This is a genomic window from Bacillus sp. NTK034, from assembly GCF_017303275.1.
Taxonomy (GTDB): Bacteria; Bacillota; Bacilli; order Bacillales; family Cytobacillaceae; genus Cytobacillus.
Map to the genome: position 1 here is coordinate 115,343 of NZ_JAFKOJ010000002.1, position 776,987 is coordinate 892,329.

The window sequence follows — 776,987 nt, forward strand, 5'->3', positions numbered from 1 at the left end:
ACGGTCCCGCTGAGCTTTGCCGATACAAGCACAGCGATAATACAGTCATAGTCCTTCTGCAGATTTTCGTATAAATCCCGGAAAGCGCCGATGGATGGCTGTGAAGTTTTTGGAGGGGTATCCAGGGTTTTTAAACTCGCATAAAGTTCTTCCGGTGTTAAATCAACCCCATCAGTAAATTCTTTGTCATCCATAATGATGGTCATTGGAATCTGGTACAAGTGAGGATGGTTTCTTAACTCGTTATTTAAATAAGCCGTGCTGTCTGTTACCCATGCAATTTTAGCCACTAAAGCCGCCCCCTTTTAAGATATTTATACGTGTATGTATGTAAATAAGACTATTTGAAAGACTGGAAGTGAAAGATTTCTCTTCCAGCCTCAGTTTCTATGGCAGAAAAGGCTTGATTTTAGGAAAAACCTTTATTGCGGTTTTGTAAAATACATCTTCATGATGCTCTTCAGGTATGAGTTCTTTAATAAATTCAATATATGGGCCCACTGGCGCAAGCGGCCAATCTGTTCCAAACAGCAATTTATCGTAAGAATCTGCAAACACTAAAGCATGCCTCAGATGATCCAAAAATATTCCTTCTCTGCGCTTCTTCAATTCTTTTTCTGTTCCGACAATAAGGCCTGAAAGATCGGCATAGACATTAGGATTCTTGTATATGATTTCAGCTCCCGTCAGCGTCCATGGATCTCCGAAATGAGCCATCATGAAATTGACATTCCGGTGTTTAACAGCAACCTCGTCAATAGCCAGGGGGTGAGAATACTTAAGCAATCCTCTCTCTGAATAAGTATCCCCTGTATGAAATACAACAGGAACTCCATATTTGGCAGCGAGTGCATACACGGGTTCATACACCTCATCATAAGCGTAGAAAGGATAATACCCCAGGTAAATCTTAATCCCTGCCACGTTAGGCTTTTTCAGGTCATCCTCCAGCCTTTGAAGAGCCCCTTCAGTGAGATCATATGGATTGATGCCAGCGCAGTAAACGACATTAGCCGGGATCTTATCATCCAGGTCAAGCCCCATAGGTGTTCTTGCTTCATAATCCGGAAAGCCCATATTTTCTGTTTCAGTAAGTCCCATTGCAATGCTCAAAACTACATTTGCTTTTTGAAACTCCTGCTGGTGCCCATAATAAGAATAATCTACAAATGAGAGTTCATTGGCAGTATGATGAAATGATTTAATATCAGAAAAATGAATATGTGCATCTATGACTTTCATAATTTCTCCTTTAGCGGAATTCCAGGTTGTGGAGTCTATTAAGCACCCTGCCCTCGAGGCTTCTTTCATCAAATGCAATAAAGCCAGGTTTTGTCAATGGGCATGCTTTTCTTTCAGAAATAACTTCGAATACTTCTTTATTCATATATGCTCCAAGGAATTCATTATCTTTACTTCTCGTTACATACATTTTTTCAGGGGATCGGCAGCTGGAAATACGGGATCCATCTAAGAGAACAAATGACTGCTCCTCAACTCCGGCCTGATATGCTGATTCTGCTCCTTTGTCACTAAATGTAAGAGTAAGATCCTTTAATGAGCCTCCGGTTATAAATAAATCTGTGATCCATTTTTCATTTACCAGATACTTCCCGCCTGCATTCTCCACTTTTACCCAATGGGCAAGGAGCGGCACTCCCGGCAATAACGCGAAATATTGTGTATATTCAAGTCCTCTCCATACGGTGTGATGGACAATTTTCGTATGGATGGCCAATGCAGACCATTCGTTTCCATACGAATCTTTAACATTGGTAAATTCAGCAGAAGATGTCTCCATCAACAGCGAGAACACACTCATTTGTGAAGGCACAGTTTTCATGCCGCCAGCCCATGGATTCCACCATCCTTTGGCAACCGGTTCGGGAAAGGAAGAATCAAGCCACTCCCTCTTTTTATAGGTCAATGAGAATAAACCAGGATAAAAATCAGGTGAACCTTTTAAGCTAATGATGCCATTATCAATTTTATAAACAGCCTTGCCGCCATGCTCTTCCGTAAACATACGGACCTTACCCCGAGGCACAAGCAAAAGATCTCTTACATGCTTCTTTTCACTGTCAAGGGTCATTTCAGCATTTATAATAGATAAAGGTTCCATATCCTTAATAGGAAAATTCGATTTAAATACCCTCAGTTCCTGTTCTTGACTGAAATTTGAGGTTTGTTTTTTATTCGTATTTAAATATAAATCAATAGTGCCATTAAGATAACTGGAACGATATGTTTTAAGAGTGAACTCTGCTGAATCCTGTTCTTTTGCAACTGGATTTCCTCTATTGATCATCAGCGCTTTCTCATTGTGAACGTTTTTTCCACAATCTGACTCCACCCCTGCAAAATGCTGCATTTCTTCCCATGTCCGTAAGGCTCCTATGGATAAATAGCCAGGTGCCAATACTATCTGATCTCCCGATTCAAAACAGCCTGTTTCCTGCTGATAGTAAAATTGCCACCCATCCGGATTGGATTTTGCATTTTTGGGCCAGCAGAATCCAATCGGCTCGCCGTTATGATTGGCGAAAAGCCAATTTCCTGTTATACCTGCCAACTCCATGAACCCTAATTCTTTTATATCAGAAAACTCGATTACATCATTATCCAGCGGAAAATATGGCTGCTGCATTTCATAATATAAAGGCTGGCTGAAATACAGGTTCTCATATTTTTCATCCCCTTCATTTGTCAATTCCGCCCATATTTTAACAAGACCTTCACCATACAGGGAGGTATACAATGATACCAGAATTCCTGTAAAAGCTTTAGACTTGAATACCAATTTGAAGGTGATGGAAGTATCATCTGTAAACCACTCTGCTGCCAGCGGTTTTTCCTTTGAAAATTCAGTTGAAAAGGGTTTCCCGAGTTTAGGAGCAAAAAAAGCGAAGGGCTGGTTAACACTTTCGTTCCTGCCAGCCGTTATTTTATAATCCAATTTTCTGATATTCACCTGGCAGATTCCATTGCAAATATGCCAATAATCCTTTGACTCTCCTCCGAACTTTTGACCAAAGCTTTTAATGGGAATGCCTATGGAGCTGCATGTAAAAGCGAGTTCGTCTCCACTCTCCTTTGTTGCCAATATCTTCATTTCCGGCTGAAAGAAGCCATAGTTTTTCACAATAAAAGGCACCTTCAACAGCTTACGTCCTTTTTTGTGAAGACTTATTCGAAACTCCCGCTTTTCTAATTCGACAAGGTCACTTAGCGGAAAAGAAAGGTGAAATATGGCGTCTTCTTCCAGGTTGTTCTCTACCTCAATTTCCAGTTCAGCTTCCTGATTTATAAATCTGAGATTCCCTTTTGAACCGCCTGTAATTTTGGCTGGCTGCTTAGGCAGCAGACCAAGGCGCAATTCACACTCCTCACCATTTACCCACACCTTAACATCTAATGAAGGATGCGTTTTCCAGACACTGGGCTCTTCCCCTTCATGCACTATGAATTGTCCGGTAATTACCGCGTCACTCTGGGCTATCAGTTCATGCCCGAAGACAGCTTCGACTCTACCCTGGTTATTTCCTTCAGCCTTAAAAGAAACAGGACTTCCCGTCTTATTTATGAGTTTGATCTGGAAATTTTGGATTTCATTTTCGATTACTTCATGATGATCCATGAATAGTTCCAAAAAGTAATCATTCGTTTCTATTAAACTGATTCCTCTGCCCGTTCTTTCAAATCTGACTCTTACAGACACTTCCCCGCTTTCCCATTTATACTCGTAAAATGTAAAGCCGCTTTCTTTGATTCCATCTGGCTTCACGTCAATTTCTCTCATGCTGCTGCTATACCAATCAAGATTTTCGAAGGCAGGTTTCAAAAGCTGGGTCTTGTGAACAGCCGGAATAAAATTCATTAAGTGTGTTGTATCATCTCTGTCTTCCCAGAAGAAACCGCATTTTTTGTAAAGCGGGACAGCTTTCACATTTCCTGGCCATGTATACAAGTCAAGACGAGGCCAGCCCAATTCAATGGTTTTTTTCAGCGCTTTCAGCACAAGCATCTTTCCTATTTTCCTTCCATGGTAATCCGGCCTTACATTTAAAAGAGGGATATATAGGGAACCCGTATCTTCTTTATATTCCGATAACCCGCAGTAGCCTACGACCTCTTCACCATCCAGGGCTAAGTATAGAGTTATATTGCCATTATTCGCTTCCTTCGTTTTTACTTGTTCCTCAGTCATTACACTCGTATCTCCGCCCCAGCTGTCTCTGCTCAAGTTCCACATTTTTGCGATTTCTGCCGCAAAGCCCTCATGATACTCTGCAATGACTATTTTGTCTGTACTTTGAATCATACCTTTGTCCTCCTGACTAGGTTACGTCTTGTCTACCCTTCTCAATTCCTTTTCCTTCAATAATCATAACCATTTGCCTCTCCTCCTTTTGGTTTTATTCGGAATGTTTTTCCATTCCTTCTTAATCGTATTATCAGAGTAAGTAATTGTAAATATAATTTTGAATTTTCCGTATAACTCTATACAAAAAAGCGCCTTGCTGTTTTCGGCAAGACGCATTCATATTAAAAATGAATTTTTCTTAAAGCTTTCATCGAAGCGGTCATATAAGAGATCATTTCATTCAGATCATCAATCTGTTCTTCATGAATAAGCCGGTTAAAAGAAATGACGGTTTCTGTTTCAGCCAGGGCCTTCATATTTTCAGGGTGGTATTTCACAGTCTGTTCGACCTTCCGTCCGCTGCCCCAAATATGACGCAGAACTTCACGGATTTGCAGAGATGCCTGGGAATCTATTTGATGCTTAATTATAAATTTCACATAAATACGGCAGCCTGCCAGCTTCCCAGATTTCCCTTGCGGCAATAGCTCAGCTGCGAGATTATCCAGTCCCGCTTCCATTGTAAAGGTACAGAAAATCTCAGGACCTTCTGCATTGTCTTTGAAAGTAATGTCATACCTTCTGCTCATTTTAGCTGAGTTTAAAATATCATTTCGATCAACAATTCTTATTTCACCGTCCAGATCCCGGTCATAAAATCCGCCTTCCATTACAACCTTCATATTTTCAAAGGCCGTTGGGTCAAACATGGGCTAATCCCCCTTAAAATAGGCCGACTGCATTTCCATCCTCATCTACATCCATGTTCATGGCGGCAGGAGCTTTAGGTAATCCAGGCATAGTCATTACATCACCGGTTAGTGCGACAATAAACCCTGCACCAATAGATGGCTTCAGCTCACGGATTGTAATGGTAAAATCTGATGGCCTTCCAAGCTTTGAAGGATCATCAGATAATGAATATTGTGTTTTAGCCATACAAACCGGCAGGACGCCCCACCCAAAGCTTTCAAAGTCACTTATCTGCTTTTTGGCTTTGGTTGAGTATTCCACTTTACTTGCGCCATAAACCGTCTGGGCTACAGTTTGAATTTTCTCCTCAAGAGGCAAAGATAAATCATATAGGTGGCTGAACTTCGCTGCTTTTTCATCCATAATTCCCAGCAGCTTCTCAGCCAGCTCAATTCCTCCCTGCCCGCCTTTTTCCCAAACCTCAGTCAGTGCCACTGGCATGCCGGCCTCACTGCAAAGTTCTGTAAGAGTCGAAATCTCATTCTCACTATCGGAAATAAACCGGTTAATGGCCACTACATATGGAAGCCCAAAGCTTTCAATTGTTTCAATATGCTTTTTTAAATTAGCGAAGCCTCTAGTGAGTGCTTCAGTATCTTCCTTGCCCAATTCAGCTTTTGACAAGCCGCCATGCATTTTTAAAGCACGAATTGTAGCTACAATCACCACTGCTTCAGGGTCAATGCCTTCAGTTCTCGCTTTAATATTTAGAAACTTCTCAGCCCCAAGATCCGCTCCAAAACCGGCTTCTGTCACTACATAGTCAGCCAGCTTGGAGGCAGCGGCTGTTGCAATCACACTGTTGCAGCCATGAGCAATATTGGCAAACGGGCCGCCATGAACCAATGCCGGTGTATGTTCAATCGTCTGCACCAGATTCGGTTTGACTGCTTCTTTAAGAAGCAAGGTAAGAGCGCCTTCCACTCCAAGATCGGCCACTGTTACCGGCTGTTTATCATAATTATAGGCTATAACCATTTTTCCCAGCCTTTCCTTCAGGTTTTGAAGGTCAGATGCAAGGCATAAAACGGCCATAATCTCTGAAGCCACAGTGATATCAAATCCATCTTCCCGCGGAACACCTTGTACAGGCCCTCCAAGGCCAATGATGATTTTTCTTAATGCGCGGTCGTTCAAATCCAGAGCACGCTTCCAAACAATCCTTCTCTGGTCAATATTTAACAGGTTCCCCTGCTGGAGATGATTATCAATTAAGGCAGCTAATGCATTATTGGCTGTGGTGATTGCGTGAAGATCACCTGTAAAATGCAGATTGATGTCTTCCATCGGGAGGACCTGAGAATAACCTCCGCCGGTTGCCCCGCCCTTAATTCCCATTGTTGGACCCAAAGAAGGTTCCCTCATTGCGACCATAGCCTTTTTCCCAAGTCTGTTAAAAGCATCGGCAAGACCGACTGTTACTGTGGATTTCCCTTCTCCTGCAGGTGTCGGATTAATGGAAGTGACAAGAATTATTTTACCGCTGTCTTTCGTACTTAATTTCTTTAAGGTTTCTGAAGATAATTTTGCTTTATATTTGCCGAAAAGCTCGAGATCATCCTCTAAGAGTCCGATTTTTTCAGCTATTTCCGCAATGGGCTTCATTGCAGATGCCTGGGCAATTTCAATGTCTGATTTCACAATCGGTTTCACATTCATTTATATCCCCCTAAAATCCAATATGTATAGGTTCCTTACAGCTATATTGTACCATCCCTGAATCAAAATATTGTCATTTACTTTTGATATTTTCGCATTTCACACAGTAAAGCATTGATACAATTTTGAATCGTCTTTATAATAAGTTTAATTGAATTTTTGCACAGGGAGATGATCACTTGCCAATAAAAATTCCTAAGCTGCTTCCTGCAAGGGAGATCTTAGAGGAAGAAAATATATTTATCATGGATGAGGACAGGGCCAAACAGCAGGATATTCGCCCATTAAATATCCTCATCCTGAATTTGATGCCCGAAAAAGAAAAAACTGAAGCACACCTTTTAAGACTTCTTGGTAATACCCCTTTACAGGTGAACATTTCTTTTTTAAAAACCGCCACACATCAATCAAAAAATACCAGTCCTATGCATCTCGAACAATTCTATACTACGTTTGAGCAAGTCCGAAACCGCAAATTTGACGGAATGATCATAACTGGAGCACCTGTAGAGCTTCTCGACTTTAAAGAAGTGGACTATTGGGAGGAACTAACCGTTATCATGGATTGGACAAAAACGAATGTTACTTCCACCCTTCATATATGCTGGGGGGCACAGGCAGCATTATTTTATCACTTTGGAATTGGAAAATATGAGCTGCCCGAAAAATGCTCCGGTGTTTTTCTTCATGAAGTCCATGACAGAAGTGAAAAATTATTGAGAGGATTCGACGATATCTACTTTGCTCCTCATTCGCGCCATACAGATGTTTATACAGAACAATTGCTTAATCACCCGGAAGTCAAGCTTCTGTCATCTTCTGAAGAGGCGGGACCTTTCATTATGAGCGCGAACAGCGGGAGACAAATTATGGTAACTGGCCACTTGGAATATGAAGCAGCCACACTTGCAGAAGAATTCACAAGAGACAGAACCAGAGGCCTGCAGGTTCCCGTGCCAAAACACTATTTCCCGAATAATGATCCTGGCAGAAGACCCCATAATAAATGGCGGTCACATGCCCATTTAATGTTTTCCAACTGGCTGAACTACTATGTTTACCAGGAAACTCCTTACGAGTGGGATTAATAGTGCAGTGGACGGATAACTTAATATACAGCAGAAAGTATGAAAAATAGCCGGTTTTTGAGAGAATTAACCCTCTCAAAAACCGGCTTTTCCTTATGATTGCTGAGCATAATACACTTCTTCAAATGGCTGAACTACTACAAAACCGCTACCTGAAAACTTCATTTGGATCGACTCTCCGCTTCCTCTTCCAAGGAACGTTTTAAAAGAGACATCTGTTACAAATTCGGGCTGCAGTGTACCTGACCATGCAACTGTCGCATTCGGATCTGTATATACCGGATTATCAGGAGTAACCAAAAGTGTCAGCGGCTCATAGTGAGAAGTGATAGCCACCATTCCTGTTCCTTCTAAACGGACATTGAACAAACCTCCTGCAAGCATGCCTGCCATCCTCTTCATTAACTTAATGTCCCAGCTGATGGAAGGCTCGAATGCAAGCAGATCATTCCCATTTACAAAGATGGCATCTCCATTGAGATTCAGGATTGAAATCTTCTTTCCCTGGTCTGCAAGGTACAGTTTCCCATTGCCTGTAGCTTTCATTAATGCTGTGCCTTCACCAGTGAGTGCCTTTTTGAACATTTTGCCTAAGCCATGCTCGAGAATCCCTTCGCGCTCAAACTTAATTTGGCCGCGGTAGGAGACCATCCCCCCTGCTTTAGCCCAAACCTGGCTGGTTAAATTAATTTCGAGCATCCTTGGTGTTTCAAGTTCAAATAATCCTTCTCCTTTATCCTGCTGTTTCGTCTGGCTTACAAACTCTTCAATTGAATATCTGCTCATTCTTTTCCCATCCCTTTATTTTTATTGTTTTCAAGTATAAAGATCCACATAAAAGATAATGATTGCTTTAGCTCATCAGTCAGCGAGCCTTTTGAAAGCTGGTCTGATGCTTTTTTATAAACAGCCATTTCATCAATTTTTGACCATCCATTTTCATTTGCAAGCTGTTCAAATTCCCACGGCATCATGGTGTTGCAGATAACTTTTTCCTTATATAGCCTGCGGTAGCTGTTAGCCCGGGGTGCAGCTGTTGGACCAAGAATGCCTATACAAGCCCTTCCGCATGGCTTAACAGTTCGCTGAATTTCTTTTAATACATCCAGCGGGCTCTCTGTCCATTCCAGTGAATTGATGGCAAGGACCGCATCAAGTGCATTCTCTTCAAGCGAAAGATCGGAAATGTCTTCTTTCTTAAATACCGCACCAGTTTTTTCGTTCAGTTTTTCCGCTTTATGTATCATCTCTTCAGAGACATCAATCCCGATAACCTTATAGCCAGCCAAAGCAAGTTTGTACGATCCATACCCATCTCCACATCCAAGGTCACATACGGCAGACCCCTTTTTGACATGCCTTTCGAAGAAGGAGATAATATCCTTTCGGCTCCCTTCCTCCCACATTGACGCGCTCTTTGCATTCCATGATTCCGAATTTTTATCCCAAAGCTTCTCTGCTTCTGCAGACCAGTTAAAAGTGCTCATCATATCCCCCCGTGTATGCATACGATTGTCCATTAAAAAAGTTCCCAATATTATAAATTCGCTAAGATTATCAGAAATACCTCTGATTATAAAATGTTAAAAACGTCAACAATATTGATAGAAAATGAATAAGGAGAGTTTTGTATGAACGGCGAACAGCTGACAGCAGTCTACAGAAACAACAATGATGAGATTATTTCATTCCAGACATCCGGAGGACGGATCATTTCTTATCGTAAAGCACTATTGGAGGCTGAAGAAGGCTTGATTGAGGGTATTCAAATTTACGAACACGAAGATGGTTCTATGTATCTAAATCCTTCCTATGCGTCATCTTTTGATGATTTCCCCAGCTTCTATTAAAACAGTAACAGTACATGAAAAAACCTGACGCAAAGCAGTCAGGTTTTTACTGTTCTTCTTCATTTTTACGCTGGATTTCCCTCAGCACTCCAATGCGGCTTTCATCTTCTTCAAAAAACTGAACCAGGTCGCCAACCCTGTCGATGGCATCCCAGCTCAGGTGATGTTCAATGCCTTCCACATCTTCATAAATATTTTCTTCTTTGACTCCAATAATACGCAGGAGCTGTTCTAAAAGTTCATGCCGATATACAAGCCTCTTGCCGATTTTTTTCCCTTTTGGCGTTAAAATAAGCCCTCGGTATTTTTCATAAACAAGATACTCATCTTTATCAAGCTTCTGAACCATTTTTGTCACAGAAGAGGGATGTACAGCGAGAGCCTCGGCAATATCAGAAACTCTGGCATATCCTTTGTCTTCGATTAACATATATATTTGTTCAATGTAATCTTCCATACTTGGTGTTGGCATTACACAACCTCCTGCCAATTAGAAAAGCGCAAGCGCCTTGCCCACAAAGGAACGCAGACTAAGAACGCCACGTCCTGTGGCAACGTCTGCATGACCCGCATCCTGCGGGCCTCAAGCACAAGACGAGCCTCTCAGAAAGGCGTTTTTTGCCTTTTTGGGAGGATTGCCCGAAATGTGGAGGCTTATGACCCCGAGTCCCTAGGAGCCGAAACAAGACAAGCTTGTGACCTCGAGGGGGTAGGCGCTGGAGCTAGACAATTCTCAAAATTCAAAGAAATAAATTCAAATATTAGAAAAGCGCAGAGCGCATGTTCACTTTATATCTTTCATAAATAAATATAGGACTTTAACGATTTTACTACAGTTGGAAAATAGAGACAAGGAAAGATGCTGCAGCAGGCAAAATCAGGTCTTTTGCGGGAAGAGAAATTTGACTCTGTTCTCCTGTCGGTCCCAGGTTAATTTAGCTGAAAATGTTTTATCCTTTCCTTTGCTTGTAAAACCTTCAACTAATTCTGTTTCCCCATCCTTCAATAGCTGTTTGATCAGTTTCTGAGTCATCGTCTTGCCCATAATGCTTTTGGAAATAGTGAAAGTGCATTTTGTTTTATTATAATTGGAGCAGCCATAAAAGCTCCCCTTATCAACAACTTTACCATCACACAGCATGCATTTGCCCAGATTGGCTGCTCTTTTTTGCTTGAATTTCCCAGGCGTGAACCCCTCTTTATCTTCCTCAGAGAATGTCCACTTTCCCGCATGTTCAATGGAGGCGGAAATCAAATGGCCTACCATTTTATTGGTTTGCTCCATGAATTGTTTGGGGGATGCCTGACCATCCGAAATATCCTTCAGCCGCTGTTCCCATTTGGCTGTCATTTCTGGAGAAGCCAGTATTTCTGTGCCTATTGCTTCTATCAGGATTTTTGCTTTGGAGTTTGCATATACAAGATTCTTCTTAATATCAATGTATTTGCGCTCCTTCAGCATTGTGATGATTCCCGCCCTTGTAGCTTCCGTTCCGAGGCCTTCCGTCTTCATAAGGACCTTCTCAAGTTCCTTATCTTCGATTTGCTTCCCGGCCGTTTTCATCAGTGTTATCAGTTGCCCTTCAGTATACCTTTTTGGCGGCTGGGTTTTGCTTTCTTTTACATCCGCCTTTAAAACTGTACCTTGATCACCAGCCTGCAATAACGGCAGAATCGGTTCCTTCTCCTTCTCCTGCTGCGGAATCACTTTTCTCCAGCCTTCTTCAAGCTGTACTTTTCCCTTGGATAAAAACAAAGCTCTTCCATCTGCAAGGGTCTTAATAGTTGTATATTCTGTTACAGCTTTTCCATAATGTGCAGCTATTAAGCTCCTTACGATCAGGTCATAGAGAATTTTTTCATCCGAAGATAATTTTACAAGGTCGGGCACCTGCTCGGTCGGAATAATGGCATAGTGATCAGTTACCTTTTTATCATTCACATACCGTTTATTCTGCAAAATCGAGCTTGAAGGCAAAGGGAAAAATTCCTTATACTCATCTTTTGTTTCCATTTTTCTGAGGATCTCCGGAAACATTTCGGCTTCTCCTTCTGTTACATGCCTGGAATCAGAACGAGGATATGAAACGATTCCTTTTTGATAAAGCTTCTGCAATACATCAAGTGTTTTTTTTGGCGGAAATTTGAATCTGCGGTTGGCTTCTGCCTGCAATGCAGAAAGGTTATAAAGCATCGGCGGCAGGAATTCTTTTTTTTCGGCCTGCACATCTTCTACCTGTGCATCTTTGTCCCTGCAGAATGCCGCAATCTTTTCGGCAAGCTCCTTCGTCTTAATTCTTGATTCCCCATCTTTTTCCCACTTGCCGGTATATTTTTTCCCGTTTACTTTAAACTGTGCATCTACTTCCCAGAAAGGTTCGGAAACAAAATTCTGGATTTCCATTTCTCTTTTTACGATTAAAGCTAAAGTGGGAGTCTGAACCCTTCCTGCTGAAAAAACATCCGAGAAGCCTTTCTGCTGCAGAAGAAGACTGTATAATCGTGAAGCATTCATGCCAACAATCCAGTCGGCACATGCTCTCGTATAGGCTTCATAATATAAGTTCCTTGTGTCACTTTCATCCAGCAGGGCAAGAAATCCTTCCCTTATGGATTTAGGTGTCAAGGAAGAGATCCAGAGTCTTTTCATGGGCACTCTGGTACCGGTAAGCCTTAGAATATTCCGGATGATAAGCTCGCCTTCCCTCCCTGCATCACCAGCATGGATAATTTCTGTTAAATTAGGATTAGAAGCAAGCTGTTTGATTATATTAAATTGTTTTGCTTTATCCTTTGTTACTTCATATTGAAATTGCTCCGGAATTATGGGCAATGTATCCAATGACCATTTTTTCCAATCCTTCTTGTATTTCTCAGGGGCAGACAGCTGGCATAGGTGGCCTATAGCCCAAGTAACATGAGCCCCTTGGGGAAATATATCGTTCGGAAGGATCTCAATATATCCCTGGTGTTTCTTCATTTTAAAAATAGAAGCCAGCGTCATACCCTGATCGGGTTTTTCCGCGATTATCAGTTTCATACTTTAGCTCCCTTTGCATTGTAGAACAAATTGTAGACATCTATTTTAATATTAACCTAAAAATTTAGCAAAGGGAGTTAAAATACCTATATAGTTATGAAATTTTTTAAAACAATCGTGTTCTGCTAAGCAAAACAAAAGAAGAACCCCCTGACAGGATTCTCCTCCGTTACTTATCTTTTTAGAATAAAGCTTGTTTGTGAAGGCACTTCAATTGTTTTTGACTGATATATCTTTAGGGTTCTTATCCCTGCCTGTTTTCCGTCTGCAAGCAAATGCCAAGGGCCCTTGCCTGGAAGTGTTATTTTGGCTGGTTCTGTATTTGCATTATGGATTACAACAATCTCTTTCGCTCTATCTTTTAGGCCTTTTGCATCCAGTCTATAAGCCACCGTATTATCCGGGGCATCAATAAATTCAAGCTTTGATTGAATATCCTCAGCTGTTGTCATTCTAAACGATTTATAATGCTTTCTGAGTTTAATCAGACCTTTAAAATAGTCAACTTCCCCGCTGAAATCAGTTCGGCGGTCCCAGTCTAACTGATTTACACTGTCAGGGGATTTATAGCTGTTGTGATCCCCGTATTTTGTCCGCATGAATTCCTGGCCTGCATGAATAAAGCTGACTCCTTGGGATGTCAGTATAATGGAAGATGCTAGTTTATGCATTTTCTTTCTTGATTCCTCCGCTGCATCTGGATTGGTCAGTTCAAGCTTATCCCAAAGAGTGTGATTATCATGTGCCTCAGCATATGTAACCGCCTGCTCAGGATCTTTGTATGTGGCCATTGTACCCGGATAATCCAAGCCTGCTGCAATTCCTTGCTGAACAAAGGTTTCCATGCCTTGCTTGCCATTTACAAAACCTTTATCCAGTTCATCAAACACACTGCCTTTTAAACCATCCCGGATGCCATCGTTGAAATGGCCAATACCAGGCATATCTTCGGCATTTTTCTGATTTGCCTTCCTTTCAGCTGCCAGTGGTGTGTTTAAATCCCATCCCTCCCCAATGATAATGATAGTAGGGTCAATTTTATCCAATGCCTTTCTTACTTTATTCATTGTTTCAGTGTCATGAATGCCCATCAGATCAAAGCGGAATCCATCAAGATTGTATTCTTCAGCCCAATAGGCAACAGAGTCGACAATAAATTTCTGCATCATTTTTCTTTCCGAAGCTGTATCATTGCCGACTCCTGTGCCATTGGCAAGTGTTCCATCTTCGTTATAGCGGAAATAGTAGCCTGGAACAAGCTTATGGAAACTAGATTCATTCACTGCAAACACATGATTATAAACAACATCCATTACAACCCGCAGCTGCTCGTTATGGTATTCCTGAATCATTGTCTTCAATTCCGTAATTCTTGCAGCTGGATCATAAGGATCAGTAGAATACGAGCCTTCCGGCACATTATAGTTTTTAGGATCATAGCCCCAGTTATATTGTGGTTCGTCCAGTTTGGTTTCATCAACTGTCCGGTAGTCATAAATCGGAAGGAACTGAACATGTGTGACTCCAAGATCTTTTATATGATTTAAACCTGTTTTTGCTCCTTTTGAATTTAAAGTGCTTTTCTCAGCAGCCCCAAGGAACTTCCCCTTATGCTTAATACCGCTGTTCTCATGAATCGAAAGGTCCCGTATATGAACTTCATAAATGATGGAGTCCTCTGGATTTTTTAACTTCGGCTTCTGTTTATTCCACTTTTTAGGGTCGGTTGAATCCAGATCCATTACAACGCCCTTGTCGCCATTCACTGTTACAGCCCGGACATAGGGATCAGTCGCTTCTGTCCATTCCCCTCCGATTTTAACTCTATAATTGTAAATCAGTCCATTTTGATTACCTTTTAGAACAGTTGTCCACGTTCCTTTTTCACCTCTTTTAAGAGGAAGTTCTTCAGCGGTCTGATCATCCCAGCTGTCATAAAGCACTATCGATGCTTCACTTGCTGTAGGGGCCCAAAGCCTGAAGGAGGTTTGATTTTTCGTATACTGATTTCCCAGCTTCCCATTATAATAGAAAGCATCATCAAATTCCTTTGATCTGATAATATCCCCAATCTTCACCTCTGCCTCTCCGAATGAAACTGCAGAGATTTTATATGATTGCCTGAAATCTAGTTTTTCTTCTGTTATCACTCTTACTTTATTTGTAAAATCCTTTTCCTCGTCCCCGTCATAAGGGACAACTTCTTTAATATCGGCATTGTCAATTTCAATTATGGATTCCCAATCCTTCCACCGGAAAGGAAAATTGGTTTCAAGCGTAATCTGATTAAAAGTATCCATAGAAGCATTCACTATTTTTGGATCTTTTTCAATAAACGCTGGATTGTAATAAATTCTTTCTGTTCCCTGAACAATCCATACTTCTGCATTCCCATTTTCATCGAACTTTGTAATAAAGCGATCACCAAATTCCTTGCCTGCCCAGTCATTTCCTTCCATGCTCTTCCTGACTATAAATCCGGCCTTTTTCATACCTTCCGGATTTTCAAGCTCAAATTCAGCAACTTTCCCAAAATCATCTACTGATGTAAAATCAACTCTTTTGCCATCCTTGCCTTCTGGCCAAGTCCATAAATTCCAGCCTTCATAATTACCGTCATATCGAAAGTAGTGGAGTTTTACCTTCACCCTTTCAAATGCTGGAAAGTCCCTGTACTCACCATCAGGCGGTGATGTATATGTATGTTCATCGCCTGCTTTCACCCATACTTCATCAATGCCGCTCTGTACATTGATGAATCGGTCTCCCCCATCCTTCTCCCAGCTGTCAGTGCGGACAATAAATCCAACTTCATCATGGATTCCCGGGAGTACAATCTCTGCAGTAAGTCCAAATTCATCTTCACCAGTAAATTCAAAAACCTGACCTTCGCCATCTTTAGGCCATACCCATAAATTCCAATCCTTTGTGCTGCCTTCTGCAGGCTGATAATGGATAGTGACTGCTGTAGTCTGACCGAGCCCTTGTTGTGTTGTTTTTTCGGCCGATGCAATCGTTTGCATAAATGGGGATAAAAAATTGGATGCCGCCATTATTATAGCTGCGGCCAGAAAAATAAACTGTTTATACCCTTTCAATCTAAGTCCTCCTTTATAAATTATTTAAAGATTCCTGCAATTATATATTAATCCAAAAAGGAAAGCGTTTGCATAAGGCGGAAGACTCTGTGATTTTTTACCTATTAAACCTATTCACAATAAGAATAGCGCAAGCGCCTTCCCCACCCCCGGCAAGCACAAGACGAGCCTCACGGAAAGGCGTTCTTTGCCTTTTTGGGAGGGTTGTCCGTAATGTGGAGGCGACTGCCTAGGGACGACAAGCACAAGACGAGCCCTGCAAGAAGGTGTTCTTTCCTTCTGGAAGGGATTGACAAGTCTTTCGTCCCTAGGAGCCGCAACTAGACAGACTTGTGACCTCGAGGGGGTAGGCTGCTTGCGCTAGACAGTTATCGAGGTACAAAATTTTATACTTTTTTATCTCTCAAAAAAAAATCGGCTTTTGCCGATCATTCTTTTCGATAGCGCTTTAATGTCAGATTTTTTTGGATGTACCATTTATTTTCTGTGACAATGTTGGAAACCGTCAAAATCATGGATGGTATTTTTTCAACATTAAATACTATGATGCCTAATTGGTCATTCATAATAATAAAAGACTCTCCATGCGAGTATAGAGGGAGGTCCTTGCCAAGCTGCAGGATTGAGCTGATGATGGCCTGCTTTTCTTCCGCTTCCATTTGGATGTTGGGTGAAAACCTCAAGATCCAATCTTGATTCTCAATGGAAAACCGATACATTTTCCTCACCCTTTGGCAACAAGATAATTATTAATTAATATGAGAAAATCTATAATTTATGATATCAAAACACTGAGTAACCATTGCATTACACTCTCAAATTAACAAAAGTTAAAATATTTAAAATATTTTAATGTTTTTTGTAAAAAAGCGTTTCAATTCCTTGACGGAAAGTGCCCATTCGTGTATATTATAATCATCATTTAACAGAATATATTTCCGTTATTAGATAAAATATCTGCTCTATGTTTTGTTAGGTGGTAATATTCATCTAAGGCACAAGATGTGTCTTGACAGGCTTAGGAGGAAAAGTAAACATGCAAAACGGTAAAGTAAAATGGTTCAACAATGAAAAAGGTTTCGGTTTCATCGAAGTAGAAGGCGGAGACGATGTATTCGTACACTTCACTGCTATCCAAGGTGATGGTTTCAAATCTTTAGAAGAAGGCCAGGAAGTTTCTTTTGAAATCGTTGAAGGAAACCGCGGACCTCAAGCTGCAAACGTTGTAAAATTATAATTCAAATATAACGATTATAAGGCTGGCATCTGCCAGCCTTTTATTTTCGTCCATTATTTATGAAAGTTTGCTGCCAATTGATTTAATTTTCTCACCTACTGTACACTCTTTAATGCAAAATCGATGGGCATATCTGCGCCCTCTTTCCTCTTTATGGTGTTTATGAAGGAAGCAGTCTTTGCAGTAACTGATCATCAGCTCCTCCACTTCATTAATAATTTCCTTCCTGCTCAAACGATTCACGCCTTCCTTTTACCCAATTATATGATTTGCATTTTGCTGTTAATAAACTTCCTCTGCAGTGCCTGACCGGCCAATTTATCTGCTTCTTTGTTTTCATTGCGCGGAATGGGTCTATACCTTGGCAGGATACCAAGCTTTTTTATTTTTTCTTCAATACGGTCAAGCCAGCGGTTTAAATTTTCTTCATAACATGGCCATTCACCTTCAAGCTGTTTCAATACTACCTGGGAATCCCCTTTGAATTCACAAGTCATATGATGAACGCCCATTTCTTCGAGCAGGCTGAGAGCGTAATAAATGGCCGCATATTCTGCCTCATTATTATTATCCATCTCATCAAAGAGCTCATTTGCCCGCACACGGTACTTTTTTTTGCCCTGTTTAAAATATATTACTGCACCGAGACCAGCCTGACTGGTTTCATTATTAAATCCGCCATCAAAAAATACGGTAATATCATGAGGATCCTCTTCCACTTCCATTAGAAGCTTTCTCATTTCTTTTGTGCTCCATGAAGTGCCGGCTTCATCATAATAAATTACTTCTTTGCCCTTCCCTGATTTTTCAATATCTTCTCCAATCTGTAATGCTGATTCACCGTCAATCCAATCTGAAGTAAATAATATATCCTCATTTCCTTTAAGTTTATATTTCCATTCCAATTTATATTTCATAAAGGTCAGCCTTTCTGTACTTTATTAGCTGGTCATCATTATTAGAACTGTTTGCAATAGTTGAACTTATTATACTTTACTCAGTTTATTACTAAATGAGTATATTTCAAGGTATAATGGTCAATGACAATTTTATATCTCCTGCGGTTCGCAAACTCCCGCATTAACAAAACTAGGAGGAATATGATGTTTAATGAATGGTTTGGTTTGCTCTTTGCAATTATTAATTTCACATTAGTATTGGCTATGTACCGCCTCTTCGGAAAGACTGGTTTATTCGTATGGATTGGCTTCTCAACTGTTATGGCCAATCTTCAAGTTGTAAAAACCATAGAAATGTTCGGCCTGACGGCTACTTTAGGTAACGCTATGTACGGTACCGCTTTTCTCGTTACGGATATCCTAAATGAAAAGTACGGAAAAGAAGAAGCAAAAAAAGCTGTATGGCTTGGTTTCTTTACTCTTCTGTCCATGACTCTCATCATGCAGATGGTATTATTATTTAAACCGCATGAAACAGATTTTGCACAGGAACCCCTCAGCACTCTTTTTTCGATTCTGCCGCGGATTGCTGCCGGAAGTCTCGCTGCCTATTTAGTCAGCCAATTTACGGATGTTTATATCTTTACCTATTTAAAAAAGAAATTTCCAAAGGATGGCCAATTTTGGATCAGAAATAATGGCAGCACCATGATCAGCCAGCTTTTGGATACCCTTGTTTTTACTAGCATTGCTTTTCTCGGTGTATTTCCCATGGAGGAATGGATTCAAATTTTCATCACAACTTATTTGCTGAAATTTATAGTAGCTATACTTGATACCCCGTTTGGCTATATAGCTAAACGTTTTCCAGTAAAAGATTAGGATGCCGTTTTGGTATCCTTTTCTTTATCGCAGTCTAACGTGCATTAAGCCCCCCCAATTCAAGACTCAGAGGTATCAATGGAGGATAAGTGGGGGATAAAGCCCCCCACTGATTGAAGTTTCACTTTATCGATTATTTTTATGATAAACTACATTTAGTTTACCCCATAATGCTGTTAAAATCAGGAGGCTGTTTAATTGATTGAAGTATATATCGATGGAGCAAGTGCCGGAAACCCAGGTCCAAGCGGCGCAGGCATATTCATTAAAAATAATGGCCAAGTTGAACGCTATTCCATTCCGTTAGGAAATATAGAAAATCACGAAGCCGAATACCGCGCATTTATTCATGCTCTGGAAATATGCATAGAAAAGGGATACAAATCAGTTTCCTTTCGAACGGATTCACAGCTCGTTAACCGAGCCGTTGAAAAGGAATTCGTTAAAAATAAAAAGTTTGTTCCCTTGCTTGAAAATGCTTTGGAGCTTACAAGACAATTTGATTTGTTTTTTATGAAGTGGGTGCCAAGCTCCGAAAACAAAGGAGCAGATGAATTGGCCAGAGCTGCCATCCGCAAAAATAGAACGAAAGGTCAAAAAGGATATGAATAGACCGGTTATATTTGCAGATGTAAGCCTCTTGCTGGTTGCCTTTGTGTGGGGAACCACCTTTGTGCTTGTACAAAACGCCATTGCTTTTCTTGAGCCATTTTCTTTTAATGGCGTGCGCTTTTTCATTGCCGCTTTCCTGCTGGGAGGCTGGCTTGTTATTTTTGAAAAAGAACAGTTAAGGAAAATAAACAAAAAGCTTTTGATTTCTGGAGTTATTATGGGCTTGTTTTTATTTATAGGCTATGCTTTCCAGACAATCGGACTTCTTTATACAACATCTTCAAAAGCTGGCTTTATTACGGGGTTAAGTGTAGTAATGGTCCCTGTCTTTTCTTTTATGCTTTTAAAAATTAAGCCAGGGTTCAATGCCATTATAGGCGTATCAATTGCAACAGCGGGATTGTATTTGCTTACAATGACTGATAAAGTCTCGCTAAATATAGGTGATGCCTATGTATTAATCTGTGCAGTCGGTTTTGCCCTTCATATTATATTCACTGGGAAATACAGCAGCAAATATCCAGCCCTGCTATTAACAGTTATACAAGTAGGGACCGTGGCAATACTATCAGGGATTTTTGCGTTTTTCACAGAAAATTGGCAGCAGGCATTTGAAACCGGAGTCTTACTTAAGACTAATGTGGTGACTGCTCTGATTGTAACTTCACTATTTGCTACCGCGATCGCATTTTTTGCACAGACGGCATTTCAAAAATACACAACACCTACTAGAGTAGCCCTGATCTTTGCCATGGAACCTGTGTTTGCAGCCGCTGCGGGATTTATGTGGGCGAATGAGAGACTTTCCTTTAGTGCCCTGACTGGCTGTCTGCTTATTTTCGCAGGAATGGTTTTTGCAGAAATTCCTGCAAAGAAAACCTTATCGATCTTTAGGAAAAAAGCAGCTTAATAAATTGAAAAGGCGTGTTCTTATTAAAGTCACGCCTTTTAAATGATTGCTTTTTCTTTTACAAATTTTATTGCTTCCCGCCTGCTGGTAATATTCTTTGAAACCAATGTTTCAAGCAAAGATACGTAAAAACTGCCGTCAAATGATTTCTGCGCCTTTAATGTAAGTTCTATTGCTGCATTGGCAAGCTCGTCTGAAGCATTGGTATAATTTTTGCCAAAGTAAATGAAGCCAACCGCGTCTTCCCGAAATTGAAAACCTTTACTTTGCAAAAAGTGCAAATACTCTTCAACTGTCTTCATTTTACTTACCCTCTTCCCCTGCTCCCTTTGCGTTCTCCTAAATCTTACTTGATTTTTCGACAATTATCTACCTTTTTTCTGCATGAAGCAGGGGTGTTGCAAGCTCATTTATTTCTTCTTAGTTAGAAGGTAGCCAAGTGTTCCGGTTAATACACCGAGAAGAGCTCCGCCCAATACTTCTGCTGGCTGGTGGCCGAGCATTTCCTTCAGTTTCTTTGGACCTTCCTCCTCAAACTTTACTGTTTCATCTTTGTGAATTTTATCAACCAGCTCACCAAGGCTGTTTACCTTTAAGGTTAGCTCACCGGTCTGGCGCCTGATTCCCTGGGCATCATACATAACGATCAGGCCATAAACCAGCGATAAAGCAAAGTCGACCGTCGGCACACCACGCTTTAAAGCAATAAAAGTAGTTAAAGAAGAAACACCTGCCGAATGAGAACTTGGCATGCCCCCTGTCTGGAAAAATAAATCCGGGCGAAGTTCCCCCTTTTTCACATAATGGATGGGGATTTTCAGGCCCTGTGCCAGCCCTATACTTAAAAGAGCGATATAAACTCCCTTATTCATAACAACTCACCTCTTCTTTATTGTGAAGTATGCAGACTTTTATTATTCCTCCTTCAAATGTTAAATAGGCTTGTATTCATGGAGTAATTAAACCCCAAGACAGAAGAAAAATTCACCGCATCAGTTGCTAAATTGTACCCTCGATAGACATGATTAAAACCCGAAGACTTTAACAATAATAAGGTTATCAATGGAGAAATTGCTGACTGGGGAGGTGAATAAGATGAGCAAAAACGGACATACAAACAGAGGAAAAAAAGCACCTGCCGTAAACCCTCAAGGATACGGGCAGGATGCTGAATTTTCAGAAGAGCCTAAAAGCAAGCTGGAGGATGCAGCGAAGAAGAAGAATACTAAATAATGCTTGGATGGCCGCCTTTGGCGGCTTTTATTATTTATGGGGAATATTGGGTCTAAGAGGACAGCCATAAAAAAAACCCCAGGCAGCAGCCTGGAGTCACTATTATGCATATTCCTTTTTTATATCAAGAAATTTGTGAAGTCCGCGGAATTCGATTTCAGTGAATTTCTCCATGACCTTTTCCCGGTTCATTGTGAATTGTGCCAGGTCGAGAGGGCATTCAACTGGTACATCGCATTTTATTTCGGCGAGCTGTCTGCTCAAGTGCAGCATTTCAAGATCCTGTTCGATCTTGGCACGCTGTCCTTTTGTAAGCTGTTCCAGGTTTTCCAGTACCCCTTCAATATGCTCAAATTGCTGCAGCAGCTTCAGCGCTGTTTTTTCGCCAATCCCTTTTACTCCGGGATAATTATCACTGGTATCTCCCATGAAGGCTTTCAAATCGATCATTTGCTTTGGTGTTATTCCCTTTTCTTCATAAAAAGTTTCCGTCGTATGCACAAGATAATTGCCGTAGCCTTTTTGCAGCAAAATAACAGAGATATTGTCATCCAGAAGCTGCAGTATATCCTGATCGCCAGTAAGAATCAGAACTTCCGCTTCCTGGCTTGCTTTTCTTGCAATGGTGCCAATGCAGTCATCGGCTTCGTATCCTTCAAGGCCAATATTAGGCACATCAAAAGCTTCAACAACTTCTTTTACCAGATCGAATTGAGGCACAAGTTCAATCGGAGCTTGAGGACGGTTTGCTTTATAGGCATCAAACATTTCCGTACGGAAGGTTTTGCTTCCCATATCCCAGCATACAGCCACATGAGTCGGGTTAAAGGAAGAAACAGCGGTTAAAAAGTGTTTAACAAACCCGTGAACTCCATTTGTAGGTATTCCTTTTGAATTTATCATAAATTGACCGGACATGGCTGTTGCAAAATATGCCCTGAACAGCAGAGCCATGCCATCAACCAGCAGCAGTGAAGATTTGTTCTCGTTCATTTTTCCGCCTCCCGATTATAATCATAACAACTATTATAACATGGGAAACTCTCGGTTTCTCTTGAAAAGTTTGACAGCCTTATTCTGTTTCCCTTATTAACTCAACTCCATGTTCTTCCAGTTCATAGTAAGTAGCGATTCGCGCCTTACGGATATTATTATTTATAGGATACGCATATGTAGTTCCATCTTTAAAGGTAAAGATTAATTCATCATCAGACATAACACCCATTTTGTTTATGACTGTTTGCCTGGCTTGTTTGATTTCCTGCCAATTATAATGCTTCTCCTTCAAACCGAATAATGTATTAAAATGGACACCATTCTTATCAATATAGTGGTAATAATCAAAACTGAGAATCACAGTAGCCATTGAAAATAAAAAACATGCTCCTGTTATACATTTCGCAATCCTGCCGAATTTTTCAGCACTGTGCATCCAAACCCCCGCTAAGATAAAAACCCCCATCGATGCCAAAGCTATGCTAAATGTAACATAAGCGTCTTTAGGCGCTTCGAAAACCCAGGTCCCTTCAGGCCTGTAAAATTGCGCCTGGAATGGTGAAAGCAGGAATATAGGAATAAAAATTGCTGACAATATTAGGATGATTGCAGTTGTTACCAATATTTGTTTTGTATCAGTCCTTTGTTTTTTTGTGATCGTGTAGCCCGAAGTATTCATTTAACCCCTCCATTTTCAAAAACTATTAAACTTTTTAAATTATATAATAATTTCAACAGTAAAAAAATCCCTTTTTTAAAAAGGGACTTTTCTATTTTTCGACAGTTTCTATTTTATTCCTTTCATAAGATATCCAATCACTGAAGCTTCCAGCATATAATTTAACATTAGGAAAACCAGCTTCCTTTAATGCCAGGAAATTAGGTGCTGCTGTTACCCCTGATCCGCAATAAACAATTACTGGTTTATTCTTATCAATGTCCGCAAACCGTTTTTCCTGTTCCTCTGCTTCTTTAAACCTGCCATTTTTATACGCTTCAAACCAAACTCTATTGATTGCTCCCGGGATATGGCCGGCTTTTTTATCAATGGGCTCTTCCAGTCCCAGGTATCTCTTTTCCTCTCTGGAATCAACTATGACAGCAGTATCCTGATTATCGGTAAATTCTTTAACTTCTTCGTATGAAGCAAATATGTCAGGCTGCAGTTCGATTTTGAAGTCAGCCTGCCCAAAGCGTGGGACCTTATTATTCAAAGGATAGGCGCTTTCAGCCCATTCTTTATATCCACCGTTCAATACATAAACTTTATCATGTCCCAAATACCTTAGAAGCCACCAGAACCTTGCAGCAAAAGCCCCTTCTCCTCCATCATAGGCAATTACTGTAGTATCTCTGCTGATTCCTGCTTTCTCAAGTACTTCTCTAAATTGAGAGGGATCTGGAAGCGGGTGCCGGCCCCCATGCTCTTTCACAGGGCCTGACAGATCCTTCTCTAAATCAAAATGCACGGCATTGGGAATATGGCTGAGATTATATAAGCTGCGCCCTTCTTCAGGTGACCCAAGTTTAAAGCGGCAGTCGGCAATTCGGATATTGGGATCATCCAGTTTGGTTAATACCCATTCCTTTTCTACATGATACTTCATTTAAGGTTCTCCCCTTTCCTCTTTTTCATCAGGCGTTTTATATGTTCCTTTGGAGTCCAGCAGTTAAATTGATAGTCAGGTTTCGTTTCATAGCCCAGTCTGCTGCAAAAATAAACCATTCCTTCTTTACGCTTTTCAGGCTGGAAGTTTACGCAGGTTGCACATGCATGAAAAGAATTTTTCTCCATAGCTCTCCCTTTTCTTCTCAGAATGATTTTAAACTTTCAACAGTTCCCAAAGCCATTCATTCAGTCCGGATACTTTGCCTTTTCCTTTAGGCATTAATTCACCGGCTGTATAGAGTACTTCCCTTTCTGACTCAAGTGTCTCAGCTATTTGATTTGCTAAATGCTCCTGAATAAGAACCCCACTTTGTTTTGCATTTGCCAGGGTCTGATAAAAGCGTGTAATGTCATCCTCTTCCTTTATGCAAAAGAGACCTGTATACAAAAAGTCTCCGTTTATATTGCTTTGCTGAATCAGCTGCCTTGAAATTAGGCAGGCTCTTACCGCCTGGATTAGCAGTTTCTGTTTCTTAATTGTAAATCCCTCTTTTTTTGCCGCTTCCCCAAGATTACGTGAAAATAGCAGGGTGTAATGCTGGAATAACTTATATCGTGAGAACTCTTTTTCCGCGATACTCCTTAGCCTATTGGAGAAGTCATCCTTATCCTTGTAGATGATGGGAGAGTATGCCCATTCAAATATACTTGGATTGGATTTTTGCATAAGGTCAAATGCTTTAAAAATATCCCAGCCGTGCGCATCATAAGGGGTATCTGCATCAATAACCTCGTTTGCACGTTCAAGGGAAAGATATGCTTTCAGATCCTTATGTTTAAAGATGAAGCGGATATCATAATCTGATTCCGCATCATCTGTCCCCCAGGCCCTGCTTCCTGCTTCACATGCAAAAAGGATGTCAATATTGTATTTTTCTTCAGCAGCGGAAAGCCATTTTTCCATACGAAAAGCAGCAACCTTTCAATACCTATTATTCGTAATGTGCAATGTTCCTCTCAATTTCTTTCAGCTCTTCAATTGGGAAATCATCTTTTAATGCAGCCGTAATTCCTTCATAATATTCGCTGCTCTGTTCAATCAGCGAATTGAGCAGCCGCTCAAATTCAGCCGTCAGCAGGCTGCTGTAATGGAATTTCAGTCTGGTGCTTTCAGCTTGCAGATAACGGTCTGCAGGTTCCTGCAGATTCTTCTCCAGTTCATCCGCTAGCTGCTTGCGTTCATTCTTTTCAAAAAATGCTTTCGGATTTTTAAAGTAGGATAGAGCTTTTTTAAATTGATTCGGGTCTTCGTTGGAAAATGCTGAATCAAATTCAATACTTTCCATTTTTAATGGCTCATATGAGCTAAAAGACAAATCACTGTTCACATTGGCGGCTTTTTTAGAAATAGTCTCCTGCTGCTGGCCGATCAGCTTGGAAATATAGGCTTCAAGCCTCAATGTTGTTGCGCGAAGCTCCTGGGCAAAGTCAAACCCGAAGCTTGCAAGGAATTCTTCAAGAGCGATTTTAAGCATTTTCTTTAAGTTCCGTCCATCATCCTTCAGGACTGAAGGGTTGAAAGCCTCCTTAACAAAGTCGAAGAAACGCAGAAATACTCTTTGCTTAATGTAAAAAACAAGCTCATCCGTTTCCTGTTCAAGCCTTTGGGACAGCAGTTCGGATTTTTGTCCACGGATAATCTCTGTAACCGTTTGATGCTCTTCCTCAAGCAGTTTCAGCTTTTCAAACCTGACTTCTTTATTTTCCTGTGAGGAAGAAATGTAGGTCCTCAGCTGGGCTAAAAGGCGCCTCCACTCTGTTTCTGCTGATGAAATGGAAATATTCAGCAGGTCTTGATTTATAAAGGAGTAAAAGCTTTTTTCAAATGAGCTGATATTGGAAACTTCCTCTTTGCTGCTATCCAGCTTCTCTGCCAGAGCTTGGAGGCTTGAAATGCCAGACAGATGCGGCCGGCGGATTCCGTATTGCACCAGCTGCTCTTCAACGTATTCCAGTACTGAATCCTTTTCTTCTTCATTATTGGCAAGGTCAATGGCATTGACGATAAAGAACATTTTATCAAGGGAGAAGGTGTCCTTAACCCTTCCCAGCTGAATAAGAAACTCTCTATCGGCTTTTGAAAAGGCATGATTATAATAAGTTACAAAAAGGATTGCATCCGAGTTTTTTATATATTCAAATGCTACCCCGGTATGCCTCGCATTAATCGAATCTGCCCCAGGTGTGTCAACCAGGGTAATTCCCTGCCTTGTCAGTTCACAATCAAAGTAAACCTCTATAGTCTCAACGAAGCATGATTTTTCCTCATTGGCTACATAATCCCCAAACTCCTCCAAATCAGCTTTTATGACTTTCCCAAGCTGATCCGTAAAGAAATCAAAACCTCTCAAAAATGCATTAAGGAATGCAAAGTGTGTCTTTTCATTAGCATCGAAATCCTGGTTTTCCCCAGTGATCTTCTTAATCGCTGCAGCAGCATCGCCGAAGTTTCCTGCAGAATAATCAAAGAACTTCAATGAATGATTGATATCATTTAAGAGAGTCTGTGAATCCTTTACTTTTACAAGAACGGTTCCATGCGCATTTTCAGCCGTAACAGGCTTAATTTTGTTAATTGCAGCTGTTGTCGGATTTGGTGAAACCGGAAGCAATTTATTCCCGATTAAAGCGTTGGCAAAGGAGGACTTCCCTGCACTAAATGCACCAAAAAGGGCAACTGTGAATTCTTTGCTCTCAAGCCTTGATGCTTTGTCTGCCAAATCAGCTGCAAGCTTTCTGAAACCTGGGATATCTTTTACTGCATTAGCGGTGAATTGAAGCTTTTCTATAACAGGCTGAACGGAAACCGCAGGAACAGTTTCCCCTGTCTGCTCTTCCTCGTCAGATTTTTCAGGTTTCTTGAGGATCTCTTCCTTCTCAATTTGATCTTCATGCTGAAAAACAACTTCAGCTTCATCGACATCTTCTGCTGCAAGCATTTTGGCTTGCTCTTGAAACTCATCATGAGCAAAGTCACCTGCCAGATAGACTTTCATCTCGGCAGATGCCTTAATTACTTTTTCATTGAGAGCTTTAATTGCGCTAAGGGCTTCAGCATAGGCAGTAAGCTTGCGAATTTCATTTACCAGTACCGTCTGATCCTGGATGTTATTATCTTCAAGCGCTTTCAGAAGTGCATTTTTCAAGAAAGCTGCGTTCTTTTTGGCAATTCTCTTTACAGCCTCTGCGGTGTCGTTCGTATACTGAAGTACATAATCTCCTGAAACCATAGCGCCGGATTTTACTGTTTCAGCTAACACGGCTGGTTCAAAGGAAATCTTGAAGCTCTGAACTTGTGCAAGAATTTCTGAGTCATGGATATTATGCTGCTTGAACTGCTGTAAAAACAGCTCTTTTATATGCCACTCCAGCTGAGACTTAACCTTTTCGGAAAAATCCTGATAGAAGCGGTCAAGACGCACTGACCTTTCCTGCTCCGTTTTCTGTTTGCTGAAAAATAGGCCAATTTTAAACGAAGGCTGGCACGACTCAAGATAAGATTCAGCGAGTTCCCTCGTCTGGAAAGGCATTAAATAAGCGTTTTTTAGAATCTCATCTATCTTTCCGGTTAACTCAATATCAGCTTCATGTAAGGAAGACTTTAGCTTATTCAACTGATTCTCTAACTCTTGCAGCCTGTTTCCGAGCTGATCCCGTTCATCCTGATCTAATTCAGACAGTTTTTCTTCCCATTTATCTTTTTCAGCTGCATGAGCGTCTCCTAAAAATGCCAGATGATCCTCTGTTAATTTCTTTAAAGAATTAAAAACGGACTGGGGCAAAAGCTCTTCACGGTTATCAATGCTGCTGTTAATAAAATTCTGAAGTGCCTTAAAATCATTTGCCTGGTGATTTTCGTCTTTTAATGTGGTGTAAAAAATCTGCGCAGGCTTTACTCCCCAGGATGCAAATGATTCCTTTACGCTTTCTTTAAATTGTTCAAAGCTGAGTTCTTCATCCCGATGTTTATCAATTTGATTGATAACAAGATAAACTTCTTTTCCTGCAGCCGTCAGTTCTTTTGTAAAAAGAAAATTTAATTCCGACTGGACATGGTTATAATCCATAACATAAAAAATGAGGTCAGCCAAATGAAGAGCAGATTCAGTAGCAATTCTATGCGCATCATCTGTAGAATCGATTCCAGGTGTATCCATAATTACTGCCTTCTTGGGCAAACTGGTGGCAGAATGGCTTATTTCAATGGAATGAATGGAATCTCCGTCCTTGCAATAGGATTTTACCTGTCCATAATCATACGGAGCAGGATAAAGCCTCGGCTTTCCTTCCTTAAAAATAACTTTTGCATAATCTTCCTCACCAGATTTGACTTTTACCAGATTGGCACTGGTTGGAATCGGCGAGGAAGGTAGAAGGTCCTCTCCTGCAAGCTTGTTAATCATGCTCGATTTCCCGGCGGAAAAATGTCCGCAAAAAGCGATGGCAAATTCCTGGTCTCTTAGCTTAATTAAGAGATCTTTAGCTCTTTTAGCTGTCTGGCTATCCCCATTTCTCTGGGCGAAAGTATATATAGCAGTTATTCTGTTCATTAATTCAGTTTGCTGCAATCCTGGTTGCAAAATCGTATCAGCCATTTCCATTAATCCCCTTGTAACTTTAATTTACTTCCTATTTTAAATGATTTTCGTTTATTTTCCTATATAGGACAGTTTATTCTTTGATTTTTCTAATATTTATCAGCAGCATGCTTTTATTCTATGTTCATTTGCTTATATCTTCGCATGCGTTAAAAAAAACAAAAACCAGGCCTCTGCCTGGTTTCAAAAAATACTATTATCTTGTATGTGGTTTAGCTACGTTATTTAAAACATGTTTCATAACTAGTGAGTAGGCAGCAATTGTGCCTGCAACAAATAGAATTGTCATATGTAGCAACACCTTCCTGTTGGAATGATATTGAGAATAATTTTCAAATTCAATTAGAAGTTTATCACGAACGATAATCATTTTCAATAGGGATTTTAAAATTGTCAAACTTTTTTAATATCTCTATTCATGCCAGGTCTTAATCGTAAAAACGCTTCTTCGTATTCAGTCAATTCTTTCAGTGCTTTTTCTTCGGCTGGTATCCTGACCGAAAGTACCATTATGTTTAGCAGGGTAAATACAGCTGCTGTTAAATAAGCCTGAAACATGAAAGGTATCACGAGAAATTCAGCAGCTACAATTACATAATTGGGATGCTTTATAAAGCGGTATGGCCCCCTTCTGACAACTTTGGCACCCGGCATGACAATGATTTTGGTATTCCAGTATTTCCCTAAGGAAAACAGTGCCCATACTCTTCCTGTCTGGGTAAGAAAGAAAAGAATCAGAATAATGGGCCAAAAAGGGGACAGGTCTTTTTCAAAGATGGTTACTTCAAGCAGATAGCAAATAAAAAAGGAAGCATGAACCGCTACGATCCAGGGATAGTGCCGCTGGCCAAATTCCAGTGCGCCCCTTCCTTTCATCCACTTTTCATTATTTCGGGCAATAGCAAGCTCCGCTGCCCTCTGCAAAATGATGACGGCAATAAATAGTTTGAACAGCATGAATTCACTCCCATTCCAGCAGCAATAATTCCGAGCTAAATCCCGGGCCGAGTGCAGCTGCAAGTCCGGTATCTCCCTGTCGGCCTATCTGCATAAACCTTTTCAATACGTAAAGAATGGTTGCAGATGACATATTTCCGAACTCCTTTAATACATCAAGCGAAATTCTGGTCATACCAGGATCGAATTGCAGTGCTTTTTGATAAGCATCAATGACTTTTTTTCCGCCAGGGTGGGCAACAAAATGGTTTATTTTCCCCATTTCTATGCCTTTTCCCCTTAGAAATTCCGTTACATTTGGCTTAAGCCAGCCCTCTATTATTGATGGTATATCCTTTGAGAAAACCACATATAAACCTTCATTCTTTACTTCCCAGCCCATTACATCCAAAGAATTGCGCATCGTTGTTGATTGGGACCCCACAATTCTCGGAATGGCTGATACCTTTTGAAAATCCCTTTGAACGTCATCACCCGTTATCAGCGCACATGCTGCACCGTCAGCAAAAAGAGAGGTCCCGATTAGATTGCTCTTTGACCGGTCATTGCGCTGAAAGGTCAAACTGCATAATTCTATGGTTAAAACCAGTACTTTTGCTTCAGGGAAAGCCAGGCAATATTCATACGCTCTTGAAAGGCCTGAAGCACCGCCCGCACAACCCAGTCCCCATATCGGTATTCGCTTCGTATGTTCAGAAAATGGAAGCTTATTCATGATTCTTGCTTCAATGCTCGGTGTGGCAATTCCTGAACTAGAAATAGTAAAAATGGCATCGATTTCTTCGCAATGGAGATTCCTGCTCAAGAAAATGTCATTTTCCAGACAGCACATTATAGCCTTTGTACCCAGTTCAATAGCCTGTTCAATGTAAGCATTGTTTCGATCTTCAAATGATTTATCTGTTTTAAACCATTCAAGTCCCTTAGCAAAGTGGCGTTTTTCAATTTGGCCGTTTTGGAAAGCTTTCAATAAACGTTCAATATCCTTAAAGGAATCTGAAAATAAATCTCTGGCAAAATCCATTACCTGATCCTGGGTCAGAATATGTTCAGGTATTGCTTCTGCAACTGATACAATTGCTGGCATACATGATTCTCCTCCGCTTGCTTTCTTTTATTTTTTCCAAATAAAAGCAATTTATGTTCAAAATTGTCTAATCAAGCAAAAAAAAGCTTCCCCCATTAGGAGGAAGCAATGTGTTTTGAAGGAGTTGTTGTGCATCTTTATTATAATGGAATAACTAAATGAATAGCATTACTAAATCTTTTCCAATTCAATAGGTATGGCTGGCCAATGACAAAGTTATTCGGATGCATCCAATCCATTATTCTTTTTATGGTGCTTTTGTACTTCTATATATATTTTTTTCGTAACCAGGATACCGCAAGCAGCACAAACCTCTTCTTCATTATATAAAAGCCGGCAGTTATCACAATAATATTTCTCCATCACATTACACTCTCTTTCTTGCGAGAAACAATCGCTTAGGAAATGTAAAATACCGATAGAATATTATATTGATTGCCAGAATTATTGTGATTGCCGCAAGAAGAATTATGAAGCCTTCTGCTCCGCAAAAGATGCAGGCTGAACTGCTTTTTTACCTTTAGCAACATTGAATACGATGTTTAAAAGAATTGCCGTCACACTGCCCGCCACTATTCCATTATCAGTCAGGATGCGCACACTGGAAGGCATTTGCGCGAATAATTCAGGTACGGCTGTTACTCCCAATCCCATCCCGACAGAGCAGGCAATGATTAATAAATTTTCCTGAGAGGAGAATTCAACTTTGCTGAGCATTTTTATTCCATAAGCGACTACCATACCGAACATGGCTACCATTGCGCCCCCTAATACGGGAGTTGGAATAATTGTTGTCAATGCGCCGATTTTCGGAACTAGCCCAAGCAGTACAAGAAAAGCCCCAGCTGTATATATAACATTTTTCGTTTTTACGCCTGACATCTGAAGAAGTCCGACGTTTTGGGAATATGTTGTATAAGGAAAAGCATTAAAGACAGCACCCAGGATGATTGCAAGCCCTTCTGCACGATAACCATTTGACAGATCCTTTTCTTCCAATTTTTCTTCACAGATATCACCCAGAGCAAAATAAACGCCCGTAGATTCAACTAAACTGACCATTGCTACGAGAATCATAGTAAGGATCGCAGTCACCTCAAATGTCGGCATGCCAAAATAGAATGGTGATGGCATATGAAACCAGGAAGCTTCTCCAACTGCAGAGAAATCTACCATGCCCATGAAAAACGCTGTAATGGTGCCAGCAGCCAGCCCAAGCAAAATGGCAATCGCACGAATAAAGCCTTTAAAGAAGCGGAAGAGAATAATGATGAACAGCAAAGTTCCAAAAGCCAATGCAATGTTTGTCATGGAACCAAAGTCAGGGCTTCCCTGTCCTCCAGCCATGTTGTTCATAGCAACAGGAATTAACGTAATTCCGATAATTGTAACTACCGACCCTGTTACAACAGGCGGAAAAAATTTCACCAGTTTTCCAAAATACTTTGAAACAGCTACAACAAACAAGCCTGAAATAAGGATCGAACCATAGATTGCTGGTATTCCATATTGCCCGCCAATCGCAATCATAGGCCCAACGGCAGTAAATGTGCAGCCAAGAACAACCGGAAGGCCAATCCCAAAAAATCTGCTGCGCAATACTTGAAGAAGTGTTGCAATACCGCACATAAAAATATCAATTGAAACTAGATAGGTAAGCTGTTCCCCTGTTAATCCCAATGCTCCTCCTACAATCAATGGTACAATTACTGCGCCTGCATACATGGCAAGGACATGCTGAATTCCAAGGGAAGCAATTCTAACCGGATTCTGATTCATCGCATCAATTCCTCCATTTTCTTTGCTGTTTTATCAAAGCTGATTATGCCGCTTTCAAGCGAGTCAATAATTGCTAAGGATTCAACCCGAAATCCCTTTTCCCTCAGCAGCTGTCCGCCATTTTGAAAGCCTTTTTCAATAACGATTCCAATCCCTGCTATAGCTGATCCCGCTTTATTCGCTATATCCGCAAGACCTAATGCTGCCTGTCCATTCGCTAGAAAATCATCGATAATAAGAACATTGTCTTTTTCTGAAAGATATTTCTTTGAAACAGAGATTTCACTTGTTTCTTCCTTAGTAAAAGAATAGACAGAGGCTGTAATCAGGTCATTTACCAGAGTAAGAGATTTTCTTTTTCTCGCAAATACAACTGAAACATTCAACTGGAGCCCCGCCATTACAGCTGGCGCAATCCCCGAAGATTCGATAGTCAATATTTTTGTAATCCCGCTGCTGGAGAATCTATCTGCAAATTCTTTGCCGACTTCATGCATTAGCTGAGGATCTATTTGGTGGTTCAGAAAAGAATCCACCTTTAAAACTGACGGCGATAAAACAATCCCTTCGCTCTTTATTTTTTCAATAAGCATATCCATTTTGCATCCTCCTCTATGATAGAAAGCCTTCAATTACTCATTCCAGCCAAATAAAAAGCCTGAAACCCATCGCATTCACAACATAAAAATGAGTGAAGCAATGGCCTTCAGGCTAATGATCTAAGCTGCAGGCAAACAAGGATGACTAAAGCGTCCTGTACATTGCTCACTCATAGTCGGATCATTTACGGTAACCCGGTAGAAACTTGCGAGCCATATCCTCGCGATTATATGAGTGAATGTTATTAATTTATTAACATTATAACATCATTTACTAATACTTCAATCAAAACTTTAACTAAATACGAACTAAACAATAAATTACCAGAAAATTGTTCGCTAATCAGATAATTCACCCTCTTCAGTATGTTTATTTTAAATAATTTGCCTACTTTCTGAAGCTCAATTAAACCTTCACAGTTTTTTCACAATTTAAAGGAGTTTTTTGTGACATAAATCACTTAAATATCAATTTTTCACTATTATCATAGTGTTTAAGTTACGAATGAACAATTTGTGAACTCACTGAAAGCATCTAGAATCTTCCTAAATGTTTTGTATTATGAAAGTGTAATCATTTACTTTTTCCAAATATTCGAAAGGAGTGAAGGGCAATGGCGAAAACGGAACTCAGCCGAAAAACAAAAACTGAAATAGAGGATAGCTCTTCCTTAAAGGGAACGCTAGCTTCCGTTTTCTTATTAGGATTCTTCCTGATCATTACATGGGTGGGTGTTTATTCACTATTTATCAGCCGCTTTTAGAATTAGAAAGGGGAAAAAGCCATGCATATGCATAAATTTGAAAAGGCCTGGCTCACTTTTGGAATCGGATCGCTGCTTGTTTTTTTAACAGTCCTGGGAGTCAGCGCATTTTACCTGGGCAATCAGCCCCCAAGCTGTTTGGCAACAATCGACCCTGAAAAGGTCGATACTACCGCTCCATTTAATGAGCCAGGGCTGAAAAAGGTAGAAGGGAAAGATTGGGATTACGAATTGGTATACGTAGCATCTGCGTTTTCCTATAGCCCAGCTGAAGTAGAGGTTCCATATGGTGCCAAAGTGAAAATTATCGCAACAACCAAAGATGTCGTCCACGGTTTTGAAGTTGCGGGATCAAATATCAACATGATGCTTGAACCCGGCTATATCAGTGAACATGTTACAACATTTGATAAAACTGGCGAATACTTAATTGTATGTAATGAATATTGCGGTGTTGGTCACCACATGATGTCGTCTAAAATTAAGGTGGTGGAATAATGTTAAATCCTTCAGCAAAATTAAAAGTTGACCGCCGTGACGGAAAATTGGCAATGGCTCACTTTTTCGTTGCATTTACAGCTTTAGCAGTAGGCGGCCTTGCTGGTTTATTGCAGACTTTGGTCCGCTCCGGTAAATTCGAGCTTCCTGCAGGCATCGGGTATTACCAAATTCTCACGGTTCACGGTGTTGTACTCGGACTTGTACTTACCACCTTTTTTATAATGGGTTTCCAGATAGCAGCGACAAGCAAAACATCAGGAACCCTTACAAATAAACAGCGGATTGCCGGCTGGATCGGTTTTTGGCTGATGACTGCAGGAACTGTTCTTGCAGCTGTTATGATCCTGCTGAATGAAGCTACTGTTCTTTATACTTTCTATGCTCCTCTTCAGGCACATGCATTGTATTATATCGGTTTAACACTTGTTATAGTGGGAAGCTGGATTGACGGGGCAGCCATCATTATGAAGTATGCAGAATGGCGAAGAAGAAATCCCGGACAGCCGAGGCCGTTATTAACCTTTATGTCATTGGTCAACACGATGATGTGGATTGTGGCAACAATCGGTGTAGCTTCTACCGTTCTTTTCCAGCTTCTTCCTTGGTCATTGGGGTTTGCAGAAACAGTAAATATCGGAGTCAGCCGTACTTTATTCTGGTATTTCGGACATCCGCTTGTTTATTTCTGGCTATTGCCTGCATACATGGCCTGGTATGTTGTTATTCCCAAGGTCATCGGCGGAAAAATATTCTCAGATTCATTGGCACGTTTGTCATTCATTTTATTCCTGCTTTTCTCAATCCCTGTCGGATTTCACCATCAATTAATGGAGCCGGGAATTGATCCAGCATGGAAATTCTTTCAGGTTATCCTGACATTCCTGGTTGTCATTCCATCTCTGATGACTGCATTTTCTCTATTTGCCACTTTTGAAAGCTTTGGCCGTTCCAAAGGGGCCAAAGGATTATTCGGCTGGGTAAAAAAACTGCCTTGGGGAGATGCGCGATTTACTGTTCCTTTCATCGGGATGGTTGCCTTTATTCCAGCGGGTGCAGGCGGTATCGTTAATGCGTCCCACCAGATGAACCAGGTTGTCCATAACACGATATGGGTAACCGGCCACTTTCACTTAACAGTGGCAACATCTGTAGTACTTACATTCTTTGGGGTTTCTTACTGGCTGATTCCTCATCTGACAGGAAGAACATTAACAAAAGCGATGAATAAATTAGGAATCATCCAGGCAGTTATCTGGGCAATCGGAATGACATTCATGTCTGGTGCCATGCATGCTGCCGGTCTTCTGGGAGCACCGCGCCGTTCATCATACTCTGAATATGGCGGAGCAGCACAGGCAGCAGAATGGATTCCATACCAGGTTGCACAGGCAATCGGCGGTTCTATCCTATTTATAGGCATCATCTTAATGCTTTATATCTTCATCAACCTTGCCTTTTTCGCACCAAAGGGAGAGCAGGAATTCCCTATAGGAGAAGCTGCCGATGAAGCCGACAAAGCTCCAATGGTATTTGAAAATTGGAAGCTTTGGCTTGGAATTACGGTTGTTCTTATTCTATTTGCCTACACCATCCCATTTATAGATTTAATTCAAAATGCACCTCCCGGGGCTAAAGGATATAAGCTTTGGTAGAAAAAACACTCCGTTCCACTATGGACGGAGTGTTTTAGTGTTCAAGCTTGCTTGATTCAGCCACGATTCCTGCATTTTTCCTTTTTGCGGGCAAATTCACAATAATTACGGAACTGAGTATCAGCAATGCGCCTGCAATCTGGACTACACCGAGACTTTCCCCGTAAAGTGTGACTCCTAGAAGCATGGCCACGACTGGTTCAACTGTAGCGATGACAGCTGCCCTGCTTCCATCCGTTTTTTCCAGACCCCATGTATATACAAAATAGGCAAGAACCGTAGGAACAAATCCCAAACCAATACTAAGAAACAAAACTTCAGTGTTCAAAAAAACTGAAGCTTTTGTCCATAGCTTTGTTACCGGGATAAGAAATACCGAAGCTATTAGGAATGTATAAAGCGTAACTGTAAAGGGATGATACTTTCTTAAGGCAAATTTCCCGAAGATTGTATAAAGTGCATAGCCAAACCCGGCACCTAATCCCGTCAAAATTCCAAGAAGAGTAATATCACTGCTGCCAGCTGATAATCCGGCAACTAGAATGCAGCCCACAATGGTGCCTGCCACAGCTGCAACCTTTCTTAGGTTTATCCCTTCCTTTAAAAACAGGTAAGATAATATAGTCACAAAAGCCGGAGCGGTATAAAGCAGAACGACTGCCAATGAAATGCTGATCTGGTTCATTGCTGTGAAATAACAATAATTAAAAAAGACGATGCTAAGAATTCCGGTTCCAACAAAAAACCGGATGTCAGAGGCAGATTCCAGTTTAAAGCGATTCCGGAAACGCATAATTCCGAATAGAACGAGAAATATGGCCGCAAAAAAAACTCTCACAGCCACAATTTCCATAGCTGAGAATCCAAATTCCCCGAGCCCTTTTACAAATACAGCAATAATCCCCCATAGACTTGCTCCTAACGCAATCATTAAGAATGGAAGTATTTTCTTCATTATTTCTCTCCATGAAGTAAGAGGATGGCTGAGGCCACCCTCTTACTCAAATTATTAATAGAAACCTATTTCAACTGATACACCTTACCATACTTATCATATAGATAGTTAATTAAATGCTGGGCATTCAGGCCTTCACCCGTTACGTCATTTAAAATTTCAAGCGGTTTTTTCATTTTACCGAACTGGTGCACATTTTGGGTAAACCACTCTTTGATTGGCAATAGATTGCCCTCTTCAAGTAATTCATCATAGTTTGGCAAATCCTTTAACATGCTGTTTTTAAGCTGTGCTGCATACATATAGCCTAAAGCATAGGAAGGGAAATAGCCGAAGCTTCCTCCTGCCCAGTGGACATCCTGCAGAATGCCTTCGCCGTCATTTTCAGGCTTTACTCCCAGATATTGTTCATATTTTGCATTCCAGATTGCAGGAAGGTCTTTAACTTCGATTTCATCATTGAACAAGCCCTTTTCAATTTCATAACGGATGATGATATGAAGCGGATATGTTAATTCGTCTGCTTCAATACGGATTAAAGACGGCTTTGATTCATTAATGGCACGATAAAATGCATCTATCGGCACGTCATCAAATTGACCGCTGGCATATTCTTTAAGAAGGTCATAATTCCTTTTCCAGAATGAAAAATGTCTTCCAACAAAGTTTTCATAAAATAATGACTGTGATTCATGAATTCCCATTGATGTTCCAGAGCATAGCGGAGTTCCCACCAGGTCAGAAGAAATATTCTGTTCATAAAGAGCATGCCCGCCTTCATGAATCGTGCCAAATACAGCTGTCCGGAAATCAGTTTCATCATATTTGGTAGTCACTCGGACATCACCGGGATTTAAACCTGTTGCAAAAGGATGAACAGTCTCATCAAGGCGTCCTGCCTTAAAGTTATAGCCCATTTGATCAAGAACTTTAAGGCTGAAATCCCGCTGTTTGTCCTTGGCAAAGTGTTCAAATAAAAAGCTGGTGTCCGGTTTATTCTGTGATTCGGAAATTTGCTGAACCAGAGGGACGATTTTTTCCCTCAGCTGTCCAAACACCTGATCAAGTGTTTCAACGGTAACACCAGGTTCATACATATCCAGCAGAGTATTATATTTGTTGCCTTCATATCCCCAATAAGAAATGAATCGTTTATTCATTTCAACAAGCTTTTCCAAATATGGCTGAAACATCTTAAAATCAGAGCCCGCCTTTGCATCTTCCCAAATGTTCTCAGCTTTGGATTGCAGGATGACATACTCCGTATATTCCTCTGCAGGAATTTTTTTATTCCGATCATAATCCCTTTTGCATTCTTCAAGAGTTTTCAATGTCACTTCAGTAAGATTTTCCCGGCCGGAAAGTTTCGCTATGTATGCAGCCATTTCCTCAGATGTTGACATTTTGAATACTTCTGAAGAGAGCATTCCAATCACTTCGGAACGCTGTTCCAGCCCCTGCTTGGGTGCCCCTGTCCGCATATCCCAATACATCAGCCCGATGGCTTCATTATAGGCCGTCATTTTTTTGACATAATCAAGGAATTGCTGTTCTGTCTGTTTTAATGATTCTGCCACAATTTTACCCCCTATATATCTAATATATTAACATTTTATCATACTTTTCTGAAAAGGAAGTCATCATAATCTTTTCCCTTTGCTGTTTTTCTTTTTAACCTGCCGGCCAAAGAGTTATAATGGTGTAAAGTGAACTAACCTAAAGTGAAACTTCAATTAGCGGGGGCGCTTTTCCCCGCTGATTATTAGTTGAATTTATCGGGCCCTTACGGGCAGTTTGGCCCCCCACTTATTCTCTTTTGATTCCTCTGAGTCCTAAAGTGAAGGTCTTACTGCCCGTTGGACGCGAGAAAGTGAGATAGCATGAAATATTTGATTTACTTTATCGTTATTGCAGCATTTATAGATACCTTTTCCCAGCTCCCCATTATGAGCCCTTTTGCCAAATCCTTTGACTCTTCACCAGCCTTTGTGGGATTAATTGTTGGGATGTATTCCTTCTCGAATATGATAGGCAATATTTTGGCAGGCTATTGGATAGATAAAAGCGGAGCAAAGAAAGTTTTGGTCTCTGGCCTTTCCTTAACTGGCATTATTGTAGTACTGTATACATTTGCTGAGACACCTTTGCATTTAATTACAGTAAGATTTTTTCATGGGTTATTTGGCGGCTTTCTGGTACCTGCAGCTTTTACAGTCATTGCAGACCGCGGAAAATCAGACAAACAGGGTAAAAAAATGGCTGTATCGGGTGCAGCTGTTGGCTTTTCTGCCATAGTCGGGCCTGCTTTTGGCGCTGTGATTGCTTCCAATTACAGCATAAACTGGGTCTTTTTAATTATAGCGGCAACGATGATCAGCAGTGCAGTCCTGGCCTTTGTGTTTTTGCCGTCAGGGTATCAGAAAAAAGTAAAAGAAGAAAGCTCTCATTCTGAAAAAATGCTTCCATTATTAAAGAATCCTATGCTGGCAGCAAGTTATTTAGGAGCTTTTTCACTCATGTTTGCTCAAGGGACACTTGCCTACCTTCTTCCTCTTCAGGTAGAAGCTTTGCAATTTGATTCGATATACAGCGGGATTTTATTAAGCACTTTCGGAATCACCGCCATCCTTATTTTTCTGCTGCCTATTAATAATATTTTTGATGCCTATAAACACCACAATAGCATGCTTGCAGGAATGCTGATTATTGGGATGGCCCTCGTTCTGCTAAGTTCAGCTTCTTCCCTTGTATTCATGTTTTTATGCATGGTTCTTTACGGCACCGGGTTTGCACTTTTATTCCCTTCCATTAATGCCCTTATAGCCAGCCATACAACAGAAAAAACAAGAGGAAAGGCGTTTGGCCTCTTTTATGCCTTTTTTTCTTTGGGCGTTGTAGCCGGCTCCACCCTATTAGGTTTATTGGGAGTAACTTTCAATATAGGTTTTTTGATCGCCGCAGCACTTTTACTGTTAACGGTATGCGGCATGTTCATATACTTTAAAAAGCGGAGTTCCCAATTATTAAAGAGCCGGGAGTGACCGAAAATGAAAGAATTAGTTAGCAGCTGCTCTGTTTGCGGCAAAGATCTATACTGTCTTGATGGATTCTTCAACGGAGTCCATAATGAAAAAAATGAAACAATCTGTTTTGAATGTATTGAAGAACAGGCAGAATCCGCAGAGTAAGCATCTGCGGATTTTTTTTGTCCTAATGATTTTTTTTCATAGATTAGTAATGCCTTTTGTAATATGTTCTTCGAAATATGATATATGTCACTTAGTTGAAGAGCTGCCGATGTTAAACTTAAAGCAATTAATAACAATTCTCACTGGCAATTGATTTCTGTTATTAGAACTAAATTAAACCATCTGCCAATTAAAGGAGAGATCAGAATGGAAAACAAAGTTATTGAACTTGATGTAAGAGAGGATATAAAAAATAAATTGGAGCCGTTCCAAAAAATCATGTCGGCGATAGCTGAACTTGATATCGATGATGTTTTTATACTTCATGCCCCGTTTAAGCCCATCCCTCTTTTTGGAGTATTAAAGGCTAAAGACTTCGAATATAAAGCTGAAGAAATTGAAAAGAAGCATTGGAAAGTGACCTTTACTAAGAGAGGTGCTTCAAAATGAAACTGGATAACCGGGGGCTGGAGCCGCCGCAGCCGATGATGAGAACACTCGCGGCTCTTGAAGATTTGACAGAGGGAGAAACCTTATCAATTATAAATGACAGGCGGCCCATGTTTCTTTATGAACAACTGGACGAAATGGGCTGCAAATATGTAACTTCCGAACAGGAAGACGGAAGCTTTTTAATTGAAATCAAAAAATAAGCAGGTGATCTCGTTGCTGGCCAATACAAAAAATGAGACCAATATCAAACTTCCTTTTTCATTTATTCTTTTCAGCCTGCTCTGTTTAATAGGATCTATGGCGCTCATTCTTTTTCAAGGGGAATCCATAATTAACAGTCATTTTCGTATACCCGCCATTTGGTCAGCGGCTCATTTGTTTATATTGGGCTGGGGGCTGATGACTGCAATGGGAGCCATGTATCAGCTCGTACCGGTGGCCTTTCTTACACCTATATGGAATGAAAAGTTTGGCTTTTTCCAATTTACGGTTACTGCATTTGGAATCTTATATTTTGCCCATAGTTTATTTCATACTCCAGAGAGCGCGATGCTGCCTGGGCTGATTACTTTAAGTGGCATCTTAATGTTTTTACTGCAAATGTTCATGACTATAAGGCAGCAGGCGAAGCCTAATGTATTGACTCTTTTCGTGGGAACTGCACTGATTAGTCTGTTAACTGTTATTCTAATGGGAATCATCCTGGTCTACAGCATGAAAACAGGATTTATTTCTGATTATTATCAAGCAGTCTTTAAAAGCCATATACTGCTTGGAACAGCGGGCTGGTTTACACTCCTGATTTTTGGATTTTCCTATAAAATGGTTCCCATGTTTTCCTTGTCTCATGGCTATAGCATGAAGCCGACCAAATATGTCTTTACGGTTTATGCAGCAGGTCTGGCTGCCGCAGTTATCTCTTTTTTCACAGAGAAAAGTTCACTTCTTACCATTGCATTAATGATCCTTGCAGGCGGATTTGCATTCTTCACCTGGCACATGCTGCAAATCCTGCAGAAAAGAGTAAAGAAAAAGCTTGATTATTCATTTCGATTTGCTCTTCTCGCTATACTTGCAGGACTGGCCATCCACCTGGGGGCTTTCATATGCTCGTTAACCGGCAGACTTGAAAGTACCGTCGGGTATCTGGCATTTGCATATCTCATGCTTTGGGTAGCATTGAGCATTTGGGGTTATCTATTTAAAATTGTGCCATTCCTATGGTGGACTTGGAAATACAGCAAAGAAATCGGCAAAAAGAGTGTACCTTCGCTAAAGGATATGATAAATGACAAGGCAGCCATTCCGGTTCTTTCCGCTTTCATTCTCGGTATACTCAGTGTGACAGTCTCCATAGCATATAAACACCTTGTCCTGTTCCTATCCGGTCAGGTTTTAACGGCTGGCGCCAGCATTGTTTTCTGTTATTTGATTATTACTGTTTTAAAAAAATAGGAGGATATGAACTTGAATCCAAAAGAATTAGTTCTCAGCAATCTAAAAAGAGTAATGGATCCTGAGTTAAATATAAACGTGGTTGATTTGGGACTTATTTATGATATTGATTTTCCCGATGATGGCAAGACAGTAATTACCATGACCCTTACAACACCCGGATGCCCGCTCCATGACAGTATTGTCAGCGGAGTAAAGTATTGCATCGAAGATCTGAAGCAATTTTCTGCTGTCGAGGTTAATCTTGTCTGGGAGCCTGCCTGGACCCCTGCCCTTATGACACCTGAAGCTAATCAGCTTTTGAGAGGTTAACAATAAGGCAGCGCCCGCTTGGGGCACTGCCTTTGTTCAGCTTTTTATGGATGGCTCTGAAGGCAGAACCCTTATTATCGTTTCACGCACTTCCTGGTTTTCATTTTTATTCATCAGAATATGAACGGTGCCCTTGTCTTCATGTGTTCTAATTAATCGCCCAATTCCCTGTCTTAACCGCAGAATCATATATGGCAGATCAACCTCTCTGAAAGGATCAGATGAACCTTCCCTTTTGGCTGTAAAGACCGGATCATGAGGAGGAAATGGCAAGCCAAAAATAAGCACATTTTCCAGGGATCTTCCCGGTATATCTAGACCTTCCCACAAATGGACAGAGCAGAGGACTGAATGCTCATCATTTTGGAAATTTGACACGAGGGTACTTATTTCTGCATCCCCTTCAAAAAAGATCGGCATACTCAATTTTCCCGATGCAAAGGCTTTGAATTCTGCCAATTCAGAAGGGCTGTTAAATAATACTAAAGCCCTGCCTTCTGTCAGCTTAATTTGTTCCAGAATATATTCCATCTTCGCTAAACATGATTCCTCTGCAAATTCCGGCATGCGAATGACCATATTTTCTTCATAGTCGAACGGGGAATCTACAGTAAAAGATAAATAATCATCTACTCCAAGGCTCTTTGCCATATAATCAAAGGATTTATTTTCTGACAATGTTGCTGAAGAGAATACAAACGGCTTCTTTTGGGAAAATACTTCTTCCCGCATAATATCTTCCACCATTCTTGGCATGATGACCAGGGTTCTTTCACCATTATTTTCTTCAAACCAGGTAATTCCTTTTAAATCCTTTAGGAATAGTGAAAGTGAGTATGCGATTTGCTCAAGATATTCTTCGACAATTTTTAAGTCATATTCATTAATAACGTACATTTCGCTTTCAAACACCAGTTCTTCCTCAAGTGTATTGATTAAGCTCTGCAGTTTACTGCCTTCTCTCATTACATCGGCAGTTTTTTCAATCGTTTTCTTGTCAGAGCCTGCGTCACCTGAAGCGGACATGGAAAGTGTTATAAAGAAATGCTCATTCTGGTAAATAGCATCCTCAATTATATTTAACGTTTTTTCACGTACATCATTAGCCATGAGCCTTGTCAAAATGGATTCCAGTATCTGCTCAGTAAAACGATAAGTCAGGGCCTTTTGGGAGGCATATTCCAACAAATGGCCTTCATCAAAAACCACACAGGAGCTCTCTGGAAGCAAGGGCAGCTGCCCTTCACGTTTTCTTGATTCCTTGGTCCAGATATGTTCCATATAAAAATCATGCGAACAAATAATCAAGTCTTTTGCGCTCCGGTAATATTCCCGATGGAGAGTTTGACCGCAGCGGTGGCGCTTCTCACAAGTAAAACAATCCTGGATTGAATCCCACGCAACTTTCGTCCAATGCTCATCCGGCAAATCAGGATAATCTTTCCGGTCACCATATCTCTCAAACTTTTGCATGGAAGAGCCTGTTTGAACAAAATCAGGAAGATCATCAAAAATACGGTTATAATGATCATGAACATCATTCGCTACGAGCTTGTCCAGCTTATTTAAACATAGGTACTGATCACGTGATTTTGCCAGCCTGACATCAATATTCAACCCCAGTGCTTTTTCCAGCTTGGCAATATCTCCTTCCTTTTTCACCAGCTGCTCGATTAAAGTCTCATCCGCACAGGCGATAATAGCAGGTTTGTTTATGTACCTTGCATAACTGATTGCATATAAAAGATAAACAATCGTTTTCCCGGTCCCAACACCGGCCTCAGCAAATATAACACTCTTGTCTTTAAATGCCTTCTCCAGCTGAAAGGCCATAAATATTTGCTCATCCCGAATTTCAAATCCTGCTTCAGGCAATATATCGTAAAAAACATCTCCGATCCACTCACTAAGCTTTTCGTAAAAAGATTCGCTCTTGGATACGGCAAAAGGCATTCGGTTAGACATGCTACCCCTCCGTAATTAAAAAGTTAAAGCGCCTTTTTATCCAGACGCTTTGATTTCAGTTCTATCATTATTTCATATTTAGATTGTTAATAATCAAATGAACATCATATAATTTTATCTCAAATACTGCAAGTGTCAAGATTTATAAAAAATCGTATATTGATCTTTCACATAAAAAAACAGGGGTGCTATTTAAGGCAGCCCTGCTCAATATTGACGATCAGTTGACACGTGACATAGAAAATGACAATGCCTGCTGCAGTTCGTCCTGTGCATTTCTTAGACTCTCCAGTGCTTCTGCTGATGGATCACCATCTCCCTGTATTGCTTCAAGTGTTCCATTCAGCGCCTGGGAAATTTTATAAAAATCGATGCTGGAATGCTTCATTGCCACCCCTCCTTAGAAAAGCGCAAGCGCCTTGCCCGCCCCCGACAATCCCTCGAGGGGTAGGCGCTGGAGCTAGACAGCTCTCGAAATAGAATATAGATTCTTATGGTATGAAAAAAAGAATCAGATAGAGATATTCTATACAGTTTCAGAAGGAATTATGCTTTTGTTTTTTAATACTATTTATTTCTTGGCGGTCTTTTTCCCCAGTACTGGTAATAGTCAGTGCGAATAAAACCATTGAAGAGCTTGCGTTTCTTAGTTGCCTTTTTTCCAAAGTGAGTTTCAAATTCTTCGTCTGAGGTCAGGATATAAATGGACCATGTGTCAAGAGAAGCAAATGCACTCCCCATTTCAGCATACATTCGCTGTACCGCAGACTTCTCACCAAGTCTTTCCCCATATGGAGGATTTCCGACAATGACACCATATTCCTTAGCAGTCGTAAAATCGCGCACTTGCATTTGTTTGAAGTTTATTAAATCTCCCAATCCAGCTTCAAATGCATTTTCTTCAGCTATTTTCACCATCCTGTGATCAATGTCAGCACCTGCAATATCGAGAGGCTGATCATAATTCGCCAGGTCTTCAGCTTCATTCCTTGCATCTTCCCAGACTTTTTCAGGTATCCATGACCATCCTTCCGATATGAATTCACGATTAAAACCTGGTGCAATATTCTGGCCGATTAACGCTGCTTCTATCGGGATAGTGCCAGATCCGCAGAAAGGATCTGCAAATGGCTTATCCGGGTTCCAATTAGTCAGCATAACCAATGCAGCAGCAAGTGTTTCCTTCAGTGGCGCTTCCCCCTGCCCTGCACGATATCCCCGTTTATGCAGGCCGCTTCCGCTGGCATCGATGGTCAAAAGCGCTACATCTTTATGAAGAGCAACTTCTATTTTAAATAACGGCCCATTTTCTTCGAGCCAGCCTGACTTGTGATACTTCGTTCTCATTCGTTCCACTATTGCTTTCTTGACTATAGCCTGACAGTCAGAAACGGAAAAAAGCTTGGACTTCACAGATTTTCCTGATACAGGAAATTCGGCATTTTCAGGCATATACTTTTCCCAGGGCAGCGATTTTGTTTTCTCAAAAAGCTCATCAAAACTTGTTGCTTTAAATTCTCCAACTTTTATGCGAATCCTGTCTGCTGTTCTCAGCCATAAATTCGACCGTACAATTGCAGCTTCATCGCCTTTAAATGTTATTCTGCCATTTTCAACTTCACATTCATATCCGAGATCGCGCACCTCTTTGGCAGCGAGTGCCTCAAGCCCCATAGCCGTTGTGGCGATTAAATCATATTTAGACATATTTTCACCTTACCTAAATTCTTATTTCTATATATGTATACCCAAACTGAACTTGGTTATTAATACATAAAGTATATCTGTTTACATACATAGCCGCAACGTATGCCTGTTTGGCCCCATTATTTTAGCCAGCATGGCAGAAAAGTAAAAAGCTCTCCCAAAAAGGAGAGCTTGAATTTATAACACTCATACTGTCTCACTAATAACGTTCTGTAAGCCATGTTTTGTACCGTAGTACTGCAAGCGACATATGTCTCGTACTCAGGTGGCAATCATCTATCTACAGGCATCTGCCTGTCCTTCCCGTTGTTCATTTCCTCAGGGAAAGTGCCCCTACCATCATTTGGGTTTCTCGCTCGCGGGGTTTACCTCGTTCCACCCCTTTCATTTCTGAAAAGGCTACGTCACTGTGGCACTTTCAAGGTATTCATGCCATATCCCGAAGGACTTAGGCATTTTCCCTGCCGTCAGCCAGAGCTAGCTCCGACTGCCCTAGCTTATGAATTCGCTAGGCACGAACACTACAGGCATCTCAGCCTGTGCGAGCATGGACTTTCCTCTACAATATAAAGTATATTGCAGCGATTACCCGAACGCTATTAATGATCACAATGAATATTATATGTAATCTGTGATGGAATAGCAATGGTTTTAAACAGGAAAAACTGACAATTCCTGTCAATCGTACAATTTACTGCCAAAAACGTGTTTTTCCAGATTTGATAATCTTTTTAGAATATCAAAATTGGTTGTACCTGCAGTTTGTGCTGCCGGTCTGCGTGAAGCTTCATCAACCTGTTTTTTCAATCTCATATTTTCCTGCTGAAGATCTTCAATTTCCTGATGGAATGCTTCATAATCTTTAATGACCAAATCTAAGAACTTATCAACATCTTCAGGCTTATAGCCTCTCATGGCTGTCTTAAACTCTTTTTCCAAAATATCTTTTGCAGTTAATTTAATTTTATCGGATAGCATGACACTCACCTCAGTATATCGCCAATCATAATTAATACTATTTTTCCAGAGATATGTACATTTGTCAATTTATCTGAGCATTATTCAAATATGTCTCTCTGAGAGAATTGTTCTTCTTCTACAATCAATTGTAAATCATAAAAGGTGATTAGTCTAATGTCATATTCATTTTCTTCCTGATATTTTTTTGCGGTTTCATACAAATATTTAGGGCTGCCCTCTTTTTCCAAATCATAAAATAGAAGCAGCACATCACTTTTGCTGACAAAAAAGTGATTTTTTAATCTGAATTGCTGAGGGTTTTCATAAGGTTTTTTTGTTACTGAATCAATAAAATCAGCCTGAAGCAGTATAGATTCATACCATTCTTTGTTCGCATCCTTCCAGGACGCTTCCTGCTCCAAGAAAGGAGTAATGACTGCAAGCTTCAGGTCTTCGTAACCTTCCAGCTTAAGATCAGATACAACTTCAGCTGCCCAAAGCTCGGCACCCAGCTGCCCGCTGATGATAACCCACTCGAGCCCATCATCCATCAGCGAAAGCAGGCTTTTTCTTATGGCGCTTTTTATATAGCCGACTGCCGGGTCATCATTTTTAAATATCCCTACTTCAAAAGGCTTGTACCCCGAAATAACTGCTACTTTTGCCAATTGCAAAAACTCCTTAAAGAAATCTGCCTGGGACTTATTTTAGTACCATTGATATTTATATAAATAAAACAAGGGCATAAAGCCCTTGTTTATTATCTGCCGGAAAAACTCGGCCCTTGTTTTGGACCCATACCGGTTGATGCTCCTGCTACGCCAGTACCTGGTCCGCCATACCCAGGACCCATTCCCATGCCTGGGCCCATTCCCATACCTGGACCCATTCCTGGGCTATATGCACCTGCCACGCCTGGTCTTGGTCCCATATTAACATTCGATTGTGTCACCTGGTTCACGTTAGACTGCGATTGCGGGAAAGAATGCTGATTCTCATAGTTAATGTGGTTTACATGAGTATGATGTGTAGGATGTATGTGTGGAACCACAATGTTCTGGAACGAATGAGTTACACAGCATTTTGTCGGATGAACAACAGCAGGCATCACCTGCGAAGGTCTTGGTCTGCAATACATATAAAGATCCCCTTTCGAAATTGTTTTTACATTAACAACCTATGTGAGAAAGAGTAATCTTGTACTAATGAAAATACCTATTTTTTAGGTACTAGCCCTAGAGCATACTGTAGAAACTGTCTTTTAAATTGGAGAAAACGATTGCTGTAGTGAAAATTACAAGGAAGAATAAAAATAAGATTGCTTTATACATTTTACCAGCCCCACTATATAAAATTCCTAAAAAAGTACCACACAAGTTATAATTTTACCTGTTAGGAGAAGTACATACAACTAGGAAATAGTGGATTTTTTTGTCTGGTATATTAAAATTATGTTACAGGGAAATTTAAGTTCGATTAAACTTTCGTTCAAGCCGTACAATCCGCCGATGTAATTCTTCCTGTTTAATTTTTAGCTTTTCTGTTTCGCCACCTGAGATTTCTTTCATCATGTTAAAAGCTTTTTTTGCGTACATAATAGCCTGGTCTATATCCTTTAAGCGATGCTCATAGATCTTGGCCAGTTCAATGCATGATATTACCTTCATATTCATCAAGCCTTTTTCAGCAATATCCTTCCATAATTTTGCCGCCTCATCCCAGTTTTTATGTTTCTTATGCTCAAAAGCCAGTGCAAACCTGGCATTCAAAGCTTCAGAAGACTCTCCTCCGGATATTTTATTAAAGGCTGTCTTCGCCTGTGAAGATTCACCCAGTGTTGAAAGCCATCTTCCTACTTCATAGACCTCACGAGGAGTCTGTTTTTCATCCAGCTGCATTATTTGGAAAGAAAGATGTGTATACAGACTGATCAAGGATAAAATATCTATTTCATTATGTTTTATGATTCCCAGCATTCCTTCAGGATTTTTTCTTTCCACAAAATCAAAATAGATCATCGGTGCCAGAAAACCCGGAATATCATCCTTTCTTTCAATCCCCAAAACATCCTTTTCTACTGCACCAAGTTTTATCCTCTCGAGTTTGTGCTTCCACATTCTTCTTGCTGCATGATACAAATCAAAATGGCCAAATGGAGGAAGTTTTGGTACATGCTCCCTAAGAAGGGTATGCCTTGTTTTTACCTGCGGCCAGTCGAAAGCCTTCCCGTTGTATGTCACCATTGTTGAATAATCAATGCTTTCAAGAAAGCTCTTATACAATGGAATCTCGGCTCCAGGTTGAGGAAGGATATGCTGCTTCAGCTTTATTTTACTCCCGTGCAGACTGGCTTGGCCAAGCAGGAATATAGTATTGCCAGTACCTCCGCCCAGACCTGTTGTCTCTGTATCAAAAAAGAAAAGATTCTCCGGCCCATGACCGGCAGCAGACAGGGGATGCCTGATGTCTGAAGAATTCCAGGCCTCCACCGCCGCTGTAAACTGTCCAAAAGAATAGATTCCATGCATTTGATCAAGGCTATACTCCTTTTCCCTTACTAGGCAATAGGAGTCCTCAAAATAATATGGATAGACATTTTCGGATTCCCATACTTCTTTGAATGGCACATCGATATTATTCTTTGACAACTTTATGGGAGATGACTGTTTATCCTCTGTGCCGAGATGGCCTTTTAACCTGTTCAGTTTGTTTTTAATGGACAATGCTATCACCCGCATCATTAACACCATTTTTAAAAGAGCTAAGTATCTTCAGTACGTCTTTTTTTGCCGTTTCTAATGAAGTATCTGTTCCGGTGCAGGAAGGACAGCCCTGGTCACATGAACATCTGCTTACCATTTCCATCGTTTCGTGCATGATATGTTCTATTCCCCCAAAAATTTTCTCGCTTAACCCTACACCGCCGGGGTACCTGTCATAGAAAAAGATTGTCGGCTTTTCATTATGGGATGCTTTTACCTGGGGGACAACATGAACATCCTGAGGATCACACATAACAAATAGCGGCACTATATGCTTCAGGGCATGCGCTGTTCCGATGAGTCCCTGCTCAAGCCGATCTTCCTTATAATTTAAGGATTCCTTGTTAAACGAAAGCCAGGTTGAGCTTGTATGAAGTTCTTCTTCCGGAAGTGTTATTGGACCAGATCCGATATTTTCATGTGTTTCAAACTTAATTTTCTTAAAGATCGTAGCCATTGCCACTACACTTACATCCCCAAACCCTACTTCTCCAATGGTGGATGTTCTGAGTTTATCCTGTTCCAGCACCTTTAGCTCAACTGCCAGGTTAGCATCTGTAAAATAGTCTACATCCACTTCGCGGACAAAGGCTTTTTTCTCTTCCCAATCAAGCATTTCCACCTGAAACTGGGTCCCCTGGTGGAGATAAATTGCTTCTTCATGCAGAAGAGTCATAGCGGAAAAGCGGTCCATTTCCCCAATAACTTTCACATTCGCGATATCTGATTGATCGATTATAACGACATTTTCCTGTGATGCTGAACGGAGGCTGATGTTATGGGCAGGAAATGAGTCTTTCATCCAATAGAATTTATCTCCGTTTTGATGCAGTATCCTTTCTTCTGCCAGGTATTCCAATACCTCTTCAGTTTCAAAGGTGCCAAAACGTTCCCCGGCATTAAAAGGAAGCTCATAGGCTGCACACTTGATATGATCCACCAGAATAATAAGGTTATCTGGATTAATTCTGGCTGTTTCAGGACTTTTATTAAAAAAGTATTCAGGGTTTTGAATAACATATTGGTCGAGTGGACTGGAACTTGCCACCATGATGACAAGTGATTCACCATGCCTTCTGCCTGCACGTCCAGCCTGCTGCCATGAGCTGGCAATTGTACCGGGGTATCCAGTCATGATACAAACCTGCAGCTGTCCGATGTCCACTCCGAGCTCAAGGGCATTTGTGCTGACAACTCCATAAATCTCCCCTGAACGAAGTCCTTTTTCTATTTCCCGCCTCTGGGTTGGCAGATACCCCCCTCGATAACCCCGAATAGCTTTAGATCCCAATTTATGCTTTACAAGCTCCTGGAGGTAGGTCAGAAGAATCTCGACTCTGACTCTGCTTCTTGCAAACACAATGGTCTGGATTTTGTTTTTCAGAAGTTCACCTGCTAGCTTTCTCGCTTCCAGAGTAGCGCTTCTTCTAATATTAAGCGGTTTATTGACAATAGGAGGATTGTAAAATACAAAATGCTTTTTCCCGCTCGGGGCTCCATTATTATCTACGAGTTTCATCGGCTTTTCTGTAAGCTTTTCTGCGAGTTCCAATGGATTTGCAATTGTTGCAGAAGTACAGATAAAAATGGGGTCACTCCCGTAAAAGCGGCAAATACGTCTAAGGCGGCGTATGACATTGGCTACATGGCTTCCAAATACTCCTCTGTAAATATGAAGTTCATCTATGACCACATACTTCAAATTTTCAAACAAAGACACCCATTTTGTATGATGGGGCAATATCGCAGAATGAAGCATATCCGGGTTTGTTATAACCACATGCCCAGCCCTGCGTACCTTTTGCCGAATGTTTGCTGGTGTATCCCCGTCGTATGTATAGGAATTGATATCCAATCCAGACTCCTGGATGATTTCATTGATTTCGCTTTTTTGGTCCTGTGCCAGGGCTTTTGTCGGAAACATATAAAGCGCCCTAGCATCTGGATCATTGACAATCGTCTGCAGGACTGGAAGGTTGTAGCAAAGCGTTTTTCCTGAGGCTGTTGGAGTAACTGCTACAAAACTGTCCCCATTAATGGCTGTACGATAAGATGTTTTTTGATGTGTATAGAGCCTTGTAATGCCCCTTTTTTGCAATGCCTCTATTAATGAGGGATGAATATCTTCCGGAAGGCAGGCAGTCTTAGCCTCTTTTTCTTCTATTGTATGCCAATGGACAATATTATCTTTATATTGCTGTTCAGATATAAGTTCTTTCATGATTTCAGGCAGATTTTTACGTACTTTCATCTATTTCACCTCATACCACTATTCTAGCGAATAAACGTTCGTTCTAACAGAGCAAACTCTTAAATTCCATTAACTTTTTATGGAAATATTCTATTAAACTTTAAAATCTTCGTCCGCAATTCCTCTTAATCAGATTTCATGGAAAAAATTGACTGAAAGTTCCAAATATAGGACAATATTATGTATATTTTTCATTTATTTAAAAGAGGTGAAGCCATGCTGCACAGCATTTTAAAATCAGCAGCGGTGTTTTTGTTAATACTGATTGGATTTATCCTGATTCTTCTTCTTCCCCGGGAACAAGAGGTAACTGTTTTTTCGGCGTTTCATGTTGAAGCGGATTATCCCTTTAGCTTGGAAATATATAAAAAGAGAATACAAGATTTTACTGATTATATAGTAACTGAAAAAGGTTTGGGTGATGCAAGGAGCGGACGGCCAGTCAGTGAGGAATCAGCGATATTTGTTATGCGCAGCATTAAGATTATATTGCCGGCTTTTATGGCCAGCATGCTCATTGGCACACTGATGGGTGCACTCCAATTTTACAGGAGAAAAAAATTCACCGGGAAGCTGCAGAACTTTCTTTCATGGCTGTTTTCTTCCGTACCCGATTTTTTTCTTTTTATTGCCATTCAATATCTTTTGATTCTGATGATGCAGCATGGGCTGCCCCACTTTAAGCTTTACGGGCATGAAAATTGGTATAGCTTTTTACTGCCTCTCATTTCTTTATCCGTGTTTCCATTTCTTCATATGTCCCGTTTCACGTCGGCTGCACTTGAAAATGAAATGGGGGAAGAATATGTGCGCACAACCTATGCGAAAGGTCTGGGCGACTTTAAAGCACTCCTGCATATGCTCTGGAATTGCTGGTCCCCCATTTTGAACCAGGCGCAGCTGGTGATGCTCTATATCCTATCCAGCCTGCCAATCATTGAAAAGCTGGCTGGCTATAATGGGGCAGGCAAGGAGCTGCTATTCAGCATATCTTCTAATGATGAAATAAAGGCACTGTCCCTAATGCTCCCTTTCCTCTTTATCATGTTTATAACTATTGTCCTTTCACAGATAGTAAAATTCTGGCTCGTGCCAAAAGGAAGGTTGTGATGGAGTATGCGCTTTTCAATATGGTTTAAGAAACATGCCTTATTTTGTATAGGAACTGTTTTGCTGCTGATATTATTGGCAATCACGTTTGCCGGACCATATCTTCCTTTTGTAGACCGCGAGTTAACAAAGATTACATACATCCTTAATGAGGATAAAAAGCCAGTTATACCCCCATATCCGCCATCTGAGGATTACCTCTTCGGCACTGACAAAAGCGGAAGAGATTTGCTCAGCCTGGTCATATTGGGAGCAAAAGAAACAATTTTGCTGGTTGCCTGTATAACTGTCCTGCGATATGCACTGGCCATTCCGCTCTCCTTTCTTGCTCACAAAAAGTGGATGGGTACACACCTCCTCCTTAAATGGCTTAATGGACTGCTGTCATATATTCCAACAATCATCATTGTCATGCTTCTTGCCATGCTTCCGCCATTTTTGTTAACTGAACACCGGCCTCTATTCCTGCTTCTAATTATAGGTATGGCAGAAATGCCCCGTGCTGCAGAAATGATAAAGCTGGAATTTGATCAGATATCTTCCAAGGAATATATATATGGAGGAATTGCTGCTGGGGCTTCACCTTACAGGCTTTTCAGAACATACTATCTGCCTTTTCTTTTTAGTAAGCTTCTTGTATATATGGTTACAGACCTTGGAAAAGTCATGTTTTTGCTTGGTCAATTAGGGTTTGTCGGCATTTTTATTTCCCAGGATTTAGTCCAATCTATGGGAGGAGATTGGCAATTGATCAATAATTCGATTTCTTGGCCTATGATGCTGATGAAGGCCTTTGAGGATATAAGAGGCCCGATTTGGATTCCTTTCTTCCCAGCTTTTGCAATGACCTGCGCCATCTTAACTTTTAATATATTCGCTCAGGGATTAAAATCATTTTTCACCAATAAAGTCCGATATATTTAGGTGTTCCAGCCGGCCTATCCATTTAAGGGCCTGATTTTATATAATAAGCTTTTCTTAATATAAAGTTTATGAATGTTTTTTGTTACAATAAGCTTAATAGGACAGACGCAAGAGGTGGATTATGAGAGCAGAAGAAATTAAGGGAGTTCTTTCCCAGTTCTCTCTTTTTAAAGAACTGAACAATGAAGAGCTGGATAAAGTGGTAGAGATATCAATTTCTCGGGAATGGAAAAAAGGAAGTCACGTTTTTCTTCAGGATGACCCGCTTGACAATGTTTATTTTATTAACTGCGGCAGAGTTAAGATTTATAGAAGTGACATTAATGGAAAAGAGCAGATTGTTGCCATCTTAACAAAAGGCGAGATGTTCCCTCATGTAGGATTTTTCAGAAAAGGCGGGTATCCGGCTTTTTCGGAGGTGCTGGAAAATGCTCAGCTCGTCGTTGTGCCAATTTCGCAATTCGAAAAGGTACTAATTGAGAACCCTGAGCTGTGCATAAAGGTGTTTAAAGTTCTGGGCGAGAAGATTGTCGATCTGCAGGAGAGGCTGGAAGCGCAAATTTTAAACAATACTTATGAACAAATCATCAAATTGCTTGTCCGTCTTGCCAAAATGCATGGGCAAAAGCGTGAAGACGGCAGCTTTATTTTAAAAGGAGACTTCACCAATAAAGACCTTGCCAATATGATTGGCACTACAAGGGAAACGGTCAGCAGGACTTTAACAAAAATGAAAAAAGAAATGTTAATTGAAACAGATCAGGATGGACATTTAATCATAGATCCTGATCAGCTCTTAGAGACAATCTTTTAAAAACCGCACTATGCGGTTTTTTTCTTTTACCTTAATGCCGGCAGGAACATCCACCCAATGGGCAGCATAGGATATGTTGAAAAATCCTGTTTGAGAGGGGATGGATGTATATATGGAGGATCCAAAGAAAAAAGACCGAAATGAGCCATTTGGTGACTTAATGAAATCGATGAATCAGCTTTTTCATGAAAAACCCGTTAGAGGATTTCTGCAGACTATGGATGATTTCTTTAAGAATCCCTTCCCAACTTCTTCTTCCTTCCATGTCGATGTTGCGGAAACCGAAAAAGAACATATCATTAGTGCAGAACTTCCAGGAATAAATAAAGAGCAAATACAAATTGACATCCTGGACAATTATATAACCATTTCTGTCAAGTCCACTGAGATGATAACAGAAGAGGATGAGAAAAATAAAGTTTTCCGAAGACAGCAAAGCATGCAGCGTTCCAGCCGGACCGTTCCCCTTCCCCAGCCAGTTAATGAAAAGAAAGTAAAGGCAGTTTACCAAAATGGCCTTCTGCAAATCACAGTGCCAAAGCAGCAGGGAAAAAGAATCGTGATCGATGAAAGCTGATCCTGCCTGCAAGCCATGTAAAATTGATTCACTAATAAGGTCGGGTTAAACAAAAACAAGCAGAATCAATGCCTGCTTGTTTTTGTTTGAATGAACTGAATCAAAGGTGCTAATTAGCTGTTTAGTTTAGATGTATCAATCCAATTATTGAAATACCCGGTCGGAACACTGAAGTAATCTTTTGTGAAGGATATAAACTCCTTCGTATCGACCTCTTTATAACGGAAATTTTGATAATAATCGGACAAGAACTGCATCCCCACTGCTTTAGGGGATTCCCCTTTTAAGGGATACTTTTCCTGAATCATTTGTAAAATCTCCAGAGCAGGCTGCCCGTAGATATAGCCTGTATGCTTTACCTCATTAACCGGCACATTTGAATATTGCCTGCCAAAGCCAGCTTCTTCAATGGCCTCCATTCGATAATGGGAAATGCCAAATGCCTGTCGTTCAGCCTGATTTTGACCTGCATAGAAGTACATAGAGGTGGCAAATTCAGTAATTCCTTCATCAATCCATGCATTATTGTATGGGTCATTGGCCACTACGCCATAAAAATACTGATGAGCAATCTCATGGACAATAGAAATATCATAAAACCTCTTATCATCAATATATGGGTTAATAGTTACAATACCGGGATATTCCATAAATTGTCCATCATCCAATACGATGTCAAGCTGTTTATGCGGGTAGTCTCCTATATTATCCTGATAGAATGTTAATGCATTTTTTGCCAGAGTCAATGAAGCTTCATGATCTTTATCATGATTGCTTCTTGAAAATAATCTGACCTTCACACCGTCTTTCGCTTCCGTTTCATAAACTTCCATATCCTTCATGACAGCAATGAAGAAGTCTCTGACATTTTTGGCTTTAATATTCCCTTCATTTTTCCCTTCTGCCGGATCTTTGTCTGCTGTAGAAGCCAGAGAATACCCTTTTGGAAGTTTATAGGAAACGTTGAAATCAGAGAAGCCTGTATGAAATGTTTCCAGCCCTTCCATATAAGGCTCTTTATTCCATTTGCCTTTTTGATATACTGCAGCCATAGGGTACCATTGAGCAAGATAATAGTTTGTGTCTACTTTTGAAAAGCGGCTGCCTTTGTCAGGGACTGTAAATGCATATTCAATCTTTACATTATGTCTGCTTTTATCTTTCATTTCAGGTTTTAACTTTATGGTTAACGTATCACCCTTTAACTTAAAAGACGCTTTTTGCCCATTCACTGTCACCTTCCTGATATCTGCCTCAGACGTTCCTTCAACAGAATCAAATGTATGACCCTCTGTAAAAACATTTGGAATAAAATAAAATACAAGCTCTTTCCATTCTTTATTTGATTGGTTTTTCATTTGGATAGTAGCATCGGCAGTGAAATAGCCTTCGCCATTCATTTTCAGATCAATGTTGTAATCCGCGTGGCTTCCGCTTCTAACGCCAATATTGGCGTCTTTTGCTGCAGTTACATAGATTCCAGCACCAGCAAAAGCAATGACTAATGCAGAAAAGGCTGCTTTAGGGGCAGAAAAAGACCAAAATTTCTTTTTTCGGCCATATTGTTTTCTGGAAGGCTGAATTAACGGTTCATGCCCTGTCCTAATCCATGGTGTACGCTGGTAATTTGACTGAAATCGATTCTTCAATCCATTTGCCAGGAGACTGAAGGATACTGTTGTATATAAAAGGACCGCAAGCGGCGCAACTAATATATGAGTGTTTCCATAGATGTTCAATCTTGCCTGCCCAACAAGCCCTGACAGCTCTTTTGTAGCTGATAGGTATATGATGGGGTCAAATCTCATAATGGTTCCGCCGACAAAAATATTCAAAAGCGCCAGCTGTCCCATAAGAGCAATCACATACACAATTTCAAGTATAAACATAACAAGGAACGTTTCCTTTAACTGAGGGAATATATGCTTCCAAATCAAACGGTGTTTTCCAGCTCCCAGTGCTTTGGCCGCTTCAATATAAACGGATTTAGATAATTCAGCGGTTTTAAGCCTTACAGATGACACTATGCTGGGAATGCTTATGATTGACGCAATAACTATAAAGTAGACTATTAATACATTTTGCTTAAGGCTGCTGTTGAAGCTTATTGGCGCCAGGAAAAAATACAGGATCAGAAACAGCGGAACATAGCTCCATGCATTTTCAAAAGCAATCAGCCAGCCTGGTGTCCTTTTCAAGCTGCCAGCATACAAACCGATGATGGTTCCGAAAGCCATTTTAATGATCGTAACAGCAGCTGCAATAAAGACAGTGTATCTTAATCCATATAAAATCATGGACAAAAGATCGTAGCCCCATTTGTCAGTCCCCAGAGGATAGGAGGATGATTCAAAGGGCTCCAATGGCGGAGCCAAAACCTTCCCGTCTGTATATTGTGTTTCCAATGCCGAAGTCAATGAATGCGGTGCAAGAATAGGCCCAAATATGCTGAAAAATAACAGGACTGCAACCATAAGAATTCCGATAATCAAGGAGTAATTTATTTTTAGCATCTTATTCATAGATAAAACCCCGTTTAAACAGATAGAATATGAGTCTGTTAGAAATATAGACAATTAGAGAAATTAAAAGCATGGCAAACAAGCCAATTGCGATCGGCTGGACCTCATTGCTCTGAAAAATAAATTTCGTTATGCCGGAGACATTCATAATATGTTCAATAATGAAGAGATTGCCAATGGCCAGGGAAATCACCTTGATTAGCTCAGATTTAATAAATGGCTCCAAATTTTTAAATACATGCTGAAAATTTATGTAATTCAAGCTCATTCCTTTAGCAACTGCAGTCTTAATATAGTCCTCCCCGCTTGTTTGATAATATTTTACCGAAACAAGCTTAAATAGATATAGAGTTGGAGCTAAGCTTGCGAGCACTGTTGGAAACCAGATGTTAAGGGCTCCTCCATCCGGCCTGAGTGAAATCACTCTGATCCCCGTCATTTTATAAATTTTAACGGCAAGAATCATAGACATTACAATGATTATAAAGTCGGGTATGGACGCAAGGATATTCAAGAAAGCCCCAAAAAGCTTAGTAAGCCTGAAACGGCTGATAAAAACTCCGAAAATAAGACTTATAACTAAGGAAGCATTCACAGCTATCAATACAATTAACAGACTTGTAGTAAAGTTATCAGCAATATCCCCGGCTATAGGACGAGTTTGCCGGCCGAGCTGATAGGTACCCAGGCTGCCCCCGCTTACTTCTTTAATAAAATCACCATAAATCTGAGGTAAACTTTCAAAGCTCCAATCAAGACTCCCGCTTAATGGATCAACAGAAATAATTTTTGGCATTGCCGCAAGAAGCAAAATCAATATAAATATGATAAATATTTGCTGAAGCGCACGAACCATACAAATCCCCCTTTAATGACCATGAGCCATTTTTCTATTTTTCACTTTTATCTAAATTTTGTCAATCATACAATTACATTTTCCTGGTTAATAATTCCTGTTTTTTGGGAGTTGCAAATAATAGACCAGCTATTTTATTTTCAAATATATTTAATTTTTTTTCAAGTCTGATTTTTATATATAATTCCATGCCACTATAATAATAGACAAAAAAAAAGGCCATTTCGGCCATGATCAGTTAAGCTTTAAATATTCCGCCAATTCCTTTTACCATTGATGACACTTGCGTTACAGCTGACATCATCTGACCTGCGGTGTCCACCATTTTATTGAGATCAAGCGAACCATCCTGGGCTTTAAAGGAATTCATAATGCTTTGCACTCCGGATGGCTGTTTAGGAATGAATGATTGTTTAGGATACGGATTCATATACGGCATCTGCTGCGCAGCGGACTTGCTTGCCTGAGTTCCGTAATAATCTTCAGATTCTAATGGGTTTTGAAAAACACCAGCATTTTTCGAACCGGTCTTTGCGTAGTATCCTTGGTCATAGTTATGCTGCGGATAGGGATTTGGTGAATAATTTTGCTGCTGCAATCCTGCCATCTGAGGCGGCTGATGATACTCCATATTATAAGGCAAATAATAAGGGCTATACTGTCCAGCAGAATTATAATAATTCTGCATTGGCTGCTGCCTCATATAAAATTGGCCATTCGCCCCCATATAAAATGGATCCATGTATATACTTTGATTTAAATGGCCGTATGGCTGAAGATGGCTCGCTCTATTCATTACTCGGCCAAACATGGGCAAACATCCTCCCCATTCAAAAAATATAAGTATATTAGCAATAATTCCAGGCAAAAGCCTTCTAATTATCACCAATATAATATATGAAAGATTTGCCCAGAATGTGAAAGGATCATTAAGATTAATAATGGAAGCGGTTTCCGTTTTTGTCTAACTATGAAGAATGGTGTCGGAAGTTTGATTTTTTTAAAAACGATGAAAAATAAATTTTCATGATAGGATATAAAAAACAAAACAGTTTCTTGTCCCCTTTTTCATTTACCGGGCTGCGGGGAAGGAATTTCTCCGCGAATCAATATTCAGAGGAGGCAATATCATGAATGTTCACGAACTAAAAATGAAGTTTCATCAGCTGCGGGAGTATACTCCTGAAAATGTTAATGAATTATTGGATTTTGCTAAAAAGGCCTATATCCATAATGAAATTTCCAGTACAGATTATCGAAATCTCGTTCGTGAGCTTGAAGCTCAAGGAGCGGCCGTTCCGGAAAGCTACAAAGATAACACCCTCCAGGATTCAGTAAATGCATAAGAAATTAAAAAAAAGGGATCCTATTTCAGGTTCCCTTTTTTTCTTCACCTGCTAATTTTATCAATTGCTTTAGGACATACACGGCGGAATTAACATAATTAATGAACCTGGTTTTGCTTGTTTCAGGGAAAAATGCCTGAATGGAAACCATTTCAATATGTTCAGCAGCAGATTCAATCTGCTGAGGATAAAGATTTCGGGGGTTATGAATGCCAATCCACTTCAGGGCTTCATCTTTCCATCTATCATTTATGGATTTAACATCATCAGCAAAAGGTTTGACTTCATTATAAAAATCACCCTTTTCACCTGATTCCTTAACTTTTTTAAACCTGCTGTCTGAGATTTCCACATATTCAAGCAGCTGTTCTGTCATTTGCAGCAGTACTTTTTCACGATTCATTCAGCTTCATCTCCAAAAATAAAAGTAGCTAGTCAACATTAGCTACTGAAGGATACTGCTATTCTATGCCAATTAGAAGCCAAGTTCAAGCTTCATTCCTGCTGACCTTTTTGCGTCTTCTATATTGTCTGCCTCAGACTTGATTACTGTCATATCCACTTCAATCGCTTCCAGCCTGCTTTCGCAAACCTCCAGTTTTTCTGTCTGTTCATAATACCAATCCTGACGAAGTCCCGACAAATTAGACTCCAGTACATTTTCAAGCTCTTCCAGCTGATCATATATTTCTGTAAGCATGGCCAGCAATTCATCTTTTTCTACCATTTTTCCCTGCATACAAAAAACCTCCCGATTTCTATTTCTCCTTGCTTCCTGCAATAAAATACGACGAAGGATACAGTGAAAATTTTGCTGTGTGCCTACATAATTCTATTTCGCTCGTAGGTTTCCTCCATGCATGACAAAACTAGAAGTGATTCGTCAAAGAAAGTACTAATTTGCAATTCAGCAACATGGTTTCGACAGCCCCCGGAAGAATGAAAATAGCGTCATTGAACAAACTAATTAACGGAGGTGTAATGTAATGGAAAAAAAAGAAAAACAAAATAAAGCACAGCCAAAAAAGCTGGAAGAAACAAAAACAGGCTATGGCAATAAGAAGCTTGAAGGCCCTGACCGCCCTTCAACTTAAAAGAACAAAGGCGGAAGCGCCTTGATCAGCCCCCGACAGGCATAAGACGAATTACGCAGGAAATCCTGATTTCTGGAGTGATTTGGCTTATGACCCGAGGGGCTAGGCGCTGGAGCTGGATGCAGATATTTTTTCATCAAAGTTATTACATTGTTATACTTTATAAATTCATATAAAAGCAAGGGCTTCCTTGCTTTTTTTCACTGTTCCGCTAACAAAGCAAGCGAATTAATTTTCCCAGCTTCGCAGCAGTATGAAGCTGTTTCTGCTTATGCAAATACCATTTTGTAATATGGACAGGGTGTTTTAGGACAACTGATTCTGATGACCATTTACTCTTAATGCGATTTTTTACAGACCAATCATTAAATTGATGAATGTGATGTGTGATTATTGGGTATGTACAGCGTAAGAAAGGGGTGGTTCTCCGTTGTCTTCCCTTAAAGTATTTCTCATAATCATGCCTTGAACCAGTATGAATTGTGCCTGAAGCAAATTCATACACGTCCCCATAATAGCTGGTGTCAAATAAGATTTCAGCCAGCCGTTTTCCAAGATCAATTCTTTTGGACACCGATCGGAAACCATTTACACTTGCCCCGTATAATTCCCCTTTACACGTAGGGAAGATTACAGAACTAAAATGAAGATAGTCCTGAAAGGAAAAAAGCAATGTATGAAAAACTTTATTCTTATAAATTTCATGTTCCATTACTGGTTCTTGGATAACATTTTGTTCATTGATAATCAGTGAGATCATTAACCTCTTTTTATTTCTATTTTTCCAGAAAGAAAGCCACTCCTGTTCCATAAATGCCGATACATGAAAAATTTTTAATAAATGAAACATTGGTCTATTTATTTTCGTCGAATAATGATAGAGGAGCAATTGTGGAAATGCATCCTGAAAAATCAGCCAATTGGCCCTTTCATATGTAATATAAAGCATATCCCTCAATTTCTTTCCTATCAATTTAGGAAAACAGCTTCCTTCAAGATCACACATATTCCAGCCGGCATTTCGAGACACCATGGAAGCAAGAAACGCCCAGCGAATCTCAGGATGCTTTTTATAAAACCGGAAATAGGCTTCCGTTCTTGAAATATTGTCCAGGTTATATTTTGCTGTCATCTTCATAATATGATCCATAATTGCCTGTTCCTTTTTCTCATGGCTGTCCAAGAATTTCCCAGGAAGGAACATCTCATTTCACCTCAGAAACTGATTGGTCTATCTTTAGCCAGCAGGCAGACATGCCAAATGACTCTGTAACACGATTAAAACCGGAAATAATGCTCAAATGGAGTTTCCTATATACTTTGTTATTTAGAACTTTTTATTCAGCCAAATCAAGCTTACTTTTGTTATTATAGGGAGGAGTTTAAAACGAGGTGAATGCATGAATTTCCATTATCCTAATGGCAGAAGATATACCCCACCTGCTAATAGCGCCAAAAAATTAACACCAGAGAAGAAATGGACCTACAGCAATCGTGGAATGACATTGGAGGAAGATATAAATGAAACCAATGAATTCTATTTGGAACAGGGAATAGCCACTATTCATAAAAAGCCTACTCCTGTTCAAATCGTCCAGGTCGATTATCCAAAGAGAAGTGCGGCCGTTATTAAAGAAGCATATTTCAAACAAGCTTCAACAACCGATTATAATGGTGTGTATAAAGGGAGATATATTGATTTTGAAGCAAAAGAAACTCAGAACACGACCTCCTTCCCTTTAAAGAATTTTCATGAACACCAGGTGAAGCACATGGAGAAGGTACTAGCCCAGCAAGGGATTTGTTTTGTTCTTCTCCGCTTCTCTGCTACCGAAGAAGTTTTCCTTTTAGAAGCACATCATTTGCTCTCATACTGGGAGAGAATGAAGGATGGGGGAAGAAAATCAATTACCAAGGGTGAAATCGAAATGCATGGCCATCACATTCCGCTTGGATTTCAGCCCAGAATTGACTATATTAAGATAATAGATTATCTTTATACCCTTAAATAAGTTTTTTTACAGTTCCATTGTTAAGAAAGGATGAACATAGATATGACTGAAAAATATCAATCAAGAGAGGAGCGCCGCAAACAGCAATCCAAGCCTAAAAAGAAGGGCGGGAAAAAAGGCACAGGCACTTTTAAACGTATTTTTCTTATTTTAATTGCCCTCGGAATTGCTGGAATGCTTTTAGGAGCAGGCGCTTTTGCTTTTATGGTGAAAGACGCACCAAAACTTGATGAAAAATTGCTGAAGGATCCAATTTCTTCACAGATTTACGATATGGATGGCGAATTCATTACAGATGTAGGATCCGAAAACCGTGATTATGTCGCTTATGAAGATATACCCAAACTAGTGGAAGACGCCTTTTTGGCAACTGAGGATGTCCGCTTTTACAAACATAATGGGATGGATTTAATACGATTAGGCGGTGCAGTAATTGCCAACGTAACTCGCGGATTTGGTTCGGAAGGGGCGAGTACGATTACCCAGCAGGTGGTAAAGAACTCCTTCTTAAATAATGAAAAAACGCTAAGCAGGAAAGCTCAGGAAGCCTGGCTCGCCTTCCAGCTTGAGCGCAAGTATACAAAACAGGAAATCTTTGAAATGTATGTAAACAAGATTTATATGTCTGAAGGGCATGGAGTTTTAACGGCATCGAAAATCTTTTTCGGTAAAGAACTTGCTGAGCTGGAGCTGCATGAAGCAGCCCTTTTAGCCGGCATGCCGCAAAGCCCGAACAATTATAATCCTTTTGATCATCCTGACAAGGCAGAGAAAAGAAGAAATATTGTCCTTTCTTTAATGAATCAGCATGGTTTCATTACAAAAGAAGAAATGGAAGCAGCCCAAAAAGTTCCTGTGGAATCTACACTTGTGGCTGAAGAAAAAAGAGAAACAAATGAATCAAAATATGATTCCTTTATCGACGTTGTCTTGGATGAAGTGGAAGATAAATACCCGGATCTAAACCCTTATTCTGATGGACTAAAAATTTATACGACCTTGGATCCTGATGCACAGAAGCACGTAGAAAACATCTTAAACACTGATGCAGCGGTAGCGTATCCAGATGACGAGTTCCAGGCGGGAATCACCCTGCTTGATACAAAAACCGGTGAAATCAGAGCAATTGGCGGAGGACGCAATCAGGAAGTAAAACGCGGATTTAACTTTGCCGTAGATCAAAAAAGACATGCTGGTTCAACTTTTAAACCGATTGTCGATTATGGACCTGCAATCGAATATTTAAAATGGGGAACCTATCATACTATAGTTGATGAACCCCACACATACTCCGGAGGAACAAAGATCAATAACTGGGATGGAAAGCATATGGGCCCTATGTCTATGCGTGAAGCCCTTGCCCGTTCCCGTAATATCCCTGCCCTGAAAACACTTCAGGAAGTAGGGACTGATAAAGCATTGGAATTTACTAATAAATTAGGCATTCCAATGGAAGAGATGTATGAGTCCTATTCTATCGGCGCTTATGAGGTTTCCTCTCTGCAGGTAGCCGGCGCATACAGTGCATTTGGAAACAATGGGTTTTACACTGAGCCTCATGCCATCAAGCAAATTGAAATGCGTGACGGCACAAAGCTTGATTTGAAACCTGAATCTGAAGTAGTAATGAAAGATTATACAGCATTTATGATCAGTGATATGCTGAAAAGCGTAGTTAAGTCTTCTTATGGAACCGGCCGTCTGGCAGATGTTCCAGGATTGCCTGTAGCAGGAAAAACGGGGACTACAAACTACACCGATGAACAGGAACAGGAGTTTGGAATTCCTGGAGGTGCTGTGCCTGATGCCTGGTTTGCAGGATATACAACTAACTATACAGCGGCTGTCTGGACCGGCTACCAGGATAGAAAAAATTATATCCCGGCAGGCGATGAGCAAAAAATTGCTCAAAAACTGTTCAGCAGCTTAATGGCACATGTATCAGAAGGAAAAGAAACAGAAGACTTCAAGGTCCCAAATTCAGTTGAGAAAGTAGCGATTGAAAAAGGCAGCAACCCTGCCAAACTTGCAAGCCAATTCACGCCTAAGGACCAAATCATTTATGAGTATGCTGTAAAAGGCAATGCTCCGACACAAGTGTCTGAGAAGTTTGATAAACTGGACTCCCCTTCTGGCCTTTCAGCGAACTTTGACCAGGAGATAAATGAAATTACATTATCATGGGAATATCCAGAAGATGCAGAAGGCACTCAATTTGAAGTGACGGTATCCGTAAATGAAGGCGGAGATCAGCAGCTTAGCGTTACTTCAGAAAAAGGCTTAAAAATTGCCAATCCCCAGCCAGGAGCTGTATATACCTTTAAAGTAACAGCATTTAACGGTGATCAGCAAAGTGACCCAGCTACTGTAAAAGTAGAAATCCCTGATCCAAGCGTCATCGAAGAAGATGAAACTGAAGGTGAAGGACAGGATGGAACTGGCGAAGAAGAACAGGATGGTCAAGAAGGTCAAAATGGTGAAGACGGCCAGGGCGGAAACCAAAATGGAGACGGCTCTGGAAATGGTAATGGTGATGGTTCCGGAGATGGTTCCGGAGATGGATCCGGAGATGGTGAAGGAGCCGGAAACGGTGATGGTGATGGTTCCGGAGAAGGTGATACCGGTACCGGAGAAGAGAACGGAACGGGTACTGGAGGAGATACTGGCAGCGGCGGAAACGGCACTGGCAGCGGAACCTCAGGCTCGAGCGGTTCTGGAAATGGATCTGGCACATAACTAAATAGAAGTAAAGAGCTGACTCAGTGATGAGTCAGCTCTTTTTTGTCTATGTACTGCTGAGTTTTTTTGGAAATGAGCTGTACTGGTACACTTTTACGCGGGTTATGGGGGTTTGTGGCACACTACCTCCTTTTATACGCGAAACTCTGGGGTTCGCGCGGACCTCGACCTTTTGTGCGCGCATTTCACCAGTTTGCGCGCGCTTTCCTTCCTTTTGAGCGCGGCTTTTTTTAGTTACGCGCGAAACTCTGGGTCTTGCGCGGATCTCAATCTTTTGTGCGTGCATTTCTACAGTTTGTGCGCGCTTTCGTTCCTTTTGCGCGCGGCTTAATGGAATTTATGCACAGCACGTGCAGTTCGTGCGGCCTATTAAAACTGATGACCTTTTTCTCTAGCCATAGAAAAAAGCGCCTATCATTTACAGGCGCTTTCTCTTTATTTTTTCCAATGCAAGCATCTTCATATATTGCTTTTCCATTTCAGCCATTAGTTCAGACAGCTGTATATAAGAATGATAAAAAGCCGGTCGTGCAAAAATGAAATTAAGCCGTTCTTTAAGGTTCATTGGCTTTATTGGCAATTCTCCAGGATCTGACTGAAGGTTTACCGGCTTGCTGTTTGCCCAATACAATAGCTGTAAAAATACTCCCAAAGATACTTTCATCGGACCTAAGGCTGCCTTCTGGTCCCGGTTTGAGAAGTGCATTTTCAAAACTTGTCTCTGCCCTGCCCACTCATTCATTAAGACCGGAATATATTTATCGCTGGTTTCCCAAGGCCTTACAGCAGGTATGCCCGCATAAAAAGCCGCATCATATAAAAATGGCAGGAGAGGCTGATAAGCTGAAAGGGATCCTTCTTTTACAGCCAATGAATCATTCTTTTTGTAAAACAAGGGATGGCATAATTGTTCTGTAACAGGAATGGCTATCTCCCCGGTCATTTTGCTTGCTTTACCTTCATTCGTTTTTTGCCTTCCCGGCACAAATCCAGCAGAGGGCAAATCTCACATTGAGGATTCTGTGCCTTACAGTGGTATCTTCCAAAAAAGATCATACGATGATGAGTTATTGACCATTCATCCATCGGCACTTTCTTCATTAATGTCTTTTCAACTTCAAGTACAGAGTCCTTCCAGCGGCAGAAGCCAAGCCTTTTGCTTACTCGTTCAACATGAGTATCCACTGCAATGGCAGGCACTCCATAAGCCACTGAGACAACGACATTAGCAGTTTTGCGGCCTACTCCAGGAAGTTTTGTAAGCTCATCCCTGTCGCGCGGCACTACACCCTCATATTCATCCAGAAGCAATCTGCATAGCTTTTGGATATTCTTAGCTTTGTTGCGATAAAGACCAATAGAGCGGATATCCTCCTGCAGTTCCTCAAGGGTAACATTAAGGTAATCCTGGGGTGTTTTATACTTTTGAAACAGGTTTTTTGTCACTTTGTTTACCAAAGCATCAGTACATTGTGCCGATAGTGCTACAGCTATGACCAGTTCAAATGGATTGGAATGATTTAATTCACAGTGTGCTTCCGGGAACATTTCCCCCATTGCATCAAGGCAGTATCTAATTTGTGTTTTATTTAACAAAGAAATCACCAACTTACTATCTTCAAAATTTTGGATGCTGCTTAAGCCTGCTTACTGTTCAAGCCAATTATAAAAGGGAACGGATTTCGTTGTCTGTGATGAAGTGTCTTCCCTCTTCGTCCTTTGCTGTGCCTGGTTCTGCCTGAATTTTTTGCCATAGCTTTTTGCCTGTTCAATCGTTTTTATGCCGTTCTTTTTCCATTCAAAAAGAATCCGGTCTATATATCTGAAATTCAGTTTGCCGGATAGGACAGATTCTCTTAGTGCTGCTTTTATTATATGAGGATCATGGTGATCATCATCCATCCAAAGCGCAAGTGTTTCACATTCAAAAGGTGAAAGCGGCCTGCCGAATTCCCTTTCAAAGCAAGTATAAAGATCTGTTTCCTCTTGCTGACTCTTAACTGCTTCCTCTTTTTTGCCGGTGAGCAGAAACTGGTCAATAAGTTTCTCCCAAAGCGGATCAAGATGGTATCTTTCATATCTGATGCCATCAGCAGAGTAGCTATCTTTAATGTCAATAAAGCCTTTTTGGATTAGTTTTCTTAGCAGATCCGTACATTCAGCCACAGAAATGGTCATGCGGGAAGATAATTCTACAGGGGTGGGAAATTCATTCCCGTGTTCAATATAGGAAATTACATGAAGAATTAAGACGAGTTCATGCTCATTCAAATTCATTTCTTTATATTGTGACAGCAGGACTCCAGGTATTGAAATATTTCCTTCCTGAAGCCATTTTAATAAACTACTTTTAGACATTCGGGACACCTCCTTATCAGTATATCATGAACATAGCGGCCAAAGTGAGATGAAAAACCGGTAACTTTTCCATGAAGATTCAGCTTGACTGTTTCTTCTAAAAGATCTAGCGGGAATCGGAAGAAGCAAAAAATCCGCGGAAGGCGGATTTTTGCTTTATCTCAATTAATTTTTAATTATGGATATAGACGGTTTAATAAACGAGGAAACGGAATTGTTTCACGTACATGCTCAACGCCGCTGATCCAGGCAACTGTTCTTTCAAGACCAAGACCAAATCCGGAATGCGGCACTGAACCATATTGGCGAAGCTCCAAGTACCATTTGTAAGCATCCATATCTAATTTATGTTCATCAAGGCGCTGCTTGAGAAGGTCGTAGTCGTGAATACGCTCAGAGCCGCCGATGATTTCTCCATAACCTTCAGGTGCAATCAAGTCGGCACATAATACAACATCTTCTCTTGATGGATCAGGCTGCATATAGAACGGTTTCAGTGAAGTTGGATAGTGTGTGATAAAGACTGGCTTATCATAGCTTTCTGCAATTGCTGTCTCATGCGGTGCACCAAAGTCGTCTCCCCACTGGATATCATCAAAGCCTTTTTCCTGAAGAAACTTAATTGCTTCATCATATGTGATGCGCGGGAATGGTGCCGTAATTTTTTCAAGCTTCTCCGTATCACGGCCTAATGTTTTCAGCTCAATAGAACAGTTCTTTAGAACAGATTGTACAATATGAGCTACATATTCTTCCTGTACTTTTAAGTTATCATCAAACTCACAGAAAGCCATTTCAGGTTCAATCATCCAAAATTCAATTAAATGACGGCGAGTTTTGGATTTTTCAGCTCGGAAGGTCGGTCCAAATGAAAATACCTTTCCGAGAGCCATAGCAGCTGCTTCCATATAAAGCTGGCCGCTTTGTGATAAATAAGCATCTTCATCAAAATACTTTGTGGCAAAAAGTTCTGAAGTGCCTTCTGGGGCGCTTCCCGTCAGAATTGGCGGGTCAACCTTGGAAAAACCTTGCTCATTGAAAAACTCATATGTTGCCCGGATAATTTCATTTCTGATTTTCATGACTGCATGCTGCCGGCGGGAGCGCAGCCATAGGTGACGATTGTCCATCAGGAATTCAGTTCCATGTTCTTTAGGGGTAATCGGATAATCTACCGCCTGATGAATAACTTCCAGGCCTGTAACCAGCATTTCAAATCCGAAAGGTGAACGCTCATCCTTTTGAATCTTGCCAGTAACATAAACGGAAGATTCCTGAGTAACTGATTTTGCACCCTGAAAAATCTCTTCCGGCACTTCCGCTTTTACTACAACACCTTGTATAAAACCAGTCCCATCACGCAGCTGCAAAAATGCAATCTTTCCGCTTGAGCGTTTATTGGCAATCCAGGCTCCAATCGTAACTTCCTGATCAACATATTTATGAACTTGAGAAATTGTTGTTTTTATCAATTTATGTTCCCTCCAAAAAAATCTAAACAATCACTTCTTATGTATCGCTATATATTATACCTTCAAGCACATTGACAAGCAATAACAGTAAATTTTTATACGCTCTAAATAGATAGAAAACACAGAAGGAGGCCGGATATGATCCGGCCGCTCCTGTTTCACATTACTTCATGTTCTTTTCAACAAATCCGTGCATCCGTTCCACTGCTTTCTCTAATAATTGAAGAGAAGTTGCATATGATAAACGGATATTATCCGGAGAGCCAAAACCAGAGCCTGGAATCACTGCAACCATCGCTTCCTCGAGAAGCGCCTTCACAAATTCATCGACACTTGCAAATCCCGTCAATACTGCTGCCTTTTTCACATTGGGAAACAGGTAAAATGCTCCTTGCGGTTTTACACATGTAAAGCCTGGAATGTTGATTAATTTATCATAGATAACATTTAATCGATGTTCGAATGCTTCTCTCATTTCTTCCAGTGTATCCTGTGGTCCGGCATATGCAGCGATTGAACCATATTGTGCTGTTGTTGTCGGGTTGGATGTGCTGTGGCTGGCAAGGTTGGTCATAGCCTTGATAATATTCCTATTACCTGCGGCATACCCAATTCTCCAGCCTGTCATGGAATGAGACTTGGATACCCCATTAATGATAATGGTTTGTTCTTTAAGCTCAGGTGAAAGTTCGGCAATCGATGTATGCTGATGGCCGCCATATACCAGTTTTTCATATATCTCATCAGAAATGATAAGGATATTATGCTTTAAACAAACCTCACCAAGCTCCTTCAATTCTTCAGCCGAATAAAGCATGCCCGTCGGGTTGCTTGGTGAGTTAATGATAACTGCCTTAGTTTTACCAGTTATACTTTTAGCCAGCTGTTCCGGGGTGATCTTAAAATCATTTTCCTCTCTTCCCTCTGCATAAACAGGAATTCCCCCAGCTAGTTTAACCTGTTCAGGATAGCTGACCCAATATGGCGTCGGGATAATGACTTCTTCCCCTTCATTCAGCAAAACTTGGAACAATGTATATAAGCCATGCTTTGCACCATTGGTAACGATGATTTCTGAAGCGTCATAATCAAGTCCCTGGTCTTTTTTGAACTTGTTTGCGATTTCTTTCTTTAATGCTGGAAGACCTGCTGAGGGCGTATATTTTGTATGTCCCTCATTCATGGATTTCACGGCAGCATCGATAATATGCTGTGGCGTATTAAAATCCGGCTCGCCTGCTCCCAATCCAATAACATCATGTCCCTGTGCTTTAAGCTCTTTTGCTTTAGCTGTGATTGCCAGAGTTGTTGATGGTGTCAATGCTTTTACTCTTTGTGCCAGTTGAATCTCCATTGCTTGCTTCCTCCCGATTTTCTCCTGCACTAAGGCGGTGTATTGCCTCAGGCTATAGATTTTCAATTTTTTTTAACCATTCTCCTGTTTTAAAATCTATATAATAATAATTTATTAAATCACTGCCGGAACGGTAATGAATTTCCCATAATGGAATATTTTTCTCCATTCCCAGCCGCACAGACATGATTTCAGCAGCTTTTTTCTCCTGCTTAAGTCTGTTAATGGCTTCATTTCTGGAAATTCCATCAGATTGCTTTAGCGTAACGATTTTCCCCTTTTTTTCTGGAACCCACACATATATGCTCGTCCCATCATGATCTTTGCCCTCGATGACATAGTAAGTCTCAGTACCATGATATAAATTGAAATCTTCAGTTTCAGCAAGATCTGTTTCTTTTTCCGCAAGCTCTACAGCCTTTGATTCTGCCGCTCTAACCGGATTCATGCTGTTGAAATAAATTAAAGAGCCTGCTCCAATGAATATGACAAGCAGAATAATGATACCCCATATTGCTTTTTTCATGTCTCAATCACTCTTTTATGTACGATAAATCGTAAAGATCGCTTTATTTTGGTCTTCCTGATCAAGCGCTAAACCGAACATCAAGTCTTTTTCTTTTAAAGTTCTGTTCAATGCATCAACAATTTTATACAGATCCGGGCTTTGCTGGATCTTCACGGTAGATAAAACCTCTATTTTGCTTTCCATTATGGAATTCCTCCTCAGCCTCTACAATATTTGTAACTTATATACTCAACCGTTAAGGGTAAACTAATTTTACAAAGAAATAAATCTAAGTAACAGTATAACAGCAGATTTGATTAACTGGTATTAAAACAACTACAAATTTTCTTCTGGTCCACCACGTCATGCTGCGCTAAAAGCGCAGCTTTTTCGTTTACCCTTTTCAGGAAGATGATGATTCTGCCGATAATAATTATTAAAAAATTTAATTACCTCCACAAAATATCTTCCGGAAGGAATTTTCGTGAAGGTTTAATTTTATTTAGTTGAATTCCTCGCCCTGGAAAATCGTGAATAATTCATAGTTAATGTCTGTAAATTTGATGGTGACGGTTCCGTGCTTTCTTGTATAATATACATCAACCCAGGCATCATTTAACAGTCCGAACAGATTCGAATCATGTTTTATGGATGGTCTATAAAAAAGAATGGCGATTTGAGGATCCAAATGTTTGATCATCTCTTCTGAAATGGAATCATTCCTTCCAAATGCAGGAAGCTTTACAATATTAACATTGGATAGCTCTTTTTCCATGAGAAAATCTTTAGATTTTGGACTTGTCGAGTTCATAAATAATACCCGATGCCTTGCAAATGTGAAGGAAATATCCATTCCTTCCCCTGTTTCTTTACCTGCATACAGGACTTCTGCAAGCAATCCCGGAAAAAGCTGCTGCTTAAAATTCTGATTCCAGGCATGCAGTTTAAGATCACTGCTTCCGATCTCACCCTTCAATTCCGAAACTGCAGAATCATTCGCTATAATTTCTTTAACCCCGAAATCTTCTATCAGCCATTTAAGGCTGACTATGTTATATAATTCCTCATCTGTCAGGATGATTGCTGAGATCCGATTAACGCCATATAATTCAAGAAGCTTTTTTAATTCTTCCCCTGTTCCTTGTCCGCCGGTGTTAATAAGGACTTTTTCGTCATTTCCATGATGAATCAAGGAAGCCTCGCCATCAGATAAAGAAAAAAACGTAAAAGCCAGCTCATCACTTTTTAATTTTAGGTCAATGCTTTCTACTTTAACAGGAACTGCTGGTGAGTCCTTAGGTATGTAATACCAATTCGTGAACAGTAGCATAAAGGCGAACAGCACGTTCATCTTTCCATTCCTCCTACATATGAACAAAAGCAGACTGAGGATTAATAATAAAAAACCCAACAAATTTATAATGCGTTAATCATCTAAATTTATCCTGATAAAAACATATGCCGTGTTCATCGAAGAAGGATTCAAGGGAAAATCCCCTGAACTTTTTACAGCCAAGTATAAATTAATTCGACAATTTCATCAATATTACTTTTCTGGACAGGAATAGGCGGAATGGAATCCAGAAATGCCTTTCCATATCTTGCGGTGATAATTCTCCGGTCAAATATCACGATGACTCCTCTATCCGAACTTGTTCTAATTAATCTCCCGACACCTTGCTTAAAGCGGATAACTGCTTCGGGCAATGAGTATTCGGAAAATGGGTTTTTTCCTTCGATTGCAATTTGTTCATTTTTCGCCTGTGCCATTGGTTCATCTGGCGGTGAAAAAGGCAGTCTGACAATAACAAGGCAGGAAAGATCCTCACCCGGGATATCTACACCTTCCCAAAAGCTGCTTGTCCCTAAAAGAATAGCTTTATCAAATCGCTGAAAATTCCTCGTAAGCCTTGATCGGCTTCCGCTTGTAACACCCTGGGCAATGAGAGCAAAGTCCTCCAGGAAACCTGATTCCTTAATAAGCTCATAGGTTCTCCTTAACATTTCATGTGAAGTGAAAAGAATCAGCATTCTTCCTTTCGCTGCTTCCGCAATTGAAATGATATGCTCCGTAATAGATGCCACATACTCTTCGAGCGGTACTGCATTAACCTCAGGCAAATCATCAGAAACCACGAGCTTAACCTGACTCTGATAATCAAAAGGAGATTGAATTTGCTTTAGCGTGCATTGCTGTTTCTCAAGCCCCAGTTCCTTGAGAATAAAACTGAAAGAATTTTTCACAGATAAAGTGGCAGATGTAATGACCGCACTTTCCTTTTGGCTGAAGAATTGTTCATGAAGAAGTTCAGAAACTGATACAGGCTGTGCGTAAACAGTTGTGGCATTTTGTGCAGAGCGGGTATCCATTTCAATCCAAACAACAAATTCCGGGGACGGCAAGTGAAAGATATGGTTTAAGTCCTCATACATTCCCCTCAAATCATCCAGAATGGAAGCCACTTCCTCCATTAATGCTTTCTCTTCAAGAGATAGAGCTGATTTAATATTTGAAACTGCGCCTACACGGTTGTCTATGCCCTGGATTAATTCCTTAAGCATAAATCCAAAACGTTCGGAACTCGCCAATACAGCATTCGTTTCCTTGTTGGCAGCAATTTTATTAAATCGGACTGTAATTCGATTAACGCTTTTTTTTGCTTTTGTATATTTTTTCGCATAAATCGCTATAACTCTAAACAACTCATCCATTTCATGTATAATGTCACCAATTATTTGGTTGACTTCAAAAGAATGCATGAATCCCTCAGGTGTCTCTGCTTTTTCTTCCACCAGCTTTTCAAGCTTATAATATAACTGTTTCTGTTCAAATAATCCAATTTGTCCAAGCATCAGCCGAACTGATAGATAATCAAGCTTGCTGCCAAAATGTTTCCCTGATGCCTTAACAAAATGATGCCCCTCATCGATAACCACATGGCTGAATTCAGGCAAAATAATATTCTCTGCTGTTAGATCCGTTAAAAGCAGTGAGTGATTCGTAATAATGATATCTGCCTTTTGAGCATCCTTTCTTGCCCTAAGATAAAAATCTCTGGAAATCCACGACTTATCCTGCAAAAAAGCTGTTTCATCATTCTTTATCCTGCTCCAGTAAATCATCCCGCCGCTTGACAGGTTCAATTCATCAATATCTCCTGTGTCAGTCTCCAGAAGCCAGACAAGTATCTGCATTTTGCTGAGGGTTGTATCATAATTATCTTCATCATCTCTTAAAGTTTGAACAAACTTCGCAAGGCTGATATAGTGGCCTCTGCCCTTTAGCAATACAGCTTTAAGCGGGAACGACAGCATCTTTTGCAGCAGAGGAACATCCTTCGTCAGCAGCTGCTCCTGCAGCTGTGTCGTATAGGTACTGATAAGAACAGTTCTTCCGCTTTCCTTTGCATAAACTGCTGATGGAACAAGATATGCTAAAGATTTCCCAACACCAGTGCCTGCCTCTATTAATGCATGCTGTTTATGTTTGAACGCTTCATAAACCGAATCCATCATGATAAACTGGCCCTGCCTTTTTTCATAAGCAGGGAATGCTTTAATGAACATTTCCTGTTTTTCCTCATCACTGAGTGGAAAGCCCTGAAATTTAGAGCCTGGAGATTTCTGTGCCTTCATCTCTTTTTTCAAAGCAATCCCTCTGTGAACTTCCATTTCATCACCTAAATACCCAATCTTACTTTCATTAACAGCAATAAGCTCGTCCAATAATATATCAAGATCACTCTTTAAACCTCCAGACAGCTTATGCAGCTGTTCTATGGTGTTTTGGGGAAGGTTTTTTAACTTGTTTAATAATATTAACAGGAGCTCAGCGGTCACCATCGCATCACTGTCTGCCTGATGGGGACGTTCATGATTAAGGCCTTCCCGGAGTGCAAGATCAGATAATTTGAAGCTATCTGCAGTCGGAAAAAGAATACGGGCCATCTCAACAGTATCAAGAACAGGACCGTAAAACCCGTTATATCCCGCCTCAATCAATTCTTCCTGTAAAAAAGATAAATCAAATAAAACATTATGAGCCACAAAATAGGCACCCTCAAGCAAAGTCAAGACTTTAGGGGCAATTTCCGAAAAGAGCGGGGCATTCTCGACCATTTCATCTGACAATCCTGTCAGCTCTTCTATGAAAGGGGGGATAGATTGCTCCGGGTTTACAAGGGAGGAGTATTCCTCTGTGATTTTTCCGTTCTCAATCACCACAGCAGCGAATTGTATCATTTTATCGCCTTTTTTCGGGGCGTTCCCGGTTGTTTCCAAATCCACTACAACATATTTATTACCCATGGCTAACACCTCTATATTCAGTCATTCAAACGGTATCATAAAAACGGAAAAAGAAAAAGGCAAATAGCTTTTCCCCTTATTATTTTTCTTCCACCTGAACTGGGCCGTTATTCACTGCTTATTATAAAAAAGAGCTGAATCTCCATATGAGTTCAGCACTTTATAAAACTCTATTTATAATACTGTACTTTCCGGCTCTGCATGAATCATGTCAGCGATCCGATTGCTGCTGTCCATTATCGCTACCTTTGGTTCATGATAAGGTACCTTTTCCTCAGGAATGAGAGCATATGAAATGATAATGACAATATCCCCTTCCTGAACAAGGCGTGCAGCTGCACCATTCACGCAAATTACACCGCTCCCTCTTTCACCGGGTATTATATAGGTTTCAAATCTTGACCCATTATTATTATTAACAATTTGAACCTTCTCATTGGGAGCCATTCCTACTGCTTCAATAATGTCCGTATCGATAGTGATGCTGCCAACATAATTAAGATTGGCTTCTGTTACTGTTGCACGATGGATCTTGCCATTCATCATGGTGCGAAACATGCTGCCTTCCTCCCTTAGCTTTCTTATTTTACTGATATTATAGCGTTATCTATTAAACGGGCCTTTGAGAATTTAACGGCCATTGCAATGATGATTTTACCTTCCAGGCGGGAAAGCTGTCTAAGATCCGGGTAGGATAGAATTTCAATATAATCCAATTCCCCGCTTGTATTTTTTTCAATGAATTCCCTCATGCTGGCGAGTATCCTTCGAGGATCAAGTTCCCCTTCCGCTATAGCGGATTCAGCCATCTTAAGACTTTGATGGAGAGCTGATGCCTGATCGCGTTCTGCAGGAAGTAGATATACGTTCCTTGAGCTCTTAGCCAGGCCATCTTCTTCCCTGACCGTCTGAACAGGGACAATTTCCACCGGAATATTGAGATCTCTTACAAGTCCATCAACAACGGCTACCTGCTGAGCATCCTTCATTCCAAAATATACTTTATCAGGCTGTACAATGTTAAAGAGCTTTATAAGGACCGTTGCAACACCGTCGAAATGTCCCGGCCTGGATTTTCCGCATAAGACATCCGTCCGGTCCTGCACCTTGGCCATTACAGACGGAATCACAGGATACATTTCCTCTGATGAAGGAAAGAAGATGTAGTCATTCCCCTCGTTCTCTGCAAGGCTGCTGTCCCGTTCGAAATCCCTGGGATATGCCGCTAAATCTTCTTTAGGTCCAAATTGCAGCGGATTGACAAAGATGCTTACAATTGTCACATCATTTTCTTTTCTGGCGTTACTTAATAAAGAAAGATGGCCTTCATGCAAATAACCCATAGTCGGGACGAAGCCGATTGTCTTTCCTTCCCTCTTAAGCTGTAATGCAATACTTTGCATTTCTCTTATGTCAGTAATCGTTCTCATGCTTTTCCACCATATAAGCTCATCAGCTCTTCCTCTTTCATATTGAAGGAATGGGAATCATCAGGAAATGATCCGTTTTTCACTTCTGCAGAAAAAGCCGCGAGGCTATCGCAGATTATCGGGTTCAGATTTTCATACTGTTTCACAAACTTCGGAACGCGCTCCACACCGTATCCTAATACATCATGGTAAACAAGGACCTGTCCATCTGTATCCTTGCCGGCCCCGATCCCTATGACAGGAATCGTCAATTCTTCAGTAATCTGCTTTGCCAGCTGTTTTGGAACACACTCAAGGACAAGAGCGAAAGCTCCAGCCCTCTCACATTCTCTGGCATCATCAATCAGCTTTCTTGCTGCTTCAGCGTTTTTTCCCTGGACTTTATATCCCCCCAAAACCCCCACGGATTGCGGTGTCAGGCCCAGATGGGCAACAACAGGAATGCCTGCTTTGGTTAACGCTCCGATTTGATCTGCGACTTCATCACCGCCTTCTAGCTTAACAGCATGCGCCCCTGTTTCCTGAATGAGCCTTGCTCCATTTATAAGTGTATCTCTTGCGGACAAATGATAGCTCATAAATGGCATATCAATCACAATGAATGTATTTTTTGCTCCTCGTTTGACAGCTTTTCCATGATGAATCATGTCTTCCATCGTAACAGGAACCGTTGAATCATATCCCAGCACTACCATCCCAAGCGAGTCCCCCACAAGAATCATGTCTATATTGGCCATTTGAGCCTGTTTAGCAGCTGGGAAATCATAAGCTGTCAGCATGACAATTTTCTCATCATTTTCCTTCATTTTTAGAAAATCAGTTGTTTGCTTCATCATTCGTCCTCCTTATACAGGAAGAGGCAATAAAACTTCCAAATGAGTAAAAAAACAGAACATTAAAAAAACCCTTCTGAAGGCAGAAGGATTTTGCAATAGCTCATATATCAGTTCATCCCTCTGTCCCGGTCCATTTTTTTGGATCTAGGCAGATATCTATTTATTTTATGGTCTTGCAAAAAGGTGCAGTTCTTTTAGGATACTGCCCATAAAAAGTATATCAAAAAGGCGAAAGAATTGGCTATAAAAAATTTTGGGTTTACAAATTAGACTTCCAGCTCTATATCCGCAGAATAGACGTGATGGACCTTTCCGCTGCTGTCTTCGATCATCAGGACTCCATCTTCTGTAATTCCAAGAGCCTTGCCATATATGCTGCCGGTAATAGTTCTTGCAGTAAGGTTCTTGCCAATGCTGACAGCATAACTCTCCCATAAAAGCTTAATCGGATAGAATCCTTTATCTAAATACAGTTTATAAAGGTTTTCCAGTTTGCCCAGCAATACTCTAATCAGCTCCGCTCTTGAAAGCTTTTCGCCTTTTTCAATCGAAATAGAAGTGGCAATGTCTTTAAGTTCATCTGGATAATCATGAAGCTCCTGGTTTACATTGATTCCGATGCCGATGATTATTGAAATAATGCGGTCTGCATCCGCCTGCAGTTCAGTCAGGATTCCCGTAACTTTTTTCCCGTTCATTAAAATATCATTTGGCCATTTAATTTGCGGTGTTAGATCTGTCAGCTCTTCAATCGCCTGTACAACAGCCACTGCTGTAATTAGCGTAAGCTGCGGTGCTTTGGGAGGTGGAATGTTCGGCCTCAGGATAACACTCATCCAGACGCCTGTTGATTTGGGGGAATGCCATCTCCTGTCCATTCTTCCCCTGCCTGACAGCTGTTCTTCCGCAATGACGACTGTACCTTCCTGTGCACCTTCGAAAGCAAGACGATGGGCAATCTTCTGAGTTGAATCAACACTTTCTTCATGATGAATTTGACGGCCTAGTGCTTCAGTCTGCAAACCCAGCCTGATTTCATCTGGAGAAACCTTTTCAGGTGTTTTCGTAATCCGATATCCTTTTCTTCTGACCGCTTCCAGTTCAAAACCTTCTTTCCTCAGCTCTTCAATATGCTTCCATACAGCCGTTCTTGAACAGCCAATCAGGTCGGCTAAATACTGGCCTGAAAGATATTCCTCCTTGCTTTTTGTAAAAGCATCAATCAATTTTTTCCTAATTTCTGATTGCAATTTATGAGCCACTCCCTTATGGATTCATTGCTGTTAATCAATTCGCCGTGCAAGACAGCTTTCTCCGTTTTTTCAAGCTCTGCTTTGATCCAGGGACCAGGAGGTTTGCCAAACCAATCCATCAGGTTATCTCCAGTAAGCTGAAGATCGCTTCTCACTTTAATCGGCAGAGCATTATATTGACTCACCAGGGTATTGGCTCCCCTGCTTGAGTCCTCGTGTAAGATTACGTTGCGGACCCGCTCGGCGTTTAGTGCAATGCATCCTGCCTGGTAAAGGGAATAGGCATCCCACTTATTATTGGCTCTATACCGAATCCATTTAATAATTGCCAATATCTTTTTTAATTTCTTTACAGGCAGTTTCCAGCTTTTTAAAAAATCTTCAGCCTGCGGCTCACCTAAATCAAAGATGCATGCTAGAAAGGCCCACATTTCTTCCACTGTCAGTTCAGCTGCATTATAATCTTCTGCCTGCATTAATTCCTTTTGGAAGCCAGACATATTTGGCAGATACTTAGACAATCCTGTTTCCCCAATGACCATAAGAGCTTTCATCCGGCTGGTTCCTGCTAATAGTTTTTCGAATTCTGCCAGCTTTCTTTCGACTGCAATGTTTTCAAGTAAATGAGCCAAAGATGCCAAAGCATCATAAGTTTTTTTTTCAATTTCGAATGCAAGCTGACTAAAAAAGCGGACTGCTCTCATCATTCGAAGTGCATCTTCAGTAAATCTCTCAGCAGGCTGTCCAACGGTGCAAATTCTCTTCTCTTCTATTGCTCCCCTGCCGTTAAATGGATCAATGAGATGCCCTTCCTTATCCATGGCAATGGCGTTCATTGTAAAATCTCTTCTTTTCAAATCCTCTTCCAGAGATCTGATAAATTGAACTTTTGAAGGCCGCCTAAAATCCAGATATTCAGCCTCTGACCTGAAAGTTGTAATTTCATAGGGTATGCCATTATGCAGAACAACCACAGTGCCATGCTCAATGCCCACATCAAGTGTTCTTGGGAATAAGGTTTTGACTTCCTCAGGGGCAGCGGAAGTGGCAATATCGACGTCAGCAATTTCCTTGCCAAGAATATAATCCCTGACAGATCCTCCTACAAAATAGGCCTCATAACCTGCCTCTTCTATATTCTCGAGGACAGGAACTGCCTTTAAAAAAGCTTCATTCATGGAAGGTCACCTTTTTCCAAAAGTTCATAATAAAAATCTTCATATTGAATGACAATCTGACTGGCACTGAACCTTCTTTTAGCGAGTGAAATGGATTGGGAAGCAAACCTTTCAAGCAGGGTCTCATCATTAAGCAGTTTAATTGCTTTTTTTGAGATATCAGTTATATCTCCAAGAGTACAAATATAACCTGTCTCACCGTCGCTGATTACTTCTGGAATTCCCCCAGTATTAGTGCCGATGCAGGGCACTCCGCATGCCATTGCCTCGAGAGCAACAAGTCCAAAGCTTTCCTTTTCGGATAATAAGAGCATTAAATCACTGATGCTGTATAGCTCCTCCAGATTATCCTGTTTTCCCAGAAACAGGACCTTATCTTTAAGGTCCAGATCATTCACCAGCCTGCAAATAACGGTCATTTCCGGTCCGTCTCCTACTAAAAGCAGCTTGGAAGGAACTTCTTCCGTAATTTTTGCAAAAGCCTTAACAACATCAGGCACCCGCTTTACACCGCGGAAATTGGAAACATGGATGATAACCTTCTCATCCGGTTTTATGCCATATTCTTCTTTAAGATAAGAAGAGTCGGTTTTCTTGTAAATTCTTTCATCTATAAAGTTATAAACTGCTCGTATTGATTTATCAGGCTTTATCAGGTCATAGGTTTGCGAAATGAGCGCATTGGATACCGCTGTAACGCCATCAGACTTTTCGATTCCGAAACGGATCGCATCTGTCAGGGATGGATCATACCCGAGAACTGTAATATCTGTTCCATGAAGGGTGGTGACAATTTTAATATCCGTGCCGCTCATCTGCTTAGCCAGAATCGCACAAACTGCATGCGGGATTGCATAATGCACATGAAGAAGGTCAAGTCCTTCGCGTTTGATTACTTCTGCCATTTTACTTGCTAGCGCGATATCGTATGGAGCATATTGGAACACGGAGTACTGATTTACATCCACCTGGTGATAAAAAATATTTGGGTACATCCTTTTCAGTCTAAAAGGGAGGCTTGATGAAATAAAATGTATTTCATGGCCCTTTTCGGCCAGCATTTTACCCAGTTCTGTTGCAACAACACCTGATCCTCCCACCGTGGGATAGCAGGTGATACCTATTTTTAATTTTTTTCTCATAATTCTCCACCGAATATATCCAAATTTACCATTAAGGGTTTATTGACTTTAAAACCCTCCGCATATTCCACTCCGGCCTGTTTTCCAAATAGGCCTTCCCTTGCTGCAACAGTCTCAATATAACCGTTGACAAGTGGTGTATCAAATGAATTTGGGCTTTTTGCAAACTGACTTTGATAAGACTCCAGTCCTGCAGTTTTTTTATCCATAAAAGCTGAGATATCGATTAGGAAGTCAGGCTTATGGAAACCATTTATCATGTAAAAGTGCAGGCTTTTCACCTTATGAGGAGCAAAATTGCCGCCTGTTTCATACTTCTTGATTCCGGCCGAAAAGACCGCTTCTTCTACAAGCCGGGCACAATGTCCATGGTCAGGATGCCTGTCCTCCATATAAGGCGCAAACACAAGAGCAGGCTTGTATTTACGGATTATTTCCGCAATCTTTTTTATGTACTCCTGGTTAAAATATAAACCCCTGTCAGGCAAGTTAAGAGTCTCCCGAACGCTGACCCCCAGAATTTCAGCTGCTTGCAGTGATTCCTCTTTACGGATTTCAACCGTCCCATTAGAGGAAAGCTCGGCCCGGGTCAAGTCGCATATTCCAATCTTTTTTCCGATAGAGGCAAATTTGGCAATTGTTCCGCCCATGCCGATTTCAACATCATCAGCATGCGCACCAAATGCCAGAATATCAAGATTATCCAGGTTCATTCATGTCACCTTTTTCACTTACAATATTCCTCCATGATAAATCATTGCGTTCCAGGCCTTTAATAATTATTTCAGCAGTACCCATATTAGTCGCCAGCGGGACGGCATATACATCACATAGCCGCACCAAAGCTGAAACATCCGGCTCATGAGGCTGAACAGTCAGAGGATCTCTGAAGAAAAATACAACATCCATTTTATTGTTGGCAATTAAAGCACCAATTTCCTGGTCCCCGCCAAGTGGTCCAGACTGAAAACGATGAATGGAAAGGCCAGGTTCATTCATGATACGTGAACCAGTTGTTCCAGTAGCGTAAAGGGTATGTTCAGCAAGAATTGATTTATAGGCGATCGCAAATCTTACAATATCATCCTTTTTCTTATCATGGGCAATTAAGGCAATATTCATGTTGGCACTCCTTTCTAATCAATAATATTTTCGAGGCCATAGACGAGAGTATCAATTTTTAAAACTGTATCAACAGCAAGCTTTACTCCAGACATAAAGGAAGCCCTGTTATAGGAGTCATGACGGATGGTCAATGTTTGTCCCTCCGACCCGAACATAACCTGCTGGTGAGCAATCAGGCCAGGAAGACGTACAGAGTGTATATGCATGCCATCAAAATTTGCGCCTCTTGCACCAGGAATCGTTTCCTTCTCCTGTGAGTGGCCCTGCTCTTTTTTCGCTCTTACATCAGCAATCATTTCTGCTGTTTTCACTGCAGTTCCAGATGGAGCATCCAATTTCTGATCATGGTGCAGCTCTATAATTTCCACATCGTTAAAATATCTTCCTGCTAATTGTGAGAATTTCATCATTAATACAGCACCAAGTGCAAAGTTTGGGGCAATAATGCAGCCGATTCCTTTTTCCTGGCAAAGTTCTTCAAGTTCTTTCAAATTTTCCTTCGAAAAGCCCGTTGTTCCAACAACAGGCCTTACACCATACTCCAGGGCTGTTTTTGTGTGGAACATTCCTACTTCAGGAGTGGTCAAATCGATAAGCACATCCGGTTTTAGGTCCTGAAAGCATAGAGCAAGATCTGTGTAAACCGGAACTTGGCCAAACTGTGAGAATCCTTCAAAATCGCCAAGAAAGCCTCCGCCATTTTTATGATCGATCACAGCAGCTATTTCATAGTTTTCTATTCGATTAACAAGGTGGACGGCTTCACTTCCCATTCGTCCCCGCGGTCCCGCTATAACAATTTTAACTTTATCCATTGTCTTCTCTCCTCTATTCTTCAATTCTTGTCCATCTGTCTTTATCCCGTGTGCTGAATTTTTTCATGACACGATCGTGCGCTTCTTCCAAGTCAATATTTAAGGAATTTGCAAAGCATATTAGAACAAAAAGCATATCTCCAAGCTCTTCTTCGATCGCCTTTTCTTCTTCAGTGGATTTTTTGGGTTTTTCACCATAGTAATGGTTCACTTCCCTGGATAGTTCCCCAAGTTCTTCAGTCATTCTTGCAAGCATGGCCAATGGACTGAAATAGCCTTCTTTAAATTGGCTTATGTATGAGTCTACTTCTGTTTGCATATCCTTCATTGATTTTGCTGTTTGCATTTATTTCACCTCTGCTTTTAATAGGTGTTTCTATATACGGAGATTACCACTTTTCATGTTAAGCTAAAGATCGGCTATTTTACAAATATTTTTTATCATCGAGCTTAATTGATTCCCGTGGGCCTTCATGTCCCTGAAAGGTCATTGCTCTTATATTCTGTATCTTATATAATTAGATACGCTTTGGTATTGTGATATTCAGGCAGTGGAGGGATAATATGCATTTTGGATTAAAGTTTAAGAATTTTTTTTTCATTTTGCTTGGAGCGGCCATTTTTTCGTGGGGCCTTGTTCATTTTAATATGCAGAATAATTTGGCTGAAGGCGGATTCACCGGGATAACGCTGCTCTTATATTTCCTGTTCAAGTGGGATCCTTCTTATACAAACTTGCTGCTGAATATACCCCTTTTCTTTATAGGGTGGAAACTTCTTGGCAGGAATGTTTTTGTTTATACGATCATAGGAACGGTCGGTGTGTCCATTTTCTTATGGATTTTTCAGCGGTACCAGATCGAAATGCCTCTAAAAGAGGATTTAACTCTTGCTTCTCTATTCGCCGGAGTCTTCATCGGGATTGGTCTTGGGACCATTTTCAGGTATGGGGGCACAACAGGCGGAGTGGATATAATCGCGAGGCTTACCCATAAGTACGCAGGGGTCAGCATGGGAAAAACGATGTTCATTTTTGATTTTTTTGTAATAGCACTTTCATTAATTACATATTTGGATTACAGGGAAGCAATGTATACTCTTGTGGCTGTTTTTATCGGTGCCAAAGTAATTGATTTTATGCAAGAAGGGGCCTATGCAGCAAGGGGAGCGATGATTATTTCAGAACAAAATGATGCCATTGCCGATAAAATCATGAAAGAAATGGACCGGGGTGTCACTGTGTTAAAAGGCCATGGCTCCTTCACCAAGATAGAGCGTGAAGTGCTCTATTGTGTAGTTGGCCGTAATGAAATTGTTCGTTTGAAAAATGTCATCACAGCTGTTGATCCGCATGCTTTTGTATCGGTTACAGCTGTCCATGATGTACTGGGGGAAGGCTTTACTTTGGATGAAAATAAAAAGCCGGTTGAACGCTAAAGAGTAGTTCCAGGAGATGTCATGATGGACATCTCTTTTTTCAGCAAAAAGCCGGCTACCCAGCTTTTACACAGACTAGCTCCGGGCGCCAGCGGCTTTTCTTACTCCGACCTTGTCATACCTGTGTAAATAAGGATTAAACGCAGCAATTCCAGCACAGCAACAGCAGCTGCCGCCACATATGTCAATGCAGCTGCATTCAAAACTTTTTTAGTTTCTCTCTCTTCATCGTTTCTTATTATTCCGAGTGACACTACCTGATCCATCGCACGATTAGATGCATTGAACTCCACTGGAAGAGTGATGAGCTGGAAAACCACTGCAGCTGCCATAAAGATAATTCCCAGCAGCACCATTCCGCTCAACCCTGCAAAAAAACCGATCATGATCAGAATCCAGGAGAAGTTTGAACCAAGATTCGCAACAGGCACCAGCGCATGGCGAAAACGCAGAAAAGCGTAATCCTGATTATCCTGAATTGCATGGCCAACCTCATGGGCCGCAATAGCAGCTGCTGCTACTGAATGGCCGTGATAATTTGTTGCTGATAGCCTGACATTCTTAGAACGCGGATCATAATGATCTGTTAAATGCCCCCTGGTTTCCTCCACGCCAACGTTATATAAGCCATTTTCATCCAGAATTCTTCTGGCTACTTCAGCACCTCTCATTTGCGTGGATGAAGGAACTTTTGAATATTTGCTGTAAGCTCCCTTTACTTTCATTTGCGCCCAGAGCGGAACAAGAATAATTATTGCAAAATAAATGAGATATCCTCCCATTTTAGTACCTCCCATCAAGCTGATCTTGTTGAATTTTAACCGCTGACCTGAAGATATCCAGCATACAAATCGCTCTGCCTATCTTTTCCCTTTTCTCTTGATTACAAAACGGGAAAAGACTCTCATTTTTTGTAAGGCTCTTTTCGTATATATTGTTGTTTATCGCCAATAATATTGTCCGTTGATTTCCGTTCCAGGTTGCTCGCTTTCCGCGGGGCGGGCGGTGAGCCTCCTCGACGCTGCGCGCCTGCGGGGTCTCACCTGTCCCGCTACTCCCGCAGAAGTCTCGCACCTTCCGCTACAACTCAGCAAATCATATACAAAAAGCAACAAACCTTACGAAAACAGCCTTTTGTATTTAAGATCGATTTTTTTGTCTTGCCCTGTCTCCCTTATATTTTCTCCAGCCTACGTAAGATAATGTAATAATGATTATGCTCCCTGTTGAAATGATCACCCACCAAAGGGATGGATCTGTTTCATCTTCTGTCATTTCATCAAAGATTGTCTGCAGATCATTTTCCAATGCAGCAAGTTCCTGCTGGCTTGCCTGCTGAGAAAGCACCTGCGGCCGGTAATGATCGATAAAATTAATGCGTGCGTTCAGTTTTTGTACCTTTTCTGCATCAACATCAATTTTTAAACTTGGATAAATAACCTCATATAAAGACAAAAAGGAATTCAAATGTGAATGAAAGTTTTCGTTATTTCCACTGTATGCGGCTTCCTTAACTTCAACAAATACCGTCATAATCGGCTTCTCCATTTCGGTCCATAAAGGCTGATATTTTGAGGAGATTGCATCCATTACAAGGCGGAATTTTGTTGCATGATTCAGCCTTTCTTCATGGCTCATTGATGTATTGACAGCAGCTTGTACAGCATCATCATGGGAGACGGTAATAATCCGCAGTTCGTCCATTGTAAATGGCCTTTCCTTGCCATTCACAGCAACAAATTGCTCGGAAAAATACTCCAAAAGCTTCTTGGCATCCTCATACCTATGGAGCTTAACCATCTGTAAGGCTTCATTAGATAATTGGTCTAATTTATCTATTTGTGTTGTCTTATCTGCTGACACCATTCCAGGCAATAACATAAGAATGAATAAGAATGCGATTACTTTTCGCCTCATTAAACTTGTCCCCCCTCAAATTACTATTAGATAAATATGAAAAGAGGGACAAGGTTAGACCAGAAATTATTTACCTTAGCAAGGTTATTTCTTTCAGATACGAGGACCAAAACGCTCAATGTTTTGGCGGAGCATTACTTTACTATATCCAGACTGAACCGCTTCTTTCTTAAGGCGAAGTAATAAGCGGTTCCTAATGAAAAAATACTTAGCCAAAATGTAAAATAGCCGATTTGCGGTGTGTACAGATCTAAAATAGGATAGCGCGGCAGCATGAAAAAGACGTAATCAATTACATCATTATGAAAAGTCCAGATTCCCGTTAAAACAAGATGCCATACTTTAAAACGGTAGAAAGGTGCATATAGAACCCCCTGGACTGCCATTGCACCATGCGAGAAGATCAGCATGAGGGCAACTGGATCCAATTCACCTGTCACCTGAAAAACCAGCAAATTCATTACTACAGCCCATATTCCGTATTTAATAAGGGTCACAATAGCTAATGCTTCAAACATTGGCCAATTTTTGCCCAATAGAAAGGCGATTAGCACAAACATAAAAAACAGGCTCGCTGTAGGACTGTCCGGTACAAAGGGCAGGAAAATTGGCGGTGTCTCGACAAGCTGCCACTTATACCAGATATACCCATAAATTGTGCCTGCCGTGTTAATGATCAGAAGCAGTATCAGCATAGCTCTGCTGCCTAATAAAGGATAGATCCATTTCATAGTTTGTTCTCCTTCTCTATGTACACGATTATTTCATTATTTTACCACACCAAGTGCATGTAAAAAAACGAACCATTTATGTGCATAAAAAAAGAAGCTGGCAATGCCAGCTTCTTTACCAATTATTTGCTTTCAAGGCCAGAAATAAACTCAGCAAGCTTTTGAAGTTCTTCATCAGTTCCTTTGAACATTCCTGGAGGCATGGCGCCTTTACCGTTTTTAGCAATGTCAGCAACTTCTTCAGGTGTTAACCCAGTGTCAACAAGTGCAGGTGAACCTGCTCCACCCTGAAGATCTCCTCCGTGGCAGGAAATACAGCCGTTCGCTTCAAAAATCTTGTAGCCTTCGTCCTCTTTATCAAACTCTACTTCAGCCACAATCTTACCTTGCTGTGCTGCAGCTTCCCAGTCATGATGTGCAACAGACTCCCAAGTCAGGAAAGTGATGCCGGCAAGAGCCAATAGCATGAAACCAGTTGCTAGAGGACGCTTGGACGGACGGCGTTCAGGTCCGCGGTCTATGAATGGTGCAAGCAGCAAAGCTCCGAATGCAAGACCCGGAATAATGAAAGCACCGATTGCATTATATGGTCCAGAAGCATAGCTGTATTTCAGAAGCTGGTACAAGAACAGGAAGTACCAGTCTGGCAGCGGGATATAAGCTGTATCACTAGGATCAGCAATTTTTTCTAATGGCGGCTCATGCGCAATTGTCAAGCATAGGAAACCGATAAGGAATACAGCCCCTACCATCCATTCCTTTAATAGGAAGTTTGGCCAGAATGCTTCTGTTTTTCCTGGATATTCCGAATAGTCTTTCGGGATATTCGGTTTGCGTTCTGCAGGAACACGAGAGTCACCTACGAATTTCATACCTTTACCACGATGCATTGGGCGATTTCCCCTCCTTTTGCAATGATCAAAAAATTATTTCTTACAACGGTCCTGAAATACCCTGTTTACGGATCATAATAAAGTGGGCAGCCATTAACCCGAATAGTGCAGCCGGTAAGAAGAATACATGGATGGCAAAGAATCGGGTGATAGTCTGAGCGCCGACAATATCAGAATGTCCGGCAATAAGTATTTTCAGATATTCTCCAATCAGCGGAGTTGATTCTACAATCTGGATTGTTACTTTTGTAGCGAAAAGGGCTTTCATATCCCAAGGCAATAAGTAACCTGTAAGTCCAAGTGCAAGCATAATGAAGAAAATAAGCACTCCGACAACCCAGTTTAATTCACGGGGCTTCTTATAAGCTCCCTGGAAGAAAACACGTAACGTATGTAGGAACATCATTACGATTACCAAACTTGCTCCCCAGTGGTGCATACCGCGGACAATTTGTCCAAATGCAACATGGTTCTGTAGATAATACACGGATTCCCATGCATTTTTAATATCCGGAACATAATACATTGTCAGGAACATACCGGATAAAATTTGAATTACAGTTACAAAGAACGTCAGACCGCCAAAACAGTAAACGAATGCAGAGAAGTGATGTGCAGGGTTTACATGTTCAGGAACTTCGTGGTCGGCAATATCCCGCCAAATCGGCGTAATATCTAAACGTTCATCTACCCAATCATAAATTTTGTTTAACAATTATTACGCCTCCTTTCGCGGTTCAGCCTTGCCTAAATACAAAAAGCCATCTTTTTCTGTGTAAGGAAATACATCTAGCGCTGCAACCGGCGGTGTACCTGGAACGTTTGTCCCATCCTTTGTATAAAGGCCGCCATGGCAAGGGCAGTAGAAATGATCAGGGTTTGATTTGTCAGTATTCCAGTCAACTACGCACCCTAAATGCTTACATACTGGAGACAATGCTACAATTTCACCTTTTTCATCCTTATAAACCCAAGCAGTGCCGGTAACTTCGGATGTGTACCAAGCATCCTGCTGTTCAAATGTGTAATCAACCCTTGTTGGCGTTTCAGTAATTTCAGCCACTTTTTGCTTTGTTGGGATAAAATCACTCTCACCAGCTGCCTGCAATACAGGATCGACCGCAAAACGGACCATCGGCATCAGCATGCCAGCTGCCATGAAACCGCCTACACCAGTAAGTGTATAGTTTAGGAATTGACGTCTAGAAACTCGATTTTTGCTCATACTTTTCCCCCCTCTATTATGAAGTTAAGTCCAACGGACAAAATTCAACACAATATAAAACTAGGACATAACAATGATATATCAATCTTTATGTAAGGTCAATATAATCCTTTGGCGAAACATGTAAATAGAGCGACTTAACATTCACACTATTCACCATTTTGCCACTTTTGGACGAATAAATTCAACAGCTGCTTTACCTGGTCATCCAGAATGGAATTTCGATAGTTTTCATTCATATGCTCAAGAGGCAGGGATGGCAGCCAAATCAAACCTCCTTCCAAGCGGTCTTCAAGTGATTTCCACATGCTGTCAGAAGTTAGAAGGAATATGTGCTTAAATCCCTGTGCCTTCAATTCTGCTTCCCATTTGCCCAAGCCGCTGAGCAGGCTGTCTTCCCCTGCTGATTTCAGATAGGCATAGCCAGGAAGCATGATCAGCCGCCCTCTGAATTGCCGTTCAAGCTGCACACTTAGAAGCGATATAAATTCTGTCATGGCTACTGACTGTTTGATATCATCGCCAAATGATACCGGAAGGAGCGGCAGAACTGCAGTGTCTACATATTGCTTTTCTTTAAGGAACATTTCGATATCCTGGGATACCCATTTCATATCATTCACTCCATTACATATATTTGCCTCCCTTAATATATCATTAATGATTAGAGTGCTTCAAATCAGATTACGCTATAAGGTCGCTGACAAAATAAGAGCCCTGCTTTTATAAAAGCAAGGCTTAGGTTATTTCTATTTTATTCAGCTGCTGAGTCAAAATGTTAAAGGCTTTTTTATCCTGCTTATCCAGTGCTTCATCAATCAGCTCAAGGAGTTTTTCTCTTCTGAATTTCTCCAGGCTTTCTGTCAGGAACCTTTCAGCGATCAGCCGGTCCTTTTCATTAATCTGCAGTGTTTTTGGCATAAAGGGGTTTTCCTCCATGACAGCTGCATACTGATGGGCTTTGTTGGAAGCATGGAAATTAAGCTGAATGTAAATCTCTTCATCCCTGTTTAAGCGGATATCATGGAAGGACTTCTCCGCATCTGTGGTCATTACATTCTCTTTATAAAAACGGAAAGGTACTTCATCCACACAATGGGTGGACATGATGAGGCCTCTTGGACAATACTGTGCCTGCTCCACAAAATGCACTTTCTCCATAAGCTGGTCATGGCTCATCAAATAATTGAGAATCCATACGCATTCTCTTCTTTTGAGCTGATAATGGTTTAAAAACCAGCGGATAAAATCTTTTTTCTCGTTGACAGATACAGGGGTCGCCATTTTTGATTCCCTCCTCTGCTTACAGACAAATTTGGCCTAACTGAAATTACAATAAGGTCACCCTTCGCTTAAAAAAGCAGTTTCCTCATTTAAGCAAGAAAATCATCAGTGAGTCTTTCCAGAACATCGAGATACTCTTCATTGCCTGGCTCCAATTTAATTAGTGTATTAAAAATTTCGGCAGCCTCTTCCCTTTTTCCTTCCTCTGCTAAAAAATATCCGTAATCTGAAAGAAAATCAGGCTGCTGTTTAAAGAAAGTATATGCAAGCTGATATTTGTTTAATGCCTCTGAATATTCTTCAGTATGCTGAAAGGCAACAGCTGAATCCCAAATAAGCTGCGGCTCTTCAAGCTCATTCAAAATATCAGTGATCTCGATTACATCTTCATATTTTTCCTGCTGGAGAAGCAGTCTATTTAAATAAATGGCTGCCTGGACATATTCGGGATCCAGCGCAAGAGCCTGCCTGAACATATCTTCAGCTTCTTTTTCATTGCCATTTTTCAGGGCGAGCTTACCGCCATAGAAGAATAGTTCTTTATTAAATTCATCCTGTTTTATGCCTTCCTTCACCGCTTCAAGGCCTTTTCCAGCCTCTTCCTCCCGCTCGTATGCCTGAGCAAGGTATAAATACAGTGAATGATACTCGGGGTCAAGTTCCTTCAGTTCTGTCAATTTTTCAATTGCTGTACGGTTAAAGCCTGCTTGCAGCGCTGTAAAAGCATAGCTGAAAAGGGTATTAATCTCCAGTTTATCATCAAGCGCTTTTTCGTAATAAGGAAGGGCTTCCTCAAATGCCCCTCCTGCGCTGAGAATATCCGCCATTCTCTGATTTACATTTATGCCTGCAATGACTTCCTCTTTCCCGAGAACATTTTCGTAAATCCGTTTTGCTTCCAGGAATCTTCCCTGCTCTGCATAGAGTTCACCCAGAGCAAAATCTACTATTACTTCATCAGGCAATATTTCTTTTGCTTTCAGCAGCTTTTGTTCGCTGACCTCGAATAGACCATCCATTTGATAAAGGTCTGCTAATAGGAGAAGCGACTGCGGAAAGCTTGGGTCATGCTCATTTATTCTTTCGAGAACGAGGATGGCTTCCTCTTCATGTCCAAGATCAATATGTGTTTCAGCTAACAGAACCAGCAGTTCCCCTTCTTCCGGATATGCTTCCAGAAGACGTTCATATAATGCTTTTGATTCCTCAAGGAATCCATACTGGAACAGTTCTTCTGCCAGCAGGAACCTTTCTTCATGTGAACCATCCAGCAGTATTTGCTGATAGCTCTCCAATGCTTCTTCGTGATGACCGTTTTCTAATAGAGTAATGATTTTATTTACTTTATCCATACTAAGTTCCTTTCGAATGCTAATCGGCTATTTTAAAGTAAGCTGGTGTACTGATTTTAACATGCTCGCCGTACCCTGAACGAAAAATCACTTCCTGTCCGGCTCGTATTACTTTTCCCTTCAGAACAGAGACAGCAAGTTTATCTCTATGATAATGAAACAGCTGTGATTCTTCAACGGTAAGACCTTCACCAGGTTTTTCGTATAAATTATAGCTGACTTCACTACCCTGATGGATATTTCCTTTTAACGGGTAAATTCCTGCCTTGGATAGGACTGACCGGGATAGCGGTTCGTGTTCGTTCAGCTCATTTGGCATAGAAGGGATTTTCTGCTCCTGCATCAGTTTTTTCCATAATGTATTAATTCTGCTTTTCTCCTTTTCGTTCCTGCATGCAAAGATAGGGGCAAGCGGGCAATTGTAAGGAAACATAGCTTCACGCAGCCAACCCCATGGAACAGCTTCAAGCTCCTTTGCATCCTGTATTTCAACAAAGACAACAGGAATCCTTTCCCTCTTGCATCTTCTCATAAAAGAAGGTGTGAGGAGACGTACAGGAATCTTAACACCAATAATATAATCGATTGGGCTGCTTAACAAACTTGCCTTAAAGCATTTAAGATCACTCTTCATGGAATATTCATGTTTTACAGGTGCGGCTGTCAGGAAAGCAGTACAGCCTTTTAATAGGAACTCCCTTATATAATACTCTTTGAGTTCTGAAAAAGACATTTCCAGCGGTATAGATGTATCCAGAACCACAAATCCTGCAGCCATAATAAATGCTTCGGCATCCATTCTGGCAAACTGAAACCTTTTCATTTCTGCCTGCATCAGTGAAATCTCATTATTCTTGATCAGCAGTGATGTTTTTATCAGCTTGTCTTCCTTTAAAATATTTGCATTCTCAATAATATAAGTCATAAAACCACCCTCTAAAACGGTCTTATGACAAGCTATGAATTTTTTACATAAATATGACTAATTGAATAGAAAAAGAGCTGCAGGAAAACAGCTCTTTTTTACGATTATGAAATAAGGCTTTCAAAATGTTCGAAAAACGACGGATAGGATACAGAAATAGCTTCTTTCAGATGAAGCTGAACTTCCCCCTTTGAAATGGCAGCGGCAACCGCAAGCATCATTCCGATTCGATGGTCCCCATGGCTTGAAACAGTTCCTCCTGAAAGGGATGATCTCCCTCTGATCACCATTCCATCTTCCGTTGCAGTAATATCAGCTCCAAGCTTTGACAGTTCATTGACAACCGTATCAATGCGATTCGTTTCCTTGACTTTAAGTTCTTCTGCATCCTTGATTACTGTTTCTCCCTCTGCCTGAGTTGCAAGCAGGGCAATAATAGGAATTTCATCGATAAGCCGGGGAATGAGCGCCCCTTCGATAACGGTTCCTTTAAGGTCAGATGTTCTAATGGTAATATCTCCTGCAGGCTCGGCTGATCCATTTTCATATGGCACAATGCTAATATTTGCACCCATCTGCTGCAACACATCAATGATGCCGGTCCTTGTAGGATTCAGCCCGACGTTTTTCAATTTAATCTCACTATTAGGCACAATGGCTCCTGCAGCCAGAAAGAAGGCAGCAGAAGATATGTCGCCAGGAACATGAATTTCCGCCCCTGTTAGTGTTTGTCCGCCTTTAATCCGAATAGTATGCCCATCTGCATCAGCTTCCCCGCCAAATTGCTTAATCATTCTTTCGGTATGATCACGCGTCTTCATAGGTTCAATAATGACTGTTTCCCCGCTGGCCTGCAGACCGGCAAAGAGCAGCGATGATTTTACCTGTGCACTCGCAACAGGAAGCTCATAGGTTACCCCTGCCAGCGGTCCTCCAATTACTGATAAAGGAGTAAATTCTCCATTCTTCCTGCCATAAATCTTCGCTCCAAATAAACTTAGAGGCGCAGTAACTCTTGTCATTGGCCTTTTTGCTATTGATTCATCCCCGACAAGGACTGTATGGAATGGACGGCCAGCAAGGATTCCCATCATAAGGCGAATGGTCGTACCGGAATTGCCAACATCCAAAAATTCTTCGGGTTCCTGTAATCCATCCATCCCCTGCCCCATAATGGTGACTTTATTGCCTTCCTGTTCAATAGATACTCCGAGCTTGCGAAAGCATGCTATTGTGCTTAAGCAGTCCTCACCAAGCAGAAAATTGGTTACAACAGTCTTTCCCTTTGCAATTGATCCAAACATCACAGATCGATGAGATATGGATTTATCACCTGGTACCGCAATTTCTCCGCTTAATCCTTTAAGATTTGACCTCAAATTTGCCGGAGTCATATTATAATCACCCTTTGCTGGTTTAATAAAGGTCTTACCGCTTGCCTATAGACCAATGGTTGTTTCATAGCTTGTATATTGTTCTAAGCAATTAATTGCCCTTTCCCGGTCCTCTTCAGTCTGAAAGCTGATAACCAGGACTCCATAAATTTCTTCTCTTGTTTCCAGTATTCTGATATTGGTGATGCTGATCTCTTCCTTGGCTAAATATCCAGTGATTTCTGAAATGACACCAGGGTAGTCAGGAACATCAACGAATAGATCATAAAATGCCGGAATTGCCCCTTTTTCTTTTTGCGGCAGCTCATCCCTGAACCGTTTTGCATGGGAAAAATACTCAAATATGCCTTCACTGTTTTCTTCCTTGAGGATTGTTTTAACATTCTCCATTTCCTCCTGCCAATCCTCCATTAACTTAAGCAGCACTTCTTTATTCTGAAGCAGGATATCTCTCCACATTGCAGGGCTGCTGGAGGCAATCCTGGTAATATCCCTGAATCCGCCAGCAGCCAGTCTTGGAATCAGCTTTTGCGAACGGCTTGTTTTTTCTGCCTGATGGACAAGAGAGGCAGCCACCATGTGCGGGAAATGGCTCACGATACCAGTTATATTATCATGTTCTTCAGGCGATATGGTCAGAAATTTTGCTTTCGTCCCTGAGAGCCATTCTTTTAACCTTTCAATCTCTGCGGGGGAAATATGGTCTTCAGGAGTGAGAAGATAAAAGGCATTTTCAAAAAGCAATGCTTTTGCTGCAGTAACACCGCTCTTATGGGAGCCAGCCATAGGGTGGCCTCCGATAAAAGTAATTCCTTTTTCCTTCAGTACCTTAGCACAGCTGACAATTTCCTTTTTAGTGCTGCCTGCATCCGAAATGATGACCGTGCTTTTCAATTCACACTCTTCTAATATATGTATTATTTTTTGTGTTTCCTGAACAGGTGCAGCTATTAAAATTAAATCGGCGTCTTTTGCACCTTCTTCAATAGTTACAGAAATTTCATCTGCGACCCCAAGCATTTCAGCAAGGCGTCCCTGCTCTTTATTTACATCAAAGCCGATGATCATGCTCTCACTATGGCTCCTTTTTATTGATAATGCCAAAGAACCGCCGATCAAACCAAGGCCGATAATAAAGATTTTTCCTCTCATTCTCTCACCGCCTTTATTAAAAATAATTCAGAGGCATCTCTGTGCCTCTGAATGGTTTTCAAAAAAGTATTATTACTAAGACCTCATATATTGCCTACAATGCCGCAGCCTGCTTTGCAAGGTATTGTTTCATTGCGGATATCACTCCATCATTCTGTTCCTTAGATCCTACTGTGACACGGACAAATCCCTGGAAACCAAGTGCTTTGCCGGAACGGACGATATACCCTTTTTCAAGCAAAAATTGAAACACTTCATTAGAATCGGCATTAAAGTTGATTAAAATGAAATTTCCCTGTGAAGGGTAGTATTCCAGCTCATGTGCTTCACAGAAAGTATAGAATTGTTCCAGACCTTCCCGATTTTTCAGTCTGCATTCTTCGATAAAATTCTGATCTCCAATGGCTGCAGCAGCTGCTGCCTGAGCAAACTTGTTCACATTGAACGGCTCCCTAACCGGCTCCAGAGCTTTGATCGTTTGAGGATCTGCAATTCCATAGCCTACCCGAAGGCTTGCTAAGCCATAAATTTTCGAAAATGTACGCAGTACAATCAAATTTTCGAATTTCCGGATCAAATCCAATGCATTGTAGTAATCTTCAGCTATTACGTATTCATAATAAGCTTCATCAAGGACAACCAATACATCCCGAGGCACCTTTTGCAGGAAGGAAAGCAATGAAGATTCATTAACATAGTTCCCTGTCGGATTGTTTGGACTGCAAACCCATACTACAGCTGTGTTTTCATCGATTGCAGCCAGCATTCCATCAAGATCATGTCCCCCATCAATTAATGGAATTTCCCTTATCTCCGCACCTTCTACTACAGCATTATGCCTATATTGAGGGAATGTTGGCGCAGCCATAACAGTATTTGTTTCCGGACTTAATAAAGCTCTGGAAATCATTTGAATAATCTCATCCGAGCCGTTGCCAAAGATCAGCTGATCTTCCTGTATGCTTAGGTGTCCAGCCAGAGCCGACCGCAGTTCAGAAGCATAACCATCGGGATACAGAGCAAAAAAAGATGGTGACTGATTCATAGTAAAAAGAACTTTTTCAGAGCATCCAAACGGATTTTCATTTGAAGCAAGCTTAACTATTTTATCCAGACTGTATTCCTTTTTTACTTGATCAATTGATTTTCCCGGCTGGTAAGGAGTTAAATTCAACAGCTGTTCCTTCCATTTCATTCAAATCCACCTCTTTTTCATCACTTTTACTTATTATCGTATTAAAGTATTATTTGATCTGCTCCAATATTATCACAAAACTCTCCATTAAGGAGAGTCTGTGGCCTTTAGATCCGGGCGAAGCTGGATGGCTTCACGCAAATATATATGGCAGATATTCTGCTGAGGGGCACCTGTATTCACATGCATCATAACCCTAATACAATTCCGAAGTGATCCTTCAACAGGTATTTCTCTCATGCACATGACAGGAACATAAGTCCAGCCCTCTATTGAACGCATTGCCTTTGCAGGAAAGGCTGCTGTCAATTCTTCCGTAACGGATATAAATACAGAAGCAACATCCTCAGATTTAATCTTATTCTCCCGAATCATTTGTCTGATCAGCAGCTCAGTTGCTTCTAATACCTCAGACTCACTATTCTTATCTACGGTGACGGCTCCCCTCACCCCTCGAATCACTTGCAGCACCTCCCAAAGCTGATACACCAGCCTTTTTATCTCTTAATAATAAAGACTTCCTTGTTTATTTTAAAAATGTTGCAAGCTCCTGCAGAATAACATCATCAGAAACTTGGTGTATAACGGGCTTACCCACTTCTTTTAAAAGAACAAAGCGGACATTCTGGCCTTCTGATTTTTTATCCTGCTTCATCCTTTCCAGCAGTTTTGAATGTGATAAATCTTCCGGGAGGCCGGTTTTGTAGCCAAGCTGATCAAGCCATCGCCGGAATTCGTTAACATCAAAACGCAGGTCAAGCATTTTTTTACTTAATTGGAGTGCGAATAGCATTCCTACTGCGACAGATTCTCCATGTGTCCATTCTCCATAGCCTTTTTCTGCTTCGATTGCATGGCCCAGGGTATGGCCGAAATTCAGGAATGCACGAACACCCGCTTCCTTTTCATCCTCAGCAACGATCCTGCCTTTGATTTCTATCCCCTTTGTAAGCATCCCGCTTATTTCATCAAAAGGAATGCCATCAAGCGAGCGGATGTTGTTTTTAAGACTCAAATAAAAGTTCATATCATGTATCAAGCTATGCTTTATAACTTCTGCAAACCCTGAGCGCCTCTCTTTTTGAGGAAGGGAAACAAGAAAATCCAAGTCATAAAATACGGCTTGAGGCTGATAAAAAGACCCTACCATATTTTTTCCTAAAGGATGGTTGATGGCCACTTTCCCACCAACGGCGCTGTCATGCGCCAATATGGTTGTAGGAAGCTGAATGAAAGGTATCCCTCTCATAAATGTGGCTGCAACGAAACCTCCCAAATCTCCGACAGCTCCCCCGCCAAAAGCCAGAATAAGAGATTTTCGGTCAAGCTTATGTTCCAAAGCAAATGACAAGCATTGATAGTAAACTTCAAAAGTCTTGGCTTTCTCCCCGCTTGGCACTGTGCAGACTTTTGCCTCTATATCCTTAAGTGCTGTTTCCAGAGCAGGAAGATGTATGGTCCGGACCGTTTCATCTGTGATTATCATTAAATTGGTCATAGCCGGAAAAGTATCTTTAATATATGATTCCAATCCTTCAATTGCCCCTGACCCTATATAAACTGGATAGGTCCTTCCGGGGGTTTTAATTGAAATACTATTCATTAAAACTCCCTCGCAAATTTTCTTTGCTGTTCAACCGAAGCTTTTAAAGCTTCGAACCGGTCAGAATAAAATTGATCGACAATAGCTGAAGCCAGTTCCCAGGCAATTACATTTTCTGCAACGACTGCTGCTGCAGGCACTGCACAGCTGTCAGAACGCTCTATGCTTGCTGAGAAGGGTTCCTTTGTTTCAATATCGACACTTTGAAGGGGCTTATAGAGGGTAGGAATTGGTTTCATCACTCCTCTGACGACAATAGGCATCCCCGTTGTCATGCCCCCTTCTAAGCCGCCAAGCCTGTTTGTTTTCCGATAATAGCCTTTTTCAGGATCCCATGCGATTTCATCATGAACTTCACTTCCGGGCTTCCTTGCAGCCTCAAAGCCAATGCCAAACTCAACACCTTTAAATGCATTAATGCTTACCATTGCCCCTGCTAGCTTTGAATCGAGCTTGCGGTCATAGTGTACATAACTTCCGACTCCCGGAGGCATGCCTTCAACAATAACCTCAACTACTCCGCCAATGGAATCGCCATTTTCTTTAGCGGAATCAATGGCATCCATCATTTTTTGGCCGGCATCCTGATCTAAACAGCGGACAGGTGAGTCTTCTGTGATTTCCTTTAACTCTTTTAGTGAAGAATAATCTCTTTTGCCTGAAACAACCCCGCCAATTTCAATAACATGGGCTGCAATTTCAATCCCCAATTCAGAGAGCAGTTTTTTGGCAGCTGCACCGGCTGCCACCCTCACTGTGGTTTCCCTGGCTGAAGATCGCTCCAGCACGTTCCTCATATCCCTGTGCCCATATTTAAGGGCTCCATTTAAGTCAGCATGGCCTGGACGGGGACGGGATATTTTTCTCTTTACTTCACCCTCATCCTCAGAATTAAGCGGGTCCTGGCCCATAATTTTTGTCCAATGCTTCCAATCATTATTCTCAACAACGAGTGCCACCGGCGATCCTAATGTATATCCATGCCTGATACCCGCTGTTATTTGAACAGTATCCTTTTCAATTTGCATCCTTCTGCCTCTGCCGTATCCTTTCTGGCGTTTGGCAAGTTCTTCATTAATATCTGAATCAATCAGCGGCATTCCTGCAGGCAGGCCTTCTATTATAGTGGTCAGCTGCGGTCCGTGAGATTCACCAGATGTAAGATATCTCAAAACTCTTTCCCCCTTCAACTCATTAAAGGATTATGTATCAATATAACATAATGATAAATATAAGAATAGATAAAATTGAAAATTCCTATAATATTTTATTTCTTATTATGAATGGAGCCATTTTAACACGAATAGTTATTTACTACAAAACGGGAAAAACAAAGAAAAGAGGATGTCTGAAAATAATCCCCTATGCTGTTGCTATTTTTATTCTTTTCTATAAAAAAAGGTTTCAGCAGATTCCAAGTGATAACGGCCAGCGTTAAAAATCTGTTCAGTGCTCCCAACAAAGAATATGCCATCTTTTCTTAATGCGCTGCTGAATTTATGATAAAGCTGATCCTTTGCTTCTTCTGTAAAATAAATAAGAACGTTCCTGCATACAATTAAATCAAAAGGCCCGCCGAAATCGTCTGCAAGGAGGTTTTGCTTTTTAAAAATTACCGTCTTTTTTATATCCTCTGATACTTTATAATAACTTCCTTCACGCCAAAAGAACTTCTGTCTAATCGTTTCAGGAACTTCATTAAGCGAACGTTCAGGGTATACACCAATCCGGGCCCTCGCCAGGGCATTTTCATCAATATCTGTTGCAGTAATCTTTATTTGGGATATTGGCAGCAATTTTGATAAAATCATGGCAATTGTATAAGGCTCTTCACCAGTGGAGCATGCTGCGCTCCAGATTTTCAGATTCCTATTCTGCTCTAATAGCCCCGGCAGGATTTTTTTTTCAAGCACCTCCCACCTCTGCGCATTTCGGTAAAATTCGGAAACATTTATCGTCATCCTGTCCAAAAAATCATTCAGGAGTTCCCTATCCTTGACTATGCCATTAAAAAAATCTCCAAATGAATTAAAGCCTTTTTTCTCATACAATGATATCAGCCTTCTCTTCATTTGTGCTTCTTTGTACAGAGAAAGATCGATCCCTGTATTTCTTTTTATATTTAGAATAAAATCCTGATAATCGTTAGCCATTCCTTTTCCCCTCTTATAATAATTGGTGAGCATGTGTCTCCTTTTATCCATGCCCGCTATCTGTAAAAATGAATTCGGTTACAAAAAAAGCACTTGTCAGGGACAAGTACTTTTTTGAATATTAGTTAATCCATTCATTCATTAGCTTTTTGTATTCCACTTTTTCTTCCTCTTTGAAGAAAAGGCCGATTTCACGTTCAGCACTTGCCGGTGAATCTGATCCATGGATTACATTTTTTCCAACTGTGATGCCGAATTCTCCGCGGATTGTTCCAGGAGCAGCATCTTTAGGATTTGTTGAACCCATCATCTGACGAGCTGTAGCGATAACATTTTCACCTTCCCAAACCATTGCGAAAACTGGTCCGGACGTAATAAAGTCAACAAGTTCTCCGAAGAATGGACGCTCTTTATGCTCTCCATAATGCTCTTCCGCAAGTTCCTGGCTGATGCTCATTAGCTTGCCGCCTACAAGCTGAAAGCCTTTCTTTTCGAAACGGGAAACGATTTCCCCGATTAGATTGCGCTGCACTCCGTCTGGTTTAACCATTAAAAATGTTCTTTCCATTGAATTCCACTCCTAAAACTTATGTATAGTGATTTATGTTAATCCACGAAAATATTAACATTGTTTTGAAAATTTAGCAACAGAAATCTGAAAGCGCTTTTACTTAATAATTCCCGGAAAAACAAAATTGCCGGCACCCTGTAAAAGTGCTGGCAATTAATTGGCGGATTAAAATTTTCTTTTGCCTATAAATTTAGCAATATCCCGCAAAGCTTTCTTTGACCTGGAAGGAGGCAGCTCTTCGAGAACCCCCAAGGCTTTCTGCAGATATTTATCACTAATTTGCAGGGATTTTTCAATTGCACCGGAGTCTTTGACCAAGGCAATTATTTTCTCTATATCTCTTCGTTCAGTTCCTTCGTGGACTCTGCTGATTTGATCACAGATGGTCCTGTCCTCCATCGCAAATAAAGCAGGGAGTGTAATGTTACCCTGATGGAGATCTCCTCCTGCCGGCTTGCCAAGCTCTTTATCAGTACCGACAAAATCCAGGACATCGTCAATAATTTGATACGACATTCCCACAAAATAGCCGAATTTAAAGAGCTTTTTATGTATACCTTCCTCTACATTAGCCGCAATGCCGCCAAGCTGGCAGCTCACCGCAATAAGCATGGCTGTTTTTCTTTTAATTCTCCGGAAATATGTCCTTATATTCTGATCATAGTTATACTTATCTTTAATTTGCTCAATTTCACCTATGCACAGTTCCACAAGGGTATGAGAGAGAATTTTGTGAGCATGCGGATTTTCCACATTGGTTATTAATTCCAAAGCGCGCGCGAAAATATAATCACCGGTATACATGGCAATCTTATTATCCCACTTTGCTTTAATGGTAGGCTGCCCCCGGCGGAGTTCTGCATCATCAATAACATCATCATGGACTAGCGACGCCATATGGATAAGCTCCAGTGATACCGCTACGTTTTTAATTTTATCAATATCATATTCTCCGAATTTTGCAGCAAGCAAAACAAAAACTGGGCGGATTCTTTTCCCCCCGGCCTGCAGCAGATGCAGGGATGCCTGATGCAATAGAGGAGACTCTGCCTTAATGGTCTCCTCAAGCTCGTTCTCTATAACAGTTAAATCTGAATTTAAAAATGAATACATCATTTTCAATTTCATTTGCTTACTCACCCAGCTTATCGATCCCGTCTGATCTATTCTCTATCGTTCGATGAGAAACATACAGAACAAGTTATTATTTTTATTTCGTTCCAATGTGTACAGCAGCCACACCACCGCTATAAGGCTTAAATGTGACATTTTTAAAGCCTGCTTCCTCAAACATTCCTGCAAGTTCTTTCATCCCTGGAAAGTCTCTGGCTGATTCCTGCAGCCAGGAATATTCATTAAAGCTTTTGGCAAAAAGTTTGCCAAACATAGGCATGATAAAACGGAAGTAGAAATAATAAGCCTGCTTGTATCCGAACAGGGTAGGCTGAGAAGTCTCCAGACACACTGCTATACCGCCAGGCTTTGCAACACGGTGCATTTCTTTTAATACCTGCAGATAATCCGGAACATTGCGCAGTCCAAAACCGATTGTAACATAATCGAAGGAATTGTCCGCAAAAGGGAGCTCCATTGCATTTCCATGTACAAGCTCCACTTGCTTCAGTTTCCGATCCTTAATTTTTTCCTCGCCGATTTTTAGCATATTTTTACTAAAATCCAAACCTACTACTTTACCGCTTTCTCCTACGGCTTCAGCAAGCGCTATGGACCAATCGGCTGTACCGCAGCATACATCAAGAGCTTTTGAACCCTTTTGAACATTCATCTTTTTCATTGTATCTTTGCGCCATCTTAAGTGCTGCTGAAAGCTGATGACTGAATTCATTTTATCGTAGTTGCCATAAATCTTTTCAAATACGCTATGAACACGTTCTTCTTTTGATTGCTGCATATTTTATCCTTCTTCCACAAAAGTTTTAGCCACAGACTGACTATTATTGAAAATGCAGTGAATACGCTGCTCTAATAATTCATTTGCAAGAGGAAATTTCCTTAGGGATTGATCAACCAAATTCCTTGAAAAATCAATATATCTGTCACAAATGAGAATCAGATATCTCCGCTGCTCCGCAGACATGTCTTTCACTTTTGGGAAAGTCAGTTTTTTAAGGGCTTCAAAAACAACTGAGGTGCCTTCCTTCATGAACTGCTGCTTTTCTGCAATCAGGCGCTTAATGAATAAAAGATTCGATATTACCTCTTTCCAAGCTGCCTTGCTGAATGCATCAGCCAGTTTTTCAAAAAGTGACGCCTCAACTTTTTTGACTGAATTCATCAGGCTGTCAACTGCATCAGGAGACTTCTGATATAGCGAAATTTTATGCTCATTTACATCTTTTATCCCATCTGCGAAGGCCCTGATCATTCGGATATCATCAAAAGCTGCGAGAATCTTGTAATATAAACCGCTGTAATAAACACCTGCAAGGACAGTAAGCTGTCTGTGTTTAAGACCATTGTCTTCAGATTCATCGTTCTTAACAAGTTCATGGGTATCAAGGGCGATTTGGATAAGCATTGCAGTTACTGCATATTTTTCTGCTTTTGAGTCAGGTATTTCCACATCATCCAGGAAAGAGATTAGAAGCAGAAGCTTGTCTTCATCAATAACAGGAGAATCAATATATCTGAGCAGATAAGGGTGGTTAACTTTTTTCTCAATCTGTTCTTTAACATCTGCTAATTTAATCTTCACATCATGCATGCCATCACCCTTGTTTCCCCTTAGTTTTCTTTTTTCCATAGCCGCGATTTCTCAATGTGAATACTGCGACAAAGAGAACGGGCACATATTGTCTTATTCATCTTATCTATTTTTAGCCAAATCATTGATTACTATTAAATGTAAAACGGGCAAAAAAAAACCTTTTACCCGGTATCTTGTATTCAAGAGAAATAATCAAGCAGAGACAATTATATCATAAATTACAGGAACATGTCAGGACAATCTCCTGTGAAAATATCCTATCCTTCTAATCAAAGGGAAAGCTATTTCTTTCCTTCACTTTCTATTTCCCCGCAGCTTGTCATTATTCTTGCATTCCCCCGGATTTTAATCGCAGACGTATGCTCGGTAAACTGAGCAATCATTACTTCACCCTGGTCAAGTTTTTCTGAATGGTGGAATCTTGTATCAGAGCCTCTTGTTAACCCTATGACGTTAACACCGTCTTCTTTGGCTTTTATCACAATATAATCATGTCCTGATGGACTTTTCTTTTCCATCCATACCATCCTTTGCTAAATAATGTTCATTCATAATTACTTACAAAAAAAGGCTAAAAGTTTTATCTTTCAGCCTTTGACCTATTTATAGCCTGAACTCACCATTAACAGAGCTCTAATTTTTATTGTTTAATCAGCGAAAGGACTTCAGCCCGTGCTCTTGCATCCTCTGCAAAAACGCCTCTTACTGCTGATGTCACCGTTTTTGAACCAGGTTTTTTAACACCTCGCATTGTCATACACATATGTTCCGCTTCTACAATGACCATTACACCATGGGGCTCAAGCTTTTCCAGGATGGAATTTGCTACAGTAGATGTGATGCGTTCCTGAAGCTGAGGACGCTTTGCAACTGCCTCCACAGCTCTGGCAAGTTTGCTTAAACCTGTTACTCTGCCGCCCCTCGGGATGTAAGCTACATGAGCAACACCAAAGAAAGGCACAAGGTGATGTTCACACATAGAGTAAAATGGAATATCTTTAACTAAAACAAGTTCTTCATGATCTTCGCCAAATACTGTTTCAAAGTATTCTTTAGGATCCTGGTTAAGCCCCATAAAAACTTCTTCATACATTTTTGCGACTCGCTTTGGCGTATCAAGAAGTCCCTCGCGATTCGGGTCTTCACCGATTGCCTCTAATATTAAACGCACCGCATCTTCTATCTGGGCACGATTTACTTCTGCCATAATTATGCCTCCTATGTATTAACACTGTGGTAATAATATGTTCATATTAGCATAACCCTTTCATTCAGGCAAAACGAAACTTCCGTGTCTTTCACTAATATTAATAAACCGCCGTTTCCCCTGTGGTCAGCGCGATTTCAGATCGGATAAAAAAGAAAAAACCGCGAATATTCGCGGTTTTTAGCTCAAGCATAAGCTTTAAGCACTTGTATGTAGATTATTTAACTGCATCTTTAAGCGCTTTACCTGGTTTGAAAGCAGGAACTTTGCTTGCAGCGATTTCGATTTCTTCGCCAGTTTGCGGGTTGCGTCCTTTACGGGCAGCACGCTCGCGAACTTCAAAGTTTCCGAAACCGATTAGTTGTACCTTATCACCATTTTTCAAAGCATCAAGGATTGTATCGAAAACAGCATCAACTGCTTTAGTCGCGTCTTTTTTAGAAAGTTCGCCAGCTTCAGCAACTGCGTTAATTAGTTCTGTTTTGTTCATGCCTTTCACCTCCTCCCAAATATGGATAAAACCCAGTAAAATAAGATTCCTTACATACATTTGTAAACAAAATTACTGAATTCTATACGTTATGGCGTTTTTTTGTTTAACAAGCCCTATAATAAATGATAAATTGAAATTTTTCAATCCAAAAATCATTATAAACCCTTTAAATATAAGGGTTTCGGCCGCCATAACAGTAATTCTGTTAAAAGATTATCACAATCAAATGCTGTTATCAAGAATATTTCATGATTTAATGGGAATCTTTTCTTCTTTGCAACATATTTGTAATAAGCTGACCTGTTTTTATTACCCTTACGGCGCTTTTTAAAACACTATTTTAAAAAGTCAATTGCAAATTAAGCAGTGAATTTTTCAAACGTTTCCTTTAAATTAGGATAAACGTAAAAAAAGACTCCAAAAGGAGCCTTCATTAAAGGATTATCGCAATTAATCCGCCAGAGCCTTCGTTGATGATTCTTTCTAATGTTTCTTTCAGTTTGTATCTTGCATTTTCAGGCATTAGGGAGAGTTTGGCCTGAATTCCTTCTCTTACGATGGAGCTTAGGCTGCGTCCAAAGATGTCGGAGTTCCAGATTGAAAGCGGATCGTCTTCAAAGTCCTGCATTAGATAGCGGACAAGTTCTTCACTTTGCTTTTCTGTTCCAATAATAGGTGAGAATTCAGATTCCACATCTACTTTAATCATATGAATAGATGGAGCAACTGCTTTTAGTCTTACACCAAAGCGGGATCCATGGCGTGTAATCTCCGGTTCATCCAGGCTCATATCAGCAAGCGAAGGAGCAGCAATACCGTAGCCGGTTTGCTTCACCATTCTCAGTGCATCGGAAATTTGGTCATACTCTGCTTTAGCATGGGCAAATTCCTGCATCAGCTCGAGCAAGTGGTCTTTTCCGCGGATTTCAACACCGACTATCTCTTTAAGGACCTCATCGTAAAGATCGTCTGGCGCATATAAGTCAATTTCGGCTACTCCCTGCCCCATTTCAATTCCTGCAAGGCCTGCCCGGTCAATGAATTCAAAGTCGCTGAATTGATGGACCACACGGTCAACATCTCTTAGCCTCTTAATATCCTTAACCGTTTCTTTAACAGCTTCCTGATAGCTTTCACGAAGCCAGTGATCTTCATGCAGCACCATTACCCAGCTCGGAAGGTTTACATTGACTTCCAGTACCGGGAACTCATAAAGAGCTTCACGCATAACATTTAATACATCTGATTCCCTCATGCCTTCAACACTCATGGCCAGGACAGGGATATCGTATTTTTCAGCAAGATCATTTCTCAGTGCATCCGTATTTGGATGGTGTGGCTGGACACTGTTAATGATCATGATAAACGGCTTGCCAACTTCCTTTAACTCTTCAATAACCCGTTCTTCGGCTTCCAGATAATTCGCCCTAGGGATTTCTCCAATTGTTCCGTCAGTTGTAATCACCACTCCGATAGTCGAATGCTCCTGAATCACCTTTCTTGTTCCTATTTCAGCAGCTTCATGAAAAGGAATCGGCTCTTCATACCAAGGTGTATTGATCATTCTCGGGCCGTTTTCATCCTCATAGCCCTTCGCCCCAGGTACTGTATATCCCACACAGTCCACGAGCCTGATATTTACATCCAGCCCTTCTGCAACATGTACTGTAGCAGCCTGGTTAGGGACAAATTTCGGTTCTGTTGTCATAATTGTTTTGCCGGCAGCACTTTGAGGAAGCTCATCCTGTGTGCGGGCACGTTCAGCTTCATTCTCCATATTTGGCAGTACAACCAGTTCCATAAACTTTTTTATAAATGTAGATTTGCCTGTGCGAACTGCGCCAACTACTCCAAAATATATATCGCCGCCAGTTCTTTCGGCAATATCTTTAAAAATATCAACCTTTTCCAAGTGATCCCCTCCTGAAATCTTGAGTTAATGGGATAATATTATCCTATCTATTATGTTTGGACATTATATGTGTATGATGTTGTCCTACATTGTTATGACAGTTTTTTTAAATTTTTACCCCCCTATCAGGAATGTGCACTGCACCTGCCAGCCCGGCTGGAAATCGGCAATCCTATGACAGTCTGAAATGGACAGCTGGCCACTCCAGATTTCCTTTTTTATTTACTAACTCCCCTTACTTCTTTATTTCTTTGCCTTTATGCTTATAGTCAATAGTTGAAGAGTGGTTATAAAAGTATATAAAAAAATAACCCTTCTCCTACAATATATTTTGCAGGAGAAGGGTTATGACTATTTCACCAAAAAGATTGGATCATTCGTGCCGGGATCAATTGTATATGGCAGAGAATAGGCGGGAACAAAATCAGAATCCTCCACAAGAAGATCTCTAATATCTTCTCCAGATTCAGGCTTGTTTTCCTTATTTTCCAATGCCTGATATAAATCAGCCCGATAATCCACATATACCTCTGCATTGCCGGTAACGACATACGGGAGGCTCTGGCCGCTGTATGGACTGAGGGCTTTAGGTTCTTCCTTAAATCCTAATTTTTTGAAATCCATTGTAAAGACATTTTCAGCAATCTGCTCTTTATAAGGCGGGAACCCATGTGCTTTAACCCTAAGGTTAATATCCCTGATGGTTTCAGCAATTCTTAAATCAAAAATCTTCACTTTCGGATCTGATTCTGCATCAACGATCACATATTGAAAAACTCCGCCTGATTCAAAGGCATTCCCAGGCGGCTCTGCCATATATTCCGGGGCAATTTTCTTAAAGTCAATTGGATACTTTTGATAGATAGGGGTTGTCTGATCCTTGGTTTTAATCGGCAGAAGGCCATTATTTGCTTCCCGATATTGGTCCACTGCCGACTGGACAGACTGGAGCTGATCCTTGTAGGCTATCTGATTTTGCGATAATTTCTCTTCAGGATACATACACCCCGTCAGAATTAAAGCTCCACTCAACAAAAGCAAAAACATGTTAAAAGCTTTTTTCATTTAATCAACCCTTTATGTAAAAGTACTAGCTGCTTGTCGGACCGCTGAACACGACAATCACTATAATAATCCCGCTTATTATCATTAAAAAGTAGGCAACAATGGCTGTTATAACCTTAAAAACTCCAGCTTTCAGCTTGTAGCGGCTAAGATATATTAATATTATTGATAAAAACATAAATCCCATTGATGCTAGGGATATCCACATTTTCATTAAAGCCGGCGACATACAAATCAACTCCCTTTTCCGAGATGTATTATAACATATTAAATGAATAAATCTAAAAGCTTTTCATTGCGAAAAAAATTAAGCACAAAAAAACTGAGGCAAAGAAGGGGCAATTCTTTACCTCAGCCATTTGACTAAATAACCCAGCACCCTGTTCATTACACTAGTTTGCTTCGTTGCATTGTATGCAGGAACCTGCTGTCTCGCATCATCTAATGCCTATATTTTTCAATTAATAAACATTTCAGTTCTTTTTATTCCCGCTTTGATCTTCCAAAACGTTCGCAAGATCTTCCATCTCATGTGTTTTTCCCCTTGCCATCAGAAGATCAACAGCATCCTTCGCATTGACATTATTAAACAGAACATCATACAGAACAGTGGTAATTGGCATTTTTACGTTATATTTTTGAGCCAGCTGATGTGCCGCCTTTGTTGTCCTGACTCCTTCTACGACCATGCCCATATTGTCAAGGACCTCCTGGAGATTATGTCCCTTTCCAAGAAGGTTGCCTGCCCTCCAATTGCGTGAATGGACAGACGTGCATGTAACGATCAAATCACCGATTCCCGCTAATCCGGAGAAAGTAAGCGGGCTTGCTCCCATCTTCATTCCGAGTCGGGCAATTTCAGCAAGACCTCTGGTTATCAGGGCTGCCTTGGCATTGTCTCCATAACCTAAGCCATCTGTAATTCCAGCTGCAAGGGCAATGATATTTTTTAAAGCCCCTCCAATCTCCACTCCAATGATATCCGGGTTTGTATATACTCTGAAATTGTTATTGATAAACAAATCCTGAATTTTTTCGGCGGAGTCCATATTTTTTGATGATACCGTAACAGTAGTTGGATGCCGCAGACTAACTTCTTCTGCATGGCTTGGACCAGAGAGTACCACTACACTATCCAGAAGATTTCCGGGCATTTCTTCTTCAATCATTTCAGAGATCCGGAGAAGTGAGTCTGGTTCAATGCCTTTACTTACATGCACTATGGTAAGAGGCTCTTTTCTAATTCCCTTGATCTTCCCTATTACTTCACGAATGGCCTTTGTCGGGACCGCCAAAATCAAAGTGTCTGTTCCGGTTAAAGCCTCTTCAAGCGACGTGTATCCTCTTATTCCTTCAGGCAGATGTATCCCTGATAAATATTTTTGATTCATATGCTGCTTATTGATTTCCTCTATTTGATCAGGATTATGGCCCCACAGTCTGACATCATGCCCATTATCCGCAAGCACCATCGCCAGGGCAGTACCCCAGCTGCCGGCACCTGCTACAGCTACACTTTCTTTTTTCCGCTCCATTTGATCACTGCCTTTTAACGTATTTGGATGCATCAAAAATTCATACGATTCTGCCTGCCAGACAACAATAAAGATTTCTGGCTGGCGTCATCATAATTATTTTCTTTCCCTAGCAAATATCTTAATAGGTGTGCCTTCAAAGCCAAAAGCGTCTCTAATTCTGTTTTCCAGGAAACGTTCATATGAAAAATGAAGAAGTTCAGGATCATTAACAAACACAACAAATGTCGGCGGCTTCACAGCAACCTGTGTTGTATAATAAATTCTTAGGCGTCTTCCTTTATCTGTAGGTGTAGGATTCATCGCGACAGCATCCATGACGACATCATTGAGGACGCTAGTTTCAACACGCAGAGCATGATTTTCACTTGCTGTGTTAATCATTGGGATGAGAGTATGAATACGTTTTTTCGTTTTAGCAGAAAGGAAAACAACTGGTGCATAATCAAGGAATTGAAAATGCTCACGAATATTTTGTTCAAAAGCCTTCATTGTTCTCTCATCTTTTTCAACAGCATCCCACTTATTGACAACAATAACAACGGCTCTGCCTGCTTCATGAGCATAACCGGCAATACGCTTGTCCTGCTCAATGATTCCTTCTTCCCCATCGATGACCACTAAGACAACATCGGAACGTTCGATTGCCCGCAAAGCTCTCAGTACACTGTATTTTTCTGTTGTTTCATAGACTTTCCCTTTTTTTCGCATTCCTGCAGTATCGATGATGACATATTCCTGACCGTCAACCTTCACCTTCGAGTCGATAGCATCTCTCGTGGTGCCTGCTATATTGCTGACAATGACCCGTTCTTCGCCAAGCATTGCATTTACAAGAGAGGATTTCCCGACATTCGGGCGCCCAATTAATGAAAACTTGATGACGTCTTCTCCATATTCAGTTTGGCCATGTTTCGGGAAATGCTTGGCTGCTTCATCAAGCAAGTCTCCAAGACCAAGCCCATGAGAACCTGAAATAGGAAATGGTTCACCAAAACCAAGTGCATAAAAATCATAAATTAGATCCCGCATCTCAGGGTTATCGATTTTATTTACACCAAGAACTACAGGTTTTTTGGCTTTATATAAAATTTTGGCAACTTCCTCGTCTGCAGAGGTAACACCCTCTCGCCCGTTTACAAGAAAAATGATGACATCTGCTTCATCTATCGCAATTTCTGCCTGAAGGCGAATTTGCTCTAAAAATGGCTCGTCCCCAATATCAATTCCGCCTGTGTCAATAATATTGAAATCATGAGTCAGCCATTCTGCCGAACTATAAATCCTGTCCCTTGTCACTCCCGGAATATCTTCGACAATGGATATCCGTTCTCCTACAATTCTGTTAAATATCGTTGATTTTCCAACGTTAGGACGCCCGACAATAGCCACCACTGGTTTTGACATGAACATCACCCTTTCAATTCTTTATTCTAAAATGTTTCAACATCCCATTTATGTTCCAGAAATGCCTTTACCTTGGTAAGCATACAGATGGCTGTCCACAATAACACTACATTGATGTTAAAACCATCCAAACAGCTGTACATTTATAAAATAAACCCTTCTCAAAGATAGAAGGGCCTAACTTAGATATTTTAACAAAGAGAAACCTTCCTAGCAATAGGAAAAGCGGAAGGCGCCCGCTTAATGAAGGCACGCAGACTAAAAACGCCACGTCCTGTGGCAACGTCTGCATGACCCACATCCTGTGGGCCTCAAGCATAAGACGAGCCGGCTGAAAGGTTGTTCTTTAACCTTTTGGACGGATTGGAAGAAATGTTGAGGCGACTGCCCAGGGACGACAAGCATAAGACGGTCCCTGTAAGAAGGTGGTTTTTCCTTCTGGAAGGGAACGGCTTATGACCTCGAGTCCCTAGGAGCCGAAACTAGACAAGCTTATGACCTCGAGCCGATGGCGCCTGGAGCTAGACAGGTATCGAAGTTCAAAAATATAATTTCTGTTTTATTAAAACTTGGAAGCTACATTAATGCTTAACAATTACATATAGTTCTTCTGTTAATGCATGGGCAATACCATCAAGAATTGCTTCAAGATTGGCTGCGATGATTTCCATTTCTTTTTTATCTTCACAATGAAACACGGCGGTACCTGATGGTATCTTGGATGGATTTGTTGTAATTGCAGCCAGTATGAATTTTTCAAGCACCATACGCTAACTTCCTTTCCCATTCGTTTGCCGTTCAGTAGGCATCCTAATCGCATTTTCGAGTGTCGGAACCGCTTCGATGACTTTTATCGCTTTATTAATATTCTTTTCCTGCGGCAATACGAAAACTCCTACACGCCCATCATCCAGGTCCCTTTTCGCAAGCGGAACAAGCGCAGGAGTCCCAGAATCCCGGTAAACACCCAAAGCAGTAGAAACATCATGCAAAATAGCCTGCCTCTGCCCAAGATTGGCTATGGTGGAGCGGGCATTGAAATTTTTAGGTTTTAAAATAAATCCCATCCCATATCGCAGCACTTCCTCTTGTCTTTCGGGCAAACCTATATTCATGATATAAATATTATCCACATACAAGCCCGCTCCATCAAAACGCGGTTCCACAAACTCAACTTCAACAATTTCCTTCAGCCTTCCCCCTGACATTAATTTTTTGGAAATAAGTACGGCCAGAAGGGCTGCCGCAAGCCCTCCCCATATATTAAATACCAGATAGCCAAGCGTGCTTAATAAAGATGTGAAAATCACAAGATAATTTCTGCTCTCGAAGGCGATCGCTACACCTTCTATATACGTTTTGCCTCTCGGAACCATTTCGTAGCTGTCCAGTTCAGTAAGCGTGTTTCTTTCCATGTTTCTGACTTCCCTAAACTGGGATGCAGCAAGGGTCAGAAACGTAATAGCTGTGAATTCTTCCTCCATTATTGAAGGAATGGCCACCGTTCCCAGGCCGGCAGCAATGAATCCCAATGCAACGTGTATAATCTTTCCATGTAAGTATGTAGGATATTGCCGGTAGTCGGTCCGAAGCATATAAATACGGGTCAAAGTTCCAGCTGCCAGACCAAAAAGTATCGGGTACGTATATTCGCTCATGATAATTTTTGTTTCTCCCTTTCGAAATGTTTAAAGTTGGTTTCAATAAATTTAACCGCCCATTGCACTGTAATCCATACGGCCGATATGGAAACAGAGATTGCCATGATATCCAGAAAGGCCAATGATCCAATAGTGTAAGGAAAGGAAAATTGTTTAAGAATGAGCGCATATAGAACTTCACCCTGGATGCCACCCAGCAATATTAGCGGCAGTCTGAGCATTCTGTTTTTTTGCAGGAGAACAGCCATATAAACGAGAAGGATTGACAGCATCCAATTCCGGGAGAACATTACCCAAACCGGATCAAACAGTTCAAACAGATGAAATATGACATAGGCCATCATCAGGATGAAAGTGCAAAAAAAGAAATAAAGTTTACTCAGTTTTTTTAATCTCCCGGCAAAAATATATAAAGATACAATCAGAAAAAGGCCACCAATACCAGTTTCAACATTGAAGATTTTAAATGTCCAGGGTGACAGCATAATGAAGATTAAAATCCAGGCAGACAATAGAAACCTGTATTTATTATTTCGATCCAGAAAAAAAGTTGCCATAATCCAAACCATCCAGGAAATCCAATAGAAAATTAATCCTTCCATCCTCTACCTCCTATCATTTCCATTATGGCTTTTTCGTATTAAAAATAACCCTGCAAGTTCAAAAGGATTATTCCTTTTGAATCACAGCTATCTTTTTGCATAATTCCTTTACACTCACTTCATCTTAATAACATGGAGGTGTTTATTATGGGTAAAGACAGACAGGAAAAAAAGCTGAAGAACAGCGGAAAAGTGGAATCCGATCGCGACCAGGCACTTCATTATCCTGGAGCTGCCAAGATGCAGAGCCCCGAAGAAGCCAGATCTTTGAATGATTCAAAATACAGTTAAAGGTTAATATCCAAAAATAAAGCTCCCGTCAATTGACGGGAGCTTTATTTTTGGATTATTCGCTGAGAATAGGCTTTTGTATCAATGCCACGTTCATTCAGCCAATGATGGGTTTTTTCGGTTATTATAATTGGAGCCTGCTGAAGCTGGGTGATGTTTGCTGCACCAAGGGCAGTCATGATCACTTTTAATTCAGTATGCATATTGTTAATCTCTTCAATGAGTGCTTCAAGTCCTTCTTTCATCAGAACCTTTAAAAAGTATCCCGCCATCCCTGCAGCTCCTGCCCCAAGAGCAATTGCCTTAGCTATTTCATGACTTGTTCGGATGCCCCCGGAAGCTATGACTTCAATATTATTTTCCAAAGATGCAGCTTCTGCAATGGAGACAGCTGTCGGGATTCCCCACTCATTAAAAAACGACAACAGTCTCTCTCTTCTGGCATTTTCTATGCGGGAGAAATTCGTTCCGCCAAATCCGCCAATATCAATTGCTGTAACACCGGTTGATGCAAGCATTGAAACTGTTTCTTTATTTATGCCAAATCCCACTTCTTTTACAACTACTGGAACTTCAGAATGAGAAACGATATTTTCAATTCTTTTTAAGGCACCCCGAAAATCACGGTCACCTTCAGGCATGGTCAATTCCTGGACTACATTTAAATGAATTTGCAATGCATCTGCTTCAATCATATCAACCGCTGCTTTTGCCTGATCGATTGTAGCTTCGCTGCCTAAATTGCCGAAGATAATTCCACTGAGGTTTTCTCTCCTGACAACCCTGTAGGATTCTGCTTCACTTGGATCCTTCAGGGCAGACATTTGAGATCCAACTGCCATAGCAAGACCTGTTGATCTGGCAGCCAGGGCGAGATCCCGGTTAATTTGAACCGTTCTTTCTCCTCCGCCCCCTGTCATGGCATTTATAAAAATTGGCGAACTTAATGTAAGTCCGCCAATTGAAGTGCCTAAATCAGCCTGATCAAGAAACGCATCAGGAAGACTTTGATGAATAAATGCAATATCCTCTAATCCGGTATTGCTGTTTTGGCCCGTTGCCAAAGCATGCTGGATATGATCCCATTTACGTTTTGATCTAGACAAAATTTATCACCATTACTTTTTTAAATTCTTTAGCTGGTCGCCAATCATATCACCAAGTGAGAAGCCTTTATTTTCTTCAGGAAGTTCATAGTCAGTCACTTCTTCCTGTTCCTTTTCAAGAAGATCTTTGATGCTCAATGACAGGCGCTGGTCCTGTTCGTTCACATCAAGAACCTTTACTTTTACTTCCTGTCCTTCGCTCAATACTTCATGAGGAGTCCCAATATGCTTATGCGCAATTTGAGAAATATGGACAAGTCCTTCTACACCTGGGAAAACTTCCACAAATGCTCCATAAGAAACAAGTCTTTTTACTGTTCCATTGAGAGTGCTTCCTTTAGGAGCCTTTTCACTGATATTATCCCAAGGCCCTGGCAATGTCTCCTTAATGGAAAGTGAGATGCGTTCATTGTCCCGGTCTACACTTAATACTTTCACTTTCACTTTTTGGCCTTCTTCCACAACATCTGAAGGCTTCTCTACATGCTCATAAGAAAGCTGGGAAATATGGACAAGACCATCAATCCCGCCGATATCAACAAATGCTCCAAAGTCAGTAATTCTTTGAACTGTTCCATCCAAAACCTGACCTGCCTGAAGGGATTCAAGCACCTGGTGTTTTTGTTTTCCTTTTTCTTCCTCTATTACAGCACGGTGAGAAAGAATGAGGCGATTTTTATCTTTATCAAGCTCTACAATTTTAAATGTCATCGTTTTGCCTTTATAATCAGTAAAGTCCTCAACAAAGTGAGCTTCAACCAGGGAAGCAGGAACAAATCCGCGCACACCCAAGTCTACTACTAAGCCGCCTTTTACAACATCTTTTATTTCTGCTTCAAAAACTTCACCCTCATTAAATTTCTTTTCGAGAGTTTCCCATGATTTACCGGCATCAACTTTTCTTTTAGAAAGAATAAGGGCATCTTCCTCCACTTTTAAAACTTCAAGCTCTAGCTCATCTCCTTCTGAAACCGCATCGCCTGCTTTTTCAATATGAAGGCTTGAAAGTTCGCTGATTGGGATAATCCCATCCAATTTACTGTCAGCAAGGTCAACAATGACTTGCTTTTCTTCCACTTTGGTAACTTGGCCTTTTACCTTGTCACCCACCTCAAAATTTTTAACTTCTACTTGATTCATTTCCTCTGACATATGTATTCCTCCTTAATCCAATGGCTGCTTTCAAATTTTTAATCTGTATTCAACTGCCTGCCATCCAGGCAAGAACCCTGTGTCAGCAGCAGAAATACTCGAATGGCTATTTATTTTGCAGGCTATTTTTCAACTGCTGTTGAATGTCTCTTTCTGCCCTCATAAGAAAAGCGCAAGCGCCTTGCCCACCCCCGACAAGCACAAGACGGGCCTCACAGAAAGGCGTCCTTTGCCTTTTTGGGCGGATTGACCGAAATGTGGAGGCGACTGCCCAGGGACGACAGGCATAAGACGGTTCCTGTAAGAAGGCGTTTTTCCTTCTGAAAGGAAACGGCTTATGACCCCGAGTCCCTAGGTGCCGAAACAAGACAAGCTTGTGACCTCGAGGGGGTAGGCGATGAGATAGACATTCCTAGAAGTTCAAAGTAAAGGACAGCCTAATTTTTCGAATATTTTCGCCTTTTTAAAAAATGCCTTTTTACTAACTTCTTACAAAAGAAGATTTTTGTCAAGCAAGAAGGTTTATGAATAATCTTCAATTAATTTACCTATTTCTGACATAATCAATTCGGTGGTTTCCTCCGCCGAAGCCTTTCTTTCCCTTAGCTCTTTCATATCAATTGGTTTACCGTAAACAACTTTTAATTTTGAAAAAGCCTTATAGGGTCCAATAATGGCGCAGGGAACGACATGCGCTTCTGACCTGAGAGCAAAAAAACCTGCACCTGCCAGTCCTTTCCCCAGCTGCCCCGTTTTACTTCTAGTACCCTCTGGAAACAGCCCTAAAACATTTCCTTCTTTTAAGATTCCAAGCCCTTTTCTTAATGCCTCCCTGTCACTCATTCCTCTCTTGACAGGAAATGCGTTTAGATCGGGAAGAATTTTCCCCAGAACCGGGACATTAAATAGCTCTTCTTTAGCCATAAAATAAACTGGCCTTGGGGCATTAATGCCGACCACCGGAGGATCAAGATTATCTATATGATTGGAGCATAAAAGGACGCCCCCTTCAGCAGGAAAGTTCTCCTTACCAATTACTTCAAATCTGTATATGGGTTTTAGAACTCCATAGACTGCTGCTTTGGCAAAAGAATAGAGATTCACTTTGTACCAATCCTTTCAATAGCCAGATCCATTATCTTATTGACTACCTGTCCAATTGACAAAGAAGTTGTATCAATCTCTTTTGCATCCTCTGCTTTCTTTAAGGGAGCTACTTCACGCTCAGAGTCCAGTTTGTCCCTTAAGGAAATTTCTTCCTTAAGCTTTTCAAGATCAGATGGATATCCCTTCTGGATATTTTCATTATGTCGCCTTACAGCTCTTTCATCGACAGAGGCTAAAAGGAAAATCTTTACTTCTGCATGGGGCAGGACATGGGTTCCGATATCCCGGCCATCCATTACCACTCCTCCATTTAAGGCAAAGCTTTGCTGGCGCAGTACCATTTCTTCTCTAACCAGCTTATGCATGGAAACTATAGAAACAGAATTTGTCACTTCAGAAGTCCTGATTTCATTTGTCACATCCTGGCCGTCCAGATAAATTAATTGCCCTTTTTCGCCAGGCTGCAGTTCAATACCTGTATTGTTTAGAATCTCCATAAGAGAAGCTTCATCTTCAAGACTTGCATTCTTCTGAATCGCTTTATAAGTCAAGGCACGATACATGGCACCAGTATCAATATATATGTAAGATAATTTTTCTGCCACAATCTTTGCTACTGTACTTTTCCCTGCAGCAGCTGGGCCGTCAATTGCAATTGATATACGTTTGCTCATAGTTCCTCCTGTACCCCTGGCCGCTTCTTCCCCAGGTTCATTCAGCTTTATTTTAACATAATAAGTCTGCATCAGTGCATAATTAAGCTGTTTTTTAAGTCTTGCAATTTTTTAAAAAAAGCCCCTAAAAGACTTATAATTTATCGTTTTCACACGACCGCCAGCACAAAAATAAGCAGGCGCCCGCCTGCTAATAATTTTCCCTGAACGTTTCAAGCAGCTCAGTGAAATTCTGATCTGTTACACCCTCATACTGTGTCAGCTGCTTTAATTCCGGTAAAGCATCCATATGATGAAAGAAAAATTGAGTGAACAGCAAGAAAACAAATTGCACAATAATTAACTTTAGAATAATCCTCTCTACCGTTTTCATCATTGCCATCTCTCCAACTGTAAATATAAGAATAAGCCAATAGACTTCACCATCTATTATGAGAGATGAATATAAAAAATATTCCTTTATTTATATTTCCAGGCCTTTTTTCTTCATAGCCAATTGCCTATCGAAACAAAATCGCAAAAGCAATTGCCTATCCTGGGGGCTTACGTCCATAAACTGAACAGAAATAAGCGATTTTCCATTTTTAGGTTCAGAAACTCTGATAACTTTACTTTTAAGCCGCAAATAATAATTGTCGCCGTTTTGCATTGCTAATACGAAATAAGTATGTATTTGCATATTCGCTTTTAAAGAACTTCTGCTTTGTGCGATGATTGCAGCCCCGCCCGCACTAATATCATCCGTAACGGATACAAAAGGAATAAACTCATTACTTTCCGGGTGGATAGCAACATCAACAGGTGTTTCAACCCGGACAAACTGGCGCCGCTGAATTTTTACCAAATGTTCGTCCCCTGGATATGATAAAACCATCATCGGAATCTTCAGCTTAACTCTTCCCATAACCTCGCTTTCGAAAAGATATACAGTCCCATCTTCAGCTAAAAAAGTTGCCTTCAGCTGAGTCCCATCGAGCAGGAAAGCAGCTTTATTCGTTTCTTGATTTATCGGATAATCAATATATAGATTATTTCCTTCTCTTTCAGCAAGCTTGCATTTATATTTCTCGGATTTTTCCGAGTAGGTTAATTCCAGCAGCAATGTTTCTCCAATATTTATCACACTGACACACTTCCCCTTAGCAAAAGGATAATCTTGTCATTTAATTATGACCGGTATAAAAGAATCCTGCAATAGAATCTTTGAAAAAATTAGGCAAAAAGACCCATATGCTATTTAAAACAAAAAAAGAAAGCCTATCTGGCTTTCTCTACAATACATCTTCAAATACTGGTTCAGCATTTTTAAGCTTTTCTACTTTTTCTTCCTGTCCTGTTTCTGCGTTTATATAGATTCTGTAGGTATCTTCACCCAAAGTGCCAAGAAATTCATAACAGGAAACTTCCTGATTCAAATCATTAATGATTATTGCCCGTCTGTCTTCCATGACTTTCAGCTGTGGATTTACCTTGGCTCTCGCCTCTTCTGCAGTGATTGCAGGCTCAGGAATTTCTCTCTGGTGATGAGCCTTTAAATAATCCTCAGCAGAAAAGGCTGCCATTTTGCCATTGTCAAGCGCAACTTTCACACGAATGGAGTCCGGATAAATTCTTACACCATCCTGATTGGATACAAAGGTAAATACCCCTAAATTGTCATACTGAGCACTCTCGAATAAATCAAGGTCCTTAAAACCATTGTCTTTCAGAAATTTAACCGCATTATTGCTTGCTTCATTAAGGCTTACTTTTTGTTTCGCCACTTCCCTATCCAGTATAAACCAGATTGGATAACCGCCTTTTTTAGTGATATCCATGTTTGCTTCTTCTTTTGTTTTCTTATTTTGAATACTTACACTAAAGAACCCGTAATCAGATCCTTTACCGTTTTCCGTCACTCTGATATTAATATTATTTCCCAGGTTTGCATATTGCCGGCCTATTCGTGCAGCTTCTTCTTCTGTTATTTCTTTACCCTTAAGATATTTGTAATTTTCATCTTTCCTCTGCATATTTACAAACGCAGGTCCAAAGTCTGTCTCTCCATAGCCTTCAACCGTTTTTTCCACTGTCTTAAATCCATCTATGATTGTATTATCTGCAGCTTCCTCATTTGAAGCAAGCGCCATTTCTACATCCATCCACCGTAAGTTCTTCTCAAGCACCATATGTTGAACTTTGCGCAAATCCTGCTGAACATCAGCCGACTGTTTATAAAGCTGCTTTAGCGCTTGATATTCTTTATCAGATAAAGGCTCCTTCTCCAAGTCCCTTACTGCTGTCCGATAACTGAAATCTCCAATATTGGATAGAAACTCTTCTGTTTTATTGAAAGGAAGAAGCGAGAGAGGCAGCTGGCCAACATCTGAGTGGGCTTCTGAAGTCAATCTCCATACTTCTGCCAATTCAGGTGATAGTGAAGCTCTAGAATTCATTGCTAAGGTTGTTCCAATTTTGTCATGCAATAAGTCAATTTGGTAAGTTAAATCATGAAATGCCCTTTGATAATTATTTTCGGCATTAATTAGGATTGCATTTTTCTCCCGGTGCTCCTGATAACCCCAGAACGCTGTACCGGCAACACCCAGTGCAAGTACGCCTATTAGAATTCCTCTAAGCATGATCATTCACCCCTCTATTTACAGAATATATGTTTTCCAATTTGCTTGATTTGCGGCCGTGTCCAAATCCATCCGCTTGTAGCTGTATCCGGATTAAAGTAATACAGTGCCTCGCCTGTTGGATCCCATCCATTGATGGCATCAAGGACAGCTTTTTTTGCTGTTTCATTCGGCGTTAGCCATATCTGTCCATCGGCAACGGCAGTAAAAGCACGAGGCTCAAATATAACACCAGAAACAGTGTTTGGAAATGAAGCACTTTCTACACGGTTTAAAATTACTGCGGCAACTGCCACCTGGCCTGTATATGGCTCCCCTCTAGATTCTCCATAAACCGCATTGGCCATCAGCTGGATATCATTTTCTGAGAATCCGTTAGGCACATTTGCAGCGGTCGGCTGTTTAGGAGCTTCCTGCTGCTGTGCCGTTCCCCCGGAAGATCCCCCTTGCTGAGGCTGAGTCTGCTTCTCAGTGTCCACCCCGCCGTAGTGGGTAAATTTATTGCCCTTATTAATTTGTTCTTTCACATACTGTTCATTATACTTGGATGCCTTTACGAGCTTGTTTTTTGTTTCCTGACCAGCAAGCCCGTCTATCGGAAGGCCGAATTCATATTGAAAATTCCTAAGTGCCCAATAAGTTCCCCACCCAAAAACTCCATCGATTTTCCCATTGTAGAATCCTAAATACTGCAGGCGGGACTGAAGCTCGATTACATCATCTCCAACAGCTCCGTGCTGGATAACCTGGTTCGAAAAGGCATTAGCTTTGTCCATATTCCCGCTCAATGGAATTCCCAGAACACAAAGGGAGATTATGAGTAGAACCTTTCCTGCCAAAAAATTCTTTTTCATGGATTTTAACCTCCAAAAGTCAATCTTTTTTCATTGACCCTATTTTTTGTAGTCCTTGGCTTTTTATTCAATAACTTGAGTCTTTTTACTTTAGGTTGGTTTTCGGCAAAATAAAAAACCCTCCATCAGGAATGGAGAGTTTTCTGTAAATCAAATTGATTATTCATGTGGTTTACGCTATGTGCCCTTGCTTTTTTCACTTTTCTTAAGCCCAGCCACCAAAGGAAAATCATAAATGGAAACATGATAAAAATCCAATGTTTTAAGGAAATCAGGATGTAGTCGTAAATACCGTGAAGGAGAAAAGGTATAAAGAGCGAGAAGGCTATCCATTTTTTTGTCGAGGTTGCCGAGAATTTTCCTTTTCCTATATAATAGCCCATGATAACACCAAAGAGAGCATGACTGGAAACCGGAAGCAAGGCCCTTCCAAGAGCGTGTTCCACACCGAGCGCGACGAGATAGAAGATATTTTCTGCAGTGGCAAAGCCAAGTGATACAGAAGCACCATACACAATTCCATCATATGGTTCATCAAATGTGATATGCTGATAAATAGTATAAAATAATATAAACCATTTAAAGAATTCTTCCAGCAGGCTTGATGAAAGAAATGCGTCCATCAGACTAGACTGCAGGACCCCTTCAGTCTCTAAAACATACTGGATGAACATGATGGGGAACACGAGCAAAGCACCAAACAAAAAAGTTTTAAAAACCATTGATATGGGTTCAGACTCATATTGATCTTTTAAATAGAAATAGCTTAATAATGCCAACCCCGGCGCGATGCCAGCGGATAATATTCCCAGCATGAGCTGCCCTCTTTTCAATCTGTTTTCTTAATCGTATCATGATATAGAAAGAATTAAAATGATTATTCAAATATTGGAAAACAAATATTTCGCATCATAATTTGTTTCAAAGCTAGAATTGGGGGATAAACATGGAGAAAAAAAAGATACTGGTTATACACACCGGAGGCACCATTTCAATGAGTGAGGATGCAGCAACTGGTGCTGTTAAGCCGACAGGTAATAATCCATTGACTGAAAAAACAAAGGAACTGCTTTCCCTTGCAGAATTACTGGTTGAAGAGCCTTTTCATCTACCTTCACCGCATATAACACCTAAAGAAATGCTAAAATTGAAGGAAATTATTGCAAAATACCTGGCGAAGGAAGAAATTAGCGGCGTAGTCATTACCCATGGGACAGATACATTAGAAGAGACAGCCTATTTCTTGGATCTGACTGTTAAAACATCCCTTCCCATCGTTGTTACTGGTGCTATGAGATCAAGTAATGAAATCGGCTCTGATGGACTTTACAACCTAATTTCCTCCATTCGCGTAGCTTCATGCGAAGAAGCAAAAGACAAAGGGGTTCTGGTTGTTCTAAATGATGAAATTCATACTGCGGAAAATGTGACAAAGACACACACAAGCAATGTATCTACTTTCCAAAGCCCGCAGTATGGACCAATCGGAATAGTCACAAAGAGAGGTGTATTATTTCATAACACGCCCACAAATAGAGAATATTATCCTTTAGATGCTGCTGTAAAAAAAGTCACACTTATTAAAGCATTTGCCGGAATGGATTCTTCTCTGCTTTATGCTATAGGTGATTTAGATTTTGACGGAGTTGTGATTGAAGCACTTGGACAAGGTAATTTGCCTCCAGCCACAATCGAAGGCATTAAAGCTCTTACAGAGAAGAATATTCCGATTGTATTAGTTTCCCGATGTTTCAATGGAATTGCTCAAGATGTATATGGCTATGACGGAGGCGGAAAACACCTAAAGGACATGGGTGTTATTTTCTCGAATGGACTAAACGGGCAAAAAGCAAGAATTAAACTGCTAATCGGACTGCAAACCCAGCAAAATATCGAAGAGATTTTTCAAATATAAATAACTAATAACAAAGGCTGATCCCATATGATCAGCCTTTGTTATTGCCACTCTCTTTTTCAATTATAGCTTTGGCTATTTGTCCGCCATGGAATCTGCCATTTTCAATAAAAATTTCGTTGGCATTATTTCCGGCAGCAATAACACCTGCAATAAATATTCCAGGAACATTCGTTTCCATCGTTTCAGGATTATAATGAGGGCGGCCTGTTTCTTCACTTATTTGAATCCCCATATTCCTTAAAAATCCGTGGTCAGGATGGTAGCCAGTCATGGCAAATACAAAATCGTTCTTAATGTTGAATTGCTGGCCATCCACCATGTAGGTCAGCTTATTTTCACTGATTTCTTTCACATGTGCATTAAATTCCATTTTAATGACGCCATTTCTAACTAAGGACTCAAATTCAGGGAGTATCCATGGCTTTATGCTTGGTGAATATTCTGTTCCGCGGTAGATCACCGTAACTCGGGCTCCAGCTTTAACCAGTTCAATCGCAGCATCGACACTTGAGTTTTTCCCGCCAATTACCGTTACGTCTTTATCAAAATAAGGGTGGGCTTCCTTGAAATAGTGAAAAACCTTTGGCAGGTCCTCTCCTGGTACTTCCATGTAATTTGGATGGTCGTAATACCCTGTAGCAATTATTACGTTATTGGCGGTATAATCCCCCTTATCTGTGTGTACTTCAAATACCTCAGATTGATTTTTAACTACTTTGAGAACTTTTTCAAAGGCGTTAATCTTAATGCTCTTTCTTTTCACAACTTCCCGGTAATATGTCAGCGCCTGGTTTCTCTTAGGCTTGTAATTTTCCGTTATGAAGGGGACCCCGCCGATTTCGAGCTTTTCGCTTGTGCTGAAGAAGGTTTGGTGTGTGGGGTAGTGGTAAATTGCGTTTACAATATTGCCTTTTTCAATAACAAGCGGGTTTCTCCCGGCTTCCTGAAGAGCAATGGCAGCTGCCAATCCGCATGGTCCTCCGCCAACAATAATAACGTCTATATTCAAAATTCTCACTCCTTAATCAATACCAATGAAAAAAATTTCATGTTGCTGTTTTTTCTACAGATATTGTTTTAGCCTATAATAATGCCCGTTGATTTCAGCACGGGGCACTTGCTTTCCGCGGGGAGAGAAGAGAGCCCTCACCTCCCGCAGGACACTGAATTAGCTTCCTGGAATTAACTCCGCACGATGGAAATGCGGATGCATTTTCGAGGATCAAGTACCGACAGCGAAGGTCAACTCAACAGGTTAAACTTAGTTTGAAGTTAAAAAGCAACAAACTTTACTGAAAACAACATAAAAAACTCCCATCAGTTTATGATAGGAGATTTTTTATGATTATTCAAATGTCTTACATTCATCAATGGAGAATTTACAGTTAGATCCATCCGCGGAATCTTGAAGCTTCCGCCATTTTTCTTACACCTACCATATAGGCAGCCAGACGCATGTCTACACGGCGGGTTTGAGAGGTCTGATAAATATTATCGAATGATTTGACCATGACTTTTTCAAGCTTTTCTTCTACTTCTTCTTCAGTCCAGTAATATCCCTGGTTATTTTGTACCCATTCGAAATATGAAACTGTTACACCGCCGGCAGAAGCCAGTACATCAGGGACAAGCAGTATCCCTCGCTCGGAAAGGATTCGTGTAGCTTCCAAAGTAGTCGGGCCGTTAGCAGCCTCCACTACAATACCCGCTCTTATATTATGTGCATTTTCTTCTGTTATCTGATTTTCGATGGCCGCAGGAACCAGAATATCGCAATCGAGTTCAAGCAGCTCTTTATTTGTAATTGTATCATTAAACAATTTTGTCACAGTGCCAAAGCTATCACGGCGATCCAAGAGGTAATCAATATCAAGGCCTTCCGGATCATATAAACCGCCATATGCATCTGAAATGCCAACAACCTTTGCTCCGGCATCATGCATAAACTTTGAGAGGAAACTTCCAGCGTTCCCGAATCCCTGAACAACAACTCTTGCACCTTCGAGATTAATGCCTTTTTTCTTGGCAGCTTCCCGAATGCAAATTGTAACTCCTTTAGCTGTTGCTGATTCCCGTCCATGTGAACCGCCAAGTACAAGTGGTTTACCTGTAATGAAGCCTGGAGAGTTAAATTCATCAATCCGGCTGTATTCATCCATCATCCATGCCATGATCTGCGAATTGGTAAATACATCAGGTGCAGGAATATCCTTAGTCGGCCCCACAATTTGACTGATGGCCCGTACATACCCGCGGCTTAGCCGCTCTAACTCACCGAAGGACATATCGCGAGGGTCACAAACGATTCCGCCTTTGCCTCCGCCATATGGAAGATCCACAATTCCGCATTTTAAGCTCATCCAAATTGACAGTGCCTTGACTTCCTTTTCAGTTACATTCGGGTGAAAACGAATACCGCCTTTAGTAGGACCCACTGCATCATTATGCTGGGCCCGGTAGCCAGTAAAGACTTTTACTGTTCCGTCATCCATCCGTACAGGAATTTTTACTGTCATCATGCGAATTGGCTCTTTTAGAAGCTCATATACCTCATCAGAATATCCCAGCTTCCCTAAAGCCTTATGTATGACAGTTTGAGTCGACTTTAAGACGTCCAATTTTTCTGCTTTATTTGAATCAGTACCTTTCTCGGCTACCATTTGTAAACCTCCTAGAAAAATCACTTTCATTAGTTGTCCGCTTCCATGGATTAGTATACACCTTTGCCTAATTTATGCAAGAAGAATCATGTACTTTTCCGCATTTTTTAATATTTTTATGAAACCGCTCTCAGCCTTGATATTAAAGGGAATTTTCTGTTTACTCCTAGTACCCGTTTTCCCGTTTAGGCCCAAAAGAAACATCCCATTTCCTTCTTTACTGTATATTTAAAAACTTTTCCATTTTTATACTATTTTTGCAGCTGATTAACTATACTTGTTTTACCCAATTTTTATATAGTTCATGACCATTTAATCCAAATTCACTGCATTTATCTGTTATCATCCTGCCAGCTATTCTCTTTGGCAACCTGCAAAACAAGAGACTTCCTTTGTTCAAAAAAAAAAAGAGGATGTCCCCCTCTTCCGACTTATAAAAAGTATTCCACCAGCTTTTTTACTGCATTGGACTCGATAAGTACTTTCCCATATTCCTGAATTACATGTATGCTGGTAAAGGCTGAATCACCGTACTCAGCTAATATGGCAATAACTCTATGAATGTCATCTCCCGCTAAATCTGTAACATGATAATAATACATTTCTTTATAACAATATAGGCTTCCTTCCTGAATCTGCACACGGTTCAGCTCTTTAGCCATTTGAATTACGTCTTCAAAATCCTGGAACTCGAATAATATATCTTCACTGCCCTCAACAGTTACTTGCATTTCAATAAAACCATCCTCAAGGAGCTCTTCATCCATCTGATCCTCCATTGTAACGATCATAACCATTCCCTGAGCCTGCATGGAGAATATCTCCACAGCAACTGTGCCTTGAATATCTACACCAAATTCTTCACTTGCCTCTTCCAGCATCTCATGAAATAGCTGATGCCATTTTAGAGAATCCTTCCAGACATCTTCCTTAGTCAGTCCCCTATCATTCAAGTCATCTAAGGTTAGAAAGATTTTGATTTTATTATAATTCAAACGTTCTAAGCGCATGATAAGCCCCCTGCCCTGAACCAACTCTTTGGTTTAGTGTATGAAACATTGCTCAGTTTGTGAGTCGTCTTATTTTGTATGACTAAAAAAAAGAAAAGACCCGGCAACTTAACCGCCAGGTCTTATGTTATAGGAGCCGTTCTCTAATCCATTCTTCCCACTCATGAGCGGAACCGCCGGGAATAAACTGTTCATACTTCATTTTTTCTTCATTACTAAGGGTATCAATGCCGAATCCCCCAATGCCTACATGCATCTTCCCATTAGTCTCTGCAAGTCTCTCAGAAAGTTTGAGGGTTTCAGGTACGTTGGACTTCATCGTACAGGATAAGAATACAAATTTTGGTTTAACAATATCAATCACAGTATCAATATCTTCTTCAGCGATGCTTGTCCCAAGGTAAACGACCTCGAATCCCCTTCTGCGCAAAAATAAAGTAAAAATTAAAAGCCCTAATTCATGTGCTTCTCCAGGTCCGCAGACTGCTATCACCTTTGGCAGGACTCCATTATGCGGAAAAGAATGCAGAATCATCCCAATTCTGGATCTTAATATGGATGAGGCAAAATGCTCATGTGCACTAGTTATTTTCCCCTCTTCCCACTGATGACCGATTTTTACAAGAAGAGAGCCTAATATATCAATTAGGACTTTATCTATTGTATAAAAACTGAAAGCCTGATTAATTAAATCATGTGCTTTTGATTCATTAAACTGAAGAAGAGCTTCAAGCAGCTCATTGGCGAGGGCACCAGACCGATCACCTTCCTTATCCATCTGAAGCGGCTCGGCATTTAATTCCTTATTTTCGAGAAGGGAAACAGCCTGGCTTATGGAAAAACCCTGATCCACTTTCCTGATCAGCCATTTTAATACTTTGATATGTTCTTCTGTATATAGCCTGTGACCTGATTCATTTCTCTTAGGAGCAACGATTTGATACCGTCTTTCCCATGCTCTTAACGTTCCTGGCTGAATGCCGAGCATCTTAGATACAGCCTTGATATTATACTTTCCTTCTTCTGTTGCCATGCCCAGCCCTCCATTCATTACTAATTATAAAAAACCGTCGCTAGAACTGTAAAATCTGGATGTGTTATATTTTCAGCCTTTATTAAGAGTAATGAAATGAGTTTCCGGCTTTGCCCCCAGCCGCAAGGGCACACCGGTCGTACCGTAGCCGTTGCTGATCAGAATTGTTGTTTGCGGCAGTACTTTTATCCGCCCCTTCTCATATGGGCTAAGCCCGAAAATATGAATTTGCCCGCCATGCGTATGTCCGCTTAAAACCAGGTGAATATTTTGTTCTTTTTTTATACTGTTAATGATTCTTGGATCATGGCTGACCAGCACCCGAAATCCTCCTGAACCCGCATCTTCAAGTGCGAGGTCGAGCCGATCCCTATCCTTGCTGAGGTCATCTGTTCCCATCAAAATAAAACGTTCTCCTTCATCTGATTCAAAGGAAAGGGCAGTATTATCGAGAATTTTTACTCCGCATTCGAGGAGAAGAGCATCAAGCTGGTGATAATCCACTTCATAGTCATTATTCCCCCAAACGAAATAGACTGGCCCGCATTCCTTTAACCCCATTAGATTTTTCTTTACTCTTTCAAAAGGGACTCCTTTTTCCAAGAGATCGCCGCCGATGATGACCAGGTCAGGCTTCTTCTCTCTAATCTCCCCGATTATCTTTTCTGACACCGTCCTCTTATGAATATCCGAAATAAAAAAAAGCTTTACTTCACCGAAGCTTTCCGGAAATTCAGGAAAAGAAAGCTCTTTATATATAATTCTATCTGCAAATGCCTCCCTAAGCATAAACATTAGTAAACACACACCGCCAATTAAGGCCAAAGCTATTAAGTATTCCATAAATCCTCCTGCCATCAATCGCCTTCAATCAGTCTCCGGCAAGATTGATTTTCTTGAAATCTAAAGAAATAATACCATAAATTACTGAAAAACAGAAAAGGGCCAATGCTTCCCATGGCGAAAGGACTGACAAAACAAAAAAGCCTCCAATAAGCAATAAACTCAGCACAGGCCCAAATAAAGCATCCATATGTTTTGATGACCTCATATTTTTTAAAAGCCTGGCAGTCCACTCGATTATACTTCTAATGATCTCTGCGTTGGCTATAAATGCGATAAGGAAAAAAGTCATTCCCAGGACAAAGCCCGCCGGTTCCAGTACAAAAATGACAATCATATCCGATATGCCCATTGGAATTGACACCGGAAAAAATTTAATAAATAAAATGCCGCTCATAAAACCTGTCATTAGCTTCAGCAAAATTAAAAACACTAAAAATCCCTCCCATACAAAGTGTATGAAAAGGATTTATTTTGTTGACTATATATACATTAATCCTCTGTTATATCAAGAACACGGAAACCGGATTTTTCGAGCCGGCTGATGAACTTATCCATATTATTATTTTTTTCCACCTTCATCACGATGCGGCGGACCAGTTTGTCTGTTTCATCAAAGGTTACAAGGGAAATGATGTGCTCATGGAAATAATGGGCGATTTCGGCTAAACGCGCTATTCGCCCTTCCGCTTCTACCGAAGTAAACGCAATCCTGACACCGGACTTATTGGTGCCGAAGGCGGATTGGAATTGAGCGAGGACATCAAAGCGAGTAACAATGCCCAGAAATTTACGATTATCACCCAAAACAGCAAGTAAAGGGAAATCCTTTAAATCCAGAAGCGTTTTTTCAAAGATCTCATTTCCTTTTAAATATTGCTCCTGATGTGTGGCAATATCCTTTACCAATGTCCCTTCAAGAAAATCATCCTTTGATTTCCCTGACAAAAAGAATTTCTCATATATTCCATATCTCGTAATTATGCCGGCATACTGGTCGCCATCCAATACAGGAAGCCCGTCGATCTGGTGGTCCTCCAGCAAAGCCAGAGCGTCTTTCAATGCTGCATCCTGTCCGATTGTATAACAGGTATGTTTGGGGATCATGATACTTTTCACAAACATTGCCATCACCTCAGAGTAATATTAATTAGACCTGATATTTAACTTCGCCATCACCTCAACTTTCCCCTCTTTTTATTAAAGTAAACAATCATAAAAACACTGCAGTTTTCATAAGTTTCAATGACGCATAAAAAGGAGGGATTATGAATGAATACACTCCGTAAAACCTGGCACCCATATGTAAGCCCCTTTGACCCCTGCACCCCGATAAAGGTCAAAACCTATTCCACTCCTCCAAATCTATATATGGGATTTCAGCCGCCAGGACTTGAACAATTTACACCAATGGAGGCTTTAAGAGCAGGAACGCTTTGGAAGGCTTTCTATGATCCGTGGTACAGTCCCTATGAAAAAGCCAGGGAGGGACAATAGCCATGAAACAATTGCCGGCAGATTACTATCAGCTTCTTGAACAGCTTCAGGCTGTGGATTTTGTCCTTGTTGATCTGACTCTATACCTTGACACCCATAACAATGATACTGAAGCCATTAAGCAATTCAATCACTATGCAAAAGAACGAAAAAAACTGAGAAATGCCATTGAGAGCAAGTATGGTCCATTAATGCAATTTGGACACAGCTATTCCGGTCAGCCATGGAATTGGGATGATGCCCCGTGGCCTTGGCAAGTATAAATTTGGTTCACAGGCGCCTTCTTGCATGAAGGCGCTCAATAGATTAGCGGACTTCCGAAGGGGGCTGAGAAAAAATGTGGGTTTATGAAAAGAAGCTGCAGTATCCGGTGAGGGTAAGCACATGCAATCCCAAACTGGCAAAGTATCTAATTGAACAATATGGGGGAGCGGACGGTGAACTTGCTGCTGCCCTAAGATATTTGAATCAGCGCTATACTATTCCGGATAAGGTCATCGGACTTCTAACAGATATTGGAACTGAGGAGTTTGCCCATCTGGAAATGATTGCAACAATGGTTTACAAGTTAACAAAGGATGCTACGCCTGATCAAATGAAAGCTGCCGGTCTCGATGCCCATTATGTCAACCATGATAACGCTCTTTTTTACCATAATGCTGCAGGTGTGCCTTGGACAGCTTCTTATATTCAGGCAAAGGGGGACCCTATAGCAGACTTATACGAAGACATCGCTGCAGAAGAGAAAGCCAGGGCAACCTATCAGTGGATTATTAATATGAGTGATGACCCGGATTTAAATGACGGACTCCGTTTTTTAAGAGAAAGAGAGATTATTCATTCCCAGCGATTCAGAGAAGCCGTAGAGATTCTTAAGGAAGAACGGGATAAGAAGAAATTCTTTTAAGTATACTTAACAAAAAAGAAGCAGGCGGGCTGCTTCTTTTTCCATTTTCTATGGTGTCATTTATTCTCATGATAAAGATTTATATCATAATTTTTTTTCATCATTTCGAAAACGGTATGTCGATTTTTCCATTCATCTTCTTTTTTCCAAAGATCTTTGCTCTTATCTATAATCTCACACCTAAGGGCATGATATTCTTTTTCTGCTTTCTCCCTTTTTTCCCTCAGAAGATTCATAAGTCCATAAAGGCCAACCGTAAAAACAAGCAAATAGAAATTCGCTGACTGATTGACAAAAGCCGAAAACATGGATGCAAACGAGTAAGAGTATGGCAGCATGACACTCTTATAAATATAAAAAAAGAATAAAAATGAAATAAATACAGTCGCCCACATGGCAATTAAATGCCAGGACTTGAATCGATCAAATTTTTGCTTTCTCTCTACTACTTTCTCAAGCATTTTTCTTGTAGCCTGGTCTGTACGTTCATCAAGCATTCTAATCGGCGATTCCAAAACTCTCCCTCCCTTTCTCAATAATGTATGAGCTTGTACATTATTATATGACTAAGAAGGAGAGGCTGCTGCCGCACCTGTTTTCGATCCTTTTATTGCTCAAGCGGAATCTTTAATACCTGGCCCGTTTGTATCTCATTCGAGGGCAAATTGTTGGCTTGCTTTATTTTTTCAATTCCCGACTGGGATTTATAATAGGTCATGGCAATTCTAAAAATTGTTTCCTTCGGTTTAACCGTATGGTAAATAACTTTACCTTCCTTTTTTAATGCTTCCTTTGTCCCGGCTGTTTTGGAAGAGTCTGTAGTTTCAGATCCTGTTTCCTGAACTTCCTTATTAGGTTCAGATCCTTTATCTTCTATATCAGTCTTTTGAGGGGCCTTTTTTTCCTGCTGGACTTTGGCATCTTCTTTTTCTTGAGCACCCTCAGCTTTTTCAGTTATCTCAGGTTCCTGGGATACCGGTTCTTCTCTGACTTCTATAGTTGTCCCTTTATCTTCATCATTTGTGGCAAAAACCACTGTTTCAGAACCTGTTTCCTCATTTTCTGTATTTAACCCGGCATTGATGCTTTTATCACTGCTTACATATTGATAAATACTGAAAATGGTGATGGGCAGTAGGATAAAAAATAAAGCAAGCAGGCGAATAACAGGGTATTTAATCTTCCATTTACTCTTTTTTCTTTTTTCCTGATGAACACGGCTCCGTGGCGGCAACGCTGATTTTTGCCCGCTATTTTCCGTTTCCAGTTTTCGGTCAATCTTCTTACGGAGTCTTTCAGCCTGATCTCTATAAGGGTCTTCTTTATTCATGTTTCATCCCTTCCTGTAATAAAAAATCATAAGAAGTTTATTTTGATGCTGCTGTTAATGATCGTTAATTACGTTCTCCTCTTCCGCTATCCTTTCAGATTTTTTCAGGAAACGTTTTCGAATAAGAATACCAAGAAGAAAGTCAATCAGAAAATGCATAACAATCGTAACAAGCAAATTATTGGTTATATGATAAATATAACCTATTAAAAAGCTTAATGTAATAATATTTACAAACAAAAACCAATTAAAAAGATATCGATAATGAACAAACGCAAAAATAAGACTTGAGATAGCAAGGCCGAAATGAGTCTGAATGACTCCCCTGAATAGAAGTTCTTCACTAAAAGCCACCACTGCAGCAATAAAAGCAATATGGAGAAAACTGCGATTTTGAAAGATTTTCTCATTTAATCCTCCATCATCATACAATTTTTCCGGAAGAACCTTCATCAAGCCGATATCTATCAGGACAACTGCCGCTCCTGCCGCCGCTCCAATTACAAGAATATTTATATCATAGAATACAAAGAGAACTTGGAATTCCTCAATATTATTAAATAATATTATACTTAGAATTAAAGAAATGGATAAAATAAGCAACTGAGTAAGATAAAGATGAAATAATAGTTCCTTGTCTGTCAATTCCTTAATGATGTCCGCGTATCTTTTTCCCATTTTAATTCACTCACTTGGAATCAGGAGGTATTCTAAATGATTTTTCCAATCATAAAGCGGGTTTTCCTGATTATCTGAATTTGTATTTCTTGTGAATTTTTCAAATCGCAAACCACATATATCACAGCAGAATGGGACTGAGGAATTTTTTTCCTCATCAAAATAGGAAAGTATATTCTCTCTCCGGCATGTCTTCTTGTGTATCCACTTATATACTTCCTCAATGCTATCCCTTTTCAATTTGATCCTGCCTTCATAATAACCCTTCATCTCCTGCAGAATCCTTCTGTAATCGAGTCCAGTTTTGCTTTTCCGCTCAAAAAAGTCATTAAATATTCTCCACTGAACATCGGTTAAACCTGAACGCTGCTTAATTGTCTCTTCAAATGCACCGATATTCAGGATCGCATTTGGGTTTTCTTCTAGCCATTCCCTAATCCAATCAATTTGAGCTTTGTCAGGTAATTCACTTTCTGCAAGCTGTATAGGAAGCTGCTCGTCACCCGGTGCATAGAGCATGATGGCAATACTTTGATTTCCATCCCTCCCAGCCCGCCCAATTTCCTGCAGGTAGGATTCCATCTGAAGAGGCATATGAAAGTGTATTACATACCTGATATTATCTTTGTTAATCCCCATGCCAAAGGCGCTTGTAGCACAAATAAGATCGAGCTGTCCATGAATAAATTGCTGCTGCACAAGGATACGGCTTTCCTGGTCCATTCCCCCATGGTAAGCCATCACTCTTCTGAGTCCCTTGTCCCTAAGCAGATCAGCTGTCTGTTCCGCCATTTTTTTGCTGGAGAAATAAATAATTCCAGGGCCCTCAAGGATTTCAGCAAGCTCCTCAAGTCTCTCTGTTTTTGCACGGAAATTCTCTAACTTTTCTACAGATAGTGCAATATTAGGACGGTCAACGGAGTAAATAAACTCGCTGCATTCCAGTATGCCAAGTGACTTTTTTATATCTGCTTTTACTTCAGGGGTAGCTGTAGCAGTTAAAGCCAGTGTAACCGGGTTCCCTATAATTTTTCTGACTTCGCCAAGCTTTAAATAATCTGGCCTGAAATCATATCCCCATTGGGAGATACAATGAGCTTCATCCACAACAAATAAAGCAATCCGCAATTTCTTCAGCTGAGAAAGTACTGACTCATAATAAAGCATTTCGGGTGAAATAAAGATAAACTTATATTGATTCAAATGAATCAATGCCTGTTTTTTTTCTGAGCGGGATAAAAAAGAATTGAATGCAATTACCTGTTTTTCCCCATTTATCATAAGCTGTTCAGCCTGATCCTGCATAAGAGACAGCAAGGGAGATATAATAATCACCTGGCCTTCAACCATATATCCCGGCAGCTGATAACAGAGGGATTTCCCTGTACCTGTTGGCAGCATGGCAACAGTATTTCTCCCTGAAAGTACTGATTCAATGATCTCCTTTTGTCCAAGTCTGAAGGAAGGATAGCCAAATTTGCTCTGCAATAACGCTTCTAATTTCATTGTCCCTCTCCAAGCTTTGCCATGACTAATCTGATTTCAAAATAATCGGATTCCGGCACCATTTGACGTATTTGCTTTAGTTGTAATGAGGCAGCACTGTTTGCTGCTTGAAGAATCAATTTCTGTTTCCTCTCCGATACATACCGTGTGATATTAAAGCCGCTGTCATTCAGAGCTACCTCCACCACATGATCCTCAATTGTACTTTTTTTCAATTTTCTCGTTTTCGCTATAACATCCAAATCCAGTCCCTGTTTTAGCAATGTGTATGTTTTTTGGGCCGACAACGTTAGCTGAACTTCATTTCCTGCCCCGCACACTAATTTATCGATAAGCGGATATCCGGCAGCATTTTCTCTTACGCTAGCAAGAATATGATGAATGGCTCCGAGGAACTGATGGTGGTAATAATCCTGACTGATTCCCAGGTGTTCTGAAGCCTGAACAGCAGTGAGGCCAATACGGTTATAGCCTGACAGCCTCAAAGTCAGCACAGCAGGATTAATATCCCTTAGCCTTTCGAGGCATTGGCAGAGTTCCCTGTTCAGCACACTTCCTATTTCATTGCGGGCGAATCCAGATGTTCTCAAAAAATATTTCAGCCATTCATGAACATCTCTTTTTCTTTGAATTGGAAGGTATTTTACATTGTCATTATTTAAATGTGATATAACCTGAATTAAAAGAGTAATCCTCTCCCAAAACAGGTCAGCTGCACTATGATACAGCCATCCGTTTAATGAAGACGGTATTGGACATTCTAAAAGAGACCTTTCCAGCTCTTCCTTGCCCTCTGCAGTCAAAATGTAATGCTTTTCATCAGCTGCAGTCATCCAGCTTCTGCTTTCAATCTCTTGTGAAAGATGATCCAGAGCATCCCGGCTTAAACTTCCAAATGTTCGAAAAAGCTGGGTCAGCTGAAATAAATGAGCATCTTGAATGGTTTGGGAAGTTTTTTTTCCATTGAGCAAATGTAAAATAGAGTATATAGTCCTTTGTCCCTGTAATTCTTTAACACAGTACATGATTACAGTTTTCAAATAAGTTCTATCCATTTTTTTCACCTTACGGCCAAAGATTTTAATCTTGTTTTCATAAGCTTGTTCTCCTTCTTCCATTTTATCATGAAAGAAATCGGCAGGCCGTTTTAATTATTTTTTCATAGGGTAAATTATGCCTAAACCCTTGTGTGATAAGCATTCTCAATACATTTTCTATTGAAAAGTTGAACATTCAGTTTTACAATAGATGTGAGGAATGTGTTACCATCATTTTGATGGACGATTAATTGTTTAAATCTTGGGAGGTTTTTTCATGGCAAAGTATACAATTGTTGACAAAGAAACATGCATTGCATGTGGAGCTTGCGGCGCAGCTGCACCGGACATTTATGATTATGATGATGAAGGCATCGCTTTCGTTACCCTTGATGATAACCAGGGTATCGTTGAAATTCCTGATGTATTAGTTGATGATATGATGGATGCATTCGAAGGCTGCCCGACCGATTCAATCAAAGTAGCTGATGATGCTTTTGATGGCGACCCGCTTAAATACGAATAATCCTCAACCATACTCTAACCTTTGTTAAGCTGCTGCTCCCTTTCATCATGAAAGGGAGTTTTTTTGTTAACATTGCATGCATGAACAGAAAAGCAGCGGCACATTTGCCGCTGCTATAAACTTATATAGTATTAAGCTGCGCTTTTAATAACAGCCTGCTTTTCCACCCAAGTTCTCATGCGTGTAAAAATAAGCATGAAAACAAATGAAATGATCAAACCTTTTAAAATGTTGAATGGCAAAATCCCTGTCACAATCATTGTTCTCATTTCAGGCGCTGACATTGCAGGGAAGTTAAGGAAGAATGTATATGCCGGCAGAATTACAAGGTAATTCAGCACACTCATAATGACAGCCATAACCATTGTGCCGATTACAAGCCCAAACGTCATGCCCTTTTTTGTTTTCAGCTTGCTGTACACATAATAGGTCGGCAGGACGAACAAAATGCCTGCGGCAAAGTTTGCAATATGCCCAACAGGAACACCTGTTGCACTCCCTGTCATGAAGTAATCAAGAATATTCTTAATAAGTTCCACTAAGATCCCTGCTGCTGGACCAAAGATTAACGCTGCGATTAATGCAGGAATATCGCTGAAGTCAATCATCAGAAATTGCGGAAACGGCGGGATTGGGAAATTGAGCAGCATTAATACGTAAGAGATGCTGCTTAGCATTCCAATAGCAACCATAGATTTGATATTAAGTTTTTTCAAGTTCCTCTCTCCTTTTTAGGACTATCTCTCCTAAAGAAGAAAGGTTCAGCTAAGCAATAGTCTTCGCAATAAATAACCCTCAAGCTAATATAACTTGAGGGATAGTTGCAAAGGCACGCTTAATAACGTTCAAAACCTGCATTTTTTGAACGTCTGCAGAACCTCCATCTTCTCCCATCCAGACTGTACTGTCGGCTTTGGAATTGCACCAAATCCTGCCCAAATAAACTCCAGAGCTTTTTATTCAAAAACTCTGCTCTAAGGCTCGCGGGCTTAGAGTCAATATTGACCCATCACCGCCGGTCGGGAATTTCACCCTGCCCCGAAGATAGACCGTATTATTTATACAGATTCATTATACTGAAAAAAAGTTATTCTGTGAAGGGATATGTTCACCTGTCAGGTTTAGATCCATGCCAAAACCCTTTCAGTTTTTTTAGATATAACAAAAAAAGACGGCAATAAGCCATCCTTTATATATTATCCAAGCGGATATTCCTTTCTTTCTCCTTTTGAGAAGGTCATGATGGACTGATACCCCACTTCTTTTGCAAGGTCAATTGCCTTTTCAAAATCTGCACCTACATGTTCAGGAAAGTGCGCATCAGACGATAAAACAATCGGGATATTTTTTTCATGGCATTTCTGAAGAAGACGTTTGTCCGGGTATAGTTCCCCCACTGGTTTTCTCAGACCAGCCGTGCTAATTTCAACACATGTCTTGGATTCTGCCAGCGCATTGGCTGCACGATCATATTGCTCCAGCAAAAATTCTTCGTCCTGTGGAACATATTTAAAAATTTTCACGAGGTCTAAATGGCCAACAATATCGAATAAATTTGACTGAGCCAGAGTAACCACCTGATCAAAATATTTTCGATATACTTCATATAGATCCCGTTTATCCCATTCTTTTCTAAATTCAGCCAGGTCTATACCGAAATCTCCAACCCAATGAATGGATCCGATTACATAGTCAAACGAATAACTATTGATAAACTTCTCCATTTCACCATGTTTGCCTGGTGTGTAGTCCATTTCGATCGACATCTTCACATCTATGTCATTGCTCCAAGCTTCATGAAAAACATTCACATAGTCTTTCATATCATAAAAACGCCTCTCGTTTACCCATGGATTCTGCAGGATGTCTGCTGTCTGGTAGAAATGATATGCATGCTCTGAAATTCCAAAAGATTCAATCCCTTTCTGAACTGCAGCATCTGTGAATTTTTTTAAGTAATCCAGGCTCAACGTGCCATTTTCGAGATGATTATGATAGTCTGTAAGCATTTTTCAAACTCCCCCAGTTTTTTACCCATTATACTTTAAGGGAGTAAAGCGGTGCAATCATTTCTATTCTATTTTTTGCGAATGATTAGAATTTGTCCAATTTTTATTACATCTGAATCAGCATTATTTAAGTCTTTGATTGCTTCTGCAGTTGTATCATGAAATTTCGCAATAGAAGATAGAGTATCTCCTTGTTTAACAGTGTATTCTGTATATTTCTCGGGTTTTATCAATAGCTTTTGACCTAAAAAAATGTGATCAGGATTAATATTATTTAAAACCGCAATATCCCCAGCATTTAGATTATAGTGTGCAGCAATAGACCACAATGTTTCCCCTGTTTTAACTATATGGTAAGTTTCCACGGAATCATTTTTTATTTTCCCTGATTCAACATTAGACGGCCGTGCTGAAACTTCACGCGCATTTTCCTCTTTAATCACAGCATTTACAGCTTGTCCAACTACTCCCATTCCAAATGCAACAGAGGGATCAACTGCATTTATTTTATCAGCTGTCCATGCATGCGTATGTATTTCAAAATGGAGATGCACACCTGACGAGTCACCCGTGCTTCCCATCAGTCCGATTTTCTGTCCCTGCTCAACATTTTCTCCTTCGGCAGAAAAACGTTTTTCCAGATGGGCGTACACTGTTTCAGTTTGGTTGTTATGTTTAATGAATATCACATTTCCGTATGTTTGGGAATAATAAGACCTGGACACAATTCCTGTGTCAACAGCATAAACTGGATTCCCGGAATCCCCAGCTATATCGATGCCTTTATGATGCCCTTTCCTTGTCCCAAACGTGTCTGTAATTACACCATCTGCAGGCCATACCCAATGCTTTGTCATTTCCGGAATTTTTGGCTCCGCAGCTTTAGAATGCTTCCCTCCCAAAAATAACAGACTCACACAAAGAGCCATTATTCCTGCGATAAAGAAACGCCTTATGTAATCCTTCATCCTTTTCCTCCTATGTTGTCAGCTGAAATATCCGTACGAGTGCCTGCCACTGTCCACACTCTCTTTCACCCTATGACAGCTTGTACTCTTTTAGAACAATTAACATAAAGCTCTTAAAAGCACAGTTATTAGTATACTTCCAGCAGCATGGTTTTTATGCAGTCCTGAGGGATTTTTATTCAAAAAAAGAAAGGCAGCCACATGGGCCGCCCTCTCTAATTTGGCAAATCTCGTTTATTAGCTGCTACTGGTACCTTTAATTCTTCAGTAAGGTCAAACTTGCCGATTTTATCAACATCTGCATTTTCCAATTTAACTGTATCAAAATTAAAATCTTTTGCCGTAAGAAGTATTGCTTCAATCGCATGAAGTGTTGATTCATCATCAATTATTTCTGATTCATTATGAAAACGGATTAAGAGTTTGCCATCCTGTATTTCTTCTGTTTCAAAATCAATGTCTTTTGGTATGGATGCCTGCAAATTATTTTCAGTCCGGTCTTCCTTCATGGCTGTTAGAGCATCTTTTATAGAGTTGAGCTGTTGTCTAAGCGGGACCAGGAATGGTGTTGATTCTGCGCCATTTGGATATAAGAAATAATAAATTAAGTTACCATTGCTATTTTCCGGGATAAATTCCTCTCTATTTCCATAATGGCTAAATTCAACGCCGATTTCCCCTTCAGTCATGAGGTTAATCTTTTCTATATCAAGATTATTCATTATATTGGACAAGACCTTCTCTAAAAGTAATTCTGTCGCGGAAGACATACTATATGGATGATCCGCTGGCACATCAACAGTTAACATTTTATTTTCCTGATCATAGGTGAAATTTGCTTTCAGAGGATAGTAATCATCTAAACCCCATTCATCTTCGGTAAGCCTGCTCATCGTGTCTTCAAATTGTTCAAATTTCGTCCTGGCAGGGTCTTCATCAATTAAAACACTGACGGGTACAATATTTTGCGCATCCTTATCCGGAATCGCATAAGTCAGTACCTCTTTCCCTGCCAAATCTTCTTCATAAACGGCAGTAGGGCTTGATTCTGATGCAACTGTCTTCTTGTTTATCTCATCATTTAATTTCGCTTCCGCTTCCGGCTCATTTGACAGCTCTGCCTGGTCCAGTTCTTCTGAGCCTTTCTCTTGGGCAATTAATTCAGAGTCTTCCTCTTTCGCTTCCAGAATAGTGTTATTTTCATTGGTTATTTGTTCAGATGAGGTTGATCGGTCCGCTTTCAATTCGACCTGCTTATCTGCAGACTCCTGCCAGCTCATAAGGTTTGGGACGAGAATAAAAAGCAGGAGCAAGGCAGCAGCCGCTGCGATAGATGGCAGGATCCATGTTCTGCTTTTTTGCTTTCCCATCTTCATTTCGATGGCTTGATAAATGTCTCTCGGATCACGATCATCTTTAATTTTAGGCATCTGGCTCAGCAATTCCTTAAGCTGCTCATCGCTCCACTTTGATTCCTTCATTATCCATTCCCTCCTTCACCTTAAAATCTTCCATATGCTTTTTAAGCACCTTTAAAGCACGATGCTGGGTTGTTTTAACCTTGCTTTCGGTCCAGCCTAGTGAATCAGCTGTTTCAGTAATGCTGAGTTCATGTATATATCTCATAATTATGACAAGCCTCTGGTCAATAGTGCATAAATCCAGACAGCGATAGATCAGCTGAATTTCTTCTCTTTGCAAGGCAATTTCTTCAGGCAGGGGGAGCTCATCCTTTACCTGCTGAGTTGACCAGTCAAATTTCTCCATAATCCTTTGCTTCCAGCCCTTTTGTTTGCGAAAGGAATCTATGGCAACATTCCGCGCAATTGAAAAGAGCCATGTTTTTTCGCTGCTTTTTCCTTCAAACCTTTCATATGATTTTAATACTCTTATATAGACTTCCTGGACTAAATCCTCAGCCAGTTCCTTGTTTTTGACCATATAAAAAAGAAATTGAAAAACGTCATGATGGTATTTTTTATAAAGTTCATCAAAAACGGAGTCCATGGATTCCCCTCCCCGTTCAATAAAATAGTCGTTCTCTCTCTAAAAAAAGTTACAGTTTAACTATATTATTATTTCGCAGAAAAGCGCAAGAGCCTGTTTAAGTGCAGGATTACTCCCTTTCCTGCAGAAACCCCGGCCTAATGCATAGAAATACCTTTCAAAAAAAAGGGGAAGGAAATTTCATGCATCTCCTTCCCTAAGCTTATTATTAATTGTTTCCCGTGTATCAAGAACAATCGTCACATTTCTCGCCTTTATCCTTCATTTCGAGGAATAAAAATTGAAAATGTCGTACCATGTCCGGTCTTGCTTTGAACGGTAATATGACCTTTATGAGCTTCAATTATATTTTTTGCAATTGCAAGGCCTAGACCTGTTCCAGATCGGCCCCTCGTTCTTGCTTTGTCCGCTTTGTAAAAGCGTTCAAATACAAACGGCAGGTCTTCTTCGGGAATCCCCGAGCCAGAATCCTTCACTTCAATAAACAGTCCCCGTTCATCACTTCTTTCGATCACTTTTACCTCTCCATTCTGAGGGGTATGCCGGATGGCATTATCAATCAGATTGGTCATGACCTGTTCAATTCTGTCCGGATCAAATTGAATAGGGACACCCTTGCTTTGCAGATCATTTTCCAGACTAATTTCCTTCTCTTTTGCCAGCCCCTGAAACTTCCTTATAATTCTTTGCAGATAGGAATTCACTTCAGTTTCTTCCATTGTCAGCTGAATATGTCCAGCTTCCATTCTGGCAAGATCCAGCAATTCATTCACAAGCCGGCCCATTCTCAGGGATTCATCATAAATGACACTTGCCATTTCTTTTTTCTCTTCGTCCGTTCCGGCAATATCATCGACGATCGCTTCACTATACCCCTGCATCATAGAAATGGGCGTCCTTAATTCATGAGAAACATTCGCTATAAAATCGTTGCGGAGCTTATCAAGCTTACGCTCCTCCGTCATATCCCGGATAACCGCAACCGCTCCTCTTATATATTTATTGTTATAAAGAGGGCTGACGATGATCACCCAGGAACGTCCCTGTATAGAGATTTCACCAATTTGCTCCTTTTCGGTATTTACAGCAAGCTGGAAAAGCTCCATTACTTTGGATGGCACTTCCTCTGTATTATTCTCTATGTCATCCAGTTCATAAAACCAGCTTTGCAAAAACCGCTCCGCAGGAGGATTTGTGATCAGGATCGTGCCATCCCGGTTAAAGGTAATTACCCCATCAGCCATTCCGCTTAGAATGCTTGCCAGCTGTTCTTTTTCCTGGCTTAGAGCATTCATATTGAATTTCAGCTGTCTGCCCATTTGATTAAAAGCCATGGCTAATTCACCAACCTCATCATTAGTCAGAATCGGAACCTTTGTATCAAATTTGCCTCTTGCTACCTCAAAGGCAGCTTCTTTCATTTTTCTGAGCGGAGCATTAATTCTTGTCGATAAGAAAAATGCAAAGATGGTTGTTAAAATGATGGCGACTCCTGCTGCCAGCAAAATGAACTTGGTCGTTGAACGCAGTGTTTCATGCATGACTTCAATGGATTGATAAATAAAGACGGCCCCTTTGCTGCTGTCACCTTCAAGAGGCACCCCAATTATAAGAATCTTGCTGTCATCATCTGCATCTTCTTCTGAATACTCAGGATTAACAGATGTTACTTTTTTTACAGTTTTATCTTCCGTGAGAACTTCTTTTAAATCATCCTCCTCGGTGAGGTAGGAGATGGGGAGTTTTAATGAACCTGTATGGTTTGGGGAATAGTAGTACTCATTCGGCGAGTTAATAATGACTACTTTGGTAACATCATCGACAAGCTCCCAGGAAATCTCCAAACCGACTTCACGATTATGCTCTTTTAAAATTCTGGTTATTTTATGGGCTGTATTCGATAATCCTTTTTCTGTTTCATTTATATGGTAATTCTCAAAAAACTCAAGCAGCATGACTGTTAAAATCAGCAGTACAAAGGAAACTAATAAAAGAATAGTGCCCCATAGCTTACCTGCAACACTCCTAAAGAGCATCATTCATTGATAACCTCGAACTTGTAGCCCACTCCCCAAACAGTGACAATCATTCTGGCAGCCTGCTCAGAAACTTTATTTAATTTTTCTCGCAAGCGCTTTACATGAGTATCGACTGTTCTTAAATCTCCGAAAAATTCATAGTGCCATACTTCCTTTAGCAGCTGTTCCCTGTCAAAAACCTTATCTGGCGCCTTTGCCAGGAAATAAAGAAGTTCATATTCCTTAGGCGTTAAACTGACTTCTTTCCCATCAGCCAGCACTTTGTGAGCATCATTATCAATCGTTAGATGAGGAAAAACGATTACATCTTTCGCTGTTGTTTCTGTTTGAAGGTAGGTAGTTTTAGAAGACCTGCGCAATAATGCCTTCACGCGAAGCACAACTTCTCTTGGGCTGAAAGGTTTTACAATGTAATCATCAGTGCCCACTTCAAAACCCTGTACGCGGTTAACTTCTTCCCCTTTTGCTGTCAGCATGATTACGGGGGTAGCTTTTTTCTCTCTCAGCTCTCTGCAGACTTCAATGCCGTCTTTGCCAGGCATCATTAAATCCAAAAGAATGACATCGTAATCATTTGCCAAAGCTTTTGACAAAGCCTGGTTTCCATTTTCCGCTTCATCAATCGAATAATTTTCACGCTCAAGGTACATCTTTAATAAACGGCGGATTCTCTCTTCATCATCCACTAGTAAGATTTTTACTTGGTTTTCCATTTTTCAATCCCCCTAACGTTCAATTAAATAAATAAAGCTTTAATTAAAGCCCTCACTATTGTGAAGTGAAGGCTTGTATGTTTAATATCAGAATTATTATCTTTGAATTTTGAGAACTGTCTAGCTCCAGCGCCTATCCCCTCGAGGTCACAAGCTTGTCTTGTTTCGGCTCCTAGGGACTCGGGGTCATAAGCCGTTTCCTTTCAGAAGGAAAAACGCCTTCTTACAGGAGCCGTCTTATGCCTGTCGTCCCTGGGCAGTCGCCTCCACATTTCGGTCAATCCGCCCAAAAAGGCAAAGAACGCCTTTCCGGAGGCTCGTCTTGTGCTTGAGGCCCGCAGGATGCGGGTCATGCAGACGTTGCCACAGGACGTGGTGTTCTTAGTCTGCGTTCCTTCGTGAGCAAGGCGCTTCCGCTTTTCTTGTTATGATCCGGCGTAGGAGTGCAATCCTGCAATGACCAGGTTTACCGCAACCAGGTTAAACATGATAATGATAAATCCGATTACTGCGAGCCACGCAGACTTTTCACCGTGCCAGCCCTTTGAAAGGCGAAGGTGAAGATAGGCAGCATAAAATAAAAAGGTAATAAGCGCCCATACTTCCTTTGGATCCCATCCCCAGAAACGGGTCCAGGCGATTTGTGCCCATATCATGGCAAAAATCAACGCTCCGAGCGTAAATACCGGAAATCCGATTAATACTGAACGGTAGCCGATCTCATCAACCAAATCCAGATTAATATTTTTTGCAAGCGGCTGAAGCGCAGCTCCAACCCTTTTTCGGAGAATCAATCTTAAAGCAAGATATAGAATGATACCTGAAGCCAATGACCATATAACTGTATTTAGTTTTTTGGCATTAATAATTGCAGGCATTTCCGCCAGTGGTTCAAATTTTCCTTCCGTAATCAGCTTTCCCTCGTTTGGACCGGTTAAAGCAGGCATATGATATTCAAGCACAGCTTCCTGTCCGTTCTTATCGACCCAGTTAAATTCGGCCTTGTAGCCGGAAGCTGAAAAGCTTGAGCTTATAATAATAAAGCCAAGTGTACAAACCAAGCCAAACATAACGGCTTCCAGCCAGAATCTCTGTTTGCTTTGCTTAGATTGATCGACTGATTTTACTAAATAGATAATACCTGCAGCAAAGCTTACAGCTAATATAGCCTGTCCAACTGCTGCTGTTGTAACGTGGATATGAAGCCAATCACTCTGCAGAGCCGGAATCAGGGGTGAAACTTCCCGCGGAAACATGCTTGCATAAGCGATCATAAGCACAGCAACAGGTAGTGTAAAGACTCCTAAAATAGGTGTTTTATAAATCAAGTAAATCACTATAAAAGCACCTACAAGCGACATTCCAAAGAATGTTGTAAATTCAAATAAGTTGCTGACAGGCGCATGTCCGGCTGCAATCCATCTCGTAATAAAGTAGCCGAGCTGTGCAGCAAACCCGATAATGGTAATCCATAGTCCAATTGCTGCCCATTTGTTTGGCCCTTTGTTTATATTTTTCTTATCCTTTATGGAGCCAGCAAAAAAGACAGTAGCAATTAAATAGAGGATAAAAGCTGTGTATAGTAAATTGCTGCTTATTGTAACCAATCAGATTCCTCCTTAGCCTTTCTTTTCACTTTGATTTTGAAGCTGGTCTTCCGGCACCTTAATTCCGGTTCCGTCCAATGCTCCCTCTATTTCCCTTTTAAGTCCATGCCAGTTTTTATTAGTGTGTCCGGCTACCCACACTTCTCCATTGACACGGCGCAGCCAGATTCTACGATGGTTCCAATAAGACCCTTGCGCAACACCTATCATGAAAATAACACCGCCCAATGCGATAATCCATAGAGTCAAATCTTTTCGGACAGTCAGAGCCGATACATTTTTAGTATCTATGCCTTTAAATGCCATCTTATATTCATTGTCGCCAAAAGGTTCAATTGTCTGCCGGATTGCAACAAAGCTAATTTCTCCATCTGGCTTTTCCGGAGTAAACATTTTAAAAACAAAGGCAGGATTATTAGGAACTCTGGACTTTGTAATCGGTTCCCCATTTTCATCAAATTCAAAATCGGGAAAATAACTGACAACCTCCGCTTTATAGCCATTTCCAAGATCATAAACATCCTGAGGATCGTTCAGGTCGACTGTTAAATCACCATATTCTTCACCCGTTTTTTTATTTGTCAGGGCAAAGGACATTTTGTTAAGCTCATTAAGTTTATAATCTACTTGGTATAATGCAAATTTTTCAAACTTCAGAGGTTTATTTACCTTAATTTCAAAGTCCTTAACTTTCTCGAGATCAGCCTCTTCCCCTGCAACTGTATCTCCCTTTTTTTTATATAGAGTCACATTGGACTGATAATTTTTTGCTACCATCCCTGCCTTATCAATCGCTTCTTCAAACACTTCTTTATCTTTCTCTTTATCGTACATTTCAAGGATGAAGCCATCATTTTTAAGGTAGTATTCTCCATTGGTTTCAGGAATGACCTTTGTCTCGCCTTCCCGGATCCAAAGTATTTTGTCAACGTACATGCCCGGTACAAAACGCAGCATACCTCCGATTAAAAATATGATAAGCCCTACATGGTTAACGTATGGGCCCCATCTTGAAAAACGTCCCTTTTCGGCAAGGATGTTTCCATTCTCTTCTCTGATGCTGTATTTCTTGGATTTTAATTTTTCTTTTGCCATTGTAAATGCCCGGTCATTGTCTTCTGCCTGAGACACCCCAAAAATCCGCTGGCGCAGCAGATAGCTTTCATGACGGCTTACCCTCTGTTTTTTTAGAGCCCTGTACAAAGGGATTACCCTATCCAGGCTGCATATCACAAGCGAAATGCCAATTGAGGCAATCAAAATCAAATACCACCATGAGCTATAAAGGTTATGAAATCCTAAATCATAGTATAATTTGCCTATCCAGCCATATTGATCTTCGTAATATTCTTCAGCAGGCATGATCGGCGGAATATACATTTCCTGAGGCAGAATTGTCCCGAGAGCTGAAGCAATCAGCGTAATGACAATCAGCCAGACTCCAACCTTAACAGATGAGAAGAAATTCCATATCTTATCAATTATCGTTTTGTTATAGGTTTGCGAACGGCGTGCACTTCCCTCATACCGCATATCCAGAAGTTTCTTATCCTTTTCCTTTTCTTCCAATACCTTGCCGCATGACTCACATAGTATTGTACCTATGGGGTTTACATGGCCGCAGTCGCACTTTACTTCTTTCATATATAAAACTCCCCGTAACCTATGGTTTAATCTGTTCCATATAGTTCTTGATCGTATCTTCAGTCATCTCTCCTGTAATATACTTGACAACCTTACCATCTTTATCGATAAGGAAAGTGGCAGGAAGAGGATTAATCCCGTAAGCTGATTGGACCTGGGTATTCTTATCAATGACAATAGGGAAAGATAAATCGTAACGCTCAGAAAATTTATTAACTGCCAAATCTGTTTCTCCTACATTGACAGCCAAAACCTGAACACCCTCATCTTTAAATTGCTTATATTGGTTGTTCATATATGGCATCTCTTTCTCACAGGGCTTGCACCATGTTCCCCAAAAGTTCAGGAAAACACCCTGGCCTTCATAATCTGATAATCGGTGTTTATTTCCATCCATATCTGTCAGAACAAAATCTGGTGCCTTTTCCCCCACGGCAACCTTTTGAATCTTGTCTTTTGTAAAATTAGCGTATAGCGTATATGCCACGGCAGCACCAAGGACAAGCAATATGACAGTTCTCATTACCAGACGCTGCTTTTTCATAAAAAACTTCCCTCCTAAGGCATCCTTTCAGATCAAAAATCGTACATTTAACAAGTTATATGTAACATATGGAAAAAGAATTTAGCCTCATAGCTGTTTACTATTATAGCATTTTTCATCATACCTATATTGTTAACAAATTATCGTAACTGTGACACTTCTATGAATTTTTCAGGGCTAACTATTTCTTCGTCATAGCAAGTGCCCGCAGCTGCTTAACTTCATGGGCCGTAAGTTCTCTCGCATCTCCCGCTGATAAACCCTGCAAATTGAGATAGCCATATCTCTCCCTCTTCAGTTTCAGAACGGGGTGGCCAATGGCTTCAAACATCCTCCTAACCTGGCGGTTACGTCCTTCATGAATGCTGATTTCCACAATTGCTGTCTGTTTTTTCTTATCCATTGATAAAAGTTTGGTTTTAGCAGGTGCTGTTTTTCCATCTTCGAGTACCACACCTCTTTGAAGGCTTCTCATGCTTTCTTTTGAAGGGATGCCTTTTACCTTGGCAACGTAGACTTTTTCAATCTCATTGCTTGGGTGCATTAAAAGATTTGCAAACTCCCCATCATTGGTAAGAATGAGAATTCCGGATGTATCGTAATCCAGTCTGCCAACTGGGTAAATTCTTTGTTTGATGCCTTCAAAAAAATCCGTGACGACTTTTCTGCCTTTATCATCGGAAACGGCAGAAATTACGCCTCTTGGCTTATAGAGAAGGAAATAAACGGGCTCCTCTCTCTCAACTGGAATCCCATCCACTTCAATCCGATCTGAAGGAGATACTTTAACACCCAGTTCCTTCACAGTTTTTCCATTAACTTTTACACGGCCTTCAGCCATTAGCTCTTCCGCTTTTCTTCGCGAAGCAAACCCGGCATGGGCAATAACCTTCTGCAATCTTTCCATATATGTCACCTCAAAGTTTTATTTACAGTATTTCATACTTTTTCACTCCTACTGAATTATGACATAATTCGTCAAGTTTTCAAAGCAAACCATAGTCAAAACAGCTTACATTAAAAAGAGTCTATATTTACTGAAAGTTGGAATTTGGAAGTAAAATAAAAAAGATACCCCAATTCAGGTATCTTTTGTGCAGGAAAATGTATTTTAATGTTACATACTGCCAAAAACAAGTGTTACGATCACAATGGATGCAATGATGCCTGCCAAATCGGCTAAGAGTCCGACTTTGAGGGCATCTCCCATTTTTTTGATTCCTACCGCTCCAAAGTAGACCGTCAATACATAAAAAGTTGTATCTGTACTGCCCTGAAGCACGGAGGCAAGTCTGCCTATGAACGAGTCGGGACCATGGACAGCGATTAGGTCACTGGTCATTCCCAGAGCTGCAGTCCCAGAGATCGGACGGATGATAGCAAGGGGTACGATATCAGGAGGTACTCCAATTGCATCAAGTCCGGGCCTGATCAGATCCATAAAATACTCCAGAGCGCCGGAAGCCCTGAAGACCGAGATGGCTACAAGCATGCCGACAAGAAACGGAATGATGGATACAGCAATTTTTATGCCTTCTTTTCCGCCTTCAGTAAAGCTTTCATAAGTAGGAACTTTCTTAAATGTTCCATATATTAATATAAAGCCTATTAAAATAGGAATTAACCAAAGGGAAACAGCTGACACAATCTCCATCCTAACCTCATCCTTTACGCGTTCTTCGGTAATAGAAATAACGATCTATCATTATTGCGGCCAATGTTGAGCAGAATGTAGCCACTAAAGTGGGACCTACAATATCGGTTGGCGAGGCGGAATTATAATTCATCCGTATTGCAATCACGGTTGTAGGAATTAAAGTAAGACTTGAAGTGTTGATGGCCAAAAAGGTAATCATAGAGCGGCTCGCTTCATTTTTGCCTCCATTCAATTGTTTCAGCTCTTCCATAGCTTTTATGCCGAGCGGGGTAGCTGCGTTTCCAAGACCGAACATATTGGCCATCATATTTGAAAGCATATATCCCATCGCAGGGTGATCTCCGGGCACCTCTGGAAATAGCTTTTTCACAATTGGCCGGAATAACGAAGCAAGCTTTTTCAGCAATCCAGCGTCCTCTGCTATTCTCATCATTCCCAGCCAAAAAACAAGAATGCTAATTAGGCCGATGCATAACGTGACCGCTTCTTTTGCACCATTGAAAATGGCTTCGTTCACTTCATTCATGGTGCCATTTATCATAGCGAAAACTATGCCTATAGCGGTAAGCATCACCCAAATGATATTAACCATTTGTTTTCACTCCCGCAATGGAGGTAAAAAGCCCCTTAAAGTAATCTAATAGCGATTTATCTTCTTTTGCTGGATCATGCTTATAATATAAAGAGAGCTTTTTAACAGGCTGATCTTCAAAATACACTGTTGCATGACCGATGACTTCAGGCATAGTCCGGCTGTCTTCCCACTCTGATTCAGGTTTCTGCAGCTTTATATCAATTTTAAACTTGCCTTTTTCCTCCTTTGAAACAGGGTAGTTGTAGGAATGCTTTAAATAAACTTTGCCTTTATAATAATCTTCATCAATATCCTCTATAACTCCCTTCGGCAAGACTTCCACCATGTCATAGGTTTTAAAAGCTGTCTCATACATATTAATATGATCATTCCAGTCATCGGGTCCGTTTAATGTTACTGCTATCAGATTTAAACTTCCTTTGGATGCTGTTGTTACTAAAGTTCTCTTCGCCCTCTTTGTATAGCCTGTTTTTCCTCCGGTGCAATACTCATATAATTCAGTCAGAAGCCTATTTTTATTTTTCCAAACCCTGTCCCAGCTTTCATTTGGATTTGGCGCTCTATGCACCTTTGTTCCAGCAATTTTTTGGTAGATCTCATTATTCATTGCATACCTGGTTAGCAATGCCATATCATACGCTGTCGAATAATGGTCTTCATGATCATCCAGACCATGGGGGTTTGCGAAATGTGTGTTTTTCATGCCAATCTCTTCAGCTTTCTTATTCATTAAAAAGCCAAATCCTTCAAGGCTTCCGCCAACATGCTCTGCGATTGCAACAGCAGAGTCATTGCCTGAACGAAGCATGAGTCCATAGACCAGATCTTCAAGCTTTATTTTTTCGCCTGCCTTTAGATAAATCGAGGAGCCTTCCGCTCTGACAGCACGGTCACTAACTTTAACCAAGTCATCCATTTTCCCGGACTCTATAGCCAGAATTGCTGTCATGATTTTTGTAATGCTTGCTATTCTCCTCACTTCATTTGCATCTTTCTGGTAAAGGATACGGCCAGAATCCTGCTCCATTAATATTGCGCTCCGGGCACTTACTGAAACAGAAGCTTCTGTCTCCTGAGGAATATACATCATCATCAACGCGGTGACCAAAACCATGGCCAGCAGCCTGCTAAACCTTTTCATTGCACAAAACCCCGTCTCCTTTATGGATGTCAAATTGAGCGAAATACATGATCTCCCCGCCAGGGAGGAGTTCCATGTTTTTCATTTATTTGTACAAGTTTATGCAGGACAAGTAGTGATATGACTATTAAGTTTGTCTTGTCTGGAAGCTTTGGAGGTGGCCTGTCCATCAAAAATAAGGGGAATACTCTTGGTACTCCCCCTCTTACTTATTTCTGCTCCTATTTAGTACGGCTTCCATTTTAACTCAGATGCTTTTAAATACCTGTCCTCCACATCCTTCCAGTTGACAACATTCCACCAATTTTTCACATAATCTCCGCGATTATTTTTATATTGCAGATAATAAGCATGTTCCCATACATCTAAAACCAGCAATGGGATCGTATCCCACTGGGTTAAAAGCATATGTCTTTCCGACTGAAGTATTTCAAGTCTGCGCGCTCTTGGCGACCAGACCAGGATTGCCCAGCCTACGCCTTCTACCTGTTTGGCTGCTTCAGAGAAATGGCTTTTGAACCTTTCAAAGCTCCCAAAGTATTTGTTGATTTCTTTCAGGAGTGCCCCAGAAGGTTTTCCTCCGCCCTCAGGGCTCATATTATTCCAGAATATCGTATGCAAATAATGGCCAGATCCATGAAAGGCAAGTTCACGGGACCAGTGTTTTACCAGACTGTAATCATTATTGTCCCTGGCATTTTGAAGCATCACCTCTGCTTTGTTCAATCCATCCACATATGATTGATGATGCTTATCATGATGCAGCCTCATAATTTCGCCTGAAATATGCGGCTCAAGCGCATTGTAATCATAAGGGAGCGGAGGCAAAATATGCTTACCCGCAGAAATGTACGGTTCATTAATATAGATATTTCCAAGCTGCTGTCTATTAGAAAAGTAATTCTCCATATCGGAATGTAGAGCATCCACTTGTTCCTGCAGCTTTTCCAGGGCTTCTATATCGAGGGGGCCGCTTATTCCATCCATAATTCCGGTAAAATGATCCAGCCTTTGCCACAGTTCACTGTTTTGTTCAACATCCTCCGAGTCTAAAAACTCTCTTAGCTCTTTGTTCCATTTTGTAACTTCCCTGATGTAATCTTCCATTTTACTCATACAATCCCTCACTCACTTCTTTTTATAGCTCACTTTCTATTTGTATGAGTGGAAGTTTGTACGTTTTCCAAAGAACCAGGAATTCTTCACACAAAAAAAAGAACAGCTTCCAGCTGTTCTTCAACATTCCTATTTTGATTGAATCATTTTTGTCCGGTAATCAGTTTCGTAATATTCAAGTTCCTCCCGAATCCTTTGGAATTCTCCTTCCAGCTGCCTGAACATTGTTTTTAAGCTGTCGGGAACTTCCTCATGGAATTGGATTGAGTTTTTTCCAGTATATGCTGAACGGCTATTCTCAAACCAGGCATCATTTTTCGGAGAGAAAAACTCTTCAATGCATTGATGGTAAATCCTATATAATGTCTTTTCGGCAGCCCCCTTTTGGAAGGGTTCGCTTTTTAAAATGATCTTGCAGGTATCAAGCCCTTCTTCACAATAAACCAGCAGTTTTCTGACATGTGAAAGAATGCTTTTATAATAATTCACATTTCCCTGTTTTTCTGTTTCAAGATCTTTAATCGTTGTATTATTTAAGAAATCTTCAAAAGCGGCAACGCTATTACCGAGGAAATTTTTCACATCTTCCATTTGTGATTTAACGATTGAATTCCCCATCCATTACACCCCCGTATTTATACACTGGCTATTACTGCGGTTGAACAATAAAATCTAAAGGTGATCGCAGGTCAAAGGATTTTTTATTCTCCAGCGCTTCAAAAATGGAGGGAAGCCTGGAAAAGTCCAGATCCTGAAAATAGGATGCAAAATCAGCCTTTGAGTTTAGATAAATTCGTTTGCGATGCCTAAAACCCGGGTTCTTTAATAAACATGAAAGAGCAACAAGATCCTTGAACTGCACCTCTCTCGTACCAGCAATGAAGACTGGATTCTGTTCATAGGGTGTGAACTCATTCATGGATTCATCAAAGAAACGGACATATAAAACATGAAAAGTTTTCTCCTGCCCATCTTCTTCGAACACAATCTCGCTTCTGTTAAAAAAGTCCTCCGAAGTGTTCGGCTTTTCTTTTTCAAGCTCGTATCCCCTGCAATGTTTAATCAGCAAGCAAAACCCTCCTATTTCCCCCGATGGTTTTAAGTTAATATGTATAGGAAAAATATAAATCTATTTTACCACACATCCTTTGTAATGTGTCAGAAAACTCAAGAATCTAGCTCCTGGAATTTCTCAAAGAATAAATCTGCTTCTTCCTGGAATGAATCCTCTTCTTCACTAATCTTATCCGGCAGCGGCGGAAGCTCTTCTATGCTTTTAAGGCCAAAATAATCAAGAAACTCTTTAGTCGTTCCATACAGGTAGGCTCTCCCTGTTCCTTCTGCCCGTCCAACTTCTTTAATCAGTGCTTTTGCGGATAATGTCTGAAGAGGCCTCTCTGTCTTGACTCCTCTTATCTCTTCAACCTCTGTCCTTGTAATAGGCTGTCTGTATGCGATGATTGCAAGTGTCTCGAGTGCCGCCTGAGATAAGGAGGCGGAAGATGGAGATTCTACCAGCTTTTTTAAATATGGAGAAAACTCTTTTTTCGTAACAAGCTGAATAGTCCCCGCCAGTTCAACCGCCATAATTCCGCGGCTGCTATTGCTATAGTCTTCAATAAGGCTGTCCATGATTTCACGGGCCTGAAGTTCTTCCACCTCCAGAACATGGGCAATTTGCTTTAGGGATAATCCTTCATCACCAGCAGCAAACAGAAGGCTTTCAGCAATTCCCTTCCAATTAATAAACTCCATCTTATTTTTCTCCTTCCATGGAAGCTACAAAGATATCCGAGAAGTTTTTGTCCTGCTCGACCAGTATTTCTTTACGCTTGATTAACTCAAGTACCGCCAAGAAAGTTACCACTATATGTTCTCTGTCTGATATTGGAAAAAGGTCGGTAAATTTTTTCCTGCCCTTAAAATTCCTTAACTGGTCCACAATTTCAGACATCCGCTTCTCTATGGGAATCTCCTGGCGGGCAACCTTCGCAGAAAGCGGCCTTTGCAGTTTCTTCCTTCTTAATAACTTTTGCAGAGCGCCAAGCATATCATAAAGACTTACATTCAAATCAGCTTTTTCCTGCTGTGAATCATTTACATATTCCGAAAGGTCTGCAGGCGGCTTTGTGTACATTAAACTTCTATCCTGTTCCCGCTCCTTAAGCTCTTCTGCAGCTTCCTTATATTTACGGTATTCAATCAGCCGCTCTACAAGTTCATCCCTTGGATCTTCTTCCATTTCCATTCCAAATTCATCTTCCAGCTCTTCCTCATCATGCTTGGGCAGCAGCATTTTGCTTTTAATTGCCAGCAATGTAGCTGCCATTACAAGATATTCGCTTGCTACGTCAAGCTGAAGCTCCTTCATTGTATGTATATAAATGAGGTATTGCTCGGTGATTTCTGATACAGGAATGTCATAGATATCGATTTCAAGCCGATTGATAAGATGTAGAAGAAGATCCAGCGGCCCTTCGAACGCATCTATTTTTACATTATAATGATCATATTGCATAAATACCCACCAAATTTTCCTAATATAAATTTCCCTTAAACGCCAAAATACTATATCTAGTATAGATTATTCATTAGTGTTATCCAATAGAAAAATAACCCTGATGCCCGTTATGCCCGCAAATTCAATTTCGAACTTTTTGATGCGCCCAATCATTCAGGCAATTGACTACATACGATGTATAGAAATAAAGACACAGGAGGTATTTTATATGTCTAATGCTGGATTTGGAGATTGCGGAAAAGGGTTTGCTTTAATTGTTGTGCTGTTCATCCTATTAATTATTGTAGGAGCTTCCTGTTGCTTCTAAATTGTTGCGTTTAATACAGCAAATAAGGCTCTTTGCTTGCTGGTCCTGAAAAAAGATGGCATCTCAGAGACCAGCCAGCAGCGCCCAAATATAAGTGTTCAAATGCATCCCCTGTAAAAGCCCGGTCTTATCGCCGGGTTTTTATTTTTCTGATAACCGTTTCCCTATGTTAAAATAAAGAAAGAATTGTCAAGGAGTGAAAGTATGTATCCTGATGAATATATCGAATTCATGGTCCATTTTCATGGTGACCGTGATTATTTTGAATGTCACGAAATACTGGAGGAATACTGGAAGAATACGGATCGAAACAATAAGAGTTCTACATGGGTCGGATTAATTCTCATGGCAGTTTCTTTTTATCATCATCGCAGAGAAAATTTTAATGGTGCCGAACGCACTCTCCGCAAAGGAATCGGCATATTGGAGTGCAGCCCTGCAGATTTGACGGCACTGGGACTTAATGCAGATCATTTGATGAAAGACCTTAAGGAAAGGCTCGACCTGATACAAAAAGGCGGGAAGTACACGAGCGTTAATTTGCCAATTACAGACAACTTGCTTAAGGAAAAATGCATGAATATTTGCTCCTCCAAGGGAATTGCCTGGTGCTCTGACAGCATTCTGCTGGATAAAGAAATTGTTCACCGTCATAAAAGAAGAGATAGAACCATGGTCATTAAAGAGAGACTTGATGCCCTGAATCAGAAAAAAAGGCAGGAATAATGATTATTCGCTGCCTTTTTCAATGTATGATATTGTATTATTTTGAACCTCAATAAGTGACCAGCTCCGTCTCCTGACCTCTCGAGATCAAAAGATTGTCGGGGGTGGCAAGGCGCTTCCTCTTTTCTTAATTAACATCACATTTGTTCAGAAAAGATTCCGTTTCATCAGTTGCAGTTAACGTTTTGCCAGGATAAAGTTCATCCAATGCTTTTATCATTGTTTTTCCTATCCCTTGATGCCGGTGTGACGGGTTAACAGAGATATGCTGAATCTCCATGGTCTGATCACTTGATGTAACACCGACCAGCCCAATGATGTCTTCGCCTTCCTTCCACAAAAACAGCTGCCAATTTTCTTCTGATTCATATTGCTTCATCGTCTGCTGCAGCCTTTTCAAGTCTTTTTCATTAGGCATGAAAGATAAAAGACCCATTGCAATTTTTTCAAATGATTTTTTATATCGAATTAGCATATTAATCCCTCATTATTTGAATAAAAACATCATAAACCATTTTTCCCATTTTTTAATATTTGTAAACTTACCATAACAGTATATGTATTCAAGCTGAATGTTGCTATTTTCGAATAAAAACCGGCTTATTCATTGCCTTAACGCATTTTCTGATATAAGTGGGCTCTAAACTATAAAAAACCAGTAAACCAGTCCCCATCCGATGCTTAACACAAGCAATAAAATAAAAAGAAGCCAATTGCTTTTTTTCATGATTCCTTACTGCCCCCATTTATATATAAATCCTGAGACTTACAAACTATCATTCATTTTACACTATTCTTTCTGATAATTCCATTCTGCTTGCTGAAATAGGCATTTTGAGCTAATGTTTCATTTATAGAAGAATTGAAACTTTTTCGCATAAGAATCGTCTATTTACAGGAAGCCGGTATGAATAAGGCAGACTTATCCTACAAGGCTTACCTAATTTTACACCGGGAGGAAACCGCATGAAATGGAATAAAATACTTGCGCTGTTCATGATTTCACTATTATTTATTATGCCGATACAGGCATTTGCCGATATGGCAGAAGGTGATGTAATTGTCACTCTAGGAGAGAATCTTTCAGAAGAACAAAAAAATATGCTTCTTGCTGAAATGAAAGCTCCGAAAGATGCGACAATCATTACTGTTTCAAATGAAGAAGAACATAAATATCTTGGCAATTATATCTCTAAAGCTTTAATAGGCACCAGAGCGATATCTTCTTCAGCCGTCACAATAGCAAAACAAGGCTCCGGACTTGAAGTTGAAACAAAGAATATCAACTGGGTTACTGATGAAATGTATATTAATGCTTTGATTACTGCAGGTGTAAAAGATGCGAAAATCTATATAACAGCTCCTGCGAATGTTTCCGGAACAGCTGCCTTAACAGGCATCATCAAGGCATATGAAATCTCAGCCGAAAAAACAATTCCTGAAGATGTCAAACAGGCAGCCAATGAAGAAATGGTTGAAACAGCAAAGCTTGGCGATTCGGTCGGAAACGAGAATGCTGCTGCTTTGATTGCCAAAATTAAAGAGGAAATTGCCAAAAACTCACCTGAAACCGATGCAGAACTAAGAACCATTATTGAAAATGCCGCAAAAGAACTTGGCATCACTCTGACTGAACAGGAGACTTTAAGCTTAATAGATTTATTCAATAAGCTGAAAGAGCTTGATATAGACTGGAATCAGGTCGGCGAGCAGCTTAACCAGGCTAAAGACAAAATTTCCAAATATCTTGAAAGTGAGGAAGGCCAAGGGTTTTTAGAAAGTTTAAAGCGTTTTTTTGTGAGTGTAATAGACGCTGTTAAAGCCATCTTTTCTTAAAAAATTAAGCTGCCTTGGCGGGCAGCTTAATTTTTTATTTTTTCATTTATCGGCAGATCTAATCTTAAAATGTCCTCGTATGTTTCTCTTTTAACAACCAGCTTAGCCTCTCCATTTTCAATAAAAACTACAGGCGGCCTTGGGATTCGGTTATAGTTGTTTGCCATGGAATAACCATATGCGCCGGTACAGAAAACGGCCAGGAGGTCTTGATCCCCTGCTTTTGGAAGCGGCAAATCCCAAATAAGCATATCGCCTGATTCACAGCATTTACCTGCAATTGATACCGTCTCTTCCGGTTTATCCAATACCCGGTTTGCCAATACTGCTTCATACTTAGCCTGATAAAGAGCCGGCCTGATATTGTCACTCATGCCGCCGTCCACAGCCAGATAATTTCTTACATTTGGAACCTCTTTTCGTGATCCCGTTTGGTATAAAGTTGTCCCTGCATCTCCCACAAGTGACCGGCCCGGCTCAATCCAAATTTCCGGCATCTTCATTGAATAGTGTTCAGCCTGTTTCTTAACTTCCCCAATGATTTCTTCAACATATTGAGATGCGTGAATCGGATCATCATCTTCTGTATAGCGGATTCCAAAACCTCCGCCTAAGTTAAGCACTTTAGGTTCATAAGCATGCTTTTCTTTCCATTCTGCCATCTTTTCAAAAATTTTCTTGGCAGCCAAAATGAACCCTGTTGTATCGAAAATCTGAGAACCAATATGGCAATGAAGTCCAAGCGTTTCGATCCAGCTTGAATTAAGCGCTTTAAGTAAAGCCGTTTCCGCCTGTCCATTCTGAAGGTCAAACCCAAATTTTGAATCTTCCTGGCCAGTCAAGATATAATCGTGGGTATGTGCTTCAATTCCAGGTGTAACCCTCAGTAAAATTTTTGTCCTGGCTGCAAGTGATTCACAAAGCTCTTCTAATAATTCCAGCTCATGAAAATTATCGACAACAATACAGCCGACATGATTTTTAAGAGCCATTTCCAATTCTTCTCTGCTTTTATTGTTCCCGTGAAAATGAATTCTTTCAGATGGAAAATCTGCTGCAAGAGCTGTGTATAACTCACCCCCTGAAACTACATCCAAAGAAAGACCTTCTTGATCAACAAGCTGAACCATCGCCACGGTAGAAAAAGCTTTGCTAGCATATGCCACTTGTGCTTTTATTCCAAGCTTATCAAAAGTCTGCTTAAATCCCCTTGCCCTTTCTCTTATTAATGCCACATCATATACATATAAAGGTGTTCCAAATTGACCGGCAAGATCGACTGTGTCCATACCGCCAATTTCAAGATGCCCTTTTTCATTTACCTTCATTGTGCCGTGAAAAAACATGGTTCCCCCTCTTCCTTTTTCCGCAGGAGCCAGGCCAGGTGCCCCTGCCCCCGAGATTAATCAGTATGAAAGAAATAGACAGCTGCGTAAGAGACTGTCTATTCTGTTTCCTTTAATCCTTTATTTAATTAAAAAAACTTTACCATATTTCGTGTATTTCCGCAATCGGCTTTACGCGTATTTCTTATTTAACAGGCTGTTTATAACGATTTTTAGTCTGGACGATGCTCGGCCTGATCTTTGAACCGGGCATGGACCGGCGAATCAGGATTTGGGTTAAAGCCACCGGACTGAATGGAATAAAAGGCCAAAGATATGGTGTGTTTAATGATTTGATGCTTGCAAGAAGAAGAATGGTCAGTGTAAGCCCTACCACCAAGCCTGGTGTATGGAAAATCGCAACAGCAATAAGCAGGCCAAGTCTTACAATTTTATTGGCAATACTCAATTCATAGCTTGGTGTTGCAAATGTTCCAATAGCTGCGAGCGCTACATACAAGATGACCTCTGGCACAAACAAACCGACATCAATAGCAATTTGACCAATAAGTACTGCTGCTATTAATCCCATCGCGGTTGAAAGCGGAGTTGGTGTATGAATGGCGGCAATCCTTAGAAATTCAATCCCGACATCGGCAAGAAACAGCTGGACAATGACAGGAACATTCGTTTCTTCATTTGGACCGACAAACGCAATTCTTTCAGGCAGGAGTGAAGGCTCCAAAACGAACAAAAACCAAAGCGGCAGCAGCACAATCGATGCCAATAAGCCTAAGAAACGAATCCAGCGGACAAATGTACCGACAGCTGGCGATTGTCTGTATTCTTCCGCATGCTGTAAATGATGAAAATAAGTAGTAGGCGTTATAATGACACTTGGTGAAGTATCAACGAATACGATAACATGCCCCTCTAGCAAATGGGCTGCTGCCACATCCGCCCTTTCCGTATACCGGACCAGCGGGAAAGGATTGTACCCCTGTTTCAATATAAATTCTTCAACTGTTTTATCAGCCATGGTAATTCCATCTATTTCAATTGCCTTTATTTCTTTTCTAATTAAATCAACTAAATCTTGATTTGCAACATCTTTAATGAAGCCGATGGCAACATCTGTTTTAGACCTTTCGCCTACACGCATGATCTCAAACCGAAGTCTTTCATCCCTAATTCTTCTGCGGGTTAAGGCAGTGTTTACTATAATATTTTCTACATAGCCATCCCTTGATCCACGGACAACTTTTTCAGTATCCGGCTCCTGAGGGGTTCTGCCGGGATAGCTTCTGACATCGATGACAAGCCCTTCTCCCTCTCCCTCGCCGACAACCACAATTAGGCCTGAGAGCACTTGATCGACCAGCTCATCCATTGTTTTAATGTGCTCAATTGATTGATGCCTCAGCCTGTTTTCAATGATTTTAAATAGGTTAGAGGAAAGTTTTTCACTATCATTGACCCCAACCAGTCCCTCAATGATGGCTATAATGAAACTTGTATCCGTTAACCCATTAATATAATAGAAATGTACATCTTTCCTTAATATCGTTAGCTTTCTGACACCCAGATCGAAGCTTTCTCCCAGGCCGACTCTTTTTTTCATATATTTTTCAATTTCATGTACAGATTCAAAAATGGGTGTCTTATCTTCCTTCGTCTTGCTTTGTGCCATAATAGCCGCTCCTTTCCAATACAAGTTCTACTGCCTTTTTAGTAATTGGTGATCCTGCATCATAATGATCTTTTTTGGACATCTTCCCGATATCGCCAATTCCCACGATTATCGGGACATCCAGCTGATCAAGACAATAAACGGTATCACCATTGATTCTGCCTGTTTCCATCTCGGGAACTCCAAATTTATCAACTCCGTAGGGGGTTAATTCGCCATTATTATCAATACATACATCTACCTTTGTCCATTCGGCCTGTCTTGTTTTTGAGGCAACAGCTATGATTCCCAGAACATCGATATCCTTATGGCACGCAACATATTTCAGCGCATTCTCCCCAGCTCCCTCCCCGATAAACCCGCTGTCATCAAACATGACCAGCACAGGATCATGGGAGACTTTTTTTATCAGCTTGACGATTTGCTGACCGGTTAAGATTGAAGGATTTCCATGCGACAAGGATAAACATCTTCCCCCAATTTCCTTAGCAACAAGCTCAACTGTCTTCCTTGCAAAATCGTCTCCATCTGTTATAAGAATGACGTGCCTCCGTTCATCCATAGCGGTTTTTCCTTTCCGAATCCTCATTTTTCTTTAAATATGCCCAGCCGATTGCTTATTTATTTACAAAATAAATCCATTGAAACAGTGATCCGAACACCTTTCCAAATACAAATGCCATTAATAAAATCGCAATTTTCCCATCCACTCCGATTCTTTTCGCAAGAATTGGAAATACATTCAAAACTTCAGTTAAAGCTGCTGCCAGCATTCCAATAAATATTCCCGAAGCCAGCCCAAGAGGTATCAAAAGCAAGGGTGTAAACTGCATCACCGGATTCCATAAAGTTGCCAGTGCACCTGCCAAAGCACCCATAACAACTGCAGCTTCATAATGATGGATCATCTTCATCGTTTTGGTCAGCTGTGTCAGCCTGGGGATGATGCCCAAAACAGCCAAAAAGGCAACAAAACCTGAACCAACAGCGAGCCCCCCGGCAAATCCAATGATCATTACCAGGACAACATTAATGGTCATCAAGATGCTTCATACTCTCCTTGTTTTCTTTCAATGCAACATAATTATCAAGATCCAGCTGATAATTGAACATTTCTACTTCCAATGGGCTAGGCTCTTCATTAAGCCGCTTCTTAAAAACATGATTAAAGAATATGATCATGCCAAGCCCCAGGCCTATTGAATAGGGAATTTGAAAAATGAGGGGCTTGCTGTCCACTTCCCCAGTTATGAGAGTGTAAATTCTAAGCTGTACAGCCTGCATACTCACGTCTTCATGAAAATTCATAATAGCCAGGGCAGCACCAATAAACAGAAGCAGCCAAACCAGCAGGAAAAGAGGGAATGATACTTTTTGCTTTTTTGTAACCACCTCAACTATCGCTTGAGCCGGCCCGATCGACTGGACTTCCAGGTTCGAAAATAATTGGGTAATGGCGCGAATTACTTTCATAACGTCAATTATCACAATATTCCGGTCATGCTCGCTTACTTTATAAAGCGGAAGTGCACAAAGCTTTTCATAAATGTCCTCATCGGCAATGACCTGTGCGATATCTTTTAGCAGTATTCTCTGATTGGGCCGTATTTGCAGACGGTGCCGCAAGCGAATATAAACTGTTTTTTCCAAAGCGCTCACTTCCTACAAAGTGATTTCCTTTACATCAACTTGTTACGCCTATTTAGAGCGATTCCGCTTTTGTGTCTATATTTAGTATGAGTTACATATATTAGCTTCATGAACTCCAATAATTGGCTGTTTAGAAAAACAATAGATATGGGGATCTAGACAGTTATCTATGTGTTTATACTTTATGCAATTTATTTTGAAAATAAAAAAAGAAAGACCGGATGGATTTAAATATCCATTCGGTCTTTCATTTGCTGGAGTATCTTTTTTTCAAGACGCGATACCTGGACCTGGGAAATACCAAGCCTTGCTGCCACTTCGGATTGGGTCTGATCTTTATAGTAGCGCAAATAGACTATCAGTCTTTCCCGCTCATCCAATTCGCGGATCGCTTCTTTTAGAGCTATCTTATCAAACCATTTTCCTTCATTCCCATCATCTATCTGATCGAGCAGCGTTATGGGATCCCCGTCATTTTCATACACTGTTTCATGTATTGATGAAGGAATCCGGCTTGCTTCCTGGGCGAGGATAATATCTTCCGGAGAAATTTCCAGAAACTCGGAAAGCTCTGTAACTGTTGGGATGCGGCCAAGCGTTTTTGATAGCTCATCTTTGGCCTTCCTGATTTTATTGCCCATTTCCTTCAATGAACGGCTTACCTTAACCGTTCCATCATCGCGTATGAATCTTTGGATCTCTCCAATAATCATTGGAACCGCATAGGTTGAAAACTTTACATCATAACTGAGATCAAATTTATCAACAGATTTCAACAAGCCGATACAGCCAATTTGGAAGAGGTCATCCGGTTCATATCCTCTATTCAAGAATCTTTGGACGACAGACCAGACAAGACGCATATTTTTTTGAACAATTTTGTCTCTTGCACCCTGATCCCCGCTTTGGCTTTGCTTTATAAGCTCCTTGACTTCATTGTCCTTTAAATAGGTTTGGCCCTTCTCTGCTTTAACCTCCACATCCATAGCAAGACTCCCTTAATTGCATAGCATTTTACTATTTGATAAATGCTTCCTTAATCGGATCTCTGTGCCTATTCCCGGCTGCGATTTGATTTCGATTTCATCCATGAAATTTTCCATGATGGTAAAGCCCATCCCTGATCTTTCCAGTTCAGGTTTTGTTGTAAATAACGGCTGTCTGGCCTCCTCCACATCCATAATTCCATGGCCTTTATCCTTAACGGTCAAATCAATAAATCCATCTTCAATCAGGACAGAAATATAGACAATCCCATTAGGATCATTTTCATAGCCGTGAATAATGGAGTTGGTTACAGCTTCGGAAACGACAGTTTTAATTTCTGTCAGTTCATCCATCGTTGGATCAAGCTGGGCAATAAAGGCAGCAACAGTAACACGAGCGAATGATTCATTTTGGCTAAGTGCGCTAAATTCGAGGTTCATCACATTTTTCATAATTCTAGGCAACCCCCAATCTTTGCAGTGCGTTTTCTTCTGTCGTTTCTAAACGGATAATCTTAAATAAACCCGACATATCAAATAGTCTCTGCACTGCTGGAGAAATCGCACAAACAACCATTTCACCATGCTTTTGTTTGATTTGTTTGTACCTGCCCAAAATAACTCCCAACCCTGAACTATCCATAAACGAAAGCTGCTCAAGGTTCAAAATAATATGATTGATACCATGATCTTCAATCGCCCTTGCTGCCTGTTCACGCAGCTCATCTGCAGAATGATGGTCGAGCTCCCCGCTTAAACGAATACATAAGACATCATTCTTCACTTCCAAATTAATGTTAAGACTCACTACCTTAGCCTCCTTATCTGGTATCCGGAACTGAAAAAGCCGCTAATGCTTCATGCTTTTCCTGCGGATAGGATAAGCCGGAACCTCAAAAAATTCCGGTATCCGCCCTTATAGTGAGTCAATTTCGATGCCCGATGTTTCATTTCCTTCCTGGAGACAAAACTAGTGCATTTTCGCTAAAAATAATTAACATTAATATTCTTTTCGACAAAAATGGAATGGTATTTATTCTGCTTTTGAAAATAATCCCATTGATCTCTTAAACAAGGTCCACCATGATGCTTCCTTACTATCTTCTTTAGCAACCAGAGGGCTTTCAACTAAAACTTTTCCATCCTTTTTCAAGGTTAATGTTCCGATTTGATCGCCCTTTTGGACAGGTGCCTGAATATTATTATTTAAAGTGACTTTTTGTTCAATTTCCTCAATGCTTTCACCTTTTTTAGTTAATAGGGAAATCGGTTCGCTTGTCAGGGCTTCAACCATTTTCTTCTCCCCTTTACTTACTGCAATTTTGCCAAGTACGTGATTTCTTTCATACATTGGGTGTGTCTTATATTGGCTGAATGCATAGTCGAGCATTTTAGTCACCTGGGCATTGCGTTCTTTCGAAGTCGGTGCGCCAAATACAACTGCTATCACCCGCATGCCATCTTTCTCCGCTGTTGCTGTCAGACAGTATTTTGCTTCAGAAGTAAAACCTGTTTTAAGTCCATCAACTCCTGGATAAAAACGCACAAGGCGGTTTGTATTGACAAGCCAGAATTTTTTATCTGTGTCCTCACGAAGATAAGCTTCATATGTGCCTGTAAACGCAGTTATTTTTTCATATTTAAGAAGCTCTTTCGCCATAATTGCCATATCATGTGCAGTACTGTAATGTTCCTTAGCTGAAAGGCCTGTGGGGTTTTGGAAATTAGTATTCTTAAGACCTAATTCCTTTGCCTTTTTATTCATCATTTCAACAAAAGCTTCTTCTGAACCGGCAATTCTCTCAGCCATTGCAACGGACGCATCGTTTCCGGAACCAATTGCGATTCCCTGCAGCATTTGCTTTGTGGTCATTTCTTCACCTGGCTCGAGGAAGATTTGCGAACCGCCCATGGATGCTGCATACTCACTTGTCCGGATTTTCTCATCCCATGACAGCTTTCCTTCATCTATAGCTTCCATGATTAAAAGCATTGTCATTACTTTAGTCATACTCGCAGGCGGAAGCTGTTCACTGCTATTTTTTTCATACAATATCGAACCGGTATCACGTTCGATAAGAATTGCGGATTTCACATTATCCGCTAAATCTGCACTGCTTTCTCTTGCAAATCCTGAAGGAACAAAGATTGTTGCCATTAATAATGTTATTAACATTAATGAGACGAGTCGTTTCATCACACAATACCTCCATTCTTTATAGCCTCCATTTTTTCCATTCAAAGAAAATTTATACAGTTAAGGCAGATTAAAAATAATAAGAGAAGACAGCACCACAGCAAAAAGCCGCCAGACATAAAGTCCTGGCGGCTTTTTGCTGCTATATTATTCAGTTATTTCCTCATGAATCAATATTGGAGCCGGTACTTTTTCAGTCGACATAGTAATGTTTTCATAAAGCATATTTCTTACTTCTTCTACATTTTCAAAGTTGCTGTAGATGGTTACAAGAGATTCACCCTTTTGTACCTGGTCCCCGATTTTCTTTCTTAACATAAGGCCGACAGCAAGATCGATTTCGGATTCCTTGGTTGCTCTTCCTGCTCCCAAAAGCATGGCTGCTGTTCCAATTTCATCTGCTATAATCTCAGATACATAGCCATCCTGCTTAGCTTCTAATTCAAATGTATATTTTGCCTGAGGCAATTTTTGCGGATCATCAACAACTGAAGCATCTCCGCCCTGAGAGCTTAAGAATACTTTGAATGTTTCTAAAGCGGAACCATCTTTAATAACATTCTCAAGCTTTTCACGCGCTTCCTTCAATGAATCCGCTTTTTTCGCCAAGAAAACCATATGGCTGCCCAAGGTCAGGCAAAGTTCTGTCAGATCTTCAGGACCTTCGCCTTTTAATGTATCGATCGCTTCTTTTACTTCAAGGGCATTTCCAATTGCATAACCCAGCGGCTGGCTCATATCCGATATAACTGCCATTGTGTTTCTGCCAACATTATTTCCGATTCGAACCATCGCTTTCGCTAATTCACGGGAATCGTCAAGCGTCTTCATGAATGCGCCAGCGCCTGTTTTAACATCAAGGACAATGGCGTCAGCACCTGCAGCGATTTTTTTGCTCATTATCGAACTTGCAATTAGAGGAATGCTGTCAACTGTAGCTGTAACATCGCGAAGTGCATACAACTTTTTATCAGCTGGTGTTAAGTTGCCGCTCTGTCCAATTACTGCAATCTTATTTTGATTAACAAGCTTAATGAATTCATCATTTTCAATTTCTACATGGAAACCTTCTACCGACTCAAGTTTGTCGATGGTTCCGCCTGTATGTCCGAGTCCCCTCCCTGACATCTTCGCAACCGGAACACCCACTGCCGCTACAAGCGGTCCCAGGACCAGTGTTGTTGTATCGCCAACACCGCCAGTTGAATGTTTATCTACTTTAATGCCTTCTATTTTTGATAAGTCGATTTGATCACCGGATTCTACCATCGCCATAGTCAAGTCGGCTCTTTCGTTCTCTGTCATTCCCTGGAAAAAGATAGCCATTGTTAAAGCACTTACCTGATAATCCGGGATTGAACCGTCTGTATATCCTTTAATGACAAACTGAATTTCTTCAGTTGTTAACTCAAGTCCATCCCTTTTCTTTTCAATAAGATCCACCATTCTCATAATCAAACACCACTGCTTTCATTTATTCTTTTCTTATGGCTCTAATCTAATCGATTGTTGTTTTTGATCAATAAGTCAGCCCGTTGATTTCCGCTACGGACACTTGCTTTCCGCGGGGAGGAACGAGAGCCTCCACCCGCAGGAGTCAAGTGCCCTCCGCTCCAATCAACTCAGTAATTAAACTAAGTTAGCCGCATAGCCTCCAGAATCAACATGCCTTAAGAAATCTTATACACCAAGTTCCTTAACGATTGCTTTCACATAACGAAGGAAATCGGCTTTGACTTTCTCAGTTGTTTCGATTACTTCTTCGTGGTTTAGCGGCTGATCCAGGATACCTGCAGCCATATTTGAAATACAGGAGATTCCAAGCACATTCATTCCTGAATGCTGTGCCACAATGACTTCTGGAACAGTTGACATGCCGACTGCATCTCCGCCAATTGTTCTCAGCATGTGAATTTCTGCAGGAGTTTCATAAGTCGGCCCCGTATTGCCGACATAAACTCCTTCCTGAATCTTCAGGTTTAGCTTATCGGCAATTCCTTTTGCAAGTTTTCTTAATTCTTTGGAATATGCTTCTGACATATCCGGAAAACGCGGACCCATGCGGGAATCATTAGGACCAATAAGCGGATTGCTGCCCATATTGTTGATATGGTCTGAAATAAGCATGAGATCTCCAGGTGAATAGGTTTCATTCACTCCGCCTGCTGCATTTGTAACAATCAGCTTCTCAACACCCATTTCATTCATAACTCTTACAGGAAAGGTTACCTTATCAAATGAGTATCCTTCGTAATAATGAAAACGGCCTTGCATAGCAACCACTTCAATGCCGTTCAAACGTCCGAAAACCAGCTGTCCAGCATGGCCCTCTACCGTTGATACAGGAAAATCAGGGATTTCGTTATATGGGATTTTAACCGGTTCTTCAATTTCGTCTGCCAGTACTCCGAGTCCTGACCCTAATATCAGCCCAATCTTTGGCTGCCCAGTATATTTATTTTTAAGAAACTCAGCCGCATTTTGAATTTTGCTATAATTCATCGTCATTCTCCTCATCTGTTTTTATATTGCGTTATTTCAATTGATTTAAAAAGCTTTTGCCAAAAGCCGGCATCTTTACATTAAAGTTATCAGCGATCGTTGCTCCAATATCTGCAAAAGTTTCGCTAATTGGAAGCTCTTGCCCTTCCTTCATGTCTTTTGAGTAAACAAGAAGAGGAACATATTCACGTGTATGATCTGTACCATGATGTACAGGGTCATTCCCATGGTCGGCAGTAATCATTAATAGGTCGCCGTTCTGCATTTTTTCAAATACTTCAGGCAGGCGCTCATCAAATTCTTCAAGTGCTTTTCCATAGCCTTCTGGATCGCGTCTATGCCCAAACAATGCATCAAAGTCAACAAGATTCAAAAAGCTCAGGCCCGTAAACTCTTTTTCAAATGTTTCAATCAGCTTATCCATTCCATCCATATTTGAAGTTGTGCGAATGGCTTCAGTCACCCCTTCACCATCAAAAATGTCGGAGATTTTGCCGATTGCCAATACATCGAGGCCGCTGTCAGCCATTTCGTTCATTACTGTACGGTCAAATGGCTTTAACGCATAATCATGTCTATTGGATGTTCTTTGGAAATTTCCCGGCTCTCCAAGGAATGGTCTGGCAATCACTCTGCCGACCATATATTTTTCATCCAGCGTCAGCTCGCGTGCAATCTTACAGATTTTATACTGTTCTTCGATTGGTATTATATCTTCATGCGCCGCGATTTGCAGTACGGAATCTGCTGATGTATAAACAATCAAAGCGCCGGTTTTCATATGCTCTTCCCCGAGTTCAACTAGAATTTCCGTTCCGCTCGCCGGTTTATTACCGATTATTTTTCTCCCCGTACGGGCTTCAAGTTCAGAAATCAATTCCGGCGGGAACCCGTCTGAAAATACCCGAAAGGGAGTCTGGATATTCAAGCCCATGATCTCCCAATGTCCAGTCATTGTGTCTTTTCCGTTAGAAGCTTCCTGCATTTTTGTGTAAAATGCCATTGGCTTCTCTGCTTTTTCGATTCCTTTGATTTCACTGATATTACTAAGCCCAAGTTTGCCCATATTCGGCATCTTCAGGCCATTCATTTTTTCTGCGATATGGCCGAGCGTATCAGCACCTTTATCACCGAACTTATCGGCATCTGGCGCTTCTCCAATTCCCACTGAGTCCATGACGATTAAAAAAACACGCTTATATGTATATGCAGACATATGATAACCTCCTAATTATTTGAATACGGTTACAAAAATCATATTCGTATAGTACCCTTTTTAGGTTTATTTAACACTGATTCTCTTGCTGAAAGAAAAGCGGAACGACTTGCCCAGCCCATGCACCTCAAGGAGGCAGGCGAAGGAGCTGAACAGTAAAAAAGAGAAATTCTTTCATTTAAATAAATATATAGATAGCCTTTTCATTCGTCAGAAGTCTGACATCTATATTTTACATAATAAACAGGTAAAAAGACAAGAAAAAGCTGCCTATTTTTCATGGCAGCTTTATGACATTTATATTTACTTATACAATTAATGCTTTAAGCACGCGGATGATATTGGCTGTACACATCTTTAAGACGAGTTTTGGTTACATGCGTATAAATTTGCGTGGTTGAAATATCGGCATGTCCAAGCATTTCCTGGACTGCTCGTAAATCAGCACCATTTTCAAGGAGATGAGTAGCAAATGAATGTCTCAGCGTATGTGGAGTAAGTTCCTTCTCGATCCCTGCCTCCTGAGCCAGCCGCTTCAATATTTTCCAAAATCCCTGTCTTGAAAGACGTTTGCCGTGATGATTTAAAAATAACGCTTCATCTTTATGCTTTTTTGAAGCAAACTTTCCTCTTCCTTCATTTAAATACATTTCAAGCGCTTCGGAGGCTGTTTTGCCGATAGGCACAATCCGTTCCTTGTTTCCTTTGCCTAAACATCTTACAAAGCCCATCGTTAAATGCACATCACCTATGTTCAGACCTATCAGCTCACTCACGCGAATACCTGTAGCATATAAAAGTTCAAGCATGGCTTTATCGCGCAAACCAAAGTGATCCTTTATCTCTGGTAAATCCAATAAAGTTTCCACTTCCTGCATGTTTAATACTTTTGGAAGCGAACGTTCCATTTGCGGTGTTTCTATATGAACAGAAGGGTCATGGCCAACTGCTTTTTCGCGGAGCAGAAATTGGTGAAAGGCCCTTAAAGAGGCTATATGCCGGGCCAAAGTTTTTGAGGATTTGCCCTGTTTTTTTAAAAAACCGAGAAATTGGACAATCTGCATACGCTGCACACTCTCAAGGCTTGAAATCTTCTCTTCAGACTTGAGATATTTCAGATAACTTTTCAAATCTCTTTCATAAGATACAATTGTATTTTTGGCGAGGCCTTTTTCTACAAGTAAATAATGAATAAAGTCTCTTAATTGATCATCCATATGATTGCATTACTCCCCATTTAAGTAGAAAAGAATTAACCGGTCCAGCCAGCTCGCATCTTCATCCGTTCCGCTCGCCGACACCTTAACAGCCGCTCCCTGTGGTTCGTCATAGCGGTGATAATCCTGGTATTCTTCGTTTAACCACATAATACCATAATAAAAAAGGATTGTGCATCCAGTAAAAATGACAAATACTTTAATGGTCTGAAAAGCCATACTCAGCCAGGATTTCATTGTTTGGTCCTCCATAACTTTTAATAAAAAGAAAGATTTAGAAGCTTACTATTATTAAAAGGTATGCCATTTTGGACAAGAATTATACCTGAATCTGCATAATAGGCGTTTCTTCAGGGCACATTCCTTTATAGCCAGGCTATTCTAGATTATTGTTTTTCCGCTGAAAAAAGCAAACTATATAAAATTAAATCAAAATAAAAAGCCCATTCTAATGTTAGAATAAGCTTTGTCAATAAGTATTAGTTTCCTTCTGCTTCGTTGTCTGTCTGTTTATCCTGGCAGCGGTAGCAGATGCCATGAAACGTAAGGCGGTGATCCTTTATTTTAAAGTTCCAGCGGCGTTCAACCACTTCCTCTACGTCTTCAAGCAAATCTTCCTGAATTTCATCAACAGCTCCGCACTCAATACAGACTAAATGGTGGTGGAAATGGGCTGCCCCTTCCTGACGCAGGTCATAACGGGAAACTCCATCACCAAAGTTAATTTTATCGACAATTTTTAGTTCAGTCAGCAATTCAAGTGTTCTATATACAGTTGCCAAGCCTATCTCAGGCGATTTCTCTTTTACTAGGAGGTAGACATCTTCCGCACTTAAATGATCCTCTTCGTGTTCTAACAGGACGCGAACTGTTGCCTCTCGCTGTGGTGTTAGTTTGTAGCTGGATGAATGCAACTGTTTTTTTATTCTTTCAATTCTGCTTTCCATACCGAAAGTCCCTCCCTCGCCACTAACATTCTCATTATAACAGAAATAAGATCACATTCAAAATAAAATAATTATAAATAACAGATAAAAATTAATTTTATATAATAATTATTATAATATACTTCAAAAGATTCTTATACCTCTTTATATGTACCCTATCTTTTTGTTTCTACCCCTTTTCCTGTACAAACAAAAGGCAGAGCCGCCCGCTCTGCCTTTCGCAATGATTCATATATTTAGGATTGGATTGAGTTGACAACAGACTTCATTAAGACAGGCGAGATAAACGCCTCCACTCCTGCTGCAGCAATTAAAAACAGAATGGCTACAGCAAAAGCAATCATATATCTTCCAAAAAGAGGCATCATGGGCTGACCTGCTTTTTTCATAAATTGTCTTCTTATCATTTTTAAAGAGAAAGAAACAGCCAGAGTTGCAGCGAGAATAAATATAGGTATGATGATCAGATTCTGGGGAAGGACAGATACGAAGGAAAGCAAAAATCCTTCCAACCCCATTTGGTTAACGAGAAAACCAACAGTAAAGCCAACCACCATCCCTTTCATAAATAGAAGTATTAGAATAACAGGCAGTCCAATTATGGAGATTCCCAAAATCCACATCAGTCCTATAAATTTTGTATTATGAAAAAAGCTCTGTTTGAATAATTCATCTGCTGCTGCAACATGTCCATCTGATACTTGGCCAAAAAACTGCGACAGATAATAAAATAAATCTTCTTTTTGTGTAAAGCTTAAGCTATTTACAACGATAGCCCCAAAAATGACACCCATCAGGAATAGCACAATAATAAATAAATAGATTGAGGAATGTTCGCGAAAGTGGGCTGCTGCAGCGTTCTGGTACATTTTTTTCTTCATTGCTCTTCCTCCTAAAACAAACAGATTGGATATTAAATTGTATGCCTGTCCCAGATTTGTATGACAATGAATTGGATAATTCCCCAATGAAAAAAAGTCTTGAATATTCCAGTTATTTCCGCTATAATTTTCAAAATTATTTAAATTGTCACAGGAGGGAATAAGAAAATGGATCCGATTTTAAATGAGTTTCCAGAGAGAATTGAAACCGAAAGACTTTATTTGAGACCTGCCTTGCCCGGAGATGGAAAAACAGTGCATGAGGCCGTATCAGCTTCAGCTGATGAACTTAAAAAATGGCTTCCTTTTGCACAGAATGAACAATCAGTGGATGAAACTGAAGCTGGCATCCGCAAATCTTATGCCAAGTTTATACTTAGGGAAGATTTCCGTATCCATATATATAGGAAAGAAGACGATGCGTTTATTGGCTCTACTGGCCTGCATCGTATAGATTGGGATGTCCGTAAATTCGAAATTGGCTATTGGGGAGATTCGAGGTTTCAGAAAAAAGGATATATTACTGAAGCTGCTGAAGGTTTGACGAAATTTGCCTTTGAGCATTTCCAAGCGAATAGAGTGGAAATTAGATGTGATCCGAGAAACATAAATAGCAGAAGGATTCCCGAAAGGCTGGGGTTCACACTTGAAGGAATACTTATTAATGACAGTCTAAGCGCAGATGGAACAGAGCTTAGGGATACATGCATTTATGCTAAAGCACCTAAAAAACATAGAGCCTGATGAGCTCTATGTTTTTTAGGAATCCATAATTTTGCCGTACTTTCCCCCGCCCCCTGCCTTTAAGTTTAATGTTCCTTCACGCGCCTTCCCAATAAGCCTGGCTGTTTTCTCAGGTATTACTTTGCTTATTTCTGATAAAGGAACATCATGAAGAATGGCCATTTCAGTGCCGAAATGATTCAACATCTTCTCCAGCATTTTCGGGCCTAACCCTGGAATGAATTCAAGCGGTACCTGATGAATATAAGGAGGCCGTTCAACAAGCAATTCTCCAGATGATTTTAGTTCAGAGATCCTGTCAGCCACGCCTTTGATAAATTTGTGGTGACCGCAATTTCTGCATTTACCATTTGCTTCATCGAAGTGGCCAAAACATTCAGTGCAAACAGTCTGATGGTATTTTCCAAGCATCGGATCAAGCCCGAAATTGGTTTTCACTTTGCCTTTTTCTTTTCCAGTCAAAGCCTTTTTCAGGTCAGCAAATGCTGGTGACTCCATTTCAAGGATTTGATATTCTCTCGCGATCTTTTTTAGTGAATGGGCATCTGAGTTTGTTAAAAAGGTATATCTGTGAAGTTCAGCTATTTGGTCAGCCATCCCAGTATCTGCACTGAGCCCCAGCTCTATTGCATCAATTAAGCCAGGATCAAACACCTCTGACAGCGACCGCTCTACCCCTTTCCCGAATAAACTTTTAAATGGGGTAAAAACATGGGCAGGAATAAAAAGCCCATCCAGTTCCTTCACTTTTTCCTGAAGCATTCTGCCTGAGGCATAAATTCTCTGTGAGCTTAACGTTATGTTCTTTAAATGTCCCGATAGCCAGGCTGAGAAAACCTTCATGGCTGAAAGTGTCGGAAAGAAGCAAAGAACATGAATTGGGCCTTTACAGGATTCATCATATATTTCAAGTTCTGACCCGGGTATAATCGTTAAATCTCCATATTGAAGTCCCCCGTACCTATGCTCAGTTATAAGGCCTTTTTGGGACAAATCCTCGATTTCAAGTATGACTTCAGGAGAATGACAATCAATAATTCCGATGATATCAAGCCCTTTTTCATTTCGGGCATGCCTGATGATATTTGTGAAGGTTAGGGATTTAGCGCCTGTTATTTTAACAGGCTTTCCCGTAAACGTACGTCCAATATGGATATGGAGATCAGCAAAAAAGCGCTTCATGCTATTTTTTCAGCGCCTCTTGCAGCTGCAGATATTGGATAGCATAAGCTGTTTTCGCATCATAAATTCTTTGCTGCTTCAGCAGGGATATTGCTTCATCAAGCGTTACTTCCATAAGATTCACAAATTCATCTTCATCAGGCGAAGCGGCATTTTCTATTTTCATAAGTCCCTTTGCTATATATAAATGTACCAGCTCATCGGCAAATCCAGGAGAAGTGTAGAATGAGATCAGCCATTCCATTTCCGTGCAGCCGTACCCCGTTTCTTCTTCCAGTTCCCTTTCTGCACAAACTCTGGGTTCTTCTCCTGTTTCAAGCTTTCCGGCAGGGATTTCAGCAATAATCTTATCCAGCGCTTTCCTATATTGTTCGACCATCACTATTTTATTATCTTCTGTTACTGCCAATACAGCTACTGCCCCGGGATGTTTGATAATTTCCCGCTTCGATGTTTTGCCATTCGGCAGCTCAACATCTTCCACTTGCAGACTAATGACTTTACCAGTGAAGATTTTTTCCGTATTAATCGTTTTTTCTTCTAGGCGGCTCATTGTTTTCAGTCACTCCTGTTCTATTCCGATAATGATTGCTCATACATTTTATCATACTTGATGAGGGGGAGTATGGCATGAAGGTGTATGTCCACAATAGGGGAATTATTCTGACCGGCAAAGCCTGGGAAGTCCGGGAGAAACTAAAACAATACAGCAGGCAGTATGTTCTTGTAAAAGACTGGGTTGAATCTCAGAACAATATAAAATGATAAGCCTCTAAATTTGAGTATGCCTCATTTATTTATGTACAATTATATAAAACACTCAAATGAGGTGGGTACTTGAAAAAGAGAAGACTTGGAAACTCAGACTTGTACGTAAGCGAGCTCGGGCTGGGCTGCATGTCAATTGGCACCAACCCTTCCCAGGCTCAGGAGATTATTGAAGCTGCCCTTGAAGAAGGAATCAATTATTTTGACACAGCTGATTTATATGACTTTGGCGAAAATGAAAAGCTTGTCGGACAATCCTTAAAGAGTGTCCGCGAACAGGTGATCATTGCTACCAAAGCCGGCAACCGCTGGAATAAAAATAAAGATGGCTGGAGCTGGGATCCCTCAAAAAGCCACATCAAAGAAGCTGTAAAGGACAGTTTGAAAAGGCTGGACACAGACTATATTGATTTATATCAGCTTCATGGCGGCACGATGGAAGATTCTATTGATGAAACCATTGAAGCATTTGAGGAACTGAAGGAAGAAGGATACATCCTGCAGTATGGCATATCCTCCATCCGTCCCAATGTGATCCGTGAATATGTTTCAAGATCCTCCATCGTTTCTGTCATGATGCAATACAGCATTTTAGATCGGCGTCCTGAAGAAGAAGCTTTGCCGCTTCTAAATCAAAAAGGCATCAGCGCGGTTACACGAGGTCCGCTCGCTAAAGGATTGCTCAGCGACAAAATGCTGGATAAGGCTACGGAGTCAGTTAAAGAGAAAGGCTATTTGGATTACAGCTATGCTGAATTGGCAGAAGCTCTTACCAGCATTAGGAAAAAAAATTCGGATGAGCGCTCCATGACTGAGATAGCATTTCAGTATAATCTTGCGGATCCCGCTGTCGCTTCCGTGATGGCAGGTGCCAGCACGTCAGAGCAAGTTAGGGCAAATGCAAGAGCAGCAAGAGCTAATCCCCTGAATAAGGATGAATTGGCTATTATTCAATCCATTGCCAAGCTAAACAAATATGAGCAGCATCGATAATTTAACCGATGAGGGCTGATGAAAGTTCAGCCCTTAAATCATTATTAAGATTATCGTATACCCTGCCACTCCGCCAATAAAAGCAGCAAAGTTACTTTCTCTATTCTCCGGCAGTTCCTCCTTAAGCACATTTAATATCACGCCTCCTGCTAGAGTCGCAAATAAAAAAGCAATCACCATCTCACTTACTTCAGTAATGACTCCAACTGCCCATCCTATTAATATGGAAAATGTCAGTACCCAGTGTCCATATTTATCGTATATTCTTTTATGTGATTGTCTCAAGCCATGATCATTAGAAATGAAATGGACTGATAGAGCAAAAAAGTATATTAGCCATTCTTTTAAACTGTCAAACTCTCCATGTACAAGCAAATAGCCAATCAGCATATTGTAAATAAAGAAGCTGGACATATGAAGCCAAAAAAGTTTTGCTGTGTTCCGCTTTTCTTTACTTTTTTGAGAATATTTCACTGCTTTCTCAATCCCGTAAAAAGCGCAAAGACCCAACATTGCAAATATGTATACATGGCTATCCAGGTATTTGAAAAGCTCTGAACTTTCCATACCTTCTATACTTTCTTGATGCTCTTTAAGCTCAGGCAGGACATGGACAAATATATAAGCCACTGAAATTCCGCTGGCTGCTGATAAAAGCCTGCTTCTTGGGATATAGGTTAAGAATTTCATGTACCTTGATAAGAAGTGCACAAATGAAAAACCGAGGGCAAAAATAAAATTTAATAAAGAAAACATGGAACGACTCCCATCATTTTTTATTAATCATTGCCCTCGGTTATTTTAAATGAAACTTGTTTATTTTTTATTTGAACTCTTTCCAGTTAAGATCGCTTTCTCCTAGCAGTTCTTCAAAACTTTTATTTTTTTCGCGCAGTCTTCTTTCTTCTCTTTTTCTGCGCTCATCTTCTTCCTTCTGTTTATCTTCAGCAGCTTTTAATTCCTGCTTTTTCCCTTTTAATTGCTCCATTAAGTCCTGATTTAGCATGTCGCCGAGTGTGACTGGCTTATCGTCTTTTTTAGGCTGGGAATGGTGTTTCTTCTTTTTCATATAAACCCCTCATCAACTAAGTTTGCCATTTATTATAACATATTTTATTATTCTTGAAGGAATAGGCTGAATCGCTATTATGGCAAAAACTCCAGAAACTCAATTCTATTTCCGAATGGATCATCAACAAAAAATCGGTTTCTTCCTTCTATAGGCGGTTCTTCCTTTATAGCTATTTTCTGCTTTTGAAGACTGCTTCTCAAGTCTTCGAGGTTTTCCACAATAAATCCAGGGTGGGCTTTTTTTGCCGGAAAGAAGCTTTCCTGCACCCCAATATGGATTTCCTGATCTCCGCATATAAACCAGCAGCCGCCGCGCTTTTGAAGATTTTCAGGCTTGGGAATTTCCTTCAGTCCAAGCTGTTCACCGTAAAATCTCCTGGCTTCATCCTCGCAGCCTTGTGGAGCAGCAAGCTGGATATGGTCGATTCCTTTAAATGAAAAACTCATTTCTTCCCCTCATTTCCTTTGGCTGAAAATAATGAAAAGCACAGCAGGCAGCTGTACTTTTCAAAAGATATTAATAAGCTTCTGTTATAACGTTTTCATCAACTTGCAATTCAGGTTCTGTTGAATTGATTATGTCCTCGACTGTGAAGCCTTTAGCGACTTCAACAAGCTTCAAACCAGAAGCAGTGACATCGATGACTGCCCGCTCAGTGATAATGCGGTCAACGACGTTTTTTCCTGTTAAAGGAAGGCTGCATTCTTTAAGGATTTTCGAATCACCATTTTTATTGGTGTGGTCCATGATCACGATGATTTTATTGGCGCCATGAACCAGATCCATTGCACCGCCCATTCCCTTGATCATTTTCCCGGGAATCATCCAGTTGGCCAGATCTCCTTTTTCAGAAACCTCCATACCGCCGAGAATTGCAATATTCACATGGCCTCCCCTGATCATCGCAAAAGATTCAGCACTATCAAAATAGGAGGACCCCGAAATTGCGGTAACTGTTTCTTTTCCTGCATTAATTAAATCCGGATCCACTTCGCTTTCCGCAGGATATGGTCCAATTCCCAGCAATCCATTTTCAGATTGAAGGACTACTTCTTTATTATCAGAAATATAGTTTGCAACCAATGTCGGCATGCCGATTCCCAAATTCACGTAATAGCCATTTTCAATTTCTTTCTCAGCACGTCTGGCAATTTTCTCACGGACTGCTGCTTTATCGTTACTCATGAGTCCCACTCCTTCCGTCAGTATCTATTTCTTTACAGTCAGTCTTTCAATGCGCTTTTCCTGTTTTCCCTCAACCAGCGACTGAACATAGATGCTCGGCGTATGAATATAGTTCGGATCCAATTCACCAATTTCATAAAGTGTCTCCACTTCTGCAATTGTCACTTTGCCTGCTGCTGCAATCATTGGATTGAAGTTCCGGGCAGTTTTGTGATATACAAGATTGCCCATTTTATCGCCCTTCCATGCTCTTACAAGGCTGAAGTCTGCTTTCAGTGCCTCTTCGAGGAGATATTCCTTGCCGTCAAAAACCTTGGTTTCTTTCCCCTCTGCAATCGGTGTACCTACTCCTGCCGGCGTATAAAAAGCAGGAATGCCGGCACCGCCTGCACGGATTTTTTCCGCGAGTGTTCCTTGAGGAAGCAGCTCTACTTCAATTTCCCCTGAGAGAACCTGTCTTTCAAACTCTTTGTTTTCGCCGACATAAGATCCGACCATTTTCTTAATCTGTTTATTTTTTAAAAGCAGTCCCAGTCCCCAATCGTCAACACCGCAATTGTTCGAAATGACTGTAAGGTCCTTGACCCCTTTATCAACTAAAGCCAAAATAAGGTTTTCCGGAATTCCGCAAAGGCCGAAACCGCCAACCATTAGGACAGCACCATCGTGAATTTCCTGAACCGCTCCACTGAAGGAAGTACAAATTTTCTTCACTTCAATCGCTCCTTTCATTAAAATACTTATTTTTGCTAAACTTTTTTGAAGTTTTCTATGCAAGCTCCACCACTGTGGCTACCCCTTGGCCTCCTCCAATGCAAAGAGTCGCAAGGCCTTTCTTTGCCTGTCTTTTTTGCATCTCATGAATAAGAGTTACCAGGATCCTTGCTCCGCTTGCGCCGATTGGATGTCCCAGTGCAATTGCTCCGCCATTTACATTCAGAATCTCCTTGTTAAAACGAAGCTCCCTGTCAACTGCGAGCGACTGGGCTGCAAATGCTTCGTTTGCTTCAATAAGCTCCAATTCATCCATGGGAACAGATGCCTTTTCAAGCGCTTTTTTTACGGCTGCAACAGGGCCAATGCCCATGATGCTTGGATCCACACCTGCACTTGCATTTCCTTTAATCGTCACTAAGGCCTTAAGCCCCAGTTCATCTGCTTTCTTTCTGCTCATAACCAGCAATACAGCAGCCCCGTCATTAATCCCGGAAGCATTTCCGGCTGTTACGCTGCCGTCCTTCTTAAACGCCGGGCGCAAGCCTCCGAGCTTTTCAGCAGTCGTCCCTTTTTTCGGATACTCGTCTGTATCAAAAACAATCGGATTCCCTTTTCGCTGAGGAATTTCAACAGGAACGATTTCATCTTTGAATTTTCCTTCTTCAATTGCCTTTGCCGCCTTTTCCTGGCTGGCTGCGGCGAATTCGTCCTGTTCTTCCCGGCTCAGCTCGTATTTCGAGCAGAGATTCTCAGCAGTAACTCCCATATGGTAATCATTAAATGCACACCAGAGCCCGTCTGATATCATCGAATCTATAAGCTTTTGATCTCCCATTTTAAAGCCATTTCTTGCATTTTTCATTATGTAAGGAGCCTGACTCATATTCTCCATGCCGCCAGCAATCACCGCTTCAGCATCACCTGCTAAAATGGCCTGTGCAGCTAAATGAACTGCCTTCAGCCCGGAACCGCAGACCTTATTAATCGTCATTGCGGAAACGCTTTCAGGAAGACCCGCTTTAAGAGCTGCCTGCCTTGCCGGATTCTGGCCCAGACCTGCCTGCAGGACATTTCCCAGGATTACTTCATCTATCTGATCCGGTGTTACACCTGCTTTTTCAAGAGCGCCTTTTATCGCAATCGCCCCAAGTTCTGGTGCTGATACACCTTTAAGGCTTCCATTAAAACTGCCGATTGCTGTCCGGACAGCGCTGACTATTACGACCTCTGTTTGTGTCATCTCTCTCATCCTTTCAAAACATCTCTCTGCTTATATTCGTGCCAAGATCCCAAAATTCCTTTTATTTTGTCAAAATTTTTATTATTCTTGCAATCAAAAATACTTTCCTACTACAATAAATTTAAGGCATATAGCAATTTTTAAGAAAGCGCTTACCATACACGATTTAAAATATGAAACGGGAGCTGAAAACATGACGCTGGCATTTCCAAATAAAGTAACAATTATTGAAGTGGGCCCGCGGGATGGACTGCAAAATGAAAAGTCCTTTGTACCCACGGAAGTCAAGAAAGACTTTATTAAAAGTTTAAAAAATGCAGGATTAACAGAGTTGGAGCTTACTTCATTTGTGTCTCCGAAGTGGGTCCCGCAGATGGGGGATGCAGCTGAAATTACGGCAGATTGCCTTGATGCAAATACAAGGGATATCGTGCTGGCCCCAAACCGCAAAGGCATTGACAGGGTATATATGACTGAATGCCGGGCCGTTGCCGTTTTCGTCGGTGTAAGCAATACATTTAATAACAAGAATATCAATAAACCCACTCAGGAAAGCATGGATGAACTAAAGCCGATTATCGGAGAACTGAAGGAGAAAGGTTACTTTGTCCGCGCCTGCATCTCTACGGCATTTCATTGCCCCTATGAAGGAGCAATCAACCCTGAAGATACAGTTGGGCTATGCCGTCAATTTGTTGACGCAGGGGCTGATGAATTAAGCGTAGCAGATACTATCGGGATGGCTGCTCCCCATGAATCGTATGGACTTTTTTCCCGTTTAAAAGAAGAGTTTCCAAATACCCTGCTGACTGCTCATTTCCATGACACAAGAAAAATGGCCCTTACCAATATCTTTGCAGCCTTACAGGCAGGTGTCGACCGATTTGATACTTCCGCCGGAGGACTTGGCGGATGCCCATTTGCCCCTGGCGCTGCAGGCAATGCGGCAACTGAAGATGTTGTTTATATGCTTGAGCGTATGGGAATTGAAACCAATGTTAACCTTGATCAATTAATGGAAGCGGTAAAAATTGTTCAGCCTCATCTTTCCAGGCCGATTGAAAGCACCTATTTCAGGCTGAACGCTCAAACAGTTCAATAGCTGCTTCTTAGGATGAATAATACGCCCTTTCTTATAGCATCTTATTAGATGAAGCAACTGCTAAAGCAGCTGACGAATTCAATTCAGCTGCAGCCTATTAGAAGGGGGATAATCCGATGAGCCAAAAACGCGATAAAGGATATAGCCAGAAGGGGAAGCCGAATTCCGATACAGTAAACCAGACGATTGCTGCCGAGGAATTGGAAAAAGCAATACATCCAACTAAAAGACAAAACGCAAAGCAATGAGCCGCTGCATAGCGGCTTTTTTTTATGCGTAGAGCCCCTCATGAAATTTCAGCATGTCCCGGCTCACATCTCTGTTTTAATTTTATCCAGAATGGTAAAATAAAGAAAAAAAGATGGAGGGATGGGTTTGAGAAGGTTTTTACGTTATTTATTTTCCATCGTTCTCTTTCTTTCATCACTCGGCGTCTATTTTACAAATAGGCTTATGTTTATGAAAAAGAAGGAAGATGGCTATATTTTAGAAAGGGAGAAGGAGTCCGGCAGACTTGATCTTATCAAGTATGAAAGCCTGCCAAAGAGAGACGTGCTTATTCCCTCCCCATTTGGCTATAACTTAAAAGCCGTGGCTGTCGAACCACATAAAAATAGTCGCTATATTGTTATTTCCCACGGGGTTACGGAAAATAAAATGAACTCGATTAAATATATGAACCTCTTTTTGGACCGGGGATTTAATGCGGTTATCTATGACCATCGCCGCCACGGAGAATCTGGAGGAAGAACGACAAGTTACGGGCATTATGAAAAGTTTGATTTAAAAGCAATTGTTGATTGGCTTAAAGCCGAAAAAGGGCCAAATATTCAGATTGGCATTCATGGCGAAAGCATGGGAGCTGCTACAATGATCCTCTATGCGGGAATGCTCGAAGACGGTGCAGACTTTTACATCGCCGATTGCCCTTTTTCAGACTTTAAAGAGCAGCTGGCTTACCGTTTAAAAGCAGAGATGAAGCTGTCGCCAAAGCTCTTTTTGCCTGTCGCTGATCTATTTCTGCGGATGCGTGAGAAATACTCCATTGCAGATGTATCGCCTATTTCTGTTATTGAAAATATAAAGAAACCTATCCTGTTCATTCACAGTGAAAAAGACGATTTTATTTTGCCGACCATGTCCGAGGCTTTGTACGAGAAGAAAAAAGGTCCTAAACAATTTTACCTTGCTGTCAATGGGATCCATGCTCAATCCTTCAATGAAAACAGAGAAGACTATGAAAAAGTCATCGACGAGTTTTTGGATCAGTATGTCAACAGCAAAGATGCTTTATCACAATAGAAACAGCTGGCTTCAATGTAAGCCAGCTGTTTCATATAAGATCCTCTAATTTTTCTTTTTCTTTATGATTTCCTTGCCGTCTTCAGACAGTCCTCTTGCAGTATGAAAATCTCCCATTTTAAAATAATAGCGTTTGTTTTCTTTTTTAATAATTGCCGCTTCTTCAAATTTCTCTTCCTTGCCGGCTGTTTCTACTTTTTTAATATCCCCGCTTTGAATCTCACCAAAAATTACCGGCAATCTGTTTTCTAAATTACCTTCTTTATCATAATCATAAAAAGTATCTGTATAAACGGTCATATGTTCATTCTCATAATGTTCCCAATGGTTATGGCCTTCATTTTTCCAGCCTTTTTTGTCACTGCCTTTCAAATAGGCGGCTGCCATGGCCTCGACCTCATTGTGTCCATCATTCTGCTGCGTTAAATACAGGAGAATAACTCCATCTTTTACTTTTTCTTTATGTAAGATTTCTTTTACATTGAATGGAATTCCATCATCAATCGCCTGGCCCATTGTTGCTGTACTGCACCCTGACAACATCAGGAAAGCTGCCAGCAGCAAAAATAACAGATAGTTCTGCTTCATTCAAATCTCCCCCAATCAGCACTCTCTTCACCCATAATGACAAACATCTTCGTTATTCTATTTAGCCTGTAACCTTTTACTAATATATTAAAACCTTATTTTCCAGAATTTTGGAAGGGTATTTTTACCTATGTACTAATTAAAAAAGACCGCCATCCCATAGCGGCCGCCTGCTACATCATTTATTTTGTTTTATCAATAAAGCTCATTCTCGGGTTTAAATACTGATTCGGACTTTTTAACTGAAAGCAGTTTGCCTTCTCTGAAAAGTCTATTATCAAATCGTCATCTAAAAATACTTCCTTTGATTTTTCCACATATATGCTGCCAGTGTTCGTTTTGATTTCCCTGTCATCATCATCAAGCTCGTCAACAAGCCAGAGTGCCGTCACTCCGCTTACAACACAGCCGCAGCCATCTATATCATACTTAAGCCTTATAAATCCATCTTTGCCGGCAATGCGTCCCGATAATTTTTCTGCCGCCAGTTCAGTTAATGCAATTTCCATGTTTTAAAACTACCTCCCCTTTGCATATGCTGTATTTTAACACAGATAGGAATAACATGCTTCTGAAAGAGACAGTTGCTTATTCAGCCACCAAAATTGTGAAAGGATGATTGGATATGTCAAAGGCGCAGATTAAAGTAATGGATAATGGATCGTTTCGTGTAACAGGTGATGTAGAATTAATCGATATGGATGGCAATAAATTTGAAACAAAACAAACCTTCTCCCTTTGCCGCTGCGGAAGATCCTCGAAAATCCCATTTTGTGATGGCACTCATAAAGGAACTTTTCAATCCTGTGTCCGTGCGGAGAAAGCTCTCGATGACAAGCAATAAGGGTGGAAAACGGGGACTTATCCCCGTTTTTTTTCATTTTTTATTCCTGCGGGTGTTGCTCTTTCATCCTGTACAATCCCTTGAAGCAGTTCCCGGTCCCTGTCCGTACTGTCTTCTCCGGCCCCTGGTGCGATATTAGCCATCGGCAGCTGTTCCAGTTCTTTTCCTCTAGGCATATTTCATACACCTCCCTGCTGTTAAGATGCTTCCCGCGTCCAAAAACTACCCGTTTTAAATTCATCCAGTTCAGACATCTCTATTCATCAAGTGAACCGCGCATCCGCTATAGCGTTAATGGAAATATGATGAATTTCCCCAAATCGATCAACAATATGAAGCTTTTGGCCAAGTTCATCCCAATAATGGATGCTCCCGATGACGAGTTCATAATTCCTGCCCCTGTAATGAGTAAGTGTAACGCTTTTTTGAAATTCCATTGCCTCTGAAAGAATTTCATTCATATATTCAAATTTCTGCTCATCCAATTCCCGCTCTTGCTCGTACGTATCTTCCTCTGCCCAGTCTCTTAAGAGCTTTACATGTTCCGGCAGCATCATAGAAGTCCATTTTATTCTGCCCCGATCGCGAATCATAAGCTGACCCCCTTTTACATTTTATGGCCGCCAACCAATGTCGCACGGTGCTTGGCGGTTCCTGCGCTTGTATAAGAGACGGCTCTCAGCAGAGCTCCCCCTCCAAACTTGGAGCGGATCCGGTCCACTGTGTAGCCGAGCTCCCTTTTTTTCCAGCCATCCAAATCGAACAGATTCAGCTGCATTTCGCAGTCATCCGTAATATTGCCGAGGGAAATGGAAATCTGACGCACTGTTTTGCCCTCATAATTCTCGTCAAAAAGCTCGAGGCAGACGCGGTAAAGATCCATCGTAATATTGGTTGGCTGGTCAACTGTCCTTGAGCGGTAGAAGCCTCCTCCGAATTCATCCTGGCTGTAGCCAAGGCCAAAGCTGATGGTCCTGCCGGCTTTACGGTGGCTGCGGGCCCTTCTTGCCACTTCCTCACACATCTCAAGGACCACATGCTTAATTTCCTTTTCCTCTTTGTAATCCCTCAGTAAAATCTGGCTTTTCCCGAAGCTGATCTGCCCTTCCATGATCGGTGCCCCTATTTCCGACAGATCAATACCCCATGCATGGTGATAGAGCTGATTGCCCATAATCCCAAACTTTTTTTCAAGCTTAGCCAAATCATAGCGGGCTAGCTGTCCTACTGTAAAAATCCCCATTCCATTCAATGTCTTTTCAACACGGCGGCCGATGCCCCACATTTCCCTTAAAGGGGATACATTCCACAGCTTTGTTTTCACATCTTCATACGTCCATTCAGCAACTCCCCTTTTTTTCGCTTCAAGATCCAGGCAGAGCTTTGACATAAGCAAATTAGGCCCTATTCCTATGGCACAGGGGAGCTGAAATTCCCGTTCAATATCATCTTTTATTTTCCAGGCAATTGTCCGGGCATCACCCCAGAGATGCACTGCGCCGTCTACTTTTATAAAACTTTCATCGACACTGTACGTATGGATGGCTTCCTTGGGGACATAACGGTTAAACACCCTGGTGATTTCAGTGGAGATTCTTAAATAAGTCGCCATTTTCGGCTCCTCAATTCTAATGCGCGGGTCATTAGGAACCTCAAAAAGGCGGGCCCCTGTCTTTATCCCAAACTCTTTTTTCATTCGCGGAGAGGCAGCCAGAACAACGCTGCCCTTCCGTTCCACATTCCCCGCAATCACAAGATAGCAGTCAAGGGGATCCAGACCAAGCATGACAGCAGAACAGCTTGCATAAAAGCTCTTCATATCAACACACAAAATTTGATTATTCGGCATTGTGCTGTAATCAACCATGACTTCGACATCCTCCTTCAGAAAAGCGCAAGGCGCCGCACCGGCTTATGCAGGTCGGCAGCACCCGAATCCAAATAAAAATAACCAAGAACATTTGTTCTATATATGTATACCCAATATATTAAGCGAATATGCGTTCGGTTTCAATGGAAATTTTACGCGGTTTTTCTTAAAACAGGTTCTTTTGCCAGGTGCCGATATGACCAGAAACCAGTATAATCAGCTTGAGGTGCAAAAATAATGAACAAAAAACTGATATATAAAATGGTTCAAAACTGTTTAAAGCAATATAACGAGGACAGCCATTCCATTACGTTTGAAAGCAGGGAATTTGCAGAGATATTCAATAAAGTCATAAAGGAGAAAAATAAAGAAGCAGCTGCAGGGATTTGGCTACAGCTGCTTTCTTATAAGATAAGACAGTATAAATTTTTGAACGTCAATAACTGTCTAGCTCCAGCGCCTACCCCCTCGAGGTCACAAGCCAATCCTCCCAAAAAGGCAAAGAACGCCTTTCCGGGAGGCTCGTCTTGTGCTTGTCGGGGGTGGGCAAGGCGCTTCCGCTTTTCTTATTTCTGATTGAATGCACGTTTTCCAATTTTTTCGAACAGTCCTGGAAAAAGTGTATAGACAATACTTCCCGCATTCATCCACCGCGGGAGATTAATTTCCCTGACTGGCATCAGCATGGCATTGACTACTTTAAGCGCCACATACTCGGGCTTAAGCATATACTTGCTGACATTTTTCACATATGTGCCTTTTTCATCGGCAATATTGAAGAAGTTTGTCTCAATCGGTCCGGGATTAACAGCAGTCACAAAGACATTGCTGTCAGCCAGCTCCATGCGAAGGCTGTTCGTATAGCCAAGAACAGCATGCTTGGTTGCAGAATAGATACTGGATTTCGGTGTGGCAATTTTGCCCGCCTGTGAGGCGATGTTGATAATATGGCCGCTTCTCTGTTTCCTCATCACCGGCAGCACCATGCTGGTGCAAGCCATTAAACCAACTACATTTACATCAAACATTTCCTTTATTTCTTCAACTTTTGCTTCATGCGCCTCACGGAAAACTCCGAACCCGGCATTATTAACAAGAACATCTATGCGATCAAACCGCGCAAGTACTTCGGAAAAAACAGCCGAGACTTCGTCAGTGTCCGAAACATCGAGTTTACGTATGTAAACATCCACTGAAAAACGCCTCTGCAAATCTGCCTGCAGTTCCTGCAATTTGTCAAGGCTGCGGGCAAGAAGGACAAGGTTTGCTCCCCTCTCAGCACAAAGAACAGCCATTTGGGCTCCAATCCCTCCAGATGCACCTGTGATAATCACATTTTTATTTTTCAAACTGTCTGACAAATCAAACCACCTCTTTTGATGCGGAATACAAGAATGCTTCCTCCTCTTTATTTATATAAATCTCTCCTATTGAATGCAAATAGTCAAGCTGCGCGACCGTTTCGGAAATCGTCAGGGAAAGCTCCTTCTCATAAACTTTCGGAAAAAGGCGGCGGCACACTTCAAAAACAGTGAGTGACTCAGACTCAAGCCATGCCTTTACTTTCATTGCCCGCTCATGCTGGCGGCCAAGCCTTTCGTTTATTAACTCATTCACATTTGTAATATCCTCTCCATGTCCAGAGTAAAAAAGGGATATTGGCAGCTGCCGCAGCTTTTTCAGCGACTCGTTATACTGAAGCTGCGGCTTCGGCCGTTCCGAATTGCCGGGAAGCGGCGGCTCCAGGATGGGATTGGGAGAAATGTGTGCAAGCAAATGGTCTCCTCCAAGGAATACACCATCTTTCTCCCTGAACAAACCTATATGGCTCTGTGCATGCCCAGGCGTCTCCACTACCGTCCAATCGTCCATCCCTTCAGGCTGGCTGCCTTCCTTCAGTTCGCCCGTCAGGGTACGATTGCAGGAATAGCGCAGAGTCTTTTTCATCTTGTTTATAAAAGAAAAATAGCTTTCAGGAATCCCAAATTCGTTAAACAGTTTTATGTAAAATTCATCATGAAATTTTAGAAACTGGTCCGTCCGGGACAGCCACCTTTGATTAACCGGGTGCCCGAACACATCGAGACTGTCTGGAAAAAAGTCAAGCAGCCCGGCATGATCGGGATGATGATGTGTAAGGACAACCTGTTCAAAATCACCGGGAGTTAAATTCAGCTCTTTAAGCTGGGATTTTAGAGCTTCCCACGCTTCATCCGTTTTAGGGCCGGCGTCCACAAGAGTCAGCTTTTCCCCTTTTACTGCATATACATTAACGTCACCGACAGGAAAAGGTGTCGGGATAACAAGTTTTGCAATTCCATCCTTCCAATCTGCCATTTTAACAATCCCCCTAAAATCACTATATTTAAATAAAATAAAGCTGTTTTTTTTATATACTTCCGCTGGCCATCCAAGTCATACAGTCCATATGCCCTTAAGATAACCACCCTGTTTCACCCTTAAAATATAAGTATTTGCCATGCGTACAAATTACTGAAATTCCATAACAAAATTTAGAAATCTTCATATATAAAAATAAGTGTACCGTTCTTTTTGCTAATTGTCATTATTTTCACATAATTTTTGCGCATTATTAATATTTTTTTGGGAAATACCGCTTGACAAATAAGCGTGTCTTCTTGCATAATCACAATTAAAATTTGATTTCCACAGACCAAAGCTGGAATATGGACAGCAGAAAAATAGCGATGAATAAGATTAGTAAATGGAAAACGGCGAAAGAGAGTGAAGCTCAGCGGCTGAAAGGCTTCACAGTCCACTTGACCATTGAACCTGCCTTATGAGCTGTTAGGAAAACCTAAACGCACCCCCGGCGTTATCGGGATCGAGATGCCTTTTCAAAGACAGCGGATGCAGCAGGCATGCTGCACCAAGAAGGAAAAGGCAATGAAGGTGGTACCGCGGAAGCATAGTCTTTTCGTCCTTTACTGGATGGAAAGGCTTTTTTATTTTAGTCAGCCGGCATTATGAACAATAAAGGAGGAATAACAGCAAATGAAAAAGTTAGCTATTATTGGAGCAGGATCAATGGCAGAAGCGTTAATATCAGGAATGATTGAAAGCCGGCTCATTACCGGCAGCAATATTTGGGTCACAAACAAATGCAGCAGGGAAAAGCTGCAATCCATGCAAAAAGCCTATGGCGTTCAGACTACTTATAATCTCAGCGACCTGTTCAGTGGTGCTGAAACTGTTATTTTAGCGATGAAGCCAAAAGATGCAGCGGATGCCATCACTCTCATAAAACCTTATTTACAGGAAGATATGCTGATCATTTCCGTTCTGGCTGGGGTTTCAATCGAAAGCATTGAACGTTTGGCGGAAAAAAAGCTGCCAGTCGTGAGAGCCATGCCGAATACATCGGCAGCCGTCGGAAAGTCCGCCAGTGCGTTATCGGCTAATGAAAGAGTGACCAAAGAACAGATGGAAGCAGTAAGAAGCATTTTTGATACAGTGGGAAAGTCAGCGTTTGTAGAGGAAAGTCAGCTGGATGCCGTAACAGGCCTGTCAGGCAGCGGACCGGCGTATATTTACTATCTTGCGGAAGCCATGGAAAAAAGCGCGGAAGAAATCGGGCTCGAAAAGGAGATGGCGAAGGAATTCATCATCCAGACCCTCATAGGGGCAGCCGAAATGCTGGCCAGGTCAGCCAAGGATCCTCAGCAGCTTAGGAAGGAAGTAACAAGTCCCGGCGGCACTACCGAAGCAGGTGTAAAAGTTCTTGAAGCGAACGGTGTGCAGAAAGCCTTTATTGAATGCATTAAAGAAGCGACAGCCCAATCCAGGCGGCTTGGCCAAAGCTTCAGCAGCACAGTGAAAATTTAGCGGGGTCATCTCCCCTGTAAATACGCCTTCTTAATGCAAACTATGAAAAAAGGATGAGAACCTGCAAATGCTCATTATTCTATTAAGCGCAAGTCTCCTTGTATGGATTGCAGTACTAATTGATGCCGCTCTGGGACTAAAAAGCCTGGACCGCCTTGAAGATAGCGATACGATGACTGAAGGCCCTCTTCTTTCTGTCATAACAGCGGCAAGGAATGAAGAAGCCAGGCTTGAGGAGAGCTTAAAAACCCAGCTGCAGCAAAGCTACAAACGCATTGAATGGATATTGGTCAATGATCGTTCAACAGACAGCACGGGGAGGATCATGGACCGCCTCCAGGAGCGTGATTCAAGGGTTAAGTGTCTCAATATCAAGACGCTCCCCAGTGGGTGGCTTGGAAAAAATCATGCCCTTTACAAGGGATATTTAGAGTCATCAGGGGAATTAATCTTGTTCACAGATGCCGATGTGTTATTTAAAAAGGATGCCCTCAGCAAGGCGGTTCATTATTTTAATAAGAATGACCTTGACCATTTAACGGCGGCACCGAGCTTGGCAGGAAGGAGTTTCTGGCTCAATACATTCATTGCTTTTTTTCTTTTCGGCTTTTCCTATTATAAACGCCCCTGGCTGGCGAACAATCAGCGTTCCAAAACCGGCATTGGCATTGGGGCATTTAACATGGTATCCAGGCAATCCTATGAAGCAATCGGAACACATAAAGCAATAAAAATGAGGCCAGATGATGATTTAATGCTGGGAATGAGAATAAAACAAAATGGTCTCAAACAGAAATTTGCAACGGCGATGGACCTGATTGAAGTTGAATGGTATGAAAGCTTAAAAGAAGCCTTCAAAGGATTGGAGAAAAATACATTTGCTGGCCTTCATTACCGGGTTAGCATGGTTCTGTTTGCCATTGCCGGCACATTCATTTCTCAGGTGCTTCCCTTTATCACCATTTTTTCAGCCGAAAAAGTTATTTTCAGTTTAAGCCTTGCAAACATCACTTTTTTAGCAGTTGTTTATACAATCATTACAAAAAGAATGTCCAAATTTTCTCCGCTTCTGTTTGTTGTATTTCCAATTACAGCTCTCCTGTTTATTTATTCCATACTCCGTGCCAGCATTCTAACCTTTGTAAGGGGCGGTATAGTCTGGAGAGGTACATTATATAAATTAAGCGATCTGAGGAATAAGCGCTAAAGTGAACAAACACCTTCCTAAGTGCATGTTCTTTTTCATTTGCTGAATCGCCTGATATACTTAATATTTAGGATAGCGAAATAAGGAGGCATTGATTATGGAAACAAAGCTTTTTTCCCCTTTAACGATTAAAGGAATCACCTTTAAAAACAGAATTGTTATGGCACCGATGTGCATGTACTCAAGCCATAATGAAAACGGCATGGTTGAAAACTGGCACCGGACACATTATACGAGCCGGGCTGTTGGCCAGGTGGGGTTAATCATCCTGGAGGCAACTGCTGTAACTCCGCAGGGACGTATTTCTCCGCAGGATCTGGGAATATGGAGCGATGACCATATCGCAGGCCTGAGAGAATTAACCGGGCTAATGAAAGAACACGGGGCATCAGCCGGAATACAGCTTGCACATGCCGGCAGAAAAGCGACTGTCGAAGGAGAAATTCTCGCCCCATCGGCTATTGCTTTTAATGAAAAAATGAAAACGCCTAAAGAAATGACAAAAGAAGAGGTGTCCGAAACTGTAGAGTCATTCAAAAGAGGTGCTGAAAGAGCGAAAAAAGCCGGCTTTGAAGTAATTGAAATCCATGCGGCACACGGCTACCTGATTAATGAGTTTCTTTCACCGCTAAGCAATAAGCGAAGTGATGAGTATGGGGGATCAGCCGAAAACCGATACCGTTTCCTCCGTGAAGTCATTGAAGCAGTTAAAACGGTTTGGGATGGGCCTTTATTTGTTAGAGTATCAGCACATGATTATCATGATGAAGGGTTAACTGCAGAGGATTATGCAGAAATGGGCAAATGGATGAAGGGGCAGGGAGTGGATCTTATTGACGTAAGTTCCGGAGCAGTAGTGCCGGCTAGAATAAATAGCTACCCGGGCTACCAGGTCAAATTCTCTGAAACCATTAAGGAAGGTGCCAATATTCAGACTGGTGCGGTCGGGCTGATTACATCCGGCCTGCAGGCCGAAGAAATCCTGCAAAACGGACGGGCAGATTTAATATTCATTGCGAGGGAATTGCTGAGAGATCCTTACTGGCCTCGTACGGCAGCAAAGGAACTTGGGGCAGCAATTGAACCGCCTAAGCAATATGAGCGCGGATGGATTTAAGTTAAAATATAAAGAGAAAAGGGATGGTGAACCACCATCCCTTTTCTCTTATATAATCTGCAGTGAATCAAGGAATACAATGATGATGACCAAAGGAACCACATAACGCAGAAGGAAATACCACACGGAAAAGATCCCATTCAGCGATTTTAAACCTTGAATTAATTCATTTCTCAGCAGGTCCACCTTCATTTTGTATGAAACAAAAATAGAAATGAACAGCGCCCCTACCGGCATTAATACATTGCTGACAAGAAAATCAGCACTGTCAAAAATCGTTTTGCCGAAAATTGAAATATCTGATAGGCTGCTGAAGGAAAGTGCCGATGGGACTCCCACGATAAAGATTGCCAATCCTGTCAGCCATGCTGCACGGTTTCTTCCACTGCCCTTCTTATTCGTCAGAGCAGCCACCACAATCTCGAGCATTGAAAAAGCGGAAGTTAAGGTTGCAAATAAAAACAGTGCAAGGAATAGAAGCAAGAAAACTCGTCCAAACAGAATCTGATCAAAAACAGATGGCAGGACAATGAACAATAAACCAGGACCTGCAGCAGGCTCAAATCCCAGTGAGAAAACTGCAGGAAAAATAGCCAATCCGGCTAGAATTGAAATAAATAAATTCATTCCGACAACGGAAAAGGCCGGCTGCATCAGATTTTCATTTTTAGATAGATAAGAGCTGTACGTTACCATTACCGATACCCCGACACTTAGAGAGAAAAATGATTGACCCATCGCATAAAGGATAGTTTCAGATGTTAAATTTGAAAAATCAGGCTTTAAAAAGAATGAGACGCCTTCCATGGCATTATCCAATGTTAGAGATCGTGCAATCAAGATAATAAATAAAACGAACAAAGCCGGCATCATAATTTTGCTGACCTGCTCGATACCCTTCTGGATGCCCTTAGCCACCACTAAAACAGTTATGAATAGGAAGATCCCTTGTGCCGCTACAACAGACACAGAGTCTGACACCGATGCGCCAAATAGCTCTTCGTAATTGCCGGCTCCATTCATAGAACCGGTAACCCCGTAAACAATGTACTTCAGAATCCACCCGCCTATCACACTATAAAACGATAAAAGCAGAAAACAGGTAAATACGCCAAGGTAGCCAATCCAGTGCCACTTAGTTCCCGGAGCAATATCCTTATATGCCGAGATTGCCTCTTTCCCCGTGCTGCGGCCGATCACAAACTCAGCCAGCAAAAGCGGAAAACCAATTAAAAGGGAAAATAGCAGAAATAATAATATAAATGCTCCGCCGCCGCTTGTTCCCGTCACATACGGAAGCTTCCAGATAGCTCCAAGTCCGATTGCCGAACCGGCCGAGGCTAAAATAAATCCAATCTTCGATGACCATTGCTCATTTTGCTGCATGCCTGTACCTCCATAATTTAAAAATAAGAAAGTTTAAAGTTCCGAAATTCAATAACTGTCTAGCTCAAGACTCCAATAAACGGTGCCTGCAGCTGTTCTTAATAGAAACCGGCCGGATTTCCATTTTAAGATATTCTTCCAAAAAAACAAAAAAGCCACCTACTTCAAAAGGGACGCGAATCAGATTCACGCGGTACCACCCTTTTTGAAAGCATGTGACTTTCCACTCGAAATATAACGGATTAACCGTCTTTTCTGCTATATTGCAGAAAAGAAAAGCTCCAAGATGAAATTCATCTTATCTTTGTGCCAGTTTCCACCATCCACTGGCTCTCTATAAACAGGGAGATAAGACTTAATAGAGTCTCTTCATAGCTTTTTAATATAATGTTTTAAAGTATAAGTGTGATTATATTATGCCTGCAGGAAACCGTCAATGCCAAATTTGAAAAATTCAATTTTTCAAGTCATTACTTTTCGTTCCAAATCCGCCTCCAAACCGCACCCTCACTATCTGCCTTAATTTCGAAAACATCCGGGTTGCTCATCTTCATAAGATGCTCGAAGCCTGCATTTTCATCGAAATAGCGCAGCAGCAAAGTGGATAAATTGCCATGGCTGACCAGAACGAAATGATTTTCTTTAGAAGCAATTAATTCACCCAGCAGGGAAGCAGCTCGTTCCATACCTGACGAATGGGATTCTCCACCTTCGAAAACCAGATCAAAATCGGAAAAGCTCAGCTTAAGCTTCTCCTGCCAATCATCAAAAAGAATGGAGCTAAGCACCCTTTCCCCCAAACGGCTTTCCTCAACAATCTCAAGCTTTCTCGACTGTGCGAGCGGCCGGATAGTTTCAATCGCCCGCACAAAAGGGCTTGAGTATATGCGATGAATTTCCTTGCCTTTAAAGAAATCAACTAGTTTTAACGCCTGTTCCCTTCCGCTTTCTGTCAATTTAGCGGAAAAAGGCTGGCCCTCAGCCTTTGCATGGCGCACGATATAGAAAGTTTTCAATTAATTCTCCTCTCCTTTATCAAGCGGTATATGAATTTCTTTAAAGTCCTCAGCCATTACCGTATTGGGGAAAATTGTCTGCGATTCCTTCACAAGCTGTTCCCAATCCTGGCGTTCATATCGTGAACTGATATGATTCAGGCAAAGTTTCCTTGCGTTCGCCTTGCGAGCGACTTTGGCAGCCTGCAGGGTTGTCGAATGAAAATAATCGTATGCAAGCTTTTCTTCCCCTTGCGAGAAGGTTGCCTCATGAATTAATAGATCAGCATGAGCAGCTAATTCAATTGCCGCATCACAGATTCTGGTATCTCCCAGAACCGTGATAATTCTTCCCTTTTGAGCAGGGCCCAGAAAGTTCTTTGCTTCCAGAATACGCCCATCCTCAAGCTCTATGTTTTCGCCATTTTTTATTTTCTTATATATTGGACCCGGTTTGATTCCCGCTTCGGCAAGCTTATCCGCGAGCAATGTTCCCGGACGGTCCTTTTCAGTGACCCGGTAGCCATATGAAGGAATCCCGTGCTCGAGCAAGCGCGCTTCCACCTTAAAGTCTTTTTCATCCAATATAGTGCCATCACTGATTTCAGCAACTTTCAAAGGGTATTTCAGGTATGTGCCGCTGACAGAGAGCGAGACTTCAATATATTCTTTCAGCCCTTTTGGTCCATAGAGAGTCACCTCAGTATCACCGCCCTGAAAAGAGCGGCTGGACAGCAATCCGGGCAAGCCATAAATATGATCTCCATGAAGATGGGTAATAAAGATTTTTTCAATTCTCCTCGGTTTAATGCTTGTATGTAATATTTGGTGCTGAGTAGCTTCCCCACAGTCAAAAAGCCAAATGCACCCTCTTTCATCCAGGAGCTTTAAAGCCATCGAAGATACATTCCTCAGTTTTGCTGGAATTCCCGCACCCGTACCCAAGAAAAAAACATCCATTGAAAAAAACAGCCTCCTTTCCGGCAGTTCGGATTAAAAACCTGTCAGGCCTTACCAGTTCGAATATAAACAATATACCATAGCATCCTCGGAATTCATTCTAAAACAATTGGTTTTTGTTTTATTTGACAGGATAGTTCCTGGCCTTTAGAAAGAAACTATGTTAAAAAGGACAAACTTAATATTTGCGAAAATAGCTTTAAACAGATACAATTTTATACTTGTACAGACGTTTTTTTTCGAATGCAATATAACAGCTTTTTCTAAAGCTGCTGGCGGACAAATGTCAGTCCAGCCTTACATACAGAAATTTGTCGAAAAGAGGTTCTAGAATCGTGAAATCAAACGAAAAACCGACCGCATTAATAATGATATTTGGGGCAACGGGGGATTTGGCAAAAAGAAAATTGTTTCCCTCACTTTACCGCTTGTACAAAAAAGGCAGGCTGTCTGAACGTTTCGCGGTAGTCGGGATTGCCAGAAGGCCGCTCTCGAATGATGAATTTCAGGCAAGTGTCAAAACCTCTGTTGAGTCAGCTATTAAAGATAATGGAGAACTTGATGATTTTATTTCTCATTTTTACTACCATTCGCATGATGTGACGAATTCAAGCTCCTATTTGGCATTAAAGAGTATGGCCGAAAAATTGGATACTCATTATTCCCTTGAAGGCAACCGCATTTTCTACCTCGCCATGGCTCCTGAATTTTTTGGAACCATCGCAGAGCATTTAAAAGCCGATGGCCTGACGGATGTGGACGGCTTTAAGCGTCTTGTCATTGAAAAGCCTTTTGGTCATGATTTGGAATCAGCGAAACAGCTTAATAAGCAAATTCGAAAAGCTTTTTCAGAAAATGAAATATACCGGATTGACCACTACTTAGGAAAAGATATGGTGCAAAATATTGAAGTTATCCGTTTTGCCAATGCCATTTTCGAACCTTTATGGAACAATCGCTACATCTCAAATATCCAGGTTACATCAAGCGAAGTATTGGGTGTAGAAGAACGCGGCCGTTACTATGAAAAAAGCGGTGCTCTTCGTGACATGGTTCAAAACCATATGATGCAAATGGTTGCCCTCCTGGCAATGGAACCTCCAATCCGGCTGACAACGGATGAGATCAGATCTGAAAAAGTGAAGGTATTAAGAGCCATGCGTCCGCTTGAAGGGGATCAGGTGAAAGAATACTTTGTCCGCGGCCAATATGGAAAAGGCCAAATAAACGGACAGGAAGTCCCCGCTTACAATGAAGAACCGATGGTGGATGAACAATCAAACACCGAAACTTATGTTGCTGGCAAGCTGATGATTGACAATTTCCGCTGGGCAGGTGTGCCAATCTACATTCGCACTGGAAAAAGAATGGCTGCAAAATCAACGAAAATTGTTATCCAGTTCAAGGATATTCCGATGAACTTATATTATCAGACTGAGCAAACGTTAAATCCGAACCTTCTGGTCATCCATATTCAGCCTGAAGAAGGAATTACCCTTTATTTGAATGCACAAAAATCAGGTCAAAACATGGAAGCCACACCAGTAAAATTAAACTTTGCCAACAAAGGCATCGATGATATGAATACGCCTGAGGCCTATGAAAGGCTATTATATGATTGCATGCGAGGAGACGCAACCAACTTTACCCACTGGGATGAAGTGGCCCTTTCCTGGAGTTTTGTCGACAAAATTTCCGACGTATGGGAAAACACTAAAGAAGGTGGCTTCCCTAACTACGAATCCGGTTCAATGGGTCCAAACGAAGCAGACCAGCTGCTTGAAAAAGACGGTTTCTTCTGGTGGCCAGTAACAGACCTTGATGTTGAACAATGCTAAATAATTTTCGACCCCCCTGCCGCGGCAGGGGGGTCGTTTAGTGAATGCCATAATTCAGCTTCCTGCAATACAAAAAAACAGCGCCTTTTGGACGCTGTTTTTATATTACTCCATCCAATTGGTATGGAAGATGCCTTCTTTGTCTGTACGCTGATAAGTGTGTGCGCCAAAGTAGTCACGCTGTGCCTGAAGAAGGTTAGCAGGCAAAGTTTCTGTGCGGTAGCTGTCATAATAGGACAGCGCAGCAGAGAAGCATGGTACAGGGATGCCGTTTTTCACAGCCGTACTGATAATTTCACGGGTAGCATCCTGGTAGCTTTCCACGATTTCCTTGAAATACGGATCAAGAAGCAGGTTCTTTAAACCAGGCTCACGGTCATATGCTTCCTTAATTTTTTGAAGGAATTGGGCACGGATAATGCATCCGCCGCGGAAAATCATAGCAATATCGCCGTATTTAAGATCCCATCCATATTCTTCGGATGCTGCTCTCATTTGAGCAAAGCCTTGTGCGTATGAGCAGATTTTGCTCATGTAAAGGGCTTTGCGGACACTTTCGATAAAGGCTTTTTTATCGCCGGCGAATTCCGATGCGGCTGGCCCGCGCAGAACTTTGCTTGCGTTGACACGCTCTTCTTTCATAGCAGAAATGAATCGGGCAAATACGGATTCAGTAATGATTGGAAGCGGTACACCGAGGTCAAGCGCACTTTGGCTTGTCCATTTGCCGGTTCCCTTTTGGCCAGCTGTGTCAAGAATGACATCTACCAGCGGCTTGCCGGTTTCATCATCTTTTTTCGTGAAGATATCAGCCGTGATTTCAATTAGATAGCTGTCAAGCTCACCTTTATTCCAATCGGCAAATACTTCATGAAGCTCCTCAGCAGTCAAGCCAAGCACATTTTTCAAAAGAAAATAAGATTCGGAAATCAGCTGCATATCACCGTATTCAATGCCGTTGTGGACCATTTTTACATAATGGCCTGCCCCATCCGGACCGATGTATGTTGTGCATGCTTCACCACTAACCTTTGCCGCGATATCTTGAAAAATCGGGGCAACCAGCTCGTAGGCTTCTTTTTGGCCGCCAGGCATAATCGAAGGCCCTTTTAATGCGCCTTCTTCACCGCCGGATACTCCTGTACCGATGAAGTGGATGCCCAGCTCGCTTAATTCCTTATTGCGGCGCTGTGTGTCCACAAAGAAGGTATTTCCGCCATCAATCAGAATATCCCCATTATCCAATAAAGGCTTTAACTGCTCAATTGTCGCATCTGTCGGACCGCCTGCTTTAACCATAAGCATGATTTTACGCGGTTTTTCCAGGGAATCCACAAACTCTTCAAGTGTATATGTACCTTTAAAATTTCTTCCTTCCACTTCTCTAAGCATCTCATCCGTTTTTTCACGTGAGCGGTTAAAAACGGATACAGAGTAACCTCTGCTTTCAATATTCATGGCAAGATTTTTGCCCATTACGGCTAAGCCGATAACACCAAACTGTGATTTCGTCATCTTTTTATTACTTCCCTTCTAGCCTTTATGCGTGTAATTGCTTGTTCAAAAAAAGCTTTCTTAAGAGTTTTTATGAACATTTAATCCAATAAAAGAATCCACTTTACTTTAGCAAGATTCCTATTCTTATTCAACTTTCCTGTCTTAGTTTAGCTTATAGCCGCCTGAAAAACTCATGAAATATCATCTTTTTCTTTTTTATTGCCCCTTTCAGGCATACTATGCAAAAAGTCTTTATTAAAGCTGGTATCAGTGCCGATTTTGGGGCGGGTCAATTTCATTTCCGAAAGTGCACCTGCATTGTCGATTATTTTAGTTCCGTATTTCTTGCGCAAAAGTTCCATTGTCTGAAATAACGGCTCCTTTCTGGCATCCTTTTCAAAACTGAATAGATCCAGCTGTTTAACCGCCTGTTCGGGATAAACAAGGTCTGTTCCTGTAATGCCCAGCAATCGTACTGCATTTCCATTCCAATGTTTTATAAAAAGCTCTTTTGCCATTTGATAAATATCTTTATCCTGCTGAATCGGATTCTTCAGTTTGCGGCTTCTGGTAATGGTTTTCCGGTCCTTATACCGAATGGTAATCCCCAGAGATACCGCCATTACTTTTTTCCTTTTCAGTCTGGAAGAAACCTGTGCAGCCAATTTTTCAAGCACCTGAAGCAGCTCTCTTTGATTTGAAACGTCCCTTGGCAGTGTAGTCGAATTCCCCACACTTTTAAATTCAGAAGCCGATTCCGGATCGACTTTTCTAAGATCTTGGCCATTAGCTTTTTGTTTCAGTCTCGGGCCATTGATGCCCAGGGCTGCTTTTAAAATAATTTCATCCGCTTTTGCCAATTCGCCGATAGTGGTGATGTTGAGATTTCTCAGCTTTTCCCCGGTTTTCTTGCCGACTCCGTGCATTTCTTCCACTTGCATTGGCCATAGAATATGCGGTACATCTCTTTTTCTGAGAACAGTAATCCCCATTGGCTTTTTCATGTCAGAAGCCATCTTGGCTAAAAATTTGTTGGGAGCAACACCGATGCTGCAGGGCAAATCGAGCTGCTGAAAGATCTGCTTCTGTATCGTATCGGCAATCTCTATTGGGCTCCCAAACTCATAGCTGTCTGTTATGTCCACATATCCTTCATCAATGGATACAGGTTCAACAAGGGAGGAATATTCGTGCAATATATCAAACATTCCCATAGAAGCTGCACGATATCTCTCAAAATTTGGCTTCATTATAATCAGCTGGGGACAGAGCTTTTTAGCCTCCCATAGAGGCATGGTGGTTTTTACGCCGAAGCTCCTTGCCTCATAGCTGCAAGTCACAATTATTCCGCGCCTCTCCTCCGGATTGCCTGCGATCGCTAAAGGCTTGCCCTTTAATGTGGGATCATAAGCCATTTCAACCGAAGCATAAAAACTATTCATATCAACATGGAGGATAACTCTCCCGTTTTTTGGATACATTTGTTTCATGCCGGCACTTCCCTGTAAAAATAATTCAATTCTATTTTAGCAGAAATTTTTCTTTTCTTTTATTAGAAGGATTTTATAAAAGCAAAAACAGAGAATCTTGATCCCCTGTTTTTATATTCGATCACTATGCTGTTGTGTGCTGCGTTTTCATATACTCCTTTATTTCCCTTATTCCTTCCAGAGATTCCACCAGCTTTGCAGGGTCGATTATGGTAATCAGCCTGCTTTCGATATTGGCTACACCTGTAAAATAATTGGTCTTTTGATAGGCAATCAAACCTGGCTGTTTCAGGCAGTCTGCTGGAATATCGAGAATTTCCTTGGCTTCATTCACTAGCACTCCGAATGATAGCTCGTCTGTCTGCAGCACGATCATTCTTGCTGAGTCGCTATCGGGCAGTGTCCGGCTGTAAAGAATTTCTTCAAAATCAACAACGGGAATTAGCTCTCCCCGGACTTTAACAATTCCTCTTACATGACTAGGCAAATGAGGAATCGGTGTAATGCCCTCCATTTTTTCAATTGATATAACAAAAGGAATGGGCGTGGCATACTCCTCATTTCCTGCACAGAAAACGACAGCTTTATTATTTTCAGTCATTCCATTTCCTCCTCGGAAACTCTTATGTATAGAACTAATATACCATAGCCATTATTTTCTAACTAGTGAGGAAACTAATTGAATTCAGTAATATAAAAAAGAGAACCGCATCGGGTTCCCTTTCTTTAAGCTTACGCTTAGACTTCTTCTATAATGGCAATAACCATTTCAGCCAATTTATTTAATTCTTCAATTGGCATGCGCTCATTGGTTGTATGAATTTCTTCATAGCCAACAGCAAGATTGACTGTAGGAATTCCTAAACCGGCAATAACGTTCGCATCGCTTCCGCCGCCGCTGTGAAGAAGCTCGGAGCTCCTGCCAATCTTGGCAGCGGCTCTGCGGGCTACCTCAACGACATGGTCGCCTTCGCCAAATTTAAAGCCAGGGTACATAACCTGAACATCCACTTCAGCTTTGCCGCCCATTTCTTCGGCAGCACTTTCAAAAGCTTCTTTCATTTTAGCTACCTGCTGTTCCATTTTTTCAGGAATTAATGAACGTGCTTCTGCTAAAATATCAACATGATCACACACGATATTCGTCTGCTGGCCGCCTTCAAAACGCCCAATGTTAGCCGTTGTTTCTTCATCAATGCGGCCAAGCGGCATTCTTGAAATCGCTTTCGCTGCCATAGTGATAGCAGAAATGCCTTTCTCAGGGGCTACACCGGCATGTGCTGTTTTCCCTAGAATAGCAGCTTTTACTTTTGCTTGTGTCGGAGCGGCAACGATAATATTTCCCACTTTTCCGTCACTGTCCAGTGCATAGCCGAACTTCGCTTTAACAAGTGAAGGATCGAGTACCTTCGCTCCGACCAGTCCGGATTCTTCACCAACTGTGATTATAAACTGGATAGTTCCATGAGCAATATTCTGCTCTTTCAGGACTTTAACAACTTCCAGCATAACAGCAAGTCCTGCCTTGTCGTCGGCACCCAGGATCGTTGTTCCATCTGTTACAACATAGCCGTCCTTAATGCAAGGTTTAATTCCTTTTCCAGGAACAACCGTATCCATATGGGAAGTAAAATAAATTGTGTCTGTTCCTTCTTTAGTTCCCTGCAGAGTGCAGATGAGGTTGCCTGCACCGTGTCCGGTCTGTGCAGTTGTATCGTCTTCGTACACCTCAACCCCAAGATCCCTGAATTTTTTCTTCAGGACTTTTGCAATTTGAGCTTCATACTTTGTTTCAGAATCAATTTGCACCAGTTCCAGAAATTCGTTTAATAAGCGTTCCTCATTAATCATTTATGTACAAACCTCCAAATTTAAGCTTACTAAGCAAGTATAACTCCAAAATTTTGGCACAGCAAATAAGGAATCATTTATAGCGGAATATTTCCATGCTTTTTATGCGGCCTGCTTTCTTTTTTATTTCGCAGCATTTCAAGCGCCTGAATGATCTTGATTCTCGTTTCTCGCGGATCGATGACATCATCCACCATGCCCCTGCTTGCCGCCACATATGGATTAGCGAACTTTTCTCTGTACTCCTCGATTTTTTGTGCTCTGGTGGCCTCGGGATCTTCACTATTCTGGATTTCCCTTGCAAAAATAATGTTGGCTGCACCTTGAGGACCCATTACGGCTACTTCCGCATTCGGCCATGCAAATACAAGATCTGCGCCGATAGATTTACTGTTCAGGGCAACGTAGGCTCCGCCGAAAGCTTTTCTTAAAATAACAGTAAGCTTTGGCACTGTTGCTTCTGAGTAAGCATAGAGAATCTTTGCACCATGCCGTATGATCCCGCCATGCTCCTGTTTAACACCTGGGAAAAAGCCTGTAACGTCCTCAAATGTAATAAGAGGAATATTAAAGGAATCACAGAACCGGATAAACCTTGCAGCCTTATCGGAAGAATCAATATCAAGTCCTCCTGCCATTACCTTCGGCTGATTGCAGACAAGTCCCACCGTTTCACCCTTGATTCGGGCAAGCCCGACTACAATATTCTTAGCAAAGTCACGCTGTACCTCCATAAAAGTATCTTTATCCACTACCTGTTCAATGACTTTTCGGACGTCATATGGACGAAGGGCATCAAAAGGAATGGCGTCTGTCAGATCCGGACGGTAATCATCGTCCTCATCCCGTTCTGACAATGGCGGTTTTTCCTCATTATTCTGTGGAAGGTAGCTTAAAAGACTTCGCACCTGCTCAATAACTTCCTCTTCGGACTCGCCTCTAAAGTGTGCGTTTCCGCTGATTGTGTTATGCACACGGGCACCGCCCAGATCCTCCGGTGAAATTTTTTCCCCAGTTACCGTTTCGATTACTTTTGGGCCAGTTATGAACATCTGGCTCGTTTTTTCCACCATGAAGACAAAATCCGTGATCGCTGGAGAATAAACCGCTCCGCCTGCACAAGGCCCCATAATGACGGAGATCTGAGGAATCACTCCTGAATAAATGGAATTCCGGTAGAAAATATGGCCGTACCCATCAAGGGAAACAACACCTTCCTGAATTCTGGCACCTCCGGAATCATTCAAGCCTACAAATGGAGCCCCATTTTCTGCCGCCAAATCCATTACATTGGCAATTTTTTTTGCATGCATTTCCCCAAGGGCACCGCCAAAAACAGTAAAGTCCTGGGAAAATAAGAAGATAGGCCGTCCGTTGACTTTACCATAGCCCGTTACAACACCATCGCCGGGGCCTTTTTGGTTTTCCAATCCAAAATCTGTGCTGCGGTGCTCAATAAATGGATTCAGCTCAACGAATGTGCCCGGGTCAACTAATAAATCGATTCGTTCACGGGCAGTCAGTTTCCCTTTTTCATGCTGTTTTTGTATACGCTCATCCCCTCCGCCCAGTTCGACTTCCCTGCGGCGGTCGTATAACTCATTTATTTTCTCATAGATGTCTGCCATGCTTTATTTCAATCCTTTCTTTTCACAAAATTCGTATAATATGCCGCCTGTTGATTTCGGGTGCATAAAGGCTACCTGGGCACCGCCAGCACCAATCTTCGGTTCATCCTGCAGCATCCTGATGCCCTGTTCCTTCATTTGATTAATGCGTTCCTGTATGCTGTCAACACCTAATGCTACATGATGAAGACCTTCGCCTCGCTTCTCTATAAACTTGGCAATTGGACTTTCTTCACTTGTCGGTTCCAGCAGCTCAAGTTTCGTTTCCCCTGCTTTAATAAAAGCAACCTTTACCCCTTGACTTTCCACTTCCTCAATTCCGAGAAATTCTAGCTGCAGCGTTTCAGTATAAAATGGAAGCGCTTCATCAAGAGACCTGACTGCAATCCCTATATGGTCCACCTTCTGGATCATCTGGTTTCCTCCTCATGGATGTCGGATATTATCAATTTCCCGCAGAATGCGGGCATATTTTAAGACTATTATTTAAATATTCGTTAAAAATGTCGAAAATCCTTTTAAAAATTGAGCGGTTGTTCAATTTGAAGATTCTTAGTAAAATAATAGTAAGAATTGGGACGAGGAGGAATAGAATGTCAAATAAGAAAATGACAAAGGTGATTGTTTATTTAATGATATTTGCAATGCTCGCATCTACACTCATTATGGGAATGTCGATGTTTTTATAACAGAAACTATGTAGATTTTTTCAGCTGCTGCCGATGGCCATTCCGGGCAGCTTTTTTTGTTTTATCCAACATATTTTTAACAGGTTATCTAATTTATCTAACATATTTTAGAATTTATTTTACATCTATAACACTTTCCAGTCATACAAGGCATTAAAAAACTGCATCCATTCAGATGCAGCTGTACATTCTTTTAATTATCTTTTTTTATTGCGCCGTATTCTCTTCCTAGTTCGTCAAAGTTTTTGGTCGAGGTGACTACTAAGATCTTTGTTCCAATCGGCACGGATTCATATAACGACTCGACAGCTTCATTCTGCAGTCTAATACATCCATTGGAGACATATCTGCCGATGGACGATGGATCGTTGGTTCCGTGAATGCCATAGATTCTGCCATCTGTTTCCTCTGCGTCAAACCCAATCCATCTTGACCCTAGCGGATTACGGGGGTCACCGCCTTTAATTTCCTTTTTCCTATAGTAAGGATCCGCTGCCTTTACAGTAACAGTAAACAGGCCTTCAGGTGTAAGATCATCCGTTTTCCCGGTTGCAGCTGAGATGACATTCTGGACATTATTATCCTGAATATACGCAACTTCATTAGTCCGTTTATTGACAATTAAAAATGGATCTCCTGGCAGCGGGTTGGGTCCCAAAGGCCAGATTGGGGAAAATGAAAAAAACATGATGGCCGCTGCAGCAAACTTCAGCATGATCATTCACGCTCCAATTCCTTTTCCTTAGTTTGCTTCTGCTGTCCTGTCTTGATTCATTTCCCTATCCTTTAATCCTATAAAAGAGCTTTTTATAATTAAATACTGTTCCATTTCTTTTACAAAGTGAAGCAGCGCAGCCCGTGCCTCAAATTCCTCTCTTGTCTTGGGGAGCTCCATATTTTCAAATGAAACTCTCATTCGGTATAATTTCTCCAGAAATTGAATGGCCGTATTCCCTGGATGAATGTGGTCCGATAACTCCTCAATAAAGTCAGCAATCATCTCCCCCTGTTCAACAGGCAATGCAATGGACGTAACACTTGGAAGAACACGCTCAATAATCTCAAATTGTTTTTCCCTCATTTTAAAATAGTGATAATATAAATTATCATTCCTTCGGAAATGGTTTTCGACATCTCTGAAAGCCAATGTTTTTGCCTTATCGATCAATTCCATCGTTTCAGTGATTTCTCTGCCATCCCAGCTGCTTTCATGCGTGCGCAAATACTTCACGATTTCATCAAAGATTATCTTAAAGTTATCCTCTATCTCGAGTCTATACTCCTTAAGCTTCGATTCCAGACTGGGCATATAGAGGTTTGCGATGAGCGCCACACCAATACCGACAGTAATAATGCCCAGTTCATTCAGCAGGAGTTCCTTTGAAACTTTCCCTGCAGAATAAATATGCAGAATAATAACGGAGCTTGTCACTATCCCATCACTGGCCTTTACCATGACAGCTGCGGGGATAAAAAACAAAAGCAGCAGTCCAATTACAAGCGGATGGTAGGCAATCCCCTCAAAAAACAAGGAAGAAAACACCATTGCCATTAAGCAGGCAAAAAAACGGTCCCATGAAGCGCGCAGAGACTTTTTCTTCGTTACTTTTATGCATAAAATAGTTAAGATTCCTGCAGAGACAAAATTATCAAGCTGCAGCATTTGTGCAATCATAATGCTAATGGAAGTTCCCACGGCAGTCTTGATTGTCCGGTAGCCAATTCTGTACTTCATTTAGTCAAACTCCTATATTCATTTGCCCGCATCAAATTATAAGAAGGCTGTTAGTTTTGAGAAAAGCGAAAGAGAAGATGATCCTTTTGATCATCTTCTCCCATAGCATATATCGATTATAGCATTTTTTGCAAGAAATCCCTTGCACGTTCACTCTTAGGATTAGAAAAAAATTCTTTAGGTGAAGAATCCTCTACAAGCACGCCGCCATCCAGGAAAAGCACCCTGTCTGCCACTTCACGGGCAAATCCCATTTCATGGGTTACAATTGCCATTGTCATGCCTGTATGGGCTAAATTTTTCATAACGTCCAGCACTTCTTTCACCATTTCCGGGTCAAGAGCGGATGTCGGTTCATCAAACAGCATGACATCAGGCTTCATAGCAAGAGCTCTGGCAATCGCGACCCTTTGCTTCTGTCCCCCGGATAACCGATTTGGATATTCGTATGCTTTGGCTGATAATCCGACCTTCTCCAAAAGCTCGAGCCCTGCTTTCTCAGCGTCCGATTTCGAAACTCCCTTAACCTTCATTGGTGCATAGGTCAGGTTTTGCAGAACCGTTTTGTGTGGAAATAAATGAAAATGCTGAAAAACCATTCCCACATTTTGGCGCACTTTCATAATGTTCGTGCTCTTATCCGTAATGTTCTGCCCGTTAATCATGATCCGGCCGTCTGTAGGCATTTCCAGGAGATTGATGCAGCGCAGCAATGTTGACTTGCCGGAACCGGATGGACCAATAATTGCTACTACTTCGCCATCTTGAATACTGGTAGAAATACCTTTAAGAACTTCAAGTTTACCGAAATGTTTATGCAAATTTTCCACTTTAATCACTGCGTCTCATTCTCCTTTCGATCCCTTTTCCAAGCACAGTCAGGATCATAACCATAATGTAATAGATAAGCCCGGCAATCAGTATTGGTTCGAAGTATGAAAACTTTTCACCTCCCACGATGTAAGCCCGGCGCATCACGTCTGTAACACCAATAACCGTTACGATTGCAGACTCTTTTGTCAGGGTAATAAACTCGTTCATCAAAGCAGGCAAAATGTTTTTCATCGCCTGCGGGAGAATGATATCCATCATGGCCGGCCTATATGGTACACCTAAAGCCATGGCCGCTTCACTTTGGCCCTTATCTACGGCCAGGATGCCGGCCCGGATAATCTCCGAAATATAGGCTGCTGAGTTTAGTCCAAAAGACAAGACGGCAGCTGTGGAAGGATCAATTTTATACCCGATCAGCTGTGGTGATCCATAATAAATGAGCATTAGCTGAAGAACAAGAGGTGTTCCTCTAAAGACGGATGTATAGGCATCTGCAATCCACCCAAGAGGTTTAAATCTGCTGATTTTAAAGAATGATAGAATAATGCCTAAGACAAAACCCAGTATCCCTGCCATAGAAACTATTTGAAGCGTGACGCCAATGCCTTTCAGTATATATGGAAGGGAGGGGATGAACTGCTGAAAATCCAGATTCACTATCTTTCCATCCTCTCTATAAGTAGTTTATTAGTTTTCGAGAAGAATAAAGCGTCCAAAGGAAAATATGCCTTGGACGCCAATTCCCAGCGGAATTAATTGTTATCAAACCATTTTACGATTAGTTCTTCCAATTCACCGTTTTCTTTCATCTTCAAAAGCTCTGCATTAAATTTTTCAGTTAAATCGCTTCCTTTAGGAAAAGCAATGGCCGAACCTGCCTCCGCTTCAGCTTCTTCGATAGTAAAACCGGCTAAATCTTCATTTTTTTCAAAGTATCCTTTAGCAACAGTGTCTTCAATCATGGCAGCATCAAAACGGCCTGCCATAATTTCCTGAATCAATTCAGGGATGCGATTGCGGTTTTCCACAGTCATATCAACTGTCTCACCAATTTCTTCTGCTTTATCTGCCTGGATGGAGGCAAGCTGAACTCCTAAAGTTTTTCCGTTCAAATCTTCCAATGACTCAATTCCGCTTCCTTTTTTTGAGACGATCATGTGGCTCGCTGTATAATATACATCACTGAAATCAACGTTTTGTTTGCGCTCTTCAGTAGGTGTCATACCGGCCAGAACAAAATCAACCTGGCTTGTTTCCAATGCAGGAATCAATCCGTTAAAGTCCATATCCTTTACTTGTATCTCATAACCCAGTTTTTCAGCGATCGCTTTGGCCAAATCCACATCAAAGCCGATAATTTCTTCCCCTTTTGCGGAATCTACATATTCAAATGGCGGATAATCCGCTGACGTGCCCATTGTTAATACTTTTTTATCTGAGTTTTCCCCTGATCCGCTTCCCGTGCTGGCTTCTTCACTTGTGCCGCATGCAGCTAATACACTGACTAAAAGTATACTTAAAGCAAACATGATGACTTTTTTCATTTTAGTTTCCCCCTATAAAATATGAATAATTTCTGCATAACTATTAATAAATATTCACTAAAATGAATTTTAACAGATTTTTATATTTATGCAATAACATTTTTAAATATTTATACAAAGTTTAATTATTCAGACAAGTATACACACAAAAAAAAGTCCCGAAATTCGGGACCTTCCGCTATTTAAAGCTCTTCGCAATATTTCTCAAAGGTATCCTGCAGTTTTTGAACAACAGCCATTGGCTCATGTCCTTCAATTTCATGGCGCTCGATCATCGTGCATAATTCTCCGTCTTTAAGAAGAGCAAAAGATGGTGATGATGGCGGATAACCGGTAAAATAAGATCTTGCTTTTTCTGTTGCTTCTTTGTCCTGGCCGGCAAATACAGTAACCAAATGGTCAGGGCGCTTATCATAATGCAGGGAATGCATGGCCGCCGGGCGGGCAATTCCGCCTGCACACCCGCAGACTGAGTTCACCATTACAAGTGTTGTGCCTTTTTTATTAAGGGCTTCATCCACTTCTTCCGGTGTCGTTAATTCTGTATAGCCAGCATGCACAATTTCCTGCCGCGCCTGCCTTACAACATCATTCATAAATAAATTGAAATCCATATTCATAATCATCGCTCCTCTGCCAAATTTCTTTTTCACTATATACATAATACCAAGACAAGAACAAATTTTACAATCAAGTCAATTTTTCGAATAAAAAAGTTTAGCTTTTGGGTAATGGGGGAAAGATAAAACTACAGCTAGATCCATACCCCTAAACTCCCTAGATTCGCCAGTGCCCGCAAGGCACTGGCCATTTTTTTGTATGAAAAGCTGCCCCGGCGCGGGCAGCTTTATCTTTTCGAATAGATATTAAACAATTCTTCCACTGCAGATGTAACCGTCCTGTTTCCTGCGATGACCTCGTTTTCGATTTTTGGAAGGAGCGGCTTTACCGCAGGATGATAAAAAAAGCTGAATTGAAGCTGATCGAGGATCATGGAATGGATCCATTGTTTTGTCTGGAGTCTTCTTCTTTCCTCAAACACGCCTGAGGCTTTTGAGGTATCTTCAAATGTTTTGATTACTTTCCATATCTCAGGGATGCCCTGATTAAAAACAGAAGAGCAGGTATAGGCTCTGGTTTGCCATCCCTTTGTAGCAGGCTGGAGAAAATGAAGAATACGGTTATATTCTGCTTTTGTTTTCTCGGCCAATTTTTTATTGCTTCCATCGGCTTTGTTGACAATTACCGCATCCGCCAGTTCCATAATGCCTTTTTTCATTCCCTGCAATTCATCGCCTGCCCCTGTCAGCGTTAATAGCATAAAAAAGTCAACCATGTCCCTGACAATGACCTCACTTTGTCCCACACCGACTGTTTCGACCAGAATTACATCAAAGCCTGCCGCTTCACACAGAAGCATGGTTTCTCTTGTTTTCCGGTGGACTCCTCCTAATTTCCCTGCTGAAGGGGAAGGCCTTATGAATGCATTTGGGTTTCTGGACAGCTGCTCCATTCTCGTTTTATCGCCAAGGATGCTGCCGCCGCTCAAGCTGGAGCTCGGATCGACGGCAAGCACCGCTACTTTTAATCCTGTATCACATAGGTATGTCCCAAATGATTCAATGAATGTGCTCTTACCTGCTCCCGGCACCCCTGTTATCCCAATCCTGAGCGATTGTCCTGAATGGGGCAAAAGTTTGAGCAGGATTTCCTGTGCATGACGAAAATGATGTTCTGCATTACTTTCAATCAGAGTGATCGCTCTGGCAAGCACACCTCTGCTGCCATTCAAAATGCCTTCTTCCAGAACGTTAAGATCAGGGAGGGCAGCAGATTTTTTTTGAAACCTGCCTTTTTTCTCAAATTTCAGCTCCGGCTCACCTGTATCCACACCACCGCGGACAATGCTTGAAAAATTATCTGCTTTTTCTTCATCAAACCATTCCGGTTTCTTATCCTCAGTCATTTACTGGGTCACTTCCTCATACCCGAGACGGCTGTATATCTCCCTGATGACTTTTTGGGCTGCCACTGGAATGACGGTGCCCGGGCCAAAAATGGCAGAAGCACCATGCTCATATAAATACTGATAATCCTGTGCCGGAATAACCCCGCCAATGACGACAATAATATCTTCCCTGTCCAGTTTTTTCAGTTCAGCGGCAAGCTGCGGAAGAAGGGTTTTATGTCCGGCAGCAAGTGAACTGATGCCAATGACATGTACATCATTTTCTACAGCCTGCATGGCTGTTTCTTCCGGTGTCTGGAAAAGAGGGCCTATATCCACATCAAAGCCGAGATCGGCAAAGGCAGTGGAAATGACTTTTGCTCCTCTGTCATGTCCATCCTGCCCCATCTTGGCAATCAGAATCCGCGGCCTCCTTCCCTCATTTTCAAGAAATTCATCTGTCATCTGCTTCACTTCTGCAATTTCATCTTCGTTGGAAAAAGCAGAACTGTACACGCCGCTGATAGAACGGATAATTGCTTTATGGCGATTGGCCACTTTTTCAATCGCTTCAGAAATTTCCCCAAGAGTGGCTCGAACCCTGGCTGCATTTACTGCTAGCTCAAGAAGATTTCCTTCCCCTGTATCTGCAGCTCTAGTAATAGCTTCCAAGGCTTCAGCAACTTTCTCATTATCGCGTGAAGCCTTCAGCTGCTCCAGCTTCTTGATTTGCTTTAATCGGACAGCTGTGTTATCAATGTCAAGAATATCAATCGGCTCTTCTTTTTCCAGCCGGTATTTATTCACACCTATTATGGTTTCTTTTCCGGAATCAATTTGTGCCTGCCTTCTGGCAGCCGCTTCTTCGATCTTCATTTTTGGCAATCCTGTTTCGATCGCCTTGGCCATTCCGCCAAGATTTTCGATTTCTTCAATATGCTCCCAGGCGCGCTTAATTAACTGATCTGTTAAAGCTTCAACATAATAAGAGCCGCCCCAAGGATCAATTACATTCGTGATCCCTGTCTCTTCCTGAAGGTACAGCTGCGTATTTCTAGCTATACGGGCAGAAAAGTCTGTCGGCAATGCAATGGCTTCATCCAGTGCATTCGTATGAAGGGATTGTGTATGGCCCATTGAAGCGGCATGCGCCTCAATGAGAGTCCTTGTTACATTATTAAACGGATCCTGCTCTGTTAAGCTCCAGCCAGAGGTTTGAGAATGCGTTCTAAGTGCCATTGATTTTGGATTATCCGGCTCGAAGGTCTTCATCATTTTTGCCCATATGAAGCGGGCTGCCCGCATTTTTGCCACTTCCATAAAGTAATTCATGCCGATTGCCCAGAAAAACGAGAGCCTTGGTGCAAAGGAGTCGATATCGATTCCAGCTTTAAGGCCGGTTCTTACATATTCGAGACCATCTGCCAGCGTATAGGCAAGTTCAATATCAGCAGGAGCCCCCGCTTCCTGCATATGATAGCCAGAAATACTGATGCTATTGAACTTAGGCATGTATTTTGAAGTATATTCAAAAATATCGGCAATGATCTTCATGGACATTTCCGGAGGATATATATATGTGTTGCGCACCATATATTCTTTTAAGATATCATTCTGGATCGTTCCAGAAAGTTTCTCCTGGCTTACTCCCTGCTCTTCCGCTGTAACAATATAAAAAGCCATGACAGGCAATACCGCTCCATTCATCGTCATGGATACAGACATTTGATCTAAAGGTATCCCATTAAACAAAGTCTTCATATCCAGGATGGAATCAATGGCCACGCCAGCTTTCCCGACATCTCCCTCGACTCTTGGATGATCTGAATCATAGCCTCTATGAGTAGCCAGATCGAAAGCGACTGATAAGCCTTTTTGACCCATTGCAAGGTTGCGCCTGTAAAAGGCATTACTTTCCTCTGCAGTAGAGAAACCGGCATACTGCCGGACAGTCCATGGCCTGTTCACATACATGGTTGAATATGGCCCTCTTGTATAAGGGGGCAGTCCAGGCTTATCGTTTATGTGCTCCATGTCTTTAAGATCTTCATTTGTGTACAGAGGCTTTACATTTATTTGCTCATTTGTTTCAAAGAGAAGATGATCAATGGATGAATCGATTTCTTCCTCAGCTTTTCTTTTCCAGTCATCTTTGGCTGATTGTTTTGCTTTAAGAATATCCAGGCTTTTAAAATCAGGTTTATTGGCCATTGCTTGCCGCCTCCATCTCGTTCAGCATATTTAAGAGAGTTTCATAGCAATCGCTCTTTACATGAATGTATCCGCCGATGCCAGCGTTCTCATATTCATCCTTTTTCCTCTCTTCGGGAAGGCCGGCTAAATAGATTTCAGCTGACGGGAAAGCTTCTTTCAATTGTTTAATTAAAGGTACAGCCATGCTATCGTATAGTTCATTTGATCCGCAAATAAAATAATGCCTGCAATTTGTTTTTTGAATAAATGCTTCAGCATCTTCAGGGTTATATACCGAACCGCTTTTAACTGCATCAACTCCTCCGGGAGCCAGGAAGCCGGAAATAAAATCAGCACGCGCCTTATGGTCTTTCAATGCTCCCAGACAGATAAGACCTGCTTCAGGACGAATGCCCTTTCCTTTTAATCTTTCAGATAAATTCCGCAAACCCTCGAAAGACTCAGAAAGACGAACCTGTGTGATAGTCTTGAGATCACTCCTGCTGTTACGGACGGTTTCCATTTCTATCTGAAGCGGCTTTTCATCAAGATTTGCATATATATTCGTTCCGATGATACTTTGTTTTCTTGTATGAACATCTTTCTTCTTCTTTTCAAGTACTTGAATAATCTGATCCTGAACCCATCCTGATTGGAGGGCATCCGCCATTCCTCCCTGCTCTTCTATCTCAAGGAAAAGTTCCCAGGATTTAGAAATCAATTCATTTGTCAGATGCTCAATATACCAGGAGCCGCCTGCTGGATCAGACACCTTCAGTAAATGCGCCTCTTCCCTTAAAATCAACTGAGTATTGCGGGCAATCCGTTCTGAAAAAGGAGTTTGAGATCCTTCCGGGTCATTAAATGGGCTGACATGAAGGTATTGGACTCCTCCCAAAATTGCTGCAAACGCTTCATTTCCTGCTCTCAGCATATTCACATAGGAATCATAGGCTGACTTTGTAAAAAAGGATGTCTCTGCTGAAATGACCATTTTTTTACCGTCACCATCAGCTCCGTATGCTTCCGCCACTTTTCCCCATAAAACCCTTGCGGCACGCAGCTTGGCGATTTCCATAAAAAAGTTTGAGCCAACAGCAAACTTAAAAACCATTTTGGATAACATCTCTTCGGTACTTTTGCCTTTTTCAAGAAAATATTGCAGGTGATTTACACCTGCTGCAAGTGAAAATGCAAGTTCCTGGACAGCATTTGCGCCGCCATTATGATAGATCGCAGAATTTACCATGATTGTTTTCAGGCTGGGCAGATTTACAGCTGCCACACTCACCGTTTCATTCAAATTTTCATATAGCTCATCGATTGAGCGGCCGTTCAGTGAATCGGCAGCAGCAATAGCTAGCGGGTCGGCGGCAATGTATCCAGAGACTTTTTCTTGTCCTTTTACTGCACTAAGACCTGCTATTAATAAGTGCTGATTTGGGCCTGCATCCACACTGAAAGGATATTTGTCATAGAGTTCGCCAACAGCCGCGCTTATCTTCTCTGGATTTTTTAACAGTTCAGGCTCGAAAGCCAGCGCTGTCTGCCCTTTATTTATGGCGGCATGGAGTTTATCTGACAGCTCTTCGGAAGAGGAAGCACTAATTTTCTGTGCAACCTTCCATTTTTCTGACAGGTATCCGGTTGCATAGGAACCTCTTCTAAAGTCTTCTAAGCCCGGATACTGAGTTAATGCACCAGTTCCCATGTCTTCTCTGGAATAAAGCGGTTTCAATTTTATGTTTTCATATGTATTTCGTGATAATGTTTCTAAGGATTTCCCTTTAAGAGCTTTTTCCGCATTTTGTTCCCAGTCTTGATTTGTCTGCTGCGGGAATTTTTCTTTAATCATTTTCTTTAATGACATAATTTGCTGTCCTTATAGCTGACAGCGTTCCCTCCCCTCATGCGGCAGCGGACCCGTTTCTTGTAAGAAACAATGCCGCAAGAAAATTATAATAAAATTCTAAATTCTCCATATACCTATTTTAGTATACAAAAGAGAAACAAGCAATGAACAATAAGAAACCGCTGCCCCTAAGCAGGGCAGCGGCAATTTTCTTTTTAATAAATAGTTGTATTTTCTTTAGATGTGTTCTCAAGAATTTCTTTCACGCGCTGCAGGAATCGTCCGCATACCAGGCCGTCAAGCACACGGTGATCCAGGGACATACAAAGGTTCACCATGTCACGGACAGCAATCATGCCATTGTTCATGACAACAGGACGCTTCACAATGGATTCAACCTGAAGAATTGCAGCCTGAGGATAATTGATAATGCCCATTGACTGGACAGAACCGAATGAACCGGTATTATTTACAGTGAAAGTTCCACCCTGCATTTCAGCGGAAGTCAATTTGCCTGTACGTACTTTTAATGCAAGGTCATTGATTTCACGGGCTATACCCTTAATCGTTTTTTCATCAGCTGCTTTGATGACCGGAACGAATAACGCGTCATCTGTTGCAACCGCAATGGAGATGTTGATATCCTTCTTCTGGATAATCTTATCTCCTGCCCACATGGAATTAATCTGCGGGAATTCCTTAAGGGCCTGCGCAACAGCTTTTACGAAGAAAGCAAAGAATGTAAGGTTGAAGCCCTCTTTTTGCTTAAACTCACCTTTGATGCTGTTACGGTATTCGACAAGATTTGTAACATCTACTTCCATCATTGTCCAGGCATGTGGTGCTTCATGTTTGCTGCGAAGCATGTTTGCTGCAATCGCTTTACGCACTCCAGTAACAGGGATTTCAACATCACCCGGCATTACTGGAACATTAGGTGCTGGCGCTGCCTGTTTTGGTGATGCTGGCTGGGAAGGTGCCGAAGACGGTGCCGGCGCTTCTGTCTTTTTCGGTGCTGGTGCTGATGCAGCCGCAGCAGCTGCCGCTGTAGGAATATCTCCGGACTCAATGATTTTCATAAGGTCTTTACGGGTAATTCGTCCGCCGCCGCCTGAACCTGTAACTTGATTTAAGTCAATGCCGTGTTCCTGTGAAAGCTTTAGGACTGCAGGTGAATAGCGGACTCCATTAGGAGCTTCTGATTTTGCAGGTGCCGCTTGTGCAGAAGGTGCTGACGCAGAAGGTGCATCAACTTCTTGCTTAGGCTCAGATGGAGCTGGTGCCGCCGCTGCTTCACCGCCGCCTTCAGTTTCGATTGTCAGAATAACCTGGCCAACTTCATAAGTTTCGCCTTCTTCTGCAACCAATTCTTTGATTACACCTGAGAAAGAAGATGGGACCTCCGCATTTACTTTGTCAGTCATTACTTCAGCAAGCGGATCATATTTATTTACTTTATCTCCTACGGAAACCAGCCATTTGCTGATTGTCCCTTCAGTAACACTTTCCCCAAGCTGGGGCATTTTAATTTGCTCAATAGCCATTGGGTAACCTCCTTCTAGCTGCCCGCATTTTGCGGGTCATGCAGCTGGTGCAGCTGATCCGGAATGAATTCCAGCCGGAGAGCCGCATCATCTGCGCTTTCCATTTTTATTAGCTAAGATGCCAGTTATTAAAATTCAGCCAATTCACGCATTGCTTTTTCTACTTTATCAGGGTTAACCATAAAATATTTTTCCATAGTTGGAGCGTAAGGCATTGCTGGCACATCAGGACCGGCAAGCCGTTTGATTGGTGCATCCAGTTCAAACAGGCAGTTCTCTGCAATAATGGCAGAAACTTCACTCATGATGCTGCCTTCTTTATTATCTTCAGTAAGAAGAAGCACTTTACCTGTTTTTGACGCAGCTTCGATAATTGCTTCTTTATCAAGCGGATAAACCGTTCTTAAATCAAGGATGTGCGCTGAGATGCCATCTTTGGCAAGTCTTTCAGCAGCCTGAAGAGCGAAATGAACGCATAGGCCATAAGTGATCACTGTGATATCTTCACCCTCGCGTTTGACATCCGCTTTTCCGATTGGCAGAACATAATCATCATCAGGAACCTCGCCCTTAATCAGGCGATATGCACGCTTATGTTCAAAGAATAGTACAGGATCCTCGTCACGGATCGCCGCTTTCAATAACCCCTTTACATCATAAGGGGTAGAAGGCATAACAATCTTAAGTCCCGGCTGATTCGCAAATACTGCTTCGACAGATTGGGAATGATATAGCGCTCCATGAACACCGCCGCCATATGGTGCACGAACAACAATCGGACAGCTCCAGTCATTGTTGGAACGGTAGCGGACGCGTGCCGCTTCTGAAATAATCTGGTTAACCGCCGGCATTATAAAGTCGGCAAATTGCATTTCAGCAATCGGGCGCATTCCATACATCGCTGCACCGATTCCAACCCCTGCAATCGCTGATTCAGCAAGCGGAGTATCAATTACGCGGTCTTCGCCAAATTTATCATATAGTCCTTGTGTCGCTTTAAATACGCCACCTTTTTTACCTACGTCTTCACCTAAAACAAATACCTTTGGATCTCTTTCCATTTCCTCGCGGATTGCCATTGTTACCGCATCGATATAAGAAATTACAGCCATATTCTCTCCCCCTTACTGTTCAGCATAGACATGCTTTAAAGCAGATTCCGCTTCTGCATATGGAGCGTTTTCAGCATAATCAGTTGCTTCGTTTACCAATTTCATAACCCGGTCATTAATTTCCTTTTCGATCGCATCATCCATAACGCCATTTTCTTTCAGGTATGCGCCAAAAGTAATTATCGGATCTTTTGTTTTCGCTTCAGCCACTTCATCAGGAGCACGGTAGCTTCGGTCATCATCATCAGATGAGTGAGGAGTTAAACGGTATGAAATGGTTTCGACCAATGTTGGCCCTTCTCCGCGGCGGCCTCTGTCTGCCGCTTCTTTCACAGCTTTATATACTTCAAGCGGATCGTTTCCGTCAACTGTTATACCCGGCATGCCGTATCCAATAGCTCTGTCAGATACGTTTTCGCAAGCAAGCTGCTTTTCAATCGGTACCGAAATTGCATATTTATTATTCTCACACATAAAGATAACAGGCAGCTTATGAACACCTGCAAAGTTCGCACCTTCATGGAAGTCCCCCTGGTTTGAAGAACCTTCACCAAACGTTACAAAGGTTACCAGATCTTTTCCTTCCAGCTTTCCGCCAAGAGCAACGCCAACAGCATGAGGCACCTGTGTAGTTACAGGTGAAGAGCCTGTTACGATACGGTTTTTCTTTTGACCAAAATGTCCAGGCATTTGGCGGCCGCCTGAGTTTGGATCTTCTGCTTTGGCAAACCCTGAAAGCATTAATTCCTTTGCAGTCATGCCGAACGTAAGGACTACTCCCATGTCGCGATAGTATGGAAGAACATAATCCTTCTCGCGATCAAGTGCAAATGCAGCACCTACCTGAGCAGCTTCCTGTCCCTGACATGAAATAACGAAAGGGATTTTTCCGGCACGGTTCAAAAGCCACATACGCTCATCAATACGGCGAGCTAATAGCATGGTCTCATACATTTCAAGAACTTTCTCATCACTTAAACCTAAATCTTTATGACGGTTTTCAGCCATTTATACAACCTCCTAAGCTAATATGTATCCCGGGCTCCAAAAGTGAGCCTGGACTATTTCATTTTATTAAATTAAAACTTTATCCGTGGATAGCTTTTCCATCAACTGCAAGGGCAGCTTCACCGATTGCTTCAGATAACGTCGGATGAGGGTGGATGGTATGCGCTACTTCCCATGGAGTTGCATCAAGAACACGCGCCAGGCCTGCTTCTGAAATCATGTCTGTTACGTGCGGGCCTATCATATGGACACCCAGGATATCATCAGTATCCTTATCTGCCACAATTTTGACAAAACCGTCGGATTCACCAAATACGAGTGCCTTTCCGATAGCCCGGAATGAGAACTTGCCAGTTTTGACATTATGGCCTTTTTCTTTAGCTTCATCCTCTGTTAATCCAACGCTTGCCGCTTCAGGTGAACTGTAAATGCATTTAGAAACCAGGCTGTAGTCAATTGGAGAAGGATTCTTGCCGGCAATGTGCTCCACGGCTGCAATGCCTTCATGAGAAGCAACATGTGCAAGCTGAAGGCCGCCAATAACGTCACCAATTGCATAGATATGGGATTCCTTTGTCTGGAAGTATTCGTTTGCTAAAACAAATCCCTTTTCAATCTGAATATCAGTATTCTCAATGCCAATGCCCTCTGTATTTGCCTGACGCCCCACAGAAACAAGCAATTTCTCTGCTGAGAATTCCGCTTGAGATCCTTTCACTTCAGCTGAAATCGTAACTCCTTCGCCTTTCTGAAGGGTTTCAGGAAGCACTTTTGCTCCTGTTACAATTTTGACTCCCTTTTTCTTCATAAGGCGCTGCATTTCTTTTGAAATTTCTTTATCTTCCGTAGGAATAATGCGGTCAGCATATTCGATAACTGTTACCTCAGCACCAAAGTCTGATAACATTGATGCCCATTCGATGCCGATGACTCCGCCGCCAACAATTATAATGGAGCTTGGCACTTCTTCCAAAGCTAAAGCCTCATCCGAAGTCATTACAAGCTGTCCATCAATGTCCAATCCTGGCAGGGTACGAGGACGTGATCCAGTTGCTACAATAACATTTTTAGGGATCAGCATTTCATTTTCGTCCCCATTGTTCATTTCAACAGAAATTGTCCCTGGCATCGGAGAGAAAATAGAAGGTCCAAGTATACGGCCTGTCCCTTCGAAAACATCAATCTTGCCTTGCTTCATCAAGTGCTGAACACCTTTATGAAGCTGATCAACGATTTTGTTTTTTCGTTCCTGCACCTTACTGAAATTGATTGATACATCACTTGTCATTACACCAAAATCTTCACTGTGTTTAGCGGTAGCAAACACTTCAGCACTTCTTAATAAAGCCTTGCTTGGTATGCAGCCTTTGTGAAGGCAAGTCCCTCCAAGTTTTCCTTTTTCAACGATTGCCGTTTTTAAACCAAGCTGTGAAGCACGGATGGCAGCTACATAACCGCCTGTGCCTCCGCCTAAAATCACCAAATCATATTCCTGTGCCAAGTTGCTTCCCCCTTCTATTTCAACGCTGCTTTGCCAGCTTTTTTCCCAGGATATTCTTTTTCAGTCTCTTCACCGCGGAGGACACGAAGAGCGCCTTCTGCGAGTGCCTGCAGTTCATTTTCACCAGGCTGCACAATAACATCTGCAATCCAGTTAATCCGCTCACTGATTTCGTTTACAAAGTCCTTGCCGTAGGCAAGACCGCCTGTAAGGATGATGGCATCAACCTTTCCGCCAAGTACTGCACTGGCAGATCCGATTTCCTTAGCCACCTGATAAGCCATTGCGGAGTAGACAAGCTTTGCTTTCTCATCTCCGCTTTCAATCATCTTTTCAACTTTTACTGCATCATTTGTTCCCAGGTAACCTACAAGACCGCCTTGTCCAACAAGCTTCTTCATCACTTCTTCACGATAAAAGCTGCCGGAGTAGCAAAGTCCCACCAAATCACCAGCAGGTACTGTACCTGCCCGTTCCGGACTGAATGGCCCGTCTCCATGAAGTCCGTTATTAACATCCACTACTCTGCCTTTTTTATGAGCGCCTACAGTTATACCTCCGCCCATATGCGTAACGATCAGGTTTAGCTCCGCGTACTTTTTGCCAAGTTCTTTGGCTACTCTCCGGGCAACAGCTTTCTGATTCAAGGCATGGAAAATACTTTTTCTTTCTATCATTGAAAAGCCTGAAATACGGGCAATTGGATCCAATTCATCAACCACAACCGGATCGACAATGAACGAAGGAATATTTAAACCCGAAGCAATCTCATATGCCAGGATTCCGCCAAGGTTAGAAGCATGCTGACCAGCAAAACCGGCACGAAGATCCTCAAGCATTGCATCATTAACTGAATATGTGCCTCCTTCAATCGGTCGCAGCAAACCGCCGCGTCCGCACACTGCACTTAATTTGGAGATATTGATTCCTTCATGATCAAGTGTTTCCAGAATGGTCTGCTTGCGGAATTCATATTGATCGATAATACTTTCATAAGAGTTAATGACATCTGCATCATGGCGCAATGTCTTCTCCAGGACAGAGATCTCATTATCGAAGACTCCAATCTTAGTTGAAGTGGATCCCGGATTGATGACGAGAATTCGATGTTCTTGTTCTAGCACGTTTAAACCTCCATAAAGAGCGGAAATTTCCCTTGTAAAAGCATACTCTTACTCAGGTACTATAACTGCCGCTGCATTTTTTCTACTCTGTTTTTAAAGGCAAAGACGCTGAATATTCCATTCAGCGCTTTGCATTTCAGGAAAGATAGTCCTCCCTGAAACTTATCTGCGGCTTAGAATATGATGGCCGTTTTGGAGGAATTGTCCGCGTGAATTACGCATTCTTTCAATTCTTTCCTCAACCATGCGGTCAGCCGCTTTATATGTCGGAATTCCATCCCTTTTAGCAATCTCAATAACTTTTTCAATATTATTGTATACAGTTTCAACTTTTTTCATTGCACGTTCGCGGTTATATCCGTACAGCTCATCTGCAACATTAATAACTCCGCCTGCATTAATTACATAGTCTGGAGCGTAAACGATGCCCATCTCATGGATTAAATCACCATGGCGTGTTTCTTTAAGCTGATTGTTGGCGGCTCCAGCGATTACTTTGGCTTTCAGCTGTGGAATTGTATCATCATTAACTGTCGCACCTAGAGCACAAGGAGCATAAATATCGCATTCAACTCCATAAATTTCATTTGGTTCAACTGCTTTAGCACCGAACTCTTCAACGGCACGCTGTACAGCTTCTTTATTAATATCCGTAACAATCAGCTGTGCACCTTCTTCATGCAGATGGCGGCAAAGATTGAACGCTACGTTTCCAACACCCTGAACAGCAATTGTTTTGCCTTCAAGAGAGTCAGTTCCGAATGCCGCCTTTGCTGCTGCCTTCATTCCTCTGTATACCCCATAAGCTGTAACTGGTGAAGGGTTGCCGGAAGATCCGAAAGCAGGTGAAATTCCTGTTACATAATCTGTTTCCTCATGGATCAGGTCCATATCAGCTACAGTAGTACCCACGTCCTCAGCAGTAATATAGCGTCCATTTAAGCCTTGGATATAGCGTCCGAATGCACGGAACATTTCTTCGTTTTTATCTTTGCGCGGATCGCCGATAATAACTGTTTTACCGCCTCCAAGATTTAAACCAGCTGCTGCATTCTTATAAGTCATGCCTCGTGCAAGGCGCAATGCATCCTCAATAGCTGCTTCTTCAGATTCATAAGTCCACATGCGTGTACCGCCAAGTGCTGGGCCTAAAGTGGTATCATGAATAGCAATAATAGCTTTTAAACCTGATTGTTTGTCCTGGCAAAACACCACTTGTTCATAATCGTAAGTTTCTAGGTATTTGAAGATTTCCATGTTATAATTCCTCCCCGGATTTAATAAAAGTAGTATGTTCGTTTGGATAATAAATTTTTAATTGCGATTTATAAAATGCTGAATGAATAATGTCTATCAGATCCATTACTTTGCTGAACATATCGCTAAAGCCAGTGAATAAACCTTGCTTTCAGCCGAATCTGCTCTTGAAGTAAGAACAATCGGAGCTTTGGCACCTGCGATAACGGCTCCTACTTTTGCTTTAGCAAAATAGACAAGTGATTTATATAAAGTATTCCCAACTTCGATAGTCGGCACTAATAAAATATCTGCCTGTCCGGCAACTTCGCTTTTGATCCCCTTATGTTCAGCCGCTTCAAAAGAAATTGCATTATCCAAAGCAAGAGGACCGTCGACAAGACAATCTGTTATTTGGCCCCTTTGGTTCATAAGAGTTAATGCTGAGGCATCCAGAGTTGCCTGCATAGCAGGGTTAACAACCTCTACTGCAGCAATCGGAGCTGCAAGAGGCTTTTCTATTCCTATGCTCCTTGCAATTTCAACTGCATTTTTCAGAATTTGTGCCTTTTGGTTAAGGTCCGGTGCAATATTCATCGCTGCATCAGTGACAATTGTAAATCGTTCAAAACCTGGAACCTCAAATACGGCCACATGTGATAAAACATTTCCTGTTCTTAAGCCGAATTCTTTATTTAAGACAGCTTTTAAAATACCTGCCGTCGGGATATTTCCCTTCATCAGCACATTGGCTTTCTGCTCTTTTACAGCCCTTACTGCCAATTCTGCAGCATATGCAGACGATTCTGCATGAATGATTTCAAGCTTAGGGCTATCAGCTGCTGCGCTATGATTCTGATTTAAGATTTCGCGGATTTTTACCTGATCCCCGAATAATAAAAAGCTTGCTAAGTTCAGCTTAATTGCTTCTGCAACGGCTTCGAGAACTTCTTCGTCTTCCGCTGCGGCTACGGCTACAGTTTTCTCACCATATTGGGTTGCTTTCGTTAGAAGCGAATCCAATTTCATCTGTTCAACCCCCTTACTAGAAAAGCGCGTGCCTCACCCTCCCCGACACCTCGCGGGGGCAGGCTGCTTGTGCTAGACAATTATCGACGCCTTTCTCTTGATGTCCATCCGTTTTTTATACTTGCAAGAAGTGTGCCAACTTTAAAACGCTGTGAAAACGCTTTATTCACCGAACTAAAGTACGCAAATAATTGCACACTATGAAATTTATTGCATGCCATCTTTTGCAATATTGTATTTCTCCAGTTTATAGTAAAGATTCCTGACTGAGAGTCCAAGTAATTTAGCTGTCTTGGTTTTATTCCCATCCAGCTTGTAAAGTGTTTGTCTGATCATTTTCGCCTCATACAGCTCTATCAGCTGAGCTAAGGTTTTAGTTTGTACTTCTTCACTTGTTTCAACGATTGGCGAAGGATTATTGGCACCTATTAAATCCGGAATATGCCGTTCCTCTATTTCCGTTTCATTGTAATTCATAAAAATAATGGCTCTGCCGAGAATATTATCAAGTTCTCTGACATTTCCCGGCCAATCATAGGCCATCAGTTTATTAACAGCTTGTTCTGTTACACCTTCTACATTCCGTCCATATTCCTGGTTGATCTTTTGAATAAGCCTGCTGCATAGAAGAGGAATATCCTCCTTCCTGCGTCTTAATGAAGGAATATGTATGGGCATTCTATTCAGCCTGTAGTATAAGTCTTCCCTGAAGGTGCCGTCTGCAATTCCTTTTTCTAAATTCACATTAGTCGCAGCAATAACACGAACATCTATTGAGATAGGCTTAGTCCCTCCCACTCTTGTAATTTCATGTTCTTGAAGCACTCTGAGGAGTTTCGCCTGAGTGTTAGCTGTCAGCTCTCCAATTTCATCCAGAAATATACTGCCTTTATCAGCTTCCTCAAACAAACCACGTTTGCCGCCTCTTTTCGCTCCCGAAAATGCCCCTTCTTCATAGCCGAATAATTCGCTTTCCAAAAGAGACTCTGATAATGCGGCGCAATTAACCCTGATAAATTTGTTATATTTTCTGTCGCTTGCATTATGTATAGCGTGGGCGAACAATTCTTTTCCTGTCCCTGATTCTCCTCTAAGCAAAACGGTAGCTGGAGTTTTAGCTCCGAGTCTTGCCTGTTCAATTGCAAGCGTCATCTCTTCAGATGTTCCAATAATATCCTCGAATGAATATTTCGCTTCCAATGTACGAATAATCTGTCTTGCCCGGCTTAATTCACGGTTCAGATTCTGAATTTCCGATACGTCGTGAATAACACCCACACTTCCTTTTAACTTTCCGTCAACAATAACAGGCGCAACATTTACAATAACATCTTTTCTTTTCGGTCCGACCCTCATGGCCACACCTCTCATAGCCCTTCTCGTTTGAAGAACCTTCATATGAACACTTTCACCTTCGGAAATATCAGCTGTGGCAGGCTTCCCGATCACTTTTTCTTCTTCCAGGCCGGTAAGCCTGGAATATGCCGGATTAATTAAAATCCCTTCCCCATTTTCATCAACCACAGAAATAGCTTCCTCACTTGATTGAATAATCGCCTGAAGCATCGTCTGTATCTCTTTCAAATTCGTAATTTCTTCCGCAAGCGAGACTACTTCTGTTATGTCCTTAAAAACAGCAAATGCACCCATTAATTCGTTATTTTCTCCAAGCATCGGTATTCTTGTCGTAATAATTTTCAGGCCATTTGCCAAAGTCATTTCCTGATTCGCTTCAATTCTCCTTGTTGCCATAACTCTGGGAAGCATACTGTCTGTGATGACTTCATTAATTTTTCTTCCTAAAGCGTCTTTCCTCTTAATACCTGTCATTCTCTCCGCACTTCGATTAAAGACTGTAATCTCACTAAGGTTATTGATTACAATCATTCCGTCATCAGTTGAATTAAAAATCAAATCATGCTTATACGTTTCATTTCTGAATTTTGAAATCAGCTCTTCCTTTTCTTCAAGTAATTTCGCGATTAAAAAAGCTACACTTCCAGGTATTAGGACCGTATTTTTGCTTCTGGCTTCCCTGATGTCGATAAACACTTGTTCATTTCCGGTGACTTCAATAATGATATCAAGATCTTGATCCATAAAATGACGCCAATCAGTGCCAATCGGGATGCCGCTTTCATTGGCAATCTGAAGCCCCTCAGCATCCGGATCAATATCCACCATTGCTTTTACATCCAGAACAGCCGTTTCTTTTATTATTTTTAGGATAGCCGTACCGCCTTTTCCTGCACCGACAATCATTACTGTTTGCATCGTTTTACCTCTTTCATTGAAAATTCTTGCACACTTGACAATATTCCGTGCAACATTCTTCATGAATTTATTTTAGCATAGCAGCGGCACTTGACAAATTTATTTAATGATTTATGATTTCGGTAGGTAATTCGATTTGAAGGGGAATTTTTTATGATTAGACTAATTGCTTTATTGATTTTACTCCTGCCGGGCATATTGGCTGTCTATGGAATAAAATTAATGAGAGATATGGTCTTTGGCATACTGCAAAGCCCATTTCCATATTTATGGCTTCAATTTGTTTCAGGTTTCCTTTTCTTAATCATAGGCCTTGGCTTTATCGCAGGATTTATTCTTTATCGCGATCGAAAGAGAAACAAAGTACAGGAACGCTTTAAAACCAAATAAGTTAGTGGGGGATAAAAGTGAAGCCGCTGCAGATATCACCGGAAACAGCATTAAAGCTTGCTGAAAAACTAAATCTTCCTCTTGAGCAAATCATGCATATGCCTCAGCACATTCTGATTCAAAAGATGATGGAGCTTGAGAAAGAAGAAAAGAAATAAATTAAAAAGGTTCAGTTTGGGAAATTTCAAACTGAACCTTTTTGTTTCCGGAGTTTAAAGGATAATAAAAACGCCCCATAAGGAGCGCAGCAAAATTAATAAATGATTTTTTATAAGTCCTTACCCTTTCAAGAAGCTTTATGCTCCAGACGCAGCTTATCTGCAACCATTGCAATAAATTCTGAGTTGGTCGGCTTTGCTTTTGTCATGCTGACTGTATATCCGAAAAGAGAGGAAATGGAATCAATATTACCGCGGCTCCACGCAACTTCAATCGCATGGCGGATTGCACGCTCCACACGGCTTGCCGTAGTATTAAACTTCTTAGCAATATCAGGGTACAGTACTTTTGTAATGGAACCGAGAAGTTCTATATCATTGTACACCATTGAAATTGCTTCACGGAGATATAGGTATCCTTTAATATGGGCAGGAACGCCAATTTCATGGATGATACTGGTGATGCTGGCATCCAGGTTCTTAGGCTTTGCTTCTGCCTGAGGACGGTAAGATGGAGCGGGTTTGCGGAGAAATGAATTTGATTTTCCGCTGACCTGACGTATATGGCTTGCCAGATTGTCCATGTCAAATGGTTTAAGGATAAAATATGAAGCTCCCAAATCCACCGCCTTCTTGGTAACGTCTTCCTGGCCGAATGCAGTAAGCATGATGACATTAGGGAGTTTATTCAAATTTAAGTTTCTCATTTTTTCGAGTACAGCAAGTCCATCCAAGTGAGGCATGATGATATCCAATACAAGAACATCGGGCTGTGTCTGCTCTAATATTTCGAGGCAATCCTGTCCATTATGTGCAACTCCGGCAACTTCCATGTCTTCCTGGGAAGATATATATTCCTCTAAAAGCCCGACCAGTTCCCTATTATCATCCACAACACAAACTTTTATTTTCTTCACTTACTTTCCTCCTCGGTCCAATTATGGTCTCTTTAATGAATGTTCATTTTCGAACACGCTCTTTTTGATATCTATTTTCTATTCTAAATGAGAAATTCGACAATGCAACAAAAATTCCTCTACTTTTTTGAAATTTTCTTAAAAAACCAACTAAACCTCATTTATTCTTTTGTTTTCTTCTGTTTTCGACCGATTTCGTCATACTCTTTGCAATTCGTGTATTTTTGTCGAAAAATCTTTATTTTCATTTTAACATAACCAATGTCTGTTTTCCTCATAGTTTTTGTTTAGCCTGTTATGCGCCTGTTTTATTTCACTGTACAAGAATAGAAAAAAGACGGGTTTTACCCGCCTTTTAAAAGATCCATTCATTATTTAGGATGCTTTTTCTTCAGTTTTTTCATATATATCGATGCCTGCTTCATTTAGCATCCATTCAATATGGACACCATATCCTGAAGTAGGATCATTTACAAATACATGTGTCACTGCTCCAATAATTTTGCCATCCTGGATAATCGGGCTTCCGCTCATCCCCTGAACTATGCCGCCTGTTTTTTCAAGCAGCTTCTGATCCGTCACTTTTATGACCATTCCTTTTGTTGCCGGAAACTTCTGCGGAATCGTACTGACAATTTCAATATCAAACAATTGTACTTCATCATTGTCGACCACAGTTAAAATTTGAGCAGCTCCCTCTTTTACCTGATGGGATAAAGCTATTGGCATCGGTTTGTCAAAAATTCCGTTCTTCATATCCCGGTTCAATTCCCCAAATATTCCGAAAGGACTGTTTCTGACTATATTTCCTATTATTTCTTTATCTGAGGAAAATCGTGCAAGTTTTTCACCGGGATTGCCATTGCTGCCTTTTTCGATTGAAGTAACAGTCGATCTGACAATTTGTCCGTCTTCAACCACAATTGGCTTCTTTGTGTCCATATCGGAAATAACATGGCCGAGTGCTCCATATTTTTTTGATTCAGGGTGATAGAAAGTCATCGTCCCAATGCCTGCCGCAGAGTCACGTATATATAATCCAAGCTTATAGGTTTCTTCCCCGTTTTCTTTTAAGGGAGTCAGCTCAGTTTTAACCTTCCCGCTTTCCCGGCTTACAATAATTTGGAGCGGATTGCCGCTTTTGCCTGCATCTTGAACAAAGGGAGCAACATCTGACATCTTTTCTATTTTCTTTCCATTGATTTCTGTAATGATATCTCCAATCTTTATGCCGGCTGTTTCGCCTGGGGAAGCTTTTCCTTCAGCCGTATTAACCTGATGGTGTCCAACTACTAACACGCCTACTGTATTCAGTTTAACCCCAATCGATTGGCCACCTGGAATTACTTTAAAATCTTTTAAGACGTTAACATCAACTTTCTTTATCGGAAACCCTGCCAGCTCGAGAAGCATTTCATTTTTTCCATTTTCATTTGCATGAAGCGATATCGAATGGGTATCTTCCTTAAGTGAAACACTTGTATTATCTATGGACAGTCCAGCCGACACTGCTTCTGCCTTTACAATGTCCAGCTGCTGCCCTTCAAAAAGAGTAATATTTGCAGGTATTTGCAAATATTCTTGAACAGGCTTGGAAAAACCTAAAGCAATTAATGAAACAAGGAGAATTCCACCAATTATTTTGCGTAAAACATCATATGTCAAATTTTTCACTCTCCTCGCTTCTAGTCCATCCACGTCAAATGGCTACATCTTTAATTTTGCCTGCATCGAAGGCATTTATAACAGCCATTCACATAAAAAAAGCTATCCTGCTTTGGATAGCTTTTCAAGGTATTAGATCTGATAGCGCCGCCGATGGGAACAGACCTTATAATTGATCAAAATTACTTTAGCTGATTAGCCAGATGCAGCAGCTCTTTCGCATGCTCTTTTGTCAAATCAGTAATTTCCACTCCAGAAATCATACGGCCGATTTCTTTGATTTTTTCATCCTCAGTCAGCGGTTTTACTGTTGTTTTTGTCCGCCCATCCTTTGTGTTTTTAGCAATAAATAAATGAGTATCTGCCATGGCCGCAACCTGCGGAAGATGAGAGATGCACAGCACCTGTGAATCCACGGAAACGTGATGAATCTTTTCCGCGATGGCTTGTGCAACCCTGCCGCTCACGCCTGTGTCTACTTCATCGAAAATAATACTTGTGATACCCTGATGTTTTGAAAATATGCTCTTTAAAGCAAGCATGATCCGGGATAATTCACCGCCTGATGCAATTTTAGACAGCGGCTTTAGCGGTTCCCCCGGATTGGTGGATATGTAGAACTCCGCCCTGTCAACTCCGTTCTTCAGAAAGACTTCGGGATCAGAAAAGAATCTGACCTCAAAAATTGTCTTTTCCATATATAATTCCTTAAGCTCTTTATGAATTAACTTCGTTAGCTTAAGAGCAGATTTTCTGCGCAGCTTGCTCAATTCTTCCCCTTCAACCAGTAAATCTTTTTTCAAAGCAGCAACTTCCTTTTGCAGCTTATCAATATGGGTTTCTTTATTTTGCAGAGTTTCAATTTCTTCTTCTATCTTTGCAGCGTATTCCAGAACTTCGTCAACCGTTTTTCCATATTTTCTTTTTAGCCCATTAATTTCATTCAATCTGCTTTCTATTTCATTAAGCCTTTGTGGATCATATTCCATAAAGTCCATTTCATTTCGGAGTGATCTGGCTGCATCTTCAAGCAAATAAAAACTGTTTGCCACATTTTCCGCTATTTCTTTATAAGCGTGGTCCAGTTCCGCAGCATCATTCATATAGCCCATAACCATTCCGATCCAATCAAGCCCTTTTTGTTCTCCTTGAAGGGCATTATAGCCTGACTGAAGAGAATCAAAAATACGTTCATAATTGGAAAGCTTGCTCTTTTCTTCAATCAAATCTTCATCTTCGTTCAACTTCAGCTGAGCCGATTGAATTTCATCCAGCTGAAATTGAATTAAATCAAGCCGATGCGCCATTTGCTGTTCATTTTCACTTAAATTCTTAAGCTTTTTCAGAGTACCTTCATATAACCTGTAGATAGCCTGGTATTCAGTTAAGGCGGCGGATATCTTGGATCCTCCAAACTGATCAAGGAGAGGAAGATGAAAGGTTTCATCCATTAATTCCTGATGTTCGTGCTGACCATGTATATCAATAAGTGAACTTCCGATTTCTCTCAATACAGAAATAGTAACAAGTTTTCCGTTCACTCTGCAGACGCTTTTTCCTGTCTTTGATATATCCCTGCGGAGAACAATCATTCCATCTTCAATCTCTATCCCAAATTCAGCAGATCTTCTATAGCAAGGGTGTTTAGGATCATCCAGGATAAAAAGCCCCTCAATTTCAGCCTTATCTTCACCATGGCGGACAAATTCTGCAGATCCCCTTCCTCCAGCCAGCAAGTGAATGGCATCGATAATGATGGACTTTCCTGCCCCTGTTTCACCAGTTAAAACAGTTAAGCCCTTTTCAAATGAGACAGAAAGGGCTTCGATTATGGCAAAGTTTCGTATGGATATCTCGTTTAACAATCATATCACCTCATAAGAAAAGCGCAAGCGCCTTGCCCACCCCCCGACACCTCAAGAGAGCAGGCGCTGGAGCTAGACAGTTATCTAACTTCAGAATTTGTACATTCTCATCTTTTAAGAAAAGCAAAGAACGCCCGCCTGCCAGATTAAGACCTCGAAGCGTTGGCCTCTCAGCCAGAAAAATGATCTACAGCATTTCAAGAAACCTGTTTGAAATTGCTTCTGTATCTTCTGGGGTTTTACATATGATCAGGCATGTGTCATCCCCGCAGATTGTTCCCAGAATCTCTTCCCAGTCAAGGTTATCAATAAGTGCGCCAATAGCCATGGCATTGCCGGGAAGAGTCTTCATTACAAGAAGATGTCCTGCCGTATCCACTCTGACAAAGGCATCCATTAAATTTCTTTTAAGCTTTTGCAGCGGATTGAAACGCTGATCCGCCGGAAGACTGTATTTGTACCTGCCGTCCATTAATGGAACTTTCACCAGGTGAAGCTCTTTAATATCTCTTGAGACAGTCGCCTGAGTTACATTAAACCCGGCATTTTTCAATTCATCCACCAGGTCATCCTGTGTTTCAATATCGTTATTTGTAATAATCTCGCGGATTTTAATATGTCTTTGCCCTTTATTCATTTTTTCACCTCTATAATCAGCCGCTTGACAGCAGGCAGAAAAAAATTAATTTAAAGTGTTTTGCACTCTAATGTTAGCTGATTTTCTCAATAAAGTACAATTTTTCCCGTATATTATTTTATATAATTCGTTGAAAGTCGACAAATTCCTTTTATAAAAAAGGAACAGGCAGTAAGCCTATTCCTCTTCTTTACCCTGCTTCGTTTTCAGCTCGGCATGGGCTTCTTTTACAACCTCATCTGTCTGGGCTTTAAGAAGGATCTCTCCTTCTTCTTCGCTGCCTGACCAATACAGATGGAGGAGAAATTCTATGTTGCCGTCTCCGCCTGTAATGGGTGAATAGGAAACGTCCTTGACGTCATAGCCTAGGCCCAGTGCAAATTCGATAATTTTATCAAGCACGGCTTCATGTATTTTAGGATCTCTGACAATCCCCTTTTTCCCAACCTGTTCCCGTCCAGCTTCAAACTGCGGTTTCACTAGGGCAACTGTGTCACTGCCAGGAACCAGCAGTGTTTTTAATACAGGCAATATAAGCTTTAGAGAGATGAACGAAACATCAATTGACGCAAAATCAGGCATACCGGCTGAAAGGTCGGCTGGGGTTACATACCTGAAATTGGTCCTTTCCATTACAACTACCCGTTCATCCTGCCTTAATTTCCAGGCAAGCTGATTATATCCGACATCTAAAGCATAAGACATTTTGGCACCATTCTGCAGGGCACAATCTGTGAAGCCCCCCGTTGAGGATCCAATGTCAAGGAGTATCTTGCCTTCGATTTCTAAATCAAAAACCTTTAGCGCTTTCTCAAGCTTTAAGCCTCCTCGGCTGACATATGGCATGACCTTCCCCTTTAAAGTGAGAGGAATATCTGCATTAACCTTCTCGCCGGGCTTATCCATCCTGCTTTCATTGCTGAACACCAGGCCGGCCATTACGGCTCTTTTCGCTTTTTCTCTTGTCTCCGCAAGACCTCTTTCAACTAATAAAACGTCTAATCGTTCTTTCTTTGTTTTCATTCTTTAAGCCCTTTTTTGTTTTTTTCTTGCCAGTTTTCCCATTCTCTCAACAGCATCTTCTGCAGTCATTCCGATTTCTTCTAATAGTTGATTTACATTGCCATGTTCAATAAATTTATCAGGTATCCCCATACGGTCGATTTCGGCATGATGGAAGCCATGCTCGTGTGCATATTCAAGAATTGCACTTCCAAATCCACCCTGCAGCACAGCTTCTTCTATAGTAAGAATAGGCATATTGACTGTGAACAATTCATGCAGCATCTTTTCATCAAGCGGCTTAATAAACCTCGCATTGATGACTTTAATGGAGTGTCCCTGCTTCTCCAGGAGCTGAGCTGCCTTCAAAGCCATTGGAATGGTTGTCCCAAAGGTTAAAATCGCTCCGTCATTGCCATCGCGCAGAACTTCCCATGTTCCGATTGGAATAGTCTTAAGTTCTGTGTCCATAGGCACTCCGATGCCATTTCCGCGCGGGAAGCGCATAGCGATAGGGCCATCATTATATTCTATAGCTGTTTTTACCATATGCTGGCCTTCATTTTCATCTTTTGGCATCATCAATACCATATTCGGCAAATGCCTTAAAAACGCAATATCGAATACTCCCTGATGAGTTTCCCCATCTGCACCTACAAGTCCTGCCCGGTCTATACCGATAAATACATTCAAGTTCTGGCGCGCAATATCGTGAACGACCTGATCATAAGCACGCTGCAGGAAAGTAGAATAAATCGCAAGGAACGGCTTCATATTTTGAGTTGCCAGCCCGGCAGCTACCGTTGCTGCGTGCTGTTCAGCAATACCAACATCGTACATTCGATCCGGAAATTCACTTGCAAATCCTTCAAGCTTCGAGCCGACAGGCATTGCAGGAGTGATTGCAACGATTCTTTCATCTTCTCTTGCAAGCTTCCTGACGGTTTCTGAGACAAGCTTGCTCCATGCAGGCGGCGTACTTGCAGGTTTCACAAAGTCGCCTGTCTCCATTTTATATGGGCCTGTACCATGCCATGTGCCAATCCGGTCGCTTTCGGCAGGGTGATAGCCTTTTCCTTTTTTCGTTATAACATGGAGAAGCACTGGGCCTTCAGTTTTCTTTGCATAAGCAAGGTTCTCGAATAAGGCTTCATAGTTATGCCCATCAACAGGGCCCAAATAGGTAAAACCTAATTCTTCGAAGAACATGCCTGACACAAACAGATACTTTAGGCTATCTTTCAGCCTTTCAGCAGTTGAGGCCAATTTCCCCCCGACTGCCGGAACCTTTTTTAATAAATATTCAAGTTCATCTTTTACCCAATTATATTTGCCTGCAGTCCTTAACCTTCCAAGGACATTGTGAAGAGCACCAACATTAGGGGCAATTGACATTTCATTGTCATTTAATATGACAATCATATCTTTTTTTTCATGACCGATATGGTTTAAGGCTTCTAAGGCCATCCCGCCTGTTAAGGCACCATCCCCAATTACCGGAATGACATAATTATTCTCTTTTTTCAAGTCCCTGGCAATAGCCATTCCCATCGCAGCAGATAAAGAAGTGGAACTGTGCCCCGTTTCCCACACGTCATGCTCGCTTTCAATCATTTTTGGGAAACCGCAAAGACCTTTATATTGTCTTAAAGTATCGAATTGGCACGCACGGCCCGTAAGAATTTTATGGACATATGACTGATGCCCGACATCCCAGATGATTTTATCCTTCGGACTGTCAAAACATTTATGCAATGCAACAGTCAGCTCAACAACTCCAAGATTAGGGCCAATATGCCCGCCTGTGCCTGAAAGCTTTTCTATTAGGAAAGTGCGGATATCCTGACTCAAACTTTCCAATTCTTTATTCGAGAGCCCTTTTAAAAAGGAAGGGTCTTTAATTGATAACAGATCCATACTGCGGACCACTCACTTTCGTATCTTATTCGTCCGTTTTTTTTCGTAATGTTAGGCATTGCTGGCATTAGCCTCAACAAACCATAGCCTAATTATTTCAGAGTCTAGCCTGTCTAAAAGATAATATCTTAAGATTACCTTATTACAGGAGATTTTCCAAATGCTTTTCAGATTAAACAGCTTTCAAAATATGCTTTCTTGATGGGTCACTGCCGCTGTCCCAATGCATGCACAGGAAAAAAATGCGCAAACTCCTCCGGCAGCAATTCCTATGATACCAAAATATACACATTGAAGACCATCATTTTATTAAACAGCAAATGCCGCTGATACAAAAGTACAGCGGCAAGACCATCGTTTTTCTAATTCATTTTCGGCACCCTGACTTCCGATTTAGTGATCCCTGTTTGCAATTATATCTGTTATTTCTTCGAGCAGCTCTGTTTGAAGGCCTGTTTCCCTCAGCTTTTCTTTTGCAGATCTGATATGTTCTTCAAGCGCCTCTTTCGCCCCGCTCATTGAAAGAAGTGATGGATATGTACTTTTATCTTTTGATTCATCACTGCCTACAGGCTTCCCGATTATCTCCTCTGTCCCTTCAAGGTCGAGGATATCATCCCTGATCTGAAAAGCCAGTCCCAGGTGATAGGCAAATTTAGATAGAGCCTGAATCGTTTCCTGACTGGCATTTGCCAAAATTGCTCCTGATACAACACTGCATTCCAGCAGTTTGCCCGTTTTGTGCATGTGGATGTACTCAAGATCCTCTAAGCCCAGCTGCTTGCCTTCCCCTTTAATGTCTGCTGCCTGGCCGCCTACCATCCCCTCAGCACCGGAAGCTTTCGACAGTTCCTTGATTAAAGAAAGCTTTGTCTCAGCAGAAGCAAATTCTTCTGGCGTTTCCGCAATTGTTTGGAAGCTGTAAGTAAGCAAGGCATCGCCTGCCAGGATGGCAAATGCTTCTCCAAATACTTTATGGTTAGTCGGTTTGCCTCTTCTTAAGTCATCATTATCCATGCTTGGCAAGTCATCGTGAATGAGCGAATAAGTATGGACCATTTCAATTGCCGCCGCAGTCCATAGCCCTTTCGACGTATCCTCGCCAAAAGCAGCCAATGAAGCAAATAACAGCATTGGCCTTATCCGCTTTCCTCCTGCTTCAAGTGAATAGAGCATCGATTCCTTGATTTCAGAAGGAGCGTTTAATTTATGTACGTAATCCTTTAAATGAATTTCCAGTTTCTGTTTATGCAGTTCAGAGAAAGAACTTAAGGATTGCTGCAAGATTATTCCTCCTCCGGAATGGCGAAGTTCGATTTACGGCCATCCTCCGTCAGTATTTCCGTAAGCTGTGATTCCACGTTTTTAAGCTTATCATGACATAATTTTGAGAGCTCCATGCCTTTTTTATAAATATTTATAGCCTCTTCAAGGGGAACATCTCCCTCTTCAAGCTTTTCTACAATAACTTCAAGTTCTTCCATTGCTTGTTCAAATGTAAGTTGTTTTTCATCCGCCATGCCATTCACTCCTCAATATCCGTTACCTTGCATTCAATGGTTCCATCAGACACCTTCAATTTTATCATATCATCCGCTTTAACTTGGGACACGGTCTTTATTAGGGTTTCCTTTTCTGTATAAGCAAGGCTATAACCCCTATCCATAATTTTGAGCGGACTGAGCGCCTCGAGGGTTGAAATAACTCTCGCAAAGTCTTTTTCTTTTGCAGCCAGGATGTTTGCCATTGTTCTGTTTAACAGTTTATGAAGCCTATCATTGTTTTCTTTCGCCTGATCCTTCAGCTGCCCTGGATGACTCCGAACCAGCCTTTTTTGCAGGGTTTCTGCCTGCTCAAGTTTTAAATCGTGCAGCCTTCTTGAGCCTCTCATTAACTGTTCGGTCACTTTATCCAGCTGTTCCATTTTTTGCTCATATAATTTTTGCGGGTACCTGAAAGCGTATGATTTCTTCACCCTTAGAAGCCTTTCATTTTGCAGTGCAACTTGTTCTTTCATCGCTCTTATCAGCCGTGATTGCCTGTTGAAAAGCCTTTCCATCAAGTCATCGATATGCGGAACAGCCAATTCTGCAGCTCCCGTTGGGGTTGGGGCTCTTAAATCTGCAACAAAATCTGCTATTGTAAAATCCGTTTCATGGCCGACTGCTGAAATTATAGGGATTTCAGACTTGAATATTGCCCTGGCTACGGCTTCTTCATTAAAGGCCCAAAGCTCTTCAATGGAGCCTCCGCCCCGGCCGATGATTAAGACATCTGCATCCCTGGAAACATTAGCTTCCGTTATCGCCTTCACAATCGAGGGAGCTGCCTGGTTCCCCTGAACAAGCGCAGGGTATATAAGTATGTTTGCAATTGGATAGCGCCTTTTGAGCGTTGTCAAAATATCTCTGATTGCAGCTCCAGTAGGGGATGTGATAACCGCAACTGTTTTTGGATAACGCGGAATATCTTTTTTATGCGCAGGTGAAAAGAATCCTTCTTTCTCAAGTTTTTCTTTAAGCTGTTCATAAGCCAGATACATTTCACCAATCCCGTCCGGCTGCATTTCCTGTACGTATATTTGATATTGCCCGCTGGATTCATAAACGGATATGGCTCCGCGAACTAAGATTTTCATGCCATTTTCCGGCCTAAATTTCATTGTCCTCGCATTTCCTGCAAACATTACGGCTAAAATTCGGGCTTTCTCATCCTTTAAAGTGAAGTACATATGGCCGCTGGAATGCTGTTTAAAGTTTGAGATTTCTCCCTTAACCAAAATATTTTGCAGATGAGGGTCGGCATCAAATTTTCTTTTTATGTATTTGGTCAGTGCGTTTACTGTCAGATACTGCTGTTCCTTCATAACAATCTCCTTTATGCTGAAGCTGCATTGCATCTGTTGCAGAGCAATAACTCAAGAAAAGCGCAAACGCCTTGCACACCACCGACACCTTGAGGGGGGAGGCGCTCCTCCTAAAAGCTTGAGCTTTTAGTCGTGCGATGACATAGCTGTCGAAGCTTTCCTTGTGGAGCTAGACAATTATCAAAGTTCAAGATTATTCTTTCTTACCTATTAAAAAAACTGTCCTTCCACTCACCCGCATGCTTATACCTGCATGACAGGTTTTCCTAATTACAGGATAATGGAAATGGACAGATTTTGCATCTATGGCGGCCATTACTTTTAAATTTTGCTTTTGGAAAGCTTTGCTGCCTTTAGCGTATTATGCATTAACATGGCAATTGTCATCGGTCCCACTCCGCCTGGAACAGGAGTTATAAATCCTGCTTTTTGCCTAACTGCATCGAAATCAACATCGCCGCAAAGCTTTCCTTCCCCATCTCGATTCATGCCGACATCTATTACGATTGCGCCATTTTTAACATGGTCTTCAGTGATTAAATTCGCTTTCCCTGCTGCCGCCACCAGTATATCCGCCCTCTTTGTATATTCCTTCAGATCAGCCGTTTTCGAATGGCAGTATGTAACAGTAGCGTCTTCATTAAGGAACAGCTGCCCCGCGGGCTTTCCTACAATGTTGCTTCTCCCAATAACCACTACATGCTTTCCGGAAATGTCTGCACCAATGCTATCCAGCATTTCAATGATCCCTGCGGGAGTACAGGGTATATAAGCATCCTGAGCTGTCATCATCCTGCCAATGTTTATGGGATGAAACCCATCAACATCTTTTTCAGGAGATATGGCCTCGATGATGGCTTTTTCATTAATATGGCTTGGGAGCGGGAGCTGGACAAGGATTCCATGGATATCTTCATTTTCGTTTAACTCAGTGATTCTTATGATAAGCTCTTGCTCGCTGACGTTTTCGGAAAGTTCAATAAGCATAGAATTCATTCCCAGCTTATCGCAGGTTTTCTGCTTGTTTTTTACATATGTTCTGGATGCCTGATTATTTCCCGCTAAAATAACGGCCAGGCCTGGCGTGATCCCTTCCTCCTTCAGCTTCTGCACTTCTGAACCGATATGATCCTGTTTCTTTCTTGCAATTTCTTTTCCATCTATTAATTCTGCAGCCATTTCTATCCCCCTATCAGGAACTCGGAAGCGCCTATGATAAGGACTGCCGGCCCGCTTCCATCCAGAAAGTGTCAGCACATCCAGTGTGAGTCAGAGTTCTAATGTTTTTAAAGCTTTTCTTTTACCTTTGATAAAACACCATTAATAAACTTGCTTGATTGATCATCACCGTAAAGCTTGGCGATTTCAATTGCTTCATCGAGCACCACATTGGCTGGCACTTCCTCCGCTAAATACAGCAGCTCAAAAACAGATAAGCGCAGAAGATTGCGGTCTACAGTAGCAAGCCTCTCCAGTGTCCATTTTTCAAGAAATCCTTTGATTTCGCCATCAATTATTTCTTTATGCTGCAGGACACCTGATACTAGTTTGTTCAGGTACGCATCGCTTTTTTCACCCTCTAAAACATGTTCGATGGCGGTCTCGGGCTCTGTCTGGCTTACATCAATTTGAAATAATGCCTGCAATGCTTTTTCTCTGGCTGTTCTTCTCTTCATCTTTATAAAACCCCTTTATGGCTAACATAGTAATTTTCATTTTTGAGCATTTGCACGTCCAAAAATTGCATAAGAAGATAATAGCATAAGTAAGGAATCTTCGCACTACAACAAGAGCATTATGTTTGGACAGTAACATGAATTTAGGCTGGAAACTTATAAATTTAATTTTCCCTTTAAAAACTCCTTTATAACGTCTTGAGGAGTGAATGATGATGAGAATGAACCATGAGAAAAGCCAAAGACGAGTTTTATGTCTTTGGCTTGATGGTGAGTTACATTTCCTGTTCGTATTCAACCTCGTGCTTTTGGTTTTCAAACATGATTCCTACTACGTGAATGTTGACTTCCTGGGCGTCAAGGGCTGTCATATTCAGGAGGGCCTGACGGATGTTATCCTGAATTTTTTGGGCAACGCTTGGAATGGAGACGCCGAATTTCATCAGACAATATACATCAACTTTGATGCCTTCTTCTGTTAATTCGACTTTTACGCCTTTGCCATGGTTCTTCTTACCGAGCCTTTCAACCACTCCTGTAGCAAAGTTTCCGCGCATTTGCGCTACGCCTTCTACTTCTGAAGCAGCAATGCCGGCAATAACCTCAATAACTTCCGGTGCAATTTCCACCTTGCCAAGGCCAGAATTTTCAGGGCTCATTTCGAGAATATTATTTTCGCTCATTTTAGCACCTCCACAAGTCTTTAAGAATTCATTACATCATGCAATTCAAGAAATTTCGTATTAAACTGCCCTTCCACAAAGTTTTCGTGGCTTAGGAGCTTGAGGTGGAATGGGATTGTTGTATGTACCCCTTCCACTACAAATTCACTTAATGCCCGTTTCATTCGGGAAATGGCTTCTTCTCTAGTATTGCCGTAAGTGATCACTTTTGCAATCATTGAATCGTAGTATGGAGGAATCATATAGCCAGGGTAGGCAGCAGAGTCCACTCTGACACCCAGCCCGCCAGGAGGCAGATACATATTGATCTTTCCTGCTGATGGCATAAAGTTCTTCTCAGGGTTTTCCGCATTAATTCTGCATTCGATCGACCAGCCGCTAAAAGTAACATCACCCTGTGTGAAATTAAGCTTTTCACCTGAAGCAACCTTAATTTGCTCCTTGATTAAATCGACCCCTGTAACCATTTCTGTAACTGGATGCTCCACTTGAATACGCGTGTTCATTTCCATGAAATAGAATTTGCGATTTTGATAATCGTATATAAATTCTATCGTGCCAGCGCCTGTATAATCAACCGCTTTTGCTGCTTTAACAGCTGCATTTCCCATTTCTTCGCGTGTTTCCCCGTCAAGAGCAGGTGAAGGCGTTTCCTCCAGCAGCTTTTGCAGACGCCTTTGAATGGAGCAATCCCTTTCTCCCAGATGAACGGTGTTCCCGTAATTATCTGCAAGAACCTGGATCTCCACATGGCGGAAGTCCTCAATATATTTTTCAATATAAACGCCAGGATTTCCGAAAGCCGTTAGTGCTTCCTGCTGAGTGATCGTAATTCCTTTAATAAGCTCTTGTTCAGTGCGGGCTACACGGATTCCTTTCCCGCCTCCGCCGGCAGTCGCTTTAATAATTACCGGATATTCAATCTTTTCAGCAAGCTGAATAGCATCTTCTGTATCCTTTATGATTCCGTTGGAGCCAGGAACAATCGGTACTCCTGCTTCCTTCATGGTTTCCCTTGCAATATCCTTTGTGCCCATTTTGCTGATGGCTTCTGGAGTCGGGCCGACAAAGATAATATTGCATTCTCTGCACAGTTCAGCAAAGTCCGCATTTTCAGCAAGGAATCCATAACCTGGATGGATCGCGTCACAGCCTGTAAGCTTAGCGACACTAATTATATTGGTGAAATTCAAATAGCTGTCCTTTGACGCTGTTGGGCCAATGCAGTAAGCCTCATCGGCCAGCTGAACATGGAGTGCTTCCCTGTCAGCTTCTGAAAATACAGCTACAGATTCTATCCCCATCTCGCGGGCTGCCCTAATGATGCGCACCGCTATTTCTCCTCTGTTGGCAATCAAGAGTTTTTTGATCATCTGTAACCGCTCCTTATTCAGGCTTTACTAAAAATAGTGGCTGGCCATATTCTACTAACTGGCCATCCTTTACAAGCACTTCTACAATTTCGCCATTAACTTCTGCTTCAATTTCATTAAATAACTTCATTGCTTCTACAATGCAGACAATGGAATCTTTTGTAACCTTGGAGCCGGCTTTTACATAAGCATCGGCATCAGGTGAAGATGATTGATAAAAGGTTCCTACCATCGGTGAGACAATCTTATGTAGATCTTCCGCGGCATCGGCCTGTGGTGCCGGCGCATGTGCTGGCGCTTCAGCTTTTGGCTCTTCCACCTTTACAGCAGCTGGCTGGACTGGCTGCTGAGCAGGAGCTAATGCTTGAACAGCTGCCGGCTGAACTTGCTGAACAACTGCTGCTTCATTGCCCTTTTTCTTCATCTTAATTTTTGAACCTTCATGCTCATATACAAATTCATCAATATTTGACTGATCAACCAATTTAATCAGTTCACGGATTTCTTGTACTTTTAACATTTTGGCACCCCTTGTTTTCTCACTGCATGACAATCCAATTAATCCGTATCCATCCCTTTGATGCAAAGAATTAGAACATACGGCAGGAATGTAATGCATGATTTAATTATGACTAGATACTAATATCATACGATAAGACCTTATAAAACTTCAACATCCTATTATGTACTGGATAATAATTTCTCTATCCATCCTCTGTTCCATTTTAATATTTTTCTAATTTTTTGTGAAATGTTAAGGATTTTACGTGAAATTCAGCCAGATTTCTATAGTAAACAGGACTTTTATATTATGCACTTATATGAAAAAGTTACCAAACATATAATAAAATTATAAAAGGGAGCCCGCAGGAATTATGCTGGCTCCCCCTATATTATCTACTTTTCAACCTGGAACTCAACGGCTACAGCCTCAAGCTGTCCAATTTCGTTCCTTACTTCCTGAATAATATTGTTTGCAGCAGAAGCTGAATGATCTTTTGCCTTAACCGTAATTTGAACCTTCTTTCCATCAGCACGGACAAGTACATCTTCATAATCCATCGCCCTTATTAATGTTTCAAGCATCGCTTCTTTTTGAGCGATTTCATTTAATTCATCAATTTGATCTTTTGCCTTCATTCTTTCTTCAGCCGGAAGATCAGTTTGACCGAGGACCTCTGTAAGATCCTCCTTCATGCGGCTGCGCTCATCGTCAAGCTGAAGGCGCAAAGTCTCAAACATTTCATCACTGGCAGTGTTTGTAATGATTGCCTTGCCATCTTCACTTTCAACTGATTCCATTTCTCCCTCTGCCTTTTCTTCCATTGCAGCAAGGTCACTGCCTTTTTGCTCCGGAGATGTTACATAATATACAGATAAGACAACCACCAAACTCAGCATTGTTAATAGCCAGACCGTTTGTTTCTTTAAAAGCATCTATTATTCCCCCTTAGTTTTTTTTGGCATTACAGATACTCTATGACTTGGAACATCAAGCGCTCTTGTTACTGCCTCTATAATCCACTTTTTCACTTGTATATTTTCAGCCCCTTTTGCCACAACCAGCACTCCCCTTATTTCAGGTTTCTTGGTTTCTATGACAATGGGAACCTCTTTTTCTCCATTTCGGACAATCACAAGCTGTTCCTCCTGTGACTGATCCTCAACCTTCCTTTTGCCGCCTTCCCGATCTGTTTCATCGGTTTTCTGTGTTTGGGTCGTTTTGTTTTTTTCAAGGACTTTCTTCTCTGTGGCATCCACATTAACCACAACAGTGGCATCTTCTACGCCGACGATTGCGTCAAGTGCCTCTTTTATTTGAGCTTCGTATGCCTTTTCATAATTGGCGATTGTGTCATTTCCTCCAGATTTCTGCTGGCCGAATACCGGCACCTCTTCTTCCTGCTTCACTTCTTCCCCATTCTTAAAAACGGATAAATCCTCGGTGGAGCCGTCATCTTGAAACAGCGTATTGCTGATCAGCATGATCGCTGCTCCAAAAAGTAGTACAAGCAGCAAATAATGGAATTTACCGGGTTTCTTATCAGACTGACCATCTTTGGAAATCAGCTTCTTTATCCATGTGAAAGGACCTTTTTCATTATCCATCCTTATCCATATTCCCCCCTTCTACCAGAACTTCGATTGAGTTTGCGTCTACATTCCATTTTTGTGCGAGAAGAGAAGCAATTCCTACTGCATCTTCATGTTCGGGCCCGCTGGATGGAAGAGGTTTCCCGGCATTGATTTCCACTGTTTTAACCACTTCTACAGCTTCAGCTTCTGCATCTTCTGCTTTGAGTTGGATCATGACCTTTTGCAGGTTATCCGGGAAGGCTTGATCACTGCTTTCATCTACTAAAATATCAATGTTAGCAATTTCCAGACCGTACTGTTCCATCAACTCCTCTTCTGCGTCCTGTTTCATGTGGACAGCCATTTGTTCTAAAATATATGCATCACTTGAGGCTTGTATTTCTTTTTTCTTCATTTCTATTAAATTTTCCATATTTTTTTCTCCGGATGCCTCAAAAACCGGCACTGAAACAAGTGCCTCTTCAAAATCACTTGATATAATTCTTAAAATTGGTGTAAGTATAATCGCAATCAGCAGCAGCCCTGTCACCATTTTTGTGTATTTCTGAAGCTTGGAACTGGGGAGGAGCATATCTATGACAGTGGCAAGCAGAACAAATAATATGATGTTCGTTACCCATTCTTTTATGAAATCCACTTCATTCCCTCCCTACCTGACCATCATGGTCAAATTACCGGCTGCTATAATAACCGTAATACTAAGGAAAAACATCAGGGAGACGATGGCCAGAGCGGCAAAAACATAGATGATGCTTTTGCTGATTATATCCAGGCAGGATATGATCGGCCCTCCCCCCAGCGGCTGCAAAATGGCTGCCGCGAATTTATATATAAACGCAATCATCAAAATTTTGATTGCAGGAAAAGCTGCGATAATAAGGAGAATGGCGACTCCTGCTATCCCAACAGTATTTTTCAATAGCACCGAAGCGCTAATTACTGTATCGGTCGCATCTGTAAACATCCTTCCAATGACCGGAATGAAATTTCCAGTAATAAATTTTGCTGTACGAATGGTAATTCCATCTGTAACCGCAGCTGAGGCTCCCTGAACTGATATAACTCCCAAAAAGACTGTCAGAAACATCCCAAGAAGCCCTATGCTCCAATTCCGGAGCAGATTCGCAAGCTGAGTTACCTTATAGTGTTCTGACAATGTGCTGACAATGCTTAACAGGGCTGATAAAAATAAAAGCGGAAGGATGACATACTGGATAAATAATCCGCTGACATTCATCAAAAATAAAATCACCGGGTGGAAAAAAGCAGCGGATACCACACCTCCCGAAGAAGCAATCAGTGCAAGCAGCAGCGGTATTAGAGCCATTATGAATGACACCATGGTTGAAATGGTTTCCTGTGTGTAAGTGATCGCAACATGAAAGCTGTTCAGTGCAATAATTATTAAAACCATGAACACGATTGAGTATGCCGCTTTACTGACAGTGCTTTTTTCAAATGAATTCTGCAGAGACTGGAGGAACATGCTGAATACCGTCAGCAATATCAGGGTTCCCAGCAGCTTTCCATTTACAATGAACTCATGGAACACAAACTTCGTTGCACCGGCAGCCCACTCTTTCAGTGAGAATTCCTTTTCTCCCTTTATAAATTCATATAGACTCCCCTTTTGGCTTTCAGGCAAAAAGCCTCCATACTCAGTTGTGATTTCTTCCCAAAATCCTTTTAATTCATTAAGATCTAACTTCTCCACCTGAGATTCTACTAAATCCTCGGGAGATATCGTTTCCTCTGCTTCGCCGGTCTTAGGTGAGGCTTGTACAATTGGTGCCAGGAAAAAGAATAGAATTAAGCTAAACCATAAAATTTTCTGCATCCTTTGCTTCATTTTTTCACCTCTTTTAAAAGACCCTATCTAATACAGCAATATGTGCTTGTCCACTCCGGCGGCCTTCATATTCAGAAGACCTGAGCAAGCTAGCTCGGAATCATGCGAATGATGGTTTCGATTAATACAGTAAGGATCGGGATTGCCATGGCTAGGATAAGTATCTTCCCGCCCATCTCAATTTTTGCTGCAATGGCCCCCTGTCCTGCATCTTTCGTGATCTGGGCTGCAAATTCAGCAATATAGGCTATTCCGATTATTTTTAAAATGGTTTCAACATATACGATATTCACCTTTGCATTGACGGCAATCTTTTCAATCATATGGATAATGGCATAAATTTGGTCGACGAGAAAAAGAAAGATGGCACAGCCGACAAAAACAATCAGCAAAAAAGCAAAATTGGGTTTTTGCTCCTTTACAATCAGCGCCAGGAAAGTGGCTACAAGCGAAAATCCGACTATCTGCAGAATTTCAATGGCTGAGCCCCCCCTTTTAACCCTGAAACAAAAAAACAGATTTTATTTTTTGGAACAGGTTATCTACAATGGAAGCAACCATGAACAAGATATATATAAATCCGAACAGCGTCACCCATTGTGCGTATTCCTTTTTGCCCACCTGATCAAGAATAGTATGCAAAAAGGCTACAACGATTCCGACACCTGCAATCTTAAATATGATATCTACCTCTAGGCCCATCTTTTCTCCCCCTAAGCTCTGATCAGCGTCCGGCAATTCAAGCTGCCGGCGTGTCCTACATTAGTAAAATAATTAAGAGCAATCCGGATAAAAACCCCAGACTTTTGACCATTCTCTCGTATTTCACTTGTCTGTCATGTGCATCTGCTTCTTCACGTTCCAGGTGGGAAAGGGTCAGCATGATCTGCTTTTGCTGGGATAGACGGTCATGTCTTCCAAGTGTTTCGCCAAATTGCTTCATAATCTCAAATTCCCCCTGTTTAAAAGCTGTCATTTTCCAAGTTTCCTTCAAACTTTCTTCCCAGGCGTCCTTAACGGTCGTCTCGGAATCAGTCAATTTCTTTGCAAAGGATTCAAAGAACCAGGATAGCGGCTTGGAAAGCTGGGCAGAAAGTCTTCTGGCTGCTTCATGAAGAGGCGTATGGCCATACATAATCTCAGCCTCCAGCGACTGCAGGGCCGATTTAAGCTGGCGAAGCTGGCGCGGCCTTTCGGTCAGATGCCTCGAAGCTTCAAACCCTGCCCACGTTGTAGCAATGATGATCAAAACAGCTCCAATAACCTTCATCATTTACATCACGCCCGCTTTATATGGGTATCCTGCAACGTCTGAGTTTCTAATGCACAAAATGCTGCCTGGCCCTTCTTTCCTGCCCAGTTCAATAAAACGCTGAAAAATGCCCATTTCCAGTATGGCTTGTAAAGTGGGGCGCTTCTTAATTTCTTCCAGCGAATTTCCATGTGTGGTCATAATCAGCTTTATTCCGGCATTTACAGCCTCCATTATGGCCTCTGCATCTTCATGCCTGCCAATTTCATCAACAACCAGAACCTCGGGGCTCATGGAACGAATCATCATCATCATGCCTTCAGCTTTTGGACAGGCATCAAGGACATCAATTCTATTCCCAAATGTCATTTGCGGGATCCCGTTCACACATCCTGCTATTTCGGAGCGTTCATCCACAATCCCAACCTTGCTGGCAGGAAAGTCATCATTGGGATCACCAGATGAAATGATTCTTGCAATGTCGCGCAGTAAGGTGGTTTTACCAGTCTGCGGCGGACCAATAATCATGGTATGCAGCCACCCATCATTGTAAATTCGGGGAATCAGATTCTTGGCAATGCCAATTTTCTCCCTGGCAATTCTAATGTTAAAAGAGGAAATATCTCTGATTGCCTTAACCTTTCCTTGTTCAAGAATGACCTTTCCGGCAAGCCCTACCCTATGGCCGCCTTCAATCGTGATATAACCTCTCTTCAGTTCTTCCTCCAGTGTATAAATGGAAAAATGGCTTATTTTATTCAGCAAATGCACGGCATCCTCTGACTCAACTATATAAGGGAGATAATGCGGCACCCCCCTTGCTGTCAGCTCAATGGGTCTGGAAATGCGGACCCTGATTTCCTCCAGATCGTCTAAGATTTGCGGAGGGATTCTCAGTATTTGTTCGGCAATTTTTTTCGGCAAAAAGGCTATAATCGTTTCCATGTCTGCTCCTCCATTCATCATCTGATTTCGGACTAGCTTCTCATTATTTAAAATGTATGCCTGAGGCAAAACAATATGACTTAGATTTGCAAGCTTCTCATTTATTTAGGGACAAGCTTTTCGCCGAGTAAAAAAAATCTTTTCTCCAAAAAATAACCCTAAGAAAGTTGGTAAAGGCGGGTGTCATTATATGAAAGCTAAATGTGTTTACATTATGGTTATTTTTCATCTTTTAGTCCTTGGCTTCTTCCCTGCAGAAGGAATGGCTCATCAGAAAATTGCAAAAGGACCGCAAAATGTCATTCTGATGATTGGAGACGGAATGGGAATTGGCCAGATTGAGATTGCAAGAAAACTGGAATATGGAAAGGATGGTCGGTTGTTTCTGGAATCTCTCCCTCACACGGCATTGGTGCATACCGAATCTGCCAATAATTTTGTTACAGACTCAGCTGCCGGCGGCACTGCACTTGCAATTGGAAAAAAAACAAATAATGAGATGATCGGAGTCACTCCTGATGGTAAGGAGTCAGACAGCATTCTGGATTTATTCAAGAAAAGCGGAAAAAAGGCGGGGATTATCTCTACCAATACAGTTACAGACGCAACACCTGCCGCCTTTACAGCAAGTGTTACAAACAGATGGTCTGGACAGGAGGAAATTGCACGCCAGCAGCTGAATAATGAGGTGGATGTGTTAATGGGAGGCGGGAGAGCCTATTTCAGTCAGGAAAAGCAAGGCGGGAAGGATTTAATTAAGGAGGCCAGGATGAAAGGCTATGAATATGTTAGCAATCGGGAGGAAATGCAGAAAGCAAAAGGGGGAAAACTTCTTGGATTGTTCAATAATGGATATATGAACTTTAAACTGGACCGTCCTTTAAAAAACAGCAAGGAACCAAGCTTAAAAGAAATGACTGAAAAAGCGATCAGTGTTCTCTCAAAAGGTAATCATGGATTTTTCCTTATGGCTGAAGGCGCAAGGATTGACCACGCTTCACACGCAGGCGATATTACAAGCATCTGGAAAGAAACCATTGAATTTGATGAAGCTGTCAAGTATGCGGTTGAATGGGCAAAAAAGGACAAAGAGACACTGGTGTTGGTTGCCGCTGATCACGAAACCATGGGTATATCAGCATCAGAGCCGCTGGATATACAGCAGTTAAAAGAAATCAAGGCGACCCCGCAGTATATGGTCAGCCAATTTGCCAGAGATGAAAATAGGGGCACTTACCGGTCAGAAAGCGTTAAGAATGTCTTAAAAAAGTATGCAAATATTGATTTAACCGAGCAGGAAATTGAAACATTTAATGGCAAGCTGATGAAAACAGACAGCCAGGTTTATCCTCAATATTTAGCTGCATGGGAAATAGGCAGCCTGATTGCAGAAAAATATCATGGGGGAATTTTAACGAATAAAGTAAGATCTCTCAGCTCAACCGGCGGACATACAGGCAATATGATCCCTTTATTTGCTTATGGCATTGGGAGCGAAACTTTTACAGGAGTGATGGAGAATACGGATATCCCTAAGAGAATTGCGCGGCTGTTGAATTACAGCTGGGATTAATAATGTACGCATTTTCTTTCTTTCTCCCGCGTAATTCTAGAAAGATACCTCAATGAAAGCGGGGAATGAAATCCATGTATTATTATCAGCCCTTTGTCCGCAATTCTGTGCAAACAGGAAGCCATTCCAGATCAAAGCCAAATATTTTAAGGGTTTCAGGTGAGGGGAAGCTAGCTGTACAGCCTGACCAGGCTAACATAAAGCTGGGGGTTTTAACAGAAGACCAGGAGCTTCAGAAAGCACAGGAACAGAATGCAGGTGCCATTTCAAGTATCAAAAAGGCTCTTAATGATATTGGAATAACAGAAAAGCAGATTCAAACGTCCGATTTCACCATTTTTCCGCAGTACGATTTTGTGGATGGCAAGCAAATTTTCCGCGGGTACAGGGTTGAGCATATACTAGGCATTACTGTCGATGAGATAGAAAATACGGGACTTGTAGTGGATACAGCAGTGGATAACGGCGCAAACATTGTCAGAGGAATTCATTTTGAAGCTGAAAACCAGTCAGAATTGTACCAGCAGGCATTAATTCTGGCTGTTATGGATGCCTGCAAAAAGGCAGAAACAATCGCCTCTGCACTTAGAGTACATTTGATCAGCACCCCTGTATCCGTTGCGGAAAGAACTTTAGGCATAGAACAGCCTGTATCGTATCAATCCTCCACTTTTGTTAAAAGTGCCGTCAGCACGCCTATCCAGCCTGGTACCATAGACATAGAAAGCCAAATCACAGCAGAGTTCACCTATTATAGCTAAGAAATTTTCGTCTTATAATCATGAGGAAAAAGCTAATACTAATTATGTGTCACATAGTAACTTCCCGGAGAAATGAGGTTTGAGGATGAATGAGAACTTAGGAGAATTTTTAAAAAACCAGAAAAAAGGCGACAGGGCTTATCTCGGCGGAACACGCGATAATAGAAATGCCCCTGCATCTGACCCTGATTATAATAATCGCAATGATACTGACATATCCCCCGGTGCTGAAGGCAGGAAATATAAAGGATAAAAAAAATCCCGAGAAATCGGGATTTTTTTAAAATTATGCACGTGACACGTATGAACCATCAGTTGTATTGATAATCAGCTTATCTCCTTCATTAACAAAGAAAGGAACTTGTACAGTCAGTCCTGTTTCAAGTGTAGCAGGCTTCGTTCCGCCGGAAGCAGTATCCCCTTTAATACCTGGTTCTGTTTCAGTCACTGTAAGCTCAACAGAGTTAGGAAGCTCAATTCCGAGAGACTCTCCCTGGTAAAGCATAATAGCAACTTCCATGTTCTCTTTTAAAAACTTTAATTCATACTCAATTGCTGATGCAGGCAGCTCGATTTGCTCATAAGACTCATTGTCCATGAAAACATGCTGATCTCCATTAGCATAAAGGTATTGCATTTTACGGTTATCGATTTGTGCTTTCCCTACTTTTTCACCTGCGCGAAAGGTTTTTTCCTGAATAGCACCTGTGCGAAGGTTGCGCAATTTGGACCGTACAAATGCCGCTCCTTTTCCCGGTTTAACGTGCTGGAAATCCATTACACGCCAAATGCCGTTATCAACTTCAATCGTCAATCCCGTACGAAAATCGTTTACAGAAATCATGAGTTTGTCCTCCTAATGTGTACAATTAAAGAATAATCAATTCTTTAGTAGAGTGAGTAAGCGTTTCATTGTGATCCTTTGTAATGACTGTATCATCCTCAATGCGGACACCGCCGAGGCCCGGTATGTAAATGCCCGGCTCCACCGTTACAACCATTCCAGGTTCAAGTATAACATCAGACTTAAATGACAATGCAGGCCCTTCATGCACTTCAAGCCCGATGCCATGTCCGGTAGAATGACCAAAATATTCGCCATAGCCTTTACCAGAAATATAATCACGAGTTAAGGCATCTGCTTCTTTGCCGCTCATTCCCGGTTTGATGCCTTCCATCCCCCGCTCCTGAGCTTCCTGCACAATTGTATAGATTTCTTTCAGCTTATCTTCAGGTTCTCCAACAGCAACCGTACGAGTAATATCTGAAACATAGCCCTTATAATAAGCGCCGAAGTCCAGTGTGACAAAATCGCCTTTTTCAATAACTTTATCACTGGCGACTCCATGCGGAAGAGCAGAACGGTATCCGGATGCTACGATAATATCAAACGATGATGAAACTGCACCCGCTTTTCTCATAAAGAATTCTAATTCATTGGAAACTTCCAATTCAGTAATTCCTGGCCGAATGACATCAAGAATATGTTTAAAAGCAGCATCTGCAATGTCAGCTGCCACCTTTATTATCTTAATCTCTGAATCGGTCTTTATCAAGCGTAACTTTTCAATTGTGTCAGAAACTGGGACAAGCTCAGAGTTAACAGCTTTTTCATAGGCTTTATAGGATGAGAAAGCCAAATGATTCTCTTCAAAGCCAAGCTTTTTGATCCCAAGCTGTTCAGCCTGTTTGGCAACTTCTTCTGTAATTGCACCAGTATGCTTCACAATTTCATACCCTTCACACTGTTTAGCTGCCTGTTCTGTGTAGCGGAAATCGGTTATGAAGAGTGCTTTATCCGCACTGATTAATACCACGCCGGCTGAACCGGTAAAACCAGTCATATAACGGCGGTTGAAACTGCTGGTAATCAGCATTCCATCTATCCCAGACTCAGTAAAGCGTGTGCGTAATTTTTGTATTTTTTCCATATTATCCTCTCCCCTTTTGAAAATCCATTAATGCATGGAAAGCCAGTTCATACCCTTTAAAGCCCAGACCGACTATTTGGCCCATTGCAGCGGGTGCAATGACAGAAGTATGCCTGAATTCTTCCCTGGCATGAACATTTGAAATATGTACTTCGATCAAAGGAACCTGGATTCCTGCAACAGCATCCCTGATCGCGTAACTATAATGGGTAAATGCGCCAGGATTGAAAATAATACCCTGTGTGCCATCTTCATTGGCGAGGTGAAGCTTGTCAATGAGTTCCCCTTCATGATTTGACTGAAAACAGGTCACTTCTGTCTCATGTGAAGCACCCAATGCTTTCATATTCTGCTCCAGCTGATCAAGCGTTTCTTTTCCATAAACACCTGGTTCCCTTTTGCCGAGCAGGTTTAAATTTGGCCCATTTAACAGGAGTATTTTCCCCATGTTCAACCCCCTCTTACATAGTTGCTGACAGGCCTCTCTTTCTATTCTTGTCTACTCTCTGACAGCATCGAAAAAGAATGCCCATTAAGAACATTCTATCATAAAGCAAAATTTCATACAGTTCTGATGTATAGCGCTTTTCGCAAAATTCATCATTACTGCATAAAGATTTAACATTCGCCATTATGCTTTATCCATCAAGTTAAATCCGGATCTGTCCGGGCCTTTTTTTCATCTTCATTCTTGCCTCGGATTTCATGAGCTTCATATGATATGGAATACCCTACGAATACGCCAAATAATATATAAAAACAGATCGATGTGATAATTGTATTCCGCCCTAGATCCCAAAACGGGCTGATTCCAGGGAATATTGGGTTGAGTATAAAAAATACCAGTAAAAAAAGGGCAACTCCATAGCCAGCTCCCACGAAAATACTTTGAAATTTCCGCAGCGCTGCATAATAAATTAAGGCCGCCACAATTGAAATTGCGCCAATAAGGAAAATTGAGATCAGAGTTCCCAGCCAGCCCTCTTTCCAGGCCCCAATCGTCCAGGGTTCGAGAATGACATTAGGGCGAATTTCGGTAAAATTAAACACGTAAGCCAGATAGGCCAGGCCGCTCCAAAGAATGCCTCCAACCAGTCCGGTAATGACCACCATTGCCATAAAAGACATCGGCCTCTCCCTTTGATCCTGTTCCAAGCGCTCCTTTTCTTCTGCCACTTTGCGCCACCTCCTTTTCCTATTATGTCCACTCACATTTATTCCATTGCATCAGATTTAAAATAAATGCAGATTCGAATAACCCTCCGGCAAAGATCATTCATATTTTTTATATAATTTCCTGTTGTAGAGAGGTTTTATGAGATTTTAGGTCGAATAAAATAATTAATGATACAGTCCTTTGATTTTTGCTTATTTGAGGCAATGTGTGTTCCGGGACTGGTGTTCATAGCATAAATTTAAGTATAGGCAGCATGCGGGATACTCTTTGGTAAGTACGCAGCTATTCCTGATACTTTTTAAAAGTTAATATTCTGCTGTTTAAATTGTAAAGAAATAGGAAAAGAAAAATATGAAGACAACTTTCATTAATTATTTCGATAAACTTTAGCTTATATAGTTTAAAAGCTTATAAAATTGCTCATCATGCTTTTAGGGAGGTGGCTTTCTTGAAAAAACCATTTACATTTTATATTGTCTCCGGGCTCATTATGCTAGCTGTCATCGGAGTTGCCGTCAGCCTGATCTCTAATCCTGCCGGTTTTTTGCAGAGAATAGCTGTCATTGTCATCATTGGTGCTGTAGTATACTTTCTTTTTCAGCGCTTTAACAGATCTAATCCCTCAAAGCGGGAGCAGCGAGCTTTTATAAAGGCAGCCAAAAAATCCAAAAGGCGCTTTAACAATAATAAAGAAATGGGCTCAGCCAATGGAAGGAAGGCTTCTGTAGGTTCCCTTACTTCGATTAAAAAGTCTAAGAAAAAATCTTCTCCACACTTGACAGTCATAGAAGGCAAAAAAGGCAAAAAGAAAAATCGAGCCTCCCTTTAATTCGGGCTCGATTTTTTATTTTTGTAAGCTAAGTTCTGAATTCTGGGGGAGACTTCCGGATCAAGCTCCTTGTTTTTCCGCTTAATAGCTCCATGATGAAAAAAAGTCCTCCGCGCATTGCCTGCCGTGCTCCAGAAGGTCTCTTTTCTTCTGCTCGGTTATATTAAATTCCGCAGTCAGTACGCCATCCGTTGGAATGAAAATAATATTTTGTGCATGTTTTCTCGAAATGTACCTTGCATCATGCGCGTCCTTCATCGTTTCAAAAAGCGCCGCATACATTTGTATGGCGTTGTCGATTTTATTCGGCGGCCGTTCGCTCAGATTATGGCTTAACTTTATCCCGAGCACTGGCCTTGTCTTTTTCACATTTTCCTTATCAAATAGCCACATGGGAAAATTGCTTAGTACCCCTCCATCAACGATAACATTTGTGCTGCTGTAGCCATTCAGCTTGACCGGCTCAAAAAAATACGGGAGGCTGCAGCTCATCCTGATAGCTTTTGCTACAGGAAATGAAGCTGGATCAATGCCATAATGCACAAGATCATCAGGCAGTACAACCAGCCTTCCGTTTGTAAGGTCTGACGCTATGACCCTCAGCGATTGCGGCGGCAAATCTGAAAATGTTCTAATCCCCCTGTCAGCCAGCTTCTGAGCCATCCAGCTTTCCAGCTCCGACCCTTTATATAATCCCAGACGCCAATACAGATTAAGCCATTTTCCGACTGCAAAGGGTATGAATGTTTTTCTTTCATCAAGAAGCTTTTTGACTTCAAATTCATCGACGAGCTGATATATTTCCTCACTTGTATAATTGGCGGCAATTAAAGCAGCCACAATGGATCCTGCACTTGTTCCAGCAACCCGTTTGAATCGAAATCCCCTTTTATGGACTGCTTCATATGCGCCGATTAAGGCAAATCCTTTGATGCCTCCTCCAGAAAAAACACCATCTATATACATGAAAGCCACTCCTGTCGATGTACTTGCTCATAGAGGAACACTTACTTATACATCTTTAATCAGGAGTTTTTTAAAATAGTACGGCTGACAAGCAGAATTTCATAATTAGGTAAAATATTGCACTTCTGCTTCTGGAAAATAAGAGTGAATATAATCCCTAATTGTATTTTCCAGATCATTTGCTTCATCAGTCGGATACACATATTTACCTATTCCATATCTTCCCCACTTATATTTGCGTTTTTCTTCATCCATTTCCAGCTTTGTTTTCGGGTAGCGTTTTTCAATTACCTTTTTGGCCGGCTTTGTAAATCTGTGCTGGATTAACTCGAAAGTTAATCCTTCCAGATTAATGCCTTCGAGTGATTTGCTTAACCTTTGAAAAAGTTCATGGTACCCTTCGCGCCAATCATCATGCATGTAAATAGGCGCCACGATAAAGCCAAGCGGGTAGCCGGCATTGGCTACTTTACGGGCAGCTTCAAGCCGATCGTCGAATGAGGAGGTGCCAGGCTCAAAGTTTTTTATTACAAACCGCGAATTAACACTAAAACGAAATCGGGTTTTCCCATTATGTTTAGCATCAAGCAAATGATCGACATGATGATACTTGGTGACAAACCGGAGCTGGCCATACTCCGTCTGGCCAATAAATTCAATTGTTTTTTTCAGGGAATGGGTCAAATGATCAATCCCTACGATATCGGAAGTACATGCAGCTTCAAATCGCGTAAGCTCCGGCTTTCTCTCTTCCATATATTTAGAGGCCTGCTCAAAGATTTCTTCAAGGTTTACATAAGTGCGAATATATGGCTTGCTTCCAAGTGTAGTTTGCAGATAGCAATAATGACAGTGGCCCATGCAGCCTGTAGCAAGGGGAATGGCGTATTCTGCCGAAGGTTTGGATGTATCAAATTTCAGAGTCCGTCTGATGCCTACCACCAAAGTGGATTTCGCATTGCGGTATTTCTGCAATTCGTTATCACCCGGAATATTTCTCACCTGGTTGTGTGATGTTGTTTCCCTAATTTCCAAATTCATTTTTTCAAATTTTTCCTTCAGCTCTCTTCCCAGGGGATATTCAAGAGCTTGAGGTTCTATATAAACCAGCTGAGGGATAAATGGCTTCATTAGGCATACCTCACTTTATCAATTTGTCCAGCCAGCAAAAAAATCACCGCTGAACCCTATGAGTGTAGTATGATCCAAATGATCCAACAGCAAAAAAAGAAGATGGAAAAATTATTTCCATCTTCTTTGGTCTTTTAAATTATTTTTATAAACCGCATTTCAGCTGTGCATTACAGTTAGTGCAAGTATTGCAGCCGCCGATTTCTTTGACTTTTCCTTTACGGCATACAGGGCATGTATTGCCGACCTCCGAACCGATTGTTACGTCGGTTGAACGCAGGTCGCTGATTGTATCAACCAGCACTACATGCTGCTTTGATTTTTCTTTTTTGACTGTATCTGTACCGTCAAAGCTGTTCTCTTCAGCCTTCAGCGTCAATACTTGAGAATCGCGTGATCCGTCTACATAGACTGTGCCGCCCTTTGCGCCGCCGCGGTATAAGCGCTCATACACCTTCTCAACCTGTTCAACACTATAGCCCTTCGGTGCGTTTACTGTTTTACTGATCGAGCTGTCGATCCAGCGCTGAATCACACATTGAACATCTGCGTGTGCTTCCGGAGCAAGATCCATCGCCGCCACAAACCATTCAGGCAGATTATTAGGATCTGCATCCGGATTGCGGTCCAAATATTCCTGAACAATATCTGCCTTCACTTCAATGAACTTGCCTAAGCGTCCGCTTCTAAAGTAGGAGAAGGAAAAATACGGTTCAAGACCTGTAGATACTCCAACCATGGTACCTGTGGATCCGGTAGGAGCAACAGTCAGCAGATGTGAATTACGGATTCCGCTTTCTAAGATGGATCCACGGATATCCTCTGGCATTTTCTGCATAAAGCCTGTTTCTGTAAAAGCTTTGCGAAGACGATTCGTTTCCTCAGGATTGTCACCTGTTAAAAATGGGAAGCTTCCTTTTTCCTTCGCAAGCTCAACAGACGCTTTGTAAGCTGTTGCTGCGATGGTTTCGAAAACTTTATCAATCAGCACATTGCCTTCTTCAGAACCATATTCTGTTTCGCAATAGATCAGCAAATCATGAAGCCCCATAACGCCAAGACCAACACGCCGCTCGCCTAATGCCTGCTTTTTATTTTCTTCAAGGAAGTATGGTGTAGCATCTATTACGTTGTCCTGCATACGTACTCCTACTTCAACAGTACGCTTCAGCTTTTCAAAGTTAACGGTCTTATTTTCCTTATCTGCCATTTCTGCAAGGTTCACTGCTGCAAGGTTGCAGACAGAATATGGCGCGAGAGGCTGTTCGCCGCATGGGTTTGTTGCTACAACCCTTTGTCCGTAAGCCTGTGCATTGGTCATGTCGTTGGCATTATCAATAAAGAAAATACCTGGCTCTGCTGAGTATGTTGCACAGATATTAATCAGATTCCAAAGTTCTTTAGCTTTGATTTTGCGGTGAACACGGACTTTATAGCCAAGGTTTCCCCATTCTCTGACGTCACCGACTTTATGCCATTCTTCGTTGTAGGTTTTCATGGTGTCAGCATCATATGATTCAACATCTGGGAAGCGAAGCTCATATTCCGCATCATTTTCAACTGCATCCATAAATTCTTTTGTCAGGCAGACTGAAATATTTGCCCCAGTAAGGAATTCAGAATTATGAACACTGTAAGTACCGCCAGTTTCCAGTTTTTCTTCAGCATCCTTTATGATTTTATCACTGAATCCGCCGTAGCCGGGAATGCTCTTGTAATTAATAATACCCTGGTACATGGCCATTTCCTGTTCGGTAAATGGAGTGAATTTTAATTTTTCTTTAGCATATTTTTTTATTGTTTCATCATTAGTAGTTTCAAGAAGGAATCGTAAAATTCTTGGGTTCTGCATTTTCGAAATGATGAATTCGATAATGTCCGGATGCCAGTCCGCCAGCATAATCATCTGAGCGCCCCTGCGGGAACCTCCCTGCTCCACAAGGTGTGTAAGCTTCGCAATATCATCAAGCCAGGATACGGAACCAGATGACTTGCCGTTTACTCCTTTAGCCAAAGTGTTGCGCGGTCTTAGAGTTGAGCCATTTGTCCCAACTCCTCCTCCTCGGCTCATGATTTCCATTACCTGCTTGCGGTGTTCGGAAATTCCTTCACGGGAGTCCTGTACGAATGGCATTACGTAGCAGTTGAAATACGTAACATCTGTGTCGGCACCCGCTCCATACAATACGCGGCCAGCCGGAATGAAATTCAAGTTTTTCAATTCCTGATAGAATTTTTCAAACCATTCTTTTTTCTTTTCTTCGGTTTTCTCAACAGATGCCAGACCTGTTGCGTTACGCTTGGCGATTTGCTCATAGAAGATTTCAAGGGGCTTCTCGATTACATCAAGAGGCTTTGTAATAATGCCTGTTCTAGATTCTTCCGGATCATCCAGCACTCCTCTGTAATCTTCCTCTACTAAAACTTTGGCTGTCTTGTTTTCCCAATCGATATCCTGGATAAAGCCCAGGCCCCGTGCAGGAAATTTAGGATCCTCTTTGATGGTGAGAACAACGAAGTCACCATTTGTGAGTGTTACTTTTTCGGTGTCTTTGAAAGTGTAGCGGTCAAGCATAACTAAGCGGGAAACACCTTTGTGGGTCATTTTCATATCTGGGGTTACAGGATGAACCTGAGGAAAAAGACGGATGTCCTTGTTTAAACGATCAATGTTCAATTTCATTTTTTGTCCTAGAGCAACAGACATTGTTACAACTCCTTCTAAATTCAATTATCAATTAATGTGTAAACCATATGGGCAGATAGAGTATATCTATCTGTTTTAAAAGAGTACCCTAAAGTTACCATACCTCAAACCTCAAAATCAATATATAGTGTCCTAAATATTTTCGACACCACTACATATTGTGTCAGGTTCAGCTAAATGTGATTTTGTCAAACTTAAAATATACTAAAATTTAAAGAAAAACAGAGTTAATAGCCGATTTCCGACAATTAACGATAAATTTTAACATATTTTGAAGCTTGCACTTTTACAGGGCAGCAATTGGAAAATTATTCATTAAAAAAAGAGAAAAAGCGACTTTGCCGCTTTTATCTCTTATAGTTCCAGTCATCACTTTCATATCGCTCTTTTGCGATTTTTTGTACATATGCCATTTCTTCATCTGTAAGCTTATAAGGTTCAAGTTCAATATTCAAGCCTTCTTCAAATCCCTTTTTGAAAGCTGTTTTTGCTTGATCCAGGGTGATTTTTTCAGTTGTCAGCTCATTAATGGCAACAGCTTTATTTTTAAAAGCTCTTTGCATTCTTTCTTTGACTCTGTCATTCGGATACTTGAACAGGCTGAACAGCTTGTCTTCATCCAAATCAAGTAGGATGGAACCATGCTGAAGGATTACCCCTTTTTGCCTTGTTTGTGCACTTCCCGCCACTTTACGGCCTTCTACTACAAGTTCATACCAGCTGGGGGCATCAAAACAAACAGCAGATCTTGGATTTTTCAGAGAGTCCCTTTCTTCAGCTGTCTTTGGGACTGCGAAATAAGCTTCCATCCCAAGTCCGTGAAAACCTTTTAAGATCCCTTCAGAAATGACTCTGTACGCTTCTGTAACTGTATTCGGCATTTCGGGGTGGGCTTCAGGAACGATCACACTGTAAGTGAGTTCATGTTCATGAAGCACACCTCTTCCACCTGTAGGCCTGCGGACAAATCCCAATCCATGCTGCTTAACAGCTTCCATATCTATTTCTTTTTCAACCTTTTGGAAATAACCGATTGAAAGAGTGGCCGGATTCCATCCGTAAAAACGGATTACTGGTGGCATTTTGCCCTCACTGTTCCAGTCAAGCAATGCCTCATCCAAAGCCATATTAAAAGAAGGTGACCCCTCTCCTGAATCGATAAATCGCCAAACTTCTTTAGTCATATGTAGCCCTCATTTTCAGATTCTTTAACTAGTCACATGCGGTTAATAGTCTACCAAAGTTCCAGAGAAATTTAAAGCAAGTTGAATTTCCATAACAAATTTAACAGATTTCCTTTACTCCTATTAGGAAAGGCTTATATAATATTAGTTGGCTTACCTATGTGTGAAAGGAGAAAGACATATTGGAAACACTTTATTTCATTCTTATCATTTTGGGTGCAATCATTACCTATTCCGTGATAACCTGGTTTTATCAGCGCCGAATTGTTAAAACGCTTACGGAAGACCAGTTCAGAGAAGGCTACAGAAAAGCCCAATTAATCGATGTACGTGAACCAAATGAATTTGAAAACGGCCATATTTTAGGTGCCCGCAATATACCGCTTTCACAAATGAAAATGCGCATGAAAGAATTGCGTCCGGACAAGCCAGTCTACTTATATTGCCAAAGCGGCATGAGAAGTGCGAGAGCTGCCCAGTTTTTGCATCGTAAAGGCTACAAAGACCTTTCACACCTGCAGGGCGGATTTAAAAAATGGACAGGAAAAGTGAAAGCGAAAAAATAATAGCAATATTTGAAAAGACCCCGTTATCTTAACGGGGTCTCTTGATTGGGGACCCCTCAGCTAAGTTCAATCATAATCCACTCCTCACCACCGCTGTTGTTTTTTCTTTTAGCCCGATACTCTTTCCCTTGTTTTCGGATCTTTTCCCCGGAATCGGTGCATTATTCCCGAATTCCCCTATTCCTTCCCAGAGTTCACAATTAGTCTACAAGCCAAAAAAAAAAGAGTGCCCTCTAAAGGACACCCTTTTCCGTTTATTGCTTTTGATAGCGAAGAACCGGCTTTCTTGCAGCCATTGTTTCATCCAGACGGCCAATTACAGTTGTGTGAGGGGCTTCCTGAACAATCTCAGGGTTTTCCTCAGCTTCTTTAGCTATTTGAATCATGGCGTCGACAAAAGCGTCGAGCGTTTCTTTTGATTCTGTTTCTGTCGGCTCAATCATAATGCACTCTTCCACGTTAAGCGGGAAGTAGATGGTTGGCGGATGGTAGCCAAAGTCAAGAAGTCGCTTGGCAATATCCAAAGTACGTACGCCAAGCTTCTTCTGGCGCTTTCCGCTTAAAACAAATTCATGCTTGCAATGTCTGTCAAATGGCAGGTCAAAGAATGGCTCAAGCCTTCTCATCATATAGTTTGCATTTAGCACCGCATTTTCCGTAACAGCCTTCAGTCCATCCGGCCCCATTGTACGGATATAAGTATAAGCCCGGACATTGATTCCGAAGTTTCCGTAATATGGCTTTACACGTCCGATTGATTGCGGGCGGTCATAATCAAATTCATATTGGTCACCATTCTTAACCAATACAGGCTTCGGAAGGAAAGGAATCAGATCCGCTTTTACGCCGACTGGGCCTGATCCCGGTCCTCCGCCGCCATGCGGTCCTGTAAAGGTTTTATGAAGATTAAGGTGAACAACGTCAAATCCCATATCTCCAGGGCGTGCTTTTGAAAGTACTGCATTCAGGTTAGCTCCATCATAGTATAGCTTCCCGCCGGCGCCGTGAACAATCTCAGCCATTTCAAGAATGTTTTCTTCAAACAAGCCTAAAGTATTCGGGTTAGTCAGCATAAGGGCAGCAGTATCCTCGCCAACCACTCTTCTTAAGTCCTCTAAATCCACTAATCCATTTTCATCCGATTTAACAGTTACTGTTTCAAAGCCTGCGACTGTCGCGGATGCAGGATTTGTTCCGTGTGCAGAGTCAGGAACCACTACTTTAGTACGCTTTGTATCGCCATTCGCTTCATGATAAGCACGGATCATCATTAATCCAGTCCATTCTCCATGTGCTCCTGCAGCTGGCTGAAGCGTCACTTCATCCATTCCCGTAATTTCAATCAGATGCTCCTGCAGATCATACATCAGTTCCAGGGCACCTTGAACAGAGCTTTCATCCTGCAGCGGGTGCAAGTGGGCAAAACCATTAAAACGCGCTACATTCTCATTGATTTTAGGGTTGTATTTCATTGTGCAGGACCCCAGTGGATAAAACCCTGAATCAACGCCATGATTGCGTTTAGAAAGTGCAGTATAATGACGCATGATATCAAGTTCGGACACTTCCGGCAGCTCTGGCTCTTCCTCTCGCAGGTAGCCTTCAGGAAGAAGCTCGACCAGGTCAATTTCCGGAATATCCATTTCAGGCAAGCTGTAGCCGATACGGCCTTCTGTGCTTAATTCAAAGATGAGTGGCTGATCTTCCTTATGCATGGTAATCCCCCATTTCTTTAACGAATGCATCGATTTCTTCCTTCGTTCTCAATTCCGTTACAGCAACAAGCATATGATTTTTAAGGCCAGCATAATCTCTGCCCAAATCGTAGCCTCCAATAATATCCTTTTCAAGAAGCTTTTGATTTACTTCTTTAACAGGCTTATTCAGCTTGATGACAAATTCATTAAATGAAGGGCCTTCAAATGGAACTTCAAAGCCTGCAGCCTTGAATTGCTGTTTTGCATAATGGGCTTTTTGCATGTTGGCAGCGGCCATATCCCTTACGCCCTTCTTGCCAAGAGCAGTCATCGCTACAGATGCCGCTAGTGCGTTTAGAGCCTGATTGGAACAAATATTGGAAGTTGCCTTATCGCGGCGGATATGCTGTTCACGTGCCTGAAGAGTAAGCACGAAGCCTCGGCGTCCCTGATCGTCTACCGTTTGTCCGACAAGACGTCCCGGCACTTTTCTCATTAGCTTGGATGTTACGGCAAAATATCCGCAATGCGGGCCTCCGAAAGCTGTAGGAATTCCGAAAACCTGGGCATCTCCTGCTACAATGTCTGCCCCGAATTTACCCGGAGGTGTCAGTGTGCCAAGAGCAAGCGGGTTGCTTGAAACAACAAACATGGATTTATGGGCATGAATAATTTCCTCAAGCTCTTTTAAAGGCTCGACTCTGCCAAAAAAGTTAGGATATTGTACAATGACAGCTGCTATGTCATCGCCAATCATTCCATTTAAAGCTTCCAGATCTGTGATCCCGTCTTTATGAGGGATTTCAATCACTTCAATATACTGGCCCTTTGCGTATGTCTTAACTACTTCTTTAGATTCAGGATGAACTGCGCTTGAGATAAGTATCTTTTTGCGGCGTGTGCTGCCTGCGCTTAGCATGGCTGCTTCGGCAAGCGCTGTTCCGCCATCATACATGGATGAGTTGGCAACATCCATTCCTGTTAACTCACAGATCATTGTCTGGAATTCAAAGATTGCCTGGAGCTCACCCTGGGAAATCTCTGGCTGATAAGGAGTATAGGCAGTATAAAACTCTGAACGGGATAAAACATGATCAACAATGATTGGCATGTAATGATCATAAACACCCGCACCAAGGAAAGATGTATTTGTGCGAAGATCAGCATTTTTCTGAGCCATTTTAGTAAGCTCTTTCAGTAAGGCTGTCTCTGATTTAGCCGGCTTGATTTTATATTCGCCCTTAAATCTTACACTTTCGGGAATATCACTGAATAGTTCTTCCACAGAACTGACGCCGATTTTTTCAAGCATTGCTTTCTGGTCAGACTCTGTCATCGGTAAATAGCGATGTTTCATCATTTTCTCCCCCCGGTTAGTTCTTTTCTCTTTTATAAAAAGGTGTTGCTGCAATCTTAGCCTTCAGTCGTTTGCCGCGAATTTCCACTTCTAATTCAGTTTCCGGCTCCGCATGCTCTTTCTTGATAAGAACAAGGCCAATGTTCTTTTTTAATGTCGGAGATTGGGTGCCTGTTGTCACTTCCCCGATCAGTTCTTCCCCTTTATATACTGGATAGCCATGGCGCGGAATGCCGCGGTCAATCATTTCAATTCCAGCCAGCTTGCGCGGAACCCCATTTTCTTTTTGATTCTTAAGCACTTCTTTGCCGATAAATTCAGCTTCTTTATTGACTTTTACAGCAAAGCCGATTCCTGCCTCAAGCGGTGTGATATCAGGTGAGAGTTCCTGGCCATAGAGTGCCAGATTAGCTTCAAAGCGAAGGGTATCCCTTGCACCAAGGCCGCATGGGAGCACGCCTTCTTCTTTGCCTGCTTCAAGGATTTCATTCCATAATGCGGCTGCATCTTTGGCATCACAGTAAACTTCAAATCCGTCTTCTCCTGTATATCCTGTTCTGGAGACCAGCGCTTTCTTGCCATTCAGATCGACATCCTGCTGGAATTTGAAAAATCCGATATCTGCCAGGTTCGTGCCAGCAAGCTTTTGGAGCACTTTTTCTGCAAGCGGCCCCTGAATCGCCAGCTGTGCCATATCTTCAGAAAGGTTTTTCAATTCCACATTCCCTTCAGCATGGTCCTGAAGCCAGTTGAAGTCCTTTTCAATATTGGAGGCATTTACAACCAGCAAATAGTGGTCATCCTCTATTTTATAGACAAGTAAATCATCAACAGTTCCGCCATTCTCATAACACATGGCTGTATATTGAGCACCTGAGTTCTTTAATTTGGAAATATCGTTCGTCATCATTTTTTGAAGGTATTTAAGGCTGTCCGTCCCCTTCACTTCGATTTCACCCATATGGGATACATCAAAAAGGCCGGCTTTTGTACGGACTGCTTCATGTTCTTCTTTAATGCTTGAAAATTGAACAGGAAGGTCCCAGCCTCCGAAGTCGATGGTTTTTGCTCCGTAATCTTTGTACACCTCGAATAAAGGCGTGCGTTTTAACTGTGACATTTACTCGTCCCCCTTATATCTTTTGAAGTTAGTTGTAGGAACATAAAAAAGGACAGAGTATCCCCTCAATTATGAGAAGATCTCTGTCCTTGCACCTGAAAGTTTACCGAAACCGGCTTTCCCCTTGGGTGGCTTATTAAAAAGCACTCTCCAGAGCTGCGTCAAACAAGAGTTCTTTTGCCTGAGAGATTCACAGATTATGCTTGCTCCTTCGGCGCTACAAATGTAGTCTCTCCCCTTGTTGTCATTCGCATTTATAAAATTTTCCAAGTTGGTCATACTTATACCAAACAGAAAAAATAAAGAATCCATTATTTCGGTTAACTAAATGTAATGTGTTAACTTTCTAAACTTTCAAAGCTATTAACATCGTACCACCTTAACAAGGTTTGGGCAATATCTTTATATAGATAAAAGGAGCTGTTTTTATGACAGTGCAAATTGGCTTTGATTCTGCCTGGCAGGATGAATTCTTAAAAAGAATTGATGACGACGGCCCATGGGGAAACTGGGAGCTATATAAACTGGCTGTAGAGGTTGAAAACCACACGACTATTCCTGATTTTGAAGGCCTTCAGGCTCCAAAGCATCTGCCGAACCTTACTCCACTCCCCCATCAGCTGGAGGTAGCCAAGCAGGTTGTAGAAAGCATGAACGGCAAAGCGATCCTTGCTGATGAGGTCGGTCTCGGCAAAACGATTGAAGCTGGTCTGATATTAAAGGAATATATGATCAGGGGACTCGTAAAAAAAGTCCTTATACTCGTTCCTGCTTCCCTCGTTTCACAGTGGGCCATGGAGCTCAACAGCAAATTTTTCATTCCGGCTGTGGCACAGCGAAAAAGCTATGTATGGGAACAATGCGATGTAGTGGTATCATCCATTGATACAGCCAAACGCAATCCCCATCGGGACATCATTTACAGCCTGGATTATGATCTGATCATTATAGACGAAGCTCACAAGCTTAAAAATAATAAAACCAAAAACTATGAGTTTGTACAAAACCTTAAAAAGAAGTTTTGCCTTCTTTTAACTGCTACACCCATTCAGAATCGCATCAGTGAGATATTTAACCTTGTGTCTTTGCTCAAACCTGGCCATCTGGGCAATGAATCAGCCTTTTATGAGAATTACAAAAAAGACTCGCGTTCTTTAAATGATGATGCACATCTAAAAGAACTCGTAAACAAAGTCATGATCCGCAACCGCAGGGCAGATACAGGAATTGAATGGACCAAAAGACATGTGGAAACAATACCGATTGAATTTTCAGAGGCTGAGCGCGAGCTTTATAGCGCTGTAACAGAGATGCGGGGGGAAGGTGACTGGATCAGTTCGAGCCAATTTTCAGTGATGACCCTGCAAAGAGAGGCGTGCAGCAGCAGGGAAGCTGTCTATTTTACTCTTCAGAATATGCTAAAAAGACAGGATCAGCCCTCAATAGCTTTTCAGGAACAAATACAGTACCTTGTTAAAAAAGTTGAAGCTGTCCAGCAAAATTCCAAAGCTCAAAAAGCGCTGGAATTAATACAGACTATAAATGACAAGGTCATAATCTTTACTGAATACAGAGCAACACAAATGTATCTTCAGTGGTTTTTAAAACAATATGGTATTACATCTGTGCCCTTCAGGGGTGGATTTAAAAGGGGCAAAAAGGACTGGATGAGGGAGCTTTTCCAAAAGAATGCTCAAGTCCTGATTGCAACAGAAGCAGGAGGAGAAGGGATAAACCTGCAGTTCTGCAATCATATCATTAATTTCGATCTACCATGGAATCCAATGCGTCTTGAACAAAGGATAGGACGTATCCATCGTCTTGGCCAGGAAAAGGATGTCATGATTTATAATTTTGCCACGAAAGATACAGTCGAAGAACATGTAATGAAGCTTTTATACGAGAAAATACATCTTTTTGAAAAAGTCATAGGTGATCTGGATGATATTTTAACAAAACTAGAATTTGGAAGTATTGACGATCACCTTGTTGATATTTTCGGAAGATCAGCTTCAGAAGGTGAAATGCGAATCAAAATGGAGAATCTGACGAGCATGATTCAATTTGCTGAGGATATGAAAGAAGGTGGACTGAATGCAGCAACAGGAAATTCATAAATTCCTTGAAAGGTATTTTCACGCAAATGGATGCGAAATAATTGCTAAAGGTCCGGGGTATATAACCGTACAACTGACGATTGATTTGGATAAGGAATTAATGAATCGCCCCTTTTATTGGCATTATCTCGAAAAAACAGGCGGAGTTCCTAACCCCATGCAGCTTACACTTATTACCAACCAGCAGCTCGCCCCTGCGCATATTAAAGGGGAAGTCGTTCATTTTGGCTCTCCCAGACTTCACCAGATCTTTGATTCAGCCCGTAACCTGGCAGGCTATATACGATTATATGAAAACCACCGGCAGGCACCAGGAATGCAGGTTCCATTAAGGCCATGGCTGGGAATGAACGTCCGCGTATCTTATCAATGCGACCGAAAAAGAGATGTCTTTAAATCCATCGGCCTCCAATTAATAAATGGGCAAATGGTCGAAAGCTTTCATGACAGGTTGCTTGGCATGAGCCTTACACCAAAGATTCCCGACTACTCTTTCACTCTGTCTCCGCTCATTATGCCGGGGAGCGGTGTATTCAGGGTAGCTAATTTCATAAAGTCCGAAATTGAGCAAGAAGAACATGTATGGGCTGATGAAGCCCGTAAGCGCTGGCAAAAAGATCTCAACCTTCTTGAACATTTTTATGAAGATGCAGAAGAAAAGGGAGAAAGCTATGAAAACGAGAAAGCAGCCCTTCAAGAGCAATATGAGCCAAAGATTAATATCTCTATAATAAATGGAGGCCTCTTTTATCTGACAGACAGCGCAGTATGATATCACACAAAAAACCGGCAGACATTGCCGGTTTTTTGCATGAAGTCTATTTATGCTTTTTTCTTCTCATGCCCAAATAGAAAAGATATGATAACATGCCAAACCACCTGAATAAAAACGGCTCCTTCATGTCCTTTTTCTGTGTTCTATGCCGTTTTCTTTCATCTTTGGGCTGATCTATATATTTTACTACTGTCTGTGTTAGATACTTTACATAATCGTTGGATTTCATTTATCATACCTGCCTTTTTCTTCACATTGCAATTACAGCTTGCTATTTATCATTTACAAGTATGTCCAACGATTTTTCAACCTAAACCATCTATTATTTCTTGAATTATTTCTGCTTTATCTTTATTAGTGGTATCAATGACCACATGGGCGGTTTCTTTATAAAGCGGCATCCTTTTTTCATAAAGTTCCTGTATCAGCTTTTTTTTATCGCCTTTCAGCAGCGGTCTGGAATGATCATTTTCAATCCGTTTAAATATTTCATCCGGCGATGCATAAAGGAAGAAAACGATTCCTTTTTCATTCAGCATTTTTCTGTTTTCAGGCTTCACCACAATTCCCCCGCCAGTAGTAACAATTCCCGCTCTATTATCAAATTCATTTAATATAAGCGTTTCAAGATTTCTGAAGTATCCTTCTCCATGCTCTTCAAAAATATCATTAATATTTTTCTTCTCCCGCTTAACTATTTCTTCATCTGTATCGATTACTTCCTGATTTAAGCAGGATGCAAGCTCTTTTCCAATTGTTGTTTTGCCGGCACCCATGAATCCGATTAAGTAAATTGGCTTCATCTTTATCCCCACTCAGTTTTTTTCAATCCATTTTATCATTTTTTGCAGATCTTTGTCATAATAAGCATATCCGGAAATTTCCTTATCAGAGCCAATTTTGGTTTTGAGGGTAATTTGAATTATGCTTGTTGCCACTGGTGAGATTTCATATGAAACAGATCCATTTCTAAACGAAAAAATTCCTGACTTATCCTGGTCTATATTTTCGCTAAGCATTTTTTCAGTTTTTTTTAAGGAACACAATAAGTAATACTCCTGCATCATGACGGTTTCAGCCTTATTCACTATCCTTTTCTCAGAAATAAACTGATCTAATTGAATCGTAAGTAGAAAGAGTGCAGCCAGAATGATTGTTAAAGTAAGAGGGTAAGAAAATCCCTCCTGATTATGGTACATCAATATCCTCCATATTCCTCAGGTAATAAAGACAGGCCGAATGCTCCTGATCAAAACTATCCGATACATTTATTACAATTCCGCCATTAATGGAACTGAATGTTATTCTATCAAGTTTCTGCAGGACAATTTCATGGCCTTTCATATCCACTCGTCTCCTCAAATTGGAACCATATTTTTCATAAATCACGCTTTTCCCGTCTATCGTTAATACAATGGAAACAGGTGAAATATCTGCAGAATCAGCAAGTCTGATCTCTTTTTTGAGCTGATTGATAAATACATGCCATTCAAGTCTTTGTGTCCTTGCTTCCATTTTCCAGTCCTGAAAGAGGAAATTAAAGCTGACCGGCAAAAAGGTAACGATCATTAAGAATATTGAAAATGCAAACAGCATTTCAAGCATGGTAAATCCATTATTATTGAAGTACTTCACACTTTTCTTTCGGTCTATCACGTATATTTTCATATTTTATACAAACCTCCCTCAATCCTGGGTTTTCTTTAGGGAATATTTCATAGACGGTTTGATTTTTTTTTATAATCTTCCCCTCAGGAAAACTCCCTTCCCAGGCTGCCTGCTGAAGACTCTCATAAAGCAGCTGTGTGCTGTCGTAATCCTGTTTTACCTCTTCAGAATGTTCAATAGCTTTAATGACAAGAGGAAACATTATGCCCGCTGCAAGCAGCATTCCTGATAAAGACAGCAAGAGCTCTGCCAAAAAGAAGCCTTCATTCCTTCTCCACATAAAATCTCCCTCTTCCGATTAAAAAGGTAATTTTGTATTGTTCATTGTCTGCTTTGACATAGAAGGTACCGAATTTATTTGTAATACCGCCTGGTCCATATAGAAAAAACAATGGCATGGTACCCTCCTTAATCTCAATGATTCCCGGATATTCTCTGCTGATGATAGGATCAGCAACAAGCTTTACCTGAGCAAAATACCGGTTCTCCTCGGGAACAATTTGAATAGCTACATCTGTCTGATGTGTTATGGCATAGTTTTGGGCATAAAGCAGGTCAGACTTAAATTGGGAAAAGAACAACATCTTTTCAAGATAGAGGAATTGCGGTTTTAGAAGGACAGCTGTAATCGTGGCAATAATAAGGAAAATACTGAAAATGAATAGAGTCTCTATAAATGTAAAGCCTTCTTTGTTTTTTATCATGATCCTGCAGATTCAACCTTCCCCTCTGCAGAAATCTTAATGGCATCTCCATTTGGACAAGAAGTGGTTTCAGCATTGAGGTATTCAGCATCCACTAAATCCTGTATATCCGAAGGAAGCTCTTTATGGTCAATTTCATATGCCTGAACCTGGGCCTGCACCATTTTAACAAACGCATCGCATCCCTTGCTGTTTATTTTAGAATTGTGTTTCGTTACATTCGGAATGGTGATGATCAAAAGCACCGAAATCACCAATAAAACAATCATCATTTCAATGAGCGTGAACCCTTTGTCATTGTTCTTTACTATGCGCCATTTCATTAAAATCCCTCCAATAGATGAAACATAGGCAGCAGAACCGCCAAATACATTGAGACAATTAAAAACCCAATAAATATATATAAAATAGGCTGAATCATTTTTAGGAGTTTTTCTGTCTTTTCCTCCAATTTTTTTAGGCAGTGACTGCTGAAAAAAGATAATTCCTGGTCCAGCCTGCCATTTTTTTGACCATGTATTATAATATTGGCCAATTCCCTTTCAAAAAAAGGATATCTCATTAGTATATCCTCAAGCCTATTCCCCTCACGGAGTTTGATTTTCACGGCTTCACCGAGGGCACTGTAAAAAGGCTGCTTATCATTTTTCTCAAAAAGACTAAACGCCTCATGTATGGATAGGCCGCCATTTAAAAGGTGACTGAGCTGTACAGCAAAGAAATGAGTGTAGTAAAGGCGAAGAAAATGGCCTCCTGCAGGAATTTTTACCATGACTTTCTTTTGCTGGATAGGGGAAAGTTTTCTGAATCTAAAAAAATAGTATATAAGCAAAGTGACTAAAACGACGAGTACAATCAGAATGAACAATGGGAGAAGGTCCCCAATCAAATATACGGCTTTTGTGAAGAAATTTGGCTGAAGGTGCATGGAAACGAATAAGGAAGAGAAACGGGGCAGCAGGACTTTATCAACGAAAACAAATAGGAATGCGGTAATGAACATCAGGAAAATAGGATAGGCCATCAGTTTTTGCAATTTTTCAATGTCCTTTCCTTTTCTCAGCACCATTTCGCTTCCTTCAAGAAATGCGGAAGCAAGGCCGCCATGCTGTTCAGCAAAATAAACATAGCCAATCAGATTTTTATTAAAGTTCATGTCTGCAAGGATTTGATAAAAAGGAAAGCCTTCTTTCAACTGAGAGAGGCACTGGCTGATTTCATGTTTTCTTTTTGGCGGCAGCTGATGCATCAGTGATTCCAGTGCCTCAGATAAAGGGTACCCTCTGGACAGCAGTTCACCTGTATTTTTCAGAAACAAACCCTGTTCTTGAATGGTCCATTTATGTTTCTGCATTGTCGTGCACCCACCTGCTGTACTCAGTTTCCTTTATGTATCCAAGAACAATCCCTTTAGTTATTACCTCTTTAAGAGTGCGATACTTAACAAGGCTGATTTCTCCTCTTGCCTTCTTTATGGAGGCATTAAGCGCTTTTCCTGCAAGAAGTTCAAAAACACTTGCCCTTTTCCATCTGCCGTATCCATAGCAGAATGGAGAACATTCCCCTTCACAATATGGGCAATTCAATTCGACAAGACGCTGAGCCGTGACAGCCACTAGGGTCTGCTCAATTTCCATCATATTCACCCCAAACTCAGCTAAACGATATACAGCCCCCTGAGCATCCCGAGTATGCATCGTGCTTAACACAAGGTGTCTTGTATAGTTAATAGGCACATTACTTTATTTCATTAAAGGTTTTCACCTCGTGTCTAATACTTCTGCCTTTCAGCCATTCCTCGAATTTTCTTTTCCTGTGATCTGTTGTAGTGAAGAAATAAAGTATGGGTGTCTGCTGGTGTTCCTTCCTCACCATCGGCAGTATATCAGCATAGGAATTAATTTTCTTTCTGTTTTCTGCCATATCCCTTGCATTGTCTACTTCAATCAAATGAACATACCCATTGCGAGTAAACATAGCATCCGCTCTTACTTTCGCTGTATTGCTGAACTTCATATTGCTGTTAATGATTGCATCTAAACCGGAGTAAGGTTTCAGCTGCGCTTCTAGGGTGTACTCGTTCTGCCAGTCTGCAGGACAATTAAAGTGAAGATACACTTCATTCCGAAGTAGAGTGTGAGCAATCAAAGTGGGTTTCTGTGAATCCTTATCAGATCCAATGAAGCTGCGCCCGTCTTTATTAAGGTAGATCACCTTTTCCCGCTCGAAAAACGTTTCGTTGATATAAGGTTTTAAATGCCTGTTTATTGTTTGGGCCATGTTCCGATACTTCAAGTCATGGATTCTTTGTAGGTGTTTGATTTTCACCATTCCCAGCCGGTCTATCGTTGTGAGTAGACTTTCCACCCTCTGCTGTGTTGAGGATAACATCACTTCTTCCCTCCATCATCTTAAACATCATTTTATCGTCAATATAAGGCACCTGTACGGTTCTTTTCTTCTCGATAAGGTAAATAGCCCTGCCAGGAATAGAAGGTAAATCTTCGGCTCCTGTTTCGTCTAAGAGCACCCTGCTTGCAACTTGTGAAGCACATATAAAAGATAAACGGGCCACAATGTTCATCTTTACTTGCATAGGTACAGCTTCTTTTGTCGGGTATTGGGTAGCATAAATTAATCTATATCCAAGTCCTCCCCCTATCCTGGCAATTTCACTTAATGCCCCCTGACAAAATTCTGCGTACTTCCTTGCTTCTTTCGTTTTGACAATAGAAGGCGATAACTCCGCTCCTTCATCGACAATAATGAATGTGCGCTTTTTGATGGGCGTGTCAATAATATTCGAATAACCTTTATCACGAAACATCAGCTCCCTTTGTTTTAATTCTTCGGTGATCTTGAATAATACCTCTGCCGATTCTCTAACATCACAAGCAACCTCTTTCACCTGTGGCAAAACTTTGTATTTGTAAAATTCTAACCCTGCTTTAAGGTCCAGGATATAAAACTCAACATGTTCCGGATTGTTTAGAATAAGCGTGTTCATGACTTCTTTCATAAAAACGGTTTTCCCGAATCGTGTTACTCCCCCATTTAACAGATGACAGTACTTTTCGAAATCATGATAGAGGATTCCTTGATGATTCTGTCCTATAGGTACTTCCCATGTGCCAGGGCGTAACAAATCAGATGTGTAATTCCATTTTTCGGGTAGTTTATGATGATATACGTGAATCTTTAACAGACCATCAAACTCATAATCAACTTCTTTATTTAATCCATCTTTTAAAGCTGGCAAAAGACTCTCAAATGCTTCTGATGGTACACCTAAAGGGAGATTGTATAGATAGGTGGTATAAGTATTATTGTCGTGTTTTCGCTTTAATTTGGGGTATTGTAGGCTGTCTTCTTTCTTTACTCCAACTTTACGGTTAATGAATATCTGCTGTATTTTCCTTTCATCTTTCATGGGTCGTTTTGGAATCATGGCAGCACCGGCAACAGCTAAAGGAAGGGCAAGCCATTCAATCATTTGATTCGCCCATCATAGTTGAACAGTAATCACAGTAATCTGATTGACTAGTGAAATAATTATCCTCAAATTCTTTTCCGCAATTATCGCAGGTCTTCACATAATCCCCTCCAATATTTTCTGATGGATACAGAAGAAAATAGATATGTGATAACTTATCAGGCGCAACTAAAACGAACAAAAATAACCAAGACAGACAATAAATAAAAACTCACTTTGAACTGTACAAAGAAAAGTTACAGTTCCAGACTGTTCATCATTCTGTTCTTAGAAAAACGTCTTGCTCAATACTTTCAACAGCCAGAGGATAGCCCCGTACTTGCTTACCTCCATGAATAAACGGATCATTTCCCCATTAATAGGGAACCCTGACACCTCCAAAGCGTGCAGCAGGACAAGAATAGCTCCAGATGCTCCAACAAATGCTATACCAAACGTAAAGGGGTCCACGATGTTCACTCCTTTCTTCGTTGTGTAGTTCATTGTATGTTGATAGCCCAAATAATTGCCTGTACCTGTCACAAAATTTTGGTAAAGGATAAATTAATTATTTGACGAAACACTAATAGAGGTGTTTATAATGCTAAAAAGCCGAATAGGAGAGCTTTTGAGGGTTTCTAAATACAGGAGAGAGTTTATAATAAAAGAACTGGATATAAGCAAAAACACCCTATCTAATTGGGTGTCAGGCAAGACTTATCCGACTATAGATAAAGCGTTTTTGCTGGCTGAACTGTTAGAAGTAAAGGTTGAGGAGTTATATGAAAGAAAGTAAAAAAATGTGCCTATACTGCGCCAAGTGGCATCCTGAAAAAGAATTGTGGGTGCTATTAGGGGAGCATTACTGCAGCAAGTGTTATCCGGAAGTGTATGACAATGTGAAGAATCTGCCATGGAATAGGGGAAAGCCCTGTGCAGAATGGATATAGCACAGGGCTTCTTTTTATTTTTTTTCTAATTTTTCAATTTTACGGGCCAACGGAATCAAAGCACTCCATACATACATCTGATTAACTTCTCGGAAAGGATTTTTTCCGTCAGTAATGCCTAATCTCATGGCTTCTGCCTGGATTTCTTTTTCCTTATCGTTTAACGCTCGTTCTGACACACCTTTCACTCTCCCTTGTTCCAATTTTCCTCTTTCCGCAATACAACGATTTAAAAACTCCTGCATACGGCCTTTTAAAAGGTTTGTCGGGCAGTTTTTACCGCTCCAATGCTTATGAGGAACTACTTTATGAGGTGGAATGTTAAACTGCAACATTATTTGACCAATCACAGCAGCTGCGTTTTCTAGTGCCTTCTCGAAATTACCGTCAGAGTTTACGCAAATTTCCACCCCGATTGATTTACGGTTCCCATCCCCGTAAGTACCATCGCCCGCATGAATCCCGCACTCGTCAAAAGGAAGAGATTGAATAGCCTGTACATCATCAACTTGGATGTGCCAGGAAGCTTGCCGACTATTACCATTCGATTGAAGGTTAGCGTGCGCTTGCGCATTAGCCCCTTCACCGGTGTTTGCAGTCTCGTGAATGGTGATGTATTCAGGAGACATTTTAAAGGTTGTAAGCTTTCCTTTAACGTTGTATTTAGGCCGCTTATCAAGTGGAATGATTTGCTGTTTAATTATCACTTTTTATCCCCCTCATGCTTATCTTTCAATTGAGAGAAAGCCTGTGACAAGAATTTAGGTACCGTTACATCTAGTCTGCCTAGATTTTCAATTAAGCTAATGCCTTCTGTAGCAATTAAAAACATGATCATGGCATTTCTCATGAAATGATTATCACTGCCTGTTACCTGGTCCACAACATTTGCCGCAATAATCATGACAAACATTCCGCCTTTTTTAGCTAATCCTTTATAGGCGTTCTTAGATGATACTCGCTTATCATAAAAGGCTGCTAGAACTCCTGTAATAAAGTCACAGGCCATTAAAATAACAAAAGCAAGTAGAAGCTTATCTAATCCCCCAAATAAATAAGCGACACTTGAAATAGTGCCGCCTGTGATTACTGTATATAAAGTGTCAGTGTTATGTCTCATTTTTATCTCCCCCAAAATAAAAAGAGAGCTTTATCAGCCCTCTTGATTCTTCTTAGCGTATTTATCCTCTTTATGAGGTAACAGAACACCCATAATTAACCCAATGAAAATTAAAAGAGCAATTAAGCCCCACATCCAAAATGGTTTATCAGGGATAATTGTAAAGATTACACCGCCTATGATGATTAAATACACGGCTATCCAGTGATACCATGCCAATTTTATCACTCCACATTCTTTAGTTGTTGCATAGCTTGGCGAGCAATGTCATTTCTCAACTTGTTCAGTTGATCTACCGCACGTTTCTTTTCGTCACCTGTTAATTCTTTTGTGTTTTCAACCGTACGGATTTCTTTGTTAATGTCACTTACTTGCTTAGTTACATCATTAACATAGTCATAAACAGGTTCTTTTTTGTACTCGCTGCCGTTTGTTTTAGCAGATCCACGCTCTTTAGACAATTTGTCTTTCATCTTATACAATTGGTCAATGGATTTACCGGTAGATGACTGATTAACTAAGAACGCTTTTGTTAAAGGTGCTTGGTCAATGCTCTTAGTAGGCTTTTCTGGCTTATCATTGTCATCGGCAAACCAATCAATTACACTATCAAGTCCACTTGTAGCATAGGTTCCCAACCCACCTGTAAAGCCTTGAATCGAATTGTCAATTACCCGTGGTGATCCAAAATTTCTGAAAGCCCCTTGTCCGCCTGTTACCTTATCCACTTGTTTCCCTACAATCTTAGCTGTTTCAGACGTATTAATGTCGTACTGGTCAGGAAATTCCATGTTTTGCTCTCGTTGAGGAATAATCGGGCCTTGTCGGAAGAATGAATAGTTTGCCATACCCTCAACGATTGGTGCAATACCCGTTAGCATTGTTGGGATTGCAGCTTGTGAAAAACCATCTTTCAGCCAACCTTTAAAGGCTTCTGGGTCGTTTTTCTGTGCAAAGTCCATGGCTCTTTCAACTGTGTTAGAGAAGGCAAATGCTAAATCAAACGGTTTCGGAATTCGGGCAATCTGATCTGTACCAGGTATAGGAACAAGCCAAAATGTGTCCTTTAACCATTGTGGCGCATCATCAATAATTTCCCTTTGCTTATCGTTAGAGTATGTTTCCTGGGCTAATCTTGCGCCTATGGTTGGGATAGTAACTGCCGCCATAGCTTTTCCAGAAACTTTAACCGGATTCTCTTTAAATGCCCGCCAAAGTTTACTCTTACCTTGGATATTGGCATTAAGGAAAGCGACTACTTTGTTTGCTTCTCTAACACTAATACCCGCTCGCCCAAAGTCCATAATATCTCTAGCTCGATATGCAGCTTCTTCTGGTGAAGCTCCTGACCGTTTAGCTGCTCTGAATTCGCCTACTTTCGTAGCCGATTCACTCACATCAGCAATAGTCCTTAACATATTAATAGGGGTATTAGGTCTAAGGTTCTTTATTAAAGAAGTATACGTTTTAGGGTTTAATACATCAATATAGTTTGTGTTGACTTCTTTAATTGCCTTTTTCAGCGTATCACGGTGTAATTCTCTATCCATTGAGATAATGTTACCGTAACCGCCATTCTCTTTTACCCACTCTTTATAAAGGTCTCCTGATGTTTTAAACTCCTTATTCCCTATTTTTATGGTTCTACCTTTCCAAATAGACTGCCATAAACCTACAGGAAAATCGACAATTGGATTGAATCCAGAATTAGAAACAACAAATGCCTGTGGTACGTCACGCAAAGGGTTACGCAAGCTGAACTCTGGTGTTAAGGTTGCACCGGCACGAAGCAAGGAAGCTGGCTTTTGAAGTATCTTAATAAGTGTATTCGTACTCTCTTTGTCTAAATTCATTAAAGTTTTATACACTTCCGGAGGAACTTCATACTTTTCTTTCTTGCCATTATTAAGCACAGATATAACATTCAACCGGCTTGTGTCCTCGTTATCTGCTATCTTCCGAATAAAATTGCCCTCTACATCTTTTTCAGCTAATTTTGCAACTTGTGAAGATACTTTGTTCTTATCAATGGCATTAACTGCTTTAAAGATGTTTTTAACCATGCTTTCAATCGGATCAATAACATCACGGCTGGAACCCTCTAATTTCTTAATAGGGTTTGCTGCGTTTGCCATCGCCTTATTCATGCCGCTTGAAAACTCAATTTTGTCATCATCAAATGAACGGAATAGAGACATGTAATTAGGCCATTTCTGCTTCATGGTCGCTACTTGTTCTTGGCTTAGAATCGGTTTTTCACCAGAAGAAATCATATCCAGGACATTGTTATTTACTCCTAGTAATTTCTTTCTCATAGCTTCCATTGATTCTGAACCTAATTTACTAATCACATCTTCAATTTCCGCATTCGTGAATCCGGAATTAATCCCTTTCGAGTTTACATCACGGGCATGAACCGCTAAAGCATAGTCACGAAGGTCATTAAGTTTAATTTTATTCGTCTGCAGGTCCTTTAGAATTGGCTGAATCTGTTCTTGAACAATCATATGTGCCTTTTCTGGGCTTCCTCTAAATAGCCGGGCTTGCTTGTATAAACTATTCTCTGCGCTTCCTACTTTTCCTGCTATTTGCTTTTCAAGAGTTTCCAGAGGTGCCATATCATCCACAAATTGAGTGCGCAGGCCTTTAAGTATGCTGTCTTTCTTCTGTGGAGTATCATTGATTCTTGCACGGAATGTGTTGGCATTGCCCTGTGATTGCCGCTGTGTATCTAATAATTCATCACTTACACGGGCTAATTCTGGTTCTCTAACGCTTGCACGAGTTTCAATCGGTTCAAAGTCTCTGCCTGAACGTAAAGAAGGAGGTTCAACTGTACGAGTTGCCGCCACTTCATTAAATCTCGGAGTGATGCTTTCAGTTTGTCGTGAGGTTTGGCGAGTATTAGAGATTAAATCATCAAATAACTGATCGGACTGTCCTCTCGTGCTAGGTGTAGTAGATGGATTAAATCTATCCATAACACCTTCACTAGGTCTACCGCTGTAAGTAGGCACATCACCTTTAGCAAACCTTGATAGGGCGTTCCCCGCTGCTTTACCCGCTCCATAAAGGGCAGGATCCGCAACTGCACCTAAACCGATACCCAACCCAATATGTTTAAGGTTATCTTTAAAGTTAGTATCCTGTGGATTTAAGCCTTCTCTTACATAAACTTCTCCAGCACCTAACATACCGCCTGTAATGGCCCCTTCTCTTGCTAACTGACCGACTTTCCTTGCACCTGTTGAACCGGCTTTAACGCCTAATCCCGCACCTCTGACAGCCTTATATGCACCGGCACCAGGGATTAAGTAACCTAAAGCATCATAACCGAAGTCAGCAACCTTCCCGCCTGTGCTTCTGCCTTCATTCGTAAACTGTGAAGCCTGATTGCCATGGGTCTTTTTGTAAGCCTGATCTAGGATTCCTAATGTTCCGGTATTAGCAACACGGGTTAATCCTCGTGTGGTTTCCTTAGTTACAGCAGAACGCTCTGTTTTAAGAGCATCATTCACGTTTCCTTTAATGGCTTCCTTGATACTTACATCATCAAAAGGGTTAATTGCCTGACCAAACCGCTTTAAAGGGGTTAAAAAGTCATTCAAAAGGGAGGGAGAATTTTTTTTTTGCTCTTTCGCCTTCACTTTCGGAGGTTCAACAGTTTTCGGATCCTGATATTTTTTTAGATGGTCTTCGATTGTAGGCTTGCGATTAGCTTCTTTTTGCTGTGAACTTGAAAACTGTTTAAACTCTCGCTCTGAACGAAATTGTCCATTAGAAACAGCTGCATACATAGCATCTATATAATCATTCAAGTTATATCCCTGTTCTTTAACTGCTGCTTTCAATCGTGGATCGTTTCGGATGTTTTCAGCATTCCTACTTGCCCCATCTCTCCGAAGCACAGAGTTGTTTTCCGGTTGCATCCAATAATCTAGTGCATCCTCATATGTTCTCTTTTGAGCCGCTTTTTCAGCCTCTTTACGTGCTTTCTCCGCTTCTTTAACACGTGCGTTATACTCTTGTTTAGCGAAGTCTGCTTGTACCTTCTTACGCCCAATTTCATAGGCAGAAGAAAGGCTCGCATTATACGAGCCTTTTCCATGTCTATTTTCGAAATAAGGTTTATATTTATCAGGGTTAAAACTTGATGGCATGTCTCCACCGCCTTATTTTTATACATCAATAATAATTTTTCTTATCCCAGTGCAATAAAGCTTTCTCAGGCGTACCATATCTATCTTTAATATACTGGGCAGTCATAATAATTTGATTTACAGGGTCATCATAGCTCATGCCCATTTTCTTTTCGTAATCAGACCTAGTTTTCTTTAAGAACTGACCATATCCCCAAGCAGTGCTTTTTCCGTTCTTCACACCAGGATTCCATGTGGACTCCCTGCCGATTAGTTCAGTTAAAGCTACTACCCAATTAGAAGGTATTTTACCTGTCTGTAGGGCTTGCGCTAGGTGCTTCTTATACGACTGATAACCAGGTGCCTTTAGTGCTTCATTCTTCGTTTTCCATGTGTTCTTATAGGAACTGCCGCCTTCTTTTGGTGCAGATGCTTTACTGGCTGACATTCCTTTGATCACTTTAATCGGATCCACATAATTCCCTTTCTTATCAACAATCTTCAAGTCAAGGTGTGGTCCGTCTGATTGACCGCTGCTGCCGATTAATCCAAGAGATTGACCGACACCAACCTTATCCCCTACTTTTAATTTCGGTGCGTTTTTCATGTGGATATATCTATATTGATTGCCGTCTGCGCCACGAATAACTACACCATGACCGGCAGTTTTATTGTTTACAAAGACTTGCTCAACGGTACCCGCTGATAACGAAGGGATATTCTTTCCATCGGCTTCACCAGGTTTCAAGCCAGCGAAGTCTACCCCTCTATGAGTTTCGTTTCCTCGATTTTCACCGAAAGGACTAGACACTCTAAAGTTATTTAAATAGTAGTCCGCCACCCCCTTTCCGCCTACGGAAGAAAATCCATTGCACTGTAGTAATCTAGTTCAGCTTCATATTGGCCTTTTTGGAGATTGCCGTTGTACTCCATTTCATGTAATCTCCAACCCATTTCCTCACCTAATTCAGCAATTCTCTGCTGTAATTGAGCCTTCTCAGAAGCCGACATGTTATTGAATTGATACTCTCTCCATGCTCTGTCTGCTTTTTGTGATGATTCCCACTCAGCATCACCACGAGCATCACGGCCCTTCTGATATTCGAATTGGTCTTTGTTCCACTGACGGTTATACTTCTGTTCAGATTCCCATTCAGCATCACGACGGGCATCACGCTGTTTCTGGTAACCGAATTCATCGTTATAACGGTTATCTAAGACAGAATCACGGTAACGACCGTAACCCACATCTTCTGCACGGTTATAGGCATCGTACATAGCTCTAGCTCGTTCTGCTTCAATAGCATTAAGCATTGCCTGTTCTTCTGCAGGATTGTTAAGGTCTGCAATTCTCCGGTCAAGATCATCGATTGTCTGCTGTTCCTGTAGGTTCAGCTGATTCAGAGAGCTGACACGCTGATTGTTCATTGCAGCATTAGCAGATACGTTTTCACCTGTTGCTGTAAGACCCGCATTAGCCATGACTTCACGTAATCTCTGTACATTCTGCTGATTGACAGCATCAGTCTGATTCCTCATTTGCTGATACTGTGGAGCCACTTGTGCTTTCTGCTGATTTATTTGACCAACCGCTTTATCCCGCTGCGCTTGCAACTGTTGCATTTGGGATTCCTTCTGCTTATTGAACATGTCATTCAAATACTGCTGTTGCTTATTGAACATGTCTGTAACTTGCTGATTCATATCCGGTGTAGGATTCGTGTTAATGTTCCACTTTGCTACACGGGAGTTGTAATCATCCATCTGCGCTTTAGAAACGCCTGTGTTGTTTTTTAGGGCGCTCCCTATGTTGTTGATGTACTTCATGTCTATTTGCTTTGTATAGTCCGAATTTGGGTTGGTGTGACGATAAAAACGTTCTTCTTCTTTACTTGTAAACTGTGGCACTGCCGCCATATTTTCACCCCTTTAAAAGAGATTTATATAAATTTCACACTTTTGGTTATTACATCTACGTAAAAACCTTTACAGTTCGCAAATTCCAGGGCGAAAGCACCGAATTGAAATGATATTACATCAAATGAACCCCGGTTTCTTTCCCCTAACACTTGGTAGGTTTCAATATCCTGTTCTACAGACGTTTCGATTACAGAGCCTTTTCGTTCGCCTGTATCCAAAATGACATGACCGGTTTCTTTATCAAAATACAATTTTCTGCCGATGCGATTCACCCTAGCCACCTCTATTCATAGGCGATCCAATTGGCTACATAATTAGTTAAAGGTAAATTCGAAATCTGTATATTAAAACCATCACTGGTTGTAGTAAACACACCGTTATAAAAAGTCGTTGGGTCCACTTTAAAAACTGATTCAGAGGTTATACTGTTTTTTGGACCCATTGCGATAAATTCACCACCGGAATAAACAAGGACATAGGAAGGTTTAAACGACAATCCATTAACAGTAAATTTGTCATTGTTATTGACCGTTACACTACCGCTTGCAAATCTTTTCCCGGTGTTGACGTTGGCTACTTTCCCAACTAAAGAGGTTAATGATTCGGTGCCGCTAGAGACTTGGCCTTTATTAGTCAGATTAGTCGCAAGAGTGTTTTTGCTGTTTTGGATATGCGTTTTTAACTGTGCGAAAGTTTCCCCGCTTGTAGCCGGTGAGCCAATAACGCCCGCAATATCCGTTTTACCGTTATTGGCATATTGAAAAAGGTTCGTAAGAATCTGTTGGACATTATCACCTGTTAATCCAGAAACACTCGCGCTGATGTTAGTAGCATTCTTTGCATCAGTCGATAGTTTCAATGGTGTAATGGATCCATCCGGGACTTGACCCAACATTGTGAAATCAATTTGTTCTTTAAGCCACTCTAGGGTGCCTTGCAAGTCTGCAGGGTTAGAGGAAAATTGCGACACTCCAATTTCCTGTGATGCAGTGGATGCCTTCAATTCATCTATCAATTTATTTAGATAGACCCTTACTTCCTCTGGTGACGAATCGAAATACGCCTTTAGTTCGCCAGCTGTTAGCTGCTGATTTGGTTTATCGGCTAAATCTGATACTTTCTTTGAAAAAGCTGTCAATTTTTCAAAACCCATATTCTCACCTCTATTTCACGTAAGATTGATATTTATATTTAACCCCGCATGACAGAATTCCCAGAGCTTCATCAGGCTTTTCATTCTTTAATATCAATTGGAAGTGAGTAACCTTCTTAGCCTTGATTTTCACTGCAGATTCTTGCGGGAATATGCTTGTTAAGAAAGAGAAATTATTGAAATCTAAGTCTCTGAAATCCATTAGATCCATACGGTTAGATTTAACAAGGCCGCTTTCTTTTTTATTTGTTACATAATAAAGATCTGTCGAAGTTCTTGTTGCAGGCTTCAAAGCATAGTACACTTTTTCAACTAACTTCCTTTGTTCGTCTGCCCCGAATGTGAAGTGCTTTGATTTCCAATAGGCGCTGATTGGTTTTCCGTCATCGTGATAAGCATTTATTTCCGTGTCTTGATAGAAGCGCTGTATCAATCCATCTTTAGTGCCGAAATACAAATAGCCATCCATTTCAAAGAAACAGGTGGCGGGGATATTGTTATATAGGAACCATTCTCCTATGGCATAATCGAATAGATAAACATTTTCATTGACCGCAAGCCAATATTTTTTGTCGTATTCGAAAGAAATAGCCTTATCTAAGTTCGGTTCTTTTAGTAATTTAGCTTCTACCGCTTCTGATAATCGGGAAACATTCCTTTCATCCCTCACATTAGATGCAGTCAGCATATATACACCGTTTTTAGAGAGCGATACAGGGTTATTCTCGATGATCTGAATAGAATTAGGGGCAATGGTCCCCACTTGGTCATTAATTGGCTTAGAAGGGAAGCTGGCTTCTCCATTGTTAAGTTCGAAAGATACCTGGTGCTTCCCGTTAGCCCTTTCGATAACCAAATAATCATATTGTTTTGAGAATCCCATCACTTTATCAGGGAACTTATAAAACCTGTTTTCAGGGAAGTACGCAGGATTATATAGATCACTCGCCCACACGTATTCAGGCATATCCGGATTACCACTCACAAACACCCTTGTATCATTAGAACCGCCATAGATAACATGAAAACGGCATTTTTTAATCCGTTCAGCAAATCCTGCGAATGTCTTATAGGCTGTTATGATAACATTATTTGTTCCTTTTTCTGGCGCTGCATTAAATGTAACTTTGCCGTTTACTCTGTCTACTGTGAATCCGTTGCCTTCATTCATCGGTGTACCGTTGACTCCCGCTGTTAAGGGTGTATCATCTAACTCTTTAAGCGTGAGAACAAATTCAGTTGCCACACCATCTGCAGAAAAGGAGTCTTGGAACCCTTTGCCTAAAAGGTTGAAATCCTCATAAGCTACGCCGCCGCCGGCAGGATCTTTTGAGATAGAAATCTTAGGCACATAAGGTGTAACTTCTGAGAAGGTTTCACCATCATAGGTTAAATAATGTTCTCCATCCATCAGATACGCTTTGTCATTCATCATAAAAAAAGAAACCTGGCTATTTGCCACGTTCCCATAAATTTCGACCGGTCTCACCAGATCCGTATTTAATTCATTTTCCCATGTAAGCATGTGTCACCATCCTTTCAAACATGAGATTACTTATTGCGCATTATCTTCCGATTATGCAATTTTTGTTTTTGTTTCATCATCTTGAAGTGCGTTTCTTTTTTCTTGTACATAAACACTTAAAAACTGAAGTGTTAGGCCTATTAATACCCACAATATAACTGACGATCTATTCAAGGTTAAAACCGGTGCCCCGAGCCCTCCAACAATTGTCAATAAAACTAAGCAGAAGAAAAACTTAAATTCGGGACGTTTATAGGCGTAGAAATAAAATTGATACACACTCCACAAAAGTGCGCATAAGAGCAAAACATACAATCCAAGCGCTAATATTCCACCGCTGCTAAACATATGGAAGAAAGCACTATCGTATATTTCTTGTGACCCTAAACCTTCCCCCATCAAAGGGGATTCCCTCATTATTCGCTCGAAATATTGATTTTGTTGTGAATCTCCGCTCCCGTATCTCCCTGCCGTTAATAAGGTTAAGATTCCCTGTTGCTGATAATTCGAACTGTCAAAAAGCCTGAATAAGTAGTTGATTCCATCCCAGGTCTTGGTCAGATATAAATAAATTGGTGTAAAGATACCAGCAAACAGAATGGCTAACTTGAATAATTGACCTCTTATTGCCTTAACTGAAAAAGCATATAAGATAAAGAGCGCCAATCCGAAAATGACAAATACCTTTGAAACCGACAAGGAGCCGCCAATTATTAATAGAATCAAAGTAAATATGTTTCTTATCTTTAGTTTCTTTTTTGAGACATCCATTAAATATGTCCAGACGAATAAACCCAAGGAATAAGCTACCCCAGATTCTATTGGCTGATTGAAAACTCCGCTGTATCTTCCCATCTGTGCAGCTCTGTGGGCGACAGAGTCAGCCCCCCTCCAGAAATACTGATTAATCACTGTTAAATCAATAAAGAAACTGAGGAAAATCCATAAGGTATTTAAGGATAATAGTATCAAAAGCCATCTACCAGCTTTGCTTAACAGTTGTTCCGTTTGCAAAGCATCTTGTTTGCGCAATACTAAAGCAAAAAATGCTATTAAAAATACAGGCTGTAAGAAGTTTTTAATCTCGGCAACGAATGAGCTTGTACTCATTGAACCTCCATATATCAAGGTTCTAAAAAATAGGTAAGCAAACAAACCCACCCAAATAACAAAAAGGTTCATCAAGTTTTTATGCGCGACGATCTCCTTCCTACTAAACAGCAAAAGAATATATAAAAAACCACCCAAGAAAATAACAACACTATCCACTTTTAAACCTAGCGAAATAGAAATATAGGGACCAAAGGATGATATAAGTAGTAAAAAAATCAATTTATCGGTGAATGTTTTCATAATTCTCTCCATTCCATCAAAATACAATTACTACTATATCATTATAAAATTGGAAATTAAACCTTATTTAAAGCAAACAGTAAAGATGTTTTGGTGTATTAGTTACCAGTCAACGCTCGACATTCTAACCAATCAGTATTCAACACATTCCCGCTACCTGTTGTTAATCTTTTCCACCCTAAAACAATATATTTACTTCCGGCTGTACCTAATTCAGAAGGATTAGTATTGATACCGTAATCCCCTTTTCTCCAATTTCCTGTTGTCGGCATAGCATTTGTATTAAAAGTTCGGGCGAGGTAAATATCAAAAGACTGGTTTTCCTTACCTGTTACTGAAGAGAATCTAAAGCGAAAAGGTTCGATAATATTTGTTTTACACCCTACAAAAGATATATCGTTAAATGTACCGTTGTCTTTGTAGTTTGCTGCGTTATTAATACCATGAACACAGTTTTTTATTTGTATATTGTTAAATGAAAACTTAGATAGGTTTAGTCCTGTCGGGAAATCAACCCCATAATCAAAACCATCAATTTCTATATTGTTTAACTCAACCGTACCATTTTGGTCATTACGACTTATATACAATGCTTTGTGCAAATCGGTTGAAAGTATTCCTGATGTTTGGGAAATTCCTCGATAAGGGCCAAATATTCGCACGTTTTCCATTTTATTGACTTTAGCGAAAGCAAACCAAAGTTTGTAACCAGAGATAACCGATCCATCAGGAATATATATCGTTGAGTCTTTCATGGAGAAGAAATCTAACACATTATAATTACTCACATATCCTTTTAAGGCTGAACCGTGTCCATTTACAGATATAGCATTATCGAAGTTTGCTTGTTTTTCTGAAACAGTATTGGATACGACTTTAATGAACTTATCTCGAATTGCCAAACTCCTTAAACCAACATCATGCCATGCTTCAAATCCTCCTGAAAAATAGCAACCCTCAATTAAATCATAACGCCCACGAAATTTATTTGCCGTTTCATCTCCATAAGAATGACAATTGTAATGGTAAGCATCAAAAGTAGTTTGGTGGCTATCATACCCTGCGTAGCATTCATACGCTTTTCCATCTCTAACAGTTATGCCTTGTGCTCCCCCTGTAGGCGCTGCTGCATGCCTACATCTTACTGCTATAGGGTTTAACAACGTTACTCCTACTGCTCCAGCAGTTGGCATAACTCCATATGAAAGGTACTCAAATTTAGGATTTTTAAACACTGTATCAACCGCGTACTGAACGCGGAATCCGTGCATTGTGCCACCGGTTTGATTAGGGTCAAACCCTCCCGTTGAAGTTTCACCCTGGTATTTTCTATTTCGGTTCACTATTTTTACATTTTCAACCTCAAAACCACTACTGTACATAACGTCACCGAAAAACCCATCGAACTCACCGGACACGGTTAAGTTTGAGATTTTAACCTTACCAACTTTGTATCCTTTGATCGTTACATCAGTAGATGTAAAGTTTAGAGGTACAGGTCTGTCAAATGTCACCTCATTACCTGCGATTCCTGTAATAATCGCTGAGTGGTTTCTCTTGATGGCGTATGCAGTCTCTTCCATGTTGTCTACATTACTAGTGAAAGTGATTAACTGCCCTATCTGAACTCCTGCCGCACTTGCTAATGACACTCTCCTACTTCCTTCAGGAATTGAAGCTGTAGGTACTGTTGTGAATAAAGCAGTATTTGAACAAGTAAAAAACTTTCCTGTACAGTGTATTTCAGTTACATCAATACCCATCCCGATAATGTTTACATTTTTGTTTGCTGGGATTGAGAGAGAAGACGTTTTATACTTACCTTTAGGGAGATAAATATATATTTCATTACCATTATTGAAAGAATTAGTGAACGCTGTGGAATTATCTGTACCCACTGTTCCATCCCAATCAGCTTTTCCCCCGTACTCTTCAATTGACCCGATATTCTTCGATGTTTCCGCCAACTGCGCATCAATTGTGTCCATATTCTTAGACATTTCCGTGATGGTATCTTGCTTTTTATCTTCTTTATTCCATTTATATAAATTAAGATTCTGTGTGAAATCCATTTAATCACCCCAATTCTGGCTTAAATCATCATCAGACCAAACAGAAGGCTGTGTACCCGCATCAGGCAATGCGTTAGTTTTATATAACTTGGTGCCGTGTGCAAATAAGAACTCTCTGGATCCATCCTGTTTAGGAAACACGAACATACCGTTTACGCTACCTTCTCCGATACTTTGAGGAATCACCCTTCTATAGCCTGTTCTCTTTATTAAAGCCCCTCGCTCGTCCGTGTGCATGTTCAGCATATCCGGGCTTTGTGAGTTATCTATTTGAGTAGGTGTAACCGATAGGTTAATCCCTTTAAAAGGCTCAATACGCATTAATGGAGGACTAGGAACCTGCCTGGTTTGCATTTGTGCCATTACTGCATACCTCCCAACACATCTAATACATCAGTGATTGGCTCAATAGCAGTAAGAGTTTTCCTCTTTAGCTCGTCATATCGGGCATTGAAATATGAAGCTGTATTTATATCCTCTGTCAATAGAAGATGTGCAGCTAACCCATACGGCAAAACAGTGATTGCAATACGGTCCGCCACCTTTAATGATTGAGTTAAATCGGTGATAACTTCCGGTTCCTGTGATGCTGGCAACAATTCGGTTTGGAGTTGTGTAAGGATGGTCTTTGCCCTTGATTCGTAATATTTTGGTGTATCTGGAACGATTTCTCCCGCTTCGGTTACTTCATCAATCAGGACCAATGCCATGTCATACACTTGCTTTGCTGTTACCACACAATCACCCCCTAATTACAAATAAAAAAGGGGCAGACGATTGCCTACCCCCTCATGATTACTTCTTCTTCGTGTCTTTGACTTCTTTTAAGCCGGCATTGCGAAATGCAGCTTCCTGAATTTCATCACGAGCAATAACTGTTTGCCCATTTTCCGCTTGGAATACTTTACTCATTTAAATCACTCCTTAGATTGTTGCGTTTTTGTGAGCGAAGATAGCATTCTTTTTATTTTCAAGAACAAACGCATCATAACGCTTGCGGCCTTCTACTAACCATCCGTTGATACCAGGAGGGTTGTCGTGAGTTTTGTAATCTTCTAGCTTTTGAGCTGCAACTGTAGCAACTGGATGAACCATGATAAATTCATGGTTAGCTGGAAGGTACACAGAAGGAACTTTAACAATTTTCACTCCGTCTACTTCCCCAACTTGACCATTGATCAGCATTTTCTGACCAAGTTCAGAAGCTTTGATGAATGAGTTATCCAACTTTAAGAAGTTGTAGAAAGATGGTCTTACAAAGGCAATACGACCTGTAGCCGGTACTTTGTCCTCATCCAACGCTTCACCCGCTTCCAATAGGGAAGAATAAGCATTCGTTGCTGTAATATCTACTGATGCAGTATGTCCGTTTGCGATAGCTGCAGCAGACATAGCAGCAAGACGGTAAACGTCAATTTCAGGTACGATAACTTCATCAATCTGACGGGCAAGAGCCTTACCAGCCTGCATAACCATTTGTGTATCCTGGTGGTTTGCACGGTCAATTGTGAACGTAAATGAACGGTCACGAGTAAGAGTCATTGTCTGTACTGTGTTATCCAGTTCAGCAGCCGTACCATAACGGGAAAGACCTGTTTTAGTGTAGTTGTTCATCGCTACAGTTGGGATAGAGTAAACGTTAATGCTATTTACGCCATTCCAATCATACTCACGGTTTACCGCTGATTCTGTTAGGGATTTAAGTTTGAAACGCTCGTCTACTTTTTGGCTATATTTAGATGCTAAGTTTACTGCCATTGATTAAACACTCCTTTAAATTGAATTGAAGCCACGCATAAAGTCATCCTCTGATGCTGTTTCCGTGCTGCCATGAGCCGTAACACCCTGCACAGGCGCTTTCTTTGCGTTTTCTTCATTCTGTTTTATTGTTTTTATTTGAGATTGCAACTGATTGCTGTGATGCTCCATGAAGGCATACTTTAACGGAACGCCTTTTTCATTCATTTCCCATACTTCCTTCGGGATCTGGTCACTGTTCGGATCAAAGTCTTTGCCGTTAGCCTGACGGTAGTAGTCGAAAAACTCTTTGTATTCAGCACTTTTCTTTTCTTCCTCTACCTTGGCTTGCTCTTTAGATTTGATTTCCTCCCGCATTTTGCGCGTTTCCAGGATTTCCTTGGCTAATTCTTCTGGGATATTCTGCTGAATCAGCTCGTTAAGCTTCTCCTGCTCCTTATACTCCTGTACAGCTTGTAGATACTGCTCTGTGGTCATTCCCTGCTCTTTGGCTAATTCCTCGACAAAGGATAAACGTGGATCACTTTCAAGCGCTTGTAAACGTTCCTGCACCTTGTCATAGTTCAAACCTTTTTGAGCAAGTTCCCTGGCTGTATCTTCGTCAAGATCCATTTCCTCTTTGTTATATTTAACTTTGAGGAAGGCTTGACGCTGTTCCTCTTGTTGCTGTTCGGTTAATTCTTCTGTCTGTTCGGTTTCTTCGACTGAATCAAGAGATTCCTCAAAAGATTCCTCACTAACAGTTTCCTGTGCTTCTTCTGCCTCTGGTGGGGCTGCTTCGAAATCATCAGGTAAAATTACATCATCATTTTCAAACATTTCATTTCCTCCTTGCCTATGGTTGGGCAATTTTGAACAGTTTAACGTCATATTCAGGACAAAATAAAAACACCTACTGTTGAGGTGCTTGCTGTGGTTGCTGCATTTGACTTATAATCTTCTGCTGTACTTCTGGTGGTGCGTTAAAGAACGCTTGTTGTTCCTCTGGTGACAGCTGCATCACCAATTCTTCCGGGTCCATCATGCCTTCTTGCATTACTTGCTGCTGTTCAGCCATTTGCATTTTCTCTTTAATATCCGCTATCAATTCCTCTTTCTGCGGGATATATTCAGTCGGCACACGTTCTAAATAGTTGATAATGTCAATGTGCTGATTGTTAAGAAGGGCATCAAGTGTCTGAACACTCGCAATCTCTGACCAGTAAGAAGATTCACCAACATCAGCCCGGACATCTAGGAAAGCATCTTTAAACTGGCCGAAATCAAAGTTGATGACTTGTTTCTCACCATCTACATCCATTGTTAAAGGGCGTTCACCGTAATAAGTACCCATCATGTCAAAGAGAATCTTGCCTATATCCTCTATCCATTCATATAGATTAGATTTAGGATTCTCTAACGGAATAGCCGTGGACTTTTGCACCGCTATAATGGCTGATGTATTCTTAGGGTCAATCTGTCCTAATGCAGCATCACTGACTCCTAGCATTTCTTTTGTATATTGCATGGCTAATTCAAGCGTTTGGATAATCTGCCCGCTCATGTTACCTGGTTCAAGGTAACCGGCTAGGTTTTTAATGTTCTGTTCAGGACCCATTCCGCGAATGCCAATAGCTGTACCAATTTGATTATCCCAACCACTTAGCATATCAGCGTTATATACCGCCTTAGGGAAGGCTGTCATCATTAAGTGATACATAACCATAGCAAACATACGGTTAATAAATATCTGATTCGGAAGAATCCCTGTGCACAGCGCTCTGCCGTGGTATTGATTCTTCTGTTTCTCCCAATTCATCCAGGCTAACGGGTAATGAGTAAGCTCTGTATCAATATCTTTGTAGATATAAGCGTTTTGAACACTTTTAGATACCGTTACCGATATAACTTCTTCTGTAACAGGCTTGCCTTCATCATCTAAGACAGGATTCCCTTGTTCATCCTTTACTTGTCGCTTAACCTTTTTCTTACGGTAAACGATAATATACAAGGCCTTTCCGTAATCATCAGCTTCTACTTCAATTTCACCACTGTCGCCAGCTTGGTATTGGTATTCAGCATCAGAATTGATCTGGTCAACCTCTTGCTCACTCTGTTTATAGCGTTTAGCTTCATCCTTTAGATTCTGCACCATATCTCGACCTGAAATAATGATATAAGGCTGTGCTTCGACATTAGAGTTATTTGCATTACCAAAGAACACGTTCACTCCATCGACTATTTCTAAGCAAATCTCGCCCTTTGTAGCGTTCTTAGAGCCAAACGGCTGTTTTGTCATATCGAAAATAAAATGTGCTGCTGCATCTCCAGTAATTGCCGCATCAAACAGCGCTTGTTTGATTTTGAAGTCAAACTTGAATTTCTCCAACAAGTTTTGCACCTGTGCATTAGCTATTTCTGCAAGGCTTGGAGTGTTTACATCAGGATTCCTTGGTACATTTAGCAAATCTTCAAAGTGTATCTTCGTTTTAGATGAGGTAAGAGAAGCCACCTGGAATGTGATAACCCGCTTAATAATATTGAATACAGGCTTCGGCATGTTATCCGCTTTAAGGTTACGCCATTGATCACCTTCGAAGAAGGCTAAGTTGGCATCCACTGTATCGTAATAACTAGGTGTTAATCGGTCATTGTACGTCTTACCGGCTAAATACAACGCCCAATCCTTCGTTATATTAGAATCGCTCATTCATCTGTCACCTTCTTCCGCTGTAGGGCTATGTCAGTGTCATAACTCATAATGTCTTTGAAATACTTATCAAAGTCTTTTATCTTCTGCTGCTCTGTTGCATCCACTTCAACCGATTGAACAGGAGGTTTCTTCTGACCCATCCGGTAGCCGGTGTATAGCACAGCTCCTAACACAGCAAAAAAGACCACTCCGGAGAGCAGCCCTAAAATGTATTCCATATCATTCACCGTCCTCTTGGCTAATCGTTATCTCTCCCATATATTCAACATTCTCGTTGTAGGATGAACTTTCACAATTAGGGCAGGAACCGCTATAAGGGTAGTGAGGAAGGCTTTCAACTAAATATAATAAATCGCATCTTCCACATTTATATTTACGAACTTTAATTCTGAATTTCTCCTTCATTTTCTCACCTACCAATCTGTAAATGCTCCTATTTGCGGTTGCCCGCCTGTCATATGCTTAACCGCTTGTGTGTGTCGTTGTGTTGGTGTCAGGTTATCTGGATCATACTTCTCTTTCTTATGATCCTTAAACTTCATAGCTTCATCATTTAACGCATATCGCACCATGTCTATAGCGTGGTTATTTGAATCGGGGAACTTCGCTTTAAAGTTACCATTGGCATCCTTATCCAATTCATAAGTTAAGAACTCCCGGGCTGTATTCGGACACCGCATATCATCTATAAGGATTTCCTCCAGGGATTGAAGGAACTTAACGCCGTATTCAATGGAGTCAGGGCCTTTCTTAGCTCCCTTAACCTTTAACCCATACTGCCTTAACTCATGTATACTCTTTGGTTCAGCAGAATCAGCTATGATAAAGTCATTGTTTTTATTTTCTTCTTTGATATGATCATACGCAGCACGATTAGATAGCCCAACCTGATATAACTCATGAAAGATGTATAACCGCTTCTTCTTACGGTCATAGTGCATCACACCATAAGCTAACGGGTCAATCGCATAACCAAAGTCTATCCCTCGTTTAATGTTCTCGAAGTTAGCTATTTCATCATCGGTTATTGGCCTTATCTTCACGTTGTCAAAGACTTCTCCGCCCGTACCCGTTACATTCCCTAAATACTCATGTTCATAAGCTTTAGGTTTCGTCTGTTTCAGGTGTTCGGCTTCGGTAACGAATATTTGACCTAACCACTCTTTAGGAACGGTTAAATAGTTAGAATGGTGTACTAATCTATCTTTACGAGTTAGCAGCTTTTCAGCATTTACCCAGTTATTAGCTGATTGTGGTGGATTGTAGGAGTAAAATACTCTAAATTCTTCGCCACCACGCATTAAAGACTGGTTAATCATACGAACTTCTTCCATACCGGAAAACTCGTCTAATTCTTCATACCAGATAAATTTAAAGTAACCTTTCTTAACCTTTGCTGATTTAATCTTCTTTGGCTTATCAGCACCACGGAATAATATTTTCTGTCCTGTCGGCTTATAGGTTAAGACTAACTTTGCTTCGGGTATATCCCATTCATGTGTAACTCCCAAGGCTTCTATAGCCCACACAAGCTGCTCATACACTGAATCACGTAAGGTATCTTTGACTTTACGCAGGATCATGGCATTTGCGTTTTCATCTTCCATAATACCTAAAATGATTTCTACACTAATGAATGATGATTTTGTGCTACCACGACCGCCAGAGAGCCAAAAGTGAGTATAATCTCCATCGTGTATATGCCAATGCACATCATAAAAGGAAGGAGCTATAACATTTACTAAGTTAACTGTTGTTTCTTGGGATGTCATTTATAATTCTCACCCCTGTATCTCCGCTGTGTTCGATATTTTGTTTATCCCGCCATTCTTCCGGTTTCCGATTCTTTAACCAAAATATCTGTGCGGTAGTATCAGGAGCAATTTGTTTGATCACTCTCTTTGTCTCAACGCCGCCTTCTATTGTGACTTCGGTAAATTCATATCCCAAAGCACGTTTAAGCAGCGCGTTTTCTACCTGACGATCTACAACCTCTTTACCTCTTTTTAAGGTGTCAGAAATGGAAGTAAATTTCTTTTTCCACTCATTAAGAGTCTGTCTTGCTATCCCCATGTTATAGGCTATTTGTTCCTCTGTGAGTCCATCCCTAGCCCATCCTTCAATCTTAATTAACCCTTCATCTGTTAACCACTCATCATATTTAGCCATTCACCTCACCTCACACGTAATGGATGCTCTTTACAGCTTCCTCTGTATATTCAAATACCTGGAATCGCTTATGTGCTGTTGTATATCCGTAATCATCATGATAATCATCTATTTCATTACCCGTAGGCATCCTTCTAATTAACGCTCCACCTGTATCTAACACTCTCTCATGGTGTAAGTGTCCGGTGAAGATTTCTCTTGTTTTAGCTCTTGCCCACTCTAAAGGAAATTCAGTCGAGAAGTTTTCGGATAGTTTAGCATCTTTCTTCTTATCCCCGTGATTCACCCCTACAAAGTTAAGCCCTAACATATGGACCTTTCTTTCTCTAAATGAATCATCGTATTCAGCCTGTGGGAATCTCGCCTTTAAATACTGTACAAAAGCCCATGACATACTTTCATCATGATTCCCTTTACTGTACATAATCTTTACATTACTTGTTTTTAAGGCTTTCTTTATAATAGGCTCATAGAACATTGCTGCATCTTTCCAGGCTTTAGGAAAGTTAATCTTCCCTATTTCCCTTCCGCTTGCCGTTCTACCTCTAAAATCATCTGTATGGAGCATATCTTGTCCAATGATGAACAATACTTCTTTATACCCTTTATCAAGTAAATGGTATATCTCGGACTGTGTACCTTTATGTGTTTCTAGTGTACTTGGCCCAAAATGCATATCAAAAAGAGGAAGGCTTAAATAAAGCTCTCCCTCTGCTGATTGTCGTTCTATATGGATAGGCTTAATTGCTTTGAGCTTCCTAACTACCTCATCCCAATTCACGCCGTTTACTTTAGGTTTTGCTGTGATCTTACTGCTGTATAATGTCTGGACCTTATCTTCCTTACTGTAGACATTCCAAATATTATTCTTTGCTGTTACAAGCTCCCACTCATTCACATCAAACCCATGTGCCTTTAACAGATACTTAACATCTTTTGCTTGGTTAGCATCCATCTGCAGAAGCTTATCACTTTTATGAGATCCATCTTGTAATATCTCCACAGTCTCTTTATAGCCTGTAGTTGCTATTTCATTTTCTTTCTTAGCCTTATCTCGCCTTATCCTGTTCCTCACGCCATTCCAGGTGAACAGAGTGCCATATGTATGTGTGAGGTGTTCAGCTAATTGACGATAAGACCATTCAGGGTTTTCTTCTTTAAGCTTTTGCAAGTATTCTTTTTCTTCGTCTGTCCAAGTTATATGCTTTTGCACTCTTTCACCATCTTTCTTTTTAAACGACCGGCCCCTCTTTGCCGTCATGTGTCGTTTGTTTTCCCGCCCAAAGGCACACCATAGGTAGTTTGTTCAAGGATTTACTTTGCACCTTTACTCCTACCAAAATAAAAAGACGATACCCGCTCTACCTACGGATACCGCCTTCTTGTCGAATTTTGAAGGATTTACTGCGCCTTCACGCAGACTCTTTTACCGAATACCTATCGTATATGTGGTTTATAGACCATTTTCCGATAGTCTTTATAACTTCATTTTCTCACATCTAGTTACGTATTTCCAAATATGTGCAAAGTGTGCATTTTGGTTCATTGTGTCGCTGTTTCTTCGTACTGTTCACCAACGATTTTTCAAAGTGTCTATAATTCGCTTAAATTGGCTATCAATGCTACTGTGTTCGGGTGGATTAACTTTCTTATGAAGAATATCTATTTCGTACAAGGTCGTTTCAATATTTTCCTTGTCTTGTTCCCGCATTCTTTGTAACTTGTAAATTATTTCTTGTTTGCGTTCACCATCATTAATATGGTGATTTAATCTGTTTTTCAATTGTTCATTTTCTTGAATGGTTTCACAGTATAACTTGTATATTTCTTCCTTAGTTAACAATTCGGTCAAAGGTTTTACTTGTCCCATTTATACCCCTCATTTCCTTCGCTTTTTATGTCCATTCCGCCAAAGCATCCACAATATCATTCCGCATCTCTGTGATCTTCCTTCTGCTTATCCCTAAATGCTTGCTTGTCGCTGTCAGGCTTAACCCATCTAACAGACAATCCAGCACCACCCTTGACCGTTCATCCTTCACCTTGTGAATCCGTTCGTTAATAAAGGTGACTTCCTCTATATACCGATTCAGCCGTTTGCTTTTCTCTGTCCGTCTGATAACCTCATTTTCCAACGCTTTCCCGACTATCCCCTGTGCTGTTGGCATGGCGGCTTCTATTCCGTACTGTGCGCAGCCGTTAAAATCCGTTCCTGTGAGGTATTGGTCTATGCGCTGTATCTCTTTCAGTTTCCAGTGATAGCTTTTGAGTATGTCATATATCTGAAATTTAGAGATTTTAACAGCTGTAGTCACTATAGCACCTCCTGGTATTTGCAAATCGTCTGCAATACAGATGCTTGCGTTTTAACCGCTTCTAAAGCCGATATGCCCGCCTTATATGTGTCCTTGGCTAAATCCCTTTCGAATTTTAAATACGCCACCTTGCCCCTTGCTAAGTCCGGTATAAGGGTAGCCTGCACACCATCTGCTCTTAGCTGCATGATCTCTTTTGCCAACGCTTCTCTATACACACGTTCGAACTCCGCTTTGTTCTTAGCGAGCTTAAATATTTCTTTACTTGCTTTATCTATCCGCTGTGATACCTGGTACATGTCATTAGTTACTGATGTTAATTCGATGCTCACGCAATCACCTTCTTCATTACGTCCATTTGATAAGCTTTTAAACCTTCCTGGTTGTGAATCGCTTTTGCAATTTGGGCCAGCACATAAGCATCCCGCACATTATCCGATGAATGTTCAAAGCCCCATTTCTTATAGATCGGCAGCACCATTTCATCTTTTTTCGTGTTCCCTTTGCCTGTTGCGAATTTTTTCACCGCTGATGGGGCAACCTCATAATAGGTGTATCCATTCCGTATCAGCTCCGCACGTATCAGCCAACCTATGCCGTATTGGGTGGATACTCCTGCACCTCTGGAACCGTAGGAGAAGCCTTCTATGCAAATAACATCATAAAACCACAAGTTGTTAATTACCTTTTTAGCAATGTCCATCATTCTTTTTGGATCTTCTTTTTCTGTGGTGGTTATCTCTTTACTCTCTATAACCTCTCCTTGTTCACTAAGTACAACAATTCCTGTTTTAGTGGATGGGTCTATTCCTACAAACCTTTTTTGAGACCGTTTCATCTCAACCCACCCTTTCTTTATACAATTTATTTAGCTGTTCATCTGTCAGAGACTTTAAGTATTCATGCGAGAAGTTTGTACGCCATTCAAGGACACTAATCATATTGTTCCGTTCCCATCCATCTAGCTTAATCAACACGATTCACCGACCTTTCAGCATTAAACCCATCTGGATACCGTTTCATCAGCTTAGTTACATTCATTGTGGCTACCTGTTCTAATGTGAATCCCGCTAAGTGAGCAAGATTAGCCACATACCACATAACATCCCCTAACTCTTTAGCAAGCTCATGCCGGTTCATTTCATGTCCGTGAAAGACACCCTTCTTGATATGATCTGCAACCTCTCCTGCTTCTCCTGTGATTCCTAGAGCGTAGTTACATAAAGCCTGTGGCTGTGATAGATCCTCGTCATGTGTTCTTTTCGCTAATTCCTGGTATTCATTTAGTTTCACGGTTAAGCCCCCATCTGTTTTCTTAATTTGGCGTACGCTCGATTTAACAACGTATTACCATGCCGTTTGTGAACTCCTATCATTTCAGCGATTTCATACTGTTCATATCCCTGCTGTTCTAATAAGATGGCCCGTTTCTCTATATCCCTTAAGACATGCCAGCTTTTTTCGAGCATGATTTTATTAATGACTGTCCGCTCCACGTTTACAGGTGATTGAAATATCTTGATTTGAAGTTTTTCTTCCAAGGCATCCACATTATCCGGAGCAAGGTTCGCCCGCCTTATGTCTGCTTCTATATCCCGTTTCATTTTCTTAAACTTAGCAATTAGGCACATAATCACGTATGTTTTCAATGTCCTCATGCCGGTTTGAAACTTATCTATTACTCTTATAATCTCAATGTGTCCTATGTGTATAAATTCCTCGTTCGACATTTTTAAGCCATATCGCAGCGTCCCTTCAAGACTTCTGTACGCTTGTTTACCGGCATACATAATAATTCCATCCCACAATTTACGCTTTATCATTTCAACCGCCAACTCCTTCAAAAGAGAAGGAGGGCAGTCTTTGTCGTTATTGGCAATATTCATTAATTGGTCATTCGTTGCTAAGTGCCAGCGCATTAGAAGGGCAAGTCCGAATCATCAATATCTGTTTGACCACCAAAAGGGAAGTCATTCTGTGGCGCATTAGAAGCCCCTCTGTTGCCGTTATTTGGCGCAGGAGAGTTATTGGTCCTAGGCTCTAAAAACTGCACGGATTCTGCCTGTACTTCCGTCACATATACTCGCTTACCGTCCTGTCCCTCGTAGCTGCGTGTCTGGATTCTTCCGTCTACCCCCGCAAGGCTGCCTTTCTTTAGGAAGTTAGCCACGTTTTCAGCTGGCTTTCTCCATACGACACAGTTAATGAAATCTGTTTCCTGTTCTCCCTGTGAATTTTTAAAGTTGCGATTTACTGCCAGGGTAAAAGATGCTGTTGGTACTCCGTTTGGTGTATATCTAAGGTCAGGATCCTTTGTTAATCTTCCTACTAGTACGACTCTATTCATCATTTATATTTCCTCCCTATTCATCCTCTAATTTAATTACCGTAATGTAATTCCTTGCGTTCTTCCTTTTGGCGATTCTCCTTTTGTATGTTGGAGTTGTATAAAATTTAACTGTTTCTTTCTTAACTCCCATTTGTTCAGCGCATTCAACTAAAGTTCCAATGCAGATTATCTCTTCGCCTTTATAAACCGCGTAATCCATCCCGAACCTCCGTTCTCTTGTTAAGAACATATATTTACGATAATGTTAACTTGGTGATTTATTGCTTATTTTTCTGTAAAGACTAAATAAGTTAGTAGGCCTCTGATTGCTTTTTGAACTTTATATCTTCTTCATCCATGAAATATAGAGGACCATATCTAAATAACTTCATCACGTTCATTTTCCCGTCCCCTTTATCGTTAATAATTCTAATGCCGTCCGTACACACGCTTTAGGGTTCTCAACTTCCATAGCTATTTCCAATATCTCTATTACCTGAGCTTTCCTGTCCTTTTCGCATTGGTGGTATTTCAAGAAATCAGCTATTTCTTCATCCATCATTTCATCCCATGCATAAGGGAGAGAATGATGTAATGGTGTATTGTATTTTCCGATTCCTACATCATCCTGGCTGTAGGTGACCTTCTCCATATTCCGCAGCACTTTGTCGCTTACTTCATGCCTTGTATCTTCTTCAAAATTTATGTTAGGCATTTACCAAATCCTCCACTCTCTAGGCTTTATCCGTTCTTTATGAATCCGATCCAGAGCAAGCATTAACACCGCTACAGCTGACCTTCCCATTTCATCCGCTATTTCTTTTATTGGCTTGTCTTTTTCCCATAGCCAGTCAAACTCTTTAATTTCAGAAGGAGCCCAAAACCACTCTGTATCTTCTATATCTTCTAAGGCTGTATAAATAACGTTGCGTTTAAGTCGTAAGTAATAATTCTCGATGTGACCCGCTGCCATTTTGTCCCGTGTTCTTTGACTTCTCACGTTTTTGTCTCAACCTTTCTCTAAGATCAATTAATTCCGCTAACCAATCTTCTCTGCTTATTTCGATGCAGGAACATGGCATTAACTGCCACGCTCCCGGGAATACTTCTTTGTACCGTTTACCGTTTCCGCTACATTTAGAACAAGTCATAATTTTCTCCGAAGTCCTCTAAATGTTCTTCTATTGCTTCTTGCAAAGTTTGTGTGAATTCATAATCATCATGAAGCCTTTCGGTTAATTCTTCTATCTGACCTTTAGCAAACTGCCAACGACCTTCCGTCTCTAAAATTTCTAATTCGTGTTTAATCACTAACTTGTAAGCTGTTCTTAAATCCATTTCCATTCCTCCTACTTAAAAGCTTGTAATCTATAATTATCTCCATCCATTTTGATAGCTTTACAGTTTTGCACCATCCGAGAAAAATCTCGTTCACCGTACATGTTCAGCAATTCTTTTCCAGAGAAGTTAGTTGTATAAATAGTGGCTTGTCCTATTCGACTGTCCACGATTTCATATATCTTTCGTTTGGCCCACGATACGCCACCATCATCGTTTTTAGTACGCTCGACACCTAAATCATCAAGGATTAATAAATCAACTCTCTGCAAGGCTTTAAGGAGCTCTAATTCAGTTGTTTGACTGTTCTTGTTGTATGTAGCCTGGAGTTCAGTCATTAACCTTGGAAGTGATATGAAGATACAAGTATATTTCTGATTCATAACCTCTTTTGAGATAGCTGCTGCAATATGGCTCTTTCCTAATCCCGGTCTACCTGTAAAGACTAAGCCGGTTGTCTTATCGAAGTTATAGGCGTAATCCTTTGCCAACTGTAAGGCTTCATTCTGTGATTCATTCTGTGGTTTGTAGTTATCAAAGGTTGCCTGTTCTAAATCCCGATTCATTAGGCTGTTTTTCCGGAAGGAAGAGAGGAGCTCATTCACTTCTCTGTTTGCGATCCACTCCCCTACTTCTTTTGCTACCTTTTTATCTTCTGGTGCAATCAGTTCACAGTAGTAGCAATATTCCTTCCCTTCCTTAAAAACATATTTCCGTTTACAATCAGGGCAACGATTATCAGAAACCGAAATCGTACTTAGCTTTGTCTTCAGCATCGAAGGAATCCCAATCGAATCCATCCTTGCCACTTCCCTTCTGATTCAGGTAGCCCTCAAATTTAGTTCCGAACAATGTTTCAGGTCGTAAGAAGTTTTTCATCTTATTGTCGCTAACCCACTCTTTAACTTTCTTGTCGATAACCGTTTTAAAGTTTTCTAAAGTGAAACCTTCTTTAAACCTGGCTTTAATAAGCTGCTGTGTTTTCTTAGTGGTATGTCTAAAGGAAGTATTAGCCGCTTCGTTGAGATAGGTAACTATCTCGACATAAGGTATATATTCTTTTGTATTATTCTTTGTATTATTAATATCTGTATTATTATCTTTAAACTTTTCTTTAATAGGGGTCGTTAACTTTTCTTTGATAGGGTCATTAACTATTCTTAAGTACCTATTAAAGATTTCTTTAGTACCCTCCTTGTATTGCATTTCAGAAGATACATATCCCTTTTCTACAAGCTGATTAATCCACTTGGAAACAGAAACTTTGCTCACCCCGTACAACTCGGAAAAGTAAGAATTACTGGCCCAGCAGTAACCTTTTTCGTTGCATAGGGCCGTAATCTCACCATAAAGAAGTTTTGCGTTTGGTGTTAACTCCGAATCGTAACGAATGTTAGCCGGGATGATCGCATAGTAATTTTTTTGCAAATTATTTTCACTTCCCGTGCATATTTTTATACAATTGTGGTAATATGTTAGTATCAAATATTTTTCGGTGTTCCGACTGTTGGCGCAGTCGGGCTTTTTTATATCCTGATTAATTCCTCTAAACGCTTTTCAATCCGCTCCAGATCACTTAACAACTCTCCAATTGTTTCCGCATTAGACTTCATCAGTTCATGTTTGACAAGGAATTTAACCGCCTGTTGCAGCTTTGAAAAGTACCCTAATGGTTTGTATCCCTCCACTCCTTTATCATCAAATTTCCCGTTGTATTGCTTCACAATGAATTGTCTTTCATCTGATTCAACAAAAAGCTTGTCCTCGATTTGAATTTTCATTTTACTAACCTCCTAAAAATATTTTTGCATCATTCTGAATCTTTTTGGTGTCACTTGCGTACACTGAATTAAGAAATCTTTTCAGCACGGATCGCCTTATGAAGAATCATGGTGATGTAAGCATTTTGAGTAAGTCCTAAACTATCAGCCTCTTTTTCTACTTTCTGGCTAAGTTCAGCATTTAAGCGCAAAGTAAAGGATTTTCGCTTGTCATTGTTTGTCATCTTAGTGACGTCACCCCCTGTTTCTATAGTACCATTTTTAGCCACCGACGTCAATTGTCTTTACAAGTCATTAATCATGTTTTATAATGGTGTCATGTGGACATCAAAAACATAAAGGAGCAATGAAAATGAGTGAACAAAAACGCTTTACACTAAGAATGGATTCGGACTTATTTAAGGTTATCGAGCAAAGAGCTGCTGAAAACAAACGCTCTATTGCTAAGGAGATCGAGTTCCTCCTGGAGCAGCATATCAAAGAAGAAAACAAGGACTCCGAATCATCAAACTAATCACCTCTTATCAATCTAATATCGTATTACGAAAACTTATTAAAAAAGGAGAATACACAATGGCCCATATTCGTAAGGATTCAAGCAAACCAACTACTACAATTTCTTTAGAGGAAAAGCTTTTAGCAATGGTGGAGGATTACCGTTTCGCTAAGAGAAAGGAAAACCGTTCCGCTGCTATCGCTGATCTACTTAAAATGGGATTAAAATATGCAGAGTTAGTTGAGAAAAAGAAAGCTAGTAGGATGTCCGTATAAATTGCCGGGCGTCCTTTTTTATTGCGCTTTTTTATCGAATTGTTCATTAATGTTTTCGTAAACTTTCCCTGTTGATTCCTTCAAGCCTTTTATCAAATTCTCTTTCTGTTATCTTCCTTAATCGCTTGTTTTCACAATAAGCAACATGTTCAAACAGTTCATTATTAGACATATTTGCAACGGTTTTTTTCAGCAACCTTTTTTTCAAAAAAACTCACTCCTTTACTGCGCTTTTTATGTCTACTGTTCATTAACTTCCTTTTGCCCTTTTCGTAACGTCCACCGGATGGGATATAGCTTTCTCAATCGTCCACCCTCTGCGAACTCTGGTTCTGACTGTTCCAACGCTGATGCCGTTTGCTTCTGCAATGGATAATTTGTCTCTGGGTATCATGGCTTTTCTTAATTGGCCTATAGGCATGGATGCAGCTTCTTTAGGGGTTTTGCCGATATATAACCGTTGCAGGAATTGCTGCTTGTTAATCCCGTTTACTTCGGCTACCTCCCGCCATTCTTCCCACTTCTTTAGGTTGTCCCTTTTCATGACAGGTGTGTTGATCGTTCGTTCCCTGGACCAACCGTAATCATAGAATCTGCTGTAAGCTGTGCATCTGCCTATGCCGTTTGCTGCTGCTATTTGATAATCGGAATCCTGTAGGTACTCCATGTTCACCATCCCTTATTACGTTGGTTTATTATTCACTAACGATATTTCTTGTTGTAGTTAAAATTTGTGTAATTAAAATGAATATGACCTAAATCTAATTGCCAGTCTAAGCAGGAATCTTTCGGGTTTCCTTTCTTAGCTCCATTTGTGCGAATTCCCCATCTACGCTTGATATTAATATCAGGATCATTCCCGTACTCCTTTAAATTCATTTTTCGTATGTGTTTGAAATTGCGTATAGTAATATTCTTATTGCCCTTATCAAACCAAATATTTAACCAGGTATCTTTAGCCACTTAAAAACCTCCGTTATATGTGTCAATTGTTCATCAAAATCTCTTTCAACTGCATGATCACTTGCGCTTTCCTTTTCACCGGCAAACCGTTCTTCTGCCATCTGCAAAAGGATTGGTGAGAATAGCCTACTAAGCTATAAATCTTTTCTTTTCCTAAACCTGTGGAAAGTGAAACGGTTTCCAAGATCTCCTTAAAGTGCTGTGCGTTCATTGTTTACACTCTCCCCTATTGATAATCTAGCCACCCATACAGAATGTGACGTATTATCCTGGTACTGATACCGTCCGTAATAGGAGCGCTTGTACACCTTACCGTCGTGGTGGAGCTGTTTCTTGGCTTTAAGGATAAATCCGCGGTCTGTCAGGTCTTTAATTGCTTGATTAATTTCGTTTTCCCGCTGGCGAGTGATGGTGATCTCATTGAATCTCTGTCTCATACGCTGATACCTCTGTAATCTTTGACCTTTTCAATTAATTCAAGTCATTGCTCTTCATTAAACATGCCGATATGTGCCTTTTCTGCTGGCAAATTCATTGCTTTCTGCATCCAAACATAAGCTGAGGTGCGACTCATTTGTTTTTTCTTCGATTTCCATAATGGGTCAAATAGCGAATGAGCACACTTTCTAAGCGATCTTAACTTCGGGTTAGCCATTGTACCTAAAGGAGTTTTAGAACGTCCGTGAGTGCCTACATAAGCGTTACATGGCTTACAGGAATAAACGTTAGTTCCATAATCTTTACCGTAAAATTCTTTTGTGGTTAAAAACTTTGCTTCGTTTCCGCAATATGGACAATTCATCCGTTAATCACCCCACTAAACAACAATGCCAGGATAAAGCCCATGAATATATAAGGTAAGATGATCCATACCGGACGAGTGTGGTCGATAAAAACAGACACTTCATCATCTGTTATTTCTATCTGCTTACCTTCTTCCTGCATCTTCCTTAATTGCATCTGTATAACAGGCTTAGAAAGCCCGTATTGGCGCGAAAGGGTGTCTATGCTGTATGTACCTTGCTGCTCGATTTGACTGTATAATTTGGCTCGTAAAGGCTGCATATATTATCTCTCCCTTATTGGAAGGGGCTAACAAATGGTTAACCCCTTGTTTCGCTTTTTTATCGTATTGCACATTAATCACAATCCATAACTCCGCTAGATTTATATAAAGGTGACATAGCCGTTGTTCTATAATTCCCTTGCCCGTCATCGACAAAAATGTATTTGCACCCTGTCTCTGAATCAGTGATAATATTTATATACTGAGCATCAATACCATTAAACCTTTCCTCGCCTACAGGAACTACGTTTACAGTTGTTCTGTCAACACAACCAACCATCATAACACTTCCTAGCGCTAGTACAGATAGAATCTTTTTCAACTTCATCAATCTCCTTCCTTCACTATTTGTGCCTACTCTATTAATGCACGTCTTCCAGACAATCCTCACATACGCTAATTACGTCATTTTCTTTATAAGGGTTAACTGTATTTACTCCTTTTGTTTCCTTGTCACACAAAGAACAATTAATCATTATCCGATTCTCCTCCTTATTGCATATTTTATGTCTACTGTTCAGTCATCATATATTTAAAAGTCTTTGCCATTTCATCAATCTTTCCGTTAAAGAAATGGTGCAAATAGTGCCTATTCGCTGCTACTGCCCGTTCTAACTGTTCATCCAGTGAAACAATTTCCTCTATGAGTTCGTCTACTAGTCGGAGTTCATCTGCGTTTATGTTTGGAGAGAGGGCGAAGCATTGTCTGATGATGAGTAAATCTTCTTCTCTCATGTTGATCGCTCCCTTATGCTGATTGATTTTCTTTCTTAGCAGCCGTAATCCAGCTGTTCACTTTAGCCATGACAGACTTAGCTTCTTTAGAAGTTAATAACGTAATATCCTCAATTCCAAGAGCCTGATAAACATCTGCATCCGTTTTACTCCTAAGTTGAGCAAACTCCAGGACTTTAGTTTTTAATGCTCCAACTTCTTTAGCTGAAATAGGGTCAGGTTTGCGGTAAGTCTGCGCCTTCTCTTGGAATGAATCCGGATCATCTTTATCTGTGGCAATATTGAACTGTTTAAGAATGAAGTATTTTTCCGCATACGTAAGACTTTTCCCCACACCTTTTTCTCCACTATCGACACCTTGACCGTACCAAGGGCATACAATTGTTTCTTCTGGCTTATCAGCATTAACCCATGTAAATTCAATGTCTAACTCTGTCATGTATTCCTTTGCGCCTTTACTTGTCTTGCCTTCAATCAAGTTGTGATTTAACACCTTGCAAATAAGCAACAATCCTAATTCATCCATCTTCGCTCTGACGGATGCTAATACTTGCGAGCTGCCTGTATATTGGTATTGATGGCCTTGAGACTCTTTTTTTAGGTATGGAACCGACTTCCTAACCTCGATTAACTTTTGGTAAATGTTTAACTCAGACATATTGCTCAACCTCCTTAATCTGAACGTCTGATCCCGTTCGCTGCCATTCCATTACTGTTGCGAAGGGAATTTCTCTTACGCTGTCGCCTGTTGGGAGAAAGTATTTATTGTGAATGTGAAATACTGTAATTGCGTTCATTGGACAAACCTCCTATAATAAGGGTGTAAGTTTTGAAAAGGGCTGCTGCTTGGCGGTGTCAGCCCTCTATTCGTTGGATTATTTCCTCGTATTCCTCAACTAACCGCTGCTCTTTCTTATTACAATCCTCTAGAGTTTTGATGCTTTCTCTATGGCTCTGGATTTTCATTTCATTTTCTTCAATTTGTTTGATGTGATAATCCAAATCCTTCTTAATGCGTTGCAAAGCTCCGCTCATGGATGCGACCCTCCCATAAAACCGTTATCCCGCTTAAATCGTGGCAACGTGTAAAACCCTCCATAACTGAATCAATCCAATTTAGGTCTGCCCCATTATCAAATTCAAGCTGAAACTTTTCGTATATTTCATCTGCATCAGGGAGAACACCGTCATTTTCATACCTGTCATTGATATAGGCCCAGATGTAATTTCTAAGCATATTTATCAATCCTTTGACCGATGTGTACAGAGCCTGAAAGGTCAACATCTTCAATTAGATAACCTTTAAACTGTTCACTTTTGATTTTGTTCGCTAACACAAGAATCTCTTTGGCTAACTCGTGTGTGTCGTCTACTACATGCATTGCACCTTGCTTAAAAATAGTTGAAGTTTTATCATCATCTTTCTTTGTTGCTACTTCCAGATGTGTGTTTAGCTTCATTTCTAATCTCCAGGCCAGGTAAGCTAATTTGGTTTGGTCAGTCATTTTGATTCCTCCTTAAAACAAGCTTCGCAATACCTTTTACCAGCAACCTCAATTATCTTTTCGTTATATCCGAAGATTCCTTCGCAAACCGCGCACTCATCTTTCATCTTTCTTCCCCCTCAATGGTATTGAAGTATTTAGACCAATCATTTGCGAGGATCTCTTTATGCAGCTGTTCGATTATGCCGTTTTCTCTTGTTTGGCGATTAACCTTGGATAAGACGTTTTCTTTAGAAGTTGATAAATCAGTTTTAACGCTTCGTCTGATGGTTGTTTCATTTTTCGTGTCTCCTTCGTTTTTATTTCGTTGACTTATATTCCACACTTTGATTAAAAAAAATCCTTTAAGCTTTTGTTCAGGCCTCTTGCGATCTTTTCTAAGGTTGCCATTCCCGGCCTGATTTTACCGTTTTCAATTTGATTCAAGTAAGAACGGTCAATCCCAATCATATTTGCAAAGTCAGTTTGAGTCATTCCCAGCTGCATCCGGTATAATTTAATCTTTTCTGTTTTCATTGAATCACCACCTTTTTAAGACCTTGTGGATTATTGTTCCACTTGGTGTTGAGATAACTATAACAATTTGTGGAATATTAGTCAACAACATTTTTATAAATTTTTACATTTATTTTTGAGAAATATTTTCAATGAGGATATAATAGTTATCGGAGTCTTTTTCATGGGAGGTGTTATACATATGGAAGAACTAGACATAGAGGTTGGTTTGAAATTAAAAAAGTTAAGAGAAGAAAAAGGATATTCAATGAGAGAAGTTGGAGAGAGAATCGGAATAGATCATAGTTATGTTGGAAAAATCGAAAAAGGAAAAATACCTAGTTTAAACACTTTAAAAAGGCTTTGTAATTTATATGATATTAGTGTTTCTTCATTATTTGGTGACGAGGTGGAAAAGCCCAAACCATTAAAAGATATTGGTGTAGAGTGGATGACATTTATAGATAAGATGGAAAAGCGAGAACTTAGTCCAAAAGAAATAGAAGATATTATGGAGGCACTCAAAGCATTAAAGAAGCTATAAAACAAGTGCCTATTTTTGTCGAATATTGAAATTTTATGTAGAAACTTTCAACAATCTGTTGTGATAATTGTAACATTTTTTCCTATCCATATATGCGAAAATAGTTGTATAATAAGAACAACACAGAACAAGCGTTCGCTTATTCAACTGGAGGTCGTGTAAAAATGGAAGGAAATGTAGTTTACTCGGACAAGGTACCCAAGGGAATGGTAATTGAATTTAATGGTCTTTTAGTTGTTGGTACAAGTGAATCGGACGATGATATAGAAGTTGAACGGAAGAAACCGGCATAAAAGCCGGCTTTTTTTATATACAAAAACTGTTATTGTCGATTATAAGTCCATATTGCATAATGAGTTTGAGGTGATAAAAATGAAAGTGGCAGCATATATACGTGTTTCAACTGAGGAACAGGTAAAAGAGGGATATAGTATATCTGCACAGAAACATAGGTTAGAAGCCTATGCGCTATCCCAGGGATGGGAAGTCGTACAGTTTTATGTGGACGAAGGGATCAGCGCAAAGGATCTGAACAGGCCCGAACTGCAGAGAATGATAAAGAACCTAGAACAAGGCGTTTTTGATTGTGTGTTGGTTTACCGATTAGACCGCCTTACACGTTCTGTATTGGACCTATACCAGCTTCTAAATATCTTTGAGAAGTACAATGTTAAGTTTAAGTCTTCAACGGAAGTATACGACACTACAACGGCTATGGGGCGAATGTTCATAACAATTGTTGCTGCACTTGCTCAATGGGAACGGGAAAACTTAGGTGAACGTGTTCGCATGGGGATGCAGGAGAAAGCCCGTGAAGGAAAGTGGGTTGCCAGTATAGCTCCCTATGGATATGACCGTAATGAAGACGATTTAATCATCAATGAATCAGAAGCAGCAATCGTCCGAAAAATTTACGATATGTATCTCACCGGCAAATATGGCGTAAGCAAATTAGCGTTATTATTAAATGACCAAGGATTAAAAACTAAATCAGGATCCAGTTGGAATCACAACTCTGTAAAGTATGTATTGACTAACCCTATTTATATAGGAACGATGCGTTATAACTACCGTGTAAACAAGGAACAATACTTTGAAATTGATGGTGCAGTACCGGAAATTATTAAAAATGAAGATTTTGAACGTGTACAAGCTATTTTGCATTCACGCACTACCGCTCACCCACGAACAGCCACAAGTAAATTTATTTTCTCTGGTGTCTTAAAGTGTTCAAGGTGTGGAGCTGCAATGTCGGGCAAATACAGCACTTCCAAAAGAGGCGATAAAGTTTACCACTCCTATAATTATATTTGCCACAACAAAAGGTTTGGGGCTTGTGACCAACCTCTTATCAATCAAAATTTCCTAGAAGAACAGTTTGTAAAGCTTATAAAAAATTGGGATGGATCCAAACCAGCAAATGAGGTAGCTAATCAACAAGAAGAAAAGAATGACTCAGAATTAAGGGGGCATCAACTAAATAAGGAATTAGAAGAAATAAACAAGCGAAAATCAAAATGGCAATATGCCTGGGTAAATGAAATAATTACCGATGAAGATTTTAAAAAGAGAATGGATGAAGAAAACCAAAAAGAAAAAGTGCTCCAACAAGAGTTAGAAGCACTTACAAACACTCACTCACATTATACCCAAAACAAAATGGATTTAGAACTTTTTTCAAGTTTAGCTTGGAATTGGGGTGGACTTGAAATAAACGAGAAGAAACAATTTGTGCAGCTAGCCATCAGTAAATTAGTAGTTGATAAAGTGAATAAAGATAAAACGGCTGAATCAGTTAGTATCATTGATTTTGACGTAAATTAACATTGCATGTGCCTATTGGTAATACGAGATGACCTGTGAGCGCTGCTCTAACTGCAATTTTCGCAGTTTCAGCATCCCTGATTTCACCCACCATAATGATATCGGGGTCATGGCGAAGGATTGCCTTCAAGCCTGCGGAATAAGATACGCCCGCTTTCTCATTGACTTGAACTTGAAGGACCAAGTCATTCTCTTTTTCAATCGGATCTTCCAGGGTGATCACATTGCGATGGAACATATGGGAGGTTTCATTCAGCAGAGAATACAATGTTGTGGTCTTTCCGCTTCCGGTTGGGCCTGTGAAAATAATTAATCCATGAGCATGCTTCAGTAATGCAAGCATTTTTCTGGTCATGTCTGGAAAAAGGCTGATTTGAAAAAAAGGAATTTGTTCCTGCTGGGGCAAAATTCTGATAACGAGGCTTTCACTGTGGCTTGATGGGAGGGTTGAAAATCGCAGTCCAATCATTTGTCCATCTACTTCCAGAGAATAGGCACCGCTTTGCGGCCGCCTCTTTTCACCAATGTCCATCGAAGCAGTAAATTTAAAATGAGAAATCAGTCTGTCGCACTCTTCTTTGGGGAGATACAGCCTGGGGGTCAATTGGCTGCCGAACCTCAGCTGAATCAGTGTGTCTTTTTTTCGGGGAATAATGTGGATGTCGGAAGCATGGCTTCTGACTGCGTCTTTAATAATCCTTTCTGCCATTCTTTCAATTAAACTCAACTACTTTTGCACCACCTTTTTCAATTGTTATAGATTATTATTCGACTAATCCCGAGCATTACCTCCATATTCCGGCAATACTTTTTGACGAATTTGTGAATAAATTATTTCATTCTTTTCATACTAAAAGTGTACCAAATGAATCGATGGGCTATAGCCAAGCGGTAAGGCACCGGACTTTGACTCCGTCATGCGCAGGTTCGAATCCTGCTAGCCCAGTAATCATGGAAGGACACCAGATGTTCCTTCCTTTTTCACTTCAAAAAAAGAGAATGCGCATTATATTCGCATTCCTCTTAAAATCTATTTCGCAATCTTCTTAAATGCATCCGGATTATAGCCTATGACAATTTTATCTCCGTTTGTCAGTATCGGCCTCCTCAGCAGTTTTGGCCTTCTTAATTACCATTTGCACCACTTCCGATAAAGATAATTCCTCAAGGTTCTGTTCCAGTTTTTTGAAGGTTTGGCTGCGGGTCGCTAGCAGCTCGTCAAGTCCGCTTGTTGTTAAGGAAAGGATTTTTAGTAATTCTCCTGGTGATGGAGTCTCCCTGAAGAGATGCCTTTCTTCAAAATCAATTGAATGTGCTGTCAGCCATTTTTTTGTCTTTCTGCAGGAAGTACAGCTGGGATATGTGAAAAATGTCAATTGGCTCATACCTCTTCACCTCACAAATTTAGTATTTCCACACTCATTGCACATTATTTGTATAAGTAATGTATACATTATTGTATAAGTAATTAAACTTCATTTGTGAACATTTTCTAAACTTATAGTGATTACAGTGTTAACCTCAATTGACTGTATTATAATGGAAGCAGGCCAGGAAGGCGCCAGCTCAATCATATAAATGACAGCTGATGACCTCGGGAATAATTTACCCTTTTGAGGTGACAATAAATGGAGCAAACATTAAAAATAACTAATGTGTTATCCGATCCAACCCGCTATTATATTTATCAATACATTACGAAAAGACATAAAGATGTGACCGTACAGGAGATTGCAGATAATTTCAGCATTCATCCCAATGTTGCAAGATTGCATTTATCCAAGCTCGAAGATGTCAATATGCTTGTATCTGAAACAAAAAAAACAGGCAAAGGCGGAAGGCCAAGCCGGTTATATCGGTTATCTGATGATGTAATTCAGCTGTATTTTCCTTACAGGGATTATCAGATGCTTGCCAAAATAGCCATGGAGACAATGCTGGAGTTAGGTGAAGAAGGCAGAACGGCACTATATTTGACAGGAAAGAAATTTGGCAGAGAACTGATCCAGCAAGAGCTTAAAAGATTTGCAGGCACAGAAAAACTTACCTTTGACCAGAAATTAAACATCCTAAAGCATGCTGCTGATATGTCAGGCTTTCACCCTGAATTTGATGCAAATGACGAAAAGACCATTATCTATTTCCAAATATATAATTGCCCATTTAAAGAGGTTGCAGCTCGGCACGCAGAGCCTGTGTGCAATATGCATTATGAATATTTGAAGGGTATGTTTGAAAGTTTGTTTGATTCTATTCAGCTGGTGGAAAAGCAAAATATGCTGACTGGGTGTGAAGCATGCTCCTACCATGCAATTGTTGGGAACTAAAGAACACCCTGAAAAAGAACCGGGCAAAAACAAGCTCAAAAAGCATAACGTTTTTTCCTGTTCTTTTCTGGACTATTTTGAAACCATTATTTACTTTTATTGAGCATTTACTTTATAATATTGTAGTGATGGACTTGTAAGGGTAAAAGGAGGGATACATATGGATCGTATGTACAGAGTATTAGGCTTCTGGACGGGAATTTTCGCCGTTATGTTTTACCTTGGCGATATGTATACAACGTCCTTGATTTTCTTCGGCCAAACAGGATTTTTCCTGCTTTTAAGCTACTTAAAGCTTTCCGAACGTATGTATATTTATGTTTTTGGAGCATACTTAACCGTTTTCTTCGTAGGCTTCACTTATTGGTCAACATTTATGATGACTCCTGGCGCGGGCGGCCACTAACAGCCGATATAAAAAAGCGATGAATCCATCGCTTTTTTATTTTTCTCATATTTTCTTTGCCTGAAGTACCAGATGAAATGCTGTACTCATGCCTGAAGGCATAATCAGACTTCTGATTGCCCGGTTTCTTTTGCTGATAGGAGAAAACGGGTTAGGATCATAATGATCTTCAAGATCCTGTAAAATGCCTGCAGACAGCAAAAATTCGTCCTGCCTCATTTTAAATTGGAAATTCAGCCCTTCCTTTTCTCCCATGCGGATCAGGGAATCGAAGTGGATATGGCTGGTTATATCCATCTCTCCTGGGTGCTCCAGTACATTATTGATTAAAGAATGCTTGTAATAACCTCTGAGACTTCCATCCCTTCTCATCGGCTCTTGCCATTCCCCATCTGTATATCCATAATCGGCAGTCAATACAATGCCTTTATCCAGAGCAGCAGACAAGCTCTGGATCATCTGTTCCATCTGCAGAGGAATTTCAATTCTTTGGCCATTGCTAAGTGACAAACCGCTTTCTTCAAGAAATAAGCAAATATCTCCATTTGTTAATGGCACAGCTTTCTCTGCAAGCTCCCCTTCTTTTATGGTTACCATAATTTCATGCAATTGATCATTCCTTTTTTCAACCACATGTACGGGCAAGGCATCAAACAGCTCATTTGAAAAAATCATTCCGCAAAAAGGGGTAATTTCATCCCAGCTAACTATTTGCCTGATATGATCAGAAAATGCAATCTGTTCCTGCTGCAGCTTCCTATGATAGGGGCTTGTTTCAAGAATGCAGTAATGAAGCTCTTCATCAGCAATAAGATTCCATTCATCAATGAAAGCTCTGGCGAAACGCCCATTTCCGCCCCCTATTTCGCAGACCTGAAAAGGCAGCTTATACTCCTTCGCCTTCTGAAAAAACCACTTTGAAATGGTCCTTCCATATATATCAGAAATGTTGCTGCTTGTTATAAAATCTCCTCCAGGCCCAATTTTTGGTGTATTTTTCATATAATAACCATATTCGGAATGATACAGAGCCTGCTGGATATATTCAGCATAGCTGATCATTTGTTGAGGAGTATTTTTTATAAAATTCATAAAAAAATCCCGCATAAGAACTCCCTTTTATAAAAAATTCTAGCTTATTGGATACAGCCAGCTCTTCTGTTTTGATCACTGTTTTCACTATTGACATAGTGTTTTCTCTGTTATATTGTTAGGGTAGTAGCTTAACTATATCCCCTCCCATTTTATATGAATAAAACATCCCCCAGAAAAGCCCTTCTCATTGGAGAAGGGCTTTTCTATTTTTCATTCAGAACCCATTCAGGAATGGATTGGAATCCATTTCCTGTCCAATTGTCGTAACCGGTCCATGTCCGGGCAGTACCTCTGTTTCTTCAGGCAATGTTAAGAGCTTATTATGTATACTTTCAAGAAGCTGCTGATGATTGCCGCCCGGCAGATCTGTGCGTCCGATGCTCCCGCTGAATAACGCATCACCGGCAACCACGAGATCAGCATCTTTAAAATACAGCGAAATACTGCCGGGAGAATGGCCTGGCGTCTCTAGAATTTTCAAATTAAATTCACCTATGCTCAACTCTTGTTCCCCTGTTATAATATGGTCGGCGGTCCTTGCTTTTATAAGCTTGCCTATTTTGAAAAGGTGAGAACCGTTTAAGGCTGGATCTAGAAGCCACGCTGCTTCTTTTTCATGTATGTATACAGGAATAGAAAATGCATCTCGTATTTCGTCTACAGCGCCAATATGATCAAAGTGGGCATGAGTAAGAATTACAGCTAAAGGATTTAGTCCCTTTTGCTCAATAATACCGCTTAGTTTTCTGCTCTCTTCACCCGGATCGAAGATTAAACAATCTTTATTTTTATTTGAAAGAACATAACAGTTTGTTTGCAATGGGCCAAGAGGGATCTGATTCCATTCCATTGCTTACACCTCCCAGTGTTGGATTAATTGTTTATTATTTTACACTATATCAGAATGGAATGCCTTAAATCTGCAAAAGGAGAATAAGATGAAAATCCTTTATGGCGTTGAAGCCAGCTATATTATTCAAGATGTGCCCGAATTCATGGATCTAATAAAAAAAGAGACTGAACTGTTCGATTTTCAGCAGAGCACTTTTCTGTTTGAGCAGATGGCTTATGCAGAATTTACAAGAAGTATACTTGCCGAAGCCGGGCTGTTCGAAGAATTTTTTACCCTCTGTTACATAAAATCTGGTGTAAAGGGAGAAACTTTTGATGACTTTGCCGTAGAAACAGACAGCGGATTCTGCTTGTACACTGAGCTCCTTAGCGCCTTTACTATAACCGGGGGCAGTGCGGAAGATATACGGATGGGTGTCTATCAATTTCAGGAACATTTAGTCTTTACGGCAAAAGAAGAAGAAATGCCATTGGTTTATTTTTCAGAACTTCACTTAAAGGATTTAATAAACGGCATTGCTGAAGCATATGACATACAAGTGTCATTTTTAGACCTCGACAAATAGAAGAAAAAAATATAAAATAAAGGACGAATGTATATACTTGGGTTTTACATAATGGGTATATAACCTGAAGAATGATTTTGATCTGGCTTTTGCCTGCTGATCACGAAATAAAGGGGGCTGTTTTAATGGGACTACCAATCATTTTTGCATTAGTCGCAGTTCTTGCAGCTTTTGGTGCGTTTAGCGCACTGAAAAACAAGAACTTCCTTGGCTTGGTTTTTGCTGTAGGAACACTTGCCGTTTTCGGATGGTTCTCTGTAATGACCATAATTAACAGTGGATATCCTGCTGTTCACTAGGCTTCAATCTTAAAGAAATAAAAGGGCTTCCCTCAATGGGCAGCCCTTTTATTTTTAGCCATTTAACTGACTTTCAACCCTTTGTACCTTTTCTTCCATTTTCCTTTTAACATCATGTCTGTCATCAATGCGAATATTGGTCGCCACCCTCATTAGGCCTTTTTCAAAAGGGACTTCATGCATTGCCTGGATGACCTCAAACAAATCAGGAAGCTCCCCTTCAATAATAGTATTCATGGGTGTCAGCTGAAATCGGATTCTGCCGCTTTCTTCATATTTTTTTAATACACGCTGAATGTCTGCCACATAACTGCTGACACTTGGCGTTTCGGTTCCAATTGGAATGACTGTAACGTCTGCAATAGCCATATTTTTACTCCTTTATCTAACTTGATTTATCATTATGTTCTATTAACCGAAAGACTTCTCTTCTGTCGGTCATTATTAATTCTTCGAGATAAAAACCCGCTAAACAGGCTGTACCATTGGGTGAGCAGCTGAGCGGCGCATTTTCCATATCTTCCAGAAGCACTTCCTTATCTCCTGTTTCACTGTCAACTGATATAAGCTGAAATCCGCCTGCATACATATCACTTTCAGCGCTATACAACGGCTGAAAAGTTATGATTCCCTGAGGAGTCCAGTCATAATACGGTACCAGCCAATCCGAAAACCTTGTCAAATGAGGTATTGAGATTGAAGATAACTTCCTGAAATCATTATCCATAAAAGTATACATAGCCTGGTCTGACTGATCTGCTGGCACAGTGATGGTCATGAACCTGTCTTTGGCCGAATCGAATTGAAAAATGTCTGTCTCAACCTGGGTTTCATTATTTCCTTCAATAGATTGTTTAACCAGCGGTGCAAAAAGTGACGGATTTTCATTGTCCCAATCAAGGAAGAAAAGATGATTTGAATCCCCCCATTTGGCAAAAGGCTCCCTTAAGTTTAATTCTTCTGATGTACCTTTTGCAATGTCGATATGGTAGGAAGTAAAATCCCAGTCTTCAGTAAATGAAGCAATTAATAATGATTCTTCATGATAAGGGTTCCACTCAACAGCGAAGTCAAAGCCTGAAATATTTTTCTCCCAAACAGCTTTCCCATTTGCTTTTATAACGGTTAAAGTTCCTTCATAGGTGCCTGGTGACGTTCGAATCAGAATGTATTTGCCAGCTGGGCTGACCGTTACGGAAGCAATCGGATGTGAACTTTCATAGAGCAGATTTTGATCGCCTGAAAAGAGGTTATAGGAAAAAACCCTGGAAGCTGCTCCCTCATTTACAGTGTAAACAATTTTGTTATCGCTGAGCCAGCCATTTGCTCCCTGAAATTCCCCTTCTTTAATCCGGATAGGCTTAACACTCTTATTTTCAGCATTATCAGGTGGTGCGGACGATTCAGAGATTTCAATTTCTTGATTCTTCTTCTGCTTCATCTCAGCTTTTTCCGGCTTTACACAGCCGGTTATTAAAAATAGTGAAACCATCAGAATAAAAAATAAAAAAAGAAACTTCCCTTGATATGTAGATTGAGTGTTCAACACATCCGCACCTCCTTTTCTCCTTAAATATAAGTACGTAAACAGCATGAAAATGTTTCAAAAATAATAGAATAAATGTGTTTAATAGGAAAAAGCCGTTTTTCCGTCTTCGATTTGGAAAATCGGCTGGTTATCATCGAACTATTGGCTTTGTGAAGTTAGTATGATAGTTATTTTAATGTCTGTTTGATTAAAATACAATATAGAAACATTTTCAAGGTTATTTTTTCACATATAAAGCGATGCAAGAAAAATGCCCAGCACTTCTTCATAAATATCATCATATTGTGACAGGGGCAGCGGATTGATGCCTCTTCCAAGTTCAATTGTGAATCCCGGTCTCCGGAACTCCTGTATGAACCAATCCTTATAACCCGCAAAACTATCAATGAATTGAACTGCCTTATACCCGCTGACACGTTCGAACTCAAGCGCGAGCACCTGTGATTCCGGCGGCTCCAATCCCTCGTATCCCCAATAAAATTCTGCTCCTTGTGTATGGAAGGCAAGCATTCGATCGAATTGATTATCTCTTGCCAGTTCCGCCATTGCGATGGCTTCTGGTTCCGTTAACGGGGCTTCCCCAAGATAATCTCTTGGTGCCGGGGCATTTTGTTCAGTTCTCTCTTTCTCAAAATCCCATTTGGCAGGAAACTGATTATTTAAATCAACACCCCTAATATTAGCCTTCCAGCCTGAAAAATCAGTGCTTCCTCTATTTATAGCTATCACTTCTTCCGAGAGTTCTGGTGGTGGCCCATTTAAGACGAGATCTACTCCATCTGGGTTCACCATTGGAACTATGGAAAGGTCAACGGAATTATATAAAGGCATTGTAGAAATCCCTCTTATCGGCCGGACATTTGTTATGGATAAGAGAAAGCTGTTCAGCAAAGCCATTAATATAGGGGTGGTAATCCATTCGTTTGCATGAAATGATGCATTAATTTGCACTTTCTTATTCCCTTTTCCCAGGCGTATCTCCTGAATTGGCTTCCCAAGGACACTTCGGCCAATTGTATTTACCTTTATAAATGGATAAATATCTGACAGCATGGAAATATCAGCTGTTAAAGCTTTATAGTCATAATTTCTCCTGCCTGATACAATTGGAGATATTACCCTCCTTGGCAGCTTTATGGCTCCACCTGTGGCCAGACTGGTGGGATTAAGGGATTGATTCACCAGGAGAACAGCATCTACAGAAAGGTTTCGGGAAGAACTCAGCTTCCAAAAGGTGTCTCCTGGTCTAACCGTATAATTTTGCAATGTAAAGCCGGGAATATTAATTTCCTGGCCTATCTGCAGCGATGCAGGATTAACACCGGGATTGGAATCAGCAATGAGATTGACTGGCACCATAAAGAGCTGACTGTAATACCATAAGGAGTCTCCGGACCGGACTTTGACTTTCATCTTTATCCCCCTTTCCATCATTTCAATTTTATGAAAAAAAGAAAAAAAAATGACTGTTTACCTGTGTAAATTTGAATTGCAGATATGAAAAAGGATTCCGCAGTGTCTAAAGACTCTCACTGTTTTGAGCAATGAAAAAAGCACCTGCAAGCAATCAGGTACTTTTACTCAATTTATTTATTTTTAGCAAGCCAGGCTGCTCCAATTACGCCGGCATCATTGCCCAAAGTCGCAATATCAATGACTGTAGAATCCCTCACTCCTGGAAACGCAAATTTAACGAAGTTTTCAATAACAGGCTTCAGCAGGACATCCCCTGCTTTAGATACTCCTCCGCCTAATACTATTTTTTCCGGATTTAAGGTATTTGCAATATTTGCCAATGCCAATCCAAGGTGCATAGCTGTTTCATTGACAACCAGAAGAGATGCTTCATCCCCATTCCTTGCCGAATCAAAAACATCTTTTGCGGTGATTAACCCATTTTCCTTATACAAATTGGAAAGAACCCCTTCTCCACCCGATTTTAGGTTTTCAAGAGCCTGCCGGACAATGCCTGTAGCTGATGCTATTGTTTCAAGGCAGCCCGTTTTTCCGCAATTGCATTGAGCTCCGTCAAAAGGAACGGAAGTAATGTGGCCAATTTCACCTGCAGCTCCGCTGACTCCCTGCACAATATCTCCGTTGGCTATTACGCCGCCGCCGACACCTGTGCCAAGTGTTACACATACAAGATCTTTAGCGCCATTTCCGGCTCCCTTCCACATTTCGCCCAGAGCCGCGCAGTTAGCATCATTATCAATGATGACTGGAAGGGATGTTTCCACTTCAAGCAAATCCTTCAGAGGGTAATTATCTTTCCATCCTAAATTAACAGTGTTATATACAACACCTGTTGCCAGATTTACAGGACCTGGAGCCCCCATGCCAATGGCGATGATTTTATCCTTGCTTAAATCCAGTTCCTCCAATTTAAGATCGATGGCTTTAGCTATATTTATCGTAATATTTTTTCCTTCTTCACTATTGTCAGTGGGAATTTCCCATTTATGAATGATTTCCCCATAGTAGTTGATAAAAGCAAGTTTTGTAGTTGTTCCGCCTAAATCTACCCCAACCAGCCATTTTTCTGCCAAACTCCATCACCTTTTCTGTCTATTTTTTCTCTTTAAGATTCTGAATTTCAGTCCGTAAAATCAAGATGCTGCTCTGGTAATCTTTCACATCAATAAGCTGAGAATCATATAGCTCTTTTAATTCTGCAGCCATAAGCTCCAAATCAGCTTCACGATCCCCTATGTAGATGATTGTCCCATATTTCTTAAGAAATTGCTGTATATCATAAATGGTTTTCATTCTGTACCTCTGCCCTATCGATAAGTTTATACCTCAATAAAGTATAATCTAAATTTCCAACCTTCTCAAGATGGACAAGCTCCCGCAAATAAATAAGATTCCTGGGCTAATCTAAAAAACCCCTTCCCGGCACAGCAGCCAGTGAGGGATTTTTTAGATTTAGCGATCTGGATCTTTTGGATGCAGAAAACGCGGCCGCCTGTTCTTCAATGGTATTGGCGATCTGAGCAATACATCCCTGAATGCTCTCAAATTGAAAGGGATGAATGGCCACAGGTATGGCACTCCAAAAGACTTCATTCTTGCCAGCATGATTATCAGCAGCATGATGCCAGCTACATATCCATAAGTATGGAAAATACTTGTTGCAATCAGCAAGGCAATTCTTATCAGCCTGTTGGCCAGGCTCATTTCATAGCTTGGTGTTGAAAATGTTCCAATTGCTGCTATTGCTAAATAAAGAATTACTTCATTAATGAACAATCCAACTTCAACAGCTACCTGTCCAATCATCAGTGCAGCTACCAGTCCGAGTGCAGTGGCCAGCGCGGATGGAGTATGGATCGCGGCCATCCTCAGCATATCCAAACCGAGCTCTATCATAAGGAACTGAATGACTAATGGCAGCTGTCCTGTTTCATTCGGCCCGATATATGATAATGCATCAGGCAGCAGCTGTGGCTGTATTGCAAATAAGTACCATAAAGGCAAAAGAAAAATGGAGGCCCAGACAGCCAAAAATCGGACAAATCGCAAATATGCACCTACAAGGGGCTTATTACGGTATTCCTCAGCATGCTGCAGGTGATGCCAGAAGGTTGTCGGTGTTATGATCACACTGGGCGAACCATCGACGATAATGCATACATGCCCTTCATAAAGATGGGTTGCTGCTGTATCAGGCCTTTCGGTATACCTTACCATCGGGTAGGGATTCCAATGCCGGCCGGAAATGAATTCCTCTATTGATTTTTCGGCCATTGGCAATCCATCAGTGTCAATCTTAGAAATTGATTCCTTTATTTTTTTAACCATTTCAGGATCGGCAATGTCTTCAATATAACTGACAACAATATCTGTTTTAGACCGTCTTCCCACTTGCATATATTCCATGCGAAGTGTCCGGTCTCTTATTCTTCTCCTCGTTAAAGCAGTATTAAAAACAAGTGTTTCTACAAACCCATCCCTTGAACCGCGGACAACACGTTCGATATCAGGCTCCTGCGGGCCTCTTACCGGATATGTACGGGCATCAATGAGAATCACTTCATCGACACCATCCACAACTAAAGCAGTCGGACCAGCCAGCACCATATCCACAACTTTATCCAGATCATCAGTGGTTTCAACCTCTACGTAGGGTATATACGTTTTTATTAACCGGGAAAGTGTATCCCCTTCCAGCTGGCCTGCATCCAATCCAGCAAGCATTTTCATCAGATAGTGCAAAATATCGTCTTTTACAAAGCCATCTACAAGATATAGAGCCATTTCCCTTTCTGCATATTCAACATCCAGCTGAATCACATCAAAGCTTTTTTCAACTCCAAGTGCTTCTTTAAGATATTCTATATTTTCTTTCAGTGAAACCTTTACAGGCTCTTTTCTGACTTTCTCCAAAATCCCCACCTCAGCATTCTGTTCCATTCTTTTCCTTGCATACTATTCAACATCATAGACATGCAAAAAAAAAATCATACCAATGATTGGCATGATTCAATGAAAATCCGCAGGAAATGAAGATTATATTTCCCAGGAAGTAAGCTGAAAATTCAGTATAATACCAGCTGTCTTTCTATTCTATTTGGTTTAAAAGCTTTTGATAATCTTCCTGATCCGGTTTAAGACCAGCTGCTTTTTGAGCATGATATCTTGCTTTTTCCGGGTCTTCTTCATCTAAATAGATCAGTGCAAGATTGTAATGTGCTTCGTGGAAAGCAGCTTCTTCCTTTACTACGTGGAGAAGATGATCTTTCGCATCTTCCAGTTGTCCCACCTTTATTTCCGCATATGATAACAGGAAATAAGCCTCTGGTGAGGCATTCCCTTCATTAACAAAATCAGCAAGCATTGATCGAGCCTTTTCAAACTCTTCAGCATTAATATGCTCCTGGGCCATCACCATTGCAGTCTGTTCATTTAAAAGCCTTCCTGGTTCATTGAAACCATATTTCAACAATCCAGCAGCCAGACAGAGTGATGCTGCTAAAAACAGGAACTGAAGCAATGGCCGCTTCTTCCTGGGAAAATGCACAATTCCAGTAGCAAGAAATCCGCCAATCAGCCCGCCGATATGGCCAGCGTTATCAATCCCCGGAATGGTAAATCCAAATGCAAGGTTTATGCCCAATACCACAAGTATATTAAATCCCATTGTCCGGAAGAAAAGACTAGGATAAATGAGCCCAAAATATAAAAGTGCTCCGAAACAGCCAAAAATAGCTCCGCTTGCTCCAGCTGAAAGGGTAGGGCTAAAAATGAAACTGGCTAAAGTTCCGCCAAAACCAGCAGCCAAATAAATAACTAGGAACCTTAGATTTCCATACACGCGTTCCACTGCCGAACCAAGATAAAATAAGGCAAGTGTATTCATTAATAAATGGAGCAGTCCGATATGAAGAACAATCGGGGTCAAAAACCTCCACCATTCCCCATCAAGAATTAATGGGTTAAATTTAGCCCCATACTTAATTAATGTCGATGTATCTGTGCTCCCGCCCATTGCTTCCAAAACTAAAAAAACAGCAACTTGAATAAAAATGAATATATACGTAAAAAATGGCTTCCCAAAATTAAACATTTCCTTTTCTTTCTTTGCTGTTTTCACAGCTTTAGAAAGAGCAGCATGCTTCAGAGCTTCAACATCCATTTCCGCATAATTTCCGGACAGTAGGGTTAATGGCTTTTCGAAAATGGCCTCAACCTCACTTAGGCTATCCGGTTTGCCGGACTCAATGATTAGGGTTTGGACAGAGGCTTTCGCATTTTCAGGCATGAAGGGTTCTGTAATGCGGAATTCATAGTCATCGACAGGCAGGTACTTTGTGACATAGATATTTAATACTGGCAGCTCCCTTTTACCAAGCTGCTTCCTGACAGATTCTGCTTTTTGGGAAGTAACTTCGATATCCCGCTGCATCCAATTGCTCCAGTCAAGATTATATTTTAGGAGCCTGATTGCCTTTATCGTTTTATGCTCCATCTTTTCTAGCCATAATTCATCCTGATCTCCAGATAGCTGAATCATTCTGTACCCCTGATCAGATATGAAATAATCCGCAATTTTCCAAAATAAATAATCCTCTTGAACGGCCAATTCTTCCCCCACTCTCTATACGTTTCAATGATTACAATACTTTATTTAACTATAGGCAAAAAAGAAACCTTTTGTAAAAGAAAAAGCACCTGAATATTTATCCAAAATAAAAAGACCATTACGGTCTTTTTACTTCTTTATTGCCGCCCTTCCGAGGGCCCAGAAGAGAAAACAGAGCTCATCATCCTGTCGCGGACAAGCGGAAAACTCATTACTGAAGTGACTAGCAGTTTCCGCAAAAAGACATTCCCAAAAATAACATTAATCAATCGATAACGGTTATGATAGGCAAAATAAGTGCCAAGACCTATCATAAATATGGATAGTAATCGAGACATTAAAAATCCCTCCTCTTCCTTATTGTGAGAAGAGGAAATAATTTTTATCCATGCTTCATAACAAAATAAAATTCGCCTCCCAATGCAAGCTGGCTAATCCTTCCTTATTGGTTCCAGCGTTTTCTTGAGAACATTTACTGATTGGGTAAACTGATCCTTTTCTTCGCTGTTTAAGTCAAGTTCAACAATGGCGCGAATGCCATTTCTATTGACTATAGCAGGTACCCCAATGTAAACATCATCATGGCCATACTCTCCATCTAAGTAAGCTGACACCGTAAGGACCGAATTTTCGTTCTGAAGGATTGCTTTCGTCAGCCTGACCAGACCCATGGCTATTCCATAATAAGTGGCCCCTTTTCGCTCAATAATCTGATAAGCCACATCTCTGACATTAAGGAATATCGACTTAAGATCGTCCTTCCTAAAATTCTCTTCTTTTCCTATCCAGTCATCAATGTTTTTCCCTGCAATATCAGCATGGCTCCATACAGGCAATTTAGTATCTCCGTGTTCACCTATAATATATGCATGAACATTACGAGTATCGACTTTGAAATACTCTCCGAGCAGAAACCTGAATCTGGCCGTATCCAGTATCGTTCCGGATCCAATTACTCTTTCTTTTGGCAGTCCGGAGAATTTCCAGACTGCATAGGTCAGAATATCTACTGGATTTGTCGCAACCAGGAAAATGCCATCAAAACCGCTGTCCATGACATGATTCACAATGCCTTTAAAGATTTTCGCATTTTTTTCCACAAGATCCAAACGTGTCTCCCCAGGCTTTTGATTAGCTCCAGCAGTTATGACAACCAAATCAGCCTCTTTGCAATCTGAATAACCTCCAAACCAGATCGATGTTGGCGAAGGGGCAAATGGCATGCCATGATTTAAGTCCATAGCATCTCCTTCAGATTTATCCTTATTTAAATCGGTTAGAACCAATTCCTCTGTAACACCCTGATTTAATAGTGCAAAGGCATAGCTTGAGCCTACAAAGCCAGTTCCAATCAGCACGACTCTGTTCACCCGAATTTTCATAACAACTCTCCTTTTCACTTTAAGGTAAGGAACAGCAGCAGCTCAGTCCGTCTATATCAATAGAATAAATAGAAGCAATCCCAACGAGGCTGAAGCTAAACCCGAACAAAAATTAACAAAGTCATTATCTGCAAAACGCCTTCCTTTTACCAATAAGGCCGGCTGTCCGCAATGTTCGGTTTTTTCAACATTTTCATTGCACACCAGGCACTTGTATTCAGCCTGAAAAAAAGCCCCCAATATGGAATCAATCAGATTTCCCGCAAATCCAAAGATCCCAATCAGCATAACCTCATAAAGTGAAACGCTGAACAGCATAAATGAAAGAAGTGCAATAGCAAAAGAACCTGACAAAGCTGCAATTGTGCCCAGAATGCTGACAGCACCTGAAGTTCCCGTCTCTACTGGCTTCCAGGTCCTCAACGAAATGGGGGATTTTTGACTTAATGAACCAATTTCTGATGCCCAGGTGTCCGAATTCGCTGCAGCCAGGCCAATTAGAAATGCTATTAGCCAAACCGGTGATGGATTCAGGAGATAGAGTATGCTGGAAATAGCTGCTATTCCTCCATTTGCTGCCACCTGCTGCCAATCCCTCCTTGACCCTTTTGCATGCTTATTTTCGAATGTCTCTTTTCTATGGCTTTTAAATTTTGACCAAAAGCTTGAGCTCGCAAAGAAGAACCCCAGTACAAGGAGACCGTAAAAACCAAATCCCCATCCTGTTGCCGCACCTACAATGAATGCGGCTATACTGCCTGAAAAGGTCAGTAATCGGAAATAATATCCAGCTAGAGCTGTGATCAATATAAAAATAATAATTACAATAGATTCAAGCATTGCCGGATGCCCAAACCTGCTGATCGGTAATAATCATTTCCACCGGCTTGTCATGGTTTTCTACTGGAAAGCCGTTTAAAATCTGCAGTTCAAAAGCCAGTGAGACGGTTCTTCCTTTATAGTGCTCGAGAAAACGATCATAATAGCCTCCCCCAAACCCCAGGCGAAAGCCGTTTTTCATGTATGCGAGCCCGGGAACAATTAAGGTTTCGATTTCCTCACTGCGAACTTCATCTGTCTTTTCTGGACTTGGTTCCCATAATCCATAGTACACAGACTCCAATTCCCTGAAGCTTTTCAGTTCACGGAACACCATTTGCTTTGTGTGGGGAATGCATTTCGGGACAGCAACCCTTTTTCCATCTTCCCATGCTTTTCTGATAATCTGCCACGTATCCGCTTCAGGCGGCTTTGAAACCGTTATTCCTATCGTTTTAGCTTGAAGCCATAAAGGACTGCTATAAAGGCTGCGGGCAATTTCATAGGATAGCTGTTCAAACTCAGGCTTGCTCAATTCCTTCATTCTATTCAGCATTTGCTTTCTAAGCGCCTTTTTATCCATTTCCATATCATACCCTCCAACAGAAGATGACATATGCAAATCCCCTCAATAATTTATCCAAAAAAGGGAAGTATACCCATAAAAAAAGTCAACAAAAAAAGCAGTAGGAATGATCCTACCGCTTATTTTGTTTCACGATGTGTAGTCGAACGCTTATCTCTTGGGCAATATTTTTTAAGCTCAAGACGATCTGGATTATTTCGTTTATTTTTTTTAGAAATATAGTTACGATCTCCACATTCTGTGCAAGCTAACGTAATGTTTACACGCATGTAATTTCCCTCCAAACTATGTTCAAACTAGTTCGTTCATACGACTTTTCTATAATATCACTTTTTAATTCGAAATGCTAGTACGTTTTTTTAAAAGTACCCTCTTTAACCCTGCCTATTAGCAGGTTGTTATACTGAAGGATTTCTGATTTGCTGTCTCCGTTAATAATCCATGATTCTCCTTCTATTGTCCCTCTGCCATTGAATGCTGCTTTAAGGGAGAAGACGCTTATGGCATTCCCCTGGACCATCGGATGATATTTTAAAGTTCCTTTCTTTCTGCAGTTCCAAATTTGGTCACTGTATACATTCCAGTATGGCTGAATCGTACACTCTTCCATTTTTTTGCCGTTTAGCTGGCCATTAACCAAAAACAGCTTGGAATCAGCCAAATGAAAGATGACATTTTCTGCGGGAGAAATGAACGAGAGATGTTCACGGGAAGAATAATCATGTCTGTGCTGCAATAAGAGCTTAATCATTCTGGGCTCGTCCACATGGTTTGTGATATAGCTTTTAAAATATGAAATTTTGGAGTGGATTTTTTCTGTCTTAATTTGAACAGAAATATTTTCATCAGGAAATATCTCTTTACTGCCATTCTCCATCCAGTAAGTCTTCCCGTCTATCCATAAACCCGGAATCATTTTCAATTTCCCGATCGGCGCTTTCTCCATTTCTTCATAAACATCAGATTGAATCCAATTTAATGTATTCATCTTCATGCACCTTTTTCTATAATTTTTTTAAACAAAGTCTTCTAGCTTTTGGCTGATTAGGGTTTCTTGGAATACTCTTTTGGTTTCCTCCGCAATGCGTCCCCAGCTGAATAGGCTTTCTGCGACCTTTTGACCTTGTCTGCCAATTGTAAGGGCTGCTTTTGGATCTTCAAGGAGAGCGGTAGCCTGCTCTGTGAAACTGCCAGGTTCTCCCGGTGTCATGAACAGTCCCGAATATCCATGTTTTATTATCCCCTTTAACCCGCCAGTGTTAGATACTATCGCCGGTTTCCCGGCAATCATTGCTTCGAGTGCAACAATGCCAAATGGCTCATAATAACTTGGAAAAACAGCGAACTCACACTTCAGAAAGAGAGCTACTCTTTGCATATCATTAATAAAACCCGGAAAATGAATTACATCGTCAACATTCAGTTCTTTCGCTTTTTTTCTATGTGCTTCAAGCATAGGCCCTTTGCCGGCTATAATGAAATAAGTATCCGGGTACTTTTCTTTTATAATAGGCGCTGCTTCGATCAAGGTATCAAACCCTTTTTCCCTGACCATCCGCCCAATAGAAAATATCAGTCTGCCGCCTTTTTTTACCTGCAGCCCCTCCAATAAAGAGTCAACGTCTTCAAGAAGGGGTTCCTTGCTGATTCCGTTTGCAATAACAGACATTTTTTCGTTTTCAATAGCAAATTGCTGGAGTACTTCTTCCTTCATATATTCACTGCAGACAATAACCTGATCTGATCCGAGTATCAGCTGCTCTTCTTTTCTATGGATAAACTTCTGCAATTCTGTGTAAATCCCATTATTCCTTCCATATTCGGTTGCATGTATAGTCGTAATTAAAGGACACTGTAAACTCTCCTTTAATGACAGGCCGCATGCACCCACAAGCCAGTCATGTGCGTGGATGAGCTCAAAGTGGTGGAAGGATGACAGTTCATTGGCTTTTTGCTCCATCGCCAAATTCAATCCTAAAATCCAATGCAAAAAGTTAGGATCTTTTTCATTAAGCGGCTTAACTCGATGTATATAGATACCGTCTTTACGTTCATTGCTGGAAAGATTTCCTGGATTAGCTGTCAGAATATGGACCTCATAATCATGTTTCAATCCTCCGGCGAGTCCATGGACATGTCTTGATAAGCCACCGACAACATGGGGAGGATATTCCCACGTAAGAAGAAGAATCTTAGGTAAGCCTTTATGGCAGCTTTTTTTATTTGGCTCAGCAGTTACCGTTTCTATCATTCTTTACCTTCTCCTTCACTCATTGATTCATAATAAGTGTATGTACTCACATTCACTGTCCATTCAGCAGGCTGCTTCTCAGCATCGCCTTTTCCGGATGATTGATAAATCATTTCCTCAGAAGTATGAATTGCTTCTGAGCGCAGCAAAGGAAAGAAATGAGATTCTGTCAATTTTATGCCAAGCTCCACACAATACACTTTACTAGGTTTGAGCCCTTTGAAGATCCACTCTGATTGATGGGACAGAATTACTTCATGATCAGAGACCGCATTTGCGCCATCAAAAATGATCCCCGTAACATCATAGATTCTTAAAGATTTTCTCATGGAAGAGACAGGCTCGTCCAAGTAAAGTGAAGCCATCTTCTCTTTATGACTAGATAATTTCCATATTACTTTTACCTTATCAGCTCTTAAGCGTGTTAATATCAATTGATCTTTCATTTGTTTAGGAAGTGCATTTTCTTCAGCGGTTATTTTATTCCCGGCAGAGTCCACGCTGTTGCGTTTTTCTTTATTTTGGATAAGTTTGGTCCATTGGTATTGCACTTTTCCTACTGTTGTATCAAGCTCAATGGCAATTTTGCGAAATGAAAGCCCCCTGCGGCGAAGCTTAATAATTTCATCGATCATACCCGGCACCTCTTGTATTTATTTTCATAAGCCACTAAAAAAGGTATATATATGACAAAAAGCAAAATTTTATGACTATTTATATAGCTCAATGTTATCACTGATATGGATAGGCTACAATGAACGGAAATTGTCGCTTCTTGCGAATGCACATGCCTGCTTGAATAATAAATAAGAAAAAATTTTTCAAAGTTTGCCGGGATGCTTTTTCGACAGAGCTTCAGCGACAAAAAGCTATAATTTTCACCTGCTTGTGGATTACATATCGAAATTTGTCAATTTTGATGGTAAAATATTTCTGTTCAATGAATATGAGGTGACTTTTTTGGAATCAATCATGCTGGCATTAGTGATCATATCTATAGGGCTATTTGTTCTTTCAGTGTTCTTGAAAGATCCTTATAAAGAGCTGCGCGAAGAAATGGACCAAATGTCCATGCAGCAGATTCAGGAAATGTATCAGATTAAAAAGAAATTAAAAGTATTGGAAGAAGAACTGCTGGTGGCTGACGACCCCTTTATTCAGCACGTTCCTGCAGAGTCTTCTGCTCATTCCTCAGTGAAAAGGGAAGTTCATGAAATTATAAAAAATCAGGTGATGCTGCTTACCAGGCAAGGATTGTCAGTTGAGCAGATTGCCAGACAATCATCACTCTCTCCTGATGAAGTAAGGACTATTCAAACAGAAATGAAATTTAGAGGTCATGGATATGAATAAAAGAAATACCCGGGCATTTGCATTTGGCATCCTTATGGCTGTCATAGCCTTCGGCATAGCCTATTTTTTCATTAAACCGAATCAGTCTGAAAATAGAAAAATAGATGAAGACAGCGCGAAAGAATTTCTTCAGGCGAACGGCTATACTGTTTTAACAGACAAAGAATATACTCTACTTCAGCAGCGGACTAAATCCGAAGATCCAGCAAATGAAAATACGGAAGAAAAAGAAGAACCTTCTGAGGAAGATACGGAGTTGGAAGAAGGCTCACAGGCTGCCTATCAGCTTACAATTGAGAGCGGCATGACACCTGGGGAAATCGCAGCACAGCTTGAAAAGGGAAATGTAGTCGATCAGGCAGCAGACTTCGGCAATTACCTTGAAGAATACGGGTACAGCAAAAAAATACAGCTGGGCACATTTGAGCTGACCCCTGACATGAGCTATAAAGAAATCGCTAAAGTCATAACAAAAAGCTAAAAGGAGCTGAATCCTTTTAGCTTTTTTCCTTCTGCGCTAGCGAGGCATGACGCTTCCGTTTTTCTTATTAATTATTCAAATCATACTGACGCCCTTTTACCAAGTAAAAAATATGTTCAGAGATATTGGTGACATGATCAGCTGCTCTTTCTAAATATCGGCAAACAAAAGACAGCTGAGTGATCTGAGGAAGGTATTCCGGTTTCTGCAGGTTGATTTGCAGCAGCTCTTTAATTGTTTCACCATAAAGGTCGTCTACCTGATCATCCATATCAGCTACTTTTTTTGCCTTTGTAATATCTTCTTCTGTGAAAGCTTCCAATGATAAGCGAAGCATTTCGGTGGAAATTTCGTACATTTCTTTTATATGCTCAATCGGCTTAATAAGTGGTTCTGACCCAATCCGTATTGTAGACTTCGCAATATTTACTCCAAAGTCTGCTATCCGTTCAATGTCTGTCGCGATTTTAATTGCCACAATGATGCGGCGAAGGTCAATTGCTACAGGCTGCTGTTTGGCAATTAACAGAATGGCTAAATCATTTATTTCTTCATATAAAAGATCTGCCTGGTTATCGTCATCAATGATTTCAAGTGCCAATTCTATATTTTGGGTTTCAAGCGCCTCAACCGATCTATGCAAGGCCTCTCCTGCAAAATTGCCAATTTCAATCAGTTTCTTTTGAAGCTCCTGCAAATCATATTCAAATCTCTCACGTACCACCATCAATGTAATCCCCCTTCATCCTAAAAGTAATAATTAAATCGTTGATACAAACCAGTAAAATAGATTAGCCGAATCGTCCAGTGATATAATCTTCAGTCCGCTTATCTGAAGGGGTAGAGAATATCTTATCTGTATCGGCAAACTCGATTACTTCACCGTTTAAGAAGAAAGCTGTTTTATCAGAAATACGGGCGGCCTGCTGCATATTATGAGTAACGATGATAATACTGAATTCTTCCTTAAGCTCCTGCACAAGCTCTTCTACCTTTAAGGTAGAGATAGGGTCAAGTGCAGATGTCGGCTCATCCATTAAGATGACATCTGGTTCAATTGCTAGACAGCGTGCAATGCAAAGGCGCTGCTGCTGCCCGCCTGATAAGCCATACGCATTCTGGTTCAGGCGATCCTTAACCTCATCCCAGATTGCCGCTCCCCTCAAACTCTTCTCAACAATCTCATCAAGGATCTTTTTATCGCGAATACCGTGAATTTTCGGGCCATATGCTACATTTTCATAAATGGACTTTGGAAATGGATTTGGCTTTTGAAAAACCATTCCCACATTCGTTCTTAAATCCTCCACTGTAAATGATTTATCAAGAATATTACGCTCCCGGTATAAGATTTCGCCGGAAATTTTTACTGAAGGCACAAGTTCAACCATGCGGTTTAGAGTTTTAATATATGTGGATTTACCGCATCCTGATGGTCCGATAATGGCCGTTACTTCATTTTCATTAATGGCTAAATTGATATTTTTTAACGCATGCCCTTCACCATACCAAAGGTTAAGATCTTTTGTATTATAAACAACTTTTTTGTTTTCTGTTGAATTTGGGTTTATGTTTTCTTTTTTTACATTTGGATTTGTTTTCTCTGTCACTACAGGCATTTTATAAAACCTCCCAGGCTAATATCTTTTTTGGAATTTATTCCGAATTAAGATGGCTATTGAGTTCATCGCGAATAAAACAATTAATAAAATAACGATTGTCGCAGCTGCCAGGTTTGCATATTCTGCTACTAGAGCAGAGTCGATTGTCCAATAATAAATCTGTACCGGCAAAATCGTAAATTTATCAAAGATTCCATCAGGAACAGGAATTAACAAAGCCGGTATACCGATAACAACCAATGGCGCTGTTTCGCCTATAGCCCGCGATAGTGCAAGAATAACCCCCGTAAGGATTCCAGGTAATGCTGCAGGAAGAACTACATTTTTAATGGTTTGCCACTTTGTCGCTCCCATACCGTAAGAGGCTTCTCTTAAAAATTGGGGAACAGCACGGATTGCTTCCTGGCTGGCAACAACAACCACTGGAAGAACCAGCAATGCCATAGTAAGACCGCCAGCAAGGACTACAGAACCCAAATCCAAAGCTCTTGCAAAAACAGTTAGTCCTAGTATACCAAAAACTACTGAAGGAACACCTGCCAAGTTGGAGATATTCGTTTTAATAAAAGAAGAAATACGTCCCTTGGCTGCGTATTCTTCAAGATAAATAGCCGTACCTACCCCAAGAATCATCGTAACGGGAGCAACAACAAGCATCAGCCATAGTGTTCCTGTTATTGCTCCCCAGATTCCGGCTCTTTCAGGATCTGTCGATAAGCGATTCATTAGAAAATCTATGTTTATCCAGCCTAATCCATCTGAAAGGACTCGATATATCAAGACGATCAATACTACAAGACCAAACAAGGTTGCCAAAAAGAAAATCGTTTTCGCCATATTATTGGCAAGGAGACGGCTGCCCATTTTTTTATGCACTTGTTCTGAATCTACATATTTCATATTAATATTCCTCCCTGAACCTGCGAGAGATATACTGAGCAAGAAGGTTCATAATTAACGTAAACACAAACAATGTCATAGCAACAGCATAAAGACTGTAATATAATGTTGTACCTGCGGCTGCTTCCCCGCCTGTTACTTCCACAATATAAGCAGTCATTGTCTGCATGGATTGGGTAACATCAAATGTAAAGTTTTTCGAACTTCCGCTCGCAATGGTTACGATCATCGTTTCCCCGATTGCTCTAGAAATTCCTAACACAAACGAAGCAATGATACCTGAAATAGCTGCTGGTATAACCACTTTCCAGGTTACCTCAAGCTTTGTTGCCCCCAATGCAAGGGCACCTTCCCTCATAGCATTTGGCACAGAACTCATTGCATCTTCAGAAAGGGACGCTACCATTGGGATGATCATAATTCCCATTACAATCCCCGGGCTTAAAATATTCGTTGGTTCAAGGCCGGGAATAAAAGATCTTAGTAAAGGTGTTACAAATGTAAAAGCAAAAAACCCATAAACAATAGTAGGAATACCAGCCAGAATTTCAAGAAGCGGCTTTAAGGTTTTTCTTGTTTTTTCTGAAGCGTATTCACTTAAAAATATCGCTGTCATCAGTCCCACCGGAATGGCAACAAGCATGGCTATTAAAGTGGAAATGATTGTTCCGGTCAGTAAAGGAAGAACTCCAAAAACAGCATTGGCACCTAATGGCTTTAATTCAGTGCCTGTAAAAAAATCTATAAAAGGAACGTCTTTGAAAAAGGCGATTGTTTCCGTAATTAAAGTAAGTACAATTCCAATAGTAGTCAAAACAGAGATTGCTGCGATACCAAATAAAATTTTTGGAATTAACTTTTCAGTATAATTATTAACACTTCGAGATTTTTTCTTTTGTTGTATGATTTCACGTATATTCAACTTTTTGTCGTTATCGTGAACAGCGCTTTTTGCCAAGTGTAAAACCCCTTTCATCCCTCTCATCCATAGAAGAACTATTTAGCTTATAATACCCGCATAAAAACTTTTAACACTGCAAGAAGATGAGAAGTCTACCCTCTCATCTTCCCGTTTTCAACACTTCTTGAAACTTACTTCAATCCGTTCAAAGCATCTAGAGAAGCCTGGATATCTTCATCAGATAATGGAGCAAATCCAGTTTCTGCTGCAACATCCTGTGCATTTTCCATAGTATAGATAGCATAATCAAGCACTTGCGGCTTTTCTTTAGCCATATTTGTATTCAGGTATGTGAATACAGGGCGAGTAAATGGAGCATAGTCTCCGTCTTCTTTGATTGTATCTAATGATGGTTCAACTGGTCCATTGCCAAAGTCTACTTTTACTGCCGACAATTTATCTTTGTTGCTGTCATAGTATCCATAGCCAAAGAATCCGATAGCGTTTTTATCTTTAGATACAAGATCCACTAAAGTTGAGTAGTCCTGCTGTAAGTTGATATTTTCAGGAAGGTCCTGTTCTTCAAGAATATTTTCAAACATAAATTCGTAAGTGCCATGGTTTTCATTTGGGCCATAAGTTTGAATTTCTTCATCCGGGAAGTCAGGGCGAACATCTGACCATTTTTTCTTTCCTGCACTGGCAAGGAAGATATCGACAACTTCTTGCTGTGTAAGCTCAGCAGCCCAGTCATTTTCTTTATTAATTACAATTGTTATACCATCTAAAGCAACCTTCATTTCCTGGACATCAATTCCAAGATCTTCTGCTTGTGCTTTTTCTTCATCTTTAATTGAGCGGGAAGCATCATTAAAGTCAGTTCCGTCTTCCGCAAGAAATTTCTTGAAGCCTGCTGAAGTTCCGGAGCGGCTAACTTCTACAGAGACATTTTCCTGTTCTCCCATGTAGTTTTCAGCCATGCGTGCCATAAATGGATAAACAGTTCCAGAACCATCTATCACTACACTGCCTTCCAGCTCTTCACCAGTTTCGCCATTTCCGCTTGTACCTTCATTTGTATCTCCGCCTCCGCAAGCTGCAGTGAATGCCATTACAGCCGCCAGCATTAGTAAAAGGCTCATTTTTTTAAGACGTTTCATTCCTGAATTCCCCCTAAGAAAATTGGTTGTTTTGTCCTACGAGTATTAGAATAAGGGTTGACTGTTAACGCCGTTTTAACTGTTTGTAAAGCTTTTGTAAATGTGGACGATTCTTGTGTAATTATGTCGAATAAGAGGTATAACATGAATTTATCTTTCCATCATAGCCGGTTTGCAATTCATATAATGAGGTGAAATAAAAAAACTGCCTCCCTAAATGGGAGACAGTTTAGCAACACTTATTCATCCTCTTCCTTGCGGGCATCTTCCTGTCCTTCAAGTACTTCATCTATATTTTCCACTTTTTGAACAGATTCTTCACTATCATTGCCCTTTTTTTGGCGTTCCTTTTTAAGATCAAAATAAGCATCCAAAACGCGTTCGCCAATTTCTTTATTGGCTCCGTGATCCACGCTTCCCTGGTAAGCCCATGGAACTAATACCGCCATGGCTACCTCAGGATTTTCAGACGGAGCATAGCTTACAAGACTTAGGTTCATGACCTCAGGCGGCTCTTTGCCAAACTTGCTGCGCTCTGGTCCATCGTAAAATGCCTCGGCAGTTCCAGTTTTCCCCGCCGGCTTATATTCCTTACTGCCAAACAAACCGTATGCTGTTCCGCCTTTTTCCTGCATGACTCTGCGGAAGCCTTCCTGGACCCGGTCCATCCAGCCATCTTCAAGCTCTACCCGATTAAGGACTTTCGGCTCCATTTCCTGCACAATAGGTCCAAGTTCATTATTTTCCATCAATGGCTCACGGATTTCCTTTACTATATGGGGCTCCATTCTGTTTCCGCCATTGGCTATGACCGAAACATATTGGGCAAGCTGCATATTGGAATAGGTATCGTACTGGCCAATCGAAAGGTCAAGCATAAAACCAGGAAGGTTGCTCATTCCCTTAAAGCCTGTTTGCTCATTTGGCAAATCAATTCCTGTCCGTACTCCAAGCCCAAATTGAGCGAAGGAATCCCTTACAGTACTAAAGGCTTGCTCATCTATCCACAATGGCTTTTCATACTCATATTTTCCGCCGCCGATATCGATAACAGTTTCAAACATATAAACATTCGAAGAGAATTTAAGCGCATTGATATCATTTAAAGGGCCAAAATTTCTCCAGGATTTTTTTACAGGTGTTCCTTTAATTTTTAGAGGCCGGTCATAAAAAACGGTCCCCGGAGTAATAGCACCTGTTTTATATCCGGTAAGAATTGTAGCACCCTTCACAGCAGAACCGACATTATAAGTAGTAGTGATATTGCCTAATGCATCGTCCTGCATGACTGATTGGCCTGTCTCTTTATCCTTTACAATCTTTTTGCCGGCCATTGAAAGAACCTCTCCGGTATGAGGATCCATCAGCACTACATATGCTCTGTCCAGTAGTGCAGTACCTGCAGATGCTTTTGCTTCACGCAATTCCTCTTCAATGATTTTCTCTACTTCCTTCTGAAGATCCATATCAATACTCAGAACAAGATCCTTTCCTCTTTGTCCATCAGTGATGGGTACAGTTTCAAGGACATTACCGGCTTTATCTGTAATATTTTTCACTTTTGCCTTTTGGCCGTGTAGCACTTCTTCGTATTGCATCTCAATATAACTTTTTCCTACACGGTCATTACGGCTGTAATCACGGGCCATATAGTATTCAAGCTGTTCGGCCGGCAGCCCTTCGTCAGAGCTTGTCACATTACCCAGCACAGATTTCAAAGTATCTCCGAAGGCATAATACCTTTCCCAGTCGGTTGTTGTATCAACACCCTGAAGAATTTGAAGATTTTCGCTGACAACCGCGAATTCCTCAGGAGTGACTTCTTTATTTTTGACAATTTGCGGTGTTAATGCATATCCGCTTGTAAACTCTCTGTAGATGGCAAGTACTTCAAGATCATCTTTTGACAATTCGTTTAATTCATCTTCTGTAATTCGATCCAATGTGAGCTGATACATGGCCTTGTCCAATTCTTTCTGATCGCCTTCGTACTTCTTTTCAAGCTCTTCTTTGTCTCTTTTAGAGATCTTTTTTTCAGCCTCTTCAGGATTTTTCATAATCCAGTAATCTTTCTTATCTCGTTCCTGAACTTTTTCGGTATCTTTGTGTATGAGCTTGGCCAGCCTTTCTGCCACCTCAAGCATTTCGTCCTGCTTGTATCCATTATTAGTAAATGTGATGGCATTTTGCGGTGTATTATCGACAATCACCTGGCCATTTCTGTCAAACATCTTTCCTCTCGGTACCGGGCTGTTGACTGTAACATCTTCCGTTCTTTCAATCTCCCGCTTATAATCGTCACCGTAAACAATCTGAACCATCCCAAGCCTTAGTATCAGCATGGAGAACAATAAAAACACAGCAAAGAAGAGCATATTCAGGCGGAAAGGAACATGGGTCTTCTTCTTTTTCTTCCTATTCAAAATTACGCACACTTCCTTTAAAAAAGTCTCATACTCCCATTCTAAAAGAAAATAGCAATAAATTCTATAAAGAACCCTTTTTCGACAGAGATATTTTTCTGGTAAAAAAAGAGAGAGGAATTCCTCTCTCTCACGCAGACTGAAATTGTATTTTCCTGACGAAGAAATAGATGACCGAATGCCCTGCACCTATGATTAAGAGCAGAATAGGAATGCTTTTTTCTTCATTGAAAAAAGATACCGCAGCTAAAAAACCTAAAATGGATACCATCCGTCCTGCATTTAAAAAGATCTCCCTTACTACGATATACTCAATTCTCATCTCTGCAGCCTTCCAGCCTCTGCCAATGACATCATATGTTAATGAGATATATGGCACAAGCAGGAGCGGATACGCAATAGCAATAGTGGCTGCATACATCAGCAGCTTTGGATACGTAACCTCAAAAACGATAAAGAATATAGCACCATACAGTAATAGCCCTCCTATAAGTATGGCCCTTTTCCGATACTCCTTCTTTAAAAGCCTTGATACAAGAAAATACCCCAAAAAAGATATACTTGAGTTGACCAATCCGTATGTACCAAGAGCCAGTTCACTGCCAGTTGAAATAAAAACATAAACTGATATGACAAAAATAAAAGTTCCCTCTCTAAGACCCTGAAAAAAATGGGCATTCGTAATCATTCGCCAGTTCAGACTGTTTTTTCGTTCTGCAAGGATTCTTCCAAATAAATACCTTCCGTCAGCCGGCCGCCTTTTAAGAAAAAAGCTTAAAAAGACAGCTATTGAAAAAAGTGTCAGGGAGATGCCGAAGATAACGGAATAGCCTGTGAACTTTTCCATCCTTGAAATAATGAAACCCGCTGCTATCGGTCCAATCATACCCCCAACGGATGTTAGTATTCCAAGGAACCCATTAAAGAAATCGCGATTCTCCGGCTCAGTTATTTCAAAAGTGAGTACATTGAAAGCAAGCCAGTAGAACCCATACCCGACTCCCAGCAGAGCCCCTAGAAGCAATAGAAATTTTGAGGCATTTGTTCCAATGAAAAGCACTGTCAGATAAAATAGTGCCAAAAAGATTACACCGATTCTCAGTACAATGACACGGTCAATTTTCTTCGCCCATCTTCCTGCCAGGATAAACGTTAAAGGCTGAAGAACCACAATGGCCAGGTTATATAAAGCAAGATCGCTGAACTCACCAGACTGCTTCCAGAGATAAATATTTACAAATGTGTTGGAAAGGGCAGCACTTAAAGAATAAAGCCCCCCTATAAATAAAAGCAATGTTAAATCTTTCGTTAAATCGACATCACCGATCAGTTTTTTAAATCTGCTCATAAAAAAACTCCCCTTTGGTTCTAAGGGTAGTCTCCTACAAAGCAAGTGCGGTTATGCAATGATTTAGAAATTAACAGAATAGCTCTTTATTCCTAAAAAAAAGCACGGCAGATGTAAACCGCCGTGCTTTTTGATTTATTATTTTGCTGCGCTGTAACGCTTAGAAACTTCATCCCAATTAACAACATTCCAGAAAGAATTGATGTATTCAGGACGGCGGTTTTGATATTTTAAGTAGTAAGCATGCTCCCAAACATCAAGGCCAAGGATTGGAGTCTTGCCTTCCATTAATGGAGAATCCTGGTTAGGTGTGCTTGTTACTTCCAATTCGCCATTGCTTACTGCCAGCCAAGCCCAGCCAGATCCGAAGCGAGTTGTAGCTGCTTTTGCAAATTCTTCTTTGAAGCTGTCATAGCTTCCGAATTTGCTGCTGATAGCGTCTGCTAATTCACCTGTAGGCTCGCCACCGCCATTTGGAGAAATGATCTGCCAGAAAAGAGAATGGTTTGCATGGCCGCCGCCGTTGTTGCGTACCGCAGTGCGAACAGCTTCAGGTACGGCATCCAGGTTAGAAACAACTTCTTCAACTGTTTTAGAAAGAAGCTCTTCGTTTCCTTCTAAAGCATTGTTCAGGTTTGTTACATAAGTATTGTGATGCTTTGTATGATGAATATTCATCGTTTCTTTGTCGATGTTTGGCTCCAATGCATCATAAGCGTAAGGTAATTGCGGTAATTCGAATGCCATAATAAAATTCCTCCCTATGTATCTGTTTTAGTAAGCCCCTGAAACGCTCCAATCATTTATAAAATTCTGATTTTAGAATGTTTCTAAGGTCTTTAGTTTAAGATTACCAAAGTTGGTTTTTTGTTTCAAACAAAATGCTTTGCTACATATATACAATATCCTATCTAGTTTTTATTATTCCATTAAATTTAAACCTTTCAGCAGGTCCTCAAAGGACCACAAATAGAAAATAAATAATCATTATCCCTTGAATTACAGCTTTTGCTGCTGCACTGCTGACAAAGCCGATTACCGATCCGAAACCGATCTTCACTGCATCATTGAAGCTGGTCTTATTTACTGCGAGTTCCGCAATGACAGCACCCAAAAAAGGCCCGATTAATATTCCCAATACAGGGATGACAAATGGACCTGCCAGCAGGCCGATTGTGCTTCCCCAGACACCGGCTTTTGATCCGCCAAACTTTTTTACCCCAATCATATTTGCTAGGTAGTCAGCACCAAATAGCAGCAGGACAAATAGCACCTGAATTGTCCAGAAAAGCCAGTTAAAAGGTTCGAAAGAAAATAGAATTCCATACAGGATAAAACCTCCCAGCAAAAACAGAACACTTGGAATAATCGGAAATACAAGGCCCGCAAAAGCAATAATAAATAACAGAATGATAAGCGTCCAATAAATTATCTCCATGATCAGCACCCTTTCCAGAAAAGCGCAAGCGACTTGCCCACCCCCGACACCTCGAGGGCGTAGGCTGCTTGCGCTAGACAGTTATCTCACTTCAGAATATATACATTCATTATTAAAATAAATAAGCAAGGGATTTCCCCTTGCTTATTTTACCACTTATTCATCTCCTAAAACAGCTTCAGCAATATTCACAGCATGATCGCCGATACGTTCAAGGTTGCTGACAATGTCTACATACACTATGCCGGCCTGGCCGGAGCAGACTCCTTCATTCAGCCGAAGAATATGCTGTTTGCGAAGCTTTCTTTCCATTTTGTCAATCTCTTCTTCTTTTTTTACAACATGCTCTGCAGCAATTTTATCATTGTGGTCCAGTGCCTGAAGAGCTTCTTTTACAGTAGAAATAGTTAATTTGAACATTTGTTCTAAATCAGCCATAGCTGAATCAGTAATGGACACTTTATTTGCCTGTTTATAATCAATCAGTTCTATTACATTTTCGAAATGGTCACCGATTCGCTCAATATCTCTTACCGTATCCATCAGCACAGTGTGCTCGGCAGACTCATGTGCTGAAAGTGAGCTTGTAGATAACTTAATCAAATAGTCTGTAATTTTGCGGTCAAGGTTATTGATAGCGTCCTCTAACTGGTATGCACTTTCTGAATGTTTTTGATTGCCGGTTTTCAAATATTGAACCGTTTCTTCCAGTCCCCGTACTGAGAATGCTCCCATCCGAAGCACTTCTTCTTTAGCTTGTCCAAGTGCAATCGAAGGTGATTGTTCTATAAAAACAGGATCCAAATGTTTTGCTTTATATTCAGCAACAGCATCTTCTCCCGGAATAAGTTTTGTTACAATCCATGCCAGTGCTGCTACAAATGGCAGCTGAATAAGTGTATTAGTACTGTTGAAAATTCCATGTGCAAAGGCAATGGTCATTTCAGGATTTAAGTTAATTTTCACTTGCAGTGTCTCAATCAATAATGTAAAAGGCTTTAATAAAATCAAGAAGATAGTAGTACCAATTAAGTTAAACAATACATGCACGGCCGCGGCTCTTCTTGCAGCAACAGACGCTCCAATAGCGGCTAAAACAGCTGTAATGGTCGTTCCAATATTGTCTCCAAACAGAACCGGCAAAGCCGCATCCAGGTTAATCAGCTCTTCTGAAAACAAGCCTTGGAGAATACCGATTGTGGCACTTGAGCTCTGAACAATAACAGTAAACACTGTTCCGACAACCACACCCAGAATTGGATTTGAACTCATGCTTACGGTTAAGTCATGAAAAGTTTCCAATGAACGAAGAGGCTTCATTCCCCCGCTCATTAATTCAAGTCCATAGAATAATGCACCAAAGCCAAATACAATCTGACCGACATTATGGACCTTTTTGTTTTTAAAGAAAAACAATAGGATTGAACCTAAAGCAATGATTGGCAAAGCGTATTCCCCGATATCGATTCCAATGATGAATGCTGTAACCGTGGTTCCAATATTGGCTCCCATAATAACACCTATTGCCTGGCGCAATGTCATGAATCCGGCTGATACTAATCCCACTGTAATAACAGTGGTTGCAGAGCTGCTCTGTATTAGGATGGTGACAAGAATACCTGCCAGCACTCCCATTAGAGGATTCGTAGTAAATCTATCTAATAAATCCCTCAGCCGGTCACCAGCTGATTTTTGGAGCCCATCACCCATGAACTTGATTCCATAAAGGAAAATACCAAGCCCGCCCAAAAACTCAAAAAGCATTTGCTGAACATTCAGTTCCACAATTTTTCAACCCCTATAACTGTTTATTCGACATGTTTCATCAAACCCCATACAATTATTAAAGGAAACCCGCAGAAATGTAAACCTGTTATGAACTAAATTTACAATACCTTAACATTTGATCCTTATATTACAAATTTGTTACAAATACAAAAAGGACTTGCAAACGCATTTGCTTGTAACGTCTGGATATTTGGCTAAAATATAATAGTGAATCTCAAAAAGGGTGTGTCAAAATGAATATTATTCTTCAGTTTTATAAAAGCCTGTTTTCTCCTAAAGATATCGCTTTATTTCGCCATCAGGGGATAGGAAAGACTATTTTGTATGTGTTTTTCCTTACCCTGCTTTCAGTACTGCCAACCGTGTTTTATTCCGGTTCGGCAATCATTAATGGCTTAAATGCTATTGATAAAACAATTGACAGTGATCTGCCGGATTTTGAAATTACAGAAGGACAGCTTCACACAGAGGAGGAAGCACCTGTAACCCTCAATAAAGATAATTTTACAATCATAGTTGATTCGACAGGAGCAGTTGACACTACTGTCTTATCAGATAGCGGCAATACGATTGCGTTATTAAAAAATGAGGTCTACATTCATGCTGAAGGACAGAAACAGACATATCCATACACATTGCTGACAAGCCGCACAATTACAAAGGATGACTTATCAGACTTCCTTTCTTCTGCAGAATCCCTTATGCCGATTATTATTCCCTTAATAGCGGTTGTCATTTATATTTTCGCAGCCGGCATTCGATTTATTGAGATATCCCTGATAGCACTTGCAGGTCTTCTTCTCAAAAATGCACTAAGTAAAAAACTGGAGTACCGTCATTTATGGCGCATGTCTGCGTACAGCATTACTTTGCCGACCGTTTTCTTTACTGTAATGTCAGCCCTTCAGACTGTGGTACAAAATGGGGCGATTATTAACTGGTTTGTTTCTCTTATCATTCTCCTCTTGTCCATTAAGGAAATACCATCTCATAGCTCAAAATAAAAACGTGCCAATAGCGCGTTTTTATTTTTGCAATTAAAAAGAGGAGTTATTTTATAAATAAAGCAGTTGTTAATGCAGAATAATACAAATTGAGGACTTTTTTTGGTCTAATCATATTCGGACAAGCATACATATTGGGTAAACATGCTATTTGCAGGGGGTTTTGGCCAGTATGAAAAAGCTTGCGGGAGTACTGCTTTCAATCCTAGTTATATATGTAATCTATTATGACCTTGATCATGGCACATTGCCCGCTGGACAAAAGCAAGCACTGGAGGCCAGTACGCTGCCCACAGAAACAGGTGAAACCTATTTTGAAAAAAAGGTCAATCCTGGAGAGACAGTTCTTTCAATTATAGAACTGAACCTTGATGGACCAATTCCTGTTGGCATAGACCAGGTTGTGTCAGACTTCTCGGAATTAAATAATGGAATGCAGCCTGAAGACATTAAATCAGGTAAGACCTATAAATTTCCGAAATATACTCAGGACAACTAATCATCATTCTTGTCAACTTCAGCGGTTCATTGATACAATAAAGTGAACCTTCTCTAACAGCATACATCTCAGCTGTTATATGAAAAGATAAAAAGGAGCGAATCTCCATTGAGTGAAATTATAAATCGCACTAAAACAAGGCCTGTTAAAGTTGGGCCTTTAACAATTGGCGGAAGCAATGAGCTGTTCATTCAGAGTATGACCACTACGAAAACACATGACGTTGAAGCGACTGTAGCTGAAATTAAAAGGCTCGAAGAAGCAGGATGTCAAATCGTGCGTGTTGCCTGCCCGGATGAAAGAGCTGCAAATGCCATAGCAGATATTAAAAAACAAATTAACATACCGCTTGTTGTTGATATCCACTTTGACTACAAGCTGGCATTAAAGGCCATCGAAGGCGGAGCAGATAAAATCCGCATTAATCCGGGGAATATTGGTAAACGTGAAAAAGTTGAAGCAGTTGTCAAGGCCGCAAAAGAAAAAGGAATCCCTATCCGCATAGGTGTAAATGCAGGTTCTCTTGAAAAAAGAATCCTTGAGAAATATGGATATCCTACAGCAGATGGCATGGTTGAAAGTGCCCTGCACCATATCAAAATTTTAGAAGACCTTGATTTCCATGACATCATCGTTTCTATGAAAGCCTCCGATGTTAATTTGGCCATTGAGGCTTATGAGAAAGCAGCAAAAGCTTTTGACTACCCTCTTCATTTAGGTATAACAGAATCAGGCACACTTTTTGCCGGGACTGTAAAAAGTGCTGCTGGACTTGGTGCAATCTTAAGCAAAGGAATTGGAAATACGTTAAGAATTTCACTTAGTGCAGATCCCGTAGAAGAAGTTAAAGTTGCCCGCGAACTTCTTAAAGTGTTTGGTTTATCCTCCAATGCTGCAACACTGATCTCCTGTCCGACATGCGGAAGGATTGAGATTGACTTAATCAGCATTGCGAATGAAGTGGAAGAATATATTCAAAAAATTAAAGCGCCAATTAAAGTTGCTGTATTAGGCTGTGCTGTTAACGGGCCTGGAGAAGCCAGAGAAGCTGATATCGGCATTGCAGGTGCCCGCGGTGAAGGCCTCCTGTTCCGCAAAGGCCAGATTGTAAGGAAAGTTCCTGAAGAAACAATGGTTGAGGAGCTTAAGCTTGAAATCGACAAAATCGCCGAAGAATATTTTGCCAAACAGGAAGAAGAAAAAGCAAAGGCAGAAAACCTGCAGCCATAAGGTAAGGCGAATGCTGCCCGCTTTCGAGAAGTTCAAAAATCTATAGAAAAAGCCTGGCACCAAATAAATTTGGGAGCCAGGCTTTTTTTCTTCTTTTTCTAAAAAAACGGCAGAATGAACATACCGACAATAATGGAAATTGCCCCTATTGCAATCGCCCAGCCACCAAGGCTTTCTGAGCCCCTCCGGCGTGCGATAAAACCAAGGACAATTCCTGTTGCTCCAAAAAGAACCGGCAGCACAAACAAAGATAAAATGGAAAGTGCCAGGGCTGCATATCCGACACCTCTGCCGGCTGCAGCTGTTTCATTTTCTCCATCCCTGTCCACTGATCTATTATAGACACCCGGAGCTGCTATTTCGGCAGAAGTTTCCTCAGAATAATCTGCATGAACTGCAGCTTCGTTTTCAACTTCCTGATCCAGCGATCTGCCGTAGACACCAGGCGCTGCTATTTCGGCAGAGGTTTCCTCAGAATAATCTGCATGAACTGCAGCTGTTTCATTTTTCTCTTCCCGATCCAGCGATCTGCCGTAGACACCTGGAGCTGCTATTTCGGCAGCAACTTCTTCAGAATAATCTGCATCTGCTTCGCCAACCCGCTCACTGTATCGAAGGTCATACTCTTCATTCCTGCGCTCTTGGTCTGCCATCATGATCCCTCGCTTCCTTTGCTGTGTTACTAAAAAGTACTGCTTAATGGAGCATTTATAGTGTTTGCGATATAAGACTTTTTTAAGATGTAAATGTTTAACTTTCAAACCTGCTCAGGCAACACTCTTTTGCAAGGCTGGGACTTTTGTTAAGATAAGGGATATATGCATTAAAGGAGATCATAATGATGAAGAAGCGTTTTGGCATTGATATTGACGGAACGGTTACTTGCCCTGAAGCCATGGTTCCATATTTAAATGAAGCATTTAATCTGAATATTACTTTAAGTGATATTAAGCAATATGATTTAACACCCTTGGTAACGATATCAGAAGAGCAATTTGCAGATTGGTTTTATGAAAATGAGCCCATTATATACAAAGAATCTCCCATTGCAGAAGGCGCAAAGGAAGCTTTGACAAACTGGAAACGCAAGCATGAATTGTATTTTATAAGCGCCAGGGGTTCTCACCTGCAGCAAATAACAGAGGAATGGTTTCTAGAGAACACATTGGAGTTCGATCATATTGAACTGATCGGGAGCCATGATAAAATCGAAGCTGCAAAAAAATATGAGGTGGATATCTTTTTTGAAGACAAGCATGATAATGCGGTCATGATTCACGAGGCCTGCGGAATTCCTGTCATCCTATTCGATACACCCTATAACCAGGAACCCCTTCCCAATGGCGTCATTAGAGTCAGAAACTGGCAGGAAGCGAATACATGGGTGGAAGACTGGCTGCAGGAACAAAAGCGGAAGGATCAGATGAACTCCAACTAAAAACGCCATGTCCTGTGGCGGACAATTGGAGCCAGCATATCCTATTTGCAAAAAGAAGCATGAGGCTATAGTAAATAGCTCCATGCTTCTTTTTTATTACTTTATTGAAAACATTCCGGGCACTTCCCATAAATTTCGAACTTATGTCCAGATACATCATAACCCCTCAGATTTTCCTGAACCTGTTTCATGGGACAAACTTCGATTTCTTTCGTCTTGCCGCAATCCAGACATATAAAATGATGATGATGGTGTTCATGTGAGCAAGTAAAGCGGAAGTGTTTTTCTCCTGATAGCTCTGTCATTTCAAAAATATCCAGATCCACGAATAAAGATAAGTTTCTATAGATGGTATCAAAGCTGAGTCCAGGGTAGTTATCCTTCATTTTTTCCAGAACATCTTTGGCCGTTAAATACTTATCACTGTCAGCAAATAGCTGAAGCATCTCTTCTCTCTTCCCTGTATGCTTATAGCCTTTATCCTTCAAAAGCTGCATGGCTTCATCAACATTCATTTTTTACACCTCATTTTTTGCTCTGAGTTAATCTCGGATAGAAGTCATTTACATTTTTGCCGGCCTCATGCCTGCAATTTTTTTAAGCAAGATTGTCACAATCAGTATTAACACGGCAATCATGACGATTGTTCCGCCTGGAGCTAAATCTATATAGTAGGAAATCGTCAGTCCGCCTAAAACTGAAATTTCACCGAAAAGCATGGACAGGAAAATCGTCTGTTTGAATCCTTTTGCAATTCTGATACTTGCTGCAACCGGCAAAGTCATTAGCGATGAAACCAATAAAATTCCCACTATTCTCATGGAAGCAGCTATTACCAGAGCCACCATGACAATAAATATGAAGTGGACACTTTTAGCAGCTATTCCAGATGCCTTGGCATGCTCTTCATCAAATGACAGCAGAAATAATTCTTTATAGAGCAGCACCACAAGTTCAATAACAAACACGCTGATGATTAAAATCGTCCATAAATCCAGCCGGCTGACTGCACTGACACTGCCAAACAGATAACTGAATAAATCAGTATTGAACCCGTCAGCGAGTGAAATGAATATTACACCGAGCCCAATGCCTCCAGATAAAATAATAGGAATAGCAAGCTCCTGATAATGTTTATAAACAGCCCTCAGTTTTTCAATAAACAATGACCCGGCTACTGAAAAGGCCATCCCCATATATAACGGATTCAACCCGCTCAGTCCGATAAATTTCTTTTCAAGCAGCAGGCTTGCAGCGATGCCGGCAAGTGTTACATGACTTAAAGCATCGGCAATTAAAGACAGCCTTCTGACAACAATGAACACACCCAGGAGAGGAGCAATGATTCCGATGATAATTCCAGTTAAAAAAGCATTTTGTAAAAATTCATATTGAAGGATTCCTGCAATCATCTGCCTTCTCCTTTATCGTGGTGATGATGGTCATGATTATGTGTTAGAACATGTACATCGTGCCCGTAAATCTCTGACATTTCATTAATATTTAAGCTTTCAAATTCTGATGTATTTCCATGGAAATGCAAATTCTTATTCAGGCAAGCCACATGGGTAACTTTATCAGAAATTGTGCCAATGTCATGTGTAACCAGCAATAGAGTAATGCCAAGCTTCTTATTTAAATCATCTAGCATCCCGTAGAAAGACTGGACATTTTTCACATCTACGCCTACTGTCGGCTCATCCAATATTAATAATTTTGGGTCGCTTACCAATGCGCGGGCAATGAAAACCCGCTGCTGCTGCCCTCCTGAAAGCTCGCCTATATTGCGTCCGGCAAACTCTTGCATGCCAACAGATTCAATAGCATGAAGAACTTTTGCCTGATCTGCCTTGCCCATAAATTTAAAAAGACCCAGCTTCTTTGTAAGGCCGCTTGAAACGACTTCAAAGACCGTTGCCGGGAATCCTGTATTAAATGAATTTGCCTTTTGAGAAACAAACCCAATGTTCTGCCAATCCTTAAAACGGCTTATTTCCTGGCCAAACAGTTTGACGCTCCCCTTCTGCACTTTAAGCAAATTCAGTACAAGTTTTAGCAGGGTTGATTTACCTGACCCATTCGGACCGACTATTCCGAGGAAATCCCCTGAATTAATGGTCAGATTAATATCCTCAAGGACATTTTCTTTCTCATATCTATAAGAAACATGATCTATTTCAATAATTGGCTGTGCCATTTTTATCACCTTACATATTAAGAATCATTACGATTTACTAACACAGTATACAGGAACCTTCATTTAATGTAAAGGTACATGCTTATTTATGGGGATTTCAAAACTTATTGTCACTATTCACATCCTTAGCTCATAAAGTACTGAGGAGGAGTGATGAACATGAAAATATTCGAAAACATCATTAATCACAAATTAAGCAATATTACAGCAGATGAATTATTAAAATATGGAGAGCAGTTTAACATCAGGATTACAAAAGCGCAGGCGCAGAAAATTGCAGACCATTTGAGAGGCAAGCAAGTAAACATCTTTGATGATCGGGAACGGACTAAAATAATCAAGGAAATTGCCAGGATTGCCGGCCCGGAAACTGCAAGGGAAGTAAACAGGCTTTTTTTGCAATTTACAAAATAGGCTTAGCTTATAATACTTAATTTCTCAAGCAAAAAGCTGTGCAATCTCGGGCACAGCTTTTTGCTTTGATTATCCAGCCATAATGGCTTCTAATAGATTTTCATTGAATTCCTGGCTGCGCAGCATATTAATTTCATGCTTATAAGGCGCTTTTTTATTGTTTTTATCTTCACCAACATAAGGAGTCTCCAGAATTTTAGGGACATCCTGTAATTGCGGATGATGAACAATGTAGTTTAGAGCACTGAAGCCAATGTGGCCAAATCCGATATTCGCATGACGGTCTTTACGCATTCCGCGTTCATTCTTACTGTCATTAATATGCAGCACTTTCAGGCGGTCAAGACCAATAATCTTATCGAATTGTTCCAATACACCATCGAAATCATTCACAATATCATATCCTGCATCATGCGTATGGCAAGTATCAAAGCATACAGATAAATGGTTGTTATAATGGACTCCCTCTATAATCATAGCCAGTTCTTCAAAGGATTTTCCGCACTCCGAACCTTTTCCGGCCATGGTTTCAAGTGCGATCTGTACGTTTTCTTCGCCATTTAAGACTTCATTCAAGCCTTCAACGATTTTTTTGATGCCTTCCTCTGTTCCTGCTCCTACATGTGCACCAGGATGAAGAACAATCTGCTTAGCTCCAATTGCTTCGGTGCGGTCGATTTCAGAGCGAAGGAAATTAACGCCTAATTCAAAAGTTGAAGGGTTTGAAGTATTCCCGATATTGATAATATATGGAGCATGTACTACAATATCAGCAATCCTGTTCTCTGCCATATGCTTCAGCCCGGCCTCAATGTTCAGATCTTCAATTTTTTTTCTTCTTGTATTTTGAGGGGCTCCTGTATAGATCATAAATGTATTGGAGCCATATGAAACAGCTTCTTCACTTGCTGCTAAAAGCATTTTTTTTCCGCTCATGGACACATGTGATCCAATTTTCAGCATGACGATACCTCTCCCTTTTACAATATTATTTACGCTTTATTCTTCTTTCGCGTTTTTTTATTTTGTCCATTTCCCATTTCATTTTCTTTTTGTAGCCAGGTTTTACTTTTTTCGGTTTCTTTACTAGTGATGCAGCTTTTTTATCAATGTCATCTGTTTGTTTCTGTCTTGTTTTTCGCTTATTGCGATTATCCAGGTCTGTCCATTCACCTTTTTGCAAGTCTTTGTGCTGAAATTCTAATCCCATTTTTTCAAGTCTGTTCAATGCATCTTCATCGGAAGTCTCATATATCGTCAAAGCAATTCCCGAGAATCCCGCACGCGCTGTCCGGCCAACCCGGTGTATATAAAAATCAAGATCCGTCGGAAGTTCATAATTGATTACATGGCTGATCCCCTGTATATCAATACCGCGGGCTGCCAGGTCTGTTGCCACAATATATTGAAACTCAAGGTCTAGAATCTGCTTCATCATTTTCTTCCGTTCACGAGGGTTGAGGTCTCCGTGAATGCGTCCGACTTTTAGGCCTTTGCTGATTAATCCATCTGCCACTTCATCTGCCTTTTTCTTGGTGTTCGTAAAAACAATGGCTAGGTACGGATTAAATGAAGTCAATGCCTGATAGACAAGTTCCACTTTGTTCCGGTGTCTGGACGGCAGAAGCCAGTGCTCGATATTGGCTGCTGCTGCCTGCTTCGGCTCAACGTGAACAAATTTTGGATTTTCCATATATTTTTTCAGGAAAGGCTTAAGCTTCTCTGGAATGGTAGCTGAGAATACAAGCATCTGCAGCTTTTCCGGCATCCTTGCTGCAATCTGATCAACATCTTCAATGAATCCCATATCAAGCATTAAATCTGCTTCATCCACTATGAGAATTTCAGCAGTATGCACAAACAATGCCTGTTCTTTTACAAGATCATTAATCCTTCCCGGTGTGCCTACAACCACATGAGGCTGTTTTTTCAGTTTTTCAATGGTTCTCTGCTTATCCGTTCCTCCAATATAGCAGCGTGCAGTTATTTCTTCTCCTTCGGGACAATGCTCTGTAACTTTGAGAATTTCATGATAAATCTGATTGGCAAGTTCTCGGGTTGGAGCTGTAATAATAGCCTGAACCTCCTGGCGGGAATAATCAACCTTTTGGAGGATAGGAAGCACATATGAGTGGGTTTTTCCTGTGCCTGTCTGAGACTGGCCTATTGCGCTTTCACCCTTCAGCACGGCAGGAATCATTCTTTCCTGGATTTCTGTCGGTTCGTAAAAGCCAAAATCTTTAACCGCTTCTATAATAAATGGCTTTAAGTTAAATCGGTCAAATTTCGTTTCGTTCATATAAAAACTCCTCAATTATTCAGATTCACCTCAGTTCAGGTTTCATCCGATACATTTATTAGTCAAGTAAGATCTACTAGTTTCAACTGACACCTTGCTGGTTCCGAGCTTTTCTTACATCCTGTTATTATAATAAAGTTTCCTGCAAATAACCACTCATACAGGCATTTATATTTTTATGATAAGCTTTTTGGGCGATTTTAATAAATAAATTGGTTTCTTCTGCTTTATGCCTAAACCAAAATGGGATAAACGCATACTTTATTATATGAAAATTTATTATGAAGCAGAAATGTGCAATGAAAGGAGGCAAATGGATATGATGCCAGGATCAAGACGCCCTATGCGCGGAGGAATGCCTCCCCATCCTTTTATGACCCCGATGCAGGGCAGACCTCCCATGGGACCAATGATGGGCGGTCCTCAGGGAATGAAACGCGGTGGAGGCGGGGGCGGATTGCTCTCAAAAATATTGGGAAAAGGCAATGCTCAGCCTTCAGCTGGGATGGGGGCTGCCAGAGCGGCAGGAAGCTCCCCCGCAGGCGGAGGCATACTGCAGGCAATAAGTAATCCTTCTTCCATAAACGGCTTTTTAACGAACACTCAAAAGGTTCTAAATACAGCACAGCAAATTGGGCCAATGGTTCAGCAATATGGTCCGCTGGTCAGGAATCTTCCTGCTATGTGGAAACTTTATAGAGGTTTGAAAGATGCCCCAGAAGCTGATGAGGCTGCTTCTGAATCAAATGAGAAATCCAATCAGGCCAAAGCAGAGAAAAAGAAGCCGGATTCACAGGGCAAAAAAATAAAAAAGGCACCTGTCGCTGAAAAGCCAGCCGCCAAATCATCTTCAGCAGAAGGTATTTCCAAACCGAAATTATATATTTAAAGAAAAGGATGCTGAGGCATTCTTTTTTTGCTTTTCATTAAGAAGAATTACTCCTTTTGTAATATCGGTTTATCTCTTATATAATAGAGATGCAATATGGGGTTTTTTGCGCATTAGAAATAGAACTCACTTCAATTCAGATATAAGCTTTCATTAGGGAGGATAAACAGATGAATGTCATAAAAATCTCTCCTCGGGGCTATTGTTACGGTGTGGTGGATGCAATGGTTATTGCGAGAAACGCTGCACTTGATCCATCATTGCCAAGACCCATCTATATTTTGGGTATGATTGTGCATAACAAACATGTAACAGATGCTTTTGAAGAGGAAGGAATTATTACACTTGATGGGAAAGACCGCAAAGAGATCTTAAATAAAGTCGATAAAGGCACTGTCATTTTTACAGCACATGGCATCTCTCCTGAAGTGCGTGAAGCTGCCAAACAAAAAGGCCTTGTGACAATCGATGCTACGTGCCCTGACGTAACAAGAACACATGATTTAATCAGGGAAAAGGAAAAGGAAGGTTTTCAAATTATTTACATCGGCAAAAAAGGCCATCCTGAACCTGAAGGTGCAGTAGGTGTAGCTCCTGATGCAGTCCATTTAGTGCAGACCATTGAGGATGTGAATGAACTTAGCATACAGGCTGATAAGATACTTGTGACTAATCAGACTACAATGAGCCAATGGGATGTCGTACATGTAATGGATCAGATAAAGGAGAAATATCCTCACGCTGAGTTCCACAAAGAAATCTGCATGGCTACTCAGGTGCGCCAGGAAGCTGTTGCAGAACAAGCTGGCCAGGCTGACGTTTTAATCGTTGTGGGGGACCCGAAGAGCAATAACTCTAATCGTCTTGCACAGGTATCAGAAGAAATTGCCGGTACAAAAGCCTACCGCATTGCTGATATAACTGAACTGGATGTGAATTGGATTAAAGATGCATCGACAGTTGCAGTTACAGCAGGAGCCTCTACACCGACACCGATCACGAAGGAAGTCATCACATTCCTGGAACAATTTAATCCCGGTGATGAATCCACATGGTCACGCGAGAAAAAAGTGCCGTTAAATAAAATACTTCCTAAAGTAAAGAAGCCTGCAAAGCTATAATCAAAAGAACCGGTCCCATTGGTAGACCGGTTCTTTTTGAGTCAAACAAACTGAAATGGATCCGTATGAATTTCAGAAGGAAAAATGGATACGCTATACCCTTTTTCAGAACACATCTGTGCTAATTTTTGGGTAACTCCTTTTTTCATTACTTTTTCAACATTATGACCGGGGTCGACAATGTTAAGGCCCATCATCATAGCATCATGAGCCACATGGTAATACATATCACCCGTTACATATACATCTGCACCTTTCATCTTTGCTGACATGAAGTATTTATTTCCATCTCCGCCCAAAACAGCGACTTTCCTGACCTTTGACGAGAGGTCACCTACTACCCGAACTCCATCCACTTCAAGTGTATGTTTTACATGCTCCGCAAATTCCTTAAGAGTCATCTCGCTGACTTCTCCAATTTTGCCAAGCCCCAGAACTTCCCCCTTATTTTCAAGCTTATAAATATCATAGGCAACTTCTTCATAAGGATGGTTTTTGAACAGGGCCGACAGCACTTTTTTTTCTATATGTTCAGGATAAATAGTCTCAATGCAGACTTCTTCAACTGTCTCGAGCTTACCCTGCTGGCCGATATGCGGATTAGCTTTCCCATTAGGTTTAAACTGCCCCGTTCCACGGGAGGCAAACGAACAATGACTGTAATTGCCAATTGAACCTGCCCCTGCGTTTCCAAGCGCTTGCCTTAGTGACTCAGCATTTCCTTCAGGTACAAAAACAGCGAGCTTTTTCAATTCAGTTTCATATGTCGGATATAATACTTCTGTATCGGTTAGCTTCAGTGCATCAGCAAGCATATCATTGACCCCGCCTTTGGCGATATCCAAATTGGTATGTGCTGCATACACGGCTATATCATGTTTGATAAGCTTTTCAATAATTCTTCCTGACGGAGTATCCGTTGAAATTTTTTGCAGCGGCCTGTAGATTAACGGATGATGAGCAATAATCAGCTGCACCTTCTTTTCAATTGCCTCATCAACGACTTCTTCCAGCACATCAAGAGCAATCATGACATTTTCAACGGGGGTGTTAAGCCTTCCGATCTGCAGGCCGACTTTGTCTCCTTCCATCGCATATGCTTTTGGGGAGAACTGCTCAAATAATTGGATAATCTCATGTCCATTTATTTTTTTCACTGTTCGAGTACCTCCTCAGCCATTTTAATTTTCTCTTTTAACTCCTGTTTTCTCTTTTCTGTTTCGCTGGAGTGTGCGGCTTTATCAAGCTGCAAAAGGATTCTCTCCCAATTTTTCATTTCACCGAGCCACTTGTTTTGAAACACTTCGGATTTTTGCTCCATAAGAAAAGGGCCCATCAGCAAACCTTGTTCTATATTTTTGTAAGGTTTCAATGGCTCTCCTTTTTCAGCTGCAAGGATTTCATAGATTTTTCCATCTTCTTCAAGAATTTCTTCGGCTATTAGCTCCCATCCATTTGCAATCAGCCAGGTTCTAATCGAGATGGCACTTAAATTCGGCTGGAGGATAAGCCTCTGCACTGAAGCAAGTTTGCTCTTCCCATCTTCAAGTATGCTCGCAATTAAAGCGCCTCCCATGCCCGCAATGGTAATGCAGTCAACTTCACCTGGACTAATTACTTCAAGGCCGCTCCCTTTTCTTACGGAAATCTGATTTTCGAGGCCTTCCATTTTTACCTGTTTTTTGGCTGATTGATACGGCCCTTCCACAACTTCGCCAGCAATGGCAAAAGGGACAATGCCTTTCTTTATTGCATAGCATGGCAAATACGCATGGTCTGAGCCTATATCAGCTATTCGTGCGCCATGGGGGATATAATTTGTTACAGCTTCAAGCCGATTTGATAATTTCTCTGTATTCATTCTGTCACCACTTATTTATGTATTGTAAAAAGCACATAGCGCATGCCTATCTGCTCTTCCTGGGAGAAAAGCTAAAAAAGCTATCGTAAATTGCGATAGCCTTTCTTATAGTATAAAAAAAGTCCTTTACATATGCAAAGGACTTTCATTATAGGTATTACTTAAGGCCTGCTAACCATTCAGCCATTTCGGCAGCTTTGTCCTGAGGCACTAATCCTGGAGGCATTGAGCCTTTACCGTTTACTACGATATTCGCGATATCATCTTGTGATAAACGATCGCCTACACCTGTTAGAGCAGGACCGACTCCACCTTGATATTGGTCACCGTGACATCCGATACAGCTCTTCTGGTAAATTTCTTCAGGGGTTGCAGCTGCAGTTTCTTCAGTTTCAGCACCGCCGCCTTCCTGTTCTTTTGCAAGCTCTTCCATATCGCCAAGACCTTTAAAAGATACAAGGAACATTGCTACCACACCAAAAACCATAATTAACACAAATGGAATGATTGGATTGCGATTCATGATTTAACCTCCCTTATGTAAGCACATTCAGTTTAAGTAAGTATACAAACAATCTCTATTTTACTTTAAAAAAGTCAGAAGGAAAAGCCCTATTGTAAACTTTGTCAAATCTTGTTCATAAAATGGACAAAAACTCCATCCTGAGGTGGAGTTTTTTGTTAATTATTTTAACCGCATGACCAAACAAATTCGGTATTAGCACCCAATAAGGCGTGCAATGACCATTCTTTGAACTTCTGAGGTGCCTTCACCTATTTCCGTGAGCTTTCCGTCTCTCATGTAGCGTTCTACATGGTAATCTTTCATGTAGCCGTATCCGCCGTGGATTTGGACGGCCTGATCGGCGATTTCCATACAGATTTCAGAGGCATAGAGCTTGCACATGGAAGCTTCTTTTGCGAAAGGTCTTCCCTGGTCTTTCAGCCATGCTGCTTTGTAGACCATATTTCGAGCCAATTCAATTTTCATTGCCATATCTGCAAGTTTAAATTGGATAGCCTGGAAGTTTGAGAGAGAACGGCCAAACTGCTGGCGTTCCTTTGCATATTGAAGTGCCTTTTCGTAGGCAGCCTGAGCTATCCCTAGAGCCATGGCCCCAATTCCAATGCGCCCTCCATCCAATGTGATTAAGAATTGCTTAAAGCCCTCTCCTTTTTTGCCGAGCAAGTGCTCAGTCGGAACACGCACGTCTTCAAGAACCAGTTCAGTAGTATTTGAGGCGTTGAGTCCCATCTTTTCGTAATTATCAATCACTGTAAATCCTTCTGCATCCGTTGGTACAATAATCGCACTGATTTCTTTTTTGCCGCCCGCTTCACCGGTGACAGCAGTCAATGCTAAATGCTTAGCATAGCTGGCATTTGTAATGAAGCATTTATTACCATTAATAATGAATTCTTCATCTTTTTCGACAGCTGTTGTTCTCGTACCGCCTGCATCAGAGCCTGCATTAGGTTCTGTTAGCCCGAAAGCTCCAAACGACTCACCTGTACAAATTGGCACCAGATATTTTTGCTTCTGCTCTTCAGTTCCGAATAAAAAAAGCGGTGCTCCGCCAAGAGATATATGGGCCGAGTAAGTGATCCCGGTAGACGCACATGCTTTGCTCAACTCTTCTGTTACAATAGCAAAGCTTACAGTATCTGCCCCTGCCCCGCCATATTCTTCAGGGAAAGGAAGTCCCATCAAACCAAGTTCTGCCATTTTTTTGAAAACTTCTATTGGGAACTCTTTTGTACGGTCCCTTTCCAATGCCCCTGGGGCCACTTCTTCCTGAGCAAATTCCCTTATTGTTTTAAGGATCATATTCTGTTCGGCAGTCAAATCAAAATTCATTTACATCCCCCTCAAACACAAATGTTGTATACGCTTTCATTACTATTATATAAGGGATGTAAGAGTTTTCTCAACATTTAAAAACTTTTTAAAATATTTTATTATACAAATATAGAGATAATTATTAAAATGCAACCTAGTGTCCCTGAAATCCATAAATATTGAAACTTAAATTTTAAACCCGCAAACAGCCAAAGAACACAATTGATCACTAGGGCAGCATAGAGTACTTTCTGGTTTTCCGGATATATCTCGGATACAAGCCCAACAGCTCCCATCAGTAATATTAAAGCTGCTGAGATGATGGGAATATGCATCAATTTTGCTTTACTGGAAAAATAAAAAACAAAGAAAATACACGCGGAAATAAAAAGAATTAAAATGGCGGTTTGCAAAATAATAGACAATTCAGTAAAATAAATTAATAAAGCAGAAATTGGAATAAGCAGCAAGAAAATAAGGTTGGCAAGATATAACACCATTTTATTTTTATGCTTTTTTATTTCCTTCAGCTGACTTCCTTCCGTATAAAGAGCCAGCAGGTAGTCGCAATATCGATCAGGAAGCATTCGGCTTTTCTTCCAATACAGAATTTCGTTAACAATGACCTTTTTTCTGTTTTCATCCAACCAAAGCACATCCAGTCAAAAAAAATAGTTTACTTCCATTTTAAGAAGTAAACTATCCACTGGCAATTATTTTTTACTCTAAGAAGTCTTTTAACCGTTTGCTTCTGCTGGGATGACGCAGCTTTCTTAAGGCTTTGGCTTCAATTTGACGTATACGCTCCCGGGTAACGCCAAATACCTTGCCAACTTCTTCTAAAGTCCTGGTTCGGCCGTCGTCCAGTCCGAATCGAAGACGAAGAACATTTTCTTCACGGTCAGTAAGTGTGTCAAGAACATCTTCAAGCTGTTCCTTCAGGAGCTCATATGCCGCATGCTCTGATGGAGAAGTGGCATCCTGATCTTCAATAAAGTCACCTAAGTGAGAGTCATCCTCCTCACCAATAGGTGTTTCTAATGAAACAGGTTCCTGTGCAATCTTAAGAATTTCTCTTACTTTGTCCGGAGTTAAATCCATATCTTCAGCAATTTCTTCTGGTGTTGGTTCACGGCCAAGATCCTGGAGAAGCTGACGCTGGACACGAATCAATTTATTGATGGTTTCAACCATGTGCACAGGAATACGAATGGTCCTGGCCTGGTCAGCAATTGCTCTTGTGATAGCCTGGCGTATCCACCATGTTGCATACGTACTGAACTTAAATCCTTTGCGGTAGTCAAATTTTTCAACCGCTTTTATCAGTCCCATATTTCCTTCCTGAATAAGGTCAAGGAACAGCATCCCGCGTCCCACATACCTTTTGGCAATACTTACAACCAATCGGAGGTTAGCTTCTGCCAGGCGCCTTTTTGCTTCTTCGTCGCCTTCCTCAATTCGATTGGCAAGTGCGATTTCTTCCTCTGCAGAGAGTAAATCAACACGTCCAATTTCTTTTAAATACATACGGACAGGATCATTAATTTTCACACCTGGAGGGACACTTAAATCATTAAGGTCAAATTCCTCTTCATTTTTTGCAAGCTCCTGTACATTTGGATCGTCATTTTCATTATCTCCGACTAATTCAACACCCTGATCTCCGAGGAATTCATAGAATTCATCCATTTGGTGGGAATCGAGTTCAAATTGAGACAATCTTTCTGCTATATCATCATAGGCAAGGACACCTGTCTTTTTTCCTATTTCAACTAATTGATCTTTTACTTGTTCAAGGGTCAACTCTGTATCAACCTCTTTTGAACGGGCCGACTTTTCAGCCATATGTCCCCCTCCTTCCAAAAATCACACACATTCTTAACACATCTTGCAAATGGAACTATTCCTTAGGAGACGCTTAATCCCCAAAAACATTTATTAAGGCACACAGCCTTCTTATAGTGACTTACGCAAATGAAGGATCTCCATTGCAATTAAAGCCGCTTTAGCATAATCCTTTTGTCGTTCTGCTTCTTTTTCTTCCTTTAGTTTTTCTTTTATTTTTAACATCTTTTGATAATTCAACACCTGTTTGAGATAATCTGTTAATTCCTGTTCGCTTATTTCATCGTTTATGGACATCATTTCTATATCCACCACAATGCGCTTAAGCTTTTCATCTTTTATAAAATTTATAAATGCACTCGGATCAGGCGTATGGCCTTTTTCGTAGAAACCTAAAAGATAGGTAATAATTGCCTGGTGCTCATCGATGTTAAATGTGTTTCCCTGAAGCATATCCTGAACTTTAAATGCTATGTCACTATTCCTGAGCATGTGGGCGATTAGCCTTCTCTCCGCTGTATGGTAGGCGGGTTTAAGACTGTCAGCCCTTTTTGGTGTCTGCAGCCGTTTTTGAGGTTCGAAAGTACCTTTCCCCTTCTGGCTATTCCTTCGCTTCTCCGTATAAAAGACCTGTTTTTGCTGCTCTTTCAAGGCTTCCAGAGAAAGGGAGAATTCATTCGCAAGCTGGCGCAGATAATGATCTCTTTCCACTGCTTTATCCAGCTGGCTGATTTCCTTTAATACCTCTTCGATATAAAGGAGACGATCTCCTTCATTTTGAAGCCTTTTGCCCCTGCGGAGGTAAAGAAGCTTAAATGCCATAAAGGTTATGCTGGACTCGATTACATCATGACGAAATTTTTCTTCACCGAATTCATTAATATAATCATCCGGATCATATCCATCAGGCATGAGCGCTACTCTGATCTGGCAGCCTGCTTCCATTAGCAGGTTTGCTGCCCGGTATGCGGCTTCAATACCCGCATTATCGGAATCATAGCAGATCGTGATTGATTGAACATTTCTTCTTAAAGAAGCAACATGTTCTTCCGTTAAAGCAGTGCCCATCGTACCAACGCCATTGCCGACACCAGCGCGATCAGCGGCGATTACATCTGCAAACCCTTCAAAAAGAACGACCCTCTGCAATTTTTTAATCTGTGGTCTCGCCAAATGAAAATTATATAAAGTTTTGCTTTTATTGAAGATTGCAGTTTCAGGGCTATTTAAGTATTTGGGCTCATCGTCCCCAAGTGATCTTCCCGAAAAAGCAATCGTATTTCCGCTGCGGTCAAAAATCGGGAACATGATTCTATCTCTGAAGCGGTCAAAATAGTTCCCATCTTTCTCCCTTTTGATAATCAGTCCAGCTCTTTCCATAACATCTGCCGGGAATTTTCTTTTAGTCAGAAACTTGAAGACAAAATCCCAGGACTTCAATGAATAGCCGATTTGAAATTTTTCGATCGATTCCATTGTAAAGCCTCTATTAAGCAAATATTCAAGTGCATGCTGACCATCTTTTGTGTTTACGAGCAGATGGTGATAAAATTTACGTAGAAGCTCATGCGCTTCCATCATCTGCTGTAAATCTACTGGCATTGATTTTGCTGATGCTGCAGATGCCGCATCAATTTCAAGCTTGATATTTCCTTTTTCAGCGAGTTTTAAGGCAGCTTCCTGAAAGGAATATCCTTCTAATTCCATTAAGAAAGAAAATGCATTACCTCCAGCTCCGCATCCAAAGCAATGATAGATTTGCTTTTCGGGTGATACAGAAAAGGAAGGAGTATTTTCGCCATGAAAAGGACAAAGCCCAAAGTAGTTGCGTCCTTGCTTGTTTAATTGAATATAGTCGCCAATGACATCAACAATATCTACAGCTTGCCGAATTTCATTTACTTTCTCCTCGGCGATCCGTTCTGCCATATGAACAACTCCATTACTTACTCAGGTATTCGATAAACCTTACTGAATTCCTTCAAGATTCGACAAAATCTTTGTCAATTTCTGCACAAATCTGGATCGATCCTCTCGGCTATATGGTTTTGGGCCTTTCCCATAAACACCTCTTCTTCGCGCTTTCACTGAAAGATGCCTCATTTCAAGCGCGGTCCGAATTTCATTTTCTTCAAATAAAATTCCCCTGGGAGAAAGGACATAAACACCATTCAGCAAAAGAGTTGAGGCCAATCCAATATCTTGAGTTACCACTACGTCTCCTGATTTCACATAATTCATTATGAATAAATCAGCAGCTTCCTTACTGCTGTCAACAAATTTCCAGACAGCCCCATTTAGGTCATTTTTCATATGGGCATAAGAAGCAACAAACACTGCATCCATTGTAAAGGAATTGGCTATTTCGACAATTTCTTCTTTTACGGGACAGGAATCAGCATCCACAATAATGTTTGGTTTGCCTAATGTTCTAATAATTCTACATCACTCCGCATTATCCTTCTTTGCATGAATAACTTTTGCATAGTGAGATATGTCGAATTTTTTCTTGGACGAAAGCTTGACATGCCACAATAAATAGTTTATTCCTTCGCAATGAACTCTAAACCTATTCGGGTACATTTTTATCACAATTTTTTATTATAGTACATTAATCTCTATTTTGCCATTATTTTATCTGGAATGAATATAATTTAATTTCCTGTTTTTTTTGTTAAAATCCCATCTTAGAATGGATCATATTTACATTAAGCTAATCAGCCTTCATGCCGCACCACAAAAAGAAAAGGCACATAAAAAATTTATGTGCTAGCTTTTCGGAAAGCTTTTACGGTATTGATTTAAGATCATATTGGCTGTTTCCTCTACTGCCTTATTCGTAACATCTATTACCGGGCATTTAATTTTGGAAACGATTTTCTCAAAGTAACCTATTTCTTCTTTGATTCTCTCTATATTTGCATAGCTGGCATTATCGCTTAAACCTAGCGATATTAGACGTTCTCTTCGGATAAAGTTTAATTTCTCAGGACTGATTTTCAGACCGAAGCACTTATCCGGCGGGACCAGAAACAGCTCTTCAGGAGGATCAACTTCAGGAACAAGGGGAACGTTAGCCACTTTAAGGCGCTTATGTGCAAGATATTGAGAAAGAGGTGTTTTTGATGTCCTTGAAACGCCTATTAACACTATATCTGCTTTTAATATTCCACGAGGGTCTCGGCCATCATCATATTTCACAGCGAACTCGATAGCCTCAATCTTTTTAAAATAATCCTCATCAAGCTTTCTGACCAGTCCAGGTTCAAAGAGCGGAGTAATGCCGCAGGCTCTTTGGATTTGATCCATTAAAGGGCCGACGATATCAAAAGCATATATCCCTTCTTCTGCAGACCTCTGGTTAATATATTTCCTCATATCCGGCTTAACCATTGTATAGGCTATCATCCCATTATCCAGCTTTGCCAGCGATATGACTTCATCAATATGTACTTTTTCTTCAACATATGGAAAGCGTTTAATAAATATATCACTGCCATTAAACTGACTCGTGGCAGCTTTTGTTACAAGTTCAGCCGTTTCTCCCACTGAGTCCGAAACGACGTAGATGATCGGCAATTTTTCCATTCTTCAACACCATCTCCTTCTTACTTTGCTACTTTTCTCCGGCCAGGGCCAAGAATGCTTTTGTCAGGTTTGTTTTGGTTATCCTGCCGTTAACTTCAAACCCTTTCTCCGTCTTTTTTACAACAGGAAGGGCATCGATTTGCTTTTCAATCAGCTTTTTAGCAACTTCTATGAGCAAATCATCTTTTTCACACATTGTAATATTAGGCATTCTTGTCATAATGATATTAACAGGGATGGAATTAAGCTCCTGCTTGCCAATACTTGCCCGAAGCAAATCCTTCCTTGACAAAACCCCTACAAGCAGTGAACTCTGGTCCACTACAAATAGCGTGCCGACATCTTCCAGAAACATAGTCACAATTGCATCATAAACCGATACATTTTCATTAACAACTACAGGAATGGATTGATAATCTCTTACATAAAGCTTCTGAAGGTTTTCTGTCAACAGCTGTGCCCCGGTTTTCCCTGTATAAAAATAGCCTACACGCGGACGGGCATCCAAATAGCCTGCCATCGTTAAGATAGCCAGATCAGGCCTTAGTGTCGCCCTGGTTAAGTTTAGCTGTTCCGCTATACTCTCACCAGTGATCGGCCCGTTTTCCTTTACGATTTCTATGATCTTTTCCTGCCTTTTATTTAATTCGATCTTCCTCACCACCTAATCTGAAAAAGGTATGCTAATGGCACTCATTTCCCACTATAATAAGGTTATACTTTTATATAATTATTATATACTATTTGTCATAAATGAAAAGATGTGTTTCATATATAGTTTTCTTTACTTCACCTGATATGTGCAAAATATGAAAGAGCCCGTCAGCAATATAACAGGCTCTTTCCTGACAGCCATAGCAGCTGTCTTCCCTCTTAAAATTTAATCCTATTCCAGCATAAAACGCAAAATTTAAGCTCGTTACTTAACTATAATTTCGTTCATATTTGCAAATTCCTTTATCACATCAGCCAGATTTGCCATCTGGTGCAGCCTGTTGCTGCGAATTTCCTGATTCTCATCCATAACCATAGTATGCTCGAAGTATTGATCAATTTCAGGTTTCATGCTTATTAGCAGGTTAAAGGCAGCTTCTTCTGTAACCTCTTTTCTTAATTCCTCGTTCACTGACAAATATTTGTTGAACAGAGCTTTTTCGTATTCGTTTTCAAATAAGCTGCTATCTATGTCACCTTTATTCTCAGCCTTAGAAGCAATGTTGATAACTCGGCTAAGAGCTTCAATGCTTTCCTTGAAACCTTCAGCATCCTTTTGGGATTCCAATACTTCAGCTCTTTTTACAAGTGAAGGCACGGAACGGATTTCACTGCCTAAAACAGCTTCAATTAAGTCATAGCGCACTGCCTTTTCCTGGAGCATATATTTGATTCTTAATTTAAAGAAAGAAACCAGTTCCTGCATTAATTCACCTTTTGATTTCTTTCCAATCTGAGAATTAAGAACAGACTCAGTAGATAATGCAATCAATTCTTCGAGTTTCAAATCCCAGTTTTTTGCCAATAAAGTCTGGATCACACCCGTTGCCTGCCTTCTTAAAGCATATGGATCCTGTGAGCCGCTTGGGATAATCCCTATTGCAAAGGAAGACACAATTGTGTCCAGCTTTTCAGCAATAGACAGTACTGCACCAGCATCACTTGCAGGCGTCTGGTCCTCTGCATTGCGCGGCATATAATGTTCATTGATTGCACGCGCCACAGCTTCCTTTTCACCTTTTTGCATGGCGTATTTTTCCCCCATAAAACCTTGCAGCTCAGGAAATTCATAAACCATATGCGAAACAAGGTCGAACTTGCTGATTTCAGCAGCCCGGTCTGTCACGGCCTTTGCTTCATCACTGAAATGAAGATTCTCACTCAGTTTAGCTGCCAGCTGGCGAACACGGTCCACCTTCTCAGCAAGAGTTCCAATTTCTTCATGGTAAACAATGTTTCTAAGTTTTTCCAGCGATACCGCAATTTCCGTTTTTTGGTCTTCCCTGTAGAAGAAAGCTGCATCAGAAAGTCTTGCCCGTAATACTTTCTCATTTCCTTTAGCCACTTTCTCCAAATGTTCATGTGATCCATTTCGGACAGTAACAAAGTAAGGAAGCAGCTTACCCTCTTTGGATTTTACCGGAAAATAGCGCTGGTGTTCCTTCATGGAAGTAATTAAAACCTCTTCCGGAAGCTCCAGGTATTCCTCTTCAAACTGGCCATATAATGCTGTCGGGTACTCAACAAGATTGTTTACTTCTTCCAATAAATCTTCATCGACAGGGATCACCCAGTCATTCTCTTCTTCAATTTTTTCCAATTGTGATAGAATAGCACTTTTTCTTTCCTGAGGGTTAGTTATCACATATTGAGACAGCAGGGACTTTTCATAATCAGAAGGATTGTTAATTTCAATCTCTTCACCCAGAAAACGGTGGCCCCTAGTAAGGTTTGAAGTCTGAACATTCGTGATTGCAAAAGGAATGACTTCATTTCCGAATAATGCCATAAGCCATTTGATCGGCCTGATAAAACGCAGTTCCTGGTTTGCCCAGCGCATATTCTTTGGGAATGATAACGAGGTAACAATCTGCTGGAGTTCCGGCAGCAGGGCTGCTGTTTCTTTCCCTTTAATAAATTTGCTGACATGGGCATATTCAACCCCATTAATTTCTTTAAAGAATATATCTTCAACAGAAGCCCCCTGGCCCCGGCTGAATCCAACCGCAGCTTTAGACCATTCTCCATCCTCGGTTAAGGCGATTTTTTTTGCAGGTCCTTTCGCTTCCTCATTTATGTCCTCCTGGGCGGTATCTACTCCCGTTACAAGAACAGCCAAACGGCGTGGAGAAGAGAAGGCGCTGATCTCGTCAAAAGATATTTTCTTATCCAAAAGCCATGATTTCACTTTATCTGAAAGCTGATTCATTGAATTAGTGACAAATCTGGCAGGCATTTCTTCGAGTCCAATTTCCAGCAGAAGATCTTTCTTATTCATGAGATCCTTCCTCCTTATCCTTTAAAATTGGGAAGCCAAGTTTTTCTCTCTCTTCATAAAAAGTTTTGGCTACTTTTCTGGCCAGATTTCGGCATCGTGCGATATAGCCTGTTCTTTCTGTTACAGAAATCGCTCCCCTTGCATCAAGCAGATTAAAAGTATGGGAGCATTTTAATACATAGTCATATGCTGGGTGCACAAGTCCTTCATCCATTTGTCTATGTGCTTCTTTTTCATAAATATTGAACAAATTAAAGAGCATTTCCTGATCAGACGTTTCAAATGTGTATTTCGAATGCTCGAACTCAGGCTGCAGGAAAATATCTCTAACCGTAAACCCGTCAGTCCATTCAAGGTCAAACACATTTTCCTTGTCCTGAATGTAAGATGCGAGCCTTTCAATTCCGTATGTAATCTCAACAGATACAGGCTTACATTCCAATCCGCCTACCTGCTGGAAATATGTGAACTGCGTTATTTCCATGCCATCAAGCCAAACTTCCCATCCTAAGCCTGCACAGCCCAGAGAAGGATTTTCCCAGTTATCTTCTACAAACCGGATATCATGTTCAAGCGGATCAATGCCCAACACTTTCAATGAATCAAGATAAAGCTCCTGAATATTATCCGGCGATGGCTTCATGATCACCTGAAATTGATGATGCTGATAAAGCCGGTTTGGATTCTCTCCATAGCGCCCATCGGCCGGACGGCGTGAAGGCTCTACATAAGCCACATTCCAAGGCTCTGGTCCAATCGCCCTTAAAAATGTATACGGGCTCATTGTACCTGCCCCTTTTTCAGTGTCATAAGCCTGCATCAAGATACAACCCTGTTCAGACCAATGTTTTTGAAGTGTTAATATCATGTTTTGAATATTCATAGGACACCTCTTTCTTATTTGTTTTAAAGTAAAGCTTTATGGACTTAGCAGCTGCCTACCTATTGCGCTTCCGCCTTTCTGTGAACATAAAAAACTCCCGTCTCTATGCCCAATGGCATAGGGACGAGAGTTTACCCGCGGTTCCACCCTATTTGCTGCGCTTTTGACTGCAGCCTCTTTTGTTGTCAATAGACAATATTGCTCTGGAACGCCCTTCCTTAACCATCTATGCCCGGCTCCCACTATCCCGGGTTCGCTTTAATTAGAAAATGTTAAGTACTCTTTTCCTTCACAGCAATTATATTTTATTAATTTGAATCATAGCGGAATGGATTTAAATTGTCAATAATAACAAAAGCCGAAACGCTATGCTTATAAAGAAACTCATTTCATTAAATCATTGAACTTTGCCATTTGATTCAAAAATTTTTTTGTCTTCAAGTTTAAGCCTGAATACTCTTCATAATAGGCAGAAATAATCTTTTTCAATTCAGCTTTGGTTTCAGGTTTGACAGAGATATTGCCGAGGCGGGACAAGTCAAAAAAGTAAAACAGGCGAAGCAGCTTAATTGTCGCCTGCGACACTTTAAAATGATAAGGATCCTTATCAAGGCAGCGGTGACAAATCAGGCCGTTTTCCCGGATAGAAAATGCAAAATGTCCGTCAGTGCTTCCGCAGACAGAACATTGATCAAGTACCGGATATAAACCCAGAGCATTCAGCATTTTCATTTCATAAATGTTTGTGAGAATTTCAGGGTCATATCCTTCGTTTATTAAATTTAACGTTTGATGCAGCAATTCGAATAAGAATGGGTTAGGCTTCCTATCCTCGATGCTTTTATCAGTCAAATCGACAATATAGCTTGCATAAGCTGTCAGAAAAATATCTTCTTTAATGGACCGCATGGATGAAATCATGTCCCCCTGCTGCAGGGTACCCAAACCGCTTCCACGCTGAACTAAAAAATTCCCGTATGTAAAAAGCTGGGTGACAGCAGCAAGTCTGCTGTTTGGCTTTTTCGCACCTCGTGCCATCACACCAACTTTTCCCCATTCACGGGTATATAAAGTAACAATCTTATTTGTTTCACTATAGTTAGTTGTCCTGATGACGATGCCTTCACATTTATCAAGCAACTGTGACACCATCCCTGTCTTTCGACAAACCTATGAGATGGGAAAATCAGCTTCTGCTAGCTCTTCATCATTGCTGCCGGGTATATCCTGAGTTTCCTTTTCTAGCTCCTTGAAGAGAAGATATGTGTCAATATTTCCTGTCTGGGAAAACACTCTCCAGGTAAAATCCATCATCGAAAACCCCACCTTTCAGTTATTCAACTAGCAATTTCTTTTATCCCAATACATTTATCTATATCATAGCCTGTCTTTGTAAAATCATGAGACGAAAATATTGTCAATCACCTGTATGCATATAAACCAGAAATGAATAATACTTTAATTAGGGCCGGGTTTAGTACTCATCATCACGGAAGCCAAAGTCACGGAGCTGGGACATTTTATTCCGCCAGTCTTTTTGGACTTTGACCCAAAGCTCCAGAAAGACCTTTGACCCAAGAAGATTCTCAATATCAACCCTTGCTCTTTTTCCGATTTCCTTGAGCATTTTGCCTTGCTTTCCAATCACAATGCCCTTTTGGGAATCACGTTCCACAATGATAGTAGCCATTACATGAACGACATCCTTATCTTCGCGGCGCTCCATTTTATCAATGGTTACAGCAAGCGAGTGCGGTATTTCTTCTCTTGTTAAATGCAGCGCTTTTTCCCTGATCAGTTCGGAAACGATAAATCTCTCCGGGTGGTCCGTTACTTGATCAGCCGGATAAAACTGCGGCCCTTCCGGAATATATTCTTTAATCTGTCCTAACAGCGTCTCAACATTATTGCCTTCTAAAGCAGAAATAGGGATAATTTCGCTGAACCCGTACTTTTCCTTGTAAGACTCAATAATTTTAAGTAGTTCATCTGGGTGTACCTGGTCAATCTTATTGATTACAAGGAAAATCGGTGTACGGACTGACTGAAATTTCTCAAGTATGAATTCTTCACCGCGTCCAAAGCCTTCCTGTGCATTTACCATAAACAGGATGACATCCACTTCTTTAAGTGTATTTTGGGCAACTTTCATCATAAAGTCTCCCAGTTTATGCTTTGGCTTATGGATTCCTGGCGTATCGATAAAAATATATTGTGCGTCATTGGTTGTCAGGACACCCTGAACTTTATTCCGCGTTGTTTGCGGTTTATCACTCATAATCGCAATCTTCTGCCCAATTACGCGATTTAAGAACGTTGACTTTCCTACGTTCGGTCGGCCGATTATGGAAATAAACCCTGATTTGTGTCCTTTTGGTGTCGTAGTGTTATTCATGTAAATCCTCCGGTGAAAATGCTCCTGGCAGTAATTCTTCAACTGTTAATTCCTTAATATCCCCTTTTAAATTGGTTAAAACCACTTTCATTTCAGGCGGACATAATTCGGCTATTACCTGTCTGCATGCACCGCATGGGGGAACAGGACGGTCTGTGTCAGCAACTACAGCTATGGCTGAAAAACTTTTTACGCCATCAGAATACGCTTTAAAAAGCGCAGTCCTCTCAGCACAATTACACATGCTGTACGCAGCATTTTCGATGTTGCAGCCATGAAAGACCTGCCCGTCACTGCTTAGTAGTGCTGCTCCTACTTTGAATTTTGAATATGGCACATATGCTCTATCTCTTGCAATCTTTGCTTCTTTTATTAGTTGATCGCTGTTCACAAATATTTCTTCCTTTCCTGTAAAGCGAGTTGCTCCCCACGCCATTAATAACCAATATTTGGAACTGTAATGGGCTTAGTTAGATTGAGCAGAGACGCTCAATAGCTTCTTCTGTAAGAAGCAGCCGCTTCTCTTTTATTTTACAACATTTTACTTTGATTTTCATCGTTTGTAGCAAAAACGTAATAAAAAAATTGAATTTTCTAAAAATATATAGGCTGATTAAATTTTGAACCAAGCCACCATTCTCAATGAGATTCCACAACATCTCCCCAGCCTGCAATATTAACTGCTGTTCTGTCATTTTAGCGGATTCAGTTGGCGTTTTCAAACACATGCTTATTTATTTCTGCAGAATCCTGTCAGGCTTTGCTGTTTATATGGAAAAAGCCAAAAAGCAAAGCTGCCCATCAGGACAGCTTCACATTACTGCAAAACATGAGAATTTTAGGAAGAAATATAACCCCGCCTATAATTACACTTACAATTGCATACACCAATACTGCTCCAGCAGCAATGTCCTTCGCTTGCTTTGCAAGGGGATGATAATCTTCTGTTGCCAGATCCACAACCCTTTCAATGGCTGTGTTCAGCAGTTCGAGTGAGAGCATGCCCCCGATGGCCAGGAGAATGATCATCCATTCAAAGCTGGAAATGCCAAAGAATACTCCAAAAATAATAACAGCTATCGACACCGCCAAGTGTATCTGCAGATTCCTTTCATCCAATATTGCTGTTCTAATGCCGGAAAAAGCAAACGAAAAGGATCTGAGGACACTATGTTTCCGGACCTTTCTATCTCGTGAGCCCGAATTCATCTAATATATCCTTTTGGCGGGAAAACATTTTTTTCTCATCTTCTGGATTTTCATGATCATAGCCAAGAAGATGAAGGAAGCCATGGACCGCCAAAAAACCAAGCTCCCTAATAAAAGAGTGTCCATACTCCTCCGCCTGCTCCTTCGCCTTCGCAACGGAGATAATTATATCCCCCAGGACTCTGGGCATATCGGCCCCTCTCAGTTCGATTTCACCTTCACCCAATTCTTCCATTGCGAAAGAAATAACATCTGTCGGCCGATCTTTATCCCGATACTCCCTGTTAATTTCGCGGATGCGCTCATTGGTCACAAATGTAATGGATACTTCGCTTCCCGGCTCCACAGATTCTTTAGAGGCAGCAAAATTAATAAGCTCTTCAATTTTGGCTATTTCATTTTCCTGAAGCTCATTTGTCTCATCCAAAAAGTCAATATTTAAATTCATGCCTGTTTCACCTTCTGTTTTGTCATTTCAGGATACTCTATACGTGAATGGAAAATTCCGTTTAACGTTTCGCAGAACGAGTGTGAAACGGTTTCCAGCTCTTTTAAGGTTAAATCACATTCATTCAGCTGTCCATCCTGAAGCCTGTCTGCGATAATCTTTTTGACCAGTTCCTCAATTTGTTCTGTTGTAGGGTGCGCCATGGAACGGACTGCGGCTTCTACACTATCAGCAATGCCGATTACTGCCGACTCTTTTGATTGCGGTTTTGGTCCCGGATAGCGGTAGTCCTCTTCCTTTACTTCCAGCCCATTCTGTTTTGCTTTGTAGTAAAAATATTTAAGCAATGTTGTTCCATGATGCTGCTCGGCGATATCTACTATCTCCTTCGGCATCTTATGCTTCCTCAGCATTTCAGCACCATCTGCAGCATGGGCGATAATAATATTCTTGCTTGTCTGCGGAGGGAGCCGATCATGCGGATTTTCAATATTAACCTGATTTTCGATAAAAAATTGAGGCCGCTTTGTTTTTCCGATGTCGTGATAATAGCAGCCCACCCTTGCGAGAAGGCCATTTGCACCAATAGCTTCACACGCTGACTCAGAAAGATTGGCAACCATTACACTATGATGGTAAGTTCCTGGAGACTCAGTCAGGATCTTTCTCAGCAGGGGATGATTAGGATTAGATAGCTCGATCAGCCTCATAGTAGACAATATTCCAAAGCCTGCCTCGAAATACGGCAGCAGGCCAATTGCCAGCACTGCAGACGAAATGCCTGAAATCAGAGCGATAACAAAGTAAAATCCATATTCAATCGTATCATAGTGACCGTTTCTTAAGAAAAGCATTGAAAAGATAACAAGTATGTTTACTGCAGATACAAATAAACCAGCCTGCAATATTTTGGAACGGCGATTCTGCTTGCTCAGAAACAATATGGCAGCCAAGCCGCTGCAGAGGATATAAATGGCTGATGTCAGCTGAAATGTGCCAGTGACACCTTCATTAAAAATTACGCTTCCTGTGATAGCCATAATGATCGTATAGTACATGGCAAGCTTTTCATCAATTAGTATTTTGATCAGCATAGCTCCCATAGCTGCAGGGTAAATGTATCCTATCTCTGAATAATCAGCATATTGGAATAGGCTGATGACCTTCATCAGCAATATGGATAAGATAAAAATAAGGCTAAACAGCAATAAATAACTTTGTTTTAATTCCCGCTGCACGTTCATTTCATGAAAATAATAATAAAGGGCCGATAAGACAATGACGATTATGAGCGATAATCCGATAAAAGGCTGAATCGAATTAACACTGTCAAGGAGTCCTACAAGTTCCAGCTGCCTGTATATGTCCCTGCTGATCAGCTGATTTTCTTCTACAATAATCTGTCCCTGCAGGATTTTAACCGGCTCGACACTCTCAACAGTCTGCTGCCGTAATTCTTCCGTGGCAGCAGGATCATAAAATTGATTTTGATATATAGCATAACGTCCCAGTTCTATTGCAGCTTTTTTCAAATCTGAATTTAAACTGGTAAACTTTAGTTCTTCTTCAACACGCTTTTTCGCGTTCTCCACTTGTTCAGCCGGAATTTCATTATTCATAATTTTATTGATGGCCGTTACCGTAAGGTCTTTTGCAATGCTCAGCTCTCCCTCCTTTGCCTGCAGCAAAGAAAGGAAAACACCATCTGATACCTCTCTTGTTACGTCATCAGTGAGCTTTTCTTTAACCATGGCCAATTTATCTTCAGGACCAGGGTCTGCAGGGTCTGGTGCCCCTGCCTCTTTATCAGCCTCATTTGAAGCAGCTTTCTCTTTCTTTTCCATCTCTTCTTTTACTTCATCGTTCACTTCCGATACGGAACCGAAAATGGAGGTAACCAGGTCAACTCTGTTTTGTGCAATCTCTTTTTTAACAACGTAAATATCCTTAACGTTATTTTCTGCTTCTTTTCTCTTTCTTTCTGTGCTTGCTTTATCCTCAACTGTTATCGGTGACCTTATAGTCTGTTCAGCAACAGAGAACAGGCCTAAATCCAGCTTTTCAGGCTTTACATTGCTATACATGGAAAAATACATAACAATACCCAAGAGAATAAATAAGAGAACACGAAAAAAGGTCATATTAAGCAAATTTCTGATTGTAGTCATACTCTGCTGAAGGTTTGGCACATTTACCCCTCCTGTCCTGGGTAAAAAAATTCCAACAAACTTAAATATGCATTTCAGTATTAATTATGTAAAATCATATCAGTTTTTCTAAAGGTTTTCACCAAGAAAAAGGCCTATCTATTAACAGGTTACCTAAACATTTCATTAATAGCAAATAATTCCATGGTGATTCCTGTTATTCATTTATTCCGCTGAATTATTTTACTCAATGAAAAAACCGCCAAAGTCGGCGGCTTAACGGTTCACTGGTGATTTTCTTTTTCGTATGCCTGGATAATCCTGGCCACAAGCGGATGCCGCACAACATCACTCTGTTCCAAATGAACGAATGATAGCCCGCTTACACCCTTGAGAATATCTTCAGCCATTATCAGGCCGGATTTTACTCCCTTTGGAAGGTCAACTTGCGTTTTGTCTCCAGTAATAATCATTTTTGAGCCGAAGCCCAGCCGGGTTAGAAACATTTTCATCTGGGCTTGAGTGGTATTTTGCGCTTCATCCAGGATCACAAAGGCATCATCTAAAGTTCTTCCGCGCATGTACGCCAGCGGTGCAATTTCAATCGTGCCTCTTTCAATCATTCTTTGTGTATGCTCTGCACCTAAAATATCATGCAAAGCATCATACAATGGCCTTAAATAAGGATCGACTTTTTCCTTTAGATCCCCCGGCAGAAACCCAAGGCTCTCGCCCGCTTCGACTGCAGGACGGGTTAGGATAATCCTTTTCACATTCCCATTTTTCAAAGCATTTACGGCCATGACAACAGCCAAATAGGTCTTGCCTGTTCCTGCCGGACCTATGCCAAAAACCAGGTCATTTCTGCGGATTGCTTGAATATATTGACGCTGGCCTAATGTCTTAACACGAATGGACTTGCCTTTTGCATTTTTTGTAATTTCTTCTTCATATAAATCACTGAAGTACTCAAGTGTACCCTTATGAGCCATTTGAAGAGCATACATAACGTCTCTCTGACTTATATTTATCCCTTTCCGGATTACATAAAGCAGTTTATCCAGAACCTTTCCAACCAGTTCTACCTTGTCCATTTCTCCAGACACAAATACAGATTCTCCTCTGGTTACAATGGAAACATTCAGTTCTTGCTCAATAATTTTTAGGTTTGCATCCGAATTTCCCAATAGGGCAATTGCTTCGTTTGGGTCTTCCAGCTGCAGGTTCATTGTTTTCAAGTCTTCTGTCATTCCGAATCTCCTTGAATAATTGGTTGTCCTTCTGCAATATTCTCAATAATTTGGAAATGTATTGCTATTGTTACTTTACCATTGTCAATTGATTGGTGCAAAACTTTTTCTCCCATAACTTTAGCATTTTCATCTAAGCTGCTTTTTATTTTTTTTCTTGCCAAATCTTTCGCTGCTTCAAATGCCTCTTTATTGGAATATATTCTTGTGACTTGCTCCCTTTCACGGAACGTTTTATTCACATATGAAATAGGTAGCTCCCACTTCAGGAATTTTACTCTTTTTTCATTTTCCTCTAACTCATACTCTTCAAACTCCGGGCTCCCAAATCCCCATATTGGAATTTCAAGGTTTCCGACCGTAAGTGCATGCTTGACTTTTTCATTGCCGCTGAAGACTTTGAAAGTGCTCTTAAGCGGAAGAATAACTTCAGATTTATACCATGTCTCCCCAAAAATCTCCCCTTTCGAAGGAACAGTCTCTGTTTGGCCCTCTTTCCCGATTATCCCTGAGACCAAAAGCTGTCCTGGCTGAACATGATCGTGTATATCAACGACTGGACGCCCTTCTTCGACAAACATATCTACAATGACTGCTTTCTTCTTCGCTACCAAATGACGCGGACTTAAATACTCAGGCTTATTAGGCTCATTTTTCTCTACGACCTGCAAATGGTAGGTTGTCCCTTTTAACTCCACACCGACCCAAGTAATGGCTTCAATATTGTTTGAAAGATTACGCTGGATAGATTCCACATTATCTACAAAGAACTGCAGCTTTCCTTTCTTAACCCCCATCTTGTCCAATTCTTTGATGATCTGATATTCAGTAGCAGGATTTGCACCCTTAATCTCTATTCCCCAAACCATATTGGATAATAGGAGAATGACTGCAAAAAACGCGAGGGCACCAGCAGCAAATCCACTGTTTTTCAGCAGCCTTTTCACAAGGAATGGAGCTCCTGCCCGCTGCAGGAACTCGATTCTGCAATCGCTGTTCCTGGCGTGGCTCCTTATTTTTTTGGCATCTTCCAATTTCATTTTGAAGGTGACTGATTGTGTTCCATGGTTTTTCACATTCCAGATATTGATTCCGCTGCGGGTAAGCGCATTAATGAATCTTTCTATTCCCTTCCCGCTTGCTTTAACTGTTACAAGGCCCCTGTAAAATTCGATCCACTGGTTCTTCATTTCCTTCCCCCTGAATTCTTAATCAGTGTCTGTAATATAAGTAACTGAGTCAATTTTCCCCTCCAGCAATATTTCTTCTGGCAGTATCGTTTTTATAACGAAAGCTTTCCCTCTAATTAAAAGCTGCCCCTGCTTCAAAAGCAGTCTTAATTCCTTATCTGAAAAAGCCAATAATCCCCTGTGGTTCTCTATATAGATATGGATTTGCCCAATCATAGTGATGCGGGGCAAATCCATCATGACATCTTGAGGAAGCTCCATATTTTTAGTCATCCAGCCGCGGACGAATTGTCCCCACTTTTTTGCCATAAAAAAAGAACCCCCTTTCATCTCATATTTATGAAATGAAAGGAGGTTCTAGCACTTATTTTTGATAAGAATAGAATGTATCAATTCTGAAATTAGATAACTGTCTAGCGCAAGCTGCCTGCCCCCCGAGTTCATTGTCGGGGATGGGCAAGGCGCTTCCGCTTTTCTTATTGCTTCCTGTTCAGGGATCGGTGAGGATTTTTTGATCTTGGAGGTCCAAGGATTTCAGACCAGATAATTCCGTCAACAAGCGACTGTTTCCGAGGCTCCAAACTCCCTGCTCCTGAGGCTTCCTTTGGGTACTCTGCGTTTTTATTGGAAGCTGATCGCGCTAATGCATTTGTTTTTCTTTCGGCAGCTCTCCGCTGATTCTGAAGAGCTTTCATGCTTTCTTCAGCCTTCTGTTTACGCTGCCTGTATTCTTCTTCTATTCTTCTGGCTTTCTCTGCCTGCTGCCTTTTTTCTTCTTTTAGCGCTTCGGCCAAAGCAGAATCTGCAGAAGTTCCTTCTGCCTGTGTCCGCTGCTCCTGCTGTACTGAACGGGGAGTCTGTTTAACAGGCTTTTCCTCCTTCTTTTTTTTGAAAAAGGAGGAAATAAAAGCGATTAGGGCAATGAGAATAAAAGGATTCTCCAATAAGAATTCCAAGAGAGTTTCCTCCCTTCTCCCAATAGGGGATCATTTAGTCATTTTTGCGGCCATTTTTGCCGTCATCACTCATATTGCCGATTGAGTCCCTCATTTCGGTATCAGCTGAGATGTTTTGGATATTCATATAATCCATTACACCAATATTTCCGGAACGGAGCGCTTCTGACATGGCAAGCGGCACCTGAGCCTCTGCTTCCACAACCTTCGCTCGCATTTCTTCAACGCGAGCCTTCATTTCCTGTTCTTGAGCTACCGCCATTGCACGTCTTTCTTCCGCTTTAGCCTGGGCAATCTTCTTATCCGCCTCTGCTTGTTCAGTCTGAAGTTCCGCACCGATATTTTTACCGATATCCACGTCCGCGATATCAATGGAAAGGATTTCAAAGGCAGTCCCCGCATCCAGGCCTTTCGAGAGAACCGTCTGAGAGATCATATCAGGATTTTCGAGTACTTTCTTATGGTCAGTCTGTGAACCAATTGTAGAGACAATCCCCTCACCAACACGCGCCACAATTGTTTCCTCTCCGGCTCCCCCGACTAGACGGTCAATATTTGCCCGGACGGTAATTCGCGCTTTCGCCTTCACTTCAATACCATCCATCGCCACACCTGCAATGAAAGGAGTTTCAATTACTTTTGGGTTAACGCTCATCTGAACAGCTTCCAACACGTCGCGCCCTGCCAGGTCGATGGCAGCGCTGCGTTCAAAGCTTAAATCAATATTTGCACGGTGTGCTGCAATTAATGCATTGACAACTCTATCAACATTTCCTCCTGCCAAGTAATGGCTTTCCAGCTGGTTTGTTGATACATCAAGCCCTGCCTTATGTGCTTTGATTAACGGGTTAATAACACGGCTTGGTATAACCCGGCGAAGCCTCATTCCTATTAATGTAAAGATACTGACTCTGACACCGGCAGCCAATGCTGAAATCCACAGCATTACAGGTACAAAGGTGAATAATATCCCAAGTAAAATGACACCCAGTACAACGGCAACCAGAACAAATACTGTCCCTGCTTCTAACATATTCCTACCTCCTGATGATTTTATTTATCTAAATCAAGATTAGATACTTCCCTTACAACAATACGTGAGCCTTCTGCTTTAACAACTTTTACTTTTGCCCCTTTAAGGATAAAGCCTCCCTCACTGACAACGTCAATCCGCTCATCCGCGATGACAACTGTACCAGATGGCCTTAGGGCTGTAAGTGCATAACCCTCAAGGCCAATCAGTTCAAGTCTGCTCTTATTTGAAATATAGCCTTTTTCTGTATTTGTGCTATCGGTTAATATTATTTTTTTGAAGAATTTCATTTTTTTACCAAACACCTTTATCATTAATATAGATGCCAATATTGAAACTCCCATAGCAATTAAAATAGACATTCCCATATGGGCTGCATTGTCAGCAGCCAGGAACAGGCTGCCCAGTACTGCTGCTATTCCAGCTATTCCTGCAACTCCTCCAGGAAGGAAAAACTCAGCTATTATTAAACCTATACCTATTACAAACAAAATTAAAGTTTCATATCCTGCCAGGCCGGCCACCATATGGCCATAAAAGAAAAGGAGCAGAGCCGATAACCCCATGAACCCAGGAATGCCGAAGCCCGGTGAATACAGCTCCAGAACAAGCCCGAGGCTTCCGATAGATAATAGAATTGGTATAACGACAGGATGGGTAATAAAACGGGCCACCTTTTCTGCAAAGCTTTCATCAATTGTCTGTATAGCAGCTCCCTCAAACCCGAGCACTTTCAGTAAATCCGCTCTTGAATCTACTGTGCCCTCCGAATAACCCACCTCTTTAGCCTGTTCAGCTGTTAGGGTAAGAAGCTTTCCCTTCGGCGCTCCTAAATCTGGCAGATCCACCGATTCATCTGCCATAGCAAGTGCATAAACAGGATCTCTATCCGTTTGTGAGGCAGCACTCTGCATAGCTGCAAACCAGTATGATTCCGCTTTCTTGCCAGCCGTATTACCCTGCTGGTCAATAATCGCTGCTGAACCCATTGTTGAACCCGGGACCATGTATATTTCATCCGTATTCAATGCTATATAGGCACCTGCGGATAAGGCCTGCTTATTAACAAAAGATATTGTTTTTACATTTGTCGAGGTTAACAGCCTTCCGATTTGCCCGGCTGCATCCACTGCCCCTCCGGGTGTATTTATTTCAAATATTATGGCTGAGGCATTTTCTTCTTCAGCTGTGTGGACCGCTCTATTTAAAAATGCATAAAGCCCTTTTTCCACAGTTTCTTCAATAGGAACAATCAGCACTTTTTCATTATTGGCTTTTCCTTGAAAAGGGCTTCCCAAAAGCAGCAGAGCAAAGAACAATGAAAAGGCGGTTATTGCTCTTCTGGCAATCAAAACATTCCCCCCTTTAACCGCAAAATTGATTCTATATGTATTTACGATTCAATCATTAAAAAGTTTCATTTTTATTTTTCAATATAATTAGTATTTACAAAGCGGCTGCATTATAAGTATAACCAAGAAATGAACGTAAATCATTCCAGCAGTGTTTAGGCTTTCATAGACTAAAGGATACGAATAAGATAAGTGAACACCAAATAAAAAAGACCGTCAGCCAATGGCTTTCGGTCTTTTATTGCATAGTTTTATGAAAGGTGTTGTTGTACAAGTTTATTTACAAGTGAACCATCTGCTTTGCCTTTTACCTTAGGCATAATAGCAGCCATCACTTTTCCCATATCAGCTTTTGAAGAAGCACCCGTTTCAGCAACCGTTTCTGCAACAATTTTTGAAACTTCATCTTCTGAGAGCTGTTTTGGCATATATAATTCGACATACTGAAGTTCAGTACGAATTTTTTCAACAAGATCTTCACGACCTGCTTTTTCAAATTCATGGAGGGAATCCTTGCGTTGTTTAACTTCACGAGAAAGGACAGTCAGCTCCTGTTCTTCGTTAAGCTCTTCACCAAGCTTGATTGCTTCGTTTTGAAGCGAAGCTTTAATCATACGAATGACAGTTAGCTTTTCTTTTTCTTTATTCCTCATCGCTTGTTTCATATCTTCATTTAAACGCTCGAGAAGACTCATTACATACACCCTCTCTTACCACTTACGCTTTCTAGCAGCCTCAGACTTTTTCTTACGTTTAATACTAGGTTTTTCGTAGAATTCGCGCTTTCTTGCTTCCTGCAAAGTACCAGTTTTTGATACTGAACGTTTGAAGCGACGAAGAGCATCTTCAAGCGATTCGTTTTTACGAACGACGGTTTTAGACATTCTCTTTCCCTCCCTCCGAGCACAACACACTTACATCAACAACATGGTTTATTCCATGTACCTTGCAATTATAATATAACAGCTTATCGAGGTCAACAGTAATTAGCCTGCTATAGGATTAGTTTTTATTTGGTTGTGATTGTTTTATACCCCGTTCATGACAAGCTAAACAATTTATCGCACTTAAGCATGTCCCAGCATGCTGTCCCATAGTATTAAATATAGGGGGTGTATGCTTGGTCCAGCTGTTATTATTTTTTCTGCTAATCGGGTTATTTATTTATGGTATGACACTTTTAAGATCAGGTCTATTTAATTTATCTGCCGATTCATTAAAAAAATGGCTGGCAGTGATGACAAATTCCCCCTGGAAAGGCCTTGTTATTGGGACAATGGTTACAGCTGTCCTGCAGAGCAGTTCAGCGGTAATGATTATTACAATTGGAATGGTTTCTGCACGGATGCTTACTTTCCCCCAGACAATCGGCATCATTTTAGGCACCAACATCGGGACAACATTTACGACAGAATTAATCACTTTTAATATAGAATCTTATATTATTCCGCTTGCTGCTGCCGGAAGCATCCTGGCTGTATTGAAGAAAAACAGCATGCGAAGCACCGGTCTTGCATTGTTGGGTTTATCTGCAGTTTTCGCAGCAATGCGCGGATTTGAATATCTGGCCGGTTCAGTTAAAGATAATGATATGGTCAATCACTGGCTGCTTACTTTGGATGGGAATTACATGTTCGCAGTAGCTGCTGGAATTGTCCTTACTGCGATTATCCAATCAAGCACCGCAACAACTGGCATTATCATGGGATTTTTAACTGCAGGAGCAATGGATCTGGATACCGGCATTGCCATAATGCTTGGATCAAATATTGGAACATGCGTAGACGCTTATTTAGCATCCATCGGTTCCGGAAAAGAAGCAAAGCTGACTGCCTTTGCCCATATCTGGCTGAACTGCCTGGGTGTCGCAGCCTTCTATCCCTTTATTCATGCTCTTGCTGTTTTTGGGCAAAATGCAGCCAGTTCCCCGGATGTGCAGCTTGCACATATCAGTGTTTTATTTAATGTACTATCCTCACTGCTTGTTCTTCCAGTTGCAAATCAGTTTGGAAGGTTTGTCATTAGGTTTCATGACCGATAAAACAATAAAAAATGCCGAAAAATCCCGGCATTTTCTTACAGCAAGTATAATAATTTGAATTTCGATAACTAATCCAGCTCCAGATGCCGATAAACGGGCGCCTTCCGCTTTTCTTAGTAATCCGAATCGCTTGTTAAGCCGTTGACAATAGCAGCGCCAGAGCTTGCTCCAATTCTCGTTGCACCTGCATCAATCATTTTCTGTGCATCTTCAGCGCTTCTTACTCCGCCTGAAGCTTTAACACCGATTTCCGGGCCGACAGTTTTTCTCATCAAAGCGATGTCTTCAGCAGTTGCTCCGCCTGTTGAAAATCCTGTAGATGTTTTAACAAAGTCAGCACCTGCTTTTACAGAAAGTTCACATGCTCTAACTTTTTCTTCTTCAGTAAGAAGGCAAGATTCGATAATAACCTTTGTTAATGCTTTTCCTTTGGCAGCTTCAACAACCGCACGGATGTCTCTTTCAACAAGCTCATTGTCTCCGCCTTTTAAAGCGCCAATGTTAATTACCATATCTACTTCTGTTGCCCCGTTTTCAATGGCATTCTTTGTTTCAAATGCTTTTGTTTCAGGTGTGGAAGCTCCCAGAGGGAAGCCGATTACTGTGCAGACTTTCACTTCAGTGCCGTTTAGCAATTCGCTTGAAAGTTTGACCCATGTCGGGTTTACACATACTGACGCAAAATTGTATTCTTTAGCCTCGGCACAAATTTTTTCTATTTGTTCTTTTGTTGCATCGGCTTTTAGTAATGTATGGTCGATCATTTTTGCTACATTATTTGTCATTTTAACTACTCCTTTTCAAAAACAGTTGTACGTACCTCTTACATAATATCACTTAGATAATAAAATATCGAGCAATAATTAAGTTTTTTGTAATCGTTTTCGAAAGTAGTTTTTCCCAAAAGATATTAATAAATTTATCAAGATGTTTTGCTTATGAATTCAGCTCGTTGATTTCCGCTGCGGGCACTTGCTTTCCGCGGGGAGGAACGGGAGCCTCCTCGGCTTCGCCTGCGGGGTCTCCCACTTCCCTCTCCTCCCGCAGGAGTCAAGTACCCTCCACTCCAATCAACTCAGTAAATAAACAAAGTTATTAAAAAGAAATAAACTTAAATAAAAGCTAATAAAAAAGGAATTACCATTAGGTAATTCCTTTAAACTGCGGCCTCTTCTGTTTCATTCAATTCATCAAGGACTCTTACAAATTGACCTTCATTGTAAGGGTAGCCAGCTTTTGTAATTTTAACTTTTACAATCTGGCCGACCATTTCTTCGGCAGCCGGGAAGACAACTTTCAAGTAATTATCCGTGTAGCCGACAAATAAACTGCTGTTACTGCTTTCCTTAAAGCTTTCCTCTGGAATTACTTCAAGAACTTCGCCTTCATACTGAGATGCGTATTCTTTTGCAAGCTGATCTGATAAGGCAATCAGGCGATGGACACGCTCGTTTTTAACCTCTTCATCAATCTGGTCGTCCATTCTCGCTGCAGGTGTTCCTGTACGCTTTGAATAAGGGAATACATGAAGCTCGGAAAATTTATGTTCTTTAATAAAGTTGTAGGTTTCCATAAATTCTTCTTCTGTTTCTCCCGGGAAGCCAACGATAACATCTGATGTAACAGCCAGACCTGGGAGAGCTTCCTTCAAGCGTTCAAGACGCTCAGCAAAAAACTCCATAGTATACTTGCGGCGCATTCTCTTAAGGACAGTGTTTGAGCCTGACTGAAGAGGAATGTGCAAGTGCCTTACAACAACCTTGGACTGATCCATAACTTCAATAACTTCATCGGTAATCTGGCTGGCTTCAATTGAAGAAATTCTTAAACGCTTAAGACCTTTTACCTGAGCTTCCAGATCCCTAAGAAGCATAGCCAGATTATAATCTTTCATGTCCTCGCCATAACCGCCTGTATGGATTCCAGTCAGAACGATTTCTTTATAGCCGGCATCAACCAGCTGCTGGGCCTGGCGGATTACTTCCTTCGGATCCCTGGATCTCATTAAACCGCGCGCCCAGGGAATAATGCAAAATGTACAGAAGTTATTGCAGCCTTCCTGAATTTTAAGGGAAGCTCGTGTCCGATCTGTAAATGCCGGAACATCCAGCTCTTCGTAGACACGATTCTTCATGATGTTACCAACACCATTGATCGGCTGCCGTTCTTGTTTATACTGCTCGATATACTCAAGCATCTTTACTCGATCCTGGGTGCCAACAACGATATCCACTCCAGGAATAGCCATAATTTCAGCCGGTGAGGTTTGTGCATAACAGCCCGTTACACAGATAACCGCATCAGGGTTTTTCCTGATTGCCCTTCTGATTACCTGGCGGCTTTTCTTATCACCAGTATTTGTAACGGTACATGTGTTAATCACATATACATCTGAAACGGATTCAAAGTCTGTCCGTTCATAGCCAGCTTCTTTGAACAGCTGCCAAATGGCCTCTGTTTCGTAATGATTGACTTTGCAGCCAAGTGTATGAAATGCAACTTCAGGCATCTAATTTCACCCCATTAATTCAAAATGATAGGAAACAGCTGACAGCAAATAGAGAGGTGCTGTCTCTGTTCTTAAAATACGCGGCCCCAACCCGCAGGCAAGAAAGCCTGCTTCCTGCAGCAATGAAACTTCATTGTCAGAAAGCCCGCCTTCAGGCCCGAATACAACTATAAGTGATTGTCCTTTATTCATAGAAGAAAGTGTTTTATAGAGCACAGAGTCCTCTCCCTGCTTCGCTTCTTCCTCAAAGGCAATCAATTTATATGAATACTCTCCAGATAATTTCAGCAATGACTTCAAATCGAGAGGTGCAAACACTTCAGGCACCATGGTCCTGTGTGATTGTTCAGCAGCTTCTTTAGCAATCTTCTGCCATCTCTCTGCTTTTTTCACAGATTTCTTAGCATCCCATTTTACTACTGAACGGGCTGAAGTAAAAGGGATAAAACGATGTGCTCCCAGCTCAGTGCCTTTTTGAATGATCCACTCCAGCTTATCCCCTTTAGGCAGTCCGCTCACAATAGTAATATCTGCAGGCAGCTCAGAAGCCCCTTCAATCCATTGTACAACTTCTGCAGCCACATGTTCATCGGTAATTTCTGCAATTGAGCAAAGTGCGCTATTTTGGGATAGATCGACACAGATAATATTGTCGCCTTCTTTCATGCGCATTACTTTCACAATATGATGGCGGTCTTCCCCTTTAATTTGAAAGATATTTTCATTTACTGCATTCTCTGTGAAATATCGCTGCACAACCTGCACCCTCTTTCTTGCCTTTCCAAAATTCTTTCAACTGTAAAAGGGGGGTAAGTTGATTACCCCCTTTTTCACATTATTGCTTTCGCTTTGCTACAATAGCAACCCAATCTTCCATTTGAATGGTCTCTTCAACTTCAAATCCTGCAGAGGAAATAGCATCTCTTACTTCCTGTTTCTTCTGCTGGATAATGCCTGAAGCGATAAAGTATCCGCCTTCCTTTACGACTGATGCCACATCGTCAGTAAATCGGAGAATCACTTCTGCAAGGATGTTGGCAACGACCACATCAGCTCCCTCGCTGACACCATCGAGCAGATTTCCTTGTGATACTTCCACAATATCCTGCACTTTATTCAGCTTAATATTTAATTTAGCTGAATTTACTGCCACTTCATCAAGATCAAGTGCTTTCACCTTCTCAGCACCCAGCATAGCTGCAGCAATGCTTAACACACCCGATCCTGTTCCTACATCTACAACTTTATCACTCTGTTTTACTGTTCTTTCAAGTGCTTGTATACACATCACCGTAGTGGGGTGTGTACCCGTTCCAAAAGCCATGCCAGGGTCAAGCTCAATAATAAGCTCATCACTGCTGACAGGTGTGTAATCCTCCCAGGTTGGGACAATGGTAAAGCGTTCTGAAATTTTTACAGGGTTATAATATTTTTTCCAGGCAGTAGCCCATTCTTCTTCATTTACTTCGCTAATGCTGACATTATTTGCCCCGATGTCAATGTTAAATAAAATAAGATTATTGATTGCTTCTTTTATTTCATCAACTGTTTCACCTAGAAAACTGTTTACTGGCAAGTACGCTTTTACAATTACGCCTTCTTCAGGATAGTCCTGCGGATTGAGCTGGTAGATTTCACCGAATTGGTCCTTTCTTTCTTTTACAAGTTCTAAAGGATCCTCTATAACAACTCCGCTTGCTCCGGCTTCATGCAAAATATTCGAAATCGGTTCAACAGCTTCATTTGCAGTATGAATACTGATTTCTGACCATTTCACTACTACCAACTCCCATTCCTTTATTCACCTTTAAAGGCTCGTTTTACTTTAGAAAAAAAGCTTTCTTCCTGTTCTCCCTGGGGAACTGTTCCGCTGACTTCAGCAAATTCGCTTAAAAGCTGTTTTTGTTTTTCTGTCAGCTTTGTAGGAGTAATAATGCGTACAATAATATGCTGATCCCCTGTTCCGTATCCTCTTACATTTGGTACACCTTTTCCTTTGAGGCGGAATTTGGTTCCTGTTTGTGTGCCTGATGGGACTTTAAGTTTTACTTTTCCATGGAGTGTCGGAACTTCAATTTCATCGCCAAGGGCTGCCTGCACAAATGTTATAGGCATCTCGCAATAAACGTCATCTCCATCACGCTCAAAGAATTCATGTGAACGAACATGGAAAACAACATAAAGGTCGCCAGGAGGGCCTCCATTAACACCGGGTTCCCCTTGGCCCGCCACGCGGAGCTGCTGGCCATCATCAATGCCCGCAGGAATTTTCACGTGTATCTTCCTGCGTTTTTGCACTTTACCGGTTCCACGGCAAGTAGTACACTTCTCTTTGATTTCCTTGCCGGTCCCATTACAGTAGTGGCAAACCCTTCTATTTACTATCTTGCCAAATGGCGTATTTTGTTCAACATTCAGCTGACCCGATCCGTGGCAGTGACGGCATGTTTCCGGCTTAGTCCCTGGCTTCGCGCCTGAACCGCTGCAGGTATCACATGTCTCTTCACGAGGAATTTCAATGTCGGTCTCTTTGCCAAATACTGCTTCCTCAAAGGATAAGGACATGGTGTACTGCAAGTCTGCACCCTGCCTTGGAGCATTAGGGTCACGACGGCGGGAGCCTCCTCCGAAGAAGGTGCTGAAAATATCTTCAAATCCTCCAAAACCATCAAAACCGGCTCCGCCAAAGCCCTGATTAGGGTCCGTATGGCCGAATTGATCATAGTGGGCCTTTTTCTGATCGTCGCTGAGGACTTCATATGCTTCTTTAACTTCCTTGAACTTCTCGTCTGCATCAGGCTCTTTATTAATATCAGGATGATATTTTTTTGAAAGCTTTCGATAAGCCTTCTTAATTTCATCCTTGGACGCACCTTTGCTGATTCCAAGAACTTCATAGTAATCCCTTTTACTCATGATTACCACTCCCCGATTCATTTCACATAAAGATTATTGTATCAAAAATAAAAGCCAAAGCCAAGAAAGACCTGACTTTGACTTTAAAGATTCAGAGGTTATTTATCGTCTTTAACTTCTTCGAACTCAGCGTCTACGACATTATCGTCGTCATTTTTGCTTTCAGCGCCTTCTGCACCTTGTGCAGCCTGAGCAGCTTGTGCCTGCTCATAAAGCTTCATTGTTAAGGCCTGGACAACCTCCTGTAAAGCATCTTTCTTCGCACGGATCTCATCCAGATCGTTCTTTTCAATTGCAGCCTTCAGGGCATCTTTAGCTTCATTTGCTTTGTTCACTTCAGCTTCATCCACTTTGCCTTCAAGATCTTTTAGAGTCTTTTCAGTAGTGAATACAAGCTGGTCCGCTTCATTGCGGAGTTCAACTTCTTCTTTGCGCTGCTTATCTGCTTCTGCATTTTCTTCAGCTTCTCTTACCATTTTTTCGATTTCTTCATCAGATAATCCTGTTGATGATTTAATCGTAATGGCCTGCTCTTTATTTGTGCCCAAGTCTTTAGCGCGTACGTTTACGATACCATTTTTGTCGATATCGAATGATACTTCGATTTGAGGCACTCCACGAGGAGCAGGAGGAATGTCGCCAAGCTGGAAGCGGCCCAGTGTTTTATTATCTGAAGCCATCGGGCGTTCCCCTTGAAGCACATGGATATCAACAGCTGACTGGTTATCAGCAGCAGTTGAGAACACTTGGGATTTTGATGTTGGGATGGTTGTATTGCGTTCAATCAGCTTAGTGAACACTCCGCCCATTGTTTCAATTCCAAGAGACAAAGGAGTTACGTCCAGCAGGACAACATCTTTAACGTCACCTGTGATTACACCGCCCTGAATGGCTGCACCCATTGCAACAACTTCATCAGGGTTAACTCCTCTATGCGGTTCTTTTCCTGTTTCTTTCTTGATTGCTTCCTGTACGGCAGGAATACGAGTTGAACCGCCGACAAGGATAACTTTATCAAGTTCTGAAGGAGATAATCCAGCATCCTTTAACGCCTGGCGTGTAGGTCCCATTGTGCGTTCTACAAGATCTGCAGACAGCTCTTCAAATTTAGCTCTTGAAAGTGTAACTTCAAGGTGTAAAGGTCCTGCTTCCCCAGCCGTGATAAACGGAAGCGAGATTTGCGTTGAAGTTACGCCTGAAAGATCTTTTTTCGCTTTTTCAGCTGCATCTTTTAAACGCTGAAGAGCCATTTTATCTTTGGCAAGATCAATGCCATTCTCTTTTTTGAATTGATCAACCAGGTAGTCAATAATTACTTGGTCAAAATCATCTCCGCCAAGACGGTTATCCCCCGCAGTGGATTTTACTTCAAATACTCCATCGCCAAGTTCAAGGATAGACACATCAAAAGTACCGCCGCCAAGGTCATAAACAAGAATTGTCTGGTCTTCATCCATTTTATCAAGACCATACGCCAAAGCTGCAGCAGTAGGTTCGTTGATGATTCGTTCAACTTCCAGACCGGCAATTCTGCCCGCATCCTTTGTAGCCTGACGCTCGGCATCATTAAAATATGCCGGAACTGTGATTACCGCTTTAGTAACTTTTTCTCCAAGATAGTCTTCTGCATAAGATTTCAAATATTGAAGAATAATAGCAGAAACCTCTTGAGGCGCGTATTCTTTTCCTTCAATTTCAGTTTTATGATCCGTACCCATGTGGCGTTTAATGGAAATGATGGTGTTCGGGTTTGTAATAGACTGGCGCTTTGCCACCTCACCGACCTGGCGCTCGCCATTTTTAAACGCAACAACTGAAGGTGTTGTACGGTTGCCTTCCGGATTTGGAATTACTTTTGGTTCGCCGCCTTCAAGGACAGCGACACATGAGTTTGTTGTACCTAAATCAATTCCGATAATTTTGCTCATGTTCTTTACCTCCCCAAATATGTAATTATTGATTTACTTTAACCATTGATGGACGAATGACTCTGTCCTTTAACTTGTAGCCTTTTTGGAACTCTTCAACCACGATATTGGAATCAAAATTCCCATCTTCCACCTGCATCACAGCCTGGTGTAAATGAGGATCAAATTCTTTCCCAACTGCTTCAATCTGCTCTGCACCTTCTTTTTTTATAGCCTCCAGCAAACTTCGGTAAACCATTTCCATACCTTGAAGGATAGATTTAGCCTGTTCATTTTCAGCTTCCATCTGAAGTGCTCTCTCAAAATTGTCAATTGCAGGCAGCAAATCGGAGATTAAGCTCTGTGCTCTATATTTTTCAGACGCTTCAAGGTCAAGCCTCGCACGGCGCCGGGAATTTTCAAAATCAGCCTGAAGGCGGTAGATGCGATTTTCTTCCTCTTCCAGCTTCCCTTCCAATTCAGCAATTTTCGCTTTCGCTGCAGTAAGCTCTGCATCAGTGCTTCCCTCACCAGTACCAGCTTCTGCTTCTGCAAATACCTCTTCAATAGGTGCCTCATTTTCAGTTCCTTCAGGTTCGTTTGTTTGTTCATTTAATTCTTGGTTTAGTGTTTCTTTCTCTTCTGCCAACATGTTCACCTCCCTTAAAGAATGGATGGTTCTTCGAAATAATAACCATAAGGAAAGGAGTGGAAAGGTATTTCCACCCTTAATCAATATTTCCACCATCACCTGTTTTGATACAGTTTAGATAAAACAGCTGATAGGTCTGCACTGATATAGTTTAATAAGCTAATGACTCTCGAATATTCCATTCTGGTCGGCCCAAGAATGGCGATAGTACCGAGCTGTTCGGTCCCGATTGAATAGCTTGCTGTTATCAGGCTGCAGTTTTCCATTGCTGAATTATTATTTTCCCGGCCGATTTTTATATTGATTCCTGACTTATTTTTACGAATTAAATCATATATGCCTTCTTCCTGCTCGATCATATTCATAAGGTTTTTAACCTTTTCAATATCATGAAACTCTGGCTGGCTGAGCATATTTGTTTTACCGCCGAAGAAAAGCTTATCATAGGCCGGTATCTTGATTGTATCGGCAATTGAATTCAGCATTAGATCATAATTATTGATATGGTGCCTTAAAAGAACGGCAACCTCTTTATATAACTTATTGTTCAGACTTTCCAATGGTGCACCGGCAAGCCGGTCATTAAGAATATTGACTACCTTCTCCAAATCCCCAGCATCAATACTTTCAGGCAAGTGGAACATCCTGTTCTCGACATGGCCTGTATCTGTGACAATAATTGCTATCGCTGTTTCTTTATTCAAGGGAACAATCTGAATTTTCTTCAGCTTGTTATCCCTTACTGCAGGCCCGAGGACAATGGATGTATAATTTGTCAGCTCAGAAAGAATTTTTGCCGATTTTTGAACGATTTTCTCCAGCTCATAGAGTCTCTCCGCAAAGATTGATTGTACTTTGTGGATATCATGCTGATTTAATTTTTGCGGGGATAAAAGGTGATCCACGTAGTAGCGGTACCCCTTTTCAGATGGAATCCTCCCCGATGAGGTGTGTGTTTTTTCAATAAACCCAAGTTCCTCTAAATCAGCCATCTCATTTCTGATCGTTGCGGAACTAAAAGAAATTTCATCTTTTTTCGACAAGGTTCTCGATCCGACAGGCTGTGCAGTTTGAATAAAATCATCAACAATTACTTGAAAAATTAATAATTGACGATCTGTTAACACAGGTATCACCTCTGTTAGCACTCTTTGTTCCTGAGTGCTAATTCTACTAATAAATTATCAAATCAAACGTGCAGTGTCAATAATTTGGCTTTCTTTTTTCCCGACGCTATACCCATGCCTGATTACCCTATAAACGATTGGAATACTTCATTTCCAAGAAAACGTCCTTGTTTTGTCAATTTAATATGCTCTTCCCCTGCAATAATTAATTCTTTTTCAGTATGCTGTTTAATTTGGACTTCAAACAGATCAAGGGGATCTTTGCCAAATTTCTCTTTAAAGCGACTTATTGAGACACCTTCCGTTTTTCTCAGTCCAAGAAACATTTCCTCTTCCATCTGTTCACTCAAGGTCACTTTATGCTCTTCCAGGATCGGAAGCTGTTCGTTTTCAATAGGCTCCATATATTTTTTCAAGGGTCCGTGATTGGAACGGCGAAGCCCTTTTACATAGCCATGTGCACCGGCTCCAAAGCCAAAGTACCATTCATTATCCCAATAAGTGATGTTATGCCGGCTCTCAAAGCCTGGTTTTGCAAAATTGCTGATTTCATATTGAGCAAAGCCGTGTTTCTCCATTTGTTCCATTAATAATTCATACATCTCAGCTTCCACATCTTCTCCAGGAGTAGGCAGCTTCCCTTTCCTCATCAGATTATAGAATACCGTTTTGGGTTCAATGATCAGCGAATAGCCCGAATAATGGACAATATCCAGGGTGAATGATGTTTCGAGTGTATCTTGAAAATCCTGAAGTGTCTGACCCGGAAGACTGTAGATAAGATCGATGCTGATGTTATCAAAACCGACTTTTTTTGCAGCTTCAATTGATTGAAAAACGTCTTTTGCTCTGTGCGACCTTCCTATTCTTTTTAAGAGTTCATCGTTGAAGGTCTGAACGCCAAAGCTAAGCCGGTTGACTCCAGCATCATGCAATATTTGAAGTTTTTCTATAGAGAGATCTCCAGGGTTAGCTTCGAAGCTAAATTCTGTGAAAGAGTCATAGGGAAGCTGCCGTTTGATTGTGCCGCAAAGCTGTTCAAGCTGTTTCTCGTTAAGCGCAGTTGGCGTACCGCCCCCGACAAAGATGGAGTCTAGACGGGATGCAGGTGTTTCTTTCAAAGCAAGATTCATCTCTTTATCAAGAGAGTCCAGATATTCTCCTACTGGCTGGTTCTTCAAGAATACTTTATTAAAATCACAGTAATGACAAATATGTTCACAAAATGGGATGTGTATATAAGCTGCTTTAATCATTTATTTCACTACTTTCATCATTCAATCAACGTTCATAAACAGCGGATTCCTAAATAAAAAGAGGCTAGTGCTGTTATTATTATGACAGCATATCTAACCTCTTAAAACAAAGCAAATATTTTACTTTTTAGGGCTGTTATCGTCCATCTTCAAAACTGCCATGAAGGCTTCCTGCGGAACTTCAACAGAACCAACCTGTTTCATCCGCTTTTTACCTTCTTTCTGCTTCTCCAATAATTTGCGCTTACGGGAGATGTCTCCGCCGTAACATTTCGCCAATACATTTTTGCGAATGGCTTTAATGGTTGAGCGGGCTACAATTTTCTGGCCAATCGCCGCTTGAATAGGAACCTCAAACTGCTGACGGGGAATTAGGTCTTTTAACTTCTCAACGATTACTTTTCCTCTTTCATAAGCAAAATCCTTATGAACGATAAAGCTCAATGCGTCTACCTTTTCTGCATTTAACAGAATATCCATTTTAACAAGTTTTGATGGCTTGTACCCTATTAATTCATAATCAAAAGAAGCATATCCTTTTGTATTGGATTTCAGCTGATCAAAGAAATCATAAACAATTTCCGATAAAGGAATTTCATATATAATGTTTACTCTGGTTTCATCCATGTATTGCATATCAATAAAGATGCCGCGTTTTTGCTGGCAAAGTTCCATGATGGCTCCCACATAATCATTCGGCGCCATCATTGTAGCTTTTACATAAGGTTCTTCGACACGGTCAATCTTTTGCGGATCAGGCATATTTGATGGATTATCCACTTTAACCTCTGTGCCATCAGTCAGTATGACATCATAAATAACACTTGGTGCTGTTGTAATCAAATCAATTTTGAATTCGCGCTCAATGCGCTCCTGGATGATTTCCATGTGAAGCAATCCAAGGAAACCGCAGCGGAATCCAAAGCCAAGCGCTTGCGATGTTTCAGGCTCAAACTGCAGGGCAGAATCATTCAGTTCCAGCTTTTCTAGCGCTTCACGCAAATCATTGAACTTGGCGCTGTCTATTGGATAAAGTCCGCAATAAACCATCGGATTCATCTTTCTGTACCCAGGAAGAGCTTCGGCTGCACCATTTTTCGCACTCGTGATGGTATCACCTACACGTGTATCGCCAACATTTTTGATAGCAGCAGTCAAAAAGCCGACGTCTCCAACTGACAATTCAGCCAATGGAGTGGATTTAGGAGTAAACACTCCAACCTCAGTAACTTCAAACTCTTTGCCAGTTGCCATCATTTTAATTTTATCCCCTACTTTAACCGTACCTTCCACCACACGGATGTAGGCTACTACACCGCGGTAGGCATCATAAAGGGAGTCAAATATAAGCGCCTTTAAAGGGGCTTCAGGATCACCTACTGGAGCGGGCACTTTTTCAACGACCTGTTCAAGGATTTCTTCAATGCCGATCCCTGCTTTTGCTGAAGCAAGTACCGCTTCAGAAGCATCCAGGCCGATGACTTCTTCGATCTCATTGCGCACCCGTTCCGGATCTGCACTTGGAAGGTCAATTTTATTGATGATCGGAAGAATCTCAAGATCATTATCCAAAGCCAGATAAACATTTGCAAGAGTCTGTGCTTCAATACCCTGAGCCGCATCTACAACCAGGATTGCGCCTTCACAGGCTGCCAGACTTCGGGATACTTCATATGTAAAATCGACGTGTCCCGGGGTATCTATTAAATGAAAAGTGTATATCTCTCCATCTTTAGCTTTATATTTTAGCTGAACGGAATTAAGCTTGATCGTGATGCCGCGCTCTCTTTCGAGGTCCATTGAATCAAGGAGCTGATCCTTCATTTCGCGCGATGTCAGCGCATTGGTTTTTTCAAGGATTCTGTCCGCCAAAGTCGACTTGCCATGGTCTATGTGGGCGATAATGGAAAAATTCCTAATTTTCTCTTGCCTTTTAAGTCTTTCTTCTCTGTTCATTATTTATAATTCAACTCCTACTATAAGAAAAGCGCAAGCGCCTTAATACAGGCGCCTGGAGCCAGGTGTGGTCAATTTAAAATAGTCCTTTTAGTTTATACACTATTTTTGATTATATCAGTACGTATGTGAAGATTCAATGCTAAGCTTTACGTCTCTAACTGTTCAAAAAAAAATAAGACTGCTTCATGAGCAGCCTATTTTCCGGCTATTAAGTCTGTGATCAATGCGACCGTTTTTTCTGTCAGCTCTGATAAGCCTTCGGAGATGCTTTTTCCCACAGATGAAAAGAAATTATATGCCTTCATTTCTTCAAGCTTTTCTTTTTTCTGCTGAAGATCATGGCTGGACACATCATTACCCAGGACAGAAGCCTGCACTTCACCTTCATTGGTTTCATTTAAGGTTAAGGCACTTTTGAAATCTTCGTCATGGAAACCCTTCATTCTGTGGATTCCATCATTTGCCTGCTGCATTCCAAATAATACTGAGACAAACATAAACGCTGCCAGAAAAAGAGCTTTTAGCATAAATATTTTCATTCCGCATCATCCTAATACTATTTCTTTTCTGATTCACCGTCAGCTGGTGAATTCACTTCCTCGGCCTGCCAATAATATTCACTGAACACTTCTGCGAGTGCTTCAGCCGAACGGTTTAATTCTTCAAACGTATTATCAACTCCGCCAAATTCAATGAGGATAGCATTTCCCGATAAATCCTGATTGAAGTTTCCATTTGTCCCAGCGCCTTCTTTTTTCATGATTCCCCTGCTTAACCCTTTGTACTTAACGTTCAACCTATCATGCAGCTCTTTCGCAAATTTTAAGTTCTCTTCGTAATTCGGGTTATTTCCACCAATAATGAAAGCTAGTTTGGCATAAGACTCTCCGTTTATTTCTTTCGTTGTGTCTTTTTTTCTTTTTGAATCACGGTGAATATCGATTAAGTAAGACAAATCCCGGTTTGACGTAATTGCAGCCTGGACAACTTCTCTGGATTCCTGATAGGAACGTCCATACGTTAATCCTTTTTTGCTTAAATTCCCCTGGATATCCGTTTTGTCAACAAAGGTCCCTATTCCTTTGCTTTCCATCTCATCCTTAAGCTTATCACCAATCTTAGTAACGTTAATTTTGGAATGAAAGGCTGCATCAGGATTGGTTACACCCTTCAGATAAGGAAGATAGGATTCCGTATTATGAGAAAAATAAACATAGACTGGTTTTTTATCACCCGTAGACATCGGCGGTGTTTTGGACTGTTTCGTATCACCATCCGGCTCAAGTCCTTCGGTGTTTTGCAGGGCTGCCTCCTGTTCTGCCATCAGCACTTCGATAGGAGGAGAAGATTCCACAGGCATGTTTGTATAATCCGTTCCTTCACCAGCAACAAGGATTTTACTGTCATAAATAGAGAAAAATGGAAGCTCCCTTCCCAGAAGGCTTCTGGGATCATCCAAATTGACATTTGTGGATAGCTTAAAAACCAAATTGGCAAATCCCGGGGGAGAACTGTTTTCAGAAACCCCCTGGAGAAATGCGTGGTTTTCCCATCCGAGAAAATGGTAAAGCATTTCTCCTGTAAGGCTGTTCGCAGCAGAATTAACTGAAGAGGAGCTGATTCTGTATTCCGGCTTTAATGAAGTTAATGCTCCGCTTATTGAAAATATCATAAATAGAAAAAGCAAAAATCCGCCTATGGCTTTCAGTAAGCTTGTCCCTTGAATGGTTACTACAAGTCCGTTCGATTTAAAAGGTTTCATTGCTCCACCTCTCCTTGCTAGTCTAGTAAATGTTATGACTTTGCTAGAGAAGATAGAACAGTTATTTCCTATCTGGTATAAAAACCGGCATTATCCTGATTCACTTTTTGATGAAGTGCTGCGTTCAAACCGTTAGCAAGTAAATTGGACATATCTTCAATAAATACATCCACTTCCTTTGGAGTCACCATAAGGTTGTGGCCCAAAGGAGACAGAACTTCATAAATAAGCTTCCGCTTCTCCTCTTCAGGCAAGGTTCCAATCATGCCAAGAAAGGTTTTTCTATGATGTTCCTCCGGCAGATCATCATCTGTAAGCTTTCTTTTCTCTCCAAAAGTCATTCCTGCAGGAGCAAGAGCACGTGATGGACGGCCGCCTTCTTTCATTTCCTTCCCGAAATGCTTCAGGATGTAATCAATTGTATCGCTTGTGATGGATACGGCATCGACAACCGTTGGGATGCCAATCGCTATGACAGGTATCCCTAAAGTCTCTTTGCTGATTTCTTTTCGTTTATTCCCGACACCAGAACCAGGGTGAATCCCTGTATCCGAAATTTGAATAGTAGAATTGACTCTTTCAATTGATCGGGAAGCAAGTGCATCGATTGCAATGACAAAATCGGGCTTTGTTTTTTCAACAATGCCATAAATAATGTCACTTGTTTCTATCCCTGTCAGGCCCATTACTCCCGGAGAAATAGCACTTACTGGCCGATAGCCTTCTTCAACGCTTTCAGGCTGCAGCTGATAGAGATGTCTTGTGATAAGCAAATTTTCGCAAACTTGCGGACCAAGTGCATCGGGAGTCACATTCCAATTTCCCAGGCCGACAATTAAACAGGATGCATCTTCATTGATTCCCAGCTGTTTTATAAATTGGGAGAATTCACTTGCAAATACAGACTCCACTTTGTGCTGCAGCTCCGTATCCTGCTGGCGTATGCCCGTCACTTCAAGGGTCAGATATTTTCCCTCTTTTTTCCCCAATGCCTCTGCACCTTCTTTTGTTACTTCAACAAAAGAAATTTTTATATCATTTTCTTCTTTTTCTTTAATTATTACGCCTTTTATTTGGGAAAGATTCTCCTGCTGATGAATATTGTCTTTCTGCCTGTCAGAAATAACCATTTCCCTGGCTTCAATGGCAAGGTCCGTTCGGACTGAGTACTGGCTTAAATCTATTGATTCCTTCATAACTTATCCCTCACATTCTCAGCTTTTTAGGTTATTGGAAAATACCACACAATATACTAAAATTCGGATATATTCTATCATTGCCTTTTAAGTCCAAAAACATGCAGAATAAGAATTAACTTCCCTAATAATGGGTGTCAGTAATTTTGATTACAGAGTATTGCATTATGCCCCCGTGTTTGATAAAATATCACTTGTTCTTAATTATTGTTAATGAATGTGAATGTCGAGTTATAGAATCTCGATGCTTTTTCAGGAGGTGAATGGAATGCCAAACATTAAATCTGCTATTAAGCGTGTTAAAACTAGCGAAGATCGCAACGCTCATAACGCTACAGTTAAATCAGCAATGCGTACAGCTGTTAAGAAAGTTGATGCTGCGGTCGTAAACAACGATTCTGCTGCTGCAACTGCATCTTTCGCTGATGCTGCTCGTAAACTAGACAAAGCTGCTGCAAAAGGTCTTATCCACAAAAATGCTGCTGCCCGTAAAAAGTCTCGTTTAATGAAAAAAATGAACTCTTTAAACGCTTAATGTTTGAAGATATCGGCTATCTTAAGGGATAGCCTTTTATTTTACATAAAAAAGCGGTCCAATTGGACCGCTTTTTTATGTAATCAGATTTCATAATTTTGTCACAGCCCTCAAGGTGTCAAAGGCGGAAAAAACCTATCTCTTAAGGATTTTTTCTAAGAGCCTGACTTTGCAGACGAAACAGGAACATTTCAATCAGCATGGTTTTATTCATGCCTCCAGTTTTCATTTGGTAATCTGCATCAGCAAGCAAGCTTATGATCGCTGCAAGTTCTTCGTCTGCAAAAAGCTGCGCATGTCCAGCCGCCAGTTTCACCCGGAAAGGATGAATTTTCAAATAGCCGGCAATCTGCTGCTGGCCGTAGCCTCTCCTTGCAAGCTCCTTCACCTGATAAATTAATCTGAACTGCCCAGTAATAACAGATAAAATCTTAATTGGTTCTTCATTTTGCTTTAATAAATCATAATAAATTCTCAGGGCTTCTTCTATTTTGCGGTGAACAACCTTATCTACAAGGGAAAAAATGTTTTGCTCCAATGACCTTGATACCATTTTCTCTGCCATTTGTTCATCGATTCGCTTCGTGTCATTCGCATATAAAGCTAATTTATCGATTTCGTTTGTCAAGATAAATAGGTTGGTGCCTGCCAATGTCAATATTAGCTCAACTGCCGATTCATCAATCTGCACGCCGTTAATTGCTGCCCGTTCCCTGATCCAGGCTTTCAATTCACCTTCATTTAGTTTCTTTGCTTCAAGGACTGCAGCCGTTTTTTTCAATTGTTTAGTTATTTTTTTCCGGTCATCCAGCTTTTCTGCAGTTGAGGAGAATACCACCACTGAATACGGGGCAGGCGCTTTAATATAGGCTTCCAGCTTAGACAGGTTATGCTCCTGCTTAGCTTTCGATTTTTCAGATGTTAAAAATACTGGGTTATGTAAAAAGATCAGTCTTCTTTCCCCCATAAACGGAAATGTCTCCGCATCTTCAAGTGCTGTATCGATTGGGGTTTCCTCAAGGTCATAAGAGGATAAATTAAAATCAGCTTCATCTTCGCTTAGCACATTGTTGATTAGAAGCTGCTTCGTTTCGTTTATAAGATAGGGTTCTGTTCCATATAATAAATAAATAGGAGCAAAACTTTTCGCTTTTATCTGCTTCCAAATATCAAAAACCAATTTATTTCTCTCCGTTCGCCTTACATTGTATTCACTTTATCGCAGTCTAACGGGCAGTAAGCCCCCCCTCTTCAAGACTCATAGTAAGCAAAGAGGGATAAGTGGGGGGAAACTGACCGTAAAGGCCCGATTGGTTCAGCTAACAATCAGTGGGGGATAACCCCCCACTGATTGAAGTTTCACTTTATATCCTAAAGAAGCAGCGGCAATTTGACAAGACATAAGAAATTGGCGCCCGTAAGAACGCCAATTTCCAATCTATATAGAACGCTGCCGCCTGAGGCCCGGGATACTCAGGAAGCTGCGGTGCACCTTTGTTCTATTATTTTCCCCTTGATGTGCCGGCATATTTGTGACAACTCCTGCTATTGCAGGAAAAGGGCAGGGGAACTCTAGATTTTTTTATTTGAATGACTTATACTATATAGGAAATAGGAGGGGTAGACTGTGAACGAATTTGAAAAGAACGTCCAAAGCAAACGTAATGATGCCATCGACTCTGGAGTAGGATTCATCGTATCATTCGGTTTCTTCGCAACGTTATTTGTTATTGCAACAGTCATTAAATTTTTAGGAGCTTAATGGCTACATACAGTAAGTAATAGTGTCTCAATACTTCTGACACACCGAGGCTGCCTCAGCAGTCTCTTTTTTTGTAGCTGTAAGTGATAGGCATTGAGAGTATAGTAAGGAAGCTGAAGCATTTCTAACATATACTATGGAAGCTGAACGGAAAAGGTTCCTGAATTCCCTTTAAAAAAGTAGGTAACCGCCCCTTGCTCATCGGTTCTCAGAACATGCACATTAAAGTCTTTAAGCCTGTCCATTACATCATTATGTGGATGCCCATACCTGTTGTTTCTGCCTGCAGAAATAACGGCAATCCTCGGCTTAACAGCCGCCAGAAATGAATCTGTTGTGGAGGTTTTGCTTCCATGATGTGCAATTTTTAAAACATCAATTTTTAAATTGGAATAAGATCTTATAAGCTGACTTTCCCCCGTTTCCTCCAAATCTCCGGTAAACAGCCAGTTGAGGCCACCCACTTTGGCAAAAAGGACAATCGAGCTATCATTTTTCCCTGTATACACGTCCTCCGTCTGATCTCCAAATGGAGACAAAACTTGAAAAACGGAATCCCCTTTTGACCAGTTTTCTCCAGATTTAGTGAATACAATATTGCATTTTTTTAATTTAGCCTGAACAATCAAATCCTTCTCCTCCTCTGAGATTTCCGCTCCCTGTGAAAAAACAACAGACTTTACCCTCATTTCCCTAATCACAGCTGATGCTCCTCCAATGTGATCCATATCCCCGTGAGTCAAAAAAAACTTATCTATTTTACTTATCCCTTTGCTTTTCAGAAAAGGCACTACCGTGTCCTTTCCAGTTTCATAAGGATCGCTTCTCATCCTCCAATCCTCAGTGTCAAACGTAAGCGTCCCTCCTGCATCTATCAAATAATTCCCTCTTCCATATGGAAGCTTTATCAGAATACTGTCACCCTGCCCAACATCAATAAATGTAATTTCACCGGCAGGATTAAATACATTCGATAAGTAATGAATTAATATTGCAAGGATTGGGAGCACACCGCTTTTGATTAGAACCTTTTTATTTTTTGACCTCTCCCAGCCGGCAAAGAATGCGGGTATCAGCAGCAGATATACAATCAGCATAATCAGGGATGGCCTGCCAAGGACAAGGGTCGAGTTAGGAATGGCCGAAAGCACTTCAGCAATCCAATTTAGAAAACTGATGAGGTTTTCAAATACATTGAGCAAGAAATCAGCTTTCCCCCCTGATAATAAATCAAGAATGAAAAGAATCAACACCACCGGAAGGATTATGGAAGAATATAAAGGCACAAAAATAAGATTGGCAATTATGGAAATAATCGATACCTCATAAAAATGCCACAGAAGGATCGGAATGGCAGCCATCTGGCAAACAAAAGAAACTGTCAGGATAGCAGCGTATGATTCAGAAAATCTTCTGAGGATGATGGGAGCTGAGAGAATAAGCGATAAGGCGACAGTAAACGAAAGCTGAAACCCGGCATTATAGATGATATAAGGAGAGATAAAAAGGTAGCCAATAAACACAATAGAGATAACATCAGCTAATTGAACAGGGAATTTCAGCTTCTTTGCCAGCAAAACAAGAAGCATCATAAACACAGCCCGCAGAACAGATGGTGCTGCTCCTGTCAGGATTGCATATAACGGCAAAACCAATAATAAGATGCTGGTCATTTTTTCTCTGGTGATTCCGGCACGTATACCCGCAAGAAAGAACATCCCGGCAAGCATTCCCACATGAAGGCCGGATATCGCAAGCAAATGGATAATTCCAATTTTCTGATAAGAAGCAATGGTATCCTGCTCAATAAAATCACGATTGCCGAAAACAAGAGCAATAGCAAGTGGAGCTGTCTGTTCAGGGAAATGGTCCAGGATATAATGAATTCCCGTCTCTCTTATTTTTAAAATGGTTAATGTGGGGCTGTTTTTACGGTAACTGCAATCAGAGAGGTTTAACTGTTCCAATTCGAGGATCCAAAAGATGCTGTTGTGGTTTAGATATTCCTGATAGCTGAAGGAATTAGGATTGGTGGAGGTTGAAGGAGTCTTTAAGGTGCCTTTTACCCGGCATGTCATTCCTGTTCCCAGGTGGTCTGCAAGGAACTTTTTTTCTGTTTCCGATTTAATTTTATACCTTACTGCCAGCTTTTCTTTTTTATCGGCTAATTCAATTAAGACTGAAAGAAGGTCTCCATCTATCCTTGCAGATTCTTTCATTGTTATTTCGAAATCACGCTCATTTCCTTCAAGGCTTGTCCTGTTGTGTTCGGATGCAAATTCACTTCGCATGATGAAGGCAAGGAAAATCATTAACAGGATGGCTGCGTTTTTGAACGATAAAATATTTCTTTTTAGGAGGAAAAAAGTCAGAAGAAAAAAAACAATAGCAATAGCCGGATGAAAAAAAAATGTCAAATTTCCCAGCAGTGAGGCAGCAGCTGCATAGATCCATCTGCCTTTCATAACATCTGCTCCTTTAGTTTTGTGGAGAGGAGTAAGGCCTTATCATTTCAGGTATTACTCCTCAATGGGTTAATTCTGAAAAAGCTTGTCCTTTGTTTCTTTATAGCTTTTTACCAAGTCACGATCTTTTCCGCTTTTTTCAAGCTCATTTATTAATTCTTCTATAAAATCACGTTTTTCTTGTTTGCTGTCATCAAAGGAAACCTTTTCTGCTATTACCTGCACAGTTTTCACTCCAGCCTTCTCAAAGAGTTCAATTCCATAAGGGTGATTTTTATAGTCCTGTGCGTAATATACTGTTTTAATGCCTGCCTGTATAATCGCTTTGCAGCATTGGAGGCATGGAAAATGGGTTACATATATTTCTGCATCACTTGTAGGCACCCCGAATTTTGCACACTGTAAAATTGCATTCATTTCCGCATGAATGGTTCTGACACAATGGTTATCAATAACATAGCAGCCTTCATCAATACAATGTTCACCGCCGGCAATCGATCCATTATAGCCGCCGGCAATGATCCTCTTATCCCTTACAATAGTTGCCCCAACAGCAAGCCTTGTACAAGTGCTCCTCAAAGCAAGCAAATGACTTTGTGCCATAAAATATTGGTTCCAGGAAATCCGATCCATTTTTGCAGTCTCTCCCCTTCCGTCTTTTCCGCAGGCGTATGTGCCAGAGTTCAAAAACATAGCTTTTTCTCTCAATAAGTGTAAGCCTCATACTCGTTAAGGTCAATGGAATGAAATTATTTTACACTAATTTGTTCTTTGAGTTTTTCATAGGTTTTCTCTCCTATCCCTGATATTAATTTCAAGTCCGCAATATCCTTAAAGGATCCGTTTGTCTCGCGGTATTCAATTATGGCTGCGGCCTTGGACGGGCCGATTCCAGGCAATGTCTGTAATTCCGATTCATCAGCTTGGTTTAAATTTATCTTTCCGTTATCTTGCTGTCCCCTCTCCTCGAAATTTCCACCCGCTGCGGCCTCCTCGAGAACTTCTCCCTTTTCCGGAACATATATGACCATTTCATCCGTAATATTGAGGGCAAAATTGATTTTAGCTCCATCTGCTTTATCCGTCAGTCCGCCTGCTTTTTCCAGCAGGTCGATCCCCCTGTCACCTTCAGCCGCTTCGTACACTCCCGGCTTTTGTACAGCACCTTTAATATCTGCCTTCATTGGCTGTGGCTTCTGTCCAGCCGGTCCATCACCTACTATTTCTAATTCTTTATCACCACCTTCAATTTCATTTAATGGAACTGGCTGTTCAATCTCATGAAATACTTTATTCTCTTGAACAGGCATGAAGAAATAATAGACGAATGCAGCCAGTGCAATGGCGGCTCCTGCTAAGTAAGTTTTATGTGTTTTTATCCATTCAGGCATTAAGGATCGATCCTTTCTTTTTGGAATAAATGTTTTTTTGATACATATCGTTATATGAGAGAGCTTGCTTTTAAAGGAGGGATGATGCAATGAAAATCGGTATTATTGGCACAGGTAACATGGGGAGGATACTGACCGAGGCTTTCCTCGATGGAGGAACCGTTTCCCCATCCTCCATGACGATTACCAATCGGACAGCGGCAAAAGCGATGGAAATAAAGGAAACTCATCAGGATATTAATGTTGTAAAGAATGCAGAAGAGGCTGCACATCGATCTTCGCTTATCTTTATTTGTGTAAAGCCTCATGATGTGTATAATGTCGTTCAGGATATTTTGCCGTTCCTGTCAAAAGATAAATGTGTAGTTTCAATCACCAGCCCTATTAGTGTAAAACAGCTTGAATCTATACTGCCTTGTTCAGCAGCCAGGGCGATTCCAAGCATAACAAATCGGGCCTTATCAGGGGTTTCGCTATTATCATTTGGTGAACAGTGCAGCGAGCAATGGAAAGGGATACTTAATAAGCTTTTTGAAAGCATCTCCACGCCTGTCTTTATCGAGGAAAACATAACCCGGGTTTCGTCGGATATTGTCAGCTGCGGACCTGCCTTTTTCAGCTATTTGACGCAGCGGTTCATCAATGCGGCAGTTGCAGAAACGGAGATTGATAAAGAGACAGCTACAAAGCTTGCAGGAGAGATGCTGATCGGACTTGGGGATTTACTGAAAAAGGGTTTTTATACATTGCCGACATTACAGGAGAAGGTATGTGTAAAAGGAGGAATTACAGGAGAGGGAATAAAAATTCTTGAAAGCGAGCTTGGTACAATATTTGAGCACTTATTCCAGGCAACACATTCCAAGTATGACGAAGACCTTGTTGAGGTAAAAAAACAGTACTCTCTCCATTAGCTATTCGATGCTAATGGAAATAATCCTTCTTATTTCTAAAAAAACAGCCGGATTGCTTCAGTCAATCCGGCTGTTTTATATATTAGTTCCTTTTCTTTGCAATAAAAATGATTCGTTCAGCCTGACTGCCTGGAGGGCCCTCTTCAAAATCTGCTGAAATCTCAAGCAGTTCAAATCCGCATTCCCTAAGCCAGCTTTCATATTGATCAATAGGATAAGTGCGCTGGAAGTGAAGCTCGTCATAGCGGTCATACTTTCCAGTTTCTTCTTCCAGGACAAAAAATGAAAGATCATGCTCCACAGAATTAGGGTATTCACCCTGATAGCTGTGCCAGATATATGAAATTTCCTCATCATTTTCAGCAAATGTCTGGTTCATGAATATCTGCATGATTTTATAAATGGAGTGGACATCAAAAATAAAAAGACCATCACTTCTCAAATGACTGTGGACCCGCTTGAAGGTGTCTTTCACTTCTGATTCCGTCTCCAGATAATTCAAAGAATCACAAAAGATGCCTATAATATCAAATTCATTGAACCCTTCAAGCTCTGCCATGTTCTGCAGGTAAAAGGGGATTTGAACACCGTTCTGTTCTGCCTTTGTCTGTGCTACAGCCAGCATATCCTCTGATAAGTCCACACCAGTAACCTCATAACCCTGTTTACTTAGCCTTATGGAAAGCTGCCCGGTGCCGCAGGCAAGGTCCAGCAGTTTTTTTCCGGGTACATTAAATTCCGCATGCTTTTCATTGACCAATTTAATCCAGCTGTCATAAGGGACATCTTCCATCAGCCTGTCATAAAGATAAGCGAACTTTCCGTAGCTCATTGGTTAAGCATGCCTTGAACGTTCTCGACCGGTGCATCGCCCCAAAGTCTTTCCAGATTATAGTAGCTTCTTTCATCCTTATGGAAAATATGAGCAACTACATCACCCATATCAACTAAAATCCACCTTGCTTCATCAAAACCTTCCATTCTTTTTACAGCAAACCCATGCTCTTCAGATTTTTCTTTCATTTCACGAGCTATGGCCTGCACTTGTTTATCAGAGTTGCCGTGGCAAATTACAAAGTAGTCTGAAATCAGGGAAATGCCTTTCATATTAAGTACCGTTATATCTTCAGCCCGTTTATCATCCGCTGCTTTAACTGCCGTCACCAGCAATGTATTTTCATTCATTTAATCAATCCTCCTTATTCATTACAAGGTCATTATAAGTTTGGAAGGACGCTGGAAAAACCGGCTGCCCTTTTTTCATTAAAAACATGACGGTATTTTGGACAGCCTTGATTAAAGCCTTGTCCAGATTCGTCCGCGCTAAATCACGAACTTCATCAACACCCGGAAAACGCCTTCCAGGTTCAATATAATCCGCTAGATAAATGATCTTTTCAAGAAGTGCCATTCCCGGCCTGCCGGAAGTATGGTACCGTATAGCATCTAAGACCTCTTTATCATTAATTCCCACTTCTTTCTCAGTCAGAAAAGCACCGACAGGAGCATGCCAAAGTTCACTATTGTACTCCAGAAGCTCACTTGGCATTCCTTCCTTAATGATAATTTCCCTCATTTCTTCCTTAGGACGGAACTTAGCATAATCATGAAAAATGGCCGCCAGTTCCGCTTTTTTTATATCAGCACCATATTCCGCTGCGAGGCTGATGGCTGTTTCCATCACTCCTACTGTATGAATGTAGCGATGTTCAGTCAGCTGTTCCTTTACGATTGCAAGAGCCTGTTCACGATTCATATAAATGATTCTCCTTTATATAACTCCTTATAGCATCCGGTACCAGATAGCGAATAGTTCCGCCTTCCTTTACACGGCTTCTGATCATACTGGAGGATATCCCCATTTCCGGCACGTCAGCATAAAGAATCGGATACGGAGTCTGCAAATTGTAAGATGGCCGCCTCACTCCTATAAAGATAATCAATTCAAGAAGTTTGTCAATGTTATGCCACTTGGGCAGATACTCAACCATGTCAGCACCAATAATAAAATAAAATTGCGTTTGAGGATAGTTTTCCTTCAAAATCCTGATTGTATCGTAGGTAAATGAAGGACCTTCGCGCTCCAGCTCAATCAATTCCAATTTAAAACCGGGTTGACTCTGCAATGCCAGTTTCAGCATTTCCGTACGATCGCTGCTGCTGACATTATCAGACCTTTTTTTATGGGGAGGTTCCTGGTTCGGCATAAACCAGACTTCATCCAAACCATGGGAAGACATGACCTCATTCGCGATGATGAGATGGCCTAAATGAGGCGGATTAAAGGTCCCTCCGAGTATGCCTACTTTTTCCATTTACACTCCTCCATACATCCAGTTTTACAATTAAGAAACTTACGGCAAGTCGATTTGTTTGTTTTCTTTCGATTCTTTATATAAAACAATTATATTTCCGATGATTTGTACAACATCAGCCTTTGCGCCTTTTGACAGCTGCTGCGCCACCGTATCCCTGTCTTCTTCACAGTTTTGAAGGATTGAAACCTTTAATAATTCACGGGATTCCAGCGCTTCTCCTACTTGCTTAATCATATTTTCATTTACTCCGCCCTTTCCCACTTGGAAAATCGGGTTTAAATGATGGGCTTTTGATCGTAAAAAACGTTTTTGCTTTCCTGTTAGCATGATAAACCTCCCAGTTGATTTAAAACTTTATGTCTCATTCTTTCAATTTCAGGTTCAATGCCAGTCCACATCTCAAAAGCAAGTGCTCCCTGATATACAAACATGTCAATACCATTCTGAATTCCCGCACCCTTTGCAGCAGCTTCCACCAGAAGCCTTGTTTGAAGCGGATTGTATATGATATCACTGACAAAGGCTTCCGGCTTTAGCTTATGTACTGAAAGCGGGCTTTGGCCAATTTCAGGATGCATCCCTATCGATGTAGTCTGAACAATAAGATCGTATGTCCCCAGGCTTTCCTCTGCGTCCATTCTGTTCAGCACCCGCGCAGGAACCTGAAAGGGGCAATCATTAATAATATGTTCGGCCCTTAGTGGAGTCCGATTGCAAATATCCAGAAGCTCAGGACCTTCTTTGGCAATTGTAAAATAAATGGCTCTCGCAGCTCCGCCTGCCCCCACTATGAGCACTTTTTTGTCTTTAATTGATTGTTTTTGATTCAGAAGGCCCTTTACATACCCGCTCCCATCCGTATTAAAGCCTATTAGCTTTCCATCATGATTGACCACTGTATTAACTGCTCCAATAGCCTCTGCCAGGGGATCCAGTTCATCTAATAGAGGGATAATAGCCTCCTTATGCGGTACTGTAACATTAAAGCCCGCAATACCCATTGCCCTGAACCCTTTAATAGCATCTGAAAGATTTTTCCTGGATATATGGAATGGATGATAATGAGCATCAAGACTGTAAGCGTTAAATAAATCATTATGCATAGCTGGGGACATTGAATGGGAAATCGGATCTCCAATCACCCCAAACAGCTTTTTCAAAATTCCTCACCCCTTTTGAAAAGCGTAAGCAGCTGCAGGTTCGCAGCCTAAATTAAAGACTTCCTTATCATAGCATGGACACCTTTAGGAACATAAGCAGCTACTTTGGCCCCGCCTTCATTTACAGTAATCCATCCAAGCCCTGAAAATACTATATCTGTTTTTGGTTCTTTTATTGTGAATTCATGTTTCACAAGCTCTGGGAAGGTTTCCATCTGTTCTTCTCTTGGAGGTGTGAGCATCTCTCCCGCATGATTCCGATACAGCTCATCCGCCTTTTCTGTTTTGGTGCGGTGAATAGTTAGTTCATTGGAGAAATGGCAAACAAATGAACGTCGTCCCCCGGCAATGTAATCAAATCTTGCCAGTCCGCCAAAGAATAGAGTCTGCTCTTCATTAAGCTGGTAAACCTTAGGCTTTATCTCCTTTTTAGGTGTTATAACCTTTAAATCCCTTTTATCTACATAATGGGCCATTTGATGATGGTTTATTATACCTGGAGTATCTACTAAGGCTTTTCCGTCAGATAAAGGTATTTCGATAATATCAAGAGTTGTGCCAGGGAAGTGGGAAGTTGTTATGACATCGCCTTCACCTGTTACTTCCTTTAATATACGATTGATGAATGTGGATTTACCTACATTCGTACACCCTACTACATACACGTCTTTTCCTTCCCGGTAATGGTCGATAGCTGCTGCTATCTCGTTAATGGAATACCCTTTCGCAGCACTTGCCAGATAGACTTCTTCCGGTTTCAATCCCAGCTGTTTGGATTCCTGCTTCATCCAGTTAATCAGCTTGTTTGTTTTCACCGACTTTGGAAGAAGGTCAACTTTGTTTCCGACAAGAAGAATTTTATTGCTGCCTACAAAACGGTGAAGCCCCGGCAGCCAGCTCCCGTTAAAATCAAAGATGTCCACAATCTTCACGATCAGTGCATCACTTTGCCCAATTTCATTCAGGATCTTAAGAAAATCATCATCAGTCAAGCTTACATCCTGAACTTCATTATAATGTTTCAGCCTAAAACAGCGCTGGCAAATAATCGTTTCCTTCTGCAGAGCTGATTGAGGTGCATATCCCAACTCCTCAGAATTTTCTGTTTGAACTTTTACTCCACAGCCTATGCAAACAAATTGCTCTTCACTCACTTTTTAATCCTCCCACTGAATCATTCCCTTTTTTCTGAACCAATTTAATATTCGTCTTTCCACCAGCCGATTAAATTTTGTAAAAAATCCGTCAGTTTGAGCAACAGGCACGACCAAAATAGTATGGAAGCCGCTTCTGTTTCCCCCCAGGACGTCAGTCAGCAATTGATCACCAATCACAACTGTTTCTTCTTTTCCCAGCCCCATCTCTGATAGAGCTCTTAGGAAGGCCCTGCCCATTGGCTTTCTAGCCTGGTAAATAAATGGAATTTCAAGAGGGTCGGAAAAAGCCTTAACCCGATTTTCATTATTATTTGACACAATGGTAACCTTGATGTTGCTTTGCTTCATTTCTTCAAACCAGCTAATCAGCTTCGGCGTTGCATTTGGCCTGTCCCATTCGACTAATGTATTATCCAGGTCCGTGATAATTCCTTTAACTCCCTTTTCCTGTAAACTGTGGGGAGTAATTTCAAATATACTTTTAACATGCTGATCAGGCAAAAAATGCTTTAACACTATATTTACACCTCAATCATTTATCGTATGGTCCAACAATAGCCCTCAAATAGCTCCCGGGCTTTATTAATAATTAGCTTCAGCAGAGTTTTCACTATAGAAAACACCGATTCCATCATATCCAATTTCATCCGCTCTTTCAAAAGAAAAACTGGCGGACACAATCCAGCTGTTCTATTTTATACGATTCCACAAAATGGGGAAAGACACTCAAAACTCAGTAAATTTCCATGGAATAGGCGTATTTTATGCTTAAAATAAAAATTTTTCGACAAAAAGCTACTGCTCTTCCACCCTGTGGATAACTTTATGCACATAATCCAATATGATTTTTATACTTTTTCCCTTTTTATAAACAAAATAATCACAGGTTATCCACGGTTTCCTGTGGATAAGAGAACAGTTGTTCTAATCGTTTAATTTTGCTAGAGTAGGGGTACAACATAAAATCTTACATTATATGTATAAAATAATTCTTTTAGAACTTAAATATCAAGTACCTGGAGGTGGGACAGGAATGCGTAAACTGTCAGATGATTTACTAATCGAATCATATTATAAAGCAAAGGAACTGCAGCTTAGCAAAGACTTCATTCGTTTAATCGAAACAGAAATCCACCGTCGCTCACTATCAAACAGAATAAAAGTAACTTCTTAAAAATGGACAAGCCCTAAATAGGGCTTTTTTTATTCTCCGTATTCCTTATAAACCGAAATAACTGGACCATACATTCACATTAGAGTTCCAATCCGCTCCCCTACTTTAATGTGAGCAGGAGTCCTGATTGACTTTTCAAGTTCGAATTTACCTTGCTCAAACAGGAGAATGACAGTAGAGCCGAAGGTAAAATAGGCCATTTCCTTTCCTTTTTCAAGTTGATCCCCTTTATGAGTAAGCTCAATGGAATTTACAAACATAGCACCAACCTTCACAATCGCGATTGCTGCATCTCCATGCCTCACTTCAGTTATGCTCCGATAATTTTTGGAAAGTGTGTCTCTTCCATATTTTAATCCCCATTTGTTGACCGGAAAAGACTTCAGCCCAAGAATCCATTGATCTGCTACCTTTCCAGTGACAGGGCTGTGTATCCTATGATAATGGCTCGGACTTAAATAAAAGATCATATAAGTGCCGCCCGCATATTTTCCTGCTTTATTTTCACCCAGCATCTCAGAGATTGAATAGTTTTTTCCTTTTACTGTAATCATACGATCCTCACGGATGCTCCCAACATCTTCGATTACCGCATCTACCGGGCTTACTGCCGAGTCAGGGCTCACATCTGTTACTCTTGCACCTTCTTTTAGCCTTCTAATGAAAAACTCATGAAGTGTTGGATATTCATGGAGGTTTTTTTCCATTTCACTCTCATTTATATTAAAAATCCTTGTAAAAGATGGAATGACCCACCTGCTCAAATTTGATTTAGCAAATTTCTGCAGCATCCCGGATGTCCATCTTCCATTTGTCAATTCAATCAGCAGGCGATATACAGGTTTTAACAAATGACATGCCCCCTAAAAAATATGTTCTTTACGAACAGGCATAAAAAGCATAGAATAAAATATTATTATATAACATATAAAACTAAGTTTGCCATAGACTTCCTCAGATTTGACGCTTTTTTTATTTTTGGCTTTCTTGAAATACTTTGTTTTACATATTATTTTCCCTTCCATATAATTCCCAATTATCAGTAAATTTTAACACATTGCCCATAAGAAAAAACTTCTTATAGTCTGCAAGCTGTGATTCCCAGGTGCAAGGAGTGTTTGACATGTTTTTACAGGATGTTCTTGACTTAACCATTAAGAAGCTAAAGGCACAGACAGCCAATATCTTAACTCTGTCTAACCTGTTCTTAGGGTGCTTTGCTATTTTATTTTCTATTAATGATAATTTGAAATTGAGTGTGCTGCTGATCTTTATCGCAGCTCTTGCTGACCGTTTTGATGGGATGGCAGCAAGAAAAATGAATATTGAATCGGATTTAGGAAAACAGCTGGATTCCATGAGTGATATTATTTCTTTTGGTGTTGCTCCTGCACTGCTCCTATACATAGGCGTCCTTTATGATTTTGGGGCACCAGGAGCCTTCTTAACTGCTCTATATATCGGATGTGGAGCTTTGCGGCTGGCCCGTTTTAACATCTGTGAAAATAATGGCTATTTTACAGGCTTGCCGATAACGGCTGCCGGCTGTCTGGCCACTTTATGCTTTCTCGCAGTTCCATATTGGCCTTCGCCATTATTTCTCTTTATCATGTTGACACTTTCCATTTTAATGATAAGCCCTTTCAGGCTGAAAAAAGTGTAAAAAGAGCCGTGCTCAAAAGAGCGCGGCTTCTATTTTTATTAGTTTGCTGTTAATGCCAGGAACTCTTCCACATCGTCCATGCATAATTGAACGGCACTTTCCCAGAACTCAGGTTTTGTTAAATCGGCATTTAAATGCTTCATAGCCAAATCTTCGACTGTCATCGATGCTGTATCCTTCAATAATGCTATATATTTTTCTTCATACCCTTTTCCTTCTTTAAGAGCCTGTGCATAGATTCCAAGCGAGAACAAATATCCGAAAGTATATGGGAAATTATAAAACGGCACGCCAGTAATAAAGAAATGGAGCTTTGAAGCCCAGAAAGATGGATGATACTCATCAAGGGCGCTGCCATAAGCTTCTTTTTGGGCACCCGTCATGATTTCATTCAGACGGTCCGCACTTACATTTCCCCGTTTTCTTTCTTCATAGAATCGTGTTTCAAACAGGAATCGTGCATGTATATTCATTAGCAGCGCAACAGACCTTTGCACTTTATCTTCTAAAAGCGCCAGTTTCTCTTCTTCTGATCCTGCATTTTTCACTGCTGCATCAGAGACAATCATTTCTGCAAAAGTAGAAGCTGTCTCAGCAACATTCATGGCATAGTTTCGATTAAGCAAATGAAGATCCCTCATTGCGTATGTATGAAAACCATGCCCCAGTTCATGTGCCAGGGTTGAAACATTGGATGGTGTCCCTGAGTATGTCATAAAGATCCTTGATTGGCTGCTTTCAGGGAAGTAGGTATGGAATCCGCCAGGCGCCTTTCCTGGACGATCTTCTGCTTCAATCCATTTTTCTTCAAACGCTTTTTTAGAAAAGGCAGTCATTTCTTCTCCAAAGTGAGCAAACTGCTCAAGGATAAAGTCAGCACCCTGCTGATAGGTTAATTTTGTTTCTGACTTGGAGAGCGGGGCATCCAGGTCATACCAGCTTAATTTTTCTAAGCCTAGAAGCTCAGCTTTTCTCTCCAAATATTTAACTAGAGGTGCTTTATTTCTGGAGATTACATCCCACATTGTATCCAGAGTTTCTTTTTTCATCCTGTTTATGTCCAGAGGTTCTTTGAGGAAGTCATTCCAGCCTCTTAATTTATAAACATTTAATCTAAAACCGGCTAAATGATTTAAGGTTTTAGATAAATAGTCAGACTGGCCGTTCCATGATTTTTCCCAGTTATCAAAAACTTCCTTGCGCAAAGTTCTGTCAGGACTTGAAAACTTATTAGCAGCCTGTCCAACTGAAAGCTGCTTTATCTCGCCATCTTCAGTGTAAGGAATTTTTAAATTTCCTACTATTACGTCATACATCTGGCCCCATCCGTGGTAACCATCAACAGAAAGGGCATTTATGACAGTTTCTTCCTCTTGCGGAAGTCTTTCTGAGGCATTTTCGCGTCGTTCGTTTAATACAAATGATAGTTCATTTAATAAATTATTATTTATAATTTGCTCCCAAGAACTTTGTTCTATACTTGCAAGCTTCTGATCAAATACAGTTAAAGCGTTTTGAAAAGCTGCACTAAGCTCCGTAGTTGCCCCTCTAAGGTCTTTCGCTTTCTTATCCCCGGTATTCTGGGCCTGAAGACAGCTTACAAAAGCACCAGCCTGTCGCACTTTTCTTGCTGTCTGCTGGAAAAGCTCAATGATTTCACTTATTTCAGCTGCATCTTCAGCTGAATTAACAGGCTGCCATTTATGTATTTGATTAAAAAATGAATCAATATGCTTTCTTGTCTCCTGTAAATGCTGATCAAATTCTGCTGAGTCGCTTCCACCCTTAAAAAAGACATTCAAATCCCATACTGACGAATAGGCTGTTACAGTCATATGATCCCCCCATAAAAATTTCGATTACAGAAATATTATACCGTGATTTTTCCGAAATTTCTATAAAATACTCTATATAAAAAAGAAGCCCACACCCTGAGGTATGAGTCAACTGCTGGTTACATCTACCTGAAATAGCCTCCGCCATAGTATGCAAATCCTCCAAATACAAGCAGCAGGATCAGCAATACAACGACGAGGGCAAGCCAGAATCCTCCGCCTCCATAATAACCGCATGGATAAGGAGGGGGAACGGGATAACCGCCATAACCATAAGGCATATCCTTTACCTCCCTTCGCCTTCTATTACTAAGATATGTAATTAAAGGACCAGCGTTTAGGCTTTTGCACTAAAATAACGGTGAAAAATCGGTAATTTCTTAGCACCGCTATTAGAATAGTTCATAGAATATACTAGAAGGAATTTTATGGGAGGAGTGTTAAATGAAGATTATCTCAATCTGCAAGATATGCAAAGGCACAGGCAGCATTAGAGCATGTAAATTCATAAAGAAATCCTGCCCTGCCTGCAAGGGATACGGCAAAGTGACTAAACACCTTTCCGATTTCAAAAAAGAGGAACGGAAAAAGTTTTTTCTTCACTCTTAACACGGAACACGGAGCAATTTATATGAACCCTTCCACAGGCAAGGGTTTTTTATTTTACGCTGAAATACTATATAATGACATCGATAATGATCATAACCATTGAACTGATATGAATTGGAGTGAAATGAATGAAACAAGGCAGAACGATTTTGGCAGTTCTCCTGTTATTGCTCGCAGCTGGCTGTACTGCTGAAGAAGAGCAAAGTAAAAAAACTGCTGAGGAACCTTCAAGTACTTTAGAAGAGGCTGACTATTCTATTATTGAGGCATCAGCTCAGCAAATCGACCATATCCAAGGAATCGGATACCCGGGAAATGATACTGGACTCTACCTATCATCCAGCGATGGCTTAAAGTTTTTTAAAGAAGGCATTTGGCATGAGGCCACTTCCGCTAACCATGACTACATGGGTTTTCAGGCAGTCAAAGATGGATTTATTGTCAGCGGCCATCCCGATAAGAACTCTGTCATAAAAAACCCTCTTGGTATTGTGAAAAGCACTGATAAAGGAGCTTCCTTCAAGAACCTGGCTTTTAGCGGAACAAGTTCCTTTCCTTTTTTGGCTGCCGGCTATGAAACAAATATTATCTATATGATCAATCAGGAAAAAAGCGACGAGCTTGAAGCAGGTGTCTACCGATCACAGGACACAGGAAAAACATGGGATCCAGTCAGCTTAAACGGGCTTGAGGCCGACACACTTGGTATGATTGCGGCACATCCAACTCATCCGGAAATAATGGCCATGTCCACAAGAAGCGGCATCTTCTTATCACAGGATAAAGGTGAAACCGTGAAATTAGTATCTGAGCCAATCATGGCTACAGCTCTCACTTTCACGGAAAATAGCCTGTACTACGCGTATGCAGATCAGGAAAAGGTTCAGATGAGCAAAATCGATCTTAAAACAATGGAAAACTCACAAATCAAAATTCCTTTTCTCAGCTATGACAACCCTATTACATACATTTCTGCCGATAATAAATCTAAGGGAAGGCTTGCTATTTCAACCTATCTCAAGGATTTATATGAATCCGCAGACAGCGGTGTGAACTGGCAGCTTTTATTAAAAAATGGAAGAATAGAATAACCAAAGGGACAGTAGAACTGTCCCTTTAGCTGTTATTTTTCCTTTTTTCTTTTTCCGCCCGATAAAACTCATGGAACATTTTCATCAGTGCCCTCTTTTCAATCCGGGAGACGTAACTTCTTGAGATTCCAAGCTCCTTGGCAATTTCTCTTTGTGTTTTTTCTTTTTGCAGGTCAAGCCCGAACCTTCCCACAATTACTTCTTTTTCTCTGTCATCTAAAACATCAACATACTCCTTCACTTTTTCAAGCTCCATATTTAACTGAATCGTATTAATAACATCCTCAGATTCCGACTTAAGAACGTCAATAAGGGATATTTCATTCCCTTCTTTGTCCTGCCCGATGGGATCATGAAGGGATACATCTTTTTTCGTCTTCTTCAGTGCACGCAAGTGCATAAGTATCTCATTTTCAATACAGCGGGCTGCATACGTGGCAAGCTTTGTGCCTTTTCCTTCCGAATAGCTCTCGATTGCCTTTATCAGTCCGATTGTCCCTATTGATATCAGATCTTCAGAGTCCTCGCCTGTGTTTTCGAATTTCTTAACAATATGGGCGACCAGTCTTAGATTATGTTCAATAAGCATATTACGGGCATGCGCATCGCCTGCAGCCATCAATCGCAGGTATTTCTTTTCATCTGCAGGAGACAGCGGTTGAGGAAATGCATTATTTTTTACATAAGATACAAGAAACACAATCTCCTTAACCAAAAACCCGAGTGCAGTTAAAATACCGGACATCGTTCCACCCCCGCTTAGAATGCGTTCAAAAATGTCTATAACTAATTCCTATGTATGGATGGAGTTGTTTTTGTCTGTCCAATAGAGATATTTTCTTCAGAAAATATTTCGTTCTTCATTTTCTCTGCAATTAGACAAGCTTTCTGTCATGATAATAAGATATAATCATTCATGTACTAAATAATTATCGCTGGTATCCCTAATACATAGCTTTGGAAGAGAGAGGTTTTGAAATTTGAATGCCCAGAGAATTATTTTAGCTCTCGTTTTTTTTATTGTTCTGCTTGACAGCGTTGCCAAATTTATTTTCGAAGGTTTTTCTTTAAAGACCTTGCTGATATTGCTTGCAGTTTCTGGAATCGTTTTATTTCTCTGGATTTTCCCAAACAAAAAGGACTGACTTTTCAATCCCAAAAGTCAGTCCTTTTTGTTTTATTGCAAATTACTCTGTTACGCTCACCTCAGCCGATATGATGCAGCCGATAGTGGCGCACACAACCAATCCCATTACGATCCAGAACATCCTTCACACCCCTATAAAATTCCTTATTTTCTTTAATGTAACATGGTTTTTGCTTCAGAAAAGAAGAGGAATGTGAACATTCTGTTAATCCGGATCAAGTGGATCAGTTCCTTTTTTTGCGGAATTTAAGAGTTAAAATTAAAATATGCAAAGACATGCACCATCCCTCCTAACCGGTTACAGCTTCGTTAGGTGGAATCTTTCTCCACCCAGAAAATTGCCTGACGTCCTTGTAAAATGTAAAACATTTAGCAAACCACCTTTCCTAATTTTTATCACTGAAATTAAAATGGACGGTAAATAGAGAATTGACGATCACGGTTTTGATCGATAATTTTTTTAGCCATTTGTTCACGAACAACATCTTCTGCTGATAATTGACGTTTTTTAATCGTGACTGTCAAAAAGAATATATTTAATGTCATTAGATATTCCACCTCCTCGTTCATATCCAGCCTGAAGGCACAAAAAAGCCGCAAAGAGATACACTCCCAGCGGCCTGGCCATAAGGCATAAAAAACCGCAGGGCACAATTCTCCCTGCGGCATGGATATGTAATGTCAATTAAGCAAATCTAAGCGATCCATTCCATGTAGGTCGAATTTGTAAAATATTTATTTAACTGTGCTTCTACTACAATTGCCTTTAACATCATTTCATTCGACCTCCTTTTTAGAATATTTTCACTTACATTGGTAATTATATCCACAATTATATAGTTTGTAAACCTTTTTTGATCATTTTTATTATATTTTTTATATTTAAAAAAAACGCCCGGAAATCCGGACGTTCATTTTATTTATTTTCTCATTAGGTATTCCTGGCCTTCATCCGTTTCATTCAATTTACTTCGGCATCGTTTTGAAAAGAGGAAGAAAAGGATTGAGCCAAGCAGGAAAGCTGAAGAAGATCCAGCCATTATATATAAATCAGAAACTGTATTTGCAGTGTCAGGGATAATCAAACCAATGTAAAAAAATGATCCGACAGCAAGCATAGAAATTGCAAAACGCTTGAAATCCACCATTTTTTCAAATAAATGCTTTGCTTCATTCTTCATTTATTATCACCTTCTATGGAATAGATCTATTAAGACTATAATCCTACTTTAACATATATGGCAGAAGTGAAGGTTATGTAAATAATGTAAGCGAGGGAAAACCTCCAAATTAAGAAAAGACGGCTCCCCATGATGGAAAGCCGTCCAGTATGACGTCGCTATCTTTTATTATTGCTTAGGGCATCCACAATCTTCATTACCAGCGTAGCGGAATGAAGTGCCGCCTTCTCCAAAAATTGCTCAAATGAAACATCGGATTCTTTTCCAGCAATATCAGAGAGTGCACGAATGACAACAAAAGGAGTCTGAAATTGATGGGCCACCTGTGCCACCGCCGCTGCTTCCATTTCTACTGCCTGCAGGTCTGTAAATTTATCACGGATATAATCCACTCTTGCGGGATCATTCATGAAGGAATCACCTGTTGCAATTAACCCTCTGACAACCTGGATATCCCCGATTTCCTTTGCACACGCTTCAGCGATCTGCACCAGACTGCCGTCTGCTTCAAAAGCAGGCGGCAATTGCGGCACCTGGCCATATTCGTAGCCAAAAGCGGTAACGTCTACATCATGATGCCTAACCTCTGTTGAGATTACCGTATCGCCCACATTCAATTCAGGATTAAAGCCTCCAGCAGAACCGGTATTGATTACATAATCCGGCTTATATCTCTCCAAAAGAATAGCAGAGGACATGGCTGCGTTTACTTTGCCTATGCCTGAACGGAGAAGCACCACTTCCGCGCCATTCATTTTCCCTGCTGTATACTCGCACCCGGCGATCGTTTCCTGGCTCTTATCTTCTATTTTATCTCTAAGTAATGTTACTTCCTCTTCCATTGCTCCAATAATAGCTATTTTCATTATAAAACCTCTTTCTCATTTTTCTAAGCTTTTGATTGCATTCATCAGGATTAGAATGCCCATATGCAGTATTCAAAATCTATTCTACCACCTTAGACGGGATGTTTGCCATATTCGAAAATCTATCCATATATACCCCTTCCAGATTAGAAAGTTGCCAGACTAAAATGGACCCCATAAAATAAATATTATAAAACTGTATTGAAAGGAAGGGAATCACAATGAATTTTCAGTTCGATTTGATAGAAGATAAAGTTGAGTTCTATGAGGCTCCTGATGTAAAAGAGCTTGAAAAGAAAATAAGTGCACAGATTGAGCATAATAAAGCAATCCTTTTATCTGTACATCACGTTTCCCATCAAATGCATCTTGATGAGAATGGAAGAACTTATTACTCGGCGATGGTACACTATAAGGTAAAAAAATAAGGACGCCAAGGCGTCCTTATTAATTGATTTCATTTAATACTTCTACTTTGGATGGCTTCCAGCCTTCACCGTCAACCCAGTCTATATAGACACGGTACTTTTCGCTCTGATCCTTTGTGGAAATTGTCCCGACAGAGCTGTTTGGCCCATTATTGCCAAGAAACCATACAGTCATATTGCCCTGATCAACTCCAGTAGCATAGGTAATGGCATTGAGCATTTCCTGCCAATCAGCAGAATTTTGATCATAAACAGCAGTATGTTCTCCGGATTGAGATGTACCGACTGGTTTCCATGCTGGATTTTCGATCGTTTTTTCCACATCAGGCGCACTTCCGCCTTCTGTTACAACTTGTTCTTTTGCTTCATCAGATTCCTCTTCTTCTTCATTTTCATCGGCTTCATTCTCTTCTGCCTCTTTTTCATCTTCCTCGGAATCTTTATCTACATTGTCTTTATCTTCCTCTGCTTCTTTGTTTTGATTATCCTCGCTCTTTTCATTCTGTTTGGAGTTATTTTCAGACGCGGTCTGTTCATCTGCAGGCAATGCCTGGTCATTATTTCCGCCAAAGAATATTTTTGCAGAAACAAAGATAATCAAGATAATAACAAGTGCAATAAGGCTATTTAAAATGACGTTTGTTTTTTTTCTTTTTTCCCTTTTCCCAAAACGGGATTCTCTACTATTCCCTTTCAAGGCTTTCTCCTCCCCAATCTGTCAGGATTACAGGTAAAAATATTAATAAATGATTAGAAATTATAAATCCTGCCGCAAACAGATATGCTATTACCCAAACAGCGGCTGTCAACATTCTAACATGGAATCAGGTTATCTTAAAAGAAATAACCTATGGACTCAGGTACTGCCAGCAATTAAATGGACGACGTCAGCATGCGGAAAGTTACACTATACCATATTTGTTTAAGAGTCTGCAGAGTCAGATGGAGGATTTTCTTTTTTATGATTATTGTTATAGATTTCTTTCACAATATCAGCAAAAAGCGGATTTACCCCTCCTGTGTCTTCAGTAACTTCCAGGTTTACCGCTACAAGGGCATATTTTGGATTTTTATAAGGGAAATAACCAGCAAACCATTTATTGTGAAGCTGTTTTCCATCTGCCATTATGCCTGTTTCTGCAGTGCCCGATTTACCTGCAACTTCGTATGGAAGTTCTTTAAACCAGCGGCCGGTCCCATCTTCATTAATTACTACTTCCCTAAGCAGCCTTTGAAGCTTCATAGCAGTATAAGGGGCAATAATATCTCCATCCAGCTTCTGCTTTTTGAATTCTATAAGAGATGTACTGTTTTTATATTCTATTTCAGAAGCAACCCGGACCATTTCTTTTTCGCCTCCTCTTGCTATAGTTGCCATCATGTTGGCAACAGCAAGCGGAGTGGCTCTCACTTCATGCTGCCCAATCCCTGTCAGGCCTGCAAAATTACTGTCTTTTTTTGCCTCTTCAGTCAAAAACACTCGTCCTTTTTCTTCGTCTTGAAGCTGTTTGAAATCGTTAAAATGATAAATATTCCCCTGCCAGCTTACAGGACCCGTTAATGAAAGTTTCTCTGCATACTCCTCAAGAAGATCGGGATTTATATCTTTAAGCTCCTTAGCAATGGTAGCAAATGTATTATTGCAGCTTCTGGCAAAGCTATCATTAAAATTCAGCATCCCATGCTGGTATTTAAGGTCAGGCTCCCCGTTAATTTTCCTGCTGCAGTCAAATTGCCTTTGTGGATCGTCCAGACCATGATCAATTGCCGCAGCTGCCACCACTGTTTTAAAAACCGATCCCATAATTTGCTGTTTAATCATATGATTTACTGTCCCGCTGCTTTCTTCATCAAAAGGATTATCTTTATTAATGGATGGACGCGACACCATTGCCAAAACCGAATTAGTCTCTATATCAAGGAGGGCAACTCCCCCTTTTTTTATCCCATGCTGATCAGCCAATTTTTCGGCCATCATCTGCAAATCGTAGTCCAAGGTTGTTTTAATATTGACCGGATAAAAGGGGTTTGCTGGCTCAACATATTTTACATCAATCCCAAACAGCGGTCCGCCTGTCCCATCCACATGATAGACAAGTTTTGATGCCCCTTCAGGAAGCAGAAACTCATCAAAGCTTTTCTCCATGCCGGTAATGCCAATCATTGTGTCAGAAGACAGATCTTTGTCCGGATACCTTTCATTCAAAACATTCTGATTTTGCCCGGTAATTCCAATTAGCTGAGAGGCAGGTTTCTCAGAACGGCTGTATTTCTTCTCAACAGCAAAGACACCCGGAATTTTCAATGCATTGATGTCCTCCATCTGATCGAATGACAACTGTATTGGCTCTGGGGTTCCAAAGGCAAACGGCTCTTTTGCATTCTCAACTGAATGTCGCAATGAATACTCCGAAGCACCCGTAATTTCAGATATCTTCTTTATATCCCACTCCATTCTTGCAAGGAAGGGGAATAATATAAGGACAGATTTATTTTCAAATGTCATTGGATTTCCGCTGCGATCCAGGAAGTTTCCTCTCCCGGCATCAATAATCATCTCCTGGGACCGCTGACGGACACTCGCTTCCAATAGATTAATTTCTCTGCCTGTAAAATGCTCTGTTGAAACAAGCTGCAGCTGTATCAATCTGCCCATAAGAAAACAAAGGACCATGAAACTAACGATAAGCCAGCCAACTGCTCTTTTTCTCCACATAAAAAACACCTCGTCAAAAGTCTTGACGAGGTTTTCTGATTTCAAACCAGCTATTCTTATTTAATGGAAACAATGCGTACGTTCATTTCTCCACCAGGAGTCTGAACAGTCACTTCGTCTCCAACTGTACGGCCAATCAGGCTTTTTGCAATAGGTGAATCATTTGAGATTTTTCCTTCAAAAGGATCTGCCTCTGCACTTCCCACGATGGTGTAAGTTTCTTCGTCTCCATCTGGAAGCTCTACAAAAGTAACGGAGCGGCCAAGTCCCACAATATCTCCGGCCATTTCTTCCTCTTGGATTATCTTTGCATTGCGGATCATATTTTCAAGAGTGGTAATCCGGCCCTCAACAAATGCCTGCTCTTCTTTCGCTGAATCATATTCTGAGTTCTCGGAAAGATCTCCAAAGCTTCTTGCGATTTTTATACGTTCAACCACTTCTTTGCGTTTAACCGATTTTAAATATTCAAGTTCCTGCTCAAGTTTTTCTTTACCTGCTTGTGTCATTGGGAAAACCTTTTCTGTAGCCAAAACCTTCACTCCTTCGAATTACACATTCTTTAAAAGTATGTGTTCTATAATGTATGTACTTCTTTTTATCATATTTTTAGGAAAATGAACAGGAGCGCGTCCTTTGTTAAAGGGCGCGCAGATCATCTTTTTATGTTGACTGGCTCTGGAAGATTTTGACTGACGGACTAAAGCTGGAATCAGCATCATATCTTAACACAGCCATTCGGTAAAAGGATAAGTCCTATAGAACATTTTCAATGCTATTGTTTCATAAAAATGACTTTTGTTCAAGAATTGTTTGAATTTTTGTGACCATTAAATCTATGGCAACATAATTATGCCCGCCTTCTGGGATAATGATGTCAGCATATCTTTTGGTCGGCTCAATAAATTGATTATGCATTGGCCGTACCACATTTACATATTGTTCTATGACGGAATCCATGGTGCGTCCCCGTTCTTTTATATCCCTGAATAAGCGGCGGATAATACGCAAGTCGGCATCCGTATCTACATATAATTTCATATCCATCAGATTACGGAGCCTCTCATCCTCAAGGATCAGAATGCCTTCTAAGATGATGACATCTTTTGGTTCGACTTCAATTACCTCTTCTGACCTTGTATGCATGGCATAATCATATACAGGCTTGTCAATCGGTTCATATCTTAGCAGGTTTTCAATATGTTCAATTAGCAAATCGTTATCAAATGCAAGCGGATGGTCATAATTCGTTTTCAATCTTTCTTCAAAAGGCAGATGAGTTTGATCCTTATAATAATAGTCCTGTTCGATCATAAGGATTGAATGCCCTTTGAAACGGTCATAGATCGCTTTGGTTACGCTCGTTTTTCCTGAGCCGGAACCGCCGGCCACCCCAATTACAACGGGTTTGCGTTTCATTGATTAGAGCTCCTTTCGCATCATGTTGTTAGGGTATACCGGCTTATCCACCTTAAATTGAACAATTTGAAGCGGATGGCGCGCTGCATCCAGTTCATTGCCTTTTTCATCCCATATTTTATCGATGACTTGTGTGAAATTGTCAATTTCAGGACCGAAGAATTCAACTTCTTCTCCAGGCTGAAATTTGTTTCTCTGCTGAAGGGTAACAATTTTTGTATCCGGATTGTATTCCAGTACAAGCCCGACGAAATCGATATTCGTCTTTTTGCTATGATTTCCAAACATTTGCTCTTTATACCCAGGAACCCCTTCAAAGAAAGCGGGAGCTGTTTCGCGGTTTGCACACTTATCAAGCTCTTCAAGCCATTCCTGCTTAATCTTGAAGTTATCTGGATCTGCACAATAGGCATCAATGACTTTACGGTATACGCTGACTACTGTTGCAATGTAATGAATGGATTTCATGCGTCCTTCTATTTTTAAGCTGTCGATTCCCAGTTCAATCATACGGGGAATTGATTCAATCAGCTTAAGATCTTTCGGACTCATAGCAAAAGGAGCATCTCCTTCGCTGTATAAAGGAACTTCATTCCCGTCTTCAAGCTGGTATAAGTCATAATCCCAGCGGCAGGATTGACAGCAGCCGCCCCTGTTGGAATCACGGGCTGTCATATGATTGCTGAGTGTACAGCGTCCTGAGTAGGCAATACACATTGCCCCGTGGATGAAGGTTTCAATTTCAATGTCTACCTTCTCCTTCATTTCTTTGATTTCCTCCGCACTTGTTTCACGCGCAAGGACGACACGCTCCAAGCCTTCTTCTTTCCAGAACTCGACTGCCTTCCAGTTGGATAGGGATTGCTGCGTGCTTAAATGGACTTCTATCTCCGGTGCAACACGTCGGCAGGTTTCAATGATAAGCGGATCTGCTACAATGATTCCTGCTACTCCTGCTTCTTTAAGGCCCAGCAAATACTCCTCAAGACCATCAATATTTTCGTTATGCGCGAAAATGTTGGTTGTGACATAAATCTTAGCTCCGTATTTTTTGGCGTATTCCACGCCTTCTTTCATTTCTTCAAAAGTGAAGTTGCCTGCGTTCGAACGGAGGCCATATTCCTGTCCGCCGATGAACACGGCGTCTGCACCATAGTGGACGGCAATCTTCAGCTTTTCAAGGTTTCCTGCCGGAGCAAGCAGTTCAGGCTTCTTTACAATAACCCTTTTGCCGTTGACAATTTCGGAAATCTTCTCTTTTACCGCTGCCATAAAGCTTCCTCCTCTTTCTTTATAATATAATCATCAGTAGACGGTTTCTTTAAAGAAGAACCCAGTATCCAGCTTTCGGTTCGCCGGCTGAATTTCTTCAATTTCAGCGAGAAGGCCATCTTTTATATCATCATATTGTTCCGGGTCTTCGACACATAGATCAATAGCTTTTCTGTAGAGTTTAGTGACTTCGATAATATAGTCCGGGCTTTTTAATACTCCATCAATTTTAAATGAATCAACGCCTGCTTCAATCATCTCCTGCAGTTCATCTATAATGCAGATGTCATTAGGGCTCATGATATGAGTGCCATTTTCATCTTCGAAGATCGGGTATTTATTTTCCCGTTCCTTATCGTGAAGGAACATATTCTTTTCCTGTTTGCGGTTTTCAACTTCAAGGGCTTTTCCCTGGTACTCATAATAATTGCCAAGCAGGGAACGCTTTGACTGGAACATTGCAGTCATGCCATGAACCTGCACTTCAATTTCCACTTCAGCATTTTCTTTTATTTCGATGATGGCATCCATATTAATCTCTCTTGCCAGAACAGCGCGTTTAGCACCCTTTCTGCCCCAGTAATTGCATGTATACCAGTTTGTTGCAGTCGTTTCGGTATTCCAATGGAGCTTCATGTCAGGGGCCGCGGAACGGGCTGCCATTAATACAGCAGGATCCCCGAAGATAACAGCATCAGCATTTATTTCTTCTAAGAAACTGATGTAGTCCTCAAGCTCAGGCACTTTATCATTATGAAATAAAGCATTCATCGCCACAAACACTTTTTTTCCATGCTTTTGGGCAATTTCCACCGCTTTTTTCACATCTTCCCTTGTGAATTCTCCTGCAAGCCTCAGTCCATAACGCTGTTCACCTACAACAAAGGCATCTGCACCAGCCGACACAAGCTGCTCGATATCTTCAACTCTTGTGGGTGTTACTAACAGTTCAGGTTTTTTCATTATTTTCACCTCTTTTTACTAATTGCCACGCCATCCCCAACAGGCAAAATAACTGTGTGATATTCAGGATGACTCATTAACCATTTATTAAACGCATCAATTTTTTTAACCAGATTCCGGATACGTTTATTTTCTATATCAGATTCACACACAAGTCCTTTAAAAAGGACATTATCTGTAATGATTACACCGTCATTAGAGAGGCAGCGGGAATATATTTCAAAAAACCGCTGATATTGTCCCTTTGCTGCATCTATAAAAATTGCATCATAGGGTCCGTGTTTTTTGACGTCCTCCTCAACTTCCAGTGCATCTCCCTTTATGATGAAGATTTGCTCCTTTTTTTGGGCTTCATCTATATATTGCTCGGCAAGCTGGTACCGTTCCGCATCGCGTTCAATTGTAACAATTTTCGCTTCAGGAACTGCGAATGCCATTCTGAGTGCAGAATAGCCAATTGCCGTACCTACTTCTAAAATTCTTTTCGGCTTTTGGATGCGCAAAAGCTGAAGCATCGCCTCGATTCCTGCCAGTTCCATGATCGGAACATTATGTTCTTTGGCGTATTGCTCCATTTTGCTCAGCAGATGGGGTCTTTCAGGTATTATTTCCTCTATATATGCATGCAGCTTATCGTTCATCAAGCTGGCATCACCTCGATCAGACGGAATTTTATTGTCCAGCTGCGGCTCTCAGGACGCTCCTGTCTAAGCCGTTTCCCTCCAGAAGAAAATATGCCTTCTTACAGGAATCATCTTAATCTTGTCGTCCCTATCCGCTATTCTATTTAGACATGAAAAAATAGCGTTCACAGATAGGATGTGAAAATGCACTGTTTGGCATTCCGGCTTGAGTTAGCCTGTATCCATGCTTGTCCGTGATTTACGCTATCGCAAAGCTTGTATTAAAACACCTGATCTATTTTACCATAATTAAAAGGGGAATGCTATATCGCACATTCCCCTTTTTGCTGACTAATTATTTGTAATATGCTGTGCTTTCTTTTGGTTATGCTCATCCAGAGTTTTTGAGAAAAGCACTTCTCCTGTAGATGTTGCCAGGAAGTACAGGTATTCTGTCTCTGCCGGCACCAATGCTGCTTCAATTGATGAAACGCCTGCATTTGCGATTGGTCCGGGCGTCAAACCAGGATACTTATATGTGTTGTATGGCGAGTCAATCTCCAAGTCTTTATATAGGACCCTTGATTTATGTTCTCCATGCGCATACAGGACAGTTGGATCTGTCTGCAGCGGCATTCCTGTGTCTATCCGATTGTAGAAAACACTCGCAATCTGATCACGGTCTACTTTCGCTGTTGCTTCTTCCTCTATGAGCGATGCCATTGTCAATAATTTGTGCGGGGTGTATTCCCTCTGCTCCATGTCGCCTCTATACTCTTTAATAACTGATGCCGTTTTATCGAGCATAACTTTGACAATTTCCTCTATAGTCGGATCTTCTTTGTAAAAAGGATAGGTTGCCGGGAATAAGTATCCTTCAAGAGGATACTTAATATTCTCTGCAAGGATTTCCTTTGTCAGCAATTCAGGATATTCTGCCATTAAAGACTCTATAAAAGCCTTATCATTGAGTTTCTTCAAAACGTCTTCAGGTTTTTTATCAGTCTTTTCGGCAATAATTCCTGAGATTTGCTCAAGCTGTTTTCCCTCCGGAATGGTGATCTTAAAAGCCATTTCTTCCATAACCTTACCTGTTTTCAAGCTATCCAGGATTTCTTTCATGTTCATGGAAGGCTTCAATTCATATTCTCCTGCCATGAATCCAGCTTCATTTTTAAATTTCACATAATATTTAAAGACACGCGCATCCCTGACAATTCCATTTTCTTCAAGAACAGTGCCGATTCCTGTAACAGATGAACCGATTGGTATTTCTACTTTCTTTGGCTTATCATTGTCGGGATCAACAGGCTTTAAAGCTGAATTAATATAAAAATATCCGCCGCCAATTACTGCAGCAGCTGAGATTAATAATATGATTGCAACTATCATGACAATTTTCCGGACTACTTTCGCTTCCCCTTGGCGCTCAATCATTTTTTCGCGTATTATTTCTTTTTTTCCTTTTTTATCGTCTGCCGACATCACATATCCCCTCCGTTCCAAAGACGTTGGCTTCTTTTGCAAAAGACAGGCTAATAGCATGATGTTATCCAGTAAATTAACCAGTTTGCTTGCTTGCCAACAAGCCTAAGTATAACTTCGCATCATCATTTTTGTTTCCTGATACATCTCGGCTTATTATACTATATTTTCTTTTGGAAGTCGCAGGATATTACAAAAACCAAAAAGAAACGCCAATAATTTCAACGATTATCACTTTTGGTTTTAATGATTTTAGGCCTTTTGAACCTATATCAGAAATCGGGGAGAAAAATAAAAAACTGGCCCGGGGGCCAGTTTTATTAATCTTCTTGCTCATCAAGGAATGTGTTAAGCATTTCTTCAATTAAATCCCATTCCTCTTCTGTTTCGATTGGCTGCAGTTCGCCGTCCTTGCTGTCTTCGCTTGGGCTGAATGCAGATGCATGAATTTCAATTTCTTCATCATCATTTTCATCTGCTCCCACTGGGTAGTACAGGACATATGACTTGCCGAATTCTTCGGAATCAAACGTGAACAATACTTCACAAAGCTGCTCGTTGCCTTCCTCGTCAATTACAGTAATGTTGTTATCTCCATGGTTCATTTCTGTTCACCTCATTAAATTTGGCTATTTAAAAAGCCTTGTAAAATCATGACGGCTGCCATTTTATCAATGACCTTTTTCCGTTTCTTGCGGCTGACATCCGCTTCAAGCAAAACTCTTTCAGCTGCCATTGTAGAGAGACGCTCGTCCCATAATACGACCGGAAGACCAAATAGCTTTTCCAGCTCCGAAGCATAAAACTGGCTTGCTTCACCGCGGGGGCCAATGGTTCCATTCATATTTTTAGGCAAGCCGACAACAATTTTACTGACTTCATGCTCTTTTATTATTTCACTAATTCTTTCAAAACCAAACTCTTTTTCTTCCTCGTTGATTTTGATGGTTTCCAAGCCCTGCGCTGTCCATCCAAGCGCATCGCTCAGAGCGACGCCGACTGTCTTAGAGCCGACATCCAGTCCCATAGTCCGCATGTTTACCCCTCACGCTGCTGTTTTAAGTATGATTTAACCAATTCTTCGATGATCTCATCCCGTTCAAGTTTACGGATGATATTGCGGGCATCCTTATGGCGGGGAATGTAAGCTGGATCCCCGGACAGCAGGTAACCGACAATTTGGTTAATAGGGTTATACCCTTTTTCCTGGAGGGCCCCATAAACTTGAAAAAGAACTTCATTCACATCTTGTTCGATTGGTTCTTCAGGAAAATTGAACCTCATTGTTTTATCAAATGAGCTCATATCTTACACCTCGCTTTTCTGAATGAAGGATGAGGATAGCTTATATGTGCCGGACCTGAAATCCGGTAAACAGCCAGCTTATCCAGCTCTTCATAACGGTTTGGCCTGCCGCCTGAATAAACAGAGCGATCAATAAATGATCTTGTTCCTGACAGGAAAACATGGTGAAGAACAAGCTGTTTCTTCCTGATGATGAACAATCTCTCTTGGTTACCTTCATTTTACACTACTTTTCAGGGATATCAAACGGATTTAACCCATTCTTCCACAAATTGCAGAGCACTTTCAAGTTTTTCCGGGTCTTTTCCGCCAGCCTGGGCCATATCCGGACGGCCGCCACCGCCGCCACCGCATTTTGCAGCGACTTCTTTGACCGCTTTGCCCGCATGGTAGCCTTTTTTGATCAGATCATCTGTTACCCCTGCTATAATATTCACTTTACCCTCATTTACACTGCCTAATACCACAACTGCAGATCCAAGTTTTTGTTTTAAATCGTCGGCCATATTGCGCAGATTATTCATGTCTGACGCCTGAACCTTTTCAGCAAGAACAGTAACGCCGTTGACTTCTTTTGCCTTTGATACCAGGCTCCCTGCTTCAATATTGCCCAATTTTGCAGCTAAAGATTCGTTTTCGCGCTGGAGCTGCTTCATTTCTCCAAGCAGCACATCAATTCTTGCAGACAAATCTTTTGGATTGGTTTTTAATTTGCCTGAGGCTTCTTTTAGAACATGAATCTGGTCATTCATCAGCTTATATGCAGCCTCGCCTGTTACAGCTTCAATTCTGCGTGTTCCAGCCCCAATTCCGCTTTCCGATTGAATCTTAAACAATCCGATAGAAGAAGTGTTCGGAACATGGCACCCGCCGCAAAGCTCAAGACTGTAATCCCCAACCTGAACAACACGGACAATCTTGCCATATTTCTCACCAAATAGTGCCATAGCCCCCATTGCCTTTGCCTCGTCAATATCTTTGAAATTGATATCAACATCAAGGCTTTGCCATATTTGTTTGTTGACAATAGCCTCAATCTTCTCAAGTTCTTCAGAGGTAATTTGCCCGAAATGAGAGATGTCAAAGCGAAGGCGATCAGGGCCTACCAGGGATCCGGCCTGGTTGACATGGCTTCCCAGTACATCTTTTAAAGCCTGATGAAGCAAGTGAGTTGCAGTGTGATTCTTGATTACCTTAGAACGGATTTGCTCATTTACAGAAGCCAGTACAGATGCTTCAGCCTTCAGCGTTCCTTCTTCAACGACAGCTCTATGAAGGTTTTGTCCATTTGGCGCTTTTTGAACATCCTTAATTGAAACTTTTAAACCCTCTGCTTCAAGAGTTCCCTGGTCCGCAATTTGTCCGCCGCTCTCTGCGTAAAATGGTGTTTCATTCAGAATCAGCTGGACTTCTTCACCAGCATGGGCTTCATTAATTAACTGCCCGTCTTTTACGATGGCTGCTACTTTAGCTTCTGTCTGAAGCTTATCATACCCAACAAATTCGCTTTCAGTTTTAAGCTCACCTAATACGCCGCCTTGGACCTGCATGGAATCTACATCCTGACGAGCTGAACGTGCACGCTCGCGCTGTCCTTCCATTTCCTTTTCAAATCCGGCATGATCCACCTTCATACCTTCTTCTTCCGCATATTCTTCAGTTAATTCTACCGGGAATCCATACGTGTCATAAAGTCGGAAGACATCTGCCCCCTGAATCGTAACACTGCCTTTTTCCTTTTCTTTCTTAATAACAGAAGACAGGATGGCAAGACCTTCATGAAGTGTTTCATGGAAACGTTCTTCTTCGTTTTTGATGACCTTTTGGATAAATTCTGTTTTTTCTTTTACTTCCGGATAGAAGTCATGCATTATTTCCCCTACTACCGGCACCAAATCATACATGAATGGCTCATTTATATTGATTTGCTTGGCATATCTGACTGCACGGCGAAGCAATCTTCTCAATACATAACCCCGTCCTTCATTGGAAGGAAGCGCACCATCCCCCACTGCAAATGCTACTGTGCGGATATGATCGGCAATAACTTTAAATGCAACATCCGTTTCTTTAGAAGCTCCATAATTCTTGCCTGAGATTTCTTCTGTTCCGCTGATAATTGGCATAAATAGATCTGTATCAAAGTTGGTAGGCACATTTTGAACGACAGATGCCATCCGTTCAAGCCCCATCCCGGTATCAATATTTTTCTTTGGAAGAGGCGTATAGGTGCCATCCGGATTATGGTTAAATTCAGAAAACACAAGGTTCCAAACTTCTAAATACCGCTCGTTTTCACCGCCGGGGTATAATTCAGGATCTTCCGGGTCATTTCCATACTCAGGTCCGCGATCATAGAAGATTTCTGTATTTGGACCGCTTGGGCCTTCTCCAATATCCCAGAAATTCCCTTCCAGGCGTATAATTCTTTCTTCCGGAACTCCCACTTTTTCCCGCCAGATTTTGAAAGCTTCGTCATCTTCGGGGTGAATCGTAACAGATAGCTTTTCTTCTTCAAACCCAATCCAATTTTTATCAGTCAAAAACTCCCAAGCCCAAATGATGGCTTCTTCTTTAAAATAATCACCAATTGAAAAATTGCCCAGCATTTCAAAAAAAGTATGGTGCCTTGCTGTTTTGCCTACATTTTCAATATCGTTTGTCCGGATGGATTTTTGGGCATTTGTAATCCTTGGATTCTCAGGGATGACGCGGCCATCAAAATATTTTTTCAGAGTGGCGACACCACTATTAATCCAGAGCAGAGAAGGGTCTTCGTGCGGAACCAGGGAAGCGCTGGGTTCAACAGCGTGTCCTTTCTCCTTGAAGAAGTCTAAAAACATTCGGCGTATTTCAGCACCTGATAATTGTTTCATTCTAACCAGCCTCCTAAAATTATGTAATAGCTTTAAAAACAACAAAAAAAGCCCTCATCCCTGGACAGGGACGAGAACTTGCTCGCGGTACCACCCTGATTATGGAAGGTTAAAACAATGACCAGACCTTTATCCAGCATTAATTAATCTCCCATCTCTCAGATCCATAACGCGGATAAACGGCAGTGATTAGCTGCACACTCGGGATTAGCTTTCTGTTATCCTTCATCTGGGAGTTCTTTCAGCCTGGGAACTCCCTCTCTTTTATGAATGCAATACCAGCATTTCACGCAGATGGCCTATAACATACTTATTCCGTCAACATGTTTAATATAGCTTTATAGAGGAATTATAGCGATTTATCTTTATTGTTGTCAACATCATGATGGAGTTCCCGTGATTTTTGGCTGTTTATTTTTTGTAAAGTGTTTTTTCGCATGTATAATGCTTACTTTAATGACAGCTAAAATCGGAACTGCAATGATTAAGCCCAGTATCCCTGCCGCTTCCCCGCCAGCCAATAAGGCCAGCATAATGAGAAGCGGATGCATATGAAGGCTTTTTCCAACAATCAGGGGTGAAAGAACATTCCCCTCCAGAAACTGAAGAACTATAATGATGCCAATTGTAATCACAATCATCTTGACTGATAAAGCAGAGGCAATGATTACAGCCGGGACCGCTCCTATAATTGGGCCAAAATAAGGGATTACATTTGTAACTCCAATTATAGTGCCAAGTAAAAGAGGATAGCGCATATCAAAGATCCAGAAAAGCAGTGAGGATATGGCCCCGATGGCTGCACATACCAGAAGCTGGCCTCTAATATAGCTTCCCAGGGACTTATCTACATCCCTTAAGAATAAAACGCCTTCCTTTCTCCATTTCCTTGGAGTCAAATACCAGGCAGCCTTTTTCATAATCGAAAAATCTTTAAGGAGATAAAAAGAAATGAAGGGAATTACAGCGATAATCACCGCATAATTCAATACATTAAGAAAAAATGTGATTACCTTCGTTAAAAGATTATTTAACCGGTTCTCAACCGCTGCAATGACTTCATCTATCCTGGTTTGCAGGCCATCAGGCCATGTTGATGTTTTACTCTGAATAAGGTCGATCCATTCCCGGTATTGATTGGCAAATTGAGGAGCATTTTCTGAAAGATCACGCAATTGATGAATAAAAGCCGGAATCCCTTTATATAAAGCTAGTCCGATCCCCCCGAAAAATAAAAAATAAATAATAAAAACGGCAAGACCCCTATGAAGGCCCGTTTCATTCAATTTTTCCACAATCGGGTGAAGGAGATATGTAATAAAGGCTCCAATGACAAAAGGAATGAATACTGCTAATAATATCTCCAGAACAGGCATCCATAATGCCTGAAGCTTTAGGAAGACTAAAATCACAATAAACAAGAGAAGCAGAAATCCAAGCCGGTAGTACCATTTCATTTGAATATTCAATATGGACCGCCTCCTTGTTTTTATTGTGATTGCTTCGTGGGGATTTATGCATTGTACGTAATAAGATAAGCGCGAATGCCTTTTCATGGGAAAGGAGCTCAAGCATTCATTCCACAAAAAAGCTGGCCCCTTTTCAAGAACCAGCCCCAAAATTATTTTTAGAACAAAGCTTTCGTTATTCTTTTTTGCATGCGTTTCATTTTTCGGCCTGATATCATATTATTCTTTTGCGCGTAATTATAAGCAGCCATGCCTGCCCCAAGCATCATTGCAGAGGTTAATATTTTGTTCAAACTGGCTCACCTCTTTCGTCCATAATTACGAAAGAAACCGGCGCTCATCTTCTTCAAATAAATCATCAAGGGAGCTAAGCGTACCATCTTCCTCTACTTGATGGGTGTTAATGATCCCTTTGGACAATGAAAGTTCTATAAAGCAATTCCAGCAGTAAAATTGGCTAATTCCAATTTTTCCAATATCTTTGCTCTGGCAATTTGGACATTTCAGCACGGAAAAGACACCTCACTATTTTACATTTACAATTATGGCGTCTTTTCCAATTGCAGGCGGGTCATCGGTTTTTATGACACGTTTTCCTTCCAGCACATCTGAAAAGAAGCCATCCGACAGTTCGTACCCTACAATCGTGCCCAATTCTTCCCTGAAGTATACATCCTCAAGTAAGCCCAGCCGTTCACCTTCCTGGCTCATAATCATTTTGCCAGTTAACCGGTTATGGGTCTCACATGTATAATCCTCATGTTTTGGAATTGCTTGCAGAACAGAGGAATCTTCAATCATTACTCCATCCCAGCCAAAAGATGCCACGTCCTCAATATTGATGATATATGTCTTTTTCAGAAGAGCGCCCTTTCGCAGCAGTAATCCCTGTACTTTACCATTGCCTGAAATGGATAAATCACAAATATCGCCTGCTTTATTGCCGGTTTTCAATTCAAAAACCGGCAAACCTTTTAATAAAGAAAATGTCCGCAAAGAGAATCCCGCCTTCCCGAACATTTTTAGTTTTCACTGTCCCTTAAAAAACATGACGAAAAACCTTTGCCATGGGAGCCAAAAAATATTTTCTCTCCCTTTTACTTGCCAGTATATCTCGGCTTATTAAAGCGCTCATTACGCTCTCCACCATCCGAAAGTTCCTCTGAAAATTCATAATCCGGCTTCTGCGGCTTTTTACGCCGTTTCACACCATGGAGATTGAGAAGAGAGCTTCTGCTTTTATTATTCATGTTCACTGCTCCTATAAATAAATTTATAATCAAACGACTACACAGTACTTCTATTGCCAGGATTATTTAATTCCCCTTTGGCTGATCTTTCTTAGTATCCCCTTTAACCAGGTCAGCGCCGGAGGTTAGATTGGAGGCTGCCAGCTCTTCTGAAGCCATATTGTTGTTTGGTGCAGCTTCTTCATTCCACTTTCCCATGAAAATCCCCCTTCGAAATCTGATGGTATACAAAAAGAACAGTCTGTTATTTAGACTGTTCTTTTTAGCTATATTCTTTTTCCATAAAATCATACGGTGTTATATTTCCCATTCCAATCATGGGATCGGAGTGAAGAAGCTTTTCCTCGAGGGTTAGGGTTACCGGCAGAGACGATTCAGCTGTCTCTTCCAGCATTGTTTCTCCATTTATTGGGATTGCATCTCTAAGCTTTTCTGAGAGAGTTGTCAGCCGGGCCTGTTCATCCGCACGTTCCACACCAATTTTCAACGCATCTTCTTCACCGCAAAGTATTAAAAATTGTCTGCTGCGGGTAATGGCGGTATAAAGAAGATTCCTTCTAAGCATCCTGTAATAGCTTTTAACAACAGGCAAAATGACAATAGGGAATTCACTTCCCTGGGATTTATGAACTGAACAGCAGTAGGCATGTGTGATCTGATTAAGATCCTGCCTTGTGTATGTAGCTTCTGCACCATCGAAGGATACGACAATCATATCCTGTTTTTCCGTATTTTCCTTTGCGTAAAAAATGGAAACAATCTCACCCATATCCCCATTAAACACATTATTCTCAGGCTGATTGACAAGCTGAAGGACTTTATCACCGATTCTGTATTTCACATCACCGAAGGACAGCTCTTTTCTCGTTCCATCAGGATTTGGATTTAGTATTTCCTGCAATATTTCGTTTAGCCTGTCAATGCCTGCAGGTCCGCGGTACATAGGGGCAAGCACCTGAATATCTTTTGAAGAATAACCTTTCTTCTTGGCATTCAGCACAACCTTTTCAACAACATCCGCAATTTGGCCCGGCTGGCATTTGATAAAGGAACGATCTGTCTGCTGTGCAGAAATGTTCGCCGGAAGTTTGCCTTTTTTCATTTCATGAGCCAATTCAATGATTGAGGATCCTTCAGCCTGTCTGTAAATATCTGTTAAACGAACGGTAGGAATACATTCTGAACGCAAAAGATCTTTCAAAACCTGCCCTGGACCCACTGAAGGCAGCTGATCTTCGTCCCCCACAAGGATCACCTGCATATTATCAGGGAGAGCCTTGAAAAGCTGATTAGCAAGCCAAACATCAACCATTGATGTCTCATCAACAATTAAAATCCTGCCTTCCAATGGGCTCTCTTCGTGCCTGTCAAACCCTTCAGTCCCATTCCAGCCAAGCAGTCGGTGAATGGTTACAGCGGGCAGCCCTGTTGACTCGGCCATCCGTTTTGCAGCCCTTCCTGTAGGCGCGGCCAGCAGGAAGGGAAAAGGCTCTTCCTTTTTATAGTCTTTCGGTTCAAGAGAGCAGCCATGCAGCTCGGCATATAATTCAACAATTCCCTTTATAACAGTTGTTTTTCCGGTACCCGGGCCGCCAGTCAGTATCAGCATAGGAGACATAAGAGCTGTTTGAATGGCTTCCTTTTGGGTTGGGGCATACTGAACACCCAAACGTTCCTCCAGATTGCCAAGGGCCAAAAGAAATTCCGACTCCGGGAACTGTTCATCATACTGTGTTTGCTTAAGGATCCGTTTAATGTTTGTTACAAGTCCCTTTTCAGAAAAATATAGGGATGGAAGGTATATCTTTTGGCCTTCAGCCATGATCTTCCCTTCCTCTTCAAGCTTAATCAGTTCATTGGAAATATCCCTGTATTCAATGGTATCACGCTTGTTTTCTTCTAAAAGCTTTTTCACACTTTGCAGAAGAGGTTTTGCTTCAATATAAACATGGCCTGCCTGCATGCTTTCCATTTCAAGTATGTAGAGGCAGGCTGCTTTAATCCGATCAGGATGATTACCTGAAATGCCGATTTGATATCCCAGTTCATCTGCACGGCCAAAGCCGACTCCTTCTATATCCTCAACCAGCCTATAAGGATTGCTTTGGACGACTTCAATCGTCATTTCTTTATACACTTGATAAATTCTCATGGAAAGCTGCGGGCCAAAACCATATTGGTTTAGTGCAATCATGGCTTGCTCAAGGCCCTGATGTTCCATAAGCGTGTCGTAAAGCAATTTTGCTTTTTCAGGTGACAGTTTTGGGACCTTATCGAGAAGAGACGGCTGATTTAGAATGCGTGTAATCGCATCTTCTCCAAGTGTCTCAACGATTTGCTCGGCGGTTTTCTTTCCAATCCCTTTAAATAATTCGCTTGATAAATAATTGGCTACACCCTGTTTGGTCTGGGGAAGATCTTTCCTGTAATGGCTTGCATGGAATTGGACGCCGAACTTAGGGTGATCCTTGAATTCACCGTAGAAAATATAAGTTTCATGTTCATGCATCTTTGGCAGATAGCCTGTAATGACCGCTTCTTTTTCATCATATGAGTCATTCGTTTCATCAACCCGAATGCGTACAACCGTATATAAGTTTTGCTCATTATGAAAGATAGTGACAAGATGTCTGCCTTTTATGAACTTTCCCTGTTCGGCGAAAAGATCCATGGAATCCTGTTTCTCCATTTCCTTATCCCTCCCCATAATACAACTTTTAGCTCAAGTCACTGCCGCCTTTTTCGATCAGCTTTTTTCCATACCCGGCAAGCATATGGTCCGGCTGAATTTCCAGTGCCCTATTAAAATAGGAGAGTGCTTCGTTTTCCTGTTCTTTAAATCCATAAGCTACTCCAAGGTTGTAATAGGCATCTGCATGCTCCGGTTCAATTTCAATGCACTTTTTCATCTGCTGGATTGCTTCATCAATATAATCCAGCTGCGCCAGACATAATCCGTATTGAAAATGTGCTTCGGCATCATTTTCATTCAGTTCCGCACTGCGCTGCAAATAAGGCAAAGCCAGTTTACCCTGGTCAAGGGCTGTTAGGGACATGCCAAGCATGAAGAAGTTATCTCCGGTTTCCAGGCCTTTTCTCAAAGCTGTTTCAAACATCTTTTTTGCTTCGTCAAACTGCTGCAATTCATAATATAAGGTTCCCGCACTATAATAAGCAGCACCCGCGTTTTCATCAAGCCCTATTGCTTTTTCATAAAGCTTCAGCGCTTTTTCGTTTTCACCTACAGCTGATAGCACATTTCCAAAATTAATATAGGAAACAGGATCAGAGGGATTTTCTTCAATTGCTTCCATAAAAACCTTCGCTGCTTCTTCCCATTTTCCTTCTTGCATATATTGAATACCCATTTGGTTCTTATCCATTATTCATCACTCCATTCAAATCAAAGTATAGCATATTTGAATTTTCCATTTCTGCTGACAGCTATTCCCATAATAAAACCCCGATTCTATGTAAGAATCGGGGCCCCGTCTTTTCTTAACCCACATAATCCAGCTGTTTGCCATCTTTGAATATTTTATCAATTGTTCCGCCGCCAAGACACTCGTCTCCATTATAAAAAACAACTGCCTGCCCCGGGGTAACAGCTCGGATTGGCTCGTCAAAAATAACTTGTACTTTTCCATCTCCAAGAATCTGAACCTTTACTCTGCTATCAGCCTGGCGGTATCTGAACTTTGCCGTACATTCAAATTCCTGCGGCTCTTCTGTATGGGAAACCCAGCTGGCATTAACAGCAATAATGGAGTCTGAATAGAGCATTTCATTGTGGAAGCCTTGTCCAACATACAAGACATTCCGCTTCAGGTCTTTGCCGATTGCAAACCATGGTTCACCTGCACCGCCAATGCCCAGTCCATGTCGCTGCCCAATGGTATAATACATCAGGCCATCATGCTTGCCGACAACCTTTCCGTCCATAGTTTCCATGTTCCCAGGCTGAGCTGGAAGGTAATTCCCAAGGAACTCCTTGAAGTTACGCTCACCTATAAAGCAGATGCCCGTGCTGTCTTTCTTTGCTGCAGTTGCCAAACCGGCTTCCTTTGCCAGTTCACGCACTTTTGATTTTTCAATGTCGCCAATTGGAAACATAACTTTTTCGAGCTGATCCTGTGTTAACTGATTCAGGAAATACGTTTGATCCTTATTATCATCAAGGCCTCTTAGCATTCTGTATTCGCCATCCCTGAACTCCACGCGTGCATAGTGGCCAGTAGCCAGGTAGTCTGCGCCAAGGCTCATAGCGTGTTCAAGAAAAGCCTTAAATTTAATTTCCTTATTGCACATAACATCAGGATTGGGTGTTCTTCCTGCCTTGTATTCTTCAAGGAAGTAGGTAAACACCTTATCCCAATATTGCTTTTCAAAGTTGACTGCATAATAAGGAATTCCGATTTGGTTGCATACCCGGATGACATCATTGTAATCCTCTGTGGCAGTACAAACACCGTTCTCGTCGGTATCATCCCAGTTTTTCATAAAAATCCCGATCACATCGTACCCCTGTTCCTTCAGAAGCAGGGCAGCAACAGAAGAATCAACGCCTCCGGACATTCCAACCACTACCCGGGTATCCTTTGGATCTTTTTTCATCTCTATTTCACCTCAATTCTAAACGCTTAGACTTGCATTTTTTTTAATATCCTATCTATTTAGCCAGCCGCTTCACGATTTTGGCTGTATGTTCTGCAGCTCGTTCAGCTTGGTCCTTTGTATTAAAGAGGCCGAAGCTGAAACGGATGGAATTTTGCAGTTTGTCTGATCCTTTTCCAAACATGCTGACAAGGACGTGGGATGGATCGATGGAGCCTGCAGTACAGGCCGACCCGCTTGATGCTGCTATTCCAGCCAAATCAAGATTAACCAGCATGGCTTCAACATTAGTTCCGGGAAAGCTTAAGTTTAAAACATGAGGCAGGGAATAATCAAGTGATCCGTTCAGTTCAAAAACAGCATCTTCCTGCTTCAGTTTATTCATGAACAGCATCTTAAAAGAATGCAGCTCCTCCCGCTTAGTTTCCATCTCCTTCTGAGTGATCCGAACTGCCTCCTGGAAGCCTGCAATAGATGGAACATTTTCAGTTCCCGCCCTGCGCTTCCTTTCTTGTTCACCGCCAAAAAGCCGGGAAGAAAGTTTCACATCAGGATGGGCATATAAAAAGCCGATCCCTTTTGGTCCATTAATTTTATGGGCGGAGACGGAAAGCAAATCCACTTTCAATTCCTGTACATCAATTTTTTCAAGGCCGTAAGCCTGAACAGCATCAGTATGGAATTTAGCAGGATGCTCCGCCAATAACTCGCCTATTTCCTTAATTGGCTGAAGGGTTCCTATTTCATTATTTCCGTACATGATGGTTACAAGAATGGTATCCTCCCGCAAAGCAGCTTCTACATCCTTTACCGAAACACGGCCATTTGGATCAACAGGCAAATACGTTACCTCAAAGCCCTGTTTTTCAAGCTCTTCACATGCATGCAAAACCGCATGATGTTCAATTTGGGTTGTGATGATGTGTTTGCCCCTATGGCGGGAGGATTCAGCTGTTCCAAAAATCGCATGATTATCAGCTTCTGTTCCCCCGCTTGTAAAAATAATGTCATTGGCTTTTGCACCAATGCTGTTTGCTAAAGCAGATCTTGCTTCATCGACAATATGGCGTGCACTCCGCCCGAAATAATGAATGCTGGAAGGATTTCCAAATTCAGATTTCATTATTTCAGTCATCCGTTCAATCACTTCCGGATGCATTGGCGCAGTTGCCGCATGGTCAAGGTATATTCTTTCCAATCTATTTCACCTACTTCATTTCATCCTGCTGTTTGCTTTTTTACATATGAATTATCCCCTGATAAAGGACTAAATATAAAACATATAAGCATCCGATTCACCAGTATCAGTATGGCTGGCAAGGTCTTCGAGTGTTGTATTATCAAGCACATCTTTCACGGCATCACGAATGCGCATCCACAGTTCTCTCTTTGCAGGCTCTTCATCTTCAATGCCTTCCACCGGGCTAATCGGCCCTTCAAGCACTCTGATAATATCACCGGCAGTAATTTTTGTCGGTTCTTTCCCTAAAATATATCCGCCGTATGCACCTCGGATGCTTTTTACAAGACCGGCATTCCGGAGGGGAGCTATAAGCTGCTCCAGATAGTGCTCAGACAGATCATTCGTCTGGGCAATCGACTTTAACGATGTAGGACCTTCCCCATGCTTTTTAGCTAATTCAATCATTATAGTTAAACCATAACGGCCTTTAGTAGATATTTTCATCAGCTTGCACCTCTATCCTTTTCTTTAAGCATTTGATTCGCATAAACACCCTTTTCTTTAAGCTTTGCCAAAAATCGGTCAGTTAAAGCCTGGCACTGCGGCAAAGCTGCTCCGACAATTGGCCCGACTGCCAAACTGAGCACAATGGTTCCCCAAAAAACAGGTCCTCCTAGCTGCCATCCAACAGCCAGCACAGCAATTTCCATTAAGGCTCTCACATTTCTAACCTTCCAGCCGGTTTTTGCTGTCAATGCAATCATCAGGCTATCCCTCGGACCGGCTCCGAGCTGCGCCGAAATATATAGCCCCATCCCATAGCAATAAACAACTATGCCAAAACCGAACATGGCTATTTTCCCCGCCAGCCCATTTGGTGTCTGCATAAACGGCAAAAGCAAATATGCGTCAATAAACAGACCAATCAGTATCATATTCAAGAATGCACCGGCCTGTGGAAATTCCTTTGAAATCAGTGCTGCAGCAGCTAATATGAAGATCCCGACAATGATGGACCAGCTGCCTATTGTCAGTCCAAGCTGGTAGTACAGCCCAACATGCAGAACATCCCAGGGAGTTGCCCCTATATCAGCTACTATTAACAAAACAATACCCAGGCTCATGACAAGCAGCCCTGTTAGATACACCATAAACCTGGGACCGATTTGCCCTTTATTTTTCAATAACATGTGCCCAACGCTCCCTGCAAGAACAGCATTAATATATGAAGATTAAATCCTTAGTAATATTATAGACTTTTGACATTATAGCATATTTTAGGAGGAAAAGGAGCAGGACGGGATTGAACTTAGGACAAAGCAGCCTGTGGCCTAATTGATTTCACTGCAGGAAATGTTATGGTATCTTAAATAGAAAGAGAAAACTTTGTTAAAAAGTGATGGGCAGGGCCTAAGTCTGCCTGCATAAGGCTGGAGTGATAACTTTGAACATTAAACCTCTTGCATTCCGGATGAGGCCGAGAACGATTGATGAAATCATTGGCCAGGAGCATCTTGTTTCAGAAGGAAAAATTATTTATCGCATGGTGCAGGCTAAGCAACTGTCATCGATGATTCTGTACGGACCCCCAGGTATAGGCAAAACTTCGATTGCAAGTGCCATTGCAGGGAGCACCAAATACGCTTTCCGTACCTTAAATGCTGTAACCAACAATAAAAAAGATATGGAAGTGGTAGCGGCAGAGGCCAAAATGTCCGGAAAGGTTATTCTGCTGCTCGATGAAGTCCATAGACTTGATAAAGGCAAACAAGATTTCCTGCTGCCCTATCTGGAAAATGGCAGCATCACTTTAATTGGCGCCACAACCAGCAATCCTTATCATGCAATTAACCCGGCTATCAGAAGCAGGTGCCAAATTTTCGAACTAAAGCCGCTGTCAGCTGATGAAATAAAAAAAGCACTGATAAGGGCATTGCTGGATAAGGAACGAGGTCTTGGCAATAATCAAACTAATGTTACTGAGGAAGCGCTGATGCATCTTGCCACCGCTTCAAATGGTGATGTCAGAAGCTCGCTAAATGCATTGGAACTGGCTGTGCTTTCTACAAGAGAAGATGAAGAAGGAATCATCAAGATTGACTTGTCTGTTGCCGAAGAATGCATTCAGCAAAAAAGCTTCACACACGATAAAGATGGAGATGCCCATTACGATGTCTTATCCGGGTTTCAAAAGTCCATCCGCGGAAGCGATGTAAATGCGGCATTGCACTATTTAGGAAGATTAATTGAAGCAGGCGACCTGCAAAGCATAAGCAGAAGACTTTTGGTTATCGCCTATGAAGATATCGGACTGGCATCGCCGCAAGCGGGAGCCAGAACCCTTGCAGCCATCGAAACAGCTGAAAGGATTGGATTCCCGGAAGCAAGGATTCCGCTTGCAAATGCGGTCATTGAGCTCTGCCTTTCTCCAAAATCCAATTCAGCATACACAGCATTGGATTCCGCAATAGCGGATATCCGCGCAGGCAAAAGCGGTGAAGTCCCCGATCACTTGAAGGACGCCCACTACAAAGGAGCAAAGGAGCTTGGCAGAGGCATCGGCTATCTGTATCCTCACGATTATGAAACAGGCTGGGTCAAACAGCAGTACTTGCCTGACAGAATTAAAAACAAGGTGTATTATCAGCCTAAGAAAACAGGCAAATTTGAACAGGCATTAGCATCTGTCTATGAAAAACTCCTTAAATAGCAAAAGGTCCGGCGCAATGCCAGACCTTTTGCTATTTGCGCTTTTAAGCTGAAACATCCCTTTTATTAAACACATAAAATGCAAGCACCTGGAAAAGGAGGAAGTATATAAATATCATCATGATGGAAAATCCAATCGTCATCCCCTGAACCATTGGCATTCCTTCAAAATATTGAAGAAGATCTGTATTGGCAAAAAGGCTGTATTTGGCCCAATCATATTTCATTGCAATCAGCCTTGTGACCTGTCCTCCCATAAACATCAGAAACAAGGAAAGTCCGATCGCCAGCGAGCTATTCCTGAAAACAGCTGAAATCATAAAAGCCATGGTTGCAAGCATAAGCATATTAACGGATTTAAGGCCATAATAAGCTATCAGATGAAGTCCCATGCTCTGTTCTGTCACTGTTCCATTGTAATAATATAAATAAGGAATTGCTTTTTCAGGAAATCCAAAGAGGAGTCCGCCAAGAAGTGCTGAATATCCGAAAAGGACGGCAAGTACCAGCAGGCCGAATAAAATCACGGTAATATATTTTGCTCCCAGGATTTTAACTCTTTTGATAGGCCTAATCAAAAGAAGTTTGATGGTTCCCCATGTAAACTCACTCGCCACGATTCCCCCGGCAATGATAATCGTAAACAGGCCGGCAAGTTCAATCAGCTGAGAGGTATCTGAAACAAATCCCCAGACAGAGTATTCCTGATTCGGTGAAACATCATTCTTAATTCTGTATTCGTTAATGGCAATCTCCCTCTGATACTGTTCCTTCATTTCTCTGGGAGCCATTTCCCCCATCTCCTCAAGCTGTTTTTGATAGCTTTCGTTCTGGGTCTGCAGTCCTCTCTTCCATTCCATATTATCCGGGACAGTTCCCCCGCTTTCCTGATATTTTATAAAGGCGCCTGCAACAGTCGTCATAATTAAAAGAAGTCCGATCATGACATATGTACCCGGCCGCCTAAAAATCTTCATCCATTCATTTTGAATCAGTCCGAGCATCACCTGCACCTCCTTTGTACTCTGTTACTTCCAGAAAACGGTCTTCCAATGTTTTGGTCACTTCACGGACTGCAAATATTTTCATTTCTTCCCCGACTAACGATTTTATCATTTCAGGTATGTCTTCCCGGACAAGCGGAAGTATCACGCTATTTTCTGTTAGCTGTACAGGCAAACCAGGCTGTGCATTCTGTAAAATTCTATTTGCTTTTTCAGGATCATCCACTTCTACTTCATAAACCTTTTCTTTCCCCTGTACAAAATCACTGATGTGCTGAACATCAATCAGTTTCCCGTTTTGAATGATGCCGATTCTGTCACACATCATTTCCATTTCAGATAGTAAATGGCTGGAAACAATGACAGCCATTTCTCTTTCTCTCGTAAGCATCCTCAGGTGATCCCGAATCTCCCTGATCCCTGCAGGATCAAGCCCATTCGTAGGTTCATCCAGAATAAGGATTTTGGGATCATGCAAAAGACACTGTGCAAGACCTAGCCTCTGCCTCATGCCAAGAGAGTATGTTCTGACTTTATCATGAACCCGATCCGCCAATCCTACAAGCTCAACCGTTTCATCAATTTTTTCTTTCGTTACACCTTTTGACATTCGTGCATAATGGACCAGATTTTGATACCCTGACAAAAACTTATACATCTCAGGATTTTCTACAATGGCTCCAATATGGGAAACCGCCTTTTCAAAATCGGTTTTGATGCTGCTGCCAAGAATTTTAATGTCCCCGGAAGTAATGCCGATCAATCCCACCAGCATTCGAATAGTGGTGGTCTTACCTGCACCGTTTGGGCCAAGGAAACCGAATACCTCTCCCTTTTTCACCTCAAAGCTGACAGAATCAATAATCGTTCTTCCTTTTATTACTTTTGTAACGTCCTGTATTTCTACAAGAGTATCCATATAGGTATCCTCCTCCCATCTATTAAAGTCCAGCTCTATGCAAACGCCTTTAATGTAGGGATTATTATTTGACTTACACTTTGTTATTTTACCTTTCAACAACTGAGAATGGAATATTTTCATCTTTTAGGGTGACGATAAGCCTAACAATCGTATTTTCCAAGGTGGTTAAAAGAATGAAGGAACGGAAAGACTCATGGAAACCGGAAGATGATCAATTACTCGAAGAAACAGTGCTTGAATACACTTCAAACGGGGATACAAAAGCATCAGCTTTTAAGAAGGCAAGTACTGAACTCGGCCGTACAGTTTCAGCATGCCAATACCGCTGGAATACGGTCATAACAAAAAGGGCAGATGATGGATCCCCAAAAACCTTAAGCAATAAAGCAGACAGTCAAACCCATGGCACTGTTCCCCCTTTCAATTTGGCTCAAGTTATACACTTCTTAAGGAATTTTGCGAAAACACAGCCTGATTCAGAGCAAATGAGGGAAAATAAACGTCTGCACGAAGACCAAGTGCACTTAAAACTTCAAAATGAGCAGTTAATCAGAAGGTTGAAGGATAAAGAAGCGGAATTTAAAAATCAGCTTATGCAATATGAAGAAATGGCAAGCATTCTGAAAGAAGCCGACCAGCTGCTGAAGCATGAATTTAAAGAAGAGAAAAGAGCTGTTCATTGATTGGAGAGACTCCAGGACTTTATATGCGAAAGACCGGCATGCAGCCGGTCTCTTTTCAGTCATTTACACGTGTAATTTTAATATCGCTTAATAGTTCTTTAACTACATAGCTGGCCATGATTAAACCTGCAACAGAAGGAACAAATGCGTTTGAAGATGGCGGCATTTTGGCCTTTCTGATTTCAGCATCATCTTTCCCTACTGTTTTGCGGACATCCTCCCGGATAACGATCGGGCTTTCATCCGAGAATACAACCGGAACGCCTTTTCTGATTCCTTCTTTTCTAAGGCGTGTGCGGATAACCTTAGCGATCGGGTCAGTATGAGTTTTGAAAATATCAGCAATCTGGAACCTGGTCGGATCCATTTTATTTGCAGCACCCATGCTTGAGATCATTGGAATCCCTCTGTTCAAGCATTCCTTCATTAAATGAATTTTATAAGAAATCGTATCGGAAGCATCAACTACAAAGTCGAGACCATAATCAAAGAATTGCTCATAGGTTTCTTCCGTATAAAACATTTTTAAAGCAATTACTTCACATTCAGGATTGATATCCTTGATTCTTTCTTTCATTAAATCCACCTTTGGTTTCCCGACAGTAGATAATAAAGCGATAACCTGTCTGTTTACATTTGTAATATCAACATCGTCTTTATCAACCAGCACAAGCCGGCCAACACCGGAACGCGCCAATGCTTCCGCTGCAAAGGAACCAACTCCGCCTATGCCCAATACTGCAACGGTACTATTTTTCATTTTTTCAAGGCCTTCTTTGCCAATAGCCAATTCATTCCTGGAAAATTGGTGAAGCATATATATATCAACCCCATCAGATGTTATTTAGAAAGCATGTATTATCTTATACCCGATAATGAATATATCATACTTGAATTTTAAAGCAAGTAGTTCTATAGGATTAATGACATTAAGATTTTAAGCAATAATTAAGCCGCAACTTTCTCTCCAATAGTGTTAACAGCACTAAAATATTTAATCCTTATCACATTTCAGCAATAGCTCAGCTCCGGGTATGATCATATTGAACAGGACAACAAAAAATCCATGCTCACAAGCATGGATTTTTACAATCGTATGTATTAAAGAGTCCCAATCGTGCCGTCGCTGTTGATGCCCTCGTTTTGAACCCGCACTCAGCAGGTGGGTGTCCTGTTTCCTGCGTTTGTAAGTCCTCATCCATGAGGCTTTTACGCTGCCGGAAAACTCCGGACTCCCGAAGGAATAATGTTGGTCAAAATTTCAGGTTTTACAACGAACACATCAGGACTCTTCATTTATTGATATGATCATATCACACGGTTTCTTCTTTTTCAAGCTGATGAAATAGGGCAAACTTGAACAGTTTTATCCATTTTATTCCTTAAAATTAGATATCCTGTCTAAAAATCAGGAGTTACTTCCCAGTTTATTTTTCTGAAAAATGATTTTTTTCTACCATTTAAACATTATATAGGAAATTACTCACTTTTTTTCAGATTAAGCGCTAAGTGCAAATCATTAAGCTGGGACTGGCTAACTTTACCAGGAGCTTCTGTAAGCACACAGCTTGCACTGGCTGTTTTAGGGAAAGCAATCGTATCCCTCAGATTTGTCCTGCCAGCCAATAGCATTACAAGCCTGTCTAATCCAAGGGCAATTCCGCCATGCGGAGGAGTGCCATATTCAAATGCTTCAAGCAGGAATCCAAATTGTTCAACAGCTTCCTCTTTTGAGAAGCCAAGCACACTGAACATTTTCTCTTGAACATCTCTTTCGAAAATACGCAATGAACCGCCGCCAAGCTCGTAGCCGTTTAATACAAGGTCATATGCTTGTGCACGGACTTGAGCAGGATCTTTATCAAGAAGATCTAAATCTTCTCTGGCAGGCATTGTAAAAGGATGATGGGCTGCATAATAGCGGCCTTCTTCCTCATCGTATTCCAGAAGCGGCCAGTCTGTAACCCAGAGGAAGTTAAACTTGCTTTGATCAATTAGATCAAGCTCTTTTCCTAGCTTTAATCGCAGCGCCCCCAGTGCATCTGCTACAACGTTTTTCCTATCTGCCACAAAGAGGAGCAAGTCTCCTGGTTCTACTGACAGAGCTGCATAGAATGCCTTTTGTTCATCCTCAGTCACAAACTTGGCAATCGGCCCTTTTAATCCGTCTTCTTCCGCTTTTAACCATGCAAGTCCTTTTGCACCATAAACAGCAGCAAACTCTGTTAGGGCATCAATATCTTTTCGTGAATACTTTCCTGCACCATTTTTTACATTTATGGCCTTAACCTGTCCCCCGGAAGCGACTGCTCCGGCAAATACTTTGAAGCTTGAATCTTTTACTATTTCCGATAGATCCGTCAATTCCATTCCAAAGCGTGTATCCGGCTTATCAGATCCAAAACGGTCCATCGCTTCCTGATATGTCATGCGCGGGATTGGAAGGTGGACATCCAGGCCCTTCACTTCTTTCATGATCTTTTTCATCATGTTTTCCATCAGGCCGATGATTTCCTCCTGGCTCATAAAACTCATTTCGATGTCGACCTGAGTAAATTCAGGCTGGCGATCTGCACGCAGGTCTTCATCACGGAAGCATCGTGCTATTTGGTAATAGCGTTCAAATCCGCCTACCATTAATAACTGCTTAAAGATTTGAGGTGATTGTGGAAGAGCGTAGAATTCACCCGGATGAACACGGCTTGGAACTAAATAGTCACGGGCTCCTTCCGGTGTGCTCTTCGTTAAGATCGGTGTTTCAACATCAAGAAATCCTTCGCTGTCCAGATAATCCCTCATCGCTTTTGTTACTTGATGACGCATTTTAAAGGTATCAAACATAATAGGGCGTCTCAAATCCAAATAGCGGTATTTGAGGCGGACATCTTCGGAAACATCCGCTTTATCATCAATGACAAAAGGAGGTGTTTTGGCTTCATTGATGATCGTCACTTTCTCTGCTTTAATCTCAATGCGCCCTGTTTCCAAGTTCTCATTGATGGTGCCTTCTTCGCGCGCAATTACTTCTCCCTCTATATCAAGAACAAATTCATTGCGGATCTTTTCAGCTGCTGCAAGAGCTTCAGGGGAAACTTCCGGATTGAATACCACCTGAACAATGCCAGTGCGGTCACGAAGATCCACAAAGATCAGCCCGCCTAAATCCCGGCGCTTTTGTACCCAGCCTTTTAAGCTTACTTTTTCTCCTATAGCTTTTTCCGTTACTTCCCCGCAAAAATACGTTCGCCCAAACATTCTAATTCCTCCCAAATATAAACTGATTTATGATTGATAAAGCTCTGTAAATTTTTCTATAAAAGAATCAAGACCAAGCTCTGTTTGTTCTCCCGATTCCATTGATTTTACATTAATTTTGTTCGCTTTAAGTTCATCTTCACCCAAGACAGCAACAAACTTCGCATTCGACCGGTCTGCCGCTTTAAACTGGGCTTTAATTTTTCTGTCAAGATAATCTCTTTCAGCAGAATATCCTGCCATTCGAAGTTTTTGAAGAAGGCCGACTGTGTAATCCTTTGCTTCCTCTCCAAGGGATACAAGGTAGCAATCAATGTCCTTATTAAGAGGCAGATCCACCTTCTCTGCTTCAAGAGCAGCAATGAATCGCTCGATACTTAAAGCAAAACCTATTCCCGGCGCTTCAGGACCGCCAATTTCCTCAGTAAGGCCATTGTATCGTCCACCGCCGCAAAGAGTGGTAATTGCTCCGAAACCTTCGGAATCACTCATAATTTCAAAGGCAGTATGATTGTAATAATCCAGGCCGCGAACAAGATTTGGATCGACAATAAAGTCAATATCCAGGTTCTTTAAATACTTTTGAACCTTCTCAAAGTAGGCTTTTGAATCATCATTTAAATAATCAATGATGGATGGAGCAGATTTCATAAGCTCATGTTCACGGTCCTGTTTACAGTCCAGGATGCGCATTGGATTTTTTTCAAGGCGATTCTGGCAATCCTGGCAAAACTCCCCGATCCGCGGCTTGAAGTGATTGACCAGAGCCTCTCTGTGTGCAGATCGGCTTTCTTTATCTCCCAGGCTGTTCACAATCAATTTAAGCTTTTGCAGGCCCATGCTTCTATAAAGTGACATTGCCAGTGCGATAACTTCCGCATCAATTGCCGGATCCGCGCTGCCGATCGCTTCGACGCCGAATTGGACAAACTGGCGGAAACGTCCTGCCTGGGGGCGTTCATAACGGAACATTGGGCCCATATAATAAAGCTTTACAGGCTGGCTCGCATCACCGTACATTTTATGTTCAACGAATGACCTTACAGCAGAAGCTGTTCCTTCAGGACGAAGTGTCAGGCTTCGTCCGCCGCGGTCTTCAAACGTGTACATTTCTTTTTGAACAATATCCGTCGTGTCTCCAACACTGCGCAGAAATAATTCTGTATGTTCAAAAATAGGTGTTCTGATTTCACGATATTGGAATTTCTCACAAAGTTCCCTGGCCTTTTCTTCTATCAATTGCCATTTTTCAACTTCCCCCGGCAAAATGTCCTGCGTTCCCCTTGGTATTCGGATAGACATGAAAATTACCTCCTAATGCAAAATGATAACTATGTATAATTTATTGATCCTTACGCTTTAGCCTATAAATCAGCCATGATCGAAAGCATCGCCAAAATAAAAAAACTCCCGCCTCCTTGTATATTAAATACAAGGGACGAGAGCTTGGTTTTCCCGTGGTGCCACCCTAGTTGAAGCCGATAAATAGACTTCCTCTTTTACAGTTAACGCCTGTTAACGTTCAGCTCCTACTAAAGATCACGCCTTTTTCAGAGAGAAACCTACGAAGTGTTCTTTCGTTAAATCATCATGTGAGAATGCTTTCAGCCGGGCGGCACTCTCTCTCTTTTCATGTGGGGTTTAACTACTCTTCTCCATCAATGGTTTATCGAAAAGCAGAAACGCCTTGGTCAGGCGCTTCAGCTAGACATTTAATTGTATTTGTCATTTTATTTATATTATAATACGGAGCATTTTCATCAATGTCAAGACTAAAAACATGTTATGATCGTTCCAGCTTTTTTTTCAGTTTCCTGACATCCTTGAGAGATAGTCCAAACTCTGATGCGAGTTCAATCATGTTTGAGTTTTGTTCTCTTTGTATAAAGTCATGAAAATCTACCCCGAACAGCTGATTTTCACCGGATTGTGCAGACATCCCTTTTTCTCCAAATCTCATAGTGCTCACCCTTTTTATTTAGTCTGTTCTATTATTTCCATTTTCAGATGAAATGTTTCATAACTGGACAAATTTTATTCCAGCTAAAAATGATTGCTGATTAACCGATATTAGAAGGGAAATTGCACAAGATGCAGAAGTATTCTAGGACCAAAGTTATCTTGACTGCCGGCACCTTGTTTGTTTTTCTTTTAATAAGGATTTAATTATGAAAGGAGGCGGCCTGTTGAAGAAAAGAAAATCACTTATTCTCGTAATATGTCTTATGCTTTTGGCTGGCATAACACAGGAGGAAACACAGGTTAAAGCTGAAAATAGTTCTGTAACAATCACTACAAATAATCTTAACGTACGTCAAGGCCCAGGCTTAAGCTACCCCATTCTGGGACAAGCCCAGAAAGGAGATCACTTTAACGTTCTTTCCAGTGAAGGAGATTGGATTAAAATTAATTTCCAGGGTGAAGACGGCTATGTGGCCAGCTGGCTTGTTTCCGATATGACCACCAATCAGACAGGAGAAAAAGCAGTTAGTACAAATTCCCAGGCAATCATCACAACAGATGGCCTGAGGGTGAGAAAGGGACCTGGTACAAGTTACGGTGTTCTGGGGACTATACAGAAAGGAACAGCCTATAAGGTCAAGAGTACAGAAGGAAGCTGGGTTAAGCTCCAAACACCTTATGGAGACGGGTGGGTCGCAAATGAATTCGTCCAATACAGCGGCAGCAAAAAGAAAAATTCACTAAGCAGCAGCAAAACCGGGAAAATCACAGCAAACTCCCTAAATGTGAGAAACAAGCCATCGCTTCAAAGTGACATCATCGGCAAACTAAATTCGGGGGAGACAGTAGCTGTTCTTTCTCAAAATGACAGCTGGACAGAGATCTCTTTCTCGGGCAATACCGGGTGGATCAGCAGCCAATATATTGCTGTTCAATCCTCACCATCAGAAAGCAAACCAAAGCAGTCAGCATCCGGGAAATCCGGCACTGTTACAGCAACCTCTTTAACCGTTAGAAATAAAGGATCGTTAAAGGGGAAAACAATTGGTTCTGTTACAAAAGGCCAGACTTTTCCTATTCTTGAACAAGCTGATAATTGGGCAAGGATAGAGTATCAGCCTGGTTCTTATGGATGGGTGGCAAGCTGGTTCATAGACATAGCAGCCGAGAAGCATTCCGGCTCTTCCCAGCAAAGTGTAAACGGCAGTTCAGCAATTATATTACATAACGGATCAAATATTAGAAAAAAAGCGGGCACCCAGTCATCTGTCATTCACAGGGCAAATAAAGGGGATAGCTTTGAAATTATCAGTCTGAATAACGATTGGTACGAAATTCGCCTGCCAAACGGCGGCCACGGTTTTGTTGCCGGATGGATCGTCACCGTTGAGGGATCTGCACCTGCTATAACTAAGCCTGGGGCTGAAAAACATCTGAAAAATAAAACAGTTGTCCTTGATCCGGGTCACGGAGGCCGGGATAACGGGACCACAGGAGCCAGAGGGACCCGTGAGAAGGATATTACGATCAGAACCGCTCAATTGCTTGCCGAAAAACTAAGGACTGCAGGAGCCAATGTCATTCTGACCAGGAACGGAGATACCTATTTGCCGCTTCCTTCCAGAGTAGGCATTTCACATTATCATAATGCAGATGCTTTTATCAGCATTCATTATGACAGCACGCCAGATCGGACTGCAAGAGGAGTGACTACCTATTACTATCATTCTTTTCAAAAGGAACTTGCAGCCAATATTCACTCCAATGTAACAGCAATGACCAACCTGAGAGATCGGGGCTATAGAGTCGGAGATTACCATGTAGTAAGAGAAAATAAACGCAATGCTGTACTGATTGAACTTGGATATCTGAGCAATCCGGCTGAAGAAGCCCTAATTGCTTCTGCACAGTATCAGCAATCAGCCGCTGCAGGAATTTATCAGGGACTTGCCCGCTATTTTAAAAATTAGCAAAAGCCCCGGCACCCAAATGGGATGCCAGGGCTTTTTGCATTATTAAAAACCTTACTTGCTTTCTAAAATTAACGTTACGGGTCCATCGTTGATTAATTGAACATCCATCATGGCTCCGAATTCACCTGTTTCTACTTTCAGACCTTTAGCTTCTAAAAACCGGTTAAAAGCATCGTAGATTTTTACAGCATGCGCAGGGCTGGCCGCTTCCATGAAATTGGGCCGTCTGCCCTTTCGGCAATCTCCATATAAAGTAAATTGGGAAACCGAAAGAATTTCACCTTCCTGATCGAGCAGTGATAAATTCATTTTGCCATTTTCATCTTCGAAGACGCGAAGATTGGCAATCTTATCAGCCAGAAAAGCCGCGTCCTCTTCCTTATCTTCATGGGTGACTCCAACGAGCAAAACAAACCCCTTTTTGATGCTTCCGACGGTTTTTCCGTCCACCGTTACACTGGCTTCTTTGCTTCGCTGCACTACAACACGCATTCTATCTGCTCCCTTTAGTTCATAATCCTTCTTACTGCATAAATATCAGGAATTTGTTTGATTCGTTCCACAACCTTTTGCAGGTGGCTGACATTGTGTATGGCAATGGACATATTAATTGTTGCTGATTTATTGCGGTCCGAACGTCCTGATACGGCTGAGATGTTGGTTTTCGTTTCATTAACAGCCTGAAGGACCTCGTTCAATAATCCCCTGCGGTCATAACCGGTAATTTCAATTTCAACATTATATTCTTTCCGATCATTTAGGGCTGTTTCCCACTCAACCGGGATGAGCCTTTGTTTTGCATCATCCGTTTCTATATTAGGACAATCATCACGGTGTACAGAGACTCCTCTGCCCTTTGTAATAAAACCGACGATTTCATCACCCGGGACAGGATTACAGCAGCGGGAAAGGCGAATCAGCAGGTTATCAATACCTGAAACCCGGACACCGGATTCACGTTTTTTTGCAGATGGAAAAGTCTTCAGTTCCGAAACAGCATTTGTAATATCTGAGGTTTGTTCGAGATCGCGTTTCTTGCGCCATTTTTCTGTCAGTCTGTTGGCTACCTGAAGTGCCGTTACCCCGTTATAGCCAACGGCGGCATACATATCTTCCTCTGTGGCAAAATTGAATTTCTCTGCGACCCTTTTAACATTATCAGATGTCAAAATTTCCTTCAGGTCAAAATCCATATTACGAATCTCCCGCTCAACAAGCTCTTTCCCTTTTTCCACATTCTCTTCTTTTCGTTGCTTTTTGAAGAAAGTCCGGATCCTATTTTTTGCCTGTGAAGTCTGAGCAAGCTTCAGCCAATCTTTGCTCGGTCCATAGGAATGCTTGGATGTCAGAATTTCGATGATATCACCGGTCTTCAATTTGTAATCAAGCGTGACCATTTTCCCGTTGACTTTGGCACCGATTGTCTTATTTCCAATTTCCGAGTGAATACGATAAGCAAAGTCAATTGGAACGGAGCCGGAAGGAAGTTCGATGACATCCCCTTTAGGAGTAAATACAAACACCATATCGGAAAACAAATCGATCTTCAGTGATTCCATGAACTCTTCAGCATTTGCAGCATCATCCTGAAACTCCAGAATTTCACGAAACCAGGTCAGCTTCTCCTCAAAAGAAGAGCCCTCATTCACTCTTTTTCCTTCTTTATAAGCCCAATGGGCAGCAATACCAAACTCTGCAATTCTGTGCATATCCATGGTACGGATCTGGACTTCCAGCGGGTCACCTTTTGGCCCGATAACCGTAGTATGAAGAGATTGATACATATTCTGTTTAGGCATGGCAATATAATCTTTAAAACGGCCGGGCATCGGTTTCCAGCATGTATGAATAATCCCGAGAACCGCATAGCAATCTTTAATGCTGCTTACAACAATGCGTACAGCAAGCAGATCATATATCTCATTGAATTGCTTATTTTGAAGCGCCATTTTTCGATAGATACTGTATATATGCTTAGGGCGGCCGGATATCTCTGCTTTAATTGAAACCTCTGACAGTCTGCCCCGCATGACATTGATAACATCATCTAAATACTCTTCCCGTTCCGCTCTTTTTTTCTTCATCAGGTTCACAATCCGATAATATTGCTGCGGATTCAGATACCTTAGAGCCGTATCTTCAAGCTCCCACTTAATCTTTGAAATTCCAAGCCTATGGGCAAGAGGCGCAAAAATTTCCAGCGTTTCGTTTGATATGCGGCGCTGCTTTTCAGCTGGCAGATGCTTAAGTGTCCGCATATTATGAAGACGGTCAGCAAGCTTAATTAAGATTACACGGATGTCCTGAGCCATCGCCACAAACATTTTCCGATGATTTTCAGCCTGCTGCTCTTCCTGTGATTTATATTTAATTTTCCCCAGTTTTGTTACACCATCGACAAGCATTGCCACTTCTGAATTGAAGGCTTCCTCGATATTCTCTAATGAGACTTCGGTGTCTTCAACCACATCGTGAAGAAAGCCGGCAGCAACCGTTGATGGATCCATCTCCAGATCAGCAAGGATGCCTGCCACTTGAATTGGATGGATAATGTATGGTTCACCGGACTTTCTATATTGTTCACGGTGGGCATGCTTGGCAAACTCATACGCTTTCTTTACAAGCTCTGCATGCTCATCGTTTAAATATTCTTTTGCTCTGTTGATGACTTGCTCGGCGGTCAGAACTTGATCGTTCGCCATGGAATCACCTTTATCTCCCTAAATTTTATGCATTTGCATAATATAATAATTTTGAAATTAGATTTACAACAAGTTATAAAAAAAATTAATATTGCTACTATTATCGAAAAAAAAAGGGAAGATGTAAAGGGATAGACTGTTATTTTTATGGGAATAACAAAAATTTTGTCGTTTTTTGTCCGAATTTCGTTATTGTTTTTCCATAAATGGTTTTGGAAGCACTTTATAATCTATTTTCACAAATAAATTAAAAAGAGCGCCATTTCATCTGGCGCTCTGCTGGTATGAAAAAATTAATACTGCATCAATGTCAAAATATCGTAATCGTCAAGCTTTTTGCGGCCGTCAAGGTATGTTAATTCGATAAGGAATGCAATGCCTGCCACTACTCCGCCAAGTTCTTCAACCAGCTGGATAGTTGCATCAATTGTTCCGCCTGTCGCAAGGAGGTCGTCAGTGATCAGAACTCTTTGTCCAGGTTTGATGGCATCTTTATGAATGGTTAAAACATCTTTTCCATATTCCAGGCCATAATTAACCTTGACTGTTTCACGGGGAAGTTTTCCTTCTTTGCGGACAGGGGCAAAACCTACACCTAATGAATAAGCAACAGGGCAGCCGATGATGAATCCACGCGCTTCCGGGCCAACAACCAGGTCAATTTTCTTTTCACGGGCATATTCAACAATTTGGTCAGTCGCATATTTATACGCTTCACCGTTGTCCATAAGTGTTGTAATATCTTTAAATTTTATGCCTGGCTTCGGCCAATCTTCCACAATTGTTATATACTGTTTTAAGTCCATTTTTCTTCCTTTGCCTCCTCAAGTTTTACAGCCCCTTGCATAGCTTCATCAAACCAGTCTTTGAGCTGCTGAAAGGATGAATAGAGCAAATCGCTCTCAAGAGTGTATTGTGCCTGTTTAAGCTGATAAGTTCGCGAATCAGCTAAATCACGTTTAACAGATGTATTATTTAACGAAATGACACCATTATTTATTTTAACAAAATCCAATTCAAAAAACACTTGAGACATAAAATCTACCGTTTCCCTGCTCCAGCCCTTATGCTTGGCTATGTCATTTCCATGACGCCTGATATCGATCGAGCCTTTCTTAGCAATCAGGGCAAAATACCACTTAAAATGATCTCTTGTTGGAATAGTGCTGAAATAATCACTGTCCTCTTTATAAAAATGAGCATAAATTCTGGCAGGTTTTTTTCCAGAGAATACATGACCAAGCATTTCCTTTGAAGGCGGCAAATCAGCAAGCACAATGTTTGAGCCTTCTAGTTTTATAGCTTCAGCATCCTCTTCAGATGTTATTTTCACCATGTTTTCCCCTGCATATGTCCTGAACTTGGATATATGTTCCTCATTAAAAAATATCCATGTTGTGTTTTCCAAAGGAATGACGCTTTGAAGCCTTTCGAGCCGCTTTAAACTCCGGATATCGAATAGCTGCCAGGAGTTCACTGCCATATCCTGCAGGAAGATTTGCGGTTTTTTATTATTATTCCATTCATTAATGGATAATTCGCCAATAACCGATAGCTTGGAATATGGTGAAATATGCTCATGCAAATGTCCGAGGCCAAAGCCTATCCCATCAAGGGAAGATCCATCATTCTCGATGGTGATCTTTATATGAGTTTGATCAGATCCGATTTTTCTCATAGCGGCAATATTGGCATCTTTTATCATGACTTTCGGTTTTGGATTTCCCATTCCAAATGGAGCGAGCAGATGCATTTCTTCAATAGAAGAGAGGCTGATATCTTTTAGATGGAAGACACCATCAATGCTGGTTACGGGAATAAAATCTTCCTCGGTCAGCTGTTCATTTGCAAAAGTATTCAGTCTATCCCTGAGGTCATCGACCGATTCAATTGACAAGGTCATTCCTGCCGCCATTGGATGCCCTCCAAAGTGAGGAAGGATATCCCGGCATTCAGAAAGATTTTTGAACAGATCAAAACCTTCTATGCTTCTTGCTGATCCCTTTGCCAGCCTTTTTTCACTGTCATAACTGAGAACAATGGCCGGGCGGTAAAACTTTTCAACAAGCTTCGAAGCTACTATTCCGATTACACCGGCATTCCAGCCTTCTTTGCCTACAACAATTACTGAATTCTCACTGATTGGAAAATTTATTTCGACCTCTTTAACCGCTTGTGCTGCAATGTCATTGACAATAGCTTGCCTTTCCTTATTTAACATTTCAATTTCTTCGGCAATGGCTTGTGCTTCATATGGATCTTTTGTCAGGAGCAAATCCACTGCAGGATCCGCACTTTCAAGCCTGCCGGCCGCATTGAGTCGAGGCCCGATTGTAAAGCCGATTGTTTCTTCACTAATGGATGGAAGTTCGATTCCTGCCGCTTTAAACAAGGCATTCAAACCTGTATTCTTAGTTGATTTCAGCTTTTGAATCCCGCGCTTGGCAATAAGCCTGTTCTCTCCTGTTAAAGAAACAAGGTCGGCAATTGTGCCAATAGCAGCTATTTCCAAAAGGTGGTCTGGCATTTCACCATACAGCGCATGTGCAAGCTTAAAGGCTACTCCAACACCAGCCAGTTCCCGGAATGGGTAACTGCTGTCCGGATGCTTAGGATGCACAATTGCCCATGCCTCAGGAAGCTCCGGGCCAGGCTCATGATGATCTGTAATAATCAAATCCATTCCAAGCTCTTTTGCAGCCTTTGCTTCGTTTACGGCCGAGATCCCTGTATCTACAGTAATAATTAAACGGATGCCTGTATCAGCGGCATGTTCAAAAGCCGGGATATTTGGTCCATAGCCTTCAGTAAATCGATTCGGTATATAGAATTGGACGTCAGCACCGAGATCTCTAAGTGCCATCATCATGACAGAAGTGCTTGTCACTCCATCCGCATCATAATCACCAAAAATTAAGATAGGTTCCTGTTTTTCAATTGCTTCTTTTATTCTGGAAACAGCTTTTTCCATATCTGTCATTAAAAAAGGATCATGAAATTCGTGGTCTTTATCGAATAAAAAATACCGTGCTGAATCAACGGTATCCATTCCGCGATTCATTAACAGCGATGCTGCAAGAGGAGCAATGTTCAATTCCTTTGAAAGCTGCTGCACCTTATCCTCCTGTGTTTGCCGAACAATCCATCGCGTTCTTGAATGTAACATACGTTCACCCCTCAGCTTATTAATTATACAAGAGGGGGACATGTGTTTCAATAAGTTAAAATCGGGATATTCCATACAGATTTGGAAAGAAAGATATTAATTGCCGGTCACCTTTTGCGGGCAAAAGAAAAACTTGAGCAAAAGCCCAAGTCTGCTTTATTTTAATGTATATCCCTATCCAGCTCTTTTTCAACTTCTTCGTTATCGGCATTATCCTTTGCCGCATTTCCTGAATTCAGCTTTTCATTTTCCTTTTTTAGTATTTTCACTTTCCTTTGGAGTGAGTAGATTCGAACAAGGCCTACAGAACCGACAATCAGTCCTCCCATAAGAACTGATCCTAAAATTACAAGAATGAGCGGCCACTGGCTTTCCCCAAACAAGTAGTTTACCGTTACATTATCAACATTGATTACTGCAAAAATAGCAACTATTAGTGCAAATAAAAAACCAAATAATAAAGCCCATTGAAATTTCATACAATCCTCTCCCAAATAAATTCTCTAATTTATGCGCTCTTCCCTATAAGGATTAATGTGCACAAATACATTTTGCACATTTTCCAAACCAAGCAGTTTGCGTTTCACTTCTTTACCCACCCGATGGCCATCCTCAACAGTCATATTCGGATCCACCGAAACTTTAATATCTACAATTACATAATGTCCGTGTTCCCTGGCGTGCAATTCATCAATCCTCTTAACCTGTTCAACGGATTCAGCAGTTCTGCGCATCTCAAGTGTATCTTCTTCATGAAGAACATGATCAAGTGTGCTATGAATAGATTCTTTACCCAGCCGCCATGCCATCTGGAGAATCATAATGGAAACAATGAGGCCAGCAACAGGATCTGCATACTCAAGCCATTCGATCCCCATTCTTCCGCCAATAATCGCACATCCAATGCCTATTAAAGCTGCAATTGATGAATATACATCTGAACGGTGTTCATAGGCATTTACAATTAAAGCATCACTGTTAAGTTTCTTTCCCAAATTATACTTATAACGAAACATTGCTTCTTTCACAATGATAGAAACCAGCACTGCCGCAATCGCAATTGCTTTTGGAGGTTCAATTGGCGAAAAAAATGACTCAAATGATGATTTGCCGATTTCAATTCCCACTAGGAACAGCAAGACCGCAACAATTATGGCTGCAATCAATTCAGCCTTTCCATGACCATATGGGTGATCCTCATCCGGCGGCTGTTTTGCAGCTCTAAGCCCCAAATATACAGCAAAGGACCCGGCTACATCTGAAGCAGAATGGACCGCATCCGCCACGAGCGCTTTACTCCCTGAATATACGCCTATCGCCCATTTGATGGCAGCAAGAATAATATTGCCCACGATGCCAATTATAGCTGCAAATTCAGCTTTCTTAAAACGATCGTTATTTTCCAAAGCGATACTTCCTTCCTCCCTGAACTTGTTTTTAGTTTATCCTATTTCCAGGAATCATTAACCTTATTTGTAAAATAGACGGCATTAAGTTTTTCAGTTTAATAAAAAAACTCAGGCATTCGCCTGAGTTTTTAAAAGTATTATACTTGAGGTTCGTCACTGACTTTGCGTTTTTCTTTAACGGTATTAATAACGCCTTTTTCTTTCAGTTCTTTGCCTTTCCATACTGCCCACAACTGCGCAGCAAGGAATATAGAAGAATAAGTACCTGCAATTAAACCGATCAGAAGTGCAAAGGAGAAATTTCTGATTGACTCACTTCCAAACACCAATAGCGCAACGACAGTAAATACAACAGTTAAAACAGTATTCACAGAGCGGCCAAGCGTTTGGCGAAGACTTTTGTTTACAACATCAGCAATATCTTCGAATGATTTGAGCTTTTTCTTTTTCTGCATATTTTCACGCATCCGGTCGAACGTAACAATGGTATCGTTGATCGAATAACCGACTACTGTCAGCACTGCCGCAATGAAGGTAATGTCCACTTCAAGACGCGTGAAGCTAAATACAGCAATGATAAAGAAAGCATCATGAAGCAGCGCGAGAACTGCCGGTATGGCCATCTTGATCTCAAAGCGAATGGTTACATAGATGATAATGCCTACCGAGGCTATGGCAAGAGCCTTCAGTGCATTTTTAGCGAGCTCTTTTCCTACAGTCGGTGAAACAGTGCTGACATTCGGATCTTGGCCGAAGTTTTCATGAAAATGAGTTTTAACTTCTGCTATTTCATCTTTAGTTAAAACATCTTTAAATCTAGCAACACCGATATCTTTATTATCACCAGAGATGACAATATCATCCGTCTCAATTCCAAGCGCTGATAATTCAGCTTGAAATTTTTCTTTTGTTAAAGGTTCACTTGCCTGCTGCTCAATGCGGGTACCGCTGACAAAATCGATTCCTAGATTTAAGCGGAAAATAGAAACAACAATGATTCCTACTGCAATTAATACAGCAGATAGAATAAAAAACTTCTTGCGGTTCCCTACAAAGTCAAATTTATCGAACCTGGTCGGCAAATCAAGTGTATCGTAGTTTTCAGCAATATTTTTGATCTCACTTTTCTTAACGCCAAACCAGCCTGGCTTTTTATTCAGAGCTTTACTATGGACCCAAAGACCCATAAGAAGCCTTGTACCGTAAACAGCAGTAATAAAGCTTGCCAGGATGCTTATAATAAGCATGGTAGCAAATCCTTTTACAGAGCTTGTCCCATACAGGAATAAAACGGCTGCTGCTAAAATGGTTGTGATATTTGCATCAAATATGGTCGAAAGTGAGTTTTTCTCACCGGCCTGGAAAGCTGATTTGATTGTCCTGCCCACTTTTATTTCTTCGCGGATTCTCTCATAGGTTATGATATTTGCATCAACAGCCATACCAACACCCAGAATGAGCGCAGCAATACCAGGAAGCGTCAATACGCCATTCATCCAGTCAAATACGAGTAAAATCAGATAAATATAGAAAGATAAAGTAACTGTCGCTATAATACCAGGGAAACGGTATACCGCAATCATGTAGATAAATATAATGGCAATTCCAATGATACCGGCAAGAATAGTCGTTTCCATTGCCTGCTCACCGAATTTCGCACCTACAGATGTCGAATAAACTTCATCGAGCTGTACAGGCAGGGAACCGGCATTCAATAAATCCGACAGTGTCTGTGCTTCTTCTATCGTAAAGTTCCCAACAATGGACACGGTATCCTGATTAAAAATCTGGCTTACCTGTGGAGCAGATAAGTATTTTGGATCTTCTTTTGCTGATTCTGCCTGGAATGAATCCTGGCCATCTTCAAAATCAAGCCAAATGACAAGCAGGTTATTTGGCGCTCCCATATTGACAATTTTTTGAGTTACATCTTTAAATTTGCTGGCACTCTTCAGCTTTAATGAAACACTTGGCTTTCCGTTTTCATCGAAGGTCTGCTTTGCTCCATTTTCAGCAAGGTCTGAACCATCCATCATCAATTGATCATTTACATCCCTAAATGATAAATTAGCTTCTGTGGACAGAATTTCCCTTGCCTTATTCTGATCTGTTACACCAGCAAGCTGAACACGGATCCTCTTATCTCCCTCAATCTGGATATTCGGCTCACTGACTCCAAGTACATTGATCCGCCTATCCAGTGCTTCGGCAGTACTGGCAAGGACTGCTTTATCAACCTTCTGGCCATCTTTTGGCGTTACCTGATAGAGGACCTCAAACCCGCCCTGCAAATCAAGTCCAAGCTTAATATTTTTTAAGATGTTATTTGTCGTTGCACCTGCTAAGCTTCCCAATAATACAACAATCAGGAAAAAGGCAACGATACGGCTGCGCTTTACCATTATGAATAAATCCTCCTTAGCTATCGCCCGGTATTTGAAATAACCACATCAGCATCTGATGCATTATTTGCCATACAGGCATGCGTCGGAAAGCTGCATAGCTGTTAAGCAGCCTCCCGTTATAAGACTTTCGTTTGAACCCTAGCCGGCTTTTACCATTCGTTCTTAAATTTCAATCTATGTATGAACAATGACATGAAAAAGACCGTTTACTCCGCTTTTCATTATGAAACAGATTGTAAAACCTGTCAATTTGTCTTATATCATGTTATTTTTCGCAAAAAAAATGGAAATATAATTACTTTAATAGTTCCCTTCTTTCTTTTTCATTATCGAAAGCAAAGTCTGCCTCTTTAAAAGCCTCGATGGTAGCATAGTGAATGTATTCACTCACTTTTACCTCCATTATTTCTTCCACAATTTCAAATAGCCTGACATTTTCTTTTGGCTTTTTCCACTTTTTCTTTGTCAGGAATCCCCAGAGCTCCTGCTCAGTCACTCTTTTATATCCCAGCAGCCGAAATTCATCCAGTTTGCTTTCCAATGCAGGTTTTACCGTAGTGCGAAAATAATCATATTCATGGCCGATTTTCACTTTCAGCCGCCTCCCCGCCATTATTCACATGGAAATTATGATAGCTTGTCATGCTTTGTCCTCTATCTTGCATATAGATAATTGTATATGATAATACCCATTTTGAGAAGGCAGGGAGTTGAATGTCCAAATTTCTGAAAGGTACCATGATCCTGCTTGCTGCAGGCCTGGTGACCAGGGTCCTGGGCTTTATAAACAGAATTGTCATTGCCCGATTTATTGGCGAAGAAGGCGTTGGCCTTTATATGATGGCTTTTCCCACCATGATTCTTGTCGTCACCATCACACAGCTTGGGCTGCCGGTTGCAATTTCTAAGAATGTGGCAGAGGCGGAGGCAAGGGGAGATACAGCAAAAATCAAGAAAATATTAGTTGTTTCTTTAGCGACGACTATCTCACTTTCAATTGTTTTCACTCCTGCTTTAATTTTGCTTGCTCCATTATTATCAGATACACTCTTTACTGATGACCGCACACAGCTGCCATTGATGGCAATCGCTCCTATCGTGCCGATCATTGCAGTTTCTTCTGTCATCCGGGGTTATTTCCAGGGCAGACAGAATATGAAGCCTGCTGCCTATTCCCAGATGATTGAACAGATAGTCCGAATCAGCCTGATCGCTTTGATGACAAAATCATTTCTGCCATACGGAATTGAGTATGCGGCAGCAGGAGCCATGCTGGCAGCTGTCATTGGAGAGCTTGCATCATTGCTTTATTTAATGACCACATTTAAGCTTAAGAAGAAATTCAGAGTCAGGAAACAATTTTTTCAATTTGTTTCTTCCGGAAAAAGTACATTTAACGAATTGATGACCGTTGCCCTTCCAACGACAGGCAGCAGAATGATCGGTTCAGTCGCCTGGTTTTTTGAACCGATTGTGGTAGCGCAGAGTCTTGCACTTGCAGGGGTGGCGGCAGCGGCGGCTACAAAGCAATATGGTGCTCTTACCGGCTTTGCCATGCCTCTTCTAATGCTTCCATCGTTTATTACTTATTCTTTGTCAACATCTCTTGTTCCGGCTATCAGCGAAGCAAATTCCCAAAATAATATGCGCCTGATCGAATACCGGCTTCAGCAGGCACTCCGGTTTGCATTTATTACTGGCGGCCTGGCAGTGGTGGTTCTTTATGTCCTTTCCGATCAATTGATGGAAGTAATGTACGGCTCCTCAAGCGGTTCTCATTTTATTAAATTGATGGCCCCTTTTTTTCTGTTTTATTATTATCAAGGACCTCTTCAGGCAACTTTACAGGCATTAAATATGGCCCGTGCCGCAATGATCAACAGCCTGATTGGCGCTGTCGTTAAAACGGCAGTCATCTTTCTTCTTGCCAGCCAGCCTGCATTTGGCATCAATGGTGTTGCGATGGGAATTCTCACCGGCACAGTCCTGGTGACAATGCTTCACTTTGCAACAGTACTGAAAGCTATTTCGTTTACTTTTTTCGTCAGGGACTATCTAAAGACGTTTATTGCCATGTTTTTGTCAGGAGGCATTGGCTTCTGGATGCTCAGAGATTTACTTTCGCCTGACTTGAATACAGCAATAAGGGTTATTGTGATTTCTTCCGCCATCACTGCTGCATATATAATTTTCTTATTATTTTTTAAGCTCATTAAAAAGAATGATTTAATTCGGATTCCATGGATTGGCAGGCTGTTATCAAGGTTTGCATTTAGATAAATTGCCTTTATCAGCAGGGTCAGCTCAACAACTGGCATATCTTGAGCTGACCATTATTTATTTCCTTTCGTCAAGCAGATCTACATAAAATTGGCCATTTTCATAGCTGCAGAATGATATATTGGATAACTCTTTATACCCCTCTTTTCTAAGCTCCTGACGCAGCCAAAAGTCACTTTTATTTATCGTTTCCAAATTAGTTTTCTGAATTGTGCCATCTATAATTAGAGGGATCGTAATCCCCCCCTCTTTGCTGTCCTTTTTTTCAAACACTGATAAAGTACCGGAAGATTCAAGGATGGCAAATTCAACATCAGAGATTTTGGCAATATCTTTTTCTCTTAACTGCAGGAGCAGGTCATCAAAGTTATACCGCTGTTTCCGCATGGCATTTTCATCAATTTTTCCTTTATTAATAATAATGGTCGGTTTGCCATCAACGACATCCCTGAACGTTTTGCTCTTCAGGGAAAATAGGGCCAGCACAATCTGCACAACCATCAAAAGGAGCATCGGCAGCACATTCTTTAAGATTTCTGAATCCGGAGTTTCAATCGCCACTACTGCAAGTTCAGCAATCATGATATAGACGACTAAATCCAGGATGCTTAATTCACCAATTTCTCTTTTGCCCATTAGTCTAAAAATGAGAAGAATGACTGCATAGAGAAATAATGTTCTTCCTACAATGATTAGATATTCTTCCACTTTTACAGCACTCCTTTTGATGCAATCCTTTATATCCTGCCGCATATTGGAACTTTTATGATTTTATCAGATTTTTTCTTTGAACATTTTCGATTCTATTTTTTCATTGTGTGAATATGCTTGTACTAAGGATTAAGCTGAATAGCCTCTGGGTAAAAGCTGTTCCTATTTACTGATTCAGAAGGGAGAGGATCAATATAGAAGAGTCAAAGAACTTCGGGAGCGCCGTACTTTATGGAATTATCGCCATTTTTGCCATTGCTGTAGCGGGCAGTCTCGTTTTTTCACTGCTGCTGCGGTTTACCTCGCTGCAGGAGTCTTCCCTGCAGTATATTATTACTGCTGTTTCGTTTGTTTCTCTTTTTGCGGGCGGGTTCATATCCGGAGGTAAAGGGAAGCAAAAAGGCTGGCTGCTTGGAGGCTTGACCGGCCTAATTTACTCAATTGTTATTTTTCTATTTCAATATTTGGGACATGACAGTTTATTTGATATGGAGCAAATGATATACCACACCTGTTTCACGCTGACAGCGATGATGGGCGGTATATTGGGAGTAAATCTCAACAACAGAAGAACAGCTTAAAAAAGAAGGTCCTGAAATTCAGGACCTTCTTTTTTTGATATTAAGATTTTGCTAATGCATCGCCAGTTGCCTGCGTTACTTCGCGGATCGCTGCACGATCGTATGTAAGACGGCTTCCGTCACCACATTTAATAACCACTTTGTCTTCGTCGATGGCATCAACGAATCCATGAAGGCCGCCGATTGTAACAACCTTATCTCCCTTTTTCAAATCACTCTGCATTTGCTGAACCGCCTTTTGGCGTTTCTGCTGCGGACGAATTAACAGGAAATAGAATAAAACAAACATCAGCAATAATGGTCCTAATGTTCCTAAAAGCTCCATAGTTTTCCCCCCTTTCAAAGATTGTCTGACTTTAAGGAAGAGCTGCTCCTTAAATGAACTCTCTTTTTTTATTAAAAGTTCTTCGCGTTAGGCTTATTGAATCCATACCTTTCGAAAAACTCTTCTCTAAAGTCACCCAAACGATCATCTCTGATCGCCTGTCTTACCTGTTCCATTAATTTTAGCAGAAAATATAGATTATGGTAAGTTGTAAGCCTGATTCCAAATGTTTCGTCACAGCGGATCAAATGCCTGATGTAAGCACGGCTGTAATTTCGGCATGTATAGCAATCGCAATTCTCATCAATAGGGCCAAAATCTCTTGCAAATTTTGCATTCTTAACAACCAGTCGGCCATTACTTGTCATCAATGTACCGTTTCTGGCAATCCTTGTAGGAAGAACACAGTCAAACATATCAATCCCTCTGATTGAACCATCAATCAGAGAATCCGGAGATCCTACTCCCATAAGGTATCTTGGCTTATCAGACGGCATAAGCGGTGTTGTGAATTCAAGCACACGGTTCATTACATCTTTAGGCTCGCCCACAGATAAACCGCCAACAGCATACCCTGGGAAATCAAGAGAAGTTAAGTCTCTCGCGCTTTGTTTGCGCAGCTCCTCATATTCTCCGCCCTGTATAATTCCGAAGAGTCCCTGATCATTCGGGCGTTTGTGTGCTTGTAAGCAGCGCTCAGCCCAGCGGGAAGTCCGCTCTACTGACTTCTTCATATAGTCGAAGGAGGCTGGATAAGGAGGGCATTCATCAAATGCCATCATAATATCTGAACCAAGCGAATTTTGAATATCCATTGCTTTTTCAGGTGATAAAAATAGCTTGTCGCCATTTAAGTGATTTCTGAAATGAACGCCTTCTTCTTCAATCTTACGGAATTCACTAAGGCTGAACACTTGAAACCCGCCGGAATCTGTCAAAATGGCCCGATCCCAATTCATAAACTTATGCAGCCCGCCTGCTTCTTCCACGATTTCATGACCCGGTCGAAGCCACAGGTGATAAGTATTGCTCAGAATTATGCCAGCTCCCATTTCCACTAATTCTTCCGGAGACATGGTTTTTACTGTAGCGAGTGTTCCCACGGGCATGAACACAGGGGTTTCAAAAGATCCATGCGGCGTATGGACCCGTCCCAGACGGGCACCAGTTTGCTTACATGTTTTAATTAATTCATAACGAATTGCAGTCAAGTTTCAGTTCTCCTTCCATTTAAAGCGCAGAGCGCCCGCTTATCGGCGCTCGGAGCTAGACAGTTATCGAAGTTCAGAGATAACCTATTTATTAAATAATGAGCATAGCATCTCCAAAGCTGAAGAATCGATAACGTTCCTCCACCGCCTGATTATAGGCATTCAGAACGTTCTCACGGCCTGCCAGTGCACTTACAAGCATAATCAAGGTCGATTTAGGCAGATGAAAATTCGTAATCATGCCATCAATCGCTTTAAATTCATAGCCTGGATAAATGAAAATATCTGTCCAGCCGCTTGCTTCCTCAAATCGGCCATTATGCATGGAAGCAATGGTTTCTAAAGTTCTCGTGGATGTAGTCCCCACACTGATAATTCTTCCTCCCTGCTCACGCACTTCATTCAATAGCCGTGCAGTTCCTTCTGTTACCTGGTAAAATTCAGCGTGCATTTCATGCTTATTCAAATCCTCCACACTCACCGGCCTGAAAGTTCCCAGACCAACGTGCAGAGTAATAAAAGCAATATGCACACCCATTTCCTTAATCTCTTCAAGGAGCTGTTCAGTAAAATGAAGGCCTGCTGTTGGAGCTGCAGCAGAACCGCGCTCCCGGGCAAATACAGTCTGATAACGGTCACGATCATCTAGCTGCTCCTTAATATAAGGAGGCAATGGCATTTCTCCCAATTGCTCCAGCACCTCATAGAATATCCCGTCATACTTAAACTCCAGTACCCTGCCGCCATGATCTGAAACTCCAGTGCAAACAGCAGTCAAATTGCCGTTTCCAAACGTTATCTCTGTCCCTTCTTTCACTCTCTTGGCTGGCTTGACCAGCGTTTCCCATACATCCCCTTCAAGCTGTTTGAGAAGAAGCACCTCTATTTTCGCACCAGTGCCTGTTTTTTCTCCAAACAGCCTGGCAGGAAGGACCTTTGTGTCGTTCAGCACAAGACAATCTCCAGCTTTGAGATTATTCTTAATATCTTTAAAAACACTATGCTGAATATTTCCGGTTTTTTTATCGAGGACCATTAGCCTGCTGCTTGTCCGATCAGCCAAAGGCGTTTGTGCAATTAATTCCTCAGGCAAATGAAAATCAAACCAATCTACTTTCATGATGTCACCCTCTGTTATTCATATAGACTACCGGAACCTGCCAATAAAATAAAAGATGGCAGAAAGGATAACACTGATCAAAATCGATGTAACGACTGGAAAATAAAATGTCGTATTGCCTTTCTTGATCACTATATCCCCCGGCAGCTTGCCAATATTAATAAACTGGCTTATAAATCCGATGGCAAAAATGATGGCACCAATGACCATCAGCCACTTTGATATGCCGCTCAATCAGCAGGCACCTCCATCTGAAAATGGCGGTACACCAGGTCCGTTACAATTCTTCCTCTTGGTGTCCGCTGAAGAAACCCAATCTGCAATAAATATGGTTCATAAACATCTTCAATCGTGTGCGCTTCTTCTCCAATGGTTGCTGCAATTGTTTCAAGGCCAACAGGTCCGCCGCGGAATTTTTCTATAATCCCTCTTAATAATTTATGGTCAATATGGTCAAGGCCTAAACGGTCAACCTGCAAAAGCTCCAAAGCTTCCCTGGCCAGCGTTTCATCAATCCGGCCATCTGCTTTGACCTGGGCAAAATCCCGGACTCTCCGGAGGAGCCTGTTTGCAATTCTAGGCGTGCCTCTTGACCTTCTGGCCACCTCAATAGCGGCTTGTATATCTATACCTGTATCAAGAACCTCAGCTGTGCGGACAACAATATCCGTCAGCTGCTCTTCTGAGTAGTATTCAAGTCTGCTGAGAACTCCAAAACGGTCCCTTAACGGAGCCGATAACGACCCTGCCCTTGTAGTCGCGCCAACCAGTGTAAAAGGTGGCAAATCCAGTCTGACTGATCTGGCACTTGGCCCTTTTCCGATTACAATATCCAGACAAAAGTCCTCCATTGCCGGATAAAGAACTTCTTCAATCGAACGCGGCAAGCGATGAATTTCATCAATAAACAGGACATCACCCGGTTCCAAAGCCGTCAGGATCGCCGCCAAATCACCAGGCCTTTCAATGGCGGGGCCTGCAGTGGTTCTGATATTTACGCCCATTTCATTGGCAATAATGGCAGCCAGTGTAGTTTTCCCCAATCCAGGCGGTCCATATAGAAGGACATGATCTAAGGTCTCCTCGCGTATTCTCGCAGCTTTGATAAAGATCTCGAGGTTCTCCTTTACTTTATCCTGTCCAATATACTGCTTTAGTGTCTGCGGGCGCAGACTCTGTTCGAATGAAAGATCCTGAAGACCGGCTTCACCGGATATTATCCGCTCTTCCATACATAATCACCTTCTTAATATCAGCTTAAATGAATCGGACTCTTCCAATAAATTATAGTTTTAAAAGCTTTTGCAGAGCCTTCTTTATGTATTGGTCCGTTGTAAGCTTTTCCTTCTTCAGTTCCGGCGTAATCTTTTTCAGTTCCTTATCTGAGTATCCCAGCACTTTTAATGCAAGCAAAGCTTCTTCCAGGTCCCCCGCAGGCCCGCTTTCATCCTGAAGTTTATCCGGTGAAAACAGATTAGGGAAAAAGTCAGGTACAATATCCGGCAGCTTCCCTTTAAGATCAAGAATCATTTGTCTCGCTGTTTTCTTTCCGACTCCAGGAAACTTAACGAGGAATGCTTCATCTTCATTTTCAATCGCCTGCACCACCTGTTCCGGTTCACCCGAAGCAAGAATTGCAAGAGCTCCCTTCGGCCCAATGCCGGTAACATTCAGCAGCTTGGTAAACAGAGTCTTCTCCTCCCGAGTCTGAAAGCCGTACAATGCCATAATATCTTCCCGTACATAATGATACGTGAATATCCTGACCTCCTGCCCGAACTCCGGGGTATAGCTAAATGGATTTGGCGTTAATATCTGATAGCCAATACCATTGTTTTCAATAACCACATATTCCGGTCCGATAAAATCCAGCTTGCCTCTTACAAATTCAAACAATGCCTTTCTCTCCTCTGATTTAACTGTACCTCATTGTACCATATTATATTTAGGCACGAAGAATAAAACGCTGAAGGAGGCGGGGACAGCTGCGGCTGAAGTCTGCACGATGCAGTACGCCCTAAATCAGCCAATCCCTTTAACTCATTCTATAAATTAACGTCCACTTTTATCAATTGCTTCCCGCCTTTTTCAATGCCAAGATAGCGCAGGGTTTCAGCGGAAGAGTGATGATTATAAATGGACATAATGATTGAAATGGCAATTCCTTTTCTATATGCATGATAGCCAAATGTTTTTCGAAGTGTATGTGTTCCAATTTTCCCGGGAATTCCAGCTTCCTTTGCAGCATTATTAATGATTCGATAGGCCTGCTGGCGGGTAATGGGCTGGTTATTCTTTTTGGATTTGAAAATATAATCACATTCGGAGAAATCATGCTGAGAAAAATATTTTTTCAGTTCTTTTTTCACGCTGTTATTTAAATAAAATGCATTATTTTCATTGCTGTTGAGATCGTTCAAATAAATAAACTCTCTTATCTCCTTCCCATCCCAAACATCACTAATTTTCAGAGATAGCAAATCACTTACCCTTATGCCTGTATTTATGCCTAATACAAAAAGCAAAAGATCCCGCTGTGACTGCTGTCTTAATATCTCTTTAATTTTATTTATGCTTTTGATGTCCTTGATAGGATCAACATATTCCACAAGATTCCCTCCTGCAACTAATGTTACATAAGTATAAGCTATCAAAAAATAAGTAACATTACAAATGATTATTTGGAGTTCATTAAAAATAGAAACATGCAAGAGAATTCGATTCCCTTGCATGCTTCACAGCTAATTCAATTCGCTTGCTTTTCACCGGCAGTATAGCTTTTAAATGTCTCCAGAACTTCCACATATCGATCTTTTGTTACAATGGGGATTCCTTTTTTTAATTCTTCACATTTTGTGCTTTCTAATTTCCCTAAATCGATTTGAAAGAAAGACTGAATGATATTTGTTTTTTGCGGCCTTCCATTGAAAATGGTTAATGTGCCGTCCTCAGTTACACCGAAGTACCCATTTGCTTTTAATAATGGCGATATATCATCCATTTTCATGCGGAACACCATATAATCTATATCCATATCAACAAGCTGCCATTGCTCATATTTAGACCAGAAATCTTCAAGGGTCCATATGGTTTCCTCTATCGTTTCCTGGCTCACTTCCCCATCCATATATTCTCTCTCCAAAATGACTTCCATCTTAAGCGGACCTTCAATGTGTTTTTCTGCTGCCTCAGCATATATAGAAGTATCCATAGATAAAAAGTTGAATGCATCTGTCTGGAAGAAGGGATAAAAGGAAGCAGCTACTATTAATAGCAAGCCCCATATGGTTCTCATGATCGATCACCTCGATTAAATAGTAACTTCTGCACCATCCGCCTGAGCCTGTAATCCCAGATCTTTATAAGTAGTGTCACCAATATTTTCATGTTTATCCTGAAATAATTTAATTATGTAAAAAGGGGCAAAGCCCAGCAGCTTTGCCCTCTTTGCTAATTCTTTATTTTTCCCTGCGGAACAAACTTTTTAAATCCCAATCAATTTGCTCCCGCGGTCCGCCATCCCGAAGATTGTTATCAATGTTTCTTAAACGGCTAAACGTTCCTTCGTCTGTTACCACCGTGGCAGATCTCCCGCGCAAATATGGCTGAACAGCTTCATGAATCGCTTTTTTCGTCTGTTCTTCCTTATCATAATCATCTAAATCTACAGCAATCAAAACATCGCTTCCATAAGTAACAGACCTGACATCTTCAACGTTTGGAACTGAAGCTGCAACGTCGCCAATTTTTTCAGCAAGCTCACCCTCATAAGCCTGATAATAAGAATTTTTGGCTTGTCGTGTATTGTCATCGAGATGCCCATGATAATTTGCATCGCTATGGCTAAAACGATTATCTCTCCGGATAAAGCTGCGATCCCTGTCAGCAAGAGGAACAGTAGGGTTTCCTGTATTTTCATTTCTGACTCTTCTTGCATTATTGTCCATTCGGTTGTAGCCGTTATTTTTTCCCTCTCCGCCCAGAGTATGATCCATCATTTCTGTCAGAGGCCCATCATTATCTGTACCATCTTCGACCCGGACATTTCCACCGCGGTTTCCGTGATTTTCATTTGAATAATACCCCATAGGCTGACCAATTTCATTCTTACGATCAACAGATGCATCTTCATTCGTTCCGCATCCTGCCAATCCCATCGTCATGATGGCAGCCATCGGCACTGCAATTAATTTCTTGTGCAAGCGAAAAACCCCCTCGCTAATATTACAAGCCCTGAGCATTTCTGCTCTTTCTTAGCTTGTGAGCGAAAGAAGGCTTTCATTCTGTCCATTTACGTCCAATTTTTTTGTGCATTATTTGTTTTTCTCATTGGCAGCATATTTAAGAGCTTTAATAAAACGCTGTCTCTCAGCAAACTGTCCTACAGTTAAATCCAAAACAGGACGAATCTTTACAGAATCAAGATATGTCCTATCCCTTATTACACGGTTCCATTCCCTGAATATATCAGTTGGAAATGCCAATGCATGAAGAAAAGCCTTTTCTTCAAGATTGGATTTGAACATTGGATATTTTCCCAAATCGTCAAATGACCATCTCATTAATGGGAGGATGCGATTTGCATACTGAAGGTAATCGGAATAAGGAGTGCCTATTGCTATCAGGTCAAAATCAAGTAAATATAAAGATTGATTTTTTGCTCTGAGAAAATTATGATGTGCTACATCACCGTGCAGAATAACCTTCCTACCGGATTGAAAAAACCAGGCTTCCTCTTCAATGCCTTTTAAGGACCAATCTGCCCAGGCTAATAATTCATTAATAATTTCTTTTTGGACAAAATATCTTATTACAGGGAGATTATTAAGGAATAGGGTCGCTCTTTCTCTCCACTTGTCTGCCTGCCGATATGCAGGCACAACTGTTTGGTAACGGCTTACAAGCTTCTCTGTAGTATCGTGGAAATTCTTCAGCAAATTCAGTCCTTCCAAACGGTCACTCTTCAAAAAATAGGTGAACACTTCTTCCGAAGGCGGAATGTACTCCATACACCCAAAATATGTCCGGTCAAAAAACAAAGGAGGTTCTTTCGCAACCTCATAAAAAATATATGTTTTTGCAAATCCTTCATTCATTAATGATGATGTAAATGCCTCCTGAAGCTTTAGCCGATGATAGGATGAGAATCCTTTCAATATAAAGGCCCGTTCCTGCGTCCTGAGTAAATAAACCTTCTTTCTGATCGGCTTTAACTCTTCAATTTTAAAGGGCAGCTGATCTTGCAAATAGGAGAAGAGACGATTTTGAACTAAATCGTCTCCTCCATGATTAACCGTCGTATTCACTGCTTTCGTCAAAGCTTCTTGGCATTCCAAATGCCTCTCCGCCCATTGGGCCAAAACCTGGACCGAATCCTGGTCCTGGGCCATAGCCGAATCCCGGACCATATGCCTGCCCTGGACCGTGTCCTGGTCCCGGACCGTAGCCTCCCGGAGCAAATTGCGGTCCTCCACATCCGCAATCATTGGAAGCACCCATTACTGAACCAGGCATTAATGGCTTTTGAGACATCCCTGGAGATTCCTCCATTCCCTGCACCTGCGGCATCTGATGCGGCATTTGCATTCCCATGTCTTCTGCACCCATCACTCCGGATGGCATTTGATGCGGCATCTGCGGCATCATTGCTCCCTGTACCTGTGGCATCTGATGCGGCATCTGAGGCATCATTGCTCCCTGTACCTGTGGCATCTGATGCGGCATCTGAGGCATCATTGCTCCCTGTACCTGTGGCATCTGATGCGGCATCTGCGGCATCATTGCCCCTTGCACTTGATGCGGCATCTGCTGTCCCATATCTTCGGCCCCCATCACACCTGACGGCATTTGAGCCATTGGCATGAAAGGCGAAGATTCATCATAATCCGGACTTTCAACTCCAGCCATCATACCCATATGAGGCATTTGATGCTCCGGCATCATGGCTCCCTGTACCTGCGGCATCTGGTGCGGCATTTGCGGCATCATCGCCCCCTGAACCTGGTGTGGCATCTGATGCGGCATCTGCGGCATCATCGCTCCCTGTACCTGGTGTGGCATCTGGTGCGGCATCTGCGGCATCATCGCTCCCTGTACTTGAGGATAAGGCATTTGCGGGTAACATGGGTTAAAAGGAAACATTGGCTGATATTGACCTCCTTGATGTGTATATAAAGATGATTCGCTTTCCGGCGATTCAGGGCTTTCTTGATTCGAAGCCGGCTTAACCTGCGGAAGGATATTGACTGGTTTAGGCGGGAGCTGGGGCTGTGGCTTAGATTCTGATATAGGCAGTGGTTTTTGCTGTGGTTTTGTTTCTGCAGGCTTCACTGGTTTTTCCTTCGCTTTTACCTCTTTTGCCGGAAGCGGCTTTTGCTGCTGCGGTTTAACCTCTTTTGCTGGAAGTGGCTTTTGCTGCGGAGCCGACTGCTGAATATTCATCATATAATAATTATTTATATCAATTTCAGGCATAATAGGCTTTGGCATTTTTGGCGTATAAGGTTTTTTGGGAACTTCTTTTGGTGCAGGTTTTGGCATTTCTTTCGGGATTTCAACTTTTGGCGCCGTTACTTTTGGCATTTCCTTTTTCGGTGCTTCTTTTACCGGCTTCCCCTTAGGTGCTTCAGCTGATGGCATGGTAATAGGTTTCTCTTTGGCAAAAGGTTGTTCTGCTTTTGGCATTTCCTTTTTGGCACCCAAATTTATTTTTGCTTCCGGTTTTCCTCCAATAGGAGCCTCTTTTTTTATTGAGCCCCCGCTTGCAGGAACTTTTATTTTCATACCGGGCATAATCATATCAGGGTTGCTGAGCTGTGTATTCATCTTTTTCAGCTCTTCAAAATTCACGCCGTACTTTTTGGCAATCTTCCAAAGAGTATCCCCTTTCTGTACGATATGGATTTTCACTCTGAATTCCCTCCTATGCGTAAGGTGATACTTCCATCAGTGATGGCTAGTAGAACCAATCGGGCATTTACGGGCATTTCATCCATTTATTTGAAAGGTGCAGATTAGTGCCCGTTAATCGCGATGAGTCCATATAGTGTATGAAGAAATGGGCAAATTGCTAACAATCTACACAAAAAGATATGCATTTTTCCCAGGAATTATGAATCAGCGTTTCTTCTAATCCTAGTAACAGCAAAGGTCAGCAAGGCAATAAAAAAATCCTCCCGGCGGGGAGAATTTTTTTATTAGCCTAAGTTCACTCTGACTGTTTCTGAATACTGCGCGTAATTTCCGCTGATTTAGAGACCGGCAAACCTTATGCAGACGCTCATGGACGTTCGAGCATCCTATTTAATGCCAATTTAGCAAATGCTGCTGTTTGTTCTTCAACCTGAATTAAATTTTGGCTTTCGCCCTGCTCGATTGCTTCAAGACACCAAACAAGGTGCGGTAAATCGATCCGGTTCATGGTCAGGCAAGGACACATATGAGGGTTAAGTGAGATGATTTTTTTATCTGAATGCTGGTTGATAATCCTTTTAACCAAATTCATCTCTGTACCAATCGCCCATTCAGACCCAGGTTCTGAATGGGCGATTGCATCTATAATATAATTGGTTGACCCGGCCATATCGGATAGTTCCACGACTTCCCTTCTGCATTCCGGATGGACAATGACCTTCATTTCCGGATATTGTTCGCGAACTTCTTTGATGTTTTCAACAGTAAAGTTTTCATGAACAGAACAATGACCTTTCCAAAGAATTACTTTAATTTCCTCAAGCGGCCCTTCATATTCAAGCTGATCCGTAATGGGATTCCATACAGCCATTTCCTCAAGCCTAATTCCCAGGTTATAAGCCGTATTTCTACCAAGATGCTGGTCAGGCAGAAATACAATTCTCGTCTTCTGCTCAAACGCCCAGCTCACCATTTTTTCAGCATTCGAAGAAGTAACTGTTGCTCCTCCATGACGGCCTACAAAAGCCTTGATGGCCGCAGTAGAGTTTACGTATGTTAAAGGAAGCATTGTATCGCCAAACATGGTATGCAGCTTCGTCCAGGCTCTTTCTGTTTGGCTGATATCAGCCATATCGGCCATGGAGCAGCCTGCGCGCATATCAGGCAATAGCACCTTTTGATCAGATCCTGTTAAAATATCTGCCGTTTCAGCCATAAAGTGAACTCCGCAAAACACAATATATTCAGCCTCTGAATTTTCCTGTGAAAGCTGGGCAAGCTTTAGTGAATCACCAGTAGCATCCGCAAACTGGATGACCTCATCCTTCTGATAATGATGACCCGGTATGAACAGCTTATTTCCCAGCTTATCTTTTATTTCTCTTGCTCGATCCTCCAGTTCCTTTATAGCCATCATTCGATATTTTTCCGGAAGAATATTTGTTTGTTTTTCTGCTGTCTGAAAAATATTCATTTCCTCCATACCCCTTTGCCAATTTATTCAATAGTAACCTTCACACTTATATCAAGTGATTTCACAGAATGTGTAAGAAAACCCAGTGAAATAAAGTCCACTCCTGTATCGCTGTATGCTGACAGGTTATCCAGCGTGATTCCGCCGGAAGCTTCAGTCAGGATCCCCTTTGGCACGCTCCTGATCCACTCTTTAATTTCTTCAGGGCTCCTATTGTCAAACATGATTACATCTGCACCTGCCTTAACTGCTTCAAGGACCTGATCTTTTGTTTCCGTTTCGACTTCAACTTTTACCATATGCCCAATTTTTGACCGCACTTCTTCCACAGCTTCCGAAATTGAGCCTGCAAAAGAAATATGGTTATCTTTAATCATGACTGCATCATAGAGGCCATATCGATGATTAAATCCCCCTCCGCATCTGACTGCATATTTTTCAAGCATTCTAAGGCCAGGAGTAGTTTTTCTTGTATCGCAGATTTTCGTATGTGAACTATTTAAGACCCGGACAGCCTCATTAGTTTTTGTGGCAATACCGCTCATTCTCTGGAGCAGATTTAAGATCACTCTTTCACCGTTTAATAAATCGGATACAGGACCAGTAGCTGCAGCAAGGACTTGACCTTTCTCAATCCACTCTCCATCCTTTACTTTTATATTGACTTCAGCCGCTGGGTTCAGCACCTTATATCCTGACCTGATTATTTCTTCTCCGCAAAAAATGCCATTGTCTTTTGCCAGGAAAACGACCTTTCCTGTCTGATTCTCACCAAAAATAAGTCCGCTTGTCAGGTCGCGGTCACCGATATCCTCGAGAAAAAACTGTTCAAGTTGCAATCGCAGCTTTAATTTGTTCATGTTTACCATCCTTTTCAGATTTTCGGGATTGAATAATTCTTTTTCCAAGCCATTCATGACTTTCGAAAGGATAATCCTGCCGGAAATGACCACCCCGGCTCTCTGTCCTCCTTAATGCAGAATCTGTTATCAGATAGGCTGTGATAAGCATGAAAGCCCGTGTTACTTCTTCTATTGAAAGGTCATCTAATTCTGCTTTAATCCATTCTTTAATTTTGCAGCCTTTAAGCCAGGCAAGCTGATCTAAAAGCCCTTCTTTTGTTTTGATAATCCCTGCATTTTTCATCATTCTCATTTTAATTTCTTCAATTGAAGGCAAACTTTCTTTGGTTAGACAACTAATTGCCTCGGAAAATATCAGTTCTTTTGCAGGTCTGCTTGACGGCTGTTCATTAAGCCACTCTGCAAGCCTTTTGCCCACATATAAACCTTCCAGAAGAGAATTGCTTGCAAGCCGGTTAGCGCCATGTACTCCTGTGCATGCAGATTCACCAATCGCATACAGGCCTGGAATACTGGTGCGGCCAAATAAATCAGTTTTAATTCCTCCCATTAGAAAGTGGCTTCCGGGCGAGACTGGAATTTTCCCAGTGCTTAAATCTACTCCGTTTTGTTCACAGATTTTTGTTATCGTCGGAAACCTGGATTTAAAGTTTTCAATTGAGGAGATATCCAGGAATACAGCTTTTCCTCCCTCTAGAGAATGAAAAATTGCCTGTGATACAACATGTCTTGGCGCTAAATCTCCCTGTGGATGAAGTCCTGCCATTAATGGTTTCCCGTCTTCCGTAATGAGCCTGCCTCCCTCTCCCCTGACAGCTTCAGAGATTAGCCCCAATGCTTTTCTGTCTTTATAGAGAAGGGTGGGATGAAATTGGATGAACTCCATATCCGCAATCTCCGCACCTGCTCTGTACGCTAAAGCAATGCCATCTCCTGTCACGGTATCGGCATTGGATGTATATTCATATAGCTGGCCGCATCCCCCTGTTGCAAGCACAACATGAGACGAAAAGAATCCATGAATTACACCATTGGAATCTTTTCCTTTTACCCCTATACAACTGCCGTCCATGTCATTTATCAGCAGTTCAAACACGAGAACATTTTCCATGATTCGAACGTTTTGGTTTTTCTTTGAGAGCATAAAATCAATGACTGTTTTTCCAGTACTGTCCCCGCCTCCATGAACAATTCTGTTTTCTGAATGAGCTCCTTCCCTGCCTAACGCAATTGCTCCTTCAGAATTCATATCAAACCGGCATCCCTCTTGATTAAGCTCTTTTATCAGAGAGGGTGCTTCACTGGTCAGGGACAGCACTGCATCACAATCATTATGAAACCTTCCTGCTTCGAGTGTATCCATGTAGTGCTTTGATGGGTGATCATTTACTCCCATGGCAGCCGCAATGCCGCCCTGTGCCATATATGAGTTTCCATTTTTTATGGTTGACTTTGTGAGAATAATCACATTCAAGTCCTGTCGCAGCTTCTTTGCCAACTGCAAAGCGGCTACCCCGCTTCCTATAATCAAAACGTCGGCATTCATTATTTTTTACCTCCTGTTTTTACAGGTGTCTTGACACCTATATTTACACAGATTTAGAATTATGACAAGAGGTTTTCATAGTTTAAGAGGAACTTCTGTGCTTTTCGAAGGTTTTATTTAAAAAGAGAGAGCAGGTGAGAACATGAAATATTTCGATTATGCAGCATCATGTCCGCTCGATCCGGAAGCGGCAGATGCCTATATAAAAGCCTCAGCTGAATACTTTGGCAACTCCCGCAGCCTTCATGATACCGGGAGCGCAGCAGAGGGTCTACTTGAAAATTGCCGGAGAGAATTGGCAGTAATTTTAGGAGTTGAGAGTGAAGGAATCTACTTTACCAGCGGAGGTACAGAAAGCAATTTACTCGCAATATTTGCCTTGCTGTCTGGCTCTGAAACATCGGGAAAACATATTATAGCGGGAATGGCTGAACACTCTTCTATTCATAGTGTTTTAGAGAAATTACGCCTTGAAAAAGGCTATGAAATTACTGAAATCCCTTTTGGAGCGGATGGGCGTATTGACCTAAAAAAATTAAGTTCGGCCATCAGGGATGATACCGTCTTAATTACCATACAGCATGGAAATCCCGAAATCGGCACATTGCAGCCTGTCCTTGAGATCAGTCAGCTTTGCAGGCAAAGACAAATATTGCTGCATAGTGATTGTGTCCATACTTTCGGCAAATCAGACTTAAAAGAAATTACCCGCTTTGTTGATAGCCTGTCCTTTTCTGCCCATAAATTTTACGGGCCAAAAGGGGTTGGAGGGGTTTACCTTAAACCCGGCAGGCGGTGGAGCTCCTTCTTACCAGGCGTATCCCATGAAAAAGGTTTCAGGCCAGGCACCGTGAACCTCCCGGGAATTGCAGGAATGACAGTGGCTGCTCAGAAAGCTTATGTAAATTTAAACAGACATAACAGCCATTTCAAAACAATGCGTGAAGCACTGCTGAAGGAGCTTGAGTCTTTACAGGAGAAATTTGTGTTATACGATTTTGCAGAATCTCACCAGCTTCCATCTACATTGGGGCTTCGGCTAAAAGGGGTAGAAGGGCAATATATCATGCTTGAATGCAACAGACACGGCTATGCCGTATCTACAGGAAGCGCATGCAGTACTGGCATGAAAACTGTTTCTAAAACGATGGAGGCCCTGGGGGTTCCAGAAAAAAAAGGCAAGGAATTTATCCGGATTTCCTTCGGGTGGAATACTGCTGTTGAGGATGCAAAGTCACTGGGGGAAAAGCTGGCAGAAATGGCCCGGGAACTCGTACCGCTCTAATCTTTTATCATCTGCCGTTTCTTATGTTAGAATGAGACATTATCGGATTATAAGGGTGAGGAAAAATGAAGGAACAAAAAAAGGTGCTCGGAGAGGAGCGGAGGAACTTTCTGCTTCAGCTTCTTAAAGAAAGCGGACAGCCCATTACAGGGGGCGACCTTGCAGCAAAAACAAATGTAAGCAGACAGGTGATTGTTGGGGATATCACCCTTCTAAAGGCAAGAAAAGAGCCAATCATTGCCACGAGCCAAGGTTATATGTATCTTCATCAGGCTTCTCCTGCAACAGCAGCCGAGCGGGTCATTGCCTGCCATCATGACCCTGCGAGGACTGAAGAAGAATTGAATCTGCTTGTCGATCATGGGGTTACAGTAAAAGATGTAAGAATTGAACATCCTGTTTATGGTGACTTAACTGCTTCGGTTATGGTATCAACCCGTCAGGAAGTCAAGCAATTCATGGATAAAATTAAAGCCACAAAAGCTTCCTTCTTATCAGAACTGACAGATGGCATTCATCTTCATACTCTTTCTGCAGCCTCAGAACGGAAGCTCGATGAAGCTGAGAAATTATTAAAGGAAGCTGGATTTCTTATTGACCAGGAATAGAGTTATTCTTTTTTATTTTCAAATAAGATAAGGATCCGGATATATTTTCACCGGATCCTTTTCTTTTTTTTAATCCTGAAGAACTTTGGTATTTTTATTGCGAAGCTGAAAATATGGATAGCTCCCCAAAACTTTAACGCTGCATCCCAATGCTTCCAATTCGGCAACTGCACCGGGGATAAGGACATCATCCTGCTTCATATCAACGTCAATGATAAAGAAATAATTTCCCAACCCTGTTTTCATCGGCCTTGATTCAATCTTAGTCAAATTGAGCTTCCTCCAGGCAAATGCCGAAAGTACTTGATGAAGTGCCCCTGACCGGTCAGCCGGCAGCGTCACCATAACTGTCGTCTTGTGCCCGGCAAACTCTTTGCGGTCTTCATTGATTGACAGCTCTTTATTGGATAAAACTATGAATTTGGTATGGTTAAAATCAAAATCATGGATATCCTCTTTTACGATCGCCAGTCCATACACTTCTGCCGCTAATTCATTAGCTATGGCGCCCGCCCGCAAGTCCGGATTTTCTCTTACATATTGAGCAGCTGCTGCAGTTGAAGTAGTGCTTTCACAAGGGATTCCTTTCAGCTCTTTATGCAGAAATTTATGGCATTGTGCAATAGCATGGGAATGGCTATAGACTGCATCAGTTTTATTCCATTCCTTAACATGATCTGGGTGGACCATAAAATGCTGGCGAATTGGAGCTGTCAGTTCCCCGATAATAGGAAAATCAACTTCGTGGATTAAATAGTCCAATGTAATATTCACTGAGCCTTCCAATGCGTTTTCAAGAGGAACTACCGCCAGCTCTATTTCATTCTCATTTAATGCATCAAAACAAGCAGGTATCGTTGGGTAGGCAACGGCTGTCTCATTCGGGAATAAACTCCTCGCAGCAATATCTGTAAAGGTGGCTTTCGGGCCCAAAAATCCTATCTTCACGGTAATTACCTCCTTTTTCGTCAGACTTATCTTAAATCACTGAAAATTATCTTTATACTTTACTACTTTAACATATGTATGTAATTTACAAAATAAAAAACTAAAAAAGGGCAGGGTACAAAGCGCATTTTCTCACGCACCCGTTCCCAGCACCTCTACTTTTTCTACAAATTCCAATTTTCGAAGCCTTGCCAAGAGCTCCTCAATCTCGATGCCCATTTCAGTTACATTCAGGGAAAGCGTGACATTTGCCCTTCCCTGAAGTGGAATGGTCTGGTGTATGGTTAGGACATTGCACCCCGATGAAGCTACAACGCCCAATAAATGTGATAAAGTCCCTGACCTGTCTTCCAAATGAAAGAATAAAGTGATCAGCCGCTCTTTAACAACAGTATGGAAAGGGAACACAGTGTCTCTATATTTATAAAAGGCACTTCTGCTCAAATCTACTTTTTGGACAGCATCCCAAACCGATTCGGCTTTTCCCCTTTCGATCATTTCCTTCGCATCCAATGTTTTCTTCATCGCTTCAGGCAAAACATCTTCGCGAACCAAATAAAATTTCTTATCGAATCTATCTTTTCTCATTTCTCCACCCCGTCAATCGAGAAGGTTAGTCAATAAACTCGAATTCATAATCAAGCAGCTTAACGGTATCACCGTCTTTTGCTCCTTTTTCACGAAGAGCATCATCCACACCCATTCCGCGCAGCTGTCTGGCAAACCTGCGTACAGATTCATCTCTTGAGAAATCAGTCATCTTAAAGAGCTTCTCAATAGCATCGCCTGATACGACGAACACTCCTGCAGGATCTCTAGTAATGACAAATTCGGTCTGTTCAGCCTCATGCTTGTAAAGAACGCGGTGCACACCAGTGTCTTCTTCTTCTTCATGTGACAGTGGAAATTCAGGTGTTTCTTCAAGCTTATCTGCAACGGCAAATAATAGGTCCCTTAACCCTTTTCTTGTTAAAGCTGATATTGGGAAAATCGGATAATCTTCTTCAATCTGTTCTTTAAATTTCTTAAGATTTTCCTCTGTATCAGGCATGTCCATTTTATTGGCCACAATGACTTGAGGCCTTTCAGTGAGTCGAAGGTTATACTCTTTTAATTCTTTATTGATGGTTAGATAGTCTTCAAAAGGATCCCTGCCTTCAACAGCAGCCATATCGATAACATGAACAATAACTCTTGTTCTCTCAATATGCCGTAAAAATTGATGTCCCAGGCCAACTCCCGAATGGGCACCCTCAATTAATCCAGGCAAGTCTGCCATGACAAAGCTGCGGCCGTCTTCAGTCTCAACCATTCCCAGATTGGGAACAATCGTCGTAAAATGGTATTCCGCAATCTTCGGTCTTGCTGATGATACAACCGACAGGAGCGTGGATTTACCGACGCTTGGGAAACCGACTAAACCAACATCAGCTAAAAGCTTGAGCTCCAGCACAACATCTCTTTCCTGGCCCGGTTCGCCATGTTCGGACAATTCTGGAGCAGGATTAGCCGGTGTGGCAAAGCGGGTATTCCCTCTGCCTCCGCGTCCTCCGCGGGCTATAACAGCTCTTTGCCCGTGCTCCGTCAAATCTGCGATTACTTCCCCTGACTCGGCATCTGATACAACTGTTCCCGGCGGCACCTTTACAATCATGTCTTTCGCATTTCTTCCATGCTGATTCTTAGACATGCCATGCTCACCGCGGGGAGCTTTAAAATGGCGCTGATAACGGAAATCCATTAACGTGCGCAATCCCTCATTCACTTCAAAAACAACATTGGCACCCTTACCGCCATCTCCGCCGGCAGGGCCTCCGTTCGGCACATATTTTTCACGGCGGAAAGCAACCATTCCGTTGCCCCCGTCTCCGCCTTTAACATAAACTTTGACTTGATCGACAAACATATATTATTCCTCCCGTCTGCAGTATGTCCCATTTGTCTGGCATTCAGCCAAATTACCGGCACTGACTGGATCCACTCTTACACTTAAGAAATGCTCCAGCCTGCAGAGTTTCACACTTAGTATTGCTTTCTTCAGCGGAAATCACTCTCTGCCATTCGCAATGAATGGCACAAATAACTCCAGTGCAAGCTCCTCTTCAGCTAATTCCTGAACAGAAGCGATTATGTCATCGTTCTTCTTTTTGAAGAACTGATCTAATTTATCGATATCTGTTAGTATTCCGCTAAAATCAAAAAAGAAACGAGCCCCTTCTTTTTCATGCCTGATGGATACAGATAAATGATTATCATGGTAAGGCTTTACTGATGAATCCAAAATGGCAAAAAAAGAGCCTGTCCACTCAGAAAGGACAAAATCATCCAATCTGCCGGGAATGGTATCATCGAGCACCTCATATTCAAGCTGAAAGTAGTGGTTCTCCCAATTATAAGTCAATAAAAGCGAAGCAAACGCAGGAAGGTTTAAATTAGAAAGTCTTGCTTCCTGCTGTGCTTCCACCACGATTTCATCTATGATTTCCTTAGCCCTGTCTACCTTGTTAAGGGAAAGGTTGCCTTTAATTAATTGTATTTTGTTCAGCCAGTCATGCCGGGCATGACGCAGCACTTCAATCATATTCCAGTCTTTATCCATATTTGCACTCCTGTATGGTTATTAGGCTGTCAGAAGACTGTGCTTGCTGTAAGTATATCAAAAAACATAAGTCCAGTAAGCAAATTTATGTTAAATAAGAAAATATTGCTTATGCGAAGAAGAGCTGCCTGTCTTCTGCAGCTATAAATTCATTAGATAAAATGTGAAGTGCACTGGCGGATTTTTTTGCCAAAAAAAGAAAACCCTAACCTTGTGGGCTAGGGTTTTCTCGAAAAGGCTTACGCCTCTTGAGCTGCAGGATATACGCTCACTTGCTTGCGGTCACGTCCAAGACGCTCGAACTTAACAACACCGTCAACTTTCGCGAATAGTGTGTCATCGCCGCCTTTACCCACGTTTACACCTGGGTAGATCTTAGTACCGCGCTGACGGTATAGGATTGAGCCGCCAGTTACGAATTGTCCGTCCGCACGCTTAGCGCCAAGACGCTTAGAGATTGAGTCACGGCCGTTCTTTGTAGAACCTACTCCCTTTTTAGAAGCGAACAACTGAAGATCTAATTTTAATAGCATTTATTCCACCTCCTGCTTTTTGAAGGTAATCTTTATATACTTTCCGTAGTCTTCTTCAATCGTCTGCAATGAAACAACCATGCCTTCAAGAAGAAGCTGCACTTTCTCATTCATATCATCCTGAAGATCAGGAAGGACACAGCGGAGAAAGCCATCACCGTGGCTGATTTCTGGTGTCACGCCGGTTAAGGCATGGACAGCATTAATGGCACCGATGGAAACGGCAGATACGCCTGCACAGACGATATCCTTGCCTCTGTTTGCGAAGAATGCATGACCGCTTATTTCAAACGAATGAATATTTCCGGAATCTTTACGAATAATCGTAACTTCAATCATCTGAATCGCCTGATTAAGCGTTGATTTTTTCAATCACAACTTTAGTATAAGGCTGACGATGACCTTGCTTTTTACGATAGTTTTTCTTTGCTTTGTACTTGAATACAGTGATTTTCTTTTGACGGCCTTGTTTTTCAACTTTAGCTGTAACAGTAGCACCTTCAACTACAGGGCTTCCTACTTTTACGCTGTCTCCGCCAACGAAAAGAACCTTTTCAAAAGTAACTGTTTCGCCTGCTTCAGCGTTAAGCTTTTCGATGTAGATAGCTTGACCTTCTTCTACACGTAATTGCTTACCGCCAGTTTCGATAATCGCGTACATGAACTGCACCTCCTCTTAGACTAAGACTCGCCATCCCAGGCGCCGACACGAAAAGCGGGCTTATGTACCTGTTCTGTGCGGTTGTAGCACGGGTGCGCTACAAACATAACATGAAAATCCTATCATATAATGATTAATCATGTCAATAAGAATTATATGATTCTCTTTGTTTGCACCTAAAATAACTTTTTTGCGTGCCTATACAATTATAATGCTAATGGTTTTATTAGGGAAGTGGGAAATACTGCACTAAAAAAGCAGGCGGGGGCAGTTAACCCAGCCTGCTTTGAACTAACCTAGCTCATTAGCACTGCCAAACTTTCTGATTTCATAAAATGGCTTGCAATTTTCCTTATAGGAAAACATGATCTTTAAGCCAATGCTGCCTTCAATTCGATTTTTATGGGTATTATTTTTCCCTGAGAAGACCGCTGCTGTGTCTTGAGTAGTTTCGATCAGGACAGCTTCATAGTCATTGCCGCGATGTTCCCACAGTTCTCTTTCGAGCTTGAAGGCAATGGTTTCAGCACTCAGCACTCTTCCGGTGCCTTCGCATACTTGACACCTTTCGGCAAGTGATTCTGAAATGGCCGGTTTTGTTTTTTTTCGGGTCATCTGGAGGATTCCAAGCGGGGTGAATCCAACGAGATTAGTGCGTCTTTCATCTTTTTTCAGCGCATTTTCCATGGTGGAGAGGATATGCCTCCGGTCCGATGCTTCTTTCATGTCGATAAAATCGATTAGGATCATGCCGCCAATATCGCGGAGCCTGATCTGTCTTGCAGCTTCTTCGGCCGCCCGCTCGTTCGTTTTTAACACAGTATCCCTTCGGTCCTGATTACCGGTGAACTTTCCGGTATTTACATCGATGACTGTTAAAGCTTCTGTTTCATCAAAAATAAGATAAGCTCCATTTTCAAGCCATACAATTCGTTTCAGCGCTTTATCAATTTCAGCTTCAACATTAAAAACGGAGAAGATATTTTCCTTGCCGGCGTGCAGCCGAATTGGGAGGCTGGTGTGTTTTTGGAGCACACTCTTCAATGTTAAATCGTCCACTGCGATTTCTCCGTCAGCCATTTTCTTCGCTTCTTCTTTAATTTCCTCAATAAAAGAATCCGCTTCGTACACTTTTCCCGGTTTTTTCTTTGCTTCTGCTGCCCTTAAAAGGTCCCTGTACTCCAGCCTTAGCCTTTCAAGCTCATCTATGAGGTCAATTTCTTTCTTGTTATCACAGGATGTTCTGAAAATCAGCCCTTCATTCTCTTCTTTAGCACGATAGCCAAATTGGCGCCAATTTTCCCTTGCTTCACTATCCTCAATTTTCTTGGATACAGCAACATAACGGCCATTTGGCATATATATCAGCGAATCTCCTGAAAACTCAATAAGACCTGACAATCTCGGTCCTTTGGTTCCGGCAGCGTCCTTTTCAACTTGAACAAGTATTCTTTCTCCCTGATGGACAAAAGAAGAGATGCTCCGTTTTTCCTTTACTTGCAGTTCTTCAGCAGAACAAACATAGGATGCCAGTTTGTCCCGATGAAGGAATCCGCTTTGATCTTCCCCTATCTCTACAAAAGCTGCATTCAATCCAGGCATTACTTTTGCAACGGTGCCCAAGTAAATATCCCCCACTGATGAACGCTGCTTCGGCTGATCGATAAATAGCTTCTCGACCCTCTTATCTTTTAAAAGCGCAAATCTGCGCTCTCTTGATGCATAATTGACAACTAACATATCCAAAACGATTTCCTCACTTTAAAACATTATTTATTCAGGTTATTAAAAACTTGCTCTTCAGTAAACATAAAGCAAATCGCCAATTTTAGCGGTCAGCACTTTTTCAGCAAAGCACGCATGCAGTAATTCATTTTCATCTAAAGCACCCTTCTCTTTCCCGTCCTTTTCAACTATGATTGGGTGTTTGCACCCTCGCTGAAATCTTTCCAGAACGTCAATAACCAATTCTTCTTCTCTGACAACGATTGGTTTTAATGTCCGGAAGTCGCTGTGTTTCCCGTAGTATCTCTCAAGGAGAAAACGGATAAATATGAATCGGCTCTGCTTCCATTCATGATATAGCGAAAACACCAAAAAAGCGAGGACTACCCATATATTCAGGTTTACTGGGGAAGTCAGCAAAGTTACTATTATGAAACTGGTTAGACCCGCAGCCGAAATGAAAAGTGTTTTTCTGTGCGCTTCCGGAAATGCCTGATTAAGAGAAAGCCATAAAAAAACTAGCTTTCCTCCATCCAACGGCCATACAGGGAGCAGATTAAAGATCAGTATCATTAAATTGAACTGAATAAACAGTTGTAATATATCAGCAGACACCCAAGAGAGCTCATAAAATAACAGCGCCGCCCCCATCATCCAAATATGCTGAAGCGGCCCTGCTATAATGACTACGATCTCCTCTTTCAGCGGCCGGTTTCCGTGTTCATCCATTTCCGCTACGCCTCCAAATGGCAAGAGGGCAATCTTTTTTATTCTCCAGGAATAAAGGGATGCTGCAGCGGCATGGCCCATTTCATGAACGAAGATAATCAGGAGCAGCATGCATAATTCCATAAAATGAGCAGTCGCGACAGATAGTCCGATTATGGCCCATAACAAAGGATGAATATGAATATGTTTTATTAATCCTGTTATTTTATTCAAATGGGATCACCTGGATCGGATCTATAAAATCATCATCTTTTTTAATCGCGAAATAAAAAGATCCTTTTTCTCCATCACCAGCGTCACCTGCCGTGCCTAAACCGGTTCCTTTTTCAACATATTGATATAAATTCACATTAATTTCAGCCAAATTGCCATACCAGGACTCACTTTTATCACCATGCTGAATAATCACCGTATTTCCGAAACCATCTTTCTTTCCAGCAAACCGCACGAGCCCTTCACTCATTGCTTCAATGGATGCTTCCTTACCTGTTTCGATTGTTATTCTCTGGCCATTATCATTAAAGTCTTCCAGGATTTTTGCAGATGCAGGCAATGCATACTCACTGTTTTCATCAACGTTCTTCTCATCTTTTTGGCCATCTGAAAATGGCAGCAGAGCCAGCGGTTTTCCGAATTGTTCTTCATACCAGCCGGAAACCGCGGCGAATTGAAAATCTTTCTCCATGGCTGCCTTTACAAAATCTCTTGCAGGATCAAATGTCGCAGCCTGATTTTTAAAAAGAATAGCAGCGAATAAAAAAACACAGGCAGAAGCAAGCAATTTGAAAAGAAATAGTTCCTTGCGAAATAAGGGGTGATTTCCCTCATCGAGTTTGCTCTCGTATGAAGGCAGCTTATTAAACCCATACCGCTCTTCATCTTCTGTCCAAAGAACAGTTGAGTCTCTCTTTTTTGAGAATCTTTCATTCTCCTTTTTTCTCCGCTCAATTCTCTTGCGTATTTCATCCGCTCTTGAATTCATAATATCCCCACCATTTCTATATAGCTCTATTTGTACAAGTTTATGAGTTGTCCAAATAGAGTATGACTTGAAGTGGGTGTCTGAGATAAAAAAATAAACCGGGGAAGGCTCCCCGGCTTTAGTTCTACAAATTTCAATTATTTAACACCAAAAAACTTTTTTAGCTTTGAAAAGACACCTTTATTCTCCTCTTCAAGGGGCTGAAGCGGTACAGCTTCACCAAGTATGCGGCGGGCGATATTACGGTAAGCAACAGAAGCTTTGCTGTTAGGATTTAAAGCAATAGGCTCACCATGATTGGATGCCTTGATCACTTCATCATCATCAGCCACAATTCCAATTAAATCAATCGACAAATGTGCGGTTATTTCATCGACATCGAGCATGTCGCCATTTTTCATCATATGGCTTCTAATTCTATTTATTATCAGTTTTGGAGCCTCTACATTTTCCTCTTTTTCAAGCAAGCCGATAATCCGGTCAGCATCACGTACGGCTGAAACTTCAGGAGTGGTAACAACAATTGCTTTATCTGCACCGGCAACAGCATTTTTGTACCCCTGCTCAATTCCGGCAGGGCAATCTATGACAATATAGTCATAATCCTGCTTTAATTCATCAACCAGTTTTTTCATCTGTTCTGGTGTAACAGCCGTCTTGTCACTTGTTTGAGCAGCGGGAAGCAAATACAGCAAATCCTCAAACCGCTTATCTTTAACCACAGCCTGATGAATTTTGCACCGGCCTTCAACTACATCGACCAGATCATAAATAATGCGATTTTCCAGTCCCATCACCACATCAAGATTTCGAAGGCCAATGTCTGTATCCACCAGGCACACTCTTTTCCCCTGAAGGGCCAAAGCAGTACCTACATTTGCGGATGTAGTCGTTTTTCCGACCCCGCCTTTTCCGGACGTAATGACAATCGCTTCTCCCATCCTAGCTTCCCCCTTGCAATCTAGTTATATTCGGTCTCAGATGCATTAATACTTGTAATCTATCTACGGTTATTTGATCGTTTTCATCTATGTAAGCACATTCCATTTCTCTTTTTTCGTCATCCTGATCCTTGTCAGGTGCCCGGTTAATACAATGGCTGATCCTTAATTGGGATGGTTTCATAAGCGAAGCAACTATAACGGCTTCCTTATTCCCATGGCATCCGGCATGGGCTATGCCTTTTAGCGCCCCCATTATAAAGATGTTTCCTCCTGCCATGACAGTGCCCCCGGGATTTACATCTCCGATAAGAAGCAGGTCTCCCGCCACTTCGAGAACCTGCCCGGAACGAATCACCTTTGCAACAGAAACAATTTCGTTTTCTTCCTTCTGTTTTTCAGCTTCTTCTTTGGTAATGACATTGGAGCTTATAGACTCAACAATCAGGTTTTTCTTTTGCCTGATTAACTCCTTCAACTCTTCCTGCTGTACTTCTGTGAGATAACGGTTCCCTACTTGTACCCTCACTGAAAGAAGCCGGTCTTCAACCGATCTGGAGTTTTCTGAAAGCTTTCTATCAAGTTCTTTCTTCAGCTCTCCATATGAACAGGAATCATCGAGATGCAATGTCAGACCATCTTTCGTCCCTTTTATTGTAACGTTTTGGTTTTTTTTCATTTCAAGATGTTCACCTCAATGATAAGAAACACATAAGTGCTGCTGGCACTCTATTTTAAAGCAGTCCATGAACTGCTATTTTTTCAAATAGCCGCAAGGCCATTCTTTTTAAACAAATTATGTCAATTATCCCTATCCAATTTGCCCATAAAGGTAGGATTCGACAGAAACCTTCTAAATTCCTTTTTTACTAAAAATTATTCATTTAAAAGAAACCGGATTAATCCGGTTTCTTTTAAATGAATTGTGAAATTATATCACTTCAAACGATTAGTCGTTTAAGCTATCTGCAAATTTTTCAGAAAGTCTTTTAAAAGGATAAACAGCTAAAACAATGAAAATGGCATTTAATATCAACGTTGGCACGAGACGGGAAGAAAGAAAGGCTGCAAAGACCATATCAGTATGGTGAATTAATAAGTTCATCTGGTAGACACCGGCCTCAAGGAGGGTGATGCCTAAGAGCACAATGATGGAAGCCATAGCCATATTCGTCTGAAGAATTTTCATTAGTTTGGTTGTAATAAAAGCTATGACTGGAAATAGAAACAGGTAAATGCCGATAATTTCCACATACACAATGTCAAAAAGCAAGCCGAATAATAAGCCGTAAAGAATTCCGTGTTTTTTTGAGCCAAAAATGGTCAAAAAAAGCAATCCGGCCATCAGGAAACGGGGAACTGCTATTTTTCCGCTGCCTAACAAATCATGCGGAGTTAATTGAACAAATATGCTTTCACCGATAAATAAGGCCAGGAGTATGAGTGGAAGAAGGAATCTTCTCACAGTTCCTCCTCCTTCTCATCAACCATTTCCATTAGTTCAGGCTGCAAAGCACCTCTTTTAACGACCATTACATGTCCAATATCGTAGAAATCTGCCCCCGGCTTAACATAGGCGGTCTGGGTAAGTCCAAATTCATCAGGAACAACATCAACAACCTTACCAATCGGCAGGCTCTCAGGAAAAACGCCGCCTAGACCTGATGTAATAACGTTTTGATCCTTTTTAACCTTTGCATCATAAGGAATTCGCTTAAGCAAAAGAAGACCTTTTTCCTTATCATAGCCTTCAATCAGACCGAAAAAGTTATTTTCGCCTGCCTGAATTTTTGCAGAGATGCGATTTGTCGGGTCCATCGAACTAAGAAGCTGAACTGTTGAAGTAAAGGTATTGCTGCTTTTCACTTTGCCGATCAGGCCTTTAGACGTAATGACAGCCATGTTCGGTTCAATGCCAGCATTTTTCCCTTTATTAATGATTAGCAATTCATGCCATCTGTCGGGATTTCTTCCTATAACAGTTGCCTGCTTTGGCTCAAATTCACTTAAAGAGTCTTTCTTATCCAGAATCTCACGAAGTTCTGTATTATCTTTTTTCAGCCGCTGAACTTCAGACTCAAGGCGTGCAAGTTCATCCAGTCTTGTCTTCAAATCTTTATTTTCTTTGTATGTATTTTGCAAGTCTTCGACATTTTCAAAGAATCCTGCCACATAATTCACAGGGCTGGAAACAGCATTTTGTATAAACCCGGTAGTATCTTTTAAAAATTGTTCAGGCCAGGTCAAATTTTCTCTATCTTTTAAAGAAAATCCAATCAATGCCACGAGAATAATAATGCTGACAAGCAAAATAATCAGGCGTTTGTTCAAAAAGAACTGTGGCATCCGTTACACCTCGATTAGTAGTATTTCAGAAAAAATTGCGCCATTCAGGCACTGCTCAACAAAATATAACATATATCTGCGAAATTATCATTTAACTTAGAAAAGCGGAAGCGCCTTGCCCACCCCCGACACCTCGAGGGGGTAGGCGCTTCCGCTATACAGTTCTCGTAGTTGAAAATTATATGCTTTCTTATTTTATAAGCCAAATTTGAGCCCATGCACTTTTTATGAAGTGAATGGGCTTTATCATTTTCTTATTCAGGCTTATATTTATCTGGATTCTTTAGCTTTCGTTTTGAATAAATCGATATGGTCAAGAGCTTTTCCCGTACCGATGGCGACACAGTCCAATGGGTTTTCAGCAATAAGGACAGGCATTTTCGTTTCTTCGCTGATTACCTTGTCCAGGTTGCGGAGAAGCGCTCCCCCGCCAGTAAGGACAATACCTCTATCCATAATATCTGCCGCCAGTTCAGGAGGAGTTTTTTCAAGAGTATTTTTTACTGCATCCACAATTGCATAAACTGTGTCATTCAACGCTTTTGAAATTTCTTCAGCAGTAATTTCAATAGTTTTTGGCAGGCCTGTCAGCAGATCGCGTCCGCGAATTTCCATGTTTTCGACGCCTTCCGGATCTCCAGCAGAACCCACTTCCACCTTAATTGTCTCTGCTGTACGGTCACCAATCATTAAGTTGTAATTTTTGCGGATATAATTAATGATCGCATCATCCATTTCATCACCGGCAATGCGGATGGATTGGCTAGTAACAATTCCGCCCAGGGAAATGATGGCTACTTCAGTAGTACCTCCCCCGATATCGACCACCATGCTTCCTGTCGGTTCCCACACAGGAAGATTAGCCCCGATTGCAGCGGCAAACGGCTCTTCGATGGTATAAGCATCGCGTGCCCCTGCCTGGCGGGTTGCATCGACAACTGCACGTTCTTCAACAGCTGTAATACCGGATGGCACACAAACCATTACATATGGCTTGCCTGAAAAGAAGCCCTTATTTTTATTGGCTTGTTTAATATAATATTTCATCATGACTGCGGTTGTTTCATAATCCGCAATTACGCCATCCTTCATTGGACGGAGCGCAACAATATTACCTGGTGTACGGCCGATCATATTTTTCGCGTCATTGCCGACAGCTACAATATTTTTCGTATCAGTCTGCAGTGCTACTACTGACGGCTCTCTGACAACGATTCCTTTTCCTTTCACATAAACAAGTGTATTAGCTGTTCCTAAATCTATTCCAAGGTCTCTAGTACCGATTCCAAACATAAATGGTATCTCCCTTTCTGATACAAATTGCTCATTTTCCTAAGTAAGGTATTTTAATGGAATTTTCTTTAATTTTTCTAGTACAATGAGCCTCCAAAAAGCAAGGCATCTCAAAAATCATAACCAATATTATAGCGCAACGTCAAATAAAAACATAGTGTTATAAATACCCTTTTTCCTTTAAACTGACAAATTTATTTTCACCGATGATCAGATGGTCCAGCACATCGATGCCGATTATTTTTCCGGACTCTGCAAGTCTCCTGGTTACTTCAATATCTTCCCGGCTTGGAGTCGGATCACCGCTCGGATGATTATGAATGCAGATAATGGACGCAGCCGATCTGCGAAATGCCTCTTTAAAGACCTCCCTTGGATGAACAATGGAAGCATTCAGGCTTCCAATAAAGATGGTCTGCTTATGAAGCACCTGATTTTTTGTATTTAAATAAAGGCATACAAAATGTTCCTGAGACAGGAATCGCATATCATGCATAACATAATTTGCTCCATCCTCAGGAGAACGGATAATATATCTGTCTTCATATGTGAGATTTGAAATCCTCCGGCCGATTTCAACTGCTGCCAGCAGCTGAATTGCCTTTGCCGATCCTATGCCTTTAATGGACGTTATTTCATCCAGGGATGCATCCTTTAATAGCCGGAGTCCTTCAAAATGGGTAAGAAGCCTGTTCGCTAATTGCAGAACAGATTCATCTTTCGTGCCTGTCCTGAGTAGTATCGCTATCAGTTCGTGATTGGATAAGCTCTGCGGACCATTTTGGACAAAGCGCTCACGAGGGCGTTCATCTTGAGGGAAATCTTTAATCAATAGAGTTTCCGTTTGCATATTTTCCTCCCTAAACTCTGGGGTCAGGGAGCTGAAGATGAAAAAAGTATATTAAGGAAGCGGATACCCTGCTTTCCTTAATTCACGAACCGTTCTGGAGACAGGAAGGCCAACAACAGAGAAATAATCTCCGGTTATGCTTTTTACAAGCATGCTGCCAATGCCTTGTATCCCATATGCCCCTGCCTTGTCGAATGGTTCACCGGTGCCAATATAAGAGTTAATTTCTTCATCCGTTAACTCCCAGAACACCACATCGGTTTTTTCATAAAATGTAATTACATTTTCAGGCGTCATAATGGATACACCTGTGTAAACAGAATGGGTGCTTCCAGACAGACTTTTGAGCATAGTGAAGGCTTCCTTGCCGCTGCCTGGCTTTCCTAAAACATTGCCGTCTTTAACTACAACTGTATCTGAGCCAATTACATATGAATCAGGATGCTTTTTAAATACAGCCTGTGCCTTTCTATGGGCAAGCTCCTTCACGATCTCTCCTGGTGACAGCACGGGATCAAAACTTTCATCGACATCACTGCTGGAGACTTCAAAATGCAAATGAAGATTTTCAAGAAGTTCTTTTCGCCGCGGGGAAGAAGAGGCTAAAATGAGGTTTTGCATGTAATCACCTTACCTTTATGTATCGTATTGGGAGATACAGGTTAATCGTATCAAAAAATTGCCAGACAAACAATTTTAAAGAGGTCATTTATTGATATTTTTATCATATATTATCGAATAATGACAAAAAGAAAGAGTCTGTCTAAATTTCCCGAACAGACTCCATTTAATATGTGATATTTCCCAGAAAATATTCGAAACGAATATTATTATGGCAAAATATGCCGGGTCCTTACTGCCCGTCTGACTGCAGCAAAGTCTGATAAGCTGCAAGAAACGCCAGCAGATGCTCCTGAATTTTTCCGGCTGATGCAGAATCACCCGCCTGCTGGTATGCGTCTATTTGCTTTGAAGCACCCAACAGTTCTTCTCTTATAGAAATCAGGCTTTTATTTTTAATTTGATCGGCCGGCAGATCATTCACTGCCTTGCTATGATTTTTTATTTTCTCAGCCGCCTCAGGGGTTATGGAGCTGCCGAGAGAGGCACTGGCTGCACCTTCTGAAAGGGATTGATAAAAGGCAGGAGCATTTTCTGCAAGTTTTTTCTCTTCGGTATTCAGCCCTTTAATCGCTTTACCTTCAAAGGCGACTTCTTTTGCAAATACATCAATCCCTTTGCTTTTTAGATCCGCACCTATTTCCTTCGCCTGATCAAGGCTACCGGAAACCCCTAAAAAAAGAAAAGTCTGCTCTCCCATTTTTATTGTTTGGCTATAGACTCCTTTTTGTGAGTTAGCTTCCTGGATTTGCTGTGCTGCTTCACTGTTTGAGAAAACGCCGCCTTGAACTACGTATGCAGTTAGGGCCTCTAAAGCTGCCGCTGCAGCGGGTGTCTTCTGATTTGATGCTGCCGGAGTTTCATTAATTGGAGGCGCCACAGTTTCTGCTGCCTGATCTGTAAATACCAGCTTCAGCATGATGAATCCAAAGCTTGTCCCAAGCAGTACAGCAAAAAACACAGCCAAAAATATGGATGTTAAGAATCCTTGCTTATTTCTCCCCTGGAATTTCTTAGCCAGAGTGCTCAGCCCATTTTTTGCTGGTGATTTAGGAGGAGCTGCTTTTTTATATTCCTTTATATCCGCATCTTCCGTTTCCTCAGGCAGAATCCAGTCGAAGCTGTCATCCGCCTCTTTGCCGGCCGCTGTTTGTATGGATGCGAAAAATTCAGTTTGCTCCTGCTTCTTCTTTCTATCCAGCTGTCTCGGATCCCATGCTTTCTCCTGCACTTCTTCCTTTTTCTCCTGAAACGGACGGTCCTTGCCATTTATTTTAATCGTGATCGTTTTTTCGCTTTTAGGCTTGTCCACATCTCATCCTCCTTCCGTACCGTTTCCTGAATTGTTTTCATCCTAACATAAGGAAAAAAAAAAATAACAAGACTTTTGTCGTCTTGTTACGGAAGGATTTCGTCAAATTTTTCATTAGGATTTCCGGTTAATTTTCTGTAATTAAATCAGGATCTAATTTATATATGGGGATTCCTTCATTGCCATCAGAATAGCATAAACTCCGCTTTTCGCCTTTAAAACAAACAGCAGTTATGGATTTTCCTTTGACGACAGCAAAAGTATACTCTGAAGGCTGAAGAAGTTTTTTTGTATCCGGGTCCCTAATAGGTTCAATGAAGTCAGCTTCTGCCAGTCTTTTGTATGTCACTTTTTCCGGCAGCGCACTTCCGCTGATCATTTCATTTTTTATATAAAGCTCTGCTGATTCCTTTAATGCAAAGGCATTACCCACAAAAGCCTGATCCTTTACTCTTTGAATGACATTATTAACAGCGATGATGGCTATTAAAGAAATGATGCCTAATATAATTAGGACAGCAAGCACTTCAATTAATGTAAATCCTTTTTGTTTTAGTCTAGCAGCAAACATCATTTACTAGACCTCTCTTCATTTTTTTGATTAAGGTGTTTTCTCATCATCCTCAGCTTCCAGTTCAGAGAAACTGCTTAATGGATTTCTTTTATTGGAAATTCCCGGGGCATCCAAAGGAGGAATCTCCTTTCGCAATTCTTCCAGTTCAGGGTAGTAATAGGCAGCTATCGCCAGTTCGAATTCAACCATCTGGTCTTCCTGCATTACACTTACAACTTCATCGAATCCTGTATACTTCAGGCTTTCCACTTTAATGATTCTTTTCAAATCTAATAGATTCTTTATGAAACTTTCCATTTCAAAATATGTATCTGCTTGTCCATTTAAGACAATAGAAACCTTTTTAATCCCATTTGGCAGCTTCTCTTCAGATAATGGATCTGCTTCTGCAATTTCATTGGAATCATCCGTTTCAGGCTCCGCCTCTGAAACTTCTTGTTGAGACTGATTCCTTTCTTCTTCAGACAGGTCGATTTCTTCATCACTTTCCGTCCCATTCATCTTCAATTCTATGATATTGGTATCTGATATAATTTCAGATTTTTCGATATCCAAAAAAAGCTGATCAAGCAGCCTCTTAACCGGCACCTGTTTTTGAAGTTCAACTGTGCTCAATACGGTTTGATCATTCAGCTGCTGAAGATTATTTTCTAATATGGTTAATTGCTGAGCGGCCATTTGCAGCTCGGTTTGCTTTCTGTCCATTTTTTCGTTCAAAGGGCTAATAAAGAGATAATAACTGCCAAAAGCCATTGCCGCGAATAGAACAACGGCAAGCAAGAAAACCCCAAGCTGTTTTTTGGAAATTTCCCGGTTCACGGAGAATCATCTCCTTCCTCTTGCTGAGCGGCGGAATCCTTCTCCTCTATATCTTTGATTACTTTCTGTTCGGCTGCTTCATTAAGCAATGATGTGTTAATTTTTAATTCATATTCTGCATAATACCTCGGCTGTATGTTTGCCTGTTTTCGAAGTTCAGCTGCTTCATCTTTTAAGATGTCTGCTGTTTTAGCTTCGGTTATAATCGCTTCATCAACCCAGGACAATTCCGTCAAACTATGCAAATAATAGGCCGCCTCACTTTTTGCATCAAATTGAACGATTTGTTTGATTCTGTTTTCTTCATCCAGCTCAAATTCTATTACAAATCCTCGTTCAGGAAGAAGCCTGGTTATTTGTTCCATAAGGAAGACTAAATCGAATGGCTGCCTGTCTGCCCATTCAATTGCAACTTTCAGCTCCTCTGCCGCATTGGAAGATTGATATTCTTGAAGCTTTGCCTGCTGAGCTTCAAGAATTTCATTTGTCTGGATTATTCTTTTCTCAATTCCCAAAAGCTCATTGTTTTTCTCTTTAACCGTTAAAAAAACAAGCAAGAAAGCTGCAGTAAGCAGGACTACAATAAAAGCTATCATAATATAGACGTTTTTAGGCCCTTTTTCCTTTTGAGGAAGCAGGTTAATGTCAACTCGCATGTGCTACCCCTCTTTTAAACCCAGTCCAATATTTACATGGAAAGATGATTGTTTTGACAGCTCATTTTGTCCGGTGATAAGGCAGTCTTCGAAAGAAGCAACTGGCACTTCCATTCTGTTTTTTATGTCCTTATGAATGTTTTCAAGCCATGGATGGTCACCGCTTACAATGATCCTGTCAATTTGGCGCTGTCCCTGATTTAATGAATACCTGTAAAAATTCATTACTTTTTCTATATCATTGTAAATATCCAATAGGGGATTTAGCACTTCTTCTTCTTTGCCAATGTATTCTATCTTCTTTTCTCCACTGGGCATTTTTACAGTCCCCCACTTGCTGAGATCGATCTCAATCGCAATATTTCTCATGAATACCGGTATGTCCGATTCGAAGATGCTGCACACTGCAGAATTAAGGTCAAACTGAATGAGCATGATATCTTCTCCTGTTTTATCCTCAAAATGGCTGCAATAAAGCCGATACAGTGCCAGAGAAGACACATCTGCAGCTGCGGGCCGGAGTTTTGCATCCTCGAAAAGCCCGGTATATTCCATTACAATTTCCTCAGGCGCAGCGAATAGCAGTATTTCAGTTGAATTCTGCTGATTAATACCGAGAACATGATAATCAAATACAGGCTCTTCAAAAGGCAGGTGTATGCTTGTGCCGAGTTCCATATATAAATAGCCTTTAATTTCATCCAGCTGGACATCTCCTGGCAATGTCAGCTTTCTCAAAACAATAAAAGGATCAGGTACAGTAAAAAATACCTGCCTGTTTTTTATTTTCCACTCATTGACGCATTCTTCAAGAATGAGAGCAAGTGTATCATAATCCAGGATCTTCCCATCCTTAATAATTCCCGGCGGCAGAAAACGTTCATTCCATTTTGCCATTTCCAAATCGCGCTGACTTTTTAATTCTGCATAACGAATAACGTGGTCTTTGATAATGATATTTACAGGCTTCTTTTTTCCGGGAAGAAATCGCATTGCCATGATGAAAAACTCCTTGTAAATAGAATTGCCTAGGGAGAGATAAGAGCCGGAATAATCCAGCTCCTACCCAAAAATTCGTATCCTTATAGAAATGAATGAAAATACCATTCAATTAATTCATTTCCATAGAAATAAGCTATTAAAGTCCCAATTCCTATGAATGGACCAAATGGGATGGGCTTGCCTTTTTGCGCAAGTCCCAGAACCATGCCAAGTCCTCCAAGGACAGCTCCGAACAAAGTTGCGAGAAAAAACGAAAGCAAAACAAGCTTTACACCTAATGCAATGCCGATGACAGCATACAGCTTTATATCCCCTCCACCCATGCCGCCTTTACTGATAACAGCTATAAGCATCAGAAGGAAAAAACCAAGTCCTGAACCTGCTAAACTGTTCCACCATGGAGAGAGCGGAATGAAAATGCGTTCTGCCATAATAATTACAGCAAAAAACAATAAAACCTTATCCGGGATGATCATATATTTGATATCAGATACAAACACAATGATCACAAGGGAAATCAGCGTCCAGGCGGCAAACAATTCAGCAGTCCAGCCCATAATCAGCGGTGCCGTCGCAAACAAAATACCTGTGGAAAACTCAACAGCCGGATATAAGGCTGAAACCGGCGCTTTGCAGCGCCGGCACTTTCCGCCTAGAAATATATACGATAATACTGGAATAAGCTCCAGAGGTGATAGAGTATGCTTACATTTTGGGCAATGGGACCGCGGTGCTGCGATAGACTGATTTTGCGGGATCCTTAGTCCTGCAACGTTGTAGAAGGAGCCAAGGATTGAACCCAATACAAAAAGAATACTTATTCCCATAAGCTACTCTTTTGTAGTGTTATTTCCGTCTAACGCTGCTTGTTCAGTTGCAAAGTATTTTGTTTTGCCATCCTTTTTTACTTCAATATCAGTATACTGGTACTTTTTATTAGTACCAACTTTTATGGTAATAGTATAATTATCTGGAATATTATCTAAATATTGATCTAATTCACCATCATTATCATCTAAAGTTATACTTGTAGATATATTATTTGTTGCTGAATACAATTTTGCTGCATTTAATACTTGAACTGCATCCGCTTTTAAAGCATCATCACGAGTTTTATCGATTAACCCACCGATACTAGGAACAGCAATCGCCGCAATAATTCCCAAAATAACAATAACCGCAAGCAATTCAATCAGTGTCAATCCTTTTTGATTCTTAAGTCTATTCCTTAAATTTTTCAGCATTTTTTCTCTCCCTCTCAAATATTCTAGTTTATTTTACCTATTATGGTACTATTATACTAAACTCAAATTCTAATAACAGTCGAATTTTTTACTATTTTGTAAATATTTAGCCAATGTGCTGGAATATTTCAAACATCGGTACCATAATGGATATGACTATAGTCCCGACTATACTGGCCAGAAAGACGATCATGAGGGGTTCAATGAGTGATTTAAGCCTGTCTGTGGCGCTTTCTACTTCTTTTTCATAAAAGTCAGCTACCTTCCCAAGCATGGCATCAAGCGATCCTGACTCTTCCCCAATGGCTATCATTTGAGAGACTAGCGGAGGGAACACCCAGTGTTTTTTCATCGGTTCCGTCAGAGACTTCCCCTGCTCGAGTGAATCTCTTGATTTTGCAATTACCTTTGCCATCACTTCATTTTCTACAATGCTTTCTACAATGCTTAAGGCCTGCAGAATCGGCACAGAGCTGGAAAACAAGGAGCTTAAGGTTCTTGTCATTCTTGCTATGGCTGCTTTCTGAAGAATCTTTCCGAAGATAGGCATTCTCAGCAGGAAATAATCAAGATAATATTTACTGGCTTTGTTATTGCGAACTAATACAACACCCATAAAAACGGCCAAAAATAAGCTGATGATCAGCCACCAGTATTGCTGCATAAATTCACTGGAGCCCATAACAAATTGTGTAATGGCAGGGAGTTCTCCTCCGAAATCCTTAAACATCTCCACGAAAATAGGAACAACAGAAACAAGCAGAAAGATGACTACTGCAATAGCTATAATGCCGACAGTTATCGGATAGGCAAGTGCTGAAATGATTTTCTGCTTTGTGTAGTGCTGCTTTTCAAAATGAACTGCCAGCCTTTCCAGCGTTTCATCCATATTCCCGCCTGCTTCGCCTGCTTTGATCATATTGACAAACATTCCACTGAAGATTTTTCTATGTCTGGAGGCAGCATCTGAAAGCGGAAGTCCATCACGCAAGTCCTGTTCGACAGCTTTCAATGCTTTTTTCAGCGCTTTGCTTTCTGTTTGCTTCGCAAGTATTGCGGTTGACTCTACTACTGTCACTCCGGCTTTCAGCAAAGTTGCAAACTGACGCAGATAGATAACAAAATCCTGAAGCTTAACAGGATTGCCAATTGTTATTTCTTTTGTTAAAAAAGTCTCAGGAACTTCCTGTATATCAAGAACTCTTATTCCGTTTTCCTTCAGCTGAAGCATAGCTTCCCTTTTAGAAACTGCTGTCATGATCCCTGACTTCTTGCCTTTTCGGTCACGCCCGCTGTATTTATAGCGGGACATGATCCGTCACCTGTTCCTGTATGTATGGCAATGCTGATTCTTTGGCGATTTTTCCGGTCTCCAGGAGAGAATTAATGCTTGTCTCAAGTGTATGCATTCCCTGGGCGCGTGATGTTTGCATCACATTAATAATCTGATAAATCTTTTCATTTCGTATCAGGTTTGCTACAGCTGAATTATTGATAAGAATTTCTGTAGCTGCATAACGGCCCTTCCTGTCAGCTTTCAGAAAAAGTCGCTGCGATATAATTGATACTAGTACAGTGGCAAGCTGGATTCTGATTTGTGCCTGCTGTGAAGGCGGAAATACATCAATAATCCGGTTAATTGTAGCCGGAGCACTGGAAGTATGCAGTGTTCCAAGAACTAAATGGCCAGTTTCGGCTGCTGTTATGGCTGTTTGAATAGTTTCCAGGTCCCGCATTTCCCCTACTAGAATGACATCCGGGTCCTGCCGTAAAGCAGCTCTCAATCCATTAGCAAAATGCTTTGTATCAAATCCCACTTCACGCTGATCAATAATGCACTTTCCATGCTTATGCAGATATTCAATCGGGTCCTCGAGCGTGATAATATGTTTTCTCATCGTCTCGTTCATATAATTAATCATTGATGCCAATGTCGTTGATTTCCCGCTTCCCGTCGGCCCTGTTACCAGGACTAGCCCCTGGGGTTTTTCTGCCACTTTTTTTAATACAGGGGGAAGCCCAAGTTCTTCTAAAGCAGGAATTCGTGTAGGGACAACACGGATGGCCAGTGATATGCATGACCGCTGAAAATAAGCATTGACCCTGAAACGGGACAGTCCCGGGATTCCATATGAGAAATCAAGCTCGCCGATATCCTCGAATTTTTTCCATATGTCTGCAGGAATAATTGCCTTAGCCATGCCCTCGGTGTCTTCAGGACGCAAACTTTCTTTCCCATATTTTTTTAAACCCCCATTAATTCTTATGACGGGGGGGACCCCAACAGTCAAATGGAGATCCGAGGCCTTCAGCTCATACGCCGCTCTCAACAGATGTTCTATTTTAGTTTTCATACTGGTACTCCTAATCAGATATAGCTACCCGTAATACTTCTTCAGTGGTTGTAATGCCCTGTTTTACTTTTAGCAGGCCATCGTCAATAAGAAAAACTGTTTTATTTCTTATTGCATAATCCCGAAGTTTTGAAAATGATTCACCATTCATAATGATTTTACGCATCTCATCGTTTATGGGCAGCACTTCGTGAATGGCAATTCTCCCCTTATATCCAGTCATATTACAGGAAGAACAGCCTTTCCCCCGCACAACCTTCTCAAGCCTTATGCCTCTCTTTGCAAAGATTTCGATTTCCCGCATAGCCGGCTGCTGTTCTTCGGCACAATCCCGGCAGACTTTCCTTACCAGCCGCTGTGCAACAATTCCGCTCAAAGACGATGCGACGAGAAATGGTTCGACTCCCATATCCAGCAGACGTGTAATGGAACCTAATGAATCATTTGTATGCAATGTACTAAGCACAAGATGTCCCGTTAATGATGCTCTAATTGAAACTTCTGCAGTTTCTCTATCCCTGATTTCACCTACCATAATGATATTTGGATCCTGACGCAGAATAGCTCGTAAACCTTTCGCAAAAGTCATTCCGACATTTGAGTTAACTTGAATCTGATTAATTCCTTCAAGCTGATACTCAACCGGATCTTCAACGGTTATAATGTTTACTTCTTCACAGTTCAGGCGATTTAAAGCCGCATATAGAGTAGAGGATTTCCCTGAGCCGGTAGGACCGGTTATCAAAACAATGCCTGTAGGCTTTTCAATCATTTCGGTAAATCTCTGCAGATTTAATTTATTGAAGCCAAGCTTTTGGATGTCATTCAAAGCACTTCCTAAGTCCAGCAATCTCAAAACAATTTTCTCACCATACACAGTGGGAAGTGTAGAAACCCTCAAGTCTACCGGATGAAAATCAATATTAAGCTTTATTCTTCCATCCTGGGGAATTCTATGTTCAGTAATATCCAGGTTGGACATGATTTTAATTCGGGCTGAAAGCACACTTTGCATATGCTTAGGGAGAACACGCTCAGTTCTTAAAACTCCATCTATCCGGTATCTGATCAGCACCTTTGTTTCCTGGGGATCTAGGTGTATATCACTTGCCTTTAAAGCAGCTGCACTGGCAATGATCTGATTGACAAGCCGGACGACCGGGGAATCTTCATCTACCATCTGCTTATCTTCTGCTGCATCAGGATTCCCAGCTGTCCCCAGCAGTTCCTCAAAACCTTCATTCATATCGTAATATTTATTGATTGCCCGGAGAATATCATCCTTTGTTGCAATGGCCGCTTCAATTTGAAACCCCGTTGATAGCCGCAAATCATCAATAGTGTAGAAATCCATAGGATCGGCCATGGCCACAAATAGCTTCTCTCCGTCTTTCTTTAATGGGATGAGGAGATTGCGCTTTGCCACGTCTTTTGGTACGATGCTGAACAGCTTAGTATCAAAGGGATAGCGATACAAGCTGACATGTGGAATCCCAAGCTGAAATTCAAGAACCTCAATCAGCTGCTGTTCTGTAATATATCCTTTTTGAAGCAAAACATCACCGAGCTTTTGATTTGAATCCTTTTCTCTTAAAGATGTTTGAAGCTGCTCCCCGGTGATAAGGCCGGCGTCCACCAGCAAATCTCCCAGTCTCTTACGCATCTGCTTCATGCCCATCACTGCCTTACCTTTTTATTTGACGGCTTCATCCTCTATTCCCCATAGGTCTTCACCATTTCCACTTTTATTCACGCTAGTGTCTTTATTGCCATCTGTTTCAGATTGTTTATTTTTAGTGTCCTGTTCAGCTGAAGTACTGCCATCAACTGATTCTGATTTCTCATTCTCAGTGCTTACGCTTTCTTCAGGCACATTTCCCGCTGTTTCATTTGCGCTATTCGGATTATCCTTTTTAATTGCCAGACTGTATATAAGAACCTCATGAACTGGCGGATAGAAGTCCTCTGCTATTTTTTCGGAGTTTACTAGTTTTCCTGCTTCATCAATCTGATCACGATATACATCTATCAAAATGCCTTCTTCGCCTTCAACTCCAGTTCTTTTTTGTCCAAATGGCAGCTTGGCATCAGTTTGGATTATTGTTTTCGGCTTAAAAGCCTGCTTATTTTTTAGAACTGCCTGATAAGTATATATCGTTTTGGGCCCTTTAACAGAAACATACAAAAGCTTATCAAGCTGCTGGAATTCAATCACGTATTCATGGTCATTCGGATTACTAAAAATTAAATCCATTTGTTTTAGTGAATCCACTCTGGCCTCAAATCCGGGTTCAATGTATCCAGGAAGCAATCTCCCAATATGCCTTTCTGTAATCATAAAGTTGGTGTTCAGCAGGGCTTTGTAAATAGCAGACGATAGGATGCTTATTTCGTCTGCTTCGAAATGCAAGCTTCCTCTTTCTTCAGCAAGCTCAAGAAAAGAAACTTGTGAATGCGGAGCAACTTCAATGCTTCCTTCTTTGCCAGCCCACATATCAATAACACTTTCTTTACCGGAGATTTTAGTTGACGATTCGGCAATCACCTCATCCTCGAGAAGGTCTCCGGGTAAATAGTTTTGCAGTTTTAACGTATGATTGCCATTTTCCAGCAATGTCGCATACATAAGAAGGTCAGCTAAAAGATTTTCGCGTTCTAAGCTATCTTTATAAAGGTCCGGCAGCATTTCTTCCAGAAGAGCATTGAGCTTTTCTTCATCTATTTTGACAATGAGCTGATTTTTCTTGCCTGACGATGCAAGAGAAATGCTTTGTTGAATATCAAATTGATAAAACGCTGAAACGGGTTTGATATCTTTCGTTACTTCCTGGAATTGAAGCGAGACAGCTGTACCATTAAGCCATTGTTCCTGCTTTTCAGTTATATAGGCTAATGCCCGGGACTTGTCCATTCCTGTTACGTCTTCATTTCCAATAAAAGTACCTTCAGCAAATGCGTCATGATCGGAAAAGACCTTTCCGTATGCTGCAGTTCCAATATAAGAAAAGCTTATAATAAACGATGTGCAGAGTGCTGTAATCAAAAATAGCTTTATTATCTGAGGATTTCTCACATTGAGCTTCCTCCTTCAATTATGCATTCACATTCATTGACAGATTTACAACTACATTCGGGCCATTTTCTTGAGCTTTCTGTACGTCCTGTTCTGATAAAATTCGCCCGGACGGGAACAATATATTTCCATTTAAGTCATAGATATCAGCTTCTAACTCTTTGCCGACTAATAATTCCATTTGTTTGTTTTTCAATGATTGAAGCTGATAATTGTTGTCTTCTTCACTCGGAAAGACTCCACTTCCAGTTATTGGGTTAAGCAGTGATACACTGCTTAGGTACCTTTCAGATGAATCTTCCTTAACAATAAGAATATCCTTTCCATAAGTTAAGATTTCTTCGGCAGCCATTACTGCAGAAGCATCTGAAAGCTGAATCTCAACTCCCAGTATATTTCCAGTTTCCTCATCTGTGTAAAACTCCGCTGTTTCTCCCAATAATTGGCCTTTTCGTGTCATTACCTTGGTTTGGGTAATGCGGATTTTTTTGTTTACCAGCTGATTTGCAATTGGGATTTCATTTAAATCAATTACGGCACGGTCACTTTCCACTGTCACAGCGTATTCGCCGATTCCGATTATCTTTTTGAATGGAATTGCTTTTACACTAACTTGCCAATCTTCATGCTCAATTGTTAAGAAATCGATGGAGCCTTTTTCAGGATTTATGACCAATGATTTTACTGTTCCAATTTCCTGGCCTTCCTGAATAGAGATAATGGGAAGACCTGTAATTTCTGTACTTTTTTTCATTTTGACATCACCTTAATTTATAGTTTTTTCTCTTGGCTGCAGCAGCATAGGACATTTGGATAAATTTGATTTCCTGTTTTAGGACAGGATAAGCAGAAAATCTTGCTTCAAGACTTTCTGCAAGTTCCAGTAATTTATCAAACTCTTTATGAATGATATAGTGATCGAATAGTAATCTTGCAAATGTATAATAATCTGAGGGCTGCATATTAGGATTCATACATCCAATCACTAACATTTCATAACTTTTCTTATCAAGGCTATTGCGGGCCAGCTCAAGCTGGGGTGCTATCAGCTGGAACATTTGATTCTGGAATTCTGCTCTGCTTCCCGGATCGGCAGCCTGCCGTTTCTCTTCTGCTTTCGTTTCTTTCCCACTTTCATCCTTTATACCGATTTTTGCTTCAGCAGCAGCTGCCGCTTCTTCACTACATAGGGCTGGGGTGTGTTCCTCTGAGTCTGCCACCACATACTCAGTCTCTCCACCCATATAATGTTCCCTCAATTCACCAGAATCTTCAAATACGTTAAGAATTGCAAAGTATTCATCAGGTTCATGATCCGAAATCTTTAGCTCATCCTGACAAGTCTGATCCTCTGGTTCACGAATTTCCACAGCGGTATGGTTAGCAGGTTCCATTTCTTCATTCATCATATCTTCTAGTTCCGAGAGATAATTGATCTCTTGAAGGATTGAATCCAATGGATTCTCCACTTTATCTTTTTCATCTAATTGCAGGGCATTTTCCTCAATCACTTCTTCTAAAAGCATGCTTTCAATTTCCTCCAAACTGAAATCCTCCTGATGGCTTTCTTCCTCCGAAAGACCTATTGAAGCACCTTCTATTAACGAATCTTTTCGACTGCCACTATTCTCATCCTTGCTAAAATCTATTAAATCTAAGTCTTCATTATCTTCTTCTGATACATGTTCCACTAATGCCACAGCAGGTTTTTCAGTTTCCTGGTCTGCAGCGGCTATTGCATTTAAACTCTCATCTGAGACTGTTCTCTCAATTACAGATGCATTTAAAGCTCCTGTTTCTTCAGCTGCATGAAATAATCCGGTGATCTTATTATTGGCTAGATAAGTACCTGCCATTATAAGCAGTAAAAGAAGAAGTGCTACTTGCCATTCGGTGAATAAATCATTTGCTGTCAGCCCAAGCAGCCCTAAAAGGATTGAAACCACAACGACAAGCATTTTCCCTTTTTTAGTTAAGTCTGAAGGAATGAAATAAACAGCGGGAATAATGAAAATTAAAGATGCCAAAGCAAAAGCAAGGTAGATCATCTTATCTCTCCTTTCTTTGATAGAATTAACAGCTAAACTTATCAAAAAATGCATAATTCGACCTATACATACAAATATTGCTATTAAATATTGTATAATACAAATAGGTATTTTGAAAGAAGGAGTGGGCTATGAAATATAAAAAAATGCTTACTGATTCTAAAGGCTTAACTCTTGTGGAAGTACTTGTTTCATTAACGATATTAGGAATTGTTTTAATGGGAACAATGAAGTTTTTTTCCCAGACGTACACTTATACGAATATGAATGAAAAGAAGACGGCAGCTGTAAATGTTGCCAGAAATGCTCTAATGCATATTGAGAAAGAAAATTTTATAGAAGTTAGACAGAGATTTAGAAATAACAAAAACGAAACTCTTAGCCTTCAAATTTGTAATAGTGCTTACAAATTATTTTGGAGTGATGCTTCTTATGATATAGAATGCAGCCCTATAATAGTAAATAATATCGAGTACAATGTAACTATCAATTTACTAAAATCAGAAGATGAGAATGTTAACCTTGCTGATGGAGAACACTCTTCCTTTTTTGTTCCTCTTGAAGCAAGTGTGTCCTGGGAAATCAATGGCAAGGAAGAAATTTCGACAATTGAAGGAGAAATAAAAAGTGAAGATCTTCGATGAGCGCGGTGCCACACTTTATGAATTGCTGGCTGTGCTGGTGATCAGCAGCATCATTCTTCCAATTATTTATGGAGTATTCACTTCAGGGTACAAGCTCTACAATAAGATTGGCATTGAAGGACAGCTGCGGGATGATGCCGATTACACAGCTACGATGATCATGAATACATTTTATTCTTTCCCTTTTGACTACGTTAGAGAATGCGGAGATAAAGATTGCATTGAGCTGGTCAATTCAGCTGGTACTGCTATAACAAAACAAGAGAAGGAACAACAGACTTTTTATAGTATAAATCAAAATGCTGCAATTGAAGCAGAACAAGTTATTAGGATTGAATTAACTGATTCTGAAAGTGACAGCAGCCGTAAAGTGTTTTCAGTCGATAGCGCAGCGATTGATTCGGCAGCTGATTTTAACGAATCGACATTAGGTTTAACATGTACAGAATTTATCAATGATAATAAATGCTCGCAGGGAATGATTAATTTAAAGCTTCAACTCGGTCATGAAAGGCTTGCAGAGAAACTGGAGCTTAATAGCATGTTCGGATTTTAAGAGGTGATGATTTTGCTGAAAAATGAGCGGGGAAATAGCCTCATTACTGTTTTATTAATGTCACTTATATTTACCGTTTTGGGAATGAGTATTGTGGCAGCTTCTCTGAGCGGGGCCAAAAGAACGGAAACGAGGGAGAGTGATATCTCCATAACATATGATTCTGTAAAGCTTATCGATCAAATGACTTCCAAGCTGGCCAGGATACTGCCGCAGCTTCCCCTCGAAAATTACCGGGGAAAGAGCACTGACGGAAATCTTTATGTGCGCAGTGACTTTGATACACGTTTAAAGCAGAAGCTGGAAGATGATTTAATCGTGCCGCATAAAGCAAATGAAAATATAAGCTGTTTAAACATTATTGACTTATCAGGCAGCAGCGCAAGCTTCATTGATACTGACACCCCTTGTATCGACGATATTTCAAAATACGATACATTTAATATAGAAACTGAAAATGATTTTACAAGAGTTCTGGATATCATAATTGTCACCAAAAACCCTATTGAAACAGAAGGCAGAATTACTCGGACAATTAAGAAAAGACTTATCCTGTCACCGCTTCCGAGCTTTTTGAAGTATGCAGCCGGCTCCTTTTCTGATAAAAATGATGCTGGCCTTATTTTAAACGGATCAGCAAATTTCTCTGGTAATGTATATGCTAATCAGCTGACAATAAATGAGGATGCAGAATTCGAGTTGAGAAATGGAAGTAAAAAGAGACAGGATACCAATATGTCCTCAATCAATGGGGATCTGTACAGTTCAGCAGCAAACCTTCTTCCGCTTCTGGATGAAGAGAACTTTTATAAGGGACAAGTTCCTGTACTAAAGCATGATAGCCAATTTATCAATATTGATTTTGACAAGACGATGAATGAACAGGCAAATCAATTATTATCAGCTAGCGGTATTCCTGTTTTCCGAACCGGAGAAGGCGAATTGTTTTCAAAAGAAATAGCATCAGGCATCCTTGCTTCCTTCTCAATGAACACTTTAATTGAGGGGCAAATTGAAAAACAAGGCGGCTTGCCTAAAACTTTGCAGCAAATCGTTACTAATATGGATGCACCTCTTGAAAGTTACCTAATAAACAATTCTGAAGCTGCCTTACTGCTCAGTGGCCTTATTCAAGGTGATGTGGTAATCATGGCTGAGGATGCTCCAATTGAAATAAATGAAAAGCTGATTGTTGATGGTGATCTCTATCTTGTTAATTATGAAAGTTTAACACTGAACGAAGATATATTAGTAACCGGGAGAACTCACCTTGTCAATTTTGACGGCAAGCTTGAGGTAAATGAAAGTATTACTTCCGCAAATAATGTTATCATCGAATCCTATGCTAAAAACAGGGATGATCTATTCGAGAAAGGCATTAAGGTGAATGGGGATATTTTAACCGGGAAAAGCACTATAATTAATGCACTTAATACTTCTATTGAAATGAAAGGGACAATAGTCTCCAATGAATCTTTCACTATTAATGGAGATGAAGCCGGTGAGCCTTCAGAAAACGATCAAGTGATCTTTGATTCTGTTGTGTATGCCGGCAAACGGGCCAATATTTCGAATGTAAATATTATAGGAGCAGAAAATAATTCGAAACAGCTTGTGCTAATGGCAAAGGAAAACCTGCTTTTAACCCGCATTAATGAATTCAATAATTTTAATCCTCCTAGAGAAGGTGAAAAACCGTATATTCCTGAAGATGAAGGTATAAAGCCTTTAAAAGGATTTTTCTATACGGAAAATGATGCAGAATTATATGGAGTGGGTTCATTGTTTTATATCAATGGAGGAATTTTTGCCAAAGAAAGGCTGACAATTAATGCTATTCGAGGTGAAGTAGATTCCATAGAAAATCTACCTTTAAAATCATCACAGGAGGATAGGTATTCTCGCTTTATTGTGAATTACGATCAAAATGTCCTTCTTCAAAGGATAGACACCCTTCCAATCGTAAAACATCTTCAAATCTTTTCGGATGAATTATTAATAGAATAAGAAAAAGGTGCTCATATCAGCACCTTTTTCTTCTACCATTTTCCTTCCCCAGCAGGACCATTGTCAGTTTGATCAGCTTCATTCACTACTTCAAATAGAGCTGAAGCTTTCGGCTGCTTACCGTCTTTTTGCTCTTCAGCTGCAGCCGTTACCTTTGAGTATCCTATTGCTACACCTTCAATATACCACTCAGCACCTCTCTGAACTATTCGGACTTTATCCGGCATCTCAGAGAGCACTTCAACAATATCCTGGTCTGTGGCATTAGAAGGATTAAAGATCAGCAAATTTTTTACTGCGATGCTATCATCTTTGTCAATTTTGTATACAGCTTTATCAAATTTAATTTCCTCTAAGGCAATGTAATGGTCAGTGACAATTATTTTAATTTTCCTCTCTATATTGGAGCCGTCCTTAGCTTTAACAACCAAATAAGTTTCACCTGCAGATTTTCCCAATATTGTATTGTCATCAACGAAGTCTGCTTTGGATGTATCCTCAATTATCATTTCGAGTTCTTGATTAGAAGCATCAGATGGAGAAATTTCTACTTTAAAGGATTTTGATTTATCAACATCCAATTCAATTGGATCTGGAGCTACGCTTATGCTTTCAATTCTTTTCACAATTGTAATTGACTTTGAGATTTCATTCCCGAACGCGAATCCTCCGGATGCTTTAACCTTAATTATATAAGACCCTGGAGCATCTAATAATACACTGCCCTCAGGAGCAAAGGGGTTCCAAATGCCTTCATTCCCATCTTTTTCAACTTTGTAAAAATAATTGACATCCTTGCCGGCAACCAGTTTAGATAGATTGATGGCAATTGGTTCGTAAGCAACACCCTTATCAGAAAAGACATTCCCAGTAACTTCGCCATTCATCTCAAAATCCGGTTCAAAATAAAGCTGTGCGAGACTATCATCCGTATATTCAATTTTAAGGCCTGCTGCTTTGCTGTCTGAAAGGAAATATAAATTTTTGACAGGTTTATTTTTCAGGCCATAATTATTCGGAAACTCTGACTGTGCCAGTTTTTTACCGTTATTATTTAAATCTAACTTTGAAATGATCCCGGCTGCGTCTCCATCATAAGCGATGTTATTAAAACTATTTAATCTTACCTTTGCATCAATAACCTGGCTGGAAGCAGCAATACTAGTTGATTGAGGCTTGTCTGGGAATCTGCTGTCAGAATAGAAAACCTGTGAACGGGGCATGGTTAAGCCATAAAAGGCTCTATCAGCTTTTAATGCTATTTTGGCAGAAAGACGATTTGGTGTGAAAGCACCATTTTTATAGCTGCTTTGCTGATTTGTTAGAGTAAGTACCGCATGCCTCTGTCCATTTATGATCTCTTCTTTCACGGAAGGATCTGCAATAAGTATCCCTTCAGGAAGCGGCTGTTTGATAATAATATTCCTCAAGCTGCCTTCCACTCTATTGTCTGGAATTCCTATAGGCTCCAAATTATATTTGATATTAAACTGGTTTGACTTTTTATCCGAACTCATTTCTTTTACTAAGTCACGTAAATCGTTAAGCTCTTTTTCCAGAAGCATCGTCCCATTAAATGATGCTGGTGCATCATCCTGAACTTCAATCTGCACTTCCGGATGGACTATTACGTGTTCCTTATTATTCAAATCTTTGTATTTTAGCTTTATATTATCTTTAAAAACATACTTTCCTTCTTGTGCAAAATTTAGTGGAATACTGAAATCCAGTTCACTTATTGTTTCTTTCCCGATATCGTATTTGAAATTAACCTTCTTGGTAATGATGTTATCGGCATTTTGTATGGCATTTGCGCCTTCTGCCAGCGTTACTTTTCCTTTAAATGGATTTAAGTCTACTTGTATTTCAGCAGTGATGGATGGCTTTAGTACACTGCTTGAAATTCGCTCAAGAATATCTTCTATATTTCCTGTACCTGCCTGAATGGCGGTTTCTCCAGTATAATAGGACATCTCGTTTAGAAAATTCATATCGATATCATCGTCACTGCCAAACCCAATCGAATGCAGCTTGATATTACTGGCAGTGAGCTTTTTTACTTCATCGATAATAGCCTTTCTAATAGAAGTTTGAGTCGAAGCATAGTGTTCACTATTATTTTTTATTGAATAACTTCGGTTATTATTATCTATAAAATATTCATCGGCCAGGTATTGGTAGGGAATATAAGGATAAAATATGCCATTTTTTGTATAACCTCTCGTTAGAAGTTCTTCTATATACGTTACTTCTTCTGTTACTCTATTTGAATCGCAAAATATAAAAACACAGGATTTTTTATTAAAAGTTCTTATTTGTATACTCTCAGAATAAGTAGGCACACCATCTGTCAAAAAGACAATATTATTATTTCCATTCCCGCCTTTCAATAGCTCTTCAGCTTTTTTTATCGGGTCCTTATAATTTGTTCCATTGATTGCTGTTAATGTCCTGACTTTTTCTTTTATCATTCCAAGGTCATTAAGGGCATTTCCCGAAGGATAAAAAAATCCCTCTTGCTCACTGATTTTTTTATTGAAGGGTATTAAAAAGTATCTGTCTGCTGAATTTGCGGTCTGCAAAAAATGGTCAAGAGCATTATTCATGGCGGTTTTAGCACTATCAAGTTTACCAGCATCATTCATTGAACCGGAAATATCCATAATAAAGACAACATCCATTGGTTCTCTATTACTATCAGATGCAGATCCGCTCTGCTTTACTCTGAAATCCAGATTTGCTGCTGCTGGCCTATCGGCTGGTTTAACGATTATATTCTGGGAAGGCTGAACAGTGAAGTTTAATTTGGCATCATTTAATCCAGACGCCATTGAAGATTGTGCAGATAAGAAGCATATGATAAGAACGGTCAATAAACTAAGCAGTATTTTTTTTGCCATATAATAATATCCCTCCTTTACCAGAATTATGTATCACTACTATTATACCAATACACCTATAAGAACAATATATTTAATAGGTAAAAAGGTTTATTTTTGCACAAAAAAAATCCTTTTGTTTGTCAAAAGGATTTTTACTTCGCATATTCCGCAACCCTATTCCTCCCAGCCCGCTTCGCCCCGACATACAAAGCCCTATCGGCATGACGGATAAGGGCGAGTGCATCATCAGCATCTTTTGGAGCTGCAGCTACCCCGATGGAGGCTGTGATATGAACGGCCTTATTTTTGCTGCTGCCACCAATATGCTGTTCGAGTATGAATGGACGGTTGGCAATGGTCTGTCTGATTAACTCTGCCCAGCCTATCGCATCTTCTTTGCTGGTATCAGGCATTAAGACAACAAATTCCTCGCCGCCATATCGGGCAGCAATTCCTGCCTTATCTATTAAATTTGTCAGACGATCAGCCAGCTCACAGAGGATTTCATTACCGCTTTGGTGCCCATAAGTATCGTTCACTTTTTTAAAATGATCGATGTCAAGTATGATGAGTGAAAGTAGTTCTCTTTCACCATTTTGCAATCTGCTGAATTCTTCATTTAATTTAGCTTCCATATATCTATAATTGAATAGTTTCGTTAACGCACAGCGCTCGCTTTTATCTTTTGTTTCCTCATAGTGCTTTGCATTCTCTATTGCTATTGCAAAATGCGAACATAAAATATCGACAATCATGAGCTGTGACTTTTCATAGGACCTCTTTTTTGCTGAAGAAAGCAGCAGTATTCCCAATACTTCATTACTTCGGATTATCGGAACACAAATAAGGCTTTCGGCATCTTCAGGCAAGAATTCCTTAGCAATGCTTTTCCATTTCTTCCCATAATGGAAAAGGGCAGATTTTCGGGTGCCCAAAACCAATCCGCTGATTCCCTCACTTTTTTTGGTAGGCTTAAGGTCATTAGGCTTTATTTGGCTATGCTCAATTCGGTATATTGTGTGAAGTTCCTCGTTATCCTTAATATCAAGAATATAGGCATAGTCAACAGGCATCATTTCGCTCAATTTCAAAATGAAAAGCTCCATAACTTCATTCACATCAAGGCGCTCTGCCATTTGATGGCCTATATCTGCGGCTTTCTGAAGGTAATCAATAACCTTTTCACTTGAGTAATAAAGATGAAGAATGATTGAAAGACTTACAAATGGCACCCCTACAAACAGCAGTGCAAGAATCCCCACCTCAGAATATAAAATGTAAAGGATAAGGCCAATCGGGAATGTTATGAGAGAGGTAATAGTTTCCCAAATAACGTCTTTTTCCAGAAAAGATATTTTTCTGCCATACAATACAGCCTGGATTACGCTGATCAATACCTGATTTAGAGTAAAATGGATGACCGGATATGCTGCAGCAACCCAGAAATATTGGGGATTGGCTATTAGATCTACACCAACTTTACCACCCATTGCAAAGTAAGCGAGTCCGCTCAAAATAGATAATGCAAAGAACAAAAGTGAGTTAAGCGGCAGACGGAACAGCTGGTCCTTTTGTATTTTCAGCCTTAAAAGAAGTACCAGGATCCCCAATTGAACCATTATCATTTCAGCAAGGAGCCCAAAGGTTAAAAACACTGCCATCGTAACCCATTGTATTAAAAAGATTGGTGTATTATTGATTACCATCGGCATGGATGAAACGAAAAACATCAATATGAAAAAGGCAAACAAACTGATTCCCTGTCCTGAAAGATCGGGTGGGTAAAAATGATAGGTTAGCATGGAACCTGCAGGAAATATCAGTATCCATAATAACCATATTATTTTTTTGGCCAGTGAACTAACTATCTTTTTCCCCTCCTCCAATTTATTCAGGAAAATAGTCGGATGATACGAACATTTTATCAAATTTTCTAACTTTTGTCATATTTTCATTTATTATTTTCCAAAAGCTTCAAAAGAATAGGCTTCACATCTGAGAGGAAGTAAAGTGATCCAGTAATAACCAGCACGCTGTTTTTTCCTGCTTCACGCAGTTCAGTCTCCAATAACACTTTCCAGTCCGTATGAAACTGTCTCCTGGCATTTTTACTGAGATTATATAAATCTTCAGCTGATGCTGCTCTCGGAAACTCAAATTCGGTAAAGGTGATGCGTTCTGCAGCTGAATCAAGCATAGTGATCATTTTTTCAAGCTTTTTATCAGCCAGCGCAGCGAATACAATATTTTTGTTTTTATCTCCAAAACGGTTGTTCAGCTCCGCAGTTAAGGCAGCTATCCCTTCTTCATTATGGGCTCCATCTATTATCACCAGCGGGTCTTCAGATAGAATTTCAAATCGGCCGGGCCAGAAAGCTTTTTTCAAGCCTATTCTTATATGGTTTACCTCTATAAGGAAAGAATAAAATTTATTTAATAGCTCTGCTGCCATCACAGCCAGGGAAGCATTTTCAGTCTGGTGTTTTCCGCTCATTCCTGTCTCAAAATCAGGGTAGTTCTGAAAGACTGTCTTCAGGGAAAATACTTCTCCCTGGCCCAGGGATTTATGATCAGAAATCGTAAATTCATTCCCCAGCTGATAAACAGGGGACTTCATGCTTAAAGCTTTATCTTGAATAACAGCGAGAGCATCTTCTTGTTTAACAGCTGTAATAACACTGATTCCAGGTTTAATTATTCCCGCTTTTTCAAAAGCGATTTCCCCGTATGTATTCCCAAGTATGGCGGTGTGGTCGAGCCCGATGCTTGTAATGATTGATAATAATGGATAGATGATGTTAGTGGAGTCAAACCTGCCGCCAAGTCCCACTTCTAACAAAACGAGATCTACCTGCTGTACATGGCCAAAATATTGGAAAGCCATGGCGGTAATGATTTCAAACTCGGTTGGACCGCCAAGTTCCGTCTGTTCCAATTCAATTGCCAGCGGATATATATCATTAGCAACCCGAACGAGATCTTCATCTTTTATTGGAATTCCGTTAAGAGAAATCCGTTCATTAAATTTCTCAAAATATGGCGATGTAAACGTTCCGACTGAATAACCCGCCTCTTGAAGAATGGATCTTAAAAACGTAACTGTTGAGCCTTTACCATTCGTTCCGCCAATATGAACAGACTTAATTCTTCTCTCGGGATGCCCGAGTTTTTCCATCATCCATTCCATCCTTTGCAGACCCGGCTTCATCCCCAGTCTTAGCCTTGAATGAATCCATTCCAGTGCTTCTTCATAAGTAGAAAACATATATATGCACCTCCGTTATACAGGAAGGAAGACGAATCCTTCCTATGGACCCGCCTTCCGCAACTATTAATTATTCTCCTTTTAGCTCTTTAATGCGAGCTTCTACAGCTGCTCTCTTCTCGCTGTAGTCTTGTTCTTTTGCTTTCTCTTCCTCAATTACCTTTTCAGGCGCCTTTTTAATAAAGCCTTCGTTTGAAAGTTTCTTCTGGACTCTTTCAACTTCTTTATTTAATTTATCCCACTCTTTCTGAAGGCGTGCAACTTCTTCTTCAATGTTAATCAGGCCTTCAAGTGGAAGAATGATTTCTGCACCAGTCACAACTGCTGTCATCGCCTTATCAGGCGTCTCAACATTCAGAGCCAGCACTAGTTCTTCAGGGTTACAGAATCGTTCAATATAGGCACGGTTATTTTCCAGTGTACCCAGAATTTCCTCATCCTTAGCTTTAACCATCATTTTAATCTTCTTGCTCATCGGTGTGTTCACTTCAGCACGGCTGTTGCGGACAGAGCGGATGATTTCTACAAGCAGCTTCATTTCGTTTGCAGCCTGGGTATCTGTATACTCATCGTTTACTTCCGGCCACTGGGCAACCGTAATGGATTCACCTGAATGAGGAAGGTTCTGCCAAATTTCTTCCGTAATAAATGGCATAAATGGATGCAGCAGACGCATTGTATTGTCCAGAACATATGCCAGGATGGAACGCGTAGTTTTCTTGGCAGCTTCATCTTCTCCATACAGCGGAAGCTTTGCCATTTCGATATACCAATCACAGAAGTCATCCCAGATGAAGTTATACAGAACTCGGCCAACCTCGCCAAACTCGTAGCGGTCAGACAATCTTGTAACCGTCTCAATTGTTTCATTCAAACGGGTTAATATCCATTTATCGGCAACAGACTTTTCACCGCTTAAATCAATTTCTTCGTATGTTAATCCATCCATGTTCATTAAGGCAAATCGGGATGCGTTCCAGATTTTATTGGCAAAGTTCCATGTTGCCTCAACCTTTTCCATACTAAAGCGCAAATCCTGTCCCGGCGAGCTGCCTGTAGAAAGGAAATAACGGAGTGAATCGGCACCATACTGATCGATTACATCCATTGGATCAACGCCATTTCCAAGGGACTTACTCATCTTGCGTCCCTGTGAGTCACGAACAAGACCATGAATTAATACATCCTGGAATGGACGCTCTCCTGTAAATTCGAGACCCTGGAAGATCATTCGTGATACCCAGAAGAAAATGATATCATAGCCAGTTACCAGAGCAGCAGTCGGATAGTATCTCTTGAAATCGCTTGAGTCAGTATCCGGCCAGCCCATTGTTGAAAATGGCCAAAGGGCTGAACTGAACCAGGTATCCAAAACATCCTTGTCCTGCTCCCAGTTTTCAATATCTTCAGGTGCTTCGTGCCCTACGAAAACCTCACCTGTCTCTTTGTGGTACCAGGCCGGGATGCGGTGGCCCCACCAAAGCTGGCGTGAAATACACCAGTCACGAATATTTTCCATCCAGCGCAGATACGTTTTTTCAAATCGCTCTGGAACAAAGTTTACTTTTTCTTCTTTAGTTTGAAGAGCGATGGCTTCATCAGCAAGGGGCTGCATTTTAACAAACCATTGTGTTGAAAGGTACGGTTCAACTACTGCGCCGCTGCGCTCTGAATGGCCCACAGAATGCATATGTTCTTCAATTTTGAAAAGAACTTCTTCTTCCTGCAGATCCTTCACGATCTGCCTGCGGCATTCAAAGCGGTCCATATCCTGGTATTTACCGGCTCTGCTGTTCATTGTGCCATCTTCATTCATTACAAGAATTCTTTCAAGATTGTGGCGGTTTCCAATTTCGAAATCATTTGGGTCATGAGCCGGCGTAATTTTTACTGCACCTGACCCGAAATCCATTTCTACATAATCATCTGCAACTATTGGAATTTCGCGTCCTGTGATCGGCAGTTTAACTGTTTTGCCGATTAAATGCTTATAGCGCTCATCTTCCGGGTGTACTGCTACAGCTGTATCGCCAAGCATCGTTTCAGGGCGTGTAGTGGCAATTTCGATATGACCTGAGCCATCTGTCAGAGGATATCTCATATGGTAGAAAGCACCTTGCACATCCTTATAAATAACTTCGATATCAGAAAGGGCCGTTTTCGTAGACGGATCCCAGTTGATGATGTACTCGCCGCGATAAATCAAACCTTTATTATAAAGTGAAACGAAAACCTCTCTAACAGCTTTTGATAAGCCTTCATCAAGGGTGAAGCGTTCACGGCTGTAATCAAGCCCTAATCCAAGCTTTGACCATTGCTGGCGAATATGGCTCGCATACTCATCTTTCCATTTCCAAGTTTCTTCTACGAACTTCTCACGGCCTAAATCATAGCGGCTTTTGCCTTCATTGCGAAGCTTTTCTTCAACCTTTGCCTGAGTGGCAATACCCGCATGGTCCATTCCTGGAAGCCATAATACATCGTATCCCTGCATACGCTTCATCCGGGTGAGGATATCCTGCAGGGTCGTATCCCATGCATGGCCAAGATGAAGCTTTCCAGTTACGTTCGGAGGCGGAATTACAATGGTATAGGGTTGTTTAGTTTCATCGTCTTTTGCTTCAAAAAACTTCCCTTCGAGCCACCAGTCATATCGTCCTTTTTCAATCCCCTGCGGATCATATTTCGTCGGCATTGATAATTCATTACTATCCATATGTCATTCTTCCTTTCTAAAAACAATCCTAAACAAGAAAAGCGGAAGCGCCTTGCCCGCCCCTGACATGTTGAGGGGGAAGGCGGTGGAGCTAGACAGTTATCGACGTTTAGAATTGAATACTTTCTTTTAAAAATAAAAAACTCCATTCGCCATAAAAGGACGAATGGAGTATGCTTCGCGGTACCACCTTTTTTTCAATCACCAAAGAAAATCAGGGAAAGACATTCTTATAGAGATTGACACTTAATCAGATAACGGATTTCCCGTCTTTTACTACTAGGCTGCAGCCTTTCGCAAAAGATGCTCTAGGGCGACCTTCCAACGGTTCTGCCTGGATAACCTTTCAGCTGCTGGTTTTCCTCTCTAAAAGGCAAATGGCCATTGTACTCTTCCCTGTCTTAGCATCGATATTCAATTTTATATATAAAATATACTACCGAAAAAAGACTGTTATAGTCAATAAGGATACCCGAGTTTTTTATATATTATTCATTATTTCCATTGAAGTGATGATGATTTTGCCAGAAAAAAGTATTATAGCGGGTATAAAAATGCCGTTATACAGGAAAGAAACGAAAATAGGCACTTTACCGGTAAATGAATCATAGAATATACATATGAACATTCAGGAAAGGGGCATGCGACAATGAGAAGAAAATATAATCCTTACACACTGCCTCCCTGGTTAAGAACTTTCAGGAATGTGTGTGCACAGTTTATTATCCCGTTCTGTGTTTTTCAAGGCATAAGAACAATTTTGCTGCCTACCACCTTTGATGTACTGCTGCTATCGCTGTTCATTCTGATTGCAATTGCTTTCCACCTTCAACTGGTTTAGGAGCCCGCATTATTAGCTTTGGGCTCCTTCTTGCGCTTGAGCTTCGGCAGCTGCCTTTGCTTCTTGTTTTTGCCGTTCGATTTCATCGATTCTCATTGCAGCATATTCAATATTTTTCAAAAGCCAATACTGCCTTTGCAAATGCTGGACAGCCTTTCTTTCCCCCCTTTTTCCTTCCCCTTTATAATATTGCTCAGCAGCCCTGATAATAGGACCCGGATGAGCAAAGTAACTTTGAAACAGCAGCATCTCATCGTCTCTGAATGGAAAGTATTTCATATAATTGTAAATCCACTCTACACATTCTTCCGATCTTTTCGGATAAGTTTTCAGCGTTCTTGATAAAAACGGCAATAAATCATGGAGCGGCGACCCCTGTCTTGCATTTTCAAAATTCGTGAAGAATCCATATCCCCTATCGTCGTATAGAAAATGTTCGGTTGAAACTTTCCCATGAATGATTACTGTTCGTGCTTTGTCGCTTTCTTTCGTTTTTTCATACCAATCTTTAAATTTGTTTGTGGAGAATTTTAATGCCTGGCTGACATCGTGATAATAAAGTGAAAACATTAGCTCAAAGGGGGACATATACTCTTTTCTTTCGCATGATTCAATAAATCCGTCCAAAAATTCATTTTCCTTTTCCCATTCCTGCAAGGTTTTCTCATAATGATCGGTTCGATCTTCCTTTTTTATAGGAACTTCCCGCGAGGACAATGTGTGCAGTCTTGCCAGTTCCCTCAGCATTTGCTGATGCCTCTCAAATCTGTCCTCCTTTTCTTCATTGGGCATCCAGGGCATTAAATAAAATAATTCATTCTGATGGAGCACTGCATATCTTCCATCCACCGTCGGGTAAATAGGAACAATTCTGTTATACCCTTTTTGAAAGAGAGTTTGTACATGCCTTATAAAATCCGCTCCATGCTGAGGCTTTATTTTCTTCAGAGCAAACACACCTTTGCTGCTGTAAACTTTTTGAACTCTCCCAAACTCCTCTACAAAATGCGGCTCTAATGAATAATGATTTAAAATGGGGGAGACTTTCCGCAGCCGATTTTTTTCTTCCACCTAAACCACTCACTTTCCAGAATGAGAAAAAATGATGTTATTCTGAAATATATTGGCTAAACGAAAATAGCTGAGCGGGTTATCAATACCTGCTCAGCCTTTTAACCATTTAATGGGCTACCGCAACAGGAATGTACAGCACTTGCCCTTCATAAATATCCTGATTGATTTCAAGATGATTCACCCGTAATAGCTGCTGGGCTGGTATATCATACCTTTCAGCAATGGCATCAATTGTGTCGCCGTTCTGCACAATGCAAACCTTGAGCTTAACATGTTCCTCTGTCTCTTCTTTCCGGGCAAAGAACTCTGTTAACGACATGCTTTTCTTCTTGGAGAGTTTCTTCTTCTTAGCTTCCTGTTCTGAAGAGGATGAGGATTCCTCTGTTTCCTCATGAGCTGCCTGTGCAGCCGCTTGAACAGGCTTCTTTTCAAAGGAAGGACTATCTGATTCTGATGCTTCCGTCATTTGATAGATTTCCTGTGCGGTTGGCGGTGCTTCCTCCTCATTGCGCTGAGAAGAAAAAGATATTTCCGGTGCAGTTTTTGGCGTCTGTTCTTCTTCTGGCTGCTCTTGTTTAACTTCGAGGGCTGCAGGCACTGACGTTTTAATCACTTCTTGCTCTACCACTTCTGGCTGCTTTCTTGCTTCCGCCTCAAATGGAATATATACCTCATCTGTTTCTGGCTGCTCTTCCTGAGGCTCCTCTTCCTGTATATCTTCCTCGTTGCCAGCGTATACCTTTTCCTCTCTTTCTTCCTCTTCCTCTTCCTCTTCCTCCTGCTCCTGTTCTTCTAGCTGATATGAAGGCCATTCCTGCTGAATTATTTCTTCTTCCTCTATCTCCTCTGCCGCTGCAGAAGACCTGTACAGAGGCTCTAATTCTTCCGTTTCAGTTTCAGCTTCTTCCTCCCATTCTTGAACAGGAACATGCTGCTGATCGCCATACAATCCGGTTATGGTTAAATTTGCTGTCAATTTCATACAGCTTCGTTCCGGCAGAACATAATCGAAGGACTCTACCGCAACGTCAATATCGTAGATGCTTTGGATTCTATTATTTGGAATAGTGATATCGACAGGAAAATAGTGTTTGAATTCACAAACTCCTTCTCCTCTTTCTTCAACTGTCTGAACGAATTTGGTGACTGCCAAATCCTCTTGTTCTTCCTCAGATGCTTCTTCATCGCTGCGTCTATACTCACCTGCCAGTTCAAGAGCTCCCTGGATCGTTACATATTGATCGCTTTCCTGAATTGTTATATTGGGGTCTAACGAGATGGAAATCAGGTCCGATACTTCCTGTCCTTTTTGAAACCATACTGATTCTTCTAAAGAAAATCGTAAGCACGATGGATTCCCCTGAGACAAAGCGACTCCTCCCTTCGAATCTTTACGTTTAATCACTATGTCATTAACAATCCTATGAGGGATTAGGATACTTTATGATTAGAAAAATAGCGCTCTGAGGGAAACTTAGATTGATTTAGAAAAAATTCCTTGGATTAGACTTTTATCGCGCCTTCCACTCCAATCAACACCGTGCAAAATAAAAATTTGCATAATCACAGTCTATTGAATCCAGCAACAGTAAAGGGGATTCTTTCAAACGATACATAAAGACTCAAATAACCATAATTATAAGGTCATAAAAAAACACTCATCAAATCTGATGAGTGTCAGGTCTTGCTTATTTTAATTTGGAGAATGCCTTTTCAGCTGCCTGGATTGTTTTTTCAATATCTTCATCAGTGTGTGCAGTTGAGAGGAAGAGTCCTTCGAATTGGGATGGCGGCAGGAAGACTCCCTGGTTTGCCATTTCCCTGTAGTATTCTGCAAAGAAATCCAGGTTGGATGTTTTGGCTTTTTCATAGTTAATAACATTTTCATTTGTAAAGAAGATGCCAATCATGGATCCTGCACGGTTAATGGTGTGCGGGATATCATATTTTTCAGCAGCTGCTTTAAGCCCTTCTTCCAATCTGTCAGCTTTTCTTTCAAATTCTTTGTAGGAATGTGGAGTCAGCTGGCTTAAAGTCTCGAAGCCGGCAGTCATGGCAAGAGGGTTTCCAGATAGTGTTCCTGCCTGGTAAATTGGACCGCTTGGTGCAATCTGCTTCATAATTTCCGCTTTTCCGCCATATGCACCAACTGGGAGCCCACCGCCAATAACTTTTCCGAGACATGTAATATCCGGTGTCACTCCAAAGTAGCCCTGCGCACAATTATAGCCGACGCGGAAACCAGTCATTACTTCATCAAAAATAAGCAGTGAGCCGTTTTGTTCTGTAATTTCTCTTAAGCCTTCAAGGAAGCCTGGCTGAGGAGGAACGACTCCCATATTTCCAGCTACCGGTTCCACAATCACACCTGCTATATCATCTCCGAATTGCTCAAAGGCATATCTTACGCTTTCTAGGTCATTGTAAGGCACCGTAATTGTATTTTTGGCAACTCCTTCTGGAACACCTGGACTGTCAGGCAGCCCAAGGGTTGCTACACCAGAACCAGCTTTAATTAAAAGGGAATCACCGTGGCCATGATAGCAGCCTTCAAATTTCATGATTTTATTTCGGCCGGTATATCCTCGGGCAAGCCTCAGGGCACTCATAGTAGCTTCTGTTCCGGATGAAACCATTCGCACCACTTCAATGGAAGGCACGCGTTCAATGACCAGCTTGGCAAGCTCGTTCTCGATTTCAGTAGGAGCTCCAAAGCTTGTCCCCATTTCAGCTACTTTCTTAATACCTTCGACCACACGTTCATTAGTATGGCCGAGGATTAATGGGCCCCAGGACAAAACATAATCAATATATTCATTTCCATCGATATCGTAGATTTTAGAGCCTCGTCCGCGTTCCATAAAAATGGGATCCATATTAACTGATTTAAAGGCACGTACAGGGGAGTTTACTCCTCCAGGCATCAATTCGCTTGCCTCTTTAAAAGCCTTGACAGATTTTTCGTAAGAGCGCATGTCATCCCTCTTTTCGTTTAATAAGAAATTTTCAATTACTAAGACATCATATTATTAGTACTGTTCCTTAATCCACCTTGCCGCATCTTTCGCATGGTAAGTAATAATTAAATCACTTCCTGCACGCTTCATGCCTGTGAGCATTTCCATGACGATTTTCTGTTCATCGATCCAGCCGTTCTGTGCAGCCGCTTTAACCATTGAATATTCACCGCTCACATTATAAATCACAATCGGAAGGTTGATGTTGTTTTTAACATCCCGAACTATATCCAGATAAGGCATTCCCGGCTTAACAATCAGGAAGTCTGCCCCTTCCATTAAGTCAGATTCAGCTTCGCGCATGGCTTCCATGCGGTTGGAAGGATCCATCTGATATGCTTTTCGGTCGCCAAATTGAGGCGTACTGTCAGCTGCATCACGGAAAGGACCGTAGAATGCAGAAGCGTATTTAACCGCATAAGACATAACCGGGATATCTTCAAATCCGGCTTCATCGAGACCAGCACGGATGGCTGCTGTAAATCCGTCCATCATATTTGACGGGGCAATTATGTCTGCTCCTGCTTTAGCCTGGCTGACAGCTGTCTGCACAAGCAGTTCGAGGGATGCATCGTTCAGCACTTCTCCATTTTCAATCAACCCGCAATGGCCATGATCGGTATACTCGCAAAGGCATGTATCAGCAATTACGATAATTTCCGGATATCTAGCTTTTATAAATCTTGTAGCTTCCTGTACGATTCCATGATCATGATAAGCCTGCTGCCCGCATGCATCTTTCTCTTTCGGTATTCCAAATAAGAGCACCGATTTTATTCCAAGAGAAACAACCTCATTCATTTCCTCTTCAAGGTGATCAAGCGACAAATTGTATATTCCCGGCATTGAAGGGATTTCTCTTTTAATGCCGTCTCCTTCTGCCACGAAAATCGGATATATTAAATCCTCTGTACGCAAGAAGTTCTCACGGATAAGCGCTCTCATATTCGGACTTTTGCGAAGGCGTCTATGTCTATTAAATTGAAGATCCATTATATTTCCCTCCTGATTTCTGCCAAGTAGCTAATAATGCTCTTTAGCATGCTATGTACTGTATATTCTTCAGGAACCGCATGAACCTGCAGCCCGTAGGCATTTGCGCGATCTCTAGTCACAGGCCCGATGCAGCCCACCACACTGTCTTTAACAGCATTCTGATATCCAAGCTCCTTTAAAGCCCCTATAAAATGATCCACTGTGGAAGGGCTGGTAAAAGGAAGGACATCTAACCCGGTTCCAGAAAGCTGTTTTTTTATCAGATCAATGCTTTCACGTGGAAAAGTTGTCTCATAAACAATGATTTCATCAACGTCTGCACCATTTTCCGAAAGGGAGGCTGCGATATAGTCACGTGCCAGATTCCCTTTGGGGATTAATACTTTCATTCCTTCTTCTACAAATGGCAAAAAATCCTCAACAAACCCTTCAGCAACATATTCCCGGGGCATAAACTGCACCTTTAATCCCTTATCCATAAGCAATTTCTTAGTCTTCTCTCCGATAACCGCTATGTTAGGGAAAGGCCCGTCCAGACTCAGATTTTCAAAAAAAGCATCCACAGCTATTTTGCTTGTAAAAATCACCCAATCATACGTGTGAATCCGCTTATGGGCTTGAAATAAAACTTCCTTATCCTCCAAAGGCTCGAAAGCAATCAAGGGGATCTCAACAGGTATCCCCCCATAGCTTTGGATAAGAGCTGAAAAGGAGTGAGCCTGATTTTTCCCTCTTGGCACTAAAACAGTCATGCCTTCTAAAGGGGAAGTCTGTTTCATTGCCCGTCAAGCTCCTCTTTAACCCTGTCAATCAGCTCTTTGGCCCCCTGTTCAGTAAGCTTGACTGCCATCTGAACACCAAGTTCTTCAGGATCAGAACCTGTCAGGGTCTCCTTATAAATCACTTTTCCATCAGGGGAACCTACAAGTCCGGTTAACTCCATTTCACCCGTTTCATTAATTGTGGCAAAGCCTGCAATCGGAACCTGGCAGCCGCCTTCCATTTTATGAAGGAACGCACGCTCAGCACGTACTGTCTGATTCGTCTCAGAGCATGTGAATTTATCCAGCAATGCCCGAAGCTCCTTATCACTTTCACGGCACTCAATGGATAGTGCCCCCTGGCCAACAGCCGGCACACAAACTTCCGGCTCCAGGAATTCTGTAACAACATCAGCTGCCCAGCCCATTCTGGAGAGACCAGCTGCTGCAAGGATAATCGCATCATATTCTTCCGTTTCCAGTTTAGATAATCTGGTATCAATATTTCCTCTGATCCACTTAATCTCCAGATCCGGACGCTGTGCGAGCAATTGCGCCGCTCTGCGCAGGCTGCTTGTTCCTACAATAGATCCTTCCTTTAAGTCATTCAGTTTTATATGCCCTTTTGAAATAAGGGCATCCCGATGGTCTTCCCTTTCAGGAATGCTGCCGATTGTCAGGCCTGCCGGAAGAACAGCGGGCATATCCTTCATGCTATGTACAGCCATATCTATTTCTTCGTCAAGCATGGCCTGCTCTATTTCCTTTACGAATAATCCTTTTCCTCCGACCTTCGAAAGGGTAACATCAAGAATTTTATCTCCCTTCGTGACAATTTCCTTCACCTCAAACTCAAAGGACGGGTCAATGCTTTTCAATTGGCTGATCACCCAATTTGTCTGAGTTAGTGCCAGCTTGCTTCGTCTTGAACCTACGATAATTTTTCTCATGACTGCCTCCTGCAAATATGTCTATCTTTGGCTCCTGCTGAACAGTCGCCTCCGCTTTTCTTTACTGTTTTTCCAGCTGCGGCTCTTAGCCCCTCGAGGTCATAAGCTGTTCTGCTCTGCGGCAACCTGCGCCGCGGCCGCAGCCCATCTTATGCTTGTCAGGGCTGAACAGTCGCCTCCGCTTTTCTTTGATATGTCCAGCTGCGGCTCCTAGCCCCTCGAGGTCATAAGCTGTTCTGCTCTGCGGCAACCTGCGCCGCGGCCGCAGCCCATCTTATGCTTGTCGGGGCTGAACAGTCGCCTCCGCTTTTCTAGGAATACCAAAAATGGAAAGATGAAAGTTTGCCAAACAAAAAGAAGTTAATTAATACAATTAAAAATGATGCCAAGTTCCAGAGGGCTAAAGATTTTCCATATAGGCCCTTTCCAACTTTCATATAGAGATAAATACTATATAAAGCAAGGACAATGAATGAACCGATCACCTTGGAGTCATACCAGACCATATAGGGCAACTTAATATATGCCCACTGGATTCCTAAAATTAAACTTATCATCAGCATAGGTACACCGATTACATTTAATACATAGGACATATGTTCAAGCTTTGACAAGTCCGTTATCCGGAGCAGCCGCGTTCCCCATTTTTTCCTTTTGAGCAAATCATATTGAATCAGATAAAGCAGGGAAAATACGAAGGAAAGCGAGAATGCTCCATATGAAAGGATTGCAACTGTTATATGAATCAGCAGAAGTTCTGAGATGAGCTGCTGTGCTTTTACAGCCGAATCAATCTGAACAGGTGCGAATGTATGGATCGCCATTATGATAAAGCCGAGAACATTTGTAAAAAAGACGATAAAATCTACTCTGAGCAGCCTGTTAATTCCCAAAGAAAGAGTGATAAGCACCCAGGCATAAAAGTATAGGCCCTCAAAAATGGTCAATACAGGGAACCTTCCTGTATTAATCATATAAAGTATCAGGAACACCGTTTGAAGCACCCATACAAATGCAAGTAACCAGAAGGCAATCCTATTCGCCTTCCGGTTATGGTGAAGAAAATCAATAAAATATAATAAGACACATAGGGCATACAGAACCACCGTTAATTCGTGCAGCCGTGTCATATAGATGTCAGACATGGACAGGACCCCTTTTACGATTGAAAGGAAGTCTGCGGTGATTGAGCGAATGCGTGCTTTGTTTTGGCTGCTGCGTGCACGTTCTGCTGATCTGAAACAAGTTCTTCTATATTAAAGATTTTTACAAATAAGTCTAATGCCTGTTCGGAATCTTTCTGTCCAGCCATTTCTTTAGCTTGTAAAATAGGATCTTTTAATAGCTGATTGATGATGCTCTTTGTATGCTTGTTCAGCACTTTTTTATCACGATCACTCAAATGCGGCAGCTTTCTTTCAATGCTTGTCATGGTTTCACTCTGTATAGCCAGTGCTTTCTCACGCAAGGCGGAAATTACCGGAACAACACCAAGCAGGTTCAGCCATTGCTTGAATTCAACAATATCCCCTTCAATCATCAGCTGAATCTTCTGGGCTGCCTTTTTACGCTCCTGAAGGTTTGCTTCAACAATGCCTTCAAGATCATCGATATCATATAGGAAAACGCTGTCCAGATCAGCCAATTTCGGATCCAGGTCTCTTGGGACAGCAATATCCACCATAAATAGAGGCTTGCCTTTGCGCATTTTTTCTGCGTAAGCCATCATATCCTTCGTGACAACAAACTCTTTGGCCCCAGTAGAGCTGATTAAAATATCAGCTTCAACAAGGGCACATTGAAGCTCATGCAATGTTTTTGCCTGGCCCGCATACCGGCTTGCAAGATCCTGCGCTTTTTCAAATGTACGGTTAATAACTGTTACTTTACTGGCTCCGCTGGCATGAAGGTTTTGGATTGCCAGCTCACCCATTTTGCCCGCTCCTAAAATAAGAACATGTTTCTTTTCGAGAGAGCCAAAAATCTTCTTTGCCAGTTCCACTGCTGCATAGCTGACAGATACTGCATTTGCCCCTATTTCCGTTTCAGAGTGTGCCCGCTTAGCAAGCGTTACTGCCTGCTTAAACAAGTGGTTGAAGACTGTTCCGGTTGTATTTTCTGATTGAGCCTCCAGAAAACTTGTCCTTACCTGTCCTAAAATCTGTGTCTCGCCAAGGATCATGGAGTTAAGGCCGCATGCTACCTTGAATAGATGCTCAATGGCCCCATCCTCTTCATAAATAAATAGGAATGGAGAAAATTCGCTCTGATCCATATTGAAATGTTCTGCCAAAAATTCCTTTATATAATAGCGGCCAGTATGTAGCTGGTCCACAACTGCATAAATTTCGGTCCGATTGCATGTAGACAGAATGACATTCTCTAAAATGCTTTTTTTGTCATTTAATGTCTGCATTGCCTCGCCCAATTGTGAAGGATTAAAGGTTAGACGTTCACGGATTTCAACAGGGGCAGTTTTATAGTTTAGACCGACGACCAAGATATGCATTGAAATTGACACCCCCAGAATTATTGCCTAGTTCATTAATATTAATTATATCATTTCTATTATTTCAATTAATGCTTAAATGTGAACAGATATTGAACACATATGGTACTATATTTTAAAAAGGAGCCCAGTCCTGGGTTTCCTAAATAGACAAATACTCCCTTATGTACAGTAACAAAAAAACTTGCCGGATTCAAGTGAACCTTATTGGAAGTGGTGTTTTTTATGAAAAATCAGCGTATTTTCCCAGGAATTATTTTACTCGGATTTGGTGCATACTTTTTCCTGCAGCAGAGCGGATTTACTGCCTTACAGCCTTTTTATTCCTGGCCGACTCTTCTCATTATTGTCGGAGCAGCCTTTTTAATTCAGGGATATGGTGCAAGAGATTATGATTCCATATTGCCTGGTGTCATTTTAACCGGATTTGGCCTGCACTTTCATGTGGTGAAACGCCTGGAAATTTGGCCGGATCACATCGGAACATTCATTCTGATAATAGCTCTCGGCTTCCTCCTTCGGCATCAGAAAACAGGGGCAGGGTTGTTCCAGAGTATCTTATTTTTAATTCTTGCCGCATTGCTTCTTTTTTATGACAGGGTAGCAGAGTGGATGGGACTGCTGGAAAGTGGTGTTTCTGATGTTTGGCAGCTATGGCCGATTCTTTTAATGCTAATTGGATTATATTTTTTATTATCAAAGAAAAAATAAGGCTCTTTTCGTATATATTGTTGTTTTTGGCCTATTAATGTTGTCCGTTGATTTCCGCTCCAGGATGCTCGCTTTCCGCGGGGCGGTGTGCCTCCTCGACGCTGTGTCTGTGGGGTCTCACCTGTCCCGCTACTCCCGCAGGACTTTGAATAAGCTTCCTTGAGTAAACACCGCACGAAGAAAATGCGAAACCATTTTCGAGGATCTCGCCTTCCGCTACAATCAACTCAGTAAATAAGGTACATAAAGCAACAAACCTTTCGAAAACATCCAAAAATAAAAGACAGGGATATTTAGCTTTTCCCTGTCTTTTACCATTCAAACTGTTTAGAGAACCGAATCCAGAAAATTTTTGGTTCTCTGTTCTTTTGGATTGTTAAACAGATCCTCCGGATGCCCCACCTCTACAATTTTTCCGTCATGCATATAGACAGCCCAATCTGCTACTTCTCTTGCAAAGCCCATTTCATGAGTAACGACGACCATAGTCATCCCTTCAAGAGCCAGCTCTTTCATTGTGGAAAGCACTTCCCCCACAAGCTCCGGATCAAGTGCAGATGTCGGCTCATCAAAAAGCATGATATCAGGCTTCATTGCCAGTGCCCTTGCAATGGCCACACGCTGTTTTTGTCCGCCTGAAAGTTTTGATGGATATACGTTTTCCTTATCAGAAAGTCCGACTTTTTTTAATAGTTCCTGGGCATCCTTTTTCACTTGATCCTTTGGAAGCTTTTTCACATGTAAAGGTGCTTCCATCACATTTTCGAGAACAGTCATATGAGGAAATAAATGAAAGTGCTGAAAAACCATTCCTACTTTTTCTCTTACTTTATTTAAATCGTGTGTATCTTTTTCAACCTTTTCACCCTCAAAAATGATATTGCCGCTGTCCTTTAATTCAAGAAAGTTTAAACAGCGGAGAAGTGTGCTTTTTCCGGACCCGCTTGCACCGATCAGGCAAACAACATCACTTTCTTTCACTGTTATGTCAATGTCCTTTAGTACGTGAAGATCCCCGAATGATTTGTTCAATTTTTCCACCTTAATCATATACGATTCACTCATGCCTTGATCCCCCCTTAATCACTGCTTGCCATTCTTTTCTCAATCATATTTACAAGGATGGAGAAAATAAGTACAAGTACTAAATAGTAAACAGCTACGATCAGCAAATAGCTCATGTAGTCATATTCATTAGAACCGTATGTCGTGGCTACGTTAAAGAGCTCGTACATGCCGATAAAAGAAGCAAGTGATGAATCCTTCAAAGCAATGATAAATTGATTGCCCAGAGGCGGCATAGCCCGGCGGAAAGCCTGAGGAAGAATGATCCTTCTCATTGCAAGGCCAGCAGTCATACCCAGCGATCGCCCTGCTTCCATTTGTCCTTTATCTATGGATTGAATAGAGCCCCTGAAAATTTCGGCTATATAGGCACCATTGTGAAAAGCAAGTCCAAGAACAACCGACCAAAACTGTGAAATATCCAATGCTGTCAATCCGAAATAGAAGATAAAAATCTGGACAACAAGAGGCGTTCCCCTGACAAGGAAAATATAGATGTCCGCAATCCATTCCAGAACTTTAATTCTTGAAATCTTTAAAAAGGCAAAAAACAATCCTATAAAAATAGCAATAAACACGGCAACAATGGTTAATTGAAAGGTTAAGAGCATTCCCTTTAAAAATACGGGATATGTATCAATAAACTTTGTAAGCAAATCCACAAAAATCCCCCTTCAGATGGCTATTTCAGTATGTGTAAAAACAAAACAGGCGAATGTTTGTCACACATCCGCCCGCAATGTTATTCCTTCTCAGGATCAACTGTTATATCTTCACCGATATATTTTTTGCTGATTTCTGTGAGTGTTCCATTCTCGCGAAGTGTTTCAAGAGCTTCATTCACTTTTTCGAGCAGCTCTTTATTATCCTTTGCAACAGCAATTGCCTGCTCACTGCGGCCCAGCAGCTCTTTGCCTTCGATTTTCATTCCGGCCCCAATCGCTTCTTTACCTGTTACGAAGTCAGTGATGACAGCATCATGTTTTCCCTTGCTCAAGGCCTCCAGGGCGACGACATCACTATCGTAGAACTGGATGTTATCTGTAACCTCCTCTGCATTTGAAGTGTATGTAGAACCCTTGGATACTGCTATTTCCATGCCTTCGAGATCGGCAAGCGTTTCAACGCTGCTGTCTGGACGCACATATATTTGCGGGCCGGAATAGTAATATGGCGTAGAAAAATTGACTGCCTTCAAACGTTCTTCTGTAATGGTGTGACTGGCTACCGCTGCATCAAAACGGCCGGACTTCACACCTTCGACAATACCGCCAAACTTAAATTTATTCTGAACCGGCTCAAGCCCGAGTTCTTTTGCTACAGCCTCGGCCACATCAATATCAAAGCCGCTCATGCTTCCATCATCATTTGTATAACTAAAAGGTTTGAACTCTCCCGAAGCAGCGTACGTAAATTTGTCTTCGTCTACCAAATCCATTCCGCTTTTAGACGCTTCCTCTGATCCGCATGCCACCAGGACCAAAACAAAAGCAGCTGCTATAATTCCTTTTAACCAATGTCTCACTAGTCTAAATTCCCCCTTCAGTATCTCTCTTTTATAAATGCCCCTTAACTCTATCATGATTTTAAAATATTCTCAAAATTCATATTATATGATAATTAATGATATTAAAGAATTTAAGCTGTTCTCATCAACTGACCCTCTTTGAACTCCAATATGACTCCATATCCTCCAGTATTCTTCAGATTCCTCACCCTTCGACAAACATTTTATCCATTTTACCCCATAATCTATTCCCCTTCGAAATATTGCAATGAAAGCACTCCTAGGAGGAAAGACCTTAATTCAGAAATACAAAAATCCCGCTGCCCATTGCAGCGGGATTTTTTTTTACATAAAGCTTTTCAATGCCGACCAAGCCTTGTCTTTTCCATAACCCGTTTCAGAGGAAAACATAATAATCTGATCATTCGGATCGATATCCAATGTTTCTTCCGTGATTTTCATATGTTTTTGCCACTTGGACTTAGGTATTTTATCCGCTTTGGTAGCAATCACTATACAAGGAATTTCATAATGCTTTAAAAAGTCGTACATCATGACATCGTCACTTGTAGGGGGATGGCGCAAATCAACTATCAGCACAACTGCTTTTAACTGTTCTCTGCTGGTTAAGTATGTTTCTATCATCTTTCCCCATGCTTCGCGTTCCTTTTTGGATACCTTTGCATACCCATAGCCTGGAACATCAACAAAATGAAGAATTTCGTTAATAAGGTAAAAATTCAGGGTCTGTGTCTTCCCCGGTTTAGAGGATATCCTGGCAAGTCCCCTACGATTAAGCATTTTATTAATGAACGAAGATTTGCCGACGTTGGAACGGCCGGCAAGGGCGAATTCCGGCAAATCACTTTCAGGGTATTGATCAGGCTTAACAGCACTGATGACGATTTCTGAGCTGGTTACCTTCATGCTTGAACACCGCCATTCAGGGCATGTTTTAAGACTTCGTCCACATGTGATACCAAAACAAAATCAAGCTCTTCCCTGATGCTTTCGGGGATATCTTCAATATCCTTTTCATTATCTTTAGGGAGGATAATCTTAGTCAATCCTGCACGATGGGCGCTCAAAGATTTTTCCTTCAAACCGCCAATAGGAAGCACTCGGCCTCTTAAGGTGATCTCCCCTGTCATTCCCACTTCTTTACGGATTGGTTTTCCAGACAGCGCAGAAACCAGTGCGGTTGTAATGGTAATTCCTGCAGATGGACCATCTTTTGGAACAGCACCTTCTGGTACATGGATGTGAATGTCATGCTTTTCATGGAAATTCTCATCAATGCCCAGTTCTTTAGCCTTTGAACGAACATAACTGAATGCCGCTTGAGCAGACTCTTTCATAACATCCCCAAGTTTGCCTGTAAGAACAAGCTTCCCTTTTCCAGGAGAAAGGGATACTTCTATCTGAAGGGTGTCGCCGCCAACTGTGGTATAGGCCAGCCCTGTAGCAACGCCAACCTGGTCTTCAAGCTCAGCCTGACCGTAGCGGTATTTAGGCTTTCCAAGAAACTCTTCAGTATTTTTACTATTCACAATCACTTTCTTCTTTTCGCCGGATACGATAATTTTCGCTGTTTTTCTGCAGATAGTAGCCAGCTGACGCTCCAACCCCCGGACTCCTGCCTCACGAGTATAATAGCGGACTACCTTCTGCAGGCCATCTTCACGAATCTGAAGCTGTGATTTGGAAAGTCCATGTTCTTTAATTTGCTTAGGCAGCAGGTGGTCTTTTGCTATATGAATCTTCTCTTGCTCTGTATAGCCTGCAATCGTGATAACTTCCATTCTGTCCAGCAGCGGACCAGGGATCGTCCCGAGATTGTTGGCTGTTGCTATAAACATGACCTTTGAGAGATCATATGTTTCTTCAATATAATGATCACTAAAATTATGGTTCTGCTCAGGGTCTAAAACCTCCAGCATCGCAGATGAAGGATCCCCGCGGAAATCAGAAGACATTTTGTCAATTTCATCAAGCAGGAACACAGGGTTAATGGTCCCTGCCTTTTTCATGCCCTGAATGATGCGGCCAGGCATGGCACCTACATAAGTCCTTCTATGTCCGCGAATCTCAGACTCATCCCGGACCCCGCCTAGGGATACCCGGACGAAATTGCGGTTAAGCGATGTTGCAATAGAACGCGCAAGGCTTGTTTTACCGACACCCGGAGGGCCAGCAAGACAAAGAATCGGCCCCTTAAGGGAATTCGTCAGCTTTTGCACCGCGAGGTATTCCAGAACCCGTTCCTTAACTTTTTCCAGGCCGTGATGGTCTTCATTCAAAATTCTTTCCGCCTTCAGGATATCCAAGTCATCATCTGTTGCCCTTGACCATGGCAATGTGACAAGCCATTCGATATAGTTGCGGATAACTGCACTTTCAGCTGAACTGGATGGAACTTTCTCATATCGGTCCAGTTCTTTTAAAGCTGTCAGCTCGACATGCTCAGGCATGCCTGCATTTTCAATCTTTTCCGTCAGCTCAGCTATTTCTCCTGTCTTGCCTTCCTTATCCCCCAGCTCTTTTTGGATTGCTTTCATCTGTTCACGCAAATAATATTCCTTCTGCGTTCGCTCCATTGATTTTTTCACACGCTGGCCAATCTTTTTTTCAAGGTTCAGAACTTCTTTTTCATTATGAATGATTTCGATAACCTGGTTCATGCGCTCTTTTACATCAATGGTTTCAAGAATTTCCTGTTTTTCTTTAAGCTTTAAAGGCAAATGGGAAGAAATGATATCTGCCATGCGCCCCGGCTCTTCTATATCTGCTACAGAGGAGTACGTTTCGGCTGAAATCTTCTTCGATACCTTTATGTATTGCTCAAAATATTCAAGCATGGTCCTCATCAATGCCTGATCTTCTACGTCCTTGGTCTCAGGATCCTCAAAAAGCTTCACACTAACGGAATAATGTTCGGCTTCTTCCTGAAAATCAATGATTTCCGCTCTCTTAAGCCCTTCAACAAGAACACGGATTGTACCGTTTGGAAGCTTGAGCATCTGCTTTACACGTGTTAGCGTGCCCATTCCATATAGATCATCTTCTGATGGTTCATCTATAGATATATCCTTTTGTGTTGTTAAGAAAATTAAATGGTCATCTACCATTGCTTTTTCAAGAGCCTGAACCGATTTCTCACGGCCTACATCCAAATGCAGAACCATGGTCGGATAAACAAGCAAGCCCCGAAGCGGCAGGAGGGGGACGATGATTTCTTTCTTTTTCGCCATTCCATTGCACCTCCAAAATGCATCTTTTTAACCCCATTATTGCTAATAATTTCTTTGTACAATTCTATCGTATTTAAATAGCAGTGTCTATTAAAGAGAAATTGCTGAAAGCCTGTATTAAAAAGATATTCATTTATAATTACACTTTATCCTTCTTTACGCAAATAAAACTTCGGTTTGTAGCCTAAACTGCAAACCGAAGTTTCTGACCGCGATTAGCGGGAGGCGTTTGTACAGCGGTTTTTCCATAACTGACAAACCCTGAATGGGTTACTGGGCCACACATCATATGCTCTCTTTTTTCTTTAATTCGATTGAAGCGGTTATGGCCTGCTCTTTGAGATACTCTTTTTGCAGCGCTGCATCAAATACTTCATTCAAATGGGTTACAGGAATAATCTTAATACCTGTTATCTCCTTTAAGATGGATTGCATATTTTCTTTTGGGATAATTACTGTCTGTGCTCCTGCTTTTTTGGCAGCTTTCACCTTTGGATATACTCCTCCAATTGGCTTAACGTACCCATGTATGCTGATTTCCCCGGTCATAGCTACAGTATTGTCCACTGGCCGTTTATAAATAGCAGAATAGATCCCTGTCGCCATAGCAATGCCCGCAGAAGGGCCGTCAATTGGAACTCCGCCAGGGAAGTTGACATGAATATCATATTCGTCAGCCGGTACGCCCATTGATCTCAAAACAGTAATAACATTTTCAATTGAACCCTTGGCCATACTTTTTCTGCGGATTGATTTTCCTTGGCCGCCAATACTTTCCTCTTCTACTATGCCTGTAATATTTATACTGCCTTTTTCTTTTGCAGGAATTACAGTAACTTCAATATCAAGCAAAGCACCTGTGTTCGGTCCATATACGGCCAGCCCATTTACAAGACCAACAGCAGAATGGGAATTGATTTTTCTTTCCATTCTCGGTGAAAGCTGACTCGATTGCACAACCCATTCAATATCTTCATCTTTTATGTAATCTCGGTCTTCAGTAATCGCTAAACCTGCAGAGATTTGAATCATATTAACCGCTTCCCGCCCATTTCTTGCATAATTAGCAAGAATGCCAAGCGCATTTTCACTAATAGTGAGATTAACCTTTTCCGAAGCCTTTTTTGCTACAGCTGAAATCTCTTCTTCAGCTAGCTCTCTGAAAAAAACCTCCATGCATCTTGAACGAATGGCAGGCGGTATTTCATTCGGAGTCCTGGTAGTTGCTCCGATCAGGCGGAAGTCCGCAGGCAGGCCATTTTTAAAAATATCATGAATATGGGTTGGTATTTGAGTATTTTCTTCATTATAATAAGCACTTTCCAGAAATACTTTCCGGTCTTCAAGCACTTTCAGAAGCTTGTTCATCTGTATGGGGTGAAGCTCACCGATTTCGTCAATAAAAAGTACGCCTCCATGCGCATTTGTAACAGCACCCTGTTTAGGCTGCGGAATTCCCGCCTGGCCCATTGCCCCAGCACCCTGATAGATAGGATCATGAACAGAACCAATCAGAGGATCCGCAATGCCCCTCTCATCGAATCTCGCCGTAGTAGCATCCAGTTCTATAAAAACAGAAGCTTTCTCAAAAGGGGACTTTGCATTTTTCTTAGCTTCTTCCAGTACCAATCTGGCCGCAGCCGTTTTTCCCACGCCAGGGGGACCATATATTATAACATGTTGAGGATTGGGTCCGCACAATGCCGCTTTCAGAGATTTAATTCCATCCTCCTGCCCCACAATGTCTGCAAAACTGGCTGGACGAACTTTTTCTGATAATGGTTCAGTTAGTGAAATGGAACGCATCTTTTTTAATACATCCATTTCCTTCCTTGATTCACGGTCGATAGAAACCTTTTGTGTCCGCTGGCTCCTAAGCAAATTCCAAAAGTAAAGTCCAATGACAATTCCAAAAAACAATTGGATAAATAAAGCGATCCCCGTCCAACTCATTGTGTTCCCTCCTGCATTATTTGTTCTCGTTGATAATGCTAGTATCTCCCTGACTGAGTTGGAATAAACAAGGAATTCATTTAAAAGTAAGCGTCTTGTCCACCACCGATTGTTCGCGAGAAAGGTGGCGCTTGACAATCCTAAGTATACAAAGTTTTAAATTCCGAAAGGCATAAAAAGTGGCCATGCCCCAAGGCTGGCCACTTTTTATTATGCTGAAGTCTTGCGCTCTTCTTCTACAACTGTTCCGTCCTCCAAAACAAGTTTTGGCGAACCATTGTCAATAACCGTTTCTTTCGTAATAATGCACTTTTTAATATCTTCGCGCGATGGAAGATCAAACATTACATCCAGCATGATTCCTTCAATAATGGAGCGCAGACCGCGGGCCCCTGTTTTTCTTTCAATTGCTTTTTTAGCAATTTCTTCAAGTGCGCCTTCTTCAAAATCAAGCTCAACATCGTCAAGTTCAAGCATTTTCTGATATTGTTTGACAAGTGCATTTTTAGGTTTAGTTAAAATCTCAATTAATGCAGCTTCATCAAGCTGGGAAAGACTTGCAATAACCGGAAGACGCCCGATAAATTCAGGAATTAACCCGAATTTCAGCAGGTCTTCAGGAAGCACCTTTGCAAGAAGATCCTTTGGCTCAATTTCTTTTTGATTCTGGTCGGATCCAAAGCCAATAACCTTCTGGCCTAAACGGCGTTTAATAATTTGCTCGATGCCATCAAATGCGCCGCCGCAAATAAACAGGATATTGGTCGTGTCAATCTGGATAAATTCCTGATGAGGATGTTTGCGGCCCCCTTGTGGCGGTACGCTCGCAACTGTACCTTCCAGAATTTTCAATAGAGCCTGCTGAACACCTTCACCCGATACATCACGAGTAATTGACGGATTTTCCGACTTACGTGCAACTTTATCAATCTCATCGATATAAATGATTCCTTTTTCTGCCTTTTCCACATCATAATCTGCTGCCTGAATAAGCTTTAGGAGGATGTTTTCAACATCTTCCCCGACATATCCGGCTTCAGTCAAAGATGTTGCGTCTGCTATTGCAAACGGAACATTTAGAATACGGGCCAATGTCTGAGCCAGCAAGGTTTTACCGCTTCCAGTCGGACCGATCATGGCAATATTACTTTTTGATAGTTCAACTTCATCAATCTTGCTGTTGGAATTGATGCGCTTATAGTGATTATATACTGCTACAGATAACGATTTCTTAGCCTGATCCTGGCCAATTACGTACTCATCCAGAATATCGCGGATTTCTGCTGGCTTTGGAACATCTTTGAATTCCACTTCTTCTTCTGTCCCCAGCTCTTCTTCCACAATTTCAGTGCAAAGCTCAATGCATTCATCACATATATATACTCCTGGCCCAGCAACAAGTTTGCGGACCTGATCCTGTGTCTTGCCACAGAAAGAACATTTCAATTGCCCTTTTTCATCATTAAATTTAAACAAATCCTTCACCCCTTGAAAAAACTTCAAAACGATATATTAAGCTTGCGAGATCACATGCAAATAGTTCTTTATTCAGCCATAGAAAGGTTGGGAATTATAGTGGACTCTGTGAAATATACGTGCAAACATGCCCTCTTTAATAATTCACACTTTCTTAAAAATCAAAACCTTCAGCAGTTATGTATTGCATTGTAACACATTTTTACAGTGGACAGGAAATGATAACTCTTAAAACATTCCAATTATGTATGCATGCATGTGATGGCATTTCGCAAAGAAAAAACAGGCTGAATTTTATATGTACTTTCATAAGCTTAACCAAAAATGGCTAAATTAAGTCGGTCCCTTGGACCGATAATTAAATTATCTATATATGTATTTGTATTCCTGTCCATGTCCAATATGCCGTAAAACTTTTCACCAGGCAAAAGATACAAGGGAGATTTTCATTATGTATGGTCTTGATGGTATAAAACAAGGCACGATAAACTCGCGCCTTGTTTACTACTACTTCTATTATGCAACAGTCTTGCTATTTTCCACAAGAAAATCGACTGCTTTTTTAATTTGAAGATCTGCTTTTAGGCCTTCAAGGCTTCCAAGAGCTTGTGTGATCTGGTCAGCAGACATGTTGTACATTTCTGCCATTTTGTTAAGTTCTTCTGTAACTTCTTCATCGCTTACTTCGATGTTTTCTGCTTTTGCAATTGCTTCAAGAGTCAGGTTAACGCGTACGCGTTTTTCAGCTTCCTCTTTCATTTGCTCGCGCAGTGCATCTTCATCCTGTCCGGAGAACTGGAAGTACAGTTCAAGGTTCATGCCTTGCATTTGCAGACGCTGTTCAAATTCCTGCATCATGCGGTTAACTTCTGTGTCAACCATAGCAGCTGGAATTTCCATTTCAGCGTTAGCTGCTGCTGCTTCAACAACAGTATCGCGGACATGGTGCTCAGCTTCATGCTTTTTGCTTTCTTCTAAGCGAGTTTTAATTTTTTCTTTTAATGCATCCAAAGTTTCAACTTCTTCGTCTGCATCTTTAGCAAACTCATCATCAAGCTCAGGAAGCTGTTTTGTTTTGATTTCATGTACAGTTACTTTAAAAGTTGCAGGCTTTCCAGCTAGCTCAGCAGCATGGTATTCCTCTGGGAATGTAACTTCAACTTCCTTAGATTCTCCAGTTGCAGTACCAGCCAGCTGATCTTCAAAGCCAGGGATGAATTGTCCTGAACCAAGTTCTAAAGAGTAGTTCTCAGCTTTTCCGCCTTCGAAAGCTTCGCCATCAACGAACCCTTCAAAGTCCATAACAACTGTATCGCCATTTTCAGCTTTTCCTTCTTCTTTAACGGCAAGTTCAGCTTGTCTTTCCTGAAGTGAAGTTAGCTCGCTGTTAACATCTTCATCTGTAACGTTTGTTTCAAGCGGCTTAACTTCAAGGCCTTTGTATTCGCCAAGCTTTACTTCAGGCTTAACAGTAACTGTAGCTTTGAAGATAAGGCTTTTTCCTTTTTCGATTTGCTCAACATCGATTTCAGGACGATCTACCGGCTCAACGCCTGTTTCATCAATTGCATTAGCATAGGCTTCTGGAAGAAGATAATCTACTGCATCCTGGTATAAAGATTCAATTCCGAAACGCTTTTCAAACATTCCGCGAGGCATTTTCCCTTTACGGAATCCTGGAACGTTAACTTGCTTAACTACTTTTTTAAATGCAGCGTCTAAGCCTTCGTTTACTTTCTCTGCATCTACTTCAATTGTAAGAACCCCGCGGTTCCCTTCTAACTTTTCAAATTTAGCAGACATACAATCATTTCCCTCCAAAAATCTATTGTCATTTCATTCAACACAGAATGTTATGAATATCTCTTGTTTTCAAGCCATATCCATTAAAAAAAATGTATATATACACATAATACAACCATTATATTATAACATACACTCTCTGTCTTTCAACATTGAAGGCTAAATATTGGGATAAGAAATTTCTTCTATCTTTCTTATTAAGACAAGAGCCTGCTCTATTTCCTCATCTGGAGCTTCATAAATATCTCCCAGTTTGCTGATAGAACTGGTTAAGCCATGATACTCATATGAAAGCATATGGTATGCCGCCGCCCAGGACGCAGCATTATCCGGTGAGGCTTCAAGCGGATATAACAGGAAAAAGTGCCTTTCTGCAAGGCTCTTTGTATTTTCATATAATACCGGATCTTCCTGCTCAATTTGAATCTCCAGTTTATTGACTATTTTTAACAGCATCGGCTGCCGATGTACAGGGGGGAGTTCAGCAGGAATAACCCGGACAATTTTATTAAACTTCCGAATCGGTACATATTTATCATATTCATGCTCTGTAAGCACATTTAACAGCATCGTTTTAAAGAAAGGATTTCCGTCATCTGCTTCAAGGTATGCTTTAATATCTTCTATATATGGCCTGATATTATGTTCTGCCAGCTGTGCAGCAATCTGCATTTGTTCATGCTGATCCTGGCAGGAGAACAGATCGAGCTTTCTACCCTTGAATTCCTCCATTTCAGGTGCTTCAATCTCGGCTTCGGAGGGTGAAGCACCCATCTTTCTGCTGAACTCAAGCATTCTGCTGAAATGTTCAAACTTCTCCTTCGGAATCTCCCTCTCTTCAAGGAGAACTTCAATCATTGCTGCAATCTCGCTGTATTGATGCAGCTGCACAAGGATCATTAAATAAAGATCCATTACTTGTATGTAATCCCCAATGCCTGTCTGGAGCATTTTATTAGCCAGTTCTTTCGCTTTTTCCAAAGCTCCCGCTTCATAATATGCCAGAACAAGCCCGATATGGACATCGGTATTATCAGGATCCATCACCTTCGCTTCTTCAAAGTACTGGATCGATTCCTGATACCTTTTCAGCTGAAAGGACTCAAGCCCTTTTTCCAGCAGTCTTTTCTCAAGGCCGGGGAATAGAATTATTTTATTGTTTTGTTTTTTCCGTTCCCGCTTTCCCATGCTAGTACCGCCTCAACTTATATTTTTGAAGTTAGTGTAGCATGAATCAGCAGAAAAACAAAAAGATTCATGGTTTCCCGCCATGAATCTTTCACACATTCTTACTGTACTGCTAACTGTTTTCCTTCAAAATTTGAAATGTTTTTTTCTAATTGAAGGGTAATCTCTATTTCATCCCAGCCATTAATCAGCATTTTTTTCCAGTAATCATTAATAGAAAATGACGCTGAAAAATTATGTTCATCTTCAATAACTTGATTCTGCAAATCAACCTTCAATTCGTACGGCTGGCTTTTAGCACTCTTTAGCAGATATTCGACAGTTTCAGCCGGAAGAGTGATTGGCAATAGTCCATTTTTTAAGCAATTTTGATGAAAAATATCAGCAAATGAAGGGGCAATGATGACTTTAAAGCCATAATCTCCTAAAGCCCATGGTGCATGCTCCCTCGAAGAACCGCAGCCGAAGTTTTCATTTGCAATGAGGATAGGGGCACCCTGGTTTTCTTCCTTATTCAACTCAAACTCAGGGTTTGGCAAACCATCTTTTGTAAATCTCCAGTCATAGAATAGGTACTGTCCAAACCCCGTTTTCTCAATTCTTTTAAGAAATTGCTTGGGGATAATCTGATCGGTATCCACATTTGCTCTATCTAAAGCAGCAGCTTTCCCTTGCAGTGTTTTAAATCCGCTCATTTTGTTCTCCTCCTTCTTATTGAACTGTTTCTGCACTAAGCAAAGCACCTACGTCCACAAAATGTCCGTACAAAGCTGCAGCTGCCGCCATTAATGGACTGACAAGATGTGTTCTGGCCCCTGATCCCTGGCGTCCTTCAAAATTTCGGTTGGATGTTGATGCACAATGCTCGCCGCTTGGCACAATATCATTATTCATGCTCAAACACATGCTGCAGCCTGATTCCCTCCATTCAAAACCAGCCTGCTTAAAGATTAGATCCAGTCCTTCAGCCTCCGCCTGCTTTTTGACCTGCTGTGACCCTGGAACAACAAGTGCACGGACTCGAGGATGAACCTTCTTCCCTCTAATTATTTCCGCGGCCTGTTTTAAGTCTTCCAGCCGGGAATTTGTACAGGACCCGATGAAAACATGCTGAATCTGAATGTCTTCAATTCTCTGCCCTTCCTGCAGCCCCATATAATCTAACGCTCTGGAAAGTGACTTTTGTTCAAGCTCATTCTTGCATTCCTCAAGTTTTGGAAGCTGTTCATTTATTTTGGAAGTCATTGAAGGATTCGTTCCCCAGCTTACCATTGGCGCAATATCTGCTGCATCAATTCGAATGGTTTTATCGTAATCCGCATCAGGATCGGATACAAGCTCTTTCCAATTCTCGACCGCTTGCGCAAATTCTGCTCCTTCTGGTGCATACTTCCGTCCTTGCAGATACGCAAACGTCGTTTCATCAGGACTGACAAGCCCCGCCCTTGCTCCTCCTTCAATGGACATATTGCAAATCGTCATTCTTTCTTCCATTGACATTTTCGCAATGGCATCCCCGCAATATTCAATAATATGACTCGTGCCAAAGCCAATTCCGTTTTGAGCAATAATATAAAGTATAACATCTTTAGCGGTAACACCCTTTTTCAGCTCGCCATTAATCTCCAGCTTTAATGTTTTAGGCTTGCTTTGCCATAAAGTCTGGGTAGCCATGACATGCTCCACTTCACTTGTTCCAATGCCAAATGCTATTGATCCAAATGCTCCATGAGTGGATGTATGGCTGTCGCCGCAAACAATCGTCATGCCTGGCTGAGTAAGCCCCAGCTCCGGACCGATCACATGTACAATCCCCTGTTCAGGACTATCCAGCCCGGCAAGAGGGATGCCGAATTCCAGGCAGTTTTTTTCCAAAGTGGTCATTTGATTTAATGCAACAGGATCATTGATGACTTTTCGGTTATCAGTAGGAATATTGTGGTCAACTGTAGCAAACGTTTTATCAGGCCTTCTCACTTTCCTGTTTTTCATTCTTAAACCGGAAAAAGCCTGAGGGGATGTAACTTCATGCACCAAGTGGAGGTCTATGTACATCAAATCCGGCTTTCCCTCTTCCCTGTGGACTACATGCTTTTCCCAAATCTTATCTATTATTGATTTTCCCATTCTGCTCCACTCCCTTTTTAAAAGAAACACGGCCGATGAAGGCCGTGTCTCAGTTTTTAAAATCAGCTGAAACTGTGTCCAGCCATCATTTCAGCTTTTATGCATAAGCCCCCATGATATTTAGAATAGCTTCGTTATCCAAAAGGGTAGCCTTCACCTCTTCAATCATTTCAGAAGTAGTAACTACCTTTTTTCCAAATGAAACAATATCTCTTGTTCGATAGCCAGCTTCAAGCACTTGATTAACAGCATTCTCAACCGCTTCAGCTTCCTCTTCCATTCCGAAAGATAAGCGAAGCATCATGGCTGCTGATAAAATCATGGCAATAGGATTGGCTGCATTCTTCCCTTGAATATCCGGTGCTGAGCCATGGATTGGTTCGTATAAATAAGGTCCGTTTTCAGAAATGCTGGCAGAAGGAAGCATCCCTAAAGAGCCAGTCAATACAGACGCTTCATCGCTCAAAATATCGCCAAACATATTTTCCGTTACTACAACATCGAACTGCTTCGGATTTTTAATCATTTGCATCGCTGCATTGTCAACCAGCATATGCTCCAATGCAACTTCCGGATATTGCTTTGCGATGTCCTCTGCTACCTCTCTCCACATTCGGCTTGATTCCAGGACATTGGCCTTGTCAACAGAAGTCACCTTGCCACGGCGGCTTCCGGCAAGTTCAAAAGCCAGTTTAATGACACGCCGCATTTCTTCTTTTTGATAAAACAATGTATCTACCACAGCATCTTTGCCGTTTTGCTTGGTCCTCTCGCTTGGCTTTCCGAAATACAGGCCGCCGGTTAATTCCCTGACCATCAGCATATCCACACCTTCAATTACTTCATTTTTTAAAGGAGAAGTATCAGAAAGGCTGGAATAATATTGGGTTGGCCGCAGATTGGCATAGAGATTTAATTCCTTGCGGATCTTCAAAAGACCCTTTTCAGGACGAAGGTGGGGAGGCTGCCGGTCCCATTTAGGCCCTCCAACCGCTCCCAGCATGACCGCATCGCTATCTTTGCAAAGCTCCAGCGTTTCATCAGGCAGAGGAGTTCCTGCTTCATCAATCGCAGATCCGCCGATTTTGCCATATGAAAATTGGAATTGATGTCCGAACCGTTCTCCAACGGCCTGCAGGACTTCAATTGCCCCCTTCACCACTTCTTTGCCGATCCCATCTCCTGGAAGTACTGCGATACGTTTTTTCATTTTTAATCCCTCCGTCTGTTTGTTTGTTTGTGCTTATTTATTATCGTTTAGTGAATGAAGCACTTTGATTTCAGCACATGTTACTTGCTTTCCGCAGGGGAAGAACGGGAGCTCGATCAATTCGCCTCTACCGCCTGTGCCTGTGCTTTCTCTTTCATATATATCACTCTATTAACAGCGTTCAAGTAAGCTTTTGAGGAAGCCTCAAGCACATCCTGGGCCAAACCGCGGCCGCTGGTTTCCATTCCTTCGTAGTTAAGCTTTACATAAACCTGTGCTAATGCGTCTCTTCCGGCCCCAACGGATTGAATGCGGTAATCCAGAAGGTTAGCTGTTCCATTCAGGCATTTTTCCAATGTGTTATAGAGCGCTTCGATGCTTCCTGCTCCAGTACCCGCTTCCTGGATCACTTCGTTGTTCGATCCTGACAGAGTAACAGTTGCAGTCGGAACAGAGTTAGTGCCATATTGAATTTGAATACCGATTAAATCATAGAACCGCTGCTCCTTGGAGAGCTTCTCTTCAAGTACGATGGCTGCAAGGTCGTCGTCTGTCATCTCTTTTTTGCGGTCGGCCAAATCTTTGAAAACTGTGAATAGACGGTTTGCTTCTTCATCTGCTACTTCAAGCCCCAGTTCACTCAAGCGGTTTTTAAAGGCATGACGTCCAGAATGTTTTCCAAGCACCATGGAATTGGATTGGAATCCGACTAGATCAGGGGAAATAATTTCATAAGTTGTTTTTTCCTTCAGTACCCCATCCTGATGTATTCCTGATTCATGTGCAAAAGCATTTCTTCCGACAATTGCTTTATTTGCAGGTACCACCATGCCTGTCAGCTTGCTGATCAGGCTGCTCGTTCTGCTGATTTCCTGAAGGTTCAGACGCGTCGAAGCCTGATAATGATCATTCCGGATATAAAGGGCTACCGCCAGCTCCTCCAAAGCCGCATTTCCAGCTCTTTCACCAATCCCGTTGATGGTGCCCTCAACCTGTGTTGCTCCATTCTCTATAGCTGAAAGGGAATTAGCTATGGCCATTCCCAAGTCATCATGGCAATGAGCCGATAGAGACACTTTATCAATAGAAGGAACATGATTTCTTAGATATTGAAATATCTCTCCATATTCCTGAGGTGTTGTATATCCAACAGTATCCGGTATATTGATGATCCTCGCCCCTGCCTGAATGACCCTTTCAATTATTTCAGCAAGAAAAGGCAATTCTGTTCTGGTAGCATCCTCTGCAGACCATTGGACGATCGGAAACTTTGAAGCAGCATACTTAACTGTTTCTACTGCTGTTTCAACCACTTCTTCTTTCGTTTTCTTTAGCTTATATTGCCTGTGGATTGGAGAGGTTGCCAGGAATGTATGTATTCTTGGCTCAGCCCCGTCCTTTAATGCTCCCCATGCATCATCTATGTCAGAGATAACTGCTCTTGCCAGTCCTGTGACCGAGCAATTTTTAATCGTCTGGGCAATTTTCTGTACAGAAGCAAAATCACCTTTGGACGCTGCAGGAAAACCGGCTTCAATAATATCTACATTCAGGCGCTCCAGCTGCCTGGCTATTTCTAACTTTTCGGAAAAGTTAAGGTTGACACCTGCTGATTGTTCGCCATCTCGTAACGTTGTGTCAAATATTTTAATTGTTTGCACTTACGACCACTTCTTTCTTCTTGCTGCTATTGACAAACGGCATCATTTTGCGAAGCTCTCTTCCTACCTGTTCAATTGGATGCTCATTCTCTCTCTGATTCACTGCATTAAATACCGGTCTATTTGCCTGGTTCTCCAAAATCCAGCCTTTAGCAAAATTACCTTCCTGGATATCTTTCAAAACTGCCTTCATTTCTTCTTTCACCCTTGCATCTACCACGCGCGGGCCGCTGACAAAGTCACCCCATTGTGCAGTATCCGAGATGGAATAGCGCATTCCTTCCAGACCTCCTTCATACATAAGGTCAACGATGAGTTTAAGCTCATGCAGACATTCAAAGTATGCAAGTTCCGGCTGATAGCCTGCTTCTGTAAGAGTTTCAAATCCTGCTTTAACCAATGAAGTAAGCCCTCCGCAAAGCACTGCCTGTTCACCAAACAGATCTGTCTCCGTTTCTTCTTTAAAAGTTGTTTCCAATGCACCTGCGCGAAGTGACCCAATGGCTTTAGCGTAAGAAAGGGCAAGCTCCTTTGCTTCTCCTGTTACATCCTGATGGACTGCAAACAGAGCTGGGACACCTGCATCCTGTTCATATGTTCTTCTGACCAAATGCCCTGGCCCTTTTGGTGCTACAAGCAATACATCACACTCTTTTGGAGGCACGATCTGATTAAAATGGATATTAAATCCATGGGCAAACATTAATGCCTGGTTTGATAGATTCGGTTCAATTTCTTCCTTGTATACTTTTGGCTGGAGTTCATCCGGCAATAGAATCATCACTACATCTGCCTGTGCTGCTGCCTCACCCACTGAGTATACCTGGAAGCCGTCTTCTTCTGCTTTTTCCCAAGACTTCCCTTTTCTAAGGCCGATTACAACTTCAACTCCGCTGTCCCTCATGTTTAACGCATGCGCATGTCCCTGAGATCCGTATCCGATAACCGCTACTTTCTTTCCGTTTAAATAAGCTGCATTTGCATCTCCGTTATAGTACATTTTTGCCATGTTTTATCTCCCTCTCCGATTAAAATTTTATATTTTAGTAATAGATTTATTAAACAATTGAATATGATTTGGACTGCTGGGAAGTACGCTGTGTTCCTCTAGGGAATGCCGTTGTTCCCGTCCTGGCAAGCTCTTTAATTCCATATGGTTTAATGAGTTCAATGAAAGCTTCTACCTTATCAGATTCACCTGTAATCTGAACGGTCATGCTATCCTTGCTGACATCTATTACAGAAGCTCTGAAAGGTTCAATTAATGAGTAAATTTCATTTCTGGTATAAGGGACCGCCTGAACTTTAATGAGGGCGAGCTCTCTTGCCACTATCGATTGATCAGTGATATCAGTCACTTTTATCACATCGATTTGCTTGTTTAGCTGTTTTGTAATTTGTTCACTGGCACTGGAGTCCTCAACATGGACCACACAAGTGATGCGCGACATCCCTTCATGTTCAGACAGGCCAACTGAAATGCTTTCAATATTAAAGTTTCTTTTGGAAAATAAATTCGTGATTCTGTTTAGAACGCCCGGCCGATTCATAACAGTCAGGCATATAACTCTTTTCATGGTTTTACACCTGCCATTTCATGAAGTCCTTTTCCAGGTGCAATCATCGGATACACATTTTCATCCGGATCCACCCGGAAATCGATAAGCACTGGCTCACGGTTATGAAGCACTTCATCCAATAACTCTTCAGCTTCTTCTTCAGATTGAATGACATATCCTTTTATTCCATAGGCTTCTGCCAATTTTACGAAAGAAGGCTGTACTGGGATTTTGCTGTGAGAGAAGCGGGACTCATAAAAAATCTCCTGCCATTGCCGAACCATGCCAAGGGCCATATTATTAAAAATGATAATTTTTACCGGCAAGTTCATTTCCTGTATAACGGCAAGCTCCTGCGTTGACATTTGGAATCCTCCATCTCCGCAAATAGCGAGTACGCATGCTTCCGGGTCAGCCAGCTGAGCTCCGATACTTGCAGGGAATCCAAATCCCATTGTTCCTAGCCCCCCTGAAGTCACCCATCTGTCTGCCTTATTAAAGCGGTAGTATTGGGCTGCCCACATTTGATGCTGTCCTACGTCTGTTACGACGATGGCATTCCCTTCTGTTTTTGAATGAAGCATTTCCATGACTTTCTGGGGTTTCAGCCGTCCAGATTCTTTATCATAGAAATATGGATATTCCTCCTGCCACCTCAGGATGGTTTCCATCCATTCTTTATGGGCCGGCGGTTTTCCATCCTGCAGAATCAGCTGCTCAAGAGCTTCTTTTGCATCTGCCACAATCGGAATGGACGTCGGAACGTTCTTGCCGATTTCAGCAGGATCAATATCAATATGGGCGACTGTTGCATGTGGTGCAAAATGCTGTAAGTTTCCTGTTAATCTGTCATCAAATCGGGCTCCAATATTTATCAGCAAGTCACATTCTGTAAGTCCCATGTTGGCTGCATAGCAGCCATGCATCCCTGCCATTCCGATGAATAATGGATGATCTGCCGGAAACCCGCCGAGGCCCAAGAGTGTGTGAATAACAGGAATTTGCTGCTGCTCTGCGTACTCTTTTAATTCTTTGGATGCTCTTCCATGAAGCACGCCAGCACCAGCCAGGATGACAGGCTTTTTCGATCTGCTGACCGCTTCAGTTAACTTCCTTATTTGCAGGTAATTTGGTTTCAATGTCGGCTGATATCCCGGCAGATTCACTTCCTTTTCTTCCTCGGGCTGATCTGAAATTCCCGCAGCGATATCTTTAGGGATATCGATCAGCACCGGTCCTGGCCTGCCGGTTGAAGCTATATAAAAAGCTTCTTTAACAATTCTCGGGATATCTTCAATGCTGCGGACCTGATAATTGTATTTTGTAATTGGAGTGGTTATCCCCAGGATATCTGCCTCCTGAAAGGCGTCTGATCCAATGACTCCCGTTGCCACCTGACCTGTAAAAACAATCAGCGGAAGTGAATCCATCATTGCGTCTGCAAGCCCGGTAACAATATTAGTGGCTCCTGGTCCTGAAGTGGCAATTACAACACCCGGTTTTCCAGTTATCCGGGCATACCCTTCAGCAGCATGAATTCCTCCCTGTTCATGACGCGGCAGCACATGAAGAATCTCTGAATGATACAGTTTGTCGTAGAGTGGAAGAACAGCTCCTCCAGGATAACCAAAAATCACTTCAACATTTTCTTTCTCCAAGGCTCTTAATAACAGATCTGCACCGGTGACAGGATGTGTCTCCGTTTTTGTTTCTGTTAAGGCAGCTTCCTGCAGCATTTGTTGATAACCTCCTCATGTAATTTATAACTCCAATATAAAAAGCCCTTCCACCCCTAAAGACACCTATCGATTGTAGGTATAAGGGATGAAAAGGCTTTGATAACCTGTTCCACGGTACCACCCTGATTCACGCTTATAGTGCGTGCACTCATGAACAGCTATATGCTGTCCGTTTTGATAACGGGTGAAGAACACCCGGCAGCCCCTAGTCGATCATCGATCATCTTTCAGGACTGCGCTCAGAGGTGAGTTCATTTTAAGAGGGCATTACCGGTTTTCAGCAGGTCCGGCTCTCTGTGAATGCCTGTCATAAAACTACTTATCCTCTTCTACGCTTTTCCTATTCGGAGTAAAACCCATTAAAACATTAACGCTTTAAACCACTGAATTATTAAGTTAAAAAAATTCATATTGAGAGAGAGATTTCACTTAGATGAAGGTTATAATTCTATTTAACTTAAAGGTGTGAATTTCTTATATTGAGGACTATCTTACGCCCATTTTTATCAGCCGTCAACACCCTTTCTGTGAATTATTTGATAATTTCGATTAATCTGTTTTTCTGTATCCGCTTACATTGTTGATATATTCACATTCCCTGGGACAAAAAAATTTTAGAGAATTTTTTAATTACGGGAGATGACAGCTGATATGAGGTTCAAATATTAAGAGGTTTGTAAAGACGATTTAAGTCGAGGGCTGCACTGGCAGACTCCTGCCATTGCAACTAAATTAAAAACAAAAAAACTCACCAAAAAGGTGAGTAAGAATTCGGTAAGATATGTAGTGCTGCCAGATGTGTAAATGGCGTCCCAGGAGAGATTCGAACTCCCGACCGACGGCTTAGAAGGCCGTTGCTCTATCCAGCTGAGCTACTGGGACGTATTGAAAATTTTTTACTTGGTTGAGATTAATTAACTTAACGACAAGATTTATTATATTAGACAAATGTTAAGAAGTCAACACTTTGGTAAGATATTTTTTATTAATGAGGGAAGACTGGCTTCCCTCAGTTATTATATTCAAATTACTCGCTTTTTACCAGTGAAAAATTTTGTGTCAAATCAGGAATTTTCCCATTAGACAGGTCATACACATCCAATGTAACATTTTTCCCCCTGGCTTCCAGTATGACATATGTCTTTTCATTTCTTCCTCTTGGCAGCCGGATGCTCCCAGGGTTAATAAATAATATCCCATTAGACATTTCAGCTCCCAGACCATGTGAATGGCCAAAACATACAATATCTGCTTCCATTTCACGTGCCTTGTATGACAGATTCATTAAGGTAGACTTAACGGAATATCTGTGTCCGTGTGTGACGAAAAGGCGGAGTCCCCCTGCTTCTTCTATTCTATCCTCCGGGAATGCTGCCTCAAAGTCGCAATTTCCTCTTACAGCAGTGTAGCCTATCAATGATTCATGATCTGCCTGAAGCTCAGAATCTCCGCAATGAATCATCAGATCCATATCCGGATGCATTTCGCGGATTTTGCTGAGTTCAGAGGTTAACCCATGGCTATCACTGACAATCAGAACCCTCATGAGTTCTCAGCTCCGGCTACGAAAGAAGGAAGCAGCTCCTCCAGCTTTTTGAGAGCATTTGCCCTATGGCTGATCAGGCTTTTTTCCTCCGGCATTAATTCAGCCATTGCTTTGTCTTTTTCTTCTGCAAAGAAAATAGGATCATAGCCAAATCCATTAGTCCCTCTTTTTTCTCTTAAGATATGGCCTTCACAAGTTCCTGCAGCTGTTATAGTAGTTTTTCCGGGTGCAGCTACTGCAAGAGCGCAATAGAACCGAGCCTGCCGCTTATGATCCGGAATGTTTTTGAGCTCATCGAGAACCTTTTCCATGTTTTTCTGGTCGTTTTTTTCTTCTCCTGCATAGCGGGCGGAATAGATGCCTGGCTTTCCTCCAAGCGCATCAATGATTAATCCTGAATCATCGGCAATTACCATTCTTCCAAAAGCTTCTGAAACGGCTTCCGCTTTCAGAATGGCATTCTCTTCAAACGTGCTTCCTGTTTCCTCTACATCCTGAAAATCAGGATAATCCAGCAGCGTTTTAACTTCATACCCAAGAGGCTTGAACATCCGTTCAAACTCTCTGGCTTTGCCTGCATTTTTAGTAGCGATAATGACTTCCTGCATGCTATGACCTCCCCTCCAGCTTTTCTCTTTTGCTTTGAATGCTTTCTGAGATTTTTTCTCCAAGCGCAGCCTTTTGAAACTCAAACAGCTCTGTTATCCCTTCCTGCGCAGCACCCAGCATTTCCTGCAGCTGGGTATAAGAAAAAGTCGCTTCTTCTCCCGTTCCCTGAAGCTCCACAAACTCACCGCTTCCAGTCATAACGACATTCATATCTACTTCCGCTGAAGAGTCTTCAAGATAATTCAAATCCACTGCAGCCTGCTTGTTTTTAAGAATTCCCACGCTTGTGGCAGCAAGGAAATCATTTATTGGATAGTGAGTAAGCTTCTTGCTGCTGTATAATTTATCCATCGCCTGTGACATAGCGACAAAGGCTCCTGTAATGGATGCTGTCCGAGTCCCTCCATCCGCCTGGATTACATCGCAATCAAGCCAAACCGTTCTTTCGCCAAGTGCATCAAGATCCACCACTGCACGGAGAGCACGGCCGATCAGACGCTGGATTTCCATTGTTCTCCCTGAGATTTTCCCTTTTGCTGATTCCCTGATATTTCTCTGTTCCGTTGCTCTTGGAAGCATGGAATATTCAGCTGTTATCCAGCCTTTCCCCTGTCCCCTCATAAAAGGAGGGACCCTTTCATCGATACTTGCTGTGCAAATCACCTTCGTGTCTCCCACAGTTATAAGGACAGAGCCCTCAGGATGCTTTAAGTAATCTGTTTCAATATGTATAGGCCTAAGCTGCTTCGGTTCACGTCCATCTGCACGCATAAGCTGATTCCCCCTTCTTTTCCATATGTAAAAAAATTATTTAACCAGAGCATCGCCCTAAGTATGTTTTTGTCCAGGTACATTGGCATAACTTCATTTCACCAACAAAGAAGAGGCGGCAGTAAATGCCAACCTCTTTTTCCTGTTACTATATAGTATAACAAAATCTGCCCTATTAAAAACTTCCTGTATTCACATTTTCAGGACGGGTTACAGGCTCAGACAGTTTTTGGCCATCCTCATTGACAATCTCTGCTTTGCCATCAACAGTGACAGCAACGCTTTCGATGCCTTTTTGTTCTGTCAGTGAAAGGACAAGTGCAGTCAGTAAGTGCTTGGAAATCATTTTCTCTTCGAAGCTGCTGAAAACATTCTCATTGAAGTTTAATGTGACTTTTCCTTCTTCAACTTTTGGAGCTTCAAGCAGTTCTACATCCGGAAGGAAGTCTGTCACCAGATTGGATGCATAGTTCGGCCCTTTTATCAGTTCGGATACAACCGCTTCAACTTTATTGTCCATATCATTGCTTACACGCTTGGTAACAGGCACGTAATAATAGTTTTCTTCATCCCCGCCCAGATAATAAACGGTCACCGGCTTCGTATTCGTGATGTCTACTACTTCCGTTGTATCCATGTTTATTCCATTGGCTCTGCTTAACGCAGAACTGACCGGAGTGCCATTCACAGGCATCTCTTTTAATTCATGTCCGTTTAATGTCAGCTTAACTTTATCAATGGAATCAAATTGTGTAAGTGTCCAGGTAACTGATTGGAGAATTTTCTTTTCATCTTCCTTAGCATATTCCTGAAATTCTTTTGAAAAATCGACGGTTGCAACTTTATCTTTAATATTTACAGAAACTTTTGTATCAGCCGGAAGGACTGCTCGGAAATCATTTGGAAGAAGCTCTGTAACAGGACCGTTTTCTACAAGGTACTCTAACGCCTGTGTAGCAACTGAATTAGTTTTTGGAAGATCAATTGTCTGGGGAACGACATACCCATTCTTATCAATCAAGTAAAGCTCTGTTTTAAGATTTGCCGTAACACCCTCTTCATTTTCGGCTGTTTCTTTTCCAGCTGTTTCTTCTGCAACACTCTCGCCTTCATCGGTATAAGATACTGCTTTTGGCGGATCGACCTTTTCCTTCCCCTGGCTTCCAAACAATCCGCAGCCTGATAATAGAACAGATGATACCAGCACAGCCGACACTAAAGACGTTTTTTTATTTAAAGACATACATAATCCCCCCTGAGACAGTTTGTACTACATGTATACGAGCCTATCTGAAATTTAGACCGTCTTTTAGGATAAAAGTGTTAATAGATTTTTGACAAATTTGGACAAACCGAAGGAAAAGCGCAAGCGCCTTGCCCACCCCCGACACCTCGAGGGGATAGGCTGCTTATCGACGTTCAAAATTCTCTTATCTTTCATAAAAAAAGAAGCCCCCATAAGGAGCTTCTCTGTCATATTTGTTTCAGCAGTTCATCTTTTATCAGGACAGCTTTGATTTTAAAATAATCTATCTCCTCCGGAAGTTCTTCTTTGATTGGTTTAAGTTTGTCTCTACCAGCCTTTTCAGCAGCCTGTAAAACGAGCTTTTCTTCAGTTTCATTGAAAATATCTGACCAGTCAATTACATTGCCTTCTCTGATTGAGCGAAATATATGCTCTTGAATTGTTATCGGTGAGAAATTTCGCTTTTTGGCTATTTCTCTTATTGAATCTCCATCCTTGTAATAGTCAAAGGAAATCTGGTAGCTTGGACGATCATCTATGGGTTCCTCTGATTTTGATGGCGCTTCTGTAGCCGGCTTAGGCGAAATATTATGTTCTTCGGCAAATTCTCTGATAGCCTGGATAAAGTCTTCTCCATACTTTTCAAACTTCATTTGCCCTACGCCTTTAATATTTAACATCATGTCCTTGCTGACGGGAAAATAGCGGCTCATTTCTTTTAATGCTGCATCAGCAAATACTACGAAAGGAGGGACATTTTCTTCATCTGCAATCACTTTCCTAAGTTTTCTCAGCATCTCGAAGAGCTCATTGTTTTCCTCTGTTTCCTGAATACGCACCGGCTCGCTTATTTTCATAAATAATCTTTTCTGCCCCTTCAACACGGGAACTGCACTGGCCGACAGCTTTACAGTCGGATATTTTCCATCTGTTAAAGCCAGATAGTCCTCAGCGAGCAGATAATTTATCATATCACCAATCTCTTTTTCTTTGCGGCTTTTCAGCAATCCGAATGTTGAAAGTTTATGAAAATTCATTTCGCGGATTCTCTTATTATTCGATCCTTTCAAAACCTGGGCTGTCAAAGTAATTCCAAATCTTTCTCCCATCCGCTTGATGCATGAGAATATCATTAAAGCTTCCTGTGTAATATCCATGCTTGTCCGTTCATCCAGACAGCTGCTGCATTTGACGCATTGAATAGGATCGGCATTCTCATCAAAATATTCAATGATATAGGACTGAAGGCATTTTTCTGTATGGCAGTAATTAACCATATCCTTAAGCTTGCTGTATTCCTGCTCCATTTTTTGTTGATTCAGACTGCTCTCCTCTATCAAAAACTTCTGCAGCTGGATATCCTGAGGGGCAAACAGCAGGTAGCAGGTGCTATCAACGCCATCTCTGCCGGCCCTTCCCGCTTCCTGATAATAGGCTTCAATGTTCCGCGGAAGATTATAGTGGATGACATATCTGACATTGGATTTATCTATCCCCATTCCAAAAGCATTCGTTGCAATCATAATGTCTGATTCATCGTATACAAAGGTATCCTGTGCTTCTTTTCGTTCTTCTTCCTTTAGGCCTGCATGATATTTGGCAGCAGACAAATTCTTGCCTTTTAAAAATTGGTACAGCTGGTCCGTTTCCTTGCGGCTTGAAGTGTATATTATTCCCGCTTCGTTTTTATGTTTCTTAATGGTCTGCAATATAAAGTCCCTTTTGTTAACACCTTTCAAAACGTGGAAAGATAAATTTTCCCTTGCAAAACCGGTAATAAACGTATGTTCCTCTCCTATGTTTAAAAGCCTGCGAATATCATTTGCAACATCCCGTGTTGCTGTTGCTGTCAAAGCAGCGATTACAGGTTTCTGGTTCAGGCTGTTAAGCTCAGCGACAACCGAACGATAACTTGGTCTAAAGTCATGTCCCCATTGGGAGATGCAGTGCGCCTCATCAAAGACGATAGCACTAATTGAAATATCGTTTAATAAATCCAAAAAGGCCATGGAACCAAATCGTTCCGGCGCCACATACACGAGCTTATATTCACCTTTGCGTATTCCCGCTACAACATGCTGATACTCGGCAGAAGACAGCGTGCTGTTGATAAAAGCAGCCGGGATGCCGGCAAGACTAAGAGCATCTACTTGATCTTTCATCAGGGAAATTAAGGGAGAAATCACAATGGCCGTTCCGGGGAGTACAAGAGCGGGTATTTGGAAGCAGATTGACTTTCCGCCTCCAGTTGGGAGAATGCCAAGAGTATTGGTTTGAGAAAGGATATTTTGAATAATCTCCTGTTGACCAGGGCGGAAAGAGGTATATCCAAAATATTTTTTCAGATAGTTTTCGGCTTGTGCGAGCAAATTGATCACCAACTCAACTAATATATTTTGTCTTTCATTCTCATGATACCAAAGCTTTTTTAAAATGTAATCCTAAAAGAAAAGCGGAAGCGCCTTGCCCACGAAGGAAAGCAGATTAAGAACGCCACGTCCTGTGGCAACGTCTGCATAACCCCCATCCTGGGGGGCCTCACCTCGAGGGGGTAGGCGCTCCTCATAAAAGCTAGCGCTTTTAGTCGTGCGATGATAAAGCTGTCAAAGCATTCCTTGTGGAGCTAGACAGTTATCCGCGTTCAAGATGTTATGATTAGTTTTAAAAACACCTTCTGAAAAAGTTCAGAAGGTGTCTGCATGTGTTAAAGCGATATTTTTTCTGCAGTATTTACAGGAAATCCCAGCCACTTTGAAGCAATTTTAGAAAAAATGGCCGGTGAGCCCGTTGTGCAGAATTTATATTCAGGGTTCTCTGCAACAGCTTTAAGCATTCCATAGTGATGCAGAATGGTACTTGCTTCCCTTGCTGTTTCTTCACCGGAACTGATGACATTTACGCCTTTTCCCATTACATTTTTAATAATTGGTTCTAATAAAGGATAATGGGTACATCCGAGAATGAGTGTATCCATTCCTTTTCCTTTAATAGACTGAAGAGTCTCAGCCACGATTTTTTTGGCAACAGAGCCTTCATACTCTCCGCTCTCTACAAGAGGAACGAACTTAGGGCATGCCAGACTATGAACATCAGATCTCCTGTTTAACTGAATCAGCGCATTTTCATATGCCTTGCTTTTGACTGTGCCTTCTGTGCCAATGACACCAATCTTATGATTTTTCGTTACTTTTATAGCTGTTCTGGCCCCAGGGAAAATGACACCGATAACCGGTATCGTTAGCTCTCTGCGAATTTCTTCCAGGGCTACGGCAGTGGCAGTATTACAGGCAATGATAAGCATTTTAATATTTCTGCCAAGCAAGTATTTCGTCATTTGCCAGGTAAAAGATTTTACCTCGTCACCAGGCCGGGGGCCATATGGGCATCGGGCTGTATCTCCAAGGTAAACAATATCTTCATTTGGCAGCTGCCGCATAATTTCTTTTGCGACTGTTAAGCCTCCAACTCCGGAGTCAATAATTCCTATAGGTTGTTTCACAAGTACCGCCTCATTCTCCTCGCATATCATGGTGTAATTTCGTTAAGTTATCTTTTAAGAACAAGACCTCATTATGTGAAGAATTTTTAAGAACTTCTTTTAAATAATCCTGGCGTTTTTTTATAACTTCTTCAATAATCCGTTCTCCTTCTTCAAGCAGGTGGATTCTGACCACTCTTCGGTCATTTGGATCTTTAACCCTTTTCACAAGGGTGTTTTTCTCCATTCGATCAACAAGATCTGTTGTCGTGCTGCATGCAAGATACATTTTGTTTGACAGCTCACCGATGGTCATATCGCCTTCTTCAAAAAGCCATTGCAATGCAACAAACTGGGGAGGGGTAATGGTGAAATCACTTAGAATTTCCCTTCCCTTCTGCTTGATAATGCCGGATATGTATCTTAAGTCTTTCTCAATTTCAGCTACAACATCATTTATTTCATTTGTTTTAGGATCTTCAAGCTTCATTCTTAAACACTCCCATTTAAGCTTTTACGATGTTTTCTGCCCTTGTGCATTTATTTTCACCTTTTTCCGTATAAATTTCAAGACAGAAATAAAACCAATTAATGAAAAAATCCCTTTATAAATGTGATAACCGGCTTCCCAGAAGGATAGCCGGTCTAAATTAAAGTTCTAGCTCTCCCATTCGAAGGAGCTCTACAACAGCTTGTGATCGCCCCTTTACACCAAGCTTTTGCATGGCATTGGAAATGTGGTTCCGAACCGTTTTTTCACTTATAAACAATTCACCAGCGATTTCCCTTGTTGTTTTATCTTGTACTAACAATTCGAATACTTCTCTTTCTCGTTTGGTGAGTAACGGCTTGTGAGTATATTCATTCTCCTTCAAGTATTGTAACCCTCCTTGCCTTTCGCCAGCTATGAACCGCGGGATGGGTATATATTTAGTCACCATATCATATGTCAGCAAAACAGCCGAAGTGACTATATTTAGTGAAAGGAGAAAGTTATTTTCAAAAATGTGCCATTGTGCCGCTAGGCCCGTACTTTAACCCCGCTTTTCAGCATTTCTTTCATTTCTGCGGTCCAAGGCACACCCTTGCCTGTCACCTTTGATATCTGCACCATCGTGCCCCTGCCGGTGAAGCAAACTGAACCGTCTGATTTCTTGCCCATATAATGAAGGTCAACAGAAGAATTACCTATCGAAGCAGCTTTTACATAAATTTGTAACTCTTCATCAAAGAAAACCTGGCAGATAAAATCGCATTGGAGGTCTGCTACGACTGGTATGGTTTCATTATCTTGTTTTACCCAGTCCTGCATAAAGCCTTTGCTTTTGAAAAATTCTATCCTTGCTTCTTCATAATATGTGAATGGAACGGTATTGTTCAAATGTCCAAACATATCTGTTTCAGAAAATCTGACTTTTACTGGATGAAAGAAAATGAATTCTTCTTCCCATTTTTTAAAATTGTCAATATAGCTCAATTTTTTCATGGCAGTTCCTCCCGGCTATTTATGAATGAGCGCTCACTCTGTTATATTTCATTATAGTGTTTTTTGAATTATTTGAACACCAAAACCATTCAGCTTTGAATGCAAAAACCCCTCTCCAAAAAGGAAAGGGGGTTTAAGAAGTTTAGATCTGGTCGCTTCCAAAGAAGTTTTTGAAAGACTGGAATGTTGTATCGCGGTTAAGTGCCGCAATGGATGTTGTTAAAGGAATGCCTTTCGGGCAGGACTGTACGCAGTTTTGAGAGTTTCCGCAGTTGGCTAGTCCCCCATCACCCATGATTTGCTCCAGGCGTTCTGCTTTATTCATTTCACCAGTTGGGTGAGCATTAAACAAACGAACCTGTGATAATGGAGCTGGCCCGATAAAATCAGATTTGCTGTTTACATTCGGGCATGCTTCCAGACAAACACCGCATGTCATGCACTTTGACAGTTCATATGCCCATTGGCGCTTTCTCTCAGGCATACGCGGTCCTGGTCCCAAATCATAAGTGCCATCGATCGGAATCCACGCTTTAACCTTTTTCAAGGAGTCAAACATACGGCTTCTGTCGACCTGCAGGTCACGGACTACCGGGAACGTGCGCATAGGCTCAAGACGGATTGGCTGTTCCAGCTGATCGACAAGCGCCGTACAGGACTGACGTGGCTTTCCATTAATAATCATTGAACATGCACCGCAGACTTCTTCCAGGCAGTTCATATCCCATGCGATTGGAGTGGTATGTTCACCCTTCACGTTGACCGGATTACGGCGAATTTCCATAAGAGCAGAAATAACATTCATATTGGGACGGTAATCTATTTCAAACTCTTCCTGAAAAGGGGCTGAATCAGGAGTATCCTGGCGGCTGATTACAAAACGGACTGTTTTAGTTTTTGTTTCTTGCATGGATTAATTCTCCCCTTTCTTTTTGGAATAGTCACGCTTACGCGGTTTTATTAAGCTGACATCAATGTCTTCGTAATGGAATGCAGGAGCGGAATTTGCATCAACAAACTTCGCCATTGTTGTTTTCATGAATTCCTCATCGTTACGCTCAGGGAAATCCGGCTTATAGTGTGCACCGCGGCTTTCGTTACGGTTGTAAGCACCAATTGTAATAACACGTGCCAATTGAAGCATATTCTGCAGCTGGCGCGTAAAGCTTGCACCCTGATTGCTCCACTTCGCAGTGTCGTTAATATTGATGTTTTTATAGCGCTCCATAAGTTCAACAATTTTTTCATCTGTTTTTAGAAGCCTGTCATTGTGGCGGACAACCGTTACATTGTCTGTCATCCATTCACCAAGCTCTTTATGAAGAACGTATGCATTCTCTGTGCCATCAAGAGACATGATATTATTCCATTTTTCTTCTTCCTGTTTTACATGGCGCTCAAATAATGATGATGGCAGATCTTCAGCAGTCTTATCCAGGCCGCTGATATATTTGACAGCATTAGGACCTGCTACCATACCACCGTAGATGGCTGATAGAAGGGAGTTTGCACCCAGACGGTTGGCACCGTGCTGTGAATAATCACATTCACCTGCAGCAAATAAGCCAGGGATATTTGTCATCTGATCATAGTCAACCCATAGTCCGCCCATTGAATAGTGGACAGCAGGGAAGATTTTCATTGGCACTTTACGAGGGTCTTCACCCTGGAATTTTTCATAGATTTCAATAATTCCGCCAAGCTTAATATCAAGCTCTTTAGGATCTTTATGGGAAAGATCAAGATAGACCATGTTTTCCCCATTAATGCCAAGCTTCTGGTTAACACACACGTCAAAAATTTCACGGGTTGCAATATCACGAGGCACCAGATTTCCATAAGCAGGATATTTCTCCTCAAGGAAATACCATGGTTTGCCATCTTTATATGTCCAGACTCGTCCGCCTTCACCGCGAGCAGATTCACTCATTAGACGAAGCTTATCGTCTCCCGGAATAGCGGTTGGGTGAATTTGAATAAATTCTCCATTTGCATAATAAGCACCCTGCTGATAAACAATCGAGGCCGCTGAGCCTGTGTTAATAACAGAGTTAGTCGATTTCCCGAAGATAATTCCCGGTCCGCCGGATGCCATAATAACGGCGTCAGCAGCAAAAGACTTGATCTCCATAGAAGTCAGGTTCTGAGCAACGACGCCTTTACATGATCCATCATCGTCGATTACCACCCCTAGGAATTCCCAGCCTTCGTACTTTGTTACTAACCCTGCCACTTCATGGCGGCGGACCTGCTCGTCCATCGCGTAAAGAAGCTGCTGACCTGTTGTAGCACCAGCGAATGCTGTACGGTGATGCTGTGTTCCGCCAAAGCGGCGGAAATCCAGCAGTCCCTCAGGTGTACGATTGAACATAACACCCATACGGTCAAATAAGTGAATAATTCCTGGTGCTGCCTCTGCCATCGCTTTAACAGGCGGCTGGTTCGCCAGGAAGTCTCCGCCATAAATAGTATCGTCAAAATGAATCCAAGGAGAATCGCCTTCCCCCTTTGTATTTACTGCTCCGTTGATGCCGCCCTGGGCACAAACAGAGTGAGAACGTTTAACCGGCACTAATGAAAATAATTCAACCGGAGTCCCGGATTCTGCAACTTTAATTGTCGCCATTAAACCGGCTAATCCGCCGCCGACAACTATAACCTTTCCTTTACCCATAGTGACTCACTCCCTAATTACTAGTACAACTAAGAAAAGCGCAGAGCGCCTGCCTATCGCGCTTAAAGCAGACCGCTTCTCAAAACTGCAATATTATTGGCACGTTATAAAACCGAAGTCTAATAGTCTTTTATTGTCTTTTAAATAAATGCTGTAAGAGCACGTACACCAACAATAGATAGTGCAATGAAAATTCCGATCGTTACATACGTGGAAATGACCTGTGAACGAGGAGATACTGTAATTCCCCAGCTGACAAAGAATGACCAAAGCCCATTAGCAAAGTGGAAAATTGCAGAAATGACTCCAATAATATAGAACCAGAACATAAATGGATTAGATAAGATGTTCTCCATCATCTGAAAGTTAACTTCTGCTCCAAAGGCAGCCTGTACACGTGTTTCCCAAACATGCCATGCAACAAAAACCAGTGTAATGACACCTGAAACACGCTGCAGCATAAACATCCAGTTACGGAAGTATCCATACCTGCTTGCGTTATTTTTCGCAGTAAAAGCAATATAAAGGCCATAGATTGCGTGGAACAGCAAAGGTAGATAGATTACAAACGTTTCAAGGAATATTCTGAATGGAAGACTTTCCATGAAATGCGCCGCATTATTAAAAGATTCCTCTCCCCCTGTTGCAAAATGGTTCACTACAAGGTGCTGCACCAAAAACAAACCAACCGGTATAACACCAAGTAATGAATGCAATCTGCGATTAAAAAACTCACGATTACCTGCCATAAACTTTCCCCCCCTGATTTTAAAAAAATGATGCTGAGCCCCCGCTCAGGACATCATCTCGAAAATGTTATTCATTTTCTTACAATTATGTGACATGTCCATTTTACTCCCAAGATAATAGAGCGTCAAGAAAACGGATACATAAAATGTTCCATATAAATAAAATTTTTAAAAAATATTAACGGCTAAAAATCATATTTTATTCTGCGGTTCAATATGACCTAGTTACTGGTCTCCAGTATACTGAAATAGTAATTATTTCTATGCAAATCGTTCTATTTTTTCCTGAATTGATATTAACTCCCTCAGCATATTGTATATAATAGAATCATAGAAAGAGGGGAGACTATTGAGCGAATTAGCACCTGCGAAATCCACTAATGAAGATCACATACAGACAGTTCCGGTATTTGGCTATGAACTAATCCGGGAAGTGCTGCTGCATGACCTTTTGGGAAATGAAGCACCCGAAATTTTATATTGGGCCGGCAAAAGGATCGCACGCATGTATCCTCTTGAGACAGCCGGCCAGATTGCCGAGTTTTTTACAAACGCCGGCTGGGGAAACCTTTCCATCGCAAACGAATCGAAACATGAAATTGAAATGGAATTATCAAGCCAGCTGATTGCAGACCGCTGCAAAAAGAACAAAAACTGCGCCTTTCAGCTTGAGGCCGGTTTTATAGCACAGCAGATTGAACTTCAAAAAGAAGTCATTTGTGAGGCATTCGAACATCCCCGTAAAAAAACTGGCAAAATCCTTATTACAGTGAAGTGGGATAAAAAAGATCCTGCTGAGTAATATCATATGTACTAACAATAAGCTATCAATTTTGATAGCTTATTGTTTGATATTCCTGGAATTAAGCCTTAACCGGAGAAACTGACAGCTTGAATGCATCATGCAAAGCATCCACGGCATCAATCATTTTGCTGTTTTCAACAACAGCCGAGACTTTAATTTCTGACGTGCTTACCATTTTCACCGTAATTTCATTTGCGGAAAGCACTTCAAACATTTCTGCAGCCACACCCGGATTGGAAATCATGCCTGAGCCAACAATCGAAACCTTGGCAAGGCCGGATTCCCATTCAATTCGGTCATAATTTAATTGTTCTCTATGCTTTTCAAGCACTTTTACTGTATCTGTGAGATCTTCATTCTTTATTGAAAATGAAAGGTTTGTCGTCTGAGCTTCTGTCATGCTCTGTATAATGATATCAACATTAATGTGATTTTTGGCAAGCGCCGAGAAAATAGTAGACAATCCAGTCAGTGAATTAGGAAGACCAAGAATCGTCACCCTTGTTATATCATCCTCGAAAGCCACACCGCGCACGACTAAGTTTTGTTCCATTTTTACTTCCTCCTCAATGATTGTTCCGGCTTCCTTCTCAAGGCTCGAACGCACTTCAAGGGGAAGTCCATAATTTTTAGCAAATTCGACTGCTCTTGGATGGAGCACACCAGCCCCCAAGTTGGCCAGTTCAAGCATTTCATCGTAGGAAACAGAATATAATTTTCTCGCATTCTTTATAAAGCGGGGATCAGATGTAAATACCCCGGTTACATCAGTATAAATATCACATTTATCTGCTTTAAGTGCTGCAGCCAGTGCAACAGCCGTTGTATCAGAACCGCCCCGGCCAAGTGTAGTGATGGAACCATCTTCAGTCATCCCCTGGAAGCCTGCCACAATCACAATTTTCCCTTGGTTTAATTGACCCTTAATGGTAGCTGGATCAATATTCACTATCCTCGCATTGCCATGGACTGCTTCTGTCTTAATACCAGCCTGCCACCCTGTAAAAGAAACAGAGGGATGCCCTTTCGCATTTAAAGCCATCGCCAATAAAGAGATGGTCACCTGTTCGCCGGTTGTTAGCAGCATGTCCATTTCCCTTTTATCAGGTGAAGGGGAAATCTCCCTTGCCATTCCAACCAGCTGATCAGTCGTTTTCCCCATTGCCGAAACAACCACAACAACATCATTTCCCCGACTCTTTTCTTCAATTACCCGATTGGCGACATTTTGAATTCTGTCTACAGTCCCCACGGAGGTGCCTCCGAATTTCTGCACAATGATTCCCACAGCTTTCCCTTCTTTCTAAAGATCTTTTAAATATGATTTGCCGTCCTATGTAAGTGAAGCATGACATTTCACTCTGCTGTATTTAACAATGGCTATAACTCTAAATTACCCTTTTGGGCAATAAAAAAAGCAATGGAATAGTTTACTATCCCATTGCTGTGCAGCCAAAGTATAAAAATGAGCAAACACAGTGAGATAGCTCTCCAGGACGGCACTGTCCTGACAATCCTGCATTTGTTCAATGCAGAACCAGCAGAAAAAATGATGAGATTTTCTCCACTTCGGCGAACATACCCTTTCAAAGCTTTTCATGGAAGCCCATTCTTCTCCAAGCTTTTACTGATGAAGTTCGCACCTCTACCTTCACTTAACGATTCTGTTCACAGCTCAGAAACTTAATGAACTATTATGAACATACGCTTTATCGCTATAAAGTGATATTGATATAAAGTTTCAATTAGTATAACATGTCTGAATTTTTCTGTCTATATCCATTTTATGACTTGGTATTTCCATTTTGTTCCTCAAGCCTCTGTTTTAATTCCTCAGCGACATTCGCAGGAATGCCTATTTTTCTAAACTCCTCGATTGGTGCCTCTTTCATTTTCTTTACAGATCCAAAGGTTTTTAGCAGCTGTTTTTTTCGCTTTTCGCCTATGCCGGAAATTTCATCAAGAATAGACTGAAAGGCACTTTTTCCGCGAAGCTGACGATGAAAAGTAATCGCAAAGCGATGAACCTCGTCCTGAATTCTCTGCAGCAGATAAAATTCCTGGCTGTTCCTTGCAAGCGGAATAATTTGAAGCGGATTACCATATAACAGCTGTGAAGTCCTGTGCTTTTCATCCTTTACCAGGCCAGAAATCGGAATATCCAGACCGAGCTCATTTTCAAGCACATCCCGTACAGCTTCAACATGCCCTTTTCCCCCATCAATCATAATTAAGTCCGGAAGCGGCAGCTCTTCTTTCAGCACCCTTGTATATCTGCGCCGGACTACTTCTCTCATGGATTCATAGTCATCAGGGCCTTTAACGGATTTAATTTTGTATTTACGGTACTCTCTTTTCTCTGGTTTGCCATCAATAAAGACGATCATGGCTGAAACAGGGTCAGTTCCCTGGATATTCGAATTATCAAATGCCTCTATCCGGTGAGGAGTATAAATTCCAAGCTGATCCCCCAGATTTTCTACAGCTTTAATTGTCCGTTCTTCATCACGCTCAATTAAAGAAAACTTTTCCTGGAGAGCAATTTTTGCATTTTTATAAGCAAGCTTCACCAGGTCCTTTTTTTGCCCGCGCTGCGGTTTTAGCACTTTAACATCCAGAAGCTGTTCTGCCATTACAGCATCAACCGAATCCGGTGCCAATATTTCACGCGGTTTAAAGTGGTTTGCTTTGGTATAAAACTGGCCGAGAAAAGTTAGGATTTCTTCTTCCGGCTCATTATATATAGGGAACATTGATACATCCCGTTCAATGAGTTTCCCCTGTCTGATGAAGAATACCTGAACACACATCCATCCTTTATCAACCGCGTATCCAAATACATCCCGGTCGGTAAAGTCTGTCATTGTCATTTTTTGCTTTTCCATCGTTGCATCTATATGGGCAATTTTATCTCTTAGTTCCTTCGCCCTTTCAAAGTCTAATTCTTCAGCAGCTGCTGTCATTTTTGCAGTCAGGTCTTTTTTAATCTCTTTGTATCCGCCATTTAAGAACTTTGCAATCTCATCTGTCATTTGCTTATATTGGTCTTCGCTTACAGCCTTCACACATGGCGCAAGACATTGGCCTAAATGGTAATAAAGGCAAACTCTGTCCGGAAGAGTTGAACATTTACGGAGAGGATAAATTCGGTCGAGCAGCTTTTTGGTTTCATTGGCAGCCTGCACATTGGGATAAGGTCCGAAGTATTTTCCTCTGTCTTTCTTTACTTTTCTGGTTGTAATCAGACGGGGATGGCGTTCGGCCGTCAATTTGATAAAAGGATAACTTTTATCGTCCTTCAGCATTACATTATATTTTGGATCATATTTCTTGATCAGATTCATCTCAAGGATCAATGCTTCCATATCTGAAGAAGTGACAATGTACTCAAAATCTGCGATCTCATTAACAAGTCTTAATGTTTTTCCGTCATGTGACCCTGTAAAATAGGATCTTACACGGTTTTTCAGGATTTTTGCTTTTCCCACATATATAATGGTTCCCTGCCTGTCTTTCATTAAATAACAGCCCGGCTGGGCAGGAAGCAGCATCAGTTTATTTTTAATCGTATCATTCATGGCACTTCACCTCCCCGGTTAAAACTTTTTTATCGAAGTTCAATACATTCATTATTTGGCATAATCATTTTCGGGTGCAAGCTAGTAATAAAACATAGTTTGCACTGGAAGCAAACCAATATTATTTAGCCTCTAAAACGCTGTTGGCACATTATTACCATCTTATTATATCAGCCTGGAAACCTGCAGCATAACAACAAAACCCATATGACAAAAAAAATCCCGATGTCCTCCTGGGGACACCGGGAAATTCTTTATAGGTTAAGCATGTTTTGAAAGTAATTCGGCAAGAGCTTCTTTTGGCTGGAAACCAACCACTTTATCTACAACTTCACCGTCTTTTAAAACGATTAATGTCGGAATGCTCATTACGCCAAACTTGCCAGCAGTTTCCTGGTTTTCGTCAACATCGATTTTTACAATTTTCACTTTATCGCCCATTTCAGAATCAAGCTCTTCTAAAACAGGAGCGATCATTTTACAAGGGCCGCACCAAGGAGCCCAGAAATCTGCCAGTACTAATCCCGAACCAGTCTCAGCAGTAAAGTTTTGGTCAGTTGCGTGTGTAATAGCCATTTGATATGCCTCCTAAAATTCAACTCAAATACTAACGACAGTATATCATCGTTTTTTATATGTTGCGAACAATCTGCTCGATCGTAATTTACCCTATTTGGAGCAGATTATTCTCTTTCTTTTACTATTGGCACTATGTATAATGGGCGGCCATCAGCCGCCCATTAGTTATACTATCTTATGCGTTTACTTTAAGCTTTTTGAATTCTTCTGTTAACAGTGGTACAACCTCAAATAGATCTCCAACAATACCGTAATCAGCTACTTTAAAGATATTGGCTTCCGGATCTTTGTTAATGGCTACGATTACTTTTGAGTTGGACATCCCAGCTAAATGCTGAATAGCTCCTGAGATACCGCATGCAATATATAGATCAGGGGTTACAACCTTACCGGTTTGTCCAATTTGCAGCGAGTAGTCGCAATAATCAGCATCACATGCTCCGCGTGATGCACCCACTGCTCCATTAAGAACAGATGCAAGCTCTTTTAATGGTTCAAAGCCTTCCTCGCTCTTAACACCGCGTCCGCCGGCAATGATAACCTTAGCTTCGGATAAATCAACGCCTTCACTGGCTTTGCGGACAACTTCCTTAATGATTGTGCGAAGATCTTTGATTTCTGCTGCAACAGAAGCAGCATCTCCTGATCTTGATTCATCTTTTTCCAATGGAGTTATATTGTTTGGACGAATTGTCGCAAAGAGAAGGCCATCTGTAACAATTTTCTTTTCAAATGCTTTGCCAGAATAAATCGGGCGTGTGAACACCAGGTTGCCGCCTGCCTCCTCCAGGCTCGTTACGTCAGAGATTAAACCTGACTCCAGCTTGGCAGCAATTTTAGGAGCTAAATCTTTCCCTAATGCTGTGTGTCCAAAAATCAGACCTTCCGGACTTTCGGAATCAATCACTGCCATTAATGCCTGTGAAAAGCCGTCAGGAGTATATTGCTTCAGCTTTTCATCTTCAACAGTTACAACACGGTCAGCACCATAGTGAATCATTTCATCAGCTAAAGCGCTTACAGAATTACCAATTAAAACACCTACAACTTCTCCGCCTTCTGACGCAGTTTTAGCAGCTGCAACAGCTTCGAAGGATACATTACGCAATGAACCGTCACGGACTTCACCTAATACTAATACTTTTCTAGCCATATGTTTTACCCCCTGCGTTATTATTATCAGTTATTGATGATCAGACAACTTTGGCTTCAGTATGAAGAAGTTTCACAAGTTCCTTAACTTGATCTCCCAGCTCGCCTTCAAGAACTTTTCCTGCTTCCTTCTTAGGCGGCAAATAGATTTCAATTGTTTTTGTTTTGGCTTCAACATCGTCCTCATCAAGATCAAGATCGTCAAGCTCAAGCTCATCAAGAGGCTTCTTTTTTGCCTTCATAATTCCCGGCAAGGACGGATAGCGCGGCTCATTTAAACCCTGCTGGGCAGTGACCAATAATGGAAGTGATGTCTCAATTACTTCTGAATCCCCTTCAACATCGCGCACTACTGTCGCAGAGCTTCCATTGATATCAAGCTTTGTAATAGTTGTTACATAAGAAATGCCCAAAATTTCTGCTACACGAGGTCCAACCTGTCCCGAACCCCCATCAATTGCTACATTTCCTGCAATGACTAAGTCAGCATCTTTGTCTTTCAAGTATTCAGATAAGATTTTTGCAGTCGTGTACTGGTCCCCATCTTCAAGGTCATCTTCAGTATTTATTAATACAGCTTTATCGGCACCCATCGCAAGAGCGGTACGGAGCTGCTTTTCAGCTTCTTCTGTTCCCACAGAAACAACTGTCACTTCTCCGCCATTCGCATCACGAACCTGGATTGCTTCTTCAATTGCATATTCATCATATGGATTAATGATAAACTCAGCGCCATCTTCATTGATTTTGCCGCCTGAGATTGTAATTTTTTCTTCAGTATCAAATGTTCTCTTCATTAATACGTAGATGTTCATGATTTCCCTCCTAGTAATTAAGCATTGTCATAAAACAAAGCCATTAATTAAAACATTTCTTCACTTCGAAAGATTGAAAATATTTAATGCATACAGAAAGGCTAATCTGCTTGGAACGCCACTCTTTTTTGAAATATCTCTTTTCTCATAGATTATTATTGTTACTATAAATACAGTCCGTTGATTTCCGCTTCAGGCACTTGCTTTCCTCGGGGAGGAATGCGAGCCTCCTCGGCTTCACCTATGGGGTCTCCCACTTTCCTCTCCTCCCGCAGGACATTGAATATGCTTCCTCGAATGGGTACCGCACGAAGGAAACGCGTCAGCATTTTCGAGGATCAAGTCCCTTCCGCTCCAATCAACTCAGCGAATTAGAATAGAAAAACAACAAACTATACGTAAACAACCTTTGAAATTGAGCGGGCGCTCGCTCACAGACCATAACTTAACCAAGGAATCTTCTGAAGATTAAATCATCCGCATACAAGACTATTATAATAGATTATGAGGATGAATGTAATCATTCAGCACAAATCTTTTAAAACACTATTTTCCGGTAAAGCTTGGTTCACGTTTTTCAATAAACGCAGAGATGCCTTCCTTGCCATCTTCGGAAACAAATACTTCTCCAAACAATTCTGCTTCTTTTTTAACACCTTCGTAGAATTGCCCTGTCTTTCCGTAGTTTAAGAGCTCAATGGCCGCCTTAATCGAGCCAGGACTCTTCTTGGCAATCTTCTTTGCCATATTATAAGCGTTGTCCAAAAGCTGATCCTCAGGATAGGCATGGTTAGCCAGGCCATATTGCACTGCCTCAAGCCCGGTAATCGGGTCACTTGTAAAAAGCATTTCTGCTGCACGCGCAGCACCGACATAGCGGGGAAGCCGCTGAGTTCCGGCAAAACCAGGAATTAAACCAAGCTGAAGCTCTGGTAGACCCAGCTTTGCGTTTTCAGCTACGAGACGGAAATGACAGCCCATGGCGAGCTCCAGGCCGCCGCCCAACGCTGCTCCATGAATCGCTGCTATAATTGGCTTAGGGAATTTTTCCATTCTTTCAAAGAGATCCTGTCCATAGGTCGCCAAGCTTGAAAAATCTTCTCCGCTTTCTATGGTTGTAAATTCTTTAATATCAGCACCTGCTGAGAAGAATCTGCCTTCCCCATGAATAAGGATTACCCTGATTTCTTCATTATCTTCAACTTCATCCAGGACAGCTGAAAGCTCTCTCAATAGACCTGATGAAAGAGCATTCGCAGGCGGACGTTCAATAGTAATCGTCGCCACGAAGTCCTGATGGGACCATTTTAGATATTCCATCTTATCCCTCCTGACTATATTTATGGAGCACTTTATCTGCCTCAAAGTTTTCCGCACCCGCCGATCAAAAGTTTATGAACAGGCTTCGCCAATGCAATAAGATCATATTTTTGCTCATTCATTACCCATGTGGTCACTGTTTCATCCATGGTGCCAAAAATCATCTGGCGCGCCAGCCTAATGTCAAGGTCAGCTGGAAATTCACCGCTTTCCCTGCCATCAGCAAGAATCCTTTCCACTAAAGCAAGGTATCCTTTGAGCACCTCATTAATTTTATGGCGAAGGTCTTTATTGGACTGCCTCAATTCGAGCTGGGTTACAATTGCCAGGTGCCTGTCTTCTGAGAGCATTCTAAAGTGTGATTCTACCATCATTAATAGTTTCTCTGCAGCTTTCTCTTTTCCTGCAATTTTTTCTTCAATTTTCTCAACAAAGTAGCCCATTTTATCCTGAAAGAGGGATATTAATATATCTTCTTTGTTCTTAAAATATAAGTATATGGTGCCATCAGCGACACCAGCCTGTTTGGCAATTTTTGATACCTGTGCCTGGTGATAGCCATTTTCAGCAATCACAACTACAGCTGCATCAATAATTTGCCGGTATTTAGGCTTTGTTTTTTTCAAGCTGTTCCCTCCTTTCAGAATAAACAGGTGTATTGATTTTTATCGAGCATAAGGAATGGAGTAATACCATTCCTTATGCCAGGATTTGCCAACCAACTTAGTTTATTTTTTGAATTTAAACATCGGTCTAAAATGAATGAATAATCATTCATATTTTTATAATAGTAGGACAATTCATTTGTGTCAAGAAATTATCCCTGGAAATATAATTTATTATTACATTTCTTAAATGCCTGGACAAGCTTATTGGCTCAAAAATAAAGAGCCGATCGAAAATCGGTCTCTGAAGTTAAGCCCGCTTTTCCTCTTCTTCTTTTAATTTCTTTTTTTCTTCATCTACTAATGCCCTTCTCAGAATTTTTCCAACAGCTGTCTTAGGAAGCTCCTTGCGGAATTCATATAACCTTGGAACCTTATATGCTGCAAGATGCTTTCTTGCAAACAGATTCAGTTCTTCTTCCGTTGCTTCTTTGCCCTCTTTCAGCACAATATATGCTTTTACTGTTTCTCCGCGATATGGGTCAGGTATACCTGCAGCAACCACTTCCTGCACGGCTGGATGCTCGTATAGCACTTCTTCTATTTCACGCGGATAAATATTGAATCCCCCTGCAATAATCATATCTTTCTTCCTGTCCACTACATAGAAGTATCCATTCTCATCCATATAGCCAAGGTCACCTGTCAGCAGCCAGCCATCCCTTAAGGTCTGTGCTGTTTCTTCCGGGCGGTTCCAATAGCCTTTCATTACCTGAGGACCTTTAACTGCAATTTCACCAACTTCTCCTGCCGGAAGCCCTTCTCCCGTTTCCAGTGAAAAAATGGCAGCATCTGTATCAGGCCAGGGGACACCTATACTGCCTTTGACCCGGGGGCGGTCCCATAAGAAATTCGCATGTGTAACAGGTGAAGATTCCGTCAAACCATAGCCCTCGACAAGCTTTCCCCCTGTTATTTCTTCAAATTTCTGCTGGACTTCAACGGGCAGGGCAGCAGATCCGCTGATGCAGGAGTCTATGGAAGATAAATCATATTTTTTAATATCAGGATGGTTCAATATTCCAATATAAATAGTTGGGGCACCAGGGAATAAAGTCGGCCTCTCTTTATGAATAGTTTTCAGGGTCGTTTCCGGATCAAATTTCGGAAGGAGGACCATTTTGTGAGCATCCATAACAGATAAGATCATAACTGTTGTCATTCCATACACGTGAAAGAAAGGAAGTATGCCCAGCACTGTTTCTTCGCCGCGCCTGCACTTATAAAGCCAGGCTTTACACATGGCTGTATTGGATACCAGATTGCTGTGCGAAAGCATGACGCCCTTTGGAAAACCGGTTGTACCGCCTGTGTATTGCAGTAATGCCAAGTCTTCTTCAAAATCGAAGTCATGGATTTTCAGAGGTTCCGCCGGCCTTTTTAAAATCTCCGTCAGCAAATGGTTATGCCCTTCATGTTTTACATTTACGACAATGCCATACTGTTTTTTCTGGATAAAAGGATATATTAGATTTTTAGGGAATGGAAGAGCATCTTTGATAGCGGTTACAATTATATGCTTCAATTCTGTCTGCGGCATCACTTTGCTCACTCTCGGAAATAAGATATCCATTGTAATGATTGCTTTTGCTCCTGAGTCTTTCATTTGATATTCCAATTCCCTTTCCATATACAGCGGGTTTGTCTGGACAACAACCCCGCCAGCCATCAGAATTCCATAATAGCTGATAACAGACTGCGGAGTATTCGGAAGCATAATCGCCACGCGGTCTCCCTTTTCAATTCCAAGCTTCTGCAAATATGCAGCTAGCTTCAGGGAAGAGTCATATATATATTTATATGTGACTTCCTTTCCCATAAAGTGGATGGCTATTTTCTCTGGAAATTCTTCTGCAGCATTTTTCAAATAATCCTGTACCGGCTGTTTGGGATATGACAAGGTTGAGGGGATTTCTGCCGGATATTGCTTAAGCCATGGTTTCGCTTCTGCCATTTTGTCCCTCCTTTGTTTCATGCCCATCAGAAAAGCGCAAGCGCCTTGCCCACCCCCGACAAGCACAAGACGAGCCTCCCGGAAAGGCGTTCTTTGCCTTTTGGGAGGATTGCCCGAAATGTTAAGGCGACTGCCCAGGGGCGACAGGCATAAGACGGTTCCTGTAAGAAGGCGTTTTTCCTTCTGAAAGGAAACGGCTTATGATCCCGAGTCCCTATGAGCCGCAACTAGACAAGCTTGTGACCTCGAGGGGGTAGGCTGCTTGCGCTAGACAGTTATCGAAGTTCAAAGTTTCACTTGCTAAACTTTTAGAAAAACGATGGACACCTTCTGAACTTTTAGAACATTCTAACTGTTCGACCTTATTATAATATAATGCTGGTTCTATGACAATTAGAATAAGACCTTACACTCAGGAAGATATTTTTTTCAGAGGGCTGTCCAGCTAATCGGGGATATTCTTTTTAATGGGCACAAAAAAAAATCGCCCTATATACTGGCGATTTTCCCATATCCCTATTTCACAAAAATATTATGTTAGGAAAAATATATAAATGGCCCCTATAAGAATAAACACTCCGCTAAGAACCAGCAGAACCTTCGCTAACTTTTCCAATGTTAATTCTCTCCTTATGATAAACCTGCACCGATGACATATGACAATCCGATTGACAGCACCATGGAAATAAAACCGACTGCTTTGTTATTATTTTCAATTTCTTCGTCAATTCTAAACTTAGGTGTTAAAAATTCAAATATGAAATAGCCGATCAATAAAAGAAAAAATCCAAAAATTCCCCAGGTAATCATTGTCAGCAAGGTATCATTATGCATGATGGAATGCCTGAAGATATTTGCAATTCCAAATATTTTCCCGCCGGTCGCCATTGCTACAGCGATATTTCCATTTTTGATTTCTTCCCAATTGCGATACTTGGTAACTAATTCAAAAATAGCTAAAAAAACAATCATACATAAAATGACAACACTGTAATAAGCAGCTGTCTGAATAAATTCATTTTCCCAAAATTCTTTCATTTCCATTCTCCCCGCTGGAATTAAGTACCCTCTCCCCTAATCAAAAACAAAAGGGGAGGGGCTGGCAAAGCTATTTAAATTCAACGACTGTAACCCCTGTGCCGCCTTCTCCTGCTTCACCAAATCGAATTTTTTTAACTGACCTGTGATTTTTTAGATACTCCTGAACACCCTGCCTCAAAGCCCCAGTTCCTTTACCATGAATGATGGAGACACGTGGATATCCAGCCAAAAGGGCATCATCTATATATTTCTCCACTCTTAATAGTGCGTTTTCATATCGTTCGCCCCGTAAATCAAGTTCAAGGCTCACATGAAAATCTTTGCCTTTTACGGTTGCAACTGGTTTTGTTTCAACAGGTTTTGGACTCTTGATATATTCTAAATCCTTCTCGGCAACTTTCATTTTCAAGATGCCGATTTGAACCTGCCATTCATTGTCAGACACCTTTTCAAGCAAATGCCCTTTTTGCCCGAAACTCAGAACTTTTACCTCATCACCTGCTTCAAAAACATGTTTATTATTGATTGGCTTTAATTTATTCTTTACCGAGCTCATCTGCGGTGCAGCATCGGACAGGCGTTTCTTTGCTTCTATCAGCTCATGTTCCTTTACTTCAGCATGTTTCTCCATGCGCATTTTTCTTAAGTCACGGATAATTTCTTCTGCTTCTGCCTTGGCTTTCTCAACGATATTCCCGGCTTTCTCTGCTGCCTTCTCATGCATTGCATCTTTTTGCTCATAAAATTCAGCCATTTGCTTTTGCAGATCTTTATGAAGTTTTTCTGCACTTTTCAAAAAGTCATTGGCTTCTTCCATGTCAGCCTCTGCTTGTCTGCGGCTTTCTTCTAGTGATGCAATCATATTTTCAACCTGATTTGTATCTGCTCCGATATAGGATCTTGCGGTATCAATCACTTGATCATTAAGCCCAAGCCGTTTTGATATTTCAAAGGCATTGCTTCGGCCCGGAACCCCAATCAGCAGCTTATAGGTTGGACTTAGCGTTTCAATATCAAATTCTACACTGGCGTTGATAACTCCTTCTCTGTTATAGCCATAGGCCTTCAGTTCAGGATAATGAGTTGTGGCGATAACTCTTGCCCCCCGCTTGTATACTTCGTCAAGAATAGAAATCGCCAGGGCAGCACCTTCCTGCGGATCGGTACCTGCACCAAGTTCATCGAATAATACCAGACTATTGAAGTCAACCTGGTCAAGAATTCCCACAATATTAACCATATGCGAAGAGAAGGTGCTCAAACTTTGTTCAATTGACTGTTCATCTCCGATATCAGCATAAACATTTCCGAAAACAGCCGTTTCAGAACCATCAAGTGCAGGGATCTGCAGACCGGCCTGAGCCATTAATGTGCAAAGCCCTACTGTTTTTAATGTAACTGTTTTACCGCCGGTATTTGGTCCTGTAATGACAATGGTAGAATATTCAGATCCGAGCTTAATATCATTTGCCACTACTTCATCCATAGGAATAAGCGGATGCCGGGCTTTAAATAAGGAAATTTTCCCTTCATTATTGATTTTTGGCTTGGAGGCTTTTATGCGTTTACTGTACCTGGCTTTTGCAAACGTAAAATCGACTTCTCCGAGCACATCTACAATGGTTTCCAGTTCACTGCTATTATCAGCGGTCTGTCCTGAGAGCACTATTAGAATCCGTTCGATCTCCTGCTGTTCTTTTACCCTGATGCCCTGTAATTCATTGTTCAGCTGGACAATGGACGCGGGCTCAATGAATAATGTCTGGCCGGATGAACTTTGGTCATGGATAATGCCTCCATAATGCCCCCGGTATTCCTGCTTTACAGGTATGACAAATCTGTCATTGCGGATTGTAATAATCGCATCGGAAAGCATTTTTTGTGCGCTGGAAGACCGAATCATGCTCTCCAGCCGCTCCCTTACGCGCGATTCTTTTGTGCGGAGCTGATTTCGAAGGGAACGGAGAGTCTCGCTTGCACTGTCAAGAACTTCCCCATTATCATCGACCGCATTGCGGATAGCTGTTTCCAAATCGGCCAGGACGATAATTTTATCTGTATATCCCAATAGGATCGGCAGGCTGCTTTCTTCGTCGGCAAATTCCTCGATAAATCTTTTCATCTGCCTGCTTGCATGAATCGTGCTGGATATCTGGTTAAGTTCCTGGGGACTAAGCATTCCGCCAATAACCGCCCGCTTCACATGAGGACGTATATCAAAAATGCCGCCAAGCGGTACATTCCCTTTAATTCTAAGCACTGTTACGGCTTCATCTGTTTCTTCCTGCCTGCGGATTACTTCTTCATAGTCAGTTGAAGGAAGAATATTTAAGGCCTTTTTTCTTCCCAAGGATGAAGAAACATGTTCTAGCAGCTGTTCCTTCACTTTAGTGAACTCAAGTATCTTCAATACTCTTTCTTGCATGAGGATTTTCCCCTTTCATGCCCAATTTCCTACTGCCGTTCTTTTAGAAATTTGAGCAAATCTTCTGTTTCCATGGCATTTAGAACGGAATCCTTCTTGATCCATCCCTTCTTTGCCGCAGAAACGCCGATTTCCATGTGATTTAGAGTGTCTATTTTATGTGCATCAGTATTAATCACTATTTTCACACCGGATTCCTGAGCTTGTCTGATATGCTCAGAAGCAAGGTCCAGCCGGTTCGGATTTGCATTCAGCTCAAGGGCTGTATTTGTTTCCTTTGCAAGCTCGATGAGCATTTCCATGTCTACTTCATAGCCTTCCCTGCGGCCGATCAATCTTCCCGTAGGGTGGGCAATAATGTCGACATGGGCATTATGCAGCGCCGATTTCAAGCGAGCCATGATTTTTTCCTTCGGCTGTGAAAAAGAAGAATGAATGGAAGCAATGACAATGTCCATTTCTTCGAGAAGTTCATCATCATAATCAAGCGATCCGTCGGGCAGAATATCCATTTCCACCCCTGATAGTATCGTGAAATCATCGAATTGCTCATTAAGCCGCTTTATTTCTTCTTTTTGACTGCGAAGTCTTTCAGCAGTCAAACCGTTCGCCACCTTCAAGTACTGAGAATGGTCTGTTATAGCCATATATTTATAGCCGCGGGCCCTGCAAGCTTCAATCATTTCCTCAATGGAATAGGCGCCATCACTCCAGGTTGAGTGCATATGAAGGTCACCCTTAATATCTTCAAGAGATATTAATTCCATGTCTTGCGTATATTCATCCACTTCTTTCCCATCTTCTCTAATTTCAGGCGGGAAGATTGGAAGTCCGAAATGGGCGTAAAATTCCTCTTCATCTTTAAAAGTAAGGATTTCACCTGTTTCTGTGTTTTCAACTCCGTATTCACTGATTTTTTCCCCGCGCTCTTTTGCAAGCTGCCTCATTCTGACATTATGGTCCTTCGATCCAGTAAAATGATGGAGTGTTGTGGCAAATTCATGCGGCTCAACTAAACGGAAATCAGCCGATATATCATAGGAATGTTCAAAAACAACGGAAACCTTTGTATTTCCTGCGGCTATCACTTCTTTGATCCCGGATAAACTTAATAACTGCTCTTTGACAGAAGCAGGTTTGTCTGTAGCTATAATAAAGTCTAGGTCTTTGATTGTTTCCCTCATTCTCCTTAAGCTTCCTGCCCTTGAGTATTTTTCTATATCCTTCATTTCCCCCAGAGCGGCTTCTATGCCTTCTGCTATAGGCAGCATAAATGCAAGCGGCAGCCGTTCCGGTCTGGTTCCTGCATTTTCAAGGGCAGCGAGTATCTTTTCTTCCGATTTTTCCCCAAATCCTGCAAGGCCGCGGACCTTCTTATTACGGCACGCATCCTCAAGGTCTCCGGCATTTTCGACGCCAAGTTCTTTATATAGCTTGGCAATTTTCTTGCCGCCCAGTCCAGGAAGCTGAAGCAGAGGAATTAATCCGGAAGGCACTTCTTCTTTTAGTTCATTCAGAACAGAAGACTTTCCTTCTTTTATGTACTCCTCAATAACAGCAGCGGTTCCTTTCCCGATGCCGGATAACTTTGTAAAGTCTTTTATTTCTGTCAAGCTTTCATCATTGGATTCAAGTGCCAGTGCCGCTTTTCGGAAGGCAGCTGTTTTGAAAGGGTTTTCTCCTTTTAACTCCATATAAACAGCGATTGTTTCTAAAAGCCTGACAACATCTTTTTTATTTATACTCATGGAAACCACCTGCCCGTAACTGTATTCGTATCCGTATTATCTCTTATTTTGCGTTGGAACTTCAAATCTTGGCTATCTCTAAAGCCTCTTACTTAATAAGTGAGGTTTTACCTTTTAATATTGCCCGTTGGTTTCCACTGCGGACACTTGCTTTCCGCGGGGAGGCACAGAGCTCCTCGGCTTCGCCTGTGGGGTCTTCCGCTCCCTCTCCTCCCGCAGGACATTGAATAACCTCCCTGAGCAACACCGCACGAAGAAAATGCGAACGCATTTTCGAGGATCAAGCGTCCTCCGCTCCAACCAGCTATAGCGGATTTAGCTAGATTGTAGATTTAAATCCACAAAACTTATATTAACAGCCTTTCAAAAAGAAAACTCCTCTAGAAATAGAGAAGTTACGCAGCCATATATTCAACCCACATTTCTTTGAGCTGGTTAGAGAGAACAGGCGTATTCTTAACCATTAATTCTGCCATAAAGGAATTATTGATCGGCCCCTGCAGCACTTCTATTGGAACCAGTGCGGCTATGTATAATAGAATAAACATGATAAGATAGACTTCGATAAATCCGAGAATGCCGCCAGCCCAAACATTCAGCTGTTTTAAAACAGGAAGATGGGCAACAAAATCAAGCATGCTTCCGATAATCTGCAGTAATATTCTTACCGCAAAAAAAATCACGACAAATGCGATGGCGCGATAGTAAGCATCTTCAAGATCTGCATTCTCAAATAACATCTGAATCGCCGAGTCACTGCTAAAACTGGGATATGGCACCCATAAGGTCAGCTTAGGTGCTAGCTCGCCGTAATACATACGGGCTACAATGAAAGCAATAATAAATCCAGTCAAATGAATTAATTGGAGGATAAATCCTCTTTTCAAGCCTATAAAAAAGCCAAAAACCAAAATAATGATAATTGCAAGATCCAGCATACTACTTTCCGTCCTTTACTCTATTTAATTCGTTTTCCAGCCGTTCCAGACGGTCTGTTAGCTTTATATAATCATTAACAGCATTGACTGCAGTCAGCACGGCTAACTTACTAATGTCGAGTGAAGGATTCTTCGAACTGATCTCACGCATTTTATCGTCAACCAGCGAAGCGACAAGGCGAACATGGCTGGAGCTCTCGGAGCCTACTATTACATATTGCTGTCCATAAATATCTACACTTGTGCGATTTCTTTGTATCTCTGACAACGTCCATGCCCTCCTTCTTTAAAGAATCCTAATCAATATCATAACATGAACGTATATTGGTGGGAAGTCAAAGCATGTCAAAAGAGCTCAGTTCTTACGAAAAGCGGAAGCGCCTTGCCCACCCCTGACAAGTTGTGACCTCGAGGGGGCAGGCTGCTTTCGCTAGACAATTATCCAAGTTCAAAATTAAGCGGAATCTTTGTGCTTTTACCAACAAAAAGCAGCAGATTCAATCAGTTAACAAAGATGAGGAGAATTAATATGAGCCAAGTAGTACTTTTAAAAAAAGCAAATGAAATCTCAGAAATGAAAGCCTATTATTCAGGCAGCCTAAATGAAAAGCAGCCTCCTGGAAGCGTATTTGCTGCAAAGGTGCCAGGATGTTCGATCACTGCCTATAAATCAGGGAAAGTCCTCTTTCAGGGCAGCGGGAGTGAAACAGAGGCAAAAAAATGGGGAGATACCGCACGCAGTGCACAGCCAAACAAAAAAACCAGCCCGGCCGCTTCCAGCTTGCCGGAAAATATCAGTTCCCTTTCTGTCATAGGATCAGACGAAGTGGGTACCGGTGATTATTTTGGTCCCATCACGGTTGTTGCAGCTTACGTAAAAAAAGAGCAAATCCCTTTACTGAAGGAGCTTGGAGTTAAGGACTCCAAAAATCTGGGAGATGAAAAAATCTTTGAAATTGCAAAACAGATTAAAGATATCGTTCCTCACAGCCTGTTAACCCTCCATAATGAAAAATACAATAAGCTTCAGCAATCAGGGATGTCCCAGGGGAAAATCAAAGCATTACTGCATAATCAGGCAATCGGGCATGTTTTAGGGAAAATTGCTCCTGAAAAGCCTGAGGCCATTTTGATTGACCAGTTTGCAAAGAAAGAGGTTTACTTCAACTATTTGAAAAACCAGCAGACCATTCAGAGGGAACGGGTCCTTTTCAGCACAAAAGCGGAAGGTATCCACCTCGCAGTTGCAGCAGCCTCGATCCTGGCACGCTATGCGTTTGTGCGCCACTTTGAAAACCTTAGCACAAAGGCCGGTTTCCGGCTCACTAAAGGCGCCGGTCCGAAGGTTGATGAAGCAGCAGCCCGGCTGATCAGAGAAAAAGGGCGAGAGGCATTGCCTTCCTTTGTAAAACTGCACTTTGCGAATACTGAAAAGGCGATGAAGCTTTACAGCAGGAAGTATAATTGATAATGAAGCAGCCAATTTAAGGAGATTGGCTGCTTTTTTCCTGTTTAAGAGGACCATAACTCTTTGGAATATATATTTATCGACCAAAAGCAGAGGTTTATCGGCCAGTTTTGAGTATTTATCGGCAAAAATGAGAGGTTTATCGGCCAAATGAGCTGTTTTAACGGCCAAATAAAGAAAAGGCAGCCCTCGGGCTGCCTTCCTCATTATTTTATCCTCTCAATACTGCTCCGGCTTTTTCCTTCACAGCATCCAGCACTTTATCATGCGCTTTTGTAACATCTTCATCGGTTAGTGTACGTTCAGGGTCGAAGTATTTGAGGGAGAAGGCAATTGATTTTTTGCCCGCCTCCATCCGTTCGCCTTCGTACAGGTCAAAAACATGGACGTCTTTTAATAACTTGCCGCCAGCTTCTTTAATGATTCCTTCAAGCTCGCCAGCTGCTGTTCCCTTATCTGCTACAAGGGCAATATCCCTTGTGATGGAAGGGAAACGCGGGATAGCTTCATACTGCAAAGGTGAAACTTCCTCTTCCAGGATCGCCTTTAAGGAAAGCTCAAACGCATATGTTTCTTTCAAATCAAGCTCTTTTTCCACAGTTGGATGTATTTGGCCGACAAATCCCACTGATTTACCGGAAAGCAATACTTCTGCTGTTCTTCCAGGGTGCATCCCTTCCTTTTGTGCCTGACGGAATTCAGCATTATCGGATAGTCCCAGCTTATCAAATAAGCCCTCAAGAATTCCTTTTACAGCGTAAAAATCCACAGGCTTCTTTTCTCCCTGCCATGGGTGGCTGTGCCATAAGCCAGTAACCGCTCCAGCAAGGTGCTCACGCTCTTCAGGCAGATCCTCTTCTCCATTGGAGAGGAACACCGCTCCTGTTTCATAAACAGCCAGGCTGTCGTTCTGGCGTGCAGAGTTATATTTTAATACTTCCAGAAGCTGCGGAACAATACTTAATCGAAGCAGGCTGCGATCTTCACTCATAGGCATTGCCAGCTGCACAGGCTTGCGCGCTTCCAGTGCATATTGAGCCGCTTTTGCTTCATTTGTTAATGAATAAGTCACTGCCTGGTAAAGTCCAGCACCTTCAAGGTAACGGCGGACCAATCTGCGTTTATTCTGGTATTCAGTAAGATGCCCTGGGGTAGACGATCCAACCGGTAAAGTCGAAGCCAGATTATCGTAGCCAAATAAACGGCCAACTTCTTCAATAAGGTCTTCTTCAATCGTAATGTCGCCTCTGCGTGTTGGAACTGTAACAGTAATCGTATCATTATCAGTATTTGTTTCAAATTGAAGACGGGCAAATATATCCTCTACTTCTTTCATGGATAACTTCGTGCCAAGGACACGATTGATTTTTTCAAGCGTTACAGACACCACAGCAGGTTCCACTTGGAGTGCATCTGCTTCTGCAGAACCCTCAAGCACTTCCCCGCCCGCATATTGTGCAAGCAATTGAACAGCTCTATCTGCAGCAGCTCTAACTCTGTTTGGATCCACACCTTTTTCAAAGCGGGCACTTGCTTCGCTTCTTAAGCCATGGTCTTTTGAAGCTTTTCTAACCGTTGCCCCTTTAAAATAAGCTGATTCAATAAGTACATTTTTAGTGTCAGTCTGTACTTCAGAATTTGCCCCTCCCATGACGCCGGCAAGTGCAATTGGTTCTGTCCCGTTTGTTATTAAAAGATGGTCTGAGGTTAACTCACGCTTCGCATCATCAAGCGTAACAATTACTTCGCCATCGCTTGCTTTGCGGACAAGGATTTGCTTTGATCCCAGCCGGTCATAATCAAAAGCATGGAGCGGCTGGCCGTATTCAAGCAGAATGTAGTTTGTGATGTCCACCACGTTATTGTGAGGGCGAATGCCCGCCCCCATTAAACGAGCCTGCATCCATACAGGAGATGGACTGATTTTTACATTTTTCACCACTTTCGCCACATAAAGAGGATTATCTTCTTTTGCTTCCACCTGAATTTCAATGTAATCAGACGCCTTTTCAGAAGAAGTCTCAGCATGCGGCTCAGGAAGCTTTACATCTCTTCCTAAAATAGCTGCTACTTCATAGGCAACACCAAGCATGCTTAAGCAGTCAGATCGGTTCGGAGTCAATCCAAGCTCAAGAATCTGGTCGTCACGATTTAGCTGCTCAAGAGCATCCTGGCCAACTTCTGTATCATTAGGGAAAACATAAATGCCTTCAGAATATTCCTTTGCAATCAGCTTACTCTCAATGCCCAGTTCTTGAAGCGAACAGATCATTCCATTTGATTCTTCGCCGCGGAGCTTAGCGCGCTTAATTTTAAAATTGCCTGGAAGAACAGCTCCTACTGTAGCCACGGCCACTTTCTGTCCCTTATCCACATTTGGGGCACCGCATATGATTTGTACAGGCTCACCAGCTCCTGTATCAACTAAGCATTTATTCAGTTTATCAGCATTTGGGTGCTGTTCTCTTTCAAGGACATGCCCTACAACAACACCTTTGATGCCTTCATTCAAAACCTCTATGCCTTCAACTTCAATCCCGCTTTTTGTAATCTTTTCTGCAAGCTCTGCAGGTGTAACGCCTGATAAATCAACATATTCCTGCAGCCATTTATATGAAACGAACATTTATGATCCTCCTCTTTTATTGTCCAGCTCCGGCTCCTGGTACAGCCGCCTCCGCTTTTCTAATTACTCATGAATTGAAAATTGCTTTAAGAAACGAACATCATTTGTATAGAAGTGGCGAATATCATCCACACCATACTTCAGCATGGCGATTCGCTCAGGACCCATTCCGAATGCAAAGCCTGTGTATTTCTTAGAATCGAAGCCTGCCATCTCAAGAACATTGGGATGAACCATTCCGGCGCCAAGAATTTCAATCCAGCCAGTGCCTTTACATACGCTGCATCCTTTTCCGCCGCAGATTTTACAGGAAATATCCATTTCCACAGATGGCTCTGTAAATGGGAAGAAACTTGGGCGAAGACGGATTTCCCTGTCATCTCCGAACATTTTCTTCGCAAACACTTCCAGTGTTCCTTTCAAATCGGTCATTCGGATGTTTTCATCCACAACAAGTCCTTCAATTTGCATGAACTGGTGAGAGTGTGTTGCGTCATCATTATCACGGCGATACACTTTACCCGGGCAGATGATTTTAACCGGCCCTTTGCCTTCATGCTTCTCCATTGTTCTAGCCTGTACCGGTGAAGTATGGGTGCGCAGAAGAATCTCTTCTGTAATATAGAAGGAATCCTGCATATCGCGGGCAGGGTGGCCTTTAGGAAGATTCAAGGCTTCAAAATTATAGTAGTCCTTTTCAACTTCAGGACCCTCAGCCACTGTATAGCCCATTCCAATGAACAAATCTTCAATTTCTTCGATAATGCGTGTCAGCGGATGATGGTTTCCTGATTTGACAGGACGTCCAGGAAGAGTAACATCTATCTTTTCAGCAGACAGCTTTTCCAGTACTGCCGCTTCCTCAAGATGCTTCTGCTTTTCTTCAATTCCCGCAGAAATGCTGTCTCTCACTTCATTTGCCAGTGCTCCCATTTTAGGGCGCTCTTCCGCAGACAGTTTCCCCATTCCTTTAAGAACTTCTGTTATTGGGCCCTTTTTGCCCAGGTAAGATACACGGATGTCATTTAATTCTTTTAAATCAGCAGCAGTGCTGATTTTTTCCAACGCTTCAGTTTGCAGTTCCTTTAAACGCTCTTGCATCTAAAAATCCTCCTTGAAATTAATTCTTTAACTTTTTTGGCCAAAATAAAAAACCTCTATCCCCATAAAGGGACGAGGTTTCGCGGTACCACCCTTTTTAACACATATATGTACTTCATGCACGTGTTCACTTCATTGGGATAACGGCTTATGCCGGTACATCTTTACACGGAAAAGCGGAAGAGGCTCGTTCAGCCGCTTCAGCTGGACAACTCAGCAGAGCGCCAACAATACTTTTCAATGGTCCCGATGCCAACTCAGGAGGTGAATGTTCCCTTGCATTTCCTGTAAAAATGCTTTCAGTCTTAGGCATTTTCTCCCTGAAAAGGCTGACTGCAAGGTACTGGTCTCCGTCATCGTTTTGTTATTATAATTTTGCTGTTAATTATATTACATTCTTGAGGCTGTTTCAAACGGTTTTCAAAAAATTGCCGCCCTTTTTCTATTTTCTTAAATGATAAAGAAGAATTCCGGCAGCCACCGCCACATTAAGTGATTCGCTTTTCCCGAATATCGGTATATAAAGGTTTGCTGCTGTATTAGCCAGCAGCTCTTTATTAACACCATTTCCTTCATTTCCAACAAGCAGTGCAAAGGAATCAGAGGACTCATACTTCGTGTATTCCTGGGCATTTTCCAGAGCGGTTCCATAGACAGGGACTTTCCTTTCTGTCAGTCTCCCGATCCAGTCAGACAAATTCCCTCTTAACACCGGCAAATGGAAGTGACTGCCCTGTGCAGAGCGAAGCACCTTTGGGTTATATGCGTCAACGCTGCCTTCACCCACAATAATGGCATCGATACCAGCAGCATCAGCCGTCCTTATCATCGTACCCAGATTTCCGGGATCCTGGACGGCATCTATTAATAAAAACCGTTTTCCTTTTACTTCCTCAGTGGAGGGTTCCTGACTGCAGACAGCAAAGATTCCCTGCGGCGTTTCCGTATCCGCCAGCTGCCCGATGATTTCATCTGTAACCATTGTTACAGGGATGTCCCCATAATCCCATCCGGGAGGCATGTCTTTATTTTCACTAATGATTATTTCAGCTATTTGATTGGCTTTGAGTGCTTCTTCCACTAAATGAAAGCCTTCAACCAAAAAGGTTTCTGTTTTGTCCCGCTCTTTTTTAGTCAAAAGTTTCTTCCATTCTTTAATTTTTGGATTTTTTGCAGATTGTATATGCTTCAACACGGTCTCTCCTTTTATAGAAAATCCCGCACAACCGGAATTTCTTTATACAGTTTTTTCATTATAGCCTATTTGAAATACATAATAAAAGCGAAATTAGAGAAGATAATAACGAATTAAATCTGGAAGGAGTGCATCAAGGTGAATTTAAACCTGCGCAATGCCATTTTACACAATGTTTCAGGAAACTCTCAAGACGAACTTAAAGATACGATCGTAGATGCCATTCAAAATGGGGAAGAAAAAATGCTGCCTGGATTAGGTGTATTGTTTGAAGTAATCTGGAAAAACTCTTCAGAGGAAGATAAACAGGAAATGCTACACACATTGGAGAGCGGCCTAAAATAAAGTAGAAAAACTCCGGTATTAGCCCCGGAGTTTTTTCTATTATTCAAAAGTAATTTGATCAACTGTTTCCCGGTCTAGCTTCTTAATCACTTCAGCAATAAGCTTAACGGCATTTTCATAGTCATCGCGGTGAAGCATTGCTGCATGGGAATGGATATAGCGAGTTGCAATGGTGATGGAAAGTGATGGAACTCCATTATGAGTAACATGAATAGCTCCTGAATCTGTTCCGCCGCCAGCGATGGCATCAAACTGATAAGGGATATTCAGTTCATCCGCAGTGTCTGTTACTAGATCACGAAGGCCTTTGTGCGAGACCATTGATGCATCATAAAGGATGATTTGCGGCCCTTTGCCCATTTTGCTCATAGCTTCTTTTTCAGAAATCCCTGGTGTGTCCCCTGCGATTCCCACATCTACACCAAATGCGATATCCGGCTCGATTTTTTGCGCAGAAGTGCGGGCTCCGCGAAGTCCAACCTCTTCTTGTACCGTTCCTACACCATATACTTCATTTGGATGATCAGCATCTTTCAATTGCTTAAGCACATCAATGGCAATAGCGCAGCCAATGCGGTTATCCCAAGCTTTTGCCAAAAGCATCTTTTCATTTTTCATAACCGTAAACTCAAAATAAGGAACCACCATGTCACCAGGTTTTACTCCCCACTCTTTCACTTCTTCACGGCTTGAAGCACCAATATCAATGAACATATCTTTAATTTCAACAGGCTTTTTGCGCGCTTCCGGGGACAAGATATGCGGCGGCTTTGAACCAATTACCCCGGTGACATCTCCCTTGGACGTTACAATCGTCACCCGCTGTGCAAGCATAACCTGTGACCACCAGCCCCCAACTGTCTGGAAGCGGATGAAACCTTTATCGTCAATGTTTGTTACCATAAATCCAACTTCATCCAAGTGGCCAGCTACCATGATCTTAGGACCGCCTTCTTTGCCGGTTTTTTTAGCAATCAGGCTTCCCAATCCATCTGTAGTGACTTCATCAGCATATGCTGTTATGTATTTTTTCATAACCTCGCGCGGTTCGCGCTCATTTCCCGGAATTCCTTTCGCATCCGTTAAGTCTTTAAGCATGGTTAGCGTTTCATCTAATTTAGCCATCATTTCGACTCCCTTAATATTTATTCAACCCTATTATACAGAACATGCGATTTAATATAAAGAATTATCAGACGGATATTTACTCAGGCTGCAGGCGGACCTTCAGGATTAGTATCCTTCATCCTGCCTTTTATAATTTACTTCATTTTTATCTATATATGCTTTTTCTATATGTGAAGAGTTAAAACCAAGCATTTTCCCTAGATGTAAATAGGCAGCAATAAGCCTTTTATAATCTGCTAGGGAACGGCTTGTCCGAAACTGTCCGATTCCATCATAGACAGACAAAAACTGGCCATTAACTGACTCTGCCTTTTCCAAAGGAACAGCATATTCCTTTTCAGTGTCAAATCCGGATTCAATTCCAAGTGATAAAATGAAATGTATACCGTCTACAAACTCTTCCAATACTGTTTCCTGAGGAGAGGATGGCTTAAGGCTCCAAAACTTGAAGCATCTTGTCTCATTTGCAAGCTCTCCCAATTCAACCAGCAGCGCAAGCACTTTACGTTCAAATAAATCTTCTTCCTCTAAACCATGGTTCGATTCTATATGGCTGTCCAGCCCTTTTTGCATTTGAAATAATAGCTGATAATTCATTTTCCACCATCCTATAAGAAATAAATGATTAATATTCATATCCTTGCCCATCAAAAAAATTATAACAAATCGCAAAAAAGTTGAAACTTTTTTTAATCTCATCCGTAAAGTAAGGAAAATAATAATGGAGGGCTGGTTAATATGTGGCTCCTGCGTATGCTATTGTTTGCTCTGATTCTTTTTCTTATATACACCGCGGTAAAATATCTGCTGAATTCTAAGAGAAAGCTCGAGCTTGCCCACGAACAGAAACGATATTATTTTTGGGATGACCAGGAAAATGTCAGGAAGAACTTCCTGATTACGTATAAAGGGGTTTTATTTGAGGGCGAAAAATATCTGGGAACCACGGACAATGCTTTTGATGTGGTCTCCATTTTCATCTGGCCGCATAATACATCGGCCCTTAAAGGGATGGTAAGGGAGGACTTTCTATTTATAGAAAGAAAGATAACCGAGGCATACCCCACTGCAAAAATTGACTGGAAAAGCCCTGTGAAGGAATTTATGCATAAAACAGCTTCACCACAAGATGAAATTAAAGACCATTTATAAAAAAACGTTCGGCAGCCCCGAACGTTTTTTTATGCTGCTTTAAAGAATTCCTTCCATTTGATAACAGTCACCTTTTCCCTCAGCACAAATACTAAAACAGAAAGTGAAAGCAAAATCAGGATAATTATTGAAGGAGTGAATCGGCTGATGAATTCACCAAAAACCGTATAAAAAACAGCAAGCGGCAAATTGGTGGTCCATGAATTTTTCAAATATTGGTCAAAACCCTTATGTCTCTCCATAAGACAAAAGTTCAATAAATGGTAATGAATAAAAGGGATGAGCCTTAAAACCGCAACCTGGCCGACAGTTAGATTCCGATATTCCCCGAACCACCGCTTTTTTAGTAATGAAAGCTTTTCATGTGTCCTCGGCATTTTTGTAATCAAGAAATAGAAAAGAACACTGCTGATCATCAGTCCTGCAATGGAGAAAACAGAACCAAAAAAACTTCCAAATAGAACTCCGCCAGTTATGCAGACAAGCGGTACCGGAATGAATAGAAACTGCCTGATGATATGAAAAAAGATAAAAGCAATGGGAGCAAGAATTCCAGCAGTCTCTGCCATGGCAAACAATAGAGTCAATTGATCATTCATGCCTTCACCTCTCCCCGATGTCTTTCCTGCTGTTCACTAAAGCTTATGGATAGCCCTGACTGTTTATGACAAGAGAATAACCAGGTACACAAGCAAGCCTGCTTCAAGCATCGCCAGAATAGGCAGTCCCCATTTAAACTGCACATGCTTCGTTTTATGCCTGAAGGTCTTCATTCCAAGAGTCATTCCGGCAGCCCCGCTCAAAAAGGCTGTGATCCAGAGGTTTTTTTCGCTGATTCGATACTGATTCCTTTTCGCCTTCTCCTTATCAAGCTTCATCAGGTAAAAACCAGCCACATTCATAACCAGATAGATAAGAGCAATTGTATTGACCATGAGCTTTCTCCTTTAAATGTATTAAGTCTGTATTGAGCTTAAATGAAACGAAAGCTTCTGTCCATTTAAAGCAAAATAAAAGCCATTCCCACATTTAAGGGAATGGCTATTTTATGAATAATTATTACTTGCTAAGCTGCTGCTTTGCAACTGATGCTAATTCAGCAAATGCTTTTTCGTCAGCGATTGCTAATTCAGCAAGCATTTTGCGGTTAACTTCGATGCCAGCAAGCTTTAAACCATGCATTAAACGGCTGTAAGAAAGACCGTTCATGCGAGCTGCTGCATTGATGCGAGTAACCCAAAGTTTGCGGAAGTCGCGCTTTTTCTGGCGACGGTCGCGGTATGCATACATTAGGGATTTCATAACCTGCTGGTTAGCAACTTTATATAATGTATGTTTTGAACCGAAATAACCTTTAGCTAATTTAAGAACTTTTTTACGACGTTTGCGAGTAACAGTACCGCCTTTTACACGTGGCATATTATTTCCCTCCTAATTTCGAGATATTACTTAAGATTTACTAGTAAGTTACGGATGCGCTTGTAATCGCCTGAAGAAACAAGAGTTCCTTTGCGAAGCTTACGCTTTTGCTTTTGAGATTTGTTAGCGAACATATGGCTTCTGTAAGCATGAGAACGCTTCAGTTTACCAGAACCTGTTCTTTTGAAACGCTTAGCAGCGCCGCGGTGAGTTTTCATTTTTGGCATTGGGAATTCCTCCTCTTACTTGTCGTTTTTCGGTGCTAAGACCATAAACATGCTTCGGCCATCCATTTTTGGATGAGATTCCACTGCTGCAACTTCATTGCATGCCTGTGCAAATCGGATTAAAACACGCTGGCCAATTTCCTTATGCGTAATGGCACGACCTTTAAATCGGATCGATGCTTTTACTTTATCGCCTTTTTCAAGGAATTTAATAGCATTGCGAAGCTTTGTATTAAAGTCATGCTCTTCAATAGTCGGGCTAAGACGAACTTCTTTAATACTAATAATCTTCTGGTTTTTGCGAGCTTCCTTGTCTTTCTTCTGCTGCTCGAATTTGAACTTTCCGTAGTCCATGATACGGGCTACCGGAGGTTTCGCATTCGGTGCAACCAGAACAAGATCAAGATTGGCACGAGAAGCAATTTCAAGTGCGTCGAATTTTGATTTAATACCTAACTGCTCGCCGTTTTGGTCAATAAGACGGACTTCGCGGGCGCGAATGCCCTCGTTTAACAACATATCTTTGCTAATAGCTAGACACCTCCAAGGTTTAATGCGAACACAACGTTTGGGTCAAGAAAAGCGCAAGCGCCTGCTGAAGCAGACAGCTTTACAGCTGCCAGCTGCACCGGACCAAAGCTGAATCGCAAGTTATGCAACATTTCTCTTCCGGAGAGGAAGCTGAGCTGTTTTTAACCAAATAAAAAAGTGCGGATGAAAACACCCACACTTACGTATATAAACACAAAATGTTCACGTAAAACCTGCCAACTGCACTTTGCGTCAATCAGGTGAGAAGCGGGTGCTTCTTCTTTTCCTCAAACTGTATTCAATTTACCTTAGCTACTATATCACAAAGTATGATTTCGTGTCAAACGAATAACTTTTATCACAACGAAGAAAAGCATAACAAAATTATTCGCTTTTGGCAATATGATTTTAACATTTTTTCAAAATGAATTTAATGCCAACTTTCTGGTTTGCAGCAGCTGATTTGGGTATTTCAAATTCTGCGGGTTGTCACGAAGACTTCACAAAAAAGAGCTGCAGCTCATGCAGCCCTTTTTTAATGGTTATCGTTTAACTTCAGCTTTTAGTGCTGAGATGAAGTTTTCAAATGAAACCGTTTCTGATTTTTGCTCTCCATATTTGCGGACATTGACAGCTTTTTCAGCTACTTCATTATCTCCAACAACAAGCATGTATGGAGTTTTTTGCATTTGCGCTTCACGGATTTTATATCCGATTTTTTCATTGCGGTCATCCAGCTCTACGCGGAAGCCCTCTGCCTGAAGCTGCTCCTGGACTTGCTTGGCATAATCAAAGTGAATATCAGGAGAAACCGGAATGACCTGAACTTGAACGGGGGCAAGCCAAGTTGGAAACGCTCCCTTATACTCTTCAATCAGGAATGCCACAAAACGTTCCATAGTGGAAACGACACCGCGGTGGATAACGACCGGACGATGAGGCTTTCCATCTTCACCTACATAAGTCAGGTCAAAACGTTCAGGAAGCAAGAAGTCCAGCTGGACAGTAGATAATGTCTCATCCTTGCCAAGGGCAGTTTTAACTTGAACATCCAATTTCGGACCGTAGAAGGCTGCTTCGCCTTCTGCCTCAAAATAATCAAGACCGATTTCATCCATGGCTTCTTTAAGCATGGCCTGTGCTTTTTCCCACATTTCATCATCATCAAAGTACTTCTCAGTATCCTGTGGATCTCTGTAGGAAAGACGGAATGAGTAGTCATTGATATCGAAGTCTTTATACACTTCAAGCACCAGATGTACTACACGCTTAAACTCTTCCTTAATCTGGTCAGGGCGAACAAAAATATGAGCATCGTTCAGCGTCATGCCGCGTACACGCTGAAGGCCGGATAATGCTCCTGACATTTCATAGCGGTGCATAGTTCCAAGCTCAGCAATACGGATTGGCAGTTCACGATAGCTGTGGATGCCGTTCTTATAGATCATCATATGATGCGGGCAATTCATTGGACGAAGAACAAGCTGTTCGTTATCCATTTCCATTACAGGGAACATGTCTTCCTGATAATGATCCCAGTGACCGGATGTTTTATAAAGATCTACACTCCCCATGATCGGAGTATATACATGGTCATAGCCCAGTCTTTCTTCTTTATCAACGATATAGCGCTCAATATTGCGGCGGATTGTTGCCCCTTTCGGAAGCCACATCGGCAAGCCCTGTCCGACTTTTTGCGAATTCATGAACAAGTTAAGCTCTTTGCCGATTTTACGGTGGTCACGCTCTTTCGCTTCCTCAAGGAGACGCAAATGCTCAGCCAGGTCTTCTTTCTTGAAGAAAGCTGTTCCATAAATGCGCTGAAGCATCTTATTATCACTGTCGCCTCTCCAGTAGGCGCCAGCAATGCTTAAAAGTTTGAACTCTTTAAGTTTTCCAGTTGATGGAACGTGGACTCCGCGGCAGAGATCGAAGAACTCACCCTGCTCATAGATTGTCACTGTTTCATCTTCAGGAATGGCTTCAATCAGTTCAAGCTTGTATTCATCACCAATTTCCTTGTACATCTGAACCGCCTCATTACGGCTGACTTCCTTGCGGACAACGTCAAGGTTTTCATTAATAATTTTCTTCATTTCTTTTTCAATCACAGGAAGGTCCTCTGGTGAAAGTGACTCTTCCAGATCGATGTCATAATAAAATCCGCCTTCAATGACAGGACCTACCCCAAGCTTTACATTTTTATATAAACGCTTGATTGCCTGCGCCATTAGATGGGCAGTACTGTGGCGAAGAACCTCCAGCGCATCTTTTGAGTCCGGTGTTACAATTTCAACAGCTCCATCCTTTTCGATTGGACGGCGAAGATCATACATTTCTCCATCCAGCTTGCCGGCAATTGCCTTTTTCTTCAGGCCCGGGCTGATCGAAGCTGCAATATCTTCTGTTGTCGTTCCCTTTGGAAACTCCTTTACTGCTCCATCCGGAAACGAAACTTTAACAACTTCTGACATGATATTTCCTCCCTTTTTATGTTAGCACAAGACACCTGGATCAGATGCTATAGCGTTTTACACTAAAAAAATAAAAAAACCCGTCCCTAAAAAAGGGACGAGTTGTATTTAACACGCGGTTCCACCCTACTTCTCGTTCTCTTAGAAGAAAAACGACTCTGTAGTAAGATAACGGTCTTTTCCCGCCAGCCCATTTCCTGGCTGGAGTTCAGAGGCGGTAAGCATTCGAATCGTGTTAGGAAGGTTTCAGCCTTGCCTTCCCTCTCTTTAAACCGTATTAGAATACCCATATCCTCATCGCAACTTTTGCTCGATTTTTATAATATGTACGTTATTATAGTTTGTTATTTCAGGAAAATCAAGGGTATCTTTTACATTTTTCATCATCGGCATTTTGATATTTATAAAAGTCTTCAATAGATCTTAATTCAAGTCTTTCTTCAAAAATATTGCGGATTGTTCTGACCAGCGGCTGGTCGAAATCATCCGAGTACAGATAAATAGCTGAGGGTGCGATCGAGAGCAGCGGAGCAATCGTAACGGAATCCACGTATACAGGATGATTGGATAATAGCTTGCGGTCAATCATTCTTAATAGCTCTCCACGTTTAATTTCGCACAATTGCCCATCATAAAAATAAACGCTTTCTCCCATCAGGACATGGATCGTATTAATCTTTGGCTCCTTTCCTCCCAGGAAATCTCTCAATGTATGAATAAACATCTGGTATTCCTGCTCCATTTTATATTCATCGATGGAAACTTCAACGTATTTGGTCATTTCATTCATAAGCGGCCGCATCCGGAATTTTACGAAAGAATCAAAAGAAAAGGAAATGTTATTCTGGAACAGCTGGTCAATAGCACTTTTCAAGCTTTCTTTTACATCCAGGCCACTGACAAACGCAGCAAGATCCTCCCGGTTTCCTTCCAAAATAGAGTGAATGATTTCAAGAATCTGCTGCTGCTCGCCTTCGTCCTCATAATAATAATGCTCCATCAGTATCCGTTTAAACCAATCATCCTGCTTCTGGCTCACTATAAATTGGAAAAACACTTCCTTAACAGTATTTAGGACATCGCTGCTATTATCAGCAGAAACTCTGACTATATGTTGATCTTCAAAATGAAGAATATTATTATCACATTGACAAAAAGACTGCAGCTGTTCATAAAGATGCTCATAAAAATTCCTCGCATCCGTGCTGCTTTGGAAAATGATTTCGATCAACCAAATCCCCCCTTTATACAAATCTCTGTTCTATGTATATGGCGGACTTGGCCAAGTTAGAAGCGGGATTAGCCTTTTAGTGCATTAAACTATTGTAAATTGAATAATAAAAGCTGCCGGACACTTTATCGGCAGCTTTCAGGTTATACTCTTCTGTTCGGTCCTTCTACAAGCACTGGTTCTGCAAGGTATTTAATGCGCTCCATGATTCTCCTTGCCTTCATTTTCTCTTCCTCGCCGCGCTGGCTGTAGGAGAGATGATGTTCGAGACCCTGCAGATCGAAATTGGAAGTAAAGAAGGTTGGCAGGCTTTCCTGCATGCGGAACTGCAGAATTGGCCCTAATATCTCATCCCTTGTCCAGCTGGACATGGTTTCGGCACCAATGTCATCGAACATTAAAACAGGTGCTTTTTTAATGGTTTCAATCTTGCTGTTCAAAGTTTGATCTCCAATTGAATTCTTCAATTCCCTGAATAGTTCGGGAACGTAGACAATCATGGAGGATACTTTCTGGCTTGCAAGCTTATTGGCAATAGCACCAAGCAAATAAGATTTGCCTACACCGAATTTCCCATAAAAATAAATTCCCTTTCCCTTGGATCCCGGCTGGTAGTCCATGACAAAAGATGCCGCCTTATCAACAGCCTCAATGCGATCGTCATCATCATATATGGAATCAAAAGTGGCATGAAGGATATCCGATGGTACATATAAGCTCTGAATTAATTTTTCATTTCTCCGCTTCTCATCGTGCATGACCTTTCGAGGGCACTTATCATATTTCAAATCGACCGATCCTCTTTGAATTACAAGTTCCGGATGATAGCCCTGCATAAAATTCACACAGCCCTCCAAGCTCGGACATTTATTGCATTCCTTGCTCTGCTGTGTATACTCAAAGAGTTTGCTAAGGCTCTTTTCAACCATCTCAGATGTCAATTCATCCCGATGAGTTTGGATAAAAGCCTTCACTTCAGGGTGATTAAGCGTTTGATTCCTCATCATTTCATACCTTTTTTGAAAACCTTCATTGCCCGCAAGGCGCCTTAATGTTTCATTAATTTTCTCCATCAATCAGTCACCTCCTGTGAACGCAGTTTTTTTAATTTTTCATGAAGCTCCTTTTTTTTCATTTCCAGCTCATACTGATCCTTTTCGCTTACATGCTGCTGAGGCTCTGTCTTCTTGCCGGATGCACTGCTTTTTTCATCAAACCAGTCCGGAAGCATTTCTGTCCTGATCGGCTTCTTTTTGTTTCCAGTTGTACTGGCTGTTTTCTTTCCTTCCGCCCAATCCAGGTATTGCCGGTGTTCTTTCTTAGCTAAATCAATAGCTGCCTTGGGTGTTTTAATTTTCTTTCTAGCCCAGTGACCAGCTATTTTTTCTACGTAGCCTTTGGTCAATTTCATATCTGTTTTGAGCATAACATATTGAATCAGCACATTAATTACCCCTGGCAAAAGCTTTTGCTGAAACATGACATCTTCAATGATCTGCAGGTCGCCTTTTGATGGATCTGCCCCTCCTGATATATCTTTTAACAGCTGCCTTGGTGAGGTGATTTCCAAATAACGGATCAACTCTTCTTCCTGTGTTTCAGGCTGTTTTTTATGAGACTGATGGATGGCAGGCTGAACCCTGTCAATCAGGGATGGCAGCTGGTCCTGGTTCTGGAATTGATACCAGTCCCGTGCAGATTTTCTCAACTCATCAATGTTTATCTCATCATCTTCATTTACAGCGCTGATGACGATATTTTTCATTTGAATAGGGTCAATTCCATACAAAAAGGCAAGATTGCTGATTGATTCCTTTACTTTAACTGTGATGGCCTTTTTCGGTACTAGTGATTCATTCAGCCCTGCCTGAAGCAGTTCAAAATTAAAATCTTCATTCCCGATTTGAATGCCTTCCTGTTCCTGCCTTCCAATATACACTTCTGTCTCTGACTCATTCATCAGCTGCACCACTTCATCGTCAACCTCAAAAGAACCAGGGTGTCCTGATTTAAATACATCCTGAAAAGCCTTTGTAACTTCCTCATATCCTGTGGCTGTCTTTACCTTCTGGTCTGAGAAGAAGCGTTTCAGCCTCATAAATTGGTTTCTGCCCAATTTCTTATAAAGATAAATATTGAGCATGCCATCAAGGAAAAATTGTTCAGGTGTCAGCGGGGGCAGCAGTTCATAAATAAATGACCTTGTCCCTTCATCTTTATTTACGTATACCTTTAAAAGTCCTATCCCTTCAAGCTTGAGGCGGGCTTCATATATATCCTTAAGCCCCATGCCCATGAAATTCATTAAACTATGGTGTGAATTAGAAGATGCCCATAGCCGGTTTTCTTCAAGTTCCGCCCATAATGTCATATATAAACTGAAGCACACAGAGCCAATGAGCGGCTGATATAACAGAGTCAGCACTTTTCGGTCATAATCATGCAAAAGCCCGCTGGCTGCTACTGTATATCGATCAATGGGGAGCATCTCCTGCCAATGCTGGGCCATGGTGTTCACCTTTTTCTATTAAGAATATTTATTACTCTGATTAATATCAAAAGCATATACCGTAAAAAAAGAGCCAAAGAAATCCTTCAGCCCATTAGACTATTTCATTAGAAATCAGGGACAGCAGCAACTGACCTGATTTAAGATTGTTCTTTTTTGATTAATTCTTTGAGTTCATCAATAAAAACATTAATATCTTTAAATTGCCTGTATACAGATGCGAAACGAACATATGCCACATCATCCACATTTGCGAGCCTGTCCATAACCATTTCGCCAATTTCATCGCTTTTTATTTCGGAGACACCGTTGCTGCGGAGCTCTTTTTCCACATCAAAAGTAATTTCCTCCAGATCCTTTAGGGCAACCGGCCTCTTTTCACATGCTTTAATAAGGCCTCTCAGTATTTTTTCCCGGCTGAATTCCTCTCTGGTGCCTTCTTTTTTCACAACGATTAAAGGAATTTCTTCCACTTTTTCAAAAGTCGTAAACCGGTATCCGCATTTCTCGCATTCCCTTCTGCGCCGAATGGACCTGCTGTCATCAACAGGACGGGAATCGAGAACACGGGTATTATTGTTTTGGCATGAAGGGCATCTCATACAATCAGCTCCGAATTCTTTTATAAAGTGAAACTTCAATCAGGGGGTCCCCCGCTGATTGTTAGTTGAGGCCAACAGGAAGTGGTTCACAAAGACGTTGCCACAGGACGTGGCGTTCTTTCTATCGGGCCTTTACGGGCAGTTCTCCCCCGCTTACCCTCCTTCGATTCCCTTGAGGCTTGAAGTGGGGGGTTACCGCCCGTTAGACAGCGATAAATAAGTAATTTTGCTGGCTTTAGACCAATTACCGTATTTTATTTGTTACTCTTATCTTATAAAAAAGGAGTTGTCAGTACAAGTACAACTATTTATCTGCGTTTCTTGCAGAACCGAGAAAATCATGCCGTTTATTCACCTTTTCATAAATGGAAAGAACTTCTCTTTTAAGTATTGGGTGTACACCTGCCGGAGAGGACTGCTCAGTTGAGATATTGATATCTACAGCCGTTTCGAAAGGCCTGACAGTTACGACTGTGACAATGGCAAAACAAGATTTATCTTTCTTAATTTCTGCTGCAATCTCTCCGTGTTCTTTGGAAATGCTGAGAATGTTTACATTTTGGTCTGCTTTGAATAATTCTTCAATCGTCTGCAGCATTTGAGCTGTATTGGTTCTATAATATCTTGTAGTGAGCTCTGGATCAGAGTGGTTTTCATTTGTTTCACACTGCTTTTTATAGCGGCTGGCAAGCTGCCTGAAAATAGACATCCTCTTTCCTCCGTTATTTTTCATGTATCCTTATTGTACTATTTTTACGGGAGATACTAAAGGTAATGTATTTAAGCAAATTTAAGCAAAATAAAAAGAGGTGTATTCAATACACCTCTGGATTGCTTAAGATCATTCTGTTATTAAAGCACTTGAGCTTGTTTAACTTGAACTGGACCCATACCGCGAGGAATTTCGATATTCTCACGCGTTTGAGCTCCTAACGATTCTGCAATAAAGTCTGCAGCGATGTTAGGGTCAAGATCTCCACACGTATACACATCAATGCTGGCATAGCCATGCTCCGGGAAGCTGTGAATAGTTAAATGAGATTCAGAGATGATAACCACTCCGCTTACACCCTGTGGCGCAAACTTATGAAATGCAACCTCGCGAATTTCAGCACCAGACTTTAATGCAGCATTTACAAATGTCTGCTCAATAAAATCCATATCATTTAACTTTTCAAAATCGCATCCCCAAAGTTCTGAGATAACGTGACGACCCATAGTTTCCATATTCAAATTTCCCCCTTTAAACTTTTAAGCTATTAATTAATGAAATTCCAGATTTTAACTGGTCCATAACTACCACGGGGGAAAGTTAGTCCAGAGAGGTCCTAACCCTTTAAGTAGCTACCATACCAAAACCTCGGAGAAGTTCACGAGGATTAGTATACTTTGTTTAATTTCTTTTTGCAACACATTGTTTTACATTTTTTTTGGCAAAATTTCTGAAGACTTTTCCTTCTCAGGATATAATTTTGTCCAATAAAAGGAGCCTGCCGGGGAATGGCAGGCTTTAAAAGTATGGGTAGTTTTATATTAAGAGAAACTGGCCATTATCCAATTTTTACGGCAGATGCCTGAAAAAGTTCCTGTGCAACAAATTTTGTTAAGTCTACAACGCGGCAAGAATAGCCCCACTCATTATCATACCAGGCAAGTACTTTCACTTTGCTGGAGCCGATTACCATAGTAGATAATCCATCAATGATGGCAGAATGTTCATTTGTGTTGAAATCAATTGAAACCAGTGGTTCGTCAGTAATATCAAGGATACCGTGCAGCGATCCCTGTGAAGCAGTTGCAAAAGCCGCATTCACTTCTTCAATTGTGACGTCTTGTTTTAAGTCTACAACAAGGTCAACTAAAGAAACGTTTGGCGTTGGGACACGGAGTGCCATTCCATGCAATTTGCCCTTTAAGTGAGGCAATACCAGCGACAAAGCTTTGGCGGCACCAGTGGAAGTCGGGATTATGGACTGTCCGCAGGCACGTGCCCGGCGTAAATCCTTATGCGGGTTATCAATATTCTTTTGGTCGTTTGTATATGCATGAACTGTTGTCATAAGTCCGTTTTCAATTCCAAATTGTTCATCAAGGACTTTTGCAACAGGTGCAAGGCAGTTTGTTGTACATGATGCATTTGAAATAATATCATGTTCTTCAATTTTTAATGCGCTTTCATTTACACCCATAACAATAGTCACATCTTCATTTTTTCCAGGAGCAGTAAGTATTACCTTTTTTGCTCCAGCTTCAAGGTGAAGTGCCGCTTTATCACGGGAATTGAATTTTCCTGTAGCTTCAATGACAATATCGATGTTCATTTCTTTCCAGGGAAGTTCTTGAGGATTCCGGCTGCTGACAAGCTGAACCCTTTTACCGTTTACAACAATAGCATTGTCTTCTGGAACAACACTTCCTTCGAATGGTCCATGATTTGTATCATATTTAATTAAGTGTGCCAAAGTTTCAGCAGGATAGCTTGCATTTATGGCAGCCACTTCAAGATTTTCATCAAGGATGGCTTTTCTAAAAACCATACGTCCAATTCTTCCAAAACCATTAATCGCTATTCTCGCCTTCATGTTACGGCCCCTTCCACATTAGTGTTATACTTTTTATTGCTTCAAGTTGCTATTAGTATAACATATTGGTGTTCATTTGTGATGAATAAAATGCGGATTTTTTAATGTTTAACAATTCAGAAATATAAACTCTTTCCTATCACCAGATTTTATAGGGAAATGGCCTATTTTCCGAAACATTATGTTTATTTTTGTCATACTAATTGGGCATTAAATGCAACAAAAAAGAGCCTGTGACAGGCCCTTAGATAGCATTCCATTTTCTTAAAATATCCCACAATTGTTTCTCTGTTTCTTCAATTCTGCCATTATTATCGATTACAGCATCGGCCAATGCCTTCTTTTCTCTTAAAGGCATTTGGGAATGGATTCTTGCCATTGCTTCTTTCTCGGAAAGCTGATTTCTTTGCATCAGTCTCTGCAGCTGTATATCTTCATCTGCATATACTAATAATGTTTTGTCGCACATGTATTGTAATTTACTTTCAAATAAAAGAGGTATATCAAGAATAATCAGTTGTTCATTATTCCTGATAGCTTGTTCCTTTTTGGCTGTCATTCTTTTGCGGACGGCAGGATGTACAATGCTATTTAAGGCTTTCCGCTCTTTTTCATCATGAAAAATAATGGAGCCCAGTTCTGCACGATCAATTGAACCATCACTGAGGAGAACCCTTTCCCCAAAATGACGGACAATTTCCTGATAAGCTTCTTCTCCTTTTTCAACAGCTAGTCTGGCTTCTATATCCGCGTCGATTACAGTGTATCCTTTTTCGGTGAGGAGAGATGAAACGGTGCTTTTCCCGCTTGCAATCCCGCCTGTCAACCCTACAGTCAGTGACATAGTGTGTTCCTTTCATATAAAATGCTAGATTTTTAAGATCCCGATTACGATTAGAATAATTCCAGGAATGAATGAGAACTTATGGACCCAGCCGCTTTTGGAGAAGAGGGATCCTACCTGCATTCCCATAAACACAAACAGAGAACTCATAACGGCGACTGTCATTGCAAGGTAGAAAGGCGAGTACCCAAGCATGGCTGCACCGATTCCAGCTCCGAAAGCATCAAGCGATAAAGCGAGCCCGAGCATAAGTGCTTCAATCCCTGTGATGGTTCCCGATTTATCAAAATCAGCAGACATCGGCTTTTTCAGGATATTAATGACAAGCCCAAGAGATTTGATTTCCAGGTTTACAATCGTTTTTTCATGCGGCAGGACATCCTTAACCTTTTCCGGCCTGAAAAATTGATAAAGAACCCAGGCACCAAGAAAAATAAGAATGACACCCCCTAAACTTTCAGCTAAAGCCGGAGATAAAAAGGCTTCTATAAAATGGCCAATTGTCATGGCAGCCATTAATGTTATAGCTGAACAGCAAGCGATTATACTGATCGATTTAAATGGTATTCTCATTTTCCTTAAGCCATAGGTTAAACCGACACTAAAACTGTCAAGACTGACAGCAAAAGCAAGTATCAAAAGTGAGAATGTATGCGCCATAGAATAGAGCTCCTTCCTGACAATCGCTACGATAGTATATGGAAGAAGCCCATCCAATGTTATTCGAAACGCATTTCAGCTCTATTCTTCATTGTTATTTTTTCTGGCAAACTGGACAGTAAACTGTCCCCCTGCCTCCTGTCACGATCCGCTCAAGCGTGCTTCCGCAGACTTTGCAATCTTCCCCTTTTCGCCCATAAACAAAAAGTTCGAGCTGAAACATGCCAATTTGCCCCTGGGAATTAACATAGGAGCGAATGGTGCTCCCTCCCTTATCAACTGCTTCACTCAGAGTATCCGCAATCTCTTTGTGAAGTGTCTCCAATTCGCTTCTTGTTAAGCTATTTGCCGCTCTTTCTGGATGTATTCCTGAACGAAATAATGCTTCATCGACATAAATATTTCCTAGCCCTACGATCGTTTTCTGATCGAGAAGTGCAGTTTTGATATTACGGGTGGTACGGGAAAGTCTCGCAGCAAGGTCGTCTGCCGTAAACTCTTCTGCAAATGGTTCCGGTCCAAGGTGTGCCAGCGGAAGAGTCTTAAATTCTTCGCCCTTTGCATATAGGTGCATCGTTCCAAATTTACGGACATCCTTATATCTGAGCTCTGTACCATCTGTAAAATGAAAAATCACATGAGTGTGTTTTTCAACAGGTTCTTCTTTTGAAAAAAGGCCGTACCTGCCTTCCATTCTCAGATGGGACACAAGGGCATAATCATTGGTATAGAGAATTAGAAACTTTCCTCTTCTGCCAATGTCCTGAAAAATTTGGCCTGCTAAAGCATCCTTGAATTGTGCAAGCTCTTCCGGATGCTTAACCATTTTGGGCCAGAAAACCGAAACATGTGCAATGGTTTTGCCGATCACCAATTCCTGCAATGTTCTTCTGACCGTTTCAACTTCAGGAAGTTCCGGCATGGTCCCCCTCCTTTTTAATACAGTTTAGAAAACTTTTTTTGTATTCAAAAATACAATCTGCTTTTATTTCGCATCAAACCACGTTGGCCCAAAAGAATAATCCACTTTAAGCGGAACTTTCAATTCTACTGCATTTTCCATAACGTCCGGTACGATTTTTTTGAGCGCCTCTATTTCATCCTCTGGTACTTCAAAGATCAGTTCATCGTGAACCTGCAGCAGTAGGCGTGCTTTGAGTTCTTCTTTTCTTAAGCGGTCAGCCATATCAATCATGGCTTTTTTAATTATATCTGCTGCGCTTCCCTGGATTGGTGTGTTCATGGCGGTTCTTTCTGCAAAGCTTCGCAGGTTGAAGTTTCGGCTTGTGATTTCAGGCAGATACCTTCTTCTGTGAAGAAGGGTCGAGACATATCCTTTTTGTTTTGCATCATGGATAATATCGTCCATGTACTGCTTAACGCCAGGATAGCTTTCCAGATAGCGGTTAATAAATTTACCGGCTTCTTTTCTTGTGATGCCAAGGCTTTGGGAAAGGCCATAATCACTGATTCCGTAGACAATTCCGAAGTTAACAGCCTTTGCATGGCGCCGCATATTGGACGTTACTTCATCAGCATTAACGTGGAATACTTCCATTGCCGTTTTGGTGTGAATATCCATATCTTCATTAAATGCTTCAATGAGCTTTTCATCATTCGCAATATGAGCCAGCACTCTCAGTTCAATCTGCGAGTAGTCTGCTGCAAAGATGGCCCAGCCAGGTTCTGACGGGACAAATGCCTGCCTGATTTTTCGCCCTTCCTCCAGCCGGATCGGAATATTTTGCAGGTTCGGGTCTGTTGAGCTTAATCTACCTGTCTGTGTAAGAGCCTGATTAAACCTGGTGTGGACTTTGCCGGTTTCATAGTTAACCACCTTAAGCAGGCCTTCAATATAAGTGGATTGAAGTTTGCCAAGCTGTCGGTAATGGAGGATGTCCCGGATAATTTCATGGCTGTTCTCAAGCTTTTCAAGAACATCAGCAGAAGTGGAATAGCCTGTTTTGGTTTTTTTTATGGCAGGCAGCCCTAATTTTTCAAAAAGGATCACACCGAGCTGTTTTGGAGAATTAATATTAAAGGCTTCCCCGGCAAGCTCATGTATGCGCTTTTCGATTTCATCCAGTTTGGAGAGCAGGTCTTGTCCCATTGTTTTCAGGCGTTCAAGATCCACTTTAATACCGGTTGATTCCATATCAGCTAAAATCAGTGACAGCGGCATTTCCAGGTCATAAAACAACTCGGATTGCTGGTTCTCCTTCAATTCACTATCCAGTTTTTCCTTCAGTGTCATCAAGGCCGCTGCTTTCCTTGCCAAATGCCCGGCAAGCTCCTTATTTTCCGGAATCCGCCTTTTTGCTCCTTTTCCGTAAAAAGCTTCATCAGATTGAATCGCATTATAGCCATGATTTTTTGCTATAGAGGCCATATCTTCAATGGTCTGAGACGGGTTAATAAGATAAGAAGCAATATAAAGGTCAAAATCGGCACCTTTTAGATGAATACCATGATGACGGAGTGAGACTTCCGATCTTTTTGCATCATAGACTGTCTTCTTTTTGGTTTCATCTTCAGCCCATCTTTTAAAAACATCAGACTCTAAAGCCGTATCTTTGGAGAAGAAGAAATTCCCCTTATCATTTGCAACGGAAAAACCAATGATGTCTGCATAATGATAATTATCTTCCAGAAGCTCAACATAGAATGCATTTTCATCAGTAAACATTTCTTCCTTAATTTCATCTGCAATGGTAAATTCAATTTCTTCCAGATTCTCTTCGATTGCATCTGTGTCTCCGCCAAGTTTTTCCAGTAAAGAGTTAAAGCCTAATTCTTTAAAGATGCTTATGACTTTTTCTTTTTCAAAACCTTCATATTCAATGTCTTCAATTTTAATTTCAACAGGGGCTTCTCTGGTGATAGTGGCAAGTTCCTTGCTCATTAAAGCCTGATCCCTGAATTCTTCCAGCTTTTCTTTCAGTTTTTTTCCGCCTACCTTATCAACAGAATCCAAGAGTTTTTCAAGGGTACCAAACTCTTTCAGCAATTTAAGAGCTGTTTTTTCGCCCACTCCTGGAACACCTGGGATATTATCTGAACTATCTCCCATTAGGCCTTTCATATCAATAATCCTGTCAGCAGTGATTCCGTATTTTTCTTCTATATGTGCTGGTGTGTATTCTTCTATATCAGTAATGCCTTTGCGGGTAATGCTGACTGTTACAGAATCGGAACTTAACTGTGTCAAATCCTTATCCCCTGATATAACTTTAACTTCATAGCCATCTTTTTCGGCATGGAGGGACAGAGTTCCAATAATATCATCCGCTTCAAAGTTTTCCAGTTCATATCTGGAGATTCCGTAAGCATCGAGAAGTTCTCTGATATAAGGGAACTGCTCTGATAGCTCAGGCGGTGTTTTCTGCCTTCCTCCTTTATACTCGCTGAAGGTTTTATGGCGGAAGGTTGTTTTTCCGGCATCGAACGCCACAAGGAGATGGGTTGGTTTTTCATCCTCCAGTATCCTTTGCAGCATCATGGTAAATCCGTAGACAGCATTTGTATGTATTCCTTTATCGTTGTTTAAAAGCGGCAGAGCAAAAAATGCCCGATAAGCGATGCTGTTGCCATCTATCAGAACAAGCTTTTTTTTATCCAACTAATATCTCCTCCTATCAGAAAAGCGCAAGCGGCTTGCCCACAATAAAAAAGCCGATATTTTCCTTTATTCTATCATGAGCAGATAGAGAAAGAAAAATAACGGCTTTTGGGTTATAAATTATTAATCCGTATATCCCATCAGCAGCCGGGCATATGGTGAGTCAGAAGGGAGAACAATTACAGTCTCGCCATTAATGGTCTTTTTATAGGATTCAAGCGTGCGGTATAAGGAATAAAATTCAGGATCCTTTGAAAAGGCTTCGTTGTAGACCTTCGCAGCTCCCGCTTCTCCTTCCGCCCGGATCGTTTCAGCATCCGCCTGGGCCTTGGCAAGCATTTCCCTGACATTTCTGTCCGTTTCAGCAATGATAATATTCTTTTGGGCATCACCCTTGGACAGGTATTCCTGGGCTGTTGACTGGCGCTCGGAAATCATCCTGGTATATACGGACTGTTCGTTTTCTGCCGGTAAATCTGTTCGTTTAATTCTTACATCTGTTACTGTGATTCCATAGTTATCGTTTGATAGCAATTCATTCACTTTAGAAGTAATTTGATCATTCAATGATCCCCTTGATGACTTTTCATCATTAATTATTTCATCATAATTCAGCCGGCCCAATTCGGAGCGGGTCACGGAGTAGATGAACTCTTCCATTCTGGCCTCCGCTCCCTCCAATGTTCTGGCGTTTGAGATCATTTTTTTCGGGTCATCAATTTTCCATACAGCATAATTATCGATTATCATGACCTTTTTGTCCTTTGTATTGATTTCAGCTTCTGACACATCATAAGTCATTTGGTATTTTGGGAGCGTGGAAACACTTTGGATAAATGGTATTTTGTATGTTAATCCAGGCTTGCTCTCAATCCTGACCACCTCCCCAAATTGACGGATGACCTTGTACTCCCCTTCCTTTACAATAAAAAGGTTGCTGAATAGAATTACTAGTGCGGCAATGATAAGCACAAGGATGATTCCAAGTTTGGTATAACTTCTCCACTGGAAATTCCCGCCCCGTTCATTGATATTTACGACATTTTGATCACTCATTATCCGCACCACCTTCCTCTTTCTGTTTGGGCTGTTCTTTCTCAAGAGGCCTGATCGGGAAATATTTCATTGTATTTCCATCGTCATTCATAATGTAAATTTCAGCACCTGGAAGGACTTGCTCCAGCGTTTCAATGACAAGCCGCTCTCTAGTGATATCAGGATTATTCTTGTATTCTCCGTACAATTTATTAAATACTGCCACATCTCCACGTGCCCTTTCCAGACGTGCTGCCTTTTCACCTTCCGCTTTAGAGGCAAGAGCCTTCTTCTCACCTTCTGCTTCATTCATTCTCTGGTTCTTATATTTTTCTGCTTCATTTATTTTGGTATTGGCTGTTTCCCTTGCATCCGTTACATCCGTAAAGGCTTTTCTTACATCGTCATTCGGCAATTCCACATCCTGCAGTTTGACTGCAAGAACGGAGATGCCAATATCATACTTGCCAATTAAAGAGGTAAGGAGCTCTCTGACATCCGCTTCGATCTCTGCTTTCCCTGAGGTAAGCGCGTCATCTATCTTAGAACCTCCTATAATACTTCTTAAGGATGAGGAAGTAGCATCGTATAGAATTTCTTCTGGATCTTCAGCATTATAAAGATATTTTTCAGGATCCGTAATTTTCCACTGTACAACCAGATCTGCCAAAACGATATTTTCATCCCCGGTTATCATCTTTGTCTCATCAGGAAAATCCTTTATTTCTCCATCTTTTTCTTCATATCCAAACTGCAGAGAAAAAGTTTCTTTTGAAAGCTTCTCCACGCTCTGAACAGGCCATGGCAATTTGAAATGAAGTCCCGGCTCCGTAATGCCTTCCTCAACTTTCCCAAATGTTAAAATAACTGCCTGATCCGATTCATCGACGGTGTACCATGTTGTAAAGGCAACTATACTTAATATAACAATTGCCAGAATTAGCCCTGCGATTGTATAAATTCGCTTTAAGCTGACCATTTCTCTCTCCCCTTCCCTAGCGCTTTCTATAACTTTTCATACGATTTATTTACGTAAAGGTTTCATAAATATGACAAAAGTTAAAGAAAGATGATCAAAAATGAAAAAGGCGAAAGCGGGGTCAGCTTTCACCTTTTTCTATGGCTCCTTGGATGAAGGGGTTTAACAATTATGATTTTATCAGCGGAATGTAAAGTTGACATAAATCTGCTGTAAAATTAATGTAAAGTTAATCCTGCCACTTCAACCATTTTTTTCATTAATCAGTTTAGGAAGTTCAATTAAAAAGGAGGTGCCTTTGCCGACCTCACTTTTTACTGAGATGGATCCTTTATGCGCTTCAACCAGATGCTTTACGATGGCAAGGCCCAATCCTGTTCCTCCGGAATTTCTGCTTCTGGCTTTATCCACCCGATAAAAACGTTCAAAAATACGCGGAATTTCACTGGCTTCAATCCCAATTCCTGTATCCCTTATTTCAGTCAATACTGTGCTGCCGGTCTTTGCAGCCGAAATATAGATGACCCCCTGATTCGGCGTATAAGAAATGGCATTTGATATGATATTTATAAACACCTGCTTAAGCCGGTGAACATCACCTTCAATATATACCGGTTTTTCATCTCTCTGATATTCAAATACAATTTCCTTTTCTGCTGCTTTCCCTTTCATTATGGCCATCACATCTTCGAGCACATCAGTCAGATCCAGCTGCTGAATGGAAAGACTGAATCCTTGCTTTTCGATTTTCGATAGATCCAGCAAATCCTGAATAAGAGATTGGAGCCGGTCACTTTCCTTCAAAATGATACTGAGGAAATCATTCAGAGCCTGTTTGTTTTCCATCGCACCATCCAAAAGAGTTTCCGAAAAACCCTTAATAGAAGTTATAGGTGTTTTCAATTCATGGGAAACGTTTGCTACAAAATCCTTCCTCATCTGCTCCAGCTTCTTCAGTTCTGTAATATCATGAAAAACAAGCAAAATCCCTTTCCATTCATCATTTGTGCCAATTATCGGGACTCCATATACTTCAAAGTAACGTCGTTCGATATTGACAGGAATAATAAGCTGCTTTTTTACTTTCTGTTCAGTCATGAAAATTTCTTCGACCATTTCCGTAATACCTTTGTGTTCAATCACTTCATAATAGAGCTTGTATAGGTATTCGGAAGGATTTACATTAAAAACCTCTTTATATGGCCGGTTCATTAAATTAATATAGCCTCTGCTGTCAATAAGAATCAGGCCGCTTCCCATATTTTCAATAAGAGCTCCAAGCCGGTCCTGCTGCATTTCCTGGGACTTCACCATTTCTTGAAGATTCCTTGCCAATACATTGATAGACTTACTCAGCATACCAGTTTCGTCTTCCTGATCTTCATATGTTCTTGCCCGGTAGTTTCCCTTTGTAAGTTCAATCGCAACCTTTGTGGCTGACTCGATAGGCTTTGTATATCGTGCTGTAATTCTTGATCCAAGCAGAATAATCACAAATAAAGAAAGTCCCAGGCTTATAGTCAAAATCCACCAAATCTGCTGATAAGCCTTTTGGAATTCAGCCATCTTTGTACTTAAGAAGATATAACCTTCCTTCTCGCCTTCTATCATGACAGGCTGCCAATAATAGTGCAGGTTAAACCCTCCGCCCACTTCCAATCCTGATTCATTTGCAGAATCCTTTTTTAAAACTTCTAATATAATTTCCTGATGCCTGATTTTTGTTGTCTCACTTTTGACGCTGCTGTCCATTAATATTCTGCCCTGGCTATCAGTAGCAGTTACACGCAAATCAAGAATCTCTCCGAACTCATTGACTTTATCAATACTAAGGGAGCCAATGCCTCCGTTGCCCTCAACATAGCTTGATACCAGTTCAGACTCTTTTTGCAGACGTGCATCAAATGTATTTAAATAATAGCTTTTAAAAAGCTGTCCTAAAAGAAGGCCTAGCGCAATTAAAACAACCAGAATTAAAGTGAGCAATGCAAATAACAGGCGGGTGCGAAACGTGTTCATTCGCCTTTAGGCTCCTCCAATTTATAGCCCAATCCGCGAATGGTTTTTATATATACAGGTTTTTTAGTGTTTGTTTCAATCTTCTCTCTTAAATGACTAATATGTACATCAACGATTCTTGTGTCTCCCGCAAAATCATAATTCCAGACTGCGCTAAGAAGCTGATCCCTTGTAAGAACACGGCTCTTATTCTTGGCAAGATATAATAGCAATTCAAATTCCTTCGGAGTTAATTCAAGAAGTTCATCTTCAAAATAAGCTTCATAATGCTGCGGAAATATCTTCAGCCCGCCAATCCGAAAAGAATCGCCATCTTCTGTTTTCTCCTCTGCAGCCTCAGGCACAAATTGAGTCCTCCTTAAGATGGCTTTAACTCTGGCAACCACTTCCCGGGGGCTGAAAGGTTTTGTCATGTAATCATCCGCACCCAATTCAAGGCCAAGAACCTTATCGAATTCATCATCCTTGGCAGTCAGCATCAAAATAGGTGTGGCAATTTTCTGCTGTCTAAGCTGTTTGCATACTTCAATTCCATCAAGCTTTGGAAGCATAAGATCAAGTACAATTAGATCCGGCTTTTCAGAAATGGCCAGATCTTTTCCCTCCTGGCCATCCATGGCTGTGATCACTTCATAGCCCGCCTGCTCCAGGTTATACTGAAGTAAAGTTACGATAGATTGTTCGTCATCTACAACTAGAATTTTCTTATCCATACGATCCTCCGAGTGAATGAATTACCCCTGTTTAAAACCTCAGCTGAAACAGCACCATTGGAGTGTCAGCGATCTTTTTAAAAGCAGGTATCCCTCCTGCCTATCAAACCCCTATTTGCCATATACCTTTATTATAATATATTTCATGATTTTTTTTCGGATCAATTGTTGGATGGTACTGGATTTCATAAAAAAAGATGTGCGTCTTCTGCACATCTTTTTACTATCAGAAATTATCCAGAGCATTCCCATCCATTGGCTGAGGCTTGTATGGCGGGCATATTAGGAGCTGTCCGTTAATAACCGTCTGCTCCTCTTCGTTTGTTCCCTGTACCTTAATTTGTACGGTGTGACTTGAGGTGTTCACTTCTGTTACCTCGAATAAAAATTGAACGGTGCCATAATGATAGACAGGCTTCACATACTCGATCTCCTGCTTTAAAACATGGCTTCCTGGCCCCGGCAAATATTTTGATATGGCAGAGTTAATGATGCCGTTCAGCATAACACTTGGTACAATCGGTTTTTTATAAGGTGTTTGTGAGGCATAATCATGCTGGATATATAAAGGGTTTGCATCGTTCGTTAAGCCCAGGTATAGCAACAGGTCCTTATCTTCTATTTTTTCAGTAAGCGTCAATTTTTCGCCAACAGATATTTCATCAATGGTTCTTCCCAGTTTTCTTTTCTTTCCAAGCAGCATATCTAAGCACCTCCAAGTATTGTAACCGTTTACATAGTTGCTGTAAAAAATAGACTGTTAAATATTTTAAATTATTCAGTCTATTTTTTATATGATATCATTTTATACTATTTCCCAAAAGGGCTTCCAGTAAAAAAATTCGGAGATTGTCCCCGAATTTTTTTACTGTCTATTTTCTCAAATATTATTTTTTAGCCTCAGTACGCCAGAACTTCCATTACCTTGCGAACTGAATCTGCCGATTTATCGAGGGCAGCTTTTTCCTCGCTTGTCAGTTCTAGTTCTATTACTTTTTCAATTCCGTTTGCTCCAAGGATTGCAGGCACACCCAGATAGATTCCTTCGTAGCCATATTCTCCTTCAAGGTAAGCAATCGAAGGCAGAACACGTCGCTGATCTTTAAGGATAGCTTCACACATTTCCACAAGGGAAGCTGCTGGAGCATAGTATGCACTTCCGTTGCCTAATAAGTTGACGATTTCTCCGCCGCCTTTACGTGTGCGCTCAACAATGGCATCAAGTCGATCTTTTGAAATTAATGTTTCCAAAGGAATGCCGCCTGCATATGAATAGCGGACCATCGGAACCATGTCATCACCGTGTCCGCCAAGTACGAATCCTGTAATGTCTTTAACAGACAAATTTAGTTCCTGAGCAACAAATGTGCGGAAACGGGCTGTATCAAGAACGCCCGATTGTCCAATTACACGGTTTTTCGGGAATCCTGATTCTTTGAAAACTGTATAGGTCATCGCATCGACTGGATTAGTCAGAACCACAATATAGCTATTTGGGGAATGTGCTGCAATCTCCTGAGCTACACTTTTCATAATCTTCTGGTTTGTTTGTACAAGGTCGTCCCGGCTCATTCCCGGCTTCCGTGCAATGCCTGCTGTAATAACGACAATGTCAGAGTCCTTTGTATCTTCATAGCTTGAAGTACCCGTGATGTTCGCATCGAAACCTTGAACTGGACTTGCTTCAAGCATATCAAGAGCTTTTCCCTTTGTCGGATTTTCCATTTGCGGAATATCGACCAGTACAACGTCTCCAAGTTCCTTTTGGGCAAGCAAAAATGCGGTTGTTGCTCCAGTAAAACCTCCACCGATTACAGAAATCTTTTTGCGTTTCAATGACATGAGCAGTTCCTCCTTTAGGAAATGAAAGTATCAGGAATTTGCATTCCTTATGTAAGAGGCTGTTTTAATAAAACAGCCATCCTATTAACTTTACACATTCATCATTTACATAAATCGCCGGCTGTCCAGCTTCAGAAATTTCCCCAAGAAGCAATCTAAATAACACTGCAGAAATAGTATATTAGGCAAAAGCGCCTTTTATTAAAGGCGCTTTCGTTTTTCATAAATAAAAAAGTATAAAAATCTGAACTTCGATAACTGTCTAGCTCCAGCGCCTAGCCCCTCGGGTCATAAGCCAAATCACTCCAGAAATCAGGATTTCCTGCATGATTCGTCTTATGCCTGTCGGGGCTGATCAAGGCGCTTCCGCTTTTCTTATTCCATATTTTTAATTAATTCGTCTGCAAATTCCGAGCATTTCACTTCAGTTGCTCCATCCATTAGACGGGCAAAATCATATGTTACGACTTTTGAAGCGATAGATTTTTCCATAGATTTAACGATCATGTTTGCAGCTTCGTTCCATCCAAGGTGTTCAAGCATTAATACACCTGAAAGAATAACAGAAGAAGGGTTAACCTTATCAAGACCAGCATACTTTGGAGCTGTACCATGAGTTGCTTCAAAGATCGCATGTCCAGTTTCATAGTTAATGTTTGCTCCTGGAGCAATACCAATGCCGCCAACCTGTGCAGCAAGTGCGTCAGAAATATAATCGCCGTTCAAGTTCATTGTCGCAACAACATCAAACTCATTTGGACGTGTAAGGATCTGCTGAAGGAAGATATCAGCAATCGCATCTTTAACGATAATTTTGCCAGCTGCTTCTGCATCTGCCTGTGCTTTGTTCGCAGCATCAACACCCTGTTCATCTTTAATGCGGTCATATTGAGCCCAAGTGAATACTTTTTCTCCGTACTCTCTTTCAGCAAGCTCATAACCCCAGTTTTTAAAGGCACCCTCAGTAAATTTCATGATATTGCCTTTATGTACAAGTGTAAGAGATTTACGGCCTTCTTTGATTGCATACTCGATGGCAGCGCGTACAAGGCGGCTAGTTCCTTCTTCTGATACAGGCTTAATGCCGATGCCTGAAGTTTCCGGGAAGCGGATCTTATTAACACCCATTTCATCCTTAAGGAATGAGATTAGTTTTTTAACCTCATCAGAGCCTTTTGCATACTCAATGCCGGCATAAATATCTTCAGTATTTTCACGGAAAATAACCATGTCAGTATCCTGAGGGCGCTTAACTGGAGAAGGAACTCCTTCAAACCAGCGGACCGGACGAAGACACACGAATAGGTCAAGTTCCTGGCGAAGCGCAACGTTCAGGGAGCGGATGCCGCCGCCGATTGGTGTTGTTAACGGTCCTTTGATTGCAATAAGATATTCATTGATCACATCAAGTGTTTCAGAAGGAAGCCACTCACCAGTCTGGTTAAAAGCTTTTTCTCCTGCTAATACTTCTTTCCAGACAAGCTTGCGCTCACCTTTATATGCTTTTTCAACAGAAGCATCCAATACACGGGAAGCTGCTGCCCAAATATCAGGGCCTGTTCCGTCTCCTTCGATAAAAGGGACGATTGGATTATTTGGTACGTTTAATACACCATTAGTTACTGTGATTTTTTCACCTTGCATTGTTATACCCTCCATTTTGAAAAGTGTGCGAGCATCAGCCTTTTTATTTATATAGTCTGCGGCACGATGCTGCATCAGTATATCAGAATCAAAGGTTAGAAGGCATTTGCCCCTAACCTTTTCCCTGCTCTCTCTATTACAGCAATTTTTTGATAAAAAGTAAAATGCTGAGTAATAATTTTAGTTCTATTAATCTGCTTTTTCTGCTTTTTAAAGGCCTCTTTGCTCTACTGGCACATATTTTTGCATTCCAGGGCCAGTATAGTCAGCACGTGGGCGGATCAGACGATTATTCTCATATTGTTCAAGAATATGAGCCAGCCATCCGGATACGCGGCTTACAGCGAAAATCGGCGTGAACAGGTCGTGGTCGATTCCCAGGCTGTGGTATACAGATGCAGAATAGAAGTCGACATTTGGCGGAAGTTTTTTCTCCCCGGTAACAATCGCTTCAATTTGCGTGGACATTTCGTACCAGTGTGGTTCCCCGGTAAGTTCTGTAAGCTTTTTGGACATTTCTCTTAAATGCTTGGCACGAGGGTCGCCCTGACGGTATACACGATGCCCAAAGCCCATGATTTTCTCTTTCTTTTCAAGCTTTTCACGGATATAAGGCTCCACGTTTTCAAGAGTGCTGATTTCAGTAAGCATTTTCATTACCGCTTCATTGGCACCGCCATGCAGCGGCCCTTTTAAAGCGCCAATTGCAGCTGTAACTCCGGAATAAATATCTGACAATGTGGCTACACATACACGTGCAGTAAAAGTGGAAGCATTTAGTTCATGGTCAGCATGAAGAACCAGTGCTTTATTAAATGCTTCAATCGCGATTGGTTCAGGCTCTTTGCCTGTAAGCATGTATAGGAAGTTGGCTGCAAATCCAAGATCTGTTCTAGGAGCAATTGGCTCAAGGCCTTTTCTTACTCTAGCAAAAGCCGTTACGATAGCGGGCATTTTAGCTTGAAGGCGGATTGCTTTTTTATAATTTGCTTCTTCATCCATCTGGTCTGCTTCTTCATCATAAAGACCTAATAAAGACACTGCAGAACGAAGGGCAGCCATTGGATGCACTTTGTCAATTGGATATGTTTTAAAATGGTTCAGAACTTCCTCTGGAAGAGAGTAGTTTGCTGCAAGCTGACTCTTTAACTCATCCAGCTGGGATTGAGTAGGAAGCTTTCTGTGCCATAAAAGATAAATAACCTCTTCAAAGCTTGCATTTTCAGCTAAATCATCAATATTGTAGCCTGCATAGGTTAATGTATCGTCTATGATGGAGCTGATAGACGAAGTAGTAGCTACTACCCCTTCAAGACCGCGTGTTACTGTCATACCGAATCTCTCCTTTACATAATAAAATTTCCCCATACCCATTTTTGTCTGTACATTAAACATAAGTAAGCCGGACCTGATTTTTCATTTTTCAGAAAAGCTTCCTTGTCATGTCCACATTCTGTTTTATCTTTATTATGAACACTTTATAGGGCTGCAGGACAGCCATTGCAAAGCCGGCTGTATTAGCCGATCTACAGACCAAAACCATGAAAGGTGAAACTTCCATTTAATGAAAGGGCACTCCCCGATATACGGAAGAAATAAACTTTCTTTTGGCATGCATTCCATCGAGCGGTTGCTCGGTACTCTTTAAAAAAAAGAAAATGCTTACATTTTGTCTGAATAGAAAAAAATAAAATATATTAATAACATTTTAATAGAGCTTAACTGAATATAATAGGTACCGTGAAATAGGTTACGCTTACAAGTCCTATTATAAACAATTATCTGACTTTTGTGAATGAAAAGCACTTAAAATGTTAAAAAATATTATTTTTCAAAAAAAGTTTATTTACATTATTGCCCAAGGGCAATAAGAAAAGCGGAAGCGCCTTGCCCATCCCCGACACCTCGAGGGGAAAGGCTGCTTGCGCTAGACAGACATCAAAGTTCAAAGTTTTCTTTCTTCTTTTCAAAAAATCTATCATGGGCACTTTAATCATTCATTTAAAGAGTTCAAAGATTTTCATTGCCATATACGCAATTCCTGCCCCTATCAGAGGACCGACGGCAACACCTTTAAAAAGGGAAACAGCAAGAATGGTCCCAAGAACAAGAGCAGTTGTTATATGAGGGTCTTCAGCCAGCATAACAATGCCGCCTTTAGCCAGCAGCGCAACTGCAATCCCTGAGACAAGGGCAACCCATGCATAAGGGGACCTGAATGCTCCGCCTAAATCCCGGAAGCCGATTTCACCGCTTGCTATAGGTGCCAGGACAGCGATTGTAATAATGGTTACACCCCAGTTAATCCCTTTAGACTGCAGGAATGAAAAGGCTTTTGAATCGAGGCCGGCTGCTTTAAGGACAATCAATACAAAGACAGCAATAATCAATGATTGATTTTTTGCTATTACACCTATACCCAGCAAAAGAAACAAAAAAATGAGCGGTTGGGAAAACATTTGCTAATTCACCTGCCAGCTTTCTATATTATCGTAACATAATTTAATTCAATTTAATAATTTATGAGTTCTTTACCGGATTTTAATAAATAGAATAAGTATTACTAGACAATAGCTAATTATTTTTAGCTCCATCAAAAATAATGTATGATATGACTAATAACATTACATAAAAGCTGCAGCTGCAATGACTTAGTCTGTTTTAATTAAATAAGGAGGCTATTACTTGAACCCGGCATATATCTATCGGACCGTAAGATTTTTCTTTGTCATTGGAGTAGTGATCTTAAGTCTCTATGCTTTCGTATATTTATCCAAAGTGACTTACCCTTTCATTATTGGACTGGCAATTGCCTTTCTAATAAATCCCTTTGTCAACATGATGGAAGTTAAATGGAAAATACCCAGGGCTCTTGCAGTTCTCATCGCTCTGATTCTTATCTTTGCCATTTTTGCTGGATTAATCACCTTGCTGGTGGCAGAGATCGTATCTGGTGCGGATTATTTGGCAAAAGTAGTGCCGCAGCACCTCGATACTTTGATTGACTTTATTGAGCAGTTCTTTGCTGGGCAAATCATCCCTCTTTATAACCAGCTTGCAAGTTTATTTAATAATCTTGGCACCGGCCAGCAGGATACCATAATGACGAACATAGAAAATGTCGGGAAGCAATTTGGCTCCACACTGGGAGATTTTATCCAGGCATTTTTCGAGAAAATCCCAAACATCCTTTCCTGGTTTCCCAATGCAGCAACTGTCCTGATTTTCTCGCTGCTGGCCACTTTTTTCATCAGCAAGGATTGGCATAGGCTGTCAGGCCTCTTCAGCCGCATACTGCCCACCCGTGCAAAAAAGAGCGGCAGAACTGTATTTGCCGATCTGCAGAAGGCCTTGTTTGGCTTCGTCAAGGCACAGGCAACCTTAGTATCTATTACGACTGTTATCATACTTGCCGGACTGCTGATATTGCGTGTCGATTATGCAATTACGATTGCACTTGTGACTGGCCTTGTCGATATCATTCCCTATCTTGGCACAGGACTGATTTTTGTGCCATGGATCATCTATGAGGCAATCGGCGGAGAAATGAGCAGGGCAATCGGACTTGGCATTCTTTATATCATCGTATTGGCACAGCGCCAGATAATGGAGCCGAAAATTCTTTCATCAAGCATTGGACTTGATCCTTTGGCTACTCTGATTGCTTTATTTGTCGGTTTTAAACTGATTGGATTTTTGGGCTTAATCGCCGGTCCGGTTACTCTTGTACTCATCACCACTCTTCATAAAGCTGGAGTATTCAGGGATATCTGGATGTTTATAAAAGGCAATGAAGCAGATTAAGTTGAAGAACCTGAATATGGGCATCGCTTTCAATCAGGCTATGTAATGGATTAACTATTTGGCACTTTACATAACCATAAGGCGTGAAAATACCAGAAAATATAGATGATAATAAAATAAACAAGCCGCTCCCATTTATAGGAGCGGCTTTATATATAGCTGTTTTCACCTGATTATCGTGATCGTTCCCTTGTTCATCCATTTTTTCAGACCTATATACAGGATGTTTTTAAATACTTTTCTTGCAGAAGGAAGAAGCAATGTAAAACCTAATGCATCTGTAATAAATCCGGGTGCAAGAAGCAAGGTGCCTCCAATAAGAATGCAGGCCCCATCAAGAATGGCATCCCCAGGCATTTGCCCGCAGCGAAGCTGATCCTGTATTTTTCTTATTGTTTCAATGCCCTGTTTTTTAGCCAGATAAGCACCGAGAACGCCTGTAAACAAGATAATCGCAATAGTAGGCCATAGCCCAATTGTGTTCCCTGATAGAAGTAAAACACCAATTTCAGCAGCAGGGACGATTATCATCAGCAAGAGAATGTAGCGCATCAAGCCACCTCTATTTTGTATAAGACTTACTTTTATTATACCAAACATGGAACTGAGAATATAACAATTTGTCTAATCCCAGGAATCAAAAAAGGAAGGAGAACCCCTTCCTTTTTTAGTCTAATTACAGTACGCTTGCATGGCCGTTATAAATGACGCCGCGCTGCGAATCGACTGTTACTTCCTGTCCATCTTTGAGAAGGGTTGTTGCTTGTTCAACCCCTACAATGACAGGTATGCCAATATTAAGGCCTACAACAGCCGCATGGCTTGTAAGCCCGCCTTCTTCTGTAATAAGTGCACTGCATTTTTCAATAGCAGGCACCATTTCACGGTCAGAACCGATGGTAACCAGAATAGACCCTTCTGTTACTTTTGCCAATGCTTCCTCTGCATTTCTAGCCACAACGACTTTTCCAAAGGCTGATTTGCGCCCGATTCCTTGCGCCTTAGCCAGGATATCCCCCACCACATGAATTTTCATTAAATTGGTGGTGCCAGCTTCACCAACAGGTACTCCAGCTGTAATAACAACTAAATCTCCTGATGCAACAATGCCGCTGTTCACACTTTCCTCAACTGCAATATCAAGCATATCGTCTGTAGTAGACGCTTTTTGGCCAATTTGAGGATAAACACCCCATGTTAAAGATAAACGGCGTGAAACATAGTCATTTGATGTAACAGCAACAATAGGAGCTTTTGGACGGTACTTTGAGATCATTCTTGCTGTATGGCCACTCTCAGTTGGTGTAATAATTGCGTTAACATCAAGGTTTAGAGCTGTATGTGCCACGGATTGTCCAATCGCATCAGTAATGTTATGTTCATTATCTTTGCTTCGGTTTGATAGGATTTCTTTATGGTCTAATGCAGATTCTGCTCTTGACGCGATGTTGTGCATCGTCTGCACAGCCTCGACAGGATAAGAGCCTGCAGCCGTTTCGCCTGATAACATGATAGCATCAGTACCATCGAAAATGGCATTTGCCACATCACTCGCTTCTGCGCGTGTTGGGCGGGGGTTGCGCTGCATGGAATCCAGCATTTGTGTTGCAGTAATAACAGGTTTACCCTGTGCATTGCACTTTTTAATTAATTTTTTTTGCACGAGCGGAACTTCTTCTGCTGGAATTTCAACACCAAGGTCTCCGCGCGCTACCATTAGACCGTCGGAAATTTCAAGAATTTCATCAATATTATCCACACCTTCCTGATTTTCAATCTTAGGAATGATGTTGATATAAGAGGCATTGTGCTCTTCAAGCAGCTGTCTGATTTCCAAAACATCAGACGCTCTGCGGACAAAAGAAGCAGCGATGAAATCGACGCCCTGTTCGATTCCGAATATGATGTCCTGAGCATCTTTCTCCGTTATGCCAGGAAGATTCACGGATACCCCCGGAACGTTGACGCCTTTTTTATTTTTAAGTGTTCCGCTATTTAAGATTTTTGTGTGAATTTCACTGTTGGCTTTATCGATTTTTGTCACTTCAAGACCAATTAAACCGTCGTCAAGCAGAATTTTGCTTCCTGTGTGCACATCTTCAATAAGCCCTGCATATGTAACGGAAAACTTATCTGCTGTTCCTTCAACCTCGTTCATGGAGATAATAATGTTTTCCCCGGCTCTCAGTTCAATCGCACCATCCTGCATATTGTTTGTGCGGATTTCCGGTCCTTTGGTATCCAAAAGAATCGCTACTGTTTTGCCGGTCTTTTCTGAAGCCACACGGATATTCTGAATTCTCTGTCCATGCTCCTGAAAATCACCATGGGAGAAATTTAAACGGGCAACATTCATCCCTGCTTCAATAAGCTGTGTTAACTTTTCAACACTTTCACTGGCAGGTCCAATAGTACAAACGATTTTCGTTTTACGCATAATAATTTACCTCCTGATTTGATGCAGCTTGAATACAAGAAAACTTAAGCGCCTTGCCCACCCCCGACAAGCACAAGACGAGCCTCTCGGAAAGGCGTTCTTTGCCTTTTTGGGAGGATCGCCCGAAGTGTGGAGGCGACTGCCCAGGGACGACAGGCATAAGACGGTTCCTGTAAGAAGGCGTTTTTCCTTCTGAAAGGATACGGCTTATGACCCCGAGTCCCTAGGAGCCGAAACAAGACAAGCTTGTGACCTCGAGGGGATAGGCTGCTTGCGCTAGACAGTTATCTTGTCAGCACAGGACCTTTTTGGGCGCATTGTGCTGGTTAATATGTGACAAATTTAAATAGACAGCTCTTTCGAAAGTTTGTATAGATCCAGGTCAAGTGTATGCTCCCTATCCAATATTTCTATTATATCATGGTCAACAAGTTTATTATTTTGAATTCCTACTGCACGCCCGCCTTTGCCTTCAAGGAGAAGTTCTACTGCATGCGCTCCAAGGCGGCTTGCCAGCACCCGGTCGAATGCAGTTGGGGATCCGCCCCTCTGCATATGGCCAAGAACGGACACCCTTGTATCAAAGTTTGTTGTGTCTTTGATCTGCTTGGCAAATTCCACTCCGCTGCAGACTCCTTCTGCAACCACAATGATACTGTGTTTTTTGCCGCGTTCATGCCCCTTTTTAAGTCTCTCTGCTATTTCATCCATACTATAGCCTGCTTCAGGGATAAGGATTGTTTCCGCACCGCCTGCTAATCCTGCACATAAAGCGATGTCTCCTGCATCTCTTCCCATCACTTCAATGATAAATGTTCTTTCATGGGAAGTAGCTGTATCACGGATTTTATCAATTGCATCAATAACCGTATTTAAAGCCGTGTCAAAGCCAATAGTATACTGCGTTCCCGGAATATCGTTATCAATGGTGCCAGGTACGCCCACACAAGGAAATCCCTGCTCTGTCAAAGCCTTTGCTCCACGATATGATCCGTCCCCGCCTATTACTACAAGACCTTCAATGCCGTGCTTATTCATCTGTTCAATGCCTTTTTGCTGGCCTTCTTTTGTTTTGAACTCTTCGCTTCTTGCAGAATGCAGGACTGTGCCGCCGCGATGGATGATGTCACCAACCGAACCAAGGTCAAGCTTCTTAATATTCCCTGACATTAAACCGGAATATCCTCCATAAACACCATATATTTCAATATTATGATAGATCGCTTTACGGACAACTGCACGTACAGCTGCATTCATGCCAGGAGAATCGCCGCCGCTTGTTAATACTCCTATTTTCTTCACAATAATCACCCCGAATGTAATTTATATAAAAATAAGAAAGCGTGTTGTCTGATGCGCTGTTTATTAACAGCCTATAAACCATGGACACGCCTGCCCAGGAATTTTGTATGTAATATAGGCTCTTTATGTAAAGCAGAGCATAGTCTGCTTATCTTATTATTGAACAAAACGCTATTGAATATTTCTAAAATACCATGAAGAAGGGAGCATCTCAACTTAATCACGCAAATTCAAGGAAATACAGAATTGTCGGGATACTGAAAGCGTTTTATATTGAAAACCTGTATTTTTTCACTTTGAAAGCGGGATTATCATGTAAGCCTCCCGCTGGCGAAGATAGGCTTCCATTCGGCACCAGGGTGCAATACGGATGTGCAAAAAATAAAAGCGTGCCCGAAAGCACGCTTTTATTTTACCCCAATAAATTCCTTTAAAAACGAATATTCACCAATGGATTTAAACTTGTTGTACCGGTGGTCAATCAGCTGTTCTTCAGAAAGATCCATCAATTCCTTCAATGATTGATAAAGGACCTCTCCAATTTCAGCGGCCTGAACCTTTACATCTTTATGGGCCCCGCCCTTTACCTCTTCGATAATCTCATCAACAACACCTAATTCTTTTAAATCCGGAGCGGTAATTCTCATGGATTCTGCAGCCTTTTTGGCCTGCGTGGCATCCTTCCAGAGAATGGCAGCAGCTCCCTCTGGAGAGATAACCGAATAAGTGGAGTTCTCAAGCATGTGAATATGGTTTCCCACACCGAGAGCCAGCGCCCCGCCGCTTCCTCCTTCACCGATGACGATACAGATAACAGGCACCCTAAGGCTTGCCATTTCAAACAGATTTTTGGCAATTGCCTCACTCTGCCCGCGTTCCTCTGCGGCTTTCCCGGGATAGGCACCCTTTGTATCAATGAAACAAATTATCGGCCTTTTGAATTTATCTGCTTGCTTCATAAGCCTTAATGCTTTGCGGTAACCTTCAGGATGCGGCATTCCAAAATTTCGGCGGATATTCTCTTTTGTGTCTTTTCCGCGCTGGTGCCCGATGACAGTAACCGGAAGGCCCCTAAACTTTGCAATGCCTCCAACAATGGCTTCGTCATCCCCAAAAGCACGATCTCCATGACACTCGAAAAAATCCTCAAAAAGATAGGAGATATAGTCCTGGGTGGTTGGCCTTGCGGGATGTCTTGCAATCTGCACACGATCCCACGGTTTCATATTTTCATATATATCGGTTTCTAATTTTTCCAAGCGCGCTTCCAGCTTTTCTATCTCAGAGGATAGGTCTACATCGGCTGTTTTTGTGAACTCTTTTAATTCAGCAATCTTTTTTTTCAGTTCCATAACCGGGCGTTCAAATTCTAATTCTCCTGCCATTGGAAGTCACCTCCTGGTTGATGTATCGATAGAATGGCTGATATCTTGTCCTTTAACTCTGTTCTGGGAATCACCGCATCCAATTGACCGTGTTTTAATAAGAATTCTGCTGTCTGGAAGTCTTCCGGCAGTTCTTCACGGATTGTTTGTTCTATGATTCTGCGTCCCGCAAAGCCAATCAAAGCACCAGGCTCCGCCAAATTATAATCTCCCAGTGAAGCAAAGCTTGCAGACACACCGCCCGTTGTCGGATGAGTCATAATGGAGATAATCAGGCCGCCATTATCACTGAACCTTTTTAAGGCTACACTTGTCTTAGCCATTTGCATCAGGCTCAATACGCCTTCCTGCATTCTTGCTCCGCCTGAAGCGGTAAATATAATAAAAGGAACTCCCAATTCATCAGCTTTTTCAATGGCACGGGTAATTTTTTCTCCGACTACTGAGCCCATGCTTCCCATTCTGAAAGTGGAATCCATAACGGCCACTGCAAGTTTTTGGCCATTTACAGTGCCTGTCCCAGTCACTACCGCTTCATTAATCTTTGTTTTTTCCCGATCCTTTTCTAGCTTTTCAATATAATCCGGGAAATTTAGAGGATTTTCAGATATCATGTTTGCGTTAATTTCCTCAAAGCTATTGGCATCCAAAAAGCTTTCCAAACGCTCTTTTGAATTCATGGTGTGGTGGTATTGACAGTGGAAACACACTTTAAGGTTCTTAACCAATTCTTTTGTATACATGATCTTCTTGCAGTTCGGACACTTTGTCATGATTCCTTCCGGCACATCCTGCTTTGCCGTTTCCGATGGAATGGTTGCATATTTCTTCTTCTTCGTCTTAGTGAAAATATCTTTAAGCAAGATGAAACCTCCCTGATAATCGCTGAATCATTTCCATTAATTTCAATAGTGGTCAGACCACCGATTTAAAAATGAATGCCTAACTCTCCTAGGCTCTTTTTATGCTTGTCTGATTATTTAAATATAGAGGATATCAGCTTTAAAATCTGCAAAAAATTGTCGTTAGCCTTTCGACAATTTTCTCAGATTCCTATATACACGAATAACTTCAGATTCATTTCTGGAAATCAATGTCTCAATCAGCTTTGCATATTGTTCCCTGGTTACCATCATTGTCTCCAGATCCAAAGAATTATAATAATCTTTAAGGATAATCCAGATGCGGAGGAAAAGATGATTATCTGCAAGTGTGACGATTTCCAGGAAAAAGTCATCATCTGAGTAGTCTGCTTCAAGAGACCACTTTTTGAACCTAAGAAGCTGCTCTTCTCCAGCCTTTTGAATGATTAGCCATAAACAATCAAGCTCGATCAAAAACTTGGTTTCTTTAACATCTCTTATGGATTTCTTATCCTGAAGAATAAACGTGCTAAGCAGCTGTACGAGCTGATGTCCTCTAAAATCCCTCATAAAAGTCCCCTCGCCCCTCCTTGTCTCTATTAAGCCAAGAAGTTCAAGGGCTCTTAACGCTTCCCGAACGGAAGAGCGCCCGACACCCAGGCGCTCTGACAGCTCTCTTTCAGAAGGCAATCGATCTCCAGGCTTAAGTCCGTCATTTTCAATCATGGACCTAAGCTGTTTAACAATGCCGATATAAACCTTCGTGTTATTTTGAGGTGGATTCACGTATGGAGTCACTCACCTTTTCCAATGACAGCAAGTTGCTTCGTTTTTTCCTTTACTTCTTCAGGATCCACTTTAATGCGGGCAACACCGGTTTCCATAGCTGCCTTTGCCACAGCGGCCGCAACTGCAGGAGCAACACGGGGATCGAATGGCCCAGGGATGACATAATCCGCATTCAGCTCATCCTGATGAACCAAATTGGCAATGGCTTCTACAGCAGCTACTTTCATTTTCTCATTGATATGAGTTGCTCGGACATCCAGAGCTCCTCTGAAAATTCCAGGGAAAGCCAGCACATTATTGACCTGATTTGGAAAGTCGGATCTTCCTGTTCCGACTACCATCGCTCCAGCCGCTTTCGCTTCTTCAGGCATAATTTCAGGAGTTGGATTGGCCATAGCGAAAATAATCGGGTCCTGATTCATGGCACCAATCATCTCTGCCGTTAACGCTCCAGCCGCAGAAACCCCGATGAATACGTCCGCGCCTTTAATAACATCAGCTAGGCTTCCCTTCGCATTCTCACGATTCGTATACTTCGCTACTTCATTTTTTATCTCATTCATTCCCTGCGGGCGGCCTTCATAGATGGCACCCTTTGTGTCACACATAATAATATCGCGAACACCATAGCTGTAAAGAAGTTTAATAATGGCAATTCCGGCCGCACCCGCACCGTTTGCCACAACCTTAATTTCATTCATTTTCTTGCCCGAAAGCTTCAAGGCATTCACAAGACCTGCAACAGTCACAATGGCAGTGCCATGCTGGTCATCATGGAAAACAGGAATATTTGTTTCCTTCTTTAACCGCTCCTCTACATAAAAGCAATTTGGAGCAGCAATATCTTCAAGGTTTACGCCTCCAAATGTAGGTTCAAGAAGTTTTACAGTCTCAACGATTTTATCAACATCGGTCGTATTAAGGCAAATTGGAAATGCATCCACTCCTGCAAAACTTTTGAATAGGACAGCTTTGCCTTCCATTACAGGCAGGGCGGCTTCCGGCCCGATATTTCCTAATCCCAGCACAGCTGTTCCATCGGAAACTACCGCGACCATATTACCTTTCATCGTATATTCATAGACAGTTTCCGGCTTATCATAAATCTCCTTGCAGGGCTCAGCAACCCCAGGGGAGTAAGCAAGGCTTAAGTCTTTGGCATTTCGCACCTGTACTTTTGATTTAGATTCCAATTTCCCTTTATTAACTCTATGCATATGCAGTGCTTCTTCGCGTAGGGTCAAAATTTTCACTCCTCATATTCCGGATAGGATTTATATATATAAAGATAATCAACGTAGAAATATCTGCTGCCGTTCTGCTTGATTATCAGATGGCGCAGGGCTTATCTTCCGCGTCAGTGGTCAGACCAGTTTATTTTTCTTCTTACAAATATACCATAATTGTTATTGTTGTAAAGCGTAATTACTTTAAAATGACGTTATTCTGCCCAAGCACTTTCATAAGCAAATGAAGGAAATCATCTGATGGTGTAATCAGGTCCTCTTCACCCAGGCGAATGGTTTTTCGGGAGCTTTCATAATATAACACCACCTGAACCCGGCCTTCATTTTGCTTAAATAATTCTTTAAGCAAACGAAGATTTTCAGATGTTTCCCGATCCTCAGTAATCCTTAAATATAAAACCGGATCTTTATTTTGCATTTTTTCAATTGCATCCTTCACATCATCAAGATGCTGGACAATCAGCTGTTTCTTCCCTTCCCGTTCCTCTAACCTTCCTTCCGCATAGACGATGCTTCCCTGTGAGCATTGCATTGAAAATCGGTTATACACCTTTGGAAAAACAACTGCCTCCATATCACCCGTCTGATCGCTCAAGGATAGAAATGCCATTGGCTCGCCTTTTTTCGTACGGATCTTTTTCACTTCGGATAAATATGCAACTGTTTTTGCCTTATTTGCATTTCTTTCGAGTTCAAGCAGCGGACTGGCATCCAGCAGGTGAAAAGATGATTCGTAAATTGAAACCGGATGATCTGATAAATACAGGCCCAGCACATCTTTTTCAAATCTCAGCTTGTCCTCGGAACGGATCGGATCTACTTCGGTATATTTAGGCTTAGGAAAAAATTCATCATCCTCAAAGAAATCAGCTTGATCGTCTTCCGGCATAACAAGCTGGGCATGTTCTGCAGCCACATCCAGGCTGGCAAGCAGAACAGCTCTATCTTCCCCAAATTCATCAAAGCTGCCTGAATAAACCAGAGATTCGAGGACCTTACGATTAACAGCTTTTGTTGAAACCCTGATGCAAAAATCAAACAGATCTTCAAAGCGCTTATTTTTCCTTGCCTGAAAAATATCCTTTAAAGCTGCAGCACCTAAGCCTTTTATGGCAGCAAGACTATATCTGATTGAATCTTTCTCTACCAGAAATGAGTAGCCGCTTTTATTAATGGATGGAGGGCTGAGCGCCAGACCAATCTGTCTAAGTTCTCCGATATATTGGGCAATCCTGCCCTCATTTCCTACGGCTGAAGTCAGCAGGGAAGCCATAAAGTAAAGCGGATAATGAGTTTTTAAATATGCCAGCTGATAAGCTATGAAACTGTATGCAACCGCATGGCTCCGATTAAATCCATAGTTTGCAAACCGGACAATTAGATCATATATATCATGAGCAGCTTGTTCATTATAGCCTTTCTTCACTGCTCCCCCTACAAAATGGACACGTTCACGGTCCAGCACTTCTTTTTGCTTTTTGCTGACCGCTCTCCGAAGCAAATCGGCTTCCCCCAGTGAAAATCCTGCCAATTTTGCAGCGATTTGCATAATTTGTTCCTGATACACGATGACACCATAAGTATTTTCAAGAATAGGCTTCAAATCAGGATGAGGATAATTTATCGGCTTCCTCCCATGCTTCCTGTCAATAAACAGCGGGATATTTTCCATTGGACCGGGGCGGTAAAGGGCATTGACAGCCACAATATCTTCAAAGCGTGTTGGCTGAAGCCTTGTCAGCACACTTCGCATTCCCTCAGATTCAAGCTGGAAAATGCCTGTAGTATCTCCTTTTCCCAATAGACTGTATACTGCCTCATCATTTAGGGGAATGTTTTTTATATCAATCTTTGTGCCTGTTTTTCTTTGGATAGAGATTAGGATATTCTCGATTAATGTCAGATTCCTAAGACCGAGAAAATCCATTTTTAATAGGCCGACATCTTCAAGATGCTCCATCGAGTATTGGGTCAGATAAACATTTTCATGTCCCTTTTGAATAGGAATGGCCTCAACCAGCGGGTGCTCGCTGATTACAACACCGGCAGCATGAGTGGATGTATGCCTTGGCAGACCTTCCAGTTTGATAGCCGTTTCAAAAAGCCTTCGATTTAAATCGGATTCCTGGGTGAATCTTCTTAGAGGCTCTGATTCTATGTAGGCCTCTTTGAGACTGATGCCCAATTTGGAAGGTACTTTTCTTGAAAGCATGTCCAGCTCTTTCGGATTAAGCCCAAATGCCCTGCCGACATCCCGAAGTGCAGCCTTGGCTGCAAGTGTTCCAAACGTAAGAATTTGGGCAACATGGAGCTCTCCATATTTCCTGGAGACATACCGAATCACCTCATCCCTTCTGTGATCCGGGAAATCTATATCAATATCAGGCATGGAGACTCTCTCAGGATTTAGGAATCGCTCAAATAATAACTGATGCTCAATTGGATCCACATCTGTAATGTATAAGACATAAGCAACCATTGAACCGGCAGCAGATCCCCGTCCCGGACCGGTTAAAATCCCATTTTCTCTCGAATACTTCATAAAATCCCATACGATTAGAAAATAATCGCTGAACTTCATGCTTCTAATTATATTCAGCTCATACCGCAAGCGTTCCCTATGCTCATCATCTGCGTGCGGATATCTGTCAGCAAAACCCTGCCAGCAGACTTCGGCCAATAGTTCATCGGCACTCATACCTCTTACAGCAGGATATTTAGGAAGGTTCTGTTTATCCAGCTCAAGCATGACATTGCATTGCTCTGATATCTTGATCGTATTCTCCAAAGCATCCGGATAAGCGGATAACAATTCCGCCATTTCCCCGGATGATTTTAAATAATACTCATCACTCTTCAGCCGCTCTCTCGCTTCATCCTGAAGCTTCTCTCCATTTTTAATGGCCAGCAGGCACTCGTGGGCAAAAGCATCTTCTTTCTTTAAATAACAGACACTATTTGAAGCAGCCAGGCCAATCCCAGTTTCTCCGGAAAGCTGTACCAGGAGTTCATGGTTTTTTTTCTCTTCACGCAGCCCATGATCCTGTATAGCGAGAAAGAATGAATTCGGCTCGAAAAGACTGCTGAAAAGTTCTGCTGTTCTTTTTGCCTGGCCGAATTCACCTGCCTCAAGATATTGTTCAATTTCCCCATCAAGGCCGGGAGTTAAAGCAAACAATCCTCCTGCATAGTGCTTTAGCCATTTAACAGGGATGCCTTCAGGCGATTTAGTCTGGACTGTGCTTGTGATTTTTAATAGATTCTGAAAACCCTGCCTGTCTTTAGCCAAAAGAACCAACGGATAAGCTTCGCCTTCGGTTATCTCGCTTAATACATCCACACAGAGGCCCAGGATCGGTTTTATGGACTGCTTAAGACATTCTTTATAAAAGGCAACAGCTCCGTACATGACATTCCGGTCCGTTAAAGCCAGGGCAGGAAATCTGTATTCCCTGGCGCCTGACACAAGCTGTTCTATTCTTGCAGTGCTCGACAGCAGGCTATAAGCGCTATATACATGAAGGTGAATAAATGACACGTTTTTCACACCCTTAATTTCTCTGTATTTTCATTATAGAACGCCCGTTTCCAAAAAGAAAATATGTTCTCTTTTTAACGGGAGCTAAAAAACATATTTTTCTAAGTTTGTCCATATGATGAAGTATCAAGATAATTCTGGCAGGGGCATTCCTGCAGCGAGGATGGATGATATGAATACCCAGCCCTTTTTTTCCACTTTAATTGAGAGTTATTTTATTGCTTTCGGTGTTTTGATAGGAGGTTCAATCATTGGAGGCATGGCTGCTTTTCTGACAGGAAAGCCTCCTTTAAATCAAATCTTCCAGATTTCCAATATGATACGCATTTGGGCTATCATTGCAGCAATCGGAGGAACCTTTGATACAGTTTACAGTTTTGAAAGAGGTGTCATGGACGGACAGACAAAGGATATATTTAAACAATTCATGCTGATTCTTTCTGCTCTCGGAGGGGCCCAGACAGGCGCCATGCTTATTAACTGGCTGACTCAGGAGAACATTTCAGCATGAGGATACCGCCTTACTACCGATTGCCATCCTGGCAGCGCTTTTTAGCAGGAATGGCCATAGGGGGCATCATCAGCTGGTTTATTTTTTTATTTGTTTTTGGGCAATGGCAGGAGAGATACAGCAAAGAAATCAAGCTTCAAAAGGATGCTATTTATGAATTGGAAAAAGATAAGGAAATCTGGCAGGAGGAATTTAAAAAACTAAATAAAGAAAACCAGAAAAAACTGACTGTCCAGGATATTTCCATTAAAATTGTCAACAGCGAAAAATATAAACTGGATTCCTTCAGTGTTTTTCAGCTGGAAGATGAAATAAAAGAGGATATTAGCATGATGGTTGCCAAAGACATCGATACTGTTTATAAAAGCAGCGAATTGATCGAGAAAATAATAGAAAATAAAACACATCGGGTAAATGAAAAGAGATACCGGGTGGAAATTAAAGAACTGGTCATCTATACAACCGTCTCAATTGAATTGAATATTATGCTGGATTAATGCCCGGCTTTTGCCGGGCATTATATTTTAGTCAGCTTTGGCAGACATCCTCCAAATCTCTTACAACCGATTCCATCTCTTCCCATGAATAAATGGAAGCTCCGGCAGCAAGAGGATGTCCTCCTCCTTTGTACTTCCTTGCAATTTCATTAATTATCGGACCCTTCGAGCGGAACCGCACACGGATTTGATCGCTTTCTTCAATAAAGAAAACCCATGCTTTTATTCCCTTCACATCGCCAAGAGTGCTTACAAGCAGGGAAGCTTTAGAAGGCACTGCCTGAAATTCTTCGAGCAATTCTTTTTTCAGGATCATTACAGCAGCCCCGCTGTCTCTCATTTCAAAGTTCTGCAGCACATAGCCCTTCAATTTAACAATATTTGCATCCAGCTCGTACATTTTATCAAACAGTTCCGGCCGTGAAAAATTATAGTGAATCAGTTCACCTGCATATGAAAATGTCTTTTCGGTCGTGCTTGGATAGAGGAAACGGCCGGTGTCCCCTACTATTCCGGCAAATAACAATCTAGCCGCTTCATCAGACATTTTCAGGCCCTGATCTTTGCCGAAAAGATAAAACTCATAAATCATTTCACTGGTAGAGCTTGCGTCCGTATCAACCCACATCATATCTCCATACGGATCCATATTAGGGTGATGATCAATTTTGATCAGTTTATTACCAGCTCCATATCTATGATCACATATCCGTTCCGCATTTGCTGTATCACAAACAATGACCAGCGCCCCATTATATGTATCATCAGATACTTCATCCAGCCTTCTCATATAATGAAGTGTTTCTTCTTCCTTCCCGACAGTGAAGATCGATTTTTCAGGGAATGAAGCCTTCAGGATTTCAGCAAGGCCTCCCTGTGAACCATATGCATCTGGATCAGGACGGACATGCCGATGAATAATGATTGTTTCATATTTTTTAATTTCATCAAGTATCTTCTGTTTCATGGCGCGCTCCTTTTTTCTGAATACTACTTTATTTTTACCATATCATCGTGAAAAGAAAAAGAAAACACAGCACGCTTATGGCAATTTTTTAATAATGCAGGTAGAATAATAAGAGATTGTCGAAATTTGGAGGTTATGAGATGCCTATCTTTGTTATCCTGATTATTCTCTCTTTTTCTTTCTATATTTTCTACAAAGTTAAATTCTTCAGAAGCAGACAGCCGGCTGAAAGACAATGGATATCAGCAAAGTCCAGGATTGCGCTCGGATCATTTGTCGCGATTTTTGGCCTTAATCAGCTGTTTTTATACAACACAACAACAGCTCTCATTGTGGGAATTGTGTTTATCCTTATTGGGGGATTGAGTATTTGGGGCGGTATAAAAGCATATAAATATTACATGCCTCATGCTGCAAAAGAAGCTGAGGAAGCTAGGAAGAATTAAATTTTACCGGACTTCCGAAAATGTCCTGCAAAAAAGCCGTTCAATTGCGAACGGCTTTTTCTTCATTTCTCTCTTAATGCCTGTCAATAAGCTGGCACATCATCATCGCCTTGCCTACAAGGACACCTTCGTTAAAAACTTCAACATCTACTTTTCCGAACTTCCGTCCTACTTCCAATACTTTTGGATAGATCTCAAGCATACTGTCGATCTGAACAGGTTTAATAAAGTAGACCGTCATATTTTCAACTACGAGGTCACCTTTTTTATAGTTTCTTAACACTCTGTTTGCAGCTTCAGATACAATGGTTGTAAAGACTCCATAGGAAATTGTTCCGAGGTGGTTTGTCATCTGAGGAGTAACCTCACAGCGATAAACGTCATCCCCTTTTGTTTTTCCCCGTGTCATAACAAGCTGGTTGGTGACTATATCGTCAATTGTTTCGCCCACCTGCGGCTGCCTTTGGATCATCTGCAGCGCCTTCAGCACATCCTGACGGCTAACAATCCCTTCGAGTTTATTCGCTTCATCTACCACAGGAAGCAATTCGATTCCTTCCCATACCATCATATGCGAGGAAGAAGCAACACTCGTTTTTCCGCCAACCGTCATTGGATTTTTGGTCATTATTTTTTCAATAGGCGTTTCCTTTTCATGTCCCATAATATCCTTGGAAGTGACAACTCCCTGCACCTTCAGATTACTGTCGACAACCGGGAATCGGCTATGGCCGGTTTCACGATTGTACGTTAGCCAATCCGCAATTGTATCGGTTGTTTTCAGGAAAATCGCTTCTTGCAGCGGAGTCAGGATGTCTTCAACGAGTACAATCTCCTTTTTGATCAGCTGGTCATAAATAGCCCGATTGATCATAGTTGCCACTGTGAAGGTGTCATAGCTGCTTGAGATCACAGGAAGCTGCAGGTCGTCAGCAAGCTTTTTAACATGGTCTTCTGTATCAAAGCCCCCAGTAATTAACACAGCAGCCCCAGCCTTCAATGCCAGTTCGTGTGCCTGGGTCCGGTTTCCGACAATCAGCAGATTTCCGGCATCAGTGTATCTCATCATCGCTTCAAGCTTCATCGCTCCAATAACAAACTTGTTCAGTGTTTTATGGAGGCCGGCTCTTCCTCCGAGCACCTGGCCGTCAACGATATTAACAACTTCTGCAAAAGTAAGCTTCTCAATATTTTCTTTCTTTTTCCGCTCGATTCTTATTGTCCCAACACGTTCTATTGTACTGACATATCCCTTATTTTCAGCATCCTTAATCGCTCTGTATGCAGTCCCCTCACTCACAGCGAGCGCCTTGGCGATCTGTCTGACCGAAATTTTTTCTCCAATTGGCAGTTCATCAATGTATTGTAATATTTGCTCATGCTTAGTAGCCAAGACTTTCACCCTCTACAAATTATTCCTTATTTTTCATTATAAGGGTAAAGAGGCCTTGATACAATTGACTCCGGGAATCTTAAATTATCTGCCGAAGGAGCGCACCCGCTTCCTGTCTGCCATTTTTCGCACCTGCTTCCCCGAAGCAGCCGCTTTTTTCGGGGCAAACAGCAATGCAGTCAAGTTTCCTGCAATAACAAAAAGGGCAAGGGCCAGCCAGCTGATGGCAAAGATCCCTTCAGTCCCTCCATTAAACACACCCATTCTTGGAGCGGCATAATAAAGCATCAAGCCGCACAGCAGCAAACAGAGCAAATATCGGTTTTTATCCAATTTAGTTTCCTCCTTTATCCTATCCTCCCTAAAATGTATGCGGACAGGCTGGGAAAATGATTGGTTTCTAAAGAAAAGCGGAAGCGCCTTGCCCACCCCCGACAAGCACAAGACGAACCTCTCAGAAAAGCGTTCTTTGCCTTTTTGGGAGGCTCGTCTTGTGACCTCGAGGGGGTAGGCGCTGGAGCTAGACAGTTATCTAACTTCAGGATTTATACATTCCTCATTAACAAACGCAGCCTCCATCAGAAGCTGCGTCTTCATATTACAATTCGATTGATTCTCCTGCTTCCAGCACCTGCCCGACTCCTGTCTCCAGCATGCTGATGAATTTATGCGGATCCTGCTTGATTGGCGGGAACGTGTTGAAGTGAATCGGAACCACCTTTTTGGCGCCAAGCAGTTCTGCTGCGTATGCTGCATCATCCGGCCCCATGGTAAAGTTATCTCCGATTGGCAGAAATGCCAGATCGATTGGATGACGGTCGCCGATTAACTTCATGTCAGAGAAAAGCCCTGTATCCCCAGCATGGTAAATCGTTTTTCCTTCTAGAGTAATAAGCACACCGGCAGGCATTCCCAGGTAGATAATCTCGTTATTTTCTGTCTCAAGGCCTGTTCCATGAAAGGCAGGTGTCAGCTTCACTCTGCCAAAATCAAAGTCATATCCCCCGCCGATAGACATCCCGTGAGCATTGACACCCTGCCAGCCCAAATAGGTGGCAAGCTCAAAATTTGCAATAACAAGAGAGTCATTGCGCTTTGCCAGTTCAATCGTGTCCCCAAGATGGTCACCATGTCCATGGGTGACAATAATGACGTCCGGCTTCTGATCCTCAGCTTTTAAGTCTGTCAAATCATTCCCGGTAATAAAGGGATCTATTAAGATGGTTTTTCCCTGTGATTCGATTTTCACTACGGCATGTCCATGAAATGATACTTTCAATTTTATGCTCCTCTCTAATTTTAAGTTATGTAAGTTACTTCAACGAAAAACAAGTTATTCCTGCTTTCTTTTGATATATACCCGAATTGGCAATCTTTAAAAAGTTTACAATTTCTTATTTAGTTGCTACTCTCAGAGTATTAGTATATAAGGAGGTTCACTATGAATAATAGATTGCAGAAACTATCTCATTGGATGAAAGAAAATGATATCCAGGCCAGTTTTGTAACATCGCCGGATAATGTTTTTTATTTAAGCGGTTTTTTAAGCGACCCTCATGAACGTTTGCTTGGATTGGCTGTTTTCCAGGAAGAAGAGCCTTTCCTCGTATGTCCGGCCATGGAAAAAGAAGATGCCAAAAAAGCCGGCTGGACCCATGAAATTATTGGCTACAGCGATATTCAGAACCCGTGGGAATTTATTCAGACATCCATACATAAAAGAATTGGAAAAGTAAATAAAGCCGCCATTGAAAAAGAACATATGAATGTGGAGCGGTATGAAGCGATCTCCGGAATATTTAGCGGGGCTTCATTCGTTTCGGCAGAAGAAAAGCTGCAGCAGCTTCGTATGGTGAAAGATGAAAAAGAATTGGAAATCATCCGCGAAGCATGTGCCCTGGCCGATTTTGCGATTGAAACAGGATGCGCAGAGATCCAGGAAGGAAAAACTGAACTGGATGTTCTAGCTGCCGTAGAATATGCGTTAAAGAAAAAAGGCGTTAACGAAATGTCTTTTTCTACCATGGTCCTGACGGGGGCTAACGGAGCTTCCCCTCATGGTACACCAGGAATGACAAAGATTCAAAAAGGGGATTTAGTCCTATTTGACCTTGGAGTTGTCTGGAATGGCTACTGCTCAGATATTACCAGGACTGTGGCTTACGGTGATATCAATGATAAACAAAAAGAAATTTATGATACGGTCTTAAAAGCTCAGCTTGCAGCTGTGGAAGCGAGCAAGCCGGGGGTCACTTGTGCAGCTATTGACCTGACAGCAAGAAACCTGATAGCAGAAGCCGGCTACGGCGACTATTTTCCTCATCGATTGGGCCATGGACTTGGTGTGAGTGTTCATGAATATCCTTCATTAACAGAAACAAACTCACTTTTGCTTGAAGAAGGAATGGTCTTCACCATCGAGCCGGGAATCTATGTCCCGGGTGTTGCCGGAGTGCGGATTGAAGATGACCTTGCTGTAACAGCAGACGGAGTTGAAATTTTAACCAAGTTCCCGAAAGAACTTCAGATTATTAAATAGAAACCTGAACAAGATTCCACAGAAAATCCGGAGCTGCCCAGCACCGGATTTTCTATAAAATAAGTGTCTGGCTCCAGGTGCCATCGGCTCGAGGTCATAAGCCGATAAGCTGGCGCCTACCGCTTTTCCTATAGCTGTTCCAATTGTGTTCCCGTATCTGAATAGTCAAGGTTATGGGCCTCAGCTACCGCCTTGTATGTCACATAGCCATTTAATGTATTAACTCCCTTTAATAAAGCCTCATTATCCAGACATGCCTGCTTGTAGCCTTTATTCGCAATTTGTACTGCATAAGGCACCGTCACGTTGGTCAGTGCAAGTGTTGATGTTCTGGGAACTGCTCCCGGCATGTTAGCTACCGCATAATGAACTACGCCATGTTTTTCATATGTGGGATTGTCATGGGTAGTAATTCGATCCGTTGTTTCAAAAATCCCTCCCTGATCGATTGCGATATCCACGATAACAGAACCAGGGCTCATCGTTTTGATCATTTCCTCTGTGACAAGCTTAGGAGCTTTTGCACCCGGAATCAGTACAGCTCCAATCACGAGGTCTGAATCCTTAACAGCTTCAGCGATATTGTAAGGATTTGAGATTAATGTTGTTACTTCTTTTCCAAAGATATCATCAAGCTGCCTAAGGCGATCCGGATTCAAATCGATCATAGTCACCCTAGCCCCAAGGCCTATTGCCATTTTTGCCGCATTGGTTCCTGCAACCCCGCCGCCGATAATGGTAACATTTCCCCGTTGCACCCCTGGTACCCCCGAAAGCAGGATTCCTTTTCCTCCATGTATTTTTTCTAAAAATTGAGCTCCTACTTGAGCTGCCATTCTCCCGGCCACTTCACTCATTGGAGTCAATAGAGGCAAAGTCCGGTTGGGAAGCTGAACTGTTTCATATGCGATGCCCGCTACTTTCTTATCAATTAAAGCACTTGTCAAATCAGGTTCAGCAGCCAAATGCAGATATGTAAAGAGAATTAACCCTTCCCGAAAATATACATATTCGCCCGGTATCGGCTCTTTTACCTTCATGACCATATCCATTGACCATGCCTCTTCTGCAGTATGAACAATATGTGCACCCGCACTCATATAGTCGTTATCCGAAAAACCGGAACCAGTCCCGGCACCCGCTTCGATATAGACTTCATGTCCAAATTGGATGAGATTCATAACACCAGCAGGGGTCATAGCAACCCTGTTTTCATTGTTTTTTACTTCCTTTGGAACTCCGATACGCATGCTGCATACCTCCGTATTTTAAGTGATATACCTATTAACTTTATATGGCTATTTGAGGGAAAAGTATACAACAGCTTTGCCCATTTTTTTCTCTTTACCCTTTATTGACAAATCCTCATTAAAAAAGCTCTCATGTTCCTATGAGAGCTTGCTTTCTTATTGCAGATTGCCTTCATTCCGTTCGTGAGCCTCCATGTCAAACTCGGCATTCGGCTGATCAATAACACCGCTGTTATAAGCGTTCATGATTTGTGCGCTAACTTCATTTGTACCCTGCTCATCAAAAAAATACGCAGACCCTGCTTTCGGTTCTCTCTTTTCCATTTTCATCTGCTCCTTTAATAAATTTTCTTCAGCCTTACTATTGTTCGATTTTTTGTTACAGATATTCAGATTTTACAGCTGTATAATATAGGTAAAGGAGGAGATTCAAATGGGCATGAAGTATAAAAACATATTAGTCGCGGTAGATGGTTCAACGGAAGCAGAATGGGCTTTTAAAAAAGCAATAGAAATTGCGAAGCGCAATAACGCTTCCCTGGTATTGGCACATATCATTGATACCCGCACGTTTGCCACTGTTGAAGCCTATGACCGCACGATTGCAGAAAGAGCTGACCGTTTCGCAACAGAATTAATGGAAAAATACAAAAGAACGGCAATGGATGCAGGCATAGAGAATGTAAATTATGAAGTCGATTATGGTTCCCCAAAAGTGAAGGTTCCAAAAGATATTGCAAGAAAGCACAACGTCGACCTGATCATTTGCGGTGCAACAGGCATGAACGCAGTTGAACGTTTCATCATCGGCAGTGTATCTGAACATATTACCCGCTATGCCCGCTGTGATGTCCTCGTTGTCAGAACGGATAAAGAAGATGAAGAATAGAAAAATGGCGCTGCAGAAGGCAGCGCCATTTTTCTATTCTTTATTAACATACTCTTTAATGCCAAGAGATTCCTTCGCTTTTTCAATCGCGATGCTTACTTGTTTAAATCCTGTTCCGCCTGCACTATTTCTTCTTTTGACAGCTGTATAAGGATCCAGTACTTCATAAATATCTTCTTCAAACAATGAATGGGCATTCTTGAAATCTTCAAGCGGTAAATCCCCAAGGAAGCATCCCTTTTGTACACAGACAAGGACCAGTTTCCCGACAATCTCATGCGCTTCTCTGAATGGAATGCCTTTATCAGATAGATAATCCGCCAATTCAGTAGCATTGGAAAAATCATTTTTAGTCGCTTTTACCATCTGATCTGTTTTAACCTTCATGGTCCGGATCATTCCTGCAAAGATTTTCAGTGAACCTGTGACTGTCTTTACAGTATCAAACATCCCTTCCTTATCTTCCTGCATATCTTTATTATAGGCTAGCGGCAGACCCTTCAGTACTGTCAGCAGCCCCATAAGGTTACCGTATACACGTCCCGTTTTACCGCGGATAAGTTCCGCCATATCCGGATTCTTCTTTTGGGGCATAATGCTGCTGCCTGTTGCAAAGCTGTCATCCAGTTCAATGAATTGAAACTCCTGGCTTGACCAAAGGATGAATTCTTCACTTAAACGTGACAGATGCATCATCAGGATAGAGCTTGAGGATAAAAACTCAAGAATAAAGTCTCTGTCACTTACTGCATCCAGGCTGTTTTCATAGATGCCTTCAAATCCAAGAAGTTCCGCGGTATACACACGGTCGATTGGGAAAGTGGTTCCAGCCAGTGCCCCTGCTCCAAGCGGAGATAGATTGATTCTTTTTAAGCTTTCAGAAAGTCGCTCTTTGTCTCTCTCAAGCATCCAGAAATAAGCCATTAGGTGATGACCGAAAGAGATCGGCTGTGCCCGCTGCAGATGCGTATAGCCCGGCATTATGGTTTCCACATTATTTTCAGCCTGGATGATTAACTCTTCCTGCATTTCCTGAATCAATTCAACAATCTGCTCCACCTGCTTGCGCAGATATAAGTGCATGTCTGTTGCCACCTGGTCATTTCGGCTTCTTGCGGTATGAAGTTTACCGCCGACAGGCCCGGTCAGTTCGGTCAAATGACTCTCAAGATTTAAATGAATATCTTCAAGTTTTACTGAGTAAGCCAGTTCATCCTTGGCAGCTTCCTCTTTTAGCTGCTGAAGGCCTGTTTTGATTTTTTGAGCTTCGTTCTCAGTGATGATTCCTGTTTTAGAAAGCATGGCAACGTGGGCCATGCTCCCTTCGATATCTTCCATAACCAATTCCTGGTCAAATGAAATCGACGCTCCGAATTCATCTACCCATTCTTCAGCAGATTTTGTGAATCTGCCTCCCCATAACTTTTTCACACTGTCACCTTCTTGCTGTTTTGAACAATGCTCTGCACTTTTGTCGGCAATCCCCAAAGCTTAATAAAGCCAACTGCCGCATTATGATCAAATTCATCATCGGAAGTATAGGTTGCTAACTTTTCATCGTACAGTGAATACGGAGATTTTCTTCCTTCAACAATCGCATGGCCTTTAAACAGCTTCACTCTGACTGTTCCTGTAACAAAGGTTTGAGTCTCTTTCAGGAAAGCTGTTAATGCATTGTTAAGCTGAGAGAACCACAATCCTTCGTATATAAGCTCAGCCACTTTTTTCTCAATAACCGGTTTAAAGTGGGCCAATTCTTTTACCATAGTTAAGTCCTCAAGCTCTTTATGTGCTTTAAGAAGTGTCATCGCTCCCGGACACTCGTAAACTTCACGGGATTTGATTCCGACCAGTCGATTTTCCACATGGTCGATACGTCCAACTCCATGCTTGCCAGCAATCTCATTCAGTTCGGCAATAAGCTCGGAAAGCTTTATACTTTTGCCATTCAAGCTGACAGGTACACCCTTTTCAAAACCAATTTCAACCGTATCAGGTGTATCAGGAGCTTTTTCAAGAGAAACAGTAAGATCGTATGCATCTTCCGGAGGAGCTGCCCATGGATCTTCCAGGACTCCGCACTCATTGCTTCTGCCCCATAAGTTTTGATCAATGCTGTAAGGAGAATCCAGATTAATTGGGATGGGGATATTATTTTGTTTTGCATATTCAATTTCTTCCTCACGTGACCAGCTCCACTCACGAACTGGAGCTAACACCTGAAGATCAGGGTTTAGAGCCTGGATTGCCACTTCAAAACGAACCTGGTCATTTCCTTTTCCGGTACATCCATGTGCGACGGCTACAGCACCTTCTTTTTCTGCTACTTCAACAAGCTTCTTGGCGATCAGCGGACGTGAAAGAGCAGAGATCAATGGATACTTATTTTCGTATAAAGCATGTGCCTGCAGCGCTATTAATGCATATTCATTAGCAAATTCTTCTTTTGCATCAATTACATAGGATTGGACAGCACCAACAGTTAAAGCTTTTTTCTGGATGAAGTTGAGATCTTTTCCTTCACCAACGTCAAGACAGCAGGCAACAACTGCATAACCTTGGTCCTGCAGCCATTTAACTGCAACTGATGTATCCAAACCGCCTGAGTATGCAAGAACTACTTTATTTTGAGACATATATATTTCCTCCTTAGATTATACGTATAAATATACAACTAAATTATGTTTTTATTCATTTATTATTCTCTTACTTTAACAACCTTTTCTTTAAAAATCAATACTTATTCTTAAAAATGTATAAAAATAAATATAATTTCCCCAAAGAAAAAGGCAAAAGCCCCGTTTTGGCTTTTGCCTGCAATAGTTTAGTGATTTAATGCTTCATAAACCGCTGAAATTACACTCCCATATTGACTGATGCTGTATGTGTCACCTTGAAACTTATGCGGATCTTTTATTGGATCGATGACAGGAGAATGTTTTTTATTTGTCAGGAGAGCGATAGCTAAATGATTTTCTCTGTCTATCACCGTTACCGTTCCTGTCCAGCCGGTATGCCCAAATACTTCTTTCCCAGCATACTGGCTGAACATCCACTCCATACTTGAATCTCCGTTCAAGCGCCATCCTAACCCATATGTAGGATTCATATCATAAGGTTCTACAAATTTATCAATTGTTTGTTTATCAAATAACTTTATATTTCCATAGCCCCCATCATTAAGCATTACCTGCATCAGGACAGCAAGATCTGAAGTTGTGGAAAAGAGGCCAGCATGCCCGGATATTCCATCCATTGAATAAAAGGACTTCTCATCATGAACCTCTCCCTGAAGAGTATAGGTCCGGATATTTGGGAAGGAAATGACCCCATCCCTGGTGTTGCCGTGTAATTCAGTTGCGGCGAAATCCTTTTCTTTGAATCCTTTGCGAAGCGGATTAAATAAAGTATGCTTTAACCCCAGGGGCTTATAGATATGATGCTCAGTATAATCGTCAAGCTGCACTCCCGTTATTTTTTCAATAATAAATCCCAGCAGCATATAGTCAATGTCACTGTAAACCTGTTTAGTGCCAGGTTCATACTGAAGGGGAGTTTTTAAAATCATGGAAAGCGTTTTAGTGCGTTCCTGGGAATATAATTCTCCCGCCCTTTCAGGATTATGATAATGGATGCTTGAAGGAAATCCCGCAGTATGGTGGAGCAAGTCGATTATCCGGAGTTCACCTTTCCCTTTTATTTCATCTTCCGCTGAATCTTTAAATTCGGGAAAATAATACTGAATTTTTTCTTCAAGATTGATCTTTCCTTCACTGACAAGATGCTGCAGTGAAAAGTTAACGGCATACATTTTCGTGTTTGATGCTAAATCAAACATGGTTCTTGTCTTCATTTTCTGCGGGTGATTTAACGGATCAGATTCATCAAAGACTTTGGCTGAACCATATGCGGAGTTTTTAACAATCTTGCCATCTTTAATTACGACTAAAGCTGCTCCTGGAAAACCATTTTGTATTTCTCCCTCGATCAGCTTATCAACCTCTCTGAGCTTTTTGGAAGAAAAGCCTGCATCCTCGGGGCGCTTTGCTTTTGACAAGATTGGATATTCTAATGGTTTTTTATGTTTAAATACTTGCTCTTCTGAGCTGCTGCTTCCTGTTCTGCCCAATTCTTCTCCCAGGGCTGCAACGGGGTAAGGCAAAAGCAAACCCAGCACTAGGCCTAAAACTGTTAAATGCGTTATAAACTTTTTCATATTCTCCCCCTTTAATTGTTTTAATATTCCTAATAGTCAATATGTTATTCGATATCTATTAAATCTGTAAACCAATACCTTAGCCCTTTCTATTAAATCAGTACTTGTGGACCAAGTTCATAAATCTTTACATTAGTTCAATAGTAGTATCTGCAGAAAAACGTTGAATACTAAAACATTCATGCACCGCAAACACCTTTATAGTAAAATAAAAACAAGATTATCGTTTGGGGGATTCATAATGGAGGAGCATTTTTCACATAATGGCCGTCTTGGCATTCCCATACCCGCCTTTGACCGGGATTGGGATGAATATTCACCAAAAACACAGCAGATGATCCTGTTTCAATGGGAAAAAATAAGAGGCAGGATTCCTGACCGCATTGCCGAGCTTGAAGCGGAAATAAACAGGAAACAGGCTGAGCTATCAGATGAGGGCAATTTCGAAAGATCATGCAGACTCAACAGTGAAATTTCAGAACTGGCATCAGTCATAAATGATCTGTGGCTATGGTATCGAACGAATCAGGATATTACAGGGAAAATGCATTCATAAAAGAAAAGCGGAAGCGCCCCGACAACTCGAGGGAGCAGGCTGCTTGCGCTAGACAGTTCCCGAAGTAAAAAATTATACTTCCCTGTCATTTTAAAAAAACCTTTCCGCGGCGGAAAGGTTTTTTGCCCTTTATAAATCTTTTCTTAGTTCCCTGACGATATGCCCGAGTTCAGGCAGAATCAGCTTATTCATCGCAAGGCGAACTGCCCCGGATGATCCTGGTGTTGAGAAAACTGCTTTATTTTGCACTGTGCCTGCAGCAGCTCGTGAAAGAATGGCCGCAGACCCGATATCTTCCGTGTAGCTTAGCATCCTGAACAATTCGCCGAATCCGTCAATTTCTTTATCAAATAATTCTCTTACCGTTTCAATAGTCACGTCCCTTAATGCAATTCCTGTGCCTCCATTTGTAAGGACAGCATCAATGCTGGGGTTTTCACATCCTTTTAATACGGCCTCACGAATGAGATTTCCTTCATCTTTGACGATTTCATAGTCAGCTATGACATGTCCTGCCTCTTCCAGCAGCCGGATCATCAGCTTTCCGCTTTTATCTGTTTCTTTATTTCTCGTATCACTTACGGTGACCACTTTGCATCTAACTTCTTTTGGGGCTTCTTTTTTATGCTCGAATGTACTCATTTGGCATCACCTTTGCTTATAATTCATAGTATTCCGGAAGTTTACTGCTGAATGTTTTTTCTTTGCAAATATCTCATTTGATAATATTTATGAGCGAAATCTGTTACTTTTCTTGTTAGCTGATAATTCGTCCCGGCTCCAATGGCCATGCTGATGAAAGGAATTCCCTGTACTGACTTTCTGCGGAAAAAGTAAATAGCCATTGCTTTAAAAAGCTGCTTCATTGGCTGCTCGATCCAGGTTATATCAGTCAATTCTTCTTTTCCTTCATAAAAATAGAATTCTTCCTGATTCTTCAGCTCGTACCTCAGTTCTTCCCAAGCACTGCCCTGCATGCGCGGCGGCAGTGTGGCTGCGTGAAAAACCTTAAGAGAACTCATCATTTCGAATGGAGTATTGACCTCAAAGCCATATGTCATAGCAATCAGCTGGACAGCACGAAGATTAATAACCGCCATAGCAGGAATATCTGTACCCAGCATGAGTGAGCTGCCTGAACCGGCAATGCCGCCTTGTGCAAAAGAATAAAGACGATGCCGGGCAATCTGCTGTTGAGCTATGTATTGAAGCTGGTCGATATTCAATTGCTTAAGGTCTTCAATCGACTCAATATCAGAATGAAAAACACGGCCTGCCGTCAAAATGCGCTCCTTCGCATCCATTTGAAGCTGTGAGCCTTGAATAAGCGCATGAAGATGAAACAGCCAGCTATCCATTGCTGAAAAAAATTGCTGCTGAACTTCTTCAGGCAATAGTGAAAAAGACCTTTCCAATGATTTATCATAAACCATTTCCAAATCATTGGGCTCATAATTCAACAGCTTGTTTTCCCACTCCTGAATACCGGCCAAAACACTTTCTTCCCGTTCGTTCAATGGCATCGCAATTCCTCCCAAAACATTTTTTCTTGGACTCAGTATAGCATAAGTCAGATGATGAATTCTCCTTCCGCCTGATGGGCAATAAATCCCGATAAAAACAAAAAAGACAAGAGCGATAAGCCCTTGCCTTGTTATGAATGTTATTTAGCCAATCTCACTACATCACGTGCAATCATGACTTCCTCATTTGTTGGGATAATCATGACTTTAACTGGTGAATGAGGGTAATTAATGAACGCTTCTTCACCGCGCACTTTATTTAATGCAGGATCCCAGTATACGCCCATGAATTCCAGCCCCTGAAGAACACGATCACGGATAACATCACTGTTTTCACCGATTCCGGCAGTGAAGATAATCGCATCTACGCCATACATGCGGGATGCATAGGATCCAATATATTTGTGGATTCTGTTTGCGAATACTTCAAGAGCTAATTCTGCTCTTTCATTTCCTTCAACCGCTTGAACTTCAATGTCGCGAAGATCACTGGAGAATCCGGAAACACCAAGCATACCGCTCTTTTTATTAAGAACATCAAGAACTTCATCTGCGTTCTTTCCAGTCTTTTCCATAATAAATGGAATAAGTGCAGGGTCAATGTTCCCTGAACGGGTACCCATTGTAACACCCGCTAACGGAGTGAATCCCATGGAAGTATCGATTGACTTTCCGCCTTCAATGGCTGTAATACTTGCTCCATTCCCTAAATGGCAGGAGATGAGGCGAAGCTGTTCAAGCGGACGGCCAAGCATTTCTGCAGCACGCTCTGATACATATTTATGTGAAGTGCCATGGAACCCATACTTGCGGATGCCATATTTTTCATAATACTCATATGGCAAGCTATATAGGAATGAGCTTTCAGGCATCGTCTGATGGAAGGCTGTATCAAATACTGCCACTGCAGGCACATTCGGAAGAACCTGCTGGAATGCCTTAATACCCGTAATATTAGCCGGGTTATGAAGGGGTGCAAGTTCCGAAAGTTCATCAATTTTCGCAAGCACTTCATCCGTAATGACTACAGAATCGTTGAATGCCTCACCGCCATGTACTACACGATGGCCAATGCCTTCGATTTCATCAAGAGATTTAATAATCCCAAGATTTGTTAATTTATCAAGCAGGATTTTAACCGCTACTGAATGATCAGGTATATCAGTTACTTCCTTAATTTTTTCGCCATTTACAGAAATATTGAAGACTGCGTTATCCAGCCCAATACGCTCGATTAAGCCTTTCGTAATTACTTCTTCACTCGGCATGTCAAATAATTGAAATTTTAACGAAGAACTGCCGGCATTGATTGCTATGATTTTTGCCATAAAGCTACCGCTCCTTTAGAAGATGTTCAAAGGGACTGACTTGTCTCTCCAAACCCATACTTTTATATAACAAAGTGTGATACGACACAAAAATTAATACAACCTTATTTTGTGCATCGGCCACAATTAATATCTCTCAATTTTCCATTTAAACACTGTAAGCAATACATTTCAAGAAGCACCTTGCAATGGTATCGTTTTCATGATAAATTAAATATTTTCTGATACTTCCGCATATTAATACATTTAAAAAAGAAGCCGGCAAAATGCTCGGCTTCTTTTCGTTTATCCTTATTTGCTTTCTTTAAACCAGACATCAATTTTCTTGAGTATTTTTTCAGCTTCTGCTGTTTTGGATAAGCTGGGCAAGTTGACCAAGAGGGCCTGCTTAGGCGGAGTGACTCCATCCCCTTTTTTCTGAAGGATAAATATGCTTTTGGCTGCTTTTTCATTTTTGAACATAGTAAGCGGCAGCTGAACCAAACCTTGAATATAGGCATTTTCCTTAATGAACTCATGAAGCTTTGGTGCCTGCTCACTTTCAAACAGCCCATTTGGAATGATAAAAAATAAATAACCTCCAGATTTCACATGATTCATGCTCTGCTCAATAAATAAGTGATGAGAATAGGAATGTCCCTCATCAGCTTTTAGCTTATACTCAGCTGAACGGACATCATTCGGATAGTAGCCAACAGGAAGGTCACTCACTACAGCATCAGCAGGTTCTATAAACAGGGGCTCAAGGCTATCCTGGTTAAAAAATTGAATGGGATGCTCTTGTAAATTGGCATTTATATAAGCAAGCTTAATTAATAAGTCGTCAATCTCAATCCCAGTTGCCTCAACCGTTTTATCCTTTTGGTGATTCATAACAGTTGTCAATAAATTTCCTGTTCCTACGGCAGGATCCAGCAGGCGGAAACCTTTTTCCTGAATGAATTTTTCGACCAGATACCCCATCAGCATGCCCACTGCATCTGGAGTCATTTGATGATTAGGCTGGACGTTCTCTTTCATTCCTTTTAAAATAGCAAGCTGGAAGGATTTTCTAATCTCTTCTTTTGTGCAGTTGCTTAAGTCAATGGATTCATAACTCTTCCTAAGTCTTTTAACTGTTAATTCGCTAAGCTCATCCTGAAGAATACTTTCATGAAATAGATTCTCTCCTGTTTCTGCAAGAGCTTCAAGGTATGTACAATGCAGTTCTTCCTGCATAATCGTAGCCGTTTCGTTTAAAACGGTAAATAAATCCTCAACCGGAGTTATTTTCACAGCTTATTCCTCCCGTCCTTATTCTTTTTCCTATTTTAACGGCCTTTTGTTTCATTCACAAGTTTGGTGCTGAGGGACGCAAAAAATAAAGCCCCGGAACAAATCCGGAGCTTTTAATATTCGTATAATTATTTCGCTTGCTTAGCAGCTTCCACTGCTGCTTCATAGTTTGGATGATCTGTTGCTTCACTTACATATTCCGCATATGTAACGTTGTCATTTGAATCGACAACAAAAACGGCACGAGCCAATAAACGAAGTTCCTGGATGGCCACCCCATATGCTTCTCCGAAAGAAAGGCTACGGTGATCAGAAACGGTTTGAACATTTTCAATGCCTGCTGCTGCACACCAGCGTTTTTGGGCAAATGGAAGATCCACGCTTACAGTAAGAATCTTAACATTGTCAAGCTTGGAAGCTTCTTCGTTAAAACGGCGTGTCTGCGCATCACAAACTCCCGTGTCAATAGAAGGAACTACGCTGATTAGACGCACCTGCCCTTTTGAATCAGCAAGAGTTACTTCAGAAAGGTCATTTGCCAGTACCTTGAATTCAGGAGCTTTATCTCCAACTTTTACTTCATTGCCCAGCAATGTTACAGGATTTCCTTTGAACGTAATAGATGCCATTTAAATCGTCCTCCTTAATCACTTATGTACAGTGTAAATCATATCTTTTCAGAATCTTTTTTGCAATTATTAAGGATACATTCCAAGAAAAAAGTTAACTCTCCCTGGGAAAGTTAACTTCCTTCTCTTAGATATCAAGGTCTTGTTTCTTGCCGCTGTACTCATCATTGTTTTGATCCTGAGGCTGGCTTTGCTGATTGCCGGTTCCCCCGTCTTTCTTATTGAACATTTGCTGAATTTTATCGACTGCCTGTGGGGCAAGGTCAAGAATTTTCTCATATAAATGAGTGCTTTCATCAAGATGAACCATTTTCACCCCGTGCGAATTGACAATCAAAAAGGCAATTGGCGTGATGGAGACACCGCCGCCGCTTCCTCCGCCAAACGGGTGGCCCTTTTCCTCGCCTGATTGTCCATCAAGCATAAACTCGCTTCCTCCTGCGGCAAAGCCAAAGCCAACCTTTGAAACCGTTAATATTACACTGCCATCAGGGGTTTCTACTGGATCCCCAATTATAGTGTTAACATCAATCATCTCTTTCAGGTTTTCCATGGCAGTTGTCATAAGCCCTTGAATAGGATGGTCAGACATTCATTGCTCCTCCTCTTTTAGACAGTTTTAGTACCATCATCAGATAAGGCAGAAAGCGGCTTTGTCCTGAAATCCGGCCGTCCGCCCTTCCAATATTTGATCAGTTTAATTCCTGCTAACATAGCATGCCCGACACGAAAATGAATCATACATGAAATGGCTGTTTGAGAGACGGAAAATTGGAAATGGGGAGTGACGGTAATGCTGGGAGGCGTTTTCAGTTTCATATAATGACTTATTAATCCAATAATGCTCCCTTTTATCGCCCAGAGGGCCCCAGTAAGCATCCCCGTATGGGCTGCATCCCCTAGGCCAGCAAAAGTATGCCATTCAAGATTCCGGATGGTCACACGCTTGAGAAATTTCCGTATTATTTTGTGAAGGGACACGATATGATTTATCATTGCTTTTGTATCATGAAAGCTATTTATAAGATCATCTGCGGAATATTGCTTTGTGTCTTTTTCAGCAGCATTTTCCTGTGGTCCAGCAGCCGTCTTTTCCTTAACAACAAGAGTTGGCGAGTTATCGTCCACTTTTATTAGAGGGACTTCTATTTTGTACCTGATCAGTCCGAACCAGGCTTTGAATTGAATTTTCATATGGTCATTGTCATTTCCATGGTAGAAATGAAAATATATCTTTAGTTTTGTTGCCATGATTAGAATTAAAAGAAGTATGAGGGCAATTACGGCAATCAGAAGCCACTTCATTTTTTTCACACCCTTTCAGCTTTGTATTATGCCCAACTGAAAAAAAATAAACCTGCCACCAAGCGGTGGCAGGCGGACATTTCTCAATTATAGACTTGTTCCCTTTGCCTTTCATGAACTACAGAGGTATCCGCAAAAAGATCATGCAGTCCCTGTTTCTTTGGCAGGAATGCTACAATTACATACCCGACAAAAATGGTCGCTGATATAAAGCGGCCGATCCATTCACGGAACAAAATTGTGCTCCATGTCAGTTTCTTTCCTTTAAGATTTACTACCTTTAAACCAAATACCATTTTACCGAGTGTCTGGCCAAAAAACTTTGTCATCAGCACAAAATAGGCATAAAACGTAAGGGCAGTAGCTATGGAAATCGGTGCAAACAAATTGCTTTCATGCAGAGGAATATCCAGCGCCCTAAAAATTGGGTTAATCAATATCCGGTCAACACTGCCAACTACAACTAAATCTAAAAGATAAGCCCAAAATCTCATCCAAAACCCGGCAAACCTCATCGGTTCTGCAGCTTTTTGAATGGGGAGGGTTTCTGCTTGTATGATTGTTTCGTTTACAGCAGGATCTGCTTCATCAAAGGATGAGTTATTCCTGCCCTCATCCTGTATTGAATCTGGACGGGCAAGCTCTTTTTCATTCTGATCATTTGAGGTCATCTTCTCTCCCCCTCCCTATTCAGCATAAAGATACATTAAACGCGGTGAGTTTGGCTGAGATAACAATTTCATCACGCCCGCCATTTCCAGGTCATCACCCATGATTTTTCGCGCTCCCATACTGAACATGGAGCCGAACCCAAAATTCTCAGTGTACTTTACAACCTGGGCACCATTTAGTTTGTGGTCTTTCTTTAATTGTTCAATTACATCATCGTCATAGCCAAAACCGTCGATCAGATTCAGTTCTTTCGCCTGCCGTCCGTCATAAATACGGCCATCGGCAATTTCCTTCACCTGTGCCTCAGTTAGTCCTCGGCCTTCCGAGATCACTTTAACAAACCCTGCATATGAATTATCAATCATGGATTGAAGGATTTTTCTTTCCTCATCTGTCATATCCCTGGTTGGGCTCATGATATCTTTATACGGCCCGCTCTTAATCGTTACAAACTCGACACCATATTTTTCAGCAAGCCCAGCATAATTATAGCCCTGCATGATAACCCCCAGTGAACCGGTCAATGTCTCAGGGCTCGCAAAAATCTTGTCAGCCGGAGCGGATATATAATAGCCTCCTGATGCAGCCATTGATCCCATTGATATGTATACCGGCTTCTTTGTTTCTTTTTGAATTTCAATAATCTTATCATGTATTTCGGCGCTTTCCACTACCCCTCCGCCTGGAGAATTAACCTTTATGACAATCGCCTTTACTGTGCTGTCTTCTTTTACATATTCAAGGTTATCCATGAATCCTTTGTGATTATATCCCGGGCTTGAAAATAAAGAAGCTGCATCTCCAGTATCCTGAATCACACCATTTACATCAAGCACAGCTATCTTTTTCTGTGCATTTCCCTCTTCAATGATTTCTTCCAAAAATGCTTCATTGCTTCCTGCAAACAGTTCATTTACCGAGCTTTCAAAATCTGTAAATGCAAATGCAGTTACAAAGTTCAGCACAACGGAAAAAACAAACAGACCTGCTGCTATTCCAAGTGCAGCCCAACGTTTTCCATTCATTGTGAAATCCTCCTTTGAATTTGCTTTCTCCTTTAACATAACCAGCCCCATTATTTGACTGTTTATGATTCCCAGAAAACCTATTTGTCACATATTCTACATACGTATAAACTTTTAAAATGTTTCAAAAAAAGGTAAACTGAACTCAGGCAACCATAATCATAGCAAAATATGAATTATTTGGGAAAGAAAATTATCAAGGACATTTTCCCCCTGAAATTCCACAACCTTTATTACTGTTTGGAGGAATGAATATGCCTGAAAGACGCAATATATACTTTTATCACAAAAAAGATGAAGAAACGATGGAAAAAGTAGCACCGCTTTATAGCCTTGCTGAAGAGCATGCCTTTACAATTGTTAATGACTTCAAACAAGCCAATATCATTGTAAGCATCGGGGGAGACGGAACGTTTTTGCAGGCTGTCCGCAAAACTGGCTATAGAGATGATTGTTTGTATGCCGGTATTTCAACGACGGGAAGCCTGAGCCTGTACTGTGATTTCCATCTCGATGATACAGCCAAGATGGTAGAGGCAATGACAAATGAGCAGGTAGAAGTAAGACGCTATCCCACTATTGATGTTACGGTTGATGACCAGACATCGTTTCAGTGCTTAAATGAATTCAGTATCCGTTCCGCCATAATTAAAACCTTTGTAATCGATGTCTTTATCGATGATTTTCATTTTGAAACGTTCCGCGGGGACGGAATGATTGTTGCCACCCCAACCGGAAGCACAGCCTATAATAAGTCTGTAAATGGAGCTGTTGTTGACCCGCTGCTTCCTTGCATGCAGGTGAGCGAACTCGCTTCACTTAATAATAATCGCTATCGCACTCTCGGATCTTCCTTTATCCTGAGCGGAAACAGAAAGCTGACCCTCAAAGTGGTTCAAGATGGCAACGACCATCCTACAATGGGAATGGACAACGAAGCCCTAAGCATTCAGCATGTAGAAAAGATTGATGTTAAACTCAGCGACAAAATCATTAAAACCGTAAAACTGAAAGACAATTCCTACTGGGAAAAGGTTAAGAGAACATTCTTATAAAAAAAGAGTTTCGCATGAAGGTGCGAAACTCTTTTTTCTATATGCCAATACCTTTTCCGCGCTTTAGTTTTGTTTCCCAATGGACAAAGAGTTTTGTCCTTGAAACAGAGTAAATCGTTAAGGCCAGCCAAATAAACATAAAGGAAAGTAAGTGAAGTTTAGTAAAGTGCTCATGATAAACGAAGATCCCCAGAATCAGCGTAATGGTCGGCGCAATATACTGCAGAAAACCAAGCATGGACATCGGTATCTTTTGTGCCCCTTTGGCAAAGTACAATAGCGGTATTGCTGTGGCTGCGCCTGCCCCTATAAGGAGCAAGTCGGAGCTTAGCGAAACATGCAGGAATGCCTGTTTGCCATCCATGAAAAGCATAATCATATAAATAAATGCGATCGGAGTCACTACAAGTGTCTCAAGCGTTAAACCAACTGCTGAATCTACCTTTATAAGCTTTTTGGCTAGCCCATAAAGGCCAAAGGATAAAGCGAGCACAATGGCTATCCAGGGAAAGCGCCCATAGCTGACAGTCAAAATCATAACCCCTGCAAATGCAAATCCGAAAGAGATATATTGCGCAGGTGATAGTTTCTCTTTAAAAACCACCATGCCCAGAATCACACTTACGAGAGGATTAATATAATAGCCAAGACTAGCCTCAATCATCTGATTGGTATTGACCGCCCAAATATACAAAAACCAGTTGGTGCTGATCAAAAGGGAAGCTATTACAAGAGCGTAAAGCTGTTTTCTATTTCTTTTAAAACCTTTTAGCGTTTCAGCAAAAGCATTCCATTTCTTTGAAGCCAGCAAAATCACCAGCATAAAGAAAAACGACCAAAAAATCCTGTTTGCCAAAATCTCATCCGCTTTGACGTGATCCAAAAACTTCCAATAAACAGGGAGAATGCCCCATAAAAAGTAAGCAAACCCTGCGTATAGAGCTCCAGTTTGCACTTCATTATTTTTCATTGCCATTTCCTCAATTCTTTCTAGTATCGAAATATTTATATTATAAATCTGACATAAAAATGTTTGCAATCATTTTTTCCTGCCAAAACGAGTGCCAGGTACCTATACCAATTGGGCAAACTGGTATAGGTGCCTGGCACTTCTACTTATGCTTCGTATACTATTTTTCCGTCAATAACGGTTTTGTTTACTGAAATTGCGGCCATTTGCCCTATGGGCATATTAAAAATATCTTTATTTAATATGGTGAAATCTGCAAGATATCCTTCTTTTATTACACCTCTATCATTTTCATGGGATGCAGCATATGCACTGCCTTTTGTGAATAAGCATACTGCTTCATAAACAGTTAACGCTTCACTTGGATAATAGACTGTATTGTGCGGATCATCTATATTTGTCCTTGTAACGGCCGCATGAATACCAAGAAATGGATTGACCGGCTCAATCGGTGCATCAGAACCTCCTGCACAATGTATCCCTTCTTTCAGAAGTGTCTTCCAGGCGTAACAGTACTCCATATGTTCTTCACCAATGCGGTCAATCACCCATGGAAAATCAGATGCTGTAAATCTTGGCTGGATATCAAGGATTAATGGCAGTTTTTTAGCCCTGTCTATAAGTTCTTTGCGCAATATTTGGGCATGAATCAGCCTGTCTCGTCCCAAGCCTTCCAATGGGTGCTTTTCTATCGCATTTAATGCCATTTCAAATGCCAAATCCCCAATCGTATGGACGGCAACCGGCATTTCATGCTTGCGGGCTTTCTCCACTAATCCATCAAGCTGCTCCTGTGAAAAAATGGCAACTCCTGAAGTGGATGGGTCATCTGCATAAGGATGGCTTAATAAAGCTGTTCTTCCTCCAAGGGCTCCATCGGCGAATATCTTCATTGCCCCAAATTCTATATGGTTACTTCCCTCTAAAAATCCGCCGCCTGCTTCCTTCATTTCATCCGCAACTTCATGATGAACCAGCAGATGTGCACGGAAGGGGAGTCCTTCCTCCTCTATTACCTGCCTGAAAGCATGGTAAGTTTGGCTGAATCCTCCATAATAATTGAGATCCTCAGTATGTCCTCCTGTCAATCCAAGCTTATAGGCATCTTTAATGGCAGCTTGAAGCGCCTTCCTTAAATAGCTTTCTGAGACAGCCGGCATCACATTAAATAAAAGCTCCTGGGCCTGGTCTTTCAAAAGACCATTTAGTTTCCCATATTCATCTTTATCGATTACACCTCCTGGAGGACATTCAGTATCTTCAGTAATATTTGCTTTTTCTAATCCAAGGGAGTTCACTGCAAGGGCATGTCTGCACACACGTTTCAGCATGACAGGATGATTCGGAACAAATTGATCAAGCTCTGAAGCATAGATAGGTTCCGGCTGATCCCACAGATTTTCATTCCAGCCTTCCCCAATGACCCACTCTCCCTCTTCAATGGTCTCTGAAAATTCCTTTACAGCCATAAGAACTTCCTGCTTTGATGTGTGCGTAGATAAGTCGAGCCTTATTAGCCTTTCACCATGCCCAATTAGATGCATATGGCTATCCACAAATCCCGGCAGCATGGTGCTTCCCTGCAGGTCTATCTCTTTTTGAATCTCTTCTTTATATTTGATTCTTAAATCGCTCAAGGCGCCAATTTCAATAATACGGCAGCCTTCTGTAAAAACGGCCTCTATCTGATGACCTTCCTGCTGAAGGGTATAAATCGGGCCCCCATGCCAAAGCGTTCCCATAAATCTTTTCTCCTTTAATATCTAAAAGTTTACATTTACCATAGTATAACAAAAATACAGGCGGAATTCCCGCCTGCATTTTTTATAGCATTCAGTTTTGCGCTGAAGCAGTTTCCGCTTCTTTTTTCCGTAACTCCACACGCATAATTTTTCCTGAAGTAGTTTTAGGAAGCTCTGATAGAAATTCAATTTTCCGAGGATATTTATAAGGAGCCGTCAGCTCTTTTACATGTTCCTGCAGCTGGGAAACAAGGTTAGGGTCGCTTTGATCTACACCTTCCCTTAATACAACGAATGCTTTAACGATCAATCCTCGCACTTCATCCGGACTTCCCACAACTGCACATTCCGCTACATATGGATGCTTTACAAGCGCATCTTCCACCTCGAAAGGTCCAATGGTATAGCCTGAACTGATAATAATATCATCACCGCGGCCTTCAAACCAGAAATAGCCATCTTCATCTTTCTTAGCTTTATCTCCTGTAATATAGTAATCTCCGCGGAATTGCATAGCTGTTCTTTCCGGATCTTTATAATAATTTTTGAAGAGCGCAGGAGTTTCGACATGGACAGCGATATCTCCTACCTCACCAACAGCACATACCTCACCTTCTTCATTGATAATATCAACTCTATTGCCAGGTGTCGGTTTGCCCATTGAACCTGCTTTTAGCTCCATATCCTTCGTAATGCCGACAAGCAGGGTATTTTCTGTCTGTCCATATCCGTCACGGACATTTACGTTAAAATGCTTTTTGAATGTATCAATCACTTCGCGGTTTAGCGGTTCACCGGCTGAAACAGCACTATGAAGAGCCGGCAGCTTGTATTCATGTATATTCTCAGCCTTTGCCATCAGCCTGTATTCAGTCGGCGTACAGCAAAGAACATTTACCTGATAATCCTCTAACAGCTGCAAATATTTCTTCGGCTCGAACTTTCCATTGTAGACAATTCCCGTAGCACCAGAACCCAAAACAGAAAGGAATGGGCTCCAGATCCACTTTTGCCAGCCGGGACCTGCCGTTGCCCATACTGTATCGCCTTCATTAATGCATAGCCAGTTCGGTGCTGCTGTTTTTAGGTGAGCAAATGCCCAGCCATGTGTATGTACTACACCTTTAGGATTCCCTGTTGTTCCTGATGTATATGAAAGGAACGCCATGTCATCCCGGGAAGTATCAGCCAGCGAAAGTTCATCAGAAGCCTTTTTCATTTCTTCATCCAGCCCGATCCAGCCTTCTGCGTTTCCGCCTATCACGAACTTCGGCAGGGCTGCCGCTTCCTTAATATCTTTAAATTGATCAACATATGGATAATAACTCACAATACCTTTTACATCCCCATGATTAATCCGATATTGCAAATCTTTCGATCGAAGCATTTCTGAACTTGGTATGACGACAATTCCTGCTTTCAATGATGCAATGTAAACCTGATATGCTTCAATCAGTCTTGGAACAATGATCAGAATAACATCTCCTTTATTAAGACCATTTTCAAAGAAAACGTTTCCAATTCTATTTGCATTAAGGATCAGTTCACTGTATGTAATCTCTTTCTTTTCTCCCTGCTCATTTTCCCACTTTATTGCAAGTTTGTCCTTATCTCCGGCAAACCGCTCCATTTCTGATACGAGATTGTATTTCTCCGGTGCAATTAAGTCTTCCCGTTTCATCAAATCTCCCCCTGACAATTTCATTTGCTGGTGTCTGATCCTGGATGAGTAATCTATAGAAATTATTATACTAAATTATTATAAAATTTAAAATTATTTATTTTTTGAAAAATAATTTTTGCGCAAAAATAAGGAGCAGGAAAGATTCCTGCTCCTTGTAGCCATATTATTTAATTATCTTTGGAAACCGCCTAATTGCTGTTCAGCCATTTGAACTAAACGCTTAGTGATTTCTCCACCTACAGAACCGTTAGCGCGAGAAGTAGTTTCAGCACCAAGGTTTACACCGAATTCAGTAGCGATTTCGTACTTCATTTGGTCAAGAGCTTGTTGTACTCCAGGAACTAGAAGTTGGTTTGAGCTGTTGTTGTTTGCCATGTGATTTTCACCTCCTTGTGAGTATAGAATGTGTAGAATCACATGGCCATATACACTAATTAATTGGTAATTGTTGTATTATTTTTCGAAGTGAAATTTAACAATTAACCTGCATTTAAATTAAAATAACTCCCCAAAAGACTCTTCATTGCTCGATTGAGGTTTAATAACCATCTTTTCGGTATCCTCAACTGCTTTTGCGATGAGTGGTTCGAAGTCAACAAAGCTTTCAAAGCGGCGGACTTTGTCGCGCTTTGGTTTTGTTTTTGGGGATGATGGAACAAAAACGGTACAGCAATCTTCGAATGGCCTGATGGATATATCGTGGGTATCGATGCTTTGGGCAATCTCGATGATTTCAGATTTATCCATTGTGATAAGCGGCCGCAGAATAGGTGTGGTTGTAACATCATTAATGGCAAACATGCTCTCGAGTGTCTGGCTGGCTACCTGTCCAAGGCTTTCCCCAGTGATGATGGCAAGACCATCATTTTTATTGCGTATTTCATCAGTGATCCGGAGCATTAATCGTCTTGTAGCCGTCATCGTATAATTCGACGGTACCTGCTGATGGATCAGCTGCTGAATCTCTGTAAACGGGACAATATGGAGTACGACGGTTCCAGCAATATTAGAAAGTTTTTCAGTTAAATCAATTACTTTTTGCTTTGCGCGCTCACTTGTGAAAGGCGGGCTGTGAAAATGGACAGCTTCAATTTCTAATCCCCTCTTCATGGACAAATAACCTGCTACCGGGCTGTCAATTCCCCCAGAGAGCATAAGCATGGCTTTTCCGCTCGAACCTGCAGGAAGCCCGCCAGCACCCTGAATGGTTTCGCATGATAAGTAAGCCGCCTCTTCGCGAACTTCAATTTGCAGATTTATATCCGGTTTTTTTACGTTCACTTTTAGACCCGGCACATTCTTCAGCAAGTGTCCGCCAAATTCATGATTGAGTTCGTCAGTATTTAAAGGAAAGCTTTTATCCGCTCTCTTAGCTGTAATTTTGAAAGTCTTTCCTTCTTCAAAATGTTTTAAGAATAATGCCAATGCGGCTGTCTTCATTTCTTCCATATCTTTAGTGGTTTTAACAGCAGGGCTGAAAGACTGAATGCCAAAGATTCCCTTGAGGCGATCAGAAACCTCCCTGCCATCTGCACCATTCAGGACAACATACATTCGGTCTCTTGTAGATTCAATCTTGATCTTGGGAAATTCATTAAGCACATCTAATATGCTTTTTCTTAATTTATCCACAAACTTATTGCGGTTTCTTCCTTTTGTAGAGATTTCTCCATATCTTATAAGTATACGATCATAATTTATCATGATTTCATAACCTCTCTTAGCCTTATAACGGTCTCTTTTACTGCCTCAGCAAAAATCTCTGCCTCTTCCATTGTATTATCATATGATAAGCTGATCCGAACTGCACTTTTCGCGGCTTTTTCAGGGATTCCCATAGCCATCAGGGTGCTGCTGGCAGCAGCTTTCTTTGAAGAGCAGGCACTTGTAGTTGATATATAAATCCCGTGCTCTTCTAAAGCGTGGACAAATACCTCTGCTTTGAATCCTTCTATGGAAAAATTCACAATATGAGGGGCAGAGTTTCTTTCCGGGGTATGGACTGTAATATCCTCGATTTTATTCATTTCCTCAATAATATAGCTTTTAATAGATATAAGGGGGCTTAAATGCCTTTCCATATTATTTAGTGTAAGCCTTAGCGCCTTTGCCATTGCTACAATGCCAGCTACATTTTCTGTGCCGCTTCTCATTTTCCATTCCTGATTGCCACCGGATAATAACGGTGAAAGACGTAGACCATCACGAATGAACAAAACCCCATTTCCTTTTAAACCGTGGAATTTATGAGCTGAAATCGTACACAGATCTACGCTGGCTTGATAAAGATCAAGAGGAACCTTTCCGATTCCCTGAACGTTATCTACATGGAATATCACTCGCGAATGCTTCTTCAGCATCTCTCCAATTTCTTTTATTGGCTGAATGGAACCAATTTCATTATTTACATGCATGACAGAGACTAAAATAGTTTCCTGTGTAATTTCCTTTTCAATGTCTTCAGCATGGATAATACCGTTTTTATCCGGTGAAATGATGGAAATTCGGTAGCCCAATTCCTTCAGCTGCTGTATCGCTTCTTTCACTGAAGCATGTTCCAATCCAGTTGTGATAATATGGCGGCCTCTTTTCCTATGCATTAAAGCCGTTCCTTTTATTGCAAGATTATTGCTCTCTGTCCCTCCTGATGTAAAATACACCTCATTATGTTTTACATTCAGCAGTTGTGCAATTTGCTCACGTGCCTGTATTAGCAGCCTCTCTGCCTTTCCTCCGAATTCGTGCAGGGAAGACGGATTCCCAAAGTATTCAGAAGAAACCTTTATAAAAGATTCAAGCACCTCTTTATATGGTTTTGTCGTTGCACTGTTATCTAAATAAATCACGGACTTCTCCTTTCCGTTCCGAAAATCCTTTAGCCAACTTTAAATCATATCATAACCACGTAAAATTGGAAATGTAATTGAAGCTTTTGCAGCAGCTATACATCTCTTTACTATTAAAATATTCAAGTTAGTACAGTTTAACCAAATGAATGATTTGCAGCCCCCGTGGAAAGCTGATAATATTGCTCTTTGAATAAAGGACAGATCTGGTTTGTTATTATAAAATACTAAATATTAAGACTTCGTATTTTTTCGACATTTTTTTTAGCACCTGTGCTAATATGAAAAATGTTCTAAACATTAAGATATGGAACCATTTTCAGGAGGATATATATGGAGAATAAAACATTATCATCAAAACAAATTCTCGCCGTCGGACTCATGTTATTTGCTCTATTCTTTGGGGCAGGCAATATGATTTTCCCTCCATTCCTGGGACAATCAGCCGGCACGAATGTATGGACTGCTATTATCGGATTTTTAATTACAGGGGTTGGATTACCGCTATTAGGCATTATTGCTATTGCCAAAAATGGCGATTTACAGACGATTGCAAGCCGTGTACACCCTTTATATGGAATTATATTTACGATTATTATGTACTTAGCCATCGGACCATTTTTCGGAATCCCGCGTACCGGAACCGTTGCTTTTGAAATAGGGATTACTCCGTTCTTGTCTGAAACCGCTTCCAATAGCGCTTATACTTTATTTGCTTATACCATTGTCTTTTTTTGCATTACAGCATGGCTTTCTTTGAATCCATCGAAGTTAGTGGACAGGATCGGCAATATTTTCACGCCTGCACTCCTTATAATCCTTGCTGTTCTGGTAATTAAAAGCATCATTACTCCAATGGGCGAATTAAAAGCACCGATGGGGGCATATGCAGAGGGGCCATTCTTTAAAGGCTTCATTGAAGGCTACCTGACTATGGATACAATTGCAGCATTAGTATTCGGTATTATTGTTATTGGTTCAATACAGGGCATGGGTGTAACAAATAAACATTCACTTATGAAAATATGCATTACTGCCGGACTTATCGCAGCTGCTGGCCTTGCGGCAGTATACTTGTCCCTTGCATATATTGGGGCATCAAGTATGGAAGCTATAGGTCAACTTGATAATGGCGGTGCTGTCCTATCCGCTGCTTCTCAATATCTATTTGGAGATGCGGGAGCATTGATCCTTGGGCTGGCCATTACGGTAGCATGCCTTACAACGTCTGTCGGACTCGTTTCGGCTTGTGCGCAGTACTTTCATAAACTGCTCCCAAAAGTACCTTATAAAACCATTGTCATCATTCTTTCGCTGTTCAGCATGGTGGTTGCAAATATTGGTTTAACTCAGTTGATTCAACTTTCATTGCCAATCTTAATCATTATTTATCCTCTGGCCATCGTGCTGATTCTGCTTTCCTTTATGCACAATGCCTTTAATGGATACTCTGCGGTATATATAGGGGCTTTAATTCCCACAGGTTTAATCAGTTTTGTGGATGGGTTAAAAACTGCTGGAATGGATGTGTCCGCCATCACAGACTTACTGCAATTCCTGCCATTCTTTGCTGAAGGAATCGGCTGGATTGTGCCTGCCATTGCAGGAGCTGTAATAGGTTACTTCCTGGCAATGGCTTTCGGTGAAGCTAAAAAGCCAATTGCTGTAAATGATTAAAGAACAAAGGCGGAAGCGCCTTGATCAGCCCTTAGGGGCTAGGCGCTGGAGCTGGATGAAGATAATTTTACAGCAGAGTTATTCACATCGTTATATTTTATTAATTAGACAGCAAAAAAACCAGATCCGATCGGATCTGGTTTTTTAATGCTCAGTTATCATTTCTTCTATTCTCTTGATCGCACCCGGCTCGACCTCTTCGATTGAAGCTGCAGCCTGCTCCAGTGCTGTTTTATATTCATAGCTTCTGAATGAAGCTTCTGCTTCCATTAACCCTTTATCAATAGATGGATATCTGCTTCTGTATCGATTTCCATACTGAATGACCTTCTCAGCTAAAAGGATCGTCTCAATCATATCACTCACTGAATCAGCAGCCTTATCAACAGTAAGCACTGCAACTTCAAGATATTGCTGGACCGCAGGAATATTCAATGGTTTCTCATCGAGTTTAGCCAGCACATTATCTATGCTTTCTTTCGCATCCTGGATCAAATATTTATATTCCTGGGAAACTCCAGGCACATTGTTTTTAGAGATAAGCCTTATCGTTTCTGCCACTTTTTTGCTTAACTCTTTTACTTTTTCCCTTGCAGACATTTCATCTTTTCTTAAAGCCTGAAGCATTTCCGCAAAGGCTGTCTGCTCATCTGAAATTTCCTCAATGTGTTCCTTGATTTCAGCAAGCTCTTCTCTCAAGACAGTATGGGGAGTACTCCCGCTATTAATTTTATGCTCCAGCACTTCGAATTTTTTGAAGAGCTGGGTTATTTTTTTCTCCAGGTGGATTTGAATTTCCAGATCCTTGTCTGGAACATGATAGCTGTGCCGGATAGCAGTTATCTCTGTCTTAAGCTGATTATTCATATCTTTATTATTATAAAGCATGTTTCTAGTTGCATCATCCTGCTGGCTTAAGTAATGTCTGGCATGTACTTCCTTTTCGAGCAGATCATACAGAAGTTCAATATTATCTTTAATCTCTTCGACTCCTTTTTGAACTTCCTCGATTTGCGCTTTATCAATAGAGCCGGCATATCCAGTTACTTGTTCTTCAAGTCTCTCAATTTCTTTGTCTATTTGCAGGTGATCAAGCAGATAGCCCTGATCCAGCATTTCCTTGTACCCGTCCCTTAACTCGTCCAGCTGGGAAGGGATCTTGGATTGACACTCAACCATAAGGTTTGGAATAGCTTCCATTTTAGCCTGAGAATCCTCAAGAAGCGCTTTAATCACAAGAAGGATTTCACGAGCTTCAAGGTAATTGCCTTTCTCCGTTTTCTCATCAAATTCTTCAAATTTGGACAATGCTTCATCCAGCTGTTCTTCAAGAATCATTTCTGATTTACCGAATGTATGGCGATGTGCAAGCAGAGACTTTTTGCATTGGCGATACATCTCTTTCAATTCTTCAATTTCCGCTCTATTTTTCTCTTCACTGCCTACCAGCTCATTCAATTCACTCAGCAGATTTTTTATGCTTTCTTCAATCTCTGTTAATCTCTTCTCTATTCTCTGCTGGATTTCCTGGGAATTCTTAAAGCGGTATTTATCGATGCTCTCTTCTGCATCAAATAACAATTCCTCCACATCCGGAAGCTGTGATGTTACGATCTCATCCCACTCATTTCTCCAGCGTTCGAACAATTCTTCTGTCTGCCCTGTCATATTAAGCTTTTTAACTCTTGACATCTCATCTAGAACAGGGCGGTCCGTTATGTCCATCTTCCATGTTTCCAGCCTGTCAATTTCCTTATAATGTTTTTTCTTTAAAAAATACCCCGTGAGATATAGGCATAAAAGAATGACTATAACTCCAATTATGTATTCCATTTTAAAGCCCCCTGTTCTGTTCCCGAGCCAATATGTATATGTAAAGTTTTTATTTAAGAAATAACAAATGCCCGCAGGCGTTTGTTCATTTTCACATGTTATTTTCAATGCTTTTATGATACCATGTAAACGACATTTTTTGACTATTTATTTCATATTTTTATGAATTTCTTCTTTTATATCTTTTCTAAATTGCTATTTTCGGAAAATAACTGGAACATCCGTATTTTTTATTGAACTATATGAGCTGTTCAAATACAAACAATTCGCTTTTTATAAAAGATTTCCTTCTTTATTTAAGAGATATGTTAAAAAGAGACTTGAGTACTGTATTTATAAACAGCAGCAGAAAGGAAGCTCTCCATATGCTAAAAGACGGACACATCCACACCCCCTATTGTCCGCACGGGACAAAGGACGCATTAGAAGATTATATTGAAAAAGCAATAAATCTGGGTTTTAAGGAAATTTCATTTACTGAACATGCTCCGCTCCCTGAGGGCTTTGAGGATCCCGCACCTGCTCGTGACAGTGCGATGCGCAAGGAACATCTTGAAAAGTATTTTACTGATATATCAAGAGTGAAAGCTGCTTATCAAGGAAAAATCAGGATTAATGCCGGGCTTGAAGTGGATTACATTGAAGGCTTTGAACAGGACATCTGCAAATTTCTAGATTTGAACGGGAAGTATATGGATGACTCTATTTTATCTGTACACTTTCTAAAGCAGGGGGGCCGCTACGAATGCCTGGACTACAGTCCGGATGTTTTTGCAAAGATGATTGAAGAATACGGTTCAATTGAAGCAGTTTATATGAATTATTTCCGCACCCTGCTTTTATCTATAAAAGCAGATTTGGGGCAATTCAAACCAAGAAGGATTGGGCATATCACCCTGGTTAAAAAGTTCCAAAAAAAATATCCCGCTGGTCGGGAATTTAGAGAAGAAATAAACCAGATACTTGATGAGGTAAAAAAACAAGGCTATGAACTCGACTATAACGGAGCCGGTTTTTCCAAGCCGTTATGCAAAGAGTCCTATCCTCCCGATTGGGCAGCAGAAGCAGCGGCCCAAAAAGGCATTTCACTGATTTATGGGTCCGATTCTCATCAGGCAAAGGAAATGGGACAGGGCCTTGATAGAATGAAACACCTTTAAATGCTTTTAGAGTACAGCAGCATAAGGTTTTCCGGCATGATTGCAGAGGACTCCATCAACCCAATTGAAGATCTCCTTCGTGTATTTGTCTGCGAAATATTTTTCATGAGGAAATACATGCAGAACTTCAGCCATATAATGTGTGTTCAAAAATGGCATGGATAGGAGTCCTTTCAGCTGGACAATCATATAATTGGCTGAATGGATACGAAATTCTTTTGTTTTCATGCCCCTTTCCAGCACCCTGCCAAAATAAAACTTTTCTTTTGCTAAATAAGTGGACATGATTTCCCTTACTACTTGGGAATCTATAGAAATTTCCCGGAGAATCAATCTTGTTAAGTGGCTGTGTTCAAATTGATAAGACATAATGTTTTGAGCAATTTTTTTCAGGCTCAGAGCAGCCCCCTGCTCAAGAAACGAAAAACCCCTCTCGATCTCCTGAATATATCCTTCAAAAAATGCAGTAAAGCAATATTCAAGCAGCCCGTGTTTGTTATCGAAATAGTATGCAATATTCGCCGGGTTCGTCTGCGCTTTGCCTGCAATATCACGGATGGAAGTCCCGGAGAAACCTTTCGTATTAAATAAGGAGATAGCAGCCGACACAATTGCCTCTTTTGAATTTTTTTTCATCTTTCCCGCCTCACTTTCTTTTGTAAAATCTCTGCTCATGCACATATGAGCGAATAATAAATTATGGCTTTATTTAAAAACGGATTTGTTGTGATAATTAAACATTCTTGCTAAAATCATCTTATCCTTTTTAAAGTTCTCGACAATGTCTATCTAATTTCCTGTTCTTCTGCCAGGAAATTCATATATCTTTGAGGAAGTAAGGTGAATTGTGATGTTTAGTGTCGAATCATACAAGGGAACCCGTGAAGAAAATTATCAATTATTGATTAAACAGCTCTCTGCTCTTCTTGAAGGAGAAACAAACAGCATAGCCAATCTAAGCAATGCATCAGCACTTCTTAATCAATTTCTGGAACGTACAAACTGGGTAGGATTTTATTTGATGGAAGAAGGCGAGCTGGTTCTTGGCCCATTTCAGGGTCTGCCGGCATGTGTAAGAATCCCCCTTGGGAAAGGCGTTTGCGGGACAGCTGCCAAGCAAATGGAAACAGTACGTGTTGAAGATGTCCATCAATTCCCTGGCCATATCGCCTGTGACGCAGCTTCGCAGTCTGAAATCGTCATTCCGCTTGTCAAAGAGGGCAATCTTCTTGGTGTGCTGGATATTGATTCTCCAGAAAAAAACCGGTTTGATGAACTTGACCAAAAATACCTTGAAGACTTCTCGGAAGTCCTTGTATCATTCCTTTAACGGAATGGCCAAAAGGAGATGACCGTATTTGAGGCCATCTCCTTTTGGTATTAGACTCCTTCGAGTGCCTGGGAAAGATCATCTCTGATATCTTCCCACGATTCAAGCCCAACTGAAAGTCTCAGCAGCGTATCTTCAATGCCCATCTTTTCACGTGACTCCTTTGGAACCACTGCATGAGTCATCGTAGCAGGGTGCTGAATCAATGTTTCTGCATCTCCAAGGCTCACAGCAATTTTAATTAGATTCAGCCGGTTCATAAATTCCTGAGCAGTCTCTTTATCCCCCTTTAGAGTAAAAGAAATCATCCCGCCAGGTCTCCTCATCTGTTTTTGGGCAATTTCAAAATCTGCATTTTTGCTGTCTCCTGGAAAAAAAACTTTTTCTACCTTTGGGTGCTCCAATAAGCAGGATGCAAGCTGTTCCGCATTGTCACAATGTCTGTCAAGTCTGACTGCAAGTGTTTTCAATCCTCGAAGAAGCAGCCAGGCGTCAAAAGGTGAAATAATGCCTCCAATATCTTTTTGAGTCGTCATGGAGACTTTATCCAAAAATTCTTTAGACCCTATTACGATCCCTGCAACTACGTCACCATGACCCCCGATGTATTTTGTTGCACTATGAATGACAATATCACAGCCCAGCTCGATAGGATTCTGCAAGTATGGCGAACAGAAAGTATTGTCAACTACAACTGGAATTCCCTTCTCTCTCGCTGCTTCTGCAACGATCTTCAAATCCACCAACTTCATTGTTGGATTTATTGGAGTTTCAACATATATACAGGCCGTTTCCGGTTTAATTTCATCAAGCAGCTGCTTCTTTGATTCCATAGCTGAAAAATCATGGCTGATTTTATACTTTTCATCCATCATCTCAAGGAGTCCGAATGTACAGCCATAAACTCCCTGAGAACATAAAATATGATCTCCTGTTTTGGTTAAAGCAAACAGGACAGCTGAAACTGCAGCCATACCAGACCCAAAAGCAAGGGCTGCTTCTCCTTTTTCCAGAGCGGCCATTCTTTCTTCAAGCATCTTAACTGTTGGATTTCCAAGACGGGAATAGATATAGCCTTCTTCCTCACCGGCAAAACGCTTTTCTCCCTGCTGTGCTGTTTCAAATGTAAAAGTTGACGTCTGGAATATTGGCGGTGCGAGGCTCCCCTTGAACCTTTCAGCATCGTATCCTTCATGGATGACCTGCGTCTCGAAGTTAAACCGATGTTTCCTATCCATTCTACCTCTCCCTTTCGCTGCAAGCGCTTACATTATTATCTATAATAAACTTCTCTTTCAGCATATGATAATAGTATATTTTTTGAAAGTATTTTGTTACGGAAAAATATCAATAGAGACTGCCTTTCCATAAGGCAGTCCCTAGATAAATGAATCTGCAGCCGACTCAATGATCACTTTATTTTTCCCTGTATTCTTAGCGGTATATAATGCCCTGTCAGCACGTTTAAACAGCGCAGCATATGAATCTTTTTTCCCCCTGCTCCAATACGAAACACCGCATGAAATGGTTACTTGGGGATCTGTGATTTGACATACCTTTCTGACAAGCCGTTCAGCAATAAGTGATCCCGCCGGCAATGAAACACCGGGCAGGTAAAGTGCCAGCTCCTCTCCTCCCCATCTTGCACCTATATCAGTGCTGCGGATATTGCTGTTTATTAAATTAGCAACTTGAATAATGATTTCATCGCCAACCTGATGTCCGTATGTATCATTTACCAATTTAAAATCATCTATATCAACAAGCATAAATGTTCCTTCATGATCTTCATTCATGGATTGATGAATCCGATCATCCAGATAACTTCGGGAATATAGCTTTGTTAAGTGATCCGTTACAACCATCTTCTCAAGCTCTTCTCTCAGCATTGAATTGGTAAAGGCAAGTGTGGAATGATGAATCAAAGACTGGAGCAGCTTGAATGTTTCAAATGAAAAATGATAAGGAGAACTATGCATGACAAGGGCAAATCCCTTTAATATTCCAGATTGGGTCATTGGAACAGCCATGATGGATTTGTAAAAGCTGGCCATTCCCTCGAACTGTAAAGAAAAATCCCCAATAAAAAGAGACTCTTTCTCCTTGATGATCTTTGTCTTTATATACTGAATATAGATTTCTGCCTCTTTGGTTTGAAAAAATTCAGTGCTGCCCTGGATTATATTCACATCGGCACTATCAGAAGATATCAAAATGAAACCGGCTTCTTCAGCATCAAAGGAATGCATAATCTGATCTGCCATGAAGTTCATGGTTTCTGTCAGGCGCAAATTCGAATTCAGGCGGTGGGATGTTTCGTTAATTAATTGAAGGTCAGCTATCAATCGCTTGGATTGCTGATAAAGCTGCGCATTTTCCAGTGCACTCCCTGCAGTATTGGCCAGAAGCGTGATAAATTCAATTTCATTTTTAGGGAATATGATAGTATTAGGAGCTATGACCTGTAGCACTCCATAAACCCCCTGTTTTCCTTTTAATGGAGCATATAAGACAGAGCGCATTTCCTGCAGGGAATCTTCAAATTGAACAGCCCCTGTGACATATGCCTGCATAGCCGCGATGTTTTCGCTGTCATATTCAAGGTCTCTAATGGGCAAATCCCCATGTTTATTGTTATCCTGGGACAGCAGAAGATAATAGGTAAAAGTGGGGTACATTTCCTGCAAAGTATAAATAATTTCCCCCAGCACCATATCCATATCCATTGAGGAATGGAATTTTTCTGTAACTCGGTAAAGCTGTTTATAGCGTTTTTCTTCAGATGCAATTTTGGCCAGACCGTGAGCTTTATCAAGAAATTGCCCGCATTCTTCGCTAAGCTCCTGATATACTTTTTCTGGATAGGAATGAAAACAGCCTGATTCACCTGTTAAAATCATGCAACCCAGCAGTTGGCCTCTCTTTACAAGAGGAAACATGATTTGTTCTTCCTTAATCTCAGTGCCTAAACTCTGCAACTCTCTTTTTTTGTTAGCCCATCTTTTTAAATCACCTGAAAAAGCAGGTGAAAGCAAAGCATCCGGGTTCGTGGCAGCTTCTGCAAAAAACTCCTGCTTCCATTCATTAAAGACATACAGAGTTATTTCATCAGCTCCGGTAAGGGCTTTAATGGCAGAAAGCATTTCATTCAGTAATTTTTCATAGTGAAAGAAACCGTTCTCCGTATCAATAATGTCAAAAAACCGGCTTTTTAAATTCAGTATGATTTGGCGTTCAAGTGTATCCATCTTTATTATCACCCATCAAATGTCTCAGATCATGAATCTTTAAACCAATAAGGTATATTATAACGGACCAGAATTTATTTTTTCAGCATACATGTGGCTATTTCGTTTCAATTTTTTCCTATATTCATATCTTTTAAAGGTTAGAAGCGGAGCAAGAAAATACACAATAAAATAAAAAAAGCGAAGCCGCCTTCCTTTTAATTAAACAATTCCAATTTTTTCTTTATTATAACATATCTTGCAAATGGACTCTTTATAAGTTTTCTAATTTCATGTGAAATATGACAAAGGACAAAAAATTCACTTGGTATTTAAACAACCATTAAATATGCAGGAGTGAAAAATAAAATCATCTTGACTTTTATCCTTAAAAAATTATATAATACTCCTTGTGTAAAATATTGCAGCCTATGTGAGCACCTTGATGCTCTCATTTTGTTCCTCAACCAGAGTTTTCTGGGGATGGGGTACTGTGTAACCCTCTGCTGCTAGGGCGAAGGTACATGAAAACAAAATGGACATGATTGTTGTGCGCATCTGTTTCTGTTTTTATTTTACCCAAATAAAAACACAAAAGGAGGAGTCTTAAATGGCTCGTTATACTGGTCCAAGCTGGAAATTATCCCGTCGTCTTGGAATCTCTCTAAGCGGAACTGGTAAAGAATTAGAAAAGCGTCCTTACGCTCCTGGACAACATGGTCCAAACCAGCGCAAAAAATTATCTGAATACGGATTACAATTGCAGGAGAAGCAAAAGCTTCGTCATATGTACGGAGTAAATGAGCGTCAATTCCGCAATTTATTTGATAAAGCTGGCAAAATGCCTGGTAAGCACGGTGAAAACTTCATGATTCTTCTTGAATCACGCCTTGATAACGTGGTTTACCGTTTAGGTCTTGCACGCACTCGCCGTCAAGCTCGTCAGCTAGTTAACCATGGTCATATCATGGTTGATGGATCTCGCGTTGATATTCCATCATACCGCGTAGCACCTGGTCAAACAATTACACTTCGCGAAAAATCTCGCAGCCTTGACATCGTTAAAGAAGCAATCGAAGTTAACAACTACGTACCTGACTTCGTATCTTTCGATGCAGACAAGCTAGAAGGAACTTTCACTCGCATGCCTGAGCGTTCTGAACTTCCAGCTGAAATCAACGAATCTCTAATCGTTGAATTCTACTCTCGTTAATAATTTTAAACTGCCGATGCATTTCGGCAGTTTTTTTATTATCCGGAAATTACTGATTACCCAAAAGCCCTCCTTCACAGGAGGGCTTTTAAGTTAGTATTTAATTAAGAAATATTTCTTCTTTCCGCGGCGAATGACAGTAAACTGGCCTTCAATCTTGTCCTTATCAGAAAGAGTGTAGTCAAGCTCCGTTATTCGTTCGCCATTTACAGAAACAGCGCCATTCGTCACATCTTCACGTGCCTGGCGTTTGGATGGGGAGATTTTGGCAGCAACAAGCAAATCAACGATCCCCAATTCTCCGCCTTCTGAATGCTCATAGGATGGAACATCCTTAAAGCCTTGTTTGATCTCCGTAGCCGAAAGGTTTTTAATTTCTCCGCTGAATAACGCTGCTGTAATCTTAATAGCCTGTTCCAATGCTTCATTCCCATGGATCAGGCGTGTCATTTCTTCAGCAAGTGCTTTTTGGGCTTTGCGGAGATGCGGTTCTTCCTGAACAGAATTTTCAAGACCTTCAATTTCTTCACGGGATAAGAATGTAAAGAACTTAAGGTATTTGATTACATCCGCATCTGCTGTGTTAATCCAGAACTGGTAAAATTCATATGGAGATGTTTTCTCTGGATCAAGCCAGATTGCTCCGCTTTCCGTTTTGCCGAATTTAGTTCCATCCGCTTTCGTAACCAGAGGGATGGTCAGACCATATGCCTTGGACCCTTCAGGCGCCATTTTGCGGATGAGCTCAAGGCCGGTTGTGATATTCCCCCATTGGTCGCTGCCGCCAATCTGCATTTTGCAGTTATGATTCTCATATAAATGAAGGAAATCCATTGCCTGCAGGATGGTGTAAGTGAATTCAGTAAAGGATATTCCCGTTTCCAGTCTGGAAGAAATGGTGTCTTTAGCGAGCATGTAATTGACTCCGACATGTTTCCCGTAATCACGCAGGAAAGTAACGATATCCATGGAGCCTGCCCAATCATAGTTGTTAACCATGATTGCACCATTTTCACTATCAAAATCAAAAATCCTTTTAAGCTGGTTCTTAATACAATCCACATTATGCTGTACAGTTTCCAGCGTCTGCAGCTTCCGCTCTTCGCTTTTACCGCTTGGATCTCCAATGAGGCCAGTGGCTCCGCCAACAAGAACGATTGGACGATGGCCTTCTTTTTGAAAGCGCCTTAAAGTCAAAAACGGCAGCAGATGCCCGATATGCATGCTGTCAGCTGTTGGGTCTACACCGCAGTATAAAGAGATTGCTTCTTTTCCAAGAGTGTTCTCAATGCCCTCTTCATCTGTCTGTTGGTAAACAATTCCTCTCCATTGCAAATCTTCAAGTAAACTCATCTTAACTCCTCCTAATTAACGGCTATTTTCAAGGCATCAACAGGTTATCACCCAAACAAAAAACGCCCCTGCAAATATGCAGGGACGCATGATCATTTTTGCGCGGTACCACCCAAATTGAGGACAGCTGTCCTCCACTCTTTCAGAATAACGGATAATCCGTCCACTGCTATAACTGCTGTGCAGGTTGACAGTGAAAGCTCAGGGGAGTATTTCATCCTTCTATTTGTACCGGCTCGCAGCGAACGCCGGCTTTCTGAAACAGGGATAGAAGCATTACTGGGTTCCCATCAATGCCTGTAAAAATATTTAAACGTCTTAGATAAAACATTTTTATCATAAATATCAGCCAAATGTCAAATGCCTGTGCAAAAAAAGGAAATTTCAGATAAATGACGAACCTTGTCATATTACTATGTCGCAATATGCTATAATAGATGTGATTTTAGGGGGATTGATATGATGAAAGAAAAGTTTCAGATATTATTTGATAAATTGAGGCAAACTCCGGGCCTTTTCGGAAATAAGAAAGCAGCTAAAGGAGCGAGTATAACGTACCAGGTTATCTGGAATCTTACTTTGCTTTTTATCATACTGGCTGTCATTGGCGGTGCATTCGCTGGAGGACTTGGAGCTGGTTATTTCGCGTCGCTGGTAAAGGATGAACCCATCCGATCCTATGCCAGCATGAAAAAAGATATTTACGACTATGAAGAGACATCACAAATATACTTTGCAAATAACGTATACTTAGGAAAGCTGAGAACAGACCTTGAACGTGAGGAAGTTAAGCTTGATGATGTTTCCGAGCACTTAATTAACGCAGTTGTGGCTACTGAAGATGAATATTTTTACGAACATGACGGAGTGGTGCCAAAAGCGATTATGCGCGCACTGTTCCAGGAAGTAACCAATTCATCTGTTCAATCCGGCGGAAGTACACTTACACAGCAGCTGATAAAGAACCAAATCTTAACGAATGAGGTTTCTTTCGAGCGGAAAGCAAAAGAAATCCTGCTTGCTTTGCGACTGGAGAAATTCTTTGATAAGAAAGAGATACTGGAAGCCTACCTGAATGTATCCACCTTTGGAAGAAATGCATCCGGACGTAATATCGCCGGAGTTGAAGCAGCTGCCAAAGGCATTTTTGGGGTGAGTGCAAAAGAATTAACTTTGCCTCAGGCCGCATTTATAGCAGGGCTGCCGCAGAGTCCATTCGGCTACACTCCTTTTACAAGGGAGGGAACGGTCAAAGAGAATCTGGAACCAGGTTTCTCCAGGATGAAAACCGTTCTTAAAAGAATGTATGACGACGGAAAAATTGACCAGAAGCAATACGAGGAAGCCTTGGCTTACGACCTGACTAAGGATTTCACTACGCCTTCAGAAAGCCCTTTGGAAAAATATCCATATTTAACGTATGAAATTGAAGAACGTGCAGTAAACATCATGACTAAGATTCTCGCAAAAAATGATGGATACGAAGAGCAGGACTTAAAAGAGGATGACGAGCTCCGAGAGGAATACAGGTCCCTTGCAGACCGGACGATCCGCCAGAATGGCTTCCAGATCCATACGACGATCAACAAAGATATTTATGATAAAATGCAGCAGGTTAAGAATAACTATCCTTATTATGGGCCAGACAAACCTGAGACGGTTAAGGACCCAGAAACCGGTGAAAATAAGCAAATCATGGAGCCCGTAGAGGTTGGAGCCATTTTGATTGAAAATAAAACCGGTAAAATCATCAGCTTTGTCGGCGGACGCGATCACAAACGTGAACAGCTGAATCATGCTACAAGCGCTCTAAGGCAAAATGGTTCAACCATGAAGCCGCTCTTAGTCTATGCTCCTGCAATGGAACTTGGAAAAGCAGCGCCCGGCACCATTCTGCCTGATGTGCCGCTATACCTAAGTCCAGGACTAAATAGACCTTGGCCAAAGAACTATACGAATACCTATAGCGGGCTGGTTTCAGCAAGACATGCTCTCAAGCATTCATACAATGTCCCGGCTGTAAAGCTCTATAAGGATATAGTCGGACAGCGGCCTGCCTCTTATCTGGAAAAAATGGGCTTTACCTCATTGATCGGCCCTGACTATACAAACTTATCTACATCCATTGGTTCTTTGGAATATGGGGTAACGGTTGAAGAAAATACGAACGCCTTTACTACATTTGCCAACGGCGGGAAGTTTATTGACGCCTATATGATCGAAAAAATCACAGATAAAGACGGGAACACTATATTCCAGAATAAATCCGAGCCAGTTGATGTATTTAGTCCGCAGACAGCGTACCTTACAATCGATATGATGAGAGACGTTATTAACAGCGGAACTGCTACATCGATTAAGAGCAGATTGAAGTTCAGTTCCGACTGGGCAGGGAAAACCGGTACTGGTACTGAATTCATAGATGCATGGTTCGTGGCATCCAACCCGAATGTCACTTTCGGCATCTGGTCAGGATATGATACGCCTAAATCATTGAAAGCCCCTGGTCCGCTAAGCTATAGTTTGCGCAATAACTATCTCTGGGCGGATTTGATGAATGCAGCATATGACGTCGCACCTGATCTTGTTGACCCGAGTGAAAGCTTTAAAATGCCGGGCGGAATCGTAAGGCGTTCATTCTGTGCCATTTCAGGCCTGCTTCCTTCTGAAGCCTGCTCAAGAGCCGGCCTTGTTGAAACAGACTTATTTAATGCAAAGTTTGTTCCTACAAAGGCGGATGATAGCCTGGGCAATGGAAAACTTGTCAGGATCGGCAACAAGAAATATATGGCACTTGATTCAACTCCTGAAGAATTTACAGAACCGGGATTGGTTGTGAATCCGGATTATATCGAAAAGCTCTTCGGAATTAAGGCGAATCCAAGCGACCTTATTCCGAATAAAGAACGCTGGAAGAGCATACTGACCAGTGCTGACCAGCTCAAAGATAACGGTAAAGCACCTGCATCCCCAGGCATAAAAGCTTCAGGCGAAACTATTACCTGGGGTGCACATCCTGAAAATGATGTAATTGGATACCGCGTCTATAACGGCGGCAAAAAAGTTGGGACAATAAAAGCAGGTTCCTCCCTTAGCTTTAAGGCTGGAAGCGGCTCGATCCATGTAACAGCCGTTGACATTGCCGGCAGAGAGTCGGCTCCTTCCAATGTAGTGGAAATCGGCAAAAAAACGGAAGAAGAAAAACCGAAGGAAGAGAAGCCAAAAGTGGAAAAGCCGAAGCCGAAAGAAGAGAAACCAAAAGATCCACCTCCAGCCGAGGAAAAGCCTGATGCTGAAAAGCCATCAGAACCTGGTGATGGTGAGGAAACTAATTAAAAAAAGCAGAATTCGAGTCGCCCAAACAGGGGCTGGAATTCTGCTTTTTCTTTATAGAAATAACAATGCCAAGAATATATTCTGGATAATTTGTTAAACATTTTTATCAAAAGGTTTATAACAAACAACCTTGAAACAATAACAAAGACCGCTGCTCATTAATGCAGCGGTCTCCTCTATTAATCTTCCATTGTAGACAAATCGCCAGTTGGCAGGTCCAGTTCCCATGCTTTAAGCACCCGGCGCATGATTTTGCCGCTTCTGGTTTTTGGAAGTTTGTCGCGGAATTCAATTTCACGCGGGGCAGCGTGGGCAGCAAGGCCTTTCTTTACGAATTGGCGGATTTCTTCCACAAGTTCTTCAGAAGGTTCATGTCCATCTCGTAAAGCAACAAATGCCTTTATTATTTCACCGCGGACAGGATCCGGCTTGCCAATAACTCCAGCTTCTGCAACAGCTGGATGTTCGATCAGCTTGCTCTCTACTTCAAACGGACCTACACGTTCGCCAGATGTCATGATCACATCATCTACACGACCCTGGAACCAGAAATATCCATCTTCATCCATATATGCCGAATCTCCCGAAACATACCAGTCACCTGGCATAAAATAAGATTCATATTTTTGCTCGTTATTCCAGATGGCATTCATCATGGAAGGCCAGCCTTTTTTAATCGCAAGGTTACCCATGCGGTTTGGCGGCAGCTCATTTCCCTGATCATCGACAATGGCTGCTTTAACACCCGGAATCGGCTTACCCATGGATCCCGGCTTAATTTCCAGGCAAGGATAGTTGCAGATGAGCTGTGCACCTGTTTCTGTCATCCACCATGTATCATGGATGCGCATATTGAATACTTTCATGCCCCATCTGACTACTTCAGGATTTAGCGGTTCCCCGACACTGAGGACATGCCGAAGGGAGCTTAAATCAAACTTTTTCACAACTTCATCGCCCGCGCCCATCAGCATGCGGAAAGCGGTCGGAGCACTATACCAAACCGAAACGCCATACTCCTCAATCATTTTATACCAAGTCTCCGGATTGAATCTGCCCCCGACAATGAGGTTCGAAGTACCTGTCAGCCACGGGCCGAAAATACCATATGAAGTACCGGTTACCCAGCCCGGATCAGCAGTGCACCAATAAACATCTTCTTCTTTTAAGTCCAGCACCCATTTGGCTGTCTGATAATGCTGAACCATTGCATTATGTACATGCAGAACTCCCTTTGGCTTGCCTGTAGAACCGGAAGTATAATGCAAAATAAGGCCATCTTTTCCGTCAACCCATTCAATTGGAAGCTTTCTGCTCGATTCAGCCATTCTTTTATTAAAGTCCACATAGGGGCCTGTTTCCTCAATATTTTCCCCAACAAGGAAAACATGCTTTAAGGCTGGCAGCTGGTCAACAGGCACACGTTCCAAAAGCTCAGGTGTTGTAATCAGAACTTTAGCTTCACTGTCATCAAGCCTGTCACGGACTGCTCCTTCCATAAAGGCTTCAAACAGAGGACCCACAATGGCTCCGAGCTTAATAGCTCCCAATACGGCAAAATAGAGTTCAGGAGAGCGAGGCATAAAGATGAAAACTCGGTCTCCTTTCTCTACATCCCCATATGCTTTTAATGCATTTCCCGCTTTATTGGATAGTTCCTTCATTTCTTTGAATGTATATTTCTCATTTCTCTGTCCATCACGATAATAAAGGGCAACCTTATTTTTTCTGAAGGATTCCGCATGACGGTCAATAGCCTCATAAGCCATATTCATGCGGCCGGTTTCTTTCCAGGAAAATTCTTTTTCCGCATCAGCCCAGTTAAAATCTTCATAAAGCTCGTCATAGCTTTTTAAATTGAAGTCCCCTTGTGTTACTGGCAGCGCTTCCACTTTCATATATTGTTATCCCCCTTATTTAAGATTTGATATTATTATAGTATAAACATTATATTTTCTCAATTTTTAAAATTTTAGAGTTAAAAAAAATTACTTATGAACCAAATAATAAATTGTCACAAACTTTTTTAAATTACACAGAAAATTATGTGAAAGCGCTTTATCATCCGTGTTTTTATGTATAATAGAAATTACATTGATCATGTCTATTGGGCGGTGAATAAATGGAACATAAAAAAACGTATAATGCAAAAGAATTAAAAACAGCCAATGGAAAATTAATCATTGAGGGGCCAATTTCACCTGAAAAGTTGGCAGATTATGAGTTTCATAAAGATCTTGTTGCTTTCAGGCCTCCGGCTCAGCAGCATAAAGCCCTCGTTGAAATTGCGGGGTTGCCGGAGGGAAGGATTATAGTGGCCCGTGACAGGCATACCATTGTCGGCTATGTTACTTACTTGTATCCAGACCCTCTTGAGCGCTGGTCTGAAGGGAAAATGGATAATTTAATAGAATTGGGTGCAATAGAAGTGATCCCTGCTTTCCGAGGTTCAGGGACAGGCAAGAACCTGCTGAAAGTATCCATGATGGATGACGCAATGGAAGACTATATTATTATAACAACTGAATATTATTGGCATTGGGATTTAAAAGGAACTGGCCTGAATGTATGGGAATATCGGAAAGTCATGGAAAAGATGATGAATGCAGGCGGTCTTGAATGGTATGCCACAGATGACCCTGAAATCAGTTCTCATCCTGCAAATTGCCTGATGGCCCGCATCGGAAAAAGAGTGGAGCAGGACTCAGTACAGCAATTTGACCGCTTGCGCTTTATGAATCGCTTTATGTATTAAATCTTATTAATAGCGTCAATACATAATTCATGCCTGTATTCAGACTATTTTTCCGGCATGAATGATCTCCATATATTTCATAAGGAGGCAATTAAAGTGATTGTTGAAGAAATTATGAAAACGGATGTCACGGCCTTGTCAAAGGAAGACACCATTGCCGACGCCATAAGAATTATGAATGAAAAAAGAATACGGCATTTGCCGATAACAGATGAAGCGGGCAGATTGCAGGGACTTGTAACAGATAGGGACATTCGTGATGCCACACCTTCTATTTTTCATACAGAACTATTTAAGGAAGATCTGCAGAGACCATTAAAAATGATTATGAAAACAAATATCATCACCGGACATCCTCTTGATTTTGCCGAAGAAATTGCTGCGGTTTTTTATGAACAGCGGATTGGCTGCCTGCCAATATTAAACGATAATAAGCTGGTTGGAATTGTCACAGAGACCGATTTGCTTCATACGTTAGTTCAATTGACGGGAGCTCATCAGCCAGGATCCCAGATTGAAGTAAAGGTGCCAAACAGGGCGGGCATGCTGTTTGAAATCGCTGAAATCATCTGCAATAGAAAAGCAAATATTCAGAGTGTCCTTGTTTACCCTGACAAAACGGATGATAAATACAAAATACTGGTGATAAGGGTACAGATAATGAACCCTGCGCTTGTAGTTGAAGATTTGAAAAAAGCAGGCCACCATGTTTTATGGCCCAGCCTGCCGGGGATTTCACTATGACACATGATTCAGTATTTGTTTATTCGGAAGACCTGCTGAACTACAAATTCAGCAAAAATCATCCTTTTAATCAGATAAGGCTGAAACTGACACTCGATTTGCTCAAAAATATAAATGCCATCCAGGAATGTCATATTATTCCCCCGCGCCAGGCTTCCGATGAAGAGCTTCACTTGATACATGATCCTAATTATGTGAATGCTGTTAAGCTTGCCGGCCGGGGACACCTTCCTGAGGATATCGGCGAAAACTATGGTCTTGGAACAGAAGACACACCTATTTTTCCAAATATGCACGAAGCGAGCTCTCTTTTAGTAGGAGGCACCCTGGCAGCCGTTGATGCAGTCATGAGCGGACGTGCTAAGCACGCACTTCACCTTGGCGGCGGCCTTCACCACGGTTTTCGTGGAAAAGCATCTGGTTTTTGCATCTACAACGATAGCTCCGTCGCCATAAAGTATATACAGGAAAAGTATAAAGCTCGTATTCTGTATGTGGATACAGATGCCCATCATGGTGATGGCGTTCAATGGTCATTTTATGATGACCCGGATGTATGCACTTTATCGATTCATGAAACAGGCAGATATCTTTTCCCCGGAACCGGAAATGTAAATGAACGAGGACAAGGAAAAGGATATGGATTCTCTTTCAATATTCCCGTGGATGCATTTACTGAAGACGATTCTTGGCTTCACGCATACCGTACAGCTTTTCGGGAGGTTGCGGAATTTTTCAAGCCGGATGTGATTCTGACGCAAAATGGGGCTGATGCACATTATCTTGATCCTCTTACCCATTTGTCATCTACTATAAAGATTTATAGGGAAATTCCGAAACTGGCCCATGAAATTGCCCATGAATATTGTGATGGGAAGTGGATTGCCGTCGGAGGCGGAGGTTATGATATTTGGAGGGTTGTTCCCCGGGCATGGGCCATGATATGGCTTGAAATGACTGAAAACTCTAATTGTTACGGCAATATACCGGAGGAATGGATAAATAAGTGGAAAGAACACGCACTTGTCCCTCTTCCCCTGGAATGGGATGATCCAGCTGATTTATATAAGCCTATCCCCCGCAAGAGCGAAATAACTGAAAAAAATGCCCGGACAGTGGACAAAGTCCTTTATCCGATCCGGAACACATCAATGACAGAATCATTATAAAAAAGCGGCCGCGGACATTTTACCGGCCGTTTTTCATTTCTGCACATTGAAATAAACAGGTCTGGCTATAGCCAGACCTGTTACCCATTAGGAATATTTTTATCTTCATTAAATTTCGGATCAGAAATAATGATTTCAACGCGCCTGTTTTTCTCCCAATTCTCCGGTCCGGAATTAGGGACGATAGGCCGCGTTTCCCCGTATCCGACAGCCATAAACCTATGACTGTCAAGATTATGCTTTTCTGTTAGATATCTGATTACAGTACTTGCCCGGGCAGCAGATAACTCCCAATTGGATGGATATCTGTAAGTAGTTATGGGCCGGTCATCAGTATGTCCTTCCACCTTCACAAGGTTGGGCATGTTTGCTAAAAGGGTTCCTACTTTATCCAGGAAGGAGTATGAGCTGTCTATCAGACTCGCATCCCCTGATTCGAATAAAACCTGTTCCTGCAGGACCAGAACGACACCCCGTTCCGTTCTGTTTGCCACAATAACTTTTTCTAAGCCATTCTTATCCAGAAACGACTGAATTTCCATCAGAAGCTCATCAAGTGAATCTGATTGCCCGCTTCCATCTTTTTCGGTAATTTCTTCCCTTTTCTCCTGGTTATCCGCTGGAATGATGGATGGCTGGAACTCAAGCACCTGCCTGTCCCGAAAAGAGTCGGATATCGCCTGAAATTTCATTAAATCGATCTGTGACATTGAAAACAGCAGGATAAAAAAGACCAATATTAGTGTGACGAGATCTGAAAAAGTTACCATCCATCTTGGGGCACCTTTAGGAGGCTCAGGAGACCTTCGCCTATGCCTCATAATCCAGCGCCTCCCCCGCGTTTACTTCTCTCTCAAGCTCTCTCCGTTCCTCCGAGGACAAAAAGGCGCTTAGCTTCTGCTCTAAAATTTTGGGATTTTGCCCGGATTGGATACCGATGACCCCTTCAATAATAATCTCCTTCAAAAATACTTCCTTCTCTGTCTTTAATGCCAGCTTAGATGCCATCGGCAGAAAAATTAGATTTGCCAGCAGAGAGCCATATAAGGTAGTTAATAAGGCAATGGCCATATTAGGTCCAAGAGTGGAGGGGTCATTTAAATTTTTCAGCATCAGTACCAGCCCAATCAGGGTTCCTATCATTCCCCATGCCGGAGCATACTCACCGGCTCTTTCGAGGATGCTCCTCCCTTTTCTGTGCCTCTCTTCCATCGCCATAATTTCGGCATTCAGAATGTCAGTAATGACATCTGGCTCTATACCATCCACAGCCAGATACATGCCTTTCCGAATAAAAGGATCTTCCACCTTCTCGATTTCAGCCTCAAGCGATAACAGCCCTTCACGCCGGGCACGCTCAGAGAGTTTGACAAAAATTCCAATCAGCTCGCCAACGCTTTGTTCTTCACTGGAAAAAACCTGCTTAAAGACGGTAGCCATATGCCTGATATCTTTTAAAGGAAAACTTACAAGCAGCCCGGCTATTAAACCGCCTAAAACAATAAGAATTGAAGAAGGGTCAACAAAGGATAAAAACCCATCTGCTCCTCCATTCCACATGATGCCAAAAATCAGCATAGCCAGGCCCACCATTAACCCTGCCGGTGTTAAAATATCGAACTTTCTCATACTCTCTCTCCCTGATCCATTGCGAATTCCCTTTGTCTAATGGTTTATTTATGTCCTCGAAAACAGGTACGATAGTTAAAATTGACAGAAAGAAACGCCTTTCATATTAAGGCGCTTCTCTTTCTTCCCTTTTTCCAGCTGCAGCGCCTAGCCCCTCTAGTCACTTCGGTCCAGATGCTGAAGTCAAAGAACGACTTCAACTTCTGGACCTCCAGCGCTGGTCGGGGCTGGTCGAGGAGCTTCCGCTTTTCTGTTATATCGGCAAATCCATTACTTTGTTGAGCTTCGTTCTTCAATTCGGTGAGGGAGTACAACAATTTGCTCATCGACTGATTCTTTATTCATAAGTTTCGTAAGCAATCTCATGGCAACTGCACCAATATCATACAATGGCTGAACGACTGATGTCAGCTGAGGACGGACCATTAATGCCAATCTTGTATTGTCAGAGCTGATGACCTCAAAGTCTTTCGGGATATTATACCCTTTATCCTCCGCCCCGTGGACAATTCCCAATGCCATTTCATCAGATCCTGCAAAAATAGCTGTTGGACGCGGATCTGCCTCAAGCAGCTTTTCAAAGGCTTCTATACCTGAATCGTAAGTATAATCTCCTTCAACCACCAATTCATCGCGGAAGGCCACCTCAGCTTCTTCCAAAGCCCGCTTATAGCCTGCAAGCTTTTTTTCCTGATTAATCGGCTCGCGGAGAGGTCCCACCACGATAGCTGCATCTTTATGGCCTTTTTCAATAAATGACTTAGTCACATCAAATGCTGCCTGTTCATAATTAATATTTACAGATGGGATTTTGCCTGTTTCCTCAATAGAGCCAGCCAGTACGATCGGAACCGGTGACTTTTCAAACTCTTCAACATGCTCGGAGGTAATATTGCCGCCCATGAAGACTATTCCATCCACCTGTTTCCCAAGCATAGTATTGAGCAAGTGCAGTTCTTTTTCAATATTTTGGTCGGAGTTGCTGAGAATGATATTGTATTTATACATTGTCGCAATATCCTCTATGCCCCTTGCCAGTTCTGCAAAAAAGGTGCTGGAGATATCGGGAATGATTACACCGACTGTCGTCGTTTTTTTGCTTGCCAATCCTCTTGCAACCGCGTTGGGGCGGTACCCAAGCCGGTCAATTACTTCCATTACTTTTTTTCTTGTTGCAGGCTTAACATTCGGGTTGCCATTTACAACACGAGAAACCGTTGCCATTGATACATTCGCTTCTCTTGCTACATCGTATATTGTTACATTCATTACTTACACTCCTTCTTTAAATAGCGGTCGCTTCAATTACTTTATATTTTACAGCAACACGACATAACCTACTCATTTTTTATCCTAATTTGTGAGTGGTTACACATGTACAATTATGTATTTAATCATACGACAGTCCAGGAATTGCCGCAATGTCAAGGCTTGTATTTTTGAAAAAAACTTAAATTTCCACTTTAAATGCAAAGTAAAGAGCCTCCTGCTACCAGCAGAAGGCTCTCCATATTTAGATGGCTACACTTTCAGCAATGCTGAAGATTGAAGTTCAGCCATAAATTGATCAAATTGATTCAAGTCCATTTGCTGCGCTGAATCTGATAGGGCAACGGCCGGGTCTGGATGAACTTCTGCCATTACACCATCTGCGCCGATTGCCAGCGCAGCTTTTGCTGCTGGAAGAAGCAAATCTCTGCGGCCTGTTGAATGCGTAACGTCAACCAGTACTGGCAAATGTGTTTCCTGCTTAAGAATAGGCACAGCCGAAATGTCCAATGTATTGCGTGTAGCACGTTCGTATGTGCGGATTCCGCGCTCACATAGAATAATCTGTCCATTCCCCTGGGACATGATATATTCCGCTGCATTGATGAATTCTTCAATTGTAGCTGCAATCCCGCGCTTTAAAAGAACTGGTTTGTTTACAGCCCCCGCTGCTTTTAATAGCTCGAAGTTTTGCATGTTTCTTGCCCCGATTTGAATGACATCAATATAATTTACAGCCGTTTCAATATCATTAGGGCTTACGATTTCAGAAATAACTGCCAGATCGTATTCATCTGCCACTCTTTTTAAGATTTTTAAACCTTCAAGGCCAAGACCCTGGAAATCATACGGTGATGTTCTTGGTTTATATGCGCCTCCGCGAAGGAGCTTAAGTCCTTTTGCTTTTACAGCTTCAGCAACAGTTGCCACCTGCTCATAAGATTCAACTGCGCAAGGGCCAAAAACAAGATGAGGATTGCCATCCCCTACTTTTTCACCCTTTAAGTCTACAATCGTATTTTCAGGCTTCTTTTTGCGTGAAACAAGAAGCGCCTTTCTATGATCATCTTTTTGAAGTTCAAGACCTGCTTTAAAAATTTCCTTGAACATATGCTCAATTGTTGAATTTTCAAAAGGACCGTCATTATGCTCTTTTATCAAGTCCAGCATCTTGCGTTCCCGGACAGGATCATAACGATAAACCCCTTGTGTTTCCTTTACTCTTCCGATTTCCTGAACAAGTTCTGCTCTTTCATTGATCAAAGATAAAAGCTGGAGATTCAGCTCATCCACTCGATCACGAAGTTTATCTAGCTCTTTATTGCTCATTTCCTGTCCCTTCCTTTCGAATCTGAATTTAAGCCGTGTTGGTTTCAGGATGTATGCACATAGCACGCATCAAAATGCGCACAGCATTAAACATTTCCATCTTTCTCTTTTACGGCCTCTGGATATGTGATACATTTTTTATAATTAGGGTTATTATATATGAATTATTCAGACATGTCACGAAAAATTTCTTTATTAATTAAACGCTTTTAAGTGATAAAGCGATTTCAAGGCATTATTTAAACATTCTATGACATATTACAAAGAAGGTGTATTGCTTTGGACGAACAAAAAAAGCTTTTTGCACTGGATATCGGAACCCGTACGGTGGTCGGAATTATTCTCGAAGAGAATGGCGGCCAATATCATGTGAAAGATATCGTGATTAAGGAGCATGCAGAAAGGGCCATGCTCGACGGACAGATCCATGATATTCTGGCTGTTTCAAAAATCATATCAGAAATCAGAAATGAACTGGAAGCAAAACACGGCCCATTAATAAAGGTGTGTGTTGCAGCGGCAGGCAGGGCTTTAAAAACAGAAAGATCCGAAACAGCGATCAGCATTAAAGGAAAACCGATGATGCAAAAGCAGGATATACTTCACCTGGAATTAAGTGCGGTTCAGCAGGCACAGGCAATGTCTGCAGAAAAGCATGAGACTGAAAAAAGCTATTATTACTATTGTGTTGGATATTCCGTTTTATACTATCGTCTTGATGGAGAAGAAATCGGCAGTCTGATTGATCAGCAGGGTGATGAAGCATCCGTTGAAATCATTGCTACTTTCCTGCCCAAGATTGTAGTGGAGTCACTAATCTCAGCTCTTCAAAGGGCAGGCCTGGAAATGGAGGCTTTGACACTTGAGCCAATCGCAGCTATTAATGTGCTGATTCCTCCTTCAATGAGAAGGCTGAATGTTGCTCTTGTTGATATCGGTGCCGGAACATCCGATATTGCCATTACAGATATGGGCACTGTTACAGCTTATGGAATGGTGCCTGTAGCAGGCGATGAGATTACTGAAGCAATCAGTGACCAGTTCCTGCTGGACTTCCCTTTAGCCGAAAAGGCAAAGAGAGATTTGCATTTATCGGATACAATCTCTGTCACGGATATTCTCGGCTTCCAGACAGAAGTCAGCAGGGAAGAGACAATTGAAAAAATTTCTCCTGCACTCGAACGTTTGACAAATTCCATTTGCGATGAAATCCTGCAGCTGAATAATAGACCACCAAAAGCCGTCATGCTGGTAGGCGGCGGGAGCTTAACACCTGGGCTTGCTGAAAGGATTGCGCAAAGATTGGGCCTTCCGGCGAACAGAGTCGCAATTAGGGGAATTGATGCCATAAGCGGGCTGAATTTACCGGAATCCACAGACGGCGGCCCCGAACTTGTCACCCCAGTAGGAATAGCAATCGCAGCTAAAAGGGCTCCGGTCCAATATTGCACAGTTTACGTTAACGATCATCCTGTCAGGCTATTCGAGGTCAAAAATCTGACAGTTGGGGATTGTCTCCTGGCAGCTGGCATTAAAATGAATAAGCTTTACGGGAAGCCCGGGCTCGCCATGATTGTCAATCTAAATGGGCAAAACATTACGATTCCGGGAAGCCATGGAGAAGCTCCAGTCATCAAACGCAACAGCATTACAAGTGCTTTAGATGAAGAAATCAAATCAGGCGATAACATTACTGTTTCAAAAGGACGTGACGGATTGCCTGCTGAAGTACGCATAAAGGATTTGATTGATGAAGTTCCGGAAAAGTCCATTACTATTAACGGAAAGCGGTACACAATCCAGCCTGCTATTACCTGTAATGAAAAAGCTGCCTCGCTTGAGCAGATCATTGCGGATCGGGATAAAGTGGAGTGCAGGGTTCCGGAAACATCTGAAGAAATATTAAGAATTTTAAACCTAAAAGATTTATTAAACGAGCTTACGCCTTTCCGAATAAGCATTAATGAAAAAGAGACATTTCTTCCACGCCATACCGGAAAGCTTTTTAAAAACGGCCTTGAGGCGAATTGTCTCAGCATAGTAGACGATGGTGACAATTTGCAAATTGAAAAAAGAAGCAAACTAACAGTAAAAGAATTAGCAGATATTAAGCAGCTGGCACTTCAGCAGAGGATCCCGGTTATGTTTAACGGAAAAAAATTAGAGCTGTCCAGCGCAATACTTGAATTTAAGAGAGAAGGTACTATCCTCAACGAAGATGATCCCATTCATGCTGGAGATGCAATTGCACTCGTGAAAAAACCAATGTCTCCATTTATTTTTCAGGATGTATTCAGCCATGTTAGTGTAGATATGCCTGCAACATCTTCCGGAAACTTCATTCTCTTAAAAAATGGGGAAAAGACATCTTTTCATGAACCTGTAGAGCCTGGTGATCACCTCAAAATCCTGTGGCCTGCCATAAATAAAAATTCAAATGTAAATTATATATAGCAAAAACCCATCCGATTGGATGGGTTTTATCTGTTTTCCTTCACAGCATTCACCAGGGAATCATATGTAATCTTCCAATGTGATGCATGCCAGGCAACATCTCCATTATTAAACAGAATGGCCTGAGGAGACTCATGTTTGATATGAAAAGCTTCTGCAATATGATTAGACAAAGGACGATCATCCTGAACAACTAAGTAATAAGCATTTACATCCTGATGCTCTTTCACAAAGCTGTCATATTCTTCATAGGCTGCTCCGCTCACCGGGCAAGTGGAACTGTGTTTTAAAACCAGCAGCTGTTCTCCTGATTCTACTGCTTGATCAAATGCTTCATGGCTATCAAATTTTTTCATTTTCTTGCCTCCCCAACTAAGCCAGGCAAAGCCTCGCTCATTAAATTAAATAACGGTGAAGTAATCGTACCACTTCACCGTTGTTTAAACAAATAAAATTAATTATACTTTTGCTCGGTTTCGTCAAAAGCTTTTTTCGTCTCTTCCAGCTTCATTTGGATTTCCGCATCATTTACTGGTGCGTTCCCTTCTGCCTGGAATGTCTCGTCATTGATGGCCTCTCCATTTTCTTCAGCTGCACCACTTGCAGCAGCTTGTCCATTTTGAGCGTCTTTCAAGCTTTTTACTTTATTAACAAGTTCATTGGATTGCTTTGTTACCGTTTGAGTCAGCACATTTGTTTTTTCTTTGGCAGCATTAGCCAGTTCGGTACCTTTTGTCATAGCTGTTTCACGGTACTGTCCTGACTTTTCTTTTAATAAAGCAGCCTTTTCGCTTAAATCGCTCTGAAGCTCCTTGCCTGATTTAGGAGCCAGAAACAGAGCGGCAGCTGCGCCAACCATGCCTCCGATTAAGGCACCGATCATAAAATCTTTCGTATTAATATTTTCATCGGTTTTGGGCTGATTTGAATCAAATTGAGTACGGTCTTGGCTATTCATTCTCTTTTTTCCTCCTTTTAATCTAGTATCTTGCTCTTTCTCTCTGGCGTTCAGGCGGGAGCATTTGTTTCTCGCTGACATTGTACTGATAAGGGTCTTCTTTTCTCATTTTCCACTTATCTTTGATTTCAAGGAGAACATTGCTCCACTGTACCACCTGTGAGATTTTATCTTTATTCTGTTCAAGCTGTGTGTTTACAGAAGATGTGATTTTCTGTATGGATCCATTAAATTTGCGGACAGAGTCACCAACTTCTTTTACCGCAGTTACGACACTGTTCAGGTTCTCTGATTTCTGCTGAATGTCTGTAGCCAGTGTATTGGTTTTATGCAGCAGGACAGTTGTTTCCTTTGTGACGCCGTCTAATTGCCTTTCTAGGCCTGCCAATGTGTGTGATACGTTATCTAATGTCCCTTGTAAGGATTTTAACGTTTTCGCCAGATAAATGACCAAAACAAGAAATGCTATAGCAATGACTGCTACACTTAAGTATAAAATAATTTCCAATTCCTACACCTCCGGTTGTCTGTATACTAACTTTTTACCCAGATGCACTTCCTCTAAACCAGGAGTACATTAATAGATTCCACTTGTGAAGTCCAAATTCCTTCTCTAACAGGTATTTTCATCAGTTAAAGTAAATTTTAGCACAATTGGAAAAGGTTAAACAAAACCTCTCATTTCGGGTACAATAATAGTTGTCGGAAAAATAAATTTACTGGAGGTATTTATCCATGAAAGATCCCCGTATTGCAAAACTGGCAAAAAATTTGATTAACTATTCAATCCGGCTTCAGAAGGGCGAGAAGATCCTTATTGAAAACTTCGGACTGCAAAAGGAATTAGTGACCGCGCTTGTTAAGGAATCCTATGCAGCTGGAGGATACCCGTTTGTTTCTTTAAAAGATCATCAGGTTGATCGTTCCCTGCTTTTAGGGGCACAAGAAGAGCAATTCAATATAATGGCTGAGTTTGAAGCAAATGTTATGAGCAAAATGGATGCATACATAGGACTGCGCTCCGGAGACAACATCAACGAGCAGGCTGATGTGCCGGATGATAAAATGAAAATTCATGGATCAACCATCGGACAAAAAGTACATAGAGAAATCCGCGTGCCAAAAACGAAATGGGTGGTTTTGCGTTATCCAAATGCTTCCATGGCCCAGCTGGCTAAAATGAGCACAGAGGCATTTGAAGATTTCTATTTTGATGTCTGCAATTTGGATTACGGCAAAATGGACAAAGCAATGGACAGCCTTGTGGAATTAATGAACGCAACCGATAAAGTCAGAATAACCGGCCCCGGTACAGATTTGTCCTTCTCGATTAAGGATATTCCGGCAATCAAATGCTCCGGTCAAATGAATATCCCTGATGGAGAGGTCTATACGGCTCCTGTACGGGAGTCTGTCAACGGCGTCATCACCTATAACACTCCTTCTCCATACCATGGTTTTACATTTGAAAATGTAAAACTGACATTCAAAGACGGGAAAATTGTTGAAGCGGAAGCCAATGACAGCGAACGCATCAATAAAATCTTTGATACAGATGAGGGTGCGCGCTATATAGGTGAATTCGCTATCGGAGTTAACCCTTACATTCTTCATCCGATGCAGGATATTCTGTTCGATGAAAAAATTGACGGAAGCTTCCACTTCACACCTGGACAATGCTATGACGAAGCCTATAATGGCAATAAATCCAATATTCATTGGGATATGGTCAACATCCAGCGCCCTGACTATGGAGGCGGTGAAATTTACTTTGATGAGGTATTAATCCGTAAAGACGGGCGATTTGTCATTAGTGAACTTGAAGCATTAAATCCTGAGAATTTAAAGTAATAAGAAAAACGGAAGGGCGCCATCGGCTAGACCAGAGAGTAAATGGCGCCTGGAGCTAGACAGTTATCAACGTTCAAAATTATATATAAAAAGGATGCTTCCTTAGCGGGGCATCCTTTTTTTGAATTATATTTGGTTTTCGTAAGCCTGCTGGAATTTTTGGATATCCCCGGCTCCCATAAACATAATTACGCTATCTTCATGATTCCTTAGTACAGCCGTTTCTTCTTCATTTAGAATTTGTGCATTGGGAATTTTGGCCTTTAAGTCATCAATCGTGAGTTTTCCATGATTTTCACGGGCAGAGCCAAAGATTTCGCATAGATACACTTTGTCAGCCAAATTGAGACTTGATGCAAAATCATCAAGAAAGGCCTGAGTCCTTGTAAATGTATGCGGCTGGAAAACTGCGACCACATCCTTTTCAGGATACTTTTGTCTGGCAGCTTCTACAGTCGCCTTAATTTCTGTCGGATGGTGGGCATAATCATCAATAATTACCTGAGATCCCACTTTCTTCTCTGAAAATCTTCTTTTCACCCCTTCAAAGGAAAGAAGCTGTTCCTGGACAATCTTCGCATCGATCTCTTCATAATGACATAGAGCGATAACAGCTAAAGAGTTCAAAACATTATGATCTCCATACGCTGGAATAGAGAAAGTCTCATAGAAGGTGTTGCGGACAAACACATCAAATGTTGTTCCTTCTGTTGTTTTAACTACATTGCGTGCCTGAAAATCATTATCTTCTCCAAAACCATAGAATACCACGGGCACTTTAGCCTGGATTTTTTGCAGCTGCTCGTCATCGCCGCATGCGAAAATCCCCTTATTCACTTGCCATGACATTTCCTGAAAAGCAGAAAAAACATCGTCAACGTTGGCAAAGTAATCAGGGTGGTCAAAATCAATATTTGTCATTATTGCATAATCAGGGTAGTAAGAAAGGAAATGCCTTCTGTATTCACAAGCTTCAAAAACAAAATATTCCGCTTCCTTGTCCCCTTTGCCCGTACCGTCTCCAATAAGGAATGAAGTTGGTTTTGCGCCTCTCATTACGTGCGCAAGCAAGCCTGTAGTGGAAGTTTTCCCATGAGCTCCCGTCACTGCAATGCTCGTGAAATTCTTCATGAAATCACCTAAAAAGCGATGATAACGCACAACAGGCAAGCCAAGCTTCATTGCTTCCTCAATCTCTTCATGAGTGTCCGGATATGCATTCCCGGCTATTACCGTCATGCCCGGCTGTATGTTTTCCTTTTGAAAGGGAAGGATCTTTATTCCGGATTTTTCAAGTGCCACCTGAGTAAAAAAGTGTTTCTCAAAATCGGAGCCTTGAACCTGATAATTCATATCATGCAGAACTTGTGCCAATGCACTCATTCCAGACCCCTTAATACCTACGAAATGGTAAATAGTCATATAAAGAACCTCCAACCATCGTATATCTGTAAAACAGTATATGACATATATCTAGTTTTGCGCATATCTCCTTAGAAGACATGCTCCCATGACTGTGCTGTTAAGCTTTTCCGCTGTCACTTTTATTTACTTACACGTTAATGTATTGAATCATTATATCATTAATCGAATCTAAAAACTATGTAACGTATTGCCAGCTATTTATTCCCCAGAAATAAAAAATAAAACATTAGATTTCAGGAAGGCTCTCCACGTAAGGTCAGGAACTTCTAATTTTGACTTCGAAAAGGCCTCCGTTAAACGGTTAACTGCTTCATAACTTTGAATAGAGATAAATGGTCCAATAGGAAGATCATACATCTGGATTGGTATTCTTCTGATCAAATACCACCCTTTTGACAGTTCCGGCCGGAACACCCCGTTCTGACTTAAAAGAAAAGGAGTGTTATCTTCTGCACGGGAGGCGGAAATTACCTTTTGACATACTTCTATAATCCTGATGGGTTCCATGACTGATGTCAAAAAGAGAGCCCCCTGAATGAGATCTGATTCTGAAAGCTCCCGGGAATTGTTTTTTAAGAACTGACTAAACATAGTTGAGCCTTGAATGGTTTTATAATCAAAGAGAAACCAATCCTGGAAAACCGCCTGCTGAATAGGCAAAAAAGCCGCTTCAGGATCAAGACCGAGCGTTTTCCGAAATAAATGCTTTGCGCGGACTTTCTCTCTGATATTAGCCGTCCGTTCCGTATAATCCCTGCTTAATGTGTATAAACGCAGAGCATTTTTCTCTCCCTGGAGTTGTTTAGCTTTACGAAAAGAATGTAAATCCATAATTGAGCCGTCCATATCCATTTTGGATGCTCCTTACTTTCTTGTAAATAGCGTTCTGTTATTCCACCTTTTCAAGGCGGGGGTTGGGACGATAACGGCGTCCTGCCTTAGCTGCATGCTTGCCGTCAATCATTACATTATCTCCAGTGAACCCTGTGGTGATCTTCAGCAGACTGCTTCCAATTCCATAGGTATCAACCGGAACACCCTGTTCTTCAAATTCGCGGATTCGGGATTCAGTAAAACCGCCGCTCACCACAATCTTCACATGTCCGAACCCTTCATCATCCAGCGCTTTCCTCAGTGCAAAAATCAGTTCTGCATTGACCCCGCGCGGGTCAAACGTTCCCAGCAAATGCTGATTTCTTAAGAAATATTGATCAATCATTGTTCTTGATGTGTCAACCCGGACACCTTTAAGCTCTTCGCCAAAGGTTCTTGCCACTTTCAGTGAATCGGTGATGGCATCATTATTGTAGTCTACCAGAGCAACTAATTCATCTTCAGGAAACGTCTCCTGATAAGCCTTCGTAGCCGCAACAATATCTCCCTCGAACATTTGGATCAATGCATGCGGCATTGTTCCCATGCCCTTTTTACCCCACCATTCATTCATGGCATGCGTTGCCTGGGCTGTTGCACCCCCAATAAAGGCTGCATAGCCATCTCCTGCCTGGGTGATATAATGATCATCCCGGTCCCCCATAAAGATGACCTGCTTTTGAACACCTGAAACACCTGCTGCTTTTACCACATTATATACATTCGTGGCAACTGAAGTTCTTCTGGCCAAAATGCCGTCAATTATTCCTTCGAGATATCCGAAATCCTGATATCTTCCTCTAATGGTCAAAACTGTTTCAAAGGGTGAAATCTTATCACCGTCTTTTAATGAATGGATTTCCAGATCATCCGGGCGGTCCGCAAATGTTTTTAATAGTGCAATGACCTCATCCGTACCGCATAGAACGGCATGATTCTTTTGGAAAAACTGCATGGTTACGATTTTATCTTCATGATATTTCTTAACAATCTCTCTTGTCTTAAGGAAGTATACCGCTGAAAACCAGCCATCTCTTACACGTTCATCGAATTTAAAAGTCTGGTTTGTCAGACGTTTAATTTCTCCTTTTACCTTCATTTCAATTTCCTTCATCCCTAAAGCTCCTTAGAAACACGAAAAGCGCAAGCGCCTTGCCCACCCCCGACCCTCGAGGGGGTAGGCGCTGGAGCTAGACAATTCTCGAAGTTCAAAAATATAGATACATTTATCCACAAAGAAAGCAGGTGTGCCTGCTGACTTGAGTTTGCAAGGAGCAGGCATCTATGCCGGCAGCCTGCCAGCTTAAGAATGCTTTCTTCGTTTATCGCAGTCTAACGAACAGTAAGCCCCCATTTCAAGACTCAGAGGAATCAATGGAGGATGAGGGGGCAAACTGCCCGTAAAGGCCCGATTGGTTCAACTAACAATCAGTGGGGATAAAGCCCCCCACTGATTGAAGTTTCACTTTATCGTAGTTGTTATTCATATTATTTTAAACATGCAAGTAAAGAATACCATGTATTAATTTAATGTACTAGTCTCATGTATGGATTCAAGATCAGCTTCTGTAATAAGGACATCCCTTGGTTTGCTGCCTCTATTTTCAGAAATAAACCCTTGTTTTTCCATCATATCAATCAGCCTGGCTGCCCTATTATAGCCTATTTTGAACCTTCTTTGCAGACTTGAAGTGGAAGCCGCTCCCTGATCAACAACAAATTCGCATGCTTCAAAAAACAGTTCATCCTCTTCTTCTATGGCATGGGCTTTTTTCAGAAGTTCTTCCTGTTCAAATAAGTAATCGGGATCGCTTTCCCTGCGTACATGGGCTACCACATCATCAATTTCTTTATCTGATACAAATGTCCCCTGCAGCCTCACTGGCTTGGAGGATCCATTTTCAAGGAAAAGCATATCCCCCCGGCCAAGCAGTTTTTCGGCGCCGCTTATATCAATGATTGTTCTTGAATCGATTTGAGATGATACGGAGAATGCAATTCTTGTAGGCACATTCGCCTTAATTAAGCCCGTAATAACATCCACGGAAGGACGCTGGGTTGCAATAATCAGATGAATGCCGCACGCACGGGCTTTTTGTGCAATCCGGCAAATGGCTTCTTCTACATCGGCCGGCGACATCATCATTAAGTCTGCCAGCTCATCAATTACAATGACCATAAATGGCAGCTTCTCTGAATATTGCTGTTGCTCTTCTGCCAGCTCATTAAAACGGTTTATATCCCTCACACCGGCATGGGCAAACAATTCATATCTGCGTTCCATCTCCTCGACAGCCCACTTCAAAGCAGCAGTTGCTGCTTTTACATCGGTAATAACCGGACTGACCAAATGCGGAATTCGATTATATGGGGCAAGTTCGACCATTTTTGGATCGATCAGAAGAAGCTTCAATTCATCGGGACTAGCCTTATACAGCAAGCTTACCAGGATCGTGTTAATACAAACACTCTTCCCTGATCCCGTTGCACCGGCAATCAAACCATGCGGCATTTTCCGTAAATCCGTCACAATCGGCTTCCCTGATATATCAAGCCCCAGCACTGCCGTTAATGGGGATTGGCCAGTCCGGAACTCCGGGGTGCTGATAATTTCACTAATAAATACCGGACGGCTGCTCTGGTTCGGAACCTCAATGCCTATTGTATGCTTTCCTGGTATTGGCGCTTCAATCCGAATATCCCTTGCTGCCAGACTCAGCTTTATATCATCTGAGAGGTTCGTAATTTTATTCACCTTGACGCCTGGTTCAGGCTGTACTTCAAACCTTGTTACAGAAGGTCCTTGCGTAACATTAACCACCCTCGCCCTGACATTGAAATTTTGCAGTGTGGAGTTTAACATCTGTTCCTGTTCGTAAAGCCAATCGGAAGCTTCCTCCATGATTACTGGCGGTGTCAGCAATGTCTGGGAAGGAAATTGGTAATAAAAAATTTCTTCATCCGCCAGATAATTCTGTTTATCCTCAGTTCGTACCGATTCCAGGGCAGGCGGTGACTGTTCTTCGATAGGCGAATGGTTCTCCGCTGGATGATCCTCGATCTTTTCTGCTGCAGCAGCAGACTGCTGGATATTTTCTGACGGAAACATAGCGATATTATTTTTTTTTTCATCAGACGGTCTTGCCATCTTATCCTGCTGATTCAGTTTTTTTCTGTCATTGTTCAGCATGATGACATTGAATGGAATTGACCCTCTTGATGAAGGCTCCTTCACTTCCTGAACATCTTCTTCCTGCTGCGGGTTTGACGCAGCATGCTTTGCTTTTGTTTCTAAGTATTCATTTGCATCTGCAGTCTGATTTCGCTCAGCATCCTCAGCCCTGTTTCTTTCAGAAATCAGTTCAGCCTGAGAAGAGAACGAGCCTGTTAATTTACCGCTATCTTCAGGATCGGAATTTAATTCAGCTTTATCAATCGTCTCCGGTCCTTCTGCATGTGAGTTTTCCTCTTCTAAGTTTATATGAATAAACTCTTCCGGATCACTTTTAGCATCAATCCCTAAATCATGAAGGAATTCATTTTTCTCTGCACCCTCTTCAGCTTCCGGCTCAAGAACGGCATGAGTGCTCAATTCGCTCTGTACTGAAAGTTCACCTGTGTATTCTCCTTTTTTTTCTTCATGCAGAGCCTCTTCAATCAAGTTTGCGAGTGATCTGCTGATTTCAGATTCTTTTTTATGACCGATGCGATCCTCACTATTTTGAAATTCATCGTCGGGCTTGGAAGATCCAGTCTGCCTGGCAGTTTCCTTATGATCTTGCCACGCAGGATGTGCTTCTTCTTCATGCACCTCTGTTTCTTGGTTATCTTCCGGAACTTCAAACATTAATTCAGACGCTTCACCTATTTTGTATTTTTTTGCTGCAGGCTCCTCTGTTTCCAATGCAGAAGCCTGTGCCTGGAAAGCTTCCAATTTATCGGAAATAACAGCTTTTCTTTCTTTATCTGAAACAGCTTCGGTTACTTTCTGCCGATTAGGAGGAACCTGCTGAATTTTGCGCATAACCTCATCGTATGTAAGTTCCCTGTGGTTATATTCCTGTTCCCCGTTATCAGATTTACCTTTCTGATCATTTGGCCGCGGTCTCTTAAATCCATATATCGGCGATGGAATTTCTGTTGGCTGGAAAGGCCTTTTCTTGTTGGCAGCCTCTCTTTCGTTACGGGTCAGAATTTTTTCTTCAGTGACAGGTAATGGCGCAGACTTTCTTTGCCGCTCCCTATCTGCGGAACGAGGCACCCTTTTTTCATGGATTGGAGTTTCAGCCTGCTTTCTCTGCCATTCCGTTTCTCCTGTCCTTGTATGTCTTTTTTCAGTTTTATTAACAGTCTTCCCACGATTATGATTCTGTCTATTATGATCCTGTCTATGCTGTCCCTTATTCTCCCGTTCTGCTTCATGGTCAGGTATGACCGGAAAACGGAATTGGCCTTTGGGATATTGATAGACTACTTTAGCATCTATGTCTCTTGAGCTTTCTTTCGTATTTTTAGAAGTCGGCTGTTTCTCATAGTTAGGCTCATCTGCATGTTCTTCAAATTCCTCATAATCTTCTTCATCATTTTTAAACATATGAAATAGCTTTTTAATCCAGCTCATTTATATCAACTCTTTCTATTAAAAACTTTGTTAGACTATCTATTTATTTTAGCAGTTATTCACAGATTTTGAATAAGAAATCCGAGAATGAGTCCTTATAAAGGCAGAATGGGTAATTTTACAAACAAACTAAAGGCTGCAGACATACTTTTGACTCAGGCGGGTGATTAAAGATTCATATCTGGAAGTACCTGTCTTTTTACCCGATACTGCATGACTTTCACTTAAATTTACTGCTTTATATACCATTCGGCAATGATTCATCTCTCCTGGGGGTTTATTGTCTTGTTTTCAAAAGGAATCAGCTCGTTAAACAAAAAAGGACCACATTGCTGTGACCCTAAAAAACTACTTCTTCTTATTCTTACCCAAAATAAATATTGGTTCAAACTCTCCATTCTCATATAGAAATGAAAGGGACGTAATGGGAACTCTGCCGCTCGCAAAGAAACTCATAGTCATCTGGGCAAGAACGTCATAGCCTGTTTCATTTCTTATATCAGCAATGATCAATACGTCTTGATGCGGTACGGCAACGGCCATGGATCCTTCTACTTTCCTGCCCATTTCTTTAATAAAGGAATCATTCAGGATTCTGCTGGCATCATACCCATCATTTTTGTTTAAGAAATAGAAATTATTTCCTGCAACAGTATCCGACTTCATATCTGTTGACAGGGATCTTACATTGAAAAGAGCCGTTTCTCTAATCCTTTCCGGATCCCATCCCTCTTTTTCCATTAGCTTTGCATCAATGAGGCGATACGTATTTCCGAGATCGAGCGCATAGTAAATTCGTGTTTCAGCAGTATGTTCATCTGTCAAAAAAGGAATTCCTTCCTGCGACTCACCTGGAAAAGAAGTTGATCGGATGACTGGAAAAATATTTTTTTCATGGCCCGACAAATGGGCATCTTCCACCATTGCTTCCAGGCCTTCCTCTACATAATAAACGACTTCGCCAATCGCTTTTTCCTTTTGCTCCTGCCATTTAGCAATAATACCTGGAAGAGAGATGGTAATTCCTTTTCCAGTGTCCTTATTTTCAATCCTGAGCTGATCTTTTTCCCTGTCAAAAGAGAAAGTCCGGTTCTCTTTTGCTAAGCGCTGCTCCAATTCATTTTTCATCTTTTTGCTATCCATTTTCATATATAAGCCCCTCCTTATGGGGATTGATTTCCGACTATCATTTTACACTAATAAACCCTCCTGCTCAAAAGAGATGCAGGAGGGTCTAAAAGCGGAAGCGCCTTGCCCACCCCCGACACCTCGAGGGGGTAGGCTGCTTGCGCTAGACAGTTATCAAAGTAAAAAATTGAACACTACATGTAATAGGATTAGTTTTCCAGAGTTTGAATAAAATTCTCAATTTCTTCCTGGGTTTTACGGTCTTTGCTGACAAAGCGGCCGAGTTCCTGGCCATCCCTGTATCCAATGAAGCTTGGGATCCCAAAGACATCAAGCTCAATGCAAAGATCAATGAATTGATCGCGATCTACATAAATAAAAGTGTACTCATTATATTTTGCTTCAATTTCAGGCAATATCGGTTCAATAACCCGGCAATCTGGACACCAGTCAGCTGAAAACATGAAAATATGTTTCCCATTGCTGCGCATCTCCTTAAATTGTTCTTCTGATTCCAGTTTTTTCATTTTCTTTCGCCCCCTGTGCTAATATGCATGTCTCCATGTTGGATCAAGCCTTTTCTCCTCATATATTCAGATAATATCAGGCTGATAACTGCCGGTCCAATAAAATGCAATATAATGACCTTCATCCAAACATCTGAACCAAAGCCCATCGTTGTAAAAGTCATTATCTGGCCAACCAGCCCGCTTGTACCCATTCCCGCTCCAGCAGCATTGTTTTCCATTATCCAGATAGTTGTTCCAAATGGTGCGAGAACAGCACCGGCAACAGTTGGAGGAATGAGTATGCGCGGATTTTTAATAATGTTGGCTACCTGCAGCATGGATGTTCCAATTCCAATCGCTACTAATCCGCCCATCTTGTTTTCCCTGAAGCTGCTCACTGCGAAGCCGACCATTTGCGCTGCACAGCCAATCGTAGCAGCTCCTGCTGCAACACCGTGCAGATCAAGCATAAGCGCAATAGCGGCTGAAGAAATGGGAGCCGTTAAGGCAAGGCCCATTAATACCGCCACAATGATGCCCATGATGATTGGCCTTTGCTCTGTCCCCCACATGATCAAGCTGCCAAAGCTCTTCATTCCATAATCGATCCCTGGGCCAATTAATGTTGAAACGATATAACCAGCCACAATTGTAACAAGCGGTGTTACAATGATATCAACCTTTGTTTCCTTACTGACCAGTTTTCCAAGTTCTGTGGAAATAAGAGCTGCAGCGAAACTCCCTGCCGGACCACCAAGAGCCGCACCGGCAGCACCGCTGGCAATGGCGGAAAAGATAACAAGCGGCGGCGCATTAAGTCCGTATGCAACTGCAACACCAATTGCAGGGCCCATCAGCCCCATAGCCAGAGTGCCCATATCCTGCAGGTATTTGATTTCAGTTTGTTCGCCGATTGTCTTAATAATCAGCCCAATGATCAGCGAAGCGAATAATCCAAGCGCCATACTGCTCAGGGCATCTATAAAATAGACTTTAGGTGAAAGGGTTACCCCTTTTCTATTCAGAAAGGCTCTCATTATTTTCCCCCTATGTAAAAGTTCTGCAACTATAAGATAACACATGTAAAGACACTTGTAATATAAAATCTTTTGTATTCTTATTGTTCTTTTAATAGAGGTTTTCTATCATATTTATTAAAAATTAATTCCTTAAAAAACAAAACAAAAACGAAGGACATCACCCTTCGCTTTAGTTCTTCACCTGGACAGAATTAGCTATCTCCATCATCGCAGCAGCCTCAGAGGATAAATTTCCGGTTGCAGCCTGCGTAGATAATTTTACACCGCCAATCCCGACGACTAATTCATGTTCGTCTTTTTTTCCGCTGTCGATTAACAGGAAGCCATGATGTCCATCTTTTGCAAACGTCTCTTTAACTTCAAATTCATCTTTCTGCTTTAGGGTAGCATCATAAACAATCTTGCTGTCCGGACCTTCATGCTGGTTGTAAAACAGGATATACCGTTTGGAGCCATTTTTTAAAATGATGTTATTTGGACTTTCCTTTTCTACTTCGTAGCCAAAAGGCAAATAATATTCTATATCTTCAAACTCATGGTTTGTCTTTTCAGGTGATTGGTTAAATGTTTCCTCTGCAGCATTCTTTGCGGCGGTTTGCTCTTCTTCCAACGATGCTGAACAGGCACTGAGCAGTATTAATGAAATAAATAAGAGCAAGGCTGCGGTAAATCTTTTATGCACTTTAAAGTCCCCTCCTTGCATGGAATCTCATATCCTTCCCTATCATACATTTCTTCTTAATAGTCTGACAACCCTTCAGGTCAGGATTGAGAGCCTTTTCACTGCGTTACTTCTTAGAAGAAATGTTAAAATATAAGAATATTGCATAAAGGAGGAAAAAGAATGGAAATAACCGTCTACTTAGCAGGTGAGATACATTCCAATTGGCGCAATGAATTAAAGGAGAAAGCTAAATCACTTCAGCTTCCTGTTCATTTTACAGGGCCAATGGAAAACCATGACCGTTCTGATATGATCGGAGAGGAAATTCTCGGGAAGCAGCCGGATGCAATCTTCCGTGATGAAGCCGCTTCAAGCATCAATAACTTAAGAACCCAGCTTCTTATGCAAAAAGCAGATCTGGTGATTGCTTTGTTTGGTGAAAAGTATAAGCAATGGAATACTGCCATGGACGCAAGTGCAGCTGCTGCACTTGGAAAACCGCTGATCCTCATCCGCCCTAATGAGCTGCATCACCCTTTAAAGGAGCTTTCAAGTAAAGCAAATGTGACAGTTGAAACGGTCAACCAGGCCTTGAAAGTTTTGTCATACATCTTCGAAACCGAATAGAAAAAGAGGGCTAGCACCAAGCTAGCCCCTTTTTCTATTTTCATATTGCCCTACAAGAAGCTTCATGACATGTGAGAACATGTCAGCACGATTAATCTGCCCATTTGTAAAAATACCAACAGCTCCTTCATGTTTTCGGACATTTTCTTTTTTGGCGTAATCATCCATTACAGGCCCAAGTTCTTCGCCAGCCAAAAGCCGGGCTGCAACCCCATCTGGAAGAGGAATCCTGGCTCCGCCAGCAATAATAGGAGGATGCCCTTTTTCCGCCAGAGCCCCCCAATTACAGAGAAATAGCCCGTAATCTGTTTTCTGCACACCGCCCTCGAGGCCAATGCCAATTTGTCCGCCGGATGCTTGGAGTGCTCCATATGCTCTGTTAATGGCCCCTTTTATGGTTTCGTCGTCCGAGAATGGCTGGTCGTTCACTCCTGAGGGCACATCTTCAGAAATAATTGCAGCTTCATAATGGCTAAAAGCAGTTTGTACTGCCAAAATCTTTGCGGGATTTTTTGAACCAATGATGACTTTCATGAGAACTCCTTTCATATTACAGGAAAAAGAGACAGCATCTGCTGTCTCATCTGCTTAACTGTTTTGACGGATGGTATCTACTGTTGAACGGTCACAAGCCTTTACTAGTTTTACAAGCAATTCTTTTGCCGCTGCATAATCATCGACATGCACAATAGATGCATGTGTGTGGATATAGCGGGAGCAAATGCCGATTACGGCACTTGGAACACCTTCGTTGGATACATGAACTTTTCCGGCGTCTGTTCCGCCCTGTGAGATGAAATACTGATATGGGATGTTGTTCGTTTCGGCTGTATCCAGTACAAATTCCCTCATGCCCCGGTGCGTTACCATTGAACGGTCAAGTATCCGCAGCAGAGCTCCTTTGCCTAAGTGTCCGAACTCGTTTTTATCCCCGGTCATATCGTTGGCAGGGCTTGCATCCAATGCAAAGAAAATATCAGGATTGATCATATTCGCAGCTGTCTGTGCACCTCTTAAGCCAACCTCTTCCTGAACAGTTGCTCCGGAATAAAGAATATTTGGAAGTGCTTCATTCTGGACTTCCTCTAAAAGTTCCACCGCCAAACCACAGCCATAACGGTTATCCCATGCTTTCGCCAGGATTTTCTTTTCATTTGCCATTGGTGTGAATGGACAAATCGGCAGAATTTGCTGTCCTGGCTTAATGCCTATTCTTTTTGCATCTTCGCGGTCATCTGCACCAATATCAATCAGCATATTCTTCATTTCCATCGGCTTGCTGCGCTTTGCTTCGTCTAAAAGATGCGGAGGAATTGAACCGATAACTCCTGTTACAGATCCATTATCCGTAATAATTTGGACTCTTTGTGCCAGCAGAACCTGGCTCCACCAGCCTCCCAGTGTCTGAAAACGGATCATGCCATTATCAGTTATAGAAGTGACCATGAATCCAACTTCATCCATATGGCCTGCCACCATTACAGTCGGGCCGCTCTGATCGCCTCTTTTTACGCCGAAGATGCCTCCAAGCTTATCCTGAACGACTTCTTCTGTATACAGGCCGATTTGTTCACGCATGAATTTTCGTACTAAATGCTCGTTGCCAGGTGCCCCTGGCAACTCTGTCAATGTTTTAAAAAGCTGCAATGTTTTTTCGTTCATTATTCTTCTCCTTTATCACTTTCCAATTTGGCTATGCAGATATGTATAATTTCATTTTACAGAACTTTCATACGTCTTTCCACCATTTCAGGCGTGAAACTTCGATTGCCGAAATTTAGGCTGTGCATTATTTATTTTAGTTTAAGCCTATTTTTGATAAGATAGAATTGGAAAACAGAAAAAAATGTAAAAATGAACAGCCTTTTTTATCATCAGCCTGGGGAGGTGCAATTATGAATTGGAAGTCATTTATGTTAGGTGTTGGGGTTGGTTTGGCAAGCGGATACGCAGCAAGGGAATTGCTCTCGCAAAAAACTGCTGTTTCCCCGGAGAAAGCTTTGGCGAATGCAAAGGATGCATTTAAACAGGAAGGACCGATAAGCGGATCATGGATTCATATGAAAGCTGAACCTTATGAAAAAGGACATTTAAAATATCAAGTTTATAAGGGCGGCATATCGAGGTTTTCAGGTGAAGAAGCCGAGCAATATGAATTCATTGCCGACGCAGAAACTGGAACCATTTTGGACGTTTTTCCACTTTATTAATCATCAGCAGCCGAGTCTGTATTAAAAAATCCCCGGACGGGGATTTTTTAACTTTGTTTCTTTTCCACCTTCTCAAGCATGTTTCCTGATTCATCCCACTTGACTGCCCGGTAAAAAGCATCATGGTAAAAAGTGAACCATGCATTTTTTTTCAGCCCGTATCCAATCCATTTTTCCTTGGCGCTTATGGAATCCATCGGGTAGTCATCGTAAGCGAGAACCCATAGTACATTTGCATGGGCATGAGTCGGCATGATATCAGCCATATGAATGACGGTCTCATCCTCATCTTCTATAACAAGTATTGAATGTCCATCACTATGGCCGCCTGTATGCACCAATTTAATAGGTCCGAGCGCCCACTCTCCTTCAAAGACTTCCACTTGATCCTGAATAGACTCCCAGTTTTCTTTCCAATATGTATTCCTTGAGCGGATATTAGGATTTTTCATTTCTTCCCATTCCACTTGTGATGCAACGATTCTGGCATTTGGAAATACAGAAGAAAATTTTCCTTCTTCCGGTTTGGTCAGTCCGCAGGCATGATCGAAATGAAGATGCGTCATAAGGATATAATCAATGTCCTCGGATGACAAACCGTGCTTGGCTAAATCCTGTTCTACAAAAGACTCTTCAAGCGCTCCGAAATTCCTCTTCTGTTTATCATTCAGCTTCCCGTTTCCAAGACCCGATTCGACTAGAATATTTTTACCGTCAAATTGAATAAGGATGGGATCTGTTCTAAGTTCGATCTGATTATTTTCATTGCAGGGATATCTTTTAGACCACAAAGGCTTAGGGACTACTCCAAACATGGCCCCTCCATCAAGGTGTGTGACACCTCCGCGAAGCCAGTACAGATTTACGTTCTTTAACTCCAATGCTTCCATCATTATCTCCTCCATTTAAGTTTTCTGAGCAAGCGCTCGCTTTCCCTATATCTCATATTAACATTTAAGCGCTTACTTATAGAAATATTTAGATTATTTAACACACATGCTAACAGCCAATATTGCAATATCAATAAAAAAGCCTATCCATCTGGATAGACTTGCTTATCTGTATTGGGCTTCACATCGGAATATACGGCTCCCCCTTGAAGAAAACTTCTCTTCATATTCGGTCATTACGTTTCCTTCATAATCGCTATTGTGAAGGTCCAGGCTGACAAATGTCAGAAGCATGCCGTACTCGGAGAAACTCATAAGAGATGATTCAAACAATCCCTGGTTATCAGTCTTAAAGTGAATTTCTCCCTTATCTCCAAGGATATCTTCATAAATCTCCAGGAAGCTTCGATAAGTCAGCCTGCGTTTTGCATGGCGTTTCTTTGGCCATGGATCTGAGAAATTGAGGTAGACACGATTGACTTCGTCTTTTTCAAAGTAATCCCGAAGATCATTGGCATTCACATTCAGAAGCTTTACATTTGGAAGTTCATCCTCGATGATACGATCGAGAGCAGTGACAATGACGCTTTCAGCCAGTTCAATCCCAATATAGTTGATATTCGGGTTTGCTTTTGCCATACCAGTTATGAAGCGGCCTTTTCCTGTCCCAATTTCTATATGAAGGGGCTGATTTTTATCGAATGCTTCATTCCACTTTCCTTTATATTTTTCAGGTTCTGAAATTACATATTGCGGATATTCGGCTAATTTATCTTTCGCCCAAGGTTTATTTCGCTGTCGCATTATGCCACTCCTAAAAATTAATATCGTTCAAACAATATCATGCCTATCAAAGTGATGCAACTTTAATTTAAGGGGAATTACTGAATTGGTTCATCCCTTGTTTGTAGTTTAACCCAATGGCATCCAAACACCTAAATTACAATCGCCAATGAATAAATAAAAAAGGAATCCACAACCTAAAAGTGAATTCCTTTTGTTTTTATTTTCAGATTCAATAGAAAGGATGTTATTCATGCCGCTTGGACACCAGGATCAATTAAATTTATTAAAAGATATTTTAAGCAATCATCAGACAGATTGCTGTGGCTCTATTTCAGAATGTGAACAATTGGAACGATTGGTTAAATCATTAATGATCAACGGAAACATTAATCAAAACGTTAAAACAGTATTAGAAGAAATTTATGAATACAGTCAGCACGGGATCAATTCTTCCCAATTGGATACTCACATTGAATCGCATCAGAATGAATTATCACAATGGGTACAGGATATTGATCAATTTTCGTAAATCCTAAAGCAGTTCATCCAGGTAGGAAAGCCACTTATTCATTTCCTGGTATCTAAATTTATTTTTATGCCATTGAATAGATGTCAAAGTCTGTGCAATCACATACCATTTCATGCGGAGCAGCAAATCATCTGACAATTGAATGCCATATCTCTCAAGCCAATTTGGCCATTCTTCTTTAGGAATATACCAATACAATAGCATACCCAGATCAATGGCCGGATCTGCTATCATGGCTCCATCCCAATCAATCAAGTACAGCTGGTTGTTTTCCGAAAGCAGCCAGTTGTTATGATTCACATCGCAATGGCACACCGTATTTTCCTCAAAGCGGATATGTGAAACCTCTTTTTTCAGGAAATCGACAGACTGAATAACGGCAGCCTGCTCCTTCAGGTCACAATCCAGTTCTTCCCCAATCAAACGCAAAAGGGTTTCGGGCTGCAGCGGAGACTTTCCCATTCTTGTCAGCATACCAAGCAGCGGCTTTGAAGAATGAATTTTCCTCAAAAGCTTTGCTACGCTTTCCTGGTTCATGTCAGAAGCTTTGAGCTCTCTTCCATTAAGCCATTGCTGGGCAGTTATTACGTCCCCATTTTCCATTCTTTTTGTCCAGATAAGTTTCGGGACGATTCCTTCCGCAGACAGAACCGCCAGGAAAGGTGAAGAGTTTCTTTTAAGAAAAAGCCTCTGCTCTTCGTGCTTTGCGTAGAAGGCTTCCCCTGTCGCCCCTCCGGCGGGAACAATCTCCCAGTCATGTCCAAATAAATGTTCCAAAATTGTTCACCTGCAATTTAGTAAGCCATTGGTTGTAAAATAGCTTGAGTTGAAAAATAAGCCCTGTTTTTTGCAGCAAGACTTATTTTGCCATGGCCGATAAAAAGGCCTTTGCTTAGTATTGATGAGTTCTATTTGAATATAATGCATTTTCGTAAATATAAGCTGTTTATCAGGTTAATCAAGTAAAGCACCTATAAAGCACAAAGTAACCGGGCAAATGCCTAATCAGCAATGTATTGGGAGCTTAAAATAAAAAAAAGAGCTATTGATGTAAGTTTCTCACAATAGCCATCTTTATAAATTTTATTCTTACTGGCTTTTTTCGTCAAGTGCATCTATTTAGGTTTACGGAATATCATCAGAAAAATTGAAGATTTTTCTGGTCGATTCATCATTATTTTCAATTTAAGGATAATGTTTGCAGAAAATAATGCTAAACAGCCCGATTGCATCTCAGTTTTCTTCTATTTTCTGCAAACCAATACATATGAACACAATGGCGGCATTTCAAATCTGGTGTTAATCTTGCGAATAGTGGATATACCGGCTTCACGTTCATCCGCAATAAGGTCCCAAGCCCCTTCGGGGAGAAAAATTTCTTCTTTCGTCATTAGAGGATTGATAAAAACGGCGGCATCGCTGCACTCGGCATTTTGTTCACTGCTTGTTAACACATAACCTATTAGCGGTTTTTTTATATCCAGAAACCTCATGGAATTCCGTATCATTTCTGCATTGGCAAGCCTGAAAAGAGGAATTGACCTTCTAATGCTGATCATCCCTTTAATATACTTAACATTATTTAAGTAAATGGATTTCCTCTCCCAATCCAGATTATTGATGGAGTCTGGGGCACGATAGCTATTTCCATTTCCTGCTTTGGTCCGAAAGAATTCCTGTCCGCTATGCAGAAATGGAATTCCCTGTGAAAGAAGTACGATTGCAGTTGCCAAGCGGTGCTTTTGCTGGTTCACATGATGATCCGCATTTTCAGAACAAACTTGTATTTTATCCCACAGAGTATGATTATCATGGGATTCTACATAATTTACAGATTGAGATGGGGAAAGGAAAATGCCTTTTTCCTTTTTTTCAAGGCCTATACTTCCACCCAATACCTGCTTTGCCGCATCATAGTAATGGTCATTCCCCAATGCATATCCTTTATCATATAAATTAAACGTACTGCCTTTGATGGAATCTCTGAACCAGTCATTGAATTGGCCAATTCCCGGCATCTTTTCCTGATTGCGGATGCTTGCTTTTTGGTCATCCGGTATAGGGGTATTCAAATCCCATCCCTCGCCAATAATAATGACGGATGGGTCAATCGACTCCGCATTCTGGCGAACCTCATTCATCGTTTCAATATCGAGGATACCCATCAAATCAAACCTGAGCCCATCAATTTGATATTCCTTCATCCAGTATGTTACAGAATCAACAATAAATTTCCGTGCCATCATGCGTTCAGAGGCAAAGTCATTTCCAACCCCGGTACCATTTGACGGCATTCCATATTCATCATGCCGGAAGAAATAACCCGGTACGATTTTTTCAAAAGAAGAATGCTCGCGAATATAAACATGATTATAGACTACGTCCATAATGACTCTAAGTCCCTGAGAATGAACTGCATGAATTAAGGCTTTCAATTCTCTGATCCGCGAATATGGATCTAGAGGATCAGTAGAATAACTTCCTTCCGGAACATTAAAATGGAGCGGATTATAACCCCAGTTGTATTCTTCTTTTGGACTTTTTTCATTCACACCTTCAAAGTCATGGACAGGCAGAAACTCAATGTGAGTAATACCGAGCTCCTTGACATATGACAGGCATGTCAGCTCCCCATCTCTGCCAACTGTGTTTGTCTCTCCCGCTCCTAAATAGAGGCCTTTATTTGCTGCCCCGCTCTCGGGATGAATGGTAAAATCCCTAATATGTGTTTCATATATGATGGCATCTGTCGGCTGCAGAAGCGGCGGAAGCTCCGGCTTCTTTATTTTAGTATTTTCCAGATTGACTACCGCACCATATTCCCCATTTATAGCTGAAGATACTGCGTATGGATCAACAGCTTCTTTCCACTCCAGATTAATGCATACAAGAAAAGAATAAAGAAAACGATCCAGGTCTCCTTTTACTTCACAGCTCCAGACTCCTCTTTCTTCTCTCGCCATCTGAATAAGCTCAGCTTCCTCCTCCAATGCTCCTTTAAGCTTAAGTTTTACCTTTGCAGCTGTCGGAGCCCAGAGCCTGAAATGCGTCTTTTCTTTGCTGTACGAGAACCCCAGTGGACCATCATAATAGAATTTCTCATCAAAATCACTTGTTCGAATAACGGCACCAATTTGCAGATCTGTTTTTCCTCCATATTCATCCACTACCCAATATTGTTTCCCGAATTCCACTTCATGATCTATTCTGCATGTATATTTAATGGCATCCTCAATCGGCATGCTTTTCAATATTTCAACAGGAAGCTCTTCTTCCCAGTCAGTAAGGAGAGAGAACCCGGAAGAACGTCCCTGATGATAACTGAAAGGAAGAATGATCGTAATGAGGTGCATTTCGTCTAAGTATGCATTAAAAGTCCGTTCAATCGTTATCATTCCGAACTCATCTCCTTTACTTGGTCGGACGGTAATTTAAGAGCAGCTCTCTCCTAAAATCATCACCCATCTTTTACAGTTCCTATAATTACAGGAAGGGCTTCGGGACAAACAGATGCTGAAATTGGGGTGCTTCCTAAGGCCTCACCATCTGCGTGAAAAGGAATTGGGTGTGAAGATCTAATGCTGACATTTTGTCCCTGAAGAAATGTGACTTCTTTAAATCCTATGTGACGCCCCTTGAAGACAGAGGCAAATACAAACAAAAGTTTTAATCTTGATATATTGTGGACGACCGTAACATTTAGGATTCCATCAAAAGGATTTGCATCCGGAGAAATCTTCATACCGCCTCCATAGAATGGCTGATTGGAAATAGTAATAAACCAGGCAGAATTAAATTGGAGTTTTTTTTCACCAATAGCGATTTCAAGATCAGAGCATTTATAGGTAAACAGCTCTTTTACAAGAAAGATAGCGTATACAAATTTGCCCAGAGATAACTGATTCAAGATACCTTTTATCTTTGAACTGTTAACTTTCCGGGAAATCAGCGCATCAAATCCTGCACCCATATTATTAATAAAATATGTTTTTTTCCCATCTATGTGCCTAATCATCCCGATATCAGCTTTCACAGATGAATGACTACTGATCCCCTTAAGGATTGCTTTTAAAGATTCTGCAGGGGCTTTAGGGACTCCAAAGCCCCGCGAGAAATCATTCCCAGATCCTCCAGGAATAAATCCAACAGTCACATTCTGATGCCCCGCAGCGCCATTCATAACCTCATGAACCGTCCCGTCTCCGCCCACAGCAACAAGATATAATCTTTGCCCGCCTGCCTGTTCTGCATAAATCTTCGCCAATTCCCTGGCATGGCTTTGATATTCTGTCCTAACAGCAGAGTAAGAGATATTTTCCTCTTTCAGGATCAGCTCAACTTTTTTCCCGACTTTCAGACAATAGCCATTTTTCGCCTGCGGGTTAATAATGAACTTAAGCTCTTCCCTGCTATGAGCTTTATCCTCGGGTAAATTTTCATGATTCATCCCGATTCTCCCACTCCAGCCTTTTGACTGATGCAGTCTTGCAATATTGAAGCAGTGCCTGTGCCCCTTTTAATTGAACATGCTTAAGAGGCGAACGCTGGCTTCTCATTGTATGAAACCATTGATCATAGGTCCTTTTCTCGATTAGCTGAACATCAATTGGAGCTGCAGGATAATCAATATAGCCATTTCGGGTAAGTACAGCTTTTTTAATCGGCAATTCGATAGAATGAATTTCAAATATTTTTCGGACAATCTTTTCAGTTCTATTTAGTGCAAGAAGCGGATTCAGGACCTTTCTTTCTTCCCCTCTTCCCTTTTTTGTCCAGAATCTATCCTTCGAACCTGAGAATACCGCTGAATCTTCTTCCTCCAAAAAGCTGATGCACCATACCTCAGTCGGACTTATAACAATGTTTTCTGTTTCCACCGGAGCCTTTTTCAGTAAAAAGATCGGATTGTACATGACAAGATACGTATCCGGATATCGTTGCAAAAAATACTTTAGCTTCTCTTCATAATAGTAATGCTTATCTGGAAATGATTTTTCCGTTAGTGTGGAGGTTGCCCATTTCATCTGGAATCTATAAAGCTGATCCAGAAACTGGTGTTTTAAATTCTCAATTGTTTCTGGACGCACAGCAAAGGAGGCTTCAAATTCAAGCTCATCTCCCTCTTTTTTCAACTCATTCCCGGCAGCCTCGTTTCCCTCTAATTCTTCATTTCTCCCCCGCTTTAATAACCCCTTTAGCTTTACCATCAGCGGCTCTTTTTCTTCCTCAGGCCAGTCTGCCGTGCCGGCAGTATAATGCTGCCCGGAGTGGGGGTTGAAGGATTCATTTGTTTCCCATGCATTATGCCATTTATCCCACTGCTGTTTTTTTAGCCTGACAAAACGGGAAGGATATACAAAAATGTCTTGTTGGTAACGTGAAACATAATCCTGCAATTTAATTAACTGTCCCATTCTCCTAGCCCTGCTTTCGTATATAACTTTCTATCTCTAATTATTCATTTGTTCTTTTTATTTTGCCCGCTGATTTCCGCTACAGGTGCTCGCTTTCCACGGGCTGCGGGGTCTCCCCTGGTGCGCTACTCCCGTTGGAGTCTCGCACCTTCCGCTCCAATCAACTCAGTGATAACTATTTTATATTCTTTCAAAAGCAGCAATGTCACCTAAGCTGTTATTCATTAATAGTATGTATTTATTTTATTCCTCCAAAAGCGGAAAGATGGCAATGCTTTCATATTTCGGAGTTTTGTCCAGGCGGGTTTGGTATAGGACGACTTCTGAAGCCTTAAATTCAAGGGGCCCGTCTTTAAATGGACTGTTAGCGTCCAGCATGCTTTCCTGAAATGGATGAATACCAGCCCATTTTCTTGCCATAGTGATATGAGGTTTAAATGGTCTTGTCTCCAATTCAAAACCCGCTTCCTGGCATGCTGAATATACTTTTGATCTTAATTCTTGAAGATGCTTGTCTTCCTGTGTTCCACACCAGAAAATTCTTGGAGCCTCTTGTTTTCCAAATACGCCAAGTTTGCAGATATTAAGTGGAAATCTTTCTTCGTTTCTGATTGAGTCAGTGACAAGCTTGGCTGCTTTCTGCAGTTTTTCTTCGGGTGCAGACCCAAGAAATGCTAGTGTAATATGATAATCCTCATGATGGACCCAGCGGCTAAAAGTCAATTTTGGTCTTAAATCCCCCATGTATTCTTTCAGTTTTTTCTTTGTTTCCTCCGGTATTTTCATCGCAAAGAAAAAATGAGCATTCATTTGATTAGACACTTGAAATTCCTCCATATTTTCACTTATTTTAACAAACATCAGTTAAGATTGGCAGATACTTTCTGTTTTGTCCTTTTATTTTTGTATTCTTTCCAATTCCTTTTGATTTGATTGGAATAGTCTGGTTTAGTATGATGGATATAATATGAATAGTTATAGATTTCCTTTGTTAGGATGAAATTAAACAGATGGACATAAAATAACAAAGTATTAAACTTCCTTGTTATTACAGTCTTATTCGAAAGGGAGAGTCAGATGAAAGTTGTCAACAATCTCGCGGACCTGATTGGAGATACTCCACTTGTTAAATTAAATAAGCTTGCACCCGAAAATGGCGCAAGCATTTATGCAAAACTTGAATTCTACAATCCAAGCCGCAGTGTAAAAGACCGCGCGGCATATAATATGATTGTCGAAGCTGAGAAAGCAGGCAAATTAAAACCCGGGGCAACCATTATTGAACCAACCAGCGGAAATACCGGTATCGGGCTTGCAATGAATGCAGCAGCACGCGGCTATAAGGCTATTCTGGTTATGCCTGATACCATGACGGCAGAGAGGATCAACCTTTTGAAAGCATATGGAGCAGAAGTTGTCCTGACTCCTGGAGATGACAAAATGCCCGGGGCTATTAATAAAGCAAATGAACTGGCTGAGGAGATTCCAAACAGCTTTGTGCCGATGCAATTTGAAAATAACGCTAACCCGGATGCACATCGCCATTCAACAGCAGTCGAAATTATTGAGGGCATGAAGGAAATCGGCAAACCACTTTCAGCCTTTGTTGCCACGGCAGGGACGGGCGGCACGATTACTGGCACAGGTGAAGTTTTGAAAGAGCATTATCCTGGATTAGAAGTGCATGTTGTGGAGCCAAAAGGCTCGCCCGTCCTATCGGGCGGAAAGCCTGGCAGGCACAAACTTGTCGGCACAAGTCCCGGATTTGTTCCGGAGATTCTCAATACGGATGTTTATGATGAAATTCACCAAATCAAAGATGAAGAAGCATATGATACGACACGAAGAATGGCAAGAGAAGAAGGGATATTAGTCGGTCCATCCTCAGGAGCAGCCTGCTATGCCGCCATCCAGGTAGCAAAAAGGCTTAAACCGGATGATGTTGTCGTATTTATTGTATGTGATACTGGAGAAAGATATCTTTCAAGCGATCTATTTCAGTTTGAGTAAGTAAGTTAAAAGACCCCAGGGATTGTTCCATTGTTCCTGGGGTCTTTCGTTTTAGATTATCTAATTTTAACCGTCAGACTGCCGCACTGACTTTCAATTGCCTCTTCAAAAAGGTTCTGTAATTTATTTGTTAATGGACCAGGTCTGCCATTACCAACAGGCTTTCCTTCAATCTCTGTAATCGGAGTAATTTCAGCTGATGTACTGGACATAAAGACTTCATCTGCGCCCAGCAGATCTGCTTTTGTAAAAGCAGATTCTTCAAGCGCTATTCCATTTTCCCTGCAGATCTCATTAATCTTACGCCGGGTAATGCCATTTAGAATCAGATTTGTTGCAGGATGAGTATATAATGTCCCATCTTTTACGATTGCAATATTGGAGGAACTCCCTTCAGTCACGGTATCCCCTCGGTGCTGAATAGCTTCAAAGCAGCCTGATTGAGCTGCTTTTTGCTTCGCCATGATATTGCCAAGCAAATTCAAGCTCTTTATATCACAGCGCAGCCAGCGAATATCTTCAATCAAACTTGCCTTAACGCCATTTCTCATACTCTCAACAGGTCTTTTGTTTTCACGGGTATAGGCGGTAAGCACCGGTGCAACGTCTGCTCCAGGATAAGCATGATTTCTTGGAGAAGTCCCCCTGGAAAATTGCATATATACTATTCCCAGTTCGAGATTATTCCTTTCGATCATCTCTGCAAGCATCTGTTTAAGCTGCCCTATAGAATAAGGGATATCGAGCTCTATTTTCCTTCCGCTCTCAAGCAGCCTTTCAAGGTGCTCATCTGCCGTAAACATTTTTCCGTTATAGACGCGGATCACTTCATAGACGCCATCACCAAATTGATAGCCCCGGTCCTCGATATCCACTTTCGCTTCTGATCGTTCAATCAAGTCTCCGTTCAAAATAACATATTCCATTTCCCAGCCACTCCCTGTATATGTTTTTTTGTCTAATCTATTAGCTGTTTATGTAAAATCTTTCAGCCATCATATCAGGTTTCAGAGCTATTTCGCAAGTTCATAAATCGCCTGTGCATAAATAGCTGCAGCTTTTATTAAATCCTCAATAAACACATATTCATCTTTTTGATGTGCCACGTCTTCCCTGCCTGGGAAAAGCGGGCCAAATGCCACTCCAGACTTCAAGGAACGTGCATATGTGCCCCCGCCAATTGATAAGAGCTCTGCCTTTTCGCCAGTCTGCTGTTCATACACTTTTTTCAGGGTCTGTATAAGAAAATCATCTTCTTTCACATGATGCGGCTTGGAATCAGTGAAATTCTCTAATCTGAAATGTTCGTCTTCAATCAATGACTGAAGCTTATTTTTCGTATCATCCATATTGTTAGTGACAGGATAACGTACATTAAAGCCTAAACGGCCGCCATTTTCTTTTGTATATGAAAGTTTTCCTACATTAACGGTTAAATCTCCGGTAATCTCATCCGTACAGGCGATGCCAAGCTTTCTTCCTCTGGAATCATCACATAAGTATCGGGATACAAACTGAAAATATTGGCATGCCTTCCCATCCAGCTGAAGGGACGCCAGGAATGATGCCATCAGAATACCTGCATTTTTTCCATTATCAGGCTCCATCCCATGAGCCGAAACCCCCTGAAGCTCCAGAATCAGTTCGCCGTTATCTATGTAATACTTTCCTTCAAGCTCAGTCTTTTTCAGGAAATCAATATACCTTTGCACCACTTCAGTGTGTTCAAGATGGACTGCAAGACTGGCTCTTGCAAAATCAGGAACCATGTTATATCTTCTTCCTGACTGAAAATGCACGACCTCTGCCAATACTTCCCTGTCTGTTTCTTCGGTATGGCCAATTTGGACAAGATCAAAATCTGAGATGCCCTTTTCTGCATAGATGATTGGGAAATCTGCATCAGGTGCAAATCCCATTGCTGGCATTTCTTCGTGTTTAAAATAATGCTCTACACAGCGCCAGTCACTTTCTTCATCTGTTCCAATAATCATTCGAACCCGTTTGCTTAAAGGCAGCTCTAATTCCTTTACAATTTTCATAGCATAATAAGCAGCCATCGTCGGGCCTTTGTCGTCGATCGCCCCTCTGGCAAAAATCTTTCCATCGCGGATTTCTGCACCAAATGGATCGCTAGTCCATCCATCTCCTTCAGGAACTACATCGACATGACAAAGTACACCAACAATTTCTTCACCCTCGCCAAATTCCAGGTGACCAGCCAGGCTGCCGACATTTTTAGCAGTGAATCCATCCTTTTCTCCAAGTTCAAGCATGAAATCGAGCGCTTCCTTTACACCTTCACCAAGGGGCGCATCATCTGCTGCATTCTCTTCATCCAGCAGACTTTTAATTCTCAAAAGTTTTTGAGTATCTTCAATTAAAGCGTCTTTTCTGTTATTAACCTCTTTTTGCCATTCCAATATGTTCATAAAGCTGCCTCCTTATCCTGATTTGAACTGTTATGATTTCCCCATTATAACCCAATTGCCTGCAATTTGCTTTTGGGACTGATAATAGGAACATACTTTTATTATGCACCAGGAATGCTGAACCTTGCCAAGATGATTGTCAAGACGCTTACAATCAGGCTTAAGATCAAAATGGCGAGGAAGAAAAAGGCTATGACCGTTCTATTTCTTGCGGTGAAATAGAAATCTTTTTCACTATATTTTTTCGTAAAAGGATGGGACATAATGGCTTTATCCCAGGTGATGGAAAGCCATGTATACATTAAGAAAAGGAAGACGCCCGACACAATAACTTTTATCCATAGTGGCGGAATGGAAATAATCCCCGCTGCGCTTACAGAAATGATTTGAAAATAACTGAAAATATATGAGGGATTCCGTATGAAAATCTTAATAAATAATTCTATCAGTCCCGTAATGGGTGTTCTCTTTTTAAAGATCCGTCTGGAGTTTCTGAATAATAGAGGTTTTGTCCTCATTGAAATAGCAGGCTTTTCTATTTCTGGAGCCATCATAAATATCCATTTGATATACTTTGTTTTTTCCTCCTGCTCCAGCATAATTTCAAAGTCTAACGCCGATATCTTTTTCAGCATCCGGGAGACTCTCATTAGGGTACCGGAAAGCAGCACTGCCGAAATCATATAAACCGGTAAGACTGCACCGAAATTCCACAGTGAATAGACGAGCTGGCTGAACCAGCTTAATAATACAAACAGCAGAAAGCAAATTACATATCTTTTAAACTTCCCTTCAATCCTTTTCAGATAATAGGAAATTGTCATAATAACCCATTTCATAGGAATGAAAAAAATCAGCAGGGCAATGATTTGACTCCATTGCAAAAAATAACTGTTCTTTAGAAAGGGAAGAAGAAGAGCTATCATCGCGCCTGTACTGATTGCCTGAAAGAGTAGTGAATAGCCAAATCCCCATTTTCTCATTCCCAAATAGAGGCTCTTGTTCTTCACCAGAAATACTTTATCAGCCTCTTGTATAAAAGGGCGAAAGTTTCCCAGCCATGAAAAAATATAAAGCAGGAAGAAAAGGATAAATATTGGCAAGTCGGCAATCCATTCCGGCGCTTCTAACCACCAGGAGCGATATATCATTCCAAAAATGACAGCACCGGGAACAACGAGATAAACCATGATGGTCCAATCTGCAATGGAACGGAAAATACCAAACTGATACTTCCAGCTATTGATTAACCTTCCAAGAAAGAGCGAACTACTTCTCATTGTCATTTCCCTCTGCAATCTGATGAAAGCAATCATAAAGCGAACCAGTCAAAAGACCGCATTGCTGCCTGATATCGTCTAATGAGCCGGATGCTTTCAACTGGCCATCATGCACTATTAGAAAGCGGCCGCATACTTTCTCAGCAGTATCCAGAACATGCGTGGACATTAGAATGCCTGCACCCCTTTGCCTCTCTCTTTCAATTGATTCCAGAAACAGTTTCATAGCATTAGGATCCAGCCCAATAAACGGTTCATCAATAATATAGACATCCGGCTTGGCAAGCATCGCGAGAATCAGCATGGCCTTTTGCTGCATACCCTTTGAATATGTGCCGGGAAATCTATGAGCGTGTTTAGACAGATTGTACTCCTTCAAAAGCTCTGCCGCTCTCTTCTTATACCGGATTTCCGGCAGTCCCTCTACGGCAGCTGTAAAATCCAAGTGTTCCCACAATGTCAGCTCATCATAAAAAATGGGGCGTTCAGGTATATAGGAATACTTAACTCCCTGCTTAAATTCCACTGTCCCCTTTTTATGTTCCAATAATCCAAGGAGTGTTTTAATCGTTGTGCTTTTTCCTGCTCCGTTAGGACCTATTAGCCCTATCAATTCCCCTGCTTTTAAAGCAAAATTAATATTATGTATGATCGGTTTTCCATTTTCATAGCCTGCTGATGCAATATCGGCGTTTAATAAGTTCATTTACTCTCCTCCTGACTATACATACGGATATAATTGGAAAAGGTTTGCTCTTTTTCATATTTTCTTTAAGACCTTAATAAAACTGCCCCTACAAAGGGGCAGTTTCATTAGGGCTGGAGGATATCCATTAATTCTGTATTTTCAAAGTCTGCAGCGTAATCATAGGCTGTATAGCCATCCGCATCTTTCACAGCGGGATCTGCACCATATTCCAGAAGAAGCATAGCCATTTCACTATCCTCATTAAAAACTGCACTCATTAAAGGGGTGGTTTGATAATTATCTGCCGTATTAGGCTGTGCGCCATTTTCCAGCAGAAGGGCAGCGCTGTCATACTGGCCATAAGAAACAGCCCAGTGTAAGGCAGTAGTGCCATCTGCATCCATTTCCTCCATATCAGCTCCATCAGCCAGTAAAGTGCGGATCATTTCAGTATCATTTTCACTCGCCGCATTCATTAGAGCGGTAGCCCCTTCAATGCCCATAACCGTTTCAGTCCACAAATCCATCTTTTCAAGTGATTTAAAGCCAACCCAAAGTCCGCCGGAAAGAATAGTCAGCGTTAGGACTGATGCTGCTAACCCCAGCCATATCCTGCCCTTTGTTTCTTTTAACTCAACTGCAGATTCTTCAGCAAAAACTTTTGATAAAGCATAAATTCTTTTTGGCAGGTGAGGATGGGTGGAAAGTTTTTCATTCAGCCAGACAAAAAATCCGGTTTCCGTTTGGAGCTGCTCCATGTATGCCTGCTTATTGACCTTAGGATAAAGTTCTTTTCCAATGGCAAGCATAGTCAGGGCATCTCTTGATGCTTCAAACGACTTTATATAAAAGGCAGCATAACGGTCACAAGTATACTCGCATGCTCTTAAGTACGCATTCCCGAGGAATGGAACCCACATAGCAGGAAGCAGAAGAAGGCTTATGATAACATGCTTTCTTTTTAAATGAGCAAACTCATGGGCCAGAACGAACAGCACTTCCTTTTCAGCTCCCCGAGCAGTCAACTCAAAAATACCAGAATATAACACAACCATATTTCTTCTGAAAAACCTGGTTGCAAAGGCATTTAAGACTCCTTCAGACTCAATCACATATATATCCGGCAGATCTCGCAGACCCATTTCATTGGCAGTTAGTACTGCTTTTTCATAAATCTCCGGAAATTGTTTCTCACTTATTCTTACTCCGTTTCTTCTGATCCCGCCCATCATAATCCCATGGAACAGAAGAGATACAAGGATTAAGCCCAAAATAATCACAATCCCAATAATAGAGAATGCGAGAAAAATATAAGACAAAATACTAAATAAAGCAACAAACGCAAAATAAATGTTTTCCTTCGGGTATACCAGGCGATCTCTCAGCGAGTGAGCTTCCATAACACTTTCTTCCTTTCAATCTCTTTTAAATATACCAATTGATTATAATCAAAAAACAAATTTTAGGATATAGAAACTTCCCTGAATGATTATTTGAATTTTCAGTACATATTACAAGCCCCTTCTGCCATAAGTTATAGTAATAGTCCCTTTTCCCATCGAGGTTTAATCGCAAATAATTAGGGAATTGAACATACATTAAAAAGGAGGGGAATGTAAAGACTAAAACAGAAGCAGCATTATAAATTTTTTGTAAAATTGTATTCTTAAAGTAGAAATAATCAGATAATAGCGTTACAATATAGTCAGAGGTATGACATCTTGACTAAAATAACCAGAATACAAAGGGGTTGTCTGGGGAAAAGAAAACTACATACGATTGAAGGAAAATCCTTCAATGTAGCTGTCGGTTGCAGGAAATTGCCATGGGGTTTGAAAAAAGGATAGGGAGTGGTTTTTTGAAACCTTCAACTAACCGGATGTTAAACCGTGTAAAATCCGTCTACATGTTTATTAGTAAGCGCGGAACTGTAACAACTCAGGAGCTTGTAGAGGAATTTGGTATTACTCCTCGCACCATACAAAGAGATTTAAATGTCCTCGCCTACAATGACTTGGTTAAGAGTCCGAGCAGAGGCAAATGGACCATTACTCAAAAGAAAGTAAAGATGTCATCTTAACACTCAAAGCATAATCAACCTAATAAAAATAAAAAATCGCCCTGCTGTCAGGGCGATTTTTCCGTCTCATCTCATTTCATAATTCATCAGCTTATCAAGCTCTTCATCAGTCAATTCCCGATATTCACCCAATTCCAATGTTTCATCCAGCTCGAGCGGGCCCATTGAGAGTCTTTTTAAATAGATGACTCTTTTGCCCACTGCCTCAAACATTCTTTTCACCTGATGAAACTTTCCCTCTGTGATAGTTAACTCAATATCGGATGTTATGCCGGATTTAAGAATCTCAAGCTCACCAGGCTTAGTTTCATAGCCGTCATCCAATATAACCCCTTTTTTAAATGCGGCAATATCATCTGCTGTGACTTCACTGTCTATGACTGCAAAATAGGTTTTAGGAACATGCTTCTTTGGAGAAAGCAGCCGATGTGCCAGCTGGCCGTCATTGGTCAGCAGCAAAAGCCCTTCTGTATCCTTATCCAGGCGCCCTACTGGAAAAGGAGAAAAAACAAGGTCTTCCATTTCGAGCAGGTCCACCACGGTTTCAAATTGAGAGTCTTCCGTTGCGGAAATGACGCCTGGCGGTTTGTTCATCATCAAATAAATGAATTCCTTATATTCAACCTTTTCCCCATTAATGATGACAGCATCCTGTTCAGGATTGACCTGGTGCTTGGGATCCTTTACTTTTACATCATTTACGGTTACAGCTCCATCCTTTAAAAGCTTTTTAACATCCTTACGGCTGCCGTAGCCCAGATTGGCCAGCATTTTGTCAATTCTCATGGCTGCCCCTCCTCCAATATAATTTTGAGTAAGCGAAAGGCTTTAACATACCTCCGCTTTAAAAAGGCCCCCATCAAGGAGACCTTCTATTTTTATGACTTCAATCTTAATTTCTTAAGCATTCTATCGACTCTTGATCCGAACAGGAGATAGATTAATTTTGTTCTGAAGCTTAGGTAAAAATAGACTCCCGCTCCTGCTGCTGCGCAGGTAATGACAATGATGATAGCCTGGAAATTGGATTCCGGCGATAAGAAGGCAGTTGTGATTTTATAAACCACGCCTGCAGCAATGTACATGCATGCAGTAAATAATACAATCAATATTCCTCTTCTTAAGACAAGCTTGAAAGGATATTTTGCAAATGTTTTAATTACGAAAAGGTTAATTAAAATAGCTGCGATATAGCCAAGAGCGGTTGCAAATACTGCTCCCTGTGTTTCGAACAGTTTTATGAGCGGAATATTCAGTGACAGCTTTACAAGCAGGCCAGTCAGCAAACTTAAGATTGTAAAACGCTGTTCATTGATTCCCTGCAGAATGGCTGCAGTTACCGAATAATAAGCAAAGAGAATCGCCACTGGCGCATAAGTTCTTAACACTTCAGTACCAAGATCTTTATGTTCATAAAACAGGGTGAAAACCGGCTCGGCAAGCAGGGACAATCCTGCCACGGCAGGAAGAGTCAGAAAGAGAAGCACCTGGAAAGTCTGGTTAAGCTGGCGGTTTAAATCTGACCTGTCTTCTTCCATAAATGCTTTCGTCACACTTGGCACAAGCGTCAGCGAGAAAGCTGTGGCAAGCGAGACGGGAATGATGACCAGCTTATGCGTCTCAAAGTTCAGGACAGAAAAGGCTGCTACTGCATTTTTCGATTCACCGATGGCATCCATCGCCCTGGTAAATGTAATCTGATCGATAAACTGAAAGAGAGGATTCGCGAGACCAACAAATACAAACGGTGCTGCATAAAGAATGATTTCTTTATAAATTTCCTTTAAGGAAATGTCAACGGTCCCTTTATCTTCCTCAAGCATTTTATCCAAATGCGGCTTGCGTTTATACCAATACCAGAATAATACCCCGAGGCTTCCGAGGCCGCCAATAAAGGCAGCAAAGGTGGCGACACTGATCGCTGTGGTCAGCGATCCCTCCATAACATTTAAAACAACATAAGCACCTGCTAGAACAAACAGGATGCGGACAATCTGCTCCACAACCTGTGAAACAGCAGTAGGACCCATCGACTGATGTCCCTGAAAGAACCCCCTTATCAAACTCATGAACGGAATTATAATCAGGGCAAATGATACAGCTCTGATTACAGTTGTAACATCTTCAACACTAACCTCAACGTCTTTCCCTGCCAGCGTCATTTCGGCAACCGCCGGTGCAAGGAAGAAGAGTATCAGGAATGAAATGATTCCGCTTGCCGTCATGACTGCCAAACCTGATTTGAACAGCTTTCTTCCGACCGCATATTCCTCTATTGCATTATATTTAGAGATAAATTTTGAAACAGCAAGCGGAACCCCAGCTGTTGCAACACTAATAAAGATTGTATAAGGTGTATACGAAAAGGAATAAAGGGCTGTCCCTTCCTTCCCGACAATTTGGTAAAAAGGAATAACATAAAACAAACCAAGAACCTTCGAGATAATTGTGCCAAGCGTAAGGATGAAGGTTCCCTTTAAGAGCTTAGATGACATATAATCCCTTCCTTTATGAAATGCGGAAGCGCCTTGACCACCCCCGACACCTCGAGGGGGTAGGCGCTCCTCCTAAAAGCTAGCGCTTTTAGTCGTGCGATGATAAAGCTGTCGAAGCGTTCCTTGTGGAGCTAGACAGTTATCGACTTTCAAATCGTTCTTTCTTATTTAAAAAACTGCAGCATGCAAACTATAACAGTATATGAATGCCCAAGCTAAGTTCGTCATTTTTCTATCTTTTTAGACACACTATTTGTAGTGTACTCTTCTTACTGAAGAAATTCCACTTGCAATACCGCATAATGGGGCATTATTTTTAGAAATAGGATATTTGATTTATAATGGAGCTATTGCTTTTTTAGCTAATAAGATAAGTTGGTGAAAACATGAAATATAATGTAATAGTTATAGGCGGGGGGCCATCGGGATTGATGGCAGCAATTGGTGCTGCTGAACAGAAGGCAAAGGTCCTGCTGATTGACAAAGGAAACAAGCTTGGAAGAAAGCTTGCCATTTCCGGAGGAGGCCGGTGCAATGTCACAAACAGGCTGCCAGTGGATGAAATCATTAAGCATATTCCTGGAAATGGCCGGTTTTTGTACAGCGCATTCTCCATTTTCAGCAATGAAGATATTATCCGATTCTTTGAGAATTTGGGAATTAAGCTGAAAGAGGAAGATCACGGGCGGATGTTTCCCGTTACCGACAAAGCACAATCTGTTGTTGATGCCCTGATTTCAAGGCTGAAAGAGCTGAACGTCAATATCAAAACGGACAGCCCCATTCAGGATGTTCGCTATGAAAATGGCAGGGTGAAAGCGGTAAAATTAAAAACAGGCGATGTTTATGAAGCAGACTCAGTTGTGATAGCCGTCGGAGGAAAATCAGTCCCTCATACCGGCTCAACCGGTGACGGCTATGCATGGGCGGAAAAAGCAGGCCATACGATTACAGAGCTTTTCCCAACCGAAGTTCCGCTGACATCTTCTGAGAACTTTATTAAAGAAAAAATGCTGCAGGGACTGTCGCTCCGGAGTGTGGCACTTAGTGTTTTAAACCCTAAAGGAAAAGCGCTCATAACTCATCGGATGGATATGATTTTTACCCATTTTGGCATTAGCGGCCCGGCCGTTTTGCGCTGCAGCCAATATGCGGTGAAAGCGATGAAGAAGTGGAATTTAAAAGAAGTAGTCATGAATTTGGACGCTATCCCGGATACAAAGGAAGAGCCTCTTTTTCAGGAAGTGTCCAAAAAGATTAAAGAAGATCCAAAGAAAAGTATTAAAAATCTCTTAAAAGGGATGCTTCCCGAAAGATATCTTTTGTTTCTTTTTGAGCAGAACGGAATGGATCCATCCTCACAGGGAGCTGCGATTTCAAACGAAAAGATCAGAAGTTTTGTTAAAGCCTGCAAATCTTTTCAATTTAAAGTAAATGGGACGTTGCCTCTAGATAAAGCCTTTGTTACCGGCGGAGGGGTTTCCGTCAAAGAAATTGAACCGCAAACAATGGCTTCAAAATTGATGGAAGGACTTTTCTTCTGCGGAGAAATCCTGGACATCCATGGCTACACAGGCGGGTATAATATTACATCCGCACTTGTAACAGGCAGGTTAGCCGGAATAAACGCAGCAGTTTCAGCTAGAATCTTATAAATAAAGATAGAGCCTGATGCTCCTCAGAATCAGGCTCTATATATAACCATGGCAGAGAAACAATAAATTTGTTCGTCTTCATCCTCTTGCACTGCCGCAACATTATATTTTATATCCAGCAGCTTTTTTTCCTCAATCTTTTCCAGAAAATGATTCATATCCTTTTCCAGGTCTTTTTCATGTTCATGATCAAATAACTTTACCTTTATCACAGGAAACTTCCTTTCATAGTTTTTTATCAGTCTTGTCAATTATCTGAATTTTTAAAACAAACACATAAAAAAAAACGAAGCCTTCTGCGGCTCCGCTCTATTCTATTTTGTTTCCCCCTGCCAGTTCAGCATGCCCCCTGTCATATTGCGGACTTTATATCCCTGGTCCTGCAAATAGTGGCATACGTTTCCGCTGCGATTGCCAGAACGGCAAATAATAATGTACTCCGTATCTTTATCAAATTTATCAAGATTCTTGGGTACCGTGCCCATACGGATATGTCTCGCGCCTGGAATCATGCCGGATGCAACCTCTTCATCTTCCCTCACATCTACAAGCTCAAGCTTCTCCCCAGCTTCAAGCTTTTTCTGTAATTCTTCTGTTGTAATCTCTTCAATACGGTCCAATCCTAACACCCTTTCTGGAAAGCTTTATAAATAGCACTTAGCATTTAATAATGCTGCCACTCCTATAATACCCTATATGGCACAAAAAATATAAATGGGAAGTTTCTATAACACAACTACAAAAACCACCCCTGATCTAATAGAGGTGGTTTCATCTGATCTAACTTAATTTGCAACGATATTTACAAGTTTACCTGGTACCGCGATGACTTTACGGACAGTTTTTCCGTCAATTTGTTCTTTTACTTTGTCATCGCCCATTGCGATTTGCTCCAATAGGTCTTTTTTGGCATCGGCAGGAACCATAAGCTTTGCTTTAACTTTGCCGTTGATCTGGATAACAATTTCAACTTCATCATCTGTCATTTTGGCTTCATCAAATGCAGGCCAGGCTTCATAAGCAATAGATTCACCATGCCCTAATTTTGACCAAAGCTCTTCGGACATGTGAGGAGCAATTGGTGAAAGCATTTTAACAAAGCCTTCTGCAAAGATCTTTGGAAGCACATCTGCTTTATATGCTTCATTGATGAATACCATCATTTGAGAAATAGCCGTGTTGAAACGCAGCCCTTCGTAATCCTCAGTTACTTTTTTCACCGTTTGGTGGTAAACCTTTTCAAGGCTGCTGCCTTCTTCAATGTCCTGAATTCCCGGGCTTAATTCACCAGTCTCTTCCACAAACAATCGCCAGATGCGATCAAGGAATCTTCTTGAACCATCCAATCCATTTGTAGACCATGCGATGGAAGCTTCAAGCGGACCCATGAACATTTCGTATAGACGAAGAGTATCAGCACCGTGGCTTTCAACAATTTCATCCGGATTAACGACATTGCCTTTTGATTTACTCATTTTCTCATTATTTTCCCCAAGAATCATACCTTGGTTAAATAGCTTTTGGAAAGGTTCCTTCGTATGGACAACTCCCACATCGTAAAGGACCTTGTGCCAGAAGCGGGCATATAGAAGATGAAGGACCGCATGTTCAGCTCCTCCGATATAAATATCAACTGGAAGCCATTCTTTCAATTTCTCAGGGTCTGCAAGAGCTTCACTGTTTTTCGGATCAATATAGCGAAGATAGTACCAGCAGCTGCCTGCCCATTGCGGCATTGTGTTTGTTTCCCTGCGGCCTTTTTTGCCTGTTTCAGGATCCACAACATTAACCCACTCATCAATGTTGGCTAATGGTGACTCTCCAGTGCCGGATGGTTTGATTTCCGTAGTTTTTGGAAGCACTAATGGCAGCTGATCTTCAGGCACGGCAGTCATTGTGCCATCTTCCCAGTGGATTACTGGAATCGGTTCGCCCCAATAGCGCTGGCGGCTGAATAGCCAGTCACGAAGACGATAAGTAATCTTCTTAGTGCCAATGCCTTTTTCTTCAAGCCATGTGATCATTTTCTCAATTGCTTCCTCTTTGTTTAAACCATTAAGGAAACCTGAGTTCACATGCTCGCCGTCGCCAGTGTATGCTTCTTTTTCAACATCTCCGCCGGCAACAACTTCTATAATAGGAAGATCAAATTGCTTGGCGAACTCATAGTCCCGCTCGTCATGAGCTGGAACCGCCATGATGGCCCCAGTTCCATAGCTGACTAATACATAATCTGCAATCCAGATTGGCATTTTTTCGCCATTGGCAGGGTTAATCGCATAAGCACCAGTGAAGACACCTGTTTTTTCTTTAGCAAGATCTGTCCGCTCTAGGTCGCTCTTGCTCTTTACTTTGTCAATGTAAGCCTGAACTGCCTCGCGCTGCCCTTCTGTTGTGATTTTATCAACAAGCGCATGTTCCGGAGCAAGAACAGCATATGTTGCACCATATAATGTGTCAGGGCGTGTTGTGAAAACAGTGAACGTGCCATCATGGCCTTCAATATTGAATGTTACTTCTGCTCCTTCCGAACGGCCGATCCAGTTTCGCTGCATATCCTTTAGGCTCTCTGGCCAATCCAGTAAATCAAGATCTTCAAGCAGGCGATCCGCATAAGCTGTAATTTTAAGCATCCACTGTCTCATTGGACGTCGTTCTACCGGATGGCCTCCGCGTTCACTTTTTCCGTCAATGACCTCTTCATTAGCAAGCACTGTTCCAAGTGCGGGACACCAGTTAACAGCTACTTCATCGATATATGCAAGCCCTTTTTCATAAAGCTTTAAGAATATCCACTGAGTCCATTTATAGTATTCAGGGTCTGTTGTGTTTACTTCACGATCCCAGTCATATGAAAAGCCTAACGCCTTTATCTGGCGGCGGAAGGTGTTGATATTCTGTTCTGTGAATTCAGCAGGATCGTTTCCTGTATCAAGGGCGTATTGCTCGGCAGGCAAACCAAATGCATCCCAGCCCATTGGGTGAAGGACATTATAGCCCTGCATGCGCTTCATGCGGGAAAGGATGTCTGTTGCCGTATATCCTTCCGGGTGCCCGACATGAAGTCCTGCGCCTGAAGGGTAAGGGAACATATCAAGTGCATAAAATTTGCGCTTGCCTTTATCTTCAGTTGTTTTGAAAGTTTTATTTTCTTCCCAGTAGCCTTGCCACTTTTTTTCAATCTCCTGATGATTGAAACTCATTTTTGTTTCCTCCTATTAATGAAAATAAAATCAGGCTCTCTTCTTATAAAACATTGTTTGGCTTATGAATAATGCCCGTTGATTTCCGCTGCAATCAACTCAGATAGTTAAACTTAGTCTGTAAGCAACAAACTTTACGAGACAGCCTAAAAAAATAAAAAACCTCTCATCCCAAAAAAGGGACGAGAGGATTATGTATAAATCTCCCGCGGTACCACCCACATTAGTGAACATGTCACTCGCTTCATTCATCCTTAACGCGGAAAACGGCAAGCATTACTGGTACTTCACACTTGCTGCTCAAAGGCGAGTTCATGATGTGCCCGGCTGACTTGCACCTTCCGTCAACTCTCTAAAACGGGCTGCTGCACCACTACTGCTCCTTATCTAAGCATTTTAGTATAAGAATATGACTATTGTAATAAATTTCCCGCCAGGATGCAAGTAGGCTTATCCTGACAGGAATTTAATATCTAGAATATGCAATGCTTTTCGAAAATGTGCCAGTAACTACTGAACAGTATATCCTCCATCAATAACTGCCGCCTGGCCAGTAATTCCTTTAGCTCCGTCACCGGCCAAAAAAATAGCATAATCTGCAATCTCTTCTACCGTCAGCAGCCTCTTTTGCGGCACTAAGGGATAAATAACTTCTTCCAGCGCTTTTTCAATAGGTACATTTCTTGTTATAGCAAGATCATTCAGCTGATTTCTTACGAGTGGTGTATCTACATAGCCCGGGCAAATGGCATTAACCGTGATGCCATCTTCAGCAGCCTCCAATGCTGCAACTTTAGTAAGGCCTATAACACCATGCTTGGCACTGTTATATGCCGCTTTCCCTGCAAATCCAACAAGACCGTTAATGGATGCCATGTTCAGGATACGGCCGGACTTTTGTTGTTTCATGACGGGCATGACATGTTTAATGGCCATGAACGGTGCAGTCAGCATCACTTTGATCAGAAACTCGAATTTCTCAGTAGGAAAATCTTCAATAAAGGAAACATGCTGCAGCCCTGCATTGTTAATGAGCACATCCAAAGAACCAAATTGGCTGACGGTTTCATTGATGGCCGCTTGTATATCAGACTCTGAGGTCACATCACACTTTAGCCCAAGCGCTTCAAAACCTTCATCCTGCAAATTTTCCGCAGCTTTTTTCACGGCATCTTCCTGAATATCTGTCAAAACAATTTTCGAGCCGTGCTCGGCAAATCTCTTGCCAATTTCATAGCCAATTCCCTGCGCTGCACCAGTTATAAAAACTACTTTGTTTTGTACCATGAATAAGCTCCTTTCAAAAACAAAGCCGGGGCTCTATTTTATGAGCCCCTGCCGAAATTTAGATTCCTAGTCCGAGTGAGAATAATACAATCGCAAGTGCTAAACCAATCAGCGGAACGATTACTGTAACAGCCGCTACCGCTCCATATGCAGCCTGGTGAGATTCCCCGCAGATTGCCCTTACAGTGGTAACGACATAGCCATTATGCGGCAAAGAGTCCAGGGCACCAGATGAAATGGCAACCGTTCTGTGCAGGGCTTCTGCATTGACGCCCATGTCCATATAATGCGGGGCCAGAATAGGCAATGCGATGGCCTGCCCGCCTGAAGCTGAACCGGTCATGCCGGCTATAACACTTACTGCTATGGCACCGCCTATCAGCGGGCTTCCAGGAATGCTTGTCATCCAATCTACTGCTGTGGCAAATGCAGGCACCGCCTTTGCCACGCCGCCAAATCCGACAACAGCAGCCGTATTCCCTATAGCAATCAATGCACCTAATGTTCCATCAGACACAGCATTCCAGAAATTTGTGAAATACTTCCTGTTCAATAGATATGTGGCAATAACTCCGCCCAGTAATGCAAGAATAAGTGCAGATTGTGCAAGAGAGTCATGGAATACGAATGAGATAATTAAAACGACAGCCAATGGGAGAACCCCCATAAAAGGGTGCGGTAATTCTTTATTTTCAGTCACAGGATCCTGCTTGCGGGATTCAAAGGTTTCTCCTTTGTTTACAGCCTTTGTGATCATTCGTTTCAGCCACCAGTAGCCAAAAATCATCATGAACACAGCGACAATTAAGCTGACTTCCCAGCCTGCATATGGAGTCGTTCCAAGAAATTCAATCGGAATCCAGTTTTGAATTTCAGGTGAACCCGCAGAAGTCATCGTAAAGGTTACAGATCCAAAGGCAAGTGCTGCAGGGATGAACCTTCTTGGCAGGTTTGCCTGTTTAAATAAACTTAATGCCATTGGATATACAGAGAACGCAACAACGAATAAACTGACACCGCCATATGTTAATATGGCACAGGAAGCGACAATGGCAAGAACGGCATATTTCATTCCTAACTTATCCACTACCATTTTGGATACACTGTCGGCCGCACCGCTGTCTTCCATTACCTTCCCAAAAATTGCACCCAATAGGAACATTAGGTACCATGATGTAACAAACCCTGAAAAGCCGGACATATAGTTCCCGACCAAATTGGCCTCTCCTTCACCTGCAAGCTGCGGAAACAATGGCATGCCGCTAAAAAGAGCTACAAACAAGGCAGATAACGGCCCGACAACCAGCAGGTTCATTCCCCGCATAGTCAGGTAAATCAGCAGGGCAAGCCCGCCTATTAATCCAATCATACTTAGCATTTCATTTCCCCCTTTGTTTTAAAAATAAGAAAAACCTTGTCATCCCCCTTTTTTGAAAACGTTTGCAAAAAAACAGATAAATAACTTGCTGAGAAATTATAATGCAAGAGGCGTGCCAACATGAGCCTGCTTGTATGTAAAGGGAATGGTGAACAATAAATGAAACATTATTCCAGAATTCTGGAATACACAGGGAACAAGTCCATTTATATAATAGACTAGTTTTCTGATAATTCGGTCTAAGAGTAGGGCTGAAAGTACACAAAATTACTAGAATGCAAACAGTCCAGAAATCCGGAACGTATTCCGGATTTCTGGACTGTTTGTATTTATTCAATTCCATATTTCTTTAGCTTTTCATACATAGAAGATTTACTGATTCCCAGAGCCTTTGCAGCTTCTATTCGGTCATGGTTATATTTGGTCAAACTTTGTGTCAATATCCGCTTTTCTGTTTCTTCCAGAATATCCTTCAAGTTCTTTTTTCCAACGGGATAAACGGCTGATTCTTTCATATAATCCGGCAATGATTCTGTAGTGATACTTTCATTGTTTGTTAAATGAATGGATGCCTCTATTACATTTTCAAGCTCTCTAATATTGCCGGGCCAGCTATATTGATGAAACTTTTCTATTACCTCATCTTCAATTGCACTTATTCTCTTTCCCGATTTTTTCGTTATTTTTTTGATAAAGCTATCGATTAAGAGTGATAAATCTTCCATCCTGTCGCGCAAAGATGGTACCATAAACGGCACCACATTAATCCGATAGAATAAATCCTCCCTAAAGCGCTTTTCTTCCATCATTTTTTCGAGCGGTCTGTTAGTTGCAGCAATAATCCGGACATCTACTTTAACCGAAGAAGTCGAACCCACGCTTTCAATCTCGCCTTCCTGCAGGGCACGCAATAACTTAACCTGCATATTTAGCGGCATATCTCCGATTTCATCCAAAAATAAGGTCCCTCCATCAGCAAGCTGGAATTTCCCCTTTTTGCCTCCTTTTTTCGCACCTGTAAAAGCTCCTTCTTCATAGCCAAACAGTTCAGACTCAAGCAGATGTTCAGGTATGGCTCCGCAGTTAATTTTTACAAACGGCTGATGGCTCCTGTTGCTGAGCTGATGAATGCTATGGGCAAATAGTTCTTTTCCAGTCCCGCTTTCTCCGCGGATTAAAACGGAAATATCACTGGCTGCCACCATTTTCACCTTTTCTTTAAGGCTATGAATCTGGCTCGAGTTTCCCAGTATATCATCAAGGCTGTATTTTACACTGGGATCAATTTCCTGGATATAGCTCTGGATTTTTGTCAGCATGCTCTTTACATGGCTGTTCATCTGCATCCATTCTTTTGTATCCCTAAAAAAGACTGTCCCGAAAGCGCCAATTACTTCGCCACCAGAAAAAATAGGAATGCGGTTTGCTATCATATAGTTGCCTCTTATATATTGCAGGTCTGCAATTTCTTCCTTGCCTGATTCAGCCACTATATGCATTCGTGAGTTTTCAATAACCCCGGACACATGCTTTCCCAGAACCTGTTCCCTCTCCACTTCCAGAAAGTCACAATAGTTTTTATTGATGTAAATGATCGTTCCTTCTTTATTCACAACTACCAGCCATCCAAAGGCGTTCTCAACAATGGTTTCAACAATTTCCACAGGCAAATCGAATAAAGCACTTTTCATTTGAATCCCCTCATTTAGGAAAATCTACTATTATGATCACTATTTTATCATATTTTTCTGAAAACAAATTCACTTCAATGGGTATTCTTATTGCTTTTACTGCCCATAACATTAGTAATCAGCAGACAGGGGAGGTGTTTCAGCTGAAAGGCATCTATTTAATTAATCCGCACTGGCAATCTGGAAACAAATCAAAGCAGGAATGCGCTCAAGCTCAAAAACAGGCGCTGGAAACCTATATTGAGGACCATAATATTTTTACAGTAAAACTAAATCAATGGCAGCTGAATGACTATTACACCATTCCGCATGCCCTTTTGTATGATTTGAAGCAAAAAAAGCCTGATTTGGATATCCTGCTTCTTTATTCAGAAGAGGTTCTCGAAGACTTTATCAATTCTTATCCAGCGAGATGGCTGATTTTGAAAAGCTTCTTCAATGAAGTTGTATTTGCTGCTAAACAAAAAGAAAATTACTTCGAAGGCGCCGGTTAAGAATGAAATTGAAAAAACCTGCAGCATAAAACTGCAGGTTTATTTCTTATGATACATGCGCCAGTTCTTTAGGCTTCTTCAATTTCCGGTCATAAACAAGAGTTGTCAGAATGGCAAAAACAAATAGAACCATTAATACTGCAAACAGCATGGAAATTCCGTAAAGGTCAACCAGAACCCCCCCCAATAATGGCCCAATCATCCGTCCGCCTGTTGCAGTGCTGTTTACGATTCCCTGGTAAAAACCTTCCCGCCCTTTAGGAGCAAGCTGGTTGGCAATGGTCGGAACTGCTGGCCATATAAGCATTTCACCAATCGTCAGAATAACCATGGCAGTAATAAAGGCTGAGAACTGTTCTGCACTGGCTGCAGCAGCAAACGATCCTATAAATATGACCATGCCGGCGACCATCTGAACCTTAAGTGTTTTAAACCATTTTAGCAAAGCACTGATAAAAGGCTGGCCCAATACTATCAGAGCTCCATTGATAGTCCACAGCAGGCTGTATTGCTTTAAAGAAATATTCAATTCCTGTGTGTAAGCAGCGATAGTCGATTGCCATTGCACATATCCGACCCAGCACAATAAATAGCCTGCACATAATATGAGCAGCGCGTAAAGCTTGGTATGATTTTTAACCATGCGATTTTCCTGAAGGATGGAGGTCTGCTGGCCCGAAACAGTATTTATTCCCCTGTATCCAAAAACAGCGATAAGTAAAAAAACGATATACATGACAGTATTGGCCAGGAAAATCAACTGAAAAGAGTACGACGCCACAAGGCCGCCGAGAGCAGCACCAATGGCCACACCGGCATTCTGGGCTACATAAATGGCATTGAAGGCTTTGCGGCCGCCTTCTTTCCAAACAGAACCCGCCATCGCAAACATAGAAGGAAAAACAATTCCAGATCCAAATCCGACAAAGGTCAGGAACACCACGTATGCAGGCCAGTCATGCCAAAAGGTCAAACCGAGGAGTGCCATTACCGTGATGGCAATTCCAAGAAGAATCGAACGATAGCCGCCTATTTTATCATATAGGCTTCCCCCAATTAAATTTCCTGCTACGCTGGCAGCTGCGTTCACCATCAGAACCAGGCCGGCTACCGATAACGATTTGCCTAAGTGGTCATGAATGTAGATAGTATTAAGAGGCCACAAAAAAGAAGATCCGGTTACATTCACTGCCATCCCAATAATTAAAAGCCATAAGGTCCGCGGCATAAAATTACGCCCCTTTTTTTCATATTTTTTATGTCAGCAGGCATATTGCCATCCGGCACTATTTCGAAATCCAAAATAATTTTAGTTGGTTTTTCCTGTCCTTGCAACAGGTTTTCATTCGATTTTAATAGACAGAATACTTCTTCTTTTAAACTTGGGCTGAATGTGGATTTTTAAAGAATGCACCTATTGAGAAAAGTTCGTTAATCGGCACAAAAAAATAAAGCCCCGATTTTGAGTAATCGGGGCTTTCCATTTTAATAAAAAAATTAAATTTTAATGTAGATAGCTGTCTAGCTCCAGCGCCTGCTCCCTCGAGGTAGCGGGGGTGAGCAAGGCGCTTCCGCATTTCTTATGATGATTGTTCCGGCTCAGGGTGAAATTTTGATTTAACTGGCTGGCCGCCTGACTTCTCATAGTTCTTTTTCGACTGCTTAACCACATCAAAATCCCGGCCAAATTCAACGTCCTGGCTATTGGCGCCATTGCGGGTCTTTTGTTCCGGATTGTTTTGTTTTGAGCGCTTTTTTACCATCTGTGGACCACTCCTTAATGAGGAAGTATTATCATCTGATTTTGGAGCTGCTGCAGCTGGAGCCTCATCCGGTGAAGCTGTTCCCGCTGCTGTGAGTTGGCGCTGTGCGCCATCTGGGTTATATCATTATAAGCAGCTTCTAAAGATTGAAGTGCATTGGAGTATTCGTTATCATTGTAATGCTCCTGCGTCCTGCCTGATTCAAACTGCTCCTGGGCAAAACGGATTGCATCCTCACACTGCTGCAGGAGTGTATCCATCGATTCACGGGTAGCCATTATCTGTTCCCCTCCTTAAAGAATGGGTCTAGAAGCTTGCATGCTTCATTAGTTAGTTTGTTCATTTTTCCGTAATCCTTACCACTCTATTTCCTGCCAATTCCCCTTGGATAAGGTTTGGGGTCATGATAAGATTAATTTTATGAAATCCTTCATATTCATTTTCACCTTATAGATTACTCTTTGAAAAAGGAGGGATAATTGTGGATAAAGTAAATCCTTTTCCATATGCATCCGATATTAAACGGTACCATACATGGAACTATCATTTGCGTAATGAATTTGGCCATAAAGTATTCAAGGTGGCACTCGACGGCGGCTTTGATTGCCCCAACCGTGATGGCACGGTCGCGCATGGAGGATGCACATTCTGCAGTGCAGCCGGTTCGGGAGACTTTGCCGGGAACCGTACTGATGATTTGGAAACACAATTTAATGCTATAAAAACAAAAATGCATCATAAATGGAAAGACGGAAAATACATGGCTTATTTTCAGGCCTTTACGAATACTCATGCCCCTGTGGAAGTGCTTCGTGATATGTATGAGAGAGTGCTTGAGCAGGACGGAGTTGTCGGACTGTCTATTGCGACCCGCCCTGACTGTCTGCCTGAAGATGTAGTCGAATATCTGGCAGAGCTTAATCAGCGGACATACCTCTGGGTTGAATTGGGCTTACAGACTGTGCATGAACGGACTGCCCTTTTAATTAACCGCGCACATGATTATCCATGCTATGCGGAGGGAGTAAACAAGCTCCGCAAACATGGCATCCGCATCTGTTCCCATATCATTAATGGCCTTCCGCTTGAAACACCGGACATGATGATGGAAACCGCACGGGAAGTTGCGAAGCTGGATGTGCAGGGGATTAAAATCCATCTCCTTCATTTATTAAAAGGAACCCCAATGGTTAAACAATTTGAAAAAGGCATGCTTGAGTTTCTGTCTCTTGATGAGTATGTAAACTTAGTATGTGACCAGCTGGAGATTTTACCTCCGGAAATGATTGTCCACCGCATAACAGGAGATGGGCCAATCGACTTGATGATCGGGCCAATGTGGAGCGTGAATAAGTGGGAAGTGCTTAATAGCATTGATGCGGAATTAAAGCGCAGAAACAGCTGGCAAGGCAAATTTTATAAACCAAGCCAAATGGAGGCATTGTCATGAAGCTTGAAAGAATCTTACCTTATGCTAGACAGCTGCTTGAGAAAGCAGTATCACCTGGAGATATCGTTATAGATGCCACTTTGGGCAACGGTCATGATACAGTATTTCTGGCGGATCTGGTTGGACATAATGGAAGAGTTTACGGATTCGATATTCAGGGAGAGGCTGTCCAGAATACAAAAACACGCCTGGCTGATCATGACCTGTCAGACAGGGCTACCCTTTTCCATACAGGACATGAATTCATTCTAGAGAATGTGCCGCCTGTCCATCATGGAAAAATAACTGCAGCCATTTTTAATTTAGGTTACCTGCCTGGCGGTGATAAAGATATTGTCACCCGTCCGCAGACAACCATTTCTGCCATCGATCAGCTTTTGGAACTGATGGCTCCGGAAGGGATTATTCTTTTAGTGATTTATCACGGCCATATTGAGGGAGCTGTTGAGCGTGATTATCTGCTCAGATATGTAAGGCAGCTGGATCAAAGCCTCGTCCATGTATTGCAGTATCAGTTTATTAATCAAAAAAATAACCCGCCGTTTATTGTAGCAATTGAAAAACGGTAAAAGCCTGCGAAAAATGCAGGCTTTTTATTATTTTTCAATTGCTCCTGAAAAGCCAGCAGGCATTATTTTCTGCAAAGTCCGGTAAGCCCTGCCGTTTACATAAAAGAAATAGCTTACCATTCCGCCTGTTCTTATCATGCTTTTGGCTAATCTTCTGACATTCCGCTGCTTCCGGACCTTCTCATCGGATAGATAGACCCCTAGCAAGCCGCGATTAATCAGTTTATGGAAATGTTTATGAGGCAGCTTTTCAGTATGCTTATCTGCCTCGGCAACAAAATGCTTCAATCTCGAAAACAGTTTTTCTTCATTCTCATAGTAAAAGCAAAAATTCAAGTCACCACCGGCTTTGTCCTCTTCCTGGTCAATCAGATAATCAAGAAGAATATGGAGACCCTGGATGTATGGAAAATATCCATTTCGTATATTTACTGCATGCTCAGCTTCAAAATCATCTCTCAGTGCGTAGGAAACAAGGCAGAAAATTCCTAAAGTCGATCCTGAGCAGGCAGAGAACTCATACCATTCCATCTCAGGAATATCAGACCGATATTGGTCAAACCAGTTCTGCAGACGGGGAACTCGTTCTTCCACCACAACATGCTTATGTATTTGCAGATCACAATAGTAACGGCATAATTCAAGCAGATGGCTTTTTATATGAGTATAATTCTCCAGACTGTACAGCACTTCCCTGCAGGCTGCTGCTAAATCTGCAAGGTAGTTTCCATCATCCTGTTCTTTTCTCAGCCGATAATAATTTTTCTCTGCTGCACCCGTATCGAGGGCATCCTCCATTGACTCGTGCAGTGCCGCAAAATCCCGGGGATCAAGCGAGGTGCTCCGGTCGCAGAGATTGTCCAAATAATCACTGATTGTCTGATATGCGATGATAAACTTAATCGCTTGTCCATATTTCTCCTTGGCCATTAAAGACATAATTGCTCCGCCTTCACAGTGAAATGTTTTATGATCAATGCTGGCAAGAGCCTGCTTTCTTAACTCCGGATCAGGAATTGCTTCCGCCCTGCTTCTCCAATATGCAAGTTCCTTATGGACCGCAGGAAGAACCTTCCTGTAAACATGTGACATTAAGCTAATTGGCATGGAAGGGACACTCATGACATGACAAACCTCCTTTTGCTTAGGGGATAGGTGAGCAGTTTCTTATGTTAAGCCTGCACCCTCCATAATTAAAACCCCGTCCTTAAACCACATAACCAAGCGCTTTTAATTGGCTGCTTACGAAATCCTTCGCGTATTCAAAGACTTCTTCACGTTCAGGTTCATTAAAGACTTCGTGGTAGCACTTAGGCCATTCTTTGAACCTTTTCTCTGAGAAAGGCGCAAGGTTAAACCATTCTCTGACAGTTGTTTTATTCACGATCTTATCATCGCCGCCCTGCAATACGAGGAGGGGCACATCCTGGATCTTATCAAGATTTTCAAAGGCAAGCTTTATAGCAGAAACAAGTTCCCTGTACCATCTGACCGACACTTTTGTCACATACAATGAGTCATTTAAATCAGCATCAAGGACATCCTGATTCCTTGTTGCCATGTCCACGGATAAACCGGCATCCATTTTCAGGCCTGGCATCACAGAATTGAGTCCAAGCGATAAAAAGTTCAGAAGTTTCGAAGGCTGTTGAACCAAGCCTAAGCATGGAGATGACAAAATCACTCCAGCGAGATTCATTCTTTCCTCCTGCAGCAGACGAATGGCAATCAGTCCGCCCATGCTGTGCCCTAAAAGAAATACCGGCAATTCAAATTCATAGGCTGCCTGTACCCAATCCTGAACTTCAAGTATATATTCATCAAAGGAATCAATATGGCCTCTTCTGGATCTTGAAGTCATCCCCTGGCCAGGAAGATCTCCCATTATGACATGGAAACCTGCCAAGCGCCACATTTCAATCAGCCAGCCATAGCGGCGGTGATGCTCCATTGCCCCATGCACCATGACAATAACGCCCTTTGCATCTCCTTCAGTTTCCCATTTCCACATAGTCAATCCTCCCAGCCTTTTTACGTACTGTCTTATGTAAATATATTATAGCCTAGATGCTAAAATTGTTCATGAATCAACCTTTGTCAAAATGGAATTCTTTTTGCCAAAATATCGTTTATCATGCCTCTTATGATAAAATCAAAATAATCAAACTGCATATAGGAGTGTTTCACATGATCTATCCATATAAAGATAAAGAACCTAAGATTGCTGAATCCGCATTTATTGCAGATTTTACTACCATTACCGGTGATGTTGAAATTGGCGAGAATTCCAGTGTTTGGTTCAACTCCGTTATACGCGGAGATGTAGCACCAACAATCATCGGCAAAAAAGTCAATATCCAGGACAATTCCGTCCTGCATCAGAGCCCGAATAACCCGCTGATATTGGAAGATGAAGTAACAGTTGGCCATCAGGTAATCCTTCATAGCTGCATTATCCGCAAAAGGGCTTTAATAGGGATGGGCTCGATTGTATTAGATCAGGCTGAAATCGGAGAGGGAGCATTCATTGGAGCTGGGAGCCTTGTTCCACAGGGAAAGAAAATTCCTCCCAATACACTTGCATTCGGCAGGCCAGCAAAAGTGATCCGCGAGCTGACACCAGAAGATATTAAAGATATGGAACGTATAAGCAGGGAATACGCCGAAAAAGGGCAGTACTATAAGTCTTTGCAGAAAAAGCATAAATAACTCTCCTGCCTCCTTTTATTAATAGAATGGGAAAATAGCCGATAATAAACATAAGGCAATATCAATGGGCGGGTGAAGAAATTGAAGATTTATATTGCGGCTATTGTTCTATTTTTATTTTTAATAGTGATATTCAGAAAAACAATGTTAAAAACGGCACCAATGTTTTTAATTGTCTTCATTCTGATTTCTGGTGCATTTGTTTATGACAACCTTTCAGGAAGCCAGCCTGCTTCAGCCGTAAACCAAATTAAATCATGGCTGTCTGAACCTGCTGAGAAAGCCAGCTCCTTCCTTGGACACAACACTGCCGTAATTAAGATCAAAGAAGAAACACTTATAGATGCTCCCGCAGTCAATCAGTTTCCTGAGCTCCCCAGGGGATGCGAAGTGACGAGCTTAGCCATGCTTCTTCAGCATGCAGGGATCCAGGCTGATAAAATGACACTCGCTAAAGAAATAAAGAAAAATCCTGAGCCTTATCGCATAGAAAACGGAAAAATCTATTTCGGGCACCCGAATGACGGATTCATAGGCGATATGTATTCCTTTGATAATCCTGGTCTCGGCGTTTATCATAAACCCGTAAAAGAACTTGCGGAAAAGTACATGCCTGGCTCCATTGAGGACCTTACTGGATCCGGTTTTGAAGACTTAAAGATCCATTTGTCAGACGGCAGGCCAGTCTGGGTTATTATCAACACAGCCTATAAACAGCTTTCTGATGACTTTTTCCAGACCTGGCACACGCCAAGCGGAAAAATCCAGATTACCTATAAAGAGCATTCAGTCCTGCTCACAGGCTATGATCAGGAATATATGTATTTCAATGACCCGCTTACAGGCGAGAAAAATAAAAAAGCACCCATAAACGATTTTGAAAAAGCATGGGTGCAGATGGGCAAACAGGCTATTACTTATCACCAAAAATAAAAACGTCCACCAGGTTGCCACCTGATGAACGTTTTTATTTTAGCCTTTAAGTGGCTGCAAGTTATTATTTAACAGATACTCTTTCTCAAAAGAATACTTTTTCTCCACGTACACCTGATGCCAAACCATGAACATAAGAACTGTCCAGATTTTGCGGCTGTTGTCCGCTTTATCCTGGCAATGGTCTTCAAGAAGCCCTAACACATAATCTTTATTGATTAAGTGATCCACATTGCTTTCACGGATAATATTTTTAGCCCACTCATTCATCTCGTCTTTCAGCCAGTGGCGGATTGGAACAGGGAATCCAAGTTTCTTGCGGTTCAGCACATGGTCTGGAACGACTCCTTCAGCAGCTTTGCGAAGTATATACTTCGTAGTGCCATTTGCCGTTTTCATGCTGGTCGGAATTTTGGAAGCCACTTCAAACACTTCTTTATCAAGGAACGGAACACGAAGCTCGAGAGAATGAGCCATCGTCATTTTGTCCGCTTTCAATAGAATGTCTCCGCGCATCCACGTATGAATGTCGATATACTGCATGCGGTCAACCGGATCATAGCCGCGGCTTTCTTCATATAGCGGTTTAGTGATATCCGTATAATTTAAGCTGTCTTTATAAACATGAAGCAGGCTGCGCTTCTCTTGCTCTGTAAACATTTTTGCATTTCCAATGTAGCGCTCTTCCATTGGCGTTACACCGCGTTCGATAAAGCTTTTCCCCTTCATTCCCTCTGGCATCATGTTTGCAATCATGCGAAGAAGCTTTTTGCCGATGGCAGGAATTTTATTGAAGACTTCCAGGGATTGTGGTTCACGGTAAATATTATAGCCGCCGAATAGCTCATCAGCGCCCTCACCTGAAAGTACAACTGTTACATGCTTGCGTGCTTCTCTTGCTACAAAATAAAGGGGCACACAAGCCGGGTCAGCAAGCGGATCGTCCATATGCCACATGATTCTCGGAATCTCATTCATGTATTCCTCAGGAGTTATGATGTAGCTTATGTTTTCGACACCCAGCTTTTCTGCTGTTTCTTTCGCTACATCCACCTCGCTGAAGCCATTGCGTTCAAACCCGACAGAGAAGGTTTTGATAGCAGGATGGAATTCTTTCGCAATGGAAGCAATGATGGAAGAATCGATTCCGCCTGAAAGGAATGAACCTACCGGCACATCGGCACGCATATGCATTTTGACTGAGTCGAACAACACATCTCTTATTTCTTTCGTGAAATCAGCTTCTGACTTCTGCACTGGATGGAACGCAGCTTTCCAATAACGCTTAATATCCATCGGAGCACCGATTTTTTTAGTAAAATAATGGCCAGGCTCCAGCTTATGGATTCCCTCTGACATCGTGTTTGGCTCAGGCACAAACTGATAAGTCAAATAATGCTGGAGGGAGTCATAGTTTAATACATCATTCTGAAGCGCCAATAGAATGCTCTTCTTCTCTGATCCAAAGAACGTGCGGTCTCCCTTATCGTAATAAAAGAAAGGCTTAATCCCAAATGGATCTCTGGCTCCATATAGGGACTGCTCCTGTTTATCCCAAATGACAAACGCAAACATCCCGCGCAATTTTTCAACAGCTCTTTCTTTCATATGGCTGTATAGGGCAATTATGACTTCTGTATCGGAACTTGTTTCAAAGCTTAAGCCAGCTTTGAGAAGTTCTTCACGAAGTTCCACATAGTTATAGATTTCACCATTAAAGATAATCCAATAACGCTCATTCTCGTAAGTCAGCGGCTGGTGCCCGCTTTCAATATCGATAATGCTCAACCGGCGGAAGCCGAATTGAATATGATCATCAAAATAGTATCCTGAATCGTCCGGACCCCGATGGGTAATGATATCATTCATATTTTGGAATTGTTCTTTATCTGCGTCACGGTAATTTTGTGCTTTTTCATGTACACAACCAATAAAACCACACATTATGTACGTCACCTACTCCATTCTATTCTCAATATTTAGATACAGCCTTAACGGCTCCTTTGTCTTAGAAAACATACCCTATAATACTACCACTAATCATTTATAATTAGCACGCGGATTATAAAAAAATATGCTCGGAAAATTAAGCCATTATCCGAAGTTTAAACGATAACATATAATTATAAACGACTAAAGAGCATAAAGACCGAAAAGTGAATTATCACCCTATATGTATAAAGACGCAAAAAAGAAAGCGGGAGTTACATAGTAAATGCAACTCCCGCTTTTTATATTATTGTCTAGCTCCACAAGGAACGCTTCGACAGCTTTATCATCGCACGACTAAAAGCGCTAGCTTTTAGGAGGAGCGCCTACCCCCTCGAGGTCACAAGCCACCCCTCCCCAAAAGGCAAAGGACGCCTTTCCGGGGATGGGGGTCATGCAGACGTTGCCACAGGACGTGGCGTTCTTAGTCTGCGTTCCTTCGTGGGCAAGGCGCTTCCGCTTTTCTATTCAGCTTCAGAACGAAGAATTTCTGCCTTATCTGTACGCTCCCAAGGAAGATCTACATCTGTACGTCCGAAATGTCCGTAAGCAGCTGTCTGCTTGTAAATTGGGCGGCGAAGGCCAAGCATGTTAATAATTCCTGCAGGACGAAGATCAAAATGCTTTCTTACCAGATCAACAAGTACATCTTCGCCCACTTTGCCTGTTCCGAATGTATCAACAGAAATCGATACAGGCTGTGCCACACCGATCGCATAAGCAAGCTGAACCTCAACTTTTTCAGCTAAGCCGGCTGCCACAAGATTCTTAGCTACATAACGAGCAGCATAAGCAGCAGAGCGGTCAACCTTTGTAGGATCCTTACCGGAGAACGCTCCTCCGCCATGACGGGCATATCCGCCGTAAGTATCAACAATGATTTTGCGTCCAGTCAGGCCAGCATCCCCTTGAGGTCCGCCGATAACGAAACGTCCTGTTGGGTTGATGAAGTACTTAGTATTCTCATCGATTAGTTCTTTAGGAACAACCGGGTTAATAACATGTTCCTTCAGATTGCGCTGGATTTGCTCCAGGCTGATCTCAGGGTGGTGCTGAGTAGAAATAACAATTGTGTCAATGCGGACAGGCCTGTCATTTTCATCATACTCAACCGTTACCTGAGTTTTTCCGTCCGGACGAAGGTAAGGAAGGATTTCTTCTTTACGAACTTCAGTCAGGCGGCGGGAAAGTTTATGTGCTAAAGAAATCGGAAGAGGCATAAGCTCTTTCGTTTCGTTGCAGGCAAAACCGAACATTAAGCCCTGGTCTCCTGCACCGATTGCTTCGATTTCCTGATCGCTCATTTGTCCTTCACGTGCTTCAAGGGCCTGGTCAACACCCATTGCAATATCTGCTGACTGCTCATCAATGGAAGTTAAAACTGCACATGTTTCGGAATCAAAACCATATTTAGCACGGGTATAACCGATTTCTTTTACCGTTTCACGAACGATTTTTGGAATATCTACGTATGTAGATGTTGTGATTTCACCTGCAACTAATACAAGTCCAGTTGTTACAGAAGTCTCTGCAGCAACACGGGCATTCGCATCTTTAGCTAAAATCGCATCTAAGATTGCATCAGAAATTTGGTCACAGATTTTATCCGGATGACCTTCAGTAACTGATTCAGAAGTAAACAAACGACGCTTTGTTGACATCTGGCTTCCTCCTTATAAATAGAAAATTGAGCGAGAATTTAGAAATGGGGAAGCGGAAATAACTTTTCCCTGTCATTTCATGGATCTCTGTTTGATACGGAACTCATTCCCTTAGTAGTATGAAATAAACATGGAGTTTTTATTAGAAAAATAGACAGCACTGACCAGAAGCCAGGCACCCATTTTTTCTTTTGCACACTGCAAGCTGCTAAAAACTCACATAAATAGTACATTCCAAAAGCCGTTCATTTCATTGCCTTAAAAGCACAAGCACCCGGTTAGCCCCGACAAGCATAAGACAGTCCCTGGAAGAAGGCGTTCTTTGCCTTCTGCAAGGGAATGGCTTATGACCTCGAGGGGCTGGGTGCTGGAGCTGGATAAAAAATAAAAAACCTTCCCATTAGTGAAAAGGTTGAAAGCAAATCGATTCGCGCCTTTCACTCTTATCGTTCAAGGAATTACGTCCTTGCGTCAGGTTAGCACCTTTGCTGATTATTGCCTTTAGCAGGTTGCTGGGTTTCATAGGGCCTGTCCCTCCACCAGCTCGGGATAAGAGAGTATCCGTTCAAGGTTGAATCATACCGTATTTTATCGAATCATGTCAACAGATTTTCATTATTTTTCACTGTAAGTTTTAAGCATTTAAGATTATGCTCCATGCTTACAGCGAACAGCTTCCGTCGTCACATTTTTTCTTTAGAAATTTATGCCTGTTTTTAGCAATCCATTTATAGATCGGATCGCCCAGCATTGGCGTCAATGGGAGATATAAAAGGAGGCCGATTAAAAAGGATGCAGGAAAGAGGAACAGCAGTCTCCTTACTGCAGAATAACCCCTTTTCACGCCACCCGATGGGGTAATAATATGAAGCTCTCTGCGCAAATCAATCTTGGAAAACGAGAGCGAGTTCGGGATTTTTTCATACTCCTGCAGAGAAATCCATTCCACTTTATTCAGCCAATCGAGTTTTTTAAACATCTTCTTTGTTTCCTTGCATAAGGAACAAGTTCCATCATAGAGGGCAATTGTCTTCATTTTAGATCAGTCCCATGTTAAAATTAACACTTTCTTCTATATTAACATATACCAGTTATAAGGTGATTAAAGTGGATTACTTGTCCAATTATGACATTTTTATAACATGAATAAAAAAATTTCGTAATAGTATAGACTAATCATTTTAATGTGTTATACTAATTTCGAGATGTAATCACTTTCATAAAAAAATCGGGAAAAAGGAAGGTATTCATCAGATGAACTCTGTAAGCATATCAAACGAATTGAGCGAATTACTAAATGGCAGCAACATTCAAGTGCAATTATCCGTTCCTCAGCTTGTGGAAAAAGTATTAAACCGCAATGAAGGGTCCCTTACCTCTACTGGTGCCGTACGCGCTACTACAGGAAAGTATACAGGACGTTCCCCTAAAGATAAATACATTGTTGAAGAAGCATCAAACAAAGATAAAATGGACTGGGGTAGCGTAAACCAGCCTATCTCTGAAGAAGCATTCTCTAATCTTTATAATAAAGTAATCAACTACTTAAAAGAAAAAGAAGAAGTATTTGTTTTCAAAGGCTTCGCAGGTGCTGATAAAAAGCACCGCATGCCAATCCAGGTAATTAATGAATATGCCTGGCACAATCTTTTCGCACATCAGTTATTCATTCGTCCGGCAGAAGACGAGCTATTGGATCATCAATCAGAGTTCACAGTCATTTCTGCTCCTAATTTCAAAGCAGACCCTGCAGTTGACGGCACTAAGTCCGAAACATTCATCATCATTTCATTCGAGCGCCGCACTGTTTTAATTGGCGGTACTGAATATGCAGGCGAAATGAAAAAGTCCATTTTCTCTGTTATGAACTATATGCTTCCAGAAAACGGGATTCTTCCGATGCACTGCTCCGCGAACGTTGGCCGCGAAGGAGATGTCGCTTTATTCTTCGGCTTATCCGGAACAGGGAAAACAACCTTATCTGCAGACCCTAATCGCAAGCTGATTGGTGATGACGAGCATGGCTGGTCTGCAAATGGTGTATTCAATATTGAAGGCGGCTGCTATGCGAAATGCATTAACTTATCCCGTGAGAAAGAACCGCAAATTTTTGATGCTATCCGCTTTGGGGCTGTATTGGAAAATGTGGTGGTAAACAGCGAAACTCGGGTTGCTGATTACGATGACAGCACATTAACTGAAAATACACGTGCGGCATACCAGCTTCAGGCAATCGATAATATTGTTGACCCAAGCATTGCCGGACATCCTAATACAATTGTATTTTTAACAGCTGACGCATTTGGCGTATTGCCTCCAATCTCTAAACTATCAAAAGAGCAGGCAATGTACCATTTCTTAAGCGGCTATACTTCCAAGCTTGCAGGAACTGAGCGCGGCATTACCTCACCGCAGGCTACGTTCTCTACATGCTTTGGATCACCTTTCCTTCCGCTTCCTGCAAACCGTTATGCTGAAATGCTTGGCGAGAAAATCGATGAGCATAATGCTAAAGTCTTCCTTGTAAACACAGGATGGACTGGCGGAGAGTACGGAGTCGGTGAACGCATGAAACTTGCTTACACTCGAGCTATGGTGGAAGCTGCACTTGAAGGTGAACTAAACAATGTAGAAACAGTCAAGGACGAAATTTTCGGATTGGAAATTCCGCAGCACGTTACGGGTGTGCCTGACGAAGTTCTTCAGCCAAACAAAACTTGGGCAGATCAGGCTGCTTATGAAGCAAAAGCAAAAGAACTCGCTGCAAAATTCCGTGAAAACTTCAAGAAATTCACAAGCGTTTCTTCTGAAATCGAAGAAAAAGGCGGACCAATCGCATAATATAGAAAAGGAATTGCCGCTTTTAGCGGCAATTCCTTTTCTATATTATTTTGGAAGTCAGCCCGCTCGAACGATAAGTTTCTTACATGCAGACTTATAATCGTTGATCGACACTGTGCGCTTCGACTTGTTCCTTTCGCACTCTTTTTCCATCTCTCAGTGACACGATTCCTTCTGTTTAGGTCCTTTCGCAACCCCTAGTCCTTGCTCGGTGGCACTATTCCCTCTGTTTAGTTCCCTTCGCGACGACTTGTTCCCGCTCAGTGGCACTATTCCCTCTGTTTAGCTCCCTTCGCGACCCCTAGTCCTCGATCAGCGGCATTATTCCCACTGTTTAGTTCCTTTCGGGCTCTTTTTCCTCCCCTAATTTTAAAAGCACTATTCTCACTTGCAATTTACAGAAACATTTCGAACAAAAAAACGCCGGACTAAGTCCAGGCGCTCTTTAGTTTGTTGAGTTTAGAGAAACAAGCTGGTAGGTTATAAGGGTCTGACTGTTTTCCCATACCACTTTTCTGATGACACCCATACCGTTCAGGTCGCCTTCAATTGTTCTTTTTACCTCGACCGGAATATCGAGCGGATATAATCTGTACCCGTCTTTGACAAGTGAAAAGAAATTCTCATCAAGTCTGTTCTCCCTGCCCTTTGTCACGATCATTGTGTTCAGCTCTAAAGGCATACCCATTGGTATCTCTCCTTCATTTTTAATATCCTTTTCTCTATTTTACCCCACCTTATTGCGCTCTGAAAGTCCTTAATTTCATCTGCCCTTTGCTTTTCATCCACGCGCATAAATCCTCTACCGTCTTCCGGTTCACGTCTGGCGGAAAGTAGTGGGTATATTCAGGGAAATACCAGCTGCCCACTTCTTTTTTTAGAGCCTTGAGCCTTTTTTCCAGGCGATAGGAATGCTCCACCGAAACATTATGGTCCTGTTCTCCATGAATAATTAAGACGGGGGCCTGCAGCTGCTCCAGCTGAAAAAGCGGGGTGCGATATTTATACCGTTCCGGAAACTTAGTCGGGGTTCCTCCTATTACACGTTTCATCATTCTCCGGAGATCCTTTCGCTCCACATAGGTGAGAAACATATCACTGACCCCTCCCCATGTAACAATGGACGCGGCTTCAGGAAACTCGATTGCAGTAAGCAATGCCATTACGCCACCACGGGAAAAGCCAAAAATATGGACTCTTTTTACCCGGGCATGCTCCTGAAGAAGAGTAAAAGCGGCAAATGCGTCCTGTCTGTCCTCCCCTGCAAAATCTTCGTTACCATCTCCCCCTTGGTTGCCTCTGTAAAAAGGCGCGAATACAATAAAGCCTTCACATGCAAACTGGATAATCCTGGAAGGCCTTACTTTCCCGACATTTTTTATGCCTCCTCTTAGGTATAGAAACCCATCATATTGTTCCTCCCCCTTTGGCTCTGCCAGCAGGCCTTTTATATGTAATCCGTTTGCATAATATGTGACAACAGATAATTCGATTGCCGGATTTGGCGAAGGAAATCTCTGTTTAGTTATGACTTGGCCATTTAGGAATTCCATGTCCTCATCTCCCTCTGAAGTAAATCTGAATACGACTAATAGTATGAGCTTTATGAACTCCGCCTAAAAATGTTTCCATGGGCATTCACACATTTTTTCGATTTTCATACGATATCCTAGGCTTTTAAATCTGACTTTTTTAGCATAAGGGAGGTCTTATGGCTTATGAAAAAATGGATGAAAGTAAGCATGCTTCTTTTGCTTACAGCGATACTTATTGTTCCTTTGGCCGCTTGCGGCAAGGATGAAATGCAAAAGGTCCGTATTGCCGAAGTGACACGCTCCATCTTCTATGCTCCGCAATATGTAGCCCTTGAAAAGGGTTTCTTTGAAGAAGAAGGGCTTAAAGTAGAGCTTACAACTACAGCAGGCGGAGATAAAACGATGACTGCTCTGCTGTCGGATAGCGCTGATGTTGCACTTGTAGGTTCCGAAACTTCCATTTACGTTTCGGCTCAGGGCTCCAACGATCCGGTCATTAACTTTGCACAGCTCACTCAAACGGATGGAACATTTCTTGTTTCCCGCAAAAAAATCGATAACTTTTCATGGGATATGCTAAAAGGCAAAACATTCCTGGGTCAGCGCAAAGGCGGCATGCCGCAGATGGTTGGCGAGTTTGTTTTGAAAAAGCATGGAATTGATCCTCACGAAGATATGGACTTGATTCAAAATATTGATTATGCCAATATCGCTCCGGCCTTCGCTTCAGGAACAGGCGAGTTTGTTCAGCTGTTCGAGCCGACTGCCAGTGTTTTTGAAAAAGAAGGCAAAGGCTATATCGTAGCTTCTTTCGGAACAGAGTCCGGTCATGTACCATATACCACATTCATGACAAAACAAAGCTATATTGATGAAAATAAAGAGACAGTCGAAAAATTCACAAGAGCGATTTATAAAGCACAGCAATGGGTTGAAACACATAGTGCGAAAGAAACGGCAGAAACCATTCAAGGATATTTCGACAATACCGAGCTTGAAATCATTGAGATGGTAGTAGACCGCTATAAGAGCCAGGGGTCCTTTGCAGCAGATCCTATCCTGGACACTGAAGAATGGGAAAACCTGCAGAACATCATGGACGAAGCAGGAGAGCTCCCTAAGCGCATAGAGCATGACACACTTGTCAACACAGAAATCGCTGAAGGTGTAATGAAGTAAATAAACGAAAGAGGAGGCCGACATGAATTTTCTAAAGGTAGATGCTGTCCACCACACTTATTTTACGAAAACCTCTGCTGTAACGGCCCTCTCCGATATTTCGCTTGAAGTGGAGGAAGGAGAATTTGTTTCCTTCCTCGGCCCAAGCGGATGCGGCAAGACAACTTTGCTTTCCATCATAGCAGGCCTGTTTGAACCCACAGAAGGCACTGTAGCACTTGAAGGAAAGCGCGTTGAAACGGCAGAAAATGAAATTGGCTATATGCTGCAGCAGGATTATCTTTTTCCCTGGAAAACGATTGAAGAAAATATCCTGCTGGGGCTGAAAATCGGGAACAGCCTTACTCCCGACAAAAAAGCTTATGCACTGCAGCTCCTTCAGGAGATGGGATTAAAAGGTGTAGAGTCACAGTTTCCAAAGCAGCTTTCTGGCGGAATGCGCCAGCGTGTTGCCCTTGTAAGAACACTTGCAACTGAACCAAAGCTGCTCATGCTTGATGAACCCTTTTCCGCATTAGATTATCAAACCAAGCTGAAGCTTGAGGATTTGGTCTCTAACACGCTCAAATCATTTGGAAAAACAGCCATACTGGTTACCCATGATATTGGTGAGGCAATCAGCATGAGTGATCGCGTTTTTCTCTTTTCCGCGAGACCCGGACAGCTTCATAAAACGTTTGTAATACCAAAAGAATTAAGAGATCAAACTCCCTTTAACGCAAGAAATCATGAAGCATATCCAGCGATTTTTCAAACTATATGGAAGGAGCTGGAGTCCCTTGAGCCCGCAGGAGAACGTTAAATTCCTCCACCAGAAATATATCCAGTCGCTGAACCGTGAAAAAAAATGGGTACGCTTCTATCAGGCTGTCATCTTTATCGTGTTTTTTTCGGGATGGGAGCTGGCAAGCCAGAAGCAATGGATTGACCCGCTGATTTTCAGTGCGCCCTCAAAAGTATGGGGATTATTTTTAACCAAAATCCAGGATGGGACCTTGATGGTGGATTTAGGCTACACTTTGTCAGAAACCGTATTTGGATTCATATTGGGCACTTTTCTAGGCACATTGCTTGCAGCCATCCTCTGGTGGTCACCGCTGCTTTCAAAAATAGCGGACCCCTATTTGGTTGTCCTGAATTCAATGCCAAAGGTTGCACTTGGCCCGATATTAATCGTCGCATTAGGCCCCAGCTTTACTTCCATCGTAGCAATGGGCGCGATTATTTCCATCATCATCACAACCATTGTCGTGTATACATCTTTTAAAGAAGTTGACCCTAATTACATTAAGGTGCTTCAAACCTTTGGGGCAAACCGATTTCAAATCTTCAGGGAAGCTATTTTGCCAGCTTCATTCCCAACCATCATCTCAACTTTAAAGGTGAATGTCGGTCTATCATGGGTCGGTGTTATTGTCGGGGAATTCCTTGTATCCTCAAAAGGTCTCGGATACATGATTATTTACGGCTTCCAAGTCTTCAACTTTACCCTTGTCATGCTGTCATTGCTGGTAATTGCTATTTTTGCAACAGTGATGTATCAGCTGGTCGAACTGCTCGAGCGAAAACTGATAAAAAATGGTTCATAATAAAAACGGCAGCGATAATGCCGTTTTTTTACTTTCCCTGCATGATTTTTTCGAGGCTCTTTTCAACTACTTTATCCTTCATGATAAAACTGTATTGACTGCTCCACCTGTCTTCCAGCAAGTTTCCAGCTGTCAGAATGGGACCGTTTGTTTCAAAATATTGATCCGTTTTGTTAAGGCTTTTCACCTCTGCGAAAAAAATGGCTTTGACAAAACGCTCTGTACCCAAATTAACTTCATATTCACCAATAAAATGTAAACTCTTTAAGTCTGCTCCTGTTTCCTCATAAACTTCTCTTCTGGCTGCCTCTTCAAGAGACTCCCCCTCTTCTCTCTTGCCTCCCGGAAATTCCCACCCCCGCTTTTTGTGATTCGTCAGCAGCCATTGATCGCCATAGCGGCAAATGACCAGAACATGTTTTGGATCGGTTCCAAAAGCTCGTTTATTAAAAGAAAATCGCACTTCCCCGCCGTTCTCATCCAAAAAGTTTTCCATACTTTTCCCTCACTCGATAATTAAATTCTGATGTTATCATTATAAAGGTAAATCATATATTTAAAAACTTCTGGGGCTAAAGTATCAAATTACATATTTTTGAAACTTTTTTCCTTTTTTCTCCGTAAAATTAGCTGACTAACCTAAATAGAGGAGTGTATACCTTGAAAAAATCCCTTGCAATCCTTACTGGCTTCTTGATGATTCTAATGCTGGCTGCGTGCAATGAAACAGCCAAACCTGTTAATGAATCTGCTGGCGGCACGGGCAAGGAAGAGACAAAAACAGAAGAAGCTTCAGAATTGACACTGGAGGAAGTTTTAACGAAATCTACCGAAGCTTCAGAAGAGCTAAAAAGCTTCTCGGTAAATATGGATATGAGGCAGGAAATGAGCTCAGGCACTGAAGGGGAAAATATGAATATCGATTCTGCCATTGATATGGATGTTACAACAGATCCGATGGCCTTCTACCAAAAAATGACTATGTCGATGGACGGAACAGAAGAATCGTATGATATTGAAAGCTATTTTACTGAAGAAGGCATGTTCCTTTATGATGCAGCCGGTAAGCAGTGGATGAAGTTCCCTAAAGAAATGTCGGATGATTTGCTTCAAATGTCCAGCCAGCAGACAAATCCTGGTGAAGAACTAAAGAAATTGCAGGAGTTCGTGGACGACTTTACGTTTGAACAGGATGCAAAAAGCTATATTCTAAAACTGAAAGCCGATGGAGAAAAATTCAATGATTTTGTGAAGGAAACAGCAGCAGAAACACTTCCGCCTGAACTGGCAGCCAACGGAGAAATGCTTGATAACATGAAAATTAACGGCGTGGAATACGAAATCGTGATTGATAAAGAAACTTTTTATCCAAGCGTGCTGAATATGATTATGGAAATGGAAATTACGGCTGAAGGCCAGACCATATCCATGAAGCAGACCATGAACGGCCAATATGCAAACTATAATAAGGTAGAGGCTATAGCCGTTCCACAAAAAGTTCTTGATACAGCTGTAGAAATGGAAATGTAAGAAAAGCTGAGGCACTCGCCTCAGCTATTTATTTATGTTCCTCTTCAGTAAGGATCCCCATGCTTTCAATATGTTTTCTTGCTTCATCATCTCCAAGATCATAAATCATTCCATATATTTTCTTCATTGTATCATCATAAGCGTCATTTTCACGGTCATAATGGTATTGAACATAAGGAACATGGGCTCTGAAAAAATTCTGCCACTCAGTTGAGTAGTTCTGATCAAAATATTCCCTTAAGGCAATGATTTCATCATCTGTCGCCTCTATTTTAAAATTCCATGTTGAACCAGTGGCACTTTGTGAAATCTCCCCAGAACCAAGCGTGATATAATACGTCTTTTTATTACCTTCCAATCCTGTCAGCCCCTTTTTTTTCATTCCTGTGACGCTGTTTCAACACCGGTTACTTTATCATTATTTATCATGACTTTTTTATTTCTATAGTTATCGTATCCCACATTTGTGATAAAATTATACGAAATTAAGATCATTCTTCATAAGCTTACATATACTAAGTTAAATAATTGAGAAACAGCTTCTCAATTTATCTGCGGTGAATATTTTCCTGCATCAGGGGTATTAAATTAAGTATACTATATAAAACGGGAGTATATTTTAAGGAGGTGTTATCATGAAACTGATTGATGAGCTATATGAACTTTACAGGAATAAGCTGACAGGTGATGAAGAGGATATCGATATGCTCGCTTTTGCCTTCTTAGAAGAAATGGACAGAGAAGACCTGCTGAATATTATCAGGGATCTCGATAATCAGGAATTATATGATTTAATGGGGCTTTATTTGATTGAGAGCTTAAAAGGGAAATTTGCCAGTGAGAATTACGGCCAGCGCAGAAGCCCGATCATTCATCACCGGAACATACACTAAACTATACATATCCGAATAATTAACTATCCATATTATTTGAAGGCGGCGATAAGCCGCTTTTTATTTTATTATGGCATTCCTTATGCAAGGCGCTTCCGCTTTTATTCTTTGCATATAAAAAGACCAGCTTTCCAGCCAGTCTTTGTTTATTATCCAAGGTATGCTTTTAGCATCCAGATATGTTTCTTTAAACTTTGCTTTACAGCAATCAGCATGTCGCCTGTACCTTCATCTTTGGCTTCTTCTGCAAGCTCAATTGCTTCCTGAAGCTCGTCCACCATTTTTTCAAAGTCATCAACGACCGATTGGACCATTTGTTCCTCATTTTCTTTTCCTGTCGCTTCTTCGAGGGAACTGGTTTCAAGAACTTCCTTCATAGTCGCAACCGGCTTAGCCTCAAGAGCCAGGATTCTCTCAGCCAATTCATCTACATGTACGTTGGCTTCATTATAAAGTTCTTCAAATTTTGCATGAAGGGTAAAAAAGTTTTTCCCTTTAATATACCAATGGAAATTGTGAAGCTTTACATATAGAACAGTCCAGTTTGCTACTTGCTGGTTAACAGCTTTTACTAATTCTTTACTCATATAAATCATCCTCCCAACAATAGATTACCCACAATAACAAAATTCAAACCTGTGCCTTGGCCATCGCGAAATCTTTCATGAAAGTGCTGCTTTCATGGTAAAATATTGAGGAGAGAAAAGGGGGAGAAGAATGTATACGGTATTAGTCATATCGATTATCATTGTGATCGTGGTACTGCTTTTAAGCGTTATTACCACTTCAAAAGCTTACCAATTCAAGCATACAGTAGACCCGGTTGATCCGCTTCCTGACAGCGAGCAGGGACAAAAAGAGGCTAAAGAAGAGCAAGAAGATAACCAAAACCGTTCATAAGCATACGCTATTATATATACAGCCTCCGTACAACCGGAGGTTTTCCTTTTAAATGGACGGAAATAACATACATGTGGAGAGGACATTGAGATGGATATATACTCCATGATGCTTACAGTATTTTTAGTATTAAATATTATCCTGGCTGTTTTTGTTATCTTTCTGGAGCGAAGGGATGCAGGCGCCACATGGGCATGGCTCATGGTTTTGTTCTTTCTCCCTCTTCTTGGTTTTTTCATGTACCTCTTCTTTGGGCAGAATTTAACCAGAAGAAAGATGTTCCAATGGGAAGACCGTAAAAAGATTGGAATTGATGAACTGCTGAACAATCAGATCAGAGGAATCAAGGAAAAGGATTTCCATTTTCGAAATGACATAATTAAAAACTCCAAGGACCTTATATATATGCACCTTGTCAACAATGATGCGGTGTTGACGCAGGACAACGAGGTCAGGATTTTTACAGATGGGAAAGAAAAGTTTAATTCGCTTGTGGAGGATATCAAAAATGCAGCCGATCACATCCATCTGCAATATTATATCTTCAAGAGAGATAATCTGGGGAAAAGCTTAATCAATCTTTTGACGGAAAAGGCAAGGGAAGGCGTAAAAGTAAGGCTTCTCTATGATGAACTGGGCTCAAGAAGCCTGCATAAAAGGGTGTTTAAAGAGCTGATTGCGGCTGGTGGGGAGATTGAAGCCTTTTTCCCTTCCCGGCTGCACTTTATCAACTTGAGAATTAATTACCGGAACCATCGCAAAATTGCCATTATTGACGGCCGAATTGGATATGTTGGCGGGTTTAATGTCGGGGATGAATATCTCGGGCTTAATCCAAAGTTTGGATATTGGCGTGATACTCATTTAAGAATCAGGGGGAGTGCTGTCCATTCCCTGCAGACCCGCTTTATCCTGGACTGGAACCAGGCTTCGCATCGCCATGATATTTACTATGCTCCGGAGTATTTTCCGCTGGCCGAGTCTCGTGATAGCGTAGGGATGCAAATTGTTACCAGCGGGCCTGATTCGGAATGGGAACAGATTAAAAATGGGTATATAAAAATGGTTTCATCAGCCCGTAAATCTATTTATATCCAAACCCCCTATTTCATCCCGGACGCCAGTCTCCTGGATGCATTGAAAATAGCTGCATTATCTGGGGTGGAAGTGAACATTATGGTACCGAACAAGCCTGACCATATGTTTGTTTATTGGGCAACCTACTCCTATATAGGGGAAATGTTAAAAGTAAATGCGAACATCTATATATATGAAAATGGCTTCATCCATGCAAAAACCTTGATTGTTGACGAGAAGGTTTCTTCGGTAGGAACCGCGAATATAGATGTTAGAAGCTTCAGGCTCAATTTTGAGGTAAATGCCTTTATATATGATGAGGATGTTTCGAAAGAACTGACTGAGAGCTTTCAGGAAGATGTCCAGCTATCAACTAACCTGACTGCAGAAGATTACAGAAATAGAGCCTTAAAAATCAAATTGAAAGAATCCATCTCAAGGCTTTTATCGCCGATTTTATAAAATGCAGTTATCGACTTACACAATTTTATACTTATCTTATTATAAAACGGGCTGACCAGTCAGCCCGTTTTCTTTATGCAAAAACCTGTTTCAATTCATCCTTCGATTGATCCAGCCAGAACCTCATAAGACGTTTTGCACCTTCAAGATCATGAAGTTTTGCCTGTCCGCATTGCTTCTCATTTGCAGCAGGAATCTCGGTTATTTCAACCGCATCTTGCATTGTAGCTTCAAGCAGATCGATTATTTCTTCAACTGAAGGCTCTCCGCTAACGACTAGATAATAGCCTGTCTGGCAGCCCATCGGGGAAATATCAATAATATCAAAATGATTATATTTCTCTGCATGTGTACGGATATTAAAAGCAAGCAGATGCTCAAGTGTGTGAATGACATCCGGCTTCATCGCCTGCTTATTTGGCTGGCAGAAACGGATATCAAACTTGTTAACTAAACCGTCACTTCCCACTTTATGGACACCGCAGTGCCTCACATATGGAGCTTTAACAGCGTGGTGGTCCAATTCGAAACTTTCTACTGAAGGCATTCAAAACACTCCCCTAAAGTTTTCCTTTTATTATAACGCAATATCCGACTAAATACATCAAATTAATATGAAAATTATGACGTTTTCACGATTATATGTTATTTTAAAAGAAAATATGTTTTAACCAGGAAAGGTAATGCCATGATCAAAAAAATATTGATTTTGATATTTCGTTTCTATCAAATTGTGATTTCCCCGCTGAAGCCACCAACATGCCGGTTTTATCCGACTTGTTCCCATTATGGGCTGGAGTCTGTTAAGCGATTCGGCGCCCTAAAGGGCGGCTGGCTGACTATAAAACGGATTTTAAAATGTCATCCCTTTCATCCAGGCGGTGTTGACCTTGTTCCGGAGGAATGGCACAAAAAGAAAAAGAATTAACCCTCGTATCCGTCCACTACCAGATCAAGCTTGCCTGTGCCAGGATGTATAACAAGCCCATGCACAGGCACATCTGCAGGCATTAAGGGGTGCTTTTTCACCATATGGACGCTATGGGATACACTATCCTCTACATTTTCAAATCCTCTTAGCCAGTCCTCTGCAGCAATTCCTGAGTATGTCATCGTATCCAATGCATCCTCGGTAATGCCTCTCTCCTTCATGCAACTGACAACCGCATCAGCCTTCATTCCGCTCATCCCGCAGTCATGATGGCCAATAACAAACACTTCTTTCGCCTGCAGCTGGTAAACAGCTACTAATATGCTTCTCATAATGCTGCCAAACGGATGCGTTACTAAAGCACCTGCATTTTTGATAATTTTCACATCACCGTTTCTTACATTGAGCGCTTTTGGCAGAAGCTCCACTAAACGTGTGTCCATGCAAGTCAAGATAACCATTTTCTTATTAGGGAATTTCGTTGTTTCAAATTCTTCATACTTTTTTTCTTCAACAAATTGCTGATTATGGTCTAAGATTTCTTCTAAAAGTTTCATTTGTTCCACTCCTGTCTTTTATACATTCCTTTACTTTAAGCAGGCATAAATGCTGCAATACTTGAGTAAAAGATGTCAATACTAATGATGACCTTTAACAGGCATCTATATTTATGATACATAAAGCTTGAGCTTCAAACAAATTTTTATCCTTGATTTTTAGCTGGATATTTTGTAAGATAACTAAGTGAAATCGTAATGATTACGTATTATTAATCACCTGGACGCTGAGTGCGGCAATTAACTGAATTAACTGCCCTAATAAACATTATCTAAAATATAGTCCGTGCTTTAAATCGTAATAACTACGTTTTATAAAAGGAGGAGAAAAAATGACAAAGAAATGGTTAGTATTTATTCTAGGCCTAACTCTTGTTCTATCAGGATGCTCAGAGGAAAAGCCAGAGGAAAACAGCAGCAATAAAACTAAGGTTTATACAACTGTGTACCCGCTTCAATATTTTACTGAACGAATCGGAGGGGATGCGTTAGAAGTTGAAACCATCTATCCTCCCGGATCGGATGAACACACTTTTGAACCATCACAAAAAGATATGATGAAGCTGGCTGATTCAGATCTTTTTATTTTTATAGGACTCGGTCTTGAAGGCTTTGTGGAAAATGCAAAAGAGACATTGAAAAATGAAAAAGTTAAAATGGTCGCTGCAGGAGAAAATATCGAATTTGTTCACTCAGATGAAAATCATGATCCTGCCCATGAAGACGAAGGACATTCTGATGAAGCTGAGCATGAAGAAGAACATGCTGATGAACACGGTGCTGAATCTGAAGAGGGCCATGATCATGAAGGGGAATCCGAAGAGGGCCATGATCATAACCATGGAGATATCGACCCCCATGTTTGGCTGGATCCTTTATACTCCAAAGAATTGGCTGAATCAATTAAAGATGCTTTAGTAGAAAAGATGCCTGAGCAGAAGGAGCAATTTGAACAGAATTATTTGGAGCTTGCTGAGGAGCTCGATAATCTTCATAATGATTTTGAGCAGACAGTTCAAAATGCTGTGCATAAGGAATTCATTGTTTCACACGCAGCATATGGATATTGGGAAGACCGATATGGTTTGGATCAAATCAGTGTATCCGGGTTAAACTCTTCCAGCGAGCCTACTCAGAAAGAACTGCAGAAAATCATTGCGGAAGCAAAAGAACATGACTTGAAATATGTCTTTTTTGAACAGAATGTCAGCTCGAGACTGACTGAAACTCTGCAAAAGGAAATCGGCGCAAAACCGTTAATGCTTCATAATTTATCGGTCCTGACGGAAGAAAATATTAAAGAAAACCAAACGTATTTTACATTAATGAACGAAAATCTTGCTGCCCTTGAAAAAGCTCTAAATGAATAAATACTTTCACCTCCCGGCTTGGGAGGTTTTTTCATTTAAAAACAGTCCAAACTTGACAATTCCTTCAAATACCATGTCTGAATCCAAAGACTCTGCAAAAAATAAAAAAGACCCTGGTACCCAGGTGCCGCCCGAAATTTGCAATTTTCGGCTTGGTCATATTTTCTGCTTAGGAGTGATCAGCAATGGCAAAAGATGTCCTATGTGAAGTTAATAACTGCACTTTCTGGAAAAATGGGAACCGATGCAGTGCAGACCAAATATACGTAGTCAGCCATACTGGCGAAACTGCAGACAACAGCAAAGAAACAGACTGCAAAACGTTCGAGCCTCATGACCTTTAATGGGTGACAGCACCTAAAGGGTGTTGTCGTTTGGCGGTTTTGCATTTCATTGAATAAGGCTGCAAAAGCGGTGCATTTTATGTATCGCTTTTGTGTTTTTTATATAAACAAGTTTATTAAGATTTTTACCGGGAATGTATAGAGTAACAACAACTTTTAGGAGTGATACAAATGTTATCAACCATTATTTTGCTTGGAGCTGCTTTTGCTGCTGCTGCCGGATTAAGCTCCTTTGCCATTAAAGAGGATTCATTTATTCAAGACGAAATTACACAATAATTTATAATAAAAGGCGCTGATCATGCGCCTTATTTTTTTTGCAATAATATGAAAACCGCAATTCTGACAAATAGAGAAATGCGGTTTTTTACTTATAAAGCAATGCTTTCTTTTGAGGTGCAAACTTCGTTCAGCCTTTTTTCATTAATCCCATAACCGATTCCCGGCTTATCAGGAACTTTTATCATCCCGTTTTCAACGGTGACTTCGGGCAGAATGATGTCTTCTTCCCAATACCTCCCCGACGCTGAAATATCACCTGGAATTGAAAAACCCTCCATAGAGGCAAGAGCAATATTATGTGCACGGGAGATACCGAATTCCAGCATGCCTCCACACCAGACCTGGATCCCTTTATCCAGGCAATAATCATGAATCTTCTTTGCTGTCCCCAGACCTCCAACCCGGCCAATCTTAATATTGATGACTTTACAGCTTCCCAGCTCGACAGCTCTCCTGGCATCATTAAAGGTGACAATACTCTCATCCAGGCAAATTGGAGTCTTCAGTTCTTTCTGAAGCTTTGCATGATCAACAATATCATCATATTCCAGCGGCTGTTCAATCATCAGCAGCCCGAATTCATCAAGCCTTTTTAAATGTTCAATGTCGTTCAATGAGTAAGCTGAATTAGCATCTGCCATGATTGGCAAATCGGGATAAAAGCGGCGGATCTCTGAAATAAATTCATAATCGTTCGCGGGGCTGATCTTTATTTTGACCCTTTGATAGCCGCTTTCCAGATAGTATTCAATTTGCCTTCTTACTTCTTCCTTTGTTTTAGCGCCAACAACCACGCCGGATGGAATCAATTCCCGCTGGCCGCCTATATATTTTGATAGAGAAATATCTTCTTTTTTGGCTGCCAAGTCCCATAAAGCCGTCTCAAGTGCTGCTTTCGCCATTTGATTCCTTCTGAAGACGTCAAAAACCCGGCCTGCTTCTGAAGGATGCTTTATATTCGCATTACGCATTATTGGGATAAGGAATTCTTTTAGCATATGATAGCTCGTTTCAACCGTTTCCTCCGTATACCAGGGTGAAGAAAAAGCGACTCCTTCCCCGTAGCCTTTTCGTCCTTCTTGATCGATTACCTCAACAATAATTCCGTCTCTATCCTTCACTGTCCCTAAATGCGTGTAAAAAGGAGTTTTCAAAGGCATCGTGATTTTATATAAAGTAATTGTCTTTATATCCATGCTAATTCCCGCTTTCCTCAAGCAGTTCCCGAAGTTTTCTTCTTAAAATCTTTTTTGAAGCGTTCCTCGGGATTTCATTAATGATGATTAGTTTTTTAGGTGCTTTATACTTCGCCAGCTTCTCAAAGCAGTACTTCATCACTTCTTTTTCATCCAGATTCTCGTCTCCAGCAATAAAGGCGACAGGCACTTCACCCCAAACATCGTCCTTCATGCCAATGACCCCTGCATCCGATATTTGGGAGTGAGAAATAAGAACACCCTCGACTTCAGCCGGATAGATATTTTCTCCGCCTGAAATAATTAAATCGGACCGCCGATCAAGCACAAATAAAAATCCTTCTTTATCCACATATCCAATATCTCCAGTTGAAAGCCAGCCACCCTTTAGTCTTTCGGCTGTTTCCTCTTTTCGGTTTAAATACCCTTTTGTCACATTTGGACCTTTTACAAGAATTTCTCCCGCTTCCCCGGGGTCAGCATGCTTCCCATTTGGAGCAGCAACTTTCAGCTGGGAAGGAAATAAAGGCTTACCGGCGGAACCCAATTTGCTGAGACTGTATTCCGGAGCCAGTGTAACAATCTGTGACGAAGTTTCTGTCATTCCGTAAGTCTGGTAAACAGGGATTCCCTTATCCCTGCAATCTTCCAGAAGGGATTTCGCTGCGGGCCCTCCTCCTAATAACATACATCTGAAATACTCCGGCAGCTTTTCACCTTTAAGTGCATCTGCTATCCTGGTCAGCATTGTACTTACAACAGACATGATGGTCACTTTCTCGATGGAAATGGCCTCAATAGCCTTCTCTTCATGGAAAGATTCAAAAAGAACCATTTTCATGCCATAGATAATGCTGCGCATTAAAATGGAATAGCCGCTAATATGAAAAATCGGGACAGCACACAGCCAGCTGTCGTTTTCATTCAACCCTAAATTCAATGCAGACCCCACTGCACTCCACCAATGATTTCCATAGGTTTGCAGTACACCTTTCGGATTGCCGGTTGTACCGGATGTATACATGACCGTACAAACCTCATCAAGACTTATCTCTTCTACTAATAACGGCTCATGGGGAACTTTCCTGAATAGCTCTTCTTTATGGATTGCCGAAATTTCTCCTAAAGAGTTTACAACCCTTTGGCTTACTTCACTAAATGTATTCTCAGTTAAGAGGAAAGCGGACTTCGAATCATTCATTTGCCAAATCAATTCCTCCGCAGTCAGCCTGTTATTTAATATGACGGCCTTTACATCGAGTAGCTGCAGGGCCAAAAGAATAAAAACAGTGTCTTCATGATTTCGGAGAAGGACACCTGCAAATTGTCCTCTCATGCATCCAGCAGCCTGCAACTGTCCCGCTATCGTGTATGCACGCTCATATACTTCCGAAAATGTATAGGTTTTCCCCAAAAAGGAAAGGGCAGGGCGATCGGGGGTTAAAAAAGTCCGCTTTTGAAGAAAATTCGGCACTAATTGCGCTTCCATCATAAACTCCTCATTTCATGCGATTCTTCATATAAAAACAGCCTGATGGCAAGCCATCAAGCTGAAAAAATTCATATTCAATCAAGGGAAACGCGGGAATTGGCCGAAGTCAGGCTTGCGTTTTTCTTTAAATGCGTCACGGCCTTCTTTCGCTTCATCCGTTGTATAGTATAGAAGTGTTGCATCTCCGGCGAATTGCTGGATTCCTGCAAGCCCATCAGTATCGGCATTGAAGGCAGCCTTCAAGAAGCGGATAGCCGTCGGGCTCTTCTCAAGTATTTCTTCACACCACTTAATTGTTTCTTCTTCCACTTTCTCAAGCGGCACCACTGTATTAACAAGCCCCATATCTAAAGCTTCCTGAGCCCCGTACTGGCGGCACAGATACCAAATTTCGCGTGCTTTCTTATGGCCCACGATTCTGGCAAGATATCCTGAACCATAACCTGCATCGAAGCTTCCTACTTTAGGTCCTGTTTGTCCGAATACAGCGTTATCTGCTGCAATCGTTAAGTCACATACGATATGAAGGACATGTCCTCCGCCAATCGCATAGCCTTTTACCATTGCAATAACCGGCTTAGGAATAACACGGATCAGGCGCTGCAAATCCAGTACATTTAAACGGGGGATCTGGTCGTCGCCTACATATCCGCCATGTCCTCTGACAGATTGGTCTCCGCCTGAACAAAATGCTTTGTCTCCGGCACCCGTTAGGACAATTACACCTACATTTTCATCATCGCGTGCGTACGCAAATGCATCAATTAATTCCATTACCGTTCTTGGAGTAAAGGCATTATGGACTTGCGGTCTGTTAATCGTAATTTTCGCAATTCCATTGTATGTTTCATAAATGATTTCTTCGTACTGTTTTCCTGCAACCCATTCAACAGCTGACATACATGAATCCTCCTTAATATGTATTAGAAAGCGTTAATTGCCGCACCGGCTTTTTCTGCAGCAAATGATATTATTCCTCAATCTTTGCTGCTATTTGTATTAATCTCCCCTGTATGCGACAAAAACCCACTTACTATTGTACCAAATAATTCAGGTTTCTCCACATGAATTGCATGTCCTGCACCTTCAGCGGTCTTCCAATGAACATTTGGCAAAATTTTTGACATTTCTTCCGCAATTCTGCAGAATTTTTGATCCAGTTCTCCAGTAATCAGAAGTACAGGCATTTCGAGATGAGCAAGCCCGTCCCACCAGGATGGCTGAGCACCAGTGCCCATGCCATTCAGGCTGTTTGCCAGACCATCAATAGAATTGGCCAAACGCTGGCTTCTTATTCTGGCTCGGATTTTTTCTGGAAGACTTTTTTGGCTTTGAAATAAAGGGATGTTCTCCCAATAGTCAATAAAATTCTTAATGCCTTCCTGCCGGATTCTTTTAGACAATTTTTTATCCTGAATTCTTCTTTCGTGCCGCTCCTTTTCCGTCCTAAGCCCAGGAGAAGCACTTTCCAAAATCAGAGTGCGGACCTTTTCAGGGTATTTAACCGCAAAAGTTAGCGCAAGGCGCCCTCCCATAGAATATCCAAGTACATCGATCTTCCCGATTTCCATCTTTTCTAATAGACTGTTAATCACTGCGGCCGACTCTTCTATTTGATAATGGCCAATATCAGGTGGTGATCCAGATTTCCCATGTCCGATGATGTCCAAAGCTATTGTTTTCGAATGATCCTTCCAGAAGGGAGCGAATTCTTTCCAACCTTCACTATTTCCTGTGAAGCCATGAAGAAGCAGAAGCGGAAATCCCGTTCCCCATGTATCGACATGATATTGAACTCCATTAATGACATATTTCATCGGCATTCACCCTTCCAGCAATCGACTTATTTCCCGGGAAACAGATTCCCACAATTCTCGATGCTCGGTTAAATTTCTGTCCCGATTTGTCGTAATCTCCATTACCTTTATGCCTGATCTGTCCATGTTCTGCTGGAAGGCGGAAATAAAATGTTCCCAATCTAAGATTAAGTCATATTGACCGCCAAACATCTTAATGGCATGGCTGAAATCCAGATCAAGAGGTGTTCCAAACAGTTTTTCAAAATTTCTGGGGTGATTTGCCTGCGGCAGGAATGAAAAAATTCCGCCTCCATTATTATTAATCAGCAGTATATTGATATCTATTCCATACTGTTTAGAGGCAATTAAGCCATTTAAGTCATGGAAAAAGGTTAAATCGCCAAGCACTAAATACAGCGGCTGTGATGCCATTCCAGCACCAAGAGCAGTTGAAACGGTGCCATCAATGCCATTTGCTCCCCTGTTGGCCATTACTCTAATGCCCTTTTGATTATAATGGAAGAATGTATCCAGATCCCGTATAGGCATACTATTTCCTACAAATAGAGCAGAGCCTTCCGGCAGCAATTCCGCAAGCTGGAAAAATAATTTACCCTCGCTCAATTCATCCACTTCATTAATATCCGCAAGCCTTGATCTGGTTAGATCATTGATTTTTTTCCATAAAGCAATGAATTCATCATTCTCTGAAGTGTTTAAATATGACGTGACAGACTCGCAGAATAGAAGCTCATCACAATGAATCATTTCGGTCGAAAGCAGTGAAGGATCCCGCCAACCGCCGCCTCCATCAACAATAATCTGGCGGGCAGTGCTGTTTTCTTTCATAAAAATGGTCAACGGCTTCGATACAGGCATAGCACCGAACCGTATAATGACATCCGGCTTGAGCGCCTTTTTTGCATCCTCATTTTTCAAAAAGCTATCATATGCATCAATAATGAAGCTTCCTTCGTGAAGCCCGCTTCTTAGCTGGGATAATGGATCAGCAATGATTGGATAGTTCAGCATTTCCGCCAGCTTAATCACGGCTGCAGGGAAGTCAGCTTTCTCCAAAGGACCGCAGACAATAATCCCTTTTTGTGCCGAGTTTAACAACTGTGCCATTTCCTTGTACTCTTCATCAGGTAAACCAAACTGGCCGCTATGAATATTCACATAACCTTCGGTGCGGTCACTCAGCTCAAATAGATCATTGCGGTCAAGCTGCGGCACTAAAGGCTCACGGAAAGGAAAATTAAGATGAACAGGACCTGCTGGTGAGCTCTGGGCAGCAGAAGCTGCTCTTGCGCATACTGTGCGGGCATAACGAAGCATTTCAGCCGTATTCTCTGGAGGAGCCATCTCAACAAACCACTTTACATTTTTTCCATACAAATGGATCTGATCGATCGCCTGTGGAGCACCAACATCCCTTAGTTCATGAGGCCGGTCCGCAGTAAGCACGATCAGCGGCACTCTGGAATACCGGGCTTCCACAATGGCAGGATAGTAATTGGCTGCAGCCGTTCCAGATGTACACAGCAAAGCTGCCGGTCTTTGGGATGCCTTAGCAATCCCCAACGCAAAAAAGGCAGCCGAGCGCTCGTCCACATGGATATGTACACGAAGCTCCGGATGCTCTGCCATTACCATAGCCATTGGGGTAGAACGGGAGCCGGGACTGACCACGACATCCTCTACCCCGCTTTTTACTAATTCAGCCACAAATGCGGCTATATATGAAGTTAAAGCTTCCTGATGATTCACTTTTCATAACCCCCAAGAGCCGTAAGCATTGGCCGGAATTTAATTTTTGTTTCCTGATACTCGCTTTCGGCATTTGAATCCTGCACCACTCCGCAGCCTGCAAACAAGGATGCTTCATTTCCCTGAATAAGACCAGATCTGATTGCAACAGCATATTCGCCATTTCCCCTGAAGTCCATCCATCCTAATGGAGCAGCATAAAAGCCCCGATCCAGTTCTTCTACTTCTCTTATTTTTTCCACTGCTTCTCTTTTAGGAAGACCTCCAAGAGCAGGAGTCGGATGCAGACGGTCAACTAATGCAAGAAGGGAAGCATCTCCCTTGGTTTTTCCTATTACAGGGGTATACAAGTGCTGAATATCTCTCATCTTCATCAGCTGCGGCTCTTCAGGCAATTCAACTTCTGAGCAGGATTCCCCCATTGCTTCCTTAATCATATCAACCACATATTGATGTTCTGTTAAATTTTTCTGATCATGCAATAAAGCATCGCCCAGGATATGATCATCCTCTGCTGTTTTGCCTCTTGGGATGGAACCTGCCAGACAAGTTGTGAAAACATTTTCTCCATATTTCTTTATAAGCCGTTCTGGGGAGGCTCCAATAAAGCAGTCACCGTTCGATTCAAAAGCAAAGACAAAGCTTTCTCTCTGCATTTCCATCAGATTCAAGAGAACTCTTTCAATCTCAATTGGCTTATCATAAATGAGCCTTGATTCCCGGGCAAGCACAACCTTTTTTAAAGATCCGGATTTAAGTTCATCCACAACCGCATCTACTGTCTCCATCCATTTTTCCGGATTTATATCCTCTTCCTCCTGAAGAGTATTTACACTCTCAGGATGATAATCTTTGATTGAAGCCATTATCATGCCTCGTTCGGCCACTATCTTTTCAAAAAGAGAATCACCATCATGCTGAGTGCAGACAACATTTGTTGTCAGATAGGCCTGTCCATTCATTTCACTGTACATATATGTCGGCACATGAAAAAGGGAATCGGAATATTTCGACCAAAGCTTTGTTTTCTTCTTTAGCGGATCGAAAGAAAAGCCGCCAAACATCACGGGCCCTGTAGCATTTTTATCATAAGGGTTAAAAATAATGCTGTTATTAATAAAACGCTTCCATTCCTTTTCAACACGTTTAAATCTTCCTATACTTTGATCTGACTGGATTTGCCTGCAAATCCCGAGCCCGATTATATAAGTTTCACCAGAAGGATCCTTCCAGAAAAAGCGTTCACCAAAAAAACGGCTCTTTCCTGCCGCATAAAAAGAAAGGGGGTCTATATGATTTATTTTTTGAACTTCGCTCACTAAAACAGGCTTTGACAAAGCTTTTGCCCTCTCGATCGCCTCTTGGATCCCTTCTTTTAGTTCCGTATCTTGTATCGTAACCAAAAAAATCCCTCCAATAACAGCTTAGATTGCTGTTATCCTACTTTAAACTTATTCTAAGATACACCTGTAATTCAGAGAATGTCAATGATGTCAATCAGACCATCCCTTTTTGCATCCTTATTATATTATAGCTTACTTTAGGCATCTATAATATGAATTGAACTCAATTCAGCAAATAGCACTGTTAATACCGGAACGTGCTGCATTAAAGTTCCCTTAACTATGGAAAATTCCGGTTCTTTTTACGGCAATAATACGTTGACACTCTTGCATTATTTACCTAAACTTAAGGTGTTTGATATATAGCCGTATAACGGTTTACTTTGACAATACCCTGGTCATCGGTTAAAATAAACAAGTTTGAATGATGCAATTAATGATATCATTACAGAATAGATAAATAAGGGGAGAGTTATCATGCAACCACAAGCACAGACCAATTTTCCGCCTGCTTCCAACTCAAAGAACTGGAGGGTCTGGTGGCAGCTGACCAGGCCACATACTCTTACTGCTGCCTTTGTGCCGGTTCTGCTTGGAACAGCTCTTGCAATGGAACTAACTGAAATAAAATTTGGCCTGTTTTTGGCTATGCTGGCAGCAAGTCTGCTGATTCAGGCTGCCACTAATATGTTTAACGAATACTACGACTTCAAAAGAGGGCTTGATACGGAAGACTCTGTCGGAATTGGAGGAGCTATTGTCCGGGAAGGAATCAAACCAAAAACGGTTCTGAACCTGGCTTTTGGCCTGTATGGGATTTCGATATTGCTTGGATTCTACATCTGCATGAACACAAGCTGGTGGATTGCAGCAATTGGACTGGCCTCCATGGCAGTAGGATATTTATATACTGGCGGTCCGCTGCCGATAGCATACACACCATTTGGAGAATTATTTGCAGGTTTTTTCATGGGCATGCTGATCATCTTAATTTCTTTTTACATTCAGGCAGGAACCGTAACAGCAACAAGTGTTTTAGTATCCTTCCCTATTTTGATACTTGTTGGCGCCATTCTGCTGGCCAATAATATCAGAGACCTGGACGGCGACAAGGAATTCGGCCGCAAAACACTGGCAATTCTTTTAGGGAAAAATGGGGCAATCAAGCTGCTTGCCGCAATGTTCATCGTGTCGTATGCATGGGTTTTCATATTAATTGCCATGAACATCATAACTCCATGGCTTGCTATCGTTGTTCTTAGTGCGCCTAAGGCAATAAAAGCAACGAAAGGCTTCATCGGCAAAACACTGCCTATGCAAATGATGCCTGCGATGAAAGCCACTGCCCAGACAAATACAATCTTTGGCTTTCTTTTATCAGTAGGCCTTTTTATCGGGTATCTTTTATGATTTTAAAAAAACCTCTGCTTTTATAGCAGGGGTTTTTTGTTTGAAAAAAACAGCAGAAAGCACCCTTTTGGTTTCATCCCATTTTTAACGGGTATTTTTTATTTATGGAAGATGCTTGACCCTAAAATTTTTTCTTCCGTTATGATTTTGCCAACTACGTCCATACTAAACCCATATGGACTAAGATTTTTAATACCCGGCAGAGCAAGAGCGGCAGAACTTGGCTTTATTTTGTGACTCTGGCATCAGCAGGCCTTTTATAAAATTTATTAAATCCAAGGATGTGCATAATATGTTGAACAATGAACAAATCAGCCATTTAAAAAAAGAATTGAATGATGAAAAAAAATCACTGGAATCCCAGCTTCAGGGCAATAAAGAAGGAAGTCTGGAAGGAGCAAGCGCCAGAGACACAGTAGGAGAGCTATCCCTTTATGACAACCATCCAGCCGATATGGGATCTGAACTTTATGAGCGCGAAAAGGATTTTGCTTTAGAAGAACATCATGACTCTGAACTGAATAAAGTAAATGCAGCGCTGCAGGCAATTGAAGATGGTTCATACGGCAAATGCAAAGAGTGCGGTTCCGAAATTCCATATGAGCGGCTTGAAGTGATTCCAGCAACCCTATACTGCAAGGAGCATAGTCCAGAGCAAAACGTGCCCGGAGACCGTCCTGTCGAAGAAGATGTGCTTGAACCTGCGCATGGGAATACCTTTCAGCATCATCAATTCAGAGAAGTCGTAGATAATGAAGACAGCTTCCAGGAAGTTGCCCGTTTTGGAACTTCTGAGACACCCTCTGACTTAAGAGGCGACTATGAAGATTATAACTCCCTTTATAATGAAGGACATGATGACGAAGGGTTTACTGAAGATTATGAGACGTTTATCGGAAATGACCTTGAAGGCAAGGAGAGAAAAGTCTATCCTTCCAAGAAACAGGAAGAGTATGAAGCCATGCTGGATGAGAATGATATCGAAGCACCTTATGGTGATGTGCCGTATCATGAAACTGACGGCTATGTGGATGAAGATAAGGATTAAAGTAAAAGCGATGCAGCTGCATCGCTTTTTTATGTCAAATGGCAAAATAAGATACCCTTATATATGTTTATAGTTTGGATTCGATATCCTGGATAATCTCATCAATCGTATCAGAAACATCGTTTGTGCGGCGGGCAATGGAGATGCTGAATTCCAGCAGTTCTTTATAGTTTTTCACCGGAATAGAATCATTTGTTTTCTCGAATTCATTAAGTTGCAGTCCAATATTTTGAAGATGCAGCAAAACTTCTTCCATTGATCCTCTCTCGATTTGGTACATTTAACAGCTACCCCCTTTATATCTAATGATTTCATTATCAGGGTTTTTAAACCTTTTTTATAGTGGCAATTTTTGTTAATAGTTGCTCTTTACGGAGTAAAACCGCTTCTCATAGGCAATATTATCTTAAGAATATATCGCTGGGAGGATCATTATGTCCGGACAACAAAAAGCTGCATGCTTTTCCGAATATGACAAACTTGAACAAGTAGTGTTATGTGAACCGAAGTACATGACGATTGTAGATACAATAAATGAAACACAAAAGCATTATGAAAAAGAAGGTATTAATATAGACACAGCCATGAAGCAGCACAGACATTTTGTCAGTGCATTAAAGGAACAGGGAATCAATGTGGTTTTGCTGCCCTCGCTTGAAAAATATCCGGAGCAGGTTTTTACCCGTGATATCGGATTTACACTTGGAGAAAAGGTTTATGTTGCAGAAATGGCGGCAGATATTCGGCAAGGAGAAGAAAATGTCCTGAAACAATGGCTGGAAGCAAACCAGGTTCCTTTTTACAATCTTACGGGAGACCGCATAGAGGGAGGAGACGTCCTGATCGATGGCCAAACCATATATGCCGGGGTAAGCAGCCGTACCCACGAAGATGCGATCGAGCATCTTCGCAGCCTTATGCCAGATTATGATGTCGTATCCATCCCTTTTACTGATACATATCTGCATCTTGATTGTGTATTCAATATTATTTCACCGGAGGAAGCTCTTATCTTTCCAGGAGAAATCCACGGGGAAAAAGTCAAAATGCTGGAATCACGCTATGATTTAATAAAAGTATCGGAAGAGGAGCAATTCACACTCGGAACCAATGTCCTCTCTATTGGCAATAAAAAAATCTTCAGCCTTCCCATTAATAAGAATGTCAATAAAGAGCTCAGGTCCAGGGGCTATGAAGTTATTGAGGTAGACATTACTGAAATTATTAAATCAGGAGGTGCCTTCCGCTGCTGCACGATGCCGGTTAGGCGCACTAAAGGGTAGATCTCCTGCCTCCATGAAACGGAATAATGATTATAGACTCTATTGGAAACCGCCTTTTTGTGATTAACTGCTGTTTTCTCTTAGGCATCTACAGTTTGGGAGTTAATCCTCGTGATTAACTCCCAGTATCTCTTGAGTACTATCATTTTGGGCGTTATTCACATTGATTAACTCCCATTTTCTCTTGAGCATTTTCATTTTGGGCATTATTCATACTGATTAACTCCCATTTTCTCTTGAGCACCTTCATTTTGGGCGTTATTCACATTGATTAACTATCATTTTCTCTTGACCACCTTCATTTTGGGCGTTTTTCCCCCTGATTAACTCCCATTTTCTCTTGACTACCTTCATTTGGGGAGTTATTCCCACTGATTAACTCCCATTTTCTCTTGAGCACTTTCATTTTGGCGTTATTCCCACTCAACAAAAAACAGCCTCTTCTCACTGGAAGGGCTGTTCTCCTTTTTACTTATTCATCATCTCAACGCCAGCGGGTTTGATTTTCCAGATTTCCCGCGCATATTCACTGATTGTGCGGTCGCTTGAAAAATAGCCTGAACCGGCAATATTCATTAGGCTCTTTTTCAGCCAATGTTCCCGATCCTCGTATGCTTTCCCAGCTTCTTTCTGGATATTGACATAGGAAGCAAAATCCCTCAACACAAAGTATTGGTCATTTTCCATCAGCAGGGAATCGAAAATGGGCTCGAACTCATCATCAGCATCCGGGAAGAATCCATTCACGAGCTGGTCGGCAACCTGGCGAATTCGCTTATCATGATGATAATACTCTCTGGAATTATATCCGCCATTTTGGTAAAAGCTGAGCACCTCATCTGCCGTTAGGCCAAAGATGAAAATATTGTCATCTCCTGCTTTTTCTTTTATCTCAATATTGGCTCCATCCAGCGTACCCACTGTCAAAGCACCATTCATCATGAATTTCATATTTCCTGTGCCGGAAGCTTCCTTGCTTGCCGTTGAAATTTGCTCACTGATATCTGCAGCCGGGAAAATTTCCTCAGCGAGCGAAACACGGTAATTCTCCAGGAAGATAACCTTTAGAACTTCTTTTGTCTTCCGGTCATTGTTCACCTTTTCAGCAACGGTATTAATTAATTTAATGATCTTCTTTGCATAGTAATAGCCTGGCGAAGCTTTTGCCCCGAAAATAAATGTCCGCGGATGCATCCGAAAATTGGAATCTTCCTTCAGCCTATTATATAAATGCATAACATGAAGAATATTTAACAGCTGGCGCTTATAAGCATGCAGACGCTTAACCTGAATGTCAAAAATGGAAGAAGTATCAACAATTATACCCTGCTGCTCCTGGATGCGCTTCGCCAATCTTTCCTTATTCAATTGCTTAACCTGATGCAGCTGATCAAGGAATACTCTATCATTCTTAAAATCTGCCAGTTCCTGAAGCTTTTCCGGTTCCCGAATCCACCCAGCCCCGATGCCCTCATTAATAAGATCCGACAAAAGTGGATTCGCTTTCAGCAGCCAGCTTCTATGCGTGATCCCATTAGTTTTATTATTAAATTTCTCAGGAAAAATCTCATAAAACTGATTCATTTCCCGCTTCTTTAAGATTTCTGTATGAAGTGCGGCAACACCATTTACGCTCGAGCTGCCGACAAGGGCAAGGTGTGCCATCTTAACCTGGTCATGTGCGATGATCGCCATATCCTCAATCCGCTTCCAATCACCCGGGAATCTGTCCCAAAGTTCGCGGCAAAAGCGCTCATTGATTTCATTCACTATCATATAAATCCGCGGCAGCAAAGGCTGGAAAATTCGGACAGGCCATTTCTCCAATGCCTCTGAAAGAGTTGTATGATTCGTATAGGCAATCGTCTTGACCGTAATGTCCCAGGCTTCCTCCCATCCCATTCCCTCTTCATCCAGCAGGATTCTCATAAGTTCAGGAATGGCAAGAACCGGATGTGTATCATTAATATGAATGCTCACATATTCGTGGAAATCTCTTAAACTATTATGCTGCTTTCGATAGGAACGCACAATGGAACGGATACTGGCCGAGACAAGAAAGTATTGCTGCTTCAGCCTCAGAATCTTTCCCTCATCATGGGTATCATCAGGATATAGAAATTCCGAAACAGATTCGGTTTCCCGTTTATATTTTAAAATATCATGATTTATAGGATAAGGAGACGGTTCAGCATTCCAGAGTCTTAGAGTGTTAATCGTATCTGTTTTATAGCCAGCGACAGGCATATCGTAAGGAACAGCTGAAATTGTTTCAGCATTCACATGCCGGAACACAAGCCTGCCATTGTCCTCTTTCATTTCGACTTTTCCCCAAAAAGGAACTTCAATTGCCAGGTCTGCTTTTCTTACTTCCCAGACATGGCCGTTCCGCAGCCACTGCTCCGGAAGCTCCACCTGATAGCCATCCACAATTTTCTGCTCAAATAGGCCATGCTTATAGCGAATACCACATCCATGGCCTGGAAGATTTAAGGATGCCAGTGAATCCATAAAGCAAGCTGCCAGACGTCCCAGTCCGCCGTTTCCAAGCCCTGCATCTGCCTCGATTTCTTCAAGACGGTTCAATTCAATTCCCAGATCAGCCAGACCTTCCTTGACAACCTGCTCAATTCCCAGGTTTATCAGATTATGATGAAGCAGGCGCCCCAATAAAAACTCAATGGATAAGTAATATACCTGCTTTTCACGGTCGATGCGGTAGCGTTCATTAGTATTAATCCACTCTGTGCTCACATGTTCTCTGATCATATTTCCAAGCGTGAAGTAATGATCTCTTTCTGTGCTTTCACCAAAGCTTTTACCGCATGTCATCTCCAATTTCTTCAAGAATTCCTCCTTGAACTCATCGCGATCAGAAAACATGGCTTTCACTCCTTGAAACAAGGCCTGCATATAGCTGATTGTATTTGAAAGCAGATTGCGCCCAGCTGTTATCCATTCCCATTGCATTTTTCATAATTTGCTCCCATATTTTGCTGTTACCGTAAAAGCCTATTGCTCTTCTAATAGTATAGAGCATATCATGGGCATTAAAATGGCTGAAGGAAAAGCCGTTGCCTTCTCCTGTGACTTCATTGTAAGAATGAACAGTATCATTTAATCCGCCTGTTTCCCTGACGATGGGAATGGATCCATATCTCATTGCAATCATCTGCCCTAAGCCGCATGGCTCAAATTGTGAAGGCATTAAGAATAAATCGGATCCTGCATAGAACTCATGTGCAAGCCCTTCATCAAATCCAATATATGCTTTGCACTTATCGGGGTAGCCCGCTTCCATCTCCCTGAAAAATTGCTCAAACTCAGGGTCCCCAGTCCCCAAAACAAGGACTTGAATATCATCCTGCATAAGCTCATGGAACACACATTTAACCAGGTCCAGGCCCTTTTGTTTTGTCAGCCTCGTAACCATGGCTATCAGAGGAACCTCTTCCTTAACCGGCAGGCTGAATTTTTTCTGAATATCCATCTTATTTTCTTTTTTAATCTGAAGTTTTTCAACGGCATAGTTCTCTTTTATAAATGGATCCTTCTCAGGATTATAAAATTCATCATCAATCCCATTTAAGATTCCTTCCAGATCATAAGCTCTGCGCTTCAGCAAATCATGCAGCTTCTCTCCGTAATATTTCGTCTGAATTTCATCTTTATAGGTAGGGCTGACTGTTGTAATTTTATCAGCAGCGACAAGTCCGCCCTTCATAAAATTGATGTTTCCGAAGAATTCAAGCTTATCTGGATGAAAATGGCTATAGTCAAGCCCTAATAGATCCCCTAAAGCACTCCCCGGCATGATTCCCTGAAACTGAAGATTATGAATGGTGAAGACTGTCCGAATGAACTCATACCCTTTTTTCGCACGATACTCAACCCTCAGCAGAAAAGGAATCATTCCAGTATGCCAATCGTGGCTGTGAATGACATCCGGATAGTAATCAATATGCTGAAGTGCATCCAGCACGGCCCGGTTAAAATAGGCAAACCTCTCTCCATCATCATAATAACCGTATAATTTTTCACGGTTGAAGTAGTATTCATTATCAACAAAATAGAATAGGATTCCCTGATGCTCAAGTTCTTCAATTCCGCAATACTGGTTTCTCCAGCCTACCTGAACTGTAAACTCGCACCTTTTAGTCATTTTATTTTTTAAATTATCTGATATGGAACCATACTTAGGAAGGATAACCCGTACGTCAGTCCCCTGCTTTGCAAGCTCTTTCGGGAGAGAACCAGCTACGTCAGCAAGTCCTCCGGATTTAACAAATGGAACACATTCAGAAACAGCAAACAATACTTTCACGAGTTCATCAGCGCTCCTTGTACGGTGCCTTTGCGAATAACCATAGGCATTTCACGTCTTCCCTCAATCCTGGCACCGGATTCTACCTTAACATCTTTATCTAAAATAACGGAGTCTAAAACACAGTTTTCTCCAATTTGGGTTTTTTGCATAATTATGCAGTTTTTTACGACTGAACCCTTGCCAATTTTTACCCCTCGGGATATAATGCTGTTCTCAACCGTCCCTTCAATCATGCATCCATTCGCAATCATCGAATTCTTTGCACTCGCACCTTTCATATAACGGGTTGGCGGTTCATCTTTTACTTTTGTAAAAATCGGCTGACTTCGCAGAAAAATATTTTTCCAGGCCTCCGGTTCCAATAGACCCATGCTGGCAGCAAAGTAATTTTCAATGGAATCAATCATGACGGCCAAACCGGCATATTCATAATTGCATATCGTGTAAGAATGATGGATGTCTGTAACGACATCACTCATGCATGTGTATCCAGTCTCGTTTCTATTTTCTATTAAGCTAATGAGCAGCGAAGTTTTTACAAGGTACATTTCAAGGGAGCGCCCATCCTGCCGAACAACTGTAATATCACACCCCGTCATAATATGTCTATCAAGAACAGGCCTGAAGTCCATATTAAAAACGGTAAAACAGTTTGAGATCAATGCATACTCCTGCTTACTGCGATAAAAATAATCCAAATTAGCTGCAAAGTGATTGAAAGATCCAATTCCTTTACTTGGACTATCCAGCAAAGGAGATGGGAAAAAGAATAGCCCATCCCTTTTTCTGTTAAGGTCCCAATTTTTACCAGAACCAAGATGATCCATTAAAGAGCGATATTGATACTTCGGAAATATGGCAACACTTTCAATATCCGAGTTGACCATATTGGAGAGAACAAAATCGATTAGCCTATAGCGGCCTGCAAACGGAACAGCTGCGAGCGACCTGTGTACTGTCAATTCCTCTAACTCTTCATGGTAGGTTGTTGCGTCTATCACACCAAGCATTCTCTTCTTCATGACATTCCCTCCCGTTTTATTGGCCAGGCGCCGTTTTGGCATCCAGGCTGTGAATTAAGAACAAATTCCCTGTATCATTTCCTGTGTTATCAGAATAATTTCATCTTCTTCTTCGGAAGCACTAATCACAACGCCATCAGGTATGTTCATTCCGCTTGGCACTATAGCCTTTTCTATATAGACATTTTCACCAATTACAGCATCAGGCATGATGACCGATTCACGGATCACAGTATTCTTTCCAACCAGAACCCCTTGAAATAGCACTGACTTTTCAACTTCCCCTTCAATTGTACAGCCTTCATTTATCAAAGACTCTGCAACCTCTGCTTGAGTTGAAATAAACTGTGGAGGATGATTCGGATTCACCGAATAGATCCGCCAATCATGATCGAAAAGATTCAGCTCGCATTCATCATCCAATAAATCCATATTTGCTTCCCACAGGCTCTTGACTGTACCGACATCCTTCCAGTAGCCATTGAATGGGTAAGCGAACAGCTTTTTATTTTCATCAAGCATCAGTGGGATAATATCCTTTCCAAAGTCATGACTTGATTCCGGATTGCGGTCATCCATTTCCAGATATTCCTTTAAAACAGACCAATTAAAAATATATATTCCCATGGAGGCCAGATTATTTTTTGGATATGCTGGTTTTTCCTCAAATTCTGCAACCCGCATCTCGTCATCGGTGTTCATGATTCCGAACCTGCTTGCCTCCGGCCAAGGCACTTCAATTACTGAAATAGTGGCATCCGCGCCTTTTTCAATATGATAATTCAGCATCAGCTCATAATTCATTTTATAAATATGATCACCGGATAAAATCAGGACATATTCAGGATCATACTGCTTTAAATAATTGAGGTTCTGATAAATGGCACTCGCTGTTCCCGTATACCACTTCACTTCCGATGATTCACTGTAAGGGGGCAGTACGGTCACACCTCCGTTCTTTCTATCAAGATCCCATGCGCTGCCTATGCCAATATACGAATTCAGAACCAGCGGCTGGTATTGGGTAAGAACACCGACTGTATCAATTCCGGAATTGGTGCAATTGCTCAATGTAAAATCAATAATCCGGTATTTCCCTCCAAAGGGAACTGCAGGTTTCGCAAGACTTTTTGTCAGAGAACTAAGCCTGCTCCCTTTCCCTCCTGCTAATAACATTGCGACGCACTTTTTCTTTCCCATTTCCCTTCCTCTCCTTCCGATGTTTTACAGGGCGTAAGATTGAAATGCCAAATGGCGGAATAGACATTTCCAAACTGAACGGCTTGCCATGAAACTCTAATTGCTCTGTCTTAAGGACCCTCTTGTTAGTGCAATTTGATCCTCCAAAGCTATCACTGTCACTGTTGAGTATTTCCCGATAGGAACCCGCCTTTGGAACTCCAATACGATAATTAAGGTAGAAAGCAGGTGTGAAATTGCAGACAATCACAAGAAAATCATCCACTTTAGAGCCTTTCCTGATAAAAGAAAAGATGGATTGGTCTGCATTATGACAATCAATCCATTCAAAACCATCCTGAAGATGATCAAGCTCAAAAAGAGCCTTTGAACGTTTATAAACCTTTATTAAATCTTTCACATAATCATTTGCTTTTTTATGCATCTCGTAATCAAGCAGATGCCAATCAAGCTGTTCTTTGTCTTTCCATTCCGAAAACTGCCCAAGTTCGCTTCCCATGAAAAGAAGCTTCTTACCGGGGTGGGCAATCATATATCCAAGCAGGAGCCTGAATTGAGCAAATTTTTGCCAGTAATCTCCCGGCATTTTATCAAGCAGCGATTTTTTCCCATGAACAACTTCATCATGTGAAAAAGGCAGTATGAAGTTTTCTGTAAAAGCATACAAAAGCGAAAATGTCATCTTTCCATGAACACCAGATCGCCTCTCAGGCGCTGTTTCCATATATGTAAGAACGTCATTCATCCAGCCCATATTCCACTTGTAATGAAAACCCAGCCCTCCATAATGGACTGGTGCAGTCACTTGCGGCCAGTCTGTTGAATCCTCTGCCATCATGAGAAAGGAAGAGTCATATTGAGAAACAACTTTATTTAAGTTCTGCAGAAAACTGGTGCCGAATGGATTTTCTGTTTTCCCATCCCGGTTAGGCCAATAGATAATATTAGCGACCGCATCAACCCGGAAGCCATCAATATGATATTTCTCCATCCAAAAAACTGCGTTGGAAATAAGAAAGCTTTGAACTTCATTTTTGCCGAGATCAAAATTGGCTGTCCCCCATACTCTGTTCTCTCTGTCGCCCTCAGTTTCATACTCATACAAATACGAACCATCAAACTGATAAAGACCATGGGCATCTTTGCAGAAGTGCCCCGGCACCCAGTCCAGAATGACACCAACACCATGCTGGTGGCACTGATCAACAAAATACATAAAATCATGCGGGCTGCCATAACGGCTTGTAACAGAGTAATAGCCTGTTCCCTGATAGCCCCAGGAAGCGTCGAGCGGATGCTCAATTAGAGGAAGCAATTCTATATGCGTAAACCCATGTTCGACCACATAAGGAATTAGCTCATCTGCAAGCTCCCTGTATGTATACAGACTTCCAGATTCTTTTTGCTTCCATGAACCCATATGGACTTCATAAATAACTGCAGGCTCCGTATAAATAGACTTCATTTCTTTTTTTTGGATCCATTTGCTGTCATTCCACTGATACCCGTCCAGCGAATATACTTTAGATGCTGTATTGGGCCTTACTTCTGAAAAAAAGCTATAAGGATCAGCCTTTAATAAAACATCTCCTTTCTTTGTTTCAATTTCATACTTATACAAGGCACCTTCCATGTTTCCATCCAGCTGAATAAACCAGACACCTTCATTATTCACTCTATGTAAGGTATAGCCTTCTCCATTCCAATCATTAAAATCACCGACTAATCTGATAACTTCAGCATTCGGTGCCCAAACACAAAAGCGGGTAAACACATCTCCGCCATTGGAAACTACATGTGCACCAAATAACTGGTGACTTTCATAATATGTCCCTTCATGGAACAAATGCAGCTGATAATCGGTTGGAAACAAAGTATCCACTACCATCCTTCTCCCCACCCAGTCTCGTTTCTTTTGACTTTCCTGTTATATTCGCGGAACATGAGAAAAATCCTTGTAAAAGTTTTTTTAATTTTATGACAACAATGTCTAAAACCCGCTATAATCCGATAACATTCTGCCCAATTTAACAGCCTTCGACATAATCTCCGGTAAACTCAGACAAAATAAGACAAAGTATGCAAGCAAAAAATGAAAGGAGAATAATATTTTGAGTAATAAAGAAGAGGAATTATTATTGAATGAGGCATCAAAAAATGAAGTAAGAGTTCCGTTATTTGAAGCACCGGATGGAAAGATTATAGCCACTGGTGATATGTTTAGAGGCCCCTATACGGGGATATCTTCCGAAATCGATTTGAATAATCCAGGCAATAAATTAAGCAAGGAAGAAGAGAAGTTTGATTAAAAAACAGAGATGTAACTAACTGAAGGTATGCTGGAACAGAACAGAAAAGACAGCAAAAAAGCTGCCAACAAATTGTTGACAGCTTTTTTGTATGACCCCTACGGGATTCGAACCCGTGTTACCGCCGTGAAAGGGCGGTGTCTTAACCGCTTGACCAAGGGGCCAATATGGCGGAGAAGGAGGGATTTGAACCCTCGCGCCGGTTACCCGACCTACACCCTTAGCAGGGGCGCCTCTTCAGCCACTTGAGTACTTCCCCATATATGGCTCCGCAGGTAGGATTCGAACCTACGACCGTTCGGTTAACAGCCGAATGCTCTACCACTGAGCTACTGCGGAACAATAATATAAAATGGTGGGCCTAAATGGACTCGAACCATCGACCTCACGCTTATCAGGCGTGCGCTCTAACCAGCTGAGCTATAGGCCCATTTTGGAGCGGGTGAAGGGAATCGAACCCTCATCATCAGCTTGGAAGGCTGAGGTTTTACCACTAAACTACACCCGCGTTAAGATTAAAGATGGTGGCTCAGGACGGAATCGAACCGCCGACACAAGGATTTTCAGTCCTTTGCTCTACCGACTGAGCTACTGAGCCGTATATTGTTTATTTTATAAAAATGGCGGTCCGGACGGGACTCGAACCCGCGACCTCCTGCGTGACAGGCAGGCATTCTAACCAACTGAACTACCGGACCAGATTGCGGGGGCAGGATTTGAACCTGCGACCTTCGGGTTATGAGCCCGACGAGCTACCGGACTGCTCCACCCCGCGATAGTATTATTTATGTGATTTTTCTATGCCCACATCAAGCATTACATCGCAGCTTATTCAATGAAGTAACCGCCCCGATTTTAGAAAGATTATTCAAGCAGCAGTTCAATCGGTGCGCTGAAGAAATTCCTTCGAAGGTTATTCGGGCGTGCTCCACCCCGCGATAGTATTATTAAAAATATGGAGGAGGAAAGGGGATTCGAACCCCTGCGCGGTTTGACCCGCCTGTCGGTTTTCAAGACCGATCCCTTCAGCCGGACTTGGGTATTCCTCCGTATAAATGAAAGTGGTGGACCTTGTAGGACTCGAACCTACGACCGGACGGTTATGAGCCGTCTGCTCTAACCAGCTGAGCTAAAGGTCCAGCATTGTTTAATTAAATGGTAGCGGCGGAGGGGATCGAACCCCCGACCTCACGGGTATGAACCGTACGCTCTAGCCAGCTGAGCTACACCGCCGAAATGTTAAAATAATAATGGTGGAGCCTAGCGGGATCGAACCGCTGACCTCCTGCGTGCAAAGCAGGCGCTCTCCCAGCTGAGCTAAGGCCCCAATAATAAATGGTCGGGAAGACAGGATTCGAACCTGCGACCCCTTGGTCCCAAACCAAGTGCTCTACCAAGCTGAGCTACTCCCCGTTAATAATGGCGCGCCCGAGAGGAGTCGAACCCCTAACCTTTTGATCCGTAGTCAAACGCTCTATCCAATTGAGCTACGGGCGCATTATTAAATTCTTCTGGTGCCGAGGACCGGAATCGAACCGGTACGGTAGTCACCTACCGCAGGATTTTAAGTCCTGTGCGTCTGCCAGTTCCGCCACCCCGGCAAAAAATGGAGCGGAAGACGGGATTCGAACCCGCGACCCCCACCTTGGCAAGGTGATGTTCTACCACTGAACTACTTCCGCTTAAAGAATGGTGCGGGTG

General features: G+C 41.3%; 792 protein-coding genes, 18 tRNA genes, 2 other RNA genes, 2 pseudogenes, 5 riboswitches and 11 other annotated features (1 of these 830 cut by a window edge). Of the genes and pseudogenes, 143 read left to right on the forward strand and 671 right to left on the reverse strand.

What is annotated here, in order from left to right; translation table 11 throughout:
• From JI665_RS06695 to JI665_RS06715, 5 genes are all read right to left on the reverse strand, one after another.
• Positions 1–290 carry the 5' portion of a DegV family protein gene (locus JI665_RS06695; protein WP_206838020.1) on the reverse strand. The gene continues 559 nt to the left of window position 1, outside the view, so the window shows 290 of its 849 coding nt (coding positions 1–290); its start codon is at positions 288–290; its stop codon lies off the left edge, out of view.
• Between the two features lie 97 nt (positions 291–387).
• Positions 388–1,242, reverse strand: coding sequence for an amidohydrolase family protein (locus JI665_RS06700; protein WP_206838023.1), 855 nt, complete (start codon positions 1,240–1,242; stop codon positions 388–390).
• A 10-nt stretch (positions 1,243–1,252) separates the two neighbouring features.
• A complete protein-coding gene (locus JI665_RS06705; protein WP_206838025.1) occupies positions 1,253–4,321 on the reverse strand; it encodes a GNAT family N-acetyltransferase in 3,069 nt (1,022 codons plus the stop codon).
• A 224-nt stretch (positions 4,322–4,545) separates the two neighbouring features.
• Positions 4,546–5,073, reverse strand: coding sequence for a hypothetical protein (locus tag JI665_RS06710; protein ID WP_206838027.1), 528 nt, complete (start codon positions 5,071–5,073; stop codon positions 4,546–4,548).
• 13 nt (positions 5,074–5,086) lie between these two features.
• Positions 5,087–6,775 carry a formate--tetrahydrofolate ligase gene (locus tag JI665_RS06715; RefSeq protein WP_206838030.1) on the reverse strand — a complete coding sequence of 563 codons (1,689 nt, stop codon included), beginning with the start codon at positions 6,773–6,775 and terminating at the stop codon, positions 5,087–5,089.
• Between the two features lie 179 nt (positions 6,776–6,954).
• Here JI665_RS06715 and metA point away from each other — a divergent pair, with 179 nt between their 5' ends.
• Positions 6,955–7,863: a homoserine O-acetyltransferase MetA gene (gene metA, locus JI665_RS06720; RefSeq protein ID WP_206838032.1), complete on the forward strand. Its 909-nt coding sequence runs from the start codon at positions 6,955–6,957 to the stop codon at positions 7,861–7,863.
• Positions 7,864–7,956: 93 nt separating this feature from the next.
• Here metA and JI665_RS06725 read toward each other — a convergent pair whose 3' ends face one another.
• Positions 7,957–8,649: an AIM24 family protein gene (locus JI665_RS06725; protein ID WP_206838034.1), complete on the reverse strand. Its 693-nt coding sequence runs from the start codon at positions 8,647–8,649 to the stop codon at positions 7,957–7,959.
• Complete coding sequence (locus JI665_RS06730; protein ID WP_206839283.1) at positions 8,646–9,350, reverse strand: class I SAM-dependent methyltransferase; 705 nt, start codon at positions 9,348–9,350, stop codon at positions 8,646–8,648. The genes JI665_RS06725 and JI665_RS06730 overlap by 4 nt, the downstream gene beginning before the upstream one ends.
• 144 nt (positions 9,351–9,494) lie before the next feature.
• Between JI665_RS06730 and JI665_RS06735 the strand changes: the two genes are divergently transcribed.
• On the forward strand, positions 9,495–9,713 hold the full coding sequence (locus tag JI665_RS06735; protein WP_206838036.1) for a DUF3892 domain-containing protein: 219 nt from the start codon (positions 9,495–9,497) through the stop codon (positions 9,711–9,713).
• Between the two features lie 46 nt (positions 9,714–9,759).
• Here JI665_RS06735 and mntR read toward each other — a convergent pair whose 3' ends face one another.
• From mntR to JI665_RS06755, 4 genes are all read right to left on the reverse strand, one after another.
• Entirely contained in the window at positions 9,760–10,185 is a 426-nt protein-coding gene (mntR, locus tag JI665_RS06740; protein ID WP_206838039.1) for a transcriptional regulator MntR, read from the reverse strand.
• A 405-nt stretch (positions 10,186–10,590) separates the two neighbouring features.
• Complete coding sequence (locus JI665_RS06745) at positions 10,591–12,753, reverse strand: DNA topoisomerase III (RefSeq protein WP_206838042.1); 2,163 nt, start codon at positions 12,751–12,753, stop codon at positions 10,591–10,593.
• 173 nt (positions 12,754–12,926) lie between these two features.
• Positions 12,927–15,851 (reverse strand): type I pullulanase, encoded by a 2,925-nt coding sequence (pulA, locus tag JI665_RS06750; protein WP_312886148.1) that lies wholly within the window; start codon positions 15,849–15,851, stop codon positions 12,927–12,929.
• Positions 15,852–16,279: 428 nt separating this feature from the next.
• The gene (locus JI665_RS06755; RefSeq protein ID WP_206838044.1) at positions 16,280–16,570 is read right to left on the reverse strand and encodes a hypothetical protein; all 291 of its coding nucleotides are present in this window, start codon (positions 16,568–16,570) and stop codon (positions 16,280–16,282) included.
• A gap of 317 nt (positions 16,571–16,887) precedes the next feature.
• Here JI665_RS06755 and cspD point away from each other — a divergent pair, with 317 nt between their 5' ends.
• Positions 16,888–17,088, forward strand: a complete 201-nt coding sequence (cspD, locus tag JI665_RS06760; RefSeq protein ID WP_009791749.1) for a cold-shock protein CspD — start codon at positions 16,888–16,890, stop codon at positions 17,086–17,088.
• Between the two features lie 57 nt (positions 17,089–17,145).
• On the opposite strand, the gene JI665_RS06765 is transcribed toward cspD, so the two are convergent.
• Both JI665_RS06765 and JI665_RS06770 read right to left on the reverse strand, forming a co-directional pair.
• Positions 17,146–17,322 (reverse strand): zinc-finger domain-containing protein, encoded by a 177-nt coding sequence (locus tag JI665_RS06765; RefSeq protein WP_206838045.1) that lies wholly within the window; start codon positions 17,320–17,322, stop codon positions 17,146–17,148.
• A 26-nt stretch (positions 17,323–17,348) separates the two neighbouring features.
• Complete coding sequence (locus JI665_RS06770) at positions 17,349–18,005, reverse strand: reverse transcriptase-like protein (protein WP_206838047.1); 657 nt, start codon at positions 18,003–18,005, stop codon at positions 17,349–17,351.
• A 186-nt stretch (positions 18,006–18,191) separates the two neighbouring features.
• Here JI665_RS06770 and JI665_RS06775 point away from each other — a divergent pair, with 186 nt between their 5' ends.
• The 3 genes from JI665_RS06775 to JI665_RS06785 all read left to right on the forward strand — a co-directional run bounded on the left by JI665_RS06775 (position 18,192) and on the right by JI665_RS06785 (position 20,391).
• On the forward strand, positions 18,192–18,869 hold the full coding sequence (locus JI665_RS06775; protein ID WP_206838049.1) for a queuosine precursor transporter: 678 nt from the start codon (positions 18,192–18,194) through the stop codon (positions 18,867–18,869).
• A 198-nt stretch (positions 18,870–19,067) separates the two neighbouring features.
• Positions 19,068–19,481: a reverse transcriptase-like protein gene (locus tag JI665_RS06780; RefSeq protein ID WP_206838051.1), complete on the forward strand. Its 414-nt coding sequence runs from the start codon at positions 19,068–19,070 to the stop codon at positions 19,479–19,481.
• Positions 19,474–20,391, forward strand: a complete 918-nt coding sequence (locus JI665_RS06785) for a DMT family transporter (protein WP_206838053.1) — start codon at positions 19,474–19,476, stop codon at positions 20,389–20,391. Before JI665_RS06780 ends, JI665_RS06785 begins: the two co-directional genes overlap by 8 nt.
• A gap of 38 nt (positions 20,392–20,429) precedes the next feature.
• On the opposite strand, the gene JI665_RS06790 is transcribed toward JI665_RS06785, so the two are convergent.
• Both JI665_RS06790 and JI665_RS06795 read right to left on the reverse strand, forming a co-directional pair.
• On the reverse strand, positions 20,430–20,693 hold the full coding sequence (locus tag JI665_RS06790; RefSeq protein ID WP_206838057.1) for a DUF6123 family protein: 264 nt from the start codon (positions 20,691–20,693) through the stop codon (positions 20,430–20,432).
• A gap of 108 nt (positions 20,694–20,801) precedes the next feature.
• Positions 20,802–21,263 carry a divergent PAP2 family protein gene (locus JI665_RS06795; RefSeq protein ID WP_009332661.1) on the reverse strand — a complete coding sequence of 154 codons (462 nt, stop codon included), beginning with the start codon at positions 21,261–21,263 and terminating at the stop codon, positions 20,802–20,804.
• A gap of 223 nt (positions 21,264–21,486) precedes the next feature.
• Here JI665_RS06795 and sspL point away from each other — a divergent pair, with 223 nt between their 5' ends.
• Complete coding sequence (gene sspL, locus JI665_RS06800) at positions 21,487–21,624, forward strand: small, acid-soluble spore protein L (RefSeq protein WP_206838059.1); 138 nt, start codon at positions 21,487–21,489, stop codon at positions 21,622–21,624.
• A 102-nt stretch (positions 21,625–21,726) separates the two neighbouring features.
• Here sspL and JI665_RS06805 read toward each other — a convergent pair whose 3' ends face one another.
• From JI665_RS06805 to JI665_RS06850, 10 genes are all read right to left on the reverse strand, one after another.
• Positions 21,727–22,617 (reverse strand): 5'-3' exonuclease, encoded by an 891-nt coding sequence (locus tag JI665_RS06805; protein WP_206838063.1) that lies wholly within the window; start codon positions 22,615–22,617, stop codon positions 21,727–21,729.
• A 79-nt stretch (positions 22,618–22,696) separates the two neighbouring features.
• Positions 22,697–23,299, reverse strand: coding sequence for a hypothetical protein (locus JI665_RS06810; RefSeq protein WP_206838066.1), 603 nt, complete (start codon positions 23,297–23,299; stop codon positions 22,697–22,699).
• Positions 23,300–23,390: 91 nt separating this feature from the next.
• The gene (locus JI665_RS06815) at positions 23,391–24,227 is read right to left on the reverse strand and encodes a sulfurtransferase (RefSeq protein WP_206838068.1); all 837 of its coding nucleotides are present in this window, start codon (positions 24,225–24,227) and stop codon (positions 23,391–23,393) included.
• The gene (locus tag JI665_RS06820) at positions 24,224–24,415 is read right to left on the reverse strand and encodes a hypothetical protein (protein WP_206838071.1); all 192 of its coding nucleotides are present in this window, start codon (positions 24,413–24,415) and stop codon (positions 24,224–24,226) included. The genes JI665_RS06815 and JI665_RS06820 overlap by 4 nt, the downstream gene beginning before the upstream one ends.
• Positions 24,416–24,443: 28 nt before the next feature.
• Positions 24,444–25,193 (reverse strand): nucleotidyltransferase domain-containing protein, encoded by a 750-nt coding sequence (locus JI665_RS06825; protein WP_206838073.1) that lies wholly within the window; start codon positions 25,191–25,193, stop codon positions 24,444–24,446.
• 28 nt (positions 25,194–25,221) lie between these two features.
• Positions 25,222–28,884, reverse strand: a complete 3,663-nt coding sequence (locus tag JI665_RS06830) for a dynamin family protein (protein WP_206838076.1) — start codon at positions 28,882–28,884, stop codon at positions 25,222–25,224.
• A gap of 396 nt (positions 28,885–29,280) precedes the next feature.
• Complete coding sequence (locus tag JI665_RS06835; protein WP_206838077.1) at positions 29,281–29,844, reverse strand: isoprenylcysteine carboxyl methyltransferase family protein; 564 nt, start codon at positions 29,842–29,844, stop codon at positions 29,281–29,283.
• A 4-nt stretch (positions 29,845–29,848) separates the two neighbouring features.
• Entirely contained in the window at positions 29,849–30,931 is a 1,083-nt protein-coding gene (locus JI665_RS06840; protein ID WP_206838078.1) for a type III polyketide synthase, read from the reverse strand.
• A gap of 468 nt (positions 30,932–31,399) precedes the next feature.
• On the reverse strand, positions 31,400–32,710 hold the full coding sequence (locus JI665_RS06845) for a nucleobase:cation symporter-2 family protein (protein WP_206838079.1): 1,311 nt from the start codon (positions 32,708–32,710) through the stop codon (positions 31,400–31,402).
• Positions 32,707–33,309 carry a xanthine phosphoribosyltransferase gene (locus JI665_RS06850; protein ID WP_206838081.1) on the reverse strand — a complete coding sequence of 201 codons (603 nt, stop codon included), beginning with the start codon at positions 33,307–33,309 and terminating at the stop codon, positions 32,707–32,709. The genes JI665_RS06845 and JI665_RS06850 overlap by 4 nt, the downstream gene beginning before the upstream one ends.
• Positions 33,310–33,462: 153 nt before the next feature.
• Positions 33,463–33,564, reverse strand: a riboswitch (purine riboswitch).
• A gap of 359 nt (positions 33,565–33,923) precedes the next feature.
• Here JI665_RS06850 and JI665_RS06855 point away from each other — a divergent pair.
• Genes JI665_RS06855 through JI665_RS06865 form a run of 3 tightly spaced genes read left to right on the forward strand, consistent with a single transcriptional unit; the run spans position 33,924 to position 36,226 of the window.
• Positions 33,924–34,073 (forward strand): cytochrome c oxidase subunit 2A, encoded by a 150-nt coding sequence (locus JI665_RS06855; protein ID WP_113884615.1) that lies wholly within the window; start codon positions 33,924–33,926, stop codon positions 34,071–34,073.
• 21 nt (positions 34,074–34,094) lie between these two features.
• Positions 34,095–34,571 (forward strand): cytochrome c oxidase subunit II, encoded by a 477-nt coding sequence (locus tag JI665_RS06860; RefSeq protein WP_113884614.1) that lies wholly within the window; start codon positions 34,095–34,097, stop codon positions 34,569–34,571.
• On the forward strand, positions 34,571–36,226 hold the full coding sequence (locus JI665_RS06865; protein WP_206838082.1) for a b(o/a)3-type cytochrome-c oxidase subunit 1: 1,656 nt from the start codon (positions 34,571–34,573) through the stop codon (positions 36,224–36,226). Before JI665_RS06860 ends, JI665_RS06865 begins: the two co-directional genes overlap by 1 nt.
• A 34-nt stretch (positions 36,227–36,260) precedes the next feature.
• On the opposite strand, the gene JI665_RS06870 is transcribed toward JI665_RS06865, so the two are convergent.
• The gene (locus JI665_RS06870) at positions 36,261–37,181 is read right to left on the reverse strand and encodes a DMT family transporter (RefSeq protein WP_206838084.1); all 921 of its coding nucleotides are present in this window, start codon (positions 37,179–37,181) and stop codon (positions 36,261–36,263) included.
• Between the two features lie 65 nt (positions 37,182–37,246).
• A complete protein-coding gene (locus JI665_RS06875) occupies positions 37,247–38,758 on the reverse strand; it encodes a carboxypeptidase M32 (protein WP_206838088.1) in 1,512 nt (503 codons plus the stop codon).
• A 303-nt stretch (positions 38,759–39,061) separates the two neighbouring features.
• On the opposite strand from JI665_RS06875, the gene JI665_RS06880 reads away from it, so the two are divergent.
• The 6 genes from JI665_RS06880 (at position 39,062) to JI665_RS06905 (ending at position 42,589) form a co-directional block, all read left to right on the forward strand.
• Complete coding sequence (locus JI665_RS06880) at positions 39,062–40,222, forward strand: MFS transporter (protein WP_206838089.1); 1,161 nt, start codon at positions 39,062–39,064, stop codon at positions 40,220–40,222.
• A gap of 6 nt (positions 40,223–40,228) precedes the next feature.
• The gene (locus tag JI665_RS06885) at positions 40,229–40,369 is read left to right on the forward strand and encodes a hypothetical protein (protein ID WP_206838091.1); all 141 of its coding nucleotides are present in this window, start codon (positions 40,229–40,231) and stop codon (positions 40,367–40,369) included.
• Positions 40,370–40,576: 207 nt separating this feature from the next.
• Positions 40,577–40,819, forward strand: coding sequence for a DUF2249 domain-containing protein (locus tag JI665_RS06890; protein WP_206838095.1), 243 nt, complete (start codon positions 40,577–40,579; stop codon positions 40,817–40,819).
• Positions 40,816–41,022, forward strand: coding sequence for a DUF2249 domain-containing protein (locus JI665_RS06895; RefSeq protein WP_206838097.1), 207 nt, complete (start codon positions 40,816–40,818; stop codon positions 41,020–41,022). The genes JI665_RS06890 and JI665_RS06895 overlap by 4 nt, the downstream gene beginning before the upstream one ends.
• Positions 41,006–42,277, forward strand: a complete 1,272-nt coding sequence (locus JI665_RS06900) for a hypothetical protein (protein WP_244671121.1) — start codon at positions 41,006–41,008, stop codon at positions 42,275–42,277. The genes JI665_RS06895 and JI665_RS06900 overlap by 17 nt, the downstream gene beginning before the upstream one ends.
• Before the next feature lie 12 nt (positions 42,278–42,289).
• The gene (locus JI665_RS06905; RefSeq protein WP_206838099.1) at positions 42,290–42,589 is read left to right on the forward strand and encodes a metal-sulfur cluster assembly factor; all 300 of its coding nucleotides are present in this window, start codon (positions 42,290–42,292) and stop codon (positions 42,587–42,589) included.
• A 36-nt stretch (positions 42,590–42,625) separates the two neighbouring features.
• Here JI665_RS06905 and JI665_RS06910 read toward each other — a convergent pair whose 3' ends face one another.
• The 9 genes from JI665_RS06910 to JI665_RS06950 all read right to left on the reverse strand — a co-directional run bounded on the left by JI665_RS06910 (position 42,626) and on the right by JI665_RS06950 (position 52,234).
• A complete protein-coding gene (locus JI665_RS06910; RefSeq protein WP_206838102.1) occupies positions 42,626–44,554 on the reverse strand; it encodes an ATP-dependent DNA helicase in 1,929 nt (642 codons plus the stop codon).
• Between the two features lie 220 nt (positions 44,555–44,774).
• Positions 44,775–44,942: a hypothetical protein gene (locus tag JI665_RS06915; RefSeq protein ID WP_206838105.1), complete on the reverse strand. Its 168-nt coding sequence runs from the start codon at positions 44,940–44,942 to the stop codon at positions 44,775–44,777.
• Between the two features lie 179 nt (positions 44,943–45,121).
• Positions 45,122–46,261 (reverse strand): THUMP domain-containing class I SAM-dependent RNA methyltransferase, encoded by a 1,140-nt coding sequence (locus tag JI665_RS06920; RefSeq protein WP_206838107.1) that lies wholly within the window; start codon positions 46,259–46,261, stop codon positions 45,122–45,124.
• A 208-nt stretch (positions 46,262–46,469) separates the two neighbouring features.
• An RNA gene (rnpB, locus tag JI665_RS06925) (RNase P RNA component class B) lies at positions 46,470–46,858 on the reverse strand.
• An 81-nt stretch (positions 46,859–46,939) separates the two neighbouring features.
• Positions 46,940–47,239 carry a cell division regulator GpsB gene (gene gpsB, locus JI665_RS06930; RefSeq protein ID WP_113884602.1) on the reverse strand — a complete coding sequence of 100 codons (300 nt, stop codon included), beginning with the start codon at positions 47,237–47,239 and terminating at the stop codon, positions 46,940–46,942.
• Between the two features lie 80 nt (positions 47,240–47,319).
• On the reverse strand, positions 47,320–47,889 hold the full coding sequence (locus JI665_RS06935) for a DUF1273 domain-containing protein (protein WP_206838109.1): 570 nt from the start codon (positions 47,887–47,889) through the stop codon (positions 47,320–47,322).
• A 92-nt stretch (positions 47,890–47,981) separates the two neighbouring features.
• Entirely contained in the window at positions 47,982–48,359 is a 378-nt protein-coding gene (locus tag JI665_RS06940; protein ID WP_206838111.1) for a CotD family spore coat protein, read from the reverse strand.
• A gap of 328 nt (positions 48,360–48,687) precedes the next feature.
• Positions 48,688–49,944, reverse strand: a complete 1,257-nt coding sequence (locus tag JI665_RS06945; RefSeq protein ID WP_206838112.1) for a ribonuclease H-like domain-containing protein — start codon at positions 49,942–49,944, stop codon at positions 48,688–48,690.
• Positions 49,934–52,234: a DEAD/DEAH box helicase gene (locus JI665_RS06950; protein ID WP_206838115.1), complete on the reverse strand. Its 2,301-nt coding sequence runs from the start codon at positions 52,232–52,234 to the stop codon at positions 49,934–49,936. The genes JI665_RS06945 and JI665_RS06950 overlap by 11 nt, the downstream gene beginning before the upstream one ends.
• 216 nt (positions 52,235–52,450) lie before the next feature.
• On the opposite strand from JI665_RS06950, the gene JI665_RS06955 reads away from it, so the two are divergent.
• The 4 genes from JI665_RS06955 (at position 52,451) to JI665_RS06970 (ending at position 55,659) form a co-directional block, all read left to right on the forward strand.
• Entirely contained in the window at positions 52,451–53,344 is an 894-nt protein-coding gene (locus tag JI665_RS06955) for an ABC transporter permease (RefSeq protein ID WP_206838117.1), read from the forward strand.
• Positions 53,345–53,350: 6 nt separating this feature from the next.
• Positions 53,351–54,268 (forward strand): ABC transporter permease subunit, encoded by a 918-nt coding sequence (locus tag JI665_RS06960; protein WP_206838119.1) that lies wholly within the window; start codon positions 53,351–53,353, stop codon positions 54,266–54,268.
• 121 nt (positions 54,269–54,389) lie between these two features.
• Positions 54,390–55,082: a Crp/Fnr family transcriptional regulator gene (locus JI665_RS06965; RefSeq protein ID WP_206838122.1), complete on the forward strand. Its 693-nt coding sequence runs from the start codon at positions 54,390–54,392 to the stop codon at positions 55,080–55,082.
• A gap of 112 nt (positions 55,083–55,194) precedes the next feature.
• On the forward strand, positions 55,195–55,659 hold the full coding sequence (locus JI665_RS06970; RefSeq protein WP_206838125.1) for an Hsp20 family protein: 465 nt from the start codon (positions 55,195–55,197) through the stop codon (positions 55,657–55,659).
• 113 nt (positions 55,660–55,772) lie between these two features.
• On the opposite strand, the gene JI665_RS06975 is transcribed toward JI665_RS06970, so the two are convergent.
• The 3 genes from JI665_RS06975 to JI665_RS06985 form a co-directional block, all read right to left on the reverse strand.
• Positions 55,773–58,181: an ABC transporter permease subunit gene (locus tag JI665_RS06975; RefSeq protein ID WP_206838129.1), complete on the reverse strand. Its 2,409-nt coding sequence runs from the start codon at positions 58,179–58,181 to the stop codon at positions 55,773–55,775.
• Positions 58,174–59,037 (reverse strand): ABC transporter permease subunit, encoded by an 864-nt coding sequence (locus tag JI665_RS06980; protein WP_206838131.1) that lies wholly within the window; start codon positions 59,035–59,037, stop codon positions 58,174–58,176. Before JI665_RS06980 ends, JI665_RS06975 begins: the two co-directional genes overlap by 8 nt.
• A 238-nt stretch (positions 59,038–59,275) precedes the next feature.
• Positions 59,276–59,848 carry a YppG family protein gene (locus JI665_RS06985; protein WP_206838133.1) on the reverse strand — a complete coding sequence of 191 codons (573 nt, stop codon included), beginning with the start codon at positions 59,846–59,848 and terminating at the stop codon, positions 59,276–59,278.
• Positions 59,849–60,167: 319 nt separating this feature from the next.
• On the opposite strand from JI665_RS06985, the gene JI665_RS06990 reads away from it, so the two are divergent.
• Complete coding sequence (locus JI665_RS06990; RefSeq protein WP_009332703.1) at positions 60,168–60,383, forward strand: YppF family protein; 216 nt, start codon at positions 60,168–60,170, stop codon at positions 60,381–60,383.
• Positions 60,384–60,408: 25 nt separating this feature from the next.
• Here JI665_RS06990 and JI665_RS06995 read toward each other — a convergent pair whose 3' ends face one another.
• From JI665_RS06995 to JI665_RS07005, 3 genes are all read right to left on the reverse strand, one after another.
• Complete coding sequence (locus JI665_RS06995) at positions 60,409–60,786, reverse strand: YppE family protein (protein ID WP_206838135.1); 378 nt, start codon at positions 60,784–60,786, stop codon at positions 60,409–60,411.
• A 72-nt stretch (positions 60,787–60,858) separates the two neighbouring features.
• A complete protein-coding gene (locus tag JI665_RS07000; protein WP_206838136.1) occupies positions 60,859–61,122 on the reverse strand; it encodes a hypothetical protein in 264 nt (87 codons plus the stop codon).
• Positions 61,123–61,688: 566 nt separating this feature from the next.
• Entirely contained in the window at positions 61,689–62,681 is a 993-nt protein-coding gene (locus tag JI665_RS07005; RefSeq protein ID WP_206838138.1) for a DUF2515 domain-containing protein, read from the reverse strand.
• Positions 62,682–62,877: 196 nt separating this feature from the next.
• Here JI665_RS07005 and recU point away from each other — a divergent pair, with 196 nt between their 5' ends.
• Positions 62,878–63,489 carry a Holliday junction resolvase RecU gene (gene recU, locus JI665_RS07010; RefSeq protein WP_206838139.1) on the forward strand — a complete coding sequence of 204 codons (612 nt, stop codon included), beginning with the start codon at positions 62,878–62,880 and terminating at the stop codon, positions 63,487–63,489.
• A gap of 42 nt (positions 63,490–63,531) precedes the next feature.
• Complete coding sequence (locus JI665_RS07015; RefSeq protein WP_206838141.1) at positions 63,532–66,225, forward strand: penicillin-binding protein 1A; 2,694 nt, start codon at positions 63,532–63,534, stop codon at positions 66,223–66,225.
• Between the two features lie 421 nt (positions 66,226–66,646).
• Here JI665_RS07015 and JI665_RS07020 read toward each other — a convergent pair whose 3' ends face one another.
• From JI665_RS07020 to JI665_RS07110, 19 genes are all read right to left on the reverse strand, one after another.
• A complete protein-coding gene (locus JI665_RS07020; protein WP_206838142.1) occupies positions 66,647–67,171 on the reverse strand; it encodes a YpoC family protein in 525 nt (174 codons plus the stop codon).
• Positions 67,168–67,824, reverse strand: a complete 657-nt coding sequence (gene nth, locus JI665_RS07025; RefSeq protein ID WP_206838147.1) for an endonuclease III — start codon at positions 67,822–67,824, stop codon at positions 67,168–67,170. Before nth ends, JI665_RS07020 begins: the two co-directional genes overlap by 4 nt.
• A gap of 51 nt (positions 67,825–67,875) precedes the next feature.
• The gene (locus tag JI665_RS07030; RefSeq protein ID WP_206838150.1) at positions 67,876–68,586 is read right to left on the reverse strand and encodes a DnaD domain-containing protein; all 711 of its coding nucleotides are present in this window, start codon (positions 68,584–68,586) and stop codon (positions 67,876–67,878) included.
• Between the two features lie 176 nt (positions 68,587–68,762).
• Positions 68,763–70,055 carry an asparagine--tRNA ligase gene (asnS, locus tag JI665_RS07035; RefSeq protein WP_157380205.1) on the reverse strand — a complete coding sequence of 431 codons (1,293 nt, stop codon included), beginning with the start codon at positions 70,053–70,055 and terminating at the stop codon, positions 68,763–68,765.
• 166 nt (positions 70,056–70,221) lie between these two features.
• The gene (locus JI665_RS07040) at positions 70,222–71,406 is read right to left on the reverse strand and encodes a pyridoxal phosphate-dependent aminotransferase (protein ID WP_206839287.1); all 1,185 of its coding nucleotides are present in this window, start codon (positions 71,404–71,406) and stop codon (positions 70,222–70,224) included.
• 58 nt (positions 71,407–71,464) lie between these two features.
• Positions 71,465–71,938 carry a DUF5590 domain-containing protein gene (locus JI665_RS07045; protein ID WP_206838152.1) on the reverse strand — a complete coding sequence of 158 codons (474 nt, stop codon included), beginning with the start codon at positions 71,936–71,938 and terminating at the stop codon, positions 71,465–71,467.
• Between the two features lie 15 nt (positions 71,939–71,953).
• Complete coding sequence (locus JI665_RS07050; RefSeq protein WP_009332715.1) at positions 71,954–72,124, reverse strand: YpmA family protein; 171 nt, start codon at positions 72,122–72,124, stop codon at positions 71,954–71,956.
• 298 nt (positions 72,125–72,422) lie between these two features.
• Positions 72,423–73,271, reverse strand: coding sequence for an ATP-dependent DNA helicase (locus JI665_RS07055; protein ID WP_206838154.1), 849 nt, complete (start codon positions 73,269–73,271; stop codon positions 72,423–72,425).
• Positions 73,272–73,426: 155 nt separating this feature from the next.
• Positions 73,427–76,228 carry an ATP-dependent DNA helicase DinG gene (gene dinG, locus JI665_RS07060; protein ID WP_206838156.1) on the reverse strand — a complete coding sequence of 934 codons (2,802 nt, stop codon included), beginning with the start codon at positions 76,226–76,228 and terminating at the stop codon, positions 73,427–73,429.
• A 174-nt stretch (positions 76,229–76,402) separates the two neighbouring features.
• The gene (panD, locus tag JI665_RS07065) at positions 76,403–76,786 is read right to left on the reverse strand and encodes an aspartate 1-decarboxylase (protein ID WP_206838158.1); all 384 of its coding nucleotides are present in this window, start codon (positions 76,784–76,786) and stop codon (positions 76,403–76,405) included.
• A 23-nt stretch (positions 76,787–76,809) separates the two neighbouring features.
• Positions 76,810–77,658 carry a pantoate--beta-alanine ligase gene (gene panC, locus JI665_RS07070; RefSeq protein WP_206838161.1) on the reverse strand — a complete coding sequence of 283 codons (849 nt, stop codon included), beginning with the start codon at positions 77,656–77,658 and terminating at the stop codon, positions 76,810–76,812.
• Positions 77,655–78,491, reverse strand: a complete 837-nt coding sequence (panB, locus tag JI665_RS07075; RefSeq protein ID WP_206839288.1) for a 3-methyl-2-oxobutanoate hydroxymethyltransferase — start codon at positions 78,489–78,491, stop codon at positions 77,655–77,657. The genes panC and panB overlap by 4 nt, the downstream gene beginning before the upstream one ends.
• Before the next feature lie 269 nt (positions 78,492–78,760).
• A complete protein-coding gene (locus JI665_RS07080; RefSeq protein WP_206838162.1) occupies positions 78,761–79,744 on the reverse strand; it encodes a biotin--[acetyl-CoA-carboxylase] ligase in 984 nt (327 codons plus the stop codon).
• On the reverse strand, positions 79,717–80,925 hold the full coding sequence (locus JI665_RS07085) for a CCA tRNA nucleotidyltransferase (RefSeq protein WP_206838164.1): 1,209 nt from the start codon (positions 80,923–80,925) through the stop codon (positions 79,717–79,719). The genes JI665_RS07080 and JI665_RS07085 overlap by 28 nt, the downstream gene beginning before the upstream one ends.
• Complete coding sequence (gene bshA / locus JI665_RS07090; protein ID WP_206838165.1) at positions 80,922–82,067, reverse strand: N-acetyl-alpha-D-glucosaminyl L-malate synthase BshA; 1,146 nt, start codon at positions 82,065–82,067, stop codon at positions 80,922–80,924. Before bshA ends, JI665_RS07085 begins: the two co-directional genes overlap by 4 nt.
• Positions 82,064–82,780 (reverse strand): bacillithiol biosynthesis deacetylase BshB1, encoded by a 717-nt coding sequence (gene bshB1 / locus JI665_RS07095; RefSeq protein ID WP_206838167.1) that lies wholly within the window; start codon positions 82,778–82,780, stop codon positions 82,064–82,066. The genes bshA and bshB1 overlap by 4 nt, the downstream gene beginning before the upstream one ends.
• Positions 82,767–83,189 carry a methylglyoxal synthase gene (gene mgsA / locus JI665_RS07100; RefSeq protein WP_206838169.1) on the reverse strand — a complete coding sequence of 141 codons (423 nt, stop codon included), beginning with the start codon at positions 83,187–83,189 and terminating at the stop codon, positions 82,767–82,769. Before mgsA ends, bshB1 begins: the two co-directional genes overlap by 14 nt.
• A 14-nt stretch (positions 83,190–83,203) precedes the next feature.
• A complete protein-coding gene (gene dapB, locus JI665_RS07105; RefSeq protein ID WP_206838171.1) occupies positions 83,204–84,007 on the reverse strand; it encodes a 4-hydroxy-tetrahydrodipicolinate reductase in 804 nt (267 codons plus the stop codon).
• Positions 84,008–84,020: 13 nt separating this feature from the next.
• A complete protein-coding gene (locus JI665_RS07110) occupies positions 84,021–84,353 on the reverse strand; it encodes a nucleotide pyrophosphohydrolase (RefSeq protein ID WP_206838174.1) in 333 nt (110 codons plus the stop codon).
• A gap of 218 nt (positions 84,354–84,571) precedes the next feature.
• Between JI665_RS07110 and JI665_RS07115 the strand changes: the two genes are divergently transcribed.
• Positions 84,572–85,444: a YitT family protein gene (locus JI665_RS07115; protein ID WP_206838177.1), complete on the forward strand. Its 873-nt coding sequence runs from the start codon at positions 84,572–84,574 to the stop codon at positions 85,442–85,444.
• Between the two features lie 101 nt (positions 85,445–85,545).
• Here the strand turns inward: JI665_RS07115 and JI665_RS07120 are convergent, their stop codons facing one another.
• The 32 genes from JI665_RS07120 to JI665_RS07275 form a co-directional block, all read right to left on the reverse strand.
• Positions 85,546–86,226: a zinc metallopeptidase gene (locus tag JI665_RS07120; RefSeq protein WP_206838179.1), complete on the reverse strand. Its 681-nt coding sequence runs from the start codon at positions 86,224–86,226 to the stop codon at positions 85,546–85,548.
• A 358-nt stretch (positions 86,227–86,584) separates the two neighbouring features.
• Complete coding sequence (ypjB, locus tag JI665_RS07125) at positions 86,585–87,361, reverse strand: sporulation protein YpjB (RefSeq protein ID WP_206838181.1); 777 nt, start codon at positions 87,359–87,361, stop codon at positions 86,585–86,587.
• A gap of 134 nt (positions 87,362–87,495) precedes the next feature.
• Positions 87,496–88,092, reverse strand: a complete 597-nt coding sequence (locus tag JI665_RS07130) for a DUF1405 domain-containing protein (RefSeq protein ID WP_206838183.1) — start codon at positions 88,090–88,092, stop codon at positions 87,496–87,498.
• Positions 88,093–88,214: 122 nt separating this feature from the next.
• Positions 88,215–88,982, reverse strand: a complete 768-nt coding sequence (locus tag JI665_RS07135; protein ID WP_009332735.1) for a menaquinol-cytochrome c reductase cytochrome b/c subunit — start codon at positions 88,980–88,982, stop codon at positions 88,215–88,217.
• Between the two features lie 43 nt (positions 88,983–89,025).
• Positions 89,026–89,700 carry a menaquinol-cytochrome c reductase cytochrome b subunit gene (qcrB, locus tag JI665_RS07140; RefSeq protein ID WP_035330156.1) on the reverse strand — a complete coding sequence of 225 codons (675 nt, stop codon included), beginning with the start codon at positions 89,698–89,700 and terminating at the stop codon, positions 89,026–89,028.
• Between the two features lie 3 nt (positions 89,701–89,703).
• Entirely contained in the window at positions 89,704–90,210 is a 507-nt protein-coding gene (locus JI665_RS07145) for a ubiquinol-cytochrome c reductase iron-sulfur subunit (RefSeq protein ID WP_009332737.1), read from the reverse strand.
• Positions 90,211–90,359: 149 nt separating this feature from the next.
• On the reverse strand, positions 90,360–90,824 hold the full coding sequence (locus JI665_RS07150) for a YpiF family protein (RefSeq protein WP_206838185.1): 465 nt from the start codon (positions 90,822–90,824) through the stop codon (positions 90,360–90,362).
• Between the two features lie 124 nt (positions 90,825–90,948).
• Positions 90,949–91,494, reverse strand: coding sequence for a ReoY family proteolytic degradation factor (locus JI665_RS07155; RefSeq protein WP_206838187.1), 546 nt, complete (start codon positions 91,492–91,494; stop codon positions 90,949–90,951).
• Between the two features lie 89 nt (positions 91,495–91,583).
• Positions 91,584–92,846 carry a tetratricopeptide repeat protein gene (locus JI665_RS07160; RefSeq protein WP_206838189.1) on the reverse strand — a complete coding sequence of 421 codons (1,263 nt, stop codon included), beginning with the start codon at positions 92,844–92,846 and terminating at the stop codon, positions 91,584–91,586.
• Positions 92,847–92,865: 19 nt separating this feature from the next.
• Entirely contained in the window at positions 92,866–93,771 is a 906-nt protein-coding gene (locus JI665_RS07165; protein ID WP_206838191.1) for a hypothetical protein, read from the reverse strand.
• A 104-nt stretch (positions 93,772–93,875) separates the two neighbouring features.
• The gene (aroA, locus tag JI665_RS07170; protein WP_206838192.1) at positions 93,876–95,165 is read right to left on the reverse strand and encodes a 3-phosphoshikimate 1-carboxyvinyltransferase; all 1,290 of its coding nucleotides are present in this window, start codon (positions 95,163–95,165) and stop codon (positions 93,876–93,878) included.
• Positions 95,166–95,210: 45 nt separating this feature from the next.
• Positions 95,211–96,317, reverse strand: a complete 1,107-nt coding sequence (locus tag JI665_RS07175) for a prephenate dehydrogenase (protein WP_206838195.1) — start codon at positions 96,315–96,317, stop codon at positions 95,211–95,213.
• Positions 96,318–96,411: 94 nt separating this feature from the next.
• A complete protein-coding gene (gene hisC, locus JI665_RS07180) occupies positions 96,412–97,512 on the reverse strand; it encodes a histidinol-phosphate transaminase (protein WP_206838198.1) in 1,101 nt (366 codons plus the stop codon).
• An 87-nt stretch (positions 97,513–97,599) separates the two neighbouring features.
• Entirely contained in the window at positions 97,600–97,974 is a 375-nt protein-coding gene (gene aroH / locus JI665_RS07185) for a chorismate mutase (RefSeq protein ID WP_206838199.1), read from the reverse strand.
• Between the two features lie 64 nt (positions 97,975–98,038).
• Positions 98,039–99,115: a 3-dehydroquinate synthase gene (gene aroB / locus JI665_RS07190; protein ID WP_206838201.1), complete on the reverse strand. Its 1,077-nt coding sequence runs from the start codon at positions 99,113–99,115 to the stop codon at positions 98,039–98,041.
• Positions 99,115–100,287 (reverse strand): chorismate synthase, encoded by a 1,173-nt coding sequence (gene aroC / locus JI665_RS07195; protein ID WP_206838203.1) that lies wholly within the window; start codon positions 100,285–100,287, stop codon positions 99,115–99,117. The genes aroB and aroC overlap by 1 nt, the downstream gene beginning before the upstream one ends.
• A 207-nt stretch (positions 100,288–100,494) precedes the next feature.
• The gene (locus JI665_RS07200; RefSeq protein ID WP_206838205.1) at positions 100,495–101,268 is read right to left on the reverse strand and encodes a CheR family methyltransferase; all 774 of its coding nucleotides are present in this window, start codon (positions 101,266–101,268) and stop codon (positions 100,495–100,497) included.
• A 121-nt stretch (positions 101,269–101,389) separates the two neighbouring features.
• Positions 101,390–101,836 carry a nucleoside-diphosphate kinase gene (gene ndk, locus JI665_RS07205; RefSeq protein ID WP_206838207.1) on the reverse strand — a complete coding sequence of 149 codons (447 nt, stop codon included), beginning with the start codon at positions 101,834–101,836 and terminating at the stop codon, positions 101,390–101,392.
• A 168-nt stretch (positions 101,837–102,004) separates the two neighbouring features.
• Complete coding sequence (gene hepT / locus JI665_RS07210) at positions 102,005–102,967, reverse strand: heptaprenyl diphosphate synthase component II (RefSeq protein ID WP_206838210.1); 963 nt, start codon at positions 102,965–102,967, stop codon at positions 102,005–102,007.
• 82 nt (positions 102,968–103,049) lie between these two features.
• A complete protein-coding gene (menG, locus tag JI665_RS07215; RefSeq protein WP_206838212.1) occupies positions 103,050–103,751 on the reverse strand; it encodes a demethylmenaquinone methyltransferase in 702 nt (233 codons plus the stop codon).
• A gap of 3 nt (positions 103,752–103,754) precedes the next feature.
• Complete coding sequence (locus JI665_RS07220; protein ID WP_244671122.1) at positions 103,755–104,603, reverse strand: heptaprenyl diphosphate synthase component 1; 849 nt, start codon at positions 104,601–104,603, stop codon at positions 103,755–103,757.
• A 245-nt stretch (positions 104,604–104,848) separates the two neighbouring features.
• On the reverse strand, positions 104,849–105,085 hold the full coding sequence (gene mtrB / locus JI665_RS07225; RefSeq protein ID WP_206838215.1) for a trp RNA-binding attenuation protein MtrB: 237 nt from the start codon (positions 105,083–105,085) through the stop codon (positions 104,849–104,851).
• A 122-nt stretch (positions 105,086–105,207) separates the two neighbouring features.
• Positions 105,208–105,774 (reverse strand): GTP cyclohydrolase I FolE, encoded by a 567-nt coding sequence (folE, locus tag JI665_RS07230; RefSeq protein WP_206838218.1) that lies wholly within the window; start codon positions 105,772–105,774, stop codon positions 105,208–105,210.
• Positions 105,775–105,991: 217 nt separating this feature from the next.
• Positions 105,992–106,264: a non-specific DNA-binding protein Hbs gene (gene hbs / locus JI665_RS07235; protein ID WP_009332755.1), complete on the reverse strand. Its 273-nt coding sequence runs from the start codon at positions 106,262–106,264 to the stop codon at positions 105,992–105,994.
• A gap of 436 nt (positions 106,265–106,700) precedes the next feature.
• Positions 106,701–108,179 carry a stage IV sporulation protein A gene (gene spoIVA / locus JI665_RS07240; RefSeq protein WP_159864366.1) on the reverse strand — a complete coding sequence of 493 codons (1,479 nt, stop codon included), beginning with the start codon at positions 108,177–108,179 and terminating at the stop codon, positions 106,701–106,703.
• A gap of 351 nt (positions 108,180–108,530) precedes the next feature.
• Positions 108,531–109,244, reverse strand: coding sequence for a hypothetical protein (locus tag JI665_RS07245; RefSeq protein WP_206838219.1), 714 nt, complete (start codon positions 109,242–109,244; stop codon positions 108,531–108,533).
• Between the two features lie 25 nt (positions 109,245–109,269).
• Positions 109,270–109,473 carry a DUF2768 domain-containing protein gene (locus JI665_RS07250; RefSeq protein ID WP_035330135.1) on the reverse strand — a complete coding sequence of 68 codons (204 nt, stop codon included), beginning with the start codon at positions 109,471–109,473 and terminating at the stop codon, positions 109,270–109,272.
• Positions 109,474–109,717: 244 nt separating this feature from the next.
• Positions 109,718–110,779: an NAD(P)H-dependent glycerol-3-phosphate dehydrogenase gene (locus tag JI665_RS07255; RefSeq protein WP_206838221.1), complete on the reverse strand. Its 1,062-nt coding sequence runs from the start codon at positions 110,777–110,779 to the stop codon at positions 109,718–109,720.
• 96 nt (positions 110,780–110,875) lie between these two features.
• Complete coding sequence (gene der, locus JI665_RS07260) at positions 110,876–112,186, reverse strand: ribosome biogenesis GTPase Der (protein ID WP_206838223.1); 1,311 nt, start codon at positions 112,184–112,186, stop codon at positions 110,876–110,878.
• 581 nt (positions 112,187–112,767) lie between these two features.
• Positions 112,768–112,953, reverse strand: a complete 186-nt coding sequence (locus JI665_RS07265; protein ID WP_113884521.1) for a capping complex subunit for YIEGIA — start codon at positions 112,951–112,953, stop codon at positions 112,768–112,770.
• 3 nt (positions 112,954–112,956) lie between these two features.
• On the reverse strand, positions 112,957–113,844 hold the full coding sequence (locus tag JI665_RS07270) for a YIEGIA family protein (protein ID WP_206838225.1): 888 nt from the start codon (positions 113,842–113,844) through the stop codon (positions 112,957–112,959).
• Positions 113,841–114,449, reverse strand: coding sequence for a YphA family membrane protein (locus JI665_RS07275; protein WP_206838227.1), 609 nt, complete (start codon positions 114,447–114,449; stop codon positions 113,841–113,843). Before JI665_RS07275 ends, JI665_RS07270 begins: the two co-directional genes overlap by 4 nt.
• Positions 114,450–114,596: 147 nt before the next feature.
• Here JI665_RS07275 and JI665_RS07280 point away from each other — a divergent pair, with 147 nt between their 5' ends.
• Positions 114,597–114,740, forward strand: coding sequence for a YpzI family protein (locus JI665_RS07280; protein WP_113884518.1), 144 nt, complete (start codon positions 114,597–114,599; stop codon positions 114,738–114,740).
• A 44-nt stretch (positions 114,741–114,784) separates the two neighbouring features.
• Here JI665_RS07280 and fni read toward each other — a convergent pair whose 3' ends face one another.
• From fni to prsW, 9 genes are all read right to left on the reverse strand, one after another.
• Positions 114,785–115,846, reverse strand: a complete 1,062-nt coding sequence (gene fni, locus JI665_RS07285; RefSeq protein ID WP_206838229.1) for a type 2 isopentenyl-diphosphate Delta-isomerase — start codon at positions 115,844–115,846, stop codon at positions 114,785–114,787.
• A gap of 12 nt (positions 115,847–115,858) precedes the next feature.
• Complete coding sequence (rpsA, locus tag JI665_RS07290; RefSeq protein WP_206838232.1) at positions 115,859–116,998, reverse strand: 30S ribosomal protein S1; 1,140 nt, start codon at positions 116,996–116,998, stop codon at positions 115,859–115,861.
• Positions 116,999–117,520: 522 nt separating this feature from the next.
• Positions 117,521–118,102, reverse strand: a complete 582-nt coding sequence (locus JI665_RS07295; RefSeq protein ID WP_206838235.1) for a lysophospholipid acyltransferase family protein — start codon at positions 118,100–118,102, stop codon at positions 117,521–117,523.
• Positions 118,099–118,779 carry a (d)CMP kinase gene (cmk, locus tag JI665_RS07300; protein ID WP_206838237.1) on the reverse strand — a complete coding sequence of 227 codons (681 nt, stop codon included), beginning with the start codon at positions 118,777–118,779 and terminating at the stop codon, positions 118,099–118,101. The genes JI665_RS07295 and cmk overlap by 4 nt, the downstream gene beginning before the upstream one ends.
• Positions 118,780–118,969: 190 nt before the next feature.
• Positions 118,970–119,155, reverse strand: a complete 186-nt coding sequence (locus tag JI665_RS07305) for a YpfB family protein (RefSeq protein ID WP_370224485.1) — start codon at positions 119,153–119,155, stop codon at positions 118,970–118,972.
• A gap of 87 nt (positions 119,156–119,242) precedes the next feature.
• Positions 119,243–119,902, reverse strand: coding sequence for a flagellar brake protein (locus tag JI665_RS07310; RefSeq protein ID WP_206838239.1), 660 nt, complete (start codon positions 119,900–119,902; stop codon positions 119,243–119,245).
• Positions 119,903–120,050: 148 nt separating this feature from the next.
• Positions 120,051–121,400, reverse strand: coding sequence for a germination protein YpeB (ypeB, locus tag JI665_RS07315; RefSeq protein WP_206838242.1), 1,350 nt, complete (start codon positions 121,398–121,400; stop codon positions 120,051–120,053).
• Positions 121,401–121,414: 14 nt separating this feature from the next.
• Positions 121,415–122,254, reverse strand: coding sequence for a spore cortex-lytic enzyme (gene sleB, locus JI665_RS07320; RefSeq protein WP_206838244.1), 840 nt, complete (start codon positions 122,252–122,254; stop codon positions 121,415–121,417).
• A 125-nt stretch (positions 122,255–122,379) separates the two neighbouring features.
• Entirely contained in the window at positions 122,380–123,069 is a 690-nt protein-coding gene (gene prsW, locus JI665_RS07325; RefSeq protein ID WP_206838246.1) for a glutamic-type intramembrane protease PrsW, read from the reverse strand.
• 131 nt (positions 123,070–123,200) lie between these two features.
• Here prsW and JI665_RS07330 point away from each other — a divergent pair, with 131 nt between their 5' ends.
• On the forward strand, positions 123,201–124,169 hold the full coding sequence (locus tag JI665_RS07330) for an asparaginase (RefSeq protein ID WP_206838249.1): 969 nt from the start codon (positions 123,201–123,203) through the stop codon (positions 124,167–124,169).
• 31 nt (positions 124,170–124,200) lie between these two features.
• On the opposite strand, the gene JI665_RS07335 is transcribed toward JI665_RS07330, so the two are convergent.
• The 7 genes from JI665_RS07335 to JI665_RS07365 form a co-directional block, all read right to left on the reverse strand.
• The gene (locus JI665_RS07335) at positions 124,201–125,181 is read right to left on the reverse strand and encodes a YpdA family putative bacillithiol disulfide reductase (protein WP_211202478.1); all 981 of its coding nucleotides are present in this window, start codon (positions 125,179–125,181) and stop codon (positions 124,201–124,203) included.
• Between the two features lie 376 nt (positions 125,182–125,557).
• Entirely contained in the window at positions 125,558–126,832 is a 1,275-nt protein-coding gene (locus JI665_RS07340) for a Glu/Leu/Phe/Val family dehydrogenase (protein ID WP_206838251.1), read from the reverse strand.
• A 431-nt stretch (positions 126,833–127,263) separates the two neighbouring features.
• On the reverse strand, positions 127,264–127,842 hold the full coding sequence (locus JI665_RS07345; protein WP_206838253.1) for a genetic competence negative regulator: 579 nt from the start codon (positions 127,840–127,842) through the stop codon (positions 127,264–127,266).
• Positions 127,843–127,969: 127 nt separating this feature from the next.
• Complete coding sequence (locus JI665_RS07350; protein WP_206838255.1) at positions 127,970–128,875, reverse strand: MerR family transcriptional regulator; 906 nt, start codon at positions 128,873–128,875, stop codon at positions 127,970–127,972.
• Positions 128,876–128,947: 72 nt separating this feature from the next.
• The gene (locus JI665_RS07355; protein ID WP_206838257.1) at positions 128,948–129,718 is read right to left on the reverse strand and encodes a metallophosphoesterase; all 771 of its coding nucleotides are present in this window, start codon (positions 129,716–129,718) and stop codon (positions 128,948–128,950) included.
• A 28-nt stretch (positions 129,719–129,746) separates the two neighbouring features.
• On the reverse strand, positions 129,747–130,151 hold the full coding sequence (locus tag JI665_RS07360) for a hypothetical protein (RefSeq protein WP_206838259.1): 405 nt from the start codon (positions 130,149–130,151) through the stop codon (positions 129,747–129,749).
• Between the two features lie 59 nt (positions 130,152–130,210).
• A complete protein-coding gene (locus JI665_RS07365) occupies positions 130,211–130,843 on the reverse strand; it encodes a CBS domain-containing protein (RefSeq protein WP_206838261.1) in 633 nt (210 codons plus the stop codon).
• A gap of 147 nt (positions 130,844–130,990) precedes the next feature.
• Between JI665_RS07365 and JI665_RS07370 the strand changes: the two genes are divergently transcribed.
• The 3 genes from JI665_RS07370 (at position 130,991) to cotJC (ending at position 132,122) form a co-directional block, all read left to right on the forward strand.
• On the forward strand, positions 130,991–131,215 hold the full coding sequence (locus JI665_RS07370; protein WP_019380371.1) for a spore coat associated protein CotJA: 225 nt from the start codon (positions 130,991–130,993) through the stop codon (positions 131,213–131,215).
• Positions 131,216–131,217: 2 nt separating this feature from the next.
• The gene (locus JI665_RS07375; RefSeq protein ID WP_035330112.1) at positions 131,218–131,478 is read left to right on the forward strand and encodes a spore coat protein CotJB; all 261 of its coding nucleotides are present in this window, start codon (positions 131,218–131,220) and stop codon (positions 131,476–131,478) included.
• A 74-nt stretch (positions 131,479–131,552) separates the two neighbouring features.
• Positions 131,553–132,122: a spore coat protein CotJC gene (cotJC, locus tag JI665_RS07380; protein ID WP_206838264.1), complete on the forward strand. Its 570-nt coding sequence runs from the start codon at positions 131,553–131,555 to the stop codon at positions 132,120–132,122.
• Positions 132,123–132,178: 56 nt separating this feature from the next.
• Here the strand turns inward: cotJC and JI665_RS07385 are convergent, their stop codons facing one another.
• The 5 genes from JI665_RS07385 to JI665_RS07405 all read right to left on the reverse strand — a co-directional run bounded on the left by JI665_RS07385 (position 132,179) and on the right by JI665_RS07405 (position 136,691).
• Positions 132,179–132,637, reverse strand: a complete 459-nt coding sequence (locus tag JI665_RS07385; RefSeq protein WP_206838268.1) for a YpbF family protein — start codon at positions 132,635–132,637, stop codon at positions 132,179–132,181.
• 92 nt (positions 132,638–132,729) lie between these two features.
• Positions 132,730–133,452, reverse strand: a complete 723-nt coding sequence (locus tag JI665_RS07390) for a LysM peptidoglycan-binding domain-containing protein (protein WP_206838270.1) — start codon at positions 133,450–133,452, stop codon at positions 132,730–132,732.
• A gap of 54 nt (positions 133,453–133,506) precedes the next feature.
• Positions 133,507–134,130: a CPBP family intramembrane glutamic endopeptidase gene (locus JI665_RS07395; protein ID WP_206838272.1), complete on the reverse strand. Its 624-nt coding sequence runs from the start codon at positions 134,128–134,130 to the stop codon at positions 133,507–133,509.
• A gap of 6 nt (positions 134,131–134,136) precedes the next feature.
• Positions 134,137–135,636: a RecQ family ATP-dependent DNA helicase gene (locus JI665_RS07400; protein WP_206838273.1), complete on the reverse strand. Its 1,500-nt coding sequence runs from the start codon at positions 135,634–135,636 to the stop codon at positions 134,137–134,139.
• On the reverse strand, positions 135,633–136,691 hold the full coding sequence (locus tag JI665_RS07405) for a helix-turn-helix domain-containing protein (RefSeq protein ID WP_206838276.1): 1,059 nt from the start codon (positions 136,689–136,691) through the stop codon (positions 135,633–135,635). Before JI665_RS07405 ends, JI665_RS07400 begins: the two co-directional genes overlap by 4 nt.
• Positions 136,692–136,950: 259 nt before the next feature.
• Here JI665_RS07405 and JI665_RS07410 point away from each other — a divergent pair, with 259 nt between their 5' ends.
• Positions 136,951–137,199 carry a ferredoxin gene (locus JI665_RS07410; protein WP_009332793.1) on the forward strand — a complete coding sequence of 83 codons (249 nt, stop codon included), beginning with the start codon at positions 136,951–136,953 and terminating at the stop codon, positions 137,197–137,199.
• Positions 137,200–137,330: 131 nt separating this feature from the next.
• Here JI665_RS07410 and JI665_RS07415 read toward each other — a convergent pair whose 3' ends face one another.
• The 19 genes from JI665_RS07415 to JI665_RS07505 all read right to left on the reverse strand — a co-directional run bounded on the left by JI665_RS07415 (position 137,331) and on the right by JI665_RS07505 (position 155,757).
• On the reverse strand, positions 137,331–137,915 hold the full coding sequence (locus JI665_RS07415) for an ECF transporter S component (protein WP_206838277.1): 585 nt from the start codon (positions 137,913–137,915) through the stop codon (positions 137,331–137,333).
• Positions 137,916–138,077: 162 nt separating this feature from the next.
• Positions 138,078–138,249, reverse strand: a riboswitch (FMN riboswitch).
• Between the two features lie 146 nt (positions 138,250–138,395).
• Positions 138,396–139,208, reverse strand: coding sequence for a histidinol-phosphatase (locus JI665_RS07420; protein WP_206838279.1), 813 nt, complete (start codon positions 139,206–139,208; stop codon positions 138,396–138,398).
• Between the two features lie 68 nt (positions 139,209–139,276).
• A complete protein-coding gene (locus JI665_RS07425) occupies positions 139,277–140,176 on the reverse strand; it encodes a M23 family metallopeptidase (protein ID WP_206838282.1) in 900 nt (299 codons plus the stop codon).
• Between the two features lie 215 nt (positions 140,177–140,391).
• Positions 140,392–141,657, reverse strand: a complete 1,266-nt coding sequence (locus JI665_RS07430) for a hypothetical protein (protein ID WP_206838285.1) — start codon at positions 141,655–141,657, stop codon at positions 140,392–140,394.
• Complete coding sequence (gene sigX / locus JI665_RS07435) at positions 141,632–142,183, reverse strand: RNA polymerase sigma factor SigX (RefSeq protein ID WP_206838287.1); 552 nt, start codon at positions 142,181–142,183, stop codon at positions 141,632–141,634. The genes JI665_RS07430 and sigX overlap by 26 nt, the downstream gene beginning before the upstream one ends.
• 254 nt (positions 142,184–142,437) lie before the next feature.
• A complete protein-coding gene (locus JI665_RS07440; protein WP_206838290.1) occupies positions 142,438–144,222 on the reverse strand; it encodes an ATP-binding protein in 1,785 nt (594 codons plus the stop codon).
• Positions 144,219–144,935: a response regulator transcription factor gene (locus JI665_RS07445; RefSeq protein ID WP_019380359.1), complete on the reverse strand. Its 717-nt coding sequence runs from the start codon at positions 144,933–144,935 to the stop codon at positions 144,219–144,221. Before JI665_RS07445 ends, JI665_RS07440 begins: the two co-directional genes overlap by 4 nt.
• Before the next feature lie 425 nt (positions 144,936–145,360).
• The gene (gene ccsB / locus JI665_RS07450; protein ID WP_206838292.1) at positions 145,361–146,542 is read right to left on the reverse strand and encodes a c-type cytochrome biogenesis protein CcsB; all 1,182 of its coding nucleotides are present in this window, start codon (positions 146,540–146,542) and stop codon (positions 145,361–145,363) included.
• 12 nt (positions 146,543–146,554) lie between these two features.
• On the reverse strand, positions 146,555–148,186 hold the full coding sequence (gene resB, locus JI665_RS07455) for a cytochrome c biogenesis protein ResB (protein WP_206838294.1): 1,632 nt from the start codon (positions 148,184–148,186) through the stop codon (positions 146,555–146,557).
• Between the two features lie 19 nt (positions 148,187–148,205).
• The gene (gene resA / locus JI665_RS07460; RefSeq protein WP_009332804.1) at positions 148,206–148,730 is read right to left on the reverse strand and encodes a thiol-disulfide oxidoreductase ResA; all 525 of its coding nucleotides are present in this window, start codon (positions 148,728–148,730) and stop codon (positions 148,206–148,208) included.
• Positions 148,731–148,911: 181 nt separating this feature from the next.
• A complete protein-coding gene (gene rluB / locus JI665_RS07465; RefSeq protein WP_206838296.1) occupies positions 148,912–149,637 on the reverse strand; it encodes a 23S rRNA pseudouridine(2605) synthase RluB in 726 nt (241 codons plus the stop codon).
• A gap of 210 nt (positions 149,638–149,847) precedes the next feature.
• Positions 149,848–150,384: a spore maturation protein gene (locus JI665_RS07470; RefSeq protein WP_206838298.1), complete on the reverse strand. Its 537-nt coding sequence runs from the start codon at positions 150,382–150,384 to the stop codon at positions 149,848–149,850.
• A gap of 7 nt (positions 150,385–150,391) precedes the next feature.
• On the reverse strand, positions 150,392–150,979 hold the full coding sequence (locus JI665_RS07475; protein WP_206838300.1) for a nucleoside recognition domain-containing protein: 588 nt from the start codon (positions 150,977–150,979) through the stop codon (positions 150,392–150,394).
• Positions 150,972–152,123, reverse strand: coding sequence for a D-alanyl-D-alanine carboxypeptidase family protein (locus tag JI665_RS07480; RefSeq protein WP_206838302.1), 1,152 nt, complete (start codon positions 152,121–152,123; stop codon positions 150,972–150,974). Before JI665_RS07480 ends, JI665_RS07475 begins: the two co-directional genes overlap by 8 nt.
• Before the next feature lie 225 nt (positions 152,124–152,348).
• Positions 152,349–153,239: a superoxide dismutase gene (locus JI665_RS07485; protein ID WP_206838305.1), complete on the reverse strand. Its 891-nt coding sequence runs from the start codon at positions 153,237–153,239 to the stop codon at positions 152,349–152,351.
• A gap of 129 nt (positions 153,240–153,368) precedes the next feature.
• Positions 153,369–153,857 (reverse strand): YpuI family protein, encoded by a 489-nt coding sequence (locus tag JI665_RS07490; RefSeq protein WP_206838308.1) that lies wholly within the window; start codon positions 153,855–153,857, stop codon positions 153,369–153,371.
• Positions 153,858–153,888: 31 nt separating this feature from the next.
• Positions 153,889–154,308: a hypothetical protein gene (locus tag JI665_RS07495; RefSeq protein WP_206838311.1), complete on the reverse strand. Its 420-nt coding sequence runs from the start codon at positions 154,306–154,308 to the stop codon at positions 153,889–153,891.
• A 98-nt stretch (positions 154,309–154,406) separates the two neighbouring features.
• Positions 154,407–154,994 (reverse strand): SMC-Scp complex subunit ScpB, encoded by a 588-nt coding sequence (scpB, locus tag JI665_RS07500; RefSeq protein WP_206838313.1) that lies wholly within the window; start codon positions 154,992–154,994, stop codon positions 154,407–154,409.
• 1 nt (position 154,995) lies between these two features.
• A complete protein-coding gene (locus tag JI665_RS07505; RefSeq protein ID WP_206838315.1) occupies positions 154,996–155,757 on the reverse strand; it encodes a segregation/condensation protein A in 762 nt (253 codons plus the stop codon).
• Between the two features lie 211 nt (positions 155,758–155,968).
• Between JI665_RS07505 and JI665_RS07510 the strand changes: the two genes are divergently transcribed.
• On the forward strand, positions 155,969–156,067 hold the full coding sequence (locus tag JI665_RS07510) for a YjcZ family sporulation protein (RefSeq protein ID WP_206838319.1): 99 nt from the start codon (positions 155,969–155,971) through the stop codon (positions 156,065–156,067).
• A gap of 204 nt (positions 156,068–156,271) precedes the next feature.
• Positions 156,272–156,793 (forward strand): DUF309 domain-containing protein, encoded by a 522-nt coding sequence (locus JI665_RS07515; RefSeq protein ID WP_206838321.1) that lies wholly within the window; start codon positions 156,272–156,274, stop codon positions 156,791–156,793.
• 127 nt (positions 156,794–156,920) lie between these two features.
• Here the strand turns inward: JI665_RS07515 and JI665_RS07520 are convergent, their stop codons facing one another.
• A complete protein-coding gene (locus JI665_RS07520; RefSeq protein WP_206838322.1) occupies positions 156,921–157,268 on the reverse strand; it encodes a GNAT family N-acetyltransferase in 348 nt (115 codons plus the stop codon).
• Between the two features lie 491 nt (positions 157,269–157,759).
• Here JI665_RS07520 and JI665_RS07525 point away from each other — a divergent pair, with 491 nt between their 5' ends.
• Positions 157,760–158,629 (forward strand): DUF1002 domain-containing protein, encoded by an 870-nt coding sequence (locus JI665_RS07525; protein WP_206838324.1) that lies wholly within the window; start codon positions 157,760–157,762, stop codon positions 158,627–158,629.
• A gap of 26 nt (positions 158,630–158,655) precedes the next feature.
• Here JI665_RS07525 and lysA read toward each other — a convergent pair whose 3' ends face one another.
• From lysA to spoIIM, 16 genes are all read right to left on the reverse strand, one after another.
• Positions 158,656–159,975, reverse strand: coding sequence for a diaminopimelate decarboxylase (gene lysA / locus JI665_RS07530; protein ID WP_206838326.1), 1,320 nt, complete (start codon positions 159,973–159,975; stop codon positions 158,656–158,658).
• A gap of 184 nt (positions 159,976–160,159) precedes the next feature.
• Positions 160,160–161,644: a spore germination protein gene (locus JI665_RS07535; RefSeq protein WP_206838327.1), complete on the reverse strand. Its 1,485-nt coding sequence runs from the start codon at positions 161,642–161,644 to the stop codon at positions 160,160–160,162.
• Entirely contained in the window at positions 161,616–162,206 is a 591-nt protein-coding gene (locus JI665_RS07540) for a stage V sporulation protein AE (protein WP_206838329.1), read from the reverse strand. The genes JI665_RS07535 and JI665_RS07540 overlap by 29 nt, the downstream gene beginning before the upstream one ends.
• Positions 162,207–162,261: 55 nt before the next feature.
• Positions 162,262–162,684 (reverse strand): stage V sporulation protein AB, encoded by a 423-nt coding sequence (locus JI665_RS07545; protein WP_206839292.1) that lies wholly within the window; start codon positions 162,682–162,684, stop codon positions 162,262–162,264.
• Positions 162,674–163,294, reverse strand: a complete 621-nt coding sequence (locus JI665_RS07550) for a stage V sporulation protein AA (protein WP_206838330.1) — start codon at positions 163,292–163,294, stop codon at positions 162,674–162,676. The genes JI665_RS07545 and JI665_RS07550 overlap by 11 nt, the downstream gene beginning before the upstream one ends.
• A 227-nt stretch (positions 163,295–163,521) precedes the next feature.
• Positions 163,522–164,280, reverse strand: coding sequence for an RNA polymerase sporulation sigma factor SigF (gene sigF / locus JI665_RS07555; protein WP_009332823.1), 759 nt, complete (start codon positions 164,278–164,280; stop codon positions 163,522–163,524).
• 12 nt (positions 164,281–164,292) lie between these two features.
• Positions 164,293–164,733 (reverse strand): anti-sigma F factor, encoded by a 441-nt coding sequence (spoIIAB, locus tag JI665_RS07560; protein WP_206838332.1) that lies wholly within the window; start codon positions 164,731–164,733, stop codon positions 164,293–164,295.
• A gap of 4 nt (positions 164,734–164,737) precedes the next feature.
• Positions 164,738–165,088, reverse strand: coding sequence for an anti-sigma F factor antagonist (spoIIAA, locus tag JI665_RS07565; protein WP_206838334.1), 351 nt, complete (start codon positions 165,086–165,088; stop codon positions 164,738–164,740).
• A 225-nt stretch (positions 165,089–165,313) separates the two neighbouring features.
• Positions 165,314–166,477, reverse strand: a complete 1,164-nt coding sequence (locus JI665_RS07570; RefSeq protein ID WP_206838337.1) for a D-alanyl-D-alanine carboxypeptidase family protein — start codon at positions 166,475–166,477, stop codon at positions 165,314–165,316.
• A 147-nt stretch (positions 166,478–166,624) separates the two neighbouring features.
• The gene (locus JI665_RS07575; protein WP_206838340.1) at positions 166,625–167,929 is read right to left on the reverse strand and encodes a pyrimidine-nucleoside phosphorylase; all 1,305 of its coding nucleotides are present in this window, start codon (positions 167,927–167,929) and stop codon (positions 166,625–166,627) included.
• Positions 167,930–168,157: 228 nt separating this feature from the next.
• Entirely contained in the window at positions 168,158–168,979 is an 822-nt protein-coding gene (locus JI665_RS07580; RefSeq protein ID WP_206838342.1) for a purine-nucleoside phosphorylase, read from the reverse strand.
• Positions 168,980–169,010: 31 nt separating this feature from the next.
• Positions 169,011–170,195 carry a phosphopentomutase gene (gene deoB / locus JI665_RS07585; protein WP_206838343.1) on the reverse strand — a complete coding sequence of 395 codons (1,185 nt, stop codon included), beginning with the start codon at positions 170,193–170,195 and terminating at the stop codon, positions 169,011–169,013.
• 323 nt (positions 170,196–170,518) lie between these two features.
• Positions 170,519–171,412 carry a site-specific tyrosine recombinase XerD gene (gene xerD / locus JI665_RS07590; protein ID WP_206838345.1) on the reverse strand — a complete coding sequence of 298 codons (894 nt, stop codon included), beginning with the start codon at positions 171,410–171,412 and terminating at the stop codon, positions 170,519–170,521.
• Positions 171,413–171,421: 9 nt separating this feature from the next.
• Positions 171,422–171,649, reverse strand: a complete 228-nt coding sequence (locus JI665_RS07595) for a YqzK family protein (RefSeq protein ID WP_206838347.1) — start codon at positions 171,647–171,649, stop codon at positions 171,422–171,424.
• A gap of 242 nt (positions 171,650–171,891) precedes the next feature.
• Positions 171,892–172,359, reverse strand: a complete 468-nt coding sequence (locus tag JI665_RS07600; protein ID WP_206838350.1) for a Fur family transcriptional regulator — start codon at positions 172,357–172,359, stop codon at positions 171,892–171,894.
• A gap of 236 nt (positions 172,360–172,595) precedes the next feature.
• Entirely contained in the window at positions 172,596–173,240 is a 645-nt protein-coding gene (spoIIM, locus tag JI665_RS07605; protein ID WP_206838352.1) for a stage II sporulation protein M, read from the reverse strand.
• Positions 173,241–173,408: 168 nt separating this feature from the next.
• Between spoIIM and JI665_RS07610 the strand changes: the two genes are divergently transcribed.
• Positions 173,409–173,984: a GNAT family N-acetyltransferase gene (locus tag JI665_RS07610; protein WP_206838354.1), complete on the forward strand. Its 576-nt coding sequence runs from the start codon at positions 173,409–173,411 to the stop codon at positions 173,982–173,984.
• A gap of 15 nt (positions 173,985–173,999) precedes the next feature.
• On the opposite strand, the gene JI665_RS07615 is transcribed toward JI665_RS07610, so the two are convergent.
• A complete protein-coding gene (locus JI665_RS07615; RefSeq protein WP_206838355.1) occupies positions 174,000–175,166 on the reverse strand; it encodes an endonuclease Q family protein in 1,167 nt (388 codons plus the stop codon).
• Position 175,167: 1 nt separating this feature from the next.
• The gene (locus JI665_RS07620; protein WP_206838357.1) at positions 175,168–175,719 is read right to left on the reverse strand and encodes an NUDIX hydrolase; all 552 of its coding nucleotides are present in this window, start codon (positions 175,717–175,719) and stop codon (positions 175,168–175,170) included.
• A 77-nt stretch (positions 175,720–175,796) separates the two neighbouring features.
• On the opposite strand from JI665_RS07620, the gene mciZ reads away from it, so the two are divergent.
• Both mciZ and JI665_RS07630 read left to right on the forward strand, forming a co-directional pair.
• A complete protein-coding gene (gene mciZ / locus JI665_RS07625; protein WP_206838359.1) occupies positions 175,797–175,931 on the forward strand; it encodes a Z-ring formation inhibitor MciZ in 135 nt (44 codons plus the stop codon).
• A gap of 72 nt (positions 175,932–176,003) precedes the next feature.
• Complete coding sequence (locus JI665_RS07630) at positions 176,004–176,927, forward strand: aldo/keto reductase (protein ID WP_206838361.1); 924 nt, start codon at positions 176,004–176,006, stop codon at positions 176,925–176,927.
• Positions 176,928–176,960: 33 nt separating this feature from the next.
• Here JI665_RS07630 and JI665_RS07635 read toward each other — a convergent pair whose 3' ends face one another.
• The 6 genes from JI665_RS07635 to JI665_RS07660 all read right to left on the reverse strand — a co-directional run bounded on the left by JI665_RS07635 (position 176,961) and on the right by JI665_RS07660 (position 181,141).
• Entirely contained in the window at positions 176,961–177,683 is a 723-nt protein-coding gene (locus JI665_RS07635; protein ID WP_206838364.1) for a hypothetical protein, read from the reverse strand.
• A 67-nt stretch (positions 177,684–177,750) separates the two neighbouring features.
• A complete protein-coding gene (locus JI665_RS07640; RefSeq protein ID WP_206838366.1) occupies positions 177,751–177,996 on the reverse strand; it encodes a YqkE family protein in 246 nt (81 codons plus the stop codon).
• A gap of 77 nt (positions 177,997–178,073) precedes the next feature.
• Positions 178,074–178,445: a VOC family protein gene (locus JI665_RS07645; protein WP_206838368.1), complete on the reverse strand. Its 372-nt coding sequence runs from the start codon at positions 178,443–178,445 to the stop codon at positions 178,074–178,076.
• 70 nt (positions 178,446–178,515) lie between these two features.
• Positions 178,516–179,184, reverse strand: a complete 669-nt coding sequence (locus JI665_RS07650) for a 3-oxoacid CoA-transferase subunit B (RefSeq protein WP_206838371.1) — start codon at positions 179,182–179,184, stop codon at positions 178,516–178,518.
• Between the two features lie 24 nt (positions 179,185–179,208).
• Entirely contained in the window at positions 179,209–179,898 is a 690-nt protein-coding gene (locus JI665_RS07655; RefSeq protein WP_206838374.1) for a CoA transferase subunit A, read from the reverse strand.
• A gap of 55 nt (positions 179,899–179,953) precedes the next feature.
• Positions 179,954–181,141: an acetyl-CoA C-acetyltransferase gene (locus JI665_RS07660; RefSeq protein ID WP_206838376.1), complete on the reverse strand. Its 1,188-nt coding sequence runs from the start codon at positions 181,139–181,141 to the stop codon at positions 179,954–179,956.
• Between the two features lie 193 nt (positions 181,142–181,334).
• On the opposite strand from JI665_RS07660, the gene JI665_RS07665 reads away from it, so the two are divergent.
• The 3 genes from JI665_RS07665 to JI665_RS07670 all read left to right on the forward strand — a co-directional run bounded on the left by JI665_RS07665 (position 181,335) and on the right by JI665_RS07670 (position 183,545).
• Entirely contained in the window at positions 181,335–182,243 is a 909-nt protein-coding gene (locus JI665_RS07665; protein ID WP_206838378.1) for a hydroxymethylglutaryl-CoA lyase, read from the forward strand.
• A 116-nt stretch (positions 182,244–182,359) separates the two neighbouring features.
• Positions 182,360–182,491: a hypothetical protein gene (locus JI665_RS28900; RefSeq protein ID WP_269082991.1), complete on the forward strand. Its 132-nt coding sequence runs from the start codon at positions 182,360–182,362 to the stop codon at positions 182,489–182,491.
• A 127-nt stretch (positions 182,492–182,618) separates the two neighbouring features.
• Positions 182,619–183,545 (forward strand): alpha/beta hydrolase, encoded by a 927-nt coding sequence (locus JI665_RS07670; protein WP_206838380.1) that lies wholly within the window; start codon positions 182,619–182,621, stop codon positions 183,543–183,545.
• Positions 183,546–183,590: 45 nt separating this feature from the next.
• On the opposite strand, the gene JI665_RS07675 is transcribed toward JI665_RS07670, so the two are convergent.
• Both JI665_RS07675 and JI665_RS07680 read right to left on the reverse strand, forming a co-directional pair.
• Complete coding sequence (locus JI665_RS07675; protein ID WP_206838382.1) at positions 183,591–184,133, reverse strand: hypothetical protein; 543 nt, start codon at positions 184,131–184,133, stop codon at positions 183,591–183,593.
• 182 nt (positions 184,134–184,315) lie between these two features.
• On the reverse strand, positions 184,316–184,642 hold the full coding sequence (locus tag JI665_RS07680) for an iron-sulfur cluster biosynthesis family protein (protein WP_206838383.1): 327 nt from the start codon (positions 184,640–184,642) through the stop codon (positions 184,316–184,318).
• Positions 184,643–184,758: 116 nt separating this feature from the next.
• On the opposite strand from JI665_RS07680, the gene JI665_RS07685 reads away from it, so the two are divergent.
• Complete coding sequence (locus JI665_RS07685) at positions 184,759–184,977, forward strand: CDGSH iron-sulfur domain-containing protein (RefSeq protein WP_206838385.1); 219 nt, start codon at positions 184,759–184,761, stop codon at positions 184,975–184,977.
• 17 nt (positions 184,978–184,994) lie between these two features.
• Here JI665_RS07685 and JI665_RS07690 read toward each other — a convergent pair whose 3' ends face one another.
• The 3 genes from JI665_RS07690 to JI665_RS07700 all read right to left on the reverse strand — a co-directional run bounded on the left by JI665_RS07690 (position 184,995) and on the right by JI665_RS07700 (position 186,844).
• On the reverse strand, positions 184,995–185,153 hold the full coding sequence (locus JI665_RS07690; protein ID WP_206838387.1) for a hypothetical protein: 159 nt from the start codon (positions 185,151–185,153) through the stop codon (positions 184,995–184,997).
• An 87-nt stretch (positions 185,154–185,240) separates the two neighbouring features.
• Positions 185,241–185,570: a YolD-like family protein gene (locus JI665_RS07695; RefSeq protein WP_206838389.1), complete on the reverse strand. Its 330-nt coding sequence runs from the start codon at positions 185,568–185,570 to the stop codon at positions 185,241–185,243.
• Between the two features lie 14 nt (positions 185,571–185,584).
• Entirely contained in the window at positions 185,585–186,844 is a 1,260-nt protein-coding gene (locus tag JI665_RS07700; RefSeq protein WP_206838392.1) for a DNA polymerase thumb domain-containing protein, read from the reverse strand.
• A 240-nt stretch (positions 186,845–187,084) separates the two neighbouring features.
• On the opposite strand from JI665_RS07700, the gene JI665_RS28535 reads away from it, so the two are divergent.
• Complete coding sequence (locus JI665_RS28535) at positions 187,085–187,423, forward strand: YqzH family protein (RefSeq protein WP_244671123.1); 339 nt, start codon at positions 187,085–187,087, stop codon at positions 187,421–187,423.
• On the opposite strand, the gene JI665_RS07710 is transcribed toward JI665_RS28535, so the two are convergent.
• A complete protein-coding gene (locus JI665_RS07710) occupies positions 187,414–188,208 on the reverse strand; it encodes an SDR family NAD(P)-dependent oxidoreductase (RefSeq protein ID WP_206838393.1) in 795 nt (264 codons plus the stop codon). The genes JI665_RS28535 and JI665_RS07710 overlap by 10 nt on opposite strands.
• Position 188,209: 1 nt before the next feature.
• Positions 188,210–189,184: an MBL fold metallo-hydrolase gene (locus tag JI665_RS07715; RefSeq protein WP_206838395.1), complete on the reverse strand. Its 975-nt coding sequence runs from the start codon at positions 189,182–189,184 to the stop codon at positions 188,210–188,212.
• 362 nt (positions 189,185–189,546) lie between these two features.
• Positions 189,547–189,796, forward strand: a binding site (T-box leader).
• Between the two features lie 66 nt (positions 189,797–189,862).
• On the opposite strand from JI665_RS07715, the gene proC reads away from it, so the two are divergent.
• From proC to namA, 3 genes are all read left to right on the forward strand, one after another.
• The gene (proC, locus tag JI665_RS07720; protein ID WP_206838397.1) at positions 189,863–190,693 is read left to right on the forward strand and encodes a pyrroline-5-carboxylate reductase; all 831 of its coding nucleotides are present in this window, start codon (positions 189,863–189,865) and stop codon (positions 190,691–190,693) included.
• A 67-nt stretch (positions 190,694–190,760) separates the two neighbouring features.
• Positions 190,761–191,900, forward strand: a complete 1,140-nt coding sequence (locus JI665_RS07725; protein WP_206838399.1) for a glycosyltransferase — start codon at positions 190,761–190,763, stop codon at positions 191,898–191,900.
• 97 nt (positions 191,901–191,997) lie between these two features.
• Positions 191,998–193,017 (forward strand): NADPH dehydrogenase NamA, encoded by a 1,020-nt coding sequence (gene namA, locus JI665_RS07730; protein ID WP_206838401.1) that lies wholly within the window; start codon positions 191,998–192,000, stop codon positions 193,015–193,017.
• A 48-nt stretch (positions 193,018–193,065) separates the two neighbouring features.
• On the opposite strand, the gene JI665_RS07735 is transcribed toward namA, so the two are convergent.
• From JI665_RS07735 to rnz, 3 genes are all read right to left on the reverse strand, one after another.
• Complete coding sequence (locus tag JI665_RS07735; protein ID WP_206838402.1) at positions 193,066–194,403, reverse strand: sodium-dependent transporter; 1,338 nt, start codon at positions 194,401–194,403, stop codon at positions 193,066–193,068.
• Positions 194,404–194,569: 166 nt separating this feature from the next.
• Positions 194,570–194,785 (reverse strand) — a binding site (T-box leader).
• Positions 194,786–194,873: 88 nt separating this feature from the next.
• Positions 194,874–195,419, reverse strand: a complete 546-nt coding sequence (locus tag JI665_RS07740) for a histidine phosphatase family protein (protein ID WP_206838404.1) — start codon at positions 195,417–195,419, stop codon at positions 194,874–194,876.
• Positions 195,420–196,358 carry a ribonuclease Z gene (gene rnz, locus JI665_RS07745; protein WP_206838407.1) on the reverse strand — a complete coding sequence of 313 codons (939 nt, stop codon included), beginning with the start codon at positions 196,356–196,358 and terminating at the stop codon, positions 195,420–195,422. It abuts the gene before it with no gap.
• A gap of 335 nt (positions 196,359–196,693) precedes the next feature.
• Between rnz and zwf the strand changes: the two genes are divergently transcribed.
• On the forward strand, positions 196,694–198,196 hold the full coding sequence (gene zwf, locus JI665_RS07750; RefSeq protein ID WP_206838409.1) for a glucose-6-phosphate dehydrogenase: 1,503 nt from the start codon (positions 196,694–196,696) through the stop codon (positions 198,194–198,196).
• A 105-nt stretch (positions 198,197–198,301) separates the two neighbouring features.
• Here zwf and gndA read toward each other — a convergent pair whose 3' ends face one another.
• The 6 genes from gndA to mce form a co-directional block, all read right to left on the reverse strand.
• Positions 198,302–199,711, reverse strand: a complete 1,410-nt coding sequence (gene gndA, locus JI665_RS07755) for an NADP-dependent phosphogluconate dehydrogenase (RefSeq protein ID WP_206838411.1) — start codon at positions 199,709–199,711, stop codon at positions 198,302–198,304.
• Positions 199,712–199,884: 173 nt separating this feature from the next.
• A complete protein-coding gene (locus JI665_RS07760) occupies positions 199,885–201,183 on the reverse strand; it encodes a DNA polymerase IV (protein WP_206838413.1) in 1,299 nt (432 codons plus the stop codon).
• Between the two features lie 124 nt (positions 201,184–201,307).
• A complete protein-coding gene (locus JI665_RS07765; protein ID WP_206838416.1) occupies positions 201,308–201,784 on the reverse strand; it encodes a chemotaxis protein CheW in 477 nt (158 codons plus the stop codon).
• Between the two features lie 137 nt (positions 201,785–201,921).
• Positions 201,922–203,034 carry a tripeptidase T gene (locus JI665_RS07770; RefSeq protein WP_206838418.1) on the reverse strand — a complete coding sequence of 371 codons (1,113 nt, stop codon included), beginning with the start codon at positions 203,032–203,034 and terminating at the stop codon, positions 201,922–201,924.
• A 77-nt stretch (positions 203,035–203,111) separates the two neighbouring features.
• A complete protein-coding gene (locus JI665_RS07775) occupies positions 203,112–204,662 on the reverse strand; it encodes an acyl-CoA carboxylase subunit beta (protein WP_206838419.1) in 1,551 nt (516 codons plus the stop codon).
• 3 nt (positions 204,663–204,665) lie between these two features.
• Positions 204,666–205,076 carry a methylmalonyl-CoA epimerase gene (gene mce, locus JI665_RS07780; protein WP_206838422.1) on the reverse strand — a complete coding sequence of 137 codons (411 nt, stop codon included), beginning with the start codon at positions 205,074–205,076 and terminating at the stop codon, positions 204,666–204,668.
• A gap of 179 nt (positions 205,077–205,255) precedes the next feature.
• Here mce and prli42 point away from each other — a divergent pair, with 179 nt between their 5' ends.
• Positions 205,256–205,351 (forward strand): stressosome-associated protein Prli42, encoded by a 96-nt coding sequence (gene prli42 / locus JI665_RS07785; protein ID WP_019380208.1) that lies wholly within the window; start codon positions 205,256–205,258, stop codon positions 205,349–205,351.
• A gap of 193 nt (positions 205,352–205,544) precedes the next feature.
• Here the strand turns inward: prli42 and JI665_RS07790 are convergent, their stop codons facing one another.
• From JI665_RS07790 to JI665_RS07870, 17 genes are all read right to left on the reverse strand, one after another.
• Positions 205,545–206,072 (reverse strand): L,D-transpeptidase, encoded by a 528-nt coding sequence (locus tag JI665_RS07790; protein ID WP_206838425.1) that lies wholly within the window; start codon positions 206,070–206,072, stop codon positions 205,545–205,547.
• 21 nt (positions 206,073–206,093) lie between these two features.
• Complete coding sequence (locus JI665_RS07795; RefSeq protein WP_206838428.1) at positions 206,094–207,086, reverse strand: aromatic acid exporter family protein; 993 nt, start codon at positions 207,084–207,086, stop codon at positions 206,094–206,096.
• Positions 207,087–207,202: 116 nt separating this feature from the next.
• Positions 207,203–207,925, reverse strand: coding sequence for an amino acid ABC transporter ATP-binding protein (locus JI665_RS07800; RefSeq protein WP_206838431.1), 723 nt, complete (start codon positions 207,923–207,925; stop codon positions 207,203–207,205).
• On the reverse strand, positions 207,918–208,577 hold the full coding sequence (locus JI665_RS07805; protein ID WP_206838435.1) for an amino acid ABC transporter permease: 660 nt from the start codon (positions 208,575–208,577) through the stop codon (positions 207,918–207,920). The genes JI665_RS07800 and JI665_RS07805 overlap by 8 nt, the downstream gene beginning before the upstream one ends.
• Positions 208,578–208,672: 95 nt before the next feature.
• On the reverse strand, positions 208,673–209,464 hold the full coding sequence (locus tag JI665_RS07810) for a transporter substrate-binding domain-containing protein (protein WP_206838438.1): 792 nt from the start codon (positions 209,462–209,464) through the stop codon (positions 208,673–208,675).
• A 182-nt stretch (positions 209,465–209,646) separates the two neighbouring features.
• A complete protein-coding gene (locus tag JI665_RS07815) occupies positions 209,647–210,084 on the reverse strand; it encodes a BrxA/BrxB family bacilliredoxin (protein WP_009332872.1) in 438 nt (145 codons plus the stop codon).
• Between the two features lie 227 nt (positions 210,085–210,311).
• Positions 210,312–211,430: a methylmalonyl Co-A mutase-associated GTPase MeaB gene (meaB, locus tag JI665_RS07820; protein WP_206838441.1), complete on the reverse strand. Its 1,119-nt coding sequence runs from the start codon at positions 211,428–211,430 to the stop codon at positions 210,312–210,314.
• Positions 211,431–213,623 carry a methylmalonyl-CoA mutase gene (gene scpA / locus JI665_RS07825; RefSeq protein WP_206838444.1) on the reverse strand — a complete coding sequence of 731 codons (2,193 nt, stop codon included), beginning with the start codon at positions 213,621–213,623 and terminating at the stop codon, positions 211,431–211,433.
• Complete coding sequence (locus JI665_RS07830; protein ID WP_206838447.1) at positions 213,613–215,475, reverse strand: methylmalonyl-CoA mutase subunit beta; 1,863 nt, start codon at positions 215,473–215,475, stop codon at positions 213,613–213,615. The genes scpA and JI665_RS07830 overlap by 11 nt, the downstream gene beginning before the upstream one ends.
• 197 nt (positions 215,476–215,672) lie before the next feature.
• Entirely contained in the window at positions 215,673–217,001 is a 1,329-nt protein-coding gene (locus JI665_RS07835) for a dihydrolipoamide acetyltransferase family protein (RefSeq protein ID WP_206838450.1), read from the reverse strand.
• A 128-nt stretch (positions 217,002–217,129) separates the two neighbouring features.
• The gene (locus JI665_RS07840) at positions 217,130–218,113 is read right to left on the reverse strand and encodes an alpha-ketoacid dehydrogenase subunit beta (protein ID WP_113884415.1); all 984 of its coding nucleotides are present in this window, start codon (positions 218,111–218,113) and stop codon (positions 217,130–217,132) included.
• A 12-nt stretch (positions 218,114–218,125) separates the two neighbouring features.
• A complete protein-coding gene (locus tag JI665_RS07845; protein ID WP_206838453.1) occupies positions 218,126–219,121 on the reverse strand; it encodes a thiamine pyrophosphate-dependent dehydrogenase E1 component subunit alpha in 996 nt (331 codons plus the stop codon).
• Positions 219,122–219,200: 79 nt separating this feature from the next.
• On the reverse strand, positions 219,201–220,622 hold the full coding sequence (gene lpdA, locus JI665_RS07850) for a dihydrolipoyl dehydrogenase (protein WP_206838455.1): 1,422 nt from the start codon (positions 220,620–220,622) through the stop codon (positions 219,201–219,203).
• Between the two features lie 14 nt (positions 220,623–220,636).
• Entirely contained in the window at positions 220,637–221,746 is a 1,110-nt protein-coding gene (gene buk / locus JI665_RS07855) for a butyrate kinase (RefSeq protein ID WP_206838458.1), read from the reverse strand.
• A gap of 162 nt (positions 221,747–221,908) precedes the next feature.
• Positions 221,909–223,003, reverse strand: coding sequence for a branched-chain amino acid dehydrogenase (gene bcd / locus JI665_RS07860; RefSeq protein ID WP_009332881.1), 1,095 nt, complete (start codon positions 223,001–223,003; stop codon positions 221,909–221,911).
• Positions 223,004–223,108: 105 nt separating this feature from the next.
• Positions 223,109–224,011 (reverse strand): phosphate butyryltransferase, encoded by a 903-nt coding sequence (gene yqiS, locus JI665_RS07865; RefSeq protein WP_206838460.1) that lies wholly within the window; start codon positions 224,009–224,011, stop codon positions 223,109–223,111.
• Positions 224,012–224,218: 207 nt separating this feature from the next.
• Positions 224,219–226,285, reverse strand: a complete 2,067-nt coding sequence (locus JI665_RS07870) for a sigma-54 interaction domain-containing protein (RefSeq protein WP_206838464.1) — start codon at positions 226,283–226,285, stop codon at positions 224,219–224,221.
• A 153-nt stretch (positions 226,286–226,438) separates the two neighbouring features.
• Here JI665_RS07870 and JI665_RS07875 point away from each other — a divergent pair, with 153 nt between their 5' ends.
• Positions 226,439–226,675: a DUF2627 domain-containing protein gene (locus JI665_RS07875; protein WP_019380202.1), complete on the forward strand. Its 237-nt coding sequence runs from the start codon at positions 226,439–226,441 to the stop codon at positions 226,673–226,675.
• A gap of 17 nt (positions 226,676–226,692) precedes the next feature.
• The gene (locus JI665_RS07880; RefSeq protein ID WP_113884408.1) at positions 226,693–226,833 is read left to right on the forward strand and encodes a YycC family protein; all 141 of its coding nucleotides are present in this window, start codon (positions 226,693–226,695) and stop codon (positions 226,831–226,833) included.
• A gap of 128 nt (positions 226,834–226,961) precedes the next feature.
• Here the strand turns inward: JI665_RS07880 and spo0A are convergent, their stop codons facing one another.
• The 22 genes from spo0A to spoIIIAA all read right to left on the reverse strand — a co-directional run bounded on the left by spo0A (position 226,962) and on the right by spoIIIAA (position 247,577).
• Positions 226,962–227,750 (reverse strand): sporulation transcription factor Spo0A, encoded by a 789-nt coding sequence (gene spo0A, locus JI665_RS07885; protein WP_206838467.1) that lies wholly within the window; start codon positions 227,748–227,750, stop codon positions 226,962–226,964.
• A 375-nt stretch (positions 227,751–228,125) separates the two neighbouring features.
• Positions 228,126–229,415, reverse strand: a complete 1,290-nt coding sequence (gene spoIVB / locus JI665_RS07890) for a SpoIVB peptidase (RefSeq protein WP_206838468.1) — start codon at positions 229,413–229,415, stop codon at positions 228,126–228,128.
• 182 nt (positions 229,416–229,597) lie between these two features.
• Positions 229,598–231,280, reverse strand: coding sequence for a DNA repair protein RecN (gene recN, locus JI665_RS07895; RefSeq protein ID WP_206838470.1), 1,683 nt, complete (start codon positions 231,278–231,280; stop codon positions 229,598–229,600).
• A gap of 187 nt (positions 231,281–231,467) precedes the next feature.
• On the reverse strand, positions 231,468–231,917 hold the full coding sequence (gene ahrC / locus JI665_RS07900; protein WP_009332889.1) for a transcriptional regulator AhrC/ArgR: 450 nt from the start codon (positions 231,915–231,917) through the stop codon (positions 231,468–231,470).
• 177 nt (positions 231,918–232,094) lie between these two features.
• The gene (locus JI665_RS07905; protein WP_206838471.1) at positions 232,095–232,940 is read right to left on the reverse strand and encodes a TlyA family RNA methyltransferase; all 846 of its coding nucleotides are present in this window, start codon (positions 232,938–232,940) and stop codon (positions 232,095–232,097) included.
• Positions 232,941–232,943: 3 nt separating this feature from the next.
• The gene (gene dxs, locus JI665_RS07910; protein WP_206838473.1) at positions 232,944–234,836 is read right to left on the reverse strand and encodes a 1-deoxy-D-xylulose-5-phosphate synthase; all 1,893 of its coding nucleotides are present in this window, start codon (positions 234,834–234,836) and stop codon (positions 232,944–232,946) included.
• Between the two features lie 393 nt (positions 234,837–235,229).
• Complete coding sequence (locus JI665_RS07915; RefSeq protein WP_206838475.1) at positions 235,230–236,120, reverse strand: polyprenyl synthetase family protein; 891 nt, start codon at positions 236,118–236,120, stop codon at positions 235,230–235,232.
• Positions 236,121–236,122: 2 nt separating this feature from the next.
• Positions 236,123–236,356, reverse strand: coding sequence for an exodeoxyribonuclease VII small subunit (gene xseB / locus JI665_RS07920; RefSeq protein WP_206838477.1), 234 nt, complete (start codon positions 236,354–236,356; stop codon positions 236,123–236,125).
• Between the two features lie 5 nt (positions 236,357–236,361).
• A complete protein-coding gene (gene xseA, locus JI665_RS07925; protein WP_206838479.1) occupies positions 236,362–237,702 on the reverse strand; it encodes an exodeoxyribonuclease VII large subunit in 1,341 nt (446 codons plus the stop codon).
• Positions 237,703–238,023: 321 nt separating this feature from the next.
• A complete protein-coding gene (gene folD / locus JI665_RS07930) occupies positions 238,024–238,881 on the reverse strand; it encodes a bifunctional methylenetetrahydrofolate dehydrogenase/methenyltetrahydrofolate cyclohydrolase FolD (protein ID WP_206838481.1) in 858 nt (285 codons plus the stop codon).
• Between the two features lie 107 nt (positions 238,882–238,988).
• Positions 238,989–239,378: a transcription antitermination factor NusB gene (gene nusB, locus JI665_RS07935; protein ID WP_206838484.1), complete on the reverse strand. Its 390-nt coding sequence runs from the start codon at positions 239,376–239,378 to the stop codon at positions 238,989–238,991.
• Between the two features lie 275 nt (positions 239,379–239,653).
• Positions 239,654–240,061: an Asp23/Gls24 family envelope stress response protein gene (locus JI665_RS07940; protein WP_009332897.1), complete on the reverse strand. Its 408-nt coding sequence runs from the start codon at positions 240,059–240,061 to the stop codon at positions 239,654–239,656.
• 20 nt (positions 240,062–240,081) lie between these two features.
• Positions 240,082–241,434 carry an acetyl-CoA carboxylase biotin carboxylase subunit gene (accC, locus tag JI665_RS07945; protein ID WP_206838486.1) on the reverse strand — a complete coding sequence of 451 codons (1,353 nt, stop codon included), beginning with the start codon at positions 241,432–241,434 and terminating at the stop codon, positions 240,082–240,084.
• A gap of 13 nt (positions 241,435–241,447) precedes the next feature.
• On the reverse strand, positions 241,448–241,954 hold the full coding sequence (accB, locus tag JI665_RS07950) for an acetyl-CoA carboxylase biotin carboxyl carrier protein (protein ID WP_206838488.1): 507 nt from the start codon (positions 241,952–241,954) through the stop codon (positions 241,448–241,450).
• 377 nt (positions 241,955–242,331) lie between these two features.
• A complete protein-coding gene (locus JI665_RS07955) occupies positions 242,332–242,871 on the reverse strand; it encodes a SpoIIIAH-like family protein (protein ID WP_206838491.1) in 540 nt (179 codons plus the stop codon).
• A 3-nt stretch (positions 242,872–242,874) separates the two neighbouring features.
• Entirely contained in the window at positions 242,875–243,543 is a 669-nt protein-coding gene (gene spoIIIAG, locus JI665_RS07960; protein ID WP_206838493.1) for a stage III sporulation protein AG, read from the reverse strand.
• A complete protein-coding gene (gene spoIIIAF, locus JI665_RS07965; protein WP_206838495.1) occupies positions 243,536–244,168 on the reverse strand; it encodes a stage III sporulation protein AF in 633 nt (210 codons plus the stop codon). Before spoIIIAF ends, spoIIIAG begins: the two co-directional genes overlap by 8 nt.
• Positions 244,169–244,180: 12 nt before the next feature.
• Complete coding sequence (gene spoIIIAE / locus JI665_RS07970) at positions 244,181–245,380, reverse strand: stage III sporulation protein AE (protein ID WP_206838497.1); 1,200 nt, start codon at positions 245,378–245,380, stop codon at positions 244,181–244,183.
• 89 nt (positions 245,381–245,469) lie between these two features.
• Complete coding sequence (spoIIIAD, locus tag JI665_RS07975) at positions 245,470–245,859, reverse strand: stage III sporulation protein AD (RefSeq protein WP_172581968.1); 390 nt, start codon at positions 245,857–245,859, stop codon at positions 245,470–245,472.
• Positions 245,860–245,875: 16 nt separating this feature from the next.
• A complete protein-coding gene (gene spoIIIAC, locus JI665_RS07980; protein ID WP_009332905.1) occupies positions 245,876–246,082 on the reverse strand; it encodes a stage III sporulation protein AC in 207 nt (68 codons plus the stop codon).
• Between the two features lie 55 nt (positions 246,083–246,137).
• Positions 246,138–246,653: a stage III sporulation protein SpoIIIAB gene (gene spoIIIAB, locus JI665_RS07985; RefSeq protein WP_206838499.1), complete on the reverse strand. Its 516-nt coding sequence runs from the start codon at positions 246,651–246,653 to the stop codon at positions 246,138–246,140.
• Positions 246,654–247,577, reverse strand: a complete 924-nt coding sequence (gene spoIIIAA, locus JI665_RS07990) for a stage III sporulation protein AA (RefSeq protein WP_206838501.1) — start codon at positions 247,575–247,577, stop codon at positions 246,654–246,656.
• A gap of 190 nt (positions 247,578–247,767) precedes the next feature.
• Between spoIIIAA and JI665_RS07995 the strand changes: the two genes are divergently transcribed.
• The 3 genes from JI665_RS07995 (at position 247,768) to JI665_RS08005 (ending at position 250,164) form a co-directional block, all read left to right on the forward strand.
• On the forward strand, positions 247,768–249,150 hold the full coding sequence (locus JI665_RS07995) for an alkaline phosphatase (RefSeq protein WP_206838503.1): 1,383 nt from the start codon (positions 247,768–247,770) through the stop codon (positions 249,148–249,150).
• A 74-nt stretch (positions 249,151–249,224) separates the two neighbouring features.
• Positions 249,225–249,911, forward strand: coding sequence for an SIMPL domain-containing protein (locus JI665_RS08000; protein ID WP_206838505.1), 687 nt, complete (start codon positions 249,225–249,227; stop codon positions 249,909–249,911).
• Positions 249,912–249,996: 85 nt separating this feature from the next.
• Positions 249,997–250,164, forward strand: coding sequence for a hypothetical protein (locus JI665_RS08005; RefSeq protein WP_206838509.1), 168 nt, complete (start codon positions 249,997–249,999; stop codon positions 250,162–250,164).
• A 33-nt stretch (positions 250,165–250,197) separates the two neighbouring features.
• Here the strand turns inward: JI665_RS08005 and efp are convergent, their stop codons facing one another.
• The 4 genes from efp to JI665_RS08025 all read right to left on the reverse strand — a co-directional run bounded on the left by efp (position 250,198) and on the right by JI665_RS08025 (position 253,018).
• Positions 250,198–250,755 carry an elongation factor P gene (gene efp, locus JI665_RS08010; RefSeq protein WP_009332911.1) on the reverse strand — a complete coding sequence of 186 codons (558 nt, stop codon included), beginning with the start codon at positions 250,753–250,755 and terminating at the stop codon, positions 250,198–250,200.
• Between the two features lie 25 nt (positions 250,756–250,780).
• Positions 250,781–251,842 carry a M24 family metallopeptidase gene (locus JI665_RS08015; RefSeq protein WP_206838512.1) on the reverse strand — a complete coding sequence of 354 codons (1,062 nt, stop codon included), beginning with the start codon at positions 251,840–251,842 and terminating at the stop codon, positions 250,781–250,783.
• A 1-nt stretch (position 251,843) separates the two neighbouring features.
• Positions 251,844–252,290, reverse strand: coding sequence for a type II 3-dehydroquinate dehydratase (gene aroQ, locus JI665_RS08020; RefSeq protein ID WP_206838513.1), 447 nt, complete (start codon positions 252,288–252,290; stop codon positions 251,844–251,846).
• Positions 252,291–252,487: 197 nt separating this feature from the next.
• Positions 252,488–253,018, reverse strand: a complete 531-nt coding sequence (locus JI665_RS08025) for a YqhR family membrane protein (protein ID WP_206838515.1) — start codon at positions 253,016–253,018, stop codon at positions 252,488–252,490.
• 440 nt (positions 253,019–253,458) lie between these two features.
• On the opposite strand from JI665_RS08025, the gene JI665_RS08030 reads away from it, so the two are divergent.
• The gene (locus JI665_RS08030; RefSeq protein WP_312886149.1) at positions 253,459–253,848 is read left to right on the forward strand and encodes an SA1362 family protein; all 390 of its coding nucleotides are present in this window, start codon (positions 253,459–253,461) and stop codon (positions 253,846–253,848) included.
• Positions 253,849–253,929: 81 nt separating this feature from the next.
• Here the strand turns inward: JI665_RS08030 and JI665_RS08035 are convergent, their stop codons facing one another.
• The 4 genes from JI665_RS08035 to JI665_RS08050 form a co-directional block, all read right to left on the reverse strand.
• Positions 253,930–254,814 carry a patatin-like phospholipase family protein gene (locus tag JI665_RS08035; protein ID WP_206838519.1) on the reverse strand — a complete coding sequence of 295 codons (885 nt, stop codon included), beginning with the start codon at positions 254,812–254,814 and terminating at the stop codon, positions 253,930–253,932.
• 105 nt (positions 254,815–254,919) lie between these two features.
• Positions 254,920–255,945, reverse strand: a complete 1,026-nt coding sequence (gene splB / locus JI665_RS08040) for a spore photoproduct lyase (protein ID WP_206838522.1) — start codon at positions 255,943–255,945, stop codon at positions 254,920–254,922.
• 145 nt (positions 255,946–256,090) lie between these two features.
• Positions 256,091–258,652 carry a vitamin B12-dependent ribonucleotide reductase gene (locus JI665_RS08045; RefSeq protein ID WP_206838525.1) on the reverse strand — a complete coding sequence of 854 codons (2,562 nt, stop codon included), beginning with the start codon at positions 258,650–258,652 and terminating at the stop codon, positions 256,091–256,093.
• Positions 258,653–258,999: 347 nt separating this feature from the next.
• Entirely contained in the window at positions 259,000–259,836 is an 837-nt protein-coding gene (locus JI665_RS08050; protein WP_206838528.1) for a lipoate--protein ligase family protein, read from the reverse strand.
• Between the two features lie 182 nt (positions 259,837–260,018).
• On the opposite strand from JI665_RS08050, the gene JI665_RS08055 reads away from it, so the two are divergent.
• Positions 260,019–260,402 (forward strand): rhodanese-like domain-containing protein, encoded by a 384-nt coding sequence (locus JI665_RS08055; RefSeq protein WP_009332920.1) that lies wholly within the window; start codon positions 260,019–260,021, stop codon positions 260,400–260,402.
• 254 nt (positions 260,403–260,656) lie between these two features.
• On the opposite strand, the gene gcvPB is transcribed toward JI665_RS08055, so the two are convergent.
• The 3 genes from gcvPB to gcvT are packed head-to-tail and all read right to left on the reverse strand — an operon-like array spanning position 260,657 to position 264,576.
• Positions 260,657–262,117 carry an aminomethyl-transferring glycine dehydrogenase subunit GcvPB gene (gene gcvPB / locus JI665_RS08060; protein ID WP_206838532.1) on the reverse strand — a complete coding sequence of 487 codons (1,461 nt, stop codon included), beginning with the start codon at positions 262,115–262,117 and terminating at the stop codon, positions 260,657–260,659.
• Positions 262,110–263,456: an aminomethyl-transferring glycine dehydrogenase subunit GcvPA gene (gene gcvPA / locus JI665_RS08065; protein WP_206839293.1), complete on the reverse strand. Its 1,347-nt coding sequence runs from the start codon at positions 263,454–263,456 to the stop codon at positions 262,110–262,112. The genes gcvPB and gcvPA overlap by 8 nt, the downstream gene beginning before the upstream one ends.
• Positions 263,457–263,472: 16 nt before the next feature.
• Positions 263,473–264,576 carry a glycine cleavage system aminomethyltransferase GcvT gene (gcvT, locus tag JI665_RS08070; protein WP_206838536.1) on the reverse strand — a complete coding sequence of 368 codons (1,104 nt, stop codon included), beginning with the start codon at positions 264,574–264,576 and terminating at the stop codon, positions 263,473–263,475.
• Positions 264,577–264,735: 159 nt separating this feature from the next.
• Positions 264,736–264,824, reverse strand: a riboswitch (glycine riboswitch).
• A gap of 180 nt (positions 264,825–265,004) precedes the next feature.
• Between gcvT and JI665_RS08075 the strand changes: the two genes are divergently transcribed.
• Positions 265,005–266,693 carry a DEAD/DEAH box helicase gene (locus tag JI665_RS08075; RefSeq protein WP_206838538.1) on the forward strand — a complete coding sequence of 563 codons (1,689 nt, stop codon included), beginning with the start codon at positions 265,005–265,007 and terminating at the stop codon, positions 266,691–266,693.
• The gene (locus JI665_RS08080; protein WP_206838541.1) at positions 266,671–267,465 is read left to right on the forward strand and encodes a YqhG family protein; all 795 of its coding nucleotides are present in this window, start codon (positions 266,671–266,673) and stop codon (positions 267,463–267,465) included. The genes JI665_RS08075 and JI665_RS08080 overlap by 23 nt, the downstream gene beginning before the upstream one ends.
• A gap of 46 nt (positions 267,466–267,511) precedes the next feature.
• Here the strand turns inward: JI665_RS08080 and JI665_RS08085 are convergent, their stop codons facing one another.
• The 12 genes from JI665_RS08085 to JI665_RS08140 all read right to left on the reverse strand — a co-directional run bounded on the left by JI665_RS08085 (position 267,512) and on the right by JI665_RS08140 (position 273,783).
• Positions 267,512–267,697, reverse strand: a complete 186-nt coding sequence (locus JI665_RS08085) for a YqzE family protein (protein WP_206838543.1) — start codon at positions 267,695–267,697, stop codon at positions 267,512–267,514.
• A gap of 76 nt (positions 267,698–267,773) precedes the next feature.
• Entirely contained in the window at positions 267,774–268,271 is a 498-nt protein-coding gene (locus tag JI665_RS08090; protein WP_206838544.1) for a shikimate kinase, read from the reverse strand.
• 12 nt (positions 268,272–268,283) lie between these two features.
• Complete coding sequence (comGG, locus tag JI665_RS08095) at positions 268,284–268,667, reverse strand: competence type IV pilus minor pilin ComGG (RefSeq protein WP_206838546.1); 384 nt, start codon at positions 268,665–268,667, stop codon at positions 268,284–268,286.
• Positions 268,657–269,136 (reverse strand): competence type IV pilus minor pilin ComGF, encoded by a 480-nt coding sequence (comGF, locus tag JI665_RS08100; protein WP_244671124.1) that lies wholly within the window; start codon positions 269,134–269,136, stop codon positions 268,657–268,659. The genes comGG and comGF overlap by 11 nt, the downstream gene beginning before the upstream one ends.
• The gene (locus JI665_RS08105; protein ID WP_206838548.1) at positions 269,087–269,416 is read right to left on the reverse strand and encodes a phosphatase; all 330 of its coding nucleotides are present in this window, start codon (positions 269,414–269,416) and stop codon (positions 269,087–269,089) included. Before JI665_RS08105 ends, comGF begins: the two co-directional genes overlap by 50 nt.
• Positions 269,400–269,840, reverse strand: a complete 441-nt coding sequence (gene comGD, locus JI665_RS08110; protein WP_206838550.1) for a competence type IV pilus minor pilin ComGD — start codon at positions 269,838–269,840, stop codon at positions 269,400–269,402. The genes JI665_RS08105 and comGD overlap by 17 nt, the downstream gene beginning before the upstream one ends.
• Positions 269,837–270,163 carry a competence type IV pilus major pilin ComGC gene (gene comGC / locus JI665_RS08115; protein WP_206838552.1) on the reverse strand — a complete coding sequence of 109 codons (327 nt, stop codon included), beginning with the start codon at positions 270,161–270,163 and terminating at the stop codon, positions 269,837–269,839. The genes comGD and comGC overlap by 4 nt, the downstream gene beginning before the upstream one ends.
• Positions 270,163–271,194 (reverse strand): competence type IV pilus assembly protein ComGB, encoded by a 1,032-nt coding sequence (gene comGB, locus JI665_RS08120; RefSeq protein WP_206838554.1) that lies wholly within the window; start codon positions 271,192–271,194, stop codon positions 270,163–270,165. The genes comGC and comGB overlap by 1 nt, the downstream gene beginning before the upstream one ends.
• Entirely contained in the window at positions 271,181–271,576 is a 396-nt protein-coding gene (locus JI665_RS08125; protein WP_312886150.1) for an ATPase, T2SS/T4P/T4SS family, read from the reverse strand. The genes comGB and JI665_RS08125 overlap by 14 nt, the downstream gene beginning before the upstream one ends.
• A 1-nt stretch (position 271,577) precedes the next feature.
• Positions 271,578–272,231, reverse strand: a complete 654-nt coding sequence (locus JI665_RS08130) for a hypothetical protein (protein WP_206839325.1) — start codon at positions 272,229–272,231, stop codon at positions 271,578–271,580.
• Positions 272,137–273,333, reverse strand: coding sequence for an FtsK/SpoIIIE domain-containing protein (locus tag JI665_RS08135; RefSeq protein ID WP_206838557.1), 1,197 nt, complete (start codon positions 273,331–273,333; stop codon positions 272,137–272,139). The genes JI665_RS08130 and JI665_RS08135 overlap by 95 nt, the downstream gene beginning before the upstream one ends.
• 267 nt (positions 273,334–273,600) lie before the next feature.
• Complete coding sequence (locus tag JI665_RS08140) at positions 273,601–273,783, reverse strand: hypothetical protein (RefSeq protein ID WP_206838560.1); 183 nt, start codon at positions 273,781–273,783, stop codon at positions 273,601–273,603.
• A 130-nt stretch (positions 273,784–273,913) separates the two neighbouring features.
• Between JI665_RS08140 and JI665_RS08145 the strand changes: the two genes are divergently transcribed.
• A complete protein-coding gene (locus JI665_RS08145; protein WP_206838563.1) occupies positions 273,914–274,108 on the forward strand; it encodes a helix-turn-helix transcriptional regulator in 195 nt (64 codons plus the stop codon).
• A gap of 168 nt (positions 274,109–274,276) precedes the next feature.
• Here JI665_RS08145 and JI665_RS08150 read toward each other — a convergent pair whose 3' ends face one another.
• From JI665_RS08150 to JI665_RS08325, 36 genes are all read right to left on the reverse strand, one after another.
• Positions 274,277–274,969: a peptidoglycan recognition protein family protein gene (locus tag JI665_RS08150; protein ID WP_206838566.1), complete on the reverse strand. Its 693-nt coding sequence runs from the start codon at positions 274,967–274,969 to the stop codon at positions 274,277–274,279.
• The gene (locus JI665_RS08155) at positions 274,966–275,382 is read right to left on the reverse strand and encodes a phage holin family protein (protein ID WP_206838569.1); all 417 of its coding nucleotides are present in this window, start codon (positions 275,380–275,382) and stop codon (positions 274,966–274,968) included. The genes JI665_RS08150 and JI665_RS08155 overlap by 4 nt, the downstream gene beginning before the upstream one ends.
• 33 nt (positions 275,383–275,415) lie before the next feature.
• The gene (locus JI665_RS08160; RefSeq protein ID WP_206838572.1) at positions 275,416–275,601 is read right to left on the reverse strand and encodes a hypothetical protein; all 186 of its coding nucleotides are present in this window, start codon (positions 275,599–275,601) and stop codon (positions 275,416–275,418) included.
• Positions 275,602–275,606: 5 nt separating this feature from the next.
• Positions 275,607–279,542, reverse strand: coding sequence for an LPD38 domain-containing protein (locus JI665_RS08165; RefSeq protein WP_206838575.1), 3,936 nt, complete (start codon positions 279,540–279,542; stop codon positions 275,607–275,609).
• 25 nt (positions 279,543–279,567) lie between these two features.
• Positions 279,568–280,362, reverse strand: coding sequence for a peptidoglycan DD-metalloendopeptidase family protein (locus tag JI665_RS29110; RefSeq protein WP_206838577.1), 795 nt, complete (start codon positions 280,360–280,362; stop codon positions 279,568–279,570).
• A gap of 11 nt (positions 280,363–280,373) precedes the next feature.
• Positions 280,374–281,144: a hypothetical protein gene (locus JI665_RS08175; RefSeq protein ID WP_206838580.1), complete on the reverse strand. Its 771-nt coding sequence runs from the start codon at positions 281,142–281,144 to the stop codon at positions 280,374–280,376.
• A 317-nt stretch (positions 281,145–281,461) separates the two neighbouring features.
• Positions 281,462–281,713 (reverse strand): hypothetical protein, encoded by a 252-nt coding sequence (locus JI665_RS08180; RefSeq protein WP_206838583.1) that lies wholly within the window; start codon positions 281,711–281,713, stop codon positions 281,462–281,464.
• 11 nt (positions 281,714–281,724) lie between these two features.
• On the reverse strand, positions 281,725–282,594 hold the full coding sequence (locus JI665_RS08185) for a hypothetical protein (protein ID WP_206838586.1): 870 nt from the start codon (positions 282,592–282,594) through the stop codon (positions 281,725–281,727).
• A gap of 10 nt (positions 282,595–282,604) precedes the next feature.
• The gene (locus JI665_RS08190; protein ID WP_206838589.1) at positions 282,605–284,119 is read right to left on the reverse strand and encodes a hypothetical protein; all 1,515 of its coding nucleotides are present in this window, start codon (positions 284,117–284,119) and stop codon (positions 282,605–282,607) included.
• 51 nt (positions 284,120–284,170) lie between these two features.
• The gene (locus JI665_RS08195) at positions 284,171–285,472 is read right to left on the reverse strand and encodes a hypothetical protein (RefSeq protein WP_206838590.1); all 1,302 of its coding nucleotides are present in this window, start codon (positions 285,470–285,472) and stop codon (positions 284,171–284,173) included.
• A gap of 98 nt (positions 285,473–285,570) precedes the next feature.
• Entirely contained in the window at positions 285,571–287,544 is a 1,974-nt protein-coding gene (locus JI665_RS08200) for a hypothetical protein (protein WP_206838593.1), read from the reverse strand.
• Positions 287,545–287,907 carry a hypothetical protein gene (locus JI665_RS08205; protein ID WP_206838595.1) on the reverse strand — a complete coding sequence of 121 codons (363 nt, stop codon included), beginning with the start codon at positions 287,905–287,907 and terminating at the stop codon, positions 287,545–287,547.
• Positions 287,907–288,281, reverse strand: coding sequence for a hypothetical protein (locus tag JI665_RS08210; protein ID WP_206838597.1), 375 nt, complete (start codon positions 288,279–288,281; stop codon positions 287,907–287,909). The genes JI665_RS08205 and JI665_RS08210 overlap by 1 nt, the downstream gene beginning before the upstream one ends.
• A gap of 187 nt (positions 288,282–288,468) precedes the next feature.
• Positions 288,469–289,158 (reverse strand): N4-gp56 family major capsid protein, encoded by a 690-nt coding sequence (locus JI665_RS08215; RefSeq protein ID WP_244671126.1) that lies wholly within the window; start codon positions 289,156–289,158, stop codon positions 288,469–288,471.
• Positions 289,159–289,317: 159 nt separating this feature from the next.
• Positions 289,318–290,121: a hypothetical protein gene (locus tag JI665_RS08220; RefSeq protein ID WP_206838603.1), complete on the reverse strand. Its 804-nt coding sequence runs from the start codon at positions 290,119–290,121 to the stop codon at positions 289,318–289,320.
• Between the two features lie 73 nt (positions 290,122–290,194).
• Complete coding sequence (locus JI665_RS08225) at positions 290,195–291,991, reverse strand: hypothetical protein (protein ID WP_206838605.1); 1,797 nt, start codon at positions 291,989–291,991, stop codon at positions 290,195–290,197.
• Complete coding sequence (locus tag JI665_RS08230) at positions 291,988–292,212, reverse strand: hypothetical protein (RefSeq protein WP_206838608.1); 225 nt, start codon at positions 292,210–292,212, stop codon at positions 291,988–291,990. Before JI665_RS08230 ends, JI665_RS08225 begins: the two co-directional genes overlap by 4 nt.
• Before the next feature lie 195 nt (positions 292,213–292,407).
• On the reverse strand, positions 292,408–293,766 hold the full coding sequence (locus JI665_RS08235; RefSeq protein ID WP_206838611.1) for a PBSX family phage terminase large subunit: 1,359 nt from the start codon (positions 293,764–293,766) through the stop codon (positions 292,408–292,410).
• Positions 293,741–294,163, reverse strand: a complete 423-nt coding sequence (locus JI665_RS08240; protein ID WP_206838614.1) for a hypothetical protein — start codon at positions 294,161–294,163, stop codon at positions 293,741–293,743. The genes JI665_RS08235 and JI665_RS08240 overlap by 26 nt, the downstream gene beginning before the upstream one ends.
• Positions 294,164–294,173: 10 nt before the next feature.
• On the reverse strand, positions 294,174–295,424 hold the full coding sequence (locus tag JI665_RS08245; RefSeq protein ID WP_206838618.1) for a helix-turn-helix domain-containing protein: 1,251 nt from the start codon (positions 295,422–295,424) through the stop codon (positions 294,174–294,176).
• A 309-nt stretch (positions 295,425–295,733) separates the two neighbouring features.
• Complete coding sequence (locus JI665_RS08250; RefSeq protein WP_206838621.1) at positions 295,734–296,033, reverse strand: hypothetical protein; 300 nt, start codon at positions 296,031–296,033, stop codon at positions 295,734–295,736.
• Between the two features lie 25 nt (positions 296,034–296,058).
• A complete protein-coding gene (locus JI665_RS08255) occupies positions 296,059–296,478 on the reverse strand; it encodes a DNA-binding response regulator (protein ID WP_206838624.1) in 420 nt (139 codons plus the stop codon).
• On the reverse strand, positions 296,478–296,810 hold the full coding sequence (locus JI665_RS08260; protein WP_312886151.1) for a hypothetical protein: 333 nt from the start codon (positions 296,808–296,810) through the stop codon (positions 296,478–296,480). Before JI665_RS08260 ends, JI665_RS08255 begins: the two co-directional genes overlap by 1 nt.
• A complete protein-coding gene (locus tag JI665_RS08265; RefSeq protein ID WP_206838627.1) occupies positions 296,807–297,316 on the reverse strand; it encodes a crossover junction endodeoxyribonuclease RuvC in 510 nt (169 codons plus the stop codon). The genes JI665_RS08260 and JI665_RS08265 overlap by 4 nt, the downstream gene beginning before the upstream one ends.
• A gap of 1 nt (position 297,317) precedes the next feature.
• The gene (locus JI665_RS29190) at positions 297,318–297,419 is read right to left on the reverse strand and encodes a hypothetical protein (protein WP_414635267.1); all 102 of its coding nucleotides are present in this window, start codon (positions 297,417–297,419) and stop codon (positions 297,318–297,320) included.
• Between the two features lie 25 nt (positions 297,420–297,444).
• Positions 297,445–297,771, reverse strand: coding sequence for a nucleoside triphosphate pyrophosphohydrolase family protein (locus JI665_RS08275; protein WP_206838630.1), 327 nt, complete (start codon positions 297,769–297,771; stop codon positions 297,445–297,447).
• A 2-nt stretch (positions 297,772–297,773) separates the two neighbouring features.
• On the reverse strand, positions 297,774–298,301 hold the full coding sequence (locus JI665_RS08280; RefSeq protein ID WP_206838632.1) for a hypothetical protein: 528 nt from the start codon (positions 298,299–298,301) through the stop codon (positions 297,774–297,776).
• A gap of 95 nt (positions 298,302–298,396) precedes the next feature.
• On the reverse strand, positions 298,397–298,828 hold the full coding sequence (ssb, locus tag JI665_RS08285) for a single-stranded DNA-binding protein (RefSeq protein ID WP_206838635.1): 432 nt from the start codon (positions 298,826–298,828) through the stop codon (positions 298,397–298,399).
• Positions 298,829–298,841: 13 nt separating this feature from the next.
• Entirely contained in the window at positions 298,842–299,027 is a 186-nt protein-coding gene (locus tag JI665_RS08290; protein WP_206838636.1) for a hypothetical protein, read from the reverse strand.
• Between the two features lie 177 nt (positions 299,028–299,204).
• The gene (locus JI665_RS08295) at positions 299,205–299,522 is read right to left on the reverse strand and encodes a hypothetical protein (protein ID WP_206838639.1); all 318 of its coding nucleotides are present in this window, start codon (positions 299,520–299,522) and stop codon (positions 299,205–299,207) included.
• On the reverse strand, positions 299,523–299,807 hold the full coding sequence (locus JI665_RS08300; protein WP_206838641.1) for a hypothetical protein: 285 nt from the start codon (positions 299,805–299,807) through the stop codon (positions 299,523–299,525).
• A gap of 137 nt (positions 299,808–299,944) precedes the next feature.
• Positions 299,945–300,145, reverse strand: coding sequence for a hypothetical protein (locus JI665_RS08305; protein ID WP_206838645.1), 201 nt, complete (start codon positions 300,143–300,145; stop codon positions 299,945–299,947).
• Between the two features lie 11 nt (positions 300,146–300,156).
• Positions 300,157–300,945, reverse strand: coding sequence for an ATP-binding protein (locus JI665_RS08310; protein ID WP_206838647.1), 789 nt, complete (start codon positions 300,943–300,945; stop codon positions 300,157–300,159).
• Positions 300,884–301,573, reverse strand: a complete 690-nt coding sequence (locus JI665_RS08315) for a conserved phage C-terminal domain-containing protein (RefSeq protein WP_206838648.1) — start codon at positions 301,571–301,573, stop codon at positions 300,884–300,886. The genes JI665_RS08310 and JI665_RS08315 overlap by 62 nt, the downstream gene beginning before the upstream one ends.
• A 98-nt stretch (positions 301,574–301,671) precedes the next feature.
• Positions 301,672–301,926 (reverse strand): hypothetical protein, encoded by a 255-nt coding sequence (locus JI665_RS08320; RefSeq protein WP_206838650.1) that lies wholly within the window; start codon positions 301,924–301,926, stop codon positions 301,672–301,674.
• Between the two features lie 68 nt (positions 301,927–301,994).
• On the reverse strand, positions 301,995–302,150 hold the full coding sequence (locus JI665_RS08325; protein WP_206838651.1) for a toxin-antitoxin system HicB family antitoxin: 156 nt from the start codon (positions 302,148–302,150) through the stop codon (positions 301,995–301,997).
• Between the two features lie 128 nt (positions 302,151–302,278).
• On the opposite strand from JI665_RS08325, the gene JI665_RS08330 reads away from it, so the two are divergent.
• Both JI665_RS08330 and JI665_RS08335 read left to right on the forward strand, forming a co-directional pair.
• Positions 302,279–302,440 (forward strand): Arc family DNA-binding protein, encoded by a 162-nt coding sequence (locus tag JI665_RS08330; protein WP_206838652.1) that lies wholly within the window; start codon positions 302,279–302,281, stop codon positions 302,438–302,440.
• Between the two features lie 59 nt (positions 302,441–302,499).
• Entirely contained in the window at positions 302,500–302,697 is a 198-nt protein-coding gene (locus tag JI665_RS08335; protein ID WP_206838653.1) for a hypothetical protein, read from the forward strand.
• A 46-nt stretch (positions 302,698–302,743) separates the two neighbouring features.
• Here the strand turns inward: JI665_RS08335 and JI665_RS08340 are convergent, their stop codons facing one another.
• The 15 genes from JI665_RS08340 to JI665_RS08410 form a co-directional block, all read right to left on the reverse strand.
• Positions 302,744–302,905 carry a hypothetical protein gene (locus JI665_RS08340; RefSeq protein WP_206838654.1) on the reverse strand — a complete coding sequence of 54 codons (162 nt, stop codon included), beginning with the start codon at positions 302,903–302,905 and terminating at the stop codon, positions 302,744–302,746.
• A gap of 42 nt (positions 302,906–302,947) precedes the next feature.
• Positions 302,948–303,364 (reverse strand): hypothetical protein, encoded by a 417-nt coding sequence (locus JI665_RS08345; RefSeq protein ID WP_206838655.1) that lies wholly within the window; start codon positions 303,362–303,364, stop codon positions 302,948–302,950.
• 35 nt (positions 303,365–303,399) lie between these two features.
• Complete coding sequence (locus JI665_RS08350; RefSeq protein ID WP_206838656.1) at positions 303,400–303,660, reverse strand: hypothetical protein; 261 nt, start codon at positions 303,658–303,660, stop codon at positions 303,400–303,402.
• Positions 303,661–303,851: 191 nt separating this feature from the next.
• Positions 303,852–304,097 carry a hypothetical protein gene (locus JI665_RS08355; protein WP_206838657.1) on the reverse strand — a complete coding sequence of 82 codons (246 nt, stop codon included), beginning with the start codon at positions 304,095–304,097 and terminating at the stop codon, positions 303,852–303,854.
• A gap of 44 nt (positions 304,098–304,141) precedes the next feature.
• Positions 304,142–304,462, reverse strand: coding sequence for a zinc-finger-containing protein (locus JI665_RS08360; RefSeq protein WP_206838660.1), 321 nt, complete (start codon positions 304,460–304,462; stop codon positions 304,142–304,144).
• Positions 304,459–304,725, reverse strand: a complete 267-nt coding sequence (locus JI665_RS08365; protein WP_206838663.1) for a hypothetical protein — start codon at positions 304,723–304,725, stop codon at positions 304,459–304,461. The genes JI665_RS08360 and JI665_RS08365 overlap by 4 nt, the downstream gene beginning before the upstream one ends.
• Positions 304,726–304,799: 74 nt before the next feature.
• Positions 304,800–305,048, reverse strand: coding sequence for a DUF6440 family protein (locus JI665_RS08370; RefSeq protein WP_206838666.1), 249 nt, complete (start codon positions 305,046–305,048; stop codon positions 304,800–304,802).
• Positions 305,049–305,236: 188 nt separating this feature from the next.
• The gene (locus tag JI665_RS08375) at positions 305,237–305,461 is read right to left on the reverse strand and encodes a hypothetical protein (RefSeq protein ID WP_206838668.1); all 225 of its coding nucleotides are present in this window, start codon (positions 305,459–305,461) and stop codon (positions 305,237–305,239) included.
• A 13-nt stretch (positions 305,462–305,474) separates the two neighbouring features.
• Positions 305,475–306,119: an ERF family protein gene (locus JI665_RS08380; RefSeq protein ID WP_206838669.1), complete on the reverse strand. Its 645-nt coding sequence runs from the start codon at positions 306,117–306,119 to the stop codon at positions 305,475–305,477.
• Positions 306,112–306,258: a hypothetical protein gene (locus tag JI665_RS08385; RefSeq protein ID WP_206838670.1), complete on the reverse strand. Its 147-nt coding sequence runs from the start codon at positions 306,256–306,258 to the stop codon at positions 306,112–306,114. The genes JI665_RS08380 and JI665_RS08385 overlap by 8 nt, the downstream gene beginning before the upstream one ends.
• Before the next feature lie 58 nt (positions 306,259–306,316).
• Positions 306,317–306,496: a hypothetical protein gene (locus JI665_RS08390; RefSeq protein ID WP_206838672.1), complete on the reverse strand. Its 180-nt coding sequence runs from the start codon at positions 306,494–306,496 to the stop codon at positions 306,317–306,319.
• Positions 306,471–306,698: a hypothetical protein gene (locus tag JI665_RS08395; protein ID WP_206838674.1), complete on the reverse strand. Its 228-nt coding sequence runs from the start codon at positions 306,696–306,698 to the stop codon at positions 306,471–306,473. Before JI665_RS08395 ends, JI665_RS08390 begins: the two co-directional genes overlap by 26 nt.
• Complete coding sequence (locus tag JI665_RS08400) at positions 306,691–306,966, reverse strand: hypothetical protein (protein WP_206838676.1); 276 nt, start codon at positions 306,964–306,966, stop codon at positions 306,691–306,693. Before JI665_RS08400 ends, JI665_RS08395 begins: the two co-directional genes overlap by 8 nt.
• 103 nt (positions 306,967–307,069) lie before the next feature.
• The gene (locus JI665_RS08405; protein WP_206838678.1) at positions 307,070–307,291 is read right to left on the reverse strand and encodes a hypothetical protein; all 222 of its coding nucleotides are present in this window, start codon (positions 307,289–307,291) and stop codon (positions 307,070–307,072) included.
• A gap of 5 nt (positions 307,292–307,296) precedes the next feature.
• Positions 307,297–307,482: a helix-turn-helix domain-containing protein gene (locus JI665_RS08410; RefSeq protein ID WP_206838681.1), complete on the reverse strand. Its 186-nt coding sequence runs from the start codon at positions 307,480–307,482 to the stop codon at positions 307,297–307,299.
• Positions 307,483–307,663: 181 nt separating this feature from the next.
• Here JI665_RS08410 and JI665_RS08415 point away from each other — a divergent pair, with 181 nt between their 5' ends.
• The 3 genes from JI665_RS08415 to JI665_RS08420 all read left to right on the forward strand — a co-directional run bounded on the left by JI665_RS08415 (position 307,664) and on the right by JI665_RS08420 (position 309,829).
• Positions 307,664–308,005, forward strand: a complete 342-nt coding sequence (locus tag JI665_RS08415) for a helix-turn-helix domain-containing protein (protein ID WP_206838683.1) — start codon at positions 307,664–307,666, stop codon at positions 308,003–308,005.
• A 164-nt stretch (positions 308,006–308,169) separates the two neighbouring features.
• Positions 308,170–308,298, forward strand: a complete 129-nt coding sequence (locus tag JI665_RS28915) for a hypothetical protein (protein WP_280516074.1) — start codon at positions 308,170–308,172, stop codon at positions 308,296–308,298.
• A 79-nt stretch (positions 308,299–308,377) separates the two neighbouring features.
• On the forward strand, positions 308,378–309,829 hold the full coding sequence (locus tag JI665_RS08420; protein ID WP_206838685.1) for a recombinase family protein: 1,452 nt from the start codon (positions 308,378–308,380) through the stop codon (positions 309,827–309,829).
• A gap of 19 nt (positions 309,830–309,848) precedes the next feature.
• Here the strand turns inward: JI665_RS08420 and comGA are convergent.
• Positions 309,849–310,556, reverse strand: a pseudogene (comGA, locus tag JI665_RS08425) (competence type IV pilus ATPase ComGA); the annotation flags it as partial.
• Positions 310,557–310,703: 147 nt separating this feature from the next.
• On the opposite strand from comGA, the gene JI665_RS08430 reads away from it, so the two are divergent.
• Positions 310,704–310,775 (forward strand) — tRNA-Gln (locus JI665_RS08430).
• Positions 310,776–310,859: 84 nt separating this feature from the next.
• On the opposite strand, the pseudogene JI665_RS08435 reads toward JI665_RS08430, so the two are convergent.
• Positions 310,860–311,214, reverse strand: a pseudogene (locus JI665_RS08435) (Spx/MgsR family RNA polymerase-binding regulatory protein).
• A gap of 243 nt (positions 311,215–311,457) precedes the next feature.
• Between JI665_RS08435 and JI665_RS08440 the strand changes: the two are divergent.
• Positions 311,458–312,156, forward strand: a complete 699-nt coding sequence (locus tag JI665_RS08440) for a helix-turn-helix transcriptional regulator (protein WP_206838690.1) — start codon at positions 311,458–311,460, stop codon at positions 312,154–312,156.
• 160 nt (positions 312,157–312,316) lie between these two features.
• The gene (locus tag JI665_RS08445; protein WP_009332938.1) at positions 312,317–312,562 is read left to right on the forward strand and encodes a DUF2626 domain-containing protein; all 246 of its coding nucleotides are present in this window, start codon (positions 312,317–312,319) and stop codon (positions 312,560–312,562) included.
• Between the two features lie 45 nt (positions 312,563–312,607).
• Here JI665_RS08445 and JI665_RS08450 read toward each other — a convergent pair whose 3' ends face one another.
• Together JI665_RS08450 and JI665_RS08455 are read right to left on the reverse strand one after the other, a co-directional pair.
• On the reverse strand, positions 312,608–313,669 hold the full coding sequence (locus JI665_RS08450) for a class I SAM-dependent methyltransferase (protein ID WP_206838692.1): 1,062 nt from the start codon (positions 313,667–313,669) through the stop codon (positions 312,608–312,610).
• Between the two features lie 202 nt (positions 313,670–313,871).
• Positions 313,872–314,507, reverse strand: a complete 636-nt coding sequence (locus JI665_RS08455; protein WP_206838718.1) for an MBL fold metallo-hydrolase — start codon at positions 314,505–314,507, stop codon at positions 313,872–313,874.
• 88 nt (positions 314,508–314,595) lie between these two features.
• On the opposite strand from JI665_RS08455, the gene JI665_RS08460 reads away from it, so the two are divergent.
• Complete coding sequence (locus tag JI665_RS08460) at positions 314,596–315,075, forward strand: hypothetical protein (RefSeq protein WP_206838720.1); 480 nt, start codon at positions 314,596–314,598, stop codon at positions 315,073–315,075.
• A gap of 125 nt (positions 315,076–315,200) precedes the next feature.
• On the forward strand, positions 315,201–315,374 hold the full coding sequence (locus JI665_RS08465; RefSeq protein ID WP_009332942.1) for a DUF2759 domain-containing protein: 174 nt from the start codon (positions 315,201–315,203) through the stop codon (positions 315,372–315,374).
• 54 nt (positions 315,375–315,428) lie between these two features.
• Here JI665_RS08465 and JI665_RS08470 read toward each other — a convergent pair whose 3' ends face one another.
• The 15 genes from JI665_RS08470 to JI665_RS08540 all read right to left on the reverse strand — a co-directional run bounded on the left by JI665_RS08470 (position 315,429) and on the right by JI665_RS08540 (position 328,681).
• Positions 315,429–315,743 carry an MTH1187 family thiamine-binding protein gene (locus tag JI665_RS08470; protein WP_206838721.1) on the reverse strand — a complete coding sequence of 105 codons (315 nt, stop codon included), beginning with the start codon at positions 315,741–315,743 and terminating at the stop codon, positions 315,429–315,431.
• Between the two features lie 16 nt (positions 315,744–315,759).
• Positions 315,760–316,923, reverse strand: a complete 1,164-nt coding sequence (locus JI665_RS08475; protein WP_312886152.1) for a hypothetical protein — start codon at positions 316,921–316,923, stop codon at positions 315,760–315,762.
• 225 nt (positions 316,924–317,148) lie between these two features.
• The gene (locus tag JI665_RS08480) at positions 317,149–318,336 is read right to left on the reverse strand and encodes a M14 family metallopeptidase (RefSeq protein ID WP_206838722.1); all 1,188 of its coding nucleotides are present in this window, start codon (positions 318,334–318,336) and stop codon (positions 317,149–317,151) included.
• A gap of 173 nt (positions 318,337–318,509) precedes the next feature.
• The gene (locus JI665_RS08485; protein WP_206838723.1) at positions 318,510–319,472 is read right to left on the reverse strand and encodes an ROK family glucokinase; all 963 of its coding nucleotides are present in this window, start codon (positions 319,470–319,472) and stop codon (positions 318,510–318,512) included.
• Positions 319,473–319,491: 19 nt separating this feature from the next.
• Positions 319,492–319,692 carry a YqgQ family protein gene (locus JI665_RS08490; RefSeq protein ID WP_206838724.1) on the reverse strand — a complete coding sequence of 67 codons (201 nt, stop codon included), beginning with the start codon at positions 319,690–319,692 and terminating at the stop codon, positions 319,492–319,494.
• Positions 319,693–319,851: 159 nt separating this feature from the next.
• Entirely contained in the window at positions 319,852–321,339 is a 1,488-nt protein-coding gene (locus JI665_RS08495; protein WP_244671127.1) for a spore germination protein, read from the reverse strand.
• Positions 321,340–321,487: 148 nt separating this feature from the next.
• The gene (locus JI665_RS08500) at positions 321,488–323,008 is read right to left on the reverse strand and encodes a rhomboid family protein (RefSeq protein ID WP_206838726.1); all 1,521 of its coding nucleotides are present in this window, start codon (positions 323,006–323,008) and stop codon (positions 321,488–321,490) included.
• A 137-nt stretch (positions 323,009–323,145) separates the two neighbouring features.
• Positions 323,146–323,346: a hypothetical protein gene (locus JI665_RS08505; protein WP_053434403.1), complete on the reverse strand. Its 201-nt coding sequence runs from the start codon at positions 323,344–323,346 to the stop codon at positions 323,146–323,148.
• A 93-nt stretch (positions 323,347–323,439) separates the two neighbouring features.
• Entirely contained in the window at positions 323,440–324,390 is a 951-nt protein-coding gene (locus tag JI665_RS08510) for an L-lactate dehydrogenase (protein ID WP_206838729.1), read from the reverse strand.
• Between the two features lie 51 nt (positions 324,391–324,441).
• Positions 324,442–325,230, reverse strand: coding sequence for a DUF92 domain-containing protein (locus tag JI665_RS08515; protein WP_206838731.1), 789 nt, complete (start codon positions 325,228–325,230; stop codon positions 324,442–324,444).
• Positions 325,223–325,798, reverse strand: a complete 576-nt coding sequence (locus JI665_RS08520) for a 5-formyltetrahydrofolate cyclo-ligase (RefSeq protein WP_206839297.1) — start codon at positions 325,796–325,798, stop codon at positions 325,223–325,225. The genes JI665_RS08515 and JI665_RS08520 overlap by 8 nt, the downstream gene beginning before the upstream one ends.
• Before the next feature lie 116 nt (positions 325,799–325,914).
• Positions 325,915–326,064 carry a 50S ribosomal protein L33 gene (rpmG, locus tag JI665_RS08525; protein ID WP_009332954.1) on the reverse strand — a complete coding sequence of 50 codons (150 nt, stop codon included), beginning with the start codon at positions 326,062–326,064 and terminating at the stop codon, positions 325,915–325,917.
• A 77-nt stretch (positions 326,065–326,141) separates the two neighbouring features.
• Positions 326,142–326,783 carry a hypothetical protein gene (locus JI665_RS08530; protein WP_206838733.1) on the reverse strand — a complete coding sequence of 214 codons (642 nt, stop codon included), beginning with the start codon at positions 326,781–326,783 and terminating at the stop codon, positions 326,142–326,144.
• Between the two features lie 27 nt (positions 326,784–326,810).
• Positions 326,811–328,046 (reverse strand): glycosyltransferase family 4 protein, encoded by a 1,236-nt coding sequence (locus tag JI665_RS08535; protein ID WP_206838735.1) that lies wholly within the window; start codon positions 328,044–328,046, stop codon positions 326,811–326,813.
• Positions 328,043–328,681, reverse strand: a complete 639-nt coding sequence (locus JI665_RS08540) for a DUF4912 domain-containing protein (RefSeq protein ID WP_244671128.1) — start codon at positions 328,679–328,681, stop codon at positions 328,043–328,045. Before JI665_RS08540 ends, JI665_RS08535 begins: the two co-directional genes overlap by 4 nt.
• A 316-nt stretch (positions 328,682–328,997) precedes the next feature.
• Here JI665_RS08540 and JI665_RS08545 point away from each other — a divergent pair, with 316 nt between their 5' ends.
• The gene (locus JI665_RS08545) at positions 328,998–329,399 is read left to right on the forward strand and encodes a hypothetical protein (protein WP_414635266.1); all 402 of its coding nucleotides are present in this window, start codon (positions 328,998–329,000) and stop codon (positions 329,397–329,399) included.
• Positions 329,392–329,880: an endolytic transglycosylase MltG gene (locus tag JI665_RS08550; protein WP_206838737.1), complete on the forward strand. Its 489-nt coding sequence runs from the start codon at positions 329,392–329,394 to the stop codon at positions 329,878–329,880. Before JI665_RS08545 ends, JI665_RS08550 begins: the two co-directional genes overlap by 8 nt.
• A 67-nt stretch (positions 329,881–329,947) precedes the next feature.
• On the opposite strand, the gene phoU is transcribed toward JI665_RS08550, so the two are convergent.
• From phoU to JI665_RS08600, 10 genes are all read right to left on the reverse strand, one after another.
• Positions 329,948–330,607, reverse strand: coding sequence for a phosphate signaling complex protein PhoU (phoU, locus tag JI665_RS08555; protein ID WP_206839299.1), 660 nt, complete (start codon positions 330,605–330,607; stop codon positions 329,948–329,950).
• Between the two features lie 64 nt (positions 330,608–330,671).
• Positions 330,672–331,499: a phosphate ABC transporter ATP-binding protein PstB gene (gene pstB, locus JI665_RS08560; protein WP_206838739.1), complete on the reverse strand. Its 828-nt coding sequence runs from the start codon at positions 331,497–331,499 to the stop codon at positions 330,672–330,674.
• Positions 331,500–331,517: 18 nt separating this feature from the next.
• Positions 331,518–332,402: a phosphate ABC transporter permease PstA gene (gene pstA, locus JI665_RS08565; protein WP_206838741.1), complete on the reverse strand. Its 885-nt coding sequence runs from the start codon at positions 332,400–332,402 to the stop codon at positions 331,518–331,520.
• A gap of 1 nt (position 332,403) precedes the next feature.
• Positions 332,404–333,378 carry a phosphate ABC transporter permease subunit PstC gene (gene pstC, locus JI665_RS08570; protein WP_206838743.1) on the reverse strand — a complete coding sequence of 325 codons (975 nt, stop codon included), beginning with the start codon at positions 333,376–333,378 and terminating at the stop codon, positions 332,404–332,406.
• Positions 333,379–333,494: 116 nt separating this feature from the next.
• On the reverse strand, positions 333,495–334,463 hold the full coding sequence (locus JI665_RS08575) for a PstS family phosphate ABC transporter substrate-binding protein (protein ID WP_206838745.1): 969 nt from the start codon (positions 334,461–334,463) through the stop codon (positions 333,495–333,497).
• A gap of 239 nt (positions 334,464–334,702) precedes the next feature.
• The gene (locus JI665_RS08580) at positions 334,703–336,886 is read right to left on the reverse strand and encodes a peptidoglycan D,D-transpeptidase FtsI family protein (protein WP_206838747.1); all 2,184 of its coding nucleotides are present in this window, start codon (positions 336,884–336,886) and stop codon (positions 334,703–334,705) included.
• Between the two features lie 130 nt (positions 336,887–337,016).
• Complete coding sequence (locus JI665_RS08585; RefSeq protein ID WP_206838748.1) at positions 337,017–338,234, reverse strand: MFS transporter; 1,218 nt, start codon at positions 338,232–338,234, stop codon at positions 337,017–337,019.
• Positions 338,235–338,372: 138 nt separating this feature from the next.
• Complete coding sequence (locus tag JI665_RS08590) at positions 338,373–338,981, reverse strand: superoxide dismutase (protein ID WP_206838750.1); 609 nt, start codon at positions 338,979–338,981, stop codon at positions 338,373–338,375.
• Positions 338,982–339,189: 208 nt separating this feature from the next.
• Positions 339,190–339,672, reverse strand: coding sequence for a DUF456 domain-containing protein (locus tag JI665_RS08595; protein ID WP_206838752.1), 483 nt, complete (start codon positions 339,670–339,672; stop codon positions 339,190–339,192).
• Positions 339,673–339,828: 156 nt separating this feature from the next.
• Positions 339,829–341,436 (reverse strand): Na/Pi cotransporter family protein, encoded by a 1,608-nt coding sequence (locus JI665_RS08600; RefSeq protein WP_211202507.1) that lies wholly within the window; start codon positions 341,434–341,436, stop codon positions 339,829–339,831.
• A gap of 257 nt (positions 341,437–341,693) precedes the next feature.
• Between JI665_RS08600 and JI665_RS08605 the strand changes: the two genes are divergently transcribed.
• The 3 genes from JI665_RS08605 (at position 341,694) to ispG (ending at position 344,193) form a co-directional block, all read left to right on the forward strand.
• Positions 341,694–342,464 carry a DUF1189 domain-containing protein gene (locus JI665_RS08605; RefSeq protein ID WP_206838757.1) on the forward strand — a complete coding sequence of 257 codons (771 nt, stop codon included), beginning with the start codon at positions 341,694–341,696 and terminating at the stop codon, positions 342,462–342,464.
• Positions 342,465–342,636: 172 nt separating this feature from the next.
• Complete coding sequence (locus tag JI665_RS08610) at positions 342,637–342,963, forward strand: hypothetical protein (protein ID WP_206838758.1); 327 nt, start codon at positions 342,637–342,639, stop codon at positions 342,961–342,963.
• A 108-nt stretch (positions 342,964–343,071) separates the two neighbouring features.
• On the forward strand, positions 343,072–344,193 hold the full coding sequence (gene ispG, locus JI665_RS08615; protein ID WP_206838760.1) for a flavodoxin-dependent (E)-4-hydroxy-3-methylbut-2-enyl-diphosphate synthase: 1,122 nt from the start codon (positions 343,072–343,074) through the stop codon (positions 344,191–344,193).
• A 98-nt stretch (positions 344,194–344,291) separates the two neighbouring features.
• On the opposite strand, the gene JI665_RS29115 is transcribed toward ispG, so the two are convergent.
• Complete coding sequence (locus tag JI665_RS29115) at positions 344,292–344,618, reverse strand: hypothetical protein (RefSeq protein WP_414635268.1); 327 nt, start codon at positions 344,616–344,618, stop codon at positions 344,292–344,294.
• A gap of 416 nt (positions 344,619–345,034) precedes the next feature.
• Between JI665_RS29115 and JI665_RS08625 the strand changes: the two genes are divergently transcribed.
• The gene (locus JI665_RS08625; RefSeq protein ID WP_206839300.1) at positions 345,035–345,631 is read left to right on the forward strand and encodes a hypothetical protein; all 597 of its coding nucleotides are present in this window, start codon (positions 345,035–345,037) and stop codon (positions 345,629–345,631) included.
• 101 nt (positions 345,632–345,732) lie between these two features.
• Here JI665_RS08625 and JI665_RS08630 read toward each other — a convergent pair whose 3' ends face one another.
• The 3 genes from JI665_RS08630 to JI665_RS08640 are packed head-to-tail and all read right to left on the reverse strand — an operon-like array spanning position 345,733 to position 347,828.
• A complete protein-coding gene (locus JI665_RS08630) occupies positions 345,733–346,146 on the reverse strand; it encodes a Fur family transcriptional regulator (RefSeq protein ID WP_206838764.1) in 414 nt (137 codons plus the stop codon).
• A 48-nt stretch (positions 346,147–346,194) separates the two neighbouring features.
• Positions 346,195–347,043, reverse strand: coding sequence for a metal ABC transporter permease (locus JI665_RS08635; protein ID WP_206838766.1), 849 nt, complete (start codon positions 347,041–347,043; stop codon positions 346,195–346,197).
• Positions 347,040–347,828, reverse strand: a complete 789-nt coding sequence (locus tag JI665_RS08640; RefSeq protein ID WP_206838768.1) for a metal ABC transporter ATP-binding protein — start codon at positions 347,826–347,828, stop codon at positions 347,040–347,042. The genes JI665_RS08635 and JI665_RS08640 overlap by 4 nt, the downstream gene beginning before the upstream one ends.
• 159 nt (positions 347,829–347,987) lie before the next feature.
• On the opposite strand from JI665_RS08640, the gene JI665_RS08645 reads away from it, so the two are divergent.
• Positions 347,988–348,242, forward strand: coding sequence for a DUF2624 domain-containing protein (locus JI665_RS08645; protein WP_019382849.1), 255 nt, complete (start codon positions 347,988–347,990; stop codon positions 348,240–348,242).
• A 69-nt stretch (positions 348,243–348,311) separates the two neighbouring features.
• On the opposite strand, the gene JI665_RS08650 is transcribed toward JI665_RS08645, so the two are convergent.
• Entirely contained in the window at positions 348,312–349,205 is an 894-nt protein-coding gene (locus JI665_RS08650; RefSeq protein WP_206838770.1) for a deoxyribonuclease IV, read from the reverse strand.
• 25 nt (positions 349,206–349,230) lie between these two features.
• A complete protein-coding gene (locus tag JI665_RS08655) occupies positions 349,231–350,541 on the reverse strand; it encodes a DEAD/DEAH box helicase (RefSeq protein WP_206838772.1) in 1,311 nt (436 codons plus the stop codon).
• A gap of 319 nt (positions 350,542–350,860) precedes the next feature.
• Here JI665_RS08655 and JI665_RS08660 point away from each other — a divergent pair, with 319 nt between their 5' ends.
• The gene (locus tag JI665_RS08660) at positions 350,861–351,430 is read left to right on the forward strand and encodes a YqfQ family protein (RefSeq protein ID WP_244671130.1); all 570 of its coding nucleotides are present in this window, start codon (positions 350,861–350,863) and stop codon (positions 351,428–351,430) included.
• 170 nt (positions 351,431–351,600) lie between these two features.
• Positions 351,601–352,551, forward strand: a complete 951-nt coding sequence (locus tag JI665_RS08665) for a 4-hydroxy-3-methylbut-2-enyl diphosphate reductase (protein ID WP_206838774.1) — start codon at positions 351,601–351,603, stop codon at positions 352,549–352,551.
• 41 nt (positions 352,552–352,592) lie between these two features.
• Here JI665_RS08665 and JI665_RS08670 read toward each other — a convergent pair whose 3' ends face one another.
• The 28 genes from JI665_RS08670 to rpsU form a co-directional block, all read right to left on the reverse strand.
• Entirely contained in the window at positions 352,593–353,708 is a 1,116-nt protein-coding gene (locus tag JI665_RS08670) for a Nif3-like dinuclear metal center hexameric protein (protein WP_206838776.1), read from the reverse strand.
• On the reverse strand, positions 353,705–354,412 hold the full coding sequence (locus JI665_RS08675) for a tRNA (adenine(22)-N(1))-methyltransferase (RefSeq protein ID WP_206838778.1): 708 nt from the start codon (positions 354,410–354,412) through the stop codon (positions 353,705–353,707). Before JI665_RS08675 ends, JI665_RS08670 begins: the two co-directional genes overlap by 4 nt.
• 157 nt (positions 354,413–354,569) lie before the next feature.
• Positions 354,570–354,935 carry a cytochrome c550 gene (gene cccA, locus JI665_RS08680; RefSeq protein WP_009332985.1) on the reverse strand — a complete coding sequence of 122 codons (366 nt, stop codon included), beginning with the start codon at positions 354,933–354,935 and terminating at the stop codon, positions 354,570–354,572.
• A 195-nt stretch (positions 354,936–355,130) separates the two neighbouring features.
• Complete coding sequence (locus JI665_RS08685; protein ID WP_206838780.1) at positions 355,131–356,270, reverse strand: acyl-CoA dehydrogenase; 1,140 nt, start codon at positions 356,268–356,270, stop codon at positions 355,131–355,133.
• Positions 356,271–356,371: 101 nt separating this feature from the next.
• Positions 356,372–356,899 (reverse strand): hypothetical protein, encoded by a 528-nt coding sequence (locus JI665_RS08690; protein ID WP_206838783.1) that lies wholly within the window; start codon positions 356,897–356,899, stop codon positions 356,372–356,374.
• Between the two features lie 73 nt (positions 356,900–356,972).
• Positions 356,973–358,097: an RNA polymerase sigma factor RpoD gene (rpoD, locus tag JI665_RS08695; protein WP_206838784.1), complete on the reverse strand. Its 1,125-nt coding sequence runs from the start codon at positions 358,095–358,097 to the stop codon at positions 356,973–356,975.
• A 111-nt stretch (positions 358,098–358,208) separates the two neighbouring features.
• Positions 358,209–360,026 carry a DNA primase gene (gene dnaG / locus JI665_RS08700; RefSeq protein ID WP_206838785.1) on the reverse strand — a complete coding sequence of 606 codons (1,818 nt, stop codon included), beginning with the start codon at positions 360,024–360,026 and terminating at the stop codon, positions 358,209–358,211.
• A 39-nt stretch (positions 360,027–360,065) separates the two neighbouring features.
• Positions 360,066–360,503, reverse strand: coding sequence for a YaiI/YqxD family protein (locus JI665_RS08705; protein WP_206838786.1), 438 nt, complete (start codon positions 360,501–360,503; stop codon positions 360,066–360,068).
• Between the two features lie 363 nt (positions 360,504–360,866).
• The gene (locus JI665_RS08710) at positions 360,867–361,685 is read right to left on the reverse strand and encodes a pyruvate, water dikinase regulatory protein (protein ID WP_206838787.1); all 819 of its coding nucleotides are present in this window, start codon (positions 361,683–361,685) and stop codon (positions 360,867–360,869) included.
• Between the two features lie 28 nt (positions 361,686–361,713).
• A complete protein-coding gene (locus JI665_RS08715; protein WP_162272013.1) occupies positions 361,714–362,346 on the reverse strand; it encodes a helix-turn-helix transcriptional regulator in 633 nt (210 codons plus the stop codon).
• 258 nt (positions 362,347–362,604) lie between these two features.
• A complete protein-coding gene (gene glyS / locus JI665_RS08720; RefSeq protein WP_206838788.1) occupies positions 362,605–364,677 on the reverse strand; it encodes a glycine--tRNA ligase subunit beta in 2,073 nt (690 codons plus the stop codon).
• Positions 364,670–365,560 (reverse strand): glycine--tRNA ligase subunit alpha, encoded by an 891-nt coding sequence (gene glyQ, locus JI665_RS08725; protein ID WP_206838789.1) that lies wholly within the window; start codon positions 365,558–365,560, stop codon positions 364,670–364,672. The genes glyS and glyQ overlap by 8 nt, the downstream gene beginning before the upstream one ends.
• Before the next feature lie 116 nt (positions 365,561–365,676).
• Positions 365,677–365,862: a binding site (T-box leader), on the reverse strand.
• An 82-nt stretch (positions 365,863–365,944) separates the two neighbouring features.
• Complete coding sequence (recO, locus tag JI665_RS08730) at positions 365,945–366,700, reverse strand: DNA repair protein RecO (RefSeq protein WP_206838790.1); 756 nt, start codon at positions 366,698–366,700, stop codon at positions 365,945–365,947.
• 30 nt (positions 366,701–366,730) lie between these two features.
• Positions 366,731–366,874, reverse strand: coding sequence for a YqzL family protein (locus JI665_RS08735; RefSeq protein WP_009332996.1), 144 nt, complete (start codon positions 366,872–366,874; stop codon positions 366,731–366,733).
• A gap of 160 nt (positions 366,875–367,034) precedes the next feature.
• Complete coding sequence (gene era, locus JI665_RS08740; RefSeq protein WP_206838791.1) at positions 367,035–367,955, reverse strand: GTPase Era; 921 nt, start codon at positions 367,953–367,955, stop codon at positions 367,035–367,037.
• On the reverse strand, positions 367,948–368,391 hold the full coding sequence (locus tag JI665_RS08745; RefSeq protein WP_211202479.1) for a cytidine deaminase: 444 nt from the start codon (positions 368,389–368,391) through the stop codon (positions 367,948–367,950). Before JI665_RS08745 ends, era begins: the two co-directional genes overlap by 8 nt.
• Positions 368,392–368,425: 34 nt before the next feature.
• A complete protein-coding gene (locus JI665_RS08750; protein WP_206838793.1) occupies positions 368,426–368,677 on the reverse strand; it encodes a hypothetical protein in 252 nt (83 codons plus the stop codon).
• A gap of 79 nt (positions 368,678–368,756) precedes the next feature.
• Complete coding sequence (locus JI665_RS08755) at positions 368,757–369,164, reverse strand: diacylglycerol kinase family protein (RefSeq protein ID WP_206838794.1); 408 nt, start codon at positions 369,162–369,164, stop codon at positions 368,757–368,759.
• Positions 369,142–369,612 (reverse strand): rRNA maturation RNase YbeY, encoded by a 471-nt coding sequence (gene ybeY / locus JI665_RS08760; protein WP_206838795.1) that lies wholly within the window; start codon positions 369,610–369,612, stop codon positions 369,142–369,144. Before ybeY ends, JI665_RS08755 begins: the two co-directional genes overlap by 23 nt.
• Positions 369,609–371,801, reverse strand: a complete 2,193-nt coding sequence (locus JI665_RS08765) for an HD family phosphohydrolase (protein ID WP_206838796.1) — start codon at positions 371,799–371,801, stop codon at positions 369,609–369,611. Before JI665_RS08765 ends, ybeY begins: the two co-directional genes overlap by 4 nt.
• Before the next feature lie 242 nt (positions 371,802–372,043).
• The gene (locus JI665_RS08770; protein WP_206838798.1) at positions 372,044–373,009 is read right to left on the reverse strand and encodes a PhoH family protein; all 966 of its coding nucleotides are present in this window, start codon (positions 373,007–373,009) and stop codon (positions 372,044–372,046) included.
• Complete coding sequence (gene yqfD / locus JI665_RS08775; protein ID WP_206838800.1) at positions 373,006–374,199, reverse strand: sporulation protein YqfD; 1,194 nt, start codon at positions 374,197–374,199, stop codon at positions 373,006–373,008. Before yqfD ends, JI665_RS08770 begins: the two co-directional genes overlap by 4 nt.
• Positions 374,200–374,217: 18 nt before the next feature.
• On the reverse strand, positions 374,218–374,508 hold the full coding sequence (yqfC, locus tag JI665_RS08780) for a sporulation protein YqfC (RefSeq protein ID WP_035331147.1): 291 nt from the start codon (positions 374,506–374,508) through the stop codon (positions 374,218–374,220).
• A 167-nt stretch (positions 374,509–374,675) separates the two neighbouring features.
• Positions 374,676–375,155 carry a hypothetical protein gene (locus JI665_RS08785; RefSeq protein ID WP_206838802.1) on the reverse strand — a complete coding sequence of 160 codons (480 nt, stop codon included), beginning with the start codon at positions 375,153–375,155 and terminating at the stop codon, positions 374,676–374,678.
• Between the two features lie 34 nt (positions 375,156–375,189).
• Positions 375,190–376,188 carry a flotillin-like protein FloA gene (floA, locus tag JI665_RS08790; RefSeq protein ID WP_206838804.1) on the reverse strand — a complete coding sequence of 333 codons (999 nt, stop codon included), beginning with the start codon at positions 376,186–376,188 and terminating at the stop codon, positions 375,190–375,192.
• A 20-nt stretch (positions 376,189–376,208) separates the two neighbouring features.
• The gene (locus tag JI665_RS08795; protein ID WP_206838805.1) at positions 376,209–377,540 is read right to left on the reverse strand and encodes an NfeD family protein; all 1,332 of its coding nucleotides are present in this window, start codon (positions 377,538–377,540) and stop codon (positions 376,209–376,211) included.
• Between the two features lie 251 nt (positions 377,541–377,791).
• Positions 377,792–378,235 (reverse strand): GatB/YqeY domain-containing protein, encoded by a 444-nt coding sequence (locus JI665_RS08800; RefSeq protein ID WP_206838806.1) that lies wholly within the window; start codon positions 378,233–378,235, stop codon positions 377,792–377,794.
• A gap of 15 nt (positions 378,236–378,250) precedes the next feature.
• Positions 378,251–378,424, reverse strand: coding sequence for a 30S ribosomal protein S21 (gene rpsU, locus JI665_RS08805; RefSeq protein WP_009333009.1), 174 nt, complete (start codon positions 378,422–378,424; stop codon positions 378,251–378,253).
• Positions 378,425–378,660: 236 nt separating this feature from the next.
• On the opposite strand from rpsU, the gene JI665_RS08810 reads away from it, so the two are divergent.
• Positions 378,661–379,581 (forward strand): Na/Pi symporter, encoded by a 921-nt coding sequence (locus tag JI665_RS08810; RefSeq protein WP_206838807.1) that lies wholly within the window; start codon positions 378,661–378,663, stop codon positions 379,579–379,581.
• A gap of 113 nt (positions 379,582–379,694) precedes the next feature.
• Here the strand turns inward: JI665_RS08810 and deoC are convergent, their stop codons facing one another.
• The 13 genes from deoC to gpr all read right to left on the reverse strand — a co-directional run bounded on the left by deoC (position 379,695) and on the right by gpr (position 394,865).
• Positions 379,695–380,366, reverse strand: a complete 672-nt coding sequence (deoC, locus tag JI665_RS08815) for a deoxyribose-phosphate aldolase (RefSeq protein WP_206838808.1) — start codon at positions 380,364–380,366, stop codon at positions 379,695–379,697.
• 371 nt (positions 380,367–380,737) lie between these two features.
• Entirely contained in the window at positions 380,738–382,090 is a 1,353-nt protein-coding gene (mtaB, locus tag JI665_RS08820; protein WP_206838809.1) for a tRNA (N(6)-L-threonylcarbamoyladenosine(37)-C(2))-methylthiotransferase MtaB, read from the reverse strand.
• 6 nt (positions 382,091–382,096) lie between these two features.
• Positions 382,097–382,846, reverse strand: coding sequence for a 16S rRNA (uracil(1498)-N(3))-methyltransferase (locus JI665_RS08825; RefSeq protein WP_206838810.1), 750 nt, complete (start codon positions 382,844–382,846; stop codon positions 382,097–382,099).
• 79 nt (positions 382,847–382,925) lie between these two features.
• Positions 382,926–383,867: a 50S ribosomal protein L11 methyltransferase gene (gene prmA / locus JI665_RS08830; protein ID WP_206838811.1), complete on the reverse strand. Its 942-nt coding sequence runs from the start codon at positions 383,865–383,867 to the stop codon at positions 382,926–382,928.
• 20 nt (positions 383,868–383,887) lie between these two features.
• The gene (gene dnaJ / locus JI665_RS08835) at positions 383,888–385,006 is read right to left on the reverse strand and encodes a molecular chaperone DnaJ (RefSeq protein WP_206838813.1); all 1,119 of its coding nucleotides are present in this window, start codon (positions 385,004–385,006) and stop codon (positions 383,888–383,890) included.
• Positions 385,007–385,104: 98 nt separating this feature from the next.
• Positions 385,105–386,934: a molecular chaperone DnaK gene (gene dnaK / locus JI665_RS08840; RefSeq protein WP_206838815.1), complete on the reverse strand. Its 1,830-nt coding sequence runs from the start codon at positions 386,932–386,934 to the stop codon at positions 385,105–385,107.
• 25 nt (positions 386,935–386,959) lie between these two features.
• Positions 386,960–387,565, reverse strand: coding sequence for a nucleotide exchange factor GrpE (grpE, locus tag JI665_RS08845; RefSeq protein WP_206838817.1), 606 nt, complete (start codon positions 387,563–387,565; stop codon positions 386,960–386,962).
• A gap of 95 nt (positions 387,566–387,660) precedes the next feature.
• Entirely contained in the window at positions 387,661–388,692 is a 1,032-nt protein-coding gene (gene hrcA / locus JI665_RS08850) for a heat-inducible transcriptional repressor HrcA (RefSeq protein WP_206838818.1), read from the reverse strand.
• A 122-nt stretch (positions 388,693–388,814) separates the two neighbouring features.
• Positions 388,815–389,948 (reverse strand): radical SAM family heme chaperone HemW, encoded by a 1,134-nt coding sequence (gene hemW, locus JI665_RS08855; RefSeq protein WP_206838819.1) that lies wholly within the window; start codon positions 389,946–389,948, stop codon positions 388,815–388,817.
• A 120-nt stretch (positions 389,949–390,068) separates the two neighbouring features.
• Positions 390,069–391,904: a translation elongation factor 4 gene (gene lepA, locus JI665_RS08860; protein WP_211202481.1), complete on the reverse strand. Its 1,836-nt coding sequence runs from the start codon at positions 391,902–391,904 to the stop codon at positions 390,069–390,071.
• Positions 391,905–392,101: 197 nt separating this feature from the next.
• Positions 392,102–392,446, reverse strand: coding sequence for a YqxA family protein (locus JI665_RS08865; protein WP_206838820.1), 345 nt, complete (start codon positions 392,444–392,446; stop codon positions 392,102–392,104).
• A gap of 17 nt (positions 392,447–392,463) precedes the next feature.
• Positions 392,464–393,669, reverse strand: coding sequence for a stage II sporulation protein P (gene spoIIP, locus JI665_RS08870; protein WP_206838821.1), 1,206 nt, complete (start codon positions 393,667–393,669; stop codon positions 392,464–392,466).
• A 68-nt stretch (positions 393,670–393,737) separates the two neighbouring features.
• The gene (gpr, locus tag JI665_RS08875; RefSeq protein WP_206838822.1) at positions 393,738–394,865 is read right to left on the reverse strand and encodes a GPR endopeptidase; all 1,128 of its coding nucleotides are present in this window, start codon (positions 394,863–394,865) and stop codon (positions 393,738–393,740) included.
• Positions 394,866–395,133: 268 nt separating this feature from the next.
• On the opposite strand from gpr, the gene rpsT reads away from it, so the two are divergent.
• Entirely contained in the window at positions 395,134–395,400 is a 267-nt protein-coding gene (gene rpsT / locus JI665_RS08880) for a 30S ribosomal protein S20 (RefSeq protein ID WP_206838823.1), read from the forward strand.
• Positions 395,401–395,542: 142 nt separating this feature from the next.
• Here rpsT and holA read toward each other — a convergent pair whose 3' ends face one another.
• Positions 395,543–396,580: a DNA polymerase III subunit delta gene (holA, locus tag JI665_RS08885; RefSeq protein WP_206838824.1), complete on the reverse strand. Its 1,038-nt coding sequence runs from the start codon at positions 396,578–396,580 to the stop codon at positions 395,543–395,545.
• Between the two features lie 447 nt (positions 396,581–397,027).
• Between holA and JI665_RS08890 the strand changes: the two genes are divergently transcribed.
• Entirely contained in the window at positions 397,028–397,162 is a 135-nt protein-coding gene (locus tag JI665_RS08890) for a YqzM family protein (protein WP_019382872.1), read from the forward strand.
• A gap of 134 nt (positions 397,163–397,296) precedes the next feature.
• Here the strand turns inward: JI665_RS08890 and JI665_RS08895 are convergent, their stop codons facing one another.
• The 3 genes from JI665_RS08895 to JI665_RS08905 all read right to left on the reverse strand — a co-directional run bounded on the left by JI665_RS08895 (position 397,297) and on the right by JI665_RS08905 (position 401,018).
• Entirely contained in the window at positions 397,297–399,627 is a 2,331-nt protein-coding gene (locus JI665_RS08895; RefSeq protein ID WP_206838825.1) for a DNA internalization-related competence protein ComEC/Rec2, read from the reverse strand.
• 69 nt (positions 399,628–399,696) lie between these two features.
• Positions 399,697–400,260 (reverse strand): ComE operon protein 2, encoded by a 564-nt coding sequence (locus JI665_RS08900; RefSeq protein WP_206839304.1) that lies wholly within the window; start codon positions 400,258–400,260, stop codon positions 399,697–399,699.
• 116 nt (positions 400,261–400,376) lie between these two features.
• Positions 400,377–401,018: a helix-hairpin-helix domain-containing protein gene (locus JI665_RS08905; protein ID WP_206838826.1), complete on the reverse strand. Its 642-nt coding sequence runs from the start codon at positions 401,016–401,018 to the stop codon at positions 400,377–400,379.
• An 89-nt stretch (positions 401,019–401,107) separates the two neighbouring features.
• Between JI665_RS08905 and comER the strand changes: the two genes are divergently transcribed.
• Entirely contained in the window at positions 401,108–401,932 is an 825-nt protein-coding gene (gene comER, locus JI665_RS08910; protein WP_206838828.1) for a late competence protein ComER, read from the forward strand.
• 82 nt (positions 401,933–402,014) lie between these two features.
• Here the strand turns inward: comER and JI665_RS08915 are convergent, their stop codons facing one another.
• Genes JI665_RS08915 through JI665_RS08950 form a run of 8 tightly spaced genes read right to left on the reverse strand, consistent with a single transcriptional unit; the run spans position 402,015 to position 407,083 of the window.
• Positions 402,015–402,764: a class I SAM-dependent DNA methyltransferase gene (locus JI665_RS08915; RefSeq protein WP_206838830.1), complete on the reverse strand. Its 750-nt coding sequence runs from the start codon at positions 402,762–402,764 to the stop codon at positions 402,015–402,017.
• Positions 402,761–403,117 (reverse strand): ribosome silencing factor, encoded by a 357-nt coding sequence (gene rsfS / locus JI665_RS08920; RefSeq protein ID WP_206838832.1) that lies wholly within the window; start codon positions 403,115–403,117, stop codon positions 402,761–402,763. Before rsfS ends, JI665_RS08915 begins: the two co-directional genes overlap by 4 nt.
• Positions 403,118–403,121: 4 nt before the next feature.
• Positions 403,122–403,688, reverse strand: coding sequence for a bis(5'-nucleosyl)-tetraphosphatase (symmetrical) YqeK (gene yqeK / locus JI665_RS08925; RefSeq protein WP_206838834.1), 567 nt, complete (start codon positions 403,686–403,688; stop codon positions 403,122–403,124).
• Positions 403,678–404,247: a nicotinate-nucleotide adenylyltransferase gene (locus tag JI665_RS08930; protein WP_206838835.1), complete on the reverse strand. Its 570-nt coding sequence runs from the start codon at positions 404,245–404,247 to the stop codon at positions 403,678–403,680. Before JI665_RS08930 ends, yqeK begins: the two co-directional genes overlap by 11 nt.
• A gap of 39 nt (positions 404,248–404,286) precedes the next feature.
• Positions 404,287–404,577, reverse strand: a complete 291-nt coding sequence (gene yhbY / locus JI665_RS08935) for a ribosome assembly RNA-binding protein YhbY (protein ID WP_206838836.1) — start codon at positions 404,575–404,577, stop codon at positions 404,287–404,289.
• Positions 404,571–405,410, reverse strand: a complete 840-nt coding sequence (aroE, locus tag JI665_RS08940) for a shikimate dehydrogenase (protein WP_206838837.1) — start codon at positions 405,408–405,410, stop codon at positions 404,571–404,573. Before aroE ends, yhbY begins: the two co-directional genes overlap by 7 nt.
• Positions 405,411–405,457: 47 nt before the next feature.
• Positions 405,458–406,564 (reverse strand): ribosome biogenesis GTPase YqeH, encoded by a 1,107-nt coding sequence (gene yqeH, locus JI665_RS08945; RefSeq protein WP_206838838.1) that lies wholly within the window; start codon positions 406,562–406,564, stop codon positions 405,458–405,460.
• A 3-nt stretch (positions 406,565–406,567) separates the two neighbouring features.
• Complete coding sequence (locus tag JI665_RS08950) at positions 406,568–407,083, reverse strand: YqeG family HAD IIIA-type phosphatase (protein WP_206838839.1); 516 nt, start codon at positions 407,081–407,083, stop codon at positions 406,568–406,570.
• A 517-nt stretch (positions 407,084–407,600) separates the two neighbouring features.
• Between JI665_RS08950 and JI665_RS08955 the strand changes: the two genes are divergently transcribed.
• A complete protein-coding gene (locus tag JI665_RS08955; protein WP_009333041.1) occupies positions 407,601–407,741 on the forward strand; it encodes a sporulation histidine kinase inhibitor Sda in 141 nt (46 codons plus the stop codon).
• A gap of 74 nt (positions 407,742–407,815) precedes the next feature.
• Here JI665_RS08955 and JI665_RS08960 read toward each other — a convergent pair whose 3' ends face one another.
• On the reverse strand, positions 407,816–408,592 hold the full coding sequence (locus JI665_RS08960; protein WP_206838841.1) for a phosphatidylserine decarboxylase: 777 nt from the start codon (positions 408,590–408,592) through the stop codon (positions 407,816–407,818).
• A 272-nt stretch (positions 408,593–408,864) separates the two neighbouring features.
• Here JI665_RS08960 and pssA point away from each other — a divergent pair, with 272 nt between their 5' ends.
• Entirely contained in the window at positions 408,865–409,404 is a 540-nt protein-coding gene (gene pssA / locus JI665_RS08965) for a CDP-diacylglycerol--serine O-phosphatidyltransferase (protein ID WP_206838844.1), read from the forward strand.
• Between the two features lie 38 nt (positions 409,405–409,442).
• Here the strand turns inward: pssA and JI665_RS08970 are convergent, their stop codons facing one another.
• Both JI665_RS08970 and JI665_RS08975 read right to left on the reverse strand, forming a co-directional pair.
• Entirely contained in the window at positions 409,443–411,239 is a 1,797-nt protein-coding gene (locus JI665_RS08970) for a M3 family oligoendopeptidase (RefSeq protein WP_206838846.1), read from the reverse strand.
• Between the two features lie 125 nt (positions 411,240–411,364).
• Positions 411,365–411,520: a hypothetical protein gene (locus JI665_RS08975; RefSeq protein ID WP_009333045.1), complete on the reverse strand. Its 156-nt coding sequence runs from the start codon at positions 411,518–411,520 to the stop codon at positions 411,365–411,367.
• 456 nt (positions 411,521–411,976) lie between these two features.
• Here JI665_RS08975 and JI665_RS08980 point away from each other — a divergent pair, with 456 nt between their 5' ends.
• On the forward strand, positions 411,977–412,939 hold the full coding sequence (locus JI665_RS08980) for a F510_1955 family glycosylhydrolase (protein WP_206838848.1): 963 nt from the start codon (positions 411,977–411,979) through the stop codon (positions 412,937–412,939).
• Between the two features lie 25 nt (positions 412,940–412,964).
• Here JI665_RS08980 and sigK read toward each other — a convergent pair whose 3' ends face one another.
• The 4 genes from sigK to mtnN all read right to left on the reverse strand — a co-directional run bounded on the left by sigK (position 412,965) and on the right by mtnN (position 416,133).
• Positions 412,965–413,684 (reverse strand): RNA polymerase sporulation sigma factor SigK, encoded by a 720-nt coding sequence (gene sigK / locus JI665_RS08985; protein WP_206838850.1) that lies wholly within the window; start codon positions 413,682–413,684, stop codon positions 412,965–412,967.
• 807 nt (positions 413,685–414,491) lie between these two features.
• Positions 414,492–414,686 (reverse strand): YrzI family small protein, encoded by a 195-nt coding sequence (locus JI665_RS08990; RefSeq protein WP_244671131.1) that lies wholly within the window; start codon positions 414,684–414,686, stop codon positions 414,492–414,494.
• 320 nt (positions 414,687–415,006) lie between these two features.
• Positions 415,007–415,267 (reverse strand): YrhC family protein, encoded by a 261-nt coding sequence (locus tag JI665_RS08995; protein WP_206838852.1) that lies wholly within the window; start codon positions 415,265–415,267, stop codon positions 415,007–415,009.
• Positions 415,268–415,425: 158 nt separating this feature from the next.
• A complete protein-coding gene (gene mtnN, locus JI665_RS09000) occupies positions 415,426–416,133 on the reverse strand; it encodes a 5'-methylthioadenosine/S-adenosylhomocysteine nucleosidase (protein WP_206838854.1) in 708 nt (235 codons plus the stop codon).
• Between the two features lie 221 nt (positions 416,134–416,354).
• Here mtnN and JI665_RS09005 point away from each other — a divergent pair, with 221 nt between their 5' ends.
• On the forward strand, positions 416,355–416,561 hold the full coding sequence (locus JI665_RS09005; protein ID WP_206838856.1) for a YrzA family protein: 207 nt from the start codon (positions 416,355–416,357) through the stop codon (positions 416,559–416,561).
• Between the two features lie 19 nt (positions 416,562–416,580).
• On the opposite strand, the gene JI665_RS09010 is transcribed toward JI665_RS09005, so the two are convergent.
• The 25 genes from JI665_RS09010 to JI665_RS09125 form a co-directional block, all read right to left on the reverse strand.
• Positions 416,581–417,258 carry a YrrS family protein gene (locus JI665_RS09010; protein ID WP_206838859.1) on the reverse strand — a complete coding sequence of 226 codons (678 nt, stop codon included), beginning with the start codon at positions 417,256–417,258 and terminating at the stop codon, positions 416,581–416,583.
• A 225-nt stretch (positions 417,259–417,483) separates the two neighbouring features.
• On the reverse strand, positions 417,484–419,277 hold the full coding sequence (locus tag JI665_RS09015) for a peptidoglycan D,D-transpeptidase FtsI family protein (RefSeq protein ID WP_206838861.1): 1,794 nt from the start codon (positions 419,275–419,277) through the stop codon (positions 417,484–417,486).
• A 56-nt stretch (positions 419,278–419,333) separates the two neighbouring features.
• A complete protein-coding gene (gene greA, locus JI665_RS09020; protein ID WP_009333053.1) occupies positions 419,334–419,810 on the reverse strand; it encodes a transcription elongation factor GreA in 477 nt (158 codons plus the stop codon).
• A 250-nt stretch (positions 419,811–420,060) separates the two neighbouring features.
• Positions 420,061–420,696: a uridine kinase gene (gene udk / locus JI665_RS09025; RefSeq protein ID WP_206838862.1), complete on the reverse strand. Its 636-nt coding sequence runs from the start codon at positions 420,694–420,696 to the stop codon at positions 420,061–420,063.
• A gap of 3 nt (positions 420,697–420,699) precedes the next feature.
• Positions 420,700–421,968 carry a peptidase U32 family protein gene (locus JI665_RS09030; RefSeq protein WP_206838864.1) on the reverse strand — a complete coding sequence of 423 codons (1,269 nt, stop codon included), beginning with the start codon at positions 421,966–421,968 and terminating at the stop codon, positions 420,700–420,702.
• 33 nt (positions 421,969–422,001) lie between these two features.
• Positions 422,002–422,931, reverse strand: a complete 930-nt coding sequence (locus JI665_RS09035; protein ID WP_206838866.1) for a peptidase U32 family protein — start codon at positions 422,929–422,931, stop codon at positions 422,002–422,004.
• A gap of 5 nt (positions 422,932–422,936) precedes the next feature.
• A complete protein-coding gene (locus tag JI665_RS09040; protein ID WP_244671142.1) occupies positions 422,937–423,572 on the reverse strand; it encodes an O-methyltransferase in 636 nt (211 codons plus the stop codon).
• Between the two features lie 333 nt (positions 423,573–423,905).
• Positions 423,906–425,039 (reverse strand): endolytic transglycosylase MltG, encoded by a 1,134-nt coding sequence (mltG, locus tag JI665_RS09045; RefSeq protein ID WP_206838869.1) that lies wholly within the window; start codon positions 425,037–425,039, stop codon positions 423,906–423,908.
• A gap of 320 nt (positions 425,040–425,359) precedes the next feature.
• On the reverse strand, positions 425,360–425,644 hold the full coding sequence (locus tag JI665_RS09050; protein ID WP_009333059.1) for a DUF1292 domain-containing protein: 285 nt from the start codon (positions 425,642–425,644) through the stop codon (positions 425,360–425,362).
• Between the two features lie 14 nt (positions 425,645–425,658).
• Positions 425,659–426,075, reverse strand: a complete 417-nt coding sequence (gene ruvX, locus JI665_RS09055) for a Holliday junction resolvase RuvX (protein WP_206838870.1) — start codon at positions 426,073–426,075, stop codon at positions 425,659–425,661.
• A 2-nt stretch (positions 426,076–426,077) separates the two neighbouring features.
• Positions 426,078–426,344 carry an IreB family regulatory phosphoprotein gene (locus JI665_RS09060; protein WP_009333061.1) on the reverse strand — a complete coding sequence of 89 codons (267 nt, stop codon included), beginning with the start codon at positions 426,342–426,344 and terminating at the stop codon, positions 426,078–426,080.
• Positions 426,341–426,544 carry a hypothetical protein gene (locus JI665_RS09065; RefSeq protein WP_206838871.1) on the reverse strand — a complete coding sequence of 68 codons (204 nt, stop codon included), beginning with the start codon at positions 426,542–426,544 and terminating at the stop codon, positions 426,341–426,343. The genes JI665_RS09060 and JI665_RS09065 overlap by 4 nt, the downstream gene beginning before the upstream one ends.
• Positions 426,545–426,586: 42 nt before the next feature.
• Positions 426,587–429,220, reverse strand: coding sequence for an alanine--tRNA ligase (gene alaS, locus JI665_RS09070; RefSeq protein ID WP_206838872.1), 2,634 nt, complete (start codon positions 429,218–429,220; stop codon positions 426,587–426,589).
• Between the two features lie 380 nt (positions 429,221–429,600).
• Positions 429,601–430,689 carry an AI-2E family transporter gene (locus JI665_RS09075; protein WP_206838873.1) on the reverse strand — a complete coding sequence of 363 codons (1,089 nt, stop codon included), beginning with the start codon at positions 430,687–430,689 and terminating at the stop codon, positions 429,601–429,603.
• Between the two features lie 158 nt (positions 430,690–430,847).
• Entirely contained in the window at positions 430,848–430,982 is a 135-nt protein-coding gene (locus JI665_RS09080) for a YrzQ family protein (RefSeq protein ID WP_206838874.1), read from the reverse strand.
• A gap of 25 nt (positions 430,983–431,007) precedes the next feature.
• Positions 431,008–431,199 (reverse strand): hypothetical protein, encoded by a 192-nt coding sequence (locus tag JI665_RS09085; RefSeq protein WP_206838875.1) that lies wholly within the window; start codon positions 431,197–431,199, stop codon positions 431,008–431,010.
• A 15-nt stretch (positions 431,200–431,214) separates the two neighbouring features.
• Complete coding sequence (locus tag JI665_RS09090; RefSeq protein ID WP_206838876.1) at positions 431,215–431,685, reverse strand: PRC-barrel domain-containing protein; 471 nt, start codon at positions 431,683–431,685, stop codon at positions 431,215–431,217.
• 101 nt (positions 431,686–431,786) lie between these two features.
• On the reverse strand, positions 431,787–431,939 hold the full coding sequence (locus JI665_RS09095) for a hypothetical protein (protein ID WP_206838878.1): 153 nt from the start codon (positions 431,937–431,939) through the stop codon (positions 431,787–431,789).
• A gap of 66 nt (positions 431,940–432,005) precedes the next feature.
• Positions 432,006–432,137: a hypothetical protein gene (locus tag JI665_RS28920; RefSeq protein WP_280516075.1), complete on the reverse strand. Its 132-nt coding sequence runs from the start codon at positions 432,135–432,137 to the stop codon at positions 432,006–432,008.
• A 64-nt stretch (positions 432,138–432,201) separates the two neighbouring features.
• Positions 432,202–434,628, reverse strand: coding sequence for an ATP-dependent RecD-like DNA helicase (locus tag JI665_RS09100; RefSeq protein ID WP_206838879.1), 2,427 nt, complete (start codon positions 434,626–434,628; stop codon positions 432,202–432,204).
• 28 nt (positions 434,629–434,656) lie between these two features.
• Positions 434,657–435,322: a tetratricopeptide repeat protein gene (locus JI665_RS09105; RefSeq protein WP_206838880.1), complete on the reverse strand. Its 666-nt coding sequence runs from the start codon at positions 435,320–435,322 to the stop codon at positions 434,657–434,659.
• 115 nt (positions 435,323–435,437) lie between these two features.
• On the reverse strand, positions 435,438–436,553 hold the full coding sequence (mnmA, locus tag JI665_RS09110) for a tRNA 2-thiouridine(34) synthase MnmA (protein ID WP_206838881.1): 1,116 nt from the start codon (positions 436,551–436,553) through the stop codon (positions 435,438–435,440).
• Positions 436,554–436,608: 55 nt separating this feature from the next.
• The gene (locus JI665_RS09115; protein WP_206838882.1) at positions 436,609–437,751 is read right to left on the reverse strand and encodes a cysteine desulfurase family protein; all 1,143 of its coding nucleotides are present in this window, start codon (positions 437,749–437,751) and stop codon (positions 436,609–436,611) included.
• A gap of 69 nt (positions 437,752–437,820) precedes the next feature.
• Complete coding sequence (gene cymR / locus JI665_RS09120) at positions 437,821–438,240, reverse strand: cysteine metabolism transcriptional regulator CymR (RefSeq protein WP_009333072.1); 420 nt, start codon at positions 438,238–438,240, stop codon at positions 437,821–437,823.
• Positions 438,240–438,926 (reverse strand): YczE/YyaS/YitT family protein, encoded by a 687-nt coding sequence (locus tag JI665_RS09125; protein WP_206838883.1) that lies wholly within the window; start codon positions 438,924–438,926, stop codon positions 438,240–438,242. The genes cymR and JI665_RS09125 overlap by 1 nt, the downstream gene beginning before the upstream one ends.
• 260 nt (positions 438,927–439,186) lie before the next feature.
• On the opposite strand from JI665_RS09125, the gene JI665_RS09130 reads away from it, so the two are divergent.
• Positions 439,187–440,446: a replication-associated recombination protein A gene (locus JI665_RS09130; protein ID WP_206839307.1), complete on the forward strand. Its 1,260-nt coding sequence runs from the start codon at positions 439,187–439,189 to the stop codon at positions 440,444–440,446.
• A gap of 43 nt (positions 440,447–440,489) precedes the next feature.
• Here JI665_RS09130 and JI665_RS09135 read toward each other — a convergent pair whose 3' ends face one another.
• A complete protein-coding gene (locus tag JI665_RS09135; RefSeq protein WP_206838884.1) occupies positions 440,490–441,449 on the reverse strand; it encodes an ABC transporter permease in 960 nt (319 codons plus the stop codon).
• Complete coding sequence (locus JI665_RS09140) at positions 441,427–442,368, reverse strand: ABC transporter ATP-binding protein (protein WP_206838885.1); 942 nt, start codon at positions 442,366–442,368, stop codon at positions 441,427–441,429. The genes JI665_RS09135 and JI665_RS09140 overlap by 23 nt, the downstream gene beginning before the upstream one ends.
• 176 nt (positions 442,369–442,544) lie before the next feature.
• On the opposite strand from JI665_RS09140, the gene JI665_RS09145 reads away from it, so the two are divergent.
• Positions 442,545–443,054: a hypothetical protein gene (locus JI665_RS09145; protein WP_206838886.1), complete on the forward strand. Its 510-nt coding sequence runs from the start codon at positions 442,545–442,547 to the stop codon at positions 443,052–443,054.
• A gap of 55 nt (positions 443,055–443,109) precedes the next feature.
• Here the strand turns inward: JI665_RS09145 and JI665_RS09150 are convergent, their stop codons facing one another.
• From JI665_RS09150 to JI665_RS09170, 5 genes are all read right to left on the reverse strand, one after another.
• Positions 443,110–443,871, reverse strand: a complete 762-nt coding sequence (locus tag JI665_RS09150; RefSeq protein WP_206838888.1) for a tRNA threonylcarbamoyladenosine dehydratase — start codon at positions 443,869–443,871, stop codon at positions 443,110–443,112.
• Between the two features lie 287 nt (positions 443,872–444,158).
• Positions 444,159–444,346, reverse strand: a non-coding RNA gene (ssrS, locus tag JI665_RS09155) — 6S RNA.
• A 187-nt stretch (positions 444,347–444,533) separates the two neighbouring features.
• The gene (gene aspS / locus JI665_RS09160) at positions 444,534–446,309 is read right to left on the reverse strand and encodes an aspartate--tRNA ligase (RefSeq protein ID WP_206838889.1); all 1,776 of its coding nucleotides are present in this window, start codon (positions 446,307–446,309) and stop codon (positions 444,534–444,536) included.
• A 27-nt stretch (positions 446,310–446,336) separates the two neighbouring features.
• The gene (gene hisS, locus JI665_RS09165; protein WP_206838891.1) at positions 446,337–447,611 is read right to left on the reverse strand and encodes a histidine--tRNA ligase; all 1,275 of its coding nucleotides are present in this window, start codon (positions 447,609–447,611) and stop codon (positions 446,337–446,339) included.
• A gap of 129 nt (positions 447,612–447,740) precedes the next feature.
• Positions 447,741–447,980 (reverse strand) — a binding site (T-box leader).
• Positions 447,981–448,092: 112 nt separating this feature from the next.
• Positions 448,093–448,269, reverse strand: a complete 177-nt coding sequence (locus JI665_RS09170; protein ID WP_026041802.1) for a hypothetical protein — start codon at positions 448,267–448,269, stop codon at positions 448,093–448,095.
• A 226-nt stretch (positions 448,270–448,495) separates the two neighbouring features.
• Between JI665_RS09170 and JI665_RS09175 the strand changes: the two genes are divergently transcribed.
• Positions 448,496–450,241 (forward strand): SH3 domain-containing protein, encoded by a 1,746-nt coding sequence (locus JI665_RS09175; RefSeq protein WP_206838893.1) that lies wholly within the window; start codon positions 448,496–448,498, stop codon positions 450,239–450,241.
• 54 nt (positions 450,242–450,295) lie between these two features.
• Here the strand turns inward: JI665_RS09175 and dtd are convergent, their stop codons facing one another.
• The 8 genes from dtd to JI665_RS09215 all read right to left on the reverse strand — a co-directional run bounded on the left by dtd (position 450,296) and on the right by JI665_RS09215 (position 460,518).
• Positions 450,296–450,736 (reverse strand): D-aminoacyl-tRNA deacylase, encoded by a 441-nt coding sequence (dtd, locus tag JI665_RS09180; protein ID WP_206838895.1) that lies wholly within the window; start codon positions 450,734–450,736, stop codon positions 450,296–450,298.
• A gap of 14 nt (positions 450,737–450,750) precedes the next feature.
• Positions 450,751–452,946: a RelA/SpoT family protein gene (locus JI665_RS09185; protein ID WP_206838897.1), complete on the reverse strand. Its 2,196-nt coding sequence runs from the start codon at positions 452,944–452,946 to the stop codon at positions 450,751–450,753.
• 293 nt (positions 452,947–453,239) lie between these two features.
• Positions 453,240–453,752, reverse strand: a complete 513-nt coding sequence (locus JI665_RS09190; RefSeq protein ID WP_174749983.1) for an adenine phosphoribosyltransferase — start codon at positions 453,750–453,752, stop codon at positions 453,240–453,242.
• Positions 453,743–456,112 (reverse strand): single-stranded-DNA-specific exonuclease RecJ, encoded by a 2,370-nt coding sequence (gene recJ, locus JI665_RS09195; RefSeq protein WP_206838899.1) that lies wholly within the window; start codon positions 456,110–456,112, stop codon positions 453,743–453,745. Before recJ ends, JI665_RS09190 begins: the two co-directional genes overlap by 10 nt.
• Positions 456,113–456,273: 161 nt before the next feature.
• The gene (locus JI665_RS09200) at positions 456,274–456,591 is read right to left on the reverse strand and encodes a LapA family protein (RefSeq protein WP_206838901.1); all 318 of its coding nucleotides are present in this window, start codon (positions 456,589–456,591) and stop codon (positions 456,274–456,276) included.
• A 24-nt stretch (positions 456,592–456,615) separates the two neighbouring features.
• A complete protein-coding gene (locus tag JI665_RS09205; protein WP_206838902.1) occupies positions 456,616–457,518 on the reverse strand; it encodes a cation diffusion facilitator family transporter in 903 nt (300 codons plus the stop codon).
• Between the two features lie 140 nt (positions 457,519–457,658).
• The gene (gene secDF, locus JI665_RS09210) at positions 457,659–459,923 is read right to left on the reverse strand and encodes a protein translocase subunit SecDF (RefSeq protein WP_206838903.1); all 2,265 of its coding nucleotides are present in this window, start codon (positions 459,921–459,923) and stop codon (positions 457,659–457,661) included.
• A 298-nt stretch (positions 459,924–460,221) separates the two neighbouring features.
• A complete protein-coding gene (locus JI665_RS09215) occupies positions 460,222–460,518 on the reverse strand; it encodes a post-transcriptional regulator (RefSeq protein WP_206838904.1) in 297 nt (98 codons plus the stop codon).
• Between the two features lie 122 nt (positions 460,519–460,640).
• Here JI665_RS09215 and spoVB point away from each other — a divergent pair, with 122 nt between their 5' ends.
• Positions 460,641–462,206 (forward strand): stage V sporulation protein B, encoded by a 1,566-nt coding sequence (gene spoVB / locus JI665_RS09220; RefSeq protein WP_206838905.1) that lies wholly within the window; start codon positions 460,641–460,643, stop codon positions 462,204–462,206.
• A gap of 57 nt (positions 462,207–462,263) precedes the next feature.
• Here the strand turns inward: spoVB and JI665_RS09225 are convergent, their stop codons facing one another.
• Positions 462,264–462,914: a DUF421 domain-containing protein gene (locus JI665_RS09225; RefSeq protein WP_206838906.1), complete on the reverse strand. Its 651-nt coding sequence runs from the start codon at positions 462,912–462,914 to the stop codon at positions 462,264–462,266.
• 197 nt (positions 462,915–463,111) lie between these two features.
• On the opposite strand from JI665_RS09225, the gene JI665_RS09230 reads away from it, so the two are divergent.
• Positions 463,112–463,498, forward strand: a complete 387-nt coding sequence (locus tag JI665_RS09230; RefSeq protein ID WP_206839308.1) for a TIGR04086 family membrane protein — start codon at positions 463,112–463,114, stop codon at positions 463,496–463,498.
• 40 nt (positions 463,499–463,538) lie between these two features.
• Here the strand turns inward: JI665_RS09230 and yajC are convergent, their stop codons facing one another.
• The 14 genes from yajC to nadB form a co-directional block, all read right to left on the reverse strand.
• On the reverse strand, positions 463,539–463,823 hold the full coding sequence (yajC, locus tag JI665_RS09235) for a preprotein translocase subunit YajC (protein WP_009333093.1): 285 nt from the start codon (positions 463,821–463,823) through the stop codon (positions 463,539–463,541).
• Between the two features lie 71 nt (positions 463,824–463,894).
• Positions 463,895–465,034 (reverse strand): tRNA guanosine(34) transglycosylase Tgt, encoded by a 1,140-nt coding sequence (tgt, locus tag JI665_RS09240; protein ID WP_206838907.1) that lies wholly within the window; start codon positions 465,032–465,034, stop codon positions 463,895–463,897.
• A gap of 91 nt (positions 465,035–465,125) precedes the next feature.
• Positions 465,126–466,154, reverse strand: a complete 1,029-nt coding sequence (queA, locus tag JI665_RS09245) for a tRNA preQ1(34) S-adenosylmethionine ribosyltransferase-isomerase QueA (RefSeq protein ID WP_206838908.1) — start codon at positions 466,152–466,154, stop codon at positions 465,126–465,128.
• A gap of 27 nt (positions 466,155–466,181) precedes the next feature.
• The gene (locus JI665_RS09250; protein ID WP_206838910.1) at positions 466,182–466,388 is read right to left on the reverse strand and encodes a DUF2905 domain-containing protein; all 207 of its coding nucleotides are present in this window, start codon (positions 466,386–466,388) and stop codon (positions 466,182–466,184) included.
• Positions 466,385–467,386 (reverse strand): Holliday junction branch migration DNA helicase RuvB, encoded by a 1,002-nt coding sequence (ruvB, locus tag JI665_RS09255; protein WP_206838912.1) that lies wholly within the window; start codon positions 467,384–467,386, stop codon positions 466,385–466,387. Before ruvB ends, JI665_RS09250 begins: the two co-directional genes overlap by 4 nt.
• Positions 467,387–467,438: 52 nt before the next feature.
• Positions 467,439–468,050 (reverse strand): Holliday junction branch migration protein RuvA, encoded by a 612-nt coding sequence (gene ruvA, locus JI665_RS09260; protein ID WP_206838914.1) that lies wholly within the window; start codon positions 468,048–468,050, stop codon positions 467,439–467,441.
• 149 nt (positions 468,051–468,199) lie between these two features.
• A complete protein-coding gene (locus JI665_RS09265; RefSeq protein WP_206838915.1) occupies positions 468,200–468,763 on the reverse strand; it encodes a tyrosine-type recombinase/integrase in 564 nt (187 codons plus the stop codon).
• A 137-nt stretch (positions 468,764–468,900) separates the two neighbouring features.
• Positions 468,901–469,449: an intercompartmental signaling factor BofC gene (locus JI665_RS09270; RefSeq protein ID WP_206838916.1), complete on the reverse strand. Its 549-nt coding sequence runs from the start codon at positions 469,447–469,449 to the stop codon at positions 468,901–468,903.
• Positions 469,450–469,612: 163 nt separating this feature from the next.
• On the reverse strand, positions 469,613–470,356 hold the full coding sequence (locus JI665_RS09275) for a YhcN/YlaJ family sporulation lipoprotein (protein ID WP_206838917.1): 744 nt from the start codon (positions 470,354–470,356) through the stop codon (positions 469,613–469,615).
• A 111-nt stretch (positions 470,357–470,467) separates the two neighbouring features.
• The gene (locus JI665_RS09280; RefSeq protein WP_244671132.1) at positions 470,468–471,490 is read right to left on the reverse strand and encodes a phosphotransferase; all 1,023 of its coding nucleotides are present in this window, start codon (positions 471,488–471,490) and stop codon (positions 470,468–470,470) included.
• Entirely contained in the window at positions 471,444–473,063 is a 1,620-nt protein-coding gene (safA, locus tag JI665_RS09285) for a SafA/ExsA family spore coat assembly protein (protein WP_206838918.1), read from the reverse strand. Before safA ends, JI665_RS09280 begins: the two co-directional genes overlap by 47 nt.
• 370 nt (positions 473,064–473,433) lie before the next feature.
• Positions 473,434–474,540 carry a quinolinate synthase NadA gene (gene nadA / locus JI665_RS09290; protein ID WP_206838919.1) on the reverse strand — a complete coding sequence of 369 codons (1,107 nt, stop codon included), beginning with the start codon at positions 474,538–474,540 and terminating at the stop codon, positions 473,434–473,436.
• Between the two features lie 23 nt (positions 474,541–474,563).
• Positions 474,564–475,400, reverse strand: a complete 837-nt coding sequence (gene nadC, locus JI665_RS09295; protein WP_206838920.1) for a carboxylating nicotinate-nucleotide diphosphorylase — start codon at positions 475,398–475,400, stop codon at positions 474,564–474,566.
• Positions 475,369–476,949, reverse strand: coding sequence for an L-aspartate oxidase (gene nadB / locus JI665_RS09300; RefSeq protein ID WP_206838921.1), 1,581 nt, complete (start codon positions 476,947–476,949; stop codon positions 475,369–475,371). Before nadB ends, nadC begins: the two co-directional genes overlap by 32 nt.
• 142 nt (positions 476,950–477,091) lie before the next feature.
• Between nadB and JI665_RS09305 the strand changes: the two genes are divergently transcribed.
• Positions 477,092–478,234 carry an IscS subfamily cysteine desulfurase gene (locus JI665_RS09305; protein WP_206838923.1) on the forward strand — a complete coding sequence of 381 codons (1,143 nt, stop codon included), beginning with the start codon at positions 477,092–477,094 and terminating at the stop codon, positions 478,232–478,234.
• A gap of 65 nt (positions 478,235–478,299) precedes the next feature.
• On the forward strand, positions 478,300–478,842 hold the full coding sequence (locus JI665_RS09310; RefSeq protein WP_206838924.1) for a transcription repressor NadR: 543 nt from the start codon (positions 478,300–478,302) through the stop codon (positions 478,840–478,842).
• A gap of 69 nt (positions 478,843–478,911) precedes the next feature.
• Here the strand turns inward: JI665_RS09310 and pheA are convergent, their stop codons facing one another.
• The 30 genes from pheA to JI665_RS09460 form a co-directional block, all read right to left on the reverse strand.
• Entirely contained in the window at positions 478,912–479,790 is an 879-nt protein-coding gene (pheA, locus tag JI665_RS09315; RefSeq protein ID WP_206838925.1) for a prephenate dehydratase, read from the reverse strand.
• Between the two features lie 132 nt (positions 479,791–479,922).
• Positions 479,923–480,378 carry an ACT domain-containing protein gene (locus tag JI665_RS09320; RefSeq protein WP_053434259.1) on the reverse strand — a complete coding sequence of 152 codons (456 nt, stop codon included), beginning with the start codon at positions 480,376–480,378 and terminating at the stop codon, positions 479,923–479,925.
• A 25-nt stretch (positions 480,379–480,403) separates the two neighbouring features.
• Positions 480,404–481,696, reverse strand: coding sequence for a GTPase ObgE (gene obgE, locus JI665_RS09325; protein WP_206838926.1), 1,293 nt, complete (start codon positions 481,694–481,696; stop codon positions 480,404–480,406).
• 141 nt (positions 481,697–481,837) lie between these two features.
• Positions 481,838–482,389 carry a sporulation initiation phosphotransferase B gene (locus JI665_RS09330; protein ID WP_206838927.1) on the reverse strand — a complete coding sequence of 184 codons (552 nt, stop codon included), beginning with the start codon at positions 482,387–482,389 and terminating at the stop codon, positions 481,838–481,840.
• A gap of 239 nt (positions 482,390–482,628) precedes the next feature.
• Positions 482,629–482,922 (reverse strand): 50S ribosomal protein L27, encoded by a 294-nt coding sequence (rpmA, locus tag JI665_RS09335; protein WP_009333115.1) that lies wholly within the window; start codon positions 482,920–482,922, stop codon positions 482,629–482,631.
• Positions 482,923–483,261, reverse strand: coding sequence for a ribosomal-processing cysteine protease Prp (locus JI665_RS09340; RefSeq protein WP_206838928.1), 339 nt, complete (start codon positions 483,259–483,261; stop codon positions 482,923–482,925).
• Positions 483,262–483,274: 13 nt separating this feature from the next.
• Positions 483,275–483,583 carry a 50S ribosomal protein L21 gene (gene rplU / locus JI665_RS09345; protein ID WP_035331309.1) on the reverse strand — a complete coding sequence of 103 codons (309 nt, stop codon included), beginning with the start codon at positions 483,581–483,583 and terminating at the stop codon, positions 483,275–483,277.
• Positions 483,584–483,596: 13 nt separating this feature from the next.
• Positions 483,597–483,676, reverse strand: a sequence feature (ribosomal protein L21 leader region).
• A gap of 198 nt (positions 483,677–483,874) precedes the next feature.
• Positions 483,875–485,323 carry an Rne/Rng family ribonuclease gene (locus tag JI665_RS09350; RefSeq protein ID WP_206839311.1) on the reverse strand — a complete coding sequence of 483 codons (1,449 nt, stop codon included), beginning with the start codon at positions 485,321–485,323 and terminating at the stop codon, positions 483,875–483,877.
• 60 nt (positions 485,324–485,383) lie between these two features.
• The gene (locus JI665_RS09355) at positions 485,384–486,250 is read right to left on the reverse strand and encodes a M50 family metallopeptidase (RefSeq protein WP_206838929.1); all 867 of its coding nucleotides are present in this window, start codon (positions 486,248–486,250) and stop codon (positions 485,384–485,386) included.
• Positions 486,243–487,019, reverse strand: a complete 777-nt coding sequence (locus JI665_RS09360; RefSeq protein ID WP_206838930.1) for a M23 family metallopeptidase — start codon at positions 487,017–487,019, stop codon at positions 486,243–486,245. The genes JI665_RS09355 and JI665_RS09360 overlap by 8 nt, the downstream gene beginning before the upstream one ends.
• Positions 487,020–487,156: 137 nt before the next feature.
• Complete coding sequence (gene minD / locus JI665_RS09365) at positions 487,157–487,960, reverse strand: septum site-determining protein MinD (RefSeq protein ID WP_206838931.1); 804 nt, start codon at positions 487,958–487,960, stop codon at positions 487,157–487,159.
• Between the two features lies 1 nt (position 487,961).
• The gene (gene minC, locus JI665_RS09370) at positions 487,962–488,639 is read right to left on the reverse strand and encodes a septum site-determining protein MinC (RefSeq protein ID WP_206838933.1); all 678 of its coding nucleotides are present in this window, start codon (positions 488,637–488,639) and stop codon (positions 487,962–487,964) included.
• 270 nt (positions 488,640–488,909) lie between these two features.
• Positions 488,910–489,425 (reverse strand): rod shape-determining protein MreD, encoded by a 516-nt coding sequence (gene mreD, locus JI665_RS09375; protein WP_206838935.1) that lies wholly within the window; start codon positions 489,423–489,425, stop codon positions 488,910–488,912.
• Positions 489,422–490,306 carry a rod shape-determining protein MreC gene (gene mreC / locus JI665_RS09380; RefSeq protein WP_206838938.1) on the reverse strand — a complete coding sequence of 295 codons (885 nt, stop codon included), beginning with the start codon at positions 490,304–490,306 and terminating at the stop codon, positions 489,422–489,424. The genes mreD and mreC overlap by 4 nt, the downstream gene beginning before the upstream one ends.
• A 270-nt stretch (positions 490,307–490,576) precedes the next feature.
• Positions 490,577–491,599 carry a rod shape-determining protein gene (locus tag JI665_RS09385; RefSeq protein WP_035331317.1) on the reverse strand — a complete coding sequence of 341 codons (1,023 nt, stop codon included), beginning with the start codon at positions 491,597–491,599 and terminating at the stop codon, positions 490,577–490,579.
• 160 nt (positions 491,600–491,759) lie between these two features.
• Positions 491,760–492,449 (reverse strand): RadC family protein, encoded by a 690-nt coding sequence (gene radC, locus JI665_RS09390; protein ID WP_206838940.1) that lies wholly within the window; start codon positions 492,447–492,449, stop codon positions 491,760–491,762.
• A 51-nt stretch (positions 492,450–492,500) separates the two neighbouring features.
• Positions 492,501–493,070, reverse strand: coding sequence for a Maf family protein (locus JI665_RS09395; protein WP_206838942.1), 570 nt, complete (start codon positions 493,068–493,070; stop codon positions 492,501–492,503).
• A gap of 232 nt (positions 493,071–493,302) precedes the next feature.
• Positions 493,303–494,382, reverse strand: a complete 1,080-nt coding sequence (locus tag JI665_RS09400; RefSeq protein ID WP_206838943.1) for a hypothetical protein — start codon at positions 494,380–494,382, stop codon at positions 493,303–493,305.
• A 127-nt stretch (positions 494,383–494,509) separates the two neighbouring features.
• Entirely contained in the window at positions 494,510–494,956 is a 447-nt protein-coding gene (locus JI665_RS09405) for a pilus assembly FimT family protein (RefSeq protein ID WP_206838944.1), read from the reverse strand.
• 27 nt (positions 494,957–494,983) lie between these two features.
• A complete protein-coding gene (locus JI665_RS09410) occupies positions 494,984–495,775 on the reverse strand; it encodes a pilus assembly protein PilO (protein ID WP_206838945.1) in 792 nt (263 codons plus the stop codon).
• A complete protein-coding gene (locus JI665_RS09415) occupies positions 495,772–496,431 on the reverse strand; it encodes a fimbrial assembly protein (protein ID WP_206838946.1) in 660 nt (219 codons plus the stop codon). Before JI665_RS09415 ends, JI665_RS09410 begins: the two co-directional genes overlap by 4 nt.
• Before the next feature lie 3 nt (positions 496,432–496,434).
• A complete protein-coding gene (gene pilM, locus JI665_RS09420; RefSeq protein ID WP_206838947.1) occupies positions 496,435–497,430 on the reverse strand; it encodes a type IV pilus biogenesis protein PilM in 996 nt (331 codons plus the stop codon).
• Positions 497,431–497,513: 83 nt separating this feature from the next.
• Entirely contained in the window at positions 497,514–498,260 is a 747-nt protein-coding gene (locus JI665_RS09425; protein ID WP_206838948.1) for a prepilin peptidase, read from the reverse strand.
• A gap of 3 nt (positions 498,261–498,263) precedes the next feature.
• Complete coding sequence (locus JI665_RS09430; protein WP_206838949.1) at positions 498,264–498,677, reverse strand: type II secretion system protein; 414 nt, start codon at positions 498,675–498,677, stop codon at positions 498,264–498,266.
• Positions 498,678–498,783: 106 nt separating this feature from the next.
• On the reverse strand, positions 498,784–499,989 hold the full coding sequence (locus JI665_RS09435; RefSeq protein WP_206838950.1) for a type II secretion system F family protein: 1,206 nt from the start codon (positions 499,987–499,989) through the stop codon (positions 498,784–498,786).
• On the reverse strand, positions 499,976–501,031 hold the full coding sequence (locus JI665_RS09440; RefSeq protein WP_206838952.1) for a type IV pilus twitching motility protein PilT: 1,056 nt from the start codon (positions 501,029–501,031) through the stop codon (positions 499,976–499,978). Before JI665_RS09440 ends, JI665_RS09435 begins: the two co-directional genes overlap by 14 nt.
• 10 nt (positions 501,032–501,041) lie before the next feature.
• The gene (locus tag JI665_RS09445; RefSeq protein WP_206838953.1) at positions 501,042–502,703 is read right to left on the reverse strand and encodes a GspE/PulE family protein; all 1,662 of its coding nucleotides are present in this window, start codon (positions 502,701–502,703) and stop codon (positions 501,042–501,044) included.
• Positions 502,704–502,724: 21 nt separating this feature from the next.
• Entirely contained in the window at positions 502,725–504,104 is a 1,380-nt protein-coding gene (locus JI665_RS29120) for a VanW family protein (RefSeq protein WP_206838954.1), read from the reverse strand.
• Positions 504,105–504,123: 19 nt separating this feature from the next.
• A complete protein-coding gene (locus tag JI665_RS09455; protein ID WP_206838955.1) occupies positions 504,124–504,858 on the reverse strand; it encodes a PRC-barrel domain-containing protein in 735 nt (244 codons plus the stop codon).
• A 7-nt stretch (positions 504,859–504,865) separates the two neighbouring features.
• The gene (locus tag JI665_RS09460; RefSeq protein WP_206838956.1) at positions 504,866–506,152 is read right to left on the reverse strand and encodes a hypothetical protein; all 1,287 of its coding nucleotides are present in this window, start codon (positions 506,150–506,152) and stop codon (positions 504,866–504,868) included.
• 131 nt (positions 506,153–506,283) lie between these two features.
• Between JI665_RS09460 and JI665_RS09465 the strand changes: the two genes are divergently transcribed.
• The 3 genes from JI665_RS09465 to JI665_RS09475 are packed head-to-tail and all read left to right on the forward strand — an operon-like array spanning position 506,284 to position 509,359.
• On the forward strand, positions 506,284–506,796 hold the full coding sequence (locus JI665_RS09465; RefSeq protein WP_206838957.1) for a type IV pilus modification PilV family protein: 513 nt from the start codon (positions 506,284–506,286) through the stop codon (positions 506,794–506,796).
• A complete protein-coding gene (locus JI665_RS09470) occupies positions 506,780–507,352 on the forward strand; it encodes a hypothetical protein (RefSeq protein WP_206838958.1) in 573 nt (190 codons plus the stop codon). The genes JI665_RS09465 and JI665_RS09470 overlap by 17 nt, the downstream gene beginning before the upstream one ends.
• 12 nt (positions 507,353–507,364) lie before the next feature.
• Entirely contained in the window at positions 507,365–509,359 is a 1,995-nt protein-coding gene (locus JI665_RS09475) for a hypothetical protein (protein WP_206838959.1), read from the forward strand.
• 32 nt (positions 509,360–509,391) lie between these two features.
• On the opposite strand, the gene JI665_RS09480 is transcribed toward JI665_RS09475, so the two are convergent.
• The 4 genes from JI665_RS09480 to JI665_RS09495 all read right to left on the reverse strand — a co-directional run bounded on the left by JI665_RS09480 (position 509,392) and on the right by JI665_RS09495 (position 518,222).
• Positions 509,392–512,259, reverse strand: coding sequence for a VWA domain-containing protein (locus JI665_RS09480; RefSeq protein WP_206838960.1), 2,868 nt, complete (start codon positions 512,257–512,259; stop codon positions 509,392–509,394).
• A 134-nt stretch (positions 512,260–512,393) separates the two neighbouring features.
• Positions 512,394–514,043 carry a sensor domain-containing diguanylate cyclase gene (locus tag JI665_RS09485; protein WP_206838963.1) on the reverse strand — a complete coding sequence of 550 codons (1,650 nt, stop codon included), beginning with the start codon at positions 514,041–514,043 and terminating at the stop codon, positions 512,394–512,396.
• Positions 514,044–514,192: 149 nt separating this feature from the next.
• Positions 514,193–515,506 (reverse strand): bifunctional folylpolyglutamate synthase/dihydrofolate synthase, encoded by a 1,314-nt coding sequence (locus tag JI665_RS09490; RefSeq protein WP_206838964.1) that lies wholly within the window; start codon positions 515,504–515,506, stop codon positions 514,193–514,195.
• A 70-nt stretch (positions 515,507–515,576) separates the two neighbouring features.
• Positions 515,577–518,222 (reverse strand): valine--tRNA ligase, encoded by a 2,646-nt coding sequence (locus JI665_RS09495; protein ID WP_206838967.1) that lies wholly within the window; start codon positions 518,220–518,222, stop codon positions 515,577–515,579.
• 155 nt (positions 518,223–518,377) lie between these two features.
• Positions 518,378–518,634 (reverse strand) — a binding site (T-box leader).
• A gap of 237 nt (positions 518,635–518,871) precedes the next feature.
• Between JI665_RS09495 and JI665_RS28545 the strand changes: the two genes are divergently transcribed.
• Complete coding sequence (locus JI665_RS28545) at positions 518,872–519,063, forward strand: hypothetical protein (RefSeq protein ID WP_019380294.1); 192 nt, start codon at positions 518,872–518,874, stop codon at positions 519,061–519,063.
• Positions 519,064–519,075: 12 nt separating this feature from the next.
• Here JI665_RS28545 and ysxE read toward each other — a convergent pair whose 3' ends face one another.
• From ysxE to hemA, 8 genes are all read right to left on the reverse strand, one after another.
• Positions 519,076–520,134, reverse strand: coding sequence for a spore coat protein YsxE (ysxE, locus tag JI665_RS09500; protein WP_206838968.1), 1,059 nt, complete (start codon positions 520,132–520,134; stop codon positions 519,076–519,078).
• 109 nt (positions 520,135–520,243) lie between these two features.
• Positions 520,244–521,506: a stage VI sporulation protein D gene (gene spoVID / locus JI665_RS09505; RefSeq protein ID WP_206838969.1), complete on the reverse strand. Its 1,263-nt coding sequence runs from the start codon at positions 521,504–521,506 to the stop codon at positions 520,244–520,246.
• A gap of 319 nt (positions 521,507–521,825) precedes the next feature.
• Positions 521,826–523,112: a glutamate-1-semialdehyde 2,1-aminomutase gene (hemL, locus tag JI665_RS09510; protein WP_206838971.1), complete on the reverse strand. Its 1,287-nt coding sequence runs from the start codon at positions 523,110–523,112 to the stop codon at positions 521,826–521,828.
• Between the two features lie 54 nt (positions 523,113–523,166).
• On the reverse strand, positions 523,167–524,147 hold the full coding sequence (gene hemB / locus JI665_RS09515; protein WP_206838973.1) for a porphobilinogen synthase: 981 nt from the start codon (positions 524,145–524,147) through the stop codon (positions 523,167–523,169).
• Positions 524,147–524,929 carry a uroporphyrinogen-III synthase gene (locus JI665_RS09520; RefSeq protein WP_206838974.1) on the reverse strand — a complete coding sequence of 261 codons (783 nt, stop codon included), beginning with the start codon at positions 524,927–524,929 and terminating at the stop codon, positions 524,147–524,149. The genes hemB and JI665_RS09520 overlap by 1 nt, the downstream gene beginning before the upstream one ends.
• Positions 524,926–525,861, reverse strand: coding sequence for a hydroxymethylbilane synthase (gene hemC, locus JI665_RS09525; RefSeq protein ID WP_206838976.1), 936 nt, complete (start codon positions 525,859–525,861; stop codon positions 524,926–524,928). The genes JI665_RS09520 and hemC overlap by 4 nt, the downstream gene beginning before the upstream one ends.
• Before the next feature lie 311 nt (positions 525,862–526,172).
• On the reverse strand, positions 526,173–527,006 hold the full coding sequence (locus JI665_RS09530) for a cytochrome c biogenesis protein (RefSeq protein ID WP_206838986.1): 834 nt from the start codon (positions 527,004–527,006) through the stop codon (positions 526,173–526,175).
• Positions 527,007–527,020: 14 nt separating this feature from the next.
• Positions 527,021–528,370: a glutamyl-tRNA reductase gene (gene hemA, locus JI665_RS09535; RefSeq protein ID WP_206838988.1), complete on the reverse strand. Its 1,350-nt coding sequence runs from the start codon at positions 528,368–528,370 to the stop codon at positions 527,021–527,023.
• A gap of 225 nt (positions 528,371–528,595) precedes the next feature.
• Here hemA and JI665_RS09540 point away from each other — a divergent pair, with 225 nt between their 5' ends.
• The gene (locus tag JI665_RS09540) at positions 528,596–529,081 is read left to right on the forward strand and encodes a LiaI-LiaF-like domain-containing protein (protein WP_206838989.1); all 486 of its coding nucleotides are present in this window, start codon (positions 528,596–528,598) and stop codon (positions 529,079–529,081) included.
• 327 nt (positions 529,082–529,408) lie between these two features.
• Here JI665_RS09540 and JI665_RS09545 read toward each other — a convergent pair whose 3' ends face one another.
• The 29 genes from JI665_RS09545 to JI665_RS09685 form a co-directional block, all read right to left on the reverse strand.
• The gene (locus tag JI665_RS09545; protein ID WP_280516076.1) at positions 529,409–530,146 is read right to left on the reverse strand and encodes an amino acid ABC transporter ATP-binding protein; all 738 of its coding nucleotides are present in this window, start codon (positions 530,144–530,146) and stop codon (positions 529,409–529,411) included.
• Positions 530,147–530,160: 14 nt separating this feature from the next.
• Positions 530,161–530,808, reverse strand: a complete 648-nt coding sequence (locus JI665_RS09550) for an amino acid ABC transporter permease (protein ID WP_206838991.1) — start codon at positions 530,806–530,808, stop codon at positions 530,161–530,163.
• An 80-nt stretch (positions 530,809–530,888) separates the two neighbouring features.
• Complete coding sequence (locus JI665_RS09555; protein WP_206838992.1) at positions 530,889–531,671, reverse strand: transporter substrate-binding domain-containing protein; 783 nt, start codon at positions 531,669–531,671, stop codon at positions 530,889–530,891.
• A gap of 327 nt (positions 531,672–531,998) precedes the next feature.
• On the reverse strand, positions 531,999–532,580 hold the full coding sequence (gene yihA / locus JI665_RS09560) for a ribosome biogenesis GTP-binding protein YihA/YsxC (protein ID WP_206838993.1): 582 nt from the start codon (positions 532,578–532,580) through the stop codon (positions 531,999–532,001).
• Positions 532,577–534,904, reverse strand: coding sequence for an endopeptidase La (lon, locus tag JI665_RS09565; RefSeq protein ID WP_206838994.1), 2,328 nt, complete (start codon positions 534,902–534,904; stop codon positions 532,577–532,579). The genes yihA and lon overlap by 4 nt, the downstream gene beginning before the upstream one ends.
• Before the next feature lie 285 nt (positions 534,905–535,189).
• On the reverse strand, positions 535,190–536,857 hold the full coding sequence (gene lonB / locus JI665_RS09570) for an ATP-dependent protease LonB (RefSeq protein ID WP_206838995.1): 1,668 nt from the start codon (positions 536,855–536,857) through the stop codon (positions 535,190–535,192).
• Positions 536,858–537,067: 210 nt separating this feature from the next.
• Entirely contained in the window at positions 537,068–538,333 is a 1,266-nt protein-coding gene (gene clpX / locus JI665_RS09575) for an ATP-dependent protease ATP-binding subunit ClpX (protein WP_009333167.1), read from the reverse strand.
• Between the two features lie 516 nt (positions 538,334–538,849).
• The gene (gene tig, locus JI665_RS09580; protein WP_206838996.1) at positions 538,850–540,136 is read right to left on the reverse strand and encodes a trigger factor; all 1,287 of its coding nucleotides are present in this window, start codon (positions 540,134–540,136) and stop codon (positions 538,850–538,852) included.
• Between the two features lie 159 nt (positions 540,137–540,295).
• A complete protein-coding gene (locus JI665_RS09585) occupies positions 540,296–541,324 on the reverse strand; it encodes a tetratricopeptide repeat protein (protein WP_206838997.1) in 1,029 nt (342 codons plus the stop codon).
• A gap of 101 nt (positions 541,325–541,425) precedes the next feature.
• A complete protein-coding gene (gene leuD, locus JI665_RS09590) occupies positions 541,426–542,019 on the reverse strand; it encodes a 3-isopropylmalate dehydratase small subunit (protein WP_206838998.1) in 594 nt (197 codons plus the stop codon).
• A gap of 16 nt (positions 542,020–542,035) precedes the next feature.
• A complete protein-coding gene (gene leuC / locus JI665_RS09595; protein ID WP_206839000.1) occupies positions 542,036–543,451 on the reverse strand; it encodes a 3-isopropylmalate dehydratase large subunit in 1,416 nt (471 codons plus the stop codon).
• Between the two features lie 97 nt (positions 543,452–543,548).
• Positions 543,549–544,661 (reverse strand): 3-isopropylmalate dehydrogenase, encoded by a 1,113-nt coding sequence (gene leuB, locus JI665_RS09600; RefSeq protein WP_206839002.1) that lies wholly within the window; start codon positions 544,659–544,661, stop codon positions 543,549–543,551.
• Positions 544,662–544,777: 116 nt separating this feature from the next.
• Entirely contained in the window at positions 544,778–546,322 is a 1,545-nt protein-coding gene (locus tag JI665_RS09605) for a 2-isopropylmalate synthase (protein ID WP_206839004.1), read from the reverse strand.
• On the reverse strand, positions 546,309–547,331 hold the full coding sequence (gene ilvC, locus JI665_RS09610) for a ketol-acid reductoisomerase (RefSeq protein ID WP_206839005.1): 1,023 nt from the start codon (positions 547,329–547,331) through the stop codon (positions 546,309–546,311). Before ilvC ends, JI665_RS09605 begins: the two co-directional genes overlap by 14 nt.
• A 49-nt stretch (positions 547,332–547,380) precedes the next feature.
• The gene (ilvN, locus tag JI665_RS09615; RefSeq protein WP_009333175.1) at positions 547,381–547,899 is read right to left on the reverse strand and encodes an acetolactate synthase small subunit; all 519 of its coding nucleotides are present in this window, start codon (positions 547,897–547,899) and stop codon (positions 547,381–547,383) included.
• Complete coding sequence (gene ilvB, locus JI665_RS09620) at positions 547,896–549,617, reverse strand: acetolactate synthase large subunit (RefSeq protein ID WP_206839007.1); 1,722 nt, start codon at positions 549,615–549,617, stop codon at positions 547,896–547,898. Before ilvB ends, ilvN begins: the two co-directional genes overlap by 4 nt.
• Positions 549,618–549,698: 81 nt before the next feature.
• Positions 549,699–549,961 (reverse strand) — a binding site (T-box leader).
• 464 nt (positions 549,962–550,425) lie between these two features.
• A tRNA-Arg gene (locus JI665_RS09625) sits at positions 550,426–550,502 on the reverse strand.
• 145 nt (positions 550,503–550,647) lie between these two features.
• A complete protein-coding gene (locus JI665_RS09630) occupies positions 550,648–551,166 on the reverse strand; it encodes a metallophosphoesterase (protein ID WP_206839008.1) in 519 nt (172 codons plus the stop codon).
• On the reverse strand, positions 551,163–551,774 hold the full coding sequence (locus JI665_RS09635) for an XTP/dITP diphosphatase (protein ID WP_206839009.1): 612 nt from the start codon (positions 551,772–551,774) through the stop codon (positions 551,163–551,165). Before JI665_RS09635 ends, JI665_RS09630 begins: the two co-directional genes overlap by 4 nt.
• 1 nt (position 551,775) lies before the next feature.
• Positions 551,776–552,546, reverse strand: a complete 771-nt coding sequence (gene rph / locus JI665_RS09640) for a ribonuclease PH (RefSeq protein WP_206839010.1) — start codon at positions 552,544–552,546, stop codon at positions 551,776–551,778.
• A gap of 175 nt (positions 552,547–552,721) precedes the next feature.
• Positions 552,722–553,789, reverse strand: a complete 1,068-nt coding sequence (locus JI665_RS09645; protein WP_206839011.1) for a GerMN domain-containing protein — start codon at positions 553,787–553,789, stop codon at positions 552,722–552,724.
• 230 nt (positions 553,790–554,019) lie between these two features.
• Positions 554,020–556,161, reverse strand: a complete 2,142-nt coding sequence (gene recQ, locus JI665_RS09650; protein WP_206839012.1) for a DNA helicase RecQ — start codon at positions 556,159–556,161, stop codon at positions 554,020–554,022.
• Between the two features lie 335 nt (positions 556,162–556,496).
• Entirely contained in the window at positions 556,497–557,291 is a 795-nt protein-coding gene (gene racE, locus JI665_RS09655; RefSeq protein ID WP_312886157.1) for a glutamate racemase, read from the reverse strand.
• 10 nt (positions 557,292–557,301) lie between these two features.
• Positions 557,302–557,760 (reverse strand): MarR family winged helix-turn-helix transcriptional regulator, encoded by a 459-nt coding sequence (locus JI665_RS09660; RefSeq protein WP_206839014.1) that lies wholly within the window; start codon positions 557,758–557,760, stop codon positions 557,302–557,304.
• A gap of 160 nt (positions 557,761–557,920) precedes the next feature.
• The gene (locus JI665_RS09665) at positions 557,921–558,145 is read right to left on the reverse strand and encodes a helix-turn-helix domain-containing protein (RefSeq protein WP_009333184.1); all 225 of its coding nucleotides are present in this window, start codon (positions 558,143–558,145) and stop codon (positions 557,921–557,923) included.
• Positions 558,146–558,291: 146 nt separating this feature from the next.
• On the reverse strand, positions 558,292–558,756 hold the full coding sequence (locus JI665_RS09670) for an acyl-CoA thioesterase (RefSeq protein WP_206839015.1): 465 nt from the start codon (positions 558,754–558,756) through the stop codon (positions 558,292–558,294).
• 142 nt (positions 558,757–558,898) lie between these two features.
• Entirely contained in the window at positions 558,899–559,666 is a 768-nt protein-coding gene (gene sdhB, locus JI665_RS09675) for a succinate dehydrogenase iron-sulfur subunit (RefSeq protein ID WP_206839017.1), read from the reverse strand.
• 3 nt (positions 559,667–559,669) lie between these two features.
• On the reverse strand, positions 559,670–561,430 hold the full coding sequence (gene sdhA / locus JI665_RS09680) for a succinate dehydrogenase flavoprotein subunit (protein WP_206839018.1): 1,761 nt from the start codon (positions 561,428–561,430) through the stop codon (positions 559,670–559,672).
• Between the two features lie 140 nt (positions 561,431–561,570).
• Positions 561,571–562,179 (reverse strand): succinate dehydrogenase cytochrome b558 subunit, encoded by a 609-nt coding sequence (locus JI665_RS09685; RefSeq protein ID WP_206839020.1) that lies wholly within the window; start codon positions 562,177–562,179, stop codon positions 561,571–561,573.
• Positions 562,180–562,528: 349 nt separating this feature from the next.
• Here JI665_RS09685 and JI665_RS09690 point away from each other — a divergent pair, with 349 nt between their 5' ends.
• Positions 562,529–562,981, forward strand: coding sequence for a YslB family protein (locus JI665_RS09690; RefSeq protein WP_206839021.1), 453 nt, complete (start codon positions 562,529–562,531; stop codon positions 562,979–562,981).
• A gap of 61 nt (positions 562,982–563,042) precedes the next feature.
• Here the strand turns inward: JI665_RS09690 and JI665_RS09695 are convergent, their stop codons facing one another.
• The 13 genes from JI665_RS09695 to zapA all read right to left on the reverse strand — a co-directional run bounded on the left by JI665_RS09695 (position 563,043) and on the right by zapA (position 579,467).
• The gene (locus JI665_RS09695) at positions 563,043–564,272 is read right to left on the reverse strand and encodes an aspartate kinase (RefSeq protein ID WP_206839022.1); all 1,230 of its coding nucleotides are present in this window, start codon (positions 564,270–564,272) and stop codon (positions 563,043–563,045) included.
• 188 nt (positions 564,273–564,460) lie between these two features.
• Positions 564,461–564,640, reverse strand: a riboswitch (Lysine riboswitch).
• A gap of 128 nt (positions 564,641–564,768) precedes the next feature.
• Positions 564,769–566,562, reverse strand: a complete 1,794-nt coding sequence (gene uvrC, locus JI665_RS09700; protein WP_206839023.1) for an excinuclease ABC subunit UvrC — start codon at positions 566,560–566,562, stop codon at positions 564,769–564,771.
• Between the two features lie 261 nt (positions 566,563–566,823).
• Positions 566,824–567,138, reverse strand: a complete 315-nt coding sequence (trxA, locus tag JI665_RS09705; protein ID WP_206839024.1) for a thioredoxin — start codon at positions 567,136–567,138, stop codon at positions 566,824–566,826.
• A gap of 178 nt (positions 567,139–567,316) precedes the next feature.
• A complete protein-coding gene (locus JI665_RS09710; RefSeq protein ID WP_206839025.1) occupies positions 567,317–568,294 on the reverse strand; it encodes an electron transfer flavoprotein subunit alpha/FixB family protein in 978 nt (325 codons plus the stop codon).
• A gap of 40 nt (positions 568,295–568,334) precedes the next feature.
• Entirely contained in the window at positions 568,335–569,108 is a 774-nt protein-coding gene (locus JI665_RS09715; protein WP_206839026.1) for an electron transfer flavoprotein subunit beta/FixA family protein, read from the reverse strand.
• A gap of 546 nt (positions 569,109–569,654) precedes the next feature.
• Positions 569,655–570,428 carry an enoyl-CoA hydratase gene (locus tag JI665_RS09720; protein ID WP_206839028.1) on the reverse strand — a complete coding sequence of 258 codons (774 nt, stop codon included), beginning with the start codon at positions 570,426–570,428 and terminating at the stop codon, positions 569,655–569,657.
• A 41-nt stretch (positions 570,429–570,469) separates the two neighbouring features.
• Positions 570,470–571,054 carry a TetR/AcrR family transcriptional regulator gene (locus JI665_RS09725; RefSeq protein WP_206839029.1) on the reverse strand — a complete coding sequence of 195 codons (585 nt, stop codon included), beginning with the start codon at positions 571,052–571,054 and terminating at the stop codon, positions 570,470–570,472.
• A gap of 289 nt (positions 571,055–571,343) precedes the next feature.
• Entirely contained in the window at positions 571,344–573,047 is a 1,704-nt protein-coding gene (locus tag JI665_RS09730; protein WP_206839030.1) for a long-chain-fatty-acid--CoA ligase, read from the reverse strand.
• Positions 573,048–573,677: 630 nt separating this feature from the next.
• On the reverse strand, positions 573,678–574,085 hold the full coding sequence (locus tag JI665_RS09735; protein WP_206839031.1) for a DUF350 domain-containing protein: 408 nt from the start codon (positions 574,083–574,085) through the stop codon (positions 573,678–573,680).
• 70 nt (positions 574,086–574,155) lie between these two features.
• The gene (locus JI665_RS09740; protein ID WP_206839032.1) at positions 574,156–576,513 is read right to left on the reverse strand and encodes an endonuclease MutS2; all 2,358 of its coding nucleotides are present in this window, start codon (positions 576,511–576,513) and stop codon (positions 574,156–574,158) included.
• A gap of 29 nt (positions 576,514–576,542) precedes the next feature.
• Positions 576,543–578,261 carry a DNA polymerase/3'-5' exonuclease PolX gene (gene polX, locus JI665_RS09745; RefSeq protein ID WP_206839033.1) on the reverse strand — a complete coding sequence of 573 codons (1,719 nt, stop codon included), beginning with the start codon at positions 578,259–578,261 and terminating at the stop codon, positions 576,543–576,545.
• A gap of 395 nt (positions 578,262–578,656) precedes the next feature.
• Positions 578,657–579,199 carry a CvpA family protein gene (locus JI665_RS09750; protein WP_206839034.1) on the reverse strand — a complete coding sequence of 181 codons (543 nt, stop codon included), beginning with the start codon at positions 579,197–579,199 and terminating at the stop codon, positions 578,657–578,659.
• Position 579,200: 1 nt separating this feature from the next.
• Complete coding sequence (zapA, locus tag JI665_RS09755) at positions 579,201–579,467, reverse strand: cell division protein ZapA (RefSeq protein ID WP_009333202.1); 267 nt, start codon at positions 579,465–579,467, stop codon at positions 579,201–579,203.
• A gap of 261 nt (positions 579,468–579,728) precedes the next feature.
• Between zapA and rnhC the strand changes: the two genes are divergently transcribed.
• Entirely contained in the window at positions 579,729–580,667 is a 939-nt protein-coding gene (gene rnhC, locus JI665_RS09760; protein WP_206839035.1) for a ribonuclease HIII, read from the forward strand.
• A gap of 211 nt (positions 580,668–580,878) precedes the next feature.
• Here rnhC and pheT read toward each other — a convergent pair whose 3' ends face one another.
• The 3 genes from pheT to JI665_RS09775 form a co-directional block, all read right to left on the reverse strand.
• Positions 580,879–583,293 carry a phenylalanine--tRNA ligase subunit beta gene (gene pheT, locus JI665_RS09765; protein WP_206839036.1) on the reverse strand — a complete coding sequence of 805 codons (2,415 nt, stop codon included), beginning with the start codon at positions 583,291–583,293 and terminating at the stop codon, positions 580,879–580,881.
• A 63-nt stretch (positions 583,294–583,356) separates the two neighbouring features.
• The gene (gene pheS, locus JI665_RS09770; RefSeq protein WP_206839037.1) at positions 583,357–584,394 is read right to left on the reverse strand and encodes a phenylalanine--tRNA ligase subunit alpha; all 1,038 of its coding nucleotides are present in this window, start codon (positions 584,392–584,394) and stop codon (positions 583,357–583,359) included.
• 65 nt (positions 584,395–584,459) lie between these two features.
• Positions 584,460–584,760 (reverse strand) — a binding site (T-box leader).
• A gap of 76 nt (positions 584,761–584,836) precedes the next feature.
• On the reverse strand, positions 584,837–585,586 hold the full coding sequence (locus JI665_RS09775; protein ID WP_206839038.1) for a TrmH family RNA methyltransferase: 750 nt from the start codon (positions 585,584–585,586) through the stop codon (positions 584,837–584,839).
• A gap of 141 nt (positions 585,587–585,727) precedes the next feature.
• Here JI665_RS09775 and sspI point away from each other — a divergent pair, with 141 nt between their 5' ends.
• Positions 585,728–585,934, forward strand: a complete 207-nt coding sequence (gene sspI, locus JI665_RS09780) for a small acid-soluble spore protein SspI (RefSeq protein ID WP_206839039.1) — start codon at positions 585,728–585,730, stop codon at positions 585,932–585,934.
• Positions 585,935–585,973: 39 nt separating this feature from the next.
• Here sspI and JI665_RS09785 read toward each other — a convergent pair whose 3' ends face one another.
• Together JI665_RS09785 and JI665_RS09790 are read right to left on the reverse strand one after the other, a co-directional pair.
• Positions 585,974–587,059: a M42 family metallopeptidase gene (locus tag JI665_RS09785; RefSeq protein ID WP_206839314.1), complete on the reverse strand. Its 1,086-nt coding sequence runs from the start codon at positions 587,057–587,059 to the stop codon at positions 585,974–585,976.
• A 108-nt stretch (positions 587,060–587,167) separates the two neighbouring features.
• Positions 587,168–587,659 (reverse strand): dUTP diphosphatase, encoded by a 492-nt coding sequence (locus JI665_RS09790; protein ID WP_206839040.1) that lies wholly within the window; start codon positions 587,657–587,659, stop codon positions 587,168–587,170.
• Positions 587,660–587,800: 141 nt separating this feature from the next.
• Here JI665_RS09790 and JI665_RS09795 point away from each other — a divergent pair, with 141 nt between their 5' ends.
• On the forward strand, positions 587,801–588,214 hold the full coding sequence (locus tag JI665_RS09795) for a sigma-w pathway protein ysdB (protein WP_206839041.1): 414 nt from the start codon (positions 587,801–587,803) through the stop codon (positions 588,212–588,214).
• A 29-nt stretch (positions 588,215–588,243) separates the two neighbouring features.
• On the opposite strand, the gene JI665_RS09800 is transcribed toward JI665_RS09795, so the two are convergent.
• The 27 genes from JI665_RS09800 to JI665_RS09925 form a co-directional block, all read right to left on the reverse strand.
• The gene (locus JI665_RS09800) at positions 588,244–588,813 is read right to left on the reverse strand and encodes a TVP38/TMEM64 family protein (RefSeq protein ID WP_206839043.1); all 570 of its coding nucleotides are present in this window, start codon (positions 588,811–588,813) and stop codon (positions 588,244–588,246) included.
• A 63-nt stretch (positions 588,814–588,876) separates the two neighbouring features.
• On the reverse strand, positions 588,877–589,149 hold the full coding sequence (locus JI665_RS09805; RefSeq protein WP_206839045.1) for a DUF1294 domain-containing protein: 273 nt from the start codon (positions 589,147–589,149) through the stop codon (positions 588,877–588,879).
• Positions 589,150–589,273: 124 nt separating this feature from the next.
• The gene (rplT, locus tag JI665_RS09810) at positions 589,274–589,633 is read right to left on the reverse strand and encodes a 50S ribosomal protein L20 (RefSeq protein ID WP_053434161.1); all 360 of its coding nucleotides are present in this window, start codon (positions 589,631–589,633) and stop codon (positions 589,274–589,276) included.
• A gap of 26 nt (positions 589,634–589,659) precedes the next feature.
• On the reverse strand, positions 589,660–589,860 hold the full coding sequence (gene rpmI / locus JI665_RS09815) for a 50S ribosomal protein L35 (RefSeq protein ID WP_009333215.1): 201 nt from the start codon (positions 589,858–589,860) through the stop codon (positions 589,660–589,662).
• Between the two features lie 15 nt (positions 589,861–589,875).
• Positions 589,876–590,379 (reverse strand): translation initiation factor IF-3, encoded by a 504-nt coding sequence (gene infC / locus JI665_RS09820; protein WP_206839046.1) that lies wholly within the window; start codon positions 590,377–590,379, stop codon positions 589,876–589,878.
• Positions 590,380–590,393: 14 nt separating this feature from the next.
• A complete protein-coding gene (locus JI665_RS28925) occupies positions 590,394–590,522 on the reverse strand; it encodes a hypothetical protein (RefSeq protein ID WP_280516077.1) in 129 nt (42 codons plus the stop codon).
• Positions 590,523–590,556: 34 nt separating this feature from the next.
• Positions 590,557–590,680 (reverse strand) — a sequence feature (ribosomal protein L20 leader region).
• Between the two features lie 253 nt (positions 590,681–590,933).
• Positions 590,934–592,865 carry a threonine--tRNA ligase gene (gene thrS, locus JI665_RS09825; RefSeq protein ID WP_206839048.1) on the reverse strand — a complete coding sequence of 644 codons (1,932 nt, stop codon included), beginning with the start codon at positions 592,863–592,865 and terminating at the stop codon, positions 590,934–590,936.
• A gap of 358 nt (positions 592,866–593,223) precedes the next feature.
• Complete coding sequence (gene ytxC / locus JI665_RS09830; protein ID WP_206839050.1) at positions 593,224–594,096, reverse strand: putative sporulation protein YtxC; 873 nt, start codon at positions 594,094–594,096, stop codon at positions 593,224–593,226.
• 143 nt (positions 594,097–594,239) lie between these two features.
• Positions 594,240–595,169: a primosomal protein DnaI gene (gene dnaI, locus JI665_RS09835; RefSeq protein ID WP_206839316.1), complete on the reverse strand. Its 930-nt coding sequence runs from the start codon at positions 595,167–595,169 to the stop codon at positions 594,240–594,242.
• Positions 595,169–596,605, reverse strand: coding sequence for a replication initiation and membrane attachment family protein (locus tag JI665_RS09840; RefSeq protein WP_206839053.1), 1,437 nt, complete (start codon positions 596,603–596,605; stop codon positions 595,169–595,171). Before JI665_RS09840 ends, dnaI begins: the two co-directional genes overlap by 1 nt.
• 140 nt (positions 596,606–596,745) lie before the next feature.
• Positions 596,746–597,207 (reverse strand): transcriptional regulator NrdR, encoded by a 462-nt coding sequence (gene nrdR / locus JI665_RS09845; RefSeq protein ID WP_206839317.1) that lies wholly within the window; start codon positions 597,205–597,207, stop codon positions 596,746–596,748.
• 304 nt (positions 597,208–597,511) lie between these two features.
• Positions 597,512–597,916, reverse strand: coding sequence for a hypothetical protein (locus JI665_RS09850; protein ID WP_206839054.1), 405 nt, complete (start codon positions 597,914–597,916; stop codon positions 597,512–597,514).
• A 143-nt stretch (positions 597,917–598,059) separates the two neighbouring features.
• Positions 598,060–598,434 carry an adenosylmethionine decarboxylase gene (gene speD / locus JI665_RS09855; RefSeq protein ID WP_009333223.1) on the reverse strand — a complete coding sequence of 125 codons (375 nt, stop codon included), beginning with the start codon at positions 598,432–598,434 and terminating at the stop codon, positions 598,060–598,062.
• 323 nt (positions 598,435–598,757) lie between these two features.
• On the reverse strand, positions 598,758–599,789 hold the full coding sequence (locus JI665_RS09860) for a glyceraldehyde-3-phosphate dehydrogenase (protein WP_206839055.1): 1,032 nt from the start codon (positions 599,787–599,789) through the stop codon (positions 598,758–598,760).
• Positions 599,790–600,033: 244 nt separating this feature from the next.
• Complete coding sequence (gene coaE / locus JI665_RS09865; protein WP_206839056.1) at positions 600,034–600,633, reverse strand: dephospho-CoA kinase; 600 nt, start codon at positions 600,631–600,633, stop codon at positions 600,034–600,036.
• Between the two features lie 24 nt (positions 600,634–600,657).
• Positions 600,658–601,293 (reverse strand): sporulation membrane protein YtaF, encoded by a 636-nt coding sequence (gene ytaF / locus JI665_RS09870; protein WP_206839057.1) that lies wholly within the window; start codon positions 601,291–601,293, stop codon positions 600,658–600,660.
• Positions 601,294–601,387: 94 nt separating this feature from the next.
• On the reverse strand, positions 601,388–602,215 hold the full coding sequence (gene mutM, locus JI665_RS09875; RefSeq protein ID WP_206839058.1) for a DNA-formamidopyrimidine glycosylase: 828 nt from the start codon (positions 602,213–602,215) through the stop codon (positions 601,388–601,390).
• Positions 602,216–602,278: 63 nt separating this feature from the next.
• Positions 602,279–604,912: a DNA polymerase I gene (gene polA / locus JI665_RS09880; RefSeq protein WP_206839059.1), complete on the reverse strand. Its 2,634-nt coding sequence runs from the start codon at positions 604,910–604,912 to the stop codon at positions 602,279–602,281.
• A gap of 123 nt (positions 604,913–605,035) precedes the next feature.
• Positions 605,036–605,968 (reverse strand): protease modulator HflC, encoded by a 933-nt coding sequence (hflC, locus tag JI665_RS09885; RefSeq protein WP_206839061.1) that lies wholly within the window; start codon positions 605,966–605,968, stop codon positions 605,036–605,038.
• Positions 605,961–606,926 (reverse strand): FtsH protease activity modulator HflK, encoded by a 966-nt coding sequence (hflK, locus tag JI665_RS09890; protein ID WP_206839062.1) that lies wholly within the window; start codon positions 606,924–606,926, stop codon positions 605,961–605,963. Before hflK ends, hflC begins: the two co-directional genes overlap by 8 nt.
• Before the next feature lie 243 nt (positions 606,927–607,169).
• Positions 607,170–608,945: a two-component system histidine kinase PnpS gene (gene pnpS, locus JI665_RS09895; RefSeq protein WP_206839063.1), complete on the reverse strand. Its 1,776-nt coding sequence runs from the start codon at positions 608,943–608,945 to the stop codon at positions 607,170–607,172.
• The gene (locus JI665_RS09900) at positions 608,942–609,658 is read right to left on the reverse strand and encodes a response regulator transcription factor (RefSeq protein WP_206839064.1); all 717 of its coding nucleotides are present in this window, start codon (positions 609,656–609,658) and stop codon (positions 608,942–608,944) included. The genes pnpS and JI665_RS09900 overlap by 4 nt, the downstream gene beginning before the upstream one ends.
• 226 nt (positions 609,659–609,884) lie before the next feature.
• Complete coding sequence (locus JI665_RS09905) at positions 609,885–610,361, reverse strand: MaoC/PaaZ C-terminal domain-containing protein (RefSeq protein ID WP_206839065.1); 477 nt, start codon at positions 610,359–610,361, stop codon at positions 609,885–609,887.
• Positions 610,362–610,558: 197 nt separating this feature from the next.
• On the reverse strand, positions 610,559–611,500 hold the full coding sequence (gene mdh / locus JI665_RS09910; RefSeq protein ID WP_206839066.1) for a malate dehydrogenase: 942 nt from the start codon (positions 611,498–611,500) through the stop codon (positions 610,559–610,561).
• Between the two features lie 375 nt (positions 611,501–611,875).
• On the reverse strand, positions 611,876–613,144 hold the full coding sequence (gene icd / locus JI665_RS09915) for an NADP-dependent isocitrate dehydrogenase (RefSeq protein WP_206839067.1): 1,269 nt from the start codon (positions 613,142–613,144) through the stop codon (positions 611,876–611,878).
• Positions 613,145–613,354: 210 nt separating this feature from the next.
• On the reverse strand, positions 613,355–614,476 hold the full coding sequence (gene citZ / locus JI665_RS09920; protein WP_206839068.1) for a citrate synthase: 1,122 nt from the start codon (positions 614,474–614,476) through the stop codon (positions 613,355–613,357).
• A 665-nt stretch (positions 614,477–615,141) separates the two neighbouring features.
• Positions 615,142–615,603, reverse strand: a complete 462-nt coding sequence (locus JI665_RS09925; protein WP_206839070.1) for a DUF441 domain-containing protein — start codon at positions 615,601–615,603, stop codon at positions 615,142–615,144.
• Between the two features lie 226 nt (positions 615,604–615,829).
• Between JI665_RS09925 and ytvI the strand changes: the two genes are divergently transcribed.
• The gene (gene ytvI, locus JI665_RS09930; protein WP_206839072.1) at positions 615,830–616,948 is read left to right on the forward strand and encodes a sporulation integral membrane protein YtvI; all 1,119 of its coding nucleotides are present in this window, start codon (positions 615,830–615,832) and stop codon (positions 616,946–616,948) included.
• Positions 616,949–617,113: 165 nt separating this feature from the next.
• Here ytvI and JI665_RS09935 read toward each other — a convergent pair whose 3' ends face one another.
• The 8 genes from JI665_RS09935 to dnaE all read right to left on the reverse strand — a co-directional run bounded on the left by JI665_RS09935 (position 617,114) and on the right by dnaE (position 628,509).
• The gene (locus tag JI665_RS09935) at positions 617,114–617,500 is read right to left on the reverse strand and encodes an FxsA family protein (protein WP_206839073.1); all 387 of its coding nucleotides are present in this window, start codon (positions 617,498–617,500) and stop codon (positions 617,114–617,116) included.
• A 124-nt stretch (positions 617,501–617,624) separates the two neighbouring features.
• Positions 617,625–619,385: a pyruvate kinase gene (pyk, locus tag JI665_RS09940; RefSeq protein WP_206839074.1), complete on the reverse strand. Its 1,761-nt coding sequence runs from the start codon at positions 619,383–619,385 to the stop codon at positions 617,625–617,627.
• Between the two features lie 342 nt (positions 619,386–619,727).
• Entirely contained in the window at positions 619,728–620,687 is a 960-nt protein-coding gene (pfkA, locus tag JI665_RS09945; protein WP_206839075.1) for a 6-phosphofructokinase, read from the reverse strand.
• 407 nt (positions 620,688–621,094) lie between these two features.
• Positions 621,095–622,072 carry an acetyl-CoA carboxylase carboxyl transferase subunit alpha gene (gene accA / locus JI665_RS09950; RefSeq protein ID WP_206839076.1) on the reverse strand — a complete coding sequence of 326 codons (978 nt, stop codon included), beginning with the start codon at positions 622,070–622,072 and terminating at the stop codon, positions 621,095–621,097.
• On the reverse strand, positions 622,057–622,935 hold the full coding sequence (gene accD / locus JI665_RS09955; RefSeq protein ID WP_206839077.1) for an acetyl-CoA carboxylase, carboxyltransferase subunit beta: 879 nt from the start codon (positions 622,933–622,935) through the stop codon (positions 622,057–622,059). The genes accA and accD overlap by 16 nt, the downstream gene beginning before the upstream one ends.
• Positions 622,936–623,097: 162 nt before the next feature.
• A complete protein-coding gene (locus tag JI665_RS09960) occupies positions 623,098–623,661 on the reverse strand; it encodes a FadR/GntR family transcriptional regulator (protein ID WP_211202524.1) in 564 nt (187 codons plus the stop codon).
• Between the two features lie 68 nt (positions 623,662–623,729).
• On the reverse strand, positions 623,730–624,968 hold the full coding sequence (locus tag JI665_RS09965) for an NAD(P)-dependent malic enzyme (protein ID WP_206839080.1): 1,239 nt from the start codon (positions 624,966–624,968) through the stop codon (positions 623,730–623,732).
• Positions 624,969–625,149: 181 nt separating this feature from the next.
• On the reverse strand, positions 625,150–628,509 hold the full coding sequence (dnaE, locus tag JI665_RS09970; protein WP_206839082.1) for a DNA polymerase III subunit alpha: 3,360 nt from the start codon (positions 628,507–628,509) through the stop codon (positions 625,150–625,152).
• Positions 628,510–628,624: 115 nt separating this feature from the next.
• Here dnaE and JI665_RS09975 point away from each other — a divergent pair, with 115 nt between their 5' ends.
• Together JI665_RS09975 and ytrI are read left to right on the forward strand one after the other, a co-directional pair.
• A complete protein-coding gene (locus JI665_RS09975; protein WP_312886159.1) occupies positions 628,625–629,020 on the forward strand; it encodes a YtrH family sporulation protein in 396 nt (131 codons plus the stop codon).
• Positions 629,017–629,517: a sporulation membrane protein YtrI gene (gene ytrI / locus JI665_RS09980; RefSeq protein ID WP_206839084.1), complete on the forward strand. Its 501-nt coding sequence runs from the start codon at positions 629,017–629,019 to the stop codon at positions 629,515–629,517. Before JI665_RS09975 ends, ytrI begins: the two co-directional genes overlap by 4 nt.
• Before the next feature lie 31 nt (positions 629,518–629,548).
• Here ytrI and JI665_RS09985 read toward each other — a convergent pair whose 3' ends face one another.
• Positions 629,549–630,484 (reverse strand): DHH family phosphoesterase, encoded by a 936-nt coding sequence (locus JI665_RS09985; RefSeq protein WP_206839087.1) that lies wholly within the window; start codon positions 630,482–630,484, stop codon positions 629,549–629,551.
• A 140-nt stretch (positions 630,485–630,624) separates the two neighbouring features.
• Between JI665_RS09985 and JI665_RS09990 the strand changes: the two genes are divergently transcribed.
• Entirely contained in the window at positions 630,625–630,930 is a 306-nt protein-coding gene (locus tag JI665_RS09990) for a YtpI family protein (RefSeq protein ID WP_206839088.1), read from the forward strand.
• Positions 630,931–631,003: 73 nt separating this feature from the next.
• Here the strand turns inward: JI665_RS09990 and JI665_RS09995 are convergent, their stop codons facing one another.
• The 3 genes from JI665_RS09995 to JI665_RS10005 all read right to left on the reverse strand — a co-directional run bounded on the left by JI665_RS09995 (position 631,004) and on the right by JI665_RS10005 (position 633,602).
• Entirely contained in the window at positions 631,004–632,323 is a 1,320-nt protein-coding gene (locus JI665_RS09995; RefSeq protein ID WP_206839090.1) for a CBS domain-containing protein, read from the reverse strand.
• Positions 632,324–632,407: 84 nt separating this feature from the next.
• Positions 632,408–632,656 carry a hypothetical protein gene (locus JI665_RS10000; protein WP_206839092.1) on the reverse strand — a complete coding sequence of 83 codons (249 nt, stop codon included), beginning with the start codon at positions 632,654–632,656 and terminating at the stop codon, positions 632,408–632,410.
• Between the two features lie 265 nt (positions 632,657–632,921).
• Positions 632,922–633,602 (reverse strand): metal-dependent hydrolase, encoded by a 681-nt coding sequence (locus tag JI665_RS10005; RefSeq protein WP_206839094.1) that lies wholly within the window; start codon positions 633,600–633,602, stop codon positions 632,922–632,924.
• Between the two features lie 162 nt (positions 633,603–633,764).
• Between JI665_RS10005 and JI665_RS10010 the strand changes: the two genes are divergently transcribed.
• Positions 633,765–634,862: a M24 family metallopeptidase gene (locus tag JI665_RS10010; RefSeq protein WP_206839096.1), complete on the forward strand. Its 1,098-nt coding sequence runs from the start codon at positions 633,765–633,767 to the stop codon at positions 634,860–634,862.
• A gap of 128 nt (positions 634,863–634,990) precedes the next feature.
• On the opposite strand, the gene ald is transcribed toward JI665_RS10010, so the two are convergent.
• Both ald and JI665_RS10020 read right to left on the reverse strand, forming a co-directional pair.
• Positions 634,991–636,112 carry an alanine dehydrogenase gene (gene ald / locus JI665_RS10015; RefSeq protein ID WP_206839098.1) on the reverse strand — a complete coding sequence of 374 codons (1,122 nt, stop codon included), beginning with the start codon at positions 636,110–636,112 and terminating at the stop codon, positions 634,991–634,993.
• A gap of 156 nt (positions 636,113–636,268) precedes the next feature.
• The gene (locus JI665_RS10020; RefSeq protein ID WP_206839100.1) at positions 636,269–636,436 is read right to left on the reverse strand and encodes a hypothetical protein; all 168 of its coding nucleotides are present in this window, start codon (positions 636,434–636,436) and stop codon (positions 636,269–636,271) included.
• Between the two features lie 109 nt (positions 636,437–636,545).
• On the opposite strand from JI665_RS10020, the gene JI665_RS10025 reads away from it, so the two are divergent.
• Entirely contained in the window at positions 636,546–637,001 is a 456-nt protein-coding gene (locus JI665_RS10025; RefSeq protein ID WP_206839102.1) for a universal stress protein, read from the forward strand.
• 33 nt (positions 637,002–637,034) lie between these two features.
• On the opposite strand, the gene argH is transcribed toward JI665_RS10025, so the two are convergent.
• The 3 genes from argH to pbp4b form a co-directional block, all read right to left on the reverse strand.
• A complete protein-coding gene (gene argH, locus JI665_RS10030; RefSeq protein ID WP_206839103.1) occupies positions 637,035–638,432 on the reverse strand; it encodes an argininosuccinate lyase in 1,398 nt (465 codons plus the stop codon).
• Entirely contained in the window at positions 638,429–639,637 is a 1,209-nt protein-coding gene (locus JI665_RS10035) for an argininosuccinate synthase (RefSeq protein WP_206839105.1), read from the reverse strand. The genes argH and JI665_RS10035 overlap by 4 nt, the downstream gene beginning before the upstream one ends.
• Positions 639,638–639,825: 188 nt before the next feature.
• Entirely contained in the window at positions 639,826–641,217 is a 1,392-nt protein-coding gene (gene pbp4b, locus JI665_RS10040; RefSeq protein ID WP_206839107.1) for a penicillin binding protein PBP4B, read from the reverse strand.
• 241 nt (positions 641,218–641,458) lie between these two features.
• Here pbp4b and JI665_RS10045 point away from each other — a divergent pair, with 241 nt between their 5' ends.
• The gene (locus JI665_RS10045) at positions 641,459–641,773 is read left to right on the forward strand and encodes an ABC transporter C-terminal domain-containing protein (protein ID WP_206839108.1); all 315 of its coding nucleotides are present in this window, start codon (positions 641,459–641,461) and stop codon (positions 641,771–641,773) included.
• A 129-nt stretch (positions 641,774–641,902) separates the two neighbouring features.
• On the opposite strand, the gene JI665_RS10050 is transcribed toward JI665_RS10045, so the two are convergent.
• The 9 genes from JI665_RS10050 to sppA all read right to left on the reverse strand — a co-directional run bounded on the left by JI665_RS10050 (position 641,903) and on the right by sppA (position 649,530).
• Positions 641,903–642,415, reverse strand: coding sequence for a MogA/MoaB family molybdenum cofactor biosynthesis protein (locus JI665_RS10050; protein WP_206839110.1), 513 nt, complete (start codon positions 642,413–642,415; stop codon positions 641,903–641,905).
• 41 nt (positions 642,416–642,456) lie between these two features.
• A complete protein-coding gene (locus JI665_RS10055; protein ID WP_206839113.1) occupies positions 642,457–643,296 on the reverse strand; it encodes an EcsC family protein in 840 nt (279 codons plus the stop codon).
• Between the two features lie 140 nt (positions 643,297–643,436).
• Complete coding sequence (locus JI665_RS10060) at positions 643,437–644,624, reverse strand: acetate kinase (RefSeq protein ID WP_206839114.1); 1,188 nt, start codon at positions 644,622–644,624, stop codon at positions 643,437–643,439.
• 291 nt (positions 644,625–644,915) lie between these two features.
• Positions 644,916–645,899 carry a class I SAM-dependent methyltransferase gene (locus JI665_RS10065; RefSeq protein ID WP_206839115.1) on the reverse strand — a complete coding sequence of 328 codons (984 nt, stop codon included), beginning with the start codon at positions 645,897–645,899 and terminating at the stop codon, positions 644,916–644,918.
• A gap of 128 nt (positions 645,900–646,027) precedes the next feature.
• On the reverse strand, positions 646,028–646,528 hold the full coding sequence (gene tpx, locus JI665_RS10070) for a thiol peroxidase (protein ID WP_206839116.1): 501 nt from the start codon (positions 646,526–646,528) through the stop codon (positions 646,028–646,030).
• 127 nt (positions 646,529–646,655) lie between these two features.
• Complete coding sequence (ytfJ, locus tag JI665_RS10075) at positions 646,656–647,120, reverse strand: GerW family sporulation protein (RefSeq protein ID WP_197208020.1); 465 nt, start codon at positions 647,118–647,120, stop codon at positions 646,656–646,658.
• A gap of 17 nt (positions 647,121–647,137) precedes the next feature.
• Positions 647,138–647,833, reverse strand: coding sequence for a DUF2953 domain-containing protein (locus JI665_RS10080; protein ID WP_206839117.1), 696 nt, complete (start codon positions 647,831–647,833; stop codon positions 647,138–647,140).
• Positions 647,834–647,916: 83 nt separating this feature from the next.
• Positions 647,917–648,504, reverse strand: coding sequence for an RDD family protein (locus JI665_RS10085; RefSeq protein ID WP_206839118.1), 588 nt, complete (start codon positions 648,502–648,504; stop codon positions 647,917–647,919).
• Positions 648,505–648,519: 15 nt separating this feature from the next.
• Positions 648,520–649,530 carry a signal peptide peptidase SppA gene (sppA, locus tag JI665_RS10090; RefSeq protein ID WP_206839119.1) on the reverse strand — a complete coding sequence of 337 codons (1,011 nt, stop codon included), beginning with the start codon at positions 649,528–649,530 and terminating at the stop codon, positions 648,520–648,522.
• Positions 649,531–649,784: 254 nt separating this feature from the next.
• Here sppA and JI665_RS10095 point away from each other — a divergent pair, with 254 nt between their 5' ends.
• The gene (locus JI665_RS10095) at positions 649,785–650,585 is read left to right on the forward strand and encodes an NAD kinase (RefSeq protein WP_206839121.1); all 801 of its coding nucleotides are present in this window, start codon (positions 649,785–649,787) and stop codon (positions 650,583–650,585) included.
• A 37-nt stretch (positions 650,586–650,622) separates the two neighbouring features.
• Here the strand turns inward: JI665_RS10095 and rarD are convergent, their stop codons facing one another.
• The 6 genes from rarD to JI665_RS10125 all read right to left on the reverse strand — a co-directional run bounded on the left by rarD (position 650,623) and on the right by JI665_RS10125 (position 657,827).
• On the reverse strand, positions 650,623–651,555 hold the full coding sequence (rarD, locus tag JI665_RS10100; protein ID WP_206839123.1) for an EamA family transporter RarD: 933 nt from the start codon (positions 651,553–651,555) through the stop codon (positions 650,623–650,625).
• 146 nt (positions 651,556–651,701) lie between these two features.
• Entirely contained in the window at positions 651,702–653,297 is a 1,596-nt protein-coding gene (locus JI665_RS10105; RefSeq protein ID WP_206839125.1) for an amidohydrolase, read from the reverse strand.
• A 91-nt stretch (positions 653,298–653,388) separates the two neighbouring features.
• Positions 653,389–654,978 carry an acyl-CoA synthetase MbcS gene (gene mbcS, locus JI665_RS10110; RefSeq protein ID WP_206839127.1) on the reverse strand — a complete coding sequence of 530 codons (1,590 nt, stop codon included), beginning with the start codon at positions 654,976–654,978 and terminating at the stop codon, positions 653,389–653,391.
• Between the two features lie 174 nt (positions 654,979–655,152).
• Complete coding sequence (locus JI665_RS10115; protein ID WP_035330326.1) at positions 655,153–655,356, reverse strand: alpha/beta-type small acid-soluble spore protein; 204 nt, start codon at positions 655,354–655,356, stop codon at positions 655,153–655,155.
• Positions 655,357–655,476: 120 nt separating this feature from the next.
• A complete protein-coding gene (gene thiI / locus JI665_RS10120; protein WP_211202485.1) occupies positions 655,477–656,685 on the reverse strand; it encodes a tRNA uracil 4-sulfurtransferase ThiI in 1,209 nt (402 codons plus the stop codon).
• Positions 656,682–657,827 carry a cysteine desulfurase family protein gene (locus JI665_RS10125; RefSeq protein WP_206839129.1) on the reverse strand — a complete coding sequence of 382 codons (1,146 nt, stop codon included), beginning with the start codon at positions 657,825–657,827 and terminating at the stop codon, positions 656,682–656,684. Before JI665_RS10125 ends, thiI begins: the two co-directional genes overlap by 4 nt.
• Before the next feature lie 333 nt (positions 657,828–658,160).
• Between JI665_RS10125 and brnQ the strand changes: the two genes are divergently transcribed.
• On the forward strand, positions 658,161–659,504 hold the full coding sequence (gene brnQ, locus JI665_RS10130; protein WP_206839130.1) for a branched-chain amino acid transport system II carrier protein: 1,344 nt from the start codon (positions 658,161–658,163) through the stop codon (positions 659,502–659,504).
• A 144-nt stretch (positions 659,505–659,648) separates the two neighbouring features.
• On the opposite strand, the gene ezrA is transcribed toward brnQ, so the two are convergent.
• On the reverse strand, positions 659,649–661,337 hold the full coding sequence (gene ezrA / locus JI665_RS10135; protein WP_206839132.1) for a septation ring formation regulator EzrA: 1,689 nt from the start codon (positions 661,335–661,337) through the stop codon (positions 659,649–659,651).
• Positions 661,338–661,702: 365 nt separating this feature from the next.
• Here ezrA and hisJ point away from each other — a divergent pair, with 365 nt between their 5' ends.
• Entirely contained in the window at positions 661,703–662,497 is a 795-nt protein-coding gene (hisJ, locus tag JI665_RS10140) for a histidinol-phosphatase HisJ (RefSeq protein ID WP_206839134.1), read from the forward strand.
• 6 nt (positions 662,498–662,503) lie between these two features.
• Here the strand turns inward: hisJ and refZ are convergent, their stop codons facing one another.
• A complete protein-coding gene (gene refZ / locus JI665_RS10145; protein WP_206839137.1) occupies positions 662,504–663,133 on the reverse strand; it encodes a forespore capture DNA-binding protein RefZ in 630 nt (209 codons plus the stop codon).
• Between the two features lie 214 nt (positions 663,134–663,347).
• Between refZ and JI665_RS10150 the strand changes: the two genes are divergently transcribed.
• A complete protein-coding gene (locus JI665_RS10150) occupies positions 663,348–663,827 on the forward strand; it encodes a GAF domain-containing protein (protein ID WP_206839138.1) in 480 nt (159 codons plus the stop codon).
• 50 nt (positions 663,828–663,877) lie between these two features.
• Here the strand turns inward: JI665_RS10150 and megL are convergent, their stop codons facing one another.
• Together megL and JI665_RS10160 are read right to left on the reverse strand one after the other, a co-directional pair.
• A complete protein-coding gene (megL, locus tag JI665_RS10155) occupies positions 663,878–665,065 on the reverse strand; it encodes a methionine gamma-lyase (protein ID WP_206839140.1) in 1,188 nt (395 codons plus the stop codon).
• 141 nt (positions 665,066–665,206) lie between these two features.
• A complete protein-coding gene (locus tag JI665_RS10160) occupies positions 665,207–667,075 on the reverse strand; it encodes a sensor domain-containing diguanylate cyclase (protein ID WP_206839145.1) in 1,869 nt (622 codons plus the stop codon).
• 589 nt (positions 667,076–667,664) lie between these two features.
• Here JI665_RS10160 and rpsD point away from each other — a divergent pair.
• The gene (gene rpsD / locus JI665_RS10165; protein ID WP_206839147.1) at positions 667,665–668,267 is read left to right on the forward strand and encodes a 30S ribosomal protein S4; all 603 of its coding nucleotides are present in this window, start codon (positions 667,665–667,667) and stop codon (positions 668,265–668,267) included.
• Positions 668,268–668,360: 93 nt separating this feature from the next.
• Here rpsD and tyrS read toward each other — a convergent pair whose 3' ends face one another.
• Complete coding sequence (gene tyrS, locus JI665_RS10170; protein WP_206839149.1) at positions 668,361–669,620, reverse strand: tyrosine--tRNA ligase; 1,260 nt, start codon at positions 669,618–669,620, stop codon at positions 668,361–668,363.
• A gap of 77 nt (positions 669,621–669,697) precedes the next feature.
• Positions 669,698–669,923, reverse strand: a binding site (T-box leader).
• A gap of 156 nt (positions 669,924–670,079) precedes the next feature.
• On the opposite strand from tyrS, the gene JI665_RS10175 reads away from it, so the two are divergent.
• Positions 670,080–672,956, forward strand: a complete 2,877-nt coding sequence (locus tag JI665_RS10175; RefSeq protein ID WP_206839150.1) for a transglycosylase domain-containing protein — start codon at positions 670,080–670,082, stop codon at positions 672,954–672,956.
• Positions 672,957–673,135: 179 nt separating this feature from the next.
• On the opposite strand, the gene acsA is transcribed toward JI665_RS10175, so the two are convergent.
• The gene (gene acsA / locus JI665_RS10180) at positions 673,136–674,854 is read right to left on the reverse strand and encodes an acetate--CoA ligase (protein ID WP_206839152.1); all 1,719 of its coding nucleotides are present in this window, start codon (positions 674,852–674,854) and stop codon (positions 673,136–673,138) included.
• Positions 674,855–675,078: 224 nt separating this feature from the next.
• Here acsA and JI665_RS10185 point away from each other — a divergent pair, with 224 nt between their 5' ends.
• The 3 genes from JI665_RS10185 to JI665_RS10195 all read left to right on the forward strand — a co-directional run bounded on the left by JI665_RS10185 (position 675,079) and on the right by JI665_RS10195 (position 677,624).
• Positions 675,079–675,711, forward strand: a complete 633-nt coding sequence (locus JI665_RS10185) for a GNAT family N-acetyltransferase (RefSeq protein WP_206839154.1) — start codon at positions 675,079–675,081, stop codon at positions 675,709–675,711.
• A 96-nt stretch (positions 675,712–675,807) separates the two neighbouring features.
• Complete coding sequence (locus tag JI665_RS10190; protein WP_206839156.1) at positions 675,808–676,455, forward strand: acetoin utilization AcuB family protein; 648 nt, start codon at positions 675,808–675,810, stop codon at positions 676,453–676,455.
• The gene (locus JI665_RS10195; RefSeq protein ID WP_206839158.1) at positions 676,452–677,624 is read left to right on the forward strand and encodes an acetoin utilization protein AcuC; all 1,173 of its coding nucleotides are present in this window, start codon (positions 676,452–676,454) and stop codon (positions 677,622–677,624) included. The genes JI665_RS10190 and JI665_RS10195 overlap by 4 nt, the downstream gene beginning before the upstream one ends.
• An 80-nt stretch (positions 677,625–677,704) precedes the next feature.
• Here JI665_RS10195 and motS read toward each other — a convergent pair whose 3' ends face one another.
• From motS to JI665_RS10215, 4 genes are all read right to left on the reverse strand, one after another.
• Positions 677,705–678,445, reverse strand: a complete 741-nt coding sequence (motS, locus tag JI665_RS10200; RefSeq protein ID WP_206839160.1) for a flagellar motor protein MotS — start codon at positions 678,443–678,445, stop codon at positions 677,705–677,707.
• On the reverse strand, positions 678,435–679,253 hold the full coding sequence (gene motP / locus JI665_RS10205; RefSeq protein WP_206839161.1) for a flagellar motor protein MotP: 819 nt from the start codon (positions 679,251–679,253) through the stop codon (positions 678,435–678,437). Before motP ends, motS begins: the two co-directional genes overlap by 11 nt.
• A gap of 270 nt (positions 679,254–679,523) precedes the next feature.
• On the reverse strand, positions 679,524–680,522 hold the full coding sequence (gene ccpA / locus JI665_RS10210; protein ID WP_009333326.1) for a catabolite control protein A: 999 nt from the start codon (positions 680,520–680,522) through the stop codon (positions 679,524–679,526).
• Between the two features lie 252 nt (positions 680,523–680,774).
• The gene (locus tag JI665_RS10215) at positions 680,775–681,851 is read right to left on the reverse strand and encodes a bifunctional 3-deoxy-7-phosphoheptulonate synthase/chorismate mutase (protein ID WP_009333327.1); all 1,077 of its coding nucleotides are present in this window, start codon (positions 681,849–681,851) and stop codon (positions 680,775–680,777) included.
• Between the two features lie 279 nt (positions 681,852–682,130).
• Between JI665_RS10215 and pilM (JI665_RS10220) the strand changes: the two genes are divergently transcribed.
• Positions 682,131–684,305, forward strand: coding sequence for a cell division protein FtsA (pilM, locus tag JI665_RS10220; RefSeq protein WP_206839162.1), 2,175 nt, complete (start codon positions 682,131–682,133; stop codon positions 684,303–684,305).
• Between the two features lie 26 nt (positions 684,306–684,331).
• On the opposite strand, the gene ytxJ is transcribed toward pilM (JI665_RS10220), so the two are convergent.
• The 3 genes from ytxJ to JI665_RS10235 form a co-directional block, all read right to left on the reverse strand.
• Positions 684,332–684,661, reverse strand: a complete 330-nt coding sequence (ytxJ, locus tag JI665_RS10225) for a bacillithiol system redox-active protein YtxJ (RefSeq protein ID WP_206839163.1) — start codon at positions 684,659–684,661, stop codon at positions 684,332–684,334.
• Positions 684,662–684,759: 98 nt separating this feature from the next.
• Entirely contained in the window at positions 684,760–685,263 is a 504-nt protein-coding gene (locus tag JI665_RS10230) for a YtxH domain-containing protein (RefSeq protein ID WP_206839164.1), read from the reverse strand.
• 22 nt (positions 685,264–685,285) lie between these two features.
• Positions 685,286–685,771 carry a DUF948 domain-containing protein gene (locus JI665_RS10235; RefSeq protein ID WP_206839165.1) on the reverse strand — a complete coding sequence of 162 codons (486 nt, stop codon included), beginning with the start codon at positions 685,769–685,771 and terminating at the stop codon, positions 685,286–685,288.
• A 227-nt stretch (positions 685,772–685,998) separates the two neighbouring features.
• On the opposite strand from JI665_RS10235, the gene JI665_RS10240 reads away from it, so the two are divergent.
• Complete coding sequence (locus JI665_RS10240) at positions 685,999–687,114, forward strand: aminopeptidase (protein ID WP_206839166.1); 1,116 nt, start codon at positions 685,999–686,001, stop codon at positions 687,112–687,114.
• A 126-nt stretch (positions 687,115–687,240) separates the two neighbouring features.
• On the opposite strand, the gene murC is transcribed toward JI665_RS10240, so the two are convergent.
• The 8 genes from murC to JI665_RS10280 all read right to left on the reverse strand — a co-directional run bounded on the left by murC (position 687,241) and on the right by JI665_RS10280 (position 697,392).
• A complete protein-coding gene (gene murC / locus JI665_RS10245) occupies positions 687,241–688,536 on the reverse strand; it encodes a UDP-N-acetylmuramate--L-alanine ligase (protein ID WP_206839168.1) in 1,296 nt (431 codons plus the stop codon).
• 201 nt (positions 688,537–688,737) lie between these two features.
• Entirely contained in the window at positions 688,738–689,391 is a 654-nt protein-coding gene (locus JI665_RS10250; protein WP_206839169.1) for a hypothetical protein, read from the reverse strand.
• Positions 689,392–689,428: 37 nt separating this feature from the next.
• Entirely contained in the window at positions 689,429–690,526 is a 1,098-nt protein-coding gene (locus JI665_RS10255; protein WP_206839170.1) for a nicotinate phosphoribosyltransferase, read from the reverse strand.
• Positions 690,527–690,934: 408 nt separating this feature from the next.
• The gene (locus JI665_RS10260; RefSeq protein WP_206839171.1) at positions 690,935–694,033 is read right to left on the reverse strand and encodes a DNA translocase FtsK; all 3,099 of its coding nucleotides are present in this window, start codon (positions 694,031–694,033) and stop codon (positions 690,935–690,937) included.
• A gap of 348 nt (positions 694,034–694,381) precedes the next feature.
• A complete protein-coding gene (locus JI665_RS10265) occupies positions 694,382–695,182 on the reverse strand; it encodes a DUF1444 domain-containing protein (RefSeq protein ID WP_206839172.1) in 801 nt (266 codons plus the stop codon).
• Positions 695,183–695,370: 188 nt separating this feature from the next.
• Complete coding sequence (locus tag JI665_RS10270) at positions 695,371–695,688, reverse strand: thioredoxin family protein (RefSeq protein ID WP_206839173.1); 318 nt, start codon at positions 695,686–695,688, stop codon at positions 695,371–695,373.
• Positions 695,685–696,707: a PTS transporter subunit IIC gene (locus tag JI665_RS10275; RefSeq protein ID WP_206839174.1), complete on the reverse strand. Its 1,023-nt coding sequence runs from the start codon at positions 696,705–696,707 to the stop codon at positions 695,685–695,687. The genes JI665_RS10270 and JI665_RS10275 overlap by 4 nt, the downstream gene beginning before the upstream one ends.
• A 172-nt stretch (positions 696,708–696,879) precedes the next feature.
• Positions 696,880–697,392, reverse strand: coding sequence for a hypothetical protein (locus JI665_RS10280; protein ID WP_206839175.1), 513 nt, complete (start codon positions 697,390–697,392; stop codon positions 696,880–696,882).
• A 162-nt stretch (positions 697,393–697,554) separates the two neighbouring features.
• Here JI665_RS10280 and JI665_RS10285 point away from each other — a divergent pair, with 162 nt between their 5' ends.
• Positions 697,555–698,001 (forward strand): YtoQ family protein, encoded by a 447-nt coding sequence (locus JI665_RS10285; protein ID WP_206839177.1) that lies wholly within the window; start codon positions 697,555–697,557, stop codon positions 697,999–698,001.
• Positions 698,002–698,022: 21 nt separating this feature from the next.
• Here the strand turns inward: JI665_RS10285 and JI665_RS10290 are convergent, their stop codons facing one another.
• Complete coding sequence (locus JI665_RS10290) at positions 698,023–698,535, reverse strand: DUF84 family protein (RefSeq protein ID WP_206839179.1); 513 nt, start codon at positions 698,533–698,535, stop codon at positions 698,023–698,025.
• A 54-nt stretch (positions 698,536–698,589) separates the two neighbouring features.
• On the reverse strand, positions 698,590–699,663 hold the full coding sequence (locus tag JI665_RS10295; RefSeq protein WP_206839181.1) for a M42 family metallopeptidase: 1,074 nt from the start codon (positions 699,661–699,663) through the stop codon (positions 698,590–698,592).
• 233 nt (positions 699,664–699,896) lie between these two features.
• Here JI665_RS10295 and JI665_RS10300 point away from each other — a divergent pair, with 233 nt between their 5' ends.
• Positions 699,897–700,211, forward strand: coding sequence for a PepSY domain-containing protein (locus JI665_RS10300; RefSeq protein WP_206839183.1), 315 nt, complete (start codon positions 699,897–699,899; stop codon positions 700,209–700,211).
• A gap of 47 nt (positions 700,212–700,258) precedes the next feature.
• Here the strand turns inward: JI665_RS10300 and JI665_RS10305 are convergent, their stop codons facing one another.
• On the reverse strand, positions 700,259–701,101 hold the full coding sequence (locus JI665_RS10305) for a YtnP family quorum-quenching lactonase (protein ID WP_206839320.1): 843 nt from the start codon (positions 701,099–701,101) through the stop codon (positions 700,259–700,261).
• A 165-nt stretch (positions 701,102–701,266) separates the two neighbouring features.
• Entirely contained in the window at positions 701,267–701,905 is a 639-nt protein-coding gene (trmB, locus tag JI665_RS10310; RefSeq protein ID WP_206839185.1) for a tRNA (guanosine(46)-N7)-methyltransferase TrmB, read from the reverse strand.
• A 232-nt stretch (positions 701,906–702,137) separates the two neighbouring features.
• On the opposite strand from trmB, the gene JI665_RS10315 reads away from it, so the two are divergent.
• Positions 702,138–702,416, forward strand: a complete 279-nt coding sequence (locus JI665_RS10315; protein WP_009333350.1) for a YtzH-like family protein — start codon at positions 702,138–702,140, stop codon at positions 702,414–702,416.
• 3 nt (positions 702,417–702,419) lie between these two features.
• Here the strand turns inward: JI665_RS10315 and JI665_RS10320 are convergent, their stop codons facing one another.
• From JI665_RS10320 to thpR, 5 genes are all read right to left on the reverse strand, one after another.
• The gene (locus JI665_RS10320) at positions 702,420–703,193 is read right to left on the reverse strand and encodes a phosphotransferase family protein (RefSeq protein ID WP_206839187.1); all 774 of its coding nucleotides are present in this window, start codon (positions 703,191–703,193) and stop codon (positions 702,420–702,422) included.
• Between the two features lie 467 nt (positions 703,194–703,660).
• Positions 703,661–705,811: a type I pullulanase gene (pulA, locus tag JI665_RS10325; protein ID WP_206839188.1), complete on the reverse strand. Its 2,151-nt coding sequence runs from the start codon at positions 705,809–705,811 to the stop codon at positions 703,661–703,663.
• Positions 705,812–705,873: 62 nt separating this feature from the next.
• Entirely contained in the window at positions 705,874–706,863 is a 990-nt protein-coding gene (locus JI665_RS10330; protein WP_206839189.1) for a diacylglycerol/lipid kinase family protein, read from the reverse strand.
• Positions 706,853–707,830, reverse strand: coding sequence for a nuclease-related domain-containing protein (locus JI665_RS10335; RefSeq protein ID WP_206839190.1), 978 nt, complete (start codon positions 707,828–707,830; stop codon positions 706,853–706,855). The genes JI665_RS10330 and JI665_RS10335 overlap by 11 nt, the downstream gene beginning before the upstream one ends.
• Before the next feature lie 243 nt (positions 707,831–708,073).
• Complete coding sequence (gene thpR, locus JI665_RS10340; protein ID WP_206839191.1) at positions 708,074–708,652, reverse strand: RNA 2',3'-cyclic phosphodiesterase; 579 nt, start codon at positions 708,650–708,652, stop codon at positions 708,074–708,076.
• A gap of 255 nt (positions 708,653–708,907) precedes the next feature.
• Between thpR and cysK the strand changes: the two genes are divergently transcribed.
• The gene (cysK, locus tag JI665_RS10345; protein ID WP_206839192.1) at positions 708,908–709,840 is read left to right on the forward strand and encodes a cysteine synthase A; all 933 of its coding nucleotides are present in this window, start codon (positions 708,908–708,910) and stop codon (positions 709,838–709,840) included.
• Between the two features lie 56 nt (positions 709,841–709,896).
• Here cysK and dat read toward each other — a convergent pair whose 3' ends face one another.
• From dat to JI665_RS10370, 5 genes are all read right to left on the reverse strand, one after another.
• Positions 709,897–710,766: a D-amino-acid transaminase gene (gene dat / locus JI665_RS10350; RefSeq protein ID WP_206839193.1), complete on the reverse strand. Its 870-nt coding sequence runs from the start codon at positions 710,764–710,766 to the stop codon at positions 709,897–709,899.
• Positions 710,767–710,853: 87 nt separating this feature from the next.
• Positions 710,854–712,272 (reverse strand): dipeptidase PepV, encoded by a 1,419-nt coding sequence (pepV, locus tag JI665_RS10355; RefSeq protein ID WP_206839195.1) that lies wholly within the window; start codon positions 712,270–712,272, stop codon positions 710,854–710,856.
• Positions 712,273–712,373: 101 nt separating this feature from the next.
• On the reverse strand, positions 712,374–713,552 hold the full coding sequence (locus tag JI665_RS10360) for an ABC transporter permease (RefSeq protein ID WP_206839196.1): 1,179 nt from the start codon (positions 713,550–713,552) through the stop codon (positions 712,374–712,376).
• On the reverse strand, positions 713,542–714,258 hold the full coding sequence (locus tag JI665_RS10365) for an ABC transporter ATP-binding protein (RefSeq protein WP_206839197.1): 717 nt from the start codon (positions 714,256–714,258) through the stop codon (positions 713,542–713,544). The genes JI665_RS10360 and JI665_RS10365 overlap by 11 nt, the downstream gene beginning before the upstream one ends.
• Before the next feature lie 107 nt (positions 714,259–714,365).
• Positions 714,366–715,640, reverse strand: coding sequence for a M48 family metallopeptidase (locus tag JI665_RS10370; protein WP_206839198.1), 1,275 nt, complete (start codon positions 715,638–715,640; stop codon positions 714,366–714,368).
• Positions 715,641–716,098: 458 nt separating this feature from the next.
• Between JI665_RS10370 and JI665_RS10375 the strand changes: the two genes are divergently transcribed.
• Positions 716,099–716,320 (forward strand): DeoR family transcriptional regulator, encoded by a 222-nt coding sequence (locus JI665_RS10375; RefSeq protein WP_026041817.1) that lies wholly within the window; start codon positions 716,099–716,101, stop codon positions 716,318–716,320.
• A gap of 66 nt (positions 716,321–716,386) precedes the next feature.
• Here JI665_RS10375 and JI665_RS10380 read toward each other — a convergent pair whose 3' ends face one another.
• Both JI665_RS10380 and JI665_RS10385 read right to left on the reverse strand, forming a co-directional pair.
• Entirely contained in the window at positions 716,387–717,106 is a 720-nt protein-coding gene (locus tag JI665_RS10380) for a pseudouridine synthase (RefSeq protein ID WP_206839199.1), read from the reverse strand.
• A 92-nt stretch (positions 717,107–717,198) separates the two neighbouring features.
• Positions 717,199–718,815, reverse strand: a complete 1,617-nt coding sequence (locus JI665_RS10385) for a putative polysaccharide biosynthesis protein (protein WP_206839201.1) — start codon at positions 718,813–718,815, stop codon at positions 717,199–717,201.
• Between the two features lie 386 nt (positions 718,816–719,201).
• Between JI665_RS10385 and JI665_RS10390 the strand changes: the two genes are divergently transcribed.
• A complete protein-coding gene (locus JI665_RS10390; protein WP_206839203.1) occupies positions 719,202–720,470 on the forward strand; it encodes an NAD(P)/FAD-dependent oxidoreductase in 1,269 nt (422 codons plus the stop codon).
• A gap of 29 nt (positions 720,471–720,499) precedes the next feature.
• On the opposite strand, the gene JI665_RS10395 is transcribed toward JI665_RS10390, so the two are convergent.
• The 6 genes from JI665_RS10395 to JI665_RS10420 form a co-directional block, all read right to left on the reverse strand.
• The gene (locus JI665_RS10395) at positions 720,500–720,682 is read right to left on the reverse strand and encodes a sporulation protein Cse60 (protein WP_009333366.1); all 183 of its coding nucleotides are present in this window, start codon (positions 720,680–720,682) and stop codon (positions 720,500–720,502) included.
• Between the two features lie 102 nt (positions 720,683–720,784).
• Entirely contained in the window at positions 720,785–721,090 is a 306-nt protein-coding gene (locus JI665_RS10400) for a rhodanese-like domain-containing protein (protein WP_206839205.1), read from the reverse strand.
• A 165-nt stretch (positions 721,091–721,255) separates the two neighbouring features.
• Positions 721,256–723,673, reverse strand: a complete 2,418-nt coding sequence (gene leuS, locus JI665_RS10405; RefSeq protein WP_206839206.1) for a leucine--tRNA ligase — start codon at positions 723,671–723,673, stop codon at positions 721,256–721,258.
• Between the two features lie 175 nt (positions 723,674–723,848).
• Positions 723,849–724,072 (reverse strand) — a binding site (T-box leader).
• A 111-nt stretch (positions 724,073–724,183) separates the two neighbouring features.
• Complete coding sequence (locus JI665_RS10410) at positions 724,184–724,960, reverse strand: 3-hydroxybutyrate dehydrogenase (RefSeq protein WP_206839207.1); 777 nt, start codon at positions 724,958–724,960, stop codon at positions 724,184–724,186.
• Between the two features lie 58 nt (positions 724,961–725,018).
• Complete coding sequence (locus tag JI665_RS10415) at positions 725,019–726,338, reverse strand: GntP family permease (protein WP_009333370.1); 1,320 nt, start codon at positions 726,336–726,338, stop codon at positions 725,019–725,021.
• Positions 726,339–726,667: 329 nt separating this feature from the next.
• Complete coding sequence (locus JI665_RS10420; RefSeq protein ID WP_206839208.1) at positions 726,668–728,029, reverse strand: sigma-54 interaction domain-containing protein; 1,362 nt, start codon at positions 728,027–728,029, stop codon at positions 726,668–726,670.
• Between the two features lie 32 nt (positions 728,030–728,061).
• Between JI665_RS10420 and JI665_RS10425 the strand changes: the two genes are divergently transcribed.
• Positions 728,062–728,523 carry a hypothetical protein gene (locus JI665_RS10425; protein WP_244671133.1) on the forward strand — a complete coding sequence of 154 codons (462 nt, stop codon included), beginning with the start codon at positions 728,062–728,064 and terminating at the stop codon, positions 728,521–728,523.
• A gap of 46 nt (positions 728,524–728,569) precedes the next feature.
• On the opposite strand, the gene JI665_RS10430 is transcribed toward JI665_RS10425, so the two are convergent.
• From JI665_RS10430 to JI665_RS10440, 3 genes are all read right to left on the reverse strand, one after another.
• Positions 728,570–729,751, reverse strand: coding sequence for an MDR family MFS transporter (locus JI665_RS10430; RefSeq protein WP_206839209.1), 1,182 nt, complete (start codon positions 729,749–729,751; stop codon positions 728,570–728,572).
• A gap of 352 nt (positions 729,752–730,103) precedes the next feature.
• Positions 730,104–730,286: a glycogen biosynthesis protein GlgD gene (locus tag JI665_RS10435; protein ID WP_206839210.1), complete on the reverse strand. Its 183-nt coding sequence runs from the start codon at positions 730,284–730,286 to the stop codon at positions 730,104–730,106.
• 14 nt (positions 730,287–730,300) lie between these two features.
• Positions 730,301–730,564, reverse strand: coding sequence for a YtzC family protein (locus JI665_RS10440; RefSeq protein WP_009333375.1), 264 nt, complete (start codon positions 730,562–730,564; stop codon positions 730,301–730,303).
• Positions 730,565–730,767: 203 nt separating this feature from the next.
• Between JI665_RS10440 and JI665_RS10445 the strand changes: the two genes are divergently transcribed.
• Complete coding sequence (locus tag JI665_RS10445) at positions 730,768–731,736, forward strand: TIGR01212 family radical SAM protein (protein ID WP_206839212.1); 969 nt, start codon at positions 730,768–730,770, stop codon at positions 731,734–731,736.
• Positions 731,733–732,305 (forward strand): class I SAM-dependent methyltransferase, encoded by a 573-nt coding sequence (locus JI665_RS10450; protein WP_206839213.1) that lies wholly within the window; start codon positions 731,733–731,735, stop codon positions 732,303–732,305. Before JI665_RS10445 ends, JI665_RS10450 begins: the two co-directional genes overlap by 4 nt.
• Positions 732,306–732,332: 27 nt before the next feature.
• Here the strand turns inward: JI665_RS10450 and JI665_RS10455 are convergent, their stop codons facing one another.
• Together JI665_RS10455 and JI665_RS10460 are read right to left on the reverse strand one after the other, a co-directional pair.
• Positions 732,333–733,427 carry a tetraprenyl-beta-curcumene synthase family protein gene (locus JI665_RS10455; RefSeq protein WP_206839215.1) on the reverse strand — a complete coding sequence of 365 codons (1,095 nt, stop codon included), beginning with the start codon at positions 733,425–733,427 and terminating at the stop codon, positions 732,333–732,335.
• A gap of 85 nt (positions 733,428–733,512) precedes the next feature.
• Positions 733,513–734,316, reverse strand: coding sequence for an alpha/beta hydrolase (locus JI665_RS10460; protein ID WP_206839217.1), 804 nt, complete (start codon positions 734,314–734,316; stop codon positions 733,513–733,515).
• A gap of 176 nt (positions 734,317–734,492) precedes the next feature.
• On the opposite strand from JI665_RS10460, the gene JI665_RS10465 reads away from it, so the two are divergent.
• Together JI665_RS10465 and JI665_RS10470 are read left to right on the forward strand one after the other, a co-directional pair.
• Positions 734,493–735,014, forward strand: a complete 522-nt coding sequence (locus JI665_RS10465) for a gamma carbonic anhydrase family protein (RefSeq protein ID WP_206839218.1) — start codon at positions 734,493–734,495, stop codon at positions 735,012–735,014.
• Between the two features lie 81 nt (positions 735,015–735,095).
• Positions 735,096–735,947 (forward strand): C39 family peptidase, encoded by an 852-nt coding sequence (locus JI665_RS10470; protein ID WP_206839219.1) that lies wholly within the window; start codon positions 735,096–735,098, stop codon positions 735,945–735,947.
• A gap of 39 nt (positions 735,948–735,986) precedes the next feature.
• On the opposite strand, the gene asnB is transcribed toward JI665_RS10470, so the two are convergent.
• The 3 genes from asnB to JI665_RS10485 form a co-directional block, all read right to left on the reverse strand.
• Positions 735,987–737,891 (reverse strand): asparagine synthase (glutamine-hydrolyzing), encoded by a 1,905-nt coding sequence (gene asnB, locus JI665_RS10475; protein ID WP_206839220.1) that lies wholly within the window; start codon positions 737,889–737,891, stop codon positions 735,987–735,989.
• Between the two features lie 509 nt (positions 737,892–738,400).
• Entirely contained in the window at positions 738,401–739,597 is a 1,197-nt protein-coding gene (gene metK, locus JI665_RS10480) for a methionine adenosyltransferase (protein WP_206839221.1), read from the reverse strand.
• A gap of 440 nt (positions 739,598–740,037) precedes the next feature.
• Positions 740,038–740,153: riboswitch (SAM riboswitch) on the reverse strand.
• A gap of 105 nt (positions 740,154–740,258) precedes the next feature.
• On the reverse strand, positions 740,259–740,633 hold the full coding sequence (locus JI665_RS10485) for a thiol-disulfide oxidoreductase DCC family protein (protein WP_206839222.1): 375 nt from the start codon (positions 740,631–740,633) through the stop codon (positions 740,259–740,261).
• A gap of 218 nt (positions 740,634–740,851) precedes the next feature.
• Here JI665_RS10485 and pckA point away from each other — a divergent pair, with 218 nt between their 5' ends.
• Positions 740,852–742,438 carry a phosphoenolpyruvate carboxykinase (ATP) gene (pckA, locus tag JI665_RS10490; protein ID WP_206839224.1) on the forward strand — a complete coding sequence of 529 codons (1,587 nt, stop codon included), beginning with the start codon at positions 740,852–740,854 and terminating at the stop codon, positions 742,436–742,438.
• Between the two features lie 445 nt (positions 742,439–742,883).
• Here pckA and JI665_RS10495 read toward each other — a convergent pair whose 3' ends face one another.
• Positions 742,884–743,126, reverse strand: a complete 243-nt coding sequence (locus tag JI665_RS10495) for a DUF2584 domain-containing protein (protein WP_206839226.1) — start codon at positions 743,124–743,126, stop codon at positions 742,884–742,886.
• Between the two features lie 49 nt (positions 743,127–743,175).
• The gene (locus JI665_RS10500) at positions 743,176–743,991 is read right to left on the reverse strand and encodes an alpha/beta hydrolase family protein (RefSeq protein ID WP_206839227.1); all 816 of its coding nucleotides are present in this window, start codon (positions 743,989–743,991) and stop codon (positions 743,176–743,178) included.
• Positions 743,992–744,156: 165 nt separating this feature from the next.
• Between JI665_RS10500 and JI665_RS10505 the strand changes: the two genes are divergently transcribed.
• From JI665_RS10505 to JI665_RS10515, 3 genes are read left to right on the forward strand one after another with little or no spacing between them, the layout of a single operon-like run.
• Positions 744,157–745,152 carry an ABC transporter substrate-binding protein gene (locus JI665_RS10505; RefSeq protein WP_206839229.1) on the forward strand — a complete coding sequence of 332 codons (996 nt, stop codon included), beginning with the start codon at positions 744,157–744,159 and terminating at the stop codon, positions 745,150–745,152.
• A gap of 22 nt (positions 745,153–745,174) precedes the next feature.
• Positions 745,175–745,954: an ABC transporter ATP-binding protein gene (locus JI665_RS10510; RefSeq protein WP_206839231.1), complete on the forward strand. Its 780-nt coding sequence runs from the start codon at positions 745,175–745,177 to the stop codon at positions 745,952–745,954.
• Entirely contained in the window at positions 745,932–746,741 is an 810-nt protein-coding gene (locus tag JI665_RS10515; protein ID WP_206839232.1) for an ABC transporter permease, read from the forward strand. Before JI665_RS10510 ends, JI665_RS10515 begins: the two co-directional genes overlap by 23 nt.
• 28 nt (positions 746,742–746,769) lie before the next feature.
• Here JI665_RS10515 and ytkD read toward each other — a convergent pair whose 3' ends face one another.
• A complete protein-coding gene (ytkD, locus tag JI665_RS10520) occupies positions 746,770–747,237 on the reverse strand; it encodes an RNA deprotection pyrophosphohydrolase (RefSeq protein ID WP_206839233.1) in 468 nt (155 codons plus the stop codon).
• 155 nt (positions 747,238–747,392) lie between these two features.
• On the opposite strand from ytkD, the gene JI665_RS10525 reads away from it, so the two are divergent.
• Positions 747,393–748,271: a DUF6612 family protein gene (locus tag JI665_RS10525; protein WP_206839234.1), complete on the forward strand. Its 879-nt coding sequence runs from the start codon at positions 747,393–747,395 to the stop codon at positions 748,269–748,271.
• 28 nt (positions 748,272–748,299) lie between these two features.
• On the opposite strand, the gene JI665_RS10530 is transcribed toward JI665_RS10525, so the two are convergent.
• Positions 748,300–748,629, reverse strand: coding sequence for a hydrolase (locus JI665_RS10530; protein WP_243505549.1), 330 nt, complete (start codon positions 748,627–748,629; stop codon positions 748,300–748,302).
• A gap of 277 nt (positions 748,630–748,906) precedes the next feature.
• Here JI665_RS10530 and JI665_RS10535 point away from each other — a divergent pair, with 277 nt between their 5' ends.
• Positions 748,907–749,164 (forward strand): DUF6154 family protein, encoded by a 258-nt coding sequence (locus JI665_RS10535; RefSeq protein WP_053434021.1) that lies wholly within the window; start codon positions 748,907–748,909, stop codon positions 749,162–749,164.
• Between the two features lie 149 nt (positions 749,165–749,313).
• Here JI665_RS10535 and JI665_RS10540 read toward each other — a convergent pair whose 3' ends face one another.
• Positions 749,314–749,751, reverse strand: coding sequence for a Dps family protein (locus tag JI665_RS10540; RefSeq protein ID WP_206839236.1), 438 nt, complete (start codon positions 749,749–749,751; stop codon positions 749,314–749,316).
• 130 nt (positions 749,752–749,881) lie between these two features.
• Between JI665_RS10540 and ytzI the strand changes: the two genes are divergently transcribed.
• The gene (gene ytzI / locus JI665_RS10545; protein ID WP_206839237.1) at positions 749,882–750,064 is read left to right on the forward strand and encodes a YtzI protein; all 183 of its coding nucleotides are present in this window, start codon (positions 749,882–749,884) and stop codon (positions 750,062–750,064) included.
• Positions 750,065–750,154: 90 nt separating this feature from the next.
• Positions 750,155–751,603, forward strand: a complete 1,449-nt coding sequence (gene cls, locus JI665_RS10550) for a cardiolipin synthase (protein ID WP_206839238.1) — start codon at positions 750,155–750,157, stop codon at positions 751,601–751,603.
• 73 nt (positions 751,604–751,676) lie between these two features.
• Here the strand turns inward: cls and JI665_RS10555 are convergent, their stop codons facing one another.
• The gene (locus JI665_RS10555) at positions 751,677–752,150 is read right to left on the reverse strand and encodes an S-ribosylhomocysteine lyase (protein WP_206839240.1); all 474 of its coding nucleotides are present in this window, start codon (positions 752,148–752,150) and stop codon (positions 751,677–751,679) included.
• A gap of 141 nt (positions 752,151–752,291) precedes the next feature.
• On the opposite strand from JI665_RS10555, the gene yidD reads away from it, so the two are divergent.
• Positions 752,292–752,531, forward strand: coding sequence for a membrane protein insertion efficiency factor YidD (gene yidD, locus JI665_RS10560; protein ID WP_206839241.1), 240 nt, complete (start codon positions 752,292–752,294; stop codon positions 752,529–752,531).
• On the opposite strand, the gene JI665_RS10565 is transcribed toward yidD, so the two are convergent.
• Complete coding sequence (locus JI665_RS10565; RefSeq protein WP_206839243.1) at positions 752,528–753,091, reverse strand: beta-class carbonic anhydrase; 564 nt, start codon at positions 753,089–753,091, stop codon at positions 752,528–752,530. The genes yidD and JI665_RS10565 overlap by 4 nt on opposite strands.
• Before the next feature lie 332 nt (positions 753,092–753,423).
• Between JI665_RS10565 and JI665_RS10570 the strand changes: the two genes are divergently transcribed.
• Positions 753,424–754,461, forward strand: a complete 1,038-nt coding sequence (locus JI665_RS10570; RefSeq protein WP_206839245.1) for a metal ABC transporter substrate-binding protein — start codon at positions 753,424–753,426, stop codon at positions 754,459–754,461.
• 185 nt (positions 754,462–754,646) lie between these two features.
• Positions 754,647–754,805, forward strand: a complete 159-nt coding sequence (locus JI665_RS10575; protein ID WP_113885567.1) for a DUF1540 domain-containing protein — start codon at positions 754,647–754,649, stop codon at positions 754,803–754,805.
• A gap of 371 nt (positions 754,806–755,176) precedes the next feature.
• On the opposite strand, the gene menC is transcribed toward JI665_RS10575, so the two are convergent.
• The 6 genes from menC to JI665_RS10605 all read right to left on the reverse strand — a co-directional run bounded on the left by menC (position 755,177) and on the right by JI665_RS10605 (position 762,747).
• Entirely contained in the window at positions 755,177–756,283 is a 1,107-nt protein-coding gene (gene menC, locus JI665_RS10580; protein ID WP_206839247.1) for an o-succinylbenzoate synthase, read from the reverse strand.
• 1 nt (position 756,284) lies between these two features.
• Positions 756,285–757,772, reverse strand: a complete 1,488-nt coding sequence (locus JI665_RS10585) for an o-succinylbenzoate--CoA ligase (RefSeq protein WP_206839324.1) — start codon at positions 757,770–757,772, stop codon at positions 756,285–756,287.
• Between the two features lie 81 nt (positions 757,773–757,853).
• The gene (menB, locus tag JI665_RS10590) at positions 757,854–758,675 is read right to left on the reverse strand and encodes a 1,4-dihydroxy-2-naphthoyl-CoA synthase (RefSeq protein WP_206839248.1); all 822 of its coding nucleotides are present in this window, start codon (positions 758,673–758,675) and stop codon (positions 757,854–757,856) included.
• A gap of 77 nt (positions 758,676–758,752) precedes the next feature.
• Entirely contained in the window at positions 758,753–759,592 is an 840-nt protein-coding gene (gene menH / locus JI665_RS10595; protein WP_206839249.1) for a 2-succinyl-6-hydroxy-2,4-cyclohexadiene-1-carboxylate synthase, read from the reverse strand.
• A gap of 6 nt (positions 759,593–759,598) precedes the next feature.
• Positions 759,599–761,344: a 2-succinyl-5-enolpyruvyl-6-hydroxy-3-cyclohexene-1-carboxylic-acid synthase gene (gene menD / locus JI665_RS10600; RefSeq protein ID WP_206839250.1), complete on the reverse strand. Its 1,746-nt coding sequence runs from the start codon at positions 761,342–761,344 to the stop codon at positions 759,599–759,601.
• Positions 761,341–762,747: an isochorismate synthase gene (locus tag JI665_RS10605; protein WP_206839251.1), complete on the reverse strand. Its 1,407-nt coding sequence runs from the start codon at positions 762,745–762,747 to the stop codon at positions 761,341–761,343. The genes menD and JI665_RS10605 overlap by 4 nt, the downstream gene beginning before the upstream one ends.
• Before the next feature lie 417 nt (positions 762,748–763,164).
• On the opposite strand from JI665_RS10605, the gene JI665_RS10610 reads away from it, so the two are divergent.
• Positions 763,165–764,097 (forward strand): 1,4-dihydroxy-2-naphthoate polyprenyltransferase, encoded by a 933-nt coding sequence (locus JI665_RS10610; protein ID WP_206839252.1) that lies wholly within the window; start codon positions 763,165–763,167, stop codon positions 764,095–764,097.
• Between the two features lie 292 nt (positions 764,098–764,389).
• Entirely contained in the window at positions 764,390–765,145 is a 756-nt protein-coding gene (locus JI665_RS10615; protein WP_206839253.1) for a TraR/DksA C4-type zinc finger protein, read from the forward strand.
• A gap of 67 nt (positions 765,146–765,212) precedes the next feature.
• Here JI665_RS10615 and JI665_RS10620 read toward each other — a convergent pair whose 3' ends face one another.
• Complete coding sequence (locus JI665_RS10620; protein ID WP_035330432.1) at positions 765,213–765,425, reverse strand: hypothetical protein; 213 nt, start codon at positions 765,423–765,425, stop codon at positions 765,213–765,215.
• Between the two features lie 154 nt (positions 765,426–765,579).
• On the opposite strand from JI665_RS10620, the gene JI665_RS10625 reads away from it, so the two are divergent.
• Positions 765,580–766,428, forward strand: a complete 849-nt coding sequence (locus JI665_RS10625; RefSeq protein ID WP_206839254.1) for a dimethylarginine dimethylaminohydrolase family protein — start codon at positions 765,580–765,582, stop codon at positions 766,426–766,428.
• A gap of 468 nt (positions 766,429–766,896) precedes the next feature.
• Here JI665_RS10625 and JI665_RS10630 read toward each other — a convergent pair whose 3' ends face one another.
• Genes JI665_RS10630 through glgB form a run of 5 tightly spaced genes read right to left on the reverse strand, consistent with a single transcriptional unit; the run spans position 766,897 to position 774,865 of the window.
• Positions 766,897–769,311 (reverse strand): glycogen/starch/alpha-glucan phosphorylase, encoded by a 2,415-nt coding sequence (locus JI665_RS10630; protein WP_206839255.1) that lies wholly within the window; start codon positions 769,309–769,311, stop codon positions 766,897–766,899.
• Positions 769,301–770,752 (reverse strand): glycogen synthase GlgA, encoded by a 1,452-nt coding sequence (gene glgA, locus JI665_RS10635; RefSeq protein ID WP_206839258.1) that lies wholly within the window; start codon positions 770,750–770,752, stop codon positions 769,301–769,303. The genes JI665_RS10630 and glgA overlap by 11 nt, the downstream gene beginning before the upstream one ends.
• Positions 770,749–771,777 carry a sugar phosphate nucleotidyltransferase gene (locus JI665_RS10640; protein WP_206839260.1) on the reverse strand — a complete coding sequence of 343 codons (1,029 nt, stop codon included), beginning with the start codon at positions 771,775–771,777 and terminating at the stop codon, positions 770,749–770,751. The genes glgA and JI665_RS10640 overlap by 4 nt, the downstream gene beginning before the upstream one ends.
• A gap of 54 nt (positions 771,778–771,831) precedes the next feature.
• Positions 771,832–772,977 (reverse strand): glucose-1-phosphate adenylyltransferase, encoded by a 1,146-nt coding sequence (locus JI665_RS10645; RefSeq protein ID WP_206839262.1) that lies wholly within the window; start codon positions 772,975–772,977, stop codon positions 771,832–771,834.
• Positions 772,919–774,865 carry a 1,4-alpha-glucan branching enzyme gene (glgB, locus tag JI665_RS10650; protein WP_206839264.1) on the reverse strand — a complete coding sequence of 649 codons (1,947 nt, stop codon included), beginning with the start codon at positions 774,863–774,865 and terminating at the stop codon, positions 772,919–772,921. Before glgB ends, JI665_RS10645 begins: the two co-directional genes overlap by 59 nt.
• Positions 774,866–775,088: 223 nt before the next feature.
• On the opposite strand from glgB, the gene JI665_RS10655 reads away from it, so the two are divergent.
• Positions 775,089–775,286: a hypothetical protein gene (locus tag JI665_RS10655; RefSeq protein WP_206839266.1), complete on the forward strand. Its 198-nt coding sequence runs from the start codon at positions 775,089–775,091 to the stop codon at positions 775,284–775,286.
• 92 nt (positions 775,287–775,378) lie between these two features.
• Here JI665_RS10655 and JI665_RS10660 read toward each other — a convergent pair.
• The 16 genes from JI665_RS10660 to JI665_RS10735 all read right to left on the reverse strand — a co-directional run bounded on the left by JI665_RS10660 (position 775,379) and on the right by JI665_RS10735 (position 776,968).
• Positions 775,379–775,450: transfer RNA gene (locus tag JI665_RS10660), tRNA-Glu, on the reverse strand.
• A 4-nt stretch (positions 775,451–775,454) separates the two neighbouring features.
• Positions 775,455–775,545, reverse strand: a tRNA-Ser gene (locus tag JI665_RS10665).
• A 5-nt stretch (positions 775,546–775,550) separates the two neighbouring features.
• Positions 775,551–775,625, reverse strand: a tRNA-Asn gene (locus JI665_RS10670).
• A gap of 14 nt (positions 775,626–775,639) precedes the next feature.
• Positions 775,640–775,716: transfer RNA gene (locus JI665_RS10675), tRNA-Ile, on the reverse strand.
• Positions 775,717–775,720: 4 nt separating this feature from the next.
• Positions 775,721–775,794 (reverse strand) — tRNA-Gly (locus JI665_RS10680).
• Between the two features lie 14 nt (positions 775,795–775,808).
• Positions 775,809–775,884: transfer RNA gene (locus tag JI665_RS10685), tRNA-Phe, on the reverse strand.
• Positions 775,885–775,907: 23 nt separating this feature from the next.
• Positions 775,908–775,984 (reverse strand) — tRNA-Asp (locus JI665_RS10690).
• Between the two features lie 3 nt (positions 775,985–775,987).
• Positions 775,988–776,061 (reverse strand) — tRNA-Met (locus JI665_RS10695).
• A 181-nt stretch (positions 776,062–776,242) separates the two neighbouring features.
• A tRNA-Ser gene (locus tag JI665_RS10700) sits at positions 776,243–776,335 on the reverse strand.
• A gap of 13 nt (positions 776,336–776,348) precedes the next feature.
• Positions 776,349–776,425, reverse strand: a tRNA-Ile gene (locus JI665_RS10705).
• A 17-nt stretch (positions 776,426–776,442) separates the two neighbouring features.
• A tRNA-Met gene (locus JI665_RS10710) sits at positions 776,443–776,519 on the reverse strand.
• A gap of 18 nt (positions 776,520–776,537) precedes the next feature.
• Positions 776,538–776,613 (reverse strand) — tRNA-Ala (locus tag JI665_RS10715).
• A 9-nt stretch (positions 776,614–776,622) separates the two neighbouring features.
• A tRNA-Pro gene (locus tag JI665_RS10720) sits at positions 776,623–776,699 on the reverse strand.
• A gap of 7 nt (positions 776,700–776,706) precedes the next feature.
• A tRNA-Arg gene (locus tag JI665_RS10725) sits at positions 776,707–776,783 on the reverse strand.
• 15 nt (positions 776,784–776,798) lie between these two features.
• Positions 776,799–776,887 (reverse strand) — tRNA-Leu (locus JI665_RS10730).
• A 6-nt stretch (positions 776,888–776,893) separates the two neighbouring features.
• Positions 776,894–776,968, reverse strand: a tRNA-Gly gene (locus JI665_RS10735).
• Between the last annotated feature and the right edge of the window lie 19 nt (positions 776,969–776,987).

Bases quoted from the DNA above. Each gene is read 5' to 3' on its own strand.
- JI665_RS06700 (WP_206838023.1), bottom strand. From the start codon at position 1,242: ATGAAAGTCATAGATGCACATATTCATTTTTCTGATATTAAATCATTT.
- JI665_RS06705 (WP_206838025.1), bottom strand. From the start codon at position 4,321: ATGATTCAAAGTACAGACAAAATAGTCATTGCAGAGTATCATGAGGGC.
- JI665_RS06710 (WP_206838027.1), bottom strand. From the start codon at position 5,073: ATGTTTGACCCAACGGCCTTTGAAAATATGAAGGTTGTAATGGAAGGC.
- JI665_RS06715 (WP_206838030.1), bottom strand. From the start codon at position 6,775: ATGAATGTGAAACCGATTGTGAAATCAGACATTGAAATTGCCCAGGCA.
- JI665_RS06725 (WP_206838034.1), bottom strand. From the start codon at position 8,649: ATGAGCAGATATTCAATTGAAGAGTTTGTAAGCCAGACGAAACAGCAG.
- JI665_RS06730 (WP_206839283.1), bottom strand. From the start codon at position 9,350: ATGAGCACTTTTAACTGGTCTGCAGAAGCAGAGAAGCTTTGGGATAAA.
- JI665_RS06735 (WP_206838036.1), top strand. From the start codon at position 9,495: ATGAACGGCGAACAGCTGACAGCAGTCTACAGAAACAACAATGATGAG.
- mntR (WP_206838039.1), bottom strand. From the start codon at position 10,185: ATGCCAACACCAAGTATGGAAGATTACATTGAACAAATATATATGTTA.
- JI665_RS06745 (WP_206838042.1), bottom strand. From the start codon at position 12,753: ATGAAACTGATAATCGCGGAAAAACCCGATCAGGGTATGACGCTGGCT.
- JI665_RS06755 (WP_206838044.1), bottom strand. From the start codon at position 16,570: ATGTATCGGTTTTCCATTGAGAATCAAGATTGGATCTTGAGGTTTTCA.
- cspD (WP_009791749.1), top strand. From the start codon at position 16,888: ATGCAAAACGGTAAAGTAAAATGGTTCAACAATGAAAAAGGTTTCGGT.
- JI665_RS06770 (WP_206838047.1), bottom strand. From the start codon at position 18,005: ATGAAATATAAATTGGAATGGAAATATAAACTTAAAGGAAATGAGGAT.
- JI665_RS06775 (WP_206838049.1), top strand. From the start codon at position 18,192: ATGTTTAATGAATGGTTTGGTTTGCTCTTTGCAATTATTAATTTCACA.
- JI665_RS06785 (WP_206838053.1), top strand. From the start codon at position 19,474: ATGAATAGACCGGTTATATTTGCAGATGTAAGCCTCTTGCTGGTTGCC.
- JI665_RS06790 (WP_206838057.1), bottom strand. From the start codon at position 20,693: ATGAAGACAGTTGAAGAGTATTTGCACTTTTTGCAAAGTAAAGGTTTT.
- JI665_RS06795 (WP_009332661.1), bottom strand. From the start codon at position 21,263: ATGAATAAGGGAGTTTATATCGCTCTTTTAAGTATAGGGCTGGCACAG.
- sspL (WP_206838059.1), top strand. From the start codon at position 21,487: ATGAGCAAAAACGGACATACAAACAGAGGAAAAAAAGCACCTGCCGTA.
- JI665_RS06805 (WP_206838063.1), bottom strand. From the start codon at position 22,617: ATGAACGAGAACAAATCTTCACTGCTGCTGGTTGATGGCATGGCTCTG.
- JI665_RS06810 (WP_206838066.1), bottom strand. From the start codon at position 23,299: ATGAATACTTCGGGCTACACGATCACAAAAAAACAAAGGACTGATACA.
- JI665_RS06815 (WP_206838068.1), bottom strand. From the start codon at position 24,227: ATGAAGTATCATGTAGAAAAGGAATGGGTATTAACCAAACTGGATGAT.
- JI665_RS06820 (WP_206838071.1), bottom strand. From the start codon at position 24,415: ATGGAGAAAAATTCTTTTCATGCATGTGCAACCTGCGTAAACTTCCAG.
- JI665_RS06825 (WP_206838073.1), bottom strand. From the start codon at position 25,193: ATGGAAAAATGGCTTTCCGCTGCTGAAGAAAAATACAATATTGACATC.
- JI665_RS06830 (WP_206838076.1), bottom strand. From the start codon at position 28,884: ATGGCTGATACGATTTTGCAACCAGGATTGCAGCAAACTGAATTAATG.
- JI665_RS06835 (WP_206838077.1), bottom strand. From the start codon at position 29,844: ATGCTGTTCAAACTATTTATTGCCGTCATCATTTTGCAGAGGGCAGCG.
- JI665_RS06840 (WP_206838078.1), bottom strand. From the start codon at position 30,931: ATGCCAGCAATTGTATCAGTTGCAGAAGCAATACCTGAACATATTCTG.
- JI665_RS06845 (WP_206838079.1), bottom strand. From the start codon at position 32,710: ATGAATCAGAATCCGGTTAGAATTGCTTCCCTTGGAATTCAGCATGTC.
- JI665_RS06850 (WP_206838081.1), bottom strand. From the start codon at position 33,309: ATGGATATGCTTATTGAAAAAATAAAGAGCGAAGGGATTGTTTTATCG.
- JI665_RS06855 (WP_113884615.1), top strand. From the start codon at position 33,924: ATGGCGAAAACGGAACTCAGCCGAAAAACAAAAACTGAAATAGAGGAT.
- JI665_RS06860 (WP_113884614.1), top strand. From the start codon at position 34,095: ATGCATATGCATAAATTTGAAAAGGCCTGGCTCACTTTTGGAATCGGA.
- JI665_RS06865 (WP_206838082.1), top strand. From the start codon at position 34,571: ATGTTAAATCCTTCAGCAAAATTAAAAGTTGACCGCCGTGACGGAAAA.
- JI665_RS06870 (WP_206838084.1), bottom strand. From the start codon at position 37,181: ATGAAGAAAATACTTCCATTCTTAATGATTGCGTTAGGAGCAAGTCTA.
- JI665_RS06880 (WP_206838089.1), top strand. From the start codon at position 39,062: ATGAAATATTTGATTTACTTTATCGTTATTGCAGCATTTATAGATACC.
- JI665_RS06885 (WP_206838091.1), top strand. From the start codon at position 40,229: ATGAAAGAATTAGTTAGCAGCTGCTCTGTTTGCGGCAAAGATCTATAC.
- JI665_RS06890 (WP_206838095.1), top strand. From the start codon at position 40,577: ATGGAAAACAAAGTTATTGAACTTGATGTAAGAGAGGATATAAAAAAT.
- JI665_RS06895 (WP_206838097.1), top strand. From the start codon at position 40,816: ATGAAACTGGATAACCGGGGGCTGGAGCCGCCGCAGCCGATGATGAGA.
- JI665_RS06910 (WP_206838102.1), bottom strand. From the start codon at position 44,554: ATGTCTAACCGAATGCCTTTTGCCGTATCCAAGAGCGAATCTTTTTAC.
- JI665_RS06915 (WP_206838105.1), bottom strand. From the start codon at position 44,942: ATGAAGCATTCCAGCATCGATTTTTATAAAATTTCCCAGGCGCTGAAT.
- JI665_RS06920 (WP_206838107.1), bottom strand. From the start codon at position 46,261: ATGTCTAAATATGATTTAATCGCCACAACGGCTATGGGGCTTGAGGCA.
- gpsB (WP_113884602.1), bottom strand. From the start codon at position 47,239: ATGCTATCCGATAAAATTAAATTAACTGCAAAAGATATTTTGGAAAAA.
- JI665_RS06940 (WP_206838111.1), bottom strand. From the start codon at position 48,359: ATGTATTGCAGACCAAGACCTTCGCAGGTGATGCCTGCTGTTGTTCAT.
- JI665_RS06950 (WP_206838115.1), bottom strand. From the start codon at position 52,234: ATGAAAGTACGTAAAAATCTGCCTGAAATCATGAAAGAACTTATATCT.
- JI665_RS06955 (WP_206838117.1), top strand. From the start codon at position 52,451: ATGCTGCACAGCATTTTAAAATCAGCAGCGGTGTTTTTGTTAATACTG.
- JI665_RS06960 (WP_206838119.1), top strand. From the start codon at position 53,351: ATGCGCTTTTCAATATGGTTTAAGAAACATGCCTTATTTTGTATAGGA.
- JI665_RS06965 (WP_206838122.1), top strand. From the start codon at position 54,390: ATGAGAGCAGAAGAAATTAAGGGAGTTCTTTCCCAGTTCTCTCTTTTT.
- JI665_RS06970 (WP_206838125.1), top strand. From the start codon at position 55,195: ATGGAGGATCCAAAGAAAAAAGACCGAAATGAGCCATTTGGTGACTTA.
- JI665_RS06975 (WP_206838129.1), bottom strand. From the start codon at position 58,181: ATGAATAAGATGCTAAAAATAAATTACTCCTTGATTATCGGAATTCTT.
- JI665_RS06980 (WP_206838131.1), bottom strand. From the start codon at position 59,037: ATGGTTCGTGCGCTTCAGCAAATATTTATCATATTTATATTGATTTTG.
- JI665_RS06985 (WP_206838133.1), bottom strand. From the start codon at position 59,848: ATGTTTGGCCGAGTAATGAATAGAGCGAGCCATCTTCAGCCATACGGC.
- JI665_RS06990 (WP_009332703.1), top strand. From the start codon at position 60,168: ATGAATGTTCACGAACTAAAAATGAAGTTTCATCAGCTGCGGGAGTAT.
- JI665_RS06995 (WP_206838135.1), bottom strand. From the start codon at position 60,786: ATGAATCGTGAAAAAGTACTGCTGCAAATGACAGAACAGCTGCTTGAA.
- JI665_RS07000 (WP_206838136.1), bottom strand. From the start codon at position 61,122: ATGCAGGGAAAAATGGTAGAAAAAGATGAATTGCTGGCCATGCTTACA.
- JI665_RS07005 (WP_206838138.1), bottom strand. From the start codon at position 62,681: ATGTTCCTTCCTGGGAAATTCTTGGACAGCCATGAGAAAAAGGAACAG.
- recU (WP_206838139.1), top strand. From the start codon at position 62,878: ATGAATTTCCATTATCCTAATGGCAGAAGATATACCCCACCTGCTAAT.
- JI665_RS07015 (WP_206838141.1), top strand. From the start codon at position 63,532: ATGACTGAAAAATATCAATCAAGAGAGGAGCGCCGCAAACAGCAATCC.
- JI665_RS07020 (WP_206838142.1), bottom strand. From the start codon at position 67,171: ATGACCGGGGAGATAGCCATTCCTGTTACAGAACAATTATGCCATCCC.
- JI665_RS07030 (WP_206838150.1), bottom strand. From the start codon at position 68,586: ATGTCTAAAAGTAGTTTATTAAAATGGCTTCAGGAAGGAAATATTTCA.
- JI665_RS07045 (WP_206838152.1), bottom strand. From the start codon at position 71,938: ATGAAAAAAGCAATATGGGGTATCATTATTCTGCTTGTCATATTCATT.
- JI665_RS07050 (WP_009332715.1), bottom strand. From the start codon at position 72,124: ATGGAAAGCAAAATAGAGGTTTTATCTACCGTGAAGATCCAGCAAAGC.
- JI665_RS07055 (WP_206838154.1), bottom strand. From the start codon at position 73,271: ATGAACGTGCTGTTCGCCTTTATGCTACTGTTCACGAATTGGTATTAC.
- dinG (WP_206838156.1), bottom strand. From the start codon at position 76,228: ATGGGTAATAAATATGTTGTAGTGGATTTGGAAACAACCGGGAACGCC.
- panD (WP_206838158.1), bottom strand. From the start codon at position 76,786: ATGTTTCGCACCATGATGAATGGCAAGATCCATCGTGCAACAGTAACA.
- panC (WP_206838161.1), bottom strand. From the start codon at position 77,658: ATGAGAACGATTACTGACATAAGAGAAATGCAAAGTATTGCATTACAG.
- panB (WP_206839288.1), bottom strand. From the start codon at position 78,491: ATGAAGCAAACAACTGATTTTCTAAAAATGAAGGAAAATGATGAGAAA.
- JI665_RS07085 (WP_206838164.1), bottom strand. From the start codon at position 80,925: ATGAATGAAGCTTTTTTAAAGGCAGTTCCTGTCCTCGAGAATATAGAA.
- bshA (WP_206838165.1), bottom strand. From the start codon at position 82,067: ATGAGAAAAAAATTAAAAATAGGTATCACCTGCTATCCCACGGTGGGA.
- bshB1 (WP_206838167.1), bottom strand. From the start codon at position 82,780: ATGAACCTGGATAATCTTGATATTCTGGCATTTGGTGCGCATGCTGAT.
- mgsA (WP_206838169.1), bottom strand. From the start codon at position 83,189: ATGAATATTGCCTTAATTGCCCATGATAAGAAAAAGGATGATATTGTA.
- dapB (WP_206838171.1), bottom strand. From the start codon at position 84,007: ATGGATAAAGTTAAAATTGTTATAGCGGGACCGCGGGGACGAATGGGA.
- JI665_RS07110 (WP_206838174.1), bottom strand. From the start codon at position 84,353: ATGCAAACAGCAAAATCAATGAAGGATATGCAAACAGAAGTAGACTCA.
- JI665_RS07115 (WP_206838177.1), top strand. From the start codon at position 84,572: ATGCATTTTGGATTAAAGTTTAAGAATTTTTTTTTCATTTTGCTTGGA.
- JI665_RS07120 (WP_206838179.1), bottom strand. From the start codon at position 86,226: ATGGGAGGATATCTCATTTATTTTGCAATAATTATTCTTGTTCCGCTC.
- ypjB (WP_206838181.1), bottom strand. From the start codon at position 87,361: ATGAGGCGAAAAGTAATCGCATTCTTATTCATTCTTATGTTATTGCCT.
- JI665_RS07130 (WP_206838183.1), bottom strand. From the start codon at position 88,092: ATGAAATGGATCTATCCTTTATTAGGCAGCAGAGCTATGCTGATACTG.
- JI665_RS07135 (WP_009332735.1), bottom strand. From the start codon at position 88,982: ATGCATCGTGGTAAAGGTATGAAATTCGTAGGTGACTCTCGTGTTCCT.
- JI665_RS07145 (WP_009332737.1), bottom strand. From the start codon at position 90,210: ATGAGCAAAAATCGAGTTTCTAGACGTCAATTCCTAAACTATACACTT.
- JI665_RS07150 (WP_206838185.1), bottom strand. From the start codon at position 90,824: ATGAAATGGGTATCCCAGGATATCGAAATGTTCCTTAAAGAAAAGCAA.
- JI665_RS07155 (WP_206838187.1), bottom strand. From the start codon at position 91,494: ATGGCGACCCCTGTATCTGTCAACGAGAAAAAAGATTTTATCCGCTGG.
- JI665_RS07160 (WP_206838189.1), bottom strand. From the start codon at position 92,846: ATGGATAAAGTAAATAAAATCATTACTCTATTAGAAAACGGTCATCAC.
- JI665_RS07165 (WP_206838191.1), bottom strand. From the start codon at position 93,771: ATGACTTATATTATTGAGAATGCAAATATTTTAAAGGAAGACAAGCTG.
- aroA (WP_206838192.1), bottom strand. From the start codon at position 95,165: ATGACTCCGGCAAATTTGAGGTCAAATCTTAAAGGATTAAGCGGAGAA.
- JI665_RS07175 (WP_206838195.1), bottom strand. From the start codon at position 96,317: ATGAGAGGAAAAATCTTTATTATCGGCCTTGGTTTGATCGGCGGTTCT.
- hisC (WP_206838198.1), bottom strand. From the start codon at position 97,512: ATGAAATGGAAGGAACAGCTGTTGAATTTAACTCCTTACCAGCCGGGA.
- aroB (WP_206838201.1), bottom strand. From the start codon at position 99,115: ATGAATAGTATTTCAATTAAAACCCCCGGAAGGACCTATCCAGTTTAT.
- JI665_RS07200 (WP_206838205.1), bottom strand. From the start codon at position 101,268: ATGGCTAACGATTATCAGGATTTTATTCTAAATATAAAAAGAAATACA.
- ndk (WP_206838207.1), bottom strand. From the start codon at position 101,836: ATGGAAAGAACATTTTTAATGGTTAAACCAGACGGAGTGCAGCGCAAT.
- hepT (WP_206838210.1), bottom strand. From the start codon at position 102,967: ATGAAATTGAAAATGATGTATTCATTTTTAAATTCAGATTTAACTGTT.
- menG (WP_206838212.1), bottom strand. From the start codon at position 103,751: ATGCAGCAATCAAAAGAAGAACGTGTTCATAGCGTATTTGAAAAGATT.
- JI665_RS07220 (WP_244671122.1), bottom strand. From the start codon at position 104,603: ATGGAAAAAAGAAAACTAAGGGGAAACAAGGGTGATGGCATGCATGAT.
- mtrB (WP_206838215.1), bottom strand. From the start codon at position 105,085: ATGGAAAAGAAAAGTCCATCAGGACATGATTATATTGTGATAAAAGCC.
- folE (WP_206838218.1), bottom strand. From the start codon at position 105,774: ATGGCAGAAGTAAATCGTGCCCAGATAGAAGATGCGGTGCGTTTAATA.
- hbs (WP_009332755.1), bottom strand. From the start codon at position 106,264: ATGAACAAAACAGAACTAATTAACGCAGTTGCTGAAGCTGGCGAACTT.
- JI665_RS07245 (WP_206838219.1), bottom strand. From the start codon at position 109,244: ATGAAAAAAGCTTTTAACATGTTTTTGCTTTTGTTGAGTGGAGCTTTA.
- JI665_RS07250 (WP_035330135.1), bottom strand. From the start codon at position 109,473: ATGTCGCCGGCTTTAATGAAAATGTGGATATCCCTAGCATCAATGGGA.
- JI665_RS07255 (WP_206838221.1), bottom strand. From the start codon at position 110,779: ATGGAGCGGAAAAAAGAAAGTGTAGCTGTAGCAGGTGCCGGCAGCTGG.
- der (WP_206838223.1), bottom strand. From the start codon at position 112,186: ATGTCAAAACCAGTGGTGGCTATTGTCGGGCGTCCTAACGTTGGAAAA.
- JI665_RS07265 (WP_113884521.1), bottom strand. From the start codon at position 112,953: ATGGTGCTTGAAAAATTCATACTGGCTGCAATTACAACAAATCCATCC.
- JI665_RS07270 (WP_206838225.1), bottom strand. From the start codon at position 113,844: ATGAGCGAATATACGTACCCGATACTTTTTGGTCTGGCAGCTGGAACT.
- JI665_RS07275 (WP_206838227.1), bottom strand. From the start codon at position 114,449: ATGGAAGGATTAATTTTCTATTGGATTTCCTGGATGGTTTGGATTATG.
- JI665_RS07280 (WP_113884518.1), top strand. From the start codon at position 114,597: ATGGGTAAAGACAGACAGGAAAAAAAGCTGAAGAACAGCGGAAAAGTG.
- rpsA (WP_206838232.1), bottom strand. From the start codon at position 116,998: ATGTCAGAGGAAATGAATCAAGTAGAAGTTAAAAATTTTGAGGTGGGT.
- cmk (WP_206838237.1), bottom strand. From the start codon at position 118,779: ATGAGCAAACGTATATCAATTGCAATTGACGGCCCAGCTGCTGCAGGG.
- JI665_RS07305 (WP_370224485.1), bottom strand. From the start codon at position 119,155: ATGATGAAAACGGTAGAGAGGATTATTCTAAAGTTAATTATTGTGCAA.
- ypeB (WP_206838242.1), bottom strand. From the start codon at position 121,400: ATGCTTAGAGGAATTCTAATAGGCGTACTTGCACTGGGTGTTGCCGGT.
- sleB (WP_206838244.1), bottom strand. From the start codon at position 122,254: ATGAAAAAGAATTTTTTGGCAGGAAAGGTTCTACTCATAATCTCCCTT.
- prsW (WP_206838246.1), bottom strand. From the start codon at position 123,069: ATGCTGGGAATATTATCCGCTGGCATCGCGCCGGGGTTGGCATTATTA.
- JI665_RS07330 (WP_206838249.1), top strand. From the start codon at position 123,201: ATGGAGAAAAAAAAGATACTGGTTATACACACCGGAGGCACCATTTCA.
- JI665_RS07340 (WP_206838251.1), bottom strand. From the start codon at position 126,832: ATGGTAGCCGAGAAAGGTACTGATTCAAATAAAGCAGAAAAATTGGAC.
- JI665_RS07345 (WP_206838253.1), bottom strand. From the start codon at position 127,842: ATGCGCTTAGAACGTTTGAATTATAATAAAATCAAAATCTTTCTAACC.
- JI665_RS07350 (WP_206838255.1), bottom strand. From the start codon at position 128,875: ATGGCAACAGAAGAAGGAAAGTATAATATCAAGGCTGTATCTAAGATG.
- JI665_RS07355 (WP_206838257.1), bottom strand. From the start codon at position 129,718: ATGGAATACTTAATAGCTTTGGCCTTAATTGGCGGTGTGTGTTTACTA.
- JI665_RS07365 (WP_206838261.1), bottom strand. From the start codon at position 130,843: ATGTTTGTGAAAAGTATCATGATCCCCAAACATACCTGTTATACAATC.
- JI665_RS07370 (WP_019380371.1), top strand. From the start codon at position 130,991: ATGAATACACTCCGTAAAACCTGGCACCCATATGTAAGCCCCTTTGAC.
- JI665_RS07375 (WP_035330112.1), top strand. From the start codon at position 131,218: ATGAAACAATTGCCGGCAGATTACTATCAGCTTCTTGAACAGCTTCAG.
- cotJC (WP_206838264.1), top strand. From the start codon at position 131,553: ATGTGGGTTTATGAAAAGAAGCTGCAGTATCCGGTGAGGGTAAGCACA.
- JI665_RS07390 (WP_206838270.1), bottom strand. From the start codon at position 133,452: ATGAATAAAGAAGACCCTTATAGAGATCAGGCTGAAAGACTCCGTAAG.
- JI665_RS07395 (WP_206838272.1), bottom strand. From the start codon at position 134,130: ATGGGAAAAAGATACGCGGACATCATTAAGGAATTGACAGACAAGGAA.
- JI665_RS07400 (WP_206838273.1), bottom strand. From the start codon at position 135,636: ATGAAATTAGAAGCGTTATTGCAGAGCAAATTTGGCTATCCTTCCTTC.
- JI665_RS07405 (WP_206838276.1), bottom strand. From the start codon at position 136,691: ATGGATAGAACTTATTTGAAAACTGTAATCATGTACTGTGTTAAAGAA.
- JI665_RS07410 (WP_009332793.1), top strand. From the start codon at position 136,951: ATGGCAAAGTATACAATTGTTGACAAAGAAACATGCATTGCATGTGGA.
- JI665_RS07420 (WP_206838279.1), bottom strand. From the start codon at position 139,208: ATGCTTACAGACTATCATAATCATCTCGAAAATGGCACGTTGAGCCTG.
- JI665_RS07425 (WP_206838282.1), bottom strand. From the start codon at position 140,176: ATGAAGGATTACATAAGGCGTTTCTTTATCGCAGGAATAATGGCTCTT.
- JI665_RS07430 (WP_206838285.1), bottom strand. From the start codon at position 141,657: ATGAAGGAATCAAAGTGGAGCGATGAGCAGCTTAAGGAATTGCTGAGC.
- sigX (WP_206838287.1), bottom strand. From the start codon at position 142,183: ATGGACTCCGTTTTTGATGAACTTTATAAAAAATACCATCATGACGTT.
- JI665_RS07440 (WP_206838290.1), bottom strand. From the start codon at position 144,222: ATGATGCTCTTTAGGAGTGTTGCAGGTAAGCTATGGGGCACTATTCTT.
- JI665_RS07445 (WP_019380359.1), bottom strand. From the start codon at position 144,935: ATGGAAAACCAAGTAAAAATCTTACTAGTGGATGATGAAGAGAGAATC.
- resB (WP_206838294.1), bottom strand. From the start codon at position 148,186: ATGAAAGAAGTAAAGTGCGACTGCGGCCATGTAAACCCCATAGGTACA.
- resA (WP_009332804.1), bottom strand. From the start codon at position 148,730: ATGAAAAAGCAGCGTCTGGTAATGAGAACTGTCATATTGCTTGTCCTT.
- rluB (WP_206838296.1), bottom strand. From the start codon at position 149,637: ATGGAAAGATTGCAGAAGGTTATTGCCCATGCCGGGTTTGCTTCGCGA.
- JI665_RS07470 (WP_206838298.1), bottom strand. From the start codon at position 150,384: ATGGAGATTGTGTCAGCTGTTTCCCTTTGGTTAATTCCTATTTTAATA.
- JI665_RS07475 (WP_206838300.1), bottom strand. From the start codon at position 150,979: ATGGTTAATATCATTTGGGTGATGCTTACCGCTATAGGCATAGTTTTC.
- JI665_RS07480 (WP_206838302.1), bottom strand. From the start codon at position 152,123: ATGAAAAGGTTTAGCAGGCTGCTGGCCATGGTTTTGGTCACCGCGTTG.
- JI665_RS07485 (WP_206838305.1), bottom strand. From the start codon at position 153,239: ATGAGTAAAATGGAAGATTACATCAGGGAAGTTACAAAATGGAACAAA.
- JI665_RS07490 (WP_206838308.1), bottom strand. From the start codon at position 153,857: ATGGGGAATTCAATCGTTAAATCACAAATGGAAGATGTGAAAAATTTC.
- scpB (WP_206838313.1), bottom strand. From the start codon at position 154,994: ATGGAGTTTATTAATTGGAAGGGAATTGCTGAAAGCCTTCTGTTTGCT.
- JI665_RS07505 (WP_206838315.1), bottom strand. From the start codon at position 155,757: ATGCAATATGATCATTATAATGTAAAAATAGATGCGTTCGAAGGGCCG.
- JI665_RS07510 (WP_206838319.1), top strand. From the start codon at position 155,969: ATGTCTAATGCTGGATTTGGAGATTGCGGAAAAGGGTTTGCTTTAATT.
- JI665_RS07515 (WP_206838321.1), top strand. From the start codon at position 156,272: ATGTATCCTGATGAATATATCGAATTCATGGTCCATTTTCATGGTGAC.
- JI665_RS07520 (WP_206838322.1), bottom strand. From the start codon at position 157,268: ATGCTAATTCGATATAAAAAATCATTTGAAAAAATTGCAATGGGTCTT.
- JI665_RS07525 (WP_206838324.1), top strand. From the start codon at position 157,760: ATGAAATGGAATAAAATACTTGCGCTGTTCATGATTTCACTATTATTT.
- lysA (WP_206838326.1), bottom strand. From the start codon at position 159,975: ATGTTTTTTCACGGCACAATGAAGGTAAATGAAAAAGGGCATCTTGAA.
- JI665_RS07535 (WP_206838327.1), bottom strand. From the start codon at position 161,644: ATGGCACAAAGCAAGACGAAGGAAGATAAGACACCCATTTTTGAATCT.
- JI665_RS07540 (WP_206838329.1), bottom strand. From the start codon at position 162,206: ATGGATGAACGGAGGCACGTCATTCTTATAACAGATGGAGACGATTTT.
- JI665_RS07545 (WP_206839292.1), bottom strand. From the start codon at position 162,684: ATGACCATTAATGTTGTCCTGGTAATGATCATTGGATTTGCCGGGGGG.
- sigF (WP_009332823.1), bottom strand. From the start codon at position 164,280: ATGGATGTGGAGGTTAAAGCAGAGAAGGGCCAAACCTATTTAAAGGAC.
- spoIIAB (WP_206838332.1), bottom strand. From the start codon at position 164,733: ATGAAAAATGTGATGAACCTCGAATTTAGCGCACTTAGCCAAAATGAA.
- JI665_RS07570 (WP_206838337.1), bottom strand. From the start codon at position 166,477: ATGAAACGACTCGTCTCATTAATGTTAATAACATTATTAATGGCAACA.
- JI665_RS07575 (WP_206838340.1), bottom strand. From the start codon at position 167,929: ATGAGAATGGTGGATCTTATTGAAAAGAAAAGGGATGGACTTGAGTTA.
- JI665_RS07580 (WP_206838342.1), bottom strand. From the start codon at position 168,979: ATGAATTATAGCAAAATTCAAAATGCGGCTGAGTTTCTTAAAAATAAA.
- deoB (WP_206838343.1), bottom strand. From the start codon at position 170,195: ATGTCTGCATATACATATAAGCGTGTTTTTTTAATCGTCATGGACTCA.
- xerD (WP_206838345.1), bottom strand. From the start codon at position 171,412: ATGGATGATCAATTAAGAGACTTTATTCATTATTTACTTGTAGAAAAA.
- JI665_RS07595 (WP_206838347.1), bottom strand. From the start codon at position 171,649: ATGAAATCCTGGCTGAGTATGGCTTTTCAGACCATTAAAGTATTTGTC.
- JI665_RS07600 (WP_206838350.1), bottom strand. From the start codon at position 172,359: ATGGAAAGCAGAATTGAAAGAATAAAAAAACAGTTGCATTCATCCAGC.
- spoIIM (WP_206838352.1), bottom strand. From the start codon at position 173,240: ATGAAGAAAAAAATGTACCAGAACGCTGCAGCAGCCCACTTTCGCGAA.
- JI665_RS07610 (WP_206838354.1), top strand. From the start codon at position 173,409: ATGGATCCGATTTTAAATGAGTTTCCAGAGAGAATTGAAACCGAAAGA.
- JI665_RS07615 (WP_206838355.1), bottom strand. From the start codon at position 175,166: ATGAAGCGCTTTTTTGCTGATCTCCATATCCATATTGGACGTACGTTT.
- JI665_RS07620 (WP_206838357.1), bottom strand. From the start codon at position 175,719: ATGAGCCGCCTAGAAGAAAAAACGATTAATACGGAAAAAATCTTCACT.
- mciZ (WP_206838359.1), top strand. From the start codon at position 175,797: ATGAAGGTGTATGTCCACAATAGGGGAATTATTCTGACCGGCAAAGCC.
- JI665_RS07635 (WP_206838364.1), bottom strand. From the start codon at position 177,683: ATGTTTTCTTTATTAAATTTTATTTTTGCCCTCGGTTTTTCATTTGTG.
- JI665_RS07640 (WP_206838366.1), bottom strand. From the start codon at position 177,996: ATGAAAAAGAAGAAACACCATTCCCAGCCTAAAAAAGACGATAAGCCA.
- JI665_RS07645 (WP_206838368.1), bottom strand. From the start codon at position 178,445: ATGAGTTTTTCATTTAAAGGAATCGACCATATCCAGCTTGCTGCTCCA.
- JI665_RS07650 (WP_206838371.1), bottom strand. From the start codon at position 179,184: ATGAGTAACGATAAAGCAGCAGTCCGTGAGAAAATTGCCAGACGTGCT.
- JI665_RS07660 (WP_206838376.1), bottom strand. From the start codon at position 181,141: ATGACACAAACAGAGGTCGTAATAGTCAGCGCTGTCCGGACAGCAATC.
- JI665_RS07665 (WP_206838378.1), top strand. From the start codon at position 181,335: ATGACGCTGGCATTTCCAAATAAAGTAACAATTATTGAAGTGGGCCCG.
- JI665_RS28900 (WP_269082991.1), top strand. From the start codon at position 182,360: ATGAGCCAAAAACGCGATAAAGGATATAGCCAGAAGGGGAAGCCGAAT.
- JI665_RS07675 (WP_206838382.1), bottom strand. From the start codon at position 184,133: ATGAAGCAGAACTATCTGTTATTTTTGCTGCTGGCAGCTTTCCTGATG.
- JI665_RS07680 (WP_206838383.1), bottom strand. From the start codon at position 184,642: ATGGAAATTGCATTAACTGAACTGGCGGCAGAAAAATTATCGGGACGC.
- JI665_RS07685 (WP_206838385.1), top strand. From the start codon at position 184,759: ATGTCAAAGGCGCAGATTAAAGTAATGGATAATGGATCGTTTCGTGTA.
- JI665_RS07690 (WP_206838387.1), bottom strand. From the start codon at position 185,153: ATGCCTAGAGGAAAAGAACTGGAACAGCTGCCGATGGCTAATATCGCA.
- JI665_RS07695 (WP_206838389.1), bottom strand. From the start codon at position 185,570: ATGATTCGCGATCGGGGCAGAATAAAATGGACTTCTATGATGCTGCCG.
- JI665_RS07700 (WP_206838392.1), bottom strand. From the start codon at position 186,844: ATGGTTGATTACAGCACAATGCCGAATAATCAAATTTTGTGTGTTGAT.
- JI665_RS28535 (WP_244671123.1), top strand. From the start codon at position 187,085: ATGAACAAAAAACTGATATATAAAATGGTTCAAAACTGTTTAAAGCAA.
- JI665_RS07715 (WP_206838395.1), bottom strand. From the start codon at position 189,184: ATGGCAGATTGGAAGGATGGAATTGCAAAACTTGTTATCCCGACACCT.
- proC (WP_206838397.1), top strand. From the start codon at position 189,863: ATGAAAAAGTTAGCTATTATTGGAGCAGGATCAATGGCAGAAGCGTTA.
- JI665_RS07725 (WP_206838399.1), top strand. From the start codon at position 190,761: ATGCTCATTATTCTATTAAGCGCAAGTCTCCTTGTATGGATTGCAGTA.
- namA (WP_206838401.1), top strand. From the start codon at position 191,998: ATGGAAACAAAGCTTTTTTCCCCTTTAACGATTAAAGGAATCACCTTT.
- JI665_RS07735 (WP_206838402.1), bottom strand. From the start codon at position 194,403: ATGCAGCAAAATGAGCAATGGTCATCGAAGATTGGATTTATTTTAGCC.
- rnz (WP_206838407.1), bottom strand. From the start codon at position 196,358: ATGGATGTTTTTTTCTTGGGTACGGGTGCGGGAATTCCAGCAAAACTG.
- gndA (WP_206838411.1), bottom strand. From the start codon at position 199,711: ATGACGAAATCACAGTTTGGTGTTATCGGCTTAGCCGTAATGGGCAAA.
- JI665_RS07760 (WP_206838413.1), bottom strand. From the start codon at position 201,183: ATGAAACAAATGTATCCAAAAAACGGGAGAGTTATCCTCCATGTTGAT.
- JI665_RS07765 (WP_206838416.1), bottom strand. From the start codon at position 201,784: ATGACTGAAAATAATAAAGCTGTCGTTTTCTGTGCAGGAAATGAGGAG.
- JI665_RS07770 (WP_206838418.1), bottom strand. From the start codon at position 203,034: ATGATTAATGAGGAACGCTTATTAAACGAATTTCTGGAACTGGTGCAA.
- JI665_RS07775 (WP_206838419.1), bottom strand. From the start codon at position 204,662: ATGGCAGACATCTATGAGAAAATAAATGAGTTATACGACCGCCGCAGG.
- mce (WP_206838422.1), bottom strand. From the start codon at position 205,076: ATGATCCAGAAGGTGGACCATATAGGGATTGCAGTCAGGTCTCTTGAT.
- prli42 (WP_019380208.1), top strand. From the start codon at position 205,256: ATGTCAAATAAGAAAATGACAAAGGTGATTGTTTATTTAATGATATTT.
- JI665_RS07790 (WP_206838425.1), bottom strand. From the start codon at position 206,072: ATGATCATGCTGAAGTTTGCTGCAGCGGCCATCATGTTTTTTTCATTT.
- JI665_RS07795 (WP_206838428.1), bottom strand. From the start codon at position 207,086: ATGAAGTACAGAATTGGCTACCGGACAATCAAGACTGCCGTGGGAACT.
- JI665_RS07810 (WP_206838438.1), bottom strand. From the start codon at position 209,464: ATGAAAAAAGTCATCATGTTTGCTTTAAGTATACTTTTAGTCAGTGTA.
- JI665_RS07815 (WP_009332872.1), bottom strand. From the start codon at position 210,084: ATGAATATGGATTTCAATTTATTTATGAATGATGTTGTAAGGCAGGCG.
- meaB (WP_206838441.1), bottom strand. From the start codon at position 211,430: ATGACTGAGGATAAGAAACCGGAATGGTTTGATGAAGAAAAAGCAGAT.
- scpA (WP_206838444.1), bottom strand. From the start codon at position 213,623: ATGGCCAATAAACCTGATTTTAAAAGCCTGGATATTCTTAAAGCAAAA.
- JI665_RS07830 (WP_206838447.1), bottom strand. From the start codon at position 215,475: ATGTCATTAAAGAAAATGATTAAAGAAAAATTCCCGCAGCAGACAAAT.
- JI665_RS07835 (WP_206838450.1), bottom strand. From the start codon at position 217,001: ATGGCTATTGAGCAAATTAAAATGCCCCAGCTTGGGGAAAGTGTTACT.
- JI665_RS07840 (WP_113884415.1), bottom strand. From the start codon at position 218,113: ATGGCTGTAATTTCTTATATCGATGCGGTAACAATGGCAATCCGCGAG.
- JI665_RS07845 (WP_206838453.1), bottom strand. From the start codon at position 219,121: ATGGCTGAAAACCGTCATAAAGATTTAGGTTTAAGTGATGAGAAAGTT.
- bcd (WP_009332881.1), bottom strand. From the start codon at position 223,003: ATGGAAATCTTCAAATACCTAGAAACTTACGATTATGAACAAGTGGTG.
- yqiS (WP_206838460.1), bottom strand. From the start codon at position 224,011: ATGAAATTGGATTCGCTTCTAACGAAAGCAACCCAATATGGTGAGAAA.
- JI665_RS07870 (WP_206838464.1), bottom strand. From the start codon at position 226,285: ATGCAAACAGTAATGATTGTCGGTGCAGGAAAAGGCGGTACGGCTATC.
- JI665_RS07875 (WP_019380202.1), top strand. From the start codon at position 226,439: ATGATTAGACTAATTGCTTTATTGATTTTACTCCTGCCGGGCATATTG.
- ahrC (WP_009332889.1), bottom strand. From the start codon at position 231,917: ATGAATAAAGGGCAAAGACATATTAAAATCCGCGAGATTATTACAAAT.
- JI665_RS07905 (WP_206838471.1), bottom strand. From the start codon at position 232,940: ATGAAAACAAAGAAAGAACGATTAGACGTTTTATTAGTTGAAAGAGGT.
- dxs (WP_206838473.1), bottom strand. From the start codon at position 234,836: ATGGATCTGTTATCAATTAAAGACCCTTCCTTTTTAAAAGGGCTCTCG.
- xseB (WP_206838477.1), bottom strand. From the start codon at position 236,356: ATGGCGGATGAAAAACAACTTACATTTGAACAAGCAATGGAAGAACTT.
- xseA (WP_206838479.1), bottom strand. From the start codon at position 237,702: ATGAAGGAACAGCAGTATCTGACAGTAAACGCACTGACCAAATACATA.
- folD (WP_206838481.1), bottom strand. From the start codon at position 238,881: ATGGCTGCAGAATTAATAGATGGAAAAGAAATTGCAAGAAAGAAACAG.
- nusB (WP_206838484.1), bottom strand. From the start codon at position 239,378: ATGAAGAGAAGAACAGCCAGAGAAAAAGCATTGCAGGCATTATTTCAA.
- JI665_RS07940 (WP_009332897.1), bottom strand. From the start codon at position 240,061: ATGAGCGAAAATAATATTCTCGAAATGAGCCCTGAAAATTCTGGCCTT.
- accC (WP_206838486.1), bottom strand. From the start codon at position 241,434: ATGATCAAAAAACTCTTGATTGCCAACAGAGGAGAAATAGCGGTGCGC.
- accB (WP_206838488.1), bottom strand. From the start codon at position 241,954: ATGTTAAAAGTACAAGAAATCCGTGAACTGATTAAATTGGTTGATCAG.
- JI665_RS07955 (WP_206838491.1), bottom strand. From the start codon at position 242,871: ATGCTTTTAAAGAAACAAACGGTCTGGCTATTAACAATGCTGAGTTTG.
- spoIIIAG (WP_206838493.1), bottom strand. From the start codon at position 243,543: ATGGATAATGAAAAAGGTCCTTTCACATGGATAAAGAAGCTGATTTCC.
- spoIIIAE (WP_206838497.1), bottom strand. From the start codon at position 245,380: ATGAAGCAAAGGATGCAGAAAATTTTATGGTTTAGCTTAATTCTATTC.
- spoIIIAC (WP_009332905.1), bottom strand. From the start codon at position 246,082: ATGGGCCTAGAGGTAGATATCATATTTAAGATTGCAGGTGTCGGAATC.
- spoIIIAB (WP_206838499.1), bottom strand. From the start codon at position 246,653: ATGATGAAGGTTATTGGAGCTGTTTTGATCATCATTGCTACAACGTGG.
- spoIIIAA (WP_206838501.1), bottom strand. From the start codon at position 247,577: ATGGAAACGATTATAGCCTTTTTGCCGAAAAAAATTGCCGAACAAATA.
- JI665_RS07995 (WP_206838503.1), top strand. From the start codon at position 247,768: ATGAAAGCTAAATGTGTTTACATTATGGTTATTTTTCATCTTTTAGTC.
- JI665_RS08000 (WP_206838505.1), top strand. From the start codon at position 249,225: ATGTATTATTATCAGCCCTTTGTCCGCAATTCTGTGCAAACAGGAAGC.
- JI665_RS08005 (WP_206838509.1), top strand. From the start codon at position 249,997: ATGAATGAGAACTTAGGAGAATTTTTAAAAAACCAGAAAAAAGGCGAC.
- efp (WP_009332911.1), bottom strand. From the start codon at position 250,755: ATGATTTCTGTAAACGATTTTCGTACGGGATTGACGATTGAAGTTGAT.
- JI665_RS08015 (WP_206838512.1), bottom strand. From the start codon at position 251,842: ATGGAAAAAATACAAAAATTACGCACACGCTTTACTGAGTCTGGGATA.
- aroQ (WP_206838513.1), bottom strand. From the start codon at position 252,290: ATGGGGAAAATACTCCTGTTAAATGGGCCAAATTTAAACCTGCTCGGC.
- JI665_RS08035 (WP_206838519.1), bottom strand. From the start codon at position 254,814: ATGTATATAGATGGTGTTTTTTCTGGAGGAGGCATCAAAGGATTTGCC.
- splB (WP_206838522.1), bottom strand. From the start codon at position 255,945: ATGAAGCCATTTATCCCTCAGCTGGTTTATATAGAACCTCAAGCTCTT.
- JI665_RS08045 (WP_206838525.1), bottom strand. From the start codon at position 258,652: ATGTCTGTTGCTCTAGGACAAAAAATGAAATTGAACATTGATCGTTTA.
- JI665_RS08050 (WP_206838528.1), bottom strand. From the start codon at position 259,836: ATGACTAAAGAAGTTTGGCGATTTATCGATTCAGGAGAGGGGTCACCT.
- gcvPB (WP_206838532.1), bottom strand. From the start codon at position 262,117: ATGCATAAGGAAGATCAGCCACTCATCTTTGAATTAAGCACAGAAGGC.
- gcvPA (WP_206839293.1), bottom strand. From the start codon at position 263,456: ATGAAACATCGCTATTTACCGATGACAGAGTCTGACCAGAAAGCAATG.
- gcvT (WP_206838536.1), bottom strand. From the start codon at position 264,576: ATGTCACAGTTAAAACGCACGCCTTTATTCGAGGTGTACAAAGATTAC.
- JI665_RS08075 (WP_206838538.1), top strand. From the start codon at position 265,005: ATGACAGTGCAAATTGGCTTTGATTCTGCCTGGCAGGATGAATTCTTA.
- JI665_RS08080 (WP_206838541.1), top strand. From the start codon at position 266,671: ATGCAGCAACAGGAAATTCATAAATTCCTTGAAAGGTATTTTCACGCA.
- JI665_RS08085 (WP_206838543.1), bottom strand. From the start codon at position 267,697: ATGAAATCCAACGATTATGTAAAGTATCTAACACAGACAGTAGTAAAA.
- JI665_RS08090 (WP_206838544.1), bottom strand. From the start codon at position 268,271: ATGAAGCCAATTTACTTAATCGGATTCATGGGTGCCGGCAAAACAACA.
- comGG (WP_206838546.1), bottom strand. From the start codon at position 268,667: ATGTACCATAATCAGGAGGGATTTTCTTACCCTCTTACTTTAACAATC.
- comGF (WP_244671124.1), bottom strand. From the start codon at position 269,136: ATGAAAATATACGTGATAGACCGAAAGAAAAGTGTGAAGTACTTCAAT.
- JI665_RS08105 (WP_206838548.1), bottom strand. From the start codon at position 269,416: ATGTGGAGAAGGAATGAAGGCTTCTTTTTGGCAGAGCTCTTGCTGTCT.
- comGD (WP_206838550.1), bottom strand. From the start codon at position 269,840: ATGATAAAAAACAAAGAAGGCTTTACATTTATAGAGACTCTATTCATT.
- comGC (WP_206838552.1), bottom strand. From the start codon at position 270,163: ATGAAATGGCGCATAGTAAAGAACAATGACAAAGGGTTCACGCTCATT.
- comGB (WP_206838554.1), bottom strand. From the start codon at position 271,194: ATGCAGAAACATAAATGGACCATTCAAGAACAGGGTTTGTTTCTGAAA.
- JI665_RS08130 (WP_206839325.1), bottom strand. From the start codon at position 272,231: ATGTTATCCTCAACACAGCAGAGGGTGGAAAGTCTACTCACAACGATA.
- JI665_RS08135 (WP_206838557.1), bottom strand. From the start codon at position 273,333: ATGATTGAATGGCTTGCCCTTCCTTTAGCTGTTGCCGGTGCTGCCATG.
- JI665_RS08145 (WP_206838563.1), top strand. From the start codon at position 273,914: ATGCTAAAAAGCCGAATAGGAGAGCTTTTGAGGGTTTCTAAATACAGG.
- JI665_RS08155 (WP_206838569.1), bottom strand. From the start codon at position 275,382: ATGAGACATAACACTGACACTTTATATACAGTAATCACAGGCGGCACT.
- JI665_RS08165 (WP_206838575.1), bottom strand. From the start codon at position 279,542: ATGCCATCAAGTTTTAACCCTGATAAATATAAACCTTATTTCGAAAAT.
- JI665_RS08175 (WP_206838580.1), bottom strand. From the start codon at position 281,144: ATGCAACAGTTGCAAGCGCAGCGGGATAAAGCGGTTGGTCAAATAAAT.
- JI665_RS08185 (WP_206838586.1), bottom strand. From the start codon at position 282,594: ATGGGTTTTGAAAAATTGACAGCTTTTTCAAAGAAAGTATCAGATTTA.
- JI665_RS08190 (WP_206838589.1), bottom strand. From the start codon at position 284,119: ATGCTTACATGGGAAAATGAATTAAATACGGATCTGGTGAGACCGGTC.
- JI665_RS08195 (WP_206838590.1), bottom strand. From the start codon at position 285,472: ATGAAAACATTCACCGATAAATTGATTTTTTTACTACTTATATCATCC.
- JI665_RS08200 (WP_206838593.1), bottom strand. From the start codon at position 287,544: ATGGATTTCACACAGAATCTTAATTTATATAAATGGAATAAAGAAGAT.
- JI665_RS08205 (WP_206838595.1), bottom strand. From the start codon at position 287,907: ATGGCACAAATGCAAACCAGGCAGGTTCCTAGTCCTCCATTAATGCGT.
- JI665_RS08215 (WP_244671126.1), bottom strand. From the start codon at position 289,158: ATGAACAACTACACTAAAACAGGTCTTTCCCGTTATGGTACGGCTGCT.
- JI665_RS08220 (WP_206838603.1), bottom strand. From the start codon at position 290,121: ATGTTTGAAAATGATGATGTAATTTTACCTGATGATTTCGAAGCAGCC.
- JI665_RS08225 (WP_206838605.1), bottom strand. From the start codon at position 291,991: ATGAGCGATTCTAATATAACGAAGGATTGGGCGTTGTATTTAGCCGGT.
- JI665_RS08230 (WP_206838608.1), bottom strand. From the start codon at position 292,212: ATGGAATACATTTTAGGGCTGCTCTCCGGAGTGGTCTTTTTTGCTGTG.
- JI665_RS08235 (WP_206838611.1), bottom strand. From the start codon at position 293,766: ATGACATCCCAAGAAACAACAGTTAACTTAGTAAATGTTATAGCTCCT.
- JI665_RS08240 (WP_206838614.1), bottom strand. From the start codon at position 294,163: ATGGCTAAATATGATGAGTGGTTAACAGATGAAGGGTTAATTAAGATT.
- JI665_RS08245 (WP_206838618.1), bottom strand. From the start codon at position 295,424: ATGACGGCAAAGAGGGGCCGGTCGTTTAAAAAGAAAGATGGTGAAAGA.
- JI665_RS08250 (WP_206838621.1), bottom strand. From the start codon at position 296,033: ATGGGACAAGTAAAACCTTTGACCGAATTGTTAACTAAGGAAGAAATA.
- JI665_RS08265 (WP_206838627.1), bottom strand. From the start codon at position 297,316: ATGAAACGGTCTCAAAAAAGGTTTGTAGGAATAGACCCATCCACTAAA.
- JI665_RS29190 (WP_414635267.1), bottom strand. From the start codon at position 297,419: ATGATTAGTGTCCTTGAATGGCGTACAAACTTCTCGCATGAATACTTA.
- JI665_RS08280 (WP_206838632.1), bottom strand. From the start codon at position 298,301: ATGATAAAGCGTAAATTGTGGGATGGAATTATTATGTATGCCGGTAAA.
- ssb (WP_206838635.1), bottom strand. From the start codon at position 298,828: ATGATGAATAGAGTCGTACTAGTAGGAAGATTAACAAAGGATCCTGAC.
- JI665_RS08290 (WP_206838636.1), bottom strand. From the start codon at position 299,027: ATGGATTACGCGGTTTATAAAGGCGAAGAGATAATCTGCATTGGAACT.
- JI665_RS08295 (WP_206838639.1), bottom strand. From the start codon at position 299,522: ATGCCTAACATAAATTTTGAAGAAGATACAAGGCATGAAGTAAGCGAC.
- JI665_RS08305 (WP_206838645.1), bottom strand. From the start codon at position 300,145: ATGGATTTAAGAACAGCTTACAAGTTAGTGATTAAACACGAATTAGAA.
- JI665_RS08310 (WP_206838647.1), bottom strand. From the start codon at position 300,945: ATGGATTCGATTGGGATTCCTTCGATGCTGAAGACAAAGCTAAGTACG.
- JI665_RS08320 (WP_206838650.1), bottom strand. From the start codon at position 301,926: ATGAAAATTCAAATCGAGGACAAGCTTTTTGTTGAATCAGATGAAAGA.
- JI665_RS08325 (WP_206838651.1), bottom strand. From the start codon at position 302,150: ATGACAAACAATGACAAGCGAAAATCCTTTACTTTGCGCTTAAATGCT.
- JI665_RS08330 (WP_206838652.1), top strand. From the start codon at position 302,279: ATGAGTGAACAAAAACGCTTTACACTAAGAATGGATTCGGACTTATTT.
- JI665_RS08335 (WP_206838653.1), top strand. From the start codon at position 302,500: ATGGCCCATATTCGTAAGGATTCAAGCAAACCAACTACTACAATTTCT.
- JI665_RS08345 (WP_206838655.1), bottom strand. From the start codon at position 303,364: ATGGAGTACCTACAGGATTCCGATTATCAAATAGCAGCAGCAAACGGC.
- JI665_RS08355 (WP_206838657.1), bottom strand. From the start codon at position 304,097: ATGAGACAGAGATTCAATGAGATCACCATCACTCGCCAGCGGGAAAAC.
- JI665_RS08360 (WP_206838660.1), bottom strand. From the start codon at position 304,462: ATGAATTGTCCATATTGCGGAAACGAAGCAAAGTTTTTAACCACAAAA.
- JI665_RS08365 (WP_206838663.1), bottom strand. From the start codon at position 304,725: ATGCAGCCTTTACGAGCCAAATTATACAGTCAAATCGAGCAGCAAGGT.
- JI665_RS08375 (WP_206838668.1), bottom strand. From the start codon at position 305,461: ATGAGAGAAGAAGATTTACTCATCATCAGACAATGCTTCGCCCTCTCT.
- JI665_RS08380 (WP_206838669.1), bottom strand. From the start codon at position 306,119: ATGTCTGAGTTAAACATTTACCAAAAGTTAATCGAGGTTAGGAAGTCG.
- JI665_RS08385 (WP_206838670.1), bottom strand. From the start codon at position 306,258: ATGAACGCAATTACAGTATTTCACATTCACAATAAATACTTTCTCCCA.
- JI665_RS08390 (WP_206838672.1), bottom strand. From the start codon at position 306,496: ATGAGCGGAGCTTTGCAACGCATTAAGAAGGATTTGGATTATCACATC.
- JI665_RS08395 (WP_206838674.1), bottom strand. From the start codon at position 306,698: ATGCTTAGAAATTACATCTGGGCCTATATCAATGACAGGTATGAAAAT.
- JI665_RS08400 (WP_206838676.1), bottom strand. From the start codon at position 306,966: ATGACTGACCAAACCAAATTAGCTTACCTGGCCTGGAGATTAGAAATG.
- JI665_RS08410 (WP_206838681.1), bottom strand. From the start codon at position 307,482: ATGAAAACAGAAAAGATTAAATTATACCGGATGCAGCTGGGAATGACT.
- JI665_RS08415 (WP_206838683.1), top strand. From the start codon at position 307,664: ATGGAAGAACTAGACATAGAGGTTGGTTTGAAATTAAAAAAGTTAAGA.
- JI665_RS28915 (WP_280516074.1), top strand. From the start codon at position 308,170: ATGGAAGGAAATGTAGTTTACTCGGACAAGGTACCCAAGGGAATGGTA.
- JI665_RS08420 (WP_206838685.1), top strand. From the start codon at position 308,378: ATGAAAGTGGCAGCATATATACGTGTTTCAACTGAGGAACAGGTAAAA.
- JI665_RS08440 (WP_206838690.1), top strand. From the start codon at position 311,458: ATGGAGCAAACATTAAAAATAACTAATGTGTTATCCGATCCAACCCGC.
- JI665_RS08445 (WP_009332938.1), top strand. From the start codon at position 312,317: ATGGATCGTATGTACAGAGTATTAGGCTTCTGGACGGGAATTTTCGCC.
- JI665_RS08450 (WP_206838692.1), bottom strand. From the start codon at position 313,669: ATGCGGGATTTTTTTATGAATTTTATAAAAAATACTCCTCAACAAATG.
- JI665_RS08455 (WP_206838718.1), bottom strand. From the start codon at position 314,507: ATGGAATGGAATCAGATCCCTCTTGGCCCATTGCAAACAAACTGTTAT.
- JI665_RS08460 (WP_206838720.1), top strand. From the start codon at position 314,596: ATGAAAATCCTTTATGGCGTTGAAGCCAGCTATATTATTCAAGATGTG.
- JI665_RS08465 (WP_009332942.1), top strand. From the start codon at position 315,201: ATGGGACTACCAATCATTTTTGCATTAGTCGCAGTTCTTGCAGCTTTT.
- JI665_RS08470 (WP_206838721.1), bottom strand. From the start codon at position 315,743: ATGGCTATTGCAGACGTTACAGTCATTCCAATTGGAACCGAAACGCCA.
- JI665_RS08480 (WP_206838722.1), bottom strand. From the start codon at position 318,336: ATGAAAGTCAAAGTCCGGTCCGGAGACTCCTTATGGTATTACAGTCAG.
- JI665_RS08490 (WP_206838724.1), bottom strand. From the start codon at position 319,692: ATGAAAACCATTTATGATATACAGCAATTTCTTAAGAAATATGGGACA.
- JI665_RS08495 (WP_244671127.1), bottom strand. From the start codon at position 321,339: ATGGAACAGAATGCTGAGGTGGGGATTTTGGAGAAAGTCAGAAAAGAG.
- JI665_RS08505 (WP_053434403.1), bottom strand. From the start codon at position 323,346: ATGTCTCGATTACTATCCATATTTATGATAGGTCTTGGCACTTATTTT.
- JI665_RS08510 (WP_206838729.1), bottom strand. From the start codon at position 324,390: ATGAAAATTCGGGTGAACAGAGTCGTGCTGATTGGAACTGGCTTTGTA.
- JI665_RS08515 (WP_206838731.1), bottom strand. From the start codon at position 325,230: ATGCTTGAATCTATTGTAATTATTATTTTTATATTGATCACAGCTCTA.
- JI665_RS08520 (WP_206839297.1), bottom strand. From the start codon at position 325,798: ATGGAAATGGATAAAAAGGCGCTTAGAAAGCAAATGCTGAATAGAATG.
- rpmG (WP_009332954.1), bottom strand. From the start codon at position 326,064: ATGCGTGTAAACATTACGTTAGCTTGCACAGAATGTGGAGATCGTAAC.
- JI665_RS08530 (WP_206838733.1), bottom strand. From the start codon at position 326,783: ATGAATACATTAAATTGGATTCAATCTGATGTTTATGAAGAAATGGAG.
- JI665_RS08535 (WP_206838735.1), bottom strand. From the start codon at position 328,046: ATGATAGAAACGGTAACTGCTGAGCCAAATAAAAAAAGCTGCCATAAA.
- JI665_RS08540 (WP_244671128.1), bottom strand. From the start codon at position 328,681: ATGATCGATGAAATTATTAAGCTTCGCCGCAGGGGGCTTTCATTTCGC.
- JI665_RS08550 (WP_206838737.1), top strand. From the start codon at position 329,392: ATGAATAAAAGAAATACCCGGGCATTTGCATTTGGCATCCTTATGGCT.
- phoU (WP_206839299.1), bottom strand. From the start codon at position 330,607: ATGGTGGTACGTGAGAGATTTGAATATGATTTGCAGGAGCTTCAAAAG.
- pstB (WP_206838739.1), bottom strand. From the start codon at position 331,499: ATGCCTGTAGTGACAGAGAAAACAAATCCAAATGTAAAAAAAGAAAAC.
- pstA (WP_206838741.1), bottom strand. From the start codon at position 332,402: ATGAAATATGTAGATTCAGAACAAGTGCATAAAAAAATGGGCAGCCGT.
- pstC (WP_206838743.1), bottom strand. From the start codon at position 333,378: ATGAAAGGGGTTTTACACTTGGCAAAAAGCGCTGTTCACGATAACGAC.
- JI665_RS08575 (WP_206838745.1), bottom strand. From the start codon at position 334,463: ATGAAACGTCTTAAAAAAATGAGCCTTTTACTAATGCTGGCGGCTGTA.
- JI665_RS08585 (WP_206838748.1), bottom strand. From the start codon at position 338,234: ATGAGCAGATTTAAAAAACTGATCGGTGATGTCGATTTAACGAAAGAT.
- JI665_RS08590 (WP_206838750.1), bottom strand. From the start codon at position 338,981: ATGGCATTCGAATTACCGCAATTACCTTACGCTTATGATGCATTGGAG.
- JI665_RS08595 (WP_206838752.1), bottom strand. From the start codon at position 339,672: ATGGAGATAATTTATTGGACGCTTATCATTCTGTTATTTATTATTGCT.
- JI665_RS08600 (WP_211202507.1), bottom strand. From the start codon at position 341,436: ATGCTTTTTGAGTTTTTGGGCGGGCTTGGTATTTTCCTTTATGGAATC.
- JI665_RS08605 (WP_206838757.1), top strand. From the start codon at position 341,694: ATGAATATTATTCTTCAGTTTTATAAAAGCCTGTTTTCTCCTAAAGAT.
- JI665_RS08610 (WP_206838758.1), top strand. From the start codon at position 342,637: ATGAAAAAGCTTGCGGGAGTACTGCTTTCAATCCTAGTTATATATGTA.
- JI665_RS08625 (WP_206839300.1), top strand. From the start codon at position 345,035: ATGAAGAAGCGTTTTGGCATTGATATTGACGGAACGGTTACTTGCCCT.
- JI665_RS08630 (WP_206838764.1), bottom strand. From the start codon at position 346,146: ATGAATGTTGATGAAGCCATGCAGCTTTTGAAGGATAAAGGCTATAAG.
- JI665_RS08635 (WP_206838766.1), bottom strand. From the start codon at position 347,043: ATGATTGCAGGAATCCTTCAATATGAATTTTTACAAAATGCTTTTTTA.
- JI665_RS08640 (WP_206838768.1), bottom strand. From the start codon at position 347,828: ATGGCACAGCCAATTATTGAAATAGATCATGTTTCTTATAGATATGAG.
- JI665_RS08645 (WP_019382849.1), top strand. From the start codon at position 347,988: ATGAAAATATTCGAAAACATCATTAATCACAAATTAAGCAATATTACA.
- JI665_RS08650 (WP_206838770.1), bottom strand. From the start codon at position 349,205: ATGCTGAAAATTGGATCACATGTGTCCATGAGCGGAAAAAAAATGCTT.
- JI665_RS08655 (WP_206838772.1), bottom strand. From the start codon at position 350,541: ATGAACGAAACGAAATTTGACCGATTTAACTTAAAGCCATTTATTATA.
- JI665_RS08660 (WP_244671130.1), top strand. From the start codon at position 350,861: ATGATGCCAGGATCAAGACGCCCTATGCGCGGAGGAATGCCTCCCCAT.
- JI665_RS08665 (WP_206838774.1), top strand. From the start codon at position 351,601: ATGAATGTCATAAAAATCTCTCCTCGGGGCTATTGTTACGGTGTGGTG.
- JI665_RS08675 (WP_206838778.1), bottom strand. From the start codon at position 354,412: ATGAATACAGAGAAATTATCAAATCGGCTTGAAGCTGTAACAAATTAT.
- cccA (WP_009332985.1), bottom strand. From the start codon at position 354,935: ATGAATCGCAATCCAATCATTCCATTTGTGTTAATTATGGTTTTTGGT.
- JI665_RS08685 (WP_206838780.1), bottom strand. From the start codon at position 356,270: ATGAATTTTGATTTGACTGCCGAACAGAATATGATCCTTAAAACAATA.
- rpoD (WP_206838784.1), bottom strand. From the start codon at position 358,097: ATGGCTGAAAAGTCGGCCCGTTCAAAAGAGGTTGATACAGAGTTGACC.
- dnaG (WP_206838785.1), bottom strand. From the start codon at position 360,026: ATGGCAGAACGGATCGCCGAGGAGAAAGTAAATGAAATTCGGCAAGCT.
- JI665_RS08710 (WP_206838787.1), bottom strand. From the start codon at position 361,685: ATGGAAAAATTGCCGATCATCTACGTCGTTTCGGACTCAGTGGGAGAA.
- glyS (WP_206838788.1), bottom strand. From the start codon at position 364,677: ATGAATAAGAAAGATCTTCTGCTGGAAATTGGACTCGAAGAAATGCCT.
- glyQ (WP_206838789.1), bottom strand. From the start codon at position 365,560: ATGAATATTCAAAACATGATATTAACACTTCAAAAACATTGGTCTGAA.
- JI665_RS08735 (WP_009332996.1), bottom strand. From the start codon at position 366,874: ATGATGGATTTTACCTGGAGAGTGTTTTCCCAGACAGGAAATATTGAC.
- era (WP_206838791.1), bottom strand. From the start codon at position 367,955: ATGAATAACACTACGACACCAAAAGGACACAAATCAGGGTTTATTTCC.
- JI665_RS08745 (WP_211202479.1), bottom strand. From the start codon at position 368,391: ATGGCGTGGGGAGCAACTCGCTTTACAGGAAAGGAAGAAATATTTGTG.
- JI665_RS08755 (WP_206838794.1), bottom strand. From the start codon at position 369,164: ATGAATTCGGGCTCACGAGATAGAAAGGTCCGGAAACATAGTGTCCTC.
- ybeY (WP_206838795.1), bottom strand. From the start codon at position 369,612: ATGAATTTAAATATTGACTTTTTGGATGAGACAAATGAGCTTCAGGAA.
- JI665_RS08770 (WP_206838798.1), bottom strand. From the start codon at position 373,009: ATGACAGAAGACTTGAAAACAATGAACCTGCAGCTGGAAGACCCAAAC.
- yqfD (WP_206838800.1), bottom strand. From the start codon at position 374,199: ATGAAGAACCAGTGGATCGAATTTTACAGGGGCCTTGTAACAGTTAAA.
- yqfC (WP_035331147.1), bottom strand. From the start codon at position 374,508: ATGGCAAAAAAGTGGGGACAATTCGTCCGCGGCTGGATGACTAAAAAT.
- floA (WP_206838804.1), bottom strand. From the start codon at position 376,188: ATGTTAGAAGCAGGGACAGTATTTGTTCTGGTTGCCGTTGTACTGGGT.
- JI665_RS08800 (WP_206838806.1), bottom strand. From the start codon at position 378,235: ATGAGTCTTCTCGAGCGTTTAAATGAAGATATGAAACAAGCGATGAGG.
- rpsU (WP_009333009.1), bottom strand. From the start codon at position 378,424: ATGTCTAAAACCGTCGTTCGTAAAAACGAATCGCTTGAAGATGCTCTT.
- deoC (WP_206838808.1), bottom strand. From the start codon at position 380,366: ATGACAAATAATGTAGCAAAAATGATCGACCATACATTACTAAAAGCC.
- mtaB (WP_206838809.1), bottom strand. From the start codon at position 382,090: ATGCCTGAAGTTGCATTTCATACACTTGGCTGCAAAGTCAATCATTAC.
- dnaJ (WP_206838813.1), bottom strand. From the start codon at position 385,006: ATGAGTAAAAGGGATTACTATGAAGTTCTTGGAATCAGCAAAGGTGCG.
- dnaK (WP_206838815.1), bottom strand. From the start codon at position 386,934: ATGAGCAAAATTATCGGAATTGATTTAGGTACAACAAACTCATGTGTC.
- grpE (WP_206838817.1), bottom strand. From the start codon at position 387,565: ATGTTGGCAGAAGAGAAAGAAACACTAAACCAAGAATTAAATGAACAA.
- hemW (WP_206838819.1), bottom strand. From the start codon at position 389,948: ATGATTAAAGCAGCTTATATACACATCCCATTTTGTGAACATATTTGT.
- lepA (WP_211202481.1), bottom strand. From the start codon at position 391,904: ATGAACAGAGAAGAAAGACTTAAAAGGCAAGAGAAAATTAGGAATTTT.
- JI665_RS08865 (WP_206838820.1), bottom strand. From the start codon at position 392,446: ATGAAAATATTTATGCTAAAAGCTCTTTTTCTGGCAGCGTTTATGTTT.
- spoIIP (WP_206838821.1), bottom strand. From the start codon at position 393,669: ATGAAACCTTTTAAATCGAACGGACTTGTAGTAACCATTCAAGGGACA.
- gpr (WP_206838822.1), bottom strand. From the start codon at position 394,865: ATGAAGGAATCAATAGATTTAAGCCAGTACTCAGTCCGAACGGACCTT.
- rpsT (WP_206838823.1), top strand. From the start codon at position 395,134: ATGCCAAACATTAAATCTGCTATTAAGCGTGTTAAAACTAGCGAAGAT.
- JI665_RS08895 (WP_206838825.1), bottom strand. From the start codon at position 399,627: ATGAAAGGCAGATGGATCTATGCAGCTGCTGCCTCACTGCTGGGAAAT.
- JI665_RS08900 (WP_206839304.1), bottom strand. From the start codon at position 400,260: ATGGATCGGATTTCCTGGAACCAATATTTTATGGCACAAAGTCATTTG.
- JI665_RS08905 (WP_206838826.1), bottom strand. From the start codon at position 401,018: ATGCCTGAATGGATAAAAACACATAAAACTTACTTAGCAGGAGCCGCC.
- comER (WP_206838828.1), top strand. From the start codon at position 401,108: ATGAAAATCGGTATTATTGGCACAGGTAACATGGGGAGGATACTGACC.
- JI665_RS08915 (WP_206838830.1), bottom strand. From the start codon at position 402,764: ATGAGCTACGGAAAGTTCGCTTATCTTTATGACAGGCTGATGGAAGAT.
- rsfS (WP_206838832.1), bottom strand. From the start codon at position 403,117: ATGAATGAAAATACATTGCTGGTGACGGCAGTTAAAGCAGCGGATGAT.
- yqeK (WP_206838834.1), bottom strand. From the start codon at position 403,688: ATGAATCGTGAACAGGCTCTTGCAATCGTAAAGGAACAGCTGACTGAA.
- JI665_RS08930 (WP_206838835.1), bottom strand. From the start codon at position 404,247: ATGGAAAAAGTAGGCATACTCGGAGGGACCTTTAATCCGCCTCATTTA.
- yhbY (WP_206838836.1), bottom strand. From the start codon at position 404,577: ATGCTAACAGGAAAGCAAAAACGTTTTTTACGATCAAAAGCCCATCAT.
- JI665_RS08955 (WP_009333041.1), top strand. From the start codon at position 407,601: ATGCGTAAACTGTCAGATGATTTACTAATCGAATCATATTATAAAGCA.
- pssA (WP_206838844.1), top strand. From the start codon at position 408,865: ATGTTTTTACAGGATGTTCTTGACTTAACCATTAAGAAGCTAAAGGCA.
- JI665_RS08970 (WP_206838846.1), bottom strand. From the start codon at position 411,239: ATGACTGTAACAGCCTATTCGTCAGTATGGGATTTGAATGTCTTTTTT.
- JI665_RS08975 (WP_009333045.1), bottom strand. From the start codon at position 411,520: ATGCCTTATGGTTATGGCGGTTATCCCGTTCCCCCTCCTTATCCATGC.
- JI665_RS08980 (WP_206838848.1), top strand. From the start codon at position 411,977: ATGAAACAAGGCAGAACGATTTTGGCAGTTCTCCTGTTATTGCTCGCA.
- sigK (WP_206838850.1), bottom strand. From the start codon at position 413,684: ATGTCCGGTATTTTAACTGCACTCGGGTTTTTGGTTAAGGAGATTGTG.
- JI665_RS08995 (WP_206838852.1), bottom strand. From the start codon at position 415,267: ATGAAGAATGAAGCAAAGCATTTATTTGAAAAAATGGTGGATTTCAAG.
- mtnN (WP_206838854.1), bottom strand. From the start codon at position 416,133: ATGAAAATAGCTATTATTGGAGCAATGGAAGAGGAAGTAACATTACTT.
- JI665_RS09005 (WP_206838856.1), top strand. From the start codon at position 416,355: ATGAATTTTCAGTTCGATTTGATAGAAGATAAAGTTGAGTTCTATGAG.
- JI665_RS09015 (WP_206838861.1), bottom strand. From the start codon at position 419,277: ATGTGGAGAAAAAGAGCAGTTGGCTGGCTTATCGTTAGTTTCATGGTC.
- udk (WP_206838862.1), bottom strand. From the start codon at position 420,696: ATGAAACGCAAACCCGTTGTAATTGGGGTGGCCGGCGGTTCCGGCTCA.
- JI665_RS09030 (WP_206838864.1), bottom strand. From the start codon at position 421,968: ATGGCAGCGGTAAAAGAGAAGATTTCCGAAATTGTCAACGGCAAAAGG.
- JI665_RS09035 (WP_206838866.1), bottom strand. From the start codon at position 422,931: ATGAAAAAACCTGAACTGTTAGTAACACCCACAAGAGTTGAAGATATC.
- JI665_RS09040 (WP_244671142.1), bottom strand. From the start codon at position 423,572: ATGAACGATAAGCTGCATGCATATATAGAGGAAATAATACCTGAAAGA.
- mltG (WP_206838869.1), bottom strand. From the start codon at position 425,039: ATGTCGGCAGACGATAAAAAAGGAAAAAAAGAAATAATACGCGAAAAA.
- JI665_RS09050 (WP_009333059.1), bottom strand. From the start codon at position 425,644: ATGAACCATGGAGATAACAACATTACTGTAATTGACGAGGAAGGCAAC.
- ruvX (WP_206838870.1), bottom strand. From the start codon at position 426,075: ATGCGGACTATGGGACTGGATGTCGGCTCTAAGACAGTCGGCGTCGCT.
- JI665_RS09060 (WP_009333061.1), bottom strand. From the start codon at position 426,344: ATGAGCTCATTTGATAAAACAATGAGGTTCAATTTTCCTGAAGAACCA.
- alaS (WP_206838872.1), bottom strand. From the start codon at position 429,220: ATGAAACAATTATCAGGTGCTGAAATACGCCGAATGTTTTTAGACTTC.
- JI665_RS09095 (WP_206838878.1), bottom strand. From the start codon at position 431,939: ATGAATAATAAAAGCAGAAGCTCTCTTCTCAATCTCCATGGTGTGAAA.
- JI665_RS28920 (WP_280516075.1), bottom strand. From the start codon at position 432,137: ATGGGAAAGTGGAATGAAGAAGCTGCACCAAACAACAATATGGCTTCA.
- JI665_RS09100 (WP_206838879.1), bottom strand. From the start codon at position 434,628: ATGGAGAAACAGGATTCCATGGATCTTTTCGCCGAACAGGGAAAGTTC.
- JI665_RS09105 (WP_206838880.1), bottom strand. From the start codon at position 435,322: ATGGATAAGAACCAAATGGGTATTCAATATATGCAAGAAGGAAAATGG.
- mnmA (WP_206838881.1), bottom strand. From the start codon at position 436,553: ATGAAAAAAGATCCAAAGGATACCCGGGTAGTGGTTGGAATGTCCGGA.
- cymR (WP_009333072.1), bottom strand. From the start codon at position 438,240: ATGAAAATATCTACTAAAGGCCGTTATGGTTTAACTATAATGATTGAA.
- JI665_RS09125 (WP_206838883.1), bottom strand. From the start codon at position 438,926: ATGTTATTGAAAAATAAAGGGCAAATCGGTCCCAGGTTTATGGTGTAT.
- JI665_RS09135 (WP_206838884.1), bottom strand. From the start codon at position 441,449: ATGCTCGGACTGATTCAAAATGAATGGATGAAGATTTTTAGGCGGCCG.
- JI665_RS09140 (WP_206838885.1), bottom strand. From the start codon at position 442,368: ATGGATACTCTTGTAGAAATACAGGACGTTACAAAAGTAATAAAAGGA.
- JI665_RS09145 (WP_206838886.1), top strand. From the start codon at position 442,545: ATGAAGGAACGGAAAGACTCATGGAAACCGGAAGATGATCAATTACTC.
- JI665_RS09150 (WP_206838888.1), bottom strand. From the start codon at position 443,871: ATGCTTCACCAATTTTCCAGGAATGAATTGGCTATTGGCAAAGAAGGC.
- aspS (WP_206838889.1), bottom strand. From the start codon at position 446,309: ATGTTTGGGCGAACGTATTTTTGCGGGGAAGTAACGGAAAAAGCTATA.
- hisS (WP_206838891.1), bottom strand. From the start codon at position 447,611: ATGTCTATCCGAATACCAAGGGGAACGCAGGACATTTTGCCGGGGGAA.
- JI665_RS09170 (WP_026041802.1), bottom strand. From the start codon at position 448,269: ATGAGATTTGGAGAAAAAGGGATGTCTGCACAATCCGGTGAAAATCAG.
- dtd (WP_206838895.1), bottom strand. From the start codon at position 450,736: ATGCGTGTTGTAGTGCAGCGAAGCAAAGAAGCCAGTGTAACGGTGGAC.
- JI665_RS09185 (WP_206838897.1), bottom strand. From the start codon at position 452,946: ATGGCGAACGATCAAGTTCTGACCGCCGAGCAAGTCATCAACAGAGCA.
- JI665_RS09190 (WP_174749983.1), bottom strand. From the start codon at position 453,752: ATGGACTTAAAACAGTATATAACAATTGTGGAAGATTGGCCGAAGCCA.
- recJ (WP_206838899.1), bottom strand. From the start codon at position 456,112: ATGTTACATTCAAGAACGCGATGGATTGTTCGGCAAACACAGGAGGAT.
- JI665_RS09200 (WP_206838901.1), bottom strand. From the start codon at position 456,591: ATGAAATTTCAATGGGCTTTATTATTTGGTTTTTTATTTGCACTAATA.
- secDF (WP_206838903.1), bottom strand. From the start codon at position 459,923: ATGGTAAAGCGCAGCCGTATCGTTGCCTTTTTCCTGATTGTTGTATTA.
- spoVB (WP_206838905.1), top strand. From the start codon at position 460,641: ATGTCCAAATTTCTGAAAGGTACCATGATCCTGCTTGCTGCAGGCCTG.
- yajC (WP_009333093.1), bottom strand. From the start codon at position 463,823: ATGGAGCTTTTAGGAACATTAGGACCATTATTGCTGATGTTTGTTTTA.
- queA (WP_206838908.1), bottom strand. From the start codon at position 466,154: ATGAAAGTAGATTGGTTTGATTTTCATTTGCCTGAGGAATTAATTGCA.
- ruvB (WP_206838912.1), bottom strand. From the start codon at position 467,386: ATGGAAGAGCGGATAATATCCGGTGAAGCCGGTCTTCAGGATCTTTCA.
- JI665_RS09270 (WP_206838916.1), bottom strand. From the start codon at position 469,449: ATGAGAACCATATGGGGCTTGCTATTAATAGTAGCTGCTTCCTTTTAT.
- nadA (WP_206838919.1), bottom strand. From the start codon at position 474,540: ATGAATATTTTTCAGACAGCAGAAAAACAAACAAATATTCTTCCGGAA.
- nadC (WP_206838920.1), bottom strand. From the start codon at position 475,400: ATGAACAAATTAAAGCTGCGATTGCAACTTGAACAGTTTTTTCTCGAG.
- nadB (WP_206838921.1), bottom strand. From the start codon at position 476,949: ATGAATGCCGACGTTTTGATTATAGGAAGCGGGGTAGCCGCTTTGCAG.
- JI665_RS09305 (WP_206838923.1), top strand. From the start codon at position 477,092: ATGAAATATTTCGATTATGCAGCATCATGTCCGCTCGATCCGGAAGCG.
- JI665_RS09310 (WP_206838924.1), top strand. From the start codon at position 478,300: ATGAAGGAACAAAAAAAGGTGCTCGGAGAGGAGCGGAGGAACTTTCTG.
- JI665_RS09320 (WP_053434259.1), bottom strand. From the start codon at position 480,378: ATGAGAAAAGATAGATTCGATAAGAAATTTTATTTGGTTCGCGAAGAT.
- obgE (WP_206838926.1), bottom strand. From the start codon at position 481,696: ATGTTTGTCGATCAAGTCAAAGTTTATGTTAAAGGCGGAGACGGGGGC.
- JI665_RS09330 (WP_206838927.1), bottom strand. From the start codon at position 482,389: ATGGATAAAGACTGGAATATGATTGAAGTGCTGCGTCATGCCCGGCAT.
- rpmA (WP_009333115.1), bottom strand. From the start codon at position 482,922: ATGCTATTAAAATTAGATCTTCAGTTGTTCGCTTCTAAAAAGGGAGTA.
- JI665_RS09340 (WP_206838928.1), bottom strand. From the start codon at position 483,261: ATGATTGAAGTTACGATTATTCGTAAAGATTCCGGAAATATTCATTCG.
- rplU (WP_035331309.1), bottom strand. From the start codon at position 483,583: ATGTACGCGATTATCGAAACTGGCGGTAAGCAATTACGTGTAGAAGAA.
- JI665_RS09350 (WP_206839311.1), bottom strand. From the start codon at position 485,323: ATGTTAGTTGTCAATTATGCATCAAGAGAGCGCAGATTTGCGCTTTTA.
- JI665_RS09360 (WP_206838930.1), bottom strand. From the start codon at position 487,019: ATGAATTCAAGAGCGGATGAAATACGCAAGAGAATTGAGCGGAGAAAA.
- minD (WP_206838931.1), bottom strand. From the start codon at position 487,960: ATGGGAGAAGCGATTGTCATTACGTCCGGAAAAGGCGGGGTCGGAAAA.
- minC (WP_206838933.1), bottom strand. From the start codon at position 488,639: ATGAAAAAAAACCAAAACGTTACAATAAAAGGGACGAAAGATGGTCTG.
- mreC (WP_206838938.1), bottom strand. From the start codon at position 490,306: ATGCCACAGTTCTTTTTGAACAAACGCCTGATTATTTTGCTTGTCAGC.
- JI665_RS09385 (WP_035331317.1), bottom strand. From the start codon at position 491,599: ATGTTTGGAATCGGTACTAGAGACCTTGGAATAGATTTAGGAACAGCT.
- radC (WP_206838940.1), bottom strand. From the start codon at position 492,449: ATGCAAACGGAAACTCTATTGATTAAAGATTTCCCTCAAGATGAACGC.
- JI665_RS09395 (WP_206838942.1), bottom strand. From the start codon at position 493,070: ATGCAAAACCTCATTTTAGCCTCTTCTTCCCCGCGGCGAAAAGAACTT.
- JI665_RS09405 (WP_206838944.1), bottom strand. From the start codon at position 494,956: ATGATGTTTGCTGCTAGACTAAAACAAAAAGGATTTACATTAATTGAA.
- JI665_RS09415 (WP_206838946.1), bottom strand. From the start codon at position 496,431: ATGCGAGTTGACATTAACCTGCTTCCTCAAAAGGAAAAAGGGCCTAAA.
- pilM (WP_206838947.1), bottom strand. From the start codon at position 497,430: ATGGCAATGCGATTTCTTCCCGGAAAAAAGAAGCCTGTAAATATCATT.
- JI665_RS09425 (WP_206838948.1), bottom strand. From the start codon at position 498,260: ATGGGAATAAGTATTCTTTTTGTATTGGGTTCAATCCTTGGCTCCTTC.
- JI665_RS09430 (WP_206838949.1), bottom strand. From the start codon at position 498,677: ATGCTGAAAAATTTAAGGAATAGACTTAAGAATCAAAAAGGATTGACA.
- JI665_RS09435 (WP_206838950.1), bottom strand. From the start codon at position 499,989: ATGTCCCGCTATAAATACAGCGGGCGTGACCGAAAAGGCAAGAAGTCA.
- JI665_RS09440 (WP_206838952.1), bottom strand. From the start codon at position 501,031: ATGAAAACTAAAATAGAACATCTGTTGAGAGCGGCGTATGAGCTGAAG.
- JI665_RS09445 (WP_206838953.1), bottom strand. From the start codon at position 502,703: ATGAAGCAGATGCGTAAGAGACTGGGAGATTTGCTGGTGGACGCCGGC.
- JI665_RS09455 (WP_206838955.1), bottom strand. From the start codon at position 504,858: ATGAAAAAAAGTACAGAAATTACAGGTCTTCCCATTATCTCTATTCAG.
- JI665_RS09460 (WP_206838956.1), bottom strand. From the start codon at position 506,152: ATGATCTACCTTGCTTTTGCTTTGGCATCTTTAATTTTCATTATTCCC.
- JI665_RS09465 (WP_206838957.1), top strand. From the start codon at position 506,284: ATGAAATATAAAAAAATGCTTACTGATTCTAAAGGCTTAACTCTTGTG.
- JI665_RS09480 (WP_206838960.1), bottom strand. From the start codon at position 512,259: ATGGCAAAAAAAATACTGCTTAGTTTATTGACCGTTCTTATCATATGC.
- JI665_RS09485 (WP_206838963.1), bottom strand. From the start codon at position 514,043: ATGCTAACCTATCATTTTTACCCACCCGATCTTTCAGGACAGGGAATC.
- JI665_RS09490 (WP_206838964.1), bottom strand. From the start codon at position 515,506: ATGTTTTCTACTTATGAAGAAGCACTGGAATGGATTCATTCAAGGCTA.
- JI665_RS09495 (WP_206838967.1), bottom strand. From the start codon at position 518,222: ATGGATAGTAATGAATTATCAATGCCGACGAAATATGATCCGCAGGGG.
- JI665_RS28545 (WP_019380294.1), top strand. From the start codon at position 518,872: ATGAGAAGAAAATATAATCCTTACACACTGCCTCCCTGGTTAAGAACT.
- hemL (WP_206838971.1), bottom strand. From the start codon at position 523,112: ATGCGCTCTTACGAAAAATCTGTCAAGGCTTTTAAAGAGGCAAGCGAA.
- hemB (WP_206838973.1), bottom strand. From the start codon at position 524,147: ATGGATCTTCAATTTAATAGACATAGACGCCTTCGCAAAAGTCCGAAT.
- JI665_RS09520 (WP_206838974.1), bottom strand. From the start codon at position 524,929: ATGAAACAGACTTCCCCTTTAGAAGGCATGACTGTTTTAGTGCCAAGA.
- hemC (WP_206838976.1), bottom strand. From the start codon at position 525,861: ATGAGAAAAATTATCGTAGGTTCAAGACGAAGCAAGCTGGCACTAACT.
- JI665_RS09530 (WP_206838986.1), bottom strand. From the start codon at position 527,006: ATGTCTGACATCTATATGACACGGCTGCACGAATTAACGGTGGTTCTG.
- hemA (WP_206838988.1), bottom strand. From the start codon at position 528,370: ATGCATATCTTGGTCGTCGGTCTAAACTATAAAACTGCCCCTGTTGAA.
- JI665_RS09540 (WP_206838989.1), top strand. From the start codon at position 528,596: ATGAAAAATCAGCGTATTTTCCCAGGAATTATTTTACTCGGATTTGGT.
- JI665_RS09545 (WP_280516076.1), bottom strand. From the start codon at position 530,146: ATGAGTGAATCGTATATGATTAAGGTGGAAAAATTGAACAAATCATTC.
- yihA (WP_206838993.1), bottom strand. From the start codon at position 532,580: ATGAAGGTAACCAGCTCAGAAATCGTCATCAGTGCTGTTAAGCCTGAT.
- lon (WP_206838994.1), bottom strand. From the start codon at position 534,904: ATGGCGAAAAAGAAAGAAATCATCGTCCCCCTCCTGCCGCTTCGGGGC.
- lonB (WP_206838995.1), bottom strand. From the start codon at position 536,857: ATGAGTTGGACGGGGATCGCTTTATTTATCCAATTGTTTTTTGGAATT.
- tig (WP_206838996.1), bottom strand. From the start codon at position 540,136: ATGTCTGCTAAATTTGAAAAGTTAGAAGGGAACCGCGGGGTTCTTACA.
- JI665_RS09585 (WP_206838997.1), bottom strand. From the start codon at position 541,324: ATGGGAAAGCGGGAACGGAAAAAACAAAACAATAAAATAATTCTATTC.
- leuD (WP_206838998.1), bottom strand. From the start codon at position 542,019: ATGAGCGGATTTAAAACACTGCAAGGGAAAGCTGCTGCTTTAGATAGA.
- leuC (WP_206839000.1), bottom strand. From the start codon at position 543,451: ATGGGAAAATCAATAATAGATAAGATTTGGGAAAAGCATGTAGTCCAC.
- leuB (WP_206839002.1), bottom strand. From the start codon at position 544,661: ATGAAAAAACGTATCGCAGTACTTCCAGGAGATGGGATCGGCAAAGAA.
- ilvC (WP_206839005.1), bottom strand. From the start codon at position 547,331: ATGGCAAAAATGTACTATAACGGAGATGCAAATGCAGCTTATTTAAAC.
- ilvN (WP_009333175.1), bottom strand. From the start codon at position 547,899: ATGAAAAGAGTTATATGCCTGACTGTTATGAATCGGCCGGGCGTTCTA.
- ilvB (WP_206839007.1), bottom strand. From the start codon at position 549,617: ATGCTGCAGGAAGCTGCCTTAACAGAAACAAAAACGGAGACACATCCT.
- JI665_RS09630 (WP_206839008.1), bottom strand. From the start codon at position 551,166: ATGAGGGTTCTGATTGTCAGTGATAGCCATGGGTTAACCTCTGAACTC.
- JI665_RS09635 (WP_206839009.1), bottom strand. From the start codon at position 551,774: ATGCAGGAAGTCATTATCGCTACTAAAAATGCAGGCAAAGCCAGAGAG.
- rph (WP_206839010.1), bottom strand. From the start codon at position 552,546: ATGCGTGCAGATGGACGTGAACCGAAGCAGCTTAGGCCTATACATATT.
- JI665_RS09645 (WP_206839011.1), bottom strand. From the start codon at position 553,789: ATGTCTTTAAATAAAAAAACGTCTTTAGTGTCGGCTGTGCTGGTATCA.
- JI665_RS09660 (WP_206839014.1), bottom strand. From the start codon at position 557,760: ATGAAGCTTGAAGATCCTAAAACAAATGAAATAAATGATGTTGTAGCT.
- JI665_RS09670 (WP_206839015.1), bottom strand. From the start codon at position 558,756: ATGAAAAAATTGAGCTATATTGACAATTTTAAAAAATGGGAAGAAGAA.
- sdhB (WP_206839017.1), bottom strand. From the start codon at position 559,666: ATGCAAGAAACAAAAACTAAAACAGTCCGTTTTGTAATCAGCCGCCAG.
- sdhA (WP_206839018.1), bottom strand. From the start codon at position 561,430: ATGGGTAAAGGAAAGGTTATAGTTGTCGGCGGCGGATTAGCCGGTTTA.
- JI665_RS09685 (WP_206839020.1), bottom strand. From the start codon at position 562,179: ATGGCAGGTAATCGTGAGTTTTTTAATCGCAGATTGCATTCATTACTT.
- uvrC (WP_206839023.1), bottom strand. From the start codon at position 566,562: ATGAATGATACGATTAAAAATAAACTGATGCTGCTTCCTGCCCAGCCG.
- trxA (WP_206839024.1), bottom strand. From the start codon at position 567,138: ATGGCTATTACACACGCAACTGACCAAAACTTTACTGCTGAGACTGGT.
- JI665_RS09710 (WP_206839025.1), bottom strand. From the start codon at position 568,294: ATGGCTAGAAAAGTATTAGTATTAGGTGAAGTCCGTGACGGTTCATTG.
- JI665_RS09715 (WP_206839026.1), bottom strand. From the start codon at position 569,108: ATGAACATCTACGTATTAATGAAGAGAACATTTGATACTGAAGAAAAA.
- JI665_RS09720 (WP_206839028.1), bottom strand. From the start codon at position 570,428: ATGGAATATCTAAAATGGTCCCATCAGGACTTCGTGGCGACGATTACT.
- JI665_RS09730 (WP_206839030.1), bottom strand. From the start codon at position 573,047: ATGGCAGAAGCGAAACCATGGCTTAAGCAATATCCGGCAGAAATCCCC.
- JI665_RS09735 (WP_206839031.1), bottom strand. From the start codon at position 574,085: ATGAAAGAATTTTGGGAAAATGAATTTATTCAGACAGCTGCTTATTAC.
- JI665_RS09740 (WP_206839032.1), bottom strand. From the start codon at position 576,513: ATGCAAGAAAGAGTATTGAAGATACTTGAGTTCACTAAAGTGAAGGAA.
- polX (WP_206839033.1), bottom strand. From the start codon at position 578,261: ATGAGTATAAATAAAAAAGATGTTGTCAGGCTTTTAGAAACAATCGCT.
- JI665_RS09750 (WP_206839034.1), bottom strand. From the start codon at position 579,199: ATGCTGGATCTTGCAATTATCATTATTTTGGTTTTTGGCTTTTTTATA.
- rnhC (WP_206839035.1), top strand. From the start codon at position 579,729: ATGAGCCAAGTAGTACTTTTAAAAAAAGCAAATGAAATCTCAGAAATG.
- pheT (WP_206839036.1), bottom strand. From the start codon at position 583,293: ATGTTCGTTTCATATAAATGGCTGCAGGAATATGTTGATTTATCAGGC.
- pheS (WP_206839037.1), bottom strand. From the start codon at position 584,394: ATGCAAGAGCGTTTAAAGGAACTGCAAACTGAAGCGTTGGAAAAAATC.
- JI665_RS09785 (WP_206839314.1), bottom strand. From the start codon at position 587,059: ATGGCTAAATTAGATGAAACGCTAACCATGCTTAAAGACTTAACGGAT.
- JI665_RS09790 (WP_206839040.1), bottom strand. From the start codon at position 587,659: ATGAATTATCAGCTATTATTTCAAATGCAAAAAGGGCTGGACAGCCAT.
- JI665_RS09795 (WP_206839041.1), top strand. From the start codon at position 587,801: ATGTGGCTCCTGCGTATGCTATTGTTTGCTCTGATTCTTTTTCTTATA.
- JI665_RS09800 (WP_206839043.1), bottom strand. From the start codon at position 588,813: ATGAATGATCAATTGACTCTATTGTTTGCCATGGCAGAGACTGCTGGA.
- JI665_RS09805 (WP_206839045.1), bottom strand. From the start codon at position 589,149: ATGGTCAATACAATTGCTCTTATCTATCTGGTTATGAATGTGGCTGGT.
- rplT (WP_053434161.1), bottom strand. From the start codon at position 589,633: ATGCCACGTGTAAAAGGCGGTACTGTTACTCGCAAACGTCGTAAAAAA.
- rpmI (WP_009333215.1), bottom strand. From the start codon at position 589,860: ATGCCAAAAATGAAAACTCACCGCGGCGCTGCTAAGCGTTTCAAAAGA.
- infC (WP_206839046.1), bottom strand. From the start codon at position 590,379: ATGTTGTTAAACGAGGGCATTCGCGCCCGCGAAGTCCGTCTTATTGAC.
- JI665_RS28925 (WP_280516077.1), bottom strand. From the start codon at position 590,522: ATGTTGCATAACTTGCGATTCAGCTTTGGTCCGGTGCAGCTGGCAGCT.
- thrS (WP_206839048.1), bottom strand. From the start codon at position 592,865: ATGTCAGAAGTTGTTAAAGTTTCGTTTCCGGATGGAGCAGTAAAGGAG.
- dnaI (WP_206839316.1), bottom strand. From the start codon at position 595,169: ATGGAGAAAATTAATGAAACATTAAGGCGCCTTGCGGGCAATGAAGGT.
- JI665_RS09840 (WP_206839053.1), bottom strand. From the start codon at position 596,605: ATGGCCCAGCATTGGCAGGAGATGCTCCCCATTGATCGATATACAGTA.
- nrdR (WP_206839317.1), bottom strand. From the start codon at position 597,207: ATGAGATGCCCTTCATGCCAAAACAATAATACCCGTGTTCTCGATTCC.
- JI665_RS09850 (WP_206839054.1), bottom strand. From the start codon at position 597,916: ATGTCTATTTTCAGGCAGCTTGCCAGCCGCTATAAAAAGCAGTGTGAA.
- speD (WP_009333223.1), bottom strand. From the start codon at position 598,434: ATGGAAACTATGGGTCGTCACGTTATCTCAGAACTTTGGGGATGCGAT.
- JI665_RS09860 (WP_206839055.1), bottom strand. From the start codon at position 599,789: ATGAAGGCGAGAATAGCGATTAATGGTTTTGGAAGAATTGGACGTATG.
- coaE (WP_206839056.1), bottom strand. From the start codon at position 600,633: ATGTCACTGACTGTAGGGTTGACAGGCGGGATTGCAAGCGGGAAAAGC.
- ytaF (WP_206839057.1), bottom strand. From the start codon at position 601,293: ATGGCGCATACATTCTCACTTTTGATACTTGCTTTTGCTGTCAGTCTT.
- mutM (WP_206839058.1), bottom strand. From the start codon at position 602,215: ATGCCGGAACTTCCTGAAGTTGAAACGGTCAGAAGAACATTGCAGGAA.
- hflC (WP_206839061.1), bottom strand. From the start codon at position 605,968: ATGAGTGATCAAAATGTCGTAAATATCAATGAACGGGGCGGGAATTTC.
- hflK (WP_206839062.1), bottom strand. From the start codon at position 606,926: ATGGTCAGCTTAAAGCGAATTTATACAATCGCAGGGCTAATTCTGGCA.
- pnpS (WP_206839063.1), bottom strand. From the start codon at position 608,945: ATGAACACGTTTCGCACCCGCCTGTTATTTGCATTGCTCACTTTAATT.
- JI665_RS09900 (WP_206839064.1), bottom strand. From the start codon at position 609,658: ATGGATAAGAAAATTCTAGTTGTAGATGACGAACAATCTATCGTAACT.
- JI665_RS09905 (WP_206839065.1), bottom strand. From the start codon at position 610,361: ATGCTGCTTGGAAAGAAAAGAAAACTGGGAAGAACCATTGATGAAATA.
- mdh (WP_206839066.1), bottom strand. From the start codon at position 611,500: ATGTCATTGAAACGCAAAAAGATTTCTGTAATCGGTGGAGGTTTTACT.
- icd (WP_206839067.1), bottom strand. From the start codon at position 613,144: ATGCAAGGTGAAAAAATCACAGTAACTAATGGTGTATTAAACGTACCA.
- citZ (WP_206839068.1), bottom strand. From the start codon at position 614,476: ATGACAGTAACACGCGGTCTTGAAGGGGTAGTAGCTACTACTTCGTCT.
- JI665_RS09925 (WP_206839070.1), bottom strand. From the start codon at position 615,603: ATGTTTTCCCAACCGCTCATTTTTTTGTTTCTTTTGCTGGGTATAGGT.
- JI665_RS09935 (WP_206839073.1), bottom strand. From the start codon at position 617,500: ATGCGCTACATTCTCTTGCTGATGATAATCGTCCCTGCTGCTGAAATT.
- pyk (WP_206839074.1), bottom strand. From the start codon at position 619,385: ATGCGTAAAACGAAAATCGTTTGTACTATTGGACCTGCCAGTGAAAGT.
- accA (WP_206839076.1), bottom strand. From the start codon at position 622,072: ATGGCAGGAGAATTAGAATTTGAACGCCCGGTTATGGAACTGAAAAAA.
- JI665_RS09960 (WP_211202524.1), bottom strand. From the start codon at position 623,661: ATGATTGAAAATGACGGACTTAAGCCTGGAGATCGATTGCCTTCTGAA.
- JI665_RS09975 (WP_312886159.1), top strand. From the start codon at position 628,625: ATGATGAAGTATCAAGATAATTCTGGCAGGGGCATTCCTGCAGCGAGG.
- ytrI (WP_206839084.1), top strand. From the start codon at position 629,017: ATGAGGATACCGCCTTACTACCGATTGCCATCCTGGCAGCGCTTTTTA.
- JI665_RS09985 (WP_206839087.1), bottom strand. From the start codon at position 630,484: ATGAAACAGAAGATACTTGATGAAATTAAAAAATATGAAACAATCATT.
- JI665_RS09990 (WP_206839088.1), top strand. From the start codon at position 630,625: ATGCCTATCTTTGTTATCCTGATTATTCTCTCTTTTTCTTTCTATATT.
- JI665_RS10010 (WP_206839096.1), top strand. From the start codon at position 633,765: ATGAATAATAGATTGCAGAAACTATCTCATTGGATGAAAGAAAATGAT.
- ald (WP_206839098.1), bottom strand. From the start codon at position 636,112: ATGCGTATCGGAGTTCCAAAGGAAGTAAAAAACAATGAAAACAGGGTT.
- JI665_RS10020 (WP_206839100.1), bottom strand. From the start codon at position 636,436: ATGGAAAAGAGAGAACCGAAAGCAGGGTCTGCGTATTTTTTTGATGAG.
- JI665_RS10025 (WP_206839102.1), top strand. From the start codon at position 636,546: ATGGGCATGAAGTATAAAAACATATTAGTCGCGGTAGATGGTTCAACG.
- JI665_RS10035 (WP_206839105.1), bottom strand. From the start codon at position 639,637: ATGTCTCAAAATAAAGTAGTTCTTGCATACTCAGGCGGTTTGGATACA.
- pbp4b (WP_206839107.1), bottom strand. From the start codon at position 641,217: ATGAAAAAGTTTATAACGCATTTAACAGTTTTAGGCCTAGTGCTGGGT.
- JI665_RS10045 (WP_206839108.1), top strand. From the start codon at position 641,459: ATGGAGGAGCATTTTTCACATAATGGCCGTCTTGGCATTCCCATACCC.
- JI665_RS10050 (WP_206839110.1), bottom strand. From the start codon at position 642,415: ATGAGTACATTCGAGCATAAAAAAGAAGCCCCAAAAGAAGTTAGATGC.
- JI665_RS10055 (WP_206839113.1), bottom strand. From the start codon at position 643,296: ATGCCATTGAACGAACGGGAAGAAAGTGTTTTGGCCGGTATTCAGGAG.
- JI665_RS10060 (WP_206839114.1), bottom strand. From the start codon at position 644,624: ATGGCAAAAATCATAGCAATCAATGCCGGCAGTTCTTCGTTAAAATTT.
- tpx (WP_206839116.1), bottom strand. From the start codon at position 646,528: ATGGCATCTATTACGTTCAAAGGAAATCCTGTAACATTGCTGGGCAAT.
- ytfJ (WP_197208020.1), bottom strand. From the start codon at position 647,120: ATGTCTGACCATCCTATTCAAGGGCTTATGACAACTGCCATGGAAAAC.
- JI665_RS10080 (WP_206839117.1), bottom strand. From the start codon at position 647,833: ATGAAGTGGCTTCTGATTGCCGTAATTGCCCTCATACTTCTTTTAATT.
- JI665_RS10085 (WP_206839118.1), bottom strand. From the start codon at position 648,504: ATGACCTCAAATGATCAGAATGAAAAAGAGCTTGCCCGTCCAGATTCA.
- sppA (WP_206839119.1), bottom strand. From the start codon at position 649,530: ATGAATGGAAAACGTTGGGCTGCACTTGGAATAGCAGCAGGTCTGTTT.
- JI665_RS10095 (WP_206839121.1), top strand. From the start codon at position 649,785: ATGCCTGAAAGACGCAATATATACTTTTATCACAAAAAAGATGAAGAA.
- rarD (WP_206839123.1), bottom strand. From the start codon at position 651,555: ATGAAAAATAATGAAGTGCAAACTGGAGCTCTATACGCAGGGTTTGCT.
- JI665_RS10105 (WP_206839125.1), bottom strand. From the start codon at position 653,297: ATGGGAACGCTTTGGCATGGGGGCCCGATTTATACCCTTCAGCAGGAA.
- mbcS (WP_206839127.1), bottom strand. From the start codon at position 654,978: ATGAAACGGGAAGACTTAATTGCACCGGAGAAATACAATCTCGTATCA.
- JI665_RS10115 (WP_035330326.1), bottom strand. From the start codon at position 655,356: ATGGCAAACAACAACAGCTCAAACCAACTTCTAGTTCCTGGAGTACAA.
- thiI (WP_211202485.1), bottom strand. From the start codon at position 656,685: ATGATAAATTATGATCGTATACTTATAAGATATGGAGAAATCTCTACA.
- brnQ (WP_206839130.1), top strand. From the start codon at position 658,161: ATGGAGAATAAAACATTATCATCAAAACAAATTCTCGCCGTCGGACTC.
- ezrA (WP_206839132.1), bottom strand. From the start codon at position 661,337: ATGGAATACATAATTGGAGTTATAGTCATTCTTTTATGCCTATATCTC.
- hisJ (WP_206839134.1), top strand. From the start codon at position 661,703: ATGCTAAAAGACGGACACATCCACACCCCCTATTGTCCGCACGGGACA.
- refZ (WP_206839137.1), bottom strand. From the start codon at position 663,133: ATGAAAAAAAATTCAAAAGAGGCAATTGTGTCGGCTGCTATCTCCTTA.
- JI665_RS10150 (WP_206839138.1), top strand. From the start codon at position 663,348: ATGTTTAGTGTCGAATCATACAAGGGAACCCGTGAAGAAAATTATCAA.
- megL (WP_206839140.1), bottom strand. From the start codon at position 665,065: ATGGATAGGAAACATCGGTTTAACTTCGAGACGCAGGTCATCCATGAA.
- JI665_RS10160 (WP_206839145.1), bottom strand. From the start codon at position 667,075: ATGGATACACTTGAACGCCAAATCATACTGAATTTAAAAAGCCGGTTT.
- rpsD (WP_206839147.1), top strand. From the start codon at position 667,665: ATGGCTCGTTATACTGGTCCAAGCTGGAAATTATCCCGTCGTCTTGGA.
- tyrS (WP_206839149.1), bottom strand. From the start codon at position 669,620: ATGAGTTTACTTGAAGATTTGCAATGGAGAGGAATTGTTTACCAACAG.
- JI665_RS10175 (WP_206839150.1), top strand. From the start codon at position 670,080: ATGATGAAAGAAAAGTTTCAGATATTATTTGATAAATTGAGGCAAACT.
- acsA (WP_206839152.1), bottom strand. From the start codon at position 674,854: ATGAAAGTGGAAGCGCTGCCAGTAACACAAGGGGACTTCAATTTAAAA.
- JI665_RS10185 (WP_206839154.1), top strand. From the start codon at position 675,079: ATGGAACATAAAAAAACGTATAATGCAAAAGAATTAAAAACAGCCAAT.
- JI665_RS10195 (WP_206839158.1), top strand. From the start codon at position 676,452: ATGACACATGATTCAGTATTTGTTTATTCGGAAGACCTGCTGAACTAC.
- motS (WP_206839160.1), bottom strand. From the start codon at position 678,445: ATGAGGCATAGGCGAAGGTCTCCTGAGCCTCCTAAAGGTGCCCCAAGA.
- motP (WP_206839161.1), bottom strand. From the start codon at position 679,253: ATGAGAAAGTTCGATATTTTAACACCGGCAGGGTTAATGGTGGGCCTG.
- ccpA (WP_009333326.1), bottom strand. From the start codon at position 680,522: ATGAATGTAACAATATACGATGTAGCAAGAGAAGCGAATGTATCAATG.
- JI665_RS10215 (WP_009333327.1), bottom strand. From the start codon at position 681,851: ATGAGCAATAAAGAGCTAGATAAACTTCGTGATCGAGTGGATGAGCTG.
- ytxJ (WP_206839163.1), bottom strand. From the start codon at position 684,661: ATGAAAAAATTTGATAGCCATGAAGCATTTGATCAAGCAGTAGAATCA.
- JI665_RS10230 (WP_206839164.1), bottom strand. From the start codon at position 685,263: ATGAATAGCCAAGACCGTACTCAATTTGATTCAAATCAGCCCAAAACC.
- JI665_RS10240 (WP_206839166.1), top strand. From the start codon at position 685,999: ATGAAAGATCCCCGTATTGCAAAACTGGCAAAAAATTTGATTAACTAT.
- murC (WP_206839168.1), bottom strand. From the start codon at position 688,536: ATGACTATTTACCATTTCGTAGGTATTAAGGGGTCTGGAATGAGTGCA.
- JI665_RS10250 (WP_206839169.1), bottom strand. From the start codon at position 689,391: ATGGATATGGACGGCTCAATTATGGATTTACATTCTTTTCGTAAAGCT.
- JI665_RS10255 (WP_206839170.1), bottom strand. From the start codon at position 690,526: ATGAAGGAAATTGAAATGAAGGTAAAAGGAGAAATTAAACGTCTGACA.
- JI665_RS10260 (WP_206839171.1), bottom strand. From the start codon at position 694,033: ATGAGCTGGATTAAAAAGCTATTTCATATGTTTAAAAATGATGAAGAA.
- JI665_RS10265 (WP_206839172.1), bottom strand. From the start codon at position 695,182: ATGAAAATGGATAGCAAAAAGATGAAAAATGAATTGGAGCAGCGCTTA.
- JI665_RS10270 (WP_206839173.1), bottom strand. From the start codon at position 695,688: ATGAAAAAACTGGAATCAGAAGAACAATTTAAGGAGATGCGCAGCAAT.
- JI665_RS10275 (WP_206839174.1), bottom strand. From the start codon at position 696,707: ATGAGAGCCTTTCTGAATAGAAAAGGGGTAACCCTTTCACCTAAAGTC.
- JI665_RS10285 (WP_206839177.1), top strand. From the start codon at position 697,555: ATGGAAATAACCGTCTACTTAGCAGGTGAGATACATTCCAATTGGCGC.
- JI665_RS10290 (WP_206839179.1), bottom strand. From the start codon at position 698,535: ATGAAAGTCATCATTGGTTCAAAAAATCCCGCAAAGATTTTGGCAGTA.
- JI665_RS10295 (WP_206839181.1), bottom strand. From the start codon at position 699,663: ATGAACGAAAAAACATTGCAGCTTTTTAAAACATTGACAGAGTTGCCA.
- JI665_RS10300 (WP_206839183.1), top strand. From the start codon at position 699,897: ATGAATTGGAAGTCATTTATGTTAGGTGTTGGGGTTGGTTTGGCAAGC.
- JI665_RS10305 (WP_206839320.1), bottom strand. From the start codon at position 701,101: ATGGAAGCATTGGAGTTAAAGAACGTAAATCTGTACTGGCTTCGCGGA.
- trmB (WP_206839185.1), bottom strand. From the start codon at position 701,905: ATGCGACAGCGAAATAAACCTTGGGCGAAAGATAAATTAGCCGAATAT.
- JI665_RS10315 (WP_009333350.1), top strand. From the start codon at position 702,138: ATGCCGCTTGGACACCAGGATCAATTAAATTTATTAAAAGATATTTTA.
- pulA (WP_206839188.1), bottom strand. From the start codon at position 705,811: ATGATAACGATTGAACGGACTTTTAATGCATACTTAGACGAAATGCAC.
- JI665_RS10330 (WP_206839189.1), bottom strand. From the start codon at position 706,863: ATGAATCATGAAAATTTACCCGAGGATAAAGCTCATAGCAGGGAAGAG.
- JI665_RS10335 (WP_206839190.1), bottom strand. From the start codon at position 707,830: ATGGGACAGTTAATTAAATTGCAGGATTATGTTTCACGTTACCAACAA.
- cysK (WP_206839192.1), top strand. From the start codon at position 708,908: ATGAAAGTTGTCAACAATCTCGCGGACCTGATTGGAGATACTCCACTT.
- dat (WP_206839193.1), bottom strand. From the start codon at position 710,766: ATGGAATATGTTATTTTGAACGGAGACTTGATTGAACGATCAGAAGCG.
- pepV (WP_206839195.1), bottom strand. From the start codon at position 712,272: ATGAACATATTGGAATGGCAAAAAGAGGTTAATAACAGAAAAGACGCT.
- JI665_RS10360 (WP_206839196.1), bottom strand. From the start codon at position 713,552: ATGAGAAGTAGTTCGCTCTTTCTTGGAAGGTTAATCAATAGCTGGAAG.
- JI665_RS10365 (WP_206839197.1), bottom strand. From the start codon at position 714,258: ATGAACTTATTAAACGCCGATATTGCATCAGCAGGCTATGAAAATGGA.
- JI665_RS10370 (WP_206839198.1), bottom strand. From the start codon at position 715,640: ATGGAAGCTCACTCGCTGAGAGATCGCCTGGTATACCCGAAGGAAAAC.
- JI665_RS10380 (WP_206839199.1), bottom strand. From the start codon at position 717,106: ATGAGAATTGACAAAATGCTGGCCAATCTGGGCTACGGCAGCCGTAAG.
- JI665_RS10385 (WP_206839201.1), bottom strand. From the start codon at position 718,815: ATGTCATCTAAGCTCTTAAAGGGAACCTTCATCCTTACGCTTGGCACA.
- JI665_RS10390 (WP_206839203.1), top strand. From the start codon at position 719,202: ATGAAATATAATGTAATAGTTATAGGCGGGGGGCCATCGGGATTGATG.
- leuS (WP_206839206.1), bottom strand. From the start codon at position 723,673: ATGAGTTTCAATCATCAGGAGATTGAAAAAAAGTGGCAAGGCTACTGG.
- JI665_RS10410 (WP_206839207.1), bottom strand. From the start codon at position 724,960: ATGGTACAAAACAAAGTAGTTTTTATAACTGGTGCAGCGCAGGGAATT.
- JI665_RS10415 (WP_009333370.1), bottom strand. From the start codon at position 726,338: ATGCTAAGTATGATTGGATTAATAGGCGGGCTTGCCCTGCTGATTTAC.
- JI665_RS10420 (WP_206839208.1), bottom strand. From the start codon at position 728,029: ATGAAAAGTGCTTTATTCGATTTGCCTGTGGAAATTGTTGAAACCATT.
- JI665_RS10425 (WP_244671133.1), top strand. From the start codon at position 728,062: ATGATCACTATTTTATCATATTTTTCTGAAAACAAATTCACTTCAATG.
- JI665_RS10430 (WP_206839209.1), bottom strand. From the start codon at position 729,751: ATGCCGCGGACCTTATGGCTTTTAATTATTGGGATGGCAGTGAATGTA.
- JI665_RS10435 (WP_206839210.1), bottom strand. From the start codon at position 730,286: ATGGTAAAAAAGCGCTCAAAACAAAACAATCCGGAACAAAAGACCCGC.
- JI665_RS10440 (WP_009333375.1), bottom strand. From the start codon at position 730,564: ATGGCTACCCGTGAATCGATGGATACACTCCTGCAGCAGTGTGAGGAT.
- JI665_RS10450 (WP_206839213.1), top strand. From the start codon at position 731,733: ATGAAGCTTGAAAGAATCTTACCTTATGCTAGACAGCTGCTTGAGAAA.
- JI665_RS10455 (WP_206839215.1), bottom strand. From the start codon at position 733,427: ATGAGTGTCCCTTCCATGCCAATTAGCTTAATGTCACATGTTTACAGG.
- JI665_RS10460 (WP_206839217.1), bottom strand. From the start codon at position 734,316: ATGTGGAAATGGGAAACTGAAGGAGATGCAAAGGGCGTTATTGTCATG.
- JI665_RS10465 (WP_206839218.1), top strand. From the start codon at position 734,493: ATGATCTATCCATATAAAGATAAAGAACCTAAGATTGCTGAATCCGCA.
- asnB (WP_206839220.1), bottom strand. From the start codon at position 737,891: ATGTGTGGTTTTATTGGTTGTGTACATGAAAAAGCACAAAATTACCGT.
- metK (WP_206839221.1), bottom strand. From the start codon at position 739,597: ATGTCAACAAAGCGTCGTTTGTTTACTTCTGAATCAGTTACTGAAGGT.
- JI665_RS10485 (WP_206839222.1), bottom strand. From the start codon at position 740,633: ATGAAGACAATTGCCCTCTATGATGGAACTTGTTCCTTATGCAAGGAA.
- pckA (WP_206839224.1), top strand. From the start codon at position 740,852: ATGAACTCTGTAAGCATATCAAACGAATTGAGCGAATTACTAAATGGC.
- JI665_RS10495 (WP_206839226.1), bottom strand. From the start codon at position 743,126: ATGGGTATGCCTTTAGAGCTGAACACAATGATCGTGACAAAGGGCAGG.
- JI665_RS10500 (WP_206839227.1), bottom strand. From the start codon at position 743,991: ATGGAATTCCTAAATGGCCAAGTCATAACTAAACAGAGATTTCCTTCG.
- JI665_RS10505 (WP_206839229.1), top strand. From the start codon at position 744,157: ATGAAAAAATGGATGAAAGTAAGCATGCTTCTTTTGCTTACAGCGATA.
- JI665_RS10510 (WP_206839231.1), top strand. From the start codon at position 745,175: ATGAATTTTCTAAAGGTAGATGCTGTCCACCACACTTATTTTACGAAA.
- ytkD (WP_206839233.1), bottom strand. From the start codon at position 747,237: ATGGAAAACTTTTTGGATGAGAACGGCGGGGAAGTGCGATTTTCTTTT.
- JI665_RS10535 (WP_053434021.1), top strand. From the start codon at position 748,907: ATGAAACTGATTGATGAGCTATATGAACTTTACAGGAATAAGCTGACA.
- JI665_RS10540 (WP_206839236.1), bottom strand. From the start codon at position 749,751: ATGAGTAAAGAATTAGTAAAAGCTGTTAACCAGCAAGTAGCAAACTGG.
- ytzI (WP_206839237.1), top strand. From the start codon at position 749,882: ATGTATACGGTATTAGTCATATCGATTATCATTGTGATCGTGGTACTG.
- cls (WP_206839238.1), top strand. From the start codon at position 750,155: ATGGATATATACTCCATGATGCTTACAGTATTTTTAGTATTAAATATT.
- JI665_RS10555 (WP_206839240.1), bottom strand. From the start codon at position 752,150: ATGCCTTCAGTAGAAAGTTTCGAATTGGACCACCACGCTGTTAAAGCT.
- yidD (WP_206839241.1), top strand. From the start codon at position 752,292: ATGATCAAAAAAATATTGATTTTGATATTTCGTTTCTATCAAATTGTG.
- JI665_RS10565 (WP_206839243.1), bottom strand. From the start codon at position 753,091: ATGAAACTTTTAGAAGAAATCTTAGACCATAATCAGCAATTTGTTGAA.
- JI665_RS10570 (WP_206839245.1), top strand. From the start codon at position 753,424: ATGACAAAGAAATGGTTAGTATTTATTCTAGGCCTAACTCTTGTTCTA.
- JI665_RS10575 (WP_113885567.1), top strand. From the start codon at position 754,647: ATGGCAAAAGATGTCCTATGTGAAGTTAATAACTGCACTTTCTGGAAA.
- menC (WP_206839247.1), bottom strand. From the start codon at position 756,283: ATGGATATAAAGACAATTACTTTATATAAAATCACGATGCCTTTGAAA.
- JI665_RS10585 (WP_206839324.1), bottom strand. From the start codon at position 757,772: ATGGAAGCGCAATTAGTGCCGAATTTTCTTCAAAAGCGGACTTTTTTA.
- menB (WP_206839248.1), bottom strand. From the start codon at position 758,675: ATGTCAGCTGTTGAATGGGTTGCAGGAAAACAGTACGAAGAAATCATT.
- menH (WP_206839249.1), bottom strand. From the start codon at position 759,592: ATGAAATATGTCATTAATGGAGTTCAATATCATGTCGATACATGGGGA.
- JI665_RS10610 (WP_206839252.1), top strand. From the start codon at position 763,165: ATGCAACCACAAGCACAGACCAATTTTCCGCCTGCTTCCAACTCAAAG.
- JI665_RS10615 (WP_206839253.1), top strand. From the start codon at position 764,390: ATGTTGAACAATGAACAAATCAGCCATTTAAAAAAAGAATTGAATGAT.
- JI665_RS10620 (WP_035330432.1), bottom strand. From the start codon at position 765,425: ATGTACCAAATCGAGAGAGGATCAATGGAAGAAGTTTTGCTGCATCTT.
- JI665_RS10625 (WP_206839254.1), top strand. From the start codon at position 765,580: ATGTCCGGACAACAAAAAGCTGCATGCTTTTCCGAATATGACAAACTT.
- JI665_RS10630 (WP_206839255.1), bottom strand. From the start codon at position 769,311: ATGTTTTCTGATCGCGATGAGTTCAAGGAGGAATTCTTGAAGAAATTG.
- JI665_RS10640 (WP_206839260.1), bottom strand. From the start codon at position 771,777: ATGAAGAAGAGAATGCTTGGTGTGATAGACGCAACAACCTACCATGAA.
- JI665_RS10645 (WP_206839262.1), bottom strand. From the start codon at position 772,977: ATGGGAAAGAAAAAGTGCGTCGCAATGTTATTAGCAGGAGGGAAAGGG.
- glgB (WP_206839264.1), bottom strand. From the start codon at position 774,865: ATGGTAGTGGATACTTTGTTTCCAACCGATTATCAGCTGCATTTGTTC.